Below are 745,001 nucleotides of genomic sequence, written 5' to 3' on the forward strand. Positions count from 1 at the left end.
ATTTTTCAGACAAAGCTTGGATCCGTCATTGCTGGATCGGTCATTCCTAGATCCTCCATGGATAGATCCTTCATGGATAGATCCTTTATGGATAGATCGCGCATCGCCAGATCGGTTCGACCATCAATATCAGACCAATGTTCTATGCGCACAGGGCGCAATCTCGACCCAAGACGTGCTTACCCTTTCAGAATACCACTGCCGCTCGGCTAGCCCGCGTCGTCGAGGCCAATTCGACGCTGCGTTCGCCGTTGCCCGGCCGCTGCTGGAGATCATGGGCACGCCGATGCTGCTGTATCGGGCTGATCACGCCGCCCGTGGGCACAGTGCTCAACGTGGTGTGCGGCGTCGGCAATACGACGATGACCAACGCCGTTCGCGGCGTCTATCCCTTCGTTCTGGTGTATGTCGGTCTGCTGGCGCTGTTCGTGCTGTTGCCGCCATGCGGCGTTGCTCGTCGTTGCCATAGACCCCACTTTGACGCCTCCTCGCGCCTTGCCTGGCAACGCCATGCATCCGATATTTCTTCGCGTTACTTGCGAGACGCCACACTAGCTGCGGCTCGAAAGGCGTATGGAAGGGTAAACAGGGTTGCAACGCTCACGGTCGTAAAGAAATACCGGTGCCTGCCGTCATCGACAGTCAGATTTGGCCAGTTTATAGTAGTGATAGGTATTACCTCTGACTATGGAGGCCACTATGGCGAAGCCGACGTCCATCAAGCTCGACGACGATCTGAGAGATCGAATCCAGCATTTAGCTAACGCTCGCAGGCGCTCGGCACATTGGCTAATGCGCGAGGCCATCGAACAATATGTGGGCCGCGAAGAAAAGCAGGAAGCGTTCAGACGGGATACGCTCAAGGCTTGGGAACATTACCAGGCCACCGGTATGCATGTGACCGCTGACGAAGTAGAAGAGTGGTTGACCAGTTGGGGCACGGATAACGAGGTGCCAGGCCCAACATGGCACGAGTAATTTTTGCCTCCGCAGCGATTCGGGATCTGGAGCGATTGCGTGATTTTCTGCGACCGAAGAACCCGGCAGCGGCTGAAAGGGCTGCGAAAGCCATCATCCAAAGCGTTCAGGCACTCGGGGAGTTGCCCCATATCGGGCGCCTTGTCGAGGATCTGCCAGCAGACTATCGGGACTGGATGATCGATCATGGCGATAGCGGCTATGTCGCCCGCTACCGTATCGATGGTGATGTTGTCGTGGTGCTAGCCATTCGACACCAGAAGGAAGCTGGCTTCTAGCCAGCGGGGATCTGTAGCGCCTCTTGGACAACATGAATCGACGCGATACTGGCAGCGGTGAAAGCTGCTCGATACCGATAACGTACCATAAGGTCTGACGTATAGAGGTCGTTTGCTGAGCTAGCCTTCTACGCTCTGTCTGNNATGCTCATTTACACCGCGTAAACTCCGCTTTTTCATCAATTTTTGCCTAGTCTGGCCATCGCTCGCCGATTTTTCAGACAGAGCTTAAGCGGGCGGCAAAAGTCTCGTATCATCGAATTCTAAGATTAGCGTAATGAGTACAAAAAGCACACGATGTGCTACGATTCTGCCATGAAATCGATCACATGGAATTCAGAGAAGAACAAGCTTCTTCGAGAGCAACGAAATATCTCTTTCGAGGATGTTGTTTTGCATATTTCGATCGGTGGTATTTTGGACACGTTCGAGCATCCAAACCAACAACGATATCCGGGCCAACAGATTCATGTGATCGAGATAGAGGGGTATGCCTATCTGGTACCTTTCGTAGAGTCGGAAGATGAAGTTTTTTTGAAAACGATCATTCCGAGCCGGAAGTCGACCAAAACCTATTTGGGAGGTTCGAAATGAGCATGGACAAGGAAGAGAAAGAGATTCTGGATGCGCTGGATTCAGGCGAACTCCAGCGAGTGCCGGACTTCGAGGAGAGGAAGAGGCGGCATCAACAATACGCAGAAGCGATGTTCAAAAAAGATGCTCGTATCAATATAAGACTCTCTTCCAAGGACCTTCGCGGGCTCCAGAAGAAAGCGCTGGCTGAAGGCATTCCTTACCAGACACTGGTGGCCAGCATCTTGCATAAGTATGTAGAGGGCCGCCTGCAAGAGGAGCAGTAGTTACGCTCTGTCTGANNTGCTCATTTACACCTCGTAAACTCCGCTTTTTCGTCAATTTTTGCCTAGTCTGGCCATCGCTCGCCGATTTTTCAGACAGAGCTTAAGACGCCAAGCACTTATGCGGCCCCATTGCCAGGCAGCAAAACAGCCTTGTCACCCTCAGGTGGCAAGGCCGTTTTCATTCTGGCCGTAGATAGGCCGTGTACGCTAGCTGGCCCGCGCCTTCCACTCCGTTTCCAGTGTATCGAGGGTCTGGTCGATCTGCTCGCGGGTATGGTCGCAGTTGAGGAAGAAGCGCAGGCGTGCGCTTTTCTCGGGTACGGCCGGGTGCAGGATCGGCTGGACGTTGATGTCGTGCTTGAACAGGGCATCGGAGAGCCCGGCGGCCAGCACGGAGCTGCCGACGATGACCGGCACCACCGCAACGCCAATGCTTTCGCCGATATCGAACCCTTTGAGCCTGGCCTGCTGCAGGAAGTAGCGGGAGATGTCGTGCAGGCGCTCGAGGCGCTCGGGTTCATCCTTCATGACCTGAAGCGCGGCCAGCGACGGCCCGGCGACCTGGGCGGGCATCCCGACGCTGTACAGGAACCCCGGCGCGAAGTAGCGCAACATCTGCACCAGCTCCCGACAGCCGGCGATATAGCCGCCGCAGCCGGAAAGCGTCTTGGATAGCGTGCCCATCCAGATATCGACGTCCGTCGCCGGCACGTCACAGTATTCCCGCAGGCCCAGCCCCCGATCGCCCATCACGGCGAAGGAGTGGGCTTCGTCCACCATCAGCCACACCTGATGGCGCTTCTTGATCTCGACGAAGCGCTTCAGATCCGGGGCATCCCCGTCCATGCTGTAGAGTCCTTCGATCACCACCACCACGCGCTCGAACTGACGACGATGCCGTGTCAGCAATGTTTCGAGCGCCGCCGGGTCGTTGTGCGCGAAGCTCATGCGGCGGGCGCCGGAGAGCTGGGCGCCGACCACGGTGCTGTTGTGGATGTACTCGTCGTGAAGGAGCAGATCCTTGGGGCCGAGCAGGTAACCCAGCGTCGAGACGTTGGTGGCGTGGCCGCTGACGAAGACCACCGCCTCTTCGACCTCGTAGGTCTCGGCGATCGCCCGTTCCAGCTCGTGGTGGATCGGGCGTTCCCCGGAGACCGGGCGACTGGCCGATACCGAGCTGCCGTAGCGTTCCAGCGCATCGACGCCGGCCTGGATCACCTGGGGATGATGCGCCAACCCCAGGTAGTTGTAGCTGGCGAAATTGATGCACTCGCGGCCGCCGATCACCGTGGTGGAACCGGCGGTGCTCTCGTGGACCTTGAAGAACGGGTCGGGAATGCCGAGACGCTTGCCGCCTTCGCGCATCATCTTGAGCTGTTGATAGCCGGGATGACGGTCGAAGCGGGTGAAGCGCTCGTCGACACTGGTAGCGGCCGGTCTGGGGGCCGTGTCGCCCTCCGGGCGCTGCTGGCGGCGCTGGCGCGCTTCCTGCAGCAGGCGTTGTTTCAGCACATCGCGGGACTGGCTCATGACTTGGCCTCCCCGGCGTCGTGCGATCCGTTGCCGTTCTGCAGTTCGTTGCCGTTTTGAAGCGCCTCGACACCGTGCTGGGCGGCCAGCCCGCTGAGTGCGTCTTCGTCGCTGTCGGACGCCGTTTCGCCGCCACGCAGCTTGAGCATCAGGTAGTCGCACAGCTTGGCCAGCGTGCCGGCTTCGCTGAGCACCATCACCGGCACCTGAATGCCCAGTCGGGCTTCCAGCGCGGTCACCAGCTCGACGCCCATCAGTGAGTCGAAGCCCATGTCGTAGACGGATTTGTGGATATCGATCTTCTCCTCGTCGATCAGCAGGATCTTGGCGAGCTCCTTGCTGAGGACTTCGATCAGGGTGGTATAGAGCGCTTCCGGCGCCAGACTTGCGAGCAGCTGCTGCAGGTCGTCGTCGCCTTCCTGGCTGCCGTCGTCCTCGGCGGTGCGCGCGATCTCCCGATAGCGCGGCGCTTCCGCCGTGGGCAGGAAACGTGCCAGCGCCCGCCAGTCGAGTTCGAGTACGCCGAGCGAGGCGACGTCCGCCACCAGCATGCGTTCGAGCACGGCGAGCGCGTCGGTGGAGGTCAACGCCTGGCCGCCGAGACGTTCCTGCAGGCTGTCGCGGGTCTGGGTATTGCGGGCCAGGAAGCCAACATCCTCGATCGCGCCCCAGCGGACTACCGTCCCCGGGCGCCCGTTGGCGCGACGGTTGGCGGTGAACGCTTCCAGCCAATGGTTGGCGGCCACGTAGCTCGCCTGGCCGGGGTTGCCGAACAGGGTGGTGGCCGAGGAGTAGACCACGAAGAACTCGAGCGCGTCGTCGGCCGTGAGCGAATCCAGATGTCGCGCGCCTTCGAGCTTCGGCGCCATGGCCTGGCGGATGCGCGATTCGTCGAGATTGCGGATCAGGCCATCGTCGATGACCGTGGCGGCGTGGACGATGCCGCGAATCGGGCCGAGCGTCTGGCGTGCGTTATCGAGCACGCGCCCCAGCGCCTTGGCGTCGGTCACGTCACACGCACGCGCCGCCACCGTTACCCCGAGCGCTTCCAGCCGTTCGATACCGGCCTCGGCTTCCTCGGTGGTCGCGCCCCGGCGGCTCAGCAACAGCAGCTGGCGCGCGCCCTTGGCGGCCAGCCATTCGGCGGTGGCCAGGCCGAAGCCGCCGAGTCCGCCGGTGACCACGTAGGTGCCTGCGGCGTCCAGCGTCAGCGGAATGTCCCTGGCCGGCGCGGGTGCCATCTTCGGCGGGCGTTCGTAGGTGACGACGACCTTGCCGATCTGGCGCGCCTGCTGCATGTAGCGGAAAGCCTCGACCACGCGATCGCTGCCGAAGGCGATGTACGGCAGCGGCGCCAGCGTGCCATCGGCGAACAGCGCCATCATTTCGCTGAACAGCTCGCCGGTGAGCTCGGGCAGCTCGCTCATCAACTGATCGGAGTCGACGCCGAAGTAGCTGAGGTTGTTGCGGAACGGGCGCAGGCCGACCTTGGTGTTTTCATAGAAATCGCGCTTGCCGAGTTCGATGAAACGACCGAAGGGCTTCAGCACCCGCAGGTTCTGGTTGATGGCTTCGCCGGCCAGCGAGTTCAGCACCACGTCGACGCCATCGGCGCCGGTGCCGCGGCCGTTGCTGCCGTCTTCCCGCGCCTGACGTTCCATCGCGTTGTCGTGGAGAATCTCTTCGGCGAAGGTCAGGCTGCGTGAATCGTAGATGCGCTCGACGCCCATCAGGCGCAGGAAGTCCTGCTTTTCCGGCGAGCCGACGGTGGCGACGATTTCGGCGCCCAGCCAGCGGCCGACCTGGATCGCGGCGAGGCCGACACCGCCGGCGGCACCGTGGATCAGCAGCCGTTCGCCGGGCTGCAGGCGCGCCAGGTGCTTGAGCGAGTAGTAGACGGTGAAGAAGGTCGTCGGGATCGTGGCGGCGGCCGCATAGCCGATCTCGGCGGGGATCGGCGCTACCGCGTTGACGTCGGCGATCAGCCGGTCGCTGAAGCTGGCGGGGCCGAAGCCGACCACCGCATCACCGGGGCGCAGCGAGCCGTTCGGATCGCCCACGCTGATGACTTCACCGGCGAACTCCAGACCCAGCGTGGGGCCGGCGAAGCCGTTCTCGATCGCTTCGTCCGACAGCAGACCGAGCGCGTACATGACGTCGCGGAAGTTGAGCCCGGTCGCCTTGACCGCGATCTCGACCTGACCGGCCTGAGGTGCGGGCAGATCATGCGGCTGCCAGCGCAGATGACGCAGCTGACCCGGCAGCTCGAAGCCCAGGCTGACGGCGCGATCGCTGGCGGCTTCTTCCTCGTTGACCTGCGTACCCGGCGCGGGCGCCAACCCCAGCCGGGGCACCCAGCGCTGGCCGTCGGCATCCAGCACGACCTCGGTTTCCGCATCCGGCACGCTGAGCTCGAACAGCAGCGCGTCCAGCAGCTCGCTCGACAGCGACTCGCGGCTCGACAGCGGCAGATCCAGCAGCCGAACCTGCCGGCTACCGGCTTCGTTCTGCAGCGAACGGCCGAAGCCCCAAAGCGCTGCGTCCTCGGGCAGCTTGGACCGCTGTGCTGCGTCTTCGGGCAGCTTGGACCGCTCGGGCAGTGAAAACGATTTGACTGCGGCCTCGGGCAGGGTAGAAAAATGCGCCCCCACGCCCAGCGTAAGCCACCACAGCGCCGCAGGGCACTCCAGCGACTCCAGCGTCTGCAGCCACTGGGCAGCGATTACGCAGCGGTCCTCGGCGGCGCTGGCCAAGCCGCGCAGATCGACGATCTGGCTCGGGTCGAAGGATTCCAGCGCCAGCGGAAGCAGATCCTGGGGCGCCAGTTCGCTGCCGGCCAGATGATGCACGTTCTGTCCCAGCGTCTCGAAGCGCGCGATCAGTTTCGAGGCCAGCCATTGAGCGTTGTCGTCGCTGATGATCAGCCACTGTTCGGCCGGATGGGCCGCATCGCCACGCACGGTCTCGGATTCGGTTTCCGTCGAGGGTGCCGTCAACGGCGCCTGGGCGGTCAGCAGTTGCAGTCCGCCTTGCTCGCTTTCCAGCGTATGGCGTTCGAGCTGGCGATAACCCAGGGCTTCCAGCTGCTGGCGGATCGTCTCGAGGTCGGCGGAACGTGAATCCGGTTCCATCGCCAGGGAAAGAAACGACTGCCAGTCGGTGTCGCCCAGCGCCAGGAACGCGATCTGGGCATCGTCCGCCAACTGTGTGGGCAACCAACGCAGCAGCGTATCGATCTCGCCCTGGGTGCCATCCAGCGTCACCAGCGCGACGTTGGCTCCGATCGCAGGGATGGCGGCGTCGGTCGTCAGCAGGTCGACCCTGGCGTCATGCTCGGCAAGGGATTCCGCTTCGTTCAGCGCGCTATCTCTCAGCGCGGCGAAGCGATACTGGGCGCGATCTCCGCTCAGCCCGCCCATCAGCCGTTCGCCGAGCTGCGGGCGCAGCGCCGAGGCTTCGAGCATGACCAGCCGCTGATGCGGCGGCAACAGCTCGAGCGTCATGGCGTATTGCGCCAGCCAGGTATCGGCCAGCGCATGCCAGCCGCGCTCGCCGACGGCAGCCTGCACCAGCCGCGTCAGACGCGTGGCATCCAGGCCCAGCGTGGCGACGTCTAGCCGATCTTCGAGCCAGTCCGTCAGGTGCAGGCCGAAACGACCGATGCTGTGGGTCAGTGCGGCATAGTCCGGATAGTCCCGAATCAGCAGATTCCATACCATGGCCGCATCGATATCCGGCGTTTCCTGCAGCTGCCATCCGGCCGGCGTTTCCGCGACGATACCGGTGGCCAGCGCCAGTTCGATCAGTGCCTGACGACGCTGGCGGGTTTCGATCGCTCCGGCGTCGAATTGGCCGGCGAGCAGTTGCCCGTCGCTGTCCGCATAGCCGCGCAGGGCTTCATCCAGAAACGCGGAGACCAGCGTCTCCAGCAGCGGTTCGACCTCTTCGCCGTAGCGGCTGTCGGTCACGCTGCGGTAGTTGTCGACCAGTTGTGCCAGTGCCAGTTCGGCGGTGGCGTCGTCCAGCGGCAGGGCAGCGGCTTCACGCGGTGCCGGCACCAGGCGATGGTCGAGATAGCTCAAGCGATGAGTCACGGCGTGACGCAGGCGGGCGGCCTTGAACCGGGCACCCTCGACCACCGCCACGGCGTTGCCGTTGGCATCGAACAGCGCCACGTCGGCACACAGCGAGTGCGGTGCGCGACTGGTCAGGCGGACTTCCATCCACGCCGGCGGCGCGGCGTCGACCTGGAGCTGGATCCGTTCCAGCCGCACGGGCACGAAGGCCAGTCCGCCCGCCTTGGCGAGCTCATCGGCCAGCAGCGGAATGAACAGCTGGAAGGCGCTGTCGAGAATGCCGGGTGCCAGCAGGCAGTCGCGCTGGTCCTCGGCAATCGCGGCGGGCAGCTCGATGCGACCCATGGCGCGGTCATCCTCGACCCACACGTCGCTGATCGCCTGGAAGCCGGGGCCGTACTCCAGCCCGACATGAGCGGCCATCGCCAGATGCTGTTCGCGGGTGTAGTCCGCCGGGCGGTTCGGCAGCGGCGTGCCGCGACGTGTCAGCAGCAGGCCTCGCGTCTGCGCCGCGATGCGGGCACGGGCGTTGAGCGTCCAGGCGTCGTCGCTGGCCGGCTCGCGAGTCTTGATGGTCAGGGAGCCGTCGGCATCCTGGATTTCCAGCTGCAGCTTCTTGCCGTGGGCGGCATCCAGCAGCAGCGGGCTGAGAATCTCCAGCGCTTCGATATCCAGCACCGGCGATGCCTTGGCGGCCGCGGCGGCGGCGAGCGCCAGTTCCGCGAAACCGGCACCGGGGAACACGGTGGCGTCACCGACGCGATGGTCGGCGAGCCAGGGCAGGCGGCGAGTATCCAGCTGGCTTTCCCACGCCATGCCCTGACGCGCCAGGCGGTAACCCAGCAGCGGATGTTCGTAGTGGCGCCCCATCAGCCCCTGGGAGTCGCCGGTGGTCTTGACCCAGTAGCGCTCGCGCTGCCAGGGATAGTGCGGCAGCTCGACGAAGCGGCCGGCCACCGGGAACCACGCCTCGGGGGAGACGGCACCGCTGACCAGCAACGCTGCCACGCTCGCTTCCATGGCGGCAGCGCCATCATGATCGCGGCTCAGCGTGCCGATGGCGCTGCCACTGACCGACTGCGCCGAGAGGGCGTCGGTGAGATAGCGGCGCAGGATCGGCTGCGCGCCGATCTCGACGAACGTGCGCGCCCCCGATTCGATCAACGAGTCGACTGCCGGCCCGAACTGCACCGGCTCGCGGATGTTGAGCCACCAGTATTCGGCGCCCAGCTCGCTGCCAGCCAGCGGCTTGCCGGCCACGGTCGAGAGGAACGGGATCCGGACGTCGCGGGGTGACAGATGCGCCAGCGCGGCGATGACGTCCTCGCGGATGGGATCCATCGCGGCGCTGTGGAAGGCGTAATCCAGCGTCAGGCGTTTGGCGAAGATCCGCTCCGCGGACAACGCTGTTTCCAGGCGCTCGAGCGCCTCCGCCGGACCTGCCAGGGTCACGCCCTTGGGGCCGTTGATGCCGGCGATCACGACCGCCGAGTGAGCGGGGTCCTCCAGCCAGCGCTGCATGGCTTCTGCACCGAGGCCGACAGCGGTCATTTCGCCGCTGCCGCGGGTACGACCCTGACAGGCGCTGCGGTGATAGATGACGCTGACCGCATCGGCCAGGCTTAACGCGCCGCAGGCCCAGGCCGCGGCGACTTCGCCGACGCTATGGCCGGTAACGGCGGCGGGGCGCACGCCTTCGGCCTCGAGCAGCCGGGTCACGCCGACCTGCAGCGCGAACAGCGCAGGCTGGGCGATTTCGGTGCGGGCCAGACGATCGTCATCGTTGCTGCGCTGTCTATTGGCGCCATGCTGGTCGTCGGTGCGCTGATTGGTGCCATCGAGCTCGGCGCGCAGGGAGAAGTCAGCGTGATGCGCGAACAGCGCATCGACTTCATCCACGGCCGCGGCGAAGACCGGGGATTCGTTCAGCAGCGTGCGGCCCATCGAGGCCCACTGGCAGCCGTTGCCGTCATAGACGAACACCGGGCCGTAGCCCGCGTCGACGCGTTCGCCGACGGCGGCACCGGGGACGCTCTCGGCAGCGGCCAGCGCGTCCAGCCGGGTGATCGCATCGGCGGCATTGTCGCTGAGCAGCACCGCGGCGTGGGGATGGCTTTCGCGACGGAAAGCGAGGCTGTAAGCGGTGTCGTAAAGTGACACCTTGCCGGCGGTCAGATTGTCGCTCAGGCGTGCGGCGAACTCGCGCAGCGCTTCCGGGCTGCGGGCGCTGAGACACAGCGGCAGTCGGCGTACGGGCGTATCGATAGCCTCGGAGACCGGCGTTTCGAGCGGTGACTGCAGGATCACGTGCGCGTTGGCGCCGCCGAAACCGAACGAGTTGATGCCGACGGTCAACTGGCCTTCGGCTTTCAGCTTGCGTGGCTTGTCGACGATGTCGAGATTCCAGCCCTTCACGTCGATCCGCGGATTGACCTTGCGAATGCCGATGGTAGCGGGCACTTCGCGTTCACGCAGCGCGTAGAGCGCCTTGGCCAGCCCTGCCACGCCGGAGGCGGTTTCCAGGTGGCCGAGATTGCTCTTGACCGAGCCGATCGGCAGTGGCGTCTTGCGCTTCTGGCCGATCGCCGCGCCGATGGCGCGGGTTTCCAGCGGGTCGCCGACAGCGGTACCGGTGCCGTGCGCTTCCAGATAGTCGATATCGTCCGGTGTCAGGCCGGCGCGCGCCAGGGTCTGGCTCATCAGCGCGACCTGGGCGTCGGGATTGGGAACCGTCAGGCCTTTCTTGTAACCGTCGGTATTGACGCCACTGCCGGCAACGATGGCCAGAACCCGGTCGCCATCGGCAACGGCCTTGTCGTAATCCTTGAGCAGGAAAATACCGCCGCCCTCGGAACGGACGTAGCCATCTCCGGATTCATCGAAGACCTGGCAGCGTCCGGTGGGCGAAAGCATGCTCGCCTTGGAGAAGATGATGAAGCCGAACGGGTGCAGGTGCAGGCTGATGCCACCGGCCAGCGCCATTTCCGTTTCGCCACAGCGGATCGACTGGCACGCCTGGTGAAAGGCGACCAGCGACGAGGAGCAGGCGGTATCCATCGACATGCTCGGACCGTGCAGGTCGAACACGTAGGAGATCCGGTTCGAGGCGATGCTCGAGGTATTGCCGGTCGCCGTCGAAGGTTCGATCGCCGACATGTCGTCGGCCATGCGATACGAGTAGTCGAGACTGGCGATACCCAGGAACACGCCGCACTGGCTTCCGCGCAGTGTCTGCGGCGGAATACCGGCGTCCTCCATGGCTTCCCAGGTCATCTCCAGCAGGATTCGCTGCTGCGGATCCATCTGGGCGGCCTCGCGCGGCGAGATGCCGAAGAAGCCGGCGTCGAAGCCGGAGATGTCGCCGAGACTGCCGGCGGCAAAAGTGTAGCTCGTGCCAGGGTGCTGCTTGTCAGGATGGCGATAGGCTTCCAGGCCCCAACGGTCGTCTGCGACCGAGGTGACGAGGTCTTCGCCGGTCTTGAGCGCTTGCCAGAAACGTTGTGATGTCGGGGCGCTCGGGAACCGGTGAGCCGCGCCGATGATGGCAACGCGTTTGGTCATTGGGACTCCTTGCTTCGTAGCGCGGGCTACGCCTTTCTCAATTCGCACCAAGCTTGCCAGCGTGGTCGATAATTCTTTCGTAGATCGTTGTTCCCAGCTTATCGGCTGGAAGCGTCATCCGCACGTTATCGCCCGAATGAGGCCTGGTCTGCCAGATGAAATAGTTCGTGAAACCATCCGGCTCGCCGTGGCGTGCGTAGACTTTCGGCATGATCGGCACATGGTCCCCGTAGAAACCCAGAATGCCGGGCCGGTCATTGTTATCAAGAGAGTCCCTGAGTCGCTCCAGCATACTATCGGTATTGCGCAGATGCCTCAGATAAACCGTCAGCTCTTCGCAATCATCGGTAACGCCGCCTTCGATCCACCGCTCTGCCACGGCCGGATCGGCAGTCTCCAGATGAAGCGGGCCGTGATTCTCCATGCTGATCACGAAAATGAACAGCGGTTTTTCATCGGCCGCCGCCAGCTGTTTCTGAACCCGATCCGCCAGCGCGAGATCGCCGGTGTACTGGCCGTCGCGCTCGCTGAGTTCGAAGTCGGCGATATCCAGGAACGTGTCGAAGCCCAGATTGGGATAGACCTTGTCGCGCAGATAGAAGCTGGCGGGGTACGGATGAATGCAGACGGTCCGATAACCCAGGCGTTTGAGCGCGCCTGCCAGGTTGTTGACCGCCAGCTTCGACAGCTGGTGGTAGGGGTTGAAGCGATGCACGCCGAGCCGCGACGGCGTGAAGCCGGTCAATACCGCACACTCGGTGCGTACGGTATTGGCGCCCCAGGCGGGAACGTCGAAACGTCCGCTCTGCAGCGCTTCTGCCATCAGCGCGTCGTATTGGCCGAGCAGCTCACGCCGTATGGCGGGATGCCAGTCGCGCGGATCGAAGAAGGATTCGCTCTGGACCAGCACCACGTTGGGCAGCGTGGCGGGATCCACGCTGTCCCTATCCAGATCCACCGGCAGGGCGAAGGCGCTGTCGTTGTCCTGACGGTCGATCGGCTCACGAGTCAGGCGACCATAGGCCCAGAGGTAGGGATAGAGGCCGAGCCTGACCAGGTCGTCGTTGGGTTCGAGCGTGCAACCGGTCAACCGGGGCAGTTGCCAGATCAGCACGGCGATACTGGCCGCCACCAGCACCAGGGTGCCCAGCAGCGACCAGGGCGCGTCGGGGTGACCGAAGAGCGAGGGTTCGAGCCAGAAGCCGATACCGATCGCGATGGCGCCGGCCAGGCTGGCGGCGATGGTCAGACCGATACCGAAAAAGGGGATGTAGAGGCGGGGATGGCGAACCGCATCGACGAAGTACTCGAAGTCCTGGCACAGGAAGGGTTCCCGCAGCGAGCTCGACTTGGTGTTGTTGACCTGGATCACCACCATCTGCAGCGAAGCGGCGATCACCAGCGCAAACCAGGGGCGCTGTACGATCAACAGCCACAAGGCGAAGTGCAGCACGGTGGTGGCCAGGTGAACGGCAACTGCTGCCGGCGCGCGCTGCCACAGCGGCTGGGGGCGCGGCTTGAGCAGCAGTTCGAACAGGCTGGTGACGACCAGCGTGGCCAGCGTGGCCCAGAACCCGTTCCAGAATCCCTCCATCATCGATGCGCTCCGTCGCCTTGGTCGTGGTCGTGGTCGTAGCCGAACAGCGTCAGCAGGCGCTGCGAGATCGCCGCCGGCAGCACGGCCAGCCACCAGCAGCCGAAATTGAGCGGGAACGGGAAGCTGATCCGGGCGCGATTCCTTTCGACGCCCTTGGCGATGAACCTGGCAGCGCGCTCGGGTTGCCACAGGAACGGCTTTGGCCCAGGCATCTCGTGGCACATCTTCGAGCTGACATAGCCTGGCATGACCACGCTGACCCCGACGCCGTGCGGCGCCAGCCAGCCGCGAAGCGCTTCGCCGTAGGCCTTTACGCCGGCCTTGCTGGCGCTGTAGCTGGGCGTCACCGGCAGGCCGTGATACGCCGCGAGCGAACTCATCAGCACCAGTTGACCATGACCGGCGGCGCGCATGCGCTTGCCGAGGAAGTTGCCCATCGCCATCGGTACCCGCAGGTTGATCTCGAGCAGGCGGCTGGCCGCTTCCCACGCTTCGCCCCGGCCGTCTTCGCCGATGTCGATGTTGATGCCGGCGTTGATGATCACGATATCAGGCACGGCAGGCGTACACAGCGATTCCAGCCACGTCAATAGCGCGCTGTCATCGTCGAGCCGAGTCTGGCCCAGCTCGACGTGACTGAGCTCGACCTCGGCTCCCGCGGTGCGGCAGGAGGCGGCGAGCGCATCGAGCACGTCGCGCTGACGACCATGCAGGACCAGCTGATTGCCGGGCCTGGCATAGACGGCGGCCAGTGCCTGGCCGATGGCCCCGGTGGCCCCGGTAATGACGATTCGGGTCATGACGCGATCTCATCCATGAGTTGTTTTAGCGGGGAGCGCTCCCGTTGCAGCGCCTGGAGAGCGTTTTCCGAGGCTAGATCGATCCCGGGGCGACAGTAGAATCCGCCATTGATCTGGACTGTCTGCGCGACGGTGCGGCGATAGGCCCGAAACAGTTCCGCGTCCGGGGCGGAAGTATTGTGCCAGAAATCATCCAGCGTGCCCTGATGGGTCAGCCCCGCCATATCGTAGATCGGAGAAGCCAGGGTATGGGTCGGGCAGCCGAAGCCCAGCGATACGTTGCCGGCGGTACTGTTGACCGTGACCAACCCGCTGGCCTGCTTGAGCAGGGTTTCGAGGTTGCCGCCCTCGAGATAGACCAGGCGGTCGCCCAGGTCATATTCGTGGGTCAACACCTTGATCAGTCGCGCGTACTGGGCCAGGCCCATGTCGAGCGGGTGATTCTTGATCACCAGAAACGCATCGCGCGGCGCATGGTAGGCGAACGAGGCGGCCACCTTGCCGATCACTTCCTGCATGCTCTTGTAGTCGGAATGATAGCGGATCTGGGCGTCGCTCTTCAGCTGCAGCGGCAACAGATAGAACGGCCGCCGGGACGCGTGTAGCGCCTGCAGTCGATCGGCATCACGGCGTTTCCAGTGCGGCTCGCGGGCTTTGCGCAACAGGAAGCCTGCGTACTCCGCCGGTGCCGTGACCAGGGCGTGATTGCGATAGTGGGGATAGAGAAACGGGTTGGCGACCCCGGCCAGGTGATAGAGCACGTCGTGGCGCGCACGCGTGTGAAACTGGTTGGGAAACGCCAGCGGACGACCGGCGCTGGGCAGGCGCTTGCCCGCTTCGCGATACCACTCCGGATCGCGCGGCAACAGCGAATGGGCATTGACCCCCTCGCGCTCCAGCGTCACCCAGAAAGGGCGAAAATAGCCCTCCTCGAAGACGTGGTTGCGAATGCCACGGCGACGGGCGGCGAGAATGGCCCGCCGATGCACCGGGCGACGATCGCCGAACACCACCTGATCGGTGATCTCGTGGCGATCCCAGATGTCGCAGAGATACTCGGGAATGTCCTTGGCCTGACCGCGGTAGGCGTACGCGTTCCCCTGACGCCAGTAGACGCTGTCACCGACGGTGAAGTTGATCTTGGTCACCGAGTGACCCGCCGCCAGCAACCGCTCGCCCAGCCGGTCGAAAAAAGGTGAGCAGACACCTTGTAGCAACAGAAAGTGTTTGCGCGTCGTGCTCAAATCATTGCCTTCTGGAAAACAGGTTGCGGTATAGCCGGTAGAAGCGAACGCGCAAGGGCAGGCCGGCGCGCTGGTCGCGCTGCTGCTGCATCAACTCGACGGCAGTATCGGCGTTGCAGAACTCGCCGCTGACAGGATCAACATAGGTCGGATACATCAACAGCGCGCCGGCGATCAGCGCATCCAGTGTCAATCTTCGCTGGCGGCGCGGGGAGGATAACCGATCGTGGGTCAACCCCCAACCGGCGTAGAACGGCAGACCGTAGGTATGCACTTCCACATCGCGCATCAGGCCCTCGAACCCCGTCAATGAGCACATGGTGTGAATCTCGTCGGCGAGTTCGATCAGATCGATGATGTCGCAGTCGACCAGCTCCAGGTCGTAGAGCTGGCGGGCGGTCCTGTCGAGCAGACCCACCCGCGCCCCCGAGACCACGTCCGGGTGCGGCTTGTAGATGACGAACGCCTCGGGGCGATTCTGTCGGACCGCCTCGAGCAGCGCCTGGTTGGTCTTGATCTCGGGCGAACCATGGGCGATCGACGCGTCGCTCTCGACCTGGCCGGGCACCAGCACGATCGGGCGCGAACCGATCGCATCCGATGGCAGTGCGGGTAGTGTCTTGCCCCGCACGTTGTACTTCGACAGCTTCAGTTCAGTCAGACGTTGACGCAGACGATGGGCGCGAGTCAGCAGCGCCGGCTCGAAATCCGTCTCCGCCAGCAGACGTTCGAGGTCGCTTTCGTTGCCGGCGTCGTAGTAAAGCCCGCGCGAGTCGAAGGCCAACGACAGTGGCCGTGTCAGATCGACGCCGAGCCCGACCGAGCGCACGAAACCATCCTCCATCCGCCACAGCTTGAGTCCGTGCCGGCGGCACAGCGCCTTGATCTCGTCGGTGGCTTTCTGCCCCCACACCACCAGGCTGTCGCGGCCCTCCAGTTCGCGGGGCTGCGGATGGTCGCCCTGGATGAAGCGGACGTTCGAGGCGGGTCCCAGGAAGTCGCTGATGAAGGCCCGTTTCCAGCTGGAAAATCCCACGGCCAGCCAACGGCCTGCCAGCCGATCCCGCTGGCGTTTCTGATCGGCGATCAGATCGATCGTCGCCTCGAGCGTCGAGGCCTGCCCGGTGTAGGGGTTGGCATAACGGCAGTAGCGCAGATAGGCCGCGGCGAAGAGCTCCGACAGCGTGCGGGAACGCTGACGGCGTTCGCAGCGCAGCGCATCCCGGGTCAGTCCCCAGCCGGCGTAGAACGGCATGCCGAAGCAGTGAACCGGCTTTTCGGCCATCAGCGCTTCGAATCCCAGTTGACTGGTCACGACGTAGACCGCGTCGACGGCGTCGATCAGCGCCCACGGATTGAGGTCGTCACCGATCAGACGACAGCGGGGGTCGGACGAGGCCTGGGTCAGATACCCCTGCTTGCGCCCGGCGATGACGTCCGGATGGGTCTTGATCAGGATCTCGGCGTCAGGATGGTCGGCGAGCGCGCTCTTTAGCATGCGCTGGAACGAGCTGGCATCGGCCATGCCGTGAGTGATGGAGGCATCGTCGCGGGTCTGGTCGATGACCAGCACGCGCGGGCGCTCGGACGCGGGTAGCGGCCGGTCCGGGGCATGGTTGTACTTCGATAGCCGCAGTCGACGCAGGCGCTGCATGGCGTGGTCGGCGCGCGCGAGCTCGTCGGCCTCGAAATCGGCGTCGGCGAGCAGCCGTTCCAGGTCGGACGGCCGGGTCGCGTCGTAGTAGATGCCGGTGTAGTCCACGACCAGGCTGTGGGGTTGGGAGTAATTGACGCCCAGCCCCAGCGAACGCAGAAAGCCGTCCTCGATGGCGACATAGGGCAGGCCGCGGCGCTCGGCCAGGCGTCTGGCCGGCGTCGAGGTGGGCTTCAGGCCCCAGCCGAGAATCGCATCGACGGGCTGATGGCTACCTGGCTTCAGGCGGACCTGTCGCGAGTACTCCGGTAGCAGGCAGCGAATGATGTTCCAGCGCGCCAGGCCTTTGGAGAGATAGCCGGCCACGCGAGCGGAGGACGGTCGCAAAACTGTCGAATCGTTAGGCATGGGTCACTAAAGCGGGTGCGGTCCGTCGTCAATGAGCGCGTCAAGTCGCAGCACGTAGAACTCGAGCACGTAAAAAAGCCGTCATTGCGCCGGGGCACCCAAGCCTGCGTGTCTGAGCGCAGGAACTTCTTGGGTGAGACCGGCGCGAGAGGCCGTCAGACGCACATTGTAACGCAAAGTCGGGATTCGACGCGCGGTTGCGATGTGTCGAATTGCTAAGCCCCCGGAATTTTCGTAATCGTTAATGCGTTAACGAAAGCGGTAAATGTAAGCAAACTTTTCTGCGGAAAAACCGATGGCATCAGTATGACGAAACTCAGCCTTGGAGGTCTGTCTTCGAGGTATTTAATTCGTGGGTTTGAAATGAGTTGTGGGGAAAACATCGCTGTTGCGTGGCTGGATGATTTACGACCGGGGCATCTTAAATCATAAATTGCATCTTGTTTTTGGCGTCATTTGAACCGCTTATAATTTAAAAAAGATATCAATATCAATGTCTTGACGGGTTAATTACGGACTCGCTTTTTTGCATTAGGCGAGTCTGTGTACTGTTTTTTACATTGCGCGTCGAAATCCGGTTTTGGGTTTTACATGAGCTTACTTGAAGGCGTTTTAGTGTTTGACTCTGACGGGATAATTGATCGAAATAGGGCCTCGAAAACAACAAATGGCAGCGATCTCCGAGCCTTGTCGAGTCGATCTCGACCGTTGGCAACTTTCGTTTCGTTACTCTCGATCGGATGCATGGAAACATGATGCGCGAACTCACAGTCAGGGCTAACACTCACCTTCGCCAGCTCGAAGCCGAGTCGATTCAGATCATCCGAGAGGTGGCTGCGGAGTTTCGCAATCCGGTAATGCTGTATTCGATCGGCAAGGACTCCTCGGTGATGCTGCATCTGGCGCGCAAGGCGTTCTATCCGGGCACGCCGCCGTTTCCGTTACTGCACGTCAATACCACCTGGAAGTTCCGCGAGATGATCGCGTTCCGCGATCGCATCGCGTCCCAGGTCGGCATGGAGCTGATCGAACACGTCAATGACGAGGGGCGGGACGCCCGCATCAATCCGTTCGATCACGGCAGCGCCAAGTACACCGACGTCATGAAGACACAGGCGCTCAAGCAGGCGCTGGAAAAACATGGCTTCGATGCGGCCTTCGGAGGCGCACGCCGGGACGAGGAAGCCTCTCGCGCCAAGGAGCGCGTCTACTCCTTCCGTGACAGGCATCACCGCTGGGATCCCAAACAGCAGCGACCCGAGCTATGGCGTCTCTACAACGGCAAGGTCAATCAGGGCGAATCGATTCGTGTCTTTCCGCTCTCCAACTGGACCGAACTGGATATCTGGCAGTACATCCATCTCGAGTCGATCGCCATCGTGCCGCTCTACTACGCGGCCCCGCGGCCGGTAGTGGCCCGTGATGGCATGCTGCTGATGGTCGATGATGCGCGGTTCCCGCTCGCCGCCGGGGAAGTGCCGCAGGAGCGCTGGATTCGGTTCCGCACGCTGGGCTGCTATCCGCTGACCGGTGCCATCGAGTCTCGCGCGACCAGCTTGCCCGCCATCATCCAGGAGATGCTGCTCACTCGTACCAGCGAGCGCTTCGGTCGTGCCATCGATCATGACGGTGTCGGCTCGATGGAGAAGAAAAAGCGGGAGGGTTATTTCTGATGACCCATCAATCCGCGCTGATCGCCGACAACATAGAGCGATATCTCAAGGAGCACGAGAGCAAGGGGCTTTTGCGTTTCATCACCTGCGGCAGCGTCGACGACGGCAAGTCCACGCTGATCGGCCGGCTGCTGCATGACGCCAAACTGATTTTCGACGATCAACTCGCCGCGGTGACGCGTGACTCCAGATCGCGGGGCAGTCTGGGCGGACAGGTCGATCTGGCACTGCTGGTGGACGGCCTGCAGTCGGAAAGGGAGCAGGGCATCACCATCGATGTCGCCTATCGGTTTTTCTCCACCGACAAGCGCAAATTCATCATCGCCGACACCCCGGGACACGAGCAGTACACCCGCAACATGGCCACCGGCGCGTCCACGGCCAGCCTGGCGATAATCCTGATCGATGCGCGTTACGGGGTGCAATTGCAGACTCGGCGCCACAGCTTCATCTGCGATCTGCTCGGCATTCGCCACTTCGTGATCGCGATCAACAAGATGGACCTCGTCAATCACTCCGAGGCCAGGTTCCAGGAGATCGTCGCCGATTACACCGACTTTGCCGGCAAGCTGAGCGTCACGGACATTCGTTTCCTGCCCATCTCGGCGTTGAACGGGGACAACGTCGTCAATCCCAGTGACGCCATGCCCTGGTTCAGCGGCGCGCCGCTGCTCGCTCAGCTGGAGCAGATCGAGATTCTGTCGGCGCAGAGCCTGCATGAGCTGCGCTTTCCGGTGCAGTACGTCAACCGGCCCAATCACAATTTTCGCGGCTACTGCGGCACGCTGGCGGCAGGGGCGGTCGAGGTCGGGACCGAGATTCGGGTCGAGCCTTCCGGCAAGCGCTCGACCGTGGCACGCATCGTCACCAACGATGGCGATCTGAGCGTGGCGTATCCGGGGCAATCGGTGACGCTTACGCTGCACGACGAGATCGATATCTCCCGCGGTGACACCCTCGTCGCGGCCAACAGCGAGGTCGAGCCCTGCACCGCGTTTACCGCCGACGTCGTGTGGATGCACGAGACGCCGCTGATGGTGGGCCATGAGTACGAATTCAAGGCCGCCACGCGTGTCGTCTCGGGACGCGTCGTGCGCATCGTCTATCAGGTCGATGTCAACACCATGGCGCGAAGTGCCACCGATACGCTGGCGCTCAATGGCATCGCCCGCTGTCAGATCGAGGTCACCCAGCCGCTGGTGCTGGACAGTTACCAGCGCTCCCCCGACACCGGCAATTTCATCTTCATCGACAAGCTCAACAACCTGACGGTGGGCGCCGGCATGGTCGTGGATGCGCTGAGCGCCGGCCATGTCGTGTGGCACGACATGATGGTCACCAAGCGTCGTCGCGCCGAACGCAATCGCCAGAAGCCGAGCATCATCTGGTTCACGGGGCTCTCCGGCGCGGGCAAGTCCACCGTGGCCGATGCACTGGAAAGACAGCTCTTCGGCATGGGCTACAACACCTACCTGCTGGATGGCGACAACGTTCGCCATGGCCTGTGCCGAGATCTCGGCTTCAGCAACGAGGATCGTCACGAAAACATCCGCCGGATCGGCGAGGTCGCCAAGCTGATGGTCGATGCCGGCATGGTCGTCCTGGTCTCGTTCATCTCACCGTTTCGCGACGATCGCCGCGTGATCCGCAGCCTGGTGGACAGCGGGGAGTTCATCGAAGTCTTCGTCAATACCCCGCTCGCGGTCTGCGAACAACGGGATCCCAAAGGCCTTTATCGCAAGGCCCGCCGTGGCGAGATCACGCAGTTTACCGGGATCAGTTCCCCTTATGAGGCGCCGGAATCACCGGAAGTCGAAATCGATACCTCCGCTCATGACCTCGAGGAAACCGTGGGCCGACTCATCGCGGCGCTACGTCGGTATCAGATCATATAACGACGATATCAACCCGGTTATCGAGCCGTAAATGACGATAGCGGGCAGGCAGGAAAAAGAAGTCATCTACAGCGTCATGGAAGTCATTTACAGCGTCATAACAGCCAGGTTCCCGGCGATAACGCGCGGGAAATCGAGGGGGAGGTGATCATCATGAAAAAAGAAATCTGCAAGTTCAGAGGGGGCAATCGCGCTTCGCGATGGCTGGCGGTAGCGCTGATGCTGACCGCTGCATCGGGCTGCGCGACCTCGTCTCAACAGCGTCTCGATACCGCCGTGGCTCCGATGAACGAGGCCACACCGGTGAACGGGCCACTGTCCACTTTTCTCGACAGCGCTGCGACAGGCAGCGTTGCCACGCTCGCTACCTCGCCTTGGGGAGCCAACGTCTCGGTTCATGCGCGGGAGCGCTACTTCTCGGCCAGCGGACGACGTTGCGTTCGGCTGGATGTGACGCGTAACGCCGCGCCGGCCGGTCTGCCGGTGGGGGAAGTCACTTGTCTGGTACCGGGGAAAGGTTGGTATGCACAGCGTCTGGTGACGGAAATCATTCGCTAGTGAGCCTCCGAAAAACATTCGGATGCTCTCTCGGCGAAGCCGTCGAAATCCGTCGTTCCTGATGCCGGAACGACCTGGTTGCCACCGAATTGAAAAGTGCCTCAAACGGCATTTAAGCGGATCTCCTATTCACGGGATTCGGTACTCGATGGCCTGAAACAACGTGAGGGAAGGGAACCATCATGAAGCGGTTAGCAATGATTTTCCGGGCCATGTGCCTGGTGGCGGTAGCGTGTCTGAGCGCCAACCTTGCTCACGGGCAGGCCATTGGAGTGAACAGCAGTACGTTGCTGGGTAGCGATCAGCAGGCGCAAGCGATGACGTCGCAGGCGTCGGATGACGATGCAACGGAGACATCGCCGCGAGCCAATTGGGATAGTGGCACCTATGGACCGGTCGACCCTCGGGCGCAGGCCATGGTCGATCCCGATACGCTGCCGCCGTTCGGCGAAAACCTGTTCAGCGGCGGTTTCCGCGGAATGATGGCGGACGGGCTCAATCCCGAGTATCTGATCAAGCCGGGTGACCAGATCACGATTCGGGTCTGGGGCGGGGTCGAGATGGACCGGGTGCTGGCGGTGGATGCCCAGGGCAATATCTTCCTGCCGGGAATCGGACCGCTGCAGGTCCAGGGGATCTCCAACGCTCAGCTCAACGCCAAGGTGCGCGGCGCGATTCAGTCGGTCTATCCGGAGAACGTCAGCGTCTATACCAATCTCCAGGGCGTGCAGCCGGTGGGCGTGTTCGTCACGGGCTACGTGATGAATCCGGGGCGCTACTCCGGAACGCCGAATGACTCGGTGCTCTACTTCCTCGATCAGGCAGGCGGCATCGATCAGGCGCTCGGCAGCTATCGACAGGTCCTGATCAAGCGCGGTAACCAGGTCATCAACGTCGTCGATCTCTACAACTTCCTGATCAACGGCGATATCGCCCGTCCCCAGTTTCGGGATGGCGACACCATCGTGGTCGAGGAGCGCGGACCTGCGATCAGCGTCGTCGGCGACGTGCAGAAGAACTACCGCTACGAACTGGTCGGGGATGCGTTGACCGGTCAGGACGTGATCAATCTGGCGCGACTGAAATCCGGTGTGTCCCATGTGCTGCTGCGTGGCAGCCGACCGTCGGGACCGGTCTCGCGCTATCTGCCGCTGGCGGAATTTCGCAGCGCCGAGGTGCGTCGTGGCGATGAAGTGCTGTTCAGTGCCGACCTGCGCGACGAGACCATCGTGGTTCAGATCGAGGGCAGTTACTACGGGCCATCGCGATACGCGTTGCCGCGAGATGCCAAGCTGGGCGAGTTCCTCAATGCGATCAGCGTGCCTCAGGGCATGACCAGCTATCAGGATGTTTCGATCCGTCGGATCAGCGTGGCGGATCAGCAGGCACAGTCGCTGAAGGATAGCCTGCGGCGACTCGAGACCACCTATCTGGGCTACCCGTCCCGCACGGCCAAGGAAGGCGAGATCCAGGTTCGCCAGGCCGAGCTGATCCAGCGATTCGTGGAGAAGGCCTCCCAGGTCAAGCCGACCGGCCGGCTGGTCGTCGCCCGGGACGGCAATGTCGCGGACATCCGGCTGCAGGATGGGGACATCGTCACGATCCCCGAGAACACCGATTCGATCCTGCTGAGCGGCGAAATCATCATTCCTCAGGCAATGGTCTTTACCCCGGGCATGAGCGCCCAGGATTACATCCGGCAGGCCGGCGGATTCACGCCACGGGCCGACGAAGACCAGGTGCTGGTGGTTCATCGCAATGGCGCCGTTCTTCAGGCAGGGCAGACCCAAATGCGTGCCGGCGACGAGATCATCGTCCTTCCGGCAGCGCCGACGAGCAACATCGAACTGGCCTCCGCGATTACCCAGATCCTGTTCCAGGTTGCCGTGGCCACTCGCGTGGCGCTGGACCTGTGAGCGCGTTCGGTCGCTGGTCTTTCCGCCTGACGCGCAAGTTGCGCACGGCCCATCGGGGGTAATCCGTCATGGCTATGGATGTTTCAAGACCGGACTCACCGCCGGGCTTTTCCCAACCTGATTTCGCAAGACCGCCCGGCGCGCCTTCGCGCTCGTCGTGGCGGGTGGCCAGAAGCGTCTGGTTCGCCATGTTCATGCGCGAGGCGATCTCTCGCACCATGGCCGATCGCATGGGCTGGTTCTGGATGATCTTCGAACCGCTGGCGATCATCGGGGTGATGGTGTCGGTGCGCGGGTTGTTCATGTCCGGCCGGCATATCGCCGGGGCCGACTACGTGGCCTGGATGGTGGTCGGGCTGATGGGGTTCATGCTGTTCCGCGAGAACATGATGCGTTCGATCGGCGCGGTCGAGGCCAATCGCGGGCTGTTCGCCTATCGCCAGGTCAAGCCGATCGATCCGGTGCTGGTCCGCTGTTTCCTCGAAGGCATGCTCAAGTCGCTGATCTTCATCCTGTTCATCACGATCGGCAGCCTGCTCAAGTTCGAGCTGATGCCGGACTACCCGGTCGGCGCGATGATGGACTGGCTGTCGCTGTGGGCGCTGGGCTGGGGATTCGGGCTGACGCTGTCGGTGCTGGGCGATCTGGTGCCGGAAATCGGCAAGGTGGCACGGATCCTCAACCTGCCGCTGCTGCTGCTTTCCGGCGTCATCTTCCCGGTGCTCTACGTGCCGCATCAATACCGGGAATATCTGCTGCTGAATCCGATCGTGCACGGCCTGGAGAGCATGCGACTCAACTTCTTCGCCGGCTACCACACGATCGATGGCATCGATATGACTTACCTGTGGCTCTGGGCGCTGGCGTCGATTTCGCTGGGGCTGGTCCTCCACCTGCGTTTTCGCGATCAGCTGAAAGCGCACTAGGAGATCTGCCCACATGATCGAGATCCGCAATCTCTACAAGCGCTATCACAACCATCACGGCAGTCAATGGGTGCTCAAGGACATCAGCCTGACCATTCCCTCCGGGGTCAGCGTGGGGCTTCTGGGCCGCAACGGTGCGGGCAAGTCGACCCTGCTGCGACTGATCGGCGGCATGGATTCGCCGGACCGGGGCGAGATCATTCGCAACAGCCGAGTCTCCTGGCCGATCGGTCTGGCCGGCGGTTTTCAGGGCTCGATGACCGGCCGCCAGAACGTCAAGTTCGTGGCTCGCATCCACGGGGCCGAGGAGGAGATCGAACGCGTCGTCCAGGAGGTCGAGGCCTTCGCCGAGATCGGCAACGCCTTCGACGAGCCGGTCAAGACCTACTCCTCGGGAATGCGTTCACGCCTGGCATTCGGGCTGTCGCTGGCCTTCGACTTCGACGTCTATCTCTCCGATGAAGCGACCGCGGTCGGCGATCGGGCTTTCAAGGCCAAGGCCAAGGAGGCGTTCAAGGATCGCATCGGCCGGGCCAGCCTGATCATGGTGTCGCACGGGGAGGGCGTGCTGAGGGAGTTCTGCGAGGCAGGCATCGTGCTGGAGCAAGGGCAGGCGAAGTGGTTCGACGATATCGAGGAGGCCATCAGCGCCTACCACGAGGCGACCGACGGCAAGAAGACCACGCCACCCAAAGTGCCTGCATCGCTATCCGAGGCGAAGCAGCAATTGATGCAGGCCAATCTCGAGTTCGAGCAGGCGCGGCTCGATTACCAGATATCCAGTGACGATCCCGCTCGGAACGATCCCGACGATGCGCTGCGATGGCGCATGGAGGAGTCCCGGGAGCGGATGCACGAGGCGCGCCGTTACGTGCAGCAGTTCCAGGCTCAGGCGAAATCCAAGCCTCGGAACCGCCCGGCCAAGGCGTCGAACAAGCCGACGACTCCGAACAAGCCTGCGGCCTCGAACCAGACTACGACTTCGAGCCAGGCTACGACTTCGAACAAGACTACGAAAAAGACAGGTCGCCCATGAACAAGCCATCTCAAGCCAAAAGATCATCGCGGTTTCGCAAGTCGTTTCACTGGGTCGTGTGCCTGATCGCGATCATCGTCGTGTCGCTCTACTGGGCGCTATGGGCCAGCGACCGCTATGTCTCCCATGCCAACGTGGTGCTCGAGAGCCCTCAGCTCGCGTCGCCGACCTTGAGCGTGAGTTCGCTGCTGAGCGGCGGGGCGACCAGCAATCTCGCGGACATGCTGCTGCTGCGCGATTACATGCGCTCCGTGGACATGCTGAAGCTGCTCATCGAGGAGGCGGATTTCCGCAATCACTATGCCAATTCGGGCGCCGACTTCTTCAGCGCGCTGAGCGACGAGAACGCGCCGCTGGAGGAGCTGCATGACTACTTCCTGTCGCGGGTGTCGATAGAGCTGGACGATTACGCCGGCGTGCTGCGGGTCGATGTGGAAGCCTTCGATCCGGAGGAAGCCAACAAGATCGCCCAACTGCTGCTCGACGAGGGCGAGCGTCACATGAACCTGATGGGGCAGCGTCTGGCGGAGGAGCAGGTTCGCTTCCTCGAACAGCAGGTCTCGTTGCTGGAAGACAAGTTCCAGCAGACCCGTGATGCACTGCTCGACTATCAGAACGCCAACGGCCTGGTCTCGCCGACGGGCACGGTGGAGAGTCTGAGCTCCGTCGTTTCCAGTCTGGAAGGGCAGCTTGCCATCGCCAAGGCCCGCAAGAGCGCACTGGCCAGTTACCAGAGCGTTCGCTCGCCGGAAATCGTGCGCGTCAATAGCGAAATCAAGGCGCTCTCCGATCAGATCACCCAGGAACAGGGCCGCCTGGCTCGGCAGTCCGGCGATGCGCTCAACAGTATCTCCTCGGAATATCAGACCTTGATGCTGCGCGCCCAGTTTGCTCAGGAGAGCTACTCCGGGGCGCTGGGAGCGCTCGAAACGACACGCATCGAAGCGGCGCGGAAGTTGAAGCAGGTATCCGTGCTCCAGACGCCGACGATGCCGGAATACCCCGAACAGCCGGAGCGCCTCTACAACTCGGTGGTATTCGCCGTGATCGCGCTGTTCATCACGCTGATCATCAACATGCTGATCCTGATCGTGAAGGACCACCGCGACTGATCCAGCAGATCCGGCCGCGGCCCCGGCTGTCTCATGCCACGGGCCCGGCCAGCTGCCGGAAAAGCCATACCACCCCGGACAGATCGCACGATTCAGTCGGTCTTTCCAGTCGATCTCTTCCGTAGATCGATCTACCCGCTATTCAACAACAGGCTCGACGGGGGAAGCACCATGAGCATGACATTTCTGGTAACAGGTGGCGCCGGGTTCATCGGCTCGGCAGTCGTGCGCGAATTGATCGAGCACACGCCACATCGCGTCATCAATGTCGACAAATTGACCTACGCGGGCAATCCGGAATCGCTCGCTCGCGTCGACAGCGACGAGCGTTACGAATTTCGTCTGGCCGACATCTGCGATGCGGCGGCCATGGCCCGGATCTTCAACGAGTACCGGCCGGATGTGGTGATGCATCTGGCTGCGGAGAGTCACGTGGATCGCTCCATCGATGGCCCGGCGGCGTTCATCGAAACCAACATCGTGGGGACCTACGTCCTGCTGGAAGCGGCACGTAGCTACTGGAAAGGGTTGCAGGAGAGCGACCCCCGCAAGGCAACGACGTTCCGGTTTCACCATATCTCCACCGACGAGGTCTATGGCGATCTGCATGGCGTGGACGAGCTGTTCACCGAAACCACGCCATACGCGCCAAGCTCGCCCTACTCGGCCAGCAAGGCGAGCTCCGATCATCTGGTTCGCGCCTGGCACCGCACTTTCGGTTTGCCGACGCTGGTGACCAACTGTTCCAACAATTACGGGCCGTTCCATTTCCCGGAGAAGCTGATTCCGCTGACGATCCTCAACGCGATGGCGGGGCAGCCGCTACCGGTTTACGGCGATGGCAAGCAGATCCGTGACTGGTTGTTCGTCGAGGACCACGCGAGGGCGCTGGTTCTGGTCGCCAGCGAGGGCGAGATCGGCGAGACCTACAACATCGGTGGTCATAACGAGAAGCAGAACATTCAGGTAGTCGAGACCATCTGCGAACTGCTCGAGGAGCTCGCGCCGAAGAAGCCGGAAGGTGTCGCTCACTATCGCGACCTGATCACTTTCGTGACCGACCGACCGGGGCATGACCAGCGTTACGCGATCGATGCATCCAAGATCCAGCGGGAACTCGATTGGACCCCCAGCGAGAACTTCGAGAGCGGCATGCGCAAGACCGTGCGCTGGTTCCTGGAGAACGACATGTGGTGGCGCCGGGTGCAGAACGGCAGTTACCAGGGCGAGCGTCTGGGAGCGACGGCATGAGCATGCTGATTCTGGGAGGCAACGGGCAGGTCGGCTTCGAGCTGCAGCGCGCGCTGGCCCCGCTCGGGCCGTGCGTCGCGCCCGGGCGCCAATCACTCGATCTGCAGGATGCCGCTGCCGTCGCTCGGCTGCTCGATGAGCATCGGCCGTCCCTCATCGCCAACGCCGCTGCCTGGACCGCGGTCGATGCGGCGGAGACGGCGCGCGACGAAGCCTTCCGGCTCAATGCCGAGTTGCCGGCTCAGCTTGCCGACTACTGCGCGTCGCACGGGGCCAGACTGGTTCACTACTCGTCGGATTACGTCTATCCGGGGGATGGCGACATTGCCTGGCAGGAGTCCAGCAGCAGTGGACCTCTGTCCGCCTACGGGGAGAGCAAGCTGGCGGGTGACGAGGCGATCCTGGCCAGTGGCGCGGAGGCGCTGATCTTCCGTACCAGCTGGGTCTACAGCGCACGCGGTCACAATTTCATGAAGACCATGTTGCGTCTCGCCCGCGAGCGTGAAGCGCTGAGCATCGTTGGCGATCAAATCGGTGCGCCGACGCCAGCCCGGCTGATCGCCGAAGTGACCTTGCTGGCAGTGAAGCAGCAGACGGAAGGACGCCTGGCCTCTGGCCTTTATCACCTCGCGCCGCGTGGTGAAACCAGCTGGCACGGCTTCGCGCAGGCGATCTTCCAGCATGCCGAGGTACTCGGGGAGACCCTGCGGGTTCGACCGGATCAGGTGGTATCGATCGCAACCGCAAATTACCCCACTCCCGCTCATCGGCCGCTGAATTCGCGACTGTCGCTGGAGAAAGTCGAGCAGGCGCTGGGTATCACGCTGCCGGATTGGCAATCCCAGTTGCAGCTGACGCTGGCGGAGCTGCTCGAGGGCGCATAGCGCGCGCCGATCATGGCTGTTCCATCGCTTCGTAACTGTTCCATCGCTTCGTAACAGAGCCCCTTGTCACAGGGGTAACTCTTATACCGTTATCTTGAATATCTGAATCGATCCTCGCATCGAAAAGGAGCTCCACCATGGCACGTAAAGGCATCATTCTCGCCGGCGGTTCCGGCACACGCTTGCATCCGATCACTCAGGGCATCTCCAAGCAGCTGCTGCCGGTGTATGACAAGCCGATGATCTACTATCCGATTTCGGTGCTGATGCTGGCAGGGATTCGCGAGATTCTGATCATCTCGACGCCGTCCGATCTACCGCAATATCAATACCTGCTGGGCGATGGCGCGCAATTCGGGGTACGTTTCGAATATGCCGAACAGCCGTCTCCCGATGGTCTGGCGCAGGCGTTCCTGATCGGCGAATCGTTCATCGGCAGCGACTCGGTCTGCCTGGTGCTCGGCGATAACGTCTTTCATGGGCAGCACTTCTCGGAGCAGCTGATGCGGGCCTCCGACATGCAGAAGGGGGCAACGGTCTTCGGCTATCTGGTCAAGGATCCGGAGCGCTTCGGCGTGGTGGAGTTCGACGCATCGGGCAAGGCGCTGTCGATCGAAGAGAAGCCGATCAAGCCGAAATCCCCTTATGCGGTCACCGGCCTCTACTTCTACGACAACGACGTGGTCGAGATCGCCCATCAGGTCAAACCCTCCGAACGCGGCGAGCTGGAAATCACCAGTATCAACAACGCCTACCTGGAGCGGGGCGATCTGCGCGTCGAGCGACTGGGCCGCGGGTTCGCGTGGCTCGATACCGGCACGCACGACAGCCTGCTGGAAGCGGGCCAGTACGTACAGACGATCGAACATCGCCAGGGTCTGAAGGTCGCCTGTCTGGAAGAGATCGCCTGGAACCAGGGCTGGATCGATGACGCGCTTCTCACCGAGCGTGGAACCGCGCTCAAGAAGACCGGTTATGGTCAATATCTGCTCAAACGTCTCGAAGACGCGCAGCGCGGTGCAACGCTGACCGAAGCTGCGGTGGCCGGCATCCGCGGCAATCGCTGATTGCTGTCCATCAGTTCAGCCATCAGTTCAGCCATCACCTCAACCATTGCCTCAGCCATCCACCCAGCCGAAGAGGCGGACGACATGAATTACGAAAAATTGGCTATTCCCGAGGTCGTGCTGATGACACCGCGTGTGTTCGGCGACGAACGCGGGTTTTTCCTCGAAACCTTTCGCCACAGTGAATTCGTTGAGCACTGCGGCGATCATCGGTTCGTTCAGGATAACCACAGCAAATCCGGCCAGGGCATTCTGCGGGGGCTGCACTATCAGTTGCAGCACCCGCAGGGAAAACTGGTACGGGTCACGCGGGGGGAGGTCTATGACGTCGCGGTGGATCTGCGTCGCAGTTCGCCCACCTTCGGCCGTTGGGTCGGCGCGCTGCTGAGCGAAGACAACCGCCAGATGCTGTGGGTGCCGCCGGGATTCGCCCACGGTTTCTACGTCACCAGCGAGGTCGCCGAGTTCCAGTACAAGTGCACGGACTACTATGCGCCGGGCGACGAATACAGCCTGCACTGGAACGACCCGCAACTGGCTATCGACTGGCCGCTGGTGGGCGACGAACCGGTGACGTCCGACAAGGACGAACAGGGCAGCTCGCTGGCCGATGCGGCGACGTTTGCCTAGTGTCGACGTTTGCCTAATGCCAATGCTACTGAGACTTGACCGAGCTGCCCCTGTGGGTGGCATCGCGCATTCATGGGGATTTCTCGAATGAAGATTACCGTTTTCGGTACCGGCTATGTCGGTCTGGTCACCGGCACCTGTCTGGCCGACGTAGGCCATGACGTGGTGTGTGTCGATATCGACCGAAACAAGATCGAGCGTCTGGTTCAGGGAGACATTCCCATCTATGAACCCGGCCTCGAGTCGATGGTGCTGCGCAATGTGGAAGCCCGGCGTCTGCGGTTCACGACCGACGCCGGCATGGCGGTCGAACATGGCGTGCTGCAGTTCATCGCCGTCGGCACGCCGCCGGACGAGGATGGCAGTGCCGATCTGCAGTATGTGCTGGCAGTGGCATCCACCATCGGTCAGTACATGAACGGCTACAAGGTCGTCATCGACAAGTCGACCGTGCCGGTCGGTACGGCCGACAAGGTTCGGGATCGTATCGAGAGCGTGCTTGCGGAGCGCGTCGCAGATGTCCCCTTCGATGTCTGCTCCAACCCCGAGTTTCTCAAGGAAGGCTCGGCGCTGGAGGACTTCACGCGTGGGGCTCGTATCGTGGTGGGTACCGACTCGGACCGCGTCAGCGATCTGATGCGCGAATGCTATGCCCCTTACAACCGCAACCGCGAGAAGCTGATGTTCATGAGCGTGCGTGCGGCGGAGCTGACCAAGTATGCCGCCAACGCGATGCTGGCGACCAAGATCAGCTTCATGAACGAAATTGCCAATCTGGCAGAACGTCTTGGCGCAGACATCGAGGACGTTCGCCGCGGCATCGGTTCCGACCCGCGTATCGGCTACCACTTCATTTATCCGGGCTGCGGCTACGGCGGCTCCTGCTTTCCCAAGGACGTCCAGGCGCTGGCGCGTACCGCCAGCAAGGTGGGCTACGAAGCCGAGCTGTTGAGGGCCGTGGAAGCGGTCAATAAACGTCAGAAATCGACGCTGTTCGAGAAGCTCTCTCATGCGCTGAATGGCGAGCTCGAGGGCAAGACGATCGCGGTATGGGGACTATCGTTCAAGCCGGAAACCGACGACATGCGGGACGCCCCGAGCCGCACCCTGATGGAAGCGCTGTGGGCACACGGGGTCACGGTACAGGCCTACGATCCGGAGGCCATGAAGGAGTGTCGCCGCATCTACGGTGAGCGGGACGATCTGATCCTGGTGGCAGACCGCATCCAGGCGGTCAAGAAGGCCGACGCGCTGGTGATCTGCACCGAGTGGAAAGAGTTTCGCACGCTCGATGCCGAGTGGATTCGTGGCCAGTTGAGCACGCCGGTGGTGATCGACGGTCGCAACCTGTTCGATCCGCAGACGATGGCGTTGGCAGGGGTGGATTACTACGCCGTAGGCCGAGGCAAGACCCTGAGCACTTCGGCTCCGGTCTGACGTCGCCTCTCTCGCTTCCTCCCGCCAGAGACATTTCATCGACGATCCATGGCTCGGTGGCACCACTCGAACGGGTGCTGCCGGGCCGATGTATGGCGGAAAATGAGTTAAATCGTTTCTATTGAGTAAGTCTAATACCCTCGCAGATGAAGTTTTTAATGTTTCCTTGGCGCCGTTAATTCATGGAAGCGTGGATGGTGAATATCGATGAGTAAATTCATCTTCACCAAAAGCCGGGGCACGATTAACCTGACTAAAGTCTTAACGCTAGTTGCTTCGTTACCGATGGCAAGATCGCAGTTCTGTCGTGCTCGATATTTCTGGTCCTGCATGCTTTGTCGGTTAACGGCGACGTTCGTTTTTTGGGACGTCTCTATATTGCCTTAACCGTCCCGGTTTTCGAACCTGGGAACAATGCCCGGTTCATGAAGACGAAGTTTGACCAGTATCGTTCTTAGAAGATATCGGTCTTAGAAGAAATGACTTATTAAAATAGGTTTGGAGGTCCGATTCCATATGCTGGCCCTGGTTTCATTTAAATGACATTGAGTTGCTGGTCATTGAGTCTCGAAATCCTTGAGTCTCGAACTCATTGATGTCGAATTCATCGAATGCCGAGTCATTGACGAACAAGACATTTTATTCCGGCATCATGGTGCCGCAATCACAAATATATAACGTCAGTATTGCAACCTATTACATCGACAGACGAGGCGTCACCATGCAAGCCAAGAGCCGGGCACTATATGAATTCGGGGCGACCTTCCTTGGACCTGCCCTGCACGTTTATGCAGAGTCCATTGAAGCCGAGGCCGAAGGTCATCTGCCGGTATGTCTGGCGCGCGAAGGATGGTGTTTTCATCGCCTGCTGACTCGCCTTCAGCGCGAGTCTTCGATCGAATTGCAGCACGACCCCATTTATCTGCGCGTCTCCAGAACGCTGTTGTTCCGCGCCATGCTGGGATCCGAGACGATCACCCCCATGGCCCTGGGCAACGATTTCTCGGGCAGCGTTCTGGATCTCATGCGCAAGAGGTTCGGTCTTCAGCTGCACGAAATATTCGCAGCGTTACCGTTCGAGCTGCTTCGCTTTCAATGCGAGCTCCCCAAGGACAGGGAGCTGGTTTTCCAGTGGCTGACTCCGCACCTGAAAGCCTTGAAGACGGTGGTGTCCCCGACCCGGAAAGCGTTGGTCGCCTACCTGGAGCGATCGGGGTTGATGGATCCAGACAAGCGCCCGTTGATGCTGGATCTGGGGTATTCCGGCACGATCCAGAAAATTCTTACCCATATTCTGGAGCGTGACACGACCGGACTTTACTTCATCGCTACCAAGCCGGGCGACGCGGAGATCAGCGAACATCATGCGCTGTTGAAGGGCGTCTTCCATGAAGGGGTGGGCTGGCGAGAAGGGTGCATCATGCTCGAACGCTCTCTACTTTTCGAATGCCTTTTGACCGCGCCGCATGGCCAGATGGTCGATATCCGGCAGAAAAGCAACGGCGAGTTCGAATACTTCTACGGCCGCCAGGCGGCAACGCAGCGTCATTTCCAGGACTTGAAGACGCTCTTCGACGGGGCGATCGATCACGTCGTGATGTGCCGCCGCCACGGCGTGAATTATACGCCGGCTGACGTCCAGGGGCTCTATGAGGTCTTCGCGACCCGACCCAACTGTATTCCGCACGATGTTTGGCATCTTTTCAGTGTCGATGATGACATCACCGGCAACGGCATCGTCAATCCGATGCAAATGTTTGCAATATAAATCAAGAGGTGGGGGCCCACATGAAACCGACGGGAAAGATGATATCGCTACTACCGTGGCTATTTCAGACCCAGTTCGCCAGTCAGGCACGCAAAAGGCGCCTGGCGGCCGAGGAGGTCGTGGGGATGGACGACAATATCGTCGTGTCGGAAAAGGGTATCGAAGACCAGCCAGGCAAGGAGCCTGCGCTCGATGACAGGCATCTGGTCACGGTGACCGAAACTGTCGTGGTGGCAGACGGCGAAGCGGTCAATGACGACCTCTCTCCGGTGGATGATTACCACCGCGGAACTGGCGATGCCAGCGGCGAGCGGTTGATGGGCTTGCCTGCTGGTCTGGCTCCTGCCGCTGGCGTCGGGGAAATGGCGGAGCCAGGTATCGCTGCGCCGGCGGCTGATACGCCAGAAACCGATCGCTCGGGAATCGACGGTTCAACAACAGCAGCATCGGAAGTGGTCGAGCCCGAGATCGTCGAGCCAGAAATCGTCGAGCCAGAAATCGTCGAGCTCCCGCTGGGAAACACCGCCCGAAGCGGTGGCGCCCACGCCGCCATGATGAGTCAGGCCTTCATGGATTCGCTGAACACTGGCCTGTTCGATCCCAAGTGGTATCAGGCTACGTATGGCCTGCGTTTTTCGACCCAGCGAGAGGCGTTCGACGATTATCTTCGCAAGTCTCGCTTCGCGCCGGTCAACCCTTCGCCGCGTTTCGACAGCGAAACCTATCTGCGAATGTATCTCGATGTTTTTCACGCCCAGCAGAGCCCTCTTCAGCATTATCTGCTGCACGGACGCAGCGAGGGCCGCAAGCATGTGCCGGCAACGGTGCGCTGGTTCCCACGGGAAATCGTCAGCCCAGCCAAGACGCTGACCCGAGCGGCTGGCGAGTTGAAGGTCGCGCTCTGTCTGCATGTGTTCTATGTCGATTTCCTGGATCGATTTGCCAAGGCGATCGAGCGCTTTCCGGTCACCGTCGATATCTATCTCACGCTGGCGGATGCCAGCTTCGAGACGCGAGCCAGACAGGTATTCGGCGAGCACCCGCGGGTGACCAAGCTGGAAACCCGGATCGTGCCCAACCGTGGGCGCAATTTCGGTCCGGTGCTGGTGGAGTATGGTCAGGCGCTTCAGGAGTACGATCTGTTCTGCCATCTGCACTCGAAGAAATCGCTCTACTCCGGCAAGGAGCAGACGCAGTGGGCGGAATACCTGATCGAATATCTGCTGCGTGACACATCCGTCATCACGCGCTTGTTGAACGCCTTTGCCGCCGACGACTCCCTGGGGGTCTATTACCCGACCACGTTCTGGATGATGCCTTCCTGGGTCAATCACCAGACCATGAACAAGGGCTTCATGCGCGAGTGGCAGGAAAAGCTCGGCATCGACCATATCCCTGAATTCCTGAGCTACCCGGCGGGCGGCATGTTCTGGTCGCGCCCCGAGGCCATGAAGGGGGTTCTGGATCAGACCTGGATCTACGAGGATTTCCCGGAAGAGCCGTTGCCCAACGACAACTCGATGCTCCATGCCCTCGAGCGCGTTCTGGGCCCGTTGGCCGAACATCACGGTTTCCGTCAGCTGTTCTTCTATCCGCCCACGGGCCAGTTCACCACCGACAACGGTTACATCACCGCGAGCTATCACGGTCGGCTCGAGCATCACATCGCCAGCATTCAGGCCCATGCCTGCATCAGTTTCGACGTCTTCGACACGCTGGTGCGCCGTGAGTACACCGTTCCCGATTACGCCAAACTGAAGTTGGGCAAGATGCTGGCCGAACAGGGCCATGTGCCCTCCGCACAAGCGTTCGTTCGGCTGCGCAACGATGCCGAGTCGACGCTGCGTCGGCGAGCCAACTTCCAGGGTGACGTTCGTATCGAGGCCGTCTACGACGAGCTGGCCGACCAACTGGACGTGACGCGGTCAGTCGCGCAGCAGTGGATGGAGCTGGAGTACGAACTCGATCTCGAGATGATCCAACCCAAGGACGAGATGGTCGAGCTGTTCAACCATCTTGCCGCCCAGGGACACATTCTCTGGGTCATCTCCGACAGCTACTACAACCGCGAACAGGTGGGGTTGATGCTGCGCAAGGCCGGCATCGCGGCGGCGTATCGGCTGATGGTCTCCAGCGAAGAGCAGGCGCGGAAGGATAACGGTTCGATGTGGGTCAAGGTGAAGCAGGACCTGGCCAACGAGGGCATCTCCCGTCATCTGCATATCGGCGACAACGTGGTGGCGGATGCGCAGATGCCCGGCGATCTCGGACTGACGACGTTCCACATTCTGCATCCGATGGACAAGTGGGCGGCTCTGGGTTTCCCGCCGGTCCTTCATGGCGAGGACGCGCTGGATGAGATGCAGATACTCAAGTGGGGGCGTCTGATCAACGAGGTCGGAAGAAATCCGTTCATCGGTGAGTGACGCCCGCACCTGCCTCCGGATCACGCAGGGGCGGGTCGCCAGGCAGTTGGCCAACAAGCGCGCAGGCGGGGATCCACTACCGATTTCCGATGCCGGTTCAGCGATGGTTTTAGAGGTCGAGGGGGAAGCGTGACAGCCGATTCAAAGCGCGCGGCGTTTCGTGCCACGCCGGACATCTGTTTCACCGCCCTCACCATGGTGCGGGGCGAGAGCGATATCGTGTGGTCGTCGCTTCTGCACCATGCGCGGCTGGGATTTCATCGCCTGATCGTTATCAGCTATCTGGATCACGACTTCCTCCGCCAGTGTATCGACAAGCTGCGCGATGACTTCCCCGGCATGGAAGTCGATCTGGTCGAACTCGAAAGCCAGGGTCATTTCGGACGGCGCAAGGCCTTTTACGTCAATCGGGCACTGTCGTTGTTCATCGATCCCAAAATGGAGAATTACGTCTACTGCTTTGACGCCGACGAGTTTCTGTCTCTGGGGATTTACCCCTCGATTGGCACCTTTTTCGCGGCGTTTACCGCCGGGCTGGCGAGCGGGGCCCACGACGGGACGGTAGGGGACTGCTTTCCGCTGCCGTGGCTGAACCTGATTCCACAGCGTCATCAGTACGACGAGCGGGATCTGAGAGGGCAGTTTCTCGAAGGCGATTATCTCTGCGTCGATACCCGCCAGAACAGCCGCCACAAGGTGCTGTTCCGCAAGCGCCCCGGGACGCGTGTGCATATGGCCTATCACCAGGCTTACGCGGGAGAGAAGGACGTCCCCATGCTGCCCGATTCCGAAACGCTGGCATTCGTCGAGGCGAGCGGGGCCTGTGTCTATCACGTGCCGTTACGCAGTCTGAGCCAATTTCGGGATCGGCTGGAAGGGCCCATGCGGCGAGTGATGAGCCAGTCGGGGGTGAATCCCGCGCCGGCGCACGCCGAGCTGCCTTTCGATATCGCCGATGCCCTGTTTTCGGCGTGTACCGCCAGTCAGCCACGATTCGCCAGTCTTGCCGAAGCGGCAGATGTCTTCGGCGAAGCCATTACCGATAGAAAGATCCGGGCCATCACTCGATTCATCTACCGCCATCGAGTGGACGTCGGCCCGGTTCTGAGCCCGCGAAATAGTCGCTGAGCTCGTGTTGCCTGGGAACTAACGCCAATGATTTCACGTATTGCCAATCATCCCCGTTATCGCTACGCCATCGCCGCCATCGTCAAGAACGAGCGGCCGTATCTGGCCGAGTGGATCGCCTATCACCGGCTGATCGGCTTCGAGCACTTCTATATAGCCGATCACGGCAGCACCGATGGTACCGATCTGCTGTTGGCGAAATGGCAACGTCAGGGTTTGGTGACCGTTCAGCATTGGGTGCCCGAGGAGCGAGCGCAGACGCTGTGGTATCAGCATGTGCTCGAACACCATGGACGCGAAGTCAGCTATCTGGCGTTCATGGACGCCGACGAGTTCCTGGTGCATCCCCATTGCGACCGACCGCTGGAGTGGCTGGCACCGACCCTGTCCGCCAACGATGTGGGCGCCGTGGCGATCAACTGGCGGATATTCGGTTCGTCGGGCATGCGCTTTCGCCAGCCGGGAGGCGTACTCGAACGCTTCAGCATGGCGAGCGACAGCGAGCGGGTCGTCAACTGCCACGTCAAGTCGATCGTCAAGCCGTCGCTGGTGGTGTCGATGACCGCCCATACGGCCGAGCTGAAGCCCGGCTATCGCTACCTGACCGCCGATGGTCAGGAAGCCGCATTTCTGGATGACAAGGTGACATCCGGCCGTACCGATCGGGTGATCGATACGCCGCTGAAGATCTATCACTACAACATCAAGTCGTACGAGGAGTTCGTCGATACCAAGATGTCGCGCGGTCGCGCCAACATGGGGCCGGCCCACTCCCGTGACCTCGATTACTTTCGCAATCACGACATGAACGAGGCGTGCGTTCGCTTCTCCCCTGAGCTGTTGAGCCGGTTGCGCCAGGCGAGTCGTGAACTGGCCCCCGACATGACCGCGCCCTCACGCCAGCCCTGCTTCTTCATTCACATTCCCAAGACCGCGGGAACCAGTTTTCGATTGGGCGCCAAGGCGTATCTCGGCGAGGGCCAGGTCTGGCACGACTATGGCGAGACTCAGCGCGAGACTGCGCCCATGGTGGCGCGCTGGGCCTACGAGCGGCGTGACGTGTGGCGACTGTGGCAGATCGTGACCGCGCAGAACGTGCAGCTGCTGGGCGGCCACGTCAAGGTGGAAAAATATGGTCACCTTGCCGGCCTGCGCCACTGTTTTTCGTTCGTGCGCGATCCCTTGCAGCGTCTCGCATCCGAATACCACCACTTCGTGCGGCATCACGGTTACCAGGGCGCGTTCTCGGCGTTCTACCGACGCCACGACATGATCAATCGCCAGAGTCGATTTCTCGAGTCGACGCGCGTCGAGGCGCTCGGATTCGTCGGGCTCACCGAACGGTATACGGAATCCCTGGCGATCCTTAACGACCTGTATGGCTGGCAGATTCCCGGCAGGGCCGAAAACCTGGGGCATGCATCCGTCGACCACGTCTACGACATCGATCCGGCCGACGAAAGTGCCTTGCGCGAACTGAACGCTGAGGACTTCAGGCTTTATCAGGATTGCCAGCGCTTGTTCGAATCGCGTCTGGCCCTTTTCCGGCAGGGCATGCCATTCGTTCATGGCGCGATACAACAGTGCGTGGCCGACAAGGTAGTGGGCTGGGCGTGGTGGGCCGCCGACGACAGTCCGGTCGAGATCGAGGTCTGGGTCAACGATCGCAAGATCGGCCGCACGCTGGCCAACGCGCTACGCCCCGGCATGCTGCGATGGGGCGCCCCGCGCGGCGCCTATGTAGGCTTCCACCTGCCGCTGCAAGCCGTGCCAGGCGACATCGTCGACTGTCGCGTGACGCTGACTCAGCAGTCGCTGGGTCGGCACCGGGTGGCACGAACCGCTTCACTTCAACCCGTGCTGGAACCGTGAGGGAGATGCTCATGCAGACCTCTGTGCCGGCTGGGGCGGACGCCCGAAACTGGATGCTCTGGCGCGGCTTGAAGCGCTCCACCCGGATCGTCTGTTATCCGCGACTGAAGCCTCTCTACCAGCTCGAGCGATTGGTTGAAGGGGAGATGGACGAGTCTCGTCAGTACCTCTGGCGTTCGACCGGTAACGACCCCCAGTTTGCCTGGAAGCGTCATTTGCCGTTGCCGGGCTGGAACATGCTGGAGGTCACCATCCGTCATGATCAGCCGAGCGGGGCCGTGCGGTTGTACGTCGATACGGGCCGTGGCTTCAACGAAAAGGAGAGTTTCTATCTGATGCTCAGGCCGGGACGCACCGCCAAACGGCTCTGCTACATCGGCTCGGGGGTCAGGGGAATTCGTTTCGATCCGCTGGAGAGCGAAGGCTGCTTTGCCGTCGATCACCTGCGGCTGGTGTGGCTGAGCCCGTGGTTCGCTCACGACCGTCTGGTTCAGCGGCTGGCCAATCTGCACGGCGAGTGGCTGGAGACCCCCAAGGCGAGGGTCCTCGCACAGCTGAAGCAGCGTGCCAGGGAGCAGCACGTCCACTGGCGAGCGCTTGCGCTCAGGCAGTACGAGGAGACGTTCGTTCGGCTCTGCCCGCGCAAGAGCTATCGCCAATGGCTGACGCAGCAGCCCGTATTGGCCTCCGATCAGATATCACGGCGTCTGGAGAACTTTTCCTACCGACCGTTGATCTCGATCCTGCTGCCGACGTATGACCCGGTTCCCGAGGCGCTCGAGCGTTGCATCGAGTCGGTGCTGGCCCAGCACTATCCGCACTGGCAGCTGTGTATCGCCGACGATGCCTCGACCGATCCGCGGATCCGGGAACGGCTTTCCCGTTACGCCGAGCAGGATCCCCGCATCGACCTGGTGTTGCGCCCGGTCAATGGTCATATCTGTGCAGCCAGCAACAGCGCGCTGGCATGCGCCGACGGCGAATACGTGGCGCTGCTCGATCACGATGACCGGCTCGTGCCGGAAGCGCTCTATCACGTCGTCGAGACGCTGCAGCGTCAGCCTGACGCCGAGCTTCTGTACAGCGACGAAGACAAGGTCGACGGGTTCGACGAGCGCTACGATCCGCACTTCAAGCCGGCCTGGAATCCCGATCTGCTGCTGGGACAGAACTATGTCAACCATCTGGGGGTGTACCGAACGGCGAGAGTCAGAGCCGTCGGCGGCTTTCGTGTGGGCTTCGAGGGCAGTCAGGACCACGATCTGACCCTGCGTTTCACGGCAGGGCTGGCAGAGGATAGTATCGTGAGGATCCCCCGTGTGCTGTATCACTGGCACGCCGGCCAGGGCTCCACGGCGACCGCGGCCGTCGAGAAGAGCTATACCGCCGAAGCGGGCCTGCGCGCGGTACAGGACTATCTGACGCGGCAGGCAACGGGGGCCCGCGCCGAGCCGGGCAGGTTCCCCAACACCTACCGCATCCGTTGGCCGATCCCCGATCCGGCGCCGCTGGTGAGTCTGCTGATTCCCACTCGCGATCAGGTAACGATCCTGCGGCCCTGTATCGAGGCGCTGCTCGAACGCACGCGTTATCCGCATCTGGAAGTGCTGATCCTGGACAACGGCTCGACCTGCCGAGAAACCCTGGATTTTCTTGACGAAATCGTCAGAGATTCCCGGGTTCGCGTGCTCCGCTGGCCGCACCCGTTCAACTATTCGGCGATCAACAATTTTGGCGCGCGTCAGGCGCGCGGCGAGATTCTGGGGCTGATCAACAACGACATCGAACCGATCAACGAGGACTGGCTGGAAGAGATGGTGGCCCAGGCCTGCCGCGAGGAGATCGGTTGCGTCGGGGCCAAGCTCTACTACCCCAACGGCACGATCCAGCACGCCGGGGTGCTGCTGGGAGTGGGCGGCGTCGCGGGTCACGCGCACAAGTATTTCTCGCGCCACGAACCCGGTTACTTCAGCCGGCTGCACCTTGCCCAGAATTTCTCCGCGGTGACCGCGGCCTGTCTGGTGGTGCGCAAATCGCTGTTCGATTCAGTCGGTGGGTTCGATGAAGCCAACCTGGCGGTCGCGTTCAACGATGTCGATTTCTGTCTCAAGGTCCGCGAGGCGGGTTATCGCAATCTGTGGACGCCGTTTGCCGAGCTCTATCACCACGAGTCCGTTTCCCGAGGCGCCGACGACACCAGCGCCAAGCGACTGCGGGCGAGCCAGGAGGCCAACTACATGCGCCGCCGGTGGCAACATCGACTGTTCGACGATCCGGCCTACCACCCCAGCCTGACACTGACTTACGAGGACTTTTCGCTGCGCTGAGTCGCGGTGGAAAGAATGAAATCCAGCCTACGAGGGGACTGATCATGAACTATCCGCGCTGGGTGGTTTTGAGTGATGGAACCTGCCCGACCGAAGATATCTACTTCCTGAAATCGGTGGCACCGTGGCTGCAATCACGTGGCATCGAGGTCAAGCGTATCGACACCAGCTACTGGCGACTGCCGGTGATGTGCATGCCGTGGCTGGTAGGCGAGCTTCGCAATGCCCACGTCCTCGTCTGCAGATCGCTCAACGGCGCCTGGATCTCGTGGCTGGAAGACAACCGTCATCGCGTGGCCACCATTCGCTATCTGATCGATGACGACATCGATGCCGCTGCCCTGGACGAACAGCTGCCGGAGACCTATCGGCGCCGGATGTCGCACGTGGCGTCACACCTGCAGCCGCGCTTGCTGGCGATTGCCGACGAGGTGATTGCCTGTTGCGAGCCGCTGGCGAAGCACTTCAGCCGCCGTCACGATTCGGTCTCGCTACTGGCGCCTTCATTGATCGCGCCGATGCCGAACCACGATCACTTTTCGATGCTGGCACCGCGGGTCGGATTTCACGGCTCGCGGGCGCATCTGGCCGATCTCGAGAACATCACGCCGGCGCTGGTCGATATCCACGAGCGCAACAAGGCGCTGACGTTCGAGATCATGCTGGGGGGATTTTCGCCGGTCTCGCTGCGAGGGTTGCAGCGGGTCCGTACCCCCAAGCCTCTGGGCTGGCGGGCCTTCCAGCGCTATCGCGACCGGCAGCGCATGCATATCAGTCTGACGCCGATGCGCGATACCCCGTTCAATGCCGGCAAGACCTATATCAAGTTCCTGGACAACGCGGCGATGGGAAGCGTGGGGCTATACAGCGCGCGCTCGCCCTATCGGGAAATCGTCTCGCAGGGGGAAGACGGTCTGCTGGTCGAGGATACGCCGGAAGCCTGGCGTTCGGCGATGCAGCAGTTGATCGACGATCCGGCGGCCGCGCGGCTCATGGCTCAGAATGCGGCTCGCAAGGCGCTCGATATCGGTAACCCGGAAAAGGCGCGCGCCTTCTGGTGGGTCAGGCGCTGAAACCGCGACGGCGAGACGAATGCCGCGAGCCTGATCTCGCAGGGATGATGATGGCAAATGTTCCCGATCTACGTCGCCGCGACGGCGACAAGAACCTTTAACGTTGACAGGAAACTTCACGATGAAACTTGAATTTACCGCCATCACCATGGTCAGGGGAGAAGAGGATGTCGTCTTCGCCTCGTGCCTGCATCATCTGCGTCTGGGGTTCGACCGGCTCATCCTGATCAGCCACATCGAGCACGATTTTCTGCGGGATTGCGTCGCCGAACTGCGAGAACGCTATCCCGAAAAGGAGGTCGCTTTCGTCGAGATCGAGGACGAGCAGGGCTTTTCCAGACGCAAGGCCGACTATATCAACGGGGCGCTCGAGCTCTATCTGAAGAAAGACTGCTACAACGTCGTCTACGGATTCGACGCGGACGAGTTCCTGACGTTCCGGAAGGGCCATACGATCAAGGATTTCTACGCGGCGTTCGCCCAGCGCTTCCCGGGAGAGGAGAACCTGAAGCGCTTCTACTTCCGACTGCCGTGGATCAACGTGATCTGCAAGGAGCGCATTGCCTATCAGGAAGATCTCGAAGGCAAGTTGCTGGACGCCGAGTACTGGTCGCTGGGTGAACAGGCGTCGGATACCAAGGCGCTTTTCGTCTATCGCCAGTCTCATCGGCTGCATATGGGCTATCACTGGCTGATGGCCAAGCAGGATGGCACCGTGCTGGAACCGGAATCCGAACTCATGGACTTCGCCCGGGAGTGGGAGGCCTGCATCTATCACTTGCCGCTGCGCAGCGTGGAGCAGTTTTTCGCCCGGATCGGCAACTACGTTTCCAGTGCTGCGAAGCAGGAGAAGCACAATCGCCTGAGCCAGTTCTTCATCGATAACCCGCACATCAATCGGCAGCATTTTTTCGAGATGTGCATTGCCCCCGAACCGACCTACCCGAGTTATGAAGCGCTCAAGCAGGATATGGGCCCGGCCATCGAAGAGATGGTGTTGATGGCATTCACCAAGTTGATGGTGAAGCCTCGTATCGATATCGGACGAGCGTTGCTGTCTGCCAATCAGTAGGCCTCGCATCGACAGGGCCGATACCCGAGTGGATATCGGCACGCAAGTCGTGATCGAAAGGAGAGCGCTGGCAACGACCAGGCGGCCGGGTGGCATTCACCTGGCCGCTTGTCGTTGGCAGGGGGCGTTGAATGGTCTATCTGCTTGGTCTATCCGATGGGGCTAGCCGAGCCGTCTGTTCGAGCGGAATCGATTCGAACGTATCGCCGACGTCAGGAGGCGACCGGGAGACGGGAATCCCACAGCAGTCGCTCGATCGGGGAGACGTTATCGGTCAGATGCGACACTGCGTTGACCACGGCGAGATCGATGCCTTCCCGACTGAAGAACCCGCCGTTGATCTGGGTGGCGTGAATGAGCACTTTGGCAAAGCTTCGAAACAACCGCCTGTCGGGACCGATGGGGTGGCGCCAGAAGTCATCCAGCGAGCTGGGTGAGATGAGCCCGGGCATGCGATAGATGGCCTGGCCGAGCACCACAGTCGGGCACTCGCTCTCGATCGCCATGAGGCCTTCGCTGCCGTTGATCGTGACCAGGCCCGACGCGTGCTCGATCAGCCGGTTCAGATCGCCTCCCGGCATGACGATCAGCCGGTCGCCAATCTCGGTTTCCCGGGCCAGACCCCGAAGGCGTCGCGCATCGCCCGACGAGAGGTCGCCTGCGCGGTCGATGACGACCAGCCGCGCACGTCCCGGGGCAAAGCAAGCGAAGGATCGGATGACGCGCTCCAGCGCTTCCCAGCGGTCGGCAAGGGACGAGTGCCATCGAATCCGCGGGTCTTCGGCGGGCTGCAGCGGGAAAAGATAGAACGGTCCGCCTTCGCCGATCAGCTTTCGGCAACGCTCCAGGGATCGGCGTCGATTCAGCGCCACGAGCTGCCTGAAAGTGCCGGGTGAGTGGCTGGCCCCGGGCAGCCTGGCATGGCCGCGGGTCTGCCAGAACATCACTGGATTGACGAGCTGTGCCAGGTGATAGCCGACATCATGCGCGGCGCGAGTGGTAAACGTCTGGCGAAAGGGGCGGGGCGGCAGGGCGTGGGGAATGGTCGGGCCGACACTGTGATACCACTCCGGATCCCGCGGAAGCAGTGAATAACCGTTGGCGCCCTCACGTTCCAGCGTGACCCAATGGGGGTGGAGATAGCCTGCCTCCAGAACGTGGCTACGTATCCCGCGCCGGCGGGCAACGGGGATCACGGCTCTGTGGGCGAGGCGGCAGTCGTCGAAGGCGACCTGATCGGTAATCTCGTGACGGCGCCACAGCTCGACAATGAACTCCCCCAGCATGGGCCACGGGTCACGAAAGGTCTCCGTCAGTTTCCCGTGCCAGATGGCTTGATCGCCGGTGCTGAAATTGACCTTGACGACCTTGTGGCCATCATCGGTGAGCCGCTGCCCTAGCTGATTGAAGAACGGGGAGCGGGGGCCTTGCAGGAACAGGAAAGCTCGCCTGGCCGGAAACATCGTGTCGATCCCTTACTGCGTCGATCTCTCCAGCGGCGATTCTTCCTGCATGAAGAGAAAGGCATTCAGGAATCGGCTGTCGTCGACATCGTTGTGGGGAAAACGCTTCAATGTCCTTCCCGGAGGGAACCCCGGATTCGGGGGTGGCATCGGGTCGTCAAGGGATCGAGTGCCTTGTGGGTCGACACATCGATGACTCGAGACGCTGATAGCTCGGAACTGATGGCTCGAAGCTTGGCGAGGTCGACACGTCGACCATGAGCGGACAGCACGCCGCCCGGCCCCGGGGTGGACACGATTCGACTATAAGGCGCCCTGGCTCCGCTGCCATGGCGCGTTTTGGTGAATCTGGCGGTGGTTTAAGTCGTGCCGGGAAGATGAAGCTTCTCAGCCGTCGGTGTCGTCCGCCGAGGAAGCGGGGAGGGAGGATAGCCAGGCATCGATGGTGGCGTCATGGAAAAAAGCTACCAGCTGTGCGCCGCGGATGGCGCCAATTCCCGCGAACGCTTGCCAGCCTGCGGTCGTTCGCTCACGCAACGTCGCCAGTGGCGCTTCCAGTGCCTTGTCGCGCACCGCTTCTGGAATCGGCGGCATGCCGAGCGCCACGAACCATTGCGTGCGGCTGCGGGCGTTCGCTGCCTGAAACGCGTGGATCCAATGCCGGGCACGAACCTCGTCAACCCCGGGTAGCTGCTGTAGTTGATCCGCACTCAGTTGTCGCCAGGCGAGCAGGTCGTCGACCAGGCCGGCGTCGACGAGTGCTGCCCAGCTGGCGGGACCGATGCCGTCCATATCCAGGCCTTCCTCGCTGCCAAGCCAGGTCAGACGAGCAAGAAACTGCTCGCGGCAGCCAGGGGTCAACGTCAAACAGGAGAGCGCGTCGTAGCGATCGACATCGGGAAGCTCCAGCGGTTCACGCGGCGTCGCCGGGATGACCACCTGCTCGACTCGAGGAATGGTAGCGCCGGCGAGAGAGAGCGACACCTGATCGCCGGGACGCACATCCAGCGTTTGCCAATTTGCCAGCGATCCCAGGCTTACCGAACTGACTTCACGGTCGTCGAGCTGTACCGGATCGAGCCGGGCAACGGGAGTCAGCCGACCGGTGCGACCGACCGATACGTCGATCGCTTCGACGACGGCCAGCGTTTGCGCCGCAGGGTATTTCCAGGCCATGGCCCAGCTCGGCGGTTCGGCTTGCCAGCGATCGCCGGAGGGCCGCTCGCTGCGCTTGATGACGATGCCATCGGAGGCGAACGGCAGCCGGGCGTGATACCAGTGATCCCGCCACTGCGCGACCTCGGATAACCGAGTCACCGTGCGGGTGTAATTGGCCGTGTCGGCGAATCCGAGCTGCGTCAGCTGGCGGAGTCGTTCCGCGCCTTTCCAGGGGCCATCCGGCCAGGCCCAGGCAAAGAAGCCGATCTTTCGGGCCGCTGACTCGGAAAGCGTCTGGCGATTCAGCAGCCCCGCCACTTGGGAGCGCGCAGAGACACCGCCGTCCCGGGCCTGAACATGATTCGGCAGGCGAAGATAGAGCTCTCCCTGCAGAGTCACCGGTTCGTCGGTCGTCAGATGTCGGGGAATGCTTTCGATCCGGCTGACCTGCCGCGTCCAGTCCTGGCCCTTCACGCCGTCGCCACGACTGATGGCGGTCTCGAGCTGGCCTTTTCGGTAGACCAGCGTCACGGCGACGCCGTCCACTTTGGGCTGGATCCAGAGCGTCTGGTCCGACTGGCGTGCAAGCCAGTGTCTGACGGCCTGGCGGTCAGGCAGCTTGTCGAGCCCGGTCTGGGCGAAAGGGTGGGTGAGTTCGTCACGGGCCGACGCCGGCGTTGGCTGGGGCGGCGGCGCTATGGTGGGGTCGAGGCATTGCCGCCAGTGTTGCCAGCGGCGTTTGGCCTGATCGTACACGCCGTCCTCCACGAGACGCTCGCCTTGTCGATAGTAGGCGTCGTCCCACACCTGCAGCTGTCGGCTCAGGGCATCGTAGGCGTGCTGCCGTTGCGCCCGTGTCGTACCGGGAGGGCACGACGTATCGCCCGTGCCGGCAACGACCGTGCTGGAATCGATCTTGCTGGAACCCATCTTGCTGGAAGGTGCCGTATCGGCATGGGCCGTCACCGACAGCCCCAAGCAGACGAAGGCCGTGGCCCGGATCAATGTCGCAATCATGGCGTCGCTCTCGAGTCTTCTAGAGGTTCAACGACCGATAAGCGATTTTCTGAACACCGATAGCCACAGGATGCGATGTGTCGAGGGCAATGCAATCCGTCGATTGACAAAAGGCCGACAAAAAAGGGCCTCGCGATTTGCGAGGCCCTTCATGTTTCGTGATTCGGTCGCTCATGGCTGGATAGTTCATGATGCGACGGTTCACGGGTCGACAGCTCATGGGTCGACAGCACCGGGAGGGGAGATGTCGCAGGCTCCAGTCTCGCGCCTCGGTCCTCATGGGTTCCGGACCGGGGCGCGATGGATCAGCTGGCGGACTTCAGTTGCACATAGTCCAGCAGGATCTGGGACGTTTCCTGCAGTTCGGCCCGATCGATGGGCTTGGCATCGTCGGAATCGACGGCTTCGTCGTCACCGCTGTCGCTCTTCTGGCCAGCACCGTCCTTTCGACCATTACCGTCCCTTTGGTCACGGCTTTCGGTCTTGGCGTCGCCGCTGGTCTGACCCGCTTCACTCGCGCCGTCATCGTCCTGATCTCGAGCATCGGTCCAATGATCGAGGGGCTCCATACCCAGCGCTTTCCGCCGCTGATTCTCGAGCGCCAGCTGCTCGGTTTCCTGAGCATCCATCTCGCGCTGACGCTGCGCCTTGTTGAGACTGATGCTGGTCTGCTGATCGCGTAGCCGCTTGCTCAGTTGCGCCTGCTTTTCCAGGTAGACGAAATCCGGGTCACTGGCGATGCGCTGCTCATGACGATCCTGAAGCGCTTCGAGATAGCGCCACGGTTCGCCGTAGAGACGATACTGCACCGGTCGAACGCGATCCCAGGGTAGGGCGTTGTCGAGTGCGCTTTCGCCGATCTCGTCCGGGTCGATCAGACTGGGATAGAGAATGTCCGGCTCGACACCGCGATGCTGGGTGCTCTCGCCGGAAATCCGGTAGAACTTGGCCCGGGTCAACTTGATCTGGCCATGGCTCAGGTCGCTCAGCGTCTGGACGGTCCCCTTGCCGAACGTTCGGCTGCCGATGATCAGGCCGCGACCGTAGTCCTGAATCGCGCCGGCGAAGATCTCGGAAGCGGAAGCGGAGAGGCGGTTGACCAGCACGGCGAGGGGGCCGTCGTAGGCTACCCCGGCGTCGGTATCACCGTAGAGATTGATGCGTCCCTGAGCGTCGCGAACCTGTACCGTGGGCCCCCGATCGATGAACAGGCCGATCATGGAATTGGCTTCCTGCAGCGCGCCGCCGCCATCATTGCGCAGATCGAGCACGATGCCTTCGACGCCCTGCGCCTTGAGCTTGTCGATCTCCTTGGCCACGTCGCGGGTGGTGCTGCGATAATCGGACTCACCGGCCTGCCAGGCATCGAAATCGACGTAGAATGCCGGCACGGTAATGATCCCGATCTTGTGCGTCTTGCCGTCGCGCTGAACGTTCTCGACCCGGCTGTGAGCGGCCTGGTCCTCGAGCTTGACGGTATCCCGCGTGATTCTGATGGTATGCGTACGGGTCACGTCGACGGCCTTGGCCGGAATGATGTCGAGTCGCACCGTCGAGCCTTTCGGACCGCGGATCAGATCGACCACTTCATCGAGGCGCATGCCGACCACATTGACCATGTCGCCATTTTCGTTCTGGCCCACGGCGACGATACGATCCGCCGGTTGCAGCACGCCGGCCTTGTCGGCGGGTCCGCCAGGGACCAGGCTCGAGACCTTGACGTACTCGCCATCGCTCTGCAGCAGCGCACCGATGCCTTCCAGCGACAGGCGCATCTGGATATCGAAAGACTCGCTCTGCTGGGGAGAGAAGTACTCGGTATGCGGATCGACGGTGCCGGTGACCGCCGCCATCAGCAGCACCAGAACGTCTTCGGCGTTGGTCTGACGGACGCGATTGAGCTGGTTGGCATAGCGGTCATGCAGCGTCTTCTGGATTTCGGCCGGGGATTGATCGTTCAAGGAGAGCGTCAGTGCGGCGTTCTCCAGCCGCTTGCTCCACAGCTCGTCGAGCGAGCTCTCGCTGCCCGCCCAGGGCGAATCCTCACGATCGAGGGCCAGGCGCTCGTTGCTGGTGTAGTCGTAGTCGATGCCCTGATCGACCTTGTCTACCAGCCATTGAAGTCGCGATTCCACCCGATCCTGATAGCGTGAATAGAATGCATAGACGCGGTCGAGATCACCCGCCTTGACGGCATCGTCCAGTGACGTCTCAAGCTCGCTGAAATTGTCGACGTCCCGCTGCAGAAGGTAGGCGCGTTGATCGTCCAGCACGTCCAACAGCCGCTGAAAGGCGCGCTTCGACCAGTCGTCGTCGAGGTCGACTCCCGAATAGGAGCCGTACTGCAGTGACTCGGCGACTTCGCTCGTCGCCTGACGCTGATCGTCCGTTGGGGTGGGACCGGCTAGCGCCGTGACGCTCCATGCCAGCAGTAGCAAACACATGGCCGCGTGCCTAGCGGCGACAGTCAGGGTCATCAATGAAGCACTCCCGGTTTCCTGTACACTCTCTATTCCCTAGAAGACCACCGGATCCATGAATCTTTTTCAGGTCCGGGGCTTATTGTAGCAGTCAGTTCACATGACTACAGATCGACATCCGAGGAAACCCATGTCAGACCACGCCGCCGACAAGGCTCTCGAGGATCGCTTGCTCGATTTCCTCCAGCGTTCGCCGTCCCCTTGGCACGCCACCGCCAATCTCGCGGAGAAACTCGAGTCGGCAGGATATCGGCCGCTCAAGGAAACTGACAGCTGGAAGTTAACACGGGGCGAAAAATATTACGTGACGCGCAACGATAGCGCCCTGATCGCGTTCCAGCTGCCGACGACCTCGCTCGATGCGATGCGCATGGTCGGCGCCCACACGGATAGTCCGGCGCTGCGCCTCAAACCGCAGCCGGCGATCGTCAACAAGGGCTGGCTACAGCTTGGCGTCCAGGTTTACGGTGGTGCGCTGCTGTCGCCGTGGTTCGATCGCGATCTCGGGATCGCCGGACGAGTCCACGTTCGCCGTGCCGATGGCGGCCTGCAGGGGGTCCTGCTCAACGTGGCCGAGCCGGTGGCGATCATTCCCAGCCTGGCGATCCATATGGATCGCGAAGCCAACAATGGGCGTGCGCTCAATCCGCAGACGCAGATGGCGCCGCTGCTGATGCAGGGCGGCGACGCGCCGGATTTCGATCGCTTGCTCAAGCAGTGGATCGAACGCGAACATGCGATCGAGGTAGCGGACATCGTCGATTTCGAGCTGGGGTTTTACGACGTTCAGCCGCCGGCCCGGATTGGCATCCACGGCGAAATGCTTGCCAGCGCCCGGCTCGACAATCTGCTCTCCTGCTTCATCGGGGTCGAGGCGCTGCTGGCGGCCGACGGTCAGCAGGGGGCGCTTTTCGTCGCCAATGATCACGAGGAAGTCGGTAGCGCCAGCGCCTGCGGCGCTCAGGGCCCGTTCCTGGCCGACGTGCTGCGACGCGTGAATTCAGCACTCGGCGAACCGGGAGACGAGGGCTTCGTGCGTCTGATTCAGCGCTCCCTGATGATCTCCTGCGATAACGCTCATGCCGTTCATCCCAACTTCGTGGACAAGCACGATCCGAACCACGGCCCGTCACTCAACGCGGGGCCGGTGATCAAGGTCAACGCCAGCCAGCGCTATGCTACCAATAGCGTTACCGGGGCACTCTTTCACGACATCTGCCGTGAGGCCGAGGTACCCGTGCAACAGTTCGTGACACGTGCGGACATGGGCTGCGGCAGCACCATCGGCCCGATTACCGCCACCGAGCTGGGCGTGCCCACCATCGACGTGGGCGTGCCGCAATTCGGCATGCATTCGATTCGCGAGACGGCCGGTACCCGTGATCCCGGTTATCTGATCCGCGCCTTGAAGGTATTTTTCAACCGGCCCGAGCTGGTGATCGATTGAGAACTTGATGTTCGTGTCGCGGATGTCGAGCTGGGCCAAGAATGGGTATCGGTTGTGCCGATGTCACGGTGGGCTTTGATGAGCGAGGCGGCAATGGCGTTGAATTTGCGGCAGATCGAGGTTTTCCGGGCGATCATGACGACCGGCAGCATCAGTGGCGCATCTCGCGTGTTGATGATCTCTCAACCGGCGGTCAGTCGGATGCTCTCTCACATCGAGCAGCGCATCGGTTTTCCGTTGTTCGAGCGCATCAAGGGGCGGCTCTACCCATCGCCGGAAGCTCGACGGTTATTTCGCGATGTGGAGAACGTCTATCGTGATGTGCAGCGAGTCAACAACACGCTCCACGACCTGACTCAGCGGCGTCACGGCGTCGTTCGCGTCGCGGCCAGTTCGAGTCTCGGCCACCAGGTAGTGCCGTGGGCGATCACCAGCTTTCGGGCAGAGCAGGATGTCCGTGTCAGTCTCGATTGCCAGCGGCATACGCAGCTGCGCGACCAACTGCTCGATCGTCAGGCCGACCTGGGCATTTCGCTGTTTCCGGTCAATCATCCCAACCTGGAAGCCAGCCCGCTGCATCGAGCGGGCATGGTTTGCGTTTGTCCGAGCGATCACCCGCTGGCGTCGCGCGAGAGGGTGCAATTGCCCGAACTCCGCCACTACGATCTGATCGGCTATGGCGCAGAAACACCGTTCGGGCAACATATCCGTTCGGCATTCGAGAGTGCCGGTGAGCCGTGGCGGCCAGCTACCGAGGTCGATTCCCCGCACTATGCCTGCGCCCTGGCCAATGCGGGTGCGGGCATCGCGCTGATCGACGAATTCACCTGGCAGGGGTTTCACAGCGAGCATTTGACCGCGGTGCCTCTGCCCGTCGAACAGCGGCTGATCGTCAGCCTGGTCTATCCGCGCACCGAGCCGCTTTCGCAGCTGGCCCACGATTTCATTTCACACCTCAAGGCGGCGTTCGTCCGCTTCAGCGCTACCGATACTTGCGTGCACCCGTAGATTAACCAAAAGTTATGGGTTGGCGATAAATCGGCATACGACACTTTCGCGTAAAACTCAGACACTGATCCGACCCATACAATCTCGATAGGCGGACAGGTCATGCGTGAACGGGTAATCGGCGCGGCTCAAATGGGCCCCATTCAGAAAAGCGATAGTCGTGAAGCGGTCGTATCGCGAATGCTGGCGTTACTGGACCGGGCTGCCGCCCAGGGCTGCGATCTGGTGGTCTATCCGGAATTGGCGCTGACGACCTTTTTCCCGCGATGGTATATGGAAGATCAGGCCGAGATCGACGGCTGGTTCGAGCGCGAGATGCCCAATGCGGCCACCCGCCCCCTGTTCGACCGGGCCCGCGAGCATGGCATCGCGATCTCTTTCGGCTATGCCGAGTTGACCCCCGAAGGACACCATTTCAACACGTCCATCCTCACCGACCGCCAGGGCCACATCGTCGGCAAGTATCGCAAGGTTCATCTACCGGGGCATGTGGAGTATGACGCCTCGCGTGACTTCCAGCATCTCGAGAAGCGGTACTTCGAACCCGGCGACCTTGGCTTCGAGACTTTCGACAACGAAGGCACGCTGATGGGCATGTGCATCTGCAATGACCGTCGCTGGCCGGAAACCTGGCGCGTGATGGGCCTGCAGGGCGTCGAACTGGTCATGCTGGGTTACAACACGCCGTCAGTGAACTCGCAGAATCGTGGCGAGGGCCTCAGCGAGCGGCTCTATCACTCCGAACTGTCGGTCACGGCGGGCGCCTACCAGAACGCGACCTGGGCCGTGGCCGTTGCCAAGGCCGGGGTAGAGGACGGCTTTCCGTTGATGGGGGGCACGATCATCGTCGATCCGGACGGATTCGTGGTTGCGCGCACCACCGGAGAGGGTGATGAGCTAATTGCCGCGCATTGCGATATGGAACGCTGTCAGTTCGGCAAAACGACCATCTTCGATTTCGCGCGTCACCGGCGCGTCGAGCACTACGGGCGAATTACCTCGCAGACGGGTGTCGAGCGCTAGCGGTTGCCGTGAGGAAAACCGCTCTCTCGACAACGACAATAACGACAATCGCCAAGGTGTGAACATGATCGAACGTTATGACGTCCTGCTGCGTAATGGCACCGTCGTCGACCCCGCCAACGGATTGCATGAAATCCGGGACATTGCGCTACGCGACGGGAAAGTCGCCGAGGTGGCGCCGACCATTGCCGGTGAGGCGAGACGCGAGCATGACCTGGCGGGACTCGTGGTGATGCCGGGTATCGTCGACATGCACGTACATCTATCCCCTTTTCTGGGCGGCGGCTGCGGCCATCGCATGCTGGCGAGGGCTGGCGTGACCACGGCGCTGGACATGGCCGGGCCCATCGAGGGCGTGGTCGATCTGGCGGCGCGCCACGGTTGTGGTCTGAGCATCGCCTGCGTCAATTATCTGCGTCCGGAACATACCATCGCCTCCGCCGACCCCGGCCGCGACGATATCGACGATGCCCTGACTCATGCCCTGAGCCAGGGCGCGATCGGCCTGAAGCTGCTGGGTGGCCATTATCCGTTGACCGCGGACGCCACGGCGCATGCCATCGAGGCGGCTGCCGGACAGGGTGCGTATCTAGCCTTTCATGCCGGCACGCAGTCTGCGGGCTCCAATATCGAAGGCATGCGCGAGGCATGCGAATTGAGTGCGGGCCATCCGCTACATCTGGCGCATATCAACAGCTACTGCCGCGGGCAGATCCGCGATGCCGTGTCCGAGGGCGAGGAGGCGTTGGCGCTGCTGGCCGCACATCCGCACATCCGCTCGGAGTCCTATCTCGCACCCTTCAACGGTGTCAGTGGCGAGTGTGTCGACGGCGTCCCGGGGAGTCGGCTGGCGGCTTTCGGACTCGAGCGTGGCGGGTATCCGGCCACCAGCGAGGGGATGGCCGAAGCGATTCTGGCGGGCTGGGCGCTGGTCAATCTCGAGCGCGAGGGGGTCGTCGACTTGGTAGATGGCCCCGAGGGTCTGGCCGCCTGGCGTGCCTGTGGCTCCAACATCGGCATCAGCTTTCGGGCCAATCCGCCGGAGCCGCGTCTGCGACTGGTCACGGCCACGCGTGGCGACGGGCGTTATGCGGTGGATGCCCTGGCCACCGATGGCGGCGGCATCCCGCGCAACGATATCGTCGCGCGAGGTCTCGCGCTGGTGCATCTGGATGCCTTGAGTCTCGAGGGCTTCGTGCGCAAGGCAAGTCTGCATCCGGCGAGAATCCTCGGGTTGCATGACAAGGGGCATCTGGGGATTGGTGCCGACGCGGATATCACGGTGCTCGACTTCGAACGCCGGCGCCCTGTCCTGACCTACGCGCATGGTCAACGGCTGCTCGATGGCGACGATGTCTTCGGCAGCGGTGGCCGTCTGATTACTACGCCGATGGGCGAGGCTGCGGTGCGTGCCGCCGGGCTCGACACGCTGGTCATCCAGCCGGGCACGATGCTGAAAAGCCCGCAATGAGACCACGTCGGTCATTCCACATCCTCAGGAGGACGATATGACATTCGATGTGATCATCCGTCGGGCTCACGTTCTGGATGGTACCGGTCGCAAGCCGTTCGTTGCCGACGTTGGCGTGAGCGGAGATCGAATCGTGGCGATTGGCGATCTGGACGCGACCGATGCCGCGCAAGTGGTCGAAGCGGAAGGGCGTTATCTTTCCCCGGGATTCATCGACGTTCATACCCATGATGATAGCTGCGCCATCCGCGAACCGGAGATGCTGCCCAAGATCACCCAGGGTGTCACCACGGTCATCGTCGGCAACTGCGGGATCAGCGCCTCGCCGGTGAAACTCGGCGGCAATGTCCCGGACCCGATGAATCTACTCGGCGAGGCGGACGACTTCTTTTCGACGTTCGAGGCATTCGGCGAGGCAATCGAATCGGCGGCCCCGGCGGTGAACGTGGCGGCGTTGATTGGGCATACTACGCTGCGCGCCGGGGTGATGGATCGATTCGACCGGGCCGCCAGCGATGAAGAGATCCTGGCGATGCGTCAGACGCTGCGCACGGCGCTGCGTGCCGGCGCGATCGGCCTCAGTACCGGCCTGGCCTATACCAACGCGCGTCAGGCGCCGGCCGGTGAGGTGAAGGCGCTGGTCGAGGTAGTCGGCGAAGAGGGGGGGATCTACACCACCCATATGCGCAACGAGCGCGAGCTGCTGTTCGAGGCGATGGATGAGGCGTTCGACACGGCCCGGCATGGCGGTGTGCCGCTGGTGATATCGCATTTGAAGTGTGCCGACGTCGACAACTGGGGCAAGAGCGAGCACGCCATCGAGAAGCTCGAGGCGGCTGCGGCCGAGCAGCCTTGCAACTGTGACTGTTACCCCTATTCGGCCTGCTCGACGACGCTCGATCTGTGGCGGGTCTCGGACGAGTTCGAGATCCTGATTACCTGGTCGAAGCCGCATCCCGATCAGAGCCGACGTCTGTTGACCGACATCGCCGCGGAATGGGCCGTGGATCTGACGGAAGCGGCACGCCGCCTGATGCCGGCCGGAGCGATTTATCACAACATGAATGAGCAGGATGTGCGTCGCGTGCTGGCGCATCCGTTGACCATGATCGGCTCCGACGGGCTGCCCAGCGACCCCAATCCGCATCCCCGATTGTGGGGGAGTTTTCCACGCGTCATCGGCCACTATTGCCGTGACGAGGGGCTGCTCGACCTGCCGGAAGCGATTCGCAAGATGACCTCGATGTCGGCGGCGCGTTTCGGGCTGACCGACCGTGGCGTGATTCGCGAGGGTGCGTTTGCCGACCTGACGCTGTTCGATTTCGATACGATCCGTGAGGGCGCCAGCTTCGTCGCGCCGACGACGCCTGCGGTCGGTATCGACTGGGTCATGGTCAACGGGCAATCCACCTGGGTCGATGGCGATGTCCGCAACCGCGCAGGGCGCCTTCTGCGGGGCGAGGGAGGGATCGGATAACTTACGTCATTAACGTGAGGTTATGGCCCGTCGACAAAAAGGTATGAGACAGGCGCGTGTGACATCGATGATTATTTTCTGACAGCTTGATGACGACGAGCTGTGACGGCAACGACAACGACAACGACAACGAGGTTTTCCCCATGCCTTTGATGAATCCGCAATCTCTCCCGTGGCGCCGTCTCATGTCGGCGGCCGCCTTCACCCTAACCCTGGGAGCCGGCCTGGCTGCCACGCCCGGCGCGGTTACCGCCGCGGAAACGCTAACGTATGCGACCAATACTGCACCGAACGGCCTGCGCGGCGCTGCCGAAAAAGGCTTTCTGGATGCCCTGAACGAGGTTTCCGGTGGCGAGATCGAGGTAGTGCCTTACTGGGGGGCCTCGGTCATGCAGGGTGATGAAATCCTTGGTGGCGTCAGCAATGGTGTCGCTGACATGGGTTATATCAACATCAATTACTATCCCAATCGGCTGCTGCTGAACGGGGCGTTCCAGCTGTTCCCCGCGGGGCCGGAGAACTACGCCGACATCATGTCGGTCTACCATGCCGTCTACGATCGGGTGCCAGAGCTAAGCGAGGAATTCGCCAGGCAGGGCCAGCACATCATCTATATCTACCCCTATCTTCCCTACGCCGGCGTCTTTCGCGAACCTGTGACGTCGTTCGATGACTTCAGAGGCAAACGGGTGCGCGCGTCCAGCCAGTGGATGCTCAATCTCCTCGGCGACCTGGGCGCAACGCCGGTATCGGTGCCCTGGAGCGACACCTATCAGTCGCTGCAATCGGGTGCCATCGACGGCGTCTTCACCAATTACGACAGCCTCAACCGCACGGGCATGGACGAGGTTGCACCGAATATCCTGACGTCACGCCGCTTGTGGTTGGCGGTGCCCATGATCCTTACCATCAATCAGCGCAAGTGGGACGCCATGTCTGAGGAGATGCGGGGCTGGTTCGAGCAAGCCGCTGCGCAGGCGGAGAAAACCTTCGGCGAGTACTACGCCAACGAGTTTGATCGCATCGTCGAGGTGCAGAAAGAGGCAGGTTACACCGTCACCGCAGCCTCCGCCGACGATATCGAGAAGTTCGTTTCGCTACCGGCAGTTGAAACCAATCGCCAGAGCTGGATCCAGAGCGCCGAGGATGCCGGCGCCGAGGACCCGGCGCGAATCATCGAGGAGATGAAAACGATCATCGACGACGGTTCGGCGGCGGGCGACTCATGAATAGCGACTCGAACGCCGGTTCTCGGGCGCATGCCGAGGTCACGCCGTCCCGTTTGACATCGGCCAATCGTCAGGCGCCTAGGCCGCGCCTGATGACCCGGCTGAATCAGAGTCTGGCTGAGCTGTGTGGCTGGCTGTTGATCCTGGTGGTGCTGTTCATGATCGCCGATCTGGTGGCGCGGGGCTTTTCGCGTCCTCTCTACGGCGTCTCCGAATTGGCCATGTTCACGATGATTGCGGTGGTGTACCTCGGTCTGTCGCATGCCGAAGAGCGGGATGCGCATATCCGGGTCGAGTTCCTGACCGACAAGCTCAGTGGCACCGCGGCGCGCCTGTTGACGGGCTTCATCACGCTGGTGTCGCTGGTGACGGTGGTCATCGTGGCGTGGGCGGTATGGACCAACGCCGTCGGTGCCTGGGAGAGTCGCCAGGCAATAGCCGGGCCCCGGCCGATTCTGGTCTATCCGGTCAAGTTCGTGATGTTTGCTGCGCTGGCGCTTTACGGACTGCAGCTATGTCGCCGGCTGATCGCACAGTTCCGGCCCGAGAGTTCGTGAAAGCCGAGAAGCTTGCACCTCCTGGTTTCTGACTTTTCTTCTGCTACGGATATCATCATGGACTTTACGCTAGTCGGCGTCGTTGGTGTCGCGGCATTACTCGTACTTCTTGTACTGGGTGTCCCTCTGGCGATCAATTTCCTGCTGGTCGCTTTCATCGGAATCGCTACGCTTCTCACCCCCTTCAGCGCCACTTCACTGCTGGGAGATACCATGTATACGGCGATCGCTTCGCCGACCTTCACGGTGCTGCCGTTGTTCGTCTTGATGGGAGCGCTGGCTGCGGCCAGCGGATTCGCGGAGCTGGCGTACAAGGGTTTGCATCGGGCGACCGCGCGCATTCCCGGTTCGCTGGCGGTCGCGACGGCTTTCGGCAGCGCGGCGTTCTCGACCGTCTGCGGATCTTCTCTGGCAACGGCTAGCGTGTTCGGGCGCATCGCCTATCCGGAGATGCGTCGTTATCAATATGACAAGCGCTTCGCACTGGGCAGTATCGCCTGTGCGGGTTCGTTCGCGGCGATGATCCCGCCCAGCGGCATGTTCATTCTGTTCTCGATCTTCACCGGCGTGCCGGTAGGGCAGCTCTTCATCGCCGGCATCGTGCCGGGCGTATTGACTGCACTGGTCTACGCAATCTCGATCGTGTGGCGTGCCAAGCGCAATCCGGCACTGGCGCCGATGCTGGAGGAGGAGCATCGGATCATGCTGCGAGATCGCGTGCGCGGCATCTTCGATCTGTGGCAGATCCTGCTGCTGGGCGGCGTGGTGATCGGCGGCCTTTACGGTGGGCTGTTCACGGCGACCGAAGCCGGTGCGGTCGGGGCGCTGGGGGCGATCATCCTGGGCGTGGCGACCGGTCCGCTGCGCTCGCTCGACAAGCTGCGCGGGGCGCTGAGGGAGTCGGCCGGGATCACGACCACACTGTTCTTCATCATCGTGGCGGCGCTGTTCTTCAGTCGATTTCTGGGGCTGACGCGAATTCCGTTCGAGATCACGAACTTCATGACCTCCTGGGATGTGCCGTCATGGATGGTGCTGGGGTTGATTCTCATCATCTGGTTCCTGATGGGGATGGTCGTGGTTCCGGCGGCGGCGTTCGCCTTGACGCTGCCGATCCTGTTTCCCATCGTGGTGGAGCTGGGTTATGAGCCGATCTGGTTCTGTATCATTGCCATGAAGATGTGCGAGATTGCAGGAGTGACGCCGCCGGTCGGGCTCAACGCCTTCGCCCTGGCCGGCGCTGCGGGCAAGGACGTCAAGATCAGCGAAGTCTTCGCGGGTGTCTGGCCATTCGTGGCGTGCGATCTGATCATCCTGGCACTGTTGCTGGCGTTCCCCGCCATCTCGCTGTGGCTACCGCAGAGTATGATGTAGCGAACCACAATGTTGCGTTGCAGCGCATCGTCACGACGGAAGAAGCGCCGTCGGTATCTATTCATCAGAGACAAGACAACATGCTCAAGACTCCCTATCTGTTGTTCCTGGGCGATGTGCCCGATCCGCTATCCGCCAAGGTCGCCCAGGGCATTCGTGACTGGCGCCCGGAGTATGCGTTGGGGCAGTACCGGCTTCCCGGTTGCCAGGCTGACATGAAGCTTCCGGATCTCGACATCGGTGCGGCGGTGGCCCAGGGGGCCAGAACGCTGGTGATCGGCGCGGCCAATCGCGGTGGGGTGATTTCCCGCAGCTGGATCGCGGTGCTCGAGGAGGCGCTGGCCGCGGGGATGGATATCGCTTCCGGCTTGCACAATCTGCTGCGCGACGAGCCGGAACTGGTGGCGGCGGCCGAGAAGCACGGCGGGCGTCTCATCGACGTGCGTGTGCCCCAGGTCCAGTATCCGATCGGTGACGGCAAGAAGCGCAGTGGCAAGCGTTGCCTGGCCGTGGGTACCGACTGTTCGATCGGCAAGATGTACACCGCCCTGGCGCTGGACATCGCGCTGCGCGAACGCGGCGCCAAGTCGAGCTTCCGTGCCACCGGTCAGACCGGCATCCTGATCACCGGTGAAGGCGTGCCGCTGGATGCCGTCATCGCCGACTTCATGGCCGGTTCGATCGAATGGCTGACGCCGGACAACGATGACGATCATTGGGACATCATCGAAGGGCAGGGCAGTCTGTTCCATCCTTCCTACTCCGGCGTCACCCTGGCGTTGATCCACGGTGGTCAGCCGGATGCGCTGATTCTGTGCCACGAACCCACTCGCACGCATATGCGCGGCTTGCCGCATTACTCGTTGCCGACGCTTGAACAGCTGCGCGATACGGCGCTGCCGCTGGCGCAGGTAGTGAATCCGGCGTGCCAGGTCGTCGGTGTTTCGGTCAATACTGCCGGCATGGCGGTCGACGAGGCCGATCGCTATCTGGCGGCACTGGAAACGCGCATGGGGCTGCCCTGCGTCGATCCCTATCGCCAGGGCGCGGATCGGCTGGCGGAGGCGGTGTTGGCATGCTGAGTCTCAGCGTCGAGGAGCAGGTATTCCCGCTTGCCGAAGTCTTCACCATCTCCCGTGGCTCGCGAACCGAAGCGCATGTCGTGGTCGCGACGTTGAACGATGGAACGCATACCGGGTGCGGCGAATGCGTGCCCTATGCGCATTACGGCGAGTCGGTCGATAGCGTGATTGCCCAGATCGAGTCGATGCGCGATGCCTTGGCAAACGGCATGGACCGCCTTGCGTTGCAATCGCGACTGCCGGCCGGTGCCGCGCGTAACGCGCTCGACTGCGCATTCTGGGATCTGGAAGCCAAGACCGCCGGCAAGCCGGTCTGGGAACTTGCCGGCATCGACGCGCCCAAAGCCGAGATCACGGCCTTTACGCTATCCCTGGACACGCCCGACGTCATGCGCGAGAAGGCCAGGCGCCACGCCGCCCGGCCGTTGCTCAAGCTGAAACTGGGCGGCGAGGGCGATATCGAGCGCCTCGAAGCCGTTCGTGAAGGCGCGCCGCAAGCACGGATCATCGTCGACGCCAACGAAGGCTGGGATCGAGCAGCCTACCAACGTCTGGCACCGGCACTGATGGCGCTTGGCATCAGCATGGTCGAGCAACCGCTACCGGCTGGAGACGACGCGCCGCTGGCGGAGGTCGAACGACCGCTGCCGGTCTGCGCCGACGAGTCCTGTCACGATCGCGGCTCGCTGCCGAACCTGGTGGGTCGCTATGACATGATCAATATCAAGCTCGACAAGACCGGCGGCCTGACCGAGGCGTTGGCGCTCAAACAGGAAGCGCTGGCCCAAGGGTTCGGGATCATGGTCGGCTGCATGGTGGGTTCGTCGCTGTCGATGGCGCCGGCGTTGCTGGTGGCCCAGGGCGCGGCCGTGGTCGATCTCGACGGGCCGCTGTTATTGGCGCGGGATCGTGATCACGGCATGCGTTTCGACGTCGAGGGTGTACACCCGGCGACCCCGGCGCTATGGGGTTGAGCTGTCGTCAAGGCAGGGCTGAACGCTCTACTCCGTCGCGAGGTTCAGTGACGATCGACATGAACATGAACGCTGATATTAGAGACAGCATGAGATGACACAGCGCACGGTCTACGTGAATGGCGACTATGTCGCGGAACAGGACGCCAAGGTGTCGGTCTTCGATCGCGGGTTTCTGCTCGCCGATGGGGTCTACGAGGTTTCTTCGGTCCTGGATGGCAAACTGATCGATTTTTCGGGGCATATGCAGCGTCTGAAGCGCTCGGCCGGGGCGCTCGAGTTGGCATTGCCGTGGGACGACGAGGCGCTGCTGACGATCCACCGCGAGTTGATCCGTCGCAACGCGCTGGAGGAGGGAATGGTCTACCTGCAGCTGACGCGGGGCAGCGCTGGCGATCGGGAGTTTCACTATCCCGGCGCCGACACGCCGCCGACGCTGGTGCTGTTCACCCAGGCCAAGGCGCTGATCGCCGGCCGGAGTGGCAACGATGGCATTCGCATCGCGACGCAGCCCGACTGGCGGTGGGCACGGAGAGACATCAAGACGGTGCAGCTGCTCTATCCGGCAATGGCCAAGATGGCGGCGAAAGCGGCTGGCGCCGACGACGCCTGGCTGGTCGAGAACGGCGTGGTGACGGAAGGGGCTTCCAACAACGCCTGGATATTGACTCAGGACGGCGTGCTGGTGACGCGAGAGCTGTCCCACGCCATCCTGCCGGGGATCACCCGCGCCGTCGTCCTTGAGCTCGCCGAGGCGCTGTCGCTGCGGGTCGAGGTGCGAGCGTTCAGCGTCGAGGAGGCCCAAAATGCCAGAGAGTGTTTCGTGACCTCGGCATCCTCTTTCGTCACGCCGGTCGTCGCGATCGACGATATCGCGGTCGCGGACGGTCGGCCGGGTCAAGTGACCCGACAGCTGCGCGACGCTTATATCGAGGAGAGCCGACGCCGCGCGATATGAAGCGCGGTCGAAGGCCCTGCAACAAAGCCCTGCAAGAAATCCCGTACCAAAGCCTGGCCAAAAACCTGCAAGACAGTCTCGTACGAAAGAGCCCGCCNNGGCGGGCTCTTTCGTGATATCTGGTGGCTACGCCCTGATTCGAACAGGGGACCCCATCATTATGAGTGATGTGCTCTAACCAGCTGAGCTACGTAGCCTCGGGGCTGTCATCGTCATCCGACAACGGTTGCGAATACTACCATAACCTGATGAAACGTCAATAATTTCTTGGGTTTGATCTCGACAATGGCCTTTGGATGACAGCTAGGCGTCTCGAGGGAATAGTGCTTCGGCCAGGGAACGCAAAGCCGCCAACACAGAAATTTAGCCGGCACATCAGGCATCGTAAGGAAATGCTGAATAAATCGACGAGCGAGATGAAGCGCGAGGTGCATGGAACGCAGGAAACGAGACCTAATGAAGTTAGGTGAGTTTTCGAGTACCACGCAACGAAGCGATTCGCTCGCGCGGGCATTTATGCAGCGTTTCCCTAAAGATGGTGATAAGAAATACCCTGCTTCAATTGCCGTTCAAATCTACGATGTTGACTTGCCATTCTTTGCACAGCTTGCGGAATGAACGACTGTTGTCAAATGCTTGTTGCAGGTCGAAATATGCCGTGAAAGCGGGTTGATCTAGCACTTCGCTGTAGGTTCCGCCCTCCATGTTCCGGCGCAGCCAACCCTTCGCGTCTCGCGGCGTCTCTGCATCGACTTGGGCATCAGCCGGGTAGCGGAATCCCCGGTGTCCGTCGAGTGATGGGGCTGCCGCAATGAACCAAGCTTCGTATTCGCGCTTGGCCAATACCACCGAAAGGCGCCGGTGCGGCAAATGCTGCCTCGCACGCCGATAGACCTCGGCTGCCAAGGTGGCTGGACAGTCGTCATCGGCGTCCAAAACCACCAGAATCCATCCCTGCTCGCCGCATTTGGCGGCCGCCAGTAACAGTTGCTTGCGAAACTCCTCTTCGCGATTGAGAAAACGGTCCCTGTGAACCCGAATCGGTGGGAGCGCATGCGCGTAGTCACAGCCCGGACGCCATGCGTTCAGACGACGCAGCAAAACCGGCAAGGCGTCAACTTCGCCATGGCCCTCCACAATGCTGGCGACTGGGATCATGCAGACTCCATTTCGCTGAAAAGATCCCCAGAGGCCGCCTTGTCCTGGCGTTCTATACTGTCTCGGTCGGGTGCCAGTTGGTTCATGCGTAGCAGTTCGCCAGCCGAGAACAGATGCTCCCGCATAACTTGGCGTGAGCCTTCGTCCAGTGGCGCAACCTTTGTTTCGCCCGCCTCAGACACAACGGCCAGCACGGCATCCGCGTCGATACTGCGGTCATCCAGTAGGTCTGGACTGTGACTAGTCACCAGAACTTGTGTGGTTTCAGAAGCGCGCACCAATGCCTCGCGAAGTGCGGCGCTAGCTGCCGGATGCAGGGCAGTTTCAGGTTCCTCGATGCCGATCAATGTCGGTGAATAATCCACATTACCCTGTAACAACGCGGCCAGAACGCCCAGTGCGCGTAGGGTGCCATCGGACATATTTTGAGCAAGGAAACGCCAGGGATGTTTGGAGCCGGCCATGTCCTGACGAAACTCCAGCGTTTCCATTGGCCCAATGGGCTTGCGCTCCACGCCATGCACCATAGGCGCCACGGAGTGCAAGTATTCCTCTATCAGCGTCATCTGGGCAGGTGCTATCTTTTCCAAATGCCCGATTACGCTGGCGATGTTCTCCCCGGCAGGCCGCAACAGCCTGCCATCTTGGGGTTTCTGTAATTCGCGCATCAGTTTTGGGTTGAGGTTATAGAAGCCCATCGCCGTCAATGCATCGAAGACCGGGCGGAAGTCCGTCAGGCCCGAGGCTGCCACCAATGCCAATCTGTCCGCAGTTACCGAGGGGAAGGTGGTCTCGCTGCTATCTCGAAGCTTGCCTTTCTCAATGCGGAAGAATGGACCCTTGCCGATGCCAGCGACAACGCATTCCTCTCGCTGCACCTCGTAACCGCCATTCTTCAACGCCCCGATAACGAAGCCATAGTGCCCAACTTGGCCGCCTTGCATGACGAACTCGATTCGAAGTGCGAAATGCGTAGGATGACCTCCGCTACGCCGGCGAACCTCGTTGATGCCGCCCCGTTCGTTCAGAGCACTATCCAGTGAATTGGAAAGCGCGTCGCGCACGAAATGCAGGGCATCCATGAAATTGCTCTTGCCTGCGCCGTTGTGACCCACCAAGTAGGTCAGCGGGCGCAAACTCACGTCGCAATAGCCGATGCTCTTATAGTTGCGAACGGCGACGCGGCTAATAAAAGGGGGCTGTGTCATGTTTTTCTCTCCGCGTCAGACTTTGAACATCTTCGTCACCTAGTCCCTAAGTGATTGATGGCCTCTACCGCGAACCGCCTGAGGCCGGGCTTGGGGAGCAGGCGCGAGATATCGCCTTTGGACATCGCACAGGCGCCGGACGATTTCATTAAACCACGACAGCACTGCTACCGATAACGTTTGCCGCCAGTGGGTTTGACCACCAGAAAGAAAGCCCCCGCCTTCTGAAAGCCTCCTGTCCTTGGCTAGTAGGCTTGGCTGACCTGATTTTCGGGACCTCAATGAACAATAGGACCGCTACTGCATTCCGAGAAAATCCTCAGACGTTGAAACGAAAATGCATCACGTCGCCATCCTTGACGATGTAGGTCTTGCCTTCGAGACGCCACTTGCCGGCATCCTTGGCGCCACTTTCGCCGCCCAGCGCCACGAAGTCCTCGTAGCCGACCACTTCGGCGCGAATGAAGCCCTTCTCGAAGTCGGTGTGAATCACGCCGGCCGCTTGCGGGGCGGTCGCGCCGACCTTGACCGTCCAGGCACGGACTTCCTTCACGCCAGCGGTAAAATAGGTCTGTAATCCCAGCAGGCCGTAGCCGGCGCGAATGACGCGATCGAGCCCGGGTTCTTCCATGCCCATCTCGTCGAGGAACATGGCACGCTCCTCGTCCTCGAGCTCGGCGATCTCCGCTTCCAGCTTGTTGCAGACCGGCACCACGACGGCGTTTTCGGTGGCGGCAATCTCGCGCACGATATCCAGGTGAGGGTTGTTCTCGAATCCGTCCTCGTTGACGTTGGCGATATACATGGTCGGCTTGAGTGTCAGGAAGCCGAAGCTGCGCAACTGATACTGTTCGTCGGCGTCGAGACCGAAACTGCGCAGCGGCTGGCCCTCGGCCAGATGCGGCTGGATCCGGTCGAGGATCGCCTTGGTGGCGATCGCTTCCTTGTCGCCGCCCTTGACCACACGGGTCAGGCGCTGGATGGAGCGCTCGACGGCATCGAGATCGGCCAGTGCCAGCTCGAGGTTGATGGTTTCGATATCGGCGGTCGGGTCGACCTGGTTGGCGACATGGATGACGTTGTCGTCGTCGAAGCAGCGCACCACATGGGCGATGGCATCGGTTTCCCGGATATTGGCGAGAAACTGGTTGCCTAACCCCTCACCCTTGGAAGCACCCTCGACCAAGCCGGCAATATCGACGAATTCCATCGTGGTCGGCACCACTTTTTCCGGCTTGACGATTTCGGCGAGCCGGTCGAGACGCGGGTCGGGCATCGGCACGATACCGGTGTTGGGCTCGATGGTGCAGAACGGGAAGTTCTCGGCGTCGATGCCCGATCGCGTCAACGCATTGAAGAGAGTCGACTTGCCAACGTTGGGCAGGCCGACGATGCCGCAATTGAAGCCCATAATGAGATCCTGAGAACAGTATGATTCCGGGTACGGTTCGATCCGAGAAACGAACGCAAGGCATGAAAGTGAATGGCGGGCATTCTACGGGACACGAGGGGTGGGGGCCAGACTCTTGAATGGCGACGCACGAGCTGTCCGTCACGAACGACGAACGAGTCAGTCAGGCTTGAAACTGTGCAGGCGGTTCATCGCTTTGGCCCAGTTGCCGGCGAGGGCGTCGGGCAGCGTGACCTGGATCTCATCGATGGCATCATCGATGGCGTGGCGCTCCGTTTTGGCGGGAGAACCGAGAACGTAGTGCGTTACCTGCTTGGCACTGCCAGGGTGGCCAATGCCGATACGCAAGCGATGGAAGCCGTTATTGTTACCCAGCGCGCTGACGATATCGCGAAGGCCATTGTGGCCGCCGTGGCCGCCGCCGGTCTTGTAACGGGCATAGCCCGGATCGATATCGAGTTCGTCGTGGGCGACGAGAAGTTCGTCCGGCATGATCTTGAAGAACTGACACAATGCCGCTACAGAGGCGCCACTGCGATTCATGAAGGTGGTGGGATTGAGCAGATGCAGATCATGCTCGCCCAGTCGGATCCTGGTGTACAGACCCAGAAACTTGCGCTCGGAGCGCAGCGTTTCCGCTGCGCCCCTCGCAAGTTGCTCGACCAGCCAGGCGCCGGCATTGTGACGGGTGTTTTCGTATTCCGGCCCGGGGTTGCCGAGACCGATGATCGCTTTCACTGCCATGCCGACTGCCTGTTATCCGGTCTGTCGCGAAAGATCAGGCTTCGTCTTTCGGTTCGCCATCTTCGTCGACGCCTTCACCGGCGACTTCGTCGTCACTGACGACGGTCGGGTGCGTGACGCTGACGACACCGGCGTCGTGCTCTTCACCATGGCTCAGTTCGACCAGAGTCACGCCTTCCGGCAGTTTGATGTCGGACAGGTGAATGGTCTCGCCGAGCGCCAGGTTGGCCACGTCGACCTCGAGGTACTCCGGCAGCTTGGACGGCAGGCAGCTGATCTGAACGTCGTTGTTCAGAACGTGCAGCACGCCACCCTCGTCCTTGACGCCTTTGCACGTCTCTTCGTTCAAGAAGTGCAGCGGGACGTTCAGGGTCAGTTCGTGGGTCGCATCGACGCGCATGAAGTCAGCGTGAGTGACCAGTGCCTTGTACGGATGGCGCTGAAGATCACGGATGACGACCTGTTCGCTCTTGCCGTCGACCTGGATGTCGATGATCGAGGAGAAGAAGGCTTCGTCTTCGATCGCCTTGTAGAAGGCCGGCTTGTCGATGGTGATCGGCTGCGGTTCGGCAGTACCACCGTAGATGATGGCAGCGACCTGTTCGTTCTTGCGGCGCAGGCGGCGGCTCGCACCTTTCCCCAGCTCCTTACGAACATTGGCGGTCAGGGTGTAATGGGACATTTTTTGTCACCTCTAATGGTCAAGTAATGGAAATCGGCATCGTCCGCGACCAGAGGATGCCGTTCCAGCAGGATGGCTGCCCTTACGGCAGTCACCCACGTATCCGCGCGTGGTTCCCGATCGTCCCCGGCGGACCGTCGTGAAACGGTCGTGTCGAGAGCGATCAGTGGAACATCGCGCTGACGGATTCTTCGTTACTCACACGACGAATGGCTTCGGCAATCAGGCCGGCGACCGTCAATTGACGAATCTTGCCGCTACGACGTGCAGGTTCGGAGAGCGGTATGGTATCGGCAACGACGAGTTCGTCAAGCACTGAACCGCTGATATTGTCGACGGCGGGTCCGGAAAGGATCGGATGGGTGGCGTAAGCGACCACCCGACGAGCGCCGCGATCCTTCAGTGCCTCGGCGGCCTTGCACAGCGTTCCCGCCGTATCGACCATGTCGTCGACCACGACACAGGTACGATCCTGGATCTCCCCGATGATGTGCATCACCTGCGCCTGATTGGCCTGGGGGCGGCGCTTGTCGATGATCGCCAGATCGACGTTGAGCTGTTTGGCGATGGCACGGGCTCGGACGACCCCGCCGACGTCGGGAGAGACCACGACGAGGTTATCGTAATTCTGGCGCTCGATATCATCGAGCAGTATCGGCGAGCCGTAGACGTTGTCCACCGGGACATCGAAGAAGCCCTGTATCTGATCGGCGTGCAGATCCATGGTCATCACGCGGTCGACGCCGGCCTTGACCATCATGTCGGCCACGACCTTGGCCGAAATCGGCACGCGGGCCGAGCGCACGCGGCGGTCCTGGCGGGCGTAGCCGAAGTAGGGCACGACGGCAGTGATGCGGGTCGCCGAAGCACGACGTAGCGCATCGACCATCAGGATCAGTTCCATGAGATTGTCGTTGGTCGGGGCGCAGGTCGATTGCAGAATAAAGACGTCTTTACCGCGTACGTTTTCGTTGATCTCGACGGCGATTTCGCCATCGCTGAACTGTCCGACCGTCGCATGGCCGAGTCGGTTATCCAGACTCTCGGCTACCTTCGAGGCGAGTCCGACATTGGCGTTACCGGTAAAAACCATCAATTTAGACACGCGCGGCCACCTTTGAGAGCTGTAGAAGGTCGGTAAAGGACATTCGTTTCGATTCTGGACGGGTGACAAGACTGCAGAGGGAGTGCGAGCCGAAGCGTCGAATTCCGGAGAGGCCACGGTTGTCCGCCAACGATGCAAAATGGCATCGAAGTCGCGCGTCGAGACGGCAGGAAAAGTAACCGCAACGCCGGTAGGGAAATCGTGTGGGCTGAGTGGCCATCGCGACCCGGTTTCCGTATGCAGGCTTGTCGAAAGTCAGGAAGTGGCTGGGGTACCAGGATTCGAACCTGGGAATGCTGGTACCAGAAACCAGTGCCTTACCACTTGGCGATACCCCAGCAATCATCGGTCGCGCCCATTATGCGCAAAAGCACAAACCGTTGGCTAGGTTTGAACGGAAAACCAGTCGTAAAGCCGTAACCCGTCTGAAAAGTCTGACAAAAACCGCGTAGTCGAAACGGCTTCTGGCGACGGCGATATGGCAATTACCCCTGAGCCCTGTCCAAACCTTTGGCAGTGTCCAAGGCCAAGTGCAGCGGGGACCGATTGCTGCCACGGGCCTTGAAGGCTTGCCATCCGTCCGGGACCTGACGCAGCACCTGATCGGCTTGCGCTTCGTCGTCCAGCGGACAGAAGACGCAGGCGCCAGTCCCGGTCAGCATCGCGTTACCGTACTGGTCAAGCCAGCTCAGCGCGCGGTCGACTTCAGGATAGAGCGCTCGCACGATGCTCTCGCAATCGTTGCGCCACACCGCGTCGGGGGCGGCCCCGGCGAGTGCGCGACGCATACTAATGACCGTGCTGTCGCGTGTCAAACCGGGGTGGCCGAAAACCGCCGCGGTGGAAATTTCCACATCGGGATGGATGACGACGAACCAGCAAGGCGCCAGGTCGACCGGGACGAGCTGTTCACCGATACCTTCTGCCCAGGCGGTATCGCCGCGCACGAAGACGGGAACGTCGGCGCCGAGTGTCAGTCCCAGCGCCGCCAATCGATCGATACCCAGATTCAGCCCCCACAGGTGGTCGAGAGCGAGCAGCGTAGTGGCCGCGTTGGAACTGCCGCCGCCCAGTCCGCCGCCCATCGGCAGGCGCTTTTCCAGCTCGATGGCTGCGCCCTGGCGACAACCGGTCTGTTGCTGGAGAAGGCGGGCGGCACGGACGACGAGATTGTCGGCTTCTGCAACGTTGGCCAGCGCCGGGGATAACGTGATGTCGTCGCTGTCGAGCCGTGGAAGAAATCTCAGCGTGTCGCCGCTATCGAGAATCTGGAACAGCGTCTGCAGCGAGTGATAGCCATCCGGCCGGCGGCCGGTGATCCGCAGCAGACGATTCAGTTTGGCAGGCGCGGGCAGTGTCAAAGCTCTCATTGCGTCGCGCCCGGCGTCTCCTCGGACGCATCGTCAGAGCCCACCCCCGGTTGCCATTGATTGACCACCAGCGTGGCGCGAATGTCGTCGTAGGTCATGATCAGGCGACTCGGCAGCCACAGCGAGCCGGCGTAGGTCCAGTCCCGGTAGCGGATGGTCCAGCCGTCCTGGCTGAGGGTTTTCGGAAAGCCGAGTTCGTCGTCGGTCTGCTGATGAGCGCGGCCCGGCGCCGGAAGTCCGCGAACCCAGGAGTCCAGTGCGGAGATGGGCAGCGACCAGCCCAGTTGCTGCTGCATCAACGCTTCCGGTGATGCAGCCTCGAAGCGGCCGTCGCCAGTGGTGAGCGTGACGGCACCTTGGCGGCCCTCGAGAACGCTGCGACCGGCACCGAACGGGCCGCTGATCAGCATGCGGTAGTGATTGGGCGCCTGAGACCAGTCCAGATTCGCGCTGCGGCTGTCATCCGCGGTTCGCAGGCCGACCTTGCCGGCCAAGGACCAGGTGTCGAGGGCGGTCAGTTCATCCTGCTGTCGCTGCCAGTCATCGGGTTGGCGCGGCACGTCCGGTGCCGGCGCCTGCCCGGCGCAACCGGCAAGCCAGGCCACCAGAATCAACGCCCCTAGCGGCTGCCACCACTGCTTGCATGTCATTGGGGCGCGTTGTCGCCGTTCGCTGACCGGGAGGGAGTGTGCCATCGATGTTTCCTGTCGAGTACGAATGAGTAGAGTGGGAAGCCGGGCGCCGGGTTGCTTCCCGGGGCCTTGCCCCGGTACAGGCGGCTGAATTCCGGCACGACTGCCGAGCTTAGGGCCCGGCTATCTGGCTAGGGTTCAGCCTGGGGCGAAAGCTGCGGATAGCGAATCAGCAGATCGTCGATATCGGGGTGATTGTCGCTGGTGGCGATTGCCGATTGCACCAGCGTTCTGGCTTCGGCTGCCTGGTCGAGAACGACCAGCGCTTCTGCCAGATGCGCGGCGACTTCCTGGTCCGGCTGTCCGGCATAGGCCCGGCGCAGGTAACCCAGCGCCTTCCGGGGCTCTCCGCGCTTGAAGTGAACCCAGCCCAGGCTGTCGAGAATGGCCGGGCTCTGCGGCTCGAGCGCGTGCGCTCGCTCGATGAGATCCAGTGCCTCATCGTAGTGATCGGTGGTCGTCGCCAGGGTGTAGCCCAATGCGTTGAGAGCCGCGGCATTGTCGGGATCTCTGGCGATCACGTCGCGCATCTGCGTCATCATCGTCTCGACGTTGCCTTGGTCGAACTCTCGCATGGCGCGGGTATAGAGCAGGTCCGTGTCATTCGGCGACTGTTCGAGAGCGTCGGCGAGCAGGGCGTCCGCCGCAGGAATCTGGCCGGCGTCGTCGAGTGCCTGCAGGCCGATCTGTGTCAAGGAAGTGCGCTGATCGGGGTGGCGCAGAATTTCGACCTGCAGGAATTCCTGGGCTTCCCTGGCGCGACCACTGGCGATCAGCATACGGGTCGCCAGTGCCCGGGAATCGAGAAAGCCGGGGCCGGCTGGCACCTGGCGATAATAGAGCAGGGCGTTGTCGATCTCGCCCTGAGTCTCGGCGATGCTGCCCAGCACCAGATAGGTCGCCGGCGGCGTGTCGTCGCGATCCAGCAGCGGCAGCAACAGGCGGCGAGCGGGCTCCAGCGCGCCGGCGTCGAGATAGAGCTGAGCGAAGCCGATACGTAGCGACGGCGTATCGTTGTAACGCGCCAGCAGTTGATCGATTCGCGGCTCGGCAGACGCAATATCGCCATTGGCGATCTCGGCCTGGGCCAGCGCCAGCAGGAACCGGCTATCGTCGGGCGCGAGCTCGCTCCCGCGTCGCGCCGTTGCTGCCGCCTGACCGTAGTCGCCGGCCTCGAGGGCGATCTGCGAGCGGGTGAGCCAGAGCGCCGGCAGGTCGGCATGATGCCGCGTCAGGGTCGCCAGGCGCTGGCGAGCGTCGTCCAGCTGACCATTGGCTGCCTCGAGCCGCGCGGTGGCCATCTGCGCGTCGGCGTGATCGGGGTGGGATGCCGTGAAATCGCGTAGCTGGGCGATCAGCGGGACGGGGTCGGCCCGGGCTTCCACCATCAGATCGGCGAGCTCGAGAAGTTGAGCGTCCTCATCCGAGCGAGCGAGCTCCAGCCTGTGGCGTAATGCCGCAGGCCAGTCGCCGCGGTCCACCGCGATCCCCGAAAGCAGCTTCTGCGGTGCCGAGTCCCGCGGGGCCAGCTGCTGCCACCGAGCCGCCGCGGAGGAGAGCAGTCCGGTGTCGTCGGTGTAGCGCGCGGCCAGCGTCGCTCGCTCGGCGAGTTCGGCGGAGCGGTAGCGATCGGCAGCGGCCAGATAGCCCTCGGCGGCGCGACGAAAGTCGCCCCGCTGCCCCGCCATCTCGGATAGCATCACCTGAGACAGGCCGCTTGCGTCGAAACCACGGGTGATGGGTGGCGCCGTCGTCATGGGGTCATCGGCGGGCATCGATGGGCTATCGGCCGACATGCTTTGACAGCCAGCCAGCAGGACCGCGCAACTGGCGGCGTAGAACAGACTTTTGGGCATGCCGTCCTCGAGATCGATCAATGGCTCCAGCATAACGGCTGGCCGCCGGGGGTCAATCGCCCAAGCATGCCAGCCGACGCGATTCATTGCCTGCTAAGCGTCTTTTGGCTGTGCTAAAATGGCGCCGCCTGGCTGGGCGGACCACAATAGGGTGGGACGTTATAGACCGGGTGTGTCGACTTCCGGCTGCGGCCGATCGCGAACGGTGAATGGGGCGGTCGGCGACCTGACATCTGCCGCGCTTCATCCCGGCTTGCCGCGCCAGCGATGACGTTCGCAGGCGCAAAGCCGGGTCCACGCAAGATAAATGACCGTGATTTCATGACGCTGCTAGCTCTGGGTATCAATCATAGAACGGCTGCGGTCGACATGCGCGAGCGTGTCGCCTTCTCGCCGGCACAGCTCGAGTCCGCGCTGACACAGCTGCGGGCCCTGCCCGACGTGCGTGAGGCGGCAGTGCTGTCGACCTGCAACCGGACCGAGCTCTACTGCATCACCGTGGCCGACGGCGAGCGTCAACTGCTCGAGTGGCTGGGGGCGTTTCACGGCATGCCCGCGCAGGAGCTGTTGAGCTGTGCCTATCACTACTACGAGGGCGAGGCTGCAAGACATCTGATGCGCGTAGCGGCCGGTCTGGACTCCATGGTCCTGGGCGAGCCGCAGATTCTCGGTCAGCTCAAGGATGCCTACCAGATCTCGCGTCAGCATGCGGGGCTGGGGAGCGAGCTGGAACGTCTTTTTCAGCAGACGTTCTCCGTCGCCAAGCAGGTTCGCAGCGAAACCTCGATCGGCGAGAATCCGGTTTCGGTGGCCTACGCCGCCGTGAGCCTTGCCAGTCGCATCTTCGACGATTTCAGCCGCGCCCGAGCATTGCTGATCGGCGCCGGCGAGACGGTCGAACTGGTCGCACGCCACCTGAGGGAAGCCGGCATCATGGGGCTGACCGTGGCCAATCGCACGCTGGAACGGGCTCAGGTGCTGGCGGAAGCCTGCGGCGGGCGGGCAATCGAGCTCAACGCCATTCCGCAGGCTCTGGAGCAGGCGGACATCGTCATCGCATCGACCGCCAGCGAATTGCCGATCCTCGGCAAGGGCATGGTCGAGCGGGCGCTCAAGGTGCGCCGCCACCGGCCCATCTTCATGGTCGATATTGCCGTCCCCCGGGATATCGAACCGGAAGTGGGCGATCTCGACGATGTCTTCCTCTATAGCGTCGACGACCTTCAGCAGGTGATCGCCGAAAACCGGCGGCATCGCGAGGTCGCTGCCAGCCAGGCCGAAGCCTTGATCGACAGCGGCGTCGATCACTGGCTGCATGAACGCCGGGTTCGCGGTGCTGGGGATCTGATTCGCCGCTATCGTCAGCACGGTGAAACGCTGCGTCGCGATTCCGAAGCCGAGGCACTGGCGCAGTTGGCGCGCGGCGCGGATCCGGAGACGGTGATCAAGCGTCTCTCGCACCAGTTGGCCAACAAGTTGATGCATGGCCCGACGCTGCGCCTGCGCGAAGCGTCGGGCCAGTCGCGTCACGACATCATTCAGGCGGCCGATAGCCTGCTCATCGAGGGGCCCGCCACGACACAGGACTCGGCATGAAAATACAGGACTGGGCATGAAAGCGTCTCTGCGCGAACGACTCGACGCCTTCCAGGAGCGCTTCGAAGAGCTGTCGGCGCTGTTATCCGAACCCGAAGTGATTTCCGATCAGCCTCGCTTTCGCGATTACTCTCGCGAGTACGCCGAGCTCGAACCGCTGGTCGAGTCCTGGCTTGTCTATCGCCGTACCGAGAGCGATATCGAAGCGGCCGATCAGATGCGGCAGGATAGCGATCCCGACATGCGCGAGCTGGCCGAAGAGGAGTGGCGCTCGTCCAGATCCCGGCTCGAGGAGCTGGAAGAGGAGGTCAAACGCTTGCTGGTCCCCAAGGACCCGGACGACGACAGCAACGTCTTTCTGGAAGTCCGGGCCGGTACGGGTGGCGACGAGGCGGCGCTGTTCGCCGGCGATCTGTTTCGGATGTATTCCCGCTATGCCGAGCGGCGTGGCTGGAAGGTCGAGGTGGTCAGCGCCAGTCACGGCGAGCAGGGCGGCTACAAGGAGATCATCGCCAGGGTCAAGGGCGACAACGTCTACGCGTCGCTGAAATTCGAATCCGGCGCACATCGCGTGCAGCGTGTTCCGGCGACGGAATCCCAGGGCCGGATTCATACTTCGGCCTGCACCGTCGCGGTGATGCCCGAAGCAGGTGAGGTCGGCGACATCGACGTCAACAGTAATGATCTCCGTGTCGACACGTTCCGCTCCAGCGGGGCCGGCGGCCAGCACGTCAACACGACCGATTCCGCGATTCGCATCACCCACCTGCCGACGGGGCTGGTCGTCGAATGTCAGGAAGAGCGCAGCCAGCACAAGAACCGTGCCAAGGCGATGTCGCTGCTGGCCGCGCGGCTGAAGCAGGCGGCCGTGGACTCCCAGCGCCAGCACCAGGCCGATACCCGCCGCTCTCTGGTGGGATCGGGCGATCGCAGCGAACGGATCCGCACCTACAACTTTCCCCAGGGGCGGCTCACCGATCACCGCATCAACCTGACGATCTACAAGCTGGGCGAGGTCGTGGCCGGCGATCTCGACGAAGTCATCGGACCTCTGATCAATGAGTATCAGGCCGACCAGCTGGCAGCGCTGCAGGGCGAGTGATGACCATCGACGACGCTCTTCGCGACGCGGCAGCACGACTCATCGCCTCGCCGACGGCGCGACTGGATGCGGAGGTGTTGCTGGCACACGTCTGCGAGACGAATCGAACCTGGCTCTATACGTGGGGCGACCGCGAATTGATGCCGGCGCAACAAGAGCGCTTTCAGACGCTGATCGCCCGTCGGACCGAGGGGCTGCCGGTGGCCTACCTGGTCGGCGCGCGGGAGTTCTGGGGGCTCTCCCTCGAGACGTCGCCGGCGACGCTGATCCCGCGTCCGGATACCGAGCGTCTCGTCGAGGTGGCACTCGAGTCTGCGCCGATGCCCAAGGGCGAACTGCTCGATCTGGGCACCGGCACCGGCGCGATCGCGCTCGCCTTCGCCAGCGAACGCCCGGGCTGGCGGGTCACCGGTGTCGATGTTTCCACCGACGCCGTGGCCCTGGCGCAATCCAACGCCGAACGACTGGCGATCGCTAACGCTCGCTTTCTGAAAAGCGACTGGTTCTCGGCATTGTCCGGTCGCCGTTTCGATTTGATCGTTTCCAATCCTCCCTATATTGCCGATGACGATCCGCATCTGCTGCTTGACGACGTTCGCTTCGAGCCGCGTTCGGCGTTGGTCGCCGGTGCCTCTGGCATGTCCGATCTCGAATGGCTGACGGGGCAAGCGCCGAGCTACCTGACACCGGGTGGCTGGCTCTGGATGGAGCATGGCTACGCGCAAGCGCAGCAGGTGCGCGAAGCGCTGTCGCATCGCGGCTTCCACGATGTCGGGTCCCGATACGACCTGGCAGGTCACCAACGGGTCAGCGGCGGGCAGTGGAGCTGAGCCTGTCGATCAATGGCGTAGGCCAATTCGGTCGACCGAACCGGCGGCGCCTGGCCGTACCTCTACAACCGAAGCGTTGAACGAGGGTTGCCGGGCTGGCTGGTGATTCGTAACCGCTCTGTGATAAGAGTATTGCCCCGCGAAAAGCGGTGAGCCGGGGCGGTAATCCATACGTCGTGTCGCTTGCGTGGTGTCACTTGCTGATTACCCAAGCGAGCCATTCGCCTTCGGCTTCTCATTCATGGAACCTTTCCATCCACCGGCTTGGAACAATTACAGCAATGAAAGCCAAATCTCGATCTCTCGATCGAATCGACCTCAATATCCTGCGCTGCCTGCAGGAAAACGCGCGAATTTCCTACGTCGACCTGGCGTCCCAGGTGGGACTGTCGACGACACCCTGTCTCGAGCGCGTCAAACGCCTCGAACGTTCGGGTATCATTCGCGGCTACAAGGCGATACTCGATCCACAGGCGCTGCGCGCCAATCTGCTGGTGTTCGTCGAAATCAGTTTGAACACCCAGTCCCCGGCGGTCTTCGATGAGTTCCGACAGGCGGTCGCCAAACTGCCGCAGATTCAGGAGTGTCATCTGGTTTCCGGGCAGTTCGACTATATCCTCAAGTGCAGGATTCCGGAGATGTCGGCTTATCGCCAACTGCTGGGTGACGTCGTATTGACCCTGCCCGGCGTCAAGGAGTCCAAAAGCTACGTCGTGATGGAAGAGGTCAAGGAGGAGTTGGCCCTGCCGATTCCCGATCTCGACCTGGCAGGCGACGGGTAGCACGTCGGACCGCGACGCCGTCATTCTTGGATTTGGAGCGCGTTTGCCGGCAAGCCCATGAGGGCACTCACGAAGACGGCCATGAACGAAAGGCGATGAAGTCAAAGCTATGAACGATGAGGCATTACTACGCTACAGCCGCCATATCATGCTGGAAGAGATCGATGTCCGGGGGCAGGAGCTGCTGCTCGCTTCCCGCGCGCTGGTCATCGGTGCCGGTGGTCTTGGTTCTCCCGCTGCGCTCTATCTGGCGTCGGCCGGTGTGGGGTGTCTTAGCATCGCCGATGATGATGTCGTCGAATTATCCAATCTGCAGCGCCAGATTGCGCACACCGAATCGGCGCTGGGGCATTCCAAGGCGCAGTCGGCGGCCGATGCGGCACGAAGGCTCAACGCCACGTGCCAGGTCCGGGCGCTGAATGCTCGGCTCGCCGACGGTGCCCTGAAAGAGGAAGTCGATTCGGCCGATGTGGTGCTCGATTGTACCGATCGTTTCTCCAGCCGCTTCGCGATCAATCGGGTCTGCGTCGAAACTCGGACCCCGCTGGTGAGCGGCGCTGCCATTCGTTTTTCCGGCCAGTTGGCAGTCTTCGATTCGCGTCAGCCATCGTCGCCCTGTTACGCCTGCCTTTACGGAGAGCAGGGCGACGATGAAGCGCTGACCTGTGCAGAGAGCGGTGTCGTGTCGCCACTGGTTGGCGTTATCGGTAGTTTTCAGGCGCTGGAAGCCTTGAAGCTGATCACTGGCGCGGGCCAGCCTCCTCGAGGTCTCTCGACGTTCGACGCATTACGCGGCGAGTGGCGGCGTTTCGCGTTGCCAAGAGATCCGGCCTGTGCCGTATGTGGGGGGCGTCAATGACCATGACGAGGTCATGGCGTCATTGGACAGCTGGAGTGAGGGCCCATGAGCACCGGCAGGGCGGTGGTCGGTATTTATCCGGAAATACTAAAGTAGATGAAATTTCCGCTTTCTCTTTATTGCGACATGCTGATAATCTAGTAGCTATAGTAGGTTGATAAGGCGGTTTGCTACTAGATATTGATTTTTTTGGTGCGAAGCGCCCGCTTTGAACCGTAACGAATCGGTCGAGGGTGCGTTCTTCATGCGCGCTCTTTTGAGCCCCAGAGGTTCATGGTCGCGGTCTCGCGATCTTTGGCCCGGCAGACTTCAGCACCAGGTGGTGAAGTATGCCGGGCGTTTTTTTGTTGGCCAGTCACGGTTTTTCGACCTGCCCGCATTGCCGCCGGCCGCGACCGCTCTCTACTCGTTGCTCTCTGAACATGTTCACACCCTTCAAGGTCTGTGCTGGGACCGAAATAGTGTGAACGTGCTCCTCCACCGATCGCCAGTGCTTCCGGCAGAACCCTAACCATGGCCTCAATGTCAGTCTTTCTCGCTCTGAGTTAAGTAAAGTTAACCTCGAGGCGTGCAAGCTGAACTATAGTTCATTTACAAACTATTTAAAGTTCAGTTAAATCAATAATGCCTTTATTAGATGGTTTGGTTAATAACGGCAGTTGCACCTCGGGAAGACTATGAAATTGACTGCGCGGGATTTTCAGCTCGTTCAAGGTCAGAAGAAGACCGAGTGTGCGATGGGGAGCTTGTCCCATCGTGCCAAAGCCGTTGGCATGCCTGTGAGCACGCTGAAAACGAGAATCAGGAAGCTGGTCGATAGCGGCATCGAGCGAGAGCGGGCGATCGAGATCGCGCTAAGCAAACCGATCGGTCCTCAAGGTCGGCCGAGGAAGCCGACGCATTTTTGATGAAGGTTCTCGGCAGATAGGGCTCGCGCTTCCCGATGCCTGCCTGCGATGGTCGAAGAAAGAGTCGCCAGATTAATATTCGGAAGGGGATCCGGCATTGCTGTCAAAGACGAAGCCCCGAGTCGATGACTCGGGGCTATTTGATTCTCGTCTTTCTGACTCAGCGCTAGTTGACGCTCGAACCGTTGGAAGGCGTCAATCCGCGAATGGCGGCGGTCTTCAACCGAGTTGTTCAAGACCGAGTTGTTCAGGATTGAGAGTCGTCCTGCCATTGCGGTGCTCCGTCGCGCATCAGCACGCGGTCACCCTCCGGTTTGTCATCCAGCTTGGCTTCATGGACCTCGCCATCGTAACGATAGCGGACGTCATAACCGACGGTCTCTTCCTTGCTGTCGTTGACGGTGCTGCAGCGCTTCTCGGTCGTCTGATAGGTGTCGCCCTGTTGCATCTGCTGCTGAACCTGGTTGCCCGCGACGCCGCCGCCCACGGCGCCGGCTGCCGTCATGATCTTCTTGCCGCTGCCGCCACCGAATTGATTGCCGACGACGCCGCCGACGATGGCGCCGATGGCGGTGCCGGCGATGCGATGATCGTCCTTCACCGGGCGCTGATGCGTCACCGTGACATCCTTGCAGACTTCGCGAGGAGAGTTGGAGGTCTGCACGATCGGGTCGACGCTGACGATATCCGCATAACGCGGTCCGCTCTCGGATGATTGATAGGCGCCAACCGCGACGCCACCGGCGATACCCAGTGCGGCGATGATACCGCCAACAATGATCGGTTTCTTCATGGCCCTGCTCCTTCTCTTTACTCGCCGCCGCAAGAGCGACGAGGCGCTGAATCTGACGATTTACCTGAATCCTCGAGATGTGCTTCCCGCGATAGCCGCTTGTGGGCGATTTTCAGGATAAGCCAAGTATAGCCCCGGAACTTTCGCCGAGTAGCGGATCTCGGAGTTGTTGAACACTGTTTTCATTTTGGAGGGAGGGTGTTGCTGAATCGCGACAGGGATGCTGTCGCTGGGCCGTCAGTCTTCCTTGAAATGCGGACGAACGTTCTGAAAAGGTAGGCGAGCGACCGCTTCTGGCGTCGGCACCCGCGATGGCGGTGCCGACGGTGGGAGCGGAGTGTGGCTCGGTTGACAGGCGTCGCGCGAACGCCGCGATGACGCCGGAGTCTGTGGGCTAGAGCTCGAACGGCTGCAGCTTGCGCTCGACCCTGGCTTTGTTCAATTTGGCGACCTTGGGCAGGCCGTTTTCGAATGGGGGGAAATCCTCACCCAGAATCAGCGGTGCGAGGTATCGGCGACCTGCTTCGCTGATATAGAGACCATCTTCGCTGATGTAGTCCCGCGGCATGAATTTTTCGTGGTTGGCGATTTCCGACAGCGGAGCCGGTTCGATCTTCCATTCGTAGGGTGCGTCCGAGATACGCTTGATCGCAGGCATCATCGAATTTTGCCCGGCCAGAGCGAGCTCGACGGCGGCTTCACCCACGGCGTAGGCCTGGTCGACATCCGTCTTGGAAGCAATATGGCGCGCGGCACGCTGTAGATAGTCGGCGACGGCCCAGTGGTATTTGTAGCCCAGGTCTTCCTTGACCATCGATGCCAACATCGGGGCGACGCCGCCCAACTGCTTGTGACCGAAGGCGTCGGTGCTGCCCGAATCGGTCAGGAAGGTGCCGTCCGCGTACTGGGCGCCTTCGGATACCACGAGCACGCAGAAGCCGTGACGTCTGACGGCGTCGTCGATGCGCGCCATGACCTTCTCCCGGTCGAAGGCGATTTCCGGAAAGATGATCAGGTGCGGGGCCTGTTCCGGAGATTCACCGGAGAGTGCACCTGCGGCGGCGATCCAGCCCGCATGACGTCCCATCACCTCGAGAATGAATACCTTGGTGGAGGTCGAGCACATCGATTCGATGTCCAGCGCCGCTTCCCGCGTCGAGGTGGCAACGTACTTGGCGACGCTGCCGAAACCCGGCGAGTTATCGGTGATGGGCAGATCGTTGTCGACGGTCTTGGGTACGTGAATCGCGGTCAGCGGATAGCCCATCGTCTCCGACAGCTGGGAGACCTTGAGGCAGGTATCGGCGCTGTCGCCGCCGCCGTTGTAGAAGAAATAGCGGATGTCGTGGGCCTTGAATACCTCGATCAGGCGTTCGTATTCGGCGCGGTGGGTCTCGATCGACTTGAGCTTGTAGCGACAGGAACCGAAGGCGCCACCGGGCGTATAGCGCAGCGCCGAGACGGCGTCGTCACTCTCCTGGTTGGTATCGATCAGATCTTCCATGAGCGCGCCGATGATGCCGTTGTGCCCGGCATAGAGATGACCGATGCGGTCCGGGTGACGGCGGCAGGCCTCGATCACGCCACAGGCGCTGGCGTTGATGACGGCGGTAACGCCACCGGACTGGGCGTAGAAGGCATTATGCTTGGCCATATCGGCTCTCATCTCCTGATGTTCGGTTATGCTGGCTCACGTCATCGAACTGGCGTGCCCGGGCCGTCGACTGGCGCTGACTTCCTGGACGATATCGCGGTGGCGATAGCCTGTCGGTGAATCACCACCGATGATGAAACCGGGGCCATGGCAACGACGTGGTGCCACCTGGCAAGGATGCCGCAGGTCGCGAATGCGGGCCCAGCATAGCCGAAAGGCGAATGCCTGTTAACACGAGATGCGTGTCTTGACCTCGGTCAATTTTCTGCAACTGTCGGATGAGTCATCGGCTGATGTCTGCCGTGACGCCATGATCGCTGCGGCCGCTAGTCTGCGTTTCGCAGGGGGACTCGTGGGGGGGTGGGCGACGCCGCGGGAGCGTATCGGATGCGGTATCGGGCGAGCCGGTGGCCCGGTTTGCGAGCCCATGCTAGGCTCGCCGGCTCATGCGAGGGAGAGTGGAATGCACGTTCATGTAGTGGGGGTATGCGGGACTTTCATGGGGAGTCTGGCGCGCCTGGCAAAGATGCTGGGCTATCGCGTGACCGGCTCGGACGCCAATGTCTATCCCCCGATGAGCCACCAGCTCGAAGAGATCGGCATCGAGCTGATGGAGGGTTATCGCCCCGAGAATCTCGAGCCGGCTCCCGATCTGGTCATCGTCGGCAATGCGCTTTCGCGCGGCAATCCGGAAATCGAGGCGATGCTGAACGCCAGGCTTGCCTATACTTCCGGGCCGCAATGGCTGGCGGAACATGTGCTGTCGACACGTCGTGTCGTGGCAGTCGCGGGGACGCATGGCAAGACCACCACCGCGAGCATGCTGGCCTGGATACTGGAGGTCGCGGGGCTGGAGCCCGGCTTCCTGATCGGTGGCGTGCTGCGCAATTTCGGATGCTCTTCTCGTCTCGGCGGATCCGGTGCGCCGTTCGTCGTGGAGGCGGACGAGTACGACACCGCGTTCTTCGACAAGCGGTCGAAGTTCGTTCATTACCACCCGGATGTCGCCATTCTCAACAATCTGGAGTTCGACCACGCCGATATCTTTGCCGACCTGGCGGCCATCGAACGCCAGTTTCATCACTTCGTGCGTACGGTGCCGGGCAATGGCGGCCTGGTGGTCGCCGACAGCGAGCCGGCGCTGGAGCGGGTTCTGGCCCAGGGTTGCTGGACGCCGGTACAACGCTTCGGTGAACGTGACGGCAGCGATTGGCGCTTTACCCTCGAGCCGGATGACAGCCGTGCCTTCACGGTGACTTACGGCGGCGAGCGTCACCGGATTCAGTGGGGAATGAGCGGTCGGCACAATGCCGCCAACGGCGTTGCCGCGCTGGCAGCGGCCCATCAGCTTGGCGTGTCGGTGGCGGACGGCTGCCACGCACTCGCGACGTTCGCTGCTCCCAAGCGACGCCAGGAAGTTCGCGGCGAGGTGGCCGGGATCCAGGTGCTCGACGACTTCGCGCACCATCCCACGGCCATTGCGATGACGCTCGAGGGGTTACGCCAGGACCGCCACGGCGGCCGGCTGTTGGCAGTCATCGAGCCCCGTTCCAATACCATGCGCCAAGGCACCATGAAGACACGCCTGGCCGATAGCGTCTCGGTGGCCGATCGGGTCTGGTGGTATCAGCCTCCCGGGCTCGACTGGTCGCTGGACGAAGTTGTCGCCCGCCGTGCGACCAGCCGGGTAGCGAACGATCTCGACACGCTGATCGGGCAGGTCGTCGAGACGGCCGTTTCCGGAGATCGGATCGTGGTCATGTCCAACGGCGGGTTTGGCGGTATTCACGACAAGTTGCTGCAAGCGCTGGAGGGTTTTCATGGCCGCTGACAATGAGTTTCCCGCCCGCCCGAGCCATGCCCAGAGCCATGTCCAGAGCCATGTCCAGAACAACGCTCCAAACTATGCGCCGCCGATCGCCGTGGCGTTGACCGGGGCCTCCGGCGTGCAGTATGGGCTGCGCCTGATCGAATGCCTGATCGGCGCCGGGCACGAGGTCTACGTATTGGTCTCCAAGGCGGCGCATCGGGTGATCGCGGTCGAGACCGATATCGATCTGCCGGCACAGCCGGATCGGCTGGCAAGGGATCTGACGGCGCGGTTCGGCGCCGGCGAGGAGCAGATTCGCTGTTTCGGCCGGGAAGACTGGATGGCGCCGGTGGCCTCCGGATCCGGTAACTGGCAGGCGCTGGTGATCTGTCCGTGCTCGACCGGCACGCTCTCGGCGGTCGCCTGCGGGGCAAGCAACAACCTCATCGAGCGTGCCGCGGATGTCGCGCTCAAGGAGCGTCGGCCGCTGATTCTGGTGCCTCGGGAGACGCCGCTCTCGGCGGTTCATCTCGATAACATGCTCAAGCTGACCCATATGGGCGCTGTCATGCTGCCGGCAGCACCAGGTTTCTACCATCGTCCAGACAGCGTCGAGGCGATGATCGATTTCATCGTGGCCAGAATCCTCAATCAGTTAGGCATTGCCCAGACGTTGATGCCCCGCTGGGGGGCTTAGGCGATGACCCTCGGCGATGGCCCTCTCCCCCGGCGGAGCGCTCGGGAGTTCAGATGGGAGGGAAAAACAGCACGCGTGTCGTCTCCAGCGCCAGCGAGGCGACGCCTAGCCAGATCCACGGCGGCATGTCGCGGTCGGGGCGCTGGAAATGTTGATAGCTGATGCGCGTCAGGGCGCAGACAGTGAGCCCGAGCAGGGCTCCGCCGATCAGATCACTGGCCCAGTGAACGCCGATCACCAACCGGGATATGGCCATGGGCGCGCAGACGAGGATCCCTAGCCAGTACGCATATCCGCGATAGCGCTGCGGCATCACCTGGGCGGCAAACGCTGCCGTCAGCCCGACGACGACCACGATCGTCGACGTATGGGCGCTGGGGTAGGACATCGAGCCGGTCAGGTAGTCCGGGGTGTCCGGCCGTGCCCGACCTGCCAGATCCTTGAATATCGTGTTGCTGACGGCAATGAGAACCAGGGCGCCGGCGATGTGCAGCAGCGCTGCGAAGCGTTTCGCGTACAACAGCCAGAGCAGCCATGGGGCCATGAGTACGCTGATGCCCAGCGCATCGCCGATCTCGGCGAGCGTCTCGCTGGTCCCGACCAGCCAGCTTCGCTGCAGCAGACGAGCGAGCGAGTGGATCTGCGAATCCATGGGTAGTGGCCCATCGTGCATCAGCACCCATATCGTCCAGCCGGTCAAGGCGATCAGGCTGGTCAGCAGCAGTGACACCGACGCCAACGGGAATTCACTTGCCGGCGGCGGTGAGCAAAGCGTGTTCCAGCCCTTGGCCAGCGCAGGGCTTCGAGTCATGCGCGCTTCCAACCAGCGATGCACACGCCCGTCGCTGCTCAGCTGATAACGAATCCACGAGAACAGTAGTCCCAGCGCCAGCAGCGACAGGGAGAGCGTCAGCAGCCAGTGTTCGGCCCCTGCCGGCAGCTGCATCAACTCTTCCCAGGATCGTCCCAGCAGATAACCCGGCAGAAGATAGACCGGAGCCCAGGCCAGAGCGGAAACCAGATTGACGACAACGAAGCGTTTCGTCGGCATCGACAGCATGCCCGCGATCATGGGGATGAACGGGCGTACCGGGCCGACGAAACGACCGATCACGACGGATAGAATACCGTATCGCTGAAAGAACTCATGGCCTCGGCTCAACCAGTCGGGGTGCTGCTTCAGCGGCCACCATCGCGGAATCCGGCTGCGCTGCGTACGGCCCAGCCAGAAGCTGAGGTTGTCGCCGGCGAACGCGCCAAGAATACCGGCTGGCAGCACCAGCCAGAGGGAGATGTCGCCGTGTCCGGCGATCGACGCTGCAGCGCCGAGCAATACCACGCCGGGCACCACGACGCCGATGACGGCGAGGGATTCGATCAGGGCCACCGCGAAGATGATGACCAGGAGGAGCTCCGGGGGCGGGGCGAGAGAGTAAAGCCAGTGCGTGAAATTCAAGCGTGAGGTTCCAGCAGTTTGGTGGCAGCGGCTTCAAGGCGCCGAGCGAAGCGCTCTGCGCTTTCCTGGCTCTGCAGCGTACAGACTCGACTGTAGCTTTCCAGTGCGCCGATTTCAGGATGGGCGACCGCGGTGACCGCATCCGAGAGTCTTTTGGCAGCAGCGACGGCGCCGGGTTCAGCCGTGTTCGGCAGTATCAGCCAAAAAACGTTGGCATGATTCTCGCCGAGGAGGTCGCTTTGACGGCTATTGTCGGACACCACGCTGCTGAAACTGGACAGAAGCACTTCGCGCAGGTGACCGCCGAATTGATCTCCTGCCTGATCCAGTTGAGGGATATAGACGACCAGTACGCTCAATGGCTGGTCGAGCGCGGATGCCCTGGCGATCTCTATTTTCAAGTTCTCGCGAGTACAGGTGGCGGACAGGCGCTTGTCGCGACGCCAGGGCGTCAGCGTGAAGCGCTTCGCATGGGACGATTGATCCAGCAGGACGGTCAGGGCAGCCGCAACCAGCATCAGCCACCAGCCAAACACCAGGTTGAGCGCCGCCAAGCGGCCGTCGCCGATCAGCACCAGCAGTATCGGGACCAGGCAGAACGCCAGTAGAAGGGCCGGGAAGAACGTGAGCAACAGAAAGCTGAGCGTGATCGAGAGCCCCAGCCATAGCATCGGGTTCGCGCTACTCGGTGCCTCGACGGCACAAAGGACCAGCCCGCCGGCCAGCAGCAGATGGTCAGCCACCGATGGGCGAAGGCGCCCCAGCCACTGCAGCGGCAGGGAAATCAGCAGTGCGATCGCCAGCAGGGTCGGCGGGAGTATCAAGTCGTAGTGGCGCATCAGGTGTTCCCACAGCGCGAGACCCACCAGCAATGCCAGCGTGAGTAGTTGTGCGATCAGCTTGTAACGACTCAGTGCCAAGAGTGCATCTCCGCCATGCGCGTGGACGATTTGCCGTGGTAACGGGTGAAACGATCGCCGATTTCCGTCAGTGGCGTCGACGAGACCTCGCGATGAGGAGCGATAGCGTATCCCAGCTGTTGGCGGCGTTGCTGGGCGACCTCGGCATTGGGCGCCACGAGAATCACGGCAACGCCATAGTCATTGAGTCGGTAGGCCCGTTCGTAGAGCGCCAACTGCTCTTGCAGATAGCGACAGAGCTGATCCATATCGGCCGTGGTCGAGTGGGCGCAGCCGAAAACCACCACCTCTCCATGCAGCCGTTCTCGCTCCGAGCGCTTGAGTTCACGCTGAATGTCGGCATCCAGTTGCGCCGGCGGGAGCAGCCAATCGGACTTCGCCGATGCCGGTGTCGTGGCCGACAGCCGTTGTCGCTCCAGGCACAGTAGCCAGACCACCGCCAGTGAAAGACTGGCAACGATGGTGGTCGGCAAGGGCAGCGTCCAGGCCATGTAGATGACGCATGTTGCATAGACCGCCACGTTGACTATCGCGCCGCCGCGGCCCGCCAGGCCCAGCAGGCATAGCGGCAACGCCCAGATCCAGAGATGGGTGTTGGCATGGTCGATCGCGAGCATGGCAACGCACAGAACCGTGATCACGACGGGAAACCACTGCGCGAGACGCGTGGGGCGAGCCAGCAGCAAGGCAAAGAGGGCGCCACTGACCCAAGCCGCTACTCTCACGGCGTCCTCGGCTAGCCCGCCCGCCACCAGAGCGAACAGCAAGATAAGCGCCAGAAGCGTTTTGGAGCCGGGGCTTTTGTACTTGCTTTGCATGGTGGCTTATATTGGACCGATTGCGGATGGCGTGTGCGATTCGTGTTTCACTATCGCATGGGCCGGGACTGAGCGTATAGCGCGATTAACGATAAAGGACAGCGCGTTATCGTGCCCTTGGCATCGAGCTTTCTCGCTATCGAGACGTTCGGCAGCCCGACGTCGGACGCCACCCGTTGCGGATCATCATCGAGAGGGGATAGTACACCATGCAGCAGACGGCGACCTCTCGGGTCGAGGATATCACCCACTACATGCAGGCGCTGGGGCAGCGTGCGCGTGACGCCAGTGCTGCACTGCGCCGGGTCGACAGTGGGCGCAAGAACGCTGCGCTCGAGGCGATCGTGGCGCGCTTGGACGCGGCCCGCCCGAACCTGGCAGCGGCCAACCGGGAAGACTTGCAGCGCGGGCGAGACCACGGGCTGAGCGAGGCGCTGCTGGATCGTCTGGCGCTGACCAAGGAGCGAGTCGACGCCATGATTGCCGGGGTTCGTCAGGTCGCGGCGCTGCCCGATCCCGTCGGCCAGATCGACGGGCTGAGCTACCGACCCAGCGGTATCCAGGTCGGCCAGATGCGGGTGCCGCTGGGGGTGATCGGTATCATTTACGAATCCCGTCCCAATGTGACCGTCGAGGCGGCGAGTCTGTGCCTGAAATCCGGCAATGCCTGCATCCTTCGGGGCGGTTCCGAGGCGACAGCCAGCAATGCCGCGATCGCCGAATGCATTCGCATGGGGCTCGAGGATGCCGGCTTGCCCGCGAGTGCGGTGCAGGTGGTGGCAACGACCGATCGCGCCGCGGTGGGCGCGTTGATCACCATGCCGCAGTTCGTGGATGTCATCATTCCGCGCGGCGGCAAGTCGCTGATCGCCCGTATCGCCGCTGATGCCACGGTGCCGGTCATCAAGCACCTCGATGGTATCTGCCATGTCTATATCGATGCCGCCGCGGATATCGCCAAGGCGGTGGCGATCGCCGACAACGCCAAGACTCAGCGCTATTCGCCCTGCAATACGATGGAGACGCTGCTGGTGCACGTCGATATCGCGGCGCAGGTGCTGCCGTCGCTGGCCGCGATCTATCGGCACAAGGGCGTCGAGATGCGCTGCTGCCCGCGAACCCGAGAGTGGATCGAGGATGCCGTCGAGGCATCGGACGCGGACTGGTCGACAGAATATCTGGCGCCGATCCTGGCGATTCGAATCGTCGACGATTTCGATCGGGCGATCGAACACATCAACACTTATGGATCCCAGCATACCGACGCGATCGTGACCGAGAATCTCACCCTCGCCAGACGATTTCTGGCCGAGGTGGATTCAAGCTCGGTGATCGTCAATGCGTCGACGCGTTTCGCCGATGGGTTCGAATACGGCCTGGGAGCCGAGATCGGCATCTCCACCAACAAGCTGCATGCTCGTGGCCCGGTTGGCCTGGAGGGGCTGACGACCCGGAAGTACGTCGTTTTCGGCGACGGCCATGTGCGGGGTTGACGTGCGAGACTCCTCCTTTGCGCGTATTGCCATGCTGGGTGGCACTTTCGACCCGGTTCACCTGGGGCATCTGCGCAGTGCCGTCGAGCTGGGCGAGGCGCTGGCTCTGGACGCGGTGCACATGATTCCGGCTCACGTGCCGCCTCATCGCAAGGCGCCGGGCATCTCCGCCGAACATCGTCTGGCGATGCTGGAGGCCGGCATCGGTGGCACGCCGGGGTTGCTAGCAGATGATCGCGAGGTGCGTCGTCCGGGCCACTCCTACTCTGTCGACACCTTGGCGTCGTTGCGCCAGGAGTGGGGCGACGAGGCGCGGCTGGTCATGGCGGTCGGGCACGACGCGTTCCTGGGCCTGCCCGACTGGCACCAGCGTGAGCGCCTGCTGACGCTTGCCCATATCGTGGTGATCGATCGCCCGGATCACGAGGCACCGCTGGAACCGCTATTGGCATCACTGATCGAGGGTCGGGAAGTGGATTCGGTCGCGTCGCTGATGGCGGCGCCGGCCGGAAGCTTGCTGCGGCTGCGTCTGCCCAGCCGCATGGCGATCGCGGCCACCGCAGTGCGTCGGCGTCTGCAACAAGGACTCAGCGTGCGCTACCTGATTCCTGAAGCCGTCGAGCGTTACATTGCCGTCCACGGCCTCTATCGAGAGCCCGGGGCTGGCGTTCGGGGGTTATCCGAGTAAAATGCGCGTCTCCCGGATTCCGGGAGACGCGATTCCCCATCCGAGGGGCTATATGACGAGGAGCTATGCAGACAGATACGCTTAAATCATTGGTGGTCGAGGCGCTGGAAGAGCTCAAGGCGCGCGACGTCGTCGAGCTGGATGTCGCCGAGTTGACCAGCGTCACCGATGTCATGGTGGTCGCCAGCGGTACGTCATCGCGGCATGTTTCTGCGCTGGCGGAAAACGTGGTGGAGAAGGTCAAAGAAGCGGGCCTGCGGCCGCTGGGTGTCGAAGGGCAGCAGAGCGGAGAATGGGTGCTGGTGGACCTGGGCGATGTCATTGCGCATGTGATGATGCCGGAAACTCGCCAGCTCTACGATCTCGAGCGCCTGTGGGCCGACTTGCCCTCGGATTCGCAACGGGAAGCGGATCGGCAAGAGCTCCGCGGGTGAAAATTCGGCTGCTGGCGGTCGGCTCGCGCATGCCGGCGTGGGTCGAGGCTGGCGTCGATGAGTACCGCAAGCGACTGCCGCGGGAGATGCCGTTCGAGATCATCGAGATCCCGGCCGGTTCTCGCGGCAAGAACGCCGACGTGGCGCGGGCGGTCCAGGCCGAGGGTGATCGGATGCTGGAGAAACTGCGCGATCAGGAACGTATCGTGGCACTCGAGGTCAAAGGGGCGGCCTGGACGACCGAGCAGCTCTCCCGGCAGCTGGATTCCTGGCGCCTGGAAGGGCAGGACATCGCACTGGTTGTCGGAGGGCCTGACGGTCTCGATCCCCGAGTCGTTGCTCGTGCTCGACAGTCCTGGTCGCTATCCGCCTTGACGCTACCGCACCCGCTGGTGCGGGTCGTGCTGGCAGAACAGCTCTATCGCGCCTGGACATTGCTCGCAGGACATCCGTATCACCGCTGAGCCAGAGAGTCAGTCGCTTGTTTCCATTTGACGCCACCGAAAGCGATGCCATCGGACGTCGTGACGGCTCGCAGCCGGTCATCGACATGAATCGCCGTTCTCCTCATGCGTAAACGTCGGGAAAACGTCAAGAATCACGAGCGTGAAGTTCGTGTCTTTCGTCATCGTTCGCTGGTTGCCGCACTGATCATTGTGCTGATGGCAGGGGCGATCGTCTCGCGCCTGGTCTACCTGCAGGTCATCGAGCACGACGTTTTCATCACCCGCTCCGACAACAACCGCATGCGAGTGGAGCCGCTCCCTCCGCGTCGCGGCCTGATCTACGACCGACACGGCAAGCTGCTGGCGGAAAACCGTCCCACCTACAATCTCACCATCGTGCGCGAACGCGTCGACGATCTCGACACCACGCTGCAGCGCCTGGTGGACATCCTGGATCTGCCGGAGGATGAGGTCGAGACTTTTCGCGAGCGCTCGCGTCAGCGGCAGAGGCCGTATCAGCCGGCGCTGTTGATCAGCGATCTGACCGAAGATCAGATTGCCCGGCTGGCAGTGAACCGCTATCTGCTCAGTGGGGTCGAGGTCGAGGCGCAGCTGATGCGTTATTACCCCGACCCCATCGTGATGTCACACGTTCTGGGCTACGTCGGGCGGATCAACGCGGAGGAGCTGGCCGACCTCGATCCGGGCAACTATGCCGGGACCCATTTCATCGGCAAGACCGGCATCGAATACACCTACGAAGATGCGCTCCATGGCAAGGCCGGCCTGCGCAAGGTCGAAACCAATGCGCGTGGCAGGGTCCTGCGCGAACTGGAGCGAAGCCCGGCCGTGCCGGGCAAGGACATCACGCTGACCATCGATAGTCGCCTGCAGCATATGGCATACGATCTGCTGGGAGGGCGGCGCGGCGCTATCGTGGCGATCCAGCCCAAGACGGGCGACATCCTGGCGATGGTCTCGGCGCCGGGCTTCGATATCAACAAGTTCGTCACCGGAATTTCCTACAAGGACTATCGTGCCCTGCAGGAAAATCTCGATCTGCCGCTGTATAACCGTGCGGTGCGAGGCCAGTATCCGCCGGGGTCCACCGTCAAACCGTTCGAAGCGCTGGCTGCGCTGCAGGATGGGGTGGTCAAGCCCGATGACATCATCTACGACCCGGGCTATTTCCAGCTGCCCAACGATACCCGGCGTTACCACAACTGGCTGCGCTGGGGCCATGGCCGTGTCGACCTCGAGCGCGCGCTGGAGGTCTCCAATAACACCTACTTCTATACCATGGCCTATCGCCTGGGCATCGATCGGCTATCCGCCTTCATGCACCAGTTCGGCTTCGGCGAGGTCACTTCACTGGACGTTCAGGGCGCCTTGCCGGGCTTGATGCCCTCCCGTGAATGGAAGCGCGAGAAGTACAACCAGGTGTGGTATCCCGGTGAAACGCTTTCCGCGGGAATCGGTCAGGGTTACTTCATGGCGACGCCGCTTCAACTCGCGGCTGCCACGGCGACGTTGGCCAATCACGGTCACTGGGTGCGACCCCACCTGGCCAAGCGCGTGGGCGATGAAGCCATCGAGCCGCCGTTTGCGGATACCAAGCCGGACGTGGAACTCGACAAGGCGCGCTGGTGGCAGGACGTCTACAAGGGCATGGAGGCGGTGCTCAACGGTTCCGAAGGGACTGCCCGCAAGGTCGGTGCAGGCATGCAGTACCAGATGGCGGCGAAGACCGGCACGGCTCAGGTCTTTTCACTGGGGCAGAACCAGAAGTATGACGCCGATGAACTGACCGAGCGTCTTCGCGACCACGCGCTATTCATCGGCTTTGCTCCGGTCGATGACCCCCAGATCGCGATCGCTGTCATCGTCGAGAACGCCGGCGGTGGCGTATCCGGGCTGGGTCGCGAACTCACCGATGCCTGGCTGTTGCCGGATAGCGAACTCAAGGATCCGCCGGACACGACGGTCAACGAAGAAATCGAGAGTATCGATGGCGACTGATTTTCAACGCGTAGCACCGGGAAACCATCGTGCACGAGTGGGCCGGAAGCGCTCGTTGTGGCTGCGAGTGCACCTCGATCCGTGGCTGTTGTCGATCCTGTTGCTGCTGATCTCGTTCGGGCTGGTGGTGCTCTACAGCGCCAGTGGCATGTCCGCTTCGACGACGATGGCGCAGGCCTCGCGCATGGGTGTGGCATTGCTGGGCGCGATCGTCATCGCGCAGTTCTCGCCCGGGACGTTGTTTCGATGGACGCCGGTGGCCTACGGCGCCGGTCTGTTGATGCTGATCGCCGTCGAGATCATGGGGGATATCGGTATGGGGGCTCAGCGTTGGCTGGAAATCGGTCCGCTACGGTTCCAGCCTTCCGAGTTGATGAAGATCGCCATGCCGATGATGCTGGCGGCTTATTTTCATCGGCGGCCGTTGCCACCGACCTGGCGCGATCTGATCGTCTGTGCGGTGATCGTCGGCGTCCCGGTGCTGTTGATCGCTCGTCAGCCTGACCTGGGCACCTCGCTGCTGGTCACCTGTGCGGCAGTGTTCGTGATCCTGCTGGCGGGGCTTTCGTGGAAGTTCATCCTGGCGCTGGTCGCCCTGGCGGGGGGCGCTGCGCCCCTGCTGTGGATCAACATGCATGACTACCAGCGGCAGCGAGTCCTGACCTTTCTCAATCCGGAGAGCGACCCCCTCGGCGCCGGCTGGAACATCATCCAGTCCAAGACGGCGATCGGCAGTGGCGGGCTGGAAGGCAAGGGGTGGGGGTTGGGCACGCAGTCTCAGCTCGAGTTTCTGCCCGAGCGTCATACCGACTTCATCGTCGCCGTGCTGGGTGAAGAGTTCGGTCTGATCGGCATGAGCACGATTCTGGTGCTGTATCTGCTGCTGGTCTCGCGCGGTCTGGTGATGGCCAACAATGCCCAGGACACCTATGGACGCTTGCTGGCGGGCAGTATCGTGCTGACGTTCTTCATCTATGTTTTCGTGAATATCGGCATGGTTACCGGCATTCTGCCGGTCGTCGGCGTGCCGTTGCCGCTGGTCAGCTATGGCGGGACCTCCAGCGTGACCTTGATGGCCGGGTTCGGTATTCTCATGTCGATTCACACGCACCGGCGTCTGTTGACACACTGACGCTGGAAGAGCCGCAAGCAGGGAGTCAGTCGCGCATGCCGTTGCGTTGGAGACGAGAACGTCGATTTAGCATCAGTCTGCTGTTGGTAAGTCTGCTGGGCATGGCAAGCGCAGTGGCGCAGGCCGAGGAAAACTTCGATCCGGCCACCCACCCCGACGTCGGGGCAATGCTGGAAGGGTTATCGCAGCAGGGATTGCCGAGACAGAAGCTCGAGGCCGCGATGCAGGCGGCGCAGTACCGCCCCCAGGTGCTGAAGGCGATGAATCATGCGGCGGAACGCCGGCTGCGATGGGATGAGTATCGCGACATTTTCATCCAGCCCGAGCGCATTCGTCAGGGCGTCGCCTTTCTCAAATCGCATCACGAGGCGTTGGCCCGGGCCGAAAAAGTCTACGGCGTGCCGCCGGAGATCGTGGTGGCGATCCTGGGTGTCGAAACCCAGTATGGTCAGCACAAGGGCACGCACCGCGTACTGGATTCCCTCTCGACGCTGGCCTTTCATCACCCATCCCGGGGCACATTCTTCCGCGGCGAACTCGAGGCCTTTCTCGAGATCACGCTGGGCCAGGGCGTCGATCCCGCCACGCTATATGGATCCTACGCAGGGGCGATGGGATATCCGCAGTTCATTCCGACGAGCTATCAGGCCTATGCGGTGGATTTCGATTTCGATGGCCTGAAGGATCTGTGGAACAACCCGGTCGATGCCATCGGCAGTATCGCCAATTACTTCGGCGAGCATGGCTGGCGCCGCCACCAGGCGGTTCTGGTCGAAGCCAGTGGTCCTGAGGTGCTGCCATCTTCGATCGGCTTCAATCGTACCGAGCCGCCGGATACCTCGGTCACCACGCTCGAGCAAGCGGGTATCGAGCCGACGGCGGGACGTCTGCAGCCGGGCGACAAGGTCGTCCCGTTGGCCCTGGATTTCGCCGACGGACACGTCCGCTATGTGCTGGGTCTCGACAACTTCTATGTCATCACGCGCTACAACCACAGTCATCTTTACGCCATGGCAGTGGCGACCCTGGCGCAACGTATCCAGACGGCGATGAGCGAGGGCGCATGACGAGGTGGTCCCGGAGAGGGCGCTGGCTTGTCGCCTCGACGCTGGTGTCGTTTGTGCTGGCACTGCTGGCCGGGTGCGCTGGCGGGGGCGGTTCCGGAGGCGGTAGCGGCCGTTACGCGATGGATCAGGACGCCTACCCGGATACGCCCGAGGATGTCGCCAACGTGCCGGATGCCGTGCCGAGGGTCGAGCCTCGCTCCAGGAGCGGCAATCGCTCGACGTATACCGTCTGGGGCAAGACCTATCACGTGCTCGACGATCCCTCGGGCTATTCGGCGGAAGGTCGGGCTTCCTGGTATGGGGTCAAGTTCCAGGGTTACGACACTGCCAACGGCGAAACCTACGACATGTACAAGATGTCGGCGGCGCATCGCTCGCTGCCGTTACCGACCTATGCGCGAGTCACCAATCTCGACAACGGACGCAAGGTCATCGTGCGCGTGAACGACCGGGGCCCGTTTCACAGCGATCGGCTGATCGATCTTTCCTATGCGGCAGCTGCGCGGCTGGGGATTCTCAAGGGCGGGACGGGACGGGTGAAAGTCGAGGCCATCGATCCGGTGGTCTGGGCTCGTACGCATGGCCAGTCGAATGGCGAGCGACCACGCGCTGACCAGGATACTGTCGCCTCCCGAGCCACAGCGAGCCCATCGGTACCTGCCCGGACGTCGCTTCGTCAGCCCGTCGTTTCGAGGGCAAGCGGCACGGACGCCGGTTCGAGCATCGACTACCAGACGAGCATCGATCCCGTTCTCGCGGCGGCGAATGCGGACGCTACCGAGTCGGCACCGTCGCCGTCGCCTGGCGATGATGTCTCCCCGCTGGCCCCGGGACCATCGTCGACGGCGGGGCAGCGCTACGTGCAGGTGGCCGCGCTGGGCTCTCAGTCCGGAGCGGAAGCGTTGAAAAGCCGCCTGCAAGACTTGCTGTCGCAGCCGGTTCGCATTGACAATGCGTCCCCTCTCTATCGTGTCCAGGTCGGGCCCATCAATGACCTGGCATCGCTCGAATCCATCAGGGCTACCCTGCGCGACGCCGGCTACGGCCAGACGTTCCTGGTAGCGCCCACTCAGTAACCCTCGTCCAGTGAGAACCCGACTGTCATGAAAGCGTTGTTCACTTCATCTGTTTCACGCCTGGTTATCTCGGCGTCATTATGCCTGGGGCTGCTTTCCTCTCCAGTCAGCGCCCAGCAGCCCACGCCCGATAGCCAGATGTCGGCGAGCAATCCGGAGCCGGGCCAGCTGATTCCGTCGCCGCCGGATCTGGCGGCGTCGTCCTGGGTGCTGATGGACGCTTCCACCGGTCAGCTGCTGGTGAATCACGACGGTGATCAGCGATTGCCGCCGGCGAGCCTGACCAAGATGATGACGGCGTATATCGTCGAGCAGGAGATCGACGGTGGCAGTATTTCCGATACCGATATGGTCAGCATCAGCGAAAATGCCTGGCGGACCGGCGGCTCACGCATGTTCATTCAGGAAGGCACCCAGGTCAGCGTCGAAAACCTGTTGCGGGGCGTGGTGGTGCAATCCGGCAACGATGCCAGCGTGGCCTTGTCGGAGTATGTGGCCGGAAGCGAGTCGGCCTTCGCGGATCTGATGAATCAGCAGGCCCAGCGTCTGGGCATGAAGAACAGCCACTTCATGAATCCGACCGGGCTGCCGCACGACGATCATTACTCTTCCGCCCACGACCTGGCGATTCTCGCGCGCCATATCATCACGGACTTCCCGGACCACTATCAGGTCTACTCCGAGAAATATTTCACCTACAACGACATTCGCCAGCCCAACCGCAATCGTCTGTTGTGGCGCGACCCGGACGTGGACGGTTTGAAGACCGGCCATACCGAAGCCGCCGGATTCTGCCTGGTGGCCTCGGCCAAGAAGCAGGATACTCGATTGATCGCCGTGGTCATGGGCACCAACTCCGACGAGGCCCGGGCCGCGGAAACCCAGCGTCTGCTCAACTACGGCTTCCGTTTCTTCCAGACCCGCAAACTCTACGATGCCGGCTCCGTGCTCAACGAAGCGCGCGTCTGGGGCGGCGCAAGCGATACGGTTCGCCTTGGCGTCCAGAACGAGGTCAGCATGACCGTTCCGCGGGGCAGCGCCGATAACCTGACTGCCCGTCTCAATCTGCCGGAAACCTTGCATGCGCCGATCAAGGCGGGCCAGCAGGTCGGCACCCTGGAGATCAAGTCCGGAAATGAAGTGCTGGGCCAGGAGCCGCTGGTAGCGCTGGAAGGCGTCGAAGAGGGTGGTATCTTCAAGCGCCTGTGGGACTCCGTCGTTCTGTTCGTGACCGGTCTGTTCGATTGAGCCGGCTGCCTGGGTCGAAAAGACTGAGGCGACGAGACACCTCAGCGACGAGACCTAGGCGAAGGGGCTGTCTCGAAGGTCAATCTCGAACACCGAGACGATTCGGCTGAGAGCGATCCTTCGAGCCGGTTCCATCGAATGGCGATCGGGCGCCGCCGACAAGGCGGCGCCTTTTCCGTGAGCTGCTCGGCTAGAGCGGAATGCGGTGCCGGGGAAACGGCTTGTGCAGAGGGCTCGCGGTCGGCTCCGGTTGGTGCCAGGGGGGATGTTGAGTAGAATGGTCGGAAATGACTTTCAGCGCCTGATGTCATCATGCAGATGACCCTTGTGCCCTGACTCCGATAACGACAGTGCCACGACTCAGATAGCGACAGTGCCATGACCCAGACACCCAACGATGTTGACCTGCCTCGACCGAAGGTCGAGTTTCCCTGCGATTATCCGATTCGTGTGGTGGGTGACGCTGCCGAGGATTTCGTCGCCGCCGTCAGCGAAGTGATCGAGCAACATGCTCCCGGTTTCGATCCGGCATCGATCAAGCTGTCCGATAGCCGCAACGGCCGTTTTCAGTCGATCCGGGTGGTGATTCACGCCACGGGAGAGGCGCAGTTGAGTGCGCTGTTTCAGGATCTGAAAGCGACCGGCCGCGTTCACATGGTGCTTTGACGTCGATGTCCGCGCTGCAACTCTATCGCCTGGGACGACAGCCATATCTACCGGTGTGGCGGGCGATGTCGCAGTTCACCGATACGCGCGACGCCGCTGCGCCGGACCAGCTTTGGCTGGTCGAGCATGATCCGGTTTTCACGCAGGGACGCGCCGGCAAGCCGGAGCACCTGTTGATGCCTGGAGACATCCCGGTGATCGAAAGCGATCGTGGTGGACAGATAACCTACCATGGTCCGGGTCAGATCGTGCTCTATCCGCTGCTCGATGTGCGAAGGCGAGGGTTGGGCGTCCGGGAACTGGTCACGCTGCTCGAGACTGCCGTCGTCGATCTGCTGGCATATCACGACGTGGACGCGCGGGCGCGGCCAGATGCGCCCGGTGTCTACGTCGGCGACGACAAGATCGCATCGCTGGGTCTGCGGATTCGACGAGGCTGCAGTTTCCACGGCGTCGCGCTCAACCTCGATATGGATCTGTCACCGTTCGCGCGAATCAACCCGTGCGGCTATGCCGGACTGAAGATGACTCAGCTGCGTGACCATGTCGCCGAGCCGGTATCATGGGTCACCGAAGCCGATAGACTGGCAGACTGCCTGGCAAGGCGACTGTCCACGATGCTGCTCGCGCAATCCGGCTGGCCGCAAGCTTTTGAACCGGTAGCGACTGCTTAGCTATCGGCGTTTCACGACCTATCAGGAAGGGACCTATGACCGAGACGACCGTCATGCCAACGCCCGAGACCAAGAAGCCGGCGCGCGCCGAGCGCGGTGTCAAACTGCGCGGTGCCGAAAAGGTCTCCCGGATTCCCGTCAAGGTCATTCCGACCGAAACGTTGCCGAAGAAACCGGACTGGTTGCGAGTCAGAATGCCGGTCTCGCCCAAGATCACCCATATCAAGCAGACTCTGCGCAAGCATGGACTGCACACCGTCTGCGAAGAAGCGTCCTGCCCGAATCTGGGTGAATGTTTCAGCGGGGGCACGGCGACCTTCATGATCATGGGGGACATCTGCACTCGTCGTTGCCCCTTCTGCGATGTCGCCCACGGTCGTCCCAATTCGCTCAACGAGAATGAACCTCGCGAGCTGGCGGAAGCGATTGCCGAGATGCGGCTCAATTACGTCGTGGTGACGTCGGTGGATCGTGATGATCTGCGCGACGGCGGGGCGCAGCATTTCGCCAACTGCATCCGCGAAATTCGACGTGACAGCCCGGAAATCGAAATCGAGGTCCTGGTCCCGGATTTTCGCGGACGGATGCAGGTCGCCCTCGACATCATGGAAGGCGAGGCGCCGGACGTCTTCAATCACAATCTGGAAACGGTCCCGTCGCTTTACCGCAAGGTTCGGCCCGGCGCCGACTACCAGTGGTCTCTGGATCTGCTGAAAGGTTACAAGACGCGCCGCCCGGAAGTGATGACCAAATCGGGTCTGATGCTCGGGGTCGGAGAGACCGACGAGCAGGTGATCGAGGTCATGCGCGACTTGCGGGCCCACGATGTCGATATGCTGACACTGGGCCAGTACATGCAGCCTTCCCGCAATCACCTGCCGGTCGATCGTTGGGTGCACCCCAGTACCTTCGACTGGTTTGCCGAGCAGGGCAGGGCGATGGGCTTCAAGCACGTGGCATCCGGGCCGTTGGTGCGCTCGTCCTACCACGCCGACAAGCAGGCGCATGGGGTCGAGGTGAAGTAGATCTGCCTCGTCAGGAGGATCTGGACGGGCTTGCCAGTACGCCGGCAAGCCCGTTTTTCGTGGGTGCTGCCAGACCGTCTCATCTGGCCCCGGGGTTGCAAGCATTCGCCACGCAATTCGGTCTATTTTATGGGTCGATGCATCCGATTTTGCTCCACGGGCGTATTTGGGAGATCGTTTATCGGCGCTGTTCGGTCCGACGTGAGGGCCGCTCAACCGGAATCGCCTCTCCGTTCCCTGATTTTCTGTTCCGAGAACCCGCCTTTCGGATGGTTTCTCCGTATTGAAGAGTAAGAGCCAGTACTATGATTGCACCGGATTTGCCCCAGAACGAAGTCGAGCGCCTGACCGTGCTGCGAAATCTTCAACTGCTGGATTCCACATGCGACGAGGGATTCGACCGGTTGACGGAGTTGGCGACAAAGATCTTCGATGTTCCCATGTCGATGGTTACGCTGATCGACGAGGATCGCCAGTGGTTCAAGTCGCGCCAGGGTTTGAGCGTCTGTGAAACGCCACGGCGGATTTCGTTCTGCGGCCATGTCGTGGCCGACGGCCAGCCCATGGTGATCAACAATGCGCTGCGTGATCCGCGATTTTCCGATAACCCGTTGGTGACGGGGCCGCCCTTCATTCGCTTCTACGCGGGCTACCCGCTGTTCGTGATGCCGGGCGTGTGCGTGGGAACGCTCTGCCTGATTGGCACGTTGCCGCGCACCTTCGAGGAGGACGATATGCAGCGTTTGCAACTGCTGGCAACGCTGGCCCAGGAGTTGATCCAGCTACACGTGCTGCGCGTCCAGGTGCCGCTGCGCGAGGCGTCTGGTCGCGGCGCCTAGCCCTCGGCGGGCAGGCACAGCAGCGTCGGGGTTTCGATTGGCGTCATTGGGGCACGGAAGTGGGCATTCAGCTCTGGCAATAGCTCGCGCACGAACCGCAGGAACAGCTCGGTGACCGGCGTGGGATAGCGGTCCTTGGGGTAGACCGTGCACCACGAGCGTCTCAGCGGAAAGCCGGGGATGGTCGGGCTCGCCAGCAGGCCGGATGCCAGCTCCAGCTGGACTGCAAGGCGCGGCAGTACCGCCACCCCGAGATGCGCCATGACGCCTTGCTTGATCGCTTCGTTGGTACCCAGCTCGATGGTGTGATGCAAGGAGATGCGCTCTCTGGCCGCGAAATCCTCGAACGCCGTGCGGGCACCAGAGCCCGGCTCTCTCATCAGCAGGTAGTGACGCGCGAAATCCTCGAGCGTCGCCTGGTCGGCCGTGACCAGCGGATGCCCCGGCCACACCACCGGAATCAATTCATTGTCCAGAATGGGCATGAACACCAGATTGGGATCGTCGGGCACCATGCCCATGATCACCAGATCATCCCGCCTTTCCGCCAGGCGCTCGAGCGCCTGCGCCCGATTGCAGACCCGTAGCCGAATCTGAACCTCCGGATAACGGGCGCGGAAGCGGGCCAGAATATGCGGCACCACGTATTGGGCCGTCGAGACAGCCGCCAGATTGAGCTCTCCCCGTATCGTGCCTGCCAGCTCCGACAGCTCCATCTGCAGGCTCGATACCTGGCCGAAGATCGACTGGACGGAAGCGGCCAGCGCATCGGCGGCGGGCAGGATGTGAAGCGTCTTGCCGGCATACTTGAACAGCGGCTGGCTCAACGCCTGTTCGAGCTGTCGGATCTGGGCGCTGACGGCGGGCTGCGTGAGACCCAGCTGTTCGGCGGCGCGGGAGTATGACTGCTGACGGTGCACGGCCTGAAACACCTGGAGCTGACGGAATGTCAGGCGATTGAGCAGGTTGGGTCGCGACATTCGGTAGGCTCTCACAATCAGGTATAAGGTTTAGCTTATAGGTTGGCAAAAAAATATCAATTTTTCTATTGGTACCCGGATCGCTAGCGTAAGAGACCAGATCGAGCGCATCAATGCGACAACCGGGAGGATCAACGGTGTTCAACAAGCTGCTTATCGCCAACCGCGGCGAAATTGCCGTGCGTATTGTACGAGCCTGCGCCGAAATGGGCATTCGTTCGGTCGCGATCTATACCGAACCCGACCGCTTTTCGCTGCATGTCAAAGGCGCGGACGAAGCCCACTTCCTCGGCGACGAGCCGCTGGCCGGCTATCTGGATCCGCGGCGCATCGTCAATCTGGCGCGGGAGACCGGCTGTGATGCCATCCATCCCGGTTACGGTTTTCTATCCGAGAGTGCCGAGTTTGCCAGAATCTGCAGCGAGGCGGGCATCGCATTCGTCGGCCCGAGTGCCGAAGTCATCGCCAGGATGGGTGACAAGACCGCTGCAAGGGCCGCGATGCGCGAGGCCGGCGTGCCGATCACGCCTGGCTCCGGGGGCAATCTGGCCGACCGCGACGAGGCGCTGACAGTGGCCGAGCAGATCGGTTACCCGGTGATGCTCAAGGCGACGTCCGGCGGCGGGGGGCGTGGCATTCGCCGCTGCGATACCCCGGATCAGCTCGCGCAGGCCTGGGATCGGGTGATCTCCGAGGCGACCAAGGCGTTCGGCAGCGCCGAAGTGTTCATGGAGAAGTGCGTCGTCGATCCGCTGCATATCGAAGTTCAGGTGCTGGCCGACGCCCACGGCGGCGTGATCCATCTGTTCGAGCGCGACTGCTCGATCCAGCGCCGCAACCAGAAACTGATCGAGATCGCCCCCAGTCCTCAGCTGACACCGGAGCAGCGCAGTTACGTCGGCAAGATGGCGGTGCGCGCCGCGCAAGCGGTGAACTACGAAAACGCCGGTACCGTGGAGTTCCTGGTCAAGGATAACGAAGTCTTCTTCATGGAGATGAATACCCGCGTCCAGGTCGAGCACACCGTTACCGAAGCGATCACCGGCGTCGATATCGTCCGCGAGCAGCTGCGAATCGCCGCCGGAGAGCGGCTGGCCTACCGCCAGGAGGACGTGCGCCATCAAGGCTATGCCATGCAGTTCCGGATCAACGCCGAGGACCCCAAGAATGATTTCCTGCCCAGCTTCGGGCGTATCACCCGCTACTACGCGCCCGGCGGCCCGGGCGTGCGCACCGACACGGCGATCTATACGGGCTATACCATCCCGCCCTATTTCGACTCGATGTGTCTCAAACTGATCGTCTGGGGAATGACCTGGGAGGAAACTCTCAATCGCGGCATCCGCGCGCTGAACGACATGCGGCTGCAAGGCGTGAAGACCACCGCACCTTATTATCAGGAAATTCTGCGCCACCCCGACTTTCGTGGCGGCCATTTCGACACCGGATTCGTTCCCGCCCATCCCGAGTTGCTCAACTACTCCGTCAAGCGCAACCCTGAAGCGGTAGCGTTGGCGATCGCGGCGGCGATTGCGGCTCATGCCGGGGTTTGAAAGCGTCGAACGAACCAGGATCAGAACAGGAGAGACCATGAACAACGCCGACTCGTCATCCGTCAAAATCAGTGATGTCGTCCTGCGCGACGGCCACCAGTCGTTGATCGCCACCCGCATGCGAACCGAAGACATGCTGCCGATCTGTGCCAAGCTCGACGCGATCGGCTTTCATTCGCTCGAGGTCTGGGGAGGCGCCACCTTTGACGCCTGCGTACGTTTCCTCAAGGAGGACCCCTGGGAGCGGCTGCAGTCGTTGCGGGAAGCGCTGCCCAATACGCCGTTGCAGATGCTCCTTCGCGGCCAGAATCTGCTCGGCTATCGCCATTACGCGGATGATGTGGTCGAGCGCTTCGTCGCCCGTTCCGCCGATAACGGCATCGATATCTTCCGGGTATTCGATGCGTTGAACGACCTGCGTAACCTCGAAACCGCGATGAAGGCGGTCAAGGCCAGTGGCAAGCATGCCCAGGGGACGATCTGTTATACCGTCAGCCCCGTTCACACCCGAGAGATGTACGTCGAGCAGGCCAGGCGGTTGGTCGAGATGGGCGCGGACTCGATCGCGATCAAGGACATGGCCGGCCTGCTGACACCCTATGCCACCGGCGAGCTGGTCGCGGCGCTGGTCGACGCGGTCGACGTGCCGATTCATCTTCACGCTCACGCAACGTCGGGGCTGGCGTCGATGAGCCAGATGAAAGCCGTGGAAGCGGGCTGTCGTCATATCGATACCTGTATCTCGGCCTTTGCCGGGGGTACCAGTCATCCGTCTACCGAAGCGATGGTGGCAGCGTTTCAGGAAACGCCCCACGACACCGGGCTGGATCTGGTGGCACTCAAGGAAGTCGGCGACTACTTCCGCGAGGTGCGCAAGAAATATGCGGCTTTCGAGAGCGAGTACACCCGCGAGGATGTCAGCGTGCAGATCTGGCAGGTGCCGGGCGGGATGATGTCGAATCTGGCCAATCAGATGAAAGAGCAGAATGCGCTGGGCCGGATTCAGGATGTGTTCGACGAGATTCCCAAGGTGCGTGCCGATCTCGGTTATCCGCCGCTGGTGACGCCGACATCGCAGATCGTCGGCACCCAGGCCGCCATGAACGTGTTGACCGGGGAGCGCTACAAGTCGATCACCAACGAGGTGAAGCGATATCTGTTGGGTGGCTACGGTCAGCCGCCGGCCGAGGTCAATGCCGAAGTGCGCCGCAAGGCGATCGGCAACGAGCCGGTCGACGAAGGCCGTCCCGCGGATCATCTCAAGCCGGAGATGACCCGACTGGAGAAGGAAGTCGGTGAGCTCGCCGAAAGCGAAGAAGATGTGCTCACCTTCGCCATGTTCCCCGATCTTGGACGCGAGTACCTGCAGGGCCGCCGTGACGGCACGCTGACCCCGGAGGCGATTCCGGCAGCGGAATCCGCCGGCGCGGCCGGGCGTCCGGTTTCCGAGGGCGTTCCGACCGAGTTCGTGATCGATGTCCATGGCGAATCCTATGAAGTTCAGATCACCGGCGTCGGCAGCGGTAGCGGCAGCAAGCGCCGTGTCTATCTGACGCTCGACGGCATGCCCGAGGAGGTCGTGTTCGAGGCCAAGGGCGAGTTCGTGCAGGAGGGCAAGAGCGGCGGCCGTGCCAAGGCCAGCGCTCCGGGGCACGTTTCCACGTCGATGCCGGGCAATATCGTCGACGTGCTGGTGGCCGAGGGCGATAGCGTCAAGGAGGGGCAGGCGGTGCTGATCACCGAAGCGATGAAGATGGAAACGGAGGTCCAGGCCCGTGTCAGTGGCACGGTCAAAGCAGTGCATGTCGCCAAGGGGGACCGCGTCACGCCTGGCGAAGTGCTGATCGAGATCGAATAGCCGGTCAAGATCGAATGGCCGGCCGAAATCGAGGCGCGGGTCGATCCCGTGCCGAGATCGGCATCGGCGGGACAAAAAAACGCGGAGCCAGGCTCCGCGTTTTGTCGTTTCATCGATGGGCGCCATGGCGCCTACGCTGCGGCTTACTCTTCGACCTGAATGATCTTCATGGTGTTGGTGCCACCGTGGGCGTTCATGTGGTCACCGCGAGTCAGGATGACGTGATCGCCTTTCTTGGCGAGTCCGAGACTGACCAGTTCCTTGATCGCGCCGGCGTTGATTTCGGTTAGCGGGAAGCGTGAGCTATCGAAGACCAGCGAGACGACGCCACGATAGAGCGCCATCCGACGCTGGACCATCGGTGTCTCGGCCAGCGCGACGATCGGCAGGCCGGAGCGAATGCGCGAGGCGATCAGCGGGGTATAGCCGGATGCGGTCAGACAGGCGATCGCCACCACCCCGGAAAGATGGTTGGCGGCGTACATGGCCGACAGCGCCAGTGTTTCGTCGATCCGGCTGAAGCCTTCGTGGATCCGGTGCTGCGACTGCTGAGCGGCGCGCTCGCGTTCCGCACCCAGGCACAGCCGGTTCATGGCGTGAATGGTCTCGACCGGGTAGTCGCCGGCTGCGGTTTCCGCCGACAGCATCACCGCATCGGTGCCATCCAGAACCGCATTGGCGACGTCGAAGACTTCCGCGCGGGTCGGCAGCGGCGACTCGATCATCGACTCCATCATCTGGGTGGCAGTGATGACCACCTTGTTGAGGGTGCGGGCTCGAGCGATGATCCGTTTCTGCACGCCGATCAGCTGGGCATCGCCGATCTCGACGCCGAGATCGCCGCGGGCGACCATCACTGCTTCCGAGGCACGGATGATGTCGTCCAGCGTTTCCGGGTCGGCGACCGCTTCAGCGCGTTCGATCTTGGCCACCAGGCCGATATCCTGACCGGCTTCGCCCAGCAGCTCGCGGGCATACTGCATGTCGGCGCCGCTGCGCGGGAACGACACGGCGAGGTAGTCGACACCGATATCGATCGCGGTCTTGAGATCTTCCTTGTCCTTCTCCGTCAGCGCGGCAGCGGAGAGGCCGCCGCCTTGCTTGTTGATGCCCTTGTTGTTGGTCAGCTTGCCGCCGACCTTGACCGTGGTGAAGATCTGCGAGCCTTCGATACGGTCTACCTCGAGCACCAGGCGACCGTCATCCAGCAACAGCTTGTCGCCGGCTTCGACGTCGTCGGCCAGCTCCTTGTAATCACAGCCGACCCGTTCGCTGTCACCGGCGTCGCGATCCAGCGAGACATCCAGCACGAAGGGCTGGCCCTTCTCGAGCTTGACGCCGCCTTCGGCAGCAAAGCGCGCAATCCGGATCTTGGGGCCCTGCAGATCGCCCAGCGCCGCGACAGCGCGGCCCTGACGATCCGCCGCCTCGCGGACGGCCTTGAGCCGACGCCGGTGATCTTCCGGGTTCCCGTGGGAGAAGTTCAAGCGAACGACGTCGACCCCGGCTTCGATGATGGCATCCAATACTCCCTCGCGGTCCGTGGCGGGGCCCAGAGTGGCGACGATCTTGGTGCGGCGAATCGGACCGTGAAACGCGTGCTGCATGGAAATTCTCCTGGCAACTGAGTGAGTCGTCCCGTCGCGCTGAAAAGGTCTGAAGCGTGCCGCGACGATGACATGTGGTTATTTTACAACAAGGGGCCGGCCTTGTCCGAAGCGCTGTCGAGGGCGTTCTCTTCCGCTCGAGAGTCTTTCCGCCTGGCCTGAGAGTGTCCGCGCGCAGCGCAAAATGCCTCCGCGAAGCTCAAGAGTATCTCCGCATAAAAGTCTTTCGCGACGATGACCGTCAATGAGCCGAGTGTAGCGCGCAAGATGCAGCGGCGACATGGCACAAGTGTGCGAAAATCTCGAGGCTGACACTATTATTGCTTGGAATTCACCCTCTCAGCCCCATTATGAAGGGCCATTGACATCACTTCGGTTTCGTTGACCAACGTCAAGCTTCGGCTGGCGCCATGGGAAAGGCTAGGGTAGGGTAGGCGGATTTTCCGGTCGGCCCCATTCCCTGCCGTCGAGCACGTCGCCGGCTGGAACCGCCGCTATATATAAAGAAGCAGGAGCGCTATGGGCAAGTCACTGGTTATCGTTGAGTCGCCGGCCAAGGCCAAGACCATTAACAAGTATCTCGGCAACGATTTCGTGGTGAAGTCGAGCGTCGGGCATATTCGTGATCTGCCGACCAGTGGTTCTTCCAAGCAGGCCAGCGATCCCAAGGAGCGTGCCAAGCAGGCGGCGCTGACCCGCAAGATGTCGCCCGAAGAGAAGGCGGTGCATAAAAAGCACAAGCAGTGGGATCAACTGGTCCGTCGCATGGGAATCGATCCTGAGCATGGCTGGCGGGCCAATTACGAGATTCTCCCGGGCAAGGAGAAGGTGGTCGATGAGCTCAAGCGGCTGGCCGACAAGAGCGACACCATCTATCTCGCGACCGATTTGGACCGCGAAGGGGAAGCGATCGCCTGGCATCTGAAAGAGACCATCGGCGGCGACGACTCCCGTTACAAGCGCGTGGTGTTCAACGAGATCACCAAGAACGCCATCCAGGAAGCCTTCAAGCAGCCCGGCACGCTCAACATCGCTCGCGTCGAAGCGCAACAGAGTCGTCGCTTCCTGGACCGCGTGGTCGGCTTCATGGTCTCTCCGCTGTTGTGGAGCAAGGTGGCGCGCGGCCTCTCCGCCGGTCGCGTGCAGTCGGTGGCGGTGCGTCTGATCGTCGATCGGGAGCGCGATATCCGCGCGTTCAATCCGGAAGAGTTCTGGGACGTGCACGCCGATCTCGTCACCGCCGATGGCGAACCGATCCGTTTCGAGGTGGTACGCGAGAATGGCGAGGCTTTCCGGCCGACCTCCGAGAAGGAGACGCTCGAGCGCATAGCGCCACTGCGTCAGGATGCGTTCGACATCAGCAGTCGCGAAACCAAGCCGACCAGCTCCAAACCCAACGCGCCGTTCATTACTTCGACGCTGCAGCAGGCCGCCAGTGGACGCCTGGGGTACTCGGTCAAGAAGACGATGACGCTGGCGCAGCGCCTGTATGAGGGCGGCTATATCACCTACATGCGTACCGATTCGACCAACCTGTCCCAGGATGCGGTCGCCGGCGTGCGTGACTATATTCAGGCCGAGTTCGGCGAGCGCTATCTGCCGGAAGCGCCGAATCGCTATTCGAGCAAGCAGAACGCCCAGGAAGCGCACGAGGCCATTCGTCCTTCCAACGTCAAGCAGCGGGCCGACGATCTGCCCGTCGAGCGCGATGCACAGCGCCTGTACGAGTTGATCTGGCGTCAGTTCGTCGCTTGCCAGATGGTGCCGGCGGAGTATCTCGCGACCTCATTGACCATCGAGGCCGAGGGCTTCGAGCTCAAGGCGCGCGGTCGCGTACTCAAGTTCGACGGCTACACCCGCGTGATGAAGCCGGTGGCCAAGAAGGACGAGCAGGCGCAGCTGCCCGACATCGGCGAAGGGGCAACGCTCAAGGTCGAACAGATCGATCCGCAGCAGCACTTTACCAAGCCGCCCGCGCGTTATACCGAAGCGAGCCTGGTCAAGGAGCTCGAGAAACGTGGTATCGGTCGCCCCTCGACCTACGCGGCGATCATCTCCACCATTCAGGACCGAGGTTACGCCAAGCTCGACAACCGGCGTTTCTATGCCGAGAAGCTGGGCGAAATCGTGACCGACCGTCTGGTGGAGTCGTTCAACGATCTGCTGGACTATGGCTTCACCGCCCGGATGGAGGATCGTCTCGACGAGGTGGCCGAGGGTCACGAGCAGTGGCAGAAACTGCTCGACGCGTTCTACGCCGATTTCAAGCAGAAGCTGGAGCGCGCCGAGGGAGAGGAGGGGATGCGCCCCAACGAGCCGGTCGAGACGGACATCGCCTGCCCGACCTGCGGCCGGCCGATGCAGATTCGCATCGCCTCTACCGGTGTGTTCCTGGGTTGCTCCGGGTACAACCTGCCACCGAAGGAACGCTGCAAGACCACCATCGACCTGATCCCGGGGGACGAGGCGGTGCCGGAGGAAGCCGACGAGGCAGCCGAAACGGATGCCCTGCGCGCCAAGCGGCGGAATCCGAACACCGGCACGGCGATGGACAGCTACCTGATCGACGAGGGCCGCAAGCTTTACCTCAGTAACGATGACGATGGCTACTACGAGATCGAGCAGGGCCGTTTCCGGATCAAGGGGTACGATGGCCCGGTGATCGAGTGCGACAAGTGCGGTTCCGAGATGCAGCTCAAGAGCGGCCGATTCGGCAAGTACTTCGCCTGCACCAACGAGACGTGCGGCAATACTCGCAAATTGCTGAAGAGTGGCGAAGTCGCGCCGCCCAAGATGGATCCGATTCCGATGCCGGAACTGGCCTGTCAGAAGGTCGATGACCACTACGTGTTGCGTGACGGCGCCAGCGGGTTGTTCCTGGCCGCCAGCCAGTTCCCCAAGAATCGGGAAACCCGACCGCCGCTGGTCAAGGAGCTGAAGGCTCACGCTGACGCGCTGCCGGAGAAGTATCACTTCCTGCTCGAGGCGCCGAGCGAGGATCCGGACGGCCGACCGGCGCAGATCCGTTTCTCGCGCAAGGCCAAGAGCCAGTTCGTGATGACTGACGAGGACGGGAAGGCGACCGGATGGCGCGCGACATTCGAGGACGGTCGCTGGCAGGTGGAGGACAAGCGCAAATGACATCGCCGGCCCGTACCAATCAGTTGCTCTATCAGGCCGAGCTGCTGCTGGCGATGGAGGCCGGGGACGACGAACATGCGATGGCGCGTCGCATGGCGCTGGAGGAAGCGGCGTTGGGTCAACTCGAGCTGGCGTTGAATGCGGTGTTGAGAGAAGTCACCGAGCATGTCGATCTGGATCTCGAGAACTGGCGTGCCTGGCTGCAGGCGACGGCGGTCAACGTCGCCGAGCTCGAGCGGCTGCGCGCGCTGGCCGGCGAAACCGGCAGCTGGCTGGCGATACTGCTCGAACGTCTGCAGGCGCTCCACGGCGATGACGGCGCGGCCCGCCGCGATGCCCGCGCAGGGCTGATAGCGAGTGCCGGTGAGCCCTCGCTTGGCGACACGCTCAAGTGGTGTCACCGCCAGTTCAAGATGCTGCTGCCGGCGCTGCGCGAAGGCAGCAGCGAGTGGTGACTGGCCGAGGTCAAACGTGATAGCCTGATTTCAGACGATAACGACCGGGGCCCAGGCTCTGGTCGTTTTTTATTGGTCTCATCTTTGATTCAGGTCGTCACCGCCACGACGAGAGAACGATACGGGAGGTTAGCCATGTCCGATACCGCGATTCTGGAAATCGTCGAGCTTGCCAATGGGGAAGTCGTGCTACGACCGGCCGAGGCGACGGGGGAGCCGCTCGTCTCGATCCGCTTCTCCGAAGAGGCCGTCGAGCTGCTGCGGCGCAGTCGCTTCGATGTGGCCCGTGAAATGCTCGACCACGCGATTACCCGAACCCATCTCTGGGAAGATGACGAAGACGAACCCGAGGAAGAAGCCGCGACCGTCCATTAACGCCTGGGACGCACCGTTTCCGTCCGTTCCTACCCGCCTCGATCCCAGGAGTTCCGATTATGGCCCAGCAGTTCTCTTCATTGACTGACGCTCAGCCTGTCGCTGGAGAAATCCTCGACAGTGCAGCGATTCTGGAAGCGCGGCGTGACCTCGCGGCCTGTTTCCGAATGGCGGCGGCCCTGGGTATGGGAGAGGGCATCTGCAACCACTTTTCGGCGATGGTGCCGGGGCGGGACGATCTATTTCTGGTCAACCCCTACGGCTGGGCCTTCGAGGAGATCACTGCCTCCAGCCTGCTGATCTGTGATCTTCATGGAAGGGTGCTGGCCGGTGACGGGGTGCCAGAGGCGACCGCGTTTCATATCCACGCGCGGCTTCATCTTCGCAAGTCGGGCGCGCGGGCAGCGTTCCACACCCATATGCCCCACGCCACGGCTTTGACCATGACGGCAGGCGATCCGCTGCTGTGGGCAGGGCAGACCTCGCTCAAGTTCTACGGGCGAACCGCGGTCGACGAGCACTACAACGGCTTGGCGCTGGATAGCGCGGAAGGGGATCGGATCGCGTCTGCCATGGGTGACGCCGACATCGTCTTTCTGCGCCATCACGGTGTGATCGTGACCGCCCCGACGATCGCCGAAGCCTGGGATGACCTCTATTTTCTGGAGCGCGCCGCTGAGGTGCAGCTGAAGGCGATGGGGTCGGGCCGGAAAGTGCTGTCGGTGGATCCCGACGTCGCCGCCAGGACGGCCGCCCAGATGCGGGAGGAGGATCCCGAAAGTGCCAGACGCCATCTGATCAGCGTGCGTCGGCGACTCGAGCGTGAGGCACCGGCGTACGCTGACTGACAAGCGTCATGTCAAAGCGCCAGGCCGGCGACCAGGGCCGCGATCACGGCGACGACGACCGATGTCAGTGCGACCACGAGCAGGCCGCGGCGGCGCGTGGCGCTGAAGATGAAAAAGGTGGGAAAAGCGATGGTCATTGCGAGCATCGAGAGTATCCAGGCGTAGTTGGCCATCGAACTTGCGGCTCCTGCTGCGAGAGTTTGAGAGTCGTTGACGGCGCATTATACAGATCGTGATGACCGCTGCGGTGTTTGCGATCACGTGGCGTGGACATGCGACAGATTGAATGGGACAGGGCATGACGCCACTCTCACGGGGGAAAGACACTATGTCGATCGGTTGGCCCAGGACCGAGAGCAGTGCGCTTCGCTTTTCGACGGCCATGGCGGCGTTCATCGGTGCGCTGGCCTTGACGGTTTCGGTGCTCTCCACTTCCCAGGCGATTCTCCTCGACGGCCTGTTCAACGCGATCTACGCCGTGGTCGGCATCTTCACGCTTCGGGTCGGGCGGCTGGTCGTATCACCCGACGACGACACCTACCCGTTCGGGTACGGCTATTTCGAGTCGATGGTCAATGCCTGCAAGGGCCTGCTGATGCTAGGGGTGTCCGCGCTGGCGCTCTTCAACTCGATCACGGCGCTATTGACCGGTGGCAACGCCATCGCCGCCGGCATCTCAATCGTCTACGCGTGCGTGGCCACCGCGTCCTGTACCCTGACGGCCCTGGTGCTACGGGGTGTCAGCCGTCATGTCAGCAGCCCGCTGCTGCAGGCCGATATCGACAACTGGCGGATCAATGCCTTGATTTCGGCGGCGGTGCTGCTGGCTTTCTGCCTCATACCCCTGGCGTACGCCGTTGGCTGGGACGCCATCGTTCCCTACGTCGATTCGTGGTTGGTGATCGCGGTCGTGCTACTCTGTCTCGGCGTGCCCGTGCGCGTCGCCCGCGGCGCGATCCTGGAGCTGTTGAATCGCTCCCCGCGAGCGGCCGTTGCCGAGCCAGTGCGCGCGGCGATCATGACCGCCTTGGCGCCGCTTCCCACCCAAGACGTCTACGTTCGCATGGTCCGTCCGGGCCGGTTGCTCTACGTCACCGTCCATGTCGTGCTCGAGAAAGCCCATCCGCTTTCCGTCGAGGAATCAGATCGGTGGCGAGCGACCCTCGACGGCTGCGTTCGTCGGATTTCGGCACCGGTGCTGGTCGAGACGCTATTCACCTGCGACCGGCGCTGGGCGGCGCCCAGCACCGGTCAGGGTCACGCCGACGCCTGACCCAAATCGCGCCTCTCGTCAGCGCAACTTGGTCAGACGCAGTTCGGCGAGCTGTGCGGGGGGCAGGAACGAGTCCGAGCGCGCCTCTTCCCAGTAGTTCTTGAATACCGTGTGCTGGCTGTTGCCATCGAGCAGCTCGTCCGGTTTGAGAAAGGTGAACAGCTTGTCATAGGACTGGATTTCGTCGGCAGAAACTCGCCGAATGATATGCTCCGGTCCCAATTCTGCCGGATGTTGGAGCCCGGCGGCGGCCAGCATCTCGGCCAGCCCCTTGAGCGTGTTGCGATGGAAGTTGTAAACCCGTTCGGTCTTGTCGGCGACATCGAGGTGCCCGCTGCGCTTGGAGTCCTGGGTGGCCACGCCGCTGGGGCACTTGTCGGAATGGCAGTTGAGCGCCTGGATGCAGCCCAGCGAGAACATGAACCCCCGCGCCGCGTTGCACCAGTCGGCGCCCAGCGCCATGGTGCGGGCGATGTTGAACCCGGAAGTGACCTTGCCGGCGGCGCCGATCTTGATCTCGTCACGCAATCCTGCACCGACCAGCGTGTTATGAACCAGCATCAGCGCTTCGGTCAGCGGGACGCCCAGACGGTTGATGAACTCCAGCGGCGCAGCGCCCGTACCGCCCTCGCCGCCGTCGACCACGATGAAGTCGGGGCGCTGGCCGGTTTCGCGCATGGCCTTGACCATCGCGAACCACTCCCAGGGATGGCCGATCGCCAGCTTGAAGCCGACCGGTTTGCCGCCGGACAGCTCTCGCAGGCGGCCGATGAACGTCATCAGCTCCAGCGGGGTGGAGAAAGCGCTATGCCCGGCCGGCGAGACCACGTCTTCGCCCATGGGGACTTCCCGCGCTTCGGCGATCTCGGCGGTGACCTTGGCGGCCGGCAGGATGCCGCCGTGGCCGGGTTTGGCACCCTGCGATAGCTTGATCTCGATCATCTTGACCTGCTCGTCGCGCGCATTGGCGGCGAATCGCTCCTCGTTGAAACTGCCGTCGTCGTGGCGACAGCCGAAGTAGCCAGAGCCGATCTCCCACACCAGATCACCGCCGTGAATGCGGTGATAGCGCGAGATCGAGCCTTCGCCGGTGTCGTGGTAGAAACCGCCTTTCCGCGCACCGGCATTGAGTGCCTCGATCGCGTTTCCGGACAGCGAGCCGAAGCTCATGGCTGAAATATTGAACACGCTGGCCGAGTAGGGCTGGCTGCAAAGGCTACCGCCGACACGGATACGGAAATCGCTGTCTTCGATGTGGGCCGGGCGCAGCGAATGGTTGATCCATTCGTGGCCGGGGGCATACATGTCGATCAGCGATCCGAAGGGCTTCTTGTCGCTTTCGTTCTTGGCCCGCTGATAGACGACGGCACGCTGCTCCCGGGAAAACGGACGCTCATCGAGATCGGACTGGATGAAGTATTGACGAATTTCGGGACCGATCGATTCGAGAATGTAGCGACAGTGCGCCAGGATCGGATAGTTGCGGCTGATGGTGCGGCGCTTCTGACGCGTATCGTGAAAGCCCAACCAGGAAAGGCCACCGAAGATCGCGACGCCCCACCACCAGTGCGAGGAGGAGGCGAGGCCAATCAGCGAAACGACGAGTAGACAGAGGCTGACAATGAAAGCGGCGTTGCGTAACGGTAGACGCGAAAGGCCAGTGGCGTAACTCATGCGGACATCGGCTCCAGGCAGGTGAAATCGCGGCGGCACGGGACGCCACCGCGATCGCAAGGATAGCGCAACGCTCGGCGTTGCGGCCAACGCCACTCGGGGCTATTTTGGAGCACCGTCTCGCTCCTCGGCAGAGCGTGTCGTGCCGTCCGAGGGCGGGCCGTCCACTCGCCGGATTCCGGCATGCCTGATGTTTTGCCCATTCGATGCTTTGCACTTCGATGCTTTGCCCATTCGATACTTTGCCAATTTGATACAAGGAATGCCCGAGTTTGCGACATCATCGATCCTTTTTGCGGTTACGACTGATCCTGCTCGTGCTGCACGGCTACGTCGGCTGGCGCCTGCTGGCCGGGCTTTCGCTGGGCATTTGGAGTGACATCGTCGTTGGCGGGTATCTGCTGATCAGCGCGCTGCTGATTCCCTGGGTCGTCAGGGTGACCTGGCTCAACGGCCGCTGGTTTGCCTGGCCTGTCGCGCTGATGACGGGAATGTTCTCGTTTCTGCTGCAACTCACCCTGATTCGGGACGTCCTGCTCGCGGTGGGATCTCTGCTGGCGGTGCCGAGGGCTTCGATCATCGCCGGTAGCGCCTGGGGGGTATTGGCCGGAACGTTGGCGCTGTCGGTCTACGCCCTCTGGCAGGCCAGGCGGGTTCCTCGCGTCGTCGACGTATCGGTGCCGCTGGCCGGGCTTCCCGCCACGCTGGAAGGTTTCGTGATCGTTCAGTTGAGTGATTTGCACATCGGGCCGACGATCAAGCGCGGTCATCTGCAGCGTATCGTCGAACGCGTCAACGCGCTGAGACCGGATCTGGTCGCGATCACCGGCGATCTGACCGATGGCCGCGTCGCGGAGCTGGAAGCGGACGTGGCGCCGCTGGCGAACTTGAACGCTCGACATGGCACCTTCTGCGTCACTGGCAACCATGAGTACTACAGCGAAGCGGAGGCTTGGGTCTCTGCGTTTCGACGACTGGGCATGCACGTGCTGATCAATGAATGCGACTACGTCGAGCATCAAGGGGCGACGTTGGCCGTCGCCGGCATCACGGATCTGTCAGCCGGCTACTACGTACCGAGCCATCGCAGTGACGCCGGTTTGGCGGCTCACGGCATTCCGCCCGGAATCACGCGGGTACTGCTCGCCCACCAGCCGAATTCCGCGCCCGCGGCGGCGGAGGCGGGATTCGAGCTCCAGCTCTCCGGCCATACTCACGGTGGCCAGATGTGGCCTTGGAGCCTGCTGGCGCGCCGCGCCAACCATTTCCTGGCCGGGCTGGGCAAGCAGGGAGGAATGTGGGTCTATACCAGCCGCGGTACCGGCTACTGGGGGCCGCCGATGCGTTTCGGCGCGCCGTCGGAGATCACCCGAATCCGACTGACCGCGGCATAGCTCCCGTCAAGGGCGACCCAACACGGGCGAGTCAGCGACCCCGTCGCTGATTCGCCCGTACCATGTCTCATCTGCGGTCACGCCGCCTTGGCCTTGCGATTGAGGGTTTCCAGCAGGGCGTCGATGTGTTGGAAGCGGTCTTCCTCTTTTTGCATGTCGCCGTGGAAGCGCAGCGTATCGGCGCCGTCGAGCTTGTAATCCGCGGGATGACGCTGGATCAATTCGACCAGTGTCATCGGATCGACCTGCGGTTCCGGGCCGAAGATCACCCGGCCGCGTTCGGGCCCGGCTTCCAGCTTGGCGATGCCGAGCCGCTCGGCGCGCTGACGCAGACTCGTTTGGCGGAACAGCGTCTTGAGCGGCGCCGGCAGCAGGCCGAAGCGGTCGATCATCTCTACCTGGAGCTCTTTCAGCGCCCCGTCGTCGGCCGCGCTGCTGATCCGCTTGTACATGATCAGGCGCTGCTGCACGTCCGGCAGGTAGTCGTTGGGAATCAGCGCTGGCAGGTTGAGACTGATCTCGGTGCCTTCGTCGAGCGGCGCTTCGATATTGGGGGTCTTGCCCGCGCGGATCGCCTTGACCGCGCGGTCCAGCATCTGCATGTAGAGGCTGTAGCCGATGGTTTCCATCTGCCCGCTCTGCTCGTCGCCGAGCAGCTCGCCCGCCCCGCGAATCTCCATGTCGTGGCTGGCGAGCGTGAAGCCGGCGCCAAGATCGTCGCTCTGGGTGATGGCTTCGAGTCGCTTGATCGCATCCTTGGTCATCGCCTTGGGCGGTGGTGTCAGCAGGTAGGCGTAGGCTTGGTGGTGGCTGCGTCCGACTCGCCCGCGCAGCTGGTGCAACTGGGCCAGTCCGAACTTGTCGGCCCGCTCGATGATGATGGTATTGGCGCTGGGGACGTCGATGCCGGTCTCGATGATGGTCGAGCAGACCAGCACGTTGAAACGCTTGTGGTAGAAGTCTGACATGACCCGTTCCAGCGCCCGCTCGGGGAGCTGACCATGGGCGACGCCGACCCGGGCTTCCGGTACCAGCTCGCGGATCTTCTCGGCGCTGGCCTCGATCGTTCTGACTTCGTTGTACAGGAAGTAGACCTGGCCGCCACGCAGCACTTCGCGCAGGATCGCCTCCTTGACCACGGGTTCGTTACGCTGCTGCACGAAGGTCTTGACCGAGAGGCGCCGCGCCGGTGGCGTGGCGATGATCGACAGATCGCGAATGCCGTTCATGGCCATGTTGAGCGTGCGCGGAATGGGTGTCGCCGTCAGCGTGAGGATGTCCACTTCGGCGCGCAGCTGCTTGAGCCGCTCCTTCTGAGCAACCCCGAAGCGGTGCTCCTCGTCGATGATCATCAGGCCCAGGTTGGAGAGCTTGACCGATTTGGAGAGCAGCTTGTGCGTGCCGATGATGATGTCGGCGCGGCCCTCGGCGATGCGCTTCAGCGCCTCGCTCTCGCCCTTGCCGCCGGTGAATCGCGAGAGCATTTCGACCTGCACGGCGGTGTCGGCAAACCGGTCGCGGAAGTTGTCGTAGTGCTGCTGCGCCAGTAGCGTCGTGGGCACCAGCACGACCACCTGTCGCCCGGAATTGACGGCGAGGAAGGCGGCGCGCATGGCGACCTCGGTCTTGCCAAAGCCGACGTCGCCACAGACGACGCGGTCCATCGGGCGGGGTGCGGTCATGTCGTCGATCACGGCCTCGATGGCGGCGTGCTGATCGGGCGTCTCCTCGAACGGGAAGCTCGCCGCGAAGCGCAGATACTCCTCGCCTGGCATGTCGCTGGCGAAGCCTTCCCGGGCTTCGCGACGCGCGTAGATATCGAGAAGTTCGGCAGCAGTGTCGCGGACTTTCTCGGCCGCCTTGCGCTTGGCCTTGTCCCAGGTGTCCGAGCCCAGCTTGTGCAGCGGAGCAAGCTCGTCGGTGGCGCCGGCATAGCGGGAAATGAGCTGCAGATTGTCGACCGGCACGTAGAGCTTGGCGCCGCCGGCGTATTCCAGCGCCAGGAATTCCGCCGCCTGGCCACCGGCGGTGAGCATCTCCAGGCCCTGGTAGCGACCGACGCCGTGATGCTGATGTACCACCGGTGCGCCGGGTCGCAGTTCGGAGAGGTGACGCACCGCCAGCTCGTTATCGTCGGTCGCCTTGGCGCGGCGGCGCGTCTGGCGCACGACTTCGCCGTAGAGCTCGGTTTCGGTGATGACGGCGACGTCGGGATCGCCCAGCCACAGCCCTTCGTCCAGGGCTCCCTCGGCGATCGCGAACGGCTGATCGCCGTCCAGAAAGTCCTGCCAGCCATCGATATGGGGAATGTCCCGATGCAAGGGCGCCAGCGCCTCGTCCAGCGCTTCACGGCGCCCCCTGGACTCGGCGACGAACAGAATGCGTAGACCACGGTGGGCCTCGAGGAACGTCTCGAGGGACGCCAGCGGGCGTTGGGCCCGGGCATTGATCGCGACGGCCGGCGGTTGCTGCGTCGCGCTGACAATGGCATGACGCGATTGCGGATCGGTCACGAACTCGAGCCGGGGATGCTGCTTGATCGCCGCAAAGACCTCGGCGGCCGGCACGAACGCTTTTGCCGGTGGCAGCAGCGGCCGAGTGGGGTCGACGCCGAGATTCTCGTAGCGGCCTTCGATCGAGAGCCAGTGATGCTCGGCGGCTTCGAACACGTCCGGCAGCATGGCGATGCGGGTCTGTTCCGCCAGGTGCTCGAACAGGGTCGCCGTCTCCTCGAAGAACAGCGGCAGGTACTGCTCGAGCCCGGGGGAGGGAATGCCCTTGATCGCATCGGCATACAGCGGGCACTGGCGCGGATCGACATCGAAGAGGGTTTCGAAGCCTTCGCGGAAGCAGGCGATCGCCGAGCGAGACAGCGAATATTCGTGTGCCGGCAGCAGATCGATCCGCTCGATCTTGTCCTGGGTGCGCTGGGTATCCGGATCGAAGCGCCTAAGCGTATCGATCTCGTCGTCGAACAGATCGATGCGTAAGGGTGCATTCGTCCCCATCGGGAACAGATCGATCAGCGAGCCACGCATGGCGTATTCGCCGGGTTCGTAGACCGTCTCCACCGCGCGATAGCCGGCCCGCGACAGACGTTCGCGGAAACTTTCTCGATCGAGTCGGTCCCCGGTCGCCAGCGTCAGCACGCGTCCGGCCACATACTCCCTTGGCGGCAGGCGCTGCATCAGCGTATTGATCGATGCCAGCACGATGCCCTGCGTTCCCTCCTGCAGTTCCCGCAGCGTTCGCAGCCGCTCGGAGACGATATCCTGATGCGGGGAAAAGCTGTCGTAGGGCAGGGTTTCCCAGTCCGGAAACGGCATGACCGGGACGCGGGAATAGAAGCGCAGGGTGCTTTCGAGACGCTGCGCACTGGCGGTGTCCGGGGTGATCACCAGCAGCGGCGCGTCATCGGCCAGGCGCGCCAGCGTCAGCGCGGTGGCGCTTCCCTGAGGCAGCTGGCAATAGGTGGTTTCACGCGTGCCTGTCGGCAGAGGCGGGGCAAGCGGTGTGAAATGCGACATGGGCCTTTCGGAGAACGAATTTGCGTGCAGGGATGATAGCAGGCTGTCGCGGAGGCGGGGACGTCGAGTCCAATTTCTTGTCCCGACTGCCTTTGGCGGTTTACTCCGAGCATGATGCATCCGGCTACGACCTTTGTAGTGAAACTACAACATTTGCGACTACGCGGCGATTGCGGGGTGTTCCGTAGGGCGCAGATAATACTCGGGTTTTTAGCAAGCTCGACGCTTCCGGCGAGGATTGGTCAACGGCCCGATCGATGGATCCGCTCGATGAATTCGTCCCGCCAATTCGACCCGCCAATTCGATCAGAGAGAGATCCGCTTGTGAGTCATGAACAGCTCGATACCGTCTTCCAGGAGTGGCAGGACAACGAGGCTCGCGCGGAGGAGATGATCCCGCTTCTGGGCAAGCTTTACCGCCAGTACAACGTGATTCCTTCGCTGTTCGGTCGGTCGTTGATCAACCGTTCCGTCACCCGGATCCTCAAAAACCATCGCTATGTTCGCAAGGTCGAGGGGACCGAGCTGTCCATCGCCGATACGCTGCCGATGGTGCGTGCCATGAGTGAGATGGAACTGGCGCCGGCGCACATCGATATCGGTCGTCTGGGCGTCGCGTTCAAGAATGCCGGCGAGACCGACGTCATCGCGTTTCTCCAGCGTGAGCTCGCCGACATCGTCGGCCGTCACGACAGCAGCGGGATGGGCGGCGAGCCGCAGGACGTGGTGCTTTACGGTTTTGGCCGCATCGGTCGCATTCTGGCGCGTATCATGATCGAGAAGGCCGGCGGCGGTAACTTGCTGCGGCTGCGCGCCATCGTCGTTCGCGGTAGCGGCGACGATCTCGAGAAGCGCGCCAGTCTACTGCGTCGCGATTCCGTTCACGGCCCGTTCTCCGGCTCGATCGATATCGATCACGACAATCATGCTCTGATCGCCAACGGTCACTATATCCAGATCATCTATGCCGATTCGCCGGCCGAGATCGATTACACCGCCTACGGCATCGACAACGCCATCGTCGTCGACAACACCGGCAAGTGGCGCGATCGTGAAGGGCTGGCTCAGCATCTCGAGTCGAAAGGGGTTGCCAAGGTGCTGCTGACCGCGCCGGGCAAGGGCGATCTCAAGAACATCGTCCACGGTATCAATCATCGGACCATCGGCGACGAGGACCGGATCGTTTCGGCGGCTTCCTGTACCACCAATGCCATCGTCCCGGTGCTGAAGGCGATCGACGACGAGTACGGGATTGCTCACGGTCATGTCGAGACCGTTCACTCCTACACCAACGACCAGAACCTGATCGACAACTATCACAAGGGCGACCGGCGTGGGCGCAGCGCGCCGCTCAATATGGTGCTGACGGAAACCGGTGCGGCCAAGGCGGTGTCCAAGGCGCTGCCGGCACTTTCGGGAAAGCTGACCGGCAACGCGATTCGTGTGCCGACGCCCAACGTATCGATGGCGATCCTGAACCTGTCGCTGGAAAAAGAGACCGACCGCACCGCGCTCAATGAATACCTTCGCCAGATGGCGCTGCACTCGCCGATGCACAAGCAGATCGATTATGTCGACTCGCCGGAAGTGGTATCGTCGGACTTCGTCGGCAATCGCCACGCCGGGGTGCTGGATGCCAAGGCGACCATCGCCGACGGCAAACATGTTGTACTCTACGTCTGGTACGACAACGAGTTCGGCTACAGCTGCCAGGTGGTGCGGATCCTGCAGTACATGTCACGCGTCTGCCATCGGTACCTGCCGGTCACGAGCTGATTCGTCCATTGGACCTTAGTCTAAAAAGTCTCGGCCTCGCCGGGACTTTTTCGTGATTCGACGGTCGGCTCGGCATGCCGGCGAGTAGTCTTCCAAGGCCCGCATCATTATAATGGTGCGCGTTTTTCCGCGTGGCCCGTCGAAGTCCCGGGCCATGGAAGTCACCCTTTCTGATAAGAGAAGCATTCGGATGCCGTGACGTCATTTTCCTGCGCTTCCGCGGCCGCGCTGTTTTCCTCGGCCGTGCGACAGGAGCCAGGACGTGCCTGACGTCCGTCGAACCTTTTTCCTTATCGACATCAGATTCGACAACTGGGCGAGACTATGATCGAAGTCAAACGAGGCCTGGACCTTCCCGTTGCCGGGGCGCCGGAGCAGCGTATCGACGAGGGCCGCGCCGTGCGCCACGTCGCGTTGCTCGGGTCCGACTATGTCGGCATGAAGCCGACCATGGAGGTCCGTGAAGGCGATCGCGTGAAGCGGGGCCAGGTACTGTTCACCGACAAGAAAGTGGCTGGGGTCCGGTATACCGCTCCCGGGGCTGGCGAGGTGGTCGCGATCAACCGCGGCGAGAAACGTCGCCTGCTGTCGGTGGTCATCAAGCTCGACGAGGATGAGCAGAGCGAGGCATACACGGCACACGGCGTGGACGGACTGGCTTCTCTCTCGCGATCTCAGGTCGTCGATCAACTGGTCGAATCCGGGCTGTGGACAGCGCTGCGCACGCGGCCTTTCTCGCGGGTTCCGGAACTCGATGCGGTGCCGGCGGACATCTTCGTCACGGCCATCGACACGCATCCGCTCGCGGCCGACCCCAAGATCATCATCGACGCTGATAGCGATGCGTTCCGCCAGGGGTTGCAGGTGATTCGTCACCTGACGCCAGGCAAGGTCTTCGTGAGCCGTCGTGGCGATGCGCAGTTGCCGGGTGACGATCTGGACGGCGTTCGGGCCGAAGGGTTCGAGGGTCTGCACCCGGCCGGGCTGGTCGGCACGCATATCCATTACCTGTCTCCGGTCGGTCTGCAGCGACAGGTATGGCACCTCGATTGCCAGGACGTGATTGCCATCGGCAAGCTGTTTGCCGAAGGGCGCTTCGATCCCACCCGGGTAGTCGCGATCGGCGGGCCGCGGGCCAGGAATCCGCGCCTGGTTCGCACGCGTCTGGGGGCCAGCAGCGAAGAGCTGCTCGAAGGCGAGATCGAGAAGCCGGAAGATACGCGGGTGATCTCCGGATCCATTTTCGGCGGTACGCAGTGCGAGGGAAGTCGTCAGTTCCTGGGGCGTTTCCATCGCCAGTTTTCATTGCTCGAGGAAGGCAACAAGCGCGCCTTCATGGGCTGGCTGTCGCCCGGTCGCAATCGTCATTCGGTGATGGGGATCTACGTTTCCCAGTTCCTGGGACTGCCCAACTACGCGCCGAACACGTCGACCAACGGTTCCGAGCGTGCGATGGTGCCGATCGGGGCCTACGAGAAGGTCATGCCGCTGGATATCATGCCGACCCAACTGCTGCGTTCCTTGATCGTTGGCGATATCGAGTCGGCCATGCAGCTCGGCTGCCTGGAACTGGATGAGGAAGATCTCTCGCTGTGCACCTATGTGTGCCCGGGCAAGTACGAGTATGGTCCCATCCTGCGCGACAACCTGACCATGATCGAGAAAGAGGCCTGATGATGGGGATTCGCAACACGCTGGACAAGCTGGAGCCTCATTTCGAGAAGGGCGGCAAGTACGAGAAGTTCTATGCCCTCTACGAGGCGGTCGATACGATTTTCTATTCGCCCCCCAGCGTCACCAAAAGCATGACTCACGTGCGCGACGGCATCGACCTCAAGCGCATCATGATCACGGTCTGGGCCTGTACGTTCCCGGCCATGTTCTTCGGGATGTACAACGCCGGCTACCAGGCCAACCTGGCGATCGCTGACGGATTCAGTGCCATGGCGGGCTGGCGCGAAGTGGTGACCATGGCGCTGGCGGGCAGTCATGATCCTGGCAGCATCTGGGCCAATTTCGTGCTGGGCGCGACCTATTTTCTGCCCATCTATCTGGTGACGTTCATCGTGGGCGGCTTCTGGGAAGTCCTGTTCGCGGTCAAGCGTGGCCATGAAGTCAACGAAGGTTTCTTCGTCACCTCGGTGCTGTTCGCACTGACGCTGCCGGCGACCATTCCGCTGTGGCAAGTGGCGCTCGGCATTTCCTTTGGTGTCGTGATCGGCAAGGAGATCTTCGGTGGTACCGGCAAGAACTTCCTCAATCCGGCACTGACCGGGCGGGCTTTCCTCTACTTTGCGTATCCGGCGCAGATTTCCGGCGATAGCGTGTGGGTGCCGGCCGATGGCTTTACCGGTGCCACGGCATTGTCCAATGCTTCGCTCAATGGCATGGAGGGCCTGCACCAGCAGTACAGCTGGTGGGACGCGTTCTTCGGTTTCATCCAGGGTTCCGTGGGGGAAACCTCGACGCTGGCCATTCTGATCGGGGCGGCGGTGCTGTTGCTGACGCGTATCGCGTCGTGGCGCATCATGGCGGGGGTCATGCTCGGCATGATCCTGACGGCTTCGCTGTTCAACCTCGTCGGTTCCGACAGCAACCCGATGTTCGCCATGCCATGGTACTGGCACCTCGTCCTCGGCGGCTTCGCCTTCGGCATGGTGTTCATGGCGACCGATCCGGTGTCGGCGTCGATGACCGATCGCGGCAAGCTGATCTTCGGTGCACTGATCGGGGTGATGACGGTACTGATTCGCGTCGTCAACCCGGCATTCCCGGAGGGCATCATGCTGGCCATTCTGTTTGCGAATCTGTTCGCGCCGCTGATCGATCACATCTTCGTGCAGGCCAACATCAAGCGGCGCCAGAAGCGACTGGCGAGCCTTGCGCCCGCCGAGAAGGAGGCTGTCTGATGGCGAACAACAACTCGATCAAGAAAACGCTGATCGTCGCGTTTTCGCTCTGTGTCATCTGCTCCGTCGTGGTCTCGTCCGCGGCAGTGGTATTGAAGCCCAAGCAGGTGCAGAACCAGGAGCTCGATCGCAAGAGCAACATCCTCCAGGTCACCGAGTTATACAAGCCGGGTGATGACGTCGAGGAAAAATACGCCGAGCTGATCACACCGCGCGTGGTCGATCTCGAGACCGGTGAATATTCCCAGGATCTGGATCCGGGTAGCTACGACCAGTTCGATGCGGCCAGGGATCCGGCGACTTCGCGCACGCTCTCGGGTGACGACGATATCGCGGGTATCGGCCGGCAGGAGAAGTACTCCACGGTCTATCTGGTCGGCGATCCCGACGATCCGGACCAGATCGTCATGCCGATTCGCGGCCAAGGCCTCTGGGGCTTGATGGAAGGCTTCTTGTCCGTGCGTGGCGATGGCAATACCATCGTCGGTCTATCCTATTACGACCAGTCGGAAACGCCGGGGCTGGGCGGTGAAGTCGACAATCCGCGCTGGAAGGCCAAGTGGGATGGCAAGAAAATCTACGAGGACGGCGATTTCCAGGATCCTCAGATTCAACTCGTGAAGGGCGGTGCCAGCGGCGATTACGAAGTCGATGCGCTGTCGGGTGCCTCGCTCACCAGTCGAGGTGTCACCAACATGTTGCGGTTCTGGCTGAGTGACGAGGGCTACGCCCCGTACCTCGCTCGATTCCATGACGATTCCCAAGGAGGTGCGTGAAGATGGCTACGGACTCCGTAAAAGACGTCGTTCTGTCACCGGTCTTCAAGAACAACCCGATCGCCTTGCAGGTGCTGGGGATCTGTTCCGCGTTGGCGGTGACCAACTCCATGAGCGTATCGCTGGTCATGGGGCTTGCAGTCATCGCGGTGACGGCATTCTCCAGCATGTTCGTATCGCTGATCCGCAATCACATCCCGTCGTCGATCCGCATCATCGTGCAGATGACGATCATCGCGTCGCTGGTCATCGTGGTCGACCAGGTTCTTCGCGCCTACGCCTACGATATGTCCAAGCAGCTATCGGTGTTCGTCGGCCTGATCATCACCAACTGTATCGTCATGGGTCGCGCCGAGGCCTATGCCATGCAGAACGGCCCGGTCATGAGCTTTCTCGATGGCGTGGGCAACGGGCTGGGTTATGCCGTGATTCTGCTGATCGTCGGTTTTGTCCGCGAGCTGCTGGGATCCGGCAGCGTGTTCGGACTGACCATTCTACCGACGGTTCAGAATGGCGGCTGGTACGTGCCTAACGGCCTGATGCTGCTGCCACCGTCCGCGTTCTTCGTCATCGGTCTGTTGATCTGGATATTGCGTTCGCTCAATCCGGAACAGATCGAGAAGACCGAATACCGCATCGTTGCCAACAGCAAGACCAAGATCAAGGAGGCCTCTCATGTTTGAGCACTATCTCAGCCTGTTCGTGAAGGCGGTCTTCGTCGAGAACATGGCCCTGGCATTCTTTCTTGGCATGTGCACGTTTCTGGCGGTATCCAAGAAGATCTCGTCGGCCATCGGCCTGGGCATCGCGGTCGTCGTCGTTCTGACGATCACCGTGCCGGTGAACAATCTGATCCTCAATTACCTGCTCAAGGCGGGTGCGCTGAGCTGGACCGGACTGGAAGGGGCCGAGAACATCGACCTCAGTTTCCTGGGGCTTCTGAGCTATATCGGCGTGATCGCGGCGATCGTCCAGATCCTCGAGATGTTTCTGGATAAATTCGTTCCCTCGCTCTACAACGCCTTGGGCGTTTTCCTGCCGTTGATTACGGTCAACTGCGCCATCATGGGTGCCTCTCTGTTCATGGTGCAGCGCGATTACTCCTTCGGGGAGTCGGTGGTCTACGGTGCCGGTGCCGGCGCCGGTTGGGCCCTGGCGATCATGGCGCTGGCGGGTATCCGGGAAAAGCTCAAGTACAGTGATGTGCCGGGTAGTCTGCAGGGGCTTGGCATCACCTTCATCACTGCGGGTCTGATGTCGTTGGGCTTCATGTCCTTCTCCGGCATTCAGCTTTGACATTCGGCCCAGACGCCAACAAGGCTCCGTGGCGTCACAGCAGTGACGTCGACGCAATAAGGAAATAGGAACCCGACATGGTTGATACATCCATCATCGTGCTCGGCGTCGTCATGTTCACCGTGATCGTGCTGGGGCTGGTAGGGGTCATTCTGGCCGCACGCAGCCGCCTGGTGAGCAGCGGTGACGTGGCGATCGAGATCAACGGCGACCCTGACAACACCGTGACGACGCAGGCCGGCGGGAAGCTGCTCCAGACTCTCGCCGCCAACGGCATCTTCCTCTCCTCGGCATGCGGGGGCGGCGGTTCCTGCGCTCAATGCAAATGCCAGGTGAGCGACGGCGGCGGCTCGATCCTGCCGACTGAGGAGTCCCACTTCACGCTGCGCGAGAAGAAGGAAGGCTGGCGCCTCTCCTGCCAGGTGCCGGTCAAGCAGGACATGAAGATCCGCGTGCCGGACGAGGTCTTCGGGGTCAAGAAGTGGGAGTGCGAGGTGGTCGAGAATCCCAACGTCGCCACTTTCATCAAGGAGCTGAACCTGAAGTTGCCGGAAGGCGAAGAGGTGGCGTTCCGTGCCGGCGGTTACGTGCAGCTGGTGGCGCCACCCTATGACGTCAAGTTCTCCGACTTCGACATCGAAGAGCAGTATCGGGGTGACTGGGATAATTTCGGGCTTTTCAATATCTCCCACAAGAGTGATGAAGAGGTGATTCGCGCCTACTCGATGGCGAACTATCCCGAAGAGAAGGGGATTCTCAAGTTCAATATCCGTATCGCGACACCGCCGCCCAAGTCGAGCCATCCGCCGGGGCTGATGTCCACCTACGTGTTCAGCTTGAAGCCGGGTGACAAGGTGACCGTGATGGGGCCGTTCGGTGAGTTCTTTGCCAAGGATACCGAAGCCGAAATGGTCTTCATCGGCGGCGGTGCCGGCATGGCGCCGATGCGTAGCCATATCTTCGATCAGCTCAAGCGTCTGAAGTCCTCGCGAAAGATGTCGTTCTGGTATGGCGCGCGCTCCTGGCGCGAGACGTTCTACAACGAAGAGTACGACCAGCTCGCCGAGGAGTTCGACAACTTCGAATGGCATCTGGCGCTCTCCGATCCGCAGCCGGAAGACAACTGGGAAGGGCCCACCGGGTTCATTCATAACGTGCTGTACGAGAACTATCTCAAGGATCACCCGGCGCCGGAGGACTGCGAGTACTACATGTGCGGGCCGCCGATGATGAATGCCTCGGTGATCAAGATGCTGACCGACATGGGTGTCGAGCCCGAAAACATCATGCTGGATGATTTCGGCGGATGATCGAGCGGCTTGAGCGCCGAGTGACGGGGCCGATCCTTCTGGGGTTGGCCCTGTTGCTATTCGTACTGCTGGCCGGGTGCGAGCGCGATCCCCAATCCTATCGGCTGGAAGGGCCGATCTTCGGCACCGGATTTCACATCACCTTCTACGGTGACTACGACGACGAGAAACTCGCCGATATCGAACAGTCGGTCAAGGACGCGCTTCATGACGTCGATCGTTTGATGTCGACCTACAAGCCAGACTCCGAGCTGTCGAGATTCAACCAGGCCGAGGTCGGCCAGCCATTCGAGTTGTCCCCTCAGACCGCGGAGGTGGTTCGAGAAGCGATCCGCGTGGGCGATATTTCCGACGGCGCTTTCGATGTCACGGTGGGTGCCGCCGTCAACCTGTGGGGCTTTGGACCGGACAAGCATCCGGATCGCGTCCCCGACGACGACCAGATCGCGGAAGCGTTGAAGGAGGTCGACTACAAGGCACTTGAGCTCGACGGCAACACGCTGACCAAGACCAAACCGGTGTATGTCGATCTTTCCGGGATCGCCAAGGGGTACGGCGTCGATGCGGTGGCGCGAGCGCTGGATGCTCTCGGCGTGGATCGTTACCTGGTCGAGGTCGGTGGCGAGATCCGCACCCGCGGTGACAAGCCTGGCGGTCAGCCATGGCGCATCGCGGTGGAGAAACCGGTCTCGAATGAACGCAGCGTGCAGCGTATCATTGAGCTGGACGATTCCGCCGTGGCGACTTCGGGCGACTATCGCAACTATTTCGAAAGCGATGGCAAGCGCTACTCGCACACCATCGATCCGCGAACAGGGCGGCCGATCACGCATCATCTGGTCTCGGTGACGGTGATCACGTCCGACTGCATGACCGCCGACGCTCTGGCCACGGCGATCGATGTATTGGGTCCCGACGCCGGCTATACCATGGCGGAGCGAGAAAACCTGGCGGTCTATCTCGTTGTCAAAACACCGGAAGGCTTCGAAACGCGCGTTTCTACGGCGTTTCAGAGCTATCTCGAAGATTCGGAAACGGAGGATCGGTCATGACGATCTGGATTCTGGCCTTTGCCATCATGCTGCTGCTGGTAGCCGGCATGGCGATTGGCGTCATCCTCGGAAACAAGCCTATCGCCGGATCCTGCGGCGGCCTCAATACGCTCGGGCTCAAGAGCGGATGCGAGATCTGCGGCGGGAACGACGAAGTCTGCGAAGAAGAGAGCCGCAAGAACATTGCCGGCGCACGCCGACGCAGCGACGAGAACCGCGGCGCGGATCTGGGCTACAACGCCGTCAAGCGATGACCGAGGGTATCACCGGGTTCGCTTGTCGGTTGCCACGAGCCAATCGGATCGTACCAGCCATCAGGTAAGGAGTAGGCGAAGCACATGGCAGTTCACAATTACGACGTCGTGGTCATCGGCTCGGGGCCCGCGGGCGAAAGCGCTGCGATCAATGCGGCGAAACACGGCAAGCGTGTCGCTATCGTCGAGCGGCAATCCTCCGTCGGCGGCAACTGCACCCATTGGGGGACGATCCCCTCCAAGGCGTTGCGGCATCAGGTCAAGCAGATCATGCAGTTCAATACCAACCGCATGTTCCGCGATATCGGTGAACCCCGCTGGTTCTCGTTTCCCAAGGTGCTCGAGCGGTCTCGGGTGACGATCGATCAGCAGGTCGAGCTGCGCACCAAATTCTATTCCCGCAATCGCATCGATCTGTTCTTTGGCGTGGCGCGCTTTCGCGATGACAATACGGTCGTGGTACGGGACAACCACGAGGGCGCGGAAGAACTGAGCGCACCGCAGTTCGTGATCGCTACCGGATCGCGCCCCTATCGCCCGGCCGACGTCAACTTCCGTCATCCGCGTATCTACTGTTCCGACACCATTCTCGGCCTTTCGCACACCCCGCGGACACTGATCATCTATGGGGCGGGTGTGATCGGTTCGGAGTACGCTTCCATTTTTTCCGGGCTGGGCGTCAAGGTCGATCTGATCGATACCCGTGAGCGCCTGCTGTCCTTTCTCGATGACGAAATCAGTGACGCGCTCTCCTACGAGCTGCGCAATTACGGCGTGTTGATTCGTCACAATGAAGAGTACCGGAGCGTCGAGGGCGACGAGGCCGGCGTGGTGGTCAATCTGGAATCCGGCAAACGGCTGCGTGCCGATGCCTTCCTGTGGGCCAACGGTCGTACCGGTAATACCGACGATCTCGGCCTGGAGAACATCGGGCTCGAACCCAACGGCCGCGGCCAGTTGCAGGTCGATAACCACTATCGCACCGCGATCCCGCATATCTATGCGGTCGGGGACGTGATCGGCTGGCCGAGTCTGGCGAGCGCGGCCTACGACCAGGGGCGTAGCGCCAGCGATGAATTTCTCGGGGAAGATTTCCGCTTCGTCGATGATATTCCCACCGGGATCTACACCATTCCCGAGATCAGTTCCGTCGGCAAGACCGAGCGCGAACTGACCGAAGCCAAAGTCCCCTACGAGGTGGCTCAGGCCTTCTTCAAGGATACCGCTCGGGCGCAGATTACCGGCGATACGGCCGGCATGCTCAAGATCCTGTTCCATCGCGAGACACTGGAGATCCTGGGAATTCACTGCTTTGGCGATCAGGCTTCCGAGATCGTTCATATCGGTCAGGCCATCATGCAGCAGAAGGGCGAGGCCAACACGCTACGCTACTTCATCAATACCACATTCAACTATCCCACCATGGCCGAGGCCTATCGCATCGCTGCCCAGAACGGCTTGAACCGACTTTTCTGAATGGCCTGAACGTCGTTCGCCCCGGATCTGCAGCCCATCGAGGCTTCGCGATCCGGGGCGACGGCGTTTCTGACGTCTCGCTTTTGCAGGATGGCTGACGCTGGCCATTCATGTCGCGCCATCGGGGTGGGCACGGCTCAGACTTCTGAGTCTTCGCTGCTGGCGGCGTCCTGTTCGCGTTGCTTGTCGAGCGCGATCTGCAGTGCGGGATTACGATAGCGGTAGACGCGCAGGCTCTTCAGGAACACGTCATCCTCGAGTCGCTGATCGGAGCGCCGGGCGCGGGTCCGCGTCGCTGGCGGGCGTACCGGTGGATCGTTGAGATGCGGCAGCTTCAGCGCCGGATCGGGAATGAAGAGCGGCAGGGGCAGGTTCATGGCGCGTCGCATCCGCCCGTCCGCCAGCGCCTCGCGGAAGAACAGGTTGGCCCGCATCACCGGTGCCTGTTGCTGGATCTGCGCCAGTGGCTCGCCATCCGGGATGTCGGCAAGTTGGCGCAGCTGAATCTGAATGTGCGCCGCCGACAGATCCATCTGCTTCAATCGGGCTTCGGCATCGGCGACGCTCACACGCTTGATCGAGCGGCCGCTGGTATACCAGGCCAGCCTGACCCGAGAAAGCGCAGCGTCGGCGACCGGGATCTGGCGCCAGCACTGCTTGAGATGCAGCCGCGCGAGCCCCTGACCACGCAGGTGGTCGTGCAGAACCGGATGCCTGAAAGGCAGTACGGCCTTGATCTCAGCAATCAGCCGGGGAGCGGATTGGCGGATCCGCTTCAGCGTCGAGGCAAAGCGGGCTTTGGCGAGATTGACGGCCTCGACCGCTTCCATCAGCACCGCCCCGGCAACGATCACGCCGATGTAATTGCGCGTCTCGCGGCCATCCTGGCCATCCTGATACCAGAAGTCGGTCAGCGCCCGGCGTAGCCAGTCTGCGTCGATGACCGTCTCGCCCAGCGCCCAGGCAGGCGTCGGATCGTCGGCGTAGGTGGCCGCCAAGTGTTCGACGGCATCGATCAGATGGTCGAAGTCGGATTCCAGCTCGGCCAGCAAGCGGTACTGTAGTTCCATGTGTGGCCTCTATCCATAAACGCTACTTTATACCGTTATCCCGAGAGTTTTGTCTACCGCCACAGGGAAGACGAGATCGGCCTGTCATCCAGAGCGTGACATCTCGACCTGCAGGATAGTCGCGGCGGTCGCCATCTGTGCCGCCGCGACGATGCGGGTTCAGCGGTCGCGGTAGCGGCGCGTCAGGTCGCCATAAGCGTCTACCCGGCGGTCCCGCAGATAGGGCCAGATACGCCGAACGTCTTCGCTGCGCGACAGATCCACCTCGACGAGAAGATTCTCACTCTCCTCACCGCCATGCGCCAGCAGTTCGCCTTGAGGACCGCAGACGAAACTCCCGCCCCAGAAGTCGATACCTTCGCCGACCCGGGACAGATCGGGTTCGTGTCCGACCCGGTTGGCGACGATGACCGGCAAGCCGTTGGCGACGCCGTGCGAGCGCTGGATCAGGGTCCAGGCATCTTTCTGACGCTGCTTTTCCGCGATGTCGTCGGAAGGCGTCCAGCCGATCGCGGTGGGGTACAGCAGCAGCTCGGCACCCGCCAGTGCCATCAATCGCGCCGCTTCCGGATACCACTGATCCCAGCACACCAGCACGCCCAGGCGGCCGACGGAAGTGTCGATCGGCTCGAAACCCTGGGTGGCGTTCTCGTCGCCCGGGGTGAAGTAGAACTTCTCGTAGAAGCCGGGATCGTCGGGAATGTGCATCTTGCGATAGTAGCCGACACGACCCCGGGCGCGATCCAGCACGATCGCGGTGTTGTGATAGAGCCCGGCGGCACGACGCTCGAAGATAGAGCCGACGATGACGATGTCGAGCTCCTGCGCGAGCGCGGCCAATTGCTGTCCGGTCGGGCCGTCGAGCGGTTCGGCGAGATCGAACAGGGCGGTATCTTCGCTTTGGCAGAAATAGTGGGTCGCGTGCAGCTCCTGCAACAGAACCAGTTCGGCACCTTGGGCCGCAAGCTCGCGAATGCCGGCTTCGCTGGCCTGGAGGCTGCGCTGTTTTTCCGGCCAGGCCTGCTGTTGTACCAGACCGACTTTGAGCGTCTTGGACATCGTCTCTCCTTACTGGGGGAAGAGCGCGGGGTTCAGCGAACCGCGCGGCAGCTGCATGGTTAGACAATGGAGGCTGCCATGTTGGCGGATGACCGCGCGGCAGTCGATCGGTACGACATCGCGGCCGGGGAAGGCATCGTCGAGCACCTTGAGTGCCCGGAAATCGGCCGCGTCGCCATAAGTCGGCACCAGCACCGCGCCGTTGATGATCAGAAAATTGGCATAGGTCGCCGGCAAACGATGACCGTCCTCCGGGTCGAAGCAGGCCTTGGGCCAGGGAAGTGCCAGCAGACGATAGGGCGAACCGTCCTCGCGGCGCAGGGCCTTGAGTTCGGTCTCCATCGCGGTCAAGGCATCGTGGTGCGGGTCTTCGGGATCGTCGCAACGGACGTAGGCGATGGTGGCCGGATCGCAGAACCGCGCCAGCGTGTCGATGTGGCTATCGGTATCGTCGCCCTCGAGATGGCCGTTGTGGAGCCACAGTACGCGCGAGACACCCAGCTGTTCGTTGAGGCAGGTCTCGATAGCATCGCGGTCGAGATCGGGATTGCGATTGGGATTGAGCAGGCAGGCGCTGGTGGTGAGCAGGGTACCTTCGCCATCGGTGTCGATGGCGCCGCCCTCGAGAATCAGCGCTTGAGAGACTACCGGGGCTGCGAACACTTGCTGGTCTGCCAGCGTTCGCGTCAGCGCATCGTCGCGCTCGGCGGGAAACTTGCCCCCCCAGCCGGTGAAGACGTAATCCAGAAGTTGGAGGTGACCGTCGCGCTCGACGGCGATCGGGCCATGATCTCGCGCCCAGCTATCATCGCTGTCAGCGAGCGCCAGATGGAAGCGCCTCGAAGTCACGCCCAGGGCGACGAACCGCGTGGCCAGACGTTCGCGCTGACGCTCGTCGTGCACGACGATCAGTACCGGCTGGTAACGAGTGATAGCCACGACCATCGCTTCCAGCGTCGCCTCGATATGCTCGAGCAACGGCGCCCAGTCGCTGGTCGGTGTCGGCCAGGTCAGTTGAATGGCATCTTGCGGCTGCCATTCGGGGAACAGACGCAGGGTCATGGTGTCTCCATTGCGCGTGAGGGCCGATGTGCGTGAGGGCCGATGTACGTGAGAGTCGATGGCGAGGACGCGGCATTGTAGGGCCTGATCGTGGCGATGCAAGCAGAGGATCGGCGTTCTCGGCACCAGGTGCGATCGGTAGTTTCACCGCGTTTTTCCACTAGCCGCCTCTCAAACCTGGACGGAGTGACAGTCTAGCGTGAGCGAGGTGACTGGCAAGCGGCAAATCGCTCGGCAAACGGGCGTTTTCCGGAACCGACAAAACCCGTAACATGAGCCGCTGCTGACAAGGAATCCAACCTGATGCTCGACCGTTTACCCTTTCTGGTGGGCCTGAGATACGTTCGGGCCAAACGACGTAATCACTTTATCTCTTTCATTTCGCTAACCTCGATGCTGGGACTGGCGCTGGGAGTCGCCGTTCTGATCCTGGTGCTGTCGGTCATGAACGGTTTCGATCATGAGCTGCGCACCCGTGTTCTCGGCATGGTGCCCCATACGCGTATCGAACAGCAGGGCGGCATGCAGGACTGGAAGGCGCTGGCCGAGAAGGTCGACCAGCACAAGGACGTGGTCGCTTCGGCTCCCTACGTGCAGCAGCAGGGCATGTTCTCGGCCAGCGGGCGCACCCAGGGCGCCATGGTCACCGGGGTTCAGCCGGAGTACGAACGCCATGTCTCGATCATCGACCAGCACATGCAGGCGGGGACGCTCGACGAGCTCTCTCCCGGCAGTTGGCACGTCGTGCTGGGTTCGTTGCTGGCGCGCAATCTCGGCGTCGGCGTCGGCGATCGGGTGACGCTGCTGGTGCCGGAGGCGTCGATCACCCCGGGGGGGGTATTCCCGCGCCTGAAGCGCTTCACCGTCAGCGGGATCTTCAAGGTCGGTGCCGACCTGGACGCCAACCTGGCCTACGCCAATATCGAGGATATGCAGACCCTCGCTCGCCTCGGCGACAAGGTCGACGGTCTGCGCCTGGAACTCGACGATCTGTTCAAGGCCGGGCCGGTGACGCGGGACATCGTCTCGAATCTGGGGTCCGGTTACCGGGGCATGGATTGGACCTATACCCATGGCAACCTGTTCCAGGCGATCCAGATGGAGAAGCACATGATCGGCCTGCTGCTGATGGTGATCGTCGCCGTGGCCGCGTTCAACATCGTTTCGACGCTGGTCATGGTGGTCACCGACAAGCATGCGGACATCGCCATTCTGCGAACGATCGGTGCCAAGCCGACATCGATCATGGGAATCTTCGTCGTCCAGGGGCTGGCGATCGGGATCATCGGTATCGTGATCGGCGTCGTGGCAGGGGTCATCCTGGCACTGACGGTATCCGACATCATCGCCTGGGTGCAGGCCGTCACCGGCATTCAGTTCCTCGATCCCAATGTCTATTTCATCAGCTATCTGCCGTCGCGGCTCGAAATGAGTGACCTGGGCGTGATCGTCTCCAGCGCGTTCGGGCTGACCTTCCTGTCGACGCTCTATCCGGCCTGGCGAGCGGCGCGCATTCAGCCGGCCGAGGTGCTGCGTTATGAGTGAATTCAATTTCAGGTCATCGTCCGCCAGCGGAGACAACATCATGCTCGACTGCCGCCAGCTCACGCGGACCTACAGCGAAGGACCGCAGGATGTCACGGTTCTGGACCACCTGGATCTGCAGGTGCGTGCGGGAGAGCGAGTGGCCGTCGTCGGAAGTTCGGGTTCGGGCAAGACCACGCTGCTCAACTTGCTGGGCGGTCTCGATGATCCCAGCGGGGGCGAAGTCGTCATCGGCGGGCAGTCGCTGGCGGGGCTGGGCGAGGCGGCGCTGGGCAGTTTCCGGAATCGCTATATCGGTTTCGTCTATCAGTTCCACCACCTGCTGGCGGAGTTCACCGCGGCGGAAAACGTCGCCCTGCCACTGATCATTCGCGGGCAGAGCCGCAAGGTCGCCGTCGACAAGGCGCAGCAACTGCTGGATCGCGTCGGCATGGCACCGCGGGGTGCCCACAAGCCCGGCGAGCTGTCGGGCGGCGAACGCCAGCGTGTTGCCATCGCCAGGGCGCTGGTCACCGATCCCAGCCTGGTGCTGATGGATGAGCCAACCGGGAATCTCGATCAGACCACGGCGGCCAATATTCTCGCGATGATGGACGAACTGGCCGCGACCACCGCCTGTGCATTCGTGGTGGTCACCCACGACATGTCGCTGGCGGCCCATCAGGATCGCACCATGCGCCTGGACAAAGGGCGGTTGACCGCCATCAACGCGGTGTGACCGGGCACGGGTAGTTTCCGCGAAACCTGAGAGTTTTCTCAAAACCTAAAGCTGGCGCCGCCCTGGACGATCAAGACTCCAGGGCGGCTTTTTTTGCGCCGTGAATGTCGAAAGTGAAGACGCTAAGCGAGAGCGCGGTGTCGGGAGAGAGGCGTCGGTCGAGGATCAGTGTTTCTGTCGACGCTGGCGGCGTTTCGCGCGTCTTCGCCAGCTGCGGGAGATCTGCCAGCGCCAGATGAGCCGAACCAGAACATTGCTGACGAAAGCCAGCGCGAGGCCGACGATCACCGAGCCGACCGCCAGCGGAAAAATGATGTGAGCCATCTGTTCTGCGATCCACATCGTGGTGATGTGATCCGGTACCGCGCGCGCGGGGTAATCCATGACCCAGGCGCCCACACGGTAGTTGAAATAGAACACCACGGGCATGGTCAGCGGGTTGGTCAGCCAGACCAGGCTGACGGACAGGGGGAGATTGCCGCGAAAGCAGTAGGCGCCGAAAGCGGCCAGCAGCATCTGACAGGGGATCGGCAGCATGGCTGCGAACAGGCCGACCATGCAAGCGTTGGCAACGCTATGGCGAGACAGCACCCACATCGCCGGATCGTCCAGCATATGGTGCATGAAACGCAAAGAGCGAGTGCGCTGAAGCCTCTCCTGGCTGGGAATGTAGCGTTGTAACCATCGACGAGACATGAGGCCGCTCGCTGAACGAAGAAGGCCCATTATCCATACAACCCCAAGGCCCCGCCATGTTAAGTCGGTTTATCAGGAGTTCCGGCGTTGTCGGTCGCTGACATCGGAAGGCTCGGCTCGGCATTGACGAGGCGAACGGGCTGGGCGGCGCCAATGGCGATGGCGGCGATGGCAGGATCGTTCTTCGGTTACCAGGGTGGGAGTGCGCTATCCGCGGCCTTGCTCGCGATACCGGTCGCCTTCGTTCTAGCACTCGCGCTATGGCGACGTTCGCTATGGGGCACTGTGACGGTACTGGCGTTCCTGGTTTGCCTGTATGGCGTCGGCGAGCAGCGTGCGGGGATATTGCCGGCATCGCTCGCCGGACATGACTTCATTCTGACGGGGCGTGTCCTGACGCTGGATGTCGACCAGCGCCGGGCGCGTTTCCGTTTCGAGGTGGACAACTGTCAGGCCATGGTCGCTACCGACGCTTGCCCTGTCGGCACTCGGTTCAGGCTGTCCTGGTACGGCGCGCCGACGCTCGAGCCGGGCGAGCGCTGGCGGTTGACCGCACGCTTGCGTCAGCCGTTGGGGTTCGCCAACCCGGACACCTTCGATTACGGCGGATGGCTGTGGCGGGAAGGCATTCAGGCGCTTGGCTATGTTCGGGACGGTTCGCCCCGTCGTATCGCGGCTGCCCCGTTCTCGTTGCGCCAGAGAGCGCTTGAGCAGTTGGATCTCGTCGACATCTCGCCTCGCGGCAAACGCTGGCTGGCCGCGCTGACATTAGGCGCCGGTGAACGTCTGAATGACGATGACTGGGATCTGCTGAACGCGACCGGAACGACTCACCTGATGGTCATCTCGGGACTCCACATCGGTCTCGTTGCGGCGCTTGCCCTGTGGTTGCTGAGACGTCTGTCGCGATGGCTGCAGCCTTTTTCCTGGCGGATGACGGTCTGGCCGTGGCTGGGTGCGGGGCTGGCGGCCTTTGCCTACGCAGGGTTGGCGGGTTTTGAACCGCCGGCAGTACGCGCGGCGATCATGGCGGCGATCGGCCTGTGGGCGACCAGCGGTCGTCATGCCCCCGGCTGGTGGCAGGCCTGGTGGCTGGCCCTCGCACTGGTGGTGGTCAGTGCCCCCCTGGCGCCGTGGCGTCCTGGGTTGTGGTTGTCCTTCGTCGCGGTCGCCGTCCTGATTCTGGCCTGGTCGGGCCGGCCCCGTCCCTCCGGCTGGCAAGGCTGGGCCGTCGCGCTGCTGCGCAGTCAATGGCTGCTGGCACCGATCATGGCGGCGGCGGTGCTGCTCGCCTTCGGTCGATTGTCACCGCTGGCGCCGTTGATCAATCTGTTCGCGGTTCCTCTCGTAGGCAGCCTGATGGTGCCGCTCGGTTTCGCAGGATGGCTATTCGGTGCCTGGCCATCGCTGGCAAGCTGGGTCTGGTGGCCTTTCGATCACCTGGCCAACGCATTGGCCTATATCTTTGCACTCGCTGCCGATAGCCTGCCGCTGTGGACGCCGGAGCCCTGGTGGCGGTGGCCGATCGCCAGTGCCTTGCTGCTGTGGGGCCTGCTCTGGCTATTGCCGGGCGTAACGCGGATGACGCGGGCATGGACGTGCCCGGGGCTGTTGATTCTCGTACTGGTGCTCAAGGCACCCAGTCTGGATCGGGATCAACTGCTCGTCACCGTCTACGATGTCGGCCAGGGGCAGTTGGTCGAGCTCGAGACCCGGGATCGTCGGGTGCTGGTCGATACCGGACCCCGTTTTGCCTCGGGGTTCATGCCGGCCAGTTTGCTGTGGCCAGCGGGTCAGCGATTCGACGATGTCATCGTCACCCATAGCGATACCGATCATTCGGGAGGCGTCGCTGCGTTGCGCCAGGATCATCGAGTCGAGCGCTGGTGGGCGCCACGCGGCAACGATCTGGCCTTGCCATCTCGACCCTGCGTGGCAGGCGAAGGGTGGCGCGACGGGCGAGTCTCCTGGACGTTCCTGTCGCCGCCGGCCGGTGATATCGCACCGGACGCCAACGATCGCTCCTGTGTCCTGCTGGTCACGGTGGGCGAGCGCCGCGTGCTGGTCACGGGCGACGCCAGTGCAAATCGGGAGCGGGAATTCTTGGGTGCGCTGAAAACGGCGCTGCCGGGATCTCGTCGGCTCGACGTGCTGGTAGCCGGCCATCACGGCAGCGCGACCAGTTCTTCCCAGGCTCTGGTCGATGCCACGCGTCCCGTCGAGGTGATCTTCAGCAGCGGACGCGGCAACCCGTTCGGCCATCCGGCGCCGGTGGTCGTACAGCGATTCATCGATGTCGGCAGCCAAGTCTGGAACACGGCCTATGACGGTGCGGTTCGTGTCACGCTGTCGGCGGCCGGCATCGACGTCCTCACACAGCGTCACCCGGGCTGGTCGCGCCGGTCGGCTGTCGACGGCGCGGATGTTGGGGTAGAATCCAGCCCCTGAATGCGCCCGAGTCGCATCTTGGCTCCTCGGTTTGCATGGCGCTCGGCGCCGGACCCTTTTCCAGTCGAACGGAGTTACCGTGTCACGAGATTCCAGTTGGGCGCTCTATCGACGTCTCCTCGAATACGTCCGTGCGGAATGGCGCTCCTTTGCGTTGGCGGTCGTCGGCTACGCCATTTACGCCGCGTCGAGTACGGCACTGGCAGAGATGATGAAGCGGCTGATCGACGGCATACAGAACCCCGATGCCTCGTTTCGCCTCTTCCTGCCGCTGTTCGTGATCGGCATGTTCGCGACTCGCGGCGTCGGGACGTTTCTTGGCACCTACTTCATGAGTAACGTATCGCGCAACGTCGTGCATCGGCTGCGCTGCAACGTCTTCAATCACATGTTGCATCTGCCGGGTCGATTCTTCGACATGCACTCCAGCGGGCATCTGATTTCGCGAGTGACCTATCACGTCGAGCAGGTTACCGGCGCTGCCACCAATGCGGTGACCACCATCCTGCGAGAAGGCCTGTTCGTGATCGGCCTGATCAGCTATCTGTTCTGGACCAATTGGCTTCTGACCCTGATCTTCATGGGCGTCACCCCGCTGATCGGGTTGGTAGTGCGTTACACCAGTAAACGCTTTCGCAAGATCTCCCGACGTATTCAGAACTCCATGGGCGAAGTGACGCATGTCGCGTCCGAGGCCCTTTCCGGCTATCGGGTCGTGCGCACCCACGGCGCCGAGGAGTACGAGAAGCGTCGCTTCGAGGCGGCGAGCAACTACAATCGCGAACAGAGCATCAAGGAGGCGATGACCAAGGCGACCAGCACCCCGATCATTCAGCTATTGGTGGCGCTGGCACTTGCCGGTCTGGTGTGGCTGGCGATGGCGCCTGAGCTGATGAATGCGATGACGCCGGGCGAGTTCGTGGCGTTCATCACCGCAGCCTCGCTGATGGCAAAGCCCATTCGTTCGCTGACCGATGTCAACAGCATCATCCAGAAAGGCCTGTCGGCGTCGCAGGAACTTTTCGGTCTGCTGAGCCGCCCGACGGAACTGGACGAAGGGCAGCGTCTGCCGGAGCGCCTGGCAGGTCACGTCCGTTTCGAGGACGTGAGGTTTGCCTACGACGAGGACCAGCCCGAGGTGCTCAAGGGAATCGATCTCGACGTGCCGGCCGGGCAGATGGTCGCGATCGTGGGACGTTCGGGGAGCGGCAAGTCGACGCTGATGGGGCTGCTGCCACGCTTTTACCGGCCGACCGAGGGGCGTATTTTGGTCGACGATGTCGATATTCAGGACTATCAGCTTTCGCCGCTGCGTCAGCAGGTCGCGCTGGTCTCCCAGCAGGTGACCCTGTTCAACACCACCATCGCCGACAATATTGCCTACGGCGTTCCCGGGGCCAGTCGGGAACAGGTCGAGTCCGCGGCCAGGGCGGCCTACGCCCACGAGTTCATCGAACAGCTGCCGAAAGGCTACGATACGCGGGTCGGTGACAACGGTGTCATGCTCTCCGGTGGCCAGCGCCAGCGCCTGGCGATAGCGCGTGCGATCTTCAAGGATGCGCCGATACTGATTCTGGATGAGGCAACGTCGGCACTGGACACCGAGTCCGAGCGCTATATCCAGCGCGCGCTGGAGGTGGTGTGCCGAGGTCGTACCACGTTCGTCATCGCCCACCGGCTATCGACCATCGAGCGCGCCGATCGCATCGTGGTGATGGAACAGGGCAACCTGGTCGAGAACGGAACTCACGCCGAGCTGCTGGAGAAGGGCGGGGCGTACGCTTCCCTGCATCAACTGCAGTTCCAGGAGGAGACGTGACGCCGATCGAACGCGCCTGGTATCGCGGGGCGGATTGGCTGGTACTGCTGGCGCCCCTGGAGGCGCTTTATCGTCATGTCGTGAAGCGCCGACGCCAGGCCTACCGTGACGGTCGGCGCGACGTCTGGCAGCCGCCGGTTCCGGTGATCGTGGTGGGCAATCTGTCGGTGGGCGGAACCGGTAAATCTCCGTTGGTCGCGTGGCTGGTCCGCTGGTTGCGCGACAATGGTTGGCGGCCGGGTATCGTGTCTCGGGGCTACGGGGGCAAGGCCGAATCCTATCCGCTTGCAGTCACGTCCACCACGCCGGTGGCGCAGAGCGGTGATGAGCCGTTGATGCTCGCGCAGCAGACAGGGGCGCCCGTGGCGGTCGACCCCGATCGCCCGCAGGCTGCACGCTGGCTCCTCGAACAGTTGCAGTGCGATATCCTGATTGCCGATGACGGCCTGCAGCATTATGCCCTGGGGCGGGCGCTGGAACTGGTCGTCGTCGATGGTGTGCGGGGCTTCGGCAACCGCCACTGCCTGCCGCGTGGGCCGCTGCGAGAGCCGCTCGGGCGTCTGGCCGAGGTCGATGCGCTGATCGCCAATGGCGGCGTCGCATCGCTTGCCGGTACTGACGGCGAAGGGGTTCCACGGTTTTCGATGACGCTGGCGCCGACGGCATGGCGCCATCTGGCAAGTGGTGCGCGCTACCCGATCGAGCCGTTGCCGTTCGCGGTCGATGCCCCCGTGGTCGCGCTGGCCGGGATCGGTCATCCCCAGCGGTTTTTCGACACGCTCGACACACTGGGTGTGCCACACCAGGGGTTGGCGTTCGGCGATCATCATCGCTATTCCATTGCCGATCTGCCGGATGCGCCGACGATTGTGGTGATGACCGCGAAGGATGCGGTGAAATGCGCGGGCTTTGCCGACCAGCGCTGTTGGGTGCTGGATGTCGAGGCGACGCCCGAACCGGCCTTCGTCACGTGGTGGGCCGAGCAAGTCGACGGCTGGTCGCGATCCTGGATCGACGCGCTTGCCGCTGGCGCGGAGAGGCCGATGACGCGATCATGACGATAGACTTTCGCGCGCACCGGTGTATCGGGCGCAGTTGCGTATACAGGAATCGTTGATAAGGAAAGCTCATGGATAAGGAATTGATAGCGATGCTGATCTGCCCGGTCAGCCATAGTGAACTGACCTACGATCGCGAGCGCCAGGAGCTCAGGAGCTCGATCAGTGGCCTGGCTTACCCGGTCCGAGACGGGATTCCCGTGATGCTGGAGAGCGAAGCCCGGGCCATGTCGACCGAGGAAAAACTCGGTAAGGCAGCACCGGCCCCATGAATGAATTCGTGGTAGTGATTCCGGCTCGGTACGGATCCAGCCGGCTTCCGGGCAAGCCGTTGATGGAGATCGACGGTCTGCCCATGGTTCAGCACGTCTGGATGAGGGCCAACGACAGCGGCGCCTCGCGTGTCGTGATCGCGACCGACGATGCCCGGATCCAGCAGGCCGCCGAAAATTTCGGCGCCGAGGTGGTGATGACGCGGGCCGATCACCCTTCGGGAACCGATCGTCTGGCCGAAGTTTCTGCGAAGCTTGAACTGCCTGCCGAGACCATCGTCGTCAACGTGCAGGGTGACGAGCCATTGCTGCCGGCCAGTGCGATCGACCTCGTGGCCGAGCGGCTCGCATCGGACGATCGGGCTTCCGTGTCGACGTTGGCGGAACCGATCCATGACGTGGAGACGCTGTTCAATCCCAATGTGGTCAAGGTCGTCACCGATCTGACCGGGCGTGCGCTCTACTTCTCGCGGGCGCCCATCCCCTGGGATCGCAACGCCTGGAAGACCCAGCCGCCGACGCTGCTCGAGACGGATGCCTGGCTTCGCCATATCGGTCTCTATGCCTATCGCGCCCAGTTTCTGGCCGACTATGTCAACTGGCAGCCGGCACCGCTGGAACAGCTCGAACAGCTCGAGCAGTTGAGAGCGCTGCAGTACGGCCATCTCATTCAGGTGGCAACCGTCACTTCATCGCTACCCGGTGGCGTCGATACCCTGGAAGATCTGGAACGGGTGCGTGAGCATTTTGCGTCACGGGCGGCAACGCGGAGCGAGGCATGAGCGATTCAGCTCCCGAGTGGCGAATCCTGTTCGTCTGCATGGGCAACATCTGTCGCTCGCCGACGGCCGAAGGCATGCTCAGGAAGCGTCTCGATGAAGCTGACATGATCACCCGCGTGGCGGTGGACTCCTGCGGCACCGGCGCCTGGCACGTTGGCCAGCCGCCGGACCCGCGGGCGATCCGGGCTGCCGCCGAACGAGGTGTCGATCTTGGCGCACTGCGGGGGCGACAATTGAGCGCAGAGGACTTCAGTCGGTTCGACGACATTCTGGTGATGGATAGCGACAATCTGAAGCACGTGCTTGCGCTGAAACCGACGGATAGCCGGGCTCGGGTATCGCGATTGCTGCAGTATGCCGGTCGGCCCGATGACGATGTCCCTGACCCCTATTTCGGAGGCGAGACAGGATTTCAACGGGTCCTGGATCAGCTGGAGCTCGCCGTGGATGGTCTGATGGTGTCGCTGCGGCAGCGCCTGGATCTCGGCTGATGCGGGAAGTTTTCTCGACTCTCGAGGCCGATCAGGATCTGTCTCACGCCAACACGATGGCGCTGCCGAGTCTAGCCGAGTACTTGTGGCGAGCGCGAAATGAACGTGATGTCGGGCAAGGTCTGCAGTTGGCCAATGAGCGGGGCTGGGATCTGACGGTGCTGGGAGGTGGCAGCAACCTGTTGCTGCCACGCCGGATCGGAGGGCTGACACTTTGCGCGGACATCGACGAGATAGCTTTCTCGTCAGGGGCCGGTGATGCGGTTCATGTCGAGGTTGGCGCCGGGGTGGGTTGGCACTCTCTGGTGGAGGCCTGTGTCGAGCGCGAGCTGTGGGGGATCGAGAACCTGGCCCTGATCCCCGGGCGAGTCGGCGCTGCGCCGATTCAGAATATCGGTGCCTACGGTGTCGAGATCGCAGATGTGCTCGACTGGGTCGAGCTGGTGGATCGTCGAGATGGCAAGTCCCATCGGTTGGATCGCGAGGCGTGCGAGCTTGGCTACCGCGACAGCATTTTCAAACGCGAGCTGGCGAATCAGGTCGTGATTACCCGGCTCGGCCTGACGCTGTCTTCGCGCCCTCGACCCAGGCTCGACTACGGCGCGCTGAGTCAGCACGTTGGCGTCTCGGGAAGCGCGCGGGAGGTATTCGCGGCCGTGTGCGCCATTCGGCGCGAAAAGCTACCCGATCCCTCTGATCTGCCCAATACCGGCAGTTTTTTCAAGAATCCGCTCGTTTCCGGCTCCCAGGCTTCCCGGCTGTTATCGGAGTTTCCAGCGATGCCGCACTATCCGCAGGCTGATGGCCGAGTGAAGCTGGCAGCGGGGTGGTTGATCGATCAATGTGGATTGAAAGGATACCGCCAGGGCGCTTTTGGCGTTCATGATCGCCAAGCGTTGGTGCTGGTCCATTTCGGTGGTGGAGTGCTGGCGGAGCTTCTGGCATTCGCCGGCAGGATCGTCGACGCGGTTCATGCGCGTTTCGCAGTGACGCTGGAACGCGAGCCCCGCTGTGTTGGCGAAAGGTGAGGATAGGTCACGACCGCCCGCTGTTAATCAGTGCTGAAGGGGGGAGCGCCGGACCCGAGATTCCCGTGGTTGCCGACAAGGGACCAAGAAAAAGCCCAGACGATTGTCTGGGCTTTTCGCTTTCTAGCGCAACGGCTCTAGGCTATCAGCTATCGCCTTGGCCGGACTCGAGGCGACGCTTTTCACGCGGGTCGTTGTGGGCCCTGCGGCGACGCGATCGACGTAGCTCGCCGTCACTCTCTGCCACGGAAACGCTGGCGTCGGGCGCCTTGGGTTCCGGTGCAGTGTCGCTGGATTCAGCGCTGGTGGGAGTCGCATCCGCCGTCTGCTCACCACGGGTCTCTGCCTGTTCGGGAAGAGGCGTGGTGGGCATCTGCTGCGCCGATTCCGCATCCGTTGTCGGCTCTACCTGGGGCTGTGCAGGCTCGGTGGACATCGGTTCCGCCTTCTCATGCGGTGCCACGGTATCTTTCTCGGCGCTGCCCTCGACAACTTCCTCGGCGCTGGTGGCGTCCTTTTGCTGGGTAGCGGAGGACTCGGAAGCGACGGGCTTGGCCGCTGGAGCCACCGCTGGCTCATCAGGAATGGCACCTTCGGTGGACGCTGCCGGAACTTCCGTGGGCGGAGTGCTTTCCGCGGGCGCTGAAGCATGCGCTTCCCGCTGCGCCGGCCGATCGTTCGTCTGATCGGAACGAGCGACACTCGTTGCCTGAACGGGATCGGAGTGAGTCGAACCAGACTCGAGGGACGTCTCGGACGTCTCGGACGTCTCGGACGTCTTGCCCTCGGCATGCGGCTCGCCGTGGATCTGCGAACCCTCAGACGTCTCGGCCGGGCGCTCGACGGAGGCCGCTGTCGTCTCGGCCACATCGGCGGCGACCCTCGGATCGTCGCTGACCGCCTTGGAGGCTTCGGCGTCCGGCGCGCCGGTTTCCGCCGGGTCGGCAGTCTTGCTCGACGTCATGGCGGTCTGTTTGGCACGGGTCTTGTCGACCGCTTTCGACTTTTCGACCGACTGCTTCGCGGGCGTTGACTCAGCCTTGTCTGCTGCCGCCGTTGCCGCCGTCGCATTGTCGTCCTGAGACTGCTTGGATGGCATGGACGCTTTCGTTTCGTCAGTCGCCTTGGCTTCGGCCGTGGGATCAACTGCCGGCGGGGACGCTGGCGATGTCTCGGTCGAGCCGGTATCCGCCGGCGCCTCAGCCTGGAGGCGTTGCTGCTCTGCAACCGCCGCCGGGTTCAGCGCTTGCTTGCGCGAGCGGTTGCGCGGATTGTTGCGCGTGCGCTTCGGCTTGCTGTCCACGGTTTCTGTCGCTGCGGCCGGTGCCGTATCGCGAGTCTCCTCGTGCGAAGGCTTGGCCGTGCCGGAGGCCTGTTTGGGCTTGTCCGGTGTCGAAGCGTCTCCACTACGTTGCTCGCTGCCAGCTCTATCACCCTTGTCTCCACCGCGGTTGTCCGGGCGATTGTCCTGGCGCGGTTGGCGATTCTGGTTTTGACGGTTGTCATTGCGCGAATCGTTTCCGCTCTGACGATCGTCCTGACCACGGCGGCGGCGGTTGTTTCCCTGACGGTTGCCGTTGTCGTTACGTGCATTGCCGTCGCTGCGGGCGTTACCGTCACTGCGGGCATTGCCATCGCCGCGAGCATTGTCGGCAGCCTTGCTATTGCCCTCGCTGCGCTTGGCGTTGGCATCGCGATCGTTTCGCTGGTCGCCTTTCTGGGCCGTGGCGCGTGTCGGACGCGAATTACCCGCACCGTTGCCGGCGTTGCTGCCGCCACGAGATGCCCCCGTCGATTGGCTGCCGCCATTCTGGCCCTGGCCTGGCTGACCGGAGGTAGTGGGTTTGGAAGCCTCTTCCTCGACCCGATGGCGTCCGAACAGCCCCCGGAAGAGCTGCATCAGACCGCCGTTGCTCTGGCTCTGCTGAGGCGCTGCGGGAGTCGAGGATGTCTTGGCTCGTGTAGCGGTGTCGGCCGCGACCGCGGGTTGCGGTTGCGCCTTTTCGGGCTCCGCTTCCGGCTCCCTATGCAGCGAATCCGGCGCCGGGGCCGTATGCTGAACGGTCTGTACGGCGGCCTGGGTACGCTGAATCGGCTTGGAAAGCGTGGTTTCCGGCTCCTTGAGCAGATCGCTTTCGACGGGGAGCTCGAAGCTAGATTTGACCTCTTCACCGTCCTCGGAGACGTGGTCGTCACGGAAGCGCTGCACTTCGTAATGCGGCGTATCCATCTCCGGATTCGGCAGCAGAAGAACCTTGACGCCCTGGCGCCGCTCGACGTCGGAAAGCACGTTACGCTTTTCGTTGAGCAGATAGGTTGCCACCGGGACCGGCAGGATGGCGCGAATCTGAGCGCTGCGCTCCTTCATCGCTTCTTCTTCGATCAGGCGCAGGATCGACAGCGCAATCGAGCGCACGTCGCGGATGGTGCCTTGGCCGTCACAGCGGGGGCAGACCACGCCGCTGGTCTCGCCGAGAGAAGGGCGCAGACGCTGACGCGACATCTCCATCAGGCCGAAACGCGAAATCCGGCCGATCTGGACACGGGCACGATCGAGCTTGAGTGCGTCACGCACACGATTCTCGACGTCACGCTGGTTACGGGCCGGCGACATGTCGATGAAATCGATGACGACCAGACCACCGATGTCGCGCAGACGCAGCTGGCGAGCGATCTCGTCGGATGCCTCCAGGTTCGTCTGCAGGGCGGTCTCTTCGATATCGGCGCCGCGAGTGGCGCGCGCCGAGTTGATATCGATCGACACCAGCGCTTCGGTGTGATCGATGACTACCGAACCGCCGGAGGGCAGCTTGACCTCACGCTGATAGGCAGTCTCGATCTGGGATTCGATCTGGAAGCGCGAGAACAGCGGTACGTCGTCGGTATAGAGCTTGATCTTCTGCTGATACGACGGCATGACCTGACGGATGAAGCTCAGGGCTTCTTCGTGCACGTCCTTGCTGTCGATCAGCACCTCGCCGATGTCCTGGCGCAGGTAGTCGCGCATGGCGCGGATGATGACGTTGGATTCACGATAGATCAGGAACGGCGCAGGGCGCTTGACCGCTTCGGTCGTGATCGCATCCCACACCTGGGCCAGATAGTCGAGGTCCCACTGCAGTTCTTCCGGAGAACGGCCGATACCCGCGGTGCGGACGATGACGCCCATCTTGTCGGGCAGCGTCAGCTGGCCCATGGCTTCCTTGAGCTGGCTGCGCTCGTCACCCTCGATACGACGCGAAATGCCGCCGGCACGAGGATTGTTGGGCATCAGCACCAGGAAGCGCCCGGCCAAGCTGATGAAGGTCGTCAGAGCTGCGCCTTTGTTGCCGCGTTCCTCCTTGTCGACCTGGACGATGACTTCCTGGCCTTCCTTCAGGACTTCCCTGATGTTCGGACGGCCTGACGGCTCCTTGGAGAAGTACTCTCGGGAGATTTCCTTGAGCGGCAGGAAACCGTGGCGGTCCGCGCCGAAATCGACGAAGGCGGCCTCGAGGCTGGGCTCGACGCGCGTGATCTTACCTCGATAGATGTTGGCTTTCTTCTGCTCCCGGGCACCGGATTCGATGTCCAGGTCGTAAAGGCGTTGTCCGTCTACGAGGGCGACACGAAGCTCTTCCGGCTGTGTCGCATTGATGAGCATTCTTTTCATACGGTCTCGCTAATTGAGCGTGCCGGTGGAAGGCGTGCTGCAATCGGCGACGACGAACCGCAAGCGGTCGTGCTGTGCTCGCGCACATGGGTGAAGCGACCCGGCAGGGCAAACAAGCGCAGCGTATGCCAGAACGAGCTTAGCGTGTAACACGTGCGAACCCGCGTCAGGAGCCCGAAGAGAAAGAACCGAAGATCGTTTGTCGAGTGGCGCATATGACCCTCGAAACGAGTTCGGAGCGACGTTCGTCGAGCCCGGTAACGTGCTTGCTCATTACCATTACATCTATGCTTTCGTTGCCTGCTTTTATGGGTGCTGCACGAACATGGGTTGAGTACGAAACGGTGGCAGGACATGTCACGGTGCGCGTTTTCGATGACGCATCCGGTCCCGCAGACTGCCGTCTATATCACTTGGCATTGTCCGGTTCGGCGACGCCTTCCACTGGTACCTGTGGATTTCCCGCGAGCATGGCAGGCTGAGGTCGTCAGCTGCGCTGTCGGGTCGGGGCCTGGCGTTCCAAACGTGTTTTGATCACTCCAGCAGCCGTGAGCGGTTGGCTTCATTAACTCTCTGGAGGATCGAGACATTTTTTCACTGCGGTCAGCATATTCAGGGGCTGACGCTTTAATGGGTGATAAACCCATCCAGTGAGCCCGCAATATAACAGTAATGCCGAGGTAGCGGCAATTGAGCTCGCGCTGGGGGCGCGGTGCGTTAGAATGGCGCCCGGCGATGCGCGGGTGTCGTCGTGGTGCTGTCGAGGGAGTCAAGCATGGCCGAAGGCCAGGAAGTTCAATTTATCGAGGTCAGCGAGTCGCAGCATGGGCAGCGGATCGACAATTTCTTGCGGACGCGTCTCAAGGGGGCGCCGAAGACGTTGATCTACCGCATCGTTCGCAAGGGCGAGGTGCGCGTCAACAAGAAGCGCGTCAAGGTGGATTATCGCGTTCAAACCGGTGATCTGGTTCGCGTGCCACCGCTGAGGCTGGCGCCGGAGAGCGCCGTCAAGGAAGCCAGTGAAAGTCTGCGCAATCTGCTGGCCGGCAGCGTCGTGATCGAGGGCCCCGACTGGCTGGTGATCAACAAGCCTTCCGGTCTGGCGGTACATGGCGGCAGCGGCGTCAAGATCGGTTTGATCGAGGCGCTGCGTCAGGTGCGGGACGATCTCGATTTTCTCGAGCTCGTTCATCGGCTCGACCGTGATACCTCGGGCTGCCTGCTGCTGGCCAAGAACCGCGAATCCTTGCTCTCTCTCAATACCGCCTTGCGTGAGCGTCGCATGGAGAAAGGGTATCTGGCCCTCGTGCAGGGTCGGTGGCCGGCGCGGCGCGACTACGTCAGCGCGCGGCTGGAACGCTACGATGCCGGCAACGGCGAGAGGCGGGTGCGCGTGGACGCAGGCGGCAAGGTATCGCGGACACGTTTCGCGGTGCGCGAAACGTTCCCGAAAGTCACGTTGGTCGAAGCGGAGCCGGTCACCGGACGCACCCATCAGATTCGCGTCCACGCCGCTCATGCGGGCCACGCGTTGCTCGGGGACGACAAGTACGGCAGCGCTGAGGGCGCCTACCTTGCGCGATCCTTGCGTCTGGATCGACTGTTCCTTCACGCCCTGACGCTGACCTTTCCTGACCCCAAGACCGGGCGTCTGGTGCAGGCGAGAGCGCCACTGGAGCCGGGACTGGAAAAAGTGCTGGAGCGTGCTCGCCGTGGCAGTTGAGACGAGCGCGGGCGAAGGGCTGTCGGATCCGACCGCTGGGCGCTGTCGTTATGCGCTGGTCATCTTCGACTGGGATGGCACCTTGATGGATTCCGCGGCGCGCATCGTGGCCTGTATGCAGGCAGCGGCGCGTGAGTTGCAATGGCCGGTGCCGAGTGCAGCTGCCGTGCGCAATATCATCGGCCTGGGGCTGCCCGAGGCCGTCGCCATGCTCTTCCCCGGGATCGCGCTTCAGGATCGGGATCGGTTGCGCGAGGCGTACGGTCACCAGTTTCGGATCGCCGATCGTATACCGACGCCGTTTTTCCCCGGCGTGGTCGATGGGATAGGACGCCTGCGCGATGACGCCCGATGTCGGCTGGCGGTCGCGACCGGAAAGAGTCGCCGTGGACTGGATCGTGTGTTCGGTCACGAAGCCTGTGGCAGCTGGTTCGTCGCCAGCCGCACCGCCGATCTCACTCGCTCGAAGCCGCATCCTCAGATGCTGGAAGAGTTGTTGGCCGAGTGTGGCGTGTCCACGACGCAGGCCGTCATGATCGGTGATACCGAATATGATCTGGAAATGGCCCGGTCGATCGGTATGGATCGGGTCGCGGTGACTTACGGGGTGCACGAGCGTGAGCGCCTGTTGCGCAGTGAGCCGCAACTCGTCGCCGAGGATTTTTCGTCGGTCGTCGACTGGTTGTTGGTGTGATGACCCCGAGTGCGGGATTTCAGCGAGGAGGCGGTGATGAGCGACGATCGGCGTGATGACTGGACGCAAGGCCCGGAGTTGAGCAGAGAGGAGCGCGCACGACGTAACGCCGCGGCGACTCCCCGCGATGGCGAAACGGGGGATGCCGATACCGTCCGCCTGGCGGAAGTGCGAATGATGGATCGCTGGATCGGTGGCGTGCTGAACGAACAGCGCCGGGCGAGACGCTGGAAGATATTCTTTCGCCTGCTGTTCGCGTCGATCGTCATTGCCAGTCTGTGTCTGAGCGCCTATGCGATGTTCCTGGCTCAGGATGACGGGTTGTCCGCTGATCGTCGCCATCTCGGTGTCGTCGATGTCAGCGGGCCGATCGATGCCGATGGCCAAGCCAGCGCGGAGCGCATCATCGAGGGCTTGCAGCGGGCCTGGAAAGATCCGGATGCCGAAGCCGTCGTACTGCATGTCAATAGCCCCGGCGGTAGCCCGGTACAGTCGCAGCGTGTCTACGACGAGATCCGTTATCTGCAAGAGCAGGGCGACAAGCCGATCCTGGCAGTGATCGAGGACATTGGTGCCAGCGGGGCCTACTACATGGCCTCGGCAGCAGATCGTATCTATGCCTCGCCGGCCAGTCTGGTCGGCTCCATCGGGGTCATCAGCGCCGGGTTCGGTCTGCAGGACGCCATCGACAAGGTCGGTGTCGAACGCCGGGTGTTCACGGCAGGCGAAAACAAGGCATTCATGGATCCGTTTTCCGAGATAACGCCGACGCAGCGCGACTTCTGGCAATCGGTGCTGAATACCACCCATCGACAGTTCATCGATGCCGTCAAGGCCGGGCGTGGCGATCGATTGAGCGATGACCCGACACTGTTTTCCGGCCTGATCTGGACCGGTGAGCAGGCCAGGTCGCTGGGACTGGTCGACGAGATCGGCAATCTCGAACAGCTGTCGCGGGCGCGCCTCGGCGAGGTGAGTCTGAAGGACTACACTCCGTCGCTCGATCCGTGGACGCTGGTCTCCAACAGGCTGACCAGCGCTGCCGCCCATTGGCTGGGCCTGAGTGACACGGCGTCGCCGGTGCGTTACCAGCTACCCTGACGACCGGTCAGCGGGTTCACTCCTGCCTCTCTCAGTAGCTCGCAGAGCTTGATGAGGGGCAGGCCGATCAGGGTGTTGGGATCATCGCCTTCGAAGTTCTCGAACAGCGCAATGCCCAGCCCTTCCATGCGGAAGCTTCCGGCGCTGTCGTAAGGCTGATCGCGGGAGACGTAGCTTTCTATCTCTTCGTCGCTCAAGTCACGGAACTGGACGTGATAGATGTCGTGGACGACCCGGTGGCACGCCGCCCCGGTATCGATCAGGGCGAGGCCGGTCATGAAGCTGACCCGGCGGCCCGAGAACCGCCGCAGGTTGGCGCAGGCCGTGTCGAAGTCGCCGGGCTTTCCCAGCACGTCTCCGTCGAATAGCGCCAGTTGATCGGAGCCGATGATCAAATGGTCGGGATAGTCTGCGGAAATCGCCTGGGCCTTGGATAGTGCCAGCCGGTGGGCGAGAGTGATGGCGTCTTCTCCGGGACGAGGGCTTTCATCGATATCCGGCGCCGCCCATTGGTAGGAAATTTCGAGTCGATCCAGCAGTTGCCGGCGATAGCGGGAGCTGGAGGCGAGTACCAGGCGAGACATGAGTTTCCTCGATGGAGTTTGAAAACGTTTGCGCCGCGGGCTCTGGCTCCAGTCCTGGTCCAGGGCCCGAAGTCGGCGCTTGTTCGGCAACAGAATAGCGTGAATCATGCGCTTTGACAGGAACACGGTGAATCCCTATGATGTCGCGCCTATGTTGACCAGACGACTTCCTCCGACCGTTGAGCCCTACCGGGCAGCGGCTAACCAAGAAATGATCGAGGGGCTCGTTGACCTCGAGGCGCTGGTACGCCTGAAAGACGAGATCGGACAGCAGCAGGGTAACGCCGTCGTCAAGTTGCAATTCGACGTCGACACGCAGCGACGTCATCTGATCGATGGGGAGCTGGAAGCGGACCTGATGGTGCCGTGCCGGCGGTGCCTGCAGCCGATGCCGGTATCCGTTGCAAGTCACTTCAAACTGGCCATCGTCAGTGACGATGCGTTGGCGGCGGAGGTTCCCGGCGATTACGAGCCGGTGCTGGTCAATGGTGAACAGCTTGACCTGCTGGGGGCGATCGAGGATGAGTTGATTCTCAGCTTGCCTCAGGTGGTCTATCACGAGGAAGCGGACTGTGCGATTTCTCGTGAGCAAATGAGCAGCGGTGATGCCCCGGTCGAAAAGGTCTCCCGCCCTGACAGTCCCTTCGACGTCTTGAAGTCGTTGAAGGGAAAATTCTGAACCCGAAAGACATTGACGTTGGAGTCATATCATGGCCGTTCAACAAAACCGTAAAACCCGTTCCAAGCGTGGCATGCGTCGTGCACACGATGCCCTGACCTCTCCGGCCCTGTCGCAGGATCAGGAAACCGGTACCACGCATCTGCGTCACCACGTTGCGCCGGACGGCTACTATCGTGGTCGCAAGGTCATCGACGTTTAACGAGACCTCAGGCGTTTCGTAAGGCAATGCGCATCGCCATCGATGCCATGGGCGGGGACTTCGGTCCCCGCGCCACTATGGGTGGTCTGTTCCTGGCGTTGGCCCGCCATTCTGATCTCGAGCCTTCAGTGTTCGGTCCGCAGGCGGAGCTTCGTGCTCTGGTGTCGGAGCTGGCCAAGGCCTCGGGAGATTCCTCCGTCGCCAGGCGCATCAGATTGGTGGACGCACCGCGGGTCGTGCTGCAATCCACGCCGCCGATGGAAGCCTTCGATGACCCCGCTGCAACCAGTCTGTACGGCATGCTCCAAGCCGTGCGTGAGCGTCAGGTAGAGGCGGGTATTACCTCCGGCAATACCGGTGCGCTGGTCGCGCTGGCTCGGCGCGAGCTGGGTACGGTTCCCGGTATCTCGCGACCTGCCATCAGCACGGCTGTGCCGACGCGAAAGGGAGGGCGCTGCTATCTGCTCGATCTGGGTGCCAGCGTCGATGTGCATGCTCGCCATCTCGTCGATTTCGCCCATATGGGAGCCCTGATGGCGCGCGTCGTCGACGGCGTCGCGGTGCCCAGGGTGGCGTTGCTGAATGTCGGCGTCGAGGCGAGCAAGGGCGTGGCTCGTGTGCGTGAAGCCGACGCGCTGCTGAAATCGCGCGGTGGCAGCGATTTCGAGTACATCGGGTATCTGGAGGGCGATGGCATCTTTTCCGGTCTCGCCGATGTCGTGGTTTGCGACGGCTTCGTCGGGAATGCCGTGCTCAAGGCCAGCGAAGGGGTGGCCCAGATGCTGCTCAAGCGCCTCCAGGAGACTTTCGAGTCCCACTGGTCGACGCGCCTGGTCACGGCCTTGGCGAAGCCGGCGTTGATGAGGCTCAAGGCGCAGCTGGATCCGGTGCGACATAATGGCGCCAGTCTGCTGGGGCTGAATCGCATCGTGGTGAAAAGTCACGGTAATGCCAGTGCCCAGGCTTTTGCCTTCGCCATTGATCGAGCAATACGAGAAGTCGAGGTCGGGCTGCCGGATCATTTCCGCGCCGCGTGGTCTCATGACGCAGCGACGCCTGTTATCTCGTCGACCGTTACCGGCGGCCGAGTGGATAGCGGGTCTCGCGATACGACGAGATCCGACGATCCATCATTTCAAGGGTGAGCGCGATGACGCAATCACTGGCTTTGGTCTTTCCGGGGCAAGGCTCTCAGCAGATCGGAATGCTGCGAGAACTTGCCGAACGTTACAGCGTCGTGCGCACGACATTCGATGAAGCATCGGAAGCGCTGGGCTACGATCTCTGGCATGTCGTTCAGGACGGTCCCGAAGAGAAGCTTAATGCAACCGCTTGTACGCAACCCGCGCTGCTGACTGCCAGTGTGGCGATCTGGCGCGTCTGGCAGGAGCTCGAGGGGCCTCGTCCCAGCATGATGGCGGGTCACAGTCTGGGTGAGTACAGCGCCATGGTCTGTTCCGGTGCGCTGGGCTTCGCCGAGGGCGTGAGGCTGGTTCGCTTGCGTGGCGAAGCGATGCAGCAGGCGGTGCCGGCCGGTGTGGGTGCAATGGCGGCGGTTCTGGGCCTGGACGACGCGGCGGTGGAAGTGGCCTGCCGGGACGCGGCGCAGTCGGAAGTGGTTTCCGCGGTGAACTACAATTCACCCGGCCAGGTCGTCATCGCCGGTCATCAGGGTGCTGTCAATCGGGCGATTGCCCTGTGTCAGGAGGCGGGCGCCAAGCGCGCGCTGCCGCTACCGGTGTCGGTACCGTCGCACTGTGCCTTGATGCAGCCGGCGGCCGAGAAGGTCGAGCAGGCGATGACTGAGATCGAATTCAGGCTGCCACGCTACGCTGTCTATCAGAACGTCAACGGGCAGGTGCCGGCGACGACCGAGCTGCTCCAGCAGCGTCTGGTCGAACAGCTCTACCGTCCGGTGCGATGGACTGATTGTGTCAATGCCATGTTCGAAGATGGCGCTACCGTTTTCATCGAGTGCGGCCCGGGCAAGGTCCTGACGGGATTGAACAAACGTATCCAGCGCCAGGCCAAGGGTCTCGCCGTCAATGACCCCGATACACTGGCGTCGGCGCTCGAACTGGCGCGTGATGCGCTGGATGTACAAGAGCCTTAGAGGATGGATGACATCATGACCGAACGTAGAGTCGCACTGGTCACGGGCGCGAGCCGGGGAATCGGTCGCGCGGTCGCGCACGAGCTGGGGCGTCAGGGGCGCATCGTCATTGCCACGGCAACCAGTGAAGAGGGCGCAGGCAGGATCGATGACGATCTCAAGGCTCAGGGTATCGAGGGGCTGGGACTCGCCCTGAATGTCACGGATCAGGCCAGTATCGAGGCGGTGTTCAAGCGCATCACCGAAACCTTCGAGGCGCCCACCATTCTGGTCAACAATGCCGGCATCACTCGTGACAATCTGCTGATGCGGATGAAGGAAAGCGAGTGGGATGATGTGCTCGATACCAACCTGAAGTCGGTCTACCGTGTTTCCAAGGCCAGCCTCAGGGGCATGACGCGGGCACGCTTCGGTCGCATCGTCAACGTCAGTTCCGTCGTCGCGATGATGGGCAATCTGGGCCAGGCCAACTATGCTGCCGCCAAGGCCGGCATGGAGGGCTTCACGCGAGCACTGGCGAGAGAAGTGGCCTCGAGGGCGATCACGGTCAATGCCGTGGCGCCTGGGTTTATCGATACCGATATGACGCAATCCTTGCCGGAAGCGCAGCGCGACGCGCTACTGGCGCAGATTCCCTTGGCGCGTCTCGGGCAGCCCGCGGAAATCGCCGCCGCCATCGGGTTTCTCACCAGCGATGCTGCCGGGTATATTACTGGCGAAACGCTGCAGGTTAACGGCGGCATGAACATGCGGTAATCCTCCCGCGACGCGGGTTGCGTCGTTCGGGGGCGGTCTATAAACTACCCGCAGCTTTTTAGCTGGCGGATTCGTACCACTAGGAGTAACGACATAATGAGCACCATCGAAGAGCGCGTGAAGAAGGTTGTTGCCGAACGCCTGAACGTCAAGGAAGAGGATATTCAGAACTCCTCATCCTTCACCGAAGACCTCGGCGCGGATTCGCTGGATACCGTCGAACTGGTGATGGCGCTCGAAGAGGAATTCGACACCGAAATTCCCGACGAAGAAGCAGAAAAGATCACTACCGTTCAGGAAGCGATCGACTACATCGTCGCTCACCAGTAAGCCTTACGCTCTCCGCTGATGCGGAGAGTTCAAGCTGGCTGAAAGCGCCGATGTCCGGAAAGCCGCTCTCATGGAGAGCGGCTTTCTGCATTTCAGCGAAGGGTTTTCGAGCTCCCGCTGGAGGTAGGTCGCGAAAGTCAAAGTCCTGGCTTGCGACGCCCATCTCGGGGGTTGTTCAGGTATAATTCGCGCCAGTCGGGCCCAGATGGAGCCGCGATCTCGTGATGCAATGGCCAAGGCCGACCTTCACGGGCGCGCCTCCAGTGGCCATCAGGAAGTTCGGAGGAGATTCGATGCCGCGCAGAAGAGTGGTGGTGACCGGGCTGGGGTTGGTAACGCCAGTCGGTAACACGGTCGAGGAGAGCTGGGAGAGCCTTCTCGCAGGAAAGAGTGGCATCTCGCCGATCGAGCATTTCGATACGACCGGGTTCAATACCCGGTTCGGCGGTGCGGTCAAGGACTTCGATATCGGCGAGTATCTCAATCCCAAGGATGCTCGCAAAATGGATCTGTTCATCCAGTACGGTGTCGCCGCGGCGACCCAGGCGATGCGCAATTCCGGTATCGAGTGTACCGAGGAAAACGCGCATCGGATCGGCGTGGCGATCGGTTCGGGAATCGGCGGACTACCGATGATCGAGCGCAATCACGATTCGCTCAACAAGGGTGGGCCTCGCCGAATTTCGCCGTTCTTCGTGCCCGGTTCGATCATCAACATGATCTCCGGCAGTCTGGCCATACAGCATGGCTTCAAAGGGCCGAATATCGCGATTACCACAGCTTGCACGACGGGTACGCACAACATCGGCTACAGCGCGCGAACGATCGCCTACGGCGATGCTGACGTGATGTTCTGCGGGGGTGCCGAGATGGCGACCACGCCCCTCGGGCTGGGTGGTTTCTCGGCGGCCCGGGCACTTTCCACGCGTAATGACGACCCGCAGGCAGCCAGTCGGCCCTGGGATCGCGATCGCGACGGGTTCGTGCTGTCGGATGGGGCCGGTGTCATGGTGCTGGAGGAGTACGAGCACGCCAAGCGCCGTGGTGCGACCATCTTCGCCGAGCTGACCGGCTTCGGCATGAGCGACGACGCCTTCCACATGACCTCGCCTCCCGAAGATGGCAATGGCGCGGCGGCCTCGATGACCAATGCCATTCGTGATGCCGGAATCGATCCATCCGATATCCAGTACATCAACGCCCACGGAACCTCGACGTCAGCGGGTGATGTGGCGGAAAGTCGGGCGGTGGAGCGGGTCATGGGGAGTGCTGCCGATCGGGTCGCGGTCAGTTCGACCAAGTCGATGATCGGTCATCTTCTGGGCGCCGCGGGCGCCGTCGAGGCGATCTTCTGCGTGCTGGCGATTCGGGACCAGATCGCGCCGCCCACGATCAACCTCGACAATCCCGATGAGGGTTGCGTGCTGGACTACGTGCCCAACACCGCTCGGCAAATGCCGATCAGCACGACGCTATCGAACTCCTTCGGGTTCGGCGGCACCAACGGTTCGCTGATCTTCTCACGGGTCTGAATCGACGATGCGTGATGCCAAGCTGCCGATCGACGACCGGGGTCTTGCCTACGGCGACGGCCTGTTCGAAACCGTGCTAGTACGGGATGGGCAGCCGTTGCTGTGGGATTATCACATGGCGCGTCTTGACGAAGGGGTCGAACGGCTATCGCTGCCGCGACCGGATTTCACGGCTTTCGACGCGCTGCCGGCGCAGTGCGGACCGGGCCTTCAGGTTCTCAAGCTGATGCTGACCCGTGGTAGTGGTGGACGGGGATACCGTCCGCCCGAGCCAGGCGAGCTGCGCTGGCGCTGGACCGCCTCGCCGTTTCAGCCGTCCCCCGAGCGCTGGTTCGAGGGTGTCGCCGTGCGTTGCTGCGAACTTCGCCTGGGCATTCAACCCCGTCTGGCCGGCATCAAGCATCTCGCTCGACTGGAAAATGTGCTGGCCCGGCAGGAGTGGCAGGACGATTCGATCGCCGAAGGACTGCTGTGTGATAGTCACGGCGACCTGGTCGAAGCCACGACCATGAACCTGATCTGGCTCCGGCGCGGTCGGCTCGAGACCCCGCTACTGGATCGCAGTGGCGTCCGAGGCACGCTGTTGAGTGCGCTGGATGACGCCGTCGAGTTGCACTGGGTGCGAGAAGATCTGGACACCTTGCTGGAAGCGGACGCGGCCTGGCTGCTCAACAGCGTCCAGGGCGTCTGGCCCATTCGGCGGCTCGATGATGCCTGTGGAAACCCTCTCAAACAGTGGCCACCAGCGGTCGATTGCGCGATCCAGAGGATTGCCCACCGACGCCTGGGTTACCCGCTGAATCCTGGTGACTGAGCCAGTATCTTGCTGGGGCGCGCCACGAGGCGGATACCCGGCAACTAAGGATGAACATGCGTGTCCTCAAAATTCTGATCGTGCTGTTGCTGCTCGCCACGGTTGTGGTGTTCGGCGGATTTCACTACTGGCAGAAGCAGCTCGATGCCCCGATTGCGCTCGAGGAACGGACGGTTTACGAAGTCCCGCAGGGTGCCGCTTTCAATCGCGTCATTCGCGATCTTGAAAGTCAGGGCATCATCGAGGCGGCCTGGCCCTACCGAATTCTGGCGCGCATCGCCCCCAAGGCGACCCAGGGACTCCGCGCCGGCGAGTTCGAAATCGACCCGGGGATGAATGGTCGTCAGCTGATCGCGCATCTCTCCAGCGATCAGGTGGTGACCTACCGGCTGACGGTGCCGGAAGGCTGGACGTTCAAGCAGATGCGCCGGTTGCTGGACCGGGCGCCGAAGCTCGAGCACCGAACTCGAGAGATGAGTGACGAGGAGGTCATGGCGGCGCTCGGTCACGCCGGGACCTACCCCGAGGGCCAGTTCTTCCCCGACACCTATCGTTACCACAAGGGCGTCACCGATACCGAACTGCTGCGCCGGGCGTACGACCGCATGCAGCAGACGCTGAAAACGGTATGGGACGAGCGTGACGACGATCTGCCGATCGACTCGTCGTACCAGGCACTGATTCTGGCCTCGTTGATCGAGCGGGAAACCGGCGTTGCCACAGAGCGAAAACAGATTGCCGGCGTCTTCACGCGACGGCTGGAGAAAGGCATGCGCCTGCAGACGGACCCGACCGTCATCTACGGCATGGGCGACAGCTATGTCGGCAACATCACGCGTGCCGACCTGCAGCGCCAGAATGCCTACAATACCTACGTCATCGAAGGCTTGCCGCCGACGCCGATTGCCATGCCGGGGCTGGGATCGCTCGAAGCGGCCGTGCATCCTGCCGATGGCGACACGCTCTATTTCGTGGCCAAGGGTGATGGCTCGCATCAGTTTTCGCGGACGCTGCAGGAACATAACGCGGCGGTTCGTCGCTACATCCTGAATCGAGATTGAGATCGCGGGCTTGTTCCCACGAAAATCGACCATACCGACGAGACGACACCGCATGAGCGCAGGCGATATCGAACGGCAGAGCGGGCGCTTCATCACGCTGGAAGGTGGGGAAGGCGTCGGCAAGACGACCAACGTCGGCTTCGTCTGTGACTGGCTGACGGCGCGGGGCATCGAGGTCGTGCGTACTCGGGAGCCCGGTGGTACGCCGGGCGCCGAAGCGATCCGCGAGCTGCTGCTGGATCCATCACGGGAAGAGGCGTGGAGCGACGACGCCGAGCTGCTGCTGGTGTTTGCCGCTCGTGCCCAGCATCTTGCCGAACGTATCCGGCCGGCGCTCGACCGCGGTGCCTGGGTCGTCTGTGACCGGTTTACCGATGCCACCTTCGCTTATCAGGGTGGCGGTCGCGGGCTGGACTTCGAGCGTATTCGAACGCTGGAAACGCTGGTTCAGAACGGGTTGCAGCCCGATCTCACGCTGCTGCTCGACGTGCCGATCAGTGTCGCCGCACAGCGTGTCGCGCGCCGCGGTGCCCAGCTCGACCGCTTCGAGCGCGAGCGTGAAACATTTTTCGAAGCCGTGCGCGCGGCATACTTGGCGCGAGCCGATTCGCACGACCGATTCGCCATCATCGATGCCTCGCCGGAACTGGCAGCGGTTCAACAAGCCATCGAGCAGTGCCTGAGCGAGAGGGTGGCCGCATGGCTGTGACGCCGCTGCCGTGGCAGCTCGATCGCTGGCGACAGCTGATCGAGCTGCAGGATAGCGGCCGTCTCCCGCATGCCTTGCTGCTTTCCGGCCCACGCGGCGTCGGCAAGCAGCCACTCGTTGATGCGCTGATCGCAAGAACGTTGTGCCGTGTACCCGGCGAGGTCGCCTGTGGCGAATGTCACGGCTGCCGCATGCTGGCGGCGGGCTATCATCCCGATCTGATCAGCGTGGCGCCGACGGAAAAGTCGCGCCAGATCCGCGTCGATGCGATTCGACAGGTCAACGGCTTCGTCTCCCAGACGGCGCAGCAGGGCGGCTATCGGGTGATCCGTATCGAGCCGGCCGAGGCGATGAATGTCGCGGCATCGAATGCGTTGCTGAAGAGCCTCGAGGAGCCGGGCGAGCGGACGCTTTTCATCCTGGTCTCCGACGTACCTTCGCGGCTGCTGGCGACGATTCGCTCGCGCTGTCAGCACTGGAGCTTCGCGGTGCCGTCTTTGGAAGCGGCCGAACCCTGGCTGCGTGAACGCCTGGGTGACGGGGAAGACGCGCATTTCTGGCTGCGTGTTGCCGGTGGCCTGCCGCTGCTGGCCGAAGAACTGGCGGGTGCCGATGCCCGAAATCTGCGTCAGGATCTGCGGGAGCTCTTCGATGCGCTGGTGCGCGGCGGCGAGCCCGTGGGGGAAGCCGCAAGACTCGATGCGCAGGCGCTCGATCGCATATTATGGTACGGCATCGCCTGGCTGGAGGACCTCATTCGGCTCGGGTTGTCGGGCGACCCCCAGCGAGTGCGCAACAGCGATCTGCTGCCGCTCTATCGCCAGGCGGTCAAGAATGCGCGGGTCCGTGACTGGTTTCGATTGCTCGACTACGCCCGCGAGCAACGTCGCCTGCTGGCGGCCGGCGGCAATCCCAACCCGCAGCTGGTACTCGAGGCCTGGCTGGTTCGCTGGTCGGCGCTGTTGCGTTCTTGAGCTGCCGACACCGGCGCGGGACCACGGGACGTCTGTCCGTTACACACGTTGAGTCCGTTCTGTCCCTGTCGGGCGATGGCGACTGCGTTGTCACGTGACACGCCTGATCGGCTTCGCCGAACGGCTCAATCATTCTGGAAATATTCATGTTCGTCGACTCCCATTGTCATCTTGATCGTCTCGACCTGTCGCCCTATGGCGGCGATCTCGATCTGGCCCTGCAGGCGGCGCGGCATCGCGGCGTTCATCGCTTCCTGGCAATCGCGACCTCGCTGGATGGGGCGCCGAATCTGGCCGAGATCGCGCGACGTCACGACGATGTCGATATCAGCATCGGCTTGCATCCGCTGCACGAAACGGCCGCAGAGCCCGACAGCCAGGCGATACAGGCGTGTGCCGATCGCTTCGGCGCGGTCGCCATTGGCGAAACCGGGCTCGATTTTCATTACGACAGCGTGCCGCGCGAGACCCAGCGACAGCGTTTTGTCGCTCATCTGCAGGCGGCACGCGAGCTCGAGCTCCCCGTCGTCATTCATACCCGCGATGCTCGGGAAGAGACCCTGGCGCTGATTCGCGAACACGTCGATCCGAAGGTGGGTGGCGTGCTCCACTGCTTTACCGAAGATATCGATATGGCGCGAGAGGCGGTTCGGTCTGGCTTCTACATTTCGTTGTCGGGGATCGTCACGTTCGCCAGCGCCGATGCATTGCGGGCTGTCGCTCGTCAGATACCCCTGGATCGGCTGTTGATCGAGACCGACAGCCCGTTTCTCGCGCCGGTTCCCTACCGTGGCCGGTCCAACGAGCCACAGTGGGTCGTCGAGGTTGCCGAGTGCATCGCGCGCGAACGAGGCATCACGGTCGATGAAGTGGCGATGCAGACCCGCGCCAACTTCTATCAGCTGTTTCCCGGCTGCGCGCCCGGTGGTCAGGCTGACAATCCGTTCGTGTAATACCGTTCACTGGCGTGGGATGCTCCAGCTCATCCGAGGGTATCGCCACAAGGGGATCACGATGAAACTCGACACGCTGTTTCGTCAGTTCGATGCACAAGCGATGCCACCGCTCGAGCAGTGGGATCCGCCGTTCTGTGGCGATATGGATCTGGTCATCGCGGCCAATGGCGATTGGATTCACGAGGGTTTGCCGATACGGCGGCCGGCGCTGATCAACCTGTTGAGTCGAGTGCTTCGACGTGAAGCCGACGGTGACTACTATCTGGTAACGCCGGGGGAGAAACTGCGCATCGTGGTCGAGGATCTGCCGTTGCGTGTGACCGATGCCGACCGGATAAATGGCGACTGGCACGCGACGACCGCCTGCGGAGATAGTGTTCCGTTGGACGCCAGCCATCGACTGTTTCTGCTCGCCGCGCCGAATGGCGATCTGCTGCCGGCGTTGCCCATTCGTCACGGTTTGCGGGCGCGCTTGCATCGAAATCTGTTCTACCGCTGGGTCGAGCTTGCCGAGCAGCACGATGACGAGGTCGGATTGTGGAGCGGCGGTGTGTGGCACTCACTCGGCCGCCATGACGATGGCTCGACATGACCGATAGGGCCCCTTCGACTTTGCCCGACGTCGCCACTGCCGACGGTTTGACTGCCGAGCAGCGTGCCGTCGTCGGCCATCTTGAAGGTCACGCGCGGGTCGCGGCGGTGGCCGGTGCCGGCAAGACCACGACGCTGGTGCGGCGGGTGCTTCATCTGCTCGCCAGCGGCGAAAATCCGCGCCGTATTCTGGTGCTGATGTTCAACCGCGCGGCCCGGGATGACTTCCGCGCCAAACTGACGCGGGAGGCGCCGTCGAACGTCGTGCTGCCGGAGGTGCGAACCTTTCACTCGATCGGGCATCGCCTGAGTCAGAGTCTGACGCGCTGGGGCTATCTGCCGCCACGTCAATTGCTGCAAGCCGACTGGCAGCGGGAGCGGCTGTTGCGCCAGGCGGTGATGCAGAGTCTGGCCTCGGCCGATAGTGAAACCCGGGAAGCGGCGCTCGATGCCGATCGGCTCGAGGCTTTCGGGCAGTTCTGCGATCTGGTGAAAGCCGAGGTCGTGACACCCGCCGAATTGTTCGAACGACTGGGCTATACCGGTGGCGAACGCCATTTCATCGATGCGTTCGATGTCGCGGAGTCGCTGCTCGAAGCCTCGGCGTCGATGACCTATGCCGATCTGCTGTATCGCCCATTGCGATGTCTCGAAAGCCACGCGGATGCCCGACGGCGGGTCGAGGGGTTCCTGGGTCACGTCATCGTCGATGAATACCAGGACATCAATGAAGCCCAACTGCGACTGCTCAGGGTTCTCGCTGGTCATCAGGCGCAGGTCATGGCGGTGGGCGATGCCAACCAGTGCATCTACGAGTGGCGCGGCGCTCGGCCCGATGCGATGCTGGCGCGCTTCGACGGATTGTTCGGTCGGGCCAGCGAATATCCGCTTTCATTCACGTTTCGCCATGGCCACGCCCTGGCATTGGCGGCCAATCACGCCATTCGCAACAATCGCCAGCGTTGGGATCAGCTCTGCCTGGCGGCGCCCGGGAATCCGCTGACGCAGCTTCGAACCGGCGTCGGCGCCAGTGCCCTGCTGGAGGCGTTGCAGCGCTGGCACGCCGATGGCCGGCGAACCGATGAAGCTTGCGTACTGGTGCGCAGCTGGTCGTTGTCGGTCTCTGTCCAGCTTCAGCTGTTGCGTGCCGGCGTCCCGTTTCGACTGGCGCAGGAGGAACGCTTCGTGTTCCGGCTACCGCTGGTTCAGGCATTGGCGGGCTATCTCCAGCTGGCCCGTGAACCGCAACGGCTGCAGGATCCGGCCCACCTGACCCTGCTGTTCTCGCAGCCGACCACCTTCGTTGCCCTGGAGCGGGTACGTCGGCTGGTCGAGGAGCTCGCGCGTACGCAGCAATGGCCGGCGCGCGAGGCCACGGTGCTGGCCGGGCTCAAACCCGGACAGCGCCGTCATCTCAAGCGTCGCTGGCAACTTCTGTGTGAACTACCCAAACTGGCCGCGTGGCCTCCTGCCAAGCTGCTCGAGCATGTCGTCGATGCCATCGATGCCGAGAAGGTTCTGCGTCGATCGGCGGCGCGGCGGGAGAAGGGCGACGACGACGTGCGTCTGCTCGACGTGCTGATCGAGCAGGCCGGCGAGCTCGCAAGCGATCCCGATGCGTTCATCGAGCTGTTGCGCAATCCGGTGGAGAATCGGCCCGACGGGGTCTTGATCAGCACGGTGCACGGCGCCAAGGGGCTGGAGTGGCCGCTGGTGGCGGTGTGGGGCCTGAACGAAGAGGATTTTCCCCATTTCAGCCGGGATAATCCGCTCTCCCCGGAGCGACTGGAGGAGGAGCGCCGGCTCTATTACGTCGCCATCACCCGAGCCCGTGAGCAGCTACTGCTGGTTCAGGACGGGGGCGACCATCGGCCGAGTCGCTTTCTCGAAGAGACGGCAGTGGAGGACTGCCGTCGAATCGATCTGGCGATCCGAGGCGATCGCGAGGTCGCCGTGGCGGTCCGTGAGCCGGAAATGATAGGTACCTATCTGGAACGTATTGGTCGGGAGTGCAGCGACCTGGAGCACCTTGGCCAGGACGTCAAGCTTCATGCCCGACAACCGGAGAGGTCCTTCACGGCGCCGGACGCGGATGCCGGTTCGAGTTCCGGCGCGCCTTGGCAGGTCGGGGATCGAGTGCGGCATGCCAGTTTCGGTGATGGCGAAGTTCTGGTCGTCGAGGGTAACGACGCCAACCCGGTCATCGATGTGCGTTTTGATTCGGCCGGCCGCCGCCGATTGATCGCGGCACGAGCGCCGCTGACGAAACTGTCCTGATCAGCCAGACTGTGACTTTCGAGCGATGCTCTTTCAGGAGCCGACCATGAATCGATCCGTTCTCGTAACGGCAGAAGAACTTCAGCAGAGCCTGACAGGCGAGCGGCCACCGCTGGTGTTCGACTGCCGCGTTTTTCGTGGCGGCGAGCAGCCCGGCGACCGTCTGTACCTCCCGGCAAGCGTTCCTCTATCTCTCGAGGAAGACCTTTCTGCCGAGCCGGGGGCGGGCGGTCGGCATCCGCTGCCTTCCCGCGATGAATTCACGGTGACACTGCAGTCCATGGGTGTGACGCCGGGGCGACCCATCGTGGTCTACGATGACAGCGGCGGTCAGCTGGCCGCCGCGCGAGCCTGGTGGATGATCGCCTGTTGGGCGGGCCATCCCGAGGTGCGCGTGCTGGACGGAGGCGTTGCTGCATGGCAGATGGCGGGCGAGGAGCTGGTGACAACGCCAGCCACGCCCGGAGCGCCGAGCCGTTGGGTTCCCTCGTTCGATGATGAGGCGCTGGTGTCGGCGGATCTGCTTGCGGAAAAAGGCGGGCAACTGGTGGACGCCAGAGCCATGTCGCGCTTTCGCGGACTCGAAGAACCGCTGGACCCCATCGCGGGGCACATTCCGGGAGCGGTGTGTCGTCCCTGCGCGGAAAATCTCGAGGCATCGGGGCAGTTCAAGCCGCCTCGCCAGCTAGCCAACGAGCTACCCAAAGCCGATCGGCTGACGGCGTACTGCGGCTCCGGCGTTACCGCCTGCCATAACATCCTTGCCTATGCCGTCGCAGGCCTGCCGCTGCCGCGCCTCTACCCGGGCTCCTGGAGCGAGTGGATTCGGGATTCGGCGAGACCGATCGCGACCGGCGATGCCTAGCACCGCCGATCCGGCCTGAAGGATGTTCGGCGCTGATGCGCCATTACATGTTGGGATAGTTGGGCCCGCCGCCGCCCTCCGGCGCCACCCAGGTAATGTTCTGGGACGGATCCTTGATATCGCAGGTCTTGCAGTGGATGCAGTTCTGGAAGTTGATCCGGAACTGCGGTTTTCCCGCTTCCTCGACCACTTCATAGACCCCGACCGGACAATAGCGCTGCGCAGGCTCGGCGTATGCCGGCAGGTTTTTCTCGATCGGAGTATCGGGATCGCTGAGCTTGAGGTGGCAGGGCTGGTTCTCGTCGTGATTGGTATTCGACAGAAAAACCGACGACGGTTTGTCGAAGGAGAGCTTGCCGTCCGGTTTGGGATAGTCGATCGGCGACGATTCCGCGGCAGTATTCAGCTGATGATCCGGCGTGGTGTCGCGCTGGACCGGTAACTTCCCGCCCAGCCACTGATCGATGAGATTGAAAGCGCCACCGCCGACGGTACCGAACTTGTGGATCGCTGGACCGAAGCTGCGGCTGGCTTGCAGCTCCTGCCATGCCCAGCTCGCCTCCCAGGCTTGAGTGAAGTCGGTAAGCTCCTTGCCGCCCGCGTCGCCGGCGGCAATCGCCGCGAATACCGTTTCCGCTGCGATCAGCCCGGACTTCATCGCCGTGTGAATGCCCTTGATCTTGGCGAAGTTGAGCGTGCCGGCATCGCAGCCGAGCAGCAGGCCGCCCGGCATCGTCATCCTGGGCAGGCAGTTGGCGCCGCCCTTGGTGATCGCACGAGCGCCGTAGGCCACTCGCTTGCCGCCCTCGAGCTGACGTTTCAGCAGCGGGTGGTGCTTCATGCGCTGGAATTCGTCGAAAGGCGAAAGATAAGGGTTGCGATAGGCCAGATCGACGATCAGCCCCACCATGACCTGTTGATTGTCGCCATGGTAGAGAAACCAGCCGCCGTGGCTGTCGCGGCCATGATTTCTGTCATTCAAGGGCCAGCCGGAACCGTGCAGGACCAGACCTGGCTCGTGCTGTTCGGCGGGCACATCCCAAAGCTCCTTGAAGCCGATGGCGTAGTGCTGCGGATCGCGACCGGCATCGAGCTCGAAGCGGGCGATCAGCTGCTTGCCGATATGACCGCGGGCCCCTTCGCAGAACAGCGTGTACCTGGCGCGTAACTCCATGCCGGGCATGTAGTTGGCGGTTTCGCTACCGTCGGCGGCGACGCCCATGTCGCCGGTGATGATGCCGCGTACGACGCCCGCGTCATCGACGATCGCTTCCTGCGCGGCAAAGCCTGGGAATATCTCGACCCCGAGCGCTTCGGCCTGCTCGCCCAGCCAGCGGCACAGGTTGCCGGCACTGATGACGTAGTTCCGGTCGCCGGCGCCGGTCGAGCCATCCCCGGTCGAATCAGCCCGGGCGGTGTTGTGCATCGACTTCGGCACCAGCGCGTTGGGCAGTTTCTGCGCCTTGTCGGCGTCTTTCAGCAGGTAGAGTTCATCGCGCAGCACGGGCGTGTTCAGCGGCGCGCCACGTTCGGCCCAATCCGGGAACAGCTCCGACAGCGCACGGGGTTCGAAAACGGCGCCGGAGAGGATATGGGCTCCGACTTCCGACCCCTTCTCGACCACGCAGACCGAGAACTCCCGCTCGGCCTCGTTCGCCTGTTGCATCAGGCGGCATGCCGCCGATAGCCCGCTGGGGCCTGCGCCTACGATCACGACGTCGAAATCCATGGATTCACGTTCCAAAACCCTGTCTCCTCGCTTGCTGGCAGAACGTGCGCCTTCACGTCTGCTCGGTCTGTGCGCCGGCGGCTGTTGACCGCCTTTGTTATCGCCTAACGCTGGTCAGGTGCCTGATGTTATGCCATCAGGCGCTGTTCTTATGCGAAGGTGCTGCTTCGGCAGCACCCCTCTGATGCGCTATCATCGCATTTTCGCCCAATCCTGTCCCGAAGGCGCACCATGCTGGTGCCGTGAGGAGCAGTGAGAGGGCCGAGTTGACCCAAGCCTGCGTCGGCGTGATCCTGTCTCCGCCGACGTTTTTGTTGCCTGTATCACCTCACGATGACGATCATTCACATCCCGATCGTCACTGCCGACCGAGCTCTACCGGGTCGGCCTGTCATTAGCCTGCGAGGACACCCATGAAAGTACTCGTCGCGGTCAAACGCGTCATCGATTACAACGTCAAGATCCGGGTCAAGCCGGATCACTCCGACGTGGACCTGACCAACGTCAAGATGGCCATGAATCCGTTTTGCGAGATCGCGGTGGAAGAGGCCGTCCGTCTCAAGGAGAAGGGCGTCGCCACCGAGATCGTCGCCGTTACGGTTGGCCCCAAGGCTGCCCAGGAACAGCTGCGCACGGCGCTGGCGCTGGGTGCGGATCGCGCCATCCATGTCGAGACCGATGCGCACGTCGAGTCGCTGGCGGTGGCCAAGCTGCTCAAGGGCGTGGTCGACGAAGAGAGGCCCGATCTGGTCATTCTCGGCAAGCAGGCGATCGATACCGACAACAACCAGACCGGCCAGATGCTGGCGGCACTGACCGGTATGGGGCAAGGTACTTTCGCCTCCGAGATTGCCTTCGGTGATGGCGTCGAGGAAGGCCAGGTTCGTGTCACTCGCGAGATCGATGGCGGCCTGCAGTCCATTGCGCTCAAGTTGCCGGCGGTGGTGACCACCGACCTGCGCCTGAACGAGCCACGCTATGCCAAGCTGCCGGATATCATGAAGGCCAAGAAAAAGCCGCTGGAAACCACGACGCCGGAAGCGCTGGGCGTGGCCGTGACCGGCGGCCTGACCCTGCTCAAGGTCGAGACCCCGGCCGAGCGCAAGGGCGGCGTCAAGGTGGGCTCCGTGGACGAGCTGGTCGACAAACTCAAGAACGAAGCCAAAGTGCTTTGATAGGAGCGGATCTCATGAGGACTCTGGTTCTGGCCGAACACCACGAAGGGCGCCTGGCTGCGGGCACCGCGCATGTCGTCGCTGCCGCGCGGGCCATCGGCGGTGAGGTCGACGTATTGATTGCCGGCGAGAATGTGGCAGGTGTTGCCGAGGCGGCCGCCAGGCTCGACGGCGTTTCGCGGGTACGGGTTGCCGACAACGCGGCTTACGCGCACCAGCTGGCCGAGCCGCTGGCGGATCTGCTGGTACAACTGGCCGAGGATTACAGCCATGTGCTGGCCGCAGCATCGACCGATGGCAAGAACGTGCTGCCGCGTGTCGCCGCGCTCAAGGATGTCTCTCAGATCTCCGAAATCTTGAGTGTCGAGAGTGCCGATACCTTCAAGCGCCCGATCTACGCCGGTAATGCCATCGCGACGGTGCAGTCCGGTGATTCGCTCAAGGTGATCACCGTGCGCACCACGGCATTCGACGCGGTGGGCGAAAGCGGAACGGCGACGATCGAGGCGCTGGCGTTCGTGGCCGACAGCGATCTATCGCGGTTCATCGGTGAAGAACTGGCCCACAACGAGCGACCGGAGCTGAGCGGCGCCCGCGTGGTGATCTCCGGCGGCCGTGGCATGGGCAATGGCGACAACTTCAAGCTGCTCAACGGGATTGCCGACAAGCTGGGTGCCGCCGTCGGCGCCTCGCGCGCTGCTGTCGATGCCGGCTACGTACCCAACGACATGCAGGTCGGGCAGACCGGCAAGATCGTCGCCCCCGATCTCTACATTGCGGTGGGTATCAGCGGCGCGATTCAACATCTGGCCGGCATGAAGGACTCCAAGGTGATCGTTGCGATCAACAAGGACGACGACGCGCCGATCTTCCAGGTCGCCGACTACGGTCTGGTGGGCGATCTGTTCGAGATCCTGCCCGAGCTGGAACAGAAGCTGTAACCGACGCGCTGAAGCGAGTCAGCAAGCCGGTGCCCTTGGCACCGGCTTTTTTGTGCCTCGCAGTCGTCTGACGGAGCGAACATCCGATGTCAGATGCTGAGCTATCTTATACGGATTGATAATTGTTCTTGTTTGTATTAGCGTATCGCGTCGAATTCAGCTTCGTGACACCGCCGGTCAGGGCCGCGTCGAAGATGCGCAGGCAGTGGTCCCACGCCCCCTGACGGCGCTCGCCACCCGCCCGTGGTTACTGCTCATACGCAAGGAGATAGCGTGGTGCATGATTTTTCGCGGAAACGAGAAGGCCGGCGTCTGCTGACGTCGCTCCTCGCCGCCCTGAACCTGGTCGGCGTCGGTACGGCACTGGCACAGGACTCGCTCAGTCAGGCCAGTATTCAGGCCCAACAGACCCAGGCCGCACTTCAACAGCGTATCGATGACGCCGACGACGCCACCCGGGAAGCCTTGCAGCAGCTGCGTCAGGCCAACCAGCAAGCCGATCGGCTCGAGAGCTACAACGCCGAGCTGGCGCCGATCGTCGATAATCAGGCCAAGCGTATCGCGTCCGAGAAGCAGGCGCTGACCCAGATCAATGTGACCCGAGAGGCGCTGCCGGGCGAGTTGCGCGACATGGTCGAGCAACTGCGCGCCATGATCGGTGCCGACATGCCATTTCTGCGTGACGAGCGTCTGGCTCGCGTCGACGACCTGGAGCAGATGCTGTCCAGCGACGACGCGTCCCAGGCGGACAAGCTGCAGCGAATCTTCTCCGCCTGGCGTGCCGAGCTCGCTTACGGGCGGGAGATGGATCAGTGGAGTGGTCCGCTCGAGGGGGCACAGTCCGATGCGGCAAGCCAGGGTAGTCAGCTCGCGCGGGAAGTCGATTATCTCCGGGTCGGACGGACGGGCTGGTACTACGTGACGCCGAACGATCGGGCCGGTGGTGTCTGGAGCGTCGCCAACGACGAGTGGGAAGCCTTGAACGGTGACCAGATCAGTGAAGTGCGTCGCGGCATCCGGATCGCCCAGGATCAGAGCGCGCCGGCGCTGCTGCACCTGCCGGCATCGCTGGTCGTCGAAGATGGTCAGTCAGCGGCGGAGGGACAGTCATGACACGTCACGCATGGTGGTTGGCATTGCCCGTCGCGGCGATGACGTTGTTGCCCGGCGTCGCCGGTGCGCAAGCGGGTGGCGCCGGCGGTGGCGATGTGCCGTCGATGCAGCAGGTACTGGAGTCGTTCCGCGCCGATAGCCAGGCAGCCGAACAGCGCGATAGTCAGCGGCTGGAGACGTTGCTCGATGATCGGCAGGCGCTGCAGCAGGCCGTTGCGGATGCCCAGCAGCGTCTGCAGGCGGCTCAGGCCAAACGCGATCAGCTGGAATCCCGCCAGTCCGCTCAGCAACAGCAGCTGACGGCGCTGCAGCAGCAGCGTAACGAGCAGGCTGGCGACATCGGGGACATATCCGGGATCGTCAAGCAGCAGGCCAGCGAGCTTCGGGACGCGCTGGGCGAGAGCTGGCTGACGATCGGGGGTAACGCTCAACTGCCGCCTCGTCTCGACGATCGGGGTCTGGTCGATCTGCAGACTTTGAATCAGGTACGTCAGGACCTGGCGGGGCTGATCGCGGAAAGTGGGCGCGGTGTAAGGTTTCAGGCTCCGGTGGCCCGTGCGGATGGCGATGTCACTCAGCGTGATGTGGTTCGCCTGGGTGACACCGTGGCGTTCAGCAATGGCGATCTGCTGCAGCGAGTTGGCGATGACGGACGCCTCTCGGTATTCGCGGCAACGCCGAGGGATGCCCGTCAGGCGCTGCAGGCGTTTCAACAGGGAGACGGCAACCAGATCGTGATCGATCCGACCGATGGCGACGTGCTGAGTGCGCTATCCCAGCAGCCGAGCCTGTGGGAGCGCTTCGAGCAGGGCGGCTACGTCGGCTACGTGATCGTCGCGCTGGGACTCGTCGGTCTGCTGGTGGCACTGCTCCAATACGGCTATCTGCTGCAGGTCAGCGCGCGTATGCGCCGACAGATGCGGCAGCCCGAGGCGCTCAGCGAAGACAATCCGCTGGGGCGGGTCCTCAAGCGATTTGCCGCTCTGGGCCGCGATCATGCCCCGGAAGCGCTGGAGGCGCGTCTCGACGAAGCGCTGTTGGCAGAGCAGCCGCGCCTGGAACGGGGGCAGCCGATCGTCAAGCTGATCGCCGCCGTCGCGCCGTTGCTGGGCCTGTTGGGCACGGTGACCGGCATGATCGTCACCTTTCAGTCGATCACGGTGTTCGGCACCGGCGATCCGCAGCTGATGGCGGGTGGCATCAGCCAGGCGCTGGTCACTACCGTTCTCGGGTTGATCACGGCCGTACCGCTACTGTTCGTCAATACCGCTTTGAACAGCCGCAGCCGTCGATTGATCGGGCTGCTGGAAGGCCGTGCCAGCGCGGTTCTGGCCGAGCATCTCGAGGCCGAAACGATCGCTGTCGCCCACGCCGAGGAGCGCCGTCATGGTGCTCACGCTTGAGCCTATCCGCTGGCTGATCAGTGCCGGCGGCGAGGTGCTGGTGCTGATCATGCTGGTGGCAATGGTGCTGTTCGCGATTTCGCTGGAGCGTCTGTTCTATTGGCGGTTCACCCATCGACGTGCCCGTCGGGTGTTGATCGAGGCGTGGATTCGACGCCGCGATCACTCGAGCTGGAGTGCGCTGACGCTACGTGAAGTGTGGACGAGCGAGTTGATCGCCCGGCTGCGCCTGCCATTGCCGTGGCTCAAGCTGCTGATCGCGATCTGCCCATTGCTCGGCCTGCTGGGAACGGTGACCGGGATGATCCAGGTATTCGATAGCCTGGCCCTGACCGAGAGCAGCCAGGCCCGAGCGATGGCCGACGGCGTTGCCCAGGCCACGCTGCCGACGCTTTGCGGGATGGCCGTCGCCGTGGTCGGGCTGCTTTTTGTCACTCGTCTGGAACAGATCATTCGGCGCGAGGATCAGCGGCTCCATGACCGCATGGCCCGCGCCGTGGAGGACTCTCATGCGTAGGCGTCGCTTGCGGGAAGCCAGTGACGACTCGACCGGCATCGATCTGACGCCGATGCTGGACGTCGTTTTCATCATGCTGATCTTCTTCATCGTCACCACCAGTTTCATCAAGGAGAGTGGCGTCGAAATCCAGCGGCCCGAGTCGAGCGAGGCAACGGCACGCCAGGACACCCAGGTGCTGGTCGCCATCACCGGCGAAGGTGCGATCTGGGTCGACGGCGAGGCGGTGGACGCCCATCGCGTCGGGGTTCGTGTCGCGCAACTGGTCTCCGGTGATGGCAGCGTCGTGGTCCAGGCCGACAAGAACTCGACGACCGGCTTGCTGATCCAGGTCATGGATCGCATCCATCAGGCCGGTGTCGAAAACGTTGCCGTGGCTGCCAATCGGGGCGCCGGCTGATGCGCAGGTTGGTCGGGCTGGCGGGTGGCGCGCTGCTGGCGTTGCTGTTGTTCTATCTGTTGGCGCTGCTGGTGGCACCGCCGGTGCCGGATCGGACCCAGGTGGTGACGCCGACGGCGATCTCGATGGTCGATTCGCCAGATCAGCAGCAGGCAGAGCCGACGCCAACCTCGCCGGCATTGCCGACCCCTCCGAGTGCGCCGCCGCCACCGCCGGCAGCGACCCCCGTCCCCGCGGCTGAGGCGCCAAGCCCGGTGGAAATCCCGGAGCCCGATACCCCACCAATGCAGACGCCGGATCTGACGCTGGATGAGTCGCTACCCGAGCTGAGCGAGGCGCGGCCGGAGCCCGAGCCGAAGCCACAACCGCAACCCGAGGCTGATCCGGAGCCACAGCCGACGCCAGAAACCGTGGCGGAAGCGGCGCCCCAGCCCGAAGCCGCGAATGGCCCGGCCCAGCCCGATCCCGCGCCGCAGCGGCCGCCGCAGGGCACGCAGGCGTCTCCCCGCGATGTCGGCCAGCTGCAGCCTACCAGTCGGGTCAATCCGTCCTATCCGATGCGCGCGCGCCGTCGGGGTATGGAAGGGTATGTGGAGGTCAGTTTCATCATTCAACCCGACGGGCGCGTCGATACCGACAGCCTGCGAGTGATCGATGCCGATCCGGCGAACGTCTTCGATCGTGCGGTGGAAGAGGCCGTGTCCCAATGGCGGTTTCCGCCGGCGGACGATGTTCGGCGCGCCACTCAGCGTATCCAGTTCCAGTTGGAGGGCTGATCGTGAATTCCAAGAAGGGCTGCCGTCCGGGCAAGCGCTACCTGCCTCTGGTGACGGCGATTCTGTTCAGTCTCGGCGGCGTCCCGCCGGTGGAGGCCGAGGGTCCGGCGCTGCGTGCGGACATGATCCAGACGCTGCAGTCGATGCAGTCGCAGCTCAAGGCCGGCGAGGACGCGGCGGTGGCCTCGCGCGCCGCGGCCTCGGCCGCGCGTCTCGAAGGGGGCAATGCCGCGGATCGTTGGGCGCGCGCGCTGTTTCTGCAACTGGCGGCCTCGGCCAATGCCCAGCAGGGGAATGACGCCGAGGCTGCGGATCAGTTCGCCGAAGCGCGTCGCATCGACGACGTTCCCGATACCCGCCGTCTCTCCTGGCTTTATCAGGAAGCGCGTTTGCGTCTGAGCGCCGGCCAGACCCGGCAGGGTGCGGATCTGTTGACACGGTGGGTCGAGCGCAGCGGCGGCGACGACGCCTCACGCTGGCTACTGGTCCAGGTGCGCGCCTCGCTGAAAGAGTGGTCGGCCGCGGCCGACTCGCTCGATCGTATAAGTGAGTCGGATACAGGGGGTTGGAGCCCGTCGCAACGGCAATTGGCGAGTACCGTCTATCAGCAGACGGGGCGTTTCGACGATGCGCTGGCGCTGTTGGGCGACGGCGGGAATTCGCCCGATGCATGGCGTCGCGCCGCCGCGCTCGCCCGGCAAGCTGGCGATGACGGCCGTGCCGCCGCAATCTGGGAAAGCGGCTGGCGACGCGGCGTATTGACCTCGAACGACGACCTGCTGCAACTGGCCAGGTTGCATATCGCGGGTGGAACGCCGGCACGTGCCGGCGAGCATCTGACTCGATGGCTGGACAGTGGCCAGCTGGATTCCAGTACCGCGAATCTTCGCCTGCTTGCCGAGGCGTGGACGGCGGCGCGCCATCATGATCAGGCGCTGGCGGCATGGCAGACACTGGCCGAACGAAGCGATCGGGCGCAGGACTGGCAGCAGTTGGCCGAGCTCTCTTACGGTTGGGGTGAATGGCAGACGACGCTGGACGCACTTGCCGGTTTGCGCCGGTCGGGTGGCGAGATTTCCGGCCGCGATTGGCTGCTGCAGGGCATCGCCGCCACGCAGCTCGACCGGCCCGATGTAGCGCGCAAGGCGTTTCGTCAGGCCAAGGCGGCGGGCGTCGAGCAGGCGCAGCAGTGGCTGGATTCGCTGGGCTAGACGGTGGATTGGGCGCCAGGTTGGGCAGGCCGGGCGAAAGGCGGCTGCCAACGCGGGACGCGATAGGGAACGAAAACGGCGACGCCTGGGGAATCCGGGCATCGCCGTTTCGGATCCCGCGAGCTCGTGGCATCGCGGCGCTCACCGATCGACTCGGCTTGCGTCAAATCATCTCAATCCAGCGCGAACTCGGTCCACACCGGGGCATGGTCGGATGGCCGCTCCATGCCGCGGAGATCGTAGTCGATACCGGCCTGCCGCGTGGCCAGGGCCAGCGGTTCGGTGACCAGGATATAGTCGATCCGCAACCCGCGCTTGGGTTCGCGATCGAAGCCCTTTGAGCGGTAGTCGAACCAGCTGAAATAGTCGCTGCTCTCCGGGTGGCAGCGTCGGTAACTGTCCTGTAGCCCCCACGCCTTGAGACGTTCCAGCCACTCGCGCTCCTCGGGCTGAAAGCTGGTCTTGCCTTCACGTAGCCAGCGCCTGCGGTTGTCTTCACCGATACCGATATCGATATCCGCCGGCGAGATATTGAAGTCGCCCATGATCGCCAAACGTTCGGACGGCCGATGCTGCGTTTCCAGCAACTTGTTGAGACCGGCATAGAAAGCGCGCTTGTTGGGGTACTTGGTCGGATGGGCGATATTCTCGCCCTGAGGAAAATAGCCGTTCCAGACCGTCAGCGGTTCACCGTCGCCCATATCGAGCGTCACGCCGATCAGGCGGCGCTGCGCCTCCTCGCCATCATCCGGCAAGCCGTAGTGCACGGCTTTCGGTGCGGCTTTGGTCAGCATCGCGACGCCGTAGTGGCCTTTCTGTCCGTGGAAGTGGACGTGATAACCCATGGCTTCCACCGCTTCGCGGGGGAATTCGCTGTCCTGAACCTTGGTCTCCTGCAGACCGATGATATCCGGTGCGTGGGATTCGATCAGCGCGGCGAGCTGATGCAGTCGAGCGCGGATGCCGTTGATGTTGAAACAGACCAGGCGCATCAGTCGGAGCCCTCCTTGTTCGAGGCGTCACCATCGACGCCGGACGAATGCAGCGGCAGCGGCGGGGCACTCTGGCGCTGCCGCTTTCGCTCGGCCTGCAGTTTTCGCTGCTGGGTTTTCTTGTCGACGAAGCGGCGCGACGGAGCGACTTCATCGGGATGGTCATGGCGCCAGCGGCGATAGTCTTTGCGCTTGCCGGTACGGATCGTCACCTTGTCGGCCAGCGACCGGGTCTTTTTTCTGCGAGTCATGCGCGCAACCTGTCAGTTTCAGCAAAATCGGGCAAGAGAGAGTCGAGCGTGAGCGCGGATCTGATCGGCCAACACTCACCAAGAAGCGTTGTGTGGCATTCTAACAGGCAGCGCCGGTCGTGCCATCGGTTACCAAGAGCGCCTCGTTCGCATCGATGTTCGGCCTGGTTCGCTGACGTTGATCGACTGGGCTCGCGACGTTAGCGGGTCAGGCTGGTACAATAGCGTCGGCTCGCGTTGGGCGTAGCCCTTGCGAAGTCGTCGACCATCGCGGCGAGGTAACGCCTCAAAAGGCGTGCATGCCTCTCCCGCCGTGCCGTTGACGGCGTCAGCCATCGCGAGTCAAACCGTCAATCGATTTCGGACATTCGTCATAACTATGAGTGAGTCTGACAACACCCAGGCCCCGGCACAGAACCGTAGACCCAAGCGGCGTCGGCGCAAGCCACGCAAATCGCAGTCGCGGAACACTTCCAACTGGTCGCTGAAGCAGTTTCAGGTCGAGCCCGTAGCCGGACGCTGGCGGTTTCATGATTTCGACCTGCCGACGTCACTGATGCGAGCGATCCAGGCAGAGGGTTTCGAGTACTGCACGCCGATCCAGGCCGAAGCCCTGAAGCACACGCTGCTCGGCGGCGACGTGGTCGGCAAGGCGCAGACCGGTACCGGCAAGACAGCGGCCTTCCTGATCTCGATGCTGGCCTACTTCCTGGAAGAGGAAGCGCCGGATGGGCAGAAGCCGGGAACGCCGCGTGCGCTGATCGTCGCGCCGACCCGCGAGCTGGCATTGCAGATCGAGAAGGACGCCAAGGCGTTGTCGCGTTTCACGTCGCTGCATGTGGCGAGCGTCGTCGGTGGCATGGACTACCAGAAGCAGCGTGATCAGCTGAGCAAGAATCTGGATATTCTGGTGGCGACACCGGGACGACTGCTCGATTTCCAGCAGAAGCGGGATATCGATCTGTCCCAGGTCGAGGTGCTGGTGCTGGACGAGGCCGATCGCATGCTGTCGATGGGTTTCATCCCGGACGTCAAGCGCATCATTCGCTATACGCCCAAGCGCGAGGAACGCCAGACCTTTTTGTTCTCGGCCACCTTCACGCCGGATATTCTCGGTCTCTCCGAGCAGTGGACCCAGAATCCGGCGCACGTCGAGATCGAGGTGACCACCGACAACGCTGCCAATATCGATCAGCGGGTCTATCTGGTCGGCGACAGCGAAAAGCGCAAGCTGCTGTTCAATCTGGTCCGTCAGGAAGCGATGGAACGGGTCATCGTGTTCGGCAATCGACGCGACCTGGTGCGGGAGCTGGATCAGATGCTGCGCGATCAGGGCATCAACGCGGCCATGCTTTCCGGCGATGTGCCGCAGAATCAGCGGATCAAGACGTTGGAGCGTTTCCGCGAAGGCGAAGTGACCGTACTGGTGGCGACCGATGTCGCCGGACGCGGGATCCACATCGAGGACGTCAGCCACGTCATCAACTTCACGCTGCCGGAAGACCCCGAGGACTACGTCCACCGTATCGGACGTACCGGCCGTGCTGGAGCCAAGGGCGTGTCGATCAGCTTCGTCGGTGAAGAGGATGCCTTCTCGCTGCCCGAGATCGAAAACTACATCAACGGCAAGCTCCCCTGCGAGCATCCGCCCGAGTCCATGATGTCGTAAGCCGATGATGTCTTGAACGACCGAGATCATCGACGACTCGGCTCTGCCGATCGCCCACCCTCGGTGGGCGATCTTCCCTGATCTTCGTTCCGGAAAGCGCATGCTCGACGCACCCCTCAAGCAGGAGATTCAAGAGGCTTACCGGCGCGTGCTCGAAGGGCTGGAGCTCACGCCGCGTTACGGCCAGCGTCTGATGATCGCGGAGATCGCGCGCACGCTGGCGTCGATCGAGCAGGATGACCAGGGCAAGAGAACCTCCAACGAGCACGTGTGCGTGCTCGAGGCGGGCACTGGCACCGGCAAGACGCTCGCCTATCTACTGGCGGCCTTGCCGGTGGCCAAGGCCCGCGGCAAGCGGCTGGTCGTGGCCACCGCCACGGTGGCTCTGCAGGAGCAGGTGCTGAATCAGGACCTGCCCATGCTGAAGGCCCACAGCGGGCTCGACTTCGACTACGCGCTGGCCAAGGGGCGGGGGCGTTACCTCTGCGTGGCCAAGCTGGATCAGGCGCTGGAAGGCGCCGAGCCCAACCCGACGCTGTCGCTGTTCGAGCAGACCATCGCCACCGATGCGGGCGGCGACTTTCCGCAGTTGATCCAGGAGATGGCCGATACCTACGCTTCCGGTAACTGGGAAGGGGATCGGGACAGCTGGCCGGTGGCTATCGACGACCGGGACTGGCGGCGGCTGACGGTGGATCATCGTCAGTGCACCAACCGCCGTTGCGGCCATTTCGGCGCCTGCGCCTATTTTCGTTCGCGCCGACATCTCGATCAGGCCGACATCATCGTCGCCAATCATGATCTGGTGCTGGCGGATCTCGCGCTGGGCGGGGGAATGATCCTGCCGTCGCCCAAGGACTGCATCTACGTCTTCGATGAAGGGCACCATCTGCCGGACAAGGCGCTGGATCACTTCTACCATCGCTTTGGAATCAACGCCACGCTGCGCTGGTTGCGTACGCTGAAGAAGTCGTTGACCGAATTGAATACTGCGCTGGGCGCTCAGCCGACGCTGGCCCGACTGCTGGCGACCTTTCCCGAGCGAATCGCGGCGCTGGAACCCAGGCTGGGCGATGCCTATGCCATGGGCCACCAGATTGCCGGGCTCGAAACCGGCGCTGGCGACGAAACACAGCACTTTCGCTTCCCCAACGGCCGTGCCCCGCAATCGCTGATCGAGCTTGCTCAGCAGCTGGTCATACCCTTTGCCGAGCTGTCACGGGATCTCGAGACAATGAGCGATATCCTTCGCGAGAGTCTCGACCCGGACAAGTCGACCGGGCTTCCGCGTGAGCAGGCCGAGCCGTGGCTGCCGTTGACGGCATTACTGCACGGTCGCGCGCTGGAGGCGCACTCGCTGTGGACGGCCATGGCCAAGCCTGACCCGGCAGGGCAGGCCCCCCAGGCGCGCTGGCTGACGTTCCAGAGTTTCGGCGGCGAGCCGGAGCTGACGTTCTCGGCGAGCCCGGTATCGGCGGCGGAAACGCTGGCCCGGCATCTCTGGGGCAGCTGCTACGGGGCGGTGGTGACGTCGGCGACGCTGACCGCGCTCAACCGCTTCGAACGGTTGCAGGAGCGGGCGGGGCTGGCCAATCGCTATCGCTATCAGCGTCTGCCGAGCCCGTTCGATTATTCCCGCGCCATTCTCAGCGTGCCGCGCGAGGCGGTCGAGCCGGGGGACGCCATGGCTCACGACCGCTCGATCGTCCAGTTCATCGAAGGGCTCGATGACCACGAAGCGGTGTTGGTGCTGTTCTCTTCACGCAAGCAGTTGCGTAGCGTGGCGGATGCCTTGCCGGAGCCATGGGCGTCGCGTCTGCTTTCCCAGGACCGGTTGCCCAAGCGCGAGTTGCTGGAGCGCCACCGCAAGGCGGTCGATGCCGACAGCGGCAGCTTGATTTTCGGGTTGGCGAGTTTTGCCGAAGGCATCGATCTTCCCGGCCGCTACCTGACCCATGTGGTGATTACCCGACTGCCGTTCTCGGTGCCGGACGACCCCGTCGGGGCGACGCTCGCCGAGTGGATCGAGAGCCAGGGCGGCAACCCGTTCATGCGCATTTCGGTGCCGGATGCATCGATCAAGCTGGTGCAGGCGTGCGGGCGGCTGATCCGCAAGGAGAACGACAGCGGTCGTATCTCGCTGCTGGACCGACGTGTCCTGACCCGGCGTTATGGCAAGGCATTGCTGGATGCATTGCCGCCGTTTCGACGCCAGATCGAGGGCGTGGAATCGGGCGAGCCGGCCAAGCCTTAGCTCAGCCGTTGCCAGCCTCAGCCTTTGCCAAACCTCGGCCTTCGCCAAACCTCACTTTGCAGAACTTTGGCCTTTGCTGAACCTTCGTTTGCAGAACATCACCCACTCGATCGTACGGGCTCAAAAAGCCGCTGACGCTCCACATGAAGACGCCCGGCGCTGTTAACCCAGCGCCGGGCGTCCTGTTTGAAACCTGGCCGTGTCGGGGACAGTCGATTTCGAATCAGTCGGCGGACTGCTGGCGCGACAGGAGCGGAGTTTTCAGTTGTACATCCATCTCCATGAGTGCGCGCTCGGTGGTCGGCCAGTCGATGCAGGCGTCGGTGATCGAGACGCCATATTCGAGCTGGCTACGATCCTCGGGGATTTTCTGACTGCCCCAGCCGATGTTCGACTCGATCATCAGGCCGATGATCGAGCGATTGCCATCGAGAATCTGGTGGGTCACGTTCTCCATGACCAGCGGCTGTAGTGCCGGATCCTTGTTGGAGTTGGCGTGCGAACAGTCGACCATCAGGTTGGCTTTGAGGCCTGCCTTGTGCAGTTCCTGTTCGGCCAGCGTGACGCTGACGCTGTCGTAGTTGGGCTTGCCATTGCCACCGCGCAGCACCACGTGACCGTAGGCGTTGCCCCGCGTGCGGATGACCGCCACCTGGCCGGCCTGGTCGATCCCCAGAAAATTGTGCGGGCTGGCCACCGACTGCAACGCGTTGACTGCCACGTCGAGGCTGCCGTCGGTACCGTTCTTGAATCCAACCGGGCCGGAGAGGCCCGAGGCCATTTCACGGTGGGTCTGGGATTCGGTGGTCCGGGCCCCCACGGCAGACCAGCTGATGCAGTCCTGCAGGTACTGCGGCGAGATCGGATCCAGCGCCTCTGTGGCCAGCGGCAGACCGATCTCGGCAAGATCCACCAGCAGCCGGCGAGCGATGTGCAGGCCTTCTTCGATCTCGAATGAATCGTTCAGGTGTGGATCGTTGATCAATCCTTTCCAGCCGATGGTCGTGCGAGGCTTCTCGAAGTAGACGCGCATCACGATATAGAGGCTGTCGCTGACGGCGTCGGCAAGCTTGCGAAGACGTCTGGCGTAGTCGCGAGCGGCATCCGGATCGTGAATCGAACACGGACCGATGACCACCAGCAGACGAGGATCTTCACGATCGAGAATGCGCTGGATGGTCTGGCGCCCTTCGATGACAGTGCGCTCGGCGGATTCCGTGAGCGGAATGTTCTGCTTCAACGCTTCCGGGGTAATCAGGACATCCTGGGAAAGAACGTTGAGATTGTTGACCTGCTGTTCCGACATGCTGGGGCCCGTTGACTCTGATGGTGACTGCGCGTGGAGCGCGTACTATGGAGGTTGCGGGGTATAAAAATCAACTTTCCGAACCCGTTTCGCCTTGGGTGTCGGCGTCGAGTTGCCGAGTCGGCAACTTGATGGGGCGGGGCAAAACGTCAACACTGGGCCGGCTTCGCGTGCTAATCCATCGTTTCTGTTATAAGTTGCACGCCTGTCATTGAATCGTGAGCCTTAGAGGCTCCAGGTTGGATCATGAGCGTATTGTCTCCTAGTCATCATCATTGTCATCACTCTGTTGTTCCGCCGTTTTCGGTTCTGCAACTGCCGGTGCCCAGTCGTTCGGGGAGGCGTTGAATGGGTGTCCGAGAGACCGATCAGCAACTCGTCGAACGCGCGCAGAAAGGGGATACCCGAGCTTTTGATCTTCTGGTAAAGAAGTATCAGCACAAGATCCTCGGCCTGATAAGCCGTTACGTTCAGGATCACTCCGAAGTGCAGGACGTGGCTCAGGAAGCCTTCATCAAGGCGTACCGGGCGCTGGGGAGTTTCCGCGCCGAAAGCGCGTTCTATACCTGGATGTATCGCATCGCCATCAATACCGCGAAGAATTATCTGGTTTCGCGGGGTCGTCGTCCGCCGGGCAGCGATCTGGACATCAGCGATGCAGAGCTCGTCGATCAGAGCGGGCGACTGTCGGATATCGAATCTCCGGAAGCGGCAATCGCCCGCGATCAGCTCGAGGCAGCCGTGTTCAAGGCGATCGAGCAGTTGCCGGATGATCTGCGTACCGCGATCACGCTGCGCGAGTTCGACGGTCTTTCCTACGAAGATATTGCCACGATCATGGAGTGCCCGGTGGGCACCGTTCGATCGCGGATCTTTCGCGCTCGGGAGGCGGTCGACAAGCATATCGAACCGCTGCTGGAACATGGCAAGCGCGATGCGGTCAATGACGCCTGATGGTCCCGGCAGTCGATCCCGAGCCATCTTTAGAAGCCGAGACACGATCGAATCGCGAAAGATGAATCGAAAATGAACTGTCGCCGATTTCTGTCGTCATAGTGGGGCAGGTGATAGCCAAGACGTCGTCGCCTGGTGACGCGACAGACGACGATGGGCCGGTGACGCAGGTGTTGGGTCAGCGCATGCGGTTTTCGACAAGTGAGTCGATGCGCTTCCAGGTGTCGCCCTGAGTGTCGCCGTCATTCAACACGTGGCAAGCCGAAAGGCGAGTGTGAGGGTGTGACTATGAAGCAGGTACATGAATCGTTTTCCGCCTTGATGGATAACGAAGCCGACGAGTTCGATCTGAGACGAGTGCTGAAGACCATGAGCGCGCCGTCGCCTGATTCCGATGTCTGGCGTCGATATCATCTGGCGCGCAGCATGATGCGGCGCGAGCGGGATGCGATCGTCGACATCGATATCTCCGGTGGCGTGATGGCAGCTCTGGCGGATGAACCGCATCCCGTGCGGGAATCCGCCAGTGAGCCGACCAGGCGCCATTCGTTCTCCATGATGGGTGGGGCTGCCATGGCGGCGGCCGTGTCGCTCATGGTGATCACCGGCGTCCAGGTTTACAACGGCCGCTTCGGTGGCACCACCACTGCATCCGACGTGGCGGCGAGTAGCGGGGTATCTTCGGGTAGCGAAGGCGCGCAGGCCACGCTGGCTTCCGACGATGTCGGCGCCGGTCAGGGCGGCGCAATGCAGGCTTCCATGCAGGCACCGGTCTCCAGCGGGCTACCCTACACGCTGGGCGGAGGAAGCTTCGGTAGTGGCGGCCTGAGCGGTGGCGGCGGTAACGGTCTGATGACTGTCGGCGAGCAGGTGATGCAGCCCATGTTCATGTCGCCTAGCACACGTCAGTCGCCCAGCGTCGACAGAGAACAGGCGCAGACGCTGCAGTCCTATCTCGAACGTCACTCGGCCGGTGCCGCCTACAGCACCGGTGACAACTGGATGCCATTGCTTCGCACGCCGGGCTCGCTCTCCGCGCAGATCGACGGCGCTGGAGCCACGGAAGCTCGTTGATGTTTCGGTGCCATCCATGGGCGTGTCGTGTCGCGGTGCTTTCCCTGCTGGCGCTGCCCGGCGCCGCTCTAGCTCAGTCGTCGTCCGAGCAGCCAGCGGCTCCGGAAACCTTCGATTGTCGGGACCTGGCTGGCTCGGCCGACGACGATGTCGCGCCCGAGGCGCTGTTCTTGCGCAGTCTCTGGGCCAGTCACTGTTATAACTTCAGCGCGCGGGCAGTGCGGATCAGTTTCGATGGTGTCAGAACCGTGGCGCTGACGCATCGCGTGGAACAGGGTATCGAGACCGAGTCGGCGAAATTTCTGGATGGTCCACCTGTTTCCATCGAGAAGCGGGGGAGCGTCGACAAGGCTGTGAACGGCTCGCTGGGTTTTACCGCGGGCGTCGCGCCTGGCGTGTTGACTCGCCAGATCGCCCAGCACTACGAACTTCAGCCGGTGGAGCTCGAACGCATTGCCGGGCGGCCTGCCTGGCGCCTGGACATCGAGCCTCAGGATGGCCTCCGGTACGGCTACCGTCTCTGGCTGGATCGCGAGACGTTGTTGCCGCTGAAACGCGAAATGATCGGGGTCGACGGCCAGATTCTCGAAACCTTCCAGATTACCGACCTGCAGGATCCCACGCCTTACACCGATACACTCAGCCTGGGACCCGGTCAGCCTCCCGGGAACTCGCCGTGGCAGGCGCAATGGCTGCCCGCCGGATTCACCAGGCAGCCTGTTCCTCCCGACAGTCCGGGTCGGAGCGCTCGCGTCGAGCATCAGCTCTACAGCGATGGCCTGACCAGCATCAGCTTGTTCGTCGAGCCCATTACCACGGACCGGCGCGCCTTGCTGCCCGGTTTGCACCGGCTTGGCATCTCCTATGCGGCGGTTCGTCATGTCAATCATGAGGGGCGTCCGATGCAGATACTGGTGCTGGGAGAGGCACCTGCCGAGGTGCTGGCCCGCATCGCGACTCGGGTAACGTGGCGCGCAAGCGAAGGCGACGATAGCCCCGATGCAGAATCCGCCAGCGAGGCCGTGGGGAGTCAAAGCGATTCCGGGTCGACGGAGTCTGCGGGCGGATCCTGATGTGCCTGTTTCCGCCTTGGTGATCTGCCATGGCCTCCGCCTTCCGTGCAAAGAAACTTTACATCCCGTTGAACTCTCTCCGTATTTACGCATCAATGAATGTGGTCGCCGCTTCCTGTATGGAGGCGGCGACGACTCGACGGCGCAAGGTTTGTCTTTGCCGTTTTATCTCTTGCGTTCGTCGGTTGCGCAACGTGTGACTCGCAAGAGTCTTCATCCGGTGTAGGAGTGTTTAATGGAACGCATGACAAGATGGTTCGCTCCCTGGCTATTGATGGTCGTCACTTTAGTTTCCGCCCAGGCAGCGCAGGCTCGCGATCTTCCTGATTTCACGCAGCTGGTCAAACAGGCTGCGCCCGGCGTGGTCAATATTTCCACGACCAGCACCGTGAGTGCCTCTGATGGCATGTACGGCCAGCAGGATATCCCTGAGATATTTCGACGCTTTTTCGGTGACCAGATGCCGCCGATGCCTGGCGGACCCCTGGGTCAGGGCGATGAGGAGCGCAAGTCGCTGGGCTCCGGCTTCGTCATTCGCAAGGACGGCTACATTCTGACCAATGCCCATGTGGTCAAGGATGCCGACGAGATCATGGTAAGGCTCAACGATCGACGGGAACTGCCAGCCAAGCTGGTGGGCTTCGATGCCCGGACCGATGTGGCTCTGCTCAAGGTCGACGCCAACGATCTGCCTACGCTCAAGATCGGTGACTCCGACAGTCTCGAAGCCGGTGAGTGGGTGGCTGCCATCGGCTCTCCCTTCGGCTTCGATCACTCGGTAACGGCTGGTATCGTCAGCGCAATCAACCGAACGCTGCCCAGTGAAACCTATGTGCCGTTCATCCAGACCGACGTCGCCATCAATCCGGGTAACTCCGGCGGTCCGTTGTTCAACCTCAACGGCGAGGTCGTGGGCATCAACTCGCAGATCTATACGCGCAGCGGCGGCTTCATGGGTCTGTCGTTCGCGGTGCCGATCAGCGTTGCCATGAATGTGGCCGATCAGCTGCGCACCGAAGGGCATGTGAGTCGCGGCTGGCTGGGCGTGGTGATCCAGCCGGTCTCCAAGGATCTTGCCGAATCGTTCGGACTCGACGATACCAACGGCGCGCTGGTCTCCGATGTCAGCGACGACAGCCCCGCCCAGAAGGCCGGCCTGAAGGCAGGCGATGTCATTCTGAGCGCCGACGGCTCCGCTATCGATGACTCCACTGCGCTGCCGCGACTGATCGGTCAGGTGGCACCGGGGGACAAGGTCGAGCTGCAGGTCCTGCGTGACGGCGACAAGCGCCAGATCGACGTGACCGTGGGAGATTGGCCGGAAGATACGGCTGCCGATGGATCGCCGTCCAGCAAGTCCTCCGGCGACCAGACCCAGCTGGGGATCGCGATCAGTGATCTCAACGAACAGGAAAAGCAGCAGCTGGATCTCGACAAGGGGGCGCTGGTACGCCGCGTCGATCCGCGCGGAGCAGCGGCAGCGGCAGGCATTCAGCCGGGAGATGTGATCGTCAGCTTCGATCAGAAGCCGGTCGATAGCGCCGATCAGCTGATCGATGCCGTCAAGAAGGCCGATGATGACCGCGCCATTCCGGTGCGTATCGTCCGCGAAGGCAACTCGCTGTTCGTGGCGCTGCGCCTGAAGTCGGACAAATGAGTCGCGTCGGACGGATACGGATAGCGTAAGTCCAGGCTCGTCACGCAGCCCCGCAAAAGCGGGGCTGCGGGCGTTCCGGTTGTTGCTGTCCTTGCCTCGGCCATGTCGGTACAATGCGCCAAATTCGTAATCAACCGCGCGACTTGACCACACCACTTCGTGCGGACCGCGCGCGTACAAATTACCGGTAAGGTTTCAATGGCAGACGCTGCAAGTAACGAGCAACTGAAGTTCATCCGTAACTTCTCGATCATCGCCCACATCGATCATGGCAAGTCGACCCTCGCCGACCGCATCATCCAGTTCTGTGGCGGCTTGACCGAACGCGAGCTCAAGGAGCAGGTGCTCGACTCCATGGATCTCGAGCGCGAGCGTGGCATTACCATCAAGGCGCAGTCGGTGACGCTCGACTACCAAGCTCAGGATGGTCACACCTACCAGCTCAACTTCATCGATACGCCGGGACACGTCGACTTCTCTTACGAGGTCTCGCGCTCGCTATACGCCTGCGAGGGCGCACTGCTGGTAGTAGATGCCGCTCAGGGCGTCGAAGCGCAGTCGGTTGCCAACTGCTACACCGCCATCGAACAGAACCTCGAGGTCCTGCCGGTTCTCAACAAGATGGATCTGCCCCAGGCCGACCCCGATAAGGTGGCGCACGAGATCGAGGAGATCATTGGCCTCGACGCGCACGATGCAATACGCGTATCGGCCAAGAGCGGTCTCAACATCGATCTTCTGCTCGAGCGCCTGGTGCGTGACATCCCGCCCCCGCAAGGCGACCGCGAAGGCAATCTTCAGGCGTTGATCATCGATTCCTGGTTCGACAACTATCAGGGTGTGGTTTCGCTGGTGCGGCTGTTCGACGGCACGCTGAAGAAAGGTGACAAGATCCGGATGAAGTCCACCGGTCGCGATTGGGATGTGACGGATATCGGCTACTTCACGCCCAAGCAGAATTCCACGGGCATTCTGCGGGCCGGCGAAGTGGGCTTCGTCATCGCCGGGATCAAGGACATCCAGGGCGCGCCGGTGGGCGACACCATTACCCACACCAAGACCAAGGACGTAGCGCGCCTGCCCGGTTTCAAGAAGGTGAAGCCGCAGGTCTATGCCGGCATGTTCCCGGTCAGCTCCGACGATTACGAAGACTTCCGTGACGCGCTCGAGAAGCTGGCGCTCAACGATGCCTCGCTGGACTATGTGCCGGAGAACTCCGATGCGCTCGGGTTCGGCTTCCGGGTCGGCTTCCTCGGCACGCTGCACATGGAGATCGTCCAGGAGCGGCTGGAACGCGAATACGACATCGACATGCTGACCACGGCGCCCACGGTCAACTATGAGCTGTTGATGGATAACGGCGAGCTGGTCACCATCTCCAACCCGTCGAAGCTGCCCGACATGGCCAACGTGTCGGAGATGCGCGAACCGATCGTGCGAGCCAGTATTCTGGTGCCGCAGGAATACGTGGGTAACGTCATCTCCGAGTGCGTCAACCGTCGCGGTGTCCAGCTCGACATGCAGGTGCTGGGTAGCCAGATGCAGCTCGTCTACGAACTGCCGATGGCCGAAGTCGTCATGGACTTCTTCGACCGGCTCAAGTCGATCTCCAAGGGGTATGCATCGCTCGACTACAGCTTCGAGCGATTCGAGGCGGCCAAGCTGGTGCGCCTGGATATTCTGATCAACGGTGAACGCGTCGATGCGCTGGCGTTGATCATTCACCGGGATCACGCACATTCCCGCGGTCGAATTCTGGTCGACAAGATGAAAGAGCTGATCCCGCGTCAGATGTTCGACGTGGCGGTTCAGGCCACGATCGGCGGCCATGTGGTGGCAAGGTCAACGGTCAAGGCGTTGCGCAAGAACGTGACGGCCAAATGCTACGGCGGCGACACCTCGCGCAAGAAGAAATTGCTGGAGAAGCAGAAAGCCGGCAAGAAACGCATGAAGCAGGTGGGTCGTGTCGAAATACCCCAGGATGCGTTCCTTGCCGTTCTCAAAATGAACGAGTAGGAAAACACCGCATGGATTTTTCGTTGTTACTGGTGTTGGCTGTCGCCATCACGGGCGTGGTCTGGTTGCTGGATAGCCTGTTCTGGCGCCGCTCGCGTCGCCAACGCCAGCAGGCCGCTGCCGAGACGCAAGGGAGTGAAACGTCGACGGTCCACAAGGACCCCTGGCCGGTCGACTATGCTCGCTCCTTTTTCCCCGTGCTGCTGATCGTGCTGATTCTGCGCAGTTTCGTTATCGAGCCGTTCCAGATTCCTTCCGGCTCGATGCGACCGACGCTCGAGATCGGCGATTTCATCCTGGTCAACAAGTTCAGTTACGGGCTGCGGCTACCGGTCATCAATACCGAGATTGCGGATATTGGCGAGCCCGAACGGGGTGACGTCATGGTCTTCCGATTCCCGCAGGATCCATCGGTCAATTTCATCAAGCGCGTCATCGGTCTGCCGGGCGATCGCATTCGCTACCAAAACAAGCAGCTCTACGTCAACGGCGAGCCGGTCTCCAAATCGATGATCGATCCCGATCCGGCGGAAGCCCCGGGCGAAGAGCTGTTCCAGGAACATCTGGGCGACGTCGATCACAGCATCTTCAACAATCCTCAGAGTCCCGGGCCGCAGATGCGGGAAATCGTCGTCCCCGATCATGAATATTTCATGATGGGTGACAACCGCGACCACTCCAACGATAGCCGCTACTGGGGCTTCGTACCCGAAAAGAACATCGTCGGCAAGGCGTTCGCGGTATGGATGCATTGGGATGGCGGTTTACCTAGCTTCAGCACGGTACGCCAGATAAACTGATTCTCATATAACCGGAGAATCCCGGTTGATCTGCCGCCGAACGCGCCTTTCGGGCCGTATCGGCCAGTTCGCGGAAAGGCGGCTGGACACGCAACTCGCACAGTGGGCGACGGGCTATCCCGCGCCCGTTTTGCTTCGAAGACGACCAATCTTTGCTTCATGATGATCTCGTTTCAAAGATAACGACTTAATGGGAATGACGTGAGTGATCCTCTGCAAGGCTTCAGCCGCCGTATTGGCCACGACTTTCGTGACCCGGCGCTGCTGGAACTGGCGCTGACGCACCGCAGTGTCGGCGGCGCCAATAACGAACGGCTCGAGTTTCTGGGCGATTCGATCGTCAATTTCGTGATCGGCGAGGCGCTGTTCAAGCGCTTTCCGGCCGCGCGGGAAGGGCAGCTGTCCCGTTTGCGGGCCGGCCTGGTCAAGGGGCAGACGCTGGCCGTGGTGGCGCGTGAATTCGATCTGGGCGAGTGCCTGCGGCTGGGGTCCGGCGAGATGAAAAGCGGCGGCCATCGACGCGACTCGATTCTCGCCGACGCGCTCGAAGGGGTGATCGGCGCGATCTATCTCGACGCCGGCATGGACGTGGCACGCAGTCGCGTGCTGGCCTGGTTCGGAACGCGTCTGGAAGCGATCGATCTGCACAACACCCAGAAGGACCCCAAGACGCGGCTGCAGGAATTCCTGCAGTCGCGTCAGCAGGCACTGCCGCGTTATGAAGTGATCTCGGTGGAAGGCGAGGCTCATGCCCAGACCTTCAGCGTCGAGTGTCACGTTTCGATGCTCGGCGAGTCGCCGACGCTGGGCGAGGGCGCCAGCCGTCGAATCGCCGAACAGCAGGCCGCGGAGCTTGCGTTGACTCAACTCGAACCCTCGAAGGGCAAGCGCCAATGACACAGAGCTGTGGTTTCGTCGCTATCGTCGGGCGTCCCAACGTGGGTAAATCGACGTTGATGAACCGTATCCTGGGACAGAAGATCTCCATCACCTCGCGGCGTCCGCAGACGACCCGTCATCAGGTGATGGGTATCAAGACGGTGGGTGAGGCGCAGTTCATCTACGTCGATACGCCCGGTATTCATCTGCAGACCCGCGATCGCAACAAGGCGATCAACCGATTCATGAATCAGGCCGCCTCGCAGGCGCTGCGCGATGTCGACTGCGTGGTATTCATGGTCGATCGCACACGCTGGACCGACGAGGATCAGGTCGTACTCGACAAGCTCGCTCATGTCGAAGCGCCGGTGATTCTGGCGGTCAACAAGGTCGACTGGCTAGAGGACAAGACCACGCTGCTGCCGTGGCTCGAATCGCTCTCCGCGAGACGTGACTTTGCCGCGATTCTCCCGCTCTCGGCCAAGGACGGAATCAACGTGCCGGAGCTGGAAGGCGAAGTCGCCAAGCGGTTGCCCGAGGGCGTGCACTACTTCCCCGATGATCAGATCACCAACAAGAGTCAACGCTTTCTGGCGGCCGAGCTGGTGCGCGAGAAAGTCATGCGCCAATTGGGCGACGAACTTCCCTATCAGATGACCGTCGAGATCGAGGAGTTCCGCGATGAAGGCAAGGTCATTCATATCAGCGCGCTGATGCTGGTCGAGCGCCATGGACAGAAGAAAATTCTGATCGGCGACAAGGGCGAGCGGATCAAGAAGATCGGCATCGAGGCCCGGCAGGAGATGGAGCGGGCGTTCGATGCCAAGGTCATGCTCAACCTGTGGGTCAAGGTCAAGCGCGGCTGGTCGGACGATGACCGTGCGCTCAAGAGTCTCGGCTATAACCTGGACTAGAAAGATCTGGATCAGGCCGAACCTTGGCCGGCTCCGGACCGAGCCCGACCTGACGATCGGCTTCGCGCTGGAACCGCCTGCGCTTTCCTGACGGATGAGATTTGGCAATGACGCCCCAGCCGGCCTACCTCCTGCACAAGCGACCCTACCGGGAAACCAGCGCGCTGGTCGATGTCATCACGCTGGAGCACGGCCACGTGCGCGCGGTGGCCCAGGGCGTGCAGCGAGCGGGAAGCAAGTCCCGCGCCAAGTTGCAGCCTTTCGCGCCCCTGCACCTGACCTGGATCGGAGATGGCGATCTCAAGCGCCTGCGCATGATGGAAACGACGCAGAGTGCAGTACTGCTGGCCGGCGAGGGCCTGCTCTGCGGTCTCTACGCCAACGAGCTGTTGACGCGCACGCTGCCGGTGGGGCTGCCGGCAGCTGACGTGTTCGCCATCTACGCCTGGGCGATCGAGCGGTTGACCCGGCCCGCCGAGCGCGCGATCAGCCTGAGACGCCTCGAGATCACGCTGTTGGAGACGCTGGATGCCGATCCGGTGTTTCTCGACATCAACGATAGTCCGCTCGACCCCGCCACCCGTTACACCTATCTTGCCGGCAGTCGCAGATTCATGCCTATTGCTGCACAGCAGCCAGGCTGGGATGGCCGCAGCCTCAAGCTGCTGGCGCGGGGCGACTGGGAAGCGCCTGGTCTCGCCGGCCTGAGCAAGGCATTGACGCGGGCCGCCCTGGCACCACTGATCGGCCATCAGCCGTTGCGTTCTCGAGAGTTGATGCAACGGCTCGGGCAGCGCCGCCGTCAGGGCAATGCCTGAGACGCCGGAGTCGCGCTCCCGTTATCGCGGATTCTTCGTCAAGCTCACTACATCAAGGAGATCGAACCGATGATCGCTACCCGCATTCAGTTGGGGGTCAATATCGACCATGTCGCGACCCTGCGGCAGGCGCGCGGCACGCGTTACCCGGACCCCGTCCAGGCAGCCCTGCTGGCGGAGGAAGCCGGCGCCGATGGCATCACGCTGCATCTGCGCGAAGACCGGCGCCATATCCAGGAGCGCGACGTCGAACTGATCGCCGCCGTGCTCAACACGCGCATGAATCTGGAGATGGCGGTCACCGAGGAGATGGTGGCGCTGGCCGAGCGGCTCAAGCCCGCCGACGTCTGTCTGGTGCCGGAAAAGCGTGAGGAGTTGACCACCGAAGGGGGGCTCGATGTCACTGCCAGCCGTGACGTCATCGCTGACGCCTGTGCGCGACTCAAGGCGGCGGGTTGCCGGGTTTCGCTGTTCATCGACCCCGAACCGGCGCAGATCCAGGCGGCATTCGAAGCCGGCGCACCGGTGGTCGAACTGCATACCGGTGCCTACGCGGAAACCACGGGCGAGAGCCGGCGGCTCGAATACGAACGATTGGCCGCCGCGGCGGAGTTTGCCGACGAACTGGGGCTGGTGGTCAACGCGGGTCACGGCCTGAACTATCACAACGTCGAGGCGGTTGCCGCGATTCCCGGCATCCATGAGCTCAATATTGGCCACGCCGTCATCGCGCGGGCGCTTTTCGTCGGCCTCAAGGAGGCCGTGGCGGAAATGAAGCGGCTGATGGTCGCCGGACAGGAGTCGGGCCTCGTTGCCCAGATCGAATCCTTCGAGCACGAGCACGAGCACGAACACGAGCACGACCATCATCATGATCGCGACGCCGGTTAAGTCTCTCAGCGGGTATCGGTGATCGTCTGGTCATCGGCCCAGATAGCGAGACGGTCGCAGGCGGCCATCAATTCATGAAACGCTTCGCCGCACTCGTCCAGCGAGTGACGGCGACATCGGCTCTCCATCCTTGCGCAGGCAGCCGCAAGCTGGATGGCGCCACAGTAACGACAGCCGCCGCCGAGTTGATGCGCGATCTCCCCCAGCTGCCCGACGTCACCGTCTCGCCACGCCATGTTCAATTCGTGTCGATATCGTGGCAGGTCAGCAATCAGCAATCCCATCATCTCCTCGGCGAGGGCGTCGCGGTCGCCACTGATCCGGCCAGCCCGAGCCTTGTCGACGACCGGCAGATCGCCGGCATGCAGCGATGGCTGCTTGCGCGGATCGGCGCTCATGGGCGAGGGCGTCCGATCCGTGGATGAGCCCCCCGCGGTCGCCGGGCCGGAGCGTGTCGAAATCAAGGTTGCGCGCTCGATCGGCACGGTTTCGAACGACACGGTTTCCGACGACGTTCCGGGCGAGATCGTCTCGGACGGGGCTGTCTCGACAGCCGTCGATTCGGAGGACGCGACGCCAGGCGGTATCGGCTCGGCAGGCGATTGGAGCGCAGAGGCCTCGGGCGCCGTCGCTGGCAGATAGCGCGCCAGCACGTCTCTCAGTCGCTGTTCGTCCAGCGGTTTGGTCAGCATCTCGTTGATACCGCCATCGGCGAGCCGGTGTCTGGCGTTTGCCTCCGGCTCGGCGGTGATGGCAATGATGGGTTTATGGGCCCATTCCCGATTCAGCCGACGCAGGCGTCGGGTCGCGTCGAAGCCGCTGGCGTCGGGCAGATGCAGGTCCATCAGCACCAGGTCGATGGCGTGCTCCGAAGCGACGGCAATGGCTTCGGCAGCGGTACCCGCTAACACCACTTCCGCGCCGATCAGGGGAAGAACCGCATCGAGGTAGTGCCGAGAGACTGGGTCATCGTCCACGACCAGCACGCGAAAGCGAGAGGAAGCTTCCTGCTGACGGCACTCGGCAAGCATCTTGGCCAGGGTTCGCCCCAGGCTGTAGCGCGATATCGGCAATCTCAGGACGACACTGCCTCGTGGCAGCCGCCAACTGAGCGGGAGAGTCGGCGGGATGTTGGCGATCAGCAGACAAGGCCTGGTCATGGCGTCGAAGCGCTGTTGCCAGATGCGATGCGTCTCGGGCGCGAGCGCCGTCTCGTCGATGCCAATGATCGATAACTGAATCGAGTCACTCGGAGCCGTCAATGAAGCGGGGTCGGTCAATGATTTCGGGCGGGCCTGCCATCGCTTGAGCGCGTAATCCAGCAACTGGGCGAGCCGACCATGGGGTTGCCAAAGCTCGATCTCGGCACCTTCCAGGTCGAATTCCGCCGGGCGAACGTAAGGTTCACACGCCTCCAGGCCAATGTTGGCAACGACCGTCAGATATCTGTCTGCGCGTGTCGCGAGTGCCAGATACCCATTCATCTCTGCTACCAGGCGATGGCAGATAGCGATTCCCACGCCAGCCTCTGCATCGACTGCGCCGTCCCGTCCTCGTTCTATCGCCCGCTTTAGCCGCTCACGGTGGATGGGGTCGATGCCGCCGCCGTCGCTGACGCTCAGGCGTAATCGAACGGCGCTGCCTTCTCGGCTCTCGAGAACGACACGAATGACGACATCGCCCTCGGCTCCGTACTTGATGGCATTGCTGATCAGATTGGTCAGCAACTGGCGGATGCCAATGTCGGCGCCAACGAGGCGGGGCGGAACATCGTCGTAGACGATGGCCAGCAAGGTCATGTGGCGCGATTGCGCCAGCGGCGTCTGCAGACACAGAACCTCCCAGAGGACCTCGGCAACGTCGAACACGTTGTCCGCCCGACAGCGGCGGGTATCTCCCAGGACCTGGTCGACGGTATCCAGCAGCCCGTTGGAGGCCAGGTGGATATGGCGAAGCCACTCGCGCTGGCGAGCGTCGAGAGGGCTGTTCTCCAGCAGACGACAGAATCCCAGTACGCCGGACAGCGGCGCGCGCAGCTCATGGCTGACGTAGGCCAGATCGCCGTTGAGATGATTCGGCGTCTGCGCTGGCGTCGAAGGGGCCGGGCGAGGCAACGCCTGGGCCCCGGATTCATCCTGTCGCCTTGCCGCGCTCTCCACTTGCCGTGAACGTCGCCAGACCCGTACGGCCGGAAACAGTAGCAGTAGCGCCAGCAGCGGCGTCCATCGATTGAAAGGATGCTCCGGAGCGGCAGCGGCGCGCATGGGGTCAAGGCTCAGGTCCAGCCAGTAGCGATGGGGCGATTCGACGCTGACGAATGGCTCCAGAGGCTGTATCCAGCGCTGGATCCCATCATGACTCCAGGTCGTGAGCGTCGTCGGCAGTATCGCCAGATCCGCCGGCGGAGGGACCGAGCCGGTAAAGTCTCGAACGTTGCCGCTCTCGTCGCGCAGTGTCGCATTGAGGATGGCGGGATCGCCGGTCAGTCGGAACAGCAGCTTGTGCACCCGGGCCATGTCCTCGTCCTGCGCCGCCTCGGCCAGCGAGGGCGTGAAGACACGGTTGATGCTCTGCAGCCGTCGCGACAGCATCTGATCGTTGGCATGCTGCCACGCCCAACTGTGCCACCCGACGAGGCCGAGCAACAGGGCAGAAAGCAGTAGAGAAAGAATGATCAGCCAGCGTGAAGCCATGAATATCCGAAGCCCTGTACGTTCACATGGGATTCTATCGGCGAAAGCCTACGAAACCGTAGTCCTGGACGTAACGGGAGTCGACAATGTCGTAAAAACGTATCTCCTCGTGATGACCGGGCAGCAATATCGATGCAGAAGTCGGGTTCCGACGTGGATGATGGCTGTCATGTCCCCCGTCGGCTTCGATATACTATCGGCATTCCACTTACCGGTTTCCGGCCGGCCATTTCGTCGTTGCCACTTTCGTCGATGCCATTGGGTCGATACCGAGTGGGTCGATGGTTCAGGTCGAAATCGTACAGGCTCTGGCTTCAGGAACTTCTTTATGGCATTTCCCACGCTTGCGCAGACCGTCGGCAACACGCCGCTGGTCAGACTCGCCCGCATCAACGCCGGACGCGACAACACGATTCTGGCCAAGCTGGAGGGTAACAACCCGGCGGGCTCGGTCAAGGATCGTCCCGCACTGTCCATGCTTCGCGAAGCCGAAACCCGTGGCGACATCTCGCCGGGCGACACGCTGATCGAGGCGACCTCCGGCAATACCGGCATCGCGCTGGCCATGGCCGCGGCGGTCATGGGGTACAAGATGGTCCTGATCATGCCGGACAATGCCTCGAGCGAGCGCAAGCAGGCGATGGCGGCTTATGGCGCCAAGCTGATCGGCGTCAGCAAGGAGGCCGGCATGGAGGGGGCGAGAGACCTGGCCGACGAGATGATCGCGCGAGGCGAGGGCAAGCCGCTGAACCAGTTTGCCAATCCCGACAATCCGTTGGCCCACTATCGCACCACCGGCCCTGAACTGTGGGAACAGACCGCAGGGCGTATCACCCATTTCGTCAGTGCGATGGGCACCACGGGTACCATCATGGGGACGTCGCGCTATCTCAAGGAGCGCAATCCTTCGATTCGGATCGTCGGTCTGCAGCCGGCGGACGGCGCGAGTATCGCCGGTATCCGGCGCTGGCCCGAGGCCTATCTACCCGACATTTTCGAACCGCAGCGAGTCGACAGCGTGCTGGACATCGGCCAGCAGGAAGCCGAGGAGCACATGCGCCGGTTGGCTCGGGAAGAGGGGATTCTCGCCGGTGTCTCCTCTGGCGGTGCGCTGGCGGGCGCGCTCAGGGTCGCCGAGCAGGTCGACAATGCGGTCATCGTGTTCATCGTCTGCGATCGCGGCGATCGCTATCTCTCCACCGGCCTCTACGCGCCGGAAACCTGATCATGGCGATGCTGGGAAAGAGACGCGCACCGGCAATCCGGCGTGAACGCCAGTCGGTCAAGCCGGCGGCGAAAAGCGATGACGGTTCACTGATCGTCGAACGGCTGGCGCATGACGGCCGCGGTGTGGCACGAGACGTCGAGGGCAAGACGGTATTCGTCGATGCCGCGCTGCCGGGCGAGCGGGTCGAGGTCGCGATACATCGCCAACGCAAGCGCTACGACGAAGCGCACATTCGCCGGCGCCTCAGCGATGCCGAGAGCCGTGTCGAACCGCCGTGCGCCCATGCCACCCGTTGCGGCGGTTGCGATCTGCAGCATCTGCATGTCGACGGCCAGCGTGAGCACAAGCGGCAGGTGCTGGTCGATTTGCTCAAGCGCCAGTCCATCGAGGCGCCCGATGACGTACCGATGCTGGTCGGCGATTCGGCCGGCTATCGGCGCCGCGCCAGGCTTGGCGTCAAATGTGACGCGAAAGGCCACGTCCATCTTGGATTTCGGGCGCGGGGTAGCGAGCAGCTGGTCGATATCGACAGTTGTCACGTGCTGGCGCCGCCGCTGGCGTCGCTGTTGCCGAGATTGCGAGCCCAGCTCGAATCGCTCGAGGCGCCCCGTCACGTCGGGCATCTCGAACTGCTGCTGACCGATGCCGACGTCGTCACCGTGGTCGTTCGGCAGCTGCGCGACGTGCCTGAAGACGCGCAGCGCTGGCGAGCATTCGCCGGGCGGGAACGACTGGCTTGCGCGCTACGCCGGGGAAGAGAGTCGACGGATCTGGTCTGGCTGAGCGATCAGCCGCGGCTGGTCACCGCCGTCGACGGTGGCCGGCGCCAGCTGTCGCTTGGGCTGGCGCCGGGCGATTTTCTTCAGGTCAACGCCGAGATCAATCAGCGCCTGATCGACACCCTTCGAGCGTGGCTGGCACCGCACGGCAGCGAGCGGCTGCTCGATCTGTTCGCAGGCATTGGCAATTTTTCGCTGGCCCTGGCCGATGACGTTGCCAGTGTCACCGCTGTCGAAGGTAGCAATGAGATGGTCGAGCGGCTGCGCGACAATGCCGATCATAACGGTCTGAGCGTATCGGCCCTGCAGGCTGATCTCAACGATCCGGGCATAGCGATCGAAGGCCTGATCGACTCTCACGATACGGTGTTGCTGGATCCGCCGCGAGAGGGCGCCGATGCGCTTTGCCGCCGCCTGGCGCAGAGCGAAGTCGCCCAGGTCGCCTATGTCTCCTGCGATCCGGCATCGCTGGCACGGGACGCGGCACATCTGCTGGCTGGCGGCTTTGTGCTGTCGCATCTGGCGATGGCCGACATGTTTCCGCATACCGCCCATCTGGAGTCGCTGGCGCTGTTCCAGCGACCGGAACGTCTCGAACGGTCAGCGCGATCGGCAGATCGCGAGCGGCTGCGGCGACAGCAAAGTGATCTCGACAGTCCGGTCCCGGGAGGCAAGCGCTAGCATGGTAAAGGTGCGAGAGAGTGAGCCGCTGGTCGATGACGGCAGCGTCGATCTGGAGTTGTGGTTGCATCGGTTGCAGCAGGAAGTCGAGTTGCGAGCACCCGAGCGCATTCTGCAGGCATGCCGTCTGGCGCTGCGAGCCAGCGAGCGAGACGCGCACGGCATCGAGGCGCTTCCCGATCAGACGTTGCTGACCGGTCTGGAGATGGCCGACATTCTCAGTCAGCTCAAGCTCGATCAACAGACACTGGAAGCCGCGATACTCTATCGTAGCGTCCGCCGCGGCCTGCTGAGCCTGGCAAGCGTCGCCAAGCAGATGGGTGACGAGGTTGCCAAGCTGATCGACGGCGTGCTCAGCATGGCCGCTATCAGCCAGCTTCAGGCGCCCAAGCACGGTCTGTCACAGCACAACCAGCAGGACAACCTGCGCAAGATGCTGGTGACCATGGTCGACGACGTGCGTATTGCGCTGATCAAGATCGCCGAACGGACGTGCATGCTGCGCCAGGTCAAGGATGCATCGCGTGAAAAGCGGTTGCGTGTGGCGCGTGAGGTCTTCGACATCTACGCCCCGCTGGCGCATCGGCTGGGCATTGGTCAGATCAAGTGGGAACTCGAGGATCTGGCTTTCCGCTATCTGCACGAAACCGAGTACAAGTCGATCGCCAAGCAGCTGGCGGAAAAGCGACTCGCCCGTGATCGTTATATTCATGAGGTGGTGGAGACTCTGGAGACGCTGCTGGAGCGCCAGGGCATCCTGCGCTATCAGGTCGATGGCAGGGCCAAGCATATCTATTCGATCTGGCGAAAGATGCAGCGCAAGCGCATCGATTTTTCCCAGGTCTACGACGTGCGGGCGGTTCGCATTCTGGTGCCCGAGATCGCCGACTGCTACACCACCCTCGGGGTGGTGCACTCGCGCTGGCACCATGTGCCCAACGAATTCGACGACTATATCGCCAACCCCAAGAAGAACGGCTATCAGTCGCTGCACACGGCGGTCATCGGTCCCGAGAATAAGGTGCTCGAGATTCAGGTGCGCACTTTCGCCATGCACGAGGAGGCGGAGCTCGGGGTGTGCGCGCACTGGCGTTACAAGGGCATGGACACCGACGCCAAGAGCCGGGGTTACGAAGAGAAGATCGCGTGGCTGCGCCAGGTACTCGAGTGGCAGGAGGAAGTCGGCGACGTCGGCGATTTCCGGGAGGGGCTGGCGAGCGACGTGGCGCCGGATCGGATCTACGTGTTCACGCCTGACGGTCACGTCATCGACATGCCGCAGATCGCCACCCCGATCGATTTCGCCTACCGCGTACATACCGAAATTGGTCACCGCTGCCGCGGCGCCAAGGTGGACGGTCGGATCGTGCCGCTGACCTATCGGCTCAAGACGGGCCAACAGGTCGAGATTCTCACCGCCACCAAGAGTGCGCCGAGCCGCGACTGGCTCAACCCCAATCTGGGCTATGTACGCACGTCGCGTGCGCGCTCCAAGATTCAGGCCTGGTTCAAGCTGCAGGCGCGTGAGCAGAATCTCGACGAGGGCAAGGCGATCTTCGATCGCGAGTTTCGCCGACTCGACATCGATGGTGTCGATCTCGCGCGTCTGGCCGGCGCGGTCAACTACACCGCCGTCGAGGACATGTACGCCGCGATCGGTGCGGGCGATCTGCGCATCGGCCAGGTACTGCATCAGGCCCAGCAGCTGTTCGGCGAGAGTGATGATCAGGACCAGCTCGACCGCCTGCTGACGAAGCCCCGGCGACATCAGGGCAAGGAGGCCAGCGACGGAATCACCGTGCTCGGGGTCGGCAATCTCAAGACCGCGATGGCCAACTGCTGCCACCCGGTGCCGGGAGACCAGATCATTGGCTATATTACCCAGGGTCGCGGTGTCACCATTCATCGCCAGGATTGCTCGAACGTGTTGCAGTTGCGCAGCGAGGAGCCGCGGCGGATCGTCGACGTCGAGTGGGGTCAGAAAGAGCGAGCCCAGTATCCGGTGGATATCGAGATCGAAGCCTGGGATCGCTCCGGACTGCTGCGCGACGTCACCCACGTCCTCTCCAGCGACCGCGTCAACGTGACCTCGGTCAATACGGTGACCGACAAGTTCGACAACATCGCGCGAATGCGGATCACGCTGGAGATCGAGAGTCTGGAGGCGCTGGAGCGCATCTTCTCGCGTATCCAGCAGCTACCCAACGTGATCGATGTCAAGCGGTTGAGGCAGGGCTCGGGGCAGGGTCACGGGCCACAATGAGGATCAAGGTTTGAGTATCGAGAACAAGACCGCCATGGCGCCGCCTGCCGACCTCCGACGCCCGGACTCGCGACGTCATTCCCTCGATGACCTGCTGACCCTGATGGCCGTGCTCAGAAATCCCGACCATGGCTGCCCGTGGGACATCAAGCAGCACTGGGACACCATCGTTCCCCACACCCTCGAGGAAGCGTACGAGGTCGCCGATGCCATCGAGCGCCGCGCCTTCGATGAGCTGCCCGGTGAACTCGGCGATCTACTGTTTCAGGTGGTCTACTACAGCCAGTTCGGCCGGGAGGAAGGGCGCTTCGACTTCGACGATGTCGTGCATACGCTGACGGCCAAGATGCTGCGACGTCACCCGCATGTGTTCCCCGACGGCACGCTGCATTCCCGGCGCGGTAGCGGCGAAGATGCGGTGGCCGAGCGCCAGGTCAAGACCCGCTGGGAAGCGTTGAAAGCCGACGAGCGGGAAGCCCGCGTAACCGATGGCGCCGACGCTTCGGCGCTGGACGATATTCCAACGGCGCTACCGGCACTGAGCCGTGCCGCCAAGTTGAGCAAGCGTGCTGCCGGTCAGGGTTTCGACTGGCCGGACGAGCGCGGCGTCATCGACAAGATCCGCGAGGAGCTGGCGGAAGTTGAATCGGCGCTGGCCGAAGGCGATCGGGCTCACGCCCAGGAGGAAATCGGCGATCTGCTGTTCGCTGTCGTCAATCTGGCGCGGCGTCTGGGTTGTGACCCGGAACAGCAGCTGCGCGGAACCAACGCCAAGTTCGAATGGCGCTTCCGTTATGTCGAACGCGCCCTCGCGGAAAGCGGCTCCGCGACCGATCGTGCCTCTCTCGATGAGATGGAGCGCCATTGGCAGGCGGCAAAGCAGGAAGAGAAAGCCTCACGCTCCTGAATCGTGTCGTAAATTTACGACTAATGTCGTTTTGCCGCCGGTCGACTCTTTCCTCCAGATCGTTATGCTGAATCCTTGATCGGTCACTTGGGTAATGTTGGTCTGCCCAGACCGGGGTCGCCATTGGGCGACCTGGTGTAGCCATTTCAGGGAGGGATGCCATGAGTCCAGAACAGGAAACGTCGCTGCACGAATCGTTGCGAGACAACGTCCGGCTGCTGGGCGATAGCCTCGGCCGTACTATCGCCAAGGATCTCGGTAGCGAGTTCGTCGATCGTATCGAAACGATCCGTGCCCTGGCCAAGAAAGGGCGCCAGAGCGCCGAGGAGGCGGATCGGCGGGAACTGATCGATTACCTGCGGGCGCTCCCCGACCAGGAGTTGCTACCGGTCACCCGCGCCTTCAACCAGTTTCTCAACTTCTCCAACATTGCCGAGCAGCACTATCGCGCACGCTTTCGGCGTGTCGAAGATTACAAGCCCGGCACTCAACCCGATCTGGGCGAACTGCTCAAGCGCGTGGCGGCGTCGGGCCACTCCTCGCGCCAACTGGTCGATGCCATCGCCGGCATGCGCGTCGATCTGGTACTGACGGCACATCCCACCGAAGTCATTCGACGCACCTTGATTCAGAAATACGACGTCATCGATGACTGCCTGCGGACCATTGAAGACAGCGGCGGTCATCCGGAAGTGCTTCAGCGCGCCCAGGGCCGATTGGAGGAGCTCATCGCCCAGTCCTGGCATACCGACGAGATCCGCCACGAGCGACCTACGCCCGTCGATGAAGCGAAGTGGGGCTTCGCGGTGATCGAAAACTCGCTGTGGGAGGCGGTGCCGACGTTTCACCGCGATCTGGATGCGTTGCTGATGGAGACGGCCGGTGAGCGGCTGCCGCTGGAAGCGTCGCCCATCCGGTTCGCCTCGTGGATGGGGGGCGACCGGGACGGCAATCCCAATGTCACGGCCCGCGTCACCGAAGAGGTCCTGCTGCTGGGGCGCTGGATGGCCGCCGATCTCTATCTGCGCGACCTGGAACAGCTCAAGGCCGAGCTGTCGATGTGGAAGGCCAACGATGCGCTGCGCGCCGAGGTCGGAGACGACGCCGCACCCGGGTCCCGCCAGGCTGCAGAGCCCTATCGCGCGCTGCTCAAGCGGTTGTCGACCCGGCTGGAGGCGACTCGGGCATGGGCGCGAGCGCGACTCGATGGAGAGCCGCCCGGCGATGATCCCATCATCGAGACGCGCGAGCAGCTGTTCGCACCGTTGCTCACCTGTTACCGCTCGCTGTGCGACGTGGGGCTGGAAACCATTGCCAACGGCGTACTGCTGGACACGCTTAGACGCGTGGCGGTGTTCGGGGTCAATCTGGCCAAGCTCGACGTGCGCCAGGATGGTGCCCGCCATGCGCAGGTGTTCGAGGAGCTGACCCAATACCTCGATGTCGGCGCCGACGGCAGTCACTACCGTGACTGGGACGAATCCGCGCGGCAGGCATTTCTGCTCGAGGAGCTGGTGTCGCCGCGACCGCTGATTCCGCCTCGTTGGGAGTGCTCGGCCGAAACCCGGGAAGTCCTCGATACCTTCGGCGTGATCGGTCGCGAGCATCGTCAGGCGCTGGGGACCTACATCATTTCGATGGCCCAGCAACCCTCCGACGTGCTGGCGGTGGCGCTGCTGATGAAGGAAGCCGGCAACGGCGTGCGCCTGCCGATTGCCCCGCTGTTCGAGACATTGGACGATCTGGATCGGGCCGGTGACGTGATCGAACGTCTGCTGGCGCTGCCGGGGTATCGAGAGGTCGCCGGCGACTACCAGGAGGTGATGATCGGCTACTCGGATTCGGCCAAGGATGCCGGCCAGCTGGCGGCGGCCTGGGCCCAGTATCGTGCCCAGGAGCGGCTGGTAGACGTGTGCCGGGAGGGCGGCGTATCACTGACGCTGTTTCATGGTCGCGGCGGGACTGTAGGGCGTGGTGGCGGTCCGGCCCATGCCGCGATTCTGTCGCAGCCGCCGGGCTCGGTGAACGGCAGCCTGCGAGTGACCGAGCAGGGCGAGATGATTCGCTTCAAGTTCGGCCAGCCCGATATCGCGCTGCGCTCGATGGAGATCTATGTCTGCGCAGTGCTCGAAGCGACGCTGTTGCCGCCGCCCGCGCCACGGCCCGTATGGCGCGAGGAGATGGATCGCCTGGCCGACATCGCCCATCGTGCCTATGTGGGCGTCGTGCGCGAAGATCCCGACTTCGTGCCTTACTTCCGGGCGGTGACGCCTGAAGGCGCCCTGGGCCGGCTGCCGCTGGGGTCACGTCCCGCCAAGCGGCGTCAGGAGGGCGGCATCGAGACGCTGCGTGCCATTCCCTGGATCTTCGCCTGGACCCAGACACGCCTGATGCTACCGGCCTGGCTGGGTAGCGGCGAGGCGTTTTCGAAGCGGCTCGAGGAACAAGGGGGGCTCGACAGGCTACGGGAGATGCGCGAACAGTGGCCATTCTTCGGCACCTATCTGGACATGCTCGAGATGCTGCTGGCCAAGTCGGATCCGCTCATCGCCGCCTATTATGAAAAGCGGCTGGTCGAGGACCCGGCACTGGCCCGACTGGGCGAGTCGCTGCGCCGGCGCCTCGTGGATCTGGAAGCCGTACTGCTGCGGATACTCGATCAGCGCCGGCTGCTCGACAATACGCCGTTGATCCGCCAGGCGATCGAAGTGCGCAACCCCTACATCGATCCGCTACATGGTCTTCAGGCCGAGCTGCTGCAGCGTAACCGCGATGCCGACGGCAACATCACACCGGAGCTTTCCCGAGCGCTGATGGTAACGATGGCGGGTATCGCCGCCGGCCTGCGTAATACCGGTTAGGTGCGAGAGATGCGGCGAACCCTGCTATAACGGTAGTGACCGGCGGCATGAAAATGCGGTCGGTCATCGACCCGTTACCAGGGAGTGCGGCATGGAGTTCAAGGATTACTACGCGGTGCTGGGCGTGGAGCGCGATGCCACTCAGGAAGAGATCAAGCGCGCCTACCGCAGACTGGCGCGTAAGTATCACCCGGATGTCAGCCAGGAAACCGATGCCGATGCGCGATTCAAGGAACTGGGTGAGGCGTACGAAGTCCTGAAGGATCCCGAAAAGCGTCTCGCCTACGATCAGGTAGGTCAAGGTCAGCGGGCCGGCGAGGATTTCCGGCCGCCGCCGGACTGGGATGCCGGCTTCGAGTTCCGTGGCGGTGGCTATACGCAGGAAGGTTATTCCCACGAACAGAGCGCCGCCTTCAGCGATTTCTTCGAATCGCTGTTCGGTCAACGTCGAGGGTCGGGCCAGGGTTTCGCAGGCTCGAGCGGCGATCCCGGTGGCATGCGGTATCGTGCTCGCGGAGAGGATCATCATGCCAAGGTGTCGATCGCGCTCGAGGATGCCTATCGCGGTGCCGTGCGCACCCTCACGTTGCAGAGTGGCGAGCTCGATGAGCAGGGCAGGGTGCGACCCCGCCAGCGGACCTTGAAAGTCCGGATTCCGAAGGGCGTGAAACAGGGCCAGCGAATTCGTCTGGCCGGCCAGGGGGAGCCTGGCATGGGCGGCGGTCCGGCGGGCGATCTCTATCTGGAGATCGAGTTCGAATCGCACCGGCGCTATCGGGTCGAGGGGCGCGATGTCACCCTGATCCTGCCCGTGGCGCCCTGGGAAGTGGCGCTGGGCGCCACGATCGCGGTGCCGCTGCCCGAGGGTTCGGTGGAACTGAAAGTCCCGGCGGACTCCCAGGACGGGCGGCGCCTGCGACTCAAGGGTCGAGGCATTCCCGGCGAGCCACCGGGCGACTGCTACGTCGCCTTGAAGGTCGTACTGCCGCCGGCGACGAATGACGACGTCAAGGCGGCCTATCGCCAGTTGGAAGCGGTGGCGAACTTCAACCCCAGAGCGGCAGCGGAGGGCAGGTCATGACCATCCACGATCTCACCCGGGTACCGGTCGACAACCTCGACGAGACACCGGTCCTGACGCTGGGCGAACTGTGTCGAACCTGTACGGTACATGCCGAATGGGTCATCGAGCTGGTCGACGAGGGCGTCATCGTTCCCGACGGTCGCCGACGCGAACAGTGGCGTTTCTACGGCGCGAGCCTGCATCGCGTCAGGGTCGTCCAGCGTCTGCAGCGCGACCTGGGCGTCAATCTGGCCGGCGCGGCACTGGCGCTGGAACTGATGGATGAGGTCGCGCGATTGCGTCGGCGAGCCGGCGAGTGACCCCCGGCCGGATACCGCGACTCGAAGCCGTACCGGCGCCTTGCGCCATTCGTCGGAGTGAATCCGGCGAGTGGCGTTTCATCGGCCGAATCCTGACGTCGGTAAGTTTACGACTTTGGTTGTGTCGCCGATAGACGACTCTCACCATCAAAATGAGCATGCTACGCTTGTTGCCACTTCCGGCTTTCCTGCGATCCCCTCATGCGTATCACGACGACGGAGACGCGGACGCTATCGATCGATATCGATCCGCTCATTCTCGATGCCGCCCGTAGCTTAATCGATTCATCTCGACGTCGTATTCTCGGCCTGGTCGGTGCTCCCGGCTCTGGCAAAAGTACGCTCTCCGAAGCCCTTCTCGCAGCGCTGGGCGATCGGACGCAGGTCGTACCGATGGACGGTTTTCATCTCTCCAACCGCCAGCTGGCCGCGCTGGGTCGCGAACGGCGAAAAGGCGCGCCTGACACGTTCGACGCGTTCGGCTATCGCGACCTGCTCAAGCGACTTCGCGCCAGCTTCGGTGGGGAGACGGTCTACGCGCCGGGGTTCTATCGCGAGCTCGAGGAGCCCATCGCCGCCAGTATCGCGGTGGCGCCGGAGACGCCGCTGGTGATCACCGAAGGCAACTATCTGCTGCTCGCGGATGAACCCTGGCCTCAAGTGCGAGAGACGCTGGACGAGGTGTGGTTTCTCGATGTCGATCGAGCGCTACGCGAATCGCGTCTGGTGGCTCGGCACAGGCAGTTCGGTCGCACCCGACAGCAGGCGCTGGACTGGGTTCGTACGACCGATGCGCCTAATGCCGCGCGTATCGAGGCGCTAGCCGCCAACGCCGACCGCCTGCTGTGGTGGAGCGGCAACCGGATTCGATTCAAGGACACGTAGCAGAGACGTGAAGTCATCATTCGAGCTGGGCGACTCAATCTTCAGGACGCCCGATTTCAAGGAGAGAAGCATGAATGCAATCGCTGCCGCCGGTCGCGGTCCGAAGCGCAAGGGGCTGGTCGTGATGGTGTCCGTCGTCGCTGCGCTGGGCGGCCTGCTGTTCGGTTACGATACCGGCATCATCGGCGTGGCCCTGCTCGGGCTGTCCAAGCAGTTCGCGCTGGACGACACGCTAAAGCAGCTCGTCACCGGGGCGATCATCCTCGGCGCCATCTTCGGCTGCGTGGGCACCGGCCGGCTCTCCGACCGGCTCGGGCGTCGCTGGACGATCGTGCTGGTCGGCGCGGTGTTCATCGTCGGCTCGATCCTGTCGGCGGCCTCGACCAGCGTCGGCATGCTGATCGCGGCGCGTTTCATCCTCGGGCTCTCCGCCGGCAGCGCGACCCAGATCATTCCGGTCTATATCGCCGAAGTCACGCCGCCGGAGCATCGCGGAAAACTGGTGGTGATGTTCCAGTTCATGGTGGTGTTCGGCATTCTCGTCGCCTATCTCGTGGGTTACGGCCTGGGCGAGCAGTGGCGCTGGATGTTCGGCCTTGGCACCATCCCGGCGGTGATCCTGATGCTGGGCATGCTGGTCCTGCCGGAGAGCCCGCGCTGGCTGGTGAGCAAGGGGCGTGAACCCGAGGCGCTGGGTATCCTCGAGCGGGTGCGTGCCAGCCGGGAGGGGGCGCAGTCGGAGATGGACGAGATCAAGGAGGTGTCGGCCCGTCCCGAAGGATCCTGGCGCGATCTGTTCCAACCCTGGATCCGTCCGGCGCTGGTGGCCGGCGTGGGGATCGCGATGTTCTCCCAGATCACCGGTAACAACGCCCTGATCTACTACGCGCCGACCATCCTGAGCCAGGCCGGTTTCGGCGACAGCGCCTCGGTGCTGGCAGCCATCGGTGGCGCCGTGTTGATCAACCTGGCGACGATTCTGGGGATCTTTCTGGTCGACCGCATCGGGCGCAAGCGCTTCCTGCTGTGGATGTTGCCCGGCTCGGCGGTGGCGCTGGTGATCATGGGGATACTTTTCGTGGGCGGCGCCCCGGAGGATGCCTTCAGCCAGTACGCCCTGGTCGCCTGTCTGGCGATCTACATGGCGCTCAACTGCAGCTTCGGCGTCTGCCTGTGGCTGATCAACGCCGAGGTCTATCCGCTATTCGTGCGTGGCAAGGGCGCCAGCATGGGCGCGTTGAGCCATTGGATCTTCAACCTGCTGGTGACGCTGACGACGCTGTCCTTGATCAGCACGCTGGGCACCTCCGGCACGTTCTGGCTTTACGCCGCAGTGACCACTGTCGCACTGGTGTTCATCGTACGTTACGTACCCGAGACCAAGGGCCGCTCGCTCGAGGAGATCGAGAGCGATCTGAAGAAAGGCGTCTTCTTTCCGGCTGACAAGGCCAAGGACGATTCGAACAGCGCCTCGCGGGCCACGAGTGCTACCGATTGATCGCGCGACATCTCCATGGCAGACGGGCACGGCGGGTCGAATCAACCGATCGTGCCGGTCCCAGCGGTCGAGTCCTCGAGCTCCAGCCATCGATTTCTTGGCTCCCGACCCGTCACAACCGGCTGATGAACGCTAGTTCGGCGTCGTCTGGTAGAGCGCTGTGAGCGTGGAGGTCTCGAGCGCATGGCGACACCCCGCATCGATCAGTGGCCCGAGAATGGCGTCACGCTCCGTAGGCCGGCCGGCGAGCACATCCTGCAGCATCGATGACTGATTGGCGGCGGTAGTCTCGATCACACCGTCGACGAGCGCCTGCCAGCCCTTCCCGGGTGGCTGAATGCCTTCGGCCTGCATGATGCGGCTGATCTCGGCGACGAGTGTTGCGATCCGGGGCCGGAACTCGGGCTTCGCTAGCTCGCCGTTGAGCACGCGATGGCTGGCGGTCAACGGATTAATCACTGCATTGACCGCGAGCTTCCACCACAGTCGCTGGCGGATATCACGGCAGGCTCCGGCGATCATGCCCGCATCGTTCAGACATGCGGCAACGGTCGATGCCAGGTCGTGATGCTGGCCGGCGAGATCGCCGATCCAGGTCTCGCCGGCGGCGGCATGAACGACATCGATGGAAGCGTGGTCCGTGGCGGGCGCGGGACGATAGGCGGCCTCGGTGGTCGAGGCGCACAGCACCGGCCCAGCCCAGCGTCCGCTGATACGCGGTTGTATCTGGAAGCCATTCTGCAATAGCAGCAATGGGGTCGTGGGCTTGAGACGGGGGCTCAACGCGTCGAGCGCGGCCTGCGTATCGCGGGACTTCGTCGCCAGCATGACCAGCGCCGGTGCGTCGATCTCCTCCCGCTTGGCTGCCCATTCACTCGGCAGTTCACGCCGCAACGCCACCGACAGATCGCTGCCATCCACGGTGCGCAGACGAACGACCGGCGCCGCCGGGCGTCTCCCCAGCAGGACCACCGGATGATGCGGCGCGAGTGAGGCAGCGAACAGCTGGCCAAGCGCGCCGGCCCCGACGATCAGCCACGGCGGGATATCGCCGCTCGACCGCGCCGGACGAGACATCACGGCGTGCGTTTCCGAGTGCGGCGGACGCGCGCCGGTTTGCTGTCCGACGAGGACGATGGCCGGCTCTCTTTGGTCTGGGAAGTTCGACGCGAGCGGGTTCCCGCCGATTGGCGAGTGCTGCGCCTGCCGCCTTTGCCACTTTTCCGCACAGGAGCTTCCGGCGCCGCCCCTTGGGCCGAAGCCTTGAGTGCCTGATTGAGCCGACCGGCACTCGCCTGGCCCAGCAGCGCGCGCAGATCGCTGACCAGCGCTTCCAGAAACGGCTCTGGCGCATCCTGACTCTCGGCGATCGCCGAAAGGCGCTGCTCCCAAAGCGCGGTACGCTCCGGCTGGGTCGCTGCCAGCGGCAGCGAATCGATCAGCGCGTGTCCGGTGCGTGTCGCCTTGATGGCCTTGCGATCGCGAACGAGATAACCCCGTGTCAGCAGCGTCTCGATGATGCTGGCGCGGGTCGCCTCGGTGCCGAGACCATCGGTATCGCGCAGCGTCCGCTTGACCACGGGATCCTCGACGTAGCGGGCGATATTCATCATCGCCTTGATCAGACTGGCGTCGGTGAACGGCTCTGGCGGGCGCGTTTCACGCGCTTCGCAGCCGGCATCAGTGACCGTCGCCGGCTCGCCCTTGGTCATTAGCGGCAGGGTGGGAACGTCGTCACGGGTGGTGAACAGCGGCTTCCACCCCGGTTCGATGATCTCTCGTCCCTGGGCCTTGAAGCGCTCGTCGAGGATCTCGAACATCGCCTGCGTCTCGTAGGTTTCGAGCGCGGGATAGAACTGGGCCAGCACGTTGCGTGCGATCAATCGGAACAGGCTGGCCTCGTCGCGGGTGAGCCGGTCCATGTCCGCCGGCCGCCCCGTCGGCGCCAGCGCGTGGTGGGCGCCGACCTTGGCGTCGTCCCACGCCTTGGAGCGCAGCCTGAAGTCGGCTTGTTCTGCCCAGCCCCGCAGTTCTCCATCGAGCCGACAGGCGCCGAGCAGGGTCTTCTCTGCTTCCCGGTGATGCGCGGCGGGGAGATAACGACAGTCGGAGCGGGGATAGGTGATCAGTTGATGACGCTCGTAGAGCGTCTGGCAGACGTCGAGTACCCGTTTCGCGGACAGGCCGTGACGGCGCGCGGCATCGATCTGCAGCGACGACAGCGAATAGGGCAGAGGCGCGGCCTGTCGCTTGCGACGCTGATCGAGTTCGGCGAGGTGGCCATGGGCGCCAGCGAGTCGTTGTGCCAGCGCTTCGGCCGGGCGCGGGTCGAGCAGGCGGCCCTGTTCATCGAGACAGGAGCCATCCAGCGGGTGCTTCTCGCCGGGCTGCCACCAGGCGCGCAGGGAACCGTTGGCAACCTGCAGATCGGCCCACAGTACATGAAACGGCTTGGGCTCGAACGCCGCGATATCGCGGTCACGGCGAACCACCAGCCCGAGCACCGGCGTCTGCACACGCCCCACCGACAGTAGCCCGTCGAAGCCGGCCTGGCGGCCGATCAGGGTCCAGGCGCGGGTCAGATTGATGCCATATAGCCAGTCCGCCCGTGAGCGTGCTTCGGCGGCGGCATAGAGCGGCTGGTAGCGGCGGTTGTCTTCGAGACGGTCGAGCGCCTTGACCACCGCGGGGCGATTGAGATCCTGGATCAGCAGACGCTGGGTTTCCCGGTGCCAGCCAAGATGGTTCAGCACCTCCTGAACCAGCAGCTGGCCTTCGCGGTCCGGGTCTCCGGCATGGACGACGCTGTCGGCGCTCTTGATCAGCTTGCGCAGGACGGCCAGCTGGCTTCGTGCCTGGCTTCTGGGCACCAGCTGCCAGCGTTCGGGAATGATCGGCAGGTCGTCGAGGCGCCACTGCTTGTATTTCGGATCGTAGCGTTCGGGTGGCGCCTGTTCCAGCAAATGGCCCAGACACCAGCTCACCACGGTATCGCCGGCCTCGAGATAGCCCTCCCGGCGCGTCGCCTTGACTGGCAGTGCCTCCGCAATCGCGCGGGCGAGACTCGGCTTTTCGGCGACGATCAAACGCATGCGGCACGCTCCGGCAAATGGCTGTTATCGATCCGGTCTCTACCCCTGTCGATACGACTTCTGCCGATATCGATACGACTTCTACCCATACTGGTTCGACTTCTGTCGATAGCGATCCGATTGGCGACTATCACTTTTCGAGATGACGGCGGGCGCGGACCAGCGCGCGATACCACTGACGGTGGGGCTTGCCCACGGCTGGCGGCGCCATGCTGAGATAGCTGATGTTGGGCGTTTCGCCGCGTTCCAGATTGACGTTGGTCAGCATCTGCAGCGTGGCTTCCCGCGCGCCGTACTGGCGTTGCAGGAATGCCATTGCCTCCGGTTCCAGAGCGACACGATAGTGCTTGACCAGAGCCAGGGCCAGCGACTCCGCGGTGCGCGAAAGATCAGTCTCGATCTCGCGGACCATGGCGGATCCCATTGCCGCTTTCGCCGCCACCGACAAGTTGGGCTCGAGCTGGCCGAAGTCGGCTGCATTGGTGCTGTTGATGGCGCGCTGCACGGCCGGTCGCGATAGATGCACGTGGGGCTCCAGCGCCAGGAATATCTCTACCGCCACGCGCTTGGCGCTCTCGACCCCCACGCTGAGCTGGGTGTCCCTTTCGGCCTGGCGCAGGCGTTCGCGTAGCGTACCGATATTGGCCTTCTCCAGATGTTGTCCGAGCCGCTTGCACACTACCGCCTTGGCCTCGTCGTTGAGGGCGATCTTGCTCTCACGTATGCGCAGGCCGCGCCGGCCCGGGCCCAGGCGTAGGCGGGTCGTGTTGTCGGAGAGATCGGCGCTGACCGCGTCCCAGCGCTCAGCCATGCGCAGTCGATGGGCGTGGCTGCGACCGACTTCGTTGTAGGCGCTGGAGACGCTCTTGTAGAGCTTGATCGCGTTGGTCAGCACCTCTGCCTGGTGACGTAGCGTCTGGCGGTCGTCGCTGCGCCCGGTGTGGATGGCGTGGGCCAGCGACTGGATCTGCTCGCTCAACTCGTCGATCGCTGAGACGCTGTGCATCAACAGAGCATCGGCGCGCTGGCCGGAGACGCTCTCGGCGAGCGGCGTCACCGAATGCTCGATGAGATAAGTGTTCAGCGCCTTCAGGCGAGAGAGACCGGTCGCCTGCGCGATACGGTGCCGGGCACGGGCCTCCTCGAGGCTGTCGAACGCCCGCGCCAGTTTCCAGCGCCCGCGGTATTCGAACGACAACACCGGTATCTCGCGGCCGCTGATCAGCTCGAATGCCAGGATCACCATCTCCTCGACGTCCTGCAGCGTCATCAGCAGATCGTTGTCGTGCTCGATCGACGCCATGACACGTTCGATGAAGTGTTCGTCGCGCGGTACGCCATAGCGCGGATCCGGGGCATGGCCCTCGAAGCGCTCCCGCAGCAGGGTGATCGCCACCGGTGCCAGATCGTAGAGTTCGGTAAAGCGTGGCTCGATGTCGTCACGGTAGATCTCGACCAGATCGCTGACGCGAGCGTGAAGCCCGACCCGGCGATAGACGTCGATCTGGCCGATCAGGCGGGCGCTGTCGCGGTCGTCCAGCAGTTCGAGAGCCGCCAGTTCGACGCCCTCGGGCGACAGGTCCTGCTTGCGCAACAGCATGGCGGCGGCTTCACGGCGTCGGGCATCGCCTTCGAGGCTTTCGACGATCAGGTTGCGGGTCGCCAGCAACAGTTCCGGCAGCGTCTTGATGACCCGCTCGATCCGACTCGAGGTGCGCTCCAGGCGTCGCCCGCCGGTCAGGTGATGCAGCAGGTTGGCGATGATCCCGGCGGCACCGGTGATCACGGTGAACGAGATGAAGAAGATATAGTTTTCGAGCGTCGGCGCCTTGCCATAGCCCAATAGATAGCCGCCCCAGGCACCGAGCAGCGTCACTGGCCCGGCGGTCCACAGGATCTGCAGCAGGCTGATGGTCCACGGCACCTTCTCGACCGCCGCCGTGATCCGCCGGATTTCGTCGCGACCCTCTCGCTCCAGCCGCACCTGGGGCGCGTCGCTGGCGATCGACTGCGAGGGGCGGCGAAACGGAATCGGCATGAGCACGGGCGCTTCTCTCTAATGGCGGCAATTGGCTGGCAAAGGCGATGGAGCTGGCGCCAGCGACAGGGTAAGCGGCGGCTAAATTATCACCCCATGCCGGCACTCGCCAGCGCTCTTGCCCGGCATGCTAGGATGGAGTCAGAAAACGGAGGAATGCCATGCTGACAGCTTGGGTTGAACAGCTGCTGGGCTTTGCCAGCGGCGCCCTCGAGGCGATTCGCGCCAATGAACACTACCCGACGATGATGGCATGGGCTCGCAGTGAAGGAGCCGAGCACTGTGGCGGCAGTCTCGATCTGGCCCAGGCGCTCGCGCCGCTCATCTGGAATCAGACACCGCTGGTAAGACGAGGTTTCGACACCGAACCGCTGGCCGAGCCGAAACGCGAGGAACTCTGCTGGTGCGATTCGGGGCGACTCTATCGCGACTGCTGCGCGCGAGTCGAGATGCCCAGCGCCATCCCCGACCACCTGATGTGGATGCTGTCGCTGCGCGAGTGGCGCGGCGAGACGCTGAAGTTGGCACTGGAAAGCCGCAAGGCGCCGGCACAGGCGTTGCTGGAAGCCGGCATCGTCTCGGCGGAGAGCGGCAACAATGGCCGGGCGCAGCAGATTCTGGAATCGCTGTTCGCCGGCGATCGCGACTGGGAAGCGTTGGAAGAGCAGATCGAACCGGCTTTCGAGATACTGGTCGATCTCTATCAGGAACGTGGCTTTCATCGCAAACGTGCGGCGCTGGTCGAGCGAGTGATGGCCGAAGGGCCGGGATTTCTGCGCGGCGCGGCGCTCGAGCGGCTGTGTCTGATGCATCTGGACAGCGGTGATCTCGCCAGCGCCCGCGAGGCGTTCCAGAGCGCCCAGCGCACGCTGCCGGATTCGCCGTCGTTGGCGTATATCGAAGCGATGGTGCTGCTCCACGAAGGCAACGTCGGCAAGGCGCGCCAGCGCGCGGCGTTCTGGTGGCGGCGACTATCGCGTCAGCACCATCTCGACCCGGACCAGCTCGAGTTCATCGCCGAGCTGGCCGATGACCCTCAGGCCGCGCTGGCGGAACAGGTGATTCACTCCGAGGAGGCGCTTTCCGGGCCGCTGACGGCGCTGCAGGCGCTGCTGCATACCCAGCAACGCCCGCCCCGTCTCGAACTGACTCATGCCAACGAGGGTGGGCTTCAGTATGAGCCCAGTTCCCGCGAAGCCTCGCTCTATAACGGCTGGGCCAATGCCTGCGAAGTCGAGATCGACGAGGACGCGGCGCTAGGGTTTCTGGGTGACCCCTGGGAGACGGCGCCTCAATGGCTGCAGGCGTTATGCGCGAACCCCGAATGGCTGGATGCCCCACGGGTGATGCAGGCGTTGACGCTGGCGCTGGCCAGCCGCTTTGGCAGCCTGCCGTGGATGGTCGATGCCTTCTTTACGCCGCTGGCCGAGCGCTACGGGTTCTGGCTGGGCCAGCTCGAGGATGCCGGCGGCACCTTCTCCTGGCACGATGCGGACAATGCGACGTTGCTTCGGACCGGCCTGGCGCTGGTCATCGGCATGGAGCGCGGCGCAGGCCAGGATGCAAGAAAGCTGGCGCAACGGCTGCTGGCGCTGGATCAGGAAGACAGCCTGGGCCTGCGCGAACTGGTGATCGACCAGCTGCTGCGCGAAGGGCGTGACGAGCAGGCATTGACGGTGAGCGAGCAGGGTCCGGAAGGGGCCGAGATGCTGGGCGTGCAGATGGGCCGGGTGCTGGCGCTCTTCCGGCTATCGCGCCACGATGACGCCCTCGCCGTGCTGCGAGAGGTCTACTCGTCCAACCCCTACATACTGCCGATCCTGTGCGAGGATCGACCTCGTCCGGCACGGCTCGGCGATGACATGCCGGAGCCGGGTACCCGCGCAGAAGCCTGGCAGTATCGCCAGTTGATGCGCGACCAGTGGCTCGCCTCGGATGGCGCCCTGGACTGGTTGTCCCGGCAGCGTCGTGCACTTTCCTGAATCGCGAACTCTCCCGGTTTCTGAACCCTCCTGAAGCGTCGGCTCGAGAATCCCGGCCGACGCTTCCGGGAACGCGCGCTTCTCCTGTTGCCTGCCCTGTTCGAGTCCGTCAGCGCACGCTGGCGGGCTCGTGATCCTCTCGACCAGCTCGAGGGTCGGTCTCCCCATCGTCATTCCGGGTGTCGCCATCATTGTCGAGGGTCGGCAAGCGCCGGCTCAGCCACCAGGCCAGTGCCACGGCCGGCAGGCCGAGCAGGCAGACGATGACGAAGAAACTGGCATAGCCGACATCCGCCACCACCAGGCCGGAGAAGCCGCCGATGAACTTGCCGGGGAGCGTCATCAGCGAGGAGAACAGCGCGTACTGCGTCGCGGTGTAGGTGCGCGATGTCAGGCTCGAGAGGAAGGCGATGAATACCGTGCTGGCGAGGCCGTTGGCCAGATTGTCGCCGGTGATGGCGACGATCAGCAGGGCCAGGCTGTCGCCGCCGGTGGCAAGCAGGGCAAACAGCAGATTGGTCAGCGCCACCGCCAGCGCCCCCAGGACCAGCATCCGGCCGATGCCGTAACGAACGACCATCAGCCCGCCAAGCACGCCGCCACCGATGGTCATCAGAACCCCGAACACCTTGGTAACGCTGGCGATGTCGCTCTTGGTAAAGCCCAGGCTCAGATAGAGCGGGTTGGCCATCGCCGCCATCGAGATGTCGCTGATCCGGTAGATGCCGATGAAGACCAGCAGCCACAGTGCCAGGCGCCCGTAGCGCTGAAAGAAATCACTGATCGGGCAGATGACCGCCGCGATCAGCCAGACCCCGGCCTGGCGCTGCCAGTGGGAGCGGTTCCGCCGTTGGCGCAAGAAACGCTTCACGCGAGGGTGGAACAGTACCACCGTCAGGCTCTGCGGGCGCGGCGGTTCTGGACGCACCAGCACCGTGATCACGCCGATGCTGACCAGTGCTGCCATGCTGAGATAGGCGATTCCCCAGGAAGCCGCATCGGCGATATAGAGCGCGCCGGCACCCGCCATCACGATACCGATGCGATAACCGATGATATAGGTCGAAGCCATGGCCGCCTGGATCGCTGCTTCGCCGGACTCGATACGGTAGGCATCGATGACGATGTCCTGTGTCGCTGCCCCGAAGGCGGTGAGCAGGGCGAAGGCGGCCACCAGCGGCAGGTGGCCGGTGGGATCGAGCCCGGAAAGCCCCAGCAGACCGGCGGCAATCAGTGTCTGGCCCAGCAGCATCCAGCTGCGCCGCTGGCCCAGCAAGCGGCCGATCAAAGGCAGCCTCACGCGGTCAACGATCGGCGCCCAGAACAGCTTGATCGAATAGAGCAACCCCACCCAGCTGAAAAAGCCGATGGCGGCCACTTCGACGCCGCTATCCTCGAGCCAGGCGGTCAGGGTCGAGAACACCAGCAGATAGGGCAAGCCGGCGGAAAACCCTAGAAACAGCAGGGTGACGACCGGCGCCCGTAGATAGACGCGCAAGGATGATAGCCAGTCACGTGGCTCGTGTTGCATGCAACCTCCAAAGGAAACGCTGCCTAAATGTCTGCGCAGGTGAATCGCTGCGTTGCGCGGTGATGGAGCGCCAGCCCGGTCGAATTCTCACCTATACACCATAGGCTCCGGTTGCTGCGCTCCGTGCGCCTTGCGACGGAATGCCGCCCACTTCATCCCGCTCGCCGATTTATTCAGTGTTTCCAATAAACCGGATCGACCCGCCGTGGGCGGACGAGTCGGATCGAAAATGGTACTCTAGATGGCTTGTCGCGTCTGGCCGGATGTCACGCCGACGGCGCTGCGACAAGGCCCGGGTCTGTCTCGGCAGGCGAGCGAGAACAGGGAGGGTTTCTCTGGTGGTGATGATGAGTGGATATGATCGGTGGCAGCGCTCAGGAAGGGGTTATCGATGACCGATGAATCGACGCAGGACGGCGACTCGTTGCCGCGCTGGTATGTCATCCAGTGCAAGGGTGGCGAGTCGTTTCGGGCCAGCGAACATCTCGATAATCAGGGCTACGAGATCTTTCACCCGGTACTCGAGGTGCAGAAGCGTCGTCGTGGCAAGCTGACCTGGGTCGCCGAGCCGCTGTTCCCGCATTATCTGTTCATCCGCCTCGATCGCCTGGCCAGCAACTGGCGACCGATTCGCTCCACGCGTGGCGTGCTGCGGCTGGTCAGTTTCGGCAACGAGCCGGTATTCGTGCAGGACGGGCTGGTCGAGACGCTGCGGGATCGCATCACGACCGACGCGAGCCGAGATCGCGCCAACGTCTACTACCGCCAGGGTGATATCGTCGAGATCACCGATGGACCGTTTCGTGCCTTGCAGGGCGTGTTCGAGTCGCAGAAGGGAGAGGAGCGCGCCATCGTGCTGCTCAATCTTCTGCAGCAGACTCAGCGGCTCGAGGTGCCGGTCGAGGCGCTGCGCAAGCACTCCTCCTGACGCGTCGGGGTTGTCCGCCGCCAGGCCTGTCGAGTCCACTCGTCGCCCCATTCGTCATCTTTCCTGAACCCCACTGTCATTCCGGAGTCACCATGAGCCAGCTCGCCATCGAGCCGTCCCACGTTGCGTCTCTCCATTACACTCTCCTGGACGAGCGAGGCCGCCCCCTCGACGATTCGCGTGCGCGCCAGCAGCCGCTGGCGTATCTGCATGGGCACGACAATCTGTTCCCGGCACTGGAAGCAGCGCTGGCCTCTCGCAAGAGCGGCGAACGGTTGAGCGTCACGCTGGCGCCCGCCGACAGCTATGGCGAGCGCGACGAAGCACTGGTCAGTGAAAGCCCACGCTCCGCGTTTCCGCAAGATCAGCCGCTAAAGGCTGGTCAGCGCTTTCAGGCCCAGGGACCGGACGGCCCGCGAACGGTCACCGTTCTCGCCGCGGATGACGCGCAAGTGACCGTCGACGCCAACCATCCGCTGGCGGGGGAGACGCTGACCTACGAGATCGAGATTCTCGAGGTTCGCGAGGCGACGCGGGCCGAACTGGCCAAGGGCCATCCGTTGCCGCCGGGGACTTCTCACGCCGAGGTCGAGGACCGTAAACAGTAGCTGACAGTAGCAATCTGGCGGGGCCTTTAGCGGTCTATCCACCAGCGGGTGAACCAGGCCTGCATCACCTGTTCGGGATAGATCGTGCGTCCGAGGCTGCCGTTGTAGCGTGCCAGGGCACTGGTCCAGTCGCCGTGCTCGCGTTTCAGATAGTGCGCAAGAATGGTGCAGCCGTAGCGCAGGTTGGTATCGATATCGTGGAGATCGTCCTGTGGTCGACCGATTTCCGCTTTCCAGAACGGCATCACCTGCATCAATCCCAGTGCGCCGGCCGACGACACCGCATCGGGCTGGAAGCGGCTTTCCACATCGATCAATGCCAGTACCAGCTCCGGCGGCAGCTGAGCCCGCCGAGCTTCGGCATGAACTCGTTCCAGCAGCGCCAGACGGGCGCGACGTGACGGGTAGGCCTCGGGCTGGCGCCTGGCCAGGCGCGACTGCATGTCGAGCAGCCACACCTGAGCGTCGAAGACGTCTTCGAACCCGTCCGGTGCAGCCATGGCACGGGACAGTGAATCCAGCAGGGCTGGCGACGGGGGTTCCCCCGGATTCTCGGATCGCTGGGCAGGCGCGTTCGACTGGGCCAGCGCCATGTCGGCGCTCGGCAGACCGGCGACGACGAGCCAGATCGCCGTCACCAGAATGGCCGAGAGCCGAGCCATCACGATGTCTTTCGATCAGGCGAAGCGGGTGTCCAGGAACGCTCGCAGATCGTCCAGCGCGACCATGGTGACTTCGCTGTCACGGCGTCCCTTGTACTCCAGCTCGCCGTTGTCGAGGCCACGATCACCGATTACCAGACGGTGGGGAATCCCCATCAGTTCCTGGTCGGCGAACTTGACGCCCGGGCGCAGGTCGCGATCATCCAGCAGCACGTCGATGCCGGCGTCCGTCAGTTCCTGATAGAGCGTTTCGGCGGTCTCGCGCACCCGGTCCGACTTGTGTGCGTTCATCGGCACGATCGCCAGCTGGAAGGGGGCGATGGCGTCGGGCCAGATGATTCCGCCGGCGTCGTGATTCTGTTCGATCGCCGCCGCGACCACGCGGGTGATGCCGATGCCGTAACACCCCATCCACAGCGTCGCCGGCTGGCCGCTGTCGTCGACAACCGTGGCGTTCATGGCCCTGGAATACTTCTGGCCAAGCTGGAAGACGTGGCCGACTTCGATGCCACGGGTGATCGAGAGCGTGCCCTGTCCATCGGGCGACGGGTCGCCTTCGACCACGTTGCGCAGATCGGCGACCTCGGGCAGCGGCAGATCGCGTTCCCAGTTGATCCCGAACAGATGGTGGTCGTCGACGTTGGCGCCGGCGCCAAAATCGCTCATCAGGGCAACGCTGTGATCGATGATCAGTGTCAGCGGCAGCTTGACCGGGCCCAGCGAGCCGGGGCCGGCGCCGATGGCGGCGCGAATTTCCTCTTCGCTGGCCATGGTCAACGGCGCGGCGACGGCCTCGAGGTTCTCGGCCTTGATCTCGTTGAGCTGGTGATCGCCTCGCACCATCAGTGCGATCAGGCCGCCCTCGGCGGCGTGCACGATCAGCGTCTTGACGGTCTTCTCGATCGGTAGATCGAACCCTTCGACCAGCGCGGCGATGGTGCGCACGCCGGGTGTCGGCACCTGGCGCATCGTCTCCCGGGGCACGGCACGCTCGACGCCCCGGGGCGGCAGCGCCTCGGCCTTCTCGATATTGGCGGCGTAGTCGGAGCCGGTGGAAAAGACCACGGCATCTTCGCCGGAGTCGGCCAGGACATGGAACTCATGCGAGCCGGTGCCGCCGATGGATCCGTTGTCGGCAAGGACCGGACGGAAGTCGAGGCCCAGCCGGGTGAAGATGCGGACGTAGGCGTCGTACATGCGCTGATAGGACGCCTTGAGACCGGCTTCATCGCTATCGAACGAGTAGGCGTCCTTCATGATGAATTCGCGCGAGCGCATCACGCCGAAACGCGGCCGGATCTCGTCACGGAACTTGGTCTGGAGCTGATAGAAGTTGGTCGGCAGCTGCTTGTAGCTGCTGATCTCGCGCCGTACCAGATCGGTGATGACCTCTTCATGAGTCGGGCCGACGCAGTAGTCGCGCTGATGGCGATCCTTGAGTCGCAGCAACTCTGGGCCATACTCGTCCCAGCGACCGGATTCCTGCCACAGCTCGGCGGGCTGAACCGCCGGCATCAATATTTCCTGCGCGCCTGCGCGATCCATCTCCTCGCGGACGATGCGTTCAACCTTGCGCAGCGTTCTCACGCCCACCGGCAACCAGGTGTAGAGTCCCGAGGTCAGGCGGCGGATCATGCCGGCGCGCAGCATCAGCTGGTGGCTGACGATCTCCGCATCTGCCGGCGTTTCCTTGAGGGTCGAGATCTGTAGTTGGCTGGCACGCATGGGGTGTTCTTTCCTGTATTCATCAGCGTCAAGCGGAACGCGGCATATACTCGATATGACGTGATCGGCAGTCATTCATCGGGTCGCCAGTATAGAGATTCGAATAGCGGACGGGGAAGGGCGACCGGTAAAAACCTCTCGGCCAATCTGGCGCTTACTCCTGGACATTACCGGCTCGCGGCGGCTATTGCGATTGACCTTTCCACCGGCCCAATCTTACCTATAGTGAAAGCAGGGCCGCGTCCGGCATCGTCGGGAGGCGAACGGAACAGACACCATCGGAAATCCGTCGTTGGCGGCCCGCGCCGGAGGGAGGTGTGTCATGATTCATCACGTCTGGGGCCTGCTCACGAATCCCAACCGCGAATGGCAGCAGATTCGCGGAGAGAACGAGACCGTATCGCATTTCTACGGTTCCCATGTGCTGGTGATGGCCGCGATTCCAGTGATCTGCGCTTTCATTGGCACTACGGTGGTCGGTTGGCATTTCGGTACCACCGAGGACGGATTGGCGAAAACCGTCAGCGTCTCGCCAGCCACGGCGGTACTGCTGGCGATCATTTTCTACGCGCTGATTCTGGGCGCCGTATGGCTGATGGGGAACGTGATCCATTGGCTGGCGCGGCGTTATCCCGAACGCCCGGACCTGAGCCATTGCGTTGTCTTCGCGGGGTACATGGCGACGCCGATGTTTCTGAGCGGCGTGGTGGCACTCTACCCTCTTATCTGGCTTTGCCTGCTGGCCGGCACTGCCGGTCTCTGTTACACGGTCTATCTCGTCTATGCGGGGTTGCCATCGTTTCTGGGCATCGATCAGCATGAAGGCATGCGCGCCTCGAGTGCGGCGCTGGCTATCGGTGTACTGGTACTGGAGGCTTTGCTCGCCATCACCGTGCTGCTGTGGGGGTATGGCGCTTCGCTGGTCTGATGCCGATCAACCATCATCCGACGCCTACGCTCACGGTGTGGGCGTCGCTGTGTCTGCACTCGCTTGCTGGACGTTGCTGGACGCGACGCCAGCGGATGGATTAGGTTACTTCGCGTAACTTCTCTGTCACCGGGATTTCTGCGATGCAACCTCTTCTCAAACGCTTGACGGCCGGCACGATCGTCGCCGGCATGGTGCTATCACTCACCGGCTGCGGAACCCTTTTCTATCCCGAGCGCAAGGGGCAGTTGCAGGGGCGCATCGACCCCGGCGTGGCGATTGCCGATGGGCTGGGCCTGCTGCTATTCATCGTGCCAGGCGTCATTGCCTATGCGGTAGATTTTTCCAACAACACGATCTACCTGCCGGGTTCGCATGATGCCTCGATCGATCGCGTTCACTATGACGGCCAGCTGAGTGACCATCGGCTGGCGTCGCTGATCGAGACTCGCACCGGGCGCGATGTCGACGCTGGTCTACCCATCGTCGAGCGGGTCGCGACACTGGATCAGGCGCTGTCCAAGCTCGAATTCGACAATCGGCAGTTTGCCGATTCGTCAGGGCGGATTCCTGGCGCCTCATTCTCGAGCGATGAGTCATGAGTCCCGAGTAATTTGCTAATCTGCTTGTCTGGGCACCGGAAAATGCCGCCGTCGGCGGTATTGCGCCACAGCTGATAGGGAGATTGGTCATGCGTACTTTCGAATGCCATCACTGTAATCCGTCGAGTCGGCTCTTCTTCGACAACACGCAATGCATCATCTGCGACGCTGAGGTCGGCTGGTGTCCGGCCTGTCATACCATTGCGGCGATGATTCCGGACAACGAGGTCGGCTATCGCTGCGCCAACCCGGGTTGTGGAACGGCGCTCGTGAAGTGCTTCAACTATGCCAGCGAGAGCGTCTGCAATCGCATGCAGACACCGGAAGACCACGCGGCTTACGACGGCTTGTGTGACTGTTGTCGCCACAATGCGGTGATTCCCGATCTCTCGATCGAGGGCCACCGTGAACGCTGGGCATCGCTGGAGGCCGCCAAGCGCCGACTGTTCTACACGCTGGATCTGATCGGCCTGCCGCACCCTTCGCCGCAGGACGAATCGGTGCTGCCGCTGAGTTTCGCGTTCATGGCCGATGCCCTGCCGGATGCCGGGCTATGGCGCTCCACCGGCAGCGACGAGAAGGTCTATACCGGCCATGCGCAAGGGTTGATCACGATCAACCTCAAGGAGACCGACGATGCAGAGCGCGAGCGGCTGCGCGTCGATATGAACGAGTCGCATCGCACCCTGATCGGCCATTTTCGCCATGAGATCGGCCACTACTATTGGGATCTGTTGATACGAGGGCATGACGAGGATGCCAGCCGGGCCATTTTCGGCGATCCCGAAGCGCCGACTTACGCCGAGGCGCTGGAACGCTATTACGAGCAGGGGGCCGCGGCGGACTGGGCCCAGTCCCATGTATCCGCCTATGCGACCATGCATCCGTGGGAGGATTTTGCCGAGACCTTTGCCGCCTACCAGGACATTGTCGCGGTGCTGGATACGGCCATCGGACTGGGCATGGCACGGGCCGAGCACGATGGCACCATCGACGCCATGATTCTGGCCTACCAGCAGGTTGGATTGGCGCTGAACGAACTGAATCGGGAGATGGGGTTGCTGGACATGGTGCCGGTGGTCATCACGCCAGCCATCCGTGAAAAACTCGATTACATTCATCGGGTCGTGCAGCGCAGTACTGAAACCACAACCACAACCACAACTACACCCACACCTGCCCCGTAGCTCGTTCCCGAGACATCGACGTCTGCCCCGATCGGCCCGGTGGCGTCACCGGGTCATCGGTTCCCCACCGATAACATCTATCTTCTCGCCCGTGCTTTTCAGTCATCCTCATCATCGACGTAAGTCGTCTGTTCCTGGCTCTGCGACGCCTTCACCGGCCGTTCGCTGACCGCGAAATAGGCGCTGGCGATCGCCTCGTGGAGATTGTTGAAGCCAATCTGAAACTCATCGATCAATTGGTGTAGCTGGTCCGGTGCACGCGCCAGCGATTGCACATCGGCCTCGGCGACCTCGGCGCGGACCAGGGCAGCGACCGCCAGCGGCCGATCATGGTTGGGTAGCGCCTGCAATTCCCAACTGACCTCTTCCAGGCTGCGCAGCACGGACCGGGGCAGGGCACGATCCTGCAGCAGGAAGCGCAGTACGTCGGGACCGCGCACGCGAAGTCTGACTGCCCGCCGATACATCTGATAGGCCGTCAGCGACTTGAGTACGCTCATCCACTGCAGGTGTTCGAACGGAATCAACTCTTCCGGGTTGCGGGGCAACAGGTTGTTGGACCGCACGTCGATGATCCGGGTGGTCATGTCGGCGCGCTCGAGATGGCGTCCCAGGGTCAGGAACGTTCTCGCTTCGGTATGACTCAACGTGCCTTCGATCAAACCGGTCAACGTCTGGCAGGCGCGTGTCACGCGCTTCAGGAACTCGTCCCGGTTGCGTGCCTTCATGCCGGTCTGGGTCAGCTCGCTGATCTCCAGATAGCAGTGATTGATCTCTTCCCAGATCTCTCGCGGGACCACGTCGCGAGTCGTGCGCAGGTTTTCGCGCGCATTGGCCAGCGAGGAGAGGATCGAACTGTCATGCTCGCGTGACAGGCACAGGAACTCCACCACGTTGCGTTCGTTGCGCTCTTCGAACAGCGTGTCGAACACGTCTCCGCTGCCGGTGATGTCGATCAGGGTCGACCAGCTCAGCGCCGCCTTCCCAGGCATGTCGAGGAGCAGGTTGCTGTTGACGCTGATCAGCCGAGCGGTGTCCTCGGCCCGTTCGACGTAGCGTGCCAGCCAGTAAAGATTCTCGGCGACTCGTGACAGCATGCGCTCACTCTCCCTCGGTTTCGACGATCCAGGTGTCTTTGCTTCCGCCACCCTGAGAGGAATTGACCACCAGCGAATCCTTGACCAGTGCCACCCGTGTCAAACCGCCCATGGTGACATGCGTCTCGGTGCCGGACAGGATGAATGGGCGCAGATCGACGTGACGCGGCTCCGGCGTGCCATCGAACAGCGTCGGCGCGGTGGAGAGTGCGAGTGTCGGTTGCGCCATGTAGTTGCGAGGGTCCGCCTCGATGCGCCTGGCGAATTCCTGGCGCTCCTCCTCGGTGGCGCGGGGGCCGATCAACATGCCGTAGCCGCCGGACTCGTTGGCGGGCTTGACCACGAGCTCGTCCAGATGCTCCAGCACGTAGCGTCGATCGTCTTCGAACATGCACAGATAGCTGGGAACGTTGGGGATCAGCGGTTTCTGGTCGAGATAGTACTCGATCAGCTTGGGTACGAAGGCGTAGACGACCTTGTCGTCCGCGACGCCGGCGCCTGGAGCATTGGTCAGGGCGACCTTGCCCGCACGCCAGGCTCGCATCAGTCCCGGCGTGCCCAGCAGGGAGTCGGGAATGAACGCTTCCGGATCCAGAAACAGGTCGTCGACGCGGCGGTAAATCACGTCCACGCGCTTGAGGCCGTCGACGGTATGCATGTGCACGACATCGTCGTCGTCCACCATCAGGTCGGAACCCTGCACCAGTTCCACGCCCATCTGCTGCGCCAGGTAGGCGTGTTCGTAATAGGCGGAGTTGTAGATGCCGGGCGTCAGCACCACGATCTGCGGCTCGTCACCCGGGCGCGCAGACATGCTGGCCAGCATGTCGTAGAGCTGAGCCGGGTAGTCATCCAGCGGCAGGATACGACCGGTCGCAAACAGCTCCGGCAGCACTCGCTTGGTGACATTGCGGTTCTCGAGCATGTAGGAGACGCCGGAGGGGACACGCAGGTTGTCTTCGAGCACGTAGATCGTGCCGTTGCCGTCGCGGACCAGATCGGAGCCGCAGATATGGGCCCATACACCGTGGGGCGGATCGATGCCCATGCATTGCGGACGAAAGTTCACCGACTGCGCCAGCACTTCCTCGGGAAACACACCGTCCTTGATCACTTTTTGGTCGTGGTAGAGGTCGTCGATGAACAGGTTCAGCGCATCGACGCGCTGCTTGAGACCGGCTTCGACGGCACGCCACTCATTGGCCGGGATGATGCGCGGCACGATATCGAACGGCCAGGCTCGATCGATCGTGCTGCCTTCGGAGTAGACGGTGAAGGTGATGCCCATGGTCCGGATGGCGACTTCCGCCGCGATCTTGCGTTCGTTGAGTTCCTGTGGCGTGAAGCTCGAGAGAATGTCGCAAAGCGGCTTGGCCGCCTCTCTGGGGATGCCGCTGGCATTGAGCAGTTCGTCGTAGAAGCGCTGGCCCGGGTACTGCTTCCAATCCACATTGCCCATGGGAGAAGACTCCTGTGTGCGGGTTTGAAGACGCATTTGTTGGGTGTTGTCGCGTCGCCCGTCGTGGCAAAACCGTATATAAAGATTCTGTAGGCGCTATCAAGCATAGTGAGAGGCTTGTGTAGATGTCACGTTAAACGGCTACGCTGATAGCCTGAATTTGTTCAGTACCGTGTCACCAGAACCCAGAACAAGATCGCCAATCGGCCAAGAGATCGCCATGACCCTACGCGTTGCGCTGTCTCACCGTACGTCCTACATCTTCGATCGCCCCGTCAATCTGTCGCCGCATCTGATTCGGCTGCGACCGGCGCCGCACTGCCGGACCCCGATCGAAGCTTATTCGCTGAGCGTCTCGGCCAAGCCGCAGTTTCTCAGTTGGCAGCAGGACCCTTTCGGCAACTTCATCGCGCGGGTGGTGTTTCCCGAACCGGTAACGCGGCTCGACGTGGCGGTCGAGGTGATCGCCCCGATGACGGTGATCAACCCGTTCGATTTCTTCGTCGAGAGCTACGCCGAGAATTATCCGTTTGCCTATCCCGAGGCGCTGCGCAAGGAACTGGCGCCTTATCTCGAGATCGGCGAACGCGGCGAGCGTTTGATGGCCTGGCTGGCAAAGGTCCCCAGGGAGTCGTCCGGCATCGCCGATTTCCTGGTGATGCTGAATCAACGCCTGCAGCAGGACATCAGTTATCTGGTGCGCATGGAGCCGGGGGTACAGAGCGGCGAGGAGACGTTGGAGAAAGCCCGGGGCTCGTGTCGGGACTCGGCCTGGCTGCTGGTGCAGATTCTTCGCCATCTGGGGTTGGCGGCACGTTTCGTCTCCGGCTATCTGATTCAGCTGACGGCCGACGTCAAGGCGCTGGAAGGGCCCTCCGGCACCGAGACCGACTTTACCGATCTTCATGCCTGGACCGAGGTATTCATCCCCGGCGCCGGATGGATTGGTCTCGATCCGACCTCGGGTCTGCTGGCAGGCGAAGGACACATTCCGCTGGCGGCAACACCGGAGCCGACCAGCGCCTCGCCGATCGTCGGTTATTCCGACGAGTGCGAGGTGACGTTCGATTTTTCAATGGGCGTCGAGCGGATCCACGAGGATCCGCGTGTCACACGACCCTATAGCGACGACCAGTGGCAAGCCATCGAGCGCCTCGGCGAGCAGGTCGATCGCCGCCTGAGTGGCGCCGATGTCCGTCTTACCATGGGTGGCGAGCCGACCTTCGTGTCGATCGACGACATGGAGGCGGACGAATGGAACACTGCCGCCCAGGGCCCGACCAAGCGCAAGCTGTCCGGCGAGCTGCTCAAGCGGTTGCGGCGCGCCTTCGCCCCGGGCGGCCTGCTGCATTATCGTCAGGGCAAGTGGTATCCCGGCGAATCGCTGCCTCGCTGGGCCTTGGCCTGTTACTGGCGCAAGGACGGTGAAGCGATATGGCATGACGAACGCTGGTTGGCCGACGAGAATTTCGAAGAGAGTGCCGCCCCCGGCCATGCCGCCGAGGATGCGCTTCGCTTCGGCGAAAAATTGGCCGAACATCTGGGCGTCGACGCGGATCATCTGCTGCCGGGCTACGAGGACGCTTTCTACTATCTGTGGCGCGAGCAGACCCTGGCGGTCGATGTCGACCCGCGCCAGTACGATCTCGACGATGAAGAGGAGCGCCGGCGCCTGGCACAGTTGCTGGAGCGAGGTCTGGGCAAGGTGATCGGCTATGCGTTACCGCTGCGATACGCGCCACGGCTGAATGGCTGGCAGAGCGGCGAATGGCCGTTGAGACGCGAACATCTCTATCTGATCCCTGGCGATTCGCCCATGGGCTTGAGGTTGCCGCTGTCGTCGCTGCCGCAGGCGGCATTTCGCGATGTCGACCAGCCACATTCACTGTGGGCGCCGACGGCGGCGCTCGAAGACTCGCATGGCGGAGTGACGCGACGCTACCAGGCGGTGCGCAAGGCCGTCGAGGCGGGCCCCTCGGACGCGCGCCGCGAGAATGCCGAAAGCCTTCCCTACAACGCGTTGAGCGGTGGCCGCCTGCCCGCAACCGTCGCCCAGACGGACGACGAGTCGCATGGCAAGGGCAGCGTGGTCAACGACCAGCCTGACACCATCAATACCAGCCTGTGCCTGGAAGTGCGCGCCGGACAGCTCTACGTTTTCGTGCCACCGGTCACGCGGCTCGAGCACTATCTCGAACTCATCGCGGCGATCGAGCAGACCGCCGCGACGCTCGAGATGCCGGTGTTCGTCGAGGGTTATCCGCCGCCTGCCGATCCACGCCTCAACCATTTCATGATCACGCCGGACCCCGGCGTGATCGAGGTCAATATCATGCCGGCTGAGAGCTGGCCGGCGTTGGTAGCCCAGACCGAGACGCTCTACGAGCAGGCCCGACAGACTCGCCTGGGGGCGGAGAAGTTCATGCTCGACGGCCGTCACACCGGCACTGGCGGCGGCAATCACGTTACCCTGGGTGGCGCCACGCCGGCCGACTCGCCGTTCCTGCGACGTCCGGCACTCCTGGGGAGTCTGGTCAGCTACTGGCAACGCCATCCGGTGCTTTCCTATCTGTTCTCGGGTCTGTTCGTCGGCCCGACCAGCCAGGCGCCCCGTGTGGACGAAGCGCGCCACGAGTCGTTGCACGAACTCGAAATTGCGCTGGCGCAACTGTCCCGAGAGGAGACCGCGCAACCGTGGCTGGTGGACCGCCTTTTCCGGCATCTGTTGACCGACCTCACCGGCAATACCCACCGTGCGGAATTCTGCATCGACAAGCTCTATTCGCCCGACAGCGATACCGGTCGGCTCGGCCTGCTCGAACTGAGGGGGTTCGAGATGCCGCCGCATCCGCGCATGAGCCTGATGCAGGGGCTGTTGATCCGGGCGCTTGTCGCGCATTTCTGGGATCGGCCGAGTTATGGTGGCCTGGTGCGCTGGGGCACGGCTTTGCACGATCGCTGGATGCTTCCGCACTACCTTTGGTGCGATCTCGAGGAGGTTCTGGTCGATCTCGACAATGACGGCATGGCCTTTGCGTTGACGTGGTTCGCACCATTTCTGGAGTTTCGGTGCCCGGTACTGGGGCGGGTTCAGTATCAGGGGCTCGAGCTGGAGCTGCGTCAGGCGATCGAGCCCTGGCACGTGCTCGGCGAGGAGGCCGCGGGCGGTGGTACGTCGCGCTATGTGGACTCGTCGGTGGAGCGAGTGCAAGTCAAGGTCAGCGGCATGAGCGGCGATCGCTATGTCGTGACCTGCAACGGGCAGCGGGTGCCGCTGAGGGCAACGGATCGTAATGGCGAAGCGGTCGCCGGGGTGCGCTATCGTGCCTGGCAGCCACCGTCGGCGCTGCATCCGCGAATTCCGGTTCATGCGCCGCTGGTGTTCGATATCGTCGATACCTGGAACCGGCGTTCGATCGGCGGCTGTACCTATCACGTCTCCCATCCGGCCGGGCGCAATTTCGAGAGCTTTCCGGTCAACGCCAACGAGGCGGAAGCGCGGCGTCTGGCCAGGTTCCTGCCTCACGGTCATCGGCAGGGCGTACATGAAGTTCCCGAGCCGCATATCAGCCGTGATTATCCGTTTACGCTGGATCTGCGGGAGCGGGAAAGCGGAATCGACTAGCGGCCTGGCTAAACATCTATATGATGGGCGCCGATAATGGGATGTCATCAGCGACACGATGAAGACCGCATTGCATCAGTTTTGAACGCTTTGCTGAGAACGGGAAGTCGACGATGTCGTCGAGTCTCATGACACCGGCAGGAGTCCGGTGATGACCGGCCGCTGGGAAGGATTCCCCGGCGCACACGCAGACAATAGATGATGGTGGCGATCGAGACGCTTCGCACTCCCTGGTTGGAAACTTATGCCCCTGGCAGCGTTCACGATGCCTTGATCGCTGACGATGGTTCGGTGCGCCCGCGGTGGCTGCCGCTACTGGATCAATTGGGACAGTTGGGGCGGGATACGCTGGTGCAGCGAGCCGATGAAGTGCAGCACCTGCTGCACGAGAACGGCGTGACCTACAACCTGCCGAACGACGAAGCCGGCAGCCGCCGTCAGTGGTGGCTGGATCCGCTGCCGTTGGTGATCGCGCCTCAGGAATGGCAGCAACTCGAACAGGGCCTGCGCCAGCGCAGCCGATTGATGGCAGCGCTGCTCAAGGATATCTACGGTCCGCGTCGAATGCTGGCGGAAGGTGTGCTCCCGGCCGATGCCTTGTATGCCAATCCCGCTTTTCTGCTGCCTTGCGATCAGCTGCTGGCCGAGGAAGACCCTGGCCTGCTGCTGCACGGGGTGGATCTGACGCGCGATGCGCAAGGACACTGGCGTGTGCTGGCGGATCGAGTGCAGTCTCCTTCGGGCGTTGGCTTCGCGTTGGAGAATCGCATCGCCATGGCGCGTGCCTTGCCGGATCTCTATCGCCGTGCACCGCTGAAGCGGCTGGCGGGGTTCCTGAGTGCCCAACACCATTCGCTCTCGTCACTGTCGCGGCTCAATTTCGATCATCCGACCATCGCGTTGCTGGCCCCGGGCCCCGGGCATGACAGTCATTTCGAACACGCCTACCTGGCCAACTACCTCAATCTTGCCCTCGTCGAGGGTAGCGATCTGGTGGTGCGCGACTCGCGTGTCTGGATCCGCACGTTGGGGGGGCTGCAGCCGGTGGACGTTTTGCTGCGCCATATTGGCGATGCATGGAGCGATCCCCTGGAGTTGCGAGGAGATTCCTTGATCGGTGTGCCCGGGCTGCTCGAGGCGATCCGGGCCGGTGGAGTCGGCGTCGCCAATCCGCCGGGCGTCGGTGCGCTGGAACATCCGTTGATCGGCGCACACCTGCCGGCCCTGTGCAAGCGCCTGCTCGGCGAGACATTGCAGATCGAAGGCATGGAGCGTCACTGGTGTGGGCAGCCGGAAGGGCTGGCCTGGGCGATGGCGGGCTTCGAGACGCTGAGCTTCCAACGCCTGGACGGCGAGCCTGGTCCGGTGTCGCCCGCGGACATGAACGAAGAGGCGGCCAGCCGGTTGCGCCAGGCGATCGTCGCCCAACCGGATCGTTACGTGGCTCAGCAGCCGCTGGTGGCGGCGACCGCGCCGTTCTTCAGCCGTGACTGTGCCGAGCTGTCGCCACTACCGTTCAACGTGCGCTGCTTCACCCAGGCGGTCTTCGATACCGATTATCGATTCAGTGGTTATGACGTCATGCCCGGTGGGGTGGCGTGGCACGGTGCTCCGGGTAGTGCGATGCGGTCCAGTCAGTGTGTCAAGGATGTGTGGGTGACCGCGGAAGAACCGCAGCCGCATGTCAGCCGTCTGCGGCGGTCACGCCAGCCGCTGGTAGTCACGCGGGATGGCGCCGATCTACCGAGTCGCGTTGCCGATAGCCTGTTCTGGGTCGGGCGCTACGGCGAGCGGCTCGAGGGACGGTCCCGATTGCTGCGCGAGGCGCTGTATCGATTGCTCGAGCAGGGGCAGGAAGGGCAGGCGGATGAAACGCTGGAGGACCTTCTGCATCTGCTCGAGCTCGATACATCATCGCCCGGCGAGTTGCCGGTCGAACGTTTTGTCATGCATCGGGACCGTCTGATGGGGTTGTTTCACGAGACCCAGGACGGCAGTTTACCGATGATGGTCTCGCGTATGGTCAACAACTGCCGCGCGGTTCGTGATCATCTGGGAGACGATGCCTGGCGGGTCTTCAATCAGCTGCGTCAGGAAGCGGTGCGGCTACCCAACGCCGGTATCGACCAGGGGCGGCGATCCGTCGAGACCGTGATCACCCAGCTGGCGGCTTTCTTCGGCCTTTGCAACGAGACCATGCCGCATCACTTCGGCTGGCGCTTCATGGATATCGGGCGTTTTCTCGAGCGAGCGTTGGCGACACTGACGCTGCTGCGTCTGGCGCTGATCGACTCGAGGCATGCCGGCGAGGCGCTGTGGGACGTGGTATTGACCACGACCGACAATGCCACGGCGTATCGGCGACGTTATCGCAGCGAGCTGCATCCGGCAGCCATTCTCGATCTGCTGCTGTTCGACGAGGCCAACCCGCGCTCGGTGGGTTACATGTTCAAGCGTCTCGAGCGCCAGATCGAGCGCCTACCCCAGCCCAGCAATACGCCTTATCGCAGCGACGAGGCCCGGCTGTTGATCAAGGCTCGCTCGGCCCTGCATCTGGCGGATCTGGAGTTGCTGGCGAAGCTGGAGGATGACGAAGATGCCAAGCAGGCACTGGCGGATCTGCTCGATGCATTGACGGTGCCGCTCGAGGCGCTGTCTTTGGCCATCGAGCACAGTCACTTCAGTCACGTCGAAGCCCCGCGTCAGCTGATACCGATGCAGACACCATAGCGGGCGGCTGGCGGCGTTTACGACCGACCGAGTTCGCGACCGGCTGATTTTGCGACCGGCTGATTTTGCGAGTGACCGAGTTCGCGAATGATTGAGTTGACGACTGTCGTCGCCAGCGACTGTCATCGCCCGGTTGTCATCTTTTCGTTACAGGATTGATGCATGCGCTATCGAGTTCGCCACACGACCCGCTATGAGTACGCGGCGCCGGTTTCGCTATGCCACAACGAGGCACGAATCCTGCCCCGGGAACTATCGTGGCAGAAGGTCGAACCGACCGGACTCGATATCGAGCCGCGTCCGGCCGTTACCAGCGAGCGCCTCGATTTCTTCGGTAATCGGGTGGCCTTTTTCAGCGTTCAGGAAGTCCATCTGGCGTTGTCGGTCACTGCCTCGACCACCCTTCGAACTCAGGGACGCCCGCTGCCGCCAAGCGAGGTCGATAACGACTGGCAGATGGCCGTACGACATGCCAGCCGAACACCGGAACTCCGACAATTTCAGCTGGATTCCCCGTTCATCTTCCGAGACCCGGCGCTACGCGGATTCGCAGCATCCAGCTTTCCGGTCGGCCGGCCGTTACTGAACGCGGTAGATGACCTCAATCGTCGTATTTTCGAGACCTTCACCTATGACCCGGCGTTCTCGACGCTGGCGACCCCGGTGCTGGACGTGCTTCGCGCCCGGCGCGGCGTTTGCCAGGACTTCGCCCACCTGATGATCGGATGTCTGCGCTCGCTGGGGCTCTCGGCGCGCTATGTCAGCGGCTATCTGGAAACCCTGCCGCCACCCGGTCAACCCCGGTTGATCGGCGCCGATGCTTCCCATGCCTGGGTCGCGGTACATGTGCCGAACTGGGGCTGGCTTGAGTACGATCCGACCAACGGCAACCTGCCGGGTGAGCGGCATCTCATTCTGGGGTGGGGGCGTGATTACGGTGATGTACCGCCGCTCAAGGGCATCATGAATGGCGGCGGCGCGCACGAGCTCGACGTCTCGGTGGATGTCGAACCGATCGCCGATGACGATGGACGGTCGCGGCAGGGCGCCTTGATCGGCATTTGATGTGTAATGGCGCCTTTTTGGCGCGTCTTTGGTCAGTTCAGATACGGCACGGTTTCGTCAGTACGAACAGCGCTAGCAACCCGGCCGCTAGCCCCCAGAATGCAGCGCCGATGCCGAACAAGGTCACACCGGAACCGGTTACCAGAAAGGTGATCAGGGCCGGCTCGCGCTGGTGGCTTTGCAGCAGGGCGCGATGAAGGCTGCCGCCGATGGTAGAAAGCAGCGCCAGGCCGGCGATCGCCAGCACCAGGCCCGACGGCAGGGCATCGAATACAGTGCCGATCGATCCACCGAAAAGCCCAGCCAGTAAATAGAATACGCCGGCGCAGATCGCTGCCGGGTAGCGCCGGCTCGCCTCGGGATCGACCTCTGGCCCCATGCAGATCGCTGCGGTAATGGCGGCCAGACCGATACTGAAGGCACCGAACGGGGCTAGAAGGAACGTCGCCAATCCGGTCCATAGCATCAGCGGCGAAATGGGTGCGTCGTAGCCGGCAGCGCGCAGCGTGGCTACGCCGGGAGCATTCTGTGAGGCCATGGTCACCACGAACAGTGGAATCCCCACGCCAATCAGGCTCGAGAGCGAGAAGGTTGGCCAGACCGGAGAGGGAGCGCTGACGATCAGTTGGGCCGCCTGGATATCGATCTCACCCAGCAGGCCGGCCACGCCGAGTCCTGCCAGGAGTACCAGCACGATGGCGTAGCGTGGCACCCATCGTTTGGCGGCGAGATAGGTTAAAAACATCGATAGTACCAACAGGAAGTCTCCGTCCAGCGAGGAAAATGCGTCCAGACCGAAGCGCAACAGCACGCCGGCGAGCATGGCAGCAGTGATCGATTGCGGAATGATTTGCATCAGCCTGGCGAACCAGCCGGTGACACCGCAGATCAGAATCAGGACGGCGCTGAATAGAAAAATACCGATTGCCTGGCTCAGCGGAAGACCCGGCAGGCTGACTGCCAGCAATGCTGCGCCCGGGGTTGACCAGGCTGTCAGGATGGGTTGCCGATAGCGCAGCGAAAGCCCGATCGAGGTGATGCCCATGGCCAGGCCCAGCGCGCTCAGCCAGCCTCCGATCTGAGTGGGAGAGGCGCCGGCTGCAGCAGCAGCCTGGAAAATGATCACGGCGGAACTCGTGTATCCGACCAGAACCGCGACGAAACCGGCTGTAACCTGCGAGAGGGTGATTCTGGACGAAACCAGGCGACGTCCATTCGGTAAACGAGCCATGGGAGATATCTCGAAGGCGATCAGTAATGTGCGTTATAGCGTACACTTTCGATGAAGCGGTGCCAATGTGCGCTATAACGCACGACCCTGGTTTTTCCAGGCTGACGATTCACTTGCGGTAAAGTGAGGGCTCCAGCAGTGTGTCACTCAGGAGGAAGCATGGAGGCGGATGTATTGGCCATCGGCCGACACTTGAAAAAGCGCCGCGCCGAATGTGGCTGGAGCCTTGATCGAGTCGCTCAGGCCAGCGGCGTGAGCAAGGCCATGTTGGGTCAGATCGAGCGCGGTGAATCCACGCCGACCATCTCGACATTGTGGAAAATAGCCAGTGGTCTGCGGGTACCGCTTACGGGTTTTCTGGTGGCGCAAACCCCCGAACTACAGCGCCCGACATCGACTCCTCAACGGCATCACGACGCCTCGGGAATGATCGTCACGCCGCTGTTTACATTCGATCCGACACTGGGATTCGAAATGTTCGTGATCGAGCTGCCACAGGGCACGGTCAGCGAGTCGGCACCCCATGCGCCTGGTGTCGTCGAGCACCTGGTCGTGCTTGAAGGAGTGATGGAACTCCGACTCGACGAGGAGTGGCAAACCCTGGCGGCGGGGGATGCGATACGCTTTCCGGGTGATCAGCCTCACGCCTATCGCAATCTGTCACGGGCATCGGTCAGAGTTCACGATCTGATTCATTATTCTTCCAGCCAATGAAGCGTTGCCGCGGACCCGGCGCCGGCCTCTCTCTTTCATCGATTTATCGAGAGCATTCCGGTCTTGAAAGATCGTTGTCCATTAGCGCCTGTGGGCGATAACGGGCGAGTAGTGCCCACAGAATGGCTGACGTCTCGCGATCCGGCTGGCCGGCATAGTTGGCGGGACGAAAATGCATCTGGAAGGCGCGTAGCACCTCGCGAGTCTGCCTATCCCCTTTGCCGTTGACGTCGATGGTGTAGCCATAAGCGCTCAGCGCTCGCTGAACTTGCGTCATCGAGGGAGCACAGCGCGCGAACTGTCGACGATAGTCAGCGACGTCATCGTCTTCTGGCCAAGCGCCGACCCCGGCATCATGAAGTCTTTTCCATGGAAACCGGGGGCCGGGATCGATCTTGCGTGATGGCGCGATATCAGAGTGCCCGAGGATGGCCGTCGGCGGCAGGCGGTAACGGTGGATGATATCGTTTGCCAGCGCGATGACAGCGTCGATCTGCGCATCGGGATAAGGCTGCCATCGTTGGCTGGCGGCCAGACGGTTAGACGTATTCTGGGGCGTGTTCCGAGACGGATCCCGAAGCGCTCGCTGCGGACCGCGATTGACGATTTCCACGCCAATCGAGGTGTCGTTGAGCTGCGTGCGGTCTTCCCAGCCACTGATGCCGGCGTGCCAGGCGCGGGCGGATTCATCGACCAGTTGCCAGACTCGTGGAAGGCTATTCGTCGTGGGAGGCTCTCTGGGCACCAGATAATGCGAGCTGACATCAGGGCCGAGCAGGGTGCGCATCGCCCTGGCTTCCTCGGAGTCGGTGTAGTGAAGAATCAGATAGCGAATCCGCTGGTTGTAGGCATCGGATCGATGCGCGCGATCGGCCACGTAGCCGTCGCGAACTTCCGTCGTCGGCAGGCTGGTACAGCCGGCCAGTAGCGCCAGCAGCCCGGCGATCAGCAGGTGTCTGGCGGGGCGTGAATGCCCGGCGTCGACGCGACTCATAATGCGTCCAGCAGATAGCGGGTCAACAGGCCCAGGGTGAGCGTGATCGAGAAACTCAGCATGGTGCCGAGCAGCACGTATTCGGTCAGCTTGCGGTCGCGGTCCTCGTAGAGGTCGCCGAAGCGCAGTACCGACTTGGCGGTCAGCAGGAACCCGATTGCGGCCATTTGATGGCTCAAGACGAAAGTCAGAATGAGAAAGCGCTCGAGCATGCCGATTCGCGCGCCCGCATCGGCCAGCGTGCCTCGGGTGTCGACGCCTTCACTCCAGCGCCGCATGATCAGCGCGATCAGAACCGAAGCCGGGCGCATCACGGTCAGATACGCCAGAGCGACCAGTAGCGTTGACGGCTGCCAGAACAGCGCGAGATCGAACGTGAGACCGGACAGGTTGTCGCCAACGATCCACCACCAGACGAGCCCGAGTATCAGGATATGCAGGAGCTGGTCGAGCAGGAAAAAGCGCACCTGGCGCGCGGGGGTATAACTTTTCAGCGTGTCGATGAGCCAATGGGATGCACCAATTCCGAGTGTGCCGACAATAGCGCTAGCGACGCTTGCGCCGAAGAGCACGAGAACGACCAGGCTCAACAGCATGTGAATTCCGACATGCCAGTAGAGCGACGGTGCGCGGAAGTGGTGTTGCTGTTTCTGAAGCGCCCAGCTGTCGCTTTGCAAAACGAAGTCGGCGACGGTGTGCGAGAGCAGCAGTGCCAACAACAGTGACAGACTTGCCTCGCTCATGTCAGTCCCTCCAGGCGGAACCGGGTAAATTCGAGAAATTCGCGAATCAGCGACCAGCGCGCGGCGCTCAGGCGACGATTGATCGTCGGTTGGGAGCGACCCAGGCGTCTGGCAAGTTCGCTTTGAGAGTGTTCGGTCGTCAGGTTGAAGCGAACCACTTCTGCGGCGTTATGGCTCCAGTGGCTGATGACGTCATCGGCAAACAGCATCAGCAGATCGAGATCCGGCTGCGGCGTCGCGAGGAACAGGCCCAGACGCTGATGGCTCTCGCTCAACGCGTCCAGACCCTGGCCGGAGCGCACGAAGGTCTCGCCATCGGCGTCGATGAAGTTGTCGAGTGTGGGCACGCTGCCTTCACCGATGCCGATCGCGATTCTCGCATCCCACATCTGCTGTCTGGAGGGGGAGTGTTCGATGAGACTGGCGCGCATGATTACTGCTGCCGTGACCGACTCCGTCGCCTCGGGAATCGCTACCTGAAAAGCGTCACCGCGAAATCGCATACCCACCGCGCCCAGTGACTGGCCAAGTCGATCAATGCCGAGGTCTATCGCGCGGCGAAGCGCGCGCTTGTCGCTGATATCGCGAGACGCGACGATGTCCCCGCTGAGCACGCCGATCATAGAGATCCCCATCGATAGTGTTTCGCAACGTCTTTCACAACGGTCAATCTATAGCTTAAAAAAGCTATTTTCGCGATTATGCATTAATTTGGCTATTAAAGAATGGTGGTAGTGCTGGTGCGTCGATAAGGATAAGGTAATTAATAACTGTATTTATATCCAGTATTTTGCTGTAAAAAATTGCCCGCTGAACTGTAAAGATTGTTGTCCGAGGCGGGTTACGCCGTTGATTCGGTCGAGGGACGAAACGCCTGCGCCGTCTGCTCCACGCCGATCACGCGTGCCGCCACCTGATTTCTGCCATGAGCCTTGCAGTCGTAGAGTGCCTGATCGGCGTGCGCAATCATGTCGTCGATGTCGATCAGCAAGCCATTGGGGCTGGTCACTACCCCGACACTGACGGTCACGACCTCCGCAACCGGCGAGTATTCGTGAGGTAGCCCCAGTGCCTGGATCATGCCGCGCATGGCATCGGCCAGCGCCCAGGCTTCCTCCTTGCCGGTGTGGATCAGCAGGACCAGAAACTCTTCGCCACCCAGGCGTACCACGACATCGGTTTCCCTGCGGAAAGTATCCCTGAGCACACCGGCGATATCGACGAGACACGCATCGCCTGCCGGATGACCATAGTGATCGTTGAATGCCTTGAAGTGATCGACATCGATCATCATCGCCGACACCGTACAGCTCAGGCGGCGACTGAGAGGCACGAGCATGTTGAGGCGACTTTCCAGCAGGCGCCGATTGCCAAGCCCGGTCAGCGGGTCGTTCAACGTCTGCTCCAGTAGCGCGGCGTTGTAACTCCTGGATTCTTCAATCAACTTTTGCAGTTGGCGTGCCAGCAGGCCCACGGCATCCGAGCGGCTGGTCAGATCCGGGGGCACCTGCCGCGAAGTGCTGGTGAAGTCATGCTCGAGGCGGACATGATCCGCGAGTCGTCTGATCGGCACCAGCAACCGGCGATCGAACAGCCAGACACTGGCTACCAGGCCGGTCAGCCCGCTGAAAAGGGTGGTCAGTACGACGATCGCGAACGGTCCGCCTGAGACGGCCAGCCAGGCTGCGCCCAACATCAGCAGCGAAGCGAAAAACCAGATGCCGGCCAACACCGCCAGCGTTCGGGTCAAGAAGTGACTTCGAGTTTTTGGCATATCTTGAGCCGGTGTCCTGATCATCGAAAATACGCCCTGTGCGGCCAGACAGGAGGAACTCGATTTCATTCCTGTCGGCTCCGAGTCTCCTATCCACTATCGACGACAGGAGGAAAAACTGTAGACACCTGGAAGAGCGCCAACCAATTAGATTTCATTGATGTAGTGGCCATTGTCCGGCGTTATTTGTTGACGGGAAATGCCAGTATCTGGTGCCGATGATGAAAGTATTCAATAGACATGGGGCTACTGGACAATGATGGGCCTGCCAGACGATAGTCCGGATGGCATTGTATGGCTGGATCGAGAGTCGTTAAAAAACAACCTCGGCATTGGCGTAGCGAAGGCCGTTAGTGTCCTGCCTCATTAACGAAGCCGCCGTTAAATAAATATTGGCAATCCGTTTGTTTTAAAAAAATCACTTCGATAAGACTTGCAAGTTTGTGGATATCGGCAATAATATCCACGCTTAAACCAATCCGCAACGGAACAACGAATGTCTCTACTCAGCGATTACGTCAAGAAAGAACAGCTCCTGAAGCAGCTTGAAGAAGAGCTGAAGCGCATGGAAGGTGACCAACGTCTGAAAGCCGAGCTCGAGTTCAAGGAGAAGCTCGAAGCATTGATGGCGGAATACGGCAAGACGACACGTGACGTCATTGAGTTGTTGAACCCCAAAGCCGACAACGCCCAGACCACGACGTCGCAGACCGGCTCAACGGGTAGCCGTCGCAAGCGTAAGCTCAAGATTTACAAGAACCCCACCACCGGGGAAGTGGTCGAAACGCGCGGTGGTAACCACAAGACCTTGAAAGTGTGGAAGGACGAGCACGGTAGCGACACCGTCGAATCCTGGGTCGTCAGAACGGAAGACTGAGCGCTTTTCTTTTCATCCCGCTCAGCCAAAAAAGAACCCTCCGTCGAGTCTCTCGGCGGAGGGTTCTGCGTTCCATAGACCTCGAATTTTTCAGCGCCAGGTGAGCATTGAGTGGCGATGGGACTCTCGCCGTATCACGCCTTGGAACTGATACCGCCAAATCCGTTATGCCGGGACTCGCCCCTGGGACCGTAGACGTTGCCGCCGATGGCGCGGTTCAGAAAATCGATGGCTTGCTGATTGTGTTCCAGCCGGGCGGAGATGATGTGGCCATTGAGGCGATTGGTTCGACGCACCTGTTCCGCCAGCGCACGAATTCGTTGCCATGCCTCATGCCCGCCTATCGCGAGGGCGAACTGCCCGGCCCCCTGACTGCCCGTGCCGAACCCCTGGGATTGCTGATGCTCCCGACGAAGGCTCTCGATCCGATCAAGCGCATCCAGCTGGCGCTGCTTGAGTGCGGCCAGTTCGCCAAGACGCTCCCCGTCCACTCTGCCTTCGCCGAGGCAACTGGCTTCGGCATCGAGCGTTTGCACAAGTGTCTGCAACAGAGTCTGCTGTTCGGCAATCAATTCAGCTGGCGTCATGCGGGAATCCTGCCATCAGGCCTGAAATAGAAGGAACCTGAAATAAAAGGAGCCTGATGTCACAGGCCCTGAAATCAGGTGATTAGGCACTGTCTGAAAACTGCCTGCGCTCGTCGACTTTTCAGACAGAACCTAGGACTTGTCCAGCATATCGCGAACGCTCTGGACCAGACCGTCGGCGATCTTGCCGGTATCGAGTTCGAGCCGGCCCTCGGAAATTGCCTGGCGAATCTCGTTGACACGAGCGGTATCGATATCTTCGCTCGCATCTCCCTTCGGGATCTGGCTCAACGTCGTCGTGGAGCCGGCCGAAGCTTTGGTGTCTTCCAGTGATTCGGCGCCTTTGCGCTGCTCGACGGGCTCGTTCTGCGTGGAGCGAGTCAGCGGCTGTGTCTGATCGATTTTCAAGGTCGTTACCTCATGGCTGTATGCACAATCCCGTGGTTGCTTACGTTATCGGCAAAAGCAGCGCGAGCTGAAAGAGATTCGAACGGAGTTTTGTTAAGAAATTTATCTGAGCAGATCAGATGTCGACACGCAGTCGGTCCTGACCTGTCACCGTTCCTTGGAGGATCTGGTTGTTCTCGGTCTTGAGGCGAATGGTACTGCCCAATCCGCCATTGTCCAGCGCCTCGACGCTGCGACTGACGCGAAACCCCTGACCGACGGCTGTCAGCACGACCGTATCGCCGCGTTTCACCATCCAGGGCTTTCTCAACATGTTGTCGGTCAAGGTCGCGCCATCCGGAATGCGTCGTGTGGCCACCATGCCGGACGCCTGATCCATGTTGTCGAGATAACCTCGGCGTAGCCGTGAAATCTCCGACTGTTGCCAGCCCAGCATCGCGGGATCGATACGCTGGCCGGAATCGATCGACTTGAGAGCCACCAGGTGGCGAACCGTCGCCGAAATCGTCGCCTGAAGATAGCGCGTCTGACTGCCGTCGTTACCGCAGTGGACGCCCACCGTCACCCGGCCCTGGGGCACGCCGGGACGGGGCAGAAACGGTTGCGGGTTGATGCAGTGTCCAAGATCGGCGGCGCTCTGCCGGATGTCGATCGTTACCTGATCGCCGAGTGAGGCGGTGCGCTGCTGGAGAAATCGCTCCACGCTGAGCGTGAGGGGGTCGCCTTGCTCGACGATGTTGTCGTCCGCGCGAGCGATCGAGGGTATCGGCAGTAGCGATAGCGCGAACAGGCAGGTCATCAGCGTTACGGCGGCGGCCCACAGCAGGCGTTGGATGTAGGGGCGATATCTCGATCGAAGGCGCTGCAAGGCTTCGGACGGGTCGTCACGCATGTCACGGATCTCGGCGGCGGTGAGTATCGCGGCGCTTCCCGCCAGGCGACGGAATTCTCCACATTGGGTAGCGATTGTAGAGATGCCCGACAACGAGCATTGCTGAAAATGGCGCGCAATTGACAGCTTGTTTACACGTTTGAAACGAACCGCCCGCCGCTATTCTCCATCCTGTCAAATTTCCAGCGAACGCCATCGAGGGGCACGGCATGTTCGACAAGTTGGATAACGCGCTGCGCTTTCAGCAGGAAGCCATCAATCTGCGCGCAGAGCGTCAACAGGTTCTGGCCAATAATATCGCCAACGCCGATACGCCCAATTTCAAGGCCCGAGACTTCGATTTTCGCACGGAGTTGAATCGGGTCATGGAGCAGGGACGCAGTGAATCTTCCGGCGGTTTGTCCTTGTCGCTGACATCGGCCCGCCATATTCCGGGGCACGCCGGCGGCGGATCGGGGGTTCATGACCTGCTCTACCGTGTGCCGGATCAGCCCAGTCTCGATGGCAACACCGTCGACATGGACCGGGAACGCTCGGCCTTCGCCGACAACTCGCTCCGCTATCAGGCGGATGTCACTTTCGTCAGTCGCAAGATTCAAGGCCTGAAGAAAGCCATGCAGTCGGAGTAATACGATGTCGATGTTCAGTGTATTCGAAATTTCCGGTTCGGCGCTGTCTGCCAATTCGCAGCGCATGAACGTCACGGCGAGCAATCTGGCGAACGCCGATAGCGTTGCCGGCCCGGACGGGCAGCCGTACCACGCCAGACAGGTGATGTTCCAGGCGATGAGTCAGCAGGGCGGAAGCGCGGGTGGCGTGCGCGTCAATGGGGTAGTCGAAGACAACACCACACCGTTGCGGCTGGAATATCGTCCCGGGCATCCGCTGGCCAACGATGAAGGCTACGTACAGATGCCCAATGTCGATCCGGTCAACGAAATGGTCGACATGATCGCCGCTTCCCGCTCATACCAGGCCAACGTCGAGGTCATGAATACCGCCAAGACGCTGATGACCAAAACACTCACCATCGGCGAAGGCTGATCGGTTTAGGGCACATCAAGGAGATGTCATGTCCAGTCCGGTGATTGGTAGCAGTACCCTAGCCAATATCAATGGCGCGGCCGCCAGCAGCAGTACCAAGGGGGTCGATTCCGGCAGCGAGCTTAACGAACGATTCATGACGCTGCTGGTCACCCAGTTGAAGAACCAGGATCCCACCAGTCCGATGGAAAACTCGGACATGACTGCTCAGTTGGCTCAGATCAACACCGTCAGCGGTATCGAGAAACTCAACGATAGCCTGTCCGCCATCACCGATCAGATCGACGCGGGTCAGGCGCTGCAGGCCACCGCATTGATCGGACAGGGCGTCATGGTGCCGGGCAACGAGATTCTGGTCGGCTCGACCGAGGGTTCCGACAGCGTGGTTACCACTCCGATCGGCGTGGAGCTGGATAGCGCCGTCGAGGATTTGCAGATCGATATTCGGGGCGCCAGTGGCGAGATCATCGACAGTTTCTCGACGGGACCGCTGAAAGCCGGCGTGCACAGCTTTACCTGGGATGGGAAGTTGGCCGACGGCACCAGTGTCACGCCCAACAGTACCTATACGGCATCCCTCACTGGCAGCGTGGGTGATGAGACCTACGCGCCGACAGCACTGAATTACGCCCTCGTCAACGGAGTGATTCAGGGCGCGAATGGACCAAAACTCGACTTGGGATACGCTCAGGATCCCGTGGCGCTCTCGGAAGTGCGCCAGATTCTCTGAGTAAGATCAGTACCGACACAGAACAGTTCTAGCGTACGCAACCGATAAACGCAGGGGATCAGTCATGGGTTTTTCACAAGCATTGAGCGGCGTCAACGCCGCGGCTCAGCAGTTGGATGTTATCGGCAACAACATATCCAACTCTCAGACCAAAGGGTTCAAGAGCGGCTCGGTGCAGTTTTCCGATGTCTTTGCCAACAGCGCCGTTGGTCTGGGTACCCGGGTTTCCGGCGTACTTCAGGACTTCAGCACCGGCAGTCTGGAAGCCACCGGCCGAAATCTGGATATCGCCATCAGCGGTGATGGCTTCCTGCGTTTTCAGCAGGAGGGCGAGGTCGGCTATTCGCGCAATGGCCAATTGACGATGACCGCCGACGGCTTCCTGGAAAATGCCCAGGGTGCGCGGCTGATGGGCTACGGGCTGGCAGATGCCGCCAACGTCAATTCCGGCGTCGTCGTCGGCGGCCAGCCGCAGGTGCTCAACATTCCGGCGGCGGACATGCCGGCCAGCGCGACCGGCGCGACGGGTACCGGGATCAACATTCAGCTCAACCTGGATGCATCCACGGTCGCCGATGACACCTCCACGACCGTGCTCTATGACAACCTGGCTGCCAAGACTGCCGAGGACACCACCCAGCAGACATCCATTGCTTATAACTACTCCACCAGCTTCACCGTCTACGACTCCCAGGGCGCACAGCACAACGCGACACTGTATTTCCAGAAGACCGGTGACAACGCTTGGAGTGCACGCACGGCACTGGATGGCGTGCTGACGGATCAGGAATTCCCGGCGACGTTCGATAGTGCCGGCAAGCTCGCGACGATCAATGGTCAGGACGCCACGGCCAACCCGGTCAACTGGCCGACGTTGTCCTTCGGCGCTAACGAGCTGGGCACTGGGGTGGATCCGATCAACGCCACCTTCAACATGGCGGGCAGTACCCAGTTCTCCGACGACTCGACGGTCAAGAGCCTGGCGCAGGACGGTTATTCGTCCGGGGCGCTGGTCGGTATCAGCTTCGCCGATGACGGTTCCGTCGTCGGCAGCTATGCCAACGAGAAGACGGTCAGCCTGGGCCAGATCGCACTGGCAACCTTCCGTAATCCTGAGGGCCTGACACCCTCCGGCGGCAACCTGTTCGCGGCGACGGCGGATTCCGGCAACGAACTGCTGGGTACCGCGGGCACCGGTACATTGGGGTCGATCGAGTCCGAGACGCTGGAAGCGTCAAACGTCGATCTGACCCAGGAACTGGTCAATCTGATCATTGCGCAGCGCAACTATCAGGCCAACACCAATTCCATTCGTACCCAGTCCGAAGTCATGGATCAGGTGGCGCAGCTGCGCTGATAGTTCGGTCGCCAACAGCAATGGCGTTGCCGGTCGCCGCATGGCCGGCAACGCGCTCCCTTCGACAAGCTCTGGTTCGCAAGGCTGACTTGAAAGGCTTCGGTCATGGATAGAATTCTTTATACCGCCGGCGGTGGTGCCAGCCAGACCATGGCGCAGCAATCGGTGGTCAACAACAACCTGGCCAACGTCAGCACGCCGGGTTTCCGAGGTGAGCTGATGGCGTTCCGCGCGGTGCCGGTGGAGGGCGAAGCGCGTCTGTCGACGCGTGTCGCTTCCATGATGACCACGCCTGGCGCCGACTTCACGGCCGGCAACATCAACACCACCGGGCGCAGTCTGGATGTGGCTCTGCAAGGCGACGATACCTGGCTGACGGTGCAGTCCCCGGAGGGCGGCGAAGCCTATACCCGTCGCGGCGATCTTCAGGTCGATTCCACCGGCTTGCTGACGTCGCTCGGCAATCCGGTTCTTTCCGACAATGGCCAGGCCATCGTGGTGCCCCTCGGCGGCGACGTGACGATCGCGCCGGATGGCTCGATCAGCGTGCTGGAGCCGGGTCAGAACCCCGACGCCGTGGCACCGCTGGCACGGCTCAAGATGGTTGCACCAGGCAACGACAACCTGGTGCGCGGCGAAGACGGCCTGTTTCGCATGACGCCGGCGCAAGGCCAGAATGTCGCGCCGCCGCTACCGGCCGATGATACCCGGCGCCTGGTTCCCGGTGCGCTCGAGGGCAGTAACGTCACTGCGACCGACGCGATGATTTCGATGATCGACAGCGCCCGACGTTACGACATGCATATGAAGGTGATCGAAAGCGCGGATGAGAACGAGCAACGCGCCAACAGTCTTCTTTCTCTGACCAGCTAACGTCAATTTCGACCAGCGGCGCCAGCCACCGCGCTTGCGCACCGACAGCGGGATTTTTGTCATGATCAAATCATTATGGACGGCCAAGACTGGCCTGGAATCGCAGCAGACCAAGCTGGACGTGATTTCCAACAACCTGGCCAACGTCTCGACCAATGGCTTCAAGCGGTCTCGTGCCGTCTTCGAAGATCTGCTGTATCAGAACGTGCGTCAGCCCGGCGCGCAGTCCTCGGTGGTCGATACGCTGCCTTCGGGCATGCAGGTAGGTACCGGTGTTCGCCCGGTCGCGACCGAGCGCCTGCACACGCAGGGTGGCCTGCAGAATACCGAGAACTCCCGCGACCTCGCGATCAACGGCAAGGGCTTCTTTGCCGTACAGATGCCGGATGGCACCACTGGCTATACCCGTGATGGCAGCTTTCAGGTCAACGAGAACGGCCAGCTGGTGACCGCCGGCGGTTACCCGGTCGATCCGCCGATCGTGATCCCCCAGAACGCGCTGTCGATCACGGTCAGCCAGGACGGCGCGGTGTCGGTGACTCAGCCGGGAACGTCTCAGAGCAACGCAGTGGGGCAGATGATGCTCTCCACGTTCATCAATCCGACCGGGCTGCAAAGCATTGGCCAGAACCTGTATCTGGAAACCGATGCCTCCGGACCACGTACCGACCTCAACCCCGGCCTGGATGGTGCTGGCAAGCTCTACCAGGGTTACGTGGAGACCTCCAACGTCAACGTGGTGGAGGAGATGGTGAGCATGATCGAGACGCAGCGGGCCTACGAGATCAATAGCAAGGCTGTCGAAACTTCCGATCAGATGCTGCAGCGTCTGACGCAGCTATAAACCGGGGAAGGCGCGTGTTGCTGACCGCAGAATTGGCCACGATGTGGCGAAGAGTGATCATGCTGGCAGGCTTGTGTCTGGTGTTGACCGCGACCGGCTGTGCCCAGATCCCGCGTCACTCCGTGGTCGAGGATTCGGCGCCGGTGGAGATTCCCTCGACCCCGCCCGTTCAGGCCAACGGCTCCATCTATCAGGCTCGATTCGGCTTCCAGCCGCTGTTCGAGGATCGTCGTCCGCGCCAGGTCGGCGACATCATTACCATCGTGCTCGACGAACAGGTCAGCGCCAGCAAGAATTCTGCCGCGAATGCCACGCGTAACGGCTCCGCGTCCTTTACGCCGACATTGCTGCCCAATGATCTCGATTTTCTCGATCGATATGCCAATGATATCGAGGGCGAGAACGTCTTCAACGGTGCCGGTGGCGCCAACGCCAACAACACCTTCACCGGGACGATTACCGTGACGGTCTACGACCTGCTGGCCAACGGAAATCTCAAGGTGAGAGGGGAAAAGCAGATCGCGATCAATCAGGGCACCGAGTACATCCGATTTTCCGGCGTGGTCAATCCCCGCGCGATCAGCGGTTCCAACACCGTGCAGTCGACTCAAGTCGCCGACGCCCGCATCGAATATATCGGTGATGGCTATATCAACGAAGCGCAGACCATGGGTTGGCTGCAGCGCTTCTTCCTCAACATCTCACCGTTCTGATGCCTATGTCGTCTCGTCTCTCATATCTTTCCCGGATGCGGTACTCGTCGCTGACGAAAACGTTGGTGCTGCTGTCGATGCTGCTGTTCAGCCTGAGCGCTCAGGCTCAGCGCATCGAGGATCTGGCCAACTTTTCCGGCGTGCGGGATAACCCGCTGGTCGGTTACGGCCTGGTAGTCGGACTCGATGGTACGGGCGACCAGACCACCCAGGCTCCGTTCACCGGCCAGAGTGTCACCAACCTGTTGTCGCAGCTGGGGGTCACGATTCCCGCTGGTACCAACATGCAGCTACGCAACGTGGCGGCGGTGATGGTGACGGCAAAACTGCCGCCGTTTTCGCGTCAGGGCCAGGAGATCGATGTCACCGTTTCGTCGGTCGGCAACGCCGACAGCCTGCGCGGCGGCACGCTGCTGATGACGCCGCTCAAGGGCGCCGACGGCCGCGTCTACGCGTTGGCCCAGGGCAATGTCTACGTGGGCGGGGCCGGGGCGGAAGCTGCAGGCAGCAGCGTTTCCGTGAATCACCTGTCTGCCGGACGCATTCCCGGTGGCGGTCTGGTCGAGCAGGAAGTGCCGATGCGTCTTGGCAACGCCAGCGGCACGCTGGATCTGTTTCTGAAGCAGTCCGACTTCGAGAACGCCCGACGCATGGTGACGGCAATCAATCAGGAGTTCGGAGCGCCGGTGGCGGCCGCGCTGGACGGGCGTACGGTGCAGTTGAAGTTGCCCGCCAATGACAACGATCGCGTCACCTTTCTGGCCCGCGTTCAGGGGGTGAACGTCACCACCGAGCGTGGCCCGGCCAGAGTCATTCTCAATGCGCGTACCGGGTCGGTGGTGCTGTCGGATACCGTCACGCTCAATCGTGCCGCGGTGGCTCACGGCAACCTGTCGATCGTCATCGATTCCAATCCTCAGGTCAGCCAGCCCAATGCGCTCGCCGGTGGCGACACCGTGGTAGTGCCCAACGCCGATATCACCGTTCAGCAGGAAGGCGGCGCGCTGCAGATGGTCGAGACCAGTGCCGATCTGATGGACGTGGTCAATGCCTTGAACGCGTTGGGCGCTTCGCCCCAGGATCTGATGTCGATTCTGCAGGCGTTGAAGTCCGCAGGCTCGCTCAACGCCGAACTGGATGTCATCTGATGGCGATCAGCAACGATCTCTCCGGCCAGTTCGCGCTCGACGTTCAGAGCGTGCAGAAGCTCAAATACAGCGCGGCCAACTCGCCGCAGGGCAGTCTCAAGGAGGCCTCGCGTCAGTTCGAGGCGGTCTTTTTGCAGATGATGCTGAAGAGCATGCGTGATGCCAGCCCCAAGTCCGGTCTGCTGCAGAGCGATCAGATGGACATGATGCGCTCCATGCAGGATCAGCAGTGGGCGCAGCAGCTCGCGGGCAAGGGTCTGGGGCTGGCCGATCAGTTGGTTCAGCAGCTGGAAGGCAGTGGCTTGCCGGGAACGGCAGCGCTTCCCGGCGCGGCTGCCTCCGAGGATACCTCGACCCTGATCGCCGGCATCCCGCGGGGAGCGCCGCGATTGCTGCACGGCGGGCTGCGCACGCCAGGGTTCATGCCGGAGCCGTTACGGCACGACATGCCAGGGGCGGGTATCGCCGGCAGCGGTGCGAGGTCCAATGAGTTTTCAGTCGCCTCTTCATCGGCGATGGCGCCTGCCGAAACCGATGACCGCCCGGCACACGTCCGCGCCTTTCTGGATAGCCTTGCCGGGCCTGCCAGGAAGGCTGAAGGTGCGTCGGGTGTGCCGGCCGAGCTGATTCTGGCGCAGGCCGCGCTCGAAACCGGGTGGGGCCAGCGTGAGATTCCCACGGCCAGCGGTGGCAACAGTCATAACCTGTTCGGCATCAAGGCCGGGCGGTCCTGGCAGGGGGCCACCACGGAAATCACCACCACCGAGTATGTCGACGGGCGGCCGATCAAGATGGCCGACCGCTTCCGCGTCTATGACTCCTATGCCGATGCCTTCACCGATTACGCTAGATTGATCGGTGATAACCCTCGCTACCAGGGCGTCGTGACCGCCTCCTCGCCGGATATGGCAGCGCAGGCATTGCAGCAGGGCGGCTATGCCACCGATCCGCGCTATGCCGAGAAGTTGCGTGGCATCATGGCCCAGTTGGGCACGCTCGACGCTTCGGCAGGTAGCAACCTGGTGGCGATGGCTGGCAACGGCGACAATCCATTCGGTCCTGACGACTTGCCTACCGCCATCTTCTGATCGCAGTAACAATTCGTTGCGAAATCGCTGTCCGCAAGGATCAAGAAGCGGCTTTCGCAGCCGATAAAAATCATAATCTTGCACGGACATCGCCACAGTCGTCATGGCGTTTCACGGGATAGCGATATGAGCCTGTTTTCGATTGGCCTGAGCGGTTTGAGCGCAGCGCAGAACGCGCTGTCGACCACCAGTAACAACATCAGCAACGTCTATACCGACGGCTATAGCCGCCAGTTGACGTTGCTGGGGCAGAACAGCAGTGGTGTGGGCGCTGGTGCCGGCGTCAGCGTCGATGGCATTCAGCGCCAGTACAACAGTTACATCAGTTCGCAGCTCAATCAGGTCAACAGCCGTCAGTCGGCACTGGAAACCTATCAGAGCCAGATCAATCAGATCGATGACCTGTTGGCGGATAGCGATTCCGGTCTGACCACCTTGATGCAGGGCTTTTTTTCCAGCGTCGAGGATCTGACCGGCGCACCGGCGGACGCCGCAGCGCGGGAAGGGCTGCTGGGCAGCTCTAACAGCATGGCGGCGCAGTTCCGAGCCTATGACGGCTACCTCAGCGACATGCGTGAGGGCATCAACGGTCAGATCGGTGACGTGGTGACACAGGTCAACAATCTCAGTGACCAGATCTCGAATCTCAACAAGCAGGTCACGCTGGCCCGCGCCCGAAGTGGCGAGGAGCCCAATGCGCTGCTGGATCAGCGCGACAAGCTGGTCAGTGATCTTGGCGAGCTGGTCGACGTCAATGTCCAGGTGCAGGACGGCTCGACCTACCAGGTCTCGCTATCCAATGGCATGCCGCTGGTCGCCGGTAACCAGTCGTTCGATCTGGTTGCTGTCAAGAGTAGCGACGATCCCTCCAGCACCACGATCGCCTATCAGGATGGCGCCGGTTCGCGCTCCCCGCTCAAGGAATCGGTCATCCAGGGCGGTGAGCTCGGCGGGCTGATGAGCTTTCGCAGCGAGACGCTGGACAGCGCCCAGAATCAACTGGGGCAGTTGGCGGTGACGTTGGCGGGGAGCTTCAATAAGCAGCATGAAGCCGGCCTGGATCTCAACGGGGATCCGGGCGAAGCCTTCTTCGATATCGGCAGCCCTACTGTCATCAGCCGTTCGACCAATACCGGCAGTGGTTCGATGAGCGCCGAGTATGGCGATGTCAGCGAGCTGACCGCGGACGACTATCGTCTGACCTATCAGGCGGATGGTTCCTACTCGGTCGAGAATCTGGGTAGCGGCGAGATCAGCACGATCTCCCCCGACGGCGACGGCAACCTGTCCGTCGCCGGGGTGACGCTAACGCCTGGTGGCAGCCCGGCCGAGGGCGATGTCTTCATGCTCCAGCCGACACGTCATGCGGCAGCCGGATTCGATGTGGCGTTGAGCGATACCAGCGAGATCGCGGCGGCGGCTGCCGACGGCGGCGGTAGCGGTGACAACCGCAACGCGCTGGCACTGCTCGATCTACAGAATCAGAAACTGGTCGGCGGCAGTGCCACCTTCAGCGGCGGTTACGCGTCGCTGGTCAGCGATGTCGGCAACCGTACAGCGATTACTCAGGCCAACCTCACTACCCAGGAAGGGTTGAGCGACCAGCTTTACGCCTATCAGCAGGCCGACTCGGGCGTGAATCTGGATGAGGAGTACGCCAATCTGTTGCAGTTTCAGCAGTACTTTTCAGCCAATGCCAAGGTTATCGAAGCCGGCTCGACCATCATGGATACCATCCTGGGTCTACGCTCCTGAGCGTTGCCGAAGGGTCATGATTGATCGATGTCGTCTTTGAGAAGCGTCGTTGAGAAGCGTCTTTATTGAATAGCCATTGAGCGCGTCGGTTTCGAGGCGCCTTCGAGGAGAGAGCCGTGCGTGTCAGCACCGTGATGATGTTCGAGCGCAGTGTCAGCTCGATGAACCGCCAGCAGAGCGCTTTCATGGAGGTCGGCGAACAGATCGCCTCCGGCAAGCGCGTCGTGCGGCCGTCAGATGACCCGCAAGCCGCCTCGCGGGCAGTCGGGGTGTCGCAGTCACTGGCCGCCAACGGTCAGCAGAGCGACAGTCGAATCACGGCGCGCAATTCGTTGAGCCAGGAGGAGAGCATTCTCGACAGCGTTTCCGACTCTCTGACGCGAGCCAAGGAGCTGCTGGTTCAGGCGGGTAACGGCACGCTGAGTGATGCTGACCGTCAGTCGATGGCGACAGAGATGCGAGGCGTCTACGAAGCGCTGCTGGGACAGGCCAATTCCACCGACGGTAACGGCAGTTACCTTTTTGGCGGCTACCAGGACGGTGCCGAGCCCTTCGTCAAGGATGTGTCCGGCGCCGTCCAATATGCCGGCTCCGATCAGGTTCGTGAGCAGAAGGTCGATTCCTCGCGACTCATGGAAGTCGGCAATACCGGTCGTGACGTGTTTCAGGCGGTGGCGGCAGGGTCCGGTTACTTGGCCAGGGCTGACAGCGGAAACAGTGGCAGCCTGACATTTACCGGCCCTAAGGTAACTGACACTACGGCTGACGGTTACGGCGATGATTATGCGATCTCGTTCAGCGATAACGGCGACGGGACTTTCGAATACACGATCAGCGGTGGTCCGAATGGCGACACCTCGGGCACCTACGATGGCACCAGTACCACGCTAGAATTCGGTGGCGTGCGTCTGACAATGGAAGGCGCGCCGGAAGGCGGAGATTCCCTCTCGGTAAGACCCGCCAGGAACATGAGTCCGGATGTCTTTACTACCTTCGAGAACATGCTCTCGGCGCTGGAAAATCCGCTCGATTCCGATGCCGACAAGGCCGCTTTTGCCAACACCCTGTCGACCTCCAGCCGGGAGATGGATAACGCGCTGGACAATGTGCTGACCGTCAGGGCATCAGTGGGTGCCCGGCTCAACGAGCTGGATACCCTAGATGCCGTGGGCAGCGATCGCGCGATCAGCTATACCCAGACTCAGAGTGATCTGATCGATCTGGACTACACCACGGCCATCTCGGATTACGTGCTGCGTCAGGTGGGATTGCAGGCTTCGCAGAAAGCATTCGTCGATCTTCAGGGGACGTCCCTGTTCGATCTGATGTGACGGACCGCCTCGGCCCGGGTCGAGATCGATAGCTGTTCGACATGAAGACGGGATAGGAAAGAAAGGGACGCATCCTGCAGGATGCGTCCCTTTCTGCATATGGGATATTGAAACGCTCTGTCGGTTCTCGATCTGCCGGCTCTCTATCTGCCGGTTCTCTATCGGATCGACATCGTGTGGGGCCATCGGCTCAAGGCGGCCCGGCCATCTGCTCGATCATGCCTTGCATGAAACGCAGCTGCTGACTGAAGAGATCGTTCCAGAAACCGCCCATGTCCGGAATCAAGACGGTCATCATGACCAGGCCCGCCGTCAGCGTCATTGGAAAGCCCACCGAGAAGATCGACAGCTGCGGTGACGCACGGTTGAGTATGCCCAGCGAGAGATTGATCAGCAGCAGTGCGGTAATGACGGGAATCGCCATCAGCAGCCCGGAGGAGAAGATCGTGCCGCCCCAGCGAGCCAGCGTTTCGGCAAAACTGGCGTCGATCGAGGTTGAACCGATCGGCAGCACCTCGAAGGTCCAGGCCAGAATCTCGATCGTGATCAGGTGACCGTCCAACGCCAGGAACATCAGCAGCGTCAGCAGTTCCAGCATGCGCGAAATCACCATGGTGTTGGTCCCGGCATCCGGTTGATAAAAAGTCGCGAATGCCAGGCCCATCTGCATGCTGATGAACTCACCTGCGGTCTGTACCACCGCAATCATGATCCGCAGCACCATCCCCATGGCGACGCCGATCAGGATCTGTTGCAGCATGAGGCCGAAGCTTTCCAGAGAGAACAGCGGAATCGCCGGCATTGGCGGTAACGCGGGCGCGATGGCAATCGCGATGCCGGCGCCGAACAATGCCTTCACTGGCGTCGGCACGCTGGGCAGGCTCCATAGCGGCGAGGCCATGAAGAAGGCGAGAATGCGGACCGTCGGCCAGAAGAACAGTTGCAGCCAACCCAGCCACTGGGCGGAGGTGATGTCGATCATCGGGGGCGTTGACGCCTCAACTCACCATTTGCGGGATGTTCTGCAGCAGCTCCCGGGTGAAATTGACCAACAGCTGGATCATCCAGGCGCCGGACACGATCAACATGGCGAAGACGCCCAGGATCTTGGGAATGAACGACAGCGTCATTTCGTTGATCTGGGTCGCAGCCTGGAACAGGCTGACCAGCAGCCCGATCAGCAACGCGGTCAACAGCAGCGGGGCGGCCATCATCAGGGTCACTTTCATGCCCTGATAGGCCAGGCTCATTACCATTTCGGGAGACATTGCTCACCTCCGGGCGGCTGCAGGGCTGCGGCCGGGGATGCCGTGCATGCCTGCGCGATTCATGAGAGATAGAAACTCTGCGTCAGCGAGCCGATCAGCAGCTGCCAGCCGTCGACCAGCACGAACAGCATCAGCTTGAACGGCAGCGAGATCGTCGCCGGCGGCACCATCATCATCCCTAGTGCCATCAATACGCTGGCGACGACCAGGTCGATGATCAGAAACGGGATGAAGATCGTGAAGCCGATCTGGAAAGCCGTCTTCAGTTCGCTGGTGACATAAGCCGGCACCAGTATCCGCATCGGCACATCTTCCGGTCCCTGCATCTCGCCGATATCGGCGATGCGGGCAAACATTGCCAGATCGGCTTGCCGGGTTTGGGCGAACATGAACTCGCGGAAGGGCTGGCTACCCCGATCCAGAGCTTCTTCCATGGAAATTTGTTCGGCCGAGAACGGTTGCCAGGCTTCGTCATAGACCCGGTCGAGCACCGGCGACATGACAAAGAATGTCAGGAAAAGAGCGAGCCCGAGTAGAACCTGGGTGGGTGGGGCGGAAGGCGTGCTCATGGCGGTGCGCAGCAAGCCCAGCACGATGATGATCCGGGTAAAGCAGGTCATCATCAGCAGCATCGCCGGCAGAAAGGCGAGTGAGGACAGGAACAGCAGGGTCTGCAGACTCAACGACCAGCGCTGCCCGCCATCGGGCATCGGTTCGCTGACGATGCCGGAAAGCGCCTGAGCGCTGGCCCACTGGCTGACCATCAAAGTCCCAAGGGCCAACAGCGCGATCAGGACGCCACGCGATTTGTGTCGAGTCGCTGATCGAGGCACGGTCCGCGACGCTGTCATCATCGCTGCCATAGCCACTACGAATCGGCCCCGTCATCGTCGCGGGAATCGACGTTCCCGGGTTGCGAGGCGCGGCGTCCGAGCGGGTTCCGAACGCCGCGATCACGTGAGCCCACGGCATTCTGCTTGAGTGCCTGCCCCAGGCGACTGGCGAAAGAGCCGGTCAGCGGTGAAGAATCCGGCGCTGCAGGCGGGGCGGGCGGTGGCGCCATGCTTTCCAGCTTGGTGACCTGGCCGCCGCCGACCCCCAGCACCAGCCAGCGATCGTCGACCTCGACGATGACCACGCGCTCACGCTGGCCAACCGGGGTGCTGGCGACGACACGCAGATGCTGCGTACCCGCGCGTCGATTGGGGCCGAGACGCTTCAGCAGCCAGGCGCAGCCCAGAATGATCGCCACCACGATCAGCAGTGACACGGCGGTCTTGCCCATCATCAGGAGACCGATGCTGTCGCTGCCGGCACCGGCCGTCTGGGTCACCTGCCGTAGCGGTTCGTCGTTCATCGGTTCAGTTTCTGAACACGCTCGGACGGCGTGATGATTTCGGTGATCCGAATGCCGTACTTGTCTTCCACCACGACGACTTCGCCCTGCGCGATGAGATAGCCGTTGATCAGAATATCCATCGGCTCGCCGGCCAGACCATCCAGCTCGACGACCGAGCCCTGGGCCAGTTCGAGTAGCTGTTTGATGGTGATGCGTGTTCTGCCCAGTTCGACCGATAGCTTGACCGGGATGTCCATGACGACTCCCAGATCCCGAGACTGGCGTGCGTTGCCGCTGCCCTGATCGAAGGACTGGAACACCCCCATCTCGGCCGCGCGGGACTCACCGGAGTTCGCCGTGGCGGTAGGTCGGGTATCCGCCACGGGCTCGCTTGCAGTCGCAGGCTCGTCGGCGCCGGATTCATCGGCCTCGGGCTCGACGCCCTGTTCCGCCATGGCCGCCGCCCACAGGTCCTCAGCGTCTTCTTGGCTGTTAGCGGTATTCTCGGAAGATCCCTTCTGGGATCCCGGCTTCTGATCATCACTCATTGTCGAAGTCCTTCATGGCGGTGTACGTACCATGGTCAATAAGATGCTTTACCCGTAGCGCGCGTTGACCTTGTCGGGTCCCGTATTCGCAGGCCATGACCGGGACACCATCGACACGCACGTCGATGGCTCTGGGCAGATCGATGGGGAGAACGTCTCCGACCTCCAGCGACAGCACGTCGCCGATGGTCGAAGAGATTTCGGCAAAATCGGCGATCAGTTCGACCTGGGTCTGCTTGATCTCGCCTGCCATACGCGATTCCCACTGGGTATCGTCGCTATCGAGCGCACCGATCGGGCTGGACAGGATGTCCCGGATCGGTTCGATCATGGAAAACGGAATGCAGATGTTGAAGTCGCTGGCCAGATTGCCGACCTCGAGATGAAACGTGCTGTTGACGACGATCTCGTTCGGCGAATTGGTGATATTGGCGAAACGGACCTGCATCTCCGAGCGCATGTAGTCGATCTCCAGCGGATAGATCGACTTCCAGGCGTCGCTGTAACCTTCCAGGGCCAATGACATCAGGCGCTGGATGATGCGCTGCTCGGTGGCGGTGAACTCGCGACCGTCGGATTTGGTCAGGAATCTGCCGTCACCACCGAATAGATTGTCCACCACCATGAAGACCAGACCCGGCGGAAACACCAGCAGCGCGGTACCCTTGAGCGGCTTGAGACTGATCAGATTGAGGTTGGTGGGGACCGGCAGGTTGCGCGCGAACTCGCTGTAGCTCTGATAACGCACGCCGGAGACCGTGATATCCGCGCTGCGCCGGATCAAGTTGAACAAGGCCACCCGGAAGAGGCGCGCGAAGCGCTCGTTGATGATATCCAGTGACTGCAGACGCTCGCGAATGACCCGATGCTGGTTGGCCGGATCGAACGGTCGTGTGCGACGGTCACCCTGGGTGTCGTCGGCTGGCTTGTCGTCATCGCCGCTGACGCCGTTGAGAAGGGCGTCGATCTCTTCTTGCGACAGTAGATCGTCTTGGGACATGGTTGGCCTGGCGTCCGCTTACTGCACGATGAAATCGGAGAACAGCACGTCATCGATGGATAACGTCGGCTGTGGCGTCGTGATCGGCTCGTCGAACAGCCCGAGGATCTGCTGTTTCAACTGAACCTTGCCCTCGGGTTTGATCAGCTCCTGCGCACTCTTGCCGGACAGGAGCATCAGCAGACGGCTGCGGACCTCCGGCATGTGCTGGGTCAGAAACGCGCTGGTTGCGTCATCGCTGACACGTAGCGACAGCCCGACGTAAAGCAGACGGTCACCGTAGTCACTCTGCAAGTTGACGGTGAATGGCTGGATGGTGACGAAGATCGGTATCGGCGGTTCGCTCGGGGCCTGGTCGACCGTAGCGCCAGCTTCGGTGTCGTCGCGAGCATCGAGGAAAAAGTACACGGCGACCGAACTGGCAACTGCCAGCAGCACGAGGAGGAGTCCCACCAGTAGCATGGGTCGTTTTTTACGAGGTGCGGCCATTGCTTCTGCCATTACGGATCATCTCTGAAAGTTGCAGCGGAGTATGCGGTGCCAGGGGGTGTTGCGATCGACGGAAAAGACGCCTTCCGGTCTGCCAACTTCCGCTTTCATGCATACGGGAGGGTAGACCCAGGCGAGCCGATCGCGACCGGCGTCGCATGACGGGTATGGCGGCAGACCCAAGGTCGCCGCTATCCGTGTTATCGGCAGCGACGTCTAGGCGTAAAGGTTGATGTTGCCGTTACCGGACATGGCGACCTGGCGCAGCATGGTGTTATCGCCTGAGTCCACGCCCGACGTGGCAAGCAGCGGGCCGGAGACGTTGGGGGCCTGGCGTGGCTGCTCGTCGTTCGGTGACTGACCTTGCTGGAACTGCCCCTGGTCACCGACCATCGCTTCGCCCAGCGCGATACCGCTATCCGCGAGCGCCTGACGGAGCTGAGGAATGGCCGCTTCGACCGCGGCGCGAACCGGGGCGTGGGCCGACAGGATCTGGAGCTGCGCCTGCTGGTCCTGCACCGTCAGCGAGACGCTGATAGGGCCCAGTTCCTGCGGGTGGAGACGCAGCGACATTTGCTGATCACCGCGTTGATGCATCTGCAGTATCTGCTGGCCGAAGGAGGCCGGCCACTGGGGTGACTGCACCGGGGTGGTGAGGGTCCCGGTCGTTGCCGGGGCCGCCGACGACGACAATCCCGTCGTGTTCGACGGTGACGACGTCAGATTTGCCAGGGAGCCGGGATCGAAACGAGAGTTGGAAAAAGCGCTGCTGTCAGGATCGCCACCGTTGCCGTTGGCTGCCAAGGGGTCCGCCAGGGCACCGGTCAGCACCGCGCCAGCGTCACCCAGGGGGAGTCCTTGGCCATTGGCCGTCGCTAGCCCCTGACCCGAGCCCGGGTTGCCGCCGCGGGTGACGTCGATCGCCGAGAGCAGGCCACCGACTCCGGCCTGCCCGGAAGTCGAAGTCGTCTTGGCGTGACTCGAGGCGCCGGGGTGGTCTGCATCATCCGGCAGTTCCCCGGTGACCATCGCGGCAGCGTTTCGGGCGCCCTCGGTGAGCGTCAATGCCACCTGCTGCAGGGCAGGGGAACCGGTCGCCAGTGTAGCGGTACCATTCGTCCCGGCGGTTTCGCTACCGCTCGCGGGCTGAGCATTCACCGTCAGCGAAAGCGTGGCAAAGAGGGAGGCGAGATCGGTCGCGTCGAGCGATCCTGCTGCGCCCCGGCTATCCTGCCCGCTCGAGAGGCTCGCGCTGTCGGTGTCTTTCGACCCGGTTTTCCCCGAAAGACTCGCCAGCACCGCGTGCAGCCCCGACATGTCACCTTGCTCGAGTGCCTGCAGAATACGGCTGGTGTCCGTATCTGCCTCGGTGTCTGGGCCCGGGTCGCGACCTGGCCCGATTTCAGAATCCGACTGGCGTGAATTCGGTGCCGTCTGCTCCGCCGCGACACCGACTCTTGTCGGCTCGCGGGTTTCCTGCGCGCCCGCGGTCCGAGATGCCGAGCTTTCACCGCGCGCCTCGGATCGCTGAGGTTTTTCCGCTACTGCGGCTCGCTGCATGACGTCGGCGAAGGGGGCGCTGGCCGTGTCTCGGGACTCGCCATTTCTGGTCTCGGCGCCACGCGTCGAGGATGAGGTCACGCCGGTCAGGGAGGAGAGTTCCATGGGCAGGGCCGCCAGTTGCGTTGTCGGGTAGAACGTTGAATCGGTGTTTTGGCTCGGTGCCGTGAATCAGGGCATCGAACGGGCTTCACGTCAGTGCTCAGGATCATGAATCGTGCTTCAGTGATGATGCCCGGACTCGTGCTGACGGCGACGTAACTGCGCGGCCATCTCGTCACTGTGGCGTTGCTCGTGGCGGGCCTGATGCCGATCCGCTTCACGCATTCTTCGCGTGTGCAGCGTTTCGTAGGCGTTGAGCTTGCGACGTTCGCCTTGCCAGTGCTGCTTGCCGCTTTCGACCCGGGTCTGATGCTCACCGAGTCGACGTTGCTGCTGTTCGATCGCCTTGTCCAGCGAACCGATGAACTGCTGATAGTCGCGCCATTGGCTCGATGAGACACCTTGGGTCAGGCTGTCGTGGAGCTTGCGCTGGTACTCGTCGCGATAGCGCTGCAACTGCCCCAGCTGGCTCTCGGCATCCTGCTGCTGACGTTGCAGTTGACCCAGATTTTCGACGGCCTTGTCGCTGCTGCGCTGCGCCAGGTCCCGAAGCATCTGCATGGCTTGCATGTTGGCCAAAGCGTTACCTCCTTTCCGTCTATCGATACCCAATGAAACCATTCGCCGCTTGCCATTGTGACGGGCCCGGCATCGGCTCGAAGGTTCGATAAACGATCAAAAATGCCACTATTCTCGTGTCATACATGGTGGATCGGCGTTCGATGAAAGACGCCTGCAGAGGCGATCAGGGCTTGGTCGTCGATGGGGATGTGTCGTCGATGGGGATGAGTCGATCGAGCTCGGCCCGGGTATGCTCCAGTTTGGCGATCTCGTCCATGCGCTGTTGCAGGAACGTTTCGAGCCGCGGATAGAGCGCGACTGCGCGATCCAGTTGGGGGTCTTGACCGCTGATATAAGCTCCGACGTTGATCAGATCACGGTTGCGTTGATAGCGGGATATCATCTGCTTGAATCCCTGGGCCTGACGCAGACGTCTGGTGTCGACCACCGCCGGCATCGCCCGACTGATGGAGGCTTCGATGTCGATGGCGGGATAGTGACCGCTCTCCGCCAGCTGCCGGGAGAGCACGATGTGGCCATCGAGAATGGCGCGAGCAGAATCGGCGATGGGATCCTGCTGGTCGTCGCCTTCCGTCAGTACGGTATAGAAGGCGGTGATCGAACCGCCGCCGCGCTTGCCGTTACCGGCGCGCTCCACCAGTGCCGGCAGTTTGGCGAAGACCGAGGGTGGATAGCCCTTGGTCGCGGGCGGTTCGCCAATGGCCAGCGCGATTTCGCGGGCAGCCATGGCGTAGCGGGTCAGTGAATCCATGATCAGCAGCACGTCGCGTCCCTGATCGCGGAAATCTTCCGCCAGCCGCGTCGCGTACGAGGCGCCCTGCATGCGTTGCAGTGGAGAGGTGTCGGCCGGCGCGGCAACGACCACGGCGCGCGCCAGACCTTCCTCGCCCAGAATGTTCTCGATGAAGTCCTGAACCTCGCGGCCACGCTCGCCGATCAGGCCGACGACGATGACGTCGGCGTCGGTGAATCGCGCCATCATCCCCAGCAGCACACTCTTGCCCACGCCGGACCCGGCGAAAAGGCCCATGCGCTGGCCTCGCCCGACGGTCAACAGACCGTTGATCGCCCGAATGCCCACATCGATGGTGGTGTCGATGGGGGCACGAGCCAGCGGGTTGATCGGCGGAGTGTCAAGCGGGGCGTGCGGGGCATGTTCCAGCGGACCGTGATCGTCGAGCGGCCGGCCGTTACCATCGACGACGCGGCCAAGCAGCCCGTCGCCCAGAGGAAACCGCCTGGCGCTGGCGATGTCCAGGCGATTGCCGCTGAGGGCCAGCACGCGGGCGCCCGGCAACAAACCGCTGGTGTCAGCCAGCGGCATCAGGAACAGCTTGTCTCCGGAAAACCCCACCACTTCCGCCTCGGCGTAGCGTTCGTCGTCGCGTCCGCTGCCGGAAGAGAGTTCGATCAGACAGGCGCTGCCCAGAGGAAGACGAATGCCGACGGCTTCCAGCACCAGCCCGGTGGCACGCGTCACGCGGCCCTCATGGCGGTAGTGGGAGAGCGACTCGACGCGGTGTGTGACCTTACCCAGCGCCAGTCGCCAGCGTTGGTGATGCGCGGAGATGTCCGAAATCACTGAGGTATCGGCGGGCTCACTCATCGCTCGGGTTCCCGTCGTCCGCGCTATCCGGGCCGGCGTCTGCCGACCGGGAACCGGCTCGGGCGGCATTGTCAGGCCCGGATTCGTGAGTCTCCTGACTCTCCGGCGAGGCGGACGGCATCATCTTGCGCTGACGCCGCTGGTCGAGAATCGCCTTCCACTGGGTGCTCAAGCTGGCATCGAGCCCGCCGCCGGCACTGGTGACGCGACAGCCTCCGCGCTCAAGCGATGTATCGGGCTGGCACTCCCAGCCGCTGGCCATGAGTCGCTCGCCCATGGAGCCCGTGACCAGCTCGAGATCGTCCGGGTGCAGCCACAGGCGAGGCTTGCCATTCAGCGTGGTGTCGGCATCCAGCAGCTCGTGCACGACGGAAAGAATATGCTCGGGATTGGCGGCCAGGGACTCGCCAGCCAGTTGGCGGCCGGCAATCAAAGCCAGCTCGACCAGTTGATCGGCAATCTCGGTATCGAGCGTCGTCATCGCCTGGCGAAAATGCTCGGCGAGTTCGGCAAGCGGAACCAGCGTCAGTTCCAGGCGCTTGTGGAATTCCAGCTCGGCGGCCGCATCGGCCGCGGCAAGCCCCTCACGATAGCCTGCCTGATAGCCTTGCTCGTGGCCTTCGCGATAGCCGCTTTCCATGCCCTGACGCTGCGCCTTCTCGGCGATGGTGCGGCGTGCCTTTTCCTCGGCGTCGTGCTGCCGGCGGCGATGCTCGGCGTCGCCATTGGGGCCTGGCTTCTCGGACGCGGGGCCGCGTCCGAGATCCTCCATCTGCCAGCGATGCCATTCATCGCCGGGTCCGGGCGTGGCGTGCGGGTGGCGATCAGACGTAGCCATCGTCGCCACCACTCAAGGCGATCTCGCCGGAATCCGCCAGACGCCGCACGACCCCCAGAATCGACTTCTGTTCGTTCTCGACCTGAGACAGACGAACCGGACCGCGATTTTCCATGTCCTCGCGCATCAGCTGAGCCGCACGCTGGGACATGTTGCGAGTGAACTTGTCGATCAGTGCATCTTCGGCGCCGCGCAGCGCGATCACCAGCGAATTGGTCTCGACTTCGCGCAGGATCATCTGGATGCCGCGATCGTCGATATCCAGCAGATTTTCGAACAAGAACATCTCGTCGATGATGCGCTGGGCGAGGTCCTCGCTGTGGGCGCGGACCACGTCGATGACCTGCTCCTCCTGAGCCGAGTTCATCAGGTTGAGAATTTCGGCCGCGGTTCTGACACCGCCCATCTTGCTCCGCTTGAGGTTGGTGCCGTCCAGCATGGAGGTGAGCACTTCCGTCAGTTCCTGCAATGCCGCCGGCTGAACGCCACTGAAGGTGGCGATGCGAAGCATGACGTCGTCACGCAGCTTCTCGTCGAACAGCTCGAGAATGTCGGCGGCCTGGGAGCGCTCCAGATGGACCATGATCGTGGCAATGATCTGCGGATGCTCATCGCGGATCAGTTCGGCAACCATCGAGGCTTCCATCAGGTTCAGCGAGTCGATCCCCGATGCGGTGTTGCTGGTCTCGAGAATGTCTTCGATCAGGCTGCTGGCGCGTTCGCTGCCCAGGGCCTTGGTCAGGACCGCGCGGATGTGATCGTTGGAATGCAGGTTGATGGCGGTGAACTGCTCGGCTTCGTTGTGGAAGTCACGCAGCACCGCGGCCATCTCTTCGTGAGAGACCTGGCCCAGTTTGGCCATTTCCTGACTGATGTCCTGCACTTCACGACTGGACAGGTACTTGAAGACTTCCGCGGCGCTGTCTTCGTCCAGCGAGAGCAACAGAATGGCACCGCGTCGGGCGCCGGTCATTTCCACCGTCATGATTTGTCCATCCAGGTTCTGACGACCATGGCGACCAGGCGGGGATCTTCCTGGGCGATTTCGCGAACGTCCTTGAGATCCTGCTCGTAATTCGAGGCGCCACGACGATTCCGCTCGCGGGCTTTGGCGGCGCTGCCGGCGCGGCTACCGCTGTCGTCGACGCCACTGTCACTGACCGTCTGATAGCTTGCGGCGCCGGCGGTGGCCGCCGCGCCGCTCGCGGGCATCGGTGACGCTGCCGGGGCCGGTACGGGTTCCGGTGTCTGACGGCGCAGCAGCGGCTTCACTACCTTGAACCACAGGAACAGGGCAACCAGAGCAACGACCAGATACTTCAGCAAGCTCTTGGCGAGACTCCAGGCTTCCGGCGTTTGCCACCACGGCTGAATCTCGAAGTCGGGAGCGTTGAGCTGGAACGGGCTGTTGACGACTTCGAGCGCATCGCCACGTGCCTCCGAGAAGCCCATGGCCTGACGCACCAGGCCGCGAATCTGCTCCATTTCCGTATCGCTCAGGGCCACTCGGGTCGGATTGCCTTCGTCATCCACCCCGTCGCGATAATTGACGACGATGGCGGCGGAGAGGCGTTCGATATCGCCACTATGCTGCTTGATGTGTTCGACGGTGCGATCCACTTCATAATTGGTGGTGCTGTCGCGGCGTACCTGGCCGGTATTGGCATCGGTTTCGGTTTGGGTCGCGTCGCCTTCGGTGTCGGCATTTTCCCCATCGGCCTGATCGTCGTTGTTATCGTCCTGGGCCTGGGTGCCCGGCGCATTGATCGGCGACGCTGCAACGCCCGGCGGCTGATTGCTCATTGCGCCCGGTACGCCCATGGCGAGGTCGCTATTGCTCTGGAACGACGAACTGCTCTGCTGGCTGCGCACCGCGGCCTCGTTGGGCGACTGATTGGGGCCGTATCGCTCCGCGGTCTGTTCGCGTTGAGAGAAGTCGATCTGCGCGGTGACCTGAGCCCGCACGTTTCTCGCGCCGACGATGGGCGCCAGAATCGCTTCGATGCGTTCGGCGTACTGGTCCTCGAGATTGCTGACGTAATCGAGCTGGCTGCCATCGAGTTGACTGGCATTGCGATTGGAACGACTCAGCAGATCGCCATTCTGATCGATGACGGTGACGTCATCGACGGCCAGTTGGGGCACGCTGCTGGAGACCATGTGGACGATGGCATTGACCTGGCCTTCGCCCAACACGCGGCCCGGCTGCAGGTCGAGAACCACGGAGGCGGTGGCGGGTTCGCTCTCGCGAACGAAGACCGATGGCTTGGCCATGGCGAGATGCACCCGGGCGCGAGCAACGCTGCCCAGCGTGCCGATGGTGCGTGCCAACTCCCCCTCCAGTGCACGCTGGTAGTTGACCTGCTCGGCGAACTGGCTGATGCCGAATGCCTGATCGTCCATCAGTTCGAAGCCGACGCCGCTGGCTTCGGGAAGCCCTTGCTCGGCTAGCTTGAGGCGAATCGGGCGGACCTGATCGGCGGGAACGAGCAGGGCCTGTCCGCCCTCGCTGAACTCATAGGGGACGCCCATGGTGTCGAGCTGGGTGATGATGCGCCCCCCGTCGGCGTCCGTGAGCGTGGAGTAGAGGACGCGATATTCGGGGCTGCGGGCCCACAGCAACAGCGCCATCACGATCGCCACGGCTGCCGCGCCGGCGATGATCAAGGGAACGCGTGGATTTTTCTGCAGCTTGCTCAACCAGTCGCGGCCGCCAGCGGTCGCCTCCGAAGCGGCTTGCCGATTCGGATTCCGGGCGGAGGATGTGGTTGAACTCTGAGTGTCGTTGGACGACGTGGCCGTGCTCATGTCGGGCTCCGATCATGGCACGTGGTGCGACTCGACAACATAGCAGTAATCTGCTCCCTGCAACGCGTCTGCTCATCCGTCTCCTGGCACGCTCGGAGAGTCGTTCCGATGCGGTCCTGGGCGGGGCGTTAGTTTGATGGCAGCCATTATGTGTCGGTCTGTTAACGGTGAAGGTGGGAAAAGCCGCTGTTTTCAGGCGCATTTACCGCGATAGTGGTTGGCTTGCTGTTGATAGGCTGCGAGCGTCGAATCCACCGACGGTCCTGTCGCCTCCCGCACCGGCGCCGTCACACAGGAAAATCTTCATGAGTGCTCCAGCCATTCAAGCGGTGCTTCAGCAGATGCAGGCTCTGTCGGCCCAGGCCGGCGGACAGAGCGCGGGCTCGCAGTCTCCACTTGCCGAGACCAGCGGTAGTTTCGCTGGTGAGTTGCAGGCATCGCTCGGGCGCATCAATCAGATGCAGCAGTCCGCCAACCAGCAGGCAATGTCCTTTCAGGCAGGCGACCCCAACGTGGCGTTGAACGACGTTATGGTCGACATGCAGAAGGCCAGCGTGGCCTTCGATATGGGGGTCCAGGTGCGCAATCGTCTGGTGACCTCGTACAAGGAGATCATGGGGCTGCAGGTCTAACGCCGCTCGGCGATTCCGCTCGTGCTGTACCGATGCCCGGCCGTTGTCCACAACCGCCGGGCTTTGTTCGTGCTTCAGAGTGCGAGCTTGCGATGCTGACGCCAGGTGTCCACCGAGTAGAAGCCCAGCCCGATCCAGATCAGCACGAACGTCGCAAGCTGAGGCCAGGAGATTGACTCGCCAAAGACCCACAGCGCCAGCAGAAACTGCAGAGTCGGGTTGAGATACATCAGAAAGCCGACGGTGGAGAGTGTCAGTCGTCGTGCAGCGCCGGCGAAAGCGAGCAGGGGCAGCGTGGTGACGATACCGCTGACGATCATCAGCGCGGTGGTCCGCGCGGTGTCGCCAAAGTGGGATTGGCCGTGCCATGACAGCCAGATCAGCGCCGCCAGACTCAGTGGCAGCAGTAGACTCGTTTCCACCAGCAGGCTCGACAGGGCATCCAGAGAGACGCGCTTGCGCAGCAGGCCGTAAGTTCCGAATGTCAGTGCCAGCACCAGGCTGATCCAGGGTAGCTTGCCGAGCAGGACGAGTTGCAACAGTACTGCCATCAGCGCCAGGCCGATGGCCACCAGCTGCCAGCGGCCAAGTCGCTCGCGCAGAACGAGCATGCCCAGGGCGACGTTGACCAGCGGGGTCATGAAATAGCCGAGACTCGCCTCGAGTACGTGATGGGTTTCCACCGCGTAGATGTAAAGCCCCCAGTTCAGCGCGATGAGCAGCGCGCAACCCAGACTCCAGGCCAGCTTTTGGGCCAGTTCGCGAGGCTCGGAGAAACTTCGGCGCAGGGCAGACCAGCGTCCCATCAGCGTTACCACGACCGCCAGGAAGGCACAGGACCACAGGATTCGCTGGATCAGCACCTCGAAGGCCGGTACGCCATCGAAGAGAGAAAAGAACAGCGGAAAGCAGCCCCATAGAGTGTAAGCGGCGAGTCCGAACACGACGCCTCGACGCGCGTCGTCAGCGAGAGTCCGCGATGTCGCGGTTTCCGTTCCGCCCGCCTGGGGTTGCGACTCATCCATTACCGGATTTGGCATGATCGACGCTCCGTGTCTTTAGTCCGTAATCTATCATGACCCACAGGCGGTGGCCGCCTGTGGCCGACATGTCAATGGTTCTCGGCTTCGAGGGCGTGGCGTTCGTCGATCCGGTTATCGTGTTCCTGATTCACTAAAGACATTTCGCGACCCGTTCCTGGCGTGGCAAGATGCCGACACTTTTACTGGGATGACTGACAATGCGGTTGGATCGATTTCTTAGCGAGGCCACGGAACTCACGCGTAGCCAGGCCAAACGCGCGCTGCGCCAGTTCGAGGTCAGCGTCGATGGCGAAGTGACGCGAGACGCCTCCTGTCAGGTCTCCGATGACCAGGTGGTGCGATGGCAGGGCGACACGCTGGAGCGTGTCGGCTGGCGATATCTGATGATGCACAAGCCGGTAGGTGTCGAGTGTTCTCTGCGCCCGACACACCATCCCTCCGTGCTGAGCCTGATCGATATCCCGCAGATCGAACGGGTACATCCAGTAGGGCGGTTGGATCTCGACACGTCGGGGCTGCTGCTGATCAGCGACGATGGCAAGTGGACGCACCGGGTGACGTCACCGAACCGCGCCTGCGTGAAGCGCTACCGCGCGACGTTGGGTGAACCCCTGGTGGAAGGCGAAGCCGAGCGAATCGCACGGCAGTTCGACGAGGGCGTCGAGCTCAACGGCGACGAAAGACCGACCCGGCCTGCCACTTTCGAAGCCGTGAACGACACCGAAGTGCTGATCGGCGTGACCGAAGGTCGCTACCATCTGGTTCGGCGCATGCTGACGGCAGTGGGGCATACGGTCGAGGCATTGCATCGCGAGGCCATTGGTCCGCTGGAACTCGATCCGGACCTCGAGCCCGGCGAGTGCCGCTATCTGCGCCCGGAAGAGATCGCCGCGTTCTGAGCCGTAGAAGATAGGCGTCTGAAAGAAGTTGGGTGGGGAAAAATTTATACCGTTATCTTATGATATCGAACAAAGACACCTTCTTGATTGTCACGAGAGCGCAGAAGCCTCGATCAATGCTTGGGTATAAGGCGATCGAGGCGCTTCCAGCAGCGCCTCACACTCTCCCTGTTCGACGACCTTGCCATCTTTCAACACCAGCATCCGGTGCGCCATCGCTCGAACGACGGCCAGATCGTGACTGATGAACAGGTAGCTGAGGCCGTGCCTGGTCTGAACGTTGCGCAGCAGCTCGATCAACTGTTTCTGCACCGTGCGATCGAGTGCCGACGTGGGTTCGTCGAGCACCAGCAGTCTCGGCTTGAGAATCAGGGCGCGTGCGATGGCGATGCGCTGGCGCTGGCCACCGGAGAATTCATGCGGGTAGCGGCGGCCGCAATCCGGCGGCAGGTCGACGTCCCGGAGCGCTTCGGCAATACGCTCGGCCACGGCCGCTTCCTCGAGCTCGGGATGGTGGAAGCGCAGGCCCTCGCTGATGATATCGGCCACCGGCATTCGCGGTGACAGCGAACCGTAGGGATCCTGAAACACAATCTGGAAGCCGCGCCGCTGTCGTCTCAGCGCATCGCCGCTCAGTAAGTCGAGACGTTGGTCGGCGAAATGGATCTCGCCGCTGGCCGGCAGCAGCCGAATCAGCGCCGATGCCAGGGTGGTCTTGCCGGAGCCGGATTCACCCACCACGCCTAGCGTCTCTCCCTGACGCAGTTGCAACGACAGCGGTTCGACCGCGACGAAGGCGGGCGGCCGGGGGCGCAGGAAGGGCTTGGGCCGAGGGAAGGTGACGCTGAGCTGGTTTGCCTTCAGCAGTGGCTTGGCGTCATCTTGCAGCGGAACGGGCCGTCCGTCGGGTACGGCATCGATCAGCTGACGGGTATAGGTCGCCTGCGGCGAGTCGAAGACGGTCGGTGTGGGGCCGGACTCCACATGTTCGCCATGACGCATGACGACGACGCGGTCGGCATGACGACGCACCAGATTGAGATCGTGGCTGATCAGCAGCAGGCCCATGGCGTAGCGATCACGCAGATCGCCCAGAAGTGCCAGAATGTCCCGCTGAACCGTCACATCCAGCGCCGTGGTGGGTTCATCGGCGATCAGCAATTGTGGATCGTTGGCGATCGCCATCGCGATCATCACCCGCTGGCGCTGTCCGCCGGAGAGCTGATGGGGCCAGGACGACATCAGTTCATCGACTCTGGGCAGCTTGACCTGAGCCAGTAGCTCTCTAATGCGGCGTTTGGCGGCTTCGCCTCGGAGCCCTTGATGCAGACGCAGGGTTTCCCCCAACTGTTTGCCAACGCTGTGCAACGGGTTGAGCGACGTCATCGGCTCCTGGAAGATGAAGCCGATCTCACCGCCGCGTAGCGCGTTCCATTGGCGAGCCGAGAGCGTATCGAGATCACGCCCGTCGAAACGCCGCTCGCCCTGGATTTCGGTGCCTGCCGGCAGCAAGCCCAGCGCTCCCAACGCGCTGACCGACTTGCCCGACCCGGATTCCCCGACCATGGCCACCGTCTCTCCGCGATCGACATGCAGATCCAGTGAATTGACCGCCGTGTGGGCACCGAAGCGGATAGTCAGCTGACGCAGTTCGAACAGTCGCTTGTCGCTCATGGCAGGCTTTCCTGGCGCGGGCTATCGGATGGGCGCCCAGTTGGACTCCCGGCGCGCTTGATCTGAGTCGAAGTGGGAATGTGGCGCGGATCGAAAGCATCACGCAGACCTTCCCCGATGAATACCAGCAGCGACAACATCACGCTCAGGGTGAGGAACGCAGTCACCCCGAGCCACGGCGCCTGAAGATTGTTCTTGCCCTGGGCGACCAGCTCGCCCAATGACGGCGAACCCGGCGGCAGCCCGAACCCTAGAAAGTCCAGTGCGGTCAGGGTGGTGATCGCGCCGGTGAAGAGAAACGGGATGAACGTCAGCGTCGCGACCATCGCATTGGGCAGTACGTGCCGACGCATGATCAGGCGCGAGGGCAGGCCCATGGCGCGAGCGGCTCTGACATATTCCAGATTGCGGGCGCGCAGAAATTCCGCACGAACGATGTCCACCAGGCCCAGCCAGGAAAACAGCAGCATGATGCCCAGCAGCCACCAGATGTTGGGCTCGACCAGGCTGGCGAGAATGATCAGCAGGAACAGCACCGGCAATCCTGACCAGATCTCGATCAGACGTTGGCCGATCAGGTCGATCTTGCCGCCGAAATAACCCTGCACGCCGCCGATCACGACGCCCAGAAAAATCGAGCCGATGGTGAGCGCGAGGGCGAAGGCCACCGACAGTCGAAAACCGTAGAGGACGCGGGCAAACACGTCACGGCCCTGATCATCGGTTCCCAGCCAGTGGCGGCTGCCGGGCGGCGAGGGCACCGGGCCGCGCACGTCGCGATCGAGCGTCTGGTAGGAAAACGGCACCGGTGGCCACAGCATCCAGCCGTTGCTGGCGATCTGCTCGAAAACCACGGGATCGCGATAGTCCGTCGTCGTTGGCAGGAAACCGTCGAATTCGGTCTCGGGATAGTCCACCAGCAGCGGCACGTACCAGTGGCCGTCGTACTGCATCACGATCGGCTTGTCGTTGGCGACCAGCTCGGCACCCAGGCTGACGATGAACAGCAGGCCGAAGATCCACAGCGACCAGACGGCGCGACGATTGCCGCGGAAGACCTCGAGACGGCGCTGAGTGATTGGCGACAATCGCCTACGGTGGCTCGATATCATCAGGACTCCCGGGTGCCGAAATCGATGCGAGGGTCGACCCAGACGTAGGTCAGATCCGAGACCAGCTTGAGTACCAACCCGATCAGCGTGTAGAGATAGAGCGTGCCGAAGATCAGTGGATAGTCGCGCTGCATCACGGCCTCGAATCCCAGCAGACCCAGGCCGTTGAGGGAGAAGATCACTTCGATCAGCAGCGAGCCGGTGAACAGGATGCCGATCAGCGCCGCCGGCATTCCGGCGATGATGATCAGCATGGCGTTGCGGAAGACGTGGCCGTACAGCACGCGGCGTTCCGAGGCGCCCTTGGCTCTTGCCGTCAGCACGTACTGCTTGTGGATTTCGTCGAGGAAACTGTTCTTGGTGAGCATGGTCAACGTGGCGAAACTGCCGATGGCCGAGGCGAGGACCGGCAGCGTGATATGCCAGAAATAGTCCTGGATCTTGCCGAGCAGCGACAGTTCGTTGAAGTTGGACGACGTCAGCCCGCGCAGCGGGAACCAGTTCCAGTAGCTGCCGCCGGCGAACACCACGATCAGCAGGATGGCGAACAGGAAGCCGGGAATCGCGTAGCCGATCACCACCGCGCCCGACGACCAGACGTCGAAAGCGCTGCCATGGCGTAGCGCCTTGCGAATGCCCAGCGGAATCGAAATGAGATAGACCAGCAGCGTGGTCCACAGCCCCAGCGAGATCGACACCGGCAGCCGATCCAGTACCAGATCGATGACCGGCTGGCCGCGGAACAGACTGTCGCCCAGATCGAACGTGGCGTAGTCCTTGAGCATCAGCCCGAAACGTTCCCAGGCTGGCCTGTCGAAGCCGTACTCCTCGGTCAGCGCCTGGCGCAGCTCTTCGTTGGCGCCGCTGAAACGCTGCGAGCTGCCGCCTGTGTTGCCACCGCTATTGCCGTCACCACCGCCACTTTCCAGACCGGTGCTGGCATTGCTGTTCAGCCCCTCGAAGCGGGCCATCATCTGATCGATCGGGCCGCCGGGTGCGGCCTGCACGATGATGAAGTTGAGCAGCAGGATGCCCAACAGGGTCGGGATCATCAGCAACAGACGGCGAACGATATAGCTGGCCATGATCGTCAATCACTCCTGGCCGCGCTGGCGCGCGGTGATCGCCCGGGCCCGATCGGCATCGACCCACCACACCGTGAAGTCGGGCGTATAGCTCGGGAATGGGCGAGGGTAGCCGAACTTGTCCCAGACGGCGACACGAGTCCCGTCGAAATTCCACTGCGGGACGACGTAGAAGCCCCAGCGCAGCACCCGATCGAGGGCTCGGGAGGCCGTGTCCAGCGTGCTCCGGCTGTCGGCCTGGATCAAGTCGTCGACCAGGGCGTCGACGACGGGATCGTTGACGCCCGCCAGGTTGCGGCTCTGCGGCACGTCGGCGTACTCGCTGGTCCAGAAGTCCCGCTGCTCGTTGCCAGGGTTGGCCGACTGAGGATAGCTGCCGACGATCATGTCGAACTGGAATCGGCGGAGGCGATCGAGGTACTGGTTGACGTCGACCACGCGAATCTTGCTCTGGATGCCGAGCCGCTCGAGATTGCGCGCGAACGGCTGGGTGATGCGTTCCCACTGACTGTCGTAGAGCAGGAATTCCAGGGTGAACGGCTGGCCGGTCTCGAGATTCACCAACGTCCCGTCCCGCACGTCGTAACCGGCCTCGCGCAGCAGATTCAGTGCCTCGCGCAGTCTCGGACGCAGGGCTTGCGGGTGCGGTATGGGAAGCGGCTGGTCGAATACGGCGGCCGGTAGTCGGTCGCGGTAGGGCAAGAGCAGCTTCAGCTCTTCTTTACCGGGCAGACCTTGCGCAGCCATCTCCGAGTTCTGGAAGAAACTCTCGGTACGTTGATAGGCGCCGTAGAACAGGTGCTGGTTGATCCAGTCGAAGTCGAATACCAGGCCGAGCGCGCGGCGAACCTTGGGATCCGACAGCTTGTCGCGGCGGGTGTTGAACACGTAGCCCTGCATCCCCGCTGGCTGACCGTCGGGGACGATCACCTGCTGGATCGCTCCGTCGTCGACGGCCGGCGTGTCGTAGGCCGTGGCCCAGTTCTTGGCACTGCTTTCGACGCGCATGTCCAGTGCGCCGGCAAGGAAGGCCTCCAATGCCACCGACTGATCGCGGAAGTAGTCGTAGACCAGCCGGTCGATGTTGTAGCGTCCGCGATTGAGCGGCAGATCTCGGCCCCAGTAATCATCGACCCGGCGATAGACGATGCGTCGGCCGGGATCGACCTCGGCGATTTCGTAGGGGCCGGAACCCATGAGCTTGTCGAGCGTCGGCTTGGTGAAGTCCCGGTTTCGCCAGTAGTGTTCCGGCAATACCGGCAATTGACCCAGGATCAGCGGGAGTTCCCGCGATTGATTGTTGGAGAACACGAACCGCACGGTGCGCTCGCCGAGAGCCGAGACCGATTCGACGCTGGCGTAATAGGCGCGATAGAAGGGCGATCCCTTGTCTCGCAGCAGGCGAAAGCTGAATACGACATCTTTTGCGGTGACCGGCGTGCCGTCGTGGAAACGCGCTTCCGGTCGGATATCGACTTCCATCCAGTGACGATCGGGATCGAGTCGGATGCCGCCAGCCAACAGCCCGTGCATGGTGAAAGGCTCATCGGCGCTGGCTTCCATCAGCGTATCGTAGATCTGGTTGAGACCGTCGGCGGGCGTCCCCTGGATGATGAACGGGTTGGTGGAGTCGAAGCTACCGTTGGCGGCGCGACGCAACGTACCGCCTTTGGGGGCGGCAGGATTGGCGTAGGGCAGATGATCGAAGTTGGCGGGGAGCGCCGGATCGTCATAGAGCGCGATGGCATGCACGGTCGCCACGCGGTCGATTTTCCTATCTCCCGCCTCCCCGGCATCGTGCTGCGGGGCGTTGGCAGAGGCGGACAGCGGGATGGCCAGCGCCAGCGTGGCAGCGGCCACGAGCCATCGGAATCCAGCCATCGTCGACATCCTTCTCTGGGTACGGGCGCCAGTGTGGACGCTGAAAAGTGTGGAACGCAGTAGCGGTAACCAGCACATCGGCCATCATCGCAGCATCGGGAATCTCCGCAATGGAACCCGTTTTACTGGCAATCGTCGCGACATCAAAGCGATATCTACTGCGCGTTCTGTGCCTGCGCCGTGGCCGGGACGGCCAGCGTTTGTCCGATGCGGATCTTGCTGCCGTGGATACCGTTTTCGCGACGGATCTCGCCGACGCTGGCACCAAAGCGTGCGGCGATCGCCGACAGGGTATCCCCTTTTCGGACGACATAGCGATTGAGCACCGTGCGCTCGGTGGCGGGTAGCGTCGCCAGATTGGCGAGGAACCGCTGCTTCGCCGCCACCGGCAGCAGGATGGTGGCATCGTCGCGAGGACGAGTCGACGCCCGTTTGAAGCCCGGATTCAACTTGCGCAGCGTCTGCGGATCGACACCTGCGAGATTGGCCGCCAGCGATAGCGTCAGCGGGCCGTCGGTCGCGACCTGGGCAAACTGGGTCTTGTCGGGAATCGAGGGCAGCACCACGCCATACTGTTCCGGCTTTGCAATCACTTCCGATAGTGCCAGCAGACGCGGAATGTAGGCCATGGTCTCGGCAGGCAGGCGTAGATGCCAGTAATCGATCGGATCGCCGCGATTGGCTGCGGCGTTCCGGGCGGCGTTCACTGTGCCGGCGCCTGCGTTGTATGCGGCCAGCCCCAACAGCAGATCGCCGTCATACCAGCGATCGGCCTGCTGTCGGATATAGTCCATGGCGGCTTTAGTGGCGGCAACGACATCGTGGCGGCCGTCGTACCAGGCCGTGCGCGAGAGACCCATGGCATCGCCGGTGCCGGGCATGAATTGCCAGAGACCCGCCGCGCCTCCGGGGTTGGTGGCCGTCGGATCGTAGCCGCTCTCGATGAACGGCAGCAGCGCGATCTCGCTGGGCAGATGGTGAGATTCCAGCTGCAGAGTGACCCAGCGCAGCCAGGGTTTTGCCTGGGCCGCCACTCGCTCGACGTGTCGGGGATGCTCGCGATACCACTCCAGCCACTTGGCAACGCGTGGATTGTCCGTCTCGTGAGAGAGTCGCAGCCCTTGACGCAGACGAGTCCAGGCGTCGGGGGCGTGCTGCTCCTGGAGCGCCAGTGATGACCAGAACGTGCGTTGTGGAGCGCTGCCCACGGCATCCGCCGCCGTGGCGGCCACGGGAAGGGCGGAAAGTAGAAGGCCGCCGGCAATGCCCACAAAGACATGGCAGCACTTCGATCGGGAATTCATGCGTCGTAAATCCTTGATGGCGCTGCCGGAGTGGCGTGCGGGCCGGCAGCGAGTCACGTCGTCTCTCGCCATGATGTTAGAAGCGATCTTTCCACGCACGTAGCGTGGTGAAAGCCTCCAGACTGTTATCGGCAGGTCCCTGCTGACGTAAAGTTGTCAGCAGACTGGGTTCGTCGATGCGCAGGAACGGATTGATATGGCGCTCGCGTCCCAGCGTGGTCGGTAGCGTCGGCCGATCCAGATCGCGTGCCGTCTGGCATTCGGCGCGATAGGCATCGCGAGCGGCGTTGTCGGGCTCGGCCGCCGCGGCGAAGGCAAGGTTGGCCAGCGTATATTCGTGCGCGGCGAATACCAGCGTGTCGTCCGGCAGGGCGTCGAGTTTTGTCAGCGACTCGCGCATCTGCGCGGGAGTCCCTTCGAACAGCCGGCCACAGCCGCCAGAGAAGAGCGTGTCACCGGCGAACAGCAGTCCCGGTGTGCCGGGAGCGTAGAAGGCGATATGATCGAGGGTATGGCCGGGAACGGCATGGACTTCGAAGCGACGCCCCAGAACGCGACATTCATCGCCCTCGCCGACGTGATGGCGAATACCGGAAATGGCGTCATTGGCGGGGCCGTAGACCTCAGGGGAATAGCGTTCGATCAGTTCGCGCAGACCGCCCGTATGATCCTGATGGTGATGGGTGACGAGAATGGTGTCGAGCGTCAGATCTTGCTGTTCCAGCCAGGCAATGACGGGCTTGGCGTCACCGGGATCGACGACAACAACGCGGTCCTGGTTGTCCTGTTGCAGCAGCCATATATAGTTGTCCTGGAACGCGGGAATCGGTTTCACCGTCAACATGTGGCATCCTTCTCCGGCAGGTTCGAACGTCAGGGTTCGGATGTCGGTCTGACCGATGTGGCGCGCGCGGGTTCCCGCAAGGGGCCGCCTTTTCGCCGCGGGTTCAGAATCGAACCACTGACCGTCAGAGTCGAACCACTGTAAAAAAGCGCTAACCTTGGGGAGTAAAGCCGTCCGTGTCAATCTCGCCACCCGATCCAACCCTGCAGGCAGCTGTCCGCGAGGGTCGCCAGTTCTGGGAGTCATCACCCGGAGTGGCGCTGTGGCGGGCGGAGCGTGCGTGCCTGGGCCCTCACTGCGAACAGCACCGCGGCATCCTGAGTCTGCAACTGGGCATGGCGCCGCTGATGAGCGATATGTGTCCGATCCGCCATGCGCTGGACTGGGCACCTTCCGAGGAGCTCGCTCGCACCCGCAACAGTCTGGTCTGTCTGCCTGACAGCCTTCCCCTCGCCGACGACAGCGTCGACCTGGTACTGCTGCATCATCTACTGGAAGCCGTGGATCGACCACATCATGTGCTGCAGGAAGCCGTTCGCGTGACACGCCCCGATGGCCGTCTGCTGGTGTTCGGTTGGCATCCTTTCGGACCGGCTGGCGTTCGCCGACGCGAACGACCGATGCCCTGGCGGCATCCGTGGCGAACGCCCGGTCGGCTGCGCGACTGGCTGGCGTTTGTCGACTTCGAGATCGAGCGGGTAGACTACTGCGGCTTCCGGCTGCCGGGCCGCGAAATGGGCAGCGATCGCCTGGAGACGCTGGGACGTCGCTACAACGTGCCGCTGGCCTCGGCCTACCTGCTGGTGGCGCGTCGACGCAGCATCCCCGTTCAGCCCATCAAGTTGCGCGATCCGGTTCTCGGTGGTAACAAGTCCGGCGCCTGGCTGGGACTGGCAAAGGAGACCGCGCCGGCCAGCCATCGCGGTCGGGACGAGTCGAATCGCAGACCGGTCAGCGCTGTCGGCCTAGTGGCGGTCGAAGACTCGGCAATCTCGGTCGATACGCTGAAAGGTGAGTCGCGGCCTGCGACAGAGCCGGACCACGGCGAACGTCGCTCCGTTGCGCGCGCCCGATCTCCTCGGTCGATTGCCTGAAGTTGATATCCGCCTGATGCCGTAAACCGGCCGGTATCAAGCGCGGTCTGACAATCAGTGCCCGCTGCAAACCCAGGTTCGCTGTGAAACCAATCCCGCTTGAAAGCTCAGGCCATTTACATCGAAGAGAGTTAACGTCTTGCCAGCTCCGAATTCCGAATCGTCGACGATGCCCGCCGTGACCATCTATACCGATGGCGGTTGCCGCGGCAACCCCGGCCCCGGCGGATGGGGCGCACTACTGGTCTCCGGCCGACATGAAAAGCCGTTGAAAGGCGGCGAGGTTGAAACCACCAACAACCGCATGGAACTGATGGCCGCGATTCAGGCGCTGCGCGCGCTGGATCGCGCCTGCCGGGTGTCGCTGTGGACCGACTCTCAGTACGTCCGCAAGGGCATCACCGAATGGATACATGGCTGGCAGAAGCGCGGCTGGAAGACGGCCGCCAAGCAGCCGGTCAAGAATGCGGAACTGTGGCGAGAGCTGCTTGCCGAAACCGAGCGCCACATCGTCGAGTGGCATTGGGTCAAGGGGCATAGCGGCCATGAGGGGAACGAGGCCGCCGATCGCCTGGTCAACGAGGCGATCGATGAAGTCATCGCCAAACGGCGGTCGTCGGCGCAGTGACTCGATCATCGAGGGCGAGCCCCGCCTCGTCAGCAAGACAAACGACTGTCGCCAGGCACAAGCGAGGATAACGTATGCGCCAAATCGTCATGGATACGGAAACCACCGGTATCGACCCGCGAGAAGGCCATCGCATCATCGAGATCGGCGGTATTGAACTGGTCAATCGCCGCTTCACCGGGCGCACTTACCATCAGTACGTCAACCCGGAGCGGGACATCGAGGCGGAAGCCATCGGGATCCACGGTATCACCAACGAACGGGTTGCCAACGAGCCGGTTTTCGCCGAAATCGCCGATGGGCTCTGGGAGTTCATGCGCGGCGCGCAGCTGGTCATTCACAATGCCCCGTTCGATGTCGGCTTCTTCGATCACGAATTCAAGCTGCTGAAGGCAGCGCGGGGCGAGCCCGTGCTGGGACCGGTAGCCGAGCACTGCAGCGTACTGGATACGCTGAAAATGGCGCGGAAAATGCACCCGGGGCAGCGCAATAGCCTGGACGCGCTGTGCAAGCGCTACGACATCGATAATGGCCAGCGCGTGCTCCACGGGGCGCTGCTGGACTCGGAAATCCTGGCGGAAGTCTATCTCGCCATGACCGGCGGGCAGACCGCATTGTCGCTGGCCGGCAGTGATACTGGCGACAGCCGCGAATCGGGCGGAGCCAGCGGGTTGCGCCGGATCGAGCGAACCGGCCTGCCGTTGACGGTGCTCAAGCCCAGCGATGCCGAGTGGGAGGCCCATCAGCAGCGTCTCGAACAGATCAGACAGTCGGCAGGCCAATGCCATTGGGACACGCTGAAAACGCCGGGGACCCAGCACTGATGCTACAGCGCGAAATACCGCCGATGGACGTCGTCGGTGGCTGGTTGCTACGTATGAACGCAAGCGGCGTGGCGCCGGGGGAGACCGATGACATGCTCGTCTACCGGGAGCGGTGGCCCGGGCAAGCACTGCGCCTGGGGTATTGGCAGGGTGAGCCGGTCGCCGTCGTGGTCGAGGAGGATGGCGAGGAGTGGCCCGCCTTTCGCGACTGGTTGGCGCAGCTATCCGCCGCGCAAAGCGAACTGCTGGCGACGGCTCTGCAGGTAACGCACTGGCAACGGGACCATCGTTTTTGCGGACGCTGTGGCCACGCCGCGAAGCGGCTATCGCACGAGTTCGCCATGCATTGCGACAACTGCGGACTGCGAAACTATCCGCGCATTTCGCCATGTATCATCACCCTCGTGACCCATGGCCGGGATATGCTGCTGGCACGCAGCCCGCGATTTCCGCCGCAGCGCTACTCCACGCTGGCCGGATTCATCGAACCCGGAGAGGCCGTGGAGGCGGCGGTCCGGCGGGAAGTCATGGAGGAGGTCGGTGTCGACGTGGGGCGGGTCAGCTTCTTCAAGAGTCAGTCCTGGCCTTTCCCGCATTCGCTGATGATGGGCTTCTTCGCTGAAGCGGCTAGTCGGCGAATCCGCATCGATGGCGAGGAGATCGTCGATGCCGCGTGGTTCACACCGGAAAAAATGCCCCAACTACCCCCGGCCTACTCGATTTCGCGGCAATTGATCGAGACTCATCGTGGCGCGGTTGCGATCCGCTGAGCGTATGGGTCACGGAGAGGATCTGGAGAAGAGTTTGGGGAGCCGACTGGCAAGCCCGATATCTCCCTTGACCTTCACTTTACCTGTCAGCAGTGCCTGCATCGCGTTGAGCTCTTTCTTCACCAGGGCCATCAGCGTCGTGGTGTCGCTGGAAATGGTGACGCTGGGATCCGGGTGACGGCCCGGCTGGATGTCGAGCGAGCCATGATCGATAGTCATGTGATAGTCCTCGACATCGTCGAGATCGAATTGATAAATGGCCGAAACGTTCTCGGCGGCCTCGGCATCGAATCGGGCGCGGAGTTTGGCGATGAGTTGATCGTCATCCATGATGATGTCTCCCGTGACAGAAACGCCAAGCAAATCATTGCCGCTATCCCCATGCAAGGGGCAAAGGCGGGGGTTTTGGTTCATTCCGACGCGCGCAGAGCGCGACACACTCTCCCAGGTCCCGCGAATTCATCGAACCCGGGGTATGCCCGGACAGAACGAATGCCTTGAACAAGGAGCATGACGTGATCGAATGGTTGGCCGACTACGGTCTATTTCTCGCCAAGACGGCGACGCTGGTGATCGCCATCGGCGTGATTCTGATGCTGATCGCCCGTGGTCGGCACAAGGGGCAGGGCGGTGGCGGTGCCACGCTCAAGGTCGTCGAGCTGGATGAGCGGTTTCAACGCCGGCAGCGTCAACTGCGCCTCGCCGCAGTACCCAAGGCGGGCCGTCGTCGGTTCGCCAAGCAGTTGCGAAAATCCGCCAAACTGGCCACCAAGCGTGACGCGGAGCGCGACGCCGAGCGGGTCTGGGTACTCGATTTCGACGGCGACTTGAAGGCCTCCGGAACCCCGGCTCTGGCCGAGCTGATATCGCTGCTGCTGGAAGAGATTCAGCGTGGTGACGAAATCGTGCTGCGCCTGCAGTCAGGTGGCGGCCTTGTCCATAGCTATGGTTTCGCGGCCGCTCAGCTGGATCGCCTTCGCGATGCCGGCGCGCGTTTGACCGTTTGCGTCGACAAGGTTGCGGCAAGCGGCGGCTACATGATGGCGTGCTGTGCCAGTCATCTGATTGCCGCGCCGTTCGCGGTCATCGGTTCGATCGGCGTAGTGGCGCAGATACCCAATGTCCATCGCCTGCTCAAGAAGCATGATGTCGATGTCGAGCTGCTGACGGCGGGCCGTTACAAGCGAACCTTGACGGTGCTGGGCGAAAACAGCGAAGAGGGGCGGGCCAAGTTTCTCGAGGATCTGGAATCCACGCACGATCTCTTCAAGCGTTATGTGGCCGAACGACGGCCTGCATTGGACGTCGACAAGGTCGCGACCGGCGAGATCTGGTACGGCAGCGAGGCGCTGGAGGCCGGGTTGATCGATGCCGTGGGCACCAGTGATGCCTATCTGCTGGAAAAACAGCGTCACCAGGCACGGGTGCTGAACGTATCGCTGGCGTCGCGTTCCGGCCTGATGGGCAAGTTGAGCAAGAGCATGGAGAGCGGCCTGGAAAGGAGTATCGATCGCCTGCTGCAGCGGGTCGAGGACCTTCGCTGGCAGCGTCGATAACCGCTTTCCGGGATCCGGCTCAGGCGATATCCAGCTCACCGAGCGTCTGGATCAGGCGCTTGGCCACGTTGCCATTCAGCGAGTAATAAATTACCTGGGAGCTACGGCGGGTCGCCACCAGCTGTTCCTGCCGAAGTACGGCAAGGTGCTGCGATAACGCTGACTGGCTCAGCGTCATCTCCCTATTGATCTGGGTAACCGAATGTTCACCCTGCATCAGCAGGCAGAGAATACGCAACCGGCTCTCGTTGGCGATGGCCTTGAGGGTGGCGGTAGCGGGACCGATCTGGTGGTCGCTAAGCGGGGTAACCGTTGTCATCATCGTAAAATTCCGCAGGCGCGTTGGGCAGATTGCCCGTACTGAACCCACTGTTCAGGGTATGCTGATATTAGCTTATTGTAACTTATAGTTACAATACTTTTCCGATGTATCTTGAGCGTTGTACTGGCGATCCTGGGTCGGGATCCCTATAATTCGCGCCCGCTGCAGCGTGCTGCAAGCTATCCGTCATCCCAGAGGGTTCCCTAACCCCTCGGCCCGGCACCGCCGCTTCATTCGCACCGGCGCCCGGTAAGCTTCCGTTGACGGTCGTTCGTTACGCTAGAACGCCCGTGACCGAAAGCCCGGCAAACGAAAAAGGCTTCCCATGTTGAGACTCGATAACCGCCAGCTCCGACTTGCGTTACTTTGGCTGGTCAGCTTTCACGTGATGGTGATCACCGCCAGCAACTATCTGGTTCAGTTGCCATTCACGCTTTTGGGGCTGCACACCACCTGGGGCGCTTTCAGTTTCCCGTTCATCTTCCTCGCTACCGATTTGACGGTTCGTCTGTTCGGCAAGTCATCGGCGAGACGAATCATTGCCGGCGTCATGGTGCCGGCATTGCTGATTTCCTATGCGGTATCGGTGCTGTTCCAGCAGGGACGGTTTCAGGGTTTCGAGGCCCTGGCCCAGTGGAATCTGTTCGTCGGACGCATCGCGTTGGCCAGTTTCATGGCTTACGTGCTGGGGCAACTGCTCGACATCCATGTTTTCGACCGCATGCGTCGGCTTCGTGCCTGGTGGGTCGCGCCGACCTTATCCACGATCATCGGCAACCTGGCGGATACCTTCGCGTTCTTTGCCATCGCCTTCTGGCAGGGTCCCGATCCGTTCATGCGTGAACATTGGGTGGAGATCGCCTGGTTCGATTACGCCGTGAAGCTGTCGATCAGTCTGATCTTTTTCCTGCCACTGTACGGCGTGCTGCTGGCCTACCTCGGTCGGCGCCTGTTGACGCAACGAGACCAGGTCAATCTGCCGGGGGCGTCGCGCCAGCAGGGGTAACCCCCGGCGGCATTTTGTTATCCTGCAACTTGCAACGGCGGCTGCCAGGGTTGCCGAACCGGCTTTCAGGAGGGATGACGTGCAACTTTACTGTATCGATACGGGCGTGCCGGAGAACGGCGACGCGACGCTACCGCTGGTCATACTTCACGGACTGTTCGGTAGCGCCGACAACTGGCGTTCCCACATCAAGCAGTGGCAGGACGAGCGTCGGGTGATTGCCGTCGATCTGCGCAACCATGGCCGTTCGCCGCATGCCGACGGGATGCAATATGCTGCGATGGCGGCCGATGTCGTCGCGCTGCTGGACGAGCTCGAGGTCAAACGATTCGACCTGCTGGGCCACTCGATGGGCGGCAAGGTTGCGATGACCCTGGCCCGCTTGCATCCAGCGCGGGTGGCTCACCTGATCGTTGCCGACGTCGCGCCGGTTGCCTACGACCACGGCCACGATGACATATTTACGGCAATGCGCCGGGTCGAGGCGGGAAGGCCGACATCGCGCCGCGACGCCGCAGCGCTGATGCAGGAAGAAGTCGATGACGCGGCCACGCGCCAGTTTCTGGCCACCAATCTGCTCCGCGGTGACGACGGGATCATGTACTGGCGAGTCGGTCTCGACGAAATCAGCGCGGGGTACGAGGCGATCATTGCTCCACCCGACGGCGATCGGCCATTCGAAGGCGCGACATTATTGATCCGGGGAGGCGCCTCGCACTATGTTCCGGATCGGTATCGCGAGTCTGTCGATGCGGTCCTGCCCAATGCCGAGTGGCAGACGCTGGATGGCGCCGGGCACTGGCTGCACGCCGAACAGCCGGAAGCGTTTCGGGATGCGGTGAACCGCTTCCTCGCCGCATCCTGACAGCGCAGCAATCAGGTCAGGACGGGGGCGTTTCAATTCGGTCTCATATCAGGTCAATTTCGCCATCGATCGGAATCGGTTCGATGGCTGGGCTCGGCGTCGAGATAAAGCGGTTGAGAATGCGATAGGTATCGATATCGAAACCGCGCGTATCGGGCAGCGCATGCAGGTCGTCTAGCCGTTCGACGCTACCCAGGTAGTGCCAGTGATCGACGATATGCAGACCGATCTCGCCATGCTGGTTGCTTTCTCGAAAGGCGACGCGCCCCGGCCATGGCCAGTTTTCGATACGCAGTCTTTCCATCGCCTCACGCGCTCGCTGGGCGTGAGCCTCCAGGCTCTCAGCGCCACAGCAAGCGCCTCGGCAGCGCCCGATCTGGTAGCCGAAACAGCGACCGCTACCGGCCTCCAGTCCCAGAACCCGCAGGCAGAGCGATTCGTCCGTGGCGATATCACGCAACGTCATCTGGGCGTCGCGGCGATTGCGAAACAGCCCGAAGAACTGCGTCCGCGCCGTTACGATCCATTGGCCGTCGGTGAGTGTCGGTCGGTCGTCGCCGTCTGGCCAGTTCCAGCTCACCATCCGCACGCGCTTGCGCAACTGACGGTTGTAGAGCGGCATCCAGCGTTTGATCAGGTCCGCTTCCAGCAGCTGGGCGCCTAGATCGCCGCTGGTTCGCAGCCACGCGATGCGTCGGGTCTGCGCTACCATCTGAGCGTGTCGCCTGGAAACCGGCTGCTGGACATGACTGCGGACGCGGCTGCGAATATTGACGCTTTTGCCGACGTAAAGCGGCAGTTCGTTGTGACCGAAAAAGACATAGACGCCCGGGCGTGCGGGCAGCGCGCCCAGTGAATCGACGTTCGTGCTGGGCAGCGCCTGGATCGGATCCTGCTGCGGATCGTAGTGCAGCAGGTCGTATTGCAATACGTCGTAACATGATGATCTTGAAGTCATATCATCAATCTAGTCGATTTTCCTCTACGGCGCGTTGAGATCGACCGCCAGACGAGAGATCGGGCTTTGCGCTTTGATCTGGCCGCGCTCGAGCAGAAAGGCTTCGAATTCGCGGTAGCGTTTGGAATCCAGTGCCGCGGGACGCAGGGCGAAGCGCGGCAGGGTAGCCTTCCACGCTGCGGCGTTCAGGGGCGTATCCAGCGAGGGGTCGTAGGCGATGAAACTCTGCCACGCGTCGTCCGGGTGGTTGATGATCCAGGACGTTGCTTCACCAATGGCATCCATGAAGCGCCGGTCGGCGTCGCGGTGCTCATCGAGCGTCTCGCGATTGGCGACAAAGATCAGTTCGTCGTAGCTGGGAACGCCCTGTTCCTCGATATAGAACGCCTTGCCCTCGACGCCTTCCTGCTTCATCTGCGCTGGCTCGAAGTTACGAAACGCGCCGGTCACGCCGTCGACTTTTTCGCTGATCAGAGCCGGTGTCAGCGAAAAGTTGACGTTGACCATCTCGACATCGTCCAGGCTCAGGCCGTTATGCTCGAGCATGGCCGACAGCAGCACTTCCTCGACGCCACCGACCGAATACCCGATTTTCTTGCCCTTGAGCTGGGAGATATCCTCGATGCCGCTGTCCGCTCGTACCAGCAGGGCGTTCAAGGGCGTCGCGATCAGCGTGCCCACACGCACGATGGGCAGACCCTGATCGACCTGCAGGTGCAACTGGGGTTGATAGCTGACCGCCAGGTCGATTCGGCCGGCGGCGACAAGCTTGGGCGGAACGCTGGGGTCTGCCGGCGCCTGAATGTCGACATCCAGACCGCGCTTCTCGAAAAGCCCGCGCTGCTTGGCGATGATGATCGGGGCGTGAACCGGATTGACGTACCAGTCGAGCATGACGCTCAGCGGAATCATCTGCGGCGCCAGATCGTCGTCGGCTTCCTGCGCCAGGGCCGGCATCGCCAGAGTCAGGGCAAGCAGTGCCAGACTCATCGCCAGACCGCGGCGCCAAGATGTTGAACGTTGGGTTGTCATCGGGAATTCCCCTGTTGTTTCGATGAAATCATCAAGCCTGCATGGATGAGGCGGTAGCTTGCGAAAAGAGCGGTCGTGGAATGCTTCAGGGTTCGGATTCCACACGGTCATGGTGCCAGGGCATTGCCAGTCTCAGCGCGGCATCGACGCCGAAGTAGAGCAGTACGGCAAACGCCACCAGCACGACGAGGGCGGCAAACATCAGGTCGATCTGCAATCGGGCATTGGCATTGAGCATCAGATAGCCCAGGCCCTGGCTGGAGCCAACCCATTCGCCGATGACCGCGCCGATCGGTGCCGCGCTCGCTGCCATGCGAAGGCCGGAAGCGAGCGACGGCAGCGCGGCCGGCAGCTGGACTTTCAACAGCCGCTGGCGCCGGGTCAATCCGAATGTCTGGGCCAGGTCCAGCCAGCCCTGCGGTGTCTGTCGCAGGCCGTCATAGCCGGTGGAGGCGACCGGAAAATAGATGATGACCATGGCCATCAGAATCTTGGGGCCCAGCCCGTAACCGAGCCACAGCATCAGAATCGGTGCCAGCGCGAACAGCGGAATGGCCTGGCTGATCAGCAGTAGCGGCAGCAGCGTGCGCCGCAATGCCCGGAATCGAGCCAGTGCCAGTGCTGTCGTCAGCCCCAGCAGGATACCGCCGATCAGTCCGGCAACGATCTCGATGGCGGTGATCCCGGCATGATGGGCAAGGAGACCACGCTGGTCGATCAGGGCGCGTCCAACGGCCATGGGTGAAGGCAGAATGTAGCGTGGTACGCCGGTCAGGGTCAGCACCAGCTGCCAAATGGCGACGATCGTGACCAGCGCCAGCAAGGGCCGAACCAAGCGTTTCAGCAGTGCGCGTTCAGGCATCGTCCGTCTCTCGCAACTGGGTCACCAGTTCGGCCTGACGACGCTGTAGCTCGCTGTCGTCGAGCGAGCGCGGCCGGTCGCCCGGGGGAACCGAAATCGATACCAGGCGTGCGGGTTCTCCCTGCAGGATCAGGATTCTATCGGCCAGGCGCAGCGCCTCGAGCGGATCATGTGTCACCATGAGCACGGTGCGGTCGGCCAGAAGCCGGCTAGCCAGATCGTGAAGTTCGAGCCGGGTGATGGCATCGACGGCGGAGAAAGGCTCGTCCATCAGAACCACGCTGGCGTCCGCGAACAGGGTGCGGGCGAGAGCAATACGCTGGCGCTGGCCGCCGGAGAGCTCGTCAGGCCATCGATCGGCCTTGTCGGCAAGACCGACCTGGGCCAGCAGATGCTCGGCGCGCCGTCGATCAGCCGCAGTGGGTCGTCCTTGCCAGTGGGCGCTGAGCATGACGTTACCCGCCACTCTTTGCCAGGGTACGAGCAGGTCCTGCTGGGCCATCCAGGCAACACGGCCTGCCAACGGGATGCCGTCACTGGTCTGGAGATCGAGATGGTGGTTGTCAGGCAGTCTCAGGCTGGCGATCATGCGCAGCAGAGAACTTTTGCCACTGCCGCTGCGACCGAGCAGGCAAGTCCAGCTGCCCGCGTCGAATCGCGCCTGAAGCGCTTGAAACAGCGGGCGATCGCCGAAAGTCAGCGAAGCGTGGCGGAGGACGAGTCCGGGCGGTGACATGACAACTCCCATCAGGGGGAAACGGGCGAAGTCATGCGAGAACAGCTGGCATTTCCTCCGCCGGTACTAGCCGGTTCAGGTTCCAGGGTTGTGCATGACCGCACTCTCAGCCCGTCGCGCGGGCACCCCTATCCAGTGCCCGGGATTGTACGCCGCCCGACGCCGCCTGCCCACCGGCGATAGTCGAACCGACGCAAGGATGAAGTCCATTGACGACCCGAGATCGCCCGATCCGAGCGGATGCCGAACTGACTCGACGGGTATCGGTGTTGACCGGCAAATCGCTGACGCCGCTTGCGCTGCGTTGGCCGGACAGCGCCAACTGGCTGTGGCGAAGCGAGGAGCTCTCCCCGCAGCTGCTCAAACTGGCCCGAAGGTCGCCGGCGACCGACGGGTTCTGGTGGGGGATTCAGCAGCTGTTCGGCCTCGATCGCTGGCAGGCGGCCGAAGCGCTGACCCAAGTGCCGGGACTGCTCCCACCGCGCCTGCCGATGGCGCCATTGCCGATGACGTTTCTTGGCCGATTACAGGGCATCCCGCTCTGGAGCCTGCCTTGGCGTCATGCCGTTTCCCCTCCGATGAGCGTGGCGTTGGCAACCCGGCTCGGCGAGCAGCTCGCGATCCTCCATCGGGAAGCCCTGCCGGGCTTCGGCCATCCCAGCGCCGACGTCTGGCCGCTATCGAGCTGGCCCCAACGGGCTCGCGCGTTCGTCGAAGGGCATCCCGGTCGTCGCTGGATTCCGGAAATGCCGAGCTGGCCGCAGCCCTCGAAAAGCGTCTGGTCGCTGCCGGATCTTCGCAGCGATCAGTTTCTGGAAGGCGCGACGGACTGGCTATGGAGTGACTGGGAAGCGTTGGTGTGGGCGCCACTGGAGCTCGACCTGTGCCTGCTCGAGTTGCTTCTGGAAAACGCCTCTCAGCGCGATGCCTTCGTCGCGGCCTATGGCCGTCTCCAGACGCTGCCGGATCTCGCGCGCTTTCGCCCCGGGATGCGAGCGCTGGCGCTGTTGTTGTCCCTGCACGGGGAGAACGCCAAGGATCGGACAATCGATCACCCGCATTGGCTAAAAGATTAAATTTCCTGCTATTTTTCGCCGCGCATGGCAACGTCTGCATGGCATACTGGGTCATCTCAACTCATAACCGATGGCTGAGACTTGGACTCGATCAATAGCCTGTTTCTCGTGTGCGGGGCGCTGATAGCCCTCAGTATTCTGGCCAGCCGGGTGTCGTCCCGGATCGGCGTACCGCTGCTCGTTCTCTTCCTGGGCCTGGGCATGCTCGCGGGTGAGGAGGGCGTGCTGGGACTACAGTTCGACGACTACTCCCAGGCGTTCCTGATCGGCCATCTGGCGCTGGCGATGATACTGCTCGATGGTGGCCTGCGCACGCGTTTGCGAACCTTTCGGGTGGGCCTCAAACCGGCGCTGTCGCTGGCGACCATCGGAGTGTTTCTAACCAGCGGCATCGTCGGCCTGCTGGCCATGTGGCTGCTCGATCTGACGCCGGTCGAAGGTCTGCTGGTCGGGGCGATCGTCGGATCGACCGACGCGGCAGCGGTGTTTTCGATGCTCAAGGGGCAGGGCGTCAATCTCAACGAGCGAGTGGGGGCCACGCTCGAAATCGAATCCGGCACCAACGACCCGATGGCGATCTTTCTCACCATCACGCTTGCCGACCTGCTCACCGGGGCGGTCGGTGGCGTCTGGGAAACGTTGATGCGCTTCGTCCTGCAGTTCGGGCTGGGGCTCGCAGTCGGCTTGGGTGGCGGCTGGGTATCGGCGAAACTGCTGCGCTATCTGGATCTGGCCCCCGGGCTCTATTCCCTGCTGGCGCTGGCGCTGGGATTCTGCATTTTCGGCGCGACCAGCGCCGCCGGTGGCAGCGGGTTTCTGGCGATCTACCTCACTGGGCTGATGATCGGCAATCAACCCGGACGTCATCTCACCCACATCCTGCCTGTCCATGACGGGCTGGCCTGGTTGAGTCAGATCGGGTTGTTCCTGGTCCTGGGGTTGCTGGTCACGCCCTCCGAGATGATCGATTATGCGGTGCCGAGTGCCATTCTGGCCGTGGCCCTGATCGTCGTGGCGCGCCCGGTCGCGGTGATGGCCTCGCTGGTACCTTTCTTCAGTTTCCGATGGCGGGAGATCTGCTTTATCTCGTGGGTAGGGTTGCGCGGAGCGGTCCCCATCGTGCTGGCGATTTTCCCGGTCATCAGTGGCGTCGAAAACGCCTCTCTCTATTTCAACGTGGCATTTTTCGTCGTGCTGATCTCGCTTCTGCTACAGGGGTCGACGCTGGCGAGAGTCGCCCGCTGGATGCGTGTGGTGCTGCCGGAAACCACGACGCCCGATCGCCGGGGACAGCTGGGCGTGCTGCCGGAAAACGATTACGAGATGTTCGTCTACAAGGTCGAGAATGAATCTCTCGACGACGTGCCGATTCGCCTGCTTCGACTGCCATCGGGCACGCTGATCTCGGCGATCTTTCGCCAGCACGCGATGCTGCACCCCAAGGGGAGCACCCGCCTGCGCCTGCGCGACGTGATCTGCCTGATCGGGCGAACAGGGGATTTGCCGTCCCTCAATCGATTGTTCAACGGCGAGGCGAAACTGAAGCGAGAGCGTGCCTTCTTCGGCACGTTCACTCTCGATGGCGAGGCCCTGATGCAAGAGGTGGCCAACGCCTACGGTCTGACCCTGAGCCCTGGCGAGCAGGAAATGACATTGGGAGAATTCGTGGCACTACGCGTCGGCGGCCATCCCGTTGTCGGGGATGACGTCGACTGGCACGGTTTTCACTGGGTCGTCAGCGAAATGGAAGGGAATCGCGTGACCCGAGTGGGGCTGCGTCTCTACCACTGAAATAGTCAGTGAAGCCAGTGATGGGCTGTATGGCTGGCAATGGATTGCCGCTATTCGACCTCGGCCTCGTCGGTCGGCTTGTCCAGGCGCTTGCCGGTCTCGCGAGAGGTCATGCTGTTCATGCTGTCGGCGCGTTGCTGAGCCTGAGTCGCGTCTTCGAAATGCCCCAGGCTGCCCCCGGTGTCTCCATCATAAACTTCATAGCAAACCTGTTCAGGGTTGCCGGGTTTATGAGTCTTTCTGATCTCGACGAACGGTTCTGCCATGATGGAATCCTCCAGTAAAGACATCGATCTTCAGGTTAGTTGGGCTTTCGCTGTCGTGCAGCGGGTCTTCAGGCTGGTGCGCAGGCGCGACGATGCCATGAGTGATCAGTCCGGATCCAGATCCCACTGCAAGCCGAATTGAAGACCATTGATCGCATCGTCGAGAAACCCGTCGTTACGATCGTTGCGGCTATCATCCGCCTGCTGCATGGCGGTCTGCTTCTGCGGATCGGGCCAGCCCAGACGTGCCATGCACAGCTGATACTCCGGCTCGCCGGCGATCTGGTGCGACTGCCGCTCGCAAGTATTGCTATCCCGCAGAAAGTTCGTGGCAGTCAGCCGCGGTGTCGCCGACACACAGCCAGCCAATAGAAGAAAAGAGATGAAAAGGATTAACGCGCGGTGCATTGGCAACATCACTGGAGACTCGTTGCAGGGTAGCACCGTTCAGTCCTGCATCCTCACCGTCGATCAAAAAAAGCGAACATCGACCGTATCCGGTCGACGCCAAAGCCTTACATAGCCGCTCTTACTTCGTCTGGATCACGAGGCGAGACCCGACGTCGGCGAGCACCAGTTGAGCAGGATGTCGTGGCGGGTGATATGAATCACGCGGACTCCCTCGCTGTCATCGAACTGCTCGACGAGGTTTTCCCAGACACTGACGGGTTCGAGCTCTCGTCGGCTGATCGTCACCTGATGACGATGATTGGCCTGCGCCTTCGCGATTAGCTTTTCCACTCGGCGTGTGAGTCGGGCTTCGGGCGTAGGGAAAGGAATGACCATCGAACACTCCGCGATAACTGTTTATTCATACAGTATCGATCATGACAGAGACGAAAACAATCACGACGACGAAAATGAAAGAGGGCACGGCGGCGCGTTTCGCCAGACCCACTTGCCCAGATGACAGCGACCGGTACCGACCAGAACAATCCTAGGCCATGTCTGAAAAGTACTGTGCTTGCCCATACGGCCTTAAAAATCGGCTGGTGCGCCAGCCCGGTCCGTCTTCGCCGATTTCTGCCTTAGCTACGCGCCCCGGTCTTGCCTTCGCTCGTCGACTTTTCAGACAAAGCCTAGTGGGGATGACTCTCCATATAAGACTGAATGGCGGATATCGTGGTCTGCATGTCGTTGCAGAAAGACTGGGACGGCTTGAAATCGGCACCGCTGGCCAGTTTCTTCATCTCCCCGTCATGATCGGAGACCTGACCGTTTTCACGCAACCCCCTCGCCATGCTCGTCAGTGCCTGCTGGGTCTGCTGCGGGTCGTCGCTGCTGGAGATGTAGGAATCGATCTGCTGCGTTTGCTTGCTGACCTGCTTCATCAGGCTGTCCGAAGAGCACTCGAAATCGTCTGCGGCCGCGTGGGTTGAAGCGACGAGGATGCCAAGAACTCCGCCGGTAAATATTTTTGTCATGTAATTCAATGTGGTATCCAGTATCAAGACATGTACCACACACTATGGCACTTCTGACGTGAGCTCTCTAGCATCGTGATCAAAGGATGGCTTTGGAAAAGGATGGCTTTGAAAGATGGCGGCCCCGATTTCAGTGCAGACCTGAGTTCGTTGCCATCAATCAGTCGATAATCTGAGACTGTGCCGAGACCGGCGGGCAAGAAACTGACAATCCGAAACGAAAAAAGGCCAGCTAAGTAGCTGACCTTTTTCGAAAAAGTGGCGGAGGGACAGGGATTCGAACCCTGGGTAGGCTATTAACCTACGCCGGTTTTCAAGACCGGTGCATTCAACCGCTCTGCCATCCCTCCGGCTTACGGCGTGGAATACTACCAGCTCGTCTGTGGACGTCAATAGGTTCTTTAGCTTTCAACAAGTTATTTCGCTTTGGATCGGTCGTATAACGCTTGTCAGGGGAACTTTGCAAGGGCATTCTGGTCTACGGGTGAGTTTCAATAGAACTGAGGGGGCTACAATGGAATTCCGGACTTCGCACGACGTCACAGATCGTCGATCAAGCGCGGTCAGCACCAACAAGGTGTTGCGTAACACCTATATGTTGCTGGCCATGACGCTGCTTTTCTCGGCCGTGACTGCCGGCGCCGCTGTGGCGATGGGCGTCACGCAGCTCAATATCTTCGTATTCTTCATCGGCGCCTACGGCCTGATGTTTCTGGTTCACAAGACTGCCAACTCCGGCGCAGGCATTGCAGCGATCTTTGCCTTCACCGGTTTCATGGGGTTCACGCTGGGGCCGATCATCGACCTCTACCTGTCGATTCCCAATGGCGCGCAGCTGGTGATGACCGCGCTGGGCATGACTGCGGCGACGTTCCTGGGGCTGTCTGCCGTTGCGCTGATCACGCGCAAGGACTTCAGCTTCCTGGGTAACTTCATGATGGCAGGTGCCATCGTGCTGGTGCTGGCCATGGTTGCGGCGATGGTCTTCAACATCCCGGGGCTGGCTCTGGCAGTGTCTGCCGGTTTCGTGCTGTTCTCGTCAGCGGCCATTCTGTACCAGACCAGCGAGATCGTGAATCGTGCGGGTGAGACGAACTATATCCTCGCGACCGTTACGCTCTACGTCTCGATCTACAATCTGTTCATCAGCCTGCTGTCGATCCTGGGCGTCATGTCTCGCGACTAAGCGCAGAAAGCGGTATCGGCTGTCTCGAGGCCCCACTACGGTGGGGCCTTGTCGTTTGGTACCATGGGCCTTTCCAAATTCGGTTTGGTCGATCGGAAGGAGCTGTCGCCAGAGTCATGCTCAATTACGCGTTGTTGGTACACGCTGCGCCCTACAGCCATCAGGCGGCACTGTCGGCTCTGCGTTTCGCGGAAACCGTCGTGGCGGGCGGCCATCGGTTGAAGACGGTCTTTTTCTATCACGACGGGGTTCATAACGCTTCGGCGTTGATGGCTCCGCCGCAGGACGAAGTGCATCTGGCCGATGGCTGGAAGCGACTTCATGATGAGCACGGCGCCGAGCTTCTGGTTTGCGTGGCAGCGGGCTTGCGCCGCGGGTTGCTGGATGCCGGCGAAGCCAATCGCCACGGATCGGCTTCACACAGCGTCGAGCCGCCATTCGAACTGACCGGCGTTGGGCAACTTGTCGACGCCATGCTCACCAACGACCGACTGATCACGTTTGCGCCATGACGACGCATCCCTCATTCGACATCGAACCTCAGGATCTGCTGGTCGTGCTGCGCCATCCCCCCCATGGCACTCAATGGCTACGCGAGGGTCTCGACGTGGCGCTGGTCGCAGCGGCGTTCGGCCAGCGCGTCGGCTTGCTGTTTCAGGGCGACGGTATCTTCGCGCTGCTGAAGGACCAGCAGGCGGGGGCCCTGGGGCAGAAAGGCACCCATTCGCAGATAGCGATGCTGGAAATGTACGATATCGAAGCGTTATGGGTCAGCGAAGCCGCGCTCGCGGAACGGGGACTTGCGAGAGAAGACCTGATGTTGCCGACGACGTCCCTGAACGCCGAGGCGGTGGCAAAACTGCTTCGATGCCATCCCCACACCCTGATTTTCTAGCCTCGGGACGACGCCAATGCTGCTGCATCTGCTTAACCGGTCCCCGCAATCGCCCTCGGTCTATCGGGACCTGGGCGAAGCTTTCGGTGCGGGCGATCATCTGCTGTTGATCGAGGACGCTTGCTACGCGGCGTTACCACCGTCCAGCGCGGTGCTCGAACCCTTCGCCGGACGGGTATCCGTACTGCGGGAAGATCTGATTTCGAGAGGGTTGGCCGAACGGGTCAGCCCAGACATCGCCGTCGTCGACATGAACGGATTTCTGGCACTGACGGAAACCCACGAACGCTGCGTGAGTTGGTTCTGATGGTTACGACAACGGCAAGAACATTGATGGTCGAGGGACGGCCTATCGGGCTGGACCCGGAGGGCTATCTGGTATCGCTCGACGACTGGTCGGAGCGTGTCGCCGAGGCGTTGGCGGCGGATGACGATCGGGAGCTGACTCCCGCCCATTGGGAGGTGATCGAGGTGCTGCGGGATTTCTACCGGCGCTACGAAGCGGCGCCAGCCATGCGTCCGCTGGTCAAGGCGGTCAAGCAGTCGCTGGGCGAAGAGAAGGGCAGTTCGATCTACCTGATGCAGCTTTTCCCCGAGAGCCCGGCCAAGGTCGGTGCACGCCTGGCCGGCTTGCCCAAGCCGACCAACTGCCTCTAGTGCTCGATCAACCGAGAGTTCCATCATGAACTTTCTTGCCCATGCCTGGCTCTCGCGTCACGGTAGTGACGACTTCCTCTATGGCAACCTGATCGCCGATGGTGTCAAAGGATCGCGTCTCGAATCCTGGCCGACGGCGATCGCCTCGGGCATTCGCCATCATCGTCAGGTCGATGCCGCGATCGATCGCCATGCCGAAGTATTGCGCCTGCTGCAGATGGCGCCGAGCGCGCAGCGTCGTTTCACGGGAATCGCGCTGGATCTGGTCTGGGATCATTTTCTGGCAAGCCGCAGCCCCGATGTAGCGCTGGTCGAGCGTTGCTATCAGGTGTTGGGCGAGCGGCAGGCACCGGAGCGCCTGGCAGGAATGGTGCCGGCAATGATCGACGGCGACTGGCTACAGCGGTATGCGGACTTCGACTTTACCTGTCGTGCCATCGCCGGCATCGGTCAGCGCCTGCGCGGGCCCAACCAACTCGCCGCACTGACGCCCTGGTTGCGCGACGAATACGATAATCTCGAAGCCGCCTTCTTTTCGCTATGGCCCGATATGCAGCATCGCTTCAGCGAATGAATCGATGCTGCACATTCCGGCAGAGCCGAGAACGCCAGCCCGGTACCGGGCTCATTGACCCTGCAGCCACAGACAATCGACGCGATCGCCGGGGCGAACATGGCTTCCGGCCGGGATCACGGCAAACGCATTGGTCGCGGCGCAGGAGGTCAACACCGCCGAACTCTGCTCGGGGTAGATGCTTGCCACGACGCGCTCTCCCTGAAACTCGAGATGGGCGCGCATGTAGTGGCGCCGCCCCTGAGTGCGAGTCTCGAATTGTGCCTCGGCTTTGACCACCGGGAGCGACTCCCTGTCGCGGCAACCCTGCAGTCGCCCCAACAGCGGGCGCAGATAGAGCCAGGCGCCGACGTAACTCGACACCGGATTGCCGGGCAGGCCCACCAGTCGAGCCTTGTCGATCGTTCCCAGTGCCAGCGGTTTCCCCGGCTGCATCGCCAGGCGCCACAGCGAGAGTTCGCCAAGCTGCTCGAGCGCCGGTTTGACGTGATCTTCCTCGCCGACACTGACACCGCCCGTGGTGACGATGACATCGGCCCGGGCCGCGGCTTCCCGCAGGCGCTCCCGCGTGGTGTCGAAATCATCGGCCACCTTGATCTGACTGACCAGATCTCCGCCGAAGCGTCGAATCAGCGTCGCCAGCATCGGGCCGTTGCTGTTGTAGATCTGTCCTCGGGACAGGGGCTGACCGGGTTCGACGATCTCATCGCCGGTGAGCAGCAGCGCCACTCTGGGCCTTTTGACCACCTCGACCGTCGAAAAACCCTGCCCGGCCAGCAAGCCCAGCGCCGCGGCGCCAAGGCGCGTGCCAACGGCGAGCAGTGGTTGCCCCGTGGTGACGTCCAGCCCCCGACGACGCACGTTCCGGCCGACTTGCATGGTCGGAACGATGGCACTGTCACCATCCAGCTCGACGTTCTCCTGAATCGCCACGCAATCCGCGCCGGGCGGTATTTCGCTGCCGGTGAAAATTCGGGCGCACGTGCCGGGGGCAAGCGGCTGCGGGGGCTGACCGGCGGGGATGCGCTGGGAAATCGGCAGGCGCTTGCCGCTATCTGCGCTGGCAAGGGCGTACCCATCCATGGCGCTGTTGTCGGCCGGCGGCACGTCGATGGCAGCCAGCACGTCGGTCGCGAGGATTCGGTCGTCGGCGTCGAGACAGGCAATGCGCTCGCTGTCGAGACGGTCGACGCCGTGGAGGAGCGCTTCCAGAGCACGCTCGACGCTCTGAAGTTCACTCGTTGGTCGTGCGGCGCTGGACTGGCCCGCAGGAGATGGCTCAACCATGAATGTGCGTGCCTCGCTCGGGAATCACCAGATTGGCGAAGTTGCACGGCCGATGGCGGCTGTCCAGCTGCTCCTCGAGTATGCGCTTCCAGCCTGTACGGCAGGCGCCGGTCGAACCCGGCAGACAGAAGACGACGGTGGCGTTGGCCAGCCCACCGAGGCAGCGGCTCTGGACGGTAGAACTGCCGATCTCCTCGAACGAGAGCTGGCGAAAGAGTTCGCCGAAGCCCTCGATGCGCTTGTCGAGCAGCGGTCCGATCGCTTCCGGCGTAGCGTCGCGCCCGGTGAAGCCGGTACCGCCGGTCGTCAGCACGACCTGTACGTCGGCATCGGCGATCCACCCTGCGACGACGGCGCGAATCCGATAGATATCGTCCGGCACGATACGCTTCTCGGCGAGGCGATGCCCGGCCGACTCGAGGCCGTCGATGAGTGCCTGCCCTGAGCGGTCGCTGCTCTCGTCCCGGGTGTCCGAGATCGTCAGCACGGCGATCGACAGCGGGATCATGGCCGTTTCGTTCATGACGCCCCCTCGGAGTCGTTGGCTTCACGCTTGCGTGCCTGGCGCGCTTCCAGCGCGGCGAGCTGTTCATTGCTCGCCGGCGCCTGATAGTGGGTTTTCCACTCGGCGTAGGGCATTCCGTAGACGTACTCGCGAGCCGTTTCATAATCCAGCTCGGTGCCGCGGGTCTCGGCCGCGCTGACCAGCCACTTGGACAGGCAGTTGCGACAGAAGTCCGCCAGAATCATCAGGTCGATGTTCTGGACGTCCTTGTTGTCGTCGAGATGGCGAAGCAGGCGCCGGAACGCGGCCGCTTCGAGCTCGGTGCGGGTCTCTGGATCGAGATGATTCATGAAGGACTCCCGTCGTTGCGGATGATTGGCATCAGAAGGAATAACAGTAGTCGAGCTGTCAGCCGGCGTCGCCGGGCGTGCAGACCGATAGCACCACGGCATCGCTCTCGCTCGTGGAAACCAGGGCATGCCCCATGTCGCTGTCGAAATAGAGCGAGTCGCCGGCAACCATCGCCAGCGGTTCGTAGAACTCCGAGTACATCAGGATTTCACCCTCGAGAATCATCAGAAACTCTTCTCCGTCGTGGCGAACCCACTCATGGAACTCCTCGAAGTGGCGAGCGCGAACGATCGTCTTGAACGGAATCATCCGCTTCTGCGCCAACTGACACGACAGGAGCTCATGTTCGTAGGTCGGAGTCGGGTGCTGCTTGCCGTTGCCGCGCGGGGTGAGATCGCGCCGGCCGCTGGACTGACGTTTGGGCTTGGTGGGCTTGAGCAATTGGGGCAGGTCTATGCCCAGCCCGGTAATCAGTTTCTGGACGGCGGTGAACGTCGGCGAAATCTGATTGTTTTCGATTTTTGACAGCGTCGAACGCGCCAGTCCGGTCCGGGTGCTGACGTCGCCCAGCGTCCACTGGTTCGAAAGCCGTATCTCCTTGAGCCGCTGGCCCAGGCGAAGGGGTTCGACGAAGGCTTTGCGTCCGGCGGCGATGCGCAGCGCGGCATCCTGATCGTTACTGGCGGCCATGAAACTCTCTGTCGGAGCGTGGAAAAACGATGTGTCGCGTGAAGGCGCAAGAATATCACAGCGAGACGCGCGGACTGCGCGCTGAAACCGACCCCGTCGACACTTCAAGGCGAGTAGGGATGCCCCAGCAGCGCGGTCAGATGAGCCTCGACGCTCAATGGCAAGGTTTTCAAGTGGTATCCACCTTCCAGTACCGACACCAGCTTGCCGCCGGCATGGCGGCGCGCGATATCCATCGCGAACGTGGTGATCCAGTGGAAGTCTTCGTGGTCCAGCGCCAACTGCCCCAGCGGATCGTCGCGATGGGCATCGAAGCCGCTGGAAAGCAATATCAGTTGCGGCCGGTGCCGCTCCAGCGCCGGCAGCCATTCACGCTCGACCGCGTTTCTGAAGCCGAGGCTTCCGGTGCCGGCGGCCAGCGGCGTATTGACGATGTTGGGCCAATCTCCTGCCAGATAGCGCCAGGGATAGAACGCCTCCTGATAGCTGCTGCAGACCAGTATCGCCGGATCATCGTGAAAGATGTCCAGGGTGCCGTTGCCCTGATGGACATCGAAATCGAGGATGGCGATTCGCTCGATGCCATGAACGGCGCGCGCGTGGGCGGCGGCCACGGCGATGTTGTTGTAGAAGCAGAAACCCATGGCCAACGCCCGCTCGGCGTGATGGCCGGGCGGGCGCACGGCACAGAACACGTTGTCGGCCCGGTTGCCGCAGACCAGGTCGACGCCACGAACGGCAGCGCCGGCACCGAGCGCTGCGGCTTCCAGCGAGTGGGGCCCCATTCGCGTGTCGCTATCGAGCTGCTGAAGGCCGCTTTGCGGTTGCTGCGCGTCCAGCGCGCTGAGGTAGTCTGGGGCATGCACCCGTTCGAGCTGGAGTCTCGTCGCCGGGCCCGGCTCCGATTGCATCGTCTGCTGTAGCAGCCCGCTCAGCATGAGCCTGGCGCGAATGGCCTGGAGGCGCATGGGAGATTCCGGATGGTGAGATCCCATGTCATGCAACGCGATGTCAGGGTGCGTGAGATACGAAGTGATCATGAGTCTCGCCGGCCGGTTCGAAGTCGCTTCATTCTGAGCGAGAGTGAAGCGCCGCGTCACACCATCAGGCATCGACTTTAGTCTATTGGCTAAACCTTGTCGGCCTGACCGTGTAGGGTTGAAACCCTCATAGCCGACCTCGTGAGGTCCAGCGTGGCCACGCAATTCCTGCGCCGATTTTTCGCTCCGCGGTCACTGGTAGTGATCGGAGCCTCCCCCAAACCCGAATCGACCGGGGGAGTCGTCCTTCAGAACCTGCTTCAAGCCGGGTTCCCCGGTCCGATATGGGCGGTCAACCCGCGGGGCTACAAGGAGGTGCATGGCGTGGCGTGCTTTCGACGTATTGCCGATCTTCCCGAAACGCCGGATCTGGCCGTCGTCTGCTCGCCCTTGAGCGGCGTACCCGAGGTGCTGGAGCGGCTTGGCGCCAGGGAGGTCAGGGCCGCCTTGATCGTTTCCGGCGGGGCCTCGCTGAGCGCTGACTCGACCTCGGGCAGGTCGCTGCGCGCGCGGCTGCAGCGGGCGGCGTTGCACTCTGGCATGCGGGTACTGGGGCCGGAGTGTCTGGGCGTCGCCGTTCCCTTCGTCAAGCTCAACGCCACCTACGCCAGTCAGCCGATCCGCGACGGGAGCGTCGCCTATCTGGGCCAGTCAGGCATGCTGGGCAATGCGATGATCGACTGGGCCGCGGGTCGCGAGATTGGTTTTTCCCATCTCGTGACGCTTGGAGACAGCCTCGACGTTCAATTGCCGGATGTGATCGACTACCTGAACCAATCCGCTCGCTGTCGCGCGCTGTTGCTACATCTGGAGTCGTTTCAGAATGCGCGCCATTTCATGACGGCACTGCGAGAGTCGTCGCGCAATCGCCTGGTGCTCGCCATCAAGAGCGGGCGTACCGCGGAGGCGACATTGAGCCCCGTGCCGCCGACTGCCGGTATCGATCGACGGGACGCCATCGTCGACGCCGCGTTGGCCCGCGCCGGAGTGGTGCGGGTCAGTGATTCCGACGAGCTGTTCGACGCCCTGGAAACACTTTCGCGGTTCAAGCCGCCGAAAGGCGATCGTCTGGCGATCGTCTCCAATGGCGTGGGGCCGGCGCTGCTGGCCATCGACAAGTTGATCGACGGTGGCGGTCTGTTGGCCGAGCTCGGTAAGGCATCCGCCGAAGCCCTGATAGAACAGAAGCTGGATATCAGCCGGCCGGGGCGCAATCCGGTCGATCTGGGTGGCAGCGCCACACCGGAGGACTATCTGGATGCGCTGGCGATCGTGACCCGTGATCCCAACGTCGATGCAGTTCTGGTACTGCACGCGCCGACGCGGCTGGCACCGTCGTTGGCAACGGCCAACGCCCTGATCGAGGCGCGCCAACGGTTTCGGCACCGCCTGCTGGTGAGCTGGATGGGATTGAAGGAGGCGTTGGACGCGCGTGCCGCCTGCAACCGCGCCGGTATTCCCAGCTACGTCTCTCCGGAAAAGGCGGTGAGGGCGTTTCTGCACCTGGTGCGTTATCGCCAAGTGCAGCATCTGCTTCAGGAGACGCCGCCATCGCTGCCCCTCGATGCGAGCGCCGAGCGGCGTCAGCGCTGTCATGCGCTCATCGATGATGCGCTGGCGCGTCAACGGGATCGGCTGACCCACCAGGAAACCGGCAACGTGCTGGACGCCTATGGCATCGAATGCGCCCCCAGCGAATACGTGTTCGACCTGGAACAGGCGGAGCGCGCGACCGAAAGATTGCAAGGCCCGTGGGCGATCAAGATCGTGCATCGGGATAACTGCGAACCGTTCCGTTATGACGGCGAGTCGCGTCGGCAGGCGGCCTGTTTGATCCAGGATCTGGAGCAGCCCGGCAGCGTCGTGGATGCCGTCGTGCGTCTGGAAACGCGGATCAGCGACACGCTGCCAGAGAGCCCGATCTACAGTTACTGCCTGCAGACGATGCAGCGTGGCAAAGGGTCGCTGCAGCTGTGCGCCGGTATCACCCGGGATGCGGAGTTCGGCCCGGTCATCGTGTTCGGAACCGGCGGATACAAGATCGACGTGATGGCGGATCGCCAGACGGCGCTGCCGCCGCTCAACCTGCGTCTAGCGCAGGAGTTGATCGATCGCACGCGCGCTGGCCGACTGATTCGTGAGCACAGTGAAGATCCGCCCCAGGCGGTCGCCTGGGTGGCTCGCCTGCTGGTCAAGCTGTCTCAGATGGCTTCGGATCTGCCGCGGCTCAAGGGGCTCGAGATCAACCCGCTACTGCTCAATCGTGAAGGCTTGATGGCGGTCGATTTCGCGCTGGATCTGGGGGCGTCGTCGACGCAGGCGATCATGCCGTACCCGGAGCAGTTGCGCGAGACGCTGGTGCTGGCAGGAATGGACGTCGAGATCCGCCCGATCCGCGGTGAAGACGCGCCGTTGATCACTCATTTCCATACGTTTCTATCCGAGCAGAGCATCCGCTATCGCTATTTTCATCACAAGGCCGTGCTGTCGACCCGGGATCTGGCCCAGTTGAGTCAGATCAACTACGACCGCCAGATGGCGTTCATCGCCGTTCGTCATCGAGAACAGGCCATCGCCAGGGACCAGACGGCCGACGAGGAGATGCTGGGCGTGGTCCGGGTCTGGAACGATCCGGACAATATTCGTACCGAGTTCTCGATCATCATCCGCGATGACTTTCACGGTATCGGTCTGGGGCGGCTTTTGATGCGAAAAATGATCGACTACAGCCGGCAGGTAGGAACGCTGACCATGGTAGGCACGATCCTGAGCGACAACCTGCCGATGCGGCGGCTGTTGGCCGGTCTCGGGTTCGCGCTGCGCGTCAATGTCGAGGAGGGGGTACTGGAAGCCACGTTGCGATTGAATGAACCGCAGAGCGATTGGCAGCGACACCGCCTGGAGGCGGCACTGGATTGAGATGAGAAGGGCGCAAGCGGCGGATAAGCGCGATGACCAGCGGCAATTGAACGCTCATTCAATTATAGGATATTGTCGTTTGAAGGGTTATTGATAAAACCGTATGATACGAAACCTAACAACACTAACAGATACCGTTCGACACGCGTCTTAACGGCGGCGTTAAGAACTTCTTCTGCTTTGCCAACCTAGGCCTGACATGACCGATACACAGCAAACCAAGATTCAAGTGCGGAACTTGAGCAAGGTGTTCGGCGACGATCCCAAGAAAGCGCTCAAGCTACGTGACGAGGGGCTCAACCGCGCCCAGATCCTCGAGAAGACCGGGCAGACGCTCGGGCTTTCCAATATCAACTTCGACGTCCGGGAAGGCGAGCTTCTCGTCATCATGGGGCTCTCCGGCTCCGGCAAGTCGACGTTGATTCGGTGCCTGAACCGACTGATCGAACCGACCGAAGGCGATATCATCATCGGCGGGGAGAACATCCCCCAGCTCAACGACAAGGCGCTGCTGCATTGTCGTCGGCGCCATTTCTCGATGGTGTTTCAGAACTTCGCGCTGTTCCCGCATCGCACGGTGCAGATGAACGCCGAGTACGGGCTCGAGATCCGCGGCATCGCCAAGGGCGAGCGTGCCGAAAAAGCCAAGAATTCGCTCAAGCAGGTGGGCCTCGAGGGGTGGGAGCATGCCTATCCCAGCCAGCTCTCCGGCGGCATGCAGCAGCGTGTTGGCCTGGCGCGCGCCCTGGCCAACGATTCCAGCGTGCTGCTGATGGACGAAGCCTTCTCGGCGCTCGATCCGCTGATTCGTCGGGACATGCAGCAGGAGCTGATCGAGCTGCAGCACAGAATGAAGAAGACCACGATCTTCATCACCCATGATCTCGACGAAGCGCTCAATATCGGCGACCGCATCATTCTGCTGCGGGATGGCGAGATCGTGCAGATCGGCACGCCGGAAGAGGTGCTGACCCGGCCTGCCGATGACTACGTGGCGCGCTTCACCGAAGGCGTCGACCGCTCGCGAGTGGTCACGGCGCGACGCGTGATGCGCCCGGTTCGCGCCACGGCCCGTCACGACGACGGCCCGCGCACCGTACTGCGCAAGATGAGCGAGAATTCGCTGGATTCGATCTACGTCGTCGATCGCGAGCGCAAGCTGCTGGGGATCGTCGAGGCCGATAGCGTCGACGAAGCGGCCAAGGCCGGCAAGGATTCGATTCAGGAGATCGTGTCGACGGATTTCCCGCATATCGGTCCGGACGAATCGCTGGCAACGCTGTATCCCATGTTCCAAGGCAAGAGTTTCCCCGTTGCGGTCATCGATGACGAACAGCGGCTGCTCGGCGTGGTCGTCAAGGGTGCCGTACTCGAACAACTCGCGCAGACGGGAGAACACTGATGGACTTCGATATTCCAAGAATTCCGCTGGGCGACTGGATCGAAAGCGGACTGGATTTTCTGACCACCGAGTTTTCCGGTGTCACTCGAGCCATTTCCCGCGGTACGCAGACCGGTATCAACTTGCTCAACGACGGGTTGATGTGGGTCCCGGAGTGGGCGCTGATCGCGCTCGTGACGCTGCTGTGCTGGAGAGTCGGCGGCCGTCGCCTGGCCATTGGCGCCTTGCTCGGTCTGGCTCTGATCTGGAACCTCGGGCTCTGGAATCCGATGATCCAGACGCTGACGCTGGTGGTCATCGCAACACTGATCGCCATCGTGATCGCGCTGCCGCTGGGCATCCTGGCCGCGATATCCGATCGCTTCTACCGGGTGATCATGCCGATACTCGATTTCATGCAGACGATGCCGGCATTCGTCTACCTGATCCCGGCGATTCCTTTTTTCGGCATCGGTTCGGTGTCCGGCATTTTCGCCACGGTGATCTTCTCGATGCCCCCGGCCATCCGTTTCACCACGCTGGGGATTCGGCAGGTGCCGAAAGATTTGATCGAGGCCGCGGACGCATACGGTTCCACGCGCAGCCAGAAGCTGATCAAGGTCCAGCTGCCGCTGTCCCTGCCGACGCTGATGGGCGGTATCAACCAGACCATCATGCTGGCACTGTCGATGGTGGTGATCGCGGCGATGATCGGCGCCAACGGTCTGGGTAGCGAAGTGTGGCGCGCCATCCAGCGTTTGCGTCCCGGCGAGGGCTTCGAGGCCGGTATCGCGGTCGTCATCATGGCGATGCTGCTGGATCGCCTGACGCAGTCTCTCAGCGGCGGCAAGAAAAAGCAGTAGACCGAGACAGCATCGGAAGAGAATGAGAAACGAAAGAGAAACAAGACAGAGTCCAATGCTGTCGGCGGTTCGCCGGCAGCATGACTGGCGGTACGCAAACCACAAGAAGGGGAAAGTCGATGACACGTAATGCAATGTCACAAGCCGTTCGCTACGGTGCCTTGATGATGGCAGCCGGCGTCAGCATGAGCGCCGGTGTCGCGCAGGCGCAGGATGACAAGGGAACCATCAAGCTCGCCTACGTCGAATGGGCTTCTGAAGTCGCTTCCACCAACGTGATTCGCGCCGTGCTCGAAGAGCAGGGTTATGACGTCGAAATGAATTCGCTGGGTGCTGCCGTCATGTGGCAGGCCGTGGGTACCGGCGATGCCGACGCCATGGTCGCTGCGTGGCTGCCGACGACACACGGCGATTATCTCAAGCAGGTGCAGGACGATGTCGAAGACCTCGGCCCCAACCTGGAAGGGACCAAGCTCGGGCTGGTGGTACCGGCTTATACCGATATCGACTCGATCGATCAGTTAAATGACCATGCCGATGAATTCGATGGCAAGATCGTGGGTATCGATCCGGGTGCCGGGCTGATGGCGCAGACCGAAGACGCCATCGACGCCTACGGTATCGACAATCTGCAACTGCAGTCGAGCAGTGGCGCCGCAATGACTTCCGCGCTGGCCAACGCGGTCAAGAACAAGGAAGACATCGTGGTGACCGGCTGGACGCCGCACTGGATGTTCGCCCGTTGGGATCTCAAGTATCTCGACGACCCGAAGAAAGCCTATGGAGACTCCGAGCATATCAGCACCGTCGTGCACAAAGGGCTCGAAGACAAGATGCCGCAGGCCTACGCGATCCTGGATAACTTCCACTGGACGCCGGATCAGATGGGCGAAGTCATGCTCATGAACCAGGAAGAGGGTTCGGATCCCTACGAAAATGCCAAGAAATGGGTCGACGAGCATCCCGACGTCGTCGCCGAATGGACCGACGGTACCGCCGAGTAACGAAGCGGATATCGACCGTCGACCACATTTCATGTGTCGTGAAAAGAACGCCCGGTCTCATGGCCGGGCGTCTCTGCGTTCAGCGATCACGCAAGTTAGCCGTTAGGCGGCACTCGTCCTGAGTCAGGGCGCCAGGCGGGTGCGATGCCACTCCGTTGCCTGGCTGTCTCGGCGCGTGTAGCGCACGCGATCGTGCAGCCGGCTACGCTGTCCCTGCCAGAATTCGATCGTGTGGGGCACCAGAAGATAGCCGCCCCAATGTGGCGGTCTCTCCACGTCCTGATCCTTGTAGACCTGTTCGAAACGCGACAGGCGTTCTCTCATCCAGTCACGGTTGGGTATTTCGACGCTTTGCTGCGAAACCCAGGCGGCTAGCTGGCTCTTGCGCGGGCGGCCGGCGAAGTAATCGTCCGACTGCTGGGCGTCGACCCTCTCGACGTTTCCTTCGACGCGAACCTGGCGCTGGAGCGCCGGCCACCAGAACACCAGAGCCGCACTGGGGACGTGGGCCAGCTCATTGCCTTTCTGACTCTGATAGTTGGTGTAGAAGCGAAAGCCCTGCGAGTCGAATCCCTTCAACAGCACGATGCGTGCGTGAGGGTGTCCTTCGCTATCGACCGTTGCCAGGGTCATGGCGTTGGCATCCAGCCCTTCGCTCTCGGTGGCCTGTTCCAGCCACGCTTCGAACAGGGAAAGTGGCGTATCGGGCGTATGTTCCGGCGCCAGAGCTTCGCCCTCGTAGTCTCGTCGCATACCGGCGAGGTCGCTCATCAGTGGTTCTCCGTGCGGACGCTGTGAATGAAGGCCAGTGTAACCCGAGCCTCTGATTGAGGGTGCCTTTGTGTCTCAACCATTAGGCTAGGCTATGTCTGAAAAATACCGTGCTTGCCCATGCGGCGTTAAAAAACGGCTGGTGCGCCAGTCCGATCAAGATGCTCATTGACACCCCGTAAACTGGTACGCCAGCCCGGTCCGTCTGCGCCGATTTTTGCCTTGGCTACGCGCCCCGGTCTTACCCTCGCTCGTCGACTTTTCAGACAAAGCCTAGCGCGGCGTGAAGCGCCAGTACGACGCCGCAACAGCCCCAGCCGAGAACGGCGTAGGGCAGATTCCAGCGCAGCATGTCTCGAACGGCAATCTGATAGCGCACGCAGATGGCCAGATTGCTGCCGGACAGCGGACTGCTGCCGGTTCCCAGCGCCCAGCACATCAGGAACAGCATGCCGAGCAGGGTAGGGTCAGGATGCAGCGGGGCGATCAGCGGCGCCAGCGTGGCAATGCCGATCAGCGGATGGATACCGGTAAAGGAGATAACCACGATCAGGCCGAGCGCGAACCAGGCATGCCAGTGGCCGAAATGATCGATCGGCAAATCGAGTCCGTCGGGGAGACTGGCCAGCAGCGCCGCCAGTCCGGTAGAGATGACGCCAGCGCCCAAAAACAGCGCGAATTGAGGCGCCAGGCGCTGCAATCCGTGGGTGAACTGGTGGTGCATTCGCTCGCGCCGATTGTCGCGCGGCATCAGGAGGAACGAGAACAGCGGGGCAACGATGGCGATGATCAGTGGAATGGAAAGACTCGGCGAGAGCAGATGCAGCGTGACCACCACGACTGCCAGCGCGCAGGGCATTAGTAGTGCGCTTTTCTCGATGGGATAGCCGATGAACGGGGCCTTCAATCGCCAGACATCGATCCAGTTGAGGATCAGAAGCAGCGCGGCCGCCAGAAGTCCCCAGGGCAACAGGCTCAAGTAGTCGAGCCCCGGTGCGTAGGTCAGGGCCACGCCCATCGCAACGAAAAACGGCGACCAGGCCGCGGCGGCGGTGAATCCACGCCCGACGATGAGCGCCTGCGACCGCGTCAGTTTTCCGTCACGCTGCATGCGTTCGCCGAACAGAAAGACCACGGAAAGATTGATGGCCGCGCCGAACAGATGCGCCCCCAGCATGGTACCGACCATGCTCCCCGGCTGCTGGTGGTCGCTGCTGACTCTGGGTGTGGCCATGGTCAGAAAGCTGACCCCGGCGAACATCATCAGCAGCGACTGGTTGATGGTCAGCGCGTTCAGCAGGGGATAGGGGGTTCCGCGAATCAGCGCGACTCCCCATAGCAGCAGGCCGGCGGCAAATAGCGTTCCGGCCTGCCGCCGCGCGGTTCGTGGCAGCGTTCGGAAAAGTCGTAACGTTGCCAGCCAGGCCAGTATCGCCGCCGGCCAGATTGGCCAGCCGACCAGGTTGCAGGCCACGCTGAGGGTCAGCATGGCCAGGATCAGGATGGAAGAAAGCCTCATGCGCCGGCGCGATCGAGCCGGCCGCGCAAGCGAACGTAACGATAGGCCATGATTGCCAATGCACTAGCCGCCAGTATTTCGGCGATCACCAGCACTGATCCGCCGCCCTTGGCGATGATCAGGATGCCCTGAATGACATAGAGCACGCCCAGCGCCGTCAGCCAGACATGGCCGCGACGGCGTTGCATCAGCAACGTCGGCAAGAACAGCACCAGCGGCAGGATCCTCACCAGTAGCGCGGCGGCCTGGGCATGCTGCTGCAGGTAATGCCAGATACCGCTGATCACCAGCAGCGCCAGCAGTGTCGCGTAGGCGATCCAGACCGAACGGCGGGCGACGTCGAGTGCCGCAGTGTCCTGCTGTCGAGGAGATGCCTCGCTCATGAGCGCGCATCCCGCATCGACTTCAGTGCCAGCGAGAGTTCGGCCAGGCGGCGACCCTGTGCAACCGCCAGCCTGCGCTCATCGGCATCGACCTCTCGGTCCGCATTGGGCCCGGCCAGATGGCTGGTGCCGTAAGGCGTACCACCGCTCCGGGTGCTCAACAGCGTCGTCTCGCTGTAGGGTACGCCAGCATAGACCATGCCGTGATGCAGCAGCGGAATCAGCATGGTCAGCAGGGTGCTTTCCTGGCCGCCATGGAGACTGGCCGTCGACGTGAACGCGGTTGCGGGTCGATCGACGAGCGCGCCGTTCATCCACAGCCCACTGGTAGTATCGAGAAAGTACTTGAGCGGGGCGGCCATGTTGCCGAATCGGGTCGGACTGCCCAATGCCAGGCCTGAACAGTGTCGTAGATCGTCCTCGTCGACGTAAATAGCGCCTTCCGCGGGGACTTCCGGCGCGGTCGCCTCGCAGACCGGGGAAACCGCCGGCACGGTACGCAGCCTCGCTTCAACGCCGGAAACGCTCTCGATGCCGTTGGCCAGCTGCTCAGCCAGTGTCTTTGTCGCCCCTTGCCGCGAGTAGTAGAGGACAAGAACGTAGGGCGCGGCGTGCCCGCTGGAGGTCGTGTGATCGATCATGGAGTTTCCTCGAAGGCGCTTTAGATCAGTTGAAGAACGGCCTGCGGCGGACGGCCGATAACGGCATAGTCGCCGTCGTCGGCAATCGGTCGCTGCATCAGCCGCGGATGCTCGACGATGGCATCGATGAGTTGCGCACGCGTCGGCTCGGCGATCCCTCGGGCTTGCCACTCGGTTTCTTCGCGCCGCAACATTTGATCGGCATCGTCGCCGAGACGGCCGGCCAGGCCTTCCAGTTGCTCACGCGTCAGCGGATCGGTGAGATAGCGATGTTCGATGACCTCGACGCCTCGAGACTCCAGCAGGGTCAAAGCCTCACGTGACTTGGAACAGCGAGGATTGTGGTACAGCGTGAGCGTTGGCATCGGTATGGCAGAACCTTCTATGGCGGTACGGCGGTTTCGGCAGGGCAGGCCCGCATTGTAGCGGTTGTTACGACGTGGCCTCAATTATCGCCCCGGGTACGCCTGCTCGAGCTCATTCCGGCAAGCGCTTGTAGACCCAGGCGGTATCACCGTTCTCGAGCTTGACGCTTTCGCGCGTGTAGCGGACCCCGAGACGTTCATAGCGGTCCAGAGCCTTCAGGGCATCGGGAGTGACGGTGAGAACTTCACCCGGCACCTCGGCGCCCGCTTGTGGCTGGATATCGAGATCCTGACGTCGATAACCCTTGAGCGTTGCCTCGCGCGTCTCGGCCGGTGTGCCCATGATGATCCAGCGCAGCCAGTCGTAGCGCAACGTGCCGTAGACGAAGACGTCCTGCTCCGGGATCCGCTCGTCGATGATCGCCGGCTCCGCGGGGTGGTAACCATAGGGACTCATGAAGGTGTACCAGAAGCCGCCGGCGGCGATGGCGATACCCGCGATCGACAACACGGCCAGCCACTTGAAAAGACGTCGTATCATGAACAATCCTGATCTACGTGGATTAGGTCGAGAGACTGTCAGAACAGCCTGCACCGGGGCTCGGTGCGTTATGTTGTCGGGATGGACGACACGCCGTTGAATACGGTCTTGAACCCCATGCTAGCATTTGAAGTCGAAGCGCTAACGACGTTATTGCCGGAGGAACGCCATCATGAGTTACGCCGCCGACGACTACCAGGCATTCCGCGAAGCCTTGGGTAACGATGTGCAACCTCTTACGAAGAGCCGGGACAAGATCGCGCTGGCCCGGAATCAGACGTCACCCTCCGATGCTCAGTTGGCACGCCGCGAGAGCGCCCAGCAAACCAGCCGTGACGAACGCGATTTCCTCTCGGATGAGTTCGTCGATCTGATTGGCGCGCACGATCCGATCGAGTTTCGCCGAGACGGCATTCAGCTCGGCGTGCTCGAGCGATTGCGCCACGGCGGTTACGATGCCGAGGCACGTCTGCACATCATGCGCATGCCGGTGATCGAGTGTCGCCGCGCCGTATTCGGTTTCGTGCGCGATGCCTACGAGCACGATCTACGCAGCGTCCTCATCGTTCACGGGCGCTCCCGCGAGGACGATGGGCACTCCAATATCGTGCGTTCCTATCTAAATCATTGGCTCCAGCAGCTCGAGCCGGTTCAGGCGTTCAGCTCGGCACCGGCTCGACAGGGCGGCATCGGGGCGACCTTCGTGATGTTGCGCAAGTCCGAACGAGCAAGATCTCGCAATCGCGAGCGCCAGCAGAAACGCCGTGGCTGAAAAGACCGACGATTGACGGAGGAACCGTGCAATGCAATGACCCCGGCCGAAGCCGGGGTCATGGTTTGCAAGCATGCGCCGTCGCGATTGGCTCACCGCTCCCGAAGGCGGCGAGCGAACAGCGGCTCGTCGAGGTCCACGGCTGGCTGATAGCTGACGCTGAACGCTTTCAGTGCATTCAGGGCGGGCTCGAGCTCCTGGTCCGCGCGCAGTGCCATCGCGTCGAAGCCACAGCGGCTCATGTAGTAGAGCTGATCGATCAGCACATCGCCGATGGCGCGCACTTCGCCGGCGTATCCGAAACGCTCCCGCAGCAGTCTTGCCAGCGTATAACCACGGCCATCGGTGAAGGCGGGGAAATCGATCGCCACCAGTGCCGTCTGTTCCAGCTCAGCGACCAGTTCCGGTGTCAGCTCGGTGTCGCTCGGCAGCCACGGGGCCAGGTCGTCCTGATCCGCATGCTGTTGCCAAAGCGCCAACGGGACGATGGCCGGACGCGTCGACGGCAGGGTCTCCTCTTCCCGCGACAGCACCCAGGTATCGGTCACTTGCTGGCCCAGCTTGATCAATACGCTCGTCGTGGCCACGGCGGCTTCCTGAGTCTCTTGAAGTTCCTGTTCAGGCTGCATAGACACGCTCCTTGAAAACCTGATGGCCGACACGGCGGTAGGTATCGAGGAAACGCTCTTCATCCAGACGCTTCTCGACGTAAACCTGCAGGACCTTGTCGATGACGCCGGGAACGTCTTCGCGGTAGAAGGAAGGGCCCAGGATCTTGCCTAGCGAGACATCGTCGTCGGCATTGCCGCCGAGCGAGATCTGGTAGTACTCCTCGCCTTTCTTGTCGACACCGAGGATACCGATGTTACCGACATGGTGATGACCGCAGGCGTTCATGCAGCCGGAGATGTTCAGGTCGATCGGGCCGAGGTCGTAGAGAAAATCGAGATCCTCGAAGCGCTCCTGAATCGCCTGGGCAATGGGGATCGAGACAGCATTGGCCAGCGAGCAGAAATCACCGCCGGGGCAGCAGATGATATCGTTGAGCGTGCCCACGGTGGGATTGGCCATGCCCAGCGCGTCGAGTTTCTGCCATAGCGTTTCGAGGTCGTCGACGGGGACGTCGGACAGAACGAGGTTCTGTTCATGCGTAACGCGGAGTTCGCCGAAGCCGAAGGTCTCGGCAAGATCGGCCACGGCGTCCATCTGGTCTGCCGTAATATCGCCCGGCGCCGCTTCGCGACGTTTCAACGACAGGGTGACTGCCTTGTAACCCGGCACCTTGTGATCCATGACGTTGTTGGTCACGAATCGCGCGAAGGCTCGGTTGTTCTGTCGCAGCTGATCAAACGCAGCGATCGCCGACTCCGCTACCGGGCGGCGCTCGGGCTCGGGGAAGTGGGTCTTGGCCTCGTCCACCGCGCCTTCGTTCAACGTCTGCGGACCATCCTTGAGATGGGCCCATTCGGCTTCGACGCGACGGGCGAACTCCTCGACACCCAGCGCCTTGACCAGAATCTTGATCCGCGCCTTGAACTTGTTGTCGCGACGACCGAACTGGTTGTAGACGCGAACGATGGCTTCCAGATAGGTCAACAGATGCTGCCAGGGCAGATCGGCGCGTACCACCTCGCCGATCATCGGCGTGCGGCCCATGCCGCCGCCGGCGAGGACGCGGAAGCGAAGCTCGCCGTCATCGTTCAAAAACAGCCGAAGGCCGATGTCGTGAACGTGGATCGCAGCGCGGTCATGGGTGGCGCCGGTGACTGCAATCTTGAACTTGCGCGGCAGATAGGCAAATTCAGGGTGCAGCGTGGACCATTGACGAATCAGCTCGCACCAGGGGCGTGGATCGACCACTTCATCCTTGGCAATACCCGCGAACTGGTCGCTGGTGGTATTGCGGATGCAGTTGCCGCTGGTCTGGATCGCGTGCATCTGCACCTTGGCGAGATCCGCCAGGATATCGGGCACGTCTTCCTGCGCCGGCCAGTTGAGCTGCAGGTTCTGACGGGTGGTGAAGTGGCCATAACCGCGATCGTAGCGACGAGTGATGGTCGCCAGTGCGCGTAGCTGATGGCTGCTCAACATGCCGTAGGGGATGGCGATACGCAGCATCGGCGCATGGCGCTGAATGTAGAGACCATTCTGCAGCCGGACCGGGCGAAACTCCTCCTCACCGAGCTTGCCGGCGAGATAGCGGTCCATCTGGTCACGGAACTGCGCAACGCGCTCGTCGACGAGCGTCTGGTCATAAGAATCGTAGCGATACATCGGGCCTGATCCTGCTAGTCATGGATTGCCAATGAGTGCACCTTACCCCGGGCGCTTTATTCTACAAAAGAATAAATACTCATAATTTATTGCTTTATCGTTATTACAGCCATGCGATCACGATGCCAGTGCCGAGCTTGGGTCCCGTTCATCGTCACCTGCTTCGGATACATCCGGATCGTAGGAGAGCACGGGGGACAGCCACCGTTCGAGCTCCGCCAGCGGCATCGCCTTGTGTCGCGCCAATACCTCGACCTGATCGCGGCCGATCTTGCCGGTGGAGAAATATTTCGACTGAGGGTGGGCGAAATACCAGCCCGATACCGCTGCCGCCGGCCACATGGCGAAACTGTCGGTCAGGGTGATACCGGTATGGGCCGAGGCATCCAGCAGCCGGAACAGGGTGGCCTTCTCGGTATGATCCGGACACGCCGGATAGCCGGGGGCGGGGCGGATACCCTGATATTTCTCGGCAATCAGGGCGTCATTGTCCAGTGTTTCTTCCGGAACGTACCCCCAGAACTCCTTGCGCACGCGTTCGTGCAACCGTTCGGCAAAGGCTTCCGCCAGACGATCGGACAGCGCCTGAACCAGAATCGCATTGTAGTCGTCACCGGCGGCTTCGTAACGCTTGGCCAGTTCGTCGGCGCCGTGGCCGGAGGTCACTGCGAATCCGCCGATCCAGTCGAGCTTGTCGCTGAGCTCTCCGTTCTCTCGATAACGCGGCGCGATGAAGTCGGCCAGGCTATGGCAGATGCCGTCGCGGCCCTTGGTGCTCTGCTGTCGAATATGATGAAGCCGTTCGACCACCGTTCCGCGATTCTCGTCCGCATAGACCTCGATGACATCGTCGTCGACGCTGTTGGCGGGCCACAGACCGATCACGCCACGGGCCTGGATGTGACGCTCGTCGATCAGCTTGCGCAGCATGACCTGGGCATCGCGGAACAGGTTGCGAGCGGCTTCGCCGACCACCTCATCCTCGAGAATCCGCGGATATTTGCCCGACAGCTGCCAGGTCATGAAGAAGGGCGTCCAGTCGATGAACTCGACGAGCTCGTCGAGATCGTAATCGTCGAACACGGTGATCCCTGGCTGGATCGGCTTGATCGGTTCGAAATGGTTCCAGTCCACCTGAAAGCGCCGCTCTCGGGCCGAAGCGTAGGGCAGGTCGGAAGCCTTGGGGCGACGCTTGGCGTTACGCTCGCGGACCTGGTCGTACTCCTGCCGGATATCGGCAAAATAGGCCGGCTTCTGCGTCGGCGAGAGCAGTCGGCTGGCAACGCCTACGGCGCGGGAGGCGTCGCTGACGTAGATCACCGGTTCATCGTACTGGGGTGCGATCTTGACCGCGGTATGGGCCTTCGAGGTGGTCGCGCCGCCGATCAGCAGCGGCAACTGGAAGCCTTGACGCTTCATCTCCTTGGCGACGTGAACCATCTCGTCGAGCGAGGGGGTGATCAGGCCGGACAGGCCGATGATGTCGGCGTTTTCCTCCCGTGCGGTCTTGAGGATCTTCTCGGTGGGGACCATCACGCCAAGGTCGATCACATCGTAGTTGTTGCACTGCAACACCACGCCGACGATGTTCTTGCCGATATCGTGCACGTCGCCCTTGACCGTCGCCATCACGATCTTGCCCTTGGACTGCACCTCGCCGGACTTTTCCGCCTCGATGTACGGGATGAGGTAGGCGACGGCCTGCTTCATCACGCGGGCGGACTTGACCACCTGGGGCAGGAACATCTTGCCGGCGCCGAACAGGTCGCCGACCACGTTCATGCCATCCATCAGCGGGCCTTCGATCACCTCGATCGGGCGATCGGCGGCCGCGCGGGCCTCCTCGGTATCGGCTTCGATATAAGCGGTGATCCCCTTGACCAGGGCGTGCTCGATCCGCTTGTTGACCTCCCAGCTGCGCCATTCGAGATCTTCTTTCTTTGCCGCGCCGCTGCCATCGCCCCCTCCGTTCTGACGATAGCGTTCGGCGACGTCCAGCAGTCTTTCCGTGCCGTCGTCGCGGCGGTTGAGCACGACATCCTCGACGGCTTCGCGCAGCTCGGTCGGCAGATCATCGTAGACGGCCAGCTGGCCGGCGTTGACGATCCCCATCGACATGCCTGCCTTGATGGCGTGATAGAGGAACACCGAATGGATCGCTTCGCGCACCGCGTTATTGCCGCGAAACGAGAACGAGACGTTGGAAACCCCACCCGAAATCATCGCGTGGGGCAGGTTCTCGTGAATCCACTGGGTCGCTTCGATGAAATCGACGGCGTAGTTGTTGTGTTCCTCGATCCCGGTGGCGATAGCGAAGATATTGGGATCGAAGATGATGTCCTCGGCCGGGAATCCGATATCGTCGACCAGCAATCGATAGGCGCGCTGGCAGATTTCGGTCTTGCGCGCGAAGGTATCGGCCTGACCCTGCTCGTCGAATGCCATCACCACGATGGCGGCACCGTGACGTCGGCACTCGTTGGCCTGATGGCGAAACGCGGCTTCGCCTTCCTTCAGCGAGATCGAATTGACGATCGCCTTGCCCTGAATGCACTTGAGGCCGGCCTCGATGATCGACCACTTCGACGAGTCGACCATGATCGGGACACGGGCGATATCGGGTTCGCCGGCGATCAGGTTGAGGAAACGCACCATCGCTTCCTCGGACTCCAGCATGCCTTCGTCCATGTTGATGTCGATCACCTGAGCGCCGTTCTCGACCTGCTCGAGGGCGACCTCCAGGGCAGTGGTGTAATCCTCTTCCTGAATCAGGCGTTTGAAGCGCGCCGAGCCGGTCACGTTGGTGCGCTCGCCGACGTTGACGAACAGCGAATCCGCCTCGATGTTGAACGGCTCGAGGCCGGAGAGTCGGCAGGCGGCGGGGCGCTCGGGGATGGCCCGTGGCACGACCCCGTCGACGGCGCGCTTGACGGCTGCTATGTGCTCCGGCGTGGTACCGCAGCAGCCACCGATGACGTTGATCAAGCCGCTTTCGGCGAACTCGCGAACGATCTCGGCCATTTCCTCGGCGGTCTGGTCGTATTCGCCGAATTCGTTGGGCAGGCCCGCATTGGGGTGGGCGGACACGAAAGTGTCGGCCTTGGCGGAAAGTTCCTGCAGATAGGGTCTGAGTTCTTCGGCACCCAGCGCACAGTTGAGGCCCACCGAGAACGGCTGCGCGTGACGCACGGCGTTCCAGAACGCCTCGGTGGTCTGGCCGGAGAGCGTGCGCCCGGAAGCATCGGTGATGGTGCCGGAGATCATCACCGGCAGGCGCTCGCCACGCGTTTCGAACAGCGCCTCGAGGGCGTAGATGGCGGCCTTGGCGTTGAGCGTATCGAAGATCGTCTCGATCAGGATCAGATCGGCGCCGCCTTCGATCAGCGCCGTGGCGGCTTCGATGTAGTTGTCACGCAGTTGATCGAAGGTGACGTTACGCCGGGCCGGGTCGTTGACGTCCGGCGACAGCGACGCGGTGCGCGAGGTCGGGCCCAATACGCCGGCGACAAAGCGTGGAACGCCGGTTTCCGAGGCCACGGCGTCGCACACTTCCCGTGCCAGGCGGGCCGCCTCGCGATTGAGCTCCGCCGTCAGCGATTCCATGCCGTAGTCCGACTGCGACAGCCGGGTGCTGTTGAAGGTGTTGGTCTCGACGATATCGGCGCCAGCTTCCAGGTAGGCGCGATGGATGGATTCGACGATATCTGGTCGCGAAAGCGTCAGCAGGTCGTTGTTGCCCTTGAGTTCACTGGGCCAGTCAGCGAAGCGCGCGCCGCGAAAATCCGCTTCCTCGAGACGATAATCCTGCAGCATCGTGCCCATGCCACCATCGAGAATCACGATGCGTTCACCAAGCGTCTGTCTCAGCGCCTGACTCAATGCATCGGGCGAGGGAGTGGCGGTAATGGCAGTCATGGCGGTGACTCTCCAACAGCAGGGGAACGGATCGCGTCCCGTCCGAGACGCCGAGGGGCCGCATGGTATCAGAAAGGCACGATTGGCGGGACTTTGGCAAGGGGCTGTAGCAAAGGGCTGTAGCAAAGGCCGTGACAACGATCAGTAGTGACGGCCTGGCGACCGTTCTGCCACAAGCCTGACTAAATCACTCGGGATTGTTTTGCTGCGCGCTTTTTCCTACCATAATGCTAAATCTCAAGCAGAGTTCCCAGTCATGAGCCAACCGATTCAGATTACCGAGAGCGGCCAGGAATATCTGGCCGAATTGCTGTCCAAGCAGGGCGTGGATGACATCGCCGTGCGTGTCTTCATCACGCAGCCCGGCACACCCTATGCCGAGACCTGTCTGGCCTATTGCCGTCCAGGCGAGGAAGAGCCGAGCGACGAGCGGGTCGAGCTGGAGAAGTTCAGCGTCTATCTCGACAAGAACAGCCTGCCGTTTCTGGAAGAAGCCGTCGTCGATTTCAACGCCGATCGCATGGGCGGGCAGCTCACCATCAAGGCCCCCAATGCCAAGATGCCGAAGGTCAATGCCGACAGCCCTCTCGAGGATCGCGTCAATTACATCCTCTACAGCGAGATCAACCCGGGGCTGGCGTCACACGGCGGCGAGATCCGGTTGATCCAGATGACCGAAGAACAGGTCGCGGTGCTGCAGTTCGGTGGCGGGTGCCAGGGCTGTGCGGCGGTCGATCTTACCCTCAAGGAGGGGGTGGAGAAGACGCTCATGGAGCGGATTCCCGAGCTGGCCGGGATTCGCGACGTGACCGACCATACCGACACCACCAATGCCTACTACTAGGTCTATCAGGTCTACCAGGTCTTTCTACTGAAGCCTCTCCATCGAGGTTCTTTCACCCAGGCTCTTTCAGCCAGGCCTTTCCACTGGGTCGGCACACTGAGCCCGTGGCTCGGAAAGTCATGATGAGGCTGATGGAAGCGTCATGGGCAATCACTGGACGAGAGGGTGCTCCAGTGAGTGCCCTTTGGCGGCTCTCGGCGGGTTTCAGCCTGGCTCGATGACATTCGTATTTCAGCCGCACCCGGCGTTGCCGATACTCTGGTTGATCTCGGGGTTCAAATCATTGAGCAGATTGTGGCAGCGGAGATGAGCGAATGCGTTTCATGCGTACCCGGTGGGCTTGCCGTCATTCCATCGCCGTCGTCATTACGCTCTGGTGCGCGCCCGCCTGGGCAGAAACGCCGGTGGTAATCGGCACCGGAGGCACCTCCGGCGTCTATTTGACAGTGGGGCAGGCCATCTGCGAGCTCTATCGGCAGGGGACCGGTGCCACATGCCAGGCGCTACCGACGGGTGGCTCGCTGTACAATGCCAATAGCATTCGCAACGGCGATCTCGACTTCGGCATCGTCCAGTCTGACATTCAGTATGCCGTCTCTCAGGGCACGGCCGAATTCTACGATAGCGGCCCCAGCCCCGATTTGCGGGCGCTATTTTCGCTGCATGCAGAGGCCTTCACCATCGTCGCCAAGCCGTCAGATGTCCAGGTGTTCGACGATCTGTCGGGCAGGCGTGTCAATGTCGGCAATCCAGGCTCTGGCCACCGCGCCACGCTCAACGCGCTACTGGCGGTGAAAGGCGAGACGGAAGGGATGTTTGCTCTGGCGAGTGAACTGAAGCCTGAAGACATGACCCGAGTGATGTGCAGCGGCAAGCTGGATGCTTTCTTCTACGTGGTTGGCCACCCGTCGCAGGCGATCACCGAAGCGACCCGACGTTGCGGAGCTCACCTGGTCGGCGTCGCGAGCGAGGATATCGATACCCTGATCGATAGGGCGCCCTACTACAGCGTCACCGTGATTCCCGGCGGCACTTATCCCCACACACCCGATGACGTCATGACCTTTGGCGTCCGGGCCACCTTGATGGCCCGGGCGGATGTCGACGAAGAGCGCGTCTATCAACTGGTCAAAGCCGTGTTTGGCCATCTGGATGCCTTCCGCCAGTCACATCCCTCTCTGGCGGCACTGACCCCGGAGGGCATGGTCCGGGAGGGGTTGACGGCGCCGCTACATGACGGCGCGCGGCGCTATTATCAGGAAATCGGATTGCTGCCCGGTAGCAGTGATTGATCCGCTTGGCGTTGGCTAGCTCGCCGTGGGCGGCAACGACGCACGAGACAATCGGTCGTGCAGTTCACGATTGGCGGCTCGCAGGTTCTTGAGTTCGCTCTCCAGACGCTGTCGCTCCTGCTGCATCGATTTGACCCGGTCGTCGCTCACGCGCTTCTCGCTTTCGGCCTGCTCCATATGCACCTTGTCGGCGCGCAATGACTCCTGAAGCTGGCCGTACTGGCGGCGCTGCTCGGAGAGGTCCTGTTGCAGGCGCTCACAGCGCTGATCCAGCGAAGCCAGACGCTGCTCGTACTGCTTTTCCTGCTTCAATCGCTCCTGGCGGGCGTCTTCCAGCAACCCCATGAGGCGCGTCTCGGCGGATTCATGCCGTTTCTCTTCCTGAGCGAGCTTGGCCTGATTGGCTTGATGCTGCTTGGCCATGGCATCGCGGTGCTGTTTCTCGGCCTGTTCCAGGCTGGATTGATGGCGTTGGAGGGTCTGCTCGAGCTGAAGGATTCGTTTTTGCTGCTGACTCTGTGCAGACTGCAGCGACTGCAGTTCGGCCTGAAGGTGGGCGGCTTCGGTCGTCTTGTTCTCGAAGCGCTCCTGAACACGAAGCATGTGGTCGTTGAGCGCCTGCAGTCGCTGCTCTGCATTTTCACACTGGCGCTGCGCCTGGTGGCTGACGTCGTCCGCTTCGCGAATCTGTTCGTCTGCCTCCTGCCGATAGACGGCCAACTTTTCGTAGGCGGCCTGTTGCGCCTTGTCCCAGATATCGGCCACCCATTTATCGAGACCCTCGGGGCGCTCGAGATTGCGGGGAATGGACTGAACCGAGTCTCCGTTCTGACGAAGCCGCCAGTCCCGTAGATGGTCGCTGATCGTGGTGTAGCTACCGGTGCCCAGAAGCTCGCGTATCTTCTGAACGCTGACCGTTTCGTCACGTTGTTGCAACGTGTCGATGGCGCGGCAGACATCGTCGTACCGAATACCATTTCGTGCCATGTCGAATTCCCTTGCGTTGCTGATGTCGCTGGAGGCTCTTGGGGCTCCTGACACACAGCATAGGCGATTTACGTAAACTGTATACGTAAAAATTTTTGAGCATCGTTTCGGCTAATCGTTGCTCGATAGTTCCCAAGTTCGAGCTCGCCTGCTATGGGGATACGCTGGCTCAGGCTCTATAATGAGCGAATTCAAAGAGGGAGGCGCTATGAGTATTGGACAGGCCCAGGCCGAACTGCGGGACGAGTTCTCGATGTTCGATAACTGGATGGATCGTTATCAGTACATCATCGACATGGGGCGGCAACTCCCGGACTATCCGGAAGCGGACAAGGCGGCGGCTTACAAGATAGAGGGCTGTCAGTCGAACGTGTGGCTGCGATCCACGCAAGAAGCGGGGCGGCTACGTTTCCAGGCGACATCGGATGCCGCCATCGTCAGCGGACTGATCGCCATCTTGATGCGTATCTACGATGACCGCGAGCCGCGGGAAATTCTCGAGGGTGAACCGCAGTTTCTTACCGAGCTGGGGCTCGATCAGCATCTGTCTCCGACCCGCAGCAACGGTTTGCATGCCATGATCGAGCGCATCTACGGTATCGCTCGTGAAGCCCACGCCAATCAACAGCTTCACTGATCACTCCTGGCGTTGGTCGCCGCCGCCCGGTGGGCAGCGGCAGGTTTTCCGATCGGGCTCGGGTACCGGGTCGACACCACCGGCGTGGAACGGATGGCACTTGAGCAGTCGACGAAGGGCAAGCCAACCGCCACGCCAAGGCCCATGCAGCTGGATCGCTTCCAGCGCATAGCTGGAACAGGTCGGCCAGAATCGGCAGCGCGGGCCGAGAAGCGGGCTGATCCCGTAGCGATAACATTGAATCAGTGCCGTCATCAGCCACGTGGCAATCCTGGCGATCACATCGAATCTCAGCGGTTCATGCCGTAGAGCTCGTCGGCGGACATCAGCGGCTCCCGGTCGATTTCGGCCATCGATGTGCTCAACCTGAGGTAAAAGCAGCTGCGACGTCCGGTATGGCAGGCAGGGCCCGATTGGTCCACCTGCAACAGCAGGGTATCTCCATCGCAGTCGAATCGTGCCTCGACGAGCTGCTGCTGCTGACCCGACGTTTCGCCTTTGCGCCAGAACGCCTGGCGCGAGCGGGACCAGTAGCAGACTCGCCCGGTCGACAGCGTCTCTTCCAGTGCGGCACGATTCATCCAGGCCATCATCAATACTTCGCCGCTGTCATGCTGCTGGGCGATGGCCGGTATCAGGCCGTCATCGTTCCATTTGGCGGCCGAAAGCAGTTCGTCCAGCGCCACCTGGGTGTTCGTCGGCGATCGTTCGAGATCATGGAAAAGACCGGACATGAGTATTTCCGTGGTACTGGGGTTGAGCTAGGCGCGATCAGGCTTTTTCGAGGCAGGCATCACAGGCGCCGAGCAGCTCGATGGTCTGACGCTGGATAGTGAATCCGCGTTCGCGGGCCGTGGCGGCCAGCATTTCACCGACGGCTTCCTGATGCAGTTCCTCGACACGACCGCAGTGACGACAGATCAGCAGCTGAAATCGATGAACGTGCTCGGGGCAAGGACACGCAATGTAAGCATTGAGCGACTCGATGCGATGAACCAGACCTTGCTCGATCAGGAAATCCAGGGCGCGATAGACCGTCGGCGGTCTGGCCGCGGCATGTTCGTCCGATAGGCGATCGAGCAGATCATAGGCCTTGAGACCGCCCGGCGTACCGGAGATCATTTCCAGTACGCGCCGACGAATGGGCGTAAAGCGGACGCCGCGTTCCTGACACTGTATATCTGCCTGTTTGAGCAGCACTTCGGAATCGAACATCGACATTCCCGGCAAGTATCGAGAGGGCTATATTCTACGCGCTCGCGCTGGCTGGAACCACCGGACGAAAGGAAACGGCCGAGGCGAAGGAGCCGTATGAAGGATCGAGATCCGCGACTGGATAGCACATTTAACATAATATATATTATGCGAACCTAAGGGGCCGTCGCTCGAAGCGGCTCGGTCCCGATCATCACTGCACATCTGACCTGATGCTGCGAATCGCCCCGACGGCGTTCATCTCGAAAACCACTTGGGTCGTTACCGAGTTGCGCTACGCTTGAGGAAGCATCATCGAGTGAGCTGCGACGGTCTGCGGCAAATCGCCACACTGGCGGGAACTTTGTCGCCACCGTCTGATCGTCAGCCATTTTTTCGGTACAATACCGACCGCGAAATCCCTACTTCTGTTGGCGACATCCGATGCTGGATACGTCATTTTGCGTCGTGTCAGAGTTGTCAGTCCTGGCTAGCGGCGTATGATGCAGGCCGCTAACCGATTGATGCAGGGCCGAAAAGCTTTCCTCCACTGGGGTCGTGAGATGAGAAAAAGGAACTCCCTCAAATATTTGAGTGTGATGACGTGGCTAACCGCGCCATTATTGTTGAGTGGCTGTGGATCAGCGTTGATGGACCCGACCGGTGAAGTGGGTCAGGGCCTGAAATCGTTGATCATTACGTCTTTTGGCTTGATGTTGATCGTGGTGATCCCGGTCATCGTGATGACCATTCTGTTTGCGTGGAAATACCGCGGGACCAACCTCGCGGCCAAATACACGCCCAATTGGGAACATTCGAACATCATCGAGATATTCGTCTGGGCCATCCCGTGCGTCATCATCTTCTTCCTTGCCATCCTGACATGGCAGACGTCGCACTCCTACGATCCGCACAAGCCGATTGCCAGTGAAGAGGAAACCATGACCATCGATGCGATTTCGCTCGACTGGAAATGGCTGTTCGTCTATCCGGACGAAGGCATTGCTACCATCAACGAGGTTGCAATCCCCGTGGATACGCCGGTTCACTTCCGTGTGACCTCCGGTACCGTCATGAATTCCTTCATGATTCCCACGCTGGGCAGCCAGATTTACGCCATGGCTGGCATGAACAACGATGTCTACCTCGAAGGCAACGAGATCGGCAACTTCCGCGGCCGTTCGACCCACTATAGCGGTGAAGGTTTCTCGGAAATGCTGTTCGATACGCACGTGACATCGGACGAGGATTTTCGGGCCTGGGTCAACAAGGTCAAGCAGTCTCCCAAGAGCATGAGGTTCCCGGAAGACTACAACCAGATCGCGAAGCCCTCGATTGCCAATCCGGTGGAGTACTTCTCGCAGGTCTCGCCCGATTTCTACGGCGACCTGATCAAAAGTTACAAAGCGGGTCATGGCGGCACCGATAGCCATGGCGAGCACAACGAAGCACGGGAGTCTTCAATGCCCATGAGTGCGCAGGCAGCGGAGTAACGTCATGTTTGGAAAACTCAGCTTAGATTCGATTCCATTCCACGAGCCGATCATCATGGTCACTGCGGCGGCCATCGGGATCATCGGTGCGCTGGTCGTCGGTCTGATTACCTATTATCGCAAATGGGGCTACCTCTGGACCGAGTGGGTAACTTCCATCGATCATAAGAAGATCGGTGTGATGTATTTCCTGGTCGCGCTTGTCATGCTCATCCGCGGTTTCGCCGATGCCATCATGATGCGTACCCAGCAGGCCATTGCAGCGGGCGGGTCGGAAGGCTTTCTGCCACCCCACCACTACGATCAGATCTTCACCGCTCACGGTGTGATCATGATTTTCTTCGTCGCCATGCCCATGGTCATCGGTCTGATGAACCTGGTGGTGCCGCTACAGATCGGTGCCCGCGACGTGGCCTTCCCGTTCATGAACAACCTGAGCTTCTGGCTGTTCGCGGTGGGCATGATTCTGGTCAACGTTTCACTCGTCGTTGGTGAGTTCGCCAAGACCGGCTGGTTGGCCTACGCGCCGCTATCGGAGTTGCAGTACAGTCCGGATGTCGGGGTCGATTACTGGATATGGGCGTTACAGTTATCGGGGATCGGCACGACGCTGACGGGGATCAACTTCTTCGTCACCATCCTGAAGATGCGCACCAAGGGCATGACCCTGTTCCGCATGCCGATCTTCACCTGGACTGCGCTTTGCACCAACGTCCTGATCATTCTGTCGTTCCCGATTCTGACCGTGACCGTCGCCCTGCTGACGCTGGATCGTTATCTGGGCATGCACTTCTTCACGAATGACATGGGCGGCAGCCAGATGATGTACGTCAACCTCATTTGGGCCTGGGGCCATCCTGAGGTCTACATTCTGATCCTGCCGGCATTCGGTGTCTTCTCCGAGGTCATCGCGACCTTCACCAAGAAGCGTCTGTTTGGCTACAAGACGATGGTCTGGGCCACCGCTGCCATCACCGTACTGTCGTTCATCGTATGGCTGCACCACTTCTTCACCATGGGTGCAGGTGCCAACGTCAACGCCTTCTTCGGCATCATGACGATGATCATCGCCATCCCGACCGGGGTGAAGATCTTCAACTGGCTGTTCACGATGTATCGCGGTCGTATCCAGTTCACCACGCCTGTGCTCTGGACCATCGGTTTCATCATCACCTTTACGCTGGGTGGAATGACCGGTGTCATGCTGGCCGTACCGGGTGCCAACTTCGTGCTGCACAACAGCCTGTTCGTCATTGCCCACTTCCATAACGTCATCATTGGCGGTGTGGTGTTCGGCATGATGGCCGGTCTCACCTACTGGTTCCCGAAAGCGTTCGGTTTCACGCTGAGCGAAAAATGGGGCAAGCGCTCCTTCTGGTGCTGGCTGATCGGCTTCTACGTGGCGTTCATGCCGCTCTATGCGCTGAGTTTCTTCGGTGCCATGCGTCGCATGCAGTCCTACGAACAGACCGAATGGCAGCCGTTGATGATCGTGGCCTGGGTCGGTGCCGTCATCATTGCCATGGGCATCGCCTGTATCGTCATCCAGATCGTCGTGAGTATTCGCGACCGCGAGAAGAATCGCGATCTGACCGGCGATCCGTGGGATGGCCGTACGCTGGAATGGGCCGCTGCATCACCGCCCGCGAAATACAACTTCGCTTATCTTCCCAGCGTCGAATCGATCGATCCCTTCTGGGAAATGAAGCAGCAGCCCGGCGGCTTCAAGCGGGAGCTGGCGACCGAGTTCGAGGACATTCACATGCCCAAGAACACGGCCGAGGGCCCGATCCTGTCGCTGTTTGCCCTGTTCTTCGGTTTCGCTCTGATCTGGCACATCTGGTGGCTGGTGGGTCTGGGCGCCATTGGCATGTTCGTGACGTTCATGTTCCGTATCTTCAACGACGATACCGACTACCACGTCAGCGCCGCCGAGGTCGAACAGACCGAACGTGAATACCACAAACGGTTGGAGATGCAGGCTTAATCATGGCAACCGACACAATCAAGCAACATGACGCTCATGCCCACGACGGGCATGAGCACCACGACGCGGGTGCAATGAAGGTCTTCGGGTTCTGGATTTACCTGATGAGCGACCTTGTGATCTTCGGCACCCTGTTCGCGACGTTCGGTGTTCTTTCGACGGCGACAGCCGGCGGCCCGACCTCGCAGGAAATTTTCGAACTGCCGTTCGTGCTGGTCGAGACGTTTCTGCTGCTGATCAGCAGTTTCACTTTCGGACTCGCGGTTCTGGCTCAGAATGCCGGTGACCGCGGGGCCGTGCTGAAATGGCTGGCCGTCACCTTCCTGCTGGGCGCAGGCTTCGTGTCGATGGAAATCTACGAGTTCCATCACCTGATCGCCGAAGGCGCCGGTCCGGATCGCAGCGCATTCCTGTCGGCGTTCTTCACGCTGGTCGGGACACACGGCCTGCACGTGACGTTCGGGTTGATCTGGATCGCGATCATGTTCTTCCAGATATCCAAGCGTGGACTGGACAGCGTGACCAAGCCGCGGATGCTCTGTCTCAGTCTGTTCTGGCACTTCCTGGACATCGTCTGGATTTGCGTCTTCTCCTTTGTCTATCTGCTAGGAGCCATGTGACATGAGCGATATTCACACTTCGCATGACGGCGCCAGTCACGGCAGCTACAAGTCCTATATCATCGGTCTGATTCTCTCGATCGTGCTCACGCTGATCTCCTTCGGCGTGGTCATGACCGGCAGTTTCGGTATCCCGGCCATGATGATCACGGTCGTCGTGACCGCCGTGCTTCAGGTGCTCGTGCAGCTGATTCTCTTCATGCACCTGAATACCAAGTCCGAGGGTGGCTGGAACGTGATTTCCTTCGTCTTCACCGGCGGTATCCTGGTGCTGATCATTGGTGGTTCGCTATGGATCATGCACAACATTCACGTCAACATGATGCTGGGTTAAGCCCGCAGATGGCCTTGAAGCCTTATCTGGCGCTGACCAAGCCCGGTATCATCTTCGGCAATCTCGTCACAGTCATCGGCGGCTATTTCCTGGCCGCCGGTGGCCGTTTCGAGCCCTGGTTGTTCCTGGCAGCGGTACTCGGCACCTCGCTGGTCGTGGCGTCGGGTTGCGTTTTCAATAACGTGATCGACCGCGATATCGACGGTCATATGGCGCGGACGCAGTCCCGGGCCATGGTGACCGGCGAGATTTCGATTCCGATTGCCCTGCTGCTGGCTTGCGCGTTGGGTATCGCCGGCTTCGGCCTGCTGGCAGGGATGACGACGCCGCTGGCGACGGGGTTCGCGGCATTCGGTTTCGCCATCTACGTCGGTGCCTATAGCCTCTATCTCAAACGCCACTCGGTATACAGCACGCTGATCGGCAGTCTGTCCGGCGCCTCGCCACCGGTGATCGGCTACTGTGCAGTAACGGGACAGTTCGATCTGGGTGCCCTTCTGCTGCTGATCATTTTCAGCATGTGGCAGATGCCGCATTCCTACGCGATCGCCATCTTTCGATACGACGATTACGCATCGGCGTCCATCCCGGTTCTGCCGGTAAAATGCGGCGTCGCCGTGGCCAAACGACACATCGTGATCTATACCGCGTTGTTCGTGATCGCCTCGGTCATGCTTTCCGTCGCCGGCTATACCGGCTGGGCCTATGCGATCGTCGCCATCGCGGTCGGCGTCTATTGGCTCAGCGTGACGCTCAAGGGCTATCGGACCACCGATGATCGAGCCTGGGCTCGCAAGGTCTTTGGCATCTCGATCATGGTGGTGACCGCTCTGAGCGTGATGATGTCGGTGGATAGCCGCATGCCGATGACTGAATCGTTGCTGTCGTTCGCCTTGCGGTGAATGGTGTCGGGTAGACGTTGTTCAATAAAAAAGACCGCCGAGGCGGTCTTTTTTTTGTATCGCGCTCATCGAGAGCTGACGCTGGAGGTCGAGAGCTGACGCTGGAGGCGCCTGGACCTCAGTCGTCCGCCGGCGCGTAGGAGCCATCTTCACGATGCACTTCACGACCGGTCAAGGCCGGGCTGAAGACGCAGGCAACGGTCATGCCCTTCTCCTTGCCACGCAGCCAGTGTTCGTCGTGCTGGTCAAGCAGGTACATGTCGCCGGCCTTGATGGTGTGGATCTTGCCATCGGCGATGGTTTCCACTTCCCCTTCACCCTCGTAGCAGAACACCGCTTCGATATGGTTCTTGTAGTGAATATGGGTTTCCGTACCCGGATGAATACGTGTGATGTTGAACGAGAAACCACAGTTGTCTTCGGCCAGCATCAAACGGGTGCTATCCCAGTTGCCGTTTTCGGCTTTGACGAAACGGTCGGTTTTCCGGCATTCATCAAGATTACGTACGATCATCGATTACAACTCCTGGTGGGTGACTACGTTAAGGGGAACATCAGAGATGAGCTGAAGGGCGAAAAAAGTGGCCCGGGCAGGGCCACCTTTCCAGCGCCGGTTTCCGATTCAGCCCAGCGCTTCCTGAACACTGCGCTCCAGAATATCCAGGCCTTCGAGAAGGTCTTCATCGCTGATGATCAACGGGCACAAGCATTTCACGACCTGGCCATCCTGGCCTGCGGTTTCGATGATCAAGCCGTTTTCGAAGGCCTTCGCGGTGATCTTGTCGGCCACGCCACCGTCGCGCACGTCGATACCGCGCATCAAGCCGCGTCCTCGCTCGCTCGCGGGGTAACCCATTTCGGTCAACGATGCGGCAATCCTGGCAAACCGCTCTTCGACGATGCGGCCTTTACGCTGGATATCGCGTTCGAAGGTGTCGTCGCTCCAGAAGTGTCTGAGCGCGGCTGCGGCGGTCACGAAGGCCATGTTGAAACCGCGGAACGTGCCGTTGTACTGGCCCGGCTTCCATTTATCCAGCTCGGGGCGCATCAGCACGTGGGCAAACGGCAGGCCGTAGGCGGAGAGCGATTTCGAGTTGGTGATGATGTCGGGCACGATGCCGGCATGCTCGAAGCTGAAGAACTTGCCGGTACGGCCGCAGCCTGCCTGGATATCATCGATGATCAGCAGGATGTCATGCGCGCGGCAGATGCGCTCCAGACGCTTCAGCCAGTCCAGACCGGCGGGGTTGATGCCACCTTCGCCCTGCACGGTCTCGACGATCACGCCAGCCGGAACATCCAGCCCGCCGGACTTGTCACCCAGCAGCTTTTCGAAATAGTCGAGCGTATCGGTGTCTTCGCCAAGATAACCATCGAAAGGCAGGAAGCTCGCGCCCTGGGTAGGAATGCCCCCGGTCGCTTCGCGGAACTTGCGATTGCCGGTCGTGGCCAAGGCCCCCATGGTGACGCCATGGAAACCATTGGTGAACGTGACGATGTTGTGACGACCCTTGGCAACGCGAGCCAGACGAATGGCCGCTTCGACGGCATTGGTCCCGGTCGGCCCGGGCAGGTGAACCTTGTAGTCCAGGCCACGCGGCTTGAAGATCACCTCTTCGAGTGTCTCGAGGTACTCGCGCTTGGCGGCGGTCCACATGTCCAGTCCATGAACGATGCCATTGGACGTGATGTACTCGACCAACGCTTCCTGCAACTTCGGATGATTGTGCCCGTAGTTGAGCGTGCCGGCACCGGCGAGAAAATCGATGTACTCGCGGCCGTCTTCGGCGGTCAGGCGTGCGCCCAGTGCCTTGGTGAAGACGATCGGAAAGGAACGAGAATACGTCCGGACTTCGGACTCCATGCGTTCGAGAATCTGGGTCTGCATGCAACCTCCTTGATGGGAGCGTGAATGTGCGGGAACGGGGATGAAGCCGCCTGAAACAGGCGTGCACGATGACGCAGCCTTCACCCGCCTTGGATACGCTGGGGATCGAAGGGACCAATCCGGACGAGATTCTCCGGATCGTGTTCCCCGCCCAGTTGATCGGTCGAAAAGTATTCGCGGCTGATGAGCGGCGCTCGCCATCGATCCGCAAGACGCTTGAACAGGCCCCAGGACGCCTGGTTGTCCGGAGTGATGGTGGTCTCCAGATGGTTCAGGCCGGCCAGTTCCGGGCGCGTCAGCACGGCTTCTACCAGGCGTCGGGCCAGGCCGGTACCGCGAGCCTTCTCGCCGACTGCCACTTGCCACAGGAAGTAGATATCCGGTGCCGCGGCCTTGACGTAGCCGGAGACGAATCCGACGATCTCGCCGTCTTCCGTCGTCGCCACGGCACAGCTGTCGCGAAACTGCGTTGCCAGCAGCAGATAGGCATAGCCGGAATTGACGTCGAGCGGCGGGCAGGCCTTGACCAGTTCGTAGATCCCCCACCCGTCTTCCGTGGTGGGCTTACGTATGAAGAGCGGCATACCGGGTTTGCCAACGACGGCGTCAGCCACGGTGGGTCTGGCCAAGTCTGCCGACGGCGTGAATGCCGGATTGGGGTTGGTCATCGTCATTGTCGCTATGGCGAATTTGGGATCAAGGATAACAGCGAGGCACCCAAGCTTCAAACGGCAGGTTATTTCACTACATCAATTCAATAATGAATATTTATATCCGGGCGCCCGGCGGGAACCCGAACATCGTGAGTGTAGATCAAGGTCAGCGACAGGTTGGAAAAGATGACTATCGATGAGGCGGGGAACGAACAGGAACGAGGATATCCAGAGCGGAGACGGTCGGGTTCCCAGCGACAATCACCGCCCTCTCGGGCGGCCATTGTCCTGCGAGGCCGATAGGCGACGATCAGCGGCGAGTCAGGCTGCGCATGGTCACGAACTCTTCCGCCGCCGTCGGGTGGATCCCCACCGTGACGTCGAAGTCGGTCTTGGTCAGTCGGGCCCGCACGGCGATCGCGATTCCCTGAATGGTCTCTCCCGCTTCGTCGCCGACCATATGAGCCCCGACCACGCGGTCGCTGGCATCATCGACCACCAGTTTCATCAGGCAACGTTCGTCACTGCCGGACAGGGTGTGCTTCATCGGTCGGAAGTCCGCGCTGTAGATGCGAACCGCCCCCAACCGCTCACGCGCCTCCTCTTCGGACAGACCGACGGTCCCGATGTTGGGATGGCAGAACACGGCCGTGGCGATGTTCTGGTAGTCGAGTGGCGCCGGGGGCTTGTCGCCTGGGTCTTTGGGAAAATGGTGCTGAACCAGATGCATTGCTTCCGCCAGAGCGACAGGCGTCAGTTCCGGGCCCCCGGTGACATCGCCCAGCGCCAGGATCGACGGTACGGAAGACTCGTAGCGCTCGTTGACCTTGAGCGTGCCATCGGTATCGAGCTCGACACCCAGGGCGTCCAGCCCGAGACCTTCCAGGTGCGGGCGTCGTCCGGTGGCGGAGAGCACGGCGTCCACCTCGAGCTGCTCGCCATTGGTCAACGTCACTTCGAGCCCGCCTTCGACCTTGCGGATACGCTCGATATTGGTCTCGAAATGCAGATTGACGCCCTTCTTGGCCATCTCGTCACGCGTGAATTCACGAACTTCCTGATCGAATCCGCGCAGAAACAGTTCGCCCCGGTAGATCAGATGTGTATCGGCACCCAGACCCTTGAAGATACTGGCGAATTCCACGGCAATGTAACCACCGCCCAGCACCAGAAAACGGTTGGGGAAGCTATCGAGATCGAAGACCTGATTGGAATTGACGGTAAGCTCGCTACCTTCGAACTCCGGCGTCCAGGGCCAGCCGCCAACGGCGACCAGTATCTTCTCGGCAGTGATGCGCTCGCCGTTGATCTCGACCGCATTGGAGTCGATGACCTTGGCACGGCCGTTGATCAGCGTGACGCCGGCGCCTTCCAGCAGGCGGCTGTAAATGCCGTTGAGGCGCTTGATCTCTTCGATCTTGTTGTCGCGCAGTGTCGCCCAGTCGAAGCTAGGCGCTTGCGGAATCGTCCACCCGAACCCGTGGCTGTCCTCGAACGCATCATGAAAATGCGCCGCGTAGGAGTAGAGTTTCTTCGGCACGCAGCCGACATTGACGCAGGTGCCGCCCAGGTAGCGATCTTCGGCAACCGCCACTTTCGCACTCGTTGCCGCGGCCGTGCGCGCGGCGCGCACACCACCCGAACCGGCTCCTATCACGAAGAGATCGTAATCGTAATTCGCCACGGTAAAACTCCTTGAGACATGATGCGGCGATGATACCAGCCTCGGTCCGGTGTCGGAAAAGTCCCTCCCTATCGGGGCGATATAAAAATACCTTGTGAAGGGCGCCGACACCGACATCGCCGAACTCACTTCGAAAACTTCGTCGAATAGCCTAGAATCATGGCCTTAACCGTGAAACACGACGTTCGCCAACCCCGTACCTCAGGTTACCGTCATGAGCGATATTCAGACTCTTCTCGAACAGAATCGGCGTTGGGCCGATGGCGTTCAGCAGCGCGATCCGCACTTCTTTGCGCAGCTCTCGCAACAGCAGAACCCGGACTATCTATGGATCGGTTGCTCCGACAGCCGCGTTCCTGCCAACCAGATCGTCGATCTGCCGCCGGGCGAGGTTTTCGTCCATCGTAACGTCGCCAATCTGATCTATCACAACGACATGAATGCGCTTTCGGTGGTTCAGTTTGCTGTCGACGTGCTCAAGGTCAAGCACATCATGGTCGTCGGGCACTACGGCTGCGGCGGGGTCAAGGCTGCGATCACCGGTGGCGAGCACGGTATCGTCGACTACTGGCTCAACAGCATCAGCGAGCTCTACCAACAGCATCGCCCGACTCTCGAGTCGCTCCCTCTGGAAGAACAGATCGATCGCATGTGCGAACATAACGTTCGCCTGCAGGTCGCCAACCTGTGTCGCACCAAGATCATCCAGCGCGCCTGGGAACGCGAGCAGCCGCTGTCGGTTCATGGTTGGGTCTACGGCCTGACCGATGGCCGCGTCAACGACCTGGGGTGCACGGTGTCGCGTGCCGATCAGATGGGAAGCATCCGCATCCAGCCCACTTTTTCCGCTCAGGAGTGATTGCCAGTCCGGCCAGCCGAGCAACGGTTCAACGCAACGCCATACTCGATAACAACACCAATAACGACGACGGGACTCTCATGCGTCTCAAGACGATCATGCTCGGCTTGCTGGTCGGGGCCCAGTTGCTGCCGTCAATGGCGGCAACGGCCCTGGCAGATGACGACAAGGGCATCACGCTCCGTGTGGCATACGACACCGCCCCTGTGTCGCTGGACATCCAGGAGCAGCTCTCGATCGGCATGCTACAGCTGTCGCATCTAGCCTTCGATCCGCTGGTTCGATGGAACCGGGATCTCGAATTCGAACCTCGTCTCGCCACGAGCTGGGAACGTCTCGACGACACCACCATGCGGCTGCACCTGCGTCATGGCGTTACTTTTCACAGCGGTAACGCCTTCACGGCCACGGATGTCGTCTGGACGGTGCGACGCCTCAAGCGAAGCCCCGACTTCAAGGCCATTTTCGACCCTGTCGAGCGCATCGAGGCGGTCGATGATTTCACCGTCGATCTCATGACCCGTCAGCCCTATCCGCTGCTGCTCAATCTCGCGACCTACATCTTCCCGATGGACAGCCGGTTCTATACCGGGATGTCAGCGGACGGGCGCGACAAAAGCGAGATCGTCAAGAACGGCAATTCGTTCGCGTCGAGCCACCTGTCGGGTACCGGACCTTTCGAAGTGGTAAAACGACAGCCAGGCACCCGAACCGAGTTCATCCGTTTCCCGAACTACTGGGATCAGCATTCGCCGGGCAATGTCGATCATCTGGTGATGACACCAATCGCCGAAAACGCCACTCGTGTGGCTGCCCTGCTTGCCGGCGATGTCGACTTCATCTCGCCGGTGCCCTTCAATGCGGTGCAGCGATTGCGTCATGCCGATGGTTTCGAGCTGGTCACGATGCCCGGCACGCGTATCACCATGCTGCAGCTCAACGAGCAGCGGGTGCCGGCATTTCGCGATCCCCGCGTTCGCCGCGCGTTCGCCTATGCGGTCAATCAGAGCGCGATTGCCGAACGCCTGTTGAAAGGCTTCGCGACGCCCGCCGGGCAGATGTCGCCCGAGGGATATGCGGGCCATGTCGCAGCGCTGGAGCCGCGCTACGATCTCGCCAAGGCCAGGAAACTGATGCAGGAAGCGGGCTACGCCGAAGGTTTTTCGGTCACCCTGATGGCGCCCAACAACCGCTACGTTAACGATGCCCAGACCGCGCAGGTCGCATTGGCGGTAGCCGCCATGCTGGCCAGGATCAACGTCACTGTCGAGTTCGAGACACTACCCAAGAATCAGTACTGGGCCGAGTACGACGAGCGCGCGGCCGACATGATGATGATGGGGTGGTATTCGGATACCAGCGATTCCGCCAATTTCTTCGAATATCTGACCTTCTGTCCCGATCCCGTTACCGGCGCGGGCCGATACAACGCCAGCGAGTACTGCAATCCGCAGATCGACGCGCTAGTTCGCCGTGCCAACCTCACCATGCAGCCGGAGGCTCGCGCCCGGCTGCTGAGACAGGCAGAGCGGGCAATTCATGACGATGCCCCGTTCATTCCCCTGTATTGGCAGAATCTTGCCTGGGCGTCGGCCGATCGCGTCGAGATTGCGCCAGTGTTGAACGTGATGAACATGCCCTACCTCGGCGACGTGGTCGTCCACCCGCGATGATCATGTTTCTGATTCGGCGGCTATGCCAGGCGCTCGCGGTGATGTTCGTCATCAGCGTGATCGGCTTTGCGATTCAAGGCGGGCTGGGGGACCCCGTGCAGCAGATGCTGGGGCCGACGGCATCCGAAGCGGAATCAGCGACGTTGCGACACTCGCTTGGCCTGGATCAGCCGCTATGGGCTCAGTACCTGCATTTCGCGGGCAATGCCGTGCGCCTGAACTTCGGCAACTCCTACTTTTTCCACGAACCCGCGCTCAGCGTGATCGCCCGCTATCTTCCCGCCACCCTGGAGCTGGTGGCGGCCAGTGCGCTGCTCACGCTCGTGCTGTCGGTGCCGATAGGTGTCTTCTGCGCCATCCGTCCACGCAGCTGGCCGTCGAAAGCACTGATGGGGCTGTCCGCGCTCGGCATCTCGGTGCCGGTATTTCTGTCGGCCATGGTATTGATTCAGCTCTTCTCGATCGGCGTGCAGGTGACGCTGTTCCCGGCGGACACCCAATGGGGAGACTGGCTCAATCAGCTTCTCTCCATCGAAGGGGGAATGCCGGCCTACGGGCGTGGCAATCCGGTTCATGTCTGGGGCGTCTGGTATACCAATTTCGCCTCGCTGCAGGGTCTCGTCTATCTGCTACTTCCTGCCCTGTCGCTGGCATTCGTCATGCTGCCCCTGTTCGTGCGTCTGATTCATGCAGAGATGCTGGATGTATTGGAATCTGACTACGTGAAATACGCCAAGGCCAGGGGGCTGCGGCCGTCGCGCATCTATTTTCTGCATGCGCTGAAGAACACGTTGCTGCCGGTAGTGACCCTGGGCGGGGTCCAGATCGGCACGCTGGTGGCCTATACCCTGCTGACAGAGACCGTGTTCCAGTGGCCGGGCGCGGGGCTGATGTTCCTGGATGCCATCGAACGCGCCGATATGCCGCTGATCGTGGCCTATCTGATGGTGATCGGTTTGATGTTCGTCGTGACCAACACTCTCGTCGATCTGGTTTACCGGCTGCTGAATCCGCGAGTGATATTGACCCGGAGCGTGGCATGAGTATCCAGGATCCGTCGTCGCCAACGACCTGGCGTCGTTTTCGCGACTCCTATTTCCTCTACCGCCTGCAGCGAGATCGCCGGGCCCAGATCTGCATGACGCTGTTCGTGGCGATGATGGCCAGCCTTTTGCTCACGCCATGGCTTGCGCCGAGCAATCCCTACGATCTTGCTCAGATCAGCCTGCTCGATTCCGAATTGCCGCCGCTGTGGATAGCGGGAAGCGACCCCGCTCACCTGCTGGGGACCGATGCGCAGGGGCGGGATCTGCTCTCGACAATGCTTTACGGCGCGCGGGTGTCGATTGCGATCGGTTTCGGGGCGGTGCTGGTTCAATCGCTGCTGGGAACGGCGCTGGGTCTGCTCGCAGGCTACCGCGGGGGAGTGATCGACACTCTGCTGATGCGAATGGCCGATATCCAGCTGTCGTTCTCCACCTTGATGATGGCGATCGTCATCGGGGCGGTGGTCAAGGCCGCGTTTGGCGGCGCGTTCTATGGCGACTACGGCGTCGCGATCCTGATCCTGATCATCGGCTTGAGCGAATGGCCTCAGTACGCCCGTACCGTCAGGGCCAGCGTGCTGGCGGAAAAGCAGAAGGAGTATGTCGATGCCGCTCGCGTGCTGGGCTTTTCGAATTATCGCATCATGTGGCGCCACATCCTGCCCAATGCCCTGGCACCGATCTTCGTGCTCTCCACCGTCCAGATCGCCAATGCCATCATGGCCGAGGCGGCGCTGTCGTTTCTGGGCCTGGGTATGCCGGAGACCGAACCGTCACTGGGCTCACTGATCAAATCCGGGTTCGATTATCTGCAGTCCGGCTCCTGGTGGATCACATTGTTGCCGGGCCTGTTGCTGGTAGCGTTAGTGCTGGTCATCAACCTGCTGGGGGATTGGTTGCGCGACACGCTGAACCCCCGTCTCCACCGGGCTCGGCACGAAGACTCGCGATAACCGCCCAGCCCAAGAATTCAGCTCAAGGAACCGCTGCCATGGCGTTACTGGAAGTCGAGCATCTCGAGGTGTGCTTTCCGTCGAGAGACGGGGAGATACGAGCGGTGCGCGATGTCAGTTTCACGCTAGAACGTGGCGAACGTCTGGGCATCGTTGGCGAATCCGGTGCCGGCAAGTCGGTGCTCGCCTTCAGCCTGCTGAAACTGCTCTCCCGCCCCGGGCGTATCGTCAGGGGCCAGGTTCGGTTCGAGGGGCGCGAGCTGACCCCGCTGTCCGATCGCCAGTTGCGCCGGATCCGGGGCAATCGGGTGGCGATGATCTTCCAGGATCCGCTGACGACGCTCAATCCGGTGCTGACCATCGGCCAGCAGATGATCGAGAGTCTCAAGGCGCACCGCCGGATTGCCGCCCGCGACGCAAGGATCCTGGCGCTCCACAAGCTACGCCAGCTGCAGGTGTCGTCACCCGAACAGCGCCTCGAGCAGTATCCGCATCAGCTTTCCGGCGGACTTTGCCAGCGCGTCGTGATCGCCATCGCGCTGCTGCTGGATCCCGACATCATCATTGCCGACGAGCCGACCACTGCCCTCGATGTCACCATCCAGGCCGAGATCATCGCCCTGCTCAGGCAGCTTTGCGACAAGCACAACGTCGGTCTGATCGTGATCTCTCACGATCTCGGTGTCATCGGTCAACTGACGCAGCGCCTGCTGGTGATGTACGCCGGCCGCATCGTCGAGCAGGGCCCGACCCGTGAGATCATCAATGACGCGCAGCATCCCTACACCCAGGGGCTGATCAACGCCCTGCCCCAGATGACGCTGCCCCGTCAGCGTCTGGCGCAGATCCCCGGCAACATGCCGACGCTTTCCCGGGCGCCGGACGGATGTGCCTTCCACCCCCGCTGCCGATACGGATTCACCTCCTCCGGGCAGCCACGCCAGGACTGCCGCGAACGGGTTCCCGGGATCATCGTATCCGGTGACAGCCAGGTCGCCTGCCACTGGGTGCAGGAGCTGATAGCAACCGCGCCCGTCGAGGAGGATATGCCATGAACCCGATCGACGCATTGCGGACGCTGGGTCGCGCTGCCGACGTCCCCGCACCGCTGGTCAAGGTGCTTAGCCTGCGCAAGCGTTTCGCGCTGTACCCGGATCGCCTGCTGCCCTGGCGTTTCGATAAGCACAGCCGGGCTTGGCGTCGTCAACGGATTCATGCCGTGAACGGCGTCGATCTGGAGATCCAGCGCGGCGACGCGCTCTGTGTGGTGGGCGAATCGGGCTGTGGCAAATCGACCCTGGCGCGGCTGATCATGGGGCTGCTGAGGGCAAGCGAGGGGGAAGTTCACTATGACGGCCAGCGCATCGATCACCTGAGTGCCAAGCAGTGGCGCCCGTTTCGCCAGCGCATGCAGATGATCTTCCAGAACCCTTATGCGTCGCTCAACCCGCGGCTGACGGTACGACAGAGCCTCGAGGAGCCGATTCGCCTCCACCATCCGGGCTGGTCGCGTTCGCGGATTCGTGACAGAGCCGATTCGCTGATGGCCGACGTGGGCATCGATCTCGGCTGGAGCGAACGCTTCGCACACGAGTTCTCCGGCGGACAGCGGCAACGCATCGCCATCGCTCGCGCGCTGAGCGTGGACCCCGAGTTCGTCATCGCCGACGAGCCCGTCTCTGCCCTCGATGTCTCGGTCCAGGCTCAGATCCTGAACCTGCTGATGAATGCCCAGGCGGCGCGACGCTTGACCTATCTGTTCATCACCCACGACCTGGCGGTCGTCGAGCACTTCGCTACCCGGGTGGCGGTGATGTATCTGGGCACGATCTGCGAACTGGCGGACACCGACACGCTATTCGCCCACCCTCGGCATCCCTATACCCAGGCGCTGTTGGCAGCCAGTCCACGGTTGGAAGATGGGCATGTGGCGCCGCTCCGGCTGGGAGACGAGGCTTCCATGCCGATCGCGCCGCCGAGAGGCTGCGTGTTTCGCGGACGTTGCCCCCACGCCGACGCGCGCTGCCAACGAGAGAATCCCGAGCCGCTCGCCCTTCGGGGCGATCATCAGGTTGCATGCCACGCCGTCGAGGAGGGACGCATCTGATGGTCGTCTTCAATAGTCGACTCGGGGCGTATCGGGTAGGCTGTTTCGAATCGGTTCTATGCTGACGAGTCGATCTGCCAACCCACCGTCCACCGCATCGAAACCGTGTGATTGACGATAGAGAACACCATGGAACTACGTTGGCTCGAGGACTTCATCGTCCTGGCCGAAACGCGTCATTTTTCTCGTGCCGCCGATCAACAGAATGTCACCCAACCGACGTTTTCGCGACGCATCAAACTGCTCGAGGAATCGATGGGCACCACGCTGATCAATCGTCAGACGCTGCCACTCAGCCTGACGCCGGCCGGCGAAGAGTTCCTGATTCTGTGCAAACAGATTACCGAGCGCGTGCGGGTAACGCGGGAGCGGCTGAAAAACCTGGGTCGAGAGGACGCCCGTCGCGTCAAACTCGCAGCGCCCCAGAGCCTGTTGACGCATTTCATTCCCGGGTGGGTGAAAGCGAACGCGATCGAGCCCCAGATCGAACCCTATCTGCGAGCGACGAGCTGGCTGATCGCGGAGTATTTCCAGGCGCTGGAGCGCGGCGAGGTGGATCTGGCGCTGTGCTACTGGCCGGAGGGGCGTACGACACTGGATATCGATCTCAGTGGCGTGCGTTATCTCGAGATCGGCGAGGAGCGACTGGTGCCCGTCAGCGTGGCCAATCTCGATGGCCACCCTAGTTTCGCGCTGCCCGGCAGCAAGCGCGAACCGGTTCCGCATATTGCCTATCATCCCAGCGGATTGATCGCCGCGGCGCTGCAGGCGCATTGGGGGCGTTCCCGTCAGGAGGTGCATCTGGCCACGCTCAACGAGAACGTCCAGACCTCCAACATCCGCGAACTGGTGCAGCAGGGTTATGGGCTCGGATGGCTGCCCTGGCGGACGGTTCGGCATCTGCTCGAGACCGGCGAGCTGACGCGGGCCGGTGATCAGCGCTGGGATGTGCCGCTATCGCTGCGCCTCTACTTTCGCCAGGACAGCCGACACCCCACGTTGCCGGGTCTGCTGACCCAGCTCTCCGCCGGCGCGACGACAATGCCGGCGACAGCCTCGACGTCCGTTTCAACGTCCGTTTCAACGACAGGAACCGCACAATGAACCTCCCCATCGACACCCTCGAAACCCTACAGCGCGCGCATCTCGAACGTCTGAAGGCGTCGTACGCTGATGTTCTGGCCGCCCACAAGTTCGATGCCGTTCTCATCTACAGCGGTCACGCCGGCGTTCACTTCGCCGATGACCAGGAAGCCTCTTTCAAGAGCTACGGTCATTTCGTGCACTGGACCGGCGCCAGTCACCATCAGCACGACTGGCTGCTGATCCAGCCCGGCAGTTCGCCCCGCTGGTACTACTACGCACCGGAAGACTTCTGGCACCTGGCCACACCGGCACCCCAAGGCGTGTTGGCGGAAGTGCTGACGCCACAGCCGCTCCGTGATACCGGCTGGCCGCCCCCGCGAGACCTTTCCGCCCGGCGACTGGCGGTGATCGGCAATCTGGAAGCATCGTCGATGCCTCTCGGGGCCGAACTCAATCCGCCGGCACTGTTAGCCGCGCTGGATGAACTGCGCATGCGCAAGGACGACTACGAACGACACTGCCTGTTCGTCGCCAACCAGTGGTCGCTGGCCGGCCATGATGCCGCCAGGGAAGCCTTCGCGCTGGGCGCCGGCGAGCTGGATATCCAGCTCGCCTATCTCGCGGCGACTCGCCAGCGGGAATCCCAGGTCCCCTATCAGAATATCATCGGCATCAATCACCATGCCGGCACTCTTCACTATCAACACTACGACGTGGATGCCCCCGATACGCCGAAATCGTTGCTGGTCGATGCCGGCCATTCCCATGCGGGTTACGCGGCAGACATCACCCGTACCTGGGCCTCCACTCGAGCCGACCCGCTGTTCGAGCGGCTCATCCAGGGCGTGACCGACTATCAGCAGCATCTGATTTCACGTCTGGCTCCAGGGCTGGATTTCATCGAGCTGCACCAGGAGATGCATCGCCATCTGGCCGAGCTGCTGATCGATACAGATGTGATATCGACCAGCACCGAAGCCGCCATGGAGAGCGGCCTGACGCGCGCCTTCTGTCCGCACGGGCTGGGGCATAGCCTGGGCATTCAGGTTCATGACGTGGGAGGGCGTCAGCGGGATGGCTCGGGTGCACCACTGCCGCCTCCGGCCGCGGACCCCGCTCTGCGTCTAACCCGCACCCTCGATGCCGGCATGGTGGTTACCATCGAACCGGGGATCTACGTGATTCCGATGTTGCTGGCACCATTTCGCGAGGGGCCGCAGCGTGATGCGGTGAACTGGGCCGCCGTCGACCGGCTCCAGGATCATGGTGGCATCCGGGTCGAGGATAACGTGATCATCACATCGGAGGGGCACGACAATCTGACCCAGGGCAGACCGGTCGCCGAGGACTGAAGCTTTCCATGGCAAGCACGATCGTATCGGCTGACTTTCGCCCGCCGTCGGGGCTGCACAATGCGCATTTCCAGACAATGCTGCCGCGGGTACTGCCCTTGAGACCCGTAGCGAGAGACACGGAAATCGTCAATCTGCCGGATGGCGATTTCGTGGAACTGGCCTGGATTCGGCCAGCGCCTCAGCACCATGACGCGCCGATCTTTCTGCTTTTCCACGGCCTGGAAGGATCGTTCGATTCACCCTACGCCCGCGAACTGCTCCACGCTGCGGGCCGAATGGGCTGGCGCGGCGTGCTGATGCATTTTCGCGGCTGCGGCCAGACGCCGAACCGGCTGCCGCGAGCCTATCATTCGGGGGACACCGCCGATGCGTACTGGATCATGGGTCAACTGGCCCAGCGCTACCCCCATGCACTGATGGCCGCGGCGGGCGTTTCGCTGGGGGCTAACATGCTGCTCAAGCTGGTCGCCGAACAGGGTGGCGATGGTCTACCGCTGGAGGGGGCCATCGCGATCAATGCACCACTGGATCTTGCCGCAAGCGCCGACACCCTCAATCAGGGCGTTTCCCGCCTCTACCAGCACTACCTGCTGCGTCAGCTCAAACGCAAGGTGCTGGCGCGAATGGAAGCCATGCCCTTGCCCCTCAAGATCAATGCGCAACAGGTTCGCCAGCTGAACAGCTTCTGGGCGTATGACAATGACGTCACCGCCCCGCTGCACGGGTTCCACTCCGCGAGTGACTACTATCGCAGAGCTTCGGCAGGTCCGCTGTTGGGGGAAATCGAGTTGCCGACACTGATTCTGCATGCCGACGACGACCCGTTCATGCCGGCAAATCTGTTTTCGCGATTGCCGCCACCCTCGCCATCGGTGCGGGTGGAAATTGCTCGCCACGGTGGCCACGTCGGGTATGTGGAGAGACGCGACGGGCGCCTGTGCTCCTGGCTGACCCGGCGCGTCGAGGCGCAACTACAGCAGTGGGCGCCTCGCAGACAGCGCCTAACCGTACCTTATCCTCAGCACGATCGATAAGCGTTGCCGAGAGGCAGTCCCTTCGGGATCAGGCGGGTAACGGACAGCTGACACCGGTGCCCTTCAGGCCGCAATAGCCATTGGGGTTCTTGGCGAGATATTGCTGATGATACTCCTCGGCATAGTAGAACGTTTCCAGTGGACGGATCTCGGTCGTGATCTTCCCCAGCCCTTGAGATTGCAGCGCCGCTTGATACTCGTCGCGGCTCTGCTCGGCCGTCGCACGCTGACTCTCGCTGGTGGTGTAGATCGTCGAGCGATACTGGGTGCCGAGATCATTGCCCTGGCGCATTCCCTGGGTGGGGTCGTGGGCTTCCCAGAACGTGCCCAGCAACGACGCCAGCGACACGCGGGCCGGGTCGTAAACGACCCGCACGACTTCGGCATGCCCGGTCTTGCCGGTGCAGGTCTCTTCGTAGGTAGGATTCGGCGTGACGCCGCCGGCGTAGCCCACTGCCGTGACGACCACGCCATCCAGCTCCCAGAACAGACGCTCGGCGCCCCAGAAGCAGCCGAGCCCCAGTACGATCTGCTCGGTACCGGCCGGAAACGGTGGCAGCATCGAGGCGCCGTTGATCAGATGTTCGCCGCTGATGGTGATCGGCGTGTTGCGGCCAGGGAGTGCTGTCTCCGCGGTTGGCAACGATTCGGAACGTCGTTGAAACATGGCTTATCTCCGAGTGATCGAAGTGGGCGCACGGCATGGCCGGACGCCGACAATGTCAATGTGGGAACTCAGGTGCCACTCGCCCGACCCAGGCTGAACGTGTAGATCAGGTCGACGGCCTGCGCTGCCCCTGAAACGGCCTGCAGATAGAGGTTCTGGATCAGGCGGTAGCGCAAGGTCAGTTCGGCGATGGGAGAGAATATGCCGACGCCATAGCTCACCTTCAAGTCGTCGAACACATAACCGCTGACGACCACCTGGCTGTCGTCACCCGAACCCGAGGCATCCAGGCTCAGATCCTGCACACCGAAGGCCTGGCCCACCTGTCCCACGGCGCTACCGGTCTGGGATAGCGAGAGCCCGATCAAAGCCGAGGTCAGGGCGTCGTCCCCGCTACCGGAATCCTCCGGGGCTCGGCCCCGTAGAATGTAGGAGAGTGCTCGACTCTCCGTCATTGCCGGCTCGGAGAAGATCGTCAGGCGCGGCGCCGATGCCGAACCGGTGACTCGCAACCCGGCCACCACGTTGTCTTCGGTGGTATCCGGGTTGCGGATGGCTTCGAACTGCAGACTCGGTTGCGACGCCGGCCCGCTGAACAAGACCTGTCCCTGACGGATGATCAGGTCCTGTCCGAACGAGGTGTAGGTGCCGTCGACGAGATTGACGTCGCCATACAGCTGAACCGGCCCCGTGCCCTGACGCACCTGCAGCTCGCCCCTGAGGCCCGCCTCGAGCCCGTAGGCTTCCAGTTTCATGTCCGGACCCAGGTGAAGGTTGACGCGGACGTCGAGCTGCATCCCCGCATCGGCCAGTGCCTGGGCGGTACCGGCGCCCTCTTCGTTCTGGCGGGCGGCGGCCGCGGCCTGCTGCTGGCGATCCTCCTCCTCGGTGATGATGACGGCATCGCTGCTGGGCGCCTGGGCCGACGAGGGAATCTGACCGATCTCGAGGCGCGCCCACGGCACGCTGACGTCACCTCGCACCTGCAACCGCTGCGGCATGGCATGGATCTGGAGATCCGGGGCGATTCTCAGGCGACCGTAAGCCGGCATCGCCACCAGCAGCGGCGATTCGGTGCCATCGATGTTGACGTTGGCCCGCCACTCGGCCGGCTCCTGCCAGTCGGCGTTGCCCGTGAGATCGAGCCGCCCTTCATCGCTCTGCACGAAACCCTCGAGCGTCGACGACTGCCCCTGTAACGCCAGAGTCAGTCGGGCGTCCGTTACCGCGATCGGCGAGACGCCACCCTTGACCTTGACGCCATCGATCACGATATCGCCATTCAATGCCGGCATGGCCAGCGTGCCACCGAGCGAGACATCACCGTTGACGGCGCCTTCCAACTGATCGATTCCCGCCACCAGCGGCTGATATGGGCTGAAACGAAGATCGTTCAGCTGCAGTCGACCCTGCAGCGCACCATCGCCGGCCGGATCATCGATCCGGGCCTGCAGCTGAACCCGGCCCGCGTCTTCCAGTTGCAGATCGAGCCGGGTTTCCGCCCGCTGCTGGTTGGCATCCAGCGACAGTGACATCGTCGCTGCCGGCACCTGCCAGGGTGCACCCCTCGCGTCGACGCCGCTGACCGCCACGTTACTATCGATGTCGGCGTTGGCAGCCCAGGCCTGCCCCCCTCGTGACCAGCTGGCGACCACGTTGCCATTCGTCTGGCCATCGATCTGCCAATCGCTCGGCATGAAGTCGTTGAGCAATGCCATTGGAATGTCATCGATGGACAGCGCGGCTCGTCCCTGATCCTTTGAGGCATTCATGCGCTCGGTCAGGCAAAGCGCACCGCCTTGCTGACGAGCGAGACAGAACGGCGCGATCGTGGCGCTTGACTGGGTCAGATTGGCGTTGAAATTCAGCGAGTCGCGCAGTCCAATATCGCCGTAGTCGGTCGAGGCCGACAGTCTCGAGAATGCGCCCTGGTAGCGCTGATAGGCGCTATCGAGTCCACCCTCCAGGCGGATGGACGCTTGCGAGACGGGCAGGCCCTCGCCACCGCTCATGTCGAGGGATAGCTGATGCCGGGACAGGCGGCCGGCGAGCCCCAGATCGACGGAGCGAATCTGCTGGCCTCCGGTCTGAATGCCGCTTGCCGCGAGATCGACATCGAACTGTGGATCCTGAGTGCCGGTGGAATTGGCCTTGAGGGTCAACTGTTCGAGCCGATTCTCGGCATAGCCGACATCGTTGCCCTGAAGATCGATCGCGATCTGCGGACGCTCCAGTGTTCCGCGGCCCTGAAACTGACCCCGCAACGCACCAGAAAGATCCGGCAGTATGGTGCCCAGCGCGGGAGCATCGATCCGACCGTCGATGTCGAGATTCTGATCGATACGCCCGCGGGCGGTAATCCGGTTGTCACCCTGCCGGAAGTCGAGTTCGCGAATATCCCACTGCATCTCGCTGTTACCGTCGACCTGCGCGTTCAACTTGAGTGCCCGCTGCTGCAGCTTGCCATCGATCGCCAGTTGCGGGACCGACAGCTGCCAGCCGCCGTCGTCACGCATGGCGAAAGCCGCGCGCGTTCGGCCGTTCAACTGCCCGCTGACGGCCTGGGTGAAGGCCCCGAGTGGGAGATTCTGGAAATCCAGATTCAGGCTGGCGGAGAGAGCCGGCGCCCAGCGCACCGTCCCCTGGCTCTGGAGTTTGCCGCCCTGGCTTGCCAGCTGCATCGGTTGCCAATGGAAATGATCCAGATCCCCCTCGCCCGCAAGATTCAACGTGACGGGCGGCAACCCCTCGCCCTGACCGGCAAGATCGATGGCGGCACGGTAGTTCCGTAACGTGCCATCGACATCCAGTCCCAGATGGTCGAGCTGGTACTGGATCGCGGGTTCGGACGGGGCCCTGCCGACGGGTGCCGGGCCGCGTAGTTCGCGTGCCGCGAGGATCGCATTCTCGTCGATGCCTCCGTCCAGATCGGTAAAAGGCGCAAAGGGCCGTGTGGCCAACGGCCAACGCAGTCGACCGGTGTCGACGTGAAGCGAGAACGGTACTCCCGGTTCGAAGGCCTGAACTCGCGCATCGACCGACGCCTCGGCATGACCGACGGTGTGCAGCTTGACGTTCAGATCGGCAAGCGTACCGTCGGCGTCGAGCGTGACCGTCTGTCCGTAGACGGGGGCCCGGGTCACCCGCCCCTGTATCGACAGCGAGAGCGGGATATCGCCCTGAAGCTCCGCACTGGCGGTGAGCTCGGCATGACCCTCCGGCGACTCCAGCTGCAGCCGTTGGATCTCGATCTTGCGATCCATGGCCGAGAATGAGAGCGCCAGGCGATCCAGCTGTTGCGGGGTCGGGCCGTCCAGCCTTAGATCAGTGACCGTTACGTCCGGTGCCTCGATCTCCAGCGGCAACTGGATATCGGGCAGTTGCTCGCGAAGCGCCTGGAGACTCTGCTCGATCTGTTCGAGACGGGCGTCGGGCTGCTGGGTATCGGCGTCGGCGACATTGGCCGCGGCGGCCAGCGTCAACGGTGACAACGCCATCGTCGGCGAATCGTCGGGGAGCGCTGCCGGTCGCATGCGCTCTGCAGGCGTCTCCGGCGCTGTCGTGTCCTCATCGGGCGCATTGATGGCGACCGAGGCATCGATGGCGTCCGGGCTCAGGACGCCCGTGCCAAGCTCGGGCATGGCGAGCGTCTGCCCCGGGCTTCGTGGCAACTGAATGCGCGTCTGTTCCAGCGTCGTCGGCAGCAGTTTCAGGTGATTGCCGGACATGTCGGCACCGGTCTGGAAATGCTGCCAATGGATGTCGGTACCGTTGGCCAGGCGAATGCCCACATCATCCAGCCGAACCTGACGGATCTCGATGGGTAACGGTACGGCAATCGACGGCATGCCTCCGCCATCCTCCGCCTCGGGCGGCGGCGGGGCCTGGGTATCGCTCTCCCTCAGCCGAATACGCGCCCCGGCGATGCTCAGATCGTCGAGACACACTCGCCCCTTGAGCAGGCAATCCTCGGCCCACGCCAGGTGGAAGTGATCCACGGCAAGATCCAGCGTGCCGGCGGAGAGACGCAACCCGTCGATGGTCAACTCATCGAGCGGCGCACCCTCGAAACGCTGGGCTTCGACCCAGCCGCGCGACTGGGCCTGCTCGAACAGCCAATGGCTGCCCCAGGGTGACAACCCCAACCCGACGAGCGTCAGCACCAGACCCAGCAGCCACAGGATCAGAAACACCAGAAGCCGAATCAGAACTCCGGTCCGATGGAGAAATGGAGACGCCAAGAGTCCTCCTCGTCGTCAAACGGATGGGCGATGTCGAAACGGATCGGCCCGACGGGTGATATCCAGCGCACGCCGACCCCGGCGCCGGTCTTGAGTTCATCCGGCCACCATTCATCGAAGGCGTTACCCGTATCGACGAACGTGGCGCTCCAGAAGTTGCCGGTCAGGTGGCGCTGATACTCGATACTGCTGGTCAACATGTGCTGGCCGCCGAGAAGTTCGCCATCGTCGTTTTCAGGCGACAGGCTCTCGTAGGAGTAGCCGCGGATGCTTTGATCGCCGCCGGCGAAGAAGCGCAGCGATGGGGGTATCTTGTCGAAAGTGTTGGTCGCCATGGCACCGCCACCGATTCGACCGACGAAGCGGTTTTCGGTGCCCAGCATCCGGATCCATTGCGAATCGAACGTGGTTCGCACGAAACGCGCCTCCGAGCCCCAGGCCGGGTCCGACCACTCCAGCGTCAACTGCTGCTTGTCCCCCCAGCTCGGAAAGGTCTGGTTGCGCTTGCGCGTGCGCGACCAGCTGATGCCGGGATAGAGCAGCAGCACGGCATCGTCCTGATCGGCCTGGGTAAAGTCCTCGTAGGTCGTCTGCCAGTAGAGATCCTGGATCCAGCCATTGGAAAACTCCCAGTGGCGGGCCACCTGCACCGAACTCTCGAAGCTCTTGGTATCTTCATTGTCGATGTTCTTGAGCCCGTAGCGAACCCGGTAGCTGTCCCTCAACGGATTCTCGAGCGGGATCGTGTACTCCCCCGAGAAGCGCTGTTCCGGCGCCGAGAGATACAGCGAGTTGGTCAGGCTGTGGCCGTAGCGATTCAGCCAGGGCATGGTCCAGGAAAACTGCGTCCGCGGTCCGACGTCGGTGGCATAGCCCACGCCGACCTCGAACTGATGGCGATCCGCCGGTGTCAGTTCGACATCGACCGGCACCACCGTGGGGCGGCTATCGGTCAGCTCTCTGGCGGCGTTCAAACCGGGCCCGCCCAGCACCGCGGAGGTATCGGCAGTAGTATCGCGGCCGGTTGCCTCACGCCACCACTGGCTGGGTGCGGCCGGCGATGACTCTTCGTTGACGCGCGGGCGCACCGCGACGCCACTGAACCAGTCGGTCTGCCCCAGGTTCTGGTTGAGCGTCGCCAGGTCACCGGCGAGATAGGGATCTCCAGGCGCGAACGGAATCATCGCCTTCAGACGCCGTTGTTCGATCTGGCTCCCCTGGAAGTGGACCTGTCCAAAACGGTAGCGTTCGCCACTGTCGAAATCGAGGAAGATACGGGCGCTGTTTTCCCATGGGCGAACTTCGATCCGCTGCTGACGGAAACGGGAATTGAAGTAGCCGCGCTCCAGCGACAGGGTCGAGATTTTTGCCTTGAAGCCGTCATAACGGGAATGCAGTAGCGGGTCCCCCACCTTGAGCGGGTTCGACTGCACGACATCCTCGAACGCCTCGTCCTTCTTGGCATCCCCTTCGAGCGAGACATCGACCTGAGTGATCTTGGTGCGCTCGCCAGGCTCGATGTCGATGACGACCTGCTCGTTACTCTTGTCGGGATAGCGAGTGGCAAGCGTTGCGTTGTAATAACCGAATGCCTGAAGCGCCTGTTGGGCACGATTTCTCACCACACCATCCAGGCGCTGCCTTGTCGACTGACTATTGGCATCCAGTTCGGAGAGAATGTTGACGACGTTTTCCGCGGGAGCGCCGCTCAATCCGTTGACGGTCACGTCCAGTGCCCAGGCTTGCCCCGCGGCGGGTAGCGCAAGGCAGATCAGTCCCGTCCTTAGGACCTTGAGGTGGATCATCGACTCAACCCCCGCCGCGCTGTAGTTCAGACACATTGGTGATCAACGAGGCGACACGGCGCGTCAGTTGGGCGCGGCTGGCCTCGAGTGACCCCAACCTTTCGTTGAGTTCGCGAATCTGGGAAGCGCTGGCGCCGGAGGGCAGATTGCCGATGCGCGACTGCAGGGATTCGAGTCCCGCATTGAGAGCGGTCTGCCCCTGTCGAAGTTCCGTCACCGAACGACGAATCTGTTCCAGCGCGTCCGAGGAGGGCGTCTCCTGCTGCGCCAGCGTGTCGACACGAGTCTGAAGTTTCGAAAGCGAAGATTGCAGGTCCGTCATGGCCGTTCGTGTATCCGAGCCGTCGTTTGCCTCGACCTGCTGTGAAAGATCCTGCTGATTCTGGCGCAATGTCTCGAGCGACGCGGTGAGCTGATCGGACAACTTCTGGTCGGCCTGCTGCTGCCGATCGAGCGTCTCATCGACTGAGTCGAGACGGTCGTCCTGCTGCTGCTGGCTACCCTCCAGCGTGCCAAGGCGAGCAGCCAGCGCGCCCCGTTCATCTTCACCGGTGCTTTCGAGCGCAGTAAACGAGGACTGCAGCGTTGCGATCAGATCCCGAAGATCGTCATCGGTCTGCTGCAGCGATTCGAACTGCTTGGCGATCTGATCGCCCTGCCGAGAATCGGCGACCCGGGTTTCCAGACTGCCCACCGCCGCCTGGGTGGATTCGAGCTGATCGCGCAAGCGATCGAACTCGCCACGCAGGCTCTCGCCGGAGGCATCCAGTGTCGAACCGGTGGCGTCCAGGCGCTGGTTGAGCTTGGCGATCTGGGCATCCTGCGCCTGCAGTCTCTGCCAGAGCTGCCAGCCGCCCAGGCCGGCGCCGGCGATCAACAGCAGGATAAAAATCCATAGCGGCCATACCCTGGGCGGACGCCGGCCCGGCGAACCCTGGTAGTGGCGGGTTGTCCGGCGCGGTGACGTCATGTCGCCGCGATCGGGCACGATGGTCGGGGATGCACGATGCTCGTCGGATGGTGATGGCATTGCCGTCGTATACCTTGCCAATAGTGATGCTGACCTGACCCAGAAGCGGAGACAATGCTCGGTGTCCAACAGCTCAGACCCCGAGTTCTCGAGATATCATCACCGCGAGCCGATCTCGAGCCGCTAACTATGATTACGTTACGTGAAAGCCGGGGCAAAGCCTAGGCTTGGCAGCGCAGGGTTCGCATGTTAACAGCAGGAGCCGGAGAAGCGACCGGCGCATTGGCGAAAACGGTGCCATTCGCGATAGCATGCCCCGGCAATCTCCTGGCTTGGCCTGTTGACTCCCACTCTTGCCTCGATCACTCGCTGTTGATTCACGGATGGCTTCGACCCACTTTTTCACCACACCGATGAGTACGATGTCTCACTTAGCGGCCCGATTCGAACTACCCGCCCTTCCCTTCGAGCGCCATTCGCTGGAGCCAGGAGTGTCTCGGGCTCAGGTAGATCTGCTCTACAGTCATTGCCATCGCCGTCATATCGATGCCCTCAATGCAGCTCTGTCTCCAGAGGACGATCGATCCCTGGCAGCGCTGGCAGAAGCCGGTGATGAAACCGTGCGCCATCACGCCCAGGAGGCCTGGAATCTGGTGTTCTTCTGGCATGGGCTGAACGCGCGGAGTGTGGATGTCCCCGGCGCACTGAGTCGACGGATCGATGCCGCCTTCGGCGGCGTGGGAGCGCTTCAGTATCAGTGGCGGCAACAGGTCCAGAGCAGCGCTGGCGGTTGGTCCTGGCTGGTGGAGGGTCCTCGAGGGGAGTTACTGCTGGCGACCTCGGCGCCGGGGCAGGCGCCCGCGGGATCGACACCCTTGCTGGCCATCACGTTGGCAGAGGACGCCTACCGGATCGATCATGCCCAGCAGCGTGGGGCGTACTTCGATGCGCTGTGGCCGCACCTGAATTGGGAGTACGCGCAGCTCAACAGTGAGGTTGCCGAGCGCGCGCCAGACTGACCAGCCGGCGCGCGTTCGGGCAGCCGCCGCCTCCCGGCTAGGCGCGACGGCCAATACCGCGGTAGACGAATCCCCGCGAAGCGACGTAGGCCGGATCATAGATGTTGCGTCCATCCAGGATCAGCGGCGTGTTAAGCGCCTGCAGCAGTCGTCTCCAGTCCGGGTTCCAGTAGCACTTCCATTCGGTCACGAGCATCAGGGCATCGGCCCCCTCGCAAGCGCTGTAGAAGTCGCCCGCGCACAGCTCGAGCTGCGGATGATCGGGATAAAGCTCTCCCAGCGCATGCAGCGCAGCCGGGTCATGCACCTTGACCGTGACACCCTGGGCCCAGAGCGCTTCCAGCAATGTCAGCACCGGTGCGTGATCGATCCGAGCCGTGCCCGGTTTGAACGCCGCCCCCCAGATAGCGACGGTACGGCCTTCGAGCTCGCCCTTGAAGTGGTTCCAGAGCTTGCGGAACAGCGTCTCTTTCTTGCTTTCGTTGATGTCGAGAACATGCTCGAGCAGATGAGACTCGCGGCCCGTGGAGTGCTGGACATCGGCCAATCGGACCAGATCACGAGAAAAGTTGGGGCCACCGAAGCCGCAGCCGGGATAGAGATACTCGAAACCGATACGGGTATCGGCGCCCATTCCCTGACGTACGAATTCCACATCGACATCGAGGGAATCGGCCAGACCCGCCAATTCGTTCATGAAGCTGATGCGGGTCGCCAGCATACCGTTGATGGCCAGCTTGGTCAGCTCTGCGGCGCGCCGGGGCATCAACTGGAACACTTCGTGACGCCGATTGAAGGCGCGCAGCAATTCGCGAATCTGCTGCGTGCCCCACTCCTCTTCGCTGCCAAGCAGCCAATGGGCCGGCCGGGTAAACGTTTCCCAGGCCCGCCCCTCCTCGATACGGTCCGGCAACGCGACGGCGACCTGGCCGGAGTGCCCCAACAACGCTTCCAGCTTTTCCGTCTGCCCCACCGGAAAGGTGGAGTTGTTGACGATGACCAACGGCGTGGTCTGGCGACCCGGTACCTGCTTGACGTAACGCTCGGCGGCGTCGCGCTGGTCCGGCGACAGGGCCAGCCAATGCACGTCAGCATCGGTATCGGCAGGAATGTCTTCGACGATCGTCAACTGGCCGGAGGCTTCGCCCGCCACGATCTGATCCTTGAGTCCGGGCTCGCTGATCACCCAGTCGGCATTGGCCAGACTCTTCCAGGGGAAATCGGCATGTGGCATCCAGGTAACCTGATGCCCAACCGAGCATAATGCGGCCGCGGCAGTCGCCGCGGCCAGTTCGCTACCATGTACGACCACCCGCATCGACTTATTCCTCGGCTGCGTATTGTTGAATCAGCTGCCGGAAGCCTTCACCCAGCGTCGGATGCTTGCGTCCCAGTGCCAGCGTCGCTTCGAGATAGCCGAGCTGGCTACCGCAATCGTAGGTCTGACCCTGCATCCGATAGGCGGCGGCGCCACTTTGCTTGCGCAGTGTCTCGATCGCATCGGTCAGCTGGATTTCGTTACCCGCGCCGGGAGGCGTCTCGGCCAGAATCGGGAAGATCTCGCCCGGCAGCAGATAGCGTCCGATCACAGCCAGCGTCGACGGCGCTTCCTCGACCTTGGGTTTCTCCACCATGCCGGTCAGCGGCGCGCTCTTGCCGGCAACCGGCTCCTCGCCCTCCAGCGCCACGATACCGTACTTGTAGGTCAACTCCTTGGGTACGGTCTCGACCATGATCTGTGCCTTGCCGGTCTCGTCGAAGGCTTTGATCATGCCGGTAAGGTCATTACTGGCCAGGCCGTCATCGTCGATGACGACATCCGGCAGCAGGACCGCGAACGGGTCGTTGCCGATCACCGGACGGGCGCAGAGAATCGCATGGCCGAGACCCAGCGCCTCGGGCTGGCGCACGCTGATGATATTGACGTCGTCGGGAATGATGTTGCGAAGTTCTTCGAGAAGTTCGTTCTTGCCCTTGGCTTCCAGCTGCGTCTCGAGCTCGAAGTGCTTGTCGAAATGGTTCTCGATGGCGCTCTTCGAGGAGTGCGTGACCAGAACGATCTCCTTGATACCCGCCTTCACTGCCTCGGTGACCACGTATTGAATCACCGGCTTGTCGACGATAGTGATCATTTCCTTGGGAATTGCCTTGGAGGCGGGGAGACAACGTGTGCCGAAGCCGGCGACGGGCAGTACAGCCTTGCGAATCATCTTTTGAGTCCTTCCCTTCCTGGGTATGTAATCAACGGAAGTCAGCGTCCCGATATCGAATCCTCCCGCTAGCTTAGCGGGCGAGAAGCCGAAAGCACAGTCGCAGAACGACGACACCAATCGTGCCGCCTGTGCACCATCCAGTTTTTGCTAACTTGGCATCCAGTCAAGCTACCGTCCATAGTAGAATATCGTAAAGCCACGCATTGCTGCACCGGCTCCGAGTTTTCACGACGTTTAGAGCGGTTCGGTCGGCAAGGCGATGATATCTCCCGGAAGGAATCTATTCATGACTCAATCGCATCACGACAACGTCGCCCTCCACGGCAATGTGGATCAGGCGGAGATTGCCAAGTTCGATGCGCTGGCCAGCCGCTGGTGGGATCGTGAGGGCGAGTTCAAGCCGTTGCACGACATCAACCCGCTGCGTCTCGGCTTCATCGACGCACAGGTTTCTCTCGCCGGCAAGCGCGTCATCGATGTCGGTTGCGGTGGCGGCATTCTGAGTGAAGCCATGGCAATGCGTGGCGCCGAAGTCACGGGTATCGATCTGGGCGAGGCCCCGCTGGCCGTCGCCCGCCTGCACCAGATGGAGAGCGGCGTGGAAGTCGACTATCGCCACATCAGCGTGGAAGCGATGGCTGCCGAGCACGCTGGCGAATTCGATGTCGTGACCTGTCTCGAGATGCTCGAGCACGTTCCCGACCCGAGTTCGGTCATCGAGGCCTGCGCCAAACTGGTCAAGCCGGGCGGACATCTGTTTTTCTCGACGATCAACCGCAACCCGAAATCCTACGCCTTTGCCATTCTCGGTGCCGAATACGTGCTGGGCCTGCTACCCCGCGGGACGCATGAGTATCGTAAATTCATCCGCCCCTCGGAGCTGTCCAGTTGGTGCCGACTGCACGGCCTGCGGCTCCAGAATCAAACCGGACTGACCTACAACCCGGTGTCGCGACGCTATCGCCTCACGGCCAATGACGTTTCGGTCAATTACATGGTGCATGTACGTCCGGAGTGGACCGGTAACGGCGACGAGAAATGAGTTCGAGTGCATTGCCGCAAGCGCTGCTGTTCGATCTCGACGGCACCCTGGTCGATACGGCACCCGATCTGGCGGAAGCCACCAATCGGCTGCGAGAGCATCATGGCCTGGAACGGCTACCCTATCAGGTCATCCGCGAGCAGGTCTCCAACGGGGGCAGCGCGCTGGTGACGCTGGCTCTCCAACTCTCCAACGATCACCCTGCACATGCGGGTGCTCGCCAGTACCTGCTGGACCGTTATGCCGAGGTCGTGGCTGACAACAGCTGCCTTTATCCGGGGCTGGAAGCGCTCATCGCGCGCTGGGAAGCCGACAATCGGGGTTGGGGTATCGTGACCAACAAGCCGCGGCTGTACGCGGCGCCGCTGATCGAGGCGCTCGGATTGCGTCCTGGCGTCCTTGTGTGCGCTGACGACCTGCCGGTCAGGAAACCCGATCCCGAGCCGTTATGGTTTGCCGCTCGCGAGCTTGGCGTAGCACCCGCGCAGTGCTGGTACATCGGTGATCATCGGCGAGACATGGAGGCGGCCCAGCGTGCAGGCATGACGGCGATCGCCGTGCGTTACGGTTATATCCCCGCCGACGAGGCCATCGATGAGTGGCCAGCAGTACGCTGGTTCGATACGTCCGAACTGCTCGCCAGCGAGCTCATGACGTCAAGCGCCAAAACCCAGCGAACCTCATGGATGGGACGCTAGTGTGGCGTCTCGCAAGTAACGCGAAGAAATATCGGATGCATGGCGTTGCCAGGCCAGGCGCGAGGAGGCGTCATAGTGGGGTCTATGGCAACGACGAGCAACGCCGCATGGCGGCGCCAGGGACCGGTATTATTGGATGGTGTTTGTGAGACACCACACTAGTTTCGTCTGGAAAGTCGACGAGCGAGGGCAAGACCGGGGCGCGTAGCCAAGGCAAAAATCGATGAAGACGGACCGGGCTGGCGTACCCGTTTACGCGGTGTCAATGAGCATCTTGACCGGGCTGGTGCACCAGCTGATTTTTAACGCCGCATGGGCCAGTGCAGGCAGTTTTCAGACAGTGCCTAGACAAGATTGGGTGGATGCGTCAGCTCAAGGCTTCGGCGGCTGGGCATCGAAGGCCTGGCCACTGAGTCCTTGGCTATCCGGCCCCATCAGCCAGAGATACGTCGGCATGATCTCTTCCGGCGTGCGAAGCCTCTGGGGATCCTCGTCCGGGTAGGCGGACTGACGCATGCTCGTGCGTGTCGCGCCCGGATTGAGCGAGTTGAAGCGGATCGCGGAGCCTTGATGCTCGTCAGCCAGGATCTGCATCAAACCTTCGGTGGCAAATTTCGAGGTTGAGTAAGCGCCCCAGTTGGCACGTCCTCGGCGCCCGACGCTGGAGGACGTAAAGATGACGGAGGCCCCGGTCGAGCATCCCAATAGCGGTAACAGCGCCTGGGTCAACCCCAGCGTGGCGCTGAAATTGACCTGCATCACTCGAGCCCAGAGTGCCAGGTCATAGTCTTCGACCGTGACTCGGTCACCGAGAATACTGGCGTTGTGGAGCAGGCCGTCAAGACGACCGAACTCCTTTTCCAGCTTGGCGGCAACCGCCAGATAATCCTGCGGCGTCGCGCTCTCCAGATTGAGCGGAAATATGGCCGGCTGCGGCGCCCCCATGGCTTCGATGGCGTCATAAACCCCTTCGAGACGACTGATGCTGCGACCCAGCAAGATCACCGTCGCCCCGTGCCGCGCATAGCTCATGGCCGCAGCCCGGCCAATGCCGGCGCTGGCACCGGACACCAGTACGATCTTTCCGTCGAGCAACCCTGGAGGCGCTTGATAATCGATGTGGCAGGTCATACTCGTGTCCTGAGTCGCGAATTCGGGGTAACCGATGGACCGATTCGATCAGCCCATCTGATTGAGAAAATCGCTCGCCATCTGCGCCGCGTTGCTGTCGGGATAATCGCTGCGAACCCGCTCTAGCAGCTCGCGGCTACCCGCGGTATCCCCTTGACGTGCTTTCAGCAGACCGAGCTTGTAAAGCGCATCCGGCACCTTGCTGCTCTGCGGGTAGTCTTTGATGACGGTATCGAACGCGTCGGCTGCCTGATCCACCTGTGACTGGGCCGAATAGAGCTCGCCTAACCAGTAATGGGCATTGGGAAGCAAGCTGGACTGCGGATAGTCATCGATAAAAGTTCGAAAGGCATCGATCGCCGAGTCGAACTGGCGTGACTGCACCTGCTGAAACGCCGCCTGATAGGCATCGCGTCCTTCTTCACCGCCGCCGCTCGCGCCAGATTGCGCCGAACTGCCCGCCGAAGCGTTGACGCTGTCATTTGGCGGTTCACTGCCACCGGCGACATCATTGGCGCTGCCGCTGTCGACATTGGTACTGTCGACGTCATTGGCAGTGCCGTTCGAGCCTCCGCCGGAGCCTTCCTGACTGCCTGCCCCCATGCCACCGCCGGAAAGGCGATCGTCAAGGTCCAGGTACTGTTGTTGAGTCTGCTGCTTGAGCTGATCCAGCTGATATCGTAGCTCTTCGACCTGGCCACGAAGCTGTTGGATCTGCTGCTGGTTATCCTGCAGCTGATTGAGAATCGTCAGCGTTCCCCCGCCACTCTGGCGAGCTTCCGTCTGACTGTAGAAACCGTTCGACTGACCGGTGAGATCGTCGACGACGGGTTGCTGAGCCCATACGGACAGCGGGAGCACCAGGGCTCCCGCGCCGCACAGTCTTTTCAGACCGTGTTTCATGCTTTTCTCCGTCGGTACTTAGTACGAGAATACGACGCGACGGTTCTTGGCGTAAGCTTCTTCGGTGTGGCCCTGCATTGCCGGACGCTCTTCACCGTAGCTCACGATCTGGATCTGAGACGGAGACACGCCCTGGACAGTCAGATACCGCTCGACCGCCTGTGCGCGGCGCTCGCCGAGACCCAGGTTGTATTCACGGGTGCCACGCTCGTCTGCATAACCCTGCAGCGTCACGTTGGCGTTCGGGTTGGCCATCATGTACTGAGCGTGGCCGCGCAGTACGGATTCGAACTCGGGGCGAATTTCTTCGCTGTCGAATGCGAAATAGATGGTGTTGACGCTAGGCATCTGCTCGCCGGCGCCCATCTGGGAGCCTGAAGTGCCCTGACCGGAGTTCATGCCCTGTCCGGACATGCCGCCGGAAGTGCCATCCATGTCCCCTTCCTGGGTGCCGCCACTGCTAGAACAGCCAGCCACCACGGCTAGTGAAAGCGCGACTGCTAACGTCTTGGCGTAGGTCTTGATTTGCATTGTCATCTCCTTGCTCGGATGTCGAATGACACAATGACTGTAGTCGTTTAGTTCAGAAACGGCGACCACGCGGGTTCGCGTACGTCACCCTGCGCCGAAGGCAGTCGGAAAGACGCGCGTCCATCCGAAGAAACTGCCCCCAACACACCTTGCGCCCCTTGCTGGGTAGCGAAGATTATCATGGTGCCATTCGGCGCGACACTGGGCGATTCATCCCAACGTGAATCCGTCAAGACCGTGACACGACTGGTGTCCATGTCCTGCTTCGCCACGTGATAGCCGCTGTCGTCACGAGTCACCATGAAAAGCGTTTTGCCGTCGGGAGAAAACCGCCCGTCGGAGTTGTAGTTGCCGGTGAAGGTCACCCGCTGGGCCTGACCGCCGCTGGCAGACATGCGATAGAGCTGCGGAGCGCCACTGCGATCGGAGGTAAAGATCAGCGACTGGCCGTCAGGCGTCCAGTCCGGCTCCGTCTCGATGGCGGAATTGTTGGTCAGACGCGTGAGCTGGCGAGATGCCAGATTCATGACGTAGATTTCTGGCTGGCCGTCCTTGGAGAGCGACATCGCCAGCTTGCTGCCGTCCGGCGACCAGGCAGGGGCGCCGTTGATTCCCCGGAACGAGGTCAACCGCACGCGCTCGCCGGTCGAGGCGTTCTGCACGTAGATTGCCGAATTGCCGGATTCGAACGAGACGTAGGCAATCTTCTGACCGTCCGGCGACCAGGCCGGTGACAATATCGGATCATCCGACGACAGAACCTGCTGACTGTTGTAACCGTCGGCATCGGCGACATAGAGGGCATACCGCGCGTTGTCCCCTGCGCCGCTGGCAGAAACGTAAGCGATCCGGGTCGAGAATGCACCGCGAATGCCGGTGATCGCTTCGAATATCTGATCGCTGATGTAATGGGCGCTGGCCCGTAGATTGCCATTGGACGAAGTCAGCGTCTCACCCAGCATGCGCTTGCCGCCAAGAATATCCATGAGTTCGTACTGGATGCGATATTGATCGCCCTGAGGCTCGATCTTGCCGACCACGAGGTAGCGGGCATCGACGCGCTTCCAGTCATCGTAGAAGACATCTTCGCTGCTGCTGGGCAGTGATACCAGCGCACTGCGGCTCAGCGGCGAGAACTGGCCGCTGTGCTCGAGGTCGTCGCTGACGATTTGCGCCACGTCCTGTGGCAGCCCACCTTGACCACTGAATTCGAACGGCACCACGGCGATCGGCGTGGCCTGATCGCTGCCGCGGGTGATCTCGATGGTCAAGTTCTGCGCCTGAGCCGTGGTCGTCAGGCACATCAGTCCCACCAACGACACCAGCCAACCGGCAGTCAGGGTTTTCCATCCTTGAGACATCCATCGTTTCATCACTGTACATCCCCGGGGGTGAATTTGAGATTGAAATCGCGAAAGCGCCGCTGCAGCCCGGCATCCAGCTGCTGAAGCTCGCGGAACGGCGCTGCGGCTTCCACTGCCTGCGTGGCCGAGCGATCGAAGCTGGGGTTGCCACTACTACGCGTGATGCTGGCTGCCAGCAACTCACCTGAAGGCCCCAGTCTCACACGCACTTGTGCTACCAAAGCATTGTCCGCGTTGGCCGGCAAGTGCCATCGATCCTCGACGGCCCGCTTGACCAAGTTGATGAAGCTGTTCGACGCCTGGTCGGACTGCTGGGCGTTGGCGATTCGCTCCTGTTCGTTGGCGATCGAATCACTCAGCGCATCAGCAGCGGCTTTCTTGGCCGCGGCTTCCGCTGCCTTCTTCTTCTCGGCCGCTTCGGCCTGGCGTTTCTTTTCGGCGGCTTCGGCCTGACGTTTTTTCTCAGCCTCGGCGGCCTTTTTCTTCTCAGCCTCGGCCTGGCGCTTCTTCTCAGCTTCGGCCTTGGCCGCTTCCGCCGCCTTCTCCTTCTCGGCCTTCTCCTTCTCGGCTTTTGCCTTGGCGGCGGCTTCAGCCTGACGTTTCTTCTCGTCCTCGGCTTTCTGCTGCTTTTCCGCTTCGGCCTTGGCAGCCGCCTCCGCCTGACGTTTTTTCTCGGCCTCTGCCTTGGCATTGGCTTGTTTCTCGGCTTCAGCCTGACGCTTGGCTTCGGCTGCCTGCTGCTGCTTTTCTGCTTCGGCCCGTTCGGCCGCTGCCTGTTCCGCCGCCTGTTGGCGCCGCTCCGACGCGGCCTCGGCCTGCTCTGCAGCGGCTTGTCGCGCGGCCTCCTGCTGTTGCGCCTGTTCTTGAGCCTGCTGCTCCGCTGCCTGCTGAGCGGCTTCCTGCGCCTGCTGTTCGGCGGCCTGTTGCGCCGCCTCCTCGGCCTGACGCTGGGCGGCACGTGCCCGCGCCTCCTTGGCGTACTGGGCCTGATCCGTCGCTGTCACATCGCTGACCAGCGTCGCCTGCACCACGGAGGACGAGCTTGGCGTGGGTTCGCTGTCCGGCAGACGCAGCATCGTCATCAACAGTGCTACCACGTGAACGGCAATCGCCAGAACGACGGGCAAGCCGTAACCGACACGGCGGTTTCGCTTCGCCATGCTGACTCCTTACCCGTTGTTGCCTTGCGGCGGCTCGGAAATCAATCCGACATTCGCCACACCTGCCATCTGCAGCGTACTCATTAGCGTCACGACCTGGCCATAGGAGGCGTTCTTGTCACCACGCACCATCACCGGCGTGTTGGGTTTGCGCTCGAGAATCGCCACGACCTGATCGCCGACGGTCTGCAACGTGACCGGCTTGTCCTGCTCGCCCAGCGAAATGAAATATTCGCCCTGGCTATCCACGGAGACGATGATCGGCTCCTGTTCATCGGTATCGATCGGTTCCGAGGTGACCTGGGGCAGATCGACCTGCACGCCCTGGGTCAGCATCGGTGCTGTGATCATGAAGATCACCAGCAGGACCAGCATGACGTCGATGAACGGGACGACGTTGATTTCGGCCATCGGCTTGCGCCGGTGATCGCGGCTATAGGGTCCACCCATGTTGAACCTCCGCCTCAGGTCGTCTGATTGCCACCGCGACCTTGCAGGTTACGGTGCAGAATCGAATGAAATTCCTCGGCGAAGTCTTCGTATTCGCCGAGCAGGCGACTGGCAATCGATGACAGGCGATTGTAGAAGATGACTGCCGGGATCGCGGCGAAAAGCCCCATCGCTGTCGCGACCAGCGCTTCGGCGATCCAGGGCGCCACCGTCGAGAGTGTCGCCTGCTGGGCCATCGACAGGCTCTGGAAAGAGCCCATGATGCCCCAGACGGTACCGAACAGGCCGATATACGGGCTGGCGGAAGCCACGGTCGCCAACAGCGTCAGATTGGCATTGAGGCTGTCCTCCTCCCGCGATAGGGCCACCCGCTGCGAACGCTGTACGCCATCCAGCACGGCTTCACTGCTGCGCGTCTTGGGCATCAGACGGTTGAACTCACGAAAGCCGGAGCGGAACACATGTTCCGAACCCTGCGCCTGATGGTTTTCCGGCACGTCGCGATAGAGCTCGTTGAGATCGACGCCCGACCAGAACCGCTCGTCGAATGCTTTCTGGGCCTTCTTGGCTCTGCTCAACGCGAAGCTGCGTTGGAAGATCACGACCCAGGATGCGATAGAGGCGGCCAACAGCAGGATCATGACCAGCTGGACCACCAGACTGGCGTTCAGGATCAGATGGGGGATGGACATGGAATCGTTCACGAAAATCCTCGAATCACTGGCTTGGAATGTCTGGCGTCAGAACCGCGCGAAGTTCGCGGGGCCAACGCATCGGTTTCAGGCGTTGCGCGTCGACACAGGCAATATCGACCGTCGCTTCGCATAATGTATCCCCGTCATACCGAACGGCCTGCTCGAACCGGATCGAGCAGGCAGCAAGACGACTGACGTTGACCGTTACCTGCAACGGATCATCGAGTCGAGCCGGGCGTGCATAACGGCAACTCAGGGAATGCACCACTAGCTGCACGCCCTGCTCGATCAGCCCGCGCTGACCGAAGCCCAGCGCGTTCAACCATTCGCTACGCGCACGCTCCATGAATTTCAGATAGTTGACGTAGTACACGATACCACCGGCATCGGTATCTTCGATGTAGACCTTGACCGGCAGGACGAATTCACTCACTGATGGCTCCGCCATCGTCCAAGCCTGGCGCCACCCGGTCGCCAGCCGCGTGCTCATGCGGGACGATGCCGAAGTGGGTGTAGGCGGCGCGAGTGACGACGCGGCCACGCGCCGTGCGCATCATGAACCCCTGCTGGATCAGATAAGGTTCGATCACATCCTCGATCGTATCGCGCTCCTCGCTGATCGCTGCCGCCAGGCTGTCGACACCAACCGGACCACCGTCGAATTTCTCGATCATCGCCAGCAACAGCCGACGATCCATATGATCGAGCCCGTGACTGTCGACGTTGAGCATGTTCAGTGCCTGATCGGCGACGGATGCGCTGACGCTGCCATCGCCCTTCACTTCCGCGAAGTCGCGCACCCGACGCAGCAGGCGATTGGCGATCCGTGGGGTGCCCCGTGCACGTCTGGCGATCTCTCTAGCGCCGGCCACGTCTGCCGGCACGCCCAGCAGACGGGCGGAGCGCGTGACGATTTCGGTCAGTTCCTCGATGGCATAGAATTCTAGCCGCTGAACGATGCCGAAACGGTCGCGCAGCGGCGACGTCAACAGCCCCGCTCGGGTCGTCGCCCCCACCAGCGTAAAGGGTGGCAAGTCGAGCTTGATCGAGCGTGCTGCGGGGCCATCCCCGATCATGATATCAAGCTGGAAATCCTCCATCGCCGGATAGAGCACTTCCTCGACCGCCGCAGGCAGGCGGTGAATCTCGTCGATGAACAGTACGTCGCCTGCCTGCAGGTTGGTCAGCATCGCCGCCAGATCACCGGCACGCTCGAGCACCGGGCCGGAAGTGGATTTGATGTCCACGTCCATTTCGGCAGCGATGATATTGGCCAGGGTGGTCTTGCCCAGTCCGGGCGGGCCGAAGACCAGGGTATGATCGAGGCTGTCCCCGCGCTTGCGCGCGGCGGAGATGAAAATATCCAGCTGTTCGCGCACTCGCGGCTGCCCGATGTAGTCATCGAGTCGGCGAGGACGAATGGCATGGTCAACCTGCTGCTCGCCCTGCTGCGGTGGCGCCGCAATCAGGCGGTCGGGCTCGATCATGGGGCGTTATCCAGCCAGCTGGCGTGATAGCGCCGCTTTGATCAGCGCTTCGGTCGAAAGGTTCTTGTCCAGACCGGAGAGCATGCGGGAGGCTTCCGTGGGCTTGTAGCCCAGAGTGACCAGCGCGGCCTCGGCATCGGCTTGCGGATCGGACGCTGGGCGTGCTGCCGAGATGCCGTCGTCCAGCAGCGATGCCTGCCCTTCCTGCCAGTGTGGAAAGCGATCACGCATTTCGACGATCAGGCGATCTGCCGTCTTCTTGCCAACGCCGGGCAATTTGGTCAATGCCTTGCTGTCACCTTCCATCACGCAGTGGATGAAAGCGCCGGTATCCATCCCCGACAGAATCGCCAGCGCCAGCTTGGGGCCAACGCCATTGACCTTGATCAGCGCCCGAAACAGCTGCCGTTCCTCATCGCGCGCAAAGCCGTAGAGCAGGTGAGCATCGTCACGCACGCTGAGATGCGTATAGACGCGCACCTCTTCCCCCACACCGGGCATCGAGACCAGTGTGGTCATCGAGGCTTCGAGTTCATAACCGACACCGTGTACATCGATGACGATCCAGGGGGGATGCTTCTCCAACAGCGTGCCGTGCAAACGTCCAATCATGCCATCCGTGTCCTTACTATGACGGCGTCCACTATACGCATCGCCGATTCAACTGACTAGCTGCCGCGTACACCGCAACCAAGCCATCGCCACCGGCAAGCGAGCAGCGTCATCGCCTTCCCTGTTCAGGGCCGTCCCCGACTGACCAACCCGGCGTCGCGATGGCCTCCGTCGTCTTGCCAACGCTTCTCAAGCAGTGAAGTGATCATCGAACGAAACGCGGCTTTCGTTTTTCCTTGACGCCTCCAGTATCGAACCGATTCGGTTCGATTCGAAATTCACTTGGCAAAACCATCGGCACGCCTTATAAACAATTCGTAACAAAACGGTACAAATATGCCAGGCCATTGATCTTGACTTCAGCGCAACTGGGGCGGGCGGTAGCGTTCTCCAGTACAGCGCACCTTCTGGATACGCTGCCATGACATCTCCGCGCGCCCTACTGTTGGCCATGATGACGTTTGTGTCTCTCGCTGGACCGTGCCAGGCCCAGATGCCCGCCACCCCCCTTGGCCTGGATATTCAGCGGGATCGTCAGCAATCGTTGCTCGACGACGCGCAGCGTCAACGCGAATCGCTACAGCGGGGGCTGGAGATCGTACCGCAGGCCGAACCGGCAGAGCCGGATCATGCTGCCCCCTGTTTCGTGATCGACCACTTCGAGTGGCAAAACGCTCCTCATCTGTCCGACGCTCGCCGACAGGCGATGACACACCCGCTGGAGGGCCAGTGTCTGAGTCTGACGCAGATGCAAGCACTGGCGCACAGGGCCAGCAATGCCTACATCGAGAAGGGGTATGTGACGTCGCTCGTGCACCTCCCCGACCAGGATGTCAGTGACGGCACATTGCGCCTGCAAGCCCAAGAGGGACGCATCGAAGCCATCACGCTGGACGGACAACAACCGCGCGGACTCGAAATGATCTTCCCGCATGCCCGAGGAAGCGTCCTGAACCTGCGCGCCCTAGAGCAAGGCATGGAGCAGATCGACCGCCTGCCCTCCCAACGTGTGAGCATCGACATCCAACCGGGCACCCGCCAGGGCTACTCGCGTGTCGTGCTGCATCGCATCCATCAGGACAAGCCCTGGCGAATCGCACTAGGCATCGACAACAGCGGCCAGAAAGGTACGGGAACGCGGCAAGGGACGCTCGGCCTGGCGCTGGACTCCCCACTGGGGCTGTTCGACCAATGGCAATTCGAAACCAGTCACGATCTGGATGGACGCCAAGGCCATCTCAGTCGCGGTCTCGCCGCCGGCGTCACGCTGCCATACGGAGACTGGAGTTTTGGCTATCGCTACGCCCGTAGCGATAGCGAACAGCCGTTGCGGGTGGCCGATCGCCATTGGCCTTACCTGGGCAGCGTCAGCCAGCACGTGCTCGACCTGCACCGGAATCTCTACCGCGACGGGGATAGCACACTAGGCTGGGCGCTCTCGCTGACGAGACGAGACGCTCGCACCACCTTTGCGGGGCAGCGGCTCAATGTGAGCAGCCCCAAGCTGGCCATTGCCGGCAGCAGGCTCGAGTACGCGACGCGTTTGGGATCGGGATACTTCACGCTGAACCCTTCGGTCTCGCGAGGACTGCACGCTCTTGGTGCCAGTGCTGACCAGCGCGGCCTTCCACCCTCCGATTTCACCCGCATCAGCCTTGCGGCGAGCGGCTTTCTACCGCTCACACCAACGATCAGCTACCTCACCTCGGGTTACCTGCAGACCACACCGGATGACCTCTACCCCAGCGAGCGCATCAGCATCGGTGGCGAGTATTCGGTCCGCGGCTTCAAGGACACCTTCTTCGACGCCAACCGAGGCGCGTACTGGCGCAATCAGATCGACTGGAGCACCCAGGCCCTTCCGCTGATCGGCCAGCCGACGTTGAGTGTCGCGCTCGATGCCGGCGGCACGATGAAGAGCCGCAGTGCCAAGGGCGGCGGGCTCCTGGGTAGCGCCATCTCGCTGGCGCTGAGCCAGCCGAACCTCACCCAATCATTCAGTCTCGGCAAGCCGCTGCTCTCCCCCCCCGAGGACTGCACCCCGCCCGCTGGGTCGTCTATTGGCAAGCCAGTTTCACCTTGTAATACCGCAAGGCCCCTTCCACCGCGTACATCACTCGAGGAAACATCCGATGAAAAGGTCGGGAACTGTCGCCCGCTGGACCTGCTGGGCCGTCATCGCCACCTGGCTACTGCAACCGCTGCAACCGGTATGGGCCGCCGGCATCGCAGCTGCCGACAAGCGCACTGCGGTCACCACTCGTCACGGCGTGCCGGTGGTCGAAATCGCCAGGCCCAATGCCAGCGGCGTCTCGCACAATCGCTACCGAGACTTCAGCGTCGGCCACGCCGGCGCCGTACTCAACAACGCCACGAGCGCTACCAAATCGGCGCTGGCGGGCAAACTTCGCGCCAACAGACATCTGAAAGGGAAGCCAGCGGCGCTGATCATCAACGAGGTCACAGGCAAACGTCGCTCTCAGCTCGCTGGCCAGTTGGAAGTGGCCGGCCACCGAGCTGAGGTGATGATCGCCAACCCCAACGGCATCACCTGCAACGGTTGCAGCTTCCTCAATGCCCCCGGTATCACGCTGACCACGGGTAAGCCGGGATTCGACCGCCATGGAGCGCTCAGTTCACTGAACGTGGACAAGGGCGACATTCGGATCGGTCGTCAAGGCCTGGACAGCCGATCACAGGACTACACGGCGCTGATCAGTCGCACGGCAAGGCTGGAAGGCAAGCTGCAGGCCAAGGCGCTGGAAGTCACGCTCGGTCGCAACCGTCTGGACATCACCAATGGCACCCTCGATCCTCTCGCGGCGAAACGCAAGGAGACGCCACCCACGCTGGCACTCGATAGCCGCGCGCTCGGGGGCATGTACGCCAATCGCATCCGCCTGATAGCTACCGAGGCGGGTGTCGGCGTCAATGCCGGCCATCTGCAGAGTCACAGCGGGGACATACTGCTCGACGCCAAGGGGCGACTGGGCGTCGCCAAGGCCTCCTCCGCCCGGGATATCGGTATGCGTGCCGGCACTATCACCCTTGCCAAGGGGGCCGATATCGAGGCGAAACGCGACGTGACCCTGGTCACCCCCAGGCTCGACAACGCCGGCACCTTCACCGCACAGCGTGACATGCGGCTCTTCACCAAGCGGCTCGACAACCACGGCGACACCGCTCGCCTCCAGGCTGGTCACGATCTATGGATTCAGAAAAACCCCAAAGGTGACAAGAGCGCTGTGGTCAGTAACCGCTCGGCGACCATCAAAACCCAGTCCGGGAATCTGGTGATCCGCGCGCACAACGTCATCAATCAGCGGGAGCGATTCGCCACGAAGTCTCAAACCGTTCAACCGAACTCTACCGGCATCGATACCGCGGTTTCTTCAATCGTCATCCCTCCCGGCCCAGGGCCAGGAGGGCCCAATCAGTTTCCCCGGCAGGTCATCAGCAATGTCGACGTCCAGAAGCTAGGCATTGACAAATGGTTCGGTCATGTCGATCTCCATGATGACCCCAACATCAATGTGCAGCGTACCTACGACAAACGTATCGCCATAACCTCACCCGCCAGGATCCAGTCGGGCAAGAATCTTTATATCAATGCCGGATCGCTGAATAACGCAAGCAGCCAGATCAGTGCTAGACAAGACATGTTCTTGGGCGGCAACCAGCTCAAGAACACTGCCGGGAAGGTTCTGGGCGAATGGAATCGATACATCGTCCTCGATGGAACGACGACTCCGCTGCCTGTTCGACACATGCCCACCATCCAGACAAAAGCCACTGACTGGAAGCAAGTCGATCAATACGGAGTCTGGCGCTCGAAGCAGGTTCTGCCCGCGACCATCGCGGCTGGCAAACGCCTGGTAATGGACTTTGCCAACAGCATTGATTTGCAGACTTTGCCCAGGGTGCCGACTTATGAAAACCATTTGGCGCACATGCCCACCAGTATCAGCGCCAACGACATCCTGGCAACCAGCCGGCATTTGACCCTATCGAGCGGTGTCTCTGCCAAACACGACCTGACCCTGATCTCGAGCGGCCAGGTGAAGGCTACGAATGCTTCGCTACATGCGGGAAACCATCTGGCACTCGCGGCAGCCAAGAGTATCTCGCTGCATCAGACCAGCCTGACAGGCGGTGACATATCGCTGCTCGCTCGCGGCGGCAATATCACGCTCGGCAGCAATCCCTATGTCTACGATACTCGGGGCAAGGCCCGAGCACCGCTGCTTGCCGCCAGACGCGGTCTCGATCTGGTCGCCGGCGGTGATATCAGAGTCCGGGACATGGGCAGCCTGCAAGCTGCCGATATCGCCCTTCAGGCCGGCCGGGACATTGGGTTCTCGATCACTGATCGGCACCTCGCGACCTTGGGCAAGGCCAATGACAAGATCGCCAATCGCGCCGATATTCGGCGTGATGTCCTGACACAGCGTCTCGCGCAGACGAACCATGTCGCCGCAACACAGTCACTGTCGATGGTGGCCGGCCGGGATATCGATATCCCGCTGGCGCGCCTCGACGCCGGCAATAGCCTTTCGCTTCAGGCCGGGCAGGACATTCAGCTCGACGCCTACCCCCTGAGCGATCGCTTCGCTCCGCTATTCGACGTCACCCACTCCGGTGCGCTCACCGCGCGCGTTGCCGCGGGTGGCGACCTGCTGCTCAATGCCGGCCGCGACATCGATACGCAAGCCGCCAAACTCGCGGCCAAGCGCAACCTGACGCTGCTATCCGGCCGTAGCATGGCCTTCGATCATCTCGCCTATCGTGTCGGGTCCGACCGGGACTATCAGGACCGGGACATTGTCGCTCGTCTCGGTGCCGGCCGGGACCTGACCCTGGCTGCCAATGGCAAGATCGACACGCTGGGCAGCGATCTCGGCGCCAGACGCGACCTGCGCATTGCCTCTCTCGGCAATCTCTCTTTTCGTGCGCTGGAACAGACCTTCCATCGACCGATCAAGCATGGCCACCGGGAAGGTAGCACCCAACGTGAGTCAACGCTGAAGAGCGGGCGCCATACCGTGCTCGACAGTCGTGGCAGCATGCTGTTCCAGGCTACCCGGCTCAACGCCGGCGGCAACCTGAACGCTGCCGCCAGGGGCGGATTCCTGTTCGCTCAGGCGATGGAAGAAAACTCGATCTACCAGACCAAGAAGAAGAAGAAAAGCTGGCTGGGACTGCGCAAGAAGACCGTCAAGCGTACCGGGCACAGCGTCACCCACAAGGTGGTCTCATTCACCGCCAAGCAGAATATCGATCTGCTCAGCCGCGACGACAGCACTTATCAGGCCAGCCGTATCAGTGCCGGCAAGAATGCCAAACTGACCAGCCTGAAGGGCAAGGTACGCTTCGAGGCGGTCAAGGAGAGCCGCCTGGAGCAACGCATCCGTCAATCCCGCGGGTTCTATATCAAGACCGCCGACAAGGGATATCGGAAGGACACCTGGCGGCTACCCAGCCTGCAGATCGGCGGCAGGTTACGAGTCGATGCCGCCAGGGGCATCAGCGCAGACTACAAGAAGCAGCAGGGCCAGCAGCTCGATCGGGCCTTGGCCCAGTTGGCCAGCACACCGGGGACCGAGTGGCTCAAGGCGCTCAAGGGCAACAAGAAGGTCCACTGGCGCGAGGTCCAGGACGCCTACGCCAAGTGGCATCACACCGAAAAACATCTCAACCCGACCGTCGGCGCCGTCATCGCCATCGCGGTGGCGGCTGCCACCAGTGGCAGCGGCCTTGCCGCCTGGGCCGGCAACGCCGCCGCCGGTAGCGCCACAGGCACCGCGGGTGCAGCGCTCTACGGCATGGGTGCTGCCGGCATGAGCGCACTCACCTCGCAAGCGGCAGTCGCACTCGCGGACAACCAGGGCAACCTGTCCAGGACCTTCAAGAGCCTGGGCAGTAGCGCAACGGTGAAATCCATCACCACGGCCATGCTGGTCAGTGGCGCCATGGCCGGTTTCGATCAGAGCGTGCTGGCCAAGGCGCCCACCCCCGACTCCCCTCGCCTGCCGGTACTCAACGACGGTGACTGGACCCGAGTTGCCCAGCGTGTCGGTGCCGAAAGCCTGATCAATGCCGGCGTCAGCCAGGCCGCCTACGGTGGCAGCTTCAACGACCGTTTCCGAGACGCGCTGCTGGGTAACATCGGCGCCCAGGTCCAGGCCCAGGGCGCCAATCTCATTGGCGACAACGGCCAGATTCTCGGCAGTGGCGGCAAGGCCATTTCCCACGCGGCGTTGGCCGGGTTGGCCGCCGAGATCGGCCGCGGCAGCGCCAAAGGTGGCGTCGCCGGCGCACTTGCGGCGGAAATGATGGCCACCCGTATGGGCAATGACGCCGTTGCTCCCGAACAATGGAACCGCGACGCCAATCGACAGGCTCAGCTTGCCCGTCTGCTCGGCGGCGTTGCCGGTGCCGTCTTCACCGGTGACGCCAAGGGCACCTACAGCGGTGCGGATAGTGGCGAGCGGGTCTATCGCTACAATTTCCTGAAACACGCGCAGGTCGCAGAATTCGTTAAGGAATCAAAACAGTGCAAAGCAAACAGAAATTGCGACGAAGTGCAGGAAAAATACCGTGAAATAAGCCTCTCGCAGCAAGACAAGCTGATTGCCATCTGTGCCACAGATAGCAAGAAATGCCATGATCAATATCAGGAACTAGTAAAGGATCATGATAAATTTCGAAAAGAACTGGACGAACTGGCTGGAGGCGAGGTGCCATGGCGAATCAGCCTAGACGCTGGCCCGCTACTCGGACAATATGTAGAAGCTGAAGGCGCGGTTTCTCAAGCTGGGTTCGCTCAAGCAATCAAACAAAAGTATGGCTTAGACGATGAGCAAGCTTCGATCGTATCGGCCGCTGCCCTCTCGGCAATGGGTGGAGTCGGGTTTAACAGCAGGATACGGCCTGTAAATGACAGAGCGCCAATCAATAGCAAATACGCCAACACGACAATTCCTTTGAAAGATTTGCCGGAGAAAATAAGAGAAAAATACCCGCACAGCGTTCATTTTAACGGCGCAGGCTTTCCCGACTTCTCTCGATACTCAATCAAAAATGTTGTCATAGAACCTGGAAGATCAAGAAAAGTTGATTATCGAAGAGCAGATATAGCAGCAGGCTATAACTCAGAAAAACCACGACCGAAAGGCTATATCTGGCATCACAATGAGCATGTCGGGTATATGCAACTAGTTCCAAGTGATCTTCACGAAGCGGTTAAGCATACAGGTGGTATAGCTAAGCAAAAATAGGAGTGCCATCATGTTAAAAATAGTTGGCCAGGGCCCAAAGACCGAAGATTCTGCATTAACCACCCTGGAAAAGAAAATAAGAGCACAGCTCCCTTCAGAGTATAGAAGATTTTTAAAAGAAAACAACGGAGGGAAACCCATTCCGGACACTTTTAAATTTTACAACACCATATCTGAAAGAGAAGATGAATCCGATGTTCATCTATTCTTCTCTTTGGAGAAAAACGAATATGATTCAATCTTTAACATGCTAGAGGTATTTGAAAACAGAATTCCAAAAAGCTTTTTGCCAATTGCAAGAGACTCAGGGGGCGGAGTGATCATTATGGATCTGACTGGCAAAGAGGAAATATGCTTCTGGGATCCAGATTACGAGGCTGAAGACGGAGAAGAGCCAAGGCAGGACAACATCTATCATATCAGCAACAATTTCTCGGAATTTCTTCATTCGCTTTATGAAATAGAGGATTTTTGATTTAAAAAAATCGTTACAGGCGTCTTTACACAAGAGCAAGCTCGCGCCGGAAGCGATGCCTACCGACATAGGTGATGGCGTCGGCGCCTCTAAAAATGGAACCGCGAAGCCAGCCGTGCAGGACCCGCCTGCGCGGCGGCGTTGCCGGTGCCGTCTTCACCGGTGACGCCAAGGGCGCCTACAGCGGTGCTGACAGTGGCGAGCGGGTCTATCGCTACAACGCGCTGGCGCATGATCAACTAGTGGCAGCCGCCAAGGAATTGAACCATTGTGAAACCAAGACTCAGTGCAAGCCCGAAGCGATATATGAGCGCTATCTACGCCTGAGTGCCGAGCAAAATCGCGAGGCTATCGAGGCTTGTCGAACGGATCCCAATCGTTGCGCAGCCCTGAGCCGAGTGTTCCAGGAAGCCACTGTCAGACTGGATGAGGTTTATGGTCAGTACAATGGTGGCAAGCGCTATCTTCTCGACCGCCTGATAGATGAGAACATTGGCGTCCAAGAGCAGTTGGCAGAAGTCACCACAAGGCGTCAGGCTAACATCTATGCATCTGCCGTCCTCAAGGCGCTAGGTCTTCCAAGCAGTCGGAAAGCCGTAATTACCGATGGTCTGGTCACTGTGGTCACGGCGATGGGAGTGGTTGGGCCTGGTAAGCGCGGAGTCAGTGTTAAAGCGCCTATTGTCATTGAGGGGAAAATCTACAAACAGATGGGAAAAAGAGGCTGGTCGATAGATTCAATAAAAGAAGCCATTGCAAAGCCAAGCAAAACTGTAGCCACTAAAGATACGAGATTTGACCCGGCCACAAACAAGCGTCTCAATGATCCGGCCACTGGCTATATCACCAAAGACGGCTCTTATGTCGTTCAGAATGACCGGACCGGAGCCATTGTCCAAATATCCAACAGGAATAATAAAAAATGGAATTCACCATGGGAGGAAAATCATGACTGAATACAAAATGCCTCGGCCAGATCCGAAGCCAACGAAAATTTTGGGAAATATGGAGCTATTCAACAAAAAGGATAGCGAAAAGCTGCTAAATTTTTGCGAACATCAAAAACTGGCGATTCTTGGGATAGAAGGATTCAACATTTCTGGTGATAAAATAACCCCCGATCTTGATTTTATTGCAGACTTTTCTTGCTTAGCCACCACTGACAAAAAATATTTTATAGACACCTCAATAAAATCGGCAAGGAAATTCCTTGAATTAATTACAGATAACGATCTATTGCTCGAATTTGTCTTGGTGAGAAACTAGGTATTTTTAAAGATCAAAAGGTGAGGAACGAGCAATCTCAGCGTTAAGGGGCTACAAGCCAAATACAAAAAGTGTCTCAATTAAAAATTAAGACACATACTCTCGCTCACCAGAAAGTTCTCGGGGGGATGGTTCAATCGCTTCTTTATTCGCCGTTAAAACCACGGGTGAGATCTTGGGCCTGCGCAGTGCAGCGCGGTAAGTTGAGCTGACAAGCTGGTTTACGTCCACTCATTCCGGGCGAAAGTCCCGCCACCGCCCGCCTCGCGAGGATTTTCCACGACGCTTGGGCGCCACGGCCAGCAAGCCCTGACGGGCGTATCCATGGGTCAATGCAATCGCCAACGCGTCGGCGGCATCGGCCGGTGGCGGGGCGTCGAGAGACAGCAATGCCATTACCATGTGTTGAATCTGCGACTTCTCCGCCCCGCCATTGCCGGTGATCGCCTGCTTGACCTGGCGAGCGGCATACTCATGCACCGGCAGGCCATGGTTGGCGGCGCAGACGATGGCGCTACCGCGGGCCTGACCGAGCTTGAGTGCGGAGTCGGCATTCTTGGCCATGAAGACGCGCTCGATGGCAAATTCCGTCGGCCGGTAGAGGCCGATCAACTCGCTGACGCCGGCGTAGACCCGCGCCAGTTTCTGGGCAAGATCTTCGCCCTCGATACGAATGCAGCCGCTGGCGACATAGCGCGGCTTGGCGGCAACATCGATCACACCGTAGCCGGTCACCCGCGATCCGGGATCGATCCCCAGCAGAATCAACAGCGGGACTCCGCTACCCGCTGAGCAATATCTCTCATCCCCAGATCTCCTGTCGCGTCGGCGAACACGCTTCTAGCATGCCAACAGGTTAACGCGCATTTCAGTGACGCGCCGTCGAAACAACACCGGCGCCCCTGGGGACGCCGGTGTGATGACAGCCAGGCTCGCTATTCGCCGGCGTTTTCCGGCTGCGCTTTCTGACGCAGGCGGATGTGCAAGTCGCGTAGCTGCTGGTTGGTGACCTCGCCGGGGGCATCGGTCATTAGATCCGCGGCGCTCTGCGTCTTGGGGAAGGCGATCACGTCACGGATCGTGCGCGACCCGGTCATCAGCATCACCAGACGGTCGAGACCGAAGGCCAGGCCACCGTGAGGCGGTGCGCCGTACTGCAATGCGTCGAGCAGGAAGCCAAACTTTTCCTCGGCCTCTTCCTTGCCGATACCCAGCACCTCGAAGACGGCACGCTGCATCGCCTGATCGTGAATACGGATCGAGCCGCCACCGAGCTCGGTGCCGTTCAGCACCATGTCGTAGGCGCGGGACAATGCCGTGGCCGGCGATGACTGGAGTTCCTCCGGCGAGCAGGACGGCGCCGTGAACGGATGGTGCAGCGCGGACAGGCGGCCATTGTCATCGGCTTCGAACATCGGAAAGTCGACGACCCACAGCGGTGCCCATCGGGCAGTGTAGAGATCGAGGTTTTCACCCAGCTTGACGCGCAACGCCCCGATCGCCTCGTTGACGATCCGCGTCTTGTCGGCTCCGAAGAAGATGATGTCGCCATCCTCGGCACCGACGCGATCCAGCAACTGCTCGACGATGCCTTCCATGAACTTGACGATCGGCGACTGCAGGCCCTCGAGTCCTTTCGCGCGTTCGTTGACCTTGATCCAGGCCAGCCCTTTGGCACCGTAGATGCCGACGAACTTGGTGTAGTCGTCGATCTCCTTGCGCGACAGCTTGGCGCCACCGCTGACCTTGAGCGCGGCGACGCGACCGTCCTCCGCCTTGGCCGGGCCTGAGAAGACCTTGAAGTCGACAGACTGCATCAGATCGTCGACGTCTACCAGTTCCAGCGGAATGCGCAGGTCCGGCTTGTCGGAGCCGTAACGCTGCATCGCTTCGCTGTAGGGCATGCGCGGGAATTCCGGCAACGCCACGTCAAGGGTTTCCTGGAACAGCTGGCGCACCATCTGTTCGGTGGTGCCCATGATGTCCTGTTCGTCGACGAACGACGCTTCGATGTCGATCTGGGTGAATTCCGGCTGCCGATCCGCACGCAGGTCCTCATCCCGGAAGCACTTGGCGATCTGATAGTAACGGTCGAAGCCGGACACCATCAGCAGCTGCTTGAACAGCTGAGGCGACTGCGGCAGCGCGAAGAAATGGCCATCGTGGGTCCGGCTCGGCACCAGGTAGTCACGTGCCCCTTCCGGCGTGGCTCGAGTCAGAATCGGGGTCTCGATATCGAGGAAGCCCTGATCCTCGAGATAGGCGCGGACGCTATGGGTGATACGCGAACGCAGGCGCAGCTTCTCGATCATTTCCGGACGGCGCAGGTCGATATAGCGATACTTGAGCCGCACCTCTTCGCCCACTTTACCGTGCTCGTCGAGCTGGAAAGGCGGTGTGGCGGCGGTGTTCAGGACATCGACCTGCTTGGCCAGCACCTCGATCATGCCGGTGGGCATGTTGGGGTTCTGGGTGCCTTCGGGGCGCAATCGAATGCGACCGACGATACGCAGCACATACTCGCTACGCGCGCGGTCGGCATTGGCAAAGGCTTCTGCAGTATCGGGATCCACCACCACCTGAGCGACACCATCTCGATCGCGCATATCGAGGAAAATGACACCGCCATGGTCGCGGCGGCGATGCACCCAACCGCAAAGCGTGACTTCGTGATCGATCAATGACTCGTTCAACTGGCCGCAATAATGACTGCGCATGCTGGATCCTAAAATTGTGAAGCCTAAAAATGTGAAGACGGTACTCAGGCCGACGCTTTGCTATCGCCGCTCGATTTGCTGCCGCTATCGCCTGACGGTGCGGGACTGGCGCTATCGCCCACGAGATTCTTCTTGCTGCCCGATTTGAAATCGGTTTCATACCAGCCACCCCCGGCCAGCCGAAATCCGGCCGCCGAGACCAGCCGGGAAAGCGCCGAACGCTCACAGGCCGGACAGTCGGTCAACGGCGCCGCGCTGAGCTTTTGAAGCTTCTCCAGGCGATGGCCGCAGGCCTTGCACTCATATTCGTAGATGGGCATGGTTTCATCACTCCAAGACGGGATAGCGCCGCTTCATGTTTCGGCACCGCCCTGCTGTCGACGCGCCCCGGTGTCGGGGCCTTCTGGCGTATTGCCGTGACACCGCAAGCGGTGAGGCGTCGCCTTCCAGATCGCTATTGAAATCGGGGCCGAGCCGGCTTTTTCAAGGACTGCTTCCGCAGGTCTCGAAGCCCGCGAAGCGCTGTCCGAACCCGCACTTGCCAGATTGGATTCGAAAGCCGCGTTCGAAAGCCGCATAGTATAGCGCGCAGCAGCCGGTCGCGGGCAATATTACCGGCTGATAACGCCGATGTCGTCGTTCGCACGCCAGCGATTGTGAGACGACGACGCAAGAGCACGGTCGATAGACAGAAAAGAGACAAGGAAAAGAAGCATGAAAGCCGTACTTCTGGATGCCGCCTCACTGGGTGACGACGTCGATCTCGCCCCGATTCGCACCCTCGTCGACAATCTCGACGTTCATCAGCTCACCTCGGCCGAGCAGACGCGGGAGCGTCTGACCGGCGCCACGATCGCCCTGACCAACAAGGTCGTCATCGACGCCGAGCTGATCGACACGCTGCCGGACCTGAAGCTGATCTGCGTGCTGGCGACCGGCACCAACAATATCGACATGGTAGCCGCCGAGCGGCGCGGGATCACCGTGCGCAATGTCGCGGCCTACGGTACGGCCAGTGTCGCCCAGCACACCTTGATGCTGATGCTCACACTGGCCGCGCGTCTTCCACTCTATCAGACCGATCTTCGCGCGGGTGCCTGGCAGCGCAGCGACATTTTCTGCCTGCTCGATCACCGCACGCTGCAACTGGCCGGCAAGCATCTGGTCATCGTCGGTAGCGGCGTGCTCGGCACCGCCGTGGCCAAGCTCGGCGAAGCCTTCGGCATGCGGGTCACCTTCTGCGCCCGCCCTGGCAACGAGGCCCACGATTCACGTCCGGCGCTGGCCTCCTTGCTCAGTGACGCAGACGTGCTCAGCCTGCACTGTCCGCTGACCGACGCAACGCGTGGTCTCATCGATAGCGATGCACTGGCTGCGATGAAGTCCGATGCGCTGCTGATCAACTGTGCTCGCGGCGGGATCATCGACGAAAGCGCGGCACTGGGCGCGCTGCGGGATCGGCGTCTTGGCGGATTGGCCGTCGACAGTCTGCCCGCCGAGCCGCCGCGTCAGGGGCATGCCCTGCTCGATGCGCTTTCCAAACCGCTCAACCTCATCGTGACGCCCCACAATGCATGGATCACACCGGAAGCACGCCAGCGAGTCGTCGAGCTGACGGCGGACAATCTACATGGCTGGCTGGCCTGAGGGACGACGACATGGCAAAAGAGACACCGACGATTTACAACTACGGCTCCATCAATATCGATTACGTCTACCGGGTCCCTCACCTGGTTCGGCCGGGCGAAACCCTGGCGAGCACCAGCGTGCATCAGGTGCTGGGCGGCAAAGGCGCCAATCAGTCACTGGCGCTGGCGCGGGCCGGCGGCAAGGTCGCCCACTGGGGCCGACTCGGTGAGAGTGATCGCTGGGCGCTGGCCCCGCTCGAAGACGCGGGCGTCGAGGTGGCCGACATCGAATTGGTCGCCGAAGCGAGCGGTCACGCGCTGATTCAGGTGGACGACGCTGCCGAAAACGCGATCATCCTCTATCCTGGCGCCAATCACGGCTTCGATGAAGCGCGCCTGGAAGCCTTGGTCGGCTCCGCGAGAGCCGGCGACTGGGTGCTGTTGCAGAACGAATGCAACGCCGCCGAACGCCTCCTGCGCCTTGCCGCGGCTAACGGGCTTTCCATCGCCTTCAATCCGGCTCCGCTTTCGACAGACGTTACCGAGCTTCCGCTCGAGCTGTGCCGGATCCTGTTTCTCAACCGCGGCGAAGCGGCCGCGCTGGCTGGGCAGGAGGAATCCGCCGATGCCGGCACGCTGCTCGAAACGCTGTCAACGCGCCTGCCGGAGGTGGAGATCGTGCTGACGCTGGGCAGCGAAGGCGTGTGCCATCAGCACCGAGGCGCACGCGTGACATTGGCGGCCCATGCGGTGGCTGCGATCGACACGACTGCGGCCGGCGATACTTTCATCGGCTACTTCATGGCGGCCAGGCAACGGGGGGACGATGTCGAGCAGGCACTCCGTCTGGCGACGACTGCCTCGGCGCTGTGCGTTCAGAAGGCCGGCGCCGAGCCCAGCATTCCGACAAGCAAGGATGTTGAGGAAGCCCTGCAGACGCTGCCCGCTCTCTCGCTCGAAACCTGAACGACCGAACACCCGAATGATTTTACGTGACCGGCTACGGCTGGCACACCAACAGGACCGAATCCAGGAAATATCATGCCTACGCCCATCATTTTCGACACGGATCCGGGTGTCGACGACGCTCAGGCGATCGCCATCGCTCTGGCGCATCCCGACATCGAGCTGCTCGGGCTGACGACGACGTTCGGCAACGTCACGATCGATGTCGCGACCCACAACGCACTGCTGCTCGCGGAGCTGGCCGGGCAATCGATTCCGGTAGCTCAAGGCGCGGCAGAGCCGCTGGTCAAGCCAAAGAATCCGCCGCCGGGACATATCCACGGCGATAATGGTCTGGGCAACATCGCGCTTCCGGAGATCACCACGCAAGCGCTGAAACAGAGCGCGGCGCAGTTCATCGTCGATCAGGTCAATGCCCGTCCCGGTGAGGTCGTGCTGGTCGCCGTCGGGCCACTGGGCAATCTCGCCGCCGCGTTGCAGCTCGACCCCGGCCTGGTCGACAAGGTCAAACGCGTGGTGGTGATGGGAGGATCGATTCGGGAAGGCGGCAATGTGACCCCGGTTGCAGAAGCCAATATCTTCAATGATCCCCACGCCGCTGCCAAGGTGCTGCAGGCTAGCTGGCCGTTGACGCTGGTCGGGCTGGACGCAACGCATCGCTGCGTGCTGGACCCACAAAGCATGGCGCGGATCGTCGATGCCCAAGGGCCGCTGGGGAAAGTGCTGGGCGAGAGCTATGCGTTCTACCGCCAGTTCTATCGGCAGGCACTGGGGATCGACGGATGCTGCCCCCACGACAGCTGCGCCCTGGTCTGGTTGCTGCGACCGGATCTCTTTACCGTCGAGCGGGGATATCTGAGCGTGGTGACCGAGGGATTGGCCGAGGGGCAGACCGTGATGGCGCCGGAACGGCGGGAATTCGTGGATACCCGCTGGTCGCAGGGTACCCCGGCAGAGGTGTGCCTGAATGCCGACGGCCCCGCCGTGATCGAATGGATCGTCGAGACACTCACGACTACCCCCGCTCGCTGATGTGATCTGGTCCGATCGCGAGCTGCAGCGCTCGGACCAGATCGTTGCCGTCAGGCTTCAGCCTGTGGTGAAGCTCGCCGGCGCCGCGAACGTAGCGTCTTCCACCGTCACATCGGTGACATCGGCCGCCGGCGAGCCATCCCACAGTTGATCGATCAGCTCGGCGATGGCAATGGCCTCGCCATGGGCCATCACCTCGACACGACCATCCTCGAGATTGATGGCGTGTCCGGTGATACCCCAGCGCTCGGCATGGCGCCGAACGTGTTCACGATAGCTCACGCCCTGAACTCTACCGCTCACCCAAGCCTTGATCGTTCGGTGTGTCATGAGCTGGGTCCTCCTTCTTTATGACTTCATGGCGTATCAGTACGGCCGTGTTGCGTGGCACGATTCGACGTCCCTTCGCAACGACGTGAGTTCGCGTGAATGCGGCGCCGAACAGCAGGATCAACGACGAGTAGTAAACCCATAGCAGGACCAGCACCACCGAGCCCGCCGCCCCATACGTCGAAGCCGTTGCGGTGTGCGCCAGATAGGCCGCAATTGCGTTGCGCCCGATGATGAACAGCACCGCCGTCACCAGGGCGCCCAGCAGCACGTCGCGATAGGACAGCACGACGTCCGGGAGCACCTTGAAGATGGCAGCAAAAAAGAGCGTGATGACCACGATCGACAAGGCGAACTGAGCGATCTCGAGGAGAAACACGCTGCCAGGCACCCAGTCCCCGGCGTAACTGAACGTCGCCTGTACGATGACGCCCAATATCAGTGACACAAGCAGCACGAAACCGATCGCCAGTACTACGGCCATCGACAGCAGGCGCTTCTTGGCAAATAGAAAGATGCTGTTGCGATCCGGATTGGGGGCAACCCCCCAGATGGTATTGAGTGAAAACTGCATCTGACCGAACACCGTCGTCGCCCCGATGAGCAGCGTGACGAAGCCCGCCACCGTGGGCAGGATGCCCGAAGCCTGAATGCTGGATTGCGCGACGGCGCTCTCGATCGCGCTGGCAGCGGACGGCCCTAAAGTATCCTGCAGGCGCGTCACGATCTCGCCGCGCGCCGCATCCTCGCCCAGCCACAACCCCACCACGGTGACCGCGATGATGACGGTCGGCGCCAGTGAAAAGAGCGTGTAGAACGCCAGTGAGCCGGCGTAGCTGAAAGCGTTGCGATCGAGCCAGAGTTTGATGGAATCGCGGACCACGGCGAACCAATACTTGCCGAAAGAAACGACGCTGGTATGAAGGGCTGTCACGTTGGATCCTTATGATTGGCTCCACCTTGCTCGGTGCAGACGAACTTTGGGGAATCGCTGGCCGATAGGCCGTTTCCCGATGCTGTTTCTCTGTACATCAGCAGTTTAGCCGAGATTACAGCAATGCCAGTCTCACCGGCTGAAATCCGCCGCGCCGTTTCTGCCGGTCGACCAGCCTCATGCACGCAGAAAATCACTGGGGAGCTTCATCATCCGCCTCCACAGCTTTTCGACGCCGGGCTTGTGTACCAGCGAGCAACGATAGAGCCGGATCTCCAGCGGGATATCCCAGCTTTCGTCCGCCGCGCGAACCAGCTTGCCGGTGGCCAGCTCATCGCGAATGCAGAAATCGGGAATCCAGGCAAGGCCGACGCCCTGCAGCGCCATCCCCTTGAGCCCCTCCGCCATGGCGGTCTCGTAGACGGTCTTCAGCCGCATTCGACCGGGCTCGTTCTTGAGCAACATGCGAACACTGCGACCCAGGAAGGCGCCCTGAGTGTATGAGAGAAACGGTATCGGCCCTTCCCCTTCGAACGAGAATTTTGGCCCGCCGCTGCCATCCGGCACGCTGATGGGCACCATCTTCACCTGACCTATGGAGAACGAAGGAAATATCTCGGCGTCGAGCTGCATCGTGGCATAGGGATCGTGATACGCCAGCATCAAGTCGCAATTGCCTTCGCGCAGCACATGGATGGCGTCGCCGACATTCATCGCGACCAGACGGGTCGGCAGTTCACCGACGCCCTTCTGCAATCGTGATATCCACGGGGGATAGAAAGCCAGCGCCAACGAGTGGGCCGCAACGATGTCCAGCGCTTCGTTGTCCATTGCCAGGCCGCGAAGATGGGCCAGGCTGTCGTTGAGCTGTTCGACGATATTGCGTGCCGTGACCAGAAAAAGCTGCCCCTCCGGCGTCAGGCTGACCGGGGTCGTCGAGCGATCCACCAGAGTGGCGCCGACCACCTGCTCCAGCGAGCGGATCCGGCGGCTGAAGGCAGGCTGAGTAACGTGTCGCTGACGCGCCGATGCCGAAAAACTGCGCGTGTTGGACAAGGCAACGAAGTCCTCGAGCCACTTGGTTTCAAGATTCAATGACGCCTCCCGGCATCCATTTCTCCCCACGTCCAGCGGATCGACGCAGCGTCAGTCGCGTCGTCATTGGACGGGTGACAGCAGATAGGTCGCCCGTGAGAGCAGCTTGCGCCAAAGGGGACGCTCGGACAGCTCGCGCTGGCTGACTTGACGGCTATTGGCAAAATCCTGTTCGAGCATATCGCATACCGAGGCAGCGAAGGCTTTATCGGGCACATAGGCGGTCACTTCAAAGTTGAGCCTGAAAGACCGGTTGTCGAGATTGACCGTTCCAACCATCGAGGTGTGATCATCCACGAGAAGCACTTTCTGATGCAGGAAGCCTGGTTGATAACGGTATATTTTTACGCCATTGCTGATCATCTCCGGCAGAAAGGCGAACGCCGAGAGAAATACCAGCAGATGATCCGGTCGCTCGGGAATCAGTACCCGTACGTCGACACCCCGTAACGCGGCCAGAGTCAGTGCGTCCTGAACGCCGTGATCGGGAACGAAATAGGGGCTGGTGACCCAGAGTCGGTGGCGGGCACCGTGGATCGCGTGCTGCACCAGAAGACTGGCCGTTTCGCGTCCATCGGCTGGTCCGGATGGCACGATGGCCACATGCTGGGACGCGTCGGCTACCTGCCGAGGTTGCCATCCCAGGGCGAGGATATCGCCCGTCGCCCAGTACCAGTCTTCCCAGAAAGCTTCCTGCAGCGCCAACACGCTCGGCCCCTGGAGCTTGAGATGGGTATCGCGCCACTTGCCGTATCGCTCGACACGACCCAGATACTCGTCGGCCACGTTGAGTCCGCCGGTCCAGCCCTCGCGACCGTCGACGACCACGATCTTGCGATGATTGCGGAAATTGATCTGAAACCGATGTCGCCAGCCCCGGGATGAATTGAACGCCGACACGCGTACGCCGGCCTCTTCGAGATCCCGCAGATAACCGCCGGACAGCCCCCGACTACCGATCTCGTCGTAGAGAAAGTAGACATTGACGCCATGCTCCGCCTGATGGATCAGCTTGCGCTTGAAGGCCAGGCCTATCTCGTCGGCGCGCACGATGAAGAACTGGACCAGGATGTATTCCTCGGCGCGGTCGATGCCGTCGAACAGACTCTCGAAAGTGGCGTCGCCATCGATCAAAAGCTCTGCCCGATTGCCGCGGGTCATCGGCATCCGCGCCAGCTCCTCTACCGCGCGAATGCGACCGCTGACCGCTTCGGGCCGAGAGATATAGGGTTCCATCTGGGGTCGATAACGCTGCAGTACCTGGCGCAGCACGGTATCTCGCTCACCGCGGGCGGAAACGTAGCCGTAGAACCGCGGTCGGCCGAAAGTCCAGAAGATCGGCACCGCAATGTAGGGAAAGCTGATCAGCGTGACGATCCAGGCCACGGCGCCCTGAGAGGTGCGACTCGACATCAGTGCCATGACGGCGGTGATGATTCCGGCGACATGAGAGACGAACAGCAGCCAACCGATCAGCCAGGTCATGTCCGCCCTCTTTTGCCATCTCGCGTCATCGTCATCGCTTCCGCCGAAATCGTTAAGCTAACCAACATCATACCGAAAAAAAGAGAGAGCCCCACAGGGGCTCTCTACCATAGCTGTTCACAAGAACTCTCTGAAGCAGTTCTCTACGGCAGCCCTCTTGCGCAAGCATCCTCCGATGACCTTGCCACTGAGATCGCCAACGTTGGTCATCTGGCCACCGTGGTGTCGCCGCGGGTATCGATCAGACGCGCTCGGCGATGATCTCCTTCCACCTGGCGGGCCCGGTCTGGTGGACCGACGTGCCCAGATGATCCACGGCCACCGTCACCGGCATATCCTCGACCTCGAACTCGTAGATCGCTTCCATGCCCAGGTCATCGAAAGCGATCACTTCCGCTTTCTTGATGGCCTGGGCCACCAGATAGGCCGCGCCGCCGACCGCCATCAGGTAAACCGCCTGATTGTCGCGAATGGCTTCGATCGCCAGCGGCCCCCGCTCTGCCTTGCCGACCATTCCCAGAAGCCCGGTCTGCTCGAGCAGCGTGCGCGTGAACTTGTCCATGCGTGTCGCGGTGGTCGGCCCCGCAGGTCCCACGACTTCATTCCCCACCGGGTCGACCGGACCCACGTAGTAGATGAAGCGATTTCTGAGATCGACCGGCAGGCTTTCACCCTTGGCCAGCATATCAATCATCCGCTTGTGGGCCGCGTCGCGGCCGGTCAGCAGCTTGCCGGACAGCAGTACGGTGTCGCCGGGCTGCCACTCCCGCACGGCTTCCGGCGTGACGTCGTCGAGATTGACTCGACGCACGCCCTCACCGACCTCCCAGGTGATCTCCGGCCAATCGTCGAGCTTCGGTGCCGGCAGCTCGGCCGCACCACTGCCGTCGAGACTGAAGTGGACGTGACGCGTCGCGGCGCAGTTCGGAATGATCGCCACCGGCTTGTTGGCCGCGTGGGTCGGGTAATCCTTGACCTTGATATCCAGCACCGTGGTCAATCCACCCAGCCCCTGGGCACCGATGCCACTCTGATTGACCTTCTCGAACAGCTCGAGACGCAGCTCCTCGCCTCGGTTACTGGCACCGCGAGCCTGCAATGCCTGAATATCGATGGGATCCAGCAGCGCTTCCTTCGCCAGTATCATCGCCTTTTCCGCGGTGCCGCCGATGCCGATGCCGAGCATTCCCGGCGGACACCAGCCGGCCCCCATCTTGGGCAATTGCTCCAGCACCCAGTCAACGACGCTATCCGACGGATTGAGCATGGCAAACTTGGATTTCGCCTCGCTACCGCCGCCTTTGGCCGCAACGTGGACTTCGACGGTATCGCCCGGCACCAGCTTGTGATGGATGATCGCCGGCGTGTTGTCGCCCGTATTCTGGCGTTTGCCATCGGGATCGGCCAGCACCGATGCGCGCAGAATGTTATCGGGTAGCGTGTAAGCGCGACGAACCCCTTCGTTGACCATGTCATCGAGGCTCATCTCGGCTTCCCAGCGGACGTTCATGCCGACATGAACGAACACCGTGACGATACCCGTGTCCTGACAGATCGGGCGGTGGCCGGTCGCACACATTCTCGAGTTGATCAGGATCTGGGCGATCGCATCACGCGCGGCGGGATTTTCTTCCCGCTGATACGCCGCGTGCATGGCGTCGATGAAATCCTTGGGATGGTAGTAGGAGATGTACTGCAGTGCGTCGGCCACGCTTTGGATGAGATCCTCCTGGCGGATCACGGTCATCACGGTACTCCTGGCTGGTCACGGTAACTGCTCGGCGGGTTCATCGCCCGCGAGTCGGTAACTTCAAGCGCGGCAATCATACCGTAAAGACTTGAATTTGGCAGTTGTGACGAATGCGATGCCGCATAAGATAACGGTATAAATAGGCTTGAGTATTGGCCGCGCGCCAATACGTTTACTCGGGCTGACAGGACGGGCATCGGTAGAGTCGACGCGAGGCAACGGATTCGCGCAGGATGATGGAACCGCAGACGTGACAAGGTTGATGCTCGCGATTGAAAACGGCGAACCGCCATTCGGACCGGCGTTTACCCGCCTGCTGCAAGCGTTGGCGCCAGGCCGGCCGGTTGGTCACACCCGCCTCTCGATACGCCTGATCAATCGTCGCTAGGATGCAGTGCGCCAGTCTCTTCCGTTGGGCACCGGATAGATCCTTGGGACGCTGCCTTGGCCCAAGCCCGGCGAAGAACAGAATCTCCGAACGCAGGTAATTGCCGATCCCGGCATAGAAGCCCTGGTCGAGCAGCAAGCTGCCCAGGCCCCGGCTCGCAAAGCGTCGCTCGGTCAATCGCGCCACGATATCCTCGCTTGCGACGTCATGCGTTAGAAGATCCGGACCGAGACGCGCCAGAAATGGCTGTTGTGCCAACGTCTCCGTGGTCCACAGCGAGATATCCGAAGCACTGTAGAGACTGGCGGCATGATCTGCGGTCGTCAGGCGAGCGCGCAGCTGGCGGCCCGTCGAAGGCGGCTGGTCGCGCCGATGGAGGCGCCAGACACCGTAGAGCTGGTTATGGGAATAAAGCACGTGGCCGTCGGCGAAAGTGATCAGCAGCGCCTTGCCCCAGCAATCCACTTGGGTCACGTGACTGCGGGACAGGCGCCCCGCCGCCGCTTCGATCTCGGGAAACGCAAACCAGACCTGGGTCAACGGCGCATTGATCAGCACCCGGCCCACGCGATCCGCGACGCGGCGTATTTCTGGTCCTTCCGGCATAGAATGGCGCTACCTCGATCGGGCTTTCAGCTTGTCCCGCTCTGATTCATCCCCGCTTTGATTCATCCCCGCTTTGATTCATCCCCGCTTTGATTCATCCCCGCTTCGACTTATCCAAGTTCCAGCAGGCGGGATTTCAGCGTCTGCAATTGATCGCGCAGCTTCGCGGCCTGCTCGAATTCGAGATTCTGCGCCGCTTCGTGCATACGATCCTCCAGCTTGCTGATCTCCTTGGTCAGTTGCGGCGCATTCATCGCGCTCAAGGCCTCGCGGGTATAAGCACCCGGCGCTTCCGCCACCAGTTGCTCGCTCCGCTTACGACCACTCTTGCGGCTGCCCGGGGCCTGCGCGCCTTCCATGATATCCGCCACCGACTTGGTGACCGTCGTCGGTGTGATGCCGTGTCGCTCGTTGTGCTCGATCTGCTTGTTGCGACGGCGTTCGGTTTCATCCATGGCTCGGCGCATCGAGTCGGTGACCCGGTCCCCGTAGAGAATGGCCTTGCCATGGGCGTTACGGGCGGCGCGGCCGATGGTCTGGATCAACGAGCGTTCGGAACGCAGGAAACCCTCCTTGTCGGCATCCAGGATGGCCACCAGCGAAACCTCCGGGATATCGAGACCTTCGCGTAGCAGGTTGATGCCGATCAGCACGTCGAACTTGCCCAGACGCAGATCACGAATGATCTCAACCCGCTCGACGGTATCGATATCCGAGTGCAGATAGCGGACCCGCACATCGTGCTCGTCGAAGTACTCGGTCAGATCCTCGGCCATGCGCTTGGTCAAGGTCGTGACCAGCACGCGCTCCCCTACATCGACACGCAACCGGATCTCGGAGAGCAGGTCATCGACCTGAGTGGTCGCCGGGCGGACTTCGATCTGCGGATCGACCAGCCCCGTCGGGCGCACCACCTGCTCCACGACCTGGCCTGCGTGCTCCGCTTCGTAGGGTCCGGGCGTCGCCGACACGAACACCGTCTGCGGCACGATGCCCTCCCACTCCTCGAAAGTCATGGGTCGGTTGTCCAGCGCCGAGGGCAGGCGAAAACCGTACTCGACCAGAGTTTCCTTGCGCGAACGGTCGCCCCGGTACATGCCGCCGACCTGGGATACGCTGACGTGGGATTCATCGATGAACAGCAGCGAATCATCCGGCAGATAGTCGAAGAACGTCGGCGGCGCCTGGCCCGGCGCTCGCCCGGAGAGATAGCGCGAGTAGTTCTCGATCCCGTTGCAGTAACCTAACTCCAGCATCATCTCGATATCGTAGAGCGTGCGCTGCTCGAGACGCTGCGCTTCGACCAGACGCTCGTGCTTGCGTAGATATTCGAGCCGGTCCGCCAGCTCCTGCTTGATCGCATCGATAGCGCCCAAAATCGTGTCCCGAGGCGTCACGTAGTGGCTCTTGGGGTAGATCGTCATGCGCGGTACCTGACCGCGAACTTCTCCCGTCAGCGGATCGAACAGCCGAATCGAGTCGATCTCGTCATCGAACAACTCGATACGTACCCCTTCGTCCTCGGCATCCGCCGGGAACACGTCGATCACATCGCCGCGGACCCGGTACGTCCCGCGCCGAAAGTCCATGTCGTTGCGTGTGTACTGCAATTCCGCCAGCCGGCGCAGGAAGCTGCGCTGATCGATCTGCTCTCCCCGATTGAAGTGCAGACGCATCTTCATGTACTGCTCGGGATCGCCCAGCCCGTAGATTGCGGATACTGACACCACGATCAATGCGTCGCGACGTTCCAGCAGCGCCTTGGTCGCCGACAGGCGCATCTGTTCGATGTGATCGTTGATCGAGGCGTCCTTCTCGATGAACGTATCCGACGACGGCACGTAGGCTTCCGGCTGGTAGTAGTCGTAATAGGAGACGAAATACTCGACCGCGTTGTCCGGGAAGAAGCTCTTGAACTCGCCGTAGAGCTGAGCCGCCAGCGTCTTGTTGGGCGCGAGCACGATCGTCGGACGCTGCAGCGTCTCGACGACGTTGGCCATGGTGAAGGTCTTGCCGGAACCGGTGACACCAAGCAGCGTCTGGTGCGACAGGCCTGCCCCCAGTCCACGCACCAGCCCTTCGATAGCGGCGGGCTGGTCACCGGCCGGACGGTAATTGGAGTGAATCTTGAAAGGTTTGTTCATGGTCACTAATTAGGGTCCAAACTATCGTCATTCAAGGGGCAAGCTCGATTTTCCCGGCACGACCGTCTCCCGGCTACCTTTCACTCCGCGCCGAAGCCCGATTTCAAATAATCGATGGCCTTTATCAGCGCCTCGCGGTTCGCGCGACCTTCGACTTCCGCCCATTCTCTGCCGATCTCGACACTCTCGACGCCATCCACCATCATCAGGGCAGTCGTAACGCGATTGAGGTCTTCCGGGGTCGCTACCCCTTTCAGCGTCAGATTGATCCGGGACATGCAGGGCTCTCCACAACGGTCTGTTGGCAAATGCTTTTCACGGCGTTCCCGTTACCAGGATCTCTTCACGATTGCACGTTCAGGCAAACAGCATAGCGTAGCATGGGGTTTCCGCGACCTGACGTTGCAATGCGACCGAATCGACACCATCTTGACGCCAGAATGATTGGCAGACGGATATCTCGATGGCGTTCCAGGAGCGCTGAGTTCCGGGGCTCGCAACCGGAGATTGCCATTCGCGCACAGACATCAATATTTTCACGGGAGGGATCGGATGGACGATTGGCTGGCACATCTCAGTATTCTTGAATGCGATGGCCCGGATGCAGCGCGTTTTCTGCAAGGCCAGACCAGCGCCAATATCGATCACGCCGATGGCGAATTCGCGCCGTTGACCGCATTCTGCACCCCCAAGGGCCGGATGATTGCCAATGCCGAGGTGCTCAAGGTCGCCGCCGAGCGATACTGGCTGTTGCTGGATGCCTCCCTGGCCGCGCCGCTGGCGACGCAACTGGGAAAGTACGCCCCGTTCTACAAGATGACCCTGCGTCATCGCGAAGACCTCGCGCTGATTGGCATGATCGGGGAACCCGAATCCTGGGTCGGTAATGCCACCCTTCCCGTACTACCTGATCTCGACTGGCATATGTCTCGGCAAGGAGACACGGTGGCGCTGCGCCATCCCGCCAACCGTCCCCGGTTCCTGCTGATACTACCCATATCCGAGGTGCCCTCCCGCTGGCAGGCTGCGAATCTGGATGTGCACGGCGCGACCACGGCGCAGTGGCGCCATGCGGACATCGAGGCGGGTGTGGCCTGGCTCACGGCCGAGCATAGCGATACGTTTCTGCCGCAGATGATCAACTGGGAAGCGCTGGGCGGCATCAGTTTCCGCAAGGGCTGCTACACCGGCCAGGAAATCGTGGCACGCGCGCATTTTCGAGGGCAGGTCAAACGGCGCTTGCAGATCGCCATGCTGGAGGGCACCTCGGCCCCCGCTATCGGCGCGGACATTCGCAGCGCCGATGACAAGCGCGTGGGCGAGATTTTCCAGGCCGCGATCGGTGAGGATGCCACGCACTGCGACGCTCTGGTCGTGCTCAATACCAGTCAGACCGACGCATCGGCGCTGTTCGTCGGCGATCGCAACCTGACGCTGCGCGAACTGCCCTATCCTCTGGAGCGCCTCGATCCCGAGAAGGTCGTGGGCGCGTAGGCGCCGGTTACGACGCTCGACCGTCAGCGTCCAGACCGAACAGTCGACACGTATTGGACCACGCATTGGCAGCGACAGAGTCTCGCGTCTGCCCCCGCAGCCTCGCAATGGTGGCGAGAGTCTCCATCAGGTAGGCGGGTTCGTTGCGCTGGCCCTGGCGCCCGGACAGCGGCATATCCGGGCTGTCGGTTTCCAGCACGAAGCCGTCATCAGGAATCATTGTTACCGCCCGATGCAACCGCTGAGCCCGATCGTAGGTCGCGGCGCCCCCCAGCCCCAGCGTGTAGCCCAGATCCAGAAACCGCCTAGCCTGCTGGGGACTGCCACCGAAAGCATGAACCAGGCCCCGGCGCGGCAGGTCGAGCTGCCTCAACCGCTTGGCCACCTGATCATCAGCATGAACGCAGTGAATGACGACAGGCAACCGATGCTGCCTGGCCAGTTGAAGCTGGGCTTCGAACAGTGCCCACTGCTGCACCAGCGTCGTCTCGAATCTGGCGTCGATCCCACACTCGCCGATGGCGACCAATCGGTCGTGGCGCCCCAGTTCCTCCGCCAGCGCCTCCAGATCACTATCCCCATGGGAATCGATGAAGTACGGATGCAGCCCGAGCGATACGGCGACGCCCTCACGCGCGCCGAGCGCCAGAACGTGCTTCCAACGTCGGCGCGTCGTGCCCGGCACCATGAAGCGACAGACGCCGGCCGCACGGGCTCGTTCGAAAACGGCCCCGCGGTCGGCGTCAAAGCAGTCGAAATCCAGATGACAGTGAGCGTCGAAAAGGGGCGCGTTAATAAGGGGCGCGTTGAAAAGGGGCGCGTCGAACGGCACGATTAGGATTCAGCTCGCGATGCTCTCTTCCTGTGGCGGAAGATCGGCGGTGCAATGACCGCACTTGGTCGCTCTGACTGGAATCGTCATGAAGCAGTGCGGGCAGGCCTTGTCAGACGGTGCCTTGGGCGCGACCGCCTCTTCGCGCTTCATGCGATTGATGCTTCTGACCAGCAGGAAAACGGCAAAGGCGACGATGAGAAAACTGATTACCGCGTTCAGAAACAGTCCGTAATCCAGCGTGACGGCCCCAGCTTCCTGCGCCGCCGCCAGCGTGGCGTACGGCCCGGGCGCGCCTCCCTCCTTGAGCACGACGAAGAAGTTGGCGAAATCGACACCGCCAATGAGCAACCCTAGCACCGGGTTGAAGATATTCTTCACCAGGCTCTGCACGATCAAGGTGAAAGCGCCGCCGATGATGATACCCACCGCCATATCGACGACATTGCCCTTGACGGCAAATTCCCGAAACTCTTTGAGAAACTTGGAAGCCATCGCCATTTTCCTTTTTCTGGTCGACCGGGTTGTCTTGAAGTGAACCATCGCGCCTGCCTGGCACGTGGGGTTCACCCGATTCAGCATGGCGCAAGCGCCAGGGGGCGGCAAGATGAATAGCCTCACTGGCTATCGCCGGTGGATTCCGACATCGAGGGCTCGCTGCGATATCGGAAAACGGCCTGCAGGCCGAGTCGATCAGGCCGCCCGGCGAATCATGCCGACTCTCGGGCTCAGTGCTCGCGGGTGGCTCTGAACTCGATGTCAGGCCAGCGTTCCTGGGTCATCTGCAGATTGACCCGGGTCGGCGCCAGATAGGTCAGGTAATCGCCGCCATCCATCGCCAGATTGGTGCTCGCCTTGCGCCTGAACTCGTCGAGCTTCTTGGCATCCTTGCTGTAGATCCAGCGCGCCGTGTGGACATTGACCGGCTCATAGAGACAATCGACCTTGTACTCTTCCTTGAGCCGATGCGCGACGACATCGAACTGCAACGTGCCCACCGCGCCGACGATCAGATCGTTGTTGTCCAGCGGCAGGAATACCTGGGTCGCGCCCTCTTCGGACAGCTGCTGAAGGCCCTTCTGCAACGCTTTCATCTTCAACGGGTCGCGAAGTCGAACACGACGGAACAGTTCCGGCGCAAAGTGCGGGATACCCAGGAACCGCATATCTTCACCCGCCGTGAAGGTGTCGCCGATCTGGATCGTGCCGTGGTTGTGCAACCCGATGATATCGCCCGGCCACGCTTCTTCCACATGGGAGCGATCGGAGGCCATGAAGGTCAGCGCGTCGGCGATCTTGACCTCCTTGCCGATCCGCACATGGCGCATCTTCATGTTCCGCTCGTACTTGCCCGAGCAGATCCGCAGAAACGCAACCCGGTCCCGATGTTTGGGATCCATGTTGGCCTGAATCTTGAAGACGAAACCGGAAAAGCGGCCGTCGTCGGCGACCACTTCACGGGCATCGGTTTCCCGCGGCTGCGGCGTCGGGGCAAACTCGACGAACCCGTTGAGCATCTCGCGAACGCCGAAGTTGCCCATCGCGGTGCCGAAGTAGACCGGCGATAGCTCTCCACGACGATAGGCTTCCAGGTCGAAGACGTGGGAAGCGCCTCTCACCAGCTCGACTTCCATCCGGAGCTCTTCCGCTGCGCTCTCGCCCAGCACCCGATCGACGTCGGCGCTGTCCAACCCCTCGATACGCCTGTCTTCCGGAATTCGGTTGCCCTGGCCCTGGGTATAGAGATGAACCACATCATCATAGAGATGATAGACACCCTTGAACTGGCGCCCCATGCCGATGGGCCAGGTCATCGGTGCGCACTGGATGTTCAGGACCGTCTCGATCTCGTCCATGACTTCGATCGGATCCCGGGTGTCCCGATCCATCTTGTTGACGAAGGTCAGAATCGGCGTCGTCCTCAGTCGACAGACTTCCATCAGCTTGATGGTCCGATCCTCGACCCCCTTGGCCGCATCGATGACCATCAGCGCGGAGTCCACCGCGGTCAAGGTGCGATAGGTGTCCTCCGAGAAATCCTCGTGGCCGGGCGTATCGAGCAGGTTGACGATGCGTCCGTTGTAGGGAAACTGCATCACCGACGTGGTGACCGAGATGCCACGTTCCTGCTCCATTTTCATCCAGTCGGAGGTGGCGTGGCGCTCGGCCCGCTTGCTCTTGACCGAACCCGCCAGCTGAATGGCGTTACCGAACAGCAGCATCTTTTCGGTGATCGTCGTCTTGCCCGCATCCGGGTGACTGATAATGGCGAACGTGCGGCGAAGCGCCGCTTCCTGGGCAAGCTGAGCATCTGACATGTGTGGCTTCACTGACTAGAGGCGACTCACGCGAACCATTGGAAGAGGGTCGCGAGTGCGCGGAGAATCGAAGATGGCAGCGATTGTACGCGTTGAGCGGAAAGAGTTGTAGCCGCCGCCGGGCCCACGTCGGCGTGACCAAGCGGCGTTAACTGCATCATCTCAAAGTGGAAATCGCCCCGATCCTTTTTAAGGTACCGGCGACATCGCCTTGACGGGCCGCCACCTGCGACAAACGGGCGCCCCGCTTTCCGTCAATGACTGGCACCCATGGGCTCACGCCCGATCCTGGCATGCGGTAACATGACGCGTGCCCGGGCAGCGATATCGAGTCAGCCGCCCACCGGCATTCGACCGACGACCGTGCCCCGACTCGATCCGGAGAGATCATGCTGCAGCCGCTTCCGCTCGCGACGCCGAACCGCAACCTGGTTCGCCTGACGATCGTCCGCGGGATTACCTGGACCGGCTTTCTCGCCGCCATCATCTTCGGTATCGAAGTGCTTGGCTTTCAGTTGCATGTGCTGCCGGTCATCAGCGTCATCGTCGCGATGGGTCTGTTCAACGTGGCCACATGGTGGCGCCTGGGTCGGCCGCGCGCCGTCACCGATACCGAGTATCTGCTGCACTGGCTGATCGATATCGCCGGGCTGAGTCTGCTGTTCTACTACACCGGCGGCTCGACCAACCCCTTCATCACCTATCTACTGGTTCCGCTGGGTATCGCCGCGGCCACGCTCCCCTGGTCCTATGCCTGGATCATCGCCGTGGCGGCCACCGCCAGCTATACAACGATGATGCTCGTCTATCAGCCGGTCCCCCAACTGACCAATAGCACCATCGTGTTCGGCGTACAGCTGCATACTCTGGGCATGTGGCTGAATTTCATCCTCTCCGGCAGCCTGTTGACCTTCTTCATCTTCAAGATGGCCCACACCCTTCGCCGACGGGACATGACACTGTCCCGGACGCGCGAGGCGGCGCTGCGCAACGAGCAGATTCTGGCGGTGGCAACGCAGGCCGCCGGCACCGCCCACGAGCTCGGTTCCCCCTTGTCGACGATGGCCGTCCTGCTCAACGAGATGCGTCATGAGGCCGGTCAGCAAACCGCGCTGGTGGAAGATATCGATCTACTGCGCAAGCAGGTCGATACCTGCAAGCAGCGGCTGCAGACGCTTGTCGCGAATGCCGACCGCCGCCGCCTCGAAAAGCCCGAAACGATGCGCGCAATGCCCTGGCTCGAGAATCTCATCCAGCGCTGGCTGGTGTTGCGGCCCGATGTCCAGCACCGGCTGGAGGTACTCGGCAAGCGTGGCCAGCCGAGCATTGCGGTGGATGCGACCCTGGAGCAGGCACTGATCAACCTGCTCAACAACGCCGCCGACGCCAGCCCCGATGCCATCGTCACCACTCTCGACTGGAATGCCGAAGAGGTGGTCATCGACATTCGGGATAAGGGCCCGGGCATCCCGATGTCGATCGCGGACCAGCTAGGCGACACCTTTATCTCGACCAAGAGCAAGGGCATGGGCATCGGCCTGTTTCTGACCCACGCCACCGTCAATCGCTTCGGCGGCGGCGTGAGTCTCTACAACCATGAAGAAGGCGGTACCTTGACCGAGGTCAAGCTCCCCCGCGTCATGGCTGGCGAAAGCCTGTAGCGTTGGCGTTCCCCGCCTGGCCCATGACATTCAGCGTCACGGAAATTCGCAACCATGGAAATTCGGGACCATGGAAATTCAGGACCAGAGGGATTCAGGGCCAAAGGAATCGACCAGAGCGTTTCAGATCAACCCGGTTCAGGGTCAGCAAGAACCCGTGCCGGAAAGATTCAGCGACAGGAGGATTCAGTGATGAATGACTCGCAACGAACAGGCGATCAGGAACGTCTGCTGATCGTCGACGACGACGAACAGCTCTGCTTTGTGATGGAGCGCGCCATGCGCCGCCGCGGCTACGACGTGGTCGTTGCCCATACTTACGATGAGGCACTGGCGGCGGCACGGGAGGCTCCACCCGCGCTGGCAACGCTCGATCTCAAGCTGGAGTCAGATTCGGGCCTGAAGCTGCTGCCTGCACTACTGGAAGTGGCCCCGTCATGCCGCGTGGTCGTGCTGACCGGCTACTCGAGCATTGCCACTGCCGTGGAGGCGATGAAACTGGGCGCGACCAACTATCTCTGCAAACCCGCCGACGCCGACGAGATCCTGCAGTCGCTCGAGCGCAAGAGCGGCGACGTCGATGTGGAAATCGCCGACAACCCGCCATCGGTGAACCGGATCACCTGGGAGCACATCCAGAAAGTGCTGCACGAGCACGACGGCAATATCTCGGCGACCGCCCGGGCGCTGGGCATGCACCGTCGGACGCTGCAACGTAAACTGCAGAAACGCCCGGTGAGACATTGATCGACAAAGCCCGTGACCGAAACCACAGGGCCGACAGTTCGGATCAGCCTTGCGAATTCATTTTCTCCGCCAGGAGCCTAACGTGAAGCACCCCCAACGCCTCGAGCAGATGATGCGTATTGCCCGCCAGGCCGGCGACATGATCGTCCAGGCACGTCAGCAGCAAAATTTCACCCGCCAATACAAGGGGGGTGACGAACTGGTGACCGAGGTGGATGTCGCCGTCGACCAGATGATCGCCGACGAGCTGGAATCGCTGTTCCCCGGCGAGGCCCGGCTGACCGAGGAGTTGGCGCCGGATCGCAGCCAGCTCGAACAGCGTGGCTCGCTCTGGATCGTCGATCCCATCGACGGCACTGTCAATTTCGCCTACGGTCACGCGCATGTCGCGATATCGATCGCCTGGGCAGTCGACGGGGAGGTCCATCTGGGCGTGGTTCATGCACCCTTCCTCGGAGAAACCTTTACTGCCGTACGCGGCCAAGGCGCGCAGCTCAATGAGCAGCCGATGGCCTGCAGCCAGTCGAAAACCCTGGAACGGAGCCTGGTCGCCACCGGGTTCCCGTACGCTCGCGACCGTCGCGCGCCGCTGATCAGACGTCTCAACCACGTGCTTCATGCCTGCCGCGACGTTCGTCGCAACGGCTCTGCGGCGCTGGATCTCTGCCACGTCGGCTGCGGTCAGCTGGATGCCTACTACGAGAGTGTTCTCCCGTGGGATTTCGCCGCGGGACTGCTGATCGCGCGCGAGGCCGGTGCCAGCACCAGCCATCTCTACGCGTGTCCCGAAGGGCTGCCCGCCGAGCTCTACGGTGAAAACCTGCTGGTCAGCGCCCCGGGTATCCATGCACCGTTGGCGAATCTGCTACGCGATGCCGATGCGGGACAGCGCTTCGACGCCGGGCACGCGCCCAATCCCTAGCTTCACGGCCAAGCCCGCCGACCGGGCCCGATAGCAGCGTGCAATGGGGCATGTAGCGAGACTCTATTGGGCCGGTTGGGTTTAATACGAAAGAATAACCCCCATCTTACTTTTCCGACCTTTTCACTATCCGATTCAGGAGAACCATCGATGCTGACCGTCATCTTCGGCCGCCCCGGTTGCCCGTTCTGCGTTCGCGCCAAGGAGCTGGCCGAAAAGCTGAAGGAAGCTCGCGAAGACTTCGACTTTCGCTATATCGACATTCACGCCGAAGGCATCACCAAGGCCGATATGGAGAAGACCATCGGCAAACCGGTGGAAACCGTACCGCAGATCTTCGTCGACCAGACGCATGTCGGTGGTTTCACTGAATTCGATCAGTACGTTCAGGACAAGGCCCTGATGCCCGAGAACGCCTGACCGAAGTCGATGTGAGATAGATCCCGGAAGCCGGCCTGTGCCGGCTTCTGTCGTTACTGGCCCGTCCTACCGAACCTGTCCTACCGAACCTGTCTCACCCACTCTGGATAGACCGTGGGCGTCGGTCTCGGCATTGCGGGCGCACGCGACCGCGTCAAGCCGGCGAATAGCCCGAGTCGTCATGTCCCGGCGCCAGGTCCCCTTCCAGATTCAGCTCGTATTGATGAGGTCCGTGGCGGGGATCCAGCTCATTGATGTAGTGGGTCGATTCCACCATCGGCACCAGCGGCATGTAGGGTTCCTGCTCTTCCGGCGCCATGACCGGTTCGCGGCGCCACAGGCGATAGGCGATGAAAGCCGCGAGTCCCAACGCTGCTGCGCCCAGGAACAGCCAAAGTCCATCCGGACCCATGCTATGCATCAGCAGTGATGCGCTGAACGGCCCGACCACCGAACCCACGCCATAACACATCAGGATCTTGGCGTTGGCCTGGATCGTCTCCTCGGGCTCCAGCCAATCGTGGGTGTGGGCCAGGCTCAGCGAGTAAAGCGTGTGCAGCATCGCGGTGTGGAAGCTGGCCACGAAAACCAGCAGCCAGTAACTCGAGCGCGCCGCGAAGACGATCATCACTCCGGAGATCGTCATCACCAGCGCCATGCACAGAATGACCTTGCGCCGATCGAAACGATCCGAGACGCGCCCGAGCGTCCACTGTGCGATCAGTGCCACCAGGGTCGTTATCGACATGAACTTCGCTGTCTGCGCTGTGGTGAGCCCGATCTCCTGCCCATAATATGGCGTCATGGCAAAGAACGCCTGCACCATCAACCCGGCGACGAAGGCCCCTACCAGCCCCACCGGAGCGCGTTTCATCAGTTCGCGCATGGAGATCTTGGCGGACACGTCGTGACTGCTGCGCAAGGGTCCCTGGATGCGATGGATCGACAGCGGTACCAGCGACAGGGCAAACAGCACGCCCGCGATGGAAAACAGCACGAAGGTGCCAGGATCGGCCATGTTCAGCATCCACTGTCCACCTGCCAGCGACAGCGTCGAAATCACCAGATACCACCCCAGCACCCGGCCCCGGTTCTCGTTGGTCGACTCGCCGGACACCCAAGACTCCATCACCATCAACAGCCCCGCCGTCGCCGCGCCGCCGAACAACCGCCAGACCAGCCAGGCCCAAGGATTGACCCACAGGCCATGAAGGATCGCGGTGGCGGACAGCAGCGCCGCACAGGCGGCAAAGACTCGGATATGGCCAACGCTGCGTATGCGTTTTTCGAGCCAGTAGCTGCCGGCAACGAAGCCAAGCGAGAAGCAGGACATGAGCAAGCCTGCCATCTGCGACGGGAACGCCTCCAACGACATGCGCACGCCGAGCAGCGTCATGATCAACCCGTGCCCGAGCAGAAAGCTGATTTCGCAAAGAAACAGAATCGGTAGAGTCGCGGGTAGTGAACGCAACAGAGTCTCCTGGCAGCGACGTTGAAAAATTCAGTCGACGAATGGCATCGATTAGGATCAATGAGCGGTGCTTCGCCGTAACAGGAGGCGAAAGCGCGCGGCAGTCTACCAATTCAAGGGCGATCTTGCCGAGATCATGCAGCATGGTTCTTCGCCGATGGCTGTCACGTCCACGATCTGTGCGCCGATCCGAATTATTCACATCTTCTGTGGATAACACTGTGCATTTCCGGTGGCGAAGCGCAGTGCTCGGCGGTCCCTATCCCTGCTTGTCTTAAATTGGTCAGTTTTTCGTCAATGGCAAATCTCATTCTTTATCGCCAGAGCTGGCTGGTCCCGCCGACTCGCTGTCGTTGCGGGCCGGCATTGTCGTCCGAGCGCTGTGCAGTCTGAAGACATTCCAGTAACATTGAACCCAAGTCATTGATGGAGAATGGCATGTCGACCCTGAAGGGTTGCATCAGCGTCCTGTTGCTGGTTCTCAATACGCTTTTCTGGGGCGTCCCCCTGGTCATGCTGACCGCGGTCAAACTGGTGACGCCCGTTCGGCGCTGGCGTTTGCGCGTGCTCGGCGGGCTGCATTGGGTCGCTCTTGCGTGGATAAGAACCAACAACGTCTGGATTCGGCACTGGATTCATCCACAGATCCGGGCCGACATTCCGGAAACGCTCTCTCGTCGCCAATGGTGGCTGGTCATGGCCAATCATCAGAGCTGGACGGATATCATCGTCATGCTCTACGTGCTGACGGGACGCATGGCTATGCCCAAATTCTTCCTCAAGCGGGAGCTGATCCTTGTCCCGATCGTCGGACTCGCCTGGTGGGCGCTCGAATTCCCCTTCATGCGCCGCTACAGTCGCGAGAAGCTCGCCCGCAATCCCGGGCTGGCCAGGCGGGATCGTGAGGCGACGTTGCGGATGTGCGAACATGCCCGCGAGATGCCGATGACGATCTACAACTTCGTCGAAGGGACTCGATTCACGCAGGAAAAGCAGCGCCAGCAGCAGAGCCCCTACCGCCATCTGTTGCGACCCAAGGCCGGCGGAATCGCCCAGGTCATCGGGCTATTGGGATCGCGTCTGGACGGCATCATCGACGTCACCCTGCATTATCGTCGCGGGACGCCCAACTTCTGGGATTTCCTGTGTGGTCGCGAGCGGGACGTCGCGATCATCGCGAAATGTCTCGACAGACCGGAATGGATGCTGGAGGGGAGCTACGACGATGCTCATTACAAGGAACGTTTCTACACATGGTTGAATTCACGGTGGCAGGAAAAAGACGCGGCGCTCTCCTCCTTCTCCTGGGAGTGATGCTCCTGCTTGGCGGTTGCGCCAGCGGCGGCGGCACCCGTATTGCCGACGGTGGCGGATGGGTGACCGTACAGCGCGGCGACACGCTCGGAAAGATCGCTGATCAGGCCGGAATCCCGCTCCTCCGCCTGCAACGTTTCAATCCAGGGGTGGATTCTCGCCGACTGGCGGTCGGCCAGCGCCTGATGCTGCCGTCGAGCCAGGAACGAGCCCCGGGCGGCGGACCGTACCGATATCAAGTTAGGCGCGGCGATTCGATCTATTCGATCGCACGCCATTTCGGTGCCAATCCCCAGCGTGTCCAGACCGCCAACAGCGGTATCGATCCCGCCGATCTGGCTGTCGGGCAGCTGATTCAGGTGCCGCTCAGTGGCGGTTCATCCGGCGGTACCCGTGCGGCGTCGACACCGGCGGCTTCGAGATCCCTGCCGGACCCCGGCCCGCTTCCCGCGTCGGCTCGCGGATGGCAGTGGCCTCTGGACAATTACGCTATCGAGCGCCGTTTCGGTCGGGATGCCCACGGCACCCTGCAGCCCATGATGATGTCGACACCGGGGCCGGCGGTTGCCAAGGCCACGACCTCGGGCAAGGTTCGATTCGCCAGCGGCATGCGACAGCTGGGCCAGGTGGTGATTCTCCACCACGCCGACAACATGCAGAGCGTCTATGCCTTCTGCGACAAGCTGATGGTCTCCGAAGGACAATCCGTCTCGAGCGGCGCCCCCGTTTGCGAAATCGGCCAGGAGAGCGGCAGTAGCCGCCATCACCTGTTGTTCGATCTTCGTCATGGCGGCAAACCCGTGGATCCCGCGCGCGTGCTACGCTGATTGGCATGTCATGCATTCGTCATCAGCGTGACACATTGACGTCATCGGTACCCCGCAGGATCGAAGACAGGATCAAACACGATCGGCGTCGGACCGGGGATTTCGGCAACTTCGCCGGCGTGGAAGGAGTGGTAACAATGCGTATAGCCCTGGTCAGTGAAACATGGGCGCCGGAGGTCAACGGCGTTGCTCACACGCTTAGCCATCTCGCCAGCCATCTGGTCTCCAAGGGCGTCCTGTTGCAGCTGATCCGCCCCGATCCGGCGGACGCCAAACTCGACCCTTTGGCGGAACGGGATGTCCATGTCCGGGGTATCGCGCTACCGATCTACGCCGACGTACACGTCGGCCTGCCGTGCCGGCGGCGACTGATGCGTCTGTGGCGGCAGGAGCGCCCGGATGCGATTTATATCGCGACCGAAGGGCCACTGGGGTGGTCAGCCCTGAACGCCGCCCGGCGCCTGCAGATTCCGGTCGTCAGCGGGTTTCATACCAATTTCGATCAGTACGCCAGCAACTACCACCTCGGCTGGAGCATCCCCATTGCCCGGCGCGGGTTGCGTTATTTCCACAATCGCTGCGAAGCGACGCTGGTTCCCACCTCGGCCCAGAAACAGACGCTCGAGCGTTCCGGCTATCGCCGTGTCTCGGTGCTGGCGAGAGGCGTCGACGCCGTTCGCTACAACCCGGGACATCGCGATGCCGAACTGAGACGTCAATGGGGGGCTGGCCCCCAGCAGCCCGTGGCGCTTTACGTAGGGCGGTTGGCCGCCGAGAAGAATATCGATCTGCTGGCCGAGACGATGGCCGCCATGCAGCGTGCCAATCCGTCGCTGGTGCAGGTGCTGGTCGGCGATGGCCCTGCCCGCAAGACGATCGCCAGACGCCTGCCGGATGCCATCTTCACCGGTTTCCAAACCGGCGAAGCGCTTGCCAGCCATTACGCCAGCGCGGACATGTTCATCTTTCCCTCGCTATCGGAAACCTTCGGCAATGTGGTACCGGAAGCCATGGCCAGCGGGCTCGCGGTGGTGGCTTTCGATCACGCCGCGGCCAAGGAACTGATAACCGACGGTGTCGATGGACGCCTGATCGCACCGGAGGGAAATCAGGATTTCATGGATGCGGCCAGCGAACTCTGCCGCCAGCCGGCGTTTTACGCCCGCCTGGGACGCCAGGCGCGTCAACGAGCCTCGGGCCTGAGTTGGGCCCATATCGGTGACCGCTTTCTTGCCCATCTGATTCAGGTCCAGGGAACTCAACATGCCGCCACGCATTCCACGTCCCACGTTTGAGCAGCTGGACCGCGCCGAAAGCCGGCTCAGCCACTGGTTGGCGGAATTCTCCCGTCATACCCCGACGCTCTGGCTGTTTCGCGTCGTCAGTCGACTTGGCGACTGGCCAGCCTGGGTCGCGTTCGCCTTGATCCAACCCCTGCTGCACGGGAATCAAGGCTGGCTGATCGCGGCACACTGGGGTCTTACCGCCAGCGTGGCAGCCCTGATATATCGTCTTCTCAAGACTCGACTGTGTCGCGAGCGCCCCTACATCACGTTTACCACGATTCGTTGCACGATGCCGCCGGTCGACCGCTACAGCTTCCCCAGCGGGCATACATTGCATGCCGTGATGTTCAGTTGCCTGATTGGCGCTACCAGCCCGCAGCTACTGCCTGTCGTGCTTCCTCTCGCTGGCCTGATCGCAGTCTCGCGCGTCGTGCTGGGACTGCACTACGTCAGCGACGTCATCGTCGGCGCGCTGATCGGGGCGATCCTGGCCTGGTGCAGCGGGCTTGCCGCTCTGTTCATCTGGGGCTGAAGGCCATCGTCATGCCCGATCCCGATAACAGCGAATGGCAACAGATTGAAGACTCTCCCCTGCTGGCTTTACACCCGCACTTCCTATCGACCGACGGAGCCTCACGTCTCCACGATGCACTCGATAACGAGATCGAGTGGGAGTCTCCCACCCTGCGACTCTACGGCCGGCAGCACACCATTCCTCGATCCCAATGCTGGATGGGAGACAGTGACGCCCGCTATCGCTACTCCGGCCGCACGTTCCAGCCGCGATCATGGCATCCGCTGGTCGAGAGGCTACGCGATCGGGTTCAGCGGAGCTTGCGGGCTCACGACTTGCCCGTTACCGAATTCAACAGCGTGCTGCTGAATCGCTACGCGAGTGGCGAGCAACGCATGGGCTGGCACAGCGACGACGAGCCGGAACTTGGTGAGAATCCCATCGTGGCCTCGGTATCGCTCGGCAGTGAGCGCCCTCTCCGGTTTCGGGAAAAAGCGGGTGCCGTTCGAGGCGCGTTCAACGTCTGGCTACCCCATGGCAGCCTTCTGCTGATGGGCCCCGGCGCCCAGACTCGATGGCAGCACGCGCTGGCGCCACGCGCCATCGAGGGTAGCCGCATCAACCTCACCTTCCGCCGCATCGTCTAGCGCTTCACCCGACGGCCATTCCCCTGGCTCTTCAACGAGATCTGCAGGACCGATAGCTGCAGGACCGAGATCAGCCCCCTGGCAGGGGTGATGACAAGTCCAGACAAAACGCCTCCCGCTTCAGGGAGGCGTCACCAATATAACGGTATAAATGATGACCTGGACTTTTCTCAGACAGATCGATTCGGCTCTTTGCGATGCATGCCGGCGTTAGCTTCGGTGGCCATTAACCCCGAAAGTAGTTAGCCGCCACGAAAGGCATTGAGCTGATCACCATCGGCAGGCGCTTGCCACGAACATCGGCGTAGAGCGTCGCGCCTTTCTCGGCCGCTTCGATGACGACGTACGCCATGGCGACGGGCGCCCCGACACTAGGGCCGAAGCTACCCGACGTGACGCGCCCGACTTCCCTATCGTCGGCGTCAAATAAGGTGGCTCCCTCTCTGACCGGCGCCCGACCTTCGCCAATCAGTCCGACCCGACGGCGACGATGATCCTTGGCCTGCAACTGATGGAGCACCATATCGGCCCCAGGGAAGCCGGCTTCGCGCTCGCCTCCGACTCGCCTCGATTTACCGACGGCCCAGGAAAGACTCGCTTCGACAGGTGTCGTGGTGGTGTCGATATCGTGGCCGTACAGGCACAGACCGGCCTCGAGACGCAACGAATCGCGCGCACCCAGTCCGATCGGCTCGACTTCCGGCTGGTCGAGGAACCATCGTGCCAGCGCTTCGGCTGCCTCGGCCGGCACCGAGATCTCGAAACCGTCCTCACCGGTATATCCGCTACGACTGACCCATATTTCATGGCCCATGACGTCGAAGCGAGCATGCTGCATGAATACCAGTTCGCAGGCAGCCGGACACAGACGCTGCATGACGTCCCGCGCTTGCGGGCCTTGCAGTGCCAGCAGCCCGCGATCCAGAGTTTCGACATCATGGCCGGTACCCAGACCGGTGCGCATCAATGCGATGTCCTGATCCTTGCATGCCGCGTTGACGACCACGTAGAGCGAGTCGCCGTGATTGACGATCATCAGGTCATCCAGAACGCCGCCCTCGCTATTGGTGAACAGTGCGTAACGTTGGCCACCTTCGGCCAGCCCGACCACATCGGCAGTGACCAGGGTTTCCATCGCCTTGGCAGGAGAGGGGCCGGTCACCTTCACCTGCCCCATATGGGAGACATCGAACAGACCACAGGCCTTGCGCGTGTGCTCGTGCTCCTTCTTGACGCCAAGCGGATACTGCACGGGCATGCTGTAGCCGGCGAACGGCACCATCTTGCCACCGAGCTCCTGATGCAGCGCGAACAGCGGGGTCTGTTTCATAGTCGACATCGATGTCTCCAGTTAAGGGCAGATTGAAGCATTCATGCTTACCGGTCGCGATCTTCCAGCGCCTCGCCCGGCAGCACCGTCTTGCCGGCGAAGTGATCGCGAGTCAGTTTGAAAACGACCGGCGACAGCAACGCCAGAGCAATCAGGTTGGGGATCGCCATCATCGCATTGAAGGTGTCCGCCACCAGCCAGATCAAGTCCAGTTTCGCCATCGCACCGATCGGCACCGCCAGCACGAACAGGATCCGATACAGCAGGATAGCCCGATCGCCAAACAGATACTGAAAGCACTTCTCGCCGTAGAACGACCAGCCCAGGATCGTGGTGAAAGCGAATATCGACAAGGCAATCGCCACGATGTGCTGCCCCACGCCCGGCAAGGCACTATCGAACGACAACGACGTCAACGCCGCACCACTCTCGCCATCCAGCCAGTGTGTCGAAGTCAGGATCACCAGGGCCGTCATGGTGCAGACGACAAGGGTATCGATGAAAGTCCCCAGCATGGCAATCAATCCCTGACGCACCGGGTTGCGCGTCTGAGCTGCAGCATGGGCGATGGGTGCGCTCCCGAGACCGGCCTCGTTGGAAAAGATCCCCCGCGCCACGCCGAAACGAATGGCTGCTGCTACCGCGGCACCGGCAAAACCGCCGCTGGCCGCGATCGGCTGAAACGCATGCGTGAAAATCGTACCCAATGCGCCACCAATCTGATCGGCGCTGATGATCAATACGACCGCGCCCGCCGCGAAATATGCCACGGCCATCAAAGGCACCAGTTTGCCGGCAACACTGGAAATACGCTTGATGCCCCCCAGAATGACCGCGCCGGCAAGTACCATGATGATGACGCCGGTCAGCCAGGCCGGAACACCAAACGACGTCGTCAGCGCATCCGCCACCGAGTTGGCCTGGACGGTATTGCCGATCCCGAACGCCGCCACGGCGCCAAAGAACGCAAACATTCCGCCCAACCAGGCCCAGCGCTTGCCCAGGCCATTTCGGATGTAATACATCGGCCCGCCGACGTGATCGCCATTGGAATCCGTCTGACGGTAACGCACCGCCAGTACCGCCTCGGCGAATTTCGTTGCCATTCCGACCAAGGCGGTCAACCACATCCAGAACACCGCACCCGGTCCACCGAGCGCAATGGCCGTGGCAACACCAGCGATATTGCCAGTGCCGATCGTCGCCGATAGCGCCGTCATCAGTGCATTGAACGGGGATATCTCACCTTCGTCATGGCTATCAGCGTCGCTGCGGCGTCCGCGCCATAACAGGCTGAAGCCGAGCCCAAGCTTGCGAATGGGCAGCAACTTGAGGCCCAGCTGTAGATAGATGCCGACGCCGAATAGCAGGATCAGCATCAGCGGGCCCCAGACCACACCGTTGATAGCGCTGAATATCGTGTTGAGTTGGTCCACGTCGAACTCCATTATCGCGTTATTGTTGCTGTCGAACGGGCTAACGTGTGCGTTGATTGCCGCGAACGATCTCTAAAGGTCAAAACGGGGCAACGATAGAGGATTCAACTACGTATTCACAATTATCCCAAAGCATTCATCCAGTATCATTCAGCGCCTGTCGGCGCTTGACGCCACCTTAGCGAATGGCGCCGGTGTTTCCAATAAGAAACCCGTGCCTTGGACCATCGGCGCCGTATCGTGAAGGCCTTGAACGTGATCGCTTGAACTGGCAACTGAAGACACCGCCTGGCAGAGAGGGATCGCCCGCCTCAGAGGCCGAGTCAACCGGGCATGGCGGAGAACGGCATTGCGAGACTGGACGTTTTTTGGATCTAGGCTCAATCTAGTAGCGCTAATCCCATCAGGCAGAGCGGGAAGCAGGTGAGGCTATGCCAATCGCTGCGGTATTGATGCATAATACTCACCAAAATTCCCCGTTCCGAAAATTGTTTCGTATAGGAAACCCTCATGAGCGACATTCCCAACAACCTGCTCTACACCGACAGCCACGAATGGGTGCTCGACAACGGTGATGGCACCGTCACCGTCGGTATCACCGATCACGCCCAGGAAGCGTTGGGTGACGTGGTCTTCGTCGAATTGCCGGAAGCGGGTCGCGAACTGGATGCGGGCGACGAGTTCGGTGTCATCGAATCGGTCAAGGCTGCATCCGACCTCTACTCTCCACTGGCGGGCGAAATCGTCGAGGTCAATGAGGCGCTGGAAGATAGCCCGGAGACCGTCAACGATTCCCCCTACAGTGACGGTTGGTTGCTCAAGCTGCAGCTGGCGGATCAGGCCGATCTGGAATCGCTGATGTCGGCAGAAGCCTACAACGAGCTGGTCGCCGCCGAGGAAGATCAGAACGACTGAGCGGCGCGCTTCCATCGTCTTCGCGTCCTGACCGTTCGGTGGCGATCACCACCGAGCGGTTTCCTCCCTCCCCTGCCCATTCCGCCGGATAGATTATGCCCACCGAGACTCGACCGTTAACCGAACTGGCCAACCACGCCGACTTCCTTCAGCGCCATAACGGCCCGGACCATCATGATGTCACCGAGATGCTCAAGGCGCTCGACATGCCGTCGCTGAAGACGCTGATCGACCGTACCATCCCCAAGGGGATCCGTCTCGAAGGGGATCTGGCGCTGGACGGACCGCGTGGCGAGTCGGAGGCACTGGACTACCTGCGTGGCCTGGCACGGCAGAACAAGGTGTTCAAGAGCTATATCGGCCAAGGCTACTATCCGACGCACCTACCGGCGGTGATACAACGCAACGTGCTGGAAAATCCGGGCTGGTACACGGCCTATACGCCGTACCAACCGGAAATTGCACAGGGCCGTCTCGAAGGACTGCTCAACTTCCAGCAGATGGTGATGGACCTGACCGGCATGGCGATCGCCAACGCATCGCTGCTGGATGAAGCGACGGCGGCAGCAGAAGCGATGGCGCTGTGCCGGCGCTCGAACAAGAAGCACAAGAGCCAGCGCTTCTTCGTCGCCGACAACGTGTTGCCGCAGACGCTCGACGTGCTGCGTACCCGCGCGGCCTACCTTGGCTTCGAACTGGTCGTGGCCCCCGCAGCGCAACTGGCAAATGAAGACGTGTTTGGCGCCCTGCTCCAATACCCCGGCATCGATGGCGAGGTCGGCGATATCGAGAGCGTCGTCGCCGATGCGCGGTCGCGCCAGATCATGACCTGCGTGGCGGCGGATCTGATGAGCCTGGTTCTGCTCAAGGAACCCGGCGCCATGGGCGTGGATATCGTTTTGGGCAACTCCCAGCGTTTCGGCGTGCCCATGGGTTACGGTGGCCCTCATGCCGCCTTTTTCGCGACCAGCGAAGCGCTCAAGCGTTCGCTGCCGGGTCGCGTCATCGGTGTCTCCAAGGACAGCCGCGGGCGCCCGGCGCTGCGCATGGCGATGCAGACCCGCGAGCAGCACATCCGCCGCGAGAAGGCGACCTCCAACATCTGCACCGCGCAGGCACTGCTGGCGAACATCGCGGGCTTCTACGCGGTCTACCACGGTGCCGAAGGCCTGCAGACCATCGCCGGTCGCATTCACCGTCTGACAACGCTGCTGGCCACGGGTCTCAAGCGACATGGCATCGCTCTCAAGCACGACAGCTGGTTCGACACGCTGACATTGACCGGCATCGACAGTCATCGAATCCAGGGGCGGGCCCTGACCCGCGAGATCAACCTTCGCTATTCCGCCGACGGCGAAGTCGGCGTCAGTCTCAACGAGACCACGACCGCCGCCGATCTGGCAGTCCTGTTCGACGTGCTGATCGGGGAAGAGCACGGCCTGTCCGTGAGCGAGCTCGATCGAGAAGCCGTCGAGCAGAGCGCCAGCGGGATCCCGGCTGACTATCGTCGCGACAGCGAGTTCCTTCAGCATCCCAATTTCCAGCGCTTTCGCAGCGAGACCGAGATGCTGCGCTATCTCAAACGCCTGGAAAACCGCGACCTGTCATTGACTCACGCGATGATCCCGCTGGGCTCGTGCACCATGAAGCTGAACGCGACCAGTGAAATGATCCCGATCACCTGGCCGGAATTTGCCGACATCCACCCGTTCGCGCCCAGCGAGCAGACGTCCGGCTATCGCCAGATGATCACCGAGCTCAGCGACTTCCTGATCGAGATCACCGGCTATGACAATATCTCGATGCAGCCCAACTCCGGCGCTCAGGGCGAATATGCCGGTCTGGTCGCCATTCGTCGCTATCAGGCCGCCGTGGGTGAAGGCCATCGCGACATCTGCCTGATCCCGAGCTCGGCCCATGGCACCAACCCCGCTTCCGCCGCCATGGCGCAGATGAAGGTGGTCGTGGTCGAGTGCGATCGAGACGGTAACATCGACATGGCCGATCTCGAGGCCAAGGCTGCCAAGCACCGGGACAACCTCTCGGCGATCATGCTGACCTACCCTTCGACCCACGGCGTGTTCGAGGAGAATATCCGTCAGGCCTGTCAGCTCGTTCATGACAACGGCGGGCAGGTCTACATCGACGGCGCCAACATGAATGCCCAGGTCGGCCTGTGCCGACCCGGCGACTACGGCGGCGACGTCTCGCATCTCAACCTGCACAAGACGTTCTGCATTCCGCATGGCGGCGGCGGCCCGGGCATGGGCCCTATCGGCGTCAAGGCGCATCTCGCACCCCATCTGCCCAATCATGTCGTGACGCCGCAGGAAGGCATCGAGAAGGATTCCGGCGCCGTCTCGGCGGCAGCTTTCGGCAGCGCCTCGATCCTGCCGATCTCCTGGGCCTACATCAAGATGATGGGGGCTCGCGGACTGCGTGAAGCGACCGAGCTGGCCATCCTCAATGCCAATTACATCGCCAGGCGCCTGCAGGCGCACTACCCGGTGCTCTACCAGGCTGCCAACGGCACGGTGGCCCACGAGTGCATTCTCGATATGCGTCCGCTCAAGGCAGCGTCGGGCATCAGCGAAGAAGATATCGCCAAGCGCCTGATGGACTATGGCTTTCACGCGCCGACGATGTCCTTCCCCGTCACCGGAACCCTGATGGTCGAGCCTACCGAATCCGAATCGCGCTATGAACTGGATCGTTTCTGCGATGCCATGATCGCCATTCGTGAGGAAATTGCCAGGGTCGAGTCCGGCGAATGGCCGAAGGATTCCAACCCGCTGGTGCTGGCACCCCACACCATGGCCGACGTGACCGAAGAGACCTGGGAGCGCCCCTACTCGCGCGAACGGGCAGCCTTCCCCACCGAAGCCGTGCGTGATGCCAAGTACTGGCCAGCCGTCAATCGGGTCGATAACGTGTTCGGAGATCGCAACCTGATCTGCAGCTGCCCGCCGATCGACGCCTACCGGGACGTGTCGTAGGCTCGAACCTGAACCGATGAAACGTGGAACGGCCGCTCAGTGAGCGGCCGTTCTGTTTTCCAACCCGCTTTCAGTGGTATGGGAAGCGTGGATAGCTAGCACCGGCAGCGGCCCACCCAGCCCCGACAAGTCAGGTCAGGTCAGGTCAGGTCAGGTCGTTTCCAGCGTGGGAAGCTCGCTATAGCCGTAGAGGGAATTGAGCCGCTGCTGGCGGAACGACTCCAGCAACTGACGATAACGCTTGGGCAATTCGACGTCCGTCCGCGATACCAGGTGCAGCGTCTCGTAGACCGGCTGATCCAGCGTCATCTCCTTGACCTGGCGCTGCCATGGCGACGTCTCCAGCACCGGGCGGGAAACCACCGTAAATCCCAGCCCGCGGGCTACCGCATCCAGCACTTGCCCCACCTCGTTGGTAAATCCCTGACGCGGAAAATGGCTCATGCTGCGGAACTCGCTGCCGAAGTTGCTCCGCAGTACCAGGCTCGCATTGGTGTTGCCGTCGTTGTAATTGACGAATCCCAACGCCAGCAGCTCACCGAGCGTGGTCCCCGTGAAATCCGCGGGCACCACCAGGCACAGCGGCTCCTGATGCCAGGCCTCGAAGCGCAGATCAGGATGCTTGCTGGTCTCGGTAACGATGCCAATGTCGTAGCGACCCGCCGCGACGTCCTGCGCGATTTCATGATTGAACGCGAAGCTGTAGTTGACCGTCAGACCCGGGTGCATCTGCTGATAACCCAGCAGAAATGGGTAGAACATCAGCCCCACGCTACCCGGAGAAGCAATGCGACATTCGCCGCTATCCGGCGAATCATCGTCCAGCGAGTGACGAAAATGCTCGTGCTCTGCAAACAGCTTGACCGCGTAGTCATATGCTCGGCGACCGGGATCGGTCAGCGAGAAGCGTCGACCATGGCGATTGAGCAGAGAGCGTCCGAGATACTCCTCGAGCTTGCGCACATGTTGACTGACACCGGGCTGGGTCATATCGAGCTTGCGCGCGGTCTGGGTGAAGCTTCCCGTCTCGACGAGCATCATGTAAGTACGAAAATACTGGGCGTTGAACATGGAAACGCGGATCACTCACGCTGTACGGCAGTAAAAGCGTCTCGACTCGGCGTGTTCCGCAGGCCGCCTTGCGATAACGCCCCGTTGTCGGCTAACGACTTTCCAATCATAGCAATTTATGGGCAGAGCCGCATCCCGCCAGAAGTGCCTGTACCGGCGGGCGCCCCCCACTGCGACGATCAGTCGCTCATGTTAGCATTGGCAGGCTCTCACTCAGGATTGAAAACCCTATGTCTGATCCCTTTGCGCAGCGCGCCAAGGCCGTGCAGCAAACCCTACTCGTGATGGAACAGAACGCCGCCGACGGCGAACTGTTCGCGCTGGGCTACATGATTCCGCAAATCGCTCTGGTACAGGAGATGGCCGAATACGACCCGGCCGAAGTCGACGCCGACGATTTCGATGCGACCTACTGGCAGTGGCTGGAGAGCACCTTCGCGCAGGACAACATGAGCGATGCCGATCAAGAGCAGATTGCCCAACTCTGGCAAACCGCTGCCGCTCGCGCCGATCTCTGAATCACCGTTATCTATTTTCATGAGGATGTCGTCCATGCCTGAGACGCTATCAACCATCGTGTCCCCCGAGGGTAGTCTCGAGGTGCTGTCCCAATCCGAAGTCAATCGACTGCGCGACACGTCGACGAGCGGGCTTCACGATCTGGTCAGGCGCTGTGCGCTGGCCATTCTCAACTGCGATACCCCTACCGACGACGGCCTGGCGGTCATGGAAGCCTACAAGGACTTCGACATCGAGGTTCTGCAACAGGATCGCGGCATCCGTCTCAAGCTATCCAATGCACCAGCCTGCGCCTTCGTGGACGGGCGAATGATCCGAGGCGTGCGGGAGCAGCTGTCCGCCGTGCTGCGCGATATCGTCTACGTCTACAACGAGATCCAGAGCACGCCCAAGTTCGACCTCGAGACCAACGAAGGCGCCACCAACGCGGTATTCCACATCCTGCGTAATGCCCGGACGCTGCGCACGGCGCAGGAACCGAGCATGGTGGTCTGCTGGGGCGGCCACTCGATTACTCGCGAAGAGTATGACTATACCAAGGCCGTGGGCTACCACATGGGTCTGCGCGGACTGGACATCTGCACGGGTTGCGGTCCGGGCGCCATGAAAGGACCGATGAAGGGCGCCAACCTGGCCCATGCCAAGCAGCGGCGCAAGGACAGCCGTTATCTGGGGATTTCCGAACCCGGCATCATTGCCGCCGAGTCGCCCAACCCGATCGTCAACGAACTGGTGATCATGCCGGATATCGAAAAGCGGCTCGAAGCCTTCGTCCGCATCGGTCACGGCATCGTTGTATTTCCGGGCGGCGTTGGCACCGCGGAAGAGATTCTGTATCTGCTCGGCATTCTGATGCACCCGGATAACCGCGACATCCCTTTCCCGGTCATCTTTACCGGTCCGGAGAGCGCGCGCGAGTATTTCCAGCGTATCGATGAGTTTTTGCGTTACACCCTGGGCGAGGAAGTCGGCCGCCATTATCGTATCGTCGTGGACGATCCAATCACGGTTTCCCGACTGATGCGGGATGGCATTCAGGAAGTTGCCGAATTTCGCCGCGAACAGAACGATGCGTTCTACTTCAACTGGCGACTCAACATCGAGCGCGGGTTCCAGCAGCCCTTCGAACCGACACACGAAGCGATGGCAGCACTGGCGCTTCATCACGATCAACCCAATCACTCGCTGGCCGCCAATCTGCGTCGAGCGTTCTCGGGAATCGTCGCCGGCAACGTCAAGGAACCCGGCATTCGCGCCATTGCGGCACGAGGCCCTTTCCGATTGCACGCCGAACCTGAACTGATGTCTCGTCTGGATGCGCTGTTGACGTCGTTCGTGGCCCAGGGTCGCATGAAACTTCCCGGCGCCGAGTACGTGCCCTGCTATACCCTAGGCTGAGTTGCACGCTCGACCGCCGAGGTACATCCTCGGCGGTCGAAGCACGATATGCCATCGACGCAATCGCGGAGCCCGGTGGCTCGGCCAAGCGATCCTGGAGACCAGAACAGTCATCGCGAAACGAATACGGCGGGCCCATGGCCCGCCGTATTCAATGGTATCTCTCAGCGACGTCGCCGCCAGAGTCGACTGATCACGTGCAGTAGCAGACCCAGCGCCGCACCTTGCGACAGGATCACCGACCAGTGATCCGACGCCACATCGACCCAGTGCCACGCGCCGATCAGAACACAGCCAATCAGCAGGCAACCACCCAGCTGCTTGATCGCGCTCGGGCACAGCTCTCGTTGCGTCGGCGCCATCAGACGCCAGAAACCGATCAGGGCCACCGCGACCGCGGCTGCCAGTATCACCAGCAACGTCAAGCGCGTCGAATCATGCTGATACCAATAACGCGGCAGCGACAGCAGCATCACCACGCACAGGCCCAGCAGCGTACTCCAGCGCGTAGCTGTCAACGTTCGTGCAGCCGCCGGTGAACGCAGCTCCGTCATGTCGCGAGCCCCTCGGCCTCGATCCACCCCTCTACCCAGGGAATGGCAGCATCATCCGCCATGAAGGTTTCCATCGCGTCGATCTCGAGACGCTCACCCAGACGTTGGCCGCCAAGGTCGGCGAGTATCTCGTCCAACGCCCTGCCGGAGCCGCAGAAGGTATCCCCATAGGAGCTGTCGCCCAACGCGATCAAACCATAGCGCAGAGCGCCGAGACTCGGCGACTGCGACTTCAGCTCCCGCACGAACGGAACGAAATCACCCGGGAAATCACCACTTCCGGTCGTGGAGACGCAGAATAACGCGAGATCCGGGGTATCGTCGGTCAGGTCTTTCAAGCTGGGTTGTTCGATGACCACGACATCATAACCCGCCTGTTCGAATAACGGCGAAACCTGTTCCGCGACATCCAGGGCACCACCATAAACGGTACCGACGACAATCTTTAGCTTGGGCATAACACTCAGTCAGCAATTGATTTGCGCGGGAGCTTAGCATATCCCGCCCACCGGCCTCACGCGACAGGGCCTGAAACACGACCGCCTGCCAGCGTCAGCTGACAGGCGGTATATGATGGATCACGGGCCGACTCAATCTTCCTGCAGTTCGCCGTCGAAGCTCTCTACCTTGGCCTTGAGTTTCTGGCCGGGGCGAAAAGTGACGACTCGCCGCGCGGAGATCGGGATCTCTTCCCCGGTCTTGGGATTGCGTCCGGGTCTCTCCCGCTTGTCTCGCAGATCGAAATTACCGAACCCGGAGAGTTTCACCTGCTCGTTCTCGCGCAGACAGCCGCGAATTTCCTCGAAGAACGTTTCCACCATGTACTTGGCCTCTCGCTTGGAGAAACCCAGTTCGGTGTGAAGATGCTCCGCAAGCTCAGCTTTCGTCAGCGCTCCCATGATCGCTCCCTTCGCGCAGGATGACAGATCAACTTCGCAGTCTGGCACCGAAGCGCGCTTGCGCGACTTCCACCACGTCTGCGATTAACTGATTGATTTCCTCGTCATTGAGAGTGCGCGAAGGATGCTGCCAGGTCAAGCCCAGGGCGATGCTCTTGTCACCATCGTCCACCCCTTTTCCTCGATAGACATCGAACAACTGCCATTGTGTCAGCCAGTCGCCGGCCCGACTTCGAATGCTCTCGATCAGCGGGGCGATCTCGACATCTTCCCGAAGCACGAATGCCAGATCCCGGCGTACCTCGGGATATCGTGACAGCGGCTCGAACTTGGGAATGACACCCTGGGTCAGCGCTGCCTGCTCCACTTCGAAGACGTAGACCTCAGGCTTGATATCGAGCTGAGCGCGAATCCCCGGATGCAAGGCCCCGAGCCATCCGACCACCTGACCATCACGGCAGAGGCTCGCGGAACGCCCCGGATGCAGCGCAGGATGTGCAGCCGGAACGAAGGTCCATTCCTCGGCGTTGCCACCCAACGCGATCAGGCTCTCCAGGTCGCCTTTCAGATCGTAGAAATCGACCGAATCGCGTCGAGAAGACCAGCCCTCGACGTCCCGGGTTCCACAAATCAGACCACCGAACATGGACGTCTGAACCAACTCGTCCAGTTCACCCTGAAATACCAGCCCGGTCTCGAACAGCCGCACGCGATGCTGCTGACGGTTGAGATTATGGGTCAGCGCTTTGATCAACCCTGGAAAGAGGCTGTGCCGCATCACCGACATGTCGCTGGAAATCGGATTGGCCAGTGTCGGCGAAACACCATTCGGAATGATCAATGCCTGAAGTTCCGGCGACACGAAGCTGTAGGTCACCGCCTCCTGATAACCGCGAGACACCATGTGGCGGCGCAGACGACGCAGCGGCCGAGTCGCCTCGTCGTCGGCCTTCAGCCCGAGGCGCGCCTGCGGGCGGCGTACCGGCAGCCGGTTATAGCCGTGAAGACGAGCGATCTCCTCGATCAGGTCCTCCTCGATGGAGATGTCGAAACGCCAGCTGGGGATCTGCACGCGCCAGCTCTGGCCCGGCGCGGAACTGGCCATCCCCAGCGATCGGAAGATACGGTGAATCTCCTCGTCGGGCAGACGAACGCCGAGGCAGGCAGAGAGGCGCTCCCGACGCAGTTCGACATCCGCGCGCCGGGGCAGATGCGCCGGCTGCCTCACTTCGGTGATAGGCCCCGGGGAGCCGCCAACGATGGCAGTCAGCAGCTGGGTAGCCCGCTCCATCGCCGGACGCGTGATATCCGGATCCACGCCTCGCTCGAAGCGGTGCGATGCATCCGTGTGCAGGCCAAAGTCACGAGCCTTGCCAGCGACGGCAAGCGGTGAAAAGTAGGCGGCCTCCAGAAACAGGTTGCGCGTCTCGCCAGTGACGCCGGTCGCCTCGCCGCCCATGACACCGGCGATAGCCAGCGCCCGATCATGATCGGCAATGACCAGCGTATCCTCGTTCAGCACCACGTCCTGACCATCGAGCAGCGTGAGCCGCTCACCGGCATGCGCTCGGCGAACCTGGATCCCGCCCTTCAAGGCATCGAGATCGAAGGCGTGCATCGGCTGGCCCAGCTCGAGCATGACGTAATTGGTCACATCGACTGCCGGGTCGATGCTGCGAATCCCGCCGCGACGCAGACGCTCACGCATCCACAGCGGTGTGCTCGCCGAGGCGTCGACATCACGAATGATCCGTCCCAGATACCGCGGACACCACTCGCTGTCGCTCACTTCGACCGCGAATTGGGCGTTGTTGCGCGCGGCGATCGGAGCGATGCTCGGCTCGATCACCTTGGCGCCCGTCACACACCCGACCTCGCGAGCGATGCCGCGAAGACTGAGGCAGTCCCCTCTGTTGGGGGTCAGGTCTACTTCGATCGTGTGATCATCCAGTTGCAACCAGGCCCGAAAATCCTTCCCGACGGGAGCATCGCCCGGCAACACGTAGATACCTTCCGAGCGCCCTTCCTCCAGACCGAGCTCGGAGGCGGAACAGATCATCCCGCAGGATTCCACCCCACGCAGCTTGGCTCGCTTGATCTTGAAGTCGTCGGGGAGCACCGCACCAACCCGAGCGAAAGGCACCTTCTGACCGATATCGACATTGGGGGCGCCGCAGACGACCTGAACGCGCTCGCCCGAACCGTCATCGACCTGGCACACATTGAGCTTGTCAGCATCGGGGTGCGGTGCTTTGGCAACCACCGTTGCCACGACAACCCCCTGGAAAATGGCGCCGACCGGCTCGATGCCGTCGACTTCCAGACCGGCCATGGTAATCGCGTCTGCCAGCGCCTGCGTACCGAGCGCCGGTGATACCCACTCGCGCAGCCACGCTTCGGAAAACTTCATCTTGATACTCCTTGACTGGGCGAGGGGCTCAGTTGAACTGACGCAAAAAACGCAGATCGTTATCGAAAAACAGCCGCAGATCGTTCACCCCGTAGCGCAGCATCGCGAGGCGCTCGGCGCCCATGCCGAAGGCGAAACCGGTATAACGCTCGGCATCGACGCATGAATGACGAAAGACTTCCGGATGGACCATGCCGCACCCCATCACTTCGAGCCAGCCACTGTGCGAGCAAACCCGACACCCGTTGCCCTGGCACATCACGCACTGAATATCGACCTCGGCCGAGGGTTCGGTGAACGGGAAATAGGAGGGCCGGAAGCGCACATCCAGATCATCCCGCTCGAAGAATGCCTGGAGAAAATCAGCGATCGTGCCTTTCAGATCCGCAAAACTGACGCCTTCATCGACCAGCAACCCTTCCACCTGATGAAACATCGGAGTGTGGGTCAGATCGGAATCGCTGCGATAGACCCGCCCGGGGCAGACGATCCGAATAGGGGGTTGCTGTGACTGCATGGTGCGCACCTGCACCGGCGACGTGTGCGTGCGCAACAGGCGCGTGGCATCGAAATAGAAGGTGTCCGCCATTCCACGAGCCGGGTGATGCGCAGGAATGTTCAGCGCTTCGAAGTTATGAAAATCGTCCTCGATTTCCGGTCCGAAGGCGACCTCGAAGCCAATATGCTGGAACAGCGATTCGATCCGCTCCAGTGTCCTGGTCACGGGATGCAAGCCACCGTTGGCCTCGCCCCGGCCCGGCAGGGTGACATCGATTCGTTCGGCTTCGAGCTGGGCCTGCATCGCCGCCTGCTCGATCACATGCCGGCGATGTTCCAGCTCGTGTTGCAGGGCTTGCTTGGCCTCGTTGATGCGCTCGCCGGCAGCCGGTCGTTCCTCGGGCGATAGCTGGCCCAGGCCTTTGAGCAAGGCCGTGATCTCGCCTTTCTTGCCCAGAAAACGCACGCGCACCTGATCGAGCGCCTGGGCGTCTTCAGCCGCGGCGATCGCCGCTTTCGCCTCATTGACCAGGGCGGGAAGATGATCCATCCGTCGAGCTCCGCTTGTCGTTCGTTACGTAGCGCCGTCGGTCAGGAACGACGCGGCGGTGCAATATAAAAAAACAGGGGAAGAGCAGCTGCTCTTCCCCTGATCGGTCACATCACTCATCACCCCGAAGGGCAAAAGTTGACCTGCTATGCAGCTTTGGCTTTTTCTACGATGGCAGCGAACGCCGCTTTCTCGTGAACGGCCAAATCAGCCAGCACCTTACGGTCGATCTCGATGCCGGCCTTTTTCAGGCCCGCCACGAAACGGCTGTAAGACATGCCATTGACGCGGGCAGCCGCATTGATACGCGTGATCCACAGCGCGCGGAACTGACGCTTCCGCTGACGACGGTCACGATATGCATACTGACCCGCTTTGATGACAGCCTGTTTGGCAACGCGGAAGACGCGCGAACGCGCACCGTAGTAACCCTTGGCCTGCTTCATGATCTTCTTGTGACGACGACGTGCGACGACACCACGCTTGACGCGAGACATAGTACTCTCCTGACGTTAAAGACTGACGACCAAGTGTTACAGGTTGGGCAGCATGCGAGTGACGAGCTGCTTGTCGGCAGCGTGCACCTGCTTCATCCCGCGCAGCTGACGCTTACGCTTGGTGGACTTCTTGGTCAGGATGTGACTACGAAAAGACTGCTTGTGCTTGAAGCCGTTACCAGTCTTCTTGAAGCGCTTCGCAGCGCCACTGTTGGTCTTGATTTTCGGCATGGGAAAAACTCCACTCCGCTTTTTTTAGAAAACCCGAGGCCGAAAGCAGCAAGCGTTTCGCTGGCCACTTTCCGTTCGACTTGCCTGCGGATCACTTCTTCTTGGGCGCAAGAATCATGATCATCTGCCGGCCTTCCATCTTGGGGAAGGATTCGACAGCAGCCAGCTCTTCCAGATCGGCGGCAATCCGTTCCATCAGTCGACGACCGATATCCTGGTGTGCCATTTCGCGACCACGGAAACGCAGCGTGACCTTACCCTTGTCGCCACCTTCGAGGAAACGTATCAGGTTTTTCAGCTTGACCTGATAGTCGCCCTCGTCCGTACCAGGCCGGAATTTCACTTCCTTGACCTGGATCTGTTTGGTTTTCTTCTTCTGAGCAGACTTCTGCTTCTTCTGCTCGAAGAGGAACTTGCCGTAGTCCATGATTTTACAGACGATAGGATCGGCATTGGAAATCTGAACGAGATCCATTCCGGCTTCCTCGGCGCGTTGAAGCGCCTCCTGCATGGGAACCACTCCCAACTGTTCACCCTCGGCATCGATGAGGCGAACTTCGTCTGCATGAATACGGTCATTAATGGGCGCGCGCTTTTCCTGAGGGCGCCCGCGCTGATTATTACGCTTGATCGTTAGATCTCCATCTGGCGATTAACGTTGCTGCTCCGGACGGTTGGCCTGCTGGAGTTGCGCTATCAGCGCATCCACAGCTACCGACCCTAGATCCTCACCGGACCGAGTCCGTACTGCAACGGCACCCGATTCGACTTCCTTATCACCGACAACCAGCAGATAAGGAATCTTCTGCAGCGTATGCTCGCGAATTTTAAAGCCGATCTTCTCATTCCTCAAGTCCGACTCGACCCGGAAACCCGCTTCACGCAGGGTTTTTGTGAGATTTTCGGCATAATCACGCTGAGCATCCGTGATATTGAGTACTACAGCCTGGACCGGGGACAACCATAGAGGCAAGGCCCCAGCGTAATGTTCGATCAGAATACCGACGAAACGTTCCATCGAACCGACAATGGCTCGATGCAGCATCACTGGAATCTGCCGCGATCCGTCTTCGGCGACGTATTGCGCTCCCAGCCGGCCGGGCATCATGAAGTCGACCTGCATGGTGCCGACCTGCCACTCCCGCCCCAGGCAATCCTTCATGTGATATTCGATCTTGGGACCATAGAACGCCCCCTCGCCCGGCAGCTCCTGCCACTCGACGTCACAGTTGCCCAGTGCGGCGCGCAGCGCGTCCTCGGCGCGATCCCATGTGTCGTCGCTACCCAGACGCTTGTCAGGCCGCAGCGCGATCTTTACGGCAATGTCCTCGAACCCGAAGTCACCGTAGACCTGAAGCGCCTGGCGGTGAAACGCCGTCACTTCGGGTTCGATCTGCCCTTCGGTGCAGAAGACATGGCCATCGTCCTGCGTGAATGCGCGGACTCGCATGATACCGTGCAATGCCCCTGAAGGCTCGTTGCGATGGCAGCCGCCAAACTCGCCATAGCGAATCGGCAATTCACGGTAGCTACGCAGCCCGGAATTGAAAACCTGAACGTGTCCGGGACAATTCATCGGCTTCAGCGCGTACTCACGCTTTTCCGATTCGGTGAAGAACATGTTCTCCGCATAGTTATCCCAATGCCCGGACTTCTTCCAGAGCGACACGTCCATGATCTGGGGGCACTTGATTTCCTGGTATCCGCTGCGCTTGTAGACGCCGCGCATGTACTGTTCGACGACCTGCCACAACGTCCACCCGCGCGGATGCCAGAACACCATTCCCGGCGCTTCTTCCTGCATGTGGAAGAAGTCGAAGCGACGAGCCAGCTTGCGGTGATCGCGTTTCTCGGCTTCCTCAAGTCGCAGCAGATAAGCCTTGAGGGCCTTCTTGTCAGCCCACGCGGTGCCGTAAATTCGCGTCAGCATGGGTTTCGATGCATCACCTCGCCAATAAGCCCCCGCTAGCTTGGTAAGCTTGAAAGCCTTCAGGAATCGCGTGTTCGGCACGTGGGGGCCGCGGCACATGTCGATATATTCCTGGTGATGATAGAGACGAATGGTCTCTCCTTCGGGAATACCTTCGACGATCTCCTGCTTGTAAGGCTCTTCTCTTGAAGCGAACGTGGAAAGCGCGTCAGCTCTCTCGACGTACTCCCGAACGACATCGTATTCGAGATCGATCAGCGACTTCATCCGGGCCTCGATCTTCTCCAGATCCTCGGAGGAGAGAGACTCTTCGAAATCGATATCGTAATAAAAGCCGTCTTCGATGACCGGACCAATAGCCATCTTGGCCGTCGGGTACAACTGTTTGATCGCATGTCCCAGCAAATGCGCACAGGAGTGGCGGATGATTGCCACCCCCTCTTCATCGCGCGCGGTCACGATTGCCACTTCCGCGTCATGATCAATGATATCGGCTGCATCGACCTCGACGCCATCGATCCTGCCGGCGATGCACGCCTTGGCGAGCCCGGGACCAATGGATTCGGCCAACTGCATGACACTCAGAGGCTCTTCGAAAGTTCTTTGACTGCCGTCAGGCAGCGTCACAATAGGCATGAAAACATCCTTACGCTCAGTGGTGATCTATACCAAGGATCACATGAGCTCATTTAAGAAGCTGAAGTATCTCTTTTGCGATCGGCCTGCATACGGGCAGGCCAACTGATGTGTGCGAGACATGAAAAATACCACCCGGCGGCAACCGCGGGAGCAGTAGACTATCAGCGAAAAGACGGCTTTGCCATCCAGGAGGAGTGGTCAGGCCCGCAGAGATCTGGTGCAGCTGCGAACGATATGGCTGCGAACCAGATAGATACGAACCAGGTAGATGCGAACCAGGTAGATGTGAACCAAGTAGATGCGAACCAGGTAGTCACAAACAATGAGGGCGCCCGAAGGCGCCCTCATGGTCACGTCAACCGTGTGTCGGGAAAGCTTATTCCCACTCACCCAGTTCGACGCGACGGTTCTGAGCACGGCCTTCAGCAGTATCGTTGCTGGCAACCGGCTGCTCTTCACCGTAACCGATAGTGGTGATGTTAGCACCAGAGAAACCCTTGCTAACCAGGTAGGATTTCACGGAATCGGCACGACGCTGAGACAGCTCCTTGTTGTAGGCAGCCGGACCAACAGAGTCCGTGTGGCCTTCAAGGCGGATGCGCAGCTGGTCGTTGGCCATCAGCTTCTCGGACACGCCATCCAGAATGGATTCGGCGCTGGGGGTCAGCTTGGCAGAGTCGAATTCGAAGTTGACGTCGCGCAGGACGAGGTCTTCTTCACAACCCAGCGAGTTGACTTCGGCACCAGCCGGAGTGTTCGGGCACTGATCCTGATAGTCCGGCACGCCGTCACCATCGGAATCCAGCGGGCAGCCCTGGGCGTTTACTTCAACACCGGCCGGCGTTCCCGGGCACTGATCCATGTAGTCAGGCACGCCGTCACCATCGGTGTCGAGCGGGCAACCAACGGCATCGACCGCTACGCCAGCAGGCGTGTTCGGGCACTGGTCACGATCGTCAGGCACGCCGTCGCCGTCGCTGTCCATGACGTCCGAAGAGTAGTCGGCGCACAGCAGGGCGCCGGCTGTCGCGCCAGCGACGCCGCCAATTGCGGCACCAGTATCTTCATCGGAATCACTGCTAGTGGCGTAACCAACGCCACCACCGATCAGGCCGCCGGCAATGCCGCAGACGAACGGGGATTGATACCAAGCCTGGTCGGACGAGCTGCCAGTAGATTCCATACCGGAACTGGCACAACCAGAAAGACCGACTACCAGAGCAGAACCTAGTAGCAAGCCAGTCGTTGATTTTTTCATGTAAGACTCCTTCTTAACACAGCGCTAGTCGTAACGGGCGTTACCCAGCGGCTTCGAGTATAGAAGCCGAATTCGTCAAGAGAAAGATGTTCCTTCCCTCACGGCAAAGAAATCTCTCGGCGACTGCAGTGCACGTCGACTTGAGCAGTGGTCAATGTTCCCATTGTCCCTTTTCTTTGCAGCTCCGTAACAGCATTGTCGATTCCAGCCCGAGTTGCAAACCCGTGTCGGGAAACACTGTTCTGTTTTAGCATCATTTCCAAGATTGGCAAAGGGATTAGAAAAAACTTCGCGTTTTTTCCTCACCCTTGGACCTTGCGGATACCGACTCGCCAAGATTACCTCTTCGGGTCAACGAGTCTTGTCAGGACCGAAGTGCGCTGGTTTTCTGCCACGAGCGCTCGCGCTATTTCAAAGCGCTGGCATCCTTGGCTGCCGCCCAATTTCGGCAGAAGGTCTGAAGCTCGATCGCAGCAAGATGAAGAGCCTGATCGTGGCGTTGCGCAATGTCTTCGCGCTTCACATCCTCACGATGCCGGTCACGAGGCGACAGTTCTCGACGCGCTTGATGCGTATGCAATGTCTCAGCCTCGACGGCCACCTCGTCAAACACCCGCCGTGAGTCAGGCATCACCGAAGGGTGATCAAGAATATCGAGCAGCACCCTGCAACGTAACGCGCCTTCTACCAGATCCACCTGCCGCGCCACCATCGCGTCTGAAAGCGCGCTCAAGCTGTCGATGCAATTCTGGTTCGCGCGGGCGATCTCAGCGGCCCGAAAGGCACTCCGTCGCTTGACTTCACGCGATAGGCGCCAGGCATAAGCGGCAAGCAGGACAACGATCACAATGGCAAGGACGCAAAGCCCGACCGTGAGAGGTAACGACATGGGTTAAAAGGCAGCCTTCTAATGAGTCTCGTTCGCAGGTGCCTTCAGGATAACAGCATCCACGGGCTCTCCTGCACTATCTATCCGAATTCTATTCATTCGCGCCATCTGCATTCTGTTCATCCGCGCATCTTCTGCATTTACGGATCTTCCATCGGCACACTCTCAATCCTTCGACTGGGTTCGTAAAGCGCATCCAGAAGCAGCACCAAGCGCCATTCGACGAAACGCAGACGAGAGTGGAATTCAACAGGCGCCCCCCAGTAACGGCACACCGACAGCCCCCTTTAGACCAAAGACTAAGCCGCTGTTGCCACGAAGCACTCTACATCTTTAGTAGAATCGAAACGATTCAAGTCTCCGGAAAAGGACGCCACGACATGACGCACGTATCCGACCAATCGCCAAATGGGCCTCCGCTGGCCGCCCGCATCGGCTTGGTTCTAGGGCCAATCTGGGTCATCTTGACGCAGGTCACGCCGCCCCCCGCCGGCATGGAACCTGCCGCTTGGCACTGCGTCGGATTGGCTCTGCTGCTGGCGACCTGGTGGGCTACCGAGGCAATTCCCATTCCTGCCACCTCGCTACTTCCCATACCATTGGCACCTGCACTCGGCATTGCCGACCTCAAGAGCACCGCCGCCAGCTATGCCAATCCGACGATCTTTCTGTTCCTGGGTGGCTTTTTGCTGGGCATTGCCATGCAACGCTGGAACCTGCATCGGCGAATTGCGCTACGAATCCTGAACGTCGTTGGCCAGAAACCCAAGCAGCAGATCGCAGGCTTCATGCTCGCAACCGGGTTCATCAGCATGTGGGTTTCCAACACTGCGACCGCGATCATGATGCTGCCCATCGGCATGTCGGTGGTTTCGCTGTTTGCCAGCGCAGAGTCTCGAGAGGTGAAGCGCTACGCCACCGCCCTGCTGCTGGCCATTGCCTACTCGGCCAGCATCGGCGGCATTGCCACACTCATCGGCACACCTCCCAACGCCATCCTCGCCGGCTATCTTTCGAGCGAGCAGAACATCGAGCTGGGCTTTGCCCAGTGGATGATCATCGGACTGCCGGTCAGCATTGCGATGATGGTCGTTGCCTGGTGGTGGCTGACTCGTGGCGGTTTCACGCTCAAACTCGATGACAATGACGGTGACGTCATCGGTGACGAATTATCCAAACTCGGCAAGCTTAGCTCGGCAGAAGCACGGGTAGGCATCGTCTTCCTGCTGGCGGCGCTCGCCTGGGTCACACGGCCGCTGCTGAACGACTGGGGAGTCGAATGGCTGTCCGACACCTCAGTCGCGCTGTTTGCCGGTGTCGCCCTGTTCTTGATTCCCAGCGGCAACGAACGGCATCGCCCACTGCTGTTGTGGGAGGACGCCAAAGATCTTCCCTGGGGAATTCTGCTGCTGTTTGGCGGCGGCCTGGCTCTGGCCAGCACCATCAGTGGTTCCGGCCTGGCGGACTGGATTGCCAACCAGCTCGGCATTTTTGGCACGCTGCCGCTTTTGCTGCTGATTGGCGCCATCGTGTTGGTGGTCATATTCCTGACCGAACTGACCTCGAATACCGCCACGGCGGCCGCGTTCCTGCCATTGCTCGGCGCTCTCGCCATGTCGCTCGACGTCGACCCGCTGCTGATCACCGTGCCGGCTGCCATCGCCGCCAGCTGCGCATTCATGATGCCCGTGGCGACGCCACCCAATGCTATCGTCTTTGCAACGGGGCAGATGACGATTCAGTCGATGATTCGCGCCGGCTTTTTCCTCAATGTCATCGGCACGATTCTGGTCACACTGATCTGTCTGGGCCTGATCCAACTGCTGTGGCTGTAGCCCCTATCCACAGTCGCCTGGCGGGAGCTCGTCAGGCGACCGATTTCTACCGTCGCCGTGGCAATCCCGACGCCATACCGACGCAAGCTCGGGCCAGCGAAACGGCATAAAAAAATGGCCATCAGACAGAATCTGATGGCCATTTTCATATTTGGTCGGAGCGACAGGATTCGAACCTGCGACCTCTGCAACCCCATTGCAGCGCGCTACCAAGCTGCGCCACGCTCCGGCTTCGATCGGGCAACCTGCAGCTGTCCCCGCGAAACGCAGCGTATACTACCGTGCAGTCCGAAAAATGAAAAGCGCTTCTTATGGCTTTTTTTTCAATCGCTTGCGAAACCCGATCGGCGCCCTATCCCGGCAGCACGCACGCTCGCCCTCGAAGCGCTGCCGGCGCTGGCGTGGTCGACTCTCGTCTCTGTGGCCAGCCGCGCGTACAATGCCTCGCACCAAGACCAAAGTCTAAAGGTAGTGTCATGGCGTTGATTATCGGCATGAGCGTTCTGCTCGGCTGTCAGTTCCTGGGCGAGGTCATCAGCCGCGCCCTTTCACTTCCCGTGCCCGGCCCGGTTCTGGGCATGCTGATCCTGCTGATCGGTTTGACGATACGGGGCAGTGTCCCGCAAAGCCTTCGAACCATGGGCGAAGGGCTTCTCAAGTATCTGACGCTACTGTTCGTGCCAGCTGGCGTCGGGCTCATTCAGCATTTCGGTCTCATCAGTCGGGAAATCTGGATCCTGGCCATCACGCTGATCGTTTCGACTTCGCTCACCATCCTCGTAACCAGCCAGACGCTGCAACGAGTTGCCCGCAAAGAGTTCCAGCCGAAGGAGCGTGACACGTGAGTGGCGCCGGCCTCGAGCAGATCTGGGTCTACCTCTCCGCCAGCCCACTGCTGCATCTCCTTGCCACCCTACTGGCATTCCTCGTTGCCACCCGCATCAATCGCTGGGCCGGCGGGACACCGTTGCTGCATCCGGTCATCGTCGCCATTGCGTTATTGATTGGCTTTCTGCTGTTGACCGATACGGACTACGCCACCTATTTCGAAGGCGCACAGTTTCTGCATTTCCTGCTGGGGCCGGCAACCGTCGCACTGGCGATTCCCCTATACGATCACCGGGAACGCGTGCGCCGGATGCTGGGGCCGATCGTCGTCGGGACGATGACCGGTATCGCCACGGCCGTCATTTCCGCTGTCAGCATTGCCATGGTGCTGGGTGCCGATACCGAGACCCTACTGTCACTGGCTCCCAAGTCGGTGACTTCGCCCATCGCCATGGGCATCGCCGACAAACTGGGAGGCATCCCGTCATTGACGGCAGGGCTGGTACTGCTGACCGGCGTGACGGGATGCATCGTCGGCCCATGGATATTCCGGCTGACCCGGATCAGCGACCCGACAATCCAGGGATACTCGATGGGTTTGGCGGCTCACGGCTTCGGCACGGCCTATTGCTTCGCCTCCATCGGTGCAGTGGCCGGGGCCTTTTCCGGACTGGCGATGGGACTGTCCGGCCTGGTCACAGCCTTTGTCTTGCCGCCGATCATTCATCTTTTCGGGCTATGACCCATGCGCCAGCCCGAACCCATCGGCGGCAAGGTCAGCGTCTTGACCCTTTCAAGGATTCACCAATGACAACGAAATTCCTGACATTCACCTTGATGGGTGCCTTGCTGGCGCTAACCATCGGAACGCTGTTACCAGGCGAAGAGACTGCAGCTATTCAGCGCTGGCTTGGTGCGAACAATCAAATTCATCCGCTGGCGCATTTTGTCCTCTTCATCTTGATAAGCGCTCTGCTGACCTCTCTACTGCGGGGTCGCGCAGCCTGGTTGCCTCTGGCGATCTGCCTAATACCGGCAATAGGGACCGAATGGTTGCAGCACTTTTCTTTTCAGCGCCATCCGAGGCTTGCCGATGTGGGCATCGACATGGCGGGCGCCAGCATGGGTTGGCTAATGGTCCAACTCGGACGCTCCCATTTTTGCAGACGCTGAGAATGGACATGAACGCCCAACCGTGGACATGACCGAAGATTTACCCACTGAACCAAGTCATTACAAAACGACAACGGCGAGCTAAGGTGATTGCTTCCACGTCCCTGGATAATCGTACCTATCAGCTTTGGACTAGCGAGCAGGGTTTTCATGGAAGTCAAAACGTTCTTCGCTCAAAGCGCCGATGGCCGAATCGTTCCCCATGCCGAGGTGGCAGTATATCGGCAGGGCGAAGAATCCTTGGCAAGCGATCTCGAGGACGGGCATGGCCAACCGCTGAAGAATCCTTTTCGCGCAGGCATGCAGGGACAGATTCAGTTCGCGGCACCCAATGGTCACTACACCATCGAGGTGGTCAGTCAGGATGCCAGACAACGCCTGAGCACCCAATTCTTCGATCAGGCCGCCGTGGCTTCCGCTTCGGGCACGCAATCGTTGACCCAGGCACTGGATCAGCGCCTGATCGCCCTCGATTCCGTCGACACGTTGAAAACCTGGCCCGGGAATCGCGTTTCCGACAGTTACCGCGTTGTATGTCGTCGCTTTTACCGCGACCTACCCTATGAGCTGAATATCGAATTGCAGCGCTGCACCGCGATGGACGCTCCCGAACGCGCTGGCGAAATGGACTGGCTCCCGACCGACGATCCACGGCACCAAAGCTTCCACGTTTTCACACTTTGGGGTGAGGATGGGGCGGCCTACATTCAGCCGAGTCGCGATATCAATCTGCTCAAGGTCGGGTTTCGAGCCGACTACCACATGTCCCGGGGTACAAAGGACAAAGGCACCGATGAATCTCGATGGTTTCAGAAAACCATCGATAAAACCCGGTTTCGTACCAAATACCTGCCCGACCTGGCTGACGGCGCGGGCCTCTACCTCGGCAGTACGCGCATCGAGTTGTGCTCCGGAACCCGGATCGTCGGTGACGGCCCTCAGGCTAACAGTCGGCTCATCAGCGATTACCCCGCCACGTCTTTTCGCGATGGCCTGCTGTGGTTGCGGGAATCCCACGTCGTCGATGCCTGGGCCGAGGGGCGTCCAACTGGCGATATCGACGATGCGTTCAGCCACGATATCGAGCTGCGGGGGCTGACGTTCGAGGCGACGGACTTCGCCAGCGCCGCCGTGACGCTGGTTAACGTTCGAAATGTCCTCTACAGCGACAATCATCACGTTCGTTGCGGCGGCATCAAGTTTTTCCATGAGCTTGAGCTCAATCGGCGTTACTCCCTCGGCCACGAGGATGATCCCGAAACCGACAATGCGGTGATCGCAGGCTTTCATCCGCAAACGCCGGACGATCTCAATCAGAACGTTCGCATCAGTCACCTGTCCGGCAGTGCGGGACGCTACAGTTCTCAACCAGGCGACAGCAAGCTCGCATGCGCCGTTCGGCTGAATTTCGTCAGGGATTTCAGCATCTCGCAGGTATCCATGGAGTACTGCAACATTTCCGGCTGGGGCGGCTCGGCGAGACCGGGAAAAGGCGGTGAACTGCGCTGGATGCGTCGCTTGAGAGACGGCTATATCAGTGACGTGCACTGCACCCGGTCCAATGGAGCGATCTATTTCAACAACGCCCACAACGTCAAGGTGTTCGGCTGCAGCGCCCAGGCAGTCAGCGACACCGCATTCGACTTCGAAGGATGCACCTACTGCCTGTTCGACGGCATCCATTCGGTCGATGCCGGCAACTTCGGGATCTCCGTGTTCTACGCCACTCTCGGCAACGTCATCAAGAACTTCCATGCCCGACAAACGTCACAGGCAGCCAACCTGCGGGCTCGCTACGCCACGGAAAGATTCAGGCCCGGTCTGGGAAAGACGCTGTTTCGCCGCCTGGCAGGGTTCGAGGACCCGGACTTCGAACAGGACATCACGCTCGATACCGGGTCTTTCGTTTATGAAGGAGAAGGATTCGGATTGGTGGCAGTGGACTCCTGGACCGACGTCACCTACCGCAACGTCAGCCATCAGGACGTCATGATGGACTTGAGAGCTCACAGTAACGCCAGGGAACAGACGCTCGTCGACAACCGCTTCACCTTCACCAAGGCGGCGGATCCCGGTGATGTGCTGGTGGCTTTCGGGCCTAACAATGCCGGTTACGCTTGCTGGAAAGGCGGCAAAATCGAGTCGCGAGTAGACCAACCCGCAGGGGTCGTGCCTCTACTGGCTCAAGCTCGTGCCTACGCAGGCGTCAGTATCGTCGACATCGAGGGCAGTCGGATCGAGGTGCCCGGCGCCGAGTCGGCGATCGTGATCTGCGACGCGCGACGATCCGGGCGGTCTCCCGCTCATGCATTTCGCCTGAATCGAAACCTCATCATGCCGGGAAGCCGGATAGTCAATCTGGATTTGAACGAGCGCTCTGGTGGCGCAGCGGTCCAGCTGGAAGCCCTGCACAACCGAAACCTGGACTTCGCCTCGGTCGATATCGTGACGCCAAACCGAAACGATACGCTGAACTACGCCGGCCTTCGCTTCGGTCTCAAGGCGACACGACCACAGGACTGACGTTCGCCGGGTCGTGCGACCACTCCCTTTCAGCCCACGATGATGATATCGCTCGCGCACACCACGCGAGCGATGTCGCCCGGCGTCGCCCGGCGCCGCATGCCCGCACGCTCCCGAGGGTACGATGATAATGTGGGCGGTTTGACCGCCCAAACCGGCAGCGCCGACGCCGCCAGATAACCCAGTCCCGTCGCCAGTACCTGACGTCTTGTTGGCATGGTTCACCTCTGTCGATTCTGGTAACCCGTCCGCTGAAATGCCGAGCGAAACGAAAAACCGCGAGAATGGAAGCGGACGACCGCAAGCGGCGGTCGCCCGATATCTCTTCAGTCAGCGAGCAGAGACCATGTCGCCTCCTGCGCCGCCGTCCAACGCCATTTCGGCGTCATGAAGTTCCCGCGCGATTCTCCCCGCTGCCATGTAGGAAAACGTATTGGTGATGTGGTGATCGTCGCGATAGACGAGCACATGCTGACGCAAGGGCGAACAGCGTTGACCCTGGCAGAACAGATCGGTGAGGTCGGCAAAATACACGTTCGGCAGATGATAACCGTCCGTCGGTGAACGGTCGCTCAGCACCGCGTTGCGCGATACCGAACATGCCTTCGAAGGTTGATCACTGAGATCCACGCACTCGGGCACATCGAAACCAAACCAAGGATTGTCACGTAGCGCAAGGACATCGACGCCCGCCTTGCCGAGCTCACGCCAGACTTCGAGATAGCCCTCGGGAACGACTTCCTTACCGCCTTCCACTCGTGTACCTGTCGTGAACACGAGGTCAGGCTTCAGCGCCACGAGTCGATCGACGACCTTGCGATTCCACGCCTCGCACGAAGCATCCACGGTGTACCTGGCATGCGGTTCGAAAGAGAGCATGCAAGCCCCCTTGGTCATCGTGATCAGGTGGAAACCTTCTTTCTCGGCACTGGCTTTCAGTGCCGCCAGCCAATGCTGAGCATGAGAACCACCGGCCAGCACCACCGTTCGATCCGCCTTCGGGTCACCATATTCGCACTCCAGGATCTCCGTACCGAACTGATTCTGATGGCAGCCATCGCGGGAGGATTCGGGGAGATCCAGGCTCGCGATCAGGGTCGCCGGATAGATCTCGTCACGGGCGGCAGACGGCGCATTCATGAAAGCTTCCAGCTCCCCTCGTGCCTCCGAGCTTCGCGCTTGATAGTCCTGGTACCACGCGAACAGTGAACCGGCCGGTAATGCCATCAAGATCGCGCAGGCGGCATAGGCATGGATTCTTCGGCGAGAGAGCAGTGTCGATCGCCGGATCGGACTCTCGGCGCCCCAGGTGGTGAGAAATGCCAGCAGCCCTGCGGCGATCAGAATCGATGCCCCGGCGACAAACCCCACGTCGAATTCCCCGGTCACATACCGGTAGAAAGACAACAGTGGCCAATGCCAGAGATAGAACGAAAACGAAATGTCGCCGAACCAGACGAACAAGCGATTGTTGAGCAGTTTGATGTCGCAGCGATTCCGCGCCGCGATGATGATCCCGCCGGCAGCGAGCACGGGGACGGATGCCATCACGCCCGGAAACAATGTCGAGACGTCGAGAAACAGCGCGAACGTCAACAACACCACCAACGACACCAGGCCCAGCAGCTTGGCCATCGGGACTGACATCGTGATTCGTGTCGCATACAACGCCAGCAGCCCGCCCAGAGAAAACTCCCAGGCACGCGCGAAAGTATCGAAATACGCCCAGGGCTGGTTCTTTTCGGTTATGTAAACACTGTAGGCCAGAGAGACGACCGTCACTGCCAGCAGAAGACAGGCGGTATAGCGATGACCTCCCCTACCGCGATGGACGTCGAGCTTCAATGACAACCAGAGCATCAGCGGGAACAGGAAATAATACTGGACCTGCACCGCGAGCGCCCAGAGCTGCTGGAAAGGCGACGGCGGCGAGCCTTGCTGCAGGTAGTCGGTGGCCGTCAACGCCAGCGACCAGTTCTCCATGAACACGATGGAAGCCAATGCGTGCTTCAACTGATTGCGCCACATCGAGTCGGGCATCAGCCACATCGAGACCAGGATCGTCGCACTTACCACCAACGCTGCACCGGGTACGACACGGCGCAGCGTCTTCCCGTAGTAATCGAGCACATCACCAACCGATAGCCGTTCGCGGCGGGTCAGCGAGCCCACGATGAAAAACGCCGCCACCACGAAGAACACATCGACGCCACCGGATACCCGCTGAATCCAGATGTGGTAAACGGCAACCATCAGTGCTGCAACGGCACGCAACCCCTGTATCTCGTACAGGTACTCACGATCCTTGACCAACGCACTACCTCCTTGTCGAACCTGAATGAGGGCCCATGCTCCTCCAGAGAGGGAGGCAGAAACACGGGATGAAAAAAGCCTCGACGCCGCCACGGAGAGACGCCAAGGCCGATGAGAGTGAACGCTCGAATGAGACGAACGACCAAGAGAAGCGCTAGCCCCTCAGTAGCGAGCCTGGGCCCTTTGCCGTTGGGGTTTGAGGTTATACGAGAACAGAAACCTGACCGCGGCCCAGCGCAGGGACATTCGGGCCAGCACGCAGCAGCTCAAAAAGGTAAGGCAGAACAATAAAATGAACACCAGGTTGGCATCGGATGCAGGCATCATTTTGGCTAGTACCGTAATGGCGACGAGCAGAATGGGAATGTGAGCGACGAACAGCACGATGGATTGACGCCCACACCACTGCAGCAGCGTGGTCCACCGCTGAATCCAGCTCAGCATCGCCAGTCGGGCCAGCGGAATCAGCGAGGCCAACGATATCAAAAGGTAGATCGGGGAAAATATCTGAAATGGCATGATGAAGCCCACCGCGCAGAGTGCCACCAGCAACCACACGACAATCGGGTTGAGACTCGCGATGCGGCCGGCAAATCCATCCAGGTTTTCGCCTAGCATGCCACCCAGCATGAAGAAAACGGCATAGATCACGATCTTGGCGCCGAGCGTCGGCACGACATAGCCTTCGGCATTATCGACCAGCAGCCAGTGCGGCATCAGAGCGGAGGTCAGAAAATAGTAAAGTAGATAGGCGACTACTGTCATCGCAACGGCCCATCGGCTCCCTAATTTGAACAGGACATAGGCCGCGGCGTAGTAGATGAACAGGCAGTACAAAAACCAGAGATAGTTGTAAGGATAAAGGAACAATGGAAAGAGCTCTTCGGGCATTGGCTCGTTCAACAGCGCCCAGCGCACCGAATAAAGCAGGAAGATAACCGCCGTCCAGATCATGTAGGGATGGGCGATATTCTTCAGCTTACCGATAAAGAATCGTCTTGGGCCTTTATCCAGTGACCTCGCGAGCATGAGTCCGGAAAGGAACATCAACACCGGCATCCGGAAAGGCGCAAGGTACTCGGAAAGAAGCGGCAGCCAAGACCATAGGCCCTCATATCGGATGGACACGGCGTACTGGGCGTGAAGCAGGATTACCAGCACGACTGCCGTTCCTCGCAGGAGATCGATCCATCGATAACGTGTTTGTACTGTCTGTCCCACGGCTATCTTCCTTGAAGCAGGAGTCAAAAGAGAATGTCGGAGAGGTCGTCGTGTCGTCAGGAGCGCCCAGCCATCGCCGCCGTCCGCATGGCACGGCAGCGCGCTGGACTCGCCGTCGACAACCGGCTCAGTAGGCGTTGTTGCCGGTAAAGCCCTTGAAGACGGTAAGGAAGATGATCTTCAGATCCAGCAGCAGCGACCAGTTGTTGATGTACCAGAGATCGTGTTCGACCCGGTGCTGCATCTTGTCCAACGTGTCCGTCTCACCGCGGAACCCGCATACCTGAGCCCACCCGGTAATGCCCGGCTTCACCATATGCCGCTGCATGTAGGACTCGACCAGATCCTTGTAGTACTCGTTATGCGCCAACGCATGGGGACGTGGCCCTACGATCGACATACGTCCCTGGATGACATTGAGGAACTGCGGCAGCTCGTCCAATGAAGTACGCCGCAGGAAAGCGCCTACTCGGGTAATACGCGGATCCCGGCGCGTCGCCTGGGAGACGTGGCCGCTCTTCTCCTGGTGCATTTTCATCGAGCGGAACTTGTAGACCTGGACGTCGTGGCCGTTGGCTCCCGTGCGCAATTGCTTGAACAGCACCGGACCGGGCGATGACAGCTTGACCGCGACTGCACAGGCGGCGCATACCGGGGCGATCAGCAGCAAGATCAGGCCACCGATGATGATATCCTCGAGCCGCTTGGCCCAAAGCGCACTGCCGGATATCGGGCTGACGCTGAGATCGATCGCATGCGTTCCGGCAATATGGCTGACGCGATGGTTGAGCAGCGGAATGTCGGCAAAATGCGGAATGAAGCGGATTTCCAGCGGCAGATGGCGCAGGTTGTACATGATTGCCTTCACGTGCTCGCCTTCGGAGACCGACAGACAGATCCACACCTCATCGGCGCCCGATTTCTCCACTCGCCGAGCCAGGTTGCGCGGTGCCTTCTCTGCTCTCAGCACTCGTCCGCGACACACGCCGGCGATGGCGTATCCCTGCTCCTGGTGCTGACGCAGCGAGCGCGCGACGTCGAGCAGGTTTTCCTCGGGGCCAACCAGAAACACTTTGCGCCGATTCTTGATACTGCCGTTGTGATACATGGCCAGCATCATCAGCAACGCGCGTGAAGCCGCCACCAGACAGAACGACAGCGTGAAGGTGAACACCAGCCACTGCCGGGAAACCGCATCCGACAGCTTCAACAGGAACATCAGCATGCTGACTGCCGCAAATACTGCCGCCCATACCCAAAGCAGGCGATAGATACGGCTGCGCAGCCGAGTCGAACGCCATTTGCTGTAGCCCCCACCGAAAAGGTTGATCAATACGACAGCCAGCGCCATGACGATCAACACCAGCGCGTTGACGCTCTCCAGACGTGACGTATCAAAGCGAATCTCATTCGCCAGAATGCCCGCCAGCACGATGGCCAGCACGTCGATCACCGGTGCCAGCCGCCTTACAGGATTCAGACTTTTCATATTCGTTCCCCTAATACCATCCTGATGGCCGTTGAGATGTTCTTTTTGACGCTTGTTTCGCGAAAACCCATGTCGTTTATTTCTTGAACACGCCTACCAGCCGATCATTGTCAAAGACCAGTAGCGCATTGATTTTCTTGGATTCCATCAGCACCAGTGCATCCTCGACCCGAGTGGTCGGGGAAACGCGAGAGGCCTGAGGCGTCATGAAGTCGTAAGCCTTCTTGGAGAACACGTACTCGCCGTACCTCTCGATGGCCCGACGTACGTCACCGTCGGTGATGACGCCCCAGCTACCATTATGCTGAACGACTGCCATCCCCAACTGCCCTCTCGACATCGCCTGAATCACATCGAGAACCTCCGCTTCCGCCTTGACGACCGGCAGGTTCTCGCTGCGCATTTCGTTTTCGACGCGACTCAGCAAGCGACGTCCCAGCGAACCGCCGGGGTGAAACCTGGCGAAATTCTCGGGCTGAAAGTCCCTCGCCTTCATCAGCGTCACCGCCAGCGCATCGCCCATCGCCAGCGTGGCGGTGGTTGAAGAGGTCGGCGCCAATTGCAGCGGGCAGGCCTCCTCGATGACGCCGATGTCCAGATGGCTATGCGAAGCTCGAGCTAGCGTGGAGTGTCGGTTTCCGGTCATGCCGACCAGGTAGTTCCCATTGTCCTTGAGATAGGGAATGAGCTTGATGACCTCTTCCGTTTCTCCCGAGTTGGAGATTGCCAGGAAAACGTCATGCGGCGTGACCATGCCAAGGTCACCGTGATAGGCCTCCCCGGGATGCATGAAAAAGCTCGGGGTTCCGGTACTGGCCAACGTGGCCGCGATCTTGCGACCGATGATGCCCGACTTCCCCATGCCGCAGATGATCACGCGCCCCGGGGTCTGCAAGATGGCGTCGATGGCCGCGCTCAAGTCGTTATCCAGCTTGCGCGATACCTCCAGAAGAGACTCCGCTTCCTTGACGAAGACCTGCCTGGCCGTCTCCAGATATTCCAGATTCATGATGATTCCCTCCCTGATCCTGGATTCGAAACCGAGTTGGTTGGAACTGCCGTTGATAAATCGGTACGCCAAATCACGATCCCCTGTGACGCGAGGACATGCGCAGTGCGCGTCATCCTCGCGTGGCAGAGGTGTCGATAGGATTGAAAAGCGTTTCACGGAACGTCGTAGCGGTTGGGCATCCGTCGAGACCGGACGCCTGAAAGCAACCGTTTTTGCAGATGTCGAATATCGTCGAGCGTCAGAAACAGTCACCGCCCCGGACAGGCGATGACTTCAGCGGCCGGAGTGGGAATCCGGCGCCTCGATACGATCGCTGACGCTTGGCGCGTCAGCGCTACGGGGCGACTACTGGACGAGGCGGCGCAGCGCGTCGCCGTCTCCCAGCATATGGGCATACATGTCGGCTAGCTCGAGACCTCGGGCTGACAGCAGATCCTCGGCGATTTCACGTCCAACGCCACGTCCGCCTGCGGTTTTCATCACGTGATCGGCAACGTCGATGACCAGTGGGTGAGCATCCGCCGGCGCATAGGCGACGGCGACCTCGCGCATGACCGGAATATCGATGATGTCATCCCCGGCAAAAGCAATGCGATCCGGTGGAATGCCTTGCTCCTCGGCGATCTGGCGAATCGCTTCAAGCTTGTGGCTGAAGCCGATCTTGATCACATCCATGCCCAGCTGGGTCGCTCGCGTAATCAGCGGCTGGCTCGATTTCGCCGACAGCACGCCGCTCTTGATACCGTGCTGACGCAACAGGCCGGTAGCGACACCATCGCGCACGTTGAACGGTTTCAGCGCCTCCCCCTCCGGGCCGATCAGCAAGGTGCCATCAGTGAGCACTCCATCGACATCGAACAGCACTAGCTCGATCTGGGCTCGACGATCCGGACGCGCCATCAGTCGATCTCGATCTTGGGAAAGTGCTTGACCAGATCATCGACCGCCTTGATCTGAGTCAGAAATGGCTCGAGCTTGTCCAGAGGCAGCGCGCTGGGACCATCGCAGCGGGCGTTGTCAGGATCGGGATGTGCTTCGAGAAAGAGCCCGGCCAGACCGACGGCCATCCCGGAGCGAGCGAGTTCCAGCACCTGTCGCCGGCGGCCGCCGGAGGCCTCACTACTGGGATCACGACGTTGCAGACTGTGTGTCACATCGAAGATCACGGGGGCATTTTTGCTGACATCCATCATTTCACGGAAGCCGAGCATATCGACAACGAGATTGTCGTAGCCAAAGCAACTGCCACGCTCGCAAAGAATGACTTGCTCGTTGCCGGCCTCGGCACACTTGTCGACGATATTCTTGACCTGCCCCGGGCTCAGAAACTGCGGTTTCTTGATGTTGATCGGCTTGCCCGTCCTGGCCATGGCAACCACCAGATCGGTCTGACGCGCCAGAAAGGCCGGCAGCTGAATCACGTCCGCGACTTCCGCGACCGGTTGTGCCTGCGCCACCTCATGCACGTCGGTGATCACCGGCACATCGAACTCGCGCTTGACCGCTTCGAGGATTTTCATTCCCTCGTCAAGCCCGACACCCCGAAAAGAGTGGATCGAGGAGCGATTGGCCTTGTCGAATGACGCCTTGAACACATAGGGAATGCCGAGTTTCCGCGTCACTGTGACATAGGCTTCGCAAGCCTTGAGTGTACTGTCCAGGTCTTCCAGTACGTTGACGCCACCAAACAGCGTGAAAGGCCCGTCATTGACGACGGCCAATCCACCAACCGATACGGATTTCATCAAGCCACCTCACTTCTATCCAAAAAATGCAGTCTTGCACGAGCCATTAGCTTAGCGAAATTCGCTTCGCTGAAGGGAGTTTCCTGAAAGTAATCCTCATCCACCAGATAGTGGCCGATATAGGCCGCCAGCCGCCGCTCGCTGAAATGTGCGTAGAACGTATTACCCAGGAACGTCACTTTCTTGTCCAGCAGCTTGGCCTCGAGGCCGACCGTGGAATTGATGGTCACCGCTTCGACCGCGCGGTCCAGCAGTTGAAAGGTGTTTTCGTTGACGATGAGAAACCCATGCTCCTCGCGCAGTCCGGCCAGGATAGACGGTATCGCCTGATTGATCTCCGCGGGGTGTGGCTTGACCACCAGCTTCAACCCCTTTTCCCTGGCCATCTGTATGGCATCCTTGAGCCCGTCGATGACGCTGTTCTTGCGGTAATTCAAAATGATCTGCGCATCCGTGCTGACCTGCATCGGAAAAAACAGATAGGGGCTCTCCCAATCCATCTCGTCCAGAGCGACTTCATCTGCCTTGCGAAGTTTCCTGAGCTCTTCGAAGCCGTAAGCATTCTCGCCGGCGTAACCCAGTACCGCCTCGATGCGACACCCCACCACCTGGACGAATTTCTGAAAAACGGTCTTGAAATCGAGCTTACGAGCTTGCCCGATAACGTGCCTTTTCATTCGCGCGGCGGTGTATTCCTGCTTCCAGCGTCGGAAGGCTTCGATGTCGACCGGATAGTCATCCAGCACCTCGACATGCTCGTACAGATAGGACTGCATGTCGGTTCCCTGAGGGTCCGCAAACGTCTTGTTGCCGATGTTGCCATAACCGGTGTAGAGAACATCGATGCCGTTGGCGCGGGCGTGATCTGCCAATGCAGACTGTGAAGCCAGACGACCGCTAGGCAAAATATAGAGATCCCATCGGTGCTTCGGTTGGTGACGCTCGATGAAATCTGCGAAGCCGGAGTAGACCCGGTCAGCCTGGGCGTGGGTCAGACGACCGGTCAGGATGCTGAAGTTATTTTCTCGGCAGGTTCGTCCACGCCCGCGGCGCGGCATGTAGACCGTTTCGCGCTTGAGCTTCAGATACACGTACATGATCAGATTGTTGGCCACGAAGTCGACTCGACAACGACCGGCATTGGGTGCCGCGAAGACACGCTTGAAAAAGCGGTAGTCCTCGGGATTGGAGATATTGATGAGCACCTGACTATACATAGCACTGTCCACTTATGCTGGTAGGGTTCACGAGGCTGGTAGGGTTTCATGAGACTGGTAGGGTTTCATGAGACTGGTAGAGTTTCATGAGTCCCGCATTCATGCTGACCGGCGAGAAATCGCGCTCGTAGCAGTCGCGGCATCGCTGCCCCATGGCTCGTTGATCGCAGTTGTCGAATGCCTCTATTGCCGCAGCCAAAGAGACCGGGAAAGCATCGAAGTCGAACACGAAACCGGTTTCGCCCTGACTTACCAGCTCCGGCAAGGCGCCCCGATTCGAGCAGATTACCGGGGTCGAATTACGGTAAGCCTCCAGCACGACGAGGCCGAACCCCTCCCAACGGCTTGGCACGATCAATGCTTTGGCACGAGCGATCAGTCCATCGAGCGTGGCGTTATCGAGCCAGCCAAGAAACTCCATGTTGTCGCGCACCGCGAAATCCGCATCCGAATCGACGACGTTACCGCCGACGATCTTTAGAGGTGGACGCTTTGCATCCCAAAATTCATAAAGCCGATCGAATCCCTTCTGACGGTCGAAACGCCCGATGAACAGGTAGAAGTCTTCCTTGTTTGCTCCCCCATTGGCTTCACGGGTGTCACGCACACAGTTCTTGATCAACTGCGACTTGTCGCCCATACCGGCCTCAGTCAGCAATTTCTTCTCATACTCGGAAATCGCGATGACACTATCGGTGCGCTGGTAAAGGACTTTCTCTATCCACTGGATGCCTCGCTTCTTGAATCCGGAAACACGATGAGGGTCGAACGCGACGCCGTGTGGCTGATAGATCAGTCTGGCGCCACGAAAAGAGATCGGCAGCGCTCGACAAAGGAACCCGGCGAAAGTGCTGTGCACGTGAACGACATCGGGCTTGACCTCAGCAATCGCTCCCCGCAGCCGAGCGGCCAGATGACGTAGGCGCTGCCGCCGGTCATCGCCGAAAAACCCGATGAACTGGACCTTGCGATCCATCACCGCGTCGTCCTCGAGGCTGATTTCCTCGCGCTGGGAGCTCGGCAGCAGCACCGTCACCGCTTCGACATCCGGTCGCTTCGCCTGTTCGAAGACCACGTTGTTGAGATAGGTGGCGATACCTCCGGTCACGGTCTCGCAGATATGCATGATTCTCATGAAGTCACTCGCTGAAAGAGAGCATTACCAGCAGGGAAAAAACGATGAAAGTCGGCACGAGGATCAGCGCCGCATCGGAAAACGTGGCAACCCAGTACATGATGCAACCGATGCATGCGCCACGACTGATAGGCCGGGACACATCGAAAAGACTTCGCGCTATCACGATATTGGCGAAGAACATCAGGAAGGGAATCAATCCAATCAGTCCGACGAATTCCGCGATGGAGACATAAGGAATTTCGTAGGACCAGTACAGAGGTGTGTGTGAGATCAGACCGGCCTCGAAAAAATACTCGAGATAGGCAGCTCGACCACCGAGATTACTATCGAAAAGGAAGGTAACGTCCTGACCCATGACACCCAGCAAGCCAATGATCCCCGGTACGACCAGGCAGAGAGCAAAACAGATGACGATCAGTTTCTTGACCGAAATGGCTTTATTGAAGACGAGATACTCGAAAACGCAATAGATGAGTAGTAGAGCCCAGGCGGTACGAGACAATGTCAGCATGATCGAGAGCATCAGCGCCAATACCCACACACGGTTTTTTTCAATGACTGTGTATACCGGCATCAACATGATCATGCACACAGCGTAGATATTGCCGTTGTTATAGGTAGAGAACAGCTTATAGAGGCCGCCACGGTCGTTCATTCTCGCCTCCAGGGTTGTCTCCGCCCCAAAGGTGGTGGTCAATGCCGGTATGGAAAAGTACTGACCCGTCGCGATTTTCAGCAGGAACAGAAAAATCCCGAAGGCAACGGCAAAGCGGATGCAATTTTTCAGGCAAACCAGCAGATGATTGACACTGTCCGCGGATAAACGCTTTGACCAGACATAAAAGAATATCGGCACGACAACGAGCGCCATGACGTATCCAAAATACAGGCCGATGCTATCGATACCGTTGAGCATCGTAACGGTAAAAAACAGCATCCAGAAAGGCAGCAGAAACCAGATATAGACAGAATATCGATCCTGTCTTGCAAGCTTTCCCGTCCCCAACATGGCTTTTATGAGCAAAAACGGAAACGATAGTGCTATTAGAAGATAAATGGTGTTGAGAGGAATACCGCCCAAAGCCACTCCCGATTTCGGCAGCGCGGTAGAAAATATGACGAGCAGCGCTACGAACAAACGTCTGGCGTTGATGACTAACATAGGTGTTGCTATTCCGTTAGGCGATTTGGCGGTGCAAGCGTGAGCACAACACTCATTCGCATCCGATTCTGGACGATAGCAAAGGGATCGGCAGCATGACGATTCCCATTCGCCGCCACACGAATATCGCCGCAACAAAATTCTGCAGCATGAGAACCATGGCCAAAGATAGTGCGGCGCCGACCGCGCCCAGCATGGGTATCAATACCAGGAAAGCCAGCAGACCGAGCGCACTACAGACCAACGAAATATTGCGCATCGCTTTTTCTCGTCCTGTCATGGTCAATAGAAAGCCCACGGACCCGAACATGACGTTGAAAAGATGCCCTATCACGATTATTCGAAGTAAATTCGCGGCCTGTCTAAACTCTTCGCCAAACCAGCCAAGCACCCATTCCGGAAAAACCAGACAGACGATTGCCGCCGGCGTGGCCATGGCGGCGGCAACTAGCGAGCTTTGCTGCGCCAGTCGACCCAGCTCTTCGTGGCGCCCCTGATGGAACAGTCGTGCAAAACGCGGCGGAAAGACGGCATTGATGACCAGAAGAATGAAGCTGATAACCATGCCTACCCGCTCCGCCGATTTGAAAAGACCCAGATCGCCGTGGCTGAGCAACGCACCAGCGATCAACATGGCGACCACCTGCTGCAGGAACATCGAAAGATTGAGCACGATGAAGCTCTGGGCCGTGGAGAAGAATTCGCTACGGGAAGGGAGAGTCGACGGATCAACCGTTTTCGAATCACGAACGCGAGGATGTCGATACAACCATAGCCCTGCCTGTAGCGCGCCCTGAGCACATACCAGCCATGCGGCTATGCAGAATGCCCAGCCAGCCTGAGGCAGTGACCTTGCGTCTCCCGCGATGACGGCTCCCAGAATACACACGGCGGCCAGCAAGGAGATCGAACCATTCTCCTGCAGACTCGCTCTCGCCGGCATGTTGACGCCCTTGAGGAATCCCGCCAGCACGAAAGACAGCGTGAAAGCAGGTGTGGCTACCGCGATACTGATCAACAGCGGGGAGAGTTCGGCTGATTCGAACATCTCTGCGATGACCTGATGAAGGCCGCCGATCACGGCGCCGAACACTAAGCTGAGACCGCCGGCTCGCCTCAGGGCCCAACGCAGATAGCAGAGAATATTGGGGCTGTCGTTGTCCTGGCTGACGTAGCGCATCAGCGAGCCGTTCAACCCATAACAGGCGATGATACCAGCTCCGAAAATAACGCTTTGCGCCAAGGCAAAGACGCCAACGCCCTGGGCTCCATATAGCCGTCCCAGCACGATTCCGAGGAAAATCGTGCCCAGTGCCGCTATCCCACGCGCGGCAAAAGTACGGCATAGATTGATGAAGAGTTCCCCGCGCAGCCGCGCCAGAAGTCGCGACGACCGCTGTCCCCGTAGCGTCAGGTTCATCGAGCGTGCCCCGAAATCGTGCCATGGCGACCCCTGGCGTGTCCGTCGTTTGTCGCGATGGTGCGCGTCCTCACTCGCTGACTTCCCATCATTTATAGCTGTAGTGGTAATAGCCATACCCGTACTCTGTCGCGGCCTTGCGCTCGACAGCATTGAGGATGGCACCTCTTGGCTCCACGCCAGCCGTCTTCAAGCGATTGATCGCCAACTCCATCTCCTTGACGGGATTGAGCTGGAATCGTGCCAGCACCAGCGTCGTTCCAACCTGCTTACCGATGATGGCGGCGTCGGTGACAGCCAGTATCGGGGGCGAGTCGACGATGACCAGATCGAAACGCTCGCTAACGGTAGTCAGGAACTCGCTAAAACGTGCCCCCATCAGTAGCTCGGATGGATTGGGCGGAGCCATTCCTCGGGCGACATAGTGCAGATTATCAATATCATCGACATCACGAGTGACCTGCTCCAGCGACAACTTACCGGATAGCACGTCACTCAGCCCATTTTCGGACTTCGTGCCAAAGGCGCTGTGGACCTGCCCCTTGCGCATGTCGGCATCGATGATCAGCACCCGTTGACCGGCCTGGGCGCATACCGTCGCCAGATTGACACTGACGAAGCTCTTGCCGACACCGGGGCTCGGCCCCGTGATCATCAGGCGATTATCTCCAGCCTCCAGCATTGCGAAATGCAGGCTGGTGCGCAGGCCACGAAGTGCCTCGACTGACACATCAGCTGGATTGCGCGCCGCCAAAAGCCCGCCAGGAAAACTGCGACTTTGATCTTTGCTGGAGCGTTTGACCCGGCGGTTAAGCTTGCTTTGCTCATCGGACAAGGGAATTGTGGCATAGACAGGAAGCCCCAGCTCCTCGATTTGCTCTTGATTCTCGATACCGCGATTGAATAAGGCCCGCAGGAAGACGCCCGCAACGCCAATGATCAAGCCGACAATGATCGCCACCGCCACCAGCAGCGATTTATTGGGAGCGACAGGAACCGATAGCACCGCTGCATTGTCGAGAATGCGCACATTTCCTACCGTGCTAGCCTCGGCAATCTTGGTCTCCTGCACCTTGTTGAGCAGCTGGACATAGATCTCGTTGGTGACTTCAACATCGCGCTGCAGTCTCAGGATCTCCTGCTGAGTCTCAGGCAACCCTTTGACCTGCTTATCGAGGTTATCCCGCTGGCGCTGCAGTTGCGCCTTTTTCTCGAGTAGCGCCTGATAGGTCGGATGGCTCTTGGTGAAGCGTTGAGAGATCTCCGCCTCGTTCATTTCCAGCTCGTTGAGCTGAGATTCCAGATTGACGATCCGCTCGAGAACGGATTTCGTCTCCATCGAGAGATCGACGCTGTCCTTGGACTGGCGATACTCGTTGAGCTGCTCCTCGGACCGATTGAGCTGATCGCGAATCTGCGGAACCTGGGTATTGAGGAAGTCTAGGCTTTTGCGCGCTTCCTCGGCCTGACGCTGCACGTTCTGCGAATAATAGATATCGGCAATCGTGTTGAGCGCTTTCTCGGTGGCATCCGGATCCGGACCGGTCAGGCTCCAGTCGAGAATTCCTGTCTCGCTGCCCGCCTCTGCCACCGACAAACGGCTTCTCAGACTATTGATTGCCGCCAACCGCGAGATATGCTGGATACTGAATTCGGCGCCGGCAGCGGCCTGGATCGAGGTAACGCGCAGCCCAACCTCGCCATTCAGGAACGTGCTCAGCTGTCCGATTTTGCCGCTTCCCAGCAGATCGCCATCCGAATCCAGCAGATCATAGGTATAGCTGTCCTGTACCCTGAGCGTGAAGGTCTGCCCCAGGTAGTCGTCGGCAACCGGCATTTCACTGACGGCGATGCTCTCTCCGCTGAATGCATAGCCCCAACCTTCGGCAAAACCCGGCCTACCAATGCCACGGCGCTGAAGAAACGTGCCGATGATCGGCAGAGTCACCGGTGTGACGTTGACATCCAGATTGAGCAGATCAACCGCCTGTCCCAACACCATTCGCGACCGAATGATCTCGATCTCGGATAGAGACGGCGGCTTTTCGCCGAGCAGATTGGAAACCTCTTGGAGCGGGTTGCTACCCGGCGTGGCGTTCTCGATCTGCACCAGGGCGTCAGCCCGATAAATCGGCGTTGCCAGACTGACATAGACGATGCCCAGCAGCGCAAAGCCGATGACGCTCGCCAACACCCACTTCTTGTGGTCGAGCAGAATCCCCAGCAATCGCCGGATGTCGATCTCTTCATGGTTGGTCGCCGTCGAAGGCGTCGATGTGTTGCTCGTAGTCATGTGGGTCTATTGATCCTTTCAGCGGTCCGGCATCTTGCCTACCCAGGCATCTGCGGCTTTCACCAGCAGGCGATGAACATGTTCGAAAGCACTCTGGCTCTTGCGGTACGGGTCGGGCACTTCACTCTCGTCGAGCCATCTCGTGAACAACATCGTCTTGCCACTGGCTGGGGGGTAACGCTCTGCGACTGACCGTCGCTGTCCGTCCGACATGACGAGGATCAACTCGGCGGACCGCAGCATCTCTTCATCGACCTGGCGCGCAATGTGAGCGGACAAATCGATACCATCGGCCTCCGCCAGCTTGCGCGCCGTGGGTTCGGCGCCCTCCCCGACCAACGCGCCCAGACCGGCCGACGCGACCTGCTTGGCCGGAAAGCGCTGCTTGAGAAGTCCTTCAGCCACCGGACTCCGACAAATGTTGCCGGTACACAACACCAATATGCGATCGAACATGTCAGTTGCCGTCGCGTAGTTCGTCGAAGTCACGCGTCGCCCGCGTTACCTGATATATGGAGCTAATCGTCGGTGTCAATTGACTGACGACACGATTCCAGCGACTGAGCGGTGCCGCCGTGACGTACACGATGTCGGTGGGTTGCAGCATGAACTGAGCCCCCAGAACCAACGCCGTGGCATTACGCGCATCGAGTTGGTAGACCGTGGCGAGCTTGCCACTGTCCGGCGTTGCTTGGCGTATGACGAATATGCCTTTCGCATCGGCTTGCGCCTCATCCATGCCGCCGGCTTGCGACAAGGCGTCGGTCAACGATAAGCGGGAGTTACCCATCGGCAGTGTCACCGGCTCCACCACCTCACCCATGACGAAGACCTTCTGATTGCCGATATCGGGAACATGCAAGACATCGCCATCTTCGAGAAGGCGGTTTTGATGCATGTCACCTTTCTGCAACATGGTGTAGACATCGATATGCGTTTCGCTGGACCCTCTCGACAGCACCACGTCGTGCCAGTTGGCCTCGCCATTGAGCCCGCCACCGAGATTGATAGCATCCAGCACGGTCATTGGCACATTGGTGATCGGCATGACGCCGGGGTTCTCGACCTGGCCGGTAACGTAGATCTTCTGAGAGTTGAAGCCCACGACCTTGACGTCGACCTGCGGTTCGGTGACATAGGTTGCGAGACGGCGCTGCAACTGAGATCTCACGTCTTCCACCGTGCGCCCGGCAACCTGAATGCGTCCGACGTAAGGGTAGAAAATGGTACCGTCACTGTGGACGGTATTCCCCGTATCTTCGGTAGGTCGCTCGCTGCCAGCCGGAATGGTCAATTCGGGGTGGTCGTAGACGATGATCGACAACACATCACCGATTCCGATGCGGTAATCGTACCGATCGTCCAGCACCTTCTGCCGGGACCCGCCAGCGACCTGTCTCAAGGCCGCTTCACTATTCGCCTGATCGATCGCAGCAGAACCCATATCCGCCTGATCGATCGCAGGAGAACCCATCTGCTGCGTCCGAACCAGGCCCAACGTGATCGGCTCCACGTCGACGAGATCGTCGATGGGAGCGGAATCGGTGTCGTAATCGATATTCCCGCCCGGCGCGAAGGCACAGCCGGACACCCCCCCTGCCAGCGTTACGGCCAGCGTCAATAACAGAGCAGGACTCCTCCGCAGAAGAGAATAACAACGCCATCTTCCGTAAAAATTCATCATCCCTGCAGACCACCCTTCTCTTGTCCAGATAGAGTCTTGTTTGTCACCGACCACATGCATTATTCAAAATACTTAATATTTCGGGAATTTAAACACGCTACCGCCCCGGGATAATAACGGCATTCCCCGAAGCCCAATCTCACCCGCCATCGAATTGAATCGACAATATGGCATCGACGTTCCGAAAGTCGATGTTACTGAAAGTGCGCCAATCCTTATCTGTCACCCTTCACAAATCAAAGCATGCCAATACCGTGCCATATTTTCATAAATCTACAATTCGGCATCGATCCGATTACACTGACATCAGAAACCGTGTGCAAAAAACAAGAAAATGGCTTTTCTAGCCTGTGCGCTTGAATATTGGTACTAGCAGGATGTGACGAATTCGCGACATGCCAATACGTCGGATGTGCGGGAAAATACATATTAAAACACCAAAACCGCTGAAAACTTACATTGGAATCATTTTGAAACATTTCTTGTGATGAAAAAATCACCCCCTATTTTTCAGTGGCTTATCGCTCATTTTTTCAGCGCCGCCTGCCTCCTGGCCCTTTTTACGCCGGTAACCAAACCCCATGCCACGGATAACCGTCACTGGAAAACGCCGACATGAAACGTTCACGCTCGCCTCAAGAATAACGGGCGTCGCCTTTTGTAGACAATTTTGACTGTGAAAACACGGCTTGACGACATTTTGTTTCATAAAAACACATTCGACATTTCTTGCATTCTCCGGCAAAACTTGCACCAGCATGAACAAAGCTAACTATACTTGTTGCCATTCGGTGCAATATGAAAATTTGACTTATTCTTGACACATTAGAGATGCCAGAGGTGGCATGATTGGCAAGTTATAATTGCTCAAAGATATAATATTGGTAAGAATGGGGGTGGTCCTCGGACCACACTCGTTGGTTTAACCAACACGTTAGGAGGTACTTATGAAGAAACTAGCCATCATGGCAGTCGCGTTAATGGCTGTCTCTTCACTCGCCGCCGCCCAGGAAGTTGCAACGGGTAGCGCCGCCGGTGCCGGTACCGCCGCGAGCACGTCGACAGCTTCGGCTGTCGGCGCCAGCACAGCGGCGTCATCGGTCGGCGCACTAGCCGCAGCAGGGGGCAGTGATGGCACCACCGGAACGACCGGCACGACCGGTACGACCGGAACCCGGTAATGACAGCAGTCCGTCATTCCCGTTTGGAAGGCCGCCCTCGGGCGGTCTTCTTTTGCCTCTTCGCTGCCAGCCTCACTCTGGCAGGGTGCTCGATCGGCAGTGACCGTTCGCTCGAGGACATGGCTGCCGGGTTCTCTGGCAACGAGATATCGGCTCAAGCCGACTCGATCCCTTATGCGTCGGTCGATTTGCACGTCGACGGTTACGGCGGTCTGGTGATTCTGGCCAGTCAGGTAGCAGATCTGAGCTATTGGCAATTCCGTGACGGCTCGACGGTAGCGCTGCAGGATGGCTATCTGCATAGCAGCGCTGGACTCGAGCAGAACCTGATAGACACGCAGATCAGCGACGTGAGCGACAGCGGCAGCGACGCTCACCCATGGCGGGGAAACGCTGCGATGGTCACCTACCGAGTGACGCGCGAGTGGAAATCGGCAGATGGGTATACCCATCGCGGTCAAGCGGATGCCAGCCTCGACTGTGATACCGCCGTCGAGGACGTCGAGCTGCCACTGATGTCGCTGAAGCTACAAGCTTGCCGGGAAACCCTGGCCTGGGACGACGGCACCACCACCTACGGTACGCTGTGGCGAACGCCCGAGGATGGGCGCTTGTGGGCCGTCGAGACCCAACCCTGGCCAGGCGCCCCGACATTCGACTGGCAAGTCGCTCGCCCCTGGTGATGCCTGCCCGGACAACGAACCGACACTCGGCGACATCAGTAAGTAGCAGGCATATTCGTGAAGCCAATCAAGGATGAGATCGACAAATGGTGAGTCCCCACAACTGGCTGCCACCCGCTTTTTCCCGGGTGGTGGCGCTCCTGCTGTGCAGCCTGGCCGGTCTGGCCAGCGCTCAGGACGACACCCAGCCGGCTTCGACGTTCACGATCGATATCGAGGGACAGATGCCTGCTCCGCCGGCTCCCTCTCTACTCGACGCCTGGCTCACGGTGGAACGCGAAACCCCCGTGAACTGGTCACGCGCCTTTGTGGTGCGTAATGCCCTGGAAGCCGAGAATCGACAGCGTCAGCAACGTCTGCGTGCCGAACTGGAGGGGTTATCGTTGCAGGCCCGCATGCTCGCAGCGCCGGAAATCGCGGACGGTCTCGAAGCCTGGAAAGAAGCGCTCGGCAAGCTGGACAAGGGTCGAGTCCCCGGCCGGGTCGATCCCACCTGGTTAATGGCTCATCTCCGCGAGGTGCCCAAGGTGGAGGATGTCGATCAGCTCGGCTGGTGCCTGACACCCGACTGGGTGGAGGCCTGGACCCCGTTCGGCGTGAAACGCCTGGCATGGCAACCGGGAATGACCACGGACACGCTGATCGACCAGCTTCCCGAGGACGCCTACGCCCGCGCCGACACCCTGCAACTGGTCACACCTCAGGGCGACATACGCGAGCTGGGTATCGCCGCCTGGAATCATGATCAAGCACCGCTGGTACCCGGCACCCGGGCGATTATCGCCCTGCCGCTGGAATCGGTCGGGGCGCAGTGGATCGATATGGCACTTCCTCAGTTTCTATCCACCCGTTTGCCCGGCGATGAATGCATCACGGTCGATCCCGCCAATCTTTATCAGTAAGCCATGCTCATGACGATACTCGCAGATCGCCGCTGGAACCCGCTGCGCCTGTTCACGCCGGTAATGGGGGTCTCGCTTCCGATGCTGATGGCGTACGCGCCGGTCACGCACGCGGAATTGGGACAGGCTCGAACCGATTTCGGCGGCGTCGGGTTGATGCAGACCCCGACGGCACGTATGGCTCCGCTGGGAGACATCTCCCTCAATCACAGCCACGTGTCGCCTTATCTTCGATACAACATCAGCTTTCAGCCCATGGACTGGCTGGAAGCAGGCTTTCGCTATACGGCCATCACCAGCCAGGATTACCCCGCCTCCAGCGATCCTGACCGTTCCTATCTGGACAAAGGCATAGACTTCAAATTGCGCCTGCTGGAAGAGGACCGCGACACGCCGGCCGTGGCGCTGGGCTTTCGGGATTTCGGCGGTACCGGTCTGTTCGGCAGCGAATATCTGGTTGCCAGCAAACGCTGGTACGATTTCGATTTCACCCTGGGGCTCGGCTGGGGCTATCTGGCCAACGGTGGCGGCATCGGCAATCCCCTGTCGGCGGTATCGGATCGCTTCGACGAACGCGCCACGGAAAACCCGGACGAAGCTGGCGATTTCGAGTTCGGTGACATTTTCAGTGGCGACGTGGGTGTTTTCGGCGGCGTCGAGTATCAGACCGGTTGGGAACCGCTATCCCTCCAGCTCGAGTACGACGGCAACGATTATCGCAGCGAGCCGTTCGAAACCTCGTTGACCCAGAGCTCCCCGGTTAACGTCGGTGCCCGCCTGAGCCTCAACGACAATGTCTCATTGAGCGCCGGGTGGGAGCGCGGCGACACCGCGATGTTCGGCATTACCTTCCGGGGCAATCTTGCGGGTATCTCCCAACCCAAGACCGGTGACCCCCAGCCAGCGCCGATCGAGGCGGCACCGCGGCAGACGACTCAGGACTGGAGCGCGGTCAGCGCCCAACTCCGGAACAACGCCGGCATGCGCGTCCGTCGAATCACCCGTCACGACGATGAACTCATCGTCGAAGCCGAAGCGACCAAATATCGTTCGATGCTGGAAAGCGAGGATCGCGCCAATCGCATCCTCAACAACCATACCGCTGAAGATATCGATACCTACCGTTATCGTTGGCAGAGCGTCGGCATGGGCTTGCGCGACGATGTCCACGACCGCCAGGCCTATCTCAGCGCGGCCAGTTCCACCGCCTACGATCAGCAGTATCACTATGGGCTGTATGCCTCTGCATTGACTCGACCGAGCGATATCTCGCCCAACGGCGACGTGCTCTACCAGGATGATCTCGACCAGTTCAGCTGGAGTCTTTCACCCGGTCTGAACCAGAATCTGGGCGGGCCGGATGGCTACCTCTACCAGCTTTACGCCAAGCTGGATGCCGAGTACCGCACGGATCCCAATGGCTGGTTCAGCGGTCGAGCGGCGCTGAACCTGGCAGACAATTTCGATGACTACGATTATGTCGCCAACTCGCAACTGCCGCGCGTACGCACCAACATCAATCGCTATCTCGAAGAGACCAGTCTCGGCATCTACAACCTGCAGTACACTCGCACCACGCGTTTCGGCCAGGACTGGTACGGCATGGCCTATGGCGGCTTGCTGGAGATGATGTATGCCGGTGCGGGTGGCGAAGTGCTCTATCGTCCGTTCAACAGCCCGGTGGCATTCGGCGTCGATCTCAACTGGGTCAAACAACGCGATTTCGATCAGCGCTTCGACATGCGTGACTACGATACCTGGACCGGGCACGCAACGGCCTACATCGAAACCGGTATCGAAGACGTGCTCGCTCAGGTCAGCGTAGGCCGATATCTGGCCAAGGATGTCGGCGCGACGTTCGATCTGTCTCGCCAGTTCGACTCGGGGGTAAGGATCGGTGCCTGGGCAACGCTGACGGATGCCGGCGACGACTACGGCGAAGGTAGTTTCGACAAAGGACTCTACGTCTCCATCCCGTTCGATGCTTTCTTCTCCGAGTCCAGCCGCAGCAGCACGACCATCGCCTGGCAGCCGCTGACGCGCGATGGCGGTGCCCGTCTCGCCCGCCGGTACACGCTGTACGGACTGACGCAGGATCGCGACATGGGTCACTACTGGGACGACTACGACAAACTCTGGAAGTAGTATCCTCCAGCGTGTTGAACGCACGGCCTTTTCACGGGGCCTCCGAAGCGCCGTTTTTTTTTCGGCGGGTAGTCGAGACACCGGATTCTCGGGCCAGAGTCCAGAGGAAGCGCATTGAGTGCCGGATCCGGCCAGTCAACCCGTGGTCAGGCGTTACAATGACCTCGAGACGATGATCAGGATCCGCCACCATGCTCGACCCGCAGCAGTGCCGAAGCGCCCGTCTGGCCAGAGATGCCCGCTTCGACGGCCGATTCTTCATCGCCGTCAGCACCACCGGCATCTTCTGCCGCCCCGTCTGTCCGGCAACACTGCCGCAGGAACGCCACGTGCGCTACTTCGAATCCGCCGTCGCGGCGTCCAGCGCTGGCTATCGACCCTGCCTACGCTGCCGGCCGGACAGCGCGCCGGACTCGCCCGCCTGGATCGGGTCCGGGACCACGCTGGCGCGGGCGATAGGTCTGATCGACGGCGGCGCACTGCAGAATGGAGACGTCACACAGCTCTGTGAGCGACTGGGTATCGGTGAACGCTATCTGCGTCAGCTGTTTCAGCGTCGCTTCGGAGTGTCGCCCAAGGCCTATTCGCTCTACCGCCAGTGTCTTTTCGCCAAGAAACTGCTGCACGAGACGACGCTGCCGGTGATCGACGTCGCCCACGCCAGCGGCTTTTCGAGCTTGCGCCGCTTCAACGACGCTTTCAAACGTCAGATGTCGCTGACGCCAACCGACATCCGCCGTCGCCGGAGTCGGAAAAATGCCGCTCTGACCCTCAAACTGGCCTATCGTCCACCCTATCAGTGGGAACGACTGCGCCATTTCTTTGCGGTCCATGTCATCGAGGGCCTGGAATGGGTCGGCGAGCAATCGATCGGGCGCACGATCCGCTATGGCGCGACGACCGGACATTTCGAGGCCCGGCACGATGCCGAGCGACACCAGTTCGAGGTAACGCTGGTGCTGAACGAGCTCGGCGAGCTGAACGCGATCGTTCGCCAGATTCGGCGCATGCTGGACCTGGACGCCGATACCCAAACCATCGAAGCGCATCTGGGCCAGTGCGTTCCCGAACTGACGCTAGCCGAGGGCTTACGCTTGCCAGGATCGTGGAACGTGTTCGAGTCCGGTATCCGCGCCGTGCTGGGGCAGCAGATCTCGATTGCCGCCGCCAATCGCTTGATCCAGCAGCTGGTCGATCAGCTCGGGGAACGCGCGGGGAACAAGCGCCGCCACTTTCCTGCCGCCAGCGTCATCGCCGCCAGCGATCTGAGCTTTCTGAAGCTGCCCGGCAGCCGTCGCGAGACCGTGCGCCGTCTGGCAGTCGCCTATGCCAGCGGAGAAGTCGGCGACGACCCTCAGCAGTGGCTCACGCTCAAGGGGATTGGCCCCTGGACCGCCAATGTCGCCGCCTTTCGCGGTAACGCAGACCCGGACATCTGGCTCGATGGCGATGTTGGCGTGCGACGCGCGCTTGCCACCCTGTCGACATCGATCGACCCCGCGCTCGCCTCGCCCTGGCGGAGCTATCTCACACTGCAACTGTGGAATCGGATCCTATGACATCCTTCTCGCCATTCGACGATTCGCGACTCCCGGCACGCCACGACGACTACGTCCAGATCTACCGCCCACCGGAGCCGATCCCGCTCGGCCCCATCGAGATACGCGCCACCGATCGCGGACTCACTTGGCTCGCCTTTTCGAGCAGCCCGAACCTGCCCGAGCGCGGCAACGCCATCACCGAGCGTTGCGCGCAGCAACTGGAATCCTACTTCTCAGGAGAGCTGACGGCGTTCGATCTGCCGATGACACCGCGGGGCACCGATTTTCAGACAATGGTCTGGCGCGCGCTCCGAGCCATTCCTTACGGTCAGACCTGCAGCTACAGGGAGATCGCCATTGCGATCGGAACGCCGCTCGCAGTAAGAGCGGTCGGTGCGGCGAACGGGCGTAATCCACTTTCGCTGATCGTTCCCTGTCACCGAGTCATCGGCAGCAACGGCAAACTGACCGGGTACGCTGGCGGGCTCGAGCGAAAACGCTGGCTTCTGCAGCATGAACGGACAAGGCTCGGAGAAAACGCAGCGCAAATTGGACTTCCGCTCGGTGCGACATAATCACTCACCCCAGCCGGCCATGATTGGCGGCGAAAACGCCAACGGGTAGAGTCGCGGTCTGACAACGGCGTCCTGGATCGACAATGACGCATTTCTGCCACCGCTGGAACCGCTCGCTGACCGCGCTCGCGCTGTTCGCCATGTTGATGGCGTTCACGGGGCCGTTGATCAGCCAGATGCAGCGGTTGATGGAAATGCCGTCTGGCGCCATGGCTGGCATGACGCACCACGGAGCGGCTGATACTCACAATGCCGGCGATTCCGGAGCCACTGGCGACGCTCATCTCGTCAGTCACTTCGACATGGCCGCGTGTGGCTACTGCGATCTTTTCCTGCATGCACCGGGGCTCGAGCCCCCACGCGAGATGCCGCCGGTAACGCCGCCTCCGGTGGTCTTCCGGCCGATGGCGATGAAGGTGTCGCCATCCACGGCCCCGATCTATCCCCGCTACGCCTCCCGAGCACCGCCGCTGGCCTGAATCACGCCGTTCCTATCGTTGCCGCCTACCTGCTTCTGAAAGATGCATCGTCGGCGACGCCCGTGTGCGCTCGACGCCTCAGCGTCCTGCGCGACACACCGATTCAGGTCAGGAGTTCTTCCATGGACACCGTTTCATCGGCGACCCATCGCCGCACGCCGCCCCTGTGGGTCGCACTGATCACGCGTCTCCACTTCTATGTCGGCCTTTTCGTCGGCCCCTTTCTACTCGTCGCCGCGCTTTCCGGTATCGCCTATGCGCTGACGCCGCAGCTCGAGGAGTGGCTTTATCACGATGCCCTGACCACTCGCAGCGAGGGAGAATCCCAGCCGCTGTCGCGCCAGATAGAAGCCGCCCGGCACGCCGCCGGCATCGCTTCCCTGCCCGCCGCCGTTCGCCCCGCGCCGGAGCCGGGGACGACCACGCGGGTCATGTTCACAGGCGAACAGTTAGGGCCTTCGGAGCACCGAGCGATCTTCATCGATCCGGTCACGCTCGAAATCCGCGGCGACATGCCGGTCTACGGGACCAGCGGCATCCTGCCGCTGCGAACCTTCATCGATCAGTTCCATCGCAGCCTGCTGCTGGGCGACGTCGGCCGGCTCTATAGCGAGCTGGCGGCTTCGTGGCTATGGATCGCCGCGCTGGGTGGCGGTTTCCTGTGGTGGCGCCAGCGCCGGGTCAGACGACAGACAGCCGGTCCGCAGCGTTTGCGTCAGCGTCACGCCACGCTGGGGTCCATCGCGCTGATCGGTCTGCTGTTCTTCTCGGCGACGGGATTGACCTGGTCGCAGTGGGCCGGTGGCAACATCGCGCAACTTCGCCACGCCTGGGGCTGGGGCACGCCTAGCGTCTCCACGCAGCTGGCTGCGAATTCCGTACAGACAGGTCCGGCACGGGAAAGCGACCCGCATGCCGCGCATCATGCGTCAGCCGGACACGCCGACATGGCCATGTCGCAACTCTCGTCGCTGTCGCTCGGCGATTTCGACCAGGCCTTGAGGGCCGCGCGGGCCGCTGGCATCGACGCCACTCAGATTGAAATCGTGCCACCGAGTTCACCGCTGCAGGCCTGGAAGATCCGTGAAATCGGTCGGGAGTGGCCCACCCAGGTCGATCAGGTCGCCCTCGATCCACAGACTTTCGCGGTCACCGATCGCGCCGATTTCGCCACCTTCCCGTTAGCCGCCAAGCTGACCCGCTGGGGGATCGATCTGCACATGGGCATTCTGTTCGGGCTTCCCAATCAGCTGGTGCTGATCGGCTTTGCCGCCAGTCTGGCGACTTTGGTGTGCTGGGGCTACGCGATGTGGTGGCGAAGGCGATCCGCCGCATCCGGCGAGGCACAGACACTCATATCCATCTACCGCCGAATGGGACGACGATCGCAGCTTGGTGCCGTTCTCATCGCTGCCGCCCTGGGATATGCCTTGCCGGTGATGGGCGCCAGCCTGGCGCTGTTCGTGATGCTGGATTGGCTGCGCTGGCGAGCGGGTACCCGTCGAGCGCTGACCCGGACGGCATGATCCGTCGTTCATGATGCGTCCATGACGAGCCGCTGACGAGCCCCGGTCTTGCCACCTGTGGTAAAACGAGGGGCTCGCCACCACCATGATGCCGCCATGACCCGCACTCACCACCCTACGCCGCGCCTTCAAATTCGCCTGGTCGCCGACACGGAGATCGTGCTCGGACCCGGCAAGATCGAGCTACTGGAAGCGATCGAGCGACACGGTTCGATCGCCGCGGCGTGTCGTGACATGGGCCTGAGCTATAAAAAGGCGTGGCAACTGCTGGATACCATGAATCGGCATCTAGCCGCCCCGGTGGTCAATACCGCCAGCGGTGGCACCCAGCGTGGCGGCGCGACGCTCACCGATCTGGGCCGCCGGCTCATCGTCCACTATCGTCAGCTGACGGCGGATCTGGCCCGGAACCCCAGCGGTCAGGCGCTGCTGAAGAGTCTCTCGCCGGATCGCGAGTACGCCTCTTCTTCTCACGCCGGCTCGGCGTCCGAGCCTGAGGCGGAGCCGGCGCCGGGGTCAGGTATCGAATCCGATTGAGAGTCGCGGCATCCGGTTTTCCCTCGACCGCCGAACGACCGAAAGCTATAGTGATTCTCGTTATTTCCATTCATACATAGCGAGAATTCTGTGATCGCCCCCGTCCGACTCTCTTGTTTCTGCCTGCTGGCCGTGGCCACGGGTCTGCCATTCGGTGCCCGCGCCGCCGATGATGCCAAGGCGCAGGTTCAGGTCTACGCCGCCGCCTCGATGACCAATGCCATGGACCAGGCGATCCAATCTTACGAATCCGGACACGACGTCGATATCGTTCCGGTTTATGCCTCGTCCTCGACGCTCGCGCGTCAGATCGCCAGTGGCGCCCCGGCTGATGTCTATATCTCCGCCAATGAGCAATGGATGAACTGGCTGGAAGATCAGAACGTCGCTGTCAGCCAGCGTGTCGACCTGCTCGCGAATCGGCTGGTGTTGATTGCGCCGACCCAAAGCCATATCGCGGATTTCACCCCGGGCGGTGAGACCACGATCGTTTCCCAGCTCGGCGATGATCGGCGACTTTCGGTTGGCGAGACCAGCAATGTCCCGGCCGGGATCTATGCCAGGCAGGCGCTGCAGTCGATTGGTGAATGGGAAGCGCTGGAGTCGCGTCTCGCCAACGGCGATAACGTACGCGCGGCGATGGCACTGGTAGAGCGCGGAGAAGCCCCGCTGGGCATCGTCTACGAAACGGATGCCAAGGCCAGCGACAAGGTCAGGGAAATCGGTGCATTCCCTGACGACAGTCACGATCCGATCACCTATCCCCTCGCCGTGGTGAATCCAGAACCAAGCGATGCCACCGAAGCGTTTCGGCAATGGTTGGCCGGCGATGATGCGCTAGCCATCTTCTCCCGTTACGGCTTCACCCCCGTCGAATCCGACTGATAGCCGAGGACTGGATGTTTCTCGAGGCGATAGCCCTTTCCGAAGCCGAATGGCAGGCGATCATCCTCAGCCTGAAAATCGCCGGCAGTGCCGTCGGCTGGATTCTGGTCCCCGGCATCGCCGTCGCCTGGCTGCTGGCACGGCACGAGTTTCGCGGCAAAGCCCTGCTCGACGGTTTGTTGCACTTGCCGCTGGTACTCCCGCCGGTCGTGGTGGGCTATCTGCTGTTGCTGTCGCTGGGGCGCAATGGCTGGCTGGGCCAGTGGTTGTATCAGGGCTTCGGCTTCTCGTTACCGTTCACCTGGCAGGGCGCGGCCATCGCCGGTGGCGTGATGGCGTTTCCCCTGCTGGTGCGCGCCGTCAGGCTATCGCTGGAAGCGGTCGACCCCAAGCTGGAGGCCGCCGCCGGCACGCTGGGTGCGAATCGCTGGCGCGTGCTGTTCACGATCACCCTCCCCTTGGCAGTGCCGGGCCTGCTGACCGGCACGGTACTGGCATTTGCCCGCGCGCTGTCGGAATTCGGCGCCACCATCACTTTCGCCTCCAATATTCCCGGCGAGACGCGCACCCTGCCACTGGCGCTCTATACCCTGATTCAGACACCCGGCAAGGAAGCCGCCGCCGCGCGACTCTGCGTGCTCTCGATCGTGATCGCCATGCTCTCGCTGATGGCGTCGGAATGGCTGGCTCGCCGGGCCCGGCAGCGCCTGCAGGAGCGGGATCGATGAGCGAGCCGTCCCTGGAGCGCAACCATACCCTGGACTGTCGCCTGCAAAAGCGGCTCGGGGAGTTCGATCTGGATATCTCGCTCGCGGTACCTGCCAGCGGAGTGACCGCCCTGTTCGGCCAATCGGGCAGTGGCAAGACCAGCCTTCTGAGGTTGATTGCCGGCCTCGACCGACCGGATGCCGGCTACGTCCGGCTTGGCGAACGCACCTTGACCGATGTTGCAGGCAGAACTCAGGTTCCGGTTCACAAACGTCAGCTGGGCATCGTGTTTCAGGAAGCGCGGCTGTTTCCGCACTATCGCGTGCGCGGCAACCTGACCTACGGCATGCCGCCGAGCGCCCGTTCGCGCTTCGACGATCTGGTGACATTGTTGGGGATCGGTCACCTGCTGGAGCGCCTGCCGGGCACGCTGTCCGGCGGCGAGGCCAGACGTGTTGCCATCGGCAGAGCACTGCTGACCCACCCTCGCCTGCTGTTGCTGGATGAGCCGTTGACCGGGCTGGATGGCGAGCGAAAGCAGGAGCTGCTGCGCTATCTCGTCCGCTTGACCCGGGAGATCGACATCCCTGTGGTCTACGTCAGTCACGATACTGCGGAAATCGCCACGATTGCCGATCATCTGGCGCTGGTCGAGCAGGGTCGCCTGACGGCCCACGGCCAGTTGGACGAGTTGATGATGCGGCTCGATCTGACCGACCGACTCGGTGGTTTCGACGCCGCCACCCGCCTGAGCGCCAAGGTGGTCGATCACGATAGCGTCTATTCACTGACACAAGTCGCCCTCGACGATGGCCAGACATTGCGCATTCCCGCTGTCGACCAGCCCCCCGGTACGCCGGTGCGTCTACGCGTCGGCGTGCGCGATGTCGCGCTTGCCCACGCCATGCCCGAAGGCACCAGTTATCGCAACGGCATCACGACGACGATCGAAGCGATCGAGGCCTCGCCGCAGGAGCCCAGCGCCAATGAAGTGCGCCTGCGTTTCGGCGAACAACGGCTCCGTGCGCGACTGACCCGTCAGGCTTGTGAAGAAATGCAACTGACGGAGGGCAAAACCGCCGTGGCGCTGATCCGAAGCGTCGCATTCGACTCCCGGATCTAGTGCATAAACAAAGGCTTATATAAAGCTAGCAAGCGAACCAATGGCAAAGCGTATCACTTTGTAAATAAAGGACTTTTCACCAATTTCCTGATCGCTTTATCGGCCCCGCCTCGTATACACTGCCGGTGGCAGGATGCCGCTGCCGCAGGGAAGCAACTTCAAGGATGACTCGCGCTCGCAAGGACCGCGAACAGGGACAGCATCCAGGGATCGACAGCAGTGCAACAGGACGTTGCCGGCCCTCAAGGTTGAGACTCGACAGGAAGTTGAGCGCGAAAGGACTCGCTTCCGATATCGGGTCGACCGTGACCTTCTTCCCCCTTCCCCCTCTTCCCCTATCCTTCTCTCTTCCCCGTGACTTCCGCCCATCAAGGCTTGGATGGTTCACGTCGACGCACGCCGCATCCCTTGATGATGACCTGACAGAGAAAATCGCTGGCCGATCGAAAATCCTCGTCCGCGAGCGTCTCGCGGTGAGTGATCCCCACGATCTGCGTCTCGAAGTCCGCGTAGTGCTGTGTCGCCGACCAGATCAGAAAAATCAGCCAGACCGGGTCCACCGGATCCATCAAACCCTGCTTCGCCCATTCCCGGAAAACGCAGGTGCGCGACTCGACCCAGTCCCGCATCTCCCCGAACAGCGACTCCTTGAGAAATGGCGCCCCCTGCAGTATCTCGTTGGCGAACAGGCGTGAACTCTGAGGATGGCTCTGGCTCAGGCGCATCTTGCTGCGAATGAAAGCCTCGAGCACTTCTGCCGGATCATCATCGACACTGATATCACTCAGCATCTCGTTCCAGCGCCACATCGTGCGTTCGAGCAACATGATGTAGAGCCGCCGCTTGCTGCCGACGTAATAGAGAACGTTCGACTTGGGAAGCCCGGCGGCGGCGGCAATCGCCTGAATACTGGCCCCCCGATAACCGTACCGGGCGAAGACGTTTTCCGCCGCGTCGAAAATTCGCTGTTCGTTTCGCTCCCGAACCGTGACTTCGGGAAGATCATGATTAGCCACCTAGACTCCTTGCACCTATCGACCTGGTTGAGAACCGAAGCCGCCCCTTGGCCCTCGGTACACTCATGCCGTTCGATCCACCGCACTACGTGCTTTTCCGAGCCGCTGAACCCTGCGTGATTGACGATAACCGGGCGGATGCGGAGACTTTCGACGCCGATGCTATGCTGAATCCCAAGGGTTGTCTTGTCGCGCCCTGAGTCAGAATCATGACTGCGTCGCCAGGCCGCCAGCATCGTCAGCCCCCACATTGCCAAAGCGCGCCGGCCAACGTGCACTTGCCATCCGTATCAGAATCGAAGACGCTAGCAAAAGCTGACCAATCGGTCAGGATTTTTCCATAAGGTCCCCATCCACTCGTCAGTGCTGGGATGGCGACTTGCACGATGAACTACACGACAACGACAACGACAACGACAACGACAACGACAGGTCCCGATGATCGAATTCTTTCTCAACGGCCAACGCCAGCGAGTGGCCGCCGAAGCCAACATGAGCGTGCTCGAACTGCTGCGCGGGCCGCTGGCGAAGTGTGGTACCAAGGAGGGCTGCGCCTCCGGTGACTGTGGCGCCTGTACTGTCGCCATCGCCGATCCGAAAGACGAAGCAGAAACCGGCCAGCCACTGACCTATCGCACCGCCAACGCCTGCATCACGCCGGCACATCAACTTCAGGGCACGCATCTCGTCACCATCGAGGGCATCGCCCGAGGGCACGCATTGCACCCCTCGCAGGCTTCGATGGTGGCCTGCCATGGCAGTCAGTGCGGCTTCTGCACTCCCGGTATCGTGATGTCACTGTTCGCCTTGCACGAACGACAGCGCAGGATGCCAGACGCGCCGCTGGATGCTCACGGACTGGAACTCACCCTGGGTGGCAACCTGTGCCGCTGTACCGGCTACCGCCCCATTCGGGATGCCGCCCTGAGCATGGGCGAGCATGCCGATACCCGCCCGTCCTGGGCCGATGACCCCGCGCTGGAGAACGAGGTCCGTCGCGTTGGATCGACAGCGTTCTGCAAGGCCGACGACCAGGCCCAGCGTACCGATCAGCACCACTATCAGACCCCGACCACGCTCGCCGAGCTTATCGCCGCCATGCACCGACATCCCGACGCGCCGCTGGTGGCCGGCGCCACGGATCTGTGGCTCGACGTTACCCAGCAGCTCGAGCCGTTCGAGATGCTGATCGATCTGCGTCAGGTGCGGGAACTGCGCCAGATCGAGGAAGACGCCGAAGGCTGGTGGATTGGCGCGGCGCTCACCTATCGGGAGTGGGAGCCACTGCTGGCCGAGCACTACCCGGCATTCGCGCACCTGCTGACCCGGCTGGGTTCGGCGCAGATTCGCAACCGCGCCACCGTGGGCGGCAATATCGCCAATGCGTCACCGATCGGCGATACCCCGCCAGTGCTGCTGACACTGGACGCCACGCTTCGCCTGGCCGGTCCCGACGGCGTGCGGACTCTCCCGCTGGAATCGTTCTTCCTCGATTACAAGCAAACGGCGCTGGCACCCGGCGAATGTATCTCCGCCATCTATCTACCCAAGCCAGAGGCCGATTTCCAACAGCGCGTATGGAAACTCTCCAAACGGCGCGAGGATGATATCTCGACGCTGCTGGCGGCGTTTCGTTGGCAGCTGAAGAACGGTGTGCTCTCGGATGTTCGCGTCGCCTACGGCGGCATGGCTGCGATTCCGCGTCGCGTCAGAACCGTCGAGGCGGCACTGGAAGGTCGCGCCCCGAACACCGCAGCCTTCGAAGCCGCCAAGCAGGCGCTGCGCGATTCAGTCACGCCCATGAGTGATACCCGCGGCTCTAGCGACTACCGCCTTGCCGCGGCGGTCAATCTGCTCGAGCGCTGGCACCTGACGCTGGACCACACCGGCTCGAATTCGCCGACGCAGGAGGTTGCCCTCGATGCGTACGCTCACTAAACGACTCGTCAAAACCTCTCGCCACCGGTCCGAAACCGAAGCGGGACGGACAGATGCCGAGGTATCGCTGGAAGCCCGGATCGAATCCGAATCTCCGGATACGGGTCAGGAGATCGGCCGCCTCGAAGGCGACGAGCCGGTGGCACGCGATACCGTCACGCCGCGGCCGGTGTCGAATAGCCCCCGACATGCTCAGGGCCACGAAAGCGGCATCAAGCATGTCACCGGACGGGCGCGCTACATCGACGATCTGCCGGCGCCTCACGGTACGCTGCATGCGATGGTAGGTCTAAGTCAGATCGCTCATGGGCGGGTGACGCGACTCGATCTCGACGCGGTCCGAGCGATGCCCGGCATCGTTGACGTGATCGCGGCGCAGCATATTCCCGGACATCGCGATATCGGCCCGGTGTTCCCCGGTGACCCCCTGTTCGCCGATGAGGAAGTGAGCTACGTCGGGCAACCCCTGTTCGCCGTGGCCGCCACCAGCTATGCCGAAGCGCGCCGCGCCGTAAAGGCGGCCGTCGTCGAGATCGAGCCGCTGCCGCCCCGCTTCGATCCGGTTGCCGCCGCCGAGGCCGGCGAGTTCGTGCGCCCGACGCATGTGCAGGTCAGCGGCGATTGGCAGCAGGCGCTGGAGGGCGCACCCCACGTGCTCGAGGCCGCGCAGTTCGTCGGCGGTCAGGAGCATTTCTACCTCGAAGGCCAGGCCTGCCTGGTCGTGCCAAGCGAGGATGAAGGCGTCATCGTCTACACCTCCAACCAGCACCCCAGCGAGACCCAGAAGCTGGTCGCCGAGGTGCTCGATATTCCGTTCCATGCGGTGACGGTGGAAAATCGCCGCATGGGCGGCGGCTTTGGTGGCAAGGAGACCCAGGCCGCGCCCTGGGCGTGCATGGCGGCGCTGCTGGCACGTCGTACCGGGCGGGCGATCCGCCTGCGCCTGCCGCGCGCCGAAGACACTCGTGCCACCGGCAAGCGCCACCCGTTCCACAATCATTACCGTCTGGGTTTCGACGACGACGGGGTGATTCTCGGCGGCGATATCACCCTGATCGGCGATTGCGGCCACTCGCCGGATCTCTCCGAAGCGGTGGTCGACCGCGCCATGTTTCACGCCGACAACGCCTATTCGCTGGGGGCGGCACGCGTGACCGGACACCGCGCGCGCACCCATACCGCATCGAATACCGCCTTCCGCGGCTTCGGCGGCCCCCAAGGAATGATGATCGTCGAACGCGCGATGGACGATATCGCCCGTCATATTGGCGAAGACCCGCTGACCGTGCGCAAGCGCAATCTCTACCGTGCCGGGCGTGATACTACCCACTATGGGCAGCACGTGGACCAGCATCCCTTGATGGTGGAGATCATCGAACGTCTGGAGCGCAGCAGCGACTACTGGCAACGGCGCGACGCGATTCGTGAGTTCAACCATCGCAGCCCGATCATCAAGCGGGGCCTGGCGTTGACGCCGGTCAAGTTCGGCATCTCGTTCACCGCCAAGCATCTCAATCAGGCCGGCGCGCTGCTTCACGTCTACACCGATGGCAGCGTGATGATCAATCACGGCGGCACCGAGATGGGTCAGGGCCTGCACACCAAGGTGTGTCAGGTCGTCGCTCGCGAACTGGGCATCGATCTGGCATCGGTGCGCATCAGCGCCACCCGCACGGACAAGGTCCCCAACACCTCGCCAACGGCCGCGTCCAGCGGCGCGGACCTCAACGGCATGGCCGCACGCGATGCCGCCAGCCAGATCCGCCAGCGCCTGCTCGATTTCGCCGCCGAGCACTATCAGTTCGACCGCGAAGGGCTGCGTCTCGAGAACGGCAAGCTCATAACCGACACCGGCGCGTCGATGCCCGCGGTGTCGTGGGGAGAACTGATCCAGGCCGCCTATCTCGGCCGGGTCTCGCTGTCGGCGACCGGTTTCTATTCCACGCCGCTGATTCACTACGATCGCGATAGCGGCCAGGGGCGACCGTTCTACTATTTTGCCTACGGGGCATCGGTCAGCGAGGTCCGTCTTGACACGCTGAGCGGCGAATACCGGGTCGAACGCGTCGACATCCTGCATGACGTCGGTGACTCGCTCAATCCGGCGATCGACCTGGGCCAGGTCGAGGGTGGTTTCATCCAGGGGATGGGCTGGCTGACCAGCGAAGAGCTGAAGTGGAACGACGACGGCCGTCTGATCACCGATGGACCCGCCACCTACAAGATCCCGACCTTCGGTGACCTGCCTCCGATCTTCAATGTCGAACTGCTCGAAGGCCACCCCAACTCCCAGGCCAGTATCTACCGCTCCAAGGCCGTGGGCGAACCGCCGTTCATGCTGGGTATTTCGGTGTGGTCGGCGCTGCGCGACGCGCTGGCGAGCCTCGCCGCCTATCGCATCAGCCCGGCGCTGGACACCCCCGCCACGCCGGAACGCATGCTGATGGCGGCCGAGGCGTTCCGTGCCGCCAGCCGTGATTTACAGGAAACGACATGAGCTCGGCTGACAGCGTCCAGGGCCTGGAAAGCTGGCACGCCGCGCTGCATCGACTGCAGGAGAGCGCGACGCCTCACGCGCTGGCCAGCGTAATCGGCGCCGCGGGCTCGACGCCGCGGGAGCCCGGCGCCAAGCTGGTGGTCACGGGGACGGAGGTCATCGACACCCTGGGGGGCGGTCATTTCGAACAGCAGGTGATCGAAACCGCGCGCCGGCATCTGGCGGCGACGCCCGTGGCGGCAGGCACCTATCTCGAGGCGTTCGCACTGGGCGCTCGCTCCGGTCAGTGCTGCGGCGGGTTCGTGCACGTGCTGCTAGAGGTGTTCGTCGGCGCCGAGAGTCACCTGACGCTGTTCGGTGCCGGCCACGTCGGCCAGGCGTTGGTCGAGCTACTCGCGCCGCTACCGTGGCGCATCGACTGGTACGACAGCCGCCCCGACGCGTTTCCGCTGCAGGACGGCCACGACGGCTACCCCGCTCGCGTCCGGCCCATGGTGTTATTTCCGGGTGCGGAAGGCATGGCGCAGGCCGTGACGATGATCCCATCCGGCAGTCACGTGGTGGTAATGACCCACGACCACGCCCAGGATCGCGATCTGATCGCGACGCTGCTATCTCGTGACAATCCGGGTGGCGAAGCGTTGGCGTCCATCGGCCTGATCGGCTCGAAGAGTAAATGGGCCAGCTTTCGTTCGCGGCTGATAGCAGCAGGATTCGATGACGCCACGCTGGCCAGGGTTCACTGCCCGATCGGCCTGGGGTCGACCGCCAGCAAACGTCCCCGCGAAATCGCTATCAGCGTGGCCGCCGAACTGCTGGCCCGGCAAAGGCTGGTGACCGGACCGACGCAACGCGGCGTCGCACCAAAAGCCCTGCGTAATGCCTTTACCCCTTCCGAACGGGTCGAGAACGACGCCGTCGACAAAATCCCGGCCAGGAAGTCCTAGTGAGAAATTTTCCCGTTAGAGAGAGACCATGAACACGAATCAACGCCTGCTTCGCGGCCCGCTGTTTACCTGCCTCGGCGATCCCGGCGAGGAAGCCACCCCGCTGCCGGATACCACGCGCTATCTCGAGGATGGCGCGATCTGGATCGTTGACGGGCACATCCGGGCCGTCGATACGTTCGAGGCGTTGGCCGGCCGCCTGCCGGAAGGCATCGAAATCGTCGACTATCGCGACAAGCTGATGATGCCCGGTTTCATTGACAGTCACGTTCACTACGTCCAGCTCGACATCATGGCCTCCTACGGTCGCGAACTGCTCGACTGGCTCAACGACTACACCTTTCCAGCCGAATGTCGATTTGCCGATGCCGCTTATGCCGAGGCCGGCGCCGAACGATTCCTGGACGAAATGCTGCGAGTCGGCACCACCACCGCCCAGGTCTTCTGCTCTTCGCATCCGGTGTCGGTCGATAGCTTTTTCCGTGCCGCCCAGCGCCGCCGGCTACGCATGATCGCCGGCAAGGTGCTGATGGACCGTCATGCCCCGGACGCCCTGACCGACGACACGCTGGGCGGCGTACGCGACAGCGAACGCCTGATCGCCGATTGGCACGGCCGCGACCGTCTCGATTACACCCTGACACCGCGTTTCGCACCGACGTCTACCCGCGAGCAGCTCGATGCCGTGGGTGGTGTGCTGCGCAGCGCCCCCGATCTCTATCTGCAGACCCATCTGTCGGAAAATCGCGGCGAGGTCGCCTGGGTAGCCGAACTGTTTCCGGAGAGCCGGGACTATCTCGATGTCTACGAGCGCCACGGTCTGGTCGGGCCACGCAGCACCTTCGCCCACGGTATCCATCTGAATGACGATCAGCGCCGCCGGCTTGCCCAGCGTGGCGCCAATATCGCCTTCTGCCCGACCTCGAACCTGTTTCTGGGTAGCGGGTTGATGGATCGGCTGGCCTGTCGTGATGTGGGTCTTGCGACATCGCTCGCCAGCGATGTGGGCGGCGGCACGTCGCTGTCCGGCCTCGGCACCCTGCAGGGTGCCTATCAGGTAGGCGCCCTGCTCGGCCAGGCCTTGACCGGTTGGCAGGGGTTCTATCGCCTCACGTTGGGCAATGCACGGGCACTTCATCTGGATGACAAGATCGGCAGCCTTCAGGCGGGCTATGAAGCGGACATCGTGGTTCTCGATCCCGAATCCACCCCGTTGATGGCACGCCGCCTGTCCCAGACCACGACGCTGTCGGAACGCCTGTTCGCGATGATGATGCTGGGCGACGACCGAACGGTTGCCGCCACCTGGGCCAACGGCCGCCTGGTTCACGAGCGCGATGCGGTCGCGGCGTGACTTCCAGCTTCCAAGCTCTGTCTGAAAAATCGGCGAGCGATGGCAAGACCGGGGCGGCAAGTAACGCGAAGAAATATCGGATGCATGGCGTTGCCAGGCAAGGCGCGAGGAGGCGTCATAGTGGAGTCTATGGCAACGACGAGCAACGCCGCATGGCGGCGCCAGGGACCGATATTATTGGATGGTATTTGTGAGACACCACACTAGTCCATCGCCGCTTCCGGCAACGGGTAGCGGCGATCCGAGGTGCCGGCCTTGACCACCTGGCCCGGCACCTCATGGCCGATCATCGTCGGCAACAGCTCGGACGCCGCGATCAGTCGTTCGAGATCGACGCCGGTCTCCAGCCCCATCTGCTCGAACATGTGAACCAGATCTTCGGTGCAGACATTGCCGGTGGCGCCCGGCGCGAAAGGGCAGCCACCCAGGCCGCCCAACGAGGCGTCGAAGCGGGTGATGCCGTTCTGCCACGCCACCAGCGCATTGGCCAGCCCCATGCCGCGCGTATTGTGCAGATGAATCGTCACCGGCAGCCACGGCCAGCGGCTCAGCGTTTCCCGGCAGAGATCGGCAACCTGGCGCGGGTTGGCCATGCCGGTGGTATCGCAAAGCGTGACGCCCTGCACGCCCATTGCCAGCAGCTTCTCGGTGATCGAGAGTACCCGCTTGAACGGGACGTCACCCTCGAACGGACAGCCGAACGCGGTCGAGATCGACGCGTTGACGAACACGTCGTGTCCCTTGGTGATCTGAAGAATATTGGCGAAACGCTCGAGCGATTGCTCGGCGGTCATGCGCAGATTGGCGCGACCGTGGCTGTCGCTGGCCGACAGCACCAGATTGATCTCGTCGACGCCGCAAGCAAGCGCGCGTTCGGCACCTTTCTCGTTGGGCACCAGCACCACGTAATCGACCCCCGGCACGCGTTCGATGCCACGCATCACCGCTTCGGCGTCGCGCAGGTTGGGGATCGCCTTGGGCGAGGTAAACGACGTCGCCTCGATCTTGGCAAGGCCGGTACGGGAGAGCGCATCGATCAGCCGAATCTTCTCTTCCGTCGGCACGAACCGTGATTCGATCTGAAGACCGTCCCGCGGTGCCACGTCGTTGATGGTAACGCGGGGCTGCGTGTTCGTCCCGGTCATCGAATCGGGCATCGAATCGGCCATCAGATCACTCCTCTTTCGCGCATTTTGTTCTGGGTCTCGCGGTCGATGCCCAGTTCGTCGAGCACGTCCCGGGTGTGCTGTCCCAGCGCCGGACCACCGCCCTCGATTCGCCCCGGTGTACGGCTCAGCTTCGGCAGTATCCCGGGAACTTTCAGCGATTCGCCGTCGCCCAATTGGATGGTTTCGATCATCTCCCGCGCCAGATAGTGCGGATCGGCAACGATGTCTTTCGCCGTATAGGGATAGCCCACCGGCACGTGGGCACTCTCCAGCACGTCGAGGACATAGCTTCGCTCATGCTGACGAGTCCAGTCCGCAATCGCCCCATCGATCAGCTCGGCGTGGCGGCTGCGGCCGTCGTTATGCGCGAAGCGCGGATCGTCGGCGAGATCCTGACGGCCGATCGCGGCCATCAAGCGCTTGAAGATACTGTCGCCGTTACCGGCGATCAGAACGTATTCTTCGCCCTGCCCCTCGTCCTCACCCTCGGCCGACGCACAGGGATAGGCATTGGAGGGCGTGATACCCGGCAAGGCGCTCCCGCTGGGTTCTCGGATCACCTCGGCGCCGTCGTACTCGGGAATCAGACTCTCCATCATTGCGAACACCGATTCGTACAGCGCGACATCGATGTACTGGCCCTGGCCGCTGCGATGGCGCTCCTGCAATGCCAGCAAGGCGCCAATGACGCCGTACAGCGCCGACAGCGAATCGCCGATGCTGATGCCGACCCGCACGGAGGGTTGATCCGGATGGCCGGAGAGGTAACGCAAGCCGCCCATCGCCTCGCCGATCACGCCGAACCCGGGCCGGTCGCGATAAGGGCCGGTCTGACCGTAACCGGAGATACGCACCATGATCAGGCCGGGGTTGCGTTCGCTCAGCGACTCCCACCCCAGTCCCCACTTCTCCAGCGTGCCGGGGCGAAAGTTCTCGATCACGATGTCCGCTTCATCGACGAGTCGGCGCACGACCTCCTGGCCCTCCTCGGAACGGAGATCGAGTGCCAGCGAACGCTTGTTGCGGGTCTGGACGTGCCACCACAGTGACGTATCGTCCTTGAGCACGCGCCATTTGCGCAGCGGATCCCCCGTACCCGGCGGCTCGATCTTGACCACGTCCGCACCGAACTCGCCCAGCAGCTTGCTGGCAAAAGGCCCGGCAATCAACTGACCCAGCTCCACCACCTTGAGTCCCGCTAGCGCCTGCGGATTGTCGCTGGCAGCCATGTTGCTCTCCTTTTATCAATCCAGACCCATTTCTGATCCAGCCAATCTCGCCCAGCCAACATTGGCCCATTCAGCGGGCGGCAACAATTAGGCGATCGTCAAGCTAGGCTTCGTCGATCGCGAACGCTAGAGTGGGTCGACCATTCCCGCAACAACAGATTTCCTGTCATGAAGCGACTCGATTTCGTCACCCTCAAGCTCTTTGTCGCCATTGCCGACTCACGGAGTCTGACTCGTGCCGCCGAGCGCGAGCACCTGGCACTGGCGGCGGTCAGCAAGCGCATCAGCGATCTCGAGACTCAGCTTTCGACGACGCTGCTCTATCGCCGCCCTCGCGGCGTCGAGCTGACTCCCGCCGGCCATGCGTTGCTTCATCATGCCCGTCACATGTTAGACAGCCTGGATCATCTCAACGCCGATCTCAGCGAGTACAGTGTGGGAATCCGGGGGCACGTGCGTCTGCATGCGAACACCTCGTCCGTGATCGAGTTTCTTCCCGACGACCTGAGCGACTTCAGCCGCCGCTATCCGCAGATTCGCATCGACATGCAGGAGCGCTTGAGCCACGAGATCATCGACGCCGTTCGTGACGGGCTGACCGACATCGGCATCTTCTCGGGGCATGTTCCCGCAGAAGGATTGTCGATATACCCCTATCGTCGGGATCGGCTGGTGCTGGTCACGGCACGCGATCATCCGCTGGCCGAACGTGAAAGTCTGGCTTTCGCCGAGACCCTGGACTACGACTTCATCGGCCTGGAACAGGACTCTTCGCTCCATGCGCTGCTGCATCAGGACTCTCAGCGCCTGGCACGGCCGGTGCGGATGCGGATACAGGTGCGCAGCTTCGAAGGTATCTGCCGGATGATCGACCGTGGCATGGGGATCGGCATTCTTCCCGCTCGCGCCGTTGCGGCCTACCGCGAGAGCCTTTCACTGACCACGACTGCGTTGACCGATGAGTGGGCGGAGCGCGAGCTGGTCATCGGTATCCGCGATCTGGAGACACTGCCCCTGATTGCCCGAGAGATGATCGAGCATCTGGCGAACGCGAGCGCGCGAGACATCGAGACGCCGGACATCGAAGCGCCACCGCAAGGCCCATAGTGTTACGACGAAGGTGTAAAGCCTTCGGGAAGTACGAAGGCTCGCTTGTCAAAATATCAATGTTTCCCGTCGCGACCACTCGCTACAGTCCTCCCACGTCATCCCGATACGAAAAACGCCCAGCGCCCTTCCGGCGATGAAACGCGGACGACGAATCGTTGCAACAGTGCAGATCGATAACAAGACGACGAGGAACACGCCATGATCCAACGTAGTTTAAGGACACTCATCGCAGGCGGCCTGATCTGGAGCCTGGCCAGCGCCACTCAGGCTTTCGAGCAGACCGGGAAAGTGGACTGCATCGCCCCGGCCAACCCGGGCGGTGGCTGGGACTTCACCTGCCGTTCCGTGGGCCGCGTCCTCGGCGATCTTGGTCTGGTCGACGGCAACGTCCAGACCATCAACATGCCAGGCGCCAGCGGCGGCGTGGGCTTCTCGCACGTGGTGCAGAAGCGTGCCGGGCAGGAGAACCTGATCGTCGCTGCCAGCACCGTGACAACGACAGGGCTGGCCCGCGGGCAATTTCCGGGGCTGGATGCCAGCATGGTCAACTGGATCGGCACGCTGGGCGCCGATTATGGCGTGATTGCGGTGGCGGCGGACTCCCCGTATCAATCGCTGTCGGACGTGATGAAGGCTCTCAAGGACGACCCTCGTGCACTGACCTTTACGGGCGGCACCGCCACCGGCGGCTGGGATCACCTGAAATTGTTGATGGCCGCCGACGAGGCCGGGGTGGACGATCTGGCACGGATTGCCTATCTGGGTTACAACGGCGGCGGTGAAGCGGTGACGCAGACGCTGGGCGGTCACGTCGACGCCTTCACCGGTGATATTTCGGAAGTCATCAGCTTTATTGAGTCCGGTGACCTGCGGCCATTGGCGATCCTTTCCGAAGAGCGCCTGCCTGGCAAGCTGCATCAGTGGCCGACCGCTCGAGAACAGGGAATCGATACGATCGCCCCCAACTGGCGAGGCTTTTACATGCCGGCGGATGTCTCCGAAGATGCTTACGGCTGGTGGGTCGATACCATCGACACGCTGTACGCCAGTGATGAGTGGAAAAGCGTGATGACCCAGAACGGCCTGATGCCATTCGAAATGCATGGCGAGGCATTCACCACCTTCGTCAACGAACAGATTGCCCAGATCACGGACATCTCCCGCCAGATCGGCCTTTCTCGATAACGCATTTCTCCTGAGAATGGGTTTCCTCGATAGCGGGGCACCCCCGTCAGCGCTCGCTCTGTACCAGGGCGAGCGCGCTTTTGTGAATCGCAGAAATTTTGAGCCGGCATTCCTCGAACCAAGCGCTCAATGCGACGAAAGTTGTAGAAACGCCTAAACTCGAGTGAGTCGACAACTCCAATAACAGGCTCATCCATGAATGCATCGGTTATCAACGCGACGTTTATCAATACCACGATCAAGGCGTGGCTGGATGCGCTGCCGTTCTGGATCACGGCGGCGTTCATCATCGGCGCGACGATCATCGCTCACGCACTGCTCAAGTACGTCCACTTTCGCCTACGACGGCTCGATGAATCCCGCTTTCATCTACTCGGCACGACAGCCAAGGCCGTTCATCCGCCGTTGGTGGGGGTGCTTTGGGTCTACGGACTCTTCGGCGCCGCTCACTTCCTGGTTCCCGCGGACGTCGACGGACATTCGCTGATCATGACCGTGGCACATTTTGCCGCAGCGCTGCTTGGCGTCTGGTTGCTGATCCGCCTCTGTCGCCGACTGGTCGCGACCATGGACCGTTGGGGGGACTCGCGCACTTCGATACTGGAGCGTTTCCTGGTGCCGTTCATGGCACGCTGTCTGGCCGCACTGATCCCGATCTTCGTGCTGTTCTCGATCTTCCCGATCTTCGTGACGTCGGTCAGTCTCGACTCGGCGCTGCACAATCTCACCAGTCTGATTCTGATCGGGGCCATCGCCGGGGTGCTGATCCATGGCGTCAACATCAGCGAGCGGGCGCTCAGCGAACGCTATAGATTCGATGACGAAGATGCCGTGGCACGCAAGGTGCACACCCAGATCACCGTGCTGCGCAAGCTGATCAATTTCGTCATCATCATTCTGGCTCTCGCCTCGATGCTGATGGTATTCGAGAAGGTGCGCCAACTCGGCGCCAGTATCCTGGCGTCGGCGGGCATATTGGGTGTGGTGCTCGGGTTTTCGGCGCAGAAGGTGCTGGGCAACCTGATCGCCGGCATCCAGATCGCGCTGACGCAGCCGATTCAGTTGAACGACTCGGTCATCGTCGAGGATGAGTGGGGCTGGGTAGAGGAGCTGACGCTGACCTATGCCGTCGTGCGTACCTGGGACTGGCGACGAGTCGTACTGCCGATCACTTACTTCGTCGACCACCCTTTCGAAAACTGGACCCGACGCGACAAGGATCTCATTGGCGTGGTGATCCTATACGTCGACTATCACCTGCCGATGGCACCGCTGCGCGCCGAGTGCCAGCGGATCGCCGAGGCTTCACCGTTCTGGACCGGCCGGGTCTGCAAGGTGCAGATGCTCGAGATGACCGAACGCAACAAGCAGTTGCGAGTGCTGATCAGCAGTAGCGGCGGCCCGAACACCTTCGATCTGCGCTGCGAAATCCGTGAAGGCCTGATCGATTTCATCTGCACCCACTACCCCGAACATCTGCCGACCGTGCGGCTGGACATGCCTCAGCCTAACGGCGACAACACGCCGCAGTCGCCGCTATCGGTTTCGACTGCCACGGCGCCGAATGCCAGTGCAGGCGCCTGCGGTCAACACGAGGGCGCGCAGCCGGCCTCGTGATCATTCACGGCGGTAGACGTCATCGAATCGCTCGATGTCGTCTTCGCCGAGATAGCTGCCGCTCTGCACTTCGATCAACTCCAGTTCGATCTTGCCCGGATTCTCCAGCCGGTGAACGACGCCGAGAGGGATATAGGTCGACTGGTTCTCCTCGAGCAGAAAGGTCTCGTCGCCGCGTGTCACCCGCGCCGTTCCGCGAACCACGATCCAGTGTTCGGCGCGGTGAAAGTGCTTCTGAAGTGACAGCCGACCACCGGGCGTCACGCTGATCTGCTTGACCTGGTAGCGCTCGGCACGATGCACGCTGTCATAGCTGCCCCAGGGGCGATGCACCCGACGATGCTGGTCCCACTCCGGGCGTTCCTGGCGCTTGAGCGTCTCCGCGATGTGCTTGACCGATTGTGCGGCGTCCCGGTGCGCGACCATCACCGCATCCGGTGTTTCGATGATCATCAAGTCGCGTACGCCGACCGCCGCCACCAGCCGGCTTTCGCCATGAATCAAGCATCCACTCACGTCGTCGACGATCACGTCACCGCGCAGTGCGTTGCCATCCGCGCCCTTGGCGGAAATTTCCCATAGCGACTGCCACGAGCCGACGTCCGACCAGCCGGCATCCAGCGCGACGACGCTGGCATCGGCGGCATTCTCCATCACCGCATAGTCGATCGACTCGGCGTCGCAGGCAACGAAGGCATCGGCGTCGACCCGCAGGAAATCGAGATCGGTCTGACGCCCTTCCCACGCCGCCGTCACCGCCTCTAGCATCGCAGGTCGCTGCCGCCCGAGCGCTTCCAGATAGCGATCCGCGCGCATCACGAACATCCCGCTGTTCCACAGGTGCCGACCGCTTTCGACATACGCCTGGGCCGTTTTCGCATCCGGTTTTTCGACGAAGCGCTGGATCGGCACCGCGCTGTCGTGGCCGCATGGCTCGCTTGGCGCCATGCCGGTCTTGATCCCGGTTTCGATCTCGATATAACCGTAGCCGGTCTCCGCCCGCGTCGGCGTCACCCCGAACGTCACCAGCTTGCCCCGCTCGGCGGCTTCACGCGCAGGTGTAATGGCTCGCATCAACGCCTCCGGATTGGCGATGGCATGATCGGCGGGCAACACCAGCAGCACCGCATTCGGATCGCGACTCATGGCCTGCAGTGCAGCCAGCCCGATGGCCGGCGCGGTATTGCGCATCGCCGGCTCGAGCAGGATGTCCGCTGACCGGTCGGCTTCACGCAGCTGTTCGGCCACCAGAAAGCGATGATCTTCCTGACACACGATTATCGGGTTTGCCGCGCTGACAGATTCGATGCGTGCCAGCGTTTCCAGCAGCATGCTGCGCGCAGAGGTGATCGGAAGGAACTGCTTGGGGTAGCTCGCCCGCGACATCGGCCATAGACGAGTGCCGGAGCCGCCGGCCAGAACAACGGGAATCAGCATGCGCACATCCTTGGCTTTTGCTGGAACGAAAGACCGTCGAGCCGGCCGTGAATGGCAGGCACTTTGCTGACGATAACGACCAGAATAACGAGGAGCCGACAATAATCGCGAAAATCAGTCGCCGTCCCCTCATTGCGATAGTAAACCTTTATCAGAAACACCCGATAAAAATCGGGGTCACTGCAAATAGCGCGGTTTCTAGATATCAACTGTTTATAAAATTAATCTCTTTATAAACCCCAGCATTTTACAAGTTCGACAGATCTATCGAACAAGACCGAGCGTGGCGGGAATGGCGGCAACCATCACACCGCCCTATCGACGAAGGCTACCCATCACGCCATCTTCTTGTATTGCACCAGCGTGCTCAGCATTTCATGCACGCAGCCCTGACTCAACGCATACTCCGTCATTAACCCGTGCAGGCGCTCCTCGAATGCTGGGCCAACGTCTTGTGGCTCTGGCTCGACCGACTGCGAAGTTCGTGGGCCACCATCGAGATCCCGAAGCGCCTGAGCAAAAGCGTCATCGAGTTCACGAAACTTACGAATTTTTTCACGTTCATCCATCATACGAGGCATAAGAAGTAATTAAACATCCTGAACAATGACCCGACTCGGGCCGATGAATAAGAGTCATGAAGAATCCCGGACCAGCGTAAAACAGGATAAAAAATTTGCCGGAGGGAAATAAAACGGTTCTCCTTCAGAAGAACCGACCCAGTCTAGCGAAACTCGCCTTGAAAATCATCTATACCTAGTGCCGGCGCTATCTTCTCTATGGTACCCAACGGATCAGACCGGCCGCGGCAGGGAAAATTCCCAGCCAAAGCCCTGCTCTCTGATCAATCCTCGTCTGTCGACAGAATGACCCACATACGTCGACTGATTCGACCAGCCAATTCAAACCTCTACCGGGCACTCAGACTGAGTTGCGCCGCAGCGATTCGACTCAGCAGTAGCAGCGTCGCAGAATAGTAGTTTTCGCCTGCGCTCGGCGTCGTACCGATGGCCCAAGGCCGACCGCTGAGCAGCGCATTGATCGCTTCTCCGCCCTCGGATAGGGGATAACCCGCCGTCTCTCCAGATTTCACGTCGATCCAGGCGGGAGGCGCGGGTTGGTCCCAGAATCGAGCAATGTTCTCGAGCGTGTCGACCTCTCGCACGCCTCCCCAAGTGAAGTAGAGCGGAGTCCGGATATTTTCGAACCCGAAGCGCGGCGGCCACCCTTTGGCTGGCGTCAGCTCACCAGACGTCTGCAGTCGTATCCAGTCGGCAGGGAGCTGTTCCGAACCGAACTGCGCCCTCTCCAGAAGCTGGCAGCCGCTGTCGATAACGGCCTGCCACGGCTCACCCGGATAACGAGCAGCAAAGTCGCGCAGCGCCGGGAGGACCCAATAGGACAAATTGATATCGGCAAACCCCTCGTGGCGGAAACCTTCAAGACCCGGTAGCAATATCTCGTAGCCACCGACGTTGTCGATCAGATGGTCTCGAATGGCGACACGTATCGCTTCGGATCGCTGGGCGTACCGATCGTCGCCCCACCGATCCGCTGCTAATTGCAGCGACCAGGCCACGAATAGATCACCGTCAGTCGCATTGTTATTGTCGGCGACCGGCGGCTGTGCGTGAGGATCATAGCGCCAGGCATTGAGCGCGATATCCGGTCTCGCCAGGTTGGCTTCGGTCCATTGCCAGATCCTGTCGAACGTACGGCGATCATCGAACTGGACCGCCAGGAACATGCCCCAGCCCTGCCCTTCGGTGTGGCTGATATCGGCGTTGGCGGTATCGATGATGCGCCCTTCTGGCAATAGAAAGCGCGTCTTGTAGTTCTGCCAGCCGGGATCGCTGGCGTTGAATCCCGCATTCGCCATTATTGGCATCACGACGATACCGAGCAGCAGCAAGAGGCGTTTCAACCACCGAGTCGGTACTTTGTTCATGCGCTACCGTAATGAAAGATCAATGACTGATGGAATCTGTTGCGCTGATAGCTGACCCTAGCCTGGCCACCCTGAGCACCGAGCCAGCCTTGGTAGAGACTGCCCAGAATCCATGACAGACCGAGCAAGCGCAGACGCCCCGCCTCGCCGATGTCACCGGAGCCCATGAGGGGATAATCGCCGTGCTCGATAACCAGGTGCCTGCCAGCGTCACGAATCAAGCACCAGCCCCAGGAGAGCCGGGCCAGCCGTCGATTGATCTCCGACTCCAGCGCGGCTAGCGTCGCGGGCTGACCCAGAGGTAGATCTTCGGCGAGTCGCAGCCCGACACGCTGCAGTAACGGTTGAGCTTCCGCCTCGCCGGCCGCCTGAATCAGCTCGTCGATCAACAGGTCGAGCACCTTCGGCCAATGCGGCGCATCTGCCGAAGGTCCGCCATCGGGCTCAGTCGAGAAACGGGCAGCGGACGGCGCTTCGATCTCCGTATCATCCCACGTATTCAGCAAACTCATGGTGTTAAGCGATGTATCGGACAAGTATGGGTTCAAGGCCGAGCCCCCAGTTGATAGTTGAGATAAACCGACGCTGAGGTCTCGGAGTAATCACCAAATGTGTCGTAACCCAGTGTGCCGCCCACGCTCAGATCCGTTGCCAGTTGGTAGCTGACATCGCCACCCAACGTCACTCCGAATCCTGACTTGCTCTCACCGTCATAGTGCGACTGCCCTACCAGCCCCGCGGCTGCCAGCGTATCCAGCGACGATTGCGAATCACCGTCTTCCGGGAACACGTCCGCGTCGTCTTCCTGATAGCTCTGGAAGCCGGGCGCAGCACTGATACGATAGGTCCACTTGTCCTGACGCTGCTGGTAGCTGACCGGGAATGCGAGACTGACGTAGCCCTGGGGGCTGAAATAGCCGCCGTGGCCATACGTGAAGTAACGCAGGTTTTTGTCGAATCCCATGTAGCCGAGATTGACCCCGACCTGCAACTGACGATCCGGCTCATTGATCGGTCGAACGTAAGCCCCCGTATCGAGATTGAACGAATGGTTATCAGCGACGTTTTCCCCCCGATAGACGTAGGCGCCGGCACTGGCGTATGCACCACTTTTACCATCGTCATACTCGATGCCGACTTTGCCGCCGGTTCGCGTTACCGCCCCCCAGGTTTCGCCGGTCAACGGGTCCTTGACGCCCGCATAGGAGAGAACGCTGTCTTTCACCGCACGCCGCTCGGCGGTCACGCTGAGATGGGTGTCCTCGCTGATCTGGGGACGCCAGGTAATCCCGCCCACGACGCTGGATTTTTCAAACCCGAGCGGCGTGCTGCCGATATCGGCGTCGATCGAATCCAGGCGATAGGCGAGCTCCAATCCTACTCCGGCATCGGTGATTGAATCGGGGCGACGTGCGGCTCGCGGCACCGCAGCCAGACGGCTCCCGATGCCCTGCTGAATTCGAGTCAGACTCTCTTCCAAGGCCTCACGTGCCGAGGTAAATTCCTCCGCGTCGAGATTGGAGAAATCGGCATCGAGAACGCTGTCGATATCGCCCAGCAACTGGGAACGCTCCGACGCCGATAGATCGTCAGTGACGACGAATTGCCTCACCGCAGCGCGAAACTGCGACAATTGCGCGTCACTCAACGACGCCGTATCGATGCCAGCTTCAAATAGCGGATTGCGGTCGAGTGCCTGCTGGAAACTTTCGGCAGCCCGCGCCAACTGCAACTGGGTCAGTGGATCACCGGGATTCTGCTGGTCCTGCAGGGCCAGCACCTGATAGCTGTCCGCCGAGTCCTGAATGCTGTCCAGAATCGTCGAGACATCCGACAGCCGAGTTTGCAGCGCTTCCGCTGCTGTCACGAAGGAATTGCTACCGTATCGTTCCCGGGCACTACCGCTCGCTTCTCCCGCGGAAACGTACTCTGGCGACACGGAAACCTCCAACCGCCCACGCTTGAACGGGGCTGCCGAAAACATCATCGTGCTGCCCAACGAGGTCAACTCGCTCAACCCCGACTCACCGTCGCGCTGTCGCAGCGTGGCACTGGGAACCAGCCGCGGTGCCGTTTCGCCGTGTAGTTCCGTCAGCAACCGATCGATTTCCCCCAGAGTCGTGTCGCCCGCGAACTCGGTGCTGACGGAATCATCGGAAACACTCCGACTGCCCGAGCGCGTCGCGCTGATGGCATCCCAGCGGCTACCGCTTACCCGTGCCGCCTGCTGCGTTTGACGGAAAGGATTGCCGCTCATACCCAGTTGGCCCGATGCCATCGCCGTCTGGGGCAATAGCGGGCTTTCTCCGTTCACGGCCAGTTGCTGATCTCGCGCCTGCTCAAGCAGCCGAATCGCCTGCTCGCGATCCCCCTGAGCACGGGCCGTTCGAGCTGCCAGTATCACCAACGAAGGCGAAGAGAGCGGTGCATGTTTGACCAGCAATGTCTCTGCCCGCTGGTCATTACCCTGCTCCAGCGCCGCGTTGACGGCGCCAGCCAGCACTTCATCGTTATCGGGCTGTGTTTCCAACAGATGATCGTAGACGCTCGCGGCAGCATCGGGCATTTCGCCGCTGCTATAGAGCCTGCCAAGTGCCAGCAGCAACTGCGGGTCGTCCGGCGAGGCTTGCAGCGCAGGCTGCAGCACGTCGTAGGCATCGGCGTAGCGCTGCTGCTGGCGAAGCTGATCCGCCTGAGCAACCGCGATGCCACCCGCGGTGCGGGTCAACATCGCACGCTGCTCCGGGGACGACGCCGCAGCGTCCAGGCGCGAAAGCAAGGTTTTGGCTTCTTCGAAATGTCCCGCCTTGGCGAGCACCAGCGCGTGGCCGAGATACGCCGTGGGGGTTTTGGAGATATCGGCCTGAGCCAGATTCCGACGCACCAGCTCCAGCGCCATGCCGGGCTGCCCGGCATCGGCCAACGCCAGTGCCACGCTACCCACGGCATCAGGTGAAGATGGTGGATTGCGATACCATTGATACAGTGTCTCGCGAGCAGAGGGATCACGAGAGGCCATACGCCGCTGAACCGTCGCCAACTGACGCTGAAAGGCGACTCGTCCCTTGAGATCCGCCATCGCTTGCGACGTCCCGCTGCCAGCCGGTATTCGCTGCAACAGCGTATCGGCATCATCCCAGCGCTGCTGCTCGCCGGCCAGCAATGCGCCCGCTTCCAGCGCTTCCGGTGTCGCCTCGTCGCCCAGCAACTGGGACATGACGAAACTGGCCTGATACGGTTTGCCTTCAGCCTGATACAGCCGCGCCAGATCGAGTCGAATCCACGGATCGTCCGGCGCCAGCTCGATCGCCTGACTGAACAGTCGATGTGCCTGGGCGTTATCACCCGCCGAGAAGCGCTGATTGGCCTGCTCACGGAGTGCCTGAGCCTGATCGCGACGCGGATCGCCCAAAGAGGCACGCACCTTCGCAGGCAATTGCTGTGCCAGAGTTTCCGCTTCCTGCCAGCGTTGCTGAGCTCGCAACACACCTACGAGCCCTTGAGTCGCTTCAACGTTGCGCGAGTCTTCGGCCAGCACCTGCCGGTAACGTTGCTCTGCCGCATCGTCATTGCCCTGGCGATGCAATAGATCCGCTTCGAGCAGCCGAGCCGCGCGGCCATCACGGCCACTTTCCCGAGTCAGCGGTGCTACGCGAGTCAATGCCGCCTTGCTCTTGCCGCTCGACGCCAGACGGCGAACTTCCGCCAGCTCCGAATAGAAGCTGGCACTGCGAAACGCGCTCGTCCACTGATCCGCGCGAGAAGGCGCCATCTGTATCGCTTGACCCAACTGATCCCGCGCCTGAGCGAATCGCTGCTGGCGCAACGCTACCAGTCCGAGCCCCGCCAGCGACTCGGCATCTTCCGCGTCGGCGCCCAGGGCCGTGTCGAAGCTGGCCTGCGCCTGCGTCAGCTTGCCATCGTCGAGCGCCTGATATCCTTCGCCGCGAGCTTGCGCCACCGGATCGGTTTCCGGCTCGGCGGCCGTCGCCAGAAAATATTCGCGAACGGCCTGATCATCGGGATAACGCTGCAGATAGCGTTCGTACAGCCCCTGATCGTCCATACCCGCATCCAGCCAAAGTAGGGCCTGACGCCAGGCGGCGCGAGTCGAGGCACTGGGTGCCATCTGACTCAGTTGATCGATCGAGGTGCGCCGAGATTCGGCGCGATAACTCATTACCCGCGCCGATGCCAGTGCCAGCGCTTTGTCGTCAGGAGCGCGCTGATGCAGATCGTCGAGCGCCTTGCTGGCCCGTGACCAGCCCCCATCGGTACCCGCAAGCGTCTCGTAATACTCTGCGGCGAGATCCCAGGGTGGGCCGTCGCTGCCGAATAGCTGATCGTATTCGCGCAGCGCCCCCTGCAGGTTGCCTGCCTTGGCCAGCGCGCGCGCGCGCGCCAGTACCACCGGATCGATATTACGTCGCTCCTTGGCCTGACGCAGACGTTCGACGCGGGAGTCATCGGGTGCGACCTGTTGCAGTCGGCTCAACCATTCGTCTGCGGCCGTTGTATCGTCGTTGTCAATTGCCAACAGTCCTAGCCGGAAGAGCGCCTCCCGATTCTGCGGATCGACCGACAGAATCCGCTCCAGCGACTCCTCCGCGAGATCGACACGCTGGCGGGACTGCCAGAAAGCCGCCTGATCGAATAGCGGTTGCAAGCTATCACCGACCGGCTGCGCCAGTAGCGGCGTGCTCCCGCCCAACATGCCAAGCAACAACAACCCGTACCATCTATCGCGTTTCATCGCTCGACCTCGAACGGTGCCTGTCCCGAAGCCGGGAGATGAATCGTGGACTGGCGCTGCATCGCCCGACGTTTGAGAAGCGGATACAGCACCGCCGTGCATAGAACGAGAGAGGCGATCAGCAACCACATCAGCCACCACGGGCGTTCGCCGAATATCCAGTACCAACGCTGGGGCCACGGCATGTTGCCGACCTGATAGTGATCAGCTACGCGGAAGGCCGATACGCTGCCGTCCCCGTCGATCAAGACGACATCCCCGCGCACCGCCTGGCTGACCCGACGATCGTCCAACGCATCGACCAGACCCGGCAGAGCCTCGGATTCGTCGGCTGTAATGATCACGATGCTGCGACCGGCCTGCCACGGCGACTCCAGGGCCACCAGCGCATCTACATGACGACGGCTCACAAGCGCCCTGCGCAGGGCCCCATGATCGGTACGCCACTGCCCCTGCAACCAGCCCATCGCACGCTGTACCCAGTCAGGATTTCTGACCTTTAGCCCACCGTTATCGATACCGACCCCCCCCTGGCTCAGCAGCGTCTTCATCATCGGCGCCCGGGTCTGCGCAACTACCAGCAGATCCCGGTCGGCGTAACGCGCCACGCCTGGGTTACCCAACCCCACCGCAACGCGATGCATGGCGACACCTGTCGACTCACCCAGACGCGCGGCTAGATTGAGGACGGTCGCCAGTTCGCTATTGTCGGGCTCGGCGGGTAACAGGATCGCGCTATCCGCCAGGTCCGGACGGCGAGTAAACGGGAAGCCCGCGCCTACGAAATAGGAAAGGTTGGGCAGCGTGGCAAAGTGACGTGCCTGACTGAGATCCAGCGTCGATTCCGGTGAAATCTGGCTTAGCGAATCGTTGTCAACCTCATCTCCACGACTGCCTGTTTCGGTGTTTTGAGCGCTATCAGAATCTCCGTCAGAACGACTGTTTGCGTTTCCGCTCGCCGCCAGACACCCGGCGTCATCCTTTGCCTTCAAATTGAAGTAGAGACTCAACGTGTTCTCGCCGTAGATCAGGTAAGGCGGAATGCGAATGATGCCGCCATCACGGCGGGCATCGCCACCCAGCTTTCCCCATAGGCGCTCGATGACACCGGTCTGATTGACGCCCAGCGATCCCAGGTAGGTGCCGTTGAGATTGACGTCGAGCCTGGAGCGCGACTCATCCAGCCAATCGGCATTGGGAAAGGTGTACTTGAGTGCCAGAGGCAAGTTCTGCCCGGGCCAAAGGAATAGATCGGGTGCCGCGCGAAAATTGATATCGATCGCCGGATGCGTAAGCCCAGGGCTCTGCAGGTTCTCCGATGTCGTCAGCGAAGAAAGCGTCACCGGCTTTGCCGAAGATATCCAGTTCGGTGCGCCGCTATCCGCGTATGCCGGCGCCTCGACCCGTTGCATATCATGCTCGATACCGGATAGCCGAGATTGATTGATGACGAAATCGCGCACCGATGCCAGCAACTGAGACGATGAATCGCCATGCAGAATCATCAAGGTGTGCGCAGGGTTCAACGGATTCGGAACCAACCGAATCCCGTTACCAGCCAGTTGAGAGGCATCCAATCCTGCGATCGAATCATTGCCGGTCGCCAGCACGATGGCGTCGGCATCCGGCAGGCTCCCCTGCGATACACGAAATGTCAGTTCCCGAGATCTGGCCCGACTGCCCAGATAAGATGCCAGCAATGTCGACGCTTGCAGCGTCGTTTCACTGGGTCTGGCCGGCAGCACGATCTGCGCCGAGGCCGAAGATAACGCGACGTTGCTATAAAACGGCAATGGGAAATGTGCGAGATCACGCTCTAGCGGCAAGCGTTTCAACGCCAGCTGCAGCAGCGAGCCTTGCCCAACCGTCAGCGCCTGGGAAGAATTCGACGGCGTCAGGCATTGATTCTCGCTTTGTCCGGCAAGCGCGAAATCCAGACGGTTGTGGGTCACCAGCAGCGCCGGCGTTATCGGCAGCTCGAGAGTGAATCGCTCACCCGGTTGACGCTCGAGCATCTGGCTATGCAGCGGCTGGCCATTGAGCGAGACACTGAGTCGCTGCCGCTCGCTCGTTTCACCCTCGGGCATGCGCAGGTCCAGCATCAATGAAGCCTTCGTGGCCAACTCGTCAGCTCGCACCGAGAATGGCACGCCCGCGCGCGCTTGGAGGCCGCTCAGCACGATATCCTTGCCCCCCGTCAACTGGCCCAGCGTTACGCTTTCCCAACGCTCATCGCCTAATGCCCGCGACTCAGAGAGGGCGGACTTCGCGGCCGCCGTGAACGGGTTCGAGGCGGCGGCAGGCAAGAATGGCTTCGACACAGTGGCGTCATTTATCACCGGCATCGAAATGTCTGATCGGCTCATCGCTTGCCGTGACATCGGTTCATTGTCCATGACCAGCTCATCACCCGGCATCAGATCATCACTCAACGCCGAGCGCGCCGTCACCAGCAACAAGGCCGCCAACACCGCCAGCGCCATTAGCCGGCCTGCCGCCCAGAAGGAGCCGGAAGCCTGCGTTTCGCCCGCTGCCATATGACGGCGCTGTTGCCATGAGGTAAAGAACAGCCCGAATACCGACTTGACGACCCACCACAACGAACGCAGTGGATGATCGACATGACCCGGACGTGAAAGCCAGGCATCGGCCCGGCCCATTACCGCACGCACCAGTTGACGCCGTTGCCCGATGTCCAGTCGGCCGAAACTCAGGCGAATCTGGCGTCCGTTCCGATGAATTTCGGTAACCGGGAAGCTCGTGAGCTCGCCGCCCTGACGCAGCTCGATCCACTCAATCGGTTCGCCTGCCGTGTCGCCGACCAGCTCTACCAGCGCGCCACCCATCGAAAGGTTGCGCGTGATCGCGGTCTCGGCGTGGCCATCCGTGCGGTAAGCGACGGTCGGCAGCTCGACGTCGACTCGCACTGTGGCTCGAACCTGGCGCGACTCCCGCGCCACCGCGATGGCAGCCAACAGCATCAGCAGACTGAAACTCGCCCAGAACAGGTTGAGCAGCATGACGTTGCGCTCGATACCGAACGACTCGTTCCAGACCAGTCTCACCACGCCCCAGACGATCGCCACGACCAGCAGGCCGGCGACGATCAGATGTGGCCGCACGATCCGAAAATCGAAGAATCCTTCCGGCAGCAGTCCGCCCTTGTCCGTGACGTTGAACTTACCGCGGCGAGGGCTGACAAGCGTCACCAGCGTGGTCCTGACCAGATGGAACGACAGTACCGTTTCATAGATCTCGGCCCAGAAACTGAACCGATAGCGCCCCTGCAGCAACGAATTGAGCACCAGTGTGTGCGCCAGATGCGGCAGCGCGTAGACGAAGATCATCCCGGCCGACGCCGCGATAATGTTCTGACCGGTCAACAGGTAAGCCAGCGGCGCGGTCAAGAAGACGATACGCGGCAACGCGAACTGGAAATGCAGGATGGCGTTGAGATAGCAGAGCCGCTGCATTATCGATAGCCCGCGTCCGAAAAGCGGGTTGTCGAGGCGCAGGATCTGGGTCATGCCGCGGGCCCAGCGCATCCGCTGGCCGATGTGCAACGACAACCGCTCGGTCGCCAGCCCCGCCGCCAATGGCACGCCAAGATAGGCCGTCTTCCAGCCAAGCCGCTGCAGCTTGAGCGCCGTATGCGCATCTTCGGTGACGGTCTCGACGGCAAAGCCGCCAATCTCTTCGAGTGCCGCGCGACGGATCACAGCGCAGGACCCGCAAAAGAACGTGGCGTTCCAGTAGTCGTTGCCTTTCTGTATCAGACCGTAGAACAGCTCATCTTCGCTGGGCATGCGCTCGCCGACGCTCAGATTGCGCTCGAACGGATCCGGTGAATAGAAGTGGTGCGGGGTCTGAACCAGGGCCAGATTCTCATCAGCGAGAAAGCTACCTACCGTCATCTGCAGAAAGCCGCGGGTCGTGACGTGATCGCAGTCGAAGATGCAGACCAGGTCACCCTGGGTCAGCGTCATGGCGTGATTGAGATTGCCGGCCTTGGCGTGGAGATTGTCATTTCGAGTGATGTAACCCACCCCGGCGGCAGCCGCAAACGCGGCAAAGGTTTCCCGGCGACCATCGTCGAGGAGATAGATCCTGAGCTTGTCTCGCGGATAATCCAGATTCTGCGCCGCCAGTACCGTATCTTGAACGATCTGCAGACTCTCGTTGTAAGTCGGGATATAGACATCGACACTCGGCCAACACGCTACATCGGCGGGAAGCGGCACGACCTTGCGTTCCAGCGGCCATGCGTTCTGGATATAGCCGAGGATCAGAATGACCCAGGCGTAAAGTTCTGCCGCGAAAAGTCCATAACCGAGCACCGCCTCCAACCAGCTTTGAAACACCAGCGTTTCTGTCGCGCGCCAATAGAGATAGCGAGTCGAGATCGCCGCCGAGAGCAGGAGCAGAAAGATCGCGATGGGTTTGGAGCTCGCCCGCAAGCGCAGCGATACCAGCATCGCCACGACCGTGATCAGCCCGAACAAACCCTGCTGCGAGACAGACATGGGTGTGGTCACCGTCAGCAGCACGATCGGCAGCACGCCCAGCAAGACCACCACAGCAATCAGCATGGATAGTCGTGAGCTTCGTCCGTTCGAGCGCTGGCTCGGGCCGCCATTGTTACGCTGAGAGTGATCGATACTCATGATTGGAACCGCTCTCTCTCGTTCGAGGTCGACCCACCCGAACCCTGGTCACCCGAATCCGGTCCAGCCGATGACATGCCACTGAACCGAAGCGGGAATCGCTGTGCCAGCGCCCGCGCGGTTTCTTCGATATCGCGCGCGGCGGCGCTGAACGGCGCCTGTTCGAACAAGCTACGCTGTTCCGCCAATGCCTCGGCGATGGCTTCATCGCGATGCACCGAGCCCACCAGGACCGGCGCCAGTCGGCTCAGCATCAGTTCGGTGATTTCGCGTTTGAGCTGCGCGCGGGTGTCGACCTGATTGAGCAGGTAGCCGACCCGCCCTTCTTCGCCGGCGCGGCGCAGACTCCCGACCTGAGATTCCAGACGGGGCAATAACGCCACGGAGCCCGAATCTGCCATCAACACCAGCAGATTGAGATCGGCATCATCGATCAATGTCGACGCAGAACTGATCCGCGCCGCATGGGAATCCACCAGGATCAGCGTGTTGGGACCCTGAGCTAGTGCTCGCAAGCGACGCGACAGTTCACCGGGAAGCGCTTGCATTGCCTGGAAGCGGCCCCACTGCGTATCGGATGCCATCCCGAAAGGCAGCAACTCGAGCCCTTCCGTCAGCCCTATCAGACAATGCCGCCAGTCGCCGGCCGAATCGAACCGATCGATCAAGCCGCGCTCGTCAGCCACCGGGAACTGAAAATGCAGCCTCAGCGCGTTCTGCGGGTCCAGATCTACCACCACGACCCGATAGCCAAGCTGTTGCAAGGCCACACCGAGATTGGCGCACAGTGTGGTGCGACCAACGCCGCCTTTCGGCGAGAGCAGATTGATCAGCGTCATGACGAAACCCTCTGCAACACGCTGGCCAGCGACGCTTCCTGCCCGGTCTCCTCGTTTTCAGCAGTATGTCGGGACAACCGAAGATATCGTGAGCTACCGGCGTGATCGGCCGCTCGATGAATCAACGAGGGCAACATGAAAGCGTCATCGCGGGAGCTAGCACGACTCGATTTCTCGACCGGCGCGTCTCCGGCAACTCGCCCTGTCACCGTCTCCTCGGACCCTGGGCATTCCAAGCCAGGACTCACGGATCCCCGTCCCACCGAGGCTGAGTCCACCGAAACCGGGGTTGTCGAAATAGAGGCTGCCGAAGTGACGCACTCAGGCGCCAGTTGCCTCAATAACCGCCAATGGGAGCCCGCCAGTGCAGTGGCCAAGCCATCGCCGGTAAAGCATTGATAGCCTGCATCGACGACACCGTTAGTCGCCAGCAGCTTTGCAACATCCTGGGGAAGCGTCACTTGGGTACCCTGCGTCGATCCGTTGTCAGGTCGCGAAGCCAGCCAATAACAGCCAAGCCTTTGTAGCGATGCGTAACGGAAGCAGTCTATTTGGTGACTTTAGGTAACATCAAGAATGGTTTTGTATCTCGCTCTTTTGGTATGAGTTTTCTCATACCACCCCCCACCTCTATAGCCATGCGGCTTTCTGCTTGATGGCGATGAAAAAACGCAGCCGGTACATCAAAAATTTCTCAAATGAGGCTAAAGCGAATCCGGGTAGCGCCGATAACTGGAACAACGGCGACGGAGCCGTTGCAGCAAGGTCCGGCAACACCTGCCATGAGCGCAGCGGATCAGGCCTAAGGTTGCGGTCTCTTTAGAGAAGCGCCCTCTTACCCGAGATAAGGAATCACGACAATGGCAGTTATCAATACCAACATCACCTCCCTGATCGGTCAGAACAACCTGAACAAGTCTCAGGGTGATCTGCAAACCGCTATGGAGCGTCTGTCTTCCGGCCTGCGCATCAACAGCGCCAAGGATGATGCGGCCGGTCAGGCCATCGCCAACCGCATGACCTCAACGGTCACAGGTCTGACTCAGGCCAGCCGTAACGCCAACGACGGTATCTCTCTGTCTCAGACCGCTGAAGGCTCGCTGGATCAGATCAACGACAACCTGCAGCGCATTCGTGAACTGACCGTCCAGGCCCAGAACGGCACCAACAGCGCTCAGGACATCGACTCCATCCAGAAGGAAGTCAACCAGCGTCTGGAAGAGATCAACCGCGTCACCGAGCAGACTTCGTTCAACGGAACCAACGTATTCAAGACTAATACGAGCAGTTCCTCCTTCAGCATTCAAGTTGGTGCGAAGGATAACGAAACCATCAGCATCACCATCGGCGGCGCGAGCGCTTCTGGTACCTCCAGCACCGCCACCAGCGGCTGGAACATGTACACCAGCGGCGCAACTGCAGCCGCAGCATCTGTCAACGGTGAGGCTCGCGCTGTCAGCACCAACGGCTTCGACGTGCTCGCCAGCGGTGCACTGTCCATTCTGGACAACAAGCTCAACAACGTCGACAACGAGCGTAGTAACCTCGGTGCGGTCCAGAACCGTTTCGAGACCGCCATCGACAATATCACCACGACGTCAACCAACCTGTCTGCCGCACGTTCGCGCATCGAAGACGCCGACTATGCGGTCGAAGTCTCCAACATGACGCGAGCCAACATCCTGCAGCAGGCCGGTACCTCGGTCCTGGCCCAGGCCAACCAGTCCCCGCAGAGCGTACTCTCACTGCTCGGATAAGCGTTAGTAAGCGGTAAAGGAGGCCGGCATATGCCGGCCTTTTTACGTTAAGTTTCGCGACGATAAAAGGCTTGGAGTGACATCACTTCGTCGCTTCGAATCTATCCGAGTGTGGGAAGCTGACCCAATCCTCGTCAGCACCAGATCGGAATACGGATTCTTATGAGCCAGAGTCTTCAAACCCCAGCCTCCCGTCAGAAACAGTTCATGGACCTCTATCGGCAGGGTAAGCACAAACTCGCCATGACAGATGCCGAGAAACTGGTCCAGAACTATCCTGAGGATGCTTTCGCCTGGAAAGCACTGGGCAACTGTCAGCTACAGATTGCCCCCGATGAGGCCAAAGAGACACTTGAGAGAGCTTATTCGCTCGATCCCGACGACCCTTTAACGCTGACGGCACTGGCACGAGCCTGTTTCATGGCGGGAGAGAAGCAGCGTGCCCAGGCATTGCAAGCCCGCAGTATCGAACTCGACTCTGGCAACGCCCAAGCCCATTTTAACATGGGTCATATGCTCTATCAGATGGGATCCTATTCGGAGGCAGAAAAGTTCCTGTCGAGAGCCGAGGAGCTAGGCCACTCTCCTGCAGAAGTCCTGGCCATTCGCAGTGTGATCCTCTCGCTCCATTTCAAGTTCAAGGAAGGGCTGGAGGCACTGAACCGTCTTTATGCATTGAGGCCTCAAGATCCTACAGTGCATAACACACTCGGTAACTACCACAAGGATATGGCGGATTTCAGAAAGGCCGAGTGGCATTATCGAGAAGCCCTGCGCTTGAGACCAGACTATTCGGGTGCCTACTCCAACGAGATCCTGACCAAGCACTATGATCCGGAAGCTTCGGCAGAGAGCATCCTTCAGAAGTCGAAAAAGTGGAGCGCGCGTTTCAAGCCGCCCCAGACTTTTGATCATGGCGAGAAGAACACGTCCCCCAATCGCCGATTACGGGTGGGTCTGCTATCCGGAAACCTGCGTGCCCATCCGGTCGGCTGGATGATCAGTAGCGCCCTCGAGCAGCTACCGGACGATATTGAACTCCATGCCTACTCTGATACCGACACCGGAGACAATGATCCTATTGCCAAACGTATCAAGAAGTCCTGCGAGTGGAAGCCCGTTTATCACTTGAATCATCGCCAACTCGCCGAGAGAATCTTCGAGGACGATATCGACATTTTGATCGAGCTCGCCGGACATGGCGGTCTCAACCGATTGCCGACCGTCGACACGAAGCCGGCCCCCATCATTGTCAAATGGGTCGGCATGCAGATCAGTAGCATGGGCATTGATGCATTTGACTACTTCCTGAGTGACAGTCATGAAACCCCGGCAGGCGTCGACCACCTCTATACCGAAAAGCTCATCCGCCTGCCGGATGACTATATCTGCTATCAGCCACCGAGCGACAAGCCTGCCATAACCGCACTACCCTCGCTCACCAATGGCTACATCACCTTCGGCTGCTTCAACAACCCCGCCAAGGTAAACGACACTCTGCTAGCCGAGTGGGCAATTCTACTGCAACAGCTGCCGGGTAGCCGCCTATTCCTGAAAGGCGGTCAGTACAGCAGCGACGAAGTGTGCGAGCGCGTACTCACGACGCTGGAAAACCACGGCGTCGAGCGGTCGAGAGTCCTGCTGGAGGGCCCATCGCAGCACCAGGAGCTACTAAAGAGCTACAACCGTGTTGATATCGCGCTGGACACCTGGCCGTACTCCGGCGGTCTGACCACATGCGAAGCCCTGCTGATGGGCGTTCCCGTGATCACCCACACCGGCCCCACTTTCGCCGGCCGCCATAGCGCGACCCATCTATGCAACGCCGGCATGCCGGAATTGGTGACGGACAACTGGGACGACTACCGCAAGCGTGTGCTCGATCTCGCTTCGGACCTACCGAGTCTGGCAGTGATTCGAGCTGCGCTCCGCACTTATCTCGAGCAGTCGCCCATCTGCGATGCACCAAAATTTGGTCGCCACCTCCATAAAGCCTTGCGGGGTATCTGGCAACGCTACTGTGGGGACAAGGTACCGGCAGCCCTGACTTTCAACAAAGGCGGCCAAGCCTGGTTTGAAGACGAATCCAAGCCTTTGAAGCTGCCCGCATCGCTTCTCAAAGAGTTCGATTGGGATCTGGATAGCGCGATCACGATTTTGGATAACGGCTGCAATATCGCAAAACGCAACGACATCAAGGAATTGCTTGGTACTGGCCATGTAGCACTGCTGGTGTTTGATCCCGCCTGTGGACTTGACAATGCGAGTGAGTTATCTCAGTACGGTGAACTCCAGCACTTGCCTCAGGTCACGCTAGGCGATGGACAGCCCACCCCCGTGATACTCGATGGTGCGGGGGAAGAACCGGCAACCCTGGAGCCATTGAGAAGCACTGATACCGTCAGTCTTGAGGCATTCGATATTGCCAGCGTCTCCTTGGACAGCATCGAAGGCTTAGAAAGTATTGATTTGCTGGCGCTAGATGATCGACATGATAGTCTAAAAATCCTTAAGCATGGCGCCCAGGCACTAGCAGATGCACTTGTCCTGCAGGTCCAGATAAGATTCAATCCAATTTATAAAAAGCAGACAGAACTAGGTGACCTGACTCGATGGGCCAATGCAAACGGATTTCAATTTTACCGTTTTTATTCAGCTTCATACGCTGTCAGTGAGCAGGGTAAAGCATCGACCCAAGATTTTCGGGCGTCCCAGTTAATCAGTGCTGATGCACTGCTGATTCCAAGCGACTCTCGTCTATCCACCTTAAACGAGACACAAAAAACGAAGCTGGCATTTCTTACCCATCGTTTTTATGGAATTGAAGATTTCAAGGCCTCGTTGTCGTCATTCAATGACAAGATCGATGAAGACGATGATCGTGGGGCATTGACCGATGCCGAGGAAAGCGCTTCTCTCGCTCCCATCGATATCTTCTCGTTAATAAGCGAAGAGGACCCTCTGAATCAAGAAAAGGGCTCTTTCGTAGTCGATTTGGCAAATAACCTAAACCAACTCGACGGAAGTGTTATCGACAACTTGATTGAAAAATGCAAAAGCCTTCTTGAATGGCAAAAGGGCAATAATGCTGCATTTTTTATTCTCACCCATGCGCTGTTAGCGAGAAAAATCAGTACAGGTGGCAGAGAAAGAGCAGCATCCCTGGAAAGTCGTCTTGCAAAGGCAAATTGGACGCACAAGCATTCGCTCTATGACTACTGGTTGTCTCAGGAAAGTGTCCGAAACCATCGAGAACGCTTTGACATGGCGGCTATTGTTATAGCGAACCGATTCAAACCGGAAGTCGTACAAAATATTTCAAGGCTTCGCAAAGATGGAGGCGATGGCTTACAGATCATTTTTGTCAATAATGGTCGCCCAGACGAGGAATTCGAAGCGATAGAGCCTTGGGTCGATACTTGGCTAAAAACTTCTGGAAACGCAGGTGCTTATCTAGCGCGCAACATTGGAGCACTGTACAGCGATGCGCCCATACTTCTATTTGTCGATGATGATGGTATTCCTGAACCGGGTTTCATTGGCAGCCACATGAGGGCCCATGAAGAATGGGATATCGTCTCCTTGCGAGGCGTTTATCGTCAGCAATCAGACTCGACCGCCCCCAATCATTATTATCCTTCCGACAAGCCATTCCCGGCTCCTCCGGAGCTGGAAGGGAATGCTTCATTCCTGGCAAAAGCATTCTTCGAAGTGGGGGGATGGGGAGACTATATACTGTTCGGTCATGGCGGCGTGGACATCTCATACAGACTGACTCAAGCAGGATATCCTGCCCGAAAACAGGCTTATGACCCTGGTCCGGTGTTGATTCACGAATATCTTCGTGGCCAGGATCACGCTAGAGAAAAGCTCCGCAAGCAGGCGGACTCATGGATATTATTGAATATTTTACATTCGCAGATCGCGCGACACTTTTCTCTTCTTCAGGAGGCCAAGAGCCAAGGAATCATCAGCCGGGACTCTGCTAATCGCAAATCAAACGGCGAAGACACCCATACTTCTCCGAAAATCGATAGCGATATTTCAAAACATCAGAACGACAGCAAGAGAGAACTGATAGAACCCAAGGTTACCTTACCTCCAGAAGTAGAAAACTACATTACCGATATATACCAGAAAAGCTCTGTCATCCTTGAGTATGGAAGCGGCGGCTCCACGATCATCGCTGCTAAAATGTTCAACAAGCACATCACGTCTGTGGAGAACGATGCCGCTTGGGCTCGTAACATGGACCGCTATATCGAGTCAGCCGATCTCTTGTCGCGTCCAAGTATCATGCATGTCGATGTCGGCGAGACTGGTCTTTGGGCAAAACCCAAAAATGATGCAGAATGGCGAAATTTCCATCGATATCCCACTCACGTATGGCATCACGATGACTTCGTGCACCCGGATGTTGTTCTGATTGACGGCAGATTTCGGCGGGCGTGCTTTATAACGACTTTCTTGATGATCGAGAAGCCAACCATTGTGCTTTTCGATGACTATACAGATCGGCACTACTACCACGAGATCGAAAGATTGGCAGAGCCAACAGAGACCGTGGGCAGGATGGCACGCTTTGATCTCAAGCCTAACTCGCTACCGAGAAAACACTTGGCATGGATTTTGGATAATTACAACAAAGTGGCTTATGGAGCATCGTAGCAACGACAAGACTATGTCTGGCGGGCCCACCTGCATTTAATTCCGACGAACCCAGGCCGGCTCCGTAAAGCCGGCCTGGGGGCTGCGTGTTAACGAGAATGCCCACACTCACATGTAAGCCGTTGAAATCTTGATCAAAATGATAATTTTCAGTTTCAATCGAATATCAAGAACTGACGAGCCATTCCGCTCACTCGTATTCGACGCATCCAGCCTTAACTCCCCGAGACGGGCGTGCTCCGGTCGTCCGCCGGGAAGGTATCGGCCTCTTCGACCCGTGACGGCACCGCGCCGGGGTGAGCCGACTCCGGAGCCGCGGAGTCGGCGTGCGTCGTTCCGGTCTCGAACGCCTCCCTGAGCTCATCCTGTTCCGGCTTCATATCGATATTGCCGTGAAAGGCCGCACCGTCCTCCAGTACCAAGCCGGGCGCGTGGAGTTCGCCGTTGACCACTGCCCCCGCTTTCAGCGTGATCTTCTCGGCGGCGATCAGGATGCCGTCCACCCGACCTCTCACCGTTAGCTCCCTGGCCACCATTCGCCCTTCCACAATGCCGTCATTGCCGACGGTGACGCTGTGCTTTCGAAACAGAACGTTACCCATGATGCGGCCGTCGATGAGCAAGTCCTCATCGCCACTGATATCGCCATGTAGGGTCGTCTTGCCCCCAATTCTCGAAAGGCCATGGGTGGAGACTTTATTCTCGCCGGGCGCTGTCGAGGTTTCGGTGGCGCCGGGTGAAGGCGTCGGTTGTCGCGGGGTGTGACTGGATTTCTGAAACATGACACGGTTCTCTGTCGCTATCGGGTGGTGACAGATTCCCTTCGGGAGATCGCCACCTGTGTGATGGTAGATCGGCGAAAGGCGACACATCTTTACCCATTCGAAGCGTTGCTGACGACCGGCATCTTCAGTTTTGTTCTTCGACGCCGATAGCTATCGATAATCGACGCCGATCGTCGCGGAGCGGCAACCCTGGCGTGAGTGCCAGAACCAGTTTGGGAGTGGGAAGATATGGACTCGGGGGAGTGGCTTCTGCTCGGCGGTCTTGCCTGCTGTTTCCTGCTACTACTGGACGGCTATCGCCGGGCGGCCTGGCCCAGGCCGTCGTTCGTCCGAGCGACGAAACCTGGCGCTATTGAGTCTCCCGCCGACGCGTCATCACTCGAGGCTGTCACCTCTGAGCCCCCATCGAACACGTCTATACGAGCAGCGGAATCGACCGGGAGCAGTCTGATCGGCCGAACGGTCAACGTCCACGGTCGCCTCGAAACACAGGAGTCTCTTCGGATCGAAGGTGACGTCGAAGGAGACGTCCTCGCCCACCAACAACGCGTTCTGATCGGTCTCGACGCCAAGGTTTCCCTACGACTCAAATCTCGTGAACTTCATCTCGCGGGCGCATTTTCGGGCCGTCTGGATGTGTCGGACCGTGTCGTCATCGAAGCGGGCGCATGCCTCGAGGGTCACTTGACCACAACGAGCCTGCATTGCCTTGACGGGGCAATGTTGTTGGGAAGTTTCAGCATCGGCGGAAACAAGGTGGGCGCATCCCGTGCGGTGCCCGTCGCCGTTACCTCATCATGTCTTGAACCCGAGTTCCGGTAACGATAACGGAACTTGGACGATTAATCTCAGTGTCGATTCTGCGAGGAAGATGCTCATGCCCACCCCAATCGATTTGGCTTCATTCTATCTAAACTCGAACGCCGATCGCTCTCCCCGCCAACGACTGGAAACCTTGCTGGACCAGGCGGGTCTAGTTCAGCCGATTACGCACGGATCTTCTTCCGCGATACCAAACGACCCGGCTAAAGGTATCGGGTACTTGAGCGATCGAGTCAACGAACTCAACACTGCCATGACGCAATACGGTCTGCGTTTCGAGTTGAGTGAATTTGATAGCCGAGTCATCACCCAGGTTATCGATCGGGCCACGGGAGACATCATTCGCCAAATTCCTTCGGATGAGATGCTTCATATCGCGGAGGCTTTCGCAGAGTCACAGGGGCGATTGGTCGACGCCTCTGCCTGATATGCCGTCGTCGGTTTCCATCACTCGCACAATGGCCAGTGACCTCATACTCTGAAGTTACCGGACACGAATCAAGGATGTGCGTGAATGCCAACCCGCGTCATGAAATCACTGGGCCGTCTACTGCCAGCACTACTCGTTTGCGCTCTAGTCTCCGGCTGCACCACCTATGTCAATGCGCCGGACCGCGGTGTGCCCGATACGCCCCGCCAGCCCCACGATCTCGATTATCGCGTTGTCGAGGATCAGACCTACACACCACCGGATTGGCCGAAGCCACTGCAGGCAGATGTCTATCTGCCAGATACCGAAGGCGAAGCGCGACGGCCGGCGGTAATGATGGTTCATGGTGGCGGCTGGGAGGGTCGCTCGCGAGATGACATGACGCCGATCGCCGAGCGCTTCGTGCGGCGAGGTTATGTGGTGGTGAATGTGAGCTATCGTTTCGCGCCGGCGTATCGCTTTCCGGCACAGCTGCGTGACTTGCAGGTAGCGCGACGCTGGATCAATGCACATGCCGATCAATGGCGTGTCGATCCGCGGCGCATTGCCGGCTTCGGTTATTCCTCCGGCGCGCATCTGGTCAGCCTGCTGGCGCTGGTGGCGGGTACGGATAGCGAACTGGACGCCCCCTATGGCGGAAGCGATAGCGGCTTCGCGGCGGTGATATCCGGCGGTACGCCGGCGGATCTACGCCTGTGGGATAGCGGTCGGCTGCTGATTCAGTTGATGAACGGCACCGAGGCCGAGCGCCCCACCGCCTACGCCGAGGCATCGCCGATCTTTCACGTTCACCCCGATGCACCACCCTTCTTTCTGTTTCACGGCAGCTGGGACGATCTGGTGCCGCCCGAGCAGGCCGAAGCGTTCCTGCAGGCGCTCGAAAATGAGGGCAACCATGTCGAGCTGCTCTGGATGAACGGGCGCGGGCATATCACCACGTTCCTGTTTCGGGGAAGTGCCGAATCGGCGGCGCTGGATTTCCTGGCGCGCGAAATGCCGGCCTCGAATTCGAGTCCGTGACAGAGTGATGAGACGTAGCTGAGTGATGAGAGGTAGCTATGACGAGCACTCTCACGTACCCGGTCGAAATAGCTCGATCTCAAGACCATCGATATGGCGGTAATGGCGATCATTGGCCGTCATCAAAGTGATCCCTCGATCCAACGCCGTGGCTGCGATAAGGGTATCTGACATCTGCATGTTGTGACTCAAGGCATATTCTTCGGCAAGAAACATTGCTCGATCATCTCGCCATAGCCCATGGGCCGGATTGCGACCCTGGCCCTTGGCTCTGTCGTTGCGTTGCTCCCCCGACGTGGCAGCACCCTCCCAAGGAGACATGACAGCACTCGGCGTACCACGATGGTGATGACGATCTTTTCTCCTCGGGCTGTCGCCGCCATCAGCTCGCGCGTTCGTAACCGAAGATCTCGCGTAGACACTTGCATGGAGCTACTTCCTTCATCATAAGCCTACTTCAAAGTGTGCACATTGAAAGAAAACATAGAATGCTATGGCAAAAGTAGCTGGATCGATTTTTTCGGATCGCTCATCGACTTGCACCCGCCCCTGGCCGGATCAATAGTGGTACCGGCACTGGACGATAATGATCGCTTGCTCGGTCGGCTTGTACACCAGGCGATGCTCGCGATCGATACGCCTCGACCAATAACCGGACCAGCCATGTCTCAACGGTTCGGGATCGCCCAGGCCGGTATACGGCTGCCGCTGAATGTCCTTGATCAGCATATTGACCCGTTTCAGCGTCTTTTTGTCTGTGCTCTGCCTATAGAGATAGTCTTCCCACGCTTTCTCGGCCCACGTGAGCATCATTCTTCGATCAGCCCGTGCTCCTTGGCTCCACCGCTTTCAATTTCGGCGATGGCCTGGCTCAACCGCTCGGCATTTTTGGGGCTAGCCATCAGATAGGCGGTTTCCTCGTAGGACTTGAAGTCTTCCACCGACATGACGATGGCTGGCTTACCATTCTGGCGAGTAATCAGGATTGGCGCGTGATCGTCGTTGACTTTATCCAGCGTCTTGGCCAGATGACTGCGAAAGGCCGAATAGCTCAGCGTATCCATTGATCCTACCTCTCAGAATTTAACGTACGACATACTGTACATGTACAAAAATACGTACGCAATGGTGCTGCCACTCGAATCAGACTGCGAGCAGCGTGATTCCAGTCGCCCACCGACTTGCACCCGATCCCGACTACGCGCACCATTTAGCGCCCATATCCTATTCAACGATAAGCTTATTACCGGGAGCTGGACGACAACATGAGCCTTTGGCGCCGATTGACGGGAACCGATACGCGAGAGCAGATTCACTTCCGTGCCCGGCTGGCACGTTATTTTCCGATCTTCAGTTGGGCGCCCTACTACAATCGTCATCTCCTCAACGAGGACCTGGTCGCATCGATCATCGTCACGCTGATGGTGATTCCGCAGGCACTGGCTTACGCCATTCTGGCCGGGCTGCCGGCAATCACCGGCCTCTACGCCAGCATGCTGCCGCTCATCCTCTACTCGATCTTCGGCACCAGCCGCACCCTGGCCGTGGGGCCGATGGCGATCGTTTCGCTGATGACCGCCGCGGCGCTGTCTCCGCTGTTCGCCAGCGGCAGTGTGGCCTACAGCCAGGCCGCCACGACGCTTGCCATGCTGTCGGGGGTGATTCTCGCCGTCATGGGTCTACTGAGACTGGGATTCTTTGCCAACTTTCTCAGCCACCCGGTGGTCTCTGGCCTGCTGACCGCTTCCGGCGTATTGATCGCCGCCAGCCAGTTCGCGAGCCTGATCGGTATCGGCGGCTCGGGCTTCACGCTGATCGACCAACTTGCCCATCTGGTGACCCATCTCGGAGGGATTCACTGGCCCACGGCGGCGCTCGGCGCATTCGCCCTGGTGTTCCTGTTGCTGATGCGTCGGGCGGGTCCACTGCTGCGCAAGATGGGATTGCCAACCGGTGTCGCGACTTTCGTCGTGCGTCTGGGGCCGGTCATGGCGGTTGCGATCACCACCCTGGCCTCCTGGACGATGCACCTTCCTGCCATGGGCGTGAATGTGGTGGGAGACATCCCCGCGCACCTGCCGCCGCTCAGCGTGCCGTCATTCGAACCGGGGTTGCTGCGCGACCTGCTGTTACCGGCGTTTCTGATCAGCGTGGTCGGCTTCATCGAGTCCGTCTCGCTGGCACAGATGCTGGCCGCGCGGCGGCGTGAACGGATATCACCGGATCAGGAGCTGGTCGGCCTGGGTACCGCCAACCTTGCGGCGGCGTTTACCTCCGGCATGCCGGTGACGGGCAGCCTGTCGCGGACAGTGATCAACTTCGATGCCGGCGCCCGCACCCCTGCCGCCGGGGCATTCGCGGCGCTGGGCGTGGGTCTGGTGATCCTGTTTCTGACCTCGCTGATCGCTTATCTGCCGATCGCGACGCTGGCCGCCAGCATCATCGTGTCGGCGATGACGCTGGTCGATCTGCCCGGGCTCAGGCGAACCTGGCACTATTCGCGCAGCGACTTTGCGGCGATGGTGATCACGATCCTGCTGACGTTCGTCGAGGGCGTGGAAGCCGGCGTCATGGCTGGGGTGGGCGTATCGTTGGCGCTCTATCTCTATCGCACCAGCCGTCCCCATACCGCGGAAGTCGGCCGCCTTCCGGGCACCGAGCATTTCCGTAACATCCGGCGCCATGAAGCGGAAGTCGACGACGAGATCGCACTGCTGCGCATCGACGAAAGCCTATATTTCGCCAACGCTCGCTATCTCGAAGATACCGTCTACGGCCTGCTGGCCGACCGCGCCAACATGAAGCATCTGGTGCTAATCTGTTCGGCGGTCAACCTGATCGACGCCTCGGCGCTGGAAAGTCTGGAGGCGATCAACGCCCGGTTGAAAGACTCACAGGTCACCCTTCATCTCGCCGAGGTCAAGGGGCCGGTCATGGACAAACTCGGCAAGAGCGACTTTCTGGAACATCTGACAGGGGAGTCCTATCTTAGCACGTTCTCGGCCTGGACCGAGCTTCGCCATCGTCTGGACGCGGAACGGGCCGCACTGCTGGCAGCCGCCGAGTCCTCGAGCAAATCGTCGGACGAGACCTCGGATGAAGCCCCGACCAAGACGTCAGACCGTTGACGCGGCCTGACGCTCGCCGTGCTGGCGCTGCATGATCGGGAGAATCTCGTAACAGGCGCCCAGGGTCTGGCAGTCGGTTTTCGGTGCCGGGCTCTTCTCCCGGGAATAGCGGCGATTGTCCGCGGTCAGAATGCGGTACCAGGCGCCATGCTCATGATCGATCATGTGTTGCCAGCAGTAGTTGGCGATCTTGTCGTACCAGCGCCAGTAACGCGCCTCTCCCGTCAGGTCGCCGAGCATCGCGGCGACGGCCAGGCTCTCGGCCTGCACCCAGTACACCTTGTCGCGGTTGAGAGGCTGGCGGTTGAAATCCACCCCGCAGATCAGCCCGCCATGTCGAATATCCCACCCCTTCTCGATCGCTTCGATGAACAGACGCTTGGCCGTGGCGATCAGCCAGCTTTCCAGCGGGTAATGGCGCGCAAGGACGATCATCACTCTAACCCACGCCATCTGATGCCCGATCTGAAAGCCCCACGGTCGAAACAGATCGTCGGGCCGGTCACGGTGATAGGCGAAATCGATATGCCAGTCGCGATCGTAGTGCTCCCACAGCCAGCCATCGCCCATGGGGGCCAGCTTGTGCCATAGGGTACGAGCGATGGCGAGAGCCCGATCCCGAAAGGCGACATCGCCGGTCGCCTCGGAGGCGGCGATCAACGCTTCGCAGCTGCGCAGGTTGACGTTCTGGCCGCGATAACCACTCTGTTGCCAGTGATCGTCCGCTTCGGCGGCATACAGCTGCCAGTGGGGCTCGAAGAATCGCCGGGTCTGCAGGGCATGAACACGGTCGAGCCCGGTCCGCGCTTCGGTAACTCCCGCCTTCAACGCGGTCGCATAGGCCAGCATGATCGAAGCCAGCCCATAAGCGTGATGAGTCGTGTCATCGGGCTTTCCATGATCCAGCGTCCAGGCGTAGCCCTGAGTACGGGTCTGGTAGTGCTCGTCCTCGATGAACTTCAACCCGTGGCGCGCCCATCTCAACGCCTCGGGCGAACCGGTGTGGATCGCGGAACGGGCGTAGAGGATCACGTAACCGGCGCTGGAAACGAGGTGCCGATGGTGGCGGTTGTAGAGATGTCCATCGTCGGTGAGATAGTGATAGAACCCCGCTTGGGCGTCGATGCAGCGCGGGTGGTAGAACGCCATGGTTCGAGCGATATGCTGCTCGATTTGATGCGGCGTGGTCAGCGGCATGACGGCTCTCCTCGCGGGCTGAATCTTTCTTGATGAAGAACCTTTCTTGGACAAGCATCTCTCGACCAAACATCTCTCGACCAAGCCGCTCTTGACCAAGAATTTTTCCTGGCGAAAAAACCATGAAGGCGTCGGGCGCTTTCCAACCATTCTGATCGGCGATCCAGCGCGTCACAATGCGCCTCTCGTCGAGTACCGTCTGTGTCGACGGTGGCTTTATCGACACGTCACTGTCGATATTTTTCCTCAATATCGACAGAATTGAGGCAGCGATATTTTTCGATACCGACAGGCCTGCCGATGCCCCCGATATCCGACCGATCCCCCACCGCCCTCGAGGTCTATCAGCGTCTCAAGGCGGACGTCATCCGCGGCGCCTACGCGCCGCAGGAGAAGCTCTTGATGAGCCGACTCAAGACCCGCTACGGCACCGGCGTCGGCCCCTTGCGCGAGGCCTTGACCCGCTTGATCGGCGAGCGTCTGGTCACGGGCATCAGCCAACGCGGCTATCGTGTGGCGCCGATGTCGATCGCCGAGCTGGCGGCGATTTACGACGCCCGCGCAGAGCTGGAAGGCTTGCTGATACGGCTCGCCATCGAACGCGGCGACGATGAGTGGGAGGCGGCGATTCTTGCCCGCGCCCATACGCTGACCAAGATCACCCGGGTGCAGGATGGTGACGAGATGCTCGAGCGCTGGGATACCCGACATCAGGCGCTGCATGATGCGATGGTCGCAGGCTGTGGTTGCCTGCCATTGCTGCAGTCACGTGCCGCGCTGTTCGACCAGGCCCAGCGCTACCGCCACCTGTGGTTACGCCAGACCGTGTTCTCCCCACAGGCGCTCGCCAACAAGCATCGCGAACATCACGCTCTTCTCGATACGATCCTGTCCCGCGACGCCCCCGCCGCCGGCCGGCTGATGCGCGAGCACCTGATGACGCCGGTACCGATCATTCGGGAGAGGCTTCAGCAACAGGGCTGGGGCTAGATCGCTTACGCAAACTGCCTGCGCTCGCCGAGTTGCCGCGATACTCAACGGGCCAAGGCCAGATGCCACGTATCGATCAGGAGATCGCACCGGTCCGGCGCAGATTCGCCAATGCTTCGGCGTCCAACGCCAGCCAGTCGTGCAGTACGCTTTCCGTGTGCTCACCCAGGCGCGGGGGTGACACTAGAGACGTCATCCGTTGGCCATCCAGCGTGATCGGGCTGGCGACCAGCCGCGCCCGTTGTCCATCGTTCATGGTGCGCTCCACCACCATCCCGCGGTGACGTACCTGTGGATCGTCGAAGACCTGATCCAGCGTATTGATCGGCCCGCAGGGCACGCCGTGGGCTTCCAACAGTTCAAGCCATTCGTCGCGTGGCCGGGCCGCCAATCGTTCGCTCAGCAACGCCACCAACGGTTCGCGATGGGCAACCCGCTGCGAATTGGTGGCGAATCGCGGATCCACCGCCCACTCGGTCTCACCCAGCGCTTCGCACAGGTGCCGAAACTGGGCATCGTTACCCACGGTGACGATGAGATGACCGTCGGCGGCAGCGAAAGCCTGATACGGCACGATGTTGGGATGGGCATTGCCCATTCGCGGCGGTGTCTGTCCGCTGGTGAGATAGTTGAGCGCCTGGTTGGCGAGTACACCGACCTGGACGTCCAGCAGCGCCATGTCGATGTAAGCGCCCTCGCCGGTGGCATCCCGACGACGCAGCGCTGCGAGAATCGCGTTGGCGGCATAGAGGCCGGTGAAGATATCGGTGATCGCCACGCCCACCTTCATCGGTTCGCCGCCATGATCGTCAGGCTCGCCGGTCAGGCTCATCAGCCCGCCCATGCCCTGGATCAGGAAGTCGTAACCCGCTCGACCGGCGTAAGGGCCATCCTGACCGAAACCGGTAATCGAGCAGTAGATCAGATCCGGATTGAATCGCTTGAGGCTGACATGATCGAGCCCGTAGCCAGCCAGTCCGCCGGCCTTGAAGTTCTCGATCACGACGTCAGCCTTTGTCGCCAACTGGCGAACCAGCGCCTGCCCATCGGGCGTCGACAGATCGATGGCGACCGAGCGCTTGCCGCGGTTGGCGCTGAGGAAATAGGCCGATTGCTTCGTTTCCGATTCCTTACGGCTCTCTGCACTTTCCAGCCAGGGCGGCCCCCAGGCGCGGGTGTCGTCTCCTCGCCCGGGCCTTTCGACCTTGATCACCTCGGCGCCCAGATCCGCCAGCTGCTGCGTACACCAGGGCCCGGCCAGCACCCGCGAAAGATCCAGCACCTTCAGCCCGGCCAGGGGTTCGACGATTCCGTTCATCGCCGTCATCCGAAGGCCTGGATGCCAGTCTGGGCGCGGCCCAGAATCAGGGCGTGAACATCGTGCGTGCCTTCGTAGGTATTGACCGTCTCCAGATTGAGCATGTGGCGGATCACGCCGAATTCGAGGGAGATTCCGTTGCCGCCGTGCATGTCTCGCGCCATGCGCGCGATATTCAGCGCCTTGCCGCAGTGATTGCGCTTGATCAGCGAGATCATTTCCGGCGTGGCCTGGCCACTGTCGAGCAGTCGTCCGACGCGCAGGCAGGCCTGCAAGCCCAGGGCGATCTCGGTTTGCATGTCGGCCAGCTTGACCTGGACCAGTTGCGTGGCGGCGAGCGGCCGCCCGAACTGGCGGCGATCCAGCGTGTACCGACGCGCGGCGTGCCAGCAGAACTCGGCAGCCCCCATGGTCCCCCAGCCGATGCCGAAACGCGCCTTGTTGAGGCAACCGAACGGCCCGCCCAGCCCGGACGCGCCCGGCAGCAGCGCCGCTTCCGAGACGAAGACATCATCCAGCACGATCTCGCCGGTCACCGAGGCCCGCAGCGAAGCCTTGGCATTGATGGTTGGCGTGGAAAAACCCTCGGCACCGCGCTCGACCAGAAAGCCTTTGATCTTGCCCTCATGAGCGTCGGATTTGGCCCACACCACGGCCACATCGGCGATCGGGCTATTGGTGATCCACATCTTCTGGCCGCTCAAGCGATAGCCGCCATCGACCTTTGTTGCCCGCGTCTGCAGGCTGCCGGGATCGGAACCCGCGTTAGGTTCGGTCAGGCCGAAGCAGCCCACCATCTCGCCACTGGCAAGCTCCGGCAGAAATCGCTGCTTCTGCGCCTCGGTCCCGTAGGCCTCGATCGGATACATCACCAGCGAGGATTGAACGCTCATCCCCGAGCGATAACCGGAATCGACCCGCTCCACTTCCCGCGCGATCAGCCCGTAGGCCACGTGATTGGCACCCGCCCCGCCGTAGGCCTCGGAAACCGTCGCCCCCAGCAGGCCGAGCCCGCCCATTTCTCGCAGAATCTCGCGATCGAAGTTGTCCTTCTCGAAGGCCTCGAGCACCCGTGGCTGCAGGCGTTCCTGGCAATAGTCGCGCGCCAGCTGCTGAATCTGGCGCTCTTCGTCGCTGAGCTGCTGGTCGAGCAGGAAAGGATCGTCCCATTGAAAGCCGGACATGGCTGGCGCTCCTGGCATCGTTGATGCCGTTCGTCATGGAGCAACCACCATAGCGTCAATTATAATGTCGACACTATTGGCAAAATGTCTACGTTTTTGCCAGCACACTGCCCTTCTCGCCCGGCATCAGCTGCCAGTAGTGATCGCAGGTCGGCAGCGCCAGGCGATCATGGCCCAGTAACAGGGCCGTACGGCCGGCAAGCCAGCCATCCAGCGTTGCCTTGAGCGTCGCCGCAGTGTCGGCGTCCAGCCCGCTAAGCGGCTCATCCAGGATCACCAGTGGCGAGTTACGCAGCATCACCCGGGCCAGTGCCACGCGCCGCGCCTGTCCGCCGGAGAGCTGGCGCCCCTGCTCGCCGACCCAGGTCTCCAGCCCTTCCGGCAGCGCCTCAGTCCAGGTCTTGAGCTCGACGCGCTCGAGCACATCCCAGAGCTGCAGATCACTGGCATCCGGATCGCCCATGCGCAGATTCGCGGCCAGCGTGTCGTGGAACAGCTCGCTGCGCTGAGTGAGATAGCCGATTCGCGCCCTTAGCGACTCGGGAGCGATAGCGGCAAGATCCTGATGCGAGAACTCGACGCATCCACGCTGTGGATCGAAGGCGCGCACCGCCAACTGCGCCAGTGTCGACTTGCCAATGCCCGAGGCGCCGATGATGCCGATACGCTGGCCCGGTTCGATGGCGAGATTCAGATCGCTGAACACCGCTCGAGAACCGTGAACCACCTCGACGTTCCGGTAGTTCAGCGACGGTGCGGCACCGCTCGATGTCGATGGCGCGTCTTGCAGCTTCGAACCCGTCAGCGGCGTTTTCAGCTCGGCCTGGGTGTTGAGTCGCTCCGCTGCCCTGACCGTCGCCCCCAGTTGCGTGAAAGCCATCGGCAGATTCGCCAGACCCTCGCTTACGGCGAGCGTGCCTAGCGCCAGCATCACCATCACCGGGCCACTCACGGCGCCACTCCGAAAGGCTTCGAGCCCCAACAGCAGCACCGCTACCGTCGCCAGCTGAATGCCCAGGGTGACGACGAGATTGCCCGTCGCCGTGCGCCGGCCGAGCAAGCGCTGGTCATAGAGGAGCGCCTGTTCTTCCCGTTGCCAATGCCGGCGATGAGTGTCCAGCGCCTGATAGGCACTCAGTTCCGCCAGTCCCTCGACCTGTTCGATCGCCCGCACCCGCAGCCGTTCCTGACGGTCGACCCGGCGGTGACTCGCCTGCCAGCCCCAACAGGCACATCCGGCGGTAGCGACAAGCCCCAGCGGCAGAAGAATGGCGAGCAGCACCACGCCGGCGACGGGCAGAAACACGGCCGCAAAAGCCGCAAACGCCACGATGCTGATGAACGCCACCAGCGGCGGTGCCAGCAGCCGTAGATAGAGGTTATCGAGGGTGTCGATATCCGCCGTCAGCCGATTGAGCCACTGCGAAGCGCGGGCACTCGCCAGCGTGCGGGCGTCCAGGGCGACCAGTCCCGCGAACACGCGCCCCCTCAGGTCGGCAAGCAGTCTCAGTATCGTATCGTGATTGTAGAGCCGCTCCAGATAGCGGCTGCCGGTCCGCGAGACGGCAAAGAAGCGGATCCCGCTACCCGGCGTGAACACGTCCAGATAACCCGACGCGCTGGCCGCCGCGATCGCGGTGGCGGTAATGAACCAGCCGGAAAGCGTCAGCAGACCCAACGCGCTGAGCAGCGTCGCGAGCATCAGCAGTGCGCCGATCAGCAGACGGCCACGGCGCTCGGCCAGTAAACCGAGCCACGGGCGCAGTGACATCAGTGCCTTCATGAATTCATCTCCCGGGCAGAGGTCGAACGCTCGACTCGGGACAGGCGGCCCCGCTCTATCGCGAACACGCGGCCGGCCATCGCCATGATCGCCGGGTGGTGGGTGGCAACGATCAGCGTTCGCCCGCTCGCCGCCAACCGGGTCAGCCCGGCGATCACATGACGCTCGGTTTCCGGGTCCAGCGCCGCCGTCGGTTCGTCCAGCAGCACCAGTCTCGCCGGCGAGAGGAACACGCGCGCCAGCGCCAGACGTTGCCCTTCGCCGCCGGAGAGGCCGATTCCCCGTTCGCCCAGCGGCGTGTCGAGACCCGCCGGCGCCGAGGCCAGCCAGGGCGTCAAGCCTGCCTGGGTCAACGCGCTGCGGAGCGCCTCGTCACTGGCACTCGGTGCGACCAGTCGCAGGTTCTCGGCCAGCGTGCCCTGGATGATCAGCGGACGCTGATCGAGCCAGGCAATGGCCGGATCGCGCTTGACTCGAACCGTTCCCGCGCTCGGCGCGATGAATCCGGCGACCAGCTGCAGCAGGCTCGATTTGCCGCTGCCGGAAGGGCCGATCAGCGCCACCACCTCGCCGGCAGCGATATGCAGCGACAGCGGCCCGAGGATTCGATCGCGACCTGCATGCCGCAACTCGACATCGACAAGCGTGACGGCACCCGGCACGACCGCCTTCCCTTCACCCGCATCTCGCTCCTGCGACGACCGCTCCGAAGCGATATCCTCGTCGGCCGTCGGCTCGAGCAGCGCCACCAGCCCTTGGGCGGCACCCAAGGCGGAGGCGCGATCGTGATAATGCTGGGAGAGCGTGCGCAGCGGCTGGAAGAACTCCGGCGCCAGCAGCAGAATGAACAGCCCGCTGAACAGATCGAGCTGCTCGGCCGGCCCATACTGGATGTAACCCAGCAGCCCCAGACCGATGTAGATAGCGACGACGGCCACCGACACCGCGGCGAAGAACTCGAGTACTGCCGAGGAGAGGAATGCTACCCGTAGCGTCTTGAGACTGCGCCGCCGATAGTCATGCGCGACGTCGCTGACTTCTTCGACGCTACGCTCGGCCAGCCCGAAGAGCTGGAGTGTCGTGATCCCGCGAACGCGGTCGAGGAAATGGCCGGAAAGCCGGGTGACGGCCTGAAACTGCGCCTCGTTGAGTCGCTGTGCGCCCATTCCGATCAGCGCCATGAATAGCGGAATCAACGGCGCCGCGATCAACAGCCAGATCGCCGCCAGCCAGTTGAGCCAGAACACCACTACGAGATAGATCAACGGAATCAACGCCGCCAGGATCATCTGAGGCAGGAAACGCGAATAGTAACCTTCCAGCGACTCGACCTGATCCACCAGCTGGCTGGCCAGGCCGGCGCTGTGGCGAGAGGCCAGGCGCACCGGCCCCAGCTGTTGCAGACGTGCCAGCAGCCGCGAGCGGACCTGCTGCTTGACTTGCAGGCCGCAAGCCTGACCGTAGACCTCCTGCCCCCACTGCGCCAGGGCACGGACAGCGATGGCGGCGACCATCAGCGCGACGCCGCCCGCGACCTCGACGAGTTCAGCCTGGCTCGACACCACGCGATCGACGACCCAGGCCAATGCCCCCATCTGGATCAAGGTAGCGAGACCCGCCAGCAGACCGCAACCGACGGCGCCTCGATACCAGGGCCGGATATCGGCCACCTGCTGTTTTAGCCACGTTCTCGAGGCCTTCGCGCTTGAAGCGTCCGAGTTGGCGGTGTCCGAGTATGCAGTACTAATGCGTGACGGATCCTGGGTTCGCCTGGCGGCGCTCAATGGTAGCCCTCGCCCACGCGAACCTTGCCACGGAAGACCCAGTAGGACCACGCGGTGTAGGTCAGGATGATTGGCACCACGAACAGCACGCCGATCAGGATGAAGAACTGGGATTCCGGCGCGGAAGCTGCATCCCATAGCGTGTAGTCCGGCGGAATGACATAGGGCCAGCGGCTCACCAGCAGCCCCAGGTAGGTGAAGATAAACAGGCCCAGCGTCAGCAGAAAGGCTAGACCTTCCCGGTGCCGACGAGTCGCCATGTAGATGCCTACCGCGCACAGCAACGCTGCGAACGGCAGCAGCCAGATCACCTGCAGATGGTTGAACCAGCGATCGAAGACGCCCGAATCGATCCATGGTGTCCACAGACTGACGATGACGAATACCACCAGCACGCCGATCAACAGTTTGGGGATCAATCCTCGCGCCCATTCGCGGACGTGACCTTCCGATTTCAGCACCAGCCAGGTGGCGCCCAGCAGCGTATAACCCACTACCAGCCCGATGCCGGTCAGGATCGAGAACGGGGTCAGCCAGTCGAACGCCCCGCCGGTATAGACCCGATCGGCGGTCTCGAAGCCCTGGATATAGGCGCCCACCACGCAGCCCTGCGCAAATGCCGCCACGAAGGAACCGCCGGAGAATGCGGCATTCCACCAGCGCCGGGTCCGTTTGGACTTGAAGCGGAACTCGAACGCGACCCCACGGAAGATCAGCCCGGCCAGCATCAGGAAGACACCCAGATAGAGCGCCGGCAGCAGAATGGTATAGACCAGCGGGAACGCTGCGATGAGACCGGCGCCGCCCAGAACCAGCCAGGTTTCGTTGCCGTCCCAGATCGGCGCGACGGAGTTCATCATCACGTCGCGAGCGTCCTCGTCCGGGGCGAACGGAAACAGGATTCCCAGCCCCAGATCGAATCCGTCCATCAGCACATACATGATGACGCTGAAGGCCAGAATGACGGCCCAGATCAGCGAAAGATCGTACATTTCCATGGGCTCAGCTCCTGGACGATGCGGTGGTGCCATCGAAAGGCACGTGGGTGGCGGACATCGGACGCGAGGGGCGATCGACATCGTGAACTTCCTCGTCATCTTCGAGCTCACCCAGGCCCTGGCGCACGACCTTGAACAGGTAGTAGACCCCGGCGCAGAAGATCACCGCGTAGACCGCGACGTAGCCGATCAGCGTCGCCAGCACCATCCACCCGGTAAGCGACGGCGTCACCGCATCGGCGTAGGAAAGCACGCCGTAGACCAGCCACGGCGAGCGGCCGATCTCGGTCACGAACCAGCCGGCCGTCACCGCCAGAAACGGCGATATGCTCATGACCTGCAGAACGTGCAGGAACCAGCGCTGGGTATAGAGTTTCCCGCCCCGACGGAGCACCAGACCCGTCACCGCGCAGGCAATCATCAGAAGTCCCAGCGCAACCATCACCCGGAAGCTGTAGAACACGATCCAGACCGGCTGCTGCTGCTCGACGGGAATCTCCTTGAGGCCTGGCACCACGCCATCGACATCGTGACGCAGGATCAGGCTTGCGCCGTTGGGGATACCGATCTCGACGCGGTTGGCCTGAAGCTCGCGGTCCGGCAGCGCAAACAGCAACAGCGGCACGTTGGACTGGGTTTCCCAGTTACCTTCCATCGCCGCGATCTTCATCGGCTGGTGCTCGAGCGTATTGAGACCGTGCTCGTCACCCACGAACGCCTGAAGCGGTGCCAGAATCAGCAGCAGCCACATGGTCATCGACAGCGCGCGTTTGTGTGCTGCGACATCACGCCGACGAAGCAGGAACCAGGCGCTGACGCCACACACCACGAAGCCACCGGTCAGGAACGCCGCCAGCGCCATATGCGCAAAACGGTACGGGAACGACGGGGAGAAGATCGCCTCCATCCACGAGGTCACGTGCACCACACCCTCGCGAATTTCGTAGCCCTGAGGTGTCTGCATCCAGCTGTTGGTTGCCAGAATCCAGAAAGCCGAGATGAACGTGCCGATCGCGACCATCAGCGCGGCGAAGAAATGCACCGACGGCGAGACCCGATGACGCCCGAACAGCAGCACGCCGAGGAATCCCGCCTCGAGGAAGAACGCGGTGATGACTTCGTAGCTCAGCATCGGCCCGATGAAGTTCGAAGCGAACTGGGAAAAATTGCTCCAGTTGGTGCCGAACTGGAATGCCATGACGATGCCGGATACCACGCCCATGCCGAAGACGACAGCAAAGATCTTGGTCCAGAAAAGTCCCAGACGATCCCACACCGAGTTGCCGGTCGCGACGAAAAGCCCCTGCAGCAGGGCGACGTAGGACGCCAACCCGATCGTGAAGACCGGAAATATGGCATGGAATGTGACCACGAACGCGAACTGCATTCGTGATAGCAGGATAGGATCTAGCTCCATGGCGGACTCCTCGAAAGCGCCCGGGCAGCGAATCCCTTCTGCCCCGACGGCCGGTGCTCCATCGTTTTATTTACCCGCCGCCCGGCCGTTGCAGCCGTTCGACTGACGCCATCATAGGCTCGGCGCTCATGACCGCCGCCGTGTCCAGATGTCGCACGCCAGCACGAACGTTCTCGTTGAGGCGCTCTAGTCAACCTAGGCAATCATGCCGAAAGTCGCCAACCACGTGGGTTTCTGGCCTGCGAGAATGGCTTTCAGGTGGCCGTTACGAGATCGCGGCGACACGCCCCGCTGCGACAATCTGTCAGCCTGACGTCACGTCGGAAACGACGTAGCCATCCGCTTTCGATGCCTTGGAGAGGCTTTGAGACGTTGTTTGCAGGCCATTCTGGACAGGTTTTCGATCGAGGCTATGCCAGGCTTTGGTCAAATAGTCATACAAAGTCAATTCGCGTACTCTCCTAATGACTAACGCGCTACTTGATACTTCAGGCGCATATTTCCTTGCTCGCGAGGCGCTTCGTGACCGACCCCGCCACTTCGACGTCCAGATCGCCTTCGACAGCTGCCGCACAAGCCACGCCGGCGGGACCCGTGCCGGCACTGTGGATGCTGGTCCTGATCACGCTGGCCGGTACGCTGGCCATGCATATCTTCGTGCCGGCGCTGCCCATTGCCGGCGAGGCTCTCGGCGCCGACAACGCCGAGATGCAGCTGACCATCAGTCTTTACATCCTGGGACTGGCGATCGGCCAACTCTTCTACGGGCCGCTATCCGATGCCCTGGGCAGACGGCCTGCGCTGATGCTGGGCATGCTGATCTACAGCGTCGCGGGGGTCGTCGCCTGGCAGGCACAGAGCGTCGAGACGCTGATCACGGCAAGGTTCTTTCAGGCTTTCGGCGGATGTGCCGGGCTGGCGCTGGGACGTGCCATGATCCGCGACACGGCGGCACCGGACCGCGCCGTGCAGCGCCTGGCCGTACTCAACCTGGTGGTTGCCATCGGCCCGGCCATGGCCCCGCTGGTCGGCAGCCTGCTGACCACCACCCTGGGCTGGCGAACCGTGTTGCTGGCGCTCTGTCTGATGGGCGTCGGCAACCTGCTGTTCGTGTGGCGGCTGATGCCGGAGACGGCGCGGCCCAGCGGACGTGTCGACCTGCCCAACCTCGCCCATGAATATCGCACCCTGCTTCGCTCCCCGGCCTTCATCGGCTACGCCATCGGTGGCGGCTGCGTCACCACCGCGATGTTCGCCTTCGTGGCCTCGGCGCCGTTCATCTTCGTCGAACAGCTGGGCAAGCCGGCAAGCCACGTGGCCTACTATCTCTCGCTGCTGATCCTGAGCATCTCGCTCGGCAACTTCATCACCAACCGCACCATTCATCGCATCGGCCTGGTTCGACTGATGCTGTCGGCAAGCCTTCTGAGTCTGGCCGGCGGGATCTCGATGCTGGTCATCGTGCTCGCTGGCTGGGCGTCGGTCGTCACGCTCGAGGCGTCGATGCTGCTGTTCACGTTCGGCGTGGGCATGACCGGGCCCACCGCGCTGACGCTGGCCGTCGGCATCAACCCCAGGGTCGTGGGTTCGGCTGCCGGCCTCTACGGATTCGCACAGATGGGAATTGGTGCGCTCTGCACCGGACTGGCGGGGTTGGGAGACAACCCCGCTCAGGCGGCGGCGATAGTGCTCGCCATCGCCGCCGTCATCGGTCAGCTCGCGCTCAGAACCGCGTTGCGATTCGATCGCCAGGAAGGACCGAATCGCAGGTAGCGCACCGCGACTCAGCCGACCACGCTGTAGACCAGCCAGCCGGTGTAAGCGACGAAACTGGCCAGCAGTGCCGCCCCTTCCAGACGATTGATGCGCCCCTGACCCTTGAGGCCGATACCAAACACCAGCAGTACCAGCGTCAGCGCTGCCATCACCGGCCAATCCCGAACCAGCACGTCGGGATCGACGTCGATCGGTGTAATCACGCCGGCCAGGCCGACCACGGCCAGGGTATTGAACAGGTTGGACCCGACCACGTTGCCGATCACCAGATCGTGCTGATTCTTGCGCACCGCGCTGATGGAAGAAGCAAGCTCCGGCAGCGAAGTACCGATGGCAACGACCGTCAGGCCGATGACGAGGTCGCTCACGCCGAACGCCTCGGCAATCGTCACGGCCCCCCATACCAGAAAACGCGAGCTGACGATCAACAGCGCCAGCCCGGCCAACGTCCACAACACGCCTCGTTTGAGCGACATGGATTGGCCCGCGACATCCGCCTCCACATCGGTCTGAAGCGCATCTTTACCCGGACGTTGGGAGCGCCAGATGCTGTAACCCAGAAATCCAAGGAGCAGCACCAGCAGAACGACCGCATCGACCCGCGAGATCACACCATCATGCAGACACCAGAGCGAGATCAGCGTCATCACCCCAAGCACCGGCAATTCCTGGCGAATCACCTGGGAATGCACCGTCAGCGGGCTGATCAATGCGACCAGACCCACGATCAGGGCGATATTGGTGATGTTCGAGCCGTAAGCATTGCCCAGCGCCAGCCCCGGGTTGCCCTGCACGGCCGACAGCGCCGACACCATCAGCTCCGGCGCGGACGTGCCGAAGCCGATCACCACCATGCCAATCAGCAGCGGAGGCAACCCCAGATGGCGGGCCGTGGCGGCGGCGCCATCCACGAAACGATCCGCACTCCAGACCAACACGACAAGACCGGCCACAATGGCCGCAAGCGCCATCCACACGTTAGACTCTCCCTTCGTCATTGATCCGATATCGATTGAAAACCCTTGTCGCGCGCAGCGTCTCGACACATTTCAGGTCGATGATCCGCGGCCACGAACCTCCCTCTGGCGTCAATTTCGCGTTCCGCTGGAAAGCGCCAGACCGGCCGTTACAGGATCGTAAGCAACCCCGTGTCACCGATGGTACTTCCTCGGCAAAATGATCTTCACCTACCATCTCGACAAAACGATCTTCATCTACCATCTCGGCAAAACGATCTTCACCTACCATAAAATGGCATTCACCTACTATAGTGTCCAAGCGGCTGAACCCTCATGATTTTTCAGTAATATAGGTCATGACTTTTCAGCGACGCTAGCGCCCTGTTTTGCAGTGCATCCAGCAAACATGCACGAACGTATGTATTCCAGTAACATGGGGATTTACGCAGCGTAACGCTTTTTCCATTCCGCTTTCGCGTCGGGTATTGCCTTGGCATCAGCCACGAATGACAACAGCTCCAGGAAGGCGACGTTTCTCGCGCCCGGTCGAACCCGACGGCGACTTCGCGCCTGCCAAGAGTGTGATCTGCTGGTCGCGTTGCCGCCCCTGCACCCGGGCCAGCGCGCCAGCTGTCCGCGCTGCGACCATACCCTGAGCCACCGCCACTTTCGTCCAGCCGAACGCAGTCTGGCCTTCGCCATCAGTGCCCTGATCGCACTGCTGGCAGCGCTCTGTTTCCCGTTCATCAGCTTCGAATCACGCGGCGTCAGCAATGCCATTCAACTGGCGGACACCTCCGCCAGCCTGGTGGCGCTGCACGAGCCGTTCGTCGGCATTCTGGTGCTGCTGACCGTGATCGTGCTGCCGGCGGTCTATCTGCTGGCCGTCATCTGGCTGCATCTCGGCCTGCTCCAACGTCGCCCTCTGCCGCGAAGCTACCGCATTGCGCGGGCGCTTTCTCACCTCGGGCCGTGGATGATGGCCGATGTCTTCGTCATCGGTGCGCTGGTGAGTCTGATCAAGATCGCCGGCATGGCCTCTGTCGATCTGGGCGTGTCGTTCTGGTCATTCTGTGTCTACGCCCTGCTGCTGCTGCTGACCACACGCTCGATCGACACCGATTGGATGTGGTTTTCGCTGGCAGGCGAACCGCTGGCGCCGGAAGGCTGTCGCCGCGGAGAGCCGGCGGCCGAGCAGGGTCTTACTGGCTGCCCGACCTGCGGTCTCGTCAGCCGGCTCAGCCACTTCGGGCGCGGCCGCTGTGAACGCTGTGGCGAGCCGTTGCGTTTTCGGGGTTCGCATAGCCTGCAGAAGACCTGGGCGTTGCTGATTGCGGCAACCCTCTGCTATATCCCGGCCAATCTCTATCCGATCATGACCACGACCTCGCTGGGCGATGAAACGCCCTCTACCATCATCGGCGGCGTGCTGATCTTTCTCGGTCACGGCGACTGGCCCATCGCGCTAATCATCTTTACCGCCAGCGTGGTGGTGCCGATCGGCAAGGTGTTTGCCCTCTCGTGGCTCTGCATCACGGTCAAGCGCAGCGGCGAGCCCCGCTTCAAGCACAAGCGGCAGAAGCTTTACCGCATTACCGAGCTGATCGGTCGCTGGTCGATGATCGACGTCTTCGTCGTCGCGATCCTGGTGTCGCTGGTCCATGCCGGGTCGTTGCTGTCGATCACGCCTGGGCCGGCGGCCCTGGCATTCTCGGCGGTGGTGGTCATCACCATGCTGGCGGCCAACAGCTTCGATCCCCGCCTGATCTGGGATGCCCGCAACATGCAGCCTCACATGCCGGCCGCGCTCAAACGCCAATCCCCCTATTCGCCTGTCAAGGAAGTCGACGATGCCTGATTCGATGCAACGCGCCAAACGAGTGTCGCAATCGCGGCTCTCGCCGATCTGGATAGTGCCCTTGCTGGCCGCCCTGATCGGGGCCTGGATGGTCTGGGACAACATCTCCAGCCGTGGGCCGTTGATCACCTTGAACATGGACAACGCCGAGGGCATCGAGGCCGGCAAGACGCTGATCAAGACGCGCAATGTTCAGGTCGGCCATGTAGAAGCCGTGAGACTGTCGGACGATCTGTCGCATACGGTGGTGACGGCGCGTATGTCCAACGATGCAGAGCGGATGCTCAATGCCGAAACGCGCTTCTGGGTGGTCAAGCCGCGGATTGGTCGCGAAGGCATCAGTGGCCTCAATACGGTGCTGTCGGGAGCCTATATCCAGCTCGCCCCCGGCAAGAGCGACGAGGCTCAGGATAGCTTCGATGTGCTCGAACAGCCGCCGGTCGCCCCGCCCGATGCCCCGGGACTGCGCGTCAATCTGGTCAGCCAGGTCGGCAATTCGCTCAGCGCGGGCGATCCAATCACCTACCAGGGCTACACCGTCGGTCGGGTCGAGAGCACCGATTTCGATCCCGAAAAACGCGAGATGCGCCACCGCATCTTCATTCAGGCCCCCTACGATAGCCTGGTCACCGATACCACCCGGTTCTGGAGCTCCTCCGGCATCGACGTGCAGCTGGATTCGGAAGGCGTCAACGTCAACCTGGACTCCTTCGAGACGCTGATCAGCGGCGGCGTGACGTTCGGGGTGCCGGAGGATGTCACGCGTGGCAACGCGGCCAAGCAGGATGCGACCTATACGCTCTACAACAATGAAGAAAGTGCACGCGAGGGCACCTACGATCAGTACATCGAATATGCGCTGCTGGTCGACGATACCGTGCGCGGGCTCAGCCGCGGAGCGCCGGTCGAATATCGCGGCGTGCGCGTGGGAACCGTGGTCAGCGTTCCCTGGCACTTCACCGCACCGCAGCCTGATTCGTTGACGCAGTTCGCGATTCCGGTGCTGATCCGGATCGAGCCGCAGCGATTGGACAGCAACGAGGACGTCAACGCCGATATCGACGACCAGGAAGTGCGGGATCGCTTCGAGAAAATGTTCAAGGACTATGGCCTGCGAGCCACGCTCAAGGCGGGCAACCTGCTGACGGGCGCGCTGTTCGTCGATCTCAATTTCAGCGATGACGTACCGCCCTACAAGGCGATGACGTTCGACGGCAAACCGGTATTCCCGACGATTTCCGGTGGCTTTGCGCAAATCGAGCAGAAGGTGTCCAATCTGCTCGACAAGCTCAACGATCTACAGGTCGAGCCGATTCTCGACCGCCTGGACGACACCATGCAAACCTCGCAGCAGACGCTCGAGCAGGTGCGTCAGATCGCCGAGTCGGTCAACGGTATCGTTTCCGATCCCGCCACACAGCAGTTGCCGGGCAGTCTCAACGACACGCTGCAGGAGCTTCAGAGCACGCTGAAGGGTTTCTCCTCCGGCTCTTCGAGCTATCGTCAGTTGAACGACACGCTCAAGCAGCTGGAAGTCCTGATGCGTGATCTCCAGCCGGTCGCCAAGACGCTCAGCGAAAAGCCCAACGCGCTGATTTTCGACCAAGAAGTCAAAACCGATCCCGTGCCGAGGGCTCCCCAATGAAGATGTCTTCCCTCTCCCGGTGTCGCCGCATCGGCGCTACTGCCCTGCTGACCCTTGCCGCCGTGGCAATGGCGGGCTGCGCCGCGCAATCGACGCCGACCAATCGCTATACGCTGCCGGAAGCCGACAGTCAGCCGCCGACGACCGGCCCGCAAGCGCGCAAGCTGACGGTCGTCCCGGTCGAGGTGGCAAGCTACCTCGACCAGGAGGGAATCGTGATGCAGACCAGCGATATCGAGCTCAACGCAGCCAATCAGAACCTGTGGGCCGAAGCGCTGGGGCAGCAGCTGACGCGTCGCCTGCGCCAGTCCTTGGCGGCCGACCTGCCCGCTGTCATGGTCTTGAACGCCGCCCACGGCGAGCCCGGCGCGCAGCGGCTGACGCTCAGCGTCGATCAGTTCCAGGGTCGCTACGACGGCCAGGCCGTGGCCTCCGGCGAGTGGCAGCTGCATGACGGCAATCGGCTGCTGGCCCAGCGCCATTTCGATGTCTCTCGGCCGCTGAGCGACGACGGCTATCCGGCGCTGGTGCGAACGTTGGGAGGCGTGTGGGAAGAGGTGGCGAGCGAGATCGCCGACGAGATCCGCCATGTGTCGGCGCCCTCGCGAGCCAGCGACTGATCAGTTTGACGAATCATCGAGCGCCTCGCATGACAAGACGCCTGCCGACCCGGTCGTGACATCGACGTCATGATCGGCTCGGCAGGCGCTCGGGATCGCTCGTTGTCTATCGATTGACGTTACGGCTCCGTGACCGCGCCGCCGGACGCGGTCATGGAATTGACCGCCATCAGGGATTCAGACGGCTTCTCAGGCGCGACACGGCCTGGCTGTGCAACTGGCAGACGCGGGATTCGCTGACGCCCAGTACGGCACCGATCTCTTTCAAGTTGAGCTCTTCCTGATAGTAGAGTCCCAGAAGCAGCTTCTCGCGTTCCGGCAAGGCATCGATCGCGGCCATCACGTTGGATCGATTGTCTGCATCGAGCAGCGCTTCCAACGGCGACGGCGGGCCGCCTTCGGAGACGGCGGCGACACCGTTTTCGCTATCGCTCTCGTCGTACGCCAGCAGAAAGCCGTTGTTGGCATCTGCCAGGAGCTGATGGTACTCCTCCCGGGAAACCCCCATTTCCTGGGCAATTTCGCGCTCGTCCGGCGCCCGGCCCAGCTGCTGTTCCAGCCGTCGCACGGCCTGATCCAGTGCCCGCGCATTGCGCCGCACGCTGCGTGGCATCCAGTCGCGACTACGCAGTTCGTCGATCATCGCGCCACGAATTCGCTGGTTGGCGTAGGTCGAAAAGCTGGCGCCGTGCGAGTTGTCATAACGCCCCATGGCGTCCAACAGTCCCAGCATGCCGGCCTGCACGAGATCATCGAGTTCCACGCTGGCGGGTAGGCGCACCTGAAGAGAAAGCGCATGGCGCCTCACCATTGGCATGTACTGCTCAATCAATGCCCTCTGATCGATTTTGCCTTGTGCGGTATACATCGAATGGCCTCGTGCGAAACAGCTTACGGTCATGGGATGCATGACTCATCTTTCCATTATGCCGCCCGGACATCGACCCAAGACGACAAACTACTGGTTTTCCAGCGGCTAATTCGGCTGTTTATCAGCCTTAATGACGGTAGTCGACGATCAGTTGACCACCGAAAATCACGCGCCTCCCGTCCGACTGCTCGCCCGGTTGCCACTGGAATCGCAGCCGGAACGGCAAAGAGGCAGATCGATCGGCAAAGCGCTGGGTTTCCCCCCGATTCCGGGCTAGCGGCAGACAGAACTGGCCGTGACAGAGCCAGGTTTTCAGCGTCGGCGCCGGGGAATCGAGCCGAAAGGTCCAACGAACGCGTTCGATGACGGCATCAGCCATGGACGCCGGTAGCTCGACTGGCACGCTCTCCAGGGCATGGTCGGCCACCACGATCGTCTGACGTGGCAGCTGGCCAACCCAGGTTCCGTCGGCAGCCCAGGCTGTTGTCGCCATGCCCATGACAACAACAGCAGATAGCAAGCTCCAGCCGAAGAGCGCCGAACACGCTTTGGATCTCGGGGACGGAGGTCCCGGGGATCGACGTGAAGATCGCGTTCGGCTCCCGGCACTCACGGCGGCAACGCCGGCACTCATGACGGCGCGCCGATGGTGGTGGTGACGCGCAGATTGCGATCGTCCGGGATTTCCGCCTGGGAGAGCACCACCAGCGACTTGATCTGACGGCGCAGGAAACGCGACAACAGAGCCCGCAGACCATGCTGGACGACCAGCACGGTCGGCTCGTCACGACTCTGTTGGCGTTCCACCGCAGCAGCGGTCTGTTGCATCAGCGTGTCCGCCAGCCCAGGCTCGAGTGCCCCGCCGTTGTTGAGCGCTTGCGCGAGAACCTGTTCCAGCCGGGGTTCGAGCCCCATCACGTGCAGCGATTCGCGGCCCGGGAACCACTGTTGGGTAATCGCCCGGCCCAGCGCGACGCGTACCAGCGCGGTCAGCTCGTTGGCATCCGACTGCTGGGGAGCATACTCCGCCAGGACATCGAGAATCGTGTGCATATCGCGGATCGGCACGTCTTCGATGAGCAGATTCTGGAGGATGCGTTGCAGCGAGGTCAGCGGCAGCAGCTTGGGCACCACGTCCTCTACCAGCGACTTCTGATGCTCGGCGACCTTGTCCAGAAGCTGCTGGACCTCGGCGCGTCCCAGCATGTCGCCGGCGTTTTCATGCAGCAGGTGATTGAGGTGGGTGGCGATCACGGTACTGGCATCCACCACGGTATAACCGTAGATCTGCGCCCGCTCGCGCTGGGTCGTTTCGATCCAGTAGGCGGTCAGACCGAACGCCGGATCCTGGGTCCGAGTGCCGTCGATCGCGCCGGACACCTGGCCGGGATCGATGGCCAGCCATTTCCCCGGAAACGCCTCGGCACGACCGACTTCCACGCCCTTCAGGGTGATCACGTAAACGTTGGGGCTCAGCTCGAGATTGTCGCGGATGTGCACCACCGAGGGCAGGAATCCGACATCCTGGGCGAACTTCTTGCGCACGCTCTTGATTCGCCCCAGAAGCTCGCCCTTCTGGCGTTGATCGACCAGCGGGATCAGACGATGCCCCACTTCCAGCCCGAGAGTATCGACCAGTTGCACGTCATCCCAGCTCGCCTCCGGCGTTTCCTGCACCGCCGGCGGCGCCTTGTCCTCCACTGCCCGCACCGCTTCGTCCTGCACCCGGCGGGAGATCCACCAGCCCAGCGCCGCAAGCAGGATGGCAAACAGCAGAAAGACGACGTTCGGCATACCGGGGATCATGCCAAGCAGACCCATCACACCGGCCGCGAGATACATCACGCGCGGATTGTTGAACAGCTGACTCAACAGCTGCTGCCCGACATCCTGATCGGTATTGACGCGAGACACCGTGACACCTGCCGCCGTCGAGATCACCAGCGCCGGAATCTGGGCGACCAGGCCGTCACCTACCGTCAGCAAGGTATAGGTCTTCACGGCCTCGCCAAACGGCAGACCGTGCTGGGCCACACCGATCATCAATCCGCCGATCAGGTTGATCACCATGATCAACAGACCCGCCATGGCGTCGCCGCGGACGAACTTGCTGGCACCATCCATGGAGCCGAAGAACTCCGACTCCTGATTGATCTCGGTACGGCGCCGGCGGGCCTCTTCCTCGCCGATCAGACCGGCATTGAGATCGGCGTCGATCGCCATCTGCTTGCCCGGCATGGAGTCCAGGGTGAACCGCGCCCCCACCTCGGCAATTCGCCCGGCACCTTTGGTGATGACCATGAAGTTGATGACGACCAGAATCAGGAACACCACCAGACCGACGGCGAAGTTGCCGCCGATCAGAAACTCGCCGAACGCCTCGATCACCTTGCCCGCGGCATCGCCCCCCTCGTGGCCGTCCATCAGCACCACTCGGGTCGAGGCCACGTTCAACGACAGGCGTAGCAGGGTCGAGAACAGCAGCACTGCCGGAAAGGCCGCGAAATCCAGCGGCTTTTCCGTGAACATGCTGACCAGCAGGACCATGATCGACAGCGCGATATTGAAAGTGAAAAAGAGATCGAGCGCGAATGGCGGTAACGGCAAGATCATCATGCTCAGGATCATGATGATCAGAACAGGGCCAGCGAGGATCTTGAACTGGTTGTTTGCCGGCCATTTGCGATGACCGAACCACTGGCTGAGCGCGTTCATTCACTCTCCTTGGATGAATCCGATGCCGGCTCGTCGAGGGCTGGCGGCACGGGCAGGTCGCGCGGGGGCTGCGGCACGTCACCGCCTTCGGTCTCGACCTGCTTGAGGCGAAATGCCCAAGCCAGAACTTCGGCAACCGCGGTATAGAGATCGCCGGGTATTTCCTGTTCCAGATCGACGTGGTGATAGAGCGCGCGCGCCAGCGGCGGGGCCTCTAGCCGCGGCACGCGGTTCTCGTCGCCGAGCTCGCGGATCTTGGCCGCCACGTGATCCGCCCCCTTGGCCACGACCAGAGGGGCGGACATCGAGTTCTGCTGGTAGCTCAGCGCGACCGCATAATGAGTCGGGTTGGTCACGATCACGTCGGCGGTCGGCACCTTGCTCATCATCCGCCGTCTGGCCATCGCCTGTTGCTGCTGACGAATGCGGCCCTTGACGTGCGGGTCGCCCTCGCTCTCCTTGTGTTCCTGACGAATGTCTTCGCGGCTCATCCGCAGCTTCTTGTTATGGCTCCATATCTGATAGGGAACGTCGATCAGTATGACCAGCAACAGCGATGTCACGATCAGCGCACAGCCGATGGCCGCCAGCCGCATGGCCGTAGCCAGCGCCTGTTGAATCGGCATTTCCATCAGCTCGAGCAGCGTGTCGCGTTGCGACCATAGGTACGTGACACCAACGCCGCCCACCAGCACTGACTTGGCAATGGCCTTGGCCAATTCCGCCAACGCCTGGGTCGAGAACATGCGTTTCAAACCCTTGAGCGGGTTCAGCTTGCTCAACTGAGGTTGCAGTGATTTCGCGGACAACAGCCAGCCACCCAGCATCGTCGGCCCCAGAATCGCCGCGACCGTGAACAGCAGGAACAGCGGCAGCAGCGCGATCAGCGTGTGTTGCCCCATCAGCCAGACATGACTCAGCATGCGGGCGCTGTCGAACGCCAGCCCATGATCGAAGAGAAAAGCCTGCTCCATGACGATACTCAACTCGTCATAGAGGTTGTTGCCCATGACCCACAGACCCAGCACGCCGCTGACCAGCAGCAGAAAGGTGGCGAGCTCGCGCGACCGCGCGACCTGCCCCTCCTCGCGCGCTTTCTCGATTCGCCTGGGCGTCGCCGGTTCTGTCTTTTCCTGGTCGCTGTCGTTCTGCTCGGCCAAGCGCGCACTCCGCCACGGTCGGGGATGAAATCTTGAGCGCTATTCTGCTGGGAGAGGGGCAATATCAAAGGGAGAAATAGCAGGATGAACACCCTGCTATTTCGGGGGGCGACACAGAGGGAAGCGTCGCGGGGGGCGTCTTCGTGCGAATCAGAACCCTAGACTGTCCAGCAGGTCGTCGACCTGATCCTGATTGCTGACGACATCGACAGCTTTCGGATTGATCTGCGGACCATTGAGCAGCGAGCTGGATTGGGCAGCCGCGAGGTTGGCGTGCTCTCTCCGCTCGGTTCCTTCCGGGGCGTTATCGATCAACACCTGAACCAGCTGCTGCTCGATCTCGTGGATCACGTCCATCATCTTCTTGATGACCTGCCCCGTCAGATCCTGAAAATCCTGCGCCATCATGATCTCGAGCAGCTGAGCGTTGGTGGCGCCGGTGCGCTCGGGCACGGCCTGCAGATAGGAGCGAGTATCCTTGACCAGCGTCTTGGCTTCGTCCAGCGCCTTGGGCTCGGCAAACCACGCGTCCCAGCGCTTGTCGAGATCGTTCGCTTCGCTCTCGAGTGCATTCTGCAGCGGCTGGGCGTGATCGATCGCGTTGAGCGCACGTTCCGCCGCCTGCTCGGTCATCGAAGCAACGTAGCTGAGTCGATCGCGGGCGTCGGGAATGGCCTGTGCCGCTTTCTCCACCTCCTTGTCCAGCCCCAGTTCACGCATGTTCTCGCGCAACATGCGGGTCAGGTGGCCAATGCGGCGAATCAGATCGTCCGGAGCCACGCTTTCCATCACGCTGCCTTGAGGGTTGGCACCACTCATGATCTACCCTCCATAGGTGTCACTTGCCCAGTTTCTCGAAAATCTTGTTGAGCTTCTCTTCGAGTGTCGCTGCGGTGAACGGCTTGACCACATAGCCGTTGGCGCCAGCCTGGGCCGCCGCGATGATATTTTCCTTCTTGGCCTCTGCCGTCACCATCAACACCGGGAGCGACGAAAGCTTGGGATCCTGGCGGATTTCCTTGAGCATTTCCAGGCCATCGAGATTGGGCATGTTCCAATCGGACACCACGAATTCGAAGCCTCCGGCGCGCAGTTTGGTCAAGGCCTCCTGACCGTCCTCGGCCTCTTCCACGTTCTCGAATCCGAGTTCCTTGAGCAGACTGCGGACGATCCGACGCATGGTCGGAAAATCGTCCACTACCAGAATGCTCATGTTCTTGTCAGCCATCGTCTTTCCTCTTCGAATCGTTGGGCAAGCATGCTGAGATTATCGGCAGCCAGCTCGCTCGCTTTATAGGTACTGATGATCCCCGCGACCTAGACGCGTTGGGCGCGCCCTGACAGGTGCATCTGCTGAACCAGGTGGCCGGCAATGTCGTTCAGGGCGATGACATCTGTCGCCCCACCCAGCGCGATCGCCTCCTTGGGCATGCCGAATACGACACAGCTTGCCTCGTCCTGGGCCACCGTATGAGCGCCCGCCTGGCGCATCTTCAGAAGCCCGGTGGCGCCATCACGTCCCATCCCGGTAAGAATCACACCCAGCGCGTTACGGCCGGCACAGCTGGCAGCCGAATCGAACAGCACATCGACCGAAGGTCGGTGGCGATTGACGGGCGGTCCATCATCCAGCGCGATCACGTAGTTCGCTCCCGAGCGCGTCAGACGCATGTGCCAGTCTCCCGGCGCGATATAGACATGCCCCGGCAGCACCCGCTCCCCCGCTTCCGCCTCCTTGACGGTGACCCGGCAAAGACGATCGAGCCGCTCGGCGAACGAGCGCGTGAAGCCTCCCGGCATGTGCTGGGTGATCAGTACCGCAGGACTGTTGGCCGGCAACGGTTCGATGACCTGACGAATCGCTTCGGTTCCCCCTGTCGAGGCGCCGATGATGATGATCTTTTCGCTCGACAGCATCGGCGCCTTCAGCGCCTCACGCGGCGCTGAAGGCTCGGCCATCAGGCCCTGACGGCGAGGCCGCGCCTGCGCCGCAGCGCGAACCTTGTCGGCAATCATGCCGGCGTATTCCATCATCCCTTCGCGGATCCCGACTTCCGGCTTGGCCACGAAGTCGACAGCGCCCAACTCCAGCGCGCGCAGCGTAATCTCGGAGCCGCGCCGGGTCAGGGATGAGACCATCAGGACCGGCATCGGACGCAGCCGCATCAAGCGTTCGAGAAAATCCAGCCCGTCCATGCGAGGCATCTCGACATCGAGCGTCAACACGTCGGGGTTGTGCTTCTTGATCAGATCGCGAGCGACGAGCGGGTCCGGCGCCGTGGCGACCACGGTCATGTCTGGCTGGGAATCGATGATCTTGGTCATCAAGTCACGAATGAGGGCCGAATCGTCGACACAAAGTACTCTGATTTTCGGGTTCACCGTTCACTCCTAGCGCGAGACGTCCGAGACCGTCAGCGACGAAGGCGGTGCCAAGGTGTAAACGGTCTGCCCCCTCAATCGAAAAGCCTGGCTCAGAAAGGAAAAGTTCTCGGAGTGGCCCGCAAACAGCAAGCCATCCGGTTTCATCTGGGATGCGAAACGACGCAGGATATTGGTCTGCGTCTCCCGATCGAAATAGATCATCACGTTACGACAGAAAATGATGTCGAAGGGGCCGTTGATCGACCATGATCCCGTGACGAGATTGAGCTGCCTATAATCGACCATCGCTGCCAGTTCCGGACGAATCCGTGCCTTGCCGGCACGAGTACCGCTGCCGCGCTGAAAGAACTGTCGACAGCGCGCCTCGCCGAGCTTCTCCACCGTCTCCAGGGAATAGACACCGGCACGGGCGGTATTCAACGCTTCGGTATCGATGTCCGTGGCCAGGATCTTGACCTGAGACGCCGCAGCGCCCAGCGTTTCCCTGACAGTCATCGCCAACGAGTAGGGTTCTTCTCCCGTCGATGCGCCGGCACACCAGATCTTGATCCCGCTACCCCGGCGGCGTATTTCCTCGGCCAGCACCGGAAAATGGTGGGCTTCGCGAAAGAACGCCGTCAGGTTGGTGGTCAAGGCGTTGGTGAACGCTTCCCACTCCTCGGACTCGGCGCGCGTCTCGAGCCTGTCCAGATACTCTCCGAATCGACTCATGCCATGCAGCCGCAGTCGCTTGGCCAAGCGGCTATAAACCATCTCCCGCTTGTTTTCCGCCATCACGATACCCGCACGACGGTAGATGAGATCCCGCACCCGTTCGAAATCACGTGGAGTGAAGTCGAGGTCTCGGGTAAAGCGCATGGCATTGTCACTGGCTCCATCGCCCGACCCCGGACCTGAAAACATCGCTGTCTCGGCTTTCAAAATGCCTCCCACTCCTCGTTGTCATCCGTTATCACGCGACGGTCGGAGGCCGGAGACGTCGCTGCTGTTTTGGCTAGCTGATGCCGGGGCTGGACGTCGATGCGCGCCTTTGACTCGCGACTGGCGGTACCAGCCACTCGCTCCTCGCCGCTACCCGCCAGACGAAAAACGGCAATGGACGTGGTCAGGTGCTCGACACTGGCACGAAGCTCCGCCGCGGAGGCGGCGGTTTGCACCCGCTCGGCATTCTGCTGAGTCACCTGGTCCATCTGCGCGACGGCCTGGCTGATCTGCTGTATACCGCTGGTCTGCTCTTCGGAGGCCGCGGAAATTTCGTTGATGATGTCGTTGACACGCGTCACGGCACTGACGACTTCGCTGATCGACCCTTCGGCCTGACGCACCAGGTCGGCACCGTGTCCCACTTCCTGCGTGGAGCTGTCGATGAGATTGCGGATCTCCTTGGCGGCGTCGGCACTGCGGCTGGCAAGATTGCGCACTTCTCCGGCCACCACGGCAAATCCGCGGCCCTGTTCGCCGGCTCTCGCTGCTTCGACAGAGGCGTTCAGCGCCAGAATATTGGTCTGGAAGGCGATCGAATCGATGACACCGACGATATCCGCGACCTTGCGCGAGCTGTCGGTGATACGCCCCATGGTACCGACAACCTGCCCCATCACTTCACCGCTTCGGCGTACCGTATCCGTCGCCCCTCCGGCAAGCTGGCTGGCCTGACGGGCGTTGTCGGCATTCTGCTTCACCGTTGCGGTCATCTGCTCCATGCTGCTCGCGGTCTCGGCCAGCGATGCCGCCTGCTGCTCGGTACGCGAGGAGAGATCCTCGTTACCTCGGGCGATGTCCCGCGTCGCCGGGGCAACCACCGCCACGTTCGAATTGACGTCACCGACGATCGTGCCCAGGCTCTGGCGCATGCTGTTGAGCGCACCGATCAGGCGGCCGACTTCATCATGGCTGCGCTGTTTGAGTGTGGCACCGAGATTGCCCGACGCGATCTGCAGCGAGAAGTCCAAGGCTTCGCGAACCGGCTTGAGCGTGGCGCGAATCGTGGTCAACCCCACGATGAACAGCAGAATGGCCCCTGTCGCCAGCAGCGATATCAGGATGATCATCGTGGTGCGCTGGGACGCCGCAGCGCTGATCGCCATGTCCGCGCCGCTTTGACGTTTTGCTTCGACCAAAACATTCAGGTCACTGCTGATCTTGTCGCTGTTGGCCCCCAGCACGTCGTTGTAGGCCACGTAGGACTGATAGAAATCACCCGCATTGAGCGCGGACATCACGCCTTTCAGGCCTTCATCACGGTATTGCTGAAGGTCGGCGGCAAAGGTGTCTGCCGCGGCGGTCTGGTTGACCGGACGATTCTGATAGTAGGCATCCCAGGTGCTATCCAGCTCGGCAATGAGGGCATCGACCTGCTCGTTGATCGGCGCCAGATCGGCCGCCATCGGATTGCTGACCGGCTTGTCGACCAGGTCTCGTCCTTTGGACATCAACTGATCGATCTTCTGCAGTCGAGCCAGATCCTCCAGACCGTTGACCGTCAACTGCTGCAATCGCTGCCCGTCTTCATGCAGGGCATACAACGAGACGCCGCCACTGCCTGCCAGCACGACCAGCGCCAGCACCATCATCGAGATCAACCGGCCTTTCAGCGAGCGCAGGCTGACACGCCGGATCGTCGGCAACAGACCACGAGGCTTCAGCACGCCGTGATCGAGCCTGACACCACGCTTGCGCCCCGCCAGCAACTGCGGATAGTGCTTCTCCGCCAGCCGACGCGGCTTGTCGGCAACCTTGACCCTGACCGACGTATAACCCGCGATCTTGCCGTCTTCGACGATCGGGGTGACGGTCGACTGAACCCAGTAATGCGATCCATCCTTGCGCCGATTCTTGATGACCCCCGACCAGTTCTCGCCGTTCTCCAGCGTCTGCCACAGATTCGCGAAGGCCGCCGACGGCATGTCCGGGTGACGGACGAGGTTATGAGGCGCGCCGATCAGCTCTTCACGACTGAACCCGCTGACCCTGACGAAGGCCGGATTGGCGTAGGTGATCCGGCCTTTCAGGTCGGTTCGCGAGATCAGGTAATCCGAGTCGCCTATCACGAATTCCTGATCGTTCACAGGCTGATTGTTTCGCATCGCAGCATCCCTGGTGTTGTTATGCCCCTTCGCGATTCGCCAGCGGGCATGGGGCGGTTCAAACGTCATCACTGCGGACACTTATCGGCCGCTGGATCACACTCTTGATATCTCCGAAACCTCATCCACTCAGGCTGGCTGCTCCAGACGCTGGTGTGCGCGATCGGCGCTGGGGCGCCACTGCGTCAGCCCTGCCTCACTGCTCCCGTCTCCTGCCGCAACGCGGTAGTGCTCCAGCGCCGACTCCAGTTTCTGGGCCTGACTCACCAGCGACTGCGAGGCATTGGCGGTCTGCTGCACCAGGGCGGCGTTCTGGCTGGTGACCTGATCGAGCTCCGTGATCGCCTGATTGACCTGTTCGATACCGCTGCGTTGCTCGCGCGAGGCATTGGCGATCTCTTCCATCAAGCCGCTGACGCTGGCCACCGAAGAAACGATCTCTTCCATGGCGCGACCCGCCTGCTCGATCAGCGTGGCGCCGCTGTTCACCTGCTCGCCCGAGCCGGTGATCAACTTGCGAATCTCTCGAGAGGCATCCGCGCTGCGACTGGCCAGATTGCGAACCTCTTCGGCGACGACGGCAAAGCCTCGCCCTGCCGAGCCGGCACGGGCAGCTTCGACGGAAGCGTTCAACGCCAGAATGTTGGTCTGGAAGGCGATGTTGTCGATCATGTCGACGATTTCCGCCATCTGGCGTGAACCGTCCTGGATCTGTGCCATGGTGGTCTCGATGTCACGCATCATCTCGCCGCCCTGTTGCGCACGCTGCCGGGTCTGCGCTGCAGCCTTGGTGGCGGTTTCCGCGTTGTCGGCATTGTGACGAACGGTCTGGGTCAGCTGCTCCATGCTGGAGGCCGTTTCGACGATGGCGGCGGATTGCTGATCGGTACGTACCGCCAGATCCTGGTTACCGCTGGCGATCTGGCCGGCACCAACGTTGACCCACTCAGCGCTGGCTCGGACATCGGCAAACGTCCGGGAGAGGCCTTGACGCATGCTCTCTATCGCGAAAAGCAGGCTATCGGTGTCCTTCGACTTGAGCACCAGCGCCTGGGAAAAATCCCCCTCGGCAATTTTCTGGATACTGTTGCGAGCGTGCGCCGGGTCACCGCCCAACCGGCTCAGCACGTTACGGATGACCCAGGCGACGATCAGTGACAGCAGCGTGCCGATCGCCGCGATGAGCGCGAGATAAACGACGGCGCCATCAGCGAGCACGGCATCGATATCATCCACATAGACGCCCGTGGCGATCTGCCAGTCCCACTGCGGCACCCGCATGACGTAGCTCAGCTTGTCGTACATCTCGCCACCCTCACTGCGCCGCGAGGCGTAATGAACGAGCCCGCCGCCGGGCTGCTGGGCGGCAGCTAACATCTCCCGATAGAGATAGACGCCGTTGGGATCCTGATAATCCCGCATGCTGTCACCCACCGCGCGTCGCGGATGCTCGACGACCTCGAGGTTGGAGTCGAACACGAAAATGTAGCCATCGGCGCCAAATCCCATATTGGAGAGCGCATGGCGGGCCTGCTGTTTGGCGTCCGCTTCACTCAACTCGCCACTTTCCGCATCGCTGACGTAACTGTCGACCAGCTGCTTGGCACTACCGATGAAGTACTGCAGGCTTTGTATGCGCTGTTCCAGGAGATTTTCCCGCATCGAATAGAGCGACCACCCCGCCACCAGAATCAGACCCACCCACATCAACCCCAACGTGGTCCATAACTTGCGACGCATCGTCCACTCACGGAAATTCAGCATGGCATTTTCACCCGGATTGCTCGAAAGATTGCTTGATAGGCGCCACGCCCGCTCCCATGAGCTTATTGACCTAGCGCGACTCTCTCCTTATCGGCTTACAGATCGATTACCTTTATCTTTATTAGACCAAAGTCTCAAAAACTGGCGCCGAGTCCGGCCATAAAAAAACCGCAGCCGAAGCCGCGGTTGGTCATACCTTTATCCGGTCTGAAATCAGGCGCTCTCTGCGGTGCGCTCGACCAGTTGCATCTCTTCGTGGGTCAGCAGTTTCTCGATGTCGACCAGCACCAGCATGCGGTCTTCCAGGCTGCCGATGCCGCTCAGATAATCGGACGAGAGCGTGACACCAAACTCCGGCGCGGGCTTGATTTGATCCGGTGCCAGACTCATGACGTCCGAAACACCATCGACCACGATGCCGACGATCCGGTCATCGACGTTGACCACGATCACCACTGTCTGACCGCCGTATTCGACCTTGTCGAGATGAAACTTCAGCCTGAGATCGATGATAGGCACGATCACCCCGCGCAGATTGGTGACCCCCTTGATGAACTCAGGCACGTTGGCAATCCGGGTGACGTTTTCGTAGCCGCGAATCTCCTGCACCTTGAGGATATCGACGGCATACTCCTCGTCGCCCAGAGAGAAAACCAGATATTCACTGCTCGCTGCGTCGTTGACGAGGGCATCTGTGCTCGCTTGCGGACTCATACTAGCGATACCTCATGTAGGTGTTGGCGTTTCGCCTCGTGTCGTTGCTGCGACTTGCGTCGGTCGAGACGATGAAGATCGGCGATATCGAGAATCAGGGCAACGCTGCCATCGCCGAGAATGGTAGCGGCGGAAATCCCCGGCACTTTGCGATAATTGGTTTCGAGATTCTTGACCACGACCTGTTGCTGACCGACCAGGTCATCGACCAGCAAGGCGTAGCGGCGGCCTTCGCCCTGGACGATGACCGCGATGGCTTCGGTCAATTCGGTCTTGGCGTCGGTCACATCCAGCGCGTGGTGTAACGCGATGATCGGCAGGTACTCGTCACGCACCTTGAGCAGCTGATCGTCGCCCGCCATGGAGTAGATATCCTCCGGCTGCGGCTGCAACGACTCCAGCACCGCGTTGAGCGGCAGCAGGAAGGTTTCCCTGCCGCAGCGGATGGACATCCCGTCCAGGATCGCCAGCGTCAACGGCAGCACGATACGCGTCGTCGTTCCCTGTCCGGTCTTGCTCAGGATCTCGACGTGACCGCCCATCTCCTGAATGTTTCGTTTCACGACGTCCATGCCGACGCCACGCCCGGACACGTCGCTGACCTGCTCGGCGGTGGAGAAGCCCGGCGCGAAGATCAACTGCCAGACGTCGTCATCGCTCATGGTATCGGTGACGGCGATGCCGCTCGATCTGGCCTTGGCCAGGATCTTGTCGCGGTTGAGCCCGGCGCCATCGTCGATCACTTCGATCAGGATATTGCCGCCCTGATGCTGGGCAGAAAGGGTCAGGCGCCCGGTCGTCGGCTTGCCGGCAGCTTCTCGCTTCTCGCGAGGCTCCAGGCCGTGATCCAGACTGTTGCGTACCAGATGCGTCAACGGGTCGATGATGCGTTCGATCAGACTCTTGTCGAGCTCGGTCGACTTGCCTTCCGTCACCAGCTCGACGTCCTTGCCCAGCTTGGCGGCCAGGTCGCGGACCAGACGCGGGAAGCGGCTGAAGACATAATCCATCGGCATCATGCGGATCGACATCACCGCTTCCTGCAGATCCCGAGCGTTGCGCTGCAACAGATTCATCCCGTTGACCAAGGGTCCATGGGAAACGATATCCAGGTCACTGGCCGTCTGTTCGAGCATGGATTGGGTGATGATCAGCTCGCCGACCAGATTGATGATCTGATCCACTTTGTCGACCGGCACCCGAATCGTGCTGGACTCGCTGCCCTTCGCGGCTTTCCCGCCCGCCTTGCCAGCAGGGCGAGCCGGGGCAGATTCGGCTTTGGGTGCAGCGCTATCCGGATCCGAAACGGCTTCCGCCGTCGGCACCGTCGATGCTTCCGCTGGCCCGGAAGCGCTCTCTGCTGGAGCTTCTGCCACGGGCGTTTCCGCCGTCGCGCTGGCCGCCACCGCAGGCGCCGCAGCGACTTCGATCGACAGCTGTTCCGGCTCGATAATGAAGCAGAGCACGGCTTCGATATCGTCCTTCGATTCCGAGCTGTCCAGCGTTACCTGATAGCGCTCGGTATCGCCCGACTGGGACACCATCGTCCCGAAATGCTCAAGCTCCTCGACCAGCAAGGCGCGATCCTTGTCGCTGACACCCGTCAACGTGATCGATAGCCGCTGCCCTTTGCCCTCCTCGACCGCCTGCATGGCCGGCTCGAGTTCGGACTGAACAGGCGTGCTCACCGCCGGCGCTGGCGCAGGTGCCTTATCGACCGGAGGCGCCTGGGTCAGCGCTTGCTGCTGACCCAGCTCATCCAGCGCCATCTGTTGCAAAACACGTGAAATCCTTTCGAACGCCTCGGCATCGGGTTCACCGCCGTTACGGTAGGCGTCCAATTGGTCATGAAGCATATCTTTGGTTTCCAGAAACGTGTCGACGATATCCCGTCGAAGACTGAGCTCGCCACGCCGGGTATGGTCCAGCAAGTTTTCCAGCAGATGAGTCGTTTCCTGCAAGACGGTAAACCCGAAGGTGCCTGCCCCGCCTTTGATGGAATGTGCGGCCCGGAAGATCGCGTTGAGCTCCTCGACATCCGGGTCGTCGACATCCAGATCCAGCAGCAAGCGTTCCATATCCGCCAATAATTCTTCGGCTTCTTCAAAGAACGTGTCGTAAAAGTCAGAAATGTCCATGAGCACCCGCCATAGAAGCCCTACTAGAAGGGCATGATCCTGTGTTCATCATCCAGCTGAATCCTGTTCGGCAACCTTGACGTCAATGCCTTCCCTGCCGACTCCAGCGACAGGGGCCGGATCGGCTGCGGGAAATGGCGCCTGCTCCTGCTGTTCGATGGCTCGAGCCGCGCGGTTATCCAGCACCACGATACTGATGCGACGGTTGATGTCGTCGCTGGGGAGGGTATTCGGTAGCGTGACACGCGAGCCCATGCCCGCCACCCTCAACAGTTTTTCAGGGTCCAGACCCGCGGCCGTCAGCTCACGTCTCGAGGCGTTGGCACGATCGGCTGACAGCTCCCAGTTGCTGTAGCCTTTCTCTCCGCCGGCATACGGAAGGTCGTCAGTGTGACCGCTAATACTGATCGGGTTGGGCATCTCGTTGAGCACGGGCGCGATTCGGCGAAGAATCTTCTGCATGTAGGGCTCGAGCCGATCGCTGCCGAGCTCGAACATCGGCCGTTTGTCACTATCGACAATCTGGACGCGCAATCCTTCCGGTGAGAAGTCCATCCTTAGCTGCGAGCTGAGCTCCCTCAGTTGCGGGTCGCTCTGGATGACACTTTGGAGGCGATCACGCAATTGACGCAGATTACGCTGCTCGTCGCTCGATCGAGTCTGTTCGCGGACATTCACCCGGCGTACCTCCCCGTCGGTCTTGGTGGGATTGTCACCGCCCCCGGGTATGGCGCTGGTACTTGCCGTCGACTTGTCTCCACCGGTCAGGGCCACCGCCAGCGGGGTACGAAAGTACTCGGCGATATGCTCCAGCTGGCTTGGCGTGGCCGTGGAGAGGATCCACAACACCAGGAACAGTGCCATCAGCGCGGTCATGAAATCGGCGTAGGCGATCTTCCACGAGCCGCCGTGGTGCCCTGCTGCCTGGACCCGCTTGCGCTTGATGACCAGCGGGCGACGCTCACCCCCGCTACTCATGGACCATCCGTCCCCGTGCCGCGCAACGTCTGTCCGCTGGAGCGCACGTGTTCTTCGAGCTCGCTGAACGAGGGCCTGATGGCGGTGAACAGGGCTTTACGGCCGAATTCCACTGCCAACTGCGGCGCCAGTCCGTTGAGGCTGGCCATCAGCGTGACGCGGATGCACTGCAGCATCTTGGTCGCCTCTCCAACCTGGAGGTTGATGCGATGTGCCACGGGCGTCACGAAACCGTAGGCCAGCAGGATCCCGACGAAGGTGCCGACCAGCGCCTGTGCAATCATCTGTCCCATCACACCGGCACCCTGATCAGCCGCACCCAGCGCGTGCACCACACCCATGACGGCGGCCACGATACCGAAGGCGGGAAGCCCATCGCCGACGGCCGTCAGCGAGTGCGCCGGCAGCTCCGCTTCATGCTGGAAGGTCTCGATCTCGTGCTCCATCAAGGCATCGATCTCGAACGGATCCATGTTGCCGCTGACCATCAGGCGCAGATAATCGGTCAGAAATCCCATGATCATGGGATCCGACAGAATCGTCGGATAATCGGCGAAGATGGCGCTGTCCTGAGGCGAATCGATGTCGCGTTCGATCGCCAACATGCCATCGCGGCGCGCCTTGGTGAGCAGTCTGTACTGAAGCGCCATCAGCTCCATGTACATCATCTTGTTGTAGCGCTTGGTACGCTTGAGCTTGGAAAACGATCGCAATGTTGCCTTGATCGCCTTGCCATTGTTGGCGCACACGAAGGCGCCGATTGCAGCGCCGATGATCATCACGAACTCGGCCGGCTGTACCAGAGCGCCAAGATGGCCGCCAATGGCGACATAGCCACCGAACACACTACCCAAGACGATGATGTAGCCCAATAGAATCAGCACGTAAATGCTCCCGATGACAGTGCGTGGCGAACCTGATGACTGTATCGGCAGCGGGACCATCACCCTTGAGGGTAGAAATATCAGAAAAGCGTGATTCGTCGACAACGACACAGCCGACTTGATGCCGCGACACGGATGGGGAAAGAAAAAATAACGCAGACATGAAAAAGCGGGCCATGGAGGCCCGCTTCGAAAGATATCGCCGAACTACACGGCCAGACGGCGTACCAGCGGCATCTCGACGGGCGTGAACGTACGCCTGACAGGTGCCGCCGCCTTGGCCTTGCGCGTCTTGCCCGCGCGCGACGGCGGCTGGCAGATGCCGCAGACGTAATCATGCAGAGGACTATGCGCGTGGGCCACGAAATCGCCATGGCACCCCTTGCACCGGGAGAGCTGCAACAGATCGCTCTCGAAGAAGCGCACCAGCGTCCAGGCCCGTGTCAAACCCAGGGTGGGCTCGGCGCCATCGAGTTCGACCTGCTCGAGATAGAGGCGATAGGCCTTGACGAATGCCGGCATCCGCGCGCACCCCAGCTCGCCATTGAGACGGCGGTAGATGTTGTAGAACAGCGACGAATGAATATTCGGCATCCAGGTGATGAACCAGTCTGCCGAGAATGGCAGCATCCCTTTGGGCGGCGACATCCCTTTGACTTCCTTGTATAACTTGATCAAGCGACCGCGGCTCAGGTCGGTCTCTGTCTCGAGCACCTGTAGGCGCGCGCCCAGCTCGATCAGTTCTATCGCCAACTGCACTTGAAGCATTTCGGCGACGAGGCTCTTGTCCGCCATGGCTCAGTTCCCCCGCTGCGCAGCAGATCGAGCGCGATTCGAACCCGCCATCAGCAACGAGGCATGGGTCTGCTCGAGGCCCTGAGCACGCGGATTGTGAATCAGCAGGTTCAACTTGTCGGCATCGGTGAAGCGCAAGTTGCAGAGCAGCTGGTTGGTCCGCGATAGCTGGGTCAACTGTTTGATCGACAGGCCAGAGATGACATTGGCCAGGTCGGCATTCAGGTCCAGCCGGAACATCGCCGACTCGCGATCTTCGTTGAGCAGACGCTGAACGAGCAGAAGATAGGACAGGTTGAGGTCCTGGATGTCGTCCAAAAGACTGTTCGAGTGCATGATTTGGATTCCCCGCGCATGGTTTTATTGGCATCCGTTAATCGAATGCTCCGGTCGTCTGCAGCCATCCTGCTGGCTACATCAGTACTTTATGATGGAGGCATTTTGCGACTTTTTGATGAAAAAAAGCAAGTTTTGTTACTAAATATATAGAGCCGTAACGAATCCCTTTAAACCTGTAGCCATCATTACCAAATTAAAGTGATGATATTGTTACTAATATTGACATCTCATCATTTACAGGAATACACAGGTTACGAGAAGCGTGACCAAGGCGGGATACACGAAAACACATGATCGTTGAATGGTCGCGGACCCAATCAACGCAATTCGTCGACTTCTGCCGCTATCGAACTATCGATCTCGCCGATCCACACCAGCAGTTCCGCAATGACCTGATAGAGCGACTCCGGGATACGAGCGTCGAGATCGACCTGCATCAGAAGTGCAACCAGCTCAGGGGAATCGTGGACGAAGACGCCCTCCTGATCGGCGAGTTCGATAATACGCTCGGCCAGGTTTCCGTACCCTTTGGCGACCACCCTCGGCGCGTCCGTACGCTCGCCACTGTAGGCCAGGGCAACCGCCCGGCGACGTGAATCGGACACCCCCTCCTCGTCACTCATGCGCCGCCACCCCCTCCGCCAGCTCCACGTTTGCGCCCAATGGCGCCAACCGTTCACGCAATGGCGTCAACTCCTGGCGAAGCTGCGCTCGGGCTGCCTCATCGGCGGGATTGACCTCCACTTGCAGTGGAGACTCACCACGAGCCAGAAAGACAATATCGATAACCCCCAGCGAAGGAAGACGAAGCTGAACCTCGGCACGCCAGTCACCGCCGTGACCTTCTCCCTCCCGCTCAGGACGATCGAAGGCGCTTTCGCTGCCGTCGTCGAAGCGACGATCCACGGGAAGCTCGGTCAGGAGCATCGTCATGGGTACGCCAGGCCACACTTGACCTTCCCAACGCAGATTAGGCGCCGCGATCAGTTCAAGCTGATGTCGTACCAGCGACTGGAGCGACTCCGAGGATGACTGGGACAGTTGATGAGCACGGGTCATCGAAAAAGGCTGCTCTTCGGCCGCCCCCATCATCGCCTGCGCCCGCCCGTCGACGCCACTGCCTGCAGAAGCGGATGACGGCACGGATGAAGAGAGCCGACCTGCAGGCATGGGCCCAGCGGTTTCGGCGGCGCGGCTCGTCGGCGACGCGATTGCACCGAGCCCCCCCGGTGCCCCGCCAGCAGTTCCCGGTACACTTCCGGAACGAGGCGCCGTCCGGCCATCGATCCAAAGCGGGAATCCGGGATTCGACAGCAACGATGTCGGCGTGGACGGTCGAAAGGTCAGGCTAAGCCAGGCCTGGGGCTCCCGCATCAGCGAGGCTCGCGGGTACTGACCGGACATCCAGCGCTGCAGATGGGATTCGTAGAAGACGCCGCTCTCGCGCACGCTCTGCGACAGCGCCGTCGCCAACGAGTCGGCCCCACCACCGGATTGGACCAGCAGCGAAAGCATTGGCCGAATCGAGGCGGTCTGAGTCGCAGGAAAACGGGAGAGAATATCGGCGATGTCCGTCGCGGCATGGCTCAAGTGCAGTTGGGTCGAGGCGGCGCCGCTCCCGGAAACCGGAGGTGGCGAAAATACGCCTTGACGCCCGACGCCGAAAGTCGCGGCGCCGATTCGCTCACCCCCCTGCTGGTTCAGCCTCGAGTCGCTGTGCGCGGGTTGCACGGCGTCCGACGACGACGCTGCCGACACCGGCAGCGGCTGATCCCGAACGGCCGGCAGATCGACCCGCTTGCCGAGAACCTGATGCAGCAGCGTGTCGAGTATCGGCGTGATTCCGCTCACGGTCGATCGTCGGTCGGCACCGAGCGCAGCCGCGAAGCTATGCTGCCCCTCCCGGCCTGATAGGCCTGCCCCAGCGCCTGTTGTCGGCGCGAACTGCCGATCAGGTGGCTCAACTCCTCGCGCCGAGAATCCAGTAGCCGGCGAGTCTCGACATCCTGAGTCAGAATCTGCTCGAGCAGCTCGAGCTTCTCCTCACGCTCGGCGTCACTCAGCGAGTGCTCGAGATCCAATGCCCGGACTCGTTGCAACGAGACCAGATAACCGGCCTCGCACTGAACGAGCGACTCCCACTGTTGCTCACGCGCCAGCGCCAGCATCTGGCCGGAGACCTCCAGCAGATCGCGGTACTGCTCGACGACCGATGAGACTGACGTCATGGGCTCATACTCCTCAGGCCAACTCGGCCGATACGTGTCGAAGCTCACGCCAGCCGGAACCGATATCGTCGAGCAACGACGCCGCCTGTTCCAACTGGGCAATATCGTCACGCAGATTGGCCTGCAACAACAGGCGCGCGATGTAATCGTAGAGGCGCCCCAGATTGTCGGCGATCTCTCCACCACGGTCATGATCCAGCGCCGCCGCCAGCCCGTTGTTGACGATGTCGATTGCCTTGGATATCGCTAGGCCCTTGGCCGAACGGTTGCCGTCCTGCATGTGCAGACGAGCGCTGTTGATCGCCGCCTGCGCGCCATCGAAAAGCATGACGATCAATTGATGCGGATCTGCCGACATCACTGCGGACTCGACCCCGACTCTGGCATACGCCCCAGCACCACGTCTGATATTCATCATCTCTATATCGCTCTCTTACTTTTTGGTCTGCGCGCTGAGGGCATCGAACTGCTGAGTCAGATAACTACTGGTCGAGTTCATCTGCGACACCAACGAATCCAGACTGGCGAACTGCGTTCGGTAGCGGGCCACCGTGGCGTCGATGGAATCCTGCATCCGCGTGTATCGATCGCCGAGCTGGCTAAGCGTGGTATCGATACCATCCGTCGCCGTCTGCAGCAGACCACCGTCATCGAGAATCGCCCCCATGGTGTCGTCGATACTGGCAACCAGGCCGCTTTCGCCATCGGTGCCGGCGAAAAACTTGCTGACCGCATCGCTATCGCTCTTGATCGCGTCACTGAGCTTGTCGTCGTCGATTTTCAGCGTACCGTCCAACTGACGTTCGATACCCATATCCGAGAGCATCGAGAATGTCCCTTCGCTATCGCTGTAGCTAAGGACGCTGCGCAACCTGGATTCGATGCTGCGCATGGTCGAGTTGCCCAGCAGCACACCAGCCGTGTCCGACTCGGAATCGTAGGACGTCAGGCTGTCAGATGTACTCTGGAAGCTGTTATACGCGTCGACGAAGGTTTTGACGGCCTTGGTCATCGACTCCGTGTCCTTGGACACGTTGAGCGTTTCCGCCCCTTCCGTCGTCGAGGTCAGGTTGAACGTGACGCCCTCGAGCGCCCCTTCGACCGTATTGGACTGGCTGGTTATAGAGATGCCATTGACTTCCAGTTCGGCATCCTGAGCGACAACGGTCTCCGTCATGCCATCAGAGCCCGCCCCCCCACCGGTCGCCGTACTGTTGAAACCGAATGCACTGTCGAGCGCATCGCTATCGCCGTCGATCGTGATTTGGGAATCTGTTCCCGTGGCATCGGAGGAGAGAACTAGACGATAAGGGGTATCACTACCATCGTTGACGATGGATGCTGTCACCCCACCCTTCTGCGCATTGATCGCATCACGTAGATCTTCCAGTGAATCGCCATCAGCAACATCCACATCAAAGGAATCGCTACCGACGGAAATCGACAAAGTGCCCGCCATGGCGAGCGAGTCCTCTTTGCTGGCGTGACCACCGGACGCTAGTGACTGCGCCTGCGCCAGTTGAGAAACGCTGACCTGATATCGACCCGTCACGGCATCGCCGGTGGTGCTCGCGGTCACGGAGTCACCGGTCATCGAACTGGTGACGGCCGTGAACGTCTCGGGATCGCTCAGCTTGGTCGCGGCATCACGCAACGCATTCAGGGAGCTCTCGAGCGCACCGAAGGCAGACAGCTTGGTCTTGTAACTCTGCTGCTGGGAGACGATCGGTGTGAGCTTTTCCTTTTCTGCATCTTCCAGGTCCTCGAGCAACCCGCTCAGATCCAGGCCGGAACCGATCCCCAGTGACGATATGGTAGCCATGTAACCTCTCTTTGCCTGGCGCAATTTGTAACACGCCGATCGCAACGGCAGGCGCCGATTAGACGCACATTAATATGGTAGTTTCCTGATCGGCTGTCAGGAACGAAACTTTAGCGTTGACTGATCTTCTTTTTCTGACCGCGTCAGTTCCCGGAAAGATCAACCTTGGGTGGTCAGACAGCCGCCGGATGGGCGATCATAGGCCACCGACAATTTGCCACACTCCGGAGAAAACATGGACGCGAACTCCCTGTACGCCAACTATCGCTCTTGGCAACGTTTTCAGCGTCAGGAGCAGCTGGGACGCGAACATCAGGCGGCCCTGCGCAAGCTGGCAGATACCGGCGCAATGGCGTCCCGGGTGACCGAGGCCTACCGCAGCATGGCGGACCGAGCCGCCAAGGAGGGCGCGAGCTATCGCACCCTGTTCCAGCGCCAGCGTGACAACGGCGACAATCTGGCCTGCGAGGGCTGGCTGTTCGTACGCCGAGTGCTGGCAGAAGGCGGGACCACACGCATCCGCGCCACGCTCTTCGAGACCTTCACGCTGGAAGAGGGTGACATCACACCTTCCGCTGAAAGCCCGAAAAAGGTCACGCTGGATATCTACGACGAGCTTCTTGTCCAGAAGACCATGAAGCTTGGCTGCCGTACGGATCGTCAGGACGATGAGCGTGATACCCGTTTCATCACTTTCCTGGATAGCGTACGCGGTGATCTACGCCAATACCTTTAACCTTTCAGTCGGGATCCGATGACGCTCGAATCGCGACCGACACTTTGATCAGCCTGGGGAGATCTCTCGATGGCCAACACAGTCCACCCTTCAAAAGTCCATTTCTCGGCACTGGCGCTGGAGAACCTCGATGGTGTCAGCGGTATCGTACAGCCAGTGATCCAGACGCAGTCGGTGACGCTGGAAAGCTCCGCTGCCATGCTGCTGACCGATTTCAGCGTCAGCCATCCGTATACCCTGCCGACCGGCAGCTCCATTCCTCAAGCTCTGGAGACGATGAAGCAGGCCGGCGTGCGGTTGCTGATGCTGATCAACGCCAGCGGGGATTTCACCGGCGTGGTCAATGCCCGCGAGCTGTTCGGTGGGCGGCGTATCACGCTGGCCATGCAGAAACACCAGATCGGCCGCGATGAGGTCACCGCGGAAATGATCCAGACGCCGCGCAGCGAGCTGCATTCTCTCTCCTACGCCAAGGTTTCTCATGCCAGTGTCGGCGATCTGGTCGAGACCCTGAAAACATCGGGCGATCAGCACGTGTTGATTACCGAACCGGACGGCAATGGCGGCTCGAGAATTCGCGGCATCATCTCTGCGTCCAACATCAGTCGCGCGCTCGGGGTCGATCTCAACCATCCGCCAGAGGCTCGGACCTTCTCGTCGATCTGCCAGGTCATTCTTGGTCACGATCTGTAGCCCCTTCATGAGCATGACAGATCGACAAGAGCTCCCGATCCTGGTGATTTACACCGGGGGCACCATCGGCATGCGCGGCAGCGAACGGGGGCTGGTCGCGGCCGGCGATTTCGGTTCGCGAATGACGAACGCGCTGGCGCTGTTGCCGCCCGGCCGGCAGGGTAGCCTGCCCGAGTACGTCGTCTGGGAATCTCCCCACCCGATCGACTCGAGCAGTGCGACACCGGCCGATTGGGCCGCGCTGGCAGAGTTGATCGCCCGACGCCATCAGGATTACGCCGGATTCGTGGTGCTCCATGGCACCGACACTCTCGCCTGGTGCGCCTCCAGCCTGGCCTTTCAGCTTCAAGGCCTCGCCAAGCCGGTCATCGTCACGGGCTCGCAGAAGCCGCTTGGCGTGGAGGGCAGCGATGCGCTCGACAACCTCGAGGCGTCGCTGAAATTCGCGGCGCGCGCGGAACTGAGAGAGGTCTGCGTGAGTTTCGGTGGTCACCTGATGCGGGGATGCCGGACGCGAAAATGGTACACTCAGGATGCTTTGGGGTTCGAAAGTCCGAACTGGCCGTTACTGGGCGAGATGGTGGACCACGCTCCGGTGATCTACGCGGCCCGCTGCCACGACACATCGGGTGCGCCGCGCTTCGAGTGCCTCACCGACCCAGCTCCCGTCGTCCTGCGTCTGGTGCTATGGCCCGGCATCCGGGCTCGAGACGTGGACCGATGGTTGAACGACGACCAGATACGAGGCGTCGTGATCGAGTGCTGGGGAAGCGGGAACCTGCCGGAGGACGATGCGCTGCTGGGCGTTCTGGCCCGTGCCAGCGCAGAAGGCAAGGTAATGACCGCGGTCAGCCAGTGTCCGTTCGGCGCGGTTCATCTCGGCACCTACGCGTCGGGTCGGATACTCCAGGATATCGGCATTCTCTCGGCGGACGACATGACGCCGGAAGCCGCGCATAGCAAGCTTACTCATCTGCTCGCAGGGGAACTGACCCCGCAGGCGTTGAGACAGCGCTTTCTGACGCCGCTGGTCGGTGAAAGAGGCGCTTTTACAGCGTGAGCACGACCGCCATTGGCGTCTCCGCCAGAATCATTTTCACGATCTAGACCGTTCGTCTCGCCACAGGTTGATAGCATGACACCCCCGACTCCCCATACTACGCCCCAGCCGGCCGTCGTGATCTACTCCGGCGGCATGGACTCCTATACGGTTCTGCATCGTGCCATCCGCCAGGGCTACGACGTTCATGCCCTGTCGTTCCACTACGGCCAGCGCCATGCCCGCGAACTCGATGTCGCCCGGCATGTGTGCGACGAGCTGGGCGTCTCGCACAAGGTCGTCGATATCCGCGCCATCCATCAGTTGATCGGCAACTCGGCGCTGACCGATAGCGATCGGGACATGCCGAAGGCGGACTACGCGGCGGACAATCTGGCCGACACCGTGGTCCCCAACCGCAACATGATCCTGCTGTCGCTGGCGATCGGCCATGCGGTCAACATCGATGCGCCGATCTGCTTCTACGGCGCGCATGGAGGAGACCACGTTCTCTACCCTGACTGCCGTCCGGCTTTCGTCGATCGCATGAACGATGTTGCCGCCATCGCCAACTTCGAGGCGGTCAGAATCGAAGCGCCCTATCTGCACAGCGACAAGGCGCAGATCCTCGCCGACGGACTCGAAATGGGGCTGGATTACGCGCAAACGTGGACCTGCTACCTGGGCCAGGAAACCGCCTGCGGCGAGTGCGGCAGCTGTCGCGAGCGGCTCAACGCGTTTGCCAGTCTGGGAATGACTGACCCGCTTCCCTATGCCAAGCCCTGAAACAAGCCGCCAGCGTCAAGCGCCTGCATCGACACCTGGCGCCAGAGCTCGTCTCGTCGTTTGACGCCTGTGCCCGGCAAACCCAGTACGGAATTCTGCATGTATAGCGTCAAAGAAGCCTTCTACACCCTGCAGGGAGAAGGCGCCCAAGCCGGTCGCGCCAGCGTTTTCTGCCGTTTTACCGGCTGCAACCTGTGGTCTGGCCGGGAGCGTGATCGCGCCCGCAGCCAGTGCACGTTCTGCGATACCGACTTTGTCGGCACCGATGGCCAGAATGGCGGCCAGTTCGGCGACGCCGACGCCCTGGCCTCGCATCTTGAGCGACTGTGGCCGGTGTCGGCCCCGGGCAGACATCGGCGTTACGTCGTCTTCACCGGCGGCGAACCGCTCCTGCAGCTGGATACCGCTCTGATCGATGCCATGCACGCTCGAGGATTCGAGATCGCCGTCGAGACCAATGGTACGCTTCCGGCCCCCGAGGGCATCGACTGGATCTGCGTCAGTCCCAAGAGCGATACGACGCTGCGTCAGATCCAGGGCGACGAACTCAAGCTGATCCACCCCCAGCCAGGTGTCGACCCAGAGGCTTTCGCCGAATTGAATTTTACCCACTTCCTACTGCAGCCGATGGACCTGGCTCCGGGCGCTATCGTCACTGACGCCAACCCGATGACAGCGACCGTCGAGTACTGTATGCGTCATCCCCAATGGCGCTTGTCGCTGCAGACACACAAGATTGCAGGAATCGATTGATGACCCTGTTCGTGAACAACCTGACCAATATCGATGCCTCGATCTGGTCCCCTCAACGCGGTCTGAGCGGCGCGAGCTGGCACGTCGATGTCGAGCTCGACGGCGAGCTGGCGGAAGATGGCATGCTGTTGGACTTCGGCGAGGTGAAACCCTGGATCAAGGCGCGTCTCGACGCCGGCCTGGATCACACCCTGCTGGTACCGACCCAGGCCGCAGGCGTCAAGATCGAGGAGTGCAGCGAAGGCTTGCACATGGCAACCGAGCTGCCCTTCCCCTTCGAGCTGCGCGCGCCGCGCCAGGGCTTCACTCTGTTCCCCTGGGGGGAAATTACCGCGGAGCGGCTCGGCGCTCATCTCAGCACCGAGCTTAGCAAAAGACCGCCCCCCCGGGTCGAGGCCATCCGCATTCGCCTGCGTGAAGAGCTGGCCGATGGCGCGATCTATAGCTACAGCCACGGACTCAAGCATCACAAGGGTAACTGTCAGCGCATTGCGCATGGTCACCGCTCGCATCTCAGAATCTGGCGCAATGGCCAACGCGACTCCGAACTCGAAGGGTTCTGGGCTCAACGCCTGGACAATGGCTACCTTGTCGACGAGGCCGATATCGTCGGTCCCCGTCGCCAAGATGATGTCATGCGCGTTCGTTACCGCTCGGCACAAGGGCAGTTCCAGCTTCATCTTCCGAAAGCGCGCTGTCATACCCTCCCCGCCCCTACGACCGTGGAGAACATTGCCGCCTGGCTCGCCAAGCAGATTGCGCTGTCGACCGGTGCTCATATCCGGGTACAGGCGTTCGAGGGAATCGATAAAGGCGCACTCGCCGAAAGTCGCGGCATCTCGGCCGGGGACCAGGGAATATAATGCGTTGCCGAGCCGGCTGTGGCGCGTGCTGTATCGCGCCTTCGATCACCTCGCCCATCCCCGGCATGCCTTCGGGCAAGGCTGCCGGGGTCCGCTGCGTCCAGCTAGATGACGATAACCTGTGCCGACTGTTCGGCGATCCGCGTCGCCCGGCGGTCTGTCATCGCTTCGATTACGATCCCGAGCTATGCGGTGAGACTCGTGAACAGGCAATAGCGGTTCTGACGGCTTGGGAACACGCGACACAGTAGGCTCGTCACCACGGTTTCATACCGTCCGGCCGACTTCCGCCATGTGCCTGATCAGCACGAAATATCGCGTAGCGGCCATGAAAAAACCCTCCTGGCTTACGGTTGGCATGCCGTTCAGCCTAGGAGGGTTTTGCCCGGGATCAAGTCGGAGCAGCGCTCATTGCGCCACCCGCACCCTAGTTGCGTTCGATGTCCGCCTCATCCTGTAGCGTCTGACTCAGCCCCTGGATGGCGATCTGCGCCTGTACGCGCTGTGCCAGACGCGTTACGAAGTCTGCATCGTCCGCACTGGCTTCGCCGGAGGACACCGACTCGAGGCCAACAACGGCAACGCCGTTCTGACTATCCGTCTGCCCCCAGCTCACTTGATTCTGCTGGGGATGAGGGAGGCGGAAAGCTTCCTGACGAATGGCCTCCGGCACCCCATCGGCATCACGGCCTACGCTGTCGGCCTGCTGCCATTTGAGACCGGACACGGCTTCACCACTCTCCAGTGACTGCCGCACCTCGGCAGCTCGCGCCAGCAGCTGCTGACGGGTCTGCTGGGTCTTGACCGCCGCCATGACCTGATCACGAACCTCCTCGAGCGGTAGCGTGCTGGCATCGCGATGATCGACGACGTGCAGTACCACGCGCTGCTGATCGTCGGTCTCGATGACGTCGCTATTGTAGCCGTCCTCAAGCACATCCGGAGAAAACGCGGCGGCGGCGGCATCGGGATTGGAGAGCACGCCTTCCCCGCCGGCATCCTGCGAGAACCAGTCGCTGGTCTGAACCGTCAGTCCCAGTTCGTCGGCAACGGTCGTCAGATCATCCGCCTGATAGGCTTCGTCGGTCAGCTTCTGGACTCGCTCATTGAACAGCGACTGGGATTTTTCGAGCTTCACCTGCTCGGTGAGCGCATCGCGGTCATCCTCGAAAGAGGGAATATCGACACCTGTCACCTTGATCAAATGAAACCCGTACTGGGTCTGCACGATCTTGGAAACCTGCCCCGGCTCGAGCGAGAACGCTGCATCGTCGAATTCGTCCCCGAAGAATCCTTTCTGGATCGCGCCGAGATCACCGCCCCTGTCGGCAGACGACGAATCATCGGAATATTCACGCGCCAGCTCGGCAAAGTCCGCGCCCTGCTCGAGCTTGGACTGCACCTCGGTCAGACGCTCGCGCGCCTGCTGTTCCGTGCGGTCATCGCCAAAGGTCACCAGGATATGCGATACCTCACGCGGCGCTTCGGCCTGAGCCTGCTCATAGGCCTGACGCAGCTGGTCGTCAGTAACCTCCACATCCTTGGCCACGTCGTCCTGATTCAACACCAGGTAGTTGACCTTGACCTGCGCCGGGCGGCGGAAATCCTGTTGATGCTGATCGTAATACTGCTGGAGATCGGCATCGCTCGGCGCGACCGGCTGATCAAGATCCGCAGCCGTCAATTGCGCATAGCGGAACGTCCTCTGCTGCTGCTGCAACGATGCCAACCGCGCCTTTTCCGCCGGCAGCAGGAAGGCCGAGGCCGCGAGCCCTTGCTGAATCTGGCGACGCAAGGTGTCCGCGCGAAGCTCGCGACGGAAGGATGATGGGGTATACCCCGCCTGCGCCAGACGATTGGTGAACAACTCGTCCGAGAAATGCCCATCCTGATCCTGGAATTCGGGTAGCGAGACGATCAGCTGATCCAGCTGGCTATCGGAGATGTGGAGCCCGCCCTCGCGGGCGTACTGATCCAGGGTCCGCTGGCGAATCAGTTGATCGAGCACCTGACCACGGAACTGCCGCTCCTGCTCGGGCGGCACCTGTCCGGAGCGAATGCCTCGCTGCACTTGCGTCTCGACTGCCTGACGACTGATGGATTCGCCATTGACCGTCGCCGCGTCGTTGCTGCCGGAGGCAAAATAGCTCACCAGAGATTCCGCGCCAAAAAGCGCGAACGTCACGATGATGGCCCCCACGATGGCTTTTGCCACCCACCCCTGGGAACCCTCACGAATTCGTTGCAGCATGCTGTCCTCGCATGTCGATTGGCCAATGTGTCGCGCGCATATCGTACACCGCCAGGTCACGACGGCGCACCCATGCACGAAACGCTGGCTACGCTTTCTGCAAAAGTATCGCTCTTGCAGCAAGACAATAAAAAAGCGCATCGCTGAGGCGATGCGCTTATGTTTTACGGGCTACCACCGACTGGAAAGCCTATGCCATCCGAGATTGCCGGAGCGTCGGCCCGCGCGACGGAGCGAAACTCAGTTCACCGCGTCTTTGAGCGCCTTGCCTGCCTTGAAGCTCGGCACCTTGGCAGCGCTGATGTCGATCGGCTTGCCAGTCTGCGGGTTACGGCCAGTGCGCGCTGCGCGCTCTTTTACCGCAAAAGTCCCGAACCCTACCAAAGCTACGGAATCACCTTTCTTCAGGCTGTCTGACACGGACTCAATCATCGCGTCGAGTGCACGCGTTGCAGCTGCCTTGGGAATATCGGCAGACGCAGCAATGGCTTCAATCAGCTCGGATTTATTCACACTACACCCCTTGACTGTATACGAAATTAACAGGACATCGATGCGCAATCAGAGACGCGATCGCGATCACAACAGATGGGCATTTTATAGCAATGCCGTGATTCTGCTGTCAATCCAGATCATCAGAAAAACCGCGTCACAACGGGCCTGGCGCATGAATGATGCGCATCGACAAGATCAATGTGTGCTGACGTTGGTCTGCGAGGAAACGACATCTTCGGCGAGCTTGTCATCGTCGTCGATGTGATTAACCAATGCCGTTGACAACACGTCATCAATCCACTTCACCGAACGAATGTCCAATGCATTCTTGATATTGTCGGGTACCTCTTTGAGATCCCGACGATTCTCTTCCGGTATGAGTACGGTCTTTATACCACCACGTCGTGCAGCCAGCAATTTCTCCTTCAACCCGCCGATCGGCATGACCTCCCCACGAAGATTGACTTCACCGGTCATCGCGACGTCACAACGTATGGGGCGCCCCGTGTAAGCCGAGACCATGGCCGTGACCATGCCAATACCGGCGCTGGGGCCGTCTTTCGGCGTGGCGCCCTCGGGAACGTGAATATGCAGGTCTTCCTTCTCGAATCGCTCCGGATCAATACCGAACTGGCGGGCTCGCGCTCGCACCACGGTATGAGCGGCGCTGACGGACTCTTTCATCACGTCGCCCAGCGAACCCGTCTTGTTGACGCGCCCCTTGCCCGGAGTCACCACGGATTCGATATAGAGCAGTTCGCCGCCGACCGAGGTCCACGCCAATCCGGTGACACGGCCGACCTGGTGCTCCTGATCTGCCAGTCCGTAGCTGTACCGACGCACCCCCGCATAACGTTCGATATCGTCCGCGGAGAGAGTCACTCCGGCCAGCGCTCCCTGCCCCTTTTCCGTCTCGAGGCGTTCGCGAAGCACCTTGCGGCTCACCTTGGCGACCTGACGTTCGAGTTCACGCACCCCCGCTTCGCGGGAATAATAACGGATCAGCTCGAGAACGGATTCGTCGCTGAATGTCAGCTCGTCCTCCTTGAGCCCGTTGGCCTTGAGTTGCTTGGGCACCAGATAGCGCTTGGCGATGGCGAGCTTCTCGTCTTCGGTATAACCCGGCAGACGGATGACTTCCATGCGATCCAGCAACGGCCCCGGAATGTTCATCGAATTGGCTGTGCAGATGAACATCACATCCGAGAGATCGTAATCGAGCTCGAGGTAGTGATCGTTGAACTTGTCGTTCTGCTCGGGATCCAGCACCTCCAGTAGCGCCGAGGAAGGATCGCCGCGATGATCCATGCCGATCTTGTCGACTTCGTCGAGCAGGAAGAGCGGGTTGCGCACGCCAGCCTTGCTCATGCGCTGAATCAGCTTGCCGGGCAGCGAACCGATATAGGTTCGTCGGTGACCACGAATCTCGGATTCATCGCGCACGCCGCCGAGAGCCAGGCGAACATAGCGCCGATTGGTGGCACGCGCGATCGATTGACCAAGCGATGTCTTGCCCACGCCCGGCGGGCCGACGAGGCAAAGCACCGGCCCCTTGAGCTTCTTGACCCGCTTTTGCACGGCAAGATACTCGAGAATACGTTCCTTGACCTCTTCCAGACCATGGTGGTCTTCGTCCAGCACCTTGGCGGCATGGGGGAGATCGTGCTTCACCCGAGTGCGCTTCTTCCAGGGAACGGAGAGCACCCAGTCCAGATAGGACCTCACGACCGTCGCTTCGGCCGAGGTCGGCGACATCATCTTCAACTTGCCGAGCTCCTGAGTCGCCTTGTCGACGGCCTCCTGCGGCATCCCGGCTTCCTTGATGCGCTGCTCGTACTTTTCTGCCTCGTTGGGCACGTTCTCGAGCTCGCCCATCTCCTTCTGAATGGCCTTCATCTGCTCGTTGAGATAGTACTCGCGCTGGGACTTCTCCATCTGGTCCTTGACCCGCGAGCGGATGCGCTTCTCCACCTGCAACAGATCGATTTCGGACTCGATCAGCGCCATCAGATGCTCGATTCGATCGCGCACGCGATCCATTTCGAGCAGCTCCTGCTTGTCGTCGATCTTCAACGACAGGTGCGCACAGATCGTATCGACGAGTCGGCTCGGATCCTCGATTTCCTGCAGCGAAGAAAGCACTTCGCTGGGCACCTTCTTGGACAGCTTGACGTACTGCTCGAACTGATTGAGCAGTACGCGAACCAGGGATTCCTGTTCGCGCTCGCTCAACGGCTCACTGTCACGCAAGACTGCCTGCGCACTGATGAAGCCGTCCTCGTCCTGCAGGACATGCTGGATGTCGGCTCGGAAACTGCCTTCGATAAGCACCTTGACCGTGCCATCGGGAAGCTTGAGCAACTGCATGATGTCGGCGACCGTACCGATACTGAAAAGGTCGTCGACGCCGGGGTCGTCATGGGCCGCCTCGCGCTGCGCGACCAGCAGCACGCGCTTGTCGTGCTCCATCGCGGTTTCCAGCGCCCGGATCGATTTCTCACGCCCTACGAACAATGGTATGACCATCTGCGGATAGACCACCACGTCACGCAGCGGCAAGAGCGGAAGCGTCAATGTCTGGTCAGAGCTCTGCGCCATTACAGCATTTCCTCGACAAACTTTCGGATGGGTGAGCCACCAGAGCGGCAATATCAATATGGGAGGTACGTGGGGGCGTCAACGTTCAGATGCAAGTGGCGTTCGGCGAACGACCAAATCCGTGAAAATCGGGTCCATAAAAGCGAGGGGGCCAGCGGGCCCCCTCGTCAGACAGCTAGACAGGTCATGACCTGGACCTGCGTCATCCGTCCTTGTTGGCAACGCGGCCCTCTTCCTGCCTATCTTCCTGTTTGGAATAGATCAGCAGAGGCTCGCTATCGCCGGCGATGACGGATTTGTCGATCACCACCTTGGTCACGCCATCAAGCGACGGCACGTCGTACATCGTTTCCAGCAATACCGACTCCAGAATCGAGCGTAGACCACGCGCCCCTGTCTTGCGCTCCATGGCCTTGTGCGCCACAGCCTGCAGGGCATCGTCACGGAAATCCAGCTCGACCCCTTCCATCTCGAACAGATGGGCGTACTGCTTGACCAGCGAGTTCTTGGGCTCGGTCAGAATCTGGACCAGCGCATCCTCGGTCAGTTCGGTCAACGTCGCAATCACCGGTAAGCGCCCGACGAACTCGGGGATCAGGCCAAACTTGACGAGATCCTCGGGTTCGACGCCAGCGAGAATATCGCCGACACCCTTGTTGCTTTCCTTGCTCTTCACGGACGCGTTGAAACCGATGCCACCCTTCTCGGCGCGGTCACGGATCACTTTGTCCAGTCCAGCAAAGGCACCGCCGACGATGAACAGGATATTGCCGGTGTCCACCTGCAGGAATTCCTGCTGAGGATGCTTGCGGCCACCCTGCGGGGGTACGGAAGCCGTCGTCCCCTCGATCAGCTTGAGCAGTGCCTGCTGCACGCCCTCACCGGAAACGTCGCGAGTGATGGAAGGATTGTCGGACTTGCGAGAGATCTTGTCGATCTCGTCGATGTAGACGATCCCGCGCTGGGCCTTCTCGACGTCGTAGTCACATTTCTGCAGCAACTTCTGAATGATGTTCTCGACGTCTTCGCCCACGTAACCCGCTTCCGTCAGCGTCGTGGCGTCTGCAATCGTGAATGGGACATTGAGCAGACGTGCCAACGTCTCCGCCAGCAACGTCTTGCCGCTACCCGTGGGGCCGATCAGCAAAATGTTGGACTTGCCCAGCTCGATGTCGCTTTTGCCACTACCGCGCAGGCGCTTGTAGTGGTTGTAGACCGCAACGGACAGCACCATCTTGGCGCGATCCTGGCCAATCACGTAGTCGTCGAGCGTGTTGCGAATCTCACGGGGTACGGGAAGACGATCTTCATCGCTTTCGGCGTCGGCTTCCAGAACCTCCTCGCGAATGATGTCATTGCAGAGATCGACACACTCGTCACAGATATAGACGGACGGGCCTGCGATGAGCTTGCGAACTTCGTTCTGATTCTTGCCACAGAACGAGCAGTACAGCAGCTTGCCGTTGTCGTCTTTGCCTTTACCGTCGGCCATTCGTGTACCTCGTCAGGACGACGACGCCATGCGCCGTCGTGTGAAACCTTGACTCAAACGCTATCAGGATACCGGACGCTTATCCAGCATGGCATCGATCAGGCCGTATTCGACCGCCTGAGTTCCATCCATGAAGTTGTCGCGATCGGTGTCCTGGGCGATCTTGTCGATATCCTGGCCCGTGTGATCCGCCAGAATGCGATTCAGCTTGTGGCGAATGGTCAGGATTTCCCGGGTGTGGATCTCGATATCCGCCGCCTGACCCTGATAACCGCCGAGCGGCTGATGGATCATCATGCGCGAGTGCGGCAGGCAGAAACGCTTCTCCTTCGCCCCACCCGCCAACAGCAGCGCGCCCATGCTGGCCGCCTGACCGATGCATACCGTCGAGACGTCAGGCTTGATGAACTGCATGGTGTCGTAGATGGACATGCCCGCGGTCACCGAACCACCCGGAGAATTGATGTAGAGATGGATATCCTTGTCCGGATTTTCGGACTCAAGGAACAGAAGCTGCGCCACGACCAGGTTGGCCGTGTAGTCTTCGACCGGGCCGACCAGGAAGATGACACGCTCTTTGAGCAGCCGAGAATAGATATCGTACGACCGCTCGCCGCGAGCGCTCTGCTCCACGACCATCGGGACCAGGCCACCGGCATTACTGATGTCGAACTCGTTACGCATCGCGATTTCCTTACAGCTGGTGATTGTCAGGCCCATCGACTGGCGACCCGACCTGGGTCGGATCGCTTCGCTTACCAAGCACCCATCATGCTTTGGAATCGCTGTCCTCGGCATCGTCTTCTTCAGCCGCTTCTTCGGACTGCTGTGCCGCTTCGAGCACTTGCTGGTAGCTCATGTTGACGTCGTTAACCTGAGCCTGCTCGAGGAGCTTGTCAACGGCCTTGTCTTCCAGCACTGCCGACTTGATCTGCCCTTTGAGCTCGTCGTTCTGCATGTACTGGTCGACCGCCTGCTCCGGCTGCTGATACTGGCTCGCCAGCTCTTCGGCGCGGGCCCGGATTTCTTCATCACTGGCGTCGAGCTCGTGCTTCTTGATCACTTCGGCCAACAGCAGCCCGACCTTGACGCGGGTACGTGCCTGATCGGCGAACAGCTCGTTGGGCAACTGGCTGACATCGAAATCTTCGCCAAGACCGAACTGCTGCGCCGCCTGACGCTTGAGACCGTCAGTTTCCTGCTCGATCAGCGACTGCGGCACGGTCACGTCATTGGCTTTCTGCAGCGCGTCGAGGGCCTGTTGCTTGACGCGGTTCTGCACCGCCTGCTTGACCTCGCGCTGCATGTTGCTCTTGACCTCGGCACGGAACTTGTCGGCATCGCCGTCTTCCACGCCGAATTCCTTGATGAAGTCGGCATCGACTTCCGGCAGCGCCTTGGCGGAGACTTCATGCACCGTCACCTTGAAGGTCGCTTCCTGACCTGCCAGATGCTCGGCCTGATAGTCTTCCGGGAAAGTCACGCTGATGCTCTTCTCATCACCAGCCTTGGCACCGACCAGCTGCTCTTCGAAACCGGGAATGAAACGATTGGAACCCAGCTCGAGCTCGTGACCTTCGGCAGAACCCCCTTCAAACGGCTCGTCTCCCAGAAAGCCCTGAAAGTCGATCTTGACCTGGTCACCGTTTTCCGCCGCACGATCGACCGGCTGGAATTCGGCTCGCTGACCGCGCAGCGTCTCGATCATGGTATCGATGTCGGCGTCGGTGATTTCCGTCTGCGGACGCTCGATAGCCGTGCCATCGATGCTGTTCAGCTCGATCTCGGGATAGATTTCCAGCGTCGCAACGAACTCAAGATCCTTGCCGGTCTGATCGACCTTCGGTTCGATCGATGGGTAGCCGGCCGGATTCAGGCTCTGCTCGGTGATCGCCCGCACGTAGTGCTGACGCATCAATTCGCTGACGACTTCGTTGCGCACGTCTCGACCGTAGCGCTGACGCACGACCGCCATCGGGATCTTCCCTTGACGAAAGCCATTCAGACGAACGCGTTTGGCGGTGTCTTGCAGGCGAGCGGCAACGGCCTCGTCAACCTCGGCTGCTGGAACCTGAACGGTGATGCGACGTTCGATCTGAGATGTCGTCTCAACGGAAACTTGCATAGATGATCCTCTACCGACGGGGGCGTTCTGTGATTGCGACTCAAAAACCAGGCTTCAAAACTGTCATTTCAAAGCACTCATTTCTAAACAGGGGGCGATTTTATGAATCCCCATGCCTACTGGCAAGCAGACTAGCGCGGTAAATGGTGCTAATCGGGACGAAATACAAGTCCAGGGCCATAAAAATCGACTTTAGGCTACCTCGGCATCTCGCTGAAGCGTCGACAGGAAACGCCTGGCAGCGATAGATGACGTGCAGAATAGCAGGAGCAGTGTCAAAAAGAAGGGAGACAACCGGGGAAGAAATGGGGTGGATGATGGGGATCGAACCCACGACCACCGGAGCCACAATCCGGGGCTCTACCACTGAGCTACACCCACCATTTCTAAACTGTGGTCTTCAAAATCATGATCGGCAATGGGGTGGATGATGGGGATCGAACCCACGACCACCGGAGCCACAATCCGGGGCTCTACCACTGAGCTACACCCACCATACCGATTTTGCATCGACCGGGACCACTACACTGGATGGAGAGTGGCGCGCCCAGCAGGACTCGAACCTGCAACCTACGGCTTAGAAGGCCGTTGCTCTATCCGATTGAGCTATAGGCGCATTCCAATACCGGCTGCATTTTCATCAACATGAACGCGACGTCGTGGTCGGGGTAGAGGGATTCGAACCCCCGACATCCTGCTCCCAAAGCAGGCGCGCTACCAGACTGCGCTATACCCCGTAAGACGTCTGTCATGCCCGATGACTCTACGAGCCCTTCGATGCGCTGCGTATTCTACGGATCCTTTCTGTCGGGTCAAGCCTTTACGTGCACTTAACGTCGATTGACCCGATCGGCAGAAAGGCCAAAACCGGTACCAAATTCCACTTACGCTTCAGCTTACGTTGACTGCATCGCCAAGCGTGCGAAAATTGCCCGCTTCGTCGGTCCGCTACCGGCACCCTCAGGACTCAGAAAGGAAAGTCGATGACCGCTCAGTTGATCGATGGCAAGGCCATTGCCGGCTCAATCCGCAATCGGGTGAAAGTCGACGTGGAGCATCGAACCCAGCGCGGGCTCCGTCGCCCGGGGTTGGCCGTCATTCTGATTGGGCATGACCCGGCCTCCGAGGTCTACGTCAGCCACAAGCATCGCGCTTGCGAGAACGCGGGCATTGTCTCCTTCAGCCACCGGCTCGAGACCACCACCTCGCAACACGACCTGGAAGCCCTGATCGATCGACTGAATGCCGATCCGGCCGTCGACGGCATCCTGCTGCAGCTGCCGCTCCCCGAGCATCTCGATGCCAACCCGCTGTTGGAGCGCATTCGTCCGGACAAGGACGTCGATGGTTTCCATCCCTACAATCTGGGTCGACTGGCACAGCGACTGCCACTGCTTCGCCCGTGCACCCCCAAGGGCATCATCACGCTGCTCGAAGAGAGCCGGATCTCGCTGAGAGGCCTAGATGCCACCATCGTCGGCGCGTCCAACATCGTCGGTCGGCCGATGGCACTGGAGCTGCTGCTGGCCGGCTGCACCACCACGATCTGTCATCGCTTCACTCAGGGTCTCGAGGATAAAGTGCGGCAAGCCGATCTGCTGGTGGTCGCCACCGGCAAGCCCGGCCTGATCGACGGCCGCTGGATCAAGCCGGGTGCAATCGTCATCGATGTCGGCATCAACCGTCAGCAAGATGGCTCGCTGGTGGGCGATGTCGATTTCGCCACCGCGTCCGAGCGCGCCAGCTGGATCACGCCGGTGCCGGGCGGCGTCGGACCGATGACCGTCGCCACGCTGCTGGAGAACACACTGCAGGCGGCCGAGCTCCACGACGCCCAGTAACGTAGCGAGAATCGTCGTCAGGACCGCGGTCGATAGCGCGAATGTCCGACTGCCTCGCATCGCAAGCCCGGATCACCGATACCTCTCACCGACTCACGGAAGGACTGCCGCATGCAGACTCTCGGCATCATTGGCGCCATGGAACAGGAAGTCGCCCTGCTCGCCTCTCAGTTGGACGACGCCCGCATCGAACACCATCCGGGGGGCACTTTTCATTGCGGTCGGCGCCACGGTCTTCAGATCGTGCTGCTCCAGTCCGGCATCGGCAAGGTCAACGCCACCGTGGGCGCGACGCAGCTGATGACCCATTACCGCCCGAACGCGATCATCAATACCGGCTCCGCGGGCGGCTTCGGCGCGTCCCTGGAGGTCGGCGACGTCATCATCTCCAGCGAAGTCCGCCATCACGACGTCGACGTCACGGCCTTCGGCTACGAGATGGGCCAGGTGCCCGGCATGCCGGCAGGCTTCGCCGCCGATACCAGGCTGATCGAGACCGCTCGCGCGTGCATCGAGAAGCTCGGCGACCTGCGTGTTCACGAGGGGCTGATCTGTACTGGCGACAGTTTCATGTCCGACCCGGCACGCGTCGACGCCGTGCGCTCGCATTTCCCCCAGATGCTCGCCGTGGAAATGGAAGCAGCGGCCATCGCCCAGACCTGCCATCTGTTCGAATGCCCGTTCGTGGTCATCCGGGCGCTGTCGGACATCGCCGGCAAGCAGTCAGAGCTCTCCTTCGACGCCTTTCTGGAACGGGCGGCAACGCATTCGGCCCAGATGGTCGATGCCATCATCGCCAGGCTGGCCGCGCAATAACCTCCACGGCTCACTTGCCATTGCCCCTTTCAGAACGACAAACCCCGCCAGTTGGCGGGGTTTGTCATTTCGAGAACGTCGCCTCGAGAGTATTCCGAAGACGGGATCGCATCACGCCGGCGGCGCCTCGAACCCCCAGCGCGTCCCCTCGCGGGAATCCTTCAGCACCACGCCCAATGCCGCCAGCTCATCACGGATCCGGTCAGCCTCGGCGAAATCCCGGTTCTCCTTGGCCACCGCCCGCGCCTCGATTCGTGACTCGATCTCGGCCTCGCTCAGCGGCAGGTCGTTCGCGCCAGCCTTGAGGAAAACGGCCGGTTCCCGCTCGAGCAACCCCAGCACGCTTGCCAACCGCTTGAGCTCCTGGCCCAGCGCCCCGGCATGAGCCGGTTCGACATCGCGCAGCCGATTGATCTCGCGCGCCATGTCGAACAGCACCGACAGCGCTTCCGGCGTATTGAAGTCATCGCTCATCGCCGCCGAGAACCGTTCGGCGTAGATGCCTTCGACATCGCCATGAAGCAACTCGACCCCGTCGAGCGCATGATAGAAGCGCTCCAACGACTTGCGCGCCTCGCTCAGCGACTCAGGAGCGTAGTTGATCGGGCTGCGATAGTGGCTGGCAACCAGCAGGTAGCGCACGACTTCAGGGTCGTGCACCTCCAGCACCTCGCGGATCGTGAAGAAATTGCCCAGAGATTTGGACATCTTCTCGTGATTGACCCGCACTGCGCCGGCATGCATCCAAACGTTGACGTAAGGCTTCCCGGTCGCCGCCTCGCTCTGGGCGATCTCGTTCTCGTGATGCGGAAAGGTCAGATCCGGCCCGCCGCCATGGATATCGAAAGTCTCGCCGAGGCAGCAGGTCGACATCGCCGAGCACTCGATATGCCAGCCCGGCCGCCCTTCGCCCCAGGGAGAAGACCAACTGTCTTCGCCCGGCTTGGCCGCTTTCCACAACACGAAGTCGAGCGGATCTTCCTTGTGCTCGTCGACATCGACGCGCGCGCCGGCACGCATGTCGTCGAGATTACGATTGTTGAGCTTGCCGTAATCGGCGAAACGGCGGACGCGATAGTAGACGTCGCCATTGTCGGCGGCATAGGCATAGCCGCCCGCGATCAGACGCTCGATCATCGCCACGATCTCCGGGATATGGCCAGTCGCCCGCGGCTCCGCATCCGGCCGCAGCACGCCAAGACGGGCTTCGTCTTCGTGCATGGCGTCGATCATGCGCTCGGTCAGTGCCGATATCGATTCGCCGTTCTCCTGCGCGCGCTTGAGAATCTTGTCGTCGATATCGGTAATGTTGCGAACGTAGGTCACGTCCAGCCCGGTCTGACGCAGCCACCGCGTGATCACGTCGAACGCCACCATGACCCGCGCATGACCCAGATGGCAGTAGTCGTAGACCGTCATCCCGCAGAGATACATGCGCAATCTGCCCGGTTCGATCGGCTCCAGCCTCGACTTGCGTCGCGTCAGCGTGTTGTAGATCTCCAGCGCGCTCATGCTCTACCCCTCAGCCCTGCTTCTTCTGAATCTTGGCCCAGCTATCCTTGAGCCCCACCGTGCGATTGAACACCAGCTTGCCATCTCGACAGGCGTGGCGGTCGGCACAGAAGTAGCCGACCCGTTCGAACTGATAGCGGGCCTCGGGCTCGATATTCGCCAGCGCCGGTTCGGCAATGCCGGTCACCGTGACCAGCGAGTCGGGGTTGAGATGATCGAGGAAGTCGGCGTCCTTATCGCGATCCGGAGCTTCATCCAGGAACAGATTGTCGTAAAGCCGCACTTCGACGGGGACGCCATGTTCCGCGCTGACCCAATGGATGACGCCCTTGACCTTGCGCCCTTCCGGGTTCTTGCCCAGCGTGTCGAAATCGACGCTACAGTGCAGCGCATCGATCTCGCCATCGTCGCCCTTGATCACCTCGTCGCAACGAATGACGTAGCCATTGCGCAGGCGAACTTCCTTGCCGGGCGCCAGACGGAAGAACTTCTTGGGCGGCTCTTCCATGAAGTCTTCGCGATCGATCCAGATCTCGCGGGTCAGCGGCAGTCGGCGTGTTCCCATATCCTCACGCGCCGGGTGCCCCGGCACCTCGAAGACCTCGTCGTGATCCGCCGTGAGATTGGTCAGAACCACCTTCAGCGGATTGAGGACACACATCGCTCGCGGCGCGTTGTCCTCCAGATCCGAGCGGATCGCGAAATGCAGCATCGCGATATCGACCACGTTGGCGGCCCGGCTGACGCCGGTCATGTCGCAGAACTTGCGCAGCGACGCCGGCGTGTAGCCACGGCGACGCAATCCGGAGATCGTCGGCATCCGCGGATCATCCCAGCCATCGACCACGTCCTGGTCCACCAGCAGCTTTAGCTTGCGCTTGGAGGTCACCGTATAGTTGACGTTCATCCGCGCGAATTCGGTCTGCCGGGGCTTGGACGGCACCGGCAGCTGGGCCAGGAACCACTCGTACAGCGGCCGATGGTCCTCGAACTCGAGCGTACACAGCGAATGCGTGATGCCCTCGATCGCATCGGACTGGCCGTGGGTGAAATCGTAGGACGGGTAGATCTTCCAGGCGTCACCGGTCTGATGGTGATGCGCGTGGCGGATACGGTAGAGAATCGGATCGCGCAGATTGATGTTCGGCGCGGCCATGTCGATCCTGGCACGCAGCACCTTGCTGCCTTCAGCGAACTCGCCCAGTCGCATGCGCTCGAGCAGATCGAGGTTCTCTTCGACGCCACGATCGCGATACGGGCTCGGGCGGCCCGGTTCCGTCAGGGTGCCGCGGTACTCGCGAATCTCATCCGGCGAGAGGTCGTCGACGTACGCCTTGCCTTCACGCACCAGATGCTGGGCCCAGGCATAGAGCTGATCGAAGTAGTCGGAGGCGAAACGTACCGCTCCGCTCCATTCGTAACCGAGCCAGCGAATATCTTCCTGGATCGCATCGATGTAAGCCTGCTCTTCCTTGGCCGGGTTGGTGTCGTCGAAACGCAGATGACAGCGCCCGCCGAACTGTTCCGCCAGGCCGAAATTGACCCAGATCGACTTGGCGTGGCCGATATGCAGAAAGCCGTTGGGCTCCGGCGGAAAGCGGGTCACGATCGTCGTGGCCCGCCCCGACTCGATCTCGTCACGAATCTGGTTACGCAGGAAATTCGGCCCCCCCTGCTGGGTCTCGGCACCTGGCTGGGCTTCGGAACTGGCGTTGGGGCTCTCGGCGTTCGTGTTGCTTTCGACGCTCATGGAATGCAGGCAACCTCTGTAATTCGGATGAGTGGGCAGCGGTACGGCCCTGATAACGGCAGGTTAACACGCGCGGACAGCGGTTTCTCCCGACGGCCCAAAACCGCTATTATAGCGCGACGCCCGCGGCCGGCGACAAGCCGGCCGCCATCTTACGACAGCCCAGAATCGCTCAGGATCTCCGATGATCGTTTTGCACACCAACCACGGCGCCATCACGCTCGAACTCGACTTCGAAAAAGCCCCCAAGACGGCCGCCAATTTCGAGCAGTACGTCAAGGAAGGCCACTACGACGGCACCCTGTTTCACCGCGTGATCGATGGATTCATGGTTCAGGGCGGCGGCTTCGACACCGACTTCGAACAGAAACCGACCCGCGCCACGATCGACAACGAAGCCGACAACGGCCTGACCAACCAGAAAGGCACGGTGGCCATGGCGCGCACGCAGGATCCGCACTCGGCCAGCGCACAGTTCTTCATCAATGTGGGCGACAACGATTTCCTCAATCACCGCGACAAGAGCGTGCAGGGCTGGGGTTACTGCGTTTTCGGTCGAGTCGTCGATGGCATGGAAGTGGTCGACAACATCCGCCAGGTCGCCACCGGGCGTCGCGGCATGCACAGCGATGTTCCGGCGGATGACGTCATCATCGAACGTGCCGAAGTCACGGCCTGATCCTTCAATACCGGTCAGGCGTCGACGAGAAGCCGGCGATCCTAGCCCGTCTGCGCGCCAAGCCTGACCACCGACAGGAACGATCTTTCGCATGCAACTGCTGATTGCCGACCTCCATCTCCACCCCTCTCAGCCGGACATCGCCAAGGGATTCATCGACTATCTGCGCGGGCCGGCCCGACAGGCCTCGTCGCTGACCATTCTCGGCGATCTGTTCGAAGCCTGGATCGGCGACGACTACCGCGGGGATTTCGAGCAGCAGATCATTGCCGAGCTCAGGGCCTGCGCCGAAGCCGGCACGCGGCTGGCGTTCATGCATGGCAACCGGGACTTTCTGATCGGCGAGTCGTTCGCGGCCGACAGCGGCTGTGCGCTGCTCGACGACCCGACGGTGGTGGAGCTGGGTGGCCAGCGCGTCCTGCTGTTGCATGGCGACAGTCTGTGTACGCGTGACGAGGCCTACATGGCTTTCCGCCAGCAGGCGCGCAATCCAGCCTGGCAAGCCCAGATCCTGGCAATGCCGGTCGAGGAGCGTCTGGCGCTGGCCATGAAACTGCGGGAACAGTCCGGCGAGGCCAACACCAACAAGGCCGAAGACATCATGGATGTCACGCCCGATGCCGTCATCGAGCTCATGCAGACTCACGATGTCAGGATCATGATTCATGGTCACACCCACCGACCGGCCGTCCATGACCTGCGTATCGGTGAAGAAGCTGCGAAGCGCTACGTGATCGGCGACTGGCGCCCTGGCGTGGGCTGGCAGTTGAGAGTGGAAGGCAACGAGTTGACGCTCGAGTCATTCGCGATCTGAACGTCCCGGCATTGATCGAGCGAAAACCGGTCATCCAATGCCAATAGCGCGGTTCGTCTGACACCAACGCCCGGCTCGAACATCGAGCCGGGCGTTATTGGTCACGGCCATGCTCGCCGTAACCCCCCCCCTCCGCTCGCGACGACGATGGTTTCCTCGGCCATGGTCATGGCTGTCGGCCGTGATCATAGCTGATAGTCCGGCGTACGAGACGTGGCGCTGACATTGTCCAGCAGCGTTCGCCAGCGAGTCAGGACCGGAGCATCGGACAGTGCCACTTCTCCCAGCCGATAGCGCAGCGCTTTCTGCTTCTCGCCATCGGTTGGATCGACCAGGGAGAGCCACATCTCCAGGCTTTTCAACTCCATGTGCGCACTGCCTGCCTCGAGGGACCAGCTTCTGGCTTCTTCGATCAGGTCCGCCACGCGCTGCATGTCATCCCCCAAGCGATGCCTGGCGCGAGCCATCTGCAACGCTATCTGCGGCATCATCAACGAACGCCGCGTCCGTGCCTGGTGGAGACACGGCTCCAGATACGCCACTGCGCGCGCGACGTCATTGAGCGCCAGACAAGCGTCTCCGTACCACAGGAACGGGCGCTGGTGGGGCTCGCGACCGGTCAGCTCGCTCAGCCGGGCGACGCTGGACTCGATGCGCTGCAAGCCCTGGGGCTCCCCCGCCAGCGACTGACTCCATCCGAGAACGCAGTCGGCCTCCCAGTGCCAGCGCTGCAGGTCCGCCGTGCGGGTCATTTCATGGGCACGCCTGCCACGCTCGGTTGCGAGATGAATATGCCCGAGCTGACGATAGAGCGAGGCGGCAAAAATCAGGGCCATGGCCAGCGACCCAGGATGACGAACGGATTCCGCCAGCCGGATGGCGGCTTCCATCTGCTGTTCCGCGCGGCGGTAATCGCCACGCAGGCACAGTGCCCAACTCTGGTAGCAGGCTGCCGCCACCTGAGGGTGATCGGAGTAGGGCAACCACTCCAGTACCATCGGCTGGTTCAGCGGATCGATCTGATCGAGGTGTTCATAGGCCAGCGATACCTGACCGCTCCAGTACTCCCCATGGGCTCGGGCATAAAGCGCCAGGCGCTGATAGCGCACATCATCGATGCGCTGGGCGAGCTCGCGCAGCTGCGCGGCCAGAGATTCCGCGTCGCGATTGGCGTGACGCTGGCTCGCGCCCACCCACAGCCCCCAGGTCACCAGAAACGCCTGATCATCGGCCTCCTCGTCATCCAGCACCGAGCCCTGCCACATTTTCTGCGCCTGAATGAAGCTCTCGTGCGCCGCCCGCGAACCATGTCCTTCCAGCGCATAGCAGGCTTGCCCCTTCACTGTCAGCAGACTGATCTGACGCTCGGCGCCACCAGCGGAACCTTCGTTCAGGCAAGCCAGGCCGGATTCCGCCATCTTCAGGGCCGTGCGATTGGCGCTCACCTTGAGCCCGCCGCGAGCCGCCATCTCGAAATAGCGGGCAGCGCGAGCCGGATCTCCCCCGCGCCGAAGATGCTCGGCGAAATCCCCCGGATGACGGCTGATCCAGGCGGGGTAGCGGGACTCGATCACTTCCACCACCCGCTGATGCAGCACGACACGGACGTCCTGCGGGCAGGAGAGATAGGCCGCTTCCTGCAGCAGCGGGTGGGTGAACTGAAAGTCGTAGGGATGGGTCTCGCAGGGTTCGATGATCTCCAACCGCCGCATCTGCTCCAGCGCGACCTTGAGCGCACCGTCGCTGGCTTCCAGACAGTCGCCCAACATGCCCGCTTCGAACTGGCGACCAAACGTTGCCGCCATGTGCGCAACCTGCCGATCACCCTGCAACTGATCGATGCGACTCGCCAACAGCCCCAGCAGCCCGCTCGGCAGACTGTCGACGTCCAGCCGCCGGCCCTCGCGCCGATCGATCTCCAGCCGACGACAGATCTCCTGCAGATAGAGGGGGACGCCTTCGCACCGTTCGATCAACTGTTCGCGCAGTCTTGGCCCGAGCTTGAGACGATGGCGTCGAGCCAGATAGTCCAGCATGTCCGCGGCCTGGCGTGCATCGAGGCGTGCCAGCATCACCTGTTGATCCCAGTTCAATCTGACCGATGGCACCTCCCGGTTCTGATGCGAGGCGATCAGCAACGAGGCGGTATGAATCGGCAGTCTGGCCTGGAGGTTCTGCAACACCTTGAGCGAGGGTTCATCCAGCCACTGCAGGTCATCGACGATGATCACCAGCGGCCGGCGCGACGCGGTCATCTCGAGGATCAGCGCCTGGACCAACTGCGTGACCAGCTCCACGGCTTCGTCGGCATCCTCGCGCGCCAGCGGCTCGCGACCCAGCACATCGATCAGCAACTGCCGGCGCTCGCTCCCGATTTTCTTCAGCGCAACCGTCCGATCGATCAATGCACCGAGCGCTTCTCCGTCAGGCTCCCGCTCCAGATACCAGCGAAGCAGCGATTGGACCAGGCCGTACGAGCTCTGACTGGATAGCCGAGTCGTGGGACGCCAGAACACCGCGACGTCTTCATGCTGGAGAGACTCCCGAAAATGAATCATCAACGCGGACTTGCCGATGCCGGTATCCCCTAGCACCAGCAGGCTCTGACGCAACCCCAGGGAGACCCGAGCCAGCGCGTCTCGCAGCTGACGCAACTCCGACTCGCGCCCCATCAGACTGGGCGGCAAGGCCTCGCGTCCCGCCGATTCCACCCCAAGCACCAGGCCACGCCGCTGAACGCGTCCGTCGCTGCTGATCAAACGGGGCGTCAGCCGCGACTGAAGATCGAACGCGGGTGGCAGATGCTGACTGGCATTGAGTGAGATCACGAGCTCACTGCTCTGCGCGGCCACCATCATGGCCAACGCCACCTGAGTCACGTCACCAAATGGATCGATCGACTGCCGCTCGGGCAACCAGATCACGCGACCGCTATCCAGCCCCGCCGTCAGGGTGAAGCGCGGTGGCGAGTCGTCACCTTCCCAGACGCTATCGAGTTCACGCGCCAGACCCTGTCGGCAGTGCTCGAAAAGTGCCACCAACTCGGCCAACTGGTGGGTGGGCCCGTGGGTGCCGAAACAGGCCAGACCGACCCCGCTTCCCACGGCCGCCTGCCAGAAACCACCCAAGTGACGACACTGGGTTTCCAGCCATTGAAACAGCTGCCCCTGCGCTTTCAGACAGGCGAGCGCCCGGCCGAGATCGTTGCCGGCATCCACCGGTCGCAGCGCAATCGCCATCACCGTGATCTGCCGGTAGTCGATATCTTCCGCGGAGTAGCCCGCCGCCTCCCTCTGCGCCCCGCGAGAAACGGAGCAACCCGCCTGACTCAACCAGTCGGTGCCGGCCAACCCCTGCGCCGGCACTTCCGACCAGAATCTCGCCAACTGCAAAAAACCGGGCTCGGGCTGCTGTCCGGACAGCGCCAAGTGCTGAAGGAAGGCGTTGAACTGCTCGCGGGCGGCGGCGAACTGCCCGTGCTCGGCGAGCTGCCGAACCAGGCGCTCGTGAAACGGGCCGTAGCCGGGGAGGCGATGGATCAGGGTCCGCAGCAGCGCCTCGGGCAATGCCGAGGCGGTCTCGAGCACTCGCTCGGCATATTCGATCAAGCGCTGCCTCCACTCGCCTCGCGTGCGCACCAGCCATTGCTGGAAAACGACACACTGCCCCAGATGCAGCTCCTCCAGCAGATCGCCGCGATAATGATCGAGCAGCTGTTCCAGCGTCGCCACGGTCGGCGGCTGGTGAAGCAAGCCGTCTGCGGCGCGCAGATCCCAGGCCACGGACGTCGGCAGATCGAAGGCGATCGTCTGGCGGGTGACGGAGAGGGATGACTCGGCAAGATCGCCCAGGCTATGACGCAGGCAGTGCAAGGCATGGCGAAGATTGGTCCGCCCGGATTTGACGCCCTGATCCGGCCACAGCATTTCCGCCAGTGAGGCACGGCTGACCGGCGTTTCCTGCATCAGCAGGTAAACCAGCAGCGCCTTCACTTTATCGTAGCTGAACTGCGTCAGGGTCCGCTCATCCTGCTGATAACTGAAATGTCCGAAGAGCGCGATTGTTGTTGTGGCTCGACCTGGGTTCATGGGTTTCCATTGTCCGGTGAGAGTTGCAGCATCCAGTCAAGATGCAGCCGTCCGACGATCACTCGCGAGATGGCCGTACCCGACCCGCTCAGTCGATCGGTACGGCCGCAGCTCGGCAACGTGCAGTGGCGCGAGTCCGCGGCTCAATGATCCCGCGCTGCCGGCACGCCGCTATGGAAGCGAAACATGGCGTCTTCGCCTTCAATCAACGCCTGCTCGTGGGTTGCGAAGCGGGCCACCCGCTCCGCGACGAAGGCCTTGCCGGCATAGCGCTCCGCGAGCCCCAGATAATCCTCGAAATGCCGTCCTTCCGATCGCACCAGCGAGCGATAGAACCTGGCAAGAGACTCGTCGAGATGGGGGATCAGCCTGGCAAAACGCTCACACGAGCGCGCCTCGATGAACGCGCCGACGATCAGGATATCGATCAGGCGCTGGGGCTCCTCGCGCGCCACGTGCTCGCGCAGCCCCTCGGCGTAGCGCGACGCCGGAATATGGGAATAATCGATGCCCCGCTCCTGCATCAGCCCGACGACCTGCTCGAAGTGCAGAAGCTCTTCACGGGCCAGCTGCGACATCTTGGTCAACAGCTCCGGACGGTCGACGTAACGAAACATCAGACTCATGGCGGTCGACGCCGCTTTCTTCTCGCACTGTGCGTGGTCGATCAGCAGCAGCGCCGGATTCTCCAGCGCCGCGTCTATCCAGCGCTGCGGGGTGTTACACGGCAGAAAGTCGAGCAGCTCGACCGGCAGCAGATCGTCGGTGGCGGAATCGGGGCAATTCGTCATGGGTTCGGTCGGCATGGGCGTTAGTCGAGCGGTCGACAGGTGACTGTCGAGCGCGTGAAGTGAGGACAGGAGACACCCGATAGCATCGATAGGCCGGGGCCGCCCCAGGGCGATTCGCGGCGCGGGGAGCGGTTCGCCTGGCTCGATGCGTTGAATCAGAGTGGATTCGATGAAGCATGGCGTCATGGTAGCGCCTGCAGGATCAGACTTCGATAGCCATTTTCCCGACCATGGTGGCATTGACTTGCTACGCACATACCCGCCGCAAAGCCGATCACCAGCGGCTTCTTAACATTGTCGACAGTTTCACGTAGACTTCGCTGCGCCCACCGCAGCCGATCTCGGTCGACGGGAATCCCCCCTTCCGGCGACCGGGAAAACGCATTGCTCATGCGGGCTCTAACACTAGATGAGGCTCTCCACCGTGCTTGAAGCTTACCGCCAACATGTCGAGGAGCGCGCCCTGGAGGGCGTGCCACCGAAGCCGTTGAACGCCGAAATGACTGCCCAGCTGATCGAGCTGCTGAAGCAGCCGCCAGCTGGCGAAGAGGCGTTTCTCCTCGAACTGATCACCGATCGCGTGCCGCCGGGCGTCGATGAAGCCGCTTACGTCAAGGCAGGGTTCCTCACCGCTATCGCCAAGGGTGAAGCGAGCTCACCGCTGATCGACAGAATTCACGCGGTCAAGCTTCTGGGAACGATGCAGGGCGGCTACAACATCGCCACTCTGGTCGAACTGCTCGATGACAGCGAACTGGCTCAGGAAGTCGGCGAACAGCTGAAGCACACATTGCTGATGTTCGATGCCTTCCACGATGTCGCCGAACGCGCCAAGAATGGCAATGCGATCGCGCAGCGCGTGGTCGAATCCTGGGCCGATGCCGAGTGGTTCCTGGCCAGGCCGGCACTGCCCGAGAAGATCAGCATCGCGGTGTTCAAGGTGCCGGGCGAAACCAACACCGACGATCTCTCGCCGGCGCCGGACGCCTGGTCACGACCGGACATCCCGCTGCATGCCAACGCCATGCTCAAGAACCCCCGCGAAGGCATCGAGCCGGAAGTCGCCGGTTCCAAAGGGCCTATGTCACAGATCGAAGCGGTCAGGGCGAAAGGCTTCCCGGTGGCCTATGTCGGGGACGTGGTGGGCACCGGCTCCTCGCGCAAGTCCGCTACCAATTCGGTGCTGTGGTTCTTCGGCGACGACATTCCGTACGTGCCCAACAAGCGCGCAGGCGGTTTCTGCTTCGGCGGCAAGATCGCGCCCATCTTTTTCAACACGATGGAAGATGCCGGCGCCCTGCCGATCGAAATGGACGTCGACAAGCTCGAAATGGGCGACGTGATCGACGTCTTCCCCTACGAAGGCAAAGTGACCCGTCACGATAGCGACGAAGTGGTTTCCACCTTCGCACTCAAGACCCAGGTCATTCTCGATGAAGTGCGCGCCGGCGGCCGTATTCCGCTGATCATCGGTCGCGGCCTGACCGAAAAGGCCCGTAATGAACTTGGCCTGCCGGGCTCGAACATCTTCCGCAAGCCGGAACAGCCGATCGATACCGGCAAGGGATTCACCCTGGCCCAGAAGATGGTCGGCAAGGCCTGCGGCATGGATGGCGTTCGCCCCGGCATGTACTGCGAGCCGAAGATGACCACCGTCGGTTCGCAGGACACTACCGGACCGATGACTCGCGACGAGCTCAAGGACCTGGCGTGCCTCGGCTTCCAGGCCGATCTGGTGATGCAGTCCTTCTGCCACACCGCTGCCTACCCCAAGCCGGTCGACGTCGAAACGCATCACACCCTGCCCGACTTCATCATGAATCGTGGGGGCGTGTCTCTGCGTCCCGGCGACGGCATCATCCACTCCTGGCTCAACCGCATGCTGCTGCCGGATACGGTCGGCACCGGCGGTGACTCCCATACCCGCTTCCCGCTGGGCATCTCCTTCCCCGCCGGATCGGGTCTGGTGGCCTTCGCTGCGGCTACCGGCGTCATGCCGCTGGACATGCCGGAATCGGTTCTGGTTCGCTTCAAGGGCGAGCGTCAACCCGGCATCACCCTGCGCGACCTGGTCCACGCGATTCCCTATTACGCGATCCAGAGCGGTCATCTGACCGTCGCCAAATCCGGCAAGAAAAATATCTTCTCCGGTCGCATCCTGGAGATCGAAGGTCTCGAGGATCTCACCGCCGAGCAGGCGTTCGAGCTCTCGGACGCCTCCGCCGAGCGCAGTGCCGCCGGTTGCACCATCACGCTGGGAGAGGATCGCGTCACGGAATATCTGAATTCCAACGTCACGCTGCTGAAGTGGATGATCAGCGCAGGCTATGGCGATCGCCGCACGCTGGAACGCCGCATTGAAGCCATGGAAGCATGGCTGGCCGACCCCAGCCTGATGCGCGCCGATGCCGACGCCGAATACGCCGCAGTGATCGAGATCGATCTGGCCGAGATCGACCAGCCGGTGCTGTGCGCTCCCAACGATCCGGACGACGCCCGCCTACTTTCCGAAGTGGCCGGTACACAGATCGACGAAGTCTTCATCGGCTCCTGCATGACCAACATCGGTCACTTCCGTGCCGCCGGGAAATTGCTCGAAAAACAGCCTCCTGGCAGCCTGAAAACTCGGCTGTGGCTTGCGCCGCCGACCAAGATGGATCAACATCAGCTGACCGAGGAAGGCTACTACGGCATTTACGGCAAGGCTGGCGCGCGCATGGAGATGCCGGGCTGCTCTCTCTGCATGGGCAACCAGGCACGTGTGGCGCCGAAATCCACCGTGGTATCCACCTCAACGCGCAACTTCCCCAACCGATTGGGCGACGGTGCCAATGTCTATCTGGCATCGGCAGAACTTGCGGCGATTGCCGCCGTCGAGGGCCGCCTGCCAACGGTCGAGGAATACAAAGCTACCATGGGCGAGTTCAATGCCATGGCGGGGGAAATCTACCGCTACCTGAACTTCCATGAGATAGAGGACTTCCAGAAAGCGGCCGCTACCGTCATTCCGGTCGCCCAGGAAGCCTGATACGTCTCTTCCGATGCTCGCAGCTTCATGAAGAGGTCACCGAAACGCCCCGCTGATGTGGGGCGTTTTTTTGTGCTCGTCATAGCAAGTGGCGGTAATCCTTGCTTCCCTCGAAAGCTGAAATTAGAGTCCTATCCATCATCAAACGCTGTTCGCTATTCTCGTGGCGCTCTCTCGAGGGATAGCGGCAAGACATGTACGGCCGACAAGTCCCCACCCAGGCCCAACAACAGGAGATCGACCATGAGGATTCAAGCTTGGATGGCGCTGCCGGTCGCGCTATCGCCACTGGTACTCGCTGCGCCGGCGGCACAGGCCGCCAACGCCGACGGCCTCTATCTCGGTATCGGCGGCGGCTACGGCGAGGTACAGGGTAGCGACAGCGACATCGGCAAGTTCGCCGGCGCCGGCGGTGAAACCTACCGGGTCGATAATGATGACAGCGTCTACAAGGCTTTCGTCGGCTACGAGTACAACCGCTACTTCGCCACCGAGGCTTTCTACACCGACCTGGGCGAGGCCAACCTGATTCGCGGCGGCAACGTCGTCGATCTCAAGAGCAAGGCCTACGGTCTCAGTCTTGTCGGCAAGCTACCGGTCGGCGCCGGCTTCGAGCTTTTCGCCAAGGCGGGGATGGCCAGATGGGAAACGGATGCCAGCGGCAACCTCGGCGCCACCTCAGGCGATCTCGATGACAATGACGGTATCGATCCGGTCTATGGCGGTGGTGTCCAGTTCCATTACCAACACCTCCTGCTGCGCACCGAGTATGAACGCTATGATTTCGATAGCGACTATCAAATCGATACCTATACCGCTTCGGTGGGCTGGCAATTCTAGACGGCCCGTCTCGACTGTCGCCTCCAGGCCGCCCTCGGGCGGCCTTTCCGTTGCCGGCATGCGGCACCAACTTGCATATATGACGGATTGAAGGCAACACTATGACGCTCTGTCACGCGTCATCATTCACCGCCGAGACAACTCGATCCAGGAAGGAACGCCGCCTCGACGCCATGCTAGCTCCCCGACCGCTCATTCAGGATATCGCACGCCAGATTCGCGCCCACCTGCGCTCGCTGATCGCGTTCCATCTATTCTTTACCCTGCTGGCCTCGGCGGTATGGGTGCCGCTGTCGGCCAACACCCTCTCCGGCCTGCTCCATCGTATCGGCCGACCGGTGCTCAGCAACGGTCAGATCCTCGATGTCGCGCTGTCGCCGTGGGGTCTGATCTGGCTGCTCGCGGCCGTGGGGCTCAGTTTTCTGGTGATTTTTCTCCAGCAGGCCGGAATGATGCTCGTCGTCTCGAGTCCGGCCGGCAACCGCTATCGCGTGGCCATGGGCTCGCTGTGGGACGTACTGCGCCGTTTTCCAGCCCTGGTGATGCTGACTTTCCTTCAGGTCGGCAGTCACCTGCTGCTTGCCGCGCCGTTTGCCATCGGACTCGCGCATCTGTACCACGCGATGCTCGGCGATATCGAACCCTACATTCTGATTCATCTCAAACCGCCAGTGCTGTGGGATTTTGTTGCGATCGCCACGCCCATCCTCCTGGTTCTCGTACTGCTGAGCGCCGCCCTCTATTTTCGCTGGTTCCTGGCTCTGCCCTCGATGATGCTGGAAGGCTTGAAGCCAATTGCCGCCCTGGAACGTAGCCGCGAGCTGACCCAAGGCCGGCGTTTCCGCATGGCGCTGCTGGTGGTCGGCATCGCCCTGCTGGTGATCGCCATTCCGATCGTCTTCACCCTCGGCTTCAATGCGCTGGGCAGTGCGCTGCTGGGTCAGCTGCCCGAGCGCAACAGCGTGCTGGTACCGGCCATGCTGGCTTATCTGGCGCTCTATATCGTCACCACGATCGCGCTGACCTTTCTGGGTATCGCGGCCAACAGCATGCTGGTCATCACGCTCTATCACCGTGCCATCGGACGCGTGGCAGTATTTCGCTCCGCTGCCATACCACAACGCTCCGGGGTCATCGCCTGGGGCGCGGAAATCCTGCTACTGGTGTTCGCGCTGGGCCAGGCGGGATGGATACTGCACGGCTTCGAGATCAACGATCATGTCACCATTACCGCCCATCGCGGGAGTTCGCTGGTCGCGCCGGAAAACACGCTGGCGGCCATGAACCAGGCCATCGTCGACGGCGCCGACTATCTGGAGCTCGACGTGCGTCTGAGCGGTGACGGCGAGGTCGTCGTCTCCCACGACAACAATCTCAGCCGGCTGACCGGCGTCGATCGCAATATCAGCGACATGACGCTCGAGGAGATCGAGCAGGTCGACGTGGGCTCCTACTTCGGCGACGCCTTTGTCGGTGAACGCATTCCCACCTTCCAGCAGATTCTCGACAACGCGAAACATCGTATCGGGCTCTATGTCGAGCTCAAGCCGACGCCCGGGACCGCCGAGCAGCTGGCCCGCCAGGTTCTCGCCCAACTGAAAGCCAGCCGGATGACGGATCATGCCGTCATCGCGTCGCTGTCTCCCGGTGTCATAGAGATGGTCAAGGGACTCGACGACGACATGCGCACCACGCTCTTTCTGCAGTTCGTGCTGCCCGGCGCACTGAACACGACGGACGCCGATATCATCGGCTTGCGCCACACGCAGGCGACGCCGAGTCTGCTGCGAACCATCCATGACAGCGGCCGCGGTGTCGCGGTATGGACCGTCAACGACATCGGTGACATGTCACGCTATCTGGATATGGGCGTCGACAACATCATCACCGATCGCCCCGAAGCATTGACCCGAATTCTCGAGGAGCGCCGCGGGATGTCCGACGGTGAGCTGCTGCTGGTCAAACTGCGCAACTGGCTGCGTTCCTGACTATCGACGGCACGAAAAAGCCGGCGCGAATGCATCGCGCCGGCCGGCTCGGAAACGTGTCGTGGGGGCGAGGCTCAGCCCAGGGTTTCACCCGCCAACATGAACCAGGTCTCGAGTACGGCATCCGGATTCAGGGAGACGGAATCGATACCCTGCTCCATCAGCCATTTGGCGAGTTCCGGATGATCCGATGGACCCTGACCGCAGATGCCTACGTACTTGCCCTGCGCCTTGCAAGCCTGAATCGCCATCGACAGTAGCTTCTTGACGGCAGGATCACGCTCATCGAAAAGGTGCGCGATGATCGCGGAATCCCGATCCAACCCCAGCGTCAGCTGCGTCAGATCGTTGGAGCCGATGGAGAAACCGTCGAAGTGCTCGAGGAACTCGTCGGCCAGCAACGCATTCGAGGGCAGCTCGCACATCATGATGATCTTCAGCCCCGCTTCGCCGCGCTTGAGGCCGTTGGCCTCGAGCAGATCGACAACCGCCTTGCCTTCGGCAGGGGTGCGCACGAACGGCACCATGATCTCGACATTGGTGAGCCCCATCTCGTCGCGAACACGCTTCAGGGCCCGACATTCCAGCTCGAAACAGGCGCGGAAATCGTCCGAGATATAGCGTGATGCGCCGCGGAAGCCCAGCATCGGGTTCTCTTCACCCGGCTCGTAGAGTTTGCCCCCGATCAGGTTCTCGTATTCATTGGACTTGAAATCCGACAGCCGCACGATCACCCGCTTGGGGTAGAACGCAGCCGCCAGCGTCGAGATGCCCTCGACGAGGCGATCGACATAAAAACTGACCGGATCGGCGTAGCCCGCCGTACGCAGGTCGATGGTCTGCTGCAGGTCGCTGGAGAGCTTGTCGTAGTCCATCAATGCTCGCGGATGGACTCCGATCATGCGGTTGATGATGAACTCCAGACGCGCCAGTCCGATGCCGTCGTTGGGCAGTCCCGCGAAGGCGAAGGCTCGGTCGGGGTTGCCGACGTTCATCATGATCTTGAACGGAATCTCGGGCATGCCATCGACGCTGGTCGTCTGACACTCGAACTCGAGCTTGCCCTGATAGACATGGCCGGTATCGCCCTCGGCACAGGAAACCGTCACTTCGACATCGTCTTCCAGCAACGTGGTGGCATCGCCACAGCCCACTACCGCGGGAATACCCAGCTCGCGAGCGATGATCGCCGCATGGCAGGTGCGCCCGCCGCGGTTGGTCACGATCGCGGAAGCCCGCTTCATGATCGGCTCCCAGTCCGGATCGGTCATGTCGGTCACCAGTACGTCGCCAGGCTGCACCTTGTGCATCTCTTCCGGCGATCCCACCAGCTTGACCTTGCCTTGACCGATGCGCTGTCCGATGGCGCGACCCTCGACCAGTACGCGACTCTTGTGCTTGAGCGTGAACCGCTCGAGGGAGCCCACTTGCTGATTCGACACCACCGTTTCCGGTCGCGCCTGAACGATATAGAGCTTGCCATCATCGCCGTCGCGGGCCCACTCGATGTCCATCGGCCGACCATAGTGCTTCTCGATGGTCACGGCCTGACGCGCCAGATCCATGACGTCGTCATCGCTGAGGCAGAAGCGCTGACGATCCGCGTGAGCCACGTCGACGGTCTTGACCGATCGACCTGCGGCGGCGTCATCGGTATAGACCATCTTGATTCTCTTGGACCCCAGCGTACGCCGCAGCACCGCCGGCTTGCCTGCCGCCAGCGTCGGCTTGTGGACGTAGAACTCGTCGGGGTTGACCGCGCCCTGCACCACCGTCTCGCCCAGCCCCCAGGCACCGGTCACGAAGACCGCATCACGATAGCCCGATTCGGTATCCAGCGTGAACATCACGCCGGCCGAGGCGGTCTCGGAACGCACCATCTTCTGCACCCCGGCAGAGAGAGCCACATTCTCGTGAGCGTAGCCGCGGTGCACGCGGTAGGAGATGGCACGATCGTTGAACAGCGAGGCGAAGACCTCATGAACCGCCCGTTTGACGTTGTCGAAACCATCGATATTGAGGAAGGTTTCCTGCTGGCCCGCGAACGATGCATCGGGCAGATCCTCCGCCGTTGCCGACGAACGTACCGCCACCTTGAGATTGGGATGCCTGGCTTGCAGAGTCTGATAGGCATCGGCCAGCGCACTTTCGAAAGCTGGCGGCAACGGCGTATCGATCACCCACTGACGCACTTTCGCGCCCACTTTGGCCAGCAACTCGGTGTCGTCGACATCGAGCCTGGCGAGCTCGGCGTTGATACGATCATTCAACCCGTCATGGGCCAGAAACTCGCGATAGGCGTGCGCCGTGGTCGCGAACCCACCCGGCACGGTGACACCGGCATCCGCCAGATTGGAGATCATTTCCCCCAGCGAGGCGTTCTTGCCGCCGACGCGCTCGACGTCGGACATTCCCAGTTGCTCGAACGTGATGATGAACGGTTCCAAAGTCATCTCCTGGTGGTCTCGTCCGGCCAAGGTTCACTGGCCATCTTCTTTTGCCCATGGCGCATCCCGCTGCACCTCGATGGAGCCAGAAGCTAACAGGCGACTTTGGGCTTAGCCACAAGTTTAAGGGCGTAGGGTTTGGAGTATTACTACAGGAATTCCGCGTTTTCCGGGATTCCTGTAGTCGGCGAGACCGGCGCGGCGTCCGCAAAGTCAACGAGTTGCCCGCAGCGGAGATTTCGATCGACAATAGCCGTTCGACAAACACGGATGGAACGCCATGCCCCGCACCGCTTTCTTCATCTCCGACGGCACCGGCATTACCGCGGAAACCCTGGGTCGCAGCCTGCTCTCCCAGTTCGAGAATACAGACTTCATCCAGGTCACCAAGCCGTATATCGACACGCTCGACAAGGCACGCTCGCTGGTCGGCATCATCGAGGCCACCGCCGAGCGCGACGGCATTCGCCCCATCGTCATCGACACCATCGTCGACCAGGCGATTCGCGATATCGTTTCGCAGTCATCGGCGTTCAAGGTCGATATCTTTTCCACCTTTCTCGCTCCGCTCGAGGTGGAACTGGAGACCCATTCGACCTACACCGTCGGCCGCACGCATGCGATCGGCCGCGACGACGTCTACATGCATCGGATCGAGGCGGTCAATTTCGCGCTGGACAACGACGACGGCGCACGCACACATCAATACGAGGAAGCGGACGTCATCCTGATCGGTGTCTCCCGGTGCGGCAAGACACCCACCTCGCTCTACCTGGCGCTGCAGTTCGGCATTCGCGCGGCCAACTATCCGCTGACCGAGGACGACCTGGACGAGAACGGCATTCTCAACCTGCCCCCGACGCTGTCCAGACATCGTCACAAGCTGTTTGGCTTGACCATCGACGCACGCCGACTGTCGGCGATTCGAACCGAACGCCGTCCCGACAGCCGTTACTGTTCGATGGACCAGTGCATGCAGGAGATCGGCCAGGCGGAAGCACTCTATCGCCGCCACAATATTTCCTACATCGACACCACGCGCTTTTCGATCGAGGAGATTTCGACGCGAATGATGAACGAGACCGGTCTTCAGAGACGATTCAGCCCGCGTTGAGCGGGCCGAAAGCGTGGCAGGCGGCTCGACCGGGATAGCCCAGGCAAGGGGCGAGACGCATGGCCACAAGCCTCTTGGTCACAAGCCCCTTAATCAAAGCCCCTTGGTCACAAGCCCCTGGTCACAGCCCCTTGGGCGCAAAGATGCCCGGCGCGTTGCGCCAATATCCCTTGTAGTCCATGCCGAAGCCGAACACGTAACGGTCAACGACTTCCAGACCACAGTAGTCCGCTTTGAGGTCGGGAGAAGATTTGCGATCGTGGCGCTTGTCGACCAGCACTGCGGTGGAAATGCTTGCCGCGCCGGCCTGGCGGCAATACTCGAGGATCGCCGCCAGCGTCGCCCCTTCATCCAGGATGTCGTCGACGATCACCACATGACGGCCCGCCATGGGCACTTCCGGCGACACGCGCCAGAACAGCTCGCCACCGCGAATGCCGCCGCGATAGCGAGTGGCGTGAAGATAATCGACCTCCAGCGGAAATCCGAGCCGCGTCAGCAGATGGCCCGTAGTAATCAGACCGCCATTCATGACGCAGTAGAAGACCGGCAGTTTGTCATCCAAGTCGCGCGTGATATCGGCAGCCATGCGATCCAGGGCTTGCTCGACCTGGGTCTGATCGATCAGGCAATCGGCGTTGTCCATGACATCCTGCATCGAGCTCAGCGCATCGATCGGTGAGACTTGAGTCATCGTTTACGATTCACCATGAAAAGAGCGGCGGCAGATTCATCGATCTGCCGCCACCGGAATAGACAGGAAACGGCGCCCGGTATCCATCACTCGGATTGGCTGAGCGCCTCGAGACGAACGTGGGTGCGTCGCCACCGGGCGATGGCGCCCAACGATTCCAGACTGGGACGCGCCCGCGCGTAACGCAACTTGGCGATCCGCGGCGCCTGACGGCCTTCAGAGGCCGCGACGACCTCTCGGGCAGCCTCGGGGGCATTGCAGATCACGGCCATGTCACATCCCGCATTCCAGGCGGCCTCGGCCCGCTCGCTGGGCGACCCGGCAGCATGTGCCGCGGCCATGGTCAGGTCATCCGAAAAGATTGCGCCCTTGAATCCCAGCTCTTCGCGCAACATGCCGAGCCAACTGGGCGAGAAGCCGGCCGGGCGGTCGTCGAAGGCGGAATAGATGACATGCGCCGGCATGATGCCATCCAGCTTGCCGGCCAACCTGGCGAAAGGAACCAGATCGTGCTCGCGCAGCTCCGCCAGCGAGCGGGGGTCTTCCGCCACCTTGAAGTGGGAGTCCTGGCGAGCCCCGCCGTGCCCGGGGAAATGCTTGCCGATCGCGACCATACCCGCTTCGTGAAGCCCTTCGATGAACGCACCAGCCAATGCCGTGACCACCTCCGGATCCGGAGAAAAACTCCGCGAACCGATGGCCGGAGAGCGGTCATCGTCGAGATCCAGAACCGGCGCAAAGGTCACATCGAAGCCACAGGCCGCCATCTCCATGCCCAGGAGCCAGCCCGTGTCCTGGGTCAGCGTCAATGCCGCTTCGGGAGACTCGGCGAATTGCCGACCCAGCGTTGCCATGGAGGGAATCTGCGTCACCCCCTCCTTCAAACGCTGTACCCGGCCACCTTCCTGGTCGATCGCCACCAGAATGTCGGGGCGGCATTCACGAATCTGCCCGATCAGCGTCCGGGTGGTGGCAACGTCCGGCGTATTTCTGGCAAACAGCAGCACGCCGCCGACCTCCGCGCGAGCAATCAACTGCCGCTCCTCATCACGCAGATGAGTCCCTTCCACATCCAGCATGACCGGACCGAGAGGTTGAGTCATAGCAAACACCTGAGACCATTGAGCGCCCGATTCTAGACGACACCGCTGCTGCATGACAGAGCCAGCCGGCCGCCAGAGGGACCGACTCACTCCACGGCCGCGTCGATCCCCTCCAGCGATGCCGGCAGCGGCGCCTGCATGCCGGCTACCACGACGGGCCGCAGATGCCGGATCAGCTCCCGAACCGACATGTGCTCCTGGTACTCGCTATCGGCGATATCTCGCAACGCGTCCAGGCCCGAAAGCGTGAAGACCACCGTGCCCAGCATGAAATGCAGACGCCAGAAACGCTCGGCATCCGGAAGATCCGGCGTTGCCAGGCGCAGCCACGCCACGAACCGGCGAAACGTTTCGCCGTAGTGCTCCTGGATATAGCGCCGGAGATGACCCTGCGCCTGGGCATATGCCAGGCCCAGCAATTTCATGAAAACCTTGAGGCTGTTGCGTTCGCCCGGCACCTCCAGAACGCTGACGGCCAGCTGCTCCAGCAGCACCTCGAGAGGCACCTGTTTGCCCTGGTAGCGCGACTCCAGCCCATCGAGTGCCGCGTTCAAGCGCTGCGAGAACGGATCGAGATAGCGGGCGAACACCGCCTGGATCAGCGATTTCTTGGAACCGAAATGATAATTCACGGCAGCCAGATTGACCTTGGCTCGCGTCGTGATGTTGCGCAGCGAGGTTTCAGCGAAACCCTTTTCGGCAAAAAGGACCTCCGCCGTATCGAGAATACGAGTAACGGTGTCGGAATGGGCCATGTCTTACCTCGCGCCAGAGAACAACAACTTAGAACGATTATGATTCTAATCATTCCGTGACGAGAGGCACAATCCGCCAATTCGTCGGGTCGGGGTCACCACCCCGCCAACTCGAGCCGAAAGGCACTTCCCTCGCCGACAATGACTGGATACAATTCCAGCCTGTATGCATGAACACGCCTGACCATTTGCCGGGCCCGCATGAACCTGGCAGACGGTCAGAAAGCGCCTGGCGATTCAAGCAGGCTCGCACCAATCAGATCGATGACACAGGCCCGGGAGAGACCCAATGGCGAGACCGCTCACCGCACGGCAGCAGACTGTCTATGACTTCATCGTCAAGACGATGGCCGAGTTCGGCTACCCGCCAACGCGAGCCGAGATCGCCCGAGCGCTGGGCTTTCGCTCCCCCAACGCTGCCGAGGAACACCTGCGAGCGCTGGACCGGAAAGGCGTCATCCGCATGATCCCCGGAACGTCTCGCGGGATTCGCCTGCCGGCCAGTGGCAACGAATCCGAGCCCGCCGAGCCTCAGTCGTCCGGTTTGCCGATCATCGGTAGCGTCGCTGCCGGCAGCCCGATTCTCGCGACCGAACATATCGACCGCTACTGCCCGCTGCCGGCCGACTACTTCTCCCCCAGCGCCGATTATCTCCTGCGCGTACGCGGGCTCTCGATGAAGGATGCCGGCATCTTCGATGGCGACCTGCTCGCCGTGCATCGGACCCAGCAAATACGCAATGGGCAGATCGTCGTGGCACGACTGGATGACGATGTCACCGTCAAGCGTTTTCAGCGCGAGGGCAGCCGCGTCACGTTGATCGCCGAAAACGCCGATTTCGAGCCGATCGTGGTCGATCTCGAACTTCAGCATCTGGAAATCGAAGGATTGGGAGTCGGCGTCATTCGCGGTGGCAATGGCTCGGGCCTCCACTGAGTCGTCAGTGTCCGACCCCGTGCGCAAGATCCTGCACGCCGACTGCGACTGCTTCTACGCGGCCGTGGAGATGCGCGACGACCCTTCTCTGCAGGGTGTGCCGCTGGCGATCGGGGGAAGCGCCGATCGCCGCGGTGTGATCGCCACCTGCAACTACCCGGCCCGCAAGTTCGGCGTACACTCGGCGATGCCCACGGCGCGCGCCTTGCGCTTGTGTCCCCAGCTGAAGGTGATTTCACCCGACTTCGACAAGTATCGAGAGGTCTCGCGACAGATCCAGACCATCTTCCACGAGCTGACGCCACTGGTCGAACCGCTGTCTCTCGACGAAGCCTATCTCGACGTCACGCAAGTGTCTCGGTTCCAGGGCAGCGCCACCTGGATGGCCCGATGGCTCAAGGAGGAAGCGCTCGCGAGAACGGGAATCGTCATTTCCGTAGGTGCCGCGCCCAACAAGTTTCTCGCCAAGATCGCCAGTGACTGGGACAAGCCTGACGGTCTGTTCGTGATTCCGCCGGAACGGACGGAGTCATTCATCACCGATCTGCCGGTGAAAAAGCTTCACGGTGTCGGCCCCGCAACGGCGGCCAAACTCGACGCCCTGGGGATCGCCAGTTGCCGCGACCTGCGCATTCAGCCACTGGACCGGCTGCTGGATCAGTTCGGCAAGTTCGGCCGAAGACTTCACGAACTCGCCCACGGCATCGATGATCGGCCGGTCAACGTCTCCCGCGAGCGAAAATCGGTCAGTGTCGAAACCACCTACGACCATGACCTCCCCCACCTTGCCGGCTGCCATCAGGCGTTGGCGCCGTTGATCGAGAAACTCCACGATCGCCTGGCGCGGCACGGAGATCCAGCCATCGCCAAACAGTTCGTCAAAGTCCGGTTCAACGACTTCGCCAGCACTACCCAGGAGACGGGAGCCACCGGCATCATTCACGCGCGCTTTCACGAACTGCTGGAGAGCGCCTGGCATCGGGGAGAACGTCCCGTCAGATTGCTCGGCGTGGGTGTTCGCCTGATGCCGGAACCGGATCATCACCAGTTGGGGTTGTTCGACGACCTCGATGCGCCCGGCACGCGCCTACCCTGAGCTCCGGTCGGCGCTGGTCAAGCAAACACGCTCACGAGAACACCACCGTCTTGTTGCCGTGAATGAGCACGCGGTCCTGCAGATGCCAGCGCAGGCCCCGTGACAGCACCGCCTTTTCCACGTCACGCCCCAGCCGCACCAGATCCTGTGGCGTATGGCAGTGCGACACGCGCTGGATGTCCTGTTCGATGATCGGCCCGGCATCGAGCTCTTCGGTAACGTAGTGGCAGGTCGCGCCGATCAGTTTGACGCCACGCTCGAAGGCCTGATGATAGGGTTTGGCGCCGGCGAACGACGGCAAAAAGCTGTGGTGGATATTGATCACCCGCCCAGCATAACGCTGGCAGATATCCGGTGGCAGGATCTGCATGTATCGCGCCAGCACCACGCAGTCGGCTTCGGCCGCTTCGATCAGACGCTCGGTCCGGGCGAAAGCGGAAGCCTTGTCTTCGGGATCGACCGGCACGTGGTGAAACGGTATACCGTGCCACGCCACCAGGGCGCGCAGGTCTTCATGGTTGGAGATCACGCAGGGAATATCGCAGTCGAGTTCACCGGCGGACCAGCGATAGAGCAGATCGACCAGGCAGTGGGATTCCCGCGACACCATGATCACCACCCGCGGACGCCGGCCGGTGTCACTCAGTCGCCAGGTCATCTCGAACTCGTCGGCGATGGGAGCGAACGCCTCACGGAACGCGTCGGCGCTCAGCGCATTGGACTGAATGTCGTAGCGCATGAAAAATCGCCCCATATCCAGATCGGAATGCTGACTGGCTTCGACGATCGAGCCATCCTGGGCAGCGATGAATCCCGATACGCGCGAGACGATGCCCACGCGGTCGGGGCAGGAAACGATCAAACGGTAATTGTGCGGCATGGCTCTCGGTAACACTCTCTGACTCGGAAATACGCGGTGGCACGAACTTGTGCGGTGACTCGAAAACACGCGCTGGTTCGAAAGCCGCTCTAAAGGACGATTCCGGATGACGGATCATCCCCGGCATGACCCGGCGCGGCCCGCCGCTTCGACGAAAGCGGTATTGTAACGCAACCGCGGAGGCCAGCCACCGCCTCGACGAGTTTGAGCGGGTCGAGACGCATGACTTATAGTGAAACCAGATTTCACCCTTTAAGGATGCCGATGTTCCGTCCGCGCGCGCAGATACGCCCCCGCACCTATCCACCGTTGCTGTTCCATCCGCTGGGCGGCTGCGGAGAGATCGGCATGAATCTGTCGCTTTATGGCTATGACGGCGATTGGATCGCCGTCGACTGCGGCATGATGATCCGACAGGACCTGCCGGATCAGCCCCTCCAGATTCCCGATGTCGAACACCTCGCAGCCCACGCGATGGGCCCCTCCGCCGTCTTCATCACCCATGGTCATGAAGACCATCTGGGCGCACTGGCCTGGATCTGGCCCCGCTGGAATTGTCCGGTCTATGCCACCCCGCTGGCCATTGAGCTGCTGCGGGCCAAGTTCATCGAGCAGGGGCTCAGGACCGATGCGCTGAAGCCTGTTCAACCGGGCACTTGCGTGACGTCCGGCGCTTTCGAAGTCACTTTCTTGCCGGTGACGCACTCGATACCGGAAAGCTGCGCGCTCTCCCTCGTCACCCCACGCCATCGCGTTCTGCATACCGGCGACTGGAAACTCGACGAACGCCCGCTTATCGGCGCCCCGCTGTCCGCCAGCCAGTTTGAGACCCTGGCTCCGGTCGATCTGGTAGTGGCCGACTCGACCAACGCCGACGTCGAAGGCCATTCGCGCAGCGAGACGGAAGCTGCCAGCGCGCTGGAGGCGGTCATCCAGAACTGCCGGGGTCGCGTCGTGGTCAGCTGTTTTGCCAGCAATATCGCCCGTATCAAGGCGCTGGGCGGGATCGCCGAACGCAGCGGGCGTCGAGTGGCCCTGCTTGGCCGTTCGATGGAGCGGATGGTGTCGATCGCTCTTCAGCTGGGGTATCTCGATGATTTCCCGCCTCGAGTGCCGACGCACGATCTGGGCTACCTGTATCCCGAAGAGGTGCTGATCATCGCCACCGGGAGTCAGGGGGAGCCGCGCTCGGCGCTATCGCGGATGGCCCAGGGCAGACACCCCGCCTTGGATCTGCAACCACAGGACGACGTGATTTTCTCGGCCCGAGCCATTCCCGGTAACGAGCGCCAGATCGAACGACTCAAGGCCGGCTTCAAGCGGCTCGGTGTCAACGTGCACGATGAGCACACCGACCCGGCCCTGCACGCCTCGGGACATCCCGCTCGAGAAGAACTGCGCCAGCTCTACCGCTGGTTAAAACCGAAACTATTATTGCCCGTTCACGGGGAAGCGTCGCATCAGGAAGCGCATCGTGAACTGGCAGCAGATCTCGGCATTCACGTGCCCCATCTGGTCAGGAACGGCACCGTTCTGGCCCTGGAGGCGGAAACGCTGGTTGTCAGAACCCAGCACCACCTGAGACCGCAGTTGATTGGATCGCGCGCGCGCGCCGGCGAACCCACACAACCCGTATCGGCTCGCAAGCATTCCCACTCGTTGTCGATTGCCCTGAATGTACTGCCCACCGAGACAGGCTGGACTCGTATCGGTCGACTGCTGTGGGACAGCGAAATAGCTCTTCCCCTGGATGAGGACTCGCTAGCCGATTGGCTGGATGAACGAATAGACACCATACCGGCAGAGACGCTGCTGCAACTTCGTCAGCAGCTGTTCGGCCCCTTGCGCGACTGGTTACGAGAGCGCCTGCCCGCGCTACCGGAAATTCACCTTCAGTTGATGCCCGCCGACCCCCAGCCGGAATACGAGGTCCGCTCGGTTCATTCTCGTTGAACCGTCGGCCAATGAAAAAGCGCGCCTGTTGGATGACAGACGCGCTTTTGTCACGAGGCCGACACCGGATCAGCCTGCCTTTCGCCAATATCGCACATGTCTTTCGACAACGATCTCGGACATGCCTTTCGACAACGATACCGGACATGCCTTGGCGCATGGATACCGGGTTCAGCCTTTGTTGGCATTCTTCGGCGGACGCCCACGACGCTTCCGGGGCTGCTCGCCTACCAGGTCGTCCATCGACAATCCGGCATTGTTCATGGCTTCCCGAATCTCGGCCAACTTCTTCTGCTTGTCAGCCTCTTCTTTGAGGCGCTCATGATCTTCTTCCTGCTTCTGCTCGATCACTTCGCTGATGACTTCAGAGAGCTTATGCAGCTGCTCCATGCTCAGCTGACGCGCAGCAGCCCGCGCGACATTCTTGTTTCGAGCGATGCGCTCCAATGATTCGGTGGACATCGTCCTCTCCTTCCCAGATTTCATTACGGCTCACACCGCTTGTTTTGATGAAAGTATATTCTCACCATCCTTTTTGGCAAGAAATTAAATCAAAAAGGCACGCGTCATTCGCGTGCCTTTATCCAGAACAAACTGGCGCCGGATTAGAGAAATAGCAGTTCAACCACCTGTCATATTCATGAACCGCACGACCTGCACATCACCGTCGGTCGTAAAGTGATGACGTTCCGGCTTCAAATCCATGGCAGCGACAATCTGCTCCTTGAGCGGTGTCAGATCGCCAGGATAGCGGCGCAAAGTCTCACGTAGATCGACAGAATGCTCATTGCCCAGACACAGCAACAGACGCCCTTCGACGGTGACACGGACTCGATTGCAGGTGCTGCAGAAATTATGACTATGAGGGGAGATAAAACCGATGCGACTGGCACTATCCGCCATGCGGAAGTAGCGCGAGGGGCCCGCCGTTGTCTCCGTCGACGGCATCAGCGCATAACGGGATTCGATCTCTTTCTGCACATCATCGCTTGAATAGAACGTCTCCCCCCGTGAGTGATCCGACACATCGCCCAGCGGCATTTCCTCGATAAAGCTGATATCCAGATGCTCATCGCGAGCGAAGTCCACCAGATCCAGAACTTCATCGTCATTGCGACCTCGGAGAATGACCGCATTGAGCTTGATCTTCTCGAAGCCGGCATCCTGGGCTGCGTGAATACCATCGATGACCTTGTTCAGGTCCCCGGTCCGCGTGAGCTGGCGAAAGCGCTCCCCGTTCAGGGAGTCCAGGCTGACGTTGAGACGCGTCATTCCGCCGCGATGCAGCGCTTCAGCGTGCTTGCGCAACCCTGCACCGTTGGTGGTCATGGAGAAGTCCTTGAGCCCCGGCAGCGCCCCGATACCCGCAACCAGATCATCGATACCCTTGCGTACCAACGGCTCGCCGCCGGTCAGGCGTATCTTCTCCACGCCCAGTTCGGAGAACGCACGAGCGACCTGATGCAGCTCTTCCAGAGACAGCACCTGAGCCCTTGGCAAGAAGGTCATCTCTTCGCTCATGCAGTAGACACAGCGAAAATCACACCGATCCGTCACCGAGATTCGCACGTAGCGAACCTGGCGCGAGAACTTGTCGATCAAAGCGGTCATGAATGCTCCCAGCGATCCGCAGCCTCGCGATCGCTTTGTCGTTCGGACACCCAGTAAGAGCCATGGTCGGTATGCTCTTTTTTCCAGAAAGGGGCCCGCGTTTTCAGATAGTCCATGATGAAATCACACGCCTCGAACGCCGCGCGACGATGCGCGCTGGCAGTCATGACCAGGACAATGGCATCTCCCGGCTCGAGACGCCCGATACGATGAATGATAGTCACGCCCTGAAGCGCCCAGCGCTCCCCGGCTTCCCGGGCAATCTCATGCAGCGCCTTCTCGGTCATCCCGGGAAAATGTTCCAGAGTCAGTGCGGTGACATCCGGGCGCTCGTTGAAATCCCTTACCCGGCCGGTAAAGCTGACGACGGCACCGACATCGGACCGCCCTGCCGTCAGCCGCTGCTGCTCAACTTCGGCATCGAAGCGTGCATCGTGTACGTTGATGGCAATCCTCACGACGATCCCCTCTCGTTCAACCGCCGGTAACCGGCGGAAAGAATGCGATCCGATCCCCCCGCACAATGGCCGCCCCATCCTGGCACATGGCGTCATTGCGGGCGCAAAGCACACGCTGGTTCTGCAGCGCCTTGAACTTCGGATCCTGGTTGATCAGGGCTAGCTTGACCCCGGCGATGTCATGAGACGGGAGCTGGTCCCAACTCAGCAAGATCTCGGGCATCTCGAATCTTTCACGCAGCTCGGCCAGAAACTGAACCTTGAGATCGCTTGCTGTCGATACCGCGCCGGAAGGATCGATCAACCCCATCGATGACGGTTCGATGGCTTCTTCCGGTGCCTCATTCTCTGGACGCTGCGTCGACTCGGGCGCCGTCTCGCGCAGCCATTCTCCCGAGCGTCCGCCGCGCTTTTCTTCCAGCCGAACCCCATCGATGGTCATGCCCTTGTCGACCGCTTTACACATGTCGTATAGCGTCAGACACGCCACCGAGACAGCCGTCAACGCTTCCATCTCGACGCCGGTCCGGCCATTGAGCCGACAGAACGCCTCGACGTGAACACAGTCGTGTTCCGCATCCAGGGTAAATTCGACGGTGACCTTCGACAGCGCCAGCGCATGGCAGAGCGGAATCAGTTCGTGGGTGCGCTTGGCAGCCTGAATCCCGGCGATCCTCGCCGTGGCCAGAACATCACCTTTCGGCAATCCGCCTTCGGACAGCAATGCCAGGGTCGAAGCCTGCATATGAACGGCACCGCGAGCTCGCGCTTCGCGCCGCGTCTCCTGCTTATCGGCGACATCGACCATGTGCGCTTCACCACGCGCGTTGAGATGCGTGAGCGTCATGTTGAATTCGCCTCGTTTCCGATCATTGAATCAAGCATAAAGTGTAGTGCGACCGTCGCATTCATGCCCGCCTTCCCTCGACAGAAGCGGACAAACGAGACGGAAGATTCGAACAAACATAGCTGGCGGTTCAGCGCTGTATATCTTGCTGGCGACTTGCCCAGTCGATCATCCAGTCGAGAATCTCTTCGAGATCATCCAGATTCAGCTGCCTGACCGTCGAAGGTAAAGTCTCGAGCGTCACGACAGACAACTCTGCAGGCTTGTAGGCCAAGGCCTGGACCCAGGGGTCGCCCCCCGCTGCCGGCGGCCGATCTTGACTGCCACGATACAACTCCAGCTTGGGAATGGGCCATGTCTTGAATCCCTCGACCAGAATCAGCGCGGGCTTCAAGGCCGCAACCTGTGCTACCAGCAGCGCCAGATCGGGTTCCTGCTGGCCAGGGGTTTCCATCATCAGCGCGAAACGACGGCCGGAAGCCACCACCATGGGGGTCGCTCCCGCCTCGCGCAAGCGATGGCTGTCCTTGCCGGGTTTATCGACATCGAAATCGTGATGGGCATGCTTGATGACCGCCGTCGGCCAGCCCCGTTCGCGCAGTCGAGGAAGCAGCGCCTCCAGCAGCGTGGTCTTGCCGGTCCCGCTCCAGGCGGCAATACCCAGGAGGGGGATGTCACAGACGATCGCGCTGGCGGCGTCACTCATCCAGATTCTCTCCGCCGCGCCCCGCGCTCCGATCCTGCGCGGGCGCCTCTTGCCTCGATATGATGGAACCCGGCCGATGTCGCTCGGCCCGCTCACACGCTTCCGGGGTGTTCAGATTGACGAACTGCGCGCTCCGATCGGAGAAATCGACCTGGCACCAGCGGTGACGCGCGTACCAGCCGACGACCTTGCCGCCCCCCGCATCCAGCCATTGCGCCAAATCCTCGACCAGCGAACTCCGTATCAGCGCGACCAGTGGCTGGAGACGTTCGCCGTCGTGGGCGACCGCAATATCGGACTCACCAAGGTCATTCGAGAGCCGGCTCAGCAGGTCGGCAGGCAGCCACGGCATGTCCACGGGTGCCAACAGTATCCAGGACGTGGCAACGTGGTGCAGTGCACCCAGCGCGCCGGCCAATGGCCCCGGATAGTCAGGCAATGAATCCACGACGACGGGATACCCCAGCCGCCGATAGCGATCGATATGGCGATTGGCACTGATGACGATACCGCCAACCTGAGGCGCGAGACGTTGCAAAGCCTGCTGAACCAGGGGAACACCGTCGAGACTCACCCAGCCCTTGTCGACGCCACCCATGCGCTGCCCGCGACCGCCGGCCAACAGCACGCCTGTCACATCGGAGCGGTCGATCACCGCGTACCGAATATCTTGTCGCCGGCATCACCCAGCCCTGGCACGATATAGCCATTCTCGTCGAGTCGCTCGTCGACGGAGGCCGTGTAGATCTCGATGTCGGGGTAGGCCTTCTGTACACGCTCGATCCCTTCCGGCGCCGCCACCAGCACGATGACCTTGATCTGCTGACAACCTCGCTCCTTGAGCATGTCCAGCGTCGCCACCATCGAGCCGCCGGTCGCCAGCATCGGATCGATGACGATCGCCAGGCGCTCGTCCAGATCGCTGACGAACTTCTCGAAATAGGGCACCGGCTCCAGGGTCTCTTCGTTACGGTAGAGCCCGACGACACTGATACGCGCGCTGGGGATCAGGTCGGTGACCCCGTCGAGCATGCCCAGGCCGGCACGCAGAATCGGCACGATGGTGACCTTCTTGCCCTTGATCTGCTCGACGGCGATCGGCGAGCCGTTCCAGCCCTCGATCGTCGCCGGTTCCATCTCCAGGTTCTGAGTCGCCTCGTAGGTCAGCAGCTTGGCCACTTCACAGGCCAGCTCACGAAAGCTCTTGGTGCTGATATCGGCGGCCCGCATCAGTCCAAGCTTGTGTTTGACCAGGGGATGGGAGATCGCATGCACACTCATGATCGGCGCCTTCGTAGAATGGAGGAAACGCCGATATTGTACGCGAGACGATGCCGATCAGGCGACGCTAGACGGCAATTGCCAGTCGATGGGCGCCGCGCCGCGCTGCTGAAGAAACGTATTGGCCTGCGAGAAATGGCGCGTGCCGAAGAAGCCGCGATGCGCCGAAAGCGGTGACGGATGCGGCGCATGCAGCACCAGATGCCGGGTGCGGTCGACGAAACTCGCTTTCTTCTGGGCGTAGCTTCCCCACAGTAGAAAGACGACGCCGTCGCAATGCTCATTGATCACCTGAATGGCGCGATCGGTGAAGGTTTCCCAGCCACGGTTGCGATGGGAACCGGCGTTGCCCTGCTCCACCGTCAGGACGCTGTTCATCAGCATCACGCCCTGGCTAGCCCAGCTTTCGAGAAAACCATGATTGACCGGCGCGGTGCCGATATCCGTAGCCAGCTCCTTGTAAATATTCTGCAAGGAAGGAGGCGTCGGCACGCCTGGGCGTACCGAAAAACAGAGTCCGTGTGCCTGATTGGGGCCGTGATAGGGATCCTGCCCCAGTATCACCACCTTGACCTGTTCCAGCGGTGTCAACTCGAAGGCACGAAACCAGTGGGAGGAGTGAGGATAGATGATCTTGTGCGCCGCTTTTTCTTCGGCGAGAAAGGCGCGCAGCGTCTGCATGTAGGGGGCGCTGAATTCTTCGCCAAGGCAGGCGTTCCAGCTATCGGGTAACGGTGACCGGGACATGGGCTCGCTCCGTATTCGATCAGGATTTCGGCGAGCGAATCTGGTTCACCAGCGGTTCGACATAGGCATGCCCAAGATCCCATGGGAACTCGATCCAGCAATCCTGAGCCACCTCGGTCAGATACTGGTCGACCAGTGGACGCCCTTCGGGCTTGGCGTAGACGGTGACGAAGTGCGACTTGGGCAGCATCTCGCGCACCGCCCGAGCGGTCTTGCCGGTATCCACCAGATCGTCGACCAGCAACCAGCCATCGCCGTCGTGGTCGACGCCCTTCATCACATCAAGCTTACCCTGGGCCTGTTCGTCATAGCTCTTGATGCAGACCGTGTCGATGAGACGAATATCCAGCTCGCGGGCGATCAACGCCGCCGGAATCAATCCACCACGCGTGATTGCGACGATACCCTTGAAATCACGCTCGACGAGCTGGTGACAGAGCGACCGGACATCGCGATGAAGTTGATCCCAGGAAACGGTGAAGTGATGCTGATAACGATTGTCGGTCATGGCGGGTCCCACTCTTGGATCGGGCCGCCATCGGGCGATGGCGGCGGGCCTCTCGTTGCGCTGCGGGTGTTGGTGCAGAAGTGCTACTCGTCTTCGGTGAAGCTGCAGACCGAAAAAACGCTGTATCCGGCCTCCTGGATCTTGGCCGAGCCGCCCAGTTCAGGCAGGTCGAGGATGGTCGCCGTCTCGACGACATGACCACCACTGCGCTGAATCAGCGACGCCGCCGCCAGCATGGTCCCGCCGGTGGCGATGATATCGTCGATCAACACGATACGGTCACCCTCGCGGAAGGCGTCGGCATGCAGCTCGACCGTCGATTCGCCGTACTCCAGCGTGTAGGTTTCGCTGATGGTTCGAAACGGTAGCTTGCCCTTCTTGCGCACCGGCACGAAGCTGCAACCCAGCTCGTAGGCCAGCGGCGCGCCGACGATGAACCCGCGTGCATCGATCGCGGCAACCGCGTCAACCTCCAGTTCCTGATAGCGATGCACGAAGCTGTCGATCAACTTGCGAAAGGCGGCACTGTTCTGGAGCAGGGGTGTGATATCACGAAAATTGACACCGGGCTGAGGCCAATCGGGCACGGTGCGAATGACCGACTTGATATAGTCGCCATAGATACTGCTGCTCATCGAAAAAACTCCATTGACCGAACACGGCGCACCGAAGAACGAGAAATCGCGGAGCGATAAATCCTGGCGCAAAGGCGCCCATGTTACCCAAGCCAACGCCACGGCGCGACCTGTGGCAATGCCTGCGATGTCGTGACGCCCGGGGCCCTAAAGGTTCTTTCAGCCGCGATTGGCCAGCACGCGCTCCACGGTCTCGACGATGGCCTGAGTCTGTGGATCGATCTCGATGTTGACCCTATCCCCCGGCACCCGTTCACCGATCGTCGTTCTGGCCAGTGTTTCGGGGATCAGGTTGACGCAGAAGCGCCCGGCCTCGACGCCTCCCACGGTCAGGCTGATTCCGTCGATGCCGATGTAGCCCTTGTCGAACACGAACCGGGCCAGTTCCACCGGCAGCTCGAACCACAGCCGGCGATTGTTGGGCGCCTCGTCGATCTCGACGAGCTTGGCCATACCCATGATATGCCCGGACATCGAATGTCCGCCGATTTCATCGCCGAAACGCGCCGCCCGCTCCAGGTTGACTCTGCCGCCGGCGGCGAGATCGCCGAGATTGGTCAGGCGAAGTGTTTCACGCATCAGATCGAAGCTAACGTTTTCTCCCTCGATGGCCGTCACCGACAGACAGCAACCGTTGTGGGAGACCGAGGCGCCCAACGCGAGACCCTCGCGCATTGCCGGCGACATCGATACCACGTGGGTGTGCAACTGCTCACGTTCCTCGATCGCTATCACGGTTCCCACATCCTGCACGATCCCCGTAAACATCAACCGCTCTCCTGGCCTGGACGAATGGCTATCCACCGATGACAGACACGCTCGGCGGGCAACAAGAACGAGAATTCTAGCACGCCGCTGGCGTTTGCCATGACATTGACGCCCTCTTCGGCCGACCCTGGCTGGCCGCCATTCAATGCACCGATGGGTTCCCGAAAACCGGTGCGCCGGTCTCCCGAGGCAGTCTGGCTAAAAGGGGGTGTTCAACGTTGATGGTCACCCGAGTGGGTGGTCTTTCTGCCTTTCAAGCCGCCGCCGCCAATCGGTCTGCGTATTCACCCCACCGAAGCGGAATCCGCGGTGTGGATGTCGCAGGGCGCATCACGCGAAAGATCCAGCGTCTTGCCGGCGATGTAGTAGATCACCGCGCCCAACAGCGAGCCGGTAAACCAGCCGTAGTCGTAGAACCACTGCCACAGCCCCGTGATCAACGATATCAGTGTCAGCACCACCGGTACGCCGAAGGCGATGAAGCCGGCCACGTTGATCGTCGGATAGCGACCGTCATCGCGGTAGAGCGCGACCACGTCCAGACGCTGACGCTTGATCAGGAAGTAATCCACCGCCATGATCCCGGCGATCGGCCCCAGCAGGCTCGAATACCCCAGCAGCCAATTGGAATAGAGACTTTCCAGCGTCACGTCGGAGACGATGACCCCTGCCTTGTGCAGCAGGTCATAACCCATCAGCAAGGTACCGACCAATCCGGTCAGCAGCACGCCACCCGTGCGGTTGATCAACTTGGGGGCGATGTTCTGGAAGTCATTCGTCGGCGAGACGATATTACCCGCCGTGTTGGTCGAGATCGTGGCGATCACGATCAACACCATGGCGATCGATACCCAGACGGGGCTATCGATATGACCGATCAGCGTGACCGGATCGGAGACGGTCTCCCCGACCAGCGACGCCGACGCCGCCGTCATCACCACCCCCAGCGCGGCGAAGAAGAACATGGTCAACGGAAGCCCGATGATCTGGCCGACAATCTGATCCTTCTGGCTCTTGGCGAAACGGCTGAAGTCCGGAATGTTCAGCGATAGCGTCGCCCAGAAACCGACCATCGCCGTGAGTCCCGACAGAAAGTAGGTCGTCACCGATGCGCCTGCCGGTCGCGACGGTGGCTGCGCCATCAACTCGCTCAGCGAAACGTGCGGCAGCGCCCATACCATCAATCCGATGGCGACGAGCAACAGCAACGGCGCCGACAGTGTCTCGAGCCACTTGATCGACTCCGCACCGCGAATCACCACCCAGAGATTCATCGCCGCGAAGATGAAGAAACCGAGAACCTGCCCCCAGCCGCCCAGCGATTGCCACGGCGGCACGATCGCGGATAGCAGCAGATGAATCGCCAGGCCGCCGAACATCGTCTGGATGCCGAACCAACCACAACCGACCAGCGCGCGGATCAGGCAAGGAACATTCGAGCCGCGAATGCCGAACGACGAACGCAGCACTACCGGGAACGGAATGCCGTAGCGGGTTCCGGGAAAGGCGTTCAACGTCAGCGGAATCAACAGAATCACGTTGGCCAGCAGAATTGCGACCAAGGCTTCGAGCACACTCAGCCCGAAATAGGCGGTGAGTACGCCACCCAGGGTATAGGTCGGTACGCAGATCGAGAGCCCCACCCAGAGCGCGGCGATATTCCATTTCGACCAGGTACGTTCGCTGGCCGTCGTCGGCGCGATATCGTGATTGAAACAGGCACTATCGCGGACGTCATCGCCGAGGCTGAGCTCGATCCTGCCGTCACGTTCGACCATGCGAGAAGCGGATATTGTCATTGTGTGTCTCCGATCCCGTGGCGCCCCCTGGGGGTCAGGAAGTTCCAAGTGGTTCATTAAGTTCCAAGTGGTTCATTAAGTTCCAAATGGGTCATGAGATTCCAAGTCGGTTATGACGCGCCCGATAACTCATGACGGTCTCGATAGATCATGACGATACGGTTGCCGCTCAGCCGCCGGGGGCCAGCCGCGGCAACTGGTGATACTGGCGCTCGAAATAGAGCAGGCATTGGCTCTCGTCGCAGGTCGACATCGCCACGATCTCGCAGAACAACACGTCGTGGGTGCCAACCGCCACGCGCTGGCCGATCCGGCATTCGAAATGTGCCAGCGCATTCGCCAGTACCGGAGCCCCTGTCTCGCGTGTCGTCCAGTCCGCCTGCGCGAAGCGTTCCGCCATGGGCGTCTTGCCACCAAAGGTATTGGAAACCTGTTGATGGTCGGCACTCAGCACGTTGACACAAAGCGCCGGATTGTCAGCAAAAGAGGGATAGGCCGAAGCGCGCCGGTTGATGCAGACCAGCAGCGTCGGCGGTTCGTCGGTCACGCTGCATACGGCCGACGCCGTGAAACCGGCGCGCCCGGCCGGGCCATCGGTGGTCACCACGTTGACCGCGGCCGCCAATCGCGACATCGCTTCACGAAATGCCGATGGCGAAACGGCACTCAGCGCTTCCACGTCGTATTCAGGTTTCTGTAACGAGGTCATCATCAAATCTCTCCTCTCCCTCACCGCTGCCGCTCAAGCCATCAAAGCGGTGATCAGGTTGCCAGGAATCGCGCTACCGAGGCGTTGAACGAGTCAGGCACGGTCACCGTCAGCCCGTGTCCGCCGTAGTCGAATACCGCCAGCCGCGCGTCGGACAGCCCCTCGGCGAGCCGCTCCGAGCGCGGGTACGGCACCAGCAGATCGTCCCGGGAGGCGATCACCAGCGTGGGCGTGGCGATCTCCCCCAGCCTCGCGTCGATGTCGAAGGCCGACAGCGCTCCGATGCGTGCCAGCACGTTATGCGCGCCCGGAAAATGCGCGAGCGCGTGAGCCTCTTCGGCCAGCAGCCGCTCGTGGTTGGCGGACAGCCAGTCGGCGGGATAGAGAAACAGTGGCTGCGCGTGCAGATACGCTTCGGCCCCGCTGTCCTGGAGCAGCGCCAGGCGTACCCGAAAACAGCGCTCACTCTGGACATCGACACGACTCCAGGCATTGATCACGATTAGCCGACCCAGCCGGGCCGGCGCCAGCAGCGCCATCTGCAGCCCGACCAGACCACCCAGGGCATGGCCCATGAAATCGACGCGCTCGATGTTCAACCGGTCGAGCAAGGCCAGCGCTTCCTGTGCCATATCATCGATCGCGTAGCCGCTCGGCAGCTCGGCAGGGCTCTTGCCCGTACCGAGGTGGTCATAGATCACCACCCGGTGTGTCGTCTCCAGTGCAGCCAGTTGCGGCTCCCAGAAGCGACCGGCGCCACCCAAGCCCGCGGAGAGCAGAATCGTCGGGGCATCGGGCTCCGTGCATCCCAGTATTTCGTAGTGCATTGACGAGTTCCTTCCGGCAAGGCGTCAGCCAACGAGTCAGTGAGGCAAATGCGCGATCGAGGCGATCTCGATCAGCGCATCCGGCTTCACCAGCCCGCACTGGATGCAGTAACGCGCCGGCTTCTCGCCGGGAAAGAATTCTGCGTAGACCGCGTTGATCGCCGCATAGTCTTCCCAGTTGCGCAGAAAGATCGAGTTGAAGGTGACGTCATTCATGCTGCCACCGGCGGTCTCGATCACGCTCTGAATGAGTTCCAGCACGTGACGGGTCTGGGCCGCAGCGTCACCGACGTGAACCACGTTATTGTCCTTGTCGAACGGCAGAGTGCCGGAAACGTAAAGGATGTTATCGGCCTGGCTACCCGGGACGAACGGGGCCAGAGGGGCACCGGAACCGGCGGGAATGACACTCGTCTTGGGCATGATCACTCTCCTGCTGCTGAAGTCATGGGTGAAGCGTGTGGCTGCCGGGCGTCGGTTAGCGCCGCGCAGGCGTCCTCGAAGGCATCGACGCTCGATACCCAGCCGAAAAAGGTTTCGATATTGAAGATGGCGCTGCTCTGTGCCGAAGGCGGGCCGGCTTGATAGGTCGCGTCCTCCAGCACGGTGCCGAAATACTCCAGGAAGAAGCCATCACGTAGCGTCGACTCGACGCACACGTTGGTGGCGATACCGGTGAACAGCAGGTGGTGAATACCCCGCGAACGCAGGATGCTGTCCAGCGCGGTGTTGAAGAACCCGCTATAGCGCGGCTTCGGCAGCACGATGTCTCCAGACTGAGGCTTCAGTGCGTCGACCAGCGCGTAATCCCAGGTACCCTTGGCCAGCAGCTGTCCCTTCAACTCGGGTTGCTGACGCATGGTCTTCAGTGCATTGGACTTGTGCCAGTTGGGAGACCCCGGGCCGCCGGCCTCGACGTACTCGGCATCCCAGCCATTCTGGAAGAAGATCACCTGGATGCCCGCCGCGCGCGCCAGCTTGATCGCCTTGGCAATTCGCTCGATGACCGGCCCGGTGGTGGTGACATCGAAACCGGCCAGATCGAGGTAGCCACCCCGAGTGGCATAGGCGTTCTGCATGTCGACGACGATCAATGCCGTCTCGGAGCACGGCATCGCGATCGCTTCCGGCCGACCGGCCAGCACGATCTCGTCATTGACGCCGTCACCGCCACGACGCACCACCGGCGTCTGCTTGAGTCCGCTCATTTCGCCACCTCGGCCGTTTCGCCCGGCGCGTTGAGGACATCCATTCGAGTCTTCATCAACGGCTGCACGCGCCTGCCGAAGATATCCAGACCTGCCAGAAAGTCATCGAACGTCAGCATCACGCCGCCGACGCCCTCGACGGTGTCGATCTCGTCGAGCATCCGCGCGACATTGGCGTAGGAGCCGACCAGGGTGCCCATGTTGAAGTTGACCGCCGATGTCGGATCGGTCATCTGGCGCACGTTGGTATCCTTGCCCGAACTCTTGTCCTGACTGCCCTGGTCGGCCATCCAGTCGAGCGCCTCCTGATCGGCACCCGCCTTGTAATGCTCCCAGCGTGCCATGGCCGCTTCGTCGGTCTCGTCGGCGATCACCATGAACAGCACGTAGCAAGCGATATCGCGCCCGGATTCCCTGCCCGCCGCGTTGAGGCGCGCGGCGGTATCGGCGAACGCCGCCGGCGTATTCAGTCCCTTGCCGAAGCAGAAGCTGTAGTCGGCGTGCTTGGCGGTGAAGGCCATGCCGGCACTCGACTGGCCGGCGCAGACGATCTTGACGCCCTGCTCCGGACGCGGACTCAGGCGACAGTCATCCATCTGGAAAAAGTCGCCCTTCAGATCGCTGTGACCCGTTTCCAGCAGATCCCGCAGCACCGTGGTGTACTCGTCGAGATAGGCGTAGCGCCTGGCGAAGTACTCGTCCCCCGGCCACATTCCCATCTGGCTATATTCCGGTTTCTGCCAGCCGGTCACCAGATTGATGCCGAAACGTCCCGGGGCGATCGAATCGATGGTCGCCGCCATACGCGCGGTAATCGCCGGCGGCATCACCAATGTCGCCGCGGTAGCGTAGAGATTGATCTTCGAGGTCACGGCCGCCAGCCCCGCCATCAGGGTGAATGACTCCAACGCGTGCTCCCAGAACTCGGTCTTGCCGCCGAACCCGCGCAGCTTGATCATCGACAGCACGAACTCGAAGCCGTAGCTCTCGGCCTTCTGGGTCACCGCCTTGTTGAGTTCGAAGCTCGGCATGTACTGCGGCGCATTCTCGGAAATCAGCCAGCCGTTGTTACCGATAGGAATAAAGAGGCCCAGTTGCATGAGTCATTCCCCGTCGTCATGGATATCGTTGTCGGTCTGTCGCTCACCGGGAGGATGCTGACCAGCGGCGGCCCAACGCCTGATATCCCTTTAACAACTGTCGTGCCAACGCAACGTTCCTGATCCGCTTTCAACGACTTGGGACAAGACGATGAGACAGCGGCAGACCAAATGGTCCACGTCATAAGAACAAGGTGCGCGAAAATGACGCAGGGAATGGCAGATTCGCGCAGATTCGGTGCGCCTTGCCAGGCACTCATCGCTGGCCGAAGCAGTGCTTTCAGGTCAATGACGTCAGCCTCGAACCGGCGTGGTAAAGTGCCGAACGATTGTTCCCCCCTGCAATGGCCGTGATCCAACGCCCTTGCAAGGCGGGTCGGCACGCCATTCAGGGATTCGTTTGTCAGGACGACCATGATGCCAATCACGCCCGCGGCTCCCACCGCCGTCTCCAACCCGGGCCGCGCCGCTGCCAGCGAAGCCCGCAAGCAACGCATTCGCGATGCGGCGCTGACGCTGTTTTCCCAGTTCGGCCTGCGCGGCGCCAGCCTGGACGCCATCGCCGACCAGGCGGGCGTCTCCAAGACCAATCTGCTCTATTACTTCCCGTCCAAGGAAAAGCTCTACGTCTCGGTCCTGCAACAGATTCTGAATACCTGGCTGGAACCGATACGCGCCATTGACGCCGACCAGACCCCGGAGGCGGCGATCGGTCACTACATTCGGATCAAGGTCGAGCTGTCGAGGGATCACGTGCAGGAGTCGCGCCTGTTCTGCCTTGAGATGATTCAGGGCGCGCCACTGCTGAAGGAAGAGCTGCAGCAAGACTTGCGCGCGCTGGTCGAGGAAAAATCGAAGGTCATCGAGCACTGGATCGCTGGCGGCAAGCTGCTGCCGGTCGACCCGCATCATCTGATCTATCTGCTGTGGGGTACCACGCAGCATTACGCCGATTTCGCCGTACAGATCGAGGCAATTTCCGGCAAGACGCTGGCCGACCCCGATTTCTTCGAAGCCACGGTCGACAATATTCAGCGCATCGTGCTGGGCGGTTTGCTGCCGCGACAGGCGGCAATCTGAAATGGCGTTGGACGGCACTTTGGGGGTTGCGATGGAACCCGCCCGAGGCCACCGGTCGAGCGGGTTCCATACGGCAGAGTCGATGCTCTGGTCCGCCGGTCAAGCCAGTTGGCAAGCGTCTTCGAACGCCAGACGCGGCAGGCGCGGCTTGACGCCGGACTCGTCACCGTAACCCAGGTTGATCAGCAAGTTGGCCGTCCAATCGGTACCGGCGAAAAAGGCATCATCCAGTGCCTCGGGGTCGAATCCGGACATGGGCCCGGTATCCAGTCCCATGGCGCGCGCCGCCAGGATCAGATAGCCAGCCTGCATCGAACTGTTGCGTAGCGCTGTCTGTTCGGCGAAGGCTTCGCTCCCGGTGAACCAGCTTTTGGCGTCGGCAACCGGGAACAGCATCGGCAACTGATCGTAGAAGCGCTTGTCGTAGGCCACGATCACCGTACATGGCGCCGTCGCCGTCTTGTCGGCATTTCCGGAAGAGACGCAGGGTAACAACTTGTCCTTGCCCGCGGTCGAGCGGACGAAGACAAAGCGTGCCGGACAGCAATTGGCCGAGGTCGGCCCCATCTTGACCAGCGCGTAGAGCTGGCGCAGGGTCTCCTCGGTGATTTCCCGAGGTTGCCAGGCATTATGGGTATGCGCTTCCAGAAAAAGCTGGTTCAGCGCCTGGTCATCCAGTGATGGCAGCATCGCGTTTCTCCTTGTTGTCTAAAAAGTGTCGTTGAAACACAGTCTCGAGCCTTTGAAACAGCGTCTCGAGCCTTTGAAACAGCGTCCCGAGTCTTTGAGGCAGAGAGCTGTCACCGGGGAGAAACCGTGTGGCGGCAAGCTGCCATCGTCGCCTACGGTATCTCGCGACACGGCCCGGCGCCAGCGGTCGCTCTGACCCGACGAGATCCGTATACTAGCGCGCTCATCGACGCGGGGCCGTCGCCGATGACGCCCAGACGGCGCGCCGAACTGCCCCGCCGCCTCCCGAACCCAGACAGACGCTTCCGATACGCCCAATGATCTCACTGGACAACGTTTCCAAAACCTACGGCAGCGGGCCCGGTGCCGTGCAGGCGCTGAAAGATATCGACCTGCAGGTACCCAAGGGCACGATTCACGGCGTCATTGGCCTCTCCGGCGCCGGCAAATCGACCCTGATCCGCTGCGTCAATCTCCTCGAGCGCCCCTCAGCCGGCCGCGTCGTCATCGACGGACAGGAACTGACTGCCATGGACGCCGCCGCCCTACGCCAGGCACGACATCAGTGCGGCATGATCTTTCAGCACTTCAACCTGCTGACCAATCGTACCGTCTACGACAACGTCGCTTTGCCGCTGGAGCTGATGGGGCAATCCCGTCAGACCATTCGCGAACGCGTGTTGCCGCTACTGGAGATGACGGGGTTGGCGGACAAGACGGCGCAGTATCCGGCCCAGTTGTCTGGCGGTCAGAAGCAGCGCGTGGCGATTGCCCGCGCCCTGGCCAGCCAACCCAAGGTGCTGCTGTGTGACGAGGCAACCTCGGCGCTCGACCCGCAGACGACGGCATCGATCCTGACGCTGCTGCAGGAGATCAATCAACGCCTGGGACTCACCATTCTGCTGATCACTCACGAGATGGAAGTGGTGAAGACGATCTGCCATCGCGTCGGTCTGATATCCGACGGACGCCTGGTGGAAGATGCCGACGTCGGCGACTTCTTCACGGCCCCCGGCACCCAGTTGGGGCGGGATTTCCTGAACGACTTCCTCAAGCTGGAAGCGCCGCAGGCCCTGATCGAACGCCTCGAACCGGAATCCGGCGAGAGCACGCATCCCGTGGTGCGGCTGACGTTCTCCGGCGATAGCGTGGCAACCCCACTGATTTCGCGGCTGGCCCGTGAACATGGCATCGATGTCAGTATTCTGCAGGCCAAGGTCGAGTCCATACAGGGCCGTACGCTGGGACTGATGATCGCCGAATTGATGGGCAGCGCCTCGCAGACCCGGCAGGCCCTGGCAACGCTCGAATCCTTTGACCTGCATGTGGAGGTACTGGGCCATGTCCAGCGCACTGATTGATCTCGTCTGGCAGTCCACGCTGGAGACACTTTACATGGTTGCCGTCGCCGGCATTCTGTCGGCGCTGGCCGGCGTCCCGCTCGGGGTGCTGCTCTACGTGACGCGGCCGCGCCAGATCCTGGCGCAGCCGGTGGTCAACACGGTGCTCGGGATCGTCACCAACGTCGGCCGCTCGGTACCGTTCATCATCCTGCTGGTGGCGATCATTCCCTTCACCCGCATGATCGTCGGCAGCTCCATCGGCACCAATGCCGCCGCCGTGCCGCTGACCATCGCCGCCATTCCGTTCGTCGCGCGACTGGTCGAGGGCGCGCTGAACGAGGTCTCGCCCGGCCTGGTCGAGGCTGCGCAGTCGATGGGAGCAACGCCGATGCAGATCATCATGAAGGTGCTGCTGCCGGAGGCCCGTGGCGGCATCATCAACGGCCTGACGATCACCCTTGTGGCGTTGGTCAGCTACTCCGCCATGGCCGGTGCCGTGGGGGGCGGTGGCCTTGGTGATCTGGGCATTCGCTATGGCTACAACCGCTTCAACCCCACCGTCATGCTGATCACCGTGGTCGTGCTCGTGGTCATGGTGCAACTGTTTCAGAGCCTAGGGGACTATCTGGTTCGCAAAAGCGATCACAAGTGAGCACGGTTCCCCTCCACGGATTAGACTAATAACCAGAATGAATTACCGTGATCGTCGTTATTCCGTTATATTTCGGCGATCATCGAGTGCGCCACGCGCGTCCTACCATCACTTCATCAGGGAGAAACTCGCCAAATGTCGATTTCATTGACCCGCACGCTGAGCGCCGCTGCACTAAGTCTCGGCCTGGTTTCCGGTTCTGCGCATGCCGCCGACGATACCATCAAGGTCGGTACCATGGCCGGCCCCGAGACCGATGTCATGCAAGTGGCAAAGCAGGTCGCGAAGGACAAGTACGGCCTCGATGTCGAGATCATCGAGTTCACCGACTACGTCACGCCGAACGCCGCACTTGCCGACGGCAGCCTGGATGCCAACGCCTACCAGCACGAGCCGTACATGCGCTCGATGGTCAACGATCGCGGCTATGACTTCGCCGTGGCCGGCAAGACGTTCGTCTATCCGATCGGCGCCTATTCCGCCAGGTACGACAGCATCGACGCGTTGCCTGACGGCGCGACGATCGCGGTGCCCAACGATCCGACCAACGAAGGCCGTTCGCTGATTCTGCTGGACAAGCAGGGTCTGATCACGCTCGACGATGACGGTAATCTGGAAGCGACGCCGATCGACATCACCGAGAACCCGCATGACTATTCGTTCAAGGAGATCGAGGCCGCCCAGATGCCGCGCATTCTGCAGGACGTCGACATGGCCTTCATCAACAGCACCTTCACGCAGCCCGCGGGCCTGACACTGGATGATGCACTGATCAAGGAAGGACCGGACTCGCCCTATGTGAATCTGATCGTCGTGCGTGGCGGCGACCAGGATCGCAAGGAGATTCAGGAGCTGGTCAAGGCGTACCAGTCAGACGCGGTTGCCGACAAGGCCCAGGAGCTGTTCAAGGGTGGTGCCGTTCCCGGCTGGAAGTGATCGCGGCGGCGTCACCGACGTGACAAGCCAGACATCATGATCATCACGAAACCAGCGCCCAGGGCGCTGGTTTTCGTTTTGCAGTTGATCTTTTTCCGTTCATTTTTTCGAGGAGCCCACGATGACCGACTACGATTCCCTCGAGCGCCAGCTGACAGCGCTGCTGGATACGCGCGACTGGCTGACCAACGCCGCCCAGACCAGCGCCTTCCTGATGCAGACGCTCGAGAAGCTGAACTGGGTCGGGTTCTATCTCCAGCGCCAGCCCGAGACGCTCATCCTCGGCCCCTTCCAGGGGTTGCCGGCCTGCAATCCGATCCCGTTTTCCAAAGGGGTCTGCGGCGCCGCGGCCCGCTCGCGCCAGACGCAGCGGGTCGACGATGTCCACGCGGTGCCGGACCATATCGCCTGCGATGCCGCCTCGCGTTCCGAACTGGTGGTGCCGATCGTCGTCGCCGACGACCTGTGGGGTGTGCTGGATATCGACAGCCCCGTACCGGCACGCTTCAGTCGCGAAGATCAGGCCGGTATCGAGCGCCTGTGTCGGGTGTTCATTGATGCCAGCGACCTGACTGCGAGCGCTCCGCGCCGCTGAATACGACGAGGCCGTATCGGGGTGGCCGAGTGCAGAAGGTCAGGCTCAATCGAGGAACACGCCCAGCTCATCATCGGTGCGCATGATCTGCAGGATATCCTCGTAGAGCGAAAGCAGATCCAACGCCAGCGGACGACGGATCTCCCGCGGCATCTCCCCCAGGGCGTGCTCTTCCCGACGTCCGCTGGCGATATTGTGATAGAGACCGATCGCCAGATGGACGGCGGCAGCGTAGGGCGAAAAAGGCACCGACGCCAACGGCTTGCCCTGATACGTCAAGGCATGGCAGATGGTCTCGGGGAAACGCCAGCGACGTCCCAGCTCGGCGCCCACCTCACTGAAGGTATAACCGAACTGATTGGCTTCCAGCTCCGCTCTCGGTGCGCCCTGAGCGACCAGCACATCGATCCGCTGCATCGTGTCGGGATGACCGATATGCATCAACGCCGAACCCACGTGATGAAGAATGCCACAGGTAAAGGCAGTCTCCGGGGCCAGATCCGCCAACTGACTGTGCCGGACGATCGTGCGACTGAGGTTGGCTACCATGAACGACTCGCGCCAGAACGCCTGGCGGTCGAGACCCGGCACTTCCTTGAGCATGCCGACCATGCCCGAAGCGATGACCAGGGTGCGCACGCGATCGAAGCCCAGCAGCAGCAAGGCGTCGTCGATCGTCGCCACGTTTCGACCCACGCCGTATCGCACGGAATTGGCCGAGCGCAGCAGTTTCAGGCTCAGGCTGGGATCCTTGCGAATGGTGGTCGACACCCGGTGAACACTGATCCTGTCATTGTCCAGACTGGCGATCAGCTCGGTGACCACGGCAGGTACGCTAGGTAACTGATGAATGTGTTCGAAAAGCGAGTTCAGTGACATGTTTCACTCCAGCTATACGCCAATGTTATCTGTCGCTCCACGAAAAGTCCTGAGGCCGGCCCAAGTTAACCGAATAGCCGGAATGACACACAAAAAAAACCGCCGGAAAGCCGGCGGTGAAGTCGCCGCCCTGGCGACGCGAAACGTTGGTGTTACAGGTCAAAACCGAGGCGTCGTTCAGCTCTTCTGCCAGGATTTTACCATCTCGTCGTAAGGAACGGTCTTGCCCTGCGGTTTCTCGTTGTCGAGTTTGGGTTTGGGCGCACCGGGTTGATCGAGCCAGTATTGTGCATCGCGGGGTTCGTTCAGCTTCGGGCCGCATTGAGGCTGGACATTGGCCCGTTCCAGACGCTCCATCATGCGATCCTGGGCATCGGCCAGCCCATCCAATGCCTGCTGGGCGCTGGTTTCACCGCTGACCGCCTGGGAAATATACTGCCACCACAGCTGCGCCAGCTTGGGATAGTCCGGCACGTTGGTACCGGTCGGTGACCACTGCAGTCGCGCCGGGCTGCGGTAGAACTCGACCAGGCCGCCCAGTTTCGGGGCGGCTTCGGTCATCGCCTGGGACTGGATATCGGACTCCCGGATCGGCGTCAGCCCCACCAGCGTCTTCTGCAGCGAGACCGTTTTCGAGGTCACGAACTGCGCGTAGAGCCATGCAGCGAGACGGTTCTTCTCGGGCGTCGACTTCATGAAGGTCCAGGCCCCCACGTCCTGATAGCCCTTCTTCATGCCATCTTCCCAATACGGCCCCACCGGTGACGGCGCCATCCGCCACTTGGGCGTGCCATCCTCGTTGACCACCGGCAGACCCGGCTGGGTCATGTCGGCGGTAAAGGCGGTGTACCAGAAGATCTGCTGGGCGACATTGCCCTGCGCCGGCACCGGCCCCGCTTCCGAGAACGTCATGCCCTGGGCTTCCGGAGGCGCATAGGCATGCAGCCAGTCGATGTATTTCTGAGTCGCGAATACCGCGGCCGGGCCGTTGGTGGCGCCACCTCGGGTAACGTTCGAGCCCACCGGCCGACAATCCTCCACCCGAATCCCCCACTCGTCCACTGGCAGACCATTGGGGATGCCCTTGTCGCCGGCCCCGGCCATCGAGAACCAGGCATCGGTAAAGCGCCAGCCCAGCGAGGGATCCTTCTTGCCATAATCCATGTGGCCGTAGACACGTTGGCCGTCGATGTCGTGAACGTCATTGGTGAAGAAGTCGGCGATATCTTCGTAGGCCGACCAGTTCACCGGCACGCCCAGTTCGTAGCCGTACTTCTCCTTGAAACGCGCCTTGAGGTCGGGATCGTCGAACCAGTCGGCGCGGAACCAGTAGAGGTTGGCAAACTGCTGATCCGGCAGCTGGTAGACCTTGTCATCCGGTCCGGTGGTGAACGAGAGCCCGATGAAGTCATCGAGATCCAGTGTCGGCGAGGTCACATCGGCAGCATCGCCTTCGATCATGTCGGAAATCGGCACCACCTTGCCGTAGCGAAAATGCGTGCCGATCAGATCGGAGTCGTTGACGTAGGCGTCGTAGATGTTGCGACCGGACTGCATCTGCGTCTGCAGCTTCTCGATCACGTCCCCTTCCTGGATCAGATCGTGCTTCAGCTGAATGCCGGTGATCTCGCTGAACGCGCGGGCCAGCACCTCGGATTCGTATTTGTGGGTGGTGAGCGTCTCCGAAACGACGTTGATCTGCATGCCACGGAACGGCTTGGCGGCATCGATGTACCACTGCATCTCGGCCATCTGCTGTTCTGGCGTGAGTGTCGAGGTCGTGAACTCGTCGCCCAGCCAGCGTTTGGCAGCATCCTGATACTGATCGGCGATCGCGGTCCCCGATACGGCCATCAAACCGGCAAGGCTGACGCCGATGCTCAGTGGCATTCGGCGTCGCGAGCTGGCGTGCTTGATATCGAACATGGCGTTAACCCTCTTTGTTATCCTTCGTCCGTTTGCTGTCGTGGCGCTATCCGATGAAGAACGATGATCCCTGGTCGATGCGTTACCCCCATTTCATGATGATTGCCATGCCTGTCGCGCAGATCGCGGTCGCGACCCAGAGCGGCCAGTCGGTGAGTGCCAGAACCAGCAAATGGCCGTAGGCCGATGCGAGCAGGCCGATGAACAGCCGATCGCCGCGCGATGTCGTCAGCGGCAGGAAGCCCTTGCGTTCTCGCCCGGGGGATACGGTCTGCCACACCGTCATCGCCACCAGCAGCAACGCGATTCCCGCAAAGAACAATGCCGTCGGTAGTGTCCAGGCCATCCAGCCCATACGATTCCCCTCTCTCTGGCCAGGCGGATCAGACGCGACCCAGGGCGAAGCCCTTGGCCACGTGGTTGCGCACGAAATAGATCACGGCGATGCCGGGTAACAGCGCGACGACGCCCGCGGCCGCCAGCACGCCCCAGTCGATGCCTGACGCCGAAACCGTACGGGTCATCTGCGCCACGATCGGCTTGGCATCGACCGACGTCAGCGTTCGCGCCAGCAGCAGTTCGACCCAGGAGAACATGAAGCAGAAAAACGCCGTGACCCCGATGCCGGGCCGAATCATCGGCAGGAAGATCCGGATGAAGAACTTGGGGAAGGTATAGCCATCGATATACGCGGTTTCGTCGATCTCCTTGGGCACCGATGACATGAAACCCTCGAGAATCCACACCGCTAGCGGCACGTTGAAAAGGCAGTGCGCCAGTGCCACCGCGATCGGCGTATCGAACAGCCCTACCGCCGAGTAAAGCTGGAAAAATGGCAGCAGAAACACGGCTGGCGGCGCCATCCGGTTGGTCAGCAGCCAGAAGAACATGTGCTTGTCGCCCAGGAAGCGATAGCGCGAGAACGCATAGGCGGCCGGCAACGCGACCAGCAACGAAATCAGCATGTTCATCGAGACATAGCTGAGAGAGTTGAGATAACTCGTGTACCAGGTCGGCTCGGTGAAAACGACACGATAGTTGTCCAGTGTCGGGGCGGTGGGCCAGAGCGTCAGACCACCGAGAATTTCCCGATTCGACTTGAACGACATGTTGACGAGCCAGTAGATCGGCACCAGCACGAACAGCAGATAGACCAGCATCACCAGGCTCTTGCGCAGTCTCATGGCGGCGTCATTCCTTGTTGTCGTTATGCGTCATGGCGGTATAGAACACCCAGGTCACCAGCAGAATGATCAGGAAGTAGATCAGCGAGAACGCCGCGGCACGGCCCAGATCGAACTGGCCAAGCGCCATCTGGGTCAACGTCTGGCTGAGGAAGGTCGTGGCCGTGCCCGGCCCGCCACCGGTGAGCACGAACGGCTCGGTATAGATCATGAAGCTGTCCATGAAGCGCAACATGACCGCGATCAGCAGCACGTTCTTGAGCTTCGGCAACTGGATGAAGCGGAACACCGCCCAGTGGGAGGCGCGATCGATCCTCGCCGCCTGGTAGTAGACGTCCGGAATCGAGCGCAGCCCGGAATAGCACAGCAGCGCTACCAGCGAGGTCCAGTGCCAGACGTCCATCACCAGCACGGTGATCCAGGCGTCCCGCGGATTGGAGGCGTAGTTGTAGTCGAGCCCCAGGCTGTTGAGAATCCAGCCGTACAGACCGATATCCTCCCGTCCGATGATTTGCCAGATCGTTCCCACCACGTTCCACGGCACCAGCAGCGGCAGTGACAGTAGAATCAGACTGAACGGCACGCCCAACCCGCGGCGTGGCATCGACAGCGCGACGACGATGCCGAGCGGCACCTCGATGGCCAGTACGCAGAACGAGTAGATGAACTGGCGCAGCAATGAATCGTGCAGCCTCGGATCCGCCAGAATCTCCCGATACCATTCGGTACCCACGAAGTAGCGCGTGCTCGGATCGAAGATGTCCTGGACGGAGTAGTTGACCACCGTCATCATCGGAATGATGGCGCTGAAGGCGACCAGCACGAATACCGGCAGTACCAGCCACCAGGCCTTGTTGTTATAGGGTTTCATGCGTGATCTCCACCAGCCGGTCGTCGACGTAGAAGCGCTGCCAGGTTTCGGGGAAGTGCACGCCGGTGCGCCCCTCCGGAACGATCACTTCCTCCCCTAACCTCGCCTTGACCACCGGTGCCGAAGGCGTGTCCAGGCGCACGTCGACGATCTTGAAGGTGCCCTGGTCCTGAACCAGATCGACATATCCCTGCAGGACCGCACTCTCCGGCGCCACCAGCTGCACGAACTCCGGCCGGATGCCGAGCTGCAGGCGCCCGCCTTCGCGATCCCGAAGTCGAGCGACGATCGAATCGGCCACCGCAAGCGTTCGCCCGTCGAACTCGAGCCCCGTCTCGCCCAACGCGATGTCGAGCAGATTCATGCCGGGACTGCCGATGAAGTAGCCGACGAAGGTATGCTGCGGGTTCTCGAACAGCTCTCGCGGCGTGCCGAACTGCACGATCTGCCCCTCGTACATCACCGCGATCTTGTCGGCGAAGGTGGACGCCTCCAACTGGTCATGGGTGACGTAGACCATCGTCACGTTGAAGCGCTGATGGATCTCCTTGAGCTTGCGCCGCAGCCGCCACTTGAGCTGCGGATCGATCACCGTCAGCGGCTCGTCGAACAGGATTGCCGCCACGTCGTCACGTACCAGCCCACGTCCCATCGATACCTTCTGCTTCTCGTCCGCCGTCAGGTTCCGCGCCTTTCGAGCCAGCAGCGACTCGATCTCCAGAGCCTCGGCCACCTCTCTCACTCGGTCATCGATGCGCTCGCGGGACTGTCCCTGGTTGCGCAGTGGAAACGCCAGGTTCTCGTGAACCGTCATGGTGTCGTAGACCACCGGGAACTGGAAAACCTGGGCGATATTGCGATCCTGCGGAGTGAGATCGTTGACCGACTTGCCGTCGTAAAGCACGCGGCCCTCCGAAGGCGCCAACAGCCCGGAGATGATGTTGAGCAGCGTGCTCTTGCCGCAGCCCGAGGGGCCCAGCAGCGCGTAGGCGCCACCCTGCTCCCAGACGTGATCCATTCGTCGAAGCGCGTAGTCACCGGGTTGCGAAGGGGCGCGATGGTAGCTGTGCGCCAACTGCTCGAGGCGAATTTCCGCCATATAGGATTCTCCTCAAACGCTCGCAAGCGTTGGCCGCAACGAGAACGGCGACAACACCAGATCGCCACCCGGCTCGAATACGAACAGTTGTCGGCAAGCGACGTGAACATCCAGCGCCTGATCCACGCCGAACTCATGAATCCCGGCCAGGTGCGCGACCAGGTCGATCCGATCATGCGACAGGTGCAGGAAGGTTTCGGAACCGCTGATCTCGGCGATACGCACGACGACCGGCAGACGAAACGCCGCTTCCGGAATCGGCTGAAGCGACCAGTGATGAGGCCGGATACCGACCTGATAATCGCCGTCGGGTAGATTGCGCCACGCTTCAGGCAGCGGCTGGCGCTGATCGGCGATCCGGCACTCGCCTCCCTCGACCGTCATCGGCATCAGGTTGATCGGTGGCTCGCCAAACAACGTGGCGGCTTCACGGTTCCGCGGATGGCGATAGACGTCGTCGCTGGGCCCGCTCTGGACGATCCGCCCCTGGTGCAGCAGCGTCGTCGTGCCGCCCAGTGCCAGCGCTTCTGCGGGTTCGGTGGTGGCGTACACCGCGATGGTGTTGCGCGATTCGAACAGTTTGCGCATCTCGACGCGCAGCGCCTCGCGCAACTTGTAGTCGAGATTGACCAGAGGCTCATCGAACAGCACCAGATCCGCATCCTTGACCAATGCCCTGGCCATCGCCGTGCGCTGCTGCTGCCCACCCGAGAGCTCCTGCGGATAGCGTCCCAGCAGGTGCTGAATCCCGAGCATTGCAGCCGTTTCCTCGACTCGCCGGGTAATCTCCTGCCGGGACACCTTGGCCTGCTTGAGCGGCGAGGCGATATTGTCGAAGACGGTCAATGTGGGGTAGTTGATGAACTGCTGATAAACCATCGAGACATTGCGTCGGCGAACCGGCAGATGGGTCACGTCCCGGCCATCGAGATGTACCGACCCCTTGTCGGGCATGTCCAGGCCCGCCATCAGTCGCATCAAGGTCGTCTTGCCCGCCAACGTGTGTCCCAGCAACACGTTGAATGACCCCGGTTCCAGGGTCAGGCTGGCATCATCGATGTACGTCTCGCCCCGCACCGACAGTGTCACGTTATGGAGTTGTAATGACATGGGTGGCGCCGTTCCCTTTTCTCTTTCGAGCATCCTAGAACACCCGTTTCATAAAGATATACGACGAAGAAAGGAGAACGCCCTGGAGGGATTTTTAAAATTTTAATGATTTGATTTTACTGAGTTTAAAACGCTTAAAACCTTAGTCTTAGCCACTAATGTCCAACGCTGGACGCTTATCTCCCGGCAATAATGCCAATCATAAAAACCGGATCTACTGTATGTCCTGTTCGAAATCCAACATCACTCGCCAGTCCGGAAGACCGAGAAATCCCGCAAAGGTGATCCGGCGTTGGGCAGGGAGCCTCAAAGGGAAATGGGACAGGGAGCATCGAAAAGGAAACTGACGAGCACAAAAAACCCCGAGACAAGGCTCGGGGTTCGAATCTGGTAGGACCAAGCGGATTTGAACCGCTGACCTCCACGATGTCAACGTGGCGCTCTAACCAACTGAGCTATGGTCCTGTAGTCATGTCACTGCAAAATCGTATCGTCGCAAATCCGATCTTAATTGGTAGGACCGAGCGGATTTGAACCGCTGACCTCCACGATGTCAACGTGGCGCTCTAACCAACTGAGCTACGGTCCTACAATCCATCGCCTTGACGAGCTCGCCGTGACAACGGATGCGAATTTTACCCGGGCAGACGCGGAATGCAACCCTCAATCCGTAAAAAAATCGACGCCAACTCCCTGTCATGCCGGGACAATTCTTTCACCGACGACGGCCGGCACGCTCTGGAATGCAAAACCATGCCAAGCCGCCCGGTTTCCGCGCATCGCGGAAGCCATCATCTTGAACTGGTACACGGGGGCTTCAAACCGGCAAATCACGCCTTCAAACCGATAAATCGGGCATCTCGGCGAGCAGCAAGGGAAAGCCGGTCTGGCCGGTGAATGTGATTTTCCGGCGCTACCCATACCATGGTCGAATGCATAATCTCCGTTGCAGCCCCAACCAGAGCAACGGCAGGTCGTTCGGTTTTGGTAAACTGTTCCCATCAGCAAGAAGACAAGTCATCGGTCCGCGCCAGGGAATTTACATGACACAGCAGGAACGTCACGAAGCTATCGTCGAGCTGGTCAAGCGCCAGGGTTATGCATCGATCGAACAGCTTGCCAAGGACTTCGACGTCACGCCCCAGACCGTACGCCGGGACCTCAACCAATTGGCGGAGGAAGGGATCGTCAAGCGCGTCCACGGCGGCGCCGGGCTCGAGTCGAGTACCGTCAATACCGCCTATCACACGCGCAAGACCCTAAATCTCGACGCCAAGCGCCGCATCGCCGAGATGCTGGCCAGTCACATTCCCGACTCTTCGTCGCTGTTCATCAACATCGGTACCAGCAATGAATTCATTGCCGAAGCGCTGTGCCAGCATAGCGGGCTGGAGGTCATCACCAACAATCTCAACGTGGCCGCCATCCTTCAGCACAAGACCGACTTCAACGTCATCGTCGCCGGCGGCCAGGTTCGCTCGCGGGACGGCGGCATCATCGGCGAAGCCACCATCGATTTCATCAACCAGTTCAAGGTGGACTACGGCATCATCGGCATCAGCGGTATCGACGGTGACGGCTCGCTACTGGAGTTCGACTATCAAGAAGTCCGCGTGGCCCAGGCCATCCTGCGCAACTCCCGGCAAGTATTTCTGGCGGCCGACCATTCGAAATTCCATCGCAACGCCGTGGTACGTCAGGGCAATCTCAGTCAGATCAACGCCTTCTTCACCGACCGTCAGCCTCCTGAAGCCCTACGCCGGCTGATGCGGGAGCACGACGTCGCGCTCCATGTCGCGGACCCTTCGCTACCCGCAGAGATGGAACCCCTCGCTTCCCAGGCAGGCTGACGCTGCGCGCGAGCAGACCGAAACCGCCACTCTCCTGTTCAAGCCGGTCTGCACCGGCTTTTTATCGCTCCTGTTATCGGTGCTTCATACCGTGCCGTTCCCGATTTTCTCCTCAATGGGTCGACTTCGACACGATGGTGCTATTGATGTTCGGAAGTGATTAATCTATTTTCGTTTCCGAACATATCCAATTTCACTCACCGGAGGACGGTATGGCTTCAGCGACAGAGAACCCCATCCACGACCTCATCGTCGTCGGTGGCGGTATCAACGGCACCGGTATTGCCAATGACGCCGCCGGCCGAGGCCTTTCGGTGCTCCTGTGTGAGCAGGCCGATCTCGCCAGTGCGACCTCCTCCGCAAGCAGCAAGCTAATCCATGGCGGCCTTCGCTATCTCGAGCATCGGGAATTCCGCCTCGTTCGGGAAGCGTTGAGAGAACGCGAGATCATGCTGCGCAAGGCGCCACATATCGTGTGGCCGCTGCGCTTCATTCTCCCGCACCAGCCCCACCTGCGACCTGGCTGGATGATCCGTACCGGACTGTTTCTCTACGACCACCTGAGTCATCGAGACAGCCTGCCCAATGCCAGGAGTCTTCGCTTCGGCACCGAGAGTCCGCTGGAGCCGACGATCAAGCGCGGCTTCGAATATTCCGACTGCTGGGTCGACGATGCCCGGCTGGTGGTTTTGAATGCGCTGCAGGCGCAGGAAAAGGGGGCGGATATTCGGGTGCGCACCCGCTGCATCGAAGCGCGGGAAGAAGCAGGAACATGGATAGTCAGCCTGGAAGATCGCGACACTGGCGAACGCGAAGAGCACCGGGCCAAGGTACTGGTCAATGCCGCCGGCCCCTGGGTGGAATCTTTCGTCAAGGGTAACGCCAAGCGTAATTCGCGCTACGGCATACGCATGATCCAGGGCAGCCACCTGGTCGTGTCGCGCCTCAACGACGACGAGCGCGCCTATATCCTGCAGAACCAGGATGGCCGTATCGTCTTCGTACTGCCCTACCAGCAGCGTTATAGCCTGATCGGCACCACCGATCGGCGCTATCAGGGCGATCCTTCCCAGGTCAGCATCAACGACGAGGAGATCGATTATCTGCTGGATGTGCTCAACTCCCACTTCGTCAAGCAGCTGAGTCGAGAAGACGTCATCTCGAGCTATGCAGGGGTCCGTCCGCTGTGCGATGACGAGTCGGAGAACCCGTCGGCCATGACTCGCGATTACACGCTCGACCTCGATAGGCGCGGCGCACCGATACTGTCCATCTTCGGCGGCAAGATCACTACCTACCGCAAGCTTGCCGAAGCCGCCATGCACAAGCTCGAACCCCTGCTGCCGCACATGGGAAGCGCCTGGACGGCTGAAGCCAGGCTGCCGGGAGGGGATATCGCGTCGCGCGAGACGTTCGTGGCAGGGCTGTTACGTGATTATCCGTTCCTGGGGCGGGAACGCGCCGAGCGCTACGGCTCCAGCTACGGCACGCTGTGCCTGGGTTTTCTGAAGGGCAAGCAGAGTCAGGAAGATCTTGGCCAGCATTTCGGTGGCGGCCTGACGCAGGCAGAGGTCGACTATCTGATCGAGCACGAATGGGCACACAGCAGCGACGATATTCTATGGCGGCGCAGCAAGCTAGGCCTGCGTTTGACGAACGACGAACAACAGGCTCTGATGGGCTACCTGAGCCAGCATCCCGCCATCGCCACAGCGGAATCTCCATCTCGGGTTTCATGAGCTGCTAGCCGGCGCGTGGTCGGCCAAACCTCGAGCTGACGTGGGTGTTTGGCGTTTCTGCTACCCTTGCCGGGCATGGCGCTCTATCCCGACATAAGGAATGATCAGTTGCTGCAACTTTTGTTGACCTGTCTCGGTGTCCTCGTTTTGTTGATCACCCTGGTGCCCTACACGAGAATCCGCCACTGGAGTGTTCGCAGTTTCGACTTTCCACTGCTTCAGATTGCCATCGTCGCTACCGTATTGGCGCTTGCCCAGTTGGCTCTCCATCCCGATAGCGGGTGGCAGTGGGCTGGCGTTACCACCAGCGTCATCGCAGCTGCGATCCAGTGGATGCGAATCTACCCGTGGACGCCTCTGGCCAGATGCACTGTCGTCAAATCCCGATCATACGCGCCGGACCAGGAGCTCAAGCTGCTCGTCTCCAACGTGCTGACACCCAACCGGCAAGCGTCGAAGCTGATCGATCTTGTCAAACAGCATGAGCCTGACATTCTGCTGACGCTGGAGTCCGATCAGTGGTGGGGAGATCAGCTGGATGCCGCTGTCGCCGAAACGATGCCGGAAGCGATACGCATTCCTCTGGACAACCTCTACGGCATGCATCTTTACTCGCGCCTGCCATTGGAAAACGTCGAAATCAAATGGTTGATTCAGGACGATATTCCTTCGATTCATGCCTGGGTGAAGCTGAAGAGCGGGGATCGTATTCGCTTTCATGCGCTGCACCCGCGGCCGCCCGCGCCGTCCGAAAGCGATGAGTCGCTGTGGCGCGATGCAGAGCTGATGCTGGTCGGGCAGGCGATCGCCAAATGCAGTGAACCGACCGTGGTTGCCGGGGATCTCAACGACGTTGCCTGGTCGCCAACGACCAAGCTGTTCTGCAAGATCAGCGGCATGCTCGATCTCCGCCGTGGCCGCGGTCAGTACAGCACCTTCCATGCGAAATATCCGATGTTGCGCTGGCCACTGGATCACGTCTTCGTAACCGAGCATTTCACGCTCGTACACATGGAGCGACTGTCTGAGGTCGGGTCCGATCATTTCCCGATCCTCGTCACGCTCCGCCACAACCCTTCTCGCGCGGCAGAGAACGAGCCCGAAAAAGCCGATCGTGAGGAGCGTGAGGATGCAGAAGAGACGATAGAGGAAGCGCAGGAGCGCCACGGCGAGGCGCCGGTCTGAGCAAGACGCCTGTCCTGGTGAGGCACCTGTCGACGGCTGCTGCAGCCGATTGAACGCCACGCCGCGCCTTTCGACACTCTCGCGTATTCGTCAACGCCACCCGAAACGGGTGGCGTCTTTGTGTCGGTGTTACCGAACGGACATCACTCCGGGATGCCGCCCTCGGTGAGCTTGGCGGGATCGAGCAGCCGTTCCAGCTCCTCTCGGGAAAGATCGGTCTCCTCCTCGGCAACGTCGATGATCGGCCGGCCGGCCTGATAGGCCTTCTTCGCTACGGCCGCCGCCGCGTTGTAACCGATCACCGAGTTGAGCGCAGTCACCAGAATCGGGTTCCTGGAGAGCGGGCCCTCGATATTGTCGCGCCGCACGTTGAACGTGGCGATGGCACTGTCTGCCAGCAAGCGGCTGACGCTGGTCAGCAGCTGGATCGAGCCCAGCAGATTATGCGCGATCAGCGGCAACATGACATTGAGCTGGAAATTGCCACTCTGTCCGCCAATGGTGATGGCGGTGTCGTTGCCGATCACCTGCGCCGCCACCTGAGCGGCGGACTCCGGGATCACCGGATTGACCTTGCCTGGCATGATCGAACTGCCGGGCTGCAAAGCCTCCAGCTCGATTTCTCCCAGCCCCCCCAGCGGACCGGAGTTCATCCAGCGCAGATCGTTGGCGATCTTCATCACCGCCACCGCATAGGTCTTGAGATGACCCGACAGCTCCACCGCGGCATCCTGCGATGCCAGACTGGCAAAGAAACTGTCGTTGGGGCGAAATTCGAGATGCGTATCGCTGGCCAGACGCTGAGCCACCTTCCCGGCAAATTCCGGATGTGCGTTGACACCCGTCCCTACCGCCGTGCCGCCCAGGGCCAACCGAGTGATACGTTTCAAGCCATCGTTCAGACGCTCGATCGACTGGCCGACCTGGCTGGACCATCCACCCAGTTCCTGGCTCAGCCGCACCGGCATCGCGTCCATGAGATGCGTACGTCCGGTCTTGACCACATCGTCGACCGAGGCTGCCTTGTCATCGATGCAGGCGCGCAGGTAGGTCATCGCAGGCACCAGGCGCTCACGAACCTGAATCGCCGCCGCCAGATGGATGGCCGTGGGGATCACGTCGTTGCTCGACTGCCCCATGTTGACGTGATCATTGGGGCCGACCTCGAGTCCGTCTCGGCTCGCGAGATGCGAAATGACCTCGTTGACGTTCATGTTGGTCGAGGTGCCCGACCCCGTCTGAAACACATCGATCGGAAACTGGCCGGCGTGCTTGCCTTCGATGATCTCGTCGGCCGCCGCCACGATGGCCCGGGCTCTGGCATCGTCCAGCAACCCCAGCTCCAGATTGACCTGTGCCGCGGCACGCTTGATGTGAGCCACGGCGGCGATGAACGCCGGCGGCAGCGGCTGGCCGCTGACCGGGAAATTGTTCACGGCGCGCTGCGTCTGAGCGCCATAGAGCGCACGTTCGGGGACTTCCAGTTCGCCCATGCTATCGCGCTCGACTCGTGTCTGGGCCATGACCTTCTCCTAACAGTGACGGATGAAATGCGAAAGAGGTAGCCATCACGCTGGCTACCCCTTCGGGACTCCTTCAAGACTAGCAGTCGGTCCGCAACCTGCCCTACTCGAGACTCAGTCGAAATCGATGATCTGACGAATCGCCTCCCCATTGGCCAGGCGGTCGAAGCCGAGATTGATCTCGTCCAGTTTCAGCCGGTGAGTGAGCAAGCGATCCACCGGCAGGCGGCCGGATTGATAGAGCGCAATGTATTCGGGCACATCCAGCGACGGCACGTGACCGCCCAGGTAGGAGCCCTTGAGCGTGCGCTCCTCGGCGACCATGCGCGTCGGGCTGATGGCGAATCGCACGTCAGGATGCGGCAGGCCGGATGTCACGGTCGTGCCGCCACGGGCGGTCGATTCGTAGGCAAACTCCAGCGCCCTGGCCACACCTGCGAATTCGGCGGCGATATCCACCCCACCGCCACTGATCTCGCGTACCTGCTCCACCGCATCCGCGTCGCCGCTGTTGACGATATGGGTGGCCCCCATCGCCCTGGCCGTTTCCAGTTTGTCCGGCGCGATGTCCGCCGCGATCACCTGCCGCGCGCCGCCACCGACAGCACCCATGACCGCTGCCAGCCCGACCCCGCCAAGACCGACGACGAGTACCGACTGACCCAATCTCAGCCCAGCGGTGTGTACCAGCGCCCCGACACCCGTCAACACGGCGCAGCCGAACAGCGCCGCGATATGGAACGGAAGTTCGGGGTCGATCCTGGTCAGGGAGCGTCGAGAAGCCACCGTGTACTCGGCAAAGCCGGAGACGCCAATGTGGTGATAGATCTTCTCCCCGCCCTTGTGCAGGCGCATTCCGCCGCCCAGCAGATGTCCGGCAGTGTTGGCCGCCGCACCGGGCTTGCAGAGCGCCGCGCGTCCGGACAGACACGACGAACAGGCGCCACAACTGGGCGCAAACGAGAACACCACATGATCGCCCGGAGAAAGATCGGTCACGCCCTCGCCGACTTCGGCCACTTCGCCGGCAGCCTCGTGGCCCAGCACCATGGGCAACGGGCGCGGTCGATCTCCATTGATCGTGGACAGATCCGAATGGCAAAGCCCCGCGGCGCGCATCTTGACCAGCACCTCACCCGGGCCAGGCCCGTCCAGCTCGACCTCCTCGATCGACATCGGCCGCGATTCCCGATACGGACGCGGTTTCTTCATTTCATGAATCACGGCGGCATGGATTTTCATATCAGCATCCCATTTCACGGATCGCCCTGACTCGCTTGAACGAGCCGGGTGTGGTTTACGTTCGTCTGCCTGGCGGCATGACCAGAGAGGAGTCGTGATGAAGAGCCATGATCACGAGTAGTATTCGGGCGCATGACGGAATGTCGGCCATGCCACCGGGTCATGCCCGGTCACCACGAGTGCGCCGGTCTTCTCCACCAGGGCATGCAATTTGCGCACGGATCGTACCGTGTCCACGGTCGAGGCTAGAAAGCCCGGCAAGGCCTTCTCCTCCCAGTGATCGGTGGTGTATGCCGCGTCCACGGCCAACAGCACCGGCCCGGTCTCGGGCAAGCGGAGCAGGAAACTGGCATGCCCGGGTGCATGGCCGGGCGTGAAGATGAAACGAACGGTGCTGTCGCCGAAGACGTCGTAGCCGTCGTCGCCATCCTCGAGCAGATGCCACTTCAATCCGGGGCGGTCGAAGTCCGCGCGAATATAGCCACCGGCGGAGAACCAGTCCGGGGCCATGGCATACTCGTATTCGCGACGTCTGACGATATGAGTGGCATTCGGGAATCGGCCCGTGGCACCGGTATGGTCCAGGTGCAGATGACTGTGCAGGACATAGCGGATGTCCTCGGGTTCGAGGCCGAAATTCTTCAGCGCCTGGACGCAACCTTCCTCCTCACGCATCACGGGCCAGTAGACCGCGGTGATATCGCCCCAGTGCTTTTCGGGATCGCTGGCGCACTCGACGGCACAGCCACCATCGATGACGACATTTCCCTCCGGGTGCGTGATGAGATACCAGGGCACGGGGATCTCGTACTCATCCAGCCCCGCATTCATCTTGATATTGCACACCCGGCACTTGAGCGTGCCGGTCTGGAACATGTAAAGACGAGGGGTAGTCATGACGCACTCCTGGTTTGTGCCACATGAAGACGACATTGACGCCGACTGCGGTGCGAGTACGGCGAGAGATGCAACATCCGCCAGCGGCCCGACACTCGCAGCCGGGGAATCGAGCATGTCAGAGTAGGACACCGCCAAACGGCGTGACCAGCGGACTTTGGTCCCAGACAGCCCCCGCGGCGTGTCGGCACCTCACCCAGTCCCGACCGGTCATGCCCACTTTCAGAAAACCGATCGAGGAGTCTCGGCCATGTGGCATCGTCAACCCTTCACGCTCACCGCGCGCCCGCGCGGCTTTCATCTGGTCACCGACGAGGTCCTGGCGGCCCTGCCGCGGCTGGCCGAGATCCGTATCGGCCTGCTCCATCTGCAGTTGATGCATACCTCGGCATCGCTGACGCTCAACGAGAACGCAGACCCGGACGTTCGGCACGACATGGCGCTGTTCGCCGGCCAACTGGCACCCGAAAACCTCTCCGGCATGAAACACACCTTCGAGGGTCCGGACGACATGCCCGCTCACGTGTTGGCCAGCCTGTTCGGGACCGAGCTGACCGTGGCGGTCGAGGACGGCAGGTTGCTCACCGGTACCTGGCAAGGCATCTGGCTGGGCGAACATCGCCAACATGGCGGTGCCCGAAGGATCACCGCCACATTGATGGGAGAGTAACGAAAGGTTCTGCCAGCTCAATGCGAGTGCCGCGGCACCTCGGCGCCGCGGCAGCCGCGCAGGAAGTCGAAATCACAGCCCTCGTCGGCCTGCAGCACGCGTTCGATATAGAGCTGGCGATAGCCACCGGTACTGGCAATCTGGTTCGACGCCGCCATCGGGTCGGCCGTGGCCAGGCGGCGTGCGATCTCGGCGTCGTCGACTTCCAGTTCCAGCTTGCCGCTGTCACAGTCCAGGCTGATCCAGTCGCCGTTGTGGACGGCCGCCAGCGGTCCGCCGGCCGCGGCTTCGGGCGCCACGTGCAACACCACCGTGCCGTAGGCCGTGCCACTCATGCGGGCATCCGAGATCCGTACCATATCGGTGATGCCCTGCTCGAGAATCTTGGGCGGCAACCCCATGTTTCCGACCTCGGCCATGCCGTGATACCCCCGCGGTCCACAGTGCTTCAGGACCAGGATATCGTTGGCTTCGACCTCGAGTTCGGGGTCGTTGATCCGCGCCTTGTAGTCGTCGAAATTCTCGAACACGACCGCGCGACCGCGATGTTTCATCAGCTCGGGGCTGGCTGCAGAGGGTTTGAGTACCGCCCCGTTGGGCGCCAGATTGCCGCGCAAGATGCAGATCCCGCCGTCCTTGCGCAGCGGATTGTCCAGGGGACGAATCACCTCGTCGTTGTAGTGCGGCGCATCCTGCACGTTTTCCCAGAGCGTCTTGCCGTTGACGGTCAACGCGTCCTTGTGGGGCAGGCGATCCGCCTCGCCCAGCCGACGCAGCACGGCCGGCAAGCCTCCGGCGTAGTAGAACTCTTCCATCAGGAAGCGCCCGGAGGGCTGGAGATCGACGATGGTCGGCGTGCCGCGACCGATACGGGTCCAGTCGTCCAGCGGCAGATCGACACCGATGCGCCCGGCGATCGCCTTGAGGTGGATGACCGCGTTGGTCGAACCGCCGATCGCCGCATTGGTGCGAATCGCGTTCTCGAACGCCTCTCGGGTCAGGATCTTCGAGAGCTTGAGGTCTTCATCGACCATTTCGACGATGCGATTGCCGGAGAGGTGCGCGAGAACGTAACGGCGGGAATCGACAGCCGGAATCGCCGCATTGTGGGGCAGGGAGACGCCCAGCGACTCCGCCATGCAGGCCATGGTGGATGCCGTACCCATGGTGTTGCAGGTGCCGGCGGAGCGAGACATCCCGGCTTCGGCGGCCATGAAGTCATGGATCGAGATCTTGCCGGCCTTGACCTCTTCCGACAATTTCCACACCACCGTACCCGAACCGATATCCTTGCCTTCGTGCTTGCCGTTGAGCATTGGCCCGCCGGTTACCACCAGCGTCGGGATATCACAGCTAGCCGCTCCCATCAGCAGCGCCGGCGTGGTCTTGTCGCAACCGACCAGCAGCACCACGGCATCCATGGGGTTGCCACGGATCGCCTCCTCGACATCCATGCTGGCGAGATTGCGGGTGAACATCGCCGTCGGCCGCAGATTGGATTCTCCGTTGGAGAACACCGGGAATTCGACCGGATAGCCGCCCGCCTCGAGCACCCCCTTCTTGACATGTTCGGCGAGCTTGCGGAAGTGCGCGTTGCAAGGCGTCAACTCCGACCAGGTATTGCAGATACCGATGATCGGCTTGCCCTGGAATTCGTGATCCGGAATGCCCTGATTCTTCATCCAGCTGCGGTACATGAAGCCATTCTTGTCGGCGGTACCGAACCACTGGGCCGAGCGAAGCTGGGGTTTCTTCTGGGACTCTGGTTTTTGGGAAGGTTTCTGGGACTTGTCCGATGAATCGCTCATCTGTTTTTCTCCTCAAGCCACCGTCAGTACGGTGGCAGTCACGGCAGTCATCAAACGTCGTTGTCACTGGCGCTATCAACACGCGCCATAGATGCGGCTATCCGTACTTGCTACCAGTACTTGCTCTCCGTACCTACAACAGGGAAAACACCAACCAGGCCAGGCCAAAGGCCATCAAGGAGATGCCGGTGGAGATCACCGTCCACGTCTTGAGCATGGTCTTGGTATCGACACCGAGGAACCGCCCGACCAGCCAGAAACCGGAATCGTTGACGTGGGAGTAACCGATGGCTCCAGCCACGATGGCCACGGTGATACAGGCCGCGGGCAGCCCCGCCAGTGTCGGATCGCCCAGCACCACTGGCGCCATGATGCCCGCCGCCGTGGTTCCGGCCACCGTGGCCGAGCCCTGGGCTATCCGGATCACCGACGCGATCACGTAGCCGGCAAGGATCACCGGCAGCCCGAATGCTTGCAGGCTATCCGCCAGTGCGTCGCCGATACCGCTGGCAGTCAGCACGCCACCGAACATGCCACCGGCACCGGTGATCAGAATGATGCTGCAGACCGGAGACAGCGCCTGTTCGACGATCTCGTTGATGGAGTCCATCGCCCCGCGTTCACTGGCGCGGATGACCAGCAGCCACATGGCGATACAGGTGCTGATCAGCAGCGCGATCGGCGTCTCGCCGATCACCATCAACGCCGCTACCAGCGGATTGTCGCCATCGATCACGCCGCTCTGCCCCAGCGTCGACAGCCCGGTGTTGAGAAAGATCAACACCAGCGGCAGCAGTAGCACCAGCAGCACCGTACCGAAGGCCGGGCGCTTCTCGGGAGGAATCTCCTCGCTTTCCGCCCCCATGAAGTTCGGTACCGGCTGAAACGGCGAGCGCTTGGCCAGCATCAACGAGAGCCGATAGCCCATGGCGTACCAGGTCGGAAGGCCGACCAGCAGCGCGATGAACAGGACCTGACCGATGTCGGCGTGCAGAAAGACAGCGGCAGCGACCGGGCCCGGATGCGGAGGCATCAGCGCGTGCATGACCAGAAAGGCGCCCGCCGCCGGAAGGCCGTAGAGCAACAGGGACGCTTTCAGCTCGCGGGCGACCGAGTAGATCACCGGCAGCATCACCACGAAGGCCGCATCCAGAAAAATCGGAAAGCCGAACAGCAGGCAGGCAATCGACAGGCCGAGCGGCGCCCGTTTGCTGCCGAAAAAGTGAATCAACGTGTCGGCCAGCACTCTTGCGCCACCGGAAACGGCCACCAGCCGACCGAGTACCGCGCCGAAACCGATCAGCAGCGCGACGTTGCCCAGTGTCTTGCCAAAGCCCCCCAGCAGCGTCGGAAGCAGGTCGGCGACCGAAATCCCGGTCGCCAAGGCCGTTCCGATACTGACGATGACCAGCGCGAAGAAAGGATGCAGACGCACCCGAATGATCAGAACCAGCAGAATGGCGATGGCCGCAACGGCGATTCCCATCAGCCCTAGCGTAGACAGGCCGGCTGCCGCTTGTGTCGTGTCTTGCATGGCGTTCTCCTGACGGCTGCCACGGCTTGAGCGTGGCAAGCTCGCCGTGGAATGCGGCCACCTTAGCGACTTCGACCAATAACCATGAAATGCCAATACCCGACATTAACGATACCCAACTGGTTATCACGACAGTCACACCAGGCGAGAAGTCACTCGTTCGTCATACCTGTCGTTTTGCCAGACCCGACCAAAGTTGCAGGTTTTGCCCAGCGGTCCTGTCAGCCACCGGCCCGACGGGTCTGTTTCCAGCGATCGAACATGACGGCGAGCAGCAGGATCGCCCCACGCACCAGGTATTGATAGAACGTGGGAACGTTCAAGAGCCCCATGGCGTTCTGCACGCAACCCATGATCAGGACGCCGACCAGCACGCCGGTGATCGATGCGACCCCCCCGGACAGTGAAACCCCGCCCAGTACGCAGGCCGAGATGACCGCGAGCTCCAGCCCCTGAGAGGTATTGGGATCCCCGAGCCCCATGCGCGAGGTCAGCAGTACGCCCGCGATACCCGCGACCAGGCCCTGGAGCGCGAATACCATGATCTTCAGACGCCGTACATTGACCCCGGCCAGACTGGCCGCTTCGGCATTGCCTCCCGTCGCCAGCGTGTTACGGCCGAAGGCGGTCATGTTGAGCACGACACCAAACACCAGAAAACAGACGATCATCGTCCAGACCGGCAGCGTCAGTCCGAGAAACGCGGCGCTGCCGAGATCGAAGAAACCCGGCACGGTGATCATGACCGCATCACCGCCGGAGGTGATATAGGCCAGCCCCCGCACGAATTCCATCGCGGCCAGTGTCGCGATCAGCGAATTGATGCCGAAACGGGCAACCACGAATCCATTGAAGGCGCCCACCACGGCGCCGGCCAGAACGCCGACCAGCACACCGATCACCACGCTGCCGCTGGTGGAGGTCACCATCGCCGCGACCACCCCGGAGAAAGCGACGATCGACGCCACCGACAAGTCCACCTCCCCCAGTGCCAGTACCATCATCATGGTGGTGGCGATCGTGCCGATCAGTGTTACCGACAGCAGCAGACCGACGATGTTGCGACCGGTCAGGAAGTCTGGCACCAGCACTGAAAGCCCGATGAACAGCAGGATGAAAACCGCAATCAGACCGGAGGTATCAAGCAGCGTCCTCAGCGGTTTGGGGAGTCCGCGACGGGTCTCGCGTGGCATTGCCTCGGATGTGGCAACTTTGTCATTCATGGTCCTGAACCCTCTTGAGCTTCACTGCGTCTGGAAAACGATCCACTTCTGCGGGATATCGCCCCTGTCGGATGACACCAAGCATCGATTTCAGGCCGGCAACGCCAGCCCCAGCAATCGCTCGGGCGTCGCCTCGTCTCGTTCCACGATGTCGATCAACTCGCCGTCTCGCATCACGCCGATGCGGTCGCAGATAGAACTGACTTCCGCCAGGTCGCTCGAGATGACCAGAATTCCCTTGCCCTGGTCGGCGAGGTCATACAGCAGCGAATAGATATCCCGCCGCGCGCCGACGTCGATGCCTCGGGTCGGTTCGTCCATCACGAACAGATCGATCTCCTCGGCCAGCCAGCGTGCCACGATCACCTTCTGCTGATTCCCCCCCGACAGATTGGCGATCGGCGTTTTCGGGCCCGGCGTTCGGATCCGTAACTGACGGATATAGTCCTGGGTATTGCGGGTTTCACGCTGCGGGTTGCGAAAACCGCCCCAGCGCTTGAAGAAGCGGCGGCAGCTGATATTGAGATTGTCCGAGACGCTGGCGACGGGAAAGATGCCCTGGGACTTGCGATCCTCCGGACACATCGCGATGCCAGCGCGGATGGCTGCCTGAGGCGAGCCGAACCGTTGTGGCGTACCGTCGAAAGAGACCCGGCCCGCAGTGGCACGCTCCACGCCACAGACCAGACGCATCAATTCGCTGCGCCCCGCGCCCACCAGGCCGAACAGTCCGAACACCTCGCCACGTCGCATCTCGAAACTGACCGGGGCCTTGACGCCTTTCCCTTCGATCCCTTCGAGCCGCATCAGCACCTCGCCCTGTTGGCGTGGACGGTAGCCGTAGACATCCTCGATCTCCCGCCCGACCATCTCGCTGACCAGGATGTCGTGATCGAGCCCTTCCAGCGTGTCGTGGGTGCGGATGTGGCGGCCATCGCGAAACACGGTCACCGCATCGCACATCTCGAACACTTCCTCCATGCGATGGGTGACGTAAAGCACTACCCGGCCCTCGTCGCGGAGCCGCGAGACGATCCGTTTGAGATGACGGATCTCCTGTACCGACAGCGAGCTGGTCGGCTCGTCGAAGGCGATGATACGGGCGTCACGCAGCAGCGCACGCCCGATTTCGATCATCTGCTGCTGACCGATAGAGAGCTCTCGAACCTTTGTCGATGGATGGATATCCCCTTCGCCCAGCTCTTCCAGGATCGTCATCGCCCGTTCGCGCAGTCGCCGCCGGTCGAGGAACCCATGTCTTACCGGTAGCTGACCCAGCAGCAGGTTCTCGGCCACCGAAAGATTGGGTGACAGCGTGAGCTCCTGGTAGATGATCGAAACGCCGTGCCGCAGCGCCTCGCGCGCGTTGGCAAAGACGATGGGCTCGTCGCCGATCCACAGCTGTCCACTGGAGACTCGGTTGACGCCGCTCAGTACCTTGAGCAGCGTCGACTTGCCCGCGCCGTTTTCACCCATCAGGGCATGGACCTCCCCTCCGCGAGCGGAAAAACTGACCCCGTCCAGCGCGCGAACCCCGGGGAACTCGACGGTAATGCCGTCGATGCGAAGGTGAGCTTGCGCCATGCCAATCTCCTCAACGGTATGTCGGTCGGCGGTTTCCCGAGCCGACATCAAAGGCCCAGGTCTTCTCGAACCTGCTCCCAGTTATCCCGCGTCATCAATGTACCGGTGGTTTCGGTATTCGCCGGCGGCTGCTTGTCCTCGGTGATCCAGGTATAGAGGTTGTCGGCGCTCTGGCGGCCGTGCATGGTCGAACTCACCGCAATCGTGCCGTAGAAACCGGTCGGTTTTTCTCGCGAGAACTCGGCAAACGCCGCGCCGGAACCGTTGATGCCGACACCGATCACCTGATCCGGCGAGAGACCATACTGCTCGCTGGCGCGGACACCGCCCAGAACGCTCTCTTCGTTGAGCGCGTAGATCACCCAGTGCTCGAAATTGCCGTTCTTCGACAGTACCGGAGAGGCGGCAGCGAAGGCGCTGCTGGTATCGGTATTCTGCTGCGGTGCATCGAAGATGTTGTCCTTGACGAAGCCGGCATCCACCAGCGCGTCGGTCGCACCATCGGTGCGCGCCTTGGCAGTCGGCAGCTCATTGTTGCTGATACGCAGTGCCGCCACGCTCTTCGGATCCCAGCCGCGCGCCTTCATCTCCTTGGCGATCGTCTCGCCCACCTGTTGGCCGATCTTGTAGCCCGACATACCCAGATGCGGCACGGACTCCATCGGCTTGCCGTCAGCGCCGAGGAACTGATCATCGACGGTCACGACCTTCATGCCGTACTGTTTGGCACGGTTGGCGATGGCCGGTCCCAGGCGAACGTCCGGCGGACAGATCACGAACCCTTGGGCCCCTTGCGAATTGAGATTGTCGATGGCGCTGAGCACCTGCTGACCATCTTCACCCGACAGCCGGACCACCTCGAACCCCTTCTGCTCGCCCAGTTTGCTGGCGGCATCCTGTTCATTGATGAACCACGCCTGTTCCGGCTTCTTGACGATAAAACCGATCTTGACGTCATCCTGGGCGTACAGCGGTGAAGCCCCGATGCCCAGGGTGGAGACACCGAGTACCAGTAGGGACGATTTCACGAAGCGAATCATTGACCACCTCCAGCCCTCGAGGGCTATGGGTTTGTTGTTGGTAGCGCATGCACATCACGGCTGAAACGACAGTAAACAGTCGTCCGATAACCGGGTAATAACGACAGTTGGGAAAAGCGATACCAGATTTGCTATCAGCAAACAGAGAAGGCAAACGGGAGGCGGGACACAACCCATCGGGACGATTTTTCATCCCGACTAAAGTCGCTTTACGACTTTGGTTAAAACAGGCGTTTTATCCCGATGCCACAAGCCGCCACGAGGGCGGCCTGGATCTTTCAGGGTCGGTTTACGGCGTTCGATGACTCAATACGAAGCAGCTTCGGGCGTCTGCGTCGTCGAGAAGCGATAGACGGTCCGGGAGTGATACGTTTCATCCGGCTTCAGGATCGTCGAGGGAAAGTTGGGCTGGTTGGGCGAGTCAGGGAAATGCTGCGTCTCCAGCGCCAGACCGGAGCGATGCGTATAGGGACGACCGCTTTGACCGACGAGGCTACCATCGAGAAAATTGCCGGAATAGAACTGCAGGCCCGGCTCGGTGGTGGCAAGCTCCAGCACCCTGCCGCTCTGCGGCTCGACGACCTTCGCCGCCAGTGTCGGACGATCGGCTTGACCGGGATTCTTGCTCAGCACGAAGTTATGATCGTAGCCCTTGGCGTAGGCGAACTGGGTGTTCTTCTGCCCCATCCGCGCACCGATGGCAGTTGGCTGGCGAAAATCGAACGGCGTACCGCTGACATCCGCGATCTCGCCGGTCGGAATCAACGTTTCGTCGATCGGCGTGTAGGCACTCGCATTGATCATCAGTCGATGGTTGAGGATGGTGCCGCTGCCCTCGCCCTGCAGATTGAAATAACTGTGCTGGGTCAGGTTGACCGGTGTCGCGCGGGTCGTCCTCGCGCGATAGTCGATCGCCAGTTCATTGTCGTTGGTCAACGTATAGCTGACTCGCGTCGAGAGCCGGCCGGGAAAACCCTGTTCGCCATCCGGGCTGGTGTAGGTCAGTACCAGCCCCCGCCCCTCGGCCGACGAGAAGGGTTGCGCGTGCCACAGCCGTTGATTGAACCCCGTGTCACCGCCGTGCAGGGTGTTGGGACCATCGTTGGTCGGCAGCTGGTAGGTCTCCCCGTCGAGAGTGAAGCGGCCATGGGCAATGCGATTGCCGTAGCGTCCAATCAAGGCACCAAAGTAGGGGTTGGCCTGCCGGTAGGTGTCGGAGAGATAATCATCGAGCGAATCGAACCCCAGCACGATGTCATCCATTCGGCCCGTTATGTCAGGCGTCTTCAGCGACACGATGATGCCGCCGTAGTTGATGACCCGCATCTCGATGCCGTTGTCGTTGGTGATACGGTAGCAATCGACTTCGCGGCCGTCGGGCAACTGACCGAAGGCCGACCGCTCGATGCCGGGAGGCAAGGCACTGGAGGATGGCGAATCCATCGACGTCGTCTGCGCCTGAGCGTGTAGAAAGACCTGGCCGATCATCAGTCCAAATAGACCGACGCCCAGGCACCGAGGGAGAGAAAGGATATGGCGTGTCATCGCAAGCTCCTGTTTTTCGTTTCAGCTTATCGCTTCTGGTTATCGTTTTTGATGTTCGGACCGGCGTATCGATACCGATGACGATCGCTTAAACCGTAGACCGACCGGCCCGTTCTGACTATGCGGGAACACGCCACCATGCCTTGTAAAAACGTCGAATACGCCACCGAGATCGCTTCATGAAATTTCATTCTGCCGACCTGCTCCCCCCGGACTGGTTTCTACGTGTGCGGCTCAAGTTCCGCCATCTTCAGCTGTTCGTGGCACTGGACGATCACCGCAATCTCCACCGGGCCGCGGAACGGCTGGGCATGAGTCAGCCGGCGGCATCCAAGCTGCTGGGAGACCTCGAGCATCTGCTCGGCGTTTCGCTTTTCGATCGGCATTCGCGGGGGGTGACCCCCAACTGGTACGGGGAAAGCCTGATCCGCCACGCCCGCGGCATGCTGACGTCGCTGGCTCAGGCGAGCGACGAGATCAACGCGCTCAGCGAAGGGAACGCCGGGACGGTATCGATCGGCACGGTGCTGGCGCCGGCCGTCACCCTGCTGGCAAGCGCGGTCGAGCGGGTGCACCGCGACAGCCCGCATCTGGAGGTCAACATCGATGTCGACGTCAGTCGCAACCTGGTACCGAGGCTGCGCGACGGCGAGTTCGACTTCGCCATCGCCCGCATCCCCAGCGGGATGCCTGCCGGCGATTTCGTGTTCGAGGAGATCGGGGAGGAAGCGCTATGCTTCGTCTGTCGAGCTGGCCACCCGCTTGCCTCGCGGGACACTTTCGACCTGACATCGATGCTGGATTATCCGTGGGTGCTTCAACCCCCCGGTGCGCTGATGCGCCAGCGCGTCGAGCATCTGTTTCTGCATCACAAGCTGGCGCCTCCGCAACGCATCATCAACACGCCGGATATCTATATGGCCCTGGCCATGGTCGACAAGTCGGATTCGGTCACCGTGACCACGCAGGAAGTCGCGGATCTGCTGTGTACGCAGCCGCGCTTCGCAATCCTGCCGTCGACGGATGCGCTGAGCGTGCAGCCGTTCGGACTGATCAGCCTGCGCGAGCGTCGAATGTCGCCTGGCGCCGCAAAACTGATGGGCACGCTGCATCAGATGATTCGCGAGCGACGTGCGCTCGACCCGAAGGAAGCTCGCGCCGCATCGCCTCACTACCGGGATGTCACGCTCTGAGAAGGGCGCGGTCCAGCGCCGTTTACCACTCCAGCGCCTGCTTGACGAAGGGAATCGTCAGTTTGCGCTTGGCCGACAGCGACGCCTGATCGAGCCTCGACAGCATCTCGAACAGCGGATCCAGCTGACGCGGCCCGCGGTGGAGAATATAGCGTCCGACCTCCGCCGGCAGCTCCATTCCGCGCACCTTGGCACGTAGCTGGAGCGCGGCCAGCCGCTGTGCATCGTCCAGCGGCTGGGCGTGGAATACCATCCCCCAGTTCAGTCGAGACGCCAGATCCGGCAGCTTGACGTCGAGCTGCCGTGGCGACCGGTCGGCGGCGATGATCAGCCGCCTGCCGGCATCGCGCAGGCGGTTGAAACCGTGAAACAGCGCTTCCTCCCACCGTTTGCGCCCCACCACCCGCTGAAGATCGTCGATCGCGAGCAGATCGAGACGCTCCGGCTCCTCCAGGATATCCGGTGGGAAGTGCCCCAGCGTTTCCAGCGGAAGATAGAGCGCTCGCTTGCCCTGGGCATCCGCGTTGTGACATGCCGCCTGCAGCAGATGGCTACAGCCCACGCCCTCGGCGCCCCACAGATAAAGAAACGACTCGCCACCCTCCTCCAGCTGGCCAGTCAGGTGGGACACGAGAGAAGCGTTGTCTCCCGGCAGATAGTTGGCAAAGGTCGCGTCATCGCGTAGCCCGACGCCGAGCGGCAGTTGAGACGGCCCTGGTCTCATCGGGATTCATCCCCTCGGCTCTGTCTCTGATCCAAGTCCAGGCCCAAGCCTGGAAACGTATCAGCACCTTGCGAGCGGTGGCAGAGCTGACTGCCTCGGTAGCGATCATGGACGGCGCATCGTGTCGCCATGATCGTCGCGGCGACCGGCAACGCCGCCGCGATCGCGTCCCAGGTTTGAAGTCTTGTCATTGTGCTCCCGTCGTCCTTCGACTGCCCCCTCAATGCAGGCAATGCTACAATGCGCCCCGCTGAACATCATCCCTATTCATTGGCTCCGCGAGAAAGGTCCTGTCATGACGCGCTCTTCTTCCGATACCCCGAACGCGCCCCGTTCGCTCAGCCCCCAGTCTCTGACCTACCGTGACGCCGGTGTCGATATCGACGCGGGCAATGCGCTGGTCGAGAGGATCAAGGGCGTCGCCAAGCGCACCTCGCGGCCGGAAGTCATGGGCGGGCTCGGCGGGTTCGGTGCCCTGTGCGAGATTCCCAGCGGCTATCGCCAGCCGGTGCTGGTCTCCGGCACCGACGGCGTCGGCACCAAGCTGCGCCTGGCGATGGACCTGGGCCGTCATGACACCATCGGTATCGATCTCGTCGCCATGTGCGTCAACGATCTGGTGGTCGCCGGTGCCGAGCCGCTGCAGTTTCTCGACTATTACGCCACCGGCAAGCTGGATGTCGATATTGCCGCCGACGTGGTTACCGGCATCGGCGAAGGCTGCAGCCAGGCCGGCTGCGCGCTGGTGGGTGGCGAGACGGCGGAAATGCCCGGCATGTACGAGGGCAGCGACTACGATCTGGCCGGTTTCTGCGTGGGCGTGGTCGAGAAATCCGAGATTCTCGATGGCAGCAAGGTCGGCGCAGGCGACGTGCTGCTGGGGCTGGCCTCATCCGGCCCGCACTCCAACGGCTACTCATTGATCCGCAAGATTCTCGAGGTCGGAGGCGGCAAGCTCGACCAGACGCTCGACGGCAAGCCGTTGGCGGACCTGCTGATGGCGCCGACTCGGATCTACGTCAAATCACTGCTGTCGCTGATCCGCTCCAGCGGTGTCGACGTCCATGCGCTCTCCCATATTACCGGCGGCGGGCTGCTCGAGAACGTACCGCGGGTATTGCCGGACCACCTGGCAGCGCGAATCGACGTCAGCCGCTGGCAGCGCCCCGCCGTGTTCGACTGGCTGCAGCAGCAGGGCAACGTGGCGGAACGTGAAATGTACCGCGTGCTCAACTGCGGCATCGGCATGATCATCGCGGTCGATCCCGATCAGGCCGATCAGGCGGTCGCTCATCTCGAGGCCAGCGGCGAAACGGTCTATCGTCTGGGCGACATCGTCAGCCGCGGCGCCGAAGACGACGCCGTGCAACTGGAGAATCTTCCGGCATGAGCGGTGACTATCCTTCACAACAGCACGATACCCTGAACGACTTCGAGGCGGCCGCCGCCGAAAAACCGAGGGTCGTGGTGCTGATCTCCGGTAACGGCAGCAACCTGCAGGCTTTGCTGGACGCCCAGGCGCATGACGAACTGGGCGGCGACATCGTTGCCGTGGTCTCCAACAAGGCCGATGCCTACGGGCTCCGGCGAGCCAAGGATGCCGGCGTCGATGCGGTGGCCCTGCCGCACCGCGAATACGATTCCCGCGAGGCTTTCGACGCCGCACTGATCAAAGTGATCGATCGCCACGAGCCCCACCTCATCGTGCTCGCGGGTTTCATGCGGATTCTGACGCCGGGCTTCGTCGATCACTACCGGGGTCGCATGCTCAACGTTCACCCGTCGCTGCTTCCCGCCTATCAGGGCCTGCACACGCATCAGCGCGCGCTGGCCGATGGCGTCGAAGAACATGGTGTCAGCGTCCACTTCGTTACCGAAGAGCTCGACGGCGGCCCGGTCGTGATCCAGGCCGTGGTCAACGTCGAGCCGAATCAGGACATCGATGCGCTGATCGAAAAAGTCCACGCTCGCGAGCATCTGATCTACCCCATTGCGGTGCGCTGGTTCCTCGAAGGCCGCGTCAAATTGTCTCCGCAAGGAAAGGCGACGCTGGACGACATTCCGCTGCCCCCGACCGGCCTGCGCATGTCTCACGCCGATGCCGCCGAAGAGCTGGACGAAGATCTCGACGACTGACCGTGGGATCAGCGGCCTGACGTCTCCCCTCCCCTTGCCCTGACGGCAATCTTTGCCAGACTGATACCACGCAGTCGCCCGGCGCACTGCCGGGCCACTCGATTCAGTCAGCGAGAGCTTCTGTCGATGACTGTTTTCATCGGCAAAAGCTGTCACTGGCGGCAGTTTCAGCAAGCAAGGAGGAGAAACGATATGGATTATCGTCCGCTAGGCCATTCAGGACTGATGGTTTCGACGCTGACGTTGGGCACGGTGCCATTCGGCGGCGCCAACGGTTTCGAAAAAGCGGCGAGCGTCGACGTCAAAGGGGCCAAGAAGTTGCTCGATATCGCCTTCGACGCTGGCGTCAACCTGGTCGATACCGCCGATCTCTACTCTCTCGGTCTGGCCGAGGAAATCACCGGCAAGGCGTTGGGCAGCAAGCGCCAAGACATCATTCTCGCCACCAAGGGCCGAAGCCCGCTGGGCGACGATCCCAACGCCTCCGGCGCCTCGCGTTATCACCTGATCCGTGCAGTGGAGGCCAGCCTGAAGCGCCTGGGCACCGATCACATCGATCTCTACCAGTTACATAACTGGGACGGCGTCACCCCCATCGAGGAGACACTCGAGGCCATGCATCAGTTGGTCGCCAGCGGCAAGGTGCGCTATTGGGGGACGTCCAACTACACCGGCTGGCAGATGATGAAGACACTCGGCAAGGCCGAGACGCACAACATGATCAAGCCGATCAGCCAGCAGATCTACTACACCCCGGAGTCCCGCGAAGCGGAGTACGAGCTGATGCCCCTGGCGATCGACCAGAATGTCGGCTCGCTGATCTGGGGGCCGCTGGGCGAAGGTTTCCTCACCGGCAAGGTACGCCGGGGTCAGAAGACGCCGCCGAACACCCGCCAGGGCAACGGCTGGCCGGAGCCCTACGTTCACGACATGGAGCGCGCCTACGATATCATCGAGGCGCTGGCCGCCATCGGCGAGGCCCACGGCTGCTCCATTCCTCGCGTGTGTCTGGCGTGGTTGAAGGATCGTCCGGGCGTGACCTCGTTGATCGTCGGTGCCCGCACCGAAGAGCATCTGCGCGACAACCTTGCCGCGGCCGACCTGAACCTGAGTCCGGAAGAGCACCAACGTCTCGAGCAGCTGACTCGCCCGGCGCCGCTCTACCCGTACTGGCATCGTGTGGTCTCGGGCATGGATCGTCTGGATCCGGCAGAAAAGCCGTTCCTGGCCGGCTTCGGTGAGACCATCAGGAATCGAACCGATGATCGTTCGGCCTAATGATAATCAGCCAACCGCTTGAAAACGTAAGCGAGGAAGACAAAGCAAGGAAAAACGGCCGACAAATTGTCAGGATTGACGATTTGTCGGCCGTCTCAACGCAGTGTTGCCAACGCGGATAGTTCTTTCAGGTGCGTGGCAACGTGACCCCACGCTGACCCATGTACTTGCCGCCACGGTCCTTGTAGGAGACTTCACAGACCTCGTCGGACTCCAGAAACAGCATCTGCGCCACCCCTTCGTTGGCATAGATGCGCGCCGGCAGGTTGGTGGTGTTGGAAAACTCGAGGGTCACGTGCCCTTCCCACTCCGGCTCCAGCGGCGTCACGTTGACGATGATACCGCAGCGGGCATAGGTCGACTTGCCCAGGCAGATCGTCAGCACGCTACGCGGGATGCGGAAATATTCGATGGTGCGCGCCAGCGCAAACGAGTTGGGCGGGATCACGCAGGCGTCGCCCTTGATATCGACGAAGCTCTTCTCGTCGAACGCCTTGGGATCGACCACCGCCGAGTGGATATTGGTGAACACCTTGAACTCGTCGGCACAGCGCACATCGTAGCCGTAGCTGGAGGTGCCGTAGGAGATCACGCGCTGGTTGTTCACGTGGCGGACCTGATCGGCTTCGAACGGCTCGATCATGCCTTCCTGCTCCGCCATACGGCGAATCCACTTGTCGGATTTAATGCTCATGCAGGTGTCCTTGGGACAGAAACTGCCGTCATCGTGGTGTCACGAATTGGCCGAAATGACTGAAGTGTGTTGATGGGGCAACATGATAGCGGCCCGATTTCTTGAAAGAAAAGGAAAAGAGAGGAAACGGCGCCCCCGTAAAGGAAAGGTTAGGCACGGAACACCACCCGGAAAACGGCGAGCGGGCGGAAGCCTGCGCGGCACAGAGCGCATCCACCCGACCGGCATGGTCAGTCGCTGAACGAAATCGTCGGGCCGCCGGTATCCTGTTCGGCGACACCGCTGGCGACTTTCCGCGCCATGGCCCGAAACGTCGCGGCGACTTCGCCGTCCGGATCGGCGATGACACTTGGCCTGCCACCATCGGCCTGCTCGCGGATCGACAGCTGCAACGGCAACTGGCCCAGCAGTTGCGTGTCGTACTGCTCGGCGATGCGCTCACCGCCACCGGCGCCGAAGATCGGCTCGCTATGGCCGCAGCTCGAGCACACGTGCAGACTCATGTTTTCGACCACGCCCAGCACCGGCACGTTGACCTTGCGAAACATCTCGATGCCCTTGCGCGCGTCGAGCAAGGCGATGTCCTGCGGCGTGGTGACGATCACCGCGCCATCCACCGGCACTTTCTGCGCCAGCGTCAACTGGATGTCGCCGGTGCCAGGCGGCATGTCGATGAACAGGAAATCGAGGTCGTTCCACAGCGTCTGATTGAGCAACTGCTGGAAAGCGCCGGAGACCATCGGCCCACGCCATACCATCGGCTGATTGATATCGACCATGAATGCCATCGACATCGCCTGGATGCCGTGCGCCATCACGGGTTTCATGCTCTTCTCGTCGATCACCTCGGGCCGGGTATTCTCGGGCAGCCCCAGCATCCGGGCCTGGCTGGGCCCGTAGATATCGGCGTCGAGCAGGCCGACGCGATACCCTTCCGCCGCCATCGCCAACGCCAGGTTGGCAGTCACGGTTGACTTGCCGACGCCGCCCTTGCCGGATGCCACGGCCACGATATGTTTGATGCCCTCGATCACGAACCCCTCCTTGCAACGTTCAACGCATGACTGGTGACCAGTATAACGACCCATGGCGCCCATACCCTAGCGGCACGCTCGGAAATAGCGTTCGCGCCTGATCGAAGCAGGCGCCAGCGCGGCGACCGCGACGGATCTCGGGCCACGGCCTTCAGGGGCGTTCGAACTCCTCCAGCACGACGAGCTTGGTGCGAATGAAATCGCTGTGGGTCACATAGAGCAGATCGGCCAGACGCCGGATACGATGCTCCTCGAGCGCGGCCAGCTCGTGGTCGGCGTAAGCCAGCCGCCACATCCCCGCGATCAGCTCGACGCGCTGATCGTAGCTGTAACGTTCGTTGAGCAGCGACACGTACTGAAAGTGATCCACCGCCTGCTCGATCTGCTGCTGCGCCTGCTGAATCAGCGCATCGGCGGCGGCCTCATCCAGCGAGAACTGATCCATCAGGAGCCGGCGCAGCGTCGCCAACTCCTGAGGATCGACTTCGTAGTCGGCGCGCAGCACCTCACTGAACAACGCCGCAACGGCCAACTGTGGCGAAACGGCATTACGATCATCGGATTCCGGCGCGGCCAGAACGCGTTGGAAGAACTGCTGAACGGTGTCGAGCACTGGTCAATCCCCCTGCGGTAAACGGCGATAAAATGGGTAACGTTTTGACACCGAACGCACCAAAGGTTCATCAAAGGAAAACTCGATCGATTCGTCAAAGCCATCTTTCAAAACGAAAAACCCGCAACCGGAGTTGCGGGTTTTCGCGCGGCGGCTGACAGCCAGCGGCTGCCAGTTGCGTTTGTTACGCGCCGTGAGCGGCGAGGAACTCCTGGGTCAGTTTGAGCTCGCTGTTGGAGTTGACCCCGATGCCGCGCGTGGTGACGTTGCGGGCGATCTGCTGCGCTTCGTCCAGCGAATGCATTTCCGCCGTACCACACTGATAGATGTTCAGCTCGGGAATCGCTTTCTGATCCGTCAGCGCCAGCACATCTTCCATCGCGGCTTTCCAGGCCGTGCCTACGGTCTGCTCGTCGACGTGACCGATCAGGCTCATATAGAACCCGGTGCGACACCCCATCGGCGAAATGTCGATGATTTCGACACCATCGCCATTGAGGTGCTGACGCATGAATCCGGCAAACAGATGCTCGAGTGTGTGAATGCCGCGCTCGGAAAGAATCTCGTCATTGGGAATGCAAAAGCGCAGGTCGTAAACGGTGATATTGTCACCGCCCGGCGTCTTCATCTGCTTGGCGACTCGCACCGCGGGTGCTTTCATCTTGGTGTGATCGACCATGAAACTATCGAGTAGTGGCATGTTGCCTCCTTGTTGACGTGTCCGGCTGACTGTCTACTTTAGCACGCTAATCGGCGCTGTCATGTGCCGGCTCCAGATCGTCAGGTGTCAAGTTCGGGGTAGTGCCGGAACACCCCGCTGTCGTTGAAATCGAGCCGCCGATCCGACGTCAGATAGGCCGAGAGCCTGGGCCGCTGGCTGACGCGATCGACCAGCGCCGTCACCTCGGGCAGCTCGGGTTCCAGCCGATCCATCGCACGCGGAAACGCATAGCGCAGTCCGGTGACGACCTGAAACAGCGAGAGATCCACGTAGCTGTGCGCCGTGCCTACCAGGTAGGCCTCGTTGCCGGCGTTGACCGACAGTACCCGCTCGAAGTAATGGAGAAACTTGGGCAATCGCTCCTGCACGAAGATCGCCCCACGCCGCTTCGCCTCTTGCTGCTGATCTTCGTAATAGAGCGAAGCGCCGAGCGGATGGTGAGTATCGTGAATCTCGGCCACGAAGTCCGTCAATGTCAGTTGCAATCCATGGGTCCAGAGTCGGCTGGCTTCGTCATCCGGCACCAGCCCGAGCCGGGGACCGAGAAACTGCAGAATGTTGGCGACGTGAGAAATCACCAACTCACCGGCCTTCAACACGGGCGGCGCAAAATGCGGCTGCCCTGCCGCCTGGCCGTGAATGAACTCGCTGACGGCGCCCGCGCCACCGCCGCTGTCGGCGGACTGCTTGCCCACGTCGCGATAGTCCACGCCCGCGTCTTCCAACGCCAGGCGAACGAATTCGCCGCGTCCGGGAATGCCGGGCCAGTAGTAGAGTTCGTAGGTCATTTTTTCTCTCCCCTTGCGATGCGGTTCATCGGTGGATGTCCCCAGCGCCGCTGAAGTACGGAATCGCGACATGGCGCCGAGATCGCCACGGAACAACCCGGCGCGGTAGCAGTCGAGTCGGCGGTGAAATTCGTCCTTCAGCATAGGATAAAAAAACAGGCCCGAACCGCTTGAGTTCGAGCCTGTCGAGTGATCGAGGCGCGACTGCCTCGATCGGTTACGGCAAATGAGCAATCGAGCGTATCGCTAACTCAGCGACACGCCACGGCCTGGCGTAACGTGCTCTTCACCCACAACCGCTGGTCATCCGGCGTTCTACCCTGATCATTCCACTGCTGGGTGGTCTGGACGCAGAACGAACCGAGATTCTCTACCGCCGGCGCGGCCGCGTCCGGACGCTCGCCGCCAATTCGGAGAACATCGGTATTGTTCGACTGATAATTGGGCGCAAAGGTGTTGGAGGCGCAGCCGGCCATCGCCACGACCAAACCAGACGCCATCAGCATACGGCGCAATGCCATCGTGAATAAGTCCTCGAAAAGCGCCTGACTCTCTCCACGGGCGTGGATGACGAACCGGCGCAGCGCCGGCACGGTTGCCGGCAGCGGCTAGATATCACCGCTTCGATGGTGGCGTCAACGCCTTTTCGCGTCAGGTCGGCCGCGTCGTCCTGACGACCTCGACAGGCGTCAGAACAGCCCCAGCTGTTGATCGGTCAAACTGGCGAAGTCATCTCCCATGAAGGGCAGGATGCCATCGGCGACAGGCGCCAGTTGACGGCTGACGTAGTGCTGGTAATCGATCGCCGAGCGCTGGTTCTCCAGCGGCTCGGGGCCGGCAACGGTCATCACATAGCGGATCCAGCCACCGTTCTGATATTGCAATGGCCGTTTCATCCGACGATTGAAATCGTCAGCCAACCGCGCGGCCCGGACATGCGGCGGTACATTGCGCTGGTAATCGTCGAGCTTGCGACGCAGCCGTTTGCGGTAGACCAGCATGTCGTCGTTCGATCCCGCCAGCGTCTCCCGGACGGTCTCGCACACATAGTCGCGATAGGCTTCCCCCGCGAAGATCCGTCGGTAGAGCTCGCGCTGGAATGTCTTCGCCAACGCCGACCAGTCGCCACGCACGGATTCCAGCCCTTTGAATATCAGCCGTTCACTGCCATCGGCCTCGCGCACTACTCCCGCGTAACGCTTCTTGCTGCCCTCTTCCGTGCCCCGGATGGTTGGCATCAGAAAGCGGGTAAAATGCGTCTCGAACTGCAGTTCCAGCGCGCTTTCCAGGTCGAAAGTCTCTCGCAGATGCCGCTGCCACCACTCGTTGACAAGCGCGACCAGTCGCTGGCCGATCGCATTGGCCGCTTCGGCATCATGCGCGCTGCCCAACCACACGAACGTCGAGTCGGTATCACCGTAGATAACGGTATAACCTTCGATTTCGATCAGTTCCCGTGTCCGGCGCATGATTTCATGGCCACGCATGGTGATCGACGACGCCAGGCGCGGATCGAAGAACCGGCAGCCACGCGAACCCAGCACGCCGTAGAACGCATTCATGATGATCTTGAGCGCCTGGGCCAACGGCGCATTGCCGTCGCGCTTGGCCGCCTCGCGACCTTTCCATACCCGTTCGACGATCGCTGGCAAGGCGTGGCTCGAACGCGAAAACCGTGCGCCCAGGAAGCCGGGCACAGACTGGGCCTCATTCGGCGTGCGCAGACCTTCGATCAACCCGACCGGATCGATCAGAAACGTACGGATGATCGAGGGATACAGGCTCTTGAAATCGAGCACCAGTACCGAGTCGTAGAGCCCGGGGCAAGCGTCCATGACGTAGCCACCGGGACTGTCCTCGCCGTCACGGGCCCCCAGTGTCGGCGCGACGAACCCCAGCCGATGCATGCGCGGCAGATAGAGATGCGAAAACGCCGCGACCGAGCCGCCGCTACGATCCGCGGCCAAGCCCGTCACGCTCGCCCGCTCGAGCAGGAAGTCCATGATCCGGGTATGTTCGAAAATCCGCGTGACCAGCTCGCAATCCTTGAGGTTGTAGCGCGCCAGCGCCGGCTTGTCTTCGCCGAACATGCGGTTGATGTCGGCCATCCGCTGGTAAGGATTGTCGATCGCCTTGCCCTCGCCGAGCAGGGTCTGCGCCACGTTTTCGAGACTGAACGACGGGAAGCTCCAGGTCGCAGACCGTAGCGCCTCGATACCATCGATCGCCAGTCGCCCGGGGATAGTGACGAAATGGTGATTGGGCTGGTTGCCATGGGCGCGCCACTCTATCGGCGCTCCGCCACGCCCCAGCAGCAGCGGCACGTTCAAACGTTCGGCGTGACGCTGCAACTGGCGCAGGTCGAACTGGATCACGCTCCAGCCGATGATCGCATCGGGATCGAAGCGCACGAACCAGGCGTTGAGCGCATGCAACAGATCGGCGCGCGTCGCGCAGTAGACCAGCTCGAAATCGCGCTGGCGATCCGCTTCGCTTGCTTCACCTTTTGGTGGACCGAGCATGTAGACGACCCGCTGACCGCAGCCGTGCAGGCCAATCGAATAGAGCTCGCCGCGCTCGCTGGTTTCGATATCCAGCGAGCAGAGCTTCAGCGCCGGGCGGTAATCCGGCGCCGGCTTCAGCTGGGCGTCCAGGATCGCCCCGTCTTCTCCCTCACGGCCGGTGACCCTGACCGGGGCGGTGATGAATCGCTCCATCAGGTAGCGATCCGGCGGCCGCACATCGGCCTCGAACACATCGATGCCGGCATCGCCGAGACGCCGTTCCAGATTCATCAGCTGACGATGGTGCCGACAATACAGCCCCGCCACCGGTCGCTGATCGAAGTCCTTCAGCTCCAGTTCACGCAGTTCGACATCGCGTTCGGCGCGGATCAGGCGCTCGACGGCCTCGCGCTGATCTGTCGGAAAGAAAGCCACCGAAATCTGAGGCGGCAAGTGCACCAGCCGCGGCCCATCGTCGGTGGCCAGCCACAGCGAGACATCCGTACCGGCCGGCGTGTCCTGCCAGTGACGGGTCAAGATGAAGCCCTGCCTTTCGACGAAATTCCTTTCCACGGAAGTCTCTTGCACGATAGTGGACACTCATCCCGCTCGTTTCAGAAAGTGAGCACCCAGGGCAGTACGTACCCGAGGTAGATCGGTATCAACAAGGGCGCGGCCAGGGTGGTGATCAAAACCGCGATGGCCCCCTTCTCGGGCCGAATCTCCAGCTCCATGGCAATGACGACCACGTTGGCGGCCATCGGTACCGCGCCGATCAGCAGAAACGCCAGCACCAGCGAATCCGAAATGCCCACGCTCGCTCGCAGGAGAATCACCATCAGCAGCGTCGCCAGCGGCCAGACGACAAAGCGCACCAGCACACAGGCAGCCACGAAGCGTCCGTCGAACGCCCGCCACGTGACACGCCCCAGCGTCATGCCGATGATCATCATGCCCAGCACGGTGAAGCAGTACTTGAAGTAGTCGAGCCCCTCTGCGGCGACCTCGGGAACGTGCCAATCGAGTGCGCTGATCAGCATGCCGGCCAGGAACGCGTAGATCAGCGGCAGCTTCGCCAGTCTGACGAAGCTCTCCCTGACCGAAAAACGTCCGCGGGCACTGACGTAGAAGCCGACCGTGAATTCGTAGAGCGAGATGCCCAGCATGCAGAAGAGATAGAGCGTGACGCCCTCCGGCGGCAGCAGTACCAGCGCGATCGGAAAGCCGAAATAACCGGTATTGCCGGTTCCCGCCGAAAAGGACAGTAACGCCCGCTCCTGATCGGCAAAAAAGCGTGCGGCGACGACATTGACGATCACGCACAAAAACGCTGCCAGCAGCCATACACTGCCCGTCAGGACGAGCTTGTCGGGGCTGGGCTGCCCCTGGGTCAGGCCGTGAAAGAAGGTCAGCGGCGAAATGATGTAGACGAGCAGGGTCGCGATCGGTCGCGGGTCGACTTTCAAGAGCCGCCCGGCCACCCAGCCCAGAGCCACGAAAATGAGCAGCATCCACAGTGACTGTGAGAGGTCGATATCAGCCATCCCGGGCTCCTGACGCGGCGGACTATAGTGGTTTGGCCGCTAACTGTAACACCCGAAACCGGCGCGAGCTGGCTTTCACTCTGGTTGGCGAGATCCGTCCGGCCTGGCAAGACGACGAGGCTGTGTCGAGGCGATGATGCAGAACAGCAGAAATCCCTGAAACGGCAAGCGCCACGACAGCAGCCACTCCGGCACCATGGGAAATAGTTCAGGGTGCAGCCACATGTAGACATTGGCCGGCGTCACGCAGATCGTCAGCGCAACCAATCCCCACCCCGCCAGCGACCGATAGCGCGGCAGCAAGATACCCACGGCACCCAGCAGCTCGAAGAAGCCGCTGATCAGCACCGCCGCCTCGGGCCAGGGCAAACCCGGTGGAATAATCGAGACAAATGCATCCAGCATCACGAAGTGGCCGATACCACCCACCGCGAACCAGATGAAGACGAGAGAGAGGCCTGCAATGCGCCAGACACGACGATGAGAAGCGATGGAAGTCACCAGTCTCGGAAAGTGAATGAACCGACATCAGAAGCATAGAACACTCGCGACCAGGCCTCCCTGCCGGGCCGTCGGGTTCATGGCAGCGCGCCCTTTCCGGCGCAAAGTCACTGCCATCAGTGCTACAATCGTCGACCAAGTTTTCAGCCTATCCATCCCGTGGGGCCTTCGATACCGCGCCGCCTCGGGTTTCGTTACGGGAATGTTCCAGTCGCCATGTCGAACAACGCCTCGCTTTCGCGCCAGATCCTCGTTACCAGCGCGCTGCCCTATGCCAACGGCTCGATCCATCTGGGCCACCTGCTGGAATATATCCAGACCGATATCTGGGTGCGCTTCCAGAAGAGCCGCGGCCACCAGTGCCACTACGTCTGCGCCGACGACGCCCACGGCACCGCGATCATGCTGCGCGCCGAGCAGGAAGGCATTACCTCCGAGCAGCTGATTGCCAAGGTCAGTGAAGAGCACCAGGCGGATTTTGCCCGGTTCGGCGTCGCCTTCGACAACTACCACTCGACCCACTCGGAAGAGAACCGCGTCCACAGCGAGCGCATCTATACCGCGCTGCGCGATGCCGGTCACATCAGCACCCGCGATATCGAGCAGATGTACGATCCGGTCAAAGGGCTTTTCCTGGCCGACCGCTTCATCAAGGGCACCTGTCCCAAGTGTCACAGCGAAGACCAGTACGGCGACAACTGCGAAGTGTGCGGCGGAACCTACACGCCGGCAGAGCTGATCAATCCGGTCTCGGCGATCAGCGGCGCCACGCCGGAAGTAAGGACTTCGACCCACTACTTCTTCAAGTTGCCGGATTTTGAAGACTTCCTGAAACAGTGGACGCGCTCCGGTCGCGTGCAGCCGCAGATCGCCAACAAGCTGCAGGAGTGGTTCGAGGCGGGTCTCAACGAATGGGACATCTCCCGCGATGCGCCCTACTTCGGCTTCGAGATCCCCGATGCGCCGGGCAAGTATTTCTACGTCTGGCTGGACGCGCCGATCGGCTATCTCGCCAGTTTCCAGAATCTGTGCGATCGCGAAGGACTCGATTTCGACAGCTACTGGAAGGCGGATTCCCGCGCCGAGGTCTATCACTTCATCGGCAAGGACATCGTCTACTTCCATGCGCTGTTCTGGCCGGCCATGCTCGAAGGTGCCGGCATGCGCACGCCGACCGGCGTCAACTGCCACGGTTTCGTGACCGTCAACGGCGCCAAGATGTCCAAGTCTCGCGGCACCTTCATCAAGGCGCAGACCTACGCCGAGTATCTCAACCCGGAGTACCTGCGCTACTACTTCGCCGCCAAGCTGACCTCCGGCGTCGACGATCTCGATCTCAATCTCGCGGACTTCACGGCTCGGGTGAATTCGGATCTGGTCGGCAAGGTAGTCAATATCGCCAGCCGCTGCGCCGGCTTCATCAAGAAACTCGCCGACGGCCGGCTCTCCTCGACCTGCGCCGAGCCGGAGCTGGTCGCCCGATTCATCTACGCCGGTGACGAGATCGCCGCCGACTTCGAGGCGCGCGAGTTCGGCCGCGCCATGCGCAAGGTGATGGAGCTGGCCGACGAAGCCAATACCTATATCGCCGATAAAGCCCCCTGGGTGCTGGCCAAGGAAGAGGGCCGCGAACAGGAAGTGATCGATATCTGCTCGGTGGGCCTCAATCTTTTCCGGACCTTGATGGTCTACCTGCAGCCGGTCGTGCCGGCGATGGCCGAGCAGGCGCGGTTGTTCCTGCAGATCGACAGCCTCGACTGGGAAAGTCGCCAGCACGTGCTGGAAGGCCACGTCATCGGCAAGTTCAAGCCGCTGATGACTCGCGTCGAAAGCGACAAGATCGATGCCATGATCGACGCCTCCAGGGAAGTGCTCGCAGAGGAGAAGAAATTGACCGGGAAGGCCCCATCCGATGCCGAGGCGGACAGCGTCTCCGCCATCGAACCGATCAGCGACGAGATCGCGTTCGACGATTTCATCAAGGTCGACCTGCGGATCGCGAAGATCGAGAAAGCCGAGTATGTCGAAGGCTCCAACAAGCTGCTCAAACTGACGCTGGATGTGGGTGGCGAAACGCGCACCGTGTTCTCCGGGATCCGCAAGGCCTATGCGCCGGAAGCGCTGGAAGGCCGGCTCACGGTGATGGTCGCCAACCTGGCGCCGCGCAAGATGCGCTTCGGTGTCTCGGAAGGCATGGTGCTGGCTGCGGGCGATGAAGGCGGAATCTATCTGATGTCGCCGGACAGCGGCGCCAAGCCCGGCCAGCGAGTCACCTGATTACGCTCTGTCTGAAAAATGCCTGCGCTCGCCGATTCTTCAGACAGAGCTTGGCCGGCGGCGTCAGACTCTACGAACGCGCGGCTCCGGTCGCGCGTTTTGCCTGGGCCGGATTGCAGGTCTGAATCTCGAAGCGTCCGTGGCAAAAGACTATAATGCCGCGCTGTCCCTGCCAGGGGGCGGTCGTTCGTCCCGCTTTCGGAAATCTCATGACAGTCGCCATTACCGTTGAACGCATCGATGCCGAATTGCCGCAGACTCAATGCGGCAAGTGCGGGCATGACGGCTGTCGCCCCTACGCGGAGGCGATCGTCGAGGGAGAGGCGATCAACCGCTGCCCGCCCGGTGGTGAGACGACTCGTGATCGACTGGCAACGCTCACCGGCCAACCACCGCTCGAACTGATCGAGCCGCCCCAGACACCGCTTCTGGCGGTGATTCGCGAAGCCGAATGCATCGGCTGTACCAAGTGCATTCAGGCCTGCCCGGTGGATGCCATACTCGGTGCCGCGAAGCAGATGCACACGGTGATCGAATCCGAGTGCACCGGTTGTGAACTCTGCGTGGCGCCCTGCCCGGTCGACTGCATTGATCTCGTCGAGCATCCCCGGTGGGCCGCTGCCCGAAACGACGCCGAGCAGCAGCGATATCTCGATTGGCGTGCCGACAACGGCCGCCGACGCTACACCGCACGCAACGCGCGTCTGGCCCGCAAGGCCGAAGAGAAGCGCCGCAAGCGGGAGCGACGCGCCGCCGCGGCGCGTTCGCCTGTCGCGCCACCCACGGAAACGTGCGGGCCGTCCGCCGAAATCGATGTCACGGCCCTCAAAGCGCAGAGGGCGACCCTGACGGCACGTCGGAAACGCGTGCAACGCCAGTTGGATAAAGCCGACGAGGCGTCGCGCGCCGCACTGCTCGAGCGCCTGGCCGGGTTCGACGGCCAGCTCGATACCGTGGAGCGCCAGCTGGCGTCGGCATCGCCCGATGACGGCCCGACTCGCGATCACCAGCATATTGCCGTGGCAGCGGCAGAGCAGGCCGTGCGCAAGGCACGTCAGGAACTCGCTCACTTTCAGCGTCAGGGCAATCAGGAAGATGTCGACCGGGCGCGAGACAAGATACGCGCGGCGGAGCGGCTCATCACCCTTGCCAACGAGACTCCGGCCAATCGAATCGAGGCCGGCCAGTCCACGGCCAATCTGTCCGCCGATAGCAGCGGCGACGATGACGGAACGACCTCATGAACGCGACCAAACGTGAACGGATTTTTGCCCGTCTCAAGGCCCATAACCCCAACCCAACCACGGAGTTGAACTGGACGACGCCCTTCGAGTTATTGGCTGCGGTGCTGTTGTCGGCACAGGCAACGGACGTGGGCGTCAACAAGGCGACGGCCAGGCTGTTCCCGGTGGCCAATACGCCCCGGGCGATCATCGATCTCGGCATCGACGGCTTGAAAGCGCACATCAAGACCATCGGCCTGTATAACACCAAGGCCGAGAATCTGATGAAGACCTGCCAAATTCTCGACCAGCGCTACCATGGCGACATCCCGCGAACGAGGGAAGCGCTGGAAGCGCTACCCGGCGTCGGCCGCAAGACCGCCAACGTGATTCTGAACACGGCGTTCGGCGAGCTGACCATGGCAGTGGATACGCACATTTTTCGTGTGTCCAACCGCACTCGACTCGCCCCGGGCAAGAACGTGGTCGAAGTCGAGAACAAGTTGATGCGTCATGTGCCAAGGGCGTACCTCAAGGACGCCCATCACTGGCTGATTCTCCATGGCCGCTACACCTGCCTGGCACGCAAGCCTCGTTGCGGGAGCTGCGTGATCGAGGACCTGTGCGAGTATCCGGACAAGATCGATATCGCCTGACGAACGGTTGACAATCGAACCCCAAGATCAGGGGCTGGATTCCGGCTCCTGCCCAGCGTCCAGATTTTCCGACTCCGGTGTGGGCAAGGCATCTTCGCCACTGGATTCCGGTGCGACGGGGGCGGTTTCCGGCAAACGACTGCCGTCGCCACCCTCGGCATCGCCCTGAACGCCTGCGGGATCGGCTCCCGACGAGGTTTCCTGCGGGGAAGCGGAACTCATTTCCGTGGCTCCGTCGCGACGATAGACCACCTTACGCGTGCCACCATCACAACTGCCAACCACCTCGGCCCCGGCAAAGCTTTCGCCCTCTCGGACGACATCATCTTCCACCTGAGCGTTATCGACGATCTCGAGCAGAAAGTGTCGCGCCCCATTGTCACGGATGGTCTGGTCGATCTGCGCTTTCAGGCGCTCACAAGCCAGCCGGGTTTCCGGCTGCTGATCGAAAGGCGATTGCTCCGCCTGGCCCTGCGCCCACGCCAGTGACGATCCCAGTGCGGCACCGCTCAACAATCCGACCATGACGGCGGTCTTTCCGATAAAGGCACGCATAGAAACTCCTCGACCCATTTGCCGCGCGAGACTGGCATGTCGTTCGCCAACTCGCACACGAGTGATACCCAGCCACGCGTGACCCGTCTCGACAGCTCCGCTATCGAAACATCTCACAGTCGAAATTCCCCTCCTTTCTCGATCGCTCGCTGATAGGCGGGCCGCTCGCGCATCTCCTCGAGCACCCTCTTAATATTAGGATAATTGGATAAATCGGTACGACTTTCTGCGGCCAGAAGCGGAAAGCTCATCTGGATGTCGGCGGCGCTGAAATCGTTTCCGGCAAACCAGGCATAGTGTTCAAGCTCGCTTTCCCAGTAGTCGAGATGCAGACGGAGCTGCGGATCGAGGAATTTCTGACGGACCCCGGCGGCGAGCAACTTCCCGATCGGACGGATGATCGCGGGCACCGGTGGCTTACCCAGCTTCGAGAACACCAGCTTCATCACCAGCAACGGCATGGCCGAACCTTCTGCGTAGTGAAGCCAGTGGATATAGCGCAGACGTTCGGGTGTGCCCGCTTCCGGCACCAGCGCATCGCCATCGTAGCGGGCGACGAGATATTCGACGATCGCCCCGGACTCGGCCACCGTGTAGGCGTCGTCGGTGATCACCGGCGACTTGCCCAATGGATGCACCTTCTTCAATTCGGGTGGCGCCAATAGCGTTCCGGGGTCACGACGGTACGTTCGAATCCGGTACTCGGCCCCCAGCTCTTCAAGCAACCAGAGAATACGTTGCGAACGGGAGTTTTCGAGATGATGCACGGTAATCATGGGCGGCCTTCCCTGCCGGTAGTTCGAATGCTTCGAGAATCCAGGGGCTTGTCAAATTGCCGGATGGACTGGAACGAGCTGACTTAACCATAGGAAGTTATCGGTAAAGCCGCCAATCGCAAAAACGGCGCCGTAATGGCGCCGTCGGCAGGATCAGTCGGACATCATCAATGCTCCTGCTCGAACATCTCGTCGCCGATATCATCGATGTAACGCTGGCTCTTGGCGACCGTCAACTCGACACAGGCATCTTCGCCAGGGACGACATCGGAGCGCTCGAACCGGCGCTCCAGCGTTTCGCCACCTTCGACCGGCTTGCGAATCCAGCCGCTGACCCGGTACTGACCGCCGGCATCCTGCGGCTCGGGTACGATCAGGAAGCCCTTGTACTCGACCGGCTCCCGCGCCGGTGCGGACGTCGACTTCCCGCTCGCCGACTTGGGCTCCGAACCGCCACCCAGCAGGCTGGAGAACAGTTTCTTCAACATACGTTGCTCCCGATACGCATACCGACGACTGCATCGGCATCATTGATGGGGCCGGAGCGCCGAGCCATTTCAGCTGGCGGAACGACCTTTGCCTGCCGCGATCCGCAGACGCAGCGCGTTGAGCTTGATGAAGCCTTCGGCATCCTTCTGATCGTAGGCGCCGGCGTCATCTTCGAACGTCGCGATCGACTCGTCGAACAGCGACTGCTCGGACTGACGACCGACCACGATGGCATTGCCCTTGTAGAGCTTCATGCGAACCACACCATTGACGAATTCCTGGGTTTCATCGATCGCCGCCTGCAACATGCGACGCTCCGGACTCCACCAGTAGCCGTTGTAGATGACCTTGGCGTACTTGGGCATCAGCTCGTCCTTGAGATGCGCCGCCTCGCGATCGAGCGTCAATGACTCGATCGCCCGGTGCGCGCGCAGCAGGATGGTGCCGCCGGGGGTCTCGTAACAGCCACGGGATTTCATCCCGACGTAACGGTTCTCGACGATGTCCAGACGGCCGATACCATTGTCGCCGCCCAGCTTGTTGAGCTTGGCCAGCACTTCGTGCGGCTTGAGCGATTCGCCGTCGATCGCCACGACGTCGCCTTTCTCGTACGTCAGCTCGATATAGGTGGGCTGGTCCGGCGCCGCTTCCGGCGAAACGCTCCAGCGCCACATCTCCTCTTCCGCCTCGGCCCACGGATCCTCGAGGATGCCGCCCTCATAGGAGATGTGCAGCAGGTTGGCGTCCATCGAGTACGGCGACTTCTTCTTGCTCTTGGAGAAATCGACCGGGATGTCGTTGTCTTCGCAATAGGCCATCAGCTTCTCGCGCGAGTTGAGATCCCATTCGCGCCACGGGGCGATGACCTTGACGCCCGGCTTCAACGCGTAGGCGCCCAGCTCGAAGCGCACCTGGTCGTTGCCCTTGCCGGTGGCACCGTGGGAAATCGCATCGGCACCGGTCTCGTTGGCGATCTCGATCAGACGCTTGGCGATCAGCGGTCGCGCAATCGAGGTGCCGAGCAGATACTCGCCTTCGTAGATCGTATTGGCGCGGAACATCGGGTAGACGTAATCGCGGACGAACTCTTCCCGCAAGTCCTCGATGTAGATCTCCTTGACCCCGAGCGCCTGCGCCTTGGTTCGGGCCGGCTCGACCTCTTCCCCTTGACCGATATCGGCGGTGAAGGTGACCACTTCACAAGCGTAGGTCTCCTGCAGCCACTTCACGATCACGGAAGTGTCAAGGCCGCCGGAATAAGCGAGGACGACCTTTTTGACATCGGACATGCGACAGCTCCTTAGCAATATGGAATTGATGGGCGAGGTTTGCGGGATGCAGCGATCAGTGACCGGGCAAATCGTGGATTATAGCGTCCCGAAGCCGCGGCGAACACCAAGCCAAGGGACGCCAATGACCTGAACTGCTAGACTCTACGCGATTTCATCATCACTACCACATCAAGGGAATGGGAGTCATCGCATGTCGGACGCCAGCACGAAGGAGCTGATGGCGCAGCGTTTTCGCGGGTATCTCCCGGTGGTGGTAGATATCGAGACCGGTGGATTCAATTCCGCCACGGATGCACTACTGGAAATTGCTGCCGTGCCGTTGACGATGGACGCGCAAGGCAATCTGCTGCCCCTCGATACGATCGCCTTTCACGTCGAGCCATTCGAGGGCGCCAATGTCGAACGGTCCGCCCTGGATTTCACCGGCATCGATCTTTCCAGCGCCTTCCGCAAGGAAATTGCGGTGAGCGAGAGAGAAGCCCTGGATGGCATCTTCAAGCCGATTCGCAAGACCATCAAGTCCCACGACTGTACGCGAGCGATTCTGGTAGGCCACAACGCCTCGTTCGACCAAGGCTTCCTGAACGCCGCCATCAACCGCTGCAACATCAAGCGCAACCCCTTCCATCCATTCTCGAGCTTCGACACCGCCACGCTGTCGGCACTGGCCTATGGCCAGACCGTATTGGCGCGCGCCTGTCAGGCTGCCGGTATCGATTTCGACAGCTCCTCGGCGCATTCGGCGAGCTACGACACCGAACGCACCGCAGAACTCTTCTGCGCCATCATCAACCGCTTCAAGGATCTCGGCGGCTGGAATCTGGCCATGAAGGAACAAGGGCTCGACGAGATCTGAATTCCGAAACGGCTGAATCTCGAAACGACTGAACCTCGAAACGAAAGACGCCCCGTGCGATGACGGGGCGTCTCGGAGACGAGGCTCGAAAGGATGACTCAGCTGTCGCTGGAAGCCTCGGCCGATTTGGCCGCAGCCGCCTTGACCATCGGCTCCAGCTCGCCGTTCTGATACATCTCGACGATGATGTCGCAACCGCCGACCAGTTCACCATCGATCCACAGCTGAGGGAACGTCGGCCAGCTGGCGTACTTCGGCAGCTCGGTACGAATATCCGGGTTATCCAGAATATTGACGAACGCGAACTTCTCGCCGCAGGCCATCAGCGCCTGAACCGCCTGGGCCGAGAAGCCGCACTGCGGCAACTGGGGCGACCCCTTCATGTAAAGCAGAATCGCGTTGTCACTGATCTGCTGCTTGATCGCTTCGATGGTATCGCTCATGAGACGTCCTATAGCGGGAAGAGAAGGTCGATGCCGACTCTTCGCGTGTACGCGAGTGTGAATGACCGTATTCCCATTCTACTGATGACATCGTCTGAAAACACCCCCGCTACCCTTTGAAGCTCCGGCCGGGCCATTGCGCCGCCCGCGGGGGCTGGTTAGGATGATTGGCTTTCGCACGGATCGGCCACCACCGCAGCAAACGCATGACCGGCCGATCCCGGCGCCGTCTCGCCAAACGCCCTTGCCGGCGCTTGGGACGCGGCGCTTTTTTCGTTTTTCCCGAGTCGACCGCGTGGGTAGCCCGCGATTGCGGCCGACGATCTCGAATTCGCCGTGCGGCGCGCCTGGATATTGCCGCATGCCTTGTAGCCAATGTCTCAACGTCAAGCCACGACAGGAAGCCGCCCATGAGCGCACGCCATTTTCTGACCCTGCTGGATCTCTCCGCCGACGAGCTGGCCTACCTGATCCAGCGCGGGATCACGATCAAGAATCGCCTGAAGGCCGACGGCCCGGTCTACACGCCGTTCAGCAATCGCACCCTGGCGATGATCTTCGAGAAGTCATCGACCCGGACTCGCGTCTCGTTCGAAACCGCCATGGCACAGTTCGGCGGGCATGCACTGTTCCTGTCATCGCGTGATACCCAGCTCGGCCGGGGCGAGCCGATTGGCGACACCGCTCGCGTGCTCTCCGAAATGGTCGATGCGGTCATGATCCGGACCTTTTCCCATGCGGGGCTCGAGGCGTTCGCCGCCGCCAGCTCGGTGCCGGTAATCAACGCGCTCACCGACGACTATCACCCGTGTCAGCTACTGGCCGATGTCATGACCTGGACCGAGTGCCGCGGGCCGGTGAAAGGCAAGACGGCGGTCTGGATCGGTGACGGCAACAACATGTGCCACTCCTGGATCAACGCTGCACGTCGGTTCGATTTCCAGTTGAGGATCTGCTGCCCGGAGGGTTACGAGCCGCGTCAGGACATTCTCGATGCCGCCGGCGAGCATGCCGTCATCGTCCGCGCCCCGAGCGACGCCGTTCGCGGCGCCGACCTGATAACCACGGACGTCTGGGCTTCGATGGGGCAGGAAGAAGAGCAGGCCAAGCGCGAACGGGACTTCGCCGGGTTCCAGGTCACCGAAGCCCTGTTGGATCAGGCCGCTCAAGATGCCCTCTTCCTGCACTGCCTGCCGGCGCACCGCGGAGAGGAGATCAGCACCACGCTACTCGACGACCCGCGAGCGGTCGTGTGGCAGGAAGCGGGCAACCGGCTGCATGCTCAGAAGGCGCTGATCGAGTTTCTGCTGCTCGGCCAGGTCGACTGAGAGCTTCTATGTCGCCCCCGCCGCGCGCACTGGCGCGCGGCGTCTCCTGCCGCGCGTTCCGACGGAACCGAATCCCCTGCTTCATTTTCCTGTCGCGTTTCCCGCTTCTCGTTGTTTGCAGGATGTTAAATGGCAGAGCCTTTAGCGTCATCGGCACTGGAGACATCGCGCTCCCTGACCAATACTGGTGACATCGAAGCGAGGTCTTCTCTGGATACCGTATTTCTGGATCCCGGCGTTTCTGGAAGAAACAGGTTTTGGACCCACGGAAGGAGAGCAGAATGATTCGAGTGGTTTTATTTCAGGATGGTGCCCCGATCGGCCATCCCTACTGCGACAGCAACGGTGTCATGACATTGCCGGTCGCCCCGCGCCCGGAAGAGGACATCATGCTGGATGGGTTTCCGATCAAGGTGCTCAACGTCACCTGGATGCTGGGAGCACAGGATTACGATCTCCGCATCGACGTCTCGCACCGAGAACGTTAGGGACTCGCGATGGACGTCAGGTACTCGCAATAGGCGTCCGGTAGTTGCGATAGGCTTCGAGCACTTGCGATAGGCTTCGAGCATTTGCGACAGCCGCCATGTTGTCGACATGGCCCGCCTCGAGCGCCAGCCACCCGGATCGATGACTGCGCTCGACCGAAGAACGCGGACCCAGGGTCGAGCCCGCGCTGGCAGCCGTCACTCGAGGTTATCAAGCCCCTTCTCGGCCATCGCCACGGCGCGAAACAGCGCACGACGCTTGTTGAGCGTCTCGTTCCATTCGTCGTCGGGGTCGGAGTCGGCCACGATCCCGCCTCCGGCCTGTACATGCAGCTCGCCATCCTTCAGTACGGCGGTACGAATGGCGATCGCCATGTCCATGTTACCGTGCCAGGAAAGATACCCGACCGCGCCGGAATAGATGCCGCGCTTGACCGGTTCGAGTTCGTCGATGATCTCCATCGCCCGGATCTTGGGCGCGCCCGAGAGCGTACCCGCCGGGAAGGTCGCCCGCAGCACGTCCATCGCCGACATGCCCTCGCTGAGCTTGCCGGTGACGTTGGACACGATGTGCATGACGTGAGAATAGCGCTCGATCGCCATCCTGTCGGTCAATTCGACGGTTCCGACCTGGCTGATGCGGCCGATATCGTTGCGCCCCAGATCGATCAGCATCAGGTGCTCGGCAATCTCCTTGGGATCGGCCAGCAGCTCCTCTTCCAGTGCCTTGTCCTGCTCCGGCGTGGCGCCGCGCGGCCGCGTGCCCGCAATGGGGCGCACGGTCACTTCGCCGTCTTCCAGCCGGGTCAGAATTTCCGGCGAGGAACCGATCACATGATGATCGTCGAGATTCAGGAAAAACATGTAGGGAGACGGGTTGAGACTGCGCAGCGCACGGTAGAGATCCAGCGGCGGCGCCTGGTAAGGGATAGACATGCGCTGGGACGGCACGCACTGCATTACATCGCCCGCCAGCACGTACTCCTTGATCCTGGCGACCGCGTCCTTGTAACCCTGCTCGCTGAAGCTGGCATGAAAATCGTCCTCGGCCACGTCCGCACGCCCCGTTCCCGGGCTCAGCGTGTTGAAAGTGGCACTGCGGAGCTTCAGCTCCAGCGTCTCGAGACGCTCGATGGCGTTGGCGTAGGCGTGAGGCGTCTCCGGGTCGGCATGCGTCCACAGCTGAAGACGACCCGAGAGATTATCGAAGACGACCAGATCGTCGCACACCATCAGCAGAATATCCGGCACCCCGATGGGGTCGGGCTTTTCGGCAGCGAGCGCGGTACGCAGCTTGGGCTCTATGTAGCGGATGGTGTCGTAGCCGAAATAACCGACCAGGCCGCCATCGAAGCGCGGCTGATCGTCGAGCTGGGGCACCTTGAAACGTGACTGGAACCGCTCGATCCACGCCAACGGATCCTCGACCTCGCTGGCGCCGTGCTGTTCTCCGTCGACGATATGTCGAACGGTAAAGCCACGAACCTCGATGCGCTCCCGGCTGGGCAGACCGATGATCGAGTAACGGCCCCACTTCTCTCCGCCCTGCACCGACTCGAGCAGAAAGGTCCAGGGCGCGTCGGCCAGTTTGAGATAGGTGGAAAGCGGCGTATCCAGATCGGCCAGCACCTCTCGGGTGACCGGAATACGGTTGTAGCCGGCTTGTGCCAGCTCGGCAAAGCGATCAGGGGTCATCATGGGACCGGGCTCCAGCAGTGAAAATCAGCAATCGGCAATCGAGGGAATCGGCTGACAGTCACCATCGCCAACACGTGACGTGGCGAATCGACGCGCTGGGGCTGAAAAGACGTTGGGTATCCGGTCGCATGTCAAAGCTCGGTCGAAGGAGGAACGGGAAAACACCGGGAAGGTACACAAAACCGGCGCCACATCTGCCGTGGCGCCGATTCGGAAACCCTAAACGAGTTCCCGGAGCGATTCAACTACGCCATCCGGGCGGCTGGAGACCACCGGTTCGCCGTGATTGTACCCGTAGGACACCGCCAGCGTGCGAAAGCCCGCGCGCCTCCCCGCCTCCACGTCATGGCGCGAATCCCCCACCATCAGACACTGCGCGGGATCGACCCCGTACTGCGTCGCCAGATGCAGTAACGGCGCCGGATGCGGCTTTTGCTGCGGCAGCGAATCCCCACCCAGCGTGGTACGAAAATAGCGGCGCAAATCCAGCGCTTCGAGAATCGGGTCGATGAACGCCGCCGGCTTGTTGGTGATCAGGGTGACGATGAATCCCTCCGCCTCGAGGGCATCCAGCGCCCCCCGCACGCCGGGATACACGCGGGTCTGCTCGCAGGGCGCCGCGTGATAATGGCGCAGAAAGTGATCGTGACTCGCTTCGATCAGTGACGCATCTGGCGCCTCGCCCACGACACTGGCCAGCGCGCGCTCCACCAGCTTGCGGGAACCATTGCCGACCCAATCGCGAACCCTGGCCTCGCCCACCGGCTCGAGGCCCTGCTCGACGAGCATGCCATCCACTGCCGCAGCCAGATCAGGGACGGAGTCGATCAGCGTTCCGTCGAGGTCGAATGCCACCAGGCGAATATCGTGAAGCAGCGGATGCATGAGAGCTCCCTTGTGAGAACGGGCCGGAAGATAGGCGTGCGGGCACCAGCTTACCCAAGACGGCGTAAGTTTACGCAACCCACGGATGCCAAGCGGCACTGATCGGCGTATCCTTTGGCCTATCTTTCGTCGAATCGACGGGTGCCGTTTTCCGTGAATGCGCAGTCTCACAGTCCGATATCGTCATCACTCGGCTCTTGCTGTGCCTACTTTTCGCCGGTTACCGGCTTTGCGGACATTCAACGCGACTTCCCGATTCGACAATGCTCGTTTTCCTCGAATGTTCTGGTTTCTTTCCTTTCCGATTTTCCGTCTGGAGCTTCCCATGACCACACCACGTATCGTCGTGGTCGGTGGCGGTGCGGGTGGACTCGAGCTTGCGACCCGTCTGGGTCGCAAGCTCGGCAAGTCCCGGCGTGCCGATATCGTCCTCGTAGATCGCAATCCGACCCACATCTGGAAACCGCTGCTGCACGAGATCGCGACCGGCACGCTCGACTCCGGACTCGATGAAGTTTCCTACCAGGGCCACTCGAAGAGTCACGGCTATCGCTTCCAGCGCGGCACGCTGAGTGCCATCGATCGCGACAACCGGACCCTCACGCTAGAGGCGATTCACGATCACGAAGACGTGGTCGTGCTGCCGGCCCGCCAGCTCGAATATGACTATCTGGTCCTGTCGGTGGGCAGCGTCTCCAACGACTTCGGTACCCCCGGCGTTGCCAGGCACTGCCACTTCATCGACAGCCCGCAGCAGGCGGAGAGCTTTCGCCGCAACATGCTCAATACCTTCCTGCGCTACAGCGACCCCGAGCGCAGGACGCATCCCAAGCTGACCGTGGGACTGGTCGGTGCGGGCGCCACCGGTGTCGAGCTGGCAGCCGAACTCTTCGGCGCATCGCGCATGCTGCACAGCTACGGCTTCACCGCGATGGATAGCGGCAAGCTCGAGGTTCACCTGATCGAGGCGGCGCCACGCATTCTGCCGGCGCTGCCCGAGCGGATCAGCCGCGCCGTTCATGGCGAACTCGAACGTCTCGGGGTCAAGATTCACGTCGATACTCGAGTCACCGAGGCCAACGCCAACGGCTTCATCACCGCCGATGGCGAGCCGCTGGAAACGGATCTCAGCGTCTGGGCCGCCGGCATCCGCGCGCCCGAATTCCTGTCGAACCTGGGTCTCGCCACCGAGCGCAATCACCAGATCAAGGTCAGCCAGACGCTGCAGAGTCTGGACGACGAGCGGATCTTCTCCTTCGGCGACTGCGCCTCCTGCCCTCAGCCCGACGACAAGCGCGTTCCCCCGCGCGCTCAGGCCGCCCACCAACAGGCGACCCACTGCTATCACAATCTGCGCGCGGCGATGGACGGCAAACCGCTCAAGCCCTTCGTCTACCGGGATCGGGGCTCGTTGATCTCGCTGGCCCATTTCGAGGCGGTCGGTAGCCTCATGCGCGGCGCGTCGGCGCGCAGCCTGTTCATCGAGGGCCGGCTTGCCAAGTTGTTCTACGCTTCTCTCTATCGCATGCATCAGATGGCGATTCACGGCATCTTCAAGACCGGCATGACCGTCATCGTCGATGGCCTCAACCGCTACATCCGCCCGAAAATGAAATTGCACTGATGCGCTGACCCCGAATTCGATACACCAGCGGAGAGACAACATGGATCGTTTCTACAATGCCCCCGGCGATGTCGTCGACGACATTCTCTATGCCTCGGCAGCGACTGCCCCGCTGCGCGTCGCCGAGCCGGATAGCGGCTTGCGCATTCTGGTTCGCAGCGACTGGGACAAGCACGCTCAAGGGCGGCGCCAGGTCGCGGTTCTCTCCGGCGGCGGCGCGGGTCACGAACCCGCTCACGCAGGATATATCGGCGAAGGCATGCTGACCGGCGCAATCTCCGGGAGTCTGTTCGCATCGCCCAGCGTCGAGGCCGTGCTGGCCGCGATTCGTGAAGTCTGTGGCGATGCCGGCTGCCTGCTGGTGGTCAAGAACTACACCGGCGACCGGCTCAACTTCGGGCTCGCTGCCGAGCGCGCCAGGAGTGAAGGGTTGAACGTCGCGATGGTCATCGTCGCCGACGACGTGGCCATCGAGCACGCCCCGCAGCCCCGAGGCATCGCCGGTACCCTGCTGGTGCACAAGCTGAGCGGTTATCTCGCCGGCCAGGAAACGCCGCTCGACACCATCCGCGAACGCGCTGGAGCGCTGTGCCGCCAAATGGCATCGCTGGGCATGGCGCTGAGCGCCGCGGCGCAGCCAGGTCAGGACGCCGCCGCGCGCGCCCCGGAGCTGGGGCTAGGGATTCACAACGAGACCGGCACGCGAGAGGTCGATCCGAAAAGCGCCGACGACGCCATGACCCTGGTTCTGGATCCGTTGCGCAACGCGCTTGCCGATCGCCAGCTCGACGGGCCCTGGATCGCGATGCTCAACGATCTCGGCAGCTGCTCCACCCAGGAGATGGGCGTACTCGCTGCCAGCCTGCTGCGTCAACTTGGCATCGATCAGGTAGCGCACTTGATTGGCCCGGCGCCGCTGATGACCTCGCTGGATATGCACGGTTTCTCGCTCACGCTGCTGCCAGCGGAAGATGACATCGTCATCGCGCTAGCGGCGCCGACGAGCGCTCCCGGCTGGCCCGGATTGCGTGCCATCCAGACCCCTGCGCATTTTTTGCCGGATACCCATCAGGATCATGAAGCGCTGGTCGAGAATGCCCCGCAGGACGCCAGCACTTCCGCCGCCCTCGAACGGATCATCGACGCCCTGCGCCAGTCGCGTAAGGAACTCGACGCACTGGACGCCAGGAGCGGCGATGGCGACGCTGGCGCCAGCATGCAGAGCGGCGCCGACGCGATCGCCAGGGCACTGCAGGCCGGACGGCTGAATACAGCCGCGCTGCCGCAGCTGTTTGCCGGCATCGGCCAACTGCTCTCGCGGGACATGGGTGGCTCCAGCGGCGTGCTGCTGTCGATCCTGATGACCGCTGCTGGCGCGTCGCTGGATCGTCGCGGCGAACTCGCCAAAGCGCTGGCCGAGGGCGTCGAAAAGATGCAGGCCTACGGTGGCGCCAGACTCGGCGACCGCACCATGCTCGACGCCCTGATCCCCGCCATCGAATCGCTGCAGCGGGGCGAATCGCTCATCCAGGCCGCGCAGGCCGCTCGCGATGGCGCCCAGGCCACTGCCGCGCTGACCCACGCCAACGCCGGGCGCTCTGCCTACGTGCCGGAGAGCGCCCTCAAAGGCGTCGTCGATCCCGGCGCTGAAGCCGTGGCAAGAGTGTTCGAGGCACTAAGCCATTCGGTCTCGTAGATCGTAGGACAGCGCTACCGAAAAGACCTACGCCATGTCCACTTGAATCGGCCACTTCGACGCCTCCGGGGCCGCGCTGAAAGACGAGGGACAAGCCGGGTCTTGTGACATGGATGTCACAAGAGGCGCGCCCGGACAGGGATGTCCTTGCGCGCCGACCCGAAGCGCAGGCCATCGTCTTTCAGGGTTTCGCGGACCAGCGGCGTCAATCAAGAGGGGGAGCGCGAGGGGGCGAGCGTTAAGCCCCCTCGTAACCACGAGCGGAACGGTCGTCGATGCTCGAACAGTCGTAAGCTGAAAAAGCTGGGATGTGGCACTTTGCCAAAGGGAGAAGCAGCCCTTCAGCTCCTCTACCCTTTTTCACACCTAATCCGTGATCGGCTTAGGCCACCACGCCGGCAGCAATGCCTGCGATTCGCGCTTCGCAAACCGGTCGTCGAGCAGATGAATCACCCCTTCATCCGTGCCAGAGCGGATCACGCGACCAGCGGCCTGCACTACCTTCTGCATGCCGGGAAAGAAGTAGGCATAGTCGTAGCCATGACCGTAGAGCGCCTGCAGCCGTGCGCGCATCTGCTCGTTGACCGGGTTGACCTGGGGTAGTCCCAGCGTCGCCACGAACGCCCCGATCAAGCGATCGCCCGGCAGATCGATGCCCTCGCCGAAAATCCCGCCCAGCACCGCGAATCCCACGCCTTCCCCGCTCGTCTCGAACCGCCCCAGAAACGCCTCGCGGGCGTCATCGTCCATGTGCGAGGCTTGCCGCCAGAGCGGAATTTGGGGATGACGTTCGGCCAGCCGATCGGCGACCTGCTCCAGATAGGCGAAGCTCGAAAAAAACGCCAGGTAATTACCGCGCCGTGCCTGGAACTGTTCGGCGATGCGATCCGCCAGCGGCGTCAGCGACGCCTCCCGGTCAGCATAACGAGTCGATAGCCGCGCGGCGATTTGCACCTCGAGCTGCGAGTCTCGAAACGGCGATGCCAGCGACACCCAGGGGGCACCTTCGGGTACGCCCAGCAGGTCACGATAGTAGGCTTCGGGAGCCAGGGTCGCGGAAAACAGGGCGCCGCCATGGGCAGCGGCAAAACGCGGCGCCAGGAACGGCGCCGGCACCACGTTGCGTAACGTCACCCGAGCGCCGGCATTGCGCTGCCGGCCCCGTGCGGACTGCCGCGTCACGTCGCAGATCGAATGATCGCCGAACACATCGGCGACGCGACAGAAGTGCTGGGCGTCGAACGCGAACCGTTGCAGCTCGCTATCCAGCGCGATCGGCTGCTCGCTCTGGTACTCGACGATCTGCGAGACGGCCTGTTGCAGTGCATTGATCAACTTGCAGGGCAGCGTCTCGAGCACGCGATACTCGACGTCACTTTCCTCTGCCAGCGCTTGCCAGACGGACGCCACTCGCGACAGCGGCCTCCTGAGCGGCGCCGGCAGCGTCGGCTTCAGCCGCCGGAAGGCGGCATGATCCAGCGTGGCGCTATACATGCCCCGCCCCCGCTCGACCAGATTGTGCGCCTCGTCGACGAGCAGACCGACCTGCCACTGCTGCTGCTGACTCAGGGCGTAGAGCATGGCGTGGAAATCGAACCAGTAGTTGACGTCGCCGATGACGACGTCGGCCCAGCGCGCCATCTCCTGACCCAGATAGTAGGGGCAGACTTGGTGACCGAGCGCGATCTCTCTCAAGCCGGCCCGATCCAGCCAGCCGCGCTCGACCGCCGCCACGCGCGCCGCGGGCAGCCGATCGTAGAAACCGGCGGCCAGCGGGCAGGAGTCACCGTGACAGGCCTTGTCCGGATGCTCGCAGGCCTTGGCGCGGGAAGTCAGCGTCAGTACGCGCAGGGGCACCGCTTCGGCTGCGCTATCAATATCGATATCGTCGCACCCGAGCTCGTCCGGGCCGGCCCCCTCGAGCCGTTGGCGTTCGGCACCTAACGAACGCAATGCATCGAGAGCCAGGCGCTGGCCGGTGTTGCGCGCCGTCAGAAAGAAGATCTTGTCCAGCGGCTCGCCCGGCATCGCCTTGAGCATGGGGAACAGCGTACCCAGCGTCTTGCCGATACCGGTGGGCGCCTGCAGCATCAGCCAGCGGCGGGTGTGAATCGACTTGTAGACCGTTTCTGCCAGCGGCCGCTGACCGTCGCGGAATCCGGCGAACGGGAATCGCAGCGCCTGCAACGCGCGATCACGCCGCCGCCGGTGGGCCAGTTCCTGCTGCGCCCAGGCCAGAAACGCCTGACAGAGTGTCTCGAACACCTCTCGCAGTTCATCCGCCGAACAGGACTCGCTCAATGGGGTTTCGCGCTGGCTGACGATATCGAAATAGATCAGCGCCACCGTCAGTTGATCCAGGCCCCGCTCGACGCAGAGCAGATGACCGTAGACCTTGGCCTGCGCCCAGTGCAGCGCCCGCTGGTTGGCCGGCTGGCGGGAGAGATCGCCACGATGCGTCTTGATCTCCTCCAACCGATTGGCGACGGGATCGTAGCCGTCGGCGCGCCCGCGAACCTCCAGATGACGATAGCTACCGCGCAGGGCGACTTCACGTTCGTAGCGTTCGCCGCGTCGTTCCCCGACCAGTTGATGGCCGGCAATGCCCTCCTGTGCCGAGGGCGACGGCGTGAAGCGCAGATCGAGATCGCCGCGCTTGGCCGCGAAGTCGCACAGGGCGCGCACGGCGATCCGGTAGCTCAAGAAAGCACTCCCGTCATGCTCTCGCCGTCGTTCGCGGCTGTCGTCTCGCCGTTTCCGGCCTCCCAGGTGACGTAGCAGACGCTGACCGGCATATCGTGACGGGCACAAAACTGGAGCCAGCGTTTCTGATTGTCCTGCAGGCGATCGCCGGGGCCTTTGACCTCGATCATGCGATACGTCGGCGACTCGCTCGCGCGGGCGTCCGACGAGTCATCGGCAACGCCCGGCCAGAACTGGATCAGGTCAGGCATTCCGGCGCGATTGGCGCGGATATCGCCGAGCAGACGCTCGAACCAGAGACGAAGATGACTGGCGGGAATGCACTGCAGGGCCAGCTCCAGCACGCGCTCGTCGAGCGCTTCCCAGAACACGAACGGTGACTGGATGCCGTGTTTGTCGTGATAGCGGCGGCGAATGATCTCCGCGTAGTCGCCCTGCTCGAGCGTCTCCAGGCAGCCATCGATCAGCTCGCGACGGCGGGCCTGAAAGTCCACCTCGAACAGATCGGTCGGCCCGCTATGAAACGGGTGGAAGAATGCCCCGGGCAGTGGCGCGAAGATCGCCTCCCAGCAGAGCAGTCCGAACAGGCCGTTGACGAGCACGTTCTCCACATAGCAGACCGGCGCCTCGTCGCGGGAGAGATGGCGGGCCACCGCCAGCTCGACGCTGGATGCCCGAGGCAATATCAGATCGAGACGTGGGGGTTCCGGTGCTTTCGTGCGTCTGGCTGAAACCACGCCCAGTTTGCGCCGCAGCCGCGGCAGCGCGCGTTCCAGCGCCTGACTCTCAGCGGCACTGACAGGCGCTTTCTCGGCCTGCTCGGCCAGTGTCAGCGCATCGCTCAATTCCTGCTGGGCTTCGAGCACGCGAATCTGACGGAGCCGAGCTTCCGGCGCCGAGCAGTCTCGGTAGAGCGCCAAAGCCTGACCGAGCTCGCCCTGGCGCTCGAGACGATAGGCCAGCTTGTAGATCAGCCGGCCTCGCCGACGCTCAAGCCAGTTGTTGTCGAACGCGATACGCGGGATATCCGGCAGCAGCGACTCCATCGGCTCGTCGGCGTCGAACCGCTCGCGACAGCGATGAAGATGATGATAGGCCTCCAGTTCCTCACGCCGGGAGAACGCTCGCGAGGCGGCATCCAGCTCGACGGCCTCGAAGCGATAGACGCCGAGTTCCGCCAGTACGAATTCCGACCAGTGCTGACGCAGGTTGCCGAAAAACATCAGTCGGAAGCGTTCGCACATGGCGTCGACGTTCAAACGATAGTGACGCTCTTCCAGGGTCGGCAGCCACTCGGCCAGCGGACGAGGATCCGGCGACTGCGCCTGCAAAGCCGAAAGCCAGACACGCTTGCCGGCACTCTTGCCGATACCTAGCTCCCCGAGCCACGGACCCATGTCGGTCGCGATTTCCGCTCGAGTCACCAGCGTGAACAGGGTTTCCAGCGTCAGCGGCGCGTGCTCCTCGATCCAACCGGCCTCGAGCAGTGGGCCCGCCACCTGATGGCTGTCGCCGATCTCGGCATAGACCAGGCGACTGGCGCGAAAATCGGCGCCCTTGCGCATGACCATCCGCACCAGCAGCGCCTGAGAGGCTTGAGGCAAGCGCTCGAAAGCGGCGATGAACGCCGATTCCTCGGCGCTCAGCAGATCCGCGTAGCGCGACGTCAACCAGTCGAGCACGCGGCGGAAGTTGGCGAGATAGTAAAGCGGATCTTCGAGCGTCGGCAGCGCCATGGGGTCCCCAGCGTCGGACTCAAAACACTGGGTAAGTATACAGACCCTGCATGAACGTTCGAAGCCTTGGCGCGGCTACTCCCCCAATTCCGTCTTGAGCTCCTGCCATAGACGGCGATAGGCGTGAGTGGCGCGGCTGCGAGGTGCCAGATCCGCCAGCGGCCGGTTTTCGAGACTCATGCGCTCGATGTCGCTGGCGTAGGGGATCCAGTTCTCCAGCGTCCGCCCCAACGCCTCGGGCGGGGAATCGATCCACTCGCAGTGCAGACGCCGACGTCGATCGACCAGATTGAAAAACGGCAGGACGCGTTCGCGCTGGCGCTTCTTGAGCTCGAGATGCGCCAGCATCCGCGAGAACGCCTGCACCGACAGCGGGCTGGGAATCGTCGGCACCAGGATGCGATCGGCGGCGCGGATCAGCTGTTCGGCCAGCGTGGAGAGCCCGGGTGGGCAGTCCAGAATCATCAGCGCGTACTCCTCGCTGAATGGCGCGATCAACCGTTTGAGGTGCTTGTCGCCCTCGGCCTTGTCCTCGAGGATACGATCGAGCTCGCGCAGTCGCATATCCGCCGGCAGCAGATCGAAACGCTCCCAGGGGGTGTGCTGCACCTGCTCACCCAGCGGCGACTTCCCCGACAGCAGCTTGCCGACCTTGCGGCTCATGCCGTTCTCCCCGCCCAGTATCCAGGTCGAGGCCCCCTGGGCATCGAGATCCCACAGCAGTACCGGCAGGCCATCGCGATTGGCTTCGCGGGCCAGGTTGACGGCGGCGGAACTCTTGCCGACGCCGCCTTTGAGGTTGTGCAGTGCCACCACTTTCATGATCGAAGCGTTCCAGGTCGACGTCGTCGGACGGTGACTGGAATTCTACGGTGCCGCGGGATCCGGGACGATGACAATCTGGTGACAGAACGATGACAGTCGATGTTGCTCGATCCAGCGGCGCTTGCCGGCCGCGCTGAGTCGCTTGATCGCGGCCTCGAGCTTGAGCGCATCGCTGTGGTTACCGACTACCTGGGCGTGGCGCAGAGTCAGCGGCCCTTTGCCGCGCAGCGCCCGTGCGCCACGGCCGCGGGCGTGCTGAGCGAACCGTCGGGCGACATCGGTGGTGATGCCGGTGTAGAGCGCGCCATTGGCCATCTCGACCAGATAGAGATACCACTGGCGCGGCTCGACGGGCGGCGTCGATGCTTCGGCGGTCGTCGACATGCCCTGTCAGCTCGCGGCGAGGGCCGAGCGCATCTTGCCGATCACGCCGTCGTAGCGATTGGGATCATCGAGATTTCGCGCCTTGAAGATCGCCGAGCCGGCAACGAACGTGTCGGCCCCCGCTCGGGCGATCTCGGCGATATTGTCCGGGCCCACGCCCCCGTCGACTTCCAGCCGGATCGGCAGGCCGCTGGCGTCGATGCGCCGACGCGCCTCGCGCAGCTTGTCGAGCGCCGCAGGTATGAAGGATTGCCCGCCAAAGCCGGGGTTGACGCTCATGATCAGGATCATGTCGACCTTGTCCATAACGTAATCCAGGTGGGAAAGCGGCGTTGCGGGATTGAACACCAGCCCCGCCTTGCAGCCGTGGCTGCGAATGAGCTGTAGCGAGCGGTCGATATGCTCGGACGCCTCCGGATGGAACGTCACGTAGCTGGCGCCGGCATCGATGAAATCCCCGATAAGCCGATCCACCGGCTTGACCATCAAATGGCAGTCGATAGGCGCGGTGATGCCATGCTTTCGCAGTGCCTCGCACACCATCGGCCCCATCGTCAGGTTGGGTACGTAATGGTTGTCCATGACGTCGAAATGGATGATATCGGCGCCCGATGCCACCACGTCCTCGACCTCCTGTCCCAGACAGGCGAAGTTGGCGGACAGAATCGAGGGGGCAATCTTGAAATCGCGCATGAGCGAAAATCCTTATGCAGGCTGGCTTCTGGCGCTCATTCTAGCGCACGCACCGCCACCTTTGGCCGATCCGGACGTAAAACCGCTGCGCCACCGAAGTCGACGAAGCGGTTGGCGTCGACTCTTTCTATACTGCATCTGGCCTCGACCGCGCGTATCCCGTCGGTCACATACAACAACGATGCTTCTGGGGGACATTTCATGCCTCGCTTCATTGCTGCCGCGCTGCCCGCTCGCCGGGTCATCGCGTTCTCCGTCTTCTGCCTGACCACCGCTGTCTCGGCGACATTCTCGATGGCGTTTTCGACGCCGGCGCTAGCCCAGTCGGCGATCCTCGAGGGCGAGCGCTTTCATCCCCAGGTCGGCGAGCATGCCATGGTGGCGACCAGCCATTACCTGGCTTCGCAGATCGCTCACGACGTGCTCGCAGGTGGCGGCAATGCCGTCGATGCCGCCGTTACCGCCGGGTTCGCGCTGGCGGTGACACAGCCCCGCTCGGGCAATATCGGTGGCGGCGGCTTCATGCTGATTTCGGACGAAAGAAGCAACAAGGTCATCGCCATCGACTATCGCGAAAAGGCACCCGCCGCGGCCTACGAAACCATGTTCCAGAACGAACAGGGCGAGGCCGTCTCCGAGCTTTCGCGCGACACCCACAACGCGTCCGGCGTGCCCGGCACCGTCGCCGGCCTGGCCATGGCTCTCGATCAGTACGGCACCTTGAGTCTGGCCGAATCGTTGGCGCCTGCGATCAAACTGGCCGACGACGGCTTCATCATTCCGCCGCGATTCGCCGAAGGACTCGAGCAGTCCCGGCAGCGGCTCATGCAGTGGGACTCCACCCGCAAGGTGTTCTACAAGCCGGACGGTTCGCTCTATCGTGCCGGCGAGCGATTCCGCCAGCCCGATCTGGCCGCGACGCTCAGGCGCATCGCCGAAAATGGCCCCCGTGAATTCTACGAAGGCGAGACGGCGCGCTTGATCACGGCGGAAATGCGGCAGCACGGTGGCCTGATGACGGCGAAGGATCTGGACGATTACCAGCCGACGGTTCGCGAGCCGGTACATGGCACCTATCGCGGCTACGACATCTATGCCATGAGCCCGCCCTCTTCCGGCGGCGCGCATATCGTGCAGATGCTCAATATCCTCGAGGGTTACGACATCCATGCCATGGGCTTCAATTCGGCGCGGACGATCCATGTGATGAGCGAGGCGATGAAGCGCGCTTATGCCGACCGGGCCGAGTATCTCGGCGATACCGATTTCGTCGATGTGCCGCTGAAGGGCATCACGTCGAAGGCTTACGCCGACGAACTGCGAGCGCAGATCGATCTCGACCGCGCAACGCCGAGCAAGGAAATCGCCGCCGGTCAGCCGCTGCCTTATGAATCCAACGAGACCACGCATTTCTCGATCGCCGACGATAGCGGTCTGGCCGTCTCCAATACCTACACCATCAATTTCAGCTACGGCTCGGGTATCGTCGTCGACGGCGCCGGCTTTCTGCTCAACAACGAAATGGACGATTTCTCGGCCAAGCCCGGTACGCCCAACGCTTACGGTCTGATCGGCGGCGAAGCCAACAAGATCGAACCGGAGAAGCGCATGCTCTCCTCGATGACACCGACCATCGTCAAGAAGGATGGCAAGAACTTCCTGGTGACCGGCAGCCCGGGCGGTTCACGCATTATCACCACCACGCTCCAGGTCGTGATGAACGTGATCGACCATGGCATGAATATCCAGAGCGCGGTCAGCGCCCCCCGAATTCACGACCAGTGGCTGCCGGACGAGATCCGTATCGAAGACGGCATCAGCCCGGATACCATCGCCCTGCTCGAGGCCATGGGACACACCGTCAGCCAGCAGCAAGCGATGGGCGCGGCGCAGTCCATTCTGATCGGGGACGACGGCACCTTCACCGGCGGTGCCGATCCGCGACGCTCGACGTCATCGGCCATGGGTCTTTGAATGAGCCTCTGATCCGACGCCTTACCCAAGGTTTGGAGGGGCTGCAACGGTTTCGAGGGGCTGCGGGTCGCTGGCGTCTGATCAGCTTGATGCGGCCGGGAACGTCTCATCCGCAAAGGAGTGCCGATGCCGATCGTCATTATTGCCATCGCCGAATGGTTCGGTACCGCGCTGTGGTTCACGCCCAACGCGGTGATCGACGATCTTCAACAGCTGTGGCAACTCTCTCCCGGCGACCTGGGGTGGCTGACCGGCGCGGTGCAGTTCGGGTTTCTGCTTGGCACGCTCAGTCTCGGTCTCAGCGGTCTTGCCGATCGCACCCGGGCCAGCCGGCTATTCGCGCTGGCATGCCTGATCGGCGCCCTCTCCAACGCTTTGCTGCCTTACGCCAACGGTCTGGGGTCGGCAGTCGGGCTGCGCGTGGTGACCGGGATGTCGCTCGCCGGCATCTACCCCATCGGCATGAAACTGATGGTCGGCTGGGCACCGGGTCGCACCGGGCTGGGCCTGGCATGGCTGGTCGGCATGTTGGTACTGGGCACTGCGATGCCCCATCTGCTGTCCGGCATCGGCTGGAGTGGAGGTGGGCTCGTGGATCAAAGTGGGGGCGAACTCGTGGATCAAAGTGGCCGCGGGCGGGCAGGCGACAGTGACGACTGGCGGCTGACGCTCTGGATCGCCTCGCTGCTGTCGCTGGTGGCCGGCATGGCTGTCTGGCGACTGGGTGATGCCCCGAGCGGGCAGAGGACATCTGCCACTACGTCATCGCGCCTGGCCGGCCTGGGGGCGTTCCGGATCGCCGATTTCCGCCGTGCGGCCGGCGCCTACTTCGGCCACATGTGGGAGCTCTACACCCTCTGGACGCTCATTCCTCTGCTGCTGATAGCCGTAGACCCGACGATCTCCTCGAGAACGCTGGCGATGACATCGTTCGCCCTGATCGCGATCGGCGCCCCTGGCTGCTGGTTCGGCGGCTGGATGAGTCAGCACATCGGCAGCCGCCGAGTCGCCGCGGCGGGGCTGGCTGGCTCGGCGCTCTGCTGCCTGTCGTACCCATGGCTGGCGCCTCACATCGGCTACGCCACGCTGGTCGGTTTTCTGGGCCTGTGGAGCCTGCTCGCCGTGATCGATTCCCCGCAGTTCTCGGCGCTCTCCGCCAATGCCTGCCCAGCCACGTTGGTCGGTAGCGCGCTGACACTGCAGAACGCCATCGGCTTCGCCATCTCGGCCGCCTCGATTGCCCTGCTGGTGCCGGCGCTCCCCACATGGGAGGCGACGATTGCCTGGTGGCTGCTGCCCGGGCCGCTGCTGGGTCTGGTCGGATTGAAGCGAATCGGCAAGCCATCCCGAGTGGCGCAAAGCTGCGCTTGATGAGAGGCGGCTTACCGAAGCGACGAGGCTTATGGAATTCCTACGCACGAATATAATAAAAGGTTCTATTAAAACAAATTGTCATTCCATTCAGATTTACCTAGCCTTGCCATCATCGCCAATCATTCGCAGGGAACTGACATGTTCGGGTTTTCCAGACCTCGCTCGCTATTCGCCGCCTCCACCGTCGGCCTGGCCTTGACGCTGGGTGCTCTGTCGCCTGCGCAGGCGCAAGACGAGCCGCGTGAACTCCTCAACTCTTCCTACGATATCGCCCGAGAGCTGTTTGCCGCGGTCAACCCGAAATTCATCGACTGGTGGCAGGCCCAGCACGACGAGACCGTCAGCGTGCAGCAGTCCCATGGTGGCTCCTCGACCCAGGCACGCTCGATCATGCAGGGACTGCGTGCCGACGTGGTGACCTTCAACCAGGTCACCGATGTCAACGTGCTCGCCGACGCCGGCCTGGTCGCCGAGGATTGGCAGGATCGATACCCGAACCACGCTTCGCCCTACTACTCCACCACCGCGTTCCTGGTGCGCAAGGGCAACCCCAAGCAGATCGAGAACTGGGACGATCTGGCCCGCGACGACGTCTCGCTGGTGTTCCCCAACCCCAAGACCTCGGGCAACGGACGCTATACCTATCTGGCGGCCTGGGGTTACGCCGATCAGGCCTTCGACGGCGACAAGGCGAAGATCGAGGAGTACATGAAGACGTTCCTCGGCAACGTCGAGGTGTTCGACACCGGCGGCCGCGGGGCGACGACGACCTTCGTCGAGCGCGGGATCGGCGATGTGCTGATCACGTTCGAGTCCGAGGTCAACAACATCCGCAACGAATACGGCAAGGACGACTACGAGGTGGTGGTACCGCCGGTCAGCATTCTGGCCGAGTTCCCGGTGGCCGTGGTCGACGAGTACGCCGAGCGTAACGGCAACGAGGATCTGGCCAACGGCTATCTCGACTACCTCTATACCGAGGAAGCGCAGCGCCTGCTGGCCGGGTTCAACTATCGGGTCAACGACGAGAAGGTTGCCGCCGAATTCAGTGACCAGTTCCCGCAGACCGAACTGCTGAGGGTCGAAGATGTCTTCGGCGGCTGGCCGGAAGCGATGAAAACGCACTTCGCCAGCGGCGGAGAACTGGATCAACTTCAGCGCCGATGATCGCCCAGGCTCTCACGCGACGTCGCGAACGCCGAGTACTGCCGGGTTTCGGTCTGTCTCTCGGCGTCTCGCTGACGTTCGTCTCGCTGGTGCTGCTGCTGCCCCTGACCAGCCTGGTCGGGCAGCTTTCGCAGTTGAGCTGGTCGCAGTACTGGTTTCTGATCACCGATCCCCGCCTGCTGGCCAGCTACACGGTCACACTCCTCGCCGCCGCGGTGGCCGCCCTGTTCAATGCGGTCTTCGGGCTGCTGATGGCATGGGTGCTGGTGCGCTACGAGTTCCCCGGCAAGCGTCTGGTGGATGCGCTGATGGATCTGCCCTTCGCCCTGCCCACGGCGGTCGCCGGCATCACGCTGGCGACGCTCTACTCCAGCAACGGCTGGATCGGCCGGCTGCTGGAGCCGCTGGGCATTTCGGTCTCCTACACCTGGATCGGCATCGCCCTGGCGATGGCCTTTACCAGCATCCCGTTCGTGGTCCGTACCGTGCAGCCGGTGCTGGAAGACCTGCCTGCCGAAGTGGACGAAGCCGCGATGACCCTCGGCGCCAGCGATGGCCTAGCGTTTCGCCGGGTGATTCTGCCCTACCTGTGGCCGGCGCTGGTGACGGGTACCGGCCTCGCCTTCGTACGCTCGCTGGGGGAATTCGGCGCGGTGATCTTCATCGCCGGCGGCAAACCCTACGAGACCGAAATCACCTCGCTGATGATCTTCGTCAAGCTGCAGGAGTACGACTACGCCGGCGCTTCGGCGGTCGCCTCGATCGTGCTCGCGACCTCGCTTGCCCTACTGCTCGCGATCAACCTGTGGCAGGGACGTTTCATCAAGCGACTGCATGGAGGGCGCGGCTGATGATCCGAATCGGTGATGCACCGAGTGTCCGCCGCCTGTTGATCGGCATCGCCCTGACGCTGACGGCACTGTTCCTGCTGCTGCCCTTGGTGGCAATCTTCGCCCAGGCGTTGATGAGCGGCATCGATGTCTACTGGCAGAATCTGAGCGACACCTACACCCTGGCTGCGATCGGCCTGACGCTGCTGGTCGCGGTGATCACGGTGCCGGTCAATCTGATCTTCGGGGTGTTTCTGGCCTGGCTGGTGACTCGCTTCGCGTTCCCGGGGCGACGCCTGCTGCAGACGCTGATCGATATCCCGTTTGCCGTATCGCCCGTCGTCGCCGGCCTGGTCTACCTGCTGCTCTACGGACGCAATGGCTGGCTCGGCGGCTGGCTCGACGCCCACGATATCCAGATCATGTTCGCCTGGCCGGGGATCGTGCTGGTGACGGTGTTCGTCACCTGCCCGTTCGTCGCCCGTGAACTGATTCCGCTGATGCAGGCCCAGGGTTCGCGTGAAGAGGAAGCCGCGGTGACGCTCGGTGCCTCCGGCTGGACGATCTTCCGTCGCGTCACACTGCCGAACATTCGCCACGCGCTGCTCTACGGCGTGATCCTGACCAATGCCCGCGCGGTCGGCGAGTTCGGTGCCGTCTCGGTGGTCGCCGGGGCGATCCGCGGCCAGACCAACACCCTGCCGCTGCAGGTCGAACAGCTCTATCAGGACTACAACACCGTCGGTGCCTTCACCAGCGCCTCGCTGCTCGCGCTACTGGCACTCCTGACGCTGGCCGCAAAGGCCGCACTCGAATGGCGCGCCGCGCGCCGGGAGACCGCGACATGAGTATTCGCCTCTCGCAGATCGACAAGACCTATGACAATAAGGGCCGTGGTTCCAAGGGCCATGGTCATAAGGACGACGGCCGCACCCGCGCCCTCGAGCCCATCGATCTCGACATCCACGATGGCGAGCTGATCGGGCTGCTCGGCCCGTCCGGCTCCGGCAAGACCACGCTGCTGCGCATCGTGGCCGGGCTGGAGCAGGCCGACGGCGGAACGATCCACTTCGGCGAGCGCGAGGTGACCCACGTTCACGTGCGCGATCGGCGCATCGGTTTCGTGTTCCAGCACTATGCGCTGTTCCGCCACATGAGCGTGTTCGACAACGTCGCCTTCGGCCTCACCGCCATGCCGCGTTCGCAGCGGCCCTCGAGCGGGGAGATCCGCACCCGGGTGATGCAGCTGCTCGAGATGGTCCGGCTTCAGGACTTCGCCGAACGTTTCCCCGCCCAGCTCTCCGGCGGTCAACAGCAGCGCGTGTCGCTGGCCCGCGCCCTGGCCCTGAAGCCGGACGTGCTGCTGCTCGACGAGCCGTTCGGTGCGCTCGACGCCAAGGTCCGCCAGGAGCTGCGACGCTGGCTGCGCCATCTCCATGAGGAGCTTCATTTCACCAGCCTGTTCGTGACTCACGATCAGGAAGAGGCGCTGGAACTGTCGGATCGCGTGGTGGTGATGAGCAATGGTCGGGTAGAGCAGATCGCGACGCCGGATACGCTCTATCGCCAGCCTGCCAACCGCTTCGTGTTCGAGTTCCTGGGCGACGTCAACCGGCTCGAGGGCGATATCGAAGACGAAGTGCTGACCTGCGGCAATGCACGCGTGGCGGTGCCCGGCGTCGAAGATGGTCGCCGGGAACTGCTGCTGCGCCCCCACGAGATTCGCCTGGACGACCAGCCAGGGCCCCGTGCCCATCTTCCGGTCAGCGTTACCGCGGTGGTGCCGGTGGGCGCCGAGGTCCGTATCGAACTGGAGGCCGATTGGCTCGGCGAACCGTGGCTGGCAACGATCAGTCATGCGGACTTCGAGCGTCTGGCGATCACCCGCGGCAAGCGGCTCTACGCGCAACCCAGCCGCCTGCACCGCTTCGATACGCCGCGCCCGCAGACGCTGGCGCCGCTGTCGATTTCCTGATGACGGTCTGGCGCTCTGGCCAAAGCTTCATCCGCATTCCGGAAACGACCGGGCAGTGTCTATAATGGACCCGTACGCTCCCACGATTCGAGAGGTTCACTGTTATGCGTCAATGGTTTGCACTCAAGTGTACAGCCACATTGCTGTTGCTCGGTCTGCTGACGGCCTGCGCTCAGAGCCCGCAGATTCTGTCCGTTAGCCCCAAGGTCAGCGGCGGCTTCCCGCACGCCGGCAACGGTCAGTCCGTATCGCTGGAGATCGTCGACGGTCGCAAGAGTAGCGTCATCGGCACGCGATCCGGCACGGCATCGGCAACCTCGACGATTACCGTCGAGGCGAATGACGTGATCCCCAAGATTCGCGCGCAGGCGGAGAATGCCCTTCGCAGTATGGGATTCAACCCGACCAGCCAGAGCGGCAACGGGCCCTCGCTGACCCTGACCCTGGCCGAGGTGGATTACATGCGTGGCACTGCCGAGCAGCCGTTGCTGGGTGCCTCGCAGCTGCAAGCGATCATTCAGGCCGAGGCCGCCAACGGTGGCGATACCTACACCGGGCGCTATACCGCCAAGCGTTCGCAGAGCTACGCGCTCAAGCCGGACTGGGACACCAACAACCGCATGGTCAGTGAACTGCTGAGCAACGCGCTGGATCGCACGTTCCGCGATCAGCAGCTGGCCAATCTGCTGGCGCGCTGACTGCCCTGGAAACGCGCTTCAGCGAAGACGACGAACCGACGGAAACGACGAACCGCCNNGGCGGTTCGTCGTTTTGGCACTTCAACGGTTGGCGCATCAACATCAGTTAGATCGCGGGGCCCCTTCTCGTCAGCTCCCAGACACTTTCGACCAGCCCCTCTTCGGCGGCGGATACGTCGTGCAGACTCAGTTCGAAATTGGGTGCCATCAACGCCTCCACCTCCTCATGACTCACGCTGAACGGCGGGCCACGCTCGGGATCCTGGTGGGTCAACGTCACCAGCAGGCCTCGCGTGCCCGGCAACAGCAGCTGCGCCAGATGATGGGCGTAGCGCTGACGCGTCGCCGGCGGTAGCGCGATGAGGGCGGCACGATCATAGAAGCCGGCGAGCTCCGCTGCCTGATCCACCTGGAAATGGAAGAAGTCGCCACACCACAACTCGACACTGCCCTGGCGAGTGCATTCGAAGCCCGATTGACGATAGCGCAGCGCCGGCTGATCGAGCTGCGCGACGAACTGGTCCACGGCCAGCGGCGACAATTCGACACCCAGCACCGGATGGCCGCGCCCGGCCAGCCAGCGCATGTCACGACTCTTGCCACACAGCGGCACCAGAATCTTGGCACCGGCCTCGATCTCGAGCCGCTGCCAGTGGGCCGGCAACGCCGGATGGGCCGCCTCGCGATGAAAGCCGATGCGCCCCTGCTGCCAGCGCTGCAGCCAGTCGGTCGTGGTCATGACGCTTCTCGGAGACTCAGAACCAGCGGTCACGCTTGCGCCGACGACGTGGCAGATGCGGCACGATCAGCCCGACGATCAGGCCCGCGGCAGCGACCCCGCCGCCATACATGAAATAGCGCATCAGCAGATCTTCTTCCTGGGTGTCCAGACGCGCCTGCATCTCACGCATCTTGCTCTCCGCCTGCGAATAGGCCTGGTTGAGCTGATTGTTGGTGGCCTGGAGATCGTCGGCCTGAGCCTGACGGCTCTCGAGCTCGCTGCGCATATCGGCGACACGCTGATTCCACTCGTCATCGATACCGTTGAGACGCGTGGTCAACTGATCGACCTTCTTCTGCAATGCCGGCAGCTGCTGCTGGGCGCTGGGCTCATCCTGGACGAACTGGGACTGGACCCACACCTCGTCGCCTTCGGGGCCGCGGACCTGGGTGTAGTCGCCCTGGGTCTGCAGCACCGTGACCGGGTCACCGCTGGTGAGGGTGCCGACGATGCGATAACCGTCGGTCGGGCCGCTGCGCACGAACGTGGTCAACGAATCACTGATCCAGTGACCATCCTGAGCCACGGCGGAAGCGGAAAACAGAGCCGCGCTCAGGGCGCAACCCACTACTGCATTTCGAATTTTCAACATATCGTCGTGATCTTAAGTGGCTGGTCGATAACGGTTGGGTAACGCTGTTCACGTAACGATGGATTGGGCGACGATGAGACCGGCCTCGCTTCCTGCGAAGCCGGTGAATCAATCATCCACACTTTCTGTGGATAACCGTTTGGACAACCTGCGTAGCGATCGTGCCATCCGCCGGCTGCCTCGGCATTGACGACAAATTGGTGAAAATCTAACCAACGCGAGGTATCCGGGATCCGCCTTTCCAGGCTCGATCCGTGGAACTCTGTCGTCTCAGCCATCATCCCGGGGCGGCCAGGCCATCGGGCGCGGGAACTCGGTGACATTGCCCTCCGCCTTGACCGCCTTTGCCACGCCACCGCGTTCGACCTCGTCGATACGCACGATGGCACTGTAGGGAATATAACTGCGATTGACGCCATCGAACGTCCGTCTAAGCTTCTCGGCACCGGGATCGACGACCACCTTGGACTGATCCTCGAACACGAACGCTTCGACTTCGATGAAGCCCCACAGATCGCTTTGAAAGATCTCTCTGGCGTAGAGTTCCCAGACTTCGCCCTGATTGTGGAACACTACCCGATAGATCGGCTTGCTGGGCATAAATGAACGGCTCTCTCGATATCATCGCCATATCGTCGGGCGACTCACCCGTGATCCTGGCGCGGCAAATAGGCGCAAGGTTACCACAGCCACCGCGCCATGCGAGCAGCGCGGGTTGGCTGTATCGTGCCATCCCCCGTATAATGCCGCGTTTTCGAGATGGCTTTAACGGCGCACTCTCCGCCTCAGCCGCTTTCTGTTTCCATCTTCTCTTTTCTCCACGGGGCATCGGTGACGCGCGCATGGTCGCAGCAACGCAATCTATGACGAAAAAGCTCTTCATCAAGACCCACGGCTGTCAGATGAACGAGTACGACTCCGGCCGTATCGCGGATCTGCTCGGTGAATCTCATCGTCTGGAACTGACCGACAACGAGAGTGAAGCCGATGTCATCCTGCTCAATACCTGCTCGATTCGCGAGAAGGCGCAGGAAAAGGTGTTTCACCAGCTCGGCCGTTGGAAAAAGCTGAAGGCCGCGAAACCGGATCTGGTCATCGGCGTCGGCGGCTGCGTCGCCAGCCAGGAAGGCGAGAACATCCGCAAGCGCGCGCCTCACGTCGATATGGTGTTCGGCCCGCAGACCCTGCACCGACTCCCCACCATGCTGGACGCCCGCAGCAAGAGCGCGTCACCGATCCAGACGGTGGATGTGACGTTCCCCGAGATCGAGAAGTTCGACCATCTGCCCAAGCCCAAATCCGATGGCGCGACCGCGTTCGTCTCGGTGATGGAGGGCTGTTCCAAGTACTGCACTTTCTGCGTCGTGCCCTACACCCGGGGCGAAGAGGTGTCGCGACCTTTCGAATCGGTGATGGAAGAGATCGTGCATCTGGCCGAACAGGGCGTGCGCGAGATCAACCTGCTGGGCCAGAACGTCAACGCGTATCGCGGTCTGGACGAGAGCGGGGATGAGATCGATCTGGCGGAACTGATCGCTTGCGTGGCGGCTGTAGACGGTATCGATCGCATCCGCTTCACCACCTCGCATCCGGTCGAGTTCACCGACAGCCTGATCGAAGCCTATGGCGAGATACCCGAGCTGGTCAGCCACCTGCATCTGCCGGTCCAGTCCGGCTCGGACCGCATCCTAGCCGCCATGAAGCGTGGCCATGGCCGCGACATGTACATCGACAAGCTCGAGCGCATCCGCGCCCTGCGTCCGGACATCAGCTTCTCCTCGGACTTCATCATCGGTTTTCCCGGGGAGACCGACGCCGACTTCGAAGACACCATGGACCTGATCCAGCGCATCGGCTTCGACGCTTCTTTCAGCTTCATCTATTCGAAGCGCCCCGGCACGCCGGCCTCCAGCCTGCCGGACGACATCTCGGCAGAGACCAAGAAGCAGCGCCTGGCCCTCCTGCAGGATCGACTCAATCAACAGACGCTGCAGATCAGCCGCCGCATGGTGGGGAATCGGGAGCGGATTCTGGTCACCGGATTTTCGCCCAGGGATCCGGCGCAGCTGTCCGGGCGGACCGAAAACAACCGCGTGGTCAATTTCCGGGCCGACGATCCGACCTCGCTGATCGGCTATTTCGTCGACGTCACCATCACCGAAGCGCTACCCAATTCGCTGCGCGGCGAACTGATATCCGCCGAGCGCCATTGAGTTAGCCTCGATCGACCTCATCTAAGGTCGATGCATCGCTTCCTGCCGGACACGAACAGGATTAATCCTGATCATTGCTCCGGCAGGAAGCGGCGCAGTAAGCTGGTGACAGCTTTTCAAGATCGCATCTTTTTCCAAATCAACTTATTTCAACCGAACGGATCTCTTTGCGTTGACCCAAGACCAACAGTCTGACAATCGCGTCGTGTCTCTGACACTCGAACCCAACGACCCCATGCGGCTGGCCAATCTCTGCGGTCAACGCGACGAACACCTGAAGCTGGTCGAGGCGCGCCTGGACGTCACGCTGCGCAATCGTGGCAATGTCTTCCAGATGGCCGGGCCGGACGCCAGCGTCAAGGCGGCGGCGAACGTGCTCGAGCATCTCTACCGCGAAACCGAAGCCGACGAGCTGACCCCGGACACGGTGCATCTCTATCTGCAGGAGTCGGGCGTCGAGGCGCTGGAGGAGGAGACCGGCGACATCGAAGCTGGCGGTCTGCTCATCCGGACCCCGCGAACGCTGGTCAAACCCCGGGGTTTCAATCAGCAGGGGTATGTCGCCAGCATTCGTCGCCACGACATCAATTTCGGTATCGGCCCCGCGGGCACCGGCAAGACGTATCTGGCGGTGGCGGCGGCGGTCGAAGCGCTCAATCGCCAGGAAGTCAGACGTATTCTGCTGGTGCGTCCGGCGGTAGAGGCTGGCGAGAAGCTCGGCTTCCTGCCGGGCGATCTGGCGCAGAAGATCGATCCCTACCTGCGCCCGCTTTATGACGCCCTCTACGAAATGCTGGGCTTCGAGCACGTCAACAAGTTGATCGAGCGACAGATCATCGAGATCGCGCCGCTGGCCTACATGCGTGGCCGAACGCTCAACAATGCGTTCATCATTCTCGACGAGAGCCAGAACACCACCCGCGAGCAGATGAAAATGTTTCTGACCCGGATCGGCTTCGGTTCGACCGCCGTGATCACCGGCGATGCGACCCAGGTCGACCTGCCGCGAGGCTCGAGTTCGGGACTGATCCACGTGCTCGAGGTGCTGCGCGATACCGCGGGCATCGGGATCACGCAGTTCGCGCCCAAGGACGTCGTTCGGCATCCGCTGGTGCAGCGCATCATCGAAGCCTACGACATTCACGAGGCGACCGAGGAAGGCGCCCAGCGTCAACGCCGGGAAGATCGTCGCCAGGCGCGGCTCGATGCCGAACCCCATCGGGACCGCGACGACTCATGAGCCCCGAGATCGATCGCCAGGTCGTCATCAGCGCCGCGGCCGAAGTCGCGCTGCCAACGCGGGCGGACCTGGAAGCCTGGGTCGGCGCGGTGCTCGAGCGTGAAGGTGACGCACGTCATGAATTGACGATCCGCTTCGTCGAGCGCGAAGAGAGTCGACGGCTCAACCGCGATTATCGCGGCAAGGACAAGCCGACCAACGTGCTCTCCTTTCCGTTCGAGACGCCGCCCGGGCTCGAGCTGCCCCTGCTCGGTGACCTGGTGATCTGTCACGACATCGTGGTGGATGAAGCACGGGAACAGCGCAAGTCGACCCACGATCACTACGCCCATCTGGTAATACACGGCTGCTTGCATTTACTCGGCTATAACCATATAGATGATCAGGAAGCCGAGCAGATGGAGTCGCTGGAAAGAACCCTGCTCACTCAATTTGGCATTGCGGACCCGTATCGCCTGGTCGACCCGGAATCCGATGCCTAGACCTCGACGCGAAGCGCCAATACTCAGCACCATGCCGACACCGACCCGATCTTCCCGCCTGATGTGGGAAGGATCCAGCGAGACCCCTGGCTTGCCGGCCGAACCGCCCGACGAGCCTCCGCCTGGCCGCCTCCGGATCGCGGACGGCCCCCTTTGGATAACGATCATCGATTCAGCACGCGCCACCACCGGGCGCGCGCCGAGTTCGGCGTGGCCATGCTTTCGTTTGCTACGCCCCCGCAGTATCGTTTCCCCTTTCCGTGCGTCATCCGAGGACAAGAGACCACAGTCATGAGCGAAGACCGATCGAGTAGCCAGAGCAGTCGTTCCTGGCTTGAAAAACTCATCAGTACCTTCTCTAGCGATTTCGATGAACCCAGCTCCCGCGAGGAGCTACTCACCTTCCTGCGCGAGGCCGGCCCTCGGCTCAATCTCGATCAGGATGCGCTGACCATCATCGAAGGCGCGTTCCAGATCAGCGATCAGCAGGTGCGCGAGGTGATGATTCCCCGCTCCCAGGTCACCGCCATCAGCGTGGCGCAGCGCCCGGAAGATTGCCTGCCGATCATTCTGGAGACCGCCCACTCGCGCTACCCGGTCATCGACGACAACCTCGATGACGTGCTGGGCATCCTGCTGGTCAAGGATCTGCTGCCGCTGCTCAAGGACAATACCGATGAGCGCGAGACGTTCGAACTGCGCGAGGTGCTGCGTCCGGCGATGTTCGTTCCCGAGTCCAAGCGCCTCAACAGTCTGCTCAAGGAGTTTCGCGATACGCATAACCACATGGCGATCGTGGTCGACGAGTATGGAGGGACCGCCGGTATCGTCACCATCGAGGATATCCTCGAGCAGATCGTCGGCGATATCGAAGACGAGCATGATACCGACGAGGAAGAGGACATTCGCAACATGGGCGACGGCACTTACGCCGTACGGGCGCTGACGCCGATCGAGGATTTCAACGAACACTTCGATACCGAATTCTCCGACGACGAGTTCGACACCGTCGGCGGCCTGATCATGCAACGTTTCGGCCATCTACCCGGCCGCAACGAGTATACCGATCTCGGCCAATGGCGCTTCACCGTGCTCAACGCCGACAATCGCCGCATTCGTCTGCTGCAGGCCAAACCGGTACCGGCCGAGGTCGAAACGGAGTCGCCACGACGCATCGAGAGCTGATCCCCTGACGATGCTTCCCCCGCGCTGGTGCCATGACACCAGCGCATTCCCGCGGCAACTTTGATATAAGGGCACTTTTCGCAAGGAGTGCCCCTGACATGCCGCAAGCCAAGCCGTTGATTTCCGACCGCCGACCCTGGCCGGGTTATCTCGCTGCACTGCTCGCCGGCGGGTTCTCCACGCTCACCTTCGCCCCCTTCCACTTATGGTGGCTGGGTCCGATCGCCGTGGCCCTGATGTATCTCGGCCACCACCGATTGAGCGTCGGTCAGACTGCCCTGCGCGGATGGCTGTTCGGGGTCGGGCTTTTCGGCAGCGGCACGTCCTGGGTCTACGTCTCGATCCACGACTACGGTTACACCGGCGTGCCGCTGGCACTGTTCCTGACCGCGCTGTTCGTCGGCACGCTGTCCCTGTTTCCCGCGCTGGTTTTCGGCCTCTACCGACGATTCACTTCACCGCGCCTGGCGTTTCTCAGCTTCGCTGGCGTGTGGGTGCTGGGTGAGGCTCTTCGCAGCTGGGCATTCACCGGTTTTCCCTGGCTGCTGCTGGGCAGCGCGCAGGTCGACTCGCCGCTGGCACCCTGGGCGCCGATCGGCGGCGTCTACCTGCTGTCATTGATCGTCGCGCTCAGCGGCACGCTTCTGGTCGAATTCTGTCGTCGACGCTGGTGGGCCATCGCCCCCATCGCCCTGCTGTGGCTGGTGCCGCTGGCCCTGCCCAACCACTGGACGACGCAGGCTGCCGATCCAGTGCGCATGGCACTGCTGCAAGGCAACCTGCCCCAGCTCTCCAAATGGAGCGCCGAGGGGCAGCGCAACGCCGTCAACACCTACAGCCGGATGACGCGTCAACTGCCCGACGACGTCGACGTCATCGTGTGGCCGGAAACCGCGCTGCCGATGTTCGAGAGAGAGGCTCGACCGTTCATGGCGCGCCTGCAGTCGACGCTGCCTCCGGAGACGTCGCTGCTGACCGGTATCGTCCAGCGTGACGAAGCCGGACGCTACTACAACGCGATTACCGGCGTCGGCGATGTTCGCGGCGAGTACCGCAAGAGTCATCTGGTGCCATTCGGCGAATTCCTGCCGCTGGATTTCCTGCTGCGCGGGATCATCGACTTCTTCAACCTGCCGATGTCTGACTTTACTGCCGGTGCCGACTCCCAGCCGCCAATCCTGACCCATGGCATCGCCATCGGCAGCGCCATCTGCTACGAGATCGTCTATCCCGACCTGGTTGCCGAGCGCGCCCGCGACGCCAATGTGCTGCTGACGGTTTCCAACGACACCTGGTTCGGTCGCTCGATCGGGCCGCTGCAGCATCTGCAGATGGCCCGGTTACGCGCCCTCGAAAATGGACGCTACGTCGTTCGTGCCACCAGCAACGGCGTCACCGCGATCATCGACGATCAAGGACGGCTGCAGGAACGGGGCCCACAGTTCGAGACCGTCAGCGTCGTCGGCGACGTCGTGCCGATGACCGGGCTGACGCCGTTCACGCGCATCGGCAGCTGGCCGACCTGGCTGCTGTCGTTGTTGCTGCTGGCCCCGGCGGTGGTGAGAAAGGCCCATCGGTCTCGATAAGCGACCGCTCCACGCCGCCACACCCCAGGCCATCGAGCGCCTGAGGCGTGGCCGCCTCCTCTGGGGCGACCGACGAATTCCGGATATGCGACGCGCGTTTATCGATTGGTTCCAAGCCAGCGTGCGGGACTTGCCTCCAGACAACCGATAGCGTTGGATGGAGGTCTTCATTTCCGGTCATCGAGCGTGTCATGACACTGCCACTGGTCTCCCCCGACGATATCCGCAGCGCCTTCTCGCAAGCCATGTCCGACATGTATCGCCAGGAGGTGCCGCAATATGGCGATCTGCTCGAGCTGGTCGCCAATATCAACCGCGCCACGCTCGAGGCGGATCCGGCGCTGGCCGACCGGTTGAGCGCCCACGACGAGACGTCGCGTCTGGACGTCGAACGCCACGGCGCGATTCGCGTCGGCACCACCGAAGAGCTGTCGATGCTGAGACGCGTCTTTGCGCTGATGGGCATGTTTCCGGTGAGCTATTACGATCTGTCGGAGGCTGGCGTTCCCGTTCACTCCACCGCCTTTCGACCGATCGATGAAAACTCGCTCAAGCGCAACCCGTTCCGAGTGTTCACCTCGCTGCTACGTCTGGAGCTGATCGAGGAAGACGCCTTGCGCCGCCAGGCAGCTGCCATTCTGGCCGAGCGCGATATCTTCACGTCCGGTGCGAGAGCGCTGGTCGCGATCGGCGAGCGTCAGGGCGGTTTCGATAGCGACCAGGCCGAGCGGTTCGTGACCGAAATTCTGGAAACCTTCCGCTGGCATCGCGACGCAACCGTCGATCACGAAACCTACCAGGCGCTGCACGACGCGCACCGCCTCGTGGCGGACGTGGTCTGCTTCCGCGGCCCGCATATCAACCATCTCACCCCGCGTACGCTGGATATCGACGCGGCTCAGGCCGCAATGCCCGACTACGGCATCACGCCCAAGGCGGTCATCGAAGGGCCGCCCCGACGCGAATGGCCTATCCTGCTGCGCCAGACCAGTTTCAAGGCGCTGGAAGAATCCGTGCGCTTCGCCGACAGCGACGGCGGCACTCACACCGCCCGTTTCGGCGAGATCGAGCAGCGTGGCGTCGCGCTGACAGCCAAGGGACGAGCGCTGTACGACGAGCTACTGACCCGATCCCGTCAGGCGCCGACCGCCAGCGACAACCTCTCCCATCAGCGCCAGCTGAGCGAGTGTTTCGCCGCGTTTCCCGACGACCTGCCAACGCTTCGACGTGAGGCGCTCGCCTATTTCCGCTATCGGATCAGCGAGAACGGTCGTCAGCGGCTGGCCGGCGGGGCGACGGCCCCGGCCTCGCTCGACGATGCCATGGAGGCTGGCTGGATCGATGCCACGCCGATCACCTACGAGGATTTTCTGCCGGTCAGCGCCGCAGGCATCTTCCAGTCGAACCTCGGCGATGCCCAGCACCAAGCCTATGCCAGCGAGTCCAACCAGGGCGCTTTCGAACTCGCCCTCGGCCGGCCGGTCCATGACGAATTCGAGCTGTACAGCCGACTGCAGGAAGATTCGCTGACGCGAGTGCGTCAGCAATTGGGGCTCGATGGCTGAACGAAGCCACCGTATCGATTCGTTGAAAGTCGCGGCCAGAACAGTTGTCGTCGCCTGAATGGCGATAGCCCATCGCCCGTCACCATAGTCTGAGAGCTTCCCTCTCGAAAACCCATGGAGACAGGCAATGGCTTCGGTCAACAATAACAATGCGACCGCTTCGGCCCCGAGTGATGTCGATCTTCCGACGTTACGCAAGGTGATCGCGGCTTCGGCGATCGGGAACTTCGTCGAGTGGTTCGATTTCGCCGTCTACGGCTTTCTGGCCGTGATCCTCTCGCAGCATTTCTTTCCTCCGGGCGACGATTCACTGGCGTTGCTGCAGACGTTTGCGGTATTCGCGGTCTCGTTTGCCCTTCGCCCGCTGGGCGGCGTTTTCTTCGGCATGCTCGGCGACAGAATCGGGCGCAAGCGCGTACTGGCGATCACCGTGCTGCTGATGGCCGGCGCGACGACACTGATCGGCGTGCTGCCGACCTATGCCAGCGTCGGACTGTTCGCGCCGCTGGCGCTGGCGCTCGCCCGTTGCGTTCAGGGCTTCTCCGCTGGCGGTGAGTATGCCGGCGCCTGCGCCTTCGTGATGGAACACGCGCCAACCCGCCGCAAGGCCCGCTACGGGAGTTTCGTCCCGGTTTCGACCTTTCTGGCTTTCGCCACCGCGGCGGCACTGACTTTCATCATCAGCGCCCTGCTGACCGACGAGGCGTTGAATGCCTGGGGCTGGCGGATCCCCTTTCTGGTCGCTGCACCATTGGGGCTGGTCGGCCTTTACATGCGCCTGCGTCTGGACGAGTCTCCCGCCTTCCGGGCCTTGAAGGCGCAACATGCCGTGCCGCAGGCACCGCTGAAGGAAACTGTCCGTCTGCACGCTGCAACCATCGTCAGTCTTAGCGCGTTCATTTCGGTCACGGCACTGTCGTTCTACATGTTTACCACCTACTTCACGACCATGAAAGGTGAAGTGTCGTTAACCAATAGAACGATGGGAACGAACACGCATGTCACTGAGCGCAAACGATTTCGATATCACAATAACTGATCCAGCCTTACGCCTGCTGTCTGCTGGAAGGTCGCTTTATCTCGCGACAGAGGTTGCTATCACTGAGCGTGAGACGCTACACACTGCGATAGCAAACTATGAACTGAAAATCACGGTCATCGGCGATGACTATCTAATTGATTTTGTTAGGAAACCATCGATACGAATCGCTAGCCCTTCTATCTTTCAGAAATTCGAGGACATCAAAAACGATCTAGGTCGGATAGTTTGGGATCAATTTTGTATTGAGAATCAGCAACTTGTCGACGAAAAACTAGGCCGTTAACCCTACCCTCTTCCACGAATTGTCAGCCTCTCGATATACTGTATGTATGAACAGTGCTTGAGAGGCTGCTATGCACGCACCGAAAAAAGATGTTGCCCCGCGATGGGGGGATCTTCATCAGAAAGCGCAAAAATGGAAACGACGCTTGCAGGCTCATGGCTGGATCGATGCTCGCCAACGTCTACCGCCGCCCGGCGTTATGATCGAGTATCATGCTAGCTACAGGTTCAAAATCTATAACGGTCGGTGTGTGCTGAACGATCAGCCATTCGGTGATATCCACCGTGCGGGGACGCATACATTCTTTTTGTTGAATCGAGATAATGGCAATATAAACGCTGTCGTCTGGCGTGTGTACATTCTCCACGCTGATAGAATGCTGCATAGAAATTAAAAAAGATATTTAGGGGAACATGGGTGAATAAGCAAGATAGATTGATACCAAGACCGATAACGATTTTTATTTCCTGCGTAGTAGGTTTGTGCATCTTCATAATGTACCAATATGTTAGAAACGTGGGTACCGGCTATTCAAGCGAATCGAGCAACTGGGGCGATTTTGGTTCACTCTTATCTGGAACTTTTGGGCTACTAGCATCATTCTCAGCAGTTGCTACTTTACTAGTGGTACTAGCACAATTTAAAAAACAAAACACGCTAATCGAGAAACAACTCGAAAGCATAGAATTTGAGAGGTACGACAAACACCGTCGTATATTTTTTGAAAAACTAGAGTCAATTGAAAGAATCCATCATCAAACAATACGCTTTAAGAACAAAGAAGAGCTTTATCAGCTTTTATTTCCGTTTAATTCGCCTGAACGCTGCTTAACAAGAATCGTTGAACAAACGATTCCAATTATGAAAGGCAAAGGCTTTCCAAACCTAAGAATGACAATGATAAGCATCAGCACAATAATCGATGTAAAGCAAGATGGGCTGTCGAAAAAAGAGTTATTGCTAATTCTTGACGCGGGTGAACTACTACAACTTGAATCACTAGCAGAAAAAAGATTTGGTGACATTAGTTATAAAAACAGCAAAACAATTTTCAACGCATATGATTTAAAAACAGGATTAGAAATTCTCGAACATACGTATATAACGGTATTGAGCTACGGCAACATGAAAACTCAACCGTGTATTTGCAACAAAATAAAACAACCTCAATTGCTTAAGGGTATGATAAACGCTATTCACGACGGTAGAGGCGATAATCTTCTGGAAATCAAGGTTGAACGGGAAACTATCATTTCAACTGTATACGAGAAACTTGGAAACATATTGCACAAGTTAATCAAACTCGGAAAAGCAACAGATGACATTTTCCAACTATCAATGATAATCGACAGCGTATTTACAGATGTGATAGCAAAGGCTCATTACGTAGATGATCCAACAGGTTTGACAGAGATAATAGAAATGATTGACGAGGTTCTAAAAGAGGATGTACTACTAGAAGCCGAGTTAAAAAAAATCAGACTTTATAAGAAAATATTGACAGACAGGCGAAATAGACTGGAGAGTTAATATGTTCTCTACAATAATATCAGCTCTAATTGGCGCTATCGTGGCGATGTTGGGGACATTGATATCATTTGAATATAGACAACATAGACTTAAGAAACTCGAGATGTATGAAAGCACGATGAGAAATTTTGGAAAACTGAAAACAAAGGTTGTTAAGTTAAGACAACGCCAAATCGAAGATGAGTTAAAATTTAACAACACATCGGCGACTACAGAACTGAAAGAAATAATTGAAGCGTCAGAGCAAATTATAATAGATCTAACAACGGCCAAGCTATACATCTCAACGAAATCAGAAAGTATAATAGAAATAGCAAATAACAATATACTGACGCACGCTTACGGAGCACGTGCGCATTTGTCGCTGCCTCATGCGACTGAAAATGCATACGAGATTATTATAGACGCAGTGAATAGAATTGATATTGAAATCACTAGCTTTGAAACTGAGATTGAAAAATCGATGCATAGTGACCTCAGTCTAATACCAAAGACGAAAGACACAACAAAAAAAGTATTGCCTTAAAACTCCCAGCTAATGCTTTCCAATTCTTCTAATGACTGAGCGTCAAGAATCCGGCGCTCTACTCTTTGTCTATATCCAGTCTTTATCTGAAACTCTGAGAATCTATCTACGTTAGCTAGTACTTTAGCAACGAGATCATCTAACGTTTCAGTACCGTCATCACCGTTACGCCCTTCTAAAATTTTGTTCAAAATTGGCGTATCAGTATTTTTATCTAGAACATATGCTTCAGCTTCTAGCTGCTGTTGAGAGAATGTTAGACGCTCATTTTCAGGATAGTTTCTCAGTAATTCATTAGCTGCATTATCATAATCAATACCTAGAGATGCGATCAGTGTACGTTTCGTAGCTCGCACTTGATCAACGCCAGCATTGATTAATTCAAGTTTATCTTGTGCCTCTTCTATCCATCCTCCGTTAACCCACCGGGGTTTAATACACGGTTGAGGCGGCCGGTGAGCTATAACATTTTCGGGAACTGATTCATTATCACTAATTATCACGTCACCCAGAAAATACCCATCATTATCTATTTCAAATAATATTTTCATCGATTAAATCTCCGCAACAAATGAAATGCCCGCTAGGCTGACCCAACCAACGTTAGTAGGATCTTCGCGCCACGCACCGGGGCCGGGTCCGACTGTACCGCTAGGATAGACGTTGATACGTCCGATATTGACTGATGATGCTCCTTGGTCACAGAATGCGCCAAATATTTGACTTCCAGCGGGTCGAAATCCGGCTGGTAGTGTAAATATGTCGGAAAGGTGCCAATCAGTGAACGTTCTTAACAATCCTTTTAAATGAACATAACCCATCGCATCACGTCGATACTGAACAGAGTCATATGAAGACCCGTATGTAGTCCAGCCATCTAATAGTGTCGGTGTAATCCATCCCGTTTCTTGACTCGTATTGTAGAACTTATGCCAAGCAGACCATTCATCGTTATAGTAATAGCGATAATATATTTCATTCATATTGGCTGGAAAATAGAGCACAGTTACTGATTCAGTATCGTAACGAGTGAACAGTATAGTACCGCCACGACCATTATAAGGTCTGTCACCTGTCTGTGATGTGACTCTATAAATCCCGGCAGGTATTGAAACGGGATCATCATTCATCGATGCGGGCGGATATTCAGGCTGATCCTGACCGCCAAGGCCAGCAGCGTCTAATATAGAGCGGACGCTGACATCAAAATCAATTTTATTGCGTAGTATTGATGCTGTACCGACCGGTGCAGCTGAGAGTGTATCAAATAGAGCTATATCACCAAGATTCCCAGACGTTGAAATATCAACCCCAGCTTTCAGTAAATCTACTAATTCATGCGCTCTAGACTCTACTTGGCCCAGCCAGTCATTTGCATCTTGAACATTAATTGTATCTGCCATTTTTATTATTATTCCTTATTATTATAATTATTTAGCGCTTTGATGTGGATAGCTTCATATAGCGTTTTGCAACAGATGCATGATAGCTTTGTGCGTTACCGATCATCCGAGCTTGTATTTTTACATATCGCTTGCCTGACCATTTCGATAGCGGTGCTGCTAATGTTTTTACATCTGCCGCTTCTGCAATAGCCTGTGCCACGCCGTCGCCGTTGTTATATGTTGTATTACGAACATCAAGAATGTCGCCCCACTGATATTTTGAATCCCCATCAACGAGCACCCGAAGCTGAATTCTTATACGTGCATACGCATAAGAGTTATTATTAATATACTCTGAAGCATAAACATCACCAGAAAAATTAAATATGACATCACAATTGTTATTTTCTGGATTGTAATCAAAACCAATAACATCTTCCCAGCTAGTTGATAAATCATACGTACCAGATATTGTGTCTGATTTTGATATAGTTACTGCATTACCTTTAAGCTGTAGTGTATCGATTTCAGCATTTTTGATCATTGCACTAACGATGAACGCATCATCAGCATAGATTTTGCCGCCGTCGATCAGCGTCGTACCGCTGCGTGTCCAATCGTTCATACGATCATAAGAACGTGTGCCATCATACGCACGATCTCGAATAGTTCTGAGTGTGTCTGTACCAGCTATAGTTACATCATCACCTAAATCACCTGCGCCGATTTGTAGCCCCGCGTTCAAATACATTCGACCGTCTTTCGATATTTTCCAACCCGAAGAACTGCTGTAATTATCAGACTGTATCGAATCAGCGATTTTTGCTGAATTGATAGAACCGTTTTCTATTTTCGCATTAGTAATTGACGCATCACGAATTAACGCATCATCGATCACTGTCTGTCCGCCGGTCACGACGAATGGAATTTTGTAGTTGCCGTTGTCTTCGTTAATAATAGCGAAAACATCAGCAACAGCGGCGATAGTTGCAGTACCGCCACCAACTTGCATACCGATCATGGCCTTTTTGCCGTTAACATTCACAGTCTGTATTGACTGTGCTACAGCACCATTATTTTTATCGTAAACAGCACTGATTGAAGAATTTACGCTAGCAAATTGACCATCCACATCGATTTCATAGTTGTCTATGCGTTGAGCTATAGCAGAGTCGGCTGTCGACAGCGCTGTTAGCTCACTCTGAATCGACGCAGTAGTATCGTTAAACGACGTGTTTAATGTAGTAATTCGCTGAGCTAGTGCAGAGGTATCATTAACACGCGTGATATTTTCGACAGTAATCGTTGCTGATCCAACTGCATTTTGCGTCTGTTGTACTGATTCATGAATCGCTAGTAGCATGTGATCGAGCGCAATAGTTCGATCTAGATTTTTAATTGTTGCTGAATTCCCATCGACAGTTGAGGTTAGTTCTATGACATTATTTGCAATAGCTTGTGCATCGTCAGATAGCGTTTGTACTGTCGTTTCTACGCTAGACACACGATTATCAACTGATGATTCTAACGAGTTAACCTGTGTCTGAACGTTTTCAGCAGTGTCTAAAGCAGTCTGAGAATCGTTAATCGCTTTATCTACATCGACTCTAGCAGCATCAATCGCGTCTGCATTGTCTTTAATGCCGTTTTCGAACTGATCTAGCAATGCGCCGGGTTTCGTTAGATCGTCTAAAACTGCATCAGTGATGTCATCAACGTTGGTGCCAGTAGTGCCTGAAATTGGATACCACACACTCACGCCGTAGGCGTTATAGCCCCGCACGTAGTAGTAATAGGTCGTTCCAGACTTTAGAGACGTATCGACGAGAGTCGTTGAGTACCCGAGAAAAACAGCGTTAGATTCAATTTGATCAGTATCAAGCGCTGTGTTTGAGCGTCGATATTCGAATAATTGCCCCGGCCTGCTGCTCGACGGAATCAGCGTGATATTGAACGTGCCGAGCGTCATAGCGACAGAATCGGGCGCAACGGGTAGTAGCAGTGTCGAAATCGTAGTTGTACGTACTGACCACGCTGAGCGGTTCCCGATGCTATCGACGGCGGCAACTCTGACTGACCATTGCCCGCCTACAGTGTCGCGTAGATCGATGCTCGTTAGCGCTGTACCACCGACAGGCTCATACGCGCTCTGCGTTGGGCTCATGGCTTCTACAACGTAGCTACGCACGCGGGGATCATCGGCAGGCGTCCAGCTTATCGTTAGACCCTGATGAGCTTGTCCACCCGCTATATAAGTATATGATTCTATTGATATATCTAGAGGCGGATTGAGTCGGCCAGTAGGCAATAGAGTCGTCGGGCTTTCAGGTATTTTTAGACCCTGCTCGATCTGAGCAAATTTATGTTTATTGTGTTCGATTGCTGAAATCGTATAAGAATTGTCTTCGTTATCGGTGACGCTCAACACTCGAAACGTTCTCGCTGAAACGTCCGCACTGGAAAGCATCCACGGCGCGTTAGCTAATGGCTTTTCAGATAGAGATGTAGCTAGAGTGATTACGTCATCAGATATAGATGAAACGCTGACATGTTCAGTTGATCCCGAAGGTAAACGAACAGAAATAACACGATTAGCACCGTCAAAATCGGACGGTTGTTTATCGATATATAGAACAGTTTGAGTTGAGAGATTCCCAACCAAACGACCGCCGATTCTAGCGCCAACATAATTAGGATCAGAAATAGATATGATTTCGCCCGGTCTTAGGTCCGCATCAGCAAAACCGGTCGAGAATTCAAGTAACTCTGTTTCACTCTGTTCAGTGTAAAGTGTCCAGAGTCCCAAGCGTCGGGCTTGACCACGAGAAGTACATCCAAAAGCTGTTATGTCGGTTTGATTGAATCCATATTTTTGAATAGCTTCCTGATCTTCGACAAGCTCAACGCTTTTTCGATAATTATCGTCTGGATCATTCCAACTGACCGCGCATACAGTGTGTCTAGTGCTGAGTTTAGATGCTGAATATTTGAACTCGCCATCGACGATGTTACTAGTATTGAAAAAACGTGATGAATCAGACGGTGCATCTTGAACAGCAGTAACTAACCCTGTTGACCAGTACATCATGCCCCGGAAAGCGCCTGCCAAGCTGTTTAATACGTCAAAGACTTCAGAACGTGAATTTAAAACAGTATTGACTGTAAATCTTGGCTCTGTGCTGCCATATCCGTCATCGACTAACTCGTCACAATACACACTGATTTGATAAAGCGACCATTTATCAACATGTTGCGCATCTATGCCCGCGCCGTATCTTTTATTTGTACATAAATCGTAGAAAATCCAAGCTGGGTTATTCGTCCAGCTTCGTTTAAACGTACCATCCCATATACCGGAATATGTTCTAGATTCAGAATCATAATTTGATGGAATTTGAACTATCAGACCTCGAACATGATAAGCACGATCAGGAATTGAATCACCGAAACGAGACGCATCAACTTTTAAAGCTAAATATGCGCTGTCTGGATAGACGAACTTACCGTCGATTATTGTTGTATAAGTTGACCAATACGTGTCATTTCTGATTGATGAATCGTCATCGTTGTCATCAGTTAAACGACGAACACGAACGTTCCATGGACCTTGACCCGATAAATTAATGCGATAACTGCGCTGATAAGGTGAAGTCGTTTTACCTGAAATTGTGTCTGATTTAACTTGAGTATATGAACTATCAGCAGATGCGACATCAATAGCTATCTGAACACTAGAGCCATGAAGATCGCCCGTTTTTTTATCTTGTTCAGTAAGTGCTGGAATTTGAATAGTAACGCGTACAGCATCAATATCTGTATCGTTAATAGCTCTGACTACTGCATCTGATTTTTTGACCTGAGTTGATACGTCAGTCGTTGCTTCTACACCGTCGAAACCTGAAACATAATCTTGTTCTGTTAATCCAACCCGCTCATCCCACTCAATACCGGAAAAATTAAAAGAATCATCTTCATTTTGTAGCGGCGTATCATCGATAAAAATTGATTTAGCGCCGTCTACTAGACCGACTATTTCACCCTCGCCCAGTAAATCTATTATTTTCGCTGTCGCGTTGCTTTGTAGTGTATTCGGGTCTTCCTGAGCTACACGACCAGAACCGCCGCCACCTTTCCCACCTTTCGCCCCTATGACGTTTATGACTTCATTCATTATTATTTTTATCCATTTTTATTTTTTATAATTGTTCTGTAGATAGACCAGCACTAACGACAACTGAACCTGTTTTAACTTCCCCGATTATTATTGGAACTGCGATACCCTGCGCTGCGCGGTTGACTGGGCCATCAAACAGGAACGACGCACGTTCGTCCGGTGAAACCTGAGATTCATAATCTGCTGTGTTCTGAGTAGCGAGCGACGTAGAGATGCCTGATAGCACAAGCGATGCCCCGGCGACGGCTACCGCACCACCTGAGAGAGCTGCTATGCCCGCTACGCCTGCCGCTGGTACGAAGAATGAAGCCCCGATCAGCGCAGCCCCGAGGATTGTTTTACCTGTCCCGCTGCCGGAACCGGCAATCGCTGGCATGATGTGTAGCTCTGATTCGCTACCGAATTTGATATTTAGTGATGATTCGTCTAAAGATGAGTTACCGCGCACCACATGCCATGATCCGTCGCGTATAGCGGTCTCAAACCCTGATAGTTGTACTGACAGTGCGCGTATAGCTTCTGCTGCGTCGATGATGTCTAGTTGATATAGCTCACCAAATTTTTGTTTTAATGAGCCGTGAAGATGAACATTGACCATAATTTGAAAATATCCTTGTTTTAGATATTTATCAAAATTGTGATTTATGTCTGTAGTAGTGGGTGATATATGGGAGCCAACGAGCGATTGGTTCACGTTTAGATATGCGTGTCTGATCGACAGGATTTGAGGCTGTGACGTGATGAAGAATCAGATTGTTTCCAAGATACACAGCTCCGTGATTGGGTACACCTGATCTGATCTGCATATAAATCATATCGCCCCGCTGGGGCTCATAGACCCTAATAAATCCTGCTGATTCATGATTCTTTGAATACAAATCTTGTCCTAATTTCCACCATTCCCAAGAACGGGGATATTCAGGTAGATTAACGTTTAGCTCTAATTCGTAGTAGTCTCTAATCAGTGAATAACAATCTTGAACACCGTGAATGAACCCCCTACCGATCAGCGGAGCTTTTTCGATATTATCGCCCCACCACGTTAGAGCTGTTGCATCTTTACCGTCAGTCGCAACAATAGCAAACGGGACATCTAACGCTAGCTGTGTTCGCATGTCTGATTCACTAGGACATGCAGGATAATCAGGATGTGAATGTATAACAGCTAACAAACCTTCTTTTGTTGCTTTAATCATATCATTTTTGGAAACGTGAAAATGATTCTCGGGATCATCAGAGACGTTTTGAACTTGATAGAGCCCCGCTTTCTCAGTTAATAGCCAGACTGTTTCTAACGGATAACCGTCTATCGCTTTCTGTTTGATTTGTTGTTCTTGTTCTGTTGTTAGCATAATTAGTATCGCTGCAACCCCGGAAAGCCTCTGAACGGCAGCGGGTTATTACCGAAACGTTTACGACAGCCGTCAACTAAATCTTTTGAACAAGTATCCTCTGCTGGATCGATAATTTTATTACCTTCTCTGTCAAAATATTCATCACCGGCATACGGACATGTCACGTTTTCATAGCTAAATTCCTGAGTCTCTGCATTCCAATATCTGTAGCTGTGCGTACACGTATTTTTAATACATTGTCGATTAGGTATTTGCTTGCCTTGCTGATCAAGTTTCGACGCTAGTTCGAACGTGATAGAAACTGACGTTTGTGCAGAGCGTCTATCGATATAGAAATGATCAACTGGAAATGTAGCTGAAGGGTCTGGGTCAGAGCCGGAATCTAAATGTTTTTCAAATGTTCGGATTCTTCGAACGTCACAACCCTCAAGGTTGTTTGAACCTATTAACACACTCATAAACGCTAAATCTTGGGCTGGAACCGTTAGCGTTGGGGTCGGTAGTGAACCCTTACCGTTGTACTCGAAACCCTCAGATTTTATTGGAAATGGTGTGTAGTTATATCCATTAAAATTTAAAACTTCATTAGAGTTTGCGTGAAAACGTAAGACGCCCTGACCATAATTTTTAGCGTCAATTTCATAGAGTGTGATAACTGCATCTGTAGTTAATAGCTGTGCTGTAGTCGCGATGATATTGTTCATTGATGCGACTCTCTAAACTGTGCACTGATAGTAATACGTTCAAAATTATCGACAGTGCGTGAGAGTTGCGAACACGTGACAGCTCTCGAATCTTCACGATTGAAATCGAATAGAAATGGTTCGACTCCCTTTTTCGATCTAATGAACGCTTCAACTAATTGAGCATCATCAATTGTCAGATTTGAAAACGTGATGTTAAACGTTGAACGTATTGAATTAATACCAGCGGGCGATAGCTGTTCATAGCCGTCGCCAAAGTTAACTGATTTTATTGAAAACTCTAGTTCATCAGATGCGCCGTAATCGACATCAGCCCGATGATTGAGTGTTGGAAATTTTGCATACGCCATTATTATTGTTATTCCTGTTGTTCTTATTATTTATAGTTCGATAGCGCACCACCGTTGCGTTTCTCTTGACTGACCATCGCTAAAAATCTTGCTCTATCTGATTTCATATATTGTTCAAATGCTTGTTGAGTACCAGCATTCGCACCTGATTCAACGTTGATCGTCGGAGAGTAAACGATTGATGAATTTGAAGATTTAGACGCATCGATTCGCGATAACGTGTTATCCAAAGTTTTGGCGGTTTTTTGTGGTAATACACGTTCACCAGCTTCGAGATTCCACGTGCCTGAATTCGGTACAGTCATGATGCCGTCATGCGCCTGACCGACGACACCGGAGATAGCTGTAGCCCCTATAGCGGCAACTGACGCGTAACCTGTCGCCCGCACTATGGTAGCCATCGGTATCCCTGCTATGCCGCCCCCTTGAGCTAGCGCTAGCGTTGCTGCTGTCTCTGTGTTCACTATCGCCTGTGCCATCTGTGCGGCTTTCGAGATAAGGAACATGGTTTTGTATGCAGCGCTCGATTTGTCACCGATAGTCGCTATGATGTCAGCAGTCGATGATGCTAGTGATGACATTACTGATAGCTGTGCCTGACTCGACGCTTGCGCTATCTGTTGCGTCTTTTGTGCCGATAATGCTTCTAGCTCGTTTTTACGTGTTAGATAATCTTCGACCGATTTTAGCTTTTCGTCGTACTGCGATTCATTTAATTTACTTTCGTCTTTGAAATACTCTTCAAGCTTCGATTTGTACTCACTGATTTTTTGTAGATCACCAGCAGCCCCGCCGACTTCCGGTGATAATCCGGAGAATTGAGGCGCATCAGATTGAGCACCGCGATTCGCAGCAGTCGTTAAGCTTGATGATTGATCTGACGTTAGAAGATTGGCTTCACGTAATTTTTGAATTTCTTTTACTTGCTCTTTCGTTGTAGCTAGCGCTTTTTCTCTTTTTGTCATTAATGAAACGAATAATTTTTCTCTACTCTTCTCTAAAGTCTCTAGAGATTTTTGCGCTTCAATTTGTTTCTCTAACGCAGAGTTAATCGATAATTGCTTACGAATAGCTGATTCATTATTCAACAGTGATTGCTGCTCTGCTGTTAGCTGTGATTTCGATTTAATGTCCGCAATCTGTTGATTAAATTTTATTAGCTCACGTTGTGCTGAACCGATTTTGTCAGATGTCTCTGACTGCTGTTGTAGCGATGACTGTTGTTCACGTAGTTTATCGAGATAACGAGTTGCTGCATCTTCACGATAAGACGTTTCACGTTTAGTCTCTTTAAATTTATCATTAATCGCTGCGCGAGCTTTATCAATTTCTTCGGCTGAAAACGGCGTACCAGCTTTAGCTGCTGCTGCAATATTTTTTTCTAAATCTTTATACGCTTTAGCTTGCTGTTCAGCTTTTGAACGTCCGTCATCGATGAGTTTATTGACAGATGTAATTGCTGAAATAGCACGATTTTGAATTTTCTGTTTATCAGCTTCGGCTTTAGCCTGCTGTTGTGTAGCTATTTTCTGTGATTCTAATAGTGATAGCTGAATCGTTAAATTCGCTACTTGTGCTTGCGCTGCTGCTACACCGCCTGTTTTTGATGATCGTCCTGATTCTGCGCGGTCTCTAGCTGCTGCTAACTGCGATTGAACATCAGAGATTTTGTCATCAATAGTTGACTGACGACCGATATCTAATATTGCATCCCAGCCCTCGCTCGCTGCTATTTTGATATTTTTCCAGACTGTTTCTATCGTCCCTAAAGATCGCGTGACATCTTTTGCACGATCTTGAATAGTATCTGAATAAGTCTGCATTGCTAAACGTTGAGCATCAACAGTACGCCCTTGCTCCACAAGCGCCGTTATCTGTTTATAGATGTCAGCAGTTAAGAAATTGTATTTTTCATTTAATGATGAAATTGCTTCTACAGGATCATCAGCAATTTTAGCAAATTGTGAAATCGTTTCATCAATCGCTTGTCCTGTACTATCTTGCATAGCTAACGCTGCTGACGCTATATCAGTGAATTGATCTTCTGTAAATTGCCCAGATTTTACGATTTCATTTAGTGCGTTAACTGCTCTACGTTGTGTCACACCTGACAAATTATCAAGCGCTCTAGCAGTCATGATTAGCTCATCAGTAGTAGCGCCTGACATGTTTCCCGTTTGAGCTAATGATTTTGTCAATTTGTCTGATTCATCAGCACCAGCATACGCAGCTATTGCGAACGTACCCAAAGCAGCAGCAACGATTGTTAGCGGATTAATTAAACCGACAACATAAGTTCCCATCGCTCGAAATGCTGGGAGAACGCCACCAAACATATCTTTTAACTGACCACCCTGCTGCAACAGTACAGTCAGCGGACGTTGGCCGCCTTGAAGAGATACAGCGATATCAGTGAACTGTGCAGGTAGTCCGCGAGTCGCGAATCTGAGTTCACCCGCCGTCTTAGCGTTCTTCTGCATTGCAGATGATGAACCTGCAAGCGCGTTACGCTGTTCGTTGATTTTTTTGTTTAGAACGTCATATGTTTCAGTATCGAGTTTGCCGGATTTTCGATGTTTAGCTAGCTGTTGTTCCATGCGATCCAGCTCGCCCAGCTTCCCGACTACTGGATCGATTTTCGATACTAATCTATCGAGTTCTCGTTGTTGACGTTTGTTAGAGTCTTCGAGTTTCTTAGCTGCCCGCTCTGCTTTAGACATACCATCTGTAAATCGCCCCGTGCGCGCTTCTAGATCAACTGTTAATGAACCAAGATTTCGTGAATTTGTCGCCATTGTATTTTTGTTCCATTTATTGTTTTTGTTATATTGATATTTAGTGTTGTTCAGACAATGAAAAAGCCCCCTACGGGGGCTTGATGGTTATTTTATTTAGATTTTAATCGAGCTGTGTAGAAATCGACTCTCTGTGATGCGCTGTGTTGAACGTTCTCACATCAACCAAGGCCATAGGGTCACTTTGACCTAAAATTGAACAGAGAGCCTTATAGAGCTATTTAGAGACGTTGCATCATTGTCTTGAACTGATCGAACGATAATTCGACTTTTTCAACCTTTTCCTTGTCCGGCTTTTCTTCAAATGGCATTAGATCGTAGATAGACGTTTCTTTGTCTCCGTTAACTCTGAGATGCACTAAAGTTTGTTGTGCTATCTGTTGCTCTAAACGTTGAGAAGAGATAAGCGGACCTCGAATTGATCGATATTCAACCCAATCAATAAATTCTTGATACGTTAACGTTTCTTTAGCTTCTTCTATAGTGCGACCGCCGACACCGGCTAAAACAAGCTCATGCCAAATCTCACGGTCTTTCAGTCGTTTTTTGCCTCGTCCTCGTTGTCAGCTATTTCTAAAGGCTCTTGTATCTCATTAATTTTCGCACACAACAGGGATAGCAATGGCGTAGGGAAAGCTTCACATTGTTCTAGATCGATACGTTGTTGTTTGCCCTTATCATCTATATCACGCGTACAGCGATGAACTAGCCGACCCATCCAACTGCTATTTTCGTCGCCTTTCATATAGACGAATTCATAGTCTGATGCAGTCATTCTATCTGCGACGTAGAATTCGATATTTTCATCATCGTACTCTACAGACGATAGAACAAAATTCGTTTTAGTGTCGTAAGTTTTAGCTTTTTCAAGTAATTTCATTATTATTTTCTCCAAAATAAAAAGCCCCGCTAGGGGCTTAAATGCCTTAATGATATTTAGTCAAATATCAAGCGGGCTTTGGAGAAAACATAGTTTTACCGGAAAGCTGTAATGTCACGTTTGCTTTGACGACGTTATCAGCTTCAAAAGTGAAATTATATTCTGAGATATAGCATTCAGTCACGATGAAGGAACGATCAGCAGAACTAAAATCTAGTTCACTAGTTTCAGCGTCAACAGTTGGTGCAGCAGTACCATCAGCCCAGCCAATAACGAACTCGATTGTTTCGCGGTTGTTATACATCTGATATAGCTCTGATTGAACTGTAGAGGTAGGATCAACTATTAGAACAAAATTAGCGGTTCCCGGAGTATCCAAGCCGGGGGCAAATTGTGCTTCGGTATCTTGCAAACATGTTAAAGCGACTTGACCGCGTGAGGTAGTGCCGGGGTCTACACTTTCGATACATGCTAAATCGATGACATCAGTAGCGCCAATTTTATGAACATAAGCGTCTGTGCCTTGAGTAAAAACGAAATTCTTAGCCATCTTTATTATTTTCCTTTATTATTATAATTATAATACTTGCAATATTATTTATCTAAAATTTGTTGATGTAATGAAATCTAGATCGTGAGAAATGCGATAAGATTTAGTCTCGTCGTCAAACGTCTCAAGATTCAATTGCATATAACATTGATCAATTAATTCTTCTCGTAAAACCTGAGCTAACATGAGACATGAAACGTAGTCTTTCGCGTAAATATCAACCTGAACCCAAACCGACTCCGCTACCGGTTTTCCTTTTAAGACATTAAAAGGATTACTTGTTATTGTGTTATAAACGATGTAGGGATAAGCTACACCTTCGGGCGCCACTATCGGGTATATACGGAGATCATCGCTAGATGTTTTATCATCTGAATCATTTAATAGTAATTTGAATCCTTCGCTCTGAGAGCATCTTACGTAAAAGTCAGTTAACATTTTCTTATATTCTTCTGTCTAATTGTCTATTCATCTCATCTAAAAATTGTTTGAGTACCGCTTGATGATTATTTTTTAAAGCTGGGCGTAAGAAAGGTCTAGCTCTACTGCGTTCTGTGCCAAGCTCTACGAAGCGGAAATATGTAGTCAGTAATTTATCTTTGTCACCCTTGCGGTAGCGTGCACCGCCTCTTACACCGACTTTCACACGCATGATGCCAGTAGATTTATCCCAACGTGTCGTCATTGCGATATTCTGATAAATGTGGGTCGGTGTCTTCGGATCATCTATCGCTTGCGCTCTGCGCTGCGCATCTTCCTGAACGATCCTCATCGCTGCGCGTCCGGCTGATCGTGCTGAATCTCTTACAATCTCAGATTTAACACGTTTGATATTTTTAAATAGCTCATCCATCCCTGTGATTTTGTATCCTTTAGCCATCCGTTGGACCTTGTTTCACCGGAAACGTGATGTGAGTTCTACCAGTTTCGTTATCAGGTATTACGCCTAAAATGTCGTAGATTTTGTCTTTATAGATGATACGCATTGATGCGGTGAAATCGTATGATCTATATCTGATAATAATTCTCGCGGAAACGCTAGACTGTAGTGAATCAGCGGACATTAATTCTTTAGCTGATAAAAACTGAACATCAGCGGGAACGTTTACTAACTCGTCTATATCTGTCCAAGCGTAGATAACTGCGCCTGTCGCCGGTTCACGAGTTTTCACTTTTTTCTGAAATGTGATGCGATGTCTGTAGCTAGCTCTATTTCTTTTCATTTACTACTCGCTAATTTCAAAACTTTGTATTCCCACAGTAACGACTTGACAGCCCTTGGAACTGTCATGTTTTCACTGATATCAATTTGATCATCATAAAACTGAGCAACTATCAAAACTGTCGCGATTTTAATTCGCTCTTCAACTACATCATCGATTAAAAGCGCTTTATCAGAATTGCAATATGCATCAATTAGTGATGAAGCAGCATAGATGTATGACTGAATAATAGTGTCGTCTTCATCATGATCGACACGTAAATGCTTTTTCATTTCTGCTAATGTCACAAATTCCATTATTCTGTATCTCCATCTTGATTTATTGAACCGGTTTCTTTTTTTGCATTAGAAACTGTCGCATTATTGATATCATCCGCTGGATTTAGTCCGCTGGGGGCTTGCTCACGCTTATTCAATTGCTCTAATGACCAATATTGTTGTTGTAGATAGATCGTGTCGCCGCCTTCAACTGGGCTCATATTGAGACGTAAACGAGCCTCGTTTAATGTCATAATTGCGCCTTTGACTGCTGACGTTAGATTTTCTACTTTTTTCGACTGATCAAGCCTGATCAAATCATCAATGTTGATTTGTAGTTCTAGACCGACATCATATAGACCTAAACCATCCGTTAATTTTGTCTCAATTCTCTTGATGTATGGCTGTAGACACTGTGAATAGTAAGCTTGTGATCTTTGCTCGCCGGAAGTCACCGAATCTTTTTGACCGGTATTGATTAGAAATTCAGGCACTCTAAAAGCCGTGCAAATCTGAGTAATTGTTAATCCGAGCTGTTCAACTAACATCGAATCTGACGCGTTTGTGTATTCGAGGGCTTTGTATTGAACGCCGGAATGTAGAAACGGCACTGAACCAGAATTAGCGATTGAACTAAAATTCTCACGCCAGTTTTTAGCAAATGCTTCTGCAACTTCGTCTTCTACTTCAGATTCGTGGTAAAGAATGCCGGAAGGTCTACTGCCGTTCTTAAAAAACGTTGATGCGTCAGATTGCATGTTTGCCTGATGTTCAGCACTGGAATACGCAGCGACTAGCGGGGAAATACCAGCTAGAGGATGATTAAAAGCGTTGATTCTGTCGTGTATCATGTCGCGGGCTGGAATCACTACAGACTGTTCAGAGATAGCTACATCGTCGTCACGTTTCTGAATCTGATAGAAAACATCTTGAGTTGTAGCAATTCTGGTTTTAACAAATCTTGGATCGATGATATGCAGCGCTGTTATAAGACCAAAACTAGAGCTTTCTTTTAGAATGTATGTGTTACCGAATCTTAGAAGCGATAAAACATACGCTTCGATAAATTCTTGCATCGTCTGATAACTATTGGGATTGCGTAATATTTTAGAAAATTGCGGACTACGCACGACTGTAGAGACACCAAAGTTATCTTTTTTGATTAGTTCCATGTCACACTTAGCGATGTCTTGTGAGATTAGAGACACGCACGAAAACACAGTGTTCGTATAGATCACGTCATCACGTACAGCAGAAATATTACGCTGCCACGCGCCTGTGAATGGTTCTCTGACTCTATCGGTTGTGTTTCTATAGTCTATTGCTAACGACTTTTTCTTAAATCTGTCAAAAATACCCATCGATTATTCTCCTGTATTTTTTGTTTTTGGAGATCGTTTTTTCTTTTTAACTGTACTGTCTGATTTTATTTCTTTATCAAAACTATCCGAATCATTCATTATTTCGGCAACGCCAATAGCAACAAAAACATTTGCTTCTGCTGGTTTGACTGAAATAACTTGATTTTCTCGATAGCTAGCGCAACGTTTAGTGAACCTGATTGTTGTCATTATTATAGATTTCCTATTTCTTTATTATATTTAGCAAAAAAGAAACCCTCGAATGAGGGTTTCAAACTTAGCTATTATTGTTGTTATTGCTAAGAAACTACTTATTATTCACCAGTTTCTAAACCGCCATAATTTGCACCGCTGATATACTGGACGGCTGCATCGCGACGTTTCTGCCAGTTAACATACTGTTCAGCTAAGAAACCTTGCTGGTTAGTCTGCCATAGTGAAACTAGAGAACCGCTGTCGTTATTTGGATCATTAGACATTAGAACAGACGCTTCACGACTAGTATCGATGACGATGTTGTCTTGATTCATGTAAATTTCGTTGGTTTTAACGAGAACGATGTTGTTACCAACATTTTCTGATTCAACTACAGGTAGACCCATTAGACGACTGTCAGCGAGTTCTGGGAATTCAGCAGAACCAAGGGCAGTACGCATATTTTCGATTTGTAGACGAATAGCAGTGTCTAGAACGATGTATGCACCGCCATAACCAATTTTTGCATTGCTCATGTTGATCTTTAGCTTAGTTAGATCGCGACGTAGATCATCAGCAGTAACGCCGGAAGCGGGGATAGCTGTAACACCGTTAGTAACAGATGCTGGGCTAACGCCTTCGACACCATCAGCTAGCGGATTGATAAACTGTAGGTCGACAGCCTGAGCGATTGCGTTAGCAAGATCGTCACGAATAGTGAGATCAATGCGAGGATCTGCGTTACGTAGAAGCTCATCAGAGACAGTTACTAGAGCTGCGAGCTTGTATTCTTCTAATAGAATAGAGTTGAAACCTAGTGAAGTTACAGGCTTCATTTTTGCTTCGCCTACGAACTGAGCAACAGAACCTTGATTTTGGCCCTTGATTCGAACATTAAAGGGAGCAAAACGGAAACCGTCTAGCTGACCGATGATTGTACGGGGACGTAGAAATTCGATGAAATCGCTCTGAATGTTCTGATAGTCAGTTAGCGCAGAATAGTCAGCGTTAGTAGTAGTACCGCTGTCGACCATTGCTTTTATTGCGTTATAAACTTCTGGGGTATCAGTAAATTTTTTGGCATGTTCAGCAGCAGTACGTAAATCACCTTTAGCACCGCGAACGGCTTTAGCGAAACGAGCGAATTTAACGCCTTTTTCTACGAATTTTTTAGGCTGGGCTGGCATAGAGAAAGATTTAACAGATTCATTTTGTTCTGCAACTTCAACTGTGTTTTCTTCTTTAGAAATAGTTTTTTCGAAATCTTTTAGACGACCTAAATGCTTTTCAGAATTAGTGATTTCTTCTTTGATAGAAGCATATCGGCCTTCCTCTTCTTCGTCTAATTCACGAGATTCAGCTAGTGATTTTTCAAAGACTTCTTCTAATTGTTTTTTTAGAGCCACGATTTTTGTTTCGTAACTCTTAATCTGATCAGAGATTTTCATAAAATTTTCTTTTCCTTTATTATTATGATTTTTTACAATATCGTTATTGTTAATTATAGTTTGCGAAACAGTAGTCGCGGGGCTCTCAGATTCAACATCATCATCACTATTTGAATCATAAGATTTTAGAGCTAGTATTGTTGCCTGAGCATTTGCCGGAACAGTTACTAGCGATAATTCATATACCTCTATCGATTTGAAATGTATTCCGCCTGATTTCATGACCTCAATAGCGCCGTCAATTACGCGGAAACCGATTGAAACGCCTTTTATGATGCCGGATTTAACAGACTGCCACGCTTCATCAGTACGTGTTTTTAAAGCCCCTTCTTCTTCGATTTTTGCAATTTTGGCTTTAAATTTAATACCAGCTTCGGTTTTTTCATAAAATTCAACAGTGCCAACGGGGCTTTTGTGATCGTGATGCAGCAATAGCGGTAATGATTCTGCATATTGAATGCCAGTTGAATCTATAACATCACCTTCCCTATCGGGCGCTGGGGTAGTTGCAATGCCGTAGATTTCTCTTGATTCACCGTCATCAACTGATTTAGTGATACTCAAAACTGAATAAGCGACTTTTTTACTCATTTTATTATTATTCTCGTTTTTATTATTATATGATTGTATTTAGGGAAATTTTTAATAGAACTTCAGAGCATTTAGCTTTAATTTAGGTTTTTTCTCTTCTAATTCATGTGACTGTCTAACGCCTACAGCCATAGCTAGCGAAACCATGGCATCGATTTTTCGGCCTGAATCATGTCTAGAATCGGGTTTAACAAATTTTCTATTACCTGCTGGGTCTGATTGAGTCGTTACGTTATGCGCGCAGATATTCAAAACTGCGTTATTCCCATGTCTGAGTTTTTGGTTTAGTAATAACTCTTCTAATGTTCGAATTGCTGGGCTCATCGATACGAAACCTTGACCAAACTCTCTAAATTTATCGATCATAGTGGGGCTAAATTCGAGTCTCTGTAGTTCTGGAATCAGAAAACGCATGTTGTATCTATCAAACGCTATCGCCTGAACATCACAATTGTTGAATATCTCAAGCAGACGTTGAGCAACAAAATCGTAACTGATAGTTCTGCCGGGAATAAGTTCTAGGTGTCCATTTTTAGCGTATGTTGGCCAGTCAACGCGGTCTCTAGCCGCTTTATCATGTATTCCGTCTGCTGGTAGCCAGTTGAAACAGTGCACGTCACCCGACTCTGTGAGTAGTACTAAAGACGTTAAATCTGAGACTGCTGATAGATCGAGCCCAGCCCAAACTCTCTGACCGCGCCACGTTTCAGGTTTTCCTGAATTTTCTTTCCAGACATTTAGTGAAATAAATTTATCGTCTACAGCTATTCGCTGATTTAAATGCAAGTTCCGATATGCTGCATCGAGTGACGGCATACGCTGTGCGCGTTTAGCGATGTCGCGTAACTCGTCTTGATTCATAAAATCGCCAAAATGCGGGTTTGCTGCGTTTAGCGCTTCATCTGAATAGACATGTTCACCGTCATACGTGCATAAAATGACCTTGCGTTTCGGGTCTTCACCTTGCAACGCGTCATCAATTAAAAGAGAAAGCAGATCGTTATCTGTACTCGCTTGCGTCGATATGATGATCGACAACGGATTATCATGCGCTGCTGAACCAGTCTCTAGCGTGTCGTATAGCTCTGATCGCGAGCCTTTCACTTGTCCCAGCTCATCATGAACAATAAAGACCGGGCTTAGCCCGTGAGCTGTCTTAGCGTCTGCTGACAGTGCCCGGTAGACTGTACCGAGCTGCGGGCATTCTATCGATTTAGCTGAATCTTTGACTGATACGAAATCTGATAGAGTCGGGCTTAGACGTACCGATGCTGCTGCGTATTTGAATAGAATTGCGGCCTGATCGCGGGAATTAGCAGATGAATATAGCTGTCCGTTTCTAACGGCTTCGGGTCCGACAAGATGTAATAGCAAAAGAAATGCACTAAGAGCTGTCTTAGCGTTTTTTCGCGGCATCGAAAGAATGAATGTTCGTGTGGGGCTGTCGTATATAGAGATCATCCACAATTTTTGGTGATCAGTTAATTGAACACGTTGACCGGCGAGCTTACCATCAGGCACATAGCAATGTGTCTCAATCCATTCAATATTACGTTCTGCCCTGCTCATATTATTGTTGTTATTCATTCCCAAGGCTTTTTATCTATCGCCTGACCGGCGGCATGCTTAGCGGTGTGAGATGTTTTATGATCGTACGTCGCTTGATGCGTAAGTCTCATTGAACGCATTAATGTTGTAATTGCTCGCGTTTCTCTTTCCTGCATTTTCGACAATTTATCGAATCTTGTTAGTCCCTCTTCATTTAGTAGTTGCTGTGCTGTGAGTTGTTGCAGTTGATATGCGATCATCTGAGACGTTGAAACGTGTCTACAGTATTGGCACATCATAGAGATGTGAGTTTTGTTAAACCAAGATGCGGGTAACTGATTGACTAAATCCTGAAAGATTGACTGCTCGTTTTTAGTCAAATCTGCCGGGGGTGCGATTCGCTGTTGAATTTGAGTTGTAGAATTATCGATTAGAGACAATTCATTTTTAGATTTCGGTCCGCGTGCGCCCATAATAATTCCCTTTTCTTTTTATTATTTAGGGATTTATGAAAACTCGAATACCGGAAGTTATAATTTTTCGGGGGTGGAGCGCGGTCAGCAGTGGTTAGGGTTGTACGCATTCCATTCCACCCCCCATTGATGTAATCTATGAGGACAGTCAAAAGGAGATATCAAGCATGCGCATTGACTTTGACGCAGATGATCACGTTGCTACTGAATTAACTAGCATTGCAAAGCTAATGTTTAATGAAGATCATATCGGTGTCGTATTGCGCAGTAGTTTTCATTTAGAGACACTATTAGATCATTGGCTAATCTCTAAAACTGGTGCTGACCTTTTCGAAGGTTTGTTGACATCGAATGAAATGCGGGTCGGCGTGTGTAAGAATCTAGGTTTCCCAGACATTCTAGTTACACCCATTAAAAAGATATTTAAAATACGTAATGATCTCGCGCATAATAATTCAGGTGAAGAGATTACGCATCGACACATATCAGCTTTAGAAGACATGCTAAACAACATTTCACCTACGACAGGAAACCGTTATAAAAATCCTAGGTATGGTGTCGCTTTTTATCATGACGATGACACAGTTGATCGTCATTATTACAAAGATAGTGATAATCGTATTAGGTTTATTATATTATTCGGCCAAATATACGCAACTGTATGGGAACAGTTATTTAGGCCGCGTTCTGATGTTTAGTTCCAGTGCGAATCAGGGTCGAGCGGGAATCCATCAGCGTCAAAGCCGAATGCCTGAACGTCACGCTTCTCTAGTCTCTGCTTCGTACTGTCATGACACCGCTTGCATAGTGACTGTAGATTGTCTGGATCACTGAATAGCTCAGTATCGCCACGATGTCGCGTAATGTGATCGACTATGCGCGCTTGTGTGTAGATTCCGCGTTTGAGACAGAATGCACAGAGCGGCGCTTTCATTAGCTGTTTCTGACGTAAACGAAACCATGATCGGGTTTTATAGAGATGTGAATATTGATGCTGACTCATAACCCAATACCCAAGAATTGAGCACGTTCATCTTTGCGACGATTGATCAATCCCTGAACCACTCTTGCACCAGCCTTTTTCCACATCATGAAAGCGTCAGCAGCTCCGAGGAAGTCATTAGCGTTGATCAAACGAACTACTGTGCTCGTCTTGAATGCATGAACGCCGATGTTGAACGCTAGCGATACCAGCGCATCGTATTCGTGTTGCTCTAGGTAGACATCAATACACCTATTAACTACTGTCTCGAATCGCTCTATGTCAGCGTGTAATAACGAGATAGCCTGATCGTATGTGACCGTTAGCCCTTCATAGACATCAGCGCCGGTATGCCCTACTCCAATAGTCCAGATACCAGCGACATCCTGATATGCTGTTAGCTCTACTGATTCACGTTCGATTAAACGTTCAATGCCATCATCTGATATTGCTCTGGTGGTTTTTATTTGGTTGTATATGTTCATGAATGTATTTAGGCAAAATACATCCACGTCAGGGCACCAACGAGCCCTTCTGAGAGGTTTTATCATATTGTTCGAATTATCTTAGTAGGAGGGATTAGGCGGGCTTATGTGCGGTATATTGTTTGATTAACAGTAGATTGTATATATGCTGTTGTTCGTCGTTGTCTAGAAACTTGATAGTCTCTGACGTGAACCGTAAAATTAAATGAAAGTACGTCCTGAATGATCCAGCTATAGAGACAACAGGTTTACCGTTGATCGTATGAATTAGCTCTACTAAAATTATTTCTGCTTCTGAATAATAGTATTAGTCCAGCATTAGATATTGACTATTTCGTTTATAGACAGATGCGTAAACTCTGCCGTCTTTCTGATATTTTACAAAATAGTATTGATCAATCATTTTTTTGGGACTCTTAAAACTTTCCCATTCATCTGACGAATTTCAATATAATCTTTCTCTATCTCTTCATCACTGCTCTGATTCAACATCATGTTCTGCTCGTCTACGACTCTAACTAGCTCATCAATTGCTCGTGTTTGATCTATCATCGCTGCTATTAGCGCATCCATTTTCTGGTTGCTCATTTTTATTCTTCTCTTTCATTCGTTTAACGTTTTCTCTGAAATCGTCTATGTATTTCTTTATTTTATCGCGCCTTTCCCTACATCCCATGCAACTAATCACGATATGATGTACTCGTAAAATGTCTTGTATGCATCAAACATATCATCGAAAGCTATTGCGTTAATTTCATCATCCGTCATCGTTTGCTGAATACTATTCAAAAAGTCTGTCTAACAAATCGGAGACCTCAATTCTATTTTCTCTGAATTGTTGATCGCAGTTTTCGCTATATCCAATGATGTTAACCTCGAATCGTTCATTTATTATTCCTCTCTATGTAGTGCCCTAAGCGGTTTATTATTTGTTCCGACAATAACACTGTCAATACGTAAAATGTCTTACATAGCCTCGTTAGTGCCTTCCTGAGCCTCTACAGCGTCTATTAGGGCATTCAATTGTTCTGTTGTTGTGTCTGCTCTAGCGGCTTCTCGAATAAGAGATTCGACAAATTTTGTTGATAGTCTGCATTGCGTTTTAGCAGCAGTGACGGCGCTACGTGATAGCTCGTTTGCAGATACGTTTGCTGTTGCGATGTCTGAGCGCAGCTTGAGACGCTGAGCGTTAAAATCATCAATAAGACGATTTTTTGAAGTGCGTATGTCTTCAATTTGTTGATTGTATTTTTTATAGATTTCATCAATTTTCTCATTGTATTCATCTTTAATTTTTATTGTCTGATCTAGTGAATCCCGTTGCATTTCGATTTTCTCTTGACGTAGCTCTGAGACGTTATCCTGTAGCTGATAAATTTGTATCGCTTGTAGAGCATTGCACGATAGTAGAACTGCGATAATGATTGCTGTGATATGTGATCCAAAAAATCTTAATAATTTTGCTATGAACATTTTTGTTTTCCTCGTTGTCTGTAGTTATGAAACCGTTTCGACAACATTAAAATCGGTTTTATTCCTTTTCTTTCTTTGTCAATTCTTTGTCACGTTTTTCTAAATCTTCAACTTTTTGTCTAAAAGTTTCAGGTAAAAATAATTTGATGAATCTGACGCAATATCTAGCTGAATTTTCGGGGCCGGATAGTGCTAAAGCTATCGCAATCGGAACTATTAGCGCGGGATCGACACCGGCATATATAGCGAACGGGTTTATGCTGATGATTAGTATGAATGCTACTAGTGCTTGTCTGAGCGTCTCTAAAAACGGAGGGCGTGGCGGTGGTGGGTAGCGAGCTAGTATCAGTACGCGTAGCACTGCTGCAACTACACCAGCGAAAATAAAAGGTGGCGTGATGCCGAAAATTAGTAGAAAAGGCGTTATGTAATCCATGAATTCTTGTTCTCGTTATTATTATTTTAATTCGTATCTGTATTTAGTTTCCACGTGATCTAGGTATATCGCTCTGTGAGCCCTTCTGTTCGATTTTCGTTGATATGCAGGCAACGGCATTGGTTAATGTGAGATCGTTCAATGTGGGGCAAAATAGAAGCCCTATTTGAACGCCCGCTATTGGGTCCATTCTCTCTATCACGTTTTGGTTTTGACGTTATCACCTCATGAAACTGTTCATAATCATTTGGGTTTGTGGGTTTCTGTACGTCAGTACAAACGCTTTTGGGGTTGATATGCGATGATGCATTGTCGATGTGATGTGTTTTTATCACGAGACAATGTGAAATCGCTTTGATGTGTGAGTTCACGAGCACATCAACATGTTTTTGATGTCCTTTCTCAATATGTGCTACGCACAACCCCAACCCCGTTTCGCTTTCGCTACTGAAACCCCTACCCCTGCCAATTGGCATCTATTCATTAAGAATTACGTTTATTAAAAAATGGGACCTTTTCCTATATATATATAGAAAAAAGTCCTAAAAAATATAATCCCAATAGTGGGCGCTCAAATCTTACTTTGAAGACTTGACGAATCAACGTTTCATGAGAACATTAGTCATAGCCAGTTGAAATTAAATCCATGTTTAATTATTCAAATCGAGGGCTAAATAACAGTACAGCATTGAAAAATACCGGAGTGTAAAAACAAAAATGTTAGATTACGACCAAACTCGTGCCGGATTCGGCAAGTCATACACACAGCTAAAGCGATTAGCACAATCTAAAAGGCAAACCATTCATCTAGTCCCGTCTATCGATCTAGCTAAAGAACAGCAAAGATTACTACAGCTACTAAATCCCCACCTATCAGTTAAAGTCATCCACGGCGATAGCGTTAACGGCTCTACTACTCATGCATTCTGTAATGAGATCATGCAGTCGAGCGCGTCAGTCATCATATCGACCCACGCCACGTTCAAATTAGCTCTATTTCGCGGTCTTTCGATGTTCAATGAGTATGATCTAAGCATTGACGAATCGATGTCATTTCACAAAGCTCACGCACTATCGATCTACAAATCTAGTTTCGATCTAATCACATCATATCTCAATTTCGTGTCAGCAGACGAAGGGCGGTATTCAGTCACAGTGAAAGACGGCAAACGTTCTCAGGTTGAAGCCCTGCTAGCAGGTAGTGAGCATGACGATCTATTCGAAGCATCAAACATTAAAGATTTTTTTACGTTCGTCTTGTCTGCGTCACATACGACATATATCCCCAAATTCAGACTAGAAAATTTCATCAGTATCGATGAGGCACTGGAAAAGCGCACCACCCTACTAACTGCTGGATCAATTATAAACACATCGCTTTTAGAGCAATTCAATAGCGTTAAGATTCTATCTGCTGATTTCACCCTGTCTGAATCTTACTATGTGATGAGGAATGCGGGTTTCGCATTCAATGACGTGTCGATGGGGCCAGTAGTAAACGAACGCGAGAATGTGTTTATTCACTATTACATCGACGAAAATTGGACCGCTACTAAGCGTGATAACTCTGATCCAAATAAAAACTGGTTTAATAATCGTGGTCACGGCATTCAGCATTACGTCATTCAAGATGCGATGAGTAAAATCGGCAACGCGCGGGCAATCGCTAACTGTAATAGCAAATACGAGTATCTATTTTCCATTCCTGTCGTTAACACCCCGCATGGTTTGAACGATTACGATACTGTCGCTAACGCTATTTGTGTGAGTAGTGCTAACGCAGATAGCAACGAAATTCACGCGCTAAATGATGTGTTTGGCGTCACTCGCGCTGAAATTGATTTCGAGAGAAATGTTATGTCGTGCAACCAATTTTGCAACAGAACTATTATTCGTAATCGAGATATGTCTGATATTCGAGTTGATTTATTCGTAGTCGACAAACGGCGCGCAGATTATCTTAAAGCCAAATTTCCAAACGCTACCGTAGTTCGTGAAGCGGTTCAACAAATTGAGAGCATCGTTGAACGCAACCGCTTAACTGTAATTCCTCGTGCTGTTGTCAAAACTCGCTCATATAAAGAGAGTCAATTGAAATCAGGGATACGCCTAAAACCACGTTCTTACTCTCAATACGTAGACATCATGAACACGTACTATTCACAAGAAACAATCATAGCCAACAACTAATAACCCTGGAGGTAATATAATGGCTCGCAAATCATATCACCAAACTCTAGACAGCAACATTTTTCACACAATAGTGCTTTTAGCTGATCAACATGATTCTACTGTCTCATGTATTGTCGAATCACTAGTTAACGCAGCGATTCAAAATGATAGTGCTGTCAATAGAGATTTTATAAAGAATATTGAGAATTCGCGGCATGCGTACAACGTTCGTAAGAAACAATAAAAAAGGACAAACTATGTCACATCACAATCATCTTGACTCTGTTCTATACGTAATCCGAAATTTCAAAACCGGTCAGATAAAAACCGGAGTCTGTCAGTATTTTGAGAAAACCGAAATACTTTCTGAATTCAATATTAATGGTAGAGCTAACCACTGGGAATTCATGACGACATTAAGAGACAGCAATCCTAAATTTATCGAACATGCGGAAGTTTTTTTCAGATTAGGCGTCAAACGCAAAGATTTTACTTTAGAACAGGTTTTAGAAATCGTGCAATCTGCCGAGATATACGAATCATTTAGACTAGAGCTAGAGGACGTTATCTATAACAGAGCTAACATGATGTCGCCGCGTCAGGTTAGGCAACGAGAAGAGGAAAATAAAAAAGCCCTCAGTTGAGGGCTTTTTCTTTAGGAGGATGTAACTATGTCAAAACTACACAGATATTTAGCTATTCTCGATATTCATTATAACCGGTTATAAATTATTGAAATCAGTAATAAATACATGTGAACAATGAAAAGGAGATGTTCACATGTCAAAACAATCTATCAAATCAAACAAATTCGAATCTAAAATAGCATGCAAAAAATGCGCGTCGACTCTTCGCTACATCGCTACAAATCGCTGTGTATCATGCTCTGACGCTGCAAACGCTCGACACAACGCTGTGCAGTACGCACGTAGACGCGCTACGCAGTCACAGTACTATCAGCGCTACTACGGCTCTCTAGATCGTCGTCTAACTCGTCTCGCAACGCGTATGCTCAACCGCATCGAGCGTCAGCCATGGGGTAACCCTTGGGACCATCTCGGGTACACTGCTGACGACCTGAAGGACCACCTAGCCCCAATGATGGCTGCGAACGGCTGGACATGGGAGACTTGGGGAATCGAATGGAGCGTTGACCATATCGTACCTGTATCTCGCTTCAAGCGTGCGGGCTGGCGTGATGTGACCTTCATTCATTCACTAGAAAACCTTCAAGCACTGTCGCTAGCTGACAATAGACGAAAGTTTACCAAGTCGATGAAAGAATGGAAGCTAGATGAAGGTAATGTTAACTTTCGGTAGGCAACGCTAATCTATGAGGCTTTACAGATGAATCCTTTCGAATCAATTCACAACGATACTGTATATATCCTACGGAAAGATGGAACTCGTTCAGAAAACTATAAAACTCGCGTAGGCTCTAAAGGTGGTCACGCTGCTTCTATATATGTTGATGATATCAATGTGTCCGAGGGGGATACGTTGATTAGGGTTTTACCCAACAAGAAAGAGGAACAATACACTATACTTGATGTCGACTACTCACCCGGTTTGCTGGATGATATACCACCGCATTGGAACCTAAAATTAGAGAAAACCAGTTCCTTGAAGCGATCCAGTCCCGCCCCGACATCTCAAACGTTTCACATCAACAATTCTCAAGGTATTCAAATCGGCGATCACAACCTTCAGCATATTGAAGCCAGCATCACCGGTTTGATCGAGAAAATTGATAAGGCTGAAACATCTGATGCTGAAAAAGACGCTGCTAAAGGCAAGATTCGGCAGATGTTAGAGAACCCTACCGTTGCTGCGGTGCTGGGATCGAGTGCGGCGACTTTGCTGAGTATGTTTTAACCAATAGAAAAACCCCGCAGATGCGGGGTTTTTTGTTCATGATCGCTTTCAATTTTAGTCTTCTTCGCGTACCAGCCACGATTCGACCTTTTCATCACCAAACTCTGCTTTCCAATGCTTAAGCTGTTTGTGATTGCCACCGCGAGTCTCGACGACTTCCCCAGTTTCAGGGTTTTTGTAGATTTTGAGCTTACGCTTACGACGCGTGCCGCTGCTAGCGCTCTGCTGCTCCGTCGACGGATTCAGCATTTCAGTTACGTCACGCTCGCTCTTCTCGTATTTCTTCATGAGCGCTTCAAGTTTTTCTTTAAATTCAATGTCTTTCTTAAAATCTTCATTCGATTCGAGCGCTAACAATTCAGCCTGCAATTTTTTCAGTAGCGCTTCTTTCTCAGTGTATGTTGCTAGCTGTGACTTTGCCATTCTTAAAACTCTCTACGTTTGATGATGTAGCGTTTTATAGCATCACATTATTATCGATGCAAGAGCATATGCGTCAGCTAGATCGTAGCGCCCACGGGATTTCGGAATTTGGTTGAATATGGCTCTAACGTCCGCTGCCACTGCGTCTAGCATTTCGTCTTTCGATGCCCTGCCGTTGCCTGTGAATTTTTTCTTTAGAGATGTGGGCGCGATGACGAGCGGTTCTAACGCTATCGATGTCAGACGATCTAAAATCAGAAATTGAAGCCCCGCTAGATCGCGTGTACTGCTGCTGATGGATCCAAGCGATAGTCCTTCAATTCTCACGCCTTCGACGCTGTGCACGATTGCTATATCTAGCACCCGCTCAGCTATCATCTGTGCACGCACTAAACGAGATTGATTCTTATCTGATGCTATCACTTCGTGATGAATCATTTTCTGATCGTCTATGATGACGATTCCGGTATTCGTGAAACTTTGATCGACACCTAAAATTGTAGCCAAAAAAATACCCTCAATAATATGAGGGTATTTATGAGTTATATCGCTCTCGCTTCTATCTTAATTTTTTCCCATTCATCTTTAAGCACCTCCTCGGTTACTTCTTCCGCCTTCTTAACTCCATTCTTCACAGCATTCATGATCTTTCTGCGTGCTGAGTGCTCTTTCTCTTGCTGTAATTCGTGCAGGTTTTTCCTAATCTCAGAAAGAACACCTCTTAAGCTCTGGTGTTTTTTCTCGCCCGGATTCAACCTAAACATAATCATGAACAGTATTTCATGATGAACTCTATCTCTTTCACCATTTCCTTCGACGAAATCTTTAGCAACTCTTGTCGCATAACTTTCAACCGCGTCTTCGATATCTACATTCGACACACCACCTTTATCCAACTCATTTTTTAATCCTTTGCGATAATCATTTACCTCTGATCTTATCGCAGCCCACCTCCACGCGATTTCCTGTGATAGTGCTAGGTAATGAGCTACATCTTTTCTCAACTCATCGATCCACGCTTGTCGTTTATCAGCTATGAACGCATTCACGGCCCGATCAGACTCTAATTTCCGCTGTTCGTAGTTGCTTGCTTCCCTTGATACCAAATCTCTAAATTCTTCTTCGCGCTGCGCAAGCTCCGTCTTAGCCCGCTTGTCAACCGCCTTGTTATTTCCGCTCGCTATGGCCATTTGTGCAAAGATGCCTACACCAGAAATAATCAACTGCCAAGGTAGTTCTTTTAATTCAAGCATTCTTTTCACCTAATATATTTTCAACTTTGTCTTCACTCTGCGCCGTTGCTACTAGCTCGCCACTCACGAACGCCAACCATTCCGTTTCAGCCTCAATCACATCATATTCGTCTGTCGATTCGTTAAAAACTTCATGTTCGGGCACTGTGCGTGTGACGTATAGCGCATTAAATTTCGCTCGACGCTTTACTATCTCATAATCAACATTTCCAGCGCTACCGACATTCACTGAGAATTTACTGTCAAATGCTATAATCCGCCAATTTGTCTTTTTTAAAGTTTCTCGTGTAGCAGTGTCATCAGACAGAATTTCATCAATACTCATGTTAGCGTTCATGACAACACTATTAATTGATACACTAGCCCCACGGTCTACTAACGAAACTTCTAGATTTGCGATTTTAGTTTCAATCTCATCTTTCGATGCTGATAGCTGTTCAAATTTAGCTTTCAGGTTAGATTGATCGGGCATCGACAGTAGCATGTCGAGAAGTACGTTTAGCTGATCATCAATCGCTGTGCGTTCAGACTTCAAGGCAGATATTTTATTTAACTCTTCATCTAACGAAGAATCGTATGCTAACTGTGATAGTTGTTCGGGTAGATAGGATTCGAGAGCGTGTAATAGAACGACGTAAGGAAGCTGCTTTTGATTTGAGCAGAAATCAGCCCCCTTTTTCTCGCGACCCAAACATTTTGCTGAATGCTGGGGGTAGCCCTTCACCATTTTTTTGGTGATGTAGTACGAACTACCACATTCTTTGCATTTGATCAGCCCGGACAATTTGAACGTAGATCGCGGGCTATGATCCACTTCACGTCTTTTGATTTCTGTTTGCACACGATAGAACGTTTCACGATCAATCACAGCATCGACAACGTTTTCAATCTCATCGCCGTTGTTATCCCAAGAGCCTACAAGCGCTTTTGATCTGAGCCATTTTCTAACGGATTGTGTCGTCGTATTTTCAGGAATCAAATTTTTTGAAACTAGCTCAATGACGATATTTCGCGGCCCCCACCCTTTCAAATAGTATTCAACTACTCGCTCTATTCCCTCCTTCCATTCTTCAATTATTTTTCCATCAGATGTTAGCCAGAACGGCGTATAACGTTTGATCGTTTCCCCGTCTTTCGCTTTCTGCCGTTTCGATTCATAAGCAGCTTTCATGCGCCTGCTTAGATTTTTTGAATATTCGTGCGCTTGAGAGATTTTCCCCACGAGAATGAACAAATCCCCGATTTTCTCGTTCAAGCTCTCTTTCGAATACGTCTGAGAGTCTTCCAGCGTTACGACATTTACCCCAGCGCCGACGATTCGCTGTAAAAGTGACAGCATCTCCAACGGCGGTAGACGCCCTAGACGGTCCATTGCCTCGATTAGGATAAAATCCCCGGTAGCTATCTTCCCGTCTTCTATAGCTGCGAGAATCTGGCCTAGGCCGTGCTGTAGGTGTGCCCCGCTGAATCCGCTTCTACCTTCGTCGCTGGCGCTGATCGGAGATAGCGAAACGTCAGGATGAGCTTTGAGCCAGTCGGCGATCATGCGAGACTGTCGATCTGTAGAAGAGCCCCCGCGTTGCAGGGCGCTAGAGAAGCGGATATAGCTGATTGCCTGAGCCATGACGCTAGCCTGTAATCGTGGTTCACTACAGTCTAACATTCTTCACCTACATGCAGGTCGTGGGGCATGCTTCACGTCCCACCGCGCTGCTGGCCAGTCTCGGCGCGCTGCTGTTCGCGGCCGCGCTGTGTCCGTTCGTGGGCCGTTATACCGACCGGGTCGGACGCCGCAAGACGATACTGACCGCGGGAATCTGCCTCATCGTGGCGGTCTTCCCTGCTTACACGCTGGCCGGTAGCGGCGAATGGTGGGCATCGCTGATCGGCGCGATGCTGATGGCGGTAGGCGCGGTGATCTGCGGCGTGGTGACGGCCGTTTTGTTGTCGGAGCAGTTTCCGACGCGCGTGCGTTATACCGCCTCGGCGCTTTGCTACAACGTCTCCTACACGATCTTCGGCGGAACGGCACCGCTGGTCGCGACCTGGTTGATCGAGCGCACCGGCAATAACCTGTCGCCAGCGATCTACTTGATCGCGATCACGCTACTAGCGATGTGGGGCGGTCTACGCCTGCCGGAGTCATCGCACCGGGCGCTGGATGCCGACGAGTCCGAATGGCAACGCGCACCGAAACCTCTCGCCCAACCCGCGACCTGAACCGCGCCACGACGTGATCCGTCGCCTGAATTGGCTTCCGCCGATACGACCGACGGGCCGAGGCCCGTCGGTCGAAGACGTCGATCGCCCGCTCAGGACCGGGGATCAGGCCGGGGGGCATCGGAGTCACGCTGGAAGTAGCGGTGTCCGCACGCATGGCAGGCATCGAGTCGCGCGACCTGCTCGAGCAATACGCCCGCCCCGCAGTGAACGCAGCTCATCCGGCCCGGCAGGGCCACTTCCCCGGCCGTGTAGTCGGCACGCGCGGCTTCGAGATCGTCTTCGAAGCGTTCACGGTCGATGGTAGTGCGATCGGCGATCGAGAACAGCGCTTCGCTGACTCGGCGCGAGAGCACGTCGAGATCGATCCCCAGCCAGGACGCGACACCCTCGCCGCCCTTGGCGAGAAACTGGCGAAAGTCGCGCATGTCGCGCTCGACCCAGGCCCGCAGCAACGCCATCTCATCTTTGGTGAACTCCTCGAACTCGGCCTCGAACGCTACGGCTTCGTCGAGTTCGTGCTGGAAGCTGTCCCAGGAGAGTTCCCCGCCGCCGTCCTTCAAACGGGTCAGAATGCGTTCATAGGCTTCACTGAGACGGGAACGCGCCTCGGGTCGTGACTGTTGCTCATCCATGGCTATCCCCTTTTTCTGCTGCGGATCGATTCACCCGGCCTTGATGCCAGGCTCTTACTTGCGACGATAGGTCTGGGGTATGCTTGTGGCCCTGAAAATCAAGCCGGCCCCGCTCTTTTCGTCTGCCATGAGTATAGCTTTTCGCGGGGACTCTGGCGCTCCCACACGCCGAACGCAAGGTGCCTGACCAAACCGATGGACGCACAGTACAACCCGCAAGCGATTGAAAACGCCGCACAGCAATACTGGAACCAGAACCAGAGCTTCAAGGCCGTCGAGGATGCGACGCGCGAGAAGTTCTATTGCCTGTCGATGTTCCCCTATCCCAGCGGCAAGCTGCATATGGGTCACGTGCGCAACTACACCATCGGCGACGTGGTGACCCGTTTCCAGCGCATGCAGGGCAAGAACGTGCTGCAGCCAATGGGGTGGGACGCTTTCGGAATGCCGGCCGAAAATGCCGCCATCAAGAACCGCGTGGCACCCGGCAAGTGGACCTACGAAAACATCGATACCATGCGCGGCCAGCTCAAGTCACTCGGCTTCGCCTACGACTGGAGTCGTGAGTTCGCGACCTGCGATGTCGACTACTACCGGTGGGAGCAGTGGTTCTTCGCCAAGCTGGTCGAGAAAGGCGTCGTCTACAAGAAGATGTCGACGGTCAACTGGGACCCTGTCGATCAGACCGTGCTCGCCAACGAACAGGTCATCGACGGCCGTGGCTGGCGCTCCGGCGCCCGTGTCGAGCGCAAGGAGATTCCGCTGTGGTTTCTGAAGATCACCGACTATGCCGATGAGCTGCTGGCCGACCTCGACAAGGTGGAATGGCCCGAGCAGGTCAAGACCATGCAGCGCAACTGGATCGGCAAGTCTCGCGGCGTCGAGCTGAGCTTTGCCGTCAAGGCCGGGGACGGCGACGGCGACGATCAGCCTGAGCGGCTCGAGGTCTATACCACCCGCCCCGATACCCTTTTCGGCGTCACCTACGTCGCTGTGGCTGCCGGCCATCCGCTGGCCAGAAAGGCCGCCGAGCAGGATCCGGCCATGGCCGAATTCCTGATCGAATGTCAGCAAGGTGGCAACTCCGAAGCCGAGCTCGCGACCATGGAAAAACGGGGTCGCGACACCGGTTATCGCGCGCTTCATCCGCTGACCGGCCAGGAAGTGCCGATCTTCGTCGCCAATTTCGTGCTGATGGAGTACGGCACCGGCGCCGTCATGGCCGTGCCCGCACACGACCAGCGCGACTGGGAGTTCGCTACCAAGTACGAGCTTCCGATTCAGGCGGTCATCGCCGACGCCGAGGGCAACGTGCCGGACCTCTCCGCCAGTGCCTATGTCGATCACGGCAAGCTGATTCACTCGGGCGAGTTTGACGGTCTCGAATTCGATGCCGCGTTCGATGCCATCGCTGCCGAGCTCGAGTCCCGAGGCCTCGGCAAGACCAAGACCCACTATCGCCTGCGTGACTGGGGCGTCGCCCGCCAGCGCTACTGGGGCGCGCCGATTCCGGTCAAGTACGGCCCGGAAGGCCAGACCGTTCCACTCACCGACGACGAATTGCCGGTCGCGTTGCCGATGGAAGTCGAGGTCGACGCGTCGGGCTCGCCGCTCAAGAAGATGCCATCCTTCTACGATCTGGGCGACGGCTGGACGCGAGAAACCGACACCTTCGATACCTTCATGGAATCGTCCTGGTACTACGCCCGCTTCTGCTGTGCCGACAACCCGGAAGCGATGCTCGACGACCGCGCCGACTACTGGCTGCCGGTGGATCTCTACATCGGCGGTATCGAACACGCGATCCTGCATCTGCTCTATGCCCGTTTCTTTCACAAGCTGATGCGCGACGAAGGTCTGGTCAATAGCGACGAGCCGTTCCAGCGACTGCTCACTCAGGGCATGGTAATCGCCGAAACCTTCTATCGCGAAGAAACCAACGGCGGCAAGGCGTGGTTCAACCCAGCCGACGTGGAAGTCGAGCGTGACGACAAGGGCCGCCCGACCAGCGCCCGATTGGCGAGCGACGGCCAGCCGGTCGAGATGGGCGGCATCGAAAAGATGTCCAAGTCGAAGAACAACGGCGTCGACCCGCAGGCGATGATCGATCGCTTCGGCGCGGATACCGTGCGTCTTTTCGTGATGTTCGCCGCCCCGCCGGAACAGTCTCTGGAGTGGTCGGATTCCGGCGTCGAAGGCTCGCACCGCTTCCTCAAGCGGCTGTGGAAGCTGGTCGCCGACCATGTGGCGGCGGGAACGCCGCCGGCGCTTGATGTGAGTAGTCTCGACGACATTCAGAAGGATCTTCGCCGCAAGACCCACGAAACCATCGCCAAGGCCGGTGACGACATCGGCCGTCGCACCACGTTCAATACCGCGATCGCGGCGGTGATGGAGCTGACCAACGCGCTGGGCCGTTTCGACGACACGTCACCGCAGGGTCTTGCCGTCAGTCGCGAGGCTATCGAAGCCTGCGTGCTGCTGCTGGCGCCGATCACGCCGCACGTCGGTCACGCGCTGTGGCAATCGCTGGGTCATCAGACGCCGGTCATCGATGCAAGCTGGCCGACGGTGGATACCCAAGCGCTGATCAGGGCCAGTGTCGAACTGGTGGTACAGGTCAATGGCAAGCTGCGGGCCCGTCTGGAAGTGCCGGCGGAGGCCGACAAGGCCACGGTGGAATCTCTCGCCCTGGCGGAAGACAACGTGCAGCGACATATCGACGGCAAGAACGTGCGCAAGGTCATCGTCGTTCCCGGGAAACTGGTCAACATCGTCGCCAACTGAACGCTTGCCGACTGAACGATCGCAGCCGAATCGTTGCAGTCGATAGCATCGATACTGGGCACCCATCGACACTGGGCACCCATCGGCACTGCCAGGCAGTGCCGTCATGTCAGAAGGAGCTTTTCATGATACGTCGCACCGTTGTGGCCGGCCTGGTGGCCGTGTCGCTGACCGCGCTGACCGGCTGCGGCTTTCAGCTCCGTGGCCTGGATCAACCGACACTGGGTATCTCTGAACTGAGCCTCAGCGCCAACGTCTCTCCGTTCAGCGAGGAAGTTCGCCGATCGCTGGAGAGCGCCGGCACGGCCGTCACCGAGGATGCCGATCTTCGACTCAATCTGGGTGACGAGAAAATCAGCGAGAATCGACTGACGCGATCCGACTCCGGCAGCCGCGAGACCCGGATCACGCTGACCGCCCCCTTCTCCGTTCAACGCGTATCCGACAGCGCCTATTTGCTGAACCAGCAGCAGTTGGAAACGTCGACGACGGTACTGCTCTCGACCGACGACATCTATTCCAGCGAAGAGGTGCGCAAGGAGGCTGCCAGACAGCTGCGCCGGGACGCGGCGACCCAGTTGATCGACCGGCTGGACGCGCTCGAGACACCATGAAGGTATTTCCCGACAAGCTGGAAGAGTCGCTCAAGAAGCGTCTGCCGCCGGTGGTGATGGTGGCCGGCGATGAACCGCTGATCCATCTGGAGGCTTGCGATGCCGTTCGGCGCGTCGCCCGCGAACGCGGGATCGAAGAACGCGAGGTCATGCACGTCGAATCCGGCTTCCAATGGACGCAACTGCTGGAATCCGCCTCCAGCCTGTCGCTGTTCGCGTCGAGCAAGCTGATCGAAGTTCGCCTGGGTAGCCAGTCTCCCGGCCAGGAAGGGAGCAAGGCGCTCGAAGCGTATGCGCAACAGGCCGGCGATAGCGACAATGTGCTGCTGCTGTCGAGCCAGCGCCTGGATCGCAAGGCGCAATCCAGCAAATGGTTCAAGACCCTGGACAAGCTGGGGCTTTTCGTTCCGGTGTGGCCGGTTGACCATCAGCGGCTGGGGTTCTGGATGCGCGACCGGGCCAACCGCTACGGCTTCACGATGGATATGGAAGCGGCCCGCCTTCTCGGCGAGCGCACCGAGGGCAACCTGTTGGCAGCCGATCAGGAATTGCAGAAGCTGGCGTTGCTGTTGCCACCCAATGCGCGCCTCGATGTCGAAGCGATTGCCAGCGGCGTCGAAAGCAGTGCCCGTTACGATGTCTTCACGCTCGCCGATGCCTGCCTGAAAGGCGAGCGTGATCGCGTCGTCCGAATCGTGCGTGGCCTGCGTCAGGAGGGCGTCGAAGCGCCGATCATCCTGTGGGCGCTGACCCGTGAGCTGCGCACCCTGCTATCGATCTTCCAGCATCTCGATCAGGGCCAGAGCCTGGAGCACGCCTGCAAGGCGCAGCGACCGATGATTCCGGAGAAGCGCCGTCCCGGCTATCAGCAAGCGCTCAAGCGTCTTCCCCAGCGCCGCCTGCACAAGCTGCTCATGTTCTCCCAGCGTATCGATCTCGCCATCAAGGGGGCCATCGCCCTGCCCGTCTGGGACTGTCTCCAGGACCTGGCCCTCACTCTCGCCGGCGGTCGCGGTATCCTCGCCGAAATGCCGCATGCCTATCGCTCCGCCTGACGTCTATCGCAACGCCTGACCTCTATCGCAACGCCTGACCTCTATCGCAACGCCTGACCTCTATCGTGCCGTTCGATCTTTGTCGGGCCGTTCGATGCGTATCGTCTCCCATCGCGCTCGTGGTTCCGATTGGCTTCCGCGGTTGCGCATAGCGCTCGCTGGAGGCGCCGGCAGGCTCATAGCCGTACAACTGAATTGAAAGCGCCTTGGCGGACCGATATAGTTGACGAAATCAACCATCCAGCAATAGGCTTCGCAGGTCGCCATGTCCCGTTCGTACTCTTTTGCCTTGCCACTGGTGCTGGCCGTCACCATGGCACTCGGCCCGCTGTCGATTGATGCCTACCTCCCCGCCTTCCCGGCCATGGCAGAGGCGATGGGCGTCGGCATCGGCGAAGTCGCCCGGAGCCTCTCGATCTACATCTTCGGTCTCGCCATCGGTCAGCTGGTCGGCGGGCCGCTATCGGACCGAATCGGGCGACCTCGCGTCATGTACGCGGGCCTGGCTATTTTCATCGCGGCGTCGCTGGGCATCACCCAGGTCGACGATCTGAACCTGTTGTTGATGCTGCGCGGCCTCCAGGCCTTCGGAGGCGGCTGGATCATGGTGCTGGTACCGGCTCTGGTCAGGGATCAGGTGCGCGGACGCGACGCCGCAAAGCTCTTCAGCATGATTGGCCTGATCATGGTGGTCGCGCCTGGCCTCGCCCCCAGTCTCGGCAGTGCGTTGCTCGCCATGGGAGATTGGCATGCCATCTTCTGGTTTCTCGCTCTCTACGCGCTTGGCGTGATCCCGCTGCAGGCGCGTGTGGTGTTGCGCCACGCCAGACCCATCGATGTGACGCATCATCACGACTCGCTGCTGACCCGCTATCGCTTCGTGCTGGCCACTCGAGCCGCGCTACCCTTCATTGCCCTGCAGGCCTTCGCCTTCTCGGTCATGATGCTGTTCATCACCCACGCATCGTTCATCTATCAGGCCCACTTCGGTCAATCGGAAAGCGCCTTTTCGCTGATGTTCGGCGCCAATATCCTGATCATGCTGCTGGTCAACCTGACCAACCGCGCCGTGCTCAATCGGTTCACGTCACGCCAGATTCTGATCACCTGTCTCTGCGCACAATTCCTGGGCGTCCTGATGCTCGCGCTGGCGACATGGCTCGAGGTCTCGGTCTGGCTATTTCTGCCGGCCATGATGCTGACCATTGGTGCCCAGGGCGCCGTCGCGCCCAACAACCAGGCATGTTTCATGGAATACTTCGAGCGTCACGGCGGCACCGCGGCTTCACTGCTGGGCGCCAGCCAGTTCGGGATTGCCGGCACGCTGAGTGCACTTTCGACCCTGCTACCGGAAACTCTCGGCTGGGTCATCGCCTCGATGTTCGTCTGTTCGCTCGTCTGCGTGATCGTCATCGTGGGCGCGTTGCGTCCACGTCGGGTCCGATGATCCGGGGATGACCATCCAGGAGTCCTCTCAATACAAAAAGCCGGGCGAATGCCCGGCCTGTAAAGCGACCAACTGACGCAAGATTCTAGGCGATGCTGATGGCCTCCGGGTTGTGATGAACGCCGGCGAGGGCAACATCGTCGCTGGCCACGGCGAGATCCTCGGCGGCCGGCGCGAGACCGCCACTGTCCTCGATCTCCGTCATCATCGACATCAACGATGCCATCGAGGTTGTCGCCGCATTGGCTTCCGGCGTCAGCGTGAATGACTGCAGGTTCATCGCCCCACCGTTGAACGTCAGCCGCAGCGTCTGCTCGCCGGCAGCCAGATCCAGCTCGATGCCGTTGTTGGCCTGATAGTTGTTCCAACCACCGGTGTTGGTGACGGCATGGGGTGCAGCACTGGTATAGATCGCGCCGTCCTGCTCGGCGCTGGCCGTGACGGTGCGGCCGTTGGACATCGTTGCAGCGGCGAACGACAGCTGATAGGTACCCGCCGTGGCAACATCGATCGTGTACTCGACCCACTCGCCATTGGCGATCGAGCCGATCGAATTGCCGTTGTCACGTAGATCGACACCCTCGTTTCTGGTGTTGTCGCCCAGTTGAGCCTCGCTGCTGTCGTGGTAGGCGACCTCAGCTCCTCCGGTATCGTATTGCCCCGCGTGCAACGTCAGACCCTCGTCGACCGCCCAGGGCGTACCCGAGGCATTGAAAGCCGACTGCGTGGCGGGCGCCAAGTTGAAGGACTCCAGATTCTGCGAGCCTCCGTTGAAAGTCAGCCGCAACGTCTGCGTACCGGCTTCCAAGGCCACGTGCTGGCTGTCGGTTGGCGCGAAGGTGTTCCAGCCGCCCGTGAAATCGACATCGATGGTGGCGACCTCGTAGACGCCGGCGCCGCTGTCGAACGTGGCCGTGATGGAGCGTGCCGCCCCGGTCTGCGCACCCAGCGCGGACAGGAAAGAGAGATCGTAGACGCCGGCCTGGTCGACCTCCAGGGTGTACTCGACCCACTCTCCGTTCTCGATCCAGCCAATGGCATCGCCGTTACCGCGGATGTCCACCCCGCCCTCGCGGAAGTTGGAGCCGAGCTGTGTCTCGCTGGAATCTTCGTAGGTCAGATAAGGCGCGCCCTCGTCGAATAGCGCCGCATCCAGCGTCAGGCCGTCGTGATCGACGAACCATGGGGTCGCCGCTTCGTTGAACGGGGTTCGCGCCGCCGGTTCGATGCCCTCGACGAGGAAGACGTTGTCGTTGTAGTCGTAGTTGATGCCGGTGTAGTCCATGACCACGAAATAGGTATTGGCAATGGCGTTGCCGTCAGTGTCGTAGGCCTGGAAAACACGCACGGTATGGCCACGCTCGATGCCGGCATCCTCCGCCGGCGGTGTGCTGCCACCGGAGGGGTTCAACGACGGGTCGGTCGACAGGTTGGCAATGGAGATACCGAAAATATCGTCGCCTGCCCAGCCGTCGGGAATCCGACCCCGATTGAACGTCGCGGTTGCATAGTCGCCATTGGCCACCTGCGGGAGAAATGACTGACTATAAAGACTGTCGTGATTGCTCAGGGCCGTTCTTGCTGCCTTGTCGCCCGGCGCATGCAGTGCGAGTAGTGCACCGCTGTATCCGTGCAACGCGGCCAACTGCGTGACCGTAGCAGACTCCACACCGTCGGCGATCTGCCAGTAGCGAGACAGCACTTCCTGATCGTTGGCTGCCCGGTAGAGATCGAAATCCTGCAGGACGGACCCACCGCCACCGTCCAGTGTCGACAGACCCTCGATGTGGTTGCCGAAGCCGAAGACTCGCCAGATCTCGTTGAGGTTGGGCTCCCAGCCACCTTCGTCGCGCGCCTGCCAGAAGCCGGCCAGCTGGATCTCCGTGACGGGCTGGTCGGCATCGTCCGAGACGATCGTCATGGTGCCCTCGAACACCCCATCGGCAGCGTTGCTGGTCGGGGGCGTATAGGCGCCGCGATTGAACAGCACGCCGACCTCGATGGATTCACCGGCTGCCAGTCTCAGATCGTCCAGCAAATGGGCATCCGCCAGCATGAACGGGCCGCTCAGCGAGACGCTGCTCACCGATAGTTCTCCGGTACCCGTGTTGGTGATGATGACCGAGCCGCTATCCTTGTATTCCCGCGCCACCGGAGAAGCGCTGGTGGCATCGTTGTCCTCGAGATAATTGAAAGCGATACGGTCGTCGAAATACGCCGGATCCGTACTGACCACACTGATTTCGCCACTGCTGACGGTGGCCAACGGTTCACCGGGCACCTCCAGCGAATCGATATCGGGCCCGACGCCGTTGGGAGCGGTCACCGAGATCGTGTTGCTACCGGCAGCCAGCGTCACTTCGACCGTCTGGTAGACCCAGTCACTGACTGTCTGGCTCTCGGCGGGAAAATTGACGGCGGGATAGCTGACACCGTTGACCGTCAGCGCCATGGGACGGTCGGCTTTGCCGGTCGTCAGCGCGTAACGGAAAGCGACCTCGTAGACGCCGCTCTGATCGACGTCCACATCCCAGGTAATGCTTTGATCGCCGGAGCCGACGAAATCGACGAACCCGGAACCGGACGCATCCCGATCCGTCTGTGATTCCGGCACGACGACCGCACCGCCCTGCAGCGCTGCCGTCTCGGCTTCATACACGGCGTACCCGGGTGTCGTATCCTCGATCAGGACTTCCAGTTGATCGATATTGGGGCCGGTGTTGGTGGTCGCCTGCAGCCGGACGGTGTTGGCCCCGGCGAGCAACTCCGCCGGAATATCCAGCACCTGCCAGGTATTCCAGGCCGCGTTGCCACTGACGCCCGCAGGCGGCGAGAATCCGAAGACGCCGATACTGACGTCATTGACGAACACCTCCAGCGGTCGATTCGTCTCTCCCCCATTGGCGTAGCGAACCCGGAGTACGGCATCGCCCGCATCGGCGGCATTGACATCGACGTTGAACGTGATGAAATCCGCCGTCGTCGAGCCGAAGTCGGCATAGCCGCCAACGATGCCGTCGCTGTAATCGGTATTGCCGTCCAGCCCGTATGCTCCCGGACGGATACCGTAGGGCGGGTTGGTCGGGCTGACCTCGGGCGTGTCGCCATCGCGAATCACGATCTGGGCGCCAGCACCGGAGGCGATGATGGCCTGGGACTCGTCCTCGGCCTGAATGGTAGCAATGGTGGTCAAGTCGGCATCTCCTTCACCGGGGTCAATGATATCGCCGGGTACGGGATCCAGGCGTATGACCTGGCTCTCGCCGGTGCTGCGGTTGAGTGTCATCAGATACAGCTGGCCAGTGAGCGGGTTCTCGATGATATCCAGCGGGTCGACGTACTTGATGACGTTACCGTTCACATCGCGCAACACGTTGTCGCTCGAGACGTTGCCGTCTTCATCCAGCGAGATCCAGCGAATATCGTCGCCTCCGGAGTACTCGACGAACAACAGGCTTCCGTCAAGCGTCGCGCCAAAGACATTGCTGGTGTATTCGATCGCGCCATTCGGCGAGCGGTTGGTACCCAGGGAGTAGGCATCGTCGATCTGATAGTTGCTGTCAGGGTTCGTGCCAACCTGGTATTCGTCGGTCTCGTTGATATCCCCCCCGGCGGTCGGGTTACCTCCGTTGAGAATGTACTCGTCGTGCATCGGGTTGGGGTGACCGTAGTATCCCCCTTGCTCGATCTTGAACAGCCAGTCGTCTTCGATACCGACGTTGATCAACGCCTCGTTATAGGCCGTTGAAGGGTCATCGGGGGTGACGCCACCGGCCGCGGAGCCATTGGTCGGCGCGTACAGATTCCCGTTGGAGTGCCATACAAGATCGTAGGCGTTGCGAATACCGGTCGCATAGATCTTGAGTACCGCATCCGCGGCATACGGGTCGTAGTATTCGATCAATACGTTGCCGTCGGCGTCCTGCATCGTTGCGGTGCCGTCTTGCGCGAATACCAGATACTGGCCGCCCCCCATGTCGATGGGGCCATTCTTGGGATCGTTGTCATCGTCTCCGTAGCGCGTGTTGGATCCGTCCGTCGGCAACGGTTCGGTCGACACATCGAAACCACCCTCCGGCGCATCACGAGAAGGATCGATTTCGAGAACGCCCGCGTTCAACAGCCGCTCGGGACGATTGCCCCAGGCACTATCATCGCCACCCATGGCGGTGTTGGCACCTTGCGAGACGTAGAGCAGATATGGCGGAACGTCAGGATTGGTCTCGGCGTCGAATGCCGGATTGGCGTGGAACACCAGACTGTTGGTGACGTGATCGCCGTTGGAACGCGGCAGGCCGGTGATATACGTCTCTGCGGTGCCAGTGAAGGCATCGTCACTGTCGCCGATGGTGATCTTGCTGACCCGACCGCTGAAATCGGGAACACCATTGTCTCGCCCGCTCAACGGAATGGGATAGTTGTCGGTTACCCAGATCACATTGGGATCGGTCGGATCGAAGCTCAGTCCGACGATGCCGCGAGCGCCGGCATCGGTCTGAAAGTAATCCAGCGCCAGAGTCTGCTCGTTGGACAGTGCGCCGGTCGTGGCATCGACATCGTAGCGCCTGATCTCGCCGTTCAGGGTCGAAACGTAGATTTGGGAATAATCGGGAGACATGGTGATGGAGCTGAACAGGTAGGCGCCATCCTCGGCGCCGTTCAACTCCACGGCCGTGTCAAAGGCCACCTCGCTATCCTGAACTGCCGGTTCGGCACCGGTGACGAATGTCGTGGTGAACTTCTGGAATTCACGGGTGGGCGCATCGGGATCACTATTGTCACCCCGATCCTGGAACCCATCGATCACCAGGGTGTAGCTGGTGTATTCGTCCAGCTCGCCGACCGGTGATATGGTCAGCGAATCGAACCCGCCGGTGGTATTGATATTGAAGGCGACTTCTTCACCGGTGACGGTATTGAAGAGCTTGACCGAACCATCGTTCAGGCTTTCGAGCAGGGCGCCGCCGCGGCCCTCGACGACCGAGATGCCGATGAAGATATCGGACGTCGGATCGACGCCGACCGGCGGCGTGCCGTCTTCCGCCTGGAGGTGGACTTCGACCTGCTGCGGCCCGACTCCGGCCACCGCTCTGGGATCGGTGAAGTAGGCATAATCCTCCGGCGCCTCGCGATCGTCGTTCGGCGTGAGGTCGGGTAGTGACTGGATTTCGACGTACTGGATCTCGGTGTTGTTGCCGTCGACACCGAGCGAATCGAGTGTCAGTCGCCCGTCGCTCACCTGGACGATCCGAGTCACCAGTGTCGAGCGATAACCATCGCTGTCGTTGGTAGGGTCGTTATCCGCCGGGAAGCCATCCGGACGTCCCGAGGCAAAGGGCGTATTGAAAGCCTCGCCCTCGGCGTTGACGAGATTGACGCTGTCGTAGGCGCCGCCGCTGTCACCGATGGAAATAGTGACTTCGTAATAGCCATCCTCGAGCTCGATTTCCCAGCCGGCAGCCTGGCTGTAGCCCGGCTTGTCGAAGCCCGCGTAAGTTGCCTGCAGCGGATCGACACCAGGCAACGTGCCGCTGCGGTCGCCGAGAGCATCCGCATCCTGACCCGCAATGGCCATGGGCGTCGTGCCGTTGGCGGTCCCGTCGGCGATCGATCCCGCCGTTACCCACCCATATTGATACGTCTGGCCGTCCACCTGCAGCGACTGCTGCCCGAATGCCTGACCAGTATCGGCAATATAGCCATCCGGTGTGGTCGCCCCGTTCGGCTGAAAATTGATCTTCACTTCGAAGCGATCGCCGGGCTCGACGCCGGGCTCACCACCATCGTCGGGTAGCGTGTGGATCGACAGCGTATCGATATTGGGTCCGATATTGCCGATATTGGCGAGTCGAACCAGATTGTCACCCGCCCCGAGATCGATCTCGACGGTGGTCTCCGTCCAGTTTTCCCAACCCGCACTCCCCACCCCAGTCGAGGCAAAAGCGATCGTACCCTGGGTATCACCATCCACCGAAAGCGCCATCGGGCGATCGTTCGTTCCGCTGGCGGCATAGCGAATCGTCAGCAGATACGTGCCCGCCTCGGCGACGTTGACTGTGAAAGCGCCCGCGTCCCCCGCCTGCGATCCCATATCCAGGTAGCCGGATCCACTGAACTCTCCCCATAGCCGGTCGGCGCCACCGCCACTCGGTTCCGGGTTGCCGGCGTTGCGGACGACGGTATCGGCAACTGAATTGCCGTCGTCGATCGCCAGTGCCTCTCCTTCGATCGAAAACACCAGCGTCGGATCCGCCGGAAGCGCCGCGGCATAATCGAAGCTGATCTGATCGATATTGGGACCGTTGGGAGCGCCACCCTGTGTCGTAGACGGCAGCGTCAGCGTCACTGTGTTGTCGCTCCCGGATAGCGGAACCGACACGCTGATCTCGTTCCAGCTCGTCCAGGCCCCGGTCGGGGGAAACGAGACCAGGGTAGGTTCCGCGCCGTTGACGGAGAGCAATAACGGGCGGTCACCGGCCCCGCCATTGACGTAACGGATCGTGGCGGTATAGACCCCGGTGTCATCGGGCGAAACCTGGAAGGTGACCGCGTCCCCCGCATCGGTTCCGAAGTCGACGTAGCCACCGTCGATCGCGCCCGCCCTGACGACACCTTGGGCATCGGGATGTTGGCTGTCGACGACTCGGGTCAAGCCGGGGCTGTTCGTCGCCCCACTGTCGTCGATAGAGACCAGATTCATATCTTCGGCCTGGATGACCAGAGATGCCGGGCCGTCGTCGTCAACGATCGCGGTCAACGTCAGGCTATCGATGTTCGGGCCGCCACCCACGAGGTTTTCCAGGCGAATGACATTGATCCCGCTGTCCAGGGACAATGACAACGTTGCATGCTGCCACGTCTGCCAGCCGGCGGTACCGCTACCGGTCGAGGGAAAGGCCAGGTTGCCTTGATCGATGCCGTCGACCGACACGGCCATCGGACGAGAAGCGCCAACCGCGCCGCTGCCGGCATATCGCACGTCGAGTTGATAGGTGCCGGCGGTTTCGACGTCAACCTCGAAATAGGCGGCGTCCCCGATCTGTCCGCCCAGGTCCAGGTACCCGGGCCCGCTGGAGCCGTCCCATAACCCATCGCTACCCGCTGCCCCGCTGGTATCCGGGTTATCGCCATCGCGAACGACCGTATCGGCGGCCGAGGCGCCATCGTCGGGTATCAATGATTCGCCCTGTAGGGTGAAGACGTCCCCGGACCACCCTTCGGCATTGACGATCTCGATATCGACCGACTGCTCACTCCCTGTCAACAGCTGACCGCTTTCGTCCAGTGCATCCAGCAACAGATTCGTCAAACCACGATCCATATCCGGGGACAACATGAACCGATAGGGGCTTTCCGAGCTCAGCTGCTCGCCAGGATTACCTGCGGAGTCGGTTACCGTCAGCGAAATGCCGGCGACATCGCTGGCCAGAAAGCCGCTACTGTCGACGGGCGTGACCTCAAGCCAGTAATCCTCGCCGAGAAGCTCACGAGTGATGGCAGCGCCCTGAGTCAATGTCTCGACGGTGTCCCCTGTCTGAGCATCGATGATGGATAACGTGAACATGAATGGAGTCCCTACGCGTTGAGTGGGTGGTGATGAAACGAGCGACGATGATCGTCGCCCGCCCGGCGCTAACCGACACGATGCCGACCTTCCGCGTAGTGGGTGACGGAAGTTCCCTGTCGCTGATCGTTATGGGCCGAAAGGCTCGGGACTGACGTGACTAAAGTCTTACCAATGGAGTCTTACCGATGGCAAACTAGCGCTTCTCACTCCCCGCGCAAAGTTGAAACTTCTACAACCCTCAAAACGAGTTTAACGAGTTACTCATGGAAAATAGCGTTTCCATGACTCGATTCCGACAACTTACCGTTGTGTCAGCCACTTCCCGCAGCTCTATAAACAACGCGATTACATAAATTTTCAAGACTGATAAACCTCATGCTCAAAGCGCAAAAACCCATTACGCCGCTCAGCACAAAACCGTGACCTCCTGTTCATCAAACTCGCTAATTTTATTCGCGCGTCTTTTAATAAATCGCGGAATCTGAGATATGGACACGAACATACTCCCTTGTTATAAAACAGGTAATTAAAAAATCAGCAATTCAAAACCTCATGTTTTCTGAGAAAAGTCGCCAACAATTCCGCTTGTAAACGTGTTCACAATTTACGCATGCTGACACCCCAAAACGACATGCCAATGCTGCCTTTCTAACAACATCGATTTTCAACGCTAACATTCACCTCAGACGTCAGAAGGGAACATGCCGTGGCAACATCCCCGGACAAGACCGATTTGCAGCTGGCCCTTGCCGCCAGCCGCCAGGCGTTTCTTTATATCCTGTTATTCAGCTTATTCATCAACTTGCTGATGTTGGCCCCATCGATTTACATGTTGCAGGTGTACGATCGGGTCATCACCACACGGAGTCCGGAAACGCTGCTCATGCTGACACTGGTGGTGGTGTTTCTGTTTATCGTGATGGGCTCGCTGGATCTGGTGCGCTCGCGCATCCTGGTTCGGGTCGGTAATCGGCTCGATATGCAAATCAGTGATCGGCTATATCAAGCCACGTTCAAGCGAGCGCTGCTGGTCCCGGGCAAACCGTCGGCGCAACCCTTCAATGATCTGACGACGTTGCGCCAATTTCTCAGCGGCAATGGCTTGTTCGCCTTCTTCGATGCGCCATGGATCCCGGTCTACATCGCCATACTGACGCTGTTTCACCCTTGGTTCGGTATTTTCGCGGCCGTTGCCGCCAGCGTGCTGATGGTGCTGGCCTGGATTAATGAAAAGAGCACGCAGTCGTTGCTGAGCGAGGCCAATCGAGAGCACGTTCAATCCCAGGATCTCGCGCAGAGCAATCTGCGCAACGCCGAAGTACTTCAGGCGATGGGCATGCTGCCCAATCTGCTCGCCCGCTGGCGAGGGAAGCATCATGACTACCTTGTACATCAATCTCATGCCAGTGACCGAGCAGGCGCGCTCAGCAACGTGTCGAAAACGCTGCGCGTGATGTTTCAGTCACTGATTCTGGGGTTGGGTGCGTTTCTGGTCATCGAAGGCAGCCTGACCGGCGGCATGATGATCGCTGGCTCGATCCTGATGGGTCGGGCGCTGGCGCCGATCGATCAGATGATCGGTGGATGGAAAGGATTCGTCGCCGCGCGCACCGCGCATGCCAGACTCAATGCCCTGCTGTCGGCGGTCCCGGCCGAACCTCAGCGAATGCCGCTTCCGCCACCGGTCGGGCGTCTGGCGCTCGAAACGGTGACCGCAGGACCGCCGGGCGAGAACCGCCCGACCCTATGGGATCTCAGCCTGCAGTCCAATCCCGGCGAGCACATCGCCATCGTCGGGCCGAGTGCCGCGGGCAAGTCGACGCTCGCTCGCGTCATGCTGGGGGTATGGCCGGTTCAGAGTGGCAGCGTTCGACTGGGGGGCACCGATATCAGCCAATGGCCCCGGGAACGTCTGGGTCCTTTCATCGGCTATCTGCCACAGGATGTGGAGTTGTTCGACGGCAGCATCAGCGAGAATATCGCCCGTTTCGGTGATGTGAACCCGGCTCAGGTCATCGAAGCCGCCCAGAAAGCCGGTGTACACGACATCATCCTGCGTCAGTCGGCCGGTTATGACACCCAGATCAGCGGTAGCGGTGGCGTCCTTTCCGGCGGGCAACGCCAACGCCTCGGTCTGGCCAGAGCGCTTTACGGCAACCCGGTACTGGTGGTTCTCGACGAGCCGGACGCCAACCTGGATGCCAGCGGCGAACGCGCGCTTCAGCACTGCCTGCGCCAGCTCAGAACGCAGGGCACCACGGTGTTCATCATCAGTCATTCGCCGGCCATTCTCGAGCACGTCGATCGCGTTCTGGTGCTTCAGGAAGGACGCATGGTGTCCTGCGCCCCGGCTCATCCGCCGGCGCCGAAAATGCCCCAGCCCACTCGGGAAACCGATACCCCCATCCACTCCATCCGGATGCGAGCCCGGGGCAAGCCGGACGACTCGCGCCCCCCTCTTTCCCTCTCTCCGGAGCCGCCGAAGTCATGACGATTTCCTCTGCTGCACCGATAACGCTAGGCGCCCCTGCCCCAAAACTGCCCACCAGCGATCGCGCCAGCCGGGGCTGGGGATTGGGAATTCTGGTCTTCGCACTGGGCGGCTTCGTGCTGTGGTCGCTCACGGCGGACCTGGCAGTCGCGGTGGTGGCACCGGGGTCGGTCGCCGTCGAGAGCTCGACTCAGAAGGTCCAGCACTTCGAAGGTGGCATCATCAAACGCATCCTGGTCGCAGACGGCGATCAGGTCGACGCCGGCGACTCGCTGATCGTGCTCGACGACACCCAGCCGCTGGCCAAGCTCTCCATCGCCGAATCGGAGTACCGGATCGCGCTGGCAAGCGAGGTGCGACTGCTGGCCGAACAGAGCGACCGTGACACGCTGACCTTTCCCGACATGCTCCTCGACGGTGTTTCGTCTCGCGTCCGGGCGGTGGTCGACGTGCAGAAACGCCTGTTCCAGGTTCGCCGACAGTCATTGAAGGACGCACTCTCCGCGCTGGATGAAAAGGCCCGGCAGATGCAGGAGCAGATCGCCGGTCTCGAAAGACTGCAACAGGTCAATCGATCCAAGATCAACTCCCTGTCCGGAGAGGCCAGCGACTATCGCACCCTGTTCAAGGAGGGATTGGGTGATAACCAGCGTCTTCGCGAGCTCGAGCGTCAAGCCCTCGAGTATCAGGGGGAAAATGCCCAGCACACCGCCGAAGTCGCGCAGTTGCGTTCTCAGATCAGCGAAAACGGCTTTCAGAAGGAAATCCGCCGACAGGAGTATCACCAGGAAGTGGGCGAGGACCTCAAGGATATCCAATCCCAGGTAACGGACGCGGAGGAGCGAGTCACTGCCCTGCGCGATCAGGTCCAGCGAACCGCTATCGTCGCCCCCGTCTCCGGGACCGTGGTCGGTCTGCAGGTCCACACTCAAGGTGCCGTCATTCGCTCCGGCGATACGGTCATGGAGATCGTTCCGTCCAACGAGGCGTTCGTCGTCGAGGCGCGAATCCCGGATCGGGACATCGACAACGTCCACGCCGGGCAATCTGCCGAAATCCGTTTCAGCGCCTTCAATCAGCGACTATCCAATGTCATCGAAGGTGAAGTCACCCATGTCTCGGCAGACAGTTTCGAAGACGAAGCCACGCACAATCATTACTACAAGGCGCGCATCCGCGTCACCGAGTTGGGCCATGCGGAAATGACCTCTTCGATGCAGCTGCTGGCCGGCATGCCTGCCGAAGTGATGCTGAGAACCGGCGATCGCACCTTTGCCAGCTACATGTTCAAACCGTTCAGCGACATGCTGGCCCGCGCGATGCGAGAAGAGTGATGCCGTCATTTCATTGCTGGATGGTGGCCGGATTTCTGGCGGCAGCGAGCGCCACGGCGCAGGCGCAGCCACTCGATATCGCCGCGCCGATGCCCGAGTCGCTCAGCGCCGCACCGACAGCTCCCCCGTCTCTTTCGCAACTGGTTGCACGGGCGCTGACTTACGATAGCGGCTTGCAGAGCCAGCGCCTGGACAGTCGATCGGTGGCGCAGGAAGTTCCCATGGCGCAAGCCGGATTGCGGCCACGTCTCGATGCCACCGCCGCCTATCGCTACACCGATGCGGACAACATCTACACCGACAATCCCGACGACTACCCCGACGAGGTCTACGACGATCGCGTTTCCGGCAGGACCCGGAACACCAGTTGGGAGCTGCGGATGACGCAGCCGCTGTTCAGTCTCGAGCGCTGGCGCCGAGTCGGCAAGGCCCGCGCCCAGCTGGATGCCGCCGCGCTACAGGTTGCGGTCGCCGAGCGTGATCTGGCAGTCACGGTGGTGGAGACCTACCTCGATGCCTATCAGGCCTCGCGCAAAGTGGGGCTGTTGATCGCCCAGCGTGAGTCACTGGTGTTGCAGCAGCGTCAGGCACAGCGCGCCTACGATCTGGGCATCGGCGATCGCATCAATCTGCTGGAATCGCAGTCGCGGCTGGATCAAGCGGTTGCCGACCAGACGTCGGCGGAAAACGATCTGTCCAATGCGCTGAGTGATCTCGAGCGACTGACGGGAGCCTCGCTGACCTTCGATCCGGTGCTGGTCGAGACGCCGGAGAATCTGGACATTGCCCCGGAATCGCGCCCTCTGGAGAGCTGGCTGGCACTGACGCGTGACAATGTGCAGGTGCGTCTCGCCGCCGAGCGTCAGCGCGTGGCACAGCGCGATACCGGCATCCGGAGCGCATCGCGCTACCCTGAGCTCAACCTGGTGGTCGGTTACAGCGATGTCGACAGTAACGATCCCCTGAGTACCAGCAACGATCTCAGCGCCAGCGTGGAAATGAATCTGCCGATCTACCAGGGCGGTTATACCACGGCCAGCATTCGTCAGGGTGAACTGACAGCGCAGGCCGGCGCGGCCACGATGGAGAACGAACGGCGCCTGGCCCAGCAGGAAGTTCGCAAGCGGCTGCTCAGCATGCAGGGCGATCTGCGCCAGCTCGAGGCGCTGCAGCGCTCGGTGGAGTCCGGCAACCTGTTCCTGCAGGCGGCGATTCGCGGCGAATCCCTAGGCCTGCGAGATCTCGTCGACGTTCTCGATGCCCGCTCTTCACTATACGATCTGCGAATCCGCGTCATCGAGACGCTGTGTCTCTACCTCAGGGACCGCACCTATCTCGAAGCGACCGCCGACCAGCTCGACACGACGACTCTGGCAGAGATATCGAGCATTCTGACCCGGGTCGAAAAGACGGCACGACCATCCAATGGCTAAGTTGGCAGCGACGGTAAAGGGGCAAAGAGGCAAAGAGGCAAAGAGGCAAAGAGGCAAAGAGGCAAAGAGGGTATCAGGTGCCGGGAGAACGCCGCAAAATCGGGCCGAGCGCCAATGACGAGCCGAAAAACCAGGATGAGACGTGACGCTTCGGCCTCGCTCGATAAGCACGCGCCGCCAACGCGATCTGCTACCTTGGGTAAGAGTCGCTGGTCATCGTGTCCAGCAGGATCGACGAGAGGATTGACATTAGTCTACCGCTGTGGTGTCTGCTGATAACGGCTTTGTTGCCATTCTGGCTGGCTTTCTGGGGCAGCAACGTCCGGCGACAGGAATTCGGGCATCTCGATAACCATCATCCCCGCCAGCAGTATGGGCAGATGACGGGCAAGGGTGCTCGCCTATGGGCAGCCCAGAGCAATGCCTGGGAGGCGTTGGCACTGTTCACGGCCGGTATCGTTGCGATCCAGACAGCCGGTGGCGGCTGGCTGGCGGACATCGCCTGCGTAATCTTCGTGCTGGCTCGAATCGGGCACGGGATCTGCTATGCCATGGACATGGCCACACTGCGATCGTCCCTGTTTATCGTCGCGTTCCTTGCCGTGCTGTGTCTGTTTCTGACGGCGCTCGTCTAGTCGAACCGGGTCGAGATATCGGTGCTGGAGACCCGGCAGTTGGAGAACCGTCGTCAGGGAAACGAAAGTCCATGGAGCCCATCAAGTTTTCACGCAATGGGCCGATAGGATTCGAGCTGCAGGCCAGGGGTCGCTTCCGCCATTCCAGAACCATCGAGATCCAGTCCATGTCCACCGACTATGAATCTCATAGTGAATCGCCCGCTCATGACGATGCTGGTGCCGAACAATCGGCCTCGCTCGTGCCGATGCAGGAACCTATGGATATCGTCGATCTGGACTCGCATCGGCAGTGGGCGTTGGAGGCCATGGCGGCAGCCCAGAACTCCTACTGGAGATGGAACTCTCCCGACCGTAGTTTCCTCTGCGGCACCCTGGATGCTCGGGCTCATCACGCCGATGAGCCCATGCGCCTCGATTGGTGGACATTACTGAAGGCAATGCCATCGACCGAGCGTCGCCGCCTGATTATCTTGTGGCGACGAATCAATCGTGGCGAACAGGACCGCGTCGACATCCTGATCCAGCCCGACGCGACCCAGACATCAATCTGGTGGCGCATTCGCGGTGCCATCACCGCTCGCGATGACCAATCCGCTCCCGAGACAGCAACCGGTATCTGGGAAGTGATCGATGACCCACGCGATCAACGAAACCACGGCAGTATCCGGGCCCACGCGTTTGCCGCCTCGCGCGATCCGATGCTGGTCGTCGACGAGCGCTGGCGGATTCTCGAAACCAACGATGCATTCACCGAGCTCGGCGGCCTGCCGTCCAGCACGATCATCGGTCGCGCGCTGCAGCAGTATATCCAAGCCGATGTCCTTCACTGCGACCTGGCAACCATCGCGCGGAGTGACCGGATCCAGCATCACGAGGGCGTCTTTCATGTCGAGGGAGAGTCCCCCGTACCGGTCGAACTGACCCTCAGCCACTTCACCCTGGACGAGACTGGCCAGACGCATTACATTGCCGCGCTTCGAGACATCTCGGCACGCAAGCGCTCCGAGCGCGAGCTCGAGCATCTCGCCAGAATCGATACGCTGACGCAGCTTCCCAACCGCGCGACACTGCAGCAGATGCTGAATCGTCGCTTGCCGAAACTCGCTCCGGGACACGGGCTGGCGATCCTCTTCATCGATCTGGACGGTTTCAAGCACATCAACGACTCGCTGGGCCACCAGTCAGGCGACACGCTGCTCAAGATCATGGTCAAGCGCCTGCGTGCAACGCTGCGTAGCAAGGATCTGGTCGCGCGCTGGGGCGGCGATGAATTCGTGGTGGTCATCGACGTCGGCAGCGACGCGGAGATGGCCGACAAGATCGCCCGGCGCCTGCTCGAGGCACTGGCCCACCCCATGGTGATCAGCGGCCATCAGATCAGCGTCACGGCCAGCATCGGCGTCGTACACGCCCCACGCAATGGACGCGATACCGAAACGCTGCTCAAGCATGCCGATGTCGCCATGTATGCAGCCAAGGATAGCGGCAAGAACGCTATCGTCGCCTATCACGATCAGTTGAAGCATCACAATCTCGAGCAGATTTCGATGCTCTCCCATTTGCGTGAAGCCATCGTCAGGGAGTCGCTGGATTTCGTCGTTCAACCCAAGTTCGATGGCAACAATCGCGTGATCGGCGCAGAACTCCTGGCGCGTTGGCTGAGCGCCGAGTACGGGCAAGTTCCCCCGACGACTTTCGTGCCCCTCGCCGAACACAATGGCATGGCGTCGGCACTGGGAAATCTGGCCATCGAACGTGCTGCACAGTATGCCGCGCGTCTCGCAACAACAGGCAATCCGCTTCCGGTGGCGGTCAACATCTCGGCACTGCACGTCATGGATGACGCCCTGGCGGGCACGTTGCGCAGCGCCTGCCAGCGCCACCGTATCACCGCCGACCAGCTCGAGCTCGAGGTAACGGAATCGGTGTTCATGGAAAACTCGCGAGCACCGGAAGCCCGGATCGAGCATCTCCGAAGCCTGGGCTTCCGTGTCGCGATGGACGACTTCGGCGCTGGCTACTCGTCGCTGGGTTATCTCAAACGACTCCCCTTCGATACCATCAAGATCGATCGCAGCTTCATGCAGGATCTGGAGGCGGATCCCCGATCCCGCCATCTGTTGGCAGGCATCGTCGGGCTGTGCGACCGGCTCGGCATGGAGACCGTCGCCGAAGGGGTCGAGACAAAAGAGCAGTGGCAACTGCTTCAAGCCTTGGGGGTCAAGCAGTATCAGGGCTACTTTCTGGGGCGCCCCATGGCGATGGAGCAGCTGATCGAACGGCTGAAGACCTGAGACCGATATCTCCTCCCTGGCCCGACTTGTCTTTACGTGTCAGCTCACCGTTCATCGCAACGTTCTTTGAAACCACGACACCCTCTGAAAATCGCGTTTCGTCGGCGGCGATGCAGGCACCGCACCGGTGGCGTTGCGCGTCGTGCTGACGTAACGTGCTGGATTCCCTCGATCGATTTCACGAAGCCGTTGCCATGTCTCCGATTTTCAGTCTGATAGCGCCCGCATCGTACACTCGCCCCGAGATACTGGCGCAGGCCGCTCAAGCCCTGCAGTCATTCGGTATTGCCGTACGCTTCCCCGCTCGATTGCAGAACCAGAAGCGTTACCTGGCAGGCGACGTCGACCATCGCCTGCAGACGCTTTACGACGCCTACGCCGATCCCGGAACTGACGCCGTGTGGGCCGTTCGCGGCGGCTACGGATGCGCACATCTGGCCACCGAGATCGATTGGGACAGACTGTCTGCCAAGCCGCTGATCGGCTATTCCGATCTCAGCGTGCTGCTGGATCAATGCCACCGTCACGGATTGCCGGCCATTCACGGACCGGTGATGAAAGAGGGCGTGAAGCTCACGGCCGATGATCCAGCCCTGCGTGCCGCGAGCCATCGCGATTTCGGCGCGCTGCTTGCACTTCTCGAGGGCAAGCCTGCCGAAAGCGTGACATTGACGCCCGTTTCGAGCGCATTGGAAAACCCCATCGAAGGGCCGCTGGTGGGGGGCAATCTCTCGACCCTGGCCAGCGTTGCGGGTAGCTCGCTGGCGTTTCGCGCGCCGCCGGGTGCCATCGTGATTCTCGAGGATGTCGGTGAGCCCTACTACCGACTCGAACGCGACCTTTGGCAACTGGCCTACTCAGGGGCACTGGATGATGCCGCTGCCGTGTGCATCGGCACTTTCGAAGACTGCGTTCCCTACGGCGAGCTGCATATCGAGACGCTGTTCGAGACGTGGCTGGCGCCCCGCGGATTGCCACTCTACGCCGGCCTGCCGATAGGACATGGGCGCGACAACCTGCCCTGGCGCTACGGGACGAACGCACGCATTGCCGCCAACCAGCTTCATTTCGGCTGAGTCTTTCACCGCCACATCGTTCACGGCGTCCGGCCCCGCAAAAAAACCGCCTCGCACAATGCGAGGCGGCCCTATGCCCGTCACTACCGGCCTGACGTCTACAAACGCTCGAACACCGTCGCCACCCCCTGGCCCATGCCGATACACATCGTAGCCAGACCCAAGGTGGTGTTCTGCTGGCGCATCACGTTGAGCAAGGTGGTGCAGATTCGCGCGCCGGAGCAGCCCAAAGGGTGACCGAGGGCAATCGCTCCCCCGTGCAGGTTGACCGCCTCATCCAGGCGATCGAGCAGCCCGAGATCCTTCAGAACCGGGATCGACTGGGCAGCGAAAGCCTCGTTGAGCTCGACCGTCTGGATATCGCCAATCTTGAGGCCGGCGGTCGCCAGCGCTTTCTGTGTCGCCGGAACCGGGCCATAGCCCATGATCGACGCATCGCAACCGGCCACACCGGTGGAAACGATCTTGGCCAACGGCTCGAGACCCAGGGACTTGGCCCGCTCGTAGCTCATCACCATCAGCGCCGAAGCACCGACGGAAAGCGCCGAGGAAGTCCCCGCTGTCACTGTGCCGTTCCTGGGATCGAACGCCGGTTTGAGTGATGCCATCTGTTCCAGCGTGGCATCCTCGCGCACGACTTCATCGTGCTTGATCAGGCTGCGATAGCCCTGCTGATCGTGGCCTTCGATCGGCACGATCTCGTTATCGAAGTAACCCTGACGATTGGCCTCGCTGGCACGCTGATGGGAACGCAGCCCGAACTCATCCTGCTGTTCTCGAGTCACTCCATGCATCTTGCCCAGCAGCTCGGCGGTCAGGCCCATCATCATCGCTGCCTTCGCCGTGCTCTTGCTGGCTGCCGGATTGACATCGACGCCATGGGTCATCGGCACATGCTCCATGTGCTCGACGCCACCGATCAGATAGCAGTCGCCCATGTCGGCGCGGATATTGGCCACCGCAATGTGCAGCGCACTCATCGACGAACCGCAGAGCCGGTTGATGGTCTGCGCCGGCACCGTGCGCGGAATGCCGGTTAGAATGGCCGCATTACGCGCGATGTTCATCGACTGTTCCAGCGTCTGGTTCACGCAGCCCCAGAGGATATCGTCTACGCCTGCGGGATCCAGCCCGGCGTTACGCGTGAACAGCGCCTGCATCACGGCAGCAGACAGATTCTCGGCGCGGACGTGACGGAACGCCCCGTTCCTGGCTTTGGCCATGGGGGAGCGTACGGCATCGACCACCACGGCATCTCTTGCATTCAAACTCATGACTGTGACTCCGATTGGTGGTGGGCTCAGCGATCGCTGGCGTCAGGGTAAAAGCGCTCGCCGCTGGCCGCCATTTCCTTGAGTCGCGCCGTCGGCGCATACAGCGCACCCAGTTCGCCGGACAGCCGCTCGGCCACCGCCACGAACTCGGCAACGCCCATCGCATCGATGTAACGCAGCGCGCCACCACGGAACGGCGGGAAGCCGATGCCGTAGATCAACGCCATGTCGGCCTCGGCAGGCGAGCCGACGATGCCGTCCTCCAGACAGCGCACCGTCTCCATGCACAGCGGCACCATCATTCGCGCGATGATCTCGTCGTCGGAGAGCTCACGCGTTTCACGCACGACCTCGGCCACCAGCCGGTGCGCCTCATCGTCATGCACTTTCTTCGGCTTGCCCTTCCTGTCCTCCTCATAGAGATAGAAGCCCTTGCCGTTCTTCTGACCGAGACGCTGGTTGTCCAGCATGATCTGGATCGCCGACTTGCCATCGTGAGCCATCCGATCCGGGAAGCCTTCCGCCATCACTTCGCTGGCGTGCACCGCGGTATCGATACCGACGACATCGAGCAGATAGGCCGGCCCCATCGGCCAACCGAAACGCTCCATCACCTTGTCGGCGCGCTCGAAGTCGACGCCGTGCTCGACCAGGCCGCTGAAGCCACCGAAGTAGGGGAACAACACCCGGTTGACCAGAAAGCCGGGGCAATCGTTGACCACGATCGGCGTCTTGCCCATCTGACGGGCGTAGGCGACGGTCGCGGCGACCGCGGCATCGGAGGTCTTGGCGCCGCGAATGACCTCGACCAGCGGCATCCGATGCACCGGATTGAAGAAGTGCATGCCGCAGAAGTTCTCGGGGCGCTTGAGGTTGGCCGCCAGCCGATCGATGGAGATGGTGGAGGTGTTGGACGCCAGGATGGTGTCGGCGGCGACATTGGCCTCCACCTCGGTGAGAACGGCCCCCTTGACCTTGGGGTTCTCGACCACGGCTTCGACCACCAGATCGACCTCACCGAAATCGCCGTAAGAGAGCGTCGGCCGAATGTTGCCGAGCACCTCTGCCATTCGCGTCTGGCTGAGCTTGCCCCGCTCGAGCTGCTTGGTCAGCAGCTTGCGGGCCTCTTTCAGACCGAGTTCGATCGCCTCGGACCTGATGTCCTTCATCAGGATCGGCGTACCCTTGTAGGCGCTCTGGTAGGCGATGCCGCCGCCCATGATGCCCGCGCCGAGCACCGCGGTCTGTTCGACCGCCTTGGCGTCCTTCTCGTACTGTTTGGCCTTCTTCTTGACCGCCTGATCGTTCATGAACAGGCCGACCAGGTTGTAGCAGACGTCGGTCTTGGCCAGCTTCGCAAACGCCTGGGCTTCGATCGCCTGGGCGCGTTCGCGGCCTTCACCGGCGCCTTTCTGGATCACCCGGATAGCCTCGATCGGCGCCGGATAGTGTGGCCCCGCCTTGCCGGCCACGAACCCCTTGGCGGTCTCGAATGCCATCATCTGCTCGACCGCATTGAGTTTCAGCGGCGAATGCTTCTCGACCCGGCGCGCACGGTAATCGAGATCCCCGGCGTTGGCCTTGTCGATGATGTCGCGGGCCGCCGCCAGCAGATGGGACTGCGGCACCACGGCGTCGACGGCTCCGACCTTGAAGGCCGTCTCGGCATCGTTCTGTGCCCCCCCAGCGATCCATTCGATGGCGTTGTCGGCACCGATCAGCCGCGGAAGCCGCACACAACCGCCCCATCCCGGCACGATGCCCAGCTTGGTCTCGGGCAATCCCATCTGGGCCGTTTCCGCCATCACGCGGAAATCGGTGGTCAGGCTGAGCTCGCACCCACCACCCAGCGCCAGGCCGTTGAGCGCCGTAACGGTCGGGAATGACAGATCCTCGATGCGGTTGAACAACGCGTGGATTCGCGTGTTCATGTCGACCAGGAAAGCTTCGTCCTTGGCGAACATCGCATGAAACTCGGTGATATCGGCACCGACGATAAATACGTCCTTGGCGCTGGCAATGATCAGCCCTTTGAGGCCCGACTCACCTTCCAGCGCGTCGACGGCTTGCGACAACTCACCGATGACCGCAGACGAGAGCTTGTTGATCGCCTCATCCTTGAGATCGAGCGTCAGTAGCGCAAGATCGCCGTCCTGACGCTCGACCCGAATGGCATCGCCTTGATAGAGCATGGGAAATCTCCGTGCCATGGCTGCGAAAACGCCTCGTGTTGGCATCGACGAGGCGAATCATACGACTGTTTGAATATCGAAAGCTTGAGCCGCGCGAGTGGCCTCGTCAAGCTCAACCAAAGTCTCGGCCTGGATACTTACACGGCTCTTCTCGGGCACCGCTTGAACTCTCGCGCCGGCGCAGCCCCCCGCGATACGGGGCGCACTACGCCGTCTTCGCGCAAAACCGTGCCTTACCCGCTAGAATGCCTCACCCGTCAGCCCGCTGTCTCTCCATCGCACGGATGTCGGCTGGCGACCGTGGCAATCACCCGATGCGGGAATCATTCGAATCCGGAATCACTCCAAGGAGCCTGGCCCGTGGCCGTGAAAGCACCCATGACGTCTTCGACACTGGCTCGGCTGGAACCGCTGGTTGCTCGCTTGCGCCGCTACCACTGGATCTGGCCCCCTGTCGCCTTCGTGCTGGGTTTGCTGGGATTTTTCCTGGTCAATCGACAGCAGTGGCTGGGCGCGCTGCTCGCACTGGGACTGGTGCTGACCTGGGTCTTGCTGATTGTCGAAAGCGTTGCCAGTAAATGGCTGACACGACACGGCCGCAACGCGGCGCTGCCTCGCGCCGCGGCGACGTTCATCGCACAGATGGTTCATCAGGAAACGCTGTTTTTCTCTCTCCCGTTCTTTCTTGCCACGACCATCTGGACCAGCGGTCAGGCCATCTTTACCGGGCTGCTGATCATCTGCTCGATCCTCGCCATTCTGGATCCCCTGTATTTCGGTCTGTCCAACCGCCATCGCTGGCTCTACTTCCTGCTCCACGCGCTCTGCGTGTTCGTGGTGATGCTGGTCACGCTGCCCATCATGCTGAGCCTGACCACCGGGGAGAGTCTGATTCTGTCGATTGTGGCGATGATGTTCTTCAGCCTCCCTAGCGTCGTGGGGCTGCTCAAGCCAGGGGGAATTGTCCGCTGGCTCGCCATGGCAGGGTTGCTGATCGTGCTGGGTGGCATTGCCTGGACCGGGCGAAGCTGGATACCACCGGCGACGCTGTGGTTGTCAGGCAGCGCGCTCTCCCCCGGCTTCGACACGGCCGCGCGCGAGCCCAGCGGTAGCATGAAGTTGACGCCGCAAGCCCTTCAGTCCCGTGGGCTCTACGTCTACACAGCGATCCGGGCGCCGCGTGGTCTGCGCGAAAAGATCTATCACGTGTGGCGTCATGACGGCGACGTGGTGGAGCGCATCGCACTGGTCATTCATGGCGGGCGAGATCAGGGGTACCGGGCCTGGACCCACAAGCAGAATTTCTCCGGCGAACTGGAGGGTCGTTGGCAGATCGACGTGATGACCCAGACCGGCCAACGAATCGGCAGCGTCCGTTTCACGGTGGCCGATGATGACGATGCCACGATGGCCGACGGCAGAATACAGCGTCCACCGGGCATCCCGGGCTGGAATATCCGTCATCTATTAGGAAACGATGGTGAACAGGACGACTAATCGCCAACTATTGTGGCTTGCATTATCCTGCGGCGCTTTGGAGAATGTTAGGACGTTCACGATTCAGGTAATCCGCTATGGCACAGCATATCGGCTTTAAACTGGCACGCCTGCCGCGACTCTGGCGCGCTGTCATCGATGAACGCTTGGCGCCACTGGGCTTGACCCAGACACGCTGGGTGACGCTCTGGAACCTGCGCAACATGGGTGGAGGTCAGGCCCAGTGCGATCTGGCGCGGGCCATCGGTGTGGAGGCGCCCTCGCTGGTGCGCACGTTGGACCAGTTGGCCGAGCAGAATTTGATCGAGCGCCGTCCGTGCGCCGAGGATCGTCGCACCAAGCGGCTTCATCTGACGGATGACGCGACGCCGCTACTCGAGAAGATCGAAGAGATCGTCAACGCCGTCCGCGATGAAATGCTGGGTGGATTCACGCAGGAAGAGGTCGATACGTTCGAGAGCATGCTGGACCGTATCGAAAAAAACGGGCTGGACTTGCAACGGCAGTCCGAGGAGGCCAAGGCGAGCTGATCCCGTCCTGGCTCGGCTCTAGCCCGAATTCTAGCCGGCTCGAATTCCGACCGGCTCGACGCGTTCGGTGCTGGCCGCGCCCCGGCAAACCCACTCTCCGTATTCCCGTCTGGCGGTGCGTGGCGCTCATAGCGGCCGGGTCGGAACCTCGACTTTTCTGCCGCTACCGGCCAGGGTGTCACGCATCGAGAGCCAGCTTGCCCAATCCTGCTGAAATCGCTCCAGACTCATCGCTTCCTGCCACCAGACGCACATCGTGTGTTTACCGGATTCGACGATCAGCGCATCCGCCGGCAACTGCTCCAGCCACTGTTTCAGCGCCGCCAGCCGATCTGCATCCAACGATGGCAACGGCGCCTGACGCCAGCGCCACTGATCCGTCGCCGCTTCCAGCGCCTCGCTGGCGACGTCGTTACGGATCACGGTGAAATCGCTACCCGTCTCCGTACCGGGATAACGCAGCCGATAACCGGTGAGCGCAACATTCGGCATTGCCAGCGGCGCCTTGGTGAAATTCAGCTCCCCGCCATTGGCCTTGACGTGCCGCCGCATCTGGCCCCGGATGGATTCGCCTCGACTGGGTCGAAGCCACACCATCGGTGACAGAATCAACAGCACCGCAACCAATAGAAAACCCAATACCGCCATTACCTCTCCCCTCCTGTCTCGACCGCCTGTCCCCGAACCTGGCGGATGCCGGACCTGTGGCGTCGGGGCCGATGGACGCCGAATCCGCCGGCGCCGAACGACGGCGATGCATGACGCGATGCCATCTGTCCGCAAACGATTGCATCGCGTTGCGTCACGGCAGCGCATGGTTGATGATCGTCTGCGCGCCTGACCGCAGACCATTGTCGGAAATGACGTTGTGTCGTCCATGAGGCGCGCTTACAGTTAGTCATGTTCTTTCGCCGGACGGGGGATTACCCGATGAGCAACGAATACCATCACGTGCTGGTTGCCGTGGATCTGACCAAGGATTCGCATAAGGTACTGGAACGAGCGATTCCCATCGCGCGCCGGAATCAGGCCAAGCTCTCGATCATCCATACGCTGGAGCCTCTGGGATTCGCCTATGGCGGCGATATCCCGATGGACCTGACGAGTATCCAGGATCAACTCGACGAGCATGCCACGCAACGGCTGGCAGACATCTCAGACCCCTACGATATCCCGCGAGAAGATCAGCATATCGTAGTGGGAATGCCTGACACCGAAATCCAGCGCTTTGCCAAGGAACACGATGTCGATCTGATCGTCGTGGGTTCCCACGGGCGTCACGGTTTCGCGCTACTGCTGGGTTCGACGTCCACCGGCGTTCTCCACGGAGCGGAGTGCGACGTGCTGGCAGTTCGCGTCGGCAAGGATGGCGAAACGGAAGAGTGACCCCGCCTTCGCCCCGTGACTCAACTCGCCCCTTGCCCGCCGCTGACGGGCAAGGGGCCCGGTACTGTCGTCACCGACTGCTAGCCGTCCCCTTCCGCCATCGCCTCCAGTTCCATCCAGCGTTCCATCGCCCGATCCAGCTCGGCCTGGGTTTCTGAAAGCGCCTCGATGGCAGCGGCCACGGTCTCGCTATCCTGCTGATAGAAATCCGGCGCGCCCATCTGAGCTTCGAACGTCTCGATCCGGCCCTCCAGCGACTCGATCGTTGCCGGCAACATCTCCAGCTCTCGCTGCAGCTTGTAGGAAAGCTTCTGGCGGCGTTTGTTATTGTCACCCGCGGCCGTCGCCGAGGGGGCGGCTGCCATCTGTCGCTCGGCCAGTTTTTCCTGAGCCTTGCGCGCTTCGGCCAATTCCCATGGCGCAGGCGGCAGACGCCCGCCCTGCCGCACCCAGTCGGTGTACCCGCCGACGTAGCTGCGCACGATACCGTCGCCCTCGAACGCCAACACGTCGGTGACCACGTTGTCCATGAACGCCCGGTCATGCGAGACCAGCAGCAAGGTGCCCTCGAAATCGAGCAGCAGCTCTTCCAGCAACTCCAGCGTTTCCACATCGAGATCGTTGGTTGGCTCGTCGAGCACCAGCACATTGGCCGGCTGGGTAAATAGCTTGGCCAGCAGCAGCCGATTGGACTCACCCCCGGATAACGCCTTGACCGGCTGCCGCGCGCGCTCCGGCGTGAACAGGAAATCCTGCAGGTAGCTGATGACGTGCTTGTCCTTGCCCGCGACCGTGACCTTGTCGCTACCCTGGGCGACGTTGTCATAGACGCTCTTGTTCGGCTCCAGCCCTTCGCGCAGCTGGTCGAAATAGGCGACCGACAGATTGGTCCCAATGCGGACCTCGCCCTCGCTGGGCTCGAGCTCGCCCAGCAGAATCTTGAGCAGCGTCGTCTTGCCGGCGCCGTTGCGCCCGATCAGCCCGATGCGATCGCCGCGCTGAATCTCCAGTGACAGATCGCGAATGATGCAGGCATCGGCGTAGTATTGCGTGACCGCTTTCAGTTCGACGACACGCTTGCCGCTGCGCTCGCCGCCATCCACCTGAAATGAGGCTTTCCCCTGCCGCTCGCGCCGTTGCGAACGCTCGTTACGCATTTTCTCCAGCGCCCGCACCCGCCCCTCGTTACGCGTACGGCGGGCCTTGATACCCTGCCGGATCCAGGTTTCTTCCTGAGCCAGCTTCTTGTCGAATTCGGCGCGCTCACGGGCTTCGACTTCGAGCTCGTGCGCTTTCTGGGCCTGATAGGTGGCGTAGTCGCCGGGATAGCGACCCAGGCGTCCGCGATCAAGCTCCAGAATGGTGGTCGCCAGCTTGGACAGGAAGGCACGGTCGTGGGTGATGAAAAGAACGGCCCCGTCGAATGCCAGCAACTGCTCCTCGAGCCAGGTAATGGTATCGATATCGAGATGGTTGGTCGGTTCGTCGAGGAGCAGCAGATCAGGGCCGGCAACCATTGCGCGCGCCAAGGCCACGCGCCGACGCCAGCCACCCGACAGACCGCTCATCATGGCATCGGCCGGCAGGCCCAGTCGGGTCAACACGGTATCGATCCGCTGGTGGAAGGACCATCCATCCTGCGCTTCCAGACGGGTCTGCAGCGTTTCCAGCCGGCGCATGTCCGGTTCGGCCATCGCCACGAGGCGGTGATACTCGGCCAGTAACGCACCGGTCTCGGGCAGCCCCTGGGCGACGACCTCGAAGATCGTCGCATCGTCGGCGTCCGGCAGCGTCTGTTCGAGAACGCCGATCTTCAACCCCGGTGCACGCCAGATATGGCCGTCATCGGCCTGATTTTCGCCCGTGATCAGCTTCAGCAGGGTCGACTTGCCGGTGCCGTTACGCCCGACCAGCGCGATGCGCTCCCCCTTTTCGATCACCAGATCGGCGCCGTCGAGAAGCGTATGATGCCCGTAGGCGAGTTGCAGTTGTTCAAGGCGTAGCAGAGCCACGTAGGACCTCGCGATCGTGAGTCTTCGAAAAAGCTGACTGTTGCATCTGTAAAGCGTATCGCTTGCAAACGCCTAGCGTGTCGCGCTTGCGGAACGTGTGTCTTGATCGGCATTGTACCTTGCTCGCCCACTCTCGCCGAAATGGATTGGCGCAGGCTTCGTCCCTGAGGATTGTCGCTTTACAATGCATGCCGACATTTTCCCATTGACGCGAACCCGTCACATCAAAGCCATCAAACCAAAACCATCAAACCAAAACCATCAAACCAATCCATGGACTCAAAAGGAGTGCCGCGTGAGCGACACGCCCCAGCATGAAGCTTCGAACGGCGAGTCTCCCTTGCCAGAAGCGTTACGAATCACATCGCCGACGCCACTGGTCGATATCGGCGCCAATCTGACCCACGAAAGCTTCGAGCGGGATCTCGAGGCCACACTGGCCCGGGCGACGAATGCCAATGTCACCACTCTGGTGATCACCGGTGCCGACCTCGAGGGGGCAACCAGGGCAGCTCGACTCGCGACGCGCTTCTCGGGCCTTCATGCCACGGCAGGTCTGCACCCCCACCACGCCTCCGACTGGTCCGGCGAGCTGGAGCAATCGATGCGCAATCTCCACCAGCAGGATGTCGTGGTTGCCGTGGGGGAATGTGGCCTCGACTTCCACCGCAATTTCTCGACGCCTGCAGATCAGGAGCACGCGCTGGAAGCCCAGTTGGCTCTCGCAGCGGAAACCGGTTTACCCGTGTTCCTGCACGAAAGGGACGCCGGCCGTCGAATGCTGGAGATTCTGCATGAATGGCGGGGCAGGATCAGCGACGCCGTCGTTCACTGTTTCACCGGTGACAAGCAGACACTTCATGGCTATCTCGACCTGGATCTGCACATTGGCCAGACCGGCTGGCTGAGCGACGAACGCCGCGGCCATCATCTTCGCGAGTTCGTCGCCGATATCCCCGGCGAGCGTTTGATGGTGGAAACCGACTGCCCCTACCTGCTGCCAAGAAATCTGCCGGCGAAGATTAAAGGACGCCGTCACGAACCGGCTCTGCTACCTTGGATAGTCAGAGAACTCGCTCACTGGCGCGGCGAAAGCGAAGCCGAGCTGGCACAACAAACCACGCTCACGGCCAGGCGTTTCTTTAGGCTCGAGGAGGACGCTGGCAAATGACGGACTATCCGGGATTCATCGCAATAGAAACTGGCGGCGATAATTCGCTGCCACTGGCCATCGCCTGGGCGCTCCCCAATGGTCAGATCAAGAACACCCTGATTCAGCCGGACGACGAATGGTTGAAAGACGAGCTGCTGTCGCTCGGCGGCTATGATCTCGACGAGCTCCGCCATCTCGGAATCAGTCCGCTGGACGTCATCCGAGAGCTGGAAAACGATCACTTCAGCGAGACGCTCTACACCGCCGGCGTTCAGGACGATGAAGCGGCACTATCGTTGATGTTCGACGACTTCGGCGTCGATCCGTTCGTGGAGTTGGAACCGGCGGCGAATCTCTATCCCGAGCTCGATGCCGGCGAATGGTCTCGCGCCCGCAGTGAACTCTTCGGCGAGATGGGTCTCGAGCCCTTGCGTCCGGAGCATGAAGTGCAGGTCATGCTCTATCTGCATCAGCGACTCGTGCAGCAGGACGAGTAGCGCTACCCGCCCCGAGCCGTCGCCGCCCGGCGGCGACGGCTTGCAGAACCCCGCCCTTTCCGGAATAAAAGACCTCGAGCATATCGATGAGTGCGTGCGCCCGCAGAGGGATACCCTCGCGGCGATAGCGCGCCGCCCGTGCCGTCACCTTCGCAGCGAATGCGTCACGATCGACTTCAACGCCATCGAGATTGTCGACGCTGACCTGGAACGGCTTGCGACAGGCGTCGCTGAGCATCGATTCGAGTGCCTGGGGCGCGACCTCGACCCGCTCGAAGTCGGCCTGCCGGCGGGCATCTCGTCCATCGGGCTCGTACCAGTAACCGTAATCCTCGAGCTGCCGACGCGCCTCGCCGGCGATGCACCAATGGCTGATTTCATGCAGTGCGCTGGCGAAAAAACCGTGAGCAAAGACGATCCGATGGTGATCGTGCTGCGCATCGGCAGGCAGGTAGATCGGCTCGACGTCGCCGCGAATCAAGCGGGTCCGATAGCTGTCGGCGAATACGCCGTCGAACAGGACGATCAAATCTTCGATGTCGTGGGTCATGAACGGCCTCCAGAACACCGCAGCAGTATACGTAAGTTGTCGGCGCGCGCCGAGCGTCTGTCAACGACTCCTGCTAGAATCGCCGCCCTGTCCGTTCGGTCAAGGAGCGCTTCGTGTCGACCGCCAATCATTTTTACCGCTGCCGGCGGGAGACCGCGAGCCTGGTGCGGCTGGCCCTGCCGGTCTGCGGTGCGCAACTGGCCCAGGCCGGCATGAGCGCCTCGGATGTCATCATGTCAGGACGCGCCAGCGCCACTGACCTGGCAGCGGTTTCGGTGGGCGCCAGCCTGTGGGTACCGTTGATGCTGCTGATGACCGGCACGCTGATGGGCGTGACGCCCATCGTTGCACATCGGGCCGGTGCCGGGGATTTCGATCAGGTGCGGGGAAAAGTCCATCAGGCTCTGTGGGTCGCACTGGTCCTTGGATGCCTAAGCGCGCTGGCCATGACGCTGGGCGCGAGAGCCATCTTCCAGCTGATGCAGATCCCTGCCGACGTCGCTGGCCTCGCGATCGAATATCTGAGTGCGGTGGCTTTCGGAATCCCCGCCGTGGCACTCTATCAGGCACTGCGCGCCTTCTCCGACGGCATGCTTCATACCCGGCCCGCACTGTGGATGAGCCTCGTGGGTCTGGCCGTGAATATTCCCGCCAATTTCCTGTTGATCTACGGCGGTCCCGGACTGGTCGAGCTATGGGGCGACGATATTCCGACGCTTCTCCAGCAGTTGCCAGCACTGGGGGCACTCGGCTGCGGTATCGCGACTGCGATCTCGATGTGGGCAATGTGCCTGGGAATGGTCTGGTACACGACGCGCAGTCGAGCCTACGCGCCAGTCTCGCTGTGGGCGTCGCCGACACCGCCGCGCTGGAAAGACATCGCAGAGCTTTTATACATCGGCCTGCCGATTGGGCTGGCCATCTTCTTCGAAGTCACCCTGTTCACGGTAATCACGCTACTTGTCGCCTACCTGGGGGAGATCACGGTCGCCGCACACCAGATCGCGCTCAACGTGACTTCGATCCTGTTCATGCTGCCACTGTCGCTGAGCATGGCGCTGACCGTCAGAGTGAGCAATCGGCTGGGAGCCGGCAACATGGCGGAAGCGCGCTTCGTGGCCTGGAACGGCATCGGCGTCGGCTTCGCGCTGGCGCTGCTCAACAGTCTGCTGATCTGGCTGCTGGCAGCACCGGTGGTATCGCTCTACACCAATAATGTCGAAGTACGAACCTTGGCGATGTCGCTGATCCTGCTGGCGATGCTGTTCCAGATCTCGGATTCGCTGCAGGTCAACCTGGCAGGCGCCTTGAGAGGATACAAGGATACGCGGGTGGTCATGGGCATCACGTTATTGTCCTACTGGTTCGTCGGGCTGGGCTGTGGCCACCTGCTGGGGCGCGGCATGGACAGTACGTTCGCTTCTCTGGGCATCTACGGTTACTGGATAGGTCTCAACGCCGGTTTGACGACGGCAGCAGGCCTACTGGCCTGGCGGCTCTGGCGCGTCAGCCGTCAACGTTCAGCGAAAAACGCAGTTTATCTGCATTGAGTTTGCCGTGGGACTTAACACGCCCTTCATGGCTATGCTAATACTGGCGTCATGCCTCAAGCCGAGACATTGCCGACCAGGAGGGTAGCCATGGGTGTCCCACTTTCCCCTCGCTCTGCGCAGATCATTGATCTGGAAACCATGAGGCACCGGCTGAGAGCCAGGAAGCGGTTGGTCCGGCTATCGCCCGAACTCGATGGTCTAGAGATGCTCTATTATCTCGCCTCCGATCCCGACACGCTGTATGGCATGCCGCTGCTGGCATGGGGCCTGCGTGAAGATGACGAAGTCGTCGGGCTGGTGCCATGGATGGAGTCGCTGGCGCCATGCCATGAACTCGACGATCCCGAGTATGGTCATTTCGTCGGTTATCGGGACCCCGAGACCCACGAAATATTCCACGATGCGCCGGAACATAAGATCGCTGAACTGGAACATGCGGCGGCCTACTTCGACTATGAAGAAACCCCGGAAGTCTCACTGACTCAGCAGCTCCCGGAAACGCAGGGAACGCATGCGCTATGCATGGATGAAGACGGCAGGCCCTGGCAGCTCAAGCAGATCGTCGGCTGGCACCTTTACAGCAATGGCACTGTCGACGCGATGCTGGTCGACGATACGCAAGCCACGCCGTTTCCCGTTTTGATGGGAGACGATTGTCTCTATCCCGGCCGCAGCCGGCACCGCACGCTCTATTTTTTCCAGCGCAATATCGCTAACCGCATCCGAAACGAAGATCCGGACACGCTGGAGGCGCTGGCGCTGATGGTTGCGCCGGGAAACTGACGCGTTATCGGGAAGCCATCCCATCCCACGGGTGGTGAAAGTCGACCGCTATCTCATCCGAGCAGGATGCGATAGCGGTATTCATCCCCATCCTGGCTCTGTTCGACTAGCTGGTGGCCGAGAAAGCTGCAGAACTTGGGGATATCTCGGGTGGTCGCCGGATCGGTAGCGATGACCTCGAGGGTATTTCCAGCTGTCATGTCACGGACCTTGTTGTGCATCAACATGATCGGCTCGGGACAGTAGAGCCCTCGTGTATCCAACGTTTCATCTGGATGGGTTGCCGCATTGTTCATGGTTGCCTCACACGATTTACCGTCGTTAGCCGTCCAGTCGAACGTGGACGGTGACCTCTTCACGGTCATGATACAAGTGGCGGCAGGCGATACTGGCCACTACGCCTTTGGCTTTCAGCGTCACTTCCAGCCGATTCAAACAGCGCTGAATCTCTTCCCAGCGCTTTTTCATCGGCAGCTTGAGATTGAAGATTGCCTCTCGACACCAACGTTTGACCAACCAGCGCTCGACCATGTCGATCACACGCATCGGCTTGTCGACGATATCGCACACCAACCAATCAAGCCGATATGGCGGCTCCCAGACAAAACCATCTTCACGCAGATGCTCGACCTGCCCTGTCGCCATGAGTCCCGGCGCCATGGGTCCATTATCGATGGCGTAGACGAACATCCCTCGACGCACCAATTGATAAGTCCAGCCACCCGGTGCTGCGCCGAGATCCACGGCCTGCATACCGTTATGCAGACGAGATTCCCAGGCATCCTTCGGCACGAAAGTATGCCAGGCCTCCTCGAGTTTCAACGTGGAACGGCTCGGGGCATCGGCGGGATGACGCAGGCGCAGAACACCACCCAGGTGATCGCTGCGATTGCCTGGAAAGCTCATTCCGACCTGTACCGAATCGCCGGATAGCCAGAACAGATGCAGGCGACGTCCGCCGGCTTTGCGGCGCAGCCCGCCGCCCCGCTTCAAGGTACTTTCCAGCGGACGACTCAGCGACTTGGCGAGACGGCCCAGACTCTTGCCATCATTAGTGTCCGGCGTCTCGTGCCAGATCGACTCGAAATTCCAGCCACTCTCCTTGATCAGATTCACGATAGGTGAAATCCGATCGTCTCGAGAGAGCGGGAGTGGTTCGAAGGCAATGAGTGACTGCCTCGCGAACACCAGAGACATCAGCGGTAACTCACGGTGAACGCTGTTTGCTGGCTGAGCGTCGTGGGTCTGCCAGCGCACGAAGCCACTATCAGGATCAGCCGCAACGACTTCACCAGACTCACCGGTTTCATGCGCGCGCGCACTGACCTCGGCGGCCAGATCGGGCTCGAAACCCGCTCGACAATATAACAGCCATTCGTTGGGCACTCGATTCACAATCGCCTCGCTGCGCTGGCATTCATCTCTGGAAAAAACCGACATAAAAAACCCCAGCCTGTTGGCCGGGGTTTCGGATAGAAGCGTGACGATACCCGGCCGGCGCTCCGGGGCTTGACTCAGCTCATCCTGAGTCTCGCCCTTCGGGCCCGCTAAAGCGGTTCCCGTTTATTCCCGATAAACGGGTCCGCGGGGAAACCCCTTGGTTTTTGTCGCACCATAAAAATACCCCAGCTTCTTTCGAAGCTGGGGTACGGTATAGGTGCCTGACGATG

Annotated in this window: 646 protein-coding genes, 10 tRNA genes, 1 pseudogene and 1 riboswitch; of the genes and pseudogenes, 327 read left to right on the forward strand and 330 right to left on the reverse strand. The window is 60.7% G+C overall.

Going from position 1 to position 745,001, the window contains the following annotated elements; all coding sequences use genetic code 11:
- Nucleotides 1-699: 699 nt before the first annotated feature.
- The 4 genes from DOM36_RS02735 (at nt 700) to DOM36_RS02750 (ending at nt 2,116) form a co-directional block, all read left to right on the forward strand.
- Entirely contained in the window at nt 700-978 is a 279-nt protein-coding gene (locus DOM36_RS02735) for a CopG family ribbon-helix-helix protein (RefSeq protein WP_075570737.1), read from the forward strand.
- Nucleotides 966-1,256 carry a type II toxin-antitoxin system RelE/ParE family toxin gene (locus DOM36_RS02740; protein ID WP_075570736.1) on the forward strand — a complete coding sequence of 97 codons (291 nt, stop codon included), beginning with the start codon at nt 966-968 and terminating at the stop codon, nt 1,254-1,256. The genes DOM36_RS02735 and DOM36_RS02740 overlap by 13 nt, the downstream gene beginning before the upstream one ends.
- Before the next feature lie 315 nt (nt 1,257-1,571).
- Nucleotides 1,572-1,850, forward strand: coding sequence for a DUF4258 domain-containing protein (locus DOM36_RS02745; RefSeq protein WP_110641223.1), 279 nt, complete (start codon nt 1,572-1,574; stop codon nt 1,848-1,850).
- Nucleotides 1,847-2,116, forward strand: coding sequence for a CopG family antitoxin (locus DOM36_RS02750; protein WP_110641225.1), 270 nt, complete (start codon nt 1,847-1,849; stop codon nt 2,114-2,116). The genes DOM36_RS02745 and DOM36_RS02750 overlap by 4 nt, the downstream gene beginning before the upstream one ends.
- Before the next feature lie 207 nt (nt 2,117-2,323).
- On the opposite strand, the gene DOM36_RS02755 is transcribed toward DOM36_RS02750, so the two are convergent.
- Genes DOM36_RS02755 through DOM36_RS02780 form a run of 6 tightly spaced genes read right to left on the reverse strand, consistent with a single transcriptional unit; the run spans nt 2,324 to nt 16,965 of the window.
- Nucleotides 2,324-3,646 (reverse strand): aminotransferase class I/II-fold pyridoxal phosphate-dependent enzyme, encoded by a 1,323-nt coding sequence (locus tag DOM36_RS02755; protein WP_110641227.1) that lies wholly within the window; start codon nt 3,644-3,646, stop codon nt 2,324-2,326.
- On the reverse strand, nt 3,643-11,283 hold the full coding sequence (locus tag DOM36_RS02760; protein WP_110641229.1) for a type I polyketide synthase: 7,641 nt from the start codon (nt 11,281-11,283) through the stop codon (nt 3,643-3,645). Before DOM36_RS02760 ends, DOM36_RS02755 begins: the two co-directional genes overlap by 4 nt.
- 37 nt (nt 11,284-11,320) lie before the next feature.
- Complete coding sequence (locus DOM36_RS02765) at nt 11,321-12,880, reverse strand: LTA synthase family protein (RefSeq protein WP_110641231.1); 1,560 nt, start codon at nt 12,878-12,880, stop codon at nt 11,321-11,323.
- Nucleotides 12,877-13,680, reverse strand: a complete 804-nt coding sequence (locus DOM36_RS02770) for an SDR family NAD(P)-dependent oxidoreductase (protein WP_110641233.1) — start codon at nt 13,678-13,680, stop codon at nt 12,877-12,879. Before DOM36_RS02770 ends, DOM36_RS02765 begins: the two co-directional genes overlap by 4 nt.
- On the reverse strand, nt 13,677-14,924 hold the full coding sequence (locus tag DOM36_RS02775; RefSeq protein WP_110641235.1) for a capsular biosynthesis protein: 1,248 nt from the start codon (nt 14,922-14,924) through the stop codon (nt 13,677-13,679). The genes DOM36_RS02770 and DOM36_RS02775 overlap by 4 nt, the downstream gene beginning before the upstream one ends.
- A 1-nt stretch (nt 14,925) precedes the next feature.
- Nucleotides 14,926-16,965, reverse strand: a complete 2,040-nt coding sequence (locus tag DOM36_RS02780) for a capsular polysaccharide biosynthesis protein (protein ID WP_232823710.1) — start codon at nt 16,963-16,965, stop codon at nt 14,926-14,928.
- A gap of 776 nt (nt 16,966-17,741) precedes the next feature.
- Here DOM36_RS02780 and cysD point away from each other — a divergent pair.
- The 19 genes from cysD to DOM36_RS02875 all read left to right on the forward strand — a co-directional run bounded on the left by cysD (nt 17,742) and on the right by DOM36_RS02875 (nt 43,037).
- On the forward strand, nt 17,742-18,659 hold the full coding sequence (gene cysD / locus DOM36_RS02785) for a sulfate adenylyltransferase subunit CysD (protein ID WP_110641239.1): 918 nt from the start codon (nt 17,742-17,744) through the stop codon (nt 18,657-18,659).
- Nucleotides 18,659-20,554 (forward strand): sulfate adenylyltransferase subunit CysN, encoded by a 1,896-nt coding sequence (gene cysN, locus DOM36_RS02790; protein ID WP_110641242.1) that lies wholly within the window; start codon nt 18,659-18,661, stop codon nt 20,552-20,554. The genes cysD and cysN overlap by 1 nt, the downstream gene beginning before the upstream one ends.
- Nucleotides 20,555-20,707: 153 nt before the next feature.
- The gene (locus DOM36_RS02795; protein ID WP_157958548.1) at nt 20,708-21,112 is read left to right on the forward strand and encodes a DVU3141 family protein; all 405 of its coding nucleotides are present in this window, start codon (nt 20,708-20,710) and stop codon (nt 21,110-21,112) included.
- A gap of 182 nt (nt 21,113-21,294) precedes the next feature.
- Nucleotides 21,295-23,028, forward strand: coding sequence for a polysaccharide biosynthesis/export family protein (locus DOM36_RS02800; protein ID WP_232823711.1), 1,734 nt, complete (start codon nt 21,295-21,297; stop codon nt 23,026-23,028).
- 188 nt (nt 23,029-23,216) lie between these two features.
- A complete protein-coding gene (locus tag DOM36_RS02805) occupies nt 23,217-23,954 on the forward strand; it encodes an ABC transporter permease (RefSeq protein ID WP_075570726.1) in 738 nt (245 codons plus the stop codon).
- Nucleotides 23,955-23,967: 13 nt separating this feature from the next.
- Entirely contained in the window at nt 23,968-24,990 is a 1,023-nt protein-coding gene (locus DOM36_RS02810; protein ID WP_083941870.1) for an ABC transporter ATP-binding protein, read from the forward strand.
- Nucleotides 24,987-26,102, forward strand: a complete 1,116-nt coding sequence (locus DOM36_RS02815) for a chain-length determining protein (RefSeq protein ID WP_110641246.1) — start codon at nt 24,987-24,989, stop codon at nt 26,100-26,102. The genes DOM36_RS02810 and DOM36_RS02815 overlap by 4 nt, the downstream gene beginning before the upstream one ends.
- Nucleotides 26,103-26,279: 177 nt before the next feature.
- A complete protein-coding gene (rfbB, locus tag DOM36_RS02820; protein WP_198651205.1) occupies nt 26,280-27,353 on the forward strand; it encodes a dTDP-glucose 4,6-dehydratase in 1,074 nt (357 codons plus the stop codon).
- Nucleotides 27,350-28,237: a dTDP-4-dehydrorhamnose reductase gene (rfbD, locus tag DOM36_RS02825; protein WP_110641248.1), complete on the forward strand. Its 888-nt coding sequence runs from the start codon at nt 27,350-27,352 to the stop codon at nt 28,235-28,237. Before rfbB ends, rfbD begins: the two co-directional genes overlap by 4 nt.
- Nucleotides 28,238-28,374: 137 nt before the next feature.
- Complete coding sequence (rfbA, locus tag DOM36_RS02830; RefSeq protein ID WP_075570722.1) at nt 28,375-29,304, forward strand: glucose-1-phosphate thymidylyltransferase RfbA; 930 nt, start codon at nt 28,375-28,377, stop codon at nt 29,302-29,304.
- An 84-nt stretch (nt 29,305-29,388) separates the two neighbouring features.
- The gene (rfbC, locus tag DOM36_RS02835; protein ID WP_075570721.1) at nt 29,389-29,934 is read left to right on the forward strand and encodes a dTDP-4-dehydrorhamnose 3,5-epimerase; all 546 of its coding nucleotides are present in this window, start codon (nt 29,389-29,391) and stop codon (nt 29,932-29,934) included.
- Between the two features lie 87 nt (nt 29,935-30,021).
- Complete coding sequence (locus DOM36_RS02840) at nt 30,022-31,371, forward strand: UDP-glucose/GDP-mannose dehydrogenase family protein (protein WP_110641250.1); 1,350 nt, start codon at nt 30,022-30,024, stop codon at nt 31,369-31,371.
- 595 nt (nt 31,372-31,966) lie between these two features.
- Complete coding sequence (locus DOM36_RS02845) at nt 31,967-33,139, forward strand: hypothetical protein (RefSeq protein ID WP_198651184.1); 1,173 nt, start codon at nt 31,967-31,969, stop codon at nt 33,137-33,139.
- Between the two features lie 20 nt (nt 33,140-33,159).
- On the forward strand, nt 33,160-35,565 hold the full coding sequence (locus tag DOM36_RS02850; protein WP_198651185.1) for a rhamnan synthesis F family protein: 2,406 nt from the start codon (nt 33,160-33,162) through the stop codon (nt 35,563-35,565).
- 129 nt (nt 35,566-35,694) lie between these two features.
- The gene (locus DOM36_RS02855; protein WP_110641252.1) at nt 35,695-36,693 is read left to right on the forward strand and encodes a hypothetical protein; all 999 of its coding nucleotides are present in this window, start codon (nt 35,695-35,697) and stop codon (nt 36,691-36,693) included.
- A 27-nt stretch (nt 36,694-36,720) separates the two neighbouring features.
- Nucleotides 36,721-38,565 (forward strand): glycosyltransferase family 2 protein, encoded by a 1,845-nt coding sequence (locus DOM36_RS02860; protein ID WP_075570718.1) that lies wholly within the window; start codon nt 36,721-36,723, stop codon nt 38,563-38,565.
- A gap of 11 nt (nt 38,566-38,576) precedes the next feature.
- A complete protein-coding gene (locus DOM36_RS02865; RefSeq protein ID WP_198651186.1) occupies nt 38,577-40,892 on the forward strand; it encodes a glycosyltransferase in 2,316 nt (771 codons plus the stop codon).
- Nucleotides 40,893-40,936: 44 nt separating this feature from the next.
- Nucleotides 40,937-41,965: a glycosyltransferase gene (locus tag DOM36_RS02870; protein ID WP_075570717.1), complete on the forward strand. Its 1,029-nt coding sequence runs from the start codon at nt 40,937-40,939 to the stop codon at nt 41,963-41,965.
- Between the two features lie 121 nt (nt 41,966-42,086).
- Nucleotides 42,087-43,037 (forward strand): glycosyltransferase family 2 protein, encoded by a 951-nt coding sequence (locus tag DOM36_RS02875; RefSeq protein WP_075570716.1) that lies wholly within the window; start codon nt 42,087-42,089, stop codon nt 43,035-43,037.
- 212 nt (nt 43,038-43,249) lie between these two features.
- On the opposite strand, the gene DOM36_RS02880 is transcribed toward DOM36_RS02875, so the two are convergent.
- The 3 genes from DOM36_RS02880 to DOM36_RS02890 all read right to left on the reverse strand — a co-directional run bounded on the left by DOM36_RS02880 (nt 43,250) and on the right by DOM36_RS02890 (nt 49,152).
- Entirely contained in the window at nt 43,250-44,500 is a 1,251-nt protein-coding gene (locus tag DOM36_RS02880) for a capsule biosynthesis protein CapA (RefSeq protein WP_110641256.1), read from the reverse strand.
- 387 nt (nt 44,501-44,887) lie between these two features.
- Nucleotides 44,888-46,675 (reverse strand): NAD-dependent DNA ligase LigB, encoded by a 1,788-nt coding sequence (gene ligB / locus DOM36_RS02885; protein WP_110641258.1) that lies wholly within the window; start codon nt 46,673-46,675, stop codon nt 44,888-44,890.
- Nucleotides 46,676-46,980: 305 nt separating this feature from the next.
- Complete coding sequence (locus tag DOM36_RS02890; RefSeq protein WP_110641260.1) at nt 46,981-49,152, reverse strand: carboxy terminal-processing peptidase; 2,172 nt, start codon at nt 49,150-49,152, stop codon at nt 46,981-46,983.
- A 133-nt stretch (nt 49,153-49,285) separates the two neighbouring features.
- Between DOM36_RS02890 and DOM36_RS02895 the strand changes: the two genes are divergently transcribed.
- The 11 genes from DOM36_RS02895 to DOM36_RS02945 all read left to right on the forward strand — a co-directional run bounded on the left by DOM36_RS02895 (nt 49,286) and on the right by DOM36_RS02945 (nt 61,755).
- Nucleotides 49,286-50,602 carry a M18 family aminopeptidase gene (locus DOM36_RS02895; protein ID WP_110641262.1) on the forward strand — a complete coding sequence of 439 codons (1,317 nt, stop codon included), beginning with the start codon at nt 49,286-49,288 and terminating at the stop codon, nt 50,600-50,602.
- A 93-nt stretch (nt 50,603-50,695) separates the two neighbouring features.
- Nucleotides 50,696-51,610, forward strand: coding sequence for a LysR substrate-binding domain-containing protein (locus tag DOM36_RS02900; protein WP_110641264.1), 915 nt, complete (start codon nt 50,696-50,698; stop codon nt 51,608-51,610).
- Nucleotides 51,611-51,712: 102 nt separating this feature from the next.
- Nucleotides 51,713-52,633, forward strand: coding sequence for an N-carbamoyl-D-amino-acid hydrolase (locus tag DOM36_RS02905; protein WP_110641266.1), 921 nt, complete (start codon nt 51,713-51,715; stop codon nt 52,631-52,633).
- A gap of 64 nt (nt 52,634-52,697) precedes the next feature.
- Nucleotides 52,698-54,104, forward strand: a complete 1,407-nt coding sequence (locus tag DOM36_RS02910) for an amidohydrolase family protein (RefSeq protein ID WP_110641268.1) — start codon at nt 52,698-52,700, stop codon at nt 54,102-54,104.
- Nucleotides 54,105-54,141: 37 nt separating this feature from the next.
- Nucleotides 54,142-55,581, forward strand: a complete 1,440-nt coding sequence (locus DOM36_RS02915; RefSeq protein WP_110641270.1) for a D-aminoacylase — start codon at nt 54,142-54,144, stop codon at nt 55,579-55,581.
- 89 nt (nt 55,582-55,670) lie between these two features.
- Entirely contained in the window at nt 55,671-56,810 is a 1,140-nt protein-coding gene (gene dctP, locus DOM36_RS02920; RefSeq protein ID WP_110641272.1) for a TRAP transporter substrate-binding protein DctP, read from the forward strand.
- Nucleotides 56,807-57,367 (forward strand): TRAP transporter small permease, encoded by a 561-nt coding sequence (locus DOM36_RS02925; RefSeq protein ID WP_075570707.1) that lies wholly within the window; start codon nt 56,807-56,809, stop codon nt 57,365-57,367. Before dctP ends, DOM36_RS02925 begins: the two co-directional genes overlap by 4 nt.
- A 57-nt stretch (nt 57,368-57,424) precedes the next feature.
- On the forward strand, nt 57,425-58,741 hold the full coding sequence (locus DOM36_RS02930) for a TRAP transporter large permease (protein WP_110641274.1): 1,317 nt from the start codon (nt 57,425-57,427) through the stop codon (nt 58,739-58,741).
- An 80-nt stretch (nt 58,742-58,821) separates the two neighbouring features.
- Entirely contained in the window at nt 58,822-59,823 is a 1,002-nt protein-coding gene (gene dgcN, locus DOM36_RS02935; protein ID WP_110641874.1) for an N-acetyltransferase DgcN, read from the forward strand.
- Entirely contained in the window at nt 59,817-60,797 is a 981-nt protein-coding gene (gene dgcA, locus DOM36_RS02940) for an N-acetyl-D-Glu racemase DgcA (protein ID WP_075570705.1), read from the forward strand. The genes dgcN and dgcA overlap by 7 nt, the downstream gene beginning before the upstream one ends.
- Before the next feature lie 94 nt (nt 60,798-60,891).
- Nucleotides 60,892-61,755 carry a D-amino-acid transaminase gene (locus tag DOM36_RS02945; RefSeq protein ID WP_075570704.1) on the forward strand — a complete coding sequence of 288 codons (864 nt, stop codon included), beginning with the start codon at nt 60,892-60,894 and terminating at the stop codon, nt 61,753-61,755.
- A 120-nt stretch (nt 61,756-61,875) separates the two neighbouring features.
- Here the strand turns inward: DOM36_RS02945 and DOM36_RS02950 are convergent.
- The 11 genes from DOM36_RS02950 to DOM36_RS03000 form a co-directional block, all read right to left on the reverse strand.
- A tRNA-Met gene (locus tag DOM36_RS02950) sits at nt 61,876-61,952 on the reverse strand.
- A 361-nt stretch (nt 61,953-62,313) separates the two neighbouring features.
- On the reverse strand, nt 62,314-62,913 hold the full coding sequence (locus tag DOM36_RS02955) for a DUF4276 family protein (protein ID WP_110641276.1): 600 nt from the start codon (nt 62,911-62,913) through the stop codon (nt 62,314-62,316).
- The gene (locus DOM36_RS02960; RefSeq protein WP_110641278.1) at nt 62,910-64,121 is read right to left on the reverse strand and encodes an AAA family ATPase; all 1,212 of its coding nucleotides are present in this window, start codon (nt 64,119-64,121) and stop codon (nt 62,910-62,912) included. Before DOM36_RS02960 ends, DOM36_RS02955 begins: the two co-directional genes overlap by 4 nt.
- Before the next feature lie 319 nt (nt 64,122-64,440).
- On the reverse strand, nt 64,441-65,532 hold the full coding sequence (gene ychF, locus DOM36_RS02965; protein ID WP_075570703.1) for a redox-regulated ATPase YchF: 1,092 nt from the start codon (nt 65,530-65,532) through the stop codon (nt 64,441-64,443).
- A 159-nt stretch (nt 65,533-65,691) separates the two neighbouring features.
- Nucleotides 65,692-66,276, reverse strand: a complete 585-nt coding sequence (pth, locus tag DOM36_RS02970; RefSeq protein ID WP_075570702.1) for an aminoacyl-tRNA hydrolase — start codon at nt 66,274-66,276, stop codon at nt 65,692-65,694.
- 34 nt (nt 66,277-66,310) lie between these two features.
- Complete coding sequence (locus DOM36_RS02975; protein ID WP_075570701.1) at nt 66,311-66,958, reverse strand: 50S ribosomal protein L25/general stress protein Ctc; 648 nt, start codon at nt 66,956-66,958, stop codon at nt 66,311-66,313.
- 163 nt (nt 66,959-67,121) lie between these two features.
- The gene (locus tag DOM36_RS02980; protein ID WP_075570700.1) at nt 67,122-68,051 is read right to left on the reverse strand and encodes a ribose-phosphate pyrophosphokinase; all 930 of its coding nucleotides are present in this window, start codon (nt 68,049-68,051) and stop codon (nt 67,122-67,124) included.
- Nucleotides 68,052-68,326: 275 nt separating this feature from the next.
- Nucleotides 68,327-68,401: transfer RNA gene (locus DOM36_RS02985), tRNA-Gln, on the reverse strand.
- Nucleotides 68,402-68,548: 147 nt separating this feature from the next.
- Nucleotides 68,549-69,433: a 4-(cytidine 5'-diphospho)-2-C-methyl-D-erythritol kinase gene (gene ispE / locus DOM36_RS02990; protein ID WP_110641280.1), complete on the reverse strand. Its 885-nt coding sequence runs from the start codon at nt 69,431-69,433 to the stop codon at nt 68,549-68,551.
- Nucleotides 69,430-70,083, reverse strand: coding sequence for a lipoprotein insertase outer membrane protein LolB (lolB, locus tag DOM36_RS02995; protein WP_110641282.1), 654 nt, complete (start codon nt 70,081-70,083; stop codon nt 69,430-69,432). Before lolB ends, ispE begins: the two co-directional genes overlap by 4 nt.
- 173 nt (nt 70,084-70,256) lie before the next feature.
- The gene (locus tag DOM36_RS03000; RefSeq protein WP_110641876.1) at nt 70,257-71,981 is read right to left on the reverse strand and encodes a tetratricopeptide repeat protein; all 1,725 of its coding nucleotides are present in this window, start codon (nt 71,979-71,981) and stop codon (nt 70,257-70,259) included.
- A gap of 321 nt (nt 71,982-72,302) precedes the next feature.
- Here DOM36_RS03000 and hemA point away from each other — a divergent pair, with 321 nt between their 5' ends.
- The 6 genes from hemA to DOM36_RS03030 all read left to right on the forward strand — a co-directional run bounded on the left by hemA (nt 72,303) and on the right by DOM36_RS03030 (nt 78,058).
- Nucleotides 72,303-73,577 carry a glutamyl-tRNA reductase gene (hemA, locus tag DOM36_RS03005; RefSeq protein WP_110641285.1) on the forward strand — a complete coding sequence of 425 codons (1,275 nt, stop codon included), beginning with the start codon at nt 72,303-72,305 and terminating at the stop codon, nt 73,575-73,577.
- A gap of 16 nt (nt 73,578-73,593) precedes the next feature.
- Nucleotides 73,594-74,679, forward strand: a complete 1,086-nt coding sequence (prfA, locus tag DOM36_RS03010) for a peptide chain release factor 1 (protein ID WP_110641287.1) — start codon at nt 73,594-73,596, stop codon at nt 74,677-74,679.
- Nucleotides 74,679-75,509, forward strand: a complete 831-nt coding sequence (prmC, locus tag DOM36_RS03015) for a peptide chain release factor N(5)-glutamine methyltransferase (RefSeq protein WP_110641289.1) — start codon at nt 74,679-74,681, stop codon at nt 75,507-75,509. Before prfA ends, prmC begins: the two co-directional genes overlap by 1 nt.
- A 281-nt stretch (nt 75,510-75,790) precedes the next feature.
- On the forward strand, nt 75,791-76,291 hold the full coding sequence (locus tag DOM36_RS03020) for an Lrp/AsnC ligand binding domain-containing protein (RefSeq protein WP_075570694.1): 501 nt from the start codon (nt 75,791-75,793) through the stop codon (nt 76,289-76,291).
- Between the two features lie 109 nt (nt 76,292-76,400).
- On the forward strand, nt 76,401-77,150 hold the full coding sequence (locus tag DOM36_RS03025; RefSeq protein WP_110641291.1) for a HesA/MoeB/ThiF family protein: 750 nt from the start codon (nt 76,401-76,403) through the stop codon (nt 77,148-77,150).
- A 677-nt stretch (nt 77,151-77,827) separates the two neighbouring features.
- Complete coding sequence (locus DOM36_RS03030) at nt 77,828-78,058, forward strand: hypothetical protein (RefSeq protein ID WP_075570692.1); 231 nt, start codon at nt 77,828-77,830, stop codon at nt 78,056-78,058.
- A gap of 247 nt (nt 78,059-78,305) precedes the next feature.
- Here DOM36_RS03030 and DOM36_RS03035 read toward each other — a convergent pair whose 3' ends face one another.
- Together DOM36_RS03035 and DOM36_RS03040 are read right to left on the reverse strand one after the other, a co-directional pair.
- Entirely contained in the window at nt 78,306-78,851 is a 546-nt protein-coding gene (locus DOM36_RS03035; protein ID WP_075570691.1) for a glycine zipper 2TM domain-containing protein, read from the reverse strand.
- Between the two features lie 394 nt (nt 78,852-79,245).
- Entirely contained in the window at nt 79,246-80,505 is a 1,260-nt protein-coding gene (locus DOM36_RS03040) for a 6-phosphofructokinase (RefSeq protein WP_110641293.1), read from the reverse strand.
- A gap of 463 nt (nt 80,506-80,968) precedes the next feature.
- On the opposite strand from DOM36_RS03040, the gene mpl reads away from it, so the two are divergent.
- Both mpl and DOM36_RS03050 read left to right on the forward strand, forming a co-directional pair.
- Nucleotides 80,969-82,336: a UDP-N-acetylmuramate:L-alanyl-gamma-D-glutamyl-meso-diaminopimelate ligase gene (gene mpl / locus DOM36_RS03045; protein WP_075570689.1), complete on the forward strand. Its 1,368-nt coding sequence runs from the start codon at nt 80,969-80,971 to the stop codon at nt 82,334-82,336.
- A complete protein-coding gene (locus DOM36_RS03050) occupies nt 82,326-83,012 on the forward strand; it encodes a flavin prenyltransferase UbiX (protein WP_083941862.1) in 687 nt (228 codons plus the stop codon). The genes mpl and DOM36_RS03050 overlap by 11 nt, the downstream gene beginning before the upstream one ends.
- Before the next feature lie 49 nt (nt 83,013-83,061).
- Here DOM36_RS03050 and DOM36_RS03055 read toward each other — a convergent pair whose 3' ends face one another.
- Genes DOM36_RS03055 through DOM36_RS03065 form a run of 3 tightly spaced genes read right to left on the reverse strand, consistent with a single transcriptional unit; the run spans nt 83,062 to nt 86,113 of the window.
- Nucleotides 83,062-84,468: a bifunctional DedA family/phosphatase PAP2 family protein gene (locus DOM36_RS03055; RefSeq protein ID WP_075570688.1), complete on the reverse strand. Its 1,407-nt coding sequence runs from the start codon at nt 84,466-84,468 to the stop codon at nt 83,062-83,064.
- Nucleotides 84,465-85,388, reverse strand: coding sequence for a diguanylate cyclase (locus DOM36_RS03060; RefSeq protein ID WP_110641295.1), 924 nt, complete (start codon nt 85,386-85,388; stop codon nt 84,465-84,467). Before DOM36_RS03060 ends, DOM36_RS03055 begins: the two co-directional genes overlap by 4 nt.
- The gene (locus DOM36_RS03065) at nt 85,379-86,113 is read right to left on the reverse strand and encodes a hypothetical protein (RefSeq protein ID WP_157958549.1); all 735 of its coding nucleotides are present in this window, start codon (nt 86,111-86,113) and stop codon (nt 85,379-85,381) included. Before DOM36_RS03065 ends, DOM36_RS03060 begins: the two co-directional genes overlap by 10 nt.
- Nucleotides 86,114-86,415: 302 nt before the next feature.
- On the opposite strand from DOM36_RS03065, the gene DOM36_RS03070 reads away from it, so the two are divergent.
- The 13 genes from DOM36_RS03070 to DOM36_RS03130 all read left to right on the forward strand — a co-directional run bounded on the left by DOM36_RS03070 (nt 86,416) and on the right by DOM36_RS03130 (nt 99,013).
- Nucleotides 86,416-87,699 carry a glutamate-5-semialdehyde dehydrogenase gene (locus tag DOM36_RS03070; RefSeq protein ID WP_110641299.1) on the forward strand — a complete coding sequence of 428 codons (1,284 nt, stop codon included), beginning with the start codon at nt 86,416-86,418 and terminating at the stop codon, nt 87,697-87,699.
- Between the two features lie 31 nt (nt 87,700-87,730).
- Nucleotides 87,731-88,387, forward strand: a complete 657-nt coding sequence (gene nadD / locus DOM36_RS03075) for a nicotinate-nucleotide adenylyltransferase (RefSeq protein WP_232823736.1) — start codon at nt 87,731-87,733, stop codon at nt 88,385-88,387.
- Nucleotides 88,388-88,452: 65 nt separating this feature from the next.
- Nucleotides 88,453-88,821 (forward strand): ribosome silencing factor, encoded by a 369-nt coding sequence (gene rsfS / locus DOM36_RS03080; protein ID WP_075570683.1) that lies wholly within the window; start codon nt 88,453-88,455, stop codon nt 88,819-88,821.
- On the forward strand, nt 88,818-89,285 hold the full coding sequence (rlmH, locus tag DOM36_RS03085; protein WP_075570682.1) for a 23S rRNA (pseudouridine(1915)-N(3))-methyltransferase RlmH: 468 nt from the start codon (nt 88,818-88,820) through the stop codon (nt 89,283-89,285). The genes rsfS and rlmH overlap by 4 nt, the downstream gene beginning before the upstream one ends.
- 105 nt (nt 89,286-89,390) lie before the next feature.
- On the forward strand, nt 89,391-91,286 hold the full coding sequence (mrdA, locus tag DOM36_RS03090) for a penicillin-binding protein 2 (protein ID WP_110641303.1): 1,896 nt from the start codon (nt 89,391-89,393) through the stop codon (nt 91,284-91,286).
- Nucleotides 91,276-92,418 (forward strand): rod shape-determining protein RodA, encoded by a 1,143-nt coding sequence (gene rodA / locus DOM36_RS03095; RefSeq protein WP_110641305.1) that lies wholly within the window; start codon nt 91,276-91,278, stop codon nt 92,416-92,418. Before mrdA ends, rodA begins: the two co-directional genes overlap by 11 nt.
- Before the next feature lie 35 nt (nt 92,419-92,453).
- A complete protein-coding gene (gene mltB, locus DOM36_RS03100) occupies nt 92,454-93,485 on the forward strand; it encodes a lytic murein transglycosylase B (RefSeq protein WP_110641307.1) in 1,032 nt (343 codons plus the stop codon).
- The gene (locus DOM36_RS03105; RefSeq protein WP_110641309.1) at nt 93,482-94,561 is read left to right on the forward strand and encodes a septal ring lytic transglycosylase RlpA family protein; all 1,080 of its coding nucleotides are present in this window, start codon (nt 93,482-93,484) and stop codon (nt 94,559-94,561) included. The genes mltB and DOM36_RS03105 overlap by 4 nt, the downstream gene beginning before the upstream one ends.
- A gap of 27 nt (nt 94,562-94,588) precedes the next feature.
- Entirely contained in the window at nt 94,589-95,809 is a 1,221-nt protein-coding gene (locus DOM36_RS03110; protein ID WP_110641311.1) for a D-alanyl-D-alanine carboxypeptidase family protein, read from the forward strand.
- Nucleotides 95,810-96,187: 378 nt separating this feature from the next.
- Nucleotides 96,188-96,475 (forward strand): DUF493 domain-containing protein, encoded by a 288-nt coding sequence (locus tag DOM36_RS03115; RefSeq protein ID WP_075570676.1) that lies wholly within the window; start codon nt 96,188-96,190, stop codon nt 96,473-96,475.
- 5 nt (nt 96,476-96,480) lie between these two features.
- Nucleotides 96,481-97,149 carry a lipoyl(octanoyl) transferase LipB gene (gene lipB, locus DOM36_RS03120; protein ID WP_110641878.1) on the forward strand — a complete coding sequence of 223 codons (669 nt, stop codon included), beginning with the start codon at nt 96,481-96,483 and terminating at the stop codon, nt 97,147-97,149.
- 35 nt (nt 97,150-97,184) lie between these two features.
- The gene (lipA, locus tag DOM36_RS03125; protein WP_198651188.1) at nt 97,185-98,174 is read left to right on the forward strand and encodes a lipoyl synthase; all 990 of its coding nucleotides are present in this window, start codon (nt 97,185-97,187) and stop codon (nt 98,172-98,174) included.
- A 305-nt stretch (nt 98,175-98,479) separates the two neighbouring features.
- A complete protein-coding gene (locus DOM36_RS03130; RefSeq protein ID WP_110641313.1) occupies nt 98,480-99,013 on the forward strand; it encodes a GAF domain-containing protein in 534 nt (177 codons plus the stop codon).
- Here DOM36_RS03130 and DOM36_RS03135 read toward each other — a convergent pair.
- Nucleotides 99,010-99,993 carry a LysR family transcriptional regulator gene (locus DOM36_RS03135; protein WP_110641315.1) on the reverse strand — a complete coding sequence of 328 codons (984 nt, stop codon included), beginning with the start codon at nt 99,991-99,993 and terminating at the stop codon, nt 99,010-99,012. The genes DOM36_RS03130 and DOM36_RS03135 overlap by 4 nt on opposite strands.
- A gap of 137 nt (nt 99,994-100,130) precedes the next feature.
- Here DOM36_RS03135 and DOM36_RS03140 point away from each other — a divergent pair, with 137 nt between their 5' ends.
- Both DOM36_RS03140 and oadA read left to right on the forward strand, forming a co-directional pair.
- Complete coding sequence (locus DOM36_RS03140; RefSeq protein ID WP_110641317.1) at nt 100,131-101,546, forward strand: acetyl-CoA carboxylase biotin carboxylase subunit; 1,416 nt, start codon at nt 100,131-100,133, stop codon at nt 101,544-101,546.
- Nucleotides 101,547-101,583: 37 nt separating this feature from the next.
- Nucleotides 101,584-103,404 (forward strand): sodium-extruding oxaloacetate decarboxylase subunit alpha, encoded by a 1,821-nt coding sequence (gene oadA / locus DOM36_RS03145; protein WP_075570672.1) that lies wholly within the window; start codon nt 101,584-101,586, stop codon nt 103,402-103,404.
- Nucleotides 103,405-103,547: 143 nt separating this feature from the next.
- Here oadA and pyk read toward each other — a convergent pair whose 3' ends face one another.
- A complete protein-coding gene (pyk, locus tag DOM36_RS03150) occupies nt 103,548-105,011 on the reverse strand; it encodes a pyruvate kinase (protein WP_075570671.1) in 1,464 nt (487 codons plus the stop codon).
- A 519-nt stretch (nt 105,012-105,530) separates the two neighbouring features.
- On the opposite strand from pyk, the gene topA reads away from it, so the two are divergent.
- The 4 genes from topA to DOM36_RS03170 all read left to right on the forward strand — a co-directional run bounded on the left by topA (nt 105,531) and on the right by DOM36_RS03170 (nt 109,830).
- Nucleotides 105,531-108,152 carry a type I DNA topoisomerase gene (topA, locus tag DOM36_RS03155; RefSeq protein ID WP_075570670.1) on the forward strand — a complete coding sequence of 874 codons (2,622 nt, stop codon included), beginning with the start codon at nt 105,531-105,533 and terminating at the stop codon, nt 108,150-108,152.
- Nucleotides 108,149-108,607: a DUF6586 family protein gene (locus DOM36_RS03160; protein WP_110641319.1), complete on the forward strand. Its 459-nt coding sequence runs from the start codon at nt 108,149-108,151 to the stop codon at nt 108,605-108,607. Before topA ends, DOM36_RS03160 begins: the two co-directional genes overlap by 4 nt.
- Nucleotides 108,608-108,742: 135 nt before the next feature.
- Nucleotides 108,743-108,982 carry a hypothetical protein gene (locus tag DOM36_RS03165; protein WP_075570668.1) on the forward strand — a complete coding sequence of 80 codons (240 nt, stop codon included), beginning with the start codon at nt 108,743-108,745 and terminating at the stop codon, nt 108,980-108,982.
- A gap of 59 nt (nt 108,983-109,041) precedes the next feature.
- A complete protein-coding gene (locus tag DOM36_RS03170; RefSeq protein ID WP_110641321.1) occupies nt 109,042-109,830 on the forward strand; it encodes an aldolase in 789 nt (262 codons plus the stop codon).
- An 11-nt stretch (nt 109,831-109,841) separates the two neighbouring features.
- Here the strand turns inward: DOM36_RS03170 and DOM36_RS19955 are convergent, their stop codons facing one another.
- Nucleotides 109,842-110,003, reverse strand: a complete 162-nt coding sequence (locus tag DOM36_RS19955) for a hypothetical protein (protein WP_157958550.1) — start codon at nt 110,001-110,003, stop codon at nt 109,842-109,844.
- 155 nt (nt 110,004-110,158) lie between these two features.
- On the opposite strand from DOM36_RS19955, the gene DOM36_RS03175 reads away from it, so the two are divergent.
- Complete coding sequence (locus DOM36_RS03175) at nt 110,159-111,103, forward strand: cation transporter (protein WP_075570666.1); 945 nt, start codon at nt 110,159-110,161, stop codon at nt 111,101-111,103.
- Nucleotides 111,104-111,121: 18 nt separating this feature from the next.
- Here the strand turns inward: DOM36_RS03175 and DOM36_RS03180 are convergent, their stop codons facing one another.
- A complete protein-coding gene (locus DOM36_RS03180; RefSeq protein ID WP_075570665.1) occupies nt 111,122-112,777 on the reverse strand; it encodes an FMN-binding glutamate synthase family protein in 1,656 nt (551 codons plus the stop codon).
- Nucleotides 112,778-113,070: 293 nt separating this feature from the next.
- Here DOM36_RS03180 and DOM36_RS03185 point away from each other — a divergent pair, with 293 nt between their 5' ends.
- Nucleotides 113,071-114,171 (forward strand): metallophosphoesterase, encoded by a 1,101-nt coding sequence (locus tag DOM36_RS03185; protein WP_110641880.1) that lies wholly within the window; start codon nt 113,071-113,073, stop codon nt 114,169-114,171.
- Between the two features lie 77 nt (nt 114,172-114,248).
- On the opposite strand, the gene mfd is transcribed toward DOM36_RS03185, so the two are convergent.
- Nucleotides 114,249-117,698, reverse strand: coding sequence for a transcription-repair coupling factor (gene mfd / locus DOM36_RS03190; protein WP_110641323.1), 3,450 nt, complete (start codon nt 117,696-117,698; stop codon nt 114,249-114,251).
- 324 nt (nt 117,699-118,022) lie between these two features.
- On the opposite strand from mfd, the gene DOM36_RS03195 reads away from it, so the two are divergent.
- From DOM36_RS03195 to sthA, 10 genes are all read left to right on the forward strand, one after another.
- Entirely contained in the window at nt 118,023-119,474 is a 1,452-nt protein-coding gene (locus DOM36_RS03195) for a glyceraldehyde-3-phosphate dehydrogenase (RefSeq protein ID WP_075570662.1), read from the forward strand.
- 324 nt (nt 119,475-119,798) lie between these two features.
- Nucleotides 119,799-121,148: a Na(+)-translocating NADH-quinone reductase subunit A gene (locus DOM36_RS03200; RefSeq protein ID WP_110641325.1), complete on the forward strand. Its 1,350-nt coding sequence runs from the start codon at nt 119,799-119,801 to the stop codon at nt 121,146-121,148.
- Nucleotides 121,148-122,383 carry an NADH:ubiquinone reductase (Na(+)-transporting) subunit B gene (locus DOM36_RS03205; RefSeq protein WP_075570660.1) on the forward strand — a complete coding sequence of 412 codons (1,236 nt, stop codon included), beginning with the start codon at nt 121,148-121,150 and terminating at the stop codon, nt 122,381-122,383. The genes DOM36_RS03200 and DOM36_RS03205 overlap by 1 nt, the downstream gene beginning before the upstream one ends.
- Nucleotides 122,380-123,159 (forward strand): Na(+)-translocating NADH-quinone reductase subunit C, encoded by a 780-nt coding sequence (locus tag DOM36_RS03210; RefSeq protein ID WP_110641882.1) that lies wholly within the window; start codon nt 122,380-122,382, stop codon nt 123,157-123,159. Before DOM36_RS03205 ends, DOM36_RS03210 begins: the two co-directional genes overlap by 4 nt.
- A gap of 2 nt (nt 123,160-123,161) precedes the next feature.
- Nucleotides 123,162-123,842, forward strand: coding sequence for an NADH:ubiquinone reductase (Na(+)-transporting) subunit D (locus DOM36_RS03215; RefSeq protein ID WP_075570658.1), 681 nt, complete (start codon nt 123,162-123,164; stop codon nt 123,840-123,842).
- A complete protein-coding gene (nqrE, locus tag DOM36_RS03220) occupies nt 123,835-124,455 on the forward strand; it encodes an NADH:ubiquinone reductase (Na(+)-transporting) subunit E (protein ID WP_075570657.1) in 621 nt (206 codons plus the stop codon). The genes DOM36_RS03215 and nqrE overlap by 8 nt, the downstream gene beginning before the upstream one ends.
- Before the next feature lie 77 nt (nt 124,456-124,532).
- Nucleotides 124,533-125,765, forward strand: coding sequence for an NADH:ubiquinone reductase (Na(+)-transporting) subunit F (gene nqrF / locus DOM36_RS03225; RefSeq protein ID WP_110641327.1), 1,233 nt, complete (start codon nt 124,533-124,535; stop codon nt 125,763-125,765).
- Nucleotides 125,762-126,817: an FAD:protein FMN transferase gene (locus DOM36_RS03230; protein WP_075570655.1), complete on the forward strand. Its 1,056-nt coding sequence runs from the start codon at nt 125,762-125,764 to the stop codon at nt 126,815-126,817. Before nqrF ends, DOM36_RS03230 begins: the two co-directional genes overlap by 4 nt.
- Complete coding sequence (gene nqrM / locus DOM36_RS03235) at nt 126,814-127,071, forward strand: (Na+)-NQR maturation NqrM (protein ID WP_110641329.1); 258 nt, start codon at nt 126,814-126,816, stop codon at nt 127,069-127,071. The genes DOM36_RS03230 and nqrM overlap by 4 nt, the downstream gene beginning before the upstream one ends.
- A gap of 84 nt (nt 127,072-127,155) precedes the next feature.
- Nucleotides 127,156-128,547: a Si-specific NAD(P)(+) transhydrogenase gene (sthA, locus tag DOM36_RS03240; RefSeq protein WP_110641331.1), complete on the forward strand. Its 1,392-nt coding sequence runs from the start codon at nt 127,156-127,158 to the stop codon at nt 128,545-128,547.
- 137 nt (nt 128,548-128,684) lie between these two features.
- Here sthA and DOM36_RS03245 read toward each other — a convergent pair whose 3' ends face one another.
- The 3 genes from DOM36_RS03245 to DOM36_RS03255 form a co-directional block, all read right to left on the reverse strand.
- Nucleotides 128,685-129,617: a DNA replication terminus site-binding protein gene (locus DOM36_RS03245; protein WP_075570652.1), complete on the reverse strand. Its 933-nt coding sequence runs from the start codon at nt 129,615-129,617 to the stop codon at nt 128,685-128,687.
- Nucleotides 129,618-129,776: 159 nt separating this feature from the next.
- A complete protein-coding gene (locus DOM36_RS03250; RefSeq protein ID WP_075570651.1) occupies nt 129,777-130,676 on the reverse strand; it encodes a carbon-nitrogen hydrolase in 900 nt (299 codons plus the stop codon).
- Nucleotides 130,677-130,685: 9 nt separating this feature from the next.
- Nucleotides 130,686-131,738, reverse strand: coding sequence for an agmatine deiminase family protein (locus DOM36_RS03255; RefSeq protein WP_110641333.1), 1,053 nt, complete (start codon nt 131,736-131,738; stop codon nt 130,686-130,688).
- 303 nt (nt 131,739-132,041) lie between these two features.
- On the opposite strand from DOM36_RS03255, the gene DOM36_RS03260 reads away from it, so the two are divergent.
- On the forward strand, nt 132,042-133,283 hold the full coding sequence (locus DOM36_RS03260; protein WP_075570649.1) for a lipoprotein-releasing ABC transporter permease subunit: 1,242 nt from the start codon (nt 132,042-132,044) through the stop codon (nt 133,281-133,283).
- Nucleotides 133,276-134,001 (forward strand): ATP-binding cassette domain-containing protein, encoded by a 726-nt coding sequence (locus tag DOM36_RS03265; protein ID WP_110641335.1) that lies wholly within the window; start codon nt 133,276-133,278, stop codon nt 133,999-134,001. The genes DOM36_RS03260 and DOM36_RS03265 overlap by 8 nt, the downstream gene beginning before the upstream one ends.
- Before the next feature lie 165 nt (nt 134,002-134,166).
- On the opposite strand, the gene DOM36_RS03270 is transcribed toward DOM36_RS03265, so the two are convergent.
- Nucleotides 134,167-134,697, reverse strand: a complete 531-nt coding sequence (locus DOM36_RS03270) for a DUF2062 domain-containing protein (protein ID WP_075570647.1) — start codon at nt 134,695-134,697, stop codon at nt 134,167-134,169.
- Between the two features lie 168 nt (nt 134,698-134,865).
- Between DOM36_RS03270 and DOM36_RS03275 the strand changes: the two genes are divergently transcribed.
- The 7 genes from DOM36_RS03275 (at nt 134,866) to murB (ending at nt 142,595) form a co-directional block, all read left to right on the forward strand.
- Entirely contained in the window at nt 134,866-137,145 is a 2,280-nt protein-coding gene (locus tag DOM36_RS03275; RefSeq protein ID WP_232823712.1) for a DNA internalization-related competence protein ComEC/Rec2, read from the forward strand.
- 79 nt (nt 137,146-137,224) lie between these two features.
- A complete protein-coding gene (msbA, locus tag DOM36_RS03280) occupies nt 137,225-138,964 on the forward strand; it encodes a lipid A export permease/ATP-binding protein MsbA (RefSeq protein WP_110641339.1) in 1,740 nt (579 codons plus the stop codon).
- Nucleotides 138,961-140,022: a tetraacyldisaccharide 4'-kinase gene (gene lpxK / locus DOM36_RS03285; RefSeq protein WP_110641341.1), complete on the forward strand. Its 1,062-nt coding sequence runs from the start codon at nt 138,961-138,963 to the stop codon at nt 140,020-140,022. Before msbA ends, lpxK begins: the two co-directional genes overlap by 4 nt.
- 71 nt (nt 140,023-140,093) lie before the next feature.
- The gene (locus tag DOM36_RS03290; protein ID WP_075570643.1) at nt 140,094-140,294 is read left to right on the forward strand and encodes a Trm112 family protein; all 201 of its coding nucleotides are present in this window, start codon (nt 140,094-140,096) and stop codon (nt 140,292-140,294) included.
- Nucleotides 140,291-141,076, forward strand: a complete 786-nt coding sequence (gene kdsB / locus DOM36_RS03295; RefSeq protein ID WP_075570642.1) for a 3-deoxy-manno-octulosonate cytidylyltransferase — start codon at nt 140,291-140,293, stop codon at nt 141,074-141,076. The genes DOM36_RS03290 and kdsB overlap by 4 nt, the downstream gene beginning before the upstream one ends.
- Nucleotides 141,073-141,567, forward strand: a complete 495-nt coding sequence (locus DOM36_RS03300; protein WP_110641343.1) for a low molecular weight protein-tyrosine-phosphatase — start codon at nt 141,073-141,075, stop codon at nt 141,565-141,567. The genes kdsB and DOM36_RS03300 overlap by 4 nt, the downstream gene beginning before the upstream one ends.
- Nucleotides 141,567-142,595, forward strand: a complete 1,029-nt coding sequence (murB, locus tag DOM36_RS03305; RefSeq protein WP_075570640.1) for a UDP-N-acetylmuramate dehydrogenase — start codon at nt 141,567-141,569, stop codon at nt 142,593-142,595. The genes DOM36_RS03300 and murB overlap by 1 nt, the downstream gene beginning before the upstream one ends.
- 145 nt (nt 142,596-142,740) lie before the next feature.
- Here the strand turns inward: murB and rne are convergent, their stop codons facing one another.
- Nucleotides 142,741-146,247 (reverse strand): ribonuclease E, encoded by a 3,507-nt coding sequence (gene rne, locus DOM36_RS03310; protein WP_110641345.1) that lies wholly within the window; start codon nt 146,245-146,247, stop codon nt 142,741-142,743.
- Nucleotides 146,248-147,022: 775 nt separating this feature from the next.
- Between rne and DOM36_RS03315 the strand changes: the two genes are divergently transcribed.
- The 3 genes from DOM36_RS03315 to sppA are packed head-to-tail and all read left to right on the forward strand — an operon-like array spanning nt 147,023 to nt 149,765.
- The gene (locus DOM36_RS03315) at nt 147,023-147,970 is read left to right on the forward strand and encodes an RluA family pseudouridine synthase (protein WP_075568881.1); all 948 of its coding nucleotides are present in this window, start codon (nt 147,023-147,025) and stop codon (nt 147,968-147,970) included.
- Nucleotides 147,960-148,664 (forward strand): HAD-IA family hydrolase, encoded by a 705-nt coding sequence (locus DOM36_RS03320; RefSeq protein ID WP_075568907.1) that lies wholly within the window; start codon nt 147,960-147,962, stop codon nt 148,662-148,664. The genes DOM36_RS03315 and DOM36_RS03320 overlap by 11 nt, the downstream gene beginning before the upstream one ends.
- Before the next feature lie 36 nt (nt 148,665-148,700).
- Nucleotides 148,701-149,765: a signal peptide peptidase SppA gene (gene sppA / locus DOM36_RS03325; protein WP_110641347.1), complete on the forward strand. Its 1,065-nt coding sequence runs from the start codon at nt 148,701-148,703 to the stop codon at nt 149,763-149,765.
- Here sppA and DOM36_RS03330 read toward each other — a convergent pair.
- Nucleotides 149,750-150,349 (reverse strand): Maf family protein, encoded by a 600-nt coding sequence (locus DOM36_RS03330; RefSeq protein ID WP_075568879.1) that lies wholly within the window; start codon nt 150,347-150,349, stop codon nt 149,750-149,752. The genes sppA and DOM36_RS03330 overlap by 16 nt on opposite strands.
- A 211-nt stretch (nt 150,350-150,560) precedes the next feature.
- On the opposite strand from DOM36_RS03330, the gene DOM36_RS03335 reads away from it, so the two are divergent.
- From DOM36_RS03335 to DOM36_RS03405, 15 genes are all read left to right on the forward strand, one after another.
- Complete coding sequence (locus tag DOM36_RS03335; protein ID WP_348626371.1) at nt 150,561-151,028, forward strand: YceD family protein; 468 nt, start codon at nt 150,561-150,563, stop codon at nt 151,026-151,028.
- 31 nt (nt 151,029-151,059) lie between these two features.
- Nucleotides 151,060-151,230, forward strand: a complete 171-nt coding sequence (rpmF, locus tag DOM36_RS03340) for a 50S ribosomal protein L32 (RefSeq protein ID WP_075568877.1) — start codon at nt 151,060-151,062, stop codon at nt 151,228-151,230.
- 26 nt (nt 151,231-151,256) lie between these two features.
- Nucleotides 151,257-152,375, forward strand: coding sequence for a phosphate acyltransferase PlsX (gene plsX, locus DOM36_RS03345; protein ID WP_110641349.1), 1,119 nt, complete (start codon nt 151,257-151,259; stop codon nt 152,373-152,375).
- A 5-nt stretch (nt 152,376-152,380) separates the two neighbouring features.
- Nucleotides 152,381-153,343 (forward strand): ACP S-malonyltransferase, encoded by a 963-nt coding sequence (gene fabD / locus DOM36_RS03350; RefSeq protein WP_110641351.1) that lies wholly within the window; start codon nt 152,381-152,383, stop codon nt 153,341-153,343.
- A 12-nt stretch (nt 153,344-153,355) separates the two neighbouring features.
- Entirely contained in the window at nt 153,356-154,099 is a 744-nt protein-coding gene (gene fabG / locus DOM36_RS03355; RefSeq protein ID WP_110641884.1) for a 3-oxoacyl-ACP reductase FabG, read from the forward strand.
- Between the two features lie 96 nt (nt 154,100-154,195).
- Nucleotides 154,196-154,429 carry an acyl carrier protein gene (gene acpP / locus DOM36_RS03360; RefSeq protein ID WP_071233058.1) on the forward strand — a complete coding sequence of 78 codons (234 nt, stop codon included), beginning with the start codon at nt 154,196-154,198 and terminating at the stop codon, nt 154,427-154,429.
- 293 nt (nt 154,430-154,722) lie between these two features.
- Nucleotides 154,723-155,961, forward strand: a complete 1,239-nt coding sequence (fabF, locus tag DOM36_RS03365) for a beta-ketoacyl-ACP synthase II (RefSeq protein WP_075568874.1) — start codon at nt 154,723-154,725, stop codon at nt 155,959-155,961.
- 7 nt (nt 155,962-155,968) lie between these two features.
- On the forward strand, nt 155,969-156,775 hold the full coding sequence (gene pabC / locus DOM36_RS03370) for an aminodeoxychorismate lyase (RefSeq protein ID WP_075568873.1): 807 nt from the start codon (nt 155,969-155,971) through the stop codon (nt 156,773-156,775).
- A gap of 50 nt (nt 156,776-156,825) precedes the next feature.
- Nucleotides 156,826-157,836: an endolytic transglycosylase MltG gene (gene mltG / locus DOM36_RS03375; protein WP_075568872.1), complete on the forward strand. Its 1,011-nt coding sequence runs from the start codon at nt 156,826-156,828 to the stop codon at nt 157,834-157,836.
- Between the two features lie 52 nt (nt 157,837-157,888).
- Complete coding sequence (tmk, locus tag DOM36_RS03380) at nt 157,889-158,545, forward strand: dTMP kinase (RefSeq protein ID WP_075568871.1); 657 nt, start codon at nt 157,889-157,891, stop codon at nt 158,543-158,545.
- The gene (locus DOM36_RS03385; protein WP_075568870.1) at nt 158,536-159,519 is read left to right on the forward strand and encodes a DNA polymerase III subunit delta'; all 984 of its coding nucleotides are present in this window, start codon (nt 158,536-158,538) and stop codon (nt 159,517-159,519) included. Before tmk ends, DOM36_RS03385 begins: the two co-directional genes overlap by 10 nt.
- A 146-nt stretch (nt 159,520-159,665) precedes the next feature.
- Nucleotides 159,666-160,472 (forward strand): TatD family hydrolase, encoded by an 807-nt coding sequence (locus tag DOM36_RS03390; RefSeq protein ID WP_110641353.1) that lies wholly within the window; start codon nt 159,666-159,668, stop codon nt 160,470-160,472.
- Between the two features lie 61 nt (nt 160,473-160,533).
- A complete protein-coding gene (locus DOM36_RS03395) occupies nt 160,534-161,067 on the forward strand; it encodes a DUF1285 domain-containing protein (RefSeq protein ID WP_075568868.1) in 534 nt (177 codons plus the stop codon).
- Nucleotides 161,064-163,343, forward strand: a complete 2,280-nt coding sequence (locus DOM36_RS03400) for an ATP-dependent helicase (protein ID WP_110641355.1) — start codon at nt 161,064-161,066, stop codon at nt 163,341-163,343. Before DOM36_RS03395 ends, DOM36_RS03400 begins: the two co-directional genes overlap by 4 nt.
- Before the next feature lie 46 nt (nt 163,344-163,389).
- Nucleotides 163,390-164,208, forward strand: coding sequence for a sulfurtransferase (locus DOM36_RS03405; RefSeq protein WP_075568866.1), 819 nt, complete (start codon nt 163,390-163,392; stop codon nt 164,206-164,208).
- 43 nt (nt 164,209-164,251) lie between these two features.
- Here DOM36_RS03405 and DOM36_RS03410 read toward each other — a convergent pair whose 3' ends face one another.
- Nucleotides 164,252-165,937: an electron transfer flavoprotein-ubiquinone oxidoreductase gene (locus DOM36_RS03410; RefSeq protein WP_110641886.1), complete on the reverse strand. Its 1,686-nt coding sequence runs from the start codon at nt 165,935-165,937 to the stop codon at nt 164,252-164,254.
- Nucleotides 165,938-166,350: 413 nt separating this feature from the next.
- Between DOM36_RS03410 and DOM36_RS03415 the strand changes: the two genes are divergently transcribed.
- From DOM36_RS03415 to DOM36_RS03450, 8 genes are all read left to right on the forward strand, one after another.
- Nucleotides 166,351-167,112: an electron transfer flavoprotein subunit beta/FixA family protein gene (locus DOM36_RS03415; RefSeq protein ID WP_075568865.1), complete on the forward strand. Its 762-nt coding sequence runs from the start codon at nt 166,351-166,353 to the stop codon at nt 167,110-167,112.
- A 14-nt stretch (nt 167,113-167,126) separates the two neighbouring features.
- Nucleotides 167,127-168,053, forward strand: a complete 927-nt coding sequence (locus DOM36_RS03420) for an FAD-binding protein (protein ID WP_110641357.1) — start codon at nt 167,127-167,129, stop codon at nt 168,051-168,053.
- A 273-nt stretch (nt 168,054-168,326) separates the two neighbouring features.
- Nucleotides 168,327-169,166, forward strand: a complete 840-nt coding sequence (locus DOM36_RS03425; protein WP_232823713.1) for a DUF3450 domain-containing protein — start codon at nt 168,327-168,329, stop codon at nt 169,164-169,166.
- Nucleotides 169,163-170,569 (forward strand): MotA/TolQ/ExbB proton channel family protein, encoded by a 1,407-nt coding sequence (locus DOM36_RS03430; RefSeq protein WP_232823714.1) that lies wholly within the window; start codon nt 169,163-169,165, stop codon nt 170,567-170,569. The genes DOM36_RS03425 and DOM36_RS03430 overlap by 4 nt, the downstream gene beginning before the upstream one ends.
- The gene (locus DOM36_RS03435; protein WP_110641359.1) at nt 170,553-171,086 is read left to right on the forward strand and encodes a MotA/TolQ/ExbB proton channel family protein; all 534 of its coding nucleotides are present in this window, start codon (nt 170,553-170,555) and stop codon (nt 171,084-171,086) included. Before DOM36_RS03430 ends, DOM36_RS03435 begins: the two co-directional genes overlap by 17 nt.
- A complete protein-coding gene (locus DOM36_RS03440; protein ID WP_110641361.1) occupies nt 171,079-171,486 on the forward strand; it encodes a biopolymer transporter ExbD in 408 nt (135 codons plus the stop codon). The genes DOM36_RS03435 and DOM36_RS03440 overlap by 8 nt, the downstream gene beginning before the upstream one ends.
- On the forward strand, nt 171,486-172,262 hold the full coding sequence (locus DOM36_RS03445) for an energy transducer TonB (protein ID WP_110641363.1): 777 nt from the start codon (nt 171,486-171,488) through the stop codon (nt 172,260-172,262). Before DOM36_RS03440 ends, DOM36_RS03445 begins: the two co-directional genes overlap by 1 nt.
- A gap of 2 nt (nt 172,263-172,264) precedes the next feature.
- Nucleotides 172,265-173,473, forward strand: a complete 1,209-nt coding sequence (locus DOM36_RS03450) for a hypothetical protein (protein ID WP_110641365.1) — start codon at nt 172,265-172,267, stop codon at nt 173,471-173,473.
- Between the two features lie 173 nt (nt 173,474-173,646).
- Here the strand turns inward: DOM36_RS03450 and xthA are convergent, their stop codons facing one another.
- Both xthA and DOM36_RS03460 read right to left on the reverse strand, forming a co-directional pair.
- Nucleotides 173,647-174,465, reverse strand: coding sequence for an exodeoxyribonuclease III (gene xthA, locus DOM36_RS03455; RefSeq protein WP_110641367.1), 819 nt, complete (start codon nt 174,463-174,465; stop codon nt 173,647-173,649).
- The gene (locus tag DOM36_RS03460) at nt 174,465-174,716 is read right to left on the reverse strand and encodes a hypothetical protein (protein WP_075568858.1); all 252 of its coding nucleotides are present in this window, start codon (nt 174,714-174,716) and stop codon (nt 174,465-174,467) included. Before DOM36_RS03460 ends, xthA begins: the two co-directional genes overlap by 1 nt.
- Nucleotides 174,717-175,095: 379 nt before the next feature.
- On the opposite strand from DOM36_RS03460, the gene rhlB reads away from it, so the two are divergent.
- Entirely contained in the window at nt 175,096-176,385 is a 1,290-nt protein-coding gene (gene rhlB, locus DOM36_RS03465; protein WP_075568857.1) for an ATP-dependent RNA helicase RhlB, read from the forward strand.
- Between the two features lie 100 nt (nt 176,386-176,485).
- Nucleotides 176,486-178,639 (forward strand): ATP-dependent DNA helicase DinG, encoded by a 2,154-nt coding sequence (gene dinG, locus DOM36_RS03470; RefSeq protein WP_110641369.1) that lies wholly within the window; start codon nt 176,486-176,488, stop codon nt 178,637-178,639.
- A 223-nt stretch (nt 178,640-178,862) separates the two neighbouring features.
- On the opposite strand, the gene DOM36_RS03475 is transcribed toward dinG, so the two are convergent.
- Nucleotides 178,863-179,945, reverse strand: a complete 1,083-nt coding sequence (locus tag DOM36_RS03475) for a 3-deoxy-7-phosphoheptulonate synthase (protein ID WP_075568855.1) — start codon at nt 179,943-179,945, stop codon at nt 178,863-178,865.
- Nucleotides 179,946-180,293: 348 nt separating this feature from the next.
- On the opposite strand from DOM36_RS03475, the gene rpoE reads away from it, so the two are divergent.
- From rpoE to pdxJ, 10 genes are all read left to right on the forward strand, one after another.
- Nucleotides 180,294-180,899 (forward strand): RNA polymerase sigma factor RpoE, encoded by a 606-nt coding sequence (rpoE, locus tag DOM36_RS03480; RefSeq protein WP_075568854.1) that lies wholly within the window; start codon nt 180,294-180,296, stop codon nt 180,897-180,899.
- Between the two features lie 288 nt (nt 180,900-181,187).
- Complete coding sequence (locus DOM36_RS03485; RefSeq protein ID WP_075568853.1) at nt 181,188-181,973, forward strand: sigma-E factor negative regulatory protein; 786 nt, start codon at nt 181,188-181,190, stop codon at nt 181,971-181,973.
- Entirely contained in the window at nt 181,973-183,046 is a 1,074-nt protein-coding gene (locus DOM36_RS03490) for a MucB/RseB C-terminal domain-containing protein (RefSeq protein WP_110641371.1), read from the forward strand. Before DOM36_RS03485 ends, DOM36_RS03490 begins: the two co-directional genes overlap by 1 nt.
- 235 nt (nt 183,047-183,281) lie before the next feature.
- Complete coding sequence (locus DOM36_RS03495; protein WP_110641373.1) at nt 183,282-184,703, forward strand: DegQ family serine endoprotease; 1,422 nt, start codon at nt 183,282-183,284, stop codon at nt 184,701-184,703.
- Between the two features lie 198 nt (nt 184,704-184,901).
- Entirely contained in the window at nt 184,902-186,719 is a 1,818-nt protein-coding gene (gene lepA / locus DOM36_RS03500) for a translation elongation factor 4 (protein WP_075568850.1), read from the forward strand.
- A gap of 11 nt (nt 186,720-186,730) precedes the next feature.
- Nucleotides 186,731-187,519, forward strand: coding sequence for a signal peptidase I (gene lepB / locus DOM36_RS03505; protein ID WP_075568849.1), 789 nt, complete (start codon nt 186,731-186,733; stop codon nt 187,517-187,519).
- A gap of 201 nt (nt 187,520-187,720) precedes the next feature.
- Nucleotides 187,721-188,416 (forward strand): ribonuclease III, encoded by a 696-nt coding sequence (rnc, locus tag DOM36_RS03510; RefSeq protein ID WP_075568848.1) that lies wholly within the window; start codon nt 187,721-187,723, stop codon nt 188,414-188,416.
- Nucleotides 188,413-189,312 (forward strand): GTPase Era, encoded by a 900-nt coding sequence (gene era, locus DOM36_RS03515; RefSeq protein ID WP_110641375.1) that lies wholly within the window; start codon nt 188,413-188,415, stop codon nt 189,310-189,312. Before rnc ends, era begins: the two co-directional genes overlap by 4 nt.
- Nucleotides 189,313-189,419: 107 nt before the next feature.
- On the forward strand, nt 189,420-190,130 hold the full coding sequence (gene recO / locus DOM36_RS03520; RefSeq protein WP_075568846.1) for a DNA repair protein RecO: 711 nt from the start codon (nt 189,420-189,422) through the stop codon (nt 190,128-190,130).
- A gap of 69 nt (nt 190,131-190,199) precedes the next feature.
- Complete coding sequence (gene pdxJ, locus DOM36_RS03525; RefSeq protein ID WP_110641377.1) at nt 190,200-191,021, forward strand: pyridoxine 5'-phosphate synthase; 822 nt, start codon at nt 190,200-190,202, stop codon at nt 191,019-191,021.
- Nucleotides 191,022-191,026: 5 nt separating this feature from the next.
- Here the strand turns inward: pdxJ and DOM36_RS03530 are convergent, their stop codons facing one another.
- Nucleotides 191,027-193,714 carry a response regulator gene (locus DOM36_RS03530; protein WP_110641379.1) on the reverse strand — a complete coding sequence of 896 codons (2,688 nt, stop codon included), beginning with the start codon at nt 193,712-193,714 and terminating at the stop codon, nt 191,027-191,029.
- A 328-nt stretch (nt 193,715-194,042) separates the two neighbouring features.
- On the opposite strand from DOM36_RS03530, the gene cysM reads away from it, so the two are divergent.
- From cysM to DOM36_RS03575, 9 genes are all read left to right on the forward strand, one after another.
- Nucleotides 194,043-194,939 (forward strand): cysteine synthase CysM, encoded by an 897-nt coding sequence (gene cysM, locus DOM36_RS03535; RefSeq protein ID WP_075568843.1) that lies wholly within the window; start codon nt 194,043-194,045, stop codon nt 194,937-194,939.
- A 2-nt stretch (nt 194,940-194,941) separates the two neighbouring features.
- Nucleotides 194,942-196,402 carry a 23S rRNA (uracil(1939)-C(5))-methyltransferase RlmD gene (gene rlmD, locus DOM36_RS03540; protein ID WP_075568842.1) on the forward strand — a complete coding sequence of 487 codons (1,461 nt, stop codon included), beginning with the start codon at nt 194,942-194,944 and terminating at the stop codon, nt 196,400-196,402.
- A gap of 1 nt (nt 196,403) precedes the next feature.
- Nucleotides 196,404-198,665: a GTP diphosphokinase gene (gene relA / locus DOM36_RS03545; protein ID WP_110641381.1), complete on the forward strand. Its 2,262-nt coding sequence runs from the start codon at nt 196,404-196,406 to the stop codon at nt 198,663-198,665.
- Nucleotides 198,666-198,699: 34 nt separating this feature from the next.
- Nucleotides 198,700-199,572, forward strand: coding sequence for a nucleoside triphosphate pyrophosphohydrolase (mazG, locus tag DOM36_RS03550; protein WP_075568902.1), 873 nt, complete (start codon nt 198,700-198,702; stop codon nt 199,570-199,572).
- Nucleotides 199,573-199,733: 161 nt separating this feature from the next.
- A complete protein-coding gene (gene ppc / locus DOM36_RS03555; protein WP_110641383.1) occupies nt 199,734-202,433 on the forward strand; it encodes a phosphoenolpyruvate carboxylase in 2,700 nt (899 codons plus the stop codon).
- Nucleotides 202,434-202,524: 91 nt separating this feature from the next.
- A complete protein-coding gene (locus tag DOM36_RS03560; protein ID WP_110641385.1) occupies nt 202,525-203,514 on the forward strand; it encodes a DnaJ C-terminal domain-containing protein in 990 nt (329 codons plus the stop codon).
- On the forward strand, nt 203,511-203,816 hold the full coding sequence (locus DOM36_RS03565) for a chaperone modulator CbpM (protein ID WP_075568838.1): 306 nt from the start codon (nt 203,511-203,513) through the stop codon (nt 203,814-203,816). The genes DOM36_RS03560 and DOM36_RS03565 overlap by 4 nt, the downstream gene beginning before the upstream one ends.
- A gap of 201 nt (nt 203,817-204,017) precedes the next feature.
- Complete coding sequence (locus DOM36_RS03570) at nt 204,018-204,701, forward strand: nucleoside/nucleotide kinase family protein (protein WP_083941494.1); 684 nt, start codon at nt 204,018-204,020, stop codon at nt 204,699-204,701.
- 70 nt (nt 204,702-204,771) lie between these two features.
- On the forward strand, nt 204,772-206,199 hold the full coding sequence (locus DOM36_RS03575; RefSeq protein ID WP_110641387.1) for a sugar porter family MFS transporter: 1,428 nt from the start codon (nt 204,772-204,774) through the stop codon (nt 206,197-206,199).
- 132 nt (nt 206,200-206,331) lie between these two features.
- Here the strand turns inward: DOM36_RS03575 and DOM36_RS03580 are convergent, their stop codons facing one another.
- The 3 genes from DOM36_RS03580 to DOM36_RS03590 form a co-directional block, all read right to left on the reverse strand.
- Complete coding sequence (locus DOM36_RS03580) at nt 206,332-207,276, reverse strand: 2-dehydropantoate 2-reductase (protein ID WP_110641389.1); 945 nt, start codon at nt 207,274-207,276, stop codon at nt 206,332-206,334.
- Entirely contained in the window at nt 207,276-209,291 is a 2,016-nt protein-coding gene (locus DOM36_RS03585; RefSeq protein WP_110641391.1) for a DNA topoisomerase III, read from the reverse strand. Before DOM36_RS03585 ends, DOM36_RS03580 begins: the two co-directional genes overlap by 1 nt.
- A 130-nt stretch (nt 209,292-209,421) precedes the next feature.
- Nucleotides 209,422-211,329: a hypothetical protein gene (locus tag DOM36_RS03590; protein ID WP_075568834.1), complete on the reverse strand. Its 1,908-nt coding sequence runs from the start codon at nt 211,327-211,329 to the stop codon at nt 209,422-209,424.
- A 161-nt stretch (nt 211,330-211,490) separates the two neighbouring features.
- Between DOM36_RS03590 and DOM36_RS03595 the strand changes: the two genes are divergently transcribed.
- Nucleotides 211,491-213,311: an SEC-C domain-containing protein gene (locus DOM36_RS03595; RefSeq protein WP_075568833.1), complete on the forward strand. Its 1,821-nt coding sequence runs from the start codon at nt 211,491-211,493 to the stop codon at nt 213,309-213,311.
- Nucleotides 213,312-213,420: 109 nt separating this feature from the next.
- Here DOM36_RS03595 and DOM36_RS03600 read toward each other — a convergent pair whose 3' ends face one another.
- A complete protein-coding gene (locus tag DOM36_RS03600; RefSeq protein WP_110641393.1) occupies nt 213,421-214,842 on the reverse strand; it encodes an MFS transporter in 1,422 nt (473 codons plus the stop codon).
- A 391-nt stretch (nt 214,843-215,233) separates the two neighbouring features.
- On the opposite strand from DOM36_RS03600, the gene rfaH reads away from it, so the two are divergent.
- Both rfaH and DOM36_RS03610 read left to right on the forward strand, forming a co-directional pair.
- Nucleotides 215,234-215,770, forward strand: coding sequence for a transcription/translation regulatory transformer protein RfaH (rfaH, locus tag DOM36_RS03605; protein WP_075568831.1), 537 nt, complete (start codon nt 215,234-215,236; stop codon nt 215,768-215,770).
- A gap of 92 nt (nt 215,771-215,862) precedes the next feature.
- Complete coding sequence (locus DOM36_RS03610) at nt 215,863-216,378, forward strand: peptidylprolyl isomerase (RefSeq protein ID WP_075568830.1); 516 nt, start codon at nt 215,863-215,865, stop codon at nt 216,376-216,378.
- A 26-nt stretch (nt 216,379-216,404) separates the two neighbouring features.
- Here DOM36_RS03610 and DOM36_RS03615 read toward each other — a convergent pair whose 3' ends face one another.
- Together DOM36_RS03615 and DOM36_RS03620 are read right to left on the reverse strand one after the other, a co-directional pair.
- Nucleotides 216,405-217,040 (reverse strand): lytic transglycosylase domain-containing protein, encoded by a 636-nt coding sequence (locus DOM36_RS03615; RefSeq protein ID WP_232823715.1) that lies wholly within the window; start codon nt 217,038-217,040, stop codon nt 216,405-216,407.
- 15 nt (nt 217,041-217,055) lie between these two features.
- A complete protein-coding gene (locus DOM36_RS03620; protein WP_075568828.1) occupies nt 217,056-218,765 on the reverse strand; it encodes a proline--tRNA ligase in 1,710 nt (569 codons plus the stop codon).
- Between the two features lie 322 nt (nt 218,766-219,087).
- On the opposite strand from DOM36_RS03620, the gene DOM36_RS03625 reads away from it, so the two are divergent.
- From DOM36_RS03625 to DOM36_RS03635, 3 genes are all read left to right on the forward strand, one after another.
- On the forward strand, nt 219,088-219,693 hold the full coding sequence (locus DOM36_RS03625; RefSeq protein ID WP_198651190.1) for a Yip1 family protein: 606 nt from the start codon (nt 219,088-219,090) through the stop codon (nt 219,691-219,693).
- A 143-nt stretch (nt 219,694-219,836) separates the two neighbouring features.
- Nucleotides 219,837-220,295: a hypothetical protein gene (locus DOM36_RS03630; protein WP_075568827.1), complete on the forward strand. Its 459-nt coding sequence runs from the start codon at nt 219,837-219,839 to the stop codon at nt 220,293-220,295.
- Nucleotides 220,296-220,384: 89 nt separating this feature from the next.
- Nucleotides 220,385-221,482 (forward strand): putative zinc-binding metallopeptidase, encoded by a 1,098-nt coding sequence (locus tag DOM36_RS03635; RefSeq protein WP_110641395.1) that lies wholly within the window; start codon nt 220,385-220,387, stop codon nt 221,480-221,482.
- Between the two features lie 98 nt (nt 221,483-221,580).
- Here the strand turns inward: DOM36_RS03635 and DOM36_RS03640 are convergent, their stop codons facing one another.
- Nucleotides 221,581-222,579 carry an alpha-E domain-containing protein gene (locus DOM36_RS03640; protein ID WP_075568825.1) on the reverse strand — a complete coding sequence of 333 codons (999 nt, stop codon included), beginning with the start codon at nt 222,577-222,579 and terminating at the stop codon, nt 221,581-221,583.
- A 4-nt stretch (nt 222,580-222,583) separates the two neighbouring features.
- Nucleotides 222,584-224,038, reverse strand: coding sequence for a circularly permuted type 2 ATP-grasp protein (locus DOM36_RS03645; protein WP_110641397.1), 1,455 nt, complete (start codon nt 224,036-224,038; stop codon nt 222,584-222,586).
- Between the two features lie 220 nt (nt 224,039-224,258).
- Here DOM36_RS03645 and DOM36_RS03650 point away from each other — a divergent pair, with 220 nt between their 5' ends.
- From DOM36_RS03650 to DOM36_RS03660, 3 genes are all read left to right on the forward strand, one after another.
- The gene (locus DOM36_RS03650; protein ID WP_110641399.1) at nt 224,259-227,663 is read left to right on the forward strand and encodes a transglutaminase family protein; all 3,405 of its coding nucleotides are present in this window, start codon (nt 224,259-224,261) and stop codon (nt 227,661-227,663) included.
- Nucleotides 227,664-227,861: 198 nt separating this feature from the next.
- Entirely contained in the window at nt 227,862-230,393 is a 2,532-nt protein-coding gene (locus DOM36_RS03655; RefSeq protein WP_110641401.1) for a circularly permuted type 2 ATP-grasp protein, read from the forward strand.
- Nucleotides 230,394-230,555: 162 nt separating this feature from the next.
- The gene (locus DOM36_RS03660) at nt 230,556-231,458 is read left to right on the forward strand and encodes a transglutaminase family protein (RefSeq protein WP_110641403.1); all 903 of its coding nucleotides are present in this window, start codon (nt 230,556-230,558) and stop codon (nt 231,456-231,458) included.
- 37 nt (nt 231,459-231,495) lie between these two features.
- On the opposite strand, the gene DOM36_RS03665 is transcribed toward DOM36_RS03660, so the two are convergent.
- On the reverse strand, nt 231,496-232,689 hold the full coding sequence (locus tag DOM36_RS03665; RefSeq protein ID WP_110641405.1) for a benzoate/H(+) symporter BenE family transporter: 1,194 nt from the start codon (nt 232,687-232,689) through the stop codon (nt 231,496-231,498).
- Nucleotides 232,690-232,848: 159 nt separating this feature from the next.
- Here DOM36_RS03665 and DOM36_RS03670 point away from each other — a divergent pair, with 159 nt between their 5' ends.
- Nucleotides 232,849-233,403, forward strand: a complete 555-nt coding sequence (locus DOM36_RS03670) for a helix-turn-helix domain-containing protein (protein ID WP_075568819.1) — start codon at nt 232,849-232,851, stop codon at nt 233,401-233,403.
- Between the two features lie 43 nt (nt 233,404-233,446).
- Here the strand turns inward: DOM36_RS03670 and DOM36_RS03675 are convergent, their stop codons facing one another.
- The 4 genes from DOM36_RS03675 to DOM36_RS03690 form a co-directional block, all read right to left on the reverse strand.
- Entirely contained in the window at nt 233,447-234,397 is a 951-nt protein-coding gene (locus tag DOM36_RS03675) for an N-acetylmuramoyl-L-alanine amidase (protein WP_075568818.1), read from the reverse strand.
- On the reverse strand, nt 234,394-235,140 hold the full coding sequence (locus tag DOM36_RS03680; RefSeq protein WP_075568817.1) for a DUF3307 domain-containing protein: 747 nt from the start codon (nt 235,138-235,140) through the stop codon (nt 234,394-234,396). The genes DOM36_RS03675 and DOM36_RS03680 overlap by 4 nt, the downstream gene beginning before the upstream one ends.
- Entirely contained in the window at nt 235,137-235,775 is a 639-nt protein-coding gene (locus DOM36_RS03685; RefSeq protein WP_075568816.1) for a hypothetical protein, read from the reverse strand. The genes DOM36_RS03680 and DOM36_RS03685 overlap by 4 nt, the downstream gene beginning before the upstream one ends.
- A 206-nt stretch (nt 235,776-235,981) precedes the next feature.
- Nucleotides 235,982-236,890, reverse strand: coding sequence for a sensor domain-containing diguanylate cyclase (locus DOM36_RS03690; protein ID WP_075568815.1), 909 nt, complete (start codon nt 236,888-236,890; stop codon nt 235,982-235,984).
- A 520-nt stretch (nt 236,891-237,410) separates the two neighbouring features.
- Here DOM36_RS03690 and DOM36_RS03695 point away from each other — a divergent pair.
- Complete coding sequence (locus tag DOM36_RS03695; protein WP_075568814.1) at nt 237,411-237,791, forward strand: histone-like nucleoid-structuring protein, MvaT/MvaU family; 381 nt, start codon at nt 237,411-237,413, stop codon at nt 237,789-237,791.
- Between the two features lie 134 nt (nt 237,792-237,925).
- Here DOM36_RS03695 and DOM36_RS03700 read toward each other — a convergent pair whose 3' ends face one another.
- From DOM36_RS03700 to flgA, 3 genes are all read right to left on the reverse strand, one after another.
- Entirely contained in the window at nt 237,926-238,378 is a 453-nt protein-coding gene (locus DOM36_RS03700; protein ID WP_075568813.1) for a flagellar protein FlgN, read from the reverse strand.
- 132 nt (nt 238,379-238,510) lie between these two features.
- Entirely contained in the window at nt 238,511-238,786 is a 276-nt protein-coding gene (flgM, locus tag DOM36_RS03705) for a flagellar biosynthesis anti-sigma factor FlgM (RefSeq protein WP_075568812.1), read from the reverse strand.
- Between the two features lie 115 nt (nt 238,787-238,901).
- Nucleotides 238,902-239,678, reverse strand: coding sequence for a flagellar basal body P-ring formation chaperone FlgA (flgA, locus tag DOM36_RS03710; protein ID WP_075568811.1), 777 nt, complete (start codon nt 239,676-239,678; stop codon nt 238,902-238,904).
- Nucleotides 239,679-239,887: 209 nt separating this feature from the next.
- Here flgA and flgB point away from each other — a divergent pair, with 209 nt between their 5' ends.
- The 11 genes from flgB to flgL all read left to right on the forward strand — a co-directional run bounded on the left by flgB (nt 239,888) and on the right by flgL (nt 250,561).
- Nucleotides 239,888-240,307: a flagellar basal body rod protein FlgB gene (flgB, locus tag DOM36_RS03715; RefSeq protein ID WP_075568810.1), complete on the forward strand. Its 420-nt coding sequence runs from the start codon at nt 239,888-239,890 to the stop codon at nt 240,305-240,307.
- A 4-nt stretch (nt 240,308-240,311) separates the two neighbouring features.
- The gene (gene flgC, locus DOM36_RS03720) at nt 240,312-240,722 is read left to right on the forward strand and encodes a flagellar basal body rod protein FlgC (RefSeq protein ID WP_075568809.1); all 411 of its coding nucleotides are present in this window, start codon (nt 240,312-240,314) and stop codon (nt 240,720-240,722) included.
- Between the two features lie 28 nt (nt 240,723-240,750).
- The gene (locus DOM36_RS03725) at nt 240,751-241,452 is read left to right on the forward strand and encodes a flagellar hook assembly protein FlgD (RefSeq protein ID WP_110641407.1); all 702 of its coding nucleotides are present in this window, start codon (nt 240,751-240,753) and stop codon (nt 241,450-241,452) included.
- A gap of 64 nt (nt 241,453-241,516) precedes the next feature.
- Nucleotides 241,517-242,809: a flagellar hook protein FlgE gene (gene flgE, locus DOM36_RS03730; RefSeq protein WP_110641409.1), complete on the forward strand. Its 1,293-nt coding sequence runs from the start codon at nt 241,517-241,519 to the stop codon at nt 242,807-242,809.
- Nucleotides 242,810-242,914: 105 nt separating this feature from the next.
- Nucleotides 242,915-243,682 (forward strand): flagellar basal body rod protein FlgF, encoded by a 768-nt coding sequence (locus tag DOM36_RS03735; RefSeq protein WP_075568806.1) that lies wholly within the window; start codon nt 242,915-242,917, stop codon nt 243,680-243,682.
- A gap of 61 nt (nt 243,683-243,743) precedes the next feature.
- Nucleotides 243,744-244,526 (forward strand): flagellar basal-body rod protein FlgG, encoded by a 783-nt coding sequence (flgG, locus tag DOM36_RS03740; protein ID WP_075568805.1) that lies wholly within the window; start codon nt 243,744-243,746, stop codon nt 244,524-244,526.
- A gap of 41 nt (nt 244,527-244,567) precedes the next feature.
- Complete coding sequence (locus tag DOM36_RS03745) at nt 244,568-245,239, forward strand: flagellar basal body L-ring protein FlgH (protein WP_075568899.1); 672 nt, start codon at nt 244,568-244,570, stop codon at nt 245,237-245,239.
- A 77-nt stretch (nt 245,240-245,316) separates the two neighbouring features.
- On the forward strand, nt 245,317-246,387 hold the full coding sequence (locus DOM36_RS03750) for a flagellar basal body P-ring protein FlgI (RefSeq protein ID WP_279626528.1): 1,071 nt from the start codon (nt 245,317-245,319) through the stop codon (nt 246,385-246,387).
- Entirely contained in the window at nt 246,387-247,475 is a 1,089-nt protein-coding gene (gene flgJ / locus DOM36_RS03755) for a flagellar assembly peptidoglycan hydrolase FlgJ (protein WP_110641413.1), read from the forward strand. Before DOM36_RS03750 ends, flgJ begins: the two co-directional genes overlap by 1 nt.
- Before the next feature lie 126 nt (nt 247,476-247,601).
- Complete coding sequence (gene flgK, locus DOM36_RS03760; RefSeq protein ID WP_075568802.1) at nt 247,602-249,230, forward strand: flagellar hook-associated protein FlgK; 1,629 nt, start codon at nt 247,602-247,604, stop codon at nt 249,228-249,230.
- Nucleotides 249,231-249,346: 116 nt separating this feature from the next.
- Nucleotides 249,347-250,561 (forward strand): flagellar hook-associated protein FlgL, encoded by a 1,215-nt coding sequence (gene flgL / locus DOM36_RS03765; protein ID WP_110641415.1) that lies wholly within the window; start codon nt 249,347-249,349, stop codon nt 250,559-250,561.
- A 190-nt stretch (nt 250,562-250,751) separates the two neighbouring features.
- Here the strand turns inward: flgL and fliR are convergent, their stop codons facing one another.
- From fliR to fliF, 13 genes are all read right to left on the reverse strand, one after another.
- Nucleotides 250,752-251,543, reverse strand: coding sequence for a flagellar biosynthetic protein FliR (gene fliR, locus DOM36_RS03770; protein ID WP_075568800.1), 792 nt, complete (start codon nt 251,541-251,543; stop codon nt 250,752-250,754).
- Nucleotides 251,544-251,559: 16 nt separating this feature from the next.
- Nucleotides 251,560-251,829 (reverse strand): flagellar biosynthesis protein FliQ, encoded by a 270-nt coding sequence (fliQ, locus tag DOM36_RS03775; protein WP_075568799.1) that lies wholly within the window; start codon nt 251,827-251,829, stop codon nt 251,560-251,562.
- A 59-nt stretch (nt 251,830-251,888) separates the two neighbouring features.
- On the reverse strand, nt 251,889-252,593 hold the full coding sequence (gene fliP, locus DOM36_RS03780) for a flagellar type III secretion system pore protein FliP (protein ID WP_075568898.1): 705 nt from the start codon (nt 252,591-252,593) through the stop codon (nt 251,889-251,891).
- A 104-nt stretch (nt 252,594-252,697) separates the two neighbouring features.
- Nucleotides 252,698-253,186, reverse strand: coding sequence for a flagellar biosynthetic protein FliO (fliO, locus tag DOM36_RS03785; protein ID WP_110641417.1), 489 nt, complete (start codon nt 253,184-253,186; stop codon nt 252,698-252,700).
- On the reverse strand, nt 253,183-253,716 hold the full coding sequence (gene fliN / locus DOM36_RS03790) for a flagellar motor switch protein FliN (protein WP_110641419.1): 534 nt from the start codon (nt 253,714-253,716) through the stop codon (nt 253,183-253,185). Before fliN ends, fliO begins: the two co-directional genes overlap by 4 nt.
- A complete protein-coding gene (fliM, locus tag DOM36_RS03795) occupies nt 253,709-254,716 on the reverse strand; it encodes a flagellar motor switch protein FliM (RefSeq protein ID WP_075568796.1) in 1,008 nt (335 codons plus the stop codon). Before fliM ends, fliN begins: the two co-directional genes overlap by 8 nt.
- A gap of 18 nt (nt 254,717-254,734) precedes the next feature.
- A complete protein-coding gene (gene fliL / locus DOM36_RS03800; RefSeq protein ID WP_075568795.1) occupies nt 254,735-255,217 on the reverse strand; it encodes a flagellar basal body-associated protein FliL in 483 nt (160 codons plus the stop codon).
- A 204-nt stretch (nt 255,218-255,421) separates the two neighbouring features.
- The gene (locus tag DOM36_RS03805; protein WP_110641421.1) at nt 255,422-256,870 is read right to left on the reverse strand and encodes a flagellar hook-length control protein FliK; all 1,449 of its coding nucleotides are present in this window, start codon (nt 256,868-256,870) and stop codon (nt 255,422-255,424) included.
- A gap of 117 nt (nt 256,871-256,987) precedes the next feature.
- Complete coding sequence (gene fliJ / locus DOM36_RS03810; RefSeq protein ID WP_075568897.1) at nt 256,988-257,437, reverse strand: flagellar export protein FliJ; 450 nt, start codon at nt 257,435-257,437, stop codon at nt 256,988-256,990.
- Nucleotides 257,438-257,612: 175 nt separating this feature from the next.
- Nucleotides 257,613-259,055 carry a flagellar protein export ATPase FliI gene (gene fliI, locus DOM36_RS03815; RefSeq protein WP_110641423.1) on the reverse strand — a complete coding sequence of 481 codons (1,443 nt, stop codon included), beginning with the start codon at nt 259,053-259,055 and terminating at the stop codon, nt 257,613-257,615.
- Nucleotides 259,048-259,893: a flagellar assembly protein FliH gene (locus DOM36_RS03820; RefSeq protein ID WP_075568792.1), complete on the reverse strand. Its 846-nt coding sequence runs from the start codon at nt 259,891-259,893 to the stop codon at nt 259,048-259,050. The genes fliI and DOM36_RS03820 overlap by 8 nt, the downstream gene beginning before the upstream one ends.
- On the reverse strand, nt 259,880-260,878 hold the full coding sequence (fliG, locus tag DOM36_RS03825) for a flagellar motor switch protein FliG (protein WP_075568791.1): 999 nt from the start codon (nt 260,876-260,878) through the stop codon (nt 259,880-259,882). Before fliG ends, DOM36_RS03820 begins: the two co-directional genes overlap by 14 nt.
- Nucleotides 260,875-262,701, reverse strand: coding sequence for a flagellar basal-body MS-ring/collar protein FliF (gene fliF, locus DOM36_RS03830; protein WP_075568790.1), 1,827 nt, complete (start codon nt 262,699-262,701; stop codon nt 260,875-260,877). The genes fliG and fliF overlap by 4 nt, the downstream gene beginning before the upstream one ends.
- 305 nt (nt 262,702-263,006) lie before the next feature.
- Here fliF and fliE point away from each other — a divergent pair, with 305 nt between their 5' ends.
- Nucleotides 263,007-263,333 (forward strand): flagellar hook-basal body complex protein FliE, encoded by a 327-nt coding sequence (gene fliE, locus DOM36_RS03835; protein WP_075568789.1) that lies wholly within the window; start codon nt 263,007-263,009, stop codon nt 263,331-263,333.
- Nucleotides 263,334-263,407: 74 nt separating this feature from the next.
- On the opposite strand, the gene rarD is transcribed toward fliE, so the two are convergent.
- Nucleotides 263,408-264,373 carry an EamA family transporter RarD gene (rarD, locus tag DOM36_RS03840; RefSeq protein ID WP_232823717.1) on the reverse strand — a complete coding sequence of 322 codons (966 nt, stop codon included), beginning with the start codon at nt 264,371-264,373 and terminating at the stop codon, nt 263,408-263,410.
- Between the two features lie 200 nt (nt 264,374-264,573).
- Between rarD and DOM36_RS03845 the strand changes: the two genes are divergently transcribed.
- The gene (locus DOM36_RS03845; protein WP_110641425.1) at nt 264,574-265,275 is read left to right on the forward strand and encodes a pseudouridine synthase; all 702 of its coding nucleotides are present in this window, start codon (nt 264,574-264,576) and stop codon (nt 265,273-265,275) included.
- A 90-nt stretch (nt 265,276-265,365) separates the two neighbouring features.
- Here the strand turns inward: DOM36_RS03845 and DOM36_RS03850 are convergent, their stop codons facing one another.
- The 6 genes from DOM36_RS03850 to gloB form a co-directional block, all read right to left on the reverse strand.
- Nucleotides 265,366-266,949 carry a dipeptide ABC transporter ATP-binding protein gene (locus tag DOM36_RS03850; protein WP_075568787.1) on the reverse strand — a complete coding sequence of 528 codons (1,584 nt, stop codon included), beginning with the start codon at nt 266,947-266,949 and terminating at the stop codon, nt 265,366-265,368.
- Nucleotides 266,946-268,061, reverse strand: coding sequence for an ABC transporter permease (locus DOM36_RS03855; protein WP_110641427.1), 1,116 nt, complete (start codon nt 268,059-268,061; stop codon nt 266,946-266,948). The genes DOM36_RS03850 and DOM36_RS03855 overlap by 4 nt, the downstream gene beginning before the upstream one ends.
- Nucleotides 268,061-269,146 (reverse strand): microcin C ABC transporter permease YejB, encoded by a 1,086-nt coding sequence (gene yejB / locus DOM36_RS03860; RefSeq protein ID WP_075568895.1) that lies wholly within the window; start codon nt 269,144-269,146, stop codon nt 268,061-268,063. The genes DOM36_RS03855 and yejB overlap by 1 nt, the downstream gene beginning before the upstream one ends.
- A gap of 9 nt (nt 269,147-269,155) precedes the next feature.
- Nucleotides 269,156-271,027 carry an extracellular solute-binding protein gene (locus DOM36_RS03865; RefSeq protein ID WP_110641429.1) on the reverse strand — a complete coding sequence of 624 codons (1,872 nt, stop codon included), beginning with the start codon at nt 271,025-271,027 and terminating at the stop codon, nt 269,156-269,158.
- A 155-nt stretch (nt 271,028-271,182) separates the two neighbouring features.
- Nucleotides 271,183-272,331, reverse strand: coding sequence for a transglycosylase SLT domain-containing protein (locus DOM36_RS03870; protein WP_198651191.1), 1,149 nt, complete (start codon nt 272,329-272,331; stop codon nt 271,183-271,185).
- Nucleotides 272,332-272,407: 76 nt separating this feature from the next.
- Nucleotides 272,408-273,175: a hydroxyacylglutathione hydrolase gene (gene gloB / locus DOM36_RS03875; protein WP_110641433.1), complete on the reverse strand. Its 768-nt coding sequence runs from the start codon at nt 273,173-273,175 to the stop codon at nt 272,408-272,410.
- 176 nt (nt 273,176-273,351) lie between these two features.
- On the opposite strand from gloB, the gene DOM36_RS03880 reads away from it, so the two are divergent.
- The 4 genes from DOM36_RS03880 to nudC all read left to right on the forward strand — a co-directional run bounded on the left by DOM36_RS03880 (nt 273,352) and on the right by nudC (nt 276,491).
- A complete protein-coding gene (locus tag DOM36_RS03880; RefSeq protein WP_083941481.1) occupies nt 273,352-274,269 on the forward strand; it encodes a methyltransferase domain-containing protein in 918 nt (305 codons plus the stop codon).
- A gap of 169 nt (nt 274,270-274,438) precedes the next feature.
- Nucleotides 274,439-274,897, forward strand: coding sequence for a ribonuclease HI (rnhA, locus tag DOM36_RS03885; protein ID WP_075568781.1), 459 nt, complete (start codon nt 274,439-274,441; stop codon nt 274,895-274,897).
- A gap of 74 nt (nt 274,898-274,971) precedes the next feature.
- Nucleotides 274,972-275,721: a DNA polymerase III subunit epsilon gene (gene dnaQ, locus DOM36_RS03890; protein ID WP_075568780.1), complete on the forward strand. Its 750-nt coding sequence runs from the start codon at nt 274,972-274,974 to the stop codon at nt 275,719-275,721.
- Nucleotides 275,721-276,491, forward strand: a complete 771-nt coding sequence (nudC, locus tag DOM36_RS03895) for an NAD(+) diphosphatase (RefSeq protein ID WP_075568779.1) — start codon at nt 275,721-275,723, stop codon at nt 276,489-276,491. The genes dnaQ and nudC overlap by 1 nt, the downstream gene beginning before the upstream one ends.
- Nucleotides 276,492-276,500: 9 nt before the next feature.
- Here nudC and DOM36_RS03900 read toward each other — a convergent pair whose 3' ends face one another.
- Complete coding sequence (locus DOM36_RS03900; RefSeq protein ID WP_075568778.1) at nt 276,501-276,821, reverse strand: SCP2 sterol-binding domain-containing protein; 321 nt, start codon at nt 276,819-276,821, stop codon at nt 276,501-276,503.
- A gap of 185 nt (nt 276,822-277,006) precedes the next feature.
- Here DOM36_RS03900 and sohB point away from each other — a divergent pair, with 185 nt between their 5' ends.
- Complete coding sequence (gene sohB, locus DOM36_RS03905; RefSeq protein WP_075568777.1) at nt 277,007-278,047, forward strand: protease SohB; 1,041 nt, start codon at nt 277,007-277,009, stop codon at nt 278,045-278,047.
- A gap of 19 nt (nt 278,048-278,066) precedes the next feature.
- Here sohB and DOM36_RS03910 read toward each other — a convergent pair whose 3' ends face one another.
- A complete protein-coding gene (locus DOM36_RS03910; RefSeq protein WP_110641435.1) occupies nt 278,067-278,369 on the reverse strand; it encodes a metalloregulator ArsR/SmtB family transcription factor in 303 nt (100 codons plus the stop codon).
- A 325-nt stretch (nt 278,370-278,694) separates the two neighbouring features.
- Between DOM36_RS03910 and DOM36_RS03915 the strand changes: the two genes are divergently transcribed.
- A complete protein-coding gene (locus DOM36_RS03915) occupies nt 278,695-279,375 on the forward strand; it encodes a 7-cyano-7-deazaguanine/7-aminomethyl-7-deazaguanine transporter (protein WP_110641437.1) in 681 nt (226 codons plus the stop codon).
- 79 nt (nt 279,376-279,454) lie between these two features.
- Nucleotides 279,455-280,240 carry an alpha/beta fold hydrolase gene (locus tag DOM36_RS03920; protein ID WP_110641439.1) on the forward strand — a complete coding sequence of 262 codons (786 nt, stop codon included), beginning with the start codon at nt 279,455-279,457 and terminating at the stop codon, nt 280,238-280,240.
- A 43-nt stretch (nt 280,241-280,283) separates the two neighbouring features.
- Here DOM36_RS03920 and DOM36_RS03925 read toward each other — a convergent pair whose 3' ends face one another.
- From DOM36_RS03925 to DOM36_RS03940, 4 genes are all read right to left on the reverse strand, one after another.
- Complete coding sequence (locus tag DOM36_RS03925) at nt 280,284-281,198, reverse strand: hypothetical protein (RefSeq protein WP_157958552.1); 915 nt, start codon at nt 281,196-281,198, stop codon at nt 280,284-280,286.
- Between the two features lie 24 nt (nt 281,199-281,222).
- Nucleotides 281,223-282,230 (reverse strand): ABC transporter substrate-binding protein, encoded by a 1,008-nt coding sequence (locus DOM36_RS03930; RefSeq protein ID WP_232823718.1) that lies wholly within the window; start codon nt 282,228-282,230, stop codon nt 281,223-281,225.
- 85 nt (nt 282,231-282,315) lie between these two features.
- The gene (locus DOM36_RS03935; RefSeq protein ID WP_075568772.1) at nt 282,316-283,092 is read right to left on the reverse strand and encodes an ABC transporter permease; all 777 of its coding nucleotides are present in this window, start codon (nt 283,090-283,092) and stop codon (nt 282,316-282,318) included.
- On the reverse strand, nt 283,085-283,828 hold the full coding sequence (locus DOM36_RS03940; RefSeq protein ID WP_075568893.1) for an ABC transporter ATP-binding protein: 744 nt from the start codon (nt 283,826-283,828) through the stop codon (nt 283,085-283,087). Before DOM36_RS03940 ends, DOM36_RS03935 begins: the two co-directional genes overlap by 8 nt.
- Nucleotides 283,829-283,863: 35 nt before the next feature.
- A riboswitch (TPP riboswitch) is annotated at nt 283,864-283,968 on the reverse strand.
- Between the two features lie 69 nt (nt 283,969-284,037).
- On the opposite strand from DOM36_RS03940, the gene DOM36_RS03945 reads away from it, so the two are divergent.
- Together DOM36_RS03945 and DOM36_RS03950 are read left to right on the forward strand one after the other, a co-directional pair.
- Complete coding sequence (locus tag DOM36_RS03945; RefSeq protein ID WP_075568771.1) at nt 284,038-284,904, forward strand: hypothetical protein; 867 nt, start codon at nt 284,038-284,040, stop codon at nt 284,902-284,904.
- Nucleotides 284,905-284,985: 81 nt separating this feature from the next.
- Complete coding sequence (locus tag DOM36_RS03950) at nt 284,986-286,695, forward strand: potassium/proton antiporter (RefSeq protein ID WP_075568770.1); 1,710 nt, start codon at nt 284,986-284,988, stop codon at nt 286,693-286,695.
- A 50-nt stretch (nt 286,696-286,745) separates the two neighbouring features.
- Here the strand turns inward: DOM36_RS03950 and DOM36_RS03955 are convergent, their stop codons facing one another.
- The 5 genes from DOM36_RS03955 to DOM36_RS03975 all read right to left on the reverse strand — a co-directional run bounded on the left by DOM36_RS03955 (nt 286,746) and on the right by DOM36_RS03975 (nt 288,735).
- Nucleotides 286,746-286,961 carry a hypothetical protein gene (locus tag DOM36_RS03955; RefSeq protein WP_075568769.1) on the reverse strand — a complete coding sequence of 72 codons (216 nt, stop codon included), beginning with the start codon at nt 286,959-286,961 and terminating at the stop codon, nt 286,746-286,748.
- Between the two features lie 105 nt (nt 286,962-287,066).
- A complete protein-coding gene (locus tag DOM36_RS03960; RefSeq protein WP_157958553.1) occupies nt 287,067-287,318 on the reverse strand; it encodes a hypothetical protein in 252 nt (83 codons plus the stop codon).
- A 186-nt stretch (nt 287,319-287,504) separates the two neighbouring features.
- On the reverse strand, nt 287,505-287,747 hold the full coding sequence (locus tag DOM36_RS03965; protein ID WP_075568767.1) for a DUF1654 domain-containing protein: 243 nt from the start codon (nt 287,745-287,747) through the stop codon (nt 287,505-287,507).
- A 293-nt stretch (nt 287,748-288,040) separates the two neighbouring features.
- Nucleotides 288,041-288,292 carry a hypothetical protein gene (locus tag DOM36_RS03970; RefSeq protein ID WP_144076799.1) on the reverse strand — a complete coding sequence of 84 codons (252 nt, stop codon included), beginning with the start codon at nt 288,290-288,292 and terminating at the stop codon, nt 288,041-288,043.
- A 352-nt stretch (nt 288,293-288,644) separates the two neighbouring features.
- A tRNA-Ser gene (locus DOM36_RS03975) sits at nt 288,645-288,735 on the reverse strand.
- A 164-nt stretch (nt 288,736-288,899) separates the two neighbouring features.
- Between DOM36_RS03975 and DOM36_RS03980 the strand changes: the two genes are divergently transcribed.
- From DOM36_RS03980 to DOM36_RS04005, 6 genes are all read left to right on the forward strand, one after another.
- Entirely contained in the window at nt 288,900-289,571 is a 672-nt protein-coding gene (locus DOM36_RS03980; protein WP_110641447.1) for a Bax inhibitor-1/YccA family protein, read from the forward strand.
- Between the two features lie 116 nt (nt 289,572-289,687).
- The gene (gene tusD / locus DOM36_RS03985) at nt 289,688-290,083 is read left to right on the forward strand and encodes a sulfurtransferase complex subunit TusD (RefSeq protein WP_075568764.1); all 396 of its coding nucleotides are present in this window, start codon (nt 289,688-289,690) and stop codon (nt 290,081-290,083) included.
- Complete coding sequence (gene tusC, locus DOM36_RS03990) at nt 290,080-290,466, forward strand: sulfurtransferase complex subunit TusC (RefSeq protein ID WP_075568763.1); 387 nt, start codon at nt 290,080-290,082, stop codon at nt 290,464-290,466. The genes tusD and tusC overlap by 4 nt, the downstream gene beginning before the upstream one ends.
- A gap of 16 nt (nt 290,467-290,482) precedes the next feature.
- On the forward strand, nt 290,483-290,773 hold the full coding sequence (tusB, locus tag DOM36_RS03995; protein WP_075568762.1) for a sulfurtransferase complex subunit TusB: 291 nt from the start codon (nt 290,483-290,485) through the stop codon (nt 290,771-290,773).
- Nucleotides 290,773-291,123: a TusE/DsrC/DsvC family sulfur relay protein gene (locus DOM36_RS04000; protein WP_075568761.1), complete on the forward strand. Its 351-nt coding sequence runs from the start codon at nt 290,773-290,775 to the stop codon at nt 291,121-291,123. The genes tusB and DOM36_RS04000 overlap by 1 nt, the downstream gene beginning before the upstream one ends.
- A 25-nt stretch (nt 291,124-291,148) precedes the next feature.
- A complete protein-coding gene (locus DOM36_RS04005; protein WP_075568760.1) occupies nt 291,149-291,697 on the forward strand; it encodes an ACP phosphodiesterase in 549 nt (182 codons plus the stop codon).
- A 51-nt stretch (nt 291,698-291,748) separates the two neighbouring features.
- Here DOM36_RS04005 and glp read toward each other — a convergent pair whose 3' ends face one another.
- The 5 genes from glp to DOM36_RS04030 form a co-directional block, all read right to left on the reverse strand.
- A complete protein-coding gene (glp, locus tag DOM36_RS04010) occupies nt 291,749-292,984 on the reverse strand; it encodes a gephyrin-like molybdotransferase Glp (RefSeq protein ID WP_110641449.1) in 1,236 nt (411 codons plus the stop codon).
- A complete protein-coding gene (moaB, locus tag DOM36_RS04015) occupies nt 292,977-293,507 on the reverse strand; it encodes a molybdenum cofactor biosynthesis protein B (protein WP_075568759.1) in 531 nt (176 codons plus the stop codon). Before moaB ends, glp begins: the two co-directional genes overlap by 8 nt.
- Nucleotides 293,504-293,839, reverse strand: coding sequence for a DUF1244 domain-containing protein (locus DOM36_RS04020; protein ID WP_075568758.1), 336 nt, complete (start codon nt 293,837-293,839; stop codon nt 293,504-293,506). The genes moaB and DOM36_RS04020 overlap by 4 nt, the downstream gene beginning before the upstream one ends.
- A gap of 58 nt (nt 293,840-293,897) precedes the next feature.
- Nucleotides 293,898-294,530, reverse strand: coding sequence for an XRE family transcriptional regulator (locus DOM36_RS04025; protein WP_110641451.1), 633 nt, complete (start codon nt 294,528-294,530; stop codon nt 293,898-293,900).
- A gap of 104 nt (nt 294,531-294,634) precedes the next feature.
- Entirely contained in the window at nt 294,635-295,570 is a 936-nt protein-coding gene (locus DOM36_RS04030) for a histone deacetylase family protein (protein ID WP_075568756.1), read from the reverse strand.
- A gap of 153 nt (nt 295,571-295,723) precedes the next feature.
- On the opposite strand from DOM36_RS04030, the gene DOM36_RS04035 reads away from it, so the two are divergent.
- The 4 genes from DOM36_RS04035 (at nt 295,724) to DOM36_RS04050 (ending at nt 301,737) form a co-directional block, all read left to right on the forward strand.
- Complete coding sequence (locus tag DOM36_RS04035) at nt 295,724-298,489, forward strand: bifunctional acetate--CoA ligase family protein/GNAT family N-acetyltransferase (RefSeq protein ID WP_110641453.1); 2,766 nt, start codon at nt 295,724-295,726, stop codon at nt 298,487-298,489.
- A gap of 199 nt (nt 298,490-298,688) precedes the next feature.
- Nucleotides 298,689-299,891 (forward strand): glycine betaine/L-proline ABC transporter ATP-binding protein, encoded by a 1,203-nt coding sequence (locus DOM36_RS04040; protein ID WP_075568754.1) that lies wholly within the window; start codon nt 298,689-298,691, stop codon nt 299,889-299,891.
- Nucleotides 299,891-300,733 carry a proline/glycine betaine ABC transporter permease gene (locus DOM36_RS04045; protein WP_075568753.1) on the forward strand — a complete coding sequence of 281 codons (843 nt, stop codon included), beginning with the start codon at nt 299,891-299,893 and terminating at the stop codon, nt 300,731-300,733. The genes DOM36_RS04040 and DOM36_RS04045 overlap by 1 nt, the downstream gene beginning before the upstream one ends.
- A gap of 119 nt (nt 300,734-300,852) precedes the next feature.
- Entirely contained in the window at nt 300,853-301,737 is an 885-nt protein-coding gene (locus DOM36_RS04050) for a glycine betaine ABC transporter substrate-binding protein (RefSeq protein ID WP_075568752.1), read from the forward strand.
- A 123-nt stretch (nt 301,738-301,860) separates the two neighbouring features.
- On the opposite strand, the gene pdxH is transcribed toward DOM36_RS04050, so the two are convergent.
- From pdxH to DOM36_RS04080, 6 genes are all read right to left on the reverse strand, one after another.
- Nucleotides 301,861-302,511, reverse strand: coding sequence for a pyridoxamine 5'-phosphate oxidase (gene pdxH / locus DOM36_RS04055; RefSeq protein WP_110641455.1), 651 nt, complete (start codon nt 302,509-302,511; stop codon nt 301,861-301,863).
- Nucleotides 302,512-302,770: 259 nt separating this feature from the next.
- Nucleotides 302,771-304,027, reverse strand: a complete 1,257-nt coding sequence (locus DOM36_RS04060) for a hypothetical protein (protein WP_232823719.1) — start codon at nt 304,025-304,027, stop codon at nt 302,771-302,773.
- Nucleotides 304,024-304,410, reverse strand: a complete 387-nt coding sequence (locus DOM36_RS04065) for a DUF2069 domain-containing protein (RefSeq protein WP_075568749.1) — start codon at nt 304,408-304,410, stop codon at nt 304,024-304,026. Before DOM36_RS04065 ends, DOM36_RS04060 begins: the two co-directional genes overlap by 4 nt.
- Nucleotides 304,407-305,051, reverse strand: coding sequence for an NAD(P)H:quinone oxidoreductase (gene wrbA / locus DOM36_RS04070; protein ID WP_110641457.1), 645 nt, complete (start codon nt 305,049-305,051; stop codon nt 304,407-304,409). Before wrbA ends, DOM36_RS04065 begins: the two co-directional genes overlap by 4 nt.
- A gap of 20 nt (nt 305,052-305,071) precedes the next feature.
- Nucleotides 305,072-305,416, reverse strand: coding sequence for an arsenate reductase family protein (locus DOM36_RS04075; protein ID WP_075568747.1), 345 nt, complete (start codon nt 305,414-305,416; stop codon nt 305,072-305,074).
- A gap of 112 nt (nt 305,417-305,528) precedes the next feature.
- Nucleotides 305,529-305,957: a gamma-glutamylcyclotransferase family protein gene (locus DOM36_RS04080; RefSeq protein WP_110641459.1), complete on the reverse strand. Its 429-nt coding sequence runs from the start codon at nt 305,955-305,957 to the stop codon at nt 305,529-305,531.
- A gap of 172 nt (nt 305,958-306,129) precedes the next feature.
- Here DOM36_RS04080 and smrA point away from each other — a divergent pair, with 172 nt between their 5' ends.
- Nucleotides 306,130-306,729, forward strand: coding sequence for a DNA endonuclease SmrA (gene smrA, locus DOM36_RS04085; RefSeq protein ID WP_110641461.1), 600 nt, complete (start codon nt 306,130-306,132; stop codon nt 306,727-306,729).
- A 92-nt stretch (nt 306,730-306,821) separates the two neighbouring features.
- On the opposite strand, the gene DOM36_RS04090 is transcribed toward smrA, so the two are convergent.
- The 3 genes from DOM36_RS04090 to metH form a co-directional block, all read right to left on the reverse strand.
- Nucleotides 306,822-307,358: a DUF934 domain-containing protein gene (locus DOM36_RS04090; RefSeq protein ID WP_075568744.1), complete on the reverse strand. Its 537-nt coding sequence runs from the start codon at nt 307,356-307,358 to the stop codon at nt 306,822-306,824.
- The gene (locus DOM36_RS04095) at nt 307,348-309,003 is read right to left on the reverse strand and encodes a nitrite/sulfite reductase (protein ID WP_110641463.1); all 1,656 of its coding nucleotides are present in this window, start codon (nt 309,001-309,003) and stop codon (nt 307,348-307,350) included. Before DOM36_RS04095 ends, DOM36_RS04090 begins: the two co-directional genes overlap by 11 nt.
- Nucleotides 309,004-309,120: 117 nt before the next feature.
- Complete coding sequence (gene metH, locus DOM36_RS04100; protein ID WP_110641465.1) at nt 309,121-312,918, reverse strand: methionine synthase; 3,798 nt, start codon at nt 312,916-312,918, stop codon at nt 309,121-309,123.
- 256 nt (nt 312,919-313,174) lie between these two features.
- On the opposite strand from metH, the gene nfuA reads away from it, so the two are divergent.
- The gene (gene nfuA, locus DOM36_RS04105; RefSeq protein ID WP_110641467.1) at nt 313,175-313,762 is read left to right on the forward strand and encodes a Fe-S biogenesis protein NfuA; all 588 of its coding nucleotides are present in this window, start codon (nt 313,175-313,177) and stop codon (nt 313,760-313,762) included.
- 323 nt (nt 313,763-314,085) lie between these two features.
- Complete coding sequence (locus tag DOM36_RS04110; protein WP_110641907.1) at nt 314,086-315,054, forward strand: TAXI family TRAP transporter solute-binding subunit; 969 nt, start codon at nt 314,086-314,088, stop codon at nt 315,052-315,054.
- A 15-nt stretch (nt 315,055-315,069) separates the two neighbouring features.
- On the opposite strand, the gene DOM36_RS04115 is transcribed toward DOM36_RS04110, so the two are convergent.
- On the reverse strand, nt 315,070-316,041 hold the full coding sequence (locus tag DOM36_RS04115) for a DNA-binding protein (RefSeq protein ID WP_075568740.1): 972 nt from the start codon (nt 316,039-316,041) through the stop codon (nt 315,070-315,072).
- A gap of 208 nt (nt 316,042-316,249) precedes the next feature.
- Between DOM36_RS04115 and DOM36_RS04120 the strand changes: the two genes are divergently transcribed.
- Entirely contained in the window at nt 316,250-316,678 is a 429-nt protein-coding gene (locus DOM36_RS04120; protein ID WP_075568739.1) for a SufE family protein, read from the forward strand.
- Here DOM36_RS04120 and yidD read toward each other — a convergent pair whose 3' ends face one another.
- Genes yidD through DOM36_RS04135 form a run of 3 tightly spaced genes read right to left on the reverse strand, consistent with a single transcriptional unit; the run spans nt 316,679 to nt 317,893 of the window.
- Nucleotides 316,679-316,933 (reverse strand): membrane protein insertion efficiency factor YidD, encoded by a 255-nt coding sequence (gene yidD, locus DOM36_RS04125; protein ID WP_232823720.1) that lies wholly within the window; start codon nt 316,931-316,933, stop codon nt 316,679-316,681.
- Nucleotides 316,934-316,968: 35 nt separating this feature from the next.
- Nucleotides 316,969-317,412, reverse strand: a complete 444-nt coding sequence (hisI, locus tag DOM36_RS04130; protein ID WP_075568738.1) for a phosphoribosyl-AMP cyclohydrolase — start codon at nt 317,410-317,412, stop codon at nt 316,969-316,971.
- A 37-nt stretch (nt 317,413-317,449) separates the two neighbouring features.
- Entirely contained in the window at nt 317,450-317,893 is a 444-nt protein-coding gene (locus DOM36_RS04135; RefSeq protein WP_075568890.1) for a transcriptional repressor, read from the reverse strand.
- A 479-nt stretch (nt 317,894-318,372) separates the two neighbouring features.
- On the opposite strand from DOM36_RS04135, the gene cyoA reads away from it, so the two are divergent.
- Genes cyoA through cyoE form a run of 5 tightly spaced genes read left to right on the forward strand, consistent with a single transcriptional unit; the run spans nt 318,373 to nt 323,208 of the window.
- Nucleotides 318,373-319,365: a ubiquinol oxidase subunit II gene (gene cyoA, locus DOM36_RS04140; RefSeq protein WP_341864689.1), complete on the forward strand. Its 993-nt coding sequence runs from the start codon at nt 318,373-318,375 to the stop codon at nt 319,363-319,365.
- A gap of 4 nt (nt 319,366-319,369) precedes the next feature.
- Complete coding sequence (gene cyoB, locus DOM36_RS04145; protein WP_075568736.1) at nt 319,370-321,352, forward strand: cytochrome o ubiquinol oxidase subunit I; 1,983 nt, start codon at nt 319,370-319,372, stop codon at nt 321,350-321,352.
- A 2-nt stretch (nt 321,353-321,354) separates the two neighbouring features.
- Entirely contained in the window at nt 321,355-321,972 is a 618-nt protein-coding gene (cyoC, locus tag DOM36_RS04150; RefSeq protein ID WP_075568735.1) for a cytochrome o ubiquinol oxidase subunit III, read from the forward strand.
- A gap of 1 nt (nt 321,973) precedes the next feature.
- Nucleotides 321,974-322,306 (forward strand): cytochrome o ubiquinol oxidase subunit IV, encoded by a 333-nt coding sequence (gene cyoD / locus DOM36_RS04155; protein ID WP_075568734.1) that lies wholly within the window; start codon nt 321,974-321,976, stop codon nt 322,304-322,306.
- Nucleotides 322,307-322,314: 8 nt separating this feature from the next.
- Nucleotides 322,315-323,208 (forward strand): heme o synthase, encoded by an 894-nt coding sequence (cyoE, locus tag DOM36_RS04160; RefSeq protein ID WP_110641471.1) that lies wholly within the window; start codon nt 322,315-322,317, stop codon nt 323,206-323,208.
- Between the two features lie 118 nt (nt 323,209-323,326).
- On the opposite strand, the gene DOM36_RS04165 is transcribed toward cyoE, so the two are convergent.
- From DOM36_RS04165 to gorA, 4 genes are all read right to left on the reverse strand, one after another.
- Complete coding sequence (locus DOM36_RS04165) at nt 323,327-323,722, reverse strand: ectoine synthase (protein WP_075568732.1); 396 nt, start codon at nt 323,720-323,722, stop codon at nt 323,327-323,329.
- Between the two features lie 108 nt (nt 323,723-323,830).
- Entirely contained in the window at nt 323,831-325,096 is a 1,266-nt protein-coding gene (gene ectB / locus DOM36_RS04170) for a diaminobutyrate--2-oxoglutarate transaminase (RefSeq protein ID WP_075568731.1), read from the reverse strand.
- A gap of 80 nt (nt 325,097-325,176) precedes the next feature.
- Nucleotides 325,177-325,764, reverse strand: coding sequence for a diaminobutyrate acetyltransferase (gene ectA / locus DOM36_RS04175; RefSeq protein WP_075568730.1), 588 nt, complete (start codon nt 325,762-325,764; stop codon nt 325,177-325,179).
- A 295-nt stretch (nt 325,765-326,059) separates the two neighbouring features.
- Nucleotides 326,060-327,433, reverse strand: coding sequence for a glutathione-disulfide reductase (gorA, locus tag DOM36_RS04180; RefSeq protein WP_232823721.1), 1,374 nt, complete (start codon nt 327,431-327,433; stop codon nt 326,060-326,062).
- Between the two features lie 214 nt (nt 327,434-327,647).
- On the opposite strand from gorA, the gene can reads away from it, so the two are divergent.
- The 9 genes from can to DOM36_RS04225 all read left to right on the forward strand — a co-directional run bounded on the left by can (nt 327,648) and on the right by DOM36_RS04225 (nt 337,546).
- A complete protein-coding gene (can, locus tag DOM36_RS04185) occupies nt 327,648-328,292 on the forward strand; it encodes a carbonate dehydratase (protein ID WP_075568728.1) in 645 nt (214 codons plus the stop codon).
- Between the two features lie 80 nt (nt 328,293-328,372).
- Nucleotides 328,373-329,965, forward strand: a complete 1,593-nt coding sequence (locus DOM36_RS04190; RefSeq protein WP_075568727.1) for an ABC transporter substrate-binding protein — start codon at nt 328,373-328,375, stop codon at nt 329,963-329,965.
- Nucleotides 329,962-331,008 carry an ABC transporter permease gene (locus DOM36_RS04195; protein WP_110641475.1) on the forward strand — a complete coding sequence of 349 codons (1,047 nt, stop codon included), beginning with the start codon at nt 329,962-329,964 and terminating at the stop codon, nt 331,006-331,008. The genes DOM36_RS04190 and DOM36_RS04195 overlap by 4 nt, the downstream gene beginning before the upstream one ends.
- Nucleotides 331,005-331,964, forward strand: a complete 960-nt coding sequence (locus DOM36_RS04200) for an ABC transporter permease (RefSeq protein ID WP_075568725.1) — start codon at nt 331,005-331,007, stop codon at nt 331,962-331,964. Before DOM36_RS04195 ends, DOM36_RS04200 begins: the two co-directional genes overlap by 4 nt.
- Before the next feature lie 38 nt (nt 331,965-332,002).
- On the forward strand, nt 332,003-333,019 hold the full coding sequence (locus DOM36_RS04205; RefSeq protein WP_075568724.1) for an ABC transporter ATP-binding protein: 1,017 nt from the start codon (nt 332,003-332,005) through the stop codon (nt 333,017-333,019).
- Nucleotides 333,016-334,071, forward strand: coding sequence for an oligopeptide/dipeptide ABC transporter ATP-binding protein (locus DOM36_RS04210; protein WP_110641477.1), 1,056 nt, complete (start codon nt 333,016-333,018; stop codon nt 334,069-334,071). Before DOM36_RS04205 ends, DOM36_RS04210 begins: the two co-directional genes overlap by 4 nt.
- Before the next feature lie 129 nt (nt 334,072-334,200).
- Nucleotides 334,201-335,175: a LysR family transcriptional regulator gene (locus DOM36_RS04215; RefSeq protein ID WP_110641479.1), complete on the forward strand. Its 975-nt coding sequence runs from the start codon at nt 334,201-334,203 to the stop codon at nt 335,173-335,175.
- Nucleotides 335,172-336,509 carry a Xaa-Pro dipeptidase gene (gene pepQ / locus DOM36_RS04220; protein WP_110641481.1) on the forward strand — a complete coding sequence of 446 codons (1,338 nt, stop codon included), beginning with the start codon at nt 335,172-335,174 and terminating at the stop codon, nt 336,507-336,509. The genes DOM36_RS04215 and pepQ overlap by 4 nt, the downstream gene beginning before the upstream one ends.
- A gap of 8 nt (nt 336,510-336,517) precedes the next feature.
- Complete coding sequence (locus DOM36_RS04225; RefSeq protein ID WP_110641483.1) at nt 336,518-337,546, forward strand: hydrolase; 1,029 nt, start codon at nt 336,518-336,520, stop codon at nt 337,544-337,546.
- A gap of 28 nt (nt 337,547-337,574) precedes the next feature.
- Here DOM36_RS04225 and msrA read toward each other — a convergent pair whose 3' ends face one another.
- From msrA to DOM36_RS04245, 4 genes are all read right to left on the reverse strand, one after another.
- The gene (gene msrA, locus DOM36_RS04230; RefSeq protein ID WP_110641485.1) at nt 337,575-338,213 is read right to left on the reverse strand and encodes a peptide-methionine (S)-S-oxide reductase MsrA; all 639 of its coding nucleotides are present in this window, start codon (nt 338,211-338,213) and stop codon (nt 337,575-337,577) included.
- A 68-nt stretch (nt 338,214-338,281) separates the two neighbouring features.
- Nucleotides 338,282-342,454, reverse strand: coding sequence for a translocation/assembly module TamB domain-containing protein (locus DOM36_RS04235; RefSeq protein ID WP_232823722.1), 4,173 nt, complete (start codon nt 342,452-342,454; stop codon nt 338,282-338,284).
- Entirely contained in the window at nt 342,418-344,259 is a 1,842-nt protein-coding gene (locus DOM36_RS04240) for an autotransporter assembly complex family protein (protein ID WP_110641911.1), read from the reverse strand. Before DOM36_RS04240 ends, DOM36_RS04235 begins: the two co-directional genes overlap by 37 nt.
- A 4-nt stretch (nt 344,260-344,263) precedes the next feature.
- The gene (locus tag DOM36_RS04245) at nt 344,264-345,289 is read right to left on the reverse strand and encodes a hypothetical protein (RefSeq protein WP_075568717.1); all 1,026 of its coding nucleotides are present in this window, start codon (nt 345,287-345,289) and stop codon (nt 344,264-344,266) included.
- Between the two features lie 362 nt (nt 345,290-345,651).
- Here DOM36_RS04245 and DOM36_RS04250 point away from each other — a divergent pair, with 362 nt between their 5' ends.
- Nucleotides 345,652-346,248, forward strand: a complete 597-nt coding sequence (locus DOM36_RS04250) for a Fe-Mn family superoxide dismutase (RefSeq protein WP_198651193.1) — start codon at nt 345,652-345,654, stop codon at nt 346,246-346,248.
- Nucleotides 346,249-346,285: 37 nt separating this feature from the next.
- On the opposite strand, the gene DOM36_RS04255 is transcribed toward DOM36_RS04250, so the two are convergent.
- Both DOM36_RS04255 and galU read right to left on the reverse strand, forming a co-directional pair.
- Nucleotides 346,286-347,566 carry a nucleotide sugar dehydrogenase gene (locus DOM36_RS04255; RefSeq protein WP_075568715.1) on the reverse strand — a complete coding sequence of 427 codons (1,281 nt, stop codon included), beginning with the start codon at nt 347,564-347,566 and terminating at the stop codon, nt 346,286-346,288.
- Nucleotides 347,567-347,570: 4 nt separating this feature from the next.
- On the reverse strand, nt 347,571-348,458 hold the full coding sequence (gene galU / locus DOM36_RS04260) for a UTP--glucose-1-phosphate uridylyltransferase GalU (RefSeq protein ID WP_075568714.1): 888 nt from the start codon (nt 348,456-348,458) through the stop codon (nt 347,571-347,573).
- A 289-nt stretch (nt 348,459-348,747) separates the two neighbouring features.
- Between galU and ubiG the strand changes: the two genes are divergently transcribed.
- Both ubiG and DOM36_RS04270 read left to right on the forward strand, forming a co-directional pair.
- The gene (gene ubiG / locus DOM36_RS04265; RefSeq protein ID WP_075568713.1) at nt 348,748-349,503 is read left to right on the forward strand and encodes a bifunctional 2-polyprenyl-6-hydroxyphenol methylase/3-demethylubiquinol 3-O-methyltransferase UbiG; all 756 of its coding nucleotides are present in this window, start codon (nt 348,748-348,750) and stop codon (nt 349,501-349,503) included.
- Nucleotides 349,500-350,201 carry an HAD-IA family hydrolase gene (locus tag DOM36_RS04270; RefSeq protein WP_110641489.1) on the forward strand — a complete coding sequence of 234 codons (702 nt, stop codon included), beginning with the start codon at nt 349,500-349,502 and terminating at the stop codon, nt 350,199-350,201. Before ubiG ends, DOM36_RS04270 begins: the two co-directional genes overlap by 4 nt.
- A 372-nt stretch (nt 350,202-350,573) precedes the next feature.
- Here DOM36_RS04270 and DOM36_RS04275 read toward each other — a convergent pair whose 3' ends face one another.
- The 10 genes from DOM36_RS04275 to ruvA all read right to left on the reverse strand — a co-directional run bounded on the left by DOM36_RS04275 (nt 350,574) and on the right by ruvA (nt 358,534).
- Nucleotides 350,574-351,332, reverse strand: a complete 759-nt coding sequence (locus tag DOM36_RS04275; protein WP_110641491.1) for a YciK family oxidoreductase — start codon at nt 351,330-351,332, stop codon at nt 350,574-350,576.
- Nucleotides 351,333-351,380: 48 nt separating this feature from the next.
- Nucleotides 351,381-352,235 (reverse strand): tol-pal system protein YbgF, encoded by an 855-nt coding sequence (gene ybgF / locus DOM36_RS04280; protein WP_110641493.1) that lies wholly within the window; start codon nt 352,233-352,235, stop codon nt 351,381-351,383.
- 18 nt (nt 352,236-352,253) lie between these two features.
- Nucleotides 352,254-352,766: a peptidoglycan-associated lipoprotein Pal gene (gene pal, locus DOM36_RS04285; RefSeq protein ID WP_075568709.1), complete on the reverse strand. Its 513-nt coding sequence runs from the start codon at nt 352,764-352,766 to the stop codon at nt 352,254-352,256.
- A gap of 47 nt (nt 352,767-352,813) precedes the next feature.
- On the reverse strand, nt 352,814-354,070 hold the full coding sequence (gene tolB / locus DOM36_RS04290) for a Tol-Pal system beta propeller repeat protein TolB (RefSeq protein WP_232823737.1): 1,257 nt from the start codon (nt 354,068-354,070) through the stop codon (nt 352,814-352,816).
- Between the two features lie 68 nt (nt 354,071-354,138).
- The gene (gene tolA / locus DOM36_RS04295) at nt 354,139-355,290 is read right to left on the reverse strand and encodes a cell envelope integrity protein TolA (RefSeq protein WP_075568708.1); all 1,152 of its coding nucleotides are present in this window, start codon (nt 355,288-355,290) and stop codon (nt 354,139-354,141) included.
- Between the two features lie 9 nt (nt 355,291-355,299).
- A complete protein-coding gene (gene tolR / locus DOM36_RS04300; protein WP_110641495.1) occupies nt 355,300-355,740 on the reverse strand; it encodes a protein TolR in 441 nt (146 codons plus the stop codon).
- A 14-nt stretch (nt 355,741-355,754) separates the two neighbouring features.
- Nucleotides 355,755-356,432, reverse strand: a complete 678-nt coding sequence (gene tolQ, locus DOM36_RS04305; protein ID WP_198651212.1) for a protein TolQ — start codon at nt 356,430-356,432, stop codon at nt 355,755-355,757.
- 25 nt (nt 356,433-356,457) lie between these two features.
- Nucleotides 356,458-356,868: a tol-pal system-associated acyl-CoA thioesterase gene (gene ybgC / locus DOM36_RS04310; RefSeq protein WP_279626526.1), complete on the reverse strand. Its 411-nt coding sequence runs from the start codon at nt 356,866-356,868 to the stop codon at nt 356,458-356,460.
- A complete protein-coding gene (gene ruvB / locus DOM36_RS04315; RefSeq protein ID WP_075568704.1) occupies nt 356,861-357,922 on the reverse strand; it encodes a Holliday junction branch migration DNA helicase RuvB in 1,062 nt (353 codons plus the stop codon). The genes ybgC and ruvB overlap by 8 nt, the downstream gene beginning before the upstream one ends.
- 6 nt (nt 357,923-357,928) lie before the next feature.
- Nucleotides 357,929-358,534, reverse strand: coding sequence for a Holliday junction branch migration protein RuvA (ruvA, locus tag DOM36_RS04320; RefSeq protein WP_075568703.1), 606 nt, complete (start codon nt 358,532-358,534; stop codon nt 357,929-357,931).
- A gap of 493 nt (nt 358,535-359,027) precedes the next feature.
- Between ruvA and DOM36_RS04325 the strand changes: the two are divergent.
- The 5 genes and pseudogenes from DOM36_RS04325 to DOM36_RS04345 all read left to right on the forward strand — a co-directional run.
- Nucleotides 359,028-360,488: pseudogene (locus tag DOM36_RS04325) on the forward strand (ShlB/FhaC/HecB family hemolysin secretion/activation protein); the annotation flags it as partial.
- Nucleotides 360,489-360,666: 178 nt separating this feature from the next.
- Nucleotides 360,667-365,811, forward strand: coding sequence for a DUF637 domain-containing protein (locus DOM36_RS20410; RefSeq protein ID WP_110641501.1), 5,145 nt, complete (start codon nt 360,667-360,669; stop codon nt 365,809-365,811).
- Nucleotides 365,812-365,821: 10 nt separating this feature from the next.
- Complete coding sequence (locus DOM36_RS04335) at nt 365,822-366,286, forward strand: SMI1/KNR4 family protein (protein ID WP_110641503.1); 465 nt, start codon at nt 365,822-365,824, stop codon at nt 366,284-366,286.
- 95 nt (nt 366,287-366,381) lie between these two features.
- The gene (locus DOM36_RS04340) at nt 366,382-367,242 is read left to right on the forward strand and encodes a colicin E5-related ribonuclease (RefSeq protein WP_157958554.1); all 861 of its coding nucleotides are present in this window, start codon (nt 366,382-366,384) and stop codon (nt 367,240-367,242) included.
- The gene (locus tag DOM36_RS04345; protein ID WP_144076797.1) at nt 367,235-367,552 is read left to right on the forward strand and encodes a hypothetical protein; all 318 of its coding nucleotides are present in this window, start codon (nt 367,235-367,237) and stop codon (nt 367,550-367,552) included. Before DOM36_RS04340 ends, DOM36_RS04345 begins: the two co-directional genes overlap by 8 nt.
- Before the next feature lie 231 nt (nt 367,553-367,783).
- Here DOM36_RS04345 and ruvC read toward each other — a convergent pair whose 3' ends face one another.
- From ruvC to DOM36_RS04360, 3 genes are all read right to left on the reverse strand, one after another.
- Complete coding sequence (gene ruvC / locus DOM36_RS04350; protein ID WP_075568699.1) at nt 367,784-368,320, reverse strand: crossover junction endodeoxyribonuclease RuvC; 537 nt, start codon at nt 368,318-368,320, stop codon at nt 367,784-367,786.
- A gap of 167 nt (nt 368,321-368,487) precedes the next feature.
- A complete protein-coding gene (aspS, locus tag DOM36_RS04355) occupies nt 368,488-370,269 on the reverse strand; it encodes an aspartate--tRNA ligase (protein ID WP_110641507.1) in 1,782 nt (593 codons plus the stop codon).
- A 44-nt stretch (nt 370,270-370,313) separates the two neighbouring features.
- Nucleotides 370,314-370,589: a zinc ribbon domain-containing protein gene (locus tag DOM36_RS04360; protein WP_075568697.1), complete on the reverse strand. Its 276-nt coding sequence runs from the start codon at nt 370,587-370,589 to the stop codon at nt 370,314-370,316.
- Nucleotides 370,590-370,983: 394 nt separating this feature from the next.
- Here DOM36_RS04360 and DOM36_RS04365 point away from each other — a divergent pair, with 394 nt between their 5' ends.
- The 3 genes from DOM36_RS04365 (at nt 370,984) to DOM36_RS04375 (ending at nt 373,895) form a co-directional block, all read left to right on the forward strand.
- A complete protein-coding gene (locus tag DOM36_RS04365) occupies nt 370,984-371,916 on the forward strand; it encodes a D-2-hydroxyacid dehydrogenase (protein WP_110641509.1) in 933 nt (310 codons plus the stop codon).
- Between the two features lie 11 nt (nt 371,917-371,927).
- Nucleotides 371,928-372,863 (forward strand): ribokinase, encoded by a 936-nt coding sequence (locus DOM36_RS04370; RefSeq protein ID WP_110641511.1) that lies wholly within the window; start codon nt 371,928-371,930, stop codon nt 372,861-372,863.
- 75 nt (nt 372,864-372,938) lie between these two features.
- A complete protein-coding gene (locus DOM36_RS04375) occupies nt 372,939-373,895 on the forward strand; it encodes a nucleoside hydrolase (RefSeq protein WP_110641513.1) in 957 nt (318 codons plus the stop codon).
- 57 nt (nt 373,896-373,952) lie between these two features.
- Here DOM36_RS04375 and DOM36_RS04380 read toward each other — a convergent pair whose 3' ends face one another.
- The 8 genes from DOM36_RS04380 to DOM36_RS04415 all read right to left on the reverse strand — a co-directional run bounded on the left by DOM36_RS04380 (nt 373,953) and on the right by DOM36_RS04415 (nt 382,905).
- Nucleotides 373,953-374,225 (reverse strand): acylphosphatase, encoded by a 273-nt coding sequence (locus tag DOM36_RS04380; RefSeq protein ID WP_075568693.1) that lies wholly within the window; start codon nt 374,223-374,225, stop codon nt 373,953-373,955.
- A complete protein-coding gene (locus DOM36_RS04385) occupies nt 374,188-375,159 on the reverse strand; it encodes a YihY/virulence factor BrkB family protein (RefSeq protein ID WP_110641515.1) in 972 nt (323 codons plus the stop codon). The genes DOM36_RS04380 and DOM36_RS04385 overlap by 38 nt, the downstream gene beginning before the upstream one ends.
- Nucleotides 375,160-375,336: 177 nt before the next feature.
- Nucleotides 375,337-376,254 carry a LysR family transcriptional regulator gene (locus DOM36_RS04390; RefSeq protein ID WP_075568692.1) on the reverse strand — a complete coding sequence of 306 codons (918 nt, stop codon included), beginning with the start codon at nt 376,252-376,254 and terminating at the stop codon, nt 375,337-375,339.
- A gap of 63 nt (nt 376,255-376,317) precedes the next feature.
- The gene (gene cls / locus DOM36_RS04395; RefSeq protein ID WP_075568691.1) at nt 376,318-377,739 is read right to left on the reverse strand and encodes a cardiolipin synthase; all 1,422 of its coding nucleotides are present in this window, start codon (nt 377,737-377,739) and stop codon (nt 376,318-376,320) included.
- Nucleotides 377,740-377,980: 241 nt separating this feature from the next.
- Complete coding sequence (locus DOM36_RS04400; protein ID WP_075568690.1) at nt 377,981-379,486, reverse strand: fumarate hydratase; 1,506 nt, start codon at nt 379,484-379,486, stop codon at nt 377,981-377,983.
- Between the two features lie 175 nt (nt 379,487-379,661).
- On the reverse strand, nt 379,662-380,483 hold the full coding sequence (gene nei, locus DOM36_RS04405) for an endonuclease VIII (RefSeq protein WP_075568689.1): 822 nt from the start codon (nt 380,481-380,483) through the stop codon (nt 379,662-379,664).
- A gap of 110 nt (nt 380,484-380,593) precedes the next feature.
- Nucleotides 380,594-382,627, reverse strand: coding sequence for an excinuclease ABC subunit UvrB (gene uvrB / locus DOM36_RS04410; RefSeq protein WP_075568688.1), 2,034 nt, complete (start codon nt 382,625-382,627; stop codon nt 380,594-380,596).
- Between the two features lie 80 nt (nt 382,628-382,707).
- On the reverse strand, nt 382,708-382,905 hold the full coding sequence (locus DOM36_RS04415; RefSeq protein ID WP_110641518.1) for a hypothetical protein: 198 nt from the start codon (nt 382,903-382,905) through the stop codon (nt 382,708-382,710).
- Between the two features lie 274 nt (nt 382,906-383,179).
- Between DOM36_RS04415 and DOM36_RS04420 the strand changes: the two genes are divergently transcribed.
- On the forward strand, nt 383,180-384,121 hold the full coding sequence (locus DOM36_RS04420) for a folate-binding protein YgfZ (protein WP_110641520.1): 942 nt from the start codon (nt 383,180-383,182) through the stop codon (nt 384,119-384,121).
- A gap of 7 nt (nt 384,122-384,128) precedes the next feature.
- Here the strand turns inward: DOM36_RS04420 and DOM36_RS04425 are convergent, their stop codons facing one another.
- The 3 genes from DOM36_RS04425 to DOM36_RS04435 all read right to left on the reverse strand — a co-directional run bounded on the left by DOM36_RS04425 (nt 384,129) and on the right by DOM36_RS04435 (nt 387,271).
- The gene (locus tag DOM36_RS04425; protein ID WP_110641915.1) at nt 384,129-384,917 is read right to left on the reverse strand and encodes a TatD family hydrolase; all 789 of its coding nucleotides are present in this window, start codon (nt 384,915-384,917) and stop codon (nt 384,129-384,131) included.
- Nucleotides 384,918-384,962: 45 nt separating this feature from the next.
- Nucleotides 384,963-385,448 (reverse strand): large-conductance mechanosensitive channel protein MscL, encoded by a 486-nt coding sequence (gene mscL, locus DOM36_RS04430; RefSeq protein WP_075568685.1) that lies wholly within the window; start codon nt 385,446-385,448, stop codon nt 384,963-384,965.
- 233 nt (nt 385,449-385,681) lie between these two features.
- Nucleotides 385,682-387,271 (reverse strand): peptide chain release factor 3, encoded by a 1,590-nt coding sequence (locus DOM36_RS04435; RefSeq protein ID WP_110641522.1) that lies wholly within the window; start codon nt 387,269-387,271, stop codon nt 385,682-385,684.
- 389 nt (nt 387,272-387,660) lie between these two features.
- Here DOM36_RS04435 and DOM36_RS04440 point away from each other — a divergent pair, with 389 nt between their 5' ends.
- The 4 genes from DOM36_RS04440 (at nt 387,661) to DOM36_RS04455 (ending at nt 391,021) form a co-directional block, all read left to right on the forward strand.
- Complete coding sequence (locus tag DOM36_RS04440) at nt 387,661-388,932, forward strand: ATP-binding protein (RefSeq protein ID WP_075568683.1); 1,272 nt, start codon at nt 387,661-387,663, stop codon at nt 388,930-388,932.
- 192 nt (nt 388,933-389,124) lie between these two features.
- Nucleotides 389,125-389,679 carry a response regulator transcription factor gene (locus tag DOM36_RS04445; protein ID WP_110641524.1) on the forward strand — a complete coding sequence of 185 codons (555 nt, stop codon included), beginning with the start codon at nt 389,125-389,127 and terminating at the stop codon, nt 389,677-389,679.
- Between the two features lie 82 nt (nt 389,680-389,761).
- Nucleotides 389,762-390,601, forward strand: coding sequence for an inositol monophosphatase family protein (locus DOM36_RS04450; RefSeq protein ID WP_232823723.1), 840 nt, complete (start codon nt 389,762-389,764; stop codon nt 390,599-390,601).
- Between the two features lie 150 nt (nt 390,602-390,751).
- A complete protein-coding gene (locus DOM36_RS04455; protein ID WP_075568681.1) occupies nt 390,752-391,021 on the forward strand; it encodes a GrxA family glutaredoxin in 270 nt (89 codons plus the stop codon).
- 154 nt (nt 391,022-391,175) lie between these two features.
- Here DOM36_RS04455 and DOM36_RS04460 read toward each other — a convergent pair whose 3' ends face one another.
- Nucleotides 391,176-392,492, reverse strand: a complete 1,317-nt coding sequence (locus tag DOM36_RS04460) for an MFS transporter (protein ID WP_075568680.1) — start codon at nt 392,490-392,492, stop codon at nt 391,176-391,178.
- Nucleotides 392,493-392,930: 438 nt separating this feature from the next.
- Between DOM36_RS04460 and DOM36_RS04465 the strand changes: the two genes are divergently transcribed.
- The 5 genes from DOM36_RS04465 (at nt 392,931) to DOM36_RS04485 (ending at nt 397,080) form a co-directional block, all read left to right on the forward strand.
- The gene (locus DOM36_RS04465) at nt 392,931-393,806 is read left to right on the forward strand and encodes an acyltransferase (protein WP_075568679.1); all 876 of its coding nucleotides are present in this window, start codon (nt 392,931-392,933) and stop codon (nt 393,804-393,806) included.
- Nucleotides 393,746-394,633, forward strand: a complete 888-nt coding sequence (locus DOM36_RS04470; RefSeq protein ID WP_083941470.1) for a M23 family metallopeptidase — start codon at nt 393,746-393,748, stop codon at nt 394,631-394,633. The genes DOM36_RS04465 and DOM36_RS04470 overlap by 61 nt, the downstream gene beginning before the upstream one ends.
- Before the next feature lie 137 nt (nt 394,634-394,770).
- Complete coding sequence (locus tag DOM36_RS04475; RefSeq protein WP_110641526.1) at nt 394,771-395,928, forward strand: glycosyltransferase family 1 protein; 1,158 nt, start codon at nt 394,771-394,773, stop codon at nt 395,926-395,928.
- Entirely contained in the window at nt 395,897-396,451 is a 555-nt protein-coding gene (locus DOM36_RS04480; protein ID WP_075568677.1) for a phosphatase PAP2 family protein, read from the forward strand. The genes DOM36_RS04475 and DOM36_RS04480 overlap by 32 nt, the downstream gene beginning before the upstream one ends.
- Nucleotides 396,452-396,462: 11 nt before the next feature.
- Nucleotides 396,463-397,080, forward strand: a complete 618-nt coding sequence (locus DOM36_RS04485) for an alpha-ketoglutarate-dependent dioxygenase AlkB (RefSeq protein WP_075568676.1) — start codon at nt 396,463-396,465, stop codon at nt 397,078-397,080.
- 226 nt (nt 397,081-397,306) lie between these two features.
- Here DOM36_RS04485 and gcvT read toward each other — a convergent pair whose 3' ends face one another.
- A complete protein-coding gene (gene gcvT / locus DOM36_RS04490) occupies nt 397,307-398,419 on the reverse strand; it encodes a glycine cleavage system aminomethyltransferase GcvT (RefSeq protein ID WP_075568675.1) in 1,113 nt (370 codons plus the stop codon).
- A 38-nt stretch (nt 398,420-398,457) separates the two neighbouring features.
- The gene (locus DOM36_RS04495) at nt 398,458-399,846 is read right to left on the reverse strand and encodes a sodium:alanine symporter family protein (protein ID WP_110641917.1); all 1,389 of its coding nucleotides are present in this window, start codon (nt 399,844-399,846) and stop codon (nt 398,458-398,460) included.
- 510 nt (nt 399,847-400,356) lie between these two features.
- Between DOM36_RS04495 and gcvH the strand changes: the two genes are divergently transcribed.
- On the forward strand, nt 400,357-400,761 hold the full coding sequence (gene gcvH / locus DOM36_RS04500) for a glycine cleavage system protein GcvH (protein WP_075568674.1): 405 nt from the start codon (nt 400,357-400,359) through the stop codon (nt 400,759-400,761).
- A 95-nt stretch (nt 400,762-400,856) separates the two neighbouring features.
- Entirely contained in the window at nt 400,857-403,757 is a 2,901-nt protein-coding gene (gene gcvP, locus DOM36_RS04505; protein WP_110641528.1) for an aminomethyl-transferring glycine dehydrogenase, read from the forward strand.
- 150 nt (nt 403,758-403,907) lie between these two features.
- Here the strand turns inward: gcvP and DOM36_RS04510 are convergent, their stop codons facing one another.
- A complete protein-coding gene (locus DOM36_RS04510) occupies nt 403,908-404,828 on the reverse strand; it encodes a LysR family transcriptional regulator (RefSeq protein WP_075568672.1) in 921 nt (306 codons plus the stop codon).
- 230 nt (nt 404,829-405,058) lie between these two features.
- On the opposite strand from DOM36_RS04510, the gene DOM36_RS04515 reads away from it, so the two are divergent.
- Together DOM36_RS04515 and ppnN are read left to right on the forward strand one after the other, a co-directional pair.
- A complete protein-coding gene (locus DOM36_RS04515; RefSeq protein ID WP_075568671.1) occupies nt 405,059-405,346 on the forward strand; it encodes a YfcL family protein in 288 nt (95 codons plus the stop codon).
- Between the two features lie 34 nt (nt 405,347-405,380).
- Nucleotides 405,381-406,745 (forward strand): nucleotide 5'-monophosphate nucleosidase PpnN, encoded by a 1,365-nt coding sequence (gene ppnN, locus DOM36_RS04520; RefSeq protein ID WP_110641530.1) that lies wholly within the window; start codon nt 405,381-405,383, stop codon nt 406,743-406,745.
- Nucleotides 406,746-406,909: 164 nt separating this feature from the next.
- On the opposite strand, the gene DOM36_RS04525 is transcribed toward ppnN, so the two are convergent.
- The 11 genes from DOM36_RS04525 to DOM36_RS04575 all read right to left on the reverse strand — a co-directional run bounded on the left by DOM36_RS04525 (nt 406,910) and on the right by DOM36_RS04575 (nt 417,100).
- A complete protein-coding gene (locus tag DOM36_RS04525) occupies nt 406,910-407,299 on the reverse strand; it encodes a hypothetical protein (RefSeq protein ID WP_083941929.1) in 390 nt (129 codons plus the stop codon).
- On the reverse strand, nt 407,296-407,757 hold the full coding sequence (locus tag DOM36_RS04530; RefSeq protein WP_075571029.1) for a flavodoxin domain-containing protein: 462 nt from the start codon (nt 407,755-407,757) through the stop codon (nt 407,296-407,298). The genes DOM36_RS04525 and DOM36_RS04530 overlap by 4 nt, the downstream gene beginning before the upstream one ends.
- A gap of 132 nt (nt 407,758-407,889) precedes the next feature.
- On the reverse strand, nt 407,890-408,198 hold the full coding sequence (ihfA, locus tag DOM36_RS04535) for an integration host factor subunit alpha (protein WP_075563798.1): 309 nt from the start codon (nt 408,196-408,198) through the stop codon (nt 407,890-407,892).
- 28 nt (nt 408,199-408,226) lie between these two features.
- Nucleotides 408,227-410,608, reverse strand: a complete 2,382-nt coding sequence (gene pheT, locus DOM36_RS04540) for a phenylalanine--tRNA ligase subunit beta (protein ID WP_110641533.1) — start codon at nt 410,606-410,608, stop codon at nt 408,227-408,229.
- A 28-nt stretch (nt 410,609-410,636) separates the two neighbouring features.
- Complete coding sequence (gene pheS, locus DOM36_RS04545; RefSeq protein WP_075571027.1) at nt 410,637-411,656, reverse strand: phenylalanine--tRNA ligase subunit alpha; 1,020 nt, start codon at nt 411,654-411,656, stop codon at nt 410,637-410,639.
- 146 nt (nt 411,657-411,802) lie between these two features.
- Nucleotides 411,803-412,153, reverse strand: a complete 351-nt coding sequence (rplT, locus tag DOM36_RS04550; protein ID WP_075571026.1) for a 50S ribosomal protein L20 — start codon at nt 412,151-412,153, stop codon at nt 411,803-411,805.
- Between the two features lie 36 nt (nt 412,154-412,189).
- Nucleotides 412,190-412,384: a 50S ribosomal protein L35 gene (gene rpmI / locus DOM36_RS04555; RefSeq protein ID WP_075571025.1), complete on the reverse strand. Its 195-nt coding sequence runs from the start codon at nt 412,382-412,384 to the stop codon at nt 412,190-412,192.
- A gap of 91 nt (nt 412,385-412,475) precedes the next feature.
- A complete protein-coding gene (infC, locus tag DOM36_RS04560; RefSeq protein WP_075563794.1) occupies nt 412,476-413,015 on the reverse strand; it encodes a translation initiation factor IF-3 in 540 nt (179 codons plus the stop codon).
- 21 nt (nt 413,016-413,036) lie between these two features.
- On the reverse strand, nt 413,037-414,950 hold the full coding sequence (gene thrS, locus DOM36_RS04565) for a threonine--tRNA ligase (RefSeq protein WP_075571023.1): 1,914 nt from the start codon (nt 414,948-414,950) through the stop codon (nt 413,037-413,039).
- Between the two features lie 379 nt (nt 414,951-415,329).
- Nucleotides 415,330-416,211: an OmpA family protein gene (locus DOM36_RS04570; protein WP_075571022.1), complete on the reverse strand. Its 882-nt coding sequence runs from the start codon at nt 416,209-416,211 to the stop codon at nt 415,330-415,332.
- A gap of 406 nt (nt 416,212-416,617) precedes the next feature.
- Complete coding sequence (locus DOM36_RS04575; RefSeq protein ID WP_075571021.1) at nt 416,618-417,100, reverse strand: DUF2489 domain-containing protein; 483 nt, start codon at nt 417,098-417,100, stop codon at nt 416,618-416,620.
- Between the two features lie 380 nt (nt 417,101-417,480).
- Between DOM36_RS04575 and DOM36_RS04580 the strand changes: the two genes are divergently transcribed.
- Complete coding sequence (locus tag DOM36_RS04580) at nt 417,481-418,935, forward strand: DASS family sodium-coupled anion symporter (protein ID WP_110641535.1); 1,455 nt, start codon at nt 417,481-417,483, stop codon at nt 418,933-418,935.
- 152 nt (nt 418,936-419,087) lie between these two features.
- Here DOM36_RS04580 and DOM36_RS04585 read toward each other — a convergent pair.
- A tRNA-Pro gene (locus DOM36_RS04585) sits at nt 419,088-419,164 on the reverse strand.
- A 247-nt stretch (nt 419,165-419,411) separates the two neighbouring features.
- On the opposite strand from DOM36_RS04585, the gene DOM36_RS04590 reads away from it, so the two are divergent.
- The 4 genes from DOM36_RS04590 to DOM36_RS04605 all read left to right on the forward strand — a co-directional run bounded on the left by DOM36_RS04590 (nt 419,412) and on the right by DOM36_RS04605 (nt 423,459).
- The gene (locus tag DOM36_RS04590; protein WP_075571019.1) at nt 419,412-419,780 is read left to right on the forward strand and encodes a CidA/LrgA family protein; all 369 of its coding nucleotides are present in this window, start codon (nt 419,412-419,414) and stop codon (nt 419,778-419,780) included.
- Nucleotides 419,777-420,505 (forward strand): LrgB family protein, encoded by a 729-nt coding sequence (locus DOM36_RS04595; RefSeq protein ID WP_110641538.1) that lies wholly within the window; start codon nt 419,777-419,779, stop codon nt 420,503-420,505. The genes DOM36_RS04590 and DOM36_RS04595 overlap by 4 nt, the downstream gene beginning before the upstream one ends.
- A 65-nt stretch (nt 420,506-420,570) precedes the next feature.
- Nucleotides 420,571-420,936: a VanZ family protein gene (locus tag DOM36_RS04600; RefSeq protein WP_075571017.1), complete on the forward strand. Its 366-nt coding sequence runs from the start codon at nt 420,571-420,573 to the stop codon at nt 420,934-420,936.
- Between the two features lie 150 nt (nt 420,937-421,086).
- A complete protein-coding gene (locus tag DOM36_RS04605; RefSeq protein ID WP_110641540.1) occupies nt 421,087-423,459 on the forward strand; it encodes a right-handed parallel beta-helix repeat-containing protein in 2,373 nt (790 codons plus the stop codon).
- A gap of 29 nt (nt 423,460-423,488) precedes the next feature.
- On the opposite strand, the gene DOM36_RS19960 is transcribed toward DOM36_RS04605, so the two are convergent.
- The 15 genes from DOM36_RS19960 to DOM36_RS19965 all read right to left on the reverse strand — a co-directional run bounded on the left by DOM36_RS19960 (nt 423,489) and on the right by DOM36_RS19965 (nt 440,913).
- Complete coding sequence (locus DOM36_RS19960; RefSeq protein ID WP_157958555.1) at nt 423,489-423,677, reverse strand: hypothetical protein; 189 nt, start codon at nt 423,675-423,677, stop codon at nt 423,489-423,491.
- A gap of 112 nt (nt 423,678-423,789) precedes the next feature.
- Nucleotides 423,790-425,772 (reverse strand): acyltransferase family protein, encoded by a 1,983-nt coding sequence (locus DOM36_RS04610; protein WP_110641542.1) that lies wholly within the window; start codon nt 425,770-425,772, stop codon nt 423,790-423,792.
- 162 nt (nt 425,773-425,934) lie between these two features.
- Nucleotides 425,935-426,993 (reverse strand): acyltransferase, encoded by a 1,059-nt coding sequence (locus DOM36_RS04615; protein WP_157958556.1) that lies wholly within the window; start codon nt 426,991-426,993, stop codon nt 425,935-425,937.
- Nucleotides 426,994-427,120: 127 nt separating this feature from the next.
- The gene (locus DOM36_RS04620) at nt 427,121-428,482 is read right to left on the reverse strand and encodes an undecaprenyl-phosphate glucose phosphotransferase (protein WP_110641547.1); all 1,362 of its coding nucleotides are present in this window, start codon (nt 428,480-428,482) and stop codon (nt 427,121-427,123) included.
- 76 nt (nt 428,483-428,558) lie between these two features.
- Nucleotides 428,559-429,491 (reverse strand): KpsF/GutQ family sugar-phosphate isomerase, encoded by a 933-nt coding sequence (locus DOM36_RS04625; protein ID WP_110641549.1) that lies wholly within the window; start codon nt 429,489-429,491, stop codon nt 428,559-428,561.
- Nucleotides 429,492-429,839: 348 nt separating this feature from the next.
- Nucleotides 429,840-430,394 carry an HAD hydrolase family protein gene (locus DOM36_RS04630; protein ID WP_075571012.1) on the reverse strand — a complete coding sequence of 185 codons (555 nt, stop codon included), beginning with the start codon at nt 430,392-430,394 and terminating at the stop codon, nt 429,840-429,842.
- Entirely contained in the window at nt 430,394-431,239 is an 846-nt protein-coding gene (gene kdsA, locus DOM36_RS04635) for a 3-deoxy-8-phosphooctulonate synthase (protein WP_075571011.1), read from the reverse strand. The genes DOM36_RS04630 and kdsA overlap by 1 nt, the downstream gene beginning before the upstream one ends.
- Nucleotides 431,239-432,354 (reverse strand): hypothetical protein, encoded by a 1,116-nt coding sequence (locus DOM36_RS04640; RefSeq protein WP_157958557.1) that lies wholly within the window; start codon nt 432,352-432,354, stop codon nt 431,239-431,241. The genes kdsA and DOM36_RS04640 overlap by 1 nt, the downstream gene beginning before the upstream one ends.
- Before the next feature lie 148 nt (nt 432,355-432,502).
- A complete protein-coding gene (locus tag DOM36_RS04645) occupies nt 432,503-433,591 on the reverse strand; it encodes a glycosyltransferase family 4 protein (RefSeq protein WP_110641553.1) in 1,089 nt (362 codons plus the stop codon).
- Between the two features lie 4 nt (nt 433,592-433,595).
- Entirely contained in the window at nt 433,596-434,756 is a 1,161-nt protein-coding gene (locus DOM36_RS04650; protein ID WP_110641555.1) for a hypothetical protein, read from the reverse strand.
- 52 nt (nt 434,757-434,808) lie between these two features.
- On the reverse strand, nt 434,809-436,176 hold the full coding sequence (locus DOM36_RS04655; protein ID WP_157958558.1) for an oligosaccharide flippase family protein: 1,368 nt from the start codon (nt 436,174-436,176) through the stop codon (nt 434,809-434,811).
- Nucleotides 436,177-436,264: 88 nt separating this feature from the next.
- Nucleotides 436,265-438,469 (reverse strand): polysaccharide biosynthesis tyrosine autokinase, encoded by a 2,205-nt coding sequence (locus DOM36_RS04660; RefSeq protein WP_110641558.1) that lies wholly within the window; start codon nt 438,467-438,469, stop codon nt 436,265-436,267.
- Between the two features lie 18 nt (nt 438,470-438,487).
- On the reverse strand, nt 438,488-438,925 hold the full coding sequence (locus tag DOM36_RS04665; RefSeq protein ID WP_075571005.1) for a low molecular weight protein-tyrosine-phosphatase: 438 nt from the start codon (nt 438,923-438,925) through the stop codon (nt 438,488-438,490).
- A 1-nt stretch (nt 438,926) separates the two neighbouring features.
- Entirely contained in the window at nt 438,927-440,090 is a 1,164-nt protein-coding gene (locus tag DOM36_RS04670) for a polysaccharide export protein (RefSeq protein WP_232823724.1), read from the reverse strand.
- A 559-nt stretch (nt 440,091-440,649) separates the two neighbouring features.
- Entirely contained in the window at nt 440,650-440,913 is a 264-nt protein-coding gene (locus tag DOM36_RS19965) for a hypothetical protein (protein WP_144076919.1), read from the reverse strand.
- Between the two features lie 187 nt (nt 440,914-441,100).
- Between DOM36_RS19965 and DOM36_RS04675 the strand changes: the two genes are divergently transcribed.
- The 12 genes from DOM36_RS04675 (at nt 441,101) to modC (ending at nt 452,438) form a co-directional block, all read left to right on the forward strand.
- Entirely contained in the window at nt 441,101-441,334 is a 234-nt protein-coding gene (locus tag DOM36_RS04675) for a hypothetical protein (protein WP_075571004.1), read from the forward strand.
- Complete coding sequence (locus tag DOM36_RS04680; RefSeq protein WP_083941923.1) at nt 441,334-442,017, forward strand: YjbF family lipoprotein; 684 nt, start codon at nt 441,334-441,336, stop codon at nt 442,015-442,017. Before DOM36_RS04675 ends, DOM36_RS04680 begins: the two co-directional genes overlap by 1 nt.
- Nucleotides 442,018-442,103: 86 nt before the next feature.
- On the forward strand, nt 442,104-442,919 hold the full coding sequence (locus DOM36_RS04685) for a capsule biosynthesis GfcC family protein (protein ID WP_075571003.1): 816 nt from the start codon (nt 442,104-442,106) through the stop codon (nt 442,917-442,919).
- A gap of 9 nt (nt 442,920-442,928) precedes the next feature.
- Entirely contained in the window at nt 442,929-445,064 is a 2,136-nt protein-coding gene (locus tag DOM36_RS04690) for a YjbH domain-containing protein (RefSeq protein ID WP_232823725.1), read from the forward strand.
- Nucleotides 445,065-445,255: 191 nt separating this feature from the next.
- Complete coding sequence (locus DOM36_RS04695) at nt 445,256-446,623, forward strand: AlkA N-terminal domain-containing protein (protein ID WP_110641560.1); 1,368 nt, start codon at nt 445,256-445,258, stop codon at nt 446,621-446,623.
- Nucleotides 446,620-447,180, forward strand: coding sequence for a methylated-DNA--[protein]-cysteine S-methyltransferase (locus DOM36_RS04700; RefSeq protein WP_110641562.1), 561 nt, complete (start codon nt 446,620-446,622; stop codon nt 447,178-447,180). Before DOM36_RS04695 ends, DOM36_RS04700 begins: the two co-directional genes overlap by 4 nt.
- An 83-nt stretch (nt 447,181-447,263) precedes the next feature.
- The gene (locus tag DOM36_RS04705; RefSeq protein WP_110641564.1) at nt 447,264-447,659 is read left to right on the forward strand and encodes a DUF2946 domain-containing protein; all 396 of its coding nucleotides are present in this window, start codon (nt 447,264-447,266) and stop codon (nt 447,657-447,659) included.
- Between the two features lie 122 nt (nt 447,660-447,781).
- Complete coding sequence (locus DOM36_RS04710; RefSeq protein ID WP_110641566.1) at nt 447,782-449,185, forward strand: PepSY-associated TM helix domain-containing protein; 1,404 nt, start codon at nt 447,782-447,784, stop codon at nt 449,183-449,185.
- A 96-nt stretch (nt 449,186-449,281) separates the two neighbouring features.
- A complete protein-coding gene (locus tag DOM36_RS04715) occupies nt 449,282-449,722 on the forward strand; it encodes a winged helix-turn-helix domain-containing protein (protein ID WP_110641568.1) in 441 nt (146 codons plus the stop codon).
- Between the two features lie 90 nt (nt 449,723-449,812).
- Nucleotides 449,813-450,607: a molybdate ABC transporter substrate-binding protein gene (modA, locus tag DOM36_RS04720; protein ID WP_232823726.1), complete on the forward strand. Its 795-nt coding sequence runs from the start codon at nt 449,813-449,815 to the stop codon at nt 450,605-450,607.
- A gap of 14 nt (nt 450,608-450,621) precedes the next feature.
- On the forward strand, nt 450,622-451,335 hold the full coding sequence (modB, locus tag DOM36_RS04725; protein ID WP_075570997.1) for a molybdate ABC transporter permease subunit: 714 nt from the start codon (nt 450,622-450,624) through the stop codon (nt 451,333-451,335).
- Nucleotides 451,332-452,438 carry a molybdenum ABC transporter ATP-binding protein gene (modC, locus tag DOM36_RS04730; RefSeq protein ID WP_110641570.1) on the forward strand — a complete coding sequence of 369 codons (1,107 nt, stop codon included), beginning with the start codon at nt 451,332-451,334 and terminating at the stop codon, nt 452,436-452,438. The genes modB and modC overlap by 4 nt, the downstream gene beginning before the upstream one ends.
- 368 nt (nt 452,439-452,806) lie before the next feature.
- Here modC and DOM36_RS04735 read toward each other — a convergent pair whose 3' ends face one another.
- On the reverse strand, nt 452,807-453,454 hold the full coding sequence (locus DOM36_RS04735; protein ID WP_075570995.1) for a TetR family transcriptional regulator C-terminal domain-containing protein: 648 nt from the start codon (nt 453,452-453,454) through the stop codon (nt 452,807-452,809).
- Between the two features lie 438 nt (nt 453,455-453,892).
- Between DOM36_RS04735 and xdhA the strand changes: the two genes are divergently transcribed.
- Genes xdhA through guaD form a run of 4 tightly spaced genes read left to right on the forward strand, consistent with a single transcriptional unit; the run spans nt 453,893 to nt 460,190 of the window.
- Nucleotides 453,893-455,392, forward strand: coding sequence for a xanthine dehydrogenase small subunit (gene xdhA / locus DOM36_RS04740; protein WP_110641572.1), 1,500 nt, complete (start codon nt 453,893-453,895; stop codon nt 455,390-455,392).
- Nucleotides 455,376-457,889, forward strand: coding sequence for a xanthine dehydrogenase molybdopterin binding subunit (gene xdhB, locus DOM36_RS04745; RefSeq protein ID WP_110641574.1), 2,514 nt, complete (start codon nt 455,376-455,378; stop codon nt 457,887-457,889). The genes xdhA and xdhB overlap by 17 nt, the downstream gene beginning before the upstream one ends.
- Nucleotides 457,886-458,836, forward strand: a complete 951-nt coding sequence (gene xdhC, locus DOM36_RS04750) for a xanthine dehydrogenase accessory protein XdhC (RefSeq protein WP_110641576.1) — start codon at nt 457,886-457,888, stop codon at nt 458,834-458,836. Before xdhB ends, xdhC begins: the two co-directional genes overlap by 4 nt.
- Before the next feature lie 28 nt (nt 458,837-458,864).
- On the forward strand, nt 458,865-460,190 hold the full coding sequence (gene guaD, locus DOM36_RS04755; protein ID WP_110641578.1) for a guanine deaminase: 1,326 nt from the start codon (nt 458,865-458,867) through the stop codon (nt 460,188-460,190).
- Between the two features lie 203 nt (nt 460,191-460,393).
- On the opposite strand, the gene DOM36_RS04760 is transcribed toward guaD, so the two are convergent.
- Nucleotides 460,394-461,359 carry a hydroxymethylglutaryl-CoA lyase gene (locus tag DOM36_RS04760; RefSeq protein WP_232823727.1) on the reverse strand — a complete coding sequence of 322 codons (966 nt, stop codon included), beginning with the start codon at nt 461,357-461,359 and terminating at the stop codon, nt 460,394-460,396.
- Complete coding sequence (locus DOM36_RS04765) at nt 461,359-462,588, reverse strand: CoA transferase (protein ID WP_110641580.1); 1,230 nt, start codon at nt 462,586-462,588, stop codon at nt 461,359-461,361. Before DOM36_RS04765 ends, DOM36_RS04760 begins: the two co-directional genes overlap by 1 nt.
- Nucleotides 462,589-462,756: 168 nt before the next feature.
- Here DOM36_RS04765 and DOM36_RS04770 point away from each other — a divergent pair, with 168 nt between their 5' ends.
- The 3 genes from DOM36_RS04770 (at nt 462,757) to DOM36_RS04780 (ending at nt 466,500) form a co-directional block, all read left to right on the forward strand.
- On the forward strand, nt 462,757-463,695 hold the full coding sequence (locus DOM36_RS04770; protein ID WP_110641582.1) for a LysR family transcriptional regulator: 939 nt from the start codon (nt 462,757-462,759) through the stop codon (nt 463,693-463,695).
- Nucleotides 463,696-463,896: 201 nt separating this feature from the next.
- On the forward strand, nt 463,897-464,883 hold the full coding sequence (locus DOM36_RS04775) for a tripartite tricarboxylate transporter substrate-binding protein (RefSeq protein ID WP_110641584.1): 987 nt from the start codon (nt 463,897-463,899) through the stop codon (nt 464,881-464,883).
- A 195-nt stretch (nt 464,884-465,078) separates the two neighbouring features.
- On the forward strand, nt 465,079-466,500 hold the full coding sequence (locus DOM36_RS04780) for a mechanosensitive ion channel domain-containing protein (protein WP_110641586.1): 1,422 nt from the start codon (nt 465,079-465,081) through the stop codon (nt 466,498-466,500).
- On the opposite strand, the gene DOM36_RS04785 is transcribed toward DOM36_RS04780, so the two are convergent.
- The 7 genes from DOM36_RS04785 to bcsQ form a co-directional block, all read right to left on the reverse strand.
- A complete protein-coding gene (locus tag DOM36_RS04785; protein WP_110641588.1) occupies nt 466,501-467,937 on the reverse strand; it encodes a mannose-1-phosphate guanylyltransferase/mannose-6-phosphate isomerase in 1,437 nt (478 codons plus the stop codon). It abuts the gene before it with no gap.
- A gap of 335 nt (nt 467,938-468,272) precedes the next feature.
- Complete coding sequence (locus tag DOM36_RS04790; protein WP_075571037.1) at nt 468,273-468,506, reverse strand: hypothetical protein; 234 nt, start codon at nt 468,504-468,506, stop codon at nt 468,273-468,275.
- Nucleotides 468,507-468,847: 341 nt separating this feature from the next.
- Complete coding sequence (locus tag DOM36_RS04795; RefSeq protein WP_232823728.1) at nt 468,848-469,861, reverse strand: glycosyl hydrolase family 8; 1,014 nt, start codon at nt 469,859-469,861, stop codon at nt 468,848-468,850.
- Between the two features lie 20 nt (nt 469,862-469,881).
- On the reverse strand, nt 469,882-470,397 hold the full coding sequence (locus DOM36_RS04800; RefSeq protein WP_110641592.1) for a hypothetical protein: 516 nt from the start codon (nt 470,395-470,397) through the stop codon (nt 469,882-469,884).
- A 32-nt stretch (nt 470,398-470,429) separates the two neighbouring features.
- The gene (locus tag DOM36_RS04805) at nt 470,430-474,638 is read right to left on the reverse strand and encodes a cellulose biosynthesis protein BcsC (RefSeq protein ID WP_198651195.1); all 4,209 of its coding nucleotides are present in this window, start codon (nt 474,636-474,638) and stop codon (nt 470,430-470,432) included.
- On the reverse strand, nt 474,635-479,227 hold the full coding sequence (bcsA, locus tag DOM36_RS04810) for a UDP-forming cellulose synthase catalytic subunit (RefSeq protein ID WP_198651196.1): 4,593 nt from the start codon (nt 479,225-479,227) through the stop codon (nt 474,635-474,637). The genes DOM36_RS04805 and bcsA overlap by 4 nt, the downstream gene beginning before the upstream one ends.
- Nucleotides 479,228-479,298: 71 nt before the next feature.
- The gene (gene bcsQ, locus DOM36_RS04815) at nt 479,299-480,141 is read right to left on the reverse strand and encodes a cellulose biosynthesis protein BcsQ (protein WP_110641599.1); all 843 of its coding nucleotides are present in this window, start codon (nt 480,139-480,141) and stop codon (nt 479,299-479,301) included.
- 860 nt (nt 480,142-481,001) lie between these two features.
- Between bcsQ and DOM36_RS04820 the strand changes: the two genes are divergently transcribed.
- Nucleotides 481,002-481,898 carry a flagellin gene (locus tag DOM36_RS04820; protein WP_110641601.1) on the forward strand — a complete coding sequence of 299 codons (897 nt, stop codon included), beginning with the start codon at nt 481,002-481,004 and terminating at the stop codon, nt 481,896-481,898.
- 162 nt (nt 481,899-482,060) lie between these two features.
- Nucleotides 482,061-486,566, forward strand: coding sequence for a glycosyltransferase (locus DOM36_RS04825; protein ID WP_110641603.1), 4,506 nt, complete (start codon nt 482,061-482,063; stop codon nt 486,564-486,566).
- A gap of 215 nt (nt 486,567-486,781) precedes the next feature.
- Here the strand turns inward: DOM36_RS04825 and DOM36_RS04830 are convergent, their stop codons facing one another.
- The gene (locus DOM36_RS04830) at nt 486,782-487,348 is read right to left on the reverse strand and encodes a polymer-forming cytoskeletal protein (RefSeq protein ID WP_157958559.1); all 567 of its coding nucleotides are present in this window, start codon (nt 487,346-487,348) and stop codon (nt 486,782-486,784) included.
- Nucleotides 487,349-487,579: 231 nt separating this feature from the next.
- On the opposite strand from DOM36_RS04830, the gene DOM36_RS04835 reads away from it, so the two are divergent.
- From DOM36_RS04835 to DOM36_RS04845, 3 genes are all read left to right on the forward strand, one after another.
- Entirely contained in the window at nt 487,580-488,173 is a 594-nt protein-coding gene (locus DOM36_RS04835) for a polymer-forming cytoskeletal protein (RefSeq protein WP_110641607.1), read from the forward strand.
- A 55-nt stretch (nt 488,174-488,228) separates the two neighbouring features.
- Nucleotides 488,229-488,600 (forward strand): flagellar protein FlaG, encoded by a 372-nt coding sequence (locus tag DOM36_RS04840; protein ID WP_157958560.1) that lies wholly within the window; start codon nt 488,229-488,231, stop codon nt 488,598-488,600.
- 87 nt (nt 488,601-488,687) lie between these two features.
- Nucleotides 488,688-489,623 carry an alpha/beta hydrolase gene (locus DOM36_RS04845; protein ID WP_110641609.1) on the forward strand — a complete coding sequence of 312 codons (936 nt, stop codon included), beginning with the start codon at nt 488,688-488,690 and terminating at the stop codon, nt 489,621-489,623.
- A 51-nt stretch (nt 489,624-489,674) separates the two neighbouring features.
- Here DOM36_RS04845 and DOM36_RS04850 read toward each other — a convergent pair whose 3' ends face one another.
- From DOM36_RS04850 to DOM36_RS04860, 3 genes are all read right to left on the reverse strand, one after another.
- Nucleotides 489,675-489,839 carry a hypothetical protein gene (locus tag DOM36_RS04850; RefSeq protein WP_198651197.1) on the reverse strand — a complete coding sequence of 55 codons (165 nt, stop codon included), beginning with the start codon at nt 489,837-489,839 and terminating at the stop codon, nt 489,675-489,677.
- A gap of 342 nt (nt 489,840-490,181) precedes the next feature.
- Nucleotides 490,182-490,436, reverse strand: coding sequence for a Txe/YoeB family addiction module toxin (locus tag DOM36_RS04855; protein ID WP_110641610.1), 255 nt, complete (start codon nt 490,434-490,436; stop codon nt 490,182-490,184).
- Nucleotides 490,433-490,687, reverse strand: coding sequence for a type II toxin-antitoxin system prevent-host-death family antitoxin (locus DOM36_RS04860; RefSeq protein WP_075570979.1), 255 nt, complete (start codon nt 490,685-490,687; stop codon nt 490,433-490,435). The genes DOM36_RS04855 and DOM36_RS04860 overlap by 4 nt, the downstream gene beginning before the upstream one ends.
- A gap of 201 nt (nt 490,688-490,888) precedes the next feature.
- On the opposite strand from DOM36_RS04860, the gene sulP reads away from it, so the two are divergent.
- Nucleotides 490,889-492,751 carry a sulfate permease gene (gene sulP / locus DOM36_RS04865; protein WP_083941916.1) on the forward strand — a complete coding sequence of 621 codons (1,863 nt, stop codon included), beginning with the start codon at nt 490,889-490,891 and terminating at the stop codon, nt 492,749-492,751.
- Here the strand turns inward: sulP and DOM36_RS04870 are convergent.
- Nucleotides 492,740-493,948: an AGE family epimerase/isomerase gene (locus DOM36_RS04870; protein ID WP_110641612.1), complete on the reverse strand. Its 1,209-nt coding sequence runs from the start codon at nt 493,946-493,948 to the stop codon at nt 492,740-492,742. The two genes, sulP and DOM36_RS04870, sit on opposite strands and share 12 nt — an antisense overlap.
- Before the next feature lie 300 nt (nt 493,949-494,248).
- Between DOM36_RS04870 and csiR the strand changes: the two genes are divergently transcribed.
- Nucleotides 494,249-494,938 (forward strand): DNA-binding transcriptional regulator CsiR, encoded by a 690-nt coding sequence (csiR, locus tag DOM36_RS04880; RefSeq protein WP_110641616.1) that lies wholly within the window; start codon nt 494,249-494,251, stop codon nt 494,936-494,938.
- A gap of 76 nt (nt 494,939-495,014) precedes the next feature.
- Here csiR and DOM36_RS04885 read toward each other — a convergent pair whose 3' ends face one another.
- The 6 genes from DOM36_RS04885 to DOM36_RS04910 all read right to left on the reverse strand — a co-directional run bounded on the left by DOM36_RS04885 (nt 495,015) and on the right by DOM36_RS04910 (nt 503,422).
- Nucleotides 495,015-496,256 carry a CaiB/BaiF CoA-transferase family protein gene (locus DOM36_RS04885; protein ID WP_110641619.1) on the reverse strand — a complete coding sequence of 414 codons (1,242 nt, stop codon included), beginning with the start codon at nt 496,254-496,256 and terminating at the stop codon, nt 495,015-495,017.
- 5 nt (nt 496,257-496,261) lie between these two features.
- Entirely contained in the window at nt 496,262-497,440 is a 1,179-nt protein-coding gene (locus DOM36_RS04890; RefSeq protein WP_110641621.1) for an acyl-CoA dehydrogenase, read from the reverse strand.
- A gap of 88 nt (nt 497,441-497,528) precedes the next feature.
- Nucleotides 497,529-499,223 (reverse strand): thiol reductant ABC exporter subunit CydC, encoded by a 1,695-nt coding sequence (gene cydC, locus DOM36_RS04895; RefSeq protein WP_110641623.1) that lies wholly within the window; start codon nt 499,221-499,223, stop codon nt 497,529-497,531.
- The gene (gene cydD / locus DOM36_RS04900; protein ID WP_110641625.1) at nt 499,220-500,893 is read right to left on the reverse strand and encodes a thiol reductant ABC exporter subunit CydD; all 1,674 of its coding nucleotides are present in this window, start codon (nt 500,891-500,893) and stop codon (nt 499,220-499,222) included. Before cydD ends, cydC begins: the two co-directional genes overlap by 4 nt.
- A 110-nt stretch (nt 500,894-501,003) precedes the next feature.
- On the reverse strand, nt 501,004-502,005 hold the full coding sequence (gene cydB, locus DOM36_RS04905) for a cytochrome d ubiquinol oxidase subunit II (protein ID WP_075570972.1): 1,002 nt from the start codon (nt 502,003-502,005) through the stop codon (nt 501,004-501,006).
- Nucleotides 502,006-502,009: 4 nt separating this feature from the next.
- On the reverse strand, nt 502,010-503,422 hold the full coding sequence (locus tag DOM36_RS04910; protein ID WP_110641627.1) for a cytochrome ubiquinol oxidase subunit I: 1,413 nt from the start codon (nt 503,420-503,422) through the stop codon (nt 502,010-502,012).
- A 522-nt stretch (nt 503,423-503,944) separates the two neighbouring features.
- Here DOM36_RS04910 and DOM36_RS04915 point away from each other — a divergent pair.
- Entirely contained in the window at nt 503,945-505,195 is a 1,251-nt protein-coding gene (locus tag DOM36_RS04915; protein ID WP_198651198.1) for a multidrug effflux MFS transporter, read from the forward strand.
- A gap of 11 nt (nt 505,196-505,206) precedes the next feature.
- On the opposite strand, the gene DOM36_RS04920 is transcribed toward DOM36_RS04915, so the two are convergent.
- On the reverse strand, nt 505,207-506,169 hold the full coding sequence (locus DOM36_RS04920) for a calcium/sodium antiporter (RefSeq protein WP_198651214.1): 963 nt from the start codon (nt 506,167-506,169) through the stop codon (nt 505,207-505,209).
- Between the two features lie 478 nt (nt 506,170-506,647).
- Here DOM36_RS04920 and DOM36_RS04925 point away from each other — a divergent pair, with 478 nt between their 5' ends.
- From DOM36_RS04925 to DOM36_RS04935, 3 genes are read left to right on the forward strand one after another with little or no spacing between them, the layout of a single operon-like run.
- Nucleotides 506,648-508,015 carry a paraquat-inducible protein A gene (locus tag DOM36_RS04925; protein ID WP_232823729.1) on the forward strand — a complete coding sequence of 456 codons (1,368 nt, stop codon included), beginning with the start codon at nt 506,648-506,650 and terminating at the stop codon, nt 508,013-508,015.
- Nucleotides 508,008-509,660: an intermembrane transport protein PqiB gene (gene pqiB, locus DOM36_RS04930; RefSeq protein ID WP_110641635.1), complete on the forward strand. Its 1,653-nt coding sequence runs from the start codon at nt 508,008-508,010 to the stop codon at nt 509,658-509,660. Before DOM36_RS04925 ends, pqiB begins: the two co-directional genes overlap by 8 nt.
- Entirely contained in the window at nt 509,657-510,280 is a 624-nt protein-coding gene (locus tag DOM36_RS04935) for an ABC-type transport auxiliary lipoprotein family protein (protein ID WP_075570967.1), read from the forward strand. The genes pqiB and DOM36_RS04935 overlap by 4 nt, the downstream gene beginning before the upstream one ends.
- 169 nt (nt 510,281-510,449) lie before the next feature.
- On the opposite strand, the gene DOM36_RS04940 is transcribed toward DOM36_RS04935, so the two are convergent.
- The 21 genes from DOM36_RS04940 to fliD form a co-directional block, all read right to left on the reverse strand.
- Nucleotides 510,450-511,148 (reverse strand): RNA polymerase sigma factor FliA, encoded by a 699-nt coding sequence (locus DOM36_RS04940; protein ID WP_075570966.1) that lies wholly within the window; start codon nt 511,146-511,148, stop codon nt 510,450-510,452.
- Nucleotides 511,149-511,278: 130 nt separating this feature from the next.
- Nucleotides 511,279-511,644: a flagellar protein FlhE gene (locus tag DOM36_RS04945; protein WP_157958561.1), complete on the reverse strand. Its 366-nt coding sequence runs from the start codon at nt 511,642-511,644 to the stop codon at nt 511,279-511,281.
- Nucleotides 511,645-511,781: 137 nt separating this feature from the next.
- The gene (gene flhA / locus DOM36_RS04950) at nt 511,782-513,866 is read right to left on the reverse strand and encodes a flagellar biosynthesis protein FlhA (RefSeq protein ID WP_110641639.1); all 2,085 of its coding nucleotides are present in this window, start codon (nt 513,864-513,866) and stop codon (nt 511,782-511,784) included.
- Nucleotides 513,863-515,026 (reverse strand): flagellar biosynthesis protein FlhB, encoded by a 1,164-nt coding sequence (flhB, locus tag DOM36_RS04955; protein ID WP_075570963.1) that lies wholly within the window; start codon nt 515,024-515,026, stop codon nt 513,863-513,865. Before flhB ends, flhA begins: the two co-directional genes overlap by 4 nt.
- A gap of 150 nt (nt 515,027-515,176) precedes the next feature.
- Nucleotides 515,177-515,845 carry a protein phosphatase CheZ gene (gene cheZ / locus DOM36_RS04960; RefSeq protein WP_110641641.1) on the reverse strand — a complete coding sequence of 223 codons (669 nt, stop codon included), beginning with the start codon at nt 515,843-515,845 and terminating at the stop codon, nt 515,177-515,179.
- Nucleotides 515,846-515,864: 19 nt separating this feature from the next.
- A complete protein-coding gene (gene cheY, locus DOM36_RS04965) occupies nt 515,865-516,254 on the reverse strand; it encodes a chemotaxis response regulator CheY (RefSeq protein ID WP_071230202.1) in 390 nt (129 codons plus the stop codon).
- 89 nt (nt 516,255-516,343) lie between these two features.
- Nucleotides 516,344-517,408, reverse strand: coding sequence for a chemotaxis response regulator protein-glutamate methylesterase (locus tag DOM36_RS04970; RefSeq protein ID WP_110641643.1), 1,065 nt, complete (start codon nt 517,406-517,408; stop codon nt 516,344-516,346).
- 9 nt (nt 517,409-517,417) lie between these two features.
- Complete coding sequence (locus DOM36_RS04975) at nt 517,418-518,269, reverse strand: CheR family methyltransferase (RefSeq protein WP_232823741.1); 852 nt, start codon at nt 518,267-518,269, stop codon at nt 517,418-517,420.
- A 59-nt stretch (nt 518,270-518,328) separates the two neighbouring features.
- Complete coding sequence (locus tag DOM36_RS20560) at nt 518,329-520,497, reverse strand: PAS domain-containing methyl-accepting chemotaxis protein (RefSeq protein WP_110641645.1); 2,169 nt, start codon at nt 520,495-520,497, stop codon at nt 518,329-518,331.
- A 129-nt stretch (nt 520,498-520,626) separates the two neighbouring features.
- A complete protein-coding gene (locus tag DOM36_RS04985) occupies nt 520,627-522,237 on the reverse strand; it encodes a methyl-accepting chemotaxis protein (protein ID WP_232823731.1) in 1,611 nt (536 codons plus the stop codon).
- Between the two features lie 237 nt (nt 522,238-522,474).
- The gene (locus DOM36_RS04990; protein WP_075570957.1) at nt 522,475-522,975 is read right to left on the reverse strand and encodes a chemotaxis protein CheW; all 501 of its coding nucleotides are present in this window, start codon (nt 522,973-522,975) and stop codon (nt 522,475-522,477) included.
- Complete coding sequence (gene cheA, locus DOM36_RS04995; protein WP_110641928.1) at nt 522,972-525,113, reverse strand: chemotaxis protein CheA; 2,142 nt, start codon at nt 525,111-525,113, stop codon at nt 522,972-522,974. Before cheA ends, DOM36_RS04990 begins: the two co-directional genes overlap by 4 nt.
- 48 nt (nt 525,114-525,161) lie before the next feature.
- Nucleotides 525,162-526,091, reverse strand: coding sequence for a flagellar motor protein MotB (gene motB, locus DOM36_RS05000; RefSeq protein WP_110641650.1), 930 nt, complete (start codon nt 526,089-526,091; stop codon nt 525,162-525,164).
- Nucleotides 526,088-526,975 (reverse strand): flagellar motor stator protein MotA, encoded by an 888-nt coding sequence (gene motA, locus DOM36_RS05005; RefSeq protein WP_075570901.1) that lies wholly within the window; start codon nt 526,973-526,975, stop codon nt 526,088-526,090. Before motA ends, motB begins: the two co-directional genes overlap by 4 nt.
- A gap of 207 nt (nt 526,976-527,182) precedes the next feature.
- Complete coding sequence (gene flhC, locus DOM36_RS05010; RefSeq protein ID WP_075570900.1) at nt 527,183-527,770, reverse strand: flagellar transcriptional regulator FlhC; 588 nt, start codon at nt 527,768-527,770, stop codon at nt 527,183-527,185.
- A 3-nt stretch (nt 527,771-527,773) separates the two neighbouring features.
- Nucleotides 527,774-528,106: a flagellar transcriptional regulator FlhD gene (flhD, locus tag DOM36_RS05015; protein ID WP_075570899.1), complete on the reverse strand. Its 333-nt coding sequence runs from the start codon at nt 528,104-528,106 to the stop codon at nt 527,774-527,776.
- Between the two features lie 320 nt (nt 528,107-528,426).
- Nucleotides 528,427-528,732, reverse strand: coding sequence for an EscU/YscU/HrcU family type III secretion system export apparatus switch protein (locus DOM36_RS05020; protein ID WP_075570898.1), 306 nt, complete (start codon nt 528,730-528,732; stop codon nt 528,427-528,429).
- A complete protein-coding gene (locus DOM36_RS05025) occupies nt 528,725-529,960 on the reverse strand; it encodes a flagellar hook-length control protein FliK (RefSeq protein WP_110641652.1) in 1,236 nt (411 codons plus the stop codon). Before DOM36_RS05025 ends, DOM36_RS05020 begins: the two co-directional genes overlap by 8 nt.
- Nucleotides 529,957-530,337: a flagellar protein FliT gene (fliT, locus tag DOM36_RS05030; protein WP_075570896.1), complete on the reverse strand. Its 381-nt coding sequence runs from the start codon at nt 530,335-530,337 to the stop codon at nt 529,957-529,959. The genes DOM36_RS05025 and fliT overlap by 4 nt, the downstream gene beginning before the upstream one ends.
- Before the next feature lie 13 nt (nt 530,338-530,350).
- Nucleotides 530,351-530,752, reverse strand: a complete 402-nt coding sequence (fliS, locus tag DOM36_RS05035; RefSeq protein WP_110641930.1) for a flagellar export chaperone FliS — start codon at nt 530,750-530,752, stop codon at nt 530,351-530,353.
- 18 nt (nt 530,753-530,770) lie between these two features.
- Nucleotides 530,771-532,159: a flagellar filament capping protein FliD gene (fliD, locus tag DOM36_RS05040; RefSeq protein ID WP_110641655.1), complete on the reverse strand. Its 1,389-nt coding sequence runs from the start codon at nt 532,157-532,159 to the stop codon at nt 530,771-530,773.
- 235 nt (nt 532,160-532,394) lie between these two features.
- Between fliD and DOM36_RS05045 the strand changes: the two genes are divergently transcribed.
- The 7 genes from DOM36_RS05045 (at nt 532,395) to DOM36_RS05075 (ending at nt 537,280) form a co-directional block, all read left to right on the forward strand.
- Entirely contained in the window at nt 532,395-532,895 is a 501-nt protein-coding gene (locus DOM36_RS05045; protein ID WP_075570894.1) for a hypothetical protein, read from the forward strand.
- Nucleotides 532,896-532,964: 69 nt separating this feature from the next.
- Nucleotides 532,965-533,588 (forward strand): CBS domain-containing protein, encoded by a 624-nt coding sequence (locus DOM36_RS05050; RefSeq protein WP_075570893.1) that lies wholly within the window; start codon nt 532,965-532,967, stop codon nt 533,586-533,588.
- A 7-nt stretch (nt 533,589-533,595) separates the two neighbouring features.
- Entirely contained in the window at nt 533,596-534,648 is a 1,053-nt protein-coding gene (locus tag DOM36_RS05055; protein WP_110641656.1) for an asparaginase, read from the forward strand.
- A 75-nt stretch (nt 534,649-534,723) separates the two neighbouring features.
- On the forward strand, nt 534,724-535,413 hold the full coding sequence (queC, locus tag DOM36_RS05060) for a 7-cyano-7-deazaguanine synthase QueC (protein WP_075570892.1): 690 nt from the start codon (nt 534,724-534,726) through the stop codon (nt 535,411-535,413).
- 99 nt (nt 535,414-535,512) lie between these two features.
- Nucleotides 535,513-536,166 carry a 7-carboxy-7-deazaguanine synthase gene (queE, locus tag DOM36_RS05065; RefSeq protein ID WP_110641658.1) on the forward strand — a complete coding sequence of 218 codons (654 nt, stop codon included), beginning with the start codon at nt 535,513-535,515 and terminating at the stop codon, nt 536,164-536,166.
- Nucleotides 536,166-537,029, forward strand: a complete 864-nt coding sequence (locus tag DOM36_RS05070; RefSeq protein WP_110641660.1) for a 6-carboxytetrahydropterin synthase — start codon at nt 536,166-536,168, stop codon at nt 537,027-537,029. The genes queE and DOM36_RS05070 overlap by 1 nt, the downstream gene beginning before the upstream one ends.
- Nucleotides 537,029-537,280: a YkgJ family cysteine cluster protein gene (locus DOM36_RS05075; RefSeq protein WP_075570889.1), complete on the forward strand. Its 252-nt coding sequence runs from the start codon at nt 537,029-537,031 to the stop codon at nt 537,278-537,280. The genes DOM36_RS05070 and DOM36_RS05075 overlap by 1 nt, the downstream gene beginning before the upstream one ends.
- A 176-nt stretch (nt 537,281-537,456) precedes the next feature.
- Here DOM36_RS05075 and DOM36_RS05080 read toward each other — a convergent pair whose 3' ends face one another.
- The 10 genes from DOM36_RS05080 to DOM36_RS05125 all read right to left on the reverse strand — a co-directional run bounded on the left by DOM36_RS05080 (nt 537,457) and on the right by DOM36_RS05125 (nt 546,727).
- Entirely contained in the window at nt 537,457-539,280 is a 1,824-nt protein-coding gene (locus DOM36_RS05080) for a SurA N-terminal domain-containing protein (protein WP_110641662.1), read from the reverse strand.
- 240 nt (nt 539,281-539,520) lie between these two features.
- A complete protein-coding gene (gene hupB / locus DOM36_RS05085) occupies nt 539,521-539,793 on the reverse strand; it encodes a nucleoid-associated protein HU-beta (RefSeq protein ID WP_075562051.1) in 273 nt (90 codons plus the stop codon).
- A gap of 177 nt (nt 539,794-539,970) precedes the next feature.
- A complete protein-coding gene (gene lon / locus DOM36_RS05090) occupies nt 539,971-542,373 on the reverse strand; it encodes an endopeptidase La (protein ID WP_110641664.1) in 2,403 nt (800 codons plus the stop codon).
- A gap of 202 nt (nt 542,374-542,575) precedes the next feature.
- Nucleotides 542,576-543,865, reverse strand: a complete 1,290-nt coding sequence (gene clpX, locus DOM36_RS05095) for an ATP-dependent Clp protease ATP-binding subunit ClpX (protein WP_075570886.1) — start codon at nt 543,863-543,865, stop codon at nt 542,576-542,578.
- Between the two features lie 63 nt (nt 543,866-543,928).
- A complete protein-coding gene (gene clpP, locus DOM36_RS05100) occupies nt 543,929-544,549 on the reverse strand; it encodes an ATP-dependent Clp endopeptidase proteolytic subunit ClpP (RefSeq protein WP_075570885.1) in 621 nt (206 codons plus the stop codon).
- Nucleotides 544,550-544,634: 85 nt separating this feature from the next.
- Nucleotides 544,635-545,990, reverse strand: coding sequence for a trigger factor (tig, locus tag DOM36_RS05105; protein WP_110641666.1), 1,356 nt, complete (start codon nt 545,988-545,990; stop codon nt 544,635-544,637).
- Nucleotides 545,991-546,296: 306 nt separating this feature from the next.
- A tRNA-His gene (locus DOM36_RS05110) sits at nt 546,297-546,371 on the reverse strand.
- A 38-nt stretch (nt 546,372-546,409) separates the two neighbouring features.
- Nucleotides 546,410-546,484, reverse strand: a tRNA-His gene (locus DOM36_RS05115).
- A 45-nt stretch (nt 546,485-546,529) separates the two neighbouring features.
- A tRNA-Arg gene (locus DOM36_RS05120) sits at nt 546,530-546,606 on the reverse strand.
- 44 nt (nt 546,607-546,650) lie between these two features.
- Nucleotides 546,651-546,727: transfer RNA gene (locus DOM36_RS05125), tRNA-Pro, on the reverse strand.
- A gap of 246 nt (nt 546,728-546,973) precedes the next feature.
- On the opposite strand from DOM36_RS05125, the gene folD reads away from it, so the two are divergent.
- Both folD and mtnN read left to right on the forward strand, forming a co-directional pair.
- Entirely contained in the window at nt 546,974-547,831 is an 858-nt protein-coding gene (folD, locus tag DOM36_RS05130; protein ID WP_110641668.1) for a bifunctional methylenetetrahydrofolate dehydrogenase/methenyltetrahydrofolate cyclohydrolase FolD, read from the forward strand.
- A gap of 111 nt (nt 547,832-547,942) precedes the next feature.
- A complete protein-coding gene (mtnN, locus tag DOM36_RS05135; protein ID WP_110641670.1) occupies nt 547,943-548,647 on the forward strand; it encodes a 5'-methylthioadenosine/S-adenosylhomocysteine nucleosidase in 705 nt (234 codons plus the stop codon).
- A 111-nt stretch (nt 548,648-548,758) separates the two neighbouring features.
- Here mtnN and cysS read toward each other — a convergent pair whose 3' ends face one another.
- Nucleotides 548,759-550,150 carry a cysteine--tRNA ligase gene (gene cysS / locus DOM36_RS05140; RefSeq protein WP_198651215.1) on the reverse strand — a complete coding sequence of 464 codons (1,392 nt, stop codon included), beginning with the start codon at nt 550,148-550,150 and terminating at the stop codon, nt 548,759-548,761.
- 19 nt (nt 550,151-550,169) lie between these two features.
- Nucleotides 550,170-551,909, reverse strand: a complete 1,740-nt coding sequence (locus tag DOM36_RS05145; protein ID WP_083941764.1) for a glutamine--tRNA ligase/YqeY domain fusion protein — start codon at nt 551,907-551,909, stop codon at nt 550,170-550,172.
- A 184-nt stretch (nt 551,910-552,093) separates the two neighbouring features.
- Here DOM36_RS05145 and DOM36_RS05150 point away from each other — a divergent pair, with 184 nt between their 5' ends.
- On the forward strand, nt 552,094-552,588 hold the full coding sequence (locus DOM36_RS05150; RefSeq protein ID WP_075570176.1) for a peptidylprolyl isomerase: 495 nt from the start codon (nt 552,094-552,096) through the stop codon (nt 552,586-552,588).
- A gap of 91 nt (nt 552,589-552,679) precedes the next feature.
- Nucleotides 552,680-553,402, forward strand: a complete 723-nt coding sequence (locus DOM36_RS05155; protein ID WP_110641674.1) for a UDP-2,3-diacylglucosamine diphosphatase — start codon at nt 552,680-552,682, stop codon at nt 553,400-553,402.
- Nucleotides 553,403-553,587: 185 nt separating this feature from the next.
- On the opposite strand, the gene DOM36_RS05160 is transcribed toward DOM36_RS05155, so the two are convergent.
- Both DOM36_RS05160 and DOM36_RS05165 read right to left on the reverse strand, forming a co-directional pair.
- Nucleotides 553,588-557,490 carry an AAA family ATPase gene (locus DOM36_RS05160; protein WP_075570174.1) on the reverse strand — a complete coding sequence of 1,301 codons (3,903 nt, stop codon included), beginning with the start codon at nt 557,488-557,490 and terminating at the stop codon, nt 553,588-553,590.
- A 143-nt stretch (nt 557,491-557,633) separates the two neighbouring features.
- The gene (locus DOM36_RS05165) at nt 557,634-558,296 is read right to left on the reverse strand and encodes a tRNA-(ms[2]io[6]A)-hydroxylase (RefSeq protein ID WP_232823732.1); all 663 of its coding nucleotides are present in this window, start codon (nt 558,294-558,296) and stop codon (nt 557,634-557,636) included.
- Nucleotides 558,297-558,705: 409 nt separating this feature from the next.
- On the opposite strand from DOM36_RS05165, the gene acnB reads away from it, so the two are divergent.
- The 3 genes from acnB (at nt 558,706) to DOM36_RS05180 (ending at nt 564,137) form a co-directional block, all read left to right on the forward strand.
- On the forward strand, nt 558,706-561,309 hold the full coding sequence (gene acnB / locus DOM36_RS05170; RefSeq protein ID WP_110641933.1) for a bifunctional aconitate hydratase 2/2-methylisocitrate dehydratase: 2,604 nt from the start codon (nt 558,706-558,708) through the stop codon (nt 561,307-561,309).
- Nucleotides 561,310-561,552: 243 nt separating this feature from the next.
- Nucleotides 561,553-562,149: an outer membrane beta-barrel protein gene (locus tag DOM36_RS05175; RefSeq protein WP_075570173.1), complete on the forward strand. Its 597-nt coding sequence runs from the start codon at nt 561,553-561,555 to the stop codon at nt 562,147-562,149.
- Between the two features lie 173 nt (nt 562,150-562,322).
- Entirely contained in the window at nt 562,323-564,137 is a 1,815-nt protein-coding gene (locus tag DOM36_RS05180) for a glycerophosphodiester phosphodiesterase (protein ID WP_110641676.1), read from the forward strand.
- Nucleotides 564,138-564,211: 74 nt separating this feature from the next.
- Here DOM36_RS05180 and ppsA read toward each other — a convergent pair whose 3' ends face one another.
- Nucleotides 564,212-566,584 (reverse strand): phosphoenolpyruvate synthase, encoded by a 2,373-nt coding sequence (ppsA, locus tag DOM36_RS05185; protein ID WP_110641678.1) that lies wholly within the window; start codon nt 566,582-566,584, stop codon nt 564,212-564,214.
- 280 nt (nt 566,585-566,864) lie between these two features.
- Here ppsA and DOM36_RS05190 point away from each other — a divergent pair, with 280 nt between their 5' ends.
- Nucleotides 566,865-567,698, forward strand: a complete 834-nt coding sequence (locus DOM36_RS05190) for a pyruvate, water dikinase regulatory protein (protein ID WP_075570170.1) — start codon at nt 566,865-566,867, stop codon at nt 567,696-567,698.
- 121 nt (nt 567,699-567,819) lie between these two features.
- On the opposite strand, the gene DOM36_RS05195 is transcribed toward DOM36_RS05190, so the two are convergent.
- From DOM36_RS05195 to DOM36_RS05205, 3 genes are all read right to left on the reverse strand, one after another.
- A complete protein-coding gene (locus DOM36_RS05195) occupies nt 567,820-568,392 on the reverse strand; it encodes a hypoxanthine-guanine phosphoribosyltransferase (RefSeq protein WP_110641680.1) in 573 nt (190 codons plus the stop codon).
- Between the two features lie 86 nt (nt 568,393-568,478).
- Entirely contained in the window at nt 568,479-569,495 is a 1,017-nt protein-coding gene (nagZ, locus tag DOM36_RS05200; RefSeq protein ID WP_110641682.1) for a beta-N-acetylhexosaminidase, read from the reverse strand.
- 86 nt (nt 569,496-569,581) lie between these two features.
- Complete coding sequence (locus DOM36_RS05205) at nt 569,582-570,250, reverse strand: TetR/AcrR family transcriptional regulator (RefSeq protein WP_110641684.1); 669 nt, start codon at nt 570,248-570,250, stop codon at nt 569,582-569,584.
- 289 nt (nt 570,251-570,539) lie between these two features.
- Between DOM36_RS05205 and lexA the strand changes: the two genes are divergently transcribed.
- Both lexA and dinB read left to right on the forward strand, forming a co-directional pair.
- Nucleotides 570,540-571,187 carry a transcriptional repressor LexA gene (gene lexA, locus DOM36_RS05210; protein ID WP_110641686.1) on the forward strand — a complete coding sequence of 216 codons (648 nt, stop codon included), beginning with the start codon at nt 570,540-570,542 and terminating at the stop codon, nt 571,185-571,187.
- 19 nt (nt 571,188-571,206) lie between these two features.
- Nucleotides 571,207-572,283 carry a DNA polymerase IV gene (gene dinB, locus DOM36_RS05215; RefSeq protein ID WP_110641934.1) on the forward strand — a complete coding sequence of 359 codons (1,077 nt, stop codon included), beginning with the start codon at nt 571,207-571,209 and terminating at the stop codon, nt 572,281-572,283.
- 31 nt (nt 572,284-572,314) lie between these two features.
- Here the strand turns inward: dinB and purU are convergent, their stop codons facing one another.
- Nucleotides 572,315-573,163, reverse strand: coding sequence for a formyltetrahydrofolate deformylase (purU, locus tag DOM36_RS05220; RefSeq protein WP_075570164.1), 849 nt, complete (start codon nt 573,161-573,163; stop codon nt 572,315-572,317).
- A gap of 264 nt (nt 573,164-573,427) precedes the next feature.
- Here purU and DOM36_RS05225 point away from each other — a divergent pair, with 264 nt between their 5' ends.
- Entirely contained in the window at nt 573,428-575,116 is a 1,689-nt protein-coding gene (locus tag DOM36_RS05225) for a ribonuclease J (RefSeq protein WP_348626377.1), read from the forward strand.
- Nucleotides 575,117-575,287: 171 nt separating this feature from the next.
- Here the strand turns inward: DOM36_RS05225 and DOM36_RS05230 are convergent, their stop codons facing one another.
- From DOM36_RS05230 to rutA, 17 genes are all read right to left on the reverse strand, one after another.
- A complete protein-coding gene (locus DOM36_RS05230) occupies nt 575,288-575,578 on the reverse strand; it encodes an H-NS family nucleoid-associated regulatory protein (protein WP_075570163.1) in 291 nt (96 codons plus the stop codon).
- A 159-nt stretch (nt 575,579-575,737) separates the two neighbouring features.
- Nucleotides 575,738-576,727 carry a GTP 3',8-cyclase MoaA gene (gene moaA / locus DOM36_RS05235; RefSeq protein ID WP_110641688.1) on the reverse strand — a complete coding sequence of 330 codons (990 nt, stop codon included), beginning with the start codon at nt 576,725-576,727 and terminating at the stop codon, nt 575,738-575,740.
- On the reverse strand, nt 576,724-577,179 hold the full coding sequence (gene moaE, locus DOM36_RS05240; protein ID WP_075570181.1) for a molybdopterin synthase catalytic subunit MoaE: 456 nt from the start codon (nt 577,177-577,179) through the stop codon (nt 576,724-576,726). The genes moaA and moaE overlap by 4 nt, the downstream gene beginning before the upstream one ends.
- 22 nt (nt 577,180-577,201) lie before the next feature.
- Nucleotides 577,202-578,032, reverse strand: coding sequence for a cyclic pyranopterin monophosphate synthase MoaC (moaC, locus tag DOM36_RS05245; protein WP_075570161.1), 831 nt, complete (start codon nt 578,030-578,032; stop codon nt 577,202-577,204).
- Nucleotides 578,033-578,162: 130 nt separating this feature from the next.
- Nucleotides 578,163-578,738: a molybdopterin-guanine dinucleotide biosynthesis protein B gene (gene mobB, locus DOM36_RS05250; RefSeq protein ID WP_075570160.1), complete on the reverse strand. Its 576-nt coding sequence runs from the start codon at nt 578,736-578,738 to the stop codon at nt 578,163-578,165.
- A complete protein-coding gene (gene mobA / locus DOM36_RS05255) occupies nt 578,731-579,393 on the reverse strand; it encodes a molybdenum cofactor guanylyltransferase MobA (RefSeq protein WP_075570159.1) in 663 nt (220 codons plus the stop codon). The genes mobB and mobA overlap by 8 nt, the downstream gene beginning before the upstream one ends.
- The gene (gene upp / locus DOM36_RS05260; protein ID WP_075570158.1) at nt 579,390-580,019 is read right to left on the reverse strand and encodes a uracil phosphoribosyltransferase; all 630 of its coding nucleotides are present in this window, start codon (nt 580,017-580,019) and stop codon (nt 579,390-579,392) included. Before upp ends, mobA begins: the two co-directional genes overlap by 4 nt.
- Nucleotides 580,020-580,076: 57 nt before the next feature.
- On the reverse strand, nt 580,077-580,766 hold the full coding sequence (ung, locus tag DOM36_RS05265) for a uracil-DNA glycosylase (RefSeq protein WP_110641690.1): 690 nt from the start codon (nt 580,764-580,766) through the stop codon (nt 580,077-580,079).
- A gap of 19 nt (nt 580,767-580,785) precedes the next feature.
- Nucleotides 580,786-581,274, reverse strand: a complete 489-nt coding sequence (gpt, locus tag DOM36_RS05270) for a xanthine phosphoribosyltransferase (RefSeq protein WP_110641691.1) — start codon at nt 581,272-581,274, stop codon at nt 580,786-580,788.
- Between the two features lie 83 nt (nt 581,275-581,357).
- A complete protein-coding gene (locus tag DOM36_RS05275; protein ID WP_075570155.1) occupies nt 581,358-581,909 on the reverse strand; it encodes an adenine phosphoribosyltransferase in 552 nt (183 codons plus the stop codon).
- 159 nt (nt 581,910-582,068) lie between these two features.
- The gene (locus tag DOM36_RS05280) at nt 582,069-582,677 is read right to left on the reverse strand and encodes a riboflavin synthase subunit alpha (RefSeq protein ID WP_075570154.1); all 609 of its coding nucleotides are present in this window, start codon (nt 582,675-582,677) and stop codon (nt 582,069-582,071) included.
- A 284-nt stretch (nt 582,678-582,961) separates the two neighbouring features.
- Nucleotides 582,962-584,476, reverse strand: coding sequence for an NCS1 family nucleobase:cation symporter-1 (locus DOM36_RS05285; RefSeq protein WP_110641693.1), 1,515 nt, complete (start codon nt 584,474-584,476; stop codon nt 582,962-582,964).
- 169 nt (nt 584,477-584,645) lie between these two features.
- Nucleotides 584,646-585,188 (reverse strand): flavin reductase, encoded by a 543-nt coding sequence (locus DOM36_RS05290; RefSeq protein ID WP_232823733.1) that lies wholly within the window; start codon nt 585,186-585,188, stop codon nt 584,646-584,648.
- 50 nt (nt 585,189-585,238) lie between these two features.
- On the reverse strand, nt 585,239-586,012 hold the full coding sequence (gene rutD, locus DOM36_RS05295) for a pyrimidine utilization protein D (protein ID WP_110641695.1): 774 nt from the start codon (nt 586,010-586,012) through the stop codon (nt 585,239-585,241).
- 36 nt (nt 586,013-586,048) lie between these two features.
- Complete coding sequence (gene rutC / locus DOM36_RS05300; protein ID WP_110641697.1) at nt 586,049-586,435, reverse strand: pyrimidine utilization protein C; 387 nt, start codon at nt 586,433-586,435, stop codon at nt 586,049-586,051.
- Nucleotides 586,436-586,437: 2 nt separating this feature from the next.
- Nucleotides 586,438-587,220: a pyrimidine utilization protein B gene (gene rutB / locus DOM36_RS05305; protein ID WP_110641699.1), complete on the reverse strand. Its 783-nt coding sequence runs from the start codon at nt 587,218-587,220 to the stop codon at nt 586,438-586,440.
- Nucleotides 587,217-588,320, reverse strand: a complete 1,104-nt coding sequence (rutA, locus tag DOM36_RS05310) for a pyrimidine utilization protein A (RefSeq protein WP_110641701.1) — start codon at nt 588,318-588,320, stop codon at nt 587,217-587,219. The genes rutB and rutA overlap by 4 nt, the downstream gene beginning before the upstream one ends.
- Nucleotides 588,321-588,737: 417 nt before the next feature.
- On the opposite strand from rutA, the gene rutR reads away from it, so the two are divergent.
- A complete protein-coding gene (gene rutR, locus DOM36_RS05315; protein ID WP_075570148.1) occupies nt 588,738-589,400 on the forward strand; it encodes an HTH-type transcriptional regulator RutR in 663 nt (220 codons plus the stop codon).
- A gap of 99 nt (nt 589,401-589,499) precedes the next feature.
- Here rutR and DOM36_RS05320 read toward each other — a convergent pair whose 3' ends face one another.
- Nucleotides 589,500-590,090, reverse strand: a complete 591-nt coding sequence (locus DOM36_RS05320; protein WP_075570147.1) for a malonic semialdehyde reductase — start codon at nt 590,088-590,090, stop codon at nt 589,500-589,502.
- 317 nt (nt 590,091-590,407) lie between these two features.
- Between DOM36_RS05320 and DOM36_RS05325 the strand changes: the two genes are divergently transcribed.
- The 4 genes from DOM36_RS05325 to DOM36_RS05340 all read left to right on the forward strand — a co-directional run bounded on the left by DOM36_RS05325 (nt 590,408) and on the right by DOM36_RS05340 (nt 593,616).
- Nucleotides 590,408-591,451 carry a methionine ABC transporter ATP-binding protein gene (locus DOM36_RS05325; RefSeq protein ID WP_075570146.1) on the forward strand — a complete coding sequence of 348 codons (1,044 nt, stop codon included), beginning with the start codon at nt 590,408-590,410 and terminating at the stop codon, nt 591,449-591,451.
- The gene (locus DOM36_RS05330) at nt 591,432-592,085 is read left to right on the forward strand and encodes a methionine ABC transporter permease (protein WP_075570145.1); all 654 of its coding nucleotides are present in this window, start codon (nt 591,432-591,434) and stop codon (nt 592,083-592,085) included. The genes DOM36_RS05325 and DOM36_RS05330 overlap by 20 nt, the downstream gene beginning before the upstream one ends.
- A 135-nt stretch (nt 592,086-592,220) precedes the next feature.
- A complete protein-coding gene (locus DOM36_RS05335) occupies nt 592,221-593,021 on the forward strand; it encodes a MetQ/NlpA family ABC transporter substrate-binding protein (protein ID WP_110641703.1) in 801 nt (266 codons plus the stop codon).
- Between the two features lie 121 nt (nt 593,022-593,142).
- The gene (locus tag DOM36_RS05340) at nt 593,143-593,616 is read left to right on the forward strand and encodes a GAF domain-containing protein (protein WP_075570143.1); all 474 of its coding nucleotides are present in this window, start codon (nt 593,143-593,145) and stop codon (nt 593,614-593,616) included.
- A 45-nt stretch (nt 593,617-593,661) separates the two neighbouring features.
- Here the strand turns inward: DOM36_RS05340 and DOM36_RS05345 are convergent, their stop codons facing one another.
- The 9 genes from DOM36_RS05345 to DOM36_RS05385 all read right to left on the reverse strand — a co-directional run bounded on the left by DOM36_RS05345 (nt 593,662) and on the right by DOM36_RS05385 (nt 601,274).
- Entirely contained in the window at nt 593,662-594,495 is an 834-nt protein-coding gene (locus tag DOM36_RS05345) for an HDOD domain-containing protein (RefSeq protein WP_075570142.1), read from the reverse strand.
- A gap of 177 nt (nt 594,496-594,672) precedes the next feature.
- Entirely contained in the window at nt 594,673-596,349 is a 1,677-nt protein-coding gene (locus DOM36_RS05350; RefSeq protein ID WP_232823743.1) for an ABC transporter substrate-binding protein, read from the reverse strand.
- Between the two features lie 154 nt (nt 596,350-596,503).
- Complete coding sequence (locus tag DOM36_RS05355) at nt 596,504-596,776, reverse strand: DUF2160 domain-containing protein (RefSeq protein WP_075570140.1); 273 nt, start codon at nt 596,774-596,776, stop codon at nt 596,504-596,506.
- A 28-nt stretch (nt 596,777-596,804) separates the two neighbouring features.
- The gene (locus tag DOM36_RS05360; protein ID WP_110641705.1) at nt 596,805-597,605 is read right to left on the reverse strand and encodes a carbohydrate ABC transporter permease; all 801 of its coding nucleotides are present in this window, start codon (nt 597,603-597,605) and stop codon (nt 596,805-596,807) included.
- 7 nt (nt 597,606-597,612) lie between these two features.
- Nucleotides 597,613-598,476, reverse strand: a complete 864-nt coding sequence (locus DOM36_RS05365; RefSeq protein WP_075570138.1) for a sugar ABC transporter permease — start codon at nt 598,474-598,476, stop codon at nt 597,613-597,615.
- A complete protein-coding gene (locus DOM36_RS05370) occupies nt 598,463-599,575 on the reverse strand; it encodes an ABC transporter ATP-binding protein (RefSeq protein WP_075570137.1) in 1,113 nt (370 codons plus the stop codon). The genes DOM36_RS05365 and DOM36_RS05370 overlap by 14 nt, the downstream gene beginning before the upstream one ends.
- 12 nt (nt 599,576-599,587) lie before the next feature.
- Nucleotides 599,588-600,685, reverse strand: a complete 1,098-nt coding sequence (locus DOM36_RS05375) for an ABC transporter ATP-binding protein (RefSeq protein WP_110641707.1) — start codon at nt 600,683-600,685, stop codon at nt 599,588-599,590.
- A 388-nt stretch (nt 600,686-601,073) separates the two neighbouring features.
- A tRNA-Val gene (locus DOM36_RS05380) sits at nt 601,074-601,150 on the reverse strand.
- Nucleotides 601,151-601,197: 47 nt separating this feature from the next.
- Nucleotides 601,198-601,274: transfer RNA gene (locus DOM36_RS05385), tRNA-Val, on the reverse strand.
- 454 nt (nt 601,275-601,728) lie between these two features.
- Between DOM36_RS05385 and DOM36_RS05390 the strand changes: the two genes are divergently transcribed.
- The 3 genes from DOM36_RS05390 (at nt 601,729) to DOM36_RS05400 (ending at nt 605,459) form a co-directional block, all read left to right on the forward strand.
- Entirely contained in the window at nt 601,729-602,535 is an 807-nt protein-coding gene (locus tag DOM36_RS05390) for a DeoR/GlpR family transcriptional regulator (RefSeq protein ID WP_075571157.1), read from the forward strand.
- Nucleotides 602,536-602,747: 212 nt separating this feature from the next.
- Nucleotides 602,748-604,274, forward strand: a complete 1,527-nt coding sequence (gene glpD / locus DOM36_RS05395; protein WP_110641709.1) for a glycerol-3-phosphate dehydrogenase — start codon at nt 602,748-602,750, stop codon at nt 604,272-604,274.
- Between the two features lie 108 nt (nt 604,275-604,382).
- Nucleotides 604,383-605,459 carry an endonuclease/exonuclease/phosphatase family protein gene (locus tag DOM36_RS05400; RefSeq protein WP_110641711.1) on the forward strand — a complete coding sequence of 359 codons (1,077 nt, stop codon included), beginning with the start codon at nt 604,383-604,385 and terminating at the stop codon, nt 605,457-605,459.
- Nucleotides 605,460-605,602: 143 nt separating this feature from the next.
- Here DOM36_RS05400 and DOM36_RS05405 read toward each other — a convergent pair whose 3' ends face one another.
- From DOM36_RS05405 to attM, 3 genes are all read right to left on the reverse strand, one after another.
- Nucleotides 605,603-606,982 (reverse strand): class II fumarate hydratase, encoded by a 1,380-nt coding sequence (locus DOM36_RS05405; RefSeq protein ID WP_075571154.1) that lies wholly within the window; start codon nt 606,980-606,982, stop codon nt 605,603-605,605.
- A gap of 114 nt (nt 606,983-607,096) precedes the next feature.
- On the reverse strand, nt 607,097-608,224 hold the full coding sequence (locus DOM36_RS05410; protein ID WP_110641713.1) for a zinc-dependent alcohol dehydrogenase family protein: 1,128 nt from the start codon (nt 608,222-608,224) through the stop codon (nt 607,097-607,099).
- A 111-nt stretch (nt 608,225-608,335) separates the two neighbouring features.
- On the reverse strand, nt 608,336-609,121 hold the full coding sequence (gene attM / locus DOM36_RS05415; protein ID WP_110641715.1) for an N-acyl homoserine lactonase AttM: 786 nt from the start codon (nt 609,119-609,121) through the stop codon (nt 608,336-608,338).
- A 250-nt stretch (nt 609,122-609,371) separates the two neighbouring features.
- On the opposite strand from attM, the gene DOM36_RS05420 reads away from it, so the two are divergent.
- Nucleotides 609,372-609,791, forward strand: a complete 420-nt coding sequence (locus tag DOM36_RS05420) for a secondary thiamine-phosphate synthase enzyme YjbQ (RefSeq protein ID WP_075571151.1) — start codon at nt 609,372-609,374, stop codon at nt 609,789-609,791.
- 17 nt (nt 609,792-609,808) lie between these two features.
- On the opposite strand, the gene DOM36_RS05425 is transcribed toward DOM36_RS05420, so the two are convergent.
- From DOM36_RS05425 to DOM36_RS05450, 6 genes are all read right to left on the reverse strand, one after another.
- A complete protein-coding gene (locus DOM36_RS05425; RefSeq protein ID WP_075571150.1) occupies nt 609,809-611,599 on the reverse strand; it encodes an IlvD/Edd family dehydratase in 1,791 nt (596 codons plus the stop codon).
- Between the two features lie 133 nt (nt 611,600-611,732).
- Nucleotides 611,733-613,133: a GntP family permease gene (locus DOM36_RS05430; RefSeq protein ID WP_075571149.1), complete on the reverse strand. Its 1,401-nt coding sequence runs from the start codon at nt 613,131-613,133 to the stop codon at nt 611,733-611,735.
- A gap of 221 nt (nt 613,134-613,354) precedes the next feature.
- Nucleotides 613,355-614,356 carry an L-arabinose ABC transporter permease AraH gene (gene araH / locus DOM36_RS05435; protein ID WP_075571148.1) on the reverse strand — a complete coding sequence of 334 codons (1,002 nt, stop codon included), beginning with the start codon at nt 614,354-614,356 and terminating at the stop codon, nt 613,355-613,357.
- A gap of 90 nt (nt 614,357-614,446) precedes the next feature.
- Nucleotides 614,447-615,940, reverse strand: a complete 1,494-nt coding sequence (gene araG / locus DOM36_RS05440; protein WP_075571147.1) for an L-arabinose ABC transporter ATP-binding protein AraG — start codon at nt 615,938-615,940, stop codon at nt 614,447-614,449.
- 47 nt (nt 615,941-615,987) lie between these two features.
- Nucleotides 615,988-616,953, reverse strand: coding sequence for an arabinose ABC transporter substrate-binding protein (locus tag DOM36_RS05445; RefSeq protein WP_232823744.1), 966 nt, complete (start codon nt 616,951-616,953; stop codon nt 615,988-615,990).
- A 333-nt stretch (nt 616,954-617,286) separates the two neighbouring features.
- Entirely contained in the window at nt 617,287-618,525 is a 1,239-nt protein-coding gene (locus tag DOM36_RS05450) for an aldose epimerase family protein (protein WP_348626379.1), read from the reverse strand.
- A gap of 179 nt (nt 618,526-618,704) precedes the next feature.
- Here DOM36_RS05450 and DOM36_RS05455 point away from each other — a divergent pair, with 179 nt between their 5' ends.
- Nucleotides 618,705-619,718: a LysR substrate-binding domain-containing protein gene (locus DOM36_RS05455; RefSeq protein WP_075571146.1), complete on the forward strand. Its 1,014-nt coding sequence runs from the start codon at nt 618,705-618,707 to the stop codon at nt 619,716-619,718.
- Nucleotides 619,719-619,740: 22 nt separating this feature from the next.
- Here DOM36_RS05455 and hda read toward each other — a convergent pair whose 3' ends face one another.
- Complete coding sequence (gene hda, locus DOM36_RS05460) at nt 619,741-620,442, reverse strand: DnaA regulatory inactivator Hda (RefSeq protein WP_110641718.1); 702 nt, start codon at nt 620,440-620,442, stop codon at nt 619,741-619,743.
- Nucleotides 620,443-620,737: 295 nt separating this feature from the next.
- Between hda and purM the strand changes: the two genes are divergently transcribed.
- The 3 genes from purM to DOM36_RS05475 all read left to right on the forward strand — a co-directional run bounded on the left by purM (nt 620,738) and on the right by DOM36_RS05475 (nt 623,856).
- Nucleotides 620,738-621,832, forward strand: a complete 1,095-nt coding sequence (purM, locus tag DOM36_RS05465) for a phosphoribosylformylglycinamidine cyclo-ligase (RefSeq protein WP_110641720.1) — start codon at nt 620,738-620,740, stop codon at nt 621,830-621,832.
- Nucleotides 621,829-622,578, forward strand: a complete 750-nt coding sequence (gene purN / locus DOM36_RS05470) for a phosphoribosylglycinamide formyltransferase (RefSeq protein WP_110641722.1) — start codon at nt 621,829-621,831, stop codon at nt 622,576-622,578. The genes purM and purN overlap by 4 nt, the downstream gene beginning before the upstream one ends.
- Nucleotides 622,579-622,770: 192 nt before the next feature.
- Nucleotides 622,771-623,856, forward strand: a complete 1,086-nt coding sequence (locus tag DOM36_RS05475; protein WP_110641724.1) for an aldo/keto reductase — start codon at nt 622,771-622,773, stop codon at nt 623,854-623,856.
- A gap of 127 nt (nt 623,857-623,983) precedes the next feature.
- Here the strand turns inward: DOM36_RS05475 and dcd are convergent, their stop codons facing one another.
- The 9 genes from dcd to DOM36_RS05520 form a co-directional block, all read right to left on the reverse strand.
- A complete protein-coding gene (dcd, locus tag DOM36_RS05480; protein ID WP_075571141.1) occupies nt 623,984-624,550 on the reverse strand; it encodes a dCTP deaminase in 567 nt (188 codons plus the stop codon).
- Between the two features lie 230 nt (nt 624,551-624,780).
- The gene (apbC, locus tag DOM36_RS05485; RefSeq protein ID WP_075571162.1) at nt 624,781-625,638 is read right to left on the reverse strand and encodes an iron-sulfur cluster carrier protein ApbC; all 858 of its coding nucleotides are present in this window, start codon (nt 625,636-625,638) and stop codon (nt 624,781-624,783) included.
- A gap of 97 nt (nt 625,639-625,735) precedes the next feature.
- Nucleotides 625,736-626,197, reverse strand: coding sequence for a TerB family tellurite resistance protein (locus DOM36_RS05490; protein ID WP_110641726.1), 462 nt, complete (start codon nt 626,195-626,197; stop codon nt 625,736-625,738).
- Between the two features lie 184 nt (nt 626,198-626,381).
- Nucleotides 626,382-626,897 (reverse strand): S-ribosylhomocysteine lyase, encoded by a 516-nt coding sequence (gene luxS, locus DOM36_RS05495; RefSeq protein ID WP_110641728.1) that lies wholly within the window; start codon nt 626,895-626,897, stop codon nt 626,382-626,384.
- A gap of 80 nt (nt 626,898-626,977) precedes the next feature.
- Nucleotides 626,978-627,706 carry a glutathione S-transferase gene (locus DOM36_RS05500; protein ID WP_110641938.1) on the reverse strand — a complete coding sequence of 243 codons (729 nt, stop codon included), beginning with the start codon at nt 627,704-627,706 and terminating at the stop codon, nt 626,978-626,980.
- A 251-nt stretch (nt 627,707-627,957) separates the two neighbouring features.
- Nucleotides 627,958-628,227, reverse strand: coding sequence for a hypothetical protein (locus DOM36_RS05505; RefSeq protein ID WP_075571160.1), 270 nt, complete (start codon nt 628,225-628,227; stop codon nt 627,958-627,960).
- A 168-nt stretch (nt 628,228-628,395) separates the two neighbouring features.
- The gene (locus DOM36_RS05510) at nt 628,396-630,783 is read right to left on the reverse strand and encodes a DNA polymerase II (RefSeq protein WP_198651199.1); all 2,388 of its coding nucleotides are present in this window, start codon (nt 630,781-630,783) and stop codon (nt 628,396-628,398) included.
- 41 nt (nt 630,784-630,824) lie between these two features.
- On the reverse strand, nt 630,825-631,754 hold the full coding sequence (locus DOM36_RS05515) for an AEC family transporter (RefSeq protein ID WP_110641730.1): 930 nt from the start codon (nt 631,752-631,754) through the stop codon (nt 630,825-630,827).
- Nucleotides 631,755-631,829: 75 nt separating this feature from the next.
- Nucleotides 631,830-632,255 carry a hypothetical protein gene (locus DOM36_RS05520; RefSeq protein ID WP_232823734.1) on the reverse strand — a complete coding sequence of 142 codons (426 nt, stop codon included), beginning with the start codon at nt 632,253-632,255 and terminating at the stop codon, nt 631,830-631,832.
- A 216-nt stretch (nt 632,256-632,471) separates the two neighbouring features.
- Here DOM36_RS05520 and metG point away from each other — a divergent pair, with 216 nt between their 5' ends.
- The 3 genes from metG to nth all read left to right on the forward strand — a co-directional run bounded on the left by metG (nt 632,472) and on the right by nth (nt 636,411).
- Nucleotides 632,472-634,532: a methionine--tRNA ligase gene (metG, locus tag DOM36_RS05525; protein WP_110641732.1), complete on the forward strand. Its 2,061-nt coding sequence runs from the start codon at nt 632,472-632,474 to the stop codon at nt 634,530-634,532.
- Nucleotides 634,533-634,741: 209 nt separating this feature from the next.
- Nucleotides 634,742-635,776: an RnfABCDGE type electron transport complex subunit B gene (locus tag DOM36_RS05530; RefSeq protein ID WP_110641734.1), complete on the forward strand. Its 1,035-nt coding sequence runs from the start codon at nt 634,742-634,744 to the stop codon at nt 635,774-635,776.
- A complete protein-coding gene (gene nth / locus DOM36_RS05535; RefSeq protein ID WP_075571134.1) occupies nt 635,773-636,411 on the forward strand; it encodes an endonuclease III in 639 nt (212 codons plus the stop codon). The genes DOM36_RS05530 and nth overlap by 4 nt, the downstream gene beginning before the upstream one ends.
- 27 nt (nt 636,412-636,438) lie before the next feature.
- Here the strand turns inward: nth and DOM36_RS05540 are convergent, their stop codons facing one another.
- The 4 genes from DOM36_RS05540 to DOM36_RS05555 all read right to left on the reverse strand — a co-directional run bounded on the left by DOM36_RS05540 (nt 636,439) and on the right by DOM36_RS05555 (nt 639,520).
- Nucleotides 636,439-636,966 (reverse strand): DUF1161 domain-containing protein, encoded by a 528-nt coding sequence (locus DOM36_RS05540; RefSeq protein WP_075571133.1) that lies wholly within the window; start codon nt 636,964-636,966, stop codon nt 636,439-636,441.
- A gap of 113 nt (nt 636,967-637,079) precedes the next feature.
- The gene (locus tag DOM36_RS05545; RefSeq protein WP_075571132.1) at nt 637,080-637,742 is read right to left on the reverse strand and encodes a glutathione S-transferase; all 663 of its coding nucleotides are present in this window, start codon (nt 637,740-637,742) and stop codon (nt 637,080-637,082) included.
- Nucleotides 637,743-637,909: 167 nt separating this feature from the next.
- Entirely contained in the window at nt 637,910-638,230 is a 321-nt protein-coding gene (locus tag DOM36_RS05550; protein WP_075571131.1) for an HlyU family transcriptional regulator, read from the reverse strand.
- 69 nt (nt 638,231-638,299) lie between these two features.
- Nucleotides 638,300-639,520, reverse strand: coding sequence for an argininosuccinate synthase (locus DOM36_RS05555; RefSeq protein WP_075571130.1), 1,221 nt, complete (start codon nt 639,518-639,520; stop codon nt 638,300-638,302).
- Nucleotides 639,521-639,713: 193 nt separating this feature from the next.
- On the opposite strand from DOM36_RS05555, the gene rnt reads away from it, so the two are divergent.
- Nucleotides 639,714-640,379 carry a ribonuclease T gene (gene rnt / locus DOM36_RS05560; protein WP_075571129.1) on the forward strand — a complete coding sequence of 222 codons (666 nt, stop codon included), beginning with the start codon at nt 639,714-639,716 and terminating at the stop codon, nt 640,377-640,379.
- A 98-nt stretch (nt 640,380-640,477) separates the two neighbouring features.
- Here the strand turns inward: rnt and grxD are convergent, their stop codons facing one another.
- On the reverse strand, nt 640,478-640,822 hold the full coding sequence (grxD, locus tag DOM36_RS05565) for a Grx4 family monothiol glutaredoxin (RefSeq protein ID WP_075571128.1): 345 nt from the start codon (nt 640,820-640,822) through the stop codon (nt 640,478-640,480).
- A gap of 410 nt (nt 640,823-641,232) precedes the next feature.
- Between grxD and argF the strand changes: the two genes are divergently transcribed.
- Both argF and DOM36_RS05575 read left to right on the forward strand, forming a co-directional pair.
- Nucleotides 641,233-642,150: an ornithine carbamoyltransferase gene (gene argF / locus DOM36_RS05570; protein WP_075571127.1), complete on the forward strand. Its 918-nt coding sequence runs from the start codon at nt 641,233-641,235 to the stop codon at nt 642,148-642,150.
- 281 nt (nt 642,151-642,431) lie between these two features.
- Nucleotides 642,432-642,638, forward strand: a complete 207-nt coding sequence (locus DOM36_RS05575) for a hypothetical protein (RefSeq protein WP_075571126.1) — start codon at nt 642,432-642,434, stop codon at nt 642,636-642,638.
- 198 nt (nt 642,639-642,836) lie between these two features.
- Here the strand turns inward: DOM36_RS05575 and trpE are convergent, their stop codons facing one another.
- Complete coding sequence (gene trpE, locus DOM36_RS05585; protein ID WP_075571158.1) at nt 642,837-644,333, reverse strand: anthranilate synthase component I; 1,497 nt, start codon at nt 644,331-644,333, stop codon at nt 642,837-642,839.
- Between the two features lie 222 nt (nt 644,334-644,555).
- Entirely contained in the window at nt 644,556-645,221 is a 666-nt protein-coding gene (locus DOM36_RS05590; protein ID WP_110641741.1) for a phosphoglycolate phosphatase, read from the reverse strand.
- Between the two features lie 325 nt (nt 645,222-645,546).
- Between DOM36_RS05590 and DOM36_RS05595 the strand changes: the two genes are divergently transcribed.
- Nucleotides 645,547-646,845 (forward strand): NAD(P)/FAD-dependent oxidoreductase, encoded by a 1,299-nt coding sequence (locus tag DOM36_RS05595; RefSeq protein ID WP_075571124.1) that lies wholly within the window; start codon nt 645,547-645,549, stop codon nt 646,843-646,845.
- A 40-nt stretch (nt 646,846-646,885) separates the two neighbouring features.
- Complete coding sequence (locus DOM36_RS05600) at nt 646,886-648,541, forward strand: dihydroxyacetone kinase subunit DhaK (protein ID WP_110641743.1); 1,656 nt, start codon at nt 646,886-646,888, stop codon at nt 648,539-648,541.
- Between the two features lie 366 nt (nt 648,542-648,907).
- Here the strand turns inward: DOM36_RS05600 and DOM36_RS05605 are convergent, their stop codons facing one another.
- The 5 genes from DOM36_RS05605 to rpe form a co-directional block, all read right to left on the reverse strand.
- Nucleotides 648,908-651,244 carry an ATP-dependent DNA helicase gene (locus DOM36_RS05605; protein ID WP_110641745.1) on the reverse strand — a complete coding sequence of 779 codons (2,337 nt, stop codon included), beginning with the start codon at nt 651,242-651,244 and terminating at the stop codon, nt 648,908-648,910.
- Entirely contained in the window at nt 651,241-652,980 is a 1,740-nt protein-coding gene (locus DOM36_RS05610; protein ID WP_110641747.1) for a VRR-NUC domain-containing protein, read from the reverse strand. Before DOM36_RS05610 ends, DOM36_RS05605 begins: the two co-directional genes overlap by 4 nt.
- 75 nt (nt 652,981-653,055) lie before the next feature.
- Nucleotides 653,056-653,802: a ParA family protein gene (locus tag DOM36_RS05615; RefSeq protein ID WP_075571120.1), complete on the reverse strand. Its 747-nt coding sequence runs from the start codon at nt 653,800-653,802 to the stop codon at nt 653,056-653,058.
- Nucleotides 653,803-653,847: 45 nt separating this feature from the next.
- Complete coding sequence (locus DOM36_RS05620; RefSeq protein WP_110641749.1) at nt 653,848-654,189, reverse strand: GIY-YIG nuclease family protein; 342 nt, start codon at nt 654,187-654,189, stop codon at nt 653,848-653,850.
- Nucleotides 654,190-654,195: 6 nt separating this feature from the next.
- Nucleotides 654,196-654,882: a ribulose-phosphate 3-epimerase gene (rpe, locus tag DOM36_RS05625; protein ID WP_075571118.1), complete on the reverse strand. Its 687-nt coding sequence runs from the start codon at nt 654,880-654,882 to the stop codon at nt 654,196-654,198.
- A 294-nt stretch (nt 654,883-655,176) separates the two neighbouring features.
- Between rpe and ggt the strand changes: the two genes are divergently transcribed.
- The 7 genes from ggt (at nt 655,177) to DOM36_RS05660 (ending at nt 662,900) form a co-directional block, all read left to right on the forward strand.
- Entirely contained in the window at nt 655,177-656,856 is a 1,680-nt protein-coding gene (ggt, locus tag DOM36_RS05630; RefSeq protein WP_198651218.1) for a gamma-glutamyltransferase, read from the forward strand.
- A 126-nt stretch (nt 656,857-656,982) separates the two neighbouring features.
- Nucleotides 656,983-658,227, forward strand: a complete 1,245-nt coding sequence (locus tag DOM36_RS05635) for an MFS transporter (protein ID WP_198651200.1) — start codon at nt 656,983-656,985, stop codon at nt 658,225-658,227.
- Between the two features lie 141 nt (nt 658,228-658,368).
- Entirely contained in the window at nt 658,369-659,397 is a 1,029-nt protein-coding gene (gene cysP / locus DOM36_RS05640) for a thiosulfate ABC transporter substrate-binding protein CysP (RefSeq protein ID WP_075571115.1), read from the forward strand.
- On the forward strand, nt 659,394-660,248 hold the full coding sequence (gene cysT, locus DOM36_RS05645; RefSeq protein WP_075571114.1) for a sulfate/thiosulfate ABC transporter permease CysT: 855 nt from the start codon (nt 659,394-659,396) through the stop codon (nt 660,246-660,248). Before cysP ends, cysT begins: the two co-directional genes overlap by 4 nt.
- Nucleotides 660,248-661,075 carry a sulfate ABC transporter permease subunit CysW gene (gene cysW, locus DOM36_RS05650; RefSeq protein ID WP_110641755.1) on the forward strand — a complete coding sequence of 276 codons (828 nt, stop codon included), beginning with the start codon at nt 660,248-660,250 and terminating at the stop codon, nt 661,073-661,075. The genes cysT and cysW overlap by 1 nt, the downstream gene beginning before the upstream one ends.
- Nucleotides 661,072-662,202 (forward strand): TOBE-like domain-containing protein, encoded by a 1,131-nt coding sequence (locus DOM36_RS05655; RefSeq protein WP_110641757.1) that lies wholly within the window; start codon nt 661,072-661,074, stop codon nt 662,200-662,202. Before cysW ends, DOM36_RS05655 begins: the two co-directional genes overlap by 4 nt.
- A gap of 104 nt (nt 662,203-662,306) precedes the next feature.
- On the forward strand, nt 662,307-662,900 hold the full coding sequence (locus DOM36_RS05660; RefSeq protein ID WP_110641759.1) for a YajG family lipoprotein: 594 nt from the start codon (nt 662,307-662,309) through the stop codon (nt 662,898-662,900).
- Nucleotides 662,901-663,006: 106 nt separating this feature from the next.
- Here the strand turns inward: DOM36_RS05660 and DOM36_RS05665 are convergent, their stop codons facing one another.
- The 3 genes from DOM36_RS05665 to DOM36_RS05675 form a co-directional block, all read right to left on the reverse strand.
- Nucleotides 663,007-663,639, reverse strand: a complete 633-nt coding sequence (locus DOM36_RS05665; RefSeq protein WP_110641761.1) for a thiopurine S-methyltransferase — start codon at nt 663,637-663,639, stop codon at nt 663,007-663,009.
- 16 nt (nt 663,640-663,655) lie between these two features.
- Nucleotides 663,656-664,273, reverse strand: coding sequence for a TIGR04211 family SH3 domain-containing protein (locus tag DOM36_RS05670; protein ID WP_075569321.1), 618 nt, complete (start codon nt 664,271-664,273; stop codon nt 663,656-663,658).
- A 270-nt stretch (nt 664,274-664,543) separates the two neighbouring features.
- A complete protein-coding gene (locus DOM36_RS05675) occupies nt 664,544-664,873 on the reverse strand; it encodes a DUF1820 family protein (RefSeq protein ID WP_075569322.1) in 330 nt (109 codons plus the stop codon).
- A 263-nt stretch (nt 664,874-665,136) separates the two neighbouring features.
- Here DOM36_RS05675 and miaB point away from each other — a divergent pair, with 263 nt between their 5' ends.
- The 9 genes from miaB (at nt 665,137) to DOM36_RS05720 (ending at nt 675,925) form a co-directional block, all read left to right on the forward strand.
- A complete protein-coding gene (gene miaB / locus DOM36_RS05680; RefSeq protein ID WP_110641764.1) occupies nt 665,137-666,486 on the forward strand; it encodes a tRNA (N6-isopentenyl adenosine(37)-C2)-methylthiotransferase MiaB in 1,350 nt (449 codons plus the stop codon).
- Between the two features lie 235 nt (nt 666,487-666,721).
- Nucleotides 666,722-667,726 carry a PhoH family protein gene (locus DOM36_RS05685; RefSeq protein WP_083941596.1) on the forward strand — a complete coding sequence of 335 codons (1,005 nt, stop codon included), beginning with the start codon at nt 666,722-666,724 and terminating at the stop codon, nt 667,724-667,726.
- The gene (gene ybeY, locus DOM36_RS05690; protein ID WP_110641765.1) at nt 667,723-668,208 is read left to right on the forward strand and encodes an rRNA maturation RNase YbeY; all 486 of its coding nucleotides are present in this window, start codon (nt 667,723-667,725) and stop codon (nt 668,206-668,208) included. The genes DOM36_RS05685 and ybeY overlap by 4 nt, the downstream gene beginning before the upstream one ends.
- Nucleotides 668,209-668,499: 291 nt before the next feature.
- Nucleotides 668,500-669,393, forward strand: a complete 894-nt coding sequence (locus DOM36_RS05695) for a transporter associated domain-containing protein (RefSeq protein WP_075569326.1) — start codon at nt 668,500-668,502, stop codon at nt 669,391-669,393.
- 98 nt (nt 669,394-669,491) lie between these two features.
- Nucleotides 669,492-670,979, forward strand: coding sequence for an apolipoprotein N-acyltransferase (gene lnt, locus DOM36_RS05700; RefSeq protein WP_110641768.1), 1,488 nt, complete (start codon nt 669,492-669,494; stop codon nt 670,977-670,979).
- Nucleotides 670,980-671,170: 191 nt separating this feature from the next.
- Complete coding sequence (locus DOM36_RS05705) at nt 671,171-672,544, forward strand: VOC family protein (protein ID WP_110641770.1); 1,374 nt, start codon at nt 671,171-671,173, stop codon at nt 672,542-672,544.
- Nucleotides 672,545-672,671: 127 nt separating this feature from the next.
- On the forward strand, nt 672,672-673,583 hold the full coding sequence (locus DOM36_RS05710; protein ID WP_110641772.1) for an MFS transporter: 912 nt from the start codon (nt 672,672-672,674) through the stop codon (nt 673,581-673,583).
- A 703-nt stretch (nt 673,584-674,286) separates the two neighbouring features.
- Nucleotides 674,287-675,399 carry a hypothetical protein gene (locus DOM36_RS19970; RefSeq protein ID WP_157958562.1) on the forward strand — a complete coding sequence of 371 codons (1,113 nt, stop codon included), beginning with the start codon at nt 674,287-674,289 and terminating at the stop codon, nt 675,397-675,399.
- A gap of 1 nt (nt 675,400) precedes the next feature.
- Nucleotides 675,401-675,925, forward strand: coding sequence for a hypothetical protein (locus DOM36_RS05720; protein ID WP_110641776.1), 525 nt, complete (start codon nt 675,401-675,403; stop codon nt 675,923-675,925).
- Here the strand turns inward: DOM36_RS05720 and DOM36_RS19975 are convergent.
- The 18 genes from DOM36_RS19975 to DOM36_RS19995 form a co-directional block, all read right to left on the reverse strand.
- The gene (locus DOM36_RS19975; RefSeq protein WP_157958563.1) at nt 675,922-676,476 is read right to left on the reverse strand and encodes a hypothetical protein; all 555 of its coding nucleotides are present in this window, start codon (nt 676,474-676,476) and stop codon (nt 675,922-675,924) included. The genes DOM36_RS05720 and DOM36_RS19975 overlap by 4 nt on opposite strands.
- A 3-nt stretch (nt 676,477-676,479) precedes the next feature.
- Nucleotides 676,480-677,328, reverse strand: a complete 849-nt coding sequence (locus DOM36_RS19980; RefSeq protein ID WP_157958564.1) for a pyocin knob domain-containing protein — start codon at nt 677,326-677,328, stop codon at nt 676,480-676,482.
- Between the two features lie 31 nt (nt 677,329-677,359).
- Nucleotides 677,360-681,481 carry a phage tail protein gene (locus DOM36_RS05725; RefSeq protein WP_110641778.1) on the reverse strand — a complete coding sequence of 1,374 codons (4,122 nt, stop codon included), beginning with the start codon at nt 681,479-681,481 and terminating at the stop codon, nt 677,360-677,362.
- Between the two features lie 25 nt (nt 681,482-681,506).
- Entirely contained in the window at nt 681,507-682,178 is a 672-nt protein-coding gene (locus DOM36_RS19985; RefSeq protein ID WP_157958565.1) for a hypothetical protein, read from the reverse strand.
- The gene (locus tag DOM36_RS05730) at nt 682,114-682,836 is read right to left on the reverse strand and encodes an NlpC/P60 family protein (RefSeq protein WP_110641780.1); all 723 of its coding nucleotides are present in this window, start codon (nt 682,834-682,836) and stop codon (nt 682,114-682,116) included. The genes DOM36_RS19985 and DOM36_RS05730 overlap by 65 nt, the downstream gene beginning before the upstream one ends.
- A gap of 2 nt (nt 682,837-682,838) precedes the next feature.
- Nucleotides 682,839-683,543: a phage minor tail protein L gene (locus tag DOM36_RS05735; protein ID WP_110641782.1), complete on the reverse strand. Its 705-nt coding sequence runs from the start codon at nt 683,541-683,543 to the stop codon at nt 682,839-682,841.
- A complete protein-coding gene (locus tag DOM36_RS05740; RefSeq protein WP_110641785.1) occupies nt 683,540-683,893 on the reverse strand; it encodes a phage tail protein in 354 nt (117 codons plus the stop codon). The genes DOM36_RS05735 and DOM36_RS05740 overlap by 4 nt, the downstream gene beginning before the upstream one ends.
- A 26-nt stretch (nt 683,894-683,919) precedes the next feature.
- Nucleotides 683,920-686,688: a phage tail length tape measure family protein gene (locus tag DOM36_RS05745; RefSeq protein WP_110641788.1), complete on the reverse strand. Its 2,769-nt coding sequence runs from the start codon at nt 686,686-686,688 to the stop codon at nt 683,920-683,922.
- A 535-nt stretch (nt 686,689-687,223) separates the two neighbouring features.
- Nucleotides 687,224-687,568, reverse strand: a complete 345-nt coding sequence (locus tag DOM36_RS05750; RefSeq protein ID WP_110641790.1) for a hypothetical protein — start codon at nt 687,566-687,568, stop codon at nt 687,224-687,226.
- Nucleotides 687,569-687,635: 67 nt separating this feature from the next.
- Nucleotides 687,636-688,118, reverse strand: coding sequence for a phage tail tube protein (locus tag DOM36_RS05755; RefSeq protein WP_110641792.1), 483 nt, complete (start codon nt 688,116-688,118; stop codon nt 687,636-687,638).
- A gap of 442 nt (nt 688,119-688,560) precedes the next feature.
- Complete coding sequence (locus DOM36_RS05765; RefSeq protein ID WP_110641796.1) at nt 688,561-688,998, reverse strand: HK97-gp10 family putative phage morphogenesis protein; 438 nt, start codon at nt 688,996-688,998, stop codon at nt 688,561-688,563.
- Nucleotides 688,991-689,341: a phage head closure protein gene (locus DOM36_RS05770; RefSeq protein ID WP_110641798.1), complete on the reverse strand. Its 351-nt coding sequence runs from the start codon at nt 689,339-689,341 to the stop codon at nt 688,991-688,993. Before DOM36_RS05770 ends, DOM36_RS05765 begins: the two co-directional genes overlap by 8 nt.
- Complete coding sequence (locus DOM36_RS05775; RefSeq protein ID WP_110641800.1) at nt 689,338-689,637, reverse strand: head-tail connector protein; 300 nt, start codon at nt 689,635-689,637, stop codon at nt 689,338-689,340. The genes DOM36_RS05770 and DOM36_RS05775 overlap by 4 nt, the downstream gene beginning before the upstream one ends.
- Nucleotides 689,637-690,959 carry a phage portal protein gene (locus DOM36_RS05780; protein ID WP_110641802.1) on the reverse strand — a complete coding sequence of 441 codons (1,323 nt, stop codon included), beginning with the start codon at nt 690,957-690,959 and terminating at the stop codon, nt 689,637-689,639. The genes DOM36_RS05775 and DOM36_RS05780 overlap by 1 nt, the downstream gene beginning before the upstream one ends.
- Before the next feature lie 3 nt (nt 690,960-690,962).
- Nucleotides 690,963-691,169 (reverse strand): hypothetical protein, encoded by a 207-nt coding sequence (locus DOM36_RS19990; protein ID WP_157958566.1) that lies wholly within the window; start codon nt 691,167-691,169, stop codon nt 690,963-690,965.
- Between the two features lie 104 nt (nt 691,170-691,273).
- Nucleotides 691,274-693,193, reverse strand: a complete 1,920-nt coding sequence (locus DOM36_RS05785) for a phage major capsid protein (RefSeq protein WP_110641804.1) — start codon at nt 693,191-693,193, stop codon at nt 691,274-691,276.
- A 51-nt stretch (nt 693,194-693,244) separates the two neighbouring features.
- Nucleotides 693,245-694,780, reverse strand: a complete 1,536-nt coding sequence (locus tag DOM36_RS05790) for a terminase TerL endonuclease subunit (RefSeq protein ID WP_110641806.1) — start codon at nt 694,778-694,780, stop codon at nt 693,245-693,247.
- Nucleotides 694,777-695,214 (reverse strand): hypothetical protein, encoded by a 438-nt coding sequence (locus DOM36_RS19995; RefSeq protein ID WP_157958567.1) that lies wholly within the window; start codon nt 695,212-695,214, stop codon nt 694,777-694,779. The genes DOM36_RS05790 and DOM36_RS19995 overlap by 4 nt, the downstream gene beginning before the upstream one ends.
- 167 nt (nt 695,215-695,381) lie before the next feature.
- Here DOM36_RS19995 and DOM36_RS20000 point away from each other — a divergent pair, with 167 nt between their 5' ends.
- Nucleotides 695,382-695,912 carry a hypothetical protein gene (locus DOM36_RS20000; protein ID WP_157958568.1) on the forward strand — a complete coding sequence of 177 codons (531 nt, stop codon included), beginning with the start codon at nt 695,382-695,384 and terminating at the stop codon, nt 695,910-695,912.
- Here DOM36_RS20000 and DOM36_RS05795 read toward each other — a convergent pair.
- The 5 genes from DOM36_RS05795 to DOM36_RS20010 all read right to left on the reverse strand — a co-directional run bounded on the left by DOM36_RS05795 (nt 695,909) and on the right by DOM36_RS20010 (nt 698,590).
- Nucleotides 695,909-696,217, reverse strand: coding sequence for an HNH endonuclease signature motif containing protein (locus DOM36_RS05795; protein ID WP_110641808.1), 309 nt, complete (start codon nt 696,215-696,217; stop codon nt 695,909-695,911). The two genes, DOM36_RS20000 and DOM36_RS05795, sit on opposite strands and share 4 nt — an antisense overlap.
- Complete coding sequence (locus DOM36_RS05800) at nt 696,214-696,681, reverse strand: lysozyme (RefSeq protein ID WP_110641810.1); 468 nt, start codon at nt 696,679-696,681, stop codon at nt 696,214-696,216. The genes DOM36_RS05795 and DOM36_RS05800 overlap by 4 nt, the downstream gene beginning before the upstream one ends.
- 399 nt (nt 696,682-697,080) lie before the next feature.
- The gene (locus tag DOM36_RS05805) at nt 697,081-697,269 is read right to left on the reverse strand and encodes a hypothetical protein (RefSeq protein ID WP_110641812.1); all 189 of its coding nucleotides are present in this window, start codon (nt 697,267-697,269) and stop codon (nt 697,081-697,083) included.
- 378 nt (nt 697,270-697,647) lie between these two features.
- Nucleotides 697,648-698,154 (reverse strand): hypothetical protein, encoded by a 507-nt coding sequence (locus DOM36_RS20005; RefSeq protein WP_157958569.1) that lies wholly within the window; start codon nt 698,152-698,154, stop codon nt 697,648-697,650.
- A 58-nt stretch (nt 698,155-698,212) separates the two neighbouring features.
- On the reverse strand, nt 698,213-698,590 hold the full coding sequence (locus DOM36_RS20010; RefSeq protein WP_157958570.1) for a hypothetical protein: 378 nt from the start codon (nt 698,588-698,590) through the stop codon (nt 698,213-698,215).
- Nucleotides 698,591-699,307: 717 nt separating this feature from the next.
- On the opposite strand from DOM36_RS20010, the gene DOM36_RS05815 reads away from it, so the two are divergent.
- The 3 genes from DOM36_RS05815 (at nt 699,308) to DOM36_RS05825 (ending at nt 702,637) form a co-directional block, all read left to right on the forward strand.
- Nucleotides 699,308-700,780 (forward strand): hypothetical protein, encoded by a 1,473-nt coding sequence (locus tag DOM36_RS05815; protein WP_157958571.1) that lies wholly within the window; start codon nt 699,308-699,310, stop codon nt 700,778-700,780.
- 239 nt (nt 700,781-701,019) lie between these two features.
- On the forward strand, nt 701,020-701,406 hold the full coding sequence (locus DOM36_RS05820; RefSeq protein ID WP_110641818.1) for a hypothetical protein: 387 nt from the start codon (nt 701,020-701,022) through the stop codon (nt 701,404-701,406).
- 703 nt (nt 701,407-702,109) lie between these two features.
- Nucleotides 702,110-702,637: an RIP homotypic interaction motif-containing protein gene (locus DOM36_RS05825; protein WP_110641820.1), complete on the forward strand. Its 528-nt coding sequence runs from the start codon at nt 702,110-702,112 to the stop codon at nt 702,635-702,637.
- A 54-nt stretch (nt 702,638-702,691) separates the two neighbouring features.
- On the opposite strand, the gene DOM36_RS05830 is transcribed toward DOM36_RS05825, so the two are convergent.
- From DOM36_RS05830 to DOM36_RS05845, 4 genes are read right to left on the reverse strand one after another with little or no spacing between them, the layout of a single operon-like run.
- A complete protein-coding gene (locus DOM36_RS05830; protein WP_110641822.1) occupies nt 702,692-703,060 on the reverse strand; it encodes a histone-like nucleoid-structuring protein, MvaT/MvaU family in 369 nt (122 codons plus the stop codon).
- Between the two features lie 42 nt (nt 703,061-703,102).
- Nucleotides 703,103-703,567: a crossover junction endodeoxyribonuclease RuvC gene (locus DOM36_RS05835; protein ID WP_157958572.1), complete on the reverse strand. Its 465-nt coding sequence runs from the start codon at nt 703,565-703,567 to the stop codon at nt 703,103-703,105.
- 35 nt (nt 703,568-703,602) lie between these two features.
- Complete coding sequence (locus DOM36_RS05840; protein ID WP_110641826.1) at nt 703,603-704,313, reverse strand: hypothetical protein; 711 nt, start codon at nt 704,311-704,313, stop codon at nt 703,603-703,605.
- Nucleotides 704,306-705,937: a recombinase family protein gene (locus DOM36_RS05845; RefSeq protein ID WP_110641828.1), complete on the reverse strand. Its 1,632-nt coding sequence runs from the start codon at nt 705,935-705,937 to the stop codon at nt 704,306-704,308. The genes DOM36_RS05840 and DOM36_RS05845 overlap by 8 nt, the downstream gene beginning before the upstream one ends.
- Before the next feature lie 17 nt (nt 705,938-705,954).
- On the opposite strand from DOM36_RS05845, the gene DOM36_RS05850 reads away from it, so the two are divergent.
- Nucleotides 705,955-706,533: an MFS transporter gene (locus DOM36_RS05850; RefSeq protein ID WP_198651202.1), complete on the forward strand. Its 579-nt coding sequence runs from the start codon at nt 705,955-705,957 to the stop codon at nt 706,531-706,533.
- Nucleotides 706,534-706,625: 92 nt separating this feature from the next.
- Here DOM36_RS05850 and DOM36_RS05855 read toward each other — a convergent pair whose 3' ends face one another.
- Entirely contained in the window at nt 706,626-707,168 is a 543-nt protein-coding gene (locus DOM36_RS05855; protein ID WP_110641830.1) for a zinc ribbon-containing protein, read from the reverse strand.
- A gap of 195 nt (nt 707,169-707,363) precedes the next feature.
- On the opposite strand from DOM36_RS05855, the gene leuS reads away from it, so the two are divergent.
- The 4 genes from leuS (at nt 707,364) to DOM36_RS05875 (ending at nt 713,071) form a co-directional block, all read left to right on the forward strand.
- Nucleotides 707,364-709,955 carry a leucine--tRNA ligase gene (leuS, locus tag DOM36_RS05860; RefSeq protein WP_075569331.1) on the forward strand — a complete coding sequence of 864 codons (2,592 nt, stop codon included), beginning with the start codon at nt 707,364-707,366 and terminating at the stop codon, nt 709,953-709,955.
- Between the two features lie 125 nt (nt 709,956-710,080).
- On the forward strand, nt 710,081-710,569 hold the full coding sequence (lptE, locus tag DOM36_RS05865; RefSeq protein ID WP_110641832.1) for an LPS assembly lipoprotein LptE: 489 nt from the start codon (nt 710,081-710,083) through the stop codon (nt 710,567-710,569).
- Complete coding sequence (gene holA / locus DOM36_RS05870; RefSeq protein ID WP_110641834.1) at nt 710,566-711,624, forward strand: DNA polymerase III subunit delta; 1,059 nt, start codon at nt 710,566-710,568, stop codon at nt 711,622-711,624. Before lptE ends, holA begins: the two co-directional genes overlap by 4 nt.
- Before the next feature lie 265 nt (nt 711,625-711,889).
- Nucleotides 711,890-713,071, forward strand: a complete 1,182-nt coding sequence (locus tag DOM36_RS05875; protein WP_110641836.1) for a multidrug effflux MFS transporter — start codon at nt 711,890-711,892, stop codon at nt 713,069-713,071.
- Between the two features lie 85 nt (nt 713,072-713,156).
- Here the strand turns inward: DOM36_RS05875 and DOM36_RS05880 are convergent, their stop codons facing one another.
- The gene (locus tag DOM36_RS05880) at nt 713,157-720,635 is read right to left on the reverse strand and encodes a carbohydrate-binding protein (protein WP_110641838.1); all 7,479 of its coding nucleotides are present in this window, start codon (nt 720,633-720,635) and stop codon (nt 713,157-713,159) included.
- A gap of 709 nt (nt 720,636-721,344) precedes the next feature.
- On the opposite strand from DOM36_RS05880, the gene DOM36_RS05885 reads away from it, so the two are divergent.
- The 6 genes from DOM36_RS05885 to DOM36_RS05910 all read left to right on the forward strand — a co-directional run bounded on the left by DOM36_RS05885 (nt 721,345) and on the right by DOM36_RS05910 (nt 729,904).
- The gene (locus tag DOM36_RS05885) at nt 721,345-723,129 is read left to right on the forward strand and encodes a type I secretion system permease/ATPase (protein ID WP_075569336.1); all 1,785 of its coding nucleotides are present in this window, start codon (nt 721,345-721,347) and stop codon (nt 723,127-723,129) included.
- Entirely contained in the window at nt 723,126-724,463 is a 1,338-nt protein-coding gene (locus DOM36_RS05890) for an HlyD family type I secretion periplasmic adaptor subunit (RefSeq protein WP_075569337.1), read from the forward strand. The genes DOM36_RS05885 and DOM36_RS05890 overlap by 4 nt, the downstream gene beginning before the upstream one ends.
- A complete protein-coding gene (locus tag DOM36_RS05895) occupies nt 724,463-725,896 on the forward strand; it encodes a TolC family protein (protein ID WP_075569338.1) in 1,434 nt (477 codons plus the stop codon). Before DOM36_RS05890 ends, DOM36_RS05895 begins: the two co-directional genes overlap by 1 nt.
- A gap of 218 nt (nt 725,897-726,114) precedes the next feature.
- Nucleotides 726,115-726,531 carry an MAPEG family protein gene (locus DOM36_RS05900; RefSeq protein ID WP_280952792.1) on the forward strand — a complete coding sequence of 139 codons (417 nt, stop codon included), beginning with the start codon at nt 726,115-726,117 and terminating at the stop codon, nt 726,529-726,531.
- 167 nt (nt 726,532-726,698) lie between these two features.
- Complete coding sequence (locus tag DOM36_RS05905; RefSeq protein ID WP_158025864.1) at nt 726,699-728,828, forward strand: GGDEF and EAL domain-containing protein; 2,130 nt, start codon at nt 726,699-726,701, stop codon at nt 728,826-728,828.
- A gap of 194 nt (nt 728,829-729,022) precedes the next feature.
- Nucleotides 729,023-729,904: an LD-carboxypeptidase gene (locus tag DOM36_RS05910; protein WP_075569341.1), complete on the forward strand. Its 882-nt coding sequence runs from the start codon at nt 729,023-729,025 to the stop codon at nt 729,902-729,904.
- Between the two features lie 98 nt (nt 729,905-730,002).
- On the opposite strand, the gene fadA is transcribed toward DOM36_RS05910, so the two are convergent.
- Nucleotides 730,003-731,178 carry an acetyl-CoA C-acyltransferase FadA gene (gene fadA / locus DOM36_RS05915; RefSeq protein ID WP_075569342.1) on the reverse strand — a complete coding sequence of 392 codons (1,176 nt, stop codon included), beginning with the start codon at nt 731,176-731,178 and terminating at the stop codon, nt 730,003-730,005.
- Nucleotides 731,179-731,204: 26 nt separating this feature from the next.
- Nucleotides 731,205-733,370: a fatty acid oxidation complex subunit alpha FadB gene (fadB, locus tag DOM36_RS05920; RefSeq protein ID WP_110641842.1), complete on the reverse strand. Its 2,166-nt coding sequence runs from the start codon at nt 733,368-733,370 to the stop codon at nt 731,205-731,207.
- Nucleotides 733,371-733,748: 378 nt separating this feature from the next.
- Here fadB and DOM36_RS05925 point away from each other — a divergent pair, with 378 nt between their 5' ends.
- Both DOM36_RS05925 and slyA read left to right on the forward strand, forming a co-directional pair.
- Nucleotides 733,749-734,867, forward strand: a complete 1,119-nt coding sequence (locus DOM36_RS05925) for a DUF5924 family protein (protein WP_083941594.1) — start codon at nt 733,749-733,751, stop codon at nt 734,865-734,867.
- Between the two features lie 77 nt (nt 734,868-734,944).
- A complete protein-coding gene (gene slyA / locus DOM36_RS05930; protein ID WP_075569344.1) occupies nt 734,945-735,397 on the forward strand; it encodes a transcriptional regulator SlyA in 453 nt (150 codons plus the stop codon).
- A 126-nt stretch (nt 735,398-735,523) separates the two neighbouring features.
- Here slyA and DOM36_RS05935 read toward each other — a convergent pair whose 3' ends face one another.
- Nucleotides 735,524-736,045 (reverse strand): hypothetical protein, encoded by a 522-nt coding sequence (locus DOM36_RS05935; protein WP_075569345.1) that lies wholly within the window; start codon nt 736,043-736,045, stop codon nt 735,524-735,526.
- Nucleotides 736,046-736,327: 282 nt separating this feature from the next.
- Here DOM36_RS05935 and DOM36_RS05940 point away from each other — a divergent pair, with 282 nt between their 5' ends.
- Nucleotides 736,328-736,783, forward strand: coding sequence for a universal stress protein (locus DOM36_RS05940; protein WP_071230430.1), 456 nt, complete (start codon nt 736,328-736,330; stop codon nt 736,781-736,783).
- Nucleotides 736,784-736,863: 80 nt separating this feature from the next.
- On the opposite strand, the gene DOM36_RS05945 is transcribed toward DOM36_RS05940, so the two are convergent.
- On the reverse strand, nt 736,864-738,795 hold the full coding sequence (locus DOM36_RS05945; RefSeq protein WP_110641844.1) for an ATP-binding cassette domain-containing protein: 1,932 nt from the start codon (nt 738,793-738,795) through the stop codon (nt 736,864-736,866).
- 295 nt (nt 738,796-739,090) lie between these two features.
- Here DOM36_RS05945 and DOM36_RS05950 point away from each other — a divergent pair, with 295 nt between their 5' ends.
- Nucleotides 739,091-739,966, forward strand: a complete 876-nt coding sequence (locus DOM36_RS05950) for a TatD family hydrolase (protein ID WP_075569347.1) — start codon at nt 739,091-739,093, stop codon at nt 739,964-739,966.
- Nucleotides 739,963-740,445 carry a hypothetical protein gene (locus tag DOM36_RS05955; RefSeq protein ID WP_075569348.1) on the forward strand — a complete coding sequence of 161 codons (483 nt, stop codon included), beginning with the start codon at nt 739,963-739,965 and terminating at the stop codon, nt 740,443-740,445. The genes DOM36_RS05950 and DOM36_RS05955 overlap by 4 nt, the downstream gene beginning before the upstream one ends.
- Here DOM36_RS05955 and DOM36_RS05960 read toward each other — a convergent pair.
- Nucleotides 740,402-740,995, reverse strand: coding sequence for an elongation factor P hydroxylase (locus DOM36_RS05960; protein WP_110641848.1), 594 nt, complete (start codon nt 740,993-740,995; stop codon nt 740,402-740,404). The two genes, DOM36_RS05955 and DOM36_RS05960, sit on opposite strands and share 44 nt — an antisense overlap.
- 113 nt (nt 740,996-741,108) lie before the next feature.
- Here DOM36_RS05960 and DOM36_RS05965 point away from each other — a divergent pair, with 113 nt between their 5' ends.
- On the forward strand, nt 741,109-742,545 hold the full coding sequence (locus tag DOM36_RS05965) for an MATE family efflux transporter (RefSeq protein WP_110641850.1): 1,437 nt from the start codon (nt 741,109-741,111) through the stop codon (nt 742,543-742,545).
- A 90-nt stretch (nt 742,546-742,635) separates the two neighbouring features.
- Nucleotides 742,636-743,331 carry a hypothetical protein gene (locus DOM36_RS05970; RefSeq protein ID WP_110641852.1) on the forward strand — a complete coding sequence of 232 codons (696 nt, stop codon included), beginning with the start codon at nt 742,636-742,638 and terminating at the stop codon, nt 743,329-743,331.
- A gap of 53 nt (nt 743,332-743,384) precedes the next feature.
- Here DOM36_RS05970 and tusA read toward each other — a convergent pair whose 3' ends face one another.
- Nucleotides 743,385-743,627 (reverse strand): sulfurtransferase TusA, encoded by a 243-nt coding sequence (tusA, locus tag DOM36_RS05975; protein ID WP_075569352.1) that lies wholly within the window; start codon nt 743,625-743,627, stop codon nt 743,385-743,387.
- A gap of 25 nt (nt 743,628-743,652) precedes the next feature.
- Nucleotides 743,653-744,771, reverse strand: coding sequence for a 23S rRNA (cytidine(2498)-2'-O)-methyltransferase RlmM (gene rlmM, locus DOM36_RS05980; protein ID WP_110641854.1), 1,119 nt, complete (start codon nt 744,769-744,771; stop codon nt 743,653-743,655).
- Nucleotides 744,772-745,001: the final 230 nt, after the last annotated feature.

It is taken from the genome of Salinicola sp. CPA57, from assembly GCF_003206035.1.
GTDB classification, from domain to species: domain Bacteria; phylum Pseudomonadota; class Gammaproteobacteria; order Pseudomonadales; family Halomonadaceae; genus Salinicola; species Salinicola socius.

Bases quoted from the DNA above. Each gene is read 5' to 3' on its own strand.
- DOM36_RS05805 (WP_110641812.1), bottom strand. From the start codon at position 697,269: ATGAGCAACCAGAAAATGGATGCGCTAATAGCAGCGATGATAGATCAA.
- DOM36_RS05840 (WP_110641826.1), bottom strand. From the start codon at position 704,313: ATGCTTGAATTAAAAGAACTACCTTGGCAGTTGATTATTTCTGGTGTA.
- DOM36_RS04415 (WP_110641518.1), bottom strand. From the start codon at position 382,905: ATGTCCCGGATCAATCTGACGCTGAAAGGGGTAGCGACCCCGGAAGAC.
- DOM36_RS19975 (WP_157958563.1), bottom strand. From the start codon at position 676,476: ATGAAAATATTATTTGAAATAGATAATGATGGGTATTTTCTGGGTGAC.
- rutD (WP_110641695.1), bottom strand. From the start codon at position 586,012: ATGCACTACGAAATACTGGGATGCACGGAGCCCGATGCCCCGACGATT.
- DOM36_RS03460 (WP_075568858.1), bottom strand. From the start codon at position 174,716: ATGACTCGCAGAAAAAAGACCCGGTCGCTGGCCGACAAGGTGACGATC.
- DOM36_RS03930 (WP_232823718.1), bottom strand. From the start codon at position 282,230: ATGACAACCCAACGTTCAACATCTTGGCGCCGCGGTCTGGCGATGAGT.
- DOM36_RS05790 (WP_110641806.1), bottom strand. From the start codon at position 694,780: ATGAATAACAACAATAATATGAGCAGGGCAGAACGTAATATTGAATGG.
- DOM36_RS20410 (WP_110641501.1), top strand. From the start codon at position 360,667: ATGAAAAGGTCGGGAACTGTCGCCCGCTGGACCTGCTGGGCCGTCATC.
- DOM36_RS03700 (WP_075568813.1), bottom strand. From the start codon at position 238,378: ATGACGCCAGCTGAATTGATTGCCGAACAGCAGACTCTGTTGCAGACA.
- pyk (WP_075570671.1), bottom strand. From the start codon at position 105,011: ATGCAGCACGCGTTTCACGGTCCGATTCGCCGCACCAAGATCGTCGCC.
- DOM36_RS05660 (WP_110641759.1), top strand. From the start codon at position 662,307: ATGCGTCAATGGTTTGCACTCAAGTGTACAGCCACATTGCTGTTGCTC.
- DOM36_RS03670 (WP_075568819.1), top strand. From the start codon at position 232,849: ATGGAGGCGGATGTATTGGCCATCGGCCGACACTTGAAAAAGCGCCGC.
- DOM36_RS05275 (WP_075570155.1), bottom strand. From the start codon at position 581,909: ATGAGCAGCAGTATCTATGGCGACTATATCAAGTCGGTCATTCGCACC.
- aspS (WP_110641507.1), bottom strand. From the start codon at position 370,269: ATGCGCAGTCATTATTGCGGCCAGTTGAACGAGTCATTGATCGATCAC.
- DOM36_RS03215 (WP_075570658.1), top strand. From the start codon at position 123,162: ATGGCTACGGACTCCGTAAAAGACGTCGTTCTGTCACCGGTCTTCAAG.
- DOM36_RS03575 (WP_110641387.1), top strand. From the start codon at position 204,772: ATGAATGCAATCGCTGCCGCCGGTCGCGGTCCGAAGCGCAAGGGGCTG.
- DOM36_RS04760 (WP_232823727.1), bottom strand. From the start codon at position 461,359: ATGGCCGATTCGATGCCCGATTCGATGACCGGGACGAACACGCAGCCC.
- DOM36_RS04020 (WP_075568758.1), bottom strand. From the start codon at position 293,839: ATGAATCATCTCGATCCAGAGACCCGCACCGAGCTCGAAGCGGCCGCG.
- ppc (WP_110641383.1), top strand. From the start codon at position 199,734: ATGAGTCCAGAACAGGAAACGTCGCTGCACGAATCGTTGCGAGACAAC.
- nei (WP_075568689.1), bottom strand. From the start codon at position 380,483: ATGCCGGAAGGACCAGAAATACGCCGCGTCGCGGATCGCGTGGGCCGG.
- DOM36_RS05665 (WP_110641761.1), bottom strand. From the start codon at position 663,639: ATGACCACGACCGACTGGCTGCAGCGCTGGCAGCAGGGGCGCATCGGC.
- xdhC (WP_110641576.1), top strand. From the start codon at position 457,886: ATGAGCTCGGCTGACAGCGTCCAGGGCCTGGAAAGCTGGCACGCCGCG.
- DOM36_RS04380 (WP_075568693.1), bottom strand. From the start codon at position 374,225: ATGACACACCGAACGATCAAGGCTTGGGTGAGCGGTAGAGTTCAGGGC.
- rutC (WP_110641697.1), bottom strand. From the start codon at position 586,435: ATGCCCAAGACGAGTGTCATTCCCGCCGGTTCCGGTGCCCCTCTGGCC.
- DOM36_RS03565 (WP_075568838.1), top strand. From the start codon at position 203,511: ATGACCATCCACGATCTCACCCGGGTACCGGTCGACAACCTCGACGAG.
- sulP (WP_083941916.1), top strand. From the start codon at position 490,889: ATGAGCCTTTGGCGCCGATTGACGGGAACCGATACGCGAGAGCAGATT.
- fliL (WP_075568795.1), bottom strand. From the start codon at position 255,217: ATGGCAGAAGCAATGGCCGCACCTCGTAAAAAACGACCCATGCTACTG.
- mazG (WP_075568902.1), top strand. From the start codon at position 198,700: ATGGCGCCGCCTGCCGACCTCCGACGCCCGGACTCGCGACGTCATTCC.
- purN (WP_110641722.1), top strand. From the start codon at position 621,829: ATGAGCGGTGACTATCCTTCACAACAGCACGATACCCTGAACGACTTC.
- nqrM (WP_110641329.1), top strand. From the start codon at position 126,814: ATGACGATCTGGATTCTGGCCTTTGCCATCATGCTGCTGCTGGTAGCC.
- DOM36_RS03495 (WP_110641373.1), top strand. From the start codon at position 183,282: ATGGAACGCATGACAAGATGGTTCGCTCCCTGGCTATTGATGGTCGTC.
- cheA (WP_110641928.1), bottom strand. From the start codon at position 525,113: ATGGACATTTCTGACTTTTACGACACGTTCTTTGAAGAAGCCGAAGAA.
- DOM36_RS04860 (WP_075570979.1), bottom strand. From the start codon at position 490,687: ATGGATACGCTGAGCTATTCGGCCTTTCGCAGTCATCTGGCCAAGACG.
- guaD (WP_110641578.1), top strand. From the start codon at position 458,865: ATGAACACGAATCAACGCCTGCTTCGCGGCCCGCTGTTTACCTGCCTC.
- DOM36_RS05655 (WP_110641757.1), top strand. From the start codon at position 661,072: ATGAGTATTCGCCTCTCGCAGATCGACAAGACCTATGACAATAAGGGC.
- DOM36_RS04110 (WP_110641907.1), top strand. From the start codon at position 314,086: ATGCGTACCCGGTGGGCTTGCCGTCATTCCATCGCCGTCGTCATTACG.
- xthA (WP_110641367.1), bottom strand. From the start codon at position 174,465: ATGCGCCTGGTCTGTTTCAACATCAACGGCATCCGCGCTCGACTGCAT.
- DOM36_RS05285 (WP_110641693.1), bottom strand. From the start codon at position 584,476: ATGACAATATCCGCTTCTCGCATGGTCGAACGTGACGGCAGGATCGAG.
- pqiB (WP_110641635.1), top strand. From the start codon at position 508,008: ATGCCTGATTCGATGCAACGCGCCAAACGAGTGTCGCAATCGCGGCTC.
- mscL (WP_075568685.1), bottom strand. From the start codon at position 385,448: ATGGCTTCCAAGTTTCTCAAAGAGTTTCGGGAATTTGCCGTCAAGGGC.
- tusC (WP_075568763.1), top strand. From the start codon at position 290,080: ATGACGACGCATCCCTCATTCGACATCGAACCTCAGGATCTGCTGGTC.
- fliE (WP_075568789.1), top strand. From the start codon at position 263,007: ATGAGTGCTCCAGCCATTCAAGCGGTGCTTCAGCAGATGCAGGCTCTG.
- oadA (WP_075570672.1), top strand. From the start codon at position 101,584: ATGAACAACGCCGACTCGTCATCCGTCAAAATCAGTGATGTCGTCCTG.
- metG (WP_110641732.1), top strand. From the start codon at position 632,472: ATGTCGAACAACGCCTCGCTTTCGCGCCAGATCCTCGTTACCAGCGCG.
- moaC (WP_075570161.1), bottom strand. From the start codon at position 578,032: ATGACGCTCACGCATCTCAACGCGCGTGGTGAAGCGCACATGGTCGAT.
- DOM36_RS04985 (WP_232823731.1), bottom strand. From the start codon at position 522,237: ATGCGTCGCAAGTTATGGACCACGTTGGGGTTGATGTGGGTGGGTCTG.
- DOM36_RS03665 (WP_110641405.1), bottom strand. From the start codon at position 232,689: ATGGCTCGTTTACCGAATGGACGTCGCCTGGTTTCGTCCAGAATCACC.
- sthA (WP_110641331.1), top strand. From the start codon at position 127,156: ATGGCAGTTCACAATTACGACGTCGTGGTCATCGGCTCGGGGCCCGCG.
- slyA (WP_075569344.1), top strand. From the start codon at position 734,945: ATGGCACAGCATATCGGCTTTAAACTGGCACGCCTGCCGCGACTCTGG.
- DOM36_RS04705 (WP_110641564.1), top strand. From the start codon at position 447,264: ATGACGCATTTCTGCCACCGCTGGAACCGCTCGCTGACCGCGCTCGCG.
- DOM36_RS05910 (WP_075569341.1), top strand. From the start codon at position 729,023: ATGTCTCCGATTTTCAGTCTGATAGCGCCCGCATCGTACACTCGCCCC.
- DOM36_RS03160 (WP_110641319.1), top strand. From the start codon at position 108,149: ATGACATCGCCGGCCCGTACCAATCAGTTGCTCTATCAGGCCGAGCTG.
- DOM36_RS05905 (WP_158025864.1), top strand. From the start codon at position 726,699: ATGTCCACCGACTATGAATCTCATAGTGAATCGCCCGCTCATGACGAT.
- rutA (WP_110641701.1), bottom strand. From the start codon at position 588,320: ATGCAACTGGGCCTCTTTATTCCTATCGGTAACAACGGCTGGCTGATT.
- DOM36_RS03445 (WP_110641363.1), top strand. From the start codon at position 171,486: ATGCGCAGGTTGGTCGGGCTGGCGGGTGGCGCGCTGCTGGCGTTGCTG.
- DOM36_RS04200 (WP_075568725.1), top strand. From the start codon at position 331,005: ATGAGTATCCAGGATCCGTCGTCGCCAACGACCTGGCGTCGTTTTCGC.
- nqrE (WP_075570657.1), top strand. From the start codon at position 123,835: ATGTTTGAGCACTATCTCAGCCTGTTCGTGAAGGCGGTCTTCGTCGAG.
- DOM36_RS03230 (WP_075570655.1), top strand. From the start codon at position 125,762: ATGATCGAGCGGCTTGAGCGCCGAGTGACGGGGCCGATCCTTCTGGGG.
- DOM36_RS03580 (WP_110641389.1), bottom strand. From the start codon at position 207,276: ATGTCTCGTCCGGCGCGGTCGAGCGGCGATATCCCGCCGTGGCTGATC.
- fliR (WP_075568800.1), bottom strand. From the start codon at position 251,543: ATGATCGACATCACCTCCGCCCAGTGGCTGGGTTGGCTGCAACTGTTC.
- DOM36_RS03925 (WP_157958552.1), bottom strand. From the start codon at position 281,198: ATGACTTCAAGATCATCATGTTACGACGTATTGCAATACGACCTGCTG.
- DOM36_RS05425 (WP_075571150.1), bottom strand. From the start codon at position 611,599: ATGAGCGATTCATCGGACAAGTCCCAGAAACCTTCCCAAAAACCAGAG.
- DOM36_RS04065 (WP_075568749.1), bottom strand. From the start codon at position 304,410: ATGAGCGAGGCATCTCCTCGACAGCAGGACACTGCGGCACTCGACGTC.
- DOM36_RS02915 (WP_110641270.1), top strand. From the start codon at position 54,142: ATGACATTCGATGTGATCATCCGTCGGGCTCACGTTCTGGATGGTACC.
- DOM36_RS05615 (WP_075571120.1), bottom strand. From the start codon at position 653,802: ATGAAAGTGGTGGCACTGCACAACCTCAAAGGCGGCGTCGGCAAGAGT.
- DOM36_RS03270 (WP_075570647.1), bottom strand. From the start codon at position 134,697: ATGTCTCGTCGATGGTTACAACGCTACATTCCCAGCCAGGAGAGGCTT.
- prmC (WP_110641289.1), top strand. From the start codon at position 74,679: ATGACCATCGACGACGCTCTTCGCGACGCGGCAGCACGACTCATCGCC.
- lipB (WP_110641878.1), top strand. From the start codon at position 96,481: ATGTCCGCGCTGCAACTCTATCGCCTGGGACGACAGCCATATCTACCG.
- mltB (WP_110641307.1), top strand. From the start codon at position 92,454: ATGCCGTTGCGTTGGAGACGAGAACGTCGATTTAGCATCAGTCTGCTG.
- DOM36_RS02740 (WP_075570736.1), top strand. From the start codon at position 966: ATGGCACGAGTAATTTTTGCCTCCGCAGCGATTCGGGATCTGGAGCGA.
- DOM36_RS03820 (WP_075568792.1), bottom strand. From the start codon at position 259,893: ATGGCTACGTCTGATCGCCACCCGCACGCCACGCCCGGACCCGGCGAT.
- DOM36_RS05335 (WP_110641703.1), top strand. From the start codon at position 592,221: ATGTCGATTTCATTGACCCGCACGCTGAGCGCCGCTGCACTAAGTCTC.
- DOM36_RS03595 (WP_075568833.1), top strand. From the start codon at position 211,491: ATGCTGACAGCTTGGGTTGAACAGCTGCTGGGCTTTGCCAGCGGCGCC.
- DOM36_RS05405 (WP_075571154.1), bottom strand. From the start codon at position 606,982: ATGGCCCAGACACGAGTCGAGCGCGATAGCATGGGCGAACTGGAAGTC.
- DOM36_RS04275 (WP_110641491.1), bottom strand. From the start codon at position 351,332: ATGACCTGCCACATCGATTATCAAGCGCCTCCAGGGTTGCTCGACGGA.
- DOM36_RS05620 (WP_110641749.1), bottom strand. From the start codon at position 654,189: ATGTCGACGACCGCCGAAGCATCGACGCCGCCCGTCGAGCCGCGCCAG.
- fliM (WP_075568796.1), bottom strand. From the start codon at position 254,716: ATGTCCCAAGACGATCTACTGTCGCAAGAAGAGATCGACGCCCTTCTC.
- ligB (WP_110641258.1), bottom strand. From the start codon at position 46,675: ATGATTGCGACATTGATCCGGGCCACGGCCTTCGTCTGCTTGGGGCTG.
- fliD (WP_110641655.1), bottom strand. From the start codon at position 532,159: ATGGCTACCATATCGTCACTGGGGATCGGTTCCGGCCTGGATCTGAGC.
- lepA (WP_075568850.1), top strand. From the start codon at position 184,902: ATGGCAGACGCTGCAAGTAACGAGCAACTGAAGTTCATCCGTAACTTC.
- DOM36_RS04940 (WP_075570966.1), bottom strand. From the start codon at position 511,148: ATGTATACCGCACAAGGCAAAATCGATCAGAGGGCATTGATTGAGCAG.
- DOM36_RS04095 (WP_110641463.1), bottom strand. From the start codon at position 309,003: ATGTATCGCTACGATTCTTATGACCAGACGCTCGTCGACGAGCGCGTT.
- DOM36_RS03250 (WP_075570651.1), bottom strand. From the start codon at position 130,676: ATGTCCAAGACGCTCAAAGTCGGTCTGGTACAACAGCAGGCCTGGCCG.
- miaB (WP_110641764.1), top strand. From the start codon at position 665,137: ATGACGAAAAAGCTCTTCATCAAGACCCACGGCTGTCAGATGAACGAG.
- motB (WP_110641650.1), bottom strand. From the start codon at position 526,091: ATGAGTAGCGGGGGTGAGCGTCGCCCGCTGGTCATCAAGCGCAAGCGG.
- DOM36_RS05355 (WP_075570140.1), bottom strand. From the start codon at position 596,776: ATGGGCTGGATGGCCTGGACACTACCGACGGCATTGTTCTTTGCGGGA.
- DOM36_RS03390 (WP_110641353.1), top strand. From the start codon at position 159,666: ATGTTCGTCGACTCCCATTGTCATCTTGATCGTCTCGACCTGTCGCCC.
- DOM36_RS04695 (WP_110641560.1), top strand. From the start codon at position 445,256: ATGCTCGACCCGCAGCAGTGCCGAAGCGCCCGTCTGGCCAGAGATGCC.
- DOM36_RS04050 (WP_075568752.1), top strand. From the start codon at position 300,853: ATGACACGTAATGCAATGTCACAAGCCGTTCGCTACGGTGCCTTGATG.
- kdsA (WP_075571011.1), bottom strand. From the start codon at position 431,239: ATGAAATCCGTATCGGTTGGTGGATTGGCCGTCGTCAATGACGGGCCT.
- DOM36_RS02795 (WP_157958548.1), top strand. From the start codon at position 20,708: ATGAAAAAAGAAATCTGCAAGTTCAGAGGGGGCAATCGCGCTTCGCGA.
- DOM36_RS03300 (WP_110641343.1), top strand. From the start codon at position 141,073: ATGAGCGATTCAGCTCCCGAGTGGCGAATCCTGTTCGTCTGCATGGGC.
- DOM36_RS04770 (WP_110641582.1), top strand. From the start codon at position 462,757: ATGAAGCGACTCGATTTCGTCACCCTCAAGCTCTTTGTCGCCATTGCC.
- DOM36_RS04485 (WP_075568676.1), top strand. From the start codon at position 396,463: ATGCCCGATCCCGATAACAGCGAATGGCAACAGATTGAAGACTCTCCC.
- mfd (WP_110641323.1), bottom strand. From the start codon at position 117,698: ATGTCGCATTTCACACCGCTTGCCCCGCCTCTGCCGACAGGCACGCGT.
- DOM36_RS03640 (WP_075568825.1), bottom strand. From the start codon at position 222,579: ATGCTGTCACGAGTCGCCGAGAATCTTTACTGGCTGGCACGCTACGTC.
- DOM36_RS04115 (WP_075568740.1), bottom strand. From the start codon at position 316,041: ATGGCACGAAATGGTATTCGGTACGACGATGTCTGCCGCGCCATCGAC.
- DOM36_RS03035 (WP_075570691.1), bottom strand. From the start codon at position 78,851: ATGAAGAAACCGATCATTGTTGGCGGTATCATCGCCGCACTGGGTATC.
- DOM36_RS03980 (WP_110641447.1), top strand. From the start codon at position 288,900: ATGGAATTCCGGACTTCGCACGACGTCACAGATCGTCGATCAAGCGCG.
- DOM36_RS04700 (WP_110641562.1), top strand. From the start codon at position 446,620: ATGACATCCTTCTCGCCATTCGACGATTCGCGACTCCCGGCACGCCAC.
- fabD (WP_110641351.1), top strand. From the start codon at position 152,381: ATGACGCAATCACTGGCTTTGGTCTTTCCGGGGCAAGGCTCTCAGCAG.
- DOM36_RS05195 (WP_110641680.1), bottom strand. From the start codon at position 568,392: ATGACTCAAGTCTCACCGATCGATGCGCTGAGCTCGATGCAGGATGTC.
- DOM36_RS03750 (WP_279626528.1), top strand. From the start codon at position 245,317: ATGCTGCTGTTCAGCCTGAGCGCTCAGGCTCAGCGCATCGAGGATCTG.
- DOM36_RS04340 (WP_157958554.1), top strand. From the start codon at position 366,382: ATGGAACCGCGAAGCCAGCCGTGCAGGACCCGCCTGCGCGGCGGCGTT.
- DOM36_RS05345 (WP_075570142.1), bottom strand. From the start codon at position 594,495: ATGTCACTGAACTCGCTTTTCGAACACATTCATCAGTTACCTAGCGTA.
- DOM36_RS02815 (WP_110641246.1), top strand. From the start codon at position 24,987: ATGAACAAGCCATCTCAAGCCAAAAGATCATCGCGGTTTCGCAAGTCG.
- recO (WP_075568846.1), top strand. From the start codon at position 189,420: ATGACGCCCCAGCCGGCCTACCTCCTGCACAAGCGACCCTACCGGGAA.
- fliT (WP_075570896.1), bottom strand. From the start codon at position 530,337: ATGACGTCAGTCTCATCGGTCGTCGAGCAGTACCGCGATCTGCTGGAG.
- tolR (WP_110641495.1), bottom strand. From the start codon at position 355,740: ATGGGTGGACCCTATAGCCGCGATCACCGGCGCAAGCCGATGGCCGAA.
- DOM36_RS03630 (WP_075568827.1), top strand. From the start codon at position 219,837: ATGCAACCTCTTCTCAAACGCTTGACGGCCGGCACGATCGTCGCCGGC.
- DOM36_RS05895 (WP_075569338.1), top strand. From the start codon at position 724,463: ATGCCGTCATTTCATTGCTGGATGGTGGCCGGATTTCTGGCGGCAGCG.
- DOM36_RS04620 (WP_110641547.1), bottom strand. From the start codon at position 428,482: ATGAAAAGTCTGAATCCTGTAAGGCGGCTGGCACCGGTGATCGACGTG.
- DOM36_RS03900 (WP_075568778.1), bottom strand. From the start codon at position 276,821: ATGGATGACGATCAACTCATCGCCAAACTCCGCGCCCGATTCGATGCC.
- grxD (WP_075571128.1), bottom strand. From the start codon at position 640,822: ATGAGCGATACCATCGAAGCGATCAAGCAGCAGATCAGTGACAACGCG.
- nudC (WP_075568779.1), top strand. From the start codon at position 275,721: ATGCTACAGCGCGAAATACCGCCGATGGACGTCGTCGGTGGCTGGTTG.
- cysN (WP_110641242.1), top strand. From the start codon at position 18,659: ATGACCCATCAATCCGCGCTGATCGCCGACAACATAGAGCGATATCTC.
- ruvA (WP_075568703.1), bottom strand. From the start codon at position 358,534: ATGATTGGACGTTTGCACGGCACGCTGTTGGAGAAGCATCCCCCCTGG.
- luxS (WP_110641728.1), bottom strand. From the start codon at position 626,897: ATGCCACTACTCGATAGTTTCATGGTCGATCACACCAAGATGAAAGCA.
- cysT (WP_075571114.1), top strand. From the start codon at position 659,394: ATGATCGCCCAGGCTCTCACGCGACGTCGCGAACGCCGAGTACTGCCG.
- mpl (WP_075570689.1), top strand. From the start codon at position 80,969: ATGCACGTTCATGTAGTGGGGGTATGCGGGACTTTCATGGGGAGTCTG.
- cyoB (WP_075568736.1), top strand. From the start codon at position 319,370: ATGTTTGGAAAACTCAGCTTAGATTCGATTCCATTCCACGAGCCGATC.
- DOM36_RS05600 (WP_110641743.1), top strand. From the start codon at position 646,886: ATGGATCGTTTCTACAATGCCCCCGGCGATGTCGTCGACGACATTCTC.
- DOM36_RS03845 (WP_110641425.1), top strand. From the start codon at position 264,574: ATGCGGTTGGATCGATTTCTTAGCGAGGCCACGGAACTCACGCGTAGC.
- DOM36_RS05290 (WP_232823733.1), bottom strand. From the start codon at position 585,188: ATGATGACCTCGTTACAGAAACCTGAATACGACGTGGAAGCGCTGAGT.
- DOM36_RS04080 (WP_110641459.1), bottom strand. From the start codon at position 305,957: ATGATACGACGTCTTTTCAAGTGGCTGGCCGTGTTGTCGATCGCGGGT.
- DOM36_RS05780 (WP_110641802.1), bottom strand. From the start codon at position 690,959: ATGGGTATTTTTGACAGATTTAAGAAAAAGTCGTTAGCAATAGACTAT.
- fliS (WP_110641930.1), bottom strand. From the start codon at position 530,752: ATGAATATCAGACGTGGTGCTGGGGCGTATGCCAGAGTCGGGGTCGAG.
- DOM36_RS04605 (WP_110641540.1), top strand. From the start codon at position 421,087: ATGGAAGTCAAAACGTTCTTCGCTCAAAGCGCCGATGGCCGAATCGTT.
- ruvB (WP_075568704.1), bottom strand. From the start codon at position 357,922: ATGATCGAGCCCGACCGCCTGATTGCGGCGCCACCGCAGCAGGGCGAG.
- DOM36_RS03965 (WP_075568767.1), bottom strand. From the start codon at position 287,747: ATGGTCATTCCTTTCCCTACGCCCGAAGCCCGACTCACACGCCGAGTG.
- DOM36_RS05925 (WP_083941594.1), top strand. From the start codon at position 733,749: ATGACGTCTTCGACACTGGCTCGGCTGGAACCGCTGGTTGCTCGCTTG.
- mtnN (WP_110641670.1), top strand. From the start codon at position 547,943: ATGCAGACTCTCGGCATCATTGGCGCCATGGAACAGGAAGTCGCCCTG.
- nadD (WP_232823736.1), top strand. From the start codon at position 87,731: ATGCTGGGTGGCACTTTCGACCCGGTTCACCTGGGGCATCTGCGCAGT.
- rutR (WP_075570148.1), top strand. From the start codon at position 588,738: ATGCCAATCACGCCCGCGGCTCCCACCGCCGTCTCCAACCCGGGCCGC.
- dnaQ (WP_075568780.1), top strand. From the start codon at position 274,972: ATGCGCCAAATCGTCATGGATACGGAAACCACCGGTATCGACCCGCGA.
- DOM36_RS03200 (WP_110641325.1), top strand. From the start codon at position 119,799: ATGATCGAAGTCAAACGAGGCCTGGACCTTCCCGTTGCCGGGGCGCCG.
- DOM36_RS05365 (WP_075570138.1), bottom strand. From the start codon at position 598,476: ATGAAACCCTATAACAACAAGGCCTGGTGGCTGGTACTGCCGGTATTC.
- fliN (WP_110641419.1), bottom strand. From the start codon at position 253,716: ATGAGTGATGATCAGAAGCCGGGATCCCAGAAGGGATCTTCCGAGAAT.
- DOM36_RS03180 (WP_075570665.1), bottom strand. From the start codon at position 112,777: ATGAGTTACGCCACTGGCCTTTCGCGTCTACCGTTACGCAACGCCGCT.
- fabF (WP_075568874.1), top strand. From the start codon at position 154,723: ATGCCGCGCAGAAGAGTGGTGGTGACCGGGCTGGGGTTGGTAACGCCA.
- DOM36_RS03275 (WP_232823712.1), top strand. From the start codon at position 134,866: ATGGCAGGATCGTTCTTCGGTTACCAGGGTGGGAGTGCGCTATCCGCG.
- DOM36_RS05075 (WP_075570889.1), top strand. From the start codon at position 537,029: ATGCGTTGCCGAGCCGGCTGTGGCGCGTGCTGTATCGCGCCTTCGATC.
- DOM36_RS05590 (WP_110641741.1), bottom strand. From the start codon at position 645,221: ATGCATCCGCTGCTTCACGATATTCGCCTGGTGGCATTCGACCTCGAC.
- rplT (WP_075571026.1), bottom strand. From the start codon at position 412,153: ATGTCTCGCGTCAAGCGTGGTGTCGTCGCACGTCGTCGTCACAAGAAG.
- DOM36_RS05785 (WP_110641804.1), bottom strand. From the start codon at position 693,193: ATGAGTAAAAAAGTCGCTTATTCAGTTTTGAGTATCACTAAATCAGTT.
- gloB (WP_110641433.1), bottom strand. From the start codon at position 273,175: ATGTTGACGGTGAAACCGATTCCCGCGTTCCAGGACAACTATATATGG.
- tolQ (WP_198651212.1), bottom strand. From the start codon at position 356,432: ATGTCCATCCCCCATCTGATCCTGAACGCCAGTCTGGTGGTCCAGCTG.
- DOM36_RS04470 (WP_083941470.1), top strand. From the start codon at position 393,746: ATGGTTGAATTCACGGTGGCAGGAAAAAGACGCGGCGCTCTCCTCCTT.
- DOM36_RS05875 (WP_110641836.1), top strand. From the start codon at position 711,890: ATGTCCCGTTCGTACTCTTTTGCCTTGCCACTGGTGCTGGCCGTCACC.
- DOM36_RS04975 (WP_232823741.1), bottom strand. From the start codon at position 518,269: ATGCGCTTTACCCGAGACCTCGACTTCACTCCACGTGATTTCGAACGG.
- DOM36_RS04645 (WP_110641553.1), bottom strand. From the start codon at position 433,591: ATGAGAATCATGCATATCTGCGAGACCGTGACCGGAGGTATCGCCACC.
- DOM36_RS04685 (WP_075571003.1), top strand. From the start codon at position 442,104: ATGGTGAGTCCCCACAACTGGCTGCCACCCGCTTTTTCCCGGGTGGTG.
- pheS (WP_075571027.1), bottom strand. From the start codon at position 411,656: ATGGATCATCTTCCCGCCCTGGTCAATGAGGCGAAAGCGGCGATCGCC.
- flgA (WP_075568811.1), bottom strand. From the start codon at position 239,678: ATGCGTGACGACCCGTCCGAAGCCTTGCAGCGCCTTCGATCGAGATAT.
- DOM36_RS04850 (WP_198651197.1), bottom strand. From the start codon at position 489,839: ATGTTTCTTGCCGAAGAATATGCCTTGAGTCACAACATGCAGATGTCA.
- DOM36_RS04625 (WP_110641549.1), bottom strand. From the start codon at position 429,491: ATGAATCTGGAATATCTGGAGACGGCCAGGCAGGTCTTCGTCAAGGAA.
- DOM36_RS03170 (WP_110641321.1), top strand. From the start codon at position 109,042: ATGGCCCAGCAGTTCTCTTCATTGACTGACGCTCAGCCTGTCGCTGGA.
- rfbD (WP_110641248.1), top strand. From the start codon at position 27,350: ATGAGCATGCTGATTCTGGGAGGCAACGGGCAGGTCGGCTTCGAGCTG.
- lepB (WP_075568849.1), top strand. From the start codon at position 186,731: ATGGATTTTTCGTTGTTACTGGTGTTGGCTGTCGCCATCACGGGCGTG.
- DOM36_RS05450 (WP_348626379.1), bottom strand. From the start codon at position 618,525: ATGACACGCCATATCCTTTCTCTCCCTCGGTGCCTGGGCGTCGGTCTA.
- cydC (WP_110641623.1), bottom strand. From the start codon at position 499,223: ATGAAGGCACTGATGTCACTGCGCCCGTGGCTCGGTTTACTGGCCGAG.
- DOM36_RS05530 (WP_110641734.1), top strand. From the start codon at position 634,742: ATGACAGTCGCCATTACCGTTGAACGCATCGATGCCGAATTGCCGCAG.
- DOM36_RS03625 (WP_198651190.1), top strand. From the start codon at position 219,088: ATGATTCATCACGTCTGGGGCCTGCTCACGAATCCCAACCGCGAATGG.
- folD (WP_110641668.1), top strand. From the start codon at position 546,974: ATGACCGCTCAGTTGATCGATGGCAAGGCCATTGCCGGCTCAATCCGC.
- pepQ (WP_110641481.1), top strand. From the start codon at position 335,172: ATGAACCTCCCCATCGACACCCTCGAAACCCTACAGCGCGCGCATCTC.
- DOM36_RS04910 (WP_110641627.1), bottom strand. From the start codon at position 503,422: ATGGAGCTAGATCCTATCCTGCTATCACGAATGCAGTTCGCGTTCGTG.
- DOM36_RS04690 (WP_232823725.1), top strand. From the start codon at position 442,929: ATGACGATACTCGCAGATCGCCGCTGGAACCCGCTGCGCCTGTTCACG.
- DOM36_RS04360 (WP_075568697.1), bottom strand. From the start codon at position 370,589: ATGCCCATCTACGAATATGAGTGCAAGGCCTGCGGCCATCGCCTGGAG.
- DOM36_RS05430 (WP_075571149.1), bottom strand. From the start codon at position 613,133: ATGCAAGACACGACACAAGCGGCAGCCGGCCTGTCTACGCTAGGGCTG.
- DOM36_RS03560 (WP_110641385.1), top strand. From the start codon at position 202,525: ATGGAGTTCAAGGATTACTACGCGGTGCTGGGCGTGGAGCGCGATGCC.
- can (WP_075568728.1), top strand. From the start codon at position 327,648: ATGAGCGATATTCAGACTCTTCTCGAACAGAATCGGCGTTGGGCCGAT.
- DOM36_RS04030 (WP_075568756.1), bottom strand. From the start codon at position 295,570: ATGATCACTTCGTATCTCACGCACCCTGACATCGCGTTGCATGACATG.
- DOM36_RS05670 (WP_075569321.1), bottom strand. From the start codon at position 664,273: ATGTTGAAAATTCGAAATGCAGTAGTGGGTTGCGCCCTGAGCGCGGCT.
- DOM36_RS20005 (WP_157958569.1), bottom strand. From the start codon at position 698,154: ATGTTCATAGCAAAATTATTAAGATTTTTTGGATCACATATCACAGCA.
- DOM36_RS03570 (WP_083941494.1), top strand. From the start codon at position 204,018: ATGCGTATCACGACGACGGAGACGCGGACGCTATCGATCGATATCGAT.
- DOM36_RS03675 (WP_075568818.1), bottom strand. From the start codon at position 234,397: ATGAGTCGCGTCGACGCCGGGCATTCACGCCCCGCCAGACACCTGCTG.
- DOM36_RS19980 (WP_157958564.1), bottom strand. From the start codon at position 677,328: ATGGCAGATACAATTAATGTTCAAGATGCAAATGACTGGCTGGGCCAA.
- tusB (WP_075568762.1), top strand. From the start codon at position 290,483: ATGCTGCTGCATCTGCTTAACCGGTCCCCGCAATCGCCCTCGGTCTAT.
- DOM36_RS05880 (WP_110641838.1), bottom strand. From the start codon at position 720,635: ATGTTCACGTTATCCATCATCGATGCTCAGACAGGGGACACCGTCGAG.
- DOM36_RS04835 (WP_110641607.1), top strand. From the start codon at position 487,580: ATGGACTCGGGGGAGTGGCTTCTGCTCGGCGGTCTTGCCTGCTGTTTC.
- cysP (WP_075571115.1), top strand. From the start codon at position 658,369: ATGTTCGGGTTTTCCAGACCTCGCTCGCTATTCGCCGCCTCCACCGTC.
- DOM36_RS05350 (WP_232823743.1), bottom strand. From the start codon at position 596,349: ATGGCCGTATCGGGGACCGCGATCGCCGATCAGTATCAGGATGCTGCC.
- attM (WP_110641715.1), bottom strand. From the start codon at position 609,121: ATGACTACCCCTCGTCTTTACATGTTCCAGACCGGCACGCTCAAGTGC.
- DOM36_RS05595 (WP_075571124.1), top strand. From the start codon at position 645,547: ATGACCACACCACGTATCGTCGTGGTCGGTGGCGGTGCGGGTGGACTC.
- DOM36_RS03615 (WP_232823715.1), bottom strand. From the start codon at position 217,040: ATGGCTCGGCTCTCGGCCATTCTGGTGACGGCGATCTGGCTCGTCGTC.
- cyoE (WP_110641471.1), top strand. From the start codon at position 322,315: ATGGCCTTGAAGCCTTATCTGGCGCTGACCAAGCCCGGTATCATCTTC.
- clpX (WP_075570886.1), bottom strand. From the start codon at position 543,865: ATGGCCGACGGTAAAGGCAAAGACGACAACGGCAAGCTGCTGTACTGC.
- apbC (WP_075571162.1), bottom strand. From the start codon at position 625,638: ATGGGTCGTTATACTGGTCACCAGTCATGCGTTGAACGTTGCAAGGAG.
- tolA (WP_075568708.1), bottom strand. From the start codon at position 355,290: ATGGCGAAGCGAAACCGCCGTGTCGGTTACGGCTTGCCCGTCGTTCTG.
- msrA (WP_110641485.1), bottom strand. From the start codon at position 338,213: ATGTTTCAACGACGTTCCGAATCGTTGCCAACCGCGGAGACAGCACTC.
- DOM36_RS04365 (WP_110641509.1), top strand. From the start codon at position 370,984: ATGAAAGCCGTACTTCTGGATGCCGCCTCACTGGGTGACGACGTCGAT.
- DOM36_RS05845 (WP_110641828.1), bottom strand. From the start codon at position 705,937: ATGGCTCAGGCAATCAGCTATATCCGCTTCTCTAGCGCCCTGCAACGC.
- DOM36_RS03685 (WP_075568816.1), bottom strand. From the start codon at position 235,775: ATGGGGATCTCTATGATCGGCGTGCTCAGCGGGGACATCGTCGCGTCT.
- holA (WP_110641834.1), top strand. From the start codon at position 710,566: ATGAAGGTATTTCCCGACAAGCTGGAAGAGTCGCTCAAGAAGCGTCTG.
- rpmI (WP_075571025.1), bottom strand. From the start codon at position 412,384: ATGCCGAAAATCAAGACCAACAGTGGCGCTGCGAAGCGCTTCAAGAAG.
- xdhA (WP_110641572.1), top strand. From the start codon at position 453,893: ATGATCGAATTCTTTCTCAACGGCCAACGCCAGCGAGTGGCCGCCGAA.
- DOM36_RS19995 (WP_157958567.1), bottom strand. From the start codon at position 695,214: ATGGGCGCACGCGGACCGAAATCTAAAAATGAATTGTCTCTAATCGAT.
- DOM36_RS04250 (WP_198651193.1), top strand. From the start codon at position 345,652: ATGTCTCACTTAGCGGCCCGATTCGAACTACCCGCCCTTCCCTTCGAG.
- DOM36_RS04530 (WP_075571029.1), bottom strand. From the start codon at position 407,757: ATGCCCAAGCTAAAGATTGTCGTCGGTACCGTTTATGGTGGTGCCCTG.
- DOM36_RS04475 (WP_110641526.1), top strand. From the start codon at position 394,771: ATGCGTATAGCCCTGGTCAGTGAAACATGGGCGCCGGAGGTCAACGGC.
- DOM36_RS03660 (WP_110641403.1), top strand. From the start codon at position 230,556: ATGCGCTATCGAGTTCGCCACACGACCCGCTATGAGTACGCGGCGCCG.
- DOM36_RS02875 (WP_075570716.1), top strand. From the start codon at position 42,087: ATGAAACTTGAATTTACCGCCATCACCATGGTCAGGGGAGAAGAGGAT.
- DOM36_RS05890 (WP_075569337.1), top strand. From the start codon at position 723,126: ATGACGATTTCCTCTGCTGCACCGATAACGCTAGGCGCCCCTGCCCCA.
- DOM36_RS05325 (WP_075570146.1), top strand. From the start codon at position 590,408: ATGATCTCACTGGACAACGTTTCCAAAACCTACGGCAGCGGGCCCGGT.
- ggt (WP_198651218.1), top strand. From the start codon at position 655,177: ATGGCGTTTTCGACGCCGGCGCTAGCCCAGTCGGCGATCCTCGAGGGC.
- topA (WP_075570670.1), top strand. From the start codon at position 105,531: ATGGGCAAGTCACTGGTTATCGTTGAGTCGCCGGCCAAGGCCAAGACC.
- pheT (WP_110641533.1), bottom strand. From the start codon at position 410,608: ATGAAGTTTTCCGAAGCGTGGCTGCGCGAGTGGGTATCACCGGCGCTC.
- DOM36_RS03000 (WP_110641876.1), bottom strand. From the start codon at position 71,981: ATGCCCAAAAGTCTGTTCTACGCCGCCAGTTGCGCGGTCCTGCTGGCT.
- DOM36_RS05145 (WP_083941764.1), bottom strand. From the start codon at position 551,909: ATGAGCGTCGAAAGCAACACGAACGCCGAGAGCCCCAACGCCAGTTCC.
- DOM36_RS03395 (WP_075568868.1), top strand. From the start codon at position 160,534: ATGAAACTCGACACGCTGTTTCGTCAGTTCGATGCACAAGCGATGCCA.
- DOM36_RS05960 (WP_110641848.1), bottom strand. From the start codon at position 740,995: ATGACCCACGACATCGAAGATTTGATCGTCCTGTTCGACGGCGTATTC.
- DOM36_RS04190 (WP_075568727.1), top strand. From the start codon at position 328,373: ATGCGTCTCAAGACGATCATGCTCGGCTTGCTGGTCGGGGCCCAGTTG.
- DOM36_RS02850 (WP_198651185.1), top strand. From the start codon at position 33,160: ATGAAACCGACGGGAAAGATGATATCGCTACTACCGTGGCTATTTCAG.
- DOM36_RS05550 (WP_075571131.1), bottom strand. From the start codon at position 638,230: ATGTTGAAGAAACTGTTCTCCAGCCTGCTGGGTGGCGGTTCGGAGCCC.
- DOM36_RS02960 (WP_110641278.1), bottom strand. From the start codon at position 64,121: ATGACACAGCCCCCTTTTATTAGCCGCGTCGCCGTTCGCAACTATAAG.
- DOM36_RS04375 (WP_110641513.1), top strand. From the start codon at position 372,939: ATGCCTACGCCCATCATTTTCGACACGGATCCGGGTGTCGACGACGCT.
- prfA (WP_110641287.1), top strand. From the start codon at position 73,594: ATGAAAGCGTCTCTGCGCGAACGACTCGACGCCTTCCAGGAGCGCTTC.
- cydB (WP_075570972.1), bottom strand. From the start codon at position 502,005: ATGGAAATGTACGATCTTTCGCTGATCTGGGCCGTCATTCTGGCCTTC.
- DOM36_RS04255 (WP_075568715.1), bottom strand. From the start codon at position 347,566: ATGCGGGTGGTCGTACATGGTAGCGAACTGGCCGCGGCGACTGCCGCG.
- DOM36_RS04945 (WP_157958561.1), bottom strand. From the start codon at position 511,644: ATGGCGACAACAGCCTGGGCTGCCGACGGAACCTGGGTTGGCCAGCTG.
- DOM36_RS05515 (WP_110641730.1), bottom strand. From the start codon at position 631,754: ATGGCTGATATCGACCTCTCACAGTCACTGTGGATGCTGCTCATTTTC.
- leuS (WP_075569331.1), top strand. From the start codon at position 707,364: ATGGACGCACAGTACAACCCGCAAGCGATTGAAAACGCCGCACAGCAA.
- ybeY (WP_110641765.1), top strand. From the start codon at position 667,723: ATGAGCCCCGAGATCGATCGCCAGGTCGTCATCAGCGCCGCGGCCGAA.
- DOM36_RS04195 (WP_110641475.1), top strand. From the start codon at position 329,962: ATGATCATGTTTCTGATTCGGCGGCTATGCCAGGCGCTCGCGGTGATG.
- xdhB (WP_110641574.1), top strand. From the start codon at position 455,376: ATGCGTACGCTCACTAAACGACTCGTCAAAACCTCTCGCCACCGGTCC.
- DOM36_RS04480 (WP_075568677.1), top strand. From the start codon at position 395,897: ATGCCGCCACGCATTCCACGTCCCACGTTTGAGCAGCTGGACCGCGCC.
- DOM36_RS03955 (WP_075568769.1), bottom strand. From the start codon at position 286,961: ATGGCAGAACCGTTCGTCGAGATCAGAAAGACTCATAAACCCGGCAAC.
- DOM36_RS02905 (WP_110641266.1), top strand. From the start codon at position 51,713: ATGCGTGAACGGGTAATCGGCGCGGCTCAAATGGGCCCCATTCAGAAA.
- DOM36_RS04790 (WP_075571037.1), bottom strand. From the start codon at position 468,506: ATGGATGAACGTGAAAAAATTCGTAAGTTTCGTGAACTCGATGACGCT.
- fadA (WP_075569342.1), bottom strand. From the start codon at position 731,178: ATGAGTTTGAATGCAAGAGATGCCGTGGTGGTCGATGCCGTACGCTCC.
- DOM36_RS04710 (WP_110641566.1), top strand. From the start codon at position 447,782: ATGGACACCGTTTCATCGGCGACCCATCGCCGCACGCCGCCCCTGTGG.
- DOM36_RS04445 (WP_110641524.1), top strand. From the start codon at position 389,125: ATGAATGACTCGCAACGAACAGGCGATCAGGAACGTCTGCTGATCGTC.
- pabC (WP_075568873.1), top strand. From the start codon at position 155,969: ATGCGTGATGCCAAGCTGCCGATCGACGACCGGGGTCTTGCCTACGGC.
- DOM36_RS04210 (WP_110641477.1), top strand. From the start codon at position 333,016: ATGAACCCGATCGACGCATTGCGGACGCTGGGTCGCGCTGCCGACGTC.
- rfaH (WP_075568831.1), top strand. From the start codon at position 215,234: ATGACCGATGAATCGACGCAGGACGGCGACTCGTTGCCGCGCTGGTAT.
- DOM36_RS02890 (WP_110641260.1), bottom strand. From the start codon at position 49,152: ATGACCCTGACTGTCGCCGCTAGGCACGCGGCCATGTGTTTGCTACTG.
- DOM36_RS04270 (WP_110641489.1), top strand. From the start codon at position 349,500: ATGAGTTCGAGTGCATTGCCGCAAGCGCTGCTGTTCGATCTCGACGGC.
- rnhA (WP_075568781.1), top strand. From the start codon at position 274,439: ATGCCCGCCGTGACCATCTATACCGATGGCGGTTGCCGCGGCAACCCC.
- DOM36_RS04600 (WP_075571017.1), top strand. From the start codon at position 420,571: ATGACAACGAAATTCCTGACATTCACCTTGATGGGTGCCTTGCTGGCG.
- yidD (WP_232823720.1), bottom strand. From the start codon at position 316,933: ATGACGGCACTGATTCAATGTTATCGCTACGGGATCAGCCCGCTTCTC.
- rpoE (WP_075568854.1), top strand. From the start codon at position 180,294: ATGGGTGTCCGAGAGACCGATCAGCAACTCGTCGAACGCGCGCAGAAA.
- rfbA (WP_075570722.1), top strand. From the start codon at position 28,375: ATGGCACGTAAAGGCATCATTCTCGCCGGCGGTTCCGGCACACGCTTG.
- lolB (WP_110641282.1), bottom strand. From the start codon at position 70,083: ATGACATGCAAGCAGTGGTGGCAGCCGCTAGGGGCGTTGATTCTGGTG.
- DOM36_RS05190 (WP_075570170.1), top strand. From the start codon at position 566,865: ATGCCCCGCACCGCTTTCTTCATCTCCGACGGCACCGGCATTACCGCG.
- dgcA (WP_075570705.1), top strand. From the start codon at position 59,817: ATGCTGAGTCTCAGCGTCGAGGAGCAGGTATTCCCGCTTGCCGAAGTC.
- DOM36_RS04665 (WP_075571005.1), bottom strand. From the start codon at position 438,925: ATGTTCGATCGCATATTGGTGTTGTGTACCGGCAACATTTGTCGGAGT.
- DOM36_RS05755 (WP_110641792.1), bottom strand. From the start codon at position 688,118: ATGGCTAAGAATTTCGTTTTTACTCAAGGCACAGACGCTTATGTTCAT.
- wrbA (WP_110641457.1), bottom strand. From the start codon at position 305,051: ATGATCGATCACACGACCTCCAGCGGGCACGCCGCGCCCTACGTTCTT.
- DOM36_RS03435 (WP_110641359.1), top strand. From the start codon at position 170,553: ATGGTGCTCACGCTTGAGCCTATCCGCTGGCTGATCAGTGCCGGCGGC.
- DOM36_RS04345 (WP_144076797.1), top strand. From the start codon at position 367,235: ATGACTGAATACAAAATGCCTCGGCCAGATCCGAAGCCAACGAAAATT.
- DOM36_RS03600 (WP_110641393.1), bottom strand. From the start codon at position 214,842: ATGCAACACGAGCCACGTGACTGGCTATCATCCTTGCGCGTCTATCTA.
- DOM36_RS03865 (WP_110641429.1), bottom strand. From the start codon at position 271,027: ATGGCTGGATTCCGATGGCTCGTGGCCGCTGCCACGCTGGCGCTGGCC.
- DOM36_RS02840 (WP_110641250.1), top strand. From the start codon at position 30,022: ATGAAGATTACCGTTTTCGGTACCGGCTATGTCGGTCTGGTCACCGGC.
- fliP (WP_075568898.1), bottom strand. From the start codon at position 252,593: ATGGTCAGCCAGTGGGCCAGCGCTCAGGCGCTTTCCGGCATCGTCAGC.
- DOM36_RS03490 (WP_110641371.1), top strand. From the start codon at position 181,973: ATGTTTCGGTGCCATCCATGGGCGTGTCGTGTCGCGGTGCTTTCCCTG.
- purU (WP_075570164.1), bottom strand. From the start codon at position 573,163: ATGCCGCACAATTACCGTTTGATCGTTTCCTGCCCCGACCGCGTGGGC.
- DOM36_RS05775 (WP_110641800.1), bottom strand. From the start codon at position 689,637: ATGGAATTTGTGACATTAGCAGAAATGAAAAAGCATTTACGTGTCGAT.
- DOM36_RS03635 (WP_110641395.1), top strand. From the start codon at position 220,385: ATGCGTACTTTCGAATGCCATCACTGTAATCCGTCGAGTCGGCTCTTC.
- DOM36_RS03735 (WP_075568806.1), top strand. From the start codon at position 242,915: ATGGATAGAATTCTTTATACCGCCGGCGGTGGTGCCAGCCAGACCATG.
- DOM36_RS03265 (WP_110641335.1), top strand. From the start codon at position 133,276: ATGAGTGAATTCAATTTCAGGTCATCGTCCGCCAGCGGAGACAACATC.
- DOM36_RS02760 (WP_110641229.1), bottom strand. From the start codon at position 11,283: ATGACCAAACGCGTTGCCATCATCGGCGCGGCTCACCGGTTCCCGAGC.
- flgJ (WP_110641413.1), top strand. From the start codon at position 246,387: ATGGCGATCAGCAACGATCTCTCCGGCCAGTTCGCGCTCGACGTTCAG.
- DOM36_RS05825 (WP_110641820.1), top strand. From the start codon at position 702,110: ATGAATCCTTTCGAATCAATTCACAACGATACTGTATATATCCTACGG.
- DOM36_RS02765 (WP_110641231.1), bottom strand. From the start codon at position 12,880: ATGATGGAGGGATTCTGGAACGGGTTCTGGGCCACGCTGGCCACGCTG.
- DOM36_RS05340 (WP_075570143.1), top strand. From the start codon at position 593,143: ATGACCGACTACGATTCCCTCGAGCGCCAGCTGACAGCGCTGCTGGAT.
- ectB (WP_075568731.1), bottom strand. From the start codon at position 325,096: ATGCAGACCCAGATTCTCGAACGCATGGAGTCCGAAGTCCGGACGTAT.
- DOM36_RS19955 (WP_157958550.1), bottom strand. From the start codon at position 110,003: ATGGCCAACTACGCCTGGATACTCTCGATGCTCGCAATGACCATCGCT.
- DOM36_RS04120 (WP_075568739.1), top strand. From the start codon at position 316,250: ATGAGTATTGGACAGGCCCAGGCCGAACTGCGGGACGAGTTCTCGATG.
- DOM36_RS04225 (WP_110641483.1), top strand. From the start codon at position 336,518: ATGGCAAGCACGATCGTATCGGCTGACTTTCGCCCGCCGTCGGGGCTG.
- fliO (WP_110641417.1), bottom strand. From the start codon at position 253,186: ATGAACGACGAACCGCTACGGCAGGTGACCCAGACGGCCGGTGCCGGC.
- DOM36_RS04025 (WP_110641451.1), bottom strand. From the start codon at position 294,530: ATGGCCGCCAGTAACGATCAGGATGCCGCGCTGCGCATCGCCGCCGGA.
- era (WP_110641375.1), top strand. From the start codon at position 188,413: ATGACACAGAGCTGTGGTTTCGTCGCTATCGTCGGGCGTCCCAACGTG.
- DOM36_RS03650 (WP_110641399.1), top strand. From the start codon at position 224,259: ATGACCCTACGCGTTGCGCTGTCTCACCGTACGTCCTACATCTTCGAT.
- DOM36_RS03175 (WP_075570666.1), top strand. From the start codon at position 110,159: ATGTCGATCGGTTGGCCCAGGACCGAGAGCAGTGCGCTTCGCTTTTCG.
- DOM36_RS02805 (WP_075570726.1), top strand. From the start codon at position 23,217: ATGTTCATGCGCGAGGCGATCTCTCGCACCATGGCCGATCGCATGGGC.
- gcvP (WP_110641528.1), top strand. From the start codon at position 400,857: ATGCCCACCGAGACTCGACCGTTAACCGAACTGGCCAACCACGCCGAC.
- DOM36_RS04675 (WP_075571004.1), top strand. From the start codon at position 441,101: ATGAAGAAACTAGCCATCATGGCAGTCGCGTTAATGGCTGTCTCTTCA.
- DOM36_RS03910 (WP_110641435.1), bottom strand. From the start codon at position 278,369: ATGATGACAACGGTTACCCCGCTTAGCGACCACCAGATCGGTCCCGCT.
- DOM36_RS03030 (WP_075570692.1), top strand. From the start codon at position 77,828: ATGAAATTGACTGCGCGGGATTTTCAGCTCGTTCAAGGTCAGAAGAAG.
- dctP (WP_110641272.1), top strand. From the start codon at position 55,671: ATGACGACGAGCTGTGACGGCAACGACAACGACAACGACAACGAGGTT.
- DOM36_RS04215 (WP_110641479.1), top strand. From the start codon at position 334,201: ATGGAACTACGTTGGCTCGAGGACTTCATCGTCCTGGCCGAAACGCGT.
- rodA (WP_110641305.1), top strand. From the start codon at position 91,276: ATGGCGACTGATTTTCAACGCGTAGCACCGGGAAACCATCGTGCACGA.
- DOM36_RS19960 (WP_157958555.1), bottom strand. From the start codon at position 423,677: ATGCCAACAAGACGTCAGGTACTGGCGACGGGACTGGGTTATCTGGCG.
- cheZ (WP_110641641.1), bottom strand. From the start codon at position 515,845: ATGAGTGGTGCCAACCCTCAAGGCAGCGTGATGGAAAGCGTGGCTCCG.
- csiR (WP_110641616.1), top strand. From the start codon at position 494,249: ATGCCCCCGATATCCGACCGATCCCCCACCGCCCTCGAGGTCTATCAG.
- DOM36_RS04135 (WP_075568890.1), bottom strand. From the start codon at position 317,893: ATGTTCGATTCCGAAGTGCTGCTCAAACAGGCAGATATACAGTGTCAG.
- ihfA (WP_075563798.1), bottom strand. From the start codon at position 408,198: ATGGGAGCGCTGACGAAAGCTGAGCTTGCGGAGCATCTTCACACCGAA.
- DOM36_RS05955 (WP_075569348.1), top strand. From the start codon at position 739,963: ATGACGGACTATCCGGGATTCATCGCAATAGAAACTGGCGGCGATAAT.
- rsfS (WP_075570683.1), top strand. From the start codon at position 88,453: ATGCAGACAGATACGCTTAAATCATTGGTGGTCGAGGCGCTGGAAGAG.
- DOM36_RS04650 (WP_110641555.1), bottom strand. From the start codon at position 434,756: ATGTTAGTCATCAACGCCAGACGTTTGTTCGTAGCGCTGCTCGTCATA.
- DOM36_RS03135 (WP_110641315.1), bottom strand. From the start codon at position 99,993: ATGTCGCGACCCAACCTGCTCAATCGCCTGACATTCCGTCAGCTCCAG.
- DOM36_RS04680 (WP_083941923.1), top strand. From the start codon at position 441,334: ATGACAGCAGTCCGTCATTCCCGTTTGGAAGGCCGCCCTCGGGCGGTC.
- DOM36_RS03260 (WP_075570649.1), top strand. From the start codon at position 132,042: ATGCTCGACCGTTTACCCTTTCTGGTGGGCCTGAGATACGTTCGGGCC.
- rnt (WP_075571129.1), top strand. From the start codon at position 639,714: ATGTCGGACGCCAGCACGAAGGAGCTGATGGCGCAGCGTTTTCGCGGG.
- DOM36_RS05610 (WP_110641747.1), bottom strand. From the start codon at position 652,980: ATGGCGCTGCCGACGCTCGAAGATCCGCTTTACTATCTCGCCAACTTC.
- tig (WP_110641666.1), bottom strand. From the start codon at position 545,990: ATGCAAGTTTCCGTTGAGACGACATCTCAGATCGAACGTCGCATCACC.
- DOM36_RS03110 (WP_110641311.1), top strand. From the start codon at position 94,589: ATGAAAGCGTTGTTCACTTCATCTGTTTCACGCCTGGTTATCTCGGCG.
- DOM36_RS04575 (WP_075571021.1), bottom strand. From the start codon at position 417,100: ATGTCGTTACCTCTCACGGTCGGGCTTTGCGTCCTTGCCATTGTGATC.
- moaB (WP_075568759.1), bottom strand. From the start codon at position 293,507: ATGAACGAAACGGCCATGATCCCGCTGTCGATCGCCGTGCTGACGATC.
- pal (WP_075568709.1), bottom strand. From the start codon at position 352,766: ATGCAAATCAAGACCTACGCCAAGACGTTAGCAGTCGCGCTTTCACTA.
- flhA (WP_110641639.1), bottom strand. From the start codon at position 513,866: ATGAACGCGCTCAGCCAGTGGTTCGGTCATCGCAAATGGCCGGCAAAC.
- DOM36_RS02980 (WP_075570700.1), bottom strand. From the start codon at position 68,051: ATGGTTTTTACCGGTAACGCCAATGTCGGACTCGCCTCGAAGGTAGCC.
- DOM36_RS04060 (WP_232823719.1), bottom strand. From the start codon at position 304,027: ATGAGGCTTTCTTCCATCCTGATCCTGGCCATGCTGACCCTCAGCGTG.
- DOM36_RS03855 (WP_110641427.1), bottom strand. From the start codon at position 268,061: ATGATATCGAGCCACCGTAGGCGATTGTCGCCAATCACTCAGCGCCGT.
- tolB (WP_232823737.1), bottom strand. From the start codon at position 354,070: ATGTGCCTGACGACCACGGCTCAGGCGCAGAACTTGACCATCGAGATC.
- DOM36_RS04045 (WP_075568753.1), top strand. From the start codon at position 299,891: ATGGACTTCGATATTCCAAGAATTCCGCTGGGCGACTGGATCGAAAGC.
- nqrF (WP_110641327.1), top strand. From the start codon at position 124,533: ATGGTTGATACATCCATCATCGTGCTCGGCGTCGTCATGTTCACCGTG.
- DOM36_RS04205 (WP_075568724.1), top strand. From the start codon at position 332,003: ATGGCGTTACTGGAAGTCGAGCATCTCGAGGTGTGCTTTCCGTCGAGA.
- araH (WP_075571148.1), bottom strand. From the start codon at position 614,356: ATGAATGACAAAGTTGCCACATCCGAGGCAATGCCACGCGAGACCCGT.
- DOM36_RS05545 (WP_075571132.1), bottom strand. From the start codon at position 637,742: ATGATTACCGTGCATCATCTCGAAAACTCCCGTTCGCAACGTATTCTC.
- mrdA (WP_110641303.1), top strand. From the start codon at position 89,391: ATGCGTAAACGTCGGGAAAACGTCAAGAATCACGAGCGTGAAGTTCGT.
- DOM36_RS03725 (WP_110641407.1), top strand. From the start codon at position 240,751: ATGTCCAGTCCGGTGATTGGTAGCAGTACCCTAGCCAATATCAATGGC.
- DOM36_RS05375 (WP_110641707.1), bottom strand. From the start codon at position 600,685: ATGTCATTACAACTCCATAACGTGACACTGTCGGTGCGGGGCGAGACG.
- DOM36_RS03245 (WP_075570652.1), bottom strand. From the start codon at position 129,617: ATGGAACTACAGTACCGCTTGCTGGCCGAGCTGGAATCCGACTTCGAC.
- DOM36_RS02880 (WP_110641256.1), bottom strand. From the start codon at position 44,500: ATGTTTCCGGCCAGGCGAGCTTTCCTGTTCCTGCAAGGCCCCCGCTCC.
- lnt (WP_110641768.1), top strand. From the start codon at position 669,492: ATGCCGCAAGCCAAGCCGTTGATTTCCGACCGCCGACCCTGGCCGGGT.
- DOM36_RS04890 (WP_110641621.1), bottom strand. From the start codon at position 497,440: ATGTCCGGCTTTCAATGGGACGATCCTTTCCTGCTCGACCAGCAGCTC.
- DOM36_RS04420 (WP_110641520.1), top strand. From the start codon at position 383,180: ATGGACGATTGGCTGGCACATCTCAGTATTCTTGAATGCGATGGCCCG.
- pth (WP_075570702.1), bottom strand. From the start codon at position 66,276: ATGGCAGTGAAAGCGATCATCGGTCTCGGCAACCCCGGGCCGGAATAC.
- lipA (WP_198651188.1), top strand. From the start codon at position 97,185: ATGACCGAGACGACCGTCATGCCAACGCCCGAGACCAAGAAGCCGGCG.
- DOM36_RS04870 (WP_110641612.1), bottom strand. From the start codon at position 493,948: ATGCCGCTGACCACGCCGCATCAAATCGAGCAGCATATCGCTCGAACC.
- DOM36_RS05795 (WP_110641808.1), bottom strand. From the start codon at position 696,217: ATGAGTCAGCATCAATATTCACATCTCTATAAAACCCGATCATGGTTT.
- DOM36_RS05475 (WP_110641724.1), top strand. From the start codon at position 622,771: ATGGATTATCGTCCGCTAGGCCATTCAGGACTGATGGTTTCGACGCTG.
- DOM36_RS04510 (WP_075568672.1), bottom strand. From the start codon at position 404,828: ATGTTCAACGCCCAGTATTTTCGTACTTACATGATGCTCGTCGAGACG.
- DOM36_RS05800 (WP_110641810.1), bottom strand. From the start codon at position 696,681: ATGAACATATACAACCAAATAAAAACCACCAGAGCAATATCAGATGAT.
- DOM36_RS04765 (WP_110641580.1), bottom strand. From the start codon at position 462,588: ATGGCTGCCAGCGACAATCCGCAGGCGCTAGCGGGACTCAAGGTGGTG.
- mltG (WP_075568872.1), top strand. From the start codon at position 156,826: ATGAACATGCGTGTCCTCAAAATTCTGATCGTGCTGTTGCTGCTCGCC.
- ectA (WP_075568730.1), bottom strand. From the start codon at position 325,764: ATGACCAACCCCAATCCGGCATTCACGCCGTCGGCAGACTTGGCCAGA.
- DOM36_RS04820 (WP_110641601.1), top strand. From the start codon at position 481,002: ATGGCAGTTATCAATACCAACATCACCTCCCTGATCGGTCAGAACAAC.
- fliF (WP_075568790.1), bottom strand. From the start codon at position 262,701: ATGAGCACGGCCACGTCGTCCAACGACACTCAGAGTTCAACCACATCC.
- DOM36_RS05160 (WP_075570174.1), bottom strand. From the start codon at position 557,490: ATGAACCCAGGTCGAGCCACAACAACAATCGCGCTCTTCGGACATTTC.
- DOM36_RS05725 (WP_110641778.1), bottom strand. From the start codon at position 681,481: ATGAATGAAGTCATAAACGTCATAGGGGCGAAAGGTGGGAAAGGTGGC.
- flgC (WP_075568809.1), top strand. From the start codon at position 240,312: ATGTCGATGTTCAGTGTATTCGAAATTTCCGGTTCGGCGCTGTCTGCC.
- DOM36_RS04440 (WP_075568683.1), top strand. From the start codon at position 387,661: ATGCTGCAGCCGCTTCCGCTCGCGACGCCGAACCGCAACCTGGTTCGC.
- DOM36_RS02870 (WP_075570717.1), top strand. From the start codon at position 40,937: ATGAACTATCCGCGCTGGGTGGTTTTGAGTGATGGAACCTGCCCGACC.
- gcvT (WP_075568675.1), bottom strand. From the start codon at position 398,419: ATGTCGACTATGAAACAGACCCCGCTGTTCGCGCTGCATCAGGAGCTC.
- DOM36_RS04525 (WP_083941929.1), bottom strand. From the start codon at position 407,299: ATGACGGAGCTGCGTTCACCGGCGGCTGCACGAACGTTGACAGCTACG.
- thrS (WP_075571023.1), bottom strand. From the start codon at position 414,950: ATGCCTATTGTGACGCTGCCTGACGGCAGTCAAAGAACTTTCGAAGAG.
- DOM36_RS04590 (WP_075571019.1), top strand. From the start codon at position 419,412: ATGGCGTTGATTATCGGCATGAGCGTTCTGCTCGGCTGTCAGTTCCTG.
- galU (WP_075568714.1), bottom strand. From the start codon at position 348,458: ATGATTCGCAAGGCTGTACTGCCCGTCGCCGGCTTCGGCACACGTTGT.
- DOM36_RS03610 (WP_075568830.1), top strand. From the start codon at position 215,863: ATGAGCCAGCTCGCCATCGAGCCGTCCCACGTTGCGTCTCTCCATTAC.
- hemA (WP_110641285.1), top strand. From the start codon at position 72,303: ATGACGCTGCTAGCTCTGGGTATCAATCATAGAACGGCTGCGGTCGAC.
- cysD (WP_110641239.1), top strand. From the start codon at position 17,742: ATGCGCGAACTCACAGTCAGGGCTAACACTCACCTTCGCCAGCTCGAA.
- glp (WP_110641449.1), bottom strand. From the start codon at position 292,984: ATGGTTGAGCCATCTCCTGCGGGCCAGTCCAGCGCCGCACGACCAACG.
- DOM36_RS05745 (WP_110641788.1), bottom strand. From the start codon at position 686,688: ATGGCGACAAATTCACGAAATCTTGGTTCATTAACAGTTGATCTAGAA.
- DOM36_RS02845 (WP_198651184.1), top strand. From the start codon at position 31,967: ATGTCGAATTCATCGAATGCCGAGTCATTGACGAACAAGACATTTTAT.
- DOM36_RS05370 (WP_075570137.1), bottom strand. From the start codon at position 599,575: ATGGCGGAAATTCGCCTCGAGCAGTTGGCGCACAGCTACCATCGCGCC.
- DOM36_RS03115 (WP_075570676.1), top strand. From the start codon at position 96,188: ATGACCCAGACACCCAACGATGTTGACCTGCCTCGACCGAAGGTCGAG.
- DOM36_RS02770 (WP_110641233.1), bottom strand. From the start codon at position 13,680: ATGACCCGAATCGTCATTACCGGGGCCACCGGGGCCATCGGCCAGGCA.
- rutB (WP_110641699.1), bottom strand. From the start codon at position 587,220: ATGAGCGGACTCAAGCAGACGCCGGTGGTGCGTCGTGGCGGTGACGGC.
- DOM36_RS04920 (WP_198651214.1), bottom strand. From the start codon at position 506,169: ATGGCGCTTGCGGCCATTGTGGCCGGTCTTGTCGTGTTGGTCTGGAGT.
- DOM36_RS03020 (WP_075570694.1), top strand. From the start codon at position 75,791: ATGAAAGCCAAATCTCGATCTCTCGATCGAATCGACCTCAATATCCTG.
- DOM36_RS04660 (WP_110641558.1), bottom strand. From the start codon at position 438,469: ATGACTACGAGCAACACATCGACGCCTTCGACGGCGACCAACCATGAA.
- tusA (WP_075569352.1), bottom strand. From the start codon at position 743,627: ATGAACAATGCGGCAACCCATCCAGATGAAACGTTGGATACACGAGGG.
- rhlB (WP_075568857.1), top strand. From the start codon at position 175,096: ATGAGTGAGTCTGACAACACCCAGGCCCCGGCACAGAACCGTAGACCC.
- DOM36_RS03590 (WP_075568834.1), bottom strand. From the start codon at position 211,329: ATGCCGATTCCGTTTCGCCGCCCCTCGCAGTCGATCGCCAGCGACGCG.
- DOM36_RS04040 (WP_075568754.1), top strand. From the start codon at position 298,689: ATGACCGATACACAGCAAACCAAGATTCAAGTGCGGAACTTGAGCAAG.
- DOM36_RS05180 (WP_110641676.1), top strand. From the start codon at position 562,323: ATGCTAGCTCCCCGACCGCTCATTCAGGATATCGCACGCCAGATTCGC.
- uvrB (WP_075568688.1), bottom strand. From the start codon at position 382,627: ATGAACAAACCTTTCAAGATTCACTCCAATTACCGTCCGGCCGGTGAC.
- DOM36_RS05055 (WP_110641656.1), top strand. From the start codon at position 533,596: ATGAGCATGACAGATCGACAAGAGCTCCCGATCCTGGTGATTTACACC.
- nfuA (WP_110641467.1), top strand. From the start codon at position 313,175: ATGAGCCAACCGATTCAGATTACCGAGAGCGGCCAGGAATATCTGGCC.
- DOM36_RS04465 (WP_075568679.1), top strand. From the start codon at position 392,931: ATGTCGACCCTGAAGGGTTGCATCAGCGTCCTGTTGCTGGTTCTCAAT.
- DOM36_RS04775 (WP_110641584.1), top strand. From the start codon at position 463,897: ATGATCCAACGTAGTTTAAGGACACTCATCGCAGGCGGCCTGATCTGG.
- DOM36_RS04000 (WP_075568761.1), top strand. From the start codon at position 290,773: ATGGTTACGACAACGGCAAGAACATTGATGGTCGAGGGACGGCCTATC.
- DOM36_RS05080 (WP_110641662.1), bottom strand. From the start codon at position 539,280: ATGCTGCAACGAATTCGTGAGGGTTCCCAGGGGTGGGTGGCAAAAGCC.
- DOM36_RS03415 (WP_075568865.1), top strand. From the start codon at position 166,351: ATGAAAGTACTCGTCGCGGTCAAACGCGTCATCGATTACAACGTCAAG.
- gpt (WP_110641691.1), bottom strand. From the start codon at position 581,274: ATGACCGACAATCGTTATCAGCATCACTTCACCGTTTCCTGGGATCAA.
- tusD (WP_075568764.1), top strand. From the start codon at position 289,688: ATGCTCAATTACGCGTTGTTGGTACACGCTGCGCCCTACAGCCATCAG.
- DOM36_RS03655 (WP_110641401.1), top strand. From the start codon at position 227,862: ATGATGGTGGCGATCGAGACGCTTCGCACTCCCTGGTTGGAAACTTAT.
- DOM36_RS04075 (WP_075568747.1), bottom strand. From the start codon at position 305,416: ATGCCAACGCTCACGCTGTACCACAATCCTCGCTGTTCCAAGTCACGT.
- dcd (WP_075571141.1), bottom strand. From the start codon at position 624,550: ATGAGCATTAAATCCGACAAGTGGATTCGCCGTATGGCGGAGCAGGAA.
- DOM36_RS05815 (WP_157958571.1), top strand. From the start codon at position 699,308: ATGTTAGATTACGACCAAACTCGTGCCGGATTCGGCAAGTCATACACA.
- DOM36_RS03680 (WP_075568817.1), bottom strand. From the start codon at position 235,140: ATGAGCGAGGCAAGTCTGTCACTGTTGTTGGCACTGCTGCTCTCGCAC.
- DOM36_RS05710 (WP_110641772.1), top strand. From the start codon at position 672,672: ATGGCTTCGGTCAACAATAACAATGCGACCGCTTCGGCCCCGAGTGAT.
- DOM36_RS05050 (WP_075570893.1), top strand. From the start codon at position 532,965: ATGGCCAACACAGTCCACCCTTCAAAAGTCCATTTCTCGGCACTGGCG.
- murB (WP_075570640.1), top strand. From the start codon at position 141,567: ATGCGGGAAGTTTTCTCGACTCTCGAGGCCGATCAGGATCTGTCTCAC.
- DOM36_RS03050 (WP_083941862.1), top strand. From the start codon at position 82,326: ATGGCCGCTGACAATGAGTTTCCCGCCCGCCCGAGCCATGCCCAGAGC.
- flgE (WP_110641409.1), top strand. From the start codon at position 241,517: ATGGGTTTTTCACAAGCATTGAGCGGCGTCAACGCCGCGGCTCAGCAG.
- DOM36_RS03410 (WP_110641886.1), bottom strand. From the start codon at position 165,937: ATGGATTTCGACGTCGTGATCGTAGGCGCAGGCCCCAGCGGGCTATCG.
- DOM36_RS02955 (WP_110641276.1), bottom strand. From the start codon at position 62,913: ATGATCCCAGTCGCCAGCATTGTGGAGGGCCATGGCGAAGTTGACGCC.
- DOM36_RS04805 (WP_198651195.1), bottom strand. From the start codon at position 474,638: ATGAAACGCGATAGATGGTACGGGTTGTTGTTGCTTGGCATGTTGGGC.
- rne (WP_110641345.1), bottom strand. From the start codon at position 146,247: ATGAAAAGAATGCTCATCAATGCGACACAGCCGGAAGAGCTTCGTGTC.
- DOM36_RS04780 (WP_110641586.1), top strand. From the start codon at position 465,079: ATGAATGCATCGGTTATCAACGCGACGTTTATCAATACCACGATCAAG.
- DOM36_RS03130 (WP_110641313.1), top strand. From the start codon at position 98,480: ATGATTGCACCGGATTTGCCCCAGAACGAAGTCGAGCGCCTGACCGTG.
- fliJ (WP_075568897.1), bottom strand. From the start codon at position 257,437: ATGCAAGCCATGCAGATGCTTCGGGACCTGGCGCAGCGCAGCAGCGAC.
- DOM36_RS04845 (WP_110641609.1), top strand. From the start codon at position 488,688: ATGCCAACCCGCGTCATGAAATCACTGGGCCGTCTACTGCCAGCACTA.
- DOM36_RS05175 (WP_075570173.1), top strand. From the start codon at position 561,553: ATGAGGATTCAAGCTTGGATGGCGCTGCCGGTCGCGCTATCGCCACTG.
- DOM36_RS04800 (WP_110641592.1), bottom strand. From the start codon at position 470,397: ATGAGTTTGCTGAATACGTGGGATGATACGGAGATCGAAGCGCCGTCC.
- DOM36_RS02930 (WP_110641274.1), top strand. From the start codon at position 57,425: ATGGACTTTACGCTAGTCGGCGTCGTTGGTGTCGCGGCATTACTCGTA.
- fliQ (WP_075568799.1), bottom strand. From the start codon at position 251,829: ATGTCTCCCGAAATGGTAATGAGCCTGGCCTATCAGGGCATGAAAGTG.
- bcsQ (WP_110641599.1), bottom strand. From the start codon at position 480,141: ATGACGCTGATCAATCTGCTCTCGCCGAAAGGCGGCGTTGGTCGCACC.
- flgK (WP_075568802.1), top strand. From the start codon at position 247,602: ATGAGCCTGTTTTCGATTGGCCTGAGCGGTTTGAGCGCAGCGCAGAAC.
- DOM36_RS02860 (WP_075570718.1), top strand. From the start codon at position 36,721: ATGATTTCACGTATTGCCAATCATCCCCGTTATCGCTACGCCATCGCC.
- queC (WP_075570892.1), top strand. From the start codon at position 534,724: ATGACACCCCCGACTCCCCATACTACGCCCCAGCCGGCCGTCGTGATC.
- DOM36_RS04825 (WP_110641603.1), top strand. From the start codon at position 482,061: ATGAGCCAGAGTCTTCAAACCCCAGCCTCCCGTCAGAAACAGTTCATG.
- flhC (WP_075570900.1), bottom strand. From the start codon at position 527,770: ATGGCGGACAAGAGCCTCGTCGCCGAAATGCTTCAAGTGCAGTTGGCG.
- DOM36_RS02975 (WP_075570701.1), bottom strand. From the start codon at position 66,958: ATGTCCCATTACACCCTGACCGCCAATGTTCGTAAGGAGCTGGGGAAA.
- DOM36_RS03585 (WP_110641391.1), bottom strand. From the start codon at position 209,291: ATGCGTTTGATCGTCGCCGAAAAGCCGAGTCTCGCCCGCGCGATTGCG.
- DOM36_RS05420 (WP_075571151.1), top strand. From the start codon at position 609,372: ATGTGGCATCGTCAACCCTTCACGCTCACCGCGCGCCCGCGCGGCTTT.
- DOM36_RS03970 (WP_144076799.1), bottom strand. From the start codon at position 288,292: ATGAAGCAGGTCAGCAAGCAAACGCAGCAGATCGATTCCTACATCTCC.
- DOM36_RS05575 (WP_075571126.1), top strand. From the start codon at position 642,432: ATGATTCGAGTGGTTTTATTTCAGGATGGTGCCCCGATCGGCCATCCC.
- purM (WP_110641720.1), top strand. From the start codon at position 620,738: ATGACGCGCTCTTCTTCCGATACCCCGAACGCGCCCCGTTCGCTCAGC.
- DOM36_RS04630 (WP_075571012.1), bottom strand. From the start codon at position 430,394: ATGGCGCGTCCGGATCGTCGAGCCCAGATCGAGCTAGTGCTGTTCGAT.
- DOM36_RS03255 (WP_110641333.1), bottom strand. From the start codon at position 131,738: ATGACCCTGCGTCTGTTCCCCGAATGGCAGCCGCAAGATGCCATTCAA.
- yejB (WP_075568895.1), bottom strand. From the start codon at position 269,146: ATGGCCAGCTATATCGTTCGCCGTCTGTTGCTGATGATCCCGACCCTG.
- mobB (WP_075570160.1), bottom strand. From the start codon at position 578,738: ATGAGTGACGCCGCCAGCGCGATCGTCTGTGACATCCCCCTCCTGGGT.
- DOM36_RS03070 (WP_110641299.1), top strand. From the start codon at position 86,416: ATGCAGCAGACGGCGACCTCTCGGGTCGAGGATATCACCCACTACATG.
- DOM36_RS05410 (WP_110641713.1), bottom strand. From the start codon at position 608,224: ATGAAAATCCATGCCGCCGTGATTCATGAAATGAAGAAACCGCGTCCG.
- ung (WP_110641690.1), bottom strand. From the start codon at position 580,766: ATGTCCCGGTCACCGTTACCCGATAGCTGGAACGCCTGCCTTGGCGAA.
- clpP (WP_075570885.1), bottom strand. From the start codon at position 544,549: ATGCGTAACGAGTTCGACATCAGTAATGCCGGTGGCCTGGTCCCGATG.
- smrA (WP_110641461.1), top strand. From the start codon at position 306,130: ATGAGTTACGCCGCCGACGACTACCAGGCATTCCGCGAAGCCTTGGGT.
- lon (WP_110641664.1), bottom strand. From the start codon at position 542,373: ATGGCGCAGAGCTCTGACCAGACATTGACGCTTCCGCTCTTGCCGCTG.
- araG (WP_075571147.1), bottom strand. From the start codon at position 615,940: ATGGCGCAAGCTCACCTTCGCATCGACGGCATTACCGTCGAGTTCCCC.
- pdxJ (WP_110641377.1), top strand. From the start codon at position 190,200: ATGATCGCTACCCGCATTCAGTTGGGGGTCAATATCGACCATGTCGCG.
- DOM36_RS03205 (WP_075570660.1), top strand. From the start codon at position 121,148: ATGATGGGGATTCGCAACACGCTGGACAAGCTGGAGCCTCATTTCGAG.
- DOM36_RS04370 (WP_110641511.1), top strand. From the start codon at position 371,928: ATGGCAAAAGAGACACCGACGATTTACAACTACGGCTCCATCAATATC.
- rarD (WP_232823717.1), bottom strand. From the start codon at position 264,373: ATGCCAAATCCGGTAATGGATGAGTCGCAACCCCAGGCGGGCGGAACG.
- flhD (WP_075570899.1), bottom strand. From the start codon at position 528,106: ATGCACTCGAACAGTCTTTTGGACGACATCCAGGACCTCAACCTGTCC.
- gcvH (WP_075568674.1), top strand. From the start codon at position 400,357: ATGAGCGACATTCCCAACAACCTGCTCTACACCGACAGCCACGAATGG.
- DOM36_RS05320 (WP_075570147.1), bottom strand. From the start codon at position 590,090: ATGCTGCCATCACTGGATGACCAGGCGCTGAACCAGCTTTTTCTGGAA.
- DOM36_RS04240 (WP_110641911.1), bottom strand. From the start codon at position 344,259: ATGATCCACCTCAAGGTCCTAAGGACGGGACTGATCTGCCTTGCGCTA.
- lexA (WP_110641686.1), top strand. From the start codon at position 570,540: ATGGCGAGACCGCTCACCGCACGGCAGCAGACTGTCTATGACTTCATC.
- DOM36_RS03935 (WP_075568772.1), bottom strand. From the start codon at position 283,092: ATGCCTGAACGCGCACTGCTGAAACGCTTGGTTCGGCCCTTGCTGGCG.
- argF (WP_075571127.1), top strand. From the start codon at position 641,233: ATGAGCGCACGCCATTTTCTGACCCTGCTGGATCTCTCCGCCGACGAG.
- metH (WP_110641465.1), bottom strand. From the start codon at position 312,918: ATGACTGCCATTACCGCCACTCCCTCGCCCGATGCATTGAGTCAGGCG.
- acpP (WP_071233058.1), top strand. From the start codon at position 154,196: ATGAGCACCATCGAAGAGCGCGTGAAGAAGGTTGTTGCCGAACGCCTG.
- DOM36_RS05155 (WP_110641674.1), top strand. From the start codon at position 552,680: ATGCAACTGCTGATTGCCGACCTCCATCTCCACCCCTCTCAGCCGGAC.
- DOM36_RS05500 (WP_110641938.1), bottom strand. From the start codon at position 627,706: ATGACCTACGAACTCTACTACTGGCCCGGCATTCCCGGACGCGGCGAA.
- dinG (WP_110641369.1), top strand. From the start codon at position 176,486: ATGCTCGACGCACCCCTCAAGCAGGAGATTCAAGAGGCTTACCGGCGC.
- DOM36_RS05505 (WP_075571160.1), bottom strand. From the start codon at position 628,227: ATGGCATTGCGCCGTATGCTGATGGCGTCTGGTTTGGTCGTGGCGATG.
- DOM36_RS05735 (WP_110641782.1), bottom strand. From the start codon at position 683,543: ATGAACAATATCATCGCGACTACAGCACAGCTATTAACTACAGATGCA.
- DOM36_RS05855 (WP_110641830.1), bottom strand. From the start codon at position 707,168: ATGGATGAGCAACAGTCACGACCCGAGGCGCGTTCCCGTCTCAGTGAA.
- DOM36_RS03290 (WP_075570643.1), top strand. From the start codon at position 140,094: ATGGATAAGGAATTGATAGCGATGCTGATCTGCCCGGTCAGCCATAGT.
- DOM36_RS20000 (WP_157958568.1), top strand. From the start codon at position 695,382: ATGCGCATTGACTTTGACGCAGATGATCACGTTGCTACTGAATTAACT.
- DOM36_RS02900 (WP_110641264.1), top strand. From the start codon at position 50,696: ATGGCGTTGAATTTGCGGCAGATCGAGGTTTTCCGGGCGATCATGACG.
- DOM36_RS05705 (WP_110641770.1), top strand. From the start codon at position 671,171: ATGACACTGCCACTGGTCTCCCCCGACGATATCCGCAGCGCCTTCTCG.
- ubiG (WP_075568713.1), top strand. From the start codon at position 348,748: ATGACTCAATCGCATCACGACAACGTCGCCCTCCACGGCAATGTGGAT.
- DOM36_RS03745 (WP_075568899.1), top strand. From the start codon at position 244,568: ATGTGGCGAAGAGTGATCATGCTGGCAGGCTTGTGTCTGGTGTTGACC.
- DOM36_RS03440 (WP_110641361.1), top strand. From the start codon at position 171,079: ATGCGTAGGCGTCGCTTGCGGGAAGCCAGTGACGACTCGACCGGCATC.
- plsX (WP_110641349.1), top strand. From the start codon at position 151,257: ATGCGCATCGCCATCGATGCCATGGGCGGGGACTTCGGTCCCCGCGCC.
- ybgF (WP_110641493.1), bottom strand. From the start codon at position 352,235: ATGAAACACGGTCTGAAAAGACTGTGCGGCGCGGGAGCCCTGGTGCTC.
- modC (WP_110641570.1), top strand. From the start codon at position 451,332: ATGAGCGAGCCGTCCCTGGAGCGCAACCATACCCTGGACTGTCGCCTG.
- DOM36_RS05455 (WP_075571146.1), top strand. From the start codon at position 618,705: ATGAAATTTCATTCTGCCGACCTGCTCCCCCCGGACTGGTTTCTACGT.
- DOM36_RS03485 (WP_075568853.1), top strand. From the start codon at position 181,188: ATGAAGCAGGTACATGAATCGTTTTCCGCCTTGATGGATAACGAAGCC.
- DOM36_RS04715 (WP_110641568.1), top strand. From the start codon at position 449,282: ATGACCCGCACTCACCACCCTACGCCGCGCCTTCAAATTCGCCTGGTC.
- DOM36_RS19990 (WP_157958566.1), bottom strand. From the start codon at position 691,169: ATGACAACAATCAGGTTCACTAAACGTTGCGCTAGCTATCGAGAAAAT.
- DOM36_RS05150 (WP_075570176.1), top strand. From the start codon at position 552,094: ATGATCGTTTTGCACACCAACCACGGCGCCATCACGCTCGAACTCGAC.
- DOM36_RS04785 (WP_110641588.1), bottom strand. From the start codon at position 467,937: ATGCTGATTCCCGTTGTTCTGGCCGGCGGCTCCGGCACTCGTCTATGG.
- DOM36_RS05730 (WP_110641780.1), bottom strand. From the start codon at position 682,836: ATGCTAACAACAGAACAAGAACAACAAATCAAACAGAAAGCGATAGAC.
- DOM36_RS05230 (WP_075570163.1), bottom strand. From the start codon at position 575,578: ATGTCCACCGAATCATTGGAGCGCATCGCTCGAAACAAGAATGTCGCG.
- DOM36_RS04335 (WP_110641503.1), top strand. From the start codon at position 365,822: ATGTTAAAAATAGTTGGCCAGGGCCCAAAGACCGAAGATTCTGCATTA.
- DOM36_RS04855 (WP_110641610.1), bottom strand. From the start codon at position 490,436: ATGATGCTCACGTGGGCCGAGAAAGCGTGGGAAGACTATCTCTATAGG.
- DOM36_RS03315 (WP_075568881.1), top strand. From the start codon at position 147,023: ATGGCCGAAGGCCAGGAAGTTCAATTTATCGAGGTCAGCGAGTCGCAG.
- DOM36_RS03040 (WP_110641293.1), bottom strand. From the start codon at position 80,505: ATGGCCAAGCATAATGCCTTCTACGCCCAGTCCGGTGGCGTTACCGCC.
- fliI (WP_110641423.1), bottom strand. From the start codon at position 259,055: ATGAGTGAGCCCGCCGATACCTCAGTGATTTCGGACATCTCCGCGCAT.
- DOM36_RS03385 (WP_075568870.1), top strand. From the start codon at position 158,536: ATGGCTGTGACGCCGCTGCCGTGGCAGCTCGATCGCTGGCGACAGCTG.
- hisI (WP_075568738.1), bottom strand. From the start codon at position 317,412: ATGTCCGGTCTTTTCCATGATCTCGAACGATCGCCGACGAACACCCAG.
- rlmM (WP_110641854.1), bottom strand. From the start codon at position 744,771: ATGTCGGTTTTTTCCAGAGATGAATGCCAGCGCAGCGAGGCGATTGTG.
- lptE (WP_110641832.1), top strand. From the start codon at position 710,081: ATGATACGTCGCACCGTTGTGGCCGGCCTGGTGGCCGTGTCGCTGACC.
- rpmF (WP_075568877.1), top strand. From the start codon at position 151,060: ATGGCCGTTCAACAAAACCGTAAAACCCGTTCCAAGCGTGGCATGCGT.
- cls (WP_075568691.1), bottom strand. From the start codon at position 377,739: ATGACCTGGCTGATCGGTTGGCTGCTGTTCGTCTCTCATGTCGCCGGA.
- flgB (WP_075568810.1), top strand. From the start codon at position 239,888: ATGTTCGACAAGTTGGATAACGCGCTGCGCTTTCAGCAGGAAGCCATC.
- DOM36_RS02800 (WP_232823711.1), top strand. From the start codon at position 21,295: ATGAAGCGGTTAGCAATGATTTTCCGGGCCATGTGCCTGGTGGCGGTA.
- DOM36_RS02755 (WP_110641227.1), bottom strand. From the start codon at position 3,646: ATGAGCCAGTCCCGCGATGTGCTGAAACAACGCCTGCTGCAGGAAGCG.
- DOM36_RS03915 (WP_110641437.1), top strand. From the start codon at position 278,695: ATGTTGAGACTCGATAACCGCCAGCTCCGACTTGCGTTACTTTGGCTG.
- trpE (WP_075571158.1), bottom strand. From the start codon at position 644,333: ATGACCCCTGATCGCTTTGCCGAGCTGGCACAAGCCGGCTACAACCGT.
- DOM36_RS05740 (WP_110641785.1), bottom strand. From the start codon at position 683,893: ATGGCGTATGCAAAATTTCCAACACTCAATCATCGGGCTGATGTCGAT.
- DOM36_RS03105 (WP_110641309.1), top strand. From the start codon at position 93,482: ATGACGAGGTGGTCCCGGAGAGGGCGCTGGCTTGTCGCCTCGACGCTG.
- DOM36_RS03420 (WP_110641357.1), top strand. From the start codon at position 167,127: ATGAGGACTCTGGTTCTGGCCGAACACCACGAAGGGCGCCTGGCTGCG.
- DOM36_RS03695 (WP_075568814.1), top strand. From the start codon at position 237,411: ATGTCTCTACTCAGCGATTACGTCAAGAAAGAACAGCTCCTGAAGCAG.
- nth (WP_075571134.1), top strand. From the start codon at position 635,773: ATGAACGCGACCAAACGTGAACGGATTTTTGCCCGTCTCAAGGCCCAT.
- DOM36_RS03430 (WP_232823714.1), top strand. From the start codon at position 169,163: ATGACACGTCACGCATGGTGGTTGGCATTGCCCGTCGCGGCGATGACG.
- DOM36_RS04830 (WP_157958559.1), bottom strand. From the start codon at position 487,348: ATGTTTCAGAAATCCAGTCACACCCCGCGACAACCGACGCCTTCACCC.
- DOM36_RS04580 (WP_110641535.1), top strand. From the start codon at position 417,481: ATGACGCACGTATCCGACCAATCGCCAAATGGGCCTCCGCTGGCCGCC.
- DOM36_RS05675 (WP_075569322.1), bottom strand. From the start codon at position 664,873: ATGCCCAGCAAGCCGATCTATCGGGTAGTGTTCCACAATCAGGGCGAA.
- DOM36_RS20560 (WP_110641645.1), bottom strand. From the start codon at position 520,497: ATGCGAAACAATCAGCCTGTGAACGATCAGGAATTCGTGATAGGCGAC.
- DOM36_RS05540 (WP_075571133.1), bottom strand. From the start codon at position 636,966: ATGCGTGCCTTTATCGGAAAGACCGCCGTCATGGTCGGATTGTTGAGC.
- DOM36_RS03940 (WP_075568893.1), bottom strand. From the start codon at position 283,828: ATGTCACCGCCCGGACTCGTCCTCCGCCACGCTTCGCTGACTTTCGGC.
- DOM36_RS05330 (WP_075570145.1), top strand. From the start codon at position 591,432: ATGTCCAGCGCACTGATTGATCTCGTCTGGCAGTCCACGCTGGAGACA.
- DOM36_RS03620 (WP_075568828.1), bottom strand. From the start codon at position 218,765: ATGCGTGCCAGCCAACTACAGATCTCGACCCTCAAGGAAACGCCGGCA.
- DOM36_RS04655 (WP_157958558.1), bottom strand. From the start codon at position 436,176: ATGAACCTGACGCTACGGGGACAGCGGTCGTCGCGACTTCTGGCGCGG.
- DOM36_RS02810 (WP_083941870.1), top strand. From the start codon at position 23,968: ATGATCGAGATCCGCAATCTCTACAAGCGCTATCACAACCATCACGGC.
- DOM36_RS04005 (WP_075568760.1), top strand. From the start codon at position 291,149: ATGAACTTTCTTGCCCATGCCTGGCTCTCGCGTCACGGTAGTGACGAC.
- DOM36_RS02910 (WP_110641268.1), top strand. From the start codon at position 52,698: ATGATCGAACGTTATGACGTCCTGCTGCGTAATGGCACCGTCGTCGAC.
- flgG (WP_075568805.1), top strand. From the start codon at position 243,744: ATGATCAAATCATTATGGACGGCCAAGACTGGCCTGGAATCGCAGCAG.
- DOM36_RS05940 (WP_071230430.1), top strand. From the start codon at position 736,328: ATGAGCAACGAATACCATCACGTGCTGGTTGCCGTGGATCTGACCAAG.
- DOM36_RS05830 (WP_110641822.1), bottom strand. From the start codon at position 703,060: ATGGCAAAGTCACAGCTAGCAACATACACTGAGAAAGAAGCGCTACTG.
- DOM36_RS05225 (WP_348626377.1), top strand. From the start codon at position 573,428: ATGTTCCGTCCGCGCGCGCAGATACGCCCCCGCACCTATCCACCGTTG.
- DOM36_RS05765 (WP_110641796.1), bottom strand. From the start codon at position 688,998: ATGGCTAAAGGATACAAAATCACAGGGATGGATGAGCTATTTAAAAAT.
- DOM36_RS05770 (WP_110641798.1), bottom strand. From the start codon at position 689,341: ATGAAAAGAAATAGAGCTAGCTACAGACATCGCATCACATTTCAGAAA.
- bcsA (WP_198651196.1), bottom strand. From the start codon at position 479,227: ATGCTGATTGCTGTGGTGGTCTTGCTGGGCGTGCTGCCGATCGTGCTG.
- DOM36_RS05165 (WP_232823732.1), bottom strand. From the start codon at position 558,296: ATGCCGACCGAACCCATGACGAATTGCCCCGATTCCGCCACCGACGAT.
- cysW (WP_110641755.1), top strand. From the start codon at position 660,248: ATGATCCGAATCGGTGATGCACCGAGTGTCCGCCGCCTGTTGATCGGC.
- DOM36_RS03025 (WP_110641291.1), top strand. From the start codon at position 76,401: ATGAACGATGAGGCATTACTACGCTACAGCCGCCATATCATGCTGGAA.
- DOM36_RS19965 (WP_144076919.1), bottom strand. From the start codon at position 440,913: ATGCTGGTGCAAGTTTTGCCGGAGAATGCAAGAAATGTCGAATGTGTT.
- DOM36_RS05555 (WP_075571130.1), bottom strand. From the start codon at position 639,520: ATGTCCGATGTCAAAAAGGTCGTCCTCGCTTATTCCGGCGGCCTTGAC.
- DOM36_RS05635 (WP_198651200.1), top strand. From the start codon at position 656,983: ATGCCGATCGTCATTATTGCCATCGCCGAATGGTTCGGTACCGCGCTG.
- rlmD (WP_075568842.1), top strand. From the start codon at position 194,942: ATGGCGATGCTGGGAAAGAGACGCGCACCGGCAATCCGGCGTGAACGC.
- glpD (WP_110641709.1), top strand. From the start codon at position 602,748: ATGGCTTCAGCGACAGAGAACCCCATCCACGACCTCATCGTCGTCGGT.
- DOM36_RS02745 (WP_110641223.1), top strand. From the start codon at position 1,572: ATGAAATCGATCACATGGAATTCAGAGAAGAACAAGCTTCTTCGAGAG.
- dgcN (WP_110641874.1), top strand. From the start codon at position 58,822: ATGCTCAAGACTCCCTATCTGTTGTTCCTGGGCGATGTGCCCGATCCG.
- rfbC (WP_075570721.1), top strand. From the start codon at position 29,389: ATGAATTACGAAAAATTGGCTATTCCCGAGGTCGTGCTGATGACACCG.
- DOM36_RS04400 (WP_075568690.1), bottom strand. From the start codon at position 379,486: ATGACCGTGATCCGCCAGGAGGATCTCATCCAAAGCGTGGCCGACGCA.
- hda (WP_110641718.1), bottom strand. From the start codon at position 620,442: ATGAGACCAGGGCCGTCTCAACTGCCGCTCGGCGTCGGGCTACGCGAT.
- DOM36_RS05280 (WP_075570154.1), bottom strand. From the start codon at position 582,677: ATGTTTACGGGGATCGTGCAGGATGTGGGAACCGTGATAGCGATCGAG.
- DOM36_RS03405 (WP_075568866.1), top strand. From the start codon at position 163,390: ATGAATCGATCCGTTCTCGTAACGGCAGAAGAACTTCAGCAGAGCCTG.
- DOM36_RS04885 (WP_110641619.1), bottom strand. From the start codon at position 496,256: ATGAACGGAATCGTCGAACCCCTGGCCGGGCTGAAGGTGCTGGATCTT.
- DOM36_RS05390 (WP_075571157.1), top strand. From the start codon at position 601,729: ATGACACAGCAGGAACGTCACGAAGCTATCGTCGAGCTGGTCAAGCGC.
- DOM36_RS04515 (WP_075568671.1), top strand. From the start codon at position 405,059: ATGTCTGATCCCTTTGCGCAGCGCGCCAAGGCCGTGCAGCAAACCCTA.
- DOM36_RS05045 (WP_075570894.1), top strand. From the start codon at position 532,395: ATGGACGCGAACTCCCTGTACGCCAACTATCGCTCTTGGCAACGTTTT.
- cyoC (WP_075568735.1), top strand. From the start codon at position 321,355: ATGGCAACCGACACAATCAAGCAACATGACGCTCATGCCCACGACGGG.
- DOM36_RS02925 (WP_075570707.1), top strand. From the start codon at position 56,807: ATGAATAGCGACTCGAACGCCGGTTCTCGGGCGCATGCCGAGGTCACG.
- relA (WP_110641381.1), top strand. From the start codon at position 196,404: ATGGTAAAGGTGCGAGAGAGTGAGCCGCTGGTCGATGACGGCAGCGTC.
- DOM36_RS04165 (WP_075568732.1), bottom strand. From the start codon at position 323,722: ATGATCGTACGTAATCTTGATGAATGCCGGAAAACCGACCGTTTCGTC.
- modB (WP_075570997.1), top strand. From the start codon at position 450,622: ATGTTTCTCGAGGCGATAGCCCTTTCCGAAGCCGAATGGCAGGCGATC.
- kdsB (WP_075570642.1), top strand. From the start codon at position 140,291: ATGAATGAATTCGTGGTAGTGATTCCGGCTCGGTACGGATCCAGCCGG.
- DOM36_RS03475 (WP_075568855.1), bottom strand. From the start codon at position 179,945: ATGTCGGAACAGCAGGTCAACAATCTCAACGTTCTTTCCCAGGATGTC.
- cheY (WP_071230202.1), bottom strand. From the start codon at position 516,254: ATGGCTGACAAGAACATGAGCATTCTGGTAGTGGACGATTTTCCGACC.
- DOM36_RS04435 (WP_110641522.1), bottom strand. From the start codon at position 387,271: ATGTCAGATGCTCAGCTTGCCCAGGAAGCGGCGCTTCGCCGCACGTTC.
- DOM36_RS03870 (WP_198651191.1), bottom strand. From the start codon at position 272,331: ATGAATTCCCGATCGAAGTGCTGCCATGTCTTTGTGGGCATTGCCGGC.
- DOM36_RS02865 (WP_198651186.1), top strand. From the start codon at position 38,577: ATGCAGACCTCTGTGCCGGCTGGGGCGGACGCCCGAAACTGGATGCTC.
- cysM (WP_075568843.1), top strand. From the start codon at position 194,043: ATGGCATTTCCCACGCTTGCGCAGACCGTCGGCAACACGCCGCTGGTC.
- DOM36_RS02895 (WP_110641262.1), top strand. From the start codon at position 49,286: ATGTCAGACCACGCCGCCGACAAGGCTCTCGAGGATCGCTTGCTCGAT.
- DOM36_RS02945 (WP_075570704.1), top strand. From the start codon at position 60,892: ATGACACAGCGCACGGTCTACGTGAATGGCGACTATGTCGCGGAACAG.
- DOM36_RS02750 (WP_110641225.1), top strand. From the start codon at position 1,847: ATGAGCATGGACAAGGAAGAGAAAGAGATTCTGGATGCGCTGGATTCA.
- DOM36_RS03805 (WP_110641421.1), bottom strand. From the start codon at position 256,870: ATGGAACTCTCCTCCCTGACCGGCGTGACCTCATCCTCGACGCGTGGC.
- DOM36_RS02735 (WP_075570737.1), top strand. From the start codon at position 700: ATGGCGAAGCCGACGTCCATCAAGCTCGACGACGATCTGAGAGATCGA.
- ispE (WP_110641280.1), bottom strand. From the start codon at position 69,433: ATGAGAGCTTTGACACTGCCCGCGCCTGCCAAACTGAATCGTCTGCTG.
- DOM36_RS03850 (WP_075568787.1), bottom strand. From the start codon at position 266,949: ATGAGCGACAAGCGACTGTTCGAACTGCGTCAGCTGACTATCCGCTTC.
- DOM36_RS05695 (WP_075569326.1), top strand. From the start codon at position 668,500: ATGAGCGAAGACCGATCGAGTAGCCAGAGCAGTCGTTCCTGGCTTGAA.
- DOM36_RS04935 (WP_075570967.1), top strand. From the start codon at position 509,657: ATGAAGATGTCTTCCCTCTCCCGGTGTCGCCGCATCGGCGCTACTGCC.
- DOM36_RS03330 (WP_075568879.1), bottom strand. From the start codon at position 150,349: ATGTCTCGCCTGGTACTCGCCTCCAGCTCCCGCTATCGCCGGCAACTG.
- DOM36_RS05750 (WP_110641790.1), bottom strand. From the start codon at position 687,568: ATGAAATTACTTGAAAAAGCTAAAACTTACGACACTAAAACGAATTTT.
- DOM36_RS04090 (WP_075568744.1), bottom strand. From the start codon at position 307,358: ATGCAGCCTGAACAGGAACTTCAAGAGACTCAGGAAGCCGCCGTGGCC.
- moaA (WP_110641688.1), bottom strand. From the start codon at position 576,727: ATGACCGCTTTGATCGACAAGTTCTCGCGCCAGGTTCGCTACGTGCGA.
- DOM36_RS04455 (WP_075568681.1), top strand. From the start codon at position 390,752: ATGCTGACCGTCATCTTCGGCCGCCCCGGTTGCCCGTTCTGCGTTCGC.
- tmk (WP_075568871.1), top strand. From the start codon at position 157,889: ATGAGCGCAGGCGATATCGAACGGCAGAGCGGGCGCTTCATCACGCTG.
- rpe (WP_075571118.1), bottom strand. From the start codon at position 654,882: ATGCGCGATTTCAAGATTGCCCCCTCGATTCTGTCCGCCAACTTCGCC.
- cyoA (WP_341864689.1), top strand. From the start codon at position 318,373: ATGATGCAGGCCGCTAACCGATTGATGCAGGGCCGAAAAGCTTTCCTC.
- DOM36_RS05020 (WP_075570898.1), bottom strand. From the start codon at position 528,732: ATGAGTGACGAGGAGGGGGTGTCCGATTCACGTCGCCGGGCGGTTGCC.
- fliG (WP_075568791.1), bottom strand. From the start codon at position 260,878: ATGACGGTGGAAATGACCGGCGCCCGACGCGGTGCCATTCTGTTGCTC.
- DOM36_RS05970 (WP_110641852.1), top strand. From the start codon at position 742,636: ATGGGTGTCCCACTTTCCCCTCGCTCTGCGCAGATCATTGATCTGGAA.
- DOM36_RS04990 (WP_075570957.1), bottom strand. From the start codon at position 522,975: ATGAGTCCGCAAGCGAGCACAGATGCCCTCGTCAACGACGCAGCGAGC.
- DOM36_RS05820 (WP_110641818.1), top strand. From the start codon at position 701,020: ATGTCACATCACAATCATCTTGACTCTGTTCTATACGTAATCCGAAAT.
- DOM36_RS20010 (WP_157958570.1), bottom strand. From the start codon at position 698,590: ATGGATTACATAACGCCTTTTCTACTAATTTTCGGCATCACGCCACCT.
- DOM36_RS05205 (WP_110641684.1), bottom strand. From the start codon at position 570,250: ATGGCCCATTCCGACACCGTTACTCGTATTCTCGATACGGCGGAGGTC.
- DOM36_RS04245 (WP_075568717.1), bottom strand. From the start codon at position 345,289: ATGCCATCACCATCCGACGAGCATCGTGCATCCCCGACCATCGTGCCC.
- DOM36_RS04570 (WP_075571022.1), bottom strand. From the start codon at position 416,211: ATGAAAAAATCAACGACTGGCTTGCTACTAGGTTCTGCTCTGGTAGTC.
- DOM36_RS03400 (WP_110641355.1), top strand. From the start codon at position 161,064: ATGACCGATAGGGCCCCTTCGACTTTGCCCGACGTCGCCACTGCCGAC.
- fadB (WP_110641842.1), bottom strand. From the start codon at position 733,370: ATGCTCTATCAAGGCGATGCCATTCGGGTCGAGCGTCAGGACGGCGAT.
- rfbB (WP_198651205.1), top strand. From the start codon at position 26,280: ATGACATTTCTGGTAACAGGTGGCGCCGGGTTCATCGGCTCGGCAGTC.
- DOM36_RS04840 (WP_157958560.1), top strand. From the start codon at position 488,229: ATGCCCACCCCAATCGATTTGGCTTCATTCTATCTAAACTCGAACGCC.
- DOM36_RS03530 (WP_110641379.1), bottom strand. From the start codon at position 193,714: ATGGCTTCACGCTGGCTGATCATTCTTTCTCTACTGCTTTCTGCCCTG.
- sppA (WP_110641347.1), top strand. From the start codon at position 148,701: ATGAGCGACGATCGGCGTGATGACTGGACGCAAGGCCCGGAGTTGAGC.
- cyoD (WP_075568734.1), top strand. From the start codon at position 321,974: ATGAGCGATATTCACACTTCGCATGACGGCGCCAGTCACGGCAGCTAC.
- ppnN (WP_110641530.1), top strand. From the start codon at position 405,381: ATGCCTGAGACGCTATCAACCATCGTGTCCCCCGAGGGTAGTCTCGAG.
- DOM36_RS05935 (WP_075569345.1), bottom strand. From the start codon at position 736,045: ATGGCGGTATTGGGTTTTCTATTGGTTGCGGTGCTGTTGATTCTGTCA.
- queE (WP_110641658.1), top strand. From the start codon at position 535,513: ATGTATAGCGTCAAAGAAGCCTTCTACACCCTGCAGGGAGAAGGCGCC.
- nagZ (WP_110641682.1), bottom strand. From the start codon at position 569,495: ATGACTCAACCTCTCGGTCCGGTCATGCTGGATGTGGAAGGGACTCAT.
- DOM36_RS05685 (WP_083941596.1), top strand. From the start codon at position 666,722: ATGCGGCTGGCCAATCTCTGCGGTCAACGCGACGAACACCTGAAGCTG.
- ychF (WP_075570703.1), bottom strand. From the start codon at position 65,532: ATGGGCTTCAATTGCGGCATCGTCGGCCTGCCCAACGTTGGCAAGTCG.
- DOM36_RS05720 (WP_110641776.1), top strand. From the start codon at position 675,401: ATGTTCTCTACAATAATATCAGCTCTAATTGGCGCTATCGTGGCGATG.
- DOM36_RS03165 (WP_075570668.1), top strand. From the start codon at position 108,743: ATGTCCGATACCGCGATTCTGGAAATCGTCGAGCTTGCCAATGGGGAA.
- DOM36_RS03335 (WP_348626371.1), top strand. From the start codon at position 150,561: ATGATCGAGGGGCTCGTTGACCTCGAGGCGCTGGTACGCCTGAAAGAC.
- DOM36_RS05360 (WP_110641705.1), bottom strand. From the start codon at position 597,605: ATGAGACTGCGCAAGAGCCTGGTGATGCTGGTCTATCTGCTGTTCGTG.
- DOM36_RS05070 (WP_110641660.1), top strand. From the start codon at position 536,166: ATGACCCTGTTCGTGAACAACCTGACCAATATCGATGCCTCGATCTGG.
- DOM36_RS03645 (WP_110641397.1), bottom strand. From the start codon at position 224,038: ATGGGCAATGTGGATTGGAAGCAGTACCCGGGCCAGCGCTTCTACGAC.
- upp (WP_075570158.1), bottom strand. From the start codon at position 580,019: ATGAGTGTGCATGCGATCTCCCATCCCCTGGTCAAACACAAGCTTGGA.